General features: G+C 55.7%; 773 protein-coding genes, 6 tRNA genes, 3 rRNA genes, 1 other RNA gene, 8 pseudogenes and 2 riboswitches (2 of these 793 only partly in view). Of the genes and pseudogenes, 356 read left to right on the forward strand and 435 right to left on the reverse strand.

Annotated elements, in window-relative coordinates; genetic code table 11:
- The 10 genes in view from K7J14_RS02900 to K7J14_RS02945 are tightly spaced (at most 43 nt apart) and all read left to right on the forward strand, a layout consistent with a single transcriptional unit that may run on beyond the window.
- On the forward strand, positions 1 to 1,807 hold the 3' portion of the coding sequence (locus K7J14_RS02900) for an Hpt domain-containing protein (RefSeq protein WP_230752892.1). Its footprint begins 527 nt before the window's first position; 1,807 of the gene's 2,334 nt are visible here — the last part of the coding sequence; its start codon lies beyond the left edge, outside the window; its stop codon occupies positions 1,805 to 1,807.
- A 43-nt stretch (positions 1,808 to 1,850) separates the two neighbouring features.
- Positions 1,851 to 4,208, forward strand: a complete 2,358-nt coding sequence (locus tag K7J14_RS02905; protein ID WP_230752895.1) for a HAMP domain-containing methyl-accepting chemotaxis protein — start codon at positions 1,851 to 1,853, stop codon at positions 4,206 to 4,208.
- 15 nt (positions 4,209 to 4,223) lie between these two features.
- Positions 4,224 to 4,766, forward strand: a complete 543-nt coding sequence (locus K7J14_RS02910; RefSeq protein WP_230752898.1) for a chemotaxis protein CheW — start codon at positions 4,224 to 4,226, stop codon at positions 4,764 to 4,766.
- Entirely contained in the window at positions 4,763 to 5,623 is an 861-nt protein-coding gene (locus K7J14_RS02915; protein ID WP_230752900.1) for a CheR family methyltransferase, read from the forward strand. Before K7J14_RS02910 ends, K7J14_RS02915 begins: the two co-directional genes overlap by 4 nt.
- 10 nt (positions 5,624 to 5,633) lie before the next feature.
- Positions 5,634 to 6,425 carry a ParA family protein gene (locus K7J14_RS02920; protein WP_230752902.1) on the forward strand — a complete coding sequence of 264 codons (792 nt, stop codon included), beginning with the start codon at positions 5,634 to 5,636 and terminating at the stop codon, positions 6,423 to 6,425.
- Positions 6,422 to 7,000 carry a hypothetical protein gene (locus K7J14_RS02925; protein ID WP_230752904.1) on the forward strand — a complete coding sequence of 193 codons (579 nt, stop codon included), beginning with the start codon at positions 6,422 to 6,424 and terminating at the stop codon, positions 6,998 to 7,000. The genes K7J14_RS02920 and K7J14_RS02925 overlap by 4 nt, the downstream gene beginning before the upstream one ends.
- Positions 6,984 to 8,087, forward strand: a complete 1,104-nt coding sequence (locus K7J14_RS02930) for a protein-glutamate methylesterase/protein-glutamine glutaminase (protein ID WP_230752907.1) — start codon at positions 6,984 to 6,986, stop codon at positions 8,085 to 8,087. Before K7J14_RS02925 ends, K7J14_RS02930 begins: the two co-directional genes overlap by 17 nt.
- Positions 8,088 to 8,089: 2 nt before the next feature.
- Positions 8,090 to 8,563, forward strand: coding sequence for a chemotaxis protein CheD (locus K7J14_RS02935; RefSeq protein ID WP_230754752.1), 474 nt, complete (start codon positions 8,090 to 8,092; stop codon positions 8,561 to 8,563).
- An 18-nt stretch (positions 8,564 to 8,581) separates the two neighbouring features.
- Complete coding sequence (locus tag K7J14_RS02940; RefSeq protein ID WP_230752910.1) at positions 8,582 to 8,971, forward strand: response regulator; 390 nt, start codon at positions 8,582 to 8,584, stop codon at positions 8,969 to 8,971.
- The gene (locus K7J14_RS02945) at positions 8,958 to 9,449 is read left to right on the forward strand and encodes a chemotaxis protein CheX (protein WP_230752913.1); all 492 of its coding nucleotides are present in this window, start codon (positions 8,958 to 8,960) and stop codon (positions 9,447 to 9,449) included. The genes K7J14_RS02940 and K7J14_RS02945 overlap by 14 nt, the downstream gene beginning before the upstream one ends.
- Here the strand turns inward: K7J14_RS02945 and K7J14_RS02950 are convergent.
- The 3 genes from K7J14_RS02950 to fusA (K7J14_RS02960) all read right to left on the reverse strand — a co-directional run bounded on the left by K7J14_RS02950 (position 9,433) and on the right by fusA (K7J14_RS02960) (position 13,164).
- The gene (locus K7J14_RS02950) at positions 9,433 to 9,789 is read right to left on the reverse strand and encodes a response regulator (protein WP_230752916.1); all 357 of its coding nucleotides are present in this window, start codon (positions 9,787 to 9,789) and stop codon (positions 9,433 to 9,435) included. The two genes, K7J14_RS02945 and K7J14_RS02950, sit on opposite strands and share 17 nt — an antisense overlap.
- The gene (locus K7J14_RS02955; RefSeq protein WP_230752919.1) at positions 9,786 to 11,057 is read right to left on the reverse strand and encodes a methyl-accepting chemotaxis protein; all 1,272 of its coding nucleotides are present in this window, start codon (positions 11,055 to 11,057) and stop codon (positions 9,786 to 9,788) included. Before K7J14_RS02955 ends, K7J14_RS02950 begins: the two co-directional genes overlap by 4 nt.
- 64 nt (positions 11,058 to 11,121) lie before the next feature.
- Complete coding sequence (fusA, locus tag K7J14_RS02960; protein WP_230752922.1) at positions 11,122 to 13,164, reverse strand: elongation factor G; 2,043 nt, start codon at positions 13,162 to 13,164, stop codon at positions 11,122 to 11,124.
- A gap of 372 nt (positions 13,165 to 13,536) precedes the next feature.
- Between fusA (K7J14_RS02960) and K7J14_RS02965 the strand changes: the two genes are divergently transcribed.
- Positions 13,537 to 15,825 (forward strand): glycoside hydrolase family 3 N-terminal domain-containing protein, encoded by a 2,289-nt coding sequence (locus K7J14_RS02965; RefSeq protein ID WP_230752924.1) that lies wholly within the window; start codon positions 13,537 to 13,539, stop codon positions 15,823 to 15,825.
- On the forward strand, positions 15,822 to 15,983 hold the full coding sequence (locus K7J14_RS02970) for a hypothetical protein (protein ID WP_230752926.1): 162 nt from the start codon (positions 15,822 to 15,824) through the stop codon (positions 15,981 to 15,983). Before K7J14_RS02965 ends, K7J14_RS02970 begins: the two co-directional genes overlap by 4 nt.
- Here K7J14_RS02970 and lon read toward each other — a convergent pair.
- Positions 15,959 to 18,340, reverse strand: coding sequence for an endopeptidase La (gene lon, locus K7J14_RS02975; RefSeq protein ID WP_230752928.1), 2,382 nt, complete (start codon positions 18,338 to 18,340; stop codon positions 15,959 to 15,961). The two genes, K7J14_RS02970 and lon, sit on opposite strands and share 25 nt — an antisense overlap.
- A gap of 82 nt (positions 18,341 to 18,422) precedes the next feature.
- Between lon and K7J14_RS02980 the strand changes: the two genes are divergently transcribed.
- Positions 18,423 to 18,920, forward strand: coding sequence for a deoxycytidylate deaminase (locus K7J14_RS02980; RefSeq protein ID WP_230752929.1), 498 nt, complete (start codon positions 18,423 to 18,425; stop codon positions 18,918 to 18,920).
- 8 nt (positions 18,921 to 18,928) lie between these two features.
- On the opposite strand, the gene K7J14_RS02985 is transcribed toward K7J14_RS02980, so the two are convergent.
- From K7J14_RS02985 to K7J14_RS03020, 8 genes and pseudogenes are all read right to left on the reverse strand, one after another.
- Positions 18,929 to 19,942: a LacI family DNA-binding transcriptional regulator gene (locus K7J14_RS02985; RefSeq protein WP_230752931.1), complete on the reverse strand. Its 1,014-nt coding sequence runs from the start codon at positions 19,940 to 19,942 to the stop codon at positions 18,929 to 18,931.
- Positions 19,943 to 19,956: 14 nt separating this feature from the next.
- Positions 19,957 to 20,748: a beta-xylosidase family glycoside hydrolase gene (locus K7J14_RS02990; protein WP_408033973.1), complete on the reverse strand. Its 792-nt coding sequence runs from the start codon at positions 20,746 to 20,748 to the stop codon at positions 19,957 to 19,959.
- A 6-nt stretch (positions 20,749 to 20,754) separates the two neighbouring features.
- Positions 20,755 to 21,581: pseudogene (locus tag K7J14_RS02995) on the reverse strand (glycoside hydrolase family 43 protein); the annotation flags it as partial.
- Positions 21,582 to 21,602: 21 nt separating this feature from the next.
- Complete coding sequence (locus K7J14_RS03000) at positions 21,603 to 22,451, reverse strand: carbohydrate ABC transporter permease (RefSeq protein WP_230752940.1); 849 nt, start codon at positions 22,449 to 22,451, stop codon at positions 21,603 to 21,605.
- A gap of 11 nt (positions 22,452 to 22,462) precedes the next feature.
- Entirely contained in the window at positions 22,463 to 23,440 is a 978-nt protein-coding gene (locus K7J14_RS03005) for a carbohydrate ABC transporter permease (RefSeq protein ID WP_230752943.1), read from the reverse strand.
- A gap of 162 nt (positions 23,441 to 23,602) precedes the next feature.
- Entirely contained in the window at positions 23,603 to 24,874 is a 1,272-nt protein-coding gene (locus K7J14_RS03010; RefSeq protein WP_230752945.1) for an ABC transporter substrate-binding protein, read from the reverse strand.
- 150 nt (positions 24,875 to 25,024) lie between these two features.
- A complete protein-coding gene (locus K7J14_RS03015; RefSeq protein ID WP_230752947.1) occupies positions 25,025 to 26,095 on the reverse strand; it encodes a glycoside hydrolase family 5 protein in 1,071 nt (356 codons plus the stop codon).
- A gap of 132 nt (positions 26,096 to 26,227) precedes the next feature.
- Positions 26,228 to 27,247: a helix-turn-helix domain-containing protein gene (locus K7J14_RS03020; protein WP_230752950.1), complete on the reverse strand. Its 1,020-nt coding sequence runs from the start codon at positions 27,245 to 27,247 to the stop codon at positions 26,228 to 26,230.
- A gap of 116 nt (positions 27,248 to 27,363) precedes the next feature.
- Here K7J14_RS03020 and xylB point away from each other — a divergent pair, with 116 nt between their 5' ends.
- Both xylB and xylA read left to right on the forward strand, forming a co-directional pair.
- Positions 27,364 to 28,851 carry a xylulokinase gene (gene xylB / locus K7J14_RS03025; protein ID WP_230752952.1) on the forward strand — a complete coding sequence of 496 codons (1,488 nt, stop codon included), beginning with the start codon at positions 27,364 to 27,366 and terminating at the stop codon, positions 28,849 to 28,851.
- A 28-nt stretch (positions 28,852 to 28,879) separates the two neighbouring features.
- Complete coding sequence (gene xylA, locus K7J14_RS03030; RefSeq protein ID WP_230752954.1) at positions 28,880 to 30,217, forward strand: xylose isomerase; 1,338 nt, start codon at positions 28,880 to 28,882, stop codon at positions 30,215 to 30,217.
- A 154-nt stretch (positions 30,218 to 30,371) separates the two neighbouring features.
- Here xylA and thrC read toward each other — a convergent pair whose 3' ends face one another.
- The 5 genes from thrC to ssrA all read right to left on the reverse strand — a co-directional run bounded on the left by thrC (position 30,372) and on the right by ssrA (position 38,566).
- Complete coding sequence (gene thrC / locus K7J14_RS03035) at positions 30,372 to 31,793, reverse strand: threonine synthase (protein ID WP_230752957.1); 1,422 nt, start codon at positions 31,791 to 31,793, stop codon at positions 30,372 to 30,374.
- A gap of 52 nt (positions 31,794 to 31,845) precedes the next feature.
- Positions 31,846 to 33,090: a hypothetical protein gene (locus K7J14_RS03040; RefSeq protein WP_230752959.1), complete on the reverse strand. Its 1,245-nt coding sequence runs from the start codon at positions 33,088 to 33,090 to the stop codon at positions 31,846 to 31,848.
- Positions 33,091 to 33,259: 169 nt separating this feature from the next.
- Complete coding sequence (locus K7J14_RS03045) at positions 33,260 to 36,547, reverse strand: PKD domain-containing protein (RefSeq protein WP_230752962.1); 3,288 nt, start codon at positions 36,545 to 36,547, stop codon at positions 33,260 to 33,262.
- Positions 36,548 to 36,625: 78 nt separating this feature from the next.
- Positions 36,626 to 37,729, reverse strand: coding sequence for a hypothetical protein (locus tag K7J14_RS03050; RefSeq protein ID WP_230752965.1), 1,104 nt, complete (start codon positions 37,727 to 37,729; stop codon positions 36,626 to 36,628).
- Positions 37,730 to 38,212: 483 nt separating this feature from the next.
- Positions 38,213 to 38,566, reverse strand: a transfer-messenger RNA (tmRNA) gene (gene ssrA / locus K7J14_RS03055).
- 280 nt (positions 38,567 to 38,846) lie between these two features.
- Here ssrA and K7J14_RS03060 point away from each other — a divergent pair.
- From K7J14_RS03060 to K7J14_RS03135, 16 genes are all read left to right on the forward strand, one after another.
- A complete protein-coding gene (locus K7J14_RS03060) occupies positions 38,847 to 39,566 on the forward strand; it encodes a septal ring lytic transglycosylase RlpA family protein (protein ID WP_230752968.1) in 720 nt (239 codons plus the stop codon).
- Entirely contained in the window at positions 39,532 to 40,842 is a 1,311-nt protein-coding gene (locus K7J14_RS03065) for a sensor histidine kinase (RefSeq protein WP_230752972.1), read from the forward strand. The genes K7J14_RS03060 and K7J14_RS03065 overlap by 35 nt, the downstream gene beginning before the upstream one ends.
- The gene (locus K7J14_RS03070; RefSeq protein ID WP_230752975.1) at positions 40,839 to 41,522 is read left to right on the forward strand and encodes a response regulator transcription factor; all 684 of its coding nucleotides are present in this window, start codon (positions 40,839 to 40,841) and stop codon (positions 41,520 to 41,522) included. Before K7J14_RS03065 ends, K7J14_RS03070 begins: the two co-directional genes overlap by 4 nt.
- 123 nt (positions 41,523 to 41,645) lie before the next feature.
- Positions 41,646 to 42,911 carry an ABC transporter substrate-binding protein gene (locus K7J14_RS03075; protein ID WP_230752978.1) on the forward strand — a complete coding sequence of 422 codons (1,266 nt, stop codon included), beginning with the start codon at positions 41,646 to 41,648 and terminating at the stop codon, positions 42,909 to 42,911.
- Positions 42,912 to 42,976: 65 nt separating this feature from the next.
- A complete protein-coding gene (locus tag K7J14_RS03080; protein WP_230752981.1) occupies positions 42,977 to 43,885 on the forward strand; it encodes a carbohydrate ABC transporter permease in 909 nt (302 codons plus the stop codon).
- Between the two features lie 54 nt (positions 43,886 to 43,939).
- Positions 43,940 to 44,794: a carbohydrate ABC transporter permease gene (locus K7J14_RS03085; RefSeq protein ID WP_230752983.1), complete on the forward strand. Its 855-nt coding sequence runs from the start codon at positions 43,940 to 43,942 to the stop codon at positions 44,792 to 44,794.
- Positions 44,795 to 45,316: 522 nt separating this feature from the next.
- The gene (locus K7J14_RS03090) at positions 45,317 to 47,230 is read left to right on the forward strand and encodes a DEAD/DEAH box helicase (protein WP_230752984.1); all 1,914 of its coding nucleotides are present in this window, start codon (positions 45,317 to 45,319) and stop codon (positions 47,228 to 47,230) included.
- A gap of 210 nt (positions 47,231 to 47,440) precedes the next feature.
- Positions 47,441 to 48,106, forward strand: a complete 666-nt coding sequence (locus K7J14_RS03095; RefSeq protein ID WP_230752986.1) for a hypothetical protein — start codon at positions 47,441 to 47,443, stop codon at positions 48,104 to 48,106.
- Positions 48,103 to 48,399: a winged helix-turn-helix domain-containing protein gene (locus tag K7J14_RS03100; RefSeq protein ID WP_230752987.1), complete on the forward strand. Its 297-nt coding sequence runs from the start codon at positions 48,103 to 48,105 to the stop codon at positions 48,397 to 48,399. The genes K7J14_RS03095 and K7J14_RS03100 overlap by 4 nt, the downstream gene beginning before the upstream one ends.
- A 23-nt stretch (positions 48,400 to 48,422) precedes the next feature.
- Positions 48,423 to 49,103: an ABC transporter ATP-binding protein gene (locus tag K7J14_RS03105; protein ID WP_230752989.1), complete on the forward strand. Its 681-nt coding sequence runs from the start codon at positions 48,423 to 48,425 to the stop codon at positions 49,101 to 49,103.
- 4 nt (positions 49,104 to 49,107) lie between these two features.
- Complete coding sequence (locus K7J14_RS03110; RefSeq protein ID WP_230752992.1) at positions 49,108 to 50,430, forward strand: ABC transporter permease; 1,323 nt, start codon at positions 49,108 to 49,110, stop codon at positions 50,428 to 50,430.
- A gap of 24 nt (positions 50,431 to 50,454) precedes the next feature.
- Positions 50,455 to 51,711 carry an ABC transporter permease gene (locus tag K7J14_RS03115; RefSeq protein ID WP_230752994.1) on the forward strand — a complete coding sequence of 419 codons (1,257 nt, stop codon included), beginning with the start codon at positions 50,455 to 50,457 and terminating at the stop codon, positions 51,709 to 51,711.
- A 13-nt stretch (positions 51,712 to 51,724) separates the two neighbouring features.
- Positions 51,725 to 52,498: an outer membrane lipoprotein-sorting protein gene (locus tag K7J14_RS03120; RefSeq protein WP_230752995.1), complete on the forward strand. Its 774-nt coding sequence runs from the start codon at positions 51,725 to 51,727 to the stop codon at positions 52,496 to 52,498.
- A complete protein-coding gene (locus tag K7J14_RS03125; protein WP_230752997.1) occupies positions 52,492 to 53,613 on the forward strand; it encodes a hypothetical protein in 1,122 nt (373 codons plus the stop codon). Before K7J14_RS03120 ends, K7J14_RS03125 begins: the two co-directional genes overlap by 7 nt.
- Positions 53,614 to 53,870: 257 nt before the next feature.
- The gene (locus tag K7J14_RS03130; RefSeq protein WP_230753000.1) at positions 53,871 to 55,739 is read left to right on the forward strand and encodes a methyl-accepting chemotaxis protein; all 1,869 of its coding nucleotides are present in this window, start codon (positions 53,871 to 53,873) and stop codon (positions 55,737 to 55,739) included.
- A gap of 174 nt (positions 55,740 to 55,913) precedes the next feature.
- Positions 55,914 to 57,551 (forward strand): ABC-F family ATP-binding cassette domain-containing protein, encoded by a 1,638-nt coding sequence (locus K7J14_RS03135; protein WP_230753004.1) that lies wholly within the window; start codon positions 55,914 to 55,916, stop codon positions 57,549 to 57,551.
- A gap of 24 nt (positions 57,552 to 57,575) precedes the next feature.
- Here K7J14_RS03135 and K7J14_RS03140 read toward each other — a convergent pair whose 3' ends face one another.
- From K7J14_RS03140 to K7J14_RS03160, 5 genes are all read right to left on the reverse strand, one after another.
- Complete coding sequence (locus K7J14_RS03140) at positions 57,576 to 58,673, reverse strand: hypothetical protein (RefSeq protein WP_230753007.1); 1,098 nt, start codon at positions 58,671 to 58,673, stop codon at positions 57,576 to 57,578.
- Complete coding sequence (locus K7J14_RS03145; RefSeq protein ID WP_230753009.1) at positions 58,670 to 59,140, reverse strand: hypothetical protein; 471 nt, start codon at positions 59,138 to 59,140, stop codon at positions 58,670 to 58,672. The genes K7J14_RS03140 and K7J14_RS03145 overlap by 4 nt, the downstream gene beginning before the upstream one ends.
- Positions 59,140 to 60,999 carry a M30 family metallopeptidase gene (locus K7J14_RS03150; protein ID WP_230753012.1) on the reverse strand — a complete coding sequence of 620 codons (1,860 nt, stop codon included), beginning with the start codon at positions 60,997 to 60,999 and terminating at the stop codon, positions 59,140 to 59,142. The genes K7J14_RS03145 and K7J14_RS03150 overlap by 1 nt, the downstream gene beginning before the upstream one ends.
- A gap of 78 nt (positions 61,000 to 61,077) precedes the next feature.
- Entirely contained in the window at positions 61,078 to 61,491 is a 414-nt protein-coding gene (locus K7J14_RS03155; RefSeq protein ID WP_230753014.1) for a hypothetical protein, read from the reverse strand.
- A gap of 62 nt (positions 61,492 to 61,553) precedes the next feature.
- A complete protein-coding gene (locus K7J14_RS03160; RefSeq protein WP_230753016.1) occupies positions 61,554 to 63,518 on the reverse strand; it encodes an AMP-dependent synthetase/ligase in 1,965 nt (654 codons plus the stop codon).
- Between the two features lie 105 nt (positions 63,519 to 63,623).
- Between K7J14_RS03160 and recO the strand changes: the two genes are divergently transcribed.
- The 5 genes from recO to K7J14_RS03185 all read left to right on the forward strand — a co-directional run bounded on the left by recO (position 63,624) and on the right by K7J14_RS03185 (position 69,135).
- Positions 63,624 to 64,379 carry a DNA repair protein RecO gene (gene recO, locus K7J14_RS03165; protein WP_230753018.1) on the forward strand — a complete coding sequence of 252 codons (756 nt, stop codon included), beginning with the start codon at positions 63,624 to 63,626 and terminating at the stop codon, positions 64,377 to 64,379.
- Between the two features lie 36 nt (positions 64,380 to 64,415).
- A complete protein-coding gene (gene recJ / locus K7J14_RS03170) occupies positions 64,416 to 66,548 on the forward strand; it encodes a single-stranded-DNA-specific exonuclease RecJ (RefSeq protein ID WP_230753019.1) in 2,133 nt (710 codons plus the stop codon).
- 69 nt (positions 66,549 to 66,617) lie between these two features.
- Positions 66,618 to 66,827: a 30S ribosomal protein S21 gene (rpsU, locus tag K7J14_RS03175; RefSeq protein ID WP_230753022.1), complete on the forward strand. Its 210-nt coding sequence runs from the start codon at positions 66,618 to 66,620 to the stop codon at positions 66,825 to 66,827.
- 221 nt (positions 66,828 to 67,048) lie between these two features.
- Entirely contained in the window at positions 67,049 to 67,981 is a 933-nt protein-coding gene (locus tag K7J14_RS03180) for a PilZ domain-containing protein (protein WP_230753024.1), read from the forward strand.
- A 17-nt stretch (positions 67,982 to 67,998) separates the two neighbouring features.
- Positions 67,999 to 69,135 (forward strand): tetratricopeptide repeat protein, encoded by a 1,137-nt coding sequence (locus K7J14_RS03185; RefSeq protein ID WP_230753027.1) that lies wholly within the window; start codon positions 67,999 to 68,001, stop codon positions 69,133 to 69,135.
- 4 nt (positions 69,136 to 69,139) lie between these two features.
- Here the strand turns inward: K7J14_RS03185 and K7J14_RS03190 are convergent, their stop codons facing one another.
- From K7J14_RS03190 to murB, 5 genes are all read right to left on the reverse strand, one after another.
- Positions 69,140 to 69,625: a DUF192 domain-containing protein gene (locus tag K7J14_RS03190; RefSeq protein ID WP_230753029.1), complete on the reverse strand. Its 486-nt coding sequence runs from the start codon at positions 69,623 to 69,625 to the stop codon at positions 69,140 to 69,142.
- Positions 69,615 to 70,190: a hypothetical protein gene (locus K7J14_RS03195; RefSeq protein ID WP_230753031.1), complete on the reverse strand. Its 576-nt coding sequence runs from the start codon at positions 70,188 to 70,190 to the stop codon at positions 69,615 to 69,617. Before K7J14_RS03195 ends, K7J14_RS03190 begins: the two co-directional genes overlap by 11 nt.
- Positions 70,191 to 70,257: 67 nt before the next feature.
- Positions 70,258 to 71,511: a Crp/Fnr family transcriptional regulator gene (locus K7J14_RS03200; protein ID WP_230753033.1), complete on the reverse strand. Its 1,254-nt coding sequence runs from the start codon at positions 71,509 to 71,511 to the stop codon at positions 70,258 to 70,260.
- Positions 71,512 to 71,561: 50 nt separating this feature from the next.
- The gene (locus tag K7J14_RS03205) at positions 71,562 to 72,656 is read right to left on the reverse strand and encodes a FecR family protein (protein ID WP_230753035.1); all 1,095 of its coding nucleotides are present in this window, start codon (positions 72,654 to 72,656) and stop codon (positions 71,562 to 71,564) included.
- Positions 72,657 to 72,688: 32 nt separating this feature from the next.
- Positions 72,689 to 73,687, reverse strand: a complete 999-nt coding sequence (murB, locus tag K7J14_RS03210) for a UDP-N-acetylmuramate dehydrogenase (protein ID WP_230753038.1) — start codon at positions 73,685 to 73,687, stop codon at positions 72,689 to 72,691.
- 52 nt (positions 73,688 to 73,739) lie between these two features.
- Here murB and K7J14_RS03215 point away from each other — a divergent pair, with 52 nt between their 5' ends.
- From K7J14_RS03215 to pyrH, 5 genes are all read left to right on the forward strand, one after another.
- A complete protein-coding gene (locus K7J14_RS03215) occupies positions 73,740 to 75,182 on the forward strand; it encodes a cysteine--tRNA ligase (RefSeq protein WP_230753042.1) in 1,443 nt (480 codons plus the stop codon).
- Between the two features lie 111 nt (positions 75,183 to 75,293).
- Entirely contained in the window at positions 75,294 to 75,836 is a 543-nt protein-coding gene (locus K7J14_RS03220; protein ID WP_230753044.1) for an RNA polymerase sigma factor, read from the forward strand.
- Positions 75,820 to 76,524, forward strand: coding sequence for an anti-sigma factor family protein (locus K7J14_RS03225; RefSeq protein ID WP_230753045.1), 705 nt, complete (start codon positions 75,820 to 75,822; stop codon positions 76,522 to 76,524). Before K7J14_RS03220 ends, K7J14_RS03225 begins: the two co-directional genes overlap by 17 nt.
- Positions 76,521 to 78,200, forward strand: coding sequence for a transglutaminase domain-containing protein (locus K7J14_RS03230; protein WP_230753048.1), 1,680 nt, complete (start codon positions 76,521 to 76,523; stop codon positions 78,198 to 78,200). Before K7J14_RS03225 ends, K7J14_RS03230 begins: the two co-directional genes overlap by 4 nt.
- Before the next feature lie 66 nt (positions 78,201 to 78,266).
- Complete coding sequence (gene pyrH / locus K7J14_RS03235; protein WP_230753050.1) at positions 78,267 to 78,953, forward strand: UMP kinase; 687 nt, start codon at positions 78,267 to 78,269, stop codon at positions 78,951 to 78,953.
- A gap of 119 nt (positions 78,954 to 79,072) precedes the next feature.
- Here the strand turns inward: pyrH and K7J14_RS03240 are convergent, their stop codons facing one another.
- Positions 79,073 to 79,636, reverse strand: a complete 564-nt coding sequence (locus K7J14_RS03240; protein WP_230753052.1) for a glucosaminidase domain-containing protein — start codon at positions 79,634 to 79,636, stop codon at positions 79,073 to 79,075.
- Positions 79,637 to 79,754: 118 nt separating this feature from the next.
- On the opposite strand from K7J14_RS03240, the gene radC reads away from it, so the two are divergent.
- The 8 genes and pseudogenes from radC (at position 79,755) to K7J14_RS03280 (ending at position 91,135) form a co-directional block, all read left to right on the forward strand.
- The gene (gene radC / locus K7J14_RS03245; protein WP_230753055.1) at positions 79,755 to 80,423 is read left to right on the forward strand and encodes a RadC family protein; all 669 of its coding nucleotides are present in this window, start codon (positions 79,755 to 79,757) and stop codon (positions 80,421 to 80,423) included.
- A gap of 94 nt (positions 80,424 to 80,517) precedes the next feature.
- Positions 80,518 to 81,816, forward strand: a complete 1,299-nt coding sequence (locus K7J14_RS03250) for an NCS2 family permease (protein WP_230753058.1) — start codon at positions 80,518 to 80,520, stop codon at positions 81,814 to 81,816.
- Positions 81,817 to 81,863: 47 nt separating this feature from the next.
- Complete coding sequence (locus tag K7J14_RS03255; protein WP_230753061.1) at positions 81,864 to 83,420, forward strand: PEGA domain-containing protein; 1,557 nt, start codon at positions 81,864 to 81,866, stop codon at positions 83,418 to 83,420.
- Positions 83,421 to 83,437: 17 nt separating this feature from the next.
- The gene (cls, locus tag K7J14_RS03260) at positions 83,438 to 84,952 is read left to right on the forward strand and encodes a cardiolipin synthase (protein ID WP_230753065.1); all 1,515 of its coding nucleotides are present in this window, start codon (positions 83,438 to 83,440) and stop codon (positions 84,950 to 84,952) included.
- Between the two features lie 127 nt (positions 84,953 to 85,079).
- Positions 85,080 to 86,759 (forward strand): annotated as a pseudogene (locus tag K7J14_RS03265) (diphosphate--fructose-6-phosphate 1-phosphotransferase); the annotation flags it as partial.
- Positions 86,760 to 87,230: 471 nt separating this feature from the next.
- The gene (locus tag K7J14_RS03270) at positions 87,231 to 88,457 is read left to right on the forward strand and encodes a S1C family serine protease (RefSeq protein ID WP_230753067.1); all 1,227 of its coding nucleotides are present in this window, start codon (positions 87,231 to 87,233) and stop codon (positions 88,455 to 88,457) included.
- 12 nt (positions 88,458 to 88,469) lie between these two features.
- On the forward strand, positions 88,470 to 90,455 hold the full coding sequence (gene uvrB, locus K7J14_RS03275; protein ID WP_230753070.1) for an excinuclease ABC subunit UvrB: 1,986 nt from the start codon (positions 88,470 to 88,472) through the stop codon (positions 90,453 to 90,455).
- Positions 90,456 to 90,529: 74 nt separating this feature from the next.
- A complete protein-coding gene (locus tag K7J14_RS03280) occupies positions 90,530 to 91,135 on the forward strand; it encodes a hypothetical protein (protein ID WP_230753072.1) in 606 nt (201 codons plus the stop codon).
- An 8-nt stretch (positions 91,136 to 91,143) separates the two neighbouring features.
- Here K7J14_RS03280 and K7J14_RS03285 read toward each other — a convergent pair whose 3' ends face one another.
- On the reverse strand, positions 91,144 to 92,382 hold the full coding sequence (locus K7J14_RS03285; RefSeq protein WP_230753076.1) for an NAD(P)/FAD-dependent oxidoreductase: 1,239 nt from the start codon (positions 92,380 to 92,382) through the stop codon (positions 91,144 to 91,146).
- Between the two features lie 54 nt (positions 92,383 to 92,436).
- Complete coding sequence (locus K7J14_RS03290) at positions 92,437 to 93,063, reverse strand: hypothetical protein (RefSeq protein WP_230753078.1); 627 nt, start codon at positions 93,061 to 93,063, stop codon at positions 92,437 to 92,439.
- A gap of 98 nt (positions 93,064 to 93,161) precedes the next feature.
- On the opposite strand from K7J14_RS03290, the gene K7J14_RS03295 reads away from it, so the two are divergent.
- On the forward strand, positions 93,162 to 93,944 hold the full coding sequence (locus K7J14_RS03295; protein ID WP_230753080.1) for an MBL fold metallo-hydrolase: 783 nt from the start codon (positions 93,162 to 93,164) through the stop codon (positions 93,942 to 93,944).
- A 26-nt stretch (positions 93,945 to 93,970) separates the two neighbouring features.
- On the opposite strand, the gene rpmB is transcribed toward K7J14_RS03295, so the two are convergent.
- From rpmB to K7J14_RS03310, 3 genes are all read right to left on the reverse strand, one after another.
- The gene (rpmB, locus tag K7J14_RS03300; RefSeq protein WP_230753083.1) at positions 93,971 to 94,162 is read right to left on the reverse strand and encodes a 50S ribosomal protein L28; all 192 of its coding nucleotides are present in this window, start codon (positions 94,160 to 94,162) and stop codon (positions 93,971 to 93,973) included.
- A gap of 110 nt (positions 94,163 to 94,272) precedes the next feature.
- Positions 94,273 to 96,138, reverse strand: a complete 1,866-nt coding sequence (pyk, locus tag K7J14_RS03305; protein ID WP_330165584.1) for a pyruvate kinase — start codon at positions 96,136 to 96,138, stop codon at positions 94,273 to 94,275.
- 49 nt (positions 96,139 to 96,187) lie between these two features.
- The gene (locus K7J14_RS03310; RefSeq protein ID WP_230753088.1) at positions 96,188 to 97,189 is read right to left on the reverse strand and encodes an aldo/keto reductase; all 1,002 of its coding nucleotides are present in this window, start codon (positions 97,187 to 97,189) and stop codon (positions 96,188 to 96,190) included.
- A 71-nt stretch (positions 97,190 to 97,260) separates the two neighbouring features.
- Between K7J14_RS03310 and K7J14_RS03315 the strand changes: the two genes are divergently transcribed.
- Entirely contained in the window at positions 97,261 to 98,433 is a 1,173-nt protein-coding gene (locus tag K7J14_RS03315; protein ID WP_230753090.1) for an ROK family transcriptional regulator, read from the forward strand.
- Positions 98,434 to 98,829: 396 nt separating this feature from the next.
- Here the strand turns inward: K7J14_RS03315 and K7J14_RS03320 are convergent, their stop codons facing one another.
- The 5 genes from K7J14_RS03320 to K7J14_RS03340 form a co-directional block, all read right to left on the reverse strand.
- Entirely contained in the window at positions 98,830 to 99,864 is a 1,035-nt protein-coding gene (locus K7J14_RS03320; RefSeq protein ID WP_230753093.1) for a LacI family DNA-binding transcriptional regulator, read from the reverse strand.
- A gap of 5 nt (positions 99,865 to 99,869) precedes the next feature.
- Positions 99,870 to 100,691, reverse strand: coding sequence for a carbohydrate ABC transporter permease (locus tag K7J14_RS03325; protein WP_230753095.1), 822 nt, complete (start codon positions 100,689 to 100,691; stop codon positions 99,870 to 99,872).
- Entirely contained in the window at positions 100,691 to 102,211 is a 1,521-nt protein-coding gene (locus tag K7J14_RS03330; RefSeq protein ID WP_230753097.1) for a carbohydrate ABC transporter permease, read from the reverse strand. Before K7J14_RS03330 ends, K7J14_RS03325 begins: the two co-directional genes overlap by 1 nt.
- Before the next feature lie 91 nt (positions 102,212 to 102,302).
- Complete coding sequence (locus K7J14_RS03335; RefSeq protein ID WP_230753099.1) at positions 102,303 to 103,580, reverse strand: ABC transporter substrate-binding protein; 1,278 nt, start codon at positions 103,578 to 103,580, stop codon at positions 102,303 to 102,305.
- A gap of 133 nt (positions 103,581 to 103,713) precedes the next feature.
- A complete protein-coding gene (locus K7J14_RS03340; protein ID WP_230753102.1) occupies positions 103,714 to 105,246 on the reverse strand; it encodes a UTP--glucose-1-phosphate uridylyltransferase in 1,533 nt (510 codons plus the stop codon).
- Positions 105,247 to 105,396: 150 nt separating this feature from the next.
- On the opposite strand from K7J14_RS03340, the gene K7J14_RS03345 reads away from it, so the two are divergent.
- Complete coding sequence (locus K7J14_RS03345) at positions 105,397 to 106,986, forward strand: YifB family Mg chelatase-like AAA ATPase (protein WP_230753106.1); 1,590 nt, start codon at positions 105,397 to 105,399, stop codon at positions 106,984 to 106,986.
- Positions 106,987 to 107,036: 50 nt separating this feature from the next.
- Here K7J14_RS03345 and K7J14_RS03350 read toward each other — a convergent pair whose 3' ends face one another.
- Positions 107,037 to 107,879 (reverse strand): PHP domain-containing protein, encoded by an 843-nt coding sequence (locus tag K7J14_RS03350; RefSeq protein WP_230753109.1) that lies wholly within the window; start codon positions 107,877 to 107,879, stop codon positions 107,037 to 107,039.
- An 88-nt stretch (positions 107,880 to 107,967) separates the two neighbouring features.
- Here K7J14_RS03350 and K7J14_RS03355 point away from each other — a divergent pair, with 88 nt between their 5' ends.
- The 3 genes from K7J14_RS03355 to K7J14_RS03365 all read left to right on the forward strand — a co-directional run bounded on the left by K7J14_RS03355 (position 107,968) and on the right by K7J14_RS03365 (position 109,878).
- A complete protein-coding gene (locus K7J14_RS03355; RefSeq protein ID WP_230753112.1) occupies positions 107,968 to 108,951 on the forward strand; it encodes a cyclic nucleotide-binding domain-containing protein in 984 nt (327 codons plus the stop codon).
- Between the two features lie 3 nt (positions 108,952 to 108,954).
- Complete coding sequence (locus K7J14_RS03360; RefSeq protein ID WP_230753114.1) at positions 108,955 to 109,605, forward strand: Crp/Fnr family transcriptional regulator; 651 nt, start codon at positions 108,955 to 108,957, stop codon at positions 109,603 to 109,605.
- Between the two features lie 200 nt (positions 109,606 to 109,805).
- Positions 109,806 to 109,878: transfer RNA gene (locus K7J14_RS03365), tRNA-Thr, on the forward strand.
- Positions 109,879 to 110,691: 813 nt separating this feature from the next.
- Here K7J14_RS03365 and K7J14_RS03370 read toward each other — a convergent pair.
- Positions 110,692 to 112,584 (reverse strand): glycoside hydrolase family 11 protein, encoded by a 1,893-nt coding sequence (locus tag K7J14_RS03370; protein WP_230753116.1) that lies wholly within the window; start codon positions 112,582 to 112,584, stop codon positions 110,692 to 110,694.
- Positions 112,585 to 113,291: 707 nt separating this feature from the next.
- Between K7J14_RS03370 and K7J14_RS03375 the strand changes: the two genes are divergently transcribed.
- The 7 genes from K7J14_RS03375 (at position 113,292) to K7J14_RS03405 (ending at position 119,284) form a co-directional block, all read left to right on the forward strand.
- On the forward strand, positions 113,292 to 113,474 hold the full coding sequence (locus K7J14_RS03375) for a hypothetical protein (RefSeq protein WP_230753118.1): 183 nt from the start codon (positions 113,292 to 113,294) through the stop codon (positions 113,472 to 113,474).
- Between the two features lie 103 nt (positions 113,475 to 113,577).
- Positions 113,578 to 114,165 carry a TetR/AcrR family transcriptional regulator gene (locus K7J14_RS03380; protein ID WP_230753121.1) on the forward strand — a complete coding sequence of 196 codons (588 nt, stop codon included), beginning with the start codon at positions 113,578 to 113,580 and terminating at the stop codon, positions 114,163 to 114,165.
- Between the two features lie 92 nt (positions 114,166 to 114,257).
- Complete coding sequence (locus K7J14_RS03385; protein WP_230753123.1) at positions 114,258 to 116,552, forward strand: efflux RND transporter permease subunit; 2,295 nt, start codon at positions 114,258 to 114,260, stop codon at positions 116,550 to 116,552.
- Between the two features lie 12 nt (positions 116,553 to 116,564).
- Complete coding sequence (locus K7J14_RS03390; protein WP_230753126.1) at positions 116,565 to 117,374, forward strand: outer membrane lipoprotein-sorting protein; 810 nt, start codon at positions 116,565 to 116,567, stop codon at positions 117,372 to 117,374.
- A 1-nt stretch (position 117,375) separates the two neighbouring features.
- Positions 117,376 to 118,086 carry a DUF1302 family protein gene (locus K7J14_RS03395; RefSeq protein WP_230753128.1) on the forward strand — a complete coding sequence of 237 codons (711 nt, stop codon included), beginning with the start codon at positions 117,376 to 117,378 and terminating at the stop codon, positions 118,084 to 118,086.
- Between the two features lie 14 nt (positions 118,087 to 118,100).
- Positions 118,101 to 118,622 carry a hypothetical protein gene (locus tag K7J14_RS03400; RefSeq protein WP_230753130.1) on the forward strand — a complete coding sequence of 174 codons (522 nt, stop codon included), beginning with the start codon at positions 118,101 to 118,103 and terminating at the stop codon, positions 118,620 to 118,622.
- A gap of 11 nt (positions 118,623 to 118,633) precedes the next feature.
- On the forward strand, positions 118,634 to 119,284 hold the full coding sequence (locus K7J14_RS03405) for a 4Fe-4S binding protein (RefSeq protein ID WP_230753133.1): 651 nt from the start codon (positions 118,634 to 118,636) through the stop codon (positions 119,282 to 119,284).
- A gap of 296 nt (positions 119,285 to 119,580) precedes the next feature.
- Here the strand turns inward: K7J14_RS03405 and K7J14_RS03410 are convergent, their stop codons facing one another.
- The 5 genes from K7J14_RS03410 to K7J14_RS03430 all read right to left on the reverse strand — a co-directional run bounded on the left by K7J14_RS03410 (position 119,581) and on the right by K7J14_RS03430 (position 124,133).
- Positions 119,581 to 120,303 carry a leucine-rich repeat domain-containing protein gene (locus K7J14_RS03410; protein WP_230753135.1) on the reverse strand — a complete coding sequence of 241 codons (723 nt, stop codon included), beginning with the start codon at positions 120,301 to 120,303 and terminating at the stop codon, positions 119,581 to 119,583.
- Positions 120,304 to 120,646: 343 nt separating this feature from the next.
- Positions 120,647 to 121,138 (reverse strand): alanyl-tRNA editing protein, encoded by a 492-nt coding sequence (locus K7J14_RS03415; RefSeq protein WP_230753137.1) that lies wholly within the window; start codon positions 121,136 to 121,138, stop codon positions 120,647 to 120,649.
- 73 nt (positions 121,139 to 121,211) lie between these two features.
- Positions 121,212 to 122,549, reverse strand: coding sequence for a hypothetical protein (locus K7J14_RS03420; protein WP_230753138.1), 1,338 nt, complete (start codon positions 122,547 to 122,549; stop codon positions 121,212 to 121,214).
- A 54-nt stretch (positions 122,550 to 122,603) separates the two neighbouring features.
- Complete coding sequence (locus K7J14_RS03425) at positions 122,604 to 123,686, reverse strand: alanine racemase (protein ID WP_230753140.1); 1,083 nt, start codon at positions 123,684 to 123,686, stop codon at positions 122,604 to 122,606.
- 3 nt (positions 123,687 to 123,689) lie between these two features.
- Complete coding sequence (locus K7J14_RS03430) at positions 123,690 to 124,133, reverse strand: GNAT family N-acetyltransferase (protein WP_230753142.1); 444 nt, start codon at positions 124,131 to 124,133, stop codon at positions 123,690 to 123,692.
- 269 nt (positions 124,134 to 124,402) lie between these two features.
- Between K7J14_RS03430 and K7J14_RS03435 the strand changes: the two genes are divergently transcribed.
- The 4 genes from K7J14_RS03435 to K7J14_RS03450 all read left to right on the forward strand — a co-directional run bounded on the left by K7J14_RS03435 (position 124,403) and on the right by K7J14_RS03450 (position 127,676).
- The gene (locus K7J14_RS03435; protein ID WP_230753144.1) at positions 124,403 to 124,810 is read left to right on the forward strand and encodes a VOC family protein; all 408 of its coding nucleotides are present in this window, start codon (positions 124,403 to 124,405) and stop codon (positions 124,808 to 124,810) included.
- A 52-nt stretch (positions 124,811 to 124,862) separates the two neighbouring features.
- Positions 124,863 to 125,315 carry a GNAT family N-acetyltransferase gene (locus K7J14_RS03440; protein WP_230753146.1) on the forward strand — a complete coding sequence of 151 codons (453 nt, stop codon included), beginning with the start codon at positions 124,863 to 124,865 and terminating at the stop codon, positions 125,313 to 125,315.
- A gap of 246 nt (positions 125,316 to 125,561) precedes the next feature.
- Positions 125,562 to 126,425: a pirin family protein gene (locus tag K7J14_RS03445; protein WP_230753148.1), complete on the forward strand. Its 864-nt coding sequence runs from the start codon at positions 125,562 to 125,564 to the stop codon at positions 126,423 to 126,425.
- A gap of 243 nt (positions 126,426 to 126,668) precedes the next feature.
- Entirely contained in the window at positions 126,669 to 127,676 is a 1,008-nt protein-coding gene (locus K7J14_RS03450; RefSeq protein WP_230753151.1) for a hypothetical protein, read from the forward strand.
- A 29-nt stretch (positions 127,677 to 127,705) separates the two neighbouring features.
- Here the strand turns inward: K7J14_RS03450 and K7J14_RS03455 are convergent, their stop codons facing one another.
- The 3 genes from K7J14_RS03455 to K7J14_RS03465 form a co-directional block, all read right to left on the reverse strand.
- Positions 127,706 to 128,140: an RrF2 family transcriptional regulator gene (locus tag K7J14_RS03455; RefSeq protein ID WP_230753154.1), complete on the reverse strand. Its 435-nt coding sequence runs from the start codon at positions 128,138 to 128,140 to the stop codon at positions 127,706 to 127,708.
- The gene (locus tag K7J14_RS03460; RefSeq protein WP_230753156.1) at positions 128,137 to 128,568 is read right to left on the reverse strand and encodes an RrF2 family transcriptional regulator; all 432 of its coding nucleotides are present in this window, start codon (positions 128,566 to 128,568) and stop codon (positions 128,137 to 128,139) included. Before K7J14_RS03460 ends, K7J14_RS03455 begins: the two co-directional genes overlap by 4 nt.
- A 66-nt stretch (positions 128,569 to 128,634) precedes the next feature.
- Entirely contained in the window at positions 128,635 to 129,798 is a 1,164-nt protein-coding gene (locus K7J14_RS03465) for a trans-sulfuration enzyme family protein (protein ID WP_230753158.1), read from the reverse strand.
- Between the two features lie 102 nt (positions 129,799 to 129,900).
- On the opposite strand from K7J14_RS03465, the gene K7J14_RS03470 reads away from it, so the two are divergent.
- Positions 129,901 to 131,133, forward strand: coding sequence for a MalY/PatB family protein (locus K7J14_RS03470; protein ID WP_230753159.1), 1,233 nt, complete (start codon positions 129,901 to 129,903; stop codon positions 131,131 to 131,133).
- Here K7J14_RS03470 and K7J14_RS03475 read toward each other — a convergent pair.
- The 4 genes from K7J14_RS03475 to zupT are packed head-to-tail and all read right to left on the reverse strand — an operon-like array spanning position 131,091 to position 135,950.
- A complete protein-coding gene (locus K7J14_RS03475; RefSeq protein WP_230753161.1) occupies positions 131,091 to 133,565 on the reverse strand; it encodes a PEP/pyruvate-binding domain-containing protein in 2,475 nt (824 codons plus the stop codon). The genes K7J14_RS03470 and K7J14_RS03475 overlap by 43 nt on opposite strands.
- 51 nt (positions 133,566 to 133,616) lie before the next feature.
- Entirely contained in the window at positions 133,617 to 134,315 is a 699-nt protein-coding gene (locus K7J14_RS03480) for an MgtC/SapB family protein (protein ID WP_230753163.1), read from the reverse strand.
- A 28-nt stretch (positions 134,316 to 134,343) separates the two neighbouring features.
- Positions 134,344 to 135,102 carry an acyl-[acyl-carrier-protein] thioesterase gene (locus K7J14_RS03485; RefSeq protein WP_230753165.1) on the reverse strand — a complete coding sequence of 253 codons (759 nt, stop codon included), beginning with the start codon at positions 135,100 to 135,102 and terminating at the stop codon, positions 134,344 to 134,346.
- 41 nt (positions 135,103 to 135,143) lie between these two features.
- The gene (gene zupT, locus K7J14_RS03490; RefSeq protein WP_230753168.1) at positions 135,144 to 135,950 is read right to left on the reverse strand and encodes a zinc transporter ZupT; all 807 of its coding nucleotides are present in this window, start codon (positions 135,948 to 135,950) and stop codon (positions 135,144 to 135,146) included.
- Positions 135,951 to 136,030: 80 nt separating this feature from the next.
- Between zupT and K7J14_RS03495 the strand changes: the two genes are divergently transcribed.
- Complete coding sequence (locus K7J14_RS03495; RefSeq protein WP_230753171.1) at positions 136,031 to 137,641, forward strand: HD domain-containing phosphohydrolase; 1,611 nt, start codon at positions 136,031 to 136,033, stop codon at positions 137,639 to 137,641.
- A 58-nt stretch (positions 137,642 to 137,699) separates the two neighbouring features.
- Here K7J14_RS03495 and K7J14_RS03500 read toward each other — a convergent pair whose 3' ends face one another.
- The 7 genes from K7J14_RS03500 to K7J14_RS03530 all read right to left on the reverse strand — a co-directional run bounded on the left by K7J14_RS03500 (position 137,700) and on the right by K7J14_RS03530 (position 145,892).
- Positions 137,700 to 139,694 carry a hypothetical protein gene (locus K7J14_RS03500; protein WP_230753174.1) on the reverse strand — a complete coding sequence of 665 codons (1,995 nt, stop codon included), beginning with the start codon at positions 139,692 to 139,694 and terminating at the stop codon, positions 137,700 to 137,702.
- On the reverse strand, positions 139,691 to 141,430 hold the full coding sequence (ptsP, locus tag K7J14_RS03505; RefSeq protein ID WP_230753176.1) for a phosphoenolpyruvate--protein phosphotransferase: 1,740 nt from the start codon (positions 141,428 to 141,430) through the stop codon (positions 139,691 to 139,693). Before ptsP ends, K7J14_RS03500 begins: the two co-directional genes overlap by 4 nt.
- Before the next feature lie 8 nt (positions 141,431 to 141,438).
- The gene (locus tag K7J14_RS03510) at positions 141,439 to 141,699 is read right to left on the reverse strand and encodes an HPr family phosphocarrier protein (protein ID WP_230753178.1); all 261 of its coding nucleotides are present in this window, start codon (positions 141,697 to 141,699) and stop codon (positions 141,439 to 141,441) included.
- Complete coding sequence (locus tag K7J14_RS03515; protein ID WP_230753180.1) at positions 141,693 to 142,628, reverse strand: 1-phosphofructokinase family hexose kinase; 936 nt, start codon at positions 142,626 to 142,628, stop codon at positions 141,693 to 141,695. Before K7J14_RS03515 ends, K7J14_RS03510 begins: the two co-directional genes overlap by 7 nt.
- Positions 142,625 to 143,917, reverse strand: coding sequence for an alcohol dehydrogenase catalytic domain-containing protein (locus K7J14_RS03520; protein ID WP_230753182.1), 1,293 nt, complete (start codon positions 143,915 to 143,917; stop codon positions 142,625 to 142,627). Before K7J14_RS03520 ends, K7J14_RS03515 begins: the two co-directional genes overlap by 4 nt.
- Positions 143,918 to 143,939: 22 nt before the next feature.
- Complete coding sequence (locus K7J14_RS03525) at positions 143,940 to 144,413, reverse strand: PTS sugar transporter subunit IIA (RefSeq protein ID WP_230753185.1); 474 nt, start codon at positions 144,411 to 144,413, stop codon at positions 143,940 to 143,942.
- A 72-nt stretch (positions 144,414 to 144,485) separates the two neighbouring features.
- Positions 144,486 to 145,892: a PTS mannitol transporter subunit IICB gene (locus K7J14_RS03530; protein WP_230753188.1), complete on the reverse strand. Its 1,407-nt coding sequence runs from the start codon at positions 145,890 to 145,892 to the stop codon at positions 144,486 to 144,488.
- Positions 145,893 to 146,108: 216 nt separating this feature from the next.
- Between K7J14_RS03530 and K7J14_RS03535 the strand changes: the two genes are divergently transcribed.
- Positions 146,109 to 146,750 (forward strand): lactate utilization protein, encoded by a 642-nt coding sequence (locus K7J14_RS03535; protein ID WP_230753192.1) that lies wholly within the window; start codon positions 146,109 to 146,111, stop codon positions 146,748 to 146,750.
- 10 nt (positions 146,751 to 146,760) lie between these two features.
- Here K7J14_RS03535 and K7J14_RS03540 read toward each other — a convergent pair whose 3' ends face one another.
- From K7J14_RS03540 to K7J14_RS03600, 13 genes are all read right to left on the reverse strand, one after another.
- Positions 146,761 to 148,563 (reverse strand): DegV family protein, encoded by a 1,803-nt coding sequence (locus K7J14_RS03540; RefSeq protein ID WP_230753194.1) that lies wholly within the window; start codon positions 148,561 to 148,563, stop codon positions 146,761 to 146,763.
- 16 nt (positions 148,564 to 148,579) lie between these two features.
- Complete coding sequence (gene plsY, locus K7J14_RS03545) at positions 148,580 to 149,209, reverse strand: glycerol-3-phosphate 1-O-acyltransferase PlsY (protein WP_230753196.1); 630 nt, start codon at positions 149,207 to 149,209, stop codon at positions 148,580 to 148,582.
- Positions 149,210 to 149,212: 3 nt separating this feature from the next.
- Positions 149,213 to 149,983 carry a DUF1295 domain-containing protein gene (locus tag K7J14_RS03550; RefSeq protein ID WP_230753199.1) on the reverse strand — a complete coding sequence of 257 codons (771 nt, stop codon included), beginning with the start codon at positions 149,981 to 149,983 and terminating at the stop codon, positions 149,213 to 149,215.
- Positions 149,984 to 150,024: 41 nt separating this feature from the next.
- Positions 150,025 to 150,936, reverse strand: a complete 912-nt coding sequence (locus K7J14_RS03555; RefSeq protein WP_230753201.1) for a phosphodiester glycosidase family protein — start codon at positions 150,934 to 150,936, stop codon at positions 150,025 to 150,027.
- Positions 150,903 to 151,307, reverse strand: coding sequence for a Fur family transcriptional regulator (locus tag K7J14_RS03560; RefSeq protein ID WP_230753203.1), 405 nt, complete (start codon positions 151,305 to 151,307; stop codon positions 150,903 to 150,905). The genes K7J14_RS03555 and K7J14_RS03560 overlap by 34 nt, the downstream gene beginning before the upstream one ends.
- Positions 151,304 to 152,173 carry a metal ABC transporter permease gene (locus K7J14_RS03565; protein WP_230753207.1) on the reverse strand — a complete coding sequence of 290 codons (870 nt, stop codon included), beginning with the start codon at positions 152,171 to 152,173 and terminating at the stop codon, positions 151,304 to 151,306. The genes K7J14_RS03560 and K7J14_RS03565 overlap by 4 nt, the downstream gene beginning before the upstream one ends.
- The gene (locus tag K7J14_RS03570) at positions 152,170 to 152,985 is read right to left on the reverse strand and encodes a metal ABC transporter ATP-binding protein (RefSeq protein WP_230753210.1); all 816 of its coding nucleotides are present in this window, start codon (positions 152,983 to 152,985) and stop codon (positions 152,170 to 152,172) included. The genes K7J14_RS03565 and K7J14_RS03570 overlap by 4 nt, the downstream gene beginning before the upstream one ends.
- Complete coding sequence (locus K7J14_RS03575; RefSeq protein ID WP_230753212.1) at positions 152,982 to 154,178, reverse strand: hypothetical protein; 1,197 nt, start codon at positions 154,176 to 154,178, stop codon at positions 152,982 to 152,984. Before K7J14_RS03575 ends, K7J14_RS03570 begins: the two co-directional genes overlap by 4 nt.
- A gap of 48 nt (positions 154,179 to 154,226) precedes the next feature.
- Complete coding sequence (locus tag K7J14_RS03580) at positions 154,227 to 155,099, reverse strand: hypothetical protein (RefSeq protein ID WP_230753213.1); 873 nt, start codon at positions 155,097 to 155,099, stop codon at positions 154,227 to 154,229.
- 160 nt (positions 155,100 to 155,259) lie between these two features.
- Positions 155,260 to 156,741 (reverse strand): hypothetical protein, encoded by a 1,482-nt coding sequence (locus tag K7J14_RS03585; protein ID WP_230753215.1) that lies wholly within the window; start codon positions 156,739 to 156,741, stop codon positions 155,260 to 155,262.
- 87 nt (positions 156,742 to 156,828) lie between these two features.
- Positions 156,829 to 157,164 (reverse strand): NifB/NifX family molybdenum-iron cluster-binding protein, encoded by a 336-nt coding sequence (locus tag K7J14_RS03590; RefSeq protein ID WP_230753218.1) that lies wholly within the window; start codon positions 157,162 to 157,164, stop codon positions 156,829 to 156,831.
- Positions 157,161 to 157,940: an Mrp/NBP35 family ATP-binding protein gene (locus K7J14_RS03595; RefSeq protein ID WP_230753221.1), complete on the reverse strand. Its 780-nt coding sequence runs from the start codon at positions 157,938 to 157,940 to the stop codon at positions 157,161 to 157,163. The genes K7J14_RS03590 and K7J14_RS03595 overlap by 4 nt, the downstream gene beginning before the upstream one ends.
- Positions 157,941 to 158,008: 68 nt before the next feature.
- Positions 158,009 to 158,410: a NifB/NifX family molybdenum-iron cluster-binding protein gene (locus K7J14_RS03600; RefSeq protein WP_230753223.1), complete on the reverse strand. Its 402-nt coding sequence runs from the start codon at positions 158,408 to 158,410 to the stop codon at positions 158,009 to 158,011.
- Between the two features lie 212 nt (positions 158,411 to 158,622).
- Here K7J14_RS03600 and K7J14_RS03605 point away from each other — a divergent pair, with 212 nt between their 5' ends.
- Positions 158,623 to 159,081: a C-GCAxxG-C-C family protein gene (locus K7J14_RS03605; protein ID WP_230753227.1), complete on the forward strand. Its 459-nt coding sequence runs from the start codon at positions 158,623 to 158,625 to the stop codon at positions 159,079 to 159,081.
- Here the strand turns inward: K7J14_RS03605 and K7J14_RS03610 are convergent.
- The 4 genes from K7J14_RS03610 to K7J14_RS03625 are packed head-to-tail and all read right to left on the reverse strand — an operon-like array spanning position 159,068 to position 162,588.
- Positions 159,068 to 160,417: a sigma-54 interaction domain-containing protein gene (locus K7J14_RS03610; protein WP_230753230.1), complete on the reverse strand. Its 1,350-nt coding sequence runs from the start codon at positions 160,415 to 160,417 to the stop codon at positions 159,068 to 159,070. The genes K7J14_RS03605 and K7J14_RS03610 overlap by 14 nt on opposite strands.
- A gap of 19 nt (positions 160,418 to 160,436) precedes the next feature.
- Positions 160,437 to 161,339: an ATP-binding protein gene (locus K7J14_RS03615; protein ID WP_230753232.1), complete on the reverse strand. Its 903-nt coding sequence runs from the start codon at positions 161,337 to 161,339 to the stop codon at positions 160,437 to 160,439.
- Complete coding sequence (locus K7J14_RS03620; RefSeq protein ID WP_230753235.1) at positions 161,336 to 162,229, reverse strand: ATP-binding protein; 894 nt, start codon at positions 162,227 to 162,229, stop codon at positions 161,336 to 161,338. The genes K7J14_RS03615 and K7J14_RS03620 overlap by 4 nt, the downstream gene beginning before the upstream one ends.
- The gene (locus K7J14_RS03625) at positions 162,226 to 162,588 is read right to left on the reverse strand and encodes a NifB/NifX family molybdenum-iron cluster-binding protein (protein WP_230753237.1); all 363 of its coding nucleotides are present in this window, start codon (positions 162,586 to 162,588) and stop codon (positions 162,226 to 162,228) included. The genes K7J14_RS03620 and K7J14_RS03625 overlap by 4 nt, the downstream gene beginning before the upstream one ends.
- A 122-nt stretch (positions 162,589 to 162,710) precedes the next feature.
- Between K7J14_RS03625 and K7J14_RS03630 the strand changes: the two genes are divergently transcribed.
- Together K7J14_RS03630 and K7J14_RS03635 are read left to right on the forward strand one after the other, a co-directional pair.
- Entirely contained in the window at positions 162,711 to 163,193 is a 483-nt protein-coding gene (locus K7J14_RS03630; RefSeq protein ID WP_230753239.1) for a permease, read from the forward strand.
- Entirely contained in the window at positions 163,190 to 163,735 is a 546-nt protein-coding gene (locus tag K7J14_RS03635) for a permease (RefSeq protein ID WP_230753242.1), read from the forward strand. Before K7J14_RS03630 ends, K7J14_RS03635 begins: the two co-directional genes overlap by 4 nt.
- 96 nt (positions 163,736 to 163,831) lie before the next feature.
- On the opposite strand, the gene K7J14_RS03640 is transcribed toward K7J14_RS03635, so the two are convergent.
- Positions 163,832 to 165,106 (reverse strand): DUF438 domain-containing protein, encoded by a 1,275-nt coding sequence (locus K7J14_RS03640; protein ID WP_230753244.1) that lies wholly within the window; start codon positions 165,104 to 165,106, stop codon positions 163,832 to 163,834.
- Between the two features lie 91 nt (positions 165,107 to 165,197).
- Between K7J14_RS03640 and K7J14_RS03645 the strand changes: the two genes are divergently transcribed.
- From K7J14_RS03645 to K7J14_RS03655, 3 genes are read left to right on the forward strand one after another with little or no spacing between them, the layout of a single operon-like run.
- The gene (locus tag K7J14_RS03645; RefSeq protein WP_230753246.1) at positions 165,198 to 165,626 is read left to right on the forward strand and encodes a glycine cleavage system protein H; all 429 of its coding nucleotides are present in this window, start codon (positions 165,198 to 165,200) and stop codon (positions 165,624 to 165,626) included.
- Positions 165,623 to 166,426: a lipoate--protein ligase family protein gene (locus tag K7J14_RS03650; protein ID WP_230753248.1), complete on the forward strand. Its 804-nt coding sequence runs from the start codon at positions 165,623 to 165,625 to the stop codon at positions 166,424 to 166,426. The genes K7J14_RS03645 and K7J14_RS03650 overlap by 4 nt, the downstream gene beginning before the upstream one ends.
- On the forward strand, positions 166,423 to 167,979 hold the full coding sequence (locus K7J14_RS03655; protein ID WP_230753250.1) for an FAD-dependent oxidoreductase: 1,557 nt from the start codon (positions 166,423 to 166,425) through the stop codon (positions 167,977 to 167,979). The genes K7J14_RS03650 and K7J14_RS03655 overlap by 4 nt, the downstream gene beginning before the upstream one ends.
- An 11-nt stretch (positions 167,980 to 167,990) precedes the next feature.
- On the opposite strand, the gene K7J14_RS03660 is transcribed toward K7J14_RS03655, so the two are convergent.
- Positions 167,991 to 169,196, reverse strand: coding sequence for a cytochrome c biogenesis CcdA family protein (locus K7J14_RS03660; RefSeq protein WP_230753252.1), 1,206 nt, complete (start codon positions 169,194 to 169,196; stop codon positions 167,991 to 167,993).
- Between the two features lie 149 nt (positions 169,197 to 169,345).
- On the opposite strand from K7J14_RS03660, the gene K7J14_RS03665 reads away from it, so the two are divergent.
- Positions 169,346 to 170,509 (forward strand): 30S ribosomal protein S1, encoded by a 1,164-nt coding sequence (locus K7J14_RS03665; RefSeq protein ID WP_230753254.1) that lies wholly within the window; start codon positions 169,346 to 169,348, stop codon positions 170,507 to 170,509.
- A gap of 259 nt (positions 170,510 to 170,768) precedes the next feature.
- Here the strand turns inward: K7J14_RS03665 and K7J14_RS03670 are convergent, their stop codons facing one another.
- From K7J14_RS03670 to K7J14_RS03685, 4 genes are all read right to left on the reverse strand, one after another.
- Entirely contained in the window at positions 170,769 to 171,035 is a 267-nt protein-coding gene (locus K7J14_RS03670; RefSeq protein WP_230753256.1) for an RNA recognition motif domain-containing protein, read from the reverse strand.
- Between the two features lie 217 nt (positions 171,036 to 171,252).
- Positions 171,253 to 172,242: an amidohydrolase family protein gene (locus K7J14_RS16210; protein ID WP_230753258.1), complete on the reverse strand. Its 990-nt coding sequence runs from the start codon at positions 172,240 to 172,242 to the stop codon at positions 171,253 to 171,255.
- A 307-nt stretch (positions 172,243 to 172,549) separates the two neighbouring features.
- On the reverse strand, positions 172,550 to 173,002 hold the full coding sequence (locus K7J14_RS03680) for a hypothetical protein (RefSeq protein ID WP_230753260.1): 453 nt from the start codon (positions 173,000 to 173,002) through the stop codon (positions 172,550 to 172,552).
- Positions 172,924 to 173,790: an SPL family radical SAM protein gene (locus K7J14_RS03685; protein WP_230753262.1), complete on the reverse strand. Its 867-nt coding sequence runs from the start codon at positions 173,788 to 173,790 to the stop codon at positions 172,924 to 172,926. Before K7J14_RS03685 ends, K7J14_RS03680 begins: the two co-directional genes overlap by 79 nt.
- Before the next feature lie 120 nt (positions 173,791 to 173,910).
- Between K7J14_RS03685 and K7J14_RS03690 the strand changes: the two genes are divergently transcribed.
- The 5 genes from K7J14_RS03690 (at position 173,911) to K7J14_RS03710 (ending at position 178,815) form a co-directional block, all read left to right on the forward strand.
- Positions 173,911 to 174,450, forward strand: a complete 540-nt coding sequence (locus tag K7J14_RS03690; RefSeq protein ID WP_230753264.1) for a PadR family transcriptional regulator — start codon at positions 173,911 to 173,913, stop codon at positions 174,448 to 174,450.
- A 25-nt stretch (positions 174,451 to 174,475) separates the two neighbouring features.
- Positions 174,476 to 176,188: an NAD(P)H-dependent oxidoreductase gene (locus K7J14_RS03695; protein WP_230753266.1), complete on the forward strand. Its 1,713-nt coding sequence runs from the start codon at positions 174,476 to 174,478 to the stop codon at positions 176,186 to 176,188.
- A gap of 31 nt (positions 176,189 to 176,219) precedes the next feature.
- Positions 176,220 to 176,915, forward strand: a complete 696-nt coding sequence (locus K7J14_RS03700; protein ID WP_230753269.1) for an aspartate/glutamate racemase family protein — start codon at positions 176,220 to 176,222, stop codon at positions 176,913 to 176,915.
- Positions 176,916 to 176,995: 80 nt separating this feature from the next.
- Positions 176,996 to 177,469 (forward strand): pyridoxamine 5'-phosphate oxidase family protein, encoded by a 474-nt coding sequence (locus K7J14_RS03705; RefSeq protein WP_230753271.1) that lies wholly within the window; start codon positions 176,996 to 176,998, stop codon positions 177,467 to 177,469.
- Between the two features lie 23 nt (positions 177,470 to 177,492).
- On the forward strand, positions 177,493 to 178,815 hold the full coding sequence (locus tag K7J14_RS03710) for a family 43 glycosylhydrolase (RefSeq protein ID WP_230753274.1): 1,323 nt from the start codon (positions 177,493 to 177,495) through the stop codon (positions 178,813 to 178,815).
- A 92-nt stretch (positions 178,816 to 178,907) separates the two neighbouring features.
- On the opposite strand, the gene K7J14_RS03715 is transcribed toward K7J14_RS03710, so the two are convergent.
- Positions 178,908 to 180,029 (reverse strand): hypothetical protein, encoded by a 1,122-nt coding sequence (locus K7J14_RS03715; protein ID WP_230753277.1) that lies wholly within the window; start codon positions 180,027 to 180,029, stop codon positions 178,908 to 178,910.
- Positions 180,030 to 180,142: 113 nt separating this feature from the next.
- Here K7J14_RS03715 and K7J14_RS03720 point away from each other — a divergent pair, with 113 nt between their 5' ends.
- The 3 genes from K7J14_RS03720 (at position 180,143) to K7J14_RS03730 (ending at position 181,475) form a co-directional block, all read left to right on the forward strand.
- Positions 180,143 to 180,517 carry a helix-turn-helix transcriptional regulator gene (locus K7J14_RS03720; RefSeq protein ID WP_230753280.1) on the forward strand — a complete coding sequence of 125 codons (375 nt, stop codon included), beginning with the start codon at positions 180,143 to 180,145 and terminating at the stop codon, positions 180,515 to 180,517.
- Between the two features lie 29 nt (positions 180,518 to 180,546).
- Entirely contained in the window at positions 180,547 to 181,068 is a 522-nt protein-coding gene (locus K7J14_RS03725) for a helix-turn-helix transcriptional regulator (protein ID WP_230753282.1), read from the forward strand.
- A gap of 74 nt (positions 181,069 to 181,142) precedes the next feature.
- Positions 181,143 to 181,475, forward strand: coding sequence for a DUF3795 domain-containing protein (locus K7J14_RS03730; RefSeq protein ID WP_230753284.1), 333 nt, complete (start codon positions 181,143 to 181,145; stop codon positions 181,473 to 181,475).
- A 113-nt stretch (positions 181,476 to 181,588) separates the two neighbouring features.
- Here K7J14_RS03730 and K7J14_RS03735 read toward each other — a convergent pair whose 3' ends face one another.
- Positions 181,589 to 182,755 carry an MFS transporter gene (locus K7J14_RS03735; RefSeq protein WP_230753286.1) on the reverse strand — a complete coding sequence of 389 codons (1,167 nt, stop codon included), beginning with the start codon at positions 182,753 to 182,755 and terminating at the stop codon, positions 181,589 to 181,591.
- A gap of 101 nt (positions 182,756 to 182,856) precedes the next feature.
- Between K7J14_RS03735 and K7J14_RS03740 the strand changes: the two genes are divergently transcribed.
- Together K7J14_RS03740 and K7J14_RS03745 are read left to right on the forward strand one after the other, a co-directional pair.
- Entirely contained in the window at positions 182,857 to 183,186 is a 330-nt protein-coding gene (locus K7J14_RS03740; RefSeq protein ID WP_230753288.1) for a TfoX/Sxy family protein, read from the forward strand.
- 129 nt (positions 183,187 to 183,315) lie between these two features.
- A complete protein-coding gene (locus K7J14_RS03745; protein WP_230753290.1) occupies positions 183,316 to 183,969 on the forward strand; it encodes a LysE family translocator in 654 nt (217 codons plus the stop codon).
- A 58-nt stretch (positions 183,970 to 184,027) separates the two neighbouring features.
- On the opposite strand, the gene K7J14_RS03750 is transcribed toward K7J14_RS03745, so the two are convergent.
- From K7J14_RS03750 to K7J14_RS03790, 9 genes are all read right to left on the reverse strand, one after another.
- Positions 184,028 to 185,113: a protein-glutamate methylesterase/protein-glutamine glutaminase gene (locus tag K7J14_RS03750; RefSeq protein ID WP_230753293.1), complete on the reverse strand. Its 1,086-nt coding sequence runs from the start codon at positions 185,111 to 185,113 to the stop codon at positions 184,028 to 184,030.
- Positions 185,114 to 185,115: 2 nt separating this feature from the next.
- Complete coding sequence (locus K7J14_RS03755; protein WP_230753294.1) at positions 185,116 to 185,940, reverse strand: CheR family methyltransferase; 825 nt, start codon at positions 185,938 to 185,940, stop codon at positions 185,116 to 185,118.
- Positions 185,940 to 187,574, reverse strand: a complete 1,635-nt coding sequence (locus K7J14_RS03760; RefSeq protein WP_230753298.1) for a methyl-accepting chemotaxis protein — start codon at positions 187,572 to 187,574, stop codon at positions 185,940 to 185,942. The genes K7J14_RS03755 and K7J14_RS03760 overlap by 1 nt, the downstream gene beginning before the upstream one ends.
- 39 nt (positions 187,575 to 187,613) lie before the next feature.
- Positions 187,614 to 188,123, reverse strand: coding sequence for a chemotaxis protein CheW (locus K7J14_RS03765; RefSeq protein ID WP_230753299.1), 510 nt, complete (start codon positions 188,121 to 188,123; stop codon positions 187,614 to 187,616).
- An 18-nt stretch (positions 188,124 to 188,141) separates the two neighbouring features.
- Positions 188,142 to 188,501: a response regulator gene (locus K7J14_RS03770; protein WP_230753302.1), complete on the reverse strand. Its 360-nt coding sequence runs from the start codon at positions 188,499 to 188,501 to the stop codon at positions 188,142 to 188,144.
- A 24-nt stretch (positions 188,502 to 188,525) separates the two neighbouring features.
- Positions 188,526 to 189,857, reverse strand: a complete 1,332-nt coding sequence (locus tag K7J14_RS03775) for a methyl-accepting chemotaxis protein (RefSeq protein WP_230753304.1) — start codon at positions 189,855 to 189,857, stop codon at positions 188,526 to 188,528.
- Positions 189,854 to 191,959 carry a chemotaxis protein CheA gene (locus K7J14_RS03780; RefSeq protein ID WP_230753306.1) on the reverse strand — a complete coding sequence of 702 codons (2,106 nt, stop codon included), beginning with the start codon at positions 191,957 to 191,959 and terminating at the stop codon, positions 189,854 to 189,856. The genes K7J14_RS03775 and K7J14_RS03780 overlap by 4 nt, the downstream gene beginning before the upstream one ends.
- Positions 191,960 to 192,081: 122 nt before the next feature.
- Entirely contained in the window at positions 192,082 to 193,476 is a 1,395-nt protein-coding gene (locus K7J14_RS03785; protein ID WP_230753308.1) for a diguanylate cyclase domain-containing protein, read from the reverse strand.
- A 92-nt stretch (positions 193,477 to 193,568) separates the two neighbouring features.
- Positions 193,569 to 194,507, reverse strand: a complete 939-nt coding sequence (locus tag K7J14_RS03790) for a radical SAM/SPASM domain-containing protein (protein WP_230753311.1) — start codon at positions 194,505 to 194,507, stop codon at positions 193,569 to 193,571.
- Between the two features lie 102 nt (positions 194,508 to 194,609).
- Here K7J14_RS03790 and K7J14_RS03795 point away from each other — a divergent pair, with 102 nt between their 5' ends.
- Both K7J14_RS03795 and K7J14_RS03800 read left to right on the forward strand, forming a co-directional pair.
- On the forward strand, positions 194,610 to 195,854 hold the full coding sequence (locus K7J14_RS03795) for a TIGR03862 family flavoprotein (RefSeq protein ID WP_230753313.1): 1,245 nt from the start codon (positions 194,610 to 194,612) through the stop codon (positions 195,852 to 195,854).
- 76 nt (positions 195,855 to 195,930) lie between these two features.
- Positions 195,931 to 196,809 (forward strand): type 2 periplasmic-binding domain-containing protein, encoded by an 879-nt coding sequence (locus K7J14_RS03800; RefSeq protein ID WP_230753316.1) that lies wholly within the window; start codon positions 195,931 to 195,933, stop codon positions 196,807 to 196,809.
- Between the two features lie 83 nt (positions 196,810 to 196,892).
- Here the strand turns inward: K7J14_RS03800 and tyrS are convergent, their stop codons facing one another.
- On the reverse strand, positions 196,893 to 198,140 hold the full coding sequence (gene tyrS / locus K7J14_RS03805; RefSeq protein ID WP_230753318.1) for a tyrosine--tRNA ligase: 1,248 nt from the start codon (positions 198,138 to 198,140) through the stop codon (positions 196,893 to 196,895).
- Positions 198,141 to 198,601: 461 nt separating this feature from the next.
- Positions 198,602 to 199,636: a glycoside hydrolase family 43 protein gene (locus K7J14_RS03810; RefSeq protein ID WP_230753321.1), complete on the reverse strand. Its 1,035-nt coding sequence runs from the start codon at positions 199,634 to 199,636 to the stop codon at positions 198,602 to 198,604.
- 194 nt (positions 199,637 to 199,830) lie between these two features.
- Here K7J14_RS03810 and K7J14_RS03815 point away from each other — a divergent pair, with 194 nt between their 5' ends.
- Both K7J14_RS03815 and K7J14_RS03820 read left to right on the forward strand, forming a co-directional pair.
- A complete protein-coding gene (locus K7J14_RS03815; RefSeq protein WP_230753323.1) occupies positions 199,831 to 200,175 on the forward strand; it encodes an ArsR/SmtB family transcription factor in 345 nt (114 codons plus the stop codon).
- Between the two features lie 88 nt (positions 200,176 to 200,263).
- On the forward strand, positions 200,264 to 201,064 hold the full coding sequence (locus K7J14_RS03820) for an EFR1 family ferrodoxin (RefSeq protein ID WP_230753326.1): 801 nt from the start codon (positions 200,264 to 200,266) through the stop codon (positions 201,062 to 201,064).
- A 122-nt stretch (positions 201,065 to 201,186) separates the two neighbouring features.
- Here the strand turns inward: K7J14_RS03820 and K7J14_RS03825 are convergent, their stop codons facing one another.
- Together K7J14_RS03825 and K7J14_RS03830 are read right to left on the reverse strand one after the other, a co-directional pair.
- A complete protein-coding gene (locus tag K7J14_RS03825; protein ID WP_230753329.1) occupies positions 201,187 to 201,762 on the reverse strand; it encodes a GNAT family N-acetyltransferase in 576 nt (191 codons plus the stop codon).
- A complete protein-coding gene (locus tag K7J14_RS03830) occupies positions 201,762 to 202,535 on the reverse strand; it encodes an HAD-IIA family hydrolase (RefSeq protein WP_230753332.1) in 774 nt (257 codons plus the stop codon). The genes K7J14_RS03825 and K7J14_RS03830 overlap by 1 nt, the downstream gene beginning before the upstream one ends.
- Before the next feature lie 200 nt (positions 202,536 to 202,735).
- Between K7J14_RS03830 and K7J14_RS03835 the strand changes: the two genes are divergently transcribed.
- Complete coding sequence (locus K7J14_RS03835) at positions 202,736 to 203,377, forward strand: type 1 glutamine amidotransferase family protein (protein WP_230753335.1); 642 nt, start codon at positions 202,736 to 202,738, stop codon at positions 203,375 to 203,377.
- Between the two features lie 27 nt (positions 203,378 to 203,404).
- Here K7J14_RS03835 and K7J14_RS03840 read toward each other — a convergent pair whose 3' ends face one another.
- Both K7J14_RS03840 and K7J14_RS03845 read right to left on the reverse strand, forming a co-directional pair.
- Positions 203,405 to 204,529: a tetratricopeptide repeat protein gene (locus K7J14_RS03840; protein WP_230753338.1), complete on the reverse strand. Its 1,125-nt coding sequence runs from the start codon at positions 204,527 to 204,529 to the stop codon at positions 203,405 to 203,407.
- A 2-nt stretch (positions 204,530 to 204,531) separates the two neighbouring features.
- Positions 204,532 to 207,219, reverse strand: a complete 2,688-nt coding sequence (locus K7J14_RS03845) for an FG-GAP repeat domain-containing protein (RefSeq protein ID WP_230753340.1) — start codon at positions 207,217 to 207,219, stop codon at positions 204,532 to 204,534.
- 2,106 nt (positions 207,220 to 209,325) lie between these two features.
- Between K7J14_RS03845 and K7J14_RS03850 the strand changes: the two genes are divergently transcribed.
- On the forward strand, positions 209,326 to 209,505 hold the full coding sequence (locus K7J14_RS03850) for a YjfB family protein (RefSeq protein WP_230753343.1): 180 nt from the start codon (positions 209,326 to 209,328) through the stop codon (positions 209,503 to 209,505).
- A 53-nt stretch (positions 209,506 to 209,558) separates the two neighbouring features.
- Here K7J14_RS03850 and K7J14_RS03855 read toward each other — a convergent pair whose 3' ends face one another.
- A complete protein-coding gene (locus K7J14_RS03855) occupies positions 209,559 to 209,636 on the reverse strand; it encodes a DUF2196 domain-containing protein (RefSeq protein ID WP_330165590.1) in 78 nt (25 codons plus the stop codon).
- Positions 209,637 to 209,724: 88 nt separating this feature from the next.
- Here K7J14_RS03855 and K7J14_RS03860 point away from each other — a divergent pair, with 88 nt between their 5' ends.
- On the forward strand, positions 209,725 to 210,267 hold the full coding sequence (locus K7J14_RS03860) for a hemerythrin domain-containing protein (RefSeq protein WP_230753345.1): 543 nt from the start codon (positions 209,725 to 209,727) through the stop codon (positions 210,265 to 210,267).
- Between the two features lie 32 nt (positions 210,268 to 210,299).
- Positions 210,300 to 211,487 (forward strand): anaerobic nitric oxide reductase flavorubredoxin, encoded by a 1,188-nt coding sequence (locus K7J14_RS03865; protein ID WP_230753347.1) that lies wholly within the window; start codon positions 210,300 to 210,302, stop codon positions 211,485 to 211,487.
- Here the strand turns inward: K7J14_RS03865 and K7J14_RS03870 are convergent.
- A complete protein-coding gene (locus K7J14_RS03870; RefSeq protein WP_230753349.1) occupies positions 211,477 to 212,820 on the reverse strand; it encodes a PAS domain S-box protein in 1,344 nt (447 codons plus the stop codon). The genes K7J14_RS03865 and K7J14_RS03870 overlap by 11 nt on opposite strands.
- Positions 212,821 to 213,039: 219 nt before the next feature.
- Positions 213,040 to 213,204, reverse strand: a pseudogene (locus K7J14_RS16335) (hypothetical protein); the annotation flags it as partial.
- 133 nt (positions 213,205 to 213,337) lie between these two features.
- Here K7J14_RS16335 and K7J14_RS03880 point away from each other — a divergent pair.
- Positions 213,338 to 214,540 (forward strand): annotated as a pseudogene (locus K7J14_RS03880) (IS256 family transposase).
- Between the two features lie 103 nt (positions 214,541 to 214,643).
- Here the strand turns inward: K7J14_RS03880 and K7J14_RS03885 are convergent.
- The 4 genes from K7J14_RS03885 to K7J14_RS03895 all read right to left on the reverse strand — a co-directional run bounded on the left by K7J14_RS03885 (position 214,644) and on the right by K7J14_RS03895 (position 216,678).
- Complete coding sequence (locus K7J14_RS03885; RefSeq protein ID WP_230753352.1) at positions 214,644 to 214,823, reverse strand: hypothetical protein; 180 nt, start codon at positions 214,821 to 214,823, stop codon at positions 214,644 to 214,646.
- Positions 214,814 to 215,059 (reverse strand): helix-turn-helix domain-containing protein, encoded by a 246-nt coding sequence (locus K7J14_RS16340; RefSeq protein WP_408033966.1) that lies wholly within the window; start codon positions 215,057 to 215,059, stop codon positions 214,814 to 214,816. Before K7J14_RS16340 ends, K7J14_RS03885 begins: the two co-directional genes overlap by 10 nt.
- Before the next feature lie 102 nt (positions 215,060 to 215,161).
- Positions 215,162 to 216,493, reverse strand: a complete 1,332-nt coding sequence (locus tag K7J14_RS03890; RefSeq protein ID WP_230753354.1) for a tyrosine-type recombinase/integrase — start codon at positions 216,491 to 216,493, stop codon at positions 215,162 to 215,164.
- 113 nt (positions 216,494 to 216,606) lie between these two features.
- Positions 216,607 to 216,678 (reverse strand) — tRNA-Cys (locus tag K7J14_RS03895).
- A gap of 127 nt (positions 216,679 to 216,805) precedes the next feature.
- Between K7J14_RS03895 and K7J14_RS03900 the strand changes: the two genes are divergently transcribed.
- From K7J14_RS03900 to K7J14_RS03910, 3 genes and pseudogenes are all read left to right on the forward strand, one after another.
- A complete protein-coding gene (locus K7J14_RS03900) occupies positions 216,806 to 217,258 on the forward strand; it encodes a hypothetical protein (RefSeq protein WP_230753358.1) in 453 nt (150 codons plus the stop codon).
- A 116-nt stretch (positions 217,259 to 217,374) separates the two neighbouring features.
- A complete protein-coding gene (gene trxB / locus K7J14_RS03905; protein WP_230753360.1) occupies positions 217,375 to 218,337 on the forward strand; it encodes a thioredoxin-disulfide reductase in 963 nt (320 codons plus the stop codon).
- Positions 218,338 to 218,520: 183 nt separating this feature from the next.
- Positions 218,521 to 219,225: pseudogene (locus K7J14_RS03910) on the forward strand (glycoside hydrolase family 3 N-terminal domain-containing protein); the annotation flags it as partial.
- Here K7J14_RS03910 and K7J14_RS16075 read toward each other — a convergent pair.
- The 4 genes from K7J14_RS16075 to K7J14_RS03925 all read right to left on the reverse strand — a co-directional run bounded on the left by K7J14_RS16075 (position 219,207) and on the right by K7J14_RS03925 (position 222,105).
- Positions 219,207 to 219,329, reverse strand: a complete 123-nt coding sequence (locus K7J14_RS16075; RefSeq protein ID WP_269062376.1) for a hypothetical protein — start codon at positions 219,327 to 219,329, stop codon at positions 219,207 to 219,209. The pseudogene K7J14_RS03910 and the gene K7J14_RS16075 overlap by 19 nt on opposite strands.
- Positions 219,330 to 220,127, reverse strand: coding sequence for a glutamate 5-kinase (proB, locus tag K7J14_RS03915; RefSeq protein ID WP_230753362.1), 798 nt, complete (start codon positions 220,125 to 220,127; stop codon positions 219,330 to 219,332).
- Positions 220,124 to 221,413: a glutamate-5-semialdehyde dehydrogenase gene (locus K7J14_RS03920; RefSeq protein WP_230753364.1), complete on the reverse strand. Its 1,290-nt coding sequence runs from the start codon at positions 221,411 to 221,413 to the stop codon at positions 220,124 to 220,126. Before K7J14_RS03920 ends, proB begins: the two co-directional genes overlap by 4 nt.
- A 122-nt stretch (positions 221,414 to 221,535) precedes the next feature.
- Positions 221,536 to 222,105, reverse strand: coding sequence for a hypothetical protein (locus K7J14_RS03925; protein WP_230753366.1), 570 nt, complete (start codon positions 222,103 to 222,105; stop codon positions 221,536 to 221,538).
- 97 nt (positions 222,106 to 222,202) lie between these two features.
- Here K7J14_RS03925 and def point away from each other — a divergent pair, with 97 nt between their 5' ends.
- Genes def through K7J14_RS03940 form a run of 3 tightly spaced genes read left to right on the forward strand, consistent with a single transcriptional unit; the run spans position 222,203 to position 224,854 of the window.
- Positions 222,203 to 222,706, forward strand: a complete 504-nt coding sequence (gene def / locus K7J14_RS03930; protein ID WP_230753368.1) for a peptide deformylase — start codon at positions 222,203 to 222,205, stop codon at positions 222,704 to 222,706.
- A gap of 36 nt (positions 222,707 to 222,742) precedes the next feature.
- The gene (locus K7J14_RS03935; RefSeq protein ID WP_330165585.1) at positions 222,743 to 223,756 is read left to right on the forward strand and encodes a methionyl-tRNA formyltransferase; all 1,014 of its coding nucleotides are present in this window, start codon (positions 222,743 to 222,745) and stop codon (positions 223,754 to 223,756) included.
- Between the two features lie 51 nt (positions 223,757 to 223,807).
- Positions 223,808 to 224,854 carry a PASTA domain-containing protein gene (locus K7J14_RS03940; RefSeq protein WP_230753370.1) on the forward strand — a complete coding sequence of 349 codons (1,047 nt, stop codon included), beginning with the start codon at positions 223,808 to 223,810 and terminating at the stop codon, positions 224,852 to 224,854.
- 155 nt (positions 224,855 to 225,009) lie between these two features.
- On the opposite strand, the gene K7J14_RS03945 is transcribed toward K7J14_RS03940, so the two are convergent.
- Positions 225,010 to 226,623 carry a Na+/H+ antiporter NhaC family protein gene (locus tag K7J14_RS03945; RefSeq protein WP_230753372.1) on the reverse strand — a complete coding sequence of 538 codons (1,614 nt, stop codon included), beginning with the start codon at positions 226,621 to 226,623 and terminating at the stop codon, positions 225,010 to 225,012.
- A 125-nt stretch (positions 226,624 to 226,748) separates the two neighbouring features.
- Here K7J14_RS03945 and K7J14_RS03950 point away from each other — a divergent pair, with 125 nt between their 5' ends.
- Positions 226,749 to 228,236: a type I 3-dehydroquinate dehydratase gene (locus tag K7J14_RS03950; RefSeq protein WP_230753374.1), complete on the forward strand. Its 1,488-nt coding sequence runs from the start codon at positions 226,749 to 226,751 to the stop codon at positions 228,234 to 228,236.
- Positions 228,226 to 228,936 carry a ribose-5-phosphate isomerase RpiA gene (gene rpiA, locus K7J14_RS03955; protein ID WP_230753377.1) on the forward strand — a complete coding sequence of 237 codons (711 nt, stop codon included), beginning with the start codon at positions 228,226 to 228,228 and terminating at the stop codon, positions 228,934 to 228,936. Before K7J14_RS03950 ends, rpiA begins: the two co-directional genes overlap by 11 nt.
- 7 nt (positions 228,937 to 228,943) lie before the next feature.
- Here the strand turns inward: rpiA and era are convergent, their stop codons facing one another.
- From era to rsxC, 7 genes are read right to left on the reverse strand one after another with little or no spacing between them, the layout of a single operon-like run.
- Positions 228,944 to 229,894: a GTPase Era gene (gene era / locus K7J14_RS03960; RefSeq protein ID WP_230753379.1), complete on the reverse strand. Its 951-nt coding sequence runs from the start codon at positions 229,892 to 229,894 to the stop codon at positions 228,944 to 228,946.
- A gap of 10 nt (positions 229,895 to 229,904) precedes the next feature.
- Positions 229,905 to 230,720, reverse strand: coding sequence for an RnfABCDGE type electron transport complex subunit B (locus K7J14_RS03965; RefSeq protein WP_230753382.1), 816 nt, complete (start codon positions 230,718 to 230,720; stop codon positions 229,905 to 229,907).
- 12 nt (positions 230,721 to 230,732) lie between these two features.
- Positions 230,733 to 231,311: an electron transport complex protein RnfA gene (locus tag K7J14_RS03970; RefSeq protein ID WP_230753384.1), complete on the reverse strand. Its 579-nt coding sequence runs from the start codon at positions 231,309 to 231,311 to the stop codon at positions 230,733 to 230,735.
- On the reverse strand, positions 231,308 to 231,919 hold the full coding sequence (rsxE, locus tag K7J14_RS03975) for an electron transport complex subunit RsxE (RefSeq protein ID WP_230754754.1): 612 nt from the start codon (positions 231,917 to 231,919) through the stop codon (positions 231,308 to 231,310). The genes K7J14_RS03970 and rsxE overlap by 4 nt, the downstream gene beginning before the upstream one ends.
- A gap of 12 nt (positions 231,920 to 231,931) precedes the next feature.
- Positions 231,932 to 233,059 carry an FMN-binding protein gene (locus K7J14_RS03980; protein WP_230753388.1) on the reverse strand — a complete coding sequence of 376 codons (1,128 nt, stop codon included), beginning with the start codon at positions 233,057 to 233,059 and terminating at the stop codon, positions 231,932 to 231,934.
- A complete protein-coding gene (locus tag K7J14_RS03985; protein ID WP_230753392.1) occupies positions 233,056 to 234,063 on the reverse strand; it encodes an RnfABCDGE type electron transport complex subunit D in 1,008 nt (335 codons plus the stop codon). Before K7J14_RS03985 ends, K7J14_RS03980 begins: the two co-directional genes overlap by 4 nt.
- Positions 234,063 to 235,451: an electron transport complex subunit RsxC gene (gene rsxC, locus K7J14_RS03990; protein WP_230753394.1), complete on the reverse strand. Its 1,389-nt coding sequence runs from the start codon at positions 235,449 to 235,451 to the stop codon at positions 234,063 to 234,065. Before rsxC ends, K7J14_RS03985 begins: the two co-directional genes overlap by 1 nt.
- A 188-nt stretch (positions 235,452 to 235,639) precedes the next feature.
- Between rsxC and K7J14_RS03995 the strand changes: the two genes are divergently transcribed.
- Positions 235,640 to 239,710 (forward strand): FlgD immunoglobulin-like domain containing protein, encoded by a 4,071-nt coding sequence (locus K7J14_RS03995; RefSeq protein WP_230753397.1) that lies wholly within the window; start codon positions 235,640 to 235,642, stop codon positions 239,708 to 239,710.
- 119 nt (positions 239,711 to 239,829) lie between these two features.
- Here the strand turns inward: K7J14_RS03995 and K7J14_RS04000 are convergent, their stop codons facing one another.
- Complete coding sequence (locus K7J14_RS04000) at positions 239,830 to 240,600, reverse strand: class I SAM-dependent methyltransferase (RefSeq protein ID WP_230753402.1); 771 nt, start codon at positions 240,598 to 240,600, stop codon at positions 239,830 to 239,832.
- 187 nt (positions 240,601 to 240,787) lie between these two features.
- On the opposite strand from K7J14_RS04000, the gene K7J14_RS04005 reads away from it, so the two are divergent.
- Entirely contained in the window at positions 240,788 to 242,131 is a 1,344-nt protein-coding gene (locus K7J14_RS04005) for an acetate kinase (RefSeq protein WP_230753405.1), read from the forward strand.
- A 24-nt stretch (positions 242,132 to 242,155) separates the two neighbouring features.
- Positions 242,156 to 243,229, forward strand: a complete 1,074-nt coding sequence (locus K7J14_RS04010) for a carbohydrate kinase family protein (protein ID WP_230753408.1) — start codon at positions 242,156 to 242,158, stop codon at positions 243,227 to 243,229.
- A gap of 28 nt (positions 243,230 to 243,257) precedes the next feature.
- On the opposite strand, the gene K7J14_RS04015 is transcribed toward K7J14_RS04010, so the two are convergent.
- Positions 243,258 to 243,830 (reverse strand): DJ-1 family glyoxalase III, encoded by a 573-nt coding sequence (locus K7J14_RS04015; protein WP_230753410.1) that lies wholly within the window; start codon positions 243,828 to 243,830, stop codon positions 243,258 to 243,260.
- Between the two features lie 47 nt (positions 243,831 to 243,877).
- Between K7J14_RS04015 and K7J14_RS04020 the strand changes: the two genes are divergently transcribed.
- The 3 genes from K7J14_RS04020 to K7J14_RS04030 are packed head-to-tail and all read left to right on the forward strand — an operon-like array spanning position 243,878 to position 248,488.
- On the forward strand, positions 243,878 to 245,119 hold the full coding sequence (locus tag K7J14_RS04020; protein WP_230753413.1) for a response regulator: 1,242 nt from the start codon (positions 243,878 to 243,880) through the stop codon (positions 245,117 to 245,119).
- A 1-nt stretch (position 245,120) separates the two neighbouring features.
- Positions 245,121 to 247,607 (forward strand): response regulator, encoded by a 2,487-nt coding sequence (locus K7J14_RS04025; RefSeq protein ID WP_230753415.1) that lies wholly within the window; start codon positions 245,121 to 245,123, stop codon positions 247,605 to 247,607.
- Positions 247,604 to 248,488, forward strand: coding sequence for a histidinol-phosphatase (locus K7J14_RS04030; RefSeq protein WP_230753418.1), 885 nt, complete (start codon positions 247,604 to 247,606; stop codon positions 248,486 to 248,488). The genes K7J14_RS04025 and K7J14_RS04030 overlap by 4 nt, the downstream gene beginning before the upstream one ends.
- Positions 248,489 to 248,560: 72 nt before the next feature.
- On the opposite strand, the gene K7J14_RS04035 is transcribed toward K7J14_RS04030, so the two are convergent.
- Positions 248,561 to 248,917: a TraR/DksA family transcriptional regulator gene (locus K7J14_RS04035; protein ID WP_230753420.1), complete on the reverse strand. Its 357-nt coding sequence runs from the start codon at positions 248,915 to 248,917 to the stop codon at positions 248,561 to 248,563.
- 105 nt (positions 248,918 to 249,022) lie between these two features.
- Between K7J14_RS04035 and infA the strand changes: the two genes are divergently transcribed.
- Positions 249,023 to 249,244, forward strand: a complete 222-nt coding sequence (gene infA, locus K7J14_RS04040) for a translation initiation factor IF-1 (protein ID WP_456243433.1) — start codon at positions 249,023 to 249,025, stop codon at positions 249,242 to 249,244.
- A gap of 7 nt (positions 249,245 to 249,251) precedes the next feature.
- Here infA and K7J14_RS04045 read toward each other — a convergent pair whose 3' ends face one another.
- From K7J14_RS04045 to K7J14_RS04085, 9 genes are all read right to left on the reverse strand, one after another.
- Positions 249,252 to 249,797, reverse strand: coding sequence for a DnaJ domain-containing protein (locus tag K7J14_RS04045; RefSeq protein WP_230753425.1), 546 nt, complete (start codon positions 249,795 to 249,797; stop codon positions 249,252 to 249,254).
- A 74-nt stretch (positions 249,798 to 249,871) separates the two neighbouring features.
- Entirely contained in the window at positions 249,872 to 250,393 is a 522-nt protein-coding gene (locus K7J14_RS04050) for a Smr/MutS family protein (RefSeq protein ID WP_230753428.1), read from the reverse strand.
- Positions 250,394 to 251,707, reverse strand: a complete 1,314-nt coding sequence (locus K7J14_RS04055) for an SH3 domain-containing protein (protein WP_230753430.1) — start codon at positions 251,705 to 251,707, stop codon at positions 250,394 to 250,396.
- The gene (locus K7J14_RS04060) at positions 251,656 to 252,255 is read right to left on the reverse strand and encodes a tetratricopeptide repeat protein (protein ID WP_230753433.1); all 600 of its coding nucleotides are present in this window, start codon (positions 252,253 to 252,255) and stop codon (positions 251,656 to 251,658) included. The genes K7J14_RS04055 and K7J14_RS04060 overlap by 52 nt, the downstream gene beginning before the upstream one ends.
- Positions 252,240 to 253,268: a VWA domain-containing protein gene (locus K7J14_RS04065; RefSeq protein WP_230753435.1), complete on the reverse strand. Its 1,029-nt coding sequence runs from the start codon at positions 253,266 to 253,268 to the stop codon at positions 252,240 to 252,242. The genes K7J14_RS04060 and K7J14_RS04065 overlap by 16 nt, the downstream gene beginning before the upstream one ends.
- Positions 253,265 to 254,266, reverse strand: coding sequence for a VWA domain-containing protein (locus K7J14_RS04070; RefSeq protein ID WP_230753438.1), 1,002 nt, complete (start codon positions 254,264 to 254,266; stop codon positions 253,265 to 253,267). Before K7J14_RS04070 ends, K7J14_RS04065 begins: the two co-directional genes overlap by 4 nt.
- Complete coding sequence (locus K7J14_RS04075; RefSeq protein WP_230753439.1) at positions 254,259 to 255,140, reverse strand: hypothetical protein; 882 nt, start codon at positions 255,138 to 255,140, stop codon at positions 254,259 to 254,261. The genes K7J14_RS04070 and K7J14_RS04075 overlap by 8 nt, the downstream gene beginning before the upstream one ends.
- Positions 255,137 to 255,952 carry a DUF58 domain-containing protein gene (locus K7J14_RS04080; protein ID WP_230753442.1) on the reverse strand — a complete coding sequence of 272 codons (816 nt, stop codon included), beginning with the start codon at positions 255,950 to 255,952 and terminating at the stop codon, positions 255,137 to 255,139. Before K7J14_RS04080 ends, K7J14_RS04075 begins: the two co-directional genes overlap by 4 nt.
- A gap of 82 nt (positions 255,953 to 256,034) precedes the next feature.
- Positions 256,035 to 257,051, reverse strand: coding sequence for an AAA family ATPase (locus tag K7J14_RS04085; protein ID WP_230753446.1), 1,017 nt, complete (start codon positions 257,049 to 257,051; stop codon positions 256,035 to 256,037).
- A 94-nt stretch (positions 257,052 to 257,145) separates the two neighbouring features.
- On the opposite strand from K7J14_RS04085, the gene K7J14_RS04090 reads away from it, so the two are divergent.
- Positions 257,146 to 258,459, forward strand: coding sequence for an aminotransferase class I/II-fold pyridoxal phosphate-dependent enzyme (locus K7J14_RS04090; protein ID WP_230753449.1), 1,314 nt, complete (start codon positions 257,146 to 257,148; stop codon positions 258,457 to 258,459).
- Positions 258,460 to 258,552: 93 nt separating this feature from the next.
- Here the strand turns inward: K7J14_RS04090 and K7J14_RS04095 are convergent, their stop codons facing one another.
- Positions 258,553 to 259,032, reverse strand: a complete 480-nt coding sequence (locus K7J14_RS04095; protein WP_230753452.1) for a hypothetical protein — start codon at positions 259,030 to 259,032, stop codon at positions 258,553 to 258,555.
- A gap of 65 nt (positions 259,033 to 259,097) precedes the next feature.
- Between K7J14_RS04095 and K7J14_RS04100 the strand changes: the two genes are divergently transcribed.
- From K7J14_RS04100 to K7J14_RS04110, 3 genes are all read left to right on the forward strand, one after another.
- Positions 259,098 to 260,363, forward strand: coding sequence for a type 2 periplasmic-binding domain-containing protein (locus K7J14_RS04100; protein ID WP_230753455.1), 1,266 nt, complete (start codon positions 259,098 to 259,100; stop codon positions 260,361 to 260,363).
- Between the two features lie 54 nt (positions 260,364 to 260,417).
- Positions 260,418 to 260,810 carry a hypothetical protein gene (locus K7J14_RS04105; RefSeq protein ID WP_230753458.1) on the forward strand — a complete coding sequence of 131 codons (393 nt, stop codon included), beginning with the start codon at positions 260,418 to 260,420 and terminating at the stop codon, positions 260,808 to 260,810.
- A 130-nt stretch (positions 260,811 to 260,940) separates the two neighbouring features.
- The gene (locus K7J14_RS04110) at positions 260,941 to 262,758 is read left to right on the forward strand and encodes a phosphoenolpyruvate carboxykinase (GTP) (protein ID WP_230753461.1); all 1,818 of its coding nucleotides are present in this window, start codon (positions 260,941 to 260,943) and stop codon (positions 262,756 to 262,758) included.
- A gap of 294 nt (positions 262,759 to 263,052) precedes the next feature.
- Here the strand turns inward: K7J14_RS04110 and K7J14_RS04115 are convergent, their stop codons facing one another.
- The 3 genes from K7J14_RS04115 to ychF all read right to left on the reverse strand — a co-directional run bounded on the left by K7J14_RS04115 (position 263,053) and on the right by ychF (position 266,099).
- Entirely contained in the window at positions 263,053 to 264,033 is a 981-nt protein-coding gene (locus tag K7J14_RS04115) for an endonuclease/exonuclease/phosphatase family protein (protein ID WP_230753463.1), read from the reverse strand.
- A gap of 112 nt (positions 264,034 to 264,145) precedes the next feature.
- A complete protein-coding gene (locus tag K7J14_RS04120) occupies positions 264,146 to 264,964 on the reverse strand; it encodes a glycoside hydrolase family 16 protein (RefSeq protein ID WP_230753465.1) in 819 nt (272 codons plus the stop codon).
- 25 nt (positions 264,965 to 264,989) lie between these two features.
- Positions 264,990 to 266,099: a redox-regulated ATPase YchF gene (gene ychF / locus K7J14_RS04125; RefSeq protein WP_230753466.1), complete on the reverse strand. Its 1,110-nt coding sequence runs from the start codon at positions 266,097 to 266,099 to the stop codon at positions 264,990 to 264,992.
- 172 nt (positions 266,100 to 266,271) lie between these two features.
- Here ychF and K7J14_RS04130 point away from each other — a divergent pair, with 172 nt between their 5' ends.
- Positions 266,272 to 267,363 (forward strand): aminotransferase class IV, encoded by a 1,092-nt coding sequence (locus K7J14_RS04130; protein WP_230753469.1) that lies wholly within the window; start codon positions 266,272 to 266,274, stop codon positions 267,361 to 267,363.
- A gap of 70 nt (positions 267,364 to 267,433) precedes the next feature.
- Here K7J14_RS04130 and K7J14_RS04135 read toward each other — a convergent pair whose 3' ends face one another.
- From K7J14_RS04135 to ftsH, 12 genes are all read right to left on the reverse strand, one after another.
- The gene (locus tag K7J14_RS04135) at positions 267,434 to 267,997 is read right to left on the reverse strand and encodes a hypothetical protein (protein ID WP_230753471.1); all 564 of its coding nucleotides are present in this window, start codon (positions 267,995 to 267,997) and stop codon (positions 267,434 to 267,436) included.
- Positions 267,998 to 268,354: 357 nt separating this feature from the next.
- Positions 268,355 to 269,338, reverse strand: a complete 984-nt coding sequence (locus K7J14_RS04140) for a hypothetical protein (RefSeq protein WP_230753474.1) — start codon at positions 269,336 to 269,338, stop codon at positions 268,355 to 268,357.
- Between the two features lie 153 nt (positions 269,339 to 269,491).
- Entirely contained in the window at positions 269,492 to 269,803 is a 312-nt protein-coding gene (locus tag K7J14_RS04145) for a hypothetical protein (RefSeq protein WP_230753477.1), read from the reverse strand.
- Entirely contained in the window at positions 269,803 to 270,735 is a 933-nt protein-coding gene (locus tag K7J14_RS04150) for a hypothetical protein (protein ID WP_230753480.1), read from the reverse strand. The genes K7J14_RS04145 and K7J14_RS04150 overlap by 1 nt, the downstream gene beginning before the upstream one ends.
- 18 nt (positions 270,736 to 270,753) lie before the next feature.
- Positions 270,754 to 272,253: an Asp-tRNA(Asn)/Glu-tRNA(Gln) amidotransferase subunit GatB gene (gene gatB, locus K7J14_RS04155; protein ID WP_269062412.1), complete on the reverse strand. Its 1,500-nt coding sequence runs from the start codon at positions 272,251 to 272,253 to the stop codon at positions 270,754 to 270,756.
- Positions 272,254 to 272,276: 23 nt separating this feature from the next.
- Positions 272,277 to 273,716, reverse strand: coding sequence for an Asp-tRNA(Asn)/Glu-tRNA(Gln) amidotransferase subunit GatA (gene gatA, locus K7J14_RS04160; protein WP_230753483.1), 1,440 nt, complete (start codon positions 273,714 to 273,716; stop codon positions 272,277 to 272,279).
- A gap of 34 nt (positions 273,717 to 273,750) precedes the next feature.
- On the reverse strand, positions 273,751 to 274,062 hold the full coding sequence (locus tag K7J14_RS04165) for an Asp-tRNA(Asn)/Glu-tRNA(Gln) amidotransferase subunit GatC (protein ID WP_230753485.1): 312 nt from the start codon (positions 274,060 to 274,062) through the stop codon (positions 273,751 to 273,753).
- A gap of 27 nt (positions 274,063 to 274,089) precedes the next feature.
- Complete coding sequence (locus K7J14_RS04170; protein ID WP_230753487.1) at positions 274,090 to 276,564, reverse strand: ATP-dependent helicase; 2,475 nt, start codon at positions 276,562 to 276,564, stop codon at positions 274,090 to 274,092.
- Positions 276,565 to 276,575: 11 nt separating this feature from the next.
- Positions 276,576 to 278,072, reverse strand: coding sequence for a MiaB/RimO family radical SAM methylthiotransferase (locus tag K7J14_RS04175; protein ID WP_230753489.1), 1,497 nt, complete (start codon positions 278,070 to 278,072; stop codon positions 276,576 to 276,578).
- A 3-nt stretch (positions 278,073 to 278,075) separates the two neighbouring features.
- Entirely contained in the window at positions 278,076 to 279,239 is a 1,164-nt protein-coding gene (locus tag K7J14_RS04180; RefSeq protein WP_230753490.1) for a helix-turn-helix domain-containing protein, read from the reverse strand.
- Between the two features lie 14 nt (positions 279,240 to 279,253).
- A complete protein-coding gene (locus K7J14_RS04185; RefSeq protein WP_230753492.1) occupies positions 279,254 to 279,955 on the reverse strand; it encodes a LolA family protein in 702 nt (233 codons plus the stop codon).
- 141 nt (positions 279,956 to 280,096) lie between these two features.
- Positions 280,097 to 282,109: an ATP-dependent zinc metalloprotease FtsH gene (ftsH, locus tag K7J14_RS04190; protein WP_230753494.1), complete on the reverse strand. Its 2,013-nt coding sequence runs from the start codon at positions 282,107 to 282,109 to the stop codon at positions 280,097 to 280,099.
- A 228-nt stretch (positions 282,110 to 282,337) separates the two neighbouring features.
- Between ftsH and fliS the strand changes: the two genes are divergently transcribed.
- The 9 genes from fliS to malQ all read left to right on the forward strand — a co-directional run bounded on the left by fliS (position 282,338) and on the right by malQ (position 293,661).
- A complete protein-coding gene (gene fliS / locus K7J14_RS04195) occupies positions 282,338 to 282,781 on the forward strand; it encodes a flagellar export chaperone FliS (RefSeq protein WP_230753496.1) in 444 nt (147 codons plus the stop codon).
- Positions 282,782 to 282,901: 120 nt separating this feature from the next.
- The gene (locus K7J14_RS04200; RefSeq protein WP_230753498.1) at positions 282,902 to 283,264 is read left to right on the forward strand and encodes a flagellar biosynthesis protein FlgN; all 363 of its coding nucleotides are present in this window, start codon (positions 282,902 to 282,904) and stop codon (positions 283,262 to 283,264) included.
- Positions 283,265 to 283,288: 24 nt separating this feature from the next.
- Entirely contained in the window at positions 283,289 to 286,105 is a 2,817-nt protein-coding gene (gene polA / locus K7J14_RS04205) for a DNA polymerase I (RefSeq protein ID WP_230753500.1), read from the forward strand.
- Positions 286,106 to 286,142: 37 nt separating this feature from the next.
- Positions 286,143 to 286,763, forward strand: a complete 621-nt coding sequence (gene coaE, locus K7J14_RS04210; protein ID WP_230753503.1) for a dephospho-CoA kinase — start codon at positions 286,143 to 286,145, stop codon at positions 286,761 to 286,763.
- A gap of 7 nt (positions 286,764 to 286,770) precedes the next feature.
- Positions 286,771 to 287,667, forward strand: coding sequence for an SPOR domain-containing protein (locus K7J14_RS04215; protein ID WP_230753506.1), 897 nt, complete (start codon positions 286,771 to 286,773; stop codon positions 287,665 to 287,667).
- Positions 287,668 to 287,720: 53 nt separating this feature from the next.
- The gene (locus K7J14_RS04220; protein ID WP_230753509.1) at positions 287,721 to 289,109 is read left to right on the forward strand and encodes a hypothetical protein; all 1,389 of its coding nucleotides are present in this window, start codon (positions 287,721 to 287,723) and stop codon (positions 289,107 to 289,109) included.
- A 101-nt stretch (positions 289,110 to 289,210) separates the two neighbouring features.
- Positions 289,211 to 291,298: an elongation factor G gene (gene fusA / locus K7J14_RS04225; RefSeq protein ID WP_230753512.1), complete on the forward strand. Its 2,088-nt coding sequence runs from the start codon at positions 289,211 to 289,213 to the stop codon at positions 291,296 to 291,298.
- A 10-nt stretch (positions 291,299 to 291,308) separates the two neighbouring features.
- The gene (locus K7J14_RS04230) at positions 291,309 to 291,992 is read left to right on the forward strand and encodes a hypothetical protein (RefSeq protein ID WP_230753515.1); all 684 of its coding nucleotides are present in this window, start codon (positions 291,309 to 291,311) and stop codon (positions 291,990 to 291,992) included.
- Between the two features lie 124 nt (positions 291,993 to 292,116).
- On the forward strand, positions 292,117 to 293,661 hold the full coding sequence (gene malQ / locus K7J14_RS04235) for a 4-alpha-glucanotransferase (protein ID WP_230753518.1): 1,545 nt from the start codon (positions 292,117 to 292,119) through the stop codon (positions 293,659 to 293,661).
- Positions 293,662 to 293,793: 132 nt separating this feature from the next.
- On the opposite strand, the gene rrf is transcribed toward malQ, so the two are convergent.
- The 6 genes from rrf to K7J14_RS04265 form a co-directional block, all read right to left on the reverse strand.
- Positions 293,794 to 293,905, reverse strand: a 5S ribosomal RNA gene (gene rrf, locus K7J14_RS04240).
- Between the two features lie 219 nt (positions 293,906 to 294,124).
- Positions 294,125 to 297,089 (reverse strand): 23S ribosomal RNA (locus K7J14_RS04245).
- A gap of 318 nt (positions 297,090 to 297,407) precedes the next feature.
- Positions 297,408 to 297,481 (reverse strand) — tRNA-Ile (locus tag K7J14_RS04250).
- Positions 297,482 to 297,834: 353 nt separating this feature from the next.
- A 16S ribosomal RNA gene (locus K7J14_RS04255) occupies positions 297,835 to 299,376 on the reverse strand.
- The 16S, 23S and 5S rRNA genes sit together here with 1 tRNA gene alongside, the layout of an rRNA operon.
- 555 nt (positions 299,377 to 299,931) lie before the next feature.
- Positions 299,932 to 300,528 (reverse strand): CDP-diacylglycerol--glycerol-3-phosphate 3-phosphatidyltransferase, encoded by a 597-nt coding sequence (gene pgsA / locus K7J14_RS04260; protein WP_230753521.1) that lies wholly within the window; start codon positions 300,526 to 300,528, stop codon positions 299,932 to 299,934.
- Positions 300,529 to 300,609: 81 nt separating this feature from the next.
- Positions 300,610 to 301,431, reverse strand: coding sequence for a cytidylate kinase-like family protein (locus tag K7J14_RS04265; protein WP_230753524.1), 822 nt, complete (start codon positions 301,429 to 301,431; stop codon positions 300,610 to 300,612).
- A 78-nt stretch (positions 301,432 to 301,509) separates the two neighbouring features.
- Between K7J14_RS04265 and K7J14_RS04270 the strand changes: the two genes are divergently transcribed.
- A complete protein-coding gene (locus tag K7J14_RS04270) occupies positions 301,510 to 302,067 on the forward strand; it encodes an NUDIX hydrolase (RefSeq protein WP_230753527.1) in 558 nt (185 codons plus the stop codon).
- 53 nt (positions 302,068 to 302,120) lie between these two features.
- Here the strand turns inward: K7J14_RS04270 and K7J14_RS04275 are convergent, their stop codons facing one another.
- Together K7J14_RS04275 and K7J14_RS04280 are read right to left on the reverse strand one after the other, a co-directional pair.
- Positions 302,121 to 302,828, reverse strand: a complete 708-nt coding sequence (locus K7J14_RS04275) for a LysM peptidoglycan-binding domain-containing protein (protein WP_230753530.1) — start codon at positions 302,826 to 302,828, stop codon at positions 302,121 to 302,123.
- Complete coding sequence (locus tag K7J14_RS04280) at positions 302,825 to 304,165, reverse strand: hypothetical protein (protein ID WP_230753533.1); 1,341 nt, start codon at positions 304,163 to 304,165, stop codon at positions 302,825 to 302,827. The genes K7J14_RS04275 and K7J14_RS04280 overlap by 4 nt, the downstream gene beginning before the upstream one ends.
- 104 nt (positions 304,166 to 304,269) lie before the next feature.
- Here K7J14_RS04280 and K7J14_RS04285 point away from each other — a divergent pair, with 104 nt between their 5' ends.
- Positions 304,270 to 304,485 (forward strand): YdbC family protein, encoded by a 216-nt coding sequence (locus K7J14_RS04285; protein WP_230753536.1) that lies wholly within the window; start codon positions 304,270 to 304,272, stop codon positions 304,483 to 304,485.
- 4 nt (positions 304,486 to 304,489) lie between these two features.
- On the opposite strand, the gene rnhA is transcribed toward K7J14_RS04285, so the two are convergent.
- The 3 genes from rnhA to K7J14_RS04300 are packed head-to-tail and all read right to left on the reverse strand — an operon-like array spanning position 304,490 to position 307,123.
- Positions 304,490 to 304,990 (reverse strand): ribonuclease HI, encoded by a 501-nt coding sequence (gene rnhA, locus K7J14_RS04290; RefSeq protein WP_230753538.1) that lies wholly within the window; start codon positions 304,988 to 304,990, stop codon positions 304,490 to 304,492.
- Positions 304,987 to 306,135 (reverse strand): 3-deoxy-7-phosphoheptulonate synthase, encoded by a 1,149-nt coding sequence (locus K7J14_RS04295; protein ID WP_230753540.1) that lies wholly within the window; start codon positions 306,133 to 306,135, stop codon positions 304,987 to 304,989. Before K7J14_RS04295 ends, rnhA begins: the two co-directional genes overlap by 4 nt.
- Positions 306,128 to 307,123: a Gfo/Idh/MocA family protein gene (locus K7J14_RS04300; RefSeq protein ID WP_230753542.1), complete on the reverse strand. Its 996-nt coding sequence runs from the start codon at positions 307,121 to 307,123 to the stop codon at positions 306,128 to 306,130. Before K7J14_RS04300 ends, K7J14_RS04295 begins: the two co-directional genes overlap by 8 nt.
- A 116-nt stretch (positions 307,124 to 307,239) precedes the next feature.
- On the opposite strand from K7J14_RS04300, the gene groL reads away from it, so the two are divergent.
- Both groL and K7J14_RS04310 read left to right on the forward strand, forming a co-directional pair.
- Entirely contained in the window at positions 307,240 to 308,880 is a 1,641-nt protein-coding gene (gene groL / locus K7J14_RS04305) for a chaperonin GroEL (RefSeq protein WP_230753545.1), read from the forward strand.
- A 242-nt stretch (positions 308,881 to 309,122) separates the two neighbouring features.
- Positions 309,123 to 309,401, forward strand: coding sequence for an HU family DNA-binding protein (locus tag K7J14_RS04310; protein ID WP_269062382.1), 279 nt, complete (start codon positions 309,123 to 309,125; stop codon positions 309,399 to 309,401).
- Positions 309,402 to 309,513: 112 nt separating this feature from the next.
- On the opposite strand, the gene K7J14_RS04315 is transcribed toward K7J14_RS04310, so the two are convergent.
- From K7J14_RS04315 to K7J14_RS04335, 5 genes are all read right to left on the reverse strand, one after another.
- A complete protein-coding gene (locus tag K7J14_RS04315) occupies positions 309,514 to 311,517 on the reverse strand; it encodes an ATP-binding protein (RefSeq protein ID WP_230753548.1) in 2,004 nt (667 codons plus the stop codon).
- The gene (locus K7J14_RS04320; protein WP_230753550.1) at positions 311,514 to 311,990 is read right to left on the reverse strand and encodes a chemotaxis protein CheX; all 477 of its coding nucleotides are present in this window, start codon (positions 311,988 to 311,990) and stop codon (positions 311,514 to 311,516) included. Before K7J14_RS04320 ends, K7J14_RS04315 begins: the two co-directional genes overlap by 4 nt.
- A 9-nt stretch (positions 311,991 to 311,999) precedes the next feature.
- The gene (locus tag K7J14_RS04325; protein ID WP_230753553.1) at positions 312,000 to 312,374 is read right to left on the reverse strand and encodes a response regulator; all 375 of its coding nucleotides are present in this window, start codon (positions 312,372 to 312,374) and stop codon (positions 312,000 to 312,002) included.
- Between the two features lie 119 nt (positions 312,375 to 312,493).
- Positions 312,494 to 313,231 (reverse strand): hypothetical protein, encoded by a 738-nt coding sequence (locus K7J14_RS04330; protein WP_230753555.1) that lies wholly within the window; start codon positions 313,229 to 313,231, stop codon positions 312,494 to 312,496.
- Between the two features lie 29 nt (positions 313,232 to 313,260).
- The gene (locus K7J14_RS04335; protein ID WP_230753557.1) at positions 313,261 to 314,550 is read right to left on the reverse strand and encodes a condensation domain-containing protein; all 1,290 of its coding nucleotides are present in this window, start codon (positions 314,548 to 314,550) and stop codon (positions 313,261 to 313,263) included.
- Positions 314,551 to 314,614: 64 nt separating this feature from the next.
- On the opposite strand from K7J14_RS04335, the gene K7J14_RS04340 reads away from it, so the two are divergent.
- Complete coding sequence (locus K7J14_RS04340) at positions 314,615 to 315,586, forward strand: serine/threonine protein kinase (RefSeq protein ID WP_230753559.1); 972 nt, start codon at positions 314,615 to 314,617, stop codon at positions 315,584 to 315,586.
- Positions 315,587 to 315,617: 31 nt separating this feature from the next.
- Positions 315,618 to 316,424, forward strand: coding sequence for a phosphohydrolase (locus tag K7J14_RS04345; protein WP_230753561.1), 807 nt, complete (start codon positions 315,618 to 315,620; stop codon positions 316,422 to 316,424).
- Positions 316,425 to 316,732: 308 nt separating this feature from the next.
- Here the strand turns inward: K7J14_RS04345 and K7J14_RS04350 are convergent, their stop codons facing one another.
- The 5 genes from K7J14_RS04350 to K7J14_RS04370 form a co-directional block, all read right to left on the reverse strand.
- Entirely contained in the window at positions 316,733 to 317,293 is a 561-nt protein-coding gene (locus K7J14_RS04350; RefSeq protein WP_230753564.1) for a chromate transporter, read from the reverse strand.
- Positions 317,290 to 317,841 carry a chromate transporter gene (locus K7J14_RS04355; RefSeq protein WP_230753566.1) on the reverse strand — a complete coding sequence of 184 codons (552 nt, stop codon included), beginning with the start codon at positions 317,839 to 317,841 and terminating at the stop codon, positions 317,290 to 317,292. The genes K7J14_RS04350 and K7J14_RS04355 overlap by 4 nt, the downstream gene beginning before the upstream one ends.
- Before the next feature lie 103 nt (positions 317,842 to 317,944).
- On the reverse strand, positions 317,945 to 318,304 hold the full coding sequence (locus K7J14_RS04360; RefSeq protein WP_230753568.1) for a hypothetical protein: 360 nt from the start codon (positions 318,302 to 318,304) through the stop codon (positions 317,945 to 317,947).
- Positions 318,305 to 318,403: 99 nt separating this feature from the next.
- A complete protein-coding gene (locus tag K7J14_RS04365) occupies positions 318,404 to 318,796 on the reverse strand; it encodes a type II toxin-antitoxin system VapC family toxin (RefSeq protein ID WP_230753570.1) in 393 nt (130 codons plus the stop codon).
- The gene (locus K7J14_RS04370) at positions 318,793 to 319,044 is read right to left on the reverse strand and encodes a type II toxin-antitoxin system VapB family antitoxin (protein ID WP_230753572.1); all 252 of its coding nucleotides are present in this window, start codon (positions 319,042 to 319,044) and stop codon (positions 318,793 to 318,795) included. Before K7J14_RS04370 ends, K7J14_RS04365 begins: the two co-directional genes overlap by 4 nt.
- Positions 319,045 to 319,273: 229 nt before the next feature.
- Here K7J14_RS04370 and leuS point away from each other — a divergent pair, with 229 nt between their 5' ends.
- From leuS to K7J14_RS04400, 6 genes are all read left to right on the forward strand, one after another.
- On the forward strand, positions 319,274 to 321,853 hold the full coding sequence (gene leuS / locus K7J14_RS04375; RefSeq protein WP_230753576.1) for a leucine--tRNA ligase: 2,580 nt from the start codon (positions 319,274 to 319,276) through the stop codon (positions 321,851 to 321,853).
- A 23-nt stretch (positions 321,854 to 321,876) separates the two neighbouring features.
- Positions 321,877 to 323,142 (forward strand): 3-phosphoshikimate 1-carboxyvinyltransferase, encoded by a 1,266-nt coding sequence (aroA, locus tag K7J14_RS04380; RefSeq protein ID WP_230753579.1) that lies wholly within the window; start codon positions 321,877 to 321,879, stop codon positions 323,140 to 323,142.
- An 87-nt stretch (positions 323,143 to 323,229) separates the two neighbouring features.
- Complete coding sequence (locus K7J14_RS04385) at positions 323,230 to 323,667, forward strand: MarR family winged helix-turn-helix transcriptional regulator (protein WP_230753582.1); 438 nt, start codon at positions 323,230 to 323,232, stop codon at positions 323,665 to 323,667.
- Between the two features lie 12 nt (positions 323,668 to 323,679).
- Positions 323,680 to 325,029, forward strand: a complete 1,350-nt coding sequence (locus tag K7J14_RS04390) for an MATE family efflux transporter (protein WP_230753584.1) — start codon at positions 323,680 to 323,682, stop codon at positions 325,027 to 325,029.
- 57 nt (positions 325,030 to 325,086) lie between these two features.
- Positions 325,087 to 326,127, forward strand: coding sequence for a low-specificity L-threonine aldolase (gene ltaE, locus K7J14_RS04395; protein ID WP_230753587.1), 1,041 nt, complete (start codon positions 325,087 to 325,089; stop codon positions 326,125 to 326,127).
- Between the two features lie 21 nt (positions 326,128 to 326,148).
- The gene (locus K7J14_RS04400) at positions 326,149 to 327,075 is read left to right on the forward strand and encodes a cation diffusion facilitator family transporter (RefSeq protein WP_230754761.1); all 927 of its coding nucleotides are present in this window, start codon (positions 326,149 to 326,151) and stop codon (positions 327,073 to 327,075) included.
- A 17-nt stretch (positions 327,076 to 327,092) separates the two neighbouring features.
- On the opposite strand, the gene K7J14_RS04405 is transcribed toward K7J14_RS04400, so the two are convergent.
- The 10 genes from K7J14_RS04405 to nudC all read right to left on the reverse strand — a co-directional run bounded on the left by K7J14_RS04405 (position 327,093) and on the right by nudC (position 337,688).
- Entirely contained in the window at positions 327,093 to 327,878 is a 786-nt protein-coding gene (locus tag K7J14_RS04405) for a M15 family metallopeptidase (protein ID WP_230753589.1), read from the reverse strand.
- A gap of 14 nt (positions 327,879 to 327,892) precedes the next feature.
- Positions 327,893 to 328,561 (reverse strand): HAD family hydrolase, encoded by a 669-nt coding sequence (locus K7J14_RS04410; protein WP_230753592.1) that lies wholly within the window; start codon positions 328,559 to 328,561, stop codon positions 327,893 to 327,895.
- Between the two features lie 5 nt (positions 328,562 to 328,566).
- Positions 328,567 to 328,917 carry a hypothetical protein gene (locus K7J14_RS04415; protein ID WP_230753595.1) on the reverse strand — a complete coding sequence of 117 codons (351 nt, stop codon included), beginning with the start codon at positions 328,915 to 328,917 and terminating at the stop codon, positions 328,567 to 328,569.
- 55 nt (positions 328,918 to 328,972) lie between these two features.
- Complete coding sequence (locus K7J14_RS04420; RefSeq protein WP_230753598.1) at positions 328,973 to 329,299, reverse strand: STAS domain-containing protein; 327 nt, start codon at positions 329,297 to 329,299, stop codon at positions 328,973 to 328,975.
- A gap of 11 nt (positions 329,300 to 329,310) precedes the next feature.
- Complete coding sequence (locus tag K7J14_RS04425; RefSeq protein ID WP_230753600.1) at positions 329,311 to 331,440, reverse strand: SpoIIE family protein phosphatase; 2,130 nt, start codon at positions 331,438 to 331,440, stop codon at positions 329,311 to 329,313.
- A 2-nt stretch (positions 331,441 to 331,442) separates the two neighbouring features.
- Entirely contained in the window at positions 331,443 to 332,825 is a 1,383-nt protein-coding gene (locus K7J14_RS04430; RefSeq protein WP_230753602.1) for a PP2C family protein-serine/threonine phosphatase, read from the reverse strand.
- 141 nt (positions 332,826 to 332,966) lie between these two features.
- Complete coding sequence (dnaJ, locus tag K7J14_RS04435; protein ID WP_230753605.1) at positions 332,967 to 334,097, reverse strand: molecular chaperone DnaJ; 1,131 nt, start codon at positions 334,095 to 334,097, stop codon at positions 332,967 to 332,969.
- 76 nt (positions 334,098 to 334,173) lie between these two features.
- Positions 334,174 to 336,114, reverse strand: coding sequence for a molecular chaperone DnaK (dnaK, locus tag K7J14_RS04440; RefSeq protein ID WP_230753607.1), 1,941 nt, complete (start codon positions 336,112 to 336,114; stop codon positions 334,174 to 334,176).
- 39 nt (positions 336,115 to 336,153) lie between these two features.
- Positions 336,154 to 336,810 (reverse strand): nucleotide exchange factor GrpE, encoded by a 657-nt coding sequence (locus K7J14_RS04445; RefSeq protein WP_230753610.1) that lies wholly within the window; start codon positions 336,808 to 336,810, stop codon positions 336,154 to 336,156.
- Positions 336,811 to 336,866: 56 nt separating this feature from the next.
- Positions 336,867 to 337,688, reverse strand: a complete 822-nt coding sequence (gene nudC, locus K7J14_RS04450; protein ID WP_230753612.1) for an NAD(+) diphosphatase — start codon at positions 337,686 to 337,688, stop codon at positions 336,867 to 336,869.
- Between the two features lie 60 nt (positions 337,689 to 337,748).
- Here nudC and K7J14_RS04455 point away from each other — a divergent pair, with 60 nt between their 5' ends.
- From K7J14_RS04455 to K7J14_RS04505, 11 genes are all read left to right on the forward strand, one after another.
- Positions 337,749 to 338,249, forward strand: coding sequence for a DUF2147 domain-containing protein (locus tag K7J14_RS04455; RefSeq protein ID WP_230753614.1), 501 nt, complete (start codon positions 337,749 to 337,751; stop codon positions 338,247 to 338,249).
- Between the two features lie 174 nt (positions 338,250 to 338,423).
- Positions 338,424 to 338,906: a 5-(carboxyamino)imidazole ribonucleotide mutase gene (gene purE, locus K7J14_RS04460; protein ID WP_230753616.1), complete on the forward strand. Its 483-nt coding sequence runs from the start codon at positions 338,424 to 338,426 to the stop codon at positions 338,904 to 338,906.
- Complete coding sequence (gene purC / locus K7J14_RS04465) at positions 338,903 to 339,643, forward strand: phosphoribosylaminoimidazolesuccinocarboxamide synthase (protein ID WP_230753619.1); 741 nt, start codon at positions 338,903 to 338,905, stop codon at positions 339,641 to 339,643. Before purE ends, purC begins: the two co-directional genes overlap by 4 nt.
- Positions 339,640 to 341,157, forward strand: coding sequence for an amidophosphoribosyltransferase (purF, locus tag K7J14_RS04470; RefSeq protein WP_230753622.1), 1,518 nt, complete (start codon positions 339,640 to 339,642; stop codon positions 341,155 to 341,157). The genes purC and purF overlap by 4 nt, the downstream gene beginning before the upstream one ends.
- Positions 341,158 to 341,182: 25 nt before the next feature.
- The gene (gene purM / locus K7J14_RS04475; RefSeq protein WP_230753625.1) at positions 341,183 to 342,211 is read left to right on the forward strand and encodes a phosphoribosylformylglycinamidine cyclo-ligase; all 1,029 of its coding nucleotides are present in this window, start codon (positions 341,183 to 341,185) and stop codon (positions 342,209 to 342,211) included.
- A 4-nt stretch (positions 342,212 to 342,215) separates the two neighbouring features.
- Positions 342,216 to 342,836 (forward strand): phosphoribosylglycinamide formyltransferase, encoded by a 621-nt coding sequence (gene purN / locus K7J14_RS04480; RefSeq protein ID WP_230753629.1) that lies wholly within the window; start codon positions 342,216 to 342,218, stop codon positions 342,834 to 342,836.
- A 214-nt stretch (positions 342,837 to 343,050) separates the two neighbouring features.
- Positions 343,051 to 344,049 (forward strand): magnesium transporter CorA family protein, encoded by a 999-nt coding sequence (locus K7J14_RS04485; protein ID WP_230753632.1) that lies wholly within the window; start codon positions 343,051 to 343,053, stop codon positions 344,047 to 344,049.
- Positions 344,050 to 344,160: 111 nt separating this feature from the next.
- On the forward strand, positions 344,161 to 345,807 hold the full coding sequence (gene purH / locus K7J14_RS04490; protein WP_230753635.1) for a bifunctional phosphoribosylaminoimidazolecarboxamide formyltransferase/IMP cyclohydrolase: 1,647 nt from the start codon (positions 344,161 to 344,163) through the stop codon (positions 345,805 to 345,807).
- 131 nt (positions 345,808 to 345,938) lie between these two features.
- Positions 345,939 to 346,610, forward strand: a complete 672-nt coding sequence (locus K7J14_RS04495; RefSeq protein ID WP_230753638.1) for a TlpA family protein disulfide reductase — start codon at positions 345,939 to 345,941, stop codon at positions 346,608 to 346,610.
- Positions 346,607 to 347,440 (forward strand): cytochrome c biogenesis protein CcdA, encoded by an 834-nt coding sequence (locus tag K7J14_RS04500; RefSeq protein ID WP_230753639.1) that lies wholly within the window; start codon positions 346,607 to 346,609, stop codon positions 347,438 to 347,440. Before K7J14_RS04495 ends, K7J14_RS04500 begins: the two co-directional genes overlap by 4 nt.
- A 52-nt stretch (positions 347,441 to 347,492) precedes the next feature.
- Positions 347,493 to 348,551, forward strand: a complete 1,059-nt coding sequence (locus K7J14_RS04505) for an MraY family glycosyltransferase (RefSeq protein ID WP_230753642.1) — start codon at positions 347,493 to 347,495, stop codon at positions 348,549 to 348,551.
- A 61-nt stretch (positions 348,552 to 348,612) separates the two neighbouring features.
- Here the strand turns inward: K7J14_RS04505 and K7J14_RS04510 are convergent, their stop codons facing one another.
- The 11 genes from K7J14_RS04510 to K7J14_RS04560 all read right to left on the reverse strand — a co-directional run bounded on the left by K7J14_RS04510 (position 348,613) and on the right by K7J14_RS04560 (position 361,073).
- A complete protein-coding gene (locus tag K7J14_RS04510; protein ID WP_230753645.1) occupies positions 348,613 to 349,674 on the reverse strand; it encodes an LPP20 family lipoprotein in 1,062 nt (353 codons plus the stop codon).
- On the reverse strand, positions 349,662 to 350,984 hold the full coding sequence (locus K7J14_RS04515) for a COG3014 family protein (RefSeq protein WP_230753647.1): 1,323 nt from the start codon (positions 350,982 to 350,984) through the stop codon (positions 349,662 to 349,664). The genes K7J14_RS04510 and K7J14_RS04515 overlap by 13 nt, the downstream gene beginning before the upstream one ends.
- A 28-nt stretch (positions 350,985 to 351,012) precedes the next feature.
- On the reverse strand, positions 351,013 to 351,618 hold the full coding sequence (locus tag K7J14_RS04520; protein ID WP_230753650.1) for a penicillin-binding protein activator LpoB: 606 nt from the start codon (positions 351,616 to 351,618) through the stop codon (positions 351,013 to 351,015).
- Between the two features lie 80 nt (positions 351,619 to 351,698).
- On the reverse strand, positions 351,699 to 352,055 hold the full coding sequence (locus K7J14_RS04525; protein ID WP_230754763.1) for a VOC family protein: 357 nt from the start codon (positions 352,053 to 352,055) through the stop codon (positions 351,699 to 351,701).
- 161 nt (positions 352,056 to 352,216) lie between these two features.
- Positions 352,217 to 352,606, reverse strand: a complete 390-nt coding sequence (locus K7J14_RS04530; protein WP_230753652.1) for an acyl-CoA thioesterase — start codon at positions 352,604 to 352,606, stop codon at positions 352,217 to 352,219.
- A 29-nt stretch (positions 352,607 to 352,635) separates the two neighbouring features.
- Complete coding sequence (locus K7J14_RS04535) at positions 352,636 to 354,393, reverse strand: ATP-binding protein (RefSeq protein ID WP_230753654.1); 1,758 nt, start codon at positions 354,391 to 354,393, stop codon at positions 352,636 to 352,638.
- 100 nt (positions 354,394 to 354,493) lie between these two features.
- Complete coding sequence (gene trpA / locus K7J14_RS04540; protein ID WP_230753656.1) at positions 354,494 to 355,258, reverse strand: tryptophan synthase subunit alpha; 765 nt, start codon at positions 355,256 to 355,258, stop codon at positions 354,494 to 354,496.
- Positions 355,255 to 356,514, reverse strand: coding sequence for a tryptophan synthase subunit beta (gene trpB, locus K7J14_RS04545; RefSeq protein ID WP_230753658.1), 1,260 nt, complete (start codon positions 356,512 to 356,514; stop codon positions 355,255 to 355,257). Before trpB ends, trpA begins: the two co-directional genes overlap by 4 nt.
- On the reverse strand, positions 356,511 to 358,061 hold the full coding sequence (gene trpF, locus K7J14_RS16215; protein ID WP_230753660.1) for a bifunctional indole-3-glycerol phosphate synthase/phosphoribosylanthranilate isomerase: 1,551 nt from the start codon (positions 358,059 to 358,061) through the stop codon (positions 356,511 to 356,513). Before trpF ends, trpB begins: the two co-directional genes overlap by 4 nt.
- Positions 358,054 to 359,646 carry a bifunctional anthranilate synthase component II/anthranilate phosphoribosyltransferase gene (locus tag K7J14_RS04555; protein WP_230753662.1) on the reverse strand — a complete coding sequence of 531 codons (1,593 nt, stop codon included), beginning with the start codon at positions 359,644 to 359,646 and terminating at the stop codon, positions 358,054 to 358,056. Before K7J14_RS04555 ends, trpF begins: the two co-directional genes overlap by 8 nt.
- On the reverse strand, positions 359,643 to 361,073 hold the full coding sequence (locus K7J14_RS04560) for an anthranilate synthase component I family protein (protein ID WP_230753664.1): 1,431 nt from the start codon (positions 361,071 to 361,073) through the stop codon (positions 359,643 to 359,645). The genes K7J14_RS04555 and K7J14_RS04560 overlap by 4 nt, the downstream gene beginning before the upstream one ends.
- A 194-nt stretch (positions 361,074 to 361,267) precedes the next feature.
- Here K7J14_RS04560 and K7J14_RS04565 point away from each other — a divergent pair, with 194 nt between their 5' ends.
- The 10 genes from K7J14_RS04565 (at position 361,268) to K7J14_RS04610 (ending at position 373,042) form a co-directional block, all read left to right on the forward strand.
- Positions 361,268 to 362,125, forward strand: a complete 858-nt coding sequence (locus K7J14_RS04565; RefSeq protein WP_230753667.1) for a restriction endonuclease — start codon at positions 361,268 to 361,270, stop codon at positions 362,123 to 362,125.
- Positions 362,126 to 362,372: 247 nt separating this feature from the next.
- Entirely contained in the window at positions 362,373 to 363,167 is a 795-nt protein-coding gene (locus tag K7J14_RS04570) for an ABC transporter ATP-binding protein (RefSeq protein ID WP_230753669.1), read from the forward strand.
- A gap of 2 nt (positions 363,168 to 363,169) precedes the next feature.
- A complete protein-coding gene (locus K7J14_RS04575; protein WP_230753672.1) occupies positions 363,170 to 364,003 on the forward strand; it encodes an ABC transporter permease in 834 nt (277 codons plus the stop codon).
- A complete protein-coding gene (locus tag K7J14_RS04580) occupies positions 364,000 to 364,794 on the forward strand; it encodes an ABC transporter permease (protein WP_230753676.1) in 795 nt (264 codons plus the stop codon). The genes K7J14_RS04575 and K7J14_RS04580 overlap by 4 nt, the downstream gene beginning before the upstream one ends.
- Before the next feature lie 19 nt (positions 364,795 to 364,813).
- Entirely contained in the window at positions 364,814 to 365,866 is a 1,053-nt protein-coding gene (locus K7J14_RS04585; protein ID WP_230753679.1) for an ABC transporter substrate-binding protein, read from the forward strand.
- A gap of 109 nt (positions 365,867 to 365,975) precedes the next feature.
- Positions 365,976 to 367,343 (forward strand): dihydropyrimidinase, encoded by a 1,368-nt coding sequence (hydA, locus tag K7J14_RS04590; protein ID WP_230753683.1) that lies wholly within the window; start codon positions 365,976 to 365,978, stop codon positions 367,341 to 367,343.
- Between the two features lie 29 nt (positions 367,344 to 367,372).
- Entirely contained in the window at positions 367,373 to 368,941 is a 1,569-nt protein-coding gene (preA, locus tag K7J14_RS04595; RefSeq protein ID WP_230753685.1) for an NAD-dependent dihydropyrimidine dehydrogenase subunit PreA, read from the forward strand.
- The gene (locus tag K7J14_RS04600) at positions 368,938 to 370,254 is read left to right on the forward strand and encodes an aminotransferase class III-fold pyridoxal phosphate-dependent enzyme (protein ID WP_230753688.1); all 1,317 of its coding nucleotides are present in this window, start codon (positions 368,938 to 368,940) and stop codon (positions 370,252 to 370,254) included. The genes preA and K7J14_RS04600 overlap by 4 nt, the downstream gene beginning before the upstream one ends.
- Positions 370,251 to 371,795 (forward strand): iron-containing alcohol dehydrogenase family protein, encoded by a 1,545-nt coding sequence (locus K7J14_RS04605; protein ID WP_230753690.1) that lies wholly within the window; start codon positions 370,251 to 370,253, stop codon positions 371,793 to 371,795. The genes K7J14_RS04600 and K7J14_RS04605 overlap by 4 nt, the downstream gene beginning before the upstream one ends.
- A gap of 14 nt (positions 371,796 to 371,809) precedes the next feature.
- Positions 371,810 to 373,042, forward strand: a complete 1,233-nt coding sequence (locus K7J14_RS04610; protein ID WP_230753693.1) for a Zn-dependent hydrolase — start codon at positions 371,810 to 371,812, stop codon at positions 373,040 to 373,042.
- A gap of 5 nt (positions 373,043 to 373,047) precedes the next feature.
- Here K7J14_RS04610 and K7J14_RS04615 read toward each other — a convergent pair whose 3' ends face one another.
- From K7J14_RS04615 to K7J14_RS04665, 11 genes are all read right to left on the reverse strand, one after another.
- Entirely contained in the window at positions 373,048 to 373,425 is a 378-nt protein-coding gene (locus K7J14_RS04615; RefSeq protein WP_230753695.1) for an FMN-binding protein, read from the reverse strand.
- A gap of 429 nt (positions 373,426 to 373,854) precedes the next feature.
- A complete protein-coding gene (locus K7J14_RS04620) occupies positions 373,855 to 374,118 on the reverse strand; it encodes a SemiSWEET transporter (RefSeq protein ID WP_230753698.1) in 264 nt (87 codons plus the stop codon).
- Positions 374,119 to 374,256: 138 nt separating this feature from the next.
- Positions 374,257 to 375,453: an ABC transporter permease subunit gene (locus tag K7J14_RS04625; RefSeq protein ID WP_230753702.1), complete on the reverse strand. Its 1,197-nt coding sequence runs from the start codon at positions 375,451 to 375,453 to the stop codon at positions 374,257 to 374,259.
- Entirely contained in the window at positions 375,450 to 376,997 is a 1,548-nt protein-coding gene (locus tag K7J14_RS04630; RefSeq protein WP_230753704.1) for an ATP-binding cassette domain-containing protein, read from the reverse strand. The genes K7J14_RS04625 and K7J14_RS04630 overlap by 4 nt, the downstream gene beginning before the upstream one ends.
- The gene (locus K7J14_RS04635) at positions 376,994 to 377,149 is read right to left on the reverse strand and encodes a hypothetical protein (protein ID WP_230753707.1); all 156 of its coding nucleotides are present in this window, start codon (positions 377,147 to 377,149) and stop codon (positions 376,994 to 376,996) included. Before K7J14_RS04635 ends, K7J14_RS04630 begins: the two co-directional genes overlap by 4 nt.
- A 19-nt stretch (positions 377,150 to 377,168) precedes the next feature.
- Positions 377,169 to 378,272, reverse strand: a complete 1,104-nt coding sequence (locus K7J14_RS04640; RefSeq protein ID WP_230753709.1) for a substrate-binding domain-containing protein — start codon at positions 378,270 to 378,272, stop codon at positions 377,169 to 377,171.
- Positions 378,273 to 378,405: 133 nt separating this feature from the next.
- Positions 378,406 to 379,491, reverse strand: coding sequence for a substrate-binding domain-containing protein (locus K7J14_RS04645; protein WP_230753711.1), 1,086 nt, complete (start codon positions 379,489 to 379,491; stop codon positions 378,406 to 378,408).
- A gap of 4 nt (positions 379,492 to 379,495) precedes the next feature.
- The gene (locus K7J14_RS04650) at positions 379,496 to 380,980 is read right to left on the reverse strand and encodes a helix-turn-helix domain-containing protein (protein WP_230753715.1); all 1,485 of its coding nucleotides are present in this window, start codon (positions 380,978 to 380,980) and stop codon (positions 379,496 to 379,498) included.
- The gene (locus K7J14_RS04655; RefSeq protein WP_230753717.1) at positions 380,965 to 382,554 is read right to left on the reverse strand and encodes a sensor histidine kinase; all 1,590 of its coding nucleotides are present in this window, start codon (positions 382,552 to 382,554) and stop codon (positions 380,965 to 380,967) included. Before K7J14_RS04655 ends, K7J14_RS04650 begins: the two co-directional genes overlap by 16 nt.
- Complete coding sequence (locus tag K7J14_RS04660) at positions 382,551 to 383,513, reverse strand: sugar ABC transporter substrate-binding protein (RefSeq protein ID WP_230753720.1); 963 nt, start codon at positions 383,511 to 383,513, stop codon at positions 382,551 to 382,553. The genes K7J14_RS04655 and K7J14_RS04660 overlap by 4 nt, the downstream gene beginning before the upstream one ends.
- 65 nt (positions 383,514 to 383,578) lie before the next feature.
- Positions 383,579 to 384,748, reverse strand: coding sequence for an iron-containing alcohol dehydrogenase (locus K7J14_RS04665; RefSeq protein ID WP_230753723.1), 1,170 nt, complete (start codon positions 384,746 to 384,748; stop codon positions 383,579 to 383,581).
- A 184-nt stretch (positions 384,749 to 384,932) separates the two neighbouring features.
- Here K7J14_RS04665 and K7J14_RS04670 point away from each other — a divergent pair, with 184 nt between their 5' ends.
- Complete coding sequence (locus K7J14_RS04670) at positions 384,933 to 386,495, forward strand: methyl-accepting chemotaxis protein (protein ID WP_230753726.1); 1,563 nt, start codon at positions 384,933 to 384,935, stop codon at positions 386,493 to 386,495.
- Positions 386,496 to 386,548: 53 nt separating this feature from the next.
- Positions 386,549 to 387,202 (forward strand): cytidylate kinase-like family protein, encoded by a 654-nt coding sequence (locus K7J14_RS04675; RefSeq protein WP_230753729.1) that lies wholly within the window; start codon positions 386,549 to 386,551, stop codon positions 387,200 to 387,202.
- Positions 387,203 to 387,254: 52 nt separating this feature from the next.
- Here K7J14_RS04675 and K7J14_RS04680 read toward each other — a convergent pair whose 3' ends face one another.
- The 3 genes from K7J14_RS04680 to K7J14_RS04690 are packed head-to-tail and all read right to left on the reverse strand — an operon-like array spanning position 387,255 to position 389,676.
- Complete coding sequence (locus tag K7J14_RS04680) at positions 387,255 to 387,980, reverse strand: lysophospholipid acyltransferase family protein (protein WP_230753732.1); 726 nt, start codon at positions 387,978 to 387,980, stop codon at positions 387,255 to 387,257.
- 35 nt (positions 387,981 to 388,015) lie between these two features.
- On the reverse strand, positions 388,016 to 389,149 hold the full coding sequence (locus K7J14_RS04685; RefSeq protein ID WP_230753735.1) for a response regulator: 1,134 nt from the start codon (positions 389,147 to 389,149) through the stop codon (positions 388,016 to 388,018).
- Positions 389,146 to 389,676: a sensor histidine kinase gene (locus K7J14_RS04690; RefSeq protein ID WP_230753737.1), complete on the reverse strand. Its 531-nt coding sequence runs from the start codon at positions 389,674 to 389,676 to the stop codon at positions 389,146 to 389,148. Before K7J14_RS04690 ends, K7J14_RS04685 begins: the two co-directional genes overlap by 4 nt.
- Positions 389,677 to 389,816: 140 nt before the next feature.
- Here K7J14_RS04690 and K7J14_RS04695 point away from each other — a divergent pair, with 140 nt between their 5' ends.
- Positions 389,817 to 389,987, forward strand: coding sequence for a hypothetical protein (locus K7J14_RS04695; RefSeq protein WP_230753739.1), 171 nt, complete (start codon positions 389,817 to 389,819; stop codon positions 389,985 to 389,987).
- Positions 389,988 to 390,090: 103 nt separating this feature from the next.
- Here K7J14_RS04695 and K7J14_RS04700 read toward each other — a convergent pair whose 3' ends face one another.
- Genes K7J14_RS04700 through K7J14_RS04720 form a run of 5 tightly spaced genes read right to left on the reverse strand, consistent with a single transcriptional unit; the run spans position 390,091 to position 394,628 of the window.
- Positions 390,091 to 390,846, reverse strand: coding sequence for an HAD family hydrolase (locus K7J14_RS04700; RefSeq protein ID WP_230753742.1), 756 nt, complete (start codon positions 390,844 to 390,846; stop codon positions 390,091 to 390,093).
- 4 nt (positions 390,847 to 390,850) lie between these two features.
- Positions 390,851 to 391,087, reverse strand: coding sequence for a DUF3820 family protein (locus tag K7J14_RS04705; RefSeq protein WP_230753743.1), 237 nt, complete (start codon positions 391,085 to 391,087; stop codon positions 390,851 to 390,853).
- On the reverse strand, positions 391,080 to 393,098 hold the full coding sequence (locus K7J14_RS04710) for a TRAP transporter permease (protein ID WP_230753746.1): 2,019 nt from the start codon (positions 393,096 to 393,098) through the stop codon (positions 391,080 to 391,082). The genes K7J14_RS04705 and K7J14_RS04710 overlap by 8 nt, the downstream gene beginning before the upstream one ends.
- A 22-nt stretch (positions 393,099 to 393,120) precedes the next feature.
- A complete protein-coding gene (locus K7J14_RS04715) occupies positions 393,121 to 393,663 on the reverse strand; it encodes a DUF1850 domain-containing protein (RefSeq protein WP_230753749.1) in 543 nt (180 codons plus the stop codon).
- Complete coding sequence (locus K7J14_RS04720; protein ID WP_230753752.1) at positions 393,660 to 394,628, reverse strand: TAXI family TRAP transporter solute-binding subunit; 969 nt, start codon at positions 394,626 to 394,628, stop codon at positions 393,660 to 393,662. The genes K7J14_RS04715 and K7J14_RS04720 overlap by 4 nt, the downstream gene beginning before the upstream one ends.
- 197 nt (positions 394,629 to 394,825) lie before the next feature.
- On the opposite strand from K7J14_RS04720, the gene K7J14_RS04725 reads away from it, so the two are divergent.
- The gene (locus tag K7J14_RS04725; protein WP_230753754.1) at positions 394,826 to 395,383 is read left to right on the forward strand and encodes a TIGR01440 family protein; all 558 of its coding nucleotides are present in this window, start codon (positions 394,826 to 394,828) and stop codon (positions 395,381 to 395,383) included.
- On the opposite strand, the gene K7J14_RS04730 is transcribed toward K7J14_RS04725, so the two are convergent.
- Positions 395,380 to 397,209 (reverse strand): glycoside hydrolase family 2 protein, encoded by a 1,830-nt coding sequence (locus tag K7J14_RS04730; RefSeq protein WP_230753756.1) that lies wholly within the window; start codon positions 397,207 to 397,209, stop codon positions 395,380 to 395,382. The two genes, K7J14_RS04725 and K7J14_RS04730, sit on opposite strands and share 4 nt — an antisense overlap.
- Positions 397,210 to 397,272: 63 nt before the next feature.
- On the opposite strand from K7J14_RS04730, the gene K7J14_RS04735 reads away from it, so the two are divergent.
- The 3 genes from K7J14_RS04735 to K7J14_RS04745 are packed head-to-tail and all read left to right on the forward strand — an operon-like array spanning position 397,273 to position 401,196.
- Positions 397,273 to 398,802: an alpha-N-arabinofuranosidase gene (locus K7J14_RS04735; RefSeq protein WP_230753760.1), complete on the forward strand. Its 1,530-nt coding sequence runs from the start codon at positions 397,273 to 397,275 to the stop codon at positions 398,800 to 398,802.
- 23 nt (positions 398,803 to 398,825) lie between these two features.
- Positions 398,826 to 400,331 (forward strand): arabinosylfuranosidase ArfA, encoded by a 1,506-nt coding sequence (arfA, locus tag K7J14_RS04740; RefSeq protein ID WP_230753763.1) that lies wholly within the window; start codon positions 398,826 to 398,828, stop codon positions 400,329 to 400,331.
- 7 nt (positions 400,332 to 400,338) lie between these two features.
- Complete coding sequence (locus tag K7J14_RS04745) at positions 400,339 to 401,196, forward strand: AraC family transcriptional regulator (RefSeq protein WP_230753766.1); 858 nt, start codon at positions 400,339 to 400,341, stop codon at positions 401,194 to 401,196.
- Between the two features lie 538 nt (positions 401,197 to 401,734).
- Here K7J14_RS04745 and K7J14_RS04750 read toward each other — a convergent pair.
- The 3 genes from K7J14_RS04750 to K7J14_RS04760 all read right to left on the reverse strand — a co-directional run bounded on the left by K7J14_RS04750 (position 401,735) and on the right by K7J14_RS04760 (position 405,061).
- The gene (locus tag K7J14_RS04750; protein ID WP_230753769.1) at positions 401,735 to 402,010 is read right to left on the reverse strand and encodes a hypothetical protein; all 276 of its coding nucleotides are present in this window, start codon (positions 402,008 to 402,010) and stop codon (positions 401,735 to 401,737) included.
- Between the two features lie 15 nt (positions 402,011 to 402,025).
- Positions 402,026 to 403,375 (reverse strand): glycoside hydrolase family 27 protein, encoded by a 1,350-nt coding sequence (locus tag K7J14_RS04755; protein ID WP_230753772.1) that lies wholly within the window; start codon positions 403,373 to 403,375, stop codon positions 402,026 to 402,028.
- Positions 403,376 to 403,492: 117 nt separating this feature from the next.
- The gene (locus K7J14_RS04760) at positions 403,493 to 405,061 is read right to left on the reverse strand and encodes a ClC family H(+)/Cl(-) exchange transporter (protein WP_230753775.1); all 1,569 of its coding nucleotides are present in this window, start codon (positions 405,059 to 405,061) and stop codon (positions 403,493 to 403,495) included.
- A gap of 129 nt (positions 405,062 to 405,190) precedes the next feature.
- Here K7J14_RS04760 and K7J14_RS04765 point away from each other — a divergent pair, with 129 nt between their 5' ends.
- From K7J14_RS04765 to K7J14_RS04780, 4 genes are all read left to right on the forward strand, one after another.
- Positions 405,191 to 405,685: a GNAT family N-acetyltransferase gene (locus K7J14_RS04765; RefSeq protein ID WP_230753778.1), complete on the forward strand. Its 495-nt coding sequence runs from the start codon at positions 405,191 to 405,193 to the stop codon at positions 405,683 to 405,685.
- Positions 405,686 to 405,736: 51 nt separating this feature from the next.
- Positions 405,737 to 406,588, forward strand: coding sequence for an endonuclease/exonuclease/phosphatase family protein (locus K7J14_RS04770; protein WP_230753781.1), 852 nt, complete (start codon positions 405,737 to 405,739; stop codon positions 406,586 to 406,588).
- A 70-nt stretch (positions 406,589 to 406,658) separates the two neighbouring features.
- Entirely contained in the window at positions 406,659 to 407,039 is a 381-nt protein-coding gene (locus K7J14_RS04775) for a rhodanese-like domain-containing protein (RefSeq protein WP_230753784.1), read from the forward strand.
- Positions 407,040 to 407,202: 163 nt separating this feature from the next.
- Positions 407,203 to 409,500, forward strand: coding sequence for a substrate-binding domain-containing protein (locus tag K7J14_RS04780; RefSeq protein ID WP_230753787.1), 2,298 nt, complete (start codon positions 407,203 to 407,205; stop codon positions 409,498 to 409,500).
- Here K7J14_RS04780 and tpx read toward each other — a convergent pair.
- A complete protein-coding gene (gene tpx, locus K7J14_RS04785) occupies positions 409,497 to 410,003 on the reverse strand; it encodes a thiol peroxidase (protein WP_230753790.1) in 507 nt (168 codons plus the stop codon). The two genes, K7J14_RS04780 and tpx, sit on opposite strands and share 4 nt — an antisense overlap.
- 144 nt (positions 410,004 to 410,147) lie before the next feature.
- On the opposite strand from tpx, the gene K7J14_RS04790 reads away from it, so the two are divergent.
- Positions 410,148 to 411,134 carry a hypothetical protein gene (locus tag K7J14_RS04790; RefSeq protein WP_230753792.1) on the forward strand — a complete coding sequence of 329 codons (987 nt, stop codon included), beginning with the start codon at positions 410,148 to 410,150 and terminating at the stop codon, positions 411,132 to 411,134.
- Here K7J14_RS04790 and K7J14_RS04795 read toward each other — a convergent pair.
- The 5 genes from K7J14_RS04795 to K7J14_RS04815 form a co-directional block, all read right to left on the reverse strand.
- The gene (locus K7J14_RS04795) at positions 411,112 to 412,959 is read right to left on the reverse strand and encodes an ABC transporter ATP-binding protein (RefSeq protein ID WP_230753795.1); all 1,848 of its coding nucleotides are present in this window, start codon (positions 412,957 to 412,959) and stop codon (positions 411,112 to 411,114) included. The genes K7J14_RS04790 and K7J14_RS04795 overlap by 23 nt on opposite strands.
- On the reverse strand, positions 412,956 to 414,098 hold the full coding sequence (locus K7J14_RS04800) for an ABC transporter permease (protein WP_230753798.1): 1,143 nt from the start codon (positions 414,096 to 414,098) through the stop codon (positions 412,956 to 412,958). The genes K7J14_RS04795 and K7J14_RS04800 overlap by 4 nt, the downstream gene beginning before the upstream one ends.
- Entirely contained in the window at positions 414,095 to 415,213 is a 1,119-nt protein-coding gene (locus tag K7J14_RS04805) for a microcin C ABC transporter permease YejB (protein WP_230753800.1), read from the reverse strand. Before K7J14_RS04805 ends, K7J14_RS04800 begins: the two co-directional genes overlap by 4 nt.
- On the reverse strand, positions 415,210 to 417,063 hold the full coding sequence (locus K7J14_RS04810; protein ID WP_230753803.1) for an extracellular solute-binding protein: 1,854 nt from the start codon (positions 417,061 to 417,063) through the stop codon (positions 415,210 to 415,212). The genes K7J14_RS04805 and K7J14_RS04810 overlap by 4 nt, the downstream gene beginning before the upstream one ends.
- 305 nt (positions 417,064 to 417,368) lie before the next feature.
- Positions 417,369 to 417,578, reverse strand: a complete 210-nt coding sequence (locus K7J14_RS04815; protein ID WP_230753805.1) for a hypothetical protein — start codon at positions 417,576 to 417,578, stop codon at positions 417,369 to 417,371.
- A gap of 286 nt (positions 417,579 to 417,864) precedes the next feature.
- On the opposite strand from K7J14_RS04815, the gene K7J14_RS04820 reads away from it, so the two are divergent.
- Positions 417,865 to 418,164 (forward strand): DUF5320 domain-containing protein, encoded by a 300-nt coding sequence (locus K7J14_RS04820; RefSeq protein WP_230753807.1) that lies wholly within the window; start codon positions 417,865 to 417,867, stop codon positions 418,162 to 418,164.
- A 104-nt stretch (positions 418,165 to 418,268) separates the two neighbouring features.
- Entirely contained in the window at positions 418,269 to 418,616 is a 348-nt protein-coding gene (locus K7J14_RS04825) for a VF530 family protein (RefSeq protein ID WP_230753809.1), read from the forward strand.
- Positions 418,617 to 418,619: 3 nt separating this feature from the next.
- On the opposite strand, the gene K7J14_RS04830 is transcribed toward K7J14_RS04825, so the two are convergent.
- The 4 genes from K7J14_RS04830 to K7J14_RS04845 all read right to left on the reverse strand — a co-directional run bounded on the left by K7J14_RS04830 (position 418,620) and on the right by K7J14_RS04845 (position 425,936).
- Positions 418,620 to 421,550, reverse strand: a complete 2,931-nt coding sequence (locus K7J14_RS04830) for a GH36-type glycosyl hydrolase domain-containing protein (protein WP_230753811.1) — start codon at positions 421,548 to 421,550, stop codon at positions 418,620 to 418,622.
- Positions 421,551 to 421,650: 100 nt separating this feature from the next.
- Positions 421,651 to 422,430, reverse strand: a complete 780-nt coding sequence (locus tag K7J14_RS04835) for a family 16 glycosylhydrolase (protein ID WP_230753813.1) — start codon at positions 422,428 to 422,430, stop codon at positions 421,651 to 421,653.
- A gap of 118 nt (positions 422,431 to 422,548) precedes the next feature.
- Complete coding sequence (locus K7J14_RS04840) at positions 422,549 to 424,912, reverse strand: substrate-binding domain-containing protein (protein ID WP_230753815.1); 2,364 nt, start codon at positions 424,910 to 424,912, stop codon at positions 422,549 to 422,551.
- Positions 424,913 to 425,030: 118 nt separating this feature from the next.
- Entirely contained in the window at positions 425,031 to 425,936 is a 906-nt protein-coding gene (locus K7J14_RS04845) for a DMT family transporter (RefSeq protein ID WP_230753817.1), read from the reverse strand.
- 103 nt (positions 425,937 to 426,039) lie between these two features.
- Between K7J14_RS04845 and K7J14_RS04850 the strand changes: the two genes are divergently transcribed.
- The 5 genes and pseudogenes from K7J14_RS04850 to K7J14_RS04865 all read left to right on the forward strand — a co-directional run bounded on the left by K7J14_RS04850 (position 426,040) and on the right by K7J14_RS04865 (position 430,735).
- Positions 426,040 to 426,261: a hypothetical protein gene (locus K7J14_RS04850; protein ID WP_230753818.1), complete on the forward strand. Its 222-nt coding sequence runs from the start codon at positions 426,040 to 426,042 to the stop codon at positions 426,259 to 426,261.
- 27 nt (positions 426,262 to 426,288) lie between these two features.
- Positions 426,289 to 426,417: pseudogene (locus K7J14_RS16345) on the forward strand (chemotaxis protein CheX); the annotation flags it as partial.
- Positions 426,418 to 426,637: 220 nt separating this feature from the next.
- A complete protein-coding gene (locus K7J14_RS04855) occupies positions 426,638 to 428,656 on the forward strand; it encodes a PP2C family protein-serine/threonine phosphatase (protein ID WP_230753820.1) in 2,019 nt (672 codons plus the stop codon).
- Positions 428,657 to 428,684: 28 nt separating this feature from the next.
- Positions 428,685 to 429,656, forward strand: coding sequence for an alpha/beta hydrolase (locus K7J14_RS04860; RefSeq protein WP_230753822.1), 972 nt, complete (start codon positions 428,685 to 428,687; stop codon positions 429,654 to 429,656).
- Positions 429,653 to 430,735: an endonuclease/exonuclease/phosphatase family protein gene (locus K7J14_RS04865; RefSeq protein ID WP_230753824.1), complete on the forward strand. Its 1,083-nt coding sequence runs from the start codon at positions 429,653 to 429,655 to the stop codon at positions 430,733 to 430,735. Before K7J14_RS04860 ends, K7J14_RS04865 begins: the two co-directional genes overlap by 4 nt.
- A gap of 16 nt (positions 430,736 to 430,751) precedes the next feature.
- Here K7J14_RS04865 and K7J14_RS04870 read toward each other — a convergent pair whose 3' ends face one another.
- Positions 430,752 to 431,111 carry a CoA-binding protein gene (locus K7J14_RS04870; RefSeq protein ID WP_230753827.1) on the reverse strand — a complete coding sequence of 120 codons (360 nt, stop codon included), beginning with the start codon at positions 431,109 to 431,111 and terminating at the stop codon, positions 430,752 to 430,754.
- A gap of 122 nt (positions 431,112 to 431,233) precedes the next feature.
- Here K7J14_RS04870 and K7J14_RS04875 point away from each other — a divergent pair, with 122 nt between their 5' ends.
- Both K7J14_RS04875 and K7J14_RS04880 read left to right on the forward strand, forming a co-directional pair.
- The gene (locus K7J14_RS04875; protein WP_230753830.1) at positions 431,234 to 434,062 is read left to right on the forward strand and encodes a M16 family metallopeptidase; all 2,829 of its coding nucleotides are present in this window, start codon (positions 431,234 to 431,236) and stop codon (positions 434,060 to 434,062) included.
- A gap of 21 nt (positions 434,063 to 434,083) precedes the next feature.
- Positions 434,084 to 435,310, forward strand: a complete 1,227-nt coding sequence (locus K7J14_RS04880) for a metallophosphoesterase family protein (protein ID WP_230753832.1) — start codon at positions 434,084 to 434,086, stop codon at positions 435,308 to 435,310.
- 131 nt (positions 435,311 to 435,441) lie between these two features.
- Here K7J14_RS04880 and K7J14_RS04885 read toward each other — a convergent pair whose 3' ends face one another.
- Both K7J14_RS04885 and K7J14_RS04890 read right to left on the reverse strand, forming a co-directional pair.
- On the reverse strand, positions 435,442 to 436,134 hold the full coding sequence (locus K7J14_RS04885) for a Bax inhibitor-1/YccA family protein (protein ID WP_230753834.1): 693 nt from the start codon (positions 436,132 to 436,134) through the stop codon (positions 435,442 to 435,444).
- Positions 436,135 to 436,218: 84 nt separating this feature from the next.
- Positions 436,219 to 436,839 (reverse strand): HD domain-containing protein, encoded by a 621-nt coding sequence (locus K7J14_RS04890; protein ID WP_230753836.1) that lies wholly within the window; start codon positions 436,837 to 436,839, stop codon positions 436,219 to 436,221.
- Positions 436,840 to 437,056: 217 nt separating this feature from the next.
- Here K7J14_RS04890 and K7J14_RS04895 point away from each other — a divergent pair, with 217 nt between their 5' ends.
- Positions 437,057 to 438,433, forward strand: coding sequence for an MATE family efflux transporter (locus K7J14_RS04895; RefSeq protein ID WP_230753838.1), 1,377 nt, complete (start codon positions 437,057 to 437,059; stop codon positions 438,431 to 438,433).
- A gap of 586 nt (positions 438,434 to 439,019) precedes the next feature.
- On the opposite strand, the gene K7J14_RS04900 is transcribed toward K7J14_RS04895, so the two are convergent.
- The 6 genes from K7J14_RS04900 to K7J14_RS04925 form a co-directional block, all read right to left on the reverse strand.
- Positions 439,020 to 440,015: a LacI family DNA-binding transcriptional regulator gene (locus tag K7J14_RS04900; protein ID WP_230753840.1), complete on the reverse strand. Its 996-nt coding sequence runs from the start codon at positions 440,013 to 440,015 to the stop codon at positions 439,020 to 439,022.
- A gap of 36 nt (positions 440,016 to 440,051) precedes the next feature.
- Positions 440,052 to 441,023 carry a hypothetical protein gene (locus K7J14_RS04905; protein ID WP_230753843.1) on the reverse strand — a complete coding sequence of 324 codons (972 nt, stop codon included), beginning with the start codon at positions 441,021 to 441,023 and terminating at the stop codon, positions 440,052 to 440,054.
- A 21-nt stretch (positions 441,024 to 441,044) separates the two neighbouring features.
- Positions 441,045 to 442,106: a putative glycoside hydrolase gene (locus K7J14_RS04910; protein ID WP_230753845.1), complete on the reverse strand. Its 1,062-nt coding sequence runs from the start codon at positions 442,104 to 442,106 to the stop codon at positions 441,045 to 441,047.
- Positions 442,107 to 442,110: 4 nt separating this feature from the next.
- The gene (locus K7J14_RS04915; RefSeq protein ID WP_230753849.1) at positions 442,111 to 443,175 is read right to left on the reverse strand and encodes a carbohydrate ABC transporter permease; all 1,065 of its coding nucleotides are present in this window, start codon (positions 443,173 to 443,175) and stop codon (positions 442,111 to 442,113) included.
- The gene (locus K7J14_RS04920) at positions 443,172 to 444,080 is read right to left on the reverse strand and encodes a carbohydrate ABC transporter permease (protein ID WP_230753852.1); all 909 of its coding nucleotides are present in this window, start codon (positions 444,078 to 444,080) and stop codon (positions 443,172 to 443,174) included. The genes K7J14_RS04915 and K7J14_RS04920 overlap by 4 nt, the downstream gene beginning before the upstream one ends.
- Before the next feature lie 84 nt (positions 444,081 to 444,164).
- Positions 444,165 to 445,619 carry an ABC transporter substrate-binding protein gene (locus tag K7J14_RS04925; protein ID WP_230753855.1) on the reverse strand — a complete coding sequence of 485 codons (1,455 nt, stop codon included), beginning with the start codon at positions 445,617 to 445,619 and terminating at the stop codon, positions 444,165 to 444,167.
- Between the two features lie 249 nt (positions 445,620 to 445,868).
- On the opposite strand from K7J14_RS04925, the gene K7J14_RS04930 reads away from it, so the two are divergent.
- From K7J14_RS04930 to K7J14_RS04945, 4 genes are read left to right on the forward strand one after another with little or no spacing between them, the layout of a single operon-like run.
- Positions 445,869 to 448,358: a GH36-type glycosyl hydrolase domain-containing protein gene (locus K7J14_RS04930; protein ID WP_230753857.1), complete on the forward strand. Its 2,490-nt coding sequence runs from the start codon at positions 445,869 to 445,871 to the stop codon at positions 448,356 to 448,358.
- A gap of 3 nt (positions 448,359 to 448,361) precedes the next feature.
- Positions 448,362 to 449,822, forward strand: a complete 1,461-nt coding sequence (locus tag K7J14_RS04935) for a hypothetical protein (RefSeq protein ID WP_230753860.1) — start codon at positions 448,362 to 448,364, stop codon at positions 449,820 to 449,822.
- Positions 449,823 to 450,434 (forward strand): hypothetical protein, encoded by a 612-nt coding sequence (locus K7J14_RS04940; RefSeq protein WP_230753862.1) that lies wholly within the window; start codon positions 449,823 to 449,825, stop codon positions 450,432 to 450,434. It abuts the gene before it with no gap.
- Positions 450,403 to 453,060, forward strand: coding sequence for a GH36-type glycosyl hydrolase domain-containing protein (locus tag K7J14_RS04945; RefSeq protein WP_230753864.1), 2,658 nt, complete (start codon positions 450,403 to 450,405; stop codon positions 453,058 to 453,060). The genes K7J14_RS04940 and K7J14_RS04945 overlap by 32 nt, the downstream gene beginning before the upstream one ends.
- A gap of 207 nt (positions 453,061 to 453,267) precedes the next feature.
- Here K7J14_RS04945 and K7J14_RS04950 read toward each other — a convergent pair whose 3' ends face one another.
- Both K7J14_RS04950 and K7J14_RS04955 read right to left on the reverse strand, forming a co-directional pair.
- Positions 453,268 to 454,680, reverse strand: coding sequence for a glycoside hydrolase family 16 protein (locus K7J14_RS04950; protein ID WP_230753866.1), 1,413 nt, complete (start codon positions 454,678 to 454,680; stop codon positions 453,268 to 453,270).
- A gap of 180 nt (positions 454,681 to 454,860) precedes the next feature.
- Positions 454,861 to 456,948 carry a methyl-accepting chemotaxis protein gene (locus K7J14_RS04955; protein WP_230753868.1) on the reverse strand — a complete coding sequence of 696 codons (2,088 nt, stop codon included), beginning with the start codon at positions 456,946 to 456,948 and terminating at the stop codon, positions 454,861 to 454,863.
- Between the two features lie 181 nt (positions 456,949 to 457,129).
- Here K7J14_RS04955 and K7J14_RS04960 point away from each other — a divergent pair, with 181 nt between their 5' ends.
- Positions 457,130 to 458,929, forward strand: coding sequence for a flavocytochrome c (locus tag K7J14_RS04960; protein ID WP_230753870.1), 1,800 nt, complete (start codon positions 457,130 to 457,132; stop codon positions 458,927 to 458,929).
- A 555-nt stretch (positions 458,930 to 459,484) separates the two neighbouring features.
- On the opposite strand, the gene K7J14_RS04965 is transcribed toward K7J14_RS04960, so the two are convergent.
- From K7J14_RS04965 to K7J14_RS05005, 9 genes are all read right to left on the reverse strand, one after another.
- Positions 459,485 to 460,288, reverse strand: coding sequence for an amidohydrolase family protein (locus K7J14_RS04965; protein ID WP_230753875.1), 804 nt, complete (start codon positions 460,286 to 460,288; stop codon positions 459,485 to 459,487).
- Between the two features lie 23 nt (positions 460,289 to 460,311).
- Positions 460,312 to 461,073, reverse strand: a complete 762-nt coding sequence (locus K7J14_RS04970) for a hypothetical protein (RefSeq protein WP_230753878.1) — start codon at positions 461,071 to 461,073, stop codon at positions 460,312 to 460,314.
- On the reverse strand, positions 461,073 to 461,627 hold the full coding sequence (locus K7J14_RS04975) for a lipocalin family protein (protein WP_230753880.1): 555 nt from the start codon (positions 461,625 to 461,627) through the stop codon (positions 461,073 to 461,075). Before K7J14_RS04975 ends, K7J14_RS04970 begins: the two co-directional genes overlap by 1 nt.
- A 3-nt stretch (positions 461,628 to 461,630) precedes the next feature.
- Positions 461,631 to 462,053, reverse strand: a complete 423-nt coding sequence (locus tag K7J14_RS04980) for a hypothetical protein (RefSeq protein WP_230753882.1) — start codon at positions 462,051 to 462,053, stop codon at positions 461,631 to 461,633.
- Between the two features lie 98 nt (positions 462,054 to 462,151).
- Positions 462,152 to 462,568: a nickel-responsive transcriptional regulator NikR gene (gene nikR / locus K7J14_RS04985; protein WP_230753884.1), complete on the reverse strand. Its 417-nt coding sequence runs from the start codon at positions 462,566 to 462,568 to the stop codon at positions 462,152 to 462,154.
- Between the two features lie 11 nt (positions 462,569 to 462,579).
- A complete protein-coding gene (locus K7J14_RS04990; protein ID WP_230753886.1) occupies positions 462,580 to 463,176 on the reverse strand; it encodes a class I SAM-dependent methyltransferase in 597 nt (198 codons plus the stop codon).
- Positions 463,177 to 463,185: 9 nt separating this feature from the next.
- A complete protein-coding gene (locus K7J14_RS04995) occupies positions 463,186 to 463,731 on the reverse strand; it encodes an ECF transporter S component (protein WP_230753888.1) in 546 nt (181 codons plus the stop codon).
- Positions 463,732 to 463,781: 50 nt separating this feature from the next.
- Complete coding sequence (locus K7J14_RS05000; protein ID WP_230753890.1) at positions 463,782 to 465,749, reverse strand: CbiQ family ECF transporter T component; 1,968 nt, start codon at positions 465,747 to 465,749, stop codon at positions 463,782 to 463,784.
- On the reverse strand, positions 465,734 to 466,588 hold the full coding sequence (locus tag K7J14_RS05005) for an ATP-binding cassette domain-containing protein (RefSeq protein WP_230753893.1): 855 nt from the start codon (positions 466,586 to 466,588) through the stop codon (positions 465,734 to 465,736). Before K7J14_RS05005 ends, K7J14_RS05000 begins: the two co-directional genes overlap by 16 nt.
- A 203-nt stretch (positions 466,589 to 466,791) precedes the next feature.
- On the opposite strand from K7J14_RS05005, the gene K7J14_RS05010 reads away from it, so the two are divergent.
- The 4 genes from K7J14_RS05010 (at position 466,792) to dhaL (ending at position 470,656) form a co-directional block, all read left to right on the forward strand.
- Positions 466,792 to 467,712: a PocR ligand-binding domain-containing protein gene (locus K7J14_RS05010; RefSeq protein WP_230753896.1), complete on the forward strand. Its 921-nt coding sequence runs from the start codon at positions 466,792 to 466,794 to the stop codon at positions 467,710 to 467,712.
- A 186-nt stretch (positions 467,713 to 467,898) separates the two neighbouring features.
- A complete protein-coding gene (locus K7J14_RS05015; RefSeq protein ID WP_230753899.1) occupies positions 467,899 to 469,002 on the forward strand; it encodes a glycerol dehydrogenase in 1,104 nt (367 codons plus the stop codon).
- Positions 468,999 to 469,994, forward strand: a complete 996-nt coding sequence (gene dhaK, locus K7J14_RS05020) for a dihydroxyacetone kinase subunit DhaK (protein ID WP_230753902.1) — start codon at positions 468,999 to 469,001, stop codon at positions 469,992 to 469,994. The genes K7J14_RS05015 and dhaK overlap by 4 nt, the downstream gene beginning before the upstream one ends.
- A gap of 17 nt (positions 469,995 to 470,011) precedes the next feature.
- Entirely contained in the window at positions 470,012 to 470,656 is a 645-nt protein-coding gene (gene dhaL, locus K7J14_RS05025; RefSeq protein ID WP_230753905.1) for a dihydroxyacetone kinase subunit DhaL, read from the forward strand.
- Here the strand turns inward: dhaL and K7J14_RS05030 are convergent, their stop codons facing one another.
- Positions 470,657 to 471,550 carry a lipid II:glycine glycyltransferase FemX gene (locus K7J14_RS05030; RefSeq protein ID WP_230753908.1) on the reverse strand — a complete coding sequence of 298 codons (894 nt, stop codon included), beginning with the start codon at positions 471,548 to 471,550 and terminating at the stop codon, positions 470,657 to 470,659.
- A 63-nt stretch (positions 471,551 to 471,613) separates the two neighbouring features.
- On the opposite strand from K7J14_RS05030, the gene K7J14_RS05035 reads away from it, so the two are divergent.
- Positions 471,614 to 471,997 (forward strand): hypothetical protein, encoded by a 384-nt coding sequence (locus tag K7J14_RS05035; protein ID WP_230753911.1) that lies wholly within the window; start codon positions 471,614 to 471,616, stop codon positions 471,995 to 471,997.
- A gap of 83 nt (positions 471,998 to 472,080) precedes the next feature.
- Here K7J14_RS05035 and K7J14_RS05040 read toward each other — a convergent pair whose 3' ends face one another.
- The 8 genes from K7J14_RS05040 to K7J14_RS05075 form a co-directional block, all read right to left on the reverse strand.
- Positions 472,081 to 473,301 carry a formylglycine-generating enzyme family protein gene (locus K7J14_RS05040; protein WP_230753914.1) on the reverse strand — a complete coding sequence of 407 codons (1,221 nt, stop codon included), beginning with the start codon at positions 473,299 to 473,301 and terminating at the stop codon, positions 472,081 to 472,083.
- Between the two features lie 230 nt (positions 473,302 to 473,531).
- Positions 473,532 to 474,542, reverse strand: a complete 1,011-nt coding sequence (locus K7J14_RS05045) for an alpha/beta hydrolase (protein ID WP_230753917.1) — start codon at positions 474,540 to 474,542, stop codon at positions 473,532 to 473,534.
- Positions 474,543 to 474,595: 53 nt separating this feature from the next.
- Positions 474,596 to 475,516 (reverse strand): hypothetical protein, encoded by a 921-nt coding sequence (locus K7J14_RS05050; protein ID WP_230753920.1) that lies wholly within the window; start codon positions 475,514 to 475,516, stop codon positions 474,596 to 474,598.
- Between the two features lie 306 nt (positions 475,517 to 475,822).
- A complete protein-coding gene (locus tag K7J14_RS05055; protein WP_230753922.1) occupies positions 475,823 to 477,676 on the reverse strand; it encodes an ABC transporter ATP-binding protein in 1,854 nt (617 codons plus the stop codon).
- Positions 477,677 to 477,689: 13 nt separating this feature from the next.
- On the reverse strand, positions 477,690 to 479,636 hold the full coding sequence (locus K7J14_RS05060) for an ABC transporter ATP-binding protein (protein WP_230753924.1): 1,947 nt from the start codon (positions 479,634 to 479,636) through the stop codon (positions 477,690 to 477,692).
- A 388-nt stretch (positions 479,637 to 480,024) separates the two neighbouring features.
- On the reverse strand, positions 480,025 to 482,241 hold the full coding sequence (locus tag K7J14_RS05065) for an adenylate/guanylate cyclase domain-containing protein (protein WP_230753926.1): 2,217 nt from the start codon (positions 482,239 to 482,241) through the stop codon (positions 480,025 to 480,027).
- A 92-nt stretch (positions 482,242 to 482,333) separates the two neighbouring features.
- Positions 482,334 to 482,996, reverse strand: coding sequence for a class I SAM-dependent methyltransferase (locus tag K7J14_RS05070; RefSeq protein WP_230753927.1), 663 nt, complete (start codon positions 482,994 to 482,996; stop codon positions 482,334 to 482,336).
- Positions 482,993 to 483,919 carry a hypothetical protein gene (locus K7J14_RS05075; RefSeq protein ID WP_230753929.1) on the reverse strand — a complete coding sequence of 309 codons (927 nt, stop codon included), beginning with the start codon at positions 483,917 to 483,919 and terminating at the stop codon, positions 482,993 to 482,995. The genes K7J14_RS05070 and K7J14_RS05075 overlap by 4 nt, the downstream gene beginning before the upstream one ends.
- A gap of 119 nt (positions 483,920 to 484,038) precedes the next feature.
- On the opposite strand from K7J14_RS05075, the gene K7J14_RS05080 reads away from it, so the two are divergent.
- On the forward strand, positions 484,039 to 484,269 hold the full coding sequence (locus tag K7J14_RS05080) for a hypothetical protein (protein WP_230753931.1): 231 nt from the start codon (positions 484,039 to 484,041) through the stop codon (positions 484,267 to 484,269).
- A 138-nt stretch (positions 484,270 to 484,407) separates the two neighbouring features.
- Positions 484,408 to 485,331, forward strand: coding sequence for a hypothetical protein (locus tag K7J14_RS05085; RefSeq protein WP_230753932.1), 924 nt, complete (start codon positions 484,408 to 484,410; stop codon positions 485,329 to 485,331).
- A 211-nt stretch (positions 485,332 to 485,542) separates the two neighbouring features.
- On the opposite strand, the gene K7J14_RS05090 is transcribed toward K7J14_RS05085, so the two are convergent.
- A complete protein-coding gene (locus K7J14_RS05090; RefSeq protein WP_230753935.1) occupies positions 485,543 to 486,754 on the reverse strand; it encodes a GGDEF domain-containing protein in 1,212 nt (403 codons plus the stop codon).
- 125 nt (positions 486,755 to 486,879) lie between these two features.
- A complete protein-coding gene (locus tag K7J14_RS05095; RefSeq protein WP_230753937.1) occupies positions 486,880 to 487,482 on the reverse strand; it encodes a TetR/AcrR family transcriptional regulator in 603 nt (200 codons plus the stop codon).
- A 179-nt stretch (positions 487,483 to 487,661) separates the two neighbouring features.
- Here K7J14_RS05095 and K7J14_RS05100 point away from each other — a divergent pair, with 179 nt between their 5' ends.
- The 4 genes from K7J14_RS05100 to K7J14_RS05115 all read left to right on the forward strand — a co-directional run bounded on the left by K7J14_RS05100 (position 487,662) and on the right by K7J14_RS05115 (position 490,962).
- Entirely contained in the window at positions 487,662 to 488,180 is a 519-nt protein-coding gene (locus K7J14_RS05100) for a hypothetical protein (protein ID WP_230753939.1), read from the forward strand.
- Between the two features lie 177 nt (positions 488,181 to 488,357).
- Positions 488,358 to 489,113 (forward strand): ABC transporter ATP-binding protein, encoded by a 756-nt coding sequence (locus tag K7J14_RS05105; protein ID WP_230753941.1) that lies wholly within the window; start codon positions 488,358 to 488,360, stop codon positions 489,111 to 489,113.
- Positions 489,110 to 489,826 carry an ABC transporter permease gene (locus K7J14_RS05110; RefSeq protein WP_230753943.1) on the forward strand — a complete coding sequence of 239 codons (717 nt, stop codon included), beginning with the start codon at positions 489,110 to 489,112 and terminating at the stop codon, positions 489,824 to 489,826. The genes K7J14_RS05105 and K7J14_RS05110 overlap by 4 nt, the downstream gene beginning before the upstream one ends.
- A gap of 317 nt (positions 489,827 to 490,143) precedes the next feature.
- Positions 490,144 to 490,962: a MerR family transcriptional regulator gene (locus tag K7J14_RS05115; RefSeq protein WP_230753945.1), complete on the forward strand. Its 819-nt coding sequence runs from the start codon at positions 490,144 to 490,146 to the stop codon at positions 490,960 to 490,962.
- A 32-nt stretch (positions 490,963 to 490,994) separates the two neighbouring features.
- Here K7J14_RS05115 and K7J14_RS05120 read toward each other — a convergent pair whose 3' ends face one another.
- Positions 490,995 to 491,498: a cysteine hydrolase family protein gene (locus tag K7J14_RS05120; protein ID WP_230753948.1), complete on the reverse strand. Its 504-nt coding sequence runs from the start codon at positions 491,496 to 491,498 to the stop codon at positions 490,995 to 490,997.
- Between the two features lie 80 nt (positions 491,499 to 491,578).
- Here K7J14_RS05120 and K7J14_RS05125 point away from each other — a divergent pair, with 80 nt between their 5' ends.
- From K7J14_RS05125 to K7J14_RS05140, 4 genes are all read left to right on the forward strand, one after another.
- On the forward strand, positions 491,579 to 492,577 hold the full coding sequence (locus K7J14_RS05125) for a GlxA family transcriptional regulator (protein WP_230753950.1): 999 nt from the start codon (positions 491,579 to 491,581) through the stop codon (positions 492,575 to 492,577).
- An 82-nt stretch (positions 492,578 to 492,659) separates the two neighbouring features.
- Positions 492,660 to 493,262, forward strand: a complete 603-nt coding sequence (locus K7J14_RS05130) for a hypothetical protein (protein WP_230753952.1) — start codon at positions 492,660 to 492,662, stop codon at positions 493,260 to 493,262.
- 62 nt (positions 493,263 to 493,324) lie between these two features.
- Positions 493,325 to 493,645, forward strand: a complete 321-nt coding sequence (locus tag K7J14_RS05135; RefSeq protein ID WP_230753954.1) for a winged helix-turn-helix domain-containing protein — start codon at positions 493,325 to 493,327, stop codon at positions 493,643 to 493,645.
- 25 nt (positions 493,646 to 493,670) lie between these two features.
- The gene (locus K7J14_RS05140) at positions 493,671 to 494,213 is read left to right on the forward strand and encodes a hypothetical protein (RefSeq protein ID WP_230753956.1); all 543 of its coding nucleotides are present in this window, start codon (positions 493,671 to 493,673) and stop codon (positions 494,211 to 494,213) included.
- 247 nt (positions 494,214 to 494,460) lie between these two features.
- Here K7J14_RS05140 and K7J14_RS05145 read toward each other — a convergent pair whose 3' ends face one another.
- On the reverse strand, positions 494,461 to 495,477 hold the full coding sequence (locus K7J14_RS05145; RefSeq protein WP_230753958.1) for an alpha-hydroxy-acid oxidizing protein: 1,017 nt from the start codon (positions 495,475 to 495,477) through the stop codon (positions 494,461 to 494,463).
- Between the two features lie 173 nt (positions 495,478 to 495,650).
- Positions 495,651 to 497,078, reverse strand: coding sequence for a carbon starvation CstA family protein (locus K7J14_RS05150; RefSeq protein ID WP_230753960.1), 1,428 nt, complete (start codon positions 497,076 to 497,078; stop codon positions 495,651 to 495,653).
- 199 nt (positions 497,079 to 497,277) lie between these two features.
- On the opposite strand from K7J14_RS05150, the gene K7J14_RS05155 reads away from it, so the two are divergent.
- From K7J14_RS05155 to K7J14_RS05165, 3 genes are read left to right on the forward strand one after another with little or no spacing between them, the layout of a single operon-like run.
- Positions 497,278 to 497,484 (forward strand): type II toxin-antitoxin system Y4mF family antitoxin, encoded by a 207-nt coding sequence (locus K7J14_RS05155; RefSeq protein WP_230753962.1) that lies wholly within the window; start codon positions 497,278 to 497,280, stop codon positions 497,482 to 497,484.
- Positions 497,481 to 497,807 carry a HipA N-terminal domain-containing protein gene (locus tag K7J14_RS05160; protein ID WP_230753965.1) on the forward strand — a complete coding sequence of 109 codons (327 nt, stop codon included), beginning with the start codon at positions 497,481 to 497,483 and terminating at the stop codon, positions 497,805 to 497,807. Before K7J14_RS05155 ends, K7J14_RS05160 begins: the two co-directional genes overlap by 4 nt.
- Complete coding sequence (locus K7J14_RS05165) at positions 497,804 to 498,775, forward strand: HipA domain-containing protein (protein ID WP_230753967.1); 972 nt, start codon at positions 497,804 to 497,806, stop codon at positions 498,773 to 498,775. The genes K7J14_RS05160 and K7J14_RS05165 overlap by 4 nt, the downstream gene beginning before the upstream one ends.
- A 229-nt stretch (positions 498,776 to 499,004) precedes the next feature.
- Here the strand turns inward: K7J14_RS05165 and K7J14_RS05170 are convergent, their stop codons facing one another.
- Positions 499,005 to 499,787 carry a hypothetical protein gene (locus tag K7J14_RS05170; protein ID WP_230753969.1) on the reverse strand — a complete coding sequence of 261 codons (783 nt, stop codon included), beginning with the start codon at positions 499,785 to 499,787 and terminating at the stop codon, positions 499,005 to 499,007.
- 146 nt (positions 499,788 to 499,933) lie between these two features.
- Here K7J14_RS05170 and K7J14_RS05175 point away from each other — a divergent pair, with 146 nt between their 5' ends.
- The 5 genes from K7J14_RS05175 to rsgA all read left to right on the forward strand — a co-directional run bounded on the left by K7J14_RS05175 (position 499,934) and on the right by rsgA (position 507,680).
- Positions 499,934 to 501,976 (forward strand): diguanylate cyclase, encoded by a 2,043-nt coding sequence (locus K7J14_RS05175; protein ID WP_230753971.1) that lies wholly within the window; start codon positions 499,934 to 499,936, stop codon positions 501,974 to 501,976.
- 41 nt (positions 501,977 to 502,017) lie between these two features.
- Positions 502,018 to 503,637 (forward strand): methyl-accepting chemotaxis protein, encoded by a 1,620-nt coding sequence (locus K7J14_RS05180; protein ID WP_230753972.1) that lies wholly within the window; start codon positions 502,018 to 502,020, stop codon positions 503,635 to 503,637.
- Between the two features lie 178 nt (positions 503,638 to 503,815).
- Positions 503,816 to 504,340: a hypothetical protein gene (locus K7J14_RS05185; RefSeq protein ID WP_230753975.1), complete on the forward strand. Its 525-nt coding sequence runs from the start codon at positions 503,816 to 503,818 to the stop codon at positions 504,338 to 504,340.
- Positions 504,341 to 504,368: 28 nt separating this feature from the next.
- Positions 504,369 to 506,006: a carbon starvation CstA family protein gene (locus tag K7J14_RS05190; RefSeq protein ID WP_230753977.1), complete on the forward strand. Its 1,638-nt coding sequence runs from the start codon at positions 504,369 to 504,371 to the stop codon at positions 506,004 to 506,006.
- A gap of 612 nt (positions 506,007 to 506,618) precedes the next feature.
- Positions 506,619 to 507,680 carry a ribosome small subunit-dependent GTPase A gene (gene rsgA / locus K7J14_RS05195; protein ID WP_230753979.1) on the forward strand — a complete coding sequence of 354 codons (1,062 nt, stop codon included), beginning with the start codon at positions 506,619 to 506,621 and terminating at the stop codon, positions 507,678 to 507,680.
- Positions 507,681 to 507,818: 138 nt separating this feature from the next.
- Here the strand turns inward: rsgA and K7J14_RS05200 are convergent, their stop codons facing one another.
- Together K7J14_RS05200 and K7J14_RS05205 are read right to left on the reverse strand one after the other, a co-directional pair.
- Positions 507,819 to 509,300, reverse strand: a complete 1,482-nt coding sequence (locus tag K7J14_RS05200) for an MAC/perforin domain-containing protein (RefSeq protein WP_230753981.1) — start codon at positions 509,298 to 509,300, stop codon at positions 507,819 to 507,821.
- Between the two features lie 135 nt (positions 509,301 to 509,435).
- The gene (locus K7J14_RS05205) at positions 509,436 to 509,630 is read right to left on the reverse strand and encodes a YwbE family protein (protein ID WP_230753983.1); all 195 of its coding nucleotides are present in this window, start codon (positions 509,628 to 509,630) and stop codon (positions 509,436 to 509,438) included.
- A 70-nt stretch (positions 509,631 to 509,700) separates the two neighbouring features.
- Between K7J14_RS05205 and K7J14_RS05210 the strand changes: the two genes are divergently transcribed.
- Complete coding sequence (locus K7J14_RS05210) at positions 509,701 to 510,561, forward strand: DUF72 domain-containing protein (RefSeq protein ID WP_230753985.1); 861 nt, start codon at positions 509,701 to 509,703, stop codon at positions 510,559 to 510,561.
- A gap of 17 nt (positions 510,562 to 510,578) precedes the next feature.
- Here the strand turns inward: K7J14_RS05210 and K7J14_RS05215 are convergent, their stop codons facing one another.
- Positions 510,579 to 511,067 (reverse strand): hydrolase, encoded by a 489-nt coding sequence (locus K7J14_RS05215; protein WP_230753987.1) that lies wholly within the window; start codon positions 511,065 to 511,067, stop codon positions 510,579 to 510,581.
- 130 nt (positions 511,068 to 511,197) lie between these two features.
- Here K7J14_RS05215 and K7J14_RS05220 point away from each other — a divergent pair, with 130 nt between their 5' ends.
- The 4 genes from K7J14_RS05220 to K7J14_RS05235 all read left to right on the forward strand — a co-directional run bounded on the left by K7J14_RS05220 (position 511,198) and on the right by K7J14_RS05235 (position 514,277).
- Complete coding sequence (locus K7J14_RS05220; RefSeq protein WP_230753989.1) at positions 511,198 to 512,019, forward strand: hypothetical protein; 822 nt, start codon at positions 511,198 to 511,200, stop codon at positions 512,017 to 512,019.
- Between the two features lie 447 nt (positions 512,020 to 512,466).
- Complete coding sequence (locus K7J14_RS16090) at positions 512,467 to 512,790, forward strand: ArsR/SmtB family transcription factor (protein WP_330165586.1); 324 nt, start codon at positions 512,467 to 512,469, stop codon at positions 512,788 to 512,790.
- Positions 512,787 to 513,848, forward strand: coding sequence for an ACR3 family arsenite efflux transporter (arsB, locus tag K7J14_RS05230; RefSeq protein WP_230753990.1), 1,062 nt, complete (start codon positions 512,787 to 512,789; stop codon positions 513,846 to 513,848). The genes K7J14_RS16090 and arsB overlap by 4 nt, the downstream gene beginning before the upstream one ends.
- Positions 513,849 to 513,851: 3 nt before the next feature.
- Positions 513,852 to 514,277: an arsenate reductase ArsC gene (locus K7J14_RS05235; protein WP_230753992.1), complete on the forward strand. Its 426-nt coding sequence runs from the start codon at positions 513,852 to 513,854 to the stop codon at positions 514,275 to 514,277.
- Between the two features lie 53 nt (positions 514,278 to 514,330).
- Here the strand turns inward: K7J14_RS05235 and K7J14_RS05240 are convergent, their stop codons facing one another.
- Positions 514,331 to 515,515, reverse strand: coding sequence for a permease (locus tag K7J14_RS05240; RefSeq protein WP_230753995.1), 1,185 nt, complete (start codon positions 515,513 to 515,515; stop codon positions 514,331 to 514,333).
- A gap of 14 nt (positions 515,516 to 515,529) precedes the next feature.
- Positions 515,530 to 515,757: a thioredoxin family protein gene (locus K7J14_RS05245; protein WP_230753997.1), complete on the reverse strand. Its 228-nt coding sequence runs from the start codon at positions 515,755 to 515,757 to the stop codon at positions 515,530 to 515,532.
- Between the two features lie 144 nt (positions 515,758 to 515,901).
- On the opposite strand from K7J14_RS05245, the gene K7J14_RS05250 reads away from it, so the two are divergent.
- Positions 515,902 to 516,216, forward strand: coding sequence for an ArsR/SmtB family transcription factor (locus tag K7J14_RS05250; protein ID WP_230753999.1), 315 nt, complete (start codon positions 515,902 to 515,904; stop codon positions 516,214 to 516,216).
- 43 nt (positions 516,217 to 516,259) lie between these two features.
- Here the strand turns inward: K7J14_RS05250 and K7J14_RS05255 are convergent, their stop codons facing one another.
- From K7J14_RS05255 to K7J14_RS05270, 4 genes are all read right to left on the reverse strand, one after another.
- Positions 516,260 to 517,561, reverse strand: coding sequence for a type II toxin-antitoxin system HipA family toxin (locus tag K7J14_RS05255; RefSeq protein ID WP_230754001.1), 1,302 nt, complete (start codon positions 517,559 to 517,561; stop codon positions 516,260 to 516,262).
- Between the two features lie 3 nt (positions 517,562 to 517,564).
- Complete coding sequence (locus tag K7J14_RS05260) at positions 517,565 to 517,774, reverse strand: helix-turn-helix transcriptional regulator (protein WP_230754003.1); 210 nt, start codon at positions 517,772 to 517,774, stop codon at positions 517,565 to 517,567.
- Positions 517,775 to 517,913: 139 nt separating this feature from the next.
- Positions 517,914 to 519,986: an adenylate/guanylate cyclase domain-containing protein gene (locus tag K7J14_RS05265; protein WP_230754005.1), complete on the reverse strand. Its 2,073-nt coding sequence runs from the start codon at positions 519,984 to 519,986 to the stop codon at positions 517,914 to 517,916.
- 112 nt (positions 519,987 to 520,098) lie between these two features.
- A complete protein-coding gene (locus K7J14_RS05270; RefSeq protein ID WP_230754008.1) occupies positions 520,099 to 520,863 on the reverse strand; it encodes an HNH endonuclease in 765 nt (254 codons plus the stop codon).
- A 241-nt stretch (positions 520,864 to 521,104) separates the two neighbouring features.
- Between K7J14_RS05270 and K7J14_RS05275 the strand changes: the two genes are divergently transcribed.
- The gene (locus K7J14_RS05275) at positions 521,105 to 521,452 is read left to right on the forward strand and encodes a helix-turn-helix domain-containing protein (protein WP_230754009.1); all 348 of its coding nucleotides are present in this window, start codon (positions 521,105 to 521,107) and stop codon (positions 521,450 to 521,452) included.
- Position 521,453: 1 nt separating this feature from the next.
- Positions 521,454 to 522,263 carry an ImmA/IrrE family metallo-endopeptidase gene (locus K7J14_RS05280; RefSeq protein ID WP_230754011.1) on the forward strand — a complete coding sequence of 270 codons (810 nt, stop codon included), beginning with the start codon at positions 521,454 to 521,456 and terminating at the stop codon, positions 522,261 to 522,263.
- Between the two features lie 476 nt (positions 522,264 to 522,739).
- On the opposite strand, the gene K7J14_RS05285 is transcribed toward K7J14_RS05280, so the two are convergent.
- From K7J14_RS05285 to K7J14_RS05305, 5 genes are read right to left on the reverse strand one after another with little or no spacing between them, the layout of a single operon-like run.
- A complete protein-coding gene (locus tag K7J14_RS05285) occupies positions 522,740 to 524,116 on the reverse strand; it encodes an acetate and sugar kinases/Hsc70/actin family protein (RefSeq protein WP_230754013.1) in 1,377 nt (458 codons plus the stop codon).
- Positions 524,117 to 524,136: 20 nt separating this feature from the next.
- Positions 524,137 to 527,271: a DEAD/DEAH box helicase gene (locus K7J14_RS05290; protein WP_230754015.1), complete on the reverse strand. Its 3,135-nt coding sequence runs from the start codon at positions 527,269 to 527,271 to the stop codon at positions 524,137 to 524,139.
- 32 nt (positions 527,272 to 527,303) lie between these two features.
- On the reverse strand, positions 527,304 to 531,698 hold the full coding sequence (locus K7J14_RS05295) for an Eco57I restriction-modification methylase domain-containing protein (protein ID WP_230754017.1): 4,395 nt from the start codon (positions 531,696 to 531,698) through the stop codon (positions 527,304 to 527,306).
- A gap of 3 nt (positions 531,699 to 531,701) precedes the next feature.
- Entirely contained in the window at positions 531,702 to 534,569 is a 2,868-nt protein-coding gene (locus K7J14_RS05300; RefSeq protein WP_230754019.1) for a helicase-related protein, read from the reverse strand.
- Entirely contained in the window at positions 534,566 to 539,848 is a 5,283-nt protein-coding gene (locus K7J14_RS05305) for a DEAD/DEAH box helicase (protein ID WP_230754021.1), read from the reverse strand. Before K7J14_RS05305 ends, K7J14_RS05300 begins: the two co-directional genes overlap by 4 nt.
- Before the next feature lie 490 nt (positions 539,849 to 540,338).
- Between K7J14_RS05305 and K7J14_RS05310 the strand changes: the two genes are divergently transcribed.
- Positions 540,339 to 542,264, forward strand: a complete 1,926-nt coding sequence (locus K7J14_RS05310; protein ID WP_230754023.1) for a DUF2141 domain-containing protein — start codon at positions 540,339 to 540,341, stop codon at positions 542,262 to 542,264.
- 658 nt (positions 542,265 to 542,922) lie between these two features.
- Here the strand turns inward: K7J14_RS05310 and K7J14_RS05315 are convergent.
- Both K7J14_RS05315 and K7J14_RS05320 read right to left on the reverse strand, forming a co-directional pair.
- A tRNA-Ile gene (locus K7J14_RS05315) sits at positions 542,923 to 542,996 on the reverse strand.
- Positions 542,997 to 543,084: 88 nt separating this feature from the next.
- A complete protein-coding gene (locus K7J14_RS05320; RefSeq protein WP_230754025.1) occupies positions 543,085 to 543,897 on the reverse strand; it encodes a hypothetical protein in 813 nt (270 codons plus the stop codon).
- Between the two features lie 329 nt (positions 543,898 to 544,226).
- Here K7J14_RS05320 and K7J14_RS05325 point away from each other — a divergent pair, with 329 nt between their 5' ends.
- Positions 544,227 to 544,646, forward strand: coding sequence for a Fur family transcriptional regulator (locus K7J14_RS05325; protein WP_230754027.1), 420 nt, complete (start codon positions 544,227 to 544,229; stop codon positions 544,644 to 544,646).
- A 15-nt stretch (positions 544,647 to 544,661) separates the two neighbouring features.
- Entirely contained in the window at positions 544,662 to 545,240 is a 579-nt protein-coding gene (gene rbr, locus K7J14_RS05330; protein ID WP_230754030.1) for a rubrerythrin, read from the forward strand.
- A 182-nt stretch (positions 545,241 to 545,422) separates the two neighbouring features.
- Here the strand turns inward: rbr and K7J14_RS05335 are convergent, their stop codons facing one another.
- Positions 545,423 to 547,921, reverse strand: coding sequence for a hypothetical protein (locus K7J14_RS05335; RefSeq protein WP_230754032.1), 2,499 nt, complete (start codon positions 547,919 to 547,921; stop codon positions 545,423 to 545,425).
- Complete coding sequence (locus tag K7J14_RS05340; protein WP_230754034.1) at positions 547,918 to 548,871, reverse strand: hypothetical protein; 954 nt, start codon at positions 548,869 to 548,871, stop codon at positions 547,918 to 547,920. The genes K7J14_RS05335 and K7J14_RS05340 overlap by 4 nt, the downstream gene beginning before the upstream one ends.
- Before the next feature lie 103 nt (positions 548,872 to 548,974).
- Here K7J14_RS05340 and K7J14_RS05345 point away from each other — a divergent pair.
- Positions 548,975 to 549,048 (forward strand) — tRNA-Arg (locus tag K7J14_RS05345).
- Between the two features lie 84 nt (positions 549,049 to 549,132).
- Here K7J14_RS05345 and K7J14_RS05350 read toward each other — a convergent pair.
- The 4 genes from K7J14_RS05350 to K7J14_RS05365 form a co-directional block, all read right to left on the reverse strand.
- Positions 549,133 to 550,047 carry a DUF4097 family beta strand repeat-containing protein gene (locus K7J14_RS05350; protein WP_230754036.1) on the reverse strand — a complete coding sequence of 305 codons (915 nt, stop codon included), beginning with the start codon at positions 550,045 to 550,047 and terminating at the stop codon, positions 549,133 to 549,135.
- The gene (locus K7J14_RS05355; RefSeq protein WP_230754038.1) at positions 550,037 to 550,651 is read right to left on the reverse strand and encodes a DUF1700 domain-containing protein; all 615 of its coding nucleotides are present in this window, start codon (positions 550,649 to 550,651) and stop codon (positions 550,037 to 550,039) included. Before K7J14_RS05355 ends, K7J14_RS05350 begins: the two co-directional genes overlap by 11 nt.
- A gap of 84 nt (positions 550,652 to 550,735) precedes the next feature.
- A complete protein-coding gene (locus K7J14_RS05360; protein ID WP_230754040.1) occupies positions 550,736 to 553,873 on the reverse strand; it encodes an efflux RND transporter permease subunit in 3,138 nt (1,045 codons plus the stop codon).
- Positions 553,874 to 553,885: 12 nt separating this feature from the next.
- On the reverse strand, positions 553,886 to 554,986 hold the full coding sequence (locus K7J14_RS05365) for an efflux RND transporter periplasmic adaptor subunit (RefSeq protein WP_230754042.1): 1,101 nt from the start codon (positions 554,984 to 554,986) through the stop codon (positions 553,886 to 553,888).
- A 163-nt stretch (positions 554,987 to 555,149) separates the two neighbouring features.
- On the opposite strand from K7J14_RS05365, the gene K7J14_RS05370 reads away from it, so the two are divergent.
- The 4 genes from K7J14_RS05370 to K7J14_RS05385 all read left to right on the forward strand — a co-directional run bounded on the left by K7J14_RS05370 (position 555,150) and on the right by K7J14_RS05385 (position 559,251).
- Entirely contained in the window at positions 555,150 to 557,450 is a 2,301-nt protein-coding gene (locus tag K7J14_RS05370) for a heavy metal translocating P-type ATPase (RefSeq protein WP_230754043.1), read from the forward strand.
- Complete coding sequence (locus K7J14_RS16350; RefSeq protein ID WP_230754045.1) at positions 557,447 to 557,647, forward strand: heavy-metal-associated domain-containing protein; 201 nt, start codon at positions 557,447 to 557,449, stop codon at positions 557,645 to 557,647. Before K7J14_RS05370 ends, K7J14_RS16350 begins: the two co-directional genes overlap by 4 nt.
- The gene (locus K7J14_RS05380) at positions 557,644 to 557,916 is read left to right on the forward strand and encodes a metal-sensing transcriptional repressor (protein WP_230754048.1); all 273 of its coding nucleotides are present in this window, start codon (positions 557,644 to 557,646) and stop codon (positions 557,914 to 557,916) included. The genes K7J14_RS16350 and K7J14_RS05380 overlap by 4 nt, the downstream gene beginning before the upstream one ends.
- Before the next feature lie 195 nt (positions 557,917 to 558,111).
- A complete protein-coding gene (locus tag K7J14_RS05385; RefSeq protein WP_230754071.1) occupies positions 558,112 to 559,251 on the forward strand; it encodes a diguanylate cyclase in 1,140 nt (379 codons plus the stop codon).
- Positions 559,252 to 559,289: 38 nt separating this feature from the next.
- Here the strand turns inward: K7J14_RS05385 and K7J14_RS05390 are convergent, their stop codons facing one another.
- The 3 genes from K7J14_RS05390 to glgX form a co-directional block, all read right to left on the reverse strand.
- Entirely contained in the window at positions 559,290 to 559,817 is a 528-nt protein-coding gene (locus tag K7J14_RS05390) for a hypothetical protein (protein WP_230754073.1), read from the reverse strand.
- A gap of 134 nt (positions 559,818 to 559,951) precedes the next feature.
- Positions 559,952 to 562,402: a glycogen/starch/alpha-glucan phosphorylase gene (locus K7J14_RS05395; protein WP_230754075.1), complete on the reverse strand. Its 2,451-nt coding sequence runs from the start codon at positions 562,400 to 562,402 to the stop codon at positions 559,952 to 559,954.
- A gap of 43 nt (positions 562,403 to 562,445) precedes the next feature.
- Entirely contained in the window at positions 562,446 to 564,596 is a 2,151-nt protein-coding gene (glgX, locus tag K7J14_RS05400; RefSeq protein WP_230754077.1) for a glycogen debranching protein GlgX, read from the reverse strand.
- 60 nt (positions 564,597 to 564,656) lie between these two features.
- Between glgX and K7J14_RS05405 the strand changes: the two genes are divergently transcribed.
- The 13 genes from K7J14_RS05405 to K7J14_RS05465 all read left to right on the forward strand — a co-directional run bounded on the left by K7J14_RS05405 (position 564,657) and on the right by K7J14_RS05465 (position 582,095).
- Positions 564,657 to 565,985, forward strand: a complete 1,329-nt coding sequence (locus tag K7J14_RS05405) for a cyclic nucleotide-binding domain-containing protein (protein WP_230754079.1) — start codon at positions 564,657 to 564,659, stop codon at positions 565,983 to 565,985.
- A gap of 7 nt (positions 565,986 to 565,992) precedes the next feature.
- Positions 565,993 to 566,763 carry a hypothetical protein gene (locus K7J14_RS05410; RefSeq protein ID WP_230754081.1) on the forward strand — a complete coding sequence of 257 codons (771 nt, stop codon included), beginning with the start codon at positions 565,993 to 565,995 and terminating at the stop codon, positions 566,761 to 566,763.
- Positions 566,760 to 568,799, forward strand: coding sequence for a PD-(D/E)XK nuclease family protein (locus K7J14_RS05415; RefSeq protein WP_230754083.1), 2,040 nt, complete (start codon positions 566,760 to 566,762; stop codon positions 568,797 to 568,799). Before K7J14_RS05410 ends, K7J14_RS05415 begins: the two co-directional genes overlap by 4 nt.
- A 44-nt stretch (positions 568,800 to 568,843) precedes the next feature.
- Positions 568,844 to 572,305, forward strand: coding sequence for a UvrD-helicase domain-containing protein (locus K7J14_RS05420; RefSeq protein WP_230754085.1), 3,462 nt, complete (start codon positions 568,844 to 568,846; stop codon positions 572,303 to 572,305).
- A 120-nt stretch (positions 572,306 to 572,425) separates the two neighbouring features.
- Positions 572,426 to 573,913 (forward strand): sugar ABC transporter ATP-binding protein, encoded by a 1,488-nt coding sequence (locus K7J14_RS05425; RefSeq protein ID WP_230754087.1) that lies wholly within the window; start codon positions 572,426 to 572,428, stop codon positions 573,911 to 573,913.
- 17 nt (positions 573,914 to 573,930) lie between these two features.
- Entirely contained in the window at positions 573,931 to 574,899 is a 969-nt protein-coding gene (locus tag K7J14_RS05430; RefSeq protein WP_230754089.1) for an ABC transporter permease, read from the forward strand.
- 66 nt (positions 574,900 to 574,965) lie between these two features.
- A complete protein-coding gene (locus tag K7J14_RS05435; protein ID WP_230754091.1) occupies positions 574,966 to 575,913 on the forward strand; it encodes an ABC transporter substrate-binding protein in 948 nt (315 codons plus the stop codon).
- Positions 575,914 to 576,165: 252 nt separating this feature from the next.
- Positions 576,166 to 577,311, forward strand: a complete 1,146-nt coding sequence (locus K7J14_RS05440; RefSeq protein WP_230754093.1) for a sensor histidine kinase — start codon at positions 576,166 to 576,168, stop codon at positions 577,309 to 577,311.
- Positions 577,308 to 577,997, forward strand: coding sequence for a response regulator transcription factor (locus tag K7J14_RS05445; protein ID WP_230754095.1), 690 nt, complete (start codon positions 577,308 to 577,310; stop codon positions 577,995 to 577,997). The genes K7J14_RS05440 and K7J14_RS05445 overlap by 4 nt, the downstream gene beginning before the upstream one ends.
- A complete protein-coding gene (locus tag K7J14_RS05450) occupies positions 577,994 to 579,352 on the forward strand; it encodes an ABC transporter substrate-binding protein (RefSeq protein WP_230754097.1) in 1,359 nt (452 codons plus the stop codon). The genes K7J14_RS05445 and K7J14_RS05450 overlap by 4 nt, the downstream gene beginning before the upstream one ends.
- Positions 579,349 to 580,230 (forward strand): carbohydrate ABC transporter permease, encoded by an 882-nt coding sequence (locus K7J14_RS05455; RefSeq protein ID WP_230754099.1) that lies wholly within the window; start codon positions 579,349 to 579,351, stop codon positions 580,228 to 580,230. The genes K7J14_RS05450 and K7J14_RS05455 overlap by 4 nt, the downstream gene beginning before the upstream one ends.
- Positions 580,227 to 581,045, forward strand: coding sequence for an ABC transporter permease subunit (locus K7J14_RS05460; protein ID WP_230754100.1), 819 nt, complete (start codon positions 580,227 to 580,229; stop codon positions 581,043 to 581,045). The genes K7J14_RS05455 and K7J14_RS05460 overlap by 4 nt, the downstream gene beginning before the upstream one ends.
- A 147-nt stretch (positions 581,046 to 581,192) precedes the next feature.
- Positions 581,193 to 582,095, forward strand: a complete 903-nt coding sequence (locus tag K7J14_RS05465) for an amidohydrolase family protein (protein WP_230754102.1) — start codon at positions 581,193 to 581,195, stop codon at positions 582,093 to 582,095.
- A 3-nt stretch (positions 582,096 to 582,098) separates the two neighbouring features.
- Here K7J14_RS05465 and mnmG read toward each other — a convergent pair whose 3' ends face one another.
- The 4 genes from mnmG to K7J14_RS05485 are packed head-to-tail and all read right to left on the reverse strand — an operon-like array spanning position 582,099 to position 587,389.
- A complete protein-coding gene (gene mnmG / locus K7J14_RS05470; RefSeq protein ID WP_230754104.1) occupies positions 582,099 to 583,961 on the reverse strand; it encodes a tRNA uridine-5-carboxymethylaminomethyl(34) synthesis enzyme MnmG in 1,863 nt (620 codons plus the stop codon).
- A 49-nt stretch (positions 583,962 to 584,010) separates the two neighbouring features.
- Positions 584,011 to 584,685, reverse strand: a complete 675-nt coding sequence (locus K7J14_RS05475) for an ABC transporter ATP-binding protein (protein WP_408033967.1) — start codon at positions 584,683 to 584,685, stop codon at positions 584,011 to 584,013.
- Between the two features lie 5 nt (positions 584,686 to 584,690).
- Positions 584,691 to 586,367 carry an ABC transporter permease gene (locus K7J14_RS05480; RefSeq protein ID WP_230754106.1) on the reverse strand — a complete coding sequence of 559 codons (1,677 nt, stop codon included), beginning with the start codon at positions 586,365 to 586,367 and terminating at the stop codon, positions 584,691 to 584,693.
- On the reverse strand, positions 586,364 to 587,389 hold the full coding sequence (locus tag K7J14_RS05485) for a thiamine ABC transporter substrate-binding protein (protein WP_230754108.1): 1,026 nt from the start codon (positions 587,387 to 587,389) through the stop codon (positions 586,364 to 586,366). The genes K7J14_RS05480 and K7J14_RS05485 overlap by 4 nt, the downstream gene beginning before the upstream one ends.
- Before the next feature lie 240 nt (positions 587,390 to 587,629).
- On the opposite strand from K7J14_RS05485, the gene K7J14_RS05490 reads away from it, so the two are divergent.
- Positions 587,630 to 588,571, forward strand: coding sequence for a PfkB family carbohydrate kinase (locus K7J14_RS05490; protein ID WP_230754110.1), 942 nt, complete (start codon positions 587,630 to 587,632; stop codon positions 588,569 to 588,571).
- Positions 588,572 to 588,806: 235 nt separating this feature from the next.
- Here the strand turns inward: K7J14_RS05490 and rny are convergent, their stop codons facing one another.
- The 4 genes from rny to K7J14_RS05510 all read right to left on the reverse strand — a co-directional run bounded on the left by rny (position 588,807) and on the right by K7J14_RS05510 (position 592,689).
- Positions 588,807 to 590,333, reverse strand: coding sequence for a ribonuclease Y (gene rny / locus K7J14_RS05495; RefSeq protein ID WP_230754112.1), 1,527 nt, complete (start codon positions 590,331 to 590,333; stop codon positions 588,807 to 588,809).
- A gap of 115 nt (positions 590,334 to 590,448) precedes the next feature.
- Positions 590,449 to 591,177: an LPS export ABC transporter ATP-binding protein gene (gene lptB, locus K7J14_RS05500; protein WP_230754114.1), complete on the reverse strand. Its 729-nt coding sequence runs from the start codon at positions 591,175 to 591,177 to the stop codon at positions 590,449 to 590,451.
- Positions 591,170 to 592,009: an LptA/OstA family protein gene (locus tag K7J14_RS05505; protein WP_230754116.1), complete on the reverse strand. Its 840-nt coding sequence runs from the start codon at positions 592,007 to 592,009 to the stop codon at positions 591,170 to 591,172. Before K7J14_RS05505 ends, lptB begins: the two co-directional genes overlap by 8 nt.
- Positions 592,006 to 592,689, reverse strand: a complete 684-nt coding sequence (locus K7J14_RS05510) for a hypothetical protein (protein WP_230754118.1) — start codon at positions 592,687 to 592,689, stop codon at positions 592,006 to 592,008. The genes K7J14_RS05505 and K7J14_RS05510 overlap by 4 nt, the downstream gene beginning before the upstream one ends.
- Before the next feature lie 115 nt (positions 592,690 to 592,804).
- Here K7J14_RS05510 and K7J14_RS05515 point away from each other — a divergent pair, with 115 nt between their 5' ends.
- Entirely contained in the window at positions 592,805 to 593,620 is an 816-nt protein-coding gene (locus tag K7J14_RS05515) for a CheR family methyltransferase (RefSeq protein WP_230754120.1), read from the forward strand.
- Between the two features lie 12 nt (positions 593,621 to 593,632).
- Positions 593,633 to 594,847: a protein-glutamate methylesterase/protein-glutamine glutaminase gene (locus tag K7J14_RS05520; protein WP_230754122.1), complete on the forward strand. Its 1,215-nt coding sequence runs from the start codon at positions 593,633 to 593,635 to the stop codon at positions 594,845 to 594,847.
- A 111-nt stretch (positions 594,848 to 594,958) separates the two neighbouring features.
- On the opposite strand, the gene K7J14_RS05525 is transcribed toward K7J14_RS05520, so the two are convergent.
- The 5 genes from K7J14_RS05525 to K7J14_RS05545 all read right to left on the reverse strand — a co-directional run bounded on the left by K7J14_RS05525 (position 594,959) and on the right by K7J14_RS05545 (position 598,615).
- Entirely contained in the window at positions 594,959 to 595,450 is a 492-nt protein-coding gene (locus K7J14_RS05525; protein ID WP_230754124.1) for a SoxR reducing system RseC family protein, read from the reverse strand.
- Positions 595,451 to 595,539: 89 nt separating this feature from the next.
- Positions 595,540 to 596,346 (reverse strand): TIGR00282 family metallophosphoesterase, encoded by an 807-nt coding sequence (locus tag K7J14_RS05530; protein WP_408033974.1) that lies wholly within the window; start codon positions 596,344 to 596,346, stop codon positions 595,540 to 595,542.
- Between the two features lie 24 nt (positions 596,347 to 596,370).
- Positions 596,371 to 596,898: a tetratricopeptide repeat protein gene (locus K7J14_RS05535; RefSeq protein WP_230754128.1), complete on the reverse strand. Its 528-nt coding sequence runs from the start codon at positions 596,896 to 596,898 to the stop codon at positions 596,371 to 596,373.
- A 24-nt stretch (positions 596,899 to 596,922) separates the two neighbouring features.
- A complete protein-coding gene (locus tag K7J14_RS05540; RefSeq protein WP_230754130.1) occupies positions 596,923 to 597,510 on the reverse strand; it encodes a bifunctional nuclease family protein in 588 nt (195 codons plus the stop codon).
- Between the two features lie 61 nt (positions 597,511 to 597,571).
- Positions 597,572 to 598,615: a polyprenyl synthetase family protein gene (locus K7J14_RS05545; protein ID WP_230754132.1), complete on the reverse strand. Its 1,044-nt coding sequence runs from the start codon at positions 598,613 to 598,615 to the stop codon at positions 597,572 to 597,574.
- A 44-nt stretch (positions 598,616 to 598,659) separates the two neighbouring features.
- Here K7J14_RS05545 and K7J14_RS05550 point away from each other — a divergent pair, with 44 nt between their 5' ends.
- Together K7J14_RS05550 and K7J14_RS05555 are read left to right on the forward strand one after the other, a co-directional pair.
- Positions 598,660 to 599,259 (forward strand): RlmE family RNA methyltransferase, encoded by a 600-nt coding sequence (locus tag K7J14_RS05550; RefSeq protein ID WP_230754134.1) that lies wholly within the window; start codon positions 598,660 to 598,662, stop codon positions 599,257 to 599,259.
- A gap of 64 nt (positions 599,260 to 599,323) precedes the next feature.
- Complete coding sequence (locus K7J14_RS05555; protein WP_230754137.1) at positions 599,324 to 600,310, forward strand: M23 family metallopeptidase; 987 nt, start codon at positions 599,324 to 599,326, stop codon at positions 600,308 to 600,310.
- A 24-nt stretch (positions 600,311 to 600,334) separates the two neighbouring features.
- Here the strand turns inward: K7J14_RS05555 and K7J14_RS05560 are convergent, their stop codons facing one another.
- From K7J14_RS05560 to hflX, 6 genes are all read right to left on the reverse strand, one after another.
- The gene (locus K7J14_RS05560; RefSeq protein WP_230754139.1) at positions 600,335 to 600,550 is read right to left on the reverse strand and encodes a hypothetical protein; all 216 of its coding nucleotides are present in this window, start codon (positions 600,548 to 600,550) and stop codon (positions 600,335 to 600,337) included.
- A gap of 22 nt (positions 600,551 to 600,572) precedes the next feature.
- The gene (locus K7J14_RS05565) at positions 600,573 to 600,827 is read right to left on the reverse strand and encodes a hypothetical protein (RefSeq protein WP_230754141.1); all 255 of its coding nucleotides are present in this window, start codon (positions 600,825 to 600,827) and stop codon (positions 600,573 to 600,575) included.
- Positions 600,805 to 601,392 carry an RNA polymerase sigma factor gene (locus K7J14_RS05570; RefSeq protein WP_230754142.1) on the reverse strand — a complete coding sequence of 196 codons (588 nt, stop codon included), beginning with the start codon at positions 601,390 to 601,392 and terminating at the stop codon, positions 600,805 to 600,807. The genes K7J14_RS05565 and K7J14_RS05570 overlap by 23 nt, the downstream gene beginning before the upstream one ends.
- Entirely contained in the window at positions 601,379 to 601,747 is a 369-nt protein-coding gene (locus K7J14_RS05575) for a hypothetical protein (RefSeq protein WP_230754144.1), read from the reverse strand. Before K7J14_RS05575 ends, K7J14_RS05570 begins: the two co-directional genes overlap by 14 nt.
- 65 nt (positions 601,748 to 601,812) lie before the next feature.
- Complete coding sequence (locus tag K7J14_RS05580; protein WP_230754147.1) at positions 601,813 to 602,325, reverse strand: flagellar basal body-associated FliL family protein; 513 nt, start codon at positions 602,323 to 602,325, stop codon at positions 601,813 to 601,815.
- A complete protein-coding gene (gene hflX / locus K7J14_RS05585) occupies positions 602,318 to 603,589 on the reverse strand; it encodes a GTPase HflX (protein WP_230754149.1) in 1,272 nt (423 codons plus the stop codon). Before hflX ends, K7J14_RS05580 begins: the two co-directional genes overlap by 8 nt.
- 118 nt (positions 603,590 to 603,707) lie before the next feature.
- Between hflX and K7J14_RS05590 the strand changes: the two genes are divergently transcribed.
- Positions 603,708 to 606,188, forward strand: a complete 2,481-nt coding sequence (locus K7J14_RS05590) for a hypothetical protein (RefSeq protein WP_230754151.1) — start codon at positions 603,708 to 603,710, stop codon at positions 606,186 to 606,188.
- Between the two features lie 4 nt (positions 606,189 to 606,192).
- Here K7J14_RS05590 and K7J14_RS05595 read toward each other — a convergent pair whose 3' ends face one another.
- The gene (locus tag K7J14_RS05595) at positions 606,193 to 606,600 is read right to left on the reverse strand and encodes a (deoxy)nucleoside triphosphate pyrophosphohydrolase (RefSeq protein WP_230754153.1); all 408 of its coding nucleotides are present in this window, start codon (positions 606,598 to 606,600) and stop codon (positions 606,193 to 606,195) included.
- A 64-nt stretch (positions 606,601 to 606,664) separates the two neighbouring features.
- Between K7J14_RS05595 and K7J14_RS05600 the strand changes: the two genes are divergently transcribed.
- Together K7J14_RS05600 and K7J14_RS05605 are read left to right on the forward strand one after the other, a co-directional pair.
- Positions 606,665 to 607,069 carry an acyl-CoA thioesterase gene (locus tag K7J14_RS05600; RefSeq protein WP_230754155.1) on the forward strand — a complete coding sequence of 135 codons (405 nt, stop codon included), beginning with the start codon at positions 606,665 to 606,667 and terminating at the stop codon, positions 607,067 to 607,069.
- A gap of 30 nt (positions 607,070 to 607,099) precedes the next feature.
- A complete protein-coding gene (locus tag K7J14_RS05605; protein ID WP_230754157.1) occupies positions 607,100 to 607,477 on the forward strand; it encodes a DUF1622 domain-containing protein in 378 nt (125 codons plus the stop codon).
- Between the two features lie 28 nt (positions 607,478 to 607,505).
- Here the strand turns inward: K7J14_RS05605 and K7J14_RS05610 are convergent, their stop codons facing one another.
- Positions 607,506 to 608,297: a PHP domain-containing protein gene (locus K7J14_RS05610; protein WP_230754160.1), complete on the reverse strand. Its 792-nt coding sequence runs from the start codon at positions 608,295 to 608,297 to the stop codon at positions 607,506 to 607,508.
- 95 nt (positions 608,298 to 608,392) lie between these two features.
- Positions 608,393 to 608,473, forward strand: a riboswitch (SAM riboswitch).
- A 61-nt stretch (positions 608,474 to 608,534) separates the two neighbouring features.
- Here K7J14_RS05610 and K7J14_RS05615 point away from each other — a divergent pair.
- From K7J14_RS05615 to K7J14_RS05625, 3 genes are read left to right on the forward strand one after another with little or no spacing between them, the layout of a single operon-like run.
- Positions 608,535 to 609,548, forward strand: a complete 1,014-nt coding sequence (locus K7J14_RS05615; protein ID WP_230754162.1) for a methionine ABC transporter ATP-binding protein — start codon at positions 608,535 to 608,537, stop codon at positions 609,546 to 609,548.
- Positions 609,545 to 610,207, forward strand: a complete 663-nt coding sequence (locus K7J14_RS05620) for a methionine ABC transporter permease (RefSeq protein WP_230754164.1) — start codon at positions 609,545 to 609,547, stop codon at positions 610,205 to 610,207. Before K7J14_RS05615 ends, K7J14_RS05620 begins: the two co-directional genes overlap by 4 nt.
- A 25-nt stretch (positions 610,208 to 610,232) precedes the next feature.
- Positions 610,233 to 611,027: a MetQ/NlpA family ABC transporter substrate-binding protein gene (locus K7J14_RS05625; RefSeq protein ID WP_230754166.1), complete on the forward strand. Its 795-nt coding sequence runs from the start codon at positions 610,233 to 610,235 to the stop codon at positions 611,025 to 611,027.
- A gap of 69 nt (positions 611,028 to 611,096) precedes the next feature.
- Here the strand turns inward: K7J14_RS05625 and K7J14_RS05630 are convergent, their stop codons facing one another.
- Together K7J14_RS05630 and K7J14_RS05635 are read right to left on the reverse strand one after the other, a co-directional pair.
- Positions 611,097 to 611,864, reverse strand: a complete 768-nt coding sequence (locus tag K7J14_RS05630; protein ID WP_230754168.1) for a substrate-binding periplasmic protein — start codon at positions 611,862 to 611,864, stop codon at positions 611,097 to 611,099.
- 57 nt (positions 611,865 to 611,921) lie between these two features.
- Positions 611,922 to 613,451 (reverse strand): DUF5312 family protein, encoded by a 1,530-nt coding sequence (locus K7J14_RS05635; protein WP_230754170.1) that lies wholly within the window; start codon positions 613,449 to 613,451, stop codon positions 611,922 to 611,924.
- Between the two features lie 178 nt (positions 613,452 to 613,629).
- Here K7J14_RS05635 and K7J14_RS05640 point away from each other — a divergent pair, with 178 nt between their 5' ends.
- The 4 genes from K7J14_RS05640 to K7J14_RS05655 all read left to right on the forward strand — a co-directional run bounded on the left by K7J14_RS05640 (position 613,630) and on the right by K7J14_RS05655 (position 617,526).
- On the forward strand, positions 613,630 to 614,265 hold the full coding sequence (locus K7J14_RS05640; protein WP_230754172.1) for a redox-sensing transcriptional repressor Rex: 636 nt from the start codon (positions 613,630 to 613,632) through the stop codon (positions 614,263 to 614,265).
- A 4-nt stretch (positions 614,266 to 614,269) separates the two neighbouring features.
- On the forward strand, positions 614,270 to 615,382 hold the full coding sequence (serC, locus tag K7J14_RS05645; RefSeq protein WP_230754174.1) for a 3-phosphoserine/phosphohydroxythreonine transaminase: 1,113 nt from the start codon (positions 614,270 to 614,272) through the stop codon (positions 615,380 to 615,382).
- An 11-nt stretch (positions 615,383 to 615,393) separates the two neighbouring features.
- A complete protein-coding gene (locus K7J14_RS05650; protein ID WP_230754176.1) occupies positions 615,394 to 616,605 on the forward strand; it encodes a phosphoglycerate dehydrogenase in 1,212 nt (403 codons plus the stop codon).
- A gap of 174 nt (positions 616,606 to 616,779) precedes the next feature.
- Entirely contained in the window at positions 616,780 to 617,526 is a 747-nt protein-coding gene (locus K7J14_RS05655) for a transglycosylase SLT domain-containing protein (RefSeq protein WP_230754178.1), read from the forward strand.
- Positions 617,527 to 617,544: 18 nt separating this feature from the next.
- On the opposite strand, the gene K7J14_RS05660 is transcribed toward K7J14_RS05655, so the two are convergent.
- Both K7J14_RS05660 and K7J14_RS05665 read right to left on the reverse strand, forming a co-directional pair.
- Positions 617,545 to 619,434, reverse strand: coding sequence for a glycoside hydrolase family 5 protein (locus K7J14_RS05660; RefSeq protein WP_230754180.1), 1,890 nt, complete (start codon positions 619,432 to 619,434; stop codon positions 617,545 to 617,547).
- Positions 619,435 to 619,576: 142 nt separating this feature from the next.
- Positions 619,577 to 620,023, reverse strand: a complete 447-nt coding sequence (locus tag K7J14_RS05665; RefSeq protein ID WP_230754182.1) for a PTS sugar transporter subunit IIA — start codon at positions 620,021 to 620,023, stop codon at positions 619,577 to 619,579.
- 57 nt (positions 620,024 to 620,080) lie between these two features.
- Between K7J14_RS05665 and K7J14_RS05670 the strand changes: the two genes are divergently transcribed.
- The 4 genes from K7J14_RS05670 to K7J14_RS05685 all read left to right on the forward strand — a co-directional run bounded on the left by K7J14_RS05670 (position 620,081) and on the right by K7J14_RS05685 (position 627,684).
- Entirely contained in the window at positions 620,081 to 620,473 is a 393-nt protein-coding gene (locus K7J14_RS05670) for a hypothetical protein (protein ID WP_230754183.1), read from the forward strand.
- Positions 620,474 to 620,853: 380 nt separating this feature from the next.
- Entirely contained in the window at positions 620,854 to 621,828 is a 975-nt protein-coding gene (locus tag K7J14_RS05675) for a radical SAM protein (RefSeq protein WP_230754185.1), read from the forward strand.
- Between the two features lie 103 nt (positions 621,829 to 621,931).
- A complete protein-coding gene (locus K7J14_RS05680; protein ID WP_230754187.1) occupies positions 621,932 to 623,932 on the forward strand; it encodes a 4-alpha-glucanotransferase in 2,001 nt (666 codons plus the stop codon).
- Between the two features lie 26 nt (positions 623,933 to 623,958).
- A complete protein-coding gene (locus K7J14_RS05685; protein WP_230754189.1) occupies positions 623,959 to 627,684 on the forward strand; it encodes an alpha-amylase family glycosyl hydrolase in 3,726 nt (1,241 codons plus the stop codon).
- 68 nt (positions 627,685 to 627,752) lie between these two features.
- Here K7J14_RS05685 and K7J14_RS16100 read toward each other — a convergent pair whose 3' ends face one another.
- The 4 genes from K7J14_RS16100 to K7J14_RS05700 all read right to left on the reverse strand — a co-directional run bounded on the left by K7J14_RS16100 (position 627,753) and on the right by K7J14_RS05700 (position 631,200).
- Complete coding sequence (locus K7J14_RS16100) at positions 627,753 to 627,887, reverse strand: hypothetical protein (RefSeq protein ID WP_269062385.1); 135 nt, start codon at positions 627,885 to 627,887, stop codon at positions 627,753 to 627,755.
- Between the two features lie 87 nt (positions 627,888 to 627,974).
- Complete coding sequence (locus K7J14_RS05690) at positions 627,975 to 629,285, reverse strand: PALP domain-containing protein (protein WP_230754192.1); 1,311 nt, start codon at positions 629,283 to 629,285, stop codon at positions 627,975 to 627,977.
- Between the two features lie 50 nt (positions 629,286 to 629,335).
- Positions 629,336 to 630,316, reverse strand: coding sequence for a lysine exporter LysO family protein (locus K7J14_RS05695; RefSeq protein WP_230754194.1), 981 nt, complete (start codon positions 630,314 to 630,316; stop codon positions 629,336 to 629,338).
- A complete protein-coding gene (locus tag K7J14_RS05700; RefSeq protein WP_230754196.1) occupies positions 630,313 to 631,200 on the reverse strand; it encodes a DUF2156 domain-containing protein in 888 nt (295 codons plus the stop codon). Before K7J14_RS05700 ends, K7J14_RS05695 begins: the two co-directional genes overlap by 4 nt.
- A gap of 75 nt (positions 631,201 to 631,275) precedes the next feature.
- Between K7J14_RS05700 and pepT the strand changes: the two genes are divergently transcribed.
- Together pepT and murA are read left to right on the forward strand one after the other, a co-directional pair.
- Entirely contained in the window at positions 631,276 to 632,523 is a 1,248-nt protein-coding gene (gene pepT, locus K7J14_RS05705; protein ID WP_230754198.1) for a peptidase T, read from the forward strand.
- Positions 632,524 to 632,525: 2 nt separating this feature from the next.
- Positions 632,526 to 633,809: a UDP-N-acetylglucosamine 1-carboxyvinyltransferase gene (gene murA / locus K7J14_RS05710; RefSeq protein WP_230754200.1), complete on the forward strand. Its 1,284-nt coding sequence runs from the start codon at positions 632,526 to 632,528 to the stop codon at positions 633,807 to 633,809.
- Positions 633,810 to 633,836: 27 nt separating this feature from the next.
- Here the strand turns inward: murA and K7J14_RS05715 are convergent, their stop codons facing one another.
- From K7J14_RS05715 to K7J14_RS05730, 4 genes are all read right to left on the reverse strand, one after another.
- The gene (locus K7J14_RS05715) at positions 633,837 to 635,624 is read right to left on the reverse strand and encodes a hypothetical protein (RefSeq protein ID WP_230754201.1); all 1,788 of its coding nucleotides are present in this window, start codon (positions 635,622 to 635,624) and stop codon (positions 633,837 to 633,839) included.
- Positions 635,617 to 636,633 (reverse strand): hypothetical protein, encoded by a 1,017-nt coding sequence (locus K7J14_RS05720; RefSeq protein WP_230754203.1) that lies wholly within the window; start codon positions 636,631 to 636,633, stop codon positions 635,617 to 635,619. Before K7J14_RS05720 ends, K7J14_RS05715 begins: the two co-directional genes overlap by 8 nt.
- A gap of 427 nt (positions 636,634 to 637,060) precedes the next feature.
- Positions 637,061 to 637,612, reverse strand: coding sequence for an STAS domain-containing protein (locus K7J14_RS05725; protein ID WP_230754206.1), 552 nt, complete (start codon positions 637,610 to 637,612; stop codon positions 637,061 to 637,063).
- A gap of 70 nt (positions 637,613 to 637,682) precedes the next feature.
- Entirely contained in the window at positions 637,683 to 638,378 is a 696-nt protein-coding gene (locus K7J14_RS05730; protein ID WP_230754208.1) for an SDR family NAD(P)-dependent oxidoreductase, read from the reverse strand.
- A gap of 58 nt (positions 638,379 to 638,436) precedes the next feature.
- Between K7J14_RS05730 and K7J14_RS05735 the strand changes: the two genes are divergently transcribed.
- Positions 638,437 to 639,174 carry an RNA methyltransferase gene (locus K7J14_RS05735; protein ID WP_230754210.1) on the forward strand — a complete coding sequence of 246 codons (738 nt, stop codon included), beginning with the start codon at positions 638,437 to 638,439 and terminating at the stop codon, positions 639,172 to 639,174.
- On the opposite strand, the gene K7J14_RS05740 is transcribed toward K7J14_RS05735, so the two are convergent.
- From K7J14_RS05740 to K7J14_RS05755, 4 genes are read right to left on the reverse strand one after another with little or no spacing between them, the layout of a single operon-like run.
- Complete coding sequence (locus K7J14_RS05740) at positions 639,146 to 640,279, reverse strand: sigma-54-dependent transcriptional regulator (RefSeq protein WP_230754212.1); 1,134 nt, start codon at positions 640,277 to 640,279, stop codon at positions 639,146 to 639,148. The two genes, K7J14_RS05735 and K7J14_RS05740, sit on opposite strands and share 29 nt — an antisense overlap.
- A gap of 39 nt (positions 640,280 to 640,318) precedes the next feature.
- Positions 640,319 to 641,065 (reverse strand): WecB/TagA/CpsF family glycosyltransferase, encoded by a 747-nt coding sequence (locus K7J14_RS05745; RefSeq protein WP_230754214.1) that lies wholly within the window; start codon positions 641,063 to 641,065, stop codon positions 640,319 to 640,321.
- Complete coding sequence (locus K7J14_RS05750) at positions 641,047 to 641,889, reverse strand: RsmE family RNA methyltransferase (protein WP_230754216.1); 843 nt, start codon at positions 641,887 to 641,889, stop codon at positions 641,047 to 641,049. The genes K7J14_RS05745 and K7J14_RS05750 overlap by 19 nt, the downstream gene beginning before the upstream one ends.
- The gene (locus tag K7J14_RS05755; RefSeq protein WP_230754218.1) at positions 641,889 to 643,388 is read right to left on the reverse strand and encodes a S41 family peptidase; all 1,500 of its coding nucleotides are present in this window, start codon (positions 643,386 to 643,388) and stop codon (positions 641,889 to 641,891) included. The genes K7J14_RS05750 and K7J14_RS05755 overlap by 1 nt, the downstream gene beginning before the upstream one ends.
- Before the next feature lie 93 nt (positions 643,389 to 643,481).
- Here K7J14_RS05755 and K7J14_RS05760 point away from each other — a divergent pair, with 93 nt between their 5' ends.
- The 5 genes from K7J14_RS05760 to K7J14_RS05780 are packed head-to-tail and all read left to right on the forward strand — an operon-like array spanning position 643,482 to position 648,374.
- Complete coding sequence (locus tag K7J14_RS05760; RefSeq protein ID WP_230754220.1) at positions 643,482 to 643,880, forward strand: hypothetical protein; 399 nt, start codon at positions 643,482 to 643,484, stop codon at positions 643,878 to 643,880.
- Positions 643,871 to 645,007 (forward strand): P-loop NTPase, encoded by a 1,137-nt coding sequence (locus K7J14_RS05765; RefSeq protein WP_230754222.1) that lies wholly within the window; start codon positions 643,871 to 643,873, stop codon positions 645,005 to 645,007. Before K7J14_RS05760 ends, K7J14_RS05765 begins: the two co-directional genes overlap by 10 nt.
- 17 nt (positions 645,008 to 645,024) lie before the next feature.
- On the forward strand, positions 645,025 to 647,205 hold the full coding sequence (locus tag K7J14_RS05770; RefSeq protein WP_230754224.1) for a FapA family protein: 2,181 nt from the start codon (positions 645,025 to 645,027) through the stop codon (positions 647,203 to 647,205).
- 7 nt (positions 647,206 to 647,212) lie between these two features.
- Positions 647,213 to 648,202 carry a prolipoprotein diacylglyceryl transferase gene (gene lgt, locus K7J14_RS05775; RefSeq protein WP_230754226.1) on the forward strand — a complete coding sequence of 330 codons (990 nt, stop codon included), beginning with the start codon at positions 647,213 to 647,215 and terminating at the stop codon, positions 648,200 to 648,202.
- Positions 648,195 to 648,374 carry a hypothetical protein gene (locus K7J14_RS05780; protein ID WP_230754228.1) on the forward strand — a complete coding sequence of 60 codons (180 nt, stop codon included), beginning with the start codon at positions 648,195 to 648,197 and terminating at the stop codon, positions 648,372 to 648,374. Before lgt ends, K7J14_RS05780 begins: the two co-directional genes overlap by 8 nt.
- A gap of 57 nt (positions 648,375 to 648,431) precedes the next feature.
- Here K7J14_RS05780 and tkt read toward each other — a convergent pair whose 3' ends face one another.
- Genes tkt through K7J14_RS05795 form a run of 3 tightly spaced genes read right to left on the reverse strand, consistent with a single transcriptional unit; the run spans position 648,432 to position 652,365 of the window.
- A complete protein-coding gene (gene tkt / locus K7J14_RS05785; RefSeq protein WP_230754230.1) occupies positions 648,432 to 650,420 on the reverse strand; it encodes a transketolase in 1,989 nt (662 codons plus the stop codon).
- A 12-nt stretch (positions 650,421 to 650,432) separates the two neighbouring features.
- Complete coding sequence (locus K7J14_RS05790) at positions 650,433 to 650,897, reverse strand: PTS sugar transporter subunit IIA (RefSeq protein WP_230754231.1); 465 nt, start codon at positions 650,895 to 650,897, stop codon at positions 650,433 to 650,435.
- A complete protein-coding gene (locus K7J14_RS05795) occupies positions 650,890 to 652,365 on the reverse strand; it encodes a hypothetical protein (RefSeq protein ID WP_230754233.1) in 1,476 nt (491 codons plus the stop codon). The genes K7J14_RS05790 and K7J14_RS05795 overlap by 8 nt, the downstream gene beginning before the upstream one ends.
- A gap of 305 nt (positions 652,366 to 652,670) precedes the next feature.
- Here K7J14_RS05795 and K7J14_RS05800 point away from each other — a divergent pair, with 305 nt between their 5' ends.
- From K7J14_RS05800 to K7J14_RS05815, 4 genes are all read left to right on the forward strand, one after another.
- Positions 652,671 to 653,108 (forward strand): Hsp20/alpha crystallin family protein, encoded by a 438-nt coding sequence (locus K7J14_RS05800; protein ID WP_230754235.1) that lies wholly within the window; start codon positions 652,671 to 652,673, stop codon positions 653,106 to 653,108.
- Between the two features lie 189 nt (positions 653,109 to 653,297).
- A complete protein-coding gene (locus K7J14_RS05805) occupies positions 653,298 to 653,978 on the forward strand; it encodes a queuosine precursor transporter (RefSeq protein ID WP_230754237.1) in 681 nt (226 codons plus the stop codon).
- An 84-nt stretch (positions 653,979 to 654,062) separates the two neighbouring features.
- The gene (locus K7J14_RS05810; protein ID WP_230754239.1) at positions 654,063 to 654,818 is read left to right on the forward strand and encodes a ParA family protein; all 756 of its coding nucleotides are present in this window, start codon (positions 654,063 to 654,065) and stop codon (positions 654,816 to 654,818) included.
- A complete protein-coding gene (locus K7J14_RS05815) occupies positions 654,811 to 655,734 on the forward strand; it encodes a ParB/RepB/Spo0J family partition protein (RefSeq protein WP_230754242.1) in 924 nt (307 codons plus the stop codon). The genes K7J14_RS05810 and K7J14_RS05815 overlap by 8 nt, the downstream gene beginning before the upstream one ends.
- A gap of 36 nt (positions 655,735 to 655,770) precedes the next feature.
- Here the strand turns inward: K7J14_RS05815 and ppk1 are convergent, their stop codons facing one another.
- From ppk1 to K7J14_RS05830, 3 genes are all read right to left on the reverse strand, one after another.
- Complete coding sequence (ppk1, locus tag K7J14_RS05820) at positions 655,771 to 657,954, reverse strand: polyphosphate kinase 1 (RefSeq protein ID WP_230754244.1); 2,184 nt, start codon at positions 657,952 to 657,954, stop codon at positions 655,771 to 655,773.
- 10 nt (positions 657,955 to 657,964) lie between these two features.
- Positions 657,965 to 659,569, reverse strand: coding sequence for a Ppx/GppA phosphatase family protein (locus tag K7J14_RS05825; RefSeq protein ID WP_230754246.1), 1,605 nt, complete (start codon positions 659,567 to 659,569; stop codon positions 657,965 to 657,967).
- Between the two features lie 62 nt (positions 659,570 to 659,631).
- Positions 659,632 to 661,062, reverse strand: coding sequence for an MGH1-like glycoside hydrolase domain-containing protein (locus K7J14_RS05830; RefSeq protein ID WP_230754247.1), 1,431 nt, complete (start codon positions 661,060 to 661,062; stop codon positions 659,632 to 659,634).
- 112 nt (positions 661,063 to 661,174) lie between these two features.
- Between K7J14_RS05830 and K7J14_RS05835 the strand changes: the two genes are divergently transcribed.
- Positions 661,175 to 663,568, forward strand: a complete 2,394-nt coding sequence (locus tag K7J14_RS05835; protein WP_230754249.1) for an asparaginase domain-containing protein — start codon at positions 661,175 to 661,177, stop codon at positions 663,566 to 663,568.
- Positions 663,569 to 663,700: 132 nt separating this feature from the next.
- Here the strand turns inward: K7J14_RS05835 and K7J14_RS05840 are convergent, their stop codons facing one another.
- Positions 663,701 to 665,614 (reverse strand): hypothetical protein, encoded by a 1,914-nt coding sequence (locus K7J14_RS05840; protein ID WP_230754250.1) that lies wholly within the window; start codon positions 665,612 to 665,614, stop codon positions 663,701 to 663,703.
- 54 nt (positions 665,615 to 665,668) lie between these two features.
- Between K7J14_RS05840 and K7J14_RS05845 the strand changes: the two genes are divergently transcribed.
- The 5 genes from K7J14_RS05845 to K7J14_RS05865 all read left to right on the forward strand — a co-directional run bounded on the left by K7J14_RS05845 (position 665,669) and on the right by K7J14_RS05865 (position 671,876).
- A complete protein-coding gene (locus K7J14_RS05845; RefSeq protein ID WP_230754251.1) occupies positions 665,669 to 667,132 on the forward strand; it encodes a tetratricopeptide repeat protein in 1,464 nt (487 codons plus the stop codon).
- 10 nt (positions 667,133 to 667,142) lie between these two features.
- Positions 667,143 to 668,135 carry a DHH family phosphoesterase gene (locus K7J14_RS05850; protein WP_230754253.1) on the forward strand — a complete coding sequence of 331 codons (993 nt, stop codon included), beginning with the start codon at positions 667,143 to 667,145 and terminating at the stop codon, positions 668,133 to 668,135.
- On the forward strand, positions 668,110 to 669,288 hold the full coding sequence (locus K7J14_RS05855) for a TraB/GumN family protein (protein WP_230754255.1): 1,179 nt from the start codon (positions 668,110 to 668,112) through the stop codon (positions 669,286 to 669,288). The genes K7J14_RS05850 and K7J14_RS05855 overlap by 26 nt, the downstream gene beginning before the upstream one ends.
- 139 nt (positions 669,289 to 669,427) lie before the next feature.
- Positions 669,428 to 670,810 carry a glycoside hydrolase family 30 protein gene (locus K7J14_RS05860; protein WP_230754258.1) on the forward strand — a complete coding sequence of 461 codons (1,383 nt, stop codon included), beginning with the start codon at positions 669,428 to 669,430 and terminating at the stop codon, positions 670,808 to 670,810.
- A 37-nt stretch (positions 670,811 to 670,847) separates the two neighbouring features.
- A complete protein-coding gene (locus tag K7J14_RS05865) occupies positions 670,848 to 671,876 on the forward strand; it encodes a LacI family DNA-binding transcriptional regulator (RefSeq protein ID WP_230754260.1) in 1,029 nt (342 codons plus the stop codon).
- A gap of 19 nt (positions 671,877 to 671,895) precedes the next feature.
- Here the strand turns inward: K7J14_RS05865 and K7J14_RS05870 are convergent, their stop codons facing one another.
- The 7 genes from K7J14_RS05870 to K7J14_RS05900 form a co-directional block, all read right to left on the reverse strand.
- The gene (locus tag K7J14_RS05870) at positions 671,896 to 672,921 is read right to left on the reverse strand and encodes a carbohydrate ABC transporter permease (protein WP_230754262.1); all 1,026 of its coding nucleotides are present in this window, start codon (positions 672,919 to 672,921) and stop codon (positions 671,896 to 671,898) included.
- 2 nt (positions 672,922 to 672,923) lie between these two features.
- The gene (locus K7J14_RS05875; RefSeq protein ID WP_230754264.1) at positions 672,924 to 673,859 is read right to left on the reverse strand and encodes a carbohydrate ABC transporter permease; all 936 of its coding nucleotides are present in this window, start codon (positions 673,857 to 673,859) and stop codon (positions 672,924 to 672,926) included.
- A gap of 80 nt (positions 673,860 to 673,939) precedes the next feature.
- Complete coding sequence (locus K7J14_RS05880; protein WP_230754266.1) at positions 673,940 to 675,319, reverse strand: extracellular solute-binding protein; 1,380 nt, start codon at positions 675,317 to 675,319, stop codon at positions 673,940 to 673,942.
- A 99-nt stretch (positions 675,320 to 675,418) separates the two neighbouring features.
- On the reverse strand, positions 675,419 to 676,957 hold the full coding sequence (locus K7J14_RS05885; protein WP_230754267.1) for a glycoside hydrolase family 30 protein: 1,539 nt from the start codon (positions 676,955 to 676,957) through the stop codon (positions 675,419 to 675,421).
- 618 nt (positions 676,958 to 677,575) lie between these two features.
- On the reverse strand, positions 677,576 to 678,970 hold the full coding sequence (gene radA, locus K7J14_RS05890) for a DNA repair protein RadA (RefSeq protein ID WP_230754269.1): 1,395 nt from the start codon (positions 678,968 to 678,970) through the stop codon (positions 677,576 to 677,578).
- A 44-nt stretch (positions 678,971 to 679,014) separates the two neighbouring features.
- Entirely contained in the window at positions 679,015 to 680,172 is a 1,158-nt protein-coding gene (locus K7J14_RS05895; protein ID WP_230754272.1) for a hypothetical protein, read from the reverse strand.
- A complete protein-coding gene (locus K7J14_RS05900; protein WP_230754274.1) occupies positions 680,172 to 681,989 on the reverse strand; it encodes a proline--tRNA ligase in 1,818 nt (605 codons plus the stop codon). The genes K7J14_RS05895 and K7J14_RS05900 overlap by 1 nt, the downstream gene beginning before the upstream one ends.
- A gap of 161 nt (positions 681,990 to 682,150) precedes the next feature.
- On the opposite strand from K7J14_RS05900, the gene K7J14_RS05905 reads away from it, so the two are divergent.
- Positions 682,151 to 683,836 (forward strand): hypothetical protein, encoded by a 1,686-nt coding sequence (locus K7J14_RS05905; RefSeq protein WP_230754276.1) that lies wholly within the window; start codon positions 682,151 to 682,153, stop codon positions 683,834 to 683,836.
- A 22-nt stretch (positions 683,837 to 683,858) separates the two neighbouring features.
- A complete protein-coding gene (locus K7J14_RS05910) occupies positions 683,859 to 685,232 on the forward strand; it encodes a hypothetical protein (RefSeq protein ID WP_230754278.1) in 1,374 nt (457 codons plus the stop codon).
- Between the two features lie 99 nt (positions 685,233 to 685,331).
- On the opposite strand, the gene K7J14_RS05915 is transcribed toward K7J14_RS05910, so the two are convergent.
- The gene (locus tag K7J14_RS05915) at positions 685,332 to 686,468 is read right to left on the reverse strand and encodes a GGDEF domain-containing protein (protein ID WP_230754280.1); all 1,137 of its coding nucleotides are present in this window, start codon (positions 686,466 to 686,468) and stop codon (positions 685,332 to 685,334) included.
- Positions 686,469 to 686,597: 129 nt separating this feature from the next.
- Here K7J14_RS05915 and K7J14_RS05920 point away from each other — a divergent pair, with 129 nt between their 5' ends.
- Complete coding sequence (locus tag K7J14_RS05920) at positions 686,598 to 687,875, forward strand: hypothetical protein (protein WP_230754282.1); 1,278 nt, start codon at positions 686,598 to 686,600, stop codon at positions 687,873 to 687,875.
- A 7-nt stretch (positions 687,876 to 687,882) separates the two neighbouring features.
- The gene (locus K7J14_RS05925; RefSeq protein ID WP_230754284.1) at positions 687,883 to 690,192 is read left to right on the forward strand and encodes an adenylate/guanylate cyclase domain-containing protein; all 2,310 of its coding nucleotides are present in this window, start codon (positions 687,883 to 687,885) and stop codon (positions 690,190 to 690,192) included.
- A 14-nt stretch (positions 690,193 to 690,206) separates the two neighbouring features.
- On the opposite strand, the gene K7J14_RS05930 is transcribed toward K7J14_RS05925, so the two are convergent.
- The 7 genes from K7J14_RS05930 to K7J14_RS05960 all read right to left on the reverse strand — a co-directional run bounded on the left by K7J14_RS05930 (position 690,207) and on the right by K7J14_RS05960 (position 696,927).
- Complete coding sequence (locus K7J14_RS05930; protein ID WP_230754286.1) at positions 690,207 to 691,190, reverse strand: ABC transporter permease; 984 nt, start codon at positions 691,188 to 691,190, stop codon at positions 690,207 to 690,209.
- Positions 691,187 to 692,245: an ABC transporter permease gene (locus K7J14_RS05935; RefSeq protein ID WP_230754288.1), complete on the reverse strand. Its 1,059-nt coding sequence runs from the start codon at positions 692,243 to 692,245 to the stop codon at positions 691,187 to 691,189. Before K7J14_RS05935 ends, K7J14_RS05930 begins: the two co-directional genes overlap by 4 nt.
- Complete coding sequence (locus K7J14_RS05940) at positions 692,242 to 693,771, reverse strand: ABC transporter ATP-binding protein (protein ID WP_230754290.1); 1,530 nt, start codon at positions 693,769 to 693,771, stop codon at positions 692,242 to 692,244. The genes K7J14_RS05935 and K7J14_RS05940 overlap by 4 nt, the downstream gene beginning before the upstream one ends.
- Before the next feature lie 64 nt (positions 693,772 to 693,835).
- A complete protein-coding gene (locus K7J14_RS05945) occupies positions 693,836 to 694,930 on the reverse strand; it encodes a BMP family ABC transporter substrate-binding protein (RefSeq protein ID WP_230754292.1) in 1,095 nt (364 codons plus the stop codon).
- A 103-nt stretch (positions 694,931 to 695,033) separates the two neighbouring features.
- Positions 695,034 to 695,609, reverse strand: a complete 576-nt coding sequence (locus tag K7J14_RS05950) for a xanthine phosphoribosyltransferase (RefSeq protein ID WP_230754293.1) — start codon at positions 695,607 to 695,609, stop codon at positions 695,034 to 695,036.
- Between the two features lie 164 nt (positions 695,610 to 695,773).
- Positions 695,774 to 696,091, reverse strand: coding sequence for a thioredoxin (gene trxA, locus K7J14_RS05955; RefSeq protein ID WP_230754295.1), 318 nt, complete (start codon positions 696,089 to 696,091; stop codon positions 695,774 to 695,776).
- Positions 696,092 to 696,171: 80 nt separating this feature from the next.
- On the reverse strand, positions 696,172 to 696,927 hold the full coding sequence (locus K7J14_RS05960) for a TrmH family RNA methyltransferase (protein ID WP_230754297.1): 756 nt from the start codon (positions 696,925 to 696,927) through the stop codon (positions 696,172 to 696,174).
- Positions 696,928 to 697,085: 158 nt separating this feature from the next.
- Between K7J14_RS05960 and K7J14_RS05965 the strand changes: the two genes are divergently transcribed.
- From K7J14_RS05965 to K7J14_RS05985, 5 genes are read left to right on the forward strand one after another with little or no spacing between them, the layout of a single operon-like run.
- Entirely contained in the window at positions 697,086 to 698,312 is a 1,227-nt protein-coding gene (locus K7J14_RS05965) for a TetR/AcrR family transcriptional regulator (RefSeq protein WP_230754299.1), read from the forward strand.
- Complete coding sequence (locus K7J14_RS05970; protein ID WP_230754301.1) at positions 698,309 to 699,667, forward strand: TolC family protein; 1,359 nt, start codon at positions 698,309 to 698,311, stop codon at positions 699,665 to 699,667. Before K7J14_RS05965 ends, K7J14_RS05970 begins: the two co-directional genes overlap by 4 nt.
- 45 nt (positions 699,668 to 699,712) lie before the next feature.
- Entirely contained in the window at positions 699,713 to 700,690 is a 978-nt protein-coding gene (locus K7J14_RS05975) for an efflux RND transporter periplasmic adaptor subunit (protein ID WP_230754303.1), read from the forward strand.
- On the forward strand, positions 700,687 to 703,890 hold the full coding sequence (locus K7J14_RS05980; protein ID WP_230754305.1) for an efflux RND transporter permease subunit: 3,204 nt from the start codon (positions 700,687 to 700,689) through the stop codon (positions 703,888 to 703,890). Before K7J14_RS05975 ends, K7J14_RS05980 begins: the two co-directional genes overlap by 4 nt.
- Positions 703,890 to 704,165, forward strand: coding sequence for a PG0541 family transporter-associated protein (locus K7J14_RS05985; protein ID WP_230754307.1), 276 nt, complete (start codon positions 703,890 to 703,892; stop codon positions 704,163 to 704,165). The genes K7J14_RS05980 and K7J14_RS05985 overlap by 1 nt, the downstream gene beginning before the upstream one ends.
- Here K7J14_RS05985 and K7J14_RS05990 read toward each other — a convergent pair.
- Genes K7J14_RS05990 through K7J14_RS06000 form a run of 3 tightly spaced genes read right to left on the reverse strand, consistent with a single transcriptional unit; the run spans position 704,155 to position 708,081 of the window.
- A complete protein-coding gene (locus K7J14_RS05990; RefSeq protein ID WP_230754308.1) occupies positions 704,155 to 705,429 on the reverse strand; it encodes a BaiN/RdsA family NAD(P)/FAD-dependent oxidoreductase in 1,275 nt (424 codons plus the stop codon). The two genes, K7J14_RS05985 and K7J14_RS05990, sit on opposite strands and share 11 nt — an antisense overlap.
- Positions 705,426 to 705,944 (reverse strand): NUDIX hydrolase, encoded by a 519-nt coding sequence (locus tag K7J14_RS05995; RefSeq protein WP_230754310.1) that lies wholly within the window; start codon positions 705,942 to 705,944, stop codon positions 705,426 to 705,428. Before K7J14_RS05995 ends, K7J14_RS05990 begins: the two co-directional genes overlap by 4 nt.
- 7 nt (positions 705,945 to 705,951) lie before the next feature.
- Positions 705,952 to 708,081 (reverse strand): ATP-binding cassette domain-containing protein, encoded by a 2,130-nt coding sequence (locus K7J14_RS06000; RefSeq protein WP_230754313.1) that lies wholly within the window; start codon positions 708,079 to 708,081, stop codon positions 705,952 to 705,954.
- Between the two features lie 239 nt (positions 708,082 to 708,320).
- Here K7J14_RS06000 and K7J14_RS06005 point away from each other — a divergent pair, with 239 nt between their 5' ends.
- From K7J14_RS06005 to nadB, 5 genes are all read left to right on the forward strand, one after another.
- The gene (locus K7J14_RS06005) at positions 708,321 to 709,916 is read left to right on the forward strand and encodes a bifunctional metallophosphatase/5'-nucleotidase (RefSeq protein ID WP_230754315.1); all 1,596 of its coding nucleotides are present in this window, start codon (positions 708,321 to 708,323) and stop codon (positions 709,914 to 709,916) included.
- A 107-nt stretch (positions 709,917 to 710,023) separates the two neighbouring features.
- Positions 710,024 to 710,632 (forward strand): ECF transporter S component, encoded by a 609-nt coding sequence (locus K7J14_RS06010; protein ID WP_230754317.1) that lies wholly within the window; start codon positions 710,024 to 710,026, stop codon positions 710,630 to 710,632.
- Positions 710,629 to 711,480 (forward strand): carboxylating nicotinate-nucleotide diphosphorylase, encoded by an 852-nt coding sequence (gene nadC, locus K7J14_RS06015; RefSeq protein ID WP_230754319.1) that lies wholly within the window; start codon positions 710,629 to 710,631, stop codon positions 711,478 to 711,480. The genes K7J14_RS06010 and nadC overlap by 4 nt, the downstream gene beginning before the upstream one ends.
- Positions 711,477 to 712,478: a quinolinate synthase NadA gene (locus K7J14_RS06020; protein ID WP_230754321.1), complete on the forward strand. Its 1,002-nt coding sequence runs from the start codon at positions 711,477 to 711,479 to the stop codon at positions 712,476 to 712,478. The genes nadC and K7J14_RS06020 overlap by 4 nt, the downstream gene beginning before the upstream one ends.
- On the forward strand, positions 712,471 to 714,036 hold the full coding sequence (gene nadB / locus K7J14_RS06025) for an L-aspartate oxidase (RefSeq protein WP_230754324.1): 1,566 nt from the start codon (positions 712,471 to 712,473) through the stop codon (positions 714,034 to 714,036). The genes K7J14_RS06020 and nadB overlap by 8 nt, the downstream gene beginning before the upstream one ends.
- A 24-nt stretch (positions 714,037 to 714,060) precedes the next feature.
- Here nadB and K7J14_RS06030 read toward each other — a convergent pair whose 3' ends face one another.
- Positions 714,061 to 715,746, reverse strand: coding sequence for a hypothetical protein (locus K7J14_RS06030; RefSeq protein WP_230754326.1), 1,686 nt, complete (start codon positions 715,744 to 715,746; stop codon positions 714,061 to 714,063).
- A 113-nt stretch (positions 715,747 to 715,859) separates the two neighbouring features.
- Between K7J14_RS06030 and K7J14_RS06035 the strand changes: the two genes are divergently transcribed.
- Positions 715,860 to 716,882, forward strand: a complete 1,023-nt coding sequence (locus tag K7J14_RS06035; protein WP_230754328.1) for an L-threonylcarbamoyladenylate synthase — start codon at positions 715,860 to 715,862, stop codon at positions 716,880 to 716,882.
- Here K7J14_RS06035 and pepF read toward each other — a convergent pair.
- Genes pepF through K7J14_RS06055 form a run of 4 tightly spaced genes read right to left on the reverse strand, consistent with a single transcriptional unit; the run spans position 716,879 to position 719,690 of the window.
- Positions 716,879 to 718,696, reverse strand: coding sequence for an oligoendopeptidase F (gene pepF / locus K7J14_RS06040; protein ID WP_230754330.1), 1,818 nt, complete (start codon positions 718,694 to 718,696; stop codon positions 716,879 to 716,881). The two genes, K7J14_RS06035 and pepF, sit on opposite strands and share 4 nt — an antisense overlap.
- Positions 718,693 to 718,926, reverse strand: a complete 234-nt coding sequence (locus tag K7J14_RS06045) for a hypothetical protein (protein ID WP_230754332.1) — start codon at positions 718,924 to 718,926, stop codon at positions 718,693 to 718,695. Before K7J14_RS06045 ends, pepF begins: the two co-directional genes overlap by 4 nt.
- A complete protein-coding gene (locus K7J14_RS06050; protein ID WP_230754334.1) occupies positions 718,923 to 719,438 on the reverse strand; it encodes a DOMON domain-containing protein in 516 nt (171 codons plus the stop codon). Before K7J14_RS06050 ends, K7J14_RS06045 begins: the two co-directional genes overlap by 4 nt.
- Before the next feature lie 45 nt (positions 719,439 to 719,483).
- Positions 719,484 to 719,690 (reverse strand): DUF2007 domain-containing protein, encoded by a 207-nt coding sequence (locus tag K7J14_RS06055; protein ID WP_230754336.1) that lies wholly within the window; start codon positions 719,688 to 719,690, stop codon positions 719,484 to 719,486.
- Between the two features lie 56 nt (positions 719,691 to 719,746).
- Between K7J14_RS06055 and K7J14_RS06060 the strand changes: the two genes are divergently transcribed.
- Positions 719,747 to 720,286, forward strand: a complete 540-nt coding sequence (locus K7J14_RS06060; RefSeq protein ID WP_230754338.1) for a hypothetical protein — start codon at positions 719,747 to 719,749, stop codon at positions 720,284 to 720,286.
- Complete coding sequence (locus K7J14_RS06065) at positions 720,283 to 720,456, forward strand: DUF5680 domain-containing protein (RefSeq protein ID WP_230754340.1); 174 nt, start codon at positions 720,283 to 720,285, stop codon at positions 720,454 to 720,456. Before K7J14_RS06060 ends, K7J14_RS06065 begins: the two co-directional genes overlap by 4 nt.
- Positions 720,457 to 720,521: 65 nt before the next feature.
- On the opposite strand, the gene K7J14_RS06070 is transcribed toward K7J14_RS06065, so the two are convergent.
- Positions 720,522 to 721,421, reverse strand: coding sequence for a carbohydrate kinase family protein (locus tag K7J14_RS06070; protein ID WP_230754342.1), 900 nt, complete (start codon positions 721,419 to 721,421; stop codon positions 720,522 to 720,524).
- A 132-nt stretch (positions 721,422 to 721,553) separates the two neighbouring features.
- Here K7J14_RS06070 and K7J14_RS06075 point away from each other — a divergent pair, with 132 nt between their 5' ends.
- Together K7J14_RS06075 and K7J14_RS06080 are read left to right on the forward strand one after the other, a co-directional pair.
- Positions 721,554 to 722,684 (forward strand): PAS domain-containing protein, encoded by a 1,131-nt coding sequence (locus K7J14_RS06075; protein WP_230754345.1) that lies wholly within the window; start codon positions 721,554 to 721,556, stop codon positions 722,682 to 722,684.
- A gap of 89 nt (positions 722,685 to 722,773) precedes the next feature.
- Positions 722,774 to 723,358, forward strand: a complete 585-nt coding sequence (locus K7J14_RS06080) for a hypothetical protein (RefSeq protein WP_230754347.1) — start codon at positions 722,774 to 722,776, stop codon at positions 723,356 to 723,358.
- Between the two features lie 79 nt (positions 723,359 to 723,437).
- Here K7J14_RS06080 and htpG read toward each other — a convergent pair whose 3' ends face one another.
- Positions 723,438 to 725,384 carry a molecular chaperone HtpG gene (gene htpG, locus K7J14_RS06085; protein WP_230754349.1) on the reverse strand — a complete coding sequence of 649 codons (1,947 nt, stop codon included), beginning with the start codon at positions 725,382 to 725,384 and terminating at the stop codon, positions 723,438 to 723,440.
- Positions 725,385 to 725,479: 95 nt separating this feature from the next.
- On the opposite strand from htpG, the gene K7J14_RS06090 reads away from it, so the two are divergent.
- Positions 725,480 to 726,493: an omptin family outer membrane protease gene (locus K7J14_RS06090; RefSeq protein WP_230754351.1), complete on the forward strand. Its 1,014-nt coding sequence runs from the start codon at positions 725,480 to 725,482 to the stop codon at positions 726,491 to 726,493.
- Positions 726,494 to 726,600: 107 nt separating this feature from the next.
- Here K7J14_RS06090 and K7J14_RS06095 read toward each other — a convergent pair whose 3' ends face one another.
- Complete coding sequence (locus tag K7J14_RS06095; RefSeq protein WP_230754353.1) at positions 726,601 to 728,820, reverse strand: radical SAM protein; 2,220 nt, start codon at positions 728,818 to 728,820, stop codon at positions 726,601 to 726,603.
- 56 nt (positions 728,821 to 728,876) lie between these two features.
- Between K7J14_RS06095 and K7J14_RS06100 the strand changes: the two genes are divergently transcribed.
- Genes K7J14_RS06100 through K7J14_RS06115 form a run of 4 tightly spaced genes read left to right on the forward strand, consistent with a single transcriptional unit; the run spans position 728,877 to position 732,417 of the window.
- Positions 728,877 to 729,656 (forward strand): ABC transporter permease, encoded by a 780-nt coding sequence (locus tag K7J14_RS06100; RefSeq protein WP_230754355.1) that lies wholly within the window; start codon positions 728,877 to 728,879, stop codon positions 729,654 to 729,656.
- 7 nt (positions 729,657 to 729,663) lie between these two features.
- Positions 729,664 to 730,410, forward strand: coding sequence for an ATP-binding cassette domain-containing protein (locus tag K7J14_RS06105; protein WP_230754357.1), 747 nt, complete (start codon positions 729,664 to 729,666; stop codon positions 730,408 to 730,410).
- A complete protein-coding gene (locus K7J14_RS06110; RefSeq protein WP_230754359.1) occupies positions 730,407 to 731,429 on the forward strand; it encodes an MlaD family protein in 1,023 nt (340 codons plus the stop codon). The genes K7J14_RS06105 and K7J14_RS06110 overlap by 4 nt, the downstream gene beginning before the upstream one ends.
- 16 nt (positions 731,430 to 731,445) lie before the next feature.
- Complete coding sequence (locus K7J14_RS06115; protein WP_230754362.1) at positions 731,446 to 732,417, forward strand: tetratricopeptide repeat protein; 972 nt, start codon at positions 731,446 to 731,448, stop codon at positions 732,415 to 732,417.
- On the opposite strand, the gene K7J14_RS06120 is transcribed toward K7J14_RS06115, so the two are convergent.
- From K7J14_RS06120 to K7J14_RS06130, 3 genes are read right to left on the reverse strand one after another with little or no spacing between them, the layout of a single operon-like run.
- Positions 732,411 to 733,331 carry a CsgG/HfaB family protein gene (locus tag K7J14_RS06120; RefSeq protein ID WP_230754364.1) on the reverse strand — a complete coding sequence of 307 codons (921 nt, stop codon included), beginning with the start codon at positions 733,329 to 733,331 and terminating at the stop codon, positions 732,411 to 732,413. The two genes, K7J14_RS06115 and K7J14_RS06120, sit on opposite strands and share 7 nt — an antisense overlap.
- A 15-nt stretch (positions 733,332 to 733,346) precedes the next feature.
- Positions 733,347 to 734,519, reverse strand: a complete 1,173-nt coding sequence (locus tag K7J14_RS06125; protein ID WP_230754367.1) for a pyridoxal phosphate-dependent aminotransferase — start codon at positions 734,517 to 734,519, stop codon at positions 733,347 to 733,349.
- On the reverse strand, positions 734,516 to 735,001 hold the full coding sequence (locus K7J14_RS06130; protein ID WP_230754370.1) for an Lrp/AsnC family transcriptional regulator: 486 nt from the start codon (positions 734,999 to 735,001) through the stop codon (positions 734,516 to 734,518). Before K7J14_RS06130 ends, K7J14_RS06125 begins: the two co-directional genes overlap by 4 nt.
- Positions 735,002 to 735,145: 144 nt before the next feature.
- On the opposite strand from K7J14_RS06130, the gene K7J14_RS06135 reads away from it, so the two are divergent.
- From K7J14_RS06135 to K7J14_RS06160, 6 genes are read left to right on the forward strand one after another with little or no spacing between them, the layout of a single operon-like run.
- Positions 735,146 to 739,108 carry a phosphoribosylformylglycinamidine synthase gene (locus tag K7J14_RS06135; RefSeq protein ID WP_230754372.1) on the forward strand — a complete coding sequence of 1,321 codons (3,963 nt, stop codon included), beginning with the start codon at positions 735,146 to 735,148 and terminating at the stop codon, positions 739,106 to 739,108.
- Positions 739,109 to 739,135: 27 nt separating this feature from the next.
- Entirely contained in the window at positions 739,136 to 740,071 is a 936-nt protein-coding gene (locus tag K7J14_RS06140) for a thioredoxin family protein (protein WP_230754374.1), read from the forward strand.
- 51 nt (positions 740,072 to 740,122) lie between these two features.
- Positions 740,123 to 741,418 (forward strand): hemolysin family protein, encoded by a 1,296-nt coding sequence (locus K7J14_RS06145; RefSeq protein WP_230754376.1) that lies wholly within the window; start codon positions 740,123 to 740,125, stop codon positions 741,416 to 741,418.
- Positions 741,415 to 742,680: a hemolysin family protein gene (locus K7J14_RS06150; RefSeq protein WP_230754378.1), complete on the forward strand. Its 1,266-nt coding sequence runs from the start codon at positions 741,415 to 741,417 to the stop codon at positions 742,678 to 742,680. The genes K7J14_RS06145 and K7J14_RS06150 overlap by 4 nt, the downstream gene beginning before the upstream one ends.
- 3 nt (positions 742,681 to 742,683) lie before the next feature.
- Complete coding sequence (locus tag K7J14_RS06155) at positions 742,684 to 744,138, forward strand: CASTOR/POLLUX-related putative ion channel (RefSeq protein ID WP_230754383.1); 1,455 nt, start codon at positions 742,684 to 742,686, stop codon at positions 744,136 to 744,138.
- A gap of 17 nt (positions 744,139 to 744,155) precedes the next feature.
- The gene (locus K7J14_RS06160; protein ID WP_230754388.1) at positions 744,156 to 746,342 is read left to right on the forward strand and encodes a methyl-accepting chemotaxis protein; all 2,187 of its coding nucleotides are present in this window, start codon (positions 744,156 to 744,158) and stop codon (positions 746,340 to 746,342) included.
- Positions 746,343 to 746,409: 67 nt separating this feature from the next.
- On the opposite strand, the gene K7J14_RS06165 is transcribed toward K7J14_RS06160, so the two are convergent.
- Positions 746,410 to 747,501 (reverse strand): AI-2E family transporter, encoded by a 1,092-nt coding sequence (locus tag K7J14_RS06165; RefSeq protein WP_230754390.1) that lies wholly within the window; start codon positions 747,499 to 747,501, stop codon positions 746,410 to 746,412.
- Positions 747,502 to 747,632: 131 nt separating this feature from the next.
- On the opposite strand from K7J14_RS06165, the gene K7J14_RS06170 reads away from it, so the two are divergent.
- Together K7J14_RS06170 and K7J14_RS06175 are read left to right on the forward strand one after the other, a co-directional pair.
- The gene (locus K7J14_RS06170) at positions 747,633 to 750,089 is read left to right on the forward strand and encodes a GH36-type glycosyl hydrolase domain-containing protein (protein ID WP_230754392.1); all 2,457 of its coding nucleotides are present in this window, start codon (positions 747,633 to 747,635) and stop codon (positions 750,087 to 750,089) included.
- A gap of 131 nt (positions 750,090 to 750,220) precedes the next feature.
- A complete protein-coding gene (locus K7J14_RS06175; RefSeq protein WP_230754394.1) occupies positions 750,221 to 750,682 on the forward strand; it encodes a hypothetical protein in 462 nt (153 codons plus the stop codon).
- A gap of 53 nt (positions 750,683 to 750,735) precedes the next feature.
- Here the strand turns inward: K7J14_RS06175 and K7J14_RS06180 are convergent, their stop codons facing one another.
- The 8 genes from K7J14_RS06180 to K7J14_RS06215 all read right to left on the reverse strand — a co-directional run bounded on the left by K7J14_RS06180 (position 750,736) and on the right by K7J14_RS06215 (position 761,703).
- Positions 750,736 to 751,722 carry a glycosyltransferase family 2 protein gene (locus tag K7J14_RS06180; protein WP_230754396.1) on the reverse strand — a complete coding sequence of 329 codons (987 nt, stop codon included), beginning with the start codon at positions 751,720 to 751,722 and terminating at the stop codon, positions 750,736 to 750,738.
- A gap of 102 nt (positions 751,723 to 751,824) precedes the next feature.
- Positions 751,825 to 754,308, reverse strand: a complete 2,484-nt coding sequence (locus K7J14_RS06185; RefSeq protein WP_230754398.1) for a GH36-type glycosyl hydrolase domain-containing protein — start codon at positions 754,306 to 754,308, stop codon at positions 751,825 to 751,827.
- A 163-nt stretch (positions 754,309 to 754,471) separates the two neighbouring features.
- Entirely contained in the window at positions 754,472 to 755,272 is an 801-nt protein-coding gene (nagB, locus tag K7J14_RS06190) for a glucosamine-6-phosphate deaminase (RefSeq protein WP_230754400.1), read from the reverse strand.
- Between the two features lie 10 nt (positions 755,273 to 755,282).
- Positions 755,283 to 756,455, reverse strand: a complete 1,173-nt coding sequence (gene nagA / locus K7J14_RS06195) for an N-acetylglucosamine-6-phosphate deacetylase (protein ID WP_230754402.1) — start codon at positions 756,453 to 756,455, stop codon at positions 755,283 to 755,285.
- 236 nt (positions 756,456 to 756,691) lie between these two features.
- A complete protein-coding gene (locus tag K7J14_RS06200; protein ID WP_230754404.1) occupies positions 756,692 to 757,543 on the reverse strand; it encodes a carbohydrate ABC transporter permease in 852 nt (283 codons plus the stop codon).
- Between the two features lie 3 nt (positions 757,544 to 757,546).
- Positions 757,547 to 758,446: a carbohydrate ABC transporter permease gene (locus tag K7J14_RS06205; protein WP_230754406.1), complete on the reverse strand. Its 900-nt coding sequence runs from the start codon at positions 758,444 to 758,446 to the stop codon at positions 757,547 to 757,549.
- 146 nt (positions 758,447 to 758,592) lie between these two features.
- Positions 758,593 to 759,762: an ROK family transcriptional regulator gene (locus tag K7J14_RS06210; RefSeq protein ID WP_230754408.1), complete on the reverse strand. Its 1,170-nt coding sequence runs from the start codon at positions 759,760 to 759,762 to the stop codon at positions 758,593 to 758,595.
- A gap of 294 nt (positions 759,763 to 760,056) precedes the next feature.
- Positions 760,057 to 761,703, reverse strand: a complete 1,647-nt coding sequence (locus K7J14_RS06215) for a sigma-54-dependent Fis family transcriptional regulator (RefSeq protein WP_230754410.1) — start codon at positions 761,701 to 761,703, stop codon at positions 760,057 to 760,059.
- A 275-nt stretch (positions 761,704 to 761,978) separates the two neighbouring features.
- On the opposite strand from K7J14_RS06215, the gene K7J14_RS06220 reads away from it, so the two are divergent.
- A complete protein-coding gene (locus tag K7J14_RS06220) occupies positions 761,979 to 762,689 on the forward strand; it encodes a peroxiredoxin (protein ID WP_230754412.1) in 711 nt (236 codons plus the stop codon).
- A 189-nt stretch (positions 762,690 to 762,878) separates the two neighbouring features.
- On the forward strand, positions 762,879 to 764,051 hold the full coding sequence (locus tag K7J14_RS06225; RefSeq protein ID WP_230754414.1) for a nucleoside-diphosphate kinase: 1,173 nt from the start codon (positions 762,879 to 762,881) through the stop codon (positions 764,049 to 764,051).
- A gap of 231 nt (positions 764,052 to 764,282) precedes the next feature.
- Here the strand turns inward: K7J14_RS06225 and K7J14_RS06230 are convergent, their stop codons facing one another.
- Positions 764,283 to 765,635, reverse strand: a complete 1,353-nt coding sequence (locus tag K7J14_RS06230) for an ABC transporter substrate-binding protein (RefSeq protein ID WP_230754416.1) — start codon at positions 765,633 to 765,635, stop codon at positions 764,283 to 764,285.
- Positions 765,636 to 766,025: 390 nt separating this feature from the next.
- Here K7J14_RS06230 and K7J14_RS06235 point away from each other — a divergent pair, with 390 nt between their 5' ends.
- A complete protein-coding gene (locus K7J14_RS06235) occupies positions 766,026 to 767,558 on the forward strand; it encodes a beta-N-acetylhexosaminidase (RefSeq protein ID WP_230754418.1) in 1,533 nt (510 codons plus the stop codon).
- Between the two features lie 25 nt (positions 767,559 to 767,583).
- On the opposite strand, the gene K7J14_RS06240 is transcribed toward K7J14_RS06235, so the two are convergent.
- The 6 genes from K7J14_RS06240 to K7J14_RS06265 all read right to left on the reverse strand — a co-directional run bounded on the left by K7J14_RS06240 (position 767,584) and on the right by K7J14_RS06265 (position 774,922).
- Complete coding sequence (locus K7J14_RS06240; protein WP_230754427.1) at positions 767,584 to 769,647, reverse strand: helicase-associated domain-containing protein; 2,064 nt, start codon at positions 769,645 to 769,647, stop codon at positions 767,584 to 767,586.
- Positions 769,648 to 771,384 carry a DNA repair helicase XPB gene (locus K7J14_RS06245; RefSeq protein ID WP_230754430.1) on the reverse strand — a complete coding sequence of 579 codons (1,737 nt, stop codon included), beginning with the start codon at positions 771,382 to 771,384 and terminating at the stop codon, positions 769,648 to 769,650.
- Positions 771,385 to 771,448: 64 nt separating this feature from the next.
- The gene (locus tag K7J14_RS06250; protein WP_408033975.1) at positions 771,449 to 772,480 is read right to left on the reverse strand and encodes a hypothetical protein; all 1,032 of its coding nucleotides are present in this window, start codon (positions 772,478 to 772,480) and stop codon (positions 771,449 to 771,451) included.
- Positions 772,481 to 772,518: 38 nt separating this feature from the next.
- Positions 772,519 to 773,385 carry a hypothetical protein gene (locus K7J14_RS06255; RefSeq protein WP_230754434.1) on the reverse strand — a complete coding sequence of 289 codons (867 nt, stop codon included), beginning with the start codon at positions 773,383 to 773,385 and terminating at the stop codon, positions 772,519 to 772,521.
- 20 nt (positions 773,386 to 773,405) lie between these two features.
- Positions 773,406 to 774,191 (reverse strand): hypothetical protein, encoded by a 786-nt coding sequence (locus K7J14_RS06260; protein ID WP_230754437.1) that lies wholly within the window; start codon positions 774,189 to 774,191, stop codon positions 773,406 to 773,408.
- Positions 774,188 to 774,922 carry an RsmE family RNA methyltransferase gene (locus tag K7J14_RS06265; RefSeq protein ID WP_230754439.1) on the reverse strand — a complete coding sequence of 245 codons (735 nt, stop codon included), beginning with the start codon at positions 774,920 to 774,922 and terminating at the stop codon, positions 774,188 to 774,190. Before K7J14_RS06265 ends, K7J14_RS06260 begins: the two co-directional genes overlap by 4 nt.
- 61 nt (positions 774,923 to 774,983) lie before the next feature.
- Here K7J14_RS06265 and K7J14_RS06270 point away from each other — a divergent pair, with 61 nt between their 5' ends.
- Both K7J14_RS06270 and K7J14_RS06275 read left to right on the forward strand, forming a co-directional pair.
- Complete coding sequence (locus K7J14_RS06270) at positions 774,984 to 776,114, forward strand: aminopeptidase (protein WP_230754441.1); 1,131 nt, start codon at positions 774,984 to 774,986, stop codon at positions 776,112 to 776,114.
- Between the two features lie 92 nt (positions 776,115 to 776,206).
- Positions 776,207 to 777,604: an aldehyde dehydrogenase gene (locus K7J14_RS06275; protein ID WP_230754443.1), complete on the forward strand. Its 1,398-nt coding sequence runs from the start codon at positions 776,207 to 776,209 to the stop codon at positions 777,602 to 777,604.
- Here K7J14_RS06275 and K7J14_RS06280 read toward each other — a convergent pair.
- Genes K7J14_RS06280 through K7J14_RS06290 form a run of 3 tightly spaced genes read right to left on the reverse strand, consistent with a single transcriptional unit; the run spans position 777,599 to position 782,066 of the window.
- Complete coding sequence (locus tag K7J14_RS06280; protein WP_230754445.1) at positions 777,599 to 778,087, reverse strand: S-ribosylhomocysteine lyase; 489 nt, start codon at positions 778,085 to 778,087, stop codon at positions 777,599 to 777,601. The genes K7J14_RS06275 and K7J14_RS06280 overlap by 6 nt on opposite strands.
- A 13-nt stretch (positions 778,088 to 778,100) precedes the next feature.
- A complete protein-coding gene (locus K7J14_RS06285) occupies positions 778,101 to 778,820 on the reverse strand; it encodes a 5'-methylthioadenosine/adenosylhomocysteine nucleosidase (protein WP_230754447.1) in 720 nt (239 codons plus the stop codon).
- A gap of 33 nt (positions 778,821 to 778,853) precedes the next feature.
- A complete protein-coding gene (locus tag K7J14_RS06290) occupies positions 778,854 to 782,066 on the reverse strand; it encodes an ATP-binding protein (RefSeq protein WP_230754449.1) in 3,213 nt (1,070 codons plus the stop codon).
- A gap of 133 nt (positions 782,067 to 782,199) precedes the next feature.
- On the opposite strand from K7J14_RS06290, the gene K7J14_RS06295 reads away from it, so the two are divergent.
- Both K7J14_RS06295 and purU read left to right on the forward strand, forming a co-directional pair.
- Complete coding sequence (locus tag K7J14_RS06295) at positions 782,200 to 783,456, forward strand: EAL domain-containing protein (protein ID WP_230754451.1); 1,257 nt, start codon at positions 782,200 to 782,202, stop codon at positions 783,454 to 783,456.
- 224 nt (positions 783,457 to 783,680) lie between these two features.
- Positions 783,681 to 784,532 (forward strand): formyltetrahydrofolate deformylase, encoded by an 852-nt coding sequence (gene purU, locus K7J14_RS06300; RefSeq protein ID WP_230754453.1) that lies wholly within the window; start codon positions 783,681 to 783,683, stop codon positions 784,530 to 784,532.
- A 65-nt stretch (positions 784,533 to 784,597) separates the two neighbouring features.
- On the opposite strand, the gene K7J14_RS06305 is transcribed toward purU, so the two are convergent.
- Positions 784,598 to 786,046 carry an HD-GYP domain-containing protein gene (locus tag K7J14_RS06305; protein WP_230754456.1) on the reverse strand — a complete coding sequence of 483 codons (1,449 nt, stop codon included), beginning with the start codon at positions 786,044 to 786,046 and terminating at the stop codon, positions 784,598 to 784,600.
- On the reverse strand, positions 786,039 to 787,124 hold the full coding sequence (locus K7J14_RS06310) for a hypothetical protein (protein ID WP_230754458.1): 1,086 nt from the start codon (positions 787,122 to 787,124) through the stop codon (positions 786,039 to 786,041). Before K7J14_RS06310 ends, K7J14_RS06305 begins: the two co-directional genes overlap by 8 nt.
- A 159-nt stretch (positions 787,125 to 787,283) precedes the next feature.
- Between K7J14_RS06310 and K7J14_RS06315 the strand changes: the two genes are divergently transcribed.
- Positions 787,284 to 788,603 (forward strand): hypothetical protein, encoded by a 1,320-nt coding sequence (locus tag K7J14_RS06315; protein ID WP_230754460.1) that lies wholly within the window; start codon positions 787,284 to 787,286, stop codon positions 788,601 to 788,603.
- A 174-nt stretch (positions 788,604 to 788,777) separates the two neighbouring features.
- On the opposite strand, the gene K7J14_RS06320 is transcribed toward K7J14_RS06315, so the two are convergent.
- The 4 genes from K7J14_RS06320 to K7J14_RS06335 all read right to left on the reverse strand — a co-directional run bounded on the left by K7J14_RS06320 (position 788,778) and on the right by K7J14_RS06335 (position 813,017).
- Positions 788,778 to 803,762, reverse strand: a complete 14,985-nt coding sequence (locus K7J14_RS06320) for an Ig-like domain-containing protein (RefSeq protein ID WP_230754462.1) — start codon at positions 803,760 to 803,762, stop codon at positions 788,778 to 788,780.
- A 12-nt stretch (positions 803,763 to 803,774) separates the two neighbouring features.
- Positions 803,775 to 808,958, reverse strand: a complete 5,184-nt coding sequence (locus K7J14_RS06325; protein WP_230754464.1) for an Ig-like domain-containing protein — start codon at positions 808,956 to 808,958, stop codon at positions 803,775 to 803,777.
- 73 nt (positions 808,959 to 809,031) lie between these two features.
- Positions 809,032 to 811,131 carry an adenylate/guanylate cyclase domain-containing protein gene (locus K7J14_RS06330; RefSeq protein ID WP_230754466.1) on the reverse strand — a complete coding sequence of 700 codons (2,100 nt, stop codon included), beginning with the start codon at positions 811,129 to 811,131 and terminating at the stop codon, positions 809,032 to 809,034.
- Positions 811,128 to 813,017, reverse strand: a complete 1,890-nt coding sequence (locus K7J14_RS06335; RefSeq protein ID WP_230754468.1) for an adenylate/guanylate cyclase domain-containing protein — start codon at positions 813,015 to 813,017, stop codon at positions 811,128 to 811,130. Before K7J14_RS06335 ends, K7J14_RS06330 begins: the two co-directional genes overlap by 4 nt.
- A 78-nt stretch (positions 813,018 to 813,095) precedes the next feature.
- Here K7J14_RS06335 and K7J14_RS06340 point away from each other — a divergent pair, with 78 nt between their 5' ends.
- From K7J14_RS06340 to K7J14_RS06350, 3 genes are all read left to right on the forward strand, one after another.
- On the forward strand, positions 813,096 to 813,956 hold the full coding sequence (locus tag K7J14_RS06340; protein ID WP_230754470.1) for an SDR family NAD(P)-dependent oxidoreductase: 861 nt from the start codon (positions 813,096 to 813,098) through the stop codon (positions 813,954 to 813,956).
- A 12-nt stretch (positions 813,957 to 813,968) separates the two neighbouring features.
- Positions 813,969 to 814,688, forward strand: a complete 720-nt coding sequence (locus K7J14_RS06345) for a YoaK family protein (RefSeq protein WP_230754472.1) — start codon at positions 813,969 to 813,971, stop codon at positions 814,686 to 814,688.
- Positions 814,689 to 814,921: 233 nt separating this feature from the next.
- Positions 814,922 to 816,544 (forward strand): methyl-accepting chemotaxis protein, encoded by a 1,623-nt coding sequence (locus K7J14_RS06350; RefSeq protein ID WP_230754474.1) that lies wholly within the window; start codon positions 814,922 to 814,924, stop codon positions 816,542 to 816,544.
- Positions 816,545 to 816,574: 30 nt separating this feature from the next.
- On the opposite strand, the gene K7J14_RS06355 is transcribed toward K7J14_RS06350, so the two are convergent.
- Entirely contained in the window at positions 816,575 to 817,657 is a 1,083-nt protein-coding gene (locus tag K7J14_RS06355; RefSeq protein WP_230754476.1) for a Fic family protein, read from the reverse strand.
- Between the two features lie 295 nt (positions 817,658 to 817,952).
- Positions 817,953 to 818,025 (reverse strand) — tRNA-Ala (locus K7J14_RS06360).
- An 87-nt stretch (positions 818,026 to 818,112) separates the two neighbouring features.
- On the opposite strand from K7J14_RS06360, the gene K7J14_RS06365 reads away from it, so the two are divergent.
- On the forward strand, positions 818,113 to 818,646 hold the full coding sequence (locus K7J14_RS06365) for an META domain-containing protein (RefSeq protein ID WP_230754479.1): 534 nt from the start codon (positions 818,113 to 818,115) through the stop codon (positions 818,644 to 818,646).
- 23 nt (positions 818,647 to 818,669) lie between these two features.
- Here K7J14_RS06365 and K7J14_RS06370 read toward each other — a convergent pair whose 3' ends face one another.
- Positions 818,670 to 820,046, reverse strand: coding sequence for an ATP-dependent 6-phosphofructokinase (locus K7J14_RS06370; RefSeq protein WP_230754484.1), 1,377 nt, complete (start codon positions 820,044 to 820,046; stop codon positions 818,670 to 818,672).
- Positions 820,047 to 820,213: 167 nt separating this feature from the next.
- On the opposite strand from K7J14_RS06370, the gene K7J14_RS06375 reads away from it, so the two are divergent.
- Both K7J14_RS06375 and K7J14_RS06380 read left to right on the forward strand, forming a co-directional pair.
- Positions 820,214 to 820,438 carry a NifU family protein gene (locus tag K7J14_RS06375; RefSeq protein WP_230754486.1) on the forward strand — a complete coding sequence of 75 codons (225 nt, stop codon included), beginning with the start codon at positions 820,214 to 820,216 and terminating at the stop codon, positions 820,436 to 820,438.
- 6 nt (positions 820,439 to 820,444) lie between these two features.
- Complete coding sequence (locus K7J14_RS06380) at positions 820,445 to 822,250, forward strand: YgiQ family radical SAM protein (protein WP_230754488.1); 1,806 nt, start codon at positions 820,445 to 820,447, stop codon at positions 822,248 to 822,250.
- Between the two features lie 56 nt (positions 822,251 to 822,306).
- Here K7J14_RS06380 and K7J14_RS06385 read toward each other — a convergent pair whose 3' ends face one another.
- Positions 822,307 to 822,588 carry a hypothetical protein gene (locus tag K7J14_RS06385; protein ID WP_230754490.1) on the reverse strand — a complete coding sequence of 94 codons (282 nt, stop codon included), beginning with the start codon at positions 822,586 to 822,588 and terminating at the stop codon, positions 822,307 to 822,309.
- Positions 822,589 to 822,732: 144 nt separating this feature from the next.
- Here K7J14_RS06385 and K7J14_RS06390 point away from each other — a divergent pair, with 144 nt between their 5' ends.
- Positions 822,733 to 823,284: an FKBP-type peptidyl-prolyl cis-trans isomerase gene (locus K7J14_RS06390; protein ID WP_230754491.1), complete on the forward strand. Its 552-nt coding sequence runs from the start codon at positions 822,733 to 822,735 to the stop codon at positions 823,282 to 823,284.
- 118 nt (positions 823,285 to 823,402) lie between these two features.
- Entirely contained in the window at positions 823,403 to 824,467 is a 1,065-nt protein-coding gene (locus tag K7J14_RS06395; RefSeq protein ID WP_230754495.1) for a Gx transporter family protein, read from the forward strand.
- On the opposite strand, the gene K7J14_RS06400 is transcribed toward K7J14_RS06395, so the two are convergent.
- The 12 genes from K7J14_RS06400 to K7J14_RS06455 all read right to left on the reverse strand — a co-directional run bounded on the left by K7J14_RS06400 (position 824,436) and on the right by K7J14_RS06455 (position 835,642).
- Positions 824,436 to 825,083 (reverse strand): tetratricopeptide repeat protein, encoded by a 648-nt coding sequence (locus K7J14_RS06400; RefSeq protein ID WP_230754497.1) that lies wholly within the window; start codon positions 825,081 to 825,083, stop codon positions 824,436 to 824,438. The genes K7J14_RS06395 and K7J14_RS06400 overlap by 32 nt on opposite strands.
- Positions 825,084 to 825,134: 51 nt before the next feature.
- Entirely contained in the window at positions 825,135 to 826,496 is a 1,362-nt protein-coding gene (locus K7J14_RS06405; protein ID WP_230754499.1) for a PFL family protein, read from the reverse strand.
- A 15-nt stretch (positions 826,497 to 826,511) separates the two neighbouring features.
- Entirely contained in the window at positions 826,512 to 826,781 is a 270-nt protein-coding gene (locus tag K7J14_RS06410; protein WP_230754501.1) for an ACT domain-containing protein, read from the reverse strand.
- A 65-nt stretch (positions 826,782 to 826,846) separates the two neighbouring features.
- Positions 826,847 to 827,431: a chemotaxis protein CheD gene (locus tag K7J14_RS06415; protein WP_230754503.1), complete on the reverse strand. Its 585-nt coding sequence runs from the start codon at positions 827,429 to 827,431 to the stop codon at positions 826,847 to 826,849.
- Positions 827,428 to 827,793, reverse strand: coding sequence for a response regulator (locus K7J14_RS06420; RefSeq protein ID WP_230754505.1), 366 nt, complete (start codon positions 827,791 to 827,793; stop codon positions 827,428 to 827,430). The genes K7J14_RS06415 and K7J14_RS06420 overlap by 4 nt, the downstream gene beginning before the upstream one ends.
- Before the next feature lie 107 nt (positions 827,794 to 827,900).
- Positions 827,901 to 828,965, reverse strand: a complete 1,065-nt coding sequence (locus K7J14_RS06425; RefSeq protein WP_230754507.1) for a protein-glutamate methylesterase/protein-glutamine glutaminase — start codon at positions 828,963 to 828,965, stop codon at positions 827,901 to 827,903.
- Between the two features lie 6 nt (positions 828,966 to 828,971).
- Positions 828,972 to 829,793, reverse strand: a complete 822-nt coding sequence (locus K7J14_RS06430; protein WP_230754509.1) for a CheR family methyltransferase — start codon at positions 829,791 to 829,793, stop codon at positions 828,972 to 828,974.
- Entirely contained in the window at positions 829,786 to 831,915 is a 2,130-nt protein-coding gene (locus K7J14_RS06435) for a chemotaxis protein CheA (protein WP_230754511.1), read from the reverse strand. The genes K7J14_RS06430 and K7J14_RS06435 overlap by 8 nt, the downstream gene beginning before the upstream one ends.
- A gap of 2 nt (positions 831,916 to 831,917) precedes the next feature.
- Positions 831,918 to 832,217 carry an STAS domain-containing protein gene (locus K7J14_RS06440; RefSeq protein WP_230754513.1) on the reverse strand — a complete coding sequence of 100 codons (300 nt, stop codon included), beginning with the start codon at positions 832,215 to 832,217 and terminating at the stop codon, positions 831,918 to 831,920.
- The gene (locus K7J14_RS06445; protein ID WP_230754515.1) at positions 832,214 to 832,723 is read right to left on the reverse strand and encodes a chemotaxis protein CheW; all 510 of its coding nucleotides are present in this window, start codon (positions 832,721 to 832,723) and stop codon (positions 832,214 to 832,216) included. Before K7J14_RS06445 ends, K7J14_RS06440 begins: the two co-directional genes overlap by 4 nt.
- 27 nt (positions 832,724 to 832,750) lie before the next feature.
- Positions 832,751 to 833,257, reverse strand: coding sequence for a chemotaxis protein CheW (locus K7J14_RS06450; protein WP_230754517.1), 507 nt, complete (start codon positions 833,255 to 833,257; stop codon positions 832,751 to 832,753).
- Positions 833,258 to 835,642, reverse strand: coding sequence for a methyl-accepting chemotaxis protein (locus tag K7J14_RS06455; protein WP_230754519.1), 2,385 nt, complete (start codon positions 835,640 to 835,642; stop codon positions 833,258 to 833,260).
- Positions 835,643 to 835,753: 111 nt separating this feature from the next.
- Between K7J14_RS06455 and K7J14_RS06460 the strand changes: the two genes are divergently transcribed.
- The 9 genes from K7J14_RS06460 to ettA all read left to right on the forward strand — a co-directional run bounded on the left by K7J14_RS06460 (position 835,754) and on the right by ettA (position 846,107).
- Positions 835,754 to 836,608 (forward strand): 23S rRNA (adenine(2030)-N(6))-methyltransferase RlmJ, encoded by an 855-nt coding sequence (locus K7J14_RS06460; RefSeq protein WP_230754521.1) that lies wholly within the window; start codon positions 835,754 to 835,756, stop codon positions 836,606 to 836,608.
- Between the two features lie 46 nt (positions 836,609 to 836,654).
- Positions 836,655 to 836,790, forward strand: a riboswitch (FMN riboswitch).
- A gap of 146 nt (positions 836,791 to 836,936) precedes the next feature.
- Entirely contained in the window at positions 836,937 to 838,091 is a 1,155-nt protein-coding gene (gene ribD / locus K7J14_RS06465; RefSeq protein ID WP_230754523.1) for a bifunctional diaminohydroxyphosphoribosylaminopyrimidine deaminase/5-amino-6-(5-phosphoribosylamino)uracil reductase RibD, read from the forward strand.
- Positions 838,076 to 838,732: a riboflavin synthase gene (locus tag K7J14_RS06470; protein WP_230754525.1), complete on the forward strand. Its 657-nt coding sequence runs from the start codon at positions 838,076 to 838,078 to the stop codon at positions 838,730 to 838,732. The genes ribD and K7J14_RS06470 overlap by 16 nt, the downstream gene beginning before the upstream one ends.
- A 35-nt stretch (positions 838,733 to 838,767) precedes the next feature.
- Positions 838,768 to 840,063 carry a GTP cyclohydrolase II gene (gene ribA, locus K7J14_RS06475; protein WP_230754527.1) on the forward strand — a complete coding sequence of 432 codons (1,296 nt, stop codon included), beginning with the start codon at positions 838,768 to 838,770 and terminating at the stop codon, positions 840,061 to 840,063.
- Positions 840,064 to 840,066: 3 nt separating this feature from the next.
- The gene (gene ribH, locus K7J14_RS06480; RefSeq protein WP_230754529.1) at positions 840,067 to 840,528 is read left to right on the forward strand and encodes a 6,7-dimethyl-8-ribityllumazine synthase; all 462 of its coding nucleotides are present in this window, start codon (positions 840,067 to 840,069) and stop codon (positions 840,526 to 840,528) included.
- 33 nt (positions 840,529 to 840,561) lie between these two features.
- On the forward strand, positions 840,562 to 841,497 hold the full coding sequence (locus tag K7J14_RS06485; RefSeq protein ID WP_230754531.1) for a DNA-methyltransferase: 936 nt from the start codon (positions 840,562 to 840,564) through the stop codon (positions 841,495 to 841,497).
- 100 nt (positions 841,498 to 841,597) lie between these two features.
- The gene (locus K7J14_RS06490) at positions 841,598 to 843,109 is read left to right on the forward strand and encodes a family 16 glycosylhydrolase (protein ID WP_230754533.1); all 1,512 of its coding nucleotides are present in this window, start codon (positions 841,598 to 841,600) and stop codon (positions 843,107 to 843,109) included.
- A gap of 10 nt (positions 843,110 to 843,119) precedes the next feature.
- Positions 843,120 to 844,307, forward strand: coding sequence for an ROK family transcriptional regulator (locus K7J14_RS06495; RefSeq protein ID WP_230754535.1), 1,188 nt, complete (start codon positions 843,120 to 843,122; stop codon positions 844,305 to 844,307).
- Positions 844,308 to 844,340: 33 nt separating this feature from the next.
- A complete protein-coding gene (gene ettA / locus K7J14_RS06500; RefSeq protein ID WP_230754536.1) occupies positions 844,341 to 846,107 on the forward strand; it encodes an energy-dependent translational throttle protein EttA in 1,767 nt (588 codons plus the stop codon).
- A 108-nt stretch (positions 846,108 to 846,215) separates the two neighbouring features.
- On the opposite strand, the gene K7J14_RS06505 is transcribed toward ettA, so the two are convergent.
- Both K7J14_RS06505 and K7J14_RS06510 read right to left on the reverse strand, forming a co-directional pair.
- Complete coding sequence (locus K7J14_RS06505; protein ID WP_230754538.1) at positions 846,216 to 848,198, reverse strand: diguanylate cyclase domain-containing protein; 1,983 nt, start codon at positions 848,196 to 848,198, stop codon at positions 846,216 to 846,218.
- A 75-nt stretch (positions 848,199 to 848,273) separates the two neighbouring features.
- Positions 848,274 to 849,539, reverse strand: a complete 1,266-nt coding sequence (locus K7J14_RS06510; RefSeq protein ID WP_230754539.1) for an O-acetylhomoserine aminocarboxypropyltransferase/cysteine synthase family protein — start codon at positions 849,537 to 849,539, stop codon at positions 848,274 to 848,276.
- A 115-nt stretch (positions 849,540 to 849,654) separates the two neighbouring features.
- On the opposite strand from K7J14_RS06510, the gene K7J14_RS06515 reads away from it, so the two are divergent.
- From K7J14_RS06515 to K7J14_RS06525, 3 genes are read left to right on the forward strand one after another with little or no spacing between them, the layout of a single operon-like run.
- Positions 849,655 to 851,922: a bifunctional diguanylate cyclase/phosphodiesterase gene (locus K7J14_RS06515; protein WP_230754541.1), complete on the forward strand. Its 2,268-nt coding sequence runs from the start codon at positions 849,655 to 849,657 to the stop codon at positions 851,920 to 851,922.
- Positions 851,912 to 853,048: an ABC transporter substrate-binding protein gene (locus K7J14_RS06520; RefSeq protein WP_230754542.1), complete on the forward strand. Its 1,137-nt coding sequence runs from the start codon at positions 851,912 to 851,914 to the stop codon at positions 853,046 to 853,048. Before K7J14_RS06515 ends, K7J14_RS06520 begins: the two co-directional genes overlap by 11 nt.
- The gene (locus K7J14_RS06525; RefSeq protein WP_230754545.1) at positions 853,045 to 854,985 is read left to right on the forward strand and encodes a sensor histidine kinase; all 1,941 of its coding nucleotides are present in this window, start codon (positions 853,045 to 853,047) and stop codon (positions 854,983 to 854,985) included. The genes K7J14_RS06520 and K7J14_RS06525 overlap by 4 nt, the downstream gene beginning before the upstream one ends.
- A gap of 58 nt (positions 854,986 to 855,043) precedes the next feature.
- Here K7J14_RS06525 and K7J14_RS06530 read toward each other — a convergent pair whose 3' ends face one another.
- The 5 genes from K7J14_RS06530 to K7J14_RS06550 all read right to left on the reverse strand — a co-directional run bounded on the left by K7J14_RS06530 (position 855,044) and on the right by K7J14_RS06550 (position 860,442).
- A complete protein-coding gene (locus K7J14_RS06530; RefSeq protein ID WP_230754546.1) occupies positions 855,044 to 856,618 on the reverse strand; it encodes a methyl-accepting chemotaxis protein in 1,575 nt (524 codons plus the stop codon).
- Between the two features lie 96 nt (positions 856,619 to 856,714).
- Positions 856,715 to 857,617 (reverse strand): HoxN/HupN/NixA family nickel/cobalt transporter, encoded by a 903-nt coding sequence (locus K7J14_RS06535; RefSeq protein WP_230754548.1) that lies wholly within the window; start codon positions 857,615 to 857,617, stop codon positions 856,715 to 856,717.
- Positions 857,607 to 858,266, reverse strand: coding sequence for a DUF1007 family protein (locus tag K7J14_RS06540; RefSeq protein WP_230754549.1), 660 nt, complete (start codon positions 858,264 to 858,266; stop codon positions 857,607 to 857,609). Before K7J14_RS06540 ends, K7J14_RS06535 begins: the two co-directional genes overlap by 11 nt.
- Positions 858,257 to 860,263, reverse strand: a complete 2,007-nt coding sequence (gene feoB, locus K7J14_RS06545) for a ferrous iron transport protein B (RefSeq protein ID WP_230754551.1) — start codon at positions 860,261 to 860,263, stop codon at positions 858,257 to 858,259. The genes K7J14_RS06540 and feoB overlap by 10 nt, the downstream gene beginning before the upstream one ends.
- Entirely contained in the window at positions 860,260 to 860,442 is a 183-nt protein-coding gene (locus K7J14_RS06550; protein ID WP_230754553.1) for a FeoA family protein, read from the reverse strand. Before K7J14_RS06550 ends, feoB begins: the two co-directional genes overlap by 4 nt.
- A gap of 126 nt (positions 860,443 to 860,568) precedes the next feature.
- Here K7J14_RS06550 and K7J14_RS06555 point away from each other — a divergent pair, with 126 nt between their 5' ends.
- Positions 860,569 to 860,964 (forward strand): metal-dependent transcriptional regulator, encoded by a 396-nt coding sequence (locus K7J14_RS06555; protein WP_230754554.1) that lies wholly within the window; start codon positions 860,569 to 860,571, stop codon positions 860,962 to 860,964.
- A gap of 191 nt (positions 860,965 to 861,155) precedes the next feature.
- Here K7J14_RS06555 and K7J14_RS06560 read toward each other — a convergent pair whose 3' ends face one another.
- From K7J14_RS06560 to K7J14_RS06580, 5 genes are read right to left on the reverse strand one after another with little or no spacing between them, the layout of a single operon-like run.
- Positions 861,156 to 862,601 (reverse strand): 4Fe-4S dicluster domain-containing protein, encoded by a 1,446-nt coding sequence (locus K7J14_RS06560; RefSeq protein WP_230754556.1) that lies wholly within the window; start codon positions 862,599 to 862,601, stop codon positions 861,156 to 861,158.
- Positions 862,594 to 862,851, reverse strand: a complete 258-nt coding sequence (locus tag K7J14_RS06565) for an NAD(P)H-dependent oxidoreductase subunit E (protein ID WP_230754558.1) — start codon at positions 862,849 to 862,851, stop codon at positions 862,594 to 862,596. The genes K7J14_RS06560 and K7J14_RS06565 overlap by 8 nt, the downstream gene beginning before the upstream one ends.
- A gap of 27 nt (positions 862,852 to 862,878) precedes the next feature.
- A complete protein-coding gene (locus K7J14_RS06570) occupies positions 862,879 to 864,105 on the reverse strand; it encodes a SpoIIE family protein phosphatase (RefSeq protein ID WP_230754560.1) in 1,227 nt (408 codons plus the stop codon).
- A complete protein-coding gene (locus K7J14_RS06575; RefSeq protein ID WP_230754562.1) occupies positions 864,102 to 865,838 on the reverse strand; it encodes a [Fe-Fe] hydrogenase large subunit C-terminal domain-containing protein in 1,737 nt (578 codons plus the stop codon). Before K7J14_RS06575 ends, K7J14_RS06570 begins: the two co-directional genes overlap by 4 nt.
- Positions 865,835 to 866,095 (reverse strand): (2Fe-2S) ferredoxin domain-containing protein, encoded by a 261-nt coding sequence (locus K7J14_RS06580; RefSeq protein ID WP_230754564.1) that lies wholly within the window; start codon positions 866,093 to 866,095, stop codon positions 865,835 to 865,837. Before K7J14_RS06580 ends, K7J14_RS06575 begins: the two co-directional genes overlap by 4 nt.
- A 66-nt stretch (positions 866,096 to 866,161) precedes the next feature.
- Between K7J14_RS06580 and K7J14_RS06585 the strand changes: the two genes are divergently transcribed.
- Positions 866,162 to 866,974, forward strand: a complete 813-nt coding sequence (locus K7J14_RS06585; RefSeq protein ID WP_230754566.1) for a class I SAM-dependent methyltransferase — start codon at positions 866,162 to 866,164, stop codon at positions 866,972 to 866,974.
- Positions 866,975 to 866,977: 3 nt separating this feature from the next.
- Here K7J14_RS06585 and K7J14_RS06590 read toward each other — a convergent pair whose 3' ends face one another.
- The 4 genes and pseudogenes from K7J14_RS06590 to K7J14_RS06605 all read right to left on the reverse strand — a co-directional run bounded on the left by K7J14_RS06590 (position 866,978) and on the right by K7J14_RS06605 (position 869,927).
- Positions 866,978 to 867,907, reverse strand: a complete 930-nt coding sequence (locus K7J14_RS06590) for a PSP1 domain-containing protein (protein WP_230754774.1) — start codon at positions 867,905 to 867,907, stop codon at positions 866,978 to 866,980.
- Between the two features lie 165 nt (positions 867,908 to 868,072).
- A pseudogene (locus K7J14_RS06595) lies at positions 868,073 to 868,456 on the reverse strand (DUF327 family protein); the annotation flags it as partial.
- On the reverse strand, positions 868,456 to 868,887 hold the full coding sequence (locus K7J14_RS06600) for a bactofilin family protein (RefSeq protein ID WP_230754568.1): 432 nt from the start codon (positions 868,885 to 868,887) through the stop codon (positions 868,456 to 868,458). The gene K7J14_RS06600 and the pseudogene K7J14_RS06595, both read right to left, overlap by 1 nt.
- 11 nt (positions 868,888 to 868,898) lie before the next feature.
- The gene (locus tag K7J14_RS06605) at positions 868,899 to 869,927 is read right to left on the reverse strand and encodes a M23 family metallopeptidase (protein ID WP_230754569.1); all 1,029 of its coding nucleotides are present in this window, start codon (positions 869,925 to 869,927) and stop codon (positions 868,899 to 868,901) included.
- A 191-nt stretch (positions 869,928 to 870,118) separates the two neighbouring features.
- Here K7J14_RS06605 and K7J14_RS06610 point away from each other — a divergent pair, with 191 nt between their 5' ends.
- Genes K7J14_RS06610 through K7J14_RS06640 form a run of 7 tightly spaced genes read left to right on the forward strand, consistent with a single transcriptional unit; the run spans position 870,119 to position 877,647 of the window.
- Positions 870,119 to 870,892 (forward strand): TatD family hydrolase, encoded by a 774-nt coding sequence (locus tag K7J14_RS06610; RefSeq protein ID WP_230754571.1) that lies wholly within the window; start codon positions 870,119 to 870,121, stop codon positions 870,890 to 870,892.
- A gap of 2 nt (positions 870,893 to 870,894) precedes the next feature.
- Entirely contained in the window at positions 870,895 to 871,926 is a 1,032-nt protein-coding gene (dusB, locus tag K7J14_RS06615; RefSeq protein ID WP_230754776.1) for a tRNA dihydrouridine synthase DusB, read from the forward strand.
- Positions 871,927 to 871,972: 46 nt separating this feature from the next.
- Positions 871,973 to 873,622 carry a DUF5312 family protein gene (locus tag K7J14_RS06620; protein WP_230754572.1) on the forward strand — a complete coding sequence of 550 codons (1,650 nt, stop codon included), beginning with the start codon at positions 871,973 to 871,975 and terminating at the stop codon, positions 873,620 to 873,622.
- Positions 873,622 to 874,665 (forward strand): diguanylate cyclase DgcA, encoded by a 1,044-nt coding sequence (gene dgcA / locus K7J14_RS06625; protein WP_230754574.1) that lies wholly within the window; start codon positions 873,622 to 873,624, stop codon positions 874,663 to 874,665. The genes K7J14_RS06620 and dgcA overlap by 1 nt, the downstream gene beginning before the upstream one ends.
- 27 nt (positions 874,666 to 874,692) lie before the next feature.
- Positions 874,693 to 876,312, forward strand: coding sequence for an alpha-glucosidase (locus K7J14_RS06630; protein ID WP_230754575.1), 1,620 nt, complete (start codon positions 874,693 to 874,695; stop codon positions 876,310 to 876,312).
- A gap of 1 nt (position 876,313) precedes the next feature.
- Positions 876,314 to 876,955: a rhomboid family intramembrane serine protease gene (locus tag K7J14_RS06635; RefSeq protein WP_230754577.1), complete on the forward strand. Its 642-nt coding sequence runs from the start codon at positions 876,314 to 876,316 to the stop codon at positions 876,953 to 876,955.
- Positions 876,952 to 877,647 carry a hypothetical protein gene (locus tag K7J14_RS06640; RefSeq protein ID WP_230754578.1) on the forward strand — a complete coding sequence of 232 codons (696 nt, stop codon included), beginning with the start codon at positions 876,952 to 876,954 and terminating at the stop codon, positions 877,645 to 877,647. Before K7J14_RS06635 ends, K7J14_RS06640 begins: the two co-directional genes overlap by 4 nt.
- A gap of 12 nt (positions 877,648 to 877,659) precedes the next feature.
- Here the strand turns inward: K7J14_RS06640 and K7J14_RS06645 are convergent, their stop codons facing one another.
- Complete coding sequence (locus tag K7J14_RS06645) at positions 877,660 to 879,348, reverse strand: sensor histidine kinase (RefSeq protein ID WP_230754580.1); 1,689 nt, start codon at positions 879,346 to 879,348, stop codon at positions 877,660 to 877,662.
- Between the two features lie 60 nt (positions 879,349 to 879,408).
- Between K7J14_RS06645 and pheS the strand changes: the two genes are divergently transcribed.
- A complete protein-coding gene (gene pheS, locus K7J14_RS06650) occupies positions 879,409 to 880,965 on the forward strand; it encodes a phenylalanine--tRNA ligase subunit alpha (RefSeq protein WP_230754582.1) in 1,557 nt (518 codons plus the stop codon).
- Positions 880,966 to 880,977: 12 nt separating this feature from the next.
- Positions 880,978 to 882,719, forward strand: a pseudogene (gene pheT, locus K7J14_RS06655) (phenylalanine--tRNA ligase subunit beta).
- Between the two features lie 5 nt (positions 882,720 to 882,724).
- Here the strand turns inward: pheT and K7J14_RS06660 are convergent.
- Entirely contained in the window at positions 882,725 to 883,504 is a 780-nt protein-coding gene (locus K7J14_RS06660; RefSeq protein ID WP_230754583.1) for a hypothetical protein, read from the reverse strand.
- A gap of 251 nt (positions 883,505 to 883,755) precedes the next feature.
- On the opposite strand from K7J14_RS06660, the gene K7J14_RS06665 reads away from it, so the two are divergent.
- The gene (locus tag K7J14_RS06665; protein WP_230754584.1) at positions 883,756 to 884,589 is read left to right on the forward strand and encodes an alpha/beta hydrolase; all 834 of its coding nucleotides are present in this window, start codon (positions 883,756 to 883,758) and stop codon (positions 884,587 to 884,589) included.
- A gap of 3 nt (positions 884,590 to 884,592) precedes the next feature.
- Here the strand turns inward: K7J14_RS06665 and K7J14_RS06670 are convergent, their stop codons facing one another.
- From K7J14_RS06670 to K7J14_RS06690, 5 genes are all read right to left on the reverse strand, one after another.
- Complete coding sequence (locus tag K7J14_RS06670; protein ID WP_230754586.1) at positions 884,593 to 885,255, reverse strand: Crp/Fnr family transcriptional regulator; 663 nt, start codon at positions 885,253 to 885,255, stop codon at positions 884,593 to 884,595.
- Positions 885,256 to 885,306: 51 nt separating this feature from the next.
- Positions 885,307 to 885,507, reverse strand: coding sequence for a PspC domain-containing protein (locus tag K7J14_RS06675; protein WP_230754588.1), 201 nt, complete (start codon positions 885,505 to 885,507; stop codon positions 885,307 to 885,309).
- A 33-nt stretch (positions 885,508 to 885,540) separates the two neighbouring features.
- Positions 885,541 to 885,789 (reverse strand): helix-turn-helix transcriptional regulator, encoded by a 249-nt coding sequence (locus tag K7J14_RS06680; RefSeq protein ID WP_230754590.1) that lies wholly within the window; start codon positions 885,787 to 885,789, stop codon positions 885,541 to 885,543.
- Between the two features lie 132 nt (positions 885,790 to 885,921).
- On the reverse strand, positions 885,922 to 886,503 hold the full coding sequence (locus tag K7J14_RS06685; RefSeq protein ID WP_230754592.1) for an LPP20 family lipoprotein: 582 nt from the start codon (positions 886,501 to 886,503) through the stop codon (positions 885,922 to 885,924).
- Between the two features lie 80 nt (positions 886,504 to 886,583).
- The gene (locus K7J14_RS06690) at positions 886,584 to 887,486 is read right to left on the reverse strand and encodes an ATP-binding cassette domain-containing protein (RefSeq protein ID WP_230754593.1); all 903 of its coding nucleotides are present in this window, start codon (positions 887,484 to 887,486) and stop codon (positions 886,584 to 886,586) included.
- Between the two features lie 138 nt (positions 887,487 to 887,624).
- On the opposite strand from K7J14_RS06690, the gene nifJ reads away from it, so the two are divergent.
- On the forward strand, positions 887,625 to 891,179 hold the full coding sequence (nifJ, locus tag K7J14_RS06695; RefSeq protein WP_230754595.1) for a pyruvate:ferredoxin (flavodoxin) oxidoreductase: 3,555 nt from the start codon (positions 887,625 to 887,627) through the stop codon (positions 891,177 to 891,179).
- Positions 891,180 to 891,294: 115 nt separating this feature from the next.
- On the opposite strand, the gene K7J14_RS06700 is transcribed toward nifJ, so the two are convergent.
- The 6 genes from K7J14_RS06700 to K7J14_RS06725 form a co-directional block, all read right to left on the reverse strand.
- Complete coding sequence (locus K7J14_RS06700) at positions 891,295 to 892,530, reverse strand: hypothetical protein (protein ID WP_230754597.1); 1,236 nt, start codon at positions 892,528 to 892,530, stop codon at positions 891,295 to 891,297.
- Between the two features lies 1 nt (position 892,531).
- Positions 892,532 to 895,135 carry an autotransporter outer membrane beta-barrel domain-containing protein gene (locus K7J14_RS06705; protein WP_230754599.1) on the reverse strand — a complete coding sequence of 868 codons (2,604 nt, stop codon included), beginning with the start codon at positions 895,133 to 895,135 and terminating at the stop codon, positions 892,532 to 892,534.
- A gap of 35 nt (positions 895,136 to 895,170) precedes the next feature.
- A complete protein-coding gene (locus tag K7J14_RS06710; RefSeq protein WP_230754601.1) occupies positions 895,171 to 898,014 on the reverse strand; it encodes an EAL domain-containing protein in 2,844 nt (947 codons plus the stop codon).
- Positions 898,015 to 898,430: 416 nt separating this feature from the next.
- Positions 898,431 to 899,999 carry a hydroxylamine reductase gene (hcp, locus tag K7J14_RS06715; RefSeq protein ID WP_230754604.1) on the reverse strand — a complete coding sequence of 523 codons (1,569 nt, stop codon included), beginning with the start codon at positions 899,997 to 899,999 and terminating at the stop codon, positions 898,431 to 898,433.
- A 91-nt stretch (positions 900,000 to 900,090) separates the two neighbouring features.
- The gene (locus tag K7J14_RS06720; protein WP_230754606.1) at positions 900,091 to 900,867 is read right to left on the reverse strand and encodes a class I SAM-dependent methyltransferase; all 777 of its coding nucleotides are present in this window, start codon (positions 900,865 to 900,867) and stop codon (positions 900,091 to 900,093) included.
- Positions 900,868 to 900,877: 10 nt separating this feature from the next.
- Positions 900,878 to 901,384 carry a hypothetical protein gene (locus K7J14_RS06725; protein ID WP_230754608.1) on the reverse strand — a complete coding sequence of 169 codons (507 nt, stop codon included), beginning with the start codon at positions 901,382 to 901,384 and terminating at the stop codon, positions 900,878 to 900,880.
- Between the two features lie 49 nt (positions 901,385 to 901,433).
- Here K7J14_RS06725 and K7J14_RS06730 point away from each other — a divergent pair, with 49 nt between their 5' ends.
- On the forward strand, positions 901,434 to 902,099 hold the full coding sequence (locus K7J14_RS06730; protein WP_230754609.1) for a tRNA-uridine aminocarboxypropyltransferase: 666 nt from the start codon (positions 901,434 to 901,436) through the stop codon (positions 902,097 to 902,099).
- Here K7J14_RS06730 and K7J14_RS06735 read toward each other — a convergent pair.
- From K7J14_RS06735 to K7J14_RS06745, 3 genes are read right to left on the reverse strand one after another with little or no spacing between them, the layout of a single operon-like run.
- Positions 902,085 to 904,148, reverse strand: a complete 2,064-nt coding sequence (locus tag K7J14_RS06735; protein WP_230754611.1) for a DUF4139 domain-containing protein — start codon at positions 904,146 to 904,148, stop codon at positions 902,085 to 902,087. The genes K7J14_RS06730 and K7J14_RS06735 overlap by 15 nt on opposite strands.
- Positions 904,148 to 905,143 carry an alpha/beta hydrolase gene (locus K7J14_RS06740; RefSeq protein ID WP_230754613.1) on the reverse strand — a complete coding sequence of 332 codons (996 nt, stop codon included), beginning with the start codon at positions 905,141 to 905,143 and terminating at the stop codon, positions 904,148 to 904,150. The genes K7J14_RS06735 and K7J14_RS06740 overlap by 1 nt, the downstream gene beginning before the upstream one ends.
- Before the next feature lie 52 nt (positions 905,144 to 905,195).
- A complete protein-coding gene (locus K7J14_RS06745; protein ID WP_230754615.1) occupies positions 905,196 to 906,551 on the reverse strand; it encodes an alanine/glycine:cation symporter family protein in 1,356 nt (451 codons plus the stop codon).
- 102 nt (positions 906,552 to 906,653) lie between these two features.
- Here K7J14_RS06745 and K7J14_RS06750 point away from each other — a divergent pair, with 102 nt between their 5' ends.
- The 3 genes from K7J14_RS06750 to K7J14_RS06760 all read left to right on the forward strand — a co-directional run bounded on the left by K7J14_RS06750 (position 906,654) and on the right by K7J14_RS06760 (position 912,655).
- Positions 906,654 to 907,643, forward strand: coding sequence for an AAA family ATPase (locus K7J14_RS06750; RefSeq protein ID WP_230754617.1), 990 nt, complete (start codon positions 906,654 to 906,656; stop codon positions 907,641 to 907,643).
- 61 nt (positions 907,644 to 907,704) lie between these two features.
- Positions 907,705 to 908,865, forward strand: coding sequence for a DUF58 domain-containing protein (locus K7J14_RS06755; protein ID WP_230754619.1), 1,161 nt, complete (start codon positions 907,705 to 907,707; stop codon positions 908,863 to 908,865).
- Between the two features lie 1,015 nt (positions 908,866 to 909,880).
- The gene (locus K7J14_RS06760) at positions 909,881 to 912,655 is read left to right on the forward strand and encodes a transglutaminase domain-containing protein (protein ID WP_230754620.1); all 2,775 of its coding nucleotides are present in this window, start codon (positions 909,881 to 909,883) and stop codon (positions 912,653 to 912,655) included.
- Positions 912,656 to 912,714: 59 nt separating this feature from the next.
- Here the strand turns inward: K7J14_RS06760 and K7J14_RS06765 are convergent, their stop codons facing one another.
- The 8 genes from K7J14_RS06765 to rpmH are packed head-to-tail and all read right to left on the reverse strand — an operon-like array spanning position 912,715 to position 919,327.
- Positions 912,715 to 913,800 (reverse strand): peptidylprolyl isomerase, encoded by a 1,086-nt coding sequence (locus tag K7J14_RS06765; protein WP_230754621.1) that lies wholly within the window; start codon positions 913,798 to 913,800, stop codon positions 912,715 to 912,717.
- Between the two features lie 3 nt (positions 913,801 to 913,803).
- Complete coding sequence (gene glpK, locus K7J14_RS06770; RefSeq protein ID WP_230754623.1) at positions 913,804 to 915,300, reverse strand: glycerol kinase GlpK; 1,497 nt, start codon at positions 915,298 to 915,300, stop codon at positions 913,804 to 913,806.
- Positions 915,284 to 916,069, reverse strand: coding sequence for a DUF6675 family protein (locus tag K7J14_RS06775; protein ID WP_230754625.1), 786 nt, complete (start codon positions 916,067 to 916,069; stop codon positions 915,284 to 915,286). The genes glpK and K7J14_RS06775 overlap by 17 nt, the downstream gene beginning before the upstream one ends.
- On the reverse strand, positions 916,066 to 916,791 hold the full coding sequence (jag, locus tag K7J14_RS06780) for an RNA-binding cell elongation regulator Jag/EloR (RefSeq protein WP_230754626.1): 726 nt from the start codon (positions 916,789 to 916,791) through the stop codon (positions 916,066 to 916,068). The genes K7J14_RS06775 and jag overlap by 4 nt, the downstream gene beginning before the upstream one ends.
- Positions 916,792 to 916,815: 24 nt before the next feature.
- Positions 916,816 to 918,573 carry a membrane protein insertase YidC gene (gene yidC / locus K7J14_RS06785; protein ID WP_230754628.1) on the reverse strand — a complete coding sequence of 586 codons (1,758 nt, stop codon included), beginning with the start codon at positions 918,571 to 918,573 and terminating at the stop codon, positions 916,816 to 916,818.
- A gap of 14 nt (positions 918,574 to 918,587) precedes the next feature.
- Complete coding sequence (gene yidD, locus K7J14_RS06790) at positions 918,588 to 918,809, reverse strand: membrane protein insertion efficiency factor YidD (protein WP_230754629.1); 222 nt, start codon at positions 918,807 to 918,809, stop codon at positions 918,588 to 918,590.
- Complete coding sequence (gene rnpA / locus K7J14_RS06795; RefSeq protein WP_230754631.1) at positions 918,806 to 919,159, reverse strand: ribonuclease P protein component; 354 nt, start codon at positions 919,157 to 919,159, stop codon at positions 918,806 to 918,808. The genes yidD and rnpA overlap by 4 nt, the downstream gene beginning before the upstream one ends.
- 12 nt (positions 919,160 to 919,171) lie before the next feature.
- On the reverse strand, positions 919,172 to 919,327 hold the full coding sequence (gene rpmH / locus K7J14_RS06800; RefSeq protein ID WP_230754632.1) for a 50S ribosomal protein L34: 156 nt from the start codon (positions 919,325 to 919,327) through the stop codon (positions 919,172 to 919,174).
- 320 nt (positions 919,328 to 919,647) lie between these two features.
- On the opposite strand from rpmH, the gene K7J14_RS06805 reads away from it, so the two are divergent.
- From K7J14_RS06805 to K7J14_RS06830, 6 genes are all read left to right on the forward strand, one after another.
- Complete coding sequence (locus K7J14_RS06805; protein ID WP_230754634.1) at positions 919,648 to 920,016, forward strand: hypothetical protein; 369 nt, start codon at positions 919,648 to 919,650, stop codon at positions 920,014 to 920,016.
- A gap of 257 nt (positions 920,017 to 920,273) precedes the next feature.
- Positions 920,274 to 920,570 (forward strand): hypothetical protein, encoded by a 297-nt coding sequence (locus tag K7J14_RS06810; protein ID WP_230754637.1) that lies wholly within the window; start codon positions 920,274 to 920,276, stop codon positions 920,568 to 920,570.
- A 270-nt stretch (positions 920,571 to 920,840) separates the two neighbouring features.
- Positions 920,841 to 921,602: a ParA family protein gene (locus K7J14_RS06815; protein ID WP_230754639.1), complete on the forward strand. Its 762-nt coding sequence runs from the start codon at positions 920,841 to 920,843 to the stop codon at positions 921,600 to 921,602.
- Positions 921,603 to 921,616: 14 nt separating this feature from the next.
- Positions 921,617 to 922,360, forward strand: a complete 744-nt coding sequence (locus K7J14_RS06820) for a ParB/RepB/Spo0J family partition protein (protein ID WP_230754641.1) — start codon at positions 921,617 to 921,619, stop codon at positions 922,358 to 922,360.
- Positions 922,357 to 922,692 (forward strand): hypothetical protein, encoded by a 336-nt coding sequence (locus K7J14_RS06825; RefSeq protein WP_230754643.1) that lies wholly within the window; start codon positions 922,357 to 922,359, stop codon positions 922,690 to 922,692. Before K7J14_RS06820 ends, K7J14_RS06825 begins: the two co-directional genes overlap by 4 nt.
- A 9-nt stretch (positions 922,693 to 922,701) precedes the next feature.
- Positions 922,702 to 922,746: the 5' end (the start) of a hypothetical protein gene (locus tag K7J14_RS06830; RefSeq protein WP_230754645.1), read on the forward strand. Its footprint extends 783 nt past the window's final position; only the first 45 of its 828 coding nucleotides appear in the window; it begins with the start codon at positions 922,702 to 922,704; its stop codon lies off the right edge, out of view.

The following is a 922,746-nucleotide window of genomic DNA, read 5'->3' on the forward strand; positions in this document are numbered from 1 at the left end:
AGAGGAACCGCTTCCGGCAAATGAAATCCTTCTGGGCGACCTCGTCACGGCGGACATGGTTCAGCGGTTCATAGGAGAATGCGCCGATCTTCTGGACAAGGGCGAAAGCATTCTGCTCAGCCTCGATCCGAAAGAAAACAACACGGATAAAATTCATGAAATTTTCCGCGCGGTTCACACGATAAAGGGGAACGCGGGGTTCTTCGGGTATGCGCTGATGGAGCGGCTCTGCATGGAATTCGAGACCCTCCTGGACGATGCGAGAAAAACTCCCGGCGCCCTGGGAGAAGCGAGGATAAACGCGTCGATCAAAACCGTGGATTATCTGAGGGAACTGCTCTCCGGCCTGCAAGTCGTTTCAACGGCTCAACCGGCTCAAAGGCCGGATGCTTCTTCCGAACAAGACGCTGCACCGCAGAAGAAACCTTCGCTTCCGGAGTATAAACCCCTTGGAGAGATTCTCGTCGGAATGGGAGCGGCCGATAGGAATGCGATCCAGGAAGCCCTCGACGAACAGGAACGATCGCTGGGCGAGATACTCGTGCAAAAGGGAATCGTTCCTCCGGAAAAAGTCGACGAAGCGCTCAAGCTTCAGGGAGAGGGTTTAAAGAAGAACCAATCGGATTCGGCCGGAGAAATCGTCAGAAAAGAAATCAGGGTCGATACCAACAAGCTCGACAAGCTCTTTGAACTGGTCGGCGAACTCATCACCGCCGAATCGATGGTGATGAACAACGCGGATCTTGCGGGCCTCGCGCAGGATAGCTTTACGAAGGCCTTCTCCCGGCTCAACAAGATCAGCCGGGAGATTCAGGAAACGACGATGATGATCCGAATGATTCCCCTCGACGGCCTCTTTCAGAAAATGGCTCGCCTCGTCAGGGATCTCTCGCGCAAAATGGACAGGCCGATCAAACTCGCCGTCTCCGGCCAGGATACCGAGATGGACAAAAACGTCATCGAGCAGATATCCGATCCTCTGGTTCATATCCTCCGGAACGCCATCGATCATGGAATCGAACCGAAGGATAAAAGAATCGCCTCCGGAAAAGACGAAACAGGCAGCATCAAGCTCAACGCTAAATACGAAGGCTCGGAAATCTGGATCAGCGTGCAGGACGACGGAGCCGGATTGGATCGAGATAAAATTCTGGCGAAGGCGATCGAACGCGGGCTGCTCAAGGGAGACCCTGCTTCCTTCAAGGATCAGGATATTTTCTCCTGCATTTTCGAACCGGGCTTTTCAACCGCGGCGATAGTATCAGACGTTTCGGGCCGGGGAGTCGGAATGGACGTCGTCAAACGGAACCTCGATAAAATCAGGGGGCGGATAGACATTAAAACGACGCCCGGAGCCGGAACGGAGTTCATCTTGGCCATCCCCCTCACCATGGCAATCATCGACGGCATTACCGTGCGCGCCGGCGCGAACCGATACTCGCTTCCCCTCGCTGAAATTCTCGAGTTCGTAAAGATTCAGGACAGTCAGATTTCGCGTACGGGAACAGGAGAAGAAACCGTCAACATACGGAACGATTTTCTGCCGCTTATCAGACTGCACGAAGTTTTCAACATCGAAGGAGCAGTCACCGAGCCGGCCGATGGAATCCTCATCGTAATGCAGAACAACGGAAGACGGGCCTGCCTCCTCATCGACGAGGTAATCGGCAACCAGCAGATCGTCGTAAAATCTCTTTCCGAATATCTCGGAAAGGTAGACGGCATTTCCGGCTGCAGCATCCTCGGAGACGGAGGAGTCAGCTTTATTATAGATACGGGAAAACTGATGTCGCTGCGTCTTGAGTGACGCATAAAACAAAAAAGATGATTCAAGAAAACAGGAGGACTAAATGAAAATCCTAGCTAAGCTCCTTTCCAGCTTTATCGCAGTCGCCGCGCTCTGCGTCCTGGTCGGATACGTCGGCCTCGATCGAATGGAAAACGCGAAAGAAGGGCTGACCGTCCTATCGAAAGAAACTATTCCCAAGCTCATGTACGTAAACACCATCGACCTGAGCCTGCGGGAAGTAATCAACTCGGTCCGCACCATGGCGAATCCGTACGCCATGGATGATGAAGACTTCTTCAACGAACTTCAGAAAGATGTCGCGGAAGGCAGAAAAAACTATGCGGAGGCTCGCGAAGAATTTGAAAAGCTTCCGATGAACGACGAGGAGATGAAGCTCTACAAGGCGGTATCCGACGCGATTCCTCCGGCGGTAGACTATAACAACCGGATCATGGTCCTCGTCGAAAAGGCGAAAACGGCGGCTCCTGAAGACCGCGAAGAATACACTGAACGCGCGTACGCCCTCATTTCCGGTTCGGAAGGAAAGGTCATAGACGATCTCATTGAACGGTTCGAAGAGCTGCTCGAATTCGTGCAATACCATTACGGCAAGGAAATGACCGATGGAATTCTCAACCAGGTCGTTCTGGGCCGGATAGCGATACTCGTAATCGGAGCTCTCTCCTGCATCGCGGCGATCATCCTCGGAGCTATCCAGGGCACAAGCATTTCAGGAAAACTCGGAAAAACGGTTCGCATCATGGACAAGATCGCCCACGGAGATCTGAGCGAAACGTTGACGATTAAAACATCGGATGAATTCAAGCAGGTCGCCGAATCGCTGAACAACGTAGAAAAAAACGTAAAAGCCCTCGTCGCGGACACCGGAGATCTGGTGAAGAACGCGATTGCGGGAAACCTCGGCTACCGGGCCCAGGCGCAGTCGCATGAAGGCGAATACCGGCGGGTCATCGAAGGAATCAATGAAACGCTCGACGCAGTCGTAAGCCCGCTCAATCTCGCGGCCGATTACGTAGACCGCATCGCACAGGGAAATCTTCCTGAAAAAGTGATGGAAGTCTGGAGCGGAGATTTCAACAAAATCAGGAACAACCTCAATCTCGCCATCGACAGTATCAACGCTCTGATCGAGGATTCAGCACAGCTTACCGAGGCGGCGGTTGCAGGATCGCTGCAAGTCCGGGCGGACGTATCGAAGCATCAGGGCGATTATCGAAAGATTATCGAAGGAGTCAACAAGACGCTCGATCTGGTCATCACGCCGATAAACGAGGTGATAGAAGTGCTCAAGAATCTCGCGGAAGGCGATTTGACGAGGAGAGTCGCCGGCGACTACCGCGGAGACTTCGACATTCTCAAGAGCGCCCTGAACGAATCGATCGAGGCGATCGGAGACACGCTAAGCCAGGTGAACACCGCTGTCGAGCAGGTTGCGGAAGGCTCTGTGCAGGTTTCGCAGGCGAGCCAGGCCCTTTCCCAGGGGGCGACCGAACAGGCTTCCTCGCTTGAAGAGATCACGTCGTCTACGACCGAGATATCCAGCCAAACCCGACAGAACACGGACAACGCGCTCAAGATGAACAGCCTCGCCGGCGAAGCGCAGGAAAACGCCGAAAAAGGCAACGCCCAGATGAAGGAGCTCGTATCCGCGATGAGCGATATCAATACAAGCGCGGAAAGCATCAAAAAGGTCGTCAATACGATCGACGATATTTCCTTCCAGATCAACCTCCTCGCGCTCAATGCGAACGTAGAAGCGGCGCGGGCGGGAAAATACGGAAAAGGATTCGCCGTCGTCGCCGAGGAAGTAAGAAATCTTGCCGTCAGAAGCGCGAGCTCGGTCAAAGATACTACGCGCATGGTGGACGAAGCGATCGGAAACATACAGCGCGGCAACACGCTTGTTTCTAATACCGCGAGCCAGCTCGACGAAATCGTGATAGGTTCCGCCCAGGTTTCGGCTCTTGCCGAAGAAGTGGCCACGGCGGGACGCGAACAGACGCAGGGGCTCGAGCAGATTTCTCTCGGTCTTACGCAAATAGATCAGGTGACGCAGAGCAACACGGCCAGCGCGGAGGAAAGCGCGTCCGCGTCGGAGGAGCTCTCCTCGCAGGCGCAGCAGGTCAAGGCCATGCTTGCCCGCTTCAAGCTCAAGGATTCAGGACGGGACGGCGGATTCGCGGCCCCTGCCCTCTCGTCTCGCGCAGGTTCGCAAACAGCGGCCGCCCAGCCCGGCTTCTTGAATCGTACGAAACCGGCTCCCGGCGCGGCTTCCGCCTCCGCCGATCAGCTTCGAAGGAATGCTGCTCCCGCTGCGGCTGCAGTCAAAAAAACGGCCGCACGCGTTGTACCTTCGGACATCATCTCGCTGGATGATGGCAATTTCGGCAAGTTCTGATAACGGAGGCGCAGAATGTCTGAACAAAGAAGAACCGACGCCCACGATGATTTCCTCATCGACGACGAAGACAATGAAGATACGCAGGCGAACAAATACCTGTTCTTCCGCATCGGCAAGGAATCCTACGGAGTAGGCATACGGCACGTGATTGAAATCATCGAATTGCAGCCGATTTCGGCGGTTCCCGACATGCCCTCGTATGTGAAAGGCGTCATCAATCTTCGGGGCAAAGTAATCCCCATAGTAGATTTGAGGCTCCGCTTCCGTATAGACGAACGGGATTACGACAATCGAACCTGCATAATCGTCACAGAGGTGGAGCGGGTACAGGTCGGATTCGTAGTCGACACCGTCGAGGAAGTGCTCGAGATTCCGGAGAAGAACATCGAGCCGCCGCCGAAATTCAGAACGATGCAAGGACAGGACAGATATCTTTCCGGAATGGCGAAATCGGGAGAGTCCATCAAGATTCTCGTCGATGTAGAAAAGCTCGTTCAGGACGAAAACCTGGGCGACTCTGTTCTCGCGCAGACAGCGGAAAGCCCGAGCTCATGATGGAAGACCTCGTGCCTCTTTCGGACACGGAATTTAATATCCTCACGCGCATGCTCTTCGATCGCTTCGGCATTCATCTGGGCGATCAGAAGCGGGTGTTGCTGTCGGGAAGGTTGTCCAAAAGAGTGCGGGAAACGGGGTGCGGCAATTTTTCGGAATACATCGATTATCTCCGGACCGATCCGAGCGGCAGGGAACAGACTGAGCTGATAAACAGGATCACTACGAATCACTCTTTTTTTTTCCGCGAGGGTGAACACTTTGCCTATTTGAAGGATAACGTATTCTCCCGGATCGAAGAGGCTGTCTCGAAACGTTCTCCCCCTGCCGTGAGAATTTGGAGCGCAGGATGCGCAACCGGGGAGGAAGTATATACGATTGCGATGCTCATGCGTTCGCATTTCGGAAACAGGATAGACGGACTGGACATAGGACTTCTCGCCACGGACATATCAGTGGCGGCGCTCTCGCAGGCAAACGAAGGAATCTATCAGGAGAGCAAGTTGAAAGAGCTTCCGGGCGAATGGAAGCGGCAATGGTTCACCAAGGCAGGGCCGGACCAGTTCCGCATAAGCGATGAAATCCGCGGCATGGTGCTCTTTAAAAAACTCAACCTCATGGAGACTCCGTATCCCATGAAGGGCTCGTTCGACGTGATATTCTGCAGAAACGTCATGATCTATTTTAACGCGCAATCCCGGGAACATGTAGTGAACGCGATGCACAAATGCCTCAAGCCCGGCGGCGTTTTCTTCGTCGGTCATTCTGAATCGTTGAACAGGGAGACGTGTCCGTTCGAATACGTTAAGCCCGCTATTTATAAAAAAGGAGAGGGAGACCGTGGGATCAAGCCTTAAACAGAAAAAAATGAAAATAGTGACCGTCGCGAACCAAAAAGGCGGCGTAGGCAAAACCTCGTCTATCATTCAATTAGCAAGCGGACTCGCGAAACGCGGCGAGCGGGTGCTTGCCGTAGACGGCGATCCCCAGGGAAATTTAAGCCTTTTTTTCGGCGCCGCGGAAGGGCAGACCTTCGGTCAAGCTGCCGGCCAGACTAAAATCCCGGGATTCCACGATCTTCTCGCCTCGATCGAAAACGGAAAGCCGTCTCTGAAAAACTCGATCAGAAAAAGCGTTCGCCGCCGTCTCGACCTCATACCTTTCACCGACAGGGATTTCAGAATCAATTTCGCGGACGACAGGATTCGCAATTTGAAGGATCCGTTCGCGAAGGTCCTCTCGAAGGCCGCAAATTTCTACGACTGGATACTGATCGATTCGTCGCCTTCCAACAGCTGTCTTGAACGCCTCCTCGTAGAAGCGTCCGACGCGGTGATCATTCCCCTGGAATTCCAGCTGTTTTCGGTATCCGGTCTCGAAGCGAGCATTCAGGAAGTGGATGCCTGCTCGCAGGAATGCGGACGAGGGATTGAAGTCCACTCGCTCCTCTTCACCAAGGCTGAAAACAGGCTCAACCGCGTACAGGACTATCGGCGCGTTTTTTCAACCTTCAGGATACCGATTTTCGAAGTCTGCAAATCGGAATATATGAGCAGGTCGCTGGAAAAATCCCGGACAATCTGGGAGTGCGGCCCCTCGAGCAACGCCGCGAAAGATTACGCGAGAATTATAGAAAAATCTTTTCTGGAGATTGTATGAACGTCAAAAAAGGATCGAACCGGCTCGAACAAATAGCGGGAAATGTGTCCTTGGCCCTCGGCGCGCAGGAAGGCGGGGGAGAAGAATCGGCGTACGAATTTTCAACAGCGTACCGGGGGATGCGTCCCGCCGATCTACTCGGCGAATGGGAAGTGGTCGGCCATACCTGGAACGGATCTCCCTGGAGCGAGGTATTCGCCCAATCCGCCTTTAAGGACATGGAAGCGCCGAAGCTCGACTACGACGCGATGTATTCGTTCTCCGTCGGAATCTGCGTCAAGCGGATACGCTTGACCGGCTCGCCCATTTTTCCGGGCGCCGACGCACCCTGCGCTTGGGAATACCGCATGACTACAGCTCTCACCTGGGAACTGAAAAACGACGAACTCATAGCAAAGCCGCTTATCGGTTATCAATACACTGCGATAGACGGAGCGCCTTCCCAAGTACGCGAATTGCCGGGAGAAGGCGCGTCCATGACGCTGAAAATCCGGATGGACGACGGAGAACTCGTCATTGAAGACGGATCCGACATTAAACGGCTCAGGAAGGCCGCTCATGAGCAAAAAGATTAAAGTTCTCGTAGTCGACGATTCAGCCATCGCTCGGGAAATGCTCGTACGCGGCTTGTCGCGAAAACCCGATATAGAAATAATCGCGCAGGCAGGAGACGCGTACGAGGCGAGAGACCATATAGTCCTGTCGGCGCCGGACGTCATGACGCTCGACGTAGAAATGCCGCGCATGGACGGCATCGAATTTCTGAAAAGGCTCCTCCCCCAGTATCCCATTCCGGTGGTAGTGGTCTCCGCCCTTACGGCGGAAGGCTCTAAAAAAGCCCTCGAGGCAATGCAGGCCGGAGCGATGGGAGTAGTGGCGAAACCGCGGGGAAGAACTCCCGGCGATTTAGAGCGCATGATAGAGGAACTCGCGGAACAGATCAGGGAAGCATCCATCGCAGACATCGGAAAACAAACGAAGCGCGAAGAATTTCCGAAATCTACTTCTCCGTTGCGTAGCCCTCCGCCCGGAAAAAGCGGAACTAGCGGATCAAAAGACAACCGGGACCGGATGATCGCAATCGGCGCTTCGACCGGAGGAACCGTCATACTCAACTACCTCGTATCGCGTTTTCCTCAAGACATGCCCGGAACCGTCATCGTTCAGCACATGCCCCCTGTTTTCACCAGGCTGTTCGCCGAATCCCTCAATAGAGAGTCGAAGGTGGAAGTACGCGAAGCGGCGGACGGAGACGAAATCAGGCAGGGGCTCGTTCTCGTCGCGCCCGGAGATTTTCAGCTCAAGGTCGTGAAAAAAGGCAAAGGCTGGGCTGTCTCGATCGCACCGGGCGATAAGGTATCGGGACATCGGCCTTCGGTCGACGTGCTGTTCTCGTCGGTTGCAGAAGCCGCCGGGCCGAACGCCGCAGGATTGATCCTTACGGGCATGGGCCGCGACGGAGCGGACGGTCTTTTGGATATGAGGCGCAGCGGAGCGCGCTGCTTTGCGCAAAACGAAGAAAGCGCCGTCGTATTCGGAATGCCCCGTGAAGCCGCGGAAAACGGAGCCGCGGAGCGCCTTCTCTCCCCCGAGGAAATGGTTCCCGCCCTCTATTCGGATTTTCGCAAACCTGCGTCCGCGCCGCAAAGGACCCGCCGTTGAGCATGTTAACCGTCGGAATCGGAGAATGGATAGTCTCGAAAAATCCCGAAGACGTGATCAAGACGTACGCTCTCGGCTCCTGCGTCGCAGTCATGATTTACGACGTCAAGCTTGCGGTCGGCGGCATGATTCACATCGCGCTTCCTGAAGCCTCGATAGACATAGAAAAGTCCAAAAGACAGCCCGGCTATTTCGCCGACACAGGCCTGCCGCTCATGATAGAAGAAATGAAAAAGCTCGGATGCGTCCGCATGTCGGTTCGCGTCAAGATTGCGGGAGGGGCTTCGGTCATGGACGATCGGGGATTCTTCGACATAGGGAAGCGCAATTTGCTCGCAGTGAAAAAAATACTCTGGAAAAGCAGTCTGGGAGCGGTCGGAGAAGACACCGGAGGAGAGATCAGCCGCACGGTTTCGCTTCGCGTCTGCGACGGAGAAACGATTCTCAATTCAGGCCAGCGGGAATGGACTATTTAGCCGCATAGAGGAGCGATAATGAAGACATATCGAAAAATATTGATAGTGGACGACTCCCCGACCTCGCGCATGATCATACAAAGATGCTTCGAGATGATAGGCGCTGAAGCCGGCGAATATCTCTACGCGGAAAACGGAATCGAAGGACTCACCATCGCCGGAGACGAAAAGGAAATAGACCTTGTCTTTTCCGACATCAATATGCCGAAAATGGACGGAAAAACATTCATCAAGCTGCTGCGCAACAAACCGGAAACGGCGAACATTCCGGTAATCATCACGTCGAGCATCGCGGACAGCGTCGCAGAAGCGGAATTGAAGGAGCTTTCAATTTCCGGATACATCAAAAAACCTGTTTCGCCGGAAAAAATAATGCATATTCTGGGAGGCGTCGATGTGCGATCCTGATGAAACGACCAAAATTACAACCATTTTGAAAGAGGCTGTATCTTCGGTTTTCGCCGAAGTGGCCTTCATCGATGTAGAAAAACCGCGATCCGTCGAAGCGCAGGAAGCAGACCTTGAAACTGCGGGAAAAACCGATTTGTTATGCGCGGCGATAGACGTTCTTTCTCCGCTTTCCTATCGACTGGAAATACGCGTCGGGAAAAAACTTCTGGATAAAATCGTCGAGAATTTGTTTCCCGAAGGGGACCTGGAAAGCAGAAAAAAGAACGCGGAAGACTCGCTCTTGGAAATGCTTAACATCATTGCCGGAAATTTCATCTCGGCGTTTTTCGGCGCGGGCAGCGAAACTCAGCTCGAGCTTCCCCGGTACCTGTATTTCTCAGAAAAAGAAGGCGGAACGCCGGTGTGCGGGCTCTCCCTCGACGCCGAAGGAGAACCCGTCGAAGTGTTTCTGTATTCCGTCAGATACCGCTATTAATCGCGGCAAGAAGCGTGTCTTTCTGAAACGGTTTTATGATGAAGCCCTTCGCACCCAGCGACAAGGCTTCCTGCTTCAACGCGTCCTCGTCCTGCGTCGTCAGAACGAATACCGGAATATTCGCTATGGCAGGCATCGCTTTTCTGGCACGGAGGAATTCGATGCCGTTCATCTCGGGCATATTGATATCCAGCAGGATGCAATCCACCGGCCCTGCCTTCAACGCGTCCAAAGCCATTTTACCGTTCTCGGCCTCCTCGACGGTATGGCCTGCCCCCTTCAGCGCGAGAGAAATAATTTTTCTCATAGTCGCGGAATCGTCGACTGAAAGAAACTTCATACATGCACCTCCATTAGCGCGGATTTTTCGCCCTTTGTTTTAGCGTTTTTTACTAAGTCGTCCCGAATCCGGGAGAACGTATTTTGAAGCCGGCTTCTGTCGATCAGAGCCGGATCGTGAGACAGCGTTTCATCGATAGTTTCTCGCAGACGCGACAGGATATCGCTTGCGCCTTCAATCATCTGCCGCGTAATGTCCTGGAATTGGAGAGCTTCCAGCACCGTGTCGAGATCGCGGTCTATCGACTCCGACATCAGAGCCACCTGCTTCGTCAGCGTTACCGACTCGTTGGCCGAAGCGATCAGCGATTCGACCGCGGACTCGGTCGCCTGCATTCCCTTGTCCGCCTGGGAGATTACCGCGCCGGCCTTCTCTTCCATGTTATTGCACAACAGCTCGTTGTACTCGCGGAAGCGGCCGAGCATTTCGGCAACCTTCCGGGAAAACTCGAAGGTCTGCTCGTTCAGTCGATGAAGTTCCGTAATAATAACCTTGAAGCCCCTGCCCTTCTCGCCGATCCTGGCAGCCTCGATAGACATGTTGAAGGCTATCAGTTTCGACCGCTCGGTGATTTCGGTAATGCTCGATAACAGGCCGAGACCGCCTTCTATCTCCGCGCTCATCGCTGTCAGGTGCTCGCGGTTCTCGCGGAGAAAGCGGGAAAGATTTTGAATGACGGATCGTTCTTCCCGGACTGATAGCCTCGACCGTTCAGCGGTTCTATGCAGAGAAGACTCGCCGGAATCGTCCTCGAGCGAAACTCGAAGCTTCCGCGCCGCCTCGGCCGCGTCGGAAGAAGCGTTCCTTACCACCATGAATTTCTCTAGAACCGCAAAGGCGGCCTCCTCGGTTTTCGAAGGCACCGCGCGGATGATGGAATCGGCAAGCGGCACGAAAATAAGCGAATCGGTGAGAAGACGATTCGACAACACCGCAAGAAGCTTTTCAGCTTCCTTCAATTTTAACGAAGTTTCAGCCAGCATAAGAGAGGACCCGGATTGCTCCGCTCCGGCGGATTCCGCGGTAGCTGCGAAAGAAGAACCGGAAACGCCTCCGGCCGATTCGGGATCTCCGCCGCGGGCGGCGAATTCGCTCGCAGGGGCGGAGGAGGATCTGAACAACAGGGCTGAAACGGCGGATACCCCCGCAATCGCGGACAGAGAAGCCGCCGCGATAGACCCCGCGGGCGCTTTTAAAAGAATTGACGAGAGAACTGAAGCCGCGGAACACGCAGCGGCGATCGACATCATTATTACTTGGCGATTCATATACCACCAGTATAGGGTATGAATCGCCGGTTTTCCATTTTTTTTCAGGATGCCCGGGAGGGCGTCAGAATCCGCCCAGACCGCCTTTTTTCACCTCATAGTGAGAGAAGGTCATGCCGAACGAAGCGCGGCCCTGCGTAACAGAGCGGAGCGACGTTGAAAAGCCGAACATCTTCGCCATCGGAGCCTGCGCATGAACAACCTCGATCGAAGGCTTTGAATCCAAACTGGAAATCATGCCGCCGCGCTGGGTGATCTGGCTCATCGCCTCGCCGACGAAATCCTTCGGACACAGGATATCGACGTTCATGATCGGCTCGAGAAGCTCGGGGCTCGCCTTCCTGCACGCCTCGTCGAAGCCGAGATTCGCGGCGGAGGTGAAGGCGAACGGGGTCGAGGTGAGCTCGCTGTAGTCGATTGCCGTCAGCGTCACGCCCACGTCCACGCACGGATAGCCGAATTGTATTCCCGAAGCGAACGCTCCGGAGACCGCCTGTTCAACCGCGTCGAAGATCTCCTCGGGAACATGGGACTTCTTGACCGCGCAGCTGTACCGGTTCCCGCTTCCCCTCGGCAGCGGTTCTACGCGCAGCGTAACGCCCGCGGTGTTTTCCTTCCCGCCGAGATTGCGATCGAATTTCTCCGTGTGTTCGACAACCGCGGTTACCGACTCGCGGTAGGTTACCTGGGGGTTTCCCACCCTGGCCTGCACTTTGAAGTCGTCTATCATCCGCGTCACCAGCACGTCTATATGAAGCTCGCCCATTCCGGAAATGATGAGCTGTCCGGTCTCGGCGTCTTCGCGGCTGGTAAAGGTCGGATCCTCCCGGGACAGAATCTCAAGGGTATCCTTGAGCTTATCCCGCTCGCTCATGGTCTTCGGTTCGATGGAAACCGAGATAACCGGCTCCGGAAAATGCATCTTCTCCAGCAGTACGGGCACTCCCTCGCTGCCGATCGTATCGCCGGTTTGCGCGGTTTTCAAGCCGATGAACACCGCGATGTCGCCGGCTTCCACCGCGTCCATCGGATCGGATTTATTCGAGTGCATGCGCAGCACGCGGTTCACGCGCTCGCGCTTTTTCTTGCCCACGTTGTAGACCTGATCGCCGGGCTTTATCTTTCCGGAATACATGCGCACATAGCAGAGGGCGCCGGCTTCCCGGTCGTATTGAATCTTGAACACAAGGCCGAGCGGCACCCCGTCCGTCTTGCAGGGTACGGGAACGTCCTCTTCCTTTTTCGTGTGGAAACCGATCGCCGCCGGAACTTCATGCGGAGCGGGGAGATAGTCCACCACCGCATCGATGAGCGGCTGAATCCCCTGATTCCGCCGGGAAGCCCCGCACACGAACGGGATGAACTCTCGGGCGATAGTAGCGCGGCGGATTTCCCTGCGCATCAGATCAGAAGGAATATCGACGCCCTCGAGAATCAACTCGGTAATCTCGTCGGACGCGGAAGACACCGCGTCGAGCAGCTTCTCCCTCCACTCCTGCGCCTCGGCGAGGCGGGAATCCGCAACGGGAGCGACATCCATTTTTTCGCCCTCGGTGGAAGCGTCCCAGCGGATTTCCTTCATTTCAAGAAGATCGATCACGCCTTCGAAGTCGCTTCCCTGCCCGATCGGGATCTGAAGCGGCACGCAAACGGCGCCGAATTTATCGTGTACATCCTTCATCGCGCCGAAAAAATCGGCCCCGATCCGGTCCATCTTGTTCACGAAGCAAATCCGGGGAACCTTGTATTGGTCTGCCTGGCGCCAGACGGTTTCGGTCTGGGGCTGAACGCCGCCTACCGCGCAGAGAACCGCGACCGCTCCGTCGAGAACGCGAAGCGAACGCTCCACTTCCGCGGTAAAATCGACGTGTCCTGGAGTATCGATGAGGTTTATCTGATGGTCGCGCCACCAGGTGGTGGTCGCCGCGCTTTGAATGGTGATTCCGCGCTCCTGTTCCTGGGCCATCCAGTCCATGGTCGCGTCGCCGTCGTCTATTTCTCCGATGCGGTGAATCTTTCCGGTATAAAAAAGGATTCGCTCAGAAGTCGTCGTTTTTCCGGCGTCTATGTGGGCCATAATCCCGATATTTCGCATTTTATCCAGCATGATAGTGTCACTCCTGAAAGCCCGCGCACGAGGAATCTCGTTCGGGCGGATAGCGGTACTCCGGTATAGTAGCGGTTTAGCGCTGTTTTCTCAAGCCATCGGGCGGGGGCCGGCCGTTAACAGGAAATTCTGCTGTAGTCCGCTTTCCGGGCGTCGCAGGACGCTCGGTCCCCCCGCTGCAAACCGCGAAACCGTTTTTCTATACCTACCGGTAGGTATAGAAAAACTGCTTCGCGTTTTTCCGCTTCCCCCCGGGTACGGAATACCCCTACCGGAAGCCCTTCAAACATGCGCCCGCTCCCTGCCCACATCATCATCGATAGATGCCCGGCAACCCCTTGTTACTTTTCAAAAAGTGTCATATTTTGTTTCTTGAAGAAACTATTAAAGGAGCTCACCATGTCGTTCCAACAAAGACCCTGGCTCAATGCCGATATTCCCCTGGAAGAGCGGGTAACCCTGCTTCTTTCAGAAATGACCGTAGAAGAAAAAACCGCGCAGATGGTTCAGCTGAGCTACAGCATCATCTCCCCGGAGGAGGCGGATCGCTGGGCGCGACTCGGAGCGGGATCGTTTTTGCACGTACTGGGCGACAATGCCAGACGACTCCAGAAACTGGCGACTGAAACCCGGCTCGGCATCCCGGTTATTTTCGGAATCGACGCGATCCACGGACACGGAATCCATAACGGTGCGACGGTGTTCCCCACCCAGCTCGCCCTCGCCGCGAGCTGGAATCCCGAACTTGCCGAGCGAATGGGAACCGTTACAGCGAAAGAAGTCGCGGCCGAAGGCCTTCACTGGACCTTCTCTCCGGTATTCTGTCTCGGCCGTGATCCGCGCTGGGGCAGAATCGACGAAACATTCGGGGAAGACCCCTATCTGGCCGGTAAAATGGGAGCCGCCGCCGTGCGCGGCTATCAGGGATCGGACGTCAGCGATCCGGAACGCATCATCGCCTGCGCCAAGCACTATATCGCCTACGGAGAAAGCACCGGCGGCCGAGATTCCTACGACGCCCCGGTTTCGATGCGGTCGGTGAGGAGCACCTTCCTCCCTCCCTTCGCGGAAGCTCTCAAGGCCGGAGCCCTCACCGTCATGGCCGGATACGAGCCGATCGACGGACTTCCCTGTTCGGCGCATACAGCCCTCCTCCGCGATATACTGAAAGACGAGCTCGGCCTCAAGGGCTTCGTCGTCACCGATTGGATGAACCTCACCAGCCTCGTGAGCCGCCACCGTCTCGCGGAAAACGCGGAAGAAGCTTCGCGGATCGCAGTGGAAGCCGGGAACGACATGATCATGACGAGCCCGGAATTCTTCCAGGCGACTCTGAATAATCTCGCTGCCGGCAAACTGGACCCGGCCCTCATCGACGACTCGGTCAGGCGGATTCTCCGCGTCAAATTCCAGGCGGGCCTCTTCGACGTCGCCGCAAAGGTGAAAACCCTTCCCATTGCCCTGGATCCGGATGCAGGAAATTCGGAAACCGTATTCGGATGCCCGGCCCACCTCGAAGAAAGCCTCGCATCCGCCCGCGAATCGATGGTTCTTCTGAAAAATAATACAATAAAAGGAATCGAGTCCCTTCCGGTGCGGGGACCGCTCGCAACCGGCAGGACCGGCAGAGTAGTGCGTAAAATCGCTGTCGTCGGACCGAACGCTGATTCAGTGCGAGCTCAGTTCGGCGACTGGACCTTCTTCACCCATCCGGTTCCGCATCTGGATGCCGTCCCGACGTTCCGCGTCACCACGATGCTCGACGGCATCAGGGATCTTGCAAAACAAGAAGGAGCGGAGGTGCTATTCGATAAGGGATGCGACATCTTCGATCCGGAGAAGAACTCGATCAAAAAAGCCTGTGCCATTGCGAAGAAAGCGGACATCGTATTCCTCGCAGTAGGCGATACGCTCATCCAGACGGGAGAAGCCCACGATCGGGCGAATCTCGCTCTTTCCGGAGCCCAGGACGCGCTCGCGGAAGCACTTGCGGCCGTATGCCGAAAAAAAGGCATTCCGCTTGTGTCTCTCTGGGTAAACGGAAAGCCGCTGGAGTTCGCGCGAGTTGCCGACTCGTCCGACGCGATACTGGAAACATTCAACTCCGGAACCCTCGGAGGGAAGGCCGCCGCGGAAATCCTGTTCGGCATTACGGAACCGAAGGGCCGGCTGCCCATATCCTTCCCCCGGACGACAGGCCAGATACCCGTCTACTACAATCAACTGCCCGGCTGGCACGAGGGTAAATACTTCGACTGCGACGAAACCCCGCTTTACGCTTTCGGAGAAGGTCTTTCCTATACATCCTTCCGCTACGATTCGGTTTCGCTCTCGAGCGAAACAATCAGGGAAGGCGAAAGCATAACCGCAACCGTAAGGCTGACGAATACCGGTTCCCGCGACGGAACGGAAACCGTTCAGCTCTATGTTACCGACAGGATCGCAAGCTTGGTCCGCCCTGTCCGCGAACTCAAGGGGTTCGCCCGAGCCCATGTACGGGCGGGCGAAAGCGCAGAAGTTTCAATTCAGTTGGACTGGACCGCCCTCACGCTGGTGGATCAGCACGGGCGCACTATCCTCGAACCGGGCGAATTCGACATACAGGCCGGGCATGACTCCCGCGCAAAAAGCCTCGTCTCGGCGGTTCTCAAAGCAGTATGAAAAAAACCCGCGACAGAAATTCTGTCGCGGGTTTCGCCGGCATCCGACTGGTTCGGATTCGCCGCTCCCGGGTATTAACGCACGGGCATTCGAGCACGGTTTTCACCGAAGCGCTGTCTTCTTACCTTGCCATTCATTCGTCCTTCAACTTGGGCTGAATCTTTCCCCGTGAAAACGCGATGTCGATAACCTCTTCCATTCGTTGCACGGGATGGAAGGAAATTCCCTTTCTGATATGTTCGGGTATATCGTCGAGGTCCCTGATATTCTGATGGGGAATGATGATGTCCTTAATCCCGTTTCTCCTGGCGGCGATAGTCTTTTCCTTCAATCCGCCGATCGGCAACACCTGTCCGGTAAGCGACAATTCGCCGGTCATCGCGAGTGAAGAGCGCAACGGCTTGTCTTTCAGAAGAGACAGCAACGCGATCGCCATGGTGATTCCCGCGGAAGGGCCGTCCTTCGGAGTGGCGCCTTCGGGTATATGCAGATGAACGAGATGTTTTTCGTACCATTCGGGAGTTACGATTTCTTCGGCAATCGCGTAGCGCTTCATCCAGGACCAGGCGATGGACGCTGATTCTTTCATCACGTCTCCCATCTGTCCGGTCAAACTGAATCCTTCCTTGCCGGCGTTCGCTATCGCTTCGATGATGAGAGTATCTCCTCCCATGCTCGTCCACGCAAGACCCATCGCGGTTCCCGGGATGTCGGCCTTCTTTCCTCCGTCCTCGCGGAAGATGGGCTTGCCCAGAAATTTCTCGATGAGCTCTTGATCAGGCGCGAACTTGTCCTTCTCTGTCTTCTCGCCGAACACGATCTCGGTTGCGAACTTCCGGTGAATCTTGTCGAGATTCTTCTCAAAGTTCCGCACCCCTGCTTCGCGGGCATAACCGTTCGCGATGAAAAGAAGCGAATCGTTGGAATACTTCACCTGGTTCTTCTTAAGCCCGTTCTTTTCAAGGCTTCTCGGAACAAGATATTTCTTGGCGATTTCCAGCTTTTCCGTATCGATATAGCCTGAAAGCTGAATAACTTCCGCCCTGTCCATCAGAGGACCTGGAATCGAATCCAGGGTATTCGCCGTGAGGATGAACAGGATGTTCGAAAGATCGTAGGGAAGATCAAGGTAATGATCCCGGAACGATACATTCTGTTCGGGGTCGAGCACCTCCAGAAGCGCGCTCGAGGGATCTCCCTGATAGCTGGAGCCCATCTTGTCCACTTCGTCTATCATGAAGACCGGGGACTTCGTTTTAACGATCTTCAATCCCTGGATGATTTTTCCAGGCATCGCGCCGATGTACGTCCTGCGATGCCCCTTGATCTCCGCTTCGTCGCGCATGCCGCCGACAGAGAACCGGAAGAAGGGCTTGTTCATCGCACGGGCTATCGATTTCCCCACGCTCGTTTTGCCGACGCCGGGCGGGCCCACTAAAAGAATAATAGAACCCTTGGTGTCGCGCCTCAGCTTCCGAACCGCCAGATACTCGATGATGCGTTTTTTTACGTCTTCCAAACCGTAATGATCCCCGTCGAGAATGCCCCGGGCTTCCTTTAAATCCCAGGATTCCGGGTCTGGATCCTTCCAGGGCAGATTTACGATGGTTTCAAGATAATTTCGCGTTACGATGTACTCGCCGGAGTTTGAATCCATCAGCGCGAATTTTTCCATCTCCGCGTCGACGGCTTCCTTTATCTCGCCCTGAAAGTCGAAGGCTTCTATCTTCTCTTTGAACTTCTGATAATCCGAACTCTTGGCATCGGTGGTCATGCCCAGTTCTTCTTTGATAGCCTTCAATTCTTCCCGAAGGAAGTAATCCCGCTGGGTTTTTTCTATACGGTTGTTTATCTCGCTTTGAATTTTCTTTTGTACGCGCAGGAGCTCCTGCTCTTTTTTTATGAAGACAAGAACCTGCTCCATGCGCTGGCGAACGTTCTGCATCTCGAGGATTCGCTGCTGGTCCTGTTTTTCAATATTAAGGATGCTGGCTATAAAATCTGCTATCTTCCCCGGATGATCGATGTTGATCATGTTGAGCCGCATTTCTTCGGAGAAAAGCGGATTGTTCTCCGAGATTTCCTTCATCTCTCCGATCAACGCTCGCGTAAGAGCCTTCACCTCGAAGGTGTCGTCTTCGGTATCGTCGAGATAATCGACAATGGCCAGCAACGGAGAGCGCTCGCTGACGATCTTCCGAACCTTGAAGCGCTTCAGGGTGGAAATGAAGACATTCAACCCGCCGTCAGGCAAATTGATTTTTTTTATTATTCGGGCTACCGTTCCGACCTTGTACAGGTCCGAAACGCCGTGAGGGTCGTTCTCGGTCTCCAGCATGCAAATGCCCAAGAAACCGTCGCCTGCGTATGCTTCTTCGACCATCTTTACGTCATCCTGGTTGTTAACCATTACAGGCGTAAATATGCCGGGAAATATTGGCCTTCCCATCAAGGGAATAAGAAACAGTTTGTTCGGGAGCAATTGTTCGATAGGTACTATGGTTTGATCTGCCATAGAATTAATATCCTCAAATAAGAGGGAAAAGTCAAACAGCCAAGTCTTTGCGCGAAGAAAAACTCATGATACAATCGCCTTCATGAGCGACGCGAAAACACCGTACATTAGACCGAGCTGGGATGAATACTTCATGGAAGTCTGCCATGCAATAGCCAAGAGAGCCACCTGCGACCGCGGGAGATCCGGCTGCGTCATCGCCCGGGACAATCAGATACTCGTAACAGGATACGTCGGTTCGCCGACGGGACTCCCCCACTGCGACGAGGTCGGGCATCAGTTCAAGAAAATGCAGCATGAAGACGGAACGGTCACCCAACATTGTACCCGCACCGTTCATGCCGAGCAGAACGCGATCTGCCAGGCGGCAAGGCGGGGAATATCGATCGAGGGAGCGACGCTGTACTGCAGCATGACGCCCTGCCGGACCTGCGCGATGCTCATCATCAATTGCGGAATTTCAAGAGTAGTGGCTGAGCGGAAATATCACGATTCGGCCGACACAGTAAGCATGTTCTCGCAGGCGGGGGTCGAACTTGAACACATCCGCGACGAGGTGCAGCACTACTCAGGCCAATAAATCGTTCTTTAAATTTGTCTGCAGGAATCCCGTTTAAGCAAAGTAGCCGGAACCCGGATCGATTCCAGTTCGCAGTCGCCGGAAAGCCGGTGCAGAAGGATCTCTGCCGCGGTGTTTCCGATGGTGCGGCTGTCCTGTTCCATCGTCGTCAAGCCCGGCGTCATAAACGAACCCAGATCGTCGCCGTCGAACCCGATAAGCGAAACATCGTGAGGTATATAGATGCCGCTGTCTTCCAGCGCGAGTTTGACTCCGCTGGCCAGGGTATCATTCGAAGCGAATACGCCGGTGAAGTTTGTCGTCCGCTCCAAAAGCCGGCGCGTTGCCTCGTATCCCGACTGCGTATGCCAGAAATGGCTTTCCTCTACGAGATCTTCATCGAACGGAAGTCCGTTATCCAGAAGCGAGTCTTTGTAGCCCTGCAGGCGTTCGAGAGCGGCCGGCGCTGTTTGAAGATACGGACCCGATATATACGCAATTCTTCGATGACCGAGATCGATCAGGTACTGAACCGCGTCCCGGGCGCCCTGTACGTTTTCAGTGATCACCGAACTAATTCCCGCGATCGGTTCGTTTGCCGATACGCAGGATATTCCGGAAGACACCAATCGGGTAATCTCAGGATCGCCGGGAACAGGATTAAGAATAAGAACGCCGTCTACATTGCGAAATCTGCAATGGTCGGTATACGTCATCTTGCGTTCGCCGAGAGTGCGGGAAAGAAACAACAAATCGTAGCCGGCAGATTCAACGACAGTCCTGAAGTTATTCAGGATGTCGCTGAACAGCGGATGCTTAAAGCCCATCAACATGTAATAATCTTCATATATAACGCCGACAAGGTTAGACCTGTTGGTGCTGAGAGTCCGCGCGGTCATATTCGGGGTGTACCCCATTTCCTCCGCCACTCTCAGTATCATAGCCCTGCTTTCCGGGCTCAACCCCCCCGTTCCATTTAATGCCTTGGAAACGGAGGGAGGCGAGAAACCGGTTCGCTGCGCTATGTCATATATGGTTACCATGCCAATACCAGACTTTATAAAACAGAATAAGAGAAACGTTCAAATTCGGCGAAAACTGAATGATTTACCGTATCAACGCAGAACATTCCGGTAAATGCGCCCGTGAAGCCCATGCCTCCGAACTCGTCGGAGAGGACGTTTGCAGACAGCACCGGCCTGAGAACCTTCCACGTTTTTCCATCGAGCGAATAACGGAATCGTCCATCGCTTACATGGACGGTTACTCCGAGCCACAGAGGAACATTCTCCGGTACGGCGACAGGATCGTATTGCGTGAACTGATTGTTAATCATCGTCAATACTTTCACGACCTTGCCGAGTTTTTCATCCCGCGTTACCGCGAGGAGATACTGATTGGTTTCATCGTACCTCCAGCAGAGCCCTGCGAGTTGCTGAAAATTTTCAGGATTGAACTCGAGCTTTGTTTCCGCCTTGAAGGAAAAATCAGTCTGCCGTCGTGCAAGCAGGGTCTGGCCCCAATGCGATACAGGGGACTGTCCTCCGCGAAGACTAAGCCATCCGGGTCTTCTCGCAAGCGAATACGCTTCGGGATCGCGCTCACCTCTGAGATTCTTGAAATCCAGAGGGATGGTTTTCCCGTTGAACGCATACTCGACGCTTCTGGTTGCCTGAGGGAAGGCGCCGGCTTTTTTGTATTCAGGAGCGATAACCGGAGGTTCAAAGCTGTCCGAGGGCCAATTACGAACTGCGCCGTCGGGAAAGAGCTCGGCGCCGGGCTCGGGCTTGAGGTAGGGCCAGTCCTCGATCCATTCGAGTTCTACAATAGAAGTTTCGCGGCCGAGCACGCAGTCCAGGGAGCCGGGAAGCGGCCTTCCGCACAGGAAGGCAAGATAGCTCCGACCGTCCGGGGTGTCGCACCAGCTTGCATGGCCGGATTTCTGAATTCTGATTTCGGGATGGCCGTAGCTCGTAATCAGGGGATTATGGGGATGGAACTCGTAGGGTCCGAACAAATCCTTCGATCGGCCGACGCTCATAGCGTGCTCGTAAGAGGTTCCCCCTCTGCCGCGAAGATGTAGTACCAACCGTTACGGTAATACAGATGAGGGCCTTCGACCATGCCGATCTCGGTGCCCGGATAAATCTTGCGAACTGGACCGACAAGTTTTTGATCCTTCGGGCTGTACTCTTGAAGAAGAATGCCGGAAAACTGATGTTGGCCGGTTTTTCTCCAGTCCCACTCCATGTTTACCAGCCACTTCTGTCCGTCTCTATCATGAAATAGGGACGGATCGAAGCCAGATGAATCAAGGTAGACAGGATCGGACCACGGACCTTCGATGGAAGGCGCGGTTGTAAGATAATTCGGAGTATCCTTCCAGGGTCCAGCGTTCCAAGAGCGAACATTGGTATAAATGAGATAGAAAACACCGTCGGACCAGGAAAGACAAGGAGCCCAGATGCCGCAGGAAGCGAGAGCTCCTTCCATGTCGAGCAATCGCTTCTCTGAAAGGGGAGAAGGAACCTTCTCCCAAGTAACCATGTCCTTGGATGTATGAATCTCCACACCGGGATACCACTCGAAAGTCGAATTCGCGATGTAGTATGTGTCGCCGACCCTCAAGATAGAGGGATCAGCGTGAAACCCCGGTAAAACCGGGTTAGTAACACGCAGCATGAAATGAACTCCTAAAAAGGGTTATTCCTTGACACCGCCGAGGGTGATTCCGGAAATAATAAATCTGGACATAAAGGAATAGAAGATCAGAATAGGAACGATCGAAACCGCGATACCCAGATAAATTCCGCCGTACTCGGTTCGGTAAATATCTCCTCTGAGCTTCTGAACCAACATGGGAAGAGTAGCCTTTGACTCCGTCGAAATGAGAACGAAGGGAGTGAAGAAGTTATTCCATGAACCGACGAAGGAAAAGATCGATTGGGCGGCCAGAGCCGGAGTTACAATCGGAATTACGATGGTATGGAAGGTTCTAAACTCTCCCGCTCCGTCGATTCGGGCAGCGTCGATCAGTTCCATCGAAAGGATGGACTGAAGATACTGCCGAAGAAAGAGCACGGTTCCCGCGGAAGCGATTGTGGGAATTATCAGAGCAAGGTAGTTGTCGGTAAGCTTGATGCGAGCCATGAACTGATAAAAACCGATGAAGGAAAGTGAACCTGGAAGCATCATGATCAACAGGATCAAGCCCCAGAGGAAGCGGCGGCCCACAAAGCGGTATACATGCAGACCGTAGGCGGTCATTGCAGAGAAATACACGCCGCAGAGAGTCATCCAAAAGGCCAAGTACAGGCTGTTGTAGAATCCCTGGGTGATGCTGAAGCCTCGGCTGGTGAGCGCGTTCCAGTTATAGGCAACTTGTTTAAAGCTGCCGGGAAGCATGCTGATTCCCGCATTGATCTGTTCGGTAGAACGGGTCGCGTTTATCAGAAGAAGCCATATCGGAACGATCGCAAGAATAAAGAGCGTGATCATTATACCGTAGACTAAGGTCCGTTTAAGCATTAGGCCGGCTGTATAGGATTTCATGACAGACCTCCTTATTTCGTTTTAACGTGTAATTTGCGAGGATTCTTCAATTCGCTGCGGTCTTGCAGGAAGAAGAATATGATGAGCGCGAGCACGATGGTGATGAGGAATACTCCGATCGAAATCGCCGCCGCGTAGGCATAATCGTTTCGACCCTGGAACGCCATGTTGTACAAATACACGCTTGTGGTCCTGATCTTGAAATCGGGAGCGCCGCGCATATCGGTAAGCAGGAAGGGAATATCGAGCATTTGCATACCGCCGATCATCGAAGTGACCAGGATATAGAGCATCATCGGGCGAAGCATCGGAAGAGTTATGTACCAGGTTGTCTGGCGGCTGTTCGCGCCGTCGACTACCGCTGATTCATAGAGAGAGGCGGAGATGCTGGTAATTCCCGCCATCAGCATGATGACGGTATGTCCGTACCACATCCACCACTGGATGAAGGCGACGATACCGCGCGAGGCCGAGACAGTTCTGAAAAAGTTGAACGCTTCCTGAACGACCTGCCCGTCGCGTACTACTTCGCGATACAGTCCCAAACCGTTCAAAAACTGATTGACCGGTCCGAGAGGATATCCGAATAAGCTGCGGAACAGAAGAGCCACGGAAGCGGCTGTAAGCAAGTTCGGCATGTAGATAACCGCTCTGAACAATCCTTTAGCCTTTAGATTAAGACGAAGATCTGAAAGCCAGATCGACAGGATTAAAGCGATTCCAAGCTGGGGCGCGAAGTTCAAGCCCCACATGATGAATGTATTTTGCACGGCTCCCCAGAAATAGGGATCCTGAATTAATTTCGCAAAATTTTCGAGACCAACAAACGTAAAGTCTGATCGGAGCCCCCGCAAATCGGTAAACGCGAGCAGGAACGTGTAAACAGTCGGATAAAAGCTGAACGCAAAGTAGACCACCACGAACGGCAATACGAAGGCGTATCCCCATCGGTTGACCCGCCGTTCGGTACCTACGGCTTTGGACTTCATTGGTTTCCCCCCATGAAAAGAATTAGGAACAAAAAAGGCGCGGATCTGGAAAACCCTATCCGCACCTCAGTGTGTACGTGAAAAAATCGTCGGAAGAATCTCGGATTTGTTTAATCCCTGAAAGGAATTAAACAAATCCTTGTCGAACGATTCTGTCAGAAATTAGAGGCCGAGCTGGGCGCTAACCTGGCTCTTGAAGTCTTCGATAGCCTGATCGCGGGACTTTTCGCCTTCGATATAGGCAGTAACCGCTTCGTTGAAGAGTCCTTCAACAGCCTGGTCGGTTCCCTGGGTCAGCTTTCCGTCAACAGCCTTCGCCATTTCGACGAAAGATGCATAGTGATTCTGTCCGCCGAGGAAGGGTTCGGCATAGCTGTCTTTGATCTTGGCGGTGACGTTGTTGTTGGAAACGACGTCTCCGGTATCCTTCGCCCAGCGCTCGAGGAAGCCGTCGTCGGAGGTTACGTACTTGATGAAGTCTTTAGCAGCCTGTACGTTCTTTGTTCCCTTGTAAGCGGCAACCCAGGTACCACCCCAGCGATAAGGAGCGGGTCCGGGAATCATTGCCCAGTCGCCAGCGGTGTCGGGAGCATTGGTCTTGAGAACATAGTGGAGACCCCAGGTCGGGAGGAGGTAGGAGAATACTTCTACGTCTGCGCCCTTTTCGTCCTTGAGTGTTCCCTTCATACCGGCAAACCAGCCTTCCGACCACTGACCGGCGCGGCCTTCATAGCCTTTCTGCTTGAGGGTTTTGGCCATGTCCATGTAGGAGATCATAGCAGGATCGATCACGAGCTTTCCGTTCACGACCCAGGGGTCTTTGCGGGCGCCCTTGAAAGGCATGAACATATCGCCGGTGGAGGATACAACGACGCATTTTCCACCGGATTTTTCTTTCAGGACAGCGGCAGTCTCAACGAACTTGTCGAGGTTAGCCATGTACTTCTGAACTTCAGCGGGATCATCGGTTCCAAGGTATTTTTTCGCGAGGCTGCGGCGATAGAACATAGCGCCGGGAGTTGCCTGCCAGGAAAGACCATAAACCTTGCCGTTATAGGTTCCGACTTCGATCGGATAGGCAAGCTGCTTTCCCTTGACTTCGTTCGCGAGATCGGTCAGGTCCAGGAGGAGTCCGGATTCGATATACTTGCGTACGAATGCGTCTTCAAGAGCGAAAACGTCGGGAGCACCCTGTCCGGAAGCGAGAACCGGGTCGAGCTTGTTGGGGAACTGATCCGTGGGGGTCAGCGAGTAGTCGATTTTTACGCCGGGTTTGTCCACGGTGTAATATTTGTCGATCATGGTCTTCAACTCATCAGTGAATGACCAAACCACGAGTGAGCCTGTTCCGGCGTCTTTCGCCGCTTCGGCTTTCTTGGCGCATCCGCTCAGTAAAAGAACCGCAGCAGCGCACACAATAAGGATTTTCTTCATCTTTCTCTCCTCTTTTCTGTTTGACAACCGATTGCCAAAAACCGGCAACCGGTTGCCTTTCATTGACCCATACTACACCCCTTCAAAACGGGCTGTCAAATGGTTTTTTACAGTATTTTTCCGGGTAAACCGGTTAACACACATCTTCTCTCAGGGAATCTTTTTTTCATTTCTCAAAACAGAGCGGATAAAAACACCGCTCGGAGACAATTCTTCGAGCTTCCACCCGCCTTTTGCCTCGCGGTCGACATTGAACTGGAGAACTCCTGAATCCTCGCCTTTATTGTTCACCGACCAATTCACCCAGGAGATATTGTTCTTTTTTAAAAAGGACATCCATTCAAGCGTCTCTTCAGGGAAAACTCCGCCGCCGCCCGTATCCTGCGTGGTTCCCCACTCGGTTACGAAAATGGGAAGTCCAAGAGACAAGGCCTTTTCAACTTTTGCGCGCAACTCGTCTCCATGGCTTCCCGCGTAAAAATGCAGGGTATACAATATATTGTTAAAACTGGTTATCGGATCTTCCGCGGCTATATCTACGTCGCGGCTCCAGGTCGGAGTACCCACAATAATGATGTTGTCGGGGTCGTACTTGCGTATTTCCGCGATTACAGCCTCTGCATAGGGCTTTATCGCTCCGGACCAGGTGACGTCGCTGCCGTTCGGTTCATTGCAGATTTCGTAGATAATGTTGGGAAGATGTCCGTATTCTTTAGCTATGCCGGCGAAAAATTCCAGAGCCCGGTCCTGATAGGCCCTCGGATCCCTGTCGCGATGTACATGCCAGTCGACGATCACATAGACGCCTGTTTCTCGCGCGGCCTCGATTGAATCGATCACCCTCTGACGCAAAGCGGGATTAGTGATATAACCGCCTTCGGTCAAATACATCGCGGCCCGCCAAACCTGAGAATTCCAGTCGTCGCGAAGCCAGCCGAGAACTGCAGGAGTCGCATACTTTCCATGCCATTGCAAACCGTGGGAACTCATCCCCCGCAGCTGAACCGGCTGTCCTTCGGAATTGCACAGATTCGTTCCGATCACCTGAAGCTGGCCGTACCGTTCCACTACGGTGCGTCCTTTTTTATCTACCGCCAGCCTGGTATCCTTGTATCCGCAGCCTGAAAGAACGAATACCGCGTACACTACTGCGGCAGCGCATATCACGACGCCTGCGTTCCGAAACCGGCCGTGCCGATCAGCAGGTAAAAACATCCCCATTGAAAACCTCCTCGTTAGAGGAAAGTATAACATGGGTTTCTTATTTGTTGGATCAGGAAACTAATTTTTTACAAAAAACAGATGTATTTATTTGAAAAAACGATGCTCACAATATCACGCGGCAGAAACAGGTTAGGAAAAATCGACGACCTGAAGATAGGTTCGCCGGTATTCGAGCGGGGACATTCCGGTACAGCGATGGAATATGCGAGAAAATGAGAATTGGTTTGCATAGCCGAACCAGGCGGATATATCGCCGATCGAACGATCGGAAGAAATGAGCATGCCGGAAGCTCCTTCGATCTTGAGCCGGGTGAAGTACTGGCCTGGAGTCATGCGCACCTCGCGGCGGAATATGCGAATAAAATGCTCAGTCGACAAGCCGAGCTTCCATGCCAGGTCTTCTATCTTTAACTGTTCGCGCACCTGCTTCTGCATAATCGCCAGAGCTTTTTCGACATGCACTTTTTCGACATGAGATCCATGAAGAGCAGGTCCCGGCCCGGCAGACTCCCCTGCCGCCGCGGAATCCTTTGATGAAACCGGTTTAAGGATCGGGGAGCCCTGCAAGCGGGAACCGCTCGATGAAACAGCGTCGTCTGAAGAGAATTCCGTAATACGCTTGGACTGAAGAACATTAACGGACGGAAGGGGAGATCCGGAAGATTCGACGTCTGCCGGATCGATCCGTCCGAACCATCGCCATAGAAAACTCGACAAGAGGTGCCGGGCAGAATCCCGGAGAGCAGGATCGGGGGAGCGGGATAATTGAAGCAAATCTTCAAATTGAAAGCGGAAATTAGGATTTACGGTCAAAACAGTGTGCCGGGAGAAAAGGACGGAATCCAGTCGTTCTCGAAGCCGGACGTTCTCCGCCGAGGCGTCTTCGCCGAAGGCGAATAAAAACGCATACCAGGAAAGAGGACGCGAAACCGCTTCGGGTACTATGGAATGAAATTCGCGCGGGCCGGTCAGAAAAAGCCTGCCTCCTGAAATCGGATAGCGCGTGCTATTGCAGCGAAAGGATCCTTCGCCTTCGAGGAAGAAATGTATTTCGAATTCCTTCGATCCGTGTGCGTGGTATCTACCGTGCCAGGACAGGCGATCGCCCCCGGCGAGGCGGTATACAAAGACCGAATCGGTTATTTCCATAGACAGAATATACGCTGAAAACGCTGAAATATCAATTTCGGATATATAAAATCAGATTCGCCCATACCCATCTGAACGGGAGGGCCCTATACTCAGGATATCTGGAGGAGCGAAAGATGAAGACAGTGGCCGGAATCGATATGGGAACGCAGAGCATGAAGGTGATTCTCTACGATTACGAATCGAAGAAGATTGTGGCTTCGGCCCAGGAAGCAATCGATCTCATCGCGGAAAACGACGGAACGCGCGAACAGAAGGTCGAGTGGTACGACGAAGCCCTGAAAAAATGCTTCAGCTCTTTCTCAACCGAACAGCGCGCCTCTATCGCGGCGATCGGAGTCTCCGGCCATCAGCACGGCTTTGTTCCCCTGGATGCTGACGCGAAGCCCCTGTACAACGTAAAACTATGGAACGATACCTCTACCGTGGAAGAATGCAGGATTTTAACGGAAGCCGCAGGCGGAAACGATGCTGTGGTATCCGAGGTATGCAATCTGATGCTTCCCGGTTTCACCGCTCCGAAAATTCTCTGGCTCAAGCGGCACAAACCCGAGGCTTTCGCCCGGCTTAAATACATCATGCTACCTCACGACTATTTGAACTTTCTCCTCACTGACACATATACCATGGAATGCGGCGACGCATCCGGAACCGCGCTGTTCAACGGAATCCGTAAACAGTGGTCTTCACGTATCTGCAGCCTTGTGGATCCAAAACTGGTCAGTCTCCTTCCTGACCTCACCGAATCCGGCAAGGCTGCCGGGAAGGTTTCCCGGAATGCGGCCGAGCTGTACGGCATTCCGGGAGACATTCCTGTTTCATCGGGCGGCGGAGACAACATGATGGGAGCGATCGGCACGGGAACCGTAAAAGACGGATTCCTCACCATGAGCCTGGGAACGTCGGGAACGCTGTACGGCTATTCCGACAGCCCGCTCTCCGATCCTGAAAAAGGACTTTCCGGATTCAACTCCTCGACGGGGGGATATCTCCCGCTGTTGTGCACCATGAACTGCACCGTTGCGACGGAAGAAACCAGAGCCCTCTTCGGTCTGGATGTAAAAGAATTCGACGCCTGCGCCGCAAAGGCTCCGATCGGATCGGAAGGAGTCGTATTCCTCCCCTTCTTCAATGGAGAGAGGACTCCGAACCTCCCGAACGGAAGGGCGAGCATCTGCGGTCTTTCATCGGCGAACTCGTCCCGCGAAAACATTGCCCGAGCGGCCATGGAATCCGCGATCTTCGGCATGAGGATCGGGCTCGAAGCCTTCCAGGCATTAGGATTCCGCGCACGGGAAATCAGAATAATCGGCGGCGGTTCGAAGAGTCCTTTATGGAGAGAAATCGCCGCGAACGTGATGAACCTTCCGGTTAAGCGTCCCGCAAGCGACGAAGCCGCGGCGATGGGCGCGGCGGTTCAGGCGCTGTGGTGCATGAAGAACGAAGCGGGAACTCCGGCGGATATCGGAACTCTCACCGACGAGCATATCGCGATCAGGGAAGACGGCTGCGTGCAGCCGGACCCTGCCGCGGCGGCGGCCTACGATAAGGCATACCGCGAATACAACAGGTATTTGGGAGCGTTGGCTCCGCTGTATCGATAACAGACACAAGCATTAATGGAGGTGCAGTATGTCGTATTTCAAAGGCAACAAAGAATATTTCCCCGGAATCGGTAAGATCGCTTACGAGGGACCTACATCAAAGAATCCCCTGGCGTTCAAGTACTACGATCCGGAGAAGGTGGTCGGCGGCAAGAAAATGAAGGACATCCTTCGCTATGCCACCGCGTATTGGCACTGCTTCTGCGGCGACGGTGCGGATCCCTTCGGCTCGTCAACCCACGATTTCCCCTGGAACGGAACTCCGGATCCAATGGCGAACGCCGAAGCGAAAGCGGACGCAGCCTTCGAGTTCATCACGAAGATCGGAACCCCCTACTACTGTTGGCACGACCGCGATATTTCCCCCGAAGGAAAGACCCCGGACGAAAGTTTGAAGAATCTTGAGAAAATCACCGACGGACTCAAGAAGCGACAGGATGAAACCGGCGTAAAGCTTTTGTGGGGAACCGCAAACGCCTTCTCCAGTCCCCGCTTCATGAACGGAGCCGCGACCAACCCCGATTTCGAGGTTGTAGCGCACGCCGGAGCGCAGATCAAGGCAGCGATCGACGCGACCATCAAACTCGGCGGACAGGGATACACCTTCTGGGGCGGACGCGAAGGATACATGAGCCTTCTCAACACGAACATGCAGCGCGAAAAGGACAATCTCGCCCGTATGCTCATCATGGCCCGCGACTATGCCCGTTCGAAAGGATTCAAGGGAACATTCTACATCGAGCCAAAGCCGATGGAGCCCTCCAAGCACCAGTACGACTTCGACGCGGAAACCGTAATCGGCTTCCTGAAGGCGAACGGTCTTGAAAAAGACTTTGCTCTCAACATCGAAGCGAACCACGCCGAACTCGCCGGACACGATTTCTACCATGAACTGACCGTAGCGGTAGACAACGGAATGCTCGGCTCGATCGACGCAAACCGCGGCGACCCCCGAAACGGATGGGACACCGACCAGTTCCCGAACAGCGTGTTCGAAACGACTCTCGCCATGCTCGCGGTTCTCCGCATGGGCGGCTTCAAAACCGGCGGACTGAACTTCGACGCGAAAATCCGCAGAAACTCCACCGACCCGGCAGACCTGTTCATCGCCCACATCGGCGGCATGGATGTATTCGCCTACGGTCTTGAGAAAGCACAGGCCATCCTCGACGACGGACGCCTTGTCAAGATGGTGAAAGACCGCTACGCATCCTTCGATTCCGGCAACGGCAAGAAATTCGCCGACGGCAAGATGAAGCTCGAAGAACTTGCGGCCCTGGCAACCAGCTACGGAAAGATCGGCCTGACTTCCGGAAAGCAGGAACTCTACGAAAACATCTTCAACGAAATCGTAATGGGCAGATAATTCGCCCGCTACATTTCAATGAGAAAACCCGCCGGCATCCGAAAGGAAAGCCGGCGGGCTTTTTTTTAGCGTCTATCTTGCAAGACGCGTTACGTTTACAGGGAGGGGAAGCAGTTACGTTTCCCGCCGGCAGGATTTACATACCCTGCCGGTTCTACAGGTTAGCAAGCAGCCATGCCTTGAACTCCTGATAATCCGTCGACATGGGAGAAGATCTATCGGGAAGCGTTAAAACCTTTTCAAGGCGTTCCGGCAAAGACGGGTCGCGGCCGATCGCTTCCTTGACGGTTTCGCCGAATTTCGCCGGATGAGCCGTTTCGAGAATGAGCCCAACGCAGGTTTTATCCGAACAATCCTTCGCCCATTCAGGAGCGGTCTCGGGGCAGCCGACGAGACCGGGTTTTCCGGGCGCGTTGCTGCGGCCGGAAAGGAGATCGCGCATCGCGCCGTTTCGAACATCGTCCCAGGCTTTCCAGGCGACGGCTCCGTGAGGATCGATGATGTAGCCGGTGCGCTTGTTGCAGGAGCGGATCGCTTCCATAGTGCCGGCGTCGTCGGTCCAATAACCGGCGATGACGCTGCGCGCTTCTTCCAGCGAATACATAGCGGACATTCGCTCGAAGTTGCTCGGAGCGCCTACGTCCATCGCGTTCGAGAGGGTTGAAACCGAAGGGCGCGCCTTATACTCGCCGGTCTGGAGCCAATCGGGAATCGTTCTGTTCGAGTTAGTAGCGGCGATGAAGCCGCGAATGGGGGCTCCCATTTTACGAGCCATCAAGCCTGAAGTGAGGTTGCCGAAGTTGCCCGAGGGAACGGTTACGATCAGAGAAGGATCGTCGATTTTGCAGTCGTAGCGGCAGCGGTCGCGAACCAGCAAAGAACCGTATATATAATAGAAGGATTGCGGCAAAAGACGCGAAATATTGATGGAATTCGCCGAAGAGAGCCTGAGTTTTGCGCGCAGCGCCTCGTCGGTAAAAGCGGTTTTTACGAGTTTCTGGCAGTCGTCGAAGGTGCCCGATACTTTCAGAGCGCGGACATTTCCGTCGAAAGTGCACAGCTGTTTTTCCTGGAGGGGAGAGATTTTTCCTTCGGGATACAGGATTGTTACATCGATGCCCTCCACTCCGTGAAAGGCGCTGCCTACGGCGCTCCCGGTGTCTCCGGAGGTGGCGACCAGAATATGCAGGGGTTCGTTTTCGTTGCGGTTGAACCAGGACATCATCCGAGCCATGAATCGAGCTCCGAAATCCTTGAACGCGCAGGTCGGTCCGTGGAAAAGTTCCAGCACATAGGTTGTCGGGTCGATCGGCGTCACAGGAGCCGTAAACGGATAAGCGTCGGCTATGATCGCCATGAGCTCCTCGTCGGGGATTTCGCCTTCCATGAACGGACGGGAAACTTCATAGGCTATATCCCGAAACGAGGGAACGGGATTACGCAGCAGAAAAGACCGGGGAAGCTCAGGAAGGGAGAGAGGGATATATAATCCGCCGGTTTCAGGGTCCATTCCCCGAAGAACCGCTTCACCGAAAGAAACCTGTCGGGACGGATCCCGCGTATCACGATATTTCATGGAACCCACTATATCACGGACGAGCGCCCCGGAGCAACGGAAAAAGAACGGCTCATTGCGCAAGAGTTTCAAGACGAAAACTGAAAGATACGAACGCTCCGGCGCTTCTTCGATACTGTCCGAACTCGGTCGGCAGCGGCCCGCCCGGCGCGCTGAGCGAAGTCATGAGAACACCGCCCGGAAATAGAGAGAGCTCATGGGATCCGCAGACGATAAAGCCTCCGTCCAACAGAGATTGCGTCCAAGATACATCAATGATTGATGAAATCGAAGGAAAAGGGTGACGAACGCGACCCCGCATAACCCGGGTGAATGACGGCAGATTCGCATGCTCGGAGTATCCGAGAAGACAGAGATATGAAAGAACTAACGAAATTTCAGTCGAATTCCGTCCGTACGGAAAATTAGAGGCTTCTATTTCAAAATTGAAGGTCTGCCCTGCTTCTGTTTCCGTCCAATCGCCGTCCGTGTCTACGATTCTTCCAGAACTTGCAAGCCTTCCTCCCGTCCACGCGGCCGAAGCACTCCAGGACCAGTCAGGTTGACGAAAATCGAACGACAAGCCGGCTCCGACGACGGAATTGCTTTGCTGGCGCTCATCCAAATAAAACGTATTGGAAAGATAGTCGGTGCGGTAATATTTGAAAAGACGCGCGGGGGTACGGTCGGGTCCTGCGAATCCGAAAAAAGCAATGGAAAACGGATCGACGGGCACAATCGCCGAGGCGAAAAACGCCGGTTCGAATTGATACTGTTCCGAACCGCCTAGAAATACGATCGAGTCCAGCTCGTACGTCGAATCTATCAGAGATACTTTAGTATCTATTCCATGCCGGTTGAATAAAGGATCGTTGTAAACAGGCGAAGCGAATCGCGGCGAAAACGGGAGAAAGACCGCTTCAAAATCGCACACAGACGTTCGATTGGAGACGCGAAACAGCTCGAAGCGATCGGATCTAATCAATACTGGAGAGAAAAGTTCATCAGGCTCGAAGGAACCTGAAAGCCAACGCGCCGGATCAGCGACCCGTGCAGGATATCCAGTTCTACCCGCTGAAATTTCAACGCTTCCGAATATCCGGCTGATAAGAAACTCGTCCACGCTGACCAGCTGTTCCCCGGAAGACGAAAGAAAGCTTGCGGCGCCCCAGTTGAGCTTCCAGGATGAAAACGATACGTCGCCCGCAGCTGAAAAAAGAGAGGCTCCGCCGGGTATTTCACAAAAAAACGGATCGGACGCGTTCTCGAAAAGCACATCCGCGCGGGATACAGAGACCAAAGAAAACCGGCTCTGCATCGGCTCGGCGCCGTATATTTCGAGACAAAGCGACAGAGCCCCAAGTAACCAAATAAAAGTCCGCGCTCTACAAAAGAACATTCCGTATCCTAACACGAGTTGCGTAAAAAAAGGCGGTCTTAAAAGACCGCCTTTCCTGCAAGTTATTTATTACATTAACCGATGCTGATTATTTCATCCAGTCGATCAAAGCCAACTGATCAGCCGAAAGTTGTTCGGGCTCATCCCACATAGTGATTATCGGGAACATGATTGTGTTATCCTCTTCCCAATAACCTTCATCAGGGAACGCCGAGTCGGGAACATTGAAAAGTTCTTCAACCCGGTCAAGTTTTATCTTCAGGGCGACTCCAAAATACTCGGTAGTGGCATTGATATCTGTCAACGTTATTATCTTGGAATCGTCAAAAGTAATTCCGTAGAACTTCAATCCCTCGGGAGAATCTGCAGTTCCTGTTGTTTCGAACAACTTGGCCGGGTTCAGAATATCCGTGGACCACAACGCGGATGGAGTGCACTCCCAAGCTCCTTCAGTAGAAGAAGTTGAAAGAAGAGCGGTTATAGCCCCCCCTTCGATCGCGGCGGGATTGACGTAAAGAGATCCTCCGTTTGCGACGGAAGTACGCAGTTTACCGACAAGAACATCCGCCTCGCCGAGAGACGATACGACCATGTCGACGGATTCGGGAGCCGTCATTGCGAGTAGCATGCCGGAAAGAGTCGTTTGATCTTTTACGTCCGAGGCGAAAAGGGTCAAAGCATCCGAGAAATCATCCATCGCATCGATGAAGGTGTTCTTCGAAGCCGAACGCGATGATTCGCTGGTGGTTCTATTACCCAGCAAGCCGGCGGCGATGGGATTCTCCTGCTTGTACAGGGCGGCTAGAACTTTGTCCTCGCCGTCGGAATTCCAGAATTCATTTTGCATGAACGCGATGGAGTAATCGAGGTTGTACGAGGACAGAAGTTGCAGCAGGGACTTGCTCATCTGCATGGACGCGGAAAGAGCCTTCAGTTCCGCCTTGCGGATTGCGAACGCAGGCATCTCGCCGCTCGCATCGCTTGAATCTCCGGTTAGTACCCTTGAGCTCGTTTCATAGTCGGTTTCATAGTCGGTGTCCACATCAATCGCATCAGATGATGATCCTTCGGCGGTTCCAAAGAACGGAAAATCGATATTGACGTTGAAATCGGGAGTATATGCTGCGATCAAATCGGGAGGCAGCGTTATGTTCGCAGAATCGGGAAGAGAATCGATGAGAGAAACCACCCGGTTGAAGCGCTCACCGTACATTCCCGCGAGCACAGAGTCGAGCATGCCGTTGAAACCGCTTGCGTTCCGGCTGATAAGATTCAGGATAAGGAGAATAGGATAAGCAGATGTAGAAGTATAATCCTTAGATTCGCCGTAAACGCCGCCTAAAGAACCGTAGACAGTTGACGCCCATGCGGGTGTTTCCAGAGCAGGAAACATCTCAAAGTTCGCGGTGTCGAGAATATCTGATCTCACATAGCAAAGAGCTGCGTCATAGGGGTACAGATTGTCTGAAGGAGAATATTCAACACCGTCATACGTAAAATGTTCAGCATAATACGATCCCTGTGCGTTCGGTGTAAACGTTCCATAACCCCAGAAATAATTCATATTGGAGTCATACCCGCTCACAGATGAATCAGAGGTATAATCATTAGTTTCAACAAAGTCGCCGCGGATAAACCAATATGGGTCTTCTCCTGACGTTGGGGCGAATCCCCAATAAGTGTTGTAATATTTTGCGTTGAACCACTTATCCGAAAAGAGATCGTTCATGTTGCCGGGATAGCTTGCCATCCCGATGCGGTCTTTCATCAGAGAAACAGTGTCCGGATCAGTGGAAATGGAGACAAGGCTCATAAAGGCATACCAGAAGGTGGTTTGAGAATTAGACTCGTCTTTCTGATACGCGGCTTCGAACTTGGTCATCGCCAGGTTGAAATCTTTCTCAACGAGAGCGGCGATTCCTTCATTGAGGAGGGCTTCAGCGTCGGAAGAGACAGGAAGCTCGAACCCTACATTTACAGTCTTTGAAGTAGAAAGAAATCCGGTCTTATTCTTCACGGTTACGCTGAAAAAATAATTACCGGCTTCTGTAATCGACACGGAAGCGGAGGCCGTAGTCGCATTCGATATCGCAACAGAAGGTCCTGAAAGCTGAGACCAGAGAATCTCCGTATCGGTTGCTGCGGTAATGTCGGCAGAGAGCGTTACGGTTCCAGCCGCTGTCAGTTTCGAAGGACTTGCCGAGACGCTGACGACGGGGGCGGTTTCGGTAAGAACCGCGTCGACAGCATCGGCTATGTCGCTGCCCGCCTCAGCGGCAAGGTCGCTGTCGGTTTCTTCGACTGCTGCGGTCATAGCCGTAGAAGTTATTTCAACGTTCGCGTTTACTTTAACGGTCGCGGTGATCTGGCTCGCAGCGATAACGACGAGTGCGGACGATACATTGTCAGACCCTGCGACGGCCTGTACGGCAGCTTTCGCCAAGTCGTCGGCGTTTGCTGTCGAAACGCCGGAAAGAGCTGCGGCGAGAGAAGCTTTCAAAACAGCCTGTTGATAAGCTTCTTCGAGGGAGATGGAAGCGCTAACGGAAGCCGATACAGATACGGACACCATATCCGCGGCGGAGATTTTATCCATTGCCGCATTTGCGAGAGCAGTGTTTACGGAAGTCGAGACCGAGACTAGAGAGCCCTTAACGGCGACGGCTGACATTGAGCCCTCGAGAATGCCGGCAACAGCGTCTTTCATGGAGACATCGGTATTGCTTCCGACGGATTTCACCTTGGCATTCGACTCCAAAACCGCGACGGATTTCGTCACCGAAACAGATACGGCAGAGTCCGCGACTGCAGAGAGAACGGCATTGGCATACACAACCGTAACAGTAACGTTAGAGACTGCTTTTAAGGATGCGACCGCTTCAGCGGGAGGAAGGGAAGCGACAACCGCAGTAACAGATGCTTCGGATATAGAACCGACGGCATCCGTCAGAGTCTTTCCGGAGCTGAGCTTTGCTTTCCGTTCCGGCTTCCCCATGGACTCAAGGGCGCTCTTCGCGCTGATCTCGAAGACGTCGGCTTTCGCGGCATTACCAAGATTTTGAGTTCCCGCAGCTGCACCCGCAATCATCGACGGAAGTATTTTATCGAGCTCCTGCGATGCGGCAAGGCCGTCTGCGGCGATGCGAGCCGTAGCCGCTGCCTTGATCGCGGCAATCTGGTCTGAACCGACAGCTCTGATTGAAGCCGCAGGGGCGGCAGCCAGGGCCGAGCCGAGCTCATTGACAACCTGTTCTGCCAGGGTAGCCTCCGGGTCCGTGTTATTATCCGTTGTCGACGGATTAGGACATCCGGTCATGAGCGCGAAAACGGCCGCCAACGCGAGCGTTGCGGCGATCTTCGATTTAATCATTTTCATATCGTCTCCCTATAAATAGAAATATTTGCTATTATTCTATACCAAGTCCATGCCGTTTACATAGCGTTTACATCAAAATCACCAAGAAAATGATACAGAAAGTCCGGTTCCGGCGAACAGCAGAGTCGCCGGGTCCAGGTCGCCGAAGATATCATCGATAGACTGCGAATCGCCGCCGGAGGGATTTTGGGAGGATTCCTCAACGACTGAAAATAAAGTCGAGGGAAACCTGCCGATCAGGCGGAAGGGCGTGATCGAAAGACGGGAAGACGGCGTGAAGGACGCAGACGCATATAACAGCGCGAAACAGTCCGTCCCGGTGGAATCGGGATGGCTCCAGGTAGAAACACGCGACGACTCTATTGTCTGAAAAACGAAATCGAAGGTTCCTGCGATCGCGGCTCCGGCGGCCCCGGCGCAGGAAATAGAGAAACGCCGTCCTTTCCGTTGAACGTTCCAATACGCGCCGGCAAGCGGAATCCCCATATCAGCAGAACCCTGTGCGGAAAAAACGGTGTATCCGAACAGCCCTGCCACGGCAGAAAAATCCATGGTCCCCTGCAGCCAGCCTCCGAACAGTCCAGCCTGCCTCGTCCCCGCCGCTCCCCCGATGAATAACGCATCCGCTGATCCGACAGAAACGCGTTCAATCGAAGCCGAAGCATTCGCGTAGGCCGAAACAAGAGATGCGGAAAACACGCCGAATTCAGTGCCGACTGAAACCGAAGACAGAGGAAGGCTTTGAATCTGAAAATCCTGTCCTTCCAGAGTTCCTGAAATCCGGGGAATGAAAAGAGCTGAAAATCCGAGTCCTATTTCCTGATTACCCAGCGAGAAGGGAAAATAAAAAGAAGCGAAAGGCGCAGGGGGAATTTCAACGGAAAAGGCTGAAAGCAAAGGCGGCGCGAAGGCGCAGCCGACGATCGTTTTTATCGGGCCTGCTTCGAATCCGACAATCGCAGTTCCCCAGGTTTGCTCGCGGCGCTGAGGCGACGAGCCGACCAAAAGCAAGCCTTCAATTCCGGAAGGATCGGAAAAATACGCTCCCTGGGAAAGGATGGCATTGCTTCCAGAGATCCAGGGAGCCCATGAAAAAGGCGTAATCTGGTCACCGTAGGCAGAAACCAAGCACAGCTGAGTCAGCATGGTACACAGAAGAATAAAACGATATAAACGGCGCATACCCGTAACAGTCTATCACATTATCGCGTCAGCGGGTCGGCGCCCTTTCGCGATCGACTCGCCCCCGTCTCCCTTATTAAAACAAAAACCGCCCTTGCGGGGCGGTTTTCGTTTTTTGGAGATGGGGGGAGTCGGCTTTCATTCGCCGACGTCCTGTCGGCTCATTCCAGCCCGCGCTCAAGGGCTGGCGCGCGCGTCCGGCGCGCTTTTCCTCCCGCGGGTCGGCGCCCTTTCGCGATCGACTCGCCCCCGTCTCCCTTATCAAAACGAAAACCGCCCTTGCGGGGCGGTTTTCGTTTTTGGAGATGGGGGGGGAGTCGGCTTTCATTCGCCGACGTCCTGTCGGCTCATTCCAGCCCGCGCTCAAGGGCTGGCGCGCGCGTCCGGCGCGCTTTTCCTCCCGCAGGTCGGCGCCCTTTCGCGATCGACTCGCCCCGTCTCCCTTATCAAAACAAAAACCGCCCTTGCGGGGCGGTTTTCGTTTTTTGGAGATGGGGGGAGTCGAACCCCCGTCCTGAAGAGAGATGCAGGGGCGTCTACAGGTTTAGCGATGCGAGTTGATTGTCGGGATCCGGTGGCAGCACCGCAAGCGTCGGCTCCGTATCCTGGTTAAAGTCCCTCCCGCTGTTCAGGCCCGGCGGAAAGCAAGCTCCGGTTGGCGTCGGAAGGTCCGGATGCTTCGGAGCAGCATCATCCGGTTTCCGCGCTCTGCTGCTTACGCGGCGAGAGCGTAACTGTCGTTAGTTTCGGCAGTTATAAGTTTTGCCCGTTCAGAGGACAGGCGGCCTCACCTGCAACCCAAGCAACAACCTCCACAGTCGAAACCGGTGCACCCCCGAGAAAACTGATATAACCTCGGAGAGGTTATATCAGTTTTCTCTTCGAGTTTCGTCCTTCCGGACAAAACTCGCGACATGAAAAATCATAGCGTTTCAAGGGTTAAGATACGGAGTTAGGGGGCAGGTGTCAAGGTGCCCCGGATTTTCTTTTGGAAGGGATGGGTGCGGGAAGGGAAACTTTTTCTTTGAAAGAAAAGGTTTCTCTTCCAGCGGAATCGGATATTCAAGGTCGTTCCTTTTTTTTCCGATAGTAACCGTATACGGGAGGATTATTGTACATGAACAAAAAATACGGTTGTCTGGCGTTTTCGCTTCTTCTGGCGGCCTTCGCCGCGCATGCGCAAAGCGAGATTATCAAGCTCGACGCTTCGATTTCCTGGTACGGAGCCGATTTTCACGGCAGGCCGACTTCCAGCGGGGAAATTTTCGATATGAATGCGATGACGGCGGCTCACAAAACGCTTCCCTTCGGCACTATGCTGGAGGTTGTCAACCTGGATAACGGAAAAAAAGCGGTAGTGCGGGTGAACGATCGCGGGCCCTTCGTGGACGACCGCGAGCTCGACGTTTCCAAGGCGGCGGCCGAGCAGCTGGGCATCATAGAGTCGGGGTTGGGCAGGGCGTCGATTCGAAAAATAGGCGCTGAATCCGCGGTTGCGGCTGTTGAACAGAAGGCTGTTGAACCAAAATCAGCCGATCCCGAACCGCTGAGCAAGGAATCCCGCGAGAAGCTTTCTACGCCGGCTGAGGCCGCCCCGAAGGCAGCTTCAGGCTCTGTCACCTGGCGCATTCAGCTGGGGTCTTTTTCCCGCGAGGAAAACGCGACCCGCCTGGTGGTGCGCCTCCGCGAAGCCGGCTTCGATCCCGCGTTCGAGAAGTTCGGCGAAATGACGAGGGTCGTGCTTGCGGGCGTTCAGAACGCCCAGCTCGACGATGTCAAAGCCCGATTGAAAAAAGCAGGCTATGGCGACTGGATCGTCAAACAGGAATCCTGGTAAGGATATTCGCATCAACGCGTTACGCGCTTCCCCGTCGGGAGCGTCCCGCAGCTCCTTCGCAACTCCGATTGCCGCCGCTACGGTTTTTTTCTCCGCCGCGGCGGCTCTGTCTCTCCGCGCCCTCCGCGCGGAGGGTTTGCCGGATAAGGCGTTCGAGCAGCTGATAGCCGTCTGCGTCGTCTTCGCGCTGTCGAGTTTCATTTTATACAGCGAAAGCCGCGAGATCCGCTTCGCCGTCTATCCTGTCAAGCTGTTCTGCATCTTTTTCGTAACACGGGCGGTCGAGCCCGGAATTTCACCGTTCATTTTTTTCCTCCTCGCATACACCCTTGAAACATGCTGCATGGATTCGCCGGCCTTCATACCGGTGTTAAGCATTCCCGCCCTTGTCCTGATATACGCCGGCTCGGCGCAGCGGTCGGCATGGAACGAGCTTCTTTCTCCCGGATCAGCGGAAGTATTTTACATCCTCGTGCTCAGCGCGGCCGGTGCGGGATTGATCGGAGCGGTGTTCGTCCGTTCTCTGAAAGAAAGAAACAGATTGAAGGCGGAAATCGCGCGTCTTGAAGAAGCGGTCGTGCATCTCGCGTCCACGAACAACGCATGGCAAACCTACGCTACTTATATAGAAGAAACTTCAAAAGACGAGGAGCGCCACCGCATCGCCAGGGAAATTCACGACATTGTCGGATATTCGATGACGAACCTTTTGATGCTGGTCCAGGCGGCTTTATACTCTGAAAACCAGGAAAAAATCACCGAACTCCTTCAAAAAGCGCAGGCTCATATCAACGACAGCCTTGAGGAAGTGCGGACGGCCATGAGAAAACTCCGTTCGACCAGAAAAAAAGCCTTGCACGGCAGCGACCTGTTCCGGTATCTTGCCGGAAATTTCAGCAAGGTGACCGGAATACGGGTTACAATGGAGTTCATCTCGTTTCCGGGAAAACTGACGGCCGAGGCCGAGGAAGCGATCTACCGAATGCTCCAGGAATGCATGACCAATTCATTCAAGCACGGCAAGGCGACTCGGATCGGCATATCGTTCTGGTTTCAGGGAGACGAGCTGATCGCGCAGATCAGGGACAACGGACAGAAGAAAACTGAAGAGGTTCATTCCGAAGGAATCGGTATACAGGGCATGCGCGAACGGATCGAGGCGATAGGAGGAAGGCTCTCCATGAAGCACGAAAAAGACGGCTACACCGTAGTCGCGGCGATTCCGCTGCTCCGGGAGGGTACAGGTCGGATGATAAACGAAGAGGGCGCTCCATGAGCGAAACGATGCAAAAGACGCGCATTCTGCTCGTCGACGATCAATATCTCTTTTTGGAAAGCCTGAAACTCGTCCTGACGACGCTCGCGCCGGATTTCGAAATAGTCGGAACGGCGCAAAACGGCGAGGAAGCCCTCTCCTTTCTGGAAACGGAAGCCGTGGACGTAGTGCTGATGGACGTGTATATGCCGGTGATGGACGGAGTCGCCGCGGTGCGCACAGCGATGAAAAAGCATCCCGGCGTTTCGGTGATCATGCTCACCACCTTTGAAGACGACGATTACGTTACCGAAGCCCTGGCCCAGGGTGCGAAGGGATACCTTTTAAAAAACATCGCGCCCCATATGCTTGTTACCGCCGTCAGGGCTGTCGTTTCCGGTTCTATTCTGATAGATCCGAACATCGCCTCCTCTCTGATCCAGCAGCTCAAGGAGAGAAATCCGCACGAGAGCGGCCAGCACAGCCTCCCCGACTGGTATTACGAATTGACGCAGCGGGAGAGGGGAATCATCAAGCTGATACTCCGGGGTCTTTCCAATAAAGAGATAGCGGCCGAAATCCACGTAGGCGAACAGACGATCCGGAATTATGTGAGCACCATCTACGATAAACTTTCCGTCACCTGCCGAAAAGAAGCGATATTGAAAACCAAGGACATCCCGCCCTTCTATCTGGACTGACTATTCCCGCCTGAATATGACGCTCTAAGTACAAAACCGCGTACATTTGTCATTTGACCGCCGCGCCGGGCGCTCCCATACTGAAGCTACACACGGGTTCATGCCCGAAAGAAGGAGATAGGAATGGGAAAGAAAATCGCTTTTCTGGCCGCATTGGCAGTCTGCATCGCCGCGGCGCCGCTCGCCGCCGGAGGTTCGAAGGACGCGGGAAAATCCGCAGGTCCGGTATTGACGATGGGATCCTGGCGCGCGGACGACGTTGCAGGATGGAACGCTTTGCTCGGCGAATACAAAAAGCTCGCCGGAGTCGAGATTCAATTTAAGCCGACGAACCCTCCGGACTACAACGCGACGCTGCGCCTGCAGCTTGAAAGCGGAACCGGCCCCGACCTGATGTTCGCCCGATCCTACGACACCGGAGTCGACCTCTTTAACAACGGCTTTTTCGCCGACGTGAGCGGAGTAAAAGGGCTTCAGGAAAATTTCACCGAAGGCACCCGCGCTCCCTGGGTTACCCCGGACGGAAAATCGTTCGCGGTCCCCCTGTTCGCCGTTGTGCAGAGCATCTACTACAACAAGGATATATTCGCGAAGCACGGACTGAAGGCTCCCGCTACCTGGGAAGACTTCCTCAAGGCTTGCGAAACGCTGCAGAAGGCGGGAGTAACGCCGCTGGCGAACGGGCTTGCCGACGAATGGGACATAAACGAATGCTTTATGATGGGAATTCTCCCGAATTTTGTTGGAGGATACCAGGGACGGCTCGCCTATGAAAAGGGAAAGAAGCCCTTCAACGACGCCGGAATCGTAAAAGCCTTCCAGGCGATGGCGGACGTCGCGAAATACTGCCCCAAGGGATTCGAAGCGCTTACCTATAACGACTCGATCGCCCTGTTCGCGACCGGACAGGCCGCTATGTACGCAGACGGTTCCTGGTCCCTTGATTCCTTCAAGGACGCGCCCTTTAAATGGGGCAACTTCGCCTTCCCCGCTCCCGCCGGCATGAAGAGCGCGATCTGCTTCCATGCGGACGCGGGAATCACGATGAACTCGAAGTCCAAATACCCCGCGGAAGCGAAAGCATTCCTTGAATGGCTGTGCACGCCGGCCGGAACGACTATCGCGGCGAAATATCTGCCCAACGGCTTCTATCCTATGATCAACGCAGACATCAAGATCGAGGACCCGCACAGCGCCGAGCTGTATTCGCTCATCAGAGGCAAGGATCAGGACGTCCGTTTCACCTGGCCGCGCCTCATGAGCGGAAATCCGTCCGGATACGTTCTGATGAATCAGGGCGTCATCAAGGTTATGAAGGGGCAGGCTTCCGCGCAGGCGGTTGCGGACGAATTCGCAGCAGGCCTTGCAAAGTGGTATAAACCGAACTGACGACAGGAATGCCGCCGGCCGGATCTGTTCAGGAGCCGGCCGGCTCCGCATCAAGGAGATTCCGAATGAAGAAGAACGCCCTTACGCAATACAGCTGGTACCTCTATCTGATCCCGGCTCTGTTATTCTATACCATCTTCATGGCGCTGCCGCTGCTGGATTCGATCCGCATGAGCCTGTATACAGGAGGAAGCGGGGAACGCAGCTTCGTCGGTTTCGACAATTACCTCAGGCTTTTTTTGGATCCCGATACCTCTGAACGGTTTTGGGGCGCTTTCGGTAACACCTGGTATTTCTTTTTTATAAACATGATCTGCCAGAATTTTCTGGCGCTGATATTCGCCCTGATGCTGACCGAACGAAACATGAAGGGATCGAGGTTCTACCAGACGGTCATCTTCATTCCGGTGACGCTCGCGATTCTGGTCACCGGTTATCTGTGGAAGCTTATTTTGAATCCGCAATGGGGAGCAGTCGCCCTGATTCTGGGAAAACTGGGCTTGGAAGATCTTGTAAAGCCCTGGCTCGGCGACGCCCGATACGCGCTCACCGCGGTCGCCCTGGTTTCCTCATGGCAGTGGGTTGGAATTCCCACCATGATGTTCTTCGCGGGACTGCAGAATATTTCCGAAGAACTGATCGAAGCCGCTGAAATAGACGGGGCTTCTAAAATCCAGAAAATCGCCGCCATCAGGCTTCCCCTCATTAAACCGGTGATCGGCATGGTCGCGGTGCTCACCTTCGTGAACAACTTCAACGCCTTCGACGTCGTATTCGCCATGGAAAACGCGAACGGAGCCCCGCAATATTCGACCGATCTCATCGGCACCCTGTTTTACCGGGTCGGCATCGCCGGCCAGCATCCAGTCGGAATTCCCGACCCCGGCCTCGGAGCGGCGATCGCGACGAGCACCTTCATCATGCTGATGATCGGCGTGGTGGGCATTCTCAGGCTGACTAAAACAGAAAACTGAGCATCCCTGGACCGCGCGGAATGCGCGATTCATTCAATCATAGAGGAGCGATCCATGCGTACGAAAACTGCCATAACTCCGTCCCTGAAAATGCAAAACCGCCATATAGCTTCACATATCGTCCTCAGCCTGTGGGGACTCCTCGTCCTCTTCCCTATCTGGACGATGGTGATAAACTCGTTCAAGTTCAAGCTCGACATTTATCTCGACCCCTTCGGACTGCCGAAGAAATGGAATTTCGGCAGCTATGGCTCGGTGTTTCAGGACGGAAATTTTCTCGTCTATTTCAAGAACAGTCTGGCCGTAACCGTCGGTTCGATACTCCTGGTCCTGTTGTTCGGATCGCTGTGCTCATACGCCATCGTCAACTGGAAAAACAGGCAGACGCGATTCGTGTATCTGTTTTTCATAGCCGGCATGATGATGCCGATCAAGATCGGAAGCATCAAGCTGCTCGAGATGATCAAGGCGCTCGGATTGCTCAACTCGATAATGGGCCTGTATCCGATTTATATCGCGATGGGACTGCCGATCGCCATTTTCGTGCTCACCCAGTTCATCAGCGACATCCCGAAGGAATTGACTGAAGCGTCCGTGATGGACGGGGCGAGCAGGTTCAGGATTTACGCGCAGATCATCATGCCGATAATCAAGCCGGCTCTCGCGACGGTGGGAATCTACAACCTCGTGCCGTTCTGGAACGACCTGTGGTTCCCCCTCATCTTCATCTCCGATGAAAAATCGAAGACCCTCCTTTTGGGAGTAACCCGTCTGTTCGGCCAATATCAGACCGACTGGTCGAAGATCCTGGCGGTTCTCACCCTTTCGGCGATTCCGGTCATACTGCTCTATCTGACGATGAGCAGGCAGTTCATCCGCGGCCTGACGGCAGGAGCGGTCAAGGGGTAGCTCGTTCGCTGAAGTCGGGCGGCGGAGGTTCGCCGGGGGAGTACCTCACGAGCGGAGCGGCTTGCCAGGGGGCGCAGTTCGCTGGCGAGCAGCTCGCGGGTGGCGCAGTTCGCTGGCGAGCAGGTTCGCGGGCGGGGGCGCAGTTCGCTGGCGAGCAGCTCGCGGGCGGCGGCGCAGTTCGCGGGCGGCGGCGCAGTTCGCGGGGTCGCAGGTTCGCGGGCGGCGGCGCAGTTCGCGGGCGGGGGCGCAGTTCGCGGGCGGGGGCGCAGTTCGCGGGCGGGGGCGCAGTTCGCTGGCGGGGGCGCAGTTCGCTGGCGGCGGCGCAGTTCGCGGGCGCGCAGTTCGCGGGCGGGCGCGCAGTTCGCGGGCGGGGGCGCAGTTCGCGGGCGGCGGCGCAGTTCGCGGGCGCGTAGGTTCGCGGGGGCGCAGGTTCGCGGGCGGCCGCTGGACACTAAGGCGGTAGCTGGACACGCGGAAAGTCAAGCTATCCACGCGTTTTTTTTTGTGCTATAGTAAAAACAAATGAAATTTACCGATTTTACGCTTGATGCGGGCCTCCAGGAAGGCCTCGCCGAAGCAGGATACGTTTCCTGCATGCCTGTTCAGGAACAGGTGCTTCTTAACGGCCTCGAAGGGGCCGACCTTTACGTCCAGTCCCAGACAGGGACCGGAAAAACAGCCGCATATCTGGTGACAATCCTTCAGCGGCTCTCAAGTGATCCCGCCCTCTCCGGCAAAAAAGCTCTCGTCATGGTGCCCACCCGCGAACTCGCAGTACAAGTCGAAGAAGAAGCCCGCATTCTGGGCTCGGGAATGAAACTCAAATCCGCCAGCTTTTACGGCGGAGTCGGCTACGGCGGACAGCAGGAACTGCTGAAGCGAGGAGTCGACATCATCATCGGAACCCCGGGCCGCGTCATCGATCTGCAGGAATCCGGAACGATGGATCTGTCGCAGGTGGCCTTTCTGGTCATCGATGAAGCCGACCGCATGTTCGACATGGGCTTCTACCCGGATCTGCGAACGCTCATCAGAGTGCTTCCGAAATCCGAAGAAAGACAAACCATGCTTTTCAGCGCGACGCTCAACAACTGGGTGAAAAACCTCGCGTGGGAGTATACGATCGAGGCCAAGGAAATCACCATCGAGGCCGAAAACGTCACCGTGGACGAGATCGACCAGCTCTTGTTCCATGTATCCAGCAATGAAAAAATGAAGCTCCTCCTGGGGCTGATAAAAAAAGAAAATCCGGAAAGCCTCATCGTTTTCTGCAATACGAAGCGCATGAGCGAGATCGTTTCCAAACGCCTTAAAATCAACGGATTCGAAAGCGAGTTCCTAATCGGAGACCTCCCCCAGTCAAAACGGCTGCAGGTCATCGATTCCTTCAAGTCGGGATCACTCCGGATGCTGGTCGCGACCGACGTCGCCGCGCGGGGAATCGACGTCGATTCCCTGGCAATGGTCATCAACTACGATCTTCCGAACGAAGCCGAAAATTACGTTCACCGCATCGGCAGAACGGCGCGTGCGGGTAAAACCGGCAAGGCCTATTCCTTCTGCTCCGAACAGGACGTCTACAACCTCCCGGCTATCGAAAAATACTGCGAATCGAAGATTCCCAGCTGCGTTCCCGGCGAGGACGACTATGTAGAAGACAAGAGCGCCGGCGTGTACATCCGAACCGATCGCTACGATTCCGATTACGACGACGGCGACGATCGCCGCGGCGGTCGGAGCGGCGGAAAAAGCGACAGAAGCGGACGCCCGGGCGGCCGCGGACGAGACGACAGGGGCGGAAGCCGCGGTCCTTCGAGAGAAGGAAGCAGGGACGGCAGAAGCCGGCCTGCTGGATCGGATCAGCGAAGAGACCGCCCGAGCGATTCTCGGGACAACCGAAGAGGCCAAGGCGACAGTTCCCCGGACCCGCGCAGACAGAGCAGCCAGCCCGGCATCGGCGGCTATCAGGGCGCCGGATATCAGGGACGGGAAAAGAAAGAGGAACAGGCTGAACGGGATCTTTCGAAGCTCAGCTTCGACGAACGGATGGCCTATTACAAGTCCAAGTACGGTTCGGAGGAAGCGGCCAGGGCTGCCGAACACGAGCGGAGCGAAAAATCCGCGAAAGCCGGAAACAGGAACAATCAAAACAGAAATAGAAACCGGAACGCTTCGGGCACAGACCGAAAACCCGGCGCAGGAAAGCAATCCGACGGCCGCGGCCAGGGCGGTAGGCCGGGAGCGCAGGGGAAATCTCCGGCTCAGGATCAGAGGAACAGGAATGCGCCTGCGAAAACCGGAGGCTATCAAGGCCGTCCGAAGGCCGGCAATACAGGCCGCCCCGCTATCGCAAAGCAAAATCCCGCATCAGCTGCGGCTCCCGCCAAAAAAGGCGGCATAGCCTCCCTGATCAAAAAACTGTTTGGAAAAAAATAAACATTTATCGGCGGCCCTCACACGGCGCAACGAGAGAGCCCCGGAGATCGGTCGATCGCCGGGGCTTTTTATTATCTTCATAGACGCATTCCCTTGACAAAACATCCTTCACGCACTAACTTATGTATAAACAGGTTTATATAATAAACCTGTTTATACAAAATGCTTTTCTATGCATTACACTTTATTCAGCAATAACGGAGGATAGTCATGACGGAACAGGAAATACAACAGGCTCTGGACGATATCGCGGAACTCAAAAAAAGCGTCAAGGGACACATGCGCTTCATGACGTCCATTCTGATGGACCGGAAATTCATCTGGTTCAGCATCGCCGCCGCTGTTTTTTCCGGCTTCTTTTTTTCGGCAATCGGCTTGATGGCCGTCAGATTCGGCTCCTTCAATGCAATTCCGGGAGAAATAAAAATCGTCCTCGCAGGAATTCTGATTCTGTTTATTGGACTCTCGGGCGTGTATAAAACGCGCATCATCAGCCGCAATATCGCTCGCCGGAACGCATCATTCACCTACCGGGATCTGTTCAGGGACTCGGAGTTTACTGCCCTGTTCTCGGTGATGTATGCCGGAATGTTCGCGGTTATCGTGACGGGCGCCGTAATCGGATCGAGACTGAACGATCTCTGGATACTGCTGCCGTTCATTTCGCTGTACTACGCCTTTATCATCGCTCTTTTCGCGATCGTATTCCTTACGCCGGCGTATTTCATAACAGCCGGCTTTTCCGCCGCCTTCGGCCTCGCGGCTCTGCTGTTCATGAAATCGCATCACTTCTTCTGGCTCGCCGCATGGATGGTTATTCTCATGCTCTCATTCGCCGGAAGCATCGCTGCGGCAACCAGAAAGAAGGCTCTATGAACCGGATCGTGCACGAACAGAGCAGGCTCAAGATTCTCGTGCACCTCTCTTCGGCAGGAGGAAAGACGGCGTTCCCGGCGATCCGCGAAGCGCTGGAAATGACGGCGGGAAATCTCAGCATACAAATTAAAACGCTTGAGGAAAGCGGCTACGTCGCGACCGAGAAATCGTTCGTAGAGAACAAACCGCGGACTGAAGTATCGATAACCGAGGAAGGGCGCGAAGCACTCATTCAATACCTGGAAGAAATGGAAGCCCTGCTGGCTGGACTAAAAGCCGGCGTAAAGCCGTAAGACCGCTGAATCCGGAGGATTACATGATCGACGTTTCGTCAGTTTCAAAAAACTACATAGTGGGCGCGCAGGAAGTCCGCGCTCTCAAGAAGGTGAGCCTGAAGGTGGAAACAGGAGAATTTCTCGCCCTCGCAGGGCCGTCGGGATCGGGAAAGACCACGCTGCTCAATCTGATCGGCTGCATCGATTCGGTGACGGAAGGGATCATCTCGCTCGACGGCGAAACAATCTCGGGACTCGACCAGAATAAGCGCAACCTCGTGCGGCAGCGCAAAATCGGCTTCATCTTTCAAAGCTACAATCTCATTCCGGTGCTTACTGCCCGCGAAAACGTAGCGCTCGCGCTGCAGCTGGTCAAGGGAATCGGCGAAAAGGAGATCGCCGAACGCACGTCGAAAATACTGGCGGAAGTCGGCCTTTCAGGGATGGAAGACAGAAAACCTTCTCAGCTTTCCGGCGGCCAGCAGCAGCGGGTATCGATCGCCCGAGCCCTCGTCAAGGAGCCTCCGGTCATTCTGGCCGACGAGCCGACCGCTAATCTCGACAGCAAGACGGGAAGGGAAATACTCGCATTGATGCGCGAACTTAACGAGCAGCACGACACCACCTTCATTTTTTCCACTCACGACCCTATGGTGATGGAACAAGCTCGCGTTCTTGTAAAACTCCACGACGGAGAAATCACCGGAATCGAAAAGAGGTGACGAAATGACGATGGCTAAAATGGCGTTCAGGAACGTGTGGAGATACCGCAGGCGAAGCCTGATAACCGCGATAGCGATCGCGCTGGGAGTGCTGTTCTCCATTATGGTGGACGCGATGCTCTACGGCGCCGAGCGCGAATCCGCGCGGAATATCAGGGAATACGAAACAGGCGACGTCAAGGCGTTCGCGCCCGGATACTTCGAGGAGCGGCAGTTTCTTCCGTTCGAGTTTTTCATCGAACCCGGAGATAGACAGCGGATCGAAGCGATTTTCGCCGCCGAACGACAAGCGAACGGATCAGCGGACGACGGTACGGCGGGACTTTCTACGGCGCGCCCGGTTTCAAGGTGGGCGCCGCGGGTTGTCGGAGGGGCAGAGCTGTACTTTACGGAAGAATTTTTTCCGGTAGCCGGCTCCGCCGAGGTGAAATTCCACGCGGTCGATCCTGAGCGAGAGGAGACGGTTTTCCGCACTCCGCGGATGATCGAAAAAGGCCGTTGGCTGAAGAAGGGAGACGAAGGAATCGTGATCGGCGGCTGGCTTGCCGAAGACATCGGCGCTGACGTCGGGTACATGGTCAGCGTAGAGCTCAAGGGCCGCGGCGGATTTTATCAAACCTTCGACGCTGAAATCGTCGGCATCGCCCTCACCGACAATCCCTACGTAAACAGAAGCGCGATCTACATGGACCTCTCTCGCGCGGACGAACTCTTGGCCCTAGAAGGAGCCGTAACCGAATACGCGATCGCCTTTCCTCCGGAAGGCAAAAAGGAAAATCATCGAAAAGCGCTTTCGTCAGCCGTCGCCCGAAGCATGAACGGCGGATCTCAAGCTCCGGAAATATACGGATGGGATGAAATCGAATCGGACGCGGTCCTGCTCACCAAGACGAAAAGCGGCGGCTCCAAGGCCTACCTCTTTTTCATGTTCGTCATCGCGGCGGTCGGAATATCGAATACGATGCTGATGGCCGTCATGGAGAGAAAAAACGAAATCGGCATGCTTCGTTCGCTCGGCTACGGCAACGGCAGCATACGATGGCTCTTTCTGGTGGAAGGCTTCGCGATCGGTTTGATCGGAACCGCCGCGGGAACTCTTTTCGGCAGCGTCATCGTCGCGCTCATGGTCGAGTACGGAATAGACTTCAGCTTTATGATGCGCGAAATGGACGCCGGCTACCGGCTCACCGGAGTCATGCGTTCGGCCTGGCATCCTCAGGGAATGCTGTCCGCTATCGTCGGGGCTCTCGTCATATCGTCGGCAGTCGCGTGGTTTCCCTCGGGACGGATACTCAAGGCCGAAGTCGCCGAGATACTGAGATCTTAAGATGCGAAAGCGAAAGGATACGCTATGAAAATAATGAAGACAGCCTGGAAGAATCTCTGGCGCAACCGAGGACGAACGATTCTATCGGCGACCGCAATCGCGGTCAGCTCCTTCATCGTCATGTTCGTCATCGGATTCGAGGAAGGATTCATCGGCGATATGACGAACAACCTTACCGCGAACGTAACCGGAGATATCCGGATAATGCGGCGCGAATACGTGGAAAACGATCGGGTTTCGCCGCTGCAGTTCTACATAGAAAACACAGAGGAACTGATCGCCGCCGCGGAGTCGAACCCGCTGGTGGAGTTCGCCACGGCGAGAACCGAGTTCGGGGTCTCGCTGTACCGGGACGGCAAACAGATACCCTCTCGAGCGGTCGGCGTGGACATGAACCGCTCGAAGCTCGTGAACGGCCGCAATTCCCTGGTGGAAGCCGGGACGCTTCCGGCTCCCGGGAAGAATGAGATTCTGATAGCGACCGGCTTCGCGCGGGAAACGGGAATCAAGCCGGGAGACCGCGTAACACTGCTTACGAAAACGGCATCGAGCGGAACGAACGGACGAACCTTCACAGTCTCCGGTGTGCTTTCGGTGGCTGACGCCTCGTACCGAAACCGGGCGATCTTCCTCGATATCGAACGCGCGGGCGATTTTCTCAGGATGGGCCGCGACGCTCTGCAGATTCAAGTTTTCCTTAAAAACGGACCGACCATCAATATGGAAGACGCGGCGAAAGACGTCTCGCGGACGCTAACGGCTGCCGCGGGAGCCGATTTCGAAAAAGACTACGACCTGCGTCCGTGGTACGCCGTCAGCAGCACCTTCAGCTTTTTCAAACTCGCCTCGGTGATGTATTTCTTCATCGGAGCGATTTTCTACTTCCTTGCGGGCACGGTGATCATCAATACGACGATGATGTCGGTTCTCGAGCGGCGCAAGGAGATCGGCACACTCGCCGCCCTCGGCATGGAGAAAATCCGCATACTTGCCCTCTTTCTCGCGGAATCGTTGTGGATCGCGGTTATCGGAACCCTCTCCGGAGGAGCCGCGGGACTCGCGGGGCTCGCGGCCCTCGGCACGGTGGGCGTCGACTTCCAGAAAATGGGAGGCGGTTCGATCGACGGATTAAGCGCCTCCGAAATCATTTATCCGTCGATCAGCGCGGGAAGCGCGGCTCTCGTCGTCGTTCTCGGCATCGTCGTGACCCTCATAGCCTGCGTAATGCCGGCGCGGATGGCCACCCGCGTCGAACCTGCGGAAGCCCTTCGAGTTCAATAAGGAGACACAGCACATGAAACGAATCACACCGGCCCGCGCGATTTTTCGCCTTCTCTCTCTGGCCGCCGTTCTCGCCGGCGCCGCCGCGGTTTCGGCCCAAAGCGGAGGAGAACCGTCGAGCGCCGCCATCCTCGGAAAGCTCGAGAGCAACCAGAGTTGGAACGCCGGCAAAATAGAAGCCTCGCTTGCGGTCTCGAACCGCTTCGGCGTCACCGACAACGACTTTACCTCATGGTCGCGAAAAGGCGGCGACGCACTCATCGAAATCACGAGCGGACCTGACCGCGGCCAGAAAGTGCTCAGGCAAGCGTCTAACATCTACCTCTTCTATCCGGAAGCGGACGAGGTGATCTGGCTTAAAGGCACGGCGCTCAGGGACTCTCTGATGGGTTCCGACTTTTCCTACGAAGACCTGACCGACGACCGCACCCTCATGGACCGTTTCGACGGAGAATTGCTCGGCAGCGAAGCAGTCGACGGGGAAGACTGCTGGAGGCTCAAGCTGAAAGCGAAAAGCAAAAAGGAAACGTACCAAATTCAGGAAATCTGGGTGGACAAGACGCGCTATGTACAGAGGAAAGCCATCCTCTACAGCGCCGCGGGAAAGGCGCTCCGCTCGATGACGGCGACAGACGTCAGACCCATCGGAGGCCGCTATCTCGCCTACTCCACCACGATGACCGACCTTTTGAAAAAAAACACCTCCACAGTGATGACGATTAAAAAGGCCGAGATCGACATCGACATACCGGAGCGCTACTTCAACCGGGAGGAGCTGTCATGGTGAGGAGTCTTCTTCCGTTCGCCGCCGCCTGGCTTTTCGCTTCCGCGCTTTCGCCGCTTGCTGCGGAAATCGTTCCCTCGGCGCGGCTCGAAGCGAACGCCTCGATTCCTTCGGCCGCAGACGGCTCAGCGGCGGACTTTGCCGGAATCGCGCGGATCAGCCTTGATTCCGCGAAAAACGACGCGATAAAAGGCAGGGTGAGCTTCTCGCTCGCAGATACAAGCGGATCGAAACCAGTGGAAAACCAGCTTGCGCTCGAACAGGCGTGGATCAAGACCCGCTTTCCCTGGATAACCGAGAACTCGTCGCTCAGGCTTACCGCCGGCAAGGCGCCCCTGTCCTGGGGGCGGGGATTTCTGTACAACGCGGGAGACCCGGTATTCGGCGCAGTGCCGGAGACAATCTCGCCGGGAACGGGAGAATACCGCACCGCTACAGACTGGCTCGCATCTTTGTACCTCCCCCTCGGGGATTTCAGCTTTGCAGAATTCTTGGCGCTTCCCTATGAAAACGCGGGAGCAGGGGCGAGGCTTTTCTTCACGCCGGAGCTCGGAGCCCTCCACTCGATCGAAGCCAGCTATCTTGCCAGGGAAGCAGAAACCGTAAGCGCGGCCCACACCGCAAGCCTTTCAGCGGACGGAACGATCTGGGCGGACTGGTACGCTTCGGCCTCCCTTTCTGCTCCTTTCGAAACATCGCCGGCTCCTGAAAACATGACAGGAAGGATCTCGGGCGGCGTGTTCAGAATGTTCTCGCCGCCGGCAGTCGAAAGTCTTTCCTTCCGGCTGGAAGCCCTCTATATTCCCGCGAGTCTCTCCGACTTCGAAAACGCCCACCTCTACGGATACGCGTCGATCCAAACCGCTTTCGACGAACTCTGGTCTGTTGCAGCCCAAACCGTAATTACCCGAACCGCAGGAATCGGAGCGGGAGAAGCAGACACCGCAGAGAATAGAGCAGTATTCTTTCCGAAGTCTACAATAGCATCCCTCATCGTGACCTTTACCCCTATAAAAGGATTCTCGATGAATACGGGAATGGCGGCAATGGACATGCCGTCGCTGAGTTTTGACGATAAGGGGTTAGTCTATACGCTTGGATTTACCGCGAGTTTCTGAGACGCGTTATTCGCGGCCGAATCGGATCTCTGCCGCTCTTTTATTCCCTCCTAAAAACCCGAAATCCCGATCCGCCATCATATTCTCCTGAAATTACGGACTGTAAAGGGGTATACTCATGAGAGTCGTTCTCGATTCGAAAGAAAAGGGCGCAAAGAGCGAGTAAAGAGATATTGAAGTTTTTCACCATTTTTTACTATTTTTACCTGTAAAAATGTACAAGAGATATTACACTATATCATGCAAAGTGAGGTATCATGAAAAGTCATTCCGCCGTTTACCGCATGCTCATCGCGATAGCATCGATATCGTTTCTGCTGGCGGCCCTCGTATTTATACGATTAACAAAAAATGTCGTGTCCCCGAATGAAGGCAACTTGATGCCGGTTCTGCTTTCGGCGATCGTTTACCTTATCATTGTAAATTTCGCTTCGGGGCGTAATGCTTCGACTTTCGACACAGACTTTCCTTCGCTTCAGGGCAACCAGAACGAATACCGGAAACAACTGGATCATTTCGGAAGGGTTCCCCTCAAGACCCTCCTCGTTTTCATCCTTATTTCCGCTGTGTGGAGTTCAACTCTGCGTTTCAGCTGTGCAACCCTCGGAATGAGGACTGATGTCCTCGTACCCCTCATCATGCTCTTGATATCGGTCAGCATGCTTGCCGCTTCCTTCATCTATGTCATCGGAGACAACAACATCTCCATAACGCTCCTCTCAGGAAAACTACGCGAATATCCGGTGAATCTGAAATACCCGCGACAACGGAATAAAAACTTCATAATACCCTTTTTTATCGCGGTAATGACCATTTTTTGCGCGGTCGCCATACAACAGCTTCAGATCAACCTGCGGGGCTATATGTCGCTTGAAAACGCGGGCAAGGGCAACGGGATGCTCTATGCGTTCTTTACAGCCTATCTCCTGATAGTCGGAACCCTTATTTTTCTCTGGACCAAGGGAAACAGCCTCATCTATAAATCCCTGATGAAGCAGCTCGAGGATCTCACCGCGAGCGAAAAAAACCTCGCAGGCAGGATCAATGTCGCGTCCATCGACGAACTGGGATTTATCGCGGGCCGAGTGAACGAGTTCTGCCAGGGTCTTTCCGTCAGCGTGGTGGAACTCAAAGAGGCGCAGAAGGCTCTTACCGATCTGGGAAGCGAGCTCCACTCGAGCGCGAAGGATTCCGCCGAGGCCATCGCGCGGATTTCAGAAAGCGTCGAAGAAGTCAGCGGCCGGATGCGCGATCAGGCGGGAAGCGTCCAGGAGTCCTCCGGCGCGGTCGAGCAGATTGCGCGGAATATCGAGTCGCTGGAAGACCTCATCAACGAGCAGGCCTCCAGCGTAACCGAAGCGTCCGCCTCCATCGAGGAGATGGTCGGAAACATCAATTCCATTACGGCATCCACCAATAAAATGGCGGCCCGCTTCAGCGAGCTTCTTTCGGCCTCGGAGGCGGGTAAAGAGGCGCAAGCATCTTCCGACATCAGGATCAAGCAGATCGCCGAGCGGTCGAAGGCCCTCTTCGACGCGAACCAGGTGATCGCGGGAATAGCGGCTCAAACGAACCTGCTTGCGATGAATGCGGCGATCGAAGCCGCCCACGCAGGAGACGCGGGACGGGGATTCTCGGTAGTAGCGGACGAAATTCGCAGCCTCGCAGAAACCTCCGCGAAACAGTCGAAGAATATCCGCCAGGAAATATCGAGCGTTCAGAAAGCCATCGAGGAGCTGGTAGCCGCTTCCAGGGGCTCGGAGGCCTCGTACGGAAAGGTGGTGAACCTCATCACGGAAACCGGCGGCCTCGCGAAGGAACTTGAACACGCCATGGCGGAACAGCGCAACGGTTCAATGGAAATACTCGAGGCGCTCCGCGCGATGAACTCGATAACCCAGCAGGTTCAAAGCGGCTCGAAGGAAATGACATCCGGAAACGAAACCGTTCTGGGGGAAATCGGACGGCTGAAAGAAAACACCCAGGCGATCGGCCGGAGCATGAGCGCGATGAAGGACGCGAGCGAGAACATCAACCGCTCGTCCAGACGGTTCAACGAGCTCGCCGACGGAACAGCGGACACCATTCTCAGAATGGACGAGGCGCTGAAAGGCTTCCGAACCTGATTCTCCCGCCCGCCTGATCGGACGGCGCCCCTGCAGGGACACCCTTGCCGGGGGCTCCGGACGAACAGATTCCGCCGGGCATGCGCTGCCTGCCTCGATCCTGATTCTTCCTGACTCCCCTGTACCTCCGCCCTACCGTTGCAAACGAGGGAGTTTTCCGGTATTCTTGAACACATGATAACCGTATCCGATCTTTCGCTTTCATTCAGCGATCGTCCGCTTTTCAAGGACGTAAACCTCAAATTCACCCCGGGCAATTGTTATGGAATCATCGGCGCGAACGGCGCGGGAAAGTCCACGTTCTTAAAGATTCTTTCGGGGGAGCTCGAACACGACAAAGGGGACATCATCATCCCCGCCGGCCAGCGGCTCGCCGTCCTGAAGCAGGACCACTTCGCCTTCGACGAACACACCGTGAAGGACACGGTGATGATGGGATATCCCAAGCTGTACTCGGTCCTCAAGGAACGCGAAGCCATCTATGAAAAGGAAGACTTTTCGGAAGCTGACGGAATCCGCGCCAGCGAGCTTGAAGGCGAATTCGCCGAGATCGGCGGCTGGGAGGCCGAGAACGAGATAGAAAAGATGTTATCCGGACTGGGGCTCGAGGAAGCCTACCACGACCGAAAAATGATAGAGTTGGACGAAAGCCAGAAGGTCCGCGTGCTTCTCGCCCAGGCGATCTTCGGAGAGCCGGACATCCTGCTGCTCGACGAACCTACAAACGGTCTCGACCTTGAGTCCATCACCTGGCTGGAAGAATTTCTGATCAACTTTCCGAACACCGTCATCGTCGTATCGCACGACCGGCACTTCCTCAATCAGGTGTGCACGCATATCTGCGATATCGACTTCGGCAAGATCCGCATGTATTCCGGAAACTACGATTTCTGGTACCAGATGAGCCAGCTCATGCAGCGCCAGTCGCGCGACCAGCAAAAGAAGCGCGAGGACAAGATGAAGGACCTGAAAGAGTTCATCCTGCGCTTCGCCTCGAACGCGTCCAAGAGCAAGCAGGCGACGAGCCGCAAAAAGGTCTACGACAAGCTCGCCCTCGAGGAAATCGAGGTTACCACGAGAAAATTCCCCTACGTCAATTTCAAACCGGACAGGGATCTGGGCAATAATGTCGTGCGCGTGGAGAAGCTCAATTATTCCTACGAAGGGATTCAGCTTTTGAAGAACTTCGATCTCACCGTCAACCGCGGCGACAAGATCGCCTTCGTCGGGATGGAACACAATTCCAAGAGCGCGTTTTTCGACATCATCGCAGACGAGGCCAAGGCGGAATCAGGCGAGGTCTACTGGGGCCAGACCGCGAAGTTCACCTACCTCGGAAAAGACAACACGAACTATTTCGCGAACGATCTGAACATCACCGATTGGCTGCGCCAGTATTCGCCCGAACAGGACGACGCCTACGTGCGCGGCTTTCTGGGGCGGATGCTCTTTTCCGGCGACGAATCGCTGAAGCCGGTAAAGGTGCTTTCCGGAGGCGAGAAGGTCCGCTGCATGCTGTCGAAGCTCATGCTCTCCGGCGCCAACGTGCTGATCATGGACGAGCCGACGAACCATCTCGACCTTGAAGCCATAACGAGCTTGAACGAGGCCCTCATCGATTTCCCGGGCGTGGTGCTTTTCAACAGCCACGACCACGAGTTCATCTCGTCTGTAGCAAACCGCATCGTGGAGATCACTCCCGGAGGCGTTATCGACCGGATGATGAACTTCGAGGATTATCTTGTAGACGAGCAGGTGAAGAATCTCCGCGCCGAGTATTACAAAGGCAGCGTGAAGAAATTCAATATCTAGGTTTTATTAGCGGCGGGAATCCCTTTACGGGACCCGTCCGTTGTTCCTGATCCGCTCTATTTCATCCCATTCAAACACCAAATCCATGTAATCGAAAACCGGCTTCCGCGGGGGCCGGCGTTTTCCGTTGTGCGCCGTTATTTCGGCGTCCAGATCGGCGATATCCGCGCGTACAAGCCAGGGATCGCCGAGCGCGAAGAAAGATTCATCCGGAGACAAAACGATTTTCACCGGCTTCGCGGCGAAGTCCGCCGTCCCTTCGTAGACTACCGCGTCGGGAATGAAACGGACGGCGAATTGAGCGGCATCGCCCGCGGCGGCGGGGCCGCCCGTTGCGGAGCTCTCCCCGAACGCGTCGGCGCCGGAATCGAGCTGTAGGCGGCCGGTCTCGTAGTTTCTGAGAACCGTTCCTGTGCCGGTGACGCAGGTATAGAGCGTCTCTCCTACCTTCAGGAACTTCGGGACGCGGGCGGTATAGCCGGAGAGCGCCGGAAATTCGGCCCGGCGGTCGCGGTAACGGGCGTCTGTTTTCCAATACCGGATGCGCCAGTAGCGGTCGGAAAGAAAAAGATAGCAGAAAAAATCGTCTTTCGGCTCCTCCGGATGAAGCCGTATCGCGGAAGCGTTCCCCTGTTGTATCCAATAGCCCTCGAGGCCGGCGAACGGGTTGCCGCCGGTTTCCGGGGTTTCCAGCGGGGGCGAAATTTCAACCGGCAGCGGGCGGAAAAAGTCGAGATACAGGCCGTTTCCCAGAACCGCTACAGGTATAGAGTCTCCGCCGCGCGCCCCCTTGCGCTGGAGGCCAAGACGGAAGATGCGAGCGGAAGCGGCAGCCGGCGGGCCTGAGTTGTCGCCGGAGTCTTGGGTTTCGCCTGGGTCAGGCGGGTAGTAAGGCTCGATGCCGCACGGAATCCAGCCGAAGTCTTCGTAGACAAAGCCGTAATAGGGCTTGAGCACGATGCGGAGTTTGTCGGGCTCTTGTATTTCAACGAAGCGGCCGCTGTTCTCCCAGACGCCTGAAAGCGCATGGGAAGGGGCCGCGGCTTCCTGCGAGGAGAGAGCCCCTGAAGCGGAGAGGACGAAACAGACGAGTTGAGCAAACAGGAAGCGGACCGTTTTCATTCGATGACTTTCCAGACGAGAGGGATGCAGGGTATATCGTTCTTCGATCCGGGAACAAAGCCGCGAATCGCGGGTTCAGGGGCATCCAGCGGAACAAGAAGCTCAAGTTCAAGCCGGAGGCCCTGATATTGCTGAAGAAATCGAGCCGATTTCTCCGGATAGAGAACGTATGTCCTTTCATCATCTTCGGCACGGAAACACACATAACTGAAGGGTTCGTTGCCCCGGACCGTAATTCGGCCCTGCGCGGAAATCCGCTCCCCCGGCTCGTCCGGCTCGGGAAACGCGCCCGAGAGCTCGATCGATTCCACGAAAGCAGTCTGCCGGCCGCCGAGGGAGCGCCCGCTCGCCTCCCCCTTTCGATTCCCGGCCAAGGCGTCCCGGTTCCCGAAAGCGAAAACCGGGAGGGCGGCGCAAAGGAGACACGCGAAAAAAAGCGCGACCCGGTATCCGGGGGCTGTTTTCATCACTTTACCGCGATGTAAAGCTCGAAGGCCGGATCGAGTTCGGTGATATCGACCGTGATGGTCAAATCTCCGGAGACTTCGGTCCAGTCGTCGTGGGAAAAGGCCATAAAGCTCCAGGGCTTATGGCTGTAAAAATAATCGATGCTGTATATAGTCGGACCCTTGTAGCCCTGCGGCAAAACAGGAAGAGAATCCGTATAATCGGCATTGTAGTTGTCGAAACTCCAAAGGTCGAAACCGGCAAGGGCGTAGGTGTACGAGTCGAGCGTCAGGGAAGGCGGCGTTGCATCGAAGGTACGAAAGCCGGCGGACGCGTCGCTCGAATCGAAGAACAGAACCTGCCAGTACTCGGAGAAGGCCCGGGAAAAAGCCCCGGAATCTGTAAGAGCTGCCGGGAAAGAGTCGGGAGCCGTCGCCTTGAGGGCGGCGCCCACGGATTCTATTCCCTGAGTGCCGTTGTCGATTATCGCCTTGATCAGGGCGGGCCCGGCAAAGTTTCTGGCTATGTAGGAGCCGAAGCTGTACGCCGAAGCATAGGAAATAAGGACATTCTCATCCGCTCCGTCATACCAATCCGTTACGCCGGACCAATTATACCCGGTATTGAAGTACGGAATCCGTCCAGCCGCAGGGCCGTCTCGTTCTATATCAATGTCGTCGCCCGCCTCGTCGATCATGGGAAGAATAAGGTCCTCGGCGACCATGGAGAGCATTTCGTTATACCAGGTTTCGGAGTTTACGCCTTTGCGCGCATAGTGAATCATGTGCTGGAATTCGTGGATAAGGGTGGAATACATGACGCCCGGACTCGCATCCAAAAAATGAGAGTCGACGTAGAACATCTCTGCGAGATTGCCGTCAATATACCCGGCATCTTGATCTCCTGAATCAAAGTATCCGTAGACTCCGCTGTATTGATCTTCAGCGTAGTCTCCGGCGATATCGAAGGCGACTATGTGGATGCGGGGATCTTCGTCGCAGCCGCCGTAGTTTTCTTCTCCGGCTTCGAGTCCTCCTCCGTTTTCATGGCCGAAAAGCGTGGTTTCCTTGTCGTAGATCGCGTCGAATTTCGCGGCGAGGAGGGAGAGCTGGTCATGTGTCAGCATGTTGTCCTGCCCGTTTTCGTCCTCGACTTCGGTCAAACGTTCGGCTGGCATCCAGACGTAGCAGTGTTCGCCGCGGGCGTACAGGGTGACGGTAATGGTCGAAGCGTCGTTTCCAGTCCATGCGTTGACTTCGCAGGTTGCCGTTCCTACCTGGTCTTCTGTGAAAGGTCCGGCTGCGAAGGCGCTAACGACGGAAGGGTCGGCCGCGCGGGCGCCGGTGCTTTTCGGCGCTTTTAAAAAAGATCGCGGTGGATCGATCCGGGTATAACCGCCGGAAGTCGCCGCTGCAGGCATGGAGACAGGCTCGGCGAAGCCGGCGTAAAGAGGGGGCTCTGATCCCGAAGAGGCCGCGCTCCGGAACGAATTAGCGCCGTCTGAGCTTGGATTCCAGTACACCGTTCCGCCGGTATTCGTATACGAGGAGCCGCTAGGAATCGCGCCTACGACGCTACCAGATATGTTCGACCTCACGAGGAAGACGTTCTGTCCGGTCAATCCTTTCACCTCAACTGAAACAAACTTGCGGTTATTGTACACATTCGTCGGTTCTGTTTCGCTGGTTATTTTTCCGATTATCCTGTCTCCGCCTCCATAGACGGGCGACTCGTCAGTATAGCTCACCGGAACAGGATAGAGAGAATATTGCACTACAGGATCCTCGCCGCCGGAAGAACCCGGGCAGGAGGTAAAGAGCGCTACAGTCGAAACGAGCGCGGCCATAAACGCGATTTGAGGGTATTTAGATTGTTTCATTAAAAGAGTGTAGATCCGCTCAGCCTTATTCACAAGAAAGAACCCGGCAGGAAGAGCTTTTTTTTTGTCCGCGGCGGCTTAAAAAAGAACAAGAACGAGGGGAAACAAAAACAAGAGATTTATCGCTGCCCATAATCCGCGGCCAAGCTTGCGCAAAGATTCGGAATACTCGTTGTGGTCGCATCTACGGTAGACGAACCAGAATCCGTTGAACGCAAGAAGGAGAGAAAGAAACTGGAAGGGGAGTATTTCGTCCCAAAAGGCGGCCTTCGTATAGAGCACGACAGCGGAAGCCGCGAAGGCGAACGACACGAACCAGAATACCAAACTCAACAGCCGGCTTAAGGCACGGACATCGATCCGGGCCCGATGGTCGAGATCCAGGCGCAGTACGCCCGCGAGCAATTCCCAACCGGGCAGTCGGAATTGCAGAATCAGCGCGGCGGCGAGGGCGGAAAACGAGCAGAGGGCACAGACGATCAAGGCAACCATGAATCAAACTATACCCTCCGCAAATACCCGGAGTCAACCAAAGCAGACAGCCCGGGACGGAATCATTCCGCGAAAAGAAGCAAAATTTCTTCCCTATAGAGCTCGAGGATGCGGTGGCGCATCATTTCCTGCTTTCCCGACAATTCTTTTCCTACCTGGAAGGAATCGCCGAGAAACGAAAAGCGGAAAATATACTCGAAAGGACGGAATCCTGTTTGCCTGTTGACCCGCGCGTCTATTTCCGAGCGGAACAGCTGCACAACCGCGGGATTTTCCAGCAGGCTCTCGTAATCTTCGCACGGGATGTCGTTTTCCTGCGCCCAGGCCAGAAGAGCGTCTTTGGCCGGAACGATGAGGGCTGCCAGATACTTGCAATCCTGGCCGAGAACGACGACCGATTCCACTAATGGAAAGCCCTTAATCGCCCGTTCGATCGGGGCAGGCTCCACGTTCTCTCCGCCGCGGAGAACGATCGTGTCCTTCGCCCGGCCGGTGATCTTGATTTCTCCGTCGTACGACAGCATTCCCAAGTCGCCGGTATTAAACCAGCCGCCTGCGTCTATCACGCGAGAAGTAAGATCGGGACGCTTGTAGTAGCCTTTCATTACCTGGCCGCCGCGCACCAGGATGACGCCGTTTTTCCCCGGGCCGAGCTCGTACGGCGCCCGCCATGCGCCCCCGTTCGCCTCTTCTACGACCCGCTCAAGCTCTTCAGCGTCTACGATGCGGCACTCGGTTTCGGCGAAAATCTTCCCGACGCAGCCGGGGCGCGGCTTCCATTGGTCGCGGAAGGAAAGCAGGGGCGCGGTTTCGGTAATTCCGTACCCTTCCAGCATATTCAGCCCGATAGCCTGATAAAAGGAATCAACCTCGTTTTGAAGCGCCCCTCCGCCTGAAATGCAGATGCGGACTCGGCCGCCCAGGCGGGCGCGAACCTTCCGGAACACCAGCACATCACCGAGCGCGCGCAACGGGCTTAACAAAAGCCAGGGAAGAAGGCCGAGAAGGGTATCGAACAGGCGAATCCGGGGGGTGAAGCGGACGACCCTGCCGAACACCAGGTCGCGGGCGGAGCACCAGCGCCTTCCCACAGCCACGAAAAACAGGAAAAGAGCCTTCTTCGCGCCGCCTTCCTTGCGCACCGTGCGGAGAATGCCCGCAGCGAGAGCTTCCCAGAGCCGGGGAACGCCGGGAATGATCTGAGGCTTTATCGCGGCGATATCCGGCAGCATTATCGAGGCGACCGGCTTTGAATACGCCATCCCGCTTCCGCGCTCCAGAATGATGTACTGCATGAGCCGTTCGAAACTGTGCCACACCGGCAAAACGGTGATCCACATATCGCCGGGCTCGACATGGAGCACCTGCGGAATCCGTTCCAGCTGCCAGGTATAGTTTCCGTGAGTGAGCATGACGCCCTTGGGCTCGCCGGTGGTTCCGGAAGTGAAGATCACCGTCGCGACGTCTTCGCTTTTCACCGCTTTCATGATCGATTCAAGCTCGTCGACAGCGCCGTTGCGAGCAACCGAACCCTGGGCGAGAACCGCGTGGAAAGACAAGAGCTCGATTCCGGCTTCCCGTGCAGCCTCGGCGTCTGCGATCGCAGGCTCCGCGAAAAGAATAACCCTGGAAAGGAGCGGCATTTCAGAGCGGAGAGCAAGAATTTTATGAAGCTGCGAACGGTTTTCGGCGAACGCGATGCGGCACTCGGTCGTCGATAGAATATAGGCGATTTCCTTTTCCATTGAATCGCAGCCGCGCGGGACGTCGGCGGCTCCGAGCGCAAGAACCGCAAGGTCGGCTATCAGCCATTCGCGCCTGTTGTCCGAGATTAGGCCGACGAGGTCTCCCCTCTTAACTCCGAGGCCGCGCAGGGCTTCGGCCATATCGAGAACATCGCCGTAGAGCTCCCGATAGCTTCTGCGGACGAACGAACCGGAAGAATCCTTCCAGGTCTGAGCGACGACGTCGGGATAACAGCGTACCCGTTCTCTGAACAATAACGGAATGGTAGATTCGATCGACATGCTGACTCCTGTGCGTTTTCCGGCGAAGCTCGTCCGCCTTCTCTGGCGGAAACCGCAGAATGATATTTATTGACATGATCCGGCCAATGTCTCATTATACCACACATGTCGGACCGCACGTGGAGTTCCCGGGCTCTGGTTTTAAGTCTCAGCACTTTCGGAGAAGGCCACAGGGACGCGAAGCTCCTGACCGAAGACAGGGGAATCGTTCAGGCAGCGGTTTTCGGCGGCGCCAAAAGCAAGCTCAAAGGCCTCGTAAATCCCTGGCACACCGGCACAGTCTGGATATATTCGGACCCGGTGAAAAACCACCATAAAATCACCGATTTCGATGTCAGCGAGTGGCGGCAAGGGATCAGGGAAAGCCTCGCGAGAACCTTCGCAGCCTCCGTCTGTACGGAAATAGTGACCCGCTCCCACGGCGTTGCGGACTGGACTCTCGTGAACGCGTTTCTCGACGGCATCGCGGTATCCTCCGACGACGAATGCCGCAGGGCGCTGAACCGTTTTCTCTGGAGGATTCTCCATTCGGCGGGAATCGCTCCCGATCTTTCATGCTGTTCCCGCTGCGGACGGGGCATGTCTGGCGAAAACGGAGAAAGTACGGTATCATACTATTCTCCCCACGAAGAAGCCGTTCTCTGCGCGGACTGCGCAAGGCCGGAAGAACGCTCCGTTCCGCTCTCGATCGAAGCTCGAAGCTGGCTGCTCGCGGTAGAGCGGCTGCCCCCGTCCCGATCGCGGGCGTGGAAATGCGACCCGCGCGAAGAAACGGAAATACGCCGGTTTCTGCGCTTCCTCGTTTCCCGCCATTTCGGAGGGGAGCTGAAAACCCTGAACGCGGCTGAAGGAATTCTCTAGCCGCAACCGATTTTTTACATAGGAAGAAACTAACATATGATTTGGAACAAAAAAGACGTAGGCCGCGAACTGATCCGCGAAGTGAGCGGAAGATACGGATGCGACGCGCTCACCGCTTCGATTTTGGCGCGCCGCGGCATGTACGAGGGAAAAGACCTGCTCTTCTATCTGGAAGAGGATCTCAGATACGCCCATAACCCCTTTTTATTCGCGGATATGGAAGACGCGGTGGACCGGGTGATCGACGCACGCGACGAAGGCGAGAAAATCCTCGTGTTCGGAGACCGCGACGTCGACGGAATCACCAGCACAACCCTTCTCGTGCAGGCCCTGGAAGACCTGAAAATCGACGTGAGCTGGAGGGTTCCCTCGGGGGACGACCCGTACGGGCTGACCAAGGAAGCCGTGGACGCCCACGCCGCGAACGACGGAACGCTCATCATCACGGTGGACAACGGTATCTCCTGCATAGACGAGATAGATTACGCGGCAGACAAGGGCATCGACGTCATCGTTCTCGACCATCACAACCCCCGCGACGAACTGCCTGCGGCGGTCGCCGTAATCAATCCAAAAATGGAAGAGGCAGGGTATCCCTTCAAGGATCTGGCCGGTTGCGCAGTCGCGTGGAAGTTCATCTCGGCGCTCAGATTTTCGCTTCTGGAAATCTACAAACAGCAAATATGCCTGTTAAATGTGCGCCCGGCAAACGAAGCATGGGTTATAGAAGCGGTGAAAATCGTCAATATGGCCGAGGTAGACCGCATCAGCGAAAGCGTCATCCCCGGGATGGTGAAAATCGGCAACACGAGACTCCTCCCCTTTCTCGAAGGTCAGCAGATCATGGTATGGGACGCCCCCTTGCAAAAGAGACAGCTGGAAAAGATATTCGGCAAAAACGTCGAGTTCAATTTTATGGACATAGCGCCCGAAATAACGAGGGAGATACCGGCGGTCAGGAACATGAGCCTTCTGAAACTGAAGGATCTATCCAAAATAGGAAAATATCAGGACAAGCCGGTAAGCGAACTTGACGGATTCCTCAACATCTTCGTTACCTTCGTTCAAAAAAGAAACGCTCTTTTCGGAAAAAGGGAAAACGAGGAGCTGCAGCTCGTCGCGCTGGGTACGCTCGCCGACCTTATGCCGCTGAAAAATGAAAACAGGATTCTTGTCCGCAAAGGCCTCGCCGCCATCAATCTGTCTCCCCGTCCGGGCATCGCAGAACTGCTTGCCCGGCAGGGCCTTACCGGGAAGAAAATTGGTACGACCGACCTTTCCTGGCAGATTTCTCCGGCGATCAACGCCACCGGGCGCATGGGCAAGCCCGAGCTCGCCGTCCAGCTGCTTCTCTGCCAGGATCAGGCAGAGCGAAACCGACTTTCCGCGGAAGTCATCAAGCTCAACACCGACCGGAAGCAGATGGGAAACGACAGCTGGACCGTAGTCGAACCCCTTGCGAAGGAAAGCCTTGAAAAAATGTCGAGCCGGCTCATCCTCGCCGCGAGCCCGGAGATCCATCGCGGAGTTACCGGCATCATGGCGAACCGGCTCTCAAGCTGTTTCAGGGTTCCCGCCGTTGTCGTCTGCTTTATGGAGGACGGCACCGCAGTCGGCTCCATGCGCTCTGCCCGCGGCCTGAATCTGGAAAATCTGCTTTCTCCCTGCGCCGACCTCTTTCTCGACCACGGGGGACACGCCTTCGCGGCCGGCTTCAGCCTTCCGCGCGAACGGTTCCCCGAATTCGAGCAGCGCCTTGCCCGACTCGCTCCGGAGCTGGAATTTCCTGATACGCAGGAAGAAGAAGAAATCGATATAGACGCCGAGCTTCCGCACGAATTCATCAATCCCGAGCTTCTGGTCCTCGCCGACCGCTTCGAGCCCTACGGCGAAGGAAACGAACCCCTCGTCTTCCTCGCGCGCAATCTCACGCTCATGACCGCCGATATGATGGGAAAAACCGAAAAACTCCACCTCAAGCTCACCTTCGATTGCGGGAAATTCAAGTGGCCGGCCATTTTTTGGCAGGCTGCGGAGCGGCTCAACCGCGATTTTTCGGTAGGAGACAAGATCGACGCGGTGTTTCAGGTCGGCAGAAACACCTTCAACGGAACAGAAACGCCCCAGATGATACTCAAAGATCTCCGCCGCTCGGGGAGCCCTGCTTGACCGGCCGCCCCTGTTTCCGCTATAGTCAATGCAATACTGACGGTCGGACCGAGGGGAGGTGATTTATTTATGGCACATATCGTTGTCGACGATTCCGAAAACCTCGAGAAGGCGATCAAGCGCTTCAAGCGCATGGTTGAAAAAGAAGGCATCATCCGCGAATGGAAAAAGCGGGAATACTACGAGAAGCCCTCCACCATCCTCAACAGGAAGAACAAGGCTCTCCGCCGGAAACTCTTGAAAAAGAACCGGAAAACCACTGACCACAAGGGTTTCTAAATCCTTCTTCTCCCGCGCGGCCGGCATGATCCGGACGCCCGAGAGAAACGCCTTCCGCAAAGAGGCTCGGCTTGCATCCGGTTTTGTCCGGATCGTCTGCCGGGTCTTTTTTTTTCTTCCATCGATTTCCCCAGCGTGAATGCGCGATTCCCGGTCGTAAAAACCTCCAAAATTCAGTCTCGGTTGACCTTTTATATGAAGGCATCTATTATAGTTATCGTATGGGATACGCCACCAGTCAGCAACTGACCCGCTATTACGAACTCTATCACAGCATCGATGTAACCTTCTCAAAAGAGGTCATCAAAGCAACCGGTTTGATTCCCCAACAGGTCTACGTGAAAGCGCTGGGCGGGCAATGGCCGTGCGTGATAAATTCATCGTCCCTCTCCGGCGCGAAGATCATCGCCGGCATTAAAAGCGGCATATACGAAAAGATTCAGCAGGGAACCACCTCCGTCAGCCTCCGCTTTTCCTTCATGAACGTGGAGAAAAACGAGCCGATGAGCTTTTTCGTCGCGGCGAAAGTGCTCGGAGTCAATCAGTACGGCGGCTCTTCGGAACTCGTGCTGATCAGCATCGCGTATACCCAGCGACCCCCGGACGACCTCATCGAAACGCTCGGCCGCCTTCTCGAAGCGAACATCAACTCGACGAAGCGCAGGGAAGAGCGCATACTCATAACCCCCGATTCGATGCGCAAGCTCGGCATCCTTCAAAAAGAAACAGTCATCTTCATTCAGGGCATCCCCCGCCGGTGCATACTCAGGGATCTTTCATTTTCCGGCGCAAAAGTCATAATGGTCGGCATCGCGGCCTTTTTGACGAACAAGGAAATCGTGCTGCGGGTGGATATCGACGACCCGCGAACCGCCATCGGCCTGAAAGGAATAATAGTCCGGACAGAAGATGTTGAAAACCGCAAGGACCTGGTCGCCCTGGCGATCCAATACAATGAAACCGAAATTCCCATGTCCTATAAAATGCATATCAATAATTACCTGACGCAACAGCGCAAGACTCAGGGAAAAGACGACTCCGAACAAGCGGAACAGCCGTCTTCCGGTCAATCGGGTAAAAAACAGCAGGCAGAATCATCCGCCCCTCAGGCTGAGCCGCTTCCTGAAGCTGATACGCAAGAACCTTCATCCTAATTCTGCAAGAGGTACACATGTCGCATCCCCTTGATTCCCTGGTGTTCATCAACATCCCGGATTCCCATGATCTTTCCGGCTTCATCGCCGGCTTTGATTCCTCCATCCCCCTCCCCGTCCAGCTCTCGGCGCCCGGGGAGAAATTCGATCCGGCGAACCTTTCAAAGGAAATGATTCTCGCGGGCATTCTGACGGTCTTCGCGTGGGATCAGGAAAACGCCCACCTCGATTACTACCGGTCTCTCATGCAAGCAGCCGCGCCGAACATCCGCGAGGAGCTCACCGAAGCCGCGATACTCAAGATCAGAAACGGGGACTTCGAAATGGCGGAGGAGATTTTCAGATCCCTCAGAGGACTCGATCCCGACGATGTGACGACGGTGCTTAATCTCGCCCTGTTGATGGACGAACGGGCCGACAGCATGAGGCGTTCAGGACTCGAGGAGGAGGCCGACGCGTTCGACGCCGAGGCGTTCGCCCACTACCGGCAGGCGATGGCGGCCGAACCGCCGATGCCCGAAGCCTTCTTCAACGCCGGCTACTTTTTCCTCAAACAGAAAAATTTCCGCAAGGCGCGGCAAGCGCTCGAAGCATTCCTGCAGACCGAGACAGACAAATCGGACCGTACTGCGGAACGAAAAGAACGGGCAAAGGCGATTATTGAAGAAATTTCATCGCGCGACCTCGACGACGACCTTTTTAAATCCGCCTACGACTTCATCACGATCGGCCAGGAAGAAAAGGGCCTCGAAGCGGTCAGAGAATTTCTGGAGCATCATCCGAAGGTGTGGAACGGGTGGTTCCTGCTCGGCTGGGCGCTCAGACGCCTCGAACGCTGGCAGGACGCCCGCGCGGCCTTCGAACAAGCGATAGAACTGGCGAAGAACGATGAAGCCGGCATGGAAACAGGGTTTGTCGACATTTGCAACGAGCTTGCGATTTGCCTCATGGAGCTCGGAGAACTGGATAAAAGCAGGGCATGCCTGATTTCCGCGCTGGAACAGGAAAGCGAAAACACGAAAATCATCGCAAATCTGGGCATGGTCGCGCTCAGGAAGGGAAACCACGAGGAAGCAGACGGGTTCTTCCGCACCGTGCTGGAAATCGATCCCCGCGATCAGCTCGCGCGCGAAATGCTCGCTCGAGACCGATAACAGCCTAAAACAACGCCTTCAACGAGGTTCCCGGTTCGGCTCCCGCAAGGCGGTCTCCGACAGAGATCCCTGCGCGGACGAACCAGCCTGCAGGAACCTCAAGCGCGTAGCGAACGGAACGGGTGCTGGTTATGGTTTCCCTGCTGAAGGGAGCCATATCGCGGATTTCCCGAATGATTCCGTCGGAATCGATAAAGGCGATGGAAAGGGGATGAGGAGTGTTCTTCATCCAGAAACTCATTTTCCGATCGGCCGTGTACACGAAGAGCATGCCGGTGCCGTCGGGAATCCTCTCGCGGTTCATATACCCTTTTTCCTGTTCGGCAGGCGTCCGCGCGATTTCCGCCTGCAGCGGCACGCGTCCGCCTGAAGCGGTTTCGACGACGAGATTCATCCGGACGAGAGCGGAGCCCTGTTCGCAGGATATATGGGCGAAACTGCAGAGTATCAAAAAAAAGACAGCAACAAGCGGCTTGCCCTTAAAACTCATCGAGAAAGCCCTCCCGAATCACGTCACTCGCAGCCTTCTCCACTCCGGACTTTTCAAGTATCTCCGAAAAAATAGCCTCGTCGATGTACTTAACCAGTAATGGACGTTCAAGGCTTAACACAACGCCGCCGGAATTCCAGCGGGAGAGGCGGGGATTCAATTCTGAAGGTTCCCCGTATTTGTCGACCAGGGTTGAGTACACGGAATAGTAATCGATCCGGTCGGTATCCAGTGAAAAAGTCATCACGTAGAGCCGGTCGTTGTCGAATTGAAACCATGAACGCTTGATGAACGACATGCCCGTCGTTTCTATGAGGGTTCGGTTTTCTCCGTGCAAGAGGGAAACGTCGCGATCACCGCGGTATCCGAATACGGTATCCGCCAGGAGTGCTTTTTTTACTTCTTCCATCGAAGATCCGAGGGTAATATTTCTATATGAGGAAGAAAGCTCTATCCGGTCTTCGCCGGACGGCGATGTTTCGGACGGCGAGGCGGTTTGAGCGGCTATAGGAGAGATGAGAGACACCATGAGGGCGGCACATAAAGAAAATTTCCCGAATTTCATACAAACATTGTCGGCTGAAGCAGGAAGGAACTAAAGAGAACCGCCGGTTCGATGCAGGCGGCGGAAGCTACCACAGAACGGTGCTGTTTGTTCCGGTTCCCCGGCCTTCCGCGCGGGAACGTTCGATGTTCAGCATTTTCTTGCGATACGCGGACTGCTTGCTCAGTTCGACCATGTCGGAGACCGCAATGCGATCGTCCACCAGACGAACGATGGGTTCCCTGAGAAACTCGGTCACTACGCGGTTGAGGCTGTCTTTTGGGAGGGCGCACATGTTCGCCAGCTCCATCGGTCCGAAATCGAAGGTGTAGGCCTTGCCCGCCTGAAAGGGAACCTTGAGCTTTTCAAGCTGAATCACCAGCATGTCGTACATTCGTCCGACCGGATCGGTGATGAGCGTGTTCGCCAGCTGTTTGTACATGAGCCAGATCCGGTCAGCGAGCGTCGTGGTGAGCCTCGCGATGAGCTGAGGCTGAGTGGAAACCATCTGGTTGAAGTTTTGCCGGTTAACGGCAAGGAGCTGAGTTCCCTCGAGCGCGATGGCGCTGGCCGAGCGGGGTTTGTTCTCCAGCAGAGCCATTTCGCCGAACATGTCGCCTACTTTCAATACCGCAAGCAGAACCTCGTTGTTGTCCACGATCTTGGTTATCTTCACCTGGCCCTTTTGAATGATGTAGAGTTCCATGCCGGGTTGGCATTCGCAGAAAATCATCGATTCGACCGGATAGACGCGGGACATTTCACCTGATTTGGGTTCCAGAAGAGAAGGGTCGGCATGAACGCCCATGGATTTGAGAGCCATGAACCGTTCGCGGGCGACCGCGGCGTAGGGGCCGTTAGGAGCGTTTTTCAAGTAATGATAATAGGCGTACAACGCAAGATTGTATTTGGTAAGCTTCGCATAGTACTCGCCGATCGTGAACAGATGGGTGATATCGCTTTCGACGTTCTTTTTTAAGGTGATCCGGGTAAGGGCTTCGTCCAGATACCGCATCTTTCGCGTAAACGAATAGATGATCTTCATCGCGACAGGGGTGTTCTTCTCGATGAGTTCGGAAAACTGATCGCGGCGAACGGAAATAAGGGTGACGTCTGTTACGGCGACGGCGGTTTCAATCTGGCTATGGCCGGACATGCTCGAAACGACGCCGATAAAATCTCCGGGACCGAGAATGTTTCCGCCTTCTTCGGCAACGACCTCGGTTTCCTTGGTGATTTGAATCTTTCCGCCCTGAATAATATAGAAGCGATCGGATTCAGCCTTGTCTTCAACGAGAATATATGAGCCTTTCCTGAAATTAACAAACGCTAGCTGTAACAATCACTACCACCCGTTCAAAAGAGTATAAAATCGGAACACGTGCATGTCAATCAAAACTCGGAAAAGGGAGAAACTCCGTCGTTTCTCAGCATATACTGCTTTTCTGCGGCATGGAAGAGAGAGGCCGCGTCCGAGACGGCTTTGGAACTCTTCTTATACCGCGATACGAACTCGCGCACCGTTTGTCCGGTAGACAGCTTTTGATCCATGACGGAAGCCGGCAGATTCGGAACGATTTCCTCCAGCCGATACCAGACGATCAGCGTCATGATCATATCTCCCCGAATGCCGACGAGATCCTTCATGACGGCTCTGCGTTCAGCCATCCAGTCGCCGAAGCTTCCCGACGGACGGGAAGGATTCTTGAGCCAGGCTTTCAGCGTCTGGTTCGATCTCAGAACGGCGGAGCCCTTCTCTACCTTCCCGTAATGAGTATTCCAGGACTGTGCGAGATTATCAAGCAAAGGCATGGCGTTCGAAACCATCAGCTCGACCTGAAAGGCCTTCCATTTATCGCGCATTGAGTTCCATGAGGTTTCAAAATCTCCCGCGGGAAACTTTCCGGTGGCGACCTTACCCGACTCCTGGACTTCCACCAGGGTTCCGGGCACGGAGGACGCTCCCGATTTGGGAGAAACGGTTCCGGTTACTTCGGAGGCGGCATAACAGAATACTTCGCCCTCTTTGCAGGCAACGAGAGAAGTCGCATTGAACGAAGCGACGACGAATTCGGTTCCCCGGACGCCGAGCACCGCGCTGGAAGTGCGAACCTGGGCGGCGGATTTTGCGCCGGCGATGCGCTTGACTTTCAGATTTACCGATCCAGCCATCAGTTTCACTTCGTTCGTGGTTGTTCCGGAAATCTGATCTGAGCGGATGAGGGCCGATGTTCCCGGCACGATCTGCAAGGTTCCGGTAAGGCCTGATTCGGGAGAAAAGGAAATAGACACAGATCCGTCTCCGCCGGTTTTCACCACATCCATGTTTTCGATCGGAGTGCCGATATCAATGACTCGCACCGGAACACCGTCGCGGGTTAGTTCTACGCTTCCTTCTATATAATCTACCTTGCCCAGGGTTTGAGCGCCGGCAAAGGCCATAACCAGTGTGATCAACATCGAAACAGCCGCTGTTTTTTTCTGCATATCATCGCTCCTTATCTTGCATGTACATTCTTTTATTCGTCCCAATCTCCGGCTTGTATGACTTCCGGCTCGAGCAGGAAGCCTGTTTTATCGTATACCTTGCCGCGAACCGTACGGACAAGAGCACGTAAATCCGCGGCCGTAGCGTTTCCGGCGTTTATCACGATATTTCCGTGCCAGGGGGCCACCTGGGCGTCCCCTATGCGGAAGCCGCGCAATCCGGCCTCATCGATGATTTTTCCGGAAGGCATCCCGAAGGCGCGGTTGTTTTTAAACATGCTCCCCGCCGAAGGAAAGCGGTAATGGCCCTTCTCCGTTCGATCCAGTATCCATCGGTCCATTTCGCTCCGAAGAGCCAGAGGGTCGCCGGTCCGAAGCGAAAATTCGGCGGACAGCAGAACGGAAGCGCCGGGAGACAGCACCAGCGGATCCGGACCAGTCCGTTGCTGAAACGGCGATGTCTTGTAGTCCCATTCTTCCCGGCGCAGAGGCCATGTCTCAAGTGTACACCCTCCTTTTTGAAAATACAGCACGCGGGCGCTGAAAAACACATCCGCCATCGAAATATCATAACACCGGGCGTTCATGAAAACGGCACCTCCGACGCTTCCGGGAAGGCCTGCGAATCGTTCAAGGCCGGCAATGCCGCGGATCTGGCACCAGTCGGTAAGATCCCGCATGGAGGCTCCGCATTCGGCCTGTACGAGAAGGGAATCGCCGCTCTGGACGCTGGGGCCGGAGATATCGGCGAACCGGGCAAGGGAGACGACCAGGCCTCTGATGCCCCGGTCGGAGACGAGAACATTCGACCCTCCGCCTAAAAGAGAAACAGGAATATCCAGAACAGCGCAGCGGTCAAGGAGGAATACGAGAGATTCGATCGAATCAGGCTCCGCGAATATATCCGCCGGGCCGCCGACTTTAAATGTCGTATGGGCCCGCAAGGGCTCGTCGAACCGGATTTTCCCCGACAAAGAGGGGCATTCTTCCGTTATATTGCTATTTTCCCATAATTTCCGTACAGTGATCATGGTGTCCCAGTATACTAAAGACGGACACTAAAATCGATACTCGGAGGACGCAATGCCGCTGGAACTTTACAATACCATGGGAAGAGAATTGCAGGAATTTAAACCTCTTGTGGAAGGAAAGGCCGGCTTCTATGGATGCGGACCCACTGTATATAACTACGCGCACATAGGAAACATGAGGGCCTACGTATTCCAGGACGTGCTTAAACGATCGCTTCGTTTCCTCGGATACGACGTAACCCATGTCATGAATATCACTGATATCGGCCATCTTTCCGGAGACGCAGACGACGGCGAGGACAAGATGGTGAAAACCGCGAAGGAACGGGGACAGTCGGTTCTCGAGATCGCGCAGTTCTATACCGACGCTTTTTTTAACGATACCGACAGGCTGAACATCGAGCGGCCCACCGTGGTGTGCAAGGCTACCGACCATGTCGAACAGATGATCGAGCTTATCAAAAAACTCGAAAAGAACGGACATACCTACATGGCCGGAGGAAATCTCTATTACGATATTTCCACCTTTCCGGAATACGGAAAGCTCGCGCGCATCAATATAGAGGACCTGAAGGCTGGAGCGCGCATCGATGTCGACGAGAACAAGCGCAATCCGCACGACTTCGTGTTGTGGTTCACTAAAAGCAAGTTCGAAAACCAGGCTCTTGTGTGGGACTCGCCCTGGGGCAAGGGATATCCCGGCTGGCATATCGAGTGCTCTGCAATGAGCATGGAATATCTGGGAGAACAGATCGACATCCATACCGGGGGAATCGACCATATACAGATTCATCACACCAACGAAATAGCGCAGTCTGAAGGAGCCACCGGTAAAACATGGGTAAATTTCTGGCTTCACAATGAATTTCTGGTGATGGATAAGGGTAAAATGTCCAAATCGAGCGGAACATTCCTGACCCTTCAAACCATCATCGATCAGGGATTCGATCCGCTGGACTATCGATTCTTCCTTCTGGGAGCCCATTACCGCAGCCAGATAACCTTCTCGCCCGAATCGATGGAAAGCGCGAAAAGCGCGAGAAAAAACCTAGTGCAGAGAATCGCGCGCATTCTTGAAACCGCCGGAAAGCCGGAATCGATCCCGGATAGCCGGGAACTGCCCGCAGGATCGCCCGCGCTCGAAAGGCTCGAAGCATTCCGGGGACATATCGAACAAGATTTGAACACGCCGCGGGCATTGTCGGAGCTGCAGGGGCTTGTCCGCGACGCGGAAATCAAGCCCGGCGAAGCACTCGCCGTCTTGCAGGCCATGGACGGAGTTCTCGGCCTCAAGCTGCTCGAGAGCGCCCTGCAAAGCATAGCCGAAGCGGCCCCTCAAGAAGGAGACCCGCGCATAGATGCTCTCATCGAAGAGAGAAAGGCGGCGAAGCAGTCAAAGAATTTCGCCCGCGCCGATGAAATCCGCAACCTTCTTAAGGCAGAGGGGATCGTTCTGGAAGACAGTCCGACCGGCACCACCTGGAAGAGAATGTAAGGGGATTTGAAATGACCCGAAACGAGAGTCCGGACGGCGCATCGCACTCCGGAATACCTACGGGAGAGCTTTTGAAAACGTTAAAGAATTGTAACATTTCGGGGGCTTCATTTGTTAAATAACGCAGAGTGGCTCGACGCCAACCGCGATGAAGATTTCCGCGCGATATACACGGCGACCATGCCGATACTCTTCAGAATTTCCCTCAGAATAGCGGGAAACGAAGAAGCCGCGGAAGATCTTTGCCACGACGCGTTGATTAAAATGACCGAGAAGAACATGCAGTTCCCCTCGCTCAACGACGCGAAATACTGGCTCATACGGGTTGTGATAAACGCATCTTTGAACTACGCCAAGAGGAAGGGCCGCGAAAGGAGAGCATACGAAAGAGCTCTCAAGGAAGACAAACGCACAGTGGATTCCGGCGAGACGGCATTGCTGAAGCAGGATGCAGTCGCACGGGTGAAAACCGCGATGGACAAGCTTCCGCCGAACCTGCGCGCTGTCTTGCATTTAAAGGAATACGCGGAGCTGAATTACAAAGAAATCGGCCGCGTACTCGGCATTACGGAAGGAAACGTGAAGGTTCGCGTTTTCCGCGCGCGGGAGCAGCTGTCCCGATTGATAGGAGAAGACGATGTCTACATGCCCTGACCCCAGTTTATTTTCAGCTTACGCCGACGGAGAGGTTCCGTCTCCATGGAAGGAAAAACTGGAAGCGCACCTGTCCTCCTGCGCGGAATGTTCGAAGCGTGTAAGCCGATATAAAGCGTTTTCTTCGATTATCGCAGCCGACGGCGCCGAACTTTCCCCGGAACGGCTCGATTCCGGATTGGAACAGCTCCAGCGCAGAATACAGTCGAAGCGAAGCACTGAATCCGGCAGAACCGGACGCTTCGACGTGCGGAAATCAGGAAGCATCAGAATTCCCGTTCATACGTTAGCGGCGATGCTGGCGGCGGCCGTATTCATTCCATCCTTCATCATTCAAAAAACGACTGATGTTCTTGAGAAGCAGCATGAACTGGCATTAGCCTTGAACGCCGAACTGAACGATCAATATCTGCAGAAGACCTCCTTGAACATCATCGATCCGGCGCTTCCGGTGTACAGCCCGGACCTTCCCCAAAAAACAATCGAATCTAGAATTGCATCAGGCTCGGGACAGTCTCTTTTCACCCTCGTGAATTACGCGCGACAGTTCGCCACCGATAAGACCCTTTTTTCCGACGCGGAAATAATCATCATCAAGCTTCCGAATCTGACGAAATTCGGCACGCTCTCCGCCGAACCGGAACTGACGGACGATTCTTTTTTAAGGAACACAGGCTACTATAAATGATGCGTTCTCTCTTTTTACGTCTCATTCAGCGATCGGACCTGGCCCGCTATGCCTTGGTGCCGATAGTATTCGCTCTGGCCGCCGCCCTCCTTTTCGCGCTGTCAACCCTTGAAAAAAAGCCTCCTCATATCGATGCTATTACGCCGACGATCGGAGATCCCGGCGACGTCATGATCATACGCGGAAAGAATTTCGGCGACGAACGGAAAACCAGCTGGATCGAAATAGCTGACAACAGAATTACCGGGAGCTCCATCAGAAATTGGAACGATGAAGTTATCATCATGGAAATTCCCCATACCGTCCAGGACGGCCTCGTCTACATCAGGACTAAAGAAGGAAAAAGCAACCCTCATATCTTTGCGAACCGCCAAAACATTCCGGTCGTCGCGCAGGGCGACAAGGAAACAGGAATCCCGTCGATCGAGGCGTTCGACCGCGACGTGAACGAAATCGGAGGGACCCTCGTCATCAAGGGCAAGAACTTCGGCATTTCGCAGGGGAAGGCGCAGGTGCTTTTCGCATGGCAGGCAGAACCCGAGATTCCGATAGCGAACGCCGCGCGCTCTGACAAATTCAGCGTTGCCTGCTCCGATCACGACTTCGACTACGAGTTCTGGAGCGATAAGGAGCTTCGCGTCCGAATCCCCGACGGCGCGGTATCCGGAAACGTCTTCGTGGAAACTGAAAAGGGCTTAAGCAATCCCAAACCCCTGCGGTTGGTAAATCAGAGCGGAACAAAAAAATACTCCAACGCGAAAACATATATATTATCAGTCCAGGTCGACATTACCGGCGTTGAGGCGGTTCCAGAAAACTCCCTATACATCCGCATTCCTCTGCCGGAAAGCACTCTCACCCAAAGGGACGTGAAAATCACCGCAAGCGAACCGAACCCCTACATAGACAATTATCAGGGAACCATTCTCCATCAGCTTGAAGGCCTTAAAACCGGCAGAAACGAACGAATTTCGCATTCTCTGGTCGTCACGACCAGGGACCTGACGACTACGGTGAATCCCCAACAGGTTAAGCCGTATAAGGACACGGGCACCCCCTTGTACGCCCGGTTCACCGGTTCCGACGCGCTGGTGCCTTCCGACAATCCCGCGATAACGGCGCAGGCTGAAGCGATCGTGAAAAAAGAAAAAAATCCGTGGCGCAAAGCCCGTCTCATTTACGACTGGATTATCGATACAATCGAACCGAAGCAAATCGCCGATCCCGACAGGCCGCTCACGACGGCTCTCGCGCAAGGCTCGGGCGACGCGTACGACATGGCCCTGCTTTTTACCGCCTTCGCCCGGGCGAGCGGAATACCGGCGACTCCGATCGCCGGCATTCTGGTAGACCAGCAGAGGCAGACGCATCTGCACTGGTGGGCGGAGTTCTGGATAGAGGGGACCGGCTGGATTCCCGTAGATCCGGCGCTCGGCATGAACTTTCCCTTCGAACTTCGCAGCGCCAACAACAGGGACTGGTACTTCGGAAATATGGATTCGTCCCATATCGCGTTTTCCCGCGGATGGAACGATCAGAAGCCGATGATACCGAACAGCAGGGTCGTCTACAGGCCCCGGACCTATTCATTCCAGGCAGTCTGGGAGGAATCGACCGGCCAGATCAAGGGATATACGACTTTTTGGAGCGCGCCGAAAATCACCGGCGTCTACTAAAGAATTAGAATCAACAGTACAATCCATCGATTAGCTGCGATTGTTCATTTATAGGAGTTCATACGTATGGTTACAGTTCTTTCAGTCGGCGGTTCGATAGTCGCACCGGATAATCCGGATCCGGATTTCCTCAACCGCTTCGCGGCTCTGGTACGGGAGTGGCTCGCGGAAGACGCCTCCCGCAAACTTATTCTGGTGGTCGGCGGCGGCGGACCGGCCCGGTCCTACCAACAGGCATACCGCGCGATTTCTCCTGCGGCGTCGGACGAACAGGCCGACTGGATCGGCATCATGGCGACGCGGCTGAACGCGCAGCTTTTAAAAGCCGTGTTCGCCGACCTCTGCCTCACCGATGTCGTTTACGATCCTACCGCGGTAGAAGTTTTCACCGGAAAAATCCTCGTCGCCGCGGGCTGGAAACCGGGATTCTCGACGGATAACGACGCGGTGCTGCTCGCGGAACGATTCAACGCTCCGACGGTGATCAACCTTTCGAATATCGCCAAGGTGTACACTGACGATCCCCGGGTAAATCCCGAGGCTAAGCCCATCGATGAAATCAGCTGGAAGGAATTCCGTCAGATAGTCGGCGACGAGTGGGTTCCCGGAAAAAACGTCCCCTTCGATCCCGTCGCGAGCCTTCACGCTCAGAAAGCGGGCCTTTCGGTCGTCTGCGCAGCCGGACGCGATATCGAAAACCTTCGCGCCATTCTGGACGGCAAACCGTTCACCGGAACCAAGATAGCCGGCTGATCCTTCCGGGAAAAACCGCGCAGCGCGGACGGAGATGCAACACGCCCGGCAGCTGAATGTTGCCGGGGTGAAAGCCGGGCCGAGAGTCGAAGCGCATACGCCTGCTCGCGGCCTGCCGCCTAGCCGTAGAGGCGGCGCAGAAGCGCTTCGAGCTTGGTCCCGTAGCCGGGGTCGCTCGCCCAGGTTCCCGAAAGACCGTGAACATCCGGAGACTTCCCCTTCGGATTCACATACCGATAGCGGGGATCGACGAGGTCACCCAGTAGCGGTTCGGACGAGCCGTAAGCCTTTAGATGCTGCACATGGGCGCGCACTCCGGTTTGCTCGTCCGGAAAGCTTAATCCCGGCTGTCCCGGACCGATCGACCCCAACCCGCAAAAATTATTCATATCGATCGTAACCAGTCCGCCGAAACGCAAAAAACCCGTTTCCAGGCACATCTGCACGAAGGCCACATCGGGATTCACCCCTTCAGCCCTCGCCTCCGCCACATAGAACGCGGCAAGACGCCTGATCTTGCTTATATCGACGTCAGCGTTATGCGCAAGAAAAAAATCGACCAATGCCCGGGAATTCGCCCTGCCGATTCCCATTATCAACAAATCTCCTGCTGAGAAAATCCGGCGGCTTTCGCCGAGAGGAGGTTGAGAAGTCTCCGTTGGAACAGTGCGGCAGCCGCTCATGATCGCCGCCGCTGCGATTAAACAGAGAAAAAAGAAAAACCGTAATTTCATAGCTATTTCATCGGTTGCTGCGGGCAAAAAGTATAATCGACGGCGAGAGAAATTCCCGGAGGGACCGATGAATATGCAGGATAACAAAGAAGATGCGCAAAAGCCGGATGTACGAGAACGAATTAAAACGCGGGGAGCCCGTTCCTTAAGCGATCCCGAGCTTATCGCCCTGCTCCTGCGAAGCGGAACGAGGGATAATCCGGTGCTTAACCTGGCAGGGCGGGTTATGAAGGTGCTGGACGACTCGACTATCGACCAGGCGTTCGACCTGCTGCAGAATCTGCAGGGAATGGGCGAAGGAAAAGCGGCTACTGTTCTGGCGGCGCTTGAGCTCGGACGCCGCTTCTCGGGCATACTCCACAAAAAAGTAAAAACCGCGGCCGATGTATATCCGCTGGTCCAGCACTACGCCGACCGGAAGCAGGAACACTTTCTCTGCGTCTCGCTCAACGGAGCCCACGAGGTGCTGGGAATACGGGTAGTGAGCGTCGGGATACTCAACAGAACCATCGTGCATCCGCGCGAAGTATTCTGCGATCCGATAACGGACCGGGCCGCGGCGATCCTGGTGTGCCACAACCATCCGTCCGGCCAGCTCGAACCGAGCGAAGAGGACCGCGGCATCACCAAAAGACTTGCGGAAGCCGGAGAGCTTCTCGGAATATCGGTGTTGGATCATCTGATTCTCAGCCCGAGAGGCGGGTTTTTCAGTTTTGTCGAAGCGGGGATCATGTAACGCAAAACAATCCGGAAAATCTCTTGAGCGAACGTTCGGGCAATGGTATTCTGGATTATCTTTTTCTGATCCGTTATTCAGGAGGTCTCATTAAATGGAAAAACTATTCAAGCTCAAGGAGCACGGGACGGACGCCCGCACAGAGCTTCTTGCAGGTTTAACAACCTTCCTCACCATGGCCTACATTCTCGCGGTAAATCCGGGAATCCTCGGCGACGCAGGCATGGACAGGGGCGCCGTATTCACGGCAACGGCTCTCGCCTCGGCGATTGCTTCCATCGTGATGGCCTTCGCGGCTAATCTTCCCATCGCTCTGGCCCCGGGAATGGGACTCAACGCGTTCTTCACCTACACCGTCGTTCTGGGGATGGGATACAGCTGGCAGACGGCTCTTACAGCGGTTTTTCTCGAAGGACTCCTGTTTATCATTCTCTCGTTCGTTAACGTGAGGGAAGCGATCGTCAATTCCGTACCTCTCAATCTGAAAAAAGCGGTGGCTGTCGGCATCGGAATTTTCATCACTCTGATCGGGATGAAGGGGGCGGGAATAATCGTGAGCAATCCCGCGACTCTCGTTTCGCTCGGCAACGTCACCGAGGGAACAGCCCTCCTCGCCTTCATCGGATTGATCATCACAGCGATTTTGTACGCGTTGAAAGTGCACGGAGCGATCCTCATCGGCATCATAGCCACGACGCTCATCGGAATCCCGATGGGAATCACCGCGCCGTACGGCGGATGGGAATCGTTCAGCCTCATGAGCATGCCCGCAGCTCCCCACGCGTTCGCTCTAGATTTCTCGAACGTCCTCACCCTCAAGTTCTTCACCGTATTCTTCTCATTCCTTTTCGTGGACATCTTCGATACGGTCGGAACCCTCGTAGGAGTGAGCACCCAAGCCGGGCTTCTGGACAAGAACGGAAACGTGCCCCGCGTTAAGCAAGCCCTTCTCGCGGACGCGATCGGCACCAGCGCCGGAGCTCTTCTGGGAACCTCTACCGTAACGAGCTATATTGAAAGCTCGGCGGGAGTCGCGGCAGGCGGACGCACCGGACTGACCTCGCTCACGACCGGCGCGCTTTTCCTCCTTGCGCTTTTGTTCTCGCCCCTCTTCCTGCTGATCCCGGGAGCCGCAACGGCGCCGGCCCTCATCATCGTCGGATTCCTCATGATGAAACCGGTCACGGAAATCGATTTTTCAGATCCTACCGAAGGCATCCCCTCCTTCCTCGCGATCGTGATGATGCCGTTCTGCTACAGCATCGCCGAAGGAATCGTGTACGGAGTTCTCTCCTACGTCGTCCTCAAGGTGTGCACCGGAAAGGCAAAGCAAATCCCGCTGGTCACCTGGGCGGTGTTCGCGATCTTCGTGCTCCGCTTCTTCATCCATTGATTTTATAAGCCCTTCACTTTTTACGCCCGCGGGAGTATGATTTATTCATGAAAACCCGCGGGCTCTTTTTTTACTGCGCCTTGTTTCTGCTGACTTCCGTAAACCACGGAATCGCTTACGCGCAAACCGATGACGAAACAACCCTTACCGTCCGTTCCGACATCGCGGGCGCCGAAGTTTTCATAAACGGAGCGCTCGCGGGAAAAACGCCGCTCATAGTCTCGCCCGCGAAGATCGGCCTCTGGAAGATCGCCGTCGCGATGAACGGATATTATACGGAAGAAAGAACGGTGCGCGTCGAGAAAGGCAAGGAAACGGAAGTCCTCATCGCGCTGCGCCGCATAACCGGAATGCTGAAAATCGAAAATCTGCCGCCGAATGCAGTCGTCTCGATACAAGGAATACCGCCGCGTTCAGGCGGAGAAGAGACGCTTATCCAACTGCCGGAGGGCCCGCACACCGTTTTAATCCGGGCATTCGGGTATGCGGACGTTCAAACAGACGTTAAAATAACGCGCGAAAAGGAAACGCTGTTGAAAGCGGAAATGCAGCCGGCGGCCTTCGAAGCGACCGGTTTCAAAGCTTCGAAAAAATCGTTCAATCCCGGAAATCCGGGCAATCTGGGAATCGCGGCGTTCAGTTTTTCGGTCAGCGCTCCGGGAAGCGCCGCGCTGACTCTGGAGTCTCCCGGCGGAGAACGTTTCGAACTTGCACGATGGGACGAGTTCGGCGGATGGGACCAGGAGGCTGTCTGGGACGGCCTCAATCCGCGCACAGGCTCGCTCGAAGAAGGCGTTTGGACTGCCATACTTTCGGCCTCGGACGGTTCAGAGAGCAGAACGCAAATCGAAGTGGACAGCGCCGTCTCCTATCCCGCTTCCGGCTTCTCGTCCGGAATGTCGGCCGCGGGTCCGGTCGCAAGCGGAACCGCGCTGCCCGCAGAATCAAAAACGATGCAGTTCGAGCTTTCCGCTCCCGCCGGACGGATTCAGCCGGGAGCGACTGCCGCTCTCGGGTGGCGGGTCGGTTCTCCCTGGACGCTTGAAACCGGCGCTCAAGCCGTCTTGAATCCCGGCGAACCGGGCGAAGGGCCTTCAGTTAGAGCCGCCTTCTCCGTCAAGGGAGGACGTCCGGTTCTGAAAGACCTTCGCGGAGCGTTCTATCTCAGGCACATGATGGGCTTCGGAGGATCAGGCGACGACGGAACGGACGGCGGGCATGCCGGAGAAATCTTTCTCCGCAACGGTCTGGCGGCCGGATGCGCGGCCGACTGGAGCAAGGGCTTGTTTGCGCTGACCGCAGACCTTTCGGGAACAAAGGGCGATGCCCGCGGAAATCCCATGGAAAGCCCGTTCACCCTTTCGTTCGGAGCCGCCGCGGCTGTTCGGATCAAATTGTTCTCGGCGGCGTTCTGGCTCCGCGGAGAAACCGGAAATCTTGAAAACGGCGCCTCGGCTTTTACCGGGGACGGAACGGCATCTTTCGGATTGACGAACCGGCTGTTGCTGCCGGGAACGAATCTTGCGATCAATGGAACCATTGGAAGAATGATAGGCGCGACGCGGATCGATTCGATTTCGGCGTCTTTCGGGTTCCTGTTTTAACCGGGGAGGATGGCGGGATGAACATTGCGGGAATACTGCTGACGACAGGCTACGCGTTGAATATTCTGCTCATCCTCTTCATCCTGTTTTTCGAGGAACGCGATTCTTCGCACCGATTCACCTGGCTGCTGCTCGTCAGCTTCATTCCGGTCGCCGGTTTTCTGCTGTACCTGCTTTTTTCAGGGACCTTCTTCACCAGATCGCGGCGAATGCTTCGCGCGACCCGCAAGGCCTATTCCTATTACGAGAAAGTGCTGGACGACCAGCAGCGCAATTTGGAATCCCTCATTCAAAGCGGAACGAATCCTGCGGTGGAAGAATACGGGTCCCTCATCCACATGAACCTGACGTACGGGAAAAGCCCCGTCACCAGCCACAACTCTGTCGACGTCTTTCTCTCCGGAGAAGAAAAATACCAAACGCTTTTCGCCGATATTCTGCGTGCGAAGGAAACGATTCATCTTTCGTATTTCATCATCGTAAACGATTCTACCGGACGCGAACTGATTTCCGTTCTTTCGAAAAAAGCCGCGGAAGGAGTCGCAGTCAGGCTTCTGTACGATCATGTCGGATCGATCTTCACTTCGTCGACCCTTTTTCGTCCGCTGAAAAAAGCGGGAGGAATGGTCAGCCGATTCTTTCCGATATCCCTATTCAATCCCTTTTCGATCAATTACCGCAACCACCGGAAGCTGGTCATCATCGACGGAAAAATCGGTTATTTCGGAGGTATGAATATCGCCGACGAATACGCGAATCGGAACAACGCGCGGCCCTACTATTGGCGTGACACCCATTTGCGCATCACCGGTCCGGCCGTCCAGTTCCTTCAAAAGCAGTTTCTCGTGGATTGGTATACATCGATGGCCGAAGACCGCGACATGCACGAAGACATTCCCGTCTGGAAATTCTTCACTCAAATTTCCGATGAAGAAAATCCGCGGCCGGCGGCTCTGAGCCGTTCCGAAGTTTTGCGCGTCTGCGATGTTCCGATGCAAATAGTCAACTCAGGACCGGACGATCCGCGCAACGACGAGATCCGCGACGCGATGATACACATGATAACCAAGGCGAAAAAAAGCGTATGGATCGAAACTCCGTACTTCACTCCCGACCAGGCGTTTTTCACCGCGCTCAAAATCGCGGCCTTCTCGGGCGTATCGGTAGAAATCATCGTGCCGGGAAGCTGGGACAAATGGTACGTAAGGCTCGCCGCCATGCCCTACATCCGGGAGCTTCTCGAATGCGGCGTGAAATTCTGGCAGTACGAAGGCTTCATCCATTCAAAAATGATGGTAATAGACGGATTGATCGCGACCATCGGCACGACGAACATGGATACAAGAAGCTTCTCGCTGCATTTCGAGCTGAACGCCTTTTTCTACTCTGAAGACTTCGGAAAAACATGCTCCGCGATTTTTCATGACGACCAGGCAAAGTCGAAGTCAGTTCCGCGAGACTTCTTCCATCATACGCCGATGATCCGGAGAGCAGTATGGAATTTCTTCCGCCTCTTCGCCCCGCTCATGTAGATATAGGCAGGAAATGCCCGGAAAGCCGATAAAATCAGGGGTTTAGGCTGTCTCACTTGAAACGCCGTATGCATTCAGGTTATCATTCTATGTATCCAAAACGCATTTTTTTTTACAGGAGATATCCATGAAACTGTCCGCACTGCAGACTGCGCGCTATCAATACGCGCCGAAACTGCCCGCCGTTCTTACGGCGAAACTCGAACAAATCGCGATCGAAGCGGGAAAGCCCACTCAATCGATGGCGAATCAGGCTGAGTTGAAGGAACTCTTCAAACACACCTACGGCAAGCCGATGGTGAATTTCAAGAAGGGCAAGAACCCTAATGCCGGAAAAAAACTTCGGGTAGGCGTAATCCTCTCGGGAGGACAGGCTCCGGGCGGACACAATGTTATCGCGGGAATCTACGACGGACTGAAAAAGGGCAACCCCGAATCCAAGCTCTTCGGATTCCTCGGCGGACCTTCCGGTCTGATCGAAGGCTCCTATGTTGAAATCAAAGACAAGTTCATGGACGAGTACCGCAACACCGGAGGCTTCGACATCATCGGCAGCGGACGCACGAAAATCGAAACCGCCGATCAGATCGCCGCTTCCATGGCGACCGCTAAAAAAATGAAGCTCGACGCCGTCATCGTCATCGGCGGAGACGACTCCAATACGAACGCGGCCCTCCTCGCCGAACACTTCGTCGCAAGCGGCATGAGCACTCAGGTGATCGGCGTTCCGAAGACGATCGACGGAGACCTGAAGAACGACATGATCGAAACCTCCTTCGGCTTCGACACCGCGTGCAAAACCTATTCCGAAGTAATCGGAAACATCGAACGCGACGCGAACAGCGCAAAGAAATACTGGCACTTCGTCAAACTCATGGGCCGCTCAGCGAGCCACATCGCGCTCGAATGCGCGCTCCAGACCCAGCCGAACGTCTGCCTCATCTCCGAAGAAGTTGAAGCGAACAAAATGACGCTCCGCCAGATCACCGACTACCTCTGCGGAATCATCGCCAAGCGCGCGGAGAACAACGAAAACTTCGGTGTGATCCTCATTCCCGAGGGCCTCGTGGAATTCGTGCCTGAAATGAAAATTCTCATTGCCGAGCTCAACGACCTCATGTCCGTAAAAGCCGACGAGTTCAACAAGCTCGCAGGATTCGATGCACAGGCCGCCTGGCTCGCGAAGAATCTTTCAAAGGCTTCCGCCGACGCCTTCGCGTCGCTCCCCGCCGCCATCGCGGCGCAGTTCCTGATGGACCGCGATCCCCACGGAAACGTTCAGGTTTCCCGCATCGAAACCGAAAAGCTTCTCATTTCGCTCGTCGAGGAAAAGCTCAAGGCCATGAAGAAAGCTGGAACCTACAAGGGAAAGTTCAGTTCATACAACCACTTCTTCGGATATGAAGGCCGCTGCGCGTTCCCGTCGAACTTCGACGCGGACTACTGCTATGCCCTCGGATTCACTGCCTTCGTGCTTACGAACGCCGGATTGACCGGATACCTTTCATCGGTGCGGAACCTTACCGCTCCCGCGAAGGAATGGATCGCAGGCGGAGTGCCCCTCACCATGATGATGAACATGGAGCAGCGCCACGGTTCGCAGAAGCCGGTTATCCGCAAGGCTCTCGTGGAGCTCGACGGAAAGCCCTTCAAGGCTTTCGCGAAAAACCGCGACGTCTGGGCAATCAAGACCAGCTTCGTGTTCCCCGGCGCGATCCAGTACTACGGACCGGACGAGGTGTGCAACCAGCCGACGCAGACTCTTCTTCTCGAGCGCGGAATCGCAAAGCCCGCCGCGAAGGCGAAGTCCGGAGCAAAGGCTCCCGCCAAGGCAGCCGCGAAAGCCGACAAGCCGGCTAAAGCTCCCGTTGCCAAAAAAGCCGCCGCTAAAGCCGACAAGCCCGCCAAGGCTCCCGTTGCCAAAAAAGCAGCTGCGAAAGCCGACAAGCCCGCCAAGGCTCCCATAGCCAAAAAAGCCGCGGTGAAAGCCGATAAGCCGGCCAAGGCTCCCGCTGCCAAAAAAGCAGCCGCGAAAGCCGACAAGCCGGCGAAGGCTCCCGCTGCCAAGAAGGCGACAGCCAAGAAACCTGCGGCGAAGAAGTAATATGACGGGCGGCCGGAGTTTACGATTGACGTTCCGGCCGTTCTGCAAATAACTTCTGCAACGCCTGATAAGCCCGAAAGGCAAAACTTTCGGGCTTTTTTTATGCGCTGATTGTCGAATCCTGAGTATTTATCTATATTTAAAGGTACACTATCCGGAGAACAGGAGTGATATATGCGTCTTTATAGTAAGAATCAGGTAATAGGAATCGTCCTTGTCGCGGCCGCTCTTGCCTCGGGATTCACCCTTTTGATTTCTTCGCGCGACAGCGATACAGCGGCTGTTAATTCAGAAGCATCATTAGAAACTCCCGAACTTGTTCTTCAAACGGGCACAATGTACGGCAACGACGAATTCGCGCTTTCAACTCTGGATGTTGCCTCCTCCGACGGGTATACACAGGACGAACAGCAAAACATATCGGTATACGAGCGGGCGAACGAAGCCGTCGTGAACATTACGACTGAGACGGTCGGCATCAACTGGTTCCTCGAGCCGGTGCCGCAGGAAGGCGGTTCCGGATCAGGGTCGATCATCGATACGAGGGGGTATGTCGTGACCAATACCCACGTAATAGCGAACGCGGTGAAAATATTCATATCGCTCTCGGACGGAAGCCAGTTCGAAGGAACGGTAGTCGGTACAGACAAGGAAAACGATATCGCCGTGTTGAAATTCGATCCTCCGAAAAACAGGGATCTCAGCACTATACCGTTCGGAAACTCCTCGAATCTCAAGGTCGGACAAAAGGTGCTCGCCATCGGAAACCCGTTCGGCTTCGAAAGAACGCTGACCACCGGCATAGTCTCCGCCCTCGGCCGTCCGATAAAAACAGCGTCGAACACCATCATCAAAGACATGATCCAAACAGACACCGCGATCAATCCGGGAAACTCGGGAGGCCCCCTCCTGGACACCCAGGGACGCATGATCGGCATCAATACCATGATCTACTCCACCTCCGGAAGCTCCGCGGGCATCGGCTTCTCCATTCCCGTCAACACGGCCAAAAGAGTCGTGTCCGAACTCATTCAATTCGGAAAGGTTCGCAGAGGGTCGATAGACGCCGAACTTGTCCAGCTTAATTCGTCGATAGCCAATTACGCGCGGCTCTCCACCAACAACGGGCTTTTGGTTTCACGCGTGGGAGCCGGAAGCAACGCGGAAAAAGCAGGACTGAAGGGCGGAACCGAAGCCGTGCGCTACGGCGCCGGACGCTCGAGTTCAATCATTTATCTCGGCGGCGACGTCATCACCGGAATCGGAAAAGACAAAATCGATACACTCACCGATTACTACTCTGCCCTCGAATCGAGAAAACCCGGAGAGACTGTCGAAGTGACGGTTCTCCGGGGAAGAAACCAATTAACCTTGAAAATGGTTCTGGCGGAACGCCAGTAAGGAAGGCAGGACATGCGCCCGTTCAAAGTCGTTTCCGATTACAGCCCCGCAGGAGACCAGCCGGAAGCGATTCGCGAGCTGGTTGAAGGAATCAGGGCCGGCGACAGATTCCAAACGCTCAAGGGCGTTACCGGCTCAGGAAAAACCTTCACCATGGCGAAGATCATCGAGGAAGTACAGCGGCCGACCCTGGTAATGAGCCACAATAAAACCCTCGCCGCCCAGCTCTACCGCGAGTTCAAAAGCTTTTTCCCGAACAACGCGGTAGAGTACTTCGTTTCCTATTACGACTACTATCAGCCGGAAGCCTATGTTCCCTCGCGCGATCTGTATATCGAAAAAGACGCGGCCATCAACGACGAAATCGACCGCATGCGCCTCGCGGCGACATTCAGCCTCATGGAAAGAAGAGACGTGATCGTCGTCTCGACGGTATCGTGCATCTACGGATTGGGACTTCCCGAGTCCTGGAGAGATCTGCGCATCCATGTTGAAATAGGCAAGCCCCTCAATCCCGACGAACTGAAAAAGCAGCTGGTGTCCCTGCAGTACGAACGCAACGACGCCGTTCTGGACAGAGGAAGATTCCGCTCCAGGGGCGATGTGCTGGAAATATTTCCGGCGTATCTCGAAGAAGCGTATCGGCTCGAATTTGACTGGGAAGATCTGGTCAGAATACGAAAGTTCAACCCGGTTTCCGGCGAAACCGTCATGGAGCTGGACGAACTTTCGATATATCCGGCGAAACACTTCGTCATGAAGGAAGACGCCATACCCAACGCGCTTGAAAGAATCCGCGGCGATCTCGACGAGCAGCTCGAACGGTTCCGCATTCAAGGAAAAATGCTGGAAGCGGAACGGCTGAAAACCAGAACCGAGTACGACCTTGAAATGCTCGCGGAAATGGGATACTGCCCCGGAATCGAAAACTATTCAGCTCCGATCGCGAACAGGAATCCCGGAGACCCGCCGGCAACACTCTTTCACTATTTTCCGGACGACTTTCTCCTGTTCATGGACGAAAGCCATGTTACCTGGAGCCAGGTCGGCGCGATGTACGAAGGGGACCGTTCGCGCAAGCAGAACCTCGTTGATTTCGGCTTCCGCCTGCCCTGCGCCATGGACAACCGGCCGCTGAAGATGGCGGAATTCGAGCGGATGCTCAAGCAAGCAGTTTTCGTATCGGCGACTCCGAGAAACGAAGAACTCAAGCGTTCGACGCGCGTAGTAGAACAGGTCATCCGTCCGACCGGCCTTCTCGATCCGGAAGTAGAAGTGCGCCCGAGCGAAGGGCAAATGGAAGACATCTACCGCGAAGTCAAGGACAGGATCTCGAAAGACGAGCGGAGCCTCATACTGACGCTCACCAAAAAGATGGCGGAAGATCTTACCGACTACCTTACAGGCCTCGGTCTCAAGGTGAAGTATATCCATTCCGAGGTCGAAACGATCGAGCGGGTGGAAATACTGAAGGGCTTGCGCAAGGGCGAATTCGACATTCTGGTCGGCATCAATCTGTTAAGGGAGGGAATCGACCTCCCCGAGGTTTCGTACATCGGAATCCTCGACGCCGATAAAATCGGATTCCTCAGATCCACTACCAGCCTCATACAGATAATCGGACGCGCCGCGAGAAACCAGAACGGCAAGGTCGTCATGTACGCCGACCGCATGAGCGACGCGATGAAAGAAGCGATCGAGGAAACTTCGCGCAGAAGGAAAATTCAGGAAGACTGGAATACCTCGCAAGGAATCACGCCGACTACCATCAAGAAAGCGATAAACGACATTCTCGTCCGCGAAAACGAGCTGAAAAAGGAAGCCGTCGAGATGGAATCATCGGTACTGATCAACAGCTTCAACCTGATGATACCGAACGATCGCAAAAAACTGATCCGGGAATTGGAAAAACAGATGGCCGAATACGCCGAAGCTCTCCAGTTCGAGGAAGCCGCGACGATCAGAGACAGAATCCAGGAAATCCGGAAGATGGACTGATAGAGGCTGCTTCTTGCAGGAAGCCGCCGCATAGAGGTATCATACGCTGTACTACTTACATTCAAGGAAATTACATGAAATTCAAAGCAGGTAAAAAGTTCTTTCTGCTGAGTTCGCTGCTGGCGTATTCGGCCGTTGCAAGCATATACGCGGGCCCCGGAGCCGGCGTTTCTGTCGGCATGAGCCGTACAATAGAAGATCATTCCCAACGCGAATCGGAAGGCTACGAAATAAATACAGAAGGCATGCCGATTTCAGGCGAACTCTTCTGGGCGTTCGGCTCTGAAACAGGATTAGACGCGGGCGTTCGGGGCGGACTGAAGCAGCATATCGAAACGGTATCGCCTCCCGACAGCCTGGCATCCTTCGCCGATATTTCGATCGACACGACGCCCTTTTCGGTATTCGCCCGCGCAAATCTGCCGTATTTCTTCGCGGAAGCCTCGGGAGGAATCCACTTCGCCGATATCCGCTACGTCACCGATTCGGACGACCTCTCAGGCGAACAAAGGGGTCTTACCGCCGGACTGGCCATGGGTCCGCGGATGACCTTTATCGAGCGGCTTGTTGTAAGGGCCGCTTTTTCAGCGAATCTCTTCCAAATAGACGACATCGGCCTCGGTTCGCCGGTCACCCTGCTCACGCTCGGCCTTTCGCTGAGCGGAGCATGGCGATTCTAAGCGTCGCGTCAAACTTTCGCAAGCAGGGTTTCCAGGTCGGCGGCCGAGGCCGGCTGGCCTGAGAGCTTCTGCGCGAGGCTCTGGTTTTCCTTCGAACCGTACAGAATAGCTCCCGCGAGAAGGCCGGTTTCAGCGTCCACTACATATTTTTCATACCGCTTTTCATCAGCGCTTACTTTCGAGAACACCGTAAATTTTCCGGAAGAGGCTTCTTCCGGAGAAAGCACGGCCTTGCCCAGGGACATGAGCTCGACATCGCCGACTTTCAACGCGGTTTTCGGAACCGTCTGGGAATACGAGGGAGCGTCGATGCCCGCCGGCAGAAGGCCTGCCGAAGCAAGAATATTCTTCGCGGCTACCGGAGCCTGCTCCAGAGCGGCCGGAATTATGCCCCACACGATGCCGCCGAATTCGGCGCAATCGCCCACCGCGTAAATCCCCTTCCTGGACGTTTCCATCCTCTCGTTTACCACGATGCCGCGGTTGACCTGAAGGCCCGCCGCCTTTGCCAGCTCGGTGTTCGAATGAACGCCCATGGAAAGAAGGGTCGTCGCGCTGGCGAAGCTTCTGCCGTCTTTGAGCTTGATTTCATGGCATCCCGAAAGCCGCGAAGGCTCGAATACCGACGTTTCCGCGGAAGTCACGACTTCGATGCCCATTGCGGCGAAGCGTTTTTGCAAAAGAGCTGCGCCGGTTTCGTCCAGCTGGCGGGGAAGCAAGCGCGGAAAAATCTCGAACACCCTGACTTCCTTCGAACCGGAATCCTTCATGGCCCGGGCGGCTTCGAGTCCGAGGAGGCCGCCGCCGATCACGGAAGAGGCCGAACAGTCGGCGGAGATGGACGCGCGGATGAGCGAAACGTCCTCCAGCGTGCGCATAGTGAAAATCCCGGGAAGATCCGAGCCGGGAATCGCCGGACGATTCGCGGAGGCTCCCGTCGCAAGAACGAGGTAATCCCATGATTCCTTTCGGCCGTCCTCGAGAACAACGGTTTTCGAGTCGGGATCGATTCCTGCTACGCGCCGGCCCTGGTGCACCGACACCCTCTTTTTCTCGTACCATTCGGGTTTATAAAAAGTGATCGCTTCGGGACCGACCGCTCCTGAAAGGACTTCGGGAAGCCGCACCCGCGAATAAAAAGGATGGGCTTCTCCGCCATACACATCGACCGTAACCGAAAGCTCGGCGGCGAGGCCTGCCGCCGTATTGATTCCCGCTATTCCATTGCCTACAACTATTACGCGCATCAGTTCTCCTTGAATCGGCGCCGGGCGCCGACATGTTTACCCTGTATTGCTTCGTCACCCGGCCCTGCCGAGCAGGCGGGACAACTGTTCGTCGAAAGCCGCTCCGGTCGTCTCTCCCCGGAGAAATCGCCGAACCGCCTCTTGAATCGAAGAAGGAAATTTCTTCCAATAAATCGAAACCCAGTCGCCGATTTCATCGCGCAGTTCCTGCTGGGCCCGTAGACCCATGTTGCCGGTAGAGTACGAAACGAACTGACAGATCATGTCGTACATGATATCCGGCGGGATTCCGTTGACGGCTCCGTTTTTCACGAGGGACTCGCCGGACGTCTCAAGCCGGGCTTTCGCTTTCGGGGCCGAAGCGGGAATCCAGCTGTCCACCAGCGACAGCATTTCCTCCCTGCTCAGCTCTGGTGCTTCCTTAAGAAGCAAATCCGCGGCGAATTCCCTGAACGTGCCCCTGATGCCGTCCATGCTTTTTTGAATCGACGATTCTATCGCGCCTGACATCTGATGAGCCGCCTTCCCGGGATCGAGGGAAATAATGCCTGTGCTGGATTCCAGATCTGCCTTCCGCCGTGTCACGGCGGCCTCGAGAGCGTCGATATCCCTGAGATCGGAGCGGTTTAATATGTAATCCAGGGCTGCGAACAGTTCCTGTTTTGTCGAACGGGAAGCCATATACATAAAATACCCGCTGGAGAGCGTTTCCGCAAGAGAAATAAAGCCGATGCCCGTTATTGACCGATAAAGGCGCTCAAGCGTATTCTGAACACGTCATGGAAATTGAATTACTTGGATCAGGGACAAGCCACGGAGTGCCGGTGATCGGCTGTTCATGTCCCGTATGCGCTTCGAAGGACCAGAAAGACAACCGGATGAGGGCGAGCGCCCTTATCAGGGGGAACGACGGCAGAACAATACTCATCGATCCGGGCCCGGAATTCCGCATCCAGGCGCTCAGAACAGGCCTTGCGCGGCTCGACGCCATTCTCGCGACGCATGCGCACGCCGACCACGTACACGGCCTCGACGACGTGCGCATCTTCTCCCGGGATCATGACATACCCCTCTACTGCAACGCCGTATGCCTCGAAGACATCAAAAACAGGTTCGACTATATCTTCAAACCTACGCAGGAAGGAGGAGGAAAGCCTCGCATTGCGCTGAAAGAGGCGCGCGGAGGCGAGAAGTTCTACGCCGCCGGCATCGAAGTCACGCCGATCCCGGTGATGCACGGACAGCTTCCCGTTTTCGGATGGAGAATCGGAGACGCCGCGTATCTGACCGACTGCAACGGCATTCCCGACGGTTCGATCGAGCTGCTCAAAGGAGTCAAAAGCCTGATAATCGACGGATTGCGCGTCAGGCCCCATTCAACCCACTTTAATTTCGAAGGGGCTCTGGAGCAAATTCAGAGAATCAACCCCGATAAGGCATGGCTCACTCATTTATGCCATGATTTTACGCACGCCGAAATCCAGGACTGGCTTCGAAAACGCGTTCCGGGCAAAAAAATAGAGCCCGCGTTCGACGGGCTCTGCATCAGTATCGGACGATAAGAAATCGTCAGATAGCCGAAAATAAATCAGACCTTTTTGGTAACATAACCGCTTCTGAGGCAGCGGGTGCACATCTTAATGGTCATGGTTGTACCGCCGAGAATAGTCTTTACCTCGACGATATTGGGCTTCCACAAACGGCGGGTGTGGTTGTAGGACTTACTGACCTTGTTACCGCTTATCGTACCCTTGCCGCAAATTTCACATCTCCGGGACATATTAAACCTACCTTTCAGAAGGGGACGCATGTACCCCTTTTAATTTGCCTATAATGGAAGCTCATAGTATCAGATTCATGAAACCATGTAAAGTGGCTTCATGAAAATCATTAGATTGTACCCTCGTATACCAGTTTTTCCTGGCTGTCCAGCGTGATTGTGGAACCCGGCTCGAGCGTTTTCATCGCCCCTGATACCTGTGAAATCCAGATCAGGTTTGGATTGATCATAGACAACACTTCTTCGCTCATCTCGGACGGGTTCTCTACGACAAGACCGTCTACAACCCGGAGGATGGGAACGAAGGACATATCGAGATTACGGGTAACCAGAATTTCGCCGCCTTTTTTCCTCAGGGCGACGAAGGCTTCTTCAAGATTTTCCGCGCGTACTATTCTTCCGGTCACCCGCTTTTTCGCGTCTTCCGCCGCGGCGTCCACGCTCTCGATTCCCGTCGGGCGGCACTGCCGGCATCCCCCGGCGTTCAAGCCGCGGGCGAGCACGTTGCCCACGAACACCACCCGGATCATGTTGATCATCAAGGGACTGATGATGGGCATGCCGGCGACGAGAACGACCTTGTCGGTTTTTTTAAGCCATTTGGTATCGAGAGAAGCGCGCATCGCGTTTTGAATCATTTGTTCCGAATCTTCGGCGACGGTAACCAGCAGAGGAACCACGCCCCAGTTTAGCAGGAGCTGTCGGCGGATGGTTTCGTCGGGTGTGGCCGCGATGACGGGCTGTTCGGGACGGAAGCTCGCAAGCAACCGGGCGGTATTTCCCGTCATGGTCGGAGTAAGAAGCGCGGCGGCCTGAATCTCGGTCGCGGTTTGGTAGGCCGAATACGCCATGATTTCGCCGATTCCGCCGCGGGAGCGGTCGAGCCGGTGGAACACCCGCATCTTGTTCCGGTATTCGTCGGAGGCTTCGACGGTTCTCGCAATCTTCGCAAGCATCTGCACCGCTTCGACCGGCCAGGCTCCGTTGGCCGTTTCGCCTGAAAGCATGACTGCGTCGGTTCCGTCGAAGATTGCGTTGGCCACGTCCGTCAGTTCAGCGCGGGTCGGACGGGGGTTGACGATCATGGAGTCGAGCATCTGGGTCGCGGTGATGACCGGTTTTCCGGCCATGTTGCACGCATGGATGATCTTTTTCTGCGCAAGCGGGATGCGTTCCGTAGCCAGTTGGACGCCCAGATCCCCGCGCGCGACCATGATGCCGGCGGAAACCGCGATGATGTCTTCTATATTGTCCAAGCCCTCTTCATTCTCGATCTTGGAAATGACGCGAACCTTGGATCCGAAGGGCTCGATGAAACGGAGGATGGATACAACGTCCGCAGGAGAACTCACGAAGCTCGCGGCGATGTAATCGATGCCCTTGGAAAGGCCGAATTCGATATCTTTCTTGTCTTGTTCGCTTAACACGGGAACGTCCGGATGAATGCCTATCACGTTGACGTTTTTGCGGCTGCCGAGAGATCCGGAATTGAGAGCGGTACAGGTAATCGCGTTTTCGCCGTCCGTATCCAGGACCAATAGCTCGACGAGTCCGTCTGCAATCAGGATGCGGCAGTCTTTTTTGATTTCCCGGGGAAGCTGTTTCCAGCTGAGGGAAATCCTGCCGGGTTTTCCGGGACCGCCCGCTTCCTCCGATCCGGCTTCTATCGATACAGAGCCGTCTACAGTGCAAAGAATGGAGTCGCCTTCCCGGATGGCGATCTTTCCGTCTCCGGCGACCATGCCGGTGCGGATTTCCGGACCCTTCGTATCCAACAACAGAGCGCAGGGAATTCCGGTGATGCGGGAAGCTTCCCGAACCCTGTCGATACCCGCTCCATGATATTCGTGATCGCTGTGGGAAAAATTAAAACGGGCAACGTTCATTCCCGCGCGGAGAAGATCGCATACGACGTCGATATTCTCGGTTGTGGGACCCATTGAACACACAATTTTGGTTTTTCTGGAAAACATCATTTCTCCTCAATAAAAATTGAACTACGCTTGCCTTCAACCGAGCACGGGCTCATTCAGGCATGGCGAGAACGGTTTCGATCCGGGACAATTCCGCCGATGAAAGCGGATCGCCCTCCAGAGCCTTCAGATTTTCATCCAATTGGGAAACCGAGCTCGCGCCGATCAACACCGAGGTGGAACGCGGATCTTTGAGAAGCCACTTGATCGCCAGGGCGGAAAGCGTTTCACCGCGTTCTTGAGCGATGTCGTTGAGAGCGTTCAGTTTAGCGAGCATTGCGGGAGTCAGCCGTTCGGGTTTTAAAAATACGCCGCGAGCCGCCCGCGAATCGGAGGGTACCTCTCCTGTCAGATAGCGGGAAGAAAGCAAGCCCTGAGCAAGGGGAGAAAACAGAATCATGCCGACGCCCTCCCTTCCCAAAAGATCGGTCAAACCGTCCTCGACCCAGCGGTCGAGCATCGAATAGCGAGCCTGGTGTATCAGGCAGGGCGTGCCGAGTTCCCGCAGGATCGAGATCGCTTTCGCGGCGGTTTCGGGGCCGTAGTTGGAAATGCCCGCGTACAGCGCTTTTCCCGAACGCACGATATGGTCGAGCGCGCCCATCGTCTCCTCCAGGGGAGTTTCAGGGTCGGGACGATGATGATAAAAGATATCGACGTAATCGAGCTTCATTCTCGCCAGGCTCTGATCAAGGCTCGAAACAAGGTACTTTCGGCTGCCCCAGTCTCCGTAAGGGCCGTCCCACATTCCGTAGCCGGCCTTCGTAGAAACGACGAGTTCGTCGCGGTAGGGGCGCAGGTCTTGGTCCATGACGGAGCCGAAAAAAGTTTCGGCCGAACCCGGGGGAGGTCCGTAATTGTTTGCGAGATCGAAGTGGGTGATTCCCTTGTCGAACGCATGAAGCAGGACATCCCGGGCGGGATCCGCGCGGTCTACGCCGCCGAAATTATGCCAAAGCCCCAGTGAAATTTCCGGAAGCTTGAGTCCGCTGCGTCCGCAGCGGCGATAGTGCATAGTTCCGTACCGGTCGTCGGCTGCCTTATATACGCTCATTTGTTCTCCTTCAGCATCAGGTTGAGTCGTCTTGTCAACCAACCCCGCTGTTGTATATTATAGTAGATACGATGAAAACACTAAATGGTCCGGGGGACTTAAACATATCTCGCGTACTCCGGCTCATCTGGCAGCATAAAGGTATCAGCCGGATCGAAATTGCGCAACAACTCGGCGTTGATAAATCTACTGTAACAAAGATTGTTTCATCCCTGGAAGAGATCGGCATAATCCGCGCCTTCGCCCAAGGGAACGCCGGGCCGCAGGGCGGCAGAAAACCCATACAGCTTGAGGTGACGCCCGACTTCGGGGTTACGTTCGGCATCGAAATAACCACCGACGGAATACTCGCGGTCATGGTGAACTTGAACGGAGAAATCCTGGAATATCTGGACATCAGGATGCCCGTGACATCCGTGTACGACGCTTTCGATCTCGCGGTGGAACAGCTGAGCTTGAAGTGGGAAATCCTCGGACGGCCGCTTCTGGGAATCGGAGTCGGAATCCCCGCCATCGTCAACACGGAAACAGGAACCATCGTCCAGTCGATTCCCCTCGTCATCCATGATCCGATCCATTTTGCCGGCTGGGCCCGGGAAAAATACGGGACTCCCGTCTATATCGAAAACGACGCCAGATGCGGATGCCTCGGAGAGATTACGCTGAGGCACGGCATGGAGCTCGACAACGCGTTGTTTCTGCTCGCGGAAATTCGAAAAATCACCGGTTCAACCGAAAGCCGAAAAAACCTTTCTGTCGGACTCGGCTTCATCCTCAACGGCCAGCCCCATTACGGAAAACAGTTTTCTGCCGGAGAATTCAGGAGCATTTTGTGGGAACCGGGAAACTCCGGACAGTTTCAGTCGAACGACATGACGGGAGACAGGATCGGCTCGGACGAATCCGTAACAGGCTCGATGTTCACCGAACTGGCCCGCCACGCGGCGCTTTTGACGAACAGCCTGAACCTGAACTATGTGTTCATCGGCGGACTCGACGACTCTCTTACGGAAGATCTGATCGCCAGAATTAATTCGGAGATAGTGCGCAACTGGCCCTATGAACATGCGCAGCAATATTCGGTCATTCCTGCGTCTCTGGGCAGAAAGGCGGTCGCCTACGGTGCAGCCGGGCACTGCCTCCAGCGATTCTTTTCCCTCCCGAACATCTACCAGCCCTCGGGCAGCGGCCCGTCGATAAAAGAAACCCTCACCAAAATAAAAGACGTCTCTGCGGATAGCTGAAGCCTGCAAGCGTGCGCGCCGGCGCTCCAGCGTGTTCGCCGGCGGTCGGCGTGTTCGCTTGCGGTAAGCGTGTTCGCCGGCGGTCAGCGTGCGCTTGCGGCCTGCGTGTTCGCTTGCGGTCAGCGTGCTCGCTTGCGGTCAGCATGCACTTGCAGTCAGCGTGTGCGCTTGCGGTCAGCGTGCGCTTGCGGCCTGCGTGTTCGCTTGCGGTCAGCGTGCTCGCTTGCGGTCAGCATGCACTTGCAGTCAGCGTGTGCGCTTGCGGTCAGCGTGCGCTTGCGGCCTGCGTGTTCGCTTGCTTGCGGTAAGCGTGTTCGCTTGCGGTCAGCGTGCTCGCTTGCGCTCAGCGTGCGCTTGCGGCCAGCGTGTTCGCTTGCGGCCAGCGTGCGCTTGCGGTCAGCTGCGGGCGGCTGCGAGGGAGCCGCGGAGGACAAGTTCGGCGGTCAGCGTCATCGAAGAAACAGGCTGTTTGTTGATCATCTTCACCAGCAGCTCGGCGGCGGCCTCGCCTTTTTCGAAGCCGGGCTGCCTCAGCGTGGTGAGCGGAGGATTCATGAAAACAGAGAAGGGAATATCGTCGAAACCGACGACTGAAATATCATCGGGAATCGAAAGTCCCTGAGCCGCGCATTCTTCGTATACGCCGAGGGCCTGCACGTCTGCGAGGCAAACGATGGCAGTGGGGCGTTTTTTCTGGGACAGGAGGTCGCGGGCTACTTTTCGGCCGCTCTCGCTTGAAACTTCCGTATGATGCACCTGAATGCCGGTATGGGCGCCGAAGCTCAGGCCATGGCGCTTAAGCGCGCGATTAAAGCCGTTAAGCCGCGTATCGTTCGTCTGGCTGAAGTGGTCGCCGTTGTCGGAAAGAGTAACGTTTTGCAGCATGAACACCGCTATCTCGCGATGTCCCTGGCGAAGAACTTCTTCCATCAGGCTTTCCGCCGCCGCTTCGTCGTTAATGCCGACATTGACCAGCCCCTCTCCCGCTCCGCCGTCGATGGTAACAAAGGGAAGCCCCCGCTGGTGAAACAATTCAAGAACGGTCATTCCCGGTCCGATGCCGAGGGTGATGATTCCGTCCACGGCCGCGTTTCTGATGGTTTGGGTCAGGACTCCCTTTAAGGGGGAAAGAACCCCGAGTGACAGTCCTTCGCGGTCGCAGATATAGCCGATGCCGCGCATGATCTCCGAAATATAGGGGTTCTGGAATACTTCGTGAATCGACTGCGGCAGCAGCAGACCGATAGAACCGGTCTGCTTCATCGCAAGCGTCCGGGCTACCGGATCGGGCACATATCCCAGTTCGCGCGCGATATCCATAATCCTGGTAAACGTATCCTTGGATATTTTAGAAGGGTTGTTGAAGGCGAACGAAACAGTCGTCTTCGAAACGCCAGCCTCTCGCGCAATATCGTTGATTGTAGCCCGCATTCACTTCATCCTTTTACTGCCCCGGCGGCAATGCCTTTGATTATATACTTCTGCAAGGCCAGATAGAACAACACGATGGGCAGAGCCGACAACGTGAGGGAGGCGGTCATGGCGCCGTACTCCTTGAGGAATTGGCCGTTGAACATCATCTGGGCTAGCTGGATGGTTCCCTGCTTCACCACGATGAGGGGGAGAAGAAAGTCGTTCCAGAGCCAGAGCGCATCGATGACGGCGATTGTGGCTATGATTGTTTTCAAGAGCGGAAAGACAATATTGAAGAAGATGTAAAACTGTCCCGCTCCATCGATCGCGGCTGATTCCTCAAGTTCGCGCGGTACTCCTTTTACGAAGCCGTGGAACATGAAGATCGCCGTCGGACAGCCGAGTCCCCAATACATGACGATAATACCGGGGATGCTCATCAGGTGCAAGTCCGCGGCCAATACCGCGACGGGAACCATGATGATCTGAAACGGAATCACCAGGGCGAGCACAAAATAACCGTAGATTCCCCAGGACAGCCTGCTGTCCGTGCGGGCGAGCTTATAGGCAGCCATCGAGCTGACCAATATTATGCCCGCAAGACCCAGCACGGTGATGGAAAGGGTGTTCAGGAACACCCGGGGAAACTCCATCGCAGTCCAGGCCCGCGCGAAGTTGCCGAAGAACAGGCCCCTCGGCAGGCCGAGCGGATCGACCGTTATCTGGGCGTCGGTCTTAAACGCGTTCAATATCACGAAGATCACCGGGTAAAAAAACACGAGAGCGAAAAGAACCATGACTCCGGTGAATACTCTTCTGGTTACGATCTGATGGGTTGTAGCCATTATTGCTCCACCTCCTTCTTTTTCATTATGTACAGCTGTATTCCGGTTACGATGAATATAATCGTGAACAGAAGCATCGCCTTCGCGGTGGCAAGGCCCGCGCGCTTTCTGGCGAAGGCGTCGAAGAAAATATCAAGGACGACGGGCACGGTTCCGTAGGTATAGGCGGAACCCGAGGTCATGGCGTAGATCAGGTCGAAGCTCTTCAGAGCATTCGCAATAGTAAGGAAAAACGAAATTGTGAGCGCGGGAACAAGGAGCGGCATCGTTATGTTGGTAAACCGCTGCCAGGGCGAGGCTCCGTCGATTTTCGCCGCTTCCACGACGTCGGTCGGAATATTTTGAAGGCCTGCCAGATACACGATCATGTAATAGCCGGCGCCCTGCCAGATCGCGACCATCACGATGAGCCAGGGTGTTTTAGCCGGATCGCTCAGCCATTGATCGATTCCCGTTACCCGGGGGAACATTTGGAAAAAGAGCATTTTCCAGATGAGCGCCACAATGACCATGGACAGCACGTTCGGCAAAAAGAAAACGGATCTGAGGAATTTCTGCCCCTTGATTCCGGTATCGAGGGCGAGGGCGAGAAGGAAGGCGAGAAGATTGATTCCTATGACCGAGAAAAAGGCGAAAAACGCGGTAAAGCCGATGACGCCCAGATCGAAGCCCCGAGAGGTCCACTTCGCGCCGAGCACGGGCTTGAGCTCGCCCAGGGCCCACAGTCCTTCGGCGCCGGATTCTACGTCTTTCGCGCTTTCCGCGGAGAGGTTTTCAGATTTGACAAAAGAGGCGACGGCTTCCCTCCAGGCGTCCCGGTCTCGAGCGAGGGCTGCGGAACGTATGGATGAAATCAGCGCGGAAATAGAATCTGCTTTTATTCTGTCTTCGACCTCGAACTCGGGTATGAGCCAGATCTTGTCTTCAAAGGAAAATTCGTTCCATTCAGAGCGGAGAGAGAAATCTTCTTTAGTTTCCTCGTAGAACGAATCGAAGAGCGCGCGTTCATCCGCGGACAGCTTCGATAATAAGTTTTTCTGCAGATCTTTTTTCGCGATCCGCTGAGGAATCGACGAGGTCGTATTGTAATAAGACTGGTCGAATGAGCGGGGATAAAACGATTCGCTCACTTTTCCGCCGATAATGTCGCGGTAGTTTTTCAGGCCGACGAAGCGGTTCGCTTCGCTTTCATATCCGGCCTTCCGGAAAATCGATTCCACTTTTCTTCTTTCAAAGCCGGAAAGCGAAAGCCGGCTGTAGGCGTTCTCGTCTCCGTTGCGGGCGTATACTGAAAGCAGATATTCTCTGTCTTTTTCGCTCTTCAATTTACCAAGTACGAGGTTTTCAAAATCGCCGCCGTCCATGACGATGGGCGAGCGCGGCGTAAGGCCGTCCCAGTTGGTCAGCGAGATGTACAGGCCGTTCAAAAAAGGGTAGATGAAAAAAATGGTGTACAACACAAAGCTGGGCAGCAGAAATACCGCGAAGTACAGGTGCTTCTTGGTTTTTGATTCTACCATGAACTGGCTCCTTTCGAAAATGATGCAAAAAAAGGCCGCGGTACGCCGTACCGCGGCCCGGTCAATCAAACGGGTCCGCTAAAAACCGGACTTACTTCTTGACGGCTCCGGCCCAGATCGAGTCGATTGACTCGATAACCTTTTCGCCGGTGATCTTCTTGAACATATACTGCTGCGCGCCGTTCTTGCAACCATCCTCGAACGCGGTCGTAGGATAGGAAGAGAAGGCCCAGGGGTACGCGCCGTTCTTGTCAACGCTGGAAAGCAGATCCTGGAAGGGCTGTTTCATGCTGGAAAGATCGGCTCCCTTGAAGGCGGGAACGAGCTTGTAGTCTTCGATCCAGATTTTCTGGGCATCGGGAGACGCGAGCCAGTCCAGGAAGGCGAGAGCAGCGTCCTGCTTTTCCTTGGAAGACTGGGCGGAAACGCCGAAGCAGGAGTCGATGTCTGCGTACATTTTGTTGAGCTTCGCGTCGTTGAACACGGGATAGGGAATGAAACCACAGTTCAGTGAAGGATTGGTACCAATGGCGGCTCCGTATGACCAGAGGCCTTGAACCATCATCGCGGCTGAACCCTTGGCGAAGGCTGCCTGCTGCTGATCCCAGCCCCATTCGGCCGCTTTCGGATCCATGTTGTCTTTGTAGAAGTCGAGCGCAGCGAAGAGCTTCGCGGTGTCCACGGCTCCGTACGAAGTTTTTCCGGCGTTCATGTCCGCGACGAACTTGTCGACCGCGACGCCTTTCTCTCCGACGAGAAGAGCGGTGTGCACGAGGGTGATGAAGTGTCCGGCAGACCAGTTTTCTGCGAGAAGTCCGGCGAAGGGTGTCACTCCGTTGGATTTGAGGGTCGCGCAGACACGCTCGAGCTCGCGGGCGGTCGTTGGAGCCTTCAGGCCGTATTTGTCGAAAATATCCTTGTTATAGATGATTCCGATTCCCGCGTAGTCCATCGGAAGGGCGTATTGTTTTCCGTTGTAGGTAACGGAAGCTTTAGAGCTGTCCACAACCTTGGACATGACGCTCTGCTTGGACAGATCTACTACGTAGCCTTTTTCGGCGTATTCCCAAACGCGGGAGTATGTCTGCATCTGAAGAATGTCGGGTAGCTTACCCTGAGCGGCGCGAGCGGACATGGTCGCGTCGGCGTCGTTGGGAACGATCAGCAGGGAGATTTTTACTCCGGTTTTCGCGGTGTACGCGTCGACGAGCTTCTTGAGCCCTTCCTGATTTTCCTGCTTGTAATAGTACATTTCCAGTTCGACCGGCGCAGCGCCGGCTGAACCTGATTTCGCTTCCGCTCCGCCGCTGGCGAATACCGCGCCCGCCAACAGAACGAGGCTGACCGCGGCGCTCATGATTTTCTTCATTTTCTCTCCTCCATCAAATAAAGACATTTGTTTTTCCAACGGCTATTAAACCGCTTTACCTTATTATTAAACCGGTTTACTCATTTGTCAATATAAATAATGAAAGATTTTTTACGGTTCAAAAAAGAAAATCTTACTCGGATGTAAAGACCCACTTGCCGTTCGCTTCCGTCAAGCCGTATTCGTTGCGAAGCAGTTTTTCCAGCCCCGTATGCATTTCCCGGGAAACCGAGGCAAGTTCGGATTTCGATCCGCGAGACGGAGGCAGGCTGGTCAGCATGGTTTCCATCAGCATTTTAGCCGCAAGGAACCTTCTGCTCTTCTCTACCGCCAGGAACATCGGCTTATCCAACAGACCGATCACTTCCCAGGTAATCTGCTCAGCCTGGGCGTACTGTCCCGCGTCCTTATCCTGATCCGTGATGCGCAGCGGGAGCCGATACGGAATTTCGTCGAGCAGGGGATCAAGGCGCTCAAGATCGAAGAGGCCGATTCCGCAATTAAAGAGAACCGGCTTTCCTTCGGCCTCGAAGGCGAGCATGCGTTCGGTCGAAATAACCGGTCCGATGTCCGCGCAGCTGAGTTTGCCGGAAGAATCGGCGACCAGAATGCCGCCTTTCACGTCCATGGGAGTGCGCCAGGATTCCTCGAACGCGGCGTCGAAACCGGAGAGGGCGAACACTGCCAGGGAAACAGGATCCACCGTGTACCCCATGTTGTCGATATTGCCGAGCCAGGCGAAGCGGATTCCCTTGCTCCTGAGTTTCCGGTAAATAGGGGCGAGCACCTCGAAATTTTGCCCGTGCCCGCCCGGCATCGCGATTCCCGTGTCGGCCCTGCCCCACGCCCGGTCGAAAATCTTGCGCGGACGGCCTGAGGATGAATGGGTAATAGCGGCCATCATCGTCTGGCTTGCGGTATACATTTCTACGGAGGGGCAGCCCAGAGATTCAGCGAGCGACAGGAGCCCCGGATCCGCTACATACTCGCGAAGGGCTTCAGCTATCGCGGAGTCTGTATGGACGCTCGTCATCTGAAAAGAAGGAAGGATTACCTCTGGAAGAGTTCCTATTTCTTCCTTATAAGCCTTCTTATGCTCAAGGAGCATTCTCAATTTCAGGAAGAGGAAACTCCACCCCGGCGAACCGTCCGGGTTCAGGAAGGCGGGAGTGATGCCCTTGGGCTTTCCGCGGCAATCGTCGGCGAGCGTATGAAAGAGATCCCCGAACTGGTCGAACAGCTCGGGATCCAGCGAACGGTTTTTTTTGTTGTCCGCATAGCTCGAGGCCGAGCCCCCGTTCAATACGCCGTACGCGGTCTGCGGATATAAGCGGATGCCGATCTTCCGCAGCAGAGCTTCGTCGAGAAGGAGAAGATCCTCGGACTCCGACGGAACTGCTTGGGCTCCGTTCAATAGAGAAAGCGGGAGGCCCAGATGAAAGAGGCGGGATTCAAGGGCGGCGCGGGTTTTTGACAATTCGGCGGGACCGCGGCGGTCCACAATCGCGGGATGGGGGAAGGAGGGGACCGTTTCCGGGACAATGCCCCCGGGAGCGTCGTATTTACCCGCGTTCAGGTCGTCGAGAAAGCGGAACATACGATCGAGATCGACCCCTTCCTTTTCAAGCTGGGACGCAAGGGTCGGAGAAATATCGTCTTTTTTCAAGGCTGCACGCTCCTATCAGTAATACCTATAATCATACGAGTACCTAGGGATAATTCAACCATCTTACAGTTTTTGCATGCGAAGTCAACCGAGGCAGACCTGGGCGGGCAGGAAGGCAGATCCCGCCCTATATGAGGGGCGGAGGATTTCATGCAGATCGTCAGTTTCGCACGCGCCGGCTATACCGGAGAAATCGTAAAAGTGGAAGCGGATTTACGGAGAGGAATTCCGGCGATAGACATCGTCGGCCTGCCCGACGGAGCGGTGCGCGAAGCCCGGGAGCGGATGCGCGTCGCTATCAGAAATTCCGGGCTGGACTTTCCCCGCGAACGGATACTCATAAACTTAAGCCCGGCAGACCTGAAAAAAGAGGGAGGATCCTTCGATCTGCCGATTGCGTTGGGTGTGCTGGCCGCCTCGGAGGGAAACGTACCGGAAGGAGAAGCGATACTGGTTCTGGGGGAACTTGAGCTTTCAGGAACCGTCCGGCCGGTTCGCGGAGTTCTCGCCGCCGTCGCGCGCGCGCAGGAAGCGGGCATCGCCGACTTCATCCTTCCTGCAGAAAATCTGGAGGAAGCCCGGCTTTTGGGCGCCCCTGCCCGCGGAGCCCGTAATCTCGCAGAGGCATTGAACGCCTACCACGAAATATGCTCGATACGCGCGCTCTGCGGCTCGGATGCGGAAACAGAAGGCTCCGGCGATGCCGACGGCGCGAAGGACATCTCGGCGGAGAATAACGCCGAAGAGCCCCGCTGGAGAAGCTACCGGCTGGGATACGAAGACGTGCGGGGCCAGGAGAGGCTCGTGCGCGGATTGCAGATCGCGGCCGCCGGAGGCCATCACCTTGTCGCTTGGGGGCCGCCGGGATGCGGAAAAAGCCTGGCGCTGGGACGCTTCGACTGCCTCCTCCCGGACATGGACCGAAAAACAGCGCTCGAGGCGACCCGCATCCACAGCATCGCCGGAACCCTCGAAGCGGATTTTTCCAACGGCTCTCGCGCCCTGCTTTCCCGGCCTCCCTTCAGGCAGCCCCATCAAAACGCGAGCCTTGAAGGCATGATCGGAGGCGGGAAGCACTGCCTTCCGGGAGAGATTTCGCTGGCCCACGGGGGAACCCTTTTTCTCGACGAAGCGGCGCAATTCCGAAGCGGCGTTCTCCAGGCTCTGCGGACTCCCCTCGAAACAGGCACGGTCACCCTCAGCAGGGCCGGAAAAAACGAAACTTTCCCGGCGGACTTCCAGCTGCTCATGGCCCTCAATCCCTGCCCCTGCGGACACTTCGGAGAAAGCGGCCGGGTATGCACCTGCGGACCCGAAGCCGTCGACCGCTACTGGAAGCGGCTGGCCGGCCCGTTGCTGGACCGCATGGATATACGGGTGCCTCTCTCCGCGCCTGAAGGCGAATCGTTCGCGGACCCCGGACGCGCGCCTGATACCGAAAGCCTCAGAAGGGAGATAGACCGGGCACGGAGAATGCAGAGAGAAAGGGGCGCGGTTTTGAACGGGAAACTCGCCCCCGGGGACATCGAGAAACTCTGCGTATTATCGGAATCCGCACAGGCGCTGTTCGGAAAAGGGATGGAGACGGCCCGGCTCTCAGGCCGGGGCGGTCACGGCGTATTGAAGGTATCGCGAACGATCGCGGATATGGAGGGCTCGGTTCTGATAGAAGAAGAACACCTGATGGAGGCCTTCCAATTCAGAAGATGGTCGGGCTTGCTCCCCGACTTTCTCTCCTGACGCTCGATTCTCGCCTCAGCCGCGCGCACACCATGCGCGGCGGCAAGGGATCAGCCTTTGAGAATCGCTTCGAGAGCGCCGAAATAATACCGGTCCTCGATTTTCCTTCGTCCGGAAGTCCGCCCGATCTTGCGGTCGGGCCGGGCAGCGCCGTGAAAATCGCTGCCGGCGGTAACGAACATGCCCAGGCTCGAGGCGAGAGCTTCCAGACGCTCGGCGTCCACGATCCGGGCGGCCGGGTGCCAGGCTTCCAGACCCATCACCCCGCGGTCGCGGAAATCTTCCATAACAGCGGGGAGAGCCCCCCAGGAAAGATAGAGCGACAGCGGATGCGCGAGAACCGGTACTCCCCCGCACGCCTTGATTGCCGCGATCCCCTCGTCGAGCTGAATGCTCTTTCTGTCGAGAAAAAAAGGCCGATCCTTTGCCAGATACCGGTCGAAGGCCTGTTGACGGTTTTTCACCGCCTTTGATTCAACCAAAAACTGGGCAAAATGCGGCCTGCCGACGGTTTCGCCTCCGGCAAGAGCCGAAACGCGCTCAAGATCGATGTCGATCCCGGCCTCCTGCATCTTTTGGATTATCTGCCGATTTCGCTCAAGACGGCCGTCCTGCAGCCTTGTTATCATATCGGTAAGACTCGGATGAATCTCTTTAAGGCCGAGGCCCAGCAGATGGCACTCGCCCGGCTTCCATTCGATATCCAGCTCGATGCCCGCAAGAAAGACCATGCCGACCTCGCGCGCAGCCGCGGAGGCTTCGTCGATGCCGGTAACGGTATCGTGATCGGTAAGCGCAAGAACGGAAATATCCTCAGATCGGGCGTGAAGCACAAGGTCGCGGGGAGAAAAGGAACCGTCTGAAGCAGTGGAATGCGTATGTAAGTCTATCATAATGAATTTCTCCGATAGTACCAGAAAAATAGACGAGAAGCGAGCTTGTGTGCTATACTCTTTTCCATTAGCAGACAGAGGGGAGACCATGCCAAAGGCCGTTCAGTATAAACCCAATTCAGTCATCTATTTCGCAGGAGACATGGATGAACGAGTGTTTCTTCTGCAAAAAGGACGAATCGCCCTCACCTCGACCGATATCGAAACCAACAAACAGGTTACCGAATACATCAAAGAAGGCGAATTCTTCGGCGTAAAGTCGGCCCTCGGACGCTTTCCGCGCGAGGAAAGCGTCATGGTCATCACGGACGCCATGGTTTTGTCGTTTTCCTCCGCCGAATTCGAAGCCTTCGTTCAACCCAACACGCGCATCGTCATGAAGATGCTCAAAGTCTTCTCGAACCAGCTCAGGCACATACACCGCCAGATCGAATCCCTCCTCCATAGCCATGAAGAAACCAACCCGGACGACGGCATGTTCTCGGTCGCGAGCTCCTTCTACAATTCCCAACAGTACCGCGCGGCATCCGAAGTCGCCATACGCTATTTAAAGCTCTTCCCCACCGGCAAGCACGTGCAGGAAATGAAGCAGATCGCCCAAAACACCCTGCGCTCCGATCACGACTTCGGCGACCATCCCGGAACGGACGAAATGCCCTCCTCCGGCCCCGCCCAGAGAACCGGAAAGGCCCCGGCGGGCATCGATCCCAATCTCGCCCTCACCCTCGCTGAAGGCCTCGCCGGCCAGCAAAAATGGGACGAAGCCTATAAACAGTACCACTCGATCATAGAAGCCGGTTCTTCGCCGGTCCTGGGAAAAGCCTACGTCGGAGCCGGCCGAAGCCTCTTCGAGATGGACGAATACGTCCGCTGCGCCCAGATCCTCACTTCCTACATCAGCCTCGAACCGAAATCCCTCCAAATGGGAGAAGTGCTGATGTACCTCGGCCTCGCCTACGGCAAAATGGATCAAAATGACAAGGCGAAAGCCTTCCTTTCCAAAGCGATGACAATGGCCGGCCCCCTTCTTGTTCCTACTATTAAACAGCACCTTGCAGAGATCGGAGGCTGATGAATGAGCGACGTATTTGCCGCGTTTTCGCGCTTCGCCAAAGTGTTTCCCAAGGGTTCGGTCATCTTTTCCGAATTCGAACCCGGAGACTGCTTCTACCTCATACAGAGCGGAAGAGTCCAGCTGATTAAAATCGTCAACGGCTTCCAGAAAAACCTCGACATCCTCCAGCCCTCGGAAATTTTCGGCGAAATGGCCATCCTGGAAAATTCGCCCCGCTCCGCCACCGCCATCGCCTACGACGACGTAAAAGCCCTCGAATTCAACAAAGCCAACTTCGAAGTGCTCATGATGGGCAATCCCGCCATCGCCATGAAACTTCTTAAAACCTTCGTAAAACGCATCTACGCCCAAAAACGCCGCTTCATGGTCCTCACCATCCCCGAGAAAATGGCGAGAGTCGGCGACGTATTCCTGATGCTCGACGAAACCCAGCCCTGCCCCGACCGCCTTGCCGACTTCCGCACCTTCAACCTCACCATGGACGACGTCGCCCGCTGGGCCGGCCTCCCCGTCGAAGAAGTCGAAGACGAACTGCACCGCTACATCGACCAGGGCAAAATGGAAATGTACGACGACCGCATAGTCGTCAAAAACCTCCCCGAACTCTCCCGCTACGTCAACGCCCGCCGCTCCCGCGACCCAAACAACTGACGCGTACAAGCGCGCCTCTGAGACCGCCGCCGAATCCCGCGCTCACCATATTCCCAATTACAAAAACAAAATATCGAGGCAGAACGGGCCATGGCAAAAGCAGACGGCCGGGCGGAGCCCCCGCCCAGAAATACCCTGCAGGGGCGTTCTCTTGACTCAATAAAACCAACCAGATATACTCCCTTCTGTCGTTTCAACCCGCCAAGATAGCTCAGTCGGCAGAGCAGCACCCTCGTAACGTGCAGGTCAAGGGTTCGATTCCCTTTCTTGGCTAGAAAAAAGGTCAGTCCAACAGGACTGGCCTTTTTTTATGGGCCAAGAAAGGGAATCGATCCGGAGCGACGTCCCGAGCGCTGCGAGGGCTTGGCGCATGGATGCGCCAAGAGTCGCGGAGGCGGCCTGGAAGGAGCGCGTACGACGCGCGCGACTGCAAGGCGATTCCCTTTCTTGGCTAGAAAAACAACCGGTCTTTGGGCCGGTTGTTTTTTTTATAGGCCAAGAAAGGGAATCGATCCGGAGCAACGTCCCGAGCGCTGCGAGGGCTTGGCGCATGGATGCGCCAAGAGTCGCGTAGGCGGCCTGGAAGGAGCGCGTACGACGCGCGCGACTGCAAGGCGATTCCCTTTCTTGGCTAGAAAAAAGGTCAGTCCACAGGACTGGCCTTTTTTTATGGGCCAAGACTGGGAATCGATCCGGAGCAACGTCCCGAGCGCTGCGAGGGCTTGGCGCATGGATGCGCCAAGAGTTGCGGAGGCGGCTCGCAGGGAGCACACACGAAGTGCGCGACCGTAGAGGATTCCCTTTCTTGGCTTTAAAAAAAGCGCGCGATCCAAAGGATCGTACGCTTTTTTAAATTTTGCCCAAAACGTAAAACACATGCAAAAAACGCACACGCGAAACGTGCAGGTCAAAGAAAACTAAATCGTTGCTATATAAATAGTTAGTGTTTTTTTCTGAGTCAGAAAATGCGAATTGTGCAATGAATGTGCAATGGGAAAGCTCAGCTGGCTTTAAAAAACGTCCTGAACTAAAACAAAAGGCCATCCAGTAAACGCTGAATGGCCTTAGTAAAACGAACCGGTAAGATTAAACTGTAAGAATTTGTTCTACATATTCAGGATTTTTCGATACGATCTTTAACAGGGCTAAGGCCGGACCTTCCGGCTTTCGACGACCCTGCTCCCAATTTCGCAAGGTGGCAACACTTACTCCGATCATGTATGCAAAATCGGCTTGGGTTTTGTTACTGTGCTCGCGAATAGCCCGAATATCAGGGGCGTTCATTTCAAACCTTCGGCTTTCTTTCTGATGTCCCCTTTGAATTTTTCCAGCTTCTTTTATACTGTCAACAAGCAATGCAAAATCATTGTCGTTCATTTTAGTTCCTCCTTCACAAGACGATTCAGGATTTTCTTTTGTTCCTGACTTAAATCTTCCTGCAGTGGTGTGAACCAATTTGACTTGGCTAATAGAAACGACACCTGTGGCCTGCCCAAGATTGAAAGCAAACTGCGATGCAGGATCGCTCTCGTTGGTCATCGTGAACACGAATTCATAATCCTGTTCAGACGAAGTCAAGTCGAATTCCTGCGAAGCATAGCTCGCCCATGGATTCGCCGACTGCTGGAACGAAACTTCAATTCGTCTTTCGGATTCTGCTTTTGCCTTAAAGGTCAGCTTGTACATCATGCCCTGGTCTAAACCCAATCCGTACTGCACCAGCTGAGGCTGATACGATTCAGCTCCAATGGTGGTTACGTTGATGGCGGCCATTCCGTTGCTCACGCTCGTCGAAGCCTCCGAATCACCCCAGTATTCTCCCTGACCTAAACGCCATGAGGCCGCGTCATTTTCAGCAATCACAGAACTCGTAGGAAAATCTCCATCCTTGATCAGATTCGCGGTACCTTCTCCAGACACCAAAGCAAACTTAGCCGTAACCGAACGATTTTCACTCATACTGACGGTGGTGGAAGTAGCGGAACCAGTGGCATCGCCATCCCAGCCAATAAACCTCCAACCTGTATTCGGAGTTGCCGTCAGTTCTACAGATGTATTGGGTGCATAGGAGCTTTTATCTGGAGTTTTGGTTACGGATCCCGCACCCGAGGGTGAAACATTTGATATCAGACTGAGTTCATCCACTGTGGTACTTCCACCAAAAGTCAAAAGATTTTTGGTCACTTTTGCAGATCCGTTCCCTTTTCCTCGACCTGTATTATCTTTACCCGAATAGGATTCTACTTTCATGGCCACTTCGTACAGGGGGCAATCCATCATTTTCATGCCTGCTTTATCCCAGGCCTCGAAGTGTTTGGATACAGAAACTTTTCCACTTTGTCTATGGCTACTCGTGTTTTTGGGAACACTAAAATACTGTTTAAAATTACCTTTCCCAGTCAGCATCGCCTCGTTTAGCCTGTCGGCCACCCAGAACTCATATTCAATCCCGTCAATCGTTCCACTACCATAGCGCTTTGCGTTTCGGCCACCTGAAGCGGGATTAAAAGAGCCACGGTCCTGAATGATATAGTATTCAATCTGATTGGAAAACGTGGCATTTTCATTCTTTTCTGTTTTTTTCGGTTTACTTCTCGCAGGGTAATAGGCCCATCCATAGATGCCAAGCATTTTGACATCATCCGTGGAACTCCACGTTGCCGCAAAATCAACGGTGATTTTCCCCACATCCCTAGGAGTGGTAGTACTGGAAGCCCCCCATTTTTTGCCCGCTCGAAACAGAACGTTAATGGTCCCATTCCACTGGGCCTCGAATGTGCCGCCGTTTGGATCGGAACTGCCACCCGTGATTTTCATGATAGAAGTACCCACGTTGTCTTGGTTCCACAGTTCGTAGTCTATGCCATTGCAATTTCTAATAGTACTGGAAGTCCAAGTGCTGTAATCTTGCCCCCATGTGAGCGAAGCTCCCAATGCCACACCTGCAAGTGCCGTGAATAGACATTTTTTGATACTCATACAAATCCCTTTAAAAAGTTTGAATTAAATATTTAACTGGAGGGAAACAAGTTTTACCAGTGCTTTAATTGCACCTTTAGTGTGGATAAAAGCATACCCACACCCAAATGTACCCATTCAATCCAATACATCGAGAACTAGCTCTTAGTCGATACAGAGCCCTTTCCCGGCTTGCCTTGCGACTCAATCAGTTCCTTTGCCGCTTCGTCCATGGGGTTAAACCCTGTTGCCTTCGTCATAGAGCCTCCTTTCCGCCTGCGTTGACTTTCGGACGGAGATTATCCGTATCGTTTAATCGGTTTCGCCTTTCCGGATTGTAGAGATGACAAACATCATCAGTACGCTGTTAATACGCCCGAGTATCTGCTAGCGATCCTCGCGCTCGTACTCATCGCACTGTATGTATATTACTGCAATTGCACTATTGCAAGCACAATGATGAATAGACCGCAAAAAAAACAATATCCAGAATTGTAGACCCCTTTATCATAAGAGATACTGTTTGTCGGGTAGAGGATTCGCCTGAAAGAGGGATGCAGTCAGGCGGTGTGCGGATGAAGGGGGAGGCCGCAACCGTGTGCGGCCGGGGGGGAAGGCATTCCCCCCTTTATATGCCGAAGTCGTTATTCATTGAGCAAGCGGCTTGATATTCTACTATAATAACCACTGTTATTTTCGATGGAAAGGACCGCTATCGGGGAGTGCATATGAATATACGTTTCATCATTCATGAGTCATGCGAGGCGCCCGGCGCCTGTCTCAACTGGGCGGACGGCAGGGGCCACGAGGCGCGCTTCGTCAGGGTCTACCACGACGAACGTGCAGAGCGAGGACGAACTGCTCGCCATGGAACACGCAGAAAGGAACAACGCGCTCTGCGGCTTTCTTGATCGATTAACAGCGGAATATCTCTCGAAATAGACAGATTCTATTGACAATTCACTTTTTCGGCAGTAAAGTTAGTTATCATTCACTAACTAAGAGAAGAACCAGATGGAACCGACAGAGAGACAGAAAGAGATTATTAGAGCGGCTTTCACCCTGATCGCTGATAAGGGCATCCAGGATTTAACGATAAAAAATCTGGGAAAGGCGATCGGCGTGAGCGAACCGGCGATTTACAGACATTTTGCCTCCAAGTCGGAAATTCTTTCGGGGATAGTGGATGAAATATACGCCATAAAAAAAAGAACTACCGCGCATTCATTCGAGTCGGGCGCGGATTCCCCTACGAGGCTTCGACGGTTTTTCTCGCACCAGGCGGCGGAATTCGAGGCGTTTCCGCCATTGAGCATCGTGCTGACTCCGGAGGATCTGTTTAGAAGCGACAGGGAGCTGCTGGCTCGAGTTCGCGCGCTGATGGCGGAAACGCGAGCGGCCGTCACTGCACTGCTGGCGGAGACAGGCAGCGGAAGAGCTTCAAGCGCTTCCATCGATCCTGAGACAGGCAGCCTGATGATGCTGGGAGGTTTCAGAATGCTTGTATCCACCTGGCGAATGGAACGGGAGCTGGGCCATGATGTTCGGCTGACTGATCTTGCCGAAGCTTTCATTGGCCAGGCCTTGAAATTGATGGAGTAGCGGACATCGGGAATCATATTCCGGATGGTCTTTTTCGATAGCTGAAAGGTTAGTTATTTATAACTAACCTAGTGTATATAAAGGAGATTCACATGAAGATTCGCTTAGCGCCGATACTTGCGCACCCATGGCTCGCAGCGGCAATAGTGATGGGACTCACCATTGCTTCCATAATTCCGATCAAAACCGGATTCCGAATGGAAACAAATCTCGACAGCTACATGCCGGAAAACCATCCGGCGTTCAGCTTTAGCGACGAGGCAGAAGAGCGTTTTCAAATAAAAGACGGCATATTGATAGCGCTGGAGCATCCAGTATCCATTTTCAATACCGGATCTCTCAAAAAGATGGTCGATATCGAATCGGAATTGCGCTCTATCCCTGAACTCCGGGACACGCGCATACAGTCGCTTCATACCGGCGACAATATTCTGGGAACGGAAGAAGGGCTGGACGTCAGACCATTTTTCACGGATCCCCCTGAAACGGAAGAAGAAGCGTTCAGGATCGGCGAACTTGCTTACTCGAATCCGATGATCCGGGGGCGGTTGATATCGGAGGACGGTCGAAGCGCGCTCATTGTCGTCGAGTTACCCGACAGCGGTTTCTCGAAGGAGCTCTACCAACAGGTAACCGATCTGGCCGCCGCTTACGAAGGCCCGGAAAATGTCTATGTGGCGGGACGTCCAATCGTAGAAGGAACATTGGCGGAGCTTGGACCAAAAGACATGGCCCGCATGGGTCCGCTGGTACTGATCGCAATAGCCCTCGTCCTCCTGCTTATTTTGAGGAAATTCTCCCGGGTACTGACGACCCTTTTCATTGTAGTCGCCAGCACGCTCTGGTCCTTCGCGCTGATGAGCCTGCTCGGGATTCCGTTATACTCGGTCAGCATCATGCTGCCGGTAATGCTTGTTGCGATCGGAGTCGCCTACGCGATTCATCTGTATGGACAGGTTGATCAGCACCGCAAGGACCATCCTGAGGAACAAGCGGCGCAGGCTATCGAGCAGGCTGCCCTGGTGATCGGTCCGCCGTCCCTCTACGCCGCGCTCACCACGGTCGCCGGTTTCATCGCCCTGCTCACATCAAGCGTGTATCCGGTAAAATACTTCGGCCTCTTTACCGCGTTCGGCGTCGCGGTCTCATGGCTGCTTACAATGACCCTTGCCCCGGCAATGCTCATGATTACGGAAAGAAAAACAAAACCACGGACAGCCGCTGATGCAATGAACGAACCGGAAAGGCTCGGCAAAACAGAGCGCTTCGGAGAGCGCTTCGCCGACGGCGTCAGCCGCAACCGGTTTGCTGTATACGCCGCTACGGCAGTAGTGATCGCGCTTTCCCTGGTCGGCGTTTCACGGGTGTGGATCAACTCGAGCTTCCTTTCCAACTTCGAAAAGGACAGCGCCATCGTAAAAACGGACGCCTTCGTTAACCGGTATTTCGGCGGAACGTCTACGGTTAACATTATCCTCGACAGCAATGAATACGACGCCTTCAAGAATCCCGACGTGCTGCGCTTGATAGACTCCATGCAGGAAAGCGTGGAATCCCGCGCGATGGTCGGGGATTCGTTCTCTCTGGCTACCTACCTCAAGCAAATGAATTACGCGATGAACGCCGAAAGAGAGGAGTTCCGCACCATACCGGATTCCGCAGAACTGACGGCCCAGTACCTTCTGCTGTATGAAATGTCGGGCGACCCGGACAACCTGTGGAAGGTGGTGGATCCCGACTTCATGAACGCGAACGTAACGGTTCAGCTTAAAAGCGACGACAGCAGAACGATCGGCGAGGCGCTGGAGGCTGTCGAACCCTTCCGTGCTCAGTTCGGCGAATACGGAATCGCGGTTAATTTCGCGGGGTCCGGCTACAAGGCCCTGGTTTTCTCGGACCTGATTCTCTCAGGCCAGCTCAGCAGCCTTCTGCTTTCCGTTGCGATCGTATTTCTTCTGACGACCGTCCTTTTCCGCAGCATCGTGCTGGGCGCGATTTCCACTATTCCGGTACTTATCTCCATGGCAGTGAATTTCGGGATCATGGGGTTGCTGAACGTGCCGCTGACCACGTCCACCGCGCTGATATCGAGCATCGCGGTAGGAATCGGGGTCGACTACGCGATTCACTTTATATCCCACTACCGCCAGAGATTGCGGGATACAGGAGACGAAACCGACGCGGCTCGTTACTCGATGAGCCTCACGGGAAAGGCCGTTCTGCTGAACGCGGTAACCGTAATCTCCGGGTTCATGGTCATGGTATTTTCTGTTTTCCCGCCGAACCGTCAGGTAGGCTTGTTGGTCTCGCTCAATATGCTGGTCGCTTTTATCTCGACCGTTACTATCATGTTCCTCGTACTGAGGAAGTCGTCACGCAGTTTGTAAGGAGAAAGAACTATGAAAAGATCCATTCAATCAACGCGGAGAACAGCCTTGGCGCTCGTTGCCGCGACGCTCGCGTCCCTGTCGGCCGTATACGCGCAGGGCGCGGAACCGTCGAAAACCGCCGATGAAATCATGACAGACGTGTTCAACCGGCCCCAGCCTGAAAGCATTACAAGCGAACTGAGCATGGTATTGACGGATTCCCGCGGACGCGAAAGAACACGCCGGCTCAAGCAGATTTCAGCGACATACTCAGGCGTCGACAAGAAAATAATGGAGTTCGCCGAACCAGCGGACGTGAGGGGAACTTCTTTTATGAACTGGAGCTACGGCGACGGTTCGCGAAGCGACGATCAATGGATTTACCTGCCCGCCCTGAAACGGGTCAGACGGATTTCATCCGACGGCAAGGGCGACTCCTTCATGGGATCGGATTTCAGCTATGACGACCTGGCTGAACGCCATCCGCAAAAAGATTCGCATGCGATCATCGGAACCGAAAACATCGACGGAGAAAGCTGCTGGATCATCGAAAGCGTGAGCCGGGATTCAGGCGAAAGCTACTCGAAAACGATCAGCTGGATATCAAAGCAACGTCTCATGGGACTCAAAAGAGAGTACTACGACACATCGGGAAAACTCTTGAAGGTGCTTACGGTGAAAGAAACCCGCGAGGTTGCCGGATATCTGATGATAACCCATACCGAAATGCGCAATGTTCAAAAGAACCATCGAACCGAGATGAAGTTCGGCTCGATTACGGCGGACTCCGCGATTCCTGAGGACTCATTCACCGAGCGCACGCTCGCGAGGGGGTTATGACATGAGAGGATGCATACTAAAGCGACGAACCCTCGCGTTCGCCGTGTACTTGATTTTGACAGGTGCGGCATTGCTCTATTCCCAAGGCATGGAAATAACGGGCTTCGGCAGATCGAAGCTAGGCGCTCAAACCGACAACGGCGCGCTGTTCATCAACGATCATACCCTTGAAGCGGCGTTCAACTGGGAAAGCGACGACGCCGAGCTCCATGGACTTGCGGCGGCGACCTCGGACGGCGAAGGGAATTCCGGGTTCGAGCTGAAAGAACTGTACGTTCATTTGTACGGAAATTTTCTCGACCTCAGAGTAGGAAAGCAACAGGTTATCTGGGGAAAAGCAGACGGAATGTTCATAACCGATCTGGTCAGCCCCAAAAATCTTACGGACTTTCTGACGCGCGATATCAGCGAGCTCAGATTGTCCGTAACAGGAGCGAAAGCGGATTTTTTCCTGGGATCGCACCGGCTCGAACTGGTCTATCTGCCCATTTTTACCCCGACTCTTCTTCCCGCTAGCGATTCGATCTGGTACGCCGCCAAGGAATTGCCGGTTGTGCTGACTATGGAAGAAGCGTCTCTGCCGGAACCGTCGCTTGATAACGCCGAGTACTTTGCCCGATACTCATGGACGGGCTCAATCGCCGACATTCAGCTACTGGGGGATGGTTCTGGAACGACACGCCTATTCCGGCTATACGAGACAGGGAAATAACGCCGGGTGTCGGGTTGACAGGCATTACGATCCGTCCAGAATACTACCGGAGCGCGTTTACGGGCTTTGCGGTCTCTGCGCCCGCCGGTCCGTTAATGCTGAAAGCAGAAGCGGCGGCGAATATGCACCAAAGGCTGAGCGCCGACATAGGCGTAGAGCCCGAAGGATGGAGGGAAAAAAATACAATCCTGTACATGGCCGGAGCGGAAGGATCGCTGCTCGGAGCGACGGTCTCAGTTCAGGCGATGCAGGACATCGTCCTTGACTACGAAGAGTCCCTTTCCAGGGAGGAACTGATTACCACGGCAACCCTTGCCGTGAGCCGTCTTTTTTTTAACGAGACGGTCAAATCCGAAATCTTGTGGTATGCAGGATTGAACGAGATGGATTCAATGATTAAACCGCAGCTTACCTGGGTGCCGGGAAACGGTTTTCAGGCAGCTGCAGGCGGATGGTTCTTCCTCGGCGACGAAGGACAGTTCGGCCAGTATTCCGATAACAACGGAATTTTCATGTCTGCTTCGTATTATTTTTAAGGATTCATTAGATGAGAGTGTCAAACAAACACGGGTGGATCAGGATCGCGACTCAAGCGCTGTTTCTGGGGATGTTCGCGTTTCTTCTTTTTGCCGGCAGATTGCAGCTTTGGTTCGGAATCTTCGCGATCGGGATTGTGCTTTCTCCCCTCCTGGGAAGGGTGTACTGCGGATGGATGTGCCCGATGAACACCCTGTTCAAACCGATCTCCCGGCTGTATGCCGCCGCAGGCTGGAAACGGCTGCGGATGCCGCGCTTCATAACCGCTCACCCCCTGATCAGAATCGTTCCTCTTGCGGCGTTCATCGCGGGAATGATCGCCATGCGCAAGGCAGGAATTTCTGTGCCGATTCTCGCCTTCATGACACTGGCGGCGGTGTTTCTCACGCTTTTCTTTGAAGAAGCCTTTTGGCACAACGCCGTATGCCCCTTCGGCACCCTGCTGAGCGTGAGTTCGCGTACTTCAGTTCTGCGGCATCGGATACAGGAAGACAAGTGCATTTCCTGCGGAAAATGCCAGAAGGTCTGCCCAGTTCATGCGATCGATACTGGAGACGACGGTAAGCGGTCAATTCGCGCCCATGACTGCATTTCCTGCGGAGAATGCGTCAAAGCCTGCCCAACGGCCGCAATCGCCTACTCAGGGAAATCCAAGCCTTGACGGTTGCCGCTAAAAGCTCAGGGAACAGCACCCGAGATCAGGCACCGGCAAGTCAACCGGTAGAAATACACAAGGCGAGCTGTTTCACGACTACTTTAAGACGGTTGCAAGAATACGCTGGGTGCAATGATTCTTGTTGAAATCACGTAAGCAGTGTCAATATCGGTGAAAGACTTCCGCACCCCCACCCCTCTTTTTTGGAAAAAAATCACTGATGCTCAGAGCGCGAGACAGGCTGCTGCACAGGCTGTCTCGTCATGCAGTAATATTACTCCACGCCACATTAGATGGTACAGTTACTCCCCACGATAGTATCTTAAAATATTTTCTGGAATCGGATCCGAATTATTACATATGCAATTTATCGTATGTAACTTTTTTAATTCTAGCGGATTGTCGACTATTGGATTATACCGAATGTTGAGTAATGAATATTGCGATAGTAATTTGACATCGACCATGCTTACTGTACTAATTTGATTATTACTAATATCGAGAAAGGGCTTATTTTTAACATTTACGAACATGGGTACACCGGAATGCCCTTGACATGAAAACCCGATAAACTCAATGTTAATCAGTTTACTTAAATCGATTGAAGTATTCTGTATAGACTGTAAAAAACCATTTTGGGGATAAATGCCTAAAAACAAATATTGAAGTAAAACAAGATCTTCAATAAACTTCAAATCTTGAACAAGACATCCAGTAATGTGTAATCGATTTAGCTTTTTTGCTTTTGACAAAAAAGAATAATCGCTTATTCCATCAATATTAATCAATTCCAATCGCTCTAAATTCGGCAGTTCGTCAAGATTCTCAATACTCAGGATTTTATATCCGCTTTGGTCACTCTGGGCAAATCCCCACATGGTTACATCTGCCGGAACTCTCTGAATTTTTTTCTCTCCGGAAGTTGTTACTATAATAATATCTACAGTGTCAGAGGCAAAAACGGGAGAAACCATAAGGAAAACGTGTAAAATAAAATAACAAATCAGTGATTGACGTTGAAACATAATACCCTCTTTACATAAGTTTAAATTCTTTCTGGACGAAATTTTCATACGAGGAAGCGCATGTCTGAAGTAATTCAAAGAAACAAGAAACCATCATACTTTTTTTGAATCTGCTTTAAAAAACATGTGTTTTGGTTGAGGCGTCTTTTTTCCATTAGTATACCATTGAGCGGATGATAAACTATCAGATGAAATTTCACAATACGAACCGCCCCGGGTTCACCGGAGACTCTTATACTTGAGTCACGCGAATCCCGATTTTTTTTCAATATCCTTCACGTTTTCCGGCATCGACTTCATCTATCCGACTCCAGTGCCGAAGGGCTTTGCGGCATTGAATCAGCTATTTCGCGAGCTTGAACCGCACGCGCCAGGTTCCTTCTGTCCAATCGTGGCTGACGATCGAAAAATGTCCGTCCGTCTCGGCGATCTCGCCCGTGCTCGCTACATGCGCTCCGATGCACGCGCAGGAGTCGTAATCTCCGACGCGCACAATCCTGACGGTTTCAGACGCGTCTTTCGGGAGCTTAGAGAGATCCGCGATCGATGCGGCCTCCTCGCGCCTCAGGTAGTCGATTGAGACCGGCAGGTTCGCGTCGATCGCCTCGTTGACGCGGCGCGCAATCTCTGCGACTTCCTCGTCGGAGGGTTTTCCGGATAGCGAGTAGTCGCATTTGCTTTTCTTCCGCTCGATGTGCGCGCTCCGGGCGCGGCCGCAACCGAACATACGGATCATCGTTTGATTCAAAATATGCTCTGTGGTGTGCATCGGCGGGTATTCATCCTTATTGTGCCGATTGAGCTCGGGCGTTTTGTCCATATCGTTCGTTTCCATTCTTATCTCCCCCGATTGCGGAGCCGTTTCCGCTTGCGCAACCATGGACAAGGACATAGCACAAAAATCGAAATCAGTCATTCCCGCCGACCGCGTACCCTACCGTTTGCCCGGAAATCAACATCGGAGAGGCAAAGTTTAATCCGTCAGACGAATCAAGTTCTGCCGGAATACGCAATTCCCGCGATTCGCCGGGAAGCAGATCCTTAAGAGATGTCAAAGAATGCTCGGATCGGATCGCAGCCCATAACTCGATCGGAACCTTGGCGACTCCCGTGTTCCGGACTACCAGAAGCGTGCTTCTCCCGGATACGTCGACATCGACAATTTCCAGAGCATACCCTAAGGCGGCGCCGGCTTCCCCGATCTTCTGCGGAGCATGATATTCGGTTTGCCCGTCAGCAATCGCGAAGGACAGATTGCACATGCGGGCGGTTTCCGCAAGAGAAAGCCCGTGAGGTCCGTCGGCGGAGAGAGCGGTCTCCTGGTCATGGTCGGTATAATAGCTGATCTCCCCGCCGTTAACGCCGGTCGTTCTCCTGCCGGCGAAAAAGTCCCAATTTTCCTTGTTATACTCAGGCCAATCCTCGTTAAGCAAAGAATCATCGAAAAGCCCAAAGGAAGGACTAGTAGACGGAGCCTCATCCGGATACGGACTAAAGTCTCCGTCGGCGGCGTCGATCGAAATGCCCCAGGGTATTGCGTTGAACGATTTTCCGATTTCCTCCAGCATAGACTGCTGATCCGCGCGGGAGGGAAAGAGTTTTCCCAGGGCCGCAGAACTGCTGGTAATCGCCGGATCGGAGAACGCGCTCAAATTATCATAATCGATGTGATACTCGGCCCAGAGGCCGAAACCGACCTCAACATAGGCGAGACCGGTTGATTGATCCGGATATCTACTCGCTAACTCGGCATAAAATTGCTTTATAAAGGAAGGGATCGCCGGATTGGTCCAATCGGGGAAAGACACCCGCTTTTTTTCGGCGCCCTCTATGCCTTCGTAGTAATCGCAGCTGCGTATATTGGTCCACAAGGACTCGGGCAGGCTTCGATCCGATTCTCCGAGTTCAGGATCAGTATCCCGAAACCGTAGTATTCCGTGATGAGAGCGAGATTTTGCCTTGTTCAGAAATTCGTCGATCGCCGACCAGTCATAGACATAGCCGCCTGAAGAATTATCGCTCGCGACGTCGGAATAGTAAAAATAGCTGAACTCCAGTTGAATCGCGTCCGAATACTTTTCGATTGACGGGTTCGTTTGCCACAACGCCAGCCCGCATAAAGGGTTTGGTCCTCCGGTGTTTTTGGGTTCGATATCCGTAACCGAGTACTGTCCCGATGAGGAGCATGAAACAAAAATGAGCGTTGCCAAAACGCCCGACGCATACCGTTTGAGTGCTGTTATCATAATTCCCCGGCTCCTTATCGTCATGTTTGAATGCCGATGTTCCTCGACTCTCGTTCATTGCTCCGCATTGACTATCCTTTTTTCCACGTACTTTGAGCTGAGCGCTCGAAGCACTCCCATGTAATCCAGAGAGAAGGCGATGTAGTCGCCTACTTTCAAATCGCCGGGGTTGTTCCCAAGATCAAGAACGCACATATCCGAGGTAACGCCGGCAATTGAAATTCCATTGAGAACCGGCGTCGCATGAGCCGCCTCTAGTTCGAGAATTCCGGCGTCGACTATAGCGCGGCAGGTCGGCTCATGGCGAAGCGAATCGTCGAACTGAAATTCCTTTCCTTCCAGATTTTTCGCCATATCCCCGTCCGGAACCGGAGATTTTAAGTTTACCTCGATAATCTGCGCATACAAAAGAAATACGTCGGTATGCATCCCGGGAAGATGAGAATTATTGTACACGTCGGAGCCAAGAAACAGAGAATCGCCCACCCGAAAGTGGTTTATTCCCGCAGGAAGAGCACCGGAAAGCATCAGCGGAATAGTTACCGAGGTGCCTCCGGATACAAAGGGAATACGGACTCCGAATTCTTCGGCGAGGCGGTCGCGTGCGGAAACGAGACGCAACAGCTTTTCCCTGTTCGGCAATACCCCGAAGAGGCAGGAAAGGTTGGTCCCGATTCCTATGATCTCGATATTCGGCAGCGCTCTGACCGCGTTAAAAAAAGCCGGCAACGCGCCGAGCGGAACTCCTTCGCGCCGTTCTCCCAGCTCTACCATAATAATGACTCTGTGGTTTTTTCCCTGCTGCACCGCTTCATCCGAAAGCAGTTTTATTGTAGAAACCTGCGTATTCAAGCTGATGTCCGCGCATCGAATTACATTGGGAACCGTTTTCTTGGCCGGAGGCTTAATGAATACGGTTTCTACGGACGGATCGATTTTTTTGATCGCTTTCAAATTGAGGACGCGGGAGTCGCACACCTGCGATGCGCCGAGAGAAAGCACCGCCTTCAGATACTCCCTGTTGCCGCACAAAATTTTTGTGACGATCGCCCAGGAAACGCCCCTGCGTTCGAATTCCGTTGAAAGGGTTCGGTAGTTTTCCTGCAGTTTGGAGAGGTCCATCGTCATGTAGGACATTGATCAGCCCTCTTTGTACAAACGCATTTCAATATATTTCGAGGAAAAACCGTTTCGTTCATATAAACGGCGGGCGGGATTATCCGGTTCGACATGGAGAGCGAGATTTCCCTTCGCCCGGTTTACCGTTTCCTGCAGGAGAGCCGATCCGAGCCCGAGTCCGCGGGAATTCTGACGTACCGCGATGTAGACGAGAAGATTCTCGGGCACATATTCCGACATTCCGGTCTGGTTCACCACGGAAACGCCGAGAACACCCGAGTCGTCGCGCATTTCGATTACGAACCCGCCGAAGGATTCGTACTCCCTGAGCGCGAAACCGACGCACTTGCGTATCTGATGCGCCGGGTCGCCGTATTCCCCGAGCGATTCGACGAGAAAATCCACCAAAGCGTTTATTTTCGCTTCCGTAGGCGTGTGAAACGGATCATATACGACGAATTGCATGGAAACTCGCATGTATCGGAACGTCAACGGCGCGTTGCTGATTCTCGCGAGTTTCCGATACTGCCTCGCAAGTTTGTGCAACTTGAAGAAAAAAATCAGACCCGAACGTTAGACCGCGATTCGCACCTGAAGCACACTGGTAAGGATAACACGTAATGTCCAAACAAGCGAACGCAGGGGGGCGCTCCGACAAGAGAAAAAAAACGGCGGATTCAAGGAATCGGGTGCCTTTTTTTCCATCATGCGATACCATATGACTGGAGGACAAGATGACGCTTGGAGCAACATTATATGTCTCGAACAGCGCGGAAGCGGCGGCTTTTTACTGCGACGCGTTCGGAATGAAAATAGGCTATTCGGTGAAAAACGACGACGGATCGTATTTGCACGCCGAACTCGAAAAAAACGGAACGGGAGGATTCGCCGTAAGCGAATCGGGAGACGCAGACGCGAGGGAGGCGATGTTTTCAGCGAAAACCCCGACAATGAGCCTTGGCGTCAATCTGGACAACGACGAGGAGCTGCGGCATGCCTTCGCGGTTCTCTCGGAAAGCGGACATGTCATACGGCCGCTCGGCTCGCTGCCGTGGTCGCCGAGCTCGGCCGATCTCGTCGACAAATACGGAGTGTGCTGGTACATCTACGTATCCCAGCACAAACCCGACGAACCGCGATAACAGCGAGACTGTTCCGTCAAATCCGGAAATATCTCAAAAAAGGAGAAATCGAATGAGTACGAGAGGAGCCGCAAGAGGGCGGATTATTGAAACGGAACGGCTGTATTTACGCGAATTGAAATTTGAGGATGCCGAACGGTTGGCCCTCGTCCTTTCCGATCCTGCCGCGATGAGATTCTATCCGGCTCCTTTTTCGCGCGACAAAGTCGAACAGTGGATAGGATGGAATATCGATAATTACGCGAGATACGGCTTCGGCTTGTGGGCGGTCGCGCTGCAAACGAATGATGTACTGATCGGAGACTGCGGAATTACGATGCAGGAAATAGAGGGCGAACTGGTTCCGGAAATCGGGTATCACATCATCGGGGAATACTGCGGAAAAGGCTATGCGTCGGAAGCGGCGAAGGCGTGCATTTCCTTCGCATTCGAGAAAAGAGGATTCGACCGGGTGGTGTCCTACATGAAGGAGGACAACGGTCCTTCCCGGCGCGTCGCGGAATAAAACGAGATGAAGTTCGTCAAGTACTTCGACAAAGTCGTGCAAGGATCGCCGGTTCGCGAGGCCTTGTACGAGATCAGGAAAAATGCCTGATCAGAGCGCGCCCCTTGAGGTTTCTTTCTTCGCGGGGGCTCCGCGGATCCCGAGCTCTCCCCGGAGGGCCCGTTCTGCCTCGGTTTTAAAATCAATCCGCTATGTTACGAACGGCTGATCCGGCATTGCGCGAGCGTTAGGCTTAAGGAGGAATCGATGGGCGAAAGAAGGGCAGTAAAAAAAATCGCGAAGGCGAAGGCTGTCGTCGAGGGAGCCGGGGTGAGGCTCAGAAGGGCGTTCGGATTTCAGGATCCGTACGAGTTCGATCCGTTTCTCCTTTTGGACGATTTCCGTTCGGATGCGACGGCGGATTTTATCAAGGGGTTTCCCTGGCATCCGCATCGGGGGATCGAGACGATCACCTACGTAACGAGAGGTAGGGTCGCGCACGAGGACAGCATCGGAAATTCCGGCACGATAGGCGCCGGAGACGTGCAGTGGATGACGGCCGGGGGAGGCATTTATCATCAGGAGATGCCCGAGGGCGACGCCGACGGGGCGATGTACGGGTTCCAGCTGTGGGCGAATCTGCCGGCTGCCTCGAAGATGATGAGCCCGCGGTATAGGGAAATTCTCGCTTCCGATATTCCGGTCGTACGGAGAGGAAGCGGGACGGAGATCAAGGTGATAGCGGGGACGGTGAGCGGAGTTTCGGGGCCGGTGAAGGATGTCGTGATCGAACCGGAGTATCTGGATGTTTCGGCAGGGCCCGGCGCCGAGTTCGTTCATCCGACGAAGAAAGGAAGCACGGTGTTCGCCTATGTGTACGAGGGAAGCGGCAGCGTCGAGGGAGAAGGAGACCGGATCGCGGTTGCGAACAGGGACCTGGTTCTTTTCGGCGACGGAGACGAGGCAGCGCTGCGGGCCGGCGAAAGCGGAATGAAATTCCTGTTGATTTCCGGCATGCCGATTCGCGAGCAAATCGCCTGGTACGGGCCGATCGTGATGAACACCGAGGAGGAGCTTCAGACCGCGTACGAGGAACTCCAGCGGGGAGATTTCATCAAGACGAAACAATAAAGCACGCGCCGGCTCGGGGAGCTTCAGACGGAGCGGAGGAAGTCGACGCGGCGAGCTCGGCGACTCCGGCCGGCGGCGGAGAAATCGTGCTCAAGCCGGCAGGTCAGGGCGCGATCGACGGCTCGGACGGCGAGATGAGGATCGGCCTCGAAGGTGTGGATTCCGCGCTTTTTATGGTAGAATCGGCGAGTCTTCTTTTAAAATAACACGGCGCTCCCTGCAGGGCGCTGCGAGGAGAAAGATATGAAACACCGATGTACTGCCGTGCCGGAGCGGAAGGCGTTTGTCCTTTGCGCGATGTTTGCGTTTTTAGCAATTGCGGCGGGAGCCGGGGCGGAACCCGCGGCTGAAAATACGAGGAAACCGCTCGCGGGCGGAGCGGTCAATTCCGCGAGCGCGACGCTGATCGTCGCGACGACTCTTGAAACGAAGATCCGCCTTACGGACACGCTGACGATTCCCGTTTTAAGGGGAAGCGGCGCGCTCGCAAAAGATAATAATCTGAAGCTGAAAGCATTCGCGGAAGCCTCTCCGGTTTCAGCGAACGCAGGAGCCGAGGCAGTTCTGACGCCGATCGCCTTTTTGCAAATCTTCGCGGGCGGGACTATCGGAACAGGATGGAATATTCCGATAGCTGACGGGTTGAGGACGAACGAGCCGGAGCTGGACGCGGAAGGCAACCGGACCGGCGGCGCGACTTTGGAAGACCGCTCGTTCGGCGGAATCGTGTGGAGCGCGAAGGCCGGCGGAACCTTCCAGTTCGATCTAGGCGCGGTCGTGCCCGGAGACTGGAGCCATGCCGTGTTCCAGACGACTCACTCGGTCCAGTACCGCGCCTTCACGGGAGCGCAGGCCGGCGAGTCCTGGCTCTACGAGGCAGACGACGGGGAAAACCGGAACGGATGGAATTATTACGGGAGCGCCTTCCTCGGCTACCGCCCGCCTCCGCGCTCGGTTCCCCTGCTGGAGATGTTCGGCGTGCTCGCGGAAAATGACGCGTACCTGTATGGAACTTCCGGCGGAGACGAATGGGGAGACGAGATGGGGCGGATAAAGTTCGGCCCGGTGCTCGCTATCAGGGCGAACGACCGTTTCGTTGTTTCCGTGCTCGCCCAATGGCGGACGCTGCGCAATTATACCGAGGAAACACAGGACTTCGCGTTTTACCAGGACAGGATTCTCGACTCGGAGAACCCTTCGCGGATCGAATTCTATCGGGCCGCGGTGAACGCCGTTTGGAAGCTAAAGTAGCGATTTCCGGTTGCCGATCGGCGAATCGGTCAAATAAAATACATATAGGATTCGTCCGGGTCTACGGTACCGATTATCGAAGCCAAGGTTATGTTGTCGAGCACGTCTGCGATGCGTGCGTTCAGACGGTCGTATACCGAGGCGCGGATGCAGCGTTGAAGCGGAGATTCAGTTTCGCCCGGGCGCAGGGGGTCGACGATGAGGATGTCGCCTTCCAGAACCCGGAGAACTTCTCCGATGACGATTTCCGACGGACTTCGATCAAGAGCGTATCCTCCGGACGCGCCCTTCACGGATCTGATGTAGCCGGTTCTGCGGAGAAGCACGGCTACCTGCTCGAGGTAGCGCGGAGAGATGGACTGCCGCTCCCCTATCTGAGCGAGGGGAACATGGCTTTCATCCGCGTGTTCGGCCAAATCTATCAGTAAACGCACGCCGTAGCGGCCGCGGGTGGATATCTTCATAGCGCGAACTCCGGTTTTTCCTGATTCTGATGCGCGGCCGCGAGATCGGCCAGTGTTATTCCGTCTATACAGGAGCTGATTTCCCGATACAGGCGATCCCAGGTATGGCGGCTCAGACACTCCGACTCCGAGGGACAGGAGCCCGAAGCTATGCACGCGACCGGCGCCAAACTTCCCTCGACGGATCGAAGAATATCTCCGACGGTGATGAGTTCCGGGTCCCTTCCCGGCAGATATCCGCCGGTCGGCCCCCGAATCCCGCGTATAATGCCCGCTTTTTTCAGCGGAATAAACAACTGCTCAAGATAGCCGTCAGAAATTCCCGTCTGAGCGGAAATTTCGCGGGTACTGGCGGATCTCCCCTCCGGAAGAAGCGCGAGAAATAATAGTGCCTCGAGGGAATATCTCCCCCGTGTGGAAATCCGCATCGCATCTCCTAGTTATCAACTGGTATTAATCTACTATTGAAACGCGAAAGGGTCAACCAAAGCGGTTTAGAAAAGGGCTTGATCAAGATCCGCGATCAGGTCGTCCGCATGTTCAATTCCGACGGAAAGCCGCATCAGCCGCTCATTTACGCCGGAACGTTCGCGAAGTTCGGAGGGAATGGCTTTATGTGTCTGTTCAACCGGATAGGTAATAAGAGTTTCGACCCCTCCAAGGCTTTCCGCGAACAGAATGAGCTTCACCGACTTCAGCATTTTTTCCGCGTCGTGCGGGTCTTTCAAATAGAAGGAAACCATTCCGCCGAATCCGCGCGATTGGGAAAGAGAAAGCCCATGCTGAGGATGGTCCTCGAACCCGGGATAAAAGACGGAGTCTACCTTCGGATGGCCGCGCAGCCATCGGGCGATTTTCAAGGCGTTTTCGCTCTGCCTGTCCATCCGTACGGCGAGAGTTTTCATCCCCCGCAGGACGAGCCAGGCGTCGAACGGAGAAAGAGAAGCGCCTTCGCTCATCTGGATGTTCCGCAGACTGTCCTCCAGGGAGCCGTCGGAATGTACGAGAAAGCCGGACAGGGCGTCGTTGTGACCTCCGAGATACTTGGTTCCGCTATGGACGGCGAAATCCGCTCCAAGAGAGAGAGGGTTCTGGAAATACGGCGTCAGGAAGGTGTTGTCCACGGCCAGATACGCGTCCGGCCGATGAGAATGGATCAAATCCGACATACGACGAATATCGGTAACCTTCATCATCGGATTCGACGGAGTTTCGATGAACACGCAGCGGGTTTCGGGGGTAAGAGCCGAGCGAACCGAGCCGGGATCGCTTGTATCTACCCAGCTGAAACGCAATCCGTATTTAGCGTAGTAATCGTTGAACAACCTCCACGTTCCGCCGTAGAGATCGGCGGATACGATAAGATGGTCTCCGGGGGAAAAAAGCTTAATCAGGGCGGAGATGGCGCCCATTCCTGAAGAGAAAGCCAATCCGTACCGGCCGCGCTCCAACAGGGCTACCGCGCTTTCGAGCGCTGAGCGGGTGGGATTCAGGCCGCGGGAATAATCGAAGCCGGTCGTTTCATGCAAGGCCGGATGCCTGAAGGTCGCCGATTGATAGATTGGAACGCTCACTGCCCCTGTCGCCGCGTCATAGGGGATGGAACCGTGGACAATATCTGTTTCCCGATGTACAGTATGCGAATCATGTTCTGACATAGTTATACCATCCTATTAGTAGGTTATATCGTAATCGAATTGCTGTCAAGGAAGGGAGAAAACGGATATAGTTACTCCAATCCATACATACAGGAGAAACACATGCAGGGCGAGTATTCTTTCGATGAAACGGTCGACCGGCGGAACACCGGAGCGATTAAATGGGACGATTCATTCAACGGCGGAGGGAAACCTGACGTCATACCGCTGTGGGTGGCCGACATGGATTTCCCGGCTCCTCCTTCCGTAGCGGAAGCTCTGCGCAAACGCTTGAATCATCCGGTATTCGGCTACACGAATCCGCCGGCGGATTATCAGGCTGTCGTCGCCGGATGGTATGCGCGAAGATACAAGGCAGAGGTATCCGCGGAAGAAGTTTTGATAGCTCCGGGCATGATTCCGAGCCTGGGAATAGCGGTGAGGTCGCTCACCGAAGCGGGCGCGGGCATTCTCGTGACGGCTCCGGTGTATTATCCCTTTTTCGACATCATCCGCGACAACGGCCGGATCGCGGTCAACACGGCTCTCTCAACGGACGGCGAAGGCCGCTTCCGATTAGATTTCGCCGCGATGGACGAGGCGATTCGAACCGCGGCCCGTGAAGGCGTGAGAACGCAGGCGTTCATGCTCTGTTCGCCCCACAATCCCGGAGGAAGAATTTGGAGGGAGGACGAGCTGAGGGAAGTTCTCGAGTTCTGCGGCGAGCGCGGCCTTGCGCTTATTTCGGATGAAATCCACGGCGACATCGCGGTATCCGACGTTCCCTTCGTTTCCCTCGCAGGGATGGAAAGCGACGACTGCAAAAAAATCGCGGTTCTGGGAGCGCCGAATAAAACATTCAATATCGCGGGTCTTCATATATCCCATTTCGTCGTTCGGGATCATGAAACGCGCGCGGCGATTAAGAAAGGAATCGCGGCCGCGGGATTCAGCCAGCCGAACGTCTTTTCGATAACGGCGGCGCACGAAGCCTACCGGACTGCCGGGCCGTGGCTTGACGCCCTGAACGCGTATCTGAAAGAGAACATCGGATTCCTCTTGAATTTTTTCGCGGAGAAAATCCCGGAAGCAAAAGCGGTTCCGCCCGAAGGCGGATATCTCGTCTGGATCGACGCGCGAAAACTTATAGCCGAACTCGGTTTCGCGGACGATCTTTCCTTCTCTCTCGCGCTCGCGGAAGAAGGCCGCGTGCGGGTGAATCCGGGAAGCAAATTCGGCCCGGAAGGAAGAGGCTGTCTCAGGATCAACACGGCCTGTCCGCGCGGACAGCTCGAAGAAGGGCTGTCCCGATTCTACGGCTGGATCTCGTCTCGCAGAGAAAACGTCCAGCGTTGAGACTGGGCGTCCGCTGCGAGAACCGCGCGCTCGGGCGGAAAATCGACGACATGGATCACGCCATCGAGCTTTTGCGATTCGGCGTCGCCGAGCAGCTCGCAGAGGCGGTTCGGGAGGGACAATAGACGCTCGGGGAGAAAACGGGCGCCGTCCTTCTCGGGATAAAGGGCCAGATAGAGAATATCGAATTCCACGAGATCGTTGAAAAAATGAGTGCCGAGCGAAACATCAGGAACGAGGTTGTCTCCCATCTGCACGATTTCGCAAATGCAGGCGGCCCTGCTTATCTCCGAGAACGTGACGGGTATGCCGAGGAAGACCGTCGTGGTGCCCCACCTGCCGGGCCCGAACAAGGCAGTCTTGCTGCTGTCCGTCGTCAGGTTCACCAGCCTTCCGATGGTGCGCGCCGTTTGATGCTTCGCCTGGACCGGCAGCTCGGCGTAGGCCCGCGGCGAAACGTATATGACGCGGTCCGGCGAGAATTCCCGGCTCCGGCCGATCACGGTTCCCGAGAAGGACGACATCACCGTCGAAGGCGAATCCATCCGCGAAGCGTCGAAGGCGATCGACGAGTCCCGTTTTGCTTCGAAGGGCCGGCACTGGACGATGTTCACCCGGTAGCCCCCTCCCATCAAATTCACCGTGAATTCGATGTCCACCGGATAGGTGTAGGCGGCTTCCAGAACTTTCAATACGCGCTTCATAACGGAAGCAAAATCGGTATCCCGGAAAAAGGAATCGAACGAGATCCAGGAGTCGACGGCAGAACTTGAACTCGAAGCCGAAAAACCGAACCCGTCGGCCGAGGCCAGAAAAGAGGATGTTCCGCTCTCGGCCAGCCATTTCCGTTCTTCGGGCGAAAGCGCGTCTTTGATGTCGTCGAACTGAACCGTTACAAGCTGATTCGCCTCCAGGTCCAGCAGATCTACCTCGCGCTGGGCGTACCTCCTGATCTCGTCGATTCCGGTCTCCGGCCTCTTTTCAGGGCAACCGAGGGACGCGATCCTTGTATAGTCGCTGTCTGAACGGTCGACGGCGCGGGTTCCCATGCCGAATACGATTCTGAGCACTCCCGACTCGGGGTCGATGCACGGGTCCCACACGAAGGGATTGTACGAATAGCCGACTCCGGCCGCGGCGGGATAGAATTTTGTTCCGTGCAGATCGCCGGAGACCCGCTGTATAAGCAGGGGCATCTGCTCGTCCTTGTCCAGAATGCCGAGATGGGCGCGATAGCGGAGGGCTTTTTCGCTCAGGGTGCTCGCGTATATGGTTTTAATCGCGGTCAGAAGGTTTTCCAGGCGGGTTTCGCGCGAGCCCTGGTTCGGACAAAACACGCTTTCATATTTTCCTGAGAAGGCGTTGCCGAAATTGTCTTCCAGCAGAGAACTGGAGCGGACGATGATCGGAGACTGGCCGAAGTAGTCCAGCATGTCGGAAAGCTTGTGCACGATGTCCGCGGGAAATTTTCCGGTAAGGATGACTCGCCGGGCGTATTCGGCGACGGACAGAAACGCGTTCATGTCCTTCTGCTGATGGCGGATCCACCAGCAGCCGTTGACCACCATATAGGTATAGAACACATCGGCGCCGACGTAGAATGAATCATGGCGTTCAAGAACGGAAGCAAGTTCGGGAGCGTTTCTGGAAACGATCGATCTTGCGAGAAGCATTCCTGTCGCCTTTCCGCCGATGAGTCCCGTGCCGATCATTCTGCGTCCGATATCGAGCAAATCCGAAACGGACAAATACTCTTTCGCAAGCAAGCGGATTTTATCGTCCCGCGAAACAGCCATGGAAAGCAAGACGTCCTGCCAGTGCCTGATTTCCGCCTCGCCGCCCCGGTTCGATTCGCGGCATTCCCTGGCTTCGGAAAAAATACGGTTCCAGCGGTCCATTTCCTCGAAGGCGTCGTCGCCGCTGCGGAAGGGAGAGAAGGACAGGATGTCTGAATTGACCGCGCTGTTCGTCACCGGCACGTAGTCTTCTCCGCGCTCCTCATGGAGCATGTGCATGGTCTGCGAGTAGCGCTGCTGGACTTTCAACGGGTGGATGTAGCGTACGCCGTTGCGGTTGTATGTATCGAGAATGACCTGGGCAGTCGCGTGGATCGGGTCGAGCGCGTTGCGCGAATGCTCTCCCTTGATCACCGCGAAATACGCCAGCGCTTCCATGTCCAGAAGATAGGGGCAGGTCAGCATAAAGAAGTTGCCGAGCATCCGGTCGCTGTACCAATGGGAGGTCAATTCCGACAGCAAGTCGAATACGTAGCAGCCGCCGCGCCCGTTCTGCTTTATCGTCGAGTGGATTTCAGAGATGAAAGACTCGAAGCCGTCGCGCGGATCGAGAGCGCATACGCGGACCCCGGGATGCAGCTTGCCGGAGAGCAGCGGCTCGTGCGAGGCCCTCGAAGGCACTCTTTCCGGAAGCATGAAACTCGCTCTCAGGCGCTGCGCGTCCGCCGACAGGAAATCCGCCCGTACCTAGAATTTTTCCTTGATATCAAGCTTCTCGACCCCGCCGATTTCCTTGATAAGGCTGCACAGTCTGTTCGTGTCAGTTGTAACCGGCACTCCGACCAAAAAGCGCACCTGGGACTCGCCGTTCTTGAGGTTTTTTTCCATATCGACCGAATGAACCGAAAGGCCCATCTCTTCGATGACGACGCGCGCGGCGTCGGGGAAATTGATCTCGCCGGAATAGGTGACGACGAGATGCTTGAGCCGCTCCGCGGGAAAGAACCAGCGTTCGACCGGCTCGAGAACAACCAGGGCGAATAGCGAAAAGAACAGAGCGATCCCCGCGGGAACATACATGCCCGCGCCGATGGCAAGCCCTATAGCCGCGACGAACCAGATGGACGCGGCGGTAGTCAGCCCCTTGATGGTATTGCCCAGGCGGATGATGGAACCCGCTCCGAGAAAACCGATGCCGGACACGACCTGGGCGGCAATCCTGCCGGGATCTCCCATCTGATTCGCGATATAGCGCGAAGGCAATTCTATTGAAAGAAGCATGAGAAGGGTCGAACCGAGACAGATGAGAATATGGGTTCTCAACCCCGCGCTCTGTTTCCGGCGGGCCCGTTCGAAGCCGAGAATGCCCCCAGCTGCGAGCGAGAGGGCCAGGCGGAGAATCGCGACGCCGAACGGCATTGCCGAAGTTGAAAAAAACACATCCATGAACGGATCTCCTTCCATGCGGGCGTAATCAGAACAGGCGAATCTCGGCGCGGAAGGAAGGCTGCCCGCCGTCCCGATGCCGGCCCTCGAAGGCGTAGAACGAATACTCCGCGCCGTCGTTTCCGGTACGCTTGCGCTGTCCGCAGAAAAAATCCACCGACGCTCCGGGCTTCACCTCGGATAGATAATTGACGTCGATCCGATATCCGGCGGAGTTCTCCAGAGCTTCGCGGGGAAGCGCGTCCTGGATCCACTGAACATAACGGGCGTTGTTCACATGCCCGTTGTAATCTATGTCCGAATACGCCGAATCGCGCGATCCGACAGGTTCGAGATCAGGAAAGGATTCGAGAGAGCCGATTCCGTCCGGTACCGCGTCGCGGCCCTCGTTGAGAGGGATCGAATCGGTGAGGAAACCGGGACGGACGGGGCGCATTTTCTGCGTGTCCAGCACGATCCACCCGCTTCTTCCCCTGCCGACAATTTCGCTGTCGGAATCGAGGAGTTCGTAGTCGCGCACGGCGAACAGGCGGTCCGTACCGCGCGGCCAGGTGCGGGCATTCAGGGTTTCTCCCCAGCCGCTCCTGCGAAGGATCACCGCCGTCATCCGGGAGAGTATCCACGCGTGGCCGGTAGCGGCGAGAGGAGCCTTCCCCACTCCGAGAGCCTCGGCGTGGTTGCCGGCGATCTCCTGAAAATAATTAAAAGCGGCCGCCGCATGCAGCCGTCCCGTTCTGTCTACGTCCCAGGTTCTCACCGGGAATTCTTCGGTCCAGATATTTTCCATGATGCAAGTATGCCCTGCCTTAGCGGTGATCTGTCAAGTTGCTACGCGAAAAGAAGAAGACTGGCGGCCATCACCATCATTCCGGCGATGAGGCCGCCGATAGCGAGATGGTGCTCGCCGAATTCCTCCGCCGTGGGAAGAAGTTCGTCCAGGGAAATGTAGACCATGATCCCCGATACTCCCGCGAAAATGAGGCCGAAGGTGCTTTCAGTAAAAACGGTCCGCAACAGGAAATATCCGATCAACGCGCCTAGCGGCTCGGCAAGTCCGGAAAGGAAGGACAGCGTGAAGGCCTTGCGGCGGCTCTTTGTCGCGTAAAATATGGGTGCGGAAACAGCAAGGCCTTCAGGGATGTTGTGGATTGCGATGGCGACCGCGATGCTGACTCCGAGGGTGGGATTGGTGAGGCCGCTCATGAAAGTCGCGAGTCCTTCCGGAAAGTTGTGGATTCCGATCGCGAGCGCGGAAAAGGCGCCCATGCGCAGCAGCTTTCTTTTCTCTTTCTCGCTTGCGGATTCGATTTTTTTCGCCACATTGAGCTCATGCGGGTTTTCGTAGGAAGGGATCACCTTGTCGATGAAGGCGATAACGAAAATGCCTGCGAAAAAGGCAACGACCGTCCAGACGTAGCCCATTTTGGGGCCGAGGGCGATGCTGAGAGAGTCCTTCGCCTTCGCGAAAATTTCGATCATCGACACATAGATCATAACTCCCGCGGAGAAGCCCAGAGCGACGGTCAAAAGGCGGGGATTGAATTTCTTGGACAACAGGCCGATCAAACTGCCGATTCCGGTTGAAAGACCTGCAAAAAGAGTCAGGGAGAAGGCAAACCACAGATTACTCGTCACAAATTCCTCCTTAATAGCGCTATCAATAATATACCATCTTTTCGATTGATAATTTCACTATCATATTCTACCATTTAACTATGATATATGCGGATCTGATCCTGAATCTAGCCCTTCTTATCGCCCTGACGACGCTTTCAGCCTTCATAGACTCCCGACTTTCAAAGTATAAGACGGTCAACGGAATCGTGCAGGGCTTTGTGTTCGGATCGAGCACCGTGCTCGCGATGATGACTCCGCTTCGCGTCGCAGAGGGGGTTATTTTCGACGGAAGGTCGCTCATGCTCAGTCTGGGCGCCCTCTTCTTCGGAGGATGGACCGGGGGGATCAGCGCCGCGATGGCGATCGGGTACCGGGTGATGCTCGGAGGTCCGGGAGCATTGACGGGATCGCTTGTAAGCCTCATGGCGATAACAGTGGGAATCGTTTTCCGCCTTCAGGGTAAAAACAGCGAAAATCCGCCGAATACCCTTACTCTCGCCTTTTTCGGTTTGATCGTACACGCGCTGATGCTGCTCCTGATGCTGACCCTCCCGAAAACTTTCATTATCGATACGATCCGCGTCATGGCTGTCCCGATTCTGATTCTCTATCCCGTCGCGACCGTTCTTGCCGGGAAGATTCTATCCGACCAGGTGACGCTCAGGGCCCGCCTGGAGGCGATCGCCGCGAGAGAATGCGAGTTTTCGGAGTCCCTTGAATTCCTTCCGGCTCCGATCGGCATCGCGCGGACCGACGGCAAGCTGACCTTCCTCAACCACGCCTTCACCGCGACTTACGGCTATGAGCTCGAAGATATTCCGACCATGAACGAGTGGGTGGTTAAAGCCTACCCCGACGCCGACTACCGGAACCGGATGCAGAAAAACTGGGAACAGGACGTAGAGGCCGCATCGCAGAGAGGCGGTCCGACCCACGCGCGGCTGTATGAAATAACCTGCAAGGACGGATCGGTCAAAAAAGCGCAGATCAGCATGAGGCCGATCAGAAACACCTTTCTCACCGTATTCGAGGATACGACGGCGCGGCTCAACCTGGAGCATGCCCTCCGCAAAAAGGTGATGGATTTGACAGCGACGCAAGAAGCGACCATCATCAGCATGGCGATTTTATCGGAATACCGGGATACCGACACCGGAAGCCATATTCAGCGCACGAAGCTCTACGTGAAACTCCTCCTGGAAAGTTTGGGCGACGAATGCCCCTACGACCAGGACACGAAGGAACTGATCTGGCTGTCGGCGACGCTGCACGATATCGGCAAGGTCGCGATCCCCGATTCGATTCTCCTGAAGCCGGGAAAGCTCACAGATGCGGAATTCAACCTGATGAAGCAGCATCCCCTGTTCGGCCGCTTCGCGATTCTGAGAACTCAGGAAAGCCTGCCTGAAAATTCCTTCCTCAACTTCGCGGCCGAGATCGCCGAGTATCATCACGAAAAATGGGATGGAAGCGGCTACCCGCACGGCCTTAAGGGCTCGAGCATTCCGCTCAGCGCGCGCGTCATGGCGATCGCGGACGTATACGACGCCTGCATTTCTCAGAGGCCGTATAAAAAGCCGCTGTCCCACGAGGAAACAGTGGATATCATACGCAGGGGATCGGCATCGCACTTCGATCCTGAACTGGTCACGCTTTTTCTGTCGAAAGAAGCCGAATTCAACAAGATCGCGACGCAGTATAAGGAATGAGACGGGCTGAAGCCGTAGACGCCGACAGGCGTATTCGGCGAGCGTACAGCGAAAAAGTCTATAAAAAATCCGCGAAGAGCTGAAAAAGGCTCCGCTTTATCTCCTGCGGCTGGCCGGAAACGATGACCCGGGAAAAATCAAGATCGTCCATGAGGGCGACCGAAATACGCGAGAGCATCGAGATATCCCGCTTTGACGCCGGCTCCGGCGCTATCATGAACACCCATACATCGGAATTCGCGCTGTTCCTGACCACGCCGAACCGCGGAGAACCCGCCGCGCGCGACCTGCAGTGAAAAAGCCTGATGCCGGTATTCTCAAGGACGACGGCTCCGTACGATTCCCGGCGGTCCAGATCGCTTTTCAGCCGCTTCGCGGACAGGCCGTCCCCTGCGGCAAGCCGGGCGATCTCCCGGGTTTCTCCTCCCGAATGAACAGGAGCGTTCAACCGAGAGAACACGAAACTGCCGATTAGTTCGACGGCCGCGTCGACCAGATCGTCCGGCTCCGCAGTCTCCTGGTCCTGCGACTTTTTTTCAGTCGATGCCGCATGGCCCGGCATCGGGTTCTCCGCGAGGAACAGCGCGAGAGACCGGCAAAACTCTTCAGGCTCGAACGGCAGGGGTACGGCGAACTCGCTCAGATGAGGAGACGACGAGGGAAAGGTGGTGATGATGAAATCAGCCTGCTCGGTCGAATAGCCGCCGCCGTTGGAGCGCCCGCAGGAACGCACGCCGGCTACCGCGAGTTCCGGGAAGCGCGCGGAAATAAGAGACGAAATAAACTGCGCAAGGCAGATTCCTTCGAAACAGGATATCAAAACCCGAAGAGGCTGCCTGGTTCGGGACGACGCGTCGACCGCTGAATACAGCGTGAGCGAAAACGAGAAGAGGTCTTCAGGATCGAGAACTGCGCCGAGCTGCCGCTCGATCAGAGGAATCAAATCATCGGCAACGGCATCGTCGAGAATATCCGAGAGCCCTTCCCTTTTCTGCATGGCAGCGGCAGGCTGCATCGGAAGGCCGAGAATTTTTTTATAAATCTGCGCCGATAAAGTCGACGAGAGAAAGGGCAGCAGGGTCCGGTCGAACAGCAAAGGAACGGCCATCCTCTTGTCGAGCGAAGCGATGAAGCGGGTGAGAATATCCGGAATCGCCGGATGGCTGCGGAGCGAATCTCGAAGCTCGCCGCTTTCGAGGGAGGAAAGAACGCCGGAAAGAAAACGCACTTCGGCTTCGTTCGAAGCGGGAGAAAGACGGGAAAGCAGGGCGGCGGACACCCGGGAGGGAACGGAAAAAACAGTATCAGCGAACAGGGACGGCGCTTCGTATCCGGCCTCAGTGCGGCGCTGAAGCGCGATCACGAGATAGATCCACAGAAGGCCCTGATCGAACCAGGAAAAATGATAGCCGAGATCCAGCTCCGCTTTACGGACGGCGTCGAAGATGCCCGACGGGTTTTCGGCGTAGCCGAGGGTTCTCAGCACCCGGGCGATATCGGTCTGGGACGGAGACTGCTGAACCGAGCGCACAATGTCGCGCGGATCCATGAGATGCACCGCGGCGTGAAGAACAGCCGTCCTGACGGCCCACTCTCCGCCTTCAAGGGAAATGCCGATGCCCTTCATCCGGGAAAGGACGGCGCCGGAAGACCAGCGCGCGAGATTCGCTTCGGCCTCGCGCAAATCCCCGCTCACGCAGGAATCGCTCACGCCGAACAGCAGAGCCAGCTCGGTGAGCTTGAATACGCGCCGCTCATGTCCCAGATAGCAGACGAGGGCGAAAGCGCGCTGTTCGGCGGTCAGCCAGGGCAGGCGTCCGGCGAGGGACCGCTCCCTGCCGGGGATGGAGGAAAGATCACCGGAAAGGCGGATGCCGATGCCGCGTTTTTTTTCGATATCTACGCCGTAGGGCTTCAGGATGTATTCGAGTTCGAGGACGTCCCGGAAGACGGTTCTCACCCCTGCTCCCGCGGCTCGCGCGAGCTCGTGCACCGGAGTCCAGGAGTCGGAGGAAAGAAGGACATCCAGTATAACCCTGAGCCGCGGCCTCATACGCAAAGGGCCTCCCGCGAAATAAAGGCCGCGGTTTCGCCCGCGACGGAAGCGGAATCGGGAAGCTCGAGAACGCGGGCCAACAGCTCCTGCGCGGCAGAAAGCCGCAGGGATCTTATGAGCGCCTTTGTTTCGAGAATCGCCGAAGGCGAAACGCTGAGCTCGTCGAAACCCATGGCCGCCAGCAGAATGGTTCCTTCCGGCCGCGAGGCGAACTCTCCGCATATTCCCGTTTCCATGCCGCACTCGCGGGCGTCGCGGCAGGCCGAGGCCATCAGGCGGAGAACAGCAGGATGGGTTTCCGCGTAGAGGCCGGACAGAAGAGAATTCTCCCGATCGGCCGCGAGGGTGTATTGGGTCAGATCGTTGCTTCCGATGCTGATGAAATCAGAAAGCCCCTTATAGGAGCGGACAGTCAAGGCGGCGGCAGGCGTCTCCACCATCATGCCGAGGAGGGCCCGTCCTCCCGTTCGCGGAATAATTTCGTCCAGGATTTCCCGGACAGCGCGCATTTCGGAGACGTTCGAAACCATCGGAACCATGATGCGAACCTCCGCGCCGACGGAGGCTGACGCGAGGAGGAGGGCCTCCAGCTGGCCGCGGAGTATCCCGGGATTGCCAAGCAGGAAGCGGATTCCCCTCCAGCCGAGGAAGGGATTCGATTCATGAGGATGCGGAGCGTACGGAAGGGGCTTGTCCGCTCCGATGTCCAGGAGGCGGAACACGACGGGCCGCCCTGAAAGAGTTTCAAGAACGCGCGCGTAAAAGGCGGTCTGGGTCGGAACATCGGGAAGAGACGGCTGCTCCATGAAAAGGAATTCGGTACGGAACAAGCCGACCCCGTCGGGATGGACTGCGCCGAGAAGGGGCAGGTCTTTCATGGAGCCTGCGTTCGCGTAGAGGCCGATTCTGCGGCCGCACAGGGTTTGGGAGGGAAGATCGCGCAGGGCTTCCAGAGCGATCCGTTTTTCGCGTTCCCGCTCGATCAGGGCGCGAGCGTCCTGTTGAGATGCGGCGTCGGGATGCACGGACAGTTCGTCTTTTTTCAGATTGAGTATGAGCGTGTCCCCGTCTTTCAGGGAGGCGAGATCCTTCGGACTCACGCGGACGGCGGGAATCGAAAGGGAGCGCGCGAGGATGGCCGCGTGGGAAGTAGAGCCTCCCGTCGAGACGACGAAGCCCAGCACGTGGGGAAGATGGAAGCACACCGTCTGGGCGGGGCTCAGGGTTTCCGAGCAGACGACGGCAGGATGCGGTGGATAGAGGCCCTGTTCGCGGCAGGCGCCCGAACGCAGGGACGAAACATGGGAAGCGATGCGCTTGCCGATATCCCGGAAGTCCTCTCCCCGCTCGCGCAGGTATTCGTCGTCGAGCTCTTCCATCTCGAGCGCGTTTCGTTCGGAGACGGTGCGGGCGGCCCATTCGGCGCAGCGCCCCTCTTCCATGACGACTGCCTTCATTTCAAGGAAGAAATCCTCGTCGCCGGCGATGTCCGCGTGTCCTTCGAAAATCTCCGCGTTCTCCGCGCCTATTTCGCGGGCGGCCTTTTCCGCCGTTTCCAGAAGTTCGCGCACGGCGCCTTCCACCGCTGATTTCAGGAGAACCAGCTCGCTCTCCCTGCGCTCGGGTGGGAGGATCTCCGCGGCGGGAATCTTTTCCCCCTCGTCGTAGACAAGGGCCGGACCGAGGGCCGCTCCGCGGGACAAAGTAACTGCAGAAATCGTACGGGTATTCATTGATTCCTCTATTCGGTCAAACCGCGGATGAGAGCCGCAATCGATTCCAGCGCGTCGGACTCGTCCGAACCTTCGCAGCTCAGGACGATCTTATTGCCGGAGGTTATGCCGAGCTTCATCAGTTTAATGAGATTTTTGGCGCTTTCCTTTTTATCGCCCTTCGAAATGAAAATTTCCGAGCTGTACTTTTTTGAAGCGTCGACTATTTTTTTTGCCGGCCGGGTGTGAAGGCCGGAGGGATTGGTGACCAGAATTTCAGCTTCTACCATAGAGTTTCTCCTTCGGCTCCCGGATCGCGTATGGAGCCGGGGCGCAAATTAAGCGCGTTAAGGGCGGCGCATCGCCCTCCCTCTGCGAGAGCGAGGGGTACGGAACCGGACGCGAGCCATTCGTGGAGGAAGCCCGCCGTAAAGGAATCCCCGCAGCCTATCGCGTTCAATGCGGTTACCGGCGTCACCTTCTGGCGATGCAACTCCCCCCTGTCCGCTGCGAAGGTATCCTTCGAACCGCGGGTTATGACGATGAGCGAATCGAGCTCGCGGCTTTTGTCGGCTATCGCCTTCGTCAGTTCAGGTTCGGGAAGAGGGAACGGAAAGCCGAAGGTTCCGCAGAACTCTTCTTCGTTGATCTTAATGATGTCCGGAACCGCTTTTTCGATCGTCCGGGCCAAATCGGGACCGTGGAAGTCGGCCATTACCAGAAGGCCCTGTTCGCGCGCGGCGGCGCAGAGATCGGCGCACAAACCGGCCGGCCAGAAGGAGGGCCTGCTGCCCGCGAACACAAAGGCGTCCGCTTCGGCGGCTTCGCGTTTGAGCATCGAAAGGAGTTCGGCGGCGAGCGCCGCGTAATCGTCAGAGCCGACAGGCTCGCTCACCACCAGCTCGGTGGCCCGCCCGCTCCCCGGCTCGACCAGGGTGTAGCAATATCTCACGCGGCCGGTCGTGTAGAGTGGAACCACCGGCAACCCGTCGCGGGCGGCGAGTTCGAGAAAAAAGTCCGCGTTGTCCGAACCCAGCGGGCACAGATTTTTTACGCAGCCCTTTTCGAGCTGGTCGAGGACGCGGGACGCGTTGACCGCTTTTCCCGAAGCGTCGATGCGGTATCCCTGCGAGCGGTTCACCGCGTCGACCGTCAGATTTTTGAATGCAATCGTTTTTTGGAGCGTAGGACTCAGGCCTGCCGCCAGAATGCGTCTCATGCTTCTTTCCTCGCGACTGAAGGATCGCCGCTCACTTCCGGAGCGGTATCGAATACATACTGTTCGGCTTGCACGCACCACATGCCTCCGGCCGCGGCGAGAATCGTCTCGAGCGGCGCGAACCAGGGGTCCTTTTTCGCAAGCTCGGGCACATCGTCCAGAGCGAACAGGGGGAACTTCTTGTGAGTATAAATGAGCTTCTTGCCTCCGCCCAGAGCGGGCAGATTGAGAGTCGCAGAGACCGAGGCGTCGAGGCCGCCTACATGAGTCACCAGGGCGCCGGGCTTTAAAAGGCCGCTGTCCATGAGGGCGAGAGCTTCGCGCTGATCGTCGGTATTTCCTCCGGTCGTGCCGATCACGTGCTTTTCCATATAGTGGACGTCGTAGTAATTGATGCGGGCGTAAAAGTCCGTGGCGAGGGGGCCGGCGAAAAAGTTGAGGCAGCCGTTGAACGCGAGCAGGGCTTCAGCCATTTCCAGAACCGCGGGAATCGCGACCATCACCAGAATATCGTCGTAGAGCTCGTTGTCCGAAGCCTCGCGCAAAAGGGCCGCTTCGTCGACGGCTCCGTCGGTGTCCAGTATCCGCAAGGAGACTCCGCGCTCGGCCGCGACGGGAGCGAATATGCCCAGCGCGCGCGCGACGCGTTTATGGTCCCGGTCGGTCACCACGATCGATGAAGGCTGAACCGGACCGGAGAGGGCGTAGTCGATCGCGGCGAGGCCCATGGGTCCGCAGCCCCCCAGCACGGCGAGCCTGCCGCCGGCTTTCAGGCCCATCTCGTGCTCATGCTTCGTCCTGCTCGTCCGGAACAGGGAATGCATCGCGCCGATGACGCAGGAATACGGTTCGGAAAGAGCGGACTGGAAATAGCCTTCGCCCTTGACTGCGAGCAGGGCGTCCACCAGCATCACCTCGGGGGGAAGAACGACGTAGGTCGCCTCTCCTCCGCAATAGCGGTAGGAATACCCGGGCGAATCCATCGAGCCCTTGTAGTTGAGCGCCGGCTGGATCGTAACACGCTGGCCCTCGCTCCACTGACCCTTCCACTTCGCGCCGATCTTCGCCAGCCGGCCGGACATTTCATGGCCGACGATTATCGGCCTTTCGGCAATATCGTTCGGGACGCGCTTGTGGTCCGCGCCGGCCTGAACCGCCTTCCACGAACTCATGCACAGGCTGTCGGCCATCACTTCCATCAATATTTCGTCGTCGCGAATCTCCGGCAGGGGAAATTCTTCAAGCCTCAAATCGTTTTTTCCGTAAAGCCGGACCGCTGTTGTTTTCATGTATTCGTCTCCACCGCGCATCTCACATGGGAGCGCATTGTTTTTCCGCCCGCTTAAGAAGGGCTATTACTTCCTCGACTGTTTTCGCGACCCTGAGCTCCATGAGCCAGTCGATATTGTCGCAGAACTCCGCCACCTGGAGCATCGCTTCCTCGGTGTGCGCCGCCTGGTCTTTGGCGGCCATGAATACGAGCACGTCGACGGGATCGTTTTCGGGATCGCCGAAATTGACTCCCGTCCGGAGCGTCACGATTCCGTAGCCGGTTTCGATGACTCCTGTTTCAGGCCGCGCATGGGGCATGGCGAGACCGGGACCGATCACGAAATACGGACCGTTCCGTTCGCATCCGTCTATCATCGCGTCGATATAGGAACCCCGGCAGCTGCCGGCGGACAATAGAAGAGCGCCGCCCTTTCGGATCGCGTCCCTCCAGTCTTTCGCATCAAGATTGAGCATGACGGTCCGGTTCTTCAAAATATAGTCAAAAAATCCCATCGCTCCTCTCCTTCGAATACGTCTGCCCCCGGCGCGAGAGCCGGAAGCAGACGGATACCAGTATAAATCGAATTACGCCCTGGCGGCCGCTAATTCATCGACGATTTCGCGGTATTCTCCGGCGTTCACCAGATTGGAGATGCCGTATACCCGGGAACCGGGGTTCGACGCCTTGACGCGGTCGACGAGGCTCTTCTGGCAGATGACGACGCTGGTTCCCCTGGGAACCTCGTCCACTGAACAGTGAATCACCTGGATTCCGGTCATTCCTGATTCGCCGAGAAGCTTCTTCAGACGGGTAGCGCCCATGGCGCTGGTCCCCATTCCGGCGTCGCAGGCGAAGGCGATCGACTCGATTTTACCGAGATTTTTCATATCGCGGACAGAGTCTTTCGCGGTTTCAAGGCTCGCGGCGGCGTCCGATTCGCTCATGCGGGAGGCGGCGCGCTTTACGAAGGGCATGGCCACGATGAAGCTGACGATGGAAGAAGTAAGAACGCCCGAAAGTACGGGAAGAAGGCCGCCGCGGGGAGCTACCGCCATGAGGGCGAGTATGCTTCCGGGAGAGGGAGAAGCGACTTCGCCCGCTCCGGTGATCATGAAGGTGAAAACGCCGGTCGCGCCGCCCGCGATTACCGCGAGGATCAGAATGGGCTGCATCAGCACATAGGGGAAGTAAATCTCGTGGATTCCGCCGAAGAAGTGGATGATGACCGCGCCGGGTGCGCTGTCTTTGGCGGTTCCCTTGGAAAAGAGCCAGTACGCGAGGAGGATTCCGAGGCCGGGGCCGGGATTCGCTTCAAGCAGATAGAGGATGGACTTGCCCGCTTCCGTGACCTGCGAAACCGCGAGGGGCCCCAGAACTCCGTGGTTGATCGCGTTGTTCAAAAAGAGAATCTTTCCCGGTTCGATGAAGAGGGACGCGAGGGGAAGAAGCTGGCGGTCTACGATCCAGCCGACTGCTCCCTGAAGCACGGTCATCAGTCCGCCTACGACGGGCTGGATGAGAACGAGCGAAACCAGGGCGAGAATCATGGAGATGATTCCGGCGGAGAAATTGTTCACCAGCATTTCGAAGCCGCCGGGAATCTTTCCCTCTACCTTGCGGTCGAAGAAACGGATCGCGTAGCCGCCGATCGGTCCCATCAGCATCGCTCCGATAAACATCGGGATTCCGCTTCCGACGATGACGCCCATCGTCGCGACGGCTCCGACTACGCCTCCGCGGATGCCCCACACCATGCGGCCTCCGGTAAAACCGATCAACAGAGGCAATAAATACGTGATCATCGGACCGACGAGGCTCGCGAGCCTCTCATTAGGAAGCCATCCTGTCGGGATAAAAAGGGCTGTGATCAAACCCCAGGCGATGAAGGCTCCGAGATTCGGCATAACCATGCCGCTCAAAAACCGCCCGAATTGCTGGATGCGCACCCGGCCCGATGTTTCGACGCCGGCAGCCTTTACTGCATCATTCATACGTTCCTCCTTAAGGACTTATGTCTGGGCTTATTGAACCATTGGTTTCCAAAAAGGAACAAGGAAAAGTAGTTTTATTATGGCAGGAGTCGAAGAGCACGTTTTTTGGCAGGAACGCCGGGCAGCCATCGAGGCTATTCGGAGAAAGCGCGCTTGTAAACGGAGGAAAAGACGAATACACTGATAGAATAACGCACTAGACAAGCGGAGGGATGAATGACAACGACTGAAATTTGGCATGCCCGCACGGTGGGAGAAGCAACCTGCGCCGCGCTCAAGAAGAACGGCTTCGACGCGCGGTTCGTGGAAACCGCTGAACAGGCGGCGGATTATATCGAATCCGTCGTCACAGCCGGAGCAAGCGTCGGTTTGGGCGGATCGATGACCATACGCGCGCTTGAATTAAAGGACAGGCTCGAAAACAAGGGAGCCCGCCTCCTCGATCATTCCGCCCAGGGGCTTTCTGCGGAACAAAAAATGGACGTGATGCGTGCACAGCTCTCCTGCGACGTGTTTCTCTCGAGCTCGAACGCGATAACGATGAAAGGCGAACTCTATAACATCGACGGAAACGGAAACCGGGTCGCCGCCATCACCTTCGGACCGAAGAAAACGATAGTGGTAGCCGGCTTCAATAAAATCGTCCGCGACCTGGAAGAAGCAGAAGCGAGGCTCGAAGGCATCGCCTCTCCCATGAACAACCAGCGCCTCGGCACGGGAAACCCCTGCACGAACTCAGGCGTCTGCATGGACTGCAAATCCGAAACGCGCATCTGCCGAATATATTCGGTCATGAAGCGGCGCCCCTCGCGCAGCGATTTCACCGTCATCATCGTCGGCGAGCGGCTCGGCTACTGAGCCTGCGGACTCAAATCCAGGCTACCGCGACCGCTCCTATGCCGGCGTGAAGCGCCACGATGGGAGAGATTTCCATCACGTATTCGGGCTCCGTTCCCAGAACGGAGCTCATTTTTTCTGCCATGTCGGCCGCTCGTTCGGGCGCCGCCGCGTGTACCACAGCCCACCTGCGTATCCCGCTTTTCGAGGTTTTCGCTTCCTTGAGAATTTTCGCCGCGCTTCCGTCAGCGCTGAACGAGGCTCCCCAGGCGACGCCCTTTCCGGCCGCGTCCAGAGAAACGACGGGCTTCAAGCGGGTAAGAGCCGCGATCAACCCCTTCAGGGCGCTCACCCGCCCGCCCCTCACCATGTATTTGAAGGTAGCAACGCTCACATAAATCTTCGCGTTTTCTATCGTCTTCTCGAGACGCTTGAGTATCTCGTCGTGGGGGATTCCTTCGGCGGCGTCGCGAGCAGCTGAAAGAACCGCCAATCCCTGGGCAGCCGAGTTGAGGCGGGAGTCTACGACATCGATCGTGAAGCCCCTCTTCTTGAACTCCCGAGCGGCCGAACTCATCACCTGCCAGGTCGCGCTTTGCGCCTTCGCGACGGGAACGGCAATCACCGAATCGTAGTGCGAAGACAGCCAGGAGAACACCTGATTCACGCGCGCGGGATCAGGCGCCGAGCTTCCCGGATAATCGGGGCTCGCGTCCAGATACGGCAGCATGGTTCTGCTGGTGATCGTCACCCGATCGAGATACTCGTCCTCGCCCCAGCGGATTTTCTGGGGTATCACGTGTATTTGATATTGGTCGGCAAGGTCTCCGGGAATGTCGGCTATAGAATCCGTGACCACTGCAATCCGGGAAACGGGACGATGCACGCAGTTATACTGGTGCTTCATGTCGTCGACCTTCTGCTCTTCTTTTTTGCCGTATCCGCGCAGGGTCAAAAACAGGGCGGACGGATCGTTCGTATGGATGTGAATGCGCGTCCGTTCCCGGCCGTTGCTGATGATCAGCGAATCGCCCATCTCCTTGAGCGCTTCGTGAAGATGCTCCGGGAAGGCTTCTCCTCCCGCGGGTCGGCGGATCAGCGCTTCCGTGCAATAGCGATGCGCGATATTTTCCGGGCTGACGACGTGTTCGTCGCCTGTCGATTCGAATGCCATAGGCTCGGCTTCGGGCCGGGAGGGAACCACTCCGGAAGCTATCATGAGGGCGATGCCTTCGAGAAACGATACAAAGCCCGAAGCGCCGGCGTCCACGACCCGGGCGGATCGCAGTTCTTCGAGCATGTCCCGGGTTTCCGCCAAAGCTTCCCGCGCGCGTTCCATGCTCCCGAGAAATAAATCCTTGAAATCGCCTATCGCATGGGACAAGCGGTACATTTCGCCGGTCCATACGTCGAGAAGCGTGATGAGCGTACCCTCGCGCGGATTCTCCACGGCGTTTCGCGTTCCGGCCGCGGCCTTTTTCAGGGCTTCGGCAAATTCGATCGTGGACATGGCGGCTTCGTCGGGACAGGCCTCCGCAAGTCCGTTCAAAAACTGGGCGAGTATGATGCCGGAATTTCCCCGGGCTCCGGACAGGGCGCGGTCTGCGATCTGCCCCAACGTTCCGGAAAGCGAATGAGAAGAGGGAGGCTCGCGGATGGCCGTGTAGAGAGTGGAAACCATATTGCTTCCGGTGTCTCCGTCGGGAACGGGAAATACGTTTATCGCATCCAGATGCACCCGTTCAGCGGCCAGCTTTTCATAGCCTGAAAGAAAACTGTTGTAGACCACAGTCCCGTTTATCGATCTCAGCTCTTTGATGCCCGATCCAGTCATACGCTCTCCTGGTATTTTAAAAAAGTGGGGCTTCGAGCCCCTGTATCAGTTTACTAATATTTCCCCTATGACGGAGAAACACTCCCAGCGAAATTGCTGATCCGAAGACGAAAACCGCGTAGTCGGGCGTTTCTCCGAGCATGCGCGGCAAAACAAACAGAGAAACCGGCAGCGCTACGGCCGCCGAAAGGGACGCCAGGGACATGCGCCGCGACAGGCCGAGCACGGCAGAAAAAACGAGGGCGCAGACGATCGCCGAAGGCGGCGAAAGGGCGGTAAACATTCCCGCCCCGGTCGCCACGCCCTTCCCTCCGCGGAATCTCATCCACGGAGAAAAAACGTGGCCGAGAACCGAGGCGGTTCCGGCGGCGAGCGCAACGGTTGAAGAACTCAAATTCCAAAAGCGCGGAAGCATGCCCGAGGAGGCGAGAAACACGGGAAGAAAACCCTTCATGAAGTCGACAAGGAACACCGGAAGAGCGGCCTTCCAGCCGGCGACGCGAAACACGTTGGTCGCGCCGGGATTGCCGCTCCCCAGTTCGGAAATATTCTGTCCCTTCAGCAGGCGCACCGCTATCCAGGCGGACGGAATGCTTCCGGCAAGAAACGAAGCAAGAAGCAAAACCGGAAAGGACAGAAAACTCATACATTACTCCTTGGCCGGAGGAAGCGGGAAAAACAGGGACGTTCTCCGCTTGTAGCTCAGCCAGTCGGGATCCGAGCCCCATTTCTTTTCGGCGGAATTTTCCAAAAGAGGTATGCCGCTGACGAAGAGGATGAGCACTGTGATCGCGACCGGTCCGATGAAGGCGAGAAGCTCGGCGCCGCGGAACAGGAATATTCCGGGAATCGAAAGAGCCCACCAAAACACGATCTCTCCGAAATAGTTCGGATGCCGCGAATACTTCCACAGCCCGGTGCGCATGAACGAATCTTTTCCTTCCGGGCTGAATTTGAAGCGTGACTTCTGGGCGTCAGCAACCGTTTCGAAAAGGAGGGCCGCCAGGGCGAGCGGAAAGGCTATCCAGGCTGCAGGGGGCAGTTCGGCCGCGAGGGGATCGGCAAGGATTCCGCGGATCGGAAGCATCACGAGCCACACGGTCACGGCTTGCAGCAGCCAGAAGGATCCGAAGCGTATGAAGCTGTCCCGCTTGTCGTCGAAGCGATGGTCGACCTTCATCCTGAGAATCCGCGAAAAGAGGTAGGCGCCGAGGCGAAGGCCCCAGAGAACCACCAGAACCGCGGTCAGAACTTGGGGAAGGGAGGCGTTGCCCGACGAAAAGAATACAATCGCCGTCAGCACTACGAAGGTCATGCTGTAGGTGATATCCGTGAACACATCGGTCTTGAGGGCCAGGGCCAGGATGAAAAACAATCCGTTAGCGGCCAGGCTTGTCATAAGCATTTGTAGTACTGTCATACACCCACTATAATGACCGCAAATTAACCTTGTCAAACAATTTAACGGGAACGTATTCCGATATGCACGGCGACCGGCCGCTCAATGCCGGAAAAATGAAACTGGACGGGAGAATTGACGAGGCTGACGCCGGAGCGATCCCTGCGGACGGCCAGAGCGGACGACCCGCCGCCGTCGAGCATGAGCGCGTCCTCGGCGCCGAAGGCGAGAAGCCAGAGCGCTGTTTCATGGAAGGTAAGCCCGACAGAAAAGGCCGCGTTTTTTCCGTCTGCGACGAACGCGTAGAAATACCTGCCGCCGGCCGAGGTCGCCGCGGCGGTTCGCGCGGAACGTCCGCGGTCGTAGCCGGAAGCGTAGTGTTCGGGAACGGGAAAGCCGAGCCGGAGCAGAAGCGAAAAACCTCCCGCCGCGTCGTCGCCGGGAGAAGGAACCCAGACGGAAGCCTCGGCGGGGGAAAGGATGTGCGCGAAGCCGTCTTGTGGAATAACGAGGGCCGCGTATTTGGATCGCGCCGGCGAAAGAATGGTTCCGCCGGCCGCCCACAAGCCGGAAGGAGTTGCGGGAACGCCCGATCGATAGGACTCCGAATAAAAAGGAGTCGCGTTCACGGCCGCGGCGAGAGAGAGCCGCTCGGCAAAGACTGATGTTCTTTCCAGAAGCGCGGCCGCGCCTTCCGCATCGGGCGAGCGAGGCGGAGTCGCAAGGAGAGAGACCCCGGGCTCGGAGAGATCCGCTCGCAGGCAATACAGGGCGAGCGGCAGGCCCTCCACTTCCACGCGATGCGAGGAAAGCGCCACTCCGGGAGCGATCTCTTCCCAGGCCGGTTCAAAAGAAGCCGGGGGAAGGAGAAGGATATCGGGCGGAACTGCCGGTTGGGTGGCGCAGGAAACACAGAAAAAGACAAAAAAAAGCGGAAGGATCAGCAAGACCGCGCCGCCTTGCAACCGGGGCATAAACCGGAAAGATGCAAAGTATGTCCCGTCACCACGACTTCATATTCCCGTTCGAGTCCGGTTAAAAGAGGTTCCAGGCGGCAGTTTCCCATATCGAGAAAGCAGTGGCACTGTTCGCAATGAAACCAGTGATGATGGGGAAGCGCCTCTCCGGACTCCGAGACGAGGGCCGTCCAGTAGCGCTCGGTGCCGTGGGCTTCGCAGTGCAGAACAAAGGAAGCGGCATAGCCGTGTTCCTCAAGGTAATGGAGCGTCCGATACACGGTTGCCGGATCCATCGACGCGCCGGTGATTTTTCCCACTTCCGCTGCGGTCAAGGGCGCAGGCGCCGACTGGAGAACGAGGAGCACGGCGGAACGCGAGCGCGTCATTTGCGCGCATCCTTTTTTCGCGCGCGTTTAACGATGAGCTGGATCGCGGCCTGCAGAAGGAAGACCGTACCGGCGATGACGACTACCAGAGCCCCGGAGGGCGCGTCGAGCGACCAGCTGAGGGCGAGGCCCGATACGGTGAATATAATAGAAAAAAGCGTTCCGAAGAACATCATGCCGGCGAGGTTGCGGGCGAACGCTCCGGCGGTTCCGGCTGGAAGAGTCAGCATGGCGATGACCATTACAAGGCCGACGAAGGTTTGCAGAAGCACCACCGCGACGGCGGTCACGGACAGCAGCGCGAGAAACACTGCGTCGGTCCTGATCCCCCTCACCCGGGCGAATTCCTCGTCGAAGGAAGAAGCCTCGAGCTGGGGATAAAAGAAGACGACCGCAAGAATGACGAGGACGTCGAGTATTCCCAATAGCCACAAATCGCCGCTTGAAACAAGGAGTATGTTTCCGAAGAGATAACTGTTCGGATCGATGTAGCCCGGGGTCTTGGCCATGAACAAAACGCCGACGCTCATGCCCACTGCCCAGATCGCGTTAATCACGGTGTCTTCGCGCTGTTTCGAGCGCAGCGTCACCAACCCGATGATGAAGGCGGCGAGCACCGCGAAAATGATCGCGCCGGTCATGGGACGCATCCCGGGGACAAGGCCCGAGGCGGAAAGATACAAGGCCATTCCGATTCCGCCGAGAACGGCGTGGGAGATGGCGCCGGCAAGCCCGGCGATGCGCTTGACGGTCACGATAGAGCCGAGAACGCCGAACAAAACGGACGAGAGCAAACCGGCGAGCAGGGCGTTTCTCAAGAAACTGTTCGCGGGATCGGTCAACGCGGAAAAAAATGCGGCAATCATGAATGATCCCCCTTGCAGCACCAGGAATCGGGAAGGTTTTCGTCGTGGCGGACGCGCACGGCCTTCCCGCCGTACAATTCCGGAGGAAGGCCCGCGACCGGTTCCGTTCTGTGGCGGACAACCGTGCGGCCTTTTTCGGCGGAACTCCTGTCGCCTACGCAGAGGACGACGTCTGTCAGGGACGAAACAAAGCCGCTGTCGTGGGTGACGATCAGCACGGTGGTGTTTCCCTTGAGAGCGCCGAGGGTCGCGAAGAGGCGCTCCTCGCTTTCGGAATCCATATTCGCGGTAGGCTCGTCGAGGATCAGCATTTTCGGCCGGGAGGCAAGCGCGCGCGCGACAAGAACGCGCCGGCGCTGGCCCCCTGAAAGGGCCGAATACGAGCGGTCCGCCAGATCGGCGATCTCGACCCGTTCGAGCGCTTCCTGAACGCAGAGCTCGTCTTCACGGCTTCTCCTGAAGCCGAAGGGACGAATCCTTCCCATGCGCACGACCTCCCGGACCTGCACCGGAAAGGCAGGATCGTAGCTCGCGTGCTGGGGAACGTATCCGATGAGGGGAAGTCCGGCTCGCTGAGGCCTGCCGAACAATTCGATGGTTCCCGACCGGGGGCGTTCAAGCCCGAGGAGGAGCTTGAGCACCGTGGTTTTTCCCGCGCCGTTCGGGCCTACAAGGGCGACGAATTCGCTTTCATGCACATGGAAGGATACCGAGCTGAGCACGGGAACGGGCCCGTAGGAAAAATCCACATCGGAAAACCGGACCGCCACCGGACCCTGGCGAACCGGGGATGTGTCCCCGGCGGCGCTCACTTTCCGAAATCCTTCAGAACGTCTTCGGCAAGGCGGGTAATACCCGCGTCGTGCTCGACATAGCCGACCTGCTGAAGAGCGGGCTTCACCAGCGGGTTTTTGGTGGCTCCGGCGCTCTGCACCAGCTGTTTGACGAGTATCTTGTCCCGGGCGGTATTGCCCCGGACCTTCTGCATTTCATTAAAGCGTGCAAGATTCTCCGCGATGAACCTGGCGGCAGGATCGCTGCCGTTTACGCCGAGGGCGGCGTACGCGTTCAGGGTTTCGTTGAGCGACCCGTCGTCCTTTTTATCGGCCTTGACCACTTCGATAAGAACGGCGGCGTTTTCCGGGTTCTTGTCCTGAAGTTTCGCGAGAGCAGCCATCGCGGCAAGGCGGAGCCGCGAAAGAGCGGCCTTTCCGGCGAGATCGGGAGGAAGGCGGTCAATTCCCAGGCGCAGGGCGCGGGCGGCGACGGCGGCTTTTTTATCGACGGGAGCCTTCGACGCGAGGCAGGTTTCCAGAGCCGCCTGCTTGACCTCGGTGTCGGGATGGGTGTCGAGAATTTTCAACAGGCTGTCGGAAGGATCGTCGACCATTTCGACGACGGCGGCGCGTGCGGCTGTCTTCACCGGAGACGCGGCTGAATACCAGCCGATCGAGGCGAGAAACACCGCCTCATAGCCTTCTGCGACCCGCATGGAGGCGAGGCTGCGGACAAGGCCGGCGGCGATTATCTCCTGGTTTTTCGCGATCGACGGTATGGGCGAAAGATTGATGGATATTAAATCCGAGGCCAGGTAGCCGGCGAAATCGACAGCTTGCATCTTCCCGAGGGAAAAAGCCGCTTCGCCCTTCAACACCGGCTCCTCGACTTCCGTGTATACGCGGTACACCAGAGAATCGGCCTCGAGGGCCTTCAGGTTTCCGAGTTCGCCGACGAGAATGCGGGCCAGCTGGTTGCGGGCGTACTGTTCCTTCGCGTTCCCCGATTCGATCTTCGCGGCGGCGAGATTTTCCAGGGCCTCGACCAAAACCGGCGTAAACTCGCTATCCTTGAATTCAGTTATCTTGCGGACGACTTCCAGACGCTGTTCGTCGGTCTCCGCGATGCGATACATATTTTCCCACACTACGACATCCTCGTTCAGCGCGAACAGAGGAAGCGCGGATACAGCGCAGACGACCAAGAGAAACATCAAAGATTTCTTCATATTATAAACTCCCTACCTAAAACCTGTTACAACGATGGCGCTTTGAATCTATTCGATCGCGACACGGCGAACAAAGGACCGCCACGCGGTTCTCCGAACTTCCTTCACCCGGTCGGCTCTGTCGCGGTGCGTCGATTCGATCTGGTTTCCCTCCGAGTCATACGCATAAGAAACGCTCGACAGGCGCGACCCGGAAGCGTTCTGCCGCGTTTCCTTAACGACGCGGCCGTTTTCGGTTGCGAATACAATAACCGCCGCAAGCCGGTCTTTCAAGCCGAATTCGCGCTCTTCGCGCACATTGCCCGCCGAATCGTACGTCCGCTCGAAGCGCTTCAACACCTGGCCGGCGGCATCTTTCACGAAGATGGTTTTCAAGACGGCTCCGTCGTACGCATATTCAGTGGATATGGACCCGCCGGAAGCTGTTTCCGCCGTGAAGGACCTCTTTCTCCCCAGTTCGTCCAGGACGGTGAGCTCCTTCGATTTCACCTCGCCGGAAGGAGAGTACTGAACGTCTTCTATCGTTCCCGAATCCTTCCTGATGCTCACTGTGCGGTGCTGGAGCCGCCCGGCTCCGTCCCAGGATTCGGTTTCCGTCCGGTCGTCTGCCGGATACGTCCAGGCCTTCCGCGAAAGCACCTTGCCGCCCGAATCGAGGGTTTCCTCTGACAGGGCGCGCCCGGTATCGTCGCGCAGTATGCGTACGACGGATGAAAGCGCGCCGTCGGAAGAATAGGATTCAAGGAGCTCGGGAAGCCAAACCGTCTCCTCCCGAAACCGGGGCTCGATTTCCGGCGCTTCGGCGACGGGCGCTTCGTTCTCGCCGGAAGGCTGTTCTACCGGAGCGGGAGATCCCGCGCACGAAAAAAACGCGATAGAACACGAGAGCGCTACTGAAAGAGCGGGAATCAGTCTTTTCATATATTCCTCCCATCCTTTTCTAATAATACGGAGAGCGCCTTCGGGAATCCATACCCAAAGTTAAAAAAAAGGCCATTCCCCGAAAAGGGAACGGCCTGACTTTTCTGAAGAATATCCTGCCTCGTCCGATATGTCAAGGATCTCCAACCTGGAATAAGGGCTAGCAATACAAACGGGACTGATCCTCGCGGAGGCCCTTCATCTGGTCGGAGGGAAAGCCTGCAAGGGGAGAAAAAAGGCGCTGCAAAATCTGCAGGTATTGCCGGCACTTATACGCTTCGTGGTGCGATTCGCCCCGGAGCTCGGATTTCTCCCAGCTTTCGAGGTCCGAAAGGCGAAGCTCGACGGGAAGCGTATGCTGGCTCGTATATACCGCCGTTCCCGCCGCCGGGGGGAAGTCGTCGCCGGAAACAAGAACGTGGCCGCTCTCCGCCGCGTGAACGACCGGGACCGAAAAATGGAGCTTGCACTGGATCTTGCGGTGGGAATCCGATGAATGAGGGTTAAGGCCGCGGTCGGTCGTCAAACTCCGATAAAACGAGACGGCGTTGCGCCGCACCGAATCAGCGGAGGCCCCGGTCCGAACTCCCTCCCGGATCGCGAGAGCGTCCATCAAACCCTGCACCGCTTTCTCCATATCCTCGGGGGAATCGTAGAGGGTTTGGGTGATGGAAGCGGAGGCGGTATTCTCCTGCAGAATGACGCCCTGCTTCTGGAGGGCGTGGAAAAGGGTCAGGGAGTCGTCCCGGCGCTTGAGAAGGAAGGTCACCGCGACCACATCGCGGATCGACCAGGATTCGCCGGACTCGTCCTTGCCGAGCTTCGCGAACATGCTGGCGGGACTCTTGAGCCGAGCCTTTATATCGACGAGTTCTACCCGTACGCCGTCGCCGCTGTTGAAAAAAAGAGAGCCGTCCTTTTCCCGCGTTACCGAGGCGCCGAGCTTCGCGAAAAAGGACGCGCACTGCACATAGGCGCACCGGGCTCCCTCGTCGGCGGGAACCGAGGAGGCAGAGGTCCAGTCATGCCCGAAAAGCCGGGACAGGGGAATGTTTTTTTCCCGGAAGAAAAAACCGAGAACCGCGAAATTCCGGATATCCTGGCTATCCTCTTCCAGCGACTTCACCAGATGGGAAGCCTTTAAAAGAGAACAGGCGGCGAACCGCCAGCGGGGCGGAATTGATTCGGGAAAGCCGGAATCTCCCCGGAACAGATCGGGGTACTTGGCTGAAGAGGCGAGAAGAAAGAGGTTTCTCGGATCGCGTTCGGCGGCTTCCCGGAAAGGGCCGGAGGCGAATAGAGCCCGCAGTTCCGAAAGCCGGGAGAGGGTTTCGCGATAGAGGAGCGTTCTGGGAGAGTCGATCGACAACAACGGTTGAAGGGAGGAACGCAAATCGGGGATGAAGGACGACAAAATCCAGCTCAGGGCCTGCCTCACATAGGCAGACGCCCGTTCCAGTTCTCCGGGAGCGGGCTCGCCCTGTTCAAGGCGGAAGCCCCGGTTTCCCATCATCAGGGAAGCGCCGCGGAGAGCCGCTTCGTAGTCCGGGCAGCCGCGCAGCAAATACGGAGTCAGTTCAGTCCTGTCCAGGACTGAACCGAAAATATCGTGAAATAGTTCCTGCCCCTCTTCTTCGCCCATAGATTCCTCCCGCGGGCGCCTTTACCCTTCGGGAGTCATATTACTACGCGTAAAAAAAAGGGGCAACCGAAACCGGCATGAAAAAGATCAGTGATCGCAGGCGTTCGCTCCGGTAATCAGCATGCCGGAAAGGAACTGGTTCACGATCTCGTCGGAGGCTCCCGGCTGGGCTCCGGTTATGACGACGATGCCGCGTTCGGTGAACAGGTCGCGCGCCCGATTTCCCATGCCGCCTGCGATAATGTGGGTGATGCCCTTTTCTCCCAGAAAGCGGGGCAAAAGACCCGGCTCATGGGGAGGGGCTTCAATATAGCTTTTCCCCGACGCTTTCTTGTCCGCGGAAACTTCGAACACATCGAAACCGGCGCAATGGCCGAAATGAAGATTTAATCGGCCCTCGGCCACTGGTACAGCTATTCTCATACAAGACTCCTTGTTATTGTTTCATAGACAGCGCTCACCGGCGAGTCCTTGAATTGAGTTACATAGGGAATTCCCGAGTCCCCGGCTTCTCCGACCGCGGGATCGAGGGGGAGAGCGCCCAGGAAGGGAACTCCGTATTTTTCCGCAAGGCGCTTTCCGCCGCCTTCCTTGAATATGTAGGTAATTTTCTTGCACTCGGGGCAGACGAATCCCGACATATTCTCGATGATTCCCGTTACCGGGAGATTCAACTGCTTACAGAAGTTGATGGACTTGCTGACGTCGACGGAGGCCACATTCTGCGGAGTCGTTACGATGATCGCGCCGTCCGAATTCCCGATGAGCTGGATGACCGAAAGGGGCTCGTCTCCGGTCCCGGGAGGACAGTCCACCACGAGGCAGTCGAGCTCTCCCCAGTCTACGTCTTCCAGAAACTGGCGGATTACTCCGTTTTTCATCGGACCCCGCCAGATCACCGGAGCGTCTTCTGCCTGCAGCATAAAGCCGATGGACATCACCTTGAGATTCGGAATCGAAGGAATCTCCACCGGGAAAATCCGCTCTCCGTCCCCGACTAACCGCTCATCGCCGAGGCCCAGCATCGTCGGAACGCTCGGTCCGTGAATATCCACGTCCAGAAGTCCCACCTTCTTACCCTGAAGGGCGAGACTCGCCGCAAAGTTCACCGCGACGGTGCTTTTTCCCACACCGCCCTTTCCTGACATCACGATGTATTTTTTCGCCACGTGATCCATTTTTACCGTTTCAATTGCCATTCTATCTCCCCAGCCGAATAATCGGCCTTATGTAATCGTGCACAATAAGCAGTAATAACTGCCTTCGCTCACTGCGTGCCCCGCAACGCCGGACCAAGACGGTTACCCTGGCCGCGCCTCCTGCACCGTCTGCGGGGGCAGCCGCATCCGGGCATCGAGAACAGCTCCTGTTCCAAAGTGCCGGCCTTCAGCGCTTCCAGAATCCTGGCCACCGGCCCCGCCGCGAAGGAAAGCGCTTCTATTCCCTGATCGAGGAGAGCGTCCTCGTATTCGCGCGACAAAGCGCCGCACACCAGATGGGTCACCCCCCGGCCCGAAAGAAACCGAGCCCGATCATCGGCGTCGAACGAGGGAAAGAGGTCGGGTTCGGGAAGAGGTCCTTCCAATCCGCCTGAAAAAATGAGACACCGTTCGGAAACATCGAACACCGGGGCGATTCGCCCGTTCCACACTGATAACGCCAGGGTCATACTCTGATATAGCAAATACCGTGCCATGCGTGCGGCATGGAACAGGAAGAGAAAACCATCTCTATAAGAGGAAGGATTGCACGACTGGAAGGAAATTGATTGCAATAACGCACGATCAATGAACTCTTTATTGCATCTCTGCAATTAACGCTCAGGACGCTGTATTGCAGAACGGGCGCCGGCTGTTATAAGGTACGAAAAAGGACACACATATGAACCACGGAGAAAAAGCGGTAGATTTCTTTTGCAGGGGCTTTAACTGCGCCCAGTCGACGGCTGCGGCATTCGCCGAAGAGGCCGGAATGGATGAAAAAACAATCTGCACGATGATGGCGGGTTTCGGCGGAGGAGTCGGAGGATCGCGCGAAATGTGCGGCGCGGCGACCGGCATGGTATGGGCGCTGGGATTGTTTTTCGGAGACTACGATCCTCACGACACGGAAGCTAAAACGCGGCTCTATCGGACGGTCCGCGAAGGAATCCACGAGTTCACTGAACTGTTCGGAACAACCTGCTGCAGGGAGCTGCTCGCGAAGGCCGGATGCCTGCCCAAGCCCGATCCGTCGGTGCGGAACGCAGAATACTATTCAAAACGTCCCTGCGCGCACTTTGTACAGGCCGCCGCGGAAATCGCCGACAGGTTGAAAAGAGAGCAGATCACGGCCGGTTGATGCCGTACTTTTTCATTTTTCGCCAGAGGGTTGCCTTGTCGATGTCGAGGGCCTGGGCGGTACGGGCGCGGTTCCATCCGAAGTTGTCCAGGGCCGCGAGAATGCAGTCCCGTTCGGCTTCATCGCGGACCCGCAGGACTCCTGCTCCCGCCTCGCCTGAAAGGGCGTCCTTCGCGCAGACGACCGGAGACTGAAGCTCCGGCGGAAGCAGATCCTTGTCGATCTCCGGCGCCTTGGCGAGAACGACCATCCGCTCGACCACGTTCTCGAGTTCGCGGATGTTGCCCGGCCACGAATACGCGTAAAAGCGCGAGAAGACCTCGGGTGAAAACCCGTCTATCGTACGGTTCATCCTGACCGCGAACGTATTCAGAAAACCCGCGGCGAGATCCGGAATGTCCTCTCTCCTCTCCCTCAGCGGGGGAAGAACGAGGCTGATCACGTTTATCCGGTAATATAAGTCGCGGCGGAAGCTTCCATCGTTCGCCATGTTCGCAAGATCGCGGTTCGTAGCCGTTACGAGCCGAACGTCCGTGCGAACCGGTTTGGTTCCGCCCAGGGGCTCGTACTCGCGCTCCTGCAAAACGCGCAGGAGCTTCACCTGCAACGAGGCGGGAATATCGCCGATTTCATCGAGAAACAGAGTGCCTCCTTCGGCCAGAGCGAAGCGGCCGGGTTTATCCCGGTCGGCTCCGGTGAAGGCTCCCTTGCGGAAGCCGAATAATTCGGATTCAAGAAGGCTTTCGGGAATGGCGCTGCAGTTCACCGCCACGAAGGGGCCGTCCCTGCGGGGGCTGAGCGAATGAAGAGTCCGGGCCAAGACTTCCTTTCCGGTTCCCGTCTCTCCCTGAATCAGCACTGACGCGGTCGACTCGGCGACGGCGGGAAGCATTCCGAGAAGCGGTTCCATCGAAGGGCTTTTGCTCCGGAACAGGGGATTCGGACCGCGGCTCGCCAGCTCCTTGCGGAGATCCTCGAGCTCGCTCAAATCGCGGAAGGTTTCCGCCCCTCCGATCACCGCCCCGGAGGCGTCGGTCAGCAGGGCGGTCGAAACGCTGATGGGGACCCGCTTTCCTTTTTTGGTGACGCAGTATCCCGTACGGTCGATGAGCGGCTTGCCCGTCTTCATGGTCCGCTTAAGCGGGCAGGCCGATTCGCACATATTCGAACGGAATACTTCAAAGCAGTATCGGCCGACCGCCTGGCCGCGGGGCACGCCGGTGATCCGCTCGGCGGCCCGGTTGAAAGAGCTGATCTTCCACTCTTCGTCCACCGTGAACACGCCGTCGGATATGCTTTCCAGAATCCGGGCTGTAAAAGCTTCGTCTGCAATCATAATTGCAATATTACAACGTCTATTGCAATTCTGCAACCAACACGTCCCACAACGAGGCCGCCGCCTGCGAGGCCGGACACGAGGGATTGTATTCGATGATGCTTTTTCCCGCGATCTGTGCGCGCGTAACAGACGGATCCCAGGGCATCGTACCGAGGAAGGGAACCGAGTTCCGGCCGCACCACGAGCGTATTTCGTCGCTTTGAGCGGGGTTGATGTCCGCCTTGTTCACCGCGACGAAAAATCTGACGCCCAGATGCTTCGCGAGAGACGCGACCCGCTCAAGATCGTGGAGGCCCGATACAGTCGGCTCGGTTACGACGAGGGCCGCGTCGGCTCCCGTGATCGAAGCGATTACCGGACAGCCTGTTCCCGGAGATCCGTCGACGATGATCCAGTCTGCGTTTTTCTCTCCGGCGATCCGCTTCGCATCCTTGCGCACCGAGGTGACGAGCTTGCCCGAATTCTCGGCGCGTATGTCGAGTGCGGCATGGACGAGCACGCCGAAGCGGGTGTTCGACACATACTGTTCGCCGCATCTGCGGTCCGGAAAATCGATCGCGTGAGCGGGGCAAAAGCGCACGCAGACGCCGCAGCCTTCGCAGGAGCCTTCCTCGACTACGCAGCCGGCGGCTGCTGAAAGCGAAATGGCGTCGAATCGGCAAAGCGCGGCGCAATCGGCGCATCCGCCGTCCTGGCCGGTCGAAATGCACTTGAGCGGATCGATCCGCGCTACATGGCCGCTGATGAACTCGCGCTTTTCCTGCACCTCGGGATTAAAGAGAAGATGCAAATCCGCCGCATCCACATCGCAGTCCGCAAACACGGCAGACCCGGATCGGGACGCGAGAGACGCGATTGCGGCGGTCATGCTCGTTTTTCCGGTGCCGCCCTTGCCGCTGATGATTATCAATTCTTTCATTGTACTCCTCCGGATGCCGGCCGCGCACTGGTTTTCATGCGCACAGCCAAAGCGGAAAACACGCTCCGGTATTCGGGCGCCGACTCGACCAGGGGTTGCCCGCGCGAATAGCCTTCCGCGATGCGGCGGTCTTCCGGGATTTGAAGCAGCAAATCGATGCCTTCCCGTCCGCAATACCGCACGACGCGGTCGTCGCCTGAATCGCTCCGGTTCACGATTACGCCGAAGGGAATGCCCATTTTGCGCACCGTCTTCACCGCGAGATCCAGATCGTGAAGGCCGAAGGGAGTCGGTTCGGTCACCAGTACTACATAGTCGGCGCCGGTTACCGCGGTTCCCATCGGACAAGAAGTTCCCGGCGGCGAATCGATGATTTCAAAAACATCCACAGCGCCGGCTTCCTGTTCGGCGGCCGAACGGTCTTTTACCGCGCGGATGACCGGAGGGGACATCGCGTTTCCAATGGACAGAAGGCCCTGAATGATCCGGAGGGAACTTTCCCCTGCGCGCGAAACGGAGGCGCAGGCAAGCGTTCCGATTGCGACCGGTTCTTCGCGGATCGCGTCGACCGGGCATACGAGGGCGCAGCCGCCGCAGGAATGGCACAACTCCGGGAACACCATCACGGTCGTGCCGATGTGGACGATCGCGTTGAATTCGCAAAACCGAGCGCACTCGCCGCAGGAAGTACACGCGCTTTCATCGATTACCGGCACGGGAACCGTAACCGCGGATTCCTCGATTCCGTTCAGTTTCAGAAAAAGGGCGGCGTTCGGCTCTTCGACATCGCAGTCGAGAAGGGCCGCACGGCCCGGAGCGGAGAGGGCAAGAGAGACGGCGACGGTTGTCTTTCCCGTCCCGCCCTTGCCCGAAGCGACAGCTATTCTCATACCCAGTGGCCCTCGACGTCGGCGTCGCTGATCTGCTTGAGCTCGCCCTTCTTCCATGCCTGATAAACGTCGGCCACCGTTCCTCCGGGGGCAAGATAGACGGGAACTCCCGCGGCCGAAAGCACCTTGAAAGCCTTCGGTCCGGTATGTCCCGAGACGCAAGCCCGGGCTCCGGCGTTCACAACGTGCTGAGCCGCCTGGATTCCGGCGCCCTGGGCCGCTTCCAGGTTCTGGGTATTGTCCAGGGCGGTGAACGAATCGTCCTCCGTGTCGAACACGATAAAAGCGGCGGCGCGGCCGAACCGAGAATCCATTTGAGAATCAGGAATTTTTCCCGAAGAGGTAATAGCGATTTTCATAAAAGCCTCCAACACAAGTACTCTAGCAAGATTCATGCCATTCAAAACCCGTGACAAATATCACAGACGAAGCGTTCATAATTCGCTAGACTTGCATCAGTTGAAGAAGAGAGGGGGACCCGATGGACACTATTTTTCTATACGGCATCGCATTGCTGCTTTTTATCCTGTCTTTCGCCGCGGACCGGCAGAAGACGAAAAAAGCGTTCAGCAAGGGATTGAAAGCATTGGAGGGAATACTGCCGCAATTCATCGCGGTAGTCGCGCTGATTGCGATCATGCTCTCCCTTCTCGAACCGCAAACCATTTCACGCTTCATCGGCAGCGACTCCGGTCCCCTCGGCGTAATCCTTGCGGGCCTCATCGGGTCGATCACCCTGATTCCCGGCTTCGTCGCTTTTCCCCTCGCGGGAGAACTGCTGAAAAATGGTGCGGGAACGCTTCAGATCGCAACCTTTGTTTCCGCTCTGATGATGGTGGGAGTCATCACGCTGCCGGTGGAAATCTCGTACTTCGGCAAGCGCGCGGCAGTGTTGAGAAACCTGCTCGCCCTCGCGTTTTCCTTCGCGGCGGCCTTTTTCATCGCATGGGCGGCGGGAATATGAAAAAGAAAACGCCTTTGCAGCGATATATCCCGGCCATCGTTTCCCTTGCCGCCCTGGGAGCGCTCTCCCTGATCATGCCTGAAATCGCGCCCCGGGCGGGCAAAGCCTTCGTCGACCAGCTTACCTCCATCGCCCTCGTGGTCCCGCCGATTTTCATGCTTCTGGGACTTCTCGACGTATGGGTTCCACGCGATACGATGATCCGATTCATGGGGCCGGACTCAGGAATCCGCGGTCCCGTGCTCGCATTCCTTCTGGGATCGGCCGCCGCGGGCCCCCTCTACGGAGCCTTTCCGGTTGCCGGCGTGCTCATGAAAAAGGGAGCCTCGTTCCACAACATTCTGATTTTCATCGGCGCGTGGTCGACGACCAAGGTGCCCATGTTCCTCTTCGAGATGCAGGCCCTCGGCAAGCGTTTCGCCCTGTCCCGCCTGGCGATCGACCTGGTCGGCATAACAGTCATCGCCTTCGCAATAGAAATAGCGGTTCCGAAAAAAGAAGTGGAACGCATCTACGCCCTCGCGGCAGAAGAGGAAAACTGACACTGGCGGCGGACCGCTCCCGCCGACTTGCAGAAACGCTTCCGCCGACATCCGACTGTCGGCTGCAAGAGCCCCAGCTCCGCGACGCCGGCGATTCTACCAGTCCAACAGACGGCGCTGGCCCTCCAGCGAACGCAGGGATGTAGCGTCCATGCTCATCTCGAGCGTTCCGAGGTAGGCGCCGGAGTCGTCGTATAGAGGCTTGTAGGAAATAAAGATGAAGTGGCCGTTCATCTCGATCCAGAAGTCGGCCGCGTCCTTTTCCTTGTTCCTGAACGCCTCGATGATTTTTTCCACGATATGCACGCTCTTCGGGGGATGGCAGTTCGCTACGTCCCGGCCGATGATTCCCGGACTCCGCGGAAAAACGCGGTGGGGGGAGTCTGAATAATAGCGAACCTTGTTGTCGGCGTCGACGAACGAAATATCGCAGGGAAGAACAGTGAGAATCCGGTTGAGCCAGTCGAGCGGGAGGCTTCCGGTGGAAAGCGGAATATCGGTCATTGCGGAGACGGCCGGAGATCCCTCGTCAGTTCCCGCCGGAACGTAGACTCCGGGCTCGGGAACGCCGCCGGCCGTACCGCTCCGCGCGCCGCCGTAATCGGGAGCACCAGAGCGGACCAGTTCGGGAAGGGCCGGATCCCATTCCGAACCCGGGCGCACCCAGGCGAAGCCGATGGCGTCCTCTCCCCTGCGCACCGAAACCCAATCCGCCTCGCTGAGCCGCTTCAGCGAATTCGGAAACAGAATGCGCTCTTCCATGAAAATCATCATCCTGATTTTTTTTACCAGCGAGCGGGCGATCCGTCCGGCCGAGCGGCTGTCCATGCGCTCGACGGCGTCGTCGAGTTCGCGGAAGGCCGCGCGGATCTCGTCGTGTTTGCCCCACATAACCTTCGACGGACCGGTAAAACCGGTGCGTTCCAGAAACGGAAACAGCTGATTCTCCTTCCGCTCGTAATGAACGATGACGGCGCGCAAATCCTCCGCTGCTTCGCGGATGCGCTCCGCGTTTCTAAAAGACCATAGGAAAAGCCGCGTCGACCTTCGCCGCGCCTCCCTGTTTTCCGCCATGTAGGTATGCACGGGATGGCCGCTCATGCGCTCTGCTTTGACGCCCTTCTCGAGCCCGGCGCGGAACACTTCGGCGTGCACCTCGCAGAGCCGCTGAACCTCCTCCACCGGCATGCCGTTTTCTATCAGCGATTGCTCCAGGGCTGCCACCTCGACCGCGTCCGAACCCTTGATGAGCGCGTGAAATTCTTTCTTTACCGACGAGGCGCTTTCGCCCGCGGCAAGCCTGTCGATGATTTGATGGAGGCGCTCGGCCCGTTCGGGATCCTGCCCTTTTTCGCCAAAAAATTCGCTCATTCGGCTTCTCCTTTTTTTTCGCGGAATCTCTTTGAAAGAAGTATAAACGGTTTTCCTTGACAATGCCGGAAAACATTGCAAAACTGCATCAATGACTGAAAAGACGAACGACGACTGCCCGGGCGACCGCTTCTACACCGAACGGCGCCTCTGGATTAAAAAGATGCAAAGCGGCGCGGCCGCGGCATACGAAGCGGGACTCGCTCCGCAGGCCTTCGCGGCATTCGGAGCGCCCCTCTATCTTGAAACTCCCGGCGCGGGAAAAACGGTTCCCGAAAACCGAACGCTCATCCTCTTCGAGTCCGCCAAAACCGTCGCGGAAATCCCAGCCCCCTTCGAGCTCACAATAACCGACATACACGAAGCCCTCGTCGACGAACCCAAAAACGCCGCCGGGGATCCCTGGAACTCCTGGCTCTTCCGCTTCACCGCAGACGAGAATGCCGTGGAAAACGCCCGTAAAAACGGCGCCCTTCTCGACGCGGAAACCTTCGCCCGCGCCATAAGGAATCGCGCATGACCGGCTTCTTCGAATGCCGCGGCATCGATCTGCCGTGGAACAACTTCGCGCGAGAAAGCCTCTACATGGACCGGGTCCGCCTGGGCGAAACCATCCTCTCGGTGTGGAGAAATCCTCCCGCCGTCGTCGTCGGCAGAAACCAGGAAGCCCGAACGGAATGCCGGATCGCCGAACTCGAAGCCGCAGGCGGAATTCTCGCGCGCAGGATGAGCGGCGGCGGCGCGGTCTACCACGACGAAGGCACCCTCAATTTTTCATTCGTCACCCGCGGTTCGGGAGAGGACTCAAAAACGCACATCGACATAGTTCGGGAAAGTTTGAAATCGGTCGGGATCGAATGCCGAACCGCTGGACGGAACGATTTAGTCGCCGCCGCTGGCGCGGAAGAACGTAAAATAGCCGGCACCGCTTACCATTCCCGGAACGGCTCGTTCCTGTTCCACGGTTGCGTTCTGGTCTCCACCGACATGGAAAAGCTCGAACGATACCTCAGCCCCTCGGAGGCGAAGCTCCGGAAAAACGCGATCGCCTCCGTCCGCAGCCGCGTCGCGAATCTGACTGACCTTAATCCGGAGATCGGAGTCGACGCGCTCTCCCGCGCGCTCGAAGCGGCCTTCGCCTCTTTCTGCGCAAGGTCCGGCGGAACAGTCTCCCCGATCGACCCGCTCGGCGAGAAACTCGTACGTGCGGAAGCCGAGCGTTTTTCCGATCCCGAGTGGCGATACGGAAGCGGAATTCTCAGCATAGAAGAGAAAGACGGCCGCATCGTCCGCTCGCGGCTCTACACGGACGCCCTATGAAAAACCTGGTTGCGGATCTGGCGATCATCGGCTCGGGGCCCGCGGGCTTCGAAGCGGCTCTGAGCGCGGCGGCGGAAGGCCTCTCTGTAGCGGTGATCGAAAAAGGCCGCTGGGGCGGCGTCTGCCTCAACTGGGGCTGCGTCCCCTTCAAGGCCTTTCTGGACATCGCCCATCGTACGGCCGAATCCCCCGCTCGCCGGGCCATGCCGCCCGGCGAAGAAGTCCCCGCGCAACTTCCAGCGCAGCCGGAAATGCCGGCGCAAACAGCTCAACCAGTGCAAACAGCTCAACCAGTGCAAACAGCTCAACCGGCGCAAACAGCTCAACCGGCGCAAACAGCGCAAACAGCTCAACCGGCGCGTTCAGGCGGCGAAAACATCGCCGAGGAAATCAGGAGGCGGTGCGCCGAACTCGTAGCCGCGGGCCGGGCCGACATTCTCGCCGCCTTCGAAAGAAGCGGCATACTCGCGATCCAGGGACGTGCCTCGATCGCCGGAGCGGGTCTATTGGAAATCGACTATGCGGACGGCAGCCGCGCCGAATTGAAGGCGAAGGCCGTCCTCATCGCCGCGGGGAGGGGAATTCCGGAAGCGTCGCCCGGACTTCTCAGAGCGGAACAGTTTCCGCTCTCCCTCGCCGCTATCCCGGAATCCGCGACCATCCTGGGAGGAGGAGCGACCGGCCTTGAATGCGCGGACGCGCTCGCCTCGCTGGGCGCGCGAGTCGTCGTCATGGAAAAAGAAGAACGCATTTTGCCGGGCGCCGATGCCTTTCTGTCGCGACGGCTTAAAAAAAGCCTCGAGAAAAAGGGCATCGTCTTTCTCGCCGGACGCGCTGCGCCGCTCGAGCCTCTTCCCCAAACCGACATCACGCTCGACGCCCGCGGCTCGGCGCCAAACTACCGAAGCCTTTTCGCGGAAAGCTCATGGACGCGCGGAAACATCCCTCCCGGCGCAAGGGACGGCGAGGAATCCCTGTTCGACAGCGACGGACGCTTCGCGGTTGACGGTTCGGGCAGGACGGCGGTACGAGGCCTCTACGCCGCGGGCGATTGCACGGCCGGCCCCTGTCTCGCGACCCGCGCCTCGGCACAGGGCCGCGCCGTCGGTAAAACGATCGCGCGCGATCTGGCGGAAGGCCGGGCGAGCGGAACCGGGGCGCAGAAAAGCCGATTCCCCTTCTGCGTCTATACAAAGCCCCAGGCCGCGTGGACAGGAACGACCGAACAGGACGCAGAGGCAGCCGGTATTACTATAATAGAAGGAAGATCGTGGGCAGCGGGAAACGCCGTGGCGCGCATCGGAGGAAGCCAAGACGGATTCGTTCGTCTTTTTTTCAGGGCGGGCGAACATAATCAGGCGGGAAAACTCCTCGGCGCGCAGATTCTCTGCGACGGAGCCGCCGAACTCGTCGCCCTCGCCGAGGCGGCGATAACGTCGGAACTAGGAGCGGAAGAGCTTTCTCGGCTGAACGCGCCTCATCCGTCCTATGCGGAACTCATCCCCGCGGCCGCGCGGAACGCCCTCGAGGCCGCAAGGCGCCCGGTTCTATAAGCCGACTGTTTCTATAACGCGATCGATCCGGACAGGTACATGATCGCGCCCAGTGCGAGAAAGAGAACTCCCATGACTGCCTTCGACGCCGCGAGATTCCGGGAAAAAAACGAACGGATGGAATCCTGGCTGATTCCGCCAAGAACCATGACAAGGATGGCGGACAGCGGCAGGATGAAGGCGGCGTTGTAGAGAAGAAGCCAGAGAATCGGTGCAGAGCCGGTTCCGGATGCCTGGACCATGTACGCGAGGGCGGGAAAGTACACCTGGCCGGTGCAGGCCAGCTCCAGCACGGAAACGACCGCTCCCGTACAGAAAAACGAAATCGCCAGGACGGGAAGGCCTCCGGATGTGCGCGTTCCGCGAATGCGCTTGTGCGTCAGTTTTTTCAGAAAATCAGGCAGCTGCAACGCCATTCCTTCGGGGTTTCCCTTCCGCGCCCGAACGGCGTCCCGGAACGATAAAACGGCAAAAAGCAGGGCCAGAGCCGGAAAGAACCAGCGGAAGAACGCGCGCAGGCCGCGGCTGAAGGAAGCCGCGCGGAGAACGCCGGAAAGGCCGTAGCCCGTAGCCGTGTACGCGGCGAAAACTCCCGCGATAAAGGCGAGGCCCATGCCCAGGACGCGCGTACGCGATCCGCCTTTCAGGCTAATCCACGAAAGAAAAAAGAGCATGGTCGCGAAGGCGCACGGATTTATTCCGTCCACAAGCCCCGCCGCCGCGACCGGCCAAAAGGAAAGCACGAAGGGACTCCCCGCCTGAGCCCCGTCCGAGGTGCCGATGCCTGATTTTTCAGAGGCGGATCGATCGGTTTTGGACGAAGCGAGCTTGGCGCGCCACGAACCGTGTTCAGCGAAATGCAGCAGTTCGGGAATCAGGTTTTCTTCGATCGCAGCGTTGCCCTGATACACGTTGTTCCCCGCGATCAGCACCGGAAAAACGGAAAAAGACTCGCCTCTCAGGGAGAGCTCCCGTTCGCACCGGCTGAAGCCCTCTGCGGAAAGAATATCGAAATACGCCGCTTCGACCTTCAAGCCGCTTGCGCGCTCGGCGGCGGGCAAGTCCTTTTCAGCGAAGAGGTCGCAATGGGCGCAGCCGATTTCTCCGTAATACTCGATCCGGACCGGAGGCTCAGCGTCCAGTGCGAACGCGCCGGCAGGCAGAGAGAAGGTTGCGATAAGAGCGATAAAGCGCGCGAAACGGAAAAAAGTACGCATAGGGGGCATGATACCACGCATTTTTTACCTTGTCCCCGGTGAAACCGCCTCTTTTCGGCGAATCCTTCCGCCGGATGATTAGCATAATTTTCAAAAAACTGATATAGTCGCACAGGATTAGTTTATTTCTTAAGGGAGCCTTGGGACCAATGGAAGAAAACAAGAATAACGGGAACGCGCAGGATTTCGCGTCCCTTTTTGAAAAAAGCCTTGCGAAGATGGACAAGCTGCAGCCGGGACAGCAGATCGAAACTGAAATCGTCTCGATTTCCGGAGATTCCGTCTTTTTACAGCTGAGCGGCAAAAGCGAAGGAATTCTCGACACTGCCGAGATCATGGACAAAGACGGCAAATTCACCGCCAAGGAAGGGGACGTCATCAAGGTGTTCTTCCTGCAGGCAAAAAACGGCGAAATGCGCTTCACGACCCGCATCGGCGGAGAGAAGGCCGAACCTTCTATGATTGAAAACGCCTATCACAATCGCATTCCGGTTGAAGGCGTCGTCGAGAAAGAAATCAAGGGCGGTTACGAGATCAAACTCGGCGGAGCCCGCGCGTTCTGCCCCTACTCCCAGATGGGACTCAAAAAATCAGAGAACGCGGCTGAACAGATCGGAAAGAAACTGTCGTTCCGCATCACCGAATATAAAAACGGCGGACGCAACATCCTCGTTTCCCAGCGGGCGCTGATGGAAGAAGCACGTTCCGATCAGATCGAAAAACTGAAAGGAACCCTCGCAAAGGGCCAGAAGGTAACGGGAACGATCGTGTCTATCCAGGAGTACGGTGCCTTCGTCGATATCGGCGGATTCCAGGCCCTCCTTCCCGTCTCCGAAATCGGCAGAAGCCGCGTTGAAGACATCAACGCCGTTCTGACCGTCGGACAGGAGATCGAAGCCGAAATTCTTAAAATCGACTGGAAGACCGAACGCATATCGCTGAGCACGAAGGCCCTGCTCGCCGATCCCTGGGAAGGCGCGAAAGACCGTTACCCCCTCGATTCCCGCCATGAGGGAACCGTAGTCCGCGTAACCGATTTCGGCGCATTTGTTTCGCTGGAAAGCGGCGTCGACGGACTCATCCACATCTCCGAGCTCAAAGGCGACGGCACCCGTGACAATCCGAGGGAGAAACTGGCAGTCGGACAGAAACTCAAGGTGCAGATCATGGAAGTGAACGAAGATAAGAAGAGAATATCCCTGAAAACCGCATCTGCGGCGGATCAGGATTCGGACACCAGAAAATATCTGGACAACAACCGGGATACCGATACCTACAATCCCTTCGCGGCCCTTCTTTCCAAAAAGAAATAAGACCCGCCGTTTCGCGCATAAAAGCCCGCGTTCCTTCAGAGGACAGCGGGCTTTTTTTTCGCGCGGCGAGCCTGCCGACCGACCGGCTGACAAGCACACCGACCGGCGGGCGGCGAACAGACACGTATTCGAGAGGTCAGACCGCTTGAATCTTGGCAAACAGACCGCGACAGCCGCGGCGGCGGTCAACCGGCGCGGGCATAAAAAAAGGGTCTACCCGGCATTGCCGAATAGACCCGATTCACTCAGAAACTATTGATTAATAGCGGTCCGGGCGGGGCTTATCGATGGATTCATTCACCTTGATCTGGCGTCCGTCGAGATTTACGCCGTTGAGGGCGGAAATCGCTGAGCGGGCTTCATCTTCGGTGGACATTTCCACGAACGCAAAACCCTTGGAGCGTCCGGTGTCGCGATCTACGATTGTGCGTGCTGAAAGCACAGTTCCGTGTGCGGAAAAAGCTTCGGCGAGACCAGCATCGCTGGTGTCATAGCTAAGGTTTCCTACATAAATTTTCTTGCCCATTTTGGCATCCTTTATCCGATATGTTCGACCGGATTGCAAAAAAACGTGTCCGCCCAAAGGCGAACGAAAGGGATTCGTTTCCTGTGTATCCGGTTACAGCATACAGGATGAAATACCAATCGAGGACATATTATCACGTTGTAAAACTTTAGTCGCCTGCCTAATGACGAATTTTGTCAAAAAAATACTGTTTTCGCTCATTAATCCGCAAATACTATTACAGTAACGACCTCAACCGGATGCCGTTCAGCTCCTCCGCCGTGAACACCCCTTCCCGATAGAGGCTGAGGTACTCTTCGCTCAGGCTGGCGTCGAAGACGATGCGGTCGTCGGTATTGATGGTGACCGGAACTCCCGCCTTCGAGAGGGCGGATACCGGATGGGAAGCAATGGATGGAGCGCGGCCGAGACGGACGTTGCTCGTGGGGCACACGTTCAGGACGGTGCCCCTGGCTGCGAGAAATTCCATCACGGAGGGATCTTCGGCGGCGCTGATCCCGTGCTGGACGGCGTCGAGCTCGAATAGCTCGACCGAACGGCGAACCGAGGAAGCGCCCCGGAGTTCGCCCGCGTGGGCCTTCAGACGGAGCCCTCTTTCCCGGGCCATGCTGTAGAAGGGAACGTAGTCCGCGTCGTCGCCTACCCGCTCGTCTCCATAGAGATCGATGGATTTAAATATGCCGGTGGAAAGGGCGGCGGGAACCCAGCTTTCCAGAAGAGCCAGGGGAATGCCCTTTGCCATGCCGAGTTCGGGACGCACATCCAGAACCGCAGACGGGCGGGCCGCGGCAGTCTCGGCGATTATCCTGTTAATTTCTTCGGCCATCAGAACCGCGTCTCCGCCGAAAATATCGACGACCGAGGAATCGATGCTCGGCTCTATGACGGTCACTCCGTCCGCGATGGCGTTTTCAAGGGTGTTTCTGAAAAAAAACGCAAAGAATTTCCATAGATCCGCGCCCTCGCAGCCGGAGTACGGGCGGGCGAGAGTCACCAGCAGATAATGGTCGAAATCAGTAAAATCGGGGAACACCCGGGGAGGCGGGGGCAGGGTTTGACCGCACCAGGCCATGTAGTCTTTGCGCGTACCGCCGCACAGTCCGTGAACATGGAGATCTCCCTTGGGCGCCGCCGAAACAAGAGCGCCGTCCCCGGCCTCAAGGCCCCGGATAAAACAGGCGGAATCAGCGTCGTCGGTGTGAATCACTGCAAAGCCTCCTCTCGGGTTTCGCGTCGCGCGTCGCGCCGCATAAGCAGCAGAAACTATGCCAGAATCATCCCTGCGAAACAAGACAGGGGCCTGCGCGAAAAAAGCGAAATATCCACATATGCATAGAGGATCAGGCAGGTTTGCACTGTGTCGCAGGAACCAGAGAACGCATACTGAAAGAAGATCGAGAAGATACTGGAACGGACTATAAATGAAGCTGTGCAAATGAAGGTAATCGGAACGGCGAAAGAGCAAAAGGGATCACGATTTCTTGTTAAGCCGGCCCGAATGATATGCCTTCCGGTCAGCCTTTGACGATTTTCAAGGAAGGATAGTCGAAATAGCGGCCGCCTTCGAGAATCTCCCGGCCGAGGGATTCGAGCCGCGCGTTGCCGAGAAAGGAGGGCGCTCCGGAGGCGGCAAGCGAAGCTGAAAGCCGGTCGCGCAAGCGTTCGGCGAGAATCCGGGTGATCGGGAAGGGGTCGGAGGAGAGGATGGGGATGCGCTTTCTTCTGAGGGAAGTGCGTTCTTCCGCGAGCCAGGCGGCGTAGCGGTCGGTCGCGGCCTTCAGGGGGCGGGTATCGATGCCGCGGTACGAATACAGGGTTTGCATGTGGCAGAACAGAACGAAGAGGGCGTCCGGAGGAGAAAGCAGATCCCGGTAGATCCGGTGGGGAATCATCTGGGAAAGGCCGCGGCCGCGCACCTTGGCGTCGAGGCGGGAATGAAACCCGCCGGAGAGCGAAGCGAGGGGCATGCCGGACGGGCGGTTTTCCCGGTAGAGTTCTTCGTAGAGCGGGCGCAGGGACGGGTAGCTTCGGTCCAATAGCTCGAAGAAGCCGTCTTTCTGGCAGCCGGGACGAAGGGTGAGGCCGCCCGGATAGGCGAACTCCGCTCCGGCGGCGAGGGCCGCGTCCAAAAGGGAATCGAGCGATTCGTCGGAGTCCGATATGCCGGGACACAAGGGCATCGCCATGATTCCGGAGGAAAAACCCGCCTCGCGCGCGCGGGCGACGGCGGCAAGCCTGTCCGCGGGGGAGAGGCGCCTGGTTCAAGACGGGCGGCATCGGCCGCGTTAATGGTGGTCGCGGTGAAAATGACGACCGCCTTCGGAAAGCGGGAGATGACGTCGAAATCGCGCTGGATGAGATCGCTCTTGGTCAGAATCACCAGGGGAAGGCCGGTTTCGGAGAGGATTTCGAGGGTCTTGCGCGTCAGACCGAGCTCAGCCTCGACGCCCTGATACACGTCCGTGACCCCGGAGCCGATGCAAATCGCACCGAACTCGCGCGCGCCGACTCCGGCGGACACATCGCGCGCGATGATTTCCGGCAGATTTTCCCGCACGGAAATATCCCGGGCAAAGTCCCCCTCCACGTAATATTTCTCGGCCCGCCCGTCGCAGTAGATGCAGCCGTGCGCGCAGCCCCGATACGGCGCGAGAGCGCGATAGAGAGACACAAGAAACGCTTCCGGAAGCCTCGCGCGCGCGAGTCCCGTTTTCGCTTCTATCGGATGAATTGAAACTGCGGATGAAAGCGGCATGAAGGAATGATAGCACAGAACGCGCAAGAGCAAAAACCGGACACTGAGCCCGCACGCCTGACCGGATTTAAATTGACAATTCTAATACTCCACTTGTAGAATACTACTCATGAGGACTATATGTCGTTGAAACATGGATTGCTGGGGCTTCTGGACTACGGATCGATGACAGGCTACGACCTGTGCAAGGCCTTCGACGATTCGCTCGCGTTTTTCTGGCAGGCGACCAGGAGCCAGGTGTACCGGGAACTCACCGCGATGGAAAAAAACAAATGGCTCGAGTCGGATCTCGTCATTCAAACGGGAAAGCCGAATCGCAAGGTGTACAAACTGACGAAAGAAGGGCGGGAGGAGCTCGACAGATGGCTTGCGACGCCGGCGGGAATGGAGGATCTGGAAAGCCGCAGCGCCTTCCTCATGCGTCTTTTTTTTTCTTCCCGGCTGAATCCGCGGCAGACTATGGAGAATCTCGGCCGCTACCGCGAACTCTGCAAGGGAGCGCTGAGAACCCTGGAAGAGGGAGACGAAATCGAAGAATACTCGAAGGAAGTCTCGGACCCCCGCGCCGCCCTGTACTGGAAGCTGACCCAGGACTTCGGAAAGGAGTACTACGGCATGTGCGTCCGCTGGGCGGAAGAATCGATACGAATACTGCAATAGCCGAACCATCGGAAAGGAAATACTCATGAAAGTGCTGGTATTGAACGGAAGCCCCCGGGGGCAAAAGAGCAACACGCTCAGAATAACGGAAGCGTTTCTGGAAGGCCTTGAAGCGGCGGGAAAACAAGAGATAACGAGGATCGACGTCCGCGAGAAAAAAATCGAGCCCTGCCTCGGATGCTTCGCCTGCTGGAAGGATACGCCGGGAAAATGCGTAATCAAAGACGACATGGAGGCGATTCTCCCCCTGCTCGTAGAATCCGACCTCGTGCTCTGGAGCTTCCCCCTCTATTATTTTTCGATGCCTTCCAAGATCAAAGCCCTCATGGACAGGATGCTCCCGCTTAATCTCCCGTTCATGGAGGAACGGCCGGACGGAGGTGCAAGCCATCCGTCCCGGTACGACCTTTCGCATCAGCGGACCGTCGTCGTTTCGAGCTGCGGTTTTTTTTCCGCCACGAACAACTACGAAGCGCTGGACGCCCAGTTTTCCATCGCGTTCGGCAAGAACAACGTCGAAAAAATATTCTGCCCCCAGGGGGAAATACTGCAGGTGAAAGAACTTAAAGCCAGAACCGACGAATACCTGTCCATCGTGCGGAAGGCGGGAACCGAGTACGCGGAAAATTTCGCCGTTTCGCAGAGCACAAAAGCGGAACTGGAGCGGCCGATGCTGAGCGAACAGATTTACGCCCAGGTAGCGGACGCCAGCTGGGGAATCGAAAAACCCGCCTCGAGCGCGGCGGGGGCGGGCTCCGTCGGGCCGGGATCGGGAGAGTCCGCGCTCGCCGGCGCGAATGGAGAGGACGCGGTATTCATCCGGCAGATGACGGCATTCTATAATCCTGAAGCCCTTTCCGGCGCCGAAGCGGTGCTGGAAATATCTTTCACGGACCTCGGAAGAACATACCGCCTTCATTTGGGAAAAGAAAAATGCGCGGTGCTTTCCGCCGAGGAAGCCGCAAATGCCGGGACGGCGAAACTGCCGCTCACCCGCATCGAAACGCCCTACAGCGTATGGAAGCAAATATCATCAGGCGAGCTCGACGGAGCCGAGGCGATGATGCAGGGTAAATACCGGGTCTCGGGAAAATTCGATTTGATGATGAAAATGGACGCGCTCTTCGACGTAAGCGGAGAAGGCGGCTCCTCCGGCGTTCTGAATGACGCTCAAAAAACGCTCTCGAAATCCCGCTCGAAAAAGACGAACATGAACCTCGTAATTTTCGCCTTCCTTCCGCTCTGGATCGCCCTCCCCTTCTCGAGCCGGGCGGGTCTTATTTCGTCGATCGTCATGCTCATTCTCCTGCAGGCGGCGGGAAGCCGCTGGATAATCGGCATCCATGAGCGCATAGCGTTTTCCGGCCTCGGACTCGGAATCCTTGCCCTTGCCGCCGGAGTTTCCCCTCATATCGTCATCCCGTTTTCGTATGTCTACTTCGGAATGCACTGGCTTCTTTCCTGCGCCTTTCCGGTCCCCCTCACCGCGGAGTATTCCAAAAACGGCTACGGCGGAGACAGCGCGCTCAAGAACGCGCTCTTCGTTAAAACGAACCGCATCATCACCGCCGCATGGGGAATTCTCTACCTCGCAACCGCCGTTTGGACAGTTTTTCTGCTTTCGTCGCCGCTGTCGGCATGGACGGGAGCGATCAATTCGCTCACGCCGGCCCTCTGCGGACTCTGGACAGCCTGGTTCCAAAAATGGTATCCAGCTAAGGCAGCAAGCGGAAAGTAGAGAACTCTATCGACAATCGGAGGAAACGCGCATGAAAAAAATAGGCATCATCGGAGGACTCGGACCGGAGTCCACGCTCATGTATTACCGCGAACTGTGCGCGCGCTGCCATGAGCTCTCCGAATCGGGTTCCTACCCGGAGATCGTCATCGCGAGCGTCGACATGCAGAAGATGCTTTCATTCGTCTCCTCAGGGGATTACGAAGGACTGACCGGCTATCTCGCGGAGGCGGCGGATGTCCTTGCGGACGCGGGCTGCGACTTCGGCGCGATCGCCTCGAATACCCCACACATGATTTTCCCCGCCCTCTCCAAGCGCTCCCGAATGCCGTTTATCAGCATCGTGGAGGCTTCGGCGCGAAAGGCGAAAGAGCTGGGCCTGCGCGCGCCCCTCCTCGCCGGAACAGGGTTCACCATGGGATCTCGTTTTTATCCCGAGGCCTTTGAACAGACGGGGATATCCCTCATGCTCCCCGACGCCGCCGATCAAAACGAAATTCACGGCATCATTTTTCCCGATCTGGAAAACGGAATCGTCGAGCCGAAAAAGCGCGAACGCTTTTTATCGATATGCCGATCCTACATCGAAAAGCAGGGAGCGGACGGAGTAATCCTCGGGTGCACCGAACTGCCGCTCATCGCCGGCCCCGCCGATTTTCCGGTTCCGGTGCTCGACACCGCGCGCATCCATATCGACGCGATTATCGCGCGCGCGTTCGAACGGTAGGACTGGATATCGAAAGAGTCAGCGCAAGAGTCAGCGAAACAATGACCGGCTCGCTCGAGCCGACAGCAAGGAGAAACCGCATGAGACGAAAAGACAGGGAAGTAACCGATCCGGCATGGATCGATGAAACGCTTGCGGCTGCCGACGCATGCCGCATCGCCTTAGTCGACGAAGGGAAACCCTACATAGTCGCCTTGAACTACGGCTTCGAAAGAACGGCCGACGGCGCCCTTACCCTCTATTTCCATTGCGCGAAGCAAGGAAAAAAGCTCGACATCATCCGGAAGAATCCGGCAGCAGCCTTCTTCATCGACACGGCTCATGAGCTGGTCACGGGACCGAAGGGCTGCGACTGGGGCATGAAATATAAAAGCGTCGCGGGAAGCGGCTCCGTCGCCTTCGTAGAGGACGCCGATCAAAAGAAAAAAGCGCTCGACCTCATCATGGAACACTACAGCGGACGGACCGGATTCGACTACGACGAGAGGGTTTTCGCGATGACGGAAATTCTTTCTCTCAAAGCCGACGAGATCTCCGCGAAGGAAAAGAAGTAACCGCCGGCATAAAGGAGGACCGCATGCCGAATCCCTATCTTCCCGCCTGGGAATACATCCCGGACGGAGAACCCCGCGTATTCGGGGACCGCATCTATATTTACGGCTCGCACGACCGCAAAAACGAAACGCGTTTCTGCGACTACAAGATGAAGGTATGGTCGGCACCGGTCGACAAGCCCGGAGAATGGGTGTGCCACGGCCATGTATTCCATACCGCGGCGGACAGGGACCACGAAGCGTCCACCACCCATACGTCGAAGGAAGTATACGCGCCGGACGTCGTATGCAAGGACGGCGCGTATTGGCTCTTTACCTATCTCTTCGATTCGAAGGGCTGCGTGTCCAAAAGCGACCGACCGGAAGGCCCCTTTCAGTTCGTATCCTGTTACGAGTATCCAGCAGGACACTCGCGGGACGACGGCATATTCAACGATCCGGGAGTACTGGTCGACGACGACGGCCGGGTGTACATCTACTGCGGATTCCAGGAACCCTACATGGCGGAGCTCAACCCCGAGAACATGTACGAGGTGATTCCCGGAAGCTACAGGGAAAATCCGATACCGCCGGAGCCCCCGTTCGACTTTTTCGAGGCGAGCTCGCCGCGCAAGGCGGGAAACCTCTACTACTTCATTTATTCGCCCAGGCCCGGAAGCCGCCTGGCGTACGCGACCGCTTCGTCGCCGACCGGACCGTGGACCTACCGCGGAACCATCATCGACAACGGAGTCGGCTATCCCGGAGGGAACAACCACGGCTCGATCGCCTGCATCAAGGGCCAGTGGTACATCTTCTACCACCGCATGACCAACAATACGATCATGTCCCGCCGCGCCTGCGTCGAAAAAATCCGGATACTGGAAGACGGAACGATTCCCCAGGTCGAGATGACCTCGCTGGGATTCGAAGACTCGCTCAATCCCTATCAGGTTACGCCGGCAGAATACGCCTGCGTGCTCACCGGAGGATGCTTCATCACCGAGCGGAACATCTTCGAGCGGCCGGTAACCGATATTAAAAGCGGCGCAACGATCGGCTTCAAGTATTTCGACTTCGGGGAAGACTTCACCGCCACCAGCTTGGAGATCGCGCTCAAATGCCGAGGACTCGGCGGAAAGGCTGTCGTAAAGGTCTTCGACGGAGATCCCGCCGACGGAACAGAAATCGGAAGCGTCGCGGTGGATACCCATGACGGCGTATACCGGGGAACCGTTCCCTGCCTGAGGGGGCGCCATGCAATATTTTTCAAGGTAGAGCACGCCTATTCAGGCTGGGACTGGGCAGTCAAGCCGATGGAGACTCGAACCCTCTTCGAGCTCGAGTCCTTCGTTTTCATGAAATAACACAACAGAAGCTCCGCCTTGCGCGCCGCCGAGGGCCGGAGCGCGCGCAGGGAGGTGTCGATGCGCGAACGACTCCTTACCCGCCGGCGGTTTCAGTCCACCCAGGCGCCGGTGGGAAAGCCGCGTTCGCGCAAAATGCTTTCGCAGTGCCCCACGTGATACATGACGTGGCGAATCTGCATGCCCAACAATTCCAGATTGGTATATCGCGAATCCGCAACCGGTTTTTCGGCAAGCCAGGCGTCGTTGCCTCCGAAGACGAAACGGCCAGCGGTTTCATCAGCCTCTTCCAGAAACAGAAGCAGCTCCTCCCTCGTCAGCATCGATTCAGGCTCGCCGTCCAATTCGGGGTAGAGCCGCTTCTCCGCAAAGGGATCCCGGAAGGGTTCGTCACCCCGGCGGAGCCAGCAGGAAACGCCGGAAAGGGCATGCAGAAGCTGCTGCCAATAGACGAAGCCGCCGGCCTTCTCGTCCCACACGGCGGCCGGAGAATGCTCGACGAGATTCCTGAGCATCGCGAAGCTCAAGGAGAACTGGCGGCGCAGCGCCGGATAGAAAGACCCGCAGTGCCGCTGTACGAGAACCCGCGCATATTCGTCTCCGGGACAGGCCGCGCCGAAGGCGAATACGGCTTCGCGAAGCTCCGCGGGGTCGGAGGCGAATTCGAACAGATCGAAGGAGTCTGCCTTCCCGCCGCTGAACGCAAGGAGGGTTTCACCGGCCTCATGCAGCGCGAATTGAGCAAACAGAAAATCGCCCCTCGTCGCGGAATGGTACAACAGATGCTGAACAGGGTGGACCAGGGAGTCGAGGAGCATATATCTCCAGAGCTCGAAGGAAAAACCGGTCGGGAGATCCTTCCGTTCGAAATCGCTTTCCGGAAACTCGCGGAGGAGAAGCGCGTATTTTTTCAGCGCGGCGATGCAGGCGGCGCTGGCCTCGACCCGCGAAAGAGCCGCCCCCCGATCCCAGGCCGCGCGGTTGAACGACTCGAGGTCGCCGACCTCGACGATATCGCCGCCGTCGAGAATAGCGCGGAGGCGGGAATGCGAATAGTCGATCCATTCTGAAATATGATGCAGCACGTCCCGAAGATTCCAGCGGTCCCGGGAACTCCTGCTCTCCTCGACCGGAAAACCGGTCGCCGCGCGCTCGATCAAAGCTTCCGTTATCTTCAACGCCGCGGCTATCTGAGCCGCCCTGTTAATTTTCATGCGCGAATCTCCTTGCCTTTCCATTAGAGTATAACAGATAACGAAACAGGGAAAAGTCATCACTATACCTTTCCGCTTGCGGCTTGCTTCCGGGTCGTTGTATCCTTGCAAATATGAAAGCCGAACGACTCCTTTCCATACTTACCATATTGATGTCGGGCAAGCGAATATCCGCGGCCAAGCTCGCGAAGGATCTCGAAGTGTCCGTGCGCACAGTCTACCGCGACGTGGAGGCGCTCTCCCTGGCGGGTTTCCCGGTGTACGCGACGACCGGCAGGGACGGAGGATTCGGCTTGATCGAAGGCTTCCGCATGACCGGCCAGATATTCGCTACGGGCGAAATACAAAAAATCATTTCGGCACTGGACGGGCTCTCCGGCATCTGCCCGGCAAGCGAGGTCGAGGCCTTGCGCAGGAAGTTCGCTCTTCTTCTGGAGGAATCGAACACGCGCGGCGTTTCCTGCCCGGAGAACCGGATATATATATAGAACTCACCCCCTCCCGCAGGGAAAAAAAGATGACCGACGCTCTCGACGAATCGATAGGCCGGCGCACGGCGCTCCGCATGAAGTACTGCGACGTGGAAGGAAAGGAAACGATCCGCGAGATCGAGCCGCTCGCCCTCGTTTTTTATTGGCAATCCTGGTTCGTCTACTCCTGGTGCCGGCTGAGGAAGGCTCACCGCTGTTTCCGCATCGCGCGGATCTGCTCGCTCGAAGCGATCGAGTCGAAGCGCGAGGGGCCGCCGATAGATCTTTCGGAGCGGCCATGGATGAAGGAATGGGAGGGGGACCAGATCGAGAAAATCGCCTTCGCGGCGGATGCAAGCACGCGGGGAAGAATCGCCGAATACTTCGAGGAAGACTCGATCTCGGTTATGGAAGACGGAAGGCTGCTCGTGAAGGAGGTATTCCCGACGGGCGACTGGGTAGCATCCTGGATCATGGGACTGCCGGGAACAGTATCGATTCTCTATCCCGAACATCTGAAGGAAAAAATCCGCAGCCGCGCCGCGGAGCTTGCGGATAAAAATCGCTGATAAAGGCTGACACAGGATGTCAGAGATTCCGTGCGATAATGAATCATCACAGAGCATCCTTCAGGAGGGAACACATGGAAAAAATGATAGCCGCGTGCGGTTTGGACTGCGCAAAATGCAACGCCTTCATCGCCTGGAAAACCGACGACAACGCGCTGCGAGCGAAAACGGCCGGCGAATGGGCGAAGGCCTACAACTTCGCCTTTACCCCGGAGATGATCAACTGCTCCGGCTGCCTCGAAGCGGACGACATTAAGATCGGACACTGCGCCGTCTGCGAGATGCGTACCTGCGCGCAGAGAAAACCGGCTGAAACCTGCGCGTCCTGCGGGAGCTTTCCCTGCAAGACGGTGGAAGCCTTCCATGCCCAGGTGCCGGAAGCCGCGCAGAATCTCAAGAGCCTGTAATCGGTTAGTTCGCAAAAGGTGCCCAAAAGAGAGGATAGCCCGAGACCCGGACGGCGAAGCCGGACTGGCTCGGGCGAAAGGGGAGACTTCCCCTTCCTTTATGTTCTTCCCGATCAGCCGGCGCGGCGGGCGCGAAGGCGTTCCGAAACGAAGCCGAGGGCGACCGCGTAGACGGCGAGAAAAACCGGCAAGAGGGCCAAGGTGGTGAAGCTGGAGACGAGGCCGAAAAACGGCGGCAGGAGAGTGGTTCCCACGTAGGCGAAGGCCATCTGGATTCCGATGATCGAGGGAGCCTTGTCCGCGCCGAAATGCGCGGGCGTTTCGTGGATCATGCAGGGGAAGATGGGAGCGCAGCCGAGTCCGACGAGCATGATGCCGGCAAGGGTGAGCGGAAGCGGAACGGGAAGCAGCAGCAGGAGAATGCCCGCGCCGATGACGACGGAACCCCAGCGGACGAGGTCGACGTTTTTGACGCGGAAGGTGACGAAGCCGGTGATGAAACGGCCGAGGGTGATGGCCGCGTAGAACGAGGACACCCAGGAAGCCGCGGAGGCCGGATCCATGCCCTTCACCTTTACGAGGAAGGAGCCGCTCCACAAGCCCATGGACGCTTCGACTCCGCAATAAAAGAGAAACGACAACAGCGCGAACTTGACGCCCGGGAGGCGGATAATCTCGAAGAGGCCGGGATGCGGGGACGAGGGGTCAACCCCTTCCTGCTCCTTGCGCGCGCGGACCTTGTCCCACAGGGGAACCGAGAGGACGAGGATCGCGACAAGGATCGTCTGGAACACCGCGATGGAAAAGTAGCCGCTCTGCCATTTTCCGCCCCGCTTGAGAAAGGCCGAAAGAACGAGCGGCCCGGTCAGGGCGCCCACGCCCCAGAAGCTGTGGAGCCAGCTCATGTGGCGGGATTCGTAGTGCGCGGCCACGAAGGAGTTGAGCCCGGAGTCCACGGAGCCCGCGCCGAGGCCGAGGGGGATCGCGGCGGCGATGAGCCACCAGAACGAGGGGATGAAGGCGAAGCCGAAAAGGGCGGCGGCAGTGAGGGCGACGCTGACGGCGGTGACCCGTCCCGTTCCGAAGCGGCGGAGAATCCTTCCCGAATTAAGGCTCGAAACGATCGTGCCTCCGGAAACGATCATCTGGAGAATTCCCGCGTAGCCTATCGGGACGCCGAATCCGGTGTGCATAGCCGGCCAGCCGGCTCCCAAAAGGGCGTCCGGCAGCCCGAGGCTGATAAAGGCCGTGTAGATAATGACGAGCAAAAAAGTTGCCATTCTGAAACTCCTTAAGTTTAAGTACTTCATCTGAGACAAAAAAAGTCAAGCGCGCGGGCGCGATTATCCGGTATACTAAAAAAACGAAACAGGAGAAAAACATGTCTACAAGCGTTGATTTCATCGAGTTCGCGGCCGACCAGGCGGCAGGAACCGGAGCGGTGCGCTACCGCAAAATGTTCGGGGAATACATGTTGTACGTCGACGACCGCCCCCTCCTCCTCGTGTGCGACAACGTCGCGTACGTGAAAATCCGCGAAGAAACAGCCTCCCTGCTCGCGGACGCCCCAGTCGGCCCGCCCTACGCCGGCGCCAAGGACCACTACATCCTCGACATCGAAAACCGCGACCTCGTCCACGACGTAATAAGGGCCCTCCTCCCGGTCACGCCGATTCCCGTAAAGAAATCGAAGAAAAAAAAGGAAGACTGAGGCAGGAATATCGACGCGGGCGAAGGGGCGGCCTTCGGAGCCCCCTCAAACGAGAGTCTTTGCAGGGGCGCGTCGTATTGCGCATACGAACCGCTTGCCTCGCCGCCCGGCGATCAATACAATGCCCGCATGAACACCACGCTCTTTTTCGGACTGCTCGCGTTTTCCCTCGTTTCGGCCTTTACCCCGGGTCCGAATAACCTGTTGGCGCTCGCCCAGGGCGCGAACTTCGGCTACCGGAAAACCCTACCCCACGTCTTCGGAGTCGGCTTCGGGTTCGCCTTCATGCTCTTTCTCATGGGTGCCGGGCTCGGAAAGCTCTTCGAAGCCTTCCCGGCCGCCTACGAGATTCTTCACTGGGGAGCCCTCGCCTACCTCGTGTTTCTTGCCTGGAAAATTGCGAATTCGAAGGGTTTTCATACGGCGGGCCCGGAAAGCGGAACCGAAGCCGGCAGGGCGGAAGGCTCAGAGAACGCCGCCGCGGATTCCAAGCCCATTACTTTTTTCGGCTCGGCCGCTTTTCAGTGGATAAACCCCAAGGCCTGGGTCGCCGCGATCACGCTGGTGACTACCTTCACCGACCCCGCGTCCTACTGGCTGAGCCTCGTCGTAGCGGGCGCCGCCAACGTCGCGATAGCTATCAGTGCAGTCTCCAGCTGGGCCCTCTTCGGCACCATCGTTAAAAAATGGCTCTCCGATTCCCGCAGGTTTAAAATTTTCAACTGGAGCATGGCAATCATTTTGCTCGTCTCCGTCGTCCCCTCGGTTTTAAAGGGGCGGTAAAAAACAGATCACAGGCGGGCTCGGACGGGCGCGATCCGGCGTTAGTCAATCGCGCAGCTTAGAGTTTTTCCTTGATATGGGCGACCATCCGGTCGAGTGGCAGCACCGTTCGGGCGGCCCCGAGATCGATCGCTTCCTTCGGCATCCCCCACACTATCGAAGACTGCTCGTCCTGTGCGATGGTGTATCCCCCCGCCTGATGAATCTTCAATAATCCCTGCGCTCCGTCCCGCCCCATGCCTGTTAACAGGAGGGCGATGCAGTTTTGTCCGGCGTACTCGGCGACCGAGTCGAACAGGGGATCGACCGCCGGGCGCTGGTTGCACACCTTGGGCCCCGACGCGATTTTAAGCGTTCGCTCGGTCCCTTGAGCCCGGAGCATCATATGATAATTTCCCGGAGCGATATATACGGTCCCCACCTGAAGCCGGTCGCCGTCGCGGGCTTCCTTCACCGTCGCGCGGCTCAGGTCGTTCAACCGCGCGGCGAAGGTGGCGGTAAAGCGCTCCGGCATGTGGATGACCGCCAGAGTAGGGGGGAAATCCGCTTCCCACTCGCGAAAGAGAGCTTCGAGCGCGATGGTGCCGCCGGTGGAGGCTCCGATGGCTATCAGCTGATTCGTAGTTTTGATATTCGCGAGATACGAGGAGGACCGGGAAGCCGGGAGCGGTTTGCGCGAAGCGGCGTTCTTTTCGCAGTCGCTGTTTTTCCGATCCGCTTCCGCCGCATCGTCCCGCAATCTTGAAACGTTCGCCCTGCTCGCGGCGATGATCCGTTCGGCAAGATAGGGTATCACTTCCTCGACGGAAAACGGACCGCCGGGCTTGGGCACCACGTCCACCGCGCCGAGCTCAAGCGCCTTCATCGCGGCCGCGTTCGCTTCCTTCGCGAGGGAAGACACGACGATTACCGGCATGGGAGCCTGCTTCATCAATTGCCTCAGGAAGGTGAGCCCGTCCATGCGGGGCATTTCTATATCGAGGGTCATTACGTCGACCTTCGTTTTTTCGAGCTTATCCCGCGCGACATAGGGATCCATCGCGGATGCGACCACCTCGATCCGCGGATCCCGCGAAAGCCGGGCGGAGAGGATTTCCCTCACTATCGCCGAATCGTCTACGATCATGACGCGGATTTTTTCCATGGCTACGGCGCCTTTCTATATATTGCCGGCCCTTCCTTCCGGAGAGTATCCTCGACGGGAAGAAGGGCTTCGGAATGGCCGACGAAGAGCAGGCCGCAGGGCGAAAGGTTCCGCTCAAGCGTGCGCAGAACCTTGGACCGTCCGGGTTCGTCGAAATAAATCATGACATTCCGGCAAAAGATATAATCAAAACGGGTTTCGAACTCTATCGGTTCATGCAGGTTCAGCCGCTTGATCGCGATATACCGGCGCAGTTCGGGGTGGACGCGCAGGGAAAATTCGCCGGCCCGGGAAAAGTAGGCGCGGCGGATGCGGTCGTCGGTGTTCTGAAACTGGTTCACATGGTACACGCCCTCATGCATGGCTTTCAGGGAATCCCGGTTCAGATCGGAGGCTAGAACGCGGAAATCGCGCAGTCCGCTTTCGAGGAGGCTTATGACGATGGAATACGGCTCCTCCCCGGTCGAGCTCGCCGCGCACCAAATCAGCGGATCGCGGAGAGAGCGGACTTGAATGTCCTGCGTCAATCGCTTGAAATGCGCGTCCTCGCGGAAAAAGAAAGTGTGGCCGACGGTGATTTCCTTCAGAAAAATATTCACCGCGTCGTGCATTCCCGCGGCGAGCTGATCGTAGAAATCTCGCAGGTCGAGTCCATGCACCGAGGCCATTTTAATGAGCTTCATTTTAAGAATATCGACCTTGGCGCCGTGGAAATGAATTCCGTACGCGGCGTACGACAAGGCTTTGAACTTCTCGAGAAGTTCGGAGTCGAGGCCGGCGCCGTCTGAGCGGGCCGGCCGTCCTCCGTAATTCGAATCGGGGCGCATCAGCTGTCTATGTCGTCTTGGTACTCGGGGTCGTCTTCAAAAACGATTCTCTTGCCTACGGCGCGCGAAGAATCCCGATCATCGCCCTTATTAGCCGTCAGCGCCCGCGCCGGCTTTCTCGTCGCGGGACGGACTGATTCTCTGTCAGCGGAACGGGAGCCGGCGATCTTGGCCTTGCCGCCGAGAACGAGCACCGAAAGATTTTCTATCACGTCGTTAAGCGATACTACCTGGCTCTGGAGCTCCTCGGCGGAACTCGCCGTCTCCTCGGACGCGGCGGCGTTCTGCTGAACGACCGTGTCGAGCTGCACGATTGCCTTGTTCACCTGCGAAATGCCTTCGTCCTGCTGGCGGCTCGCCGTTTCGACCTCTTTGGTCATCTCGTTCGACTTGCCCGAGTTCAGCAGAATTTCCTTGAAGATGTCTGCAAGCTCCTTGGTGAGCGCCTGGCCTTCCTGAGTTTTCTGCAGCGTGGTCTTGATCATCTGCGCGGTTTCCTTCGCGCTGGCGGCGCTCCGGTTCGCAAGATTCTTCACTTCGTCGGCGACAACCGCGAAGCCCATTCCGGCCTCTCCGGCCCGCGCCGCTTCGACCGCGGCGTTCAGGGCGAGCATGTTCGTCTGGAAGGCGATGTCGTCAATCACGTCGATGACGGTCTTGATGTCGTCGGCCGCCTTTCCGATCTCCGTCATGGAAACGAGCATCCGCTCCATGTGCGCGGAGCCCTGGGTCGCGGCCTCGGACGTTTTGGCTGCGAGTACGCTCGCTTCCTTCGCATTCTCTACGTTCTGCTTCACCATGGAGCCGAGCTCCTCCATAGACGAAGTAGTCTCTTCTATTCCGGAGGCCTGCTCGGAGGCGCCGGAGGCAATCTGCTGGGAGCTGACCGAAAGCTGCGAAGAAGCGTTTCCGATCTGGTCCGATCCGGTGCTGAGCGCGTTTACGATTTTGACTACCGGCCGCGTGATGGAGCTCGCGAGGAGCCAGCCCACCAGTATCGCGATCGCGAAACCTCCGATGATTGTCGCGACGATCACCATGATCATGGTTTGAATCATGTTCTGCGCCTGACGGGGAAGCTCGTGACCGTAGTATTCCTTTACATACTCAACCAGCTCCTGCAAGGCATTAATGGAATTATCAAAAGATGAACGGGCGGCTCCCGAAATTGCGAGAGCCGAAGCCCTCTGGGCATACACGACTGGATCTACTTTCGCGTCCCGCATGCGCTGGATTTCTTCCATGTATTTCACGTTATCGGCGATCTGGATATCCAGGAGGTTCAGAAATTTCTTGTAAAGGATATCCTCTTCAGGCGTGGTCTCGACCGCCTCGTAGTTGTCGAGGGCGGCGCGCCGCTCGCCCTTCTGCTTTTCCCAGTTCGTCAACTGTCGCGCGTAGTCCTCGTCCGTCAAATACGGCGAAGTCAGGGTGCGGACGATCGCTTTCAGCGATTGCTGCTTTACCATGACGATCTCAAGATCCGTGATGGCGGGAATGCTCTGCTCGACCAGCGTGTTCAAACTTTCATGCGCGCGGTTCAGGCCGAAATACCCGACGAGTCCCACGACCAGGGTGATGAAGGCTACTCCGACGAAGGCTAGAATCAATTTGACCGATAATCCGATTTTCATATACCTCTCCTTGATAAAAATGCCGCCCGAGGCGGAGTCTTATTCGTTTCCGGCCGGGGCCGGCGCCATTGTTTTAAGCTGGACGAATTCCTCGTCGCTGAGAATTTTGTGCACATCCAGAACGATCTTCATGCCGTCCGGAGTATCGGCGACTCCGCGTACATACTCGGCCTTTACCCGGGTATTGATGTAGGGAAGAACCTTGATCTTCTCCTCGGGGATTGCGATCACCTCGTGGATCGAATCGACGACGAGGCCCATCAGCATATGCTCTCCCTCTATCTCCATCTCCACTACGATGATGGAGGTGCGCTTATGATAGTCGAGGAACTCCATTCCGAATTTCAGGCGCAAATCGATGATCGGAATAATCTGACCGCGGAGATTGATGACGCCCCGGATGAACGAAGGAGTCTGGGGAAGAGGCGTGATGTCCGTCATGCCCATCAATTCCTTGACCTTCAGAATCTCCATGCAATAGCTTTCCCTGTCCAGGGAAAAGTTGAGATAGCGGGAACCTGCGAGAGTCTTCATGCGGGAAATTTCCATAGCCCCTTCCCTCCTTTATTATGGTATGAGTTTCTGTATGGCCGAGAGGAGCTTGTCCGGCTCGCACGGTTTGACTATCCAGCCGGACGCGCCGAGCTCGCGGCCCTTCTGCCTGAGCTCTTCCTTCGTTTCGGTCGTCAGCATGAGTATGGGCGTTTTTGCGTACGAAGGTTTTTTCCGTACTTCCGCCAGAAGCTCGATCCCGTCCATCTCCGGCATGTTCACATCGAAAAGGAATAAATCCACGGTTTGCGCGCCCAGCTTCGAAAGCGCGTCCTTTCCGTGTTCGGCTTCGACAACCGCGTACTGTCCGATCAGGGCGTTTTTCAAAATGTTCCTGATGGAGGTGGAATCGTCCACCAGCATAATCGTTTTCATCGCTTGCACCTCTCCCCTTTTCGTTTAGAAAAATTCTATTTCGGTGTTGTTTCTTTTCAGATCGATGTCTCCGTGCAAGCCTTTTGCCCGGAGAGCTTTTTCCAGCGCGTCCAGCTCGCGCGATGTCGTGAGCCGCGAACGGATTTTGTCGACTGCGGCCGCGGTTCCCGGATCGGAAGGGCGCGGGCCGGCAGGATCCGGGTGCGAACATCCTGAGGCGCAGATATCCGACAAGTCGGCGGACACGCGCGCGAGATTCTCGATCTCCTGCGTGATGATGGCATGCAGCATTCCCAGCGGGGCGAAGGCGGACATGTCCATCTCCAGCGATTCGATGAAGCCCATGACAGCTGAATACAGGGCCATGACGCCGGCAAGCTGGCTGTCGATCGTCTCCGTAATTCTCGTATAGGTGGAATTGTCGTCCTGCAGAAAGCGGTCCACTTCCTTCCTGTTTTTTTCCATGCTGCCGTGAAGCGATACGAAGGCCTTCTGCGTGCCGGAAACGCTTGATCCGATTGTGGACACGAATCCCTGGGTTTCGCGCGAAAGCCGTTGAACCTCGTCCGCTATTACCTTGAAGCCGCGGCCGTGCGCTCCGGCCCGGGCGGCCTCTATCGACGCATTAATCGAAAGCACGTGGATGCGCTCGGCAACGTCCGAAATATTCGCGACAATCCCCAGGATAGCCATCATCTGGCTGTCGAGGGCCGCTATCTCGGAGGACACTTCAGTGAACGAGCGAGAGGTCTCCTGAGTCACCTCGGTGATATGGGAGCGAAGAAGATGGATGCCTTCTTTTATATCCGTCGATTGTCCGCTTTTCTCGTACTGTGTTTTGCTCGCCCGCACGCTGCCCTGAAAATCGGCTATGGAGGTTTTTATCCGCACCAGGGTTTCCGTCATCGGCTCGCTCGTTCCGTTGAGATACGAAACAATGCTCTCGAAAAGAACCGGGAGCGCTAGCTTATAGACGGCGACCATGACCGGATCGACGGGCGGGCGATCCGCGGCAGAAACCGGCGTTGAGACTGAGGAGACGGAAAACGCGGAAGCAAACCCGGACGCTGAGGACGGGGCTCTCGCGGCATCAGCCGGAGAGAACTCTTCAAGCGCTTCGACTGTTTCATACGAATCCCCGAGAGGGATCGATCCTCCCGACGCAGCACCCGCCGATTCACTATTCGATTTCCTTTCCGCAGAAGCGAGCCGCAGGGCGGCGATGTTTCCGGCGAACGCCGCGATCGAAATAATTACGACGCCGTAGATGCTCAACGGAGGCGGAAGCAGAAGGGATGCGGGAATCGTTGCAATGCAAGCCAGGCTGCCGAACAGAAATATCTTGGTGGAAATCATCGCGCGGGGATCTCCATCAGGCTCAAGTCGACTATCTCGTCGATATCGACCACCAAGCCGATTTTACCGCCGGACAATACGGTTCCGGACGATATGCCCCGAAGGTCGGAGAAACGGGCGCCGAGAGATTTGATGACGACTTCGCGCTTGGCGATCACCTCGTCGAGAATGAACATGAACTTGCGGCGATCAGAAGTTTCGCAGATGACTCCGATAATCGCCGGCGATTCGGGGATTTCGGGAATGCAGAAGGTCTCATGCATCCTGATCACGGGAATCGACTCTCCGCGCAGGTTCGCGACCTCAACCGAGCCGTTCACCGTCGAAAGCATTGCCGGAACGATCTTGATCGATTCGATGACGGAGCCGATGGGAAAGACGAAGAGGCTTTGAGAAACGCGGGTAATCATGCCGTCGATGATCGCGGTGCTCAACGGGAAAATCATGCGGAATTCGGAATACGAACCCGCAACGCTTTCTATTTCGATGCGTCCGCGGTTGTCGACCACAGCGGATCTGACGATGTCCATCCCGACTCCGCGCCCGGAGATGAGGGAGACCTCGGTATGGGTGCTGAAGCCTGAGGTAAAAATGAGGTTGAAAACCTGGGAGTCGGTCATCGCATCGGCGGCTTCGGCTCGAATAAGCTTCTTCTCGAGGGCCTTGGAAAGAATCCGCTCGCGGTCTAGCCCCTTTCCGTCGTCGCGCACGGTTATCACGATCGAGTTGCCGTGGCGTTCGGCTTTCAGCGTTACGACGCCCTGGCTATCCTTGCCGGCGTTTTTCCGGTCGAGTTCGGATTCTATGCCGTGGTCAAGGGAATTGCGCACCAGATGCATCAGGGGCTCTTCGAGCTTTTCTATTAAATTGCGGTCTATTTCCAGATCCTCGCCGACGCATTCGGCCCGGACGTTTTTCTTCAATTGCTTTGAAAGATCGCGCACGGTGCGCCTCAGATTGCCGAACAGGGTATGCAAGGTGTCGGTGCGAAGCTCCATCGCGCCGTACTGCAGGCTCCGTGTGATTTTGCGCATCTGCATGAGTTCGGCCCCGCTTCCGGAAATCTGGCCCATGGCGATCAGAAGCTCTCCGATCATGTCCACCAGAAAGTTCACCTTCGACGCGCGCACCTTTATGACCGGATCGGTTCTGTCCGGCACTCGCGAGGGCTCGCCCGCCTTGCAGTCCTTCTGCTTATCGAGCGTTTCGCGGAGCTCCTCCGAACTCAAGAATTTTTCCTGCACCGCGATTTCGCCGAAGCGTTTGCGATACGCAGAAGCTTTCTGCTTTTCCAGAACGCGGGCGACATCCTCTTCCTGCATCTTTCCTTCGGCGACCAGAATCTCGCCCAGGTTCGCGCAGGGAGCGGCGGATACATTCTTGACCCGATTGACATAGGAATCGAGAGACACGTCGGTGAACACCGCGTAGTCGTTTTTTTCAAGGCGCTTCAAGATTTCCCGGGACATGTCGAGCCCTTCCAGCAGAAGATCGATGTGCTGCTGAGATACCCGGGAACGTCCGCTTCTCAGTTCGTCGAGAAGGCTTTCGATGTTATGGGTCAGTTCGCCCAGCGTCGCGATTTTCAGAAAACCGCATTCGCCCTTAATCGTATGAAAAATGCGGAAAAGGGTTTGAACAGCGGCCGAATCGTCGGGATTGTCCTCCAGCTGAAGGATGGTTTCCTGCGCGTTCGCGAGCCGGTCTCGGATCTCGGTAAGAAAAATCTGGAACGTTTCCTCGTCCCGCTCGGGAACTCCGGCGTCTTCTACGGACGGGCAAGATTTACTCTTGCAGGAAAAGGCGCCCATTGCAAGTTCCGCTTCCGCGCGCGTCGCGTCGTCCTGAGCCAGGGCATAGCCCTGGAGAAGATCGATCCCGGCGGAAAGCGATTCGGTAAACCCGTCTGTACCGCTGTTCTTCATTTCTCCGGTGACGCAGTTTTTCAAGTTTTCTATCAGTTTGCAGGCTGCCGGCACTTCAAGAAAAAAATCCTTCAGGGCTGAAAGCGCGTCTGACAAGTCGGAAAGAAGAAGGAAATCGCCGGTTTCATACTTTAAAAGGAGGGATGTTATCGCGGAAAAGTGATCGTCTCGGGTCAAAGTGCGCCCCTTATTATTAAGAAATATTTTTACACAGGTGTACACGAATCTCTTTCGTTCTACGGAAGAATGAAAGAGCCACAATCATGAGTATAGGAGAAGGGTATTTCGATTGCAAATTTTTAAGACGAGTTTTTTCCGTTTTTGCCCGACTTGCTCGCTTCTTTGTCGCAATACATCCGGGCGTCCGCTGCGGAATAGAGCTCATCGAAGGTGCGCCCGTCGTCGGGGAATACTGCGTATCCTTTTGCCAGATAAAGAGATATAGGAGGGCAGAATTCGCCTGAGTTCGTTTCGCATCGGAGTTGGATAGGCCGGGACGTAGATTTTTCGATTCTTTCCAAAATCGCGGGAACCGTTTCGCCGTAGTCGAGAGAATCGATAAACAGAATAAACTCATCGCCGCCGAAACGCGAGACACGATCAGTTGTGCGCAGGCACATTCCTATTCGGCGAGAAAGCTCGATCAACACAAGATCGCCAACGGGATGGCCGTACTCGTCGTTGATTTCCTTGAAGCCGTTCAAATCCATGATGCACAGCGCATGGGGACAGGGAGACTGCCGAAGTCGCTTCTGGACATAGGACCGGAAAGCCCGTTTGTTCAGCGTTCCGGTCAACGGATCACGGAGGGCCTGTTCCAGCCGCTCCTGATACTGCTGGGCATGAAAAAAGAGAAGGACCGCTCCCGCGGCAATGATGACGAAATACGACGCGAGAGCGAATAGATCAGACAAATCCGGTTTCCCGCGCCAGCCGTCTTCGGGATAGATATGCAACGCCCAGGCTTGATTCGGAAAATGAACTGCCCGCACCAGCGAATCCTGCTCGAATATATCGACATGGCCCCAGGTAAAATCGTTCGCTCCGTCGGTTTTCTCTGCTCGCAACGCGAAAAAATAACCGTCGCGTTCCGCCAGAAGCCCGGTTTCCGCTACTACTTCGTTAAAATCCAGGGTTATGACCGCCAAACCCCAGAACCGCTCTCCGACGGATCCGGTTGCCCCGGGCGTCCCGTCCGGCAAATAAATCGCCTTCCGGTTAAAGATGAGATATCCGCCCTGCCTTGCCAGAACAGGTCCCTGAGTCACGGATTCGCGGGTTTCCATCGCCGTCCGAACAAAGCTGTTACGCGCCGAGTCTGCAAGCAGATCATGGCCGACGGCGGCTTCGTTACCCTCGAGGGGATAGACGGCGCGCACAACCCCGCCGGGCGCCAGGATTATATTCTTGATCCCCCCGCAGTGGCTCAATATCAGATCGAAATAAGGCTTGAGAGATTCATCCGAAGCGGACGGATCTTTGAGCAGCAGTATTTCCAGAAAGTCCGCATACTGGAGATTCATATTGACATGGTTTTGCAGGCGATCGGCGTACACGGTCAATTCCTGCATGGCGAGAAGGCGGTTCCTGCGGTCGGCATTCGTCGATCTGATTCCGGCAAGAACGAAAAAATTAAGAGATAAGAGGAGAACGCCGGAAAGAGAAACAAATATCGATAGTACCGTTTTTCTCATTGCATGCTCCGAAGCGAATACGCGAATCCGTCCATTTATTCCATAATAGGTTACCTGCGCGGACCTGTCGAGAATCAGCGTACAAATTCCGTTCACTTCGGCTTTGAGTCGAATCTCTTCCTATAAGAACAACCGTTGCACAAAGGCTCGACGACGCGGCGGGCGGAAAAGCCGTCGTAGAGAGCCCTGGCGCGGGGGCGTTCCAGTATTGTCTGCAGATCTTCGCGCAAGAGATTTCCCAGCGCGATGTCTCCGTTCCGGTCGAGGCAGCAGGGAACGACGGTGCCGTCAGCGAGGACGCCGATCTGATCGCGGAGGCCGCGGCAAAAGCCCCGGACGAGTGTATCACGATTTTCAGAGCCGGCTGTTCCGCCGCCGGCCTCGCCGCCCGGTTGTGGAAGGGACGGCCACTCGAACGTATCGGCGGCGTGAACGGCCGTTCCGGGAGAAAGGACGAAGCCGTTCCGCCCTGCGAGAATTTCCGGAGTGAGGACTCCGGCTCGGGATGAATCAGGATTGAAGGCTCGCGCGAGCTCTTCAAGCAGAGGGCTTGAAAAGCCGCCGTCGTCGCGGGTCCAGAACCGGAAGCTCGAGAGGAAATCAGGACGAACCAGACGCTGCCGGGACGCGAACGCGCGGACGCAGGATACGAGGGAGCGCAGCCGCTCGATCCGCTCCTCCGGCGGAAACTGTTCGAGGCTCTGCACGGAAAGGTTGAGGCGGGCAAGGGAGGGAACCGCGGCGGCGCCGGGAAGACGCTCCGAAAGGAGGGTACCGTTCGTCGTCAGATTCACGGAGAAACCTCGCTTGCCGGCAAGCTCCAGAAATCGGAAAATACCCGGATGGAGGAAGGGCTCGCCCATCAAGTGGAAATAGAGGATTTTCGTCCAGCCGGATAGCCGGTCCAGGACGAGGATGAAGTCGGATTCGTCCATAAATATGCGAGGGCGGACAGTGAGCCCGCAAAAAGAACAGGCGAGATTGCAGCAGTTCGTTATTTCAATATACGCTTTGTCGAATCGGGTTTTCATGGTTGCCGGCAGAGTATGGCAGGGAAAGAGGGATCGGGGCAAGAGCCGCTCGTCGAAAGGGGAGAATGGACTCGACTCACGGCCGCGTGCTAGTGTCTTTGCATGAATGCAGAGTCGATTCCACGTCAGCATATATCGATCGTCGGAGCGGGAGCCGCAGGGCTATTCGCCGCGGACTATCTCGCCGCTCGAGGCTGCCCGGTCGACCTTTACGATCATAAAACGGAACCTGCTCTCAAGCTCCGCCTCGCCGCCTCTAGCGGACTCAACTTCACCAATTCAGCGCCTCCTGAGCGATTCGCCGAACGCTACGGCGAACAAGCGCCTCGATTCGAGCGGTTTCTGCGGGACGACGGAAGCGCGGCTTTCATACACCGCGCGCGGGAACTCGGAATCCAGACATTCGAAGGCTCCGGCGGAAAAATATTCGCGCGCGAAGAAGACGGCCGCACGTTCGTAAACGCTCTGAGGCAGACCCTCTCGGAGTCAGGCCGCGTCGATTTCCACCCCGGTCATCGGTTCGCTGGATTTTCTGCCGAAGGAGCCGTAATAATCGCGAACGATGCAGGAGACGAAACGCTCCTCCCCTTCCCCGTCATCCTCGCCCTCGGAGGCGCAAGCTGGCCCGCTACCGGAAGCGACGGAACCTGGGTCGAAGCGTTCCGGAAAGCAGGACTCAAGACCGAAGCGCTCAAAGGAGCGAACTGCGGATTCGACGCAGAAAACCTCTGCCCCGATCAACACGCTCCGGGCGGAGACCAGAGGCTCCCGATAAAAAACGTAACCGCGTCTTTCGGGAACAAGGCTATCAGAGGCGAATGCATGCTCACCCGAACGGGAATCGAAGGAGGGCCGGTCTACGCGCTCGCGGCCGCGATTTCAAGCGCCATCGAAGAAAGCGGCAGCCAAACGGTATACTTCGACCTCTGTCCCGACCTCGATGAAAAAAAAGTCGGGGACAAACTGCTTAACAGAAAGAAAGGAGAAAGCGCCTCCACCCTGCTCCGGAAAAAACTGAGATTCGACGAGGGCAAACTCGCCCTCATCCGCCGTTCGCTCGGAAAAAACGGAGCGGCCGTCCTCTCGGATACCCCCGCTCTCATAAAAGCTCTCCCCGTGCGCTTCATCGCCCCGCGCCCCCGCGAAGAAGCGATCTCCTGCTCCGGCGGACTCGCCTTCGACGAGCTCGACTCCTCCCTCATGCTCATCTCCCGTCCCGGCGTTTTTTGCGCAGGCGAAATGCTCGACTGGACCGCCCCCACCGGCGGATTCCTCCTCACCGCCTGCTTCTCCACCGCCAGAACCGCCGCAAAAGGCGCGATCCGTTTTCTCGGGGAGACAGATTAACCAGAATTCTTGGCAAACAGCCGGAACCATCTTCCGGCTGTTTGCCAAAATCAAGGTTTCGCACTACCATTAAGCCATGACAGCAATCCGTTCGCCGGTATCGCGCGGCCGCGGCCGCATCCTCCTGTCCGCCCTTCTGCTCGTCGCCTCCGCCGCCGCTTTCGGCCAGAAGATAGTCTACCCGCGGCCGGTGGCGGATTTCGACAAACGGAGCGAATATCCGCTTCTCCTCCTCCGCCTCGCGCTTTCGAAAACGGAGAACAGCTACGAACCCGTTCCCGGCGAAAACATCATGAACAAGGCGCGCGTCGCCGTGGAGCTCGCGGAAGGAAGGCTCGACGTCGCATGGATGGTCACGAACGCTGAACGCGAAACAGCCCTCTGGCCGATCCGCATCTGCGTCTTCAAAGGCCTGGGCGGCTGGAGAGTCGCCCTCGTAACAAAAGAAAACGAAAATCTCCTGGCCGGAGTCGACTCGATATCAAGCCTCTGCGATTACATCGCCGGCCAACAGTTCGACTGGCCGGACGCCGCGATACTGCAACGCAACGGAATCCCGGTAACGACCACCGCCTCATACGACGTCCTTTTTAAAATGCTCATCGCCGGACGGTTCGACTGGTTCCCCCGAAACATCATGGAAATCTGGGACGAAGAAAAAGCCTGGAGCTTGCAAGGCATACTCGTCGAACCGCACCTTCTCGTAAAATATCCGAGCGCCTACTACTTTTTCGTCCGCCGGGACAACGAAGCCCTCGCCCGCGCAATCGAAACCGGACTCGAAGCCGCGCTTGCGGACGGCAGCCTCGACGCCCTCTTCCTCGAATGCCACGGAGACGTCTTCGCCAAAGCCCGCGTCAAAGACCGGCGCGTGATCGAACTCGCCAATCCCTACCTGCCCCCGCTCACCCCCGTCGACCGCAAAGACCTCTGGTACGAACCACTCCCACAATAATCAGGGCGTCTCCGGCCCGAGGCCGGCCGCGCTCTCCGCTCCAAGTCCTCGTCGAAGAAACCGCTCTATACAGAACGGTTTCATCACTCCGGTCTTTCCGCTTCGATCGCTGACGCGAACACAACCCTGACGAAACGCCGGCGACCGATCCTGACTACCACGCCCTCGCTCTCGGCTGCCGCCGCGTCGATGCGGTATCCTGTGTCCGTTATCCGCTCCTCTCCCGCGTACACCGCGCCCTCTCCCACGAGCCGCCTCGCCTCGCTCGCCGAGGCAGTCAATCCCGACTGTTTCAGAATAGCGCACATATCGAGACTCCCCGCGCAGGTAAAGACGGGGATTTCGCTCGGCGCCTCCTTCCGGGAAAACCGGCGTTCCCATTCTTCCCGGGATCTCTGAGCCCGGGCCGCTCCGCCGAAGCGTCCGACGATCCTTTCGGCAAGCTCGAGCTTCAAGCGCATGGGATTCTCCCCTGATGCAACCCTCGCCGCGGCGGCCCGGCAGTCCTCGGGAGAATCGAGCAGAACCAAACGCCGGTACGGTTCCATGCATTCGTCGGAGATTGACATCAACCGCGCGAATTGCTCGGCCGGATCAAGCAGTATCGGAATATCGTTTCCGAAAGACTTCGACATCTTTCTGCCGTCCAGTCCCGGCAAGAGCGGCATCAACATCGCGCACTGAATCTCCATTCCGCGATCCCTCTGCAGATCGCGTCCCGCCAGAATATTGAATTTCTGGTCCATGCCGCCGAGCTCAACATCCGCGCCGACTACGACAGAATCCCATGCCTGGAGAACCGGATAAAAGAGCTCATGGACGCCGACCCGCACGCCCTGCTCGTACCGCGCCCTGAAAGTCTCGTGGGCGAGCAGTTGCGCAAGGCTGAAAGCGCCCGCGAGCCGAAGCGTTTCGGAAAGAGGCAGAGACTCATACCATTCGCTTTGCCAACGTACTTCGGCCTTCTCCCGGTCGACTATGCGGAATATCTGTTCCGTATAGCCGGCCGCGTTTTCCCGCACCTGCTCCATCGTAAGCGCAGGCCGTTCCGCATTCCTGCCCGTCGGATCGCCGATTGAGGCCGTATAGTCGCCGATGATCAACACCGCCTGATGCCCCAGATCCTGAAACTGCCTGAGCTTGCCGTACGGAACCATATGCCCCAGATGAACGGCATTCGACGTCGGATCTATGCCGAGCTTCACTCGTAACGGGACACCGGTTTCGATGCTGCGCTCAAGTTTCGCCAACAATTCCCCGCGGGGAATCAATTCCTCCGCGCCGCGTTCAAGCAGGACAAGCTGCCGCCCCGCTTCCTTTTTTGCGTCCATATACGCCTCCTTTCGGACACTGACTCTTCCCGCTGAACGGGCCGCGCCCCGAAACCTCCCGGGAAAGGAAAACGCCGAAAGCCTTTAAAACGAAAAAGGCCCGCAGCCGTCCTCCCCACCGGGGAGAACGGCTGCGGGCCCTTCGCGGCCTATCTACGCCGCTAGTACCGCATGCCTCCGCGAAGGAGATGCAACGAGTACGGGCGGTAATACTGATTTCTCAAATTAAACCTTTTCATGACCCTAAAATCCTAACAGGAATCGCGAACCGATGCAAGGGCCGCATACAGCGCAGCATTCCAAGCGTGCGGCAGGAAGGGCGAACGATCTTTCGCGAAGGCGGTTAGAGCGTCCGTTTGTCGGAATGGCCGAAGCGGCCGCCGGGCGGAAGGGCTGTACGCAGAGCGTGAAAGGCTGCCGCCGGCCGATTTCAAAATGAAATAATACGATTGACCGGCGGTTTACCTTTGGACGGTTTTGATCGATCCGTCTTTGCCGTATTCAAGAGGCGCGGCGCGGACGTTCCTGAGGTAGTCGATTTTCGATTCGGCGGCGTCGTGATAGAAAAGATACCATTTGCCCCGGAACTCGACGATCGAGTGGTGAGTCGTCCAGCCGGCGACCGGTTCGAGGACTACGCCACGGTAGGTGAAGGGGCCAAGGGGATTGTCGGAAGTTGCGTATGCCAAAAGGTGCGTGTCGCCGGTGGAATACGAAAGGTAGTACACGCCCTTGCGCTTGTGGACCCAGGCTCCCTCGAAAAAGCGGACGCGGTTGTTTCCGGCGACTACGGGAGTTCCCTGTTCGTCGAGAATCTGCACTTCAAGGGCCTCGCTCTCGAACGAAAGCATGTCCTCGGAAAGCCGGGCGACGCGGGGGCCGAGAGCGGGAGACAGACGACCGGGTTCGCGGCCGGAAGGATCGAAGGAGCCGGTCTGCCATTTTTCAAGCTGGCCGCCCCACAATCCGCCGAAATAGAGGTAGGCCTTGCCGTCGTCGTCCACGAAGGAGCACGGATCCATGCTGAAGCTTCCCGCGATCGGGTTCGGCTCGGCGGTAAAAGGGCCTTCGGGATTTTTCGACGTCGCGACTCCGATTCTGAAGATATTTTCCTTGTCGCGTGCGGGGAAGAATAGATAGTACAGTCCGTTCTTGTGCGCGGCGTCGGGAGCCCACAGCTGCTTGGAGGCCCAGGGAACGTCTTCAAGCGCGAGGGCGACCCCGTGATCGGTCGGCGCCGTATACACGGAATCGGTTGAATACACATGGTAGTCGACCATGTCGTACTGGCTTCCGTCGTTATCGGGCCTCGCGTCGCTTTTCCGGTCGTGCGAGGGATACACATAGAGCCTGCCGTTGAAGACATGGGCGGACGGATCCGCGGAGTAAAGGCCGGAAATGAAGGGCCCCGGAATAGTCTTCGATCGGGACGATCGACACGAAACGGCGACGCTGCACAGGGCAAGAACGCCAAACGCTAACACAAGTATTCTCATAACAGTTCCTTTATCGGCGCCCGCGAGATACTGATTTTGAAAGCGGAGCGCGCCGATAGTATACCGCTTCCCGAAGAACAGAACAAGACAGAACAGAATGGAAACACGATCATGCAGACACGTGAGACTCGAACCGCCGATGCATGCCGGCGGGGGCGCTTGCGCCGATTCGGCGGCGAGTGTAAGCTTGAGCGATGGAACATCCGGATCTCGAATACATTGCCGAGTTCGACCGCATCGCCGGCGATTCGCTTTTTAAAATACTTTCCGAACCGGCGCGGATATCCCTGATCCGCCATCTGGCGGTGAACGGACCGAGCGACATAAGCACCATCGCATCGGCCTTTCCCCAGGATAGATCGGTCATCTCGCGCCATTTGAAAATGATGGCCGATTACGGCCTGTTAACCGTAGAAAAACGCGCGCGCAGCACGGTGTATTCCTTCGACGGATACGCCTTCCTCGACCGTCTCGAAGGGCTCGCTTCGATGGTGAGAGGATTCCTGAACGCCCACTGCGAACTGTCCCCGAAAGAATGAATCGGCTTCTCTTGACAGATTCACTCTCACATAGTATATGTGCATATATGCACACACTTGCATTATAAGACGAAACCAGGAGACAATCATGAAAACGGAATTATTTTATTTTACCGGCACCGGAAATACCCTCTTTATCGCGAAAACGCTGGCGGCACGCCTGGAAGAGGCCGGAGAAGAGGTTTGGCTCGTCCCGATCGCGAAGACCGTCAATGACGCGGAATACGCAAGCGGCGCCGAACGGATCGGAGTGTTGTTCCCCGTCTATTTTCTGGATATTCCGGAAATTGTCGTTTCCTTCATGAACCGGCTGAAGGCGCCCTCTGTACAGTATTTTTTCGCGGCCGGAAATTGCGGGCAGGACGATTGGGGCGTCGCAAAAAAAACGAGGGCCGTCGCGAAGAAAAACGGCATCGAGCTCGACGCGTATTTCCGCTTTCTGCTCCCCGATAACAGCGTCATTTTCCCGACCGAGCCCGGCCGATACGAGTCGATGTTTGAAACCGCGGAGATCGGCATAGCGCGCATGGCCGAACGGATCGCCGCGAACGGAAGGGACTTCGAGAGCAACGGAACAATTCCGATGTGGGCGTTGAGAGAAACAATGAAGGCGGTGAGCTTCTCGGTTCTGGGATTCAAGCGGCTTTCAAGCGATCCGCGGACCTGCACCGGTTGCGGACTATGCGCCAAAGCCTGCCCCGTGGGAAACATCGTTATGGAAGGGAATGCCCCGCGATGGATGGACCGTTCAGCCTGCGCGTCCTGTTTCGCCTGCCTCCACGTCTGCCCGAAGGAGTCGATCACCTTTAGCGGGCAGAAGAAAAAATCAGGCTTCCAATACCGAAACCCCGTCATCAGCACAGGGGAGCTGATCGGAAGCAGGGGATAAGCGCTGCGCTGCAGCCGCAAGCTGTTGCCCGCTGATCACCGCTCGCCGCACGCGGCTTGCAACAGTCCTCGCCGGGCAGCCGCCAGCTGTTGCCCGGCAATCGCCCTGGCAGAAGGAATGCATCAGCGCGAAGCTTTCTGAGAAGAGGCGTCGGATCGCCCTCTCATCTTCCTGTTCAATACGATGTCGCGCTGGCGGTCCTGACCGAGCATGAAAACATGCTCGCCGGCTTCGTAGAAATCGAATTTCCGGTAAAATGTTACCGCTTTCGGGTTTTTCTCCCAGACGCCCAGCCAGACAGTCCCGACGCCCCGCGAATCGGCGACGGACAGAACATGGTTCATCAATTCATGGGAAACGCCCCGCCCTTGCCATTCGGCTTTTACGTAAATGCGCTTGATCTCAGCCTGGGAGGGGTCTTCTATTCCCTTGAACCGGGAATTCCAGCCGATCTGCGCATACCCGGCCAGTTCGCCGCCGATCTCGCAGAGAAAAGTGCTTATATCCGGATCAAGAATCTCGGCACGCTGGATCGCTTCGCCGTAGCATCTCGAACAGTATTCATCCATGTCGGAAACTGTGTTGAACTGGGCGAAGGTCGCGCGGAACGTTTCTTCGGCGAAAACGGCAAGAGCTCCTGCGTCGGCGCTTTTTGCAGTTCTGACTGCCAAAGCAGATCCTGTTCCCTGTATTTCCATCACCATCCCTCCGGATCTATGTCGCCGACCGTATCAAAGATGTAGTCGGGCCGGTAGGGAAAGTCTCCGATGGAGGCGCGGGAGGATACGCCGGAAAGCACGAGGCAGGTTTTCATGCCCGCCTCAAGGCCGCCGACGATATCGGTGTCCATCCGGTCGCCGATCATGACGGTGTCCTCCGAATGGACGCCGAGCTGCTTGCGCGCGATCATCATCATAAGCGAGTTCGGCTTTCCCACGATGTAGGGCTTCTTTCCGCACGCCGCTTCTATCGCTTTAAGCATGACGCCGGCGGCCGGCTCGAAGCCGCCTTCCACCGGATCAATCATATCGGGGTTGGTGCCGATGAACTTTGCTCCGTTCTGGATGAAGCGCGCCGCCTTGCGTATCATGTCGAAATTGAAATTGGTCGTTTTTCCGACGACCACGTAATCGGGCGTATTCTCCGTAATGCTGAATCCGTGCTTATACAGCTCGGAAGAAAGGCCGGCCTCGCCGACGACATAGACGGCCGCTCCGGGATGCTGGGCAGAAAGAAAAATCGCAGTCGCCATCGCCGCGGTGATGAAGTTCGATTCGGTAAGCCCCTTGACCCCCAACGCGTCCATTTTCCGCACCAGATCGAGAGCAGTCTGCCCCGAGTTGTTCGTCAAAAAAAGAAACTTGATGTCGGCGGCGATCAGCCGCGTAACGAAGCCGGCCGCTCCCGGAACAAGTTCCCTGCCCCGGTAAATGACCCCGTCCATATCGGAAATGATGTTTAATCGTGCCATGCGAAAAAGTATACCCCACAAGCGCGCGAAAGTACGAGTGGGGGGCAGCGCACGGAAACCGCCTGATTATCGATCTTGTAAAAGCCTTTATTCAAAAAAATAAAACGCGGCTCGGCAGGAATCGTTGCCATACAGGTGTCAACATTAGCCGTGTATACTGCCGCTATTCGCAGGGCAATCGACATAATCAGGAGGAATGCATGATCACAGTGTACGCGTACGTTCTCGACACCATGGCAGACTGGGAGCTCGGCTTTGCCGCTTCGGAGCTCAATTCAGGACGCTTCTTCAAGAAAGACGCACAGGCGGTTTCATTCAAGACGGTCGGCACTACGCGGGAGCCGATTAAAACGATGGGAGGGCTGACCATTATTCCCGATCTTTTTATAGAAGAAATCGTGGATATCGGCGGCTTGAACGCAGGCGACGCGGCTGTGCTGCTCCTGCCGGGCGCAAACTCGTGGAACGAGCCGAAACACGCCGCAATACTCGAGATAGCACGCAAGTTCCTGCAACACGGTGCGATCGTGTGCGCGATCTGCGGGGCGACAGCGGCGCTCGCGAACGCGGGCCTCTTGAACGACCGCCGGCACACAAGCAACGGACCGGGATTTCTTGAAATGGCGGCTCCCGGTTACGCGGGCCAGCGTTTCTATGTAGACGAGCCGGCAGTAACGGACGGAAACCTCGTAACCGCGGGCGCAACAGGAGCATTGCCGTGGGCCAGGCACATTATCGAACTACTGGACGTATTCCGCGCCGACACGCTGGAGGAATGGCATGAGTATTTCAGCACCGGCGAGGCGAAGCACTTCTTCGCCCTCATGCAAACCCTGCAATAAGGAATGCGGGGCGCCGATCGCCGCCGGTTATTTTGCGGCCCGGCCCACAATGCGCGCCAGATCGGCTCCCCGTACGGCATCCAGGGGATGAAAGCTTCTCCCGTCCGGCAGAGCCATGATCTCGGTTTCGACGCAGCCCATGACTGAATCGAAGTACGGGGACTCGATGCCCACGTCCGGAATGGGCGACGCGCCCGAGCCGACAGACGCCCACCGCCTGGAATATTTTGCGAGCATCGTTTTATCCGACCGGCTTTCCGCTAGCGCATGCCAGACAAACCATGCCAAATCGCTCCGGCTCAGACTATCCTCCGGAGCAGGAGCCGGGGCGCCCTCCCGGAGGGGTATGGTTCCCGAGGCGACCAGTTTCGGGAACAGTTTGGAGGCGGCCGCGGACTTCCCGGCGGTAGCGAAGTCCAAAAGCCCTGTGGTTGCGAGCGTATAGGCAATCGCGTCCTGCCAGGTCGCCGCCGGGGAGGCAAGGATGCGGGCGATGTCCTCGCCGAGGAGCGAGTCCGAACCGGAGGCGCGAAGCTCCCACGAACGGTCCCGATTGATCGTGTAGGTTTCCCGGTAATACGGAGGAAGCCGGCTGAACGCCGCGTCGAAGGCGGCGACGGATTCGGAATACCGCCCGAGCCGTTCGGCATACAGGGCGCGTTCCGCCAAAAGGCGGGGTTCGCCCGGATCAACGGACAAGGCTCCGTCTATCCGCGCCAAACCCGCTTCGCCGGTCTTTTCCAGCCGCGCCCCCAGAATGGACGAGGGAATGTCCGACGGAAGAAGGCGGACCGCCGCGTCGTACCGCTTTGCCGCCTCGCTCCGTTTCCCTGCGGCCAAAAACAGGCGCCCGGACCAGGCATGCAGGCGGGATTGAAACACCGTGTCTTCGACATTCAAGAGATACAGGGCGTCGATCTTCTCGCGAGCGGCGGCGATCGCCCCGGCCCGTTCCGCTCCGGATAGTGAATCGATCCGCACAACGGCCTCTTCCACAGAGGCTAAACGGTCTGTCGTTGCGGAGTCGCCCGCCGAAACCAGCCGATCGTCCTGCATGCTCGCGCAGGAAGCAAAAAAGAGCAGACTGATGAAAGCGATCGGAAGGACGCGGCGGGAGGAGATCAGGCCCAAGGGATTGATGCTTCCGTTCATGATTAGCGCTCCTTGCGGAATTGCCATCCCGCGATTGTGTTGTCCATGGATACCGCAAGGCAGTCCAGACGGCCGTCGCCGTTCAAATCGCCGAACCAGGGTTCCCCCCATGCGGCAAGGGGAAAGCCTGAAAGCAGGGAGAACGAAGCAGAATACCCGTACAGCGTATTGCCGTCGCCGGTGGCGAAAATCTCGGGAGTTCTGTCGCCGTCGACATCGGCGGAGGCGAGGCTGGCCGACTCGGCCTTGAAGTCCGGAATCTTCTGGGATAAAACCATTATCTCCTTTCCTTTTTCGGCTCCGACCCTCCACAGAGAGCCGTCGGCGGATACGGCCCACAGAAAGGAGCCGTCCCAGATCGGCTGGGTGTAAAAAACCCCGTCGAGCCGAACCGGAAAGCCTTCGACCGGAGCGCCGTCGCCTTCAAAAACGAACAAATCCCCGGCCTGAGTGATAAAGGCGAGGCGGATGTGCGAACCTGATGCAAACACCAGAGGAGACCCGTAGGCAAGACCCGAAACGGGTTGCGGCCATCCGGACTTCGGAGCGCCTTCGCCGTCGGTGAGCCACACCTGGGACGCAAAGCTTTTCGGATACATCCCCATGACGATGTTTTTTCCGTCCCGCAGGACGGCCGGGGGAGAGCGCAGAGGATCGGAGAAGGGCATGGAAATTGAGCTTACTCCGCCGCGGCTATCGATTTTGCGAAGAGAGGAATCTGCGTCGGCCAGGTACAGGAAGCCCGCAAAGGCGGCAGGCTTCGCGGTAGGGCGGATGCCCGTAATCACGGGAAACCCCTGAACAGGCTTGAGGTTTCCGTCAAGAAGCGAAACCTCGCCTTCGGAGGTCGAAACCCATACCGCCGGATCCGACGGGGTTTCGCACGCCGTTTCGCGGTCGAGAACGAAGGAGAGTTCCAAGCCCGCCGCCGCACCAGGCGAATAGCGCTCCCAAGACCCCGACGCGGGATCGTAGGACGCCAGGGTGTTTCCGTTTTCTATGCACAGAATTCTCATTCCGCCTTTTTTGGTAAAACGGAGAACATCGACTTTTTTGCCGAGAGAAGGCCGCCCGGAACCGTTCCCGTCGGAGACGAGGGGAAAGCCGGGAATAACGCCGAGTCCGCCGCCCGATCCGGGCACCGCGGAGAGCTTCAGCGAGACGAGTCCTTCCTCCCAGCGTACCGACAAGCAGCCCTGGTTATACAAACTCAGAACGCGCTGAGCAGGGCCAGAGCCTTTCAGAAAAAACGGCACGGATCGGTCAAGCGTATAAAACAGGCTGACAGAGGCGCGCGCAGACTCTCCTCCCGTGAGATTCTGCCAGATATCGTTGCGCGCGAGGGTCTCTCCCCTCCTCCGGGCCGAAACCGCGGCTAACAGGGTTTCAGGCGATTCCGAAGCAAGGAAAAAACCGTCGTCGATAATCCAGTACGGCGAAGGCAAACGGACGGAAAACAGGTTGAGCAGGGAGGCAATAAAATCAGGCAGGAGCATGCGGGAAATCCGGTACCCGTCTAGAACGGTCGAGTCGTCCCCGGAAACCGCGAGAGAGGACAGCAGCCGGTCGAAGGCCCGTTTTCTCGCTTCTTCGTCCGCGATCTGCAGGGCGAATACGGGTTTCGGCCGCCCTTCAAGACCGAATACCGCGACATCAGGCCCTATCCAGTCGAAGAGCAGCTCGTTCAAGCCGATGCCGAAAAGAAGGCGGGAGGCGCGTTCGGCGTTCTCGAGGGTTTCTGCCGCGCGGGGATCAAGCTCCCGGTATACGGCCAAAAGGCGGTCCATTCCGCCCGCGGAAAGGAGACTCTCGTATTGAGTCGACTCGGGCAGACGCGACAAGAAAAGCGGCACCGAGGACGGCTTTTCAAGCAGGGCGCCGACCGATGCAAGACTGGAAGAAAGGGGCGCGGAAACCGAAAGATCCAGCTTGTCCCGCCGGATGTCCACCAGGACTTCGGGAAAGCCTTCCCAGGACAGGGACCGCGCCAAAGGTCCGAAAAGCGGGTCGTCGGAGGGAAGAGAAGCGGAAATGAAGGACGGATCGGCGAGAAGCGCCGCGTCGAACCCTGCCTTGGCGAATTCATAGGTACCCAGTTCGGATTCGGGAAGAGACCGGCTCAGGATGCCTTCGAACACAACGGAGGAGTTTGACGCTACCAGAAGATTTCCCCGGAATCCCGCAAACACCGTCGCGCCGGCGGGATCCCGATACTCGAACCGCGATACTTTCCCGGCGTTGACGTAATACAGGTTCGGTATGGTAAGACGCGCCGCCGCGAAGGGCGCAACGCGAAGAACCGATGAAAGGATGCCCGTATCGAAGGATACGACCCAGGAATCGTCTGGATACAGAGCGCCTGAAAGCTCGTTGTTCAGCATGCCGATGAGCGCGTCCTTTCCGAAGAAAGACGAGTCGCGAAGCAGCGCAACCAACGGCGCTGCCGACGCAAAGGCCGGATCTGCAAGGATTTCTCCTACCGTTTCATGGGCCGCGAGCTTTTCCGCCGCGCGGCCGGCATGCGGAACCTTGAAAGCCAGCGAAAAACCCGGCGGCACCGCTGCCGAAGGACTCTCGCGGCCGATGAAGGACGCGCCGATGAAACCGAGAGGAACAAGAACAATCAGGGAAAGAAGTACGAACAGGGCAATCAGGAGACCGCGTCCGCGGCGGCTTTTGGATTTTTCCATGACCTGATTCTCCCCCGATTCGCGGAAAAAATCAATTCTTTCCCCATCAAACTGATGCATAAAGGGGTTGCAGGACAGTATTTCAACTATCCGTTTCAATGACGCAAAAGAGGGGATAGCGATGGACCCCGGAGGGCGGATTGAAGTGAGCGCGCCGGTAACGGGTCCAGTCTGTTAGATAGCCGGGAAGGAACCGCCCGAGGAGGCCGGCGCGCAAGGGGAGGCTTCCCCTTCCAGTTTTGTTCGCCGATTTAAAATAAAAACGGTCTGTCCCGTACAGAGACAGACCGTTCAACGAAGGCGCCGATCAGAATCGAACTGATGCATAAAGGTTTTACAGGACGACTCCGGGCGTTTTTTTTCGTGTCTTACTAATTCATATTGTATTACAGGATAAGGAATTACGCAAGAAAAATTATTATGAGTCAATAAGAATCATCATGAAAACTCGGTTTTGCTTACAATTTTTGCTTACACTTTTGGTCAAAAACAGTGTATGCAAGAAGTGTAAGCAAATTATATACAAGTTGATTTACTTTGCTTACACTGGCTCAATTCTAGAGGTCAACAATCCCGCCTCATTCGCTCCGTCGTTCCGTCCCCTTCGGGCCCGTCTCTCCTCCGTTCACGGCGCGGTATTGTTCCCAGGATTCAACTACGCATCCCCTTCCAAGGCCCCTCTTCTTGTGTTTCTCCCGTACCGCTTCCCCAAGTTGTCTCTCGAAAGTCAACAAAACCACCGTGTCTCACTTCGTCTCTCCTCCCCTCGGCGCAGCCCCTTCCTCCGCTCCTTGCCAGTCGCTCCGGTCGGGCAAGCGCCTCGCTCCGTCGTTCCTCCGTTCAACACAGTGCTTTTGTTCCCAGGAATCTATCGTAACCGCCGCCCTTCCACCGTCTCCATTTTTCTCCCCGCCTATAAAATCCACAGCACCCCAGCCAATCAAAAACTTCGCCGCGCATCTTTGCGCGTCTCCGCCTTCGTTCGGCCCCTTCGCCCATCGGCCCTCCTGGACTCAGGCTCCCGGGTCCTCTCTCCGCGCTCAGCACCCTTTCTGCAAGGGAACCTCAAGCTCGTTTTCATCGCACCGCTTCACAGAACGGAAGACTCGTACCGCTCATCGCCTTGCACATCTCCGCATAAAAAGCGCGCAACAATCTCGCCGCCGCAAGTCGTCCCGCTTTTCCCGCCACAGTGTCAGCCATAATCCCGCGGCCCCAAACCGCGTCGGGTTCCCTCCGCCCCTGCCGGCACCCCTTCCCCCAAACCCCTAACCCCCCGCATACCCCACAATAAGGTACCGCATTTTACTTGGGGGAAGGGGGGCCTCTTAGGGGCTCCGGCGCGTTGCACTTGCCCGGCGTGAATTGGGGCAGCTTGTACAAGGCGGAGAGTTTTCAGTTATCAAGACTCCGTGACATTCAGCATTCACCCGAAGCGTTACCAGGTTGCTAACCCGCTTTTCATCGCTTCTCCGTTCGCCACCTGTAAGCATGAAGCGCATTCTCTTAGCTATCCCCGGTACCGATAGCACGCGACCTTCCGGCAACATCTTACCCGGAAAGTCGGTCGGACTGCGGCCAACGGTTCTTCGAACCGTCGTCCACAGACCGACCTACAAGAAGCTAATTCCCTAGTTGCCGGAAGGCCGCTCCCCGGAAGATTCCGTACCCGACGACATTACCTCAATCTGACAGCTTAACCCGCTGAGCCCGCCCGCTACGCGGGCGGGGATTTCAAAACTTTTTACCTTCCGGAAATTTATTATCGGGGAGGGCGCGGATCCAATCGCAATTAGTCGCACCAGCGGTGACGCAAAAACGGCTGATGACACCAAAAAACAGAAATCCCTTACACTCTCTCTCATTCATCTCTTTTTTATGTTTTTAGTGTCACCAAAGAAAAATGAAATATTAGAGGCTCATACTATTCTCTTGAATTGTGCAGATTGATTTTTACTTGCTCACAGTGGTATTTAAACGCGCTGATATTCTCAAAATACCTTACTTTTACCGTCACCTTTAGTGTCATCTTTTCCGTCACCGGGAAAGGGGGAGCACGGGGGGAAAGGCGTTGACGAGCCGGTAAAACGTGAGTATCCTTACTGTATGGATATTGTCGCTCTCTCAACAGCCCTTTCTCAGAACAAGGTACAGGAAGCCGCAGCGGTTCAAGTACAAAAACTTGCCATGAACTCGGCAGAAACTCAGGGCGCGGTTCTCGTCCAGATGATGAGCGAAACCATCACCGATCCCTCACTCGGTAACCGCGTTGACATTTTCGCCTGAGCCTATTCCGGAATTTTCTACACACGACCAACCAGCCCCGACTGCAACCTTACCTAAATCCCATGCGGATGTTTCGGCGAGTTTGTCAGTATATCCTGAACGATCTCTTCGGTTCTTTTACCCAGACAGATGCGACATGGAAAAGCCTTGTGTCGGTTTTTTTAGATATTTCTTTGCTTTATTCCGCGTATTCCATATTATTCCTAGTGGAGGGTAGTGATGAAATATGCAAGCGAAGAACTCAAGAATGAGCATGAGGGTATTCTTCATGGATTAGCAATATTGGAAAAGATGGCCGATTCGACCGAGTCAGGGTCGCCTGTACCTGTAGCAGAAATCTCGGAGATGGTTGATTTTCTCAAATTATTCGCGGATAAGTGCCACCACGGAAAAGAGGAAGGAATACTCTTCCCGATACTGGAACGATACGGAGTGGCGAACGAACACGGGCCGATAGGTCAGATGCTCAGCGAACATGTCGAAGGCAGAAAGTACATTCAAGGTCTGTCTTTGTCAATCTCGAATGGCACGCTCGACACGTCGGCCTTCGTCACCAACGCGCGGCTCTATATAGAACTGTTACGCGCACACATCCAAAAAGAAAACAACGTACTGTTCCCGATGGGCGATAAAATTATTCCCGAATCAGAACAACAACGCATTCTTGATGCCTTCGAAAACCACGAGCAAACCGCGATGGGTCCCGGAATTCATGACAAACTACACGGAATGCTCGATACTTTCCAGAAGAAATACCTGTAAAAAATCCTTCCAGGCGTATCAAAGGAGATACTATGCATATTCCCGTAAAGAATAACGTTTCATGGGTAGGCAAAATCGATTGGGAGCTCCAAAAGTTTCACGGTGACGAATATTCCACCACTAAAGGGTCAACCTATAACTCATATTTAATCCGCGAAGAAAAAAACGTGCTGATAGACTCGGTATGGAAACCCTACGCGAAAGAGTTTGTGGAAAACCTCAAAGCGGAAATACCCCTTGAAAAGATCGACTTCATAATCGCCAATCACGGCGAGGTAGACCATTCGGGCGCCCTGAGCGAACTTATCAGGCATATACCGAATGTACCGGTATACTGCACTGAAAACGCAGTGAAATCGCTCACCGGCCAATACCATGAGAAATGGAATTTCCACACGGTAAAAACCGGCGACTCGATCGACATCGGCAACGGGAAAAAGCTCGTTTTCGTGGAAATGAAAATGCTCCACTGGCCGGACAGCATGGCAACCTATATGACCGGCGACAACATTCTCTTCAGCAACGACGCATTCGGCCAACACTACGCGTCGAATAGTCTCTTCAACGATCTGGTCGACAAGGGCGAACTCTTCGAGGAGTGCCTCAAGTACTACGCGAACATACTCACGCCCTTTAGCGCCCTCGTTGATAAGAAAATCCAGGAAGTACTTTCGCTCAAATTGCCCATCGACATCATCGCCCCAAGCCACGGTGTCATCTGGAGAGATAATCCAATACAAATAGTCCAAAAGTACATTGAGTGGTGCAAGGACTACCAGGAAGACCAAATCACCATTCTCTACGACACAATGTGGGAAGGAACCCGCCATATGGCGGAGGCTATCGCAAGCGGTATCAGGGACAGTGGATGCACATCCACTGTCAAAGTCTTTAATATTTCCAAGAGCGACAAAAACGACCTTATCACCGAAGTGTTCAAGGCGAAGCACATTCTGGTAGGCTCTCCCACGATCGGAAAGGGCATCACCCATGCAACGGCAGGATTACTTGAGATGATCGAAGGGCTTCGCTTTCGGAATAAAAAGGCCGCGAGCTTTGGCTGTTACGGCTGGAGCGGTGAAGCCGTGGCCAAGCTCAACAAGCTCTTGACCGCGTCCGGTTTCGAGCTAGTTAACGACGGTCTTAAGGCTCTCTGGGAGCCCGACGGAACGACGATAGACCAATGCAAGGCGTTCGGGAAATCCGTGATTAATCCATAAGCTCCTGAAACACGATCTGGAATCGGTCTTTCAACGAAATGAACACGGAGATAAGATCCGGGTCAAAGTGCGTTCCTGCGCTTCCCACGATGTGCTTGACCGTATCCTCATGCGTCCACGGCTCCTTGTACGGACGCTTGCTCCGCAAGGCGTCGTACACGTCGCAGAGGGCTGTTATGTGCGCGGACAGTGGAATATGCTTCCCGGCGATTCCGTTGGGATAACCCGACCCGTCGAATTTTTCGTGATGGCACAGGGTTATCGCCGCTGCCATCTCGAACTCGTCTTTACCCTTAACGATGTTATGTCCGAGTACTGTATGACTTTTCATGATGTGGAACTCTTCCGGGGTTAGCTTTCTTGGTGCCATCAAAATGGAATCAAGGATGCCCACCTTACCGATATCGTGCATTGGGGCGAACACCTCGATATCGTCGCAGTACTTTTCGTTTTTTCCAAGCTCGCGTGCGATGAGCTTCGCGAACAAACCCACCCGCTTCATATGATTACCCGTATCGTCATCTCGTAATTCCGCAAGGTCGGCTATCGTTTGATACAGTTGAATCCGGTTCTTTTGGGCGAGTTCGTGGGAGACGGTCATGTCGACAGGAAACCCGATGATGCTTTGCAGCGTTCCGTTATCATCATACACGGCATTGACGAGGAGGCTTATCCAGACAAGGGAATTATCTTTCCGCCTATTAATCACCTCGCCCTTCCATGTTTTCACTTCCGGATTACGGATCGCCGCCCACAAGTCCTTGAACTTCATTTCGTACTCGAAGATATTCACTCCGAGGTTTTCATAGACGTCACGGCCGGGGTTAAGTATACGCGGGTTATTGCCAATCACTTCGTTTCGGGTATACCCGTACATATCAAGAAACGAGTTGTTTACCGAGATTATCTTGCCTTCGGAATCCGTTATCAGGATCGGTTGTGACGTTTTCTGAAACGCCGAGAAATACTGATTTTTCTCGTTTTCCAGCTTTTCCTGCTTGGTTATATCCTTGCAAAACGCCATTAGCTTGCCGTCTTTCAGGTTAACCACGCTTATGTCGACGGTTACTTTCTTCCCGTCCTTTCGTATAAGATGCGATATCCTCGTTGATTTATTTTTTACCTGCAGCTCGGACAAGGTGCGCTTGTGGCCCGGCACATCCTCGGTCGACAGGACGTCCTTGATCTTCAACTTCAATAGCTCGTCTCTGTTATATCCTACTATGTCGCAGGCGGCCGAGTTCGCGTATATATAGTTAAGCGAGCTGTCGGTTATGAAAACGCCGTCAGGGGCGCTTTCGATGTATTCCCGAAGCTCTTCTTTGCTTTTCAACAATTCCTCTTCAGTTTGTTTTTGACTTGTGATATCGAAAGAAATAACGACAAAGAACTCTTTCTGCGGGGAGAATACGGATAGGTGAAACCACTTTTTCAGGGCGACAGAATAGGCTTCAAGCTCGGTGCTCTTGCCGGTGAGTGCTACTTTACCGAAGCATTCTACCCAGTTAAAGGAATCTTCGAGAACCTGCGGGACCACTTCGGAACACCGCTTCCCGGCTACTTTTCCGGGTTCAAAGCCCAACATTTCCTCAAACACCGGATTCGTGTCAATGAATACATAATCTATGGGTTTCCCGTCAGCGTCGAGTATAATTTGGTCATAGGAATACCCGAAGGTTGATTTTTTTAATATGATGTCTTGTATATCCGCATTCATTCATTACCCTGCTTTTAAGCCAAATTCTACTCAATAATAGTTAGTGTACAATTCTTTCTGTAAATTGGGTTGAAAAAAGCAGGCCGATCGGGCTCAAATGGTAAGTGACCAAACCAACCATAAGGAGAACCCGATGGCCTACGAATCAGAGTATACACTTTTGGAGCAAGTGATCCAGATGCTGGCAGCGAATGGGGACAATAAATTTTCTCGTGTTATCGAAGTGGTCGTCAATGAGGCCATGAAGATCGAGCGAGCAAAGGCTCTCAACGCCGAACCATATGAACGCACGGAAGAGCGTACTGGGCATGCCAATGGATTTAAAGACAAGACGCTCAATCTTGCGACCGGGAAAGTCCTCTTGAAAGTACCACAAGTTCGCGGGATGGAGTTTTATCCCGGCTGTATCGAGAAAGGCATGCGCAGTGAGCGTGCTCTCAAGCTCGCCATCGCCGAAATGTATGTCAAAGGAGTAAGTACCCGCAGGGTCTCGGATATCGTCGAAATTCTTTGTGGCACCGAAGTCAGCTCGTCCCAGGTCAGCAGGCTGGCAAAGGAGCTCGATGAAGAGATTACGTCTTGGAAGGCGCAGCCTGTCGGACAGATTCAATACTTGGTACTTGATGCGACCTATGAATAGGTTCGCGTCGGGTCCCAGGTGGTCAAGCAGGCGCTTCTAGTGGCTATTGGCGTTGATTACAGCGGGAATCGGCATATTCTTGACGCCGAAGTCGCGAACAGTGAGGCAGAGGTAAACTGGCGTTCCTTTCTCGAGGGTCTCGTACGACGAGGGATGCACGGCCTGCGAATGATCACCAGTGATGACCACTCAGGACTGCGCGCTGCAATCGATGCTGTCTTCCCTGGAATTCTGTGGCAACGCTGCCAGTTTCATCTGCAGCAGAATGCCCACTCCTACGTCACGAAAAAAGATGACATCCCGCTGATAGCCGCTGATATTCGGAAGGTGTTCAATGCACCTGACCGCGAGAACGCGGAACGATATTTGCAACAGCTCGTTGAAAAATATCAAAAAACCCATCCGCGTTTAGCGGCTTGGGCCGATGAGAATATACGGGAAGGATTGAGTGTATTCAACATCCCGGAGAATCACAGGAGGAAAATGCGAACATCGAATCTGGCAGAGCGCCAGATGAAGGAGATCAACAGGCGAACGAAAGTAGTAGGCGTTTTCCCGAATGCGGCCAGTTTACTTCGTCTCGCGGCTGCCATGCTGATCGAGCAAAATGACCAATGGCAGAATGATAAACGGTACTTGCCGGAGTCAAACGATCGACCTGCTTTGAACGAAATTTACAGAAAAAAGGTTGCATAATCTGCGCCATGCCCTACGGCAACCGAGAAGAAGGCATCATCATCACATGAGATAAAAAAAGCGGGACTTCCAGGAGTCCCGCTTTTCACACAATCAAAAAAAACTACTTACTCTCGACCCCGCCGACATACTTGATCGAAAGACAATAACGTTTTTCGAACGACACCGGAACACCATCATGCATCTTCACATCAACGCCGAATGATCCGAATTTCTTTTCACGGAGCTGCGCTTCAATCCATGATAGAATTTCACCACGAATGTTATCGGGACTTACTGACACAGGGAAACCTCCTTGTTGCTTTCAAAACAGCACCGAGTATTCTCCTGAAGAAAAGACTCAACCTCAGTCGCCCGAAACAGGACCTTCCGCCCGACGATGACACTCGCGATCTTTCCTTCCTTTCGCCACCGATACACAGAACTCCGTTTGCAATGCATGAATGACATAAACTCCTTCATGTCCAACAGCCGCTCACCCTGAACCGACAATTCAACCAATACCGATACCTCCATCATTCGTTATGAATCTTACAGTACCGGATTTACCCTCACTGATTGTCACCCATTTTATTAGGACACCGACACGACAAAGCAAAATTAATTTGCATACATCCCTCATCAACCGACTAAAGCCGACGGAACAATCGAATTAAACATATCAGCGCTCGCAACCGCGACCTCATTTAAATCCGAATCAAGAGAATGATCTGCATAACCGTCGAATACCGCTCGCGTCTTATGTCCCGTAACCAACATGATCTTTCGAGCTTCAAGCCGATCAGCCATCCTCGATGCATAAAAGTGCCGCCAGGAATGAAACACCACATTCCGATCTTTCCAGTACGCCCGAGCATCTTTTTTCTCCTCATCGCTCGCGCTCTCTCCCACCGACAAAACGACAAGCATATCCTGTAAGGCATTCAAACTCATCTGCTGATCCCATGGCTCATCCTTCTTTGAACTCCAAAATACAAAGCCATCAGGGCCATGAGGATTTTCCAGAACAAGATTACGCAACGCATCGCGAAGGCGAGGAATAATCGGAACACGTCGATCCTCGCCGGTCTTCGTACACTTAAGAAGATCCTTTCTCGACCAGGAATGAGTAACCGACAAAAAATCATCCCCTATATCCGACCCTTTCAACGCTAAAATTTCCCCGATACGCAGGCCAGTCGTCATCGCTGTTAGATTTGCAAGCATCGCACGACGATCAGGCCAATGAAGATCGAAAAGCCGTTTCGCTTCATCGGGAGTAAGAACACCCCGTTTTCTCGTCTTGTTTGAATACGACGCCAAACCGAAAGTCGGATCAGCACCTATCAAATCGTTCACGAAAGCCCACTTCAAAGCCGTAGTACCAACGGTCATAATGCGATTCAACGTAGAATGATTCAGTCCCGGATTTTTTCCAGCAAGATCGATCGAAAAAGCCTTCACATCCTGCCGCGAAATCTCGCCTAACCGCTTACCCTTAAAATACGGAATCCAATATTTCTCCGCACGACCATAACTTTGAGCAACGTGCGTTTTCCCCATCCTGAGCCCATGAGCATGCTTCTCCTTAACGTACGGAGAAACATCATAATCCCAAAATCGGGACAAAAACGAATCAAAAGACTCAGCACCACCGGCATCCTTAAGAACAACCGATGAAACCAAACCCTTCTCCGTCAGTACCGATCCGATTTTAGACACATCGCCAGAGGATAAATTGGATTTTTTTATGAAAGTCAGAATAGTCGCAAGATCAAGTGCATCAGAGATTTTCTTGGGTGAAGACCCACCGGTTTGAGGAAAACCATGCTCCAGCCAACCATACACAACGGCCACAGCCTCATCCCGAATAGTCTGATGAGGCGATTTGCCAGTTAAACGCCTGCCGGTTTCTGGATTCCCCAGCTGTGCATACCAGTACTTACCGCGTCGATACAAATAAAAACGGCGCATCTCATCCCTCCGTAACGGCCAGTTGCTTACACAACTTGCTTACAGTTTTGGTTAAGACACGCCCGTTTTCGGGTAGTGCAAAAAAAAGTCCTTACAACGTAAGGACTTAAAGAAGGCGCCGATCAGAATCGAACTGATGCATAAAGGTTTTGCAGACCTCTCCCTTACCGCTTGGGTACGGCGCCGTGCAAAAAAGAATATAGCAGAAGGCATAAGTTTTGGCAAGGGACGGCCGCGCAGAATCGGCTTTTTTTCCTTTCAGGATAGAAGCAATGCGTGGTAGCATGGTATTCTGGCGGGAAAGGAAGGCTCATGACAGAACTTAAGCCGGTGATTACGGTTCGGACGAAGGACGCTGAGGCATGGTATACGGTCGTGTGGACGGCGCTGAAAAAGGCCGACAAATACGAAGTGACCATGAAGGTTCCCGCCGTTGCCGGCATCTGGGAGCTGTACCGGATGGACAAGGAAAAAAAGCTGAATCTCCTGGCGGTAACCCATGCCTGGTACGGCGGCCTGCGGAGCCAGATCCGCGCGGCGATCGATCCGGATACGACAGCAGATCCTTTGAGGAAGGCGGCGATCGAGGACGGGGAGCTGTATTTCCGGTATTCGATGTCCGATTCGCTTCCTGCTTTGCTGGACACGGTGTGGTTCCTCCATTCGATTTATTTTCCGCAGGACGTCCGCGTGGAGCATTCCGGCCGTTTTACCCGGATTTATCTGAACGAAAAGGCCCCGGACAAGGTGTACTGGCTTGAATAGTCCGCCCGGCGCGCGGAAACAACGCGCGCGGAACGTAGGCTCGGCGCGGCATCGCTTCCGGTTTTCTTGACTGGAGAGCACGCTCTCCGTACATTTAAGCTATTAGGGAGTAATTCATGGGCACCATTTACGACATGATCATTATAGGCGGCGGTCCGGCAGGGCTTTCAGCCGCGCAATACGCGGGAAGATCGAACCTGAAAACCCTCGTCATCGAGGAAAAGGGAGAAGGCGGCCAGGCTGTTCTGATAGACCGTCTGGAAAACTATCCGGGAATCCTGGAGCCGGTGAACGGCTACGAGTTCGCCTCCAACATGAAAGAACAGGCGGTGCGCTTCGGAGCGGAGTTCACTTACGGAAAGGTTACCGGGCTGGGCAAGAAGGGAGCGTATTTCAACATCCCGATCGAGTCCCCGGAAGCTGAGCCGGTCGCGTTCGAATCGCGGACGGTGCTGCTCGCAACGGGAGCCGAACACCGGAAGCTGGGCGTTCCGGGAGAAAACGAGTATTACGGCAAGGGCGTTTCGTACTGCGCCACCTGCGACGGCCCCTTTTTCAGAAACAAGCATATCGTTGTCGTGGGGGGCGGGGACGCGGCCTGCGACGAGGCCGGATTCCTGGCCCACCTGACCGACCGGGTCACTATGGTGCACCGCAAGGGCCAGTTCCGGGCGCAAAAGGCGCTCGCGGAGCGGACCCTGCATAACCCGCACATCAACGTTCGGTTCAATACCGTCGTGTCGGAAATCAAGGGTTCCGGAGGCTCTCCGGACAAGGTGACCGGCGTGGTTCTGAAAAACGCCGAAACGGGAGAGGAAGAAACCCTCGCCTGCGACGCGGTGTTCATTTTCGTCGGGATGATTCCCAGAACCGAGCTGGCGAGTCTGGCAAAACAGGACGAAAACGGGTATCTTGTAACGGACGAACATATGCAAACCTCCATCCGCGGTCTTTTCGCCGCCGGAGATTTGCGGGCGAAGCCCTTCCGCCAGGTGGTAACCGCCGTAGCGGACGGAGCGATCGCGGCGCACAGCGCCTCCGCCTGCATAGACGAACAACGCTGCGGCCTGGGATCCTGATTCAGGCGCGGACTCCACTTTCGGGGTAGACATCCGATGGGTTCTTATAGTTTTCGCCGTAAACCGGGGCGATTCGTCCCGGTTTTTTTGTGTATCGGAGCCTTTCTCGCTCCTCCAGCCCGACTCGCCGCCCTTCCCTCCTCTCAGAACGGCGAGTCTTCCCCGCACGCCCGTGATCAGACGCGGCTTCCTCATTTCCGCGATACGGCCCCTCCGGGCGAACTCGCCGCCGCCATAGCGAACGCGATGACCGACGAAGAACTGCTTTCCCAGATATTGATGTTCGGCTGGGCCGGCTCCGATCCGAGCAAGGAAGTCATCGACTGGGTTTCACTGCGGTCTCTGGGAAGCATCAAAGTATTCGGCTGGAACACGGACAACACGGAAAAAGTCGCCTCCTCGGTGGGCCTCTTGCAAAAGCTCGCCCTGAAAAACAGATTCGGGATTCCCCTCTTTGTGGCGACCGACCAGGAAGGCGGCTGGATCAGGCACATCAAGGGCAAAACCAGCGATACGCCCGGAAATCTCGCGATCGGCGCGTCGGGCCTGCCTTCGGACGCCTGGCATTCGGGCTACTACATCGGCAGAGAGCTCGCGGCTCTGGGAATCAATCTCAATTTCGCCCCGACGCTCGACCTCTATACGGATCACGATTCCACGGTGATCGGGCCGCGGTCCTTCGGCGAAAACCCCGAAGCCGCGGGGATTCTGGGAGCCGCGTTCTCGCAGGGAAGCAGGAAGGCGGGCGTGCTTTCAACGGCCAAGCATTTTCCCGGGCACGGACATACCGGGCTCGACAGCCACGGATACCTGCCGGTGATCGATATCGACGAAGAAACGCTCAGGAACAGGGAGCTTATTCCCTTCGTCTACCTGATCCGGTCGGGATCATACACCGTCAAACTTCCCTGCCCCGTCGTCTGAACCACCGCCTCCATGAGAGCCGATCCCATCACGCCGATTCCGATGCAGCCGATCTTTATTCTGTTCATTTATGCCTCCCGGGCCAAAAAAAGCGTGCCGGCGCGTTTTCCGTCCGCCAGGGAGAGAAGACACTGTTCCCTGCCCCCGTTCGCCAAAAGCATCGGGATTCCGTACGCAGTAACCTTCTCGGCGGCTTCCAGCTTCGTCTGGATTCCGCCGGTTCCGAAGCCGTTCGTAGAACCGATGGTGATGGTGTTCCGCAGCGTCGTAATATCGGGAACGCGCTCGATAAGGCGGGCGTCGGGGAATTCTTTCGGATTTTTTTCGAACACGCCGTCGATGTCGCTGAAGAGGATGAGCAGATCCGCGCTCCACAGTATCGCGGTCAGCGCGCTCAGGTTATCGTTGTCTCCGATTTTGATTTCCTCGTAGGAAACGGAGTCGTTTTCATTGATAATGGGCACGACTCCCTCGTCCACCAGGGTGAATATGGTATTGCGCATGTTCAGCGTGCGGTGGTCGTCCTGGAAGTCCTCTTTCGTCAGCAACAGCTGTCCGATATGGATGTTGCGCGAAGCGAAGGCGTTCCGCCAGTGGTCCATGAGCTCGACCTGGCCGATCGCGCAGAGGGCCTGGCGGTAGTGGATGTCCTTTTTACGGGCCCAGCGGTCCAGGGTCGAAACGCCGGCTACCTGCGCTCCGGAAGAAACCAGAACGATCTGCTTTCCCTGCTTCATGAGTTCGGCGCACTGGGAGGCGAAATCCGCCATGAACTCGGGGTTTATGGTTCCGTCCGCCTTGGCGAGGGTATTGGATCCGATTTTAATGACGATTTTGCGGGCGTCCGCTATTGCTTGCGAGATCATGGCCGAATGTGTCCTTCTCCGTCTATCAGAAATTTCGTAGTAGTCAACGCGGTAAGGCCCATGGGTCCGCGCGCGTGGAGCTTTTGGGTGCTGATGCCGAGCTCGGCGCCCATGCCGAACTGGCCGCCGTCGGTGAACCTGATCGAAGCGTTCACGTAGACGCAGGAGGCGTCTACCGAATTCTGGAAATATCGGGCCCGTTCGAGGCTTGAGGTAACGATGGTTTCAGAATGCTTCGTATTGTGAGCGTTTATGTACTCGACCGCTTCCTCCACCGAATCGACGATGCGAACGGCCATGACGTAGTCGAGGAACTCCATGCCCCAATCCGAATCCTCCGCGCGTACGACGTTCTCGGGACCGGAAAGCACGGAAAAAGACCTGCCGTCGCAGCGCAGCTCTACTCCGCCGGGGCGTCCGGTTTTCGCGGCGTATTTCGCGAATGCCGAGCGGAGGGCGGGAAGAACGGCCTCCGCCTTGTCGCGGTGCACCAGAAGGCACTCCAGCGAATTGCAGGCGGCGGGTTTTTGGATTTTAGAGTTTTCCGCGATGGCTACCGCCATCTCGGGATCGGCGTCCGAGTCTACATAGACATGGCATACGCCCGAACCGGTTTCGATCACCGGAACGCGGGCGGTTTCGACCACGCGGCGAATCAGGGACGCGCCTCCGCGGGGAAGGGCTACGTCTATCTTGCCGCGGGCGCCGAGTATCCAGTCCACGTCGGCGTGGGAGTCGGCTCCCGTTCCGGGTTCTGACAGGGCGACCGCGTCGCTTTCGCCGCCGGATGCGGCAAGGCCCGAGCGGATCGCGGAAACGATTACGCGGTTGGATTCGAGCGCGGAGGAGCTCCCCCGCAACAGAACGGCGTTGCCGCTTTTATAGGCAAGGGCGAAGGCGTCGACCGTGACGTTCGGGCGGGATTCGTAGATGACGGCGGCGACTCCCAGAGGGACGCGCACCTGGCGGATTTCAAGGCCGTTCGGCACCTTCCACCCGGCTATCACCTGGCCGACCGGATCGGTCTGTTCGATGAGGACATGAAGGGAAGCGATGATGTCGTCCAGGGACGAATCCGAAAGCGCGAGGCGGGCGATCATCGCTTCGCTCGTGCCGCCTGCCCGGGCGCGCTCGACGTCCCGCCTGTTCGCGGAAAGGATGTCGGCGCGGGCTGCGTCTAAAGCGGCGGCGGCTCCCGCGAGGGCGGCGTTCTTTTTTTCGGCGGGGCTCAGCGCCAGACGGGCGGAAGCGAGCCGCAACGAAGCGCAAACAGCATCCAGATCCATGGAACTCTCCTAGCTCGCCGTTGAGTCGACTCCGGGCCCTGTCCAACGGCCGTCATGATATAACGGTTCGCGAAAGTCCGGTCCGGAAGCCCCGGATCGGATCGAACCGCAGTAAAAAAAAATCAGAAATTAGCGAGGAAGCAGATGCCCAGCAGCACGGCTACGCGGCACTTTTCCTCCGACCAGTCCTTGTGAGGAGGCACGTTGTTGATGTAGTACCAGAAGAATCCGAAATCGGGGTCGATGCGAACCGCGTATTCAAGGAAGCCGTCGTGCTTCGCGAGGGAACCGAACAGGAGATACACCACGTCGTGCAAAACCGGCAGAAATTCCGACAGAGCAGTATGATAGTCGTACCGCGAAAGATTCGAACACAGGGTTTTGATGCGGAAGATCATCTCTTCCTTCATCGCCTCGTCGGCCTTTTCTACCCAGGTTTTCTGCACCAAAAGCTCGATATTCCGTTGAAAGCCCTGCACGAGCTTTTTTTCAGATTCATTGCGGAGATCCGTTTTCTCTCCGATTACGGAGGAAAAGACTCCTGCGTCGCCGAACGCTGCTGCCAATTCGAGGGCGTCGCCGGATAAAGAGGCCTCTCCTGCCGCGCCCAGGAAACGGGGCAGCACCTCGGAATAAGCCTTTTTCACAACGGCAGGCATGGTGTCATCATTCTCGAAGATGGAAGTTTGCATAGCTAAAAGTGACTTTTTTTCCCCCTTGTGTCAAGACGGACGGCGCTCCGCGCCTGTCTTATTGACCATGAACGGCTAAAACAAGTACTTTACATATATGAAGGTAATGACTTTAGGGGACGAAGTCCTCAGAATAAAAGCGGAACCGGTTGCCGAGGTAACCGACGAAATTCGCGAGCTGATCCGCGAAATGTTCGTCACCATGAAGGTGGAAGACGGCATCGGTTTGGCGGCTCCCCAGATAGGCAAAAGCATTCGTTTGTTCGTCGTCCAGGCGGACGACGATGTGGAACGAGCGTTCATAAATCCCCAAATTATCGAAACAAGCCTCGAGACCGAATCCTATGAAGAAGGGTGCCTGAGCATACCGAAGCAATACGAAGAAGTAATCAGGCCGTCGAGAGTCACCGTGCAAGCGCTGAACGAGCGCGGCCGCCGGTTTACTCTCGAAGCGGACGGCCTTCTCGCGCGGGTGATTCAGCACGAATACGATCACCTTGACGGGGTTCTTTTCATCGACCGGATCGATCCGGATAAAAAAGAAAAGATAGAGAAAAAACTTCTGAAAAAAGCCGAAAAAGAAGCCCGCAAGGCGGAGTAAGCCCATGCTGAAGATTATTTTCGCCGGCACGCCCGAATGCGCGGCGCCGGCGCTCGAAGCGATCGCGAAGCGTCATCGCGTGGTCGGGGTGCTCACCAACCCCCCGGCGTCCCAGGGTCGCCACCGGGAGCTCGTACCGAGCCCGGTCATGCAGGCGGCGCAGAAGCTCATCGACAACGGAACGCTCCCCCCCATACGCCGATCTTCGCGCCGGAGAAAATCACCGACGAGGTTCGTTCGGCCATAGCGGAAACAGAAGCCGATCTCATGGTGTGCTTCGCCTTCGGAAAAATCTTCGGCCCCAAAACGCTCTCCCTCTTTCCTCTCGGCTCGATAAACATACACCCCTCTCTCCTCCCCCGCTGGAGGGGCTGCGCCCCGGTTCCCGCCGCGATTCTCGCCCGGGACGCCGAAACCGGCATCACGATACAGAAAATCGTGCGCGAAATGGACGCAGGCGATATTCTCGCGCAGGTCCGCTTTCCGCTCGACGGAACCGAAACCGCAGACTCCCTCCTTGAGCGGGCGGCCCGGGACAGCGCTCCGCTCGTTCTCGAGGTTTTGGACGCAATAGAAAACGGCACTGCACAGGCGACGCCCCAGGATTCGTCCCGGGCGACCTACTCCGCCCTCCTGTGCAAGGAAGACGGGGAAATCGACTGGACCGCATCCGCGGAGGATATCGACGCGAAAATACGGGCATTCACCTCCTGGCCGGGAGCCTGGACCCGAAAAGGGGAACAAATCCTGATGATCCTCGAAGCGGCAGTCTGGAAGGGAACGCAGGAACAGGCGTTCATCGCGGCAGAAGGCTCAGGCGGGCTGCAAAAGACCGCTCATCAGGACACCCCCGCCTTCGCGCCCGGAACGGTCATCGGAACCGACAGAAGGAATGGAATTCTTGTCGCGGCAGGAACAGGAACGCTGGCGCTGAAAAAGCTTCAGTGGAGAACGAAGAAACCTTTGGACTGGAAGTCTTTTTTAAATGGAAGCAGGGATTTTCCCGGCTCCGTGCTCGGCGGGGAACCGAAGACCGAAACGGAAGGCTGAACGATACGATAGACACCCCCGTGCGTCGGGGAAACTTTTCAAGGAAGATATATGAAATTTCAACTTTCGGATTTACGCATCGATTTCGACGAACTGGTACGCAAGTACAATGAAAATTCGCGGATCATCATAGGAACCGCCCTCGCCGTTCTCCTGGCGGCCGCGGGTACCGGAGTCGCGGTGTTTTTTCTCGCGCTGCGCCCGGCGGAAAAGGTGATGGTTCCGGACATCAGGGGAAAGGATCTTCCGGTCGCCCTGATCGAAATGCAGAACCGAGAGCTGTATCCGAAAATCCAGCTTCGCTACTCCGACAATCCCCACGACAAGGGCACGATTCTTGAACAGCAGCCTTCGCCCGGCTCCATCGTAAAAGCAGGCAGAAGGATAAATCTCGTCGTCAGCCGCGGCGTCATCGTAGACCGGGTGGAGAACTACCTGGGGCAAAACATCGACGAGCTGAAAATCCATCTGCAGGCTCTCTTTTCGTCGAGCGCGAATCCCCTGCTTTCCGTCGCGGAGCCCCTGATGTACCGCTACAGCGCGGAAGCCGCCGGAACCATCCTCGAGCAGGATCCGCCCCCCGATACGCCGATAACCGCCCCGGTGAAGCTGACGCTCGCCGTAAGCCGCGGACCGCAGAACGACCAGGCGAAGGTGCCGGACGTTACAGGATTGACCATCCGCCAAGTCCTCGCGGCGATGGAGGAGAGCCAGGTGCTGTTCGATTTCACAGCGCGCGCTCCGGAAGGCGATGAGACGGCAGGAACCGTGGTATCGCAGATGCCCGCCGGCGGTTCGACGGTAACCACCTGGACGCGCGTACCGGCGGTCGTCGCGATGCCGGCGAAAAGCCCGGACGGAAAGGTGTACGGCATACTGGCGGAAAATCTTCCCGTGTATCCCTATCCCTTCCAGATCCGCATCGACGCGGTGTCTCCCCAGGGCGAACGGAAACCCCTTGTGTCCCTCAAGCATCCGGGAGGCCCGCTGACGGTTCCCTATGCGCTTGAGGAAGGAACCGTGCTGGTGCTCAATATTCTGAACAAGGAAGCCGCGAGCTTCGAAGTGCGCGCGGAGCAGACGGAAGCCGCCGAGTAGCCCGGTACGCAGGGGCGCCCGGAGTACCGGGGCGCCCGGAAATCCAGGCAGCTTGGGACGCCCGGGCGCTACGGTAAAACCACCGGGATATGTAAAAAAAAAGGCCGCTAGAAAACAAAGGGTTTTCTAGCGGCCTTTTTCATTAACGAATCCTGTTACGCTTTATACGTTTTCGGAAGAATGACCATTCCGGCGGCGAATACCGCGAGGGCCGCTATCCAGCCGATTATCGCGTTCAGGAAAACGCCTCCGACGGCGAAACCGATGATGCTGCAGCCGGCAATGAAAAGCGCGTACGGCATCTGGGTCGCTACGTGCTCAAGATGGGGGCATCCGGCTCCGGTGGACGAGAGAATCGTCGTGTCGGATATCGGCGACGCGTGGTCTCCGAAGACCGCTCCGCTAAGTACGGCGGCTACGCTGATAAGCGTGGCGTTCAGGAGAGCTCCGCCGGTAAGAGAGCCGACTTCGCCTAGGGCGATAACGATAGGCAATACTATCGGAATCATGATTGTGAACGTTCCCCAGCTGGTGCCGGTGGAAAACGAGATGAGAGCGGACAAAGCGAATACGATTCCGGGAAGAAGCCAGATCGGGAAGCCTCCGCCGACGACCACCTCGGACAGATACCGGGCCAGGCCGAGTCCGCCGTCTGCCGGAGTCGACTTAATCACCGTGCCGATGGTCCAGGCCATGGTCAGGATGATAAGGGCGGGAACCATGCTGCCGATGCCGTCTTTGAGGGATTCCGAGGCGGTTTTAATGGTTAGCAGCCGCCTGGCGAGATAATAGAGGTAGGTCAGCGAAACGGTGAACACGGCAGAATAGAAAAGAGCTACCGACGCGTCCGTATCGTTGAAGGCCTGTCCCAGCGGAATCGAAGCGATCGCCGCGCCGAGCGACGTTATAGACTCGCCGTCCACCGCGCCCATCCAGGTCGTCAGGGGGAAGAACACCAGGGCTGATACGATGAGAACGATGATCGGGAAGAGCATGTCCCGTGCGAGAGCGCGGGGGTTCTCTTCGTGATCTACTTCTCCGGAGGCGACTCCGTAGCGCTCGACGTTCCACAGCACGCCCTGTTCGCGGGCAAGGCGCTCGGATGCGGCCATGGGGCCGAAATCCCGATGCGTAAGGGAAACGACTACAACCATGATGATGGCGAGCAAGGCGTACATGTTGTAGGGGATCGACCGGATGAAGAAGGAGAACTCGCTGACGCCCAGACTTCCGAAGCCCTCAGAACCCTTCACAACCGACATGACGGTCACCACCCAGCTCGAAACCGGCGCGATGATGCACACGGGAGCGGCGGTTGAGTCGAGAATGTAGGCGAGCTTGGCCCGGGAAATCTTCTGCTTGTCGGTGATCGGGCGCATCATTGTGCCCACCGCAAGAGAATTAAAATAGTCGTCGATGAAGATCAGCAATCCGAAAAACCATGTTGCAATCAGCGTGCTGTTTCTCTTTTTCAGGTGACGCGACGCCCAATAGCCGAGAGCGCTCGACGAACCGGTGCGCGACAGCATGCCCACCAGGCCGCCCAGAAGGGCGCAAAACAGGAAAATCCTGATATTCCAGCCGTCGCTGAGAGATCCGGCCAGCAGATCGGTTGTATTGATCAGGGCAAGAGCCGGATTCCCGCCGGCGACTATGAGGGCGCCGGAAAGAATGCCGAGAAACAGGGAAATGATGACGTCCTTGGTGATGAAGGCCAAGGCAATGGTGAGTAGGGGCGGAATAAGGCCCCAGGCTCCGAAATGTTCCATACAACGTACTCCTTGTGATTGTTCATTCTAAACGACTATTCGGTCCGGCTCAACTTGATTCTTTTAAAAAAGAGCGGTTTTCCGTCTTCCTGTAAAGGGGAGCTTCGGGATATACTCCGAAAAAGATGAAAACCAAGATTTGCCTTGTGCTAACCGCGCAAACCCTCAAAGAGGATCTTGCCCTTGTAGAGCTCTACCGCCCGTGGATCGACCTAGCGGAGCTTCGCGTCGATTGCCTCAATCCGGAGGAGCGGCTCCATTTCCGCAAGTTCCCGGAGCTCTCCAACATACCCTGCATTCTCACGATACGGCGTAAATCCGACGGCGGAAAATACGTCGAAGGAGAAGGCGCGAGAACCGCCCTGCTCGCGCGCGGACTCGCCTTCGCGGAAACAGATCCCCGCAAGAATTTCTCCTTCATCGATCTGGAGGAAGACCTTCAGGTTCCGAGCATCGAGGAGGCGGCGCGGGCGTTCGGCACGAGGATCATCAGAAGCATGCACAACATGACGGGTCCCGAAACGGATATCCAGGCCCATGTAAAGCGGCTTCGCAAAACCCGCGACGAAATTGCTAAAATAGCCTTCATGCCGCGCTCCCTGTCCGACGTGACGAACCTGTTCCGCGAAGCGAAGGGCTGCACCGGAGAAGACGTGATACTCATAGCGATGGGGGCCTTCGGAATGCCTTCGCGCATTCTCGCGCCGATTCTCGGCTCCTTCATCACCTTCACCACCAGCGAAGACATGGCGCGCTCGGGGCAGAACACCCTTGGACAGATCGATCCGGTCACCATCAATGAAATTTACCGGATTCGCGAGATCGGGCCGAAAACCCGCATCTTCGGCATCACCGGCAATCCGCTCGCGGCGACCTCGAGCCCGCATATCCACAACAAGGGCTACCGCGACCAGGGGCTCGACGCGGTGTACCTGCCGATCCGCGCTGAAACCGTAGAAGAGGCTCTCGAATTTGCCGAAGAAGTCGGCATCGAAGGCCTGTCGGTAACCTACCCCTTCAAGGAATCGGTTCTGCCGAACCTCGCGCAAATTTCCAGCCAGACGGGGGAAATCGGCGCATGCAACACGATTCTCAGGGAAAACGGCGACTGGAGGGGATTCAATACCGACGCGCCCGGCTTTTCGCGCGCCCTTTTGGAATTTCTCGGCTGCGAAAACCTGAAGAAAAAAAGAGTCTCGATCATAGGAGCGGGAGGCGCCGCCCGGGCCATCGCCCATGCCGTTCACGCGCTGGAAGGACGGGCGTGCATATTCAACCGTACGACGGACAAGGCGCGCGAACTTGCCCAGCAGTATAACTTCAAGTGGGCGACCCTCGACGCGGGAAACCGCATCCTTCTGGAAAGCTACTCGGACATCATCATCCAGACGACGAATCTGGGCATGTCTCCGGATACCGAACACGATCCCATCGATTTCTATTCGTTCAGCGGGCACGAGGCGGTCTACGACGTAATCTACCATCCGGAGACCACCAGAATGCTCAAGCGTGCGCAAAAAGCCGGCTGCAGGATATGCAACGGCTACAGCATGCTCAAATATCAGGCTTATCTGCAGTACAAACTGTTTACGGGGATGGAATATGAAGGATGAACTGAAAATACTGGCCGCGCGCACCGCGGTCGACGAACTGGTCGCCCGGGGACGCATCCGCTCGGGGATGAAGCTCGGACTCGGAACCGGATCCACCGCCATGCCGGCGGTTCGCAGAATAGGCGAATTAATCGCCGACGGAACCCTTTCCGGCATCTGCGCGGTCGCAACCAGCTTCCAGACGACGATAGCCTGCGAAAATCTCGGAATTCCGGTCTACTCGATGAACTCCCGGCAGATCGGCGGAAGCCTCGACCTGGCGATAGACGGGGCCGACGAAATTTCTCCTGAAAAACATTTGATAAAGGGAGGCGGCGCCGCCCTGCTCCTGGAAAAAATCGTGGCGTACAACTCGGCAGAGTTCGTCGTCGTCGCGGACGGCTCCAAGGCTGTTTCCAGCCTGGGAACGAAGTTCGCCCTGCCGGTGGAAATCATTCCCGAAGCGCGCATCAGCGTCGCGGCGGCCCTGAAAAAACTGGGCGCCGATGCTGTGCTCCGGGAAGGCGTGCGGAAGGCGGGCCCGGTGGTCACCGACAACGGAAACCTCATTCTCGACTGCCTGTGGGCTTCGCCGGTACAGGCGGACGAGATGGAATACGAAATCAACCGCATCACCGGCGTGGTGGAAAACGGCTTCTTCACCCGCATCCTTCCCTCGGTATGGATTGCCCGCGAAGACGGAACCATCGACAGGAGATAAATAAAAACTACTTTTTCATGAGGCGGCCGAGAACCGGATCTTTCTGCCGCCAGTTCTTGTTCACCTTCACCTGCAAGTCCAGATGGATGTGATATGGAAAAATCTTGTTGAGGTCTTTCATGGCCTCGAGCCTGATTTTCTTTATCATCGAGGCGCCCTTCCCGATCACCATGGACTTCTGGCTTTCCCGCTCAACGGTTAAAAAGGCGCGCACCCACAGTTCCTTTCCGTTTTTCTTCATTTCGAGATCGGCGATATCGACGTAGAGCGCGTGAGGGATTTCCTCGCGCGTGTTGAGCATTGCCTTTTCGCGGATGACCTCGGCTATGCGGAAATCCACTTCCTGGTCGGTGTAGAATTCTTCGGGATAATAGGCTTCCCCTTCCGGCGCGAGATCGAAAAGCCGAATAAGCAGAGGGTCTAAATTCGTGTCTTTCTCGGCGGAAATCTCGAAAATGCGATCCCGGTCGACTCCGGGCAGGACCTTTTCCAGAAACAGCTTCACCGCCGTCGGGCGCGCCTCGGGCAAATCGATCTTGTTGATTCCGACGACGACCCGTTTGGAAATCGGCTTGAGCATTCCAGCGATAATTTCTTCTTCGCGCCCGGGTTCGCGGGTCGCGTCCACCAAATAGAGGATGCAGTCCGCTTCGTCGAGGCGGTCGCGGGCGGTGGCCTTGAGAAGAAGATTCAGTTTTTTTTCGGATTCATGATACCCGGGGGTATCGATAAAGACGAGCTGGCCCCGGGATCCGTTCACGATGCCGCGGATGGCGTTGCGGGTCGTCTGGGGAACAGGGGATACAATGGAAACCTTCTCGCCGCAAGCGGTATTCAGGAAGGTCGATTTTCCGGCCGAGGGGCGGCCGATAATCGCGACAATGGCGCTCCTCTTCGGAACGGGAGCGGGAACCGCTTCCGGACTTGCGTCCGGAAGCGTAGTGTTTTCATCTGACATGGTCAGGAGATTACACCGCCTGAACTTTATTTTCAATCAGCGCGAGGGCCTTGGTGGGACAGTTCTTGACGCATTCTCCGCATGAATCGCACACCGCGTAATCGACGATCGGAATGCCGTCCACGATCTTGATGCAAGATTTCGGACAAACCTTTTCGCATTTTCCGCATTTGATGCATCCGGTTTTGCAGTCTTTGATGACCTGAGCCTTCCGCGGGTTCCGGTTTGAGCAGAGCGTGATCGCTCCGGTTCTATTGACGGGAACGCGGGTGAGAATCTTCTGCGGGCACTCCGCCACGCACAGGCCGCATCCGGTGCATTTGGCGTAATCGACATGGGGGATTCCGTCTTCGAGCACGTGAATCGCGTCGAAGGGGCATACCCGCTCGCAATCGCCGAAGCCGATGCAGCCGTAGTCGCAGAGCTTCGTTCCGTTGACTGAAAGCTTCGCGGCCTTGCAGGTCTTGATTCCGTTGTACTGGGCCTTCGGGGGGCACTTTTCAAGCGTTCCCTGGCACAGAAGCACCGCGACCTGTGTTTCGGCCGAGGCCTCCACGCCCATGATTTTTCCCACGGCGGCCGCGCAAGAGGCGCCGCCTACGGTGCAGGAATTAACGGGGGCTTCGCCGCGGGCGATGGCGCCGGCTAAACCGTCGCAGCCGGGATATCCGCAGGCTCCGCAGTTCGCTCCGGGAAGAACCGAGCGCACGGCGGCTTCGGTTGGATCGGTTTCGACATGGAATACTTTCTTGAAAAAGCCCAGGAGAAAACCGAGAACAAGAGCGAGAACAAGAGAGACGACCAGGGTCGCTATGATAATTTCCATCGGTGCGGCTCCTTATTTGATCAGTCCGGCGAAACCGCCGAAGGCCATGGACAACAAACCTGCCGCCACGAAAAGGATCGGGGTTCCCTTGAGAAAGGCGGGAACCGGCGCGATCTTGATCCGTTCGCGAATTCCGGCGAGCAGAAGCAGAGAAATCAAGAATCCGGTCGCGACGCCGACCGCGTACACCAATGATTCGACAAAGCTGTACCCCTTGAGGATTACGTCGAAGGTAACCGCCAGGATCGCGCAGTTCGTCGTGATCAGCGCCAGATACACGCCCATCGAACTGTAGAGCGCCGGGGCGCTTTTCTTCAGATAGAATTCGACCAGCTGCACCAGACTGGCGATGACCAGAATAAAGGTGAGAATCTGGAGAAACTCAAGCTTGAAGGGAACGAGAACGAAATTATACAGGGGATAGGTTACCGCCGTCGCCAGCACGGTGACGAACATGACGGCAACGCCCATGCCGGTCGATTTCTTGACATCGGTAGACATGCCGATGAAGGGGCAAAGCGCGAGGAAGCGCATGAGAACGACGTTCTCGACCAGCATCGCGGTTAGGAAAATCTTCATCAAGTCGTTCATTTAGCGGCTCCCTTCTTCAAAAACACGCTCTTCAATACGGCATTCAAGGAAATGAAAAGACCGAATACGAAAAATCCTCCCGGCGCCTGGCTGAAAAAGCCGATGGAAACGGTTTCGGGAAGGAGGCGGAAGCCGAGAACGGTTCCCGCGCCCAAAAGCTCGCGAACAAAGGATATGCCGACGAGAACCCAGGTGTAGCCGACGCCCATTCCCAGGGCGTCGAAGATTACTTCGTCGATGCCCCGCTTCGACGCGAAGGATTCCACCCGGCCCATGATGATGCAGTTTACGACGATGAGCGGAATAAACACGCCCATCGCCTTCGACAGCTCCGGAGTGAAGGCCTTCATGCAAAGGTCGACGATGGTGGTGAACGACGCGATGACGATGATGAACACCGGAATGCGGATCGAATCCGGAATCAGCTTGCGGAAAAGACTGATGATGATCTCGCTCATCAGAAGAACGAAGGTCATGGCAAGTCCCATTCCGATGCCGTTCGCTATCGATGTCGTAACGGCCAGCGAGGAACAGAGCCCGATCATCAACGCGAGAAGGGGGTTTTTCTTGATCAGACCGTTGGTAAATAAACTCAGATATTTCTTCATCATGAAACTCCCTTATTCCTGTTCCGGGATGACGTTCAGAATGAACGGATCCTCGGCGAACGAGGCGGCTTTTCCGCCGTGCGCAGAACGGAGATACCGGCTGCCTTCATAGGCCGCGATTTTCAGCATGTTCGCGACGCCCTGGGTGGAGATCGTAGCCCCGGAAATCGAATCGATGTCTCCTTCGGGGACGGAAGGCTTCACCAGATACGCGTCTGCGACGGACTTGCCGGCGAACAGCGAATAAAAATCGGGACTCAGCATTTCCTTTCCGTAATTCGCGGAATCGGTGGTAGCGAGAACGCGCAGTCCCGCAAGGGTCGCGTCCGGCAATACGCCGACCAGCAGGGTCGAGGCCTTGTAGGTTTGACCCTTCGCCACGATTCCCACTCCGGCGGCCGAACCGTCCGAGGAGCGGGCAAGCCAGGCTTCGCTCAACACCACGGAGCGTTCCACGGAGTTTGCGATGGCGTCGGAGGGAAGCTGTTCAAACGAGCATTCGGGGAAGAGTTCCGCGAGACCCGCCTCAAGGGTGAAGGGCGCGAGCTCGGCTACAACGGGAGCCGAACCGCTTCCGGCCGCGGCGCCGTGGTTTTTCGCCAGGTAGTCGCCGGCCTGCCAGGCGGCTGCCTTGATGATGGCGGCGACAGCCTTGGAAGAGATTGTCGCGCCCGAGATCGCGGTTACGTCGGCGCCTGTTTTAAACTCGTCGTCGATCTTCTTTCCGAAGAACTGATCGATGAACGGGGATTCGGCGGTTTTCGTGCCGAGTCCGGGGGTATCCGTGTTCGCGGTGAACTGAACCTTCGTTACGGTCCTGTTCATATCGACGGCGACCAGGAGGGTGGACGATTTATACGTCGGTCCGGTCGCCTGGACGATCATGCCGATCGGGGCGTCGCCCGATACGGCGACGAAGGCGCGGTCGAAACCGATAGAGCCGGCGGGTCCGCCGAACTCGGAGGAAACATCGGTAAAATCCGACGCTTCGGGAAAGAGAACCTTGAGGGCGCCCTTCACTTCGTTCGCGGCGGAGGCTTCGATGATCGGAGCGGTCGCGTTGTATACGAAGGCGAGCCCTACGCAGGCGACTACCGCGTAGGCGGCAAGCGTCAGGGATAATTTAAACATCGTTTTCATTTTACGGCCTTCTCCTTCTTCGCGGGCTTCACCCATCCGTATTTCTTCGGAATAATCCGGTTAAGGAAGGGGGTGAGCGCGTTCATGATGAGGATGCTGAACATGACGCCTTCGGGGTATCCGCCGAATACGCGAATCAGGGCGGTTATCAGGCCGCAGCCGAAGCCGAACACGAGCCGCCCCAGAGGAGTCACCGGGCTGGTCGCGTAGTCGGTCGCCATGAACACGGCGCCGAACAGAAGTCCGCCGGTCAACACGGTGAGCAGGGGGTCGATGCCCGCGATCCAGGTAACCGCAACCGCGGTCGCGACCATGGCGACCGGAGCGCGCCAGTCGATCACCTTCGCCGCGATCAGAACGACGGCGGCAATGAGGATCAGGAAAATTCCGGATTCGCCGATGCAGCCGGCTCTCTGGCCGAGGAAGAGATTAAGATAGAGGTCTCCTTCGGAGAAAAAGCCGGTTCTCTGCGCGATCTGTCCGGCTGAAAGCACGACGCCGTCTACCGGCTTGATCACGGAAAGCGGGGTGGCTGTGCTGATCGCGTCCGCGACGAAGGGTGCGCTCCAGGTGGTCAGCGGGGTCGCGAAACTCACGAGGAGAAAGGCCCGTCCGGTAAGCGCCGGATTGAACACGTTCGCTCCCAGGCCTCCGAAGAATTCCTTTGCGACGACAATGGCGAAAAAGGCTCCGAGCACGGTCATCCACACGGGAGTCGCGGGAGGAAGGATCAGGGCGAGAAGGAGTCCGGTGATGACGGCGGAAAAATCGCCCACGCGGATGTCCTGCTTCGTCAGCTTCCGGAAGAGCGCCTCGAAGGCGACGCAGGAAACCACGGAAGCAAGAATCGTAACAAGAGCCGGAAGGCCGAACAGCCAGACGCCGTAGAGCGCGAGCGGCAGAAGGACCGCCACGACCGCGAACATCACGTGCCGGGTCGAAATCGGGCTTGCGTAATGCGGACTGGAGGAAAGATATATTTCGTTTTTATCGGATTCGCCCATCACTTGGCTCCTTTCGTATCAGTACCGGCGGCGGCCTTCTTGGCGGCCTGCTTCGCCATCTCGGTGCGGACCATCAGCTTGCCGATGCGGAAATGCTGGACCAGCTTGACGCGGGCGGGGCACACATAGGCGCAGGTTCCGCACTCGACGCAGTCCATGAGGCCGCATCGCTTCGCTTCTTCCAGGTTTCCGGCCTTCACAGCGCGTGCGATGAGCACCGGAGCGAGCCGGCAGCTGCACACGCTGATGCATCTGCCGCAGCCGATGCAGGGATCTTCGTCCACGAGCGCGGTTTCTTTGGCGGTCAGGAAGAGCACGCCGGAGGTATTTTTCTGAACCGGGAAGCTCGCGCTTTTCATGGCGAAACCCATCATCGGACCGCCGGAAATGATCTTCGCGACCCCGGGATTCAATGTTACGACTTCGGGGATGAGATCTCCCACCAGGGTTCCGATGGGCACGAGTATGTTTTTCGGCGTAGCGCAGGCTCCGCCGGATATGGTAAGGCCGCGCTCGATAAGGGGCTTTCCTTCACGGAAGGCCTCTGAGAGGGCTTTCAGTGTGCCAACATTCTGAACCACGCAGCCGGCCGCGGAGGGCAAACCGCCGGACGGCACTTCCCTGCCGGTAACGGCCTTGATGAGCATCTTTTCGCCGCCCTGGGGATATTTCGTCTTGCAAAGCGCGACGGAAATTTTGCAGGCGCCGGGCCCGACGGGATTCTCCCTGAGCTTGGCAGCGGCCGCTTCAAGAACCGGCACCAGATCGGCCTTATTTTCCTCGAGAACGATGATTCCCTCGGCGGCTCCGGTAATATGCATTGCGATCGCGACCCCGTCGACGACTTTAGCAGCGTCTTCTTCCATTATACGGGCGTCTATCGTGAGATACGGTTCGCACTCGGCTCCGTTAGCCAGAAGGTAGTCGATCTTTGCGCCCTTCGGCGGATTGAGTTTTACATGAGTCGGGAACGAAGCTCCTCCCATGCCGACCAATCCGGCTTCGCGGACTCTCGCCAGAGACTCTTCCCGCGTCGCGGTGAAAGGATCAAGGGGAGAAAGGAAGGCAGTCCTGTCCGAACCGTCGGCTTCTATGACGATGCAGGGCACATCCACGTTTCCTGTTACAAGATGCGTCTCGATTTTTTTCACCGTTCCCGCGACCGAGGCGTGAACAGGCGCCGACATGAACGCGTCGGACTCCGCGATCTTCTGACCGCGCGCAACGCTGTCTCCAACGGAAACGAGCGGTTTGTTAGGCGCGCCGCCCTGGGTTACGGGAATCCACACCAACTTTGTGGACGGGAACCGGGCTTCTACGGGAAGATTCCTGGTCGCGTCTTTTCGCTCCGGCGGGTGAATCCCGCCTTTGAAGGATTTGATACTCATACGCAGATACTATCTTCCGGTACACCCATGAGTCAATACAAAATCGATACATATCGTGCTTTTTTTACCCAATAAAATACGAGATATAATTGTATAGTCAGAGGCTCCGCGTAACGATACTATGTAAATACGTGTTTAAAAAATACAACTATTTGCAGCTGCACGTCTGAATACAGAGGAGGACCCTCATGAATCTGAAAAAGAGAGCCGGAATCGTGCTGATTCTGGCCGTCTTGAACGCAAGCGTCTTTGCGTATAATCCCCCCGCTGTCGGAGAATCCGCATCGGCCTTTCTATCGCCCGACCAGCTCGGCGGCTCTTCGAGCGCTGCCGGAAGCGGACTGGGAGCCGTTCTCCCCGGAGAACTCGCGGCGAACCCGGCTCTGGGAGCCGGCGAACAGAGGATCATCCTTGACGCGTCATACGGAGCCCTTTTCGGCACCGAGGACGACACGGGTCTCGGACACTTCATCAATATGGGAGGGCTCTACCCCACCCGCTGGGCGGTTTTCGGCGGAAGCCTTAACTTCCTGACCTCGCCCTTCGACACCGCACCCCTCGGCACGGCCGCAACCATGCGGGCCTCCGTTTCCAAAGACCTCACCGACCGCTTCTGGATCGGCGCGGGGCTTTCCGGAAGCTACGGCACCGGCTGGGGAGTATCGGGCGACCTGGGAGCCCTTCTGAACCTGGGCGACGTCTCCTTCATGAAAGACGCCAGAATCGGCGGAAGCGTCACCGGCCTCGGCCGCCCCTTCACCACCGATTCGCAGGGAATCGCGGGCGGAAACGCGGGAGCATATCCTTCAATGTTCACTCCCCGCGTTGGATACGCCGCGACCCTTTTCGGAAATGAATCGTTAGCGCTCGGAGCCTCCGCCGACCTCGCCTTCCCGACCTTCCAGAACATGGTCTTCGACGCCGCTGTTCAGGGAGTAATCAAAAACCTCGTAACAATCCGCACAGGATGGAATTTCAACCTCCAGGAAACGATGAACGACCGGCCGATCAACCTTCCGTCGGCCTCCGTCGGCGTAAAGCTCGCCCTGGATTCGCCGGACAAGGACTCCTTCCTCGCACGCCACGGCTGGGGCAGGAGCGAATGGACCCCGACCGCCGCCTTCAGGTCTCTCGGCTACGGAGTATACGCGACGGGAACCGGCGTCAACATGCGGCTCGGCATGGCCGATACACAGCCGCCTGAGATAACGGTCGACTATCCCGAACCCGTCTACATTTCGCCGAACAACGACGGAACCAAGGACGAACTCCTCGTGCCCGTCTCCATAACGGACGCGCGCTACATTCTCGGCTGGGCCTTCGTCATCGAAAACGAAAAAGGCGAAGTAGTCAGAACCATCGCCAACAAGGAAGTCCGCACCGAAATGCAGGACATCAAGTCCTTCTGGAAGCTGTTAACCAAGGTCAAAGCGGGAATCCCCCTGCCGGAAAACCTCCGCTGGGACGGCATCATGGATTCCGGAGAAACAGCTCCCGACGGAACCTACTTCTTCCATGTAACCGCTATAGACGATAACGACAATCAGGCGGCAACGGACAAATTCACCGTCTATCTCGACAACACCCTGCCTGTCGTTTCCGCTATCCCGCCCTCCGGCGGCAACGCGATGATTTTCAGCCCGGACGGAGACGGCAACAAGGACGGCTTCCTCGTCAAGCAGACAGGATCTGTCGAAGATCTCTGGAAGGCGGAAGTCCTCAACTCCGCCGGCATGGTCGTTCGCACCATCGACACCCGTTCTGCGGCTCCGGCGGACTTCCTCTGGGACGGAAAGAGCGACTCGCTCTCCATCGTGCCGGACGGCGTGTATTCCTACCGAATCGCGACGACGGACCGCGCGGGCAACTCCGCGAACGCCTCGGTGAACAACATCATCGTGGACACCGAAAAGCCGTCGATCAACGTCAGCATCGACATCAACGCCTTCTCTCCCAACGGCGACGGAGTGCGCGACACCGTCCTGCTTACCCCGAGCATCCCGGTTCTTACCGGACTGATCGGTTGGGACGTTTCAATCGTTTCCAGAACCGGCGCCGAAGTGCGCCGCTACAGCGGCTCGGGAGCGGCCAAGCCGATCCCCTACGACGGCTTGAACGCCGAAGGCTCGCCCGCCGCCGAAGCCGACTACCAGGCCGTAATCCGGGCCCGCTACGTCAACGGCCACGCGCCTGAAGCCCGCTCGCCCTTCTTCAACCTCGACGTCACCGCGCCCGAATCGAGCGTGCGATCGTCTCTCGCAATCTTCTCGCCCGTCGGCGACGGAAAGCTCGACACCGTAACCTTCGCCCAGCAGGCTTCGACCGAACAGGCGTGGACCGGAGCGGTATTCGCCCTCGACGCCGAGGGAAATCCCGCCGGCAAGGCGGTTAAAACCGTACAGCTCGGCTCGTCTCCCGCGGCGACCCTCGTTTGGGACGGACGCGACGACGCGGGAAAACTCGCCCCGGACGGCCGCTACGGCTACCGCATCTCGAGCACAGACCGCGCGGGAAACACGGGAATCTCCAACCTCGCGGCGGTCGAGCTGAACACTGAAAAAGCAGACCTCATCCTCCAGGCGAGCCTCGCGGCCTTCTCCCCGAACGGAGACGGCGTGAAAGACTCTATCGCCTTCACCCCCGTCATCAAGGCGACGACCGCGGTTTCTGCGTACGCGCTGACAGTCAGCGACGCCTCGGGAAAAACCGTGAAAACCTTCTCCGGAAAGGGCAAGGTTCCCGCCTCCTTCTTGTGGAACGGAATCGCCGACCCGGCAGAAGGCGAAACGACCGGAACCCGCGCCGCGGACGGAATCTACCGCGCGGCTCTCGCGGTGACCCTCGTCAACCAGCAGGAATCCCGCTCACAGGCTCCCGATTTCGAGATCGACACGAAGTTCCCGACCATCGAAATATCGGCCCCCTACCTCCTCCTTTCTCCCAACGGAGACGGAAAGAGGGACGACCTCCCCGTCACCCAGCGTTCATCCGACGAAGAACTGTGGACGGGAGCCGTCCTCGCGAAAGACAAATCTCAAGTACGGACATGGACATGGAACGGCAGCGCAGCGTCCTTCGTTTGGGACGCCGCGGATAATTCGGGCAACCGCCTGCCGGACGGAACCTACTCGTACACGGTCTCCAGCGAAGACAAGGCCGGAAACCGCACGACGCAGACATTGTCGGGCATCGTGCTGGACGCACGCGTTCCCAAAGCCTTCCTCACCGCCGAACTCCCGGCCTTCTCGCCCAACAGCGACGGAATCAAGGACGCGCAGAAGTTCGCCGTCGTAACCAGCGTTCCGGACGGCCTTGAATCCTGGAACCTCTCCATCAAGCAGGAAGGCTCCGCCTCTGCCGTAAAGACCTGGTCTTCCGCGGACTCCGCCGTGCTTCCCGCCTCGATCACCTGGGACGGAACAGACGCCGCAGGCAACATCGCCCACGGCCGCTACATCGCGGAACTCGTCCTCGCGTGGACCAAGGGCGACCGCGTCTCTGCGGCAACCCCGGCCTTCCTCGTAAACGCGAAGGCTCCGGCTCTCGGAGTGCGCCTCGCGCCGAAATACTTCAGCCCGGACAACGACGGCCTCGAAGACGAACTGTTCATCAACCTGACCGCCGAGTCCGCCTCCGAGTTCGCGGACTGGTCCTTCGAAATCCGCGAGCCTGCGGGAACCAACGGCAACGTGTTCTGGAAAACCGGCGGAAACGGAAAGATCGCCGACCGCATCATCTGGGACGGCCGCTCGCTCAAGGGAGAGCTCGTCCAGGCGGCGACCGACTATCCGTTCACCTTTACCGTGAAGGACGACCTCGGCATGACCAGCGTGGTGCGCGGCTACATCCCTGTCGACGTCATGGTCATCCGCGACGGCGACAAGCTCAAGATCGCCGTTCCCTCGATCATCTTCCGCGAGAACGCGGCCGACTTCAACGGCCTGGCCTCCGAGGTCGTGGACAAGAACGTGCAGGTGCTCCGCCGAATCGCGGAAATCCTGAACAAGTTCAAGGACTACAAGGTTCAGGTCGAAGGCCACGCAAACAACGTGACCGGCACCCAAAAGGAAGAGGATTCCGAGCTCATCCCGCTGTCCCTCCAGAGAGCGGACGCGGTGAGAACCTTCCTCATCCAGAACGGAGTCGACGAAACCCGCCTTTCCTCCATCGGAATGGGAGGAACCAGGCCGGTGGCCAAACGGAACGACCGCGAAAACTGGTGGAAAAACCGCCGGGTAGAGTTCATTCTCATCAAATAAAAAAAAGCGGGAAGGAAACCTTTCAATAAAGGCTTTCCTTCCCGCGCCCATCCTTCCAAAAAAAAAAACGGCGGCGCCCTCCCTATCGAGAAAGCGCCGCCGTTTTTTTATACCCGTCCCTATTTCCGCGCTACGAGCACCATGGTGCGGGCTTTTTCGTTATAGGGAGAAAAATCGAAGTCCCCGTAAATTTCAACGGAAGCGAATCCCGAAGCCATGAGAAGACGCTTCAATTCGACGGCGGAATACAGCCGTTGCACGAAGGAGTGGTCGATTTTCCGGCCCTCTTCGTCGATGAGCATCCACCGTGAACGCAATCCCTCCCAGGCACCCACTACTTCGAACTGGGTGAGCACGGTGAATCCGCCGCGTTCGAACCATTCGCCCTCGGTGAAGTCCCGAACGGCGATCTCCCTGCCCGTCATCTCCAGAATGAACCATCCGCCGGTCTTCACCGAAGCGGCTATGTTTTTCAGTATCTGCAGGTCCTCTTCTATCGTGTCGCAATAGCCGAAGCTCGTGTACAGGCTCACGGCGGCGTCGAAGGCTTCAGGGCGCACATAGGTCCGCAGGTCCGCCTGCTCGAGATCGAGAGACACGCCCTCGTCCTCGGCCGAATCATGGGCAGCGTTCAAAAACGGGCGAATAAGATCCACTCCGGTGACCCGGGCTCCGCGCGAAGCGAGCTCGACGGCGATGCGGCCGGGACCGCAGCCGGCGTCGAGAATGGCGGGCCCTTCGGGAAAAGAGGAGGAAGGAGACCCGATGATCCTGAGAACCCCTTCGGCGACCGCGGGAGCCTCGGCCCACCTCTGCGCGTCGAAAAGAACCGGCGCGTACTGGGCCCAGAACGATTCGCTCTCAAACCAATCCGTTTTCTTCTGTGTCATCCCGTCCTCCTGATGAGTCTTTTTTATTTCCAATCGCAATAGTACACCGGAAAGCGGGAATAATAAACGGTATTGCAACGGAGACTCAATAGGAGTACACTTATTTGATACGGCGGACGTTCAAGACCGCCTTTCTTTTTTTTATCCGTCTATTCGCAACGAAAAACATATATTTCAGGAGATTTTTATGGTCATTCTCACACTCAACTGCGGCAGTTCCTCGGCCAAGTATCAGGTATTCGACTGGGAAAACCGCGATGTCATCGCTTCAGGCGTTGTCGAACGGGTAACCCAGGAAGGCGGTTCCATCACCCATAACGCCAAGGGCAAGAGCGAATACAAGATGAACCACGAGTGCCCCAACCACACCATCGCGGTCGAGCTCATCATCCGCACACTCACCGATCCCGAAGTCGGGGTCATCAGCGACATGAACGTCATCAAGGCTGTCGGACACCGCGTTCTCCACGGCGGAAACAAGTTCACCAAATCGGTCGTCGTCACTCCGGAAATTCTGGACACCTTCAGGGAAGTGCAGGATCTCGGACCCTTGCACAATCCCGCGAACATCATGGGAATCGAAGCCGCGCAGAAAGTGCTGCCGAACGTTCCGCACTGCGCGGTCATGGATACCGCCTGGCACCAGACCATGCCGGACACCAGCTTCATGTACGCCGTTCCCTACGAGTGGTACGAAAACTACGCGGTCCGCCGCTACGGCTTCCACGGAACCAGCTTCCTCTACACCGCCAAGCGCGCCTCCGTCATTCTGGGCAAAAAGCCCGCGGACACGAACGTCATCATCGCCCACATCGGCAACGGCGCCTCCATGTGCTGCGTGAAAAACGGCCAGTGCTTCGACACCTCGATGGGCATCACCCCACTCGAAGGCCTCGTCATGGGAACCCGTTCCGGCGACTGCGATCCGGCCCTTGCCTTCTACATGATGAGAAAAACAGGCATGACGGTACAGGACGTCGATACCGCCTTGAACAAGAAATCCGGCCTTCTCGGAATCTCCGGGAAATACGTCGACCGCCGCGACATCAGCAAGGCGATGGAAGAAGGCGACAAGCGCGCAGAGCTTGCCTTCAAGATGGAAACCTACCGCCTGCGCAAATACATCGGAAGCTATATCGCCGCGATGGGTCAAAAGCCGGATGCCCTCGTGTTCACCGCCGGAGTCGGGGAATTCCACGCTGGCGTGCGCGCGGAAGTCTGCGCCGGGCTCGAACACCTCGGCATCAAGCTCGATCCGGCTAAAAACGCGATCGCCCGCACCAGAAATGCGGAAACCTGCATCAGCGCCGACGATTCCGCCATCAAGATTTTCGTCATCCCCACGGACGAAGAACTCGTCATGACGGAAGACGCCTACGCGCTCATGAAGGGCTCCTACGACGTGCACACCAAGTTCACGTACTCGTTCCAGTCCAAAGACTATGTGAACAAGGCGCGGGCCGAAGGCCTCAAGAAAGATATCGAGAAAAACCCCGAGCTGGCCAAAATCGTGGCTACAGCTCCGAAGTAAGGCTGATTGAATAAAGGGCGGCTTATGAGGATAGCGGGAATCGGAAACGCGTTGCTCGATCTCTTCTGGTTCCCGGACACGGAAGCCGCCCCGGTTCTCGGACTGCACCCGAACAGCACGGTTCACACCGATCCGGACAGGATGGACGAACTGCTGCTCGGCGTGCCGGCGCCCATACAGGTTTCCGGAGGATCAGCCGCCAACGCCCTGAAGGCCGCAAGCCTCCTCGGCGAAGACTGCGTCTTCTTCGGCTGCCTGGGCAGCTTCGAACGGGAATACGATCCCTGGGCGAAAGCGTTTCTCGCCGACCTCTCCGACTACGGCGTCAGGGCCGTGTGCGAAGGAAGAGGGTCTCAAACAGGGCGCTGCCTGGTCATCAACATGCCCGGCCGCCTCGCCTCGATCGCCTGCGCCCCCGGCGCCGCTCCTTCCTTCAGGCTTCATCAAATCGATCGCGATCAATACAAGCAGGCTGACTGGGTATTCATCGACGGGCAGGTACTCAGAAACGAAGCGTTCTTCGATTCAGTCGTCCGGGATTGCCGGGCTGCCGGAATCAAGATCGCCGTAGACGCGGCTTCGCGGATGCTCGCTCATGAGCATGCTCACGCCTTCAGAAAGCTTCTCGCCGGCGGAAACGCTGTCGTTTTCGCGAATGAAGACGAAGCTACGGCTCTCGCAGGTTCGCTCGCGGATATCATTCCCGGCATACCGCGGGTTCCGGACCGGGACGCTCTGGTGCATACGGTTTTTTCCTGTCTGACGCGCGAAAGCGGAAGCCGGGAAGACGAAACCAACGCCCTTCCCTGCATTGTGGAAAAGCGCGGAGAAAAGGGAGCGCGCGCATGGTCGAACGGAGAGGTCTACGAAGCGGCGGCCCCGGTCATCCACTGGCCGCTGGACGAAACCGCGGCGGGAGACACCTTCGAGGGAGCATGGCTCTCCGCGATCGGCGCGGGCCTTTCCATGCAACAGGCGCTCGAGTTTTCAAACCGGGCTGCCGTTCTCGCGCTCGGGGTTCCGGGAAGCAGGCTCGACAAAGACGCTTTCCGTCGTCTCAAAGAGGAGCGCCCCGCGCCGGAAGCGAGATCCAGGTGACTCGCTGCGATTCCCCAGGGCAAAAACGCTAGGTTGCGGATTCGTTCCCGAACGGCCGCGCCAGAATTCCCGCGGCGACTTCCGCTGACTTTTCCCTTCCGCATATAATCCCGATCAATTCGAGCGAAAACTCCTCGGCGGCTCCGGGTCCCCGGGCAGTAGTAAGATTTCCGTCGGTAACCACCCTCGCACCGGAAGGGCGCACGTCCAGACTACCCTCGCAGCCGGGATAGCAGGTCCAGATTCTGCCGGACAGGTGTCCCCACGCGCCGAGCACGACTGCCGGCGCGGCGCAAATCGCGCCCACGTGCTTTTTTGCCGCGAAAAAACGGGCGGTAAAATCGCGCAGCGACACGGAAGACGCGAGATTTTCCGCTCCCTTCATCCCGCCGGGAAACACGATAAGATCGGGAAAGGGGGCGCTCTTCAGCGAATCCAGGCTCGCGTCGCATACGATCGAAACCTGATGGGATGAACGCACAGTAATTCCGGTAACGCCGACAGCCACTGTTTCGATGCCGGCCCTTCTCAGGTAGTCGATGGGCGTTACTGCCTCTACGTCTTCGAACCCGTCGGCCAAGAACACGTACGCGCTTTTCATGCTTTCCCCTTTCACCAAACAGATTTTCTACATTATAATGCTACTATATGAAACAAGTATTGTTAATAGACGAATCTTCGGTATTCCGGGATTATATAAAAGATAAACTCGCTTCCAGGCACGTACAGGTGGATATCGGCGTCGGCCAGCTCGACAGCCTCTCGAAGATGAGATCCATCCTTCCCGATCTGGTGATCCTCGATTTTAATCCGAACCGCAGCTTTGTTTTCGATCTTCTGGACGCGAAAAAAAGCGATCCGAACGCCCGCGACATTCCCGTCATTCTGTTGGCTCAACGCCTCTCGAAACATGAAATATCCCGGATCGCCTCCTACGGCATCAAAACGGTCATCCCGAAGCCGCTGAAGATCGACCAGCTCTTCTCCGCCGTTTCGAAAATAATAAAGCTCGATTTCGAAATCGACGCCACTCCCTGCATCCTGGAAGCCCACGTCAACGACAATATCCTCTTCATCGAAATCGCCCAGGGCTTGAACCGCGAAAAAATCGATCTCCTCAAATACAAAATCCGCGAGCTCATCGATTTATACAACCTCACCTTTCCCAAAATTCTCGTCATGATGACGGACATGTCGCTTTCCTTCGTAGACGGTCCCAACCTCGAACAGCTGATGAACAGCATCACGGCCGACGCCCGCGTTAAGAACAAAAACGTTAAAATTCTGACGCTCGACAATTTTACCCGCGAATTCATTTCGGGAGATAAAAACTTCGACGAGATTCAGATCGTAACCGATCTTTCCAAGGCCCTCGATTCTCTGCTCAAGGATGTCAACCAACTTGAGGACACAACCACCCTCATCAGCGAACACCTGCTCACCGCAACGGGCTCGCCGGAAAACCGTTCGTCCCTCGAAATGCGCTTCAAATCCGAACTGGAAACCCTGAAAGAGGCCGGCCAGCAAATCAGAATCGCAGTGATAGACGACGACGTAGTCATCAGAACAATTCTGGAAAAAACGTTCATGAGCCTCCAGGCCTCCGTAGATAAATTCGAATCGGGAATCAAATTCATTAACGCCCTGCATCCTTCGGCCTACGACCTCGTATTCCTCGATCTCATGATGCCGGAAATGAACGGCTTCGAGGTGTTGATGAAAATGAAACAGATGGACATCGATATCCCGGTCATCGTGCTTTCTGCGATCAGCCAGAGAGAGGCGGTGCTGAAAGTGTTGTCGGCCGGGGTAAAGAGCTACATGATAAAGCCGCTCAAGCCGGACGCCATTCTGACAAAGGCTATCGAAGTCCTTCAGGAGAGCGTATAGCATGGCGCGCTCCTTCGAGAACGCGGCGGAATATCTCGCCTCGGCGCGTATCCCTGTTCTGGTTTTGGATTCCAGGGGAATCCCCCTCGAATGGAACGCCGCGGCGGAAGAAACGTTTCCCCTCCTTCCCGGCAAGCCGGGGGAGCCCCTGTCGCGCTTCGTCACCGCGCAGGATTCGGAAGTAGATGAAATACGCTTCAGCCGCCTGCTTTCCGACGAAAGCCCGTTTTTCGTCTACGACTTCAGCCTTCCGGGCCCGCAAAACGGCATCCAATGGTTCAAGCTCCTGGCGAACCGCCAGCAAAACGGCGAGTACCTGGTTTTCATCGACGACATCAACCGTCAAAAGCAAAAAGAATCGCATCTCGTCCAGGCTAAACAGGACGCTGAAAAAGCGAGCGTCACTCGCAGCCAGTTTCTCGCCAACGTCAGCCATGAAATCCGCACGCCGATCCAGACCATCATCGGCATGATGGAGCTCCTTGGAGACACCAAGCTCGACGAGGAACAGACGGAATACGTCAGGCAGGTCCGCTTCAGCGCAGACGTCATGCTCACCCTCGTTAACGATTTGCTCGACATCACGAAGGCCGAAGCAGGCCAGATGAAGATCGAAAACATCGACTTCGTCCTCTCGGATACTATTGAACGCTCCGTCGACCTGGTCTCCATGGAAGCCCATAAAAAAGGCCTGGAAATCTGCATCGACATAGATCCCGGCATACCCCTGTGGGTCATCGGAGATCCGAACCGGCTCCAGCAGGTAATACTTAACCTGGTTAAAAACGCGGTCAAGTTCACCGCGTCCGGGCAAGTCGTAGTTCATGCGGAGCTGCGGAAAAACCGCGGCGAAGCCCTTCTTCCCGGAACCCCGGAGGAGATGGTGCATCTGGAAGTAATCGATTCAGGAATCGGCATCAGCGAACAGGCCCGTGCGAATCTGTTCACGCAATTTTATCAGGCGGATTCCTCGACGACGCGAAAATACGGGGGAACAGGCCTCGGCCTTGCCATATCAAAAACCATCGTAGACTTGATGGAAGGACGCATCGGCATCAGGGGAAACCCGACCGGAGGATCAGTATTCTGGTTCGAAATTCCTCTTGTCCGCTCCGCAAAACCGGAACCCGAGAAAAAGCTTCCCCAGGACACGAAGGTCCGATTCCTCCTGGTCGACGACAACGTCCAGTCTCGTTCCATATTGGCAAGAATGCTCGTCGCGCTCGGATTCAAGGACATCACGCTCGCCTCCAACGGAAAGCAGGCGCTTGAACAGCTCCATGCCGCCAGGCAGGCGCAAAAAGCATTCGACATCGTTTTCATCGACATGATCATGCCGGAAATGGACGGATGGCGGCTTGCGGCGGAAATCAACCGCAACAGAGACATCAATCAGGCGCGGCTCTACCTCATGGTCCCGGAAGGCAGCTTCGGAGCCGAAGCGAAGATGAAACTTCTCAAATGGTTCAACGGCTATCTCTACAAGCCGGTGAAGCGCCGCATGCTCGAAGAGCTTCTGCGGGAGCACTGGCAGCCGAGCATCGATCTTGAGGTGGTGGACGACCTTGAGAATCCGGAAAATCTGGAAGAAATTTCCGGAGACGACGATGAAGCAGAACCAACAGAACAAGCGCAAGCCTCCTCGCCGGCAGGAGCGCCCAAAACCTTGCTCGCCCGGGCTGCCGAAATAGTCAAAAAGACGTCGGGAATGGAAGGCGGATCGGGAACTCAGGATTCGGTCGATCCAAATCTTCCGGGCAAGGGACTCACCATACTGGTCGTCGAAGATCACCCGGTAAACAGAAAGCTTCTTTCCATCTTCCTGGAAAAAGCGGGAGCCGTCGTAGTTCCGGCGGAGGACGGCCTCGAAGCGACGGAAATGATCGCGAAATTATCCATAGATCTTGTGTTCATGGATATACAGATGCCGCGGATGAACGGCTACGAAGCAAGCGAATGGATGAGAGAAAAAGGCTACGACATACCGATCATTGCCTGCACCGCGAGCGCTCAACCGAACGAAAAAGAGCAATGCATCGCCTGCGGCATGACGGATATTCTGCCGAAGCCCTACAGAAGACAGGATGTGCTCGACTTGCTGCACGCGTTGAAAGACGCAAAGGAGAAAGTTCCTATGACGGCGGAACCTGCGGAAACATTCAACCGGGATCTCTTTTTCGACATAGTCGGAGGGGATATGGAAACGGGCGAGATATTGCTCAGGGAATATCTTTCGCAAACGGAAATGCATCTGAAAATCATGCAAGAAGATCTTGCGGCCCTGGCTCGGGATCCCTTAAGAAAAACAGCGCATCTTATCAAGGGCAGCTCGCTCAACATCACGGCGCAAAAACTCGCCGCGGCGGCTCAAACCGTGGAACTCGGCGCGGAGACGCTGTCGCCCGACCAGCTCAAAACCGCGGTAGACAAGATGACTGCAGAGTTTTCATCCCTGAAAGAAGCTCTGAAAACAGAATATCCGTCATGAAGAGAATTGCGAGCTACCATGTCCACACGACCTGGTGCGACGGGCATGATTCGCCTGAAGCGATGGTCAGGGCTGCGATAGAACAGAATATGACGGATATCGGATTCAGCGCGCATGCGATGTGGCCCTTCGCGAGCGAATGGCATCTTTCGCCCGCGAGCTACGGCGATTACGCCGCCGAAATACGGTCGCTCAAAGAAAAATACGGCGCTGAAATCAGGATTTCGCGCGGTTTTGAAGCCGATTATCTCGAAGGCGCGTCGGCACCGGACCGCGCGACGTATTCGCCCTTTTCCCCCGACTATCTGATCGGTTCGGTCCATTATGTGCCCGCTCCCGCGGTCTTCGGAAAAAAAAGCAAAAAGGTCGAGCCCTGGTGCGTCGACGCGCCGGCCGCTGAAGTCGCCCGCGGGCTGGAACGGGCGTTCGGCGGAGACGCAAAAAAAGCGGTGAGCGCGTATTGGGGCCGTGTACGGGAAATGATAGAGGGCGCCGATTTCGATATCATCGGCCATATCGATATTCCCCGAAAACGAAACGGGGAACTTCGTTTTTTCTCGGAAACCGAATCCTGGTACCGCAGGGAAATTAAAAATACCGTCAAGGCAGCCGCCCACAGCGGTAAAATCATGGAAATAAACACGGGAGCCATCGCCCGCGGCATACGGGATATGATATATCCCTCGCTTGAGTTCCTGAATCTCGCCTTCGAAGCAGGCGTCCCGATCACGATTAACTCGGACTCGCATGCAACCGATTCTCTGCTCTGCGCCTACGATCAGGCAAGGCTCCTTGCGTTTAATGCCGGCTACCGGTCAGCATCCTTTTTGGATGACTGCGGCTGGACAAGTGCGCCGCTGGATTCGGCTCTGGCCGACTAAATAGATAAGCTGTTCGAAAAAAAAAGTCCGGCATGTCGGCCGGACTTTTGTTCTACTCTCAGGCTTGCAGAATCAGCGGTTTCTGCGTTCATCCGCGCTTTGGCATTCGATGCACAACAGGGCATAGGGAATCGCTTCCAGCCGCTCGCGGGGGATCTTCTTTCCGCACTTCATGCATACGCCGTATTTGCCCTGTTCGATTCTGCTGATGGCAGAATCGATCAGCCTCATGCGCTTCATATCCTTGGATCCAATTGTTTCAAGCATTTTCCGGTCGTTATCATCAGAAGCAATATCTGCAAAATCCTTAGGATCCATTTCTTCAACTATGGCCCGGAAATCTTCATTATTCGCAATAAGCGTATCGATTATTTCTTTTTTTAAAGCAAACAGTGCGTCCTTCATCTGTTCTGCGAATTCTTTTTCCATGCGCTCCACTCCAGTTGACAAAGATATAGATAGACCATAGAATTATACGAACGAAATCCGCAAAAAGCAAACTTTTTCTGACGGTTTTCTATTTTTTTTGGAGGAATTGTGGCGAAAGAAGAAGCGATAGAAGTGGAAGGAATTGTAAAAGAATCCCTTCCGAATACCATGTTCAGGGTCGAATTACAGAACGGCCATGTTATTTTAGCGCACCTGTCTGGAAAAATGCGCAAACATTACATCCGAATCGTACCCGGCGACAAGGTAAAAGTTGCGCTTTCTCCCTACGACCTCAATCGCGGAAGAATCATTTACCGCGAAAAATAAGCATTTCTTATTCGCGTAAACTGAACAGCAAATGAATCGCGCGCAGGGAGTTCATGAACCCCCTGCCGATTGCGGCTATGCAAAGAACAACGCCGAAGATTCCGAAGAAAAAAGAAAATCTGAACAACACTACGCCCATCAACAGCGTTACTACGCTCCTGAAAAGCATCTCGAAGGCATCCTTGCGCGTCCGCTCAGGCGCAGTATAATTCTGCCTGTTCGTCCATGTCCAGGACGACTGACGCCAGGCCTCGCCGGCCTGCGAACCGAAAAATTCCTCCCATGGATCTCCGCCGTTACGGCCGTAAGAGGCCGAACCGGCATCGAAACCAGAGGAACCATTAGAGTAGGCTCCCATATCGTACATGTTCTTTTTTTCCGGATCGCCCAGGACTGAGTATGCCTCGTTGATTTTTTTGAACTGATCTTCAGCGGAGGGGTTTCCCGCGTTCCTGTCAGGATGATATTTAAGAGCCATCTCCCGGAAAGCCTTTTTTATCTGATCGGGTCCGGCCTCCCGCGAAACGCCTAATATCTCGTAATAATCTGGCATTACTCTGTTTCTCCGTACATCTTACCTATAAAATACAAAAAGAACGGCGCGGTTACAAGCGCATTCTTGAAAGATCATTTGAGAATCACCCAGGTTGCCCCGCTTCCGCCGAGCTCCTTGGCCGCCGATCCGCTCTCTCCCGCATGAGGATGCTTTTCCAGAAACAAAGTCACTGTTTTTTTTAACACGGGAGCATCTCCGGAGTGAGTCCCCTTCCCGTGGATGATCAGCACTTTCTGCAGCCCTCGGCGCCTGCAATCGGCGAAAAACGCGTTAAGCCGCGACCAGGATTCTTCGCGGGTCAACCCATGAAGATCGATAACGGCCTCGGGCTTCATCGCATGCAGCTTCCGCCTTCGTTCGGCAGCCGACGGCGGCTCGTGGCCGCCGTCGAGTACCGCGTCCTTATCCACGATATCGTGGCGGCGCATCCAGGCATCCATCGGATGAACCTTCGGCAGATCTGCGTCGTCCCTGCCGGATGCCGGAGCATCACCGACTTTATTGCACTGCTGATCTTTTTTTATTCGCTTCTTGCCGTACGGACGGGAGGTTTCCTTTTCCCAGGAATCCAGAATATCTCCGAAATCGACCAACTATCTCTCCATCCGCGTATAGAACGCAAGTTCTGAAAGTGTAATCCATCCTCGAATCTTGCCGGCTGTTTCGACCTGGGCCCATGTTCCCGAGGAGGCTATTACGCGCACGGCGGTGCCCGGAGGGATAGAATCGATCAGAGAGGAGGACTGTTCCGGAACCTGCAGAAGACGACTTGAAAGCGCCACTGCCGATTCCCGACGGTCGGCAGTATATAGGTATCCGGCGAAAAAAGCGAGACCGGCGGCAACGAGAATTCCGGCATGAAAAAAGTGAATGAAGATTCTCCGGCGCACCGCTATCAAACGCAGGCAGAAACTCAAAAAAAAGAGAAGAGCCGAACAGAATACTGCGGGCCCTTTCCATGCGGCGGGAGGCACCGGCAGGCTGTCCCTCAGGGAAAGCTTTTTTTCAAGCGCGAGCCGCTCCTTGCGGATGGGCGCAGGAAATAGAGATTCATGCTCGGCTCGCCGCAGTTCGATCAAGCGGTCGATGTCTTCCGGGTTGCCCCGGTCGATGATTTGTTCCTCGCGCGTAGGGACCGAGGCGAAACCCTTGAGGATTTCGGTTGAAACCCGCTCGTCCTTTTTATCAGGCGCAGGCCGAGCCGCCGTAAAAATCGCGGAGTCGCTGATCAGTGAAACCGATTTACCGTCGGAAGTTTCCCAGCTCGCCACCGCCAGAGGAGCGTTCTGACTTCCCGGATGCAAAGGTGTCCAGCTCCAAACGCCGACTATCCGCCAGGGTTCTTCGCCGATGCCGGAAAAATCCGCCTCGTCCAGGCGGGAGATTATCGCGTTCTCGGGAGCCGGACAGTCGACAGTCCTCAGAACTCCCGCATGAATCGCTTCCAGAACAAGCACGGAGGGCTTGCCGACGGAAAAGGACGCATCCAACGGCCTCCACCGCATTCGGGCAGGAGAATCCGTTTCGTCCGGAATAGAAACGATATATATTGGAGGGAGTTCAAGGTCTTCGCTTTCTCCGCTTACGACAAAGGGGCCGAGACTGAAGGATCCCGATTCACGAGATACCCATTCTTTAAGAAAAACAGTATCCCTGCCGCGCCGCTCTTTCCTGGCGCCGATCTCCACGAACGAGTCGGGAATAAGGCCCCAGCTCATTTCCAGTCCCGAGGGTTCCTGATCCAAAACGGAGAATTCTATTTTCAGCGTCTGGCCCGTCGAAAGCTCGAATGAGGATACGAAAACATCGACTTCAAGGGAATGGAGAGTTCCAAAAGAAGCCAGGAAACCGAGTATCAATAGTCCTGAACAGAATTTCGCAGCTGATTTTCCGGCGCGTGCTTCCATGCATCTTCTTCCTTTTTTCTGATGTATTCGAAAAGAGCGTCCTGCGCCGCCGCTTCGGAATCGCTCCTGTTGACCCCCGGAGCTGAACCGGACTGGACTTTCCGCTCGGACTCCCGTTTAGAGGCGATCAATTCAAGATTGATCTTCGCGTCGAGGGCAGAAGAATCAAATTCCAGGGACTTTCTGAAAAAGGCGGCGGCCTCGGATTCCAGGCCCTTTCTCCACGCGGCGATGCCCGCCTGATACCAGACTCCGGCGGCCAAATCGGGGTCACTGGATGAATCGATCAGCGAAAGACGGCTCATCGCGGCATCGTATTCTTCCTGGGCGAGCCAGGTCGACGCGAGACCGTACGAAGCCCAGGATGAAAATTTCTCCGGGCCCGATTCAGCGACCTTCAAAAATGAAGCGGAAGCTCTCGACCAATCCCTGCGAGACCAGGCGATCGTTCCGTCTGCGATGCCGAGAATCCCTTGAAGATCTCCGCTGCAGGAGGAAAAGAGCAAAGCGGCGGCGAGCAGGGTCAAAGCGTTTATTTTTTGCACCATCGGCCTCCGGCGATCAACGCAAGCATGAACGAAACCAACGATAAGAGAATGAAAAAACCGGATCGGTTCACGGTCTTCTCCGTTTGAACCAAGCGCGACGCCGTCATACCGGATGAAGAAACGCATTCCAGGACCCGCCAGGCCGAACCTGCGTCCGTCGCCGCGGCGTAGAAACTGCCCGGAGTTCCCGAGTCGGCGAGGGAACGGAGAACCCCGGAACCCAGCGTCATGTTCTCGAATCGAGGCTCTTCAGCCGATGGCAGAACGTTGATGTAAGCGCCCTCCTCGGTGCCTATCCCGATAACGGCAAGAACAACCCCGGCGCTTCGAGCGTATGCCCCGGCGGCTGCGGCTTCCGATTCCGTTCCGTCTCCGTCGCTCAGCACGATCAGAGTGCGAGACGAAGAGCTTGCGGAGGGAAAGGAATCGACGGCAACTTTCACGCCCTGTGCGATGGAAGAGCCCGGCGCGGACAGCAGAACGGGACTGAGCGAATCGAACAAAATCGAAATCGACTGATGGTCCTCGGTGAGGGGAACAGCCAATACGGATTCTCCCCGGGAAAGAACGACTCCGCAGGAAACTCCCTCCATTTGCTGCAACAGAAGAGACGCATAACGCGATGCGTAGGCGAGTCTGTCCGGACTCAGATCCGAAGCGGTCATGCTCCGGGAAATATCCATAAGGAAGATAACCGAAGAACCTTCCTGGCGGGTCGCGACCATAGAGACTCCCCAACGGGGCCCGGCAGCGGCGGCGACAAGAAAGAACCAGGCCAGCGAATACATGATTGAGCGGATAAAAAACCTGCGGGATGCCGATTTTTCCGAAGACTCGGGTTCTTCGGATCCTCTGCCGCTGTATACGAGCGACCCTCCCGCCGATAACCGCGAATTCTCCAGAATTCGCAAGGCCGAGCGGAACCGCTTCCATCGGGAGATCGAAACAATCCAGGCAGGAAACGGAACCGCGGCGAGAAAGAGCATTTCAGGATTGGTAAAAAGGTTCATCATGCGAACGCCCCCAAAATCAATCGCCGGAATATCCATGCGAGAGCCGCCGATGCAAGGGCCAGAACGGCGCAATACCGGTCGAGCGGCTCCTCAAGGGTGCGGGACCAGGAAGCTTTCGACGGAGCAAGGGCGGATCCGATCGAAGCGAAGGCGGCGTCGAGCGCGGCAGTGTCCGAAACGGAAAAGTATTTTCCGTTTCCGCGCGCGGCAATGTCTTTAAGCGCGGATTCGTCGAAACGGGAATCGAGAAAGCCGGAATAATGCTTGCCGCTTGCAGGGTCGTCGTACTCGAGAGGAACCTGCCCGTTTGTTCCGATGCCGACGACGAAAAACGAAATAGATTCCGAAACAAAGAGCGACGCCGAGGTGCGAGGATTGATCTCGCCGGTATTATTTTCTCCGTCGGTGAACAGAATCACCGAAGCGGCGCCCGCTCTATAGCTTTGAAGATGGGCGGCCGCGACCGCAAGGCCGAGGCCCAGGGCCGTTCCGTCTCCCATTTCCCCTATCCGCAGGCTGTCGAGCCTTCGGCGGAACGAGACGTGATCGGAGGTGGGGGGAATCAGCAGAGCGGCTTCCGAACCCAATGCCGCGAGGCCGAAGGAAAAGCCGGGACGTTCCAGAACAAATTCATGAATCCGTCTCCGGGCGACATCGAGCCGCGAATCATCGGACAAATCGCGGGCAGCCATCGAAGGGCTGACATCGACTACGAAAATTGCCGCGTTCCTGGGTCCTGAATACACCGCTTCCTGTTTGAAGCGAACCGGGCCTGCTAAGGCCAGAACCGCAAAGAAAAACGCCGCCGCGATAGACGCAAACGATATCCGGTCGATGAATGAACGCAACGGCGATTTCCAGGAAAACGGAGGCGCGTTCCAATCGCCGAGCGTCAAAGAAAAGAAGAAGGGCCGAATGACGCGCATTCTTCGCAACAGAAAGTACGCAGGCAAACAGGCGAGAAGGAGAAGAGCCGCCGGATTTGAAAAGCTATACACCGGAAACCTCCTTCTCCCGAACCGAGCGGATCATAGCTTCGACCGTATCGGCGCGGTAGTCTTCTTCGGGATTGCCGAAACGCCGAAGGTCGGTCTCGGATAAAATAGAGGCCGCGTTCGAAAACCAGGGATCGTCGTCCCCCCCTGTCTGAAGCCTGATTTCCGGAGTAGAGAGGGAGTCGAAGGCGGACTCGCTGCATCCGGACTGGACGGCCAGGAATCGGCGGAATAATCGCGCAGCCGCGGCGAACCAGAGGCCTCTCGGCTGCGTTCTGATTTTTCGTTCCAGAGCGCGAAGCCCCTTCAAAGTCTGTCTTTTATTTCGCGCTCGTCGTCTCGCGCCGGAGGATTGCGCGAATCGGGGAAGCGCTTTACCGAATAGAAGATACGCCGCCAGAGCCGTCGTTAACGCGGCCGCGGCCGCGGCGTATAACATCCACACCGTGCCGGGATAGAGTTTCGGAGGACGTGCGGGAAAGGGGGGAATCCCCGGCGATTTCTCCAATAAAGAAGAAACAGTTACCGCAGGAACAGGAAGAAGCGCTCCGCCCAGATTGATGGCGGGAAACTCCAGATCTCCGGGCGTCCAGGGAACGAATCTGATCTCGACAAACAGCTTTCCGTCGGCCTTTCTGCAACGGACCGCCTTGACGGAGACCGCATCGGAGTCCGGCAAATCGGATGCCGAAATCTCATACGCGCCGTCGCTGAAGCGGGATGCGAAAGAGCCTGAATCGGAATAAGAGACCAGTGCTTCGTCTCCGATGTAAATTTCCCGGGGAACGAGCGAAACGTCTTCAAGAGAAAACAGAAATCCCGGACACAGAAAACAGAAAAGGCAAAAAACGCCGCTGGCTTTTTGTCGAGCGCTCATACCGGATCTCCTCTCGTACGCCTTCCGGAAAAGAAGCTGGAAAGCACCCGGACGGAATCCTCTTCTACTGATACGCACAGCGGAGAGGCTCCCCGCTTCAGGCAAATTCTCTCCCAGCGCTGCACCGACTCGGCGTTTTCCTTCTCCCATGCAGCGGCGAAAACAGGAGACCCGGTGGGCAGCGACGCGCGCAAGCCGCTCTCGGGATCCTGAAAAGGAAGATAGCCGGCGGAAGGCAGGGCCGAGTCCGACGGCGCTGTTATTCTGACGGCGACGACGTCGTGGCGGCGGGACAGGACGCCCAGGGGACGCTCGTATTCCGAGGTTCTAAAGTCTGAAACGATTATCACCATCGAGCGGGAGCGGAGAATTCGCGAACACCCGGCTATCGCGCCCCCGAGGGCCGATCCTTCGCGTTCGCACGCATGGTGTTCAAGCGAAGCGAGAATCGTCAATATTCTGTCTTTTCCGCCGGCCGGAGACAGGGGGACTCCCGGCTCGCCGTCGAAAACGACGAGGCCGACCGGGCTGGAATTCAATTCCGCCGCGAAGGCAAGCAGAGCCGCGACTTCCTGAGCCTTAGCCCAACGGGAACACGTTCGCGAACCCGTCTGCATCGAAAGAGATCCGTCGACGATGAGGAACACCGACATTTCCCGCTCTTCGCGGTACTGCTTTACGAAGGCCTTTCCGGTCCGGGCCGTAACGTTCCAATCGATCGAGCGGATGTCGTCGCCGCGCTCATACTCGCGCACGCTGTCGAATTCGATGCCCTGTCCCCGAAAGCAGGAGCGGAAGCTACCCGTCTTCATTCCTTCGGAAATAGACCGCGCGGATAATTTGAGAAATCGGGCTTGTTCGGCTAAACCGGTTGTATTCATGATTCAGCGCGCGTCAGGGTATGGAAACCAGAGACAAAATCCTGGCGACGATATCGTCCGAGGACAAGCCGTCTGATCCCGCCTCGTACGAAAGAACGAGCCGATGGCGAAGCACCGCGGGCGCGACTGCCTTCACGTCCTCGGGAAGCACAAAATCGCGTCCTTCGAATAAAGCTCGTATTTTTGCGCAAGAATGAAGCGCGATGCTCGCCCGGGGAGAAGCTCCGAACGAAATATACTTTTGATAATCGTCCCGGACTTTCCGTTCCTTGCGCCCTTCGGGAGAAGGGCGGGTCGCGGCGACCAGCGAAACGATGTACTGAACGATAGATTCATCGCACCGGACGGAATCGGCATCCTTTCGGATGCTATACAGGGCTTCCGGTGCGAAAACCGGATCAACGCGCGTTTTCTTCGCATCGGAGGCATTCTGAAGAGCCCCGGAAGCGGAAGCCGTCACTATGCGGGCTTCCTCCGCGAGAGTGGGATACGGCACCTGCAGCTTCAGCAGAAACCGGTCGAGCTCAGCCTCAGGCAGGGGATAGGTGCCTTCCTGTTCAATGGGGTTCTGCGTCGCCAACACAAAGAAAGGCCGGGGAAGAATATGAGAAGACTCGCCGATCGTTACCTGGCCTTCGGCCATCGCTTCCAAAAGAGCGGACTGGACCTTAGCGGGCGCGCGGTTTATTTCATCCGCCAATACGAGGTTCGCGAAAACCGGCCCTTTTCGGACTGAAAAGCCTCCGGAAGAGCCTTCATAAACAAGCGTTCCGATCAAATCGGCCGGCAAAAGATCGGGAGTGAACTGAATGCGCTTGAATGTCAAACCGGAAAGCTCTGCGAAGGTTTTCACCGCAAGGGTTTTAGCCAAACCGGGAACGCCTTCGAGCAGCACGTGCCCGCCGGCTATCCAGGCGGTGATGATTCCGTCGACCAGCGAATTCTGCCCGATTATCCGTTCAGCCATGCGCTCCCGCACCGCGTTTATTACCGCAAGGCTTTGCTCGAACTTTTTGCCTTCTTCCTTCATTTATCTTCGCTCCGTATAAAAACTGTATATTTTTTCATTTTACGCGGGTTAGCTGACATTGACAACCGGCAACCCGGCATTGTATACGATAGATATGGCACACCAACAACACATTAACCCTCTCGCAGATGAACTGAATTCGGTCCTGGCGCCCTGCATAGCCGGACGACTTCTTTCCGACCTCGGAAACCGCCTGTATTTCCCCAAGGGAATTATCGCACAGAGCGGAGAAGCCAAACAATTCGGCAAAACTGCCAACGCAACGATCGGAATGGCCGTAAAAGACGGAAAACCGGTCATGCTTTCGGCGCTGAAAGACCAGCTTCCCGGCCTTTCTCCGGCTGAAGCGGTTGCATACCCTCCCACAGCGGGTAATGAAGACTTGCGCAAGCTCTGGCTCGACGCCATCAAACAAAAAAACCCCTCCCTGGGTAACGCGAAAATTACCCTTCCCGTCCTGGTGCCCGGACTCACAGCGGGGATATCCTATCTCTCGGATCTTTTTCTCGACGATAAATCGGTGCTGCTCACCGGAGACCCCGCATGGGACAACTATGTGCTCATCGTCGAAGCCCGCAGAAACTCTAAACTCGTCGGTTTTTCTCTTTTCAACGAAACAGGCTTCAACGTGGAAAGCTTCCGCGCGGCCGTGCAAGAACAGGCGAAACTCGGCTCGGTCAGAATGCTTCTCAATTTCCCCCAGAATCCCTCGGGCTACACTCCAACCAAAGAAGAAGCCCGGGCGATCGTCCAGGTGATCACCGAGACGGCCGAGAAGGGAACCGACGTGCTGGTATGGTGCGACGACGCCTACTTCGGTCTCGATTACGAGGATTCAATTGAAGTCGAATCTTTGTTCGCCCGTCTGGCGAACGCCCATGAACGCATTCTCGCGGTGAAAATAGACGGTCCCACCAAAGAAGACTACGTGTGGGGCCTGAGAACGGGGTTCCTGACATTCGGTTCCAAGGGGATGACGGACGCTCAATACGATGCTCTCATTAAAAAACTGATGGGAGCCATCCGATCCTCCGTTTCCTGCGCCGCGGCTCCCTCTCAATCGCTCATGCTGAAGGTGCTGGCGGATCCGCGGACCGAAGGCGAAAAGCTCGAGTTCCGGAAAATGCTGGAAGAACGGTACGCCGTCGTGCGCGCCTTCATAGACAGCCACAAGAACCATCCGGTTCTCTCGGCTCTGCCCTTCAACTCGGGCTATTTCATGAGCATGAAGTGCTCCGGCGTTCCCGCCGAGGAACTGAGGCTCAAGCTGCTTCACGAACATGGAATCGGCACGATTGCCATCGATCCGACCCACCTTCGCGTCGCGTTCTCTTCCGTAGATACCGGAAAACTCGAAAGCGTGTTCCAGACGATCTTCGACGTAGCCGAAAAGATGCTCTCGAAGTAACGGCTCGCCGACGCTTGCCGTGATGCCCTGAAAATAATAAGCCCGCCGAATCATGAGATTCGGCGGGCTTTTTTTGTATTCACGTTTCTATTTTCAGCGTTCGGCCAGATATCGGTCTATTTCCGAGAGATTCGGAAAATCGCGCCACACGGCTTTTGCTTTGCCGTTATCGGCCTCGTCGCGCGAACGAACGACAACCAGCAAGTCCCGGACGCACTCGGCCAGAACCCGCACGTTCGCCGCGAAGTTGTTCAAGGCCATATCGCGGTACACCTTGTTCGAATCATGTCCCGACGCGGAAGGCCCCAGGTTGCGTATATTCGGAAGGATCTCTGAACGAACCAGAAAAATGAACCGGGCCATGGCGTGAAGCTCGGGATAGAGCTCGTCCAAATGTATCCCTTGCGATATGACCGACTCGGGCTGTTCGGTCAGGTCGGCGATCCGTCTGGCCAATTCGTCGTTAGCGAAAATGCCCGCGATATAGGGCCTGAGAAAACGGGTTGATATGTTCGTATTATAATGATCGGAAAGCCGTAAAATTAGCTCCGAAATTCGGGCGTCTTTAACCATAGAATCCATTATACTCCGCAAAACCCGGGATTGACAACTCTGACGGCTCTCCTTAGAGTACCTGTATGATTCGCACACGACGCTTTCGACTCATCGGCGCTCTTTCCGTCCTGGCTCAGAGCATGCTTCTGATCTCCTGCAATCCGCAAACAGAAAACTCCGCGGTCCTGTGGACCAATCAGGATTCGTTTGCCTCCTACGTCGAACTATTCAACACCTCTCAAAACAAACATACCATAATTCTCGAATACAAAGCGAATCCGGCAGAGGCGATACTTACTTCGAAAGAACAGCCCGACATCGTCATCGGCCCCTGGCTAAAAGGAGAAAAAACCCGTACGAAGCTCGTCTCGGTCGATTATCTTTTCGACGAACTTAAAATCTCGGGGAAACTATTCTATAAACCGTTGCTGGACCTCGGCCATATTAATGGAAGACAATATCTGCTTCCGGTAAGCTTCAATCTTCCGGCTGTGATATTCTCGCCTGAACACAGGGAGCTCATCCCCGGCGATTTTTCTCTTTCGATAGAACAGATCCGCGAAATCGGTAAAACCTGGAACCAGAAAAACGATAGAACCTATACGCGCATGGGTTTTTCCCCCCGCTGGAATCCCGACTTTCTGTACCTTACGGCAAAGTTATTCGACGCCCGCTTTGAAGAATCAAACACACTGTTCACCTACAACGCGCAGGCATTGGAAACAGGGCTCAAATGGATACGGTCATGGAGCACCGAGGTAAACGAATCGATTCAGGCGGAAGACGATTTCGCTTTCAAGTATCTCTACGATCCCCCCTACAAGCTGGTAACCGGATCGAGAAACCTCTTCTCGTACATGTCGAGCGAAGATCTCTTGGCGATGCCCCAGGACAAGCTTCAGAACATCGATTTCCGCTGGATCACCAAAAGCAGCATGACTCCGATCAACGATGAAATCATGTACGCGGCGATTTGCAGAAAGGCGCAGAACACGGAAGCCGCGGAAGCATTTTTAACGTGGTTTTTCACCGAAAGAACTCAAAAGGAATTATTGGAACGATCGAGGAATCTCGGGGAAATGGAACGTTCCTTCGGCATCTCGGGCGGGTTCTCGGCTCTCAGATCGGTTAATGAAAAGGTGTTTCCGCTCTTTTATCCGTCAATCCTCGGGCACCTGCCGCCCGCCGAGTCTCTCGCAGTCCCCCGCATTCTTCCGAACAACTGGATCATGCTGAAGGAAAAGATAGTCATGCCCTGGCTCGTAGACGCGGCCGGTACGCCCGCGCAGCATTCGAATACGGTAAAATCTATGGAAGCGCGGCTGGTGGATTGGCAAAAAACGCGCTAATCCCGGACGTATTACCCTCCGATACTCAAAGCAGAGAGCGGAGGAACGTCGAAAATGTTTTCAAATGTCGGGCCCCTCAGGACCCTATCATACAGCCTAGTAAGCGCAGCCTCGAGCAACGGCCGCACATACATACCGGTCAAGCCGAGCCAATTCGGCTACGCCCAGTTCCAGTACGTCGCCGGCATACCCGCCGCTCCCGGTCAGCAGGGCGTTTCCGTCGACAAGCTTAAAATCCTCAATACCCTCATCGATCAACTCGTTACAATGAAACAAAGAAGCGACGTTCCAAAAATAACCGCCCGCGGCGAAATCTCCAACGAACAGATCGACACCCTCATACACCAATATCAGGATCAGATTCATACAGCCGTTGCTATCGCCGAAAACCTCCCCTACAAGCCATCCATGCCTCAAACCGGCGCCGTAATCAACCTCAGCATCTGAACCCCGTCGATACCTGTCTCCGCCTATTGTCAACAGGGTCTTACATACCTTGAATAAAACTCCCAAATCCGTTACATTTTTACCGATTAGAAGACTTTAGTCTTCTGGAGCCAAGTATCAAGGAGCAAGTATGACGATTAATGACATCAAGCACCCCAAAGTAAAAGCATGGGTCGAAGAAGTCGCCAAGATGTGCCAGCCCGACGACGTGTACGTTTGTGACGGATCACAGACAGAGTACGATCGTTTGATGAAGAAAATGGTTGATTCAGGTTTAGGCATTCCGCTCAAAAAACGCCCGAACAGCGTTCTGTTCCGCTCCCAACCCTCCGACGTTGCCCGTGTCGAAAACCGCACCTACATCGCCAGCAAGACCAAGGAAGCAGCTGGACCTACCAATAACTGGATCGATCCCGCAGAACTGAAGAAGACCATGACCGGCCTCTACGCAGGCTGCATGAAGGGACGCACCATGTACGTCATTCCCTTCTCCATGGGTCCCGTCGGTTCCGACATCGCCAAGATCGGTATCGAACTTACCGACTCCGAATACGTCGTCTGCAACATGGACATCATGACCCGCGTCGGAACCAAGGTTCTCGACGTGCTCGGAACCAACGGCGAATACGTGCCCTGCCTCCACTCGGTAGGAAAGCCCCTCGCCAAGGGCGAGAGCGACAACGGACAGTGGCCCTGCGCGGACATCGACAACAAGTACATCTCCCACTTCCCCGAAGAACGAACGATCTGGTCTTACGGTTCCGGATACGGCGGAAACGCCCTCCTCGGAAAGAAGTGCTTCGCCCTCCGCATCGCTTCCGTCATCGCGAAGGAAGAAGGCTGGCTCGCCGAGCACATGCTCATCCTCAAGCTCACCAGCCCCGAAGGCAAGGTTAAGTATGTAACCGGCGCCTTCCCCTCGGCTTGCGGAAAAACCAACCTCGCGATGCTCATCCCCACCATCCCCGGATGGAAGGTTGAAACCGTCGGCGACGACATCGCCTGGATGAAGTTCGGCAAGGACGGACGCCTGTACGCGATTAACCCCGAAGCGGGATTCTTCGGAGTCGCTCCCGGAACGAACGAACAGTCCAACAAGAGCGCGATGGACTCGATCAGAAAAGACACCATCTTCACCAACTGCGCTCTTACCGAAGATGGAGACATCTGGTGGGAACAGATCGGCTACGACGCCCCCGGCCCCCTCGTCGACTGGAAAGGCAACAAGTGGGTTCAGGACAAGGCTAACAAGGCCCAGGAACCCGCAGCTCATCCGAACGCTCGCTTCACCGCGATCGCCAAGAACTGCCCCGCCATCGCCAAAGAATGGGATGATCCCGCGGGAGTTCCCATCGACGCGATCCTCTTCGGCGGACGCCGCCCCTCGACCATTCCTCTGGTCCACCAGGCGACCAGCTGGAACCACGGCGTGTTCCTCGGCTCCATCGTTGGATCCGAAATCACCGCCGCCGCTCTCGACCTCAAGGCCGGAACAATCCGTCGCGACCCCTTCGCCATGCTTCCCTTCTGCGGATACAACATGGGCGAATACTTCCAGCACTGGATCAACGTCGGCAAGAAGAGCACCGAGGACAAGCTCCCCAAGATCTTCTTCGTCAACTGGTTCCGCAAGACTCCGGAAGGCAAGTTCGCATGGCCCGGATACGGCGACAACAGCCGCGTTCTCGCCTGGATCTTCGACCGCTGCGAAGGCAAGGATAACGCCGTCAAGACGCAGATCGGCTGGATGCCCAAGGCAGACGCCCTCAACCTTACCGGCCTCGATGTCAGCGCCGAGATCATGAAGGACCTTCTCTCCGTAGACGTTGAAGGATGGAAGAAGGAAATCGCGGACGTCCGCGCCAACCACTATCCCAAGTTCGGCGACAAGCTCCCCAAAGAGCTCATGGCAGAAATGGAAGGACTGGAAAGCCGGCTCAATGCTTAAGCATTGAGCTCGAAGAATACCGCAGATCGCGGTATTCTTCACGCCTCAACGGCTAATCCGATTACGGCATTCTAGATGCGAAAGCCGCCGCGGGATAACCTGCGGCGGCTTTTTTTATTGCCCGGGGAGTTCTCTCTCAGTGGTCTTTAAGTCGTTTCTCAGTGGTCTTTAAGTCATTTATCAGTGGTCTCTAAGTCATTTGTCAGTGCACTTTAAATCGTTTGTCAGTGCACTTTAAATCGTTTGTCAGTGCACTTTAAATCGTTTGTCAGTACACTTTAAATCGACCTACCATCACATTCTTTTAATTCCGATCAGCAACGGCAGATGGTCCGAATATCCATTTCCTGAAAACACTTCGTACCGATACGGAACCGCGCCTTCCGTCAATAAAGGCCCCTCGCACAACAGGGTAAACTCTTGAAAATCCCACCCATCTCCGTCCGTCAAAGACTCCGATAAAAAGCAATTGTCTATCCGTTCCCAATTTCCCTGATAATAATACGACCCTTGAGGTCCAAACGTTTGACTAAACCCGGAATCCCAAACAGAGGCATACTCTCCAAGCAGAGTAAATTCCTCACTCTGTTGATTAAAGTCCCCGCAGGCAACAACAAGAGCAAAGGGCTCGGCTTCGATCACAGACGCCATCAAGCCGGCAAGCTGGGCTTCCTGGGCCGCCCGGACGGCTGTCGACTCCAGAGAGCCGCCCTTCGACTTCCAGTGCACCGCGAATACATGGAGACGCGTCCCGCCGCAGTCGAATACGCAGTGCATAGTGGGCCTGACCCTGACGCCCCCTGAATCGATCGTGTGAGCCCGTACCTCGATAACGGGTAGCCGCGACAAGATTCCAGTCCCGAACGCAGTTCCTTTTTCGGGATCCACGAAGATGCTCGAAACGAACCTGTTATTTCCGCCGATGCGATTGCACAGGTCTTCCAACACTGTCCGATTTTCTATTTCCTGCAACACGACGATCTCCGGCAGCCCTTTCGGGCCCTTTCCGCCTGTTTCGCCGGCTAAGTACAGAATCTCGCGAAGCCTGTCCAGCCTCGTCCCGTATTTCTCGGCGCTCCACCGGGTTTTAGCTCCGGTAAATTCTGCATATTCGCTTCCGTTCTCGTAGGGATCGAAAAAGAGCTGCGTATTCCAGCTCATGATCGTTATTCGCTCAGCCTCGCCGCCGGAACAGGAATACGGAACAGCGCAGGACGCGAAGCCGATCGACGCGAGAATAGCCCACCAGACAAAAAAAAAGTTCCGAAGCCGCATAATCGCCTCCGGAACCTATATATGATTGAATCTCCGATCCTGCCCGGCCTTAGCCGGCAAGATTACAGGAGACCTCGAAAAACTCAATATATTTTTAGAAGTCCCCTATAGTTTATTCTGCTTTCTGATACACCCGCACGTAATCGATTACCATAGACGCGTCCTTCAGGTTAGCGTCGATTCCCTTCTGCCCGCCCCAGGCTCCGCCTATCGCGACGTTCATAATCAGATAATAGGGAATGTCGAAAGGCCACTCGGCGGAAGTCGCGTTCTCGTTCTCAAAAACGAAAAACGATTCTCCGTCCACGAACCACTCGATCCTTTCGGGTGTCCAGTCTATTGCATAGGTATGGAAAGATTTCGAAACTCCGGGAACCTTGGCGTGGGCGTTCTTCTGCGTATTGATCTTGTGATTGTACGCTTTGGTATGGATTGTCGTATGAATGATGTCCTGCTCGAAGCCAACATGTTCCATGATGTCGATTTCGCCGGAACGGGGCCAGGTGCCGTACTTATCGTGGGTCGGCAGCATCCAGATTGCCGGCCAGGTGCCGACTCCAGAGGGAAGCTTCGCCGAAATTTCGATATAGCCGTACTGCCAGTTTGCGAGATACTGCGTCTTGATGCGGGCGCTCGTCCACATGCCCCCGCCGTTGTTGATCGCCTTCAATGTGAGCTTGCCCTTTGAAACAAAGGAGTTCTCTCGCTTATCGGTATAATTCTGTACTTCGCCGTTGCCCCAGCCGTTTCCACCGGTCGAATAAGACCATTTCTCGGGATCGGGAGCTCCGTCTGCGTCGAATTCATCCTGCCAGACAAGGGCGTATCCTTCGGGAACCCTGGAAACAGGCTCTTTGGCGCAACCGGATACGCTGAACGCAACAACAACCGCAACCAAGGCGAACACGCCGAAAAATGCATTCTTCATCATAAAAGCACCCTCCTGGTAAACCGTCTTACACGTTGAATTTAAAGAAGATGATGTCGCCGTCGGCGACGATGTATTCCTTTCCTTCCATGCGGTAGCGTCCCGCTTCGCGGATTTTCTGCTCCGTTCCATACTTGACGAAATCGTCGAAGCTGTAGACTTCGGCCTTGATGAAGCCGCGTTCAAAATCCGTATGGATGACGCCTGCGGCCTTGGGAGCGGTGTCCCCGGAATGTATCGTCCAGGCGCGGCACTCGTCTTCTCCTGCGGTGAAGTAGGTCCTGAGGCCCAGAAGGTGGTAGGCTGCCCGCGCAAGGGATGTGAGCCCGGATTCCTTCAAACCGATTTCCTCGAGAAACGCGAGCTTTTCTTCCTGACTTTCGAGATCCGCGAGTTCTGCTTCGAATTTTCCGCAGATAACGACGACGTCCGCCCCTTCCTTCGCCGCGATCGAACGAACGGTCTCGATGTGGGCGTTGCCGTTTTTGATGCCTTCTTCGTCAACATTGCACACATACATCTGCGGCTTCATGGTGATAAGATGGCAATCGTATATCGAGGCCTTTTCCTCGTCGGAAAGATCAGCGTCCCTCGCAGCCTTGCCGTCCTGCAGCAAGGGGCGGATCTTCGCGATCGCTCCGAGCACAAGGTCGGCTTCTTTCTGCGCGTCCTTTCCCTGAACGCGGGCGGCGCGGGTCGCCCGATCTGCGCGCTTATCGACCGTATCGAGATCGGCCAGGGCAAGTTCAATATTGATGGTTTCAATGTCGCTCGCCGGATCGACTACGTTGTTCACATGGATGATGTCCTGATTTTCAAAACAGCGGACAACCTGCGCGATGACTCCGACTTCGCGAATGTGCGAAAGGAATTGATTACCGAGGCCTTCTCCTTTCGACGCGCCCTTCACCAAACCGGCGATATCGACAAATTCGACGGCGGCAGGTATCGTTTTTTTCGGTTTGAACGCATTCGATAAATAAGCAAGCCGGTGATCGGGCACATCGACGATGCCAACGTTCGGATTGATGGTGCAGAACGGATAGTTGGCGGCTTCGGCCGGAGCGCTGGTAAGCGCAGAAAAGATAGTCGATTTTCCGACGTTCGGAAGGCCTACGATGCCGCAGTTAATTGCCATAAATTCCCCATTAAAACTGATATTGTTTCATACTATACGCGATGGACGGAAACTTCAAGACAGGATATATTGATAAATAACTCACGATATCTAGAGAGACTTTACAATTACTTAAGTAACTGTTAAATTATTAAAGCTCGATGATCTCGCAACAGCTTTGGAGGTATCTCGTATGGCTTTCAATCTTTCGATGTATCCGGTTTCCTACATAGCCCAATACAACCCGGCAACCGGTTCCTGGGATGAATCCTGGTTTCAGGCCGATTCAATCACCCGCGACGCGCTCGAAGCGATGAGCGAAACCGGGAGGAACGACGTCTACGCCGCACGAAACCGCTTCCCGCTCCCTCTGGTCAATTACACCACGCAGTACGCTCTCGGCTGCTTCGAAGGCATGAAGGCATATCCTCAGAAAAACGGAACTTTGAGCATCTTCAGGCCGGACCGCAACGCGAACCGTTTCTGCAACTCCATGAAAGGCCTCTACGCGCCCGGCTTTCCCGAGGATCTGTATCTCAAGGCCTCGATCGAATTTCTCAAGAGAAACGCCGCTCTCGGCTACATTCCTTCCTATAAAAACGAGTGGGAGCAGAACGCATTCGCCTCCGCCGACGCTGTCTACGTACGGCCCTTCATGTATTCGGAAGGAGCGATCGGAGTCGGTATTTCAAAAGCGCCGTACGTAGTCATCTGCGCTACTACGGTTTCAAGCTATTTCAAAGGCGGAAACACCAAAGCGGTGATAACAGACAGGATCCGCGCGACCCCGAACGGAACCGGTTGGATCAAATGCGCCTCTAACTACGTTACCTCCGCCCTCGCGAAAAAAGAAGCTGAAGAAAAAGGTTTCATGGAAGTGATATTCCTCGACGCGGTTAACAGAAAATACATTGAGGAAGGCTCGTCCTGCAATATTTTCTTTCATCTGAAATCCGGAGAACTTGTCACACCGGATCTGGGAGACACGATTCTCCCCGGAATCACCCGTTCCTCGGTTATCGAACTAGCCCGCGCCGAAGGCGTAAAAGTTTCTGAGCGGCGCATCTCCATCCAGGAAGTGTCGAAAAAATGCGTCGAATGCTTCGTCACCGGAACGGCCGCCGGAATCACCCCGATTGAAAGCATTACCTGGAAGGGCAAGGAATTCGTATTCAACGGCAGAGAGCCCGGTGAACTCGGGAAACGCCTCCAGGCAATCCTCAAGGGAACCCAGTACGGCACCGTCCCCGACACCCGCAATTGGAATGTTACCGTAACTCTGTAGATTTTTTTGAATAGCATAGAAAAGGACCCTTACGGGTCCTTTTTTTTTCGTCAACGTATGTCCTTAAGATTTAATACACGTCAGGCGAGGCAAGCCCTGCCCTACCGACCCCAAGTTCCGCGTTCAATGCGGCGAATGCCTCTTCGTCCATCTTTTCGATGAAGTCCTGCAGCTGCGCGCGGGTGAAATAGAGGGTAAACGCGGAAGCGGACTGAACCTTCGATCCGGATTCTACCAAATCATTCTTCATTAACGGAAAGCTCATAGTGAAATACGGAGCGCCGTCTTTGAATACATATCCAAGCTTGACCGCCGGGCGGCCTTCAGCGTTTTGAGTCATCAAGCCCCAGGTAACTGGAAAAATAAACGAGCCGTACGCGCGATCTGCTTTCTTCGCCTCTGTATCGAGCCGTTTGTCTTGGAAATCCTGCATATACGCCGCGGCTGCTCTTCGCAGAGTCTCTCTCGCTGCCGATTCAAAATAGATATACGTCGTATTTCCCTGTAGATTTATCTTCATCACGACGCATTCGACCGAGGGAGCCCAACTGACGGCAGCGGATTTCTCGTTTACCTTTGTAAAAAAGAAATCATTAATCCCGATGGAAACAACGCCCATATCGACAGGGTCCATTTCTCCAGTTCGTATTCTCTCTTTCGCAAATCTCGATTGAGTTTTATCAGTCCCGCCGGTCGACTCGGTAACCGCGCCCGTCGCGCAGGAGCCAAAGAACAATGCCGCTACCGCGGCAAACAGCACAACGCTGGTACGACGCGTTCCTGGAATTACAACTCTCATTCGATTCTACCTCTGTATCAATATGCTTTATTTTAGGAAACAACAGTATACACTGTTCGCTACACTCTTTTTTTGCATTTGAACTTACATTAGCGCGCGTTAATCCCGTTAGTTCAAATACAAAAAAAGCCCTTCCGCTATCGGAAGGGCTTTCGCTTAGACTATACCGCTTTCGCGCTACAGTCTATCAGCTTAGAACCAGTACTCTGCGAAGATGGGGAGATACATGGTCTTGGAAAGGGTCTTGTAAGCAAAACCGAACTTTGCATAACCATTGCTGTATCCGAGCTTTCCATATCCACCGATCTGTACATCAGAATCAACACCTGAACCATTGTTGAATCCGCCTTCAACGCCTACAGCGAGAGGAGCGGCAACAACGTATTCAGCCTGGCCGGCAACGGCGAGGTACATGTCGTCTGCAAGCACAACTTTGGTGCGAGCGGTGATTCCGAGGTTTTCAACTCCGCTGTACTTAAGTCCAGCAGCGATGGAAGTGTCGTTTGCTTCGCCGAGAGCGATCTTGGCACCGGCGTCCACGAGGAGGTTCTCAACAGCGGTAAGAGCGAAGGCAATCTGAACCATGGAAGCATCGTCAGCGGCAGAACCGAGGTACTGTGCGCGGATGTGACCCATGTCGGCGATTACGTATCCGGCGCCGAGCTGGATGTTCTTCATAGCATCTTCAGTGAGTGATCCGCTGCCATCGAGAGCGGCACCAATGTACACGCCTTCCATGGGGGTTACGTCGATCTGGAGACCTTTTCCGGGATTGAAGCGCTTGAAGATATCGTCTTCACCGCCGGCTGATTCGAGCTCGAAAGCGCCGAAATCGCCGATCTTTCCGCGGAGAACGTCCTGCTGAACGCGTCCAACCTGGAACTGGAACATTTCATTTACTTTCACCCAGATTTTGGCCTGATCGCCGACTCCGAGAGTGCCGCCGTTGGAATCAACGTTAAGGTTGAAACCGACATTGTCGGATGAACCGGAGAAGTTCACGCCGACGCGGCTTCCGCCAGCCCATGAGGGACCGGTGCCAACAACGGCATCAGCACCATCAACAGAAACGTAAGGAATGTAACCGGAACGTCCCCAACCACCAACATTGACTTCGGCAAAAGCGGCTCCGCCGACTACGGCGAGAGCGGTAAGAATTGCAAGAGCTTTCTTCATTTAAGAATTTCCTCCTTAAAGTATCGGAACAAACAAACCAACGGTTTGCCGTACTGTCCCTATCTTTTCAGTTAGTATACCTGTGCTTTTTTTGCTAGTCAAGTTTTTTTTAACATAATCACAAGCTTTAAACGACAAAATCTAACAGTTTTGTCATTTATATGTTTTAATGTACGCGATGCAGGCAAGAATGAAAAATACGATAGAAAGATTTTCAGAAATGAGAGTAGCGGCCGGAATGCCCAATACAAGAATTTTATTTCCCGGGAAAAGACCCAGAACGCGAAGCGAATTATAGAGCGTTCCCGCATATGAAGAAAGGATGCCGACAATCACGAACACCCAATACAGGCTCCGCGTGCGGGTCCAGGAAAGAATCGCGAAAAAGGACGCGACCGCGCCTAACGCAAGCCGCACCAACAGGCTCACCGCCGCCGCGTCGTCGAAAAAAAAGGAAGCATCCATCATTTAGATCCGGAGGCGGACAATACCTTGAGTTCGGAAGGATCTGCCGACCAGGGAATGATCGAAGGCGTATCGTAATCGGGCGAAACGAGGATACCCTTATCAAGGCAGGAGCGGAAAAAATCGGCATACCGCGACGGCCGCATCTTCGGAACCAGATACGGGCCGCGCCGATCCCAGTAAGGCTCGGCGTACCGGTCGAACTTCGCCCAATCTGCTTCCGTACGCTCGAAAAGAGCCGAGGCAAGATCCGCCCAGGCGCGCGCGTAGGCGGCGAGAAGTGCCGGGGCGATGGAATCCGAAGGCCACGGAGCGCGGCCGTCCTTTTCCGGAGAGGAAAAGACCACCACCGAGCATCCGCCCGCGAAGGGATAAGGAGACGACAGAACCATTGTCTCGAGCGTGTCGTTCACGTTATTGAGAAAAGCCGAGTCGACCCTGTCGCTCATGGCGTAGAAGGCCTCGTCGAGCCAGGGCCGCCAGAGGGGAATTCCGTGAACCTTTCTCGACGCGGAAAGGGGAGAATCTCCGCCTGGGCCGATATCGATAGAAGCTTCCGGATGCAAAAGAGGGGATTCTATCAGGGGAATTTCGCTCCACAAACCCAGATAATCCGCGCAGGCGAGGCGGGCACGATCCTTGGTCTGATAGACGCGGACGGTGCTGTACTGGGGAAGAACCTCCTGAACGGCCCGGGAAAGTTCGTCTTCGGTTTCGGTGGGAAAGGAGCCGGTAATGCCCCGATCGAGGGTGTTTTTCAGGGCGAGCTTGGAGCGGCCGCTCCTCCATCCGAGAATCGCCGCTCCGCCTTCCTGGCACATGTCCAGAAGGCGTACGCCCTTCGCGGTATACAAATGATATTCGTACGCCCGGCGGACTGTGCCGTAGCGCGAGCGTAGCTCGCTCTTCATATCTACTTTTTGCGCTTCCATACCGCTTATTGTATCCCCTTATTTCAGTTCCGCAAGCCTTTTTTGAACCAAAGCGGTCGCTGTTCCCGGATTAGCCTTGCCCTTCGAGGCCTTCATAACCTGTCCGGTAAGCCAGCCGACCACGTTGGTTTTACCCTTGCGGTAGTCATCGAGGGCGGCGGGGTTCGCGGCGAAAACCTCGGCGACTATCGCTTCGATAAGGGATGTATCGGAAACCTGCTCCATTCCGTGCTTCTTCACGATCGCTTCCGGCATGTCGCCGGTTTCCAGCATTTCGGCGAACACATCCTTCGCCTGTTTGCTGGAAATAGCGCCGGAAACAACCGTGTCCACGAGGGATGCTATATGGGCGGGAGTGATTTTCAGTTCATCAAGGCTGATGTTCCGTTCATTCAGAACGGCGAGCACTTCGGCGAGCACCCAGTTTGCGACCTTCTTCGGGTCCCTGGAAGCTTTCGCTGCTTGTTCGAACCAATCGGCAAGCGAACGCTCGGTAGTGAGGGTATTCACGTCGAAATCGGAAAGCCCGTATTCCTTCCGGAAACGGTCCCGCTTCGGCTGGGGAAGCTCCCCGACCTTTGAACGGGCGGTTTCGATGAAAGAATCGCTCAGGGTAAAGGGCTTGATGTCGGGCTCGACCACGAAGCGGTAGTCGATGAACGAATTCTTCGTCCGCTGAACCACTGTTTCGCCCTTCGCGTCGTCCCATCCCATCGTCACCTTGAACCCCTGGGAGAAGTTCTGGCGGTCGGTCCGGAATTCGGCGAGCTGCCGGCCGACTTCGTAGGTACAGGCGTCGCGGATAGCCTTGAACGAGTTCATGTTCTTGATTTCGGAAATCGGGGTGCGCCACTCTTTGCCGTTCTCGATTACTTTCAGGTTGATGTTCGCGTCGCAGCGCATCGAACCTTCCTCGAGGTTTCCGTCCGTCGCGCCGATGTATTTAAGCGTTTCGCGGATGGTTTGCATGAAAAGGGCGGCTTCCTCGGGGCTGGACATGTCGGGTTTAGACACGATCTCTATGAGGGGAACGCCGGAGCGGTTGTAGTCGATGTAGCTGTGCGCGCCTTCGATATGCAGGCTCTTGCCTACGTCTTCCTCGAGGTGGATGCGTTCGATCCGCACTTTCTTGAAGCGCGGCGTTTCATCCTGAGACGCGAGGTTGATGAGGACCTGGCCGTTCGTGCACAGCGGAAGGTCGTACTGGGTGATTTGATAGCCTTTGACCAGATCGGGGTAAAAGTAATGCTTGCGGTCGAATTTGGTGAAGCGGGAGACCTCGCAACCGAGGGCGAAGCCGGCGATCGCGCCGAACTCGACGTATTCCCTGCCGACCACCGGCATCGCGCCGGGAAGGCCCAGGCAGACCGGGCACACGCGGGTGTTCGGAAGGCCGCCGTAGCGGTTTTCGCAGGAGCAGAAGGCCTTTGTCTTCGTCAACAATTCGCAGTGGATTTCGCATCCGATGATTATTTCGTAGGTCAGGTCTCCGTCGGTATGGATCGGTTTTTCGTTCATCAGGGCAGCCTCTTTGTTTCCGCTCATCTCGTCGCCTCCCATGCCTTCGCCACGCGAAGGATCTTTTCTTCGCCGTAATGGGGGCCGCATATCTGGACTCCGACGGGGAGCCCTTCCGCCGTCGTTCCCATCGGAACGGAAAGGGAGGGGATGCGCGCGAGGTTCACGAAGGTGGTGAACAGGTCGGAAAGATACATGGCGAGCGGGTCGTCCACCTTCGAACCGAGCTTGAACGCTACGGTCGGACTCGTGGGGCACAGGAGAACGTCGAACGACTTGAAAACTTCGGCAACGTCCCTTTGAATGCGGGCACGCACGCTCATGCCTTTTTTATAGGTGTCTCCGGAGAAATGGGTGGATAGCACGTAGTTTCCGATAACGATGCGGCGCTTCACTTCGGCGTTGAATCCCTCCGAACGGGTCGCGACGTAGAGTTCGTCGTAGCCCTCTCCCGGATCCTTGCGCAAACCGTAGCGGATGCCGTCGAAGCGGGAAAGATTGCTCGCCGCTTCGGAAAGCGCGATAACGTAGTAGGATGCGATCGCCGCTTCCAGAACGGGGATCGAAACGGTTTCCACGACCGCTCCCCTCTCGCGGAACCACTGGCAGGCATTATCAAAAATCGCGGCAATTTCGGGGTCGAGCCCTTTTTCCCTCATGAATTCTTCGGGAAGAGCGACCCTCAGGCCTTTTATTTCAGCGGGCGAAAGATTTGCGAGCGCCGAAAAATCGAGATCCGCGCTCGTGTCGTCTTTGGAGTCCTTTCCGGCCATAACTGAAAGAGCAAGGCCGATATCGTCTATTTCGCGGCTGAAAAGGCCTACCTGGTCGAGCGAGGAGCCGAAGGCGACTACGCCGTAGCGGCTCAGGGTTCCGTAGGTCGGCTTGAGGCCGTAGAGGCCGCAGTAGGAAGCGGGAAGGCGCACCGAGCCGCCGGTTTCCGTTCCCAGAGAAAAGGGAGCCTGTCCGCCGGCGACGACGGCCGCGGAACCGCCCGAGCTTCCGCCGGGGGTGAGCTCGCGGTTCACGGGATTGCGCGAAGGGCCGTACGACGAGTATTCGGTCGAGGAACCCATGGCGAATTCGTCCATGTTCGTCCGCCCCAGGGGGATCGCGCCGGCCGCGAGCAGGCGCTCGGCGACGGTCGCGTTATAGGGAGCCGTATAGCCCCGGAGAATCCGGCTGCCGCAGGTGCAGGACTTTCCCTTTATCGAAATATTGTCTTTCACCGCGAAGGGCAGCCCCAGAAGAGGGCGAGCATCGCCTTTCGCGCGGAGAACGTCCGCCTCGCGCGCCAAATCGATCGCATCCTCGAAAAACTCGATATATCCGTTCAGGGGAAGCGCGGATTTCTGATCAGCCTCCCACGCGTCGCGATACGCTTTTACGACGGCTTCGCTGGTCAGCGTGCCCGAATCAAGCGCCTTCTTCAAGGAAAGCAGGCTCATTTCGCAAATATTCATCTATGTGGTTCCTTTTTGTACGCGTTGAATGAAATCAGGCCCCGCCGCCCAACACCTTGGGAACGCGGAAATACCCGTCCATGTACTCGCCGGTGATTTTCTTCAGATCGGCGGGTTCAAGGGTTTTGGAAAAGTCTTCCGAACGAAGGGATTCGACCGTCGTCGCGGCGTATGCCTCGTAGGGATTTTCGTCTCCCGCGTATTTTTCAAGAACATCGAAATAATCGACGATCTGGCGGACCTGTCCGCCCAGAATTTCAATATTGGTGCTTTCCGGAGAAAGACGCGATAAATACAACAGATTGTCCAGCGTGGTCCCGTCTATGGGATTGTTTTTTTTGTCCATGATCATTCCTTGCTCTGACAGACGGTCTTAATCATCCTCTACGAGGAGCAGGCTTTTCGCCTGAAACCGGGGCATGAAGCGCTTTTCACCGCCCGATTCGAACTGAACCATAATCAACAGTTCTTCTTCGCGATAAAAGGATTGAGTGATAATACCATAACCGTAATCGTCATGGAAGAGTTTTCGCCCGCGCTTCCACCGTTCCTGGAGCGGATCAGGCGGAGAAGAAGCCTGCCTTTCCGGATTCGGAATCGGCCGTCCAGCGTTAAGAACGCCGCTTTTCGGCGATGCCGAGCCGGCTTTTACCGATGTCGAATCGGCGGCGCCGGATTTACGATTCCCGGCTGAATACGAAAGGTGCTGTTGATACGAGCGGGGAAGCCGGCCGAGCACTTCGATGGAATCGCTGTCGATTTCGAACAGAAAGGGGCTCGGCTCCATGAAGGCGGTGCGTCCGTACAGGCGGCGGGCGGCGCAGCTCGTCAAATAGAGCTCGTCCATAGCCCGCGTGCAGGCCACGTACATAAGGCGGCGTTCCTCTTCAAGGTCGTCTCCCTTTTTATCGTCGCGCGGAAAAACGCCGGATTCCAGGCCGGTCACCGCGACGCGGCGGAATTCAAGGCCCTTCGTATTGTGCACCGTTATCAGGGTGACCGCGTCCGAGTCTTCCTCCTCGGCAGCCATCGAACGGTCCAGCTCGATATGCTCGAGAAATTCGACCAACCCCTCCCTCGTAAGCGGATAGAGGCTCGCGGCGTTCACCAGTTCCTGCATGTTCGCCACGCGCTGCGTTCCGGCGATCTCGTCCTGTCCCTGGTGGTAGGATAATAAGCCTGAAGCTTCAATCATTTTGTCGACGAACAGGGCTAAACCGACGGCGCCCTTGGCCTGGCGGCCCTTTTTACCGCCGCCGGCGTCGCTTTCTCCGGGAGCCGGCGGCTCATCCGGAAGTTCCTGCGCCCCCGACGCGCGCTGCGATCCGCTTTGCGATGAGCTTGGCAATCCGTTCTGCGATTCGCTTTGAGACGCGCTCTGCGCGCCCGGCTGTCCGGTCCCGGCGTTCAGCATATCCCGCAAACTTTCGATTACATGGAGAAACTCCGAAAGCCCCGCCCTCGCCTTTTTAGGCAGCGTTTCCAGCAATCTGCGCGAAGCGCTGAGGTAATCGAAGGATTCGTCGAAATTAAAGGCGCCGTCGAGCGATTCTCCGCCGAAAATGATTCTGCGGCCCTCGTCCACGATTTTATCCTGGGTCACCGCGCCGAGCCCGCGGGCGGGCTTGTTCACGATCCGGCGGAAGGCGATCTCGTCCCTGCCGTTCGCCGCAAGCGCGAGAAAGGCTAAAGAATCTTTTATTTCCTCGCGTTCGTAGAATTTGAGCGATCCGACGACCTTATACGGAATCTTGCGGTGCAGGAATTCTGTTTCAAAGCCGAGCGACTGGGCGTTCGTCCGGTATAATATCGCCCAATCGGCGTAGGGGCAGCCTTTTTTTCGGGAGTTCGCGATCAGTTCGGCGCAAAAAGAGGCTTCGTCGTCCTGGTTCGGTATGAACACGAGAACGGGCTTTTTGCCGTCGCCGCGTTCGGCGATCAGTGTTTTTCCGAGCCGGCCCTCGTTTTTCGAAACGACGTCGCCGGCAACCGACAAAATTGGGCCGACGGAGCGGTAATTGCGTTCAAGGCGGATAACCTGCGTGCCGGGAAAGCTGTCGGCAAAGGTGAGAATATTCTTCACCTCGGCGCCGCGGAAGCGGTAGATGGACTGGTCGTCGTCGCCGACCACGCAGAGGTAGGTGTTCGGCCCGGTTATGGCTTTCAGCAGTTCGAATTGAGCGACGTTCGAGTCCTGATATTCGTCGACCATCACGACGGAGAACCGGCTGTGCAGGCGGTCTCGAACCTCAGGATGTTCGGCAAGCAAACGGACCGGGAGAAGGATGAGATCCCCGAAATCGACGTTCCCCGTATCACGCAGACGCTTTTCGTACAAACGATACACTTCCGCGAATTCAGGATCAGGATCTATCAAAGAAAGCAGCGAACTGTCGGGACCGAGGCAGTAATCCTTCGCGCGGGCGATTTTATGCACCGCGGCCGAAGCCTGCTGTCTGGTCAGGGCCGGCATCGCCTTGGAAAGAAGGGTCACCCCGTCGTCGTCGTCGTAAATGGTGAAAGTGGATTCAAGGCCGGCCAAGGCGGCGTTGCGCCTGAGAAGCCAGGCGCCGAAGGAATGGAATGTGCGCAATACGGAATGTTCGGCCCGGCTTTCCATCCGCGCGGCCCGCTCTGCCATCTCGCGCGCGGCCTTGTTAGTAAAGGTCACCGCAAGAATAGAAGCGGGATCCATGCCGCGCTCCGAGATAAGCCAGGCGATCTTCGTGGTGATCACCCTTGTTTTTCCCGAGCCGGCTCCCGCGAGTATGAGCAGCGGAGAGCCCTCGTGGACGACGGCGGCTTTTTGTTCGGGATTTAATATGCGCAGCCAGGAATCGGTATTCACCGCAACCCCCTTTATTGGGCGAGGGCTTCGATATCGACCCCGTTCACGCCGATCACCAACGCTTCAACGACCGATCCGGGAGCGACAGGTGCGCCGTCTTTTCCTTTGCTCGCGTCTTCATACTGAAGAACGACCGAACCGTCTACTTCAGGGGCCTGGAACCAGGCTCGCCCGAGCGCGAGATGCGTTTGGGAAACGGGGATTCCGTCGTCTTCGTCGGCTTGTTCTGCCTCCGCGGGAGGATCGGGTATGCACTCTTCGATAAGGACTTCGATTTTTTTACCGAGAAAGAACTGCAATTCCTTCGGAGTGATTTCCGTCTGAATCTGTTGAAGCGCTTCCATTCGGGCCTTCGCGGTTTTTTTCGGCACTTTTTTCTTCAAGTCGGCTGCCCGGGTTCCTTCTTCCGCAGACCAGGTAAAACATCCGGACCACAGGCTTCTGATGCTCGAAAGGAATCGGGCGGTGTTCTGATGAGCTTCGTCGGTTTCTCCCGGGAAGCCGACCAGAAAGGTGGTTCTCAGAACAGCGGTTTCGTAGGGGCTCGCTTTGAAAGCAGCGCGTATGTCCTGTACGAGTTTTTCATACCCCGAAACGCTTCCTTTCCGGTTCATCGCATGGATAAGGCTGTCGTCCCCGGACTGGAAGGGAATATCGAAATACGGCAGAAAGCGCGGGTCGCCGGCCATTACCGGAAGAATGTCGCGCGGGAAGTGGTCGGGGTGGATATACAGGAGGCGAACGCGGAAATCGCCCGGGAGCGCCGATAGAGCCGAGAGCAGGCGCGAAAGCGGAGACGGCTTCGAAGGATCGGCGTCGCTGCCGGAAGAAGGAACCGCTTGTCCGTCCGCGGCGGGTTCGCCCGTGCTTTCGAGTCCGGAACCGCAACCGAAGGCCGCCAGATCCTGCCCGATGAGATTAAGTTCATACACGCCGCGGGAGACGAGCTCCCTGCACTCTGATACTACTTCTTCGATCGTTCTGCTCCTGAGAGCTCCCCGAATAAGGGGAATCGCGCAGAAAGAACACCAGTTATCGCAGCCTTCCGTGATCTTAACGTAGGCGGAACGGGGGAAGGATAACAGGTCGGGGCGCGAACCGCCGCAAACTCCGCGCTGGGCAGGCTTCAATACCGGCCGGGGAGAATCGGCGGAAGCCGACGAGGCGGGGAAAAGAGCGTCGAGTATTTCAGGCAGGCGCGAGAGATCGCCGTTTCCGAAAAAAGCGTCGGCCTCAGACAGGTTGTCCTGAAACACTTCGGCATAGCGTTCTGCCAGGCACCCGGCAAGAAGGACTTTCGCTTTCGGATACGCTTTGCGCGCGGTTACGACCGCTTCTATGGATTCGGTTTTGGCGGATTCTATGAATCCGCAGGAATTTACAATAATAAGATCGGCATGTTCCGGAAGCTCGGAGGATTCCCACCCCCGATTCTTCAATATGCCGACGAGAATTTCAGCGTCGACCTGGTTTTTAGCGCATCCGTGAGCATCTAGAAAAAACTGCATCTATTAATCTACTTCCTGGACGATGAACTTGAAGCGTCCGGATTCTTCATCCTTTATCCATTTCAAGTCTCTCACCAATACTTCTCCGGGCCGGCTCAATTCTAAATCGACCGTTTTTCCGCCGGCGAGCATCTGGATTTTCACGGCGTTGCCGTTGGACGCCCATACGCGAAAACCGTTTTTAGCCTGAACGGTCAGCAACTCCGATTTCTGGTAATACCGCTCTTCGCGGTTCGTTTTATCGGCTTCGAAGCGGAACAGACAGTAGCCGCGGAAGGTTGCGTTGAGCGTTACGGGATAGGCAGAACCGCCTTCGAACAGCACAAGATGTGTAGTCTCGCCGGGCTTATTGGGCTCCTGGGGAACCACGACATCGCCCGCCGCGGCGGCTGCATCGCCGGTTGCGGTATTTTCGCCGAGAACGCCGGCGACGGTTTGGCCGGGCTCAACCAAATTTCCGGCTGAAACATGCAAGGTCGCGCCTTTGGACGGATCGTCGCGGAATAGATCGGCGACGAATATCTTGGCGTCGGGCGTGCCTTCGCCGTCAAGGTCGAGCAGCATATCCTGCGCAAGCTCGATCACCCTCATCCCCGCGGGCGTTTCAAGTTTTACCGCCGGAGCCGAAGCTATGACGGTCATCCGATAGGGCACCCCGCCTACCGTCACGGTGAGGCTGTCTCCGGCAAACACGCGACCCTGAAATTCAACGTCTCCGATCTGATGATCGACAGCTTCGCGTACGGCTATCTCCTCGCCTTTGTTCATGTCGGACATCATCTTGCCGAAAAAGCCGTAGCTTCCGACGCCGATGCCGATTAATATCGCCGCGGCGATGGCGGCCCCTATCATCTTGCCGATGACGGGATTCGAGAATAGAAGATCGGAAAAATTTCTGCGAGGAATCAAGTCTTTGAGCGGCACCGGAGATTCCTGAATCTTCAGGTTCTTGTATGCCGAAATAAACTCGTTGCTATTTAAACCGAGGTAGTCGCAGTAGTTGCGAAGAAAACCGAGAAGATACGGTTCGCCGGGGAAGGCGGAAAAATCTTCCGCTTCGAGGGCTTCCAGATAGCGCCGGGTTATATTTGTTTCCCGCGCGACCTGTTCGAACTCTAAACCTCGTGCAACGCGCGCCTCTGTTAATTTTTTTCCGAAAGATTCCATTTTGCTATGCTCCATTATTCATTGAAAAGAAAATCATTAAACATATTGGCGGAGGCCGGAGAATCGTATACGAATCGATTATCCAGAATTCCCTGATTCAAATCGTAGCCTGAAAAATCGAACTGCACCTGATCACCGGAAATTGTGCGTGCGTCGATTCTCCTGATCAATTTGGTTTCAGGGGAAATCATCAGCCTGATAGTTCTGAAAATTTCAGTCGTCGACCTTCGCGAAAGCGACAGCACTACGACTTTTTCGCGCGAGTTTTCTTCAAGCTGAACCGGCTCCGGTCCGGTTTCATACGAAACCGCGTAGTATCGTTTCAGCAGAGACAACCCCTGGGGAGTCGCCATGGAAGCGCCGGCGGTACCGGAACCCGACTCGACCGATTGATTGAGCACGACATTAAACTCGGGAAGATAAATAGTAAGCAGTTTGCCGGTAAAAACGATAGTCTGCTCGTCTGGTTTGGTGAAATCGATTCTCAGAAGATCCGGCTTCTTGAAAGCGACCCGGCCGACCATCGTCTCTTTGCGCTGACCGGTCATAGCGGTAATTGTTATGTTTGCCGAGTAATCCTGTATGCCTTCATACGCCTCGGAAACAGATGAAAAGAAACCGTCTGCGGTAGTAATCGTCTGGGCGCCGACGGCAAACGGCGCCAGAAATATCAGAAAAAGGGCAGAAAACGCAACACCCGAAATAGACCTATTCATTTTTCCAGTAAACCAGAAAGAATCTATTCCGTCAATTGTTTTGAGGTACGAGCGGATAAATCTTGCAAGGAGAGCGCATATAATGGAAGAAAAAAGGCTGTTCCGTTAAAAACGAAACAGCCTCGACGTAAATCAATGAGATTAAACGGCTGCGGGCCCGCCGGCATCGGATTTAGGCAGAGAAGATTCCGCGGCTATAATGCTCGCAAACTCGGCTCCCTCCATAATCTCTTTTTCGAGCAATCGGCCGGATATATAGTCCAACAGCTGTTTTTTTTCAGCTAATCGAGCTTTGACCGCCTCGAACCTGATATTTATGATTCGGGCTATTTCCTCGTCGATATACTGCTGGGTCTGCTCGGAGTAGTCGCGCACCAGCTTGGGATCAGCGGCGCCGTATCCGGCTCCGTGCTGAGTCAGAGCGACGTTTCTGAAGCGATCGCTCATTCCGTAATCGGTTATCATTCTGCGCACGATTTCGGTCGCCCGCATGAGATCGTTCGACGCTCCCGTCGAAACCCCGTCGAAGGCGACGACCTCGGCCGCCCTGCCGCCCAGAAGAACATCCACTTCGCCGATCATTTCTTTCTCGGTTTTCAAATAGCTGTCTTCATCCGGCATTTGAAGCGTATAACCCAGCGCGGCGATTCCCCGAGGAATGATCGAAACCTTGTGAACCTTGTCGGAACCCTCGGTAAAGGCCGCGGTAAGCGCGTGCCCAGTCTCGTGATACGCGACAATTTTCCGCTCGCTTTCCTTGATAACGCGGCTTTTTTTCTGTAATCCGGCCACTGCCTTCTCGACAGCCTCGTTCAAATCTACCATTTCGACTACTTTTCTGCCGGCGCGCACAGCAAGGAGAGCCGCTTCATTAATCACGTTAGCCAGATCCGCTCCTGAAAAGCCGCTGGTCGTCCGCGCGACGGTTTCGAGCTGAACCTCTTTGGAAAGTTTCACGTTCTTGGAATGAATCTTCAGAATCTGCTCGCGGCCTTTCACATCAGGACGGTCAACCACAACCTGGCGATCGAAACGTCCGGGACGAAGCAGAGCGGGATCGAGAACATCGGGCCTGTTGGTGGCGGCCAACAGAATCAGGCCGGTTGAACCGTCGAAACCGTCCATTTCAACCAAGAGCTGGTTGAGGGTTTGTTCGCGTTCGTCGTTCGACGACATCGAGTTTATGCGGGACTTGCCGATGGCGTCCAACTCGTCGATAAATACTATGCAGGGCGCTTTTTCGCGCGCTTGTTTAAAAAGATCTCTTACCCGCGACGCGCCTACTCCGACGAACATTTCCACGAAATCAGAACCGCTGATTCTGAAAAAAGGAACTCCCGCTTCGCCGGCGACGGCGCGCGCAAGGAGCGTCTTACCGGTTCCGGGTGGGCCTACGAGCAAAACGCCCCGGGGAATTTTACCGCCGATGTCGGTATATTTCTTCGGGAATTTCAGAAAGTCCACGACTTCTACCAATTCTTCCTTTGCCTCGTCTACTCCCGCCACATCGGCAAACCGGGTCGACACTTTTCCCTCTTCAACCGCCGCGGAACGAGCCTGCCCGGCCGAAAAAATGCTTCCTCCGAGTCCGCCCATGCCGCCTCCCATGCGCTTCATGAGGAAACGCCACATCAGGAAGAAAATGGCAAACGGAAGAATCCACTGGAAGATAAAATCCAGCAACATATTGTTTTCTTTAGCATGAACGGCGTACACAACCTGATTCGCGTTCATAAGCGCCACGAATTCTTCAGTGAGCAAACCAACCGTTCTATATCCTTTCTCGCGGGAAGATGCATTTTGGGAAAGAAGATTCAGGCCGCCCGAACCGGTGTCTCCGGCGTTTTCAGCACTTCCGGTGTAACCGGTAAAATACGTCGAACCGATTTCAACCCGGGTTATTTCTCCGGAGACCACCCTCTGGCGAAATTCGGAAAAAGGTATTAAGGAGTCTGAGCGCGAAAGAAGGGCGTAGTTAACCGCGACCAACAGGGCAAAAACAGCCAATAATATCGCCCAAACAGGAATTTTACTGAATGGAGATTTCTTCTTGGGATCCGATGAACCGGAATCGGGACTGAGTTTGAAGAAATTAAAAGGATCATTCGGGTCCGGCTTTCGGTCGTTATTACCGGAATTGTTTTCATTACTCATTAGTCATGTACCGCCTTGTAGTAATAATACGAAAAAAAAAAGAAGGCGTCGAGCTATTTATCGTGTGCGTTACCTGTGATCGCTGTTTTCATGATTCGCACGGAATTATCCGATCCCGCTCTGGCATTTTCTCTCTTTTTGAACTAAAGTTGTCCCTGATACGGCCGATATGGTTATCAGGGGACTTCCACGGAAGTGCCAGACAACCACGTTTACGAGGGGGACTTTGTGGGTTACAACCAGGCGCTGAGCGCATACCGCGAGACGAGAATCCGGACAGCCAGCCAAGGCACGCTGATTATTATGCTTTACGACGAGGCTATTAAGCGCCTCGGAGAGGCGGCAGCCCTTCTTGACGGTCAAACGCAGAATAATCCGGCGACTATCGAACCGGTGAGCAATCATATCGTAAAAGCGCAGGAAATCATTACAGAACTCACCGCTTCTCTGGATATGGAAGCCGGCGGAGAAATCTCCCGAAACCTGCTTTCCCTCTATACCTACTTCAATCAACAGCTTCTCGAGGCGAATTTCGAGAAAAAACCTCAAAAAATCGAATTCGTCAAATCGATGATGGATCAATTACGGGCGGCATGGGTCGAAGTCGTGAATAATACTGCTGTGCCGGCAAATCTCCAGGCGAGTCCTGCAGGCATAAACATAGCCGGTTAATGCCGTATGTCCTCAACAACTCTGTCGCAACGGGAAATAGATGAACGAGTAGCTGTTCTCAAGCGGTTCCGTTTCTTATTGGAAGAAAAACGCCGGAAATTCCGAGATTATCTTACGGTTTTGGAAAAGCAGGAATTTGCGATAGAGGCCGAGGATGTCGACACGCTGGTTTCGCACACGGAAATCGAGCAATCGATCGTATCAGAAATACAAACCATTCAAAAAGTTATAGAACCGATGGAGCGGATGTACCGTGAATTCCATCCTTCGGGATCGGATTCGGATATCCCTGTTCTCGCGACGGATCTGGACAGCCTTCAAAAGAAAGTACTGGCCCAGAACGAAAAGAACAGAGATTTGCTCAAGTCACACATGGACACCCTGCGCCAAAAGATTATCAGCATAAAAAATCCCTACGCGAAACGAAACAGCATTTACGCGTCCGACTCCCATACAGCCGCGCATATCGACATAAAACAGTAACAACTTTTATGCTATACTTCAGGCATGAAAAAGCCTGTGTATATCCTCGACGCTTACGGTCTCATTTACCGTTCCTATTTCGCATTCATCGGGAAACCGCTTACGAACAAAGAAGGCCGCAATGTTTCGGCCATCTACGGTTTTTTTAGAAACCTCCACGGAATTTTCGCTCATCACTCTCCGGAATGCTTTATTGCCGCATTCGATTCCCGTACGCCCACCTTCAGACATGAAATATACCCGGAATATAAAGCCACCCGCGCGAAGACGCCGGAAGACCTCCATGCGCAAATACCTATTATAGAAGAGATTCTTACCGCTCTTGGCATTTCCATCATACGACAGGACGGATTCGAAGCTGACGACATAATCGCTTCCGTCGCGGCCCTCTGTAAAAAGGATGACCGTCCCTGCGTCGTCATTTCTGGCGATAAAGACTTGATGCAGCTGGTCGGCAACGGCACAACGATACTAAAGCCGGGGAAAACCGGAGGCTGGGTTCCGCTGGATTCCGACGGAGTCGCCGCAGAATGGGGAGTCGGACCGGAGCTCATGCTGGATCTTCTTTCCATGACCGGGGACGCTTCGGATAATGTTCCGGGAATAAAGGGGGTCGGAGACAAGACGGCGCTCAAGCTATTAGCCCAATACGGAAGTTTGGACGGAATATACGCCCATCAGGATGAAATCCCCGGAGCGCTGGGAACGAAGATCCGCGAAAACCGGGACATGGCCTATTTTTCCAAAAAGCTTATTGCTCTTTGCGAAGATGTCCCCTTTGACCGGGAGCTGGACCACTACGGCTGCTCTTCTTTGGATATGATAGCGGTTTCACGCCTTTTGATGAGGGAAGATCTGCCGAGCCTCGCAAAACTATGGGGCGGCGTCGACGCGGACAAACAGGAAGCAGGCATCGGAAACACTGTTGAGGCGCAGAAGAAAACAACGCAGAAAAGCGCGTATTCCGGAGGCGACGCTGTCCATCTACCTCCCCTATCGAACGATCTTCCTCAAATCGGATTGAAAAAAAACTCCGGAACCTACTCCGCGGTAACCGATCCACATGAGTTGGCGCGATTAATCGACGACGCTATCGCCAGCGGGAGAGCCGCTTTCGACACTGAAACTACCGGACTCCAGATTATGGAAGACCGGCTGGTCGGATTTTCGTTTTCTTTCAAAGCGGGCGAAGGATACTACGTGCCTATTCTGGCCCCGGCACCCGAACTCGGCGAAAAACCTTCTAAAACCATGAGTATTGCGGAAGCAGCCCCGCTCATCAGAAAACTCTTCGAAACGGCGGGATTTCATCTGATTCTTCACAACGCGAAATTCGACCTGCAAATACTCTCGCGGGCGAATATAATTTCTTCTATTATATCATTCATTCACGACACGATGATCGTCGCATGGCTGTTGGATCCGGACTGGAGCTCTTTCGCCCTTGAATCACTCGCGTCGAACCAGTTGGGATTAGAAACGATAGCCTATGCAGATGTCGTACCCAAAGGGAAAACCTTTGCTGACGTTCCGATCCAGCAGGCAATTTGCTACGCGGCAGAGGATTCTGATCTTACCCTGCAATTATGGGAAAAACTATATCCCCGGCTGGAAAACACGAAACTGCTTGATCTGTACAAAAATATCGAAACGCCACTTATTCCGATACTCGCGCGGATGGAGCTTGAAGGCATACGGCTTGAACGCGGTCCGCTTGCCGAATTTTCGCAGGAACTCGAAGGAAAGATCAAAGAAGTAGAAAAATCTATCCATTTGACGGCAGGTAGGGAGTTCAACATCGCTTCTCCGAAACAGCTCCAGGAAATCCTGTTTGTTGAACGGAAGCTGACGCCGGGAAAAAAGACTAAAACCGGTTATTCCACGGATACATCGGTTCTGGAAGATCTGGCGGCCGAAGACATCCTTCCGGCGATGATTCTCGACTACCGCGGGCTCGCCAAGCTCAAGTCGACCTATGTAGACGCGCTTCCAGACCTGGCCGATTCGCAGGGCCGGCTTCATACCACATTCATACAAACCGGCACCGCTACCGGAAGGCTTTCAAGCCGGGACCCGAATCTGCAAAACATCCCGATTCGCGATGATAACGGACGGAGAATCAGGGCAGCCTTCCGCTCGGAGAACGGAAAAGTGCTGGTTTCTGCGGATTACGCGCAGATAGAACTTGTGATTCTTGCGCACCTGTCGCGGGATAAGAATCTCGGCGACGCATTCAAAAGCGGAGTAGACGTCCACAAGAGAACAGCCAGTCTGATTTTCGGAGTTGACGCAGATCAGGTGACTCAGGATATGCGGCGCGTAGCGAAAACCATCAATTTCGGCGTAATGTACGGAATGAGCGCGTTCAGGCTCTCGAATGAACTGAGGATTCCCCGGGGCGACGCCGCAGGCTTCATCAACACCTATTTCGCTACCTACTCGGGCGTGGCCGAGTTCATGAACGAAACAAAGGAAAAAGCCCGTTCTCTCGGTTATGTCGAGACGATCATGGGGCGCCGCCGCTATATCAGAGGCATCGATAGCTCCAACAAAATAGAACGCTCAGGCGCTGAAAGGATAGCGGTAAACACTCCGATACAGGGATCGGCCGCTGACATCGTTAAGGCGGCAATGATACGGGTTGATAGAGCCCTCACGGCTCAAAAACTGTCCACGCGCTTATTGCTGCAGGTTCACGACGAATTAATCATGGAAGGCCCAGAACACGAGGAACCCCTGGTCAAGGATCTCCTCAGGAAGGAAATGGAATCGGTCGTGACGCTGGAAGTTCCCTTGAAGGTGAGCGTTGAATCCGGAAAAAGCTGGGGAGATTTCCACTGATGGCCGGCCGCCCGCAGATCTGTCGGGGAACTCGATCATGACAGCCCGGAAACAGGCAGTCATTGGATTAACGGGCCCCATGTGCGCGGGAAAGAACCAGGCGGCGGAGATTCTGGAACAGAGAGGATTCCTGGTTATCGATGCCGACCAAACCGCCCGTCGTGCCATGGATGCAGTCGAAAAGGATGTACTAGCCGCATTCGGAACCGAAGCCGCCGAAAAAGATATCCTCCTGACTACCAAAGAAGGCAAAATCGATAGAAGACAACTCGGCAAGCTTCTTTTCGCCAACCAACAACTGCTTGCCCGTCATGAAGCGATCATATATCCGGAGATAGACAGGCTCTTGAACGAGTACATCGATTCCAATACGGATAAAACAGTTGTCATCAATGCGCCTCTTTTATATAAGTCGAACGTTCTTGCCCGTTGCGTCTTTGTCATTTACATAGACGCTCCGTTCATTATCCGTTTTCTTCGAGCTTCGAAACGGGATACGCTTCCGCCATCGCAGATAATCGATCGTTTTCGCGCGCAAAATAATCTCTATGCTCAATATATTTCCAGAAATGTCGATATTCTAAAAGTAAGTAACAGCGGAACGCTTCGAGTCCTGAAAAGAAGGCTCGAAAAACAGCTCGAAAGCAGAGGATATTGAGGCATTTATGGAACAGAAAAAAATACTGTGGATTCTATTCGCGGTCAGCGGATTCATCGTGCTTGTGTTTGGATTTGCCCTGATCCGTTTCACTCCATCCAAAACACGGGAACCTGCGTTCCGCCCTGCAGTGGCGATGACGCAAGCGCCTTTAAATGCGAACCAGAACCGAACCGATGTTGCTCCATCGGCGACTGATGCGGCTCAAACCCCTGCCGGCGCCGCAGACGCTCAAGAAGCGCCGGCCGGCATCGATCCCGATAAATGGGTCAGAGATCCCGAGCAAGCTCCCGGGCTTCATACGAACATTCCCCCGGCAAGCAATATAAACCTCACTATTGTAAACGGCGATAATGCGGCCGCGACATACGGAACTCTCGACGTACGAGGATTGACTCGGACCCAGGCTGACGTTGCGCAAGGCAACGAGGCAGCCGGTCAAAGTTCCCTGGATACAAGCGTTCAAACCCCGCAAAACGTCGTTTCAGCTGATACCGACAAGGCACTTGCCGGTCAAGCCGCCGCGTCGGATAGCGTAGCAGCACAAAAATCTGTTTCATCGACGGCTTCAAAGCCGGCGCCCGAGAAAAAAATAGTTTCAACTCAGAGCAAGCCGGCGAAAGCCGCCCCGGCAAAAACTAAAACGCCTGTTGCAGTAACCGAGTATTGGATACAAACCGGTTCATTCGCAAGCAAGCTGAATGCCGAAAAAGCGCGCGAGTCTTTGACCAAACGGGCATTGAAGGCAGAAATATTCACCAAGGAAGTATCCGGCGCAACAAACTACCGCGTGCGGGTTGGACCCTATACAGCAAAATCAGAAGCCGACTACTGGCTTGGAACGATAAAGGATGTAGCCGAGTTCAAGGGCAGTTACATCTCTGAAGTAAAAACAAAAAAATAACCATATTGTGATCGCTGATCCCGGGCATAATCCGGGATCAGATCCTATCGATCTTGACGATGGGATCTAATCGATTAAGTTTTCGGCTGTTATTCTCCGTTTCCCTACCCTTGTTCATTATGCCAACCCTTACTGGAGAAACCAGCATAACAATTTCCGGCAACCCGGAAGACTCTATTGCATTACATGCAGAACAAAACTGGAATACAATAAGCATTCATGCAGACGCGATCAGCAAAAAAAGCGAGAACGGATTCGATCAGGAATTGAAAACCCTTTCGTTTCTGGCAGAACCATTTACGAACACAGCGTTGTATATCGGTTCATTATCCTCTAGCGGCTTATACTCGCGATCGAGAAATCCCCTGCCGCAGTACGCCTCATCAAAACCGCCGACGGTTCAAAAACCGATCAATACGATTTTCTCGCATTCACAATCGGCCATTCCCGCTAGCGGCGGATTCGCAATCGGTTTCCCGCATATCAAATTCGGACTTTCCGTCGATCTACAGGCTTCAGATGCAAGAATCCCGGATTTTACGCAAAATCCTGACCAAATCGGCCTTTATTTGGAAACGCCGCAGTCTATCTCAATTGGACCGATTCAGTTCAAGGGAGGAATATTCTCAAGCCTCATCTCCCGGAATAGAAAACCGGCAACCTCATGGTTTTCTGAAAAAACCGATGAATATTCTCCGCTGATACATTTTTCGCTTGGAGACGGATGGATGCGATGGAAGAAGCTCTCCGGCCGTTTTACCGTATTCCGCCGATCAAGTCCGATCCATCATGCACAACATGCGTTACGGCTGGAAGCCGATTATGCCATCCGTTCCATTACGTTTTCTTCGGGGATCTTTTATTGCCAGCCGGATTTCACAGACGCCGAAGATCAAAGCCCCGCCGCTACGTTCAGAATATGTACCGGATTCAATTCGGAATGGAGATTATCATCAATTGGAAGCCCTCTTATTCTATGGAGCGGTGTGATTTCCCGCGAAAAGCCGAAAAAAGAATCCTGGCATTCAATGCAACCAGATAAAACGAGCGCGGGCACCAGATCAATCGTCAAATTCAAACGAGTTTCAGTAGAAAACGAGTATATCTATTCAGGAGAAACTATTGAACACACTCATCAGGTCCGCATTAAACCTCGACTTTCAGGAAGCCCGACTGCTCATCTCAAAGCTTCATTCGAACATAGAAATATGAATATTTCCGGGACGTTGACATTAAAGCCTTTCAACGGTTTGTTCATTAAAACAGCCTCGTCATTCGGTTTTATCGATCAAAATCTGGAGGATTTAACCCTTCTTCAGACATTTCGGTATGTTTTTATGCGTGAAAGCTTTTTTTCATCCAGCGAAGCAGTATTTACAATACCTTTAAAAAAGACAAAACCATCCTTTTCCTTTTCGGCTACCGTCTCGCTTAAAAACTGATGTATTGCAACTGCCGCCTTTTTTCGATATACTGCGAAAGATTATCTGTTTTTAAAACATTTGCGTTTTCGCAAAATCTATATTGAGTGAGGTACAGGACTATGGCTATTGATATTTCCAAAATGAGGAATATCGGTATCAGCGCCCACATTGACTCCGGAAAAACAACCCTTTCCGAGCGTATTCTGTTTTACTGCAACAAAATTCATGCCATCCATGAAGTTCGCGGAAAAGACGGTGTCGGTGCTGTTATGGATAATATGGAGCTCGAGAGAGAGCGCGGAATCACGATCCAATCTGCATCTACACAGGTTCAGTGGAAAGATTACACCGTCAACGTCATCGATACGCCCGGACACGTCGATTTCACCATCGAGGTTGAAAGGTCCCTTCGCGTTCTCGACGGAGCGATTCTCGTTCTGTGTTCCGTCGGCGGCGTTCAATCGCAGTCCATCACCGTAGACCGCCAGCTCAAAAGATACCATGTACCCCGCATCGCTTTCGTAAACAAGTGCGACCGTACTGGAGCCAACCCGCTGAAGGTTCGCATGCAGCTCCGCGAAAAACTCGGTCTGAACGCATACATGATGCAACTCCCCATCGGCCTCGAAGATAAGCTCGAAGGAGTCGTGGATCTTGTTACAATGAAAGCCGTCTACTATGAAGGCGAAAGCGGAACCGAAATTAGAATCGCCGAAATTCCCGCTCACCTCGTTGCCGACGCGAAGAAATACCGCGAAGAGCTTCTCGACGCGGCTTCGATGTTCTCTGATGAACTTGCCGAAGCCTATCTTGAAGGAGCTGAAACCGAAGAGATGATCCATGCGGCAATCCGCAAGGGAACGCTCGGAGAACAGCTTGTACCGGTTTTCCTGGGATCCGCTTACAAGAACAAGGGTATCCAGTCTATGCTCGACGGCGTGATTCGCTATCTTCCCGATCCGACGGAAGTTAAGAACGTAGCCCTCGATCTCGATAAAAACGAAGAACCCGTAGTTCTTTCGTGCAATGAAAACGCTCCTACCGTAGCCCTCGGATTCAAACTCGAAGACGGTAAATACGGACAATTAACCTATGTCCGCATCTACCAGGGATCCCTGAAGAAAGGCGACGAGCTGTACAACACCAGAGCCAGAAAGAAATTCAAGGTCGGACGACTCGTACGTATGAACTCCGCAACTATGGAAGACATCAATGAAGGCGTACCCGGCGACATTGTAGCCCTCTTCGGAGTCGAGTGCGCATCCGGAGACACCTTCTGCGGCGGCGGTTTGAACTATGCAATGAGCTCCATGTTCGTTCCGAATCCGGTTATCGATCTATCCATTACCCCGAAAGACAAAAAATCGAGCGACCAGATGGCTAAAGCTCTCAACCGCTTCACGAAAGAAGATCCTACCTTCCACTGCTTCGTCGATCCTGAGTCAAATCAGACGATTATCCAGGGAATGGGCGAACTTCACCTTGAAGTATACGTAGAGCGGATGAAGCGCGAGTATAACTGCGAAGTCGAAACAGGAAAACCCCAGGTTGCGTATCGCGAAGCGATCACAACACGAGCGGATTTCAACTACACCCACAAAAAGCAGACCGGCGGTTCCGGACAATACGGTCGCGTTGCGGGATTCATCGAACCCATCGAAGATAAAGACTACGAATTCGTTGATGCCATCAAGGGAGGAGCGATTCCTAACGAATATATTCCTTCTTGCGATAAGGGTTTCAAAGAATCCATGAAGAAGGGAGCCCTCATCGGATTCCCCATCGTAGGACTTCGAGCGACCATCAACGACGGACAGTCTCACCCTGTAGACTCTTCAGACATTGCGTTCCAACTTGCATCAATCGGCGGTTTCCGTGAGGCATATCTCAAGGCAAAGCCTGCAATTCTTGAACCTATAATGAAGGTATCCATTGAAGGACCACAGGAGTTCCAGGGAAATATCTTTGGACTGATCAATCAACGTCGTGGTATAATTCTTTCATCGACCGAAGATGATAATTTCACCCGTGTCGATGCGGAAGTTCCGTTAAGCGAAATGTTTGGTTTCTCCACTATTCTCCGCTCGTCCACGCAAGGAAAAGCAGAGTATTCCATGGAGTTCTCCAAATACGGCAAGGTCCCCACCAGTGTCGCGGAAACTCTGATCAAAGAGTATGAAGCGAAGCGCAGAGCTGAACAGAAATAAGGAGTCGTCAATGGTTAAACAGGATCTTATAGAAAGAAGCCCTGTACGGATTTTTGAAAAATCCCTGGGCGGCGGTGTTTCTTCCGGGCAAATCGGCGTAATCGCTTCAAAGAAAGGTCTCGGAAAAACATCTATTTTAGTTCAACTTGGGATAGATCAGCTTCTGCAGGGAAATTTTGTAGTCCATGTTTCCTTCAATCAGCAAGCTAATCATGTAATGACTTGGTACGAGGACATTTTCACTGAACTGGCAAAAAAGAAAAATCTTGATAAAGCTTCCGAAGTAAAAGAAGACTTAATCAGCAAACGGATCGTTCTTAATTTTAATCAGGACTCCGTGAAGACCGCTCAGGTAATTAAAACCATCAAGGCTTTAGCAGAAGGCGGTTCACAACCGAATGCGCTCATAATCGATGGTTTTGACTTTTCAAGGGCAGATTCCGACAGCATGAAGCAGATGAAAGCTTTTGCCAAAGAATTGAATTTAGCAATTTGGTACAGCTCTAATGTTGAAACAGCTGATAAGGGACTCCCTTCTGCTTTGGCCCAATTTAGAGAAGACCTGGATGTCGTTCTCTATCTTGAACCTAAGTCAGACTGTATTCAGATTAAAGTTCTTAAAGAACATGAAAAGAATGAATACGATACAGATTTGAAACTCGATGTTAAAACCCTGTTGATAGCTGACAAGTAATTAACTGGAAACAGAAAACCGCCTTCGGGCGGTTTTTTTTTATTTATTGATGCTTGCAGAATTCACCGATTTCATTTATATTGAAGTAAACCGGTTTAGTATATTTTCCTTTAAGGAGACAGTCATGACTCTCAAGCGATCAAGCGGTATTCTGCTTCATCCCTCTTCATTTCCTGAAACGCCAGGAATAGGTACAATTGGAAAACAAGCATATAGATTTTTGGATTGGCTATCGGATGCCGGCCAGAGTCTTTGGCAAATACTTCCTCTCGGTCCTACAGGGTATGGAGACTCTCCGTATGCTTCATTCTCAACATTTGCTGGGAATCCCCTTCTTATTGATTTAGAAGATCTTGTCGATCGAAATTTATTAACAAAAAATGACATAGAACCTCCTGAATACATTAAAACATCAAATTCTATTGATTATGGGTCGGTTGTTTGGTGGAAAATCCCCTTATTAAAGAAAGCCGCTCAAAATTTTCGTAGACAACATCAAAGTACTGATTATGAATCATTTTCGACGGCGAATTCGTATTGGCTTGATAATTATGCTTTATTCATGAATATAAAAGAGTTTTACGACAAGAAAGCTCAAGATGAAAAGTTATTTGGAAAACTATGGAATAATTATTGGCCAATAGAACTAGCGACTCGCGACGAAAGGGCAATCGCCAATTGGAAAAGTGAAAATGAAGAAGGAATTGAATTGCAAAAGGTGATTCAGTTTTTCTTCTTCACTCAGTGGGAACGATTGAAAAAATATGCAAACCATAAAGGTATTTCAGTTATCGGCGATATTCCCATATTCGTAGCCTCTGATTCAGCCGATGTTTGGGCAAACCAGCACCTCTTTCAACTAAACAAGGATGGAACACCGATATCAGTAGCAGGCGTGCCACCAGATTATTTCAGCGAAACTGGTCAGCTATGGGGAAATCCGCTCTATAATTGGGATGCGATGAAAGCTACCGGGTATTCTTGGTGGATTGACCGTATTAGATCAATGTTGCATATGGTTGATTACATTCGAATCGATCACTTTAGAGGTTTTGAAGCATATTGGTCCATTCCTGCGAACGAAAAAACTGCGATAAACGGCAAATGGATTAAAGGTCCGGATCACGATTTTTTTGAAGCTATACAAAGAAATCTGGGAGATTTACCAATTTTAGCAGAAGATCTCGGACTGATCACAACAGAGGTACAGCGGTTAAGAGACGACTTTCATCTTCCTGGAATGAAAGTACTGCAGTTTGCTTTCGATGTAAATGAAGCCGGCAAAGACGGCTTTACTAATTCTTTTTTACCGCATATGTATGCCCCTAATTGCCTCGTATATACAGGAACACATGACAACGATACAATGCAAGGTTGGATCGATAATGCCAGCCCAGCTGAAATAAATCTAATCAAAGAATATTTAGGCGGAAATGTTTCTGATCAGAATCTTGTTTTCGAGCTAATACGTATATGCATGATGTCCGTAGCTGTTTTCGCGATATTTCCAATGCAGGATATTTTCGCAATTAGTTCAAACGGACGAATGAACACTCCCTCTACATTAGGAAACAACTGGACATGGCGAATGTCAGGTTCCCATTTAAATTCTTCAAAGGCACACTGGTTGAAACATTTATCAAGACTCTACGCGAGAAATATGAAATAACCATTGTATATTAGTATTAGCTTACAAAAAAAAGGATTGTCATTAAGTGACAATCCTTTTTTATCAGATAAATGAAAGAAGAATGCTGAGTTCGGTAATGTATAATAAAGAGTTCAAATTTAAAATAAAAAAGCCTGGCAGCTACCTACTTTCCCACTTTGCAAGCAGTATCATCGGCGTTAGAGAGCTTGACTTCCGTGTTCGGGATGGGAACGGGTATTGCCTCTCCACTATGGCCACCAGGCATTATTAACTAATGTCATGTGCGTCCGCTCATGTTTTCTTTCCGCCTGCCCTCTTCGAAAGACGTCTTTCATCAATTACGCCTTTTATAACAGGCTGTAGACTCTTTCGTAAGATCCATTTCCAACCGGTTTTGAGCGAACGGCAAACCGATTGATAGTACGCATGGCGCATAGGGTGTTTAGAAACGAGAAACGTATTTTAGAAGTAAAACGATAATATGGTCAAGCCTCACGACTTATTAGTATTGGTCGGCTGAACACATTACTGTGCGTAGACCTCCAACCTATCAACCTGGTAGTCTCCCAGGAGTCTTTAGGGGGATTAAATCCCCAGGGATGATTTATCTTGAGGTGGGCTTCCCACTTAGATGCCTTCAGCGGTTATCCCTTCCGAACTTAGCTACCCTGCACGTGCCCTTGGCAGAACAACAGGTACACCAGAGGTTCGTCCACATCGGTCCTCTCGTACTAAATGCAGCTCCTCTCAATCATCCAACGCCCATAGCAGATAGGGACCGAACTGTCTCGCGACGTTCTGAACCCAGCTCACGTACCGCTTTAATTGGCGAACAGCCAAACCCTTGGGACCTGCTTCAGCCCCAGGATGCGATGAGCCGACATCGAGGTGCCAAACTTTCCCGTCGATGTGAACTCTTGGGGAAAATCAGCCTGTTATCCCCGGAGTACCTTTTGTCCGTTAAGTGACGGCGCTTCCACTCGCTACCGCCAGATCACTAAGACCTACTTTCGTACCTGCTCGACCTGTCAGTCTCGCAGTCAAGCCTCCTTGTGCCTTTACACTCATACGCCGATTTCCATCCGGCGCGAGGAGACCTTCGCGCACCTCCGTTACTCTTTGGGAGGCGACCGCCCCAGTCAAACCGCCCACCTATCATTGTCCCCAGACCAGATTCATGGCCAAGGTTAGAATCCTAATTCAGCAAGGGTGGTATTTCACTTGTCGACTCCTCGCAACCTGACGGCCACGTCTCAACGTCTCCCACCTATCCTACACATGCTAAACCAAGATCCAATAATAAGTTACGGTGAAGGTTCACGGGGTCTTTCCGTCTAACTATGGGTAACCGGCTTCTTTACCGGTATATAAATTTCACCGAGTCTCGCGTTGAGACAGTGCCCAGAATCGTTACACCATTCGTGCGGGTCGGAACTTACCCGACAAGGAATTTCGCTACCTTAGGACCGTTATAGTTACGGCCGCCGTTTACTGGGGCTTCGATTCAAAGCTTCGCGGCTCCGCTAACCTCTCCTCTTAACCTTCCAGCACCGGGCAGGTGTCACCACCTATACGTCCCATTACTGGTTCGCAGATGGCTGTGTTTTTGATAAACAGTCGCCTGGGCCTGCTCTGTGCCACCCCCACTCTTTAACCAAACAGGGGCCACACTTCTTCCGAAGTTACGTGTGCATTTTGCCGAGTTCCTTAACGCGAGTTCTCTCGAGCGCCTGAGATTTCTCATCCCACCTACCTGTGTCGGATTACGGTACGGTCTTTTTCAACCTAGCCTTAGACAGTATTTCCCGGCACCGTGATTACGTCCGCTTCGCTTCGCCGTAGCTCTACTCGCTGTCACAGCTTACCTCTCGTGGTGGATTTGCCTGCCACAATCATCGGCTCGCTGCTTCGACCGGGACAACCGTCGCCCGGCCGGATTTCACCTCATGCGTCCTGCCTTCGAAATTGAAAAAGGTTCCGGAATATGAACCGGATTCCCATCGACTACGACTTTCGTCCTCGCCTTAGGGGCCGACTTACCCTGGGCAGATGACCTTTACCCAGGAAACCTTAGGTTTTCGGCGGAGGGGAATCTCACCCCTCTTTTCGTGTACTTATACCTGCATTCTCTCTTCCATCCCCTCCAGCGCCCCTCACAGGTACGCCTTCTTCGGTCCATGGAATGCTCCCCTACCACCTATACTAGTAGTATAGATCCGTAGCTTCGGTATACCGCTTAGCCCCGTTACATTATCTGCGCATGAACACTCGACCAGTGAGCTATTACGCACTCTTTAAAGGAATGGCTGCTTCTAAGCCAACCTCCTGGCTGTCTATGTATTCACACCTCATTTTACACTGAGCGGTATTTCGGGACCTTAGCTGACGGTCCGGGCTGTTTCCCTCTTGACTATGAACCTTGTCGCACACAGTCTCACTCCCATACGTTGACTTTCGGCATTCAGAGTTTGATTGGGTTTGGTAGGCGGTGAAGCCCCCTAGTCCATCCAGTGCTTTACCTCCGAAAGTTTTGTATGAGGCTGTCCCTAAAGGCATTTCGGGGAGAGCCAGCTATTTCCAGGTTTGTTTAGCCTTTCACTCCTAGTCACAAGTCATCCCTACCTTTTTTAACAGATTAGAGTTCGGTCCTCCACTCGGTATTACCCGAGCTTCAACCTGCTCATGACTAGATCACCTTGGCTTCGGGTCTACGACAACGAACTATTTTCGCCCTTTTCAGACTCGGTTTCCCTCCGGCTCCGTGACTTCTATCACTTAACCTCGCTCGTTACCGTAACTCGCAGGCTCATTCTACAAAAGGCACGCCACTACCCTTGCGGGCTGTGACATCTTGTTAGTGTATGGTTTCAGGTTCTATTTCACTCCCCTCGCCGGGGTTCTTTTCGCCTTTCCCTCACGGTACTTCTGCACTATCGGTAGCTACGGAGTATTTAGCCTTGGATCGTGGTCGACCCGGATTCCGACAGGGTTTCTCGTGCCCCGCCGTACTCAGGTACCGCATCAAAGAGACCGATCTATTTCGCGTACGGGGCTTTCACCCTCTTTGACTGGCCTTCCCAAACCATTCCGCTATATATCGATTTTATCACTCTTCGGCTTACGCCCATGCGGCCCTACAACCCCCGTTAAACGGGTTTGGGCTCTTCCGATTTCGCTCGCCGCTACTTTCGGAATCTCCGGAGGATCGCTCCTCTTCTTGATTTCTGTTCCCGGGTTACTTAGATGGTTCAGTTCACCCAGTGTGGCTTTCGTACCCTATTTTATTCAGATATCGAATGATGGAATCGCTTCCATCGGGTTACCCCATTCGGCTATCCAGGGATCACAGGATATGTGCTCCTTCCCCTGGCTTTTCGCAGCTTATCACGGCCTTCTTCGCCTCGTAGCTCCAAGGCATCCACCATACACCTATTCTTCGCTTGACCATATTATCGTTTCTTCTTTTCGATCCCTCTTCGTTTTCACGCGCCTTCCTCGACTGCCTCTCTTCTTTTCCACCCGTGTTACGGCTTTCTAAAAAGATCCGCTTCGCTTGCAAAACGCGCTTTTAAGAGATTCAAAAAGAAACCTTCGTTTCTTAACTTCATCGCATTTCTGCGATGCTTCTCGTTTCCTTCCCTATGTTGTATGTCAAATATCGCTTGTTTCGCCAGCATCTTGATCAGCCGCCCGCAGGCAACACGCTATCAAAACCGGCTTCTTTCTTTTCCGAACCTGCATTTCACTCGTCCGGGTCAGATCAATGGGCCTGATTAGAGTTGAACTAATGACCCCTTCCTTATCAGAGAAGTGCTCTAACCGACTGAGCTACAGGCCCGTCAGAAACAGAAGTCTTAAACCCCTCTTTTCTTTCGCTTCGCTCCCCGTTCGTACCGGAGACGTCTGCGAAATATGGAGGAAAAAACTCGTCTTTCTGTATAAAAAAAGGTAAAAGGAAAGAAGGATTTTCAAGATTCGTTTTGATTCGATTCGAATATGCCCTGTTGTACACGCGCATTGCAGCGCCAGGGACTTTTTTTCGTAACAATCGGTTATCGCTAACCGTTTGTCGAAGCTTCTGCCGTTAGACAGAAAGCTTCTATTGAAACGCTCGCTCTTTGCCCATGGATGTTTTCGGTCGAAGACCGGAAACTCCAGGGCGAAATGCGAAGCATTTCGCCTTTCTCTCAGAAAGGAGGTGATCCAGCCGCACCTTCCGGTACGGCTACCTTGTTACGACTTCACCCTCCTTACTAAGCGTACCTTCGGCACCGCCCTCCCTTACGGGTTAGACTAGCGACTTCGGGTACCCTCAACTCGGATGGTGTGACGGGCGGTGTGTACAAGGCCCGGGAACGTATTCACCGCGCCGTGCTGATGCGCGATTACTAGCGATTCCAACTTCATGAAGTCGGGTTTCAGACTTCAATCCGAACTACGGTAGCTTTTTTGCGTTTTGCGTGACCTCGCGGTTTAGCATCGCTTTGTAGCTACCATTGTAGCACGTGTGTAGCCCTGGACATAAGGGCCATGATGACTTGACGTCATCCCCACCTTCCTCCGGTTTGTCACCGGCAGTTCCGCCAGAGTCCTCACCTTAACGTGTTAGTAACTGGCAGTAGGGGTTGCGCTCGTTGCGGGACTTAACCCAACACCTCACGGCACGAGCTGACGACAGCCATGCAGCACCTGTCAAGCGGCGTATTGCTACGCTGATATATCTCTATACCATTCCACTTGATGTCAAACCCAGGTAAGGTTCCTCGCGTACCATCGAATTAAACCACATGCTCCACCGCTTGTGCGGGCCCCCGTCAATTCCTTTGAGTTTCACCCTTGCGGGCATACTTCCCAGGCGGTACACTTATCACGTTAGCTTTGGCACTGAGACTCATGCCCCAACACCTAGTGTACATCGTTTACGGTGCGGACTACCAGGGTATCTAATCCTGTTTGCTCCCCGCACTTTCGCACCTCAGCGTCAATCATCAGCTAGAAACCCGCCTTCGCCACCGGTATTCTTCCAGATATCTACAGATTCCACCCCTACACCTGGAATTCTAGTTTCCCCTCTGTGATTCAAGTCTGGCAGTACCCAATGCAATTCTACAGTTAAGCTGCAGGATTTCACACCAGGCTTACCAAACCGCCTACATGCCCTTTACGCCCAATAATTCCGAACAACGCTTGCCCCCTACGTGTTACCGCGGCTGCTGGCACGTAGTTAGCCGGGGCTTATTCACCGACTAATGTCATCATGATGTCATTCCCTACACCACTTATTCTTCATCAGCAAAAGGATTTTACAACCTTTCGGCCTTCTTCATCCACGCGGCGTCGCTCCGTCAGACTTTCGTCCATTGCGGAATATTCTTAGCTGCTGCCTCCCGTAGGAGTTTGGGCCGTATCTCAGTCCCAATGTGTCCGTACACCCTCTCAGGCCGGATACCCATCGTCGCCTTGGTGGGCCGTTACCTCACCAACTAGCTAATGGGACGCGGGCCCATCCTCGAGCCAGGCCGTAGCCTGTTTCCTCTTCTCGCCACAGCAAAAAGAGCGTATTCGGTATTATCCACTATTTCTAATGGCTATCCCCATCTCAAGGGTAGGTCACCCACGCGTTACTCACCAGTCCGCCACTCTAGGGGGAGCAAGCTCCCCTTGCCGTCCGACTTGCATGCTTAAGACGCGCCGCCAGCGTTCGTTCTGAGCCAGGATCAAACTCTCCATGATATATTCTCTAAATCCCTTGCGGGATCAAGATATCATTTTCAAGTCCTCTCCCTTTAATCTATTTAAAGGAATTGCTTTCTTCTTTTTTTCGCCCTTTGCAGAGCTACTCTTGTTCAGAAAGCGTCAAGACCGCTTCTTCGTTTCCGATTTCAGCAATCTATCGAGGTTTGTTATTCTCTTCTCTTTTTCGCGAACCTCACCGTTTGGTTGTCTGCACACTATCAAAAGAATGCTTTGTTACAAGCGTTCTTCTCTTCGTATACTGACGCTTCAAACAGCGTCCTTCTTTCCCTTCCCTTTATTTTCAAAGACCATTTTCGCTGCCATCCCCTGTTCGGGTTTAGCGGCAAGTGAATCGACTGTATCACAGCTTCACGCTTCCAGTCAATCCCTTTCATCTTGATTCCCTGCATTTTTATTTAGAGCAGAAAAAAAAACTTTGTTGCAAACTTTATTGAAAACCGGATTCACGGCTATTCGTCTCAGCGCAACGAGGCAATTTATAACACTTATCACACTTGAAGGTCAAGCGTAATTGACTATAAATTTCATCATTTAGACATCATTCTCGGTCTTTTTCCAAACATTGCTAAAATGCGTCAGATAATCAATGAAGGATGCAACAGATGCGATTACTGCAAACGTGTATAACGCATAATTTACATAAGCAAGCCAGGCAAAATGGTCTACCGGCGAATATCCCAAGCGAACACCGGATTCGAGGAGCAAAGAAAACCCTGCAGCAACGATATATAAAACGGTTTTCATTTTACCGCCTTTTCTTGCTCCGATAGCGATTCCTTTCCTGCTTGCAAGCATGCGGATAAACATTATCCCCATTTCCCGATACAGAATTATCAAAAAGAAAACCACCGGCATATAACCGTCTAATACAAAAATTAAAAGAACGGTCAAATTTGCAAGCACATCCGCAAAGGGATCGAAGAGCTTCCCAAAATCGCTGACGGTTTTCTCTTTTCTCGCATAATAGCCATCAAGAAAATCGGTGAATTCCATAAAAACAAAATACGGAAACAACATCCAAACCAATACATCAAGTTCAAAACCAGTCCACTTTGAAAAAAAATAGAGAATAAAAAAAACAGGAGCCATTACGATTCGCAGGGCAGTATAGAAATTAGCTTTACTCATTCTTCAATAATCCATATTGGCCAAAAAAGTGTCAAGGCAAGAATATCTGAGTACACCCGCGCAAACAACCGAGAGCGCATCTCAAGGGTATGATTTATAATCCTGAACAATGCTGATACCGGAAGAGATCTTTTTTCCCGGAGCCATGGTTCTGGCAACGGAAAGCACTTTCTCTATCACCGCAGATGAATCAGCTACGCCATGGAGAATGATCTCGGAAGCCGAGGCAGTCGCCTCAAGGAAGTGAACAGGCACCTTCAAATCAAACACAATATGGTTAACGATTTTTTGGGCAAGCAGCAAATCTCCAATTCTCTGAATTCCTTGAGCGTCGACGTTTGTCGATACGGTTAATGCACAGGCATCGGCAATGATCTTCGCGGCCGTTTCCGGAGTCAGCTGATCGGTGTTAAGAACCAGGTTGTAGCTAGAAGCATCGTCTTGATCAATATTGAAGAAACATTTATGAAAACCCTGCCGATTATTATCGCTTTCCATCATGAGAGCCTGGGCTTTTTTTTCGTTCCAGGAAAATTCTTCCATTAACCGAGCAATTCTGACTTGATCGGATGCGATCAATCGTACGGAGTAGCATCCGGGAACATCCTTCAAAATAGCGAAACCGCCTCTTCCTATAAAGACGCAATTTCCCGCTTTCGCCCGCTCGTAAACAGCTTCACGTAGATAATCAAAATATTCATCCCTATCACGCGCCAGTGAAGCCCAAAAACCCGGTTTTCTTTCATCGTATTTTTTAAGGCTTTCCGCGGTTATCCCGTGTTTCAGCAAATCGTCTTCAAGCATTTTTCTATTTACAAACGAATATCCGAGCTGGCGGGAGAGTTCAGCCGCGACCTCGTCTCCGAAAGATGCAATCTGTCTGGAAATGGTAATAATTGCCATATCGAACCTCCTGCAAATAGTATATTATCCACTATTAGAATAAGCCGTAGACCTTCATATGTCAAAGGAGAGATCGATATGGACCTTTCATGGAAACCCGTATCAACAGCTAAAGCCTTCAGTACAAGAGTATTTGAAGTACATGAAATAGAAAGCCTGTCGCCGGACAATCAGAAAGGCACCTATTATACTCTCCATGCTTCTGATTGGGTTATTGTTGTTCCCAGCCTGTCGATAAAAGGCACAGAAGCGTCGTTTATAATGGTCGAACAATGGCGACACGGAACCAGCGCAAGAAGCATCGAGTTCCCCGGGGGAGTCATAGATCCGGGGGAAACGCCGGAACAGGCGGCGCACAGAGAGCTCGCAGAAGAAACCGGCTACATTGCCCGTTCAATGACGCATTTAGCATCCATATCTCCAAATCCGGCCATAATGGACAATTATTGTCACATATTTTTGGCTGAAGATCTTCAAGATACCAAAGAAAGAGATCTGGACGAGGATGAGTATGTCGCATGTACGGTAATGACGGAAAGCGAAGTATTGAAAAAAATGGGAAAGAATCCATTCAATCACGGACTTATGCTTGCGGCCTTATTCCTGTATACGCAAAAAAAAGCCGAAAAGGAATAATTGCATTCCCTTCCGGCTGTTTATTGACACTGTGAAGCTTTTTACAAAACCCGTTATTTTACCTGTCTGGAAAACGGCTCATATTCGATTGCCGGATCATACCGGCCTTCGCGAAATTCGCCTTTGATGCTGGGGATGCTCACAACCTGGCCGGGCATCAGCAAGTTGGGATTCGACGGCTGTTTCAAGGCTTTTCTATTAGCTTCATAGAGCTTCTCCCACAACAGAGGATTCCCGTAGATTGCGGGATTCGCCGCAATATTCCAAAGGCAATCCTTAGAGTCTGCCCATAGGTCAACTTTGTATTCAGCCGGCAGAGGCACAATCTCTCGGACTACTGACAACTCAGACAGGGCGATTTCAGCGTATTTTCGGGTTGCGGCCCAATCTTCCGAAGCAAACTGAGCGTCGGCGCTGGATACCGCTTCGCCGGCCGCAGAAAATGCGGACGGGAAAAAACGCTCGGCATTAATGCTTTTCGCCCAATTCAGCCGGGTATGGGCGGTAAACAACAGTTTTTCCGCTTCCGAGCGAGCGATCATGCCGGAAATATATTGGGCCGAAAGCAAGGCATTTTCTTCGGCGAGCCGGGAATACTCAACGGAACCGTCATAATTTCCTTCATCGTAAGCAGATACCGCCATTCTGGAGTACATGCGGCTTTTCCGCTGATATTCATTGTTATCCCATGAAGCCGCAGCCGCGGAAACCAGAGCGAGAAGCAAAAACGAAAGCGCAAATAGTGATATCTTTTTCATCATTTTGTTTCCTCCAGGACGGTTTCTTCAATTTCCGCGGATTCCGTCTCTTCTACTTCGACCGACACAGATTCGGGATCATGAGAGACAATCGATTCCGGTTCTTCGGAGGCCGGTTCTTCGGCAACTGATTCGACTTCATCTGCGGCAGGCGCCTCGGTTGCATACGATTCAAGGGGCGCGGCTTCATCGGCGGCAGGCGCCTCGATTTCGGTCCCGGGTTCTACGGTTTCATCGTCGGAGAAACCTTCGGCGTCGGGAGGAAGAGGCAAAAGTTCGTCTGCCTGCTGGGCGAGAGCCGAGCTTTCATCCTGACGGGCGCGAGCGTTGGCGATTGCCAAATCAGCGGCGTTTTTCTTCAGCAGAACAGCTTGGTGCACTACAGTAAAGGCATGCGAAGCGTCGGTCCATGATTGGTACGCGGCATGCCAGGAATTTGCCTCCGCGGAAGACTGCGCCGCCTTGAAATAACCGAGAGCCTCGTCGTATTCGGCTTTCATGCTGCGGGAAGCCTTGATCGAGTCGCAGAGATCCCTGATTTCGACAGCCTGTGCCCGCGCTTTCTCCGCCCACACTTTGTATCCGGCGTTCAACACCTTTTCGCTGAGAAGAAGGGCTTGATCAACAGCTTCAAGACAGGCGGCGTCGGACACGCCGTACAATGAAACAGCTTCATCGTACTTGCCGTGCGCCGCTTCATAGTCTTCGGGAGCATACTGGGCGAAATCGTTCTGGTCGACGGCCTGTTTGTTGGCCAAAACCTGCATCGCTTTATCGAGAACAAGATATCGCATCAGTGCGATCTGTCCGGCGTCGTAGGCCGCCGCAAGATCGCCGGATTCCTTTTTCGCTCGCGCATCGTCGGCGACTGCATCGGCCATGGAGAATTGTTCAGGATAATAGCTGTCCGCTCCAGCTCCGACGGCCGACGCGCGAGCTTCGCGAATCTGGCGCTCGAGATCGTCGACGATAGCGGCGAAGGATTCATCGATGATTTTTTCGTACAGAGCGATAGCCCGGGTAAATGAATCGACCGATGCATCGTAGTCGGATCCGTATGCTTTCAAACCTGCATCCCGGAGAGAGGAAGCCTCGCCCCAGCTCTCGGGCTTTACCCGGTCGATGCCGTAGGCAACGCCTGTCTTGTGCAGCTCTTCAGCCCGATCGCGAAGCGCAGTAAGCTGATCATCCACGGGTTTTGATTCAACGGCCGGCGCTTCCTGCGTTTCTTCCGGAACGGGAACAACCTCCGGTTCAGCGGGAGGAGCGGACTTACAACCGGCCGACGCCATGACGAGAGATATCAGAATCGCAAAAATCGGGATATGCAATTTTTTCATAAAAACCTCCACCTAATCAGGCTTAGGGTACAATGAATGATGTTTTATTACAAGTTTTTTTTCAATCATGATATAATTATGAAAATTTCCGGGGAGGTTTTTCCATGGCGGATGATTTTAGCTTTGAGATTATAGAGAAATTAGGCATTTTATCCGAAAACAAGACTGGATGGACAATGGAATTGAACACCGTGTCCTGGGGAGGAAGACCTCCGAAGTATGACATCAGAAGCTGGTCCCCCGACCATCAGAAGATGGGCAAGGGAGTAACGTTAACCGACGAAGAGCTGAACGCGTTGAAAAAACTGCTGCAAGACTGATGAATCAGCGGTGTTTAGCGATTTCTTCCTGCGTCAGCCGGTCGCACACTTCGTTGTAATGAATCCCCGCGTGGCCCTTGACCCATATCCAGCGGGGACGAATCCGATTTGAAAGTTCGTCCAGAACCGCCCACAAATCCTGGTTTTTAACAGGCTCCTTCGAGGCAGTCCGCCATCCGTTCCGCTTCCAGCCGGCGATCCACTGAGTCATGCCTTTTTGAACATACTGAGAGTCGGTATGGATTGAAACGGGTTTGCCGCTCCATACGGAAGTCGATTCGATGAGCTTGAGGGATTCGATGACCGCAGTGAGCTCCATTCGATTATTCGTGGTGGTCTTTTCGCCGCCGGAGCGGATGAGTTCCGATCCCGAGCCGGCGCGCGATGAGCCGTTCACAATAACGAAGCCCCAACCGCCGGGGCCCGGATTTCCGGAACAACCGCCGTCGGTATACACGATGAGAACATCTTCCGGGGAATCCTGAAATACAGACGGATTGCTCATGGTTTCACCGCGCGATCTGAATGGCGGGGCACAGGAACCGGCGAACCAGACGCATCGACCGGCGTTTCAAGCGCGGAACGGTGTTTTTCGCCGAGAAGTTTGTATGCCTCTGCGAGCGCGCTCGCCGTCATGTCCCAACCAAGACAGGGGTCGGTTATCGATAATCCATATTTTAAATCTTCTGGATCCGCGGTTATCGGTTGAGAACCGGTCTGGAGATAACTTTCGATCATGCAGCCGGACAGCGGAAGCAGAGGATTGTCGGCATCTGTCCTGAGCCGGATGGTCTCGAGAAGGACGCCGATCTGATTCTCGGGCATTTTCTGGGAATTTCCATGGGAGCAGTCCACCATGATCGAGGGACGGATGCCGGCTTTTTTAAGAAGCTCTATCGCGCTCGCGACCGAAACGCGGTCGTAGTTGGTGCCGTGGCGGCCGCCGCGGAGGATGAGATGGCTGTCGGGGTTTCCGAGCGTCTGCATGATGCAGGAGGTGCCTTCCCTGTTGATTCCGATGAAGGAATGAGACTGGCGGGATGAAACGATTGCGTTAACGGCAATTTGAACATCTCCGTCGGTGGCGTTCTTGAAGCCGACCGGCATTGAAAGACCGGAGGCCATCTCGCGGTGGGTCTGGCTTTCAGTCGTTCTGGCGCCGATGGACGCCCAGCTCACCAAATCAGAGGTGTATTGGGGAACGATGGGGTCGAGCATCTCGGAGCCGACAGGAAGACCGAGTTCGTTGACCTGTACGAGAAGCTCGCGCGCCATGCGGAGGCCGCGAGGGATGTCCGAGGTGCCGTCGAGGCCGGGATCGACGATCAACCCGCGCCAGCCGACGGTTGTGCGGGGCTTTTCAAAGTACACGCGCATGACGATGCACATGCGGTCCTTATATTTTTCGCGGAGTTCCGCGAGACGGCCGGCATACTCCAGAGCCGACTTAGGCTCATGAATAGAGCAGGGGCCGACGATGACGAGAAACCGGTCGTCTTCCCTGCGGAGAATCCGTTGAATCTCCGAACGGCCGCGGATAACCATTTCAGCGGCTTTCTCCGTCGTGGGGTACGCTTCGGACATCGCCTCGGGAGAAAGGAGAGTTCGAGCTTCAAGGATGCGGACATCCTGTATTCTGTTGTCATTCATATGCTGCTACCGTCCGGATTTGATCTAATATTTCCATCACCATAATGGAATCTGCCCATGTTTGTACAGGGCTTTCGGTCGCTCCGGATTCAATGCAGAGGGAAGCTTCGCGGATTTCGTATTCATATCCGTTGCACTCGAAAGGCTTTTTTGCATGTTCGAGAACAGCGCCGTCGGAGCCCGTGAGAATAGCCTCTTCCGCCATCCAGAAATAGGGAAGAACGATGGATCCCGATTCTCCGATTATAAAAGCTGAGCGCGATTCCTTGATTCCCTGCAGATTGATCGAACTGGAAAGATCTGCCGTAAAACCTGATTTCCAGACGAGATGGCTCGAGTTGTACGAGTCAACCCCGGTCGGGGCGTTTTTAATAATAGAAGAAACTGCATCCGGCTTGATTTTTCCCGCGGCCGCATGGGCGCAGGTAACAGGATAGATTCCCAGATCGAGGAGGGCGCCCCCGCCGAGAACCGGATTGTAGAGACGGGACTCAGGATTAAAAGGCGAGTCCAGAAAAAAATCCGCGCGAAGATAGCGGGGCGCGCCTATTTTTCCTTCCTGTATCCAGGACATCGCTTTTTGGAACGACGGATTGCATTTCATCCACATTGCTTCCATATAGAAGCGTTTTTCCTGACGGGCAGTCTCTATCACGGGCAAAAGAGACGAGGCATCCAAACTGACGGGCTTTTCGCAGAGAACCGCTTTACCTGATTTTAAAGCCGCAATTGAAAGTTCTACATGAAGATTGTTCGGGGTCGCGATGTATACTGCGTCGACTTCGGGATCGGCGAATAGTTCCGCGTAGGATCCGTAGCTCCGAGCACATCCCCACTGCTCGGCGAAACGGGCGGATTTGGCCGCGTCACGCGAAGCCACCGCCGCAAGCCGGACGGAATTCGATCGCGATGCCTCGTAATTCAGGGCGAGGGCGAATTTGGAAGCGATATTCCCGGTGGCGATGATGCCCCAGCGAATTGTTTTCATAGTTGCCGATCCTCCTTGTTTTTTGTATTTTATAAGGTAACCCCCTATTTTTATAGAGGGCGGATGCAACATCTTCATCAAAACCAGTTCTGGTAAAAGAAATAAGGAGTATTGAAATGGCTAAACAGTTGATGTTTAACGAAGAAGCCCGTAAAAAACTGCTTTCCGGCGTGGAACAGATTTCCCGCGCGGTGAAAGTGACTCTCGGACCCAAAGGCCGCAACGTCCTGCTGGACAAAAAATTCGGCGCGCCGACGGTGACGAAGGACGGAGTTTCAGTCGCCAAGGAAATCGAGCTTGAAGACGCCTATGAAAACATGGGCGCCCAGCTTTTGAAAGAAGTAGCGACAAAGACCAACGATGTAGCCGGAGACGGTACGACCACCGCGACTGTTCTCGCTTACTCGCTCGTTCGGGAAGGCTTGAAGGCGGTTGCAGCCGGAATGACTCCCATCGAGCTCAAGAGGGGCATCGATAAAGCGGTTACCATCGCTGTCGAGGAAATCAAGAAAGGATCAAAAGAAATCAAGGGATCCGACGAAGTCGCCCACGTAGCTTCCGTTTCCGCCAATAACGACGAAGAAATCGGTAAGATTCTCGCCGACGCCATCGAGAAGGTAGGAAAAGACGGAGTTATCACCGTCGAAGAAGCGAAAACGATGGAAACCACCACCGATTTCGTGGAAGGAATGCAGTTCGACCGGGGATATATCTCCAGCTACTTCGTAACCGACCGCGACCGCATGGAAACCGTCTTCGAGAACCCCTACATTCTTATCCACGACAAGAAAATCTCGAACATGAAAGATATGCTTCCCCTTTTGGAGAAGATCGCACAGTCCGGCCGCCAGCTTCTGATCATCGCGGAAGACGTCGACGGCGAAGCCCTTGCGACCCTGGTAGTCAACAGCCTCCGCGGAACGCTGAAAACCTGCGCAGTCAAGGCTCCCGGATTCGGCGACAGGCGCAAAGCTATGCTCGAAGACATCGCGATTCTCACCGGCGGAGAAGTGATCTCCGAAGAATTGGGACTCAAGCTTGAAAACACCGACATTACTCAGCTCGGCCAGGCAAAGAGCGTCAAAATCGACAAGGACAACACCATCATTGTCGACGGAGCCGGAAAAGCGAAAGATATCAAGGACAGAATCGCGCAAATCAAGGCGCAGATCGAAGAATCCTCTTCAGATTACGACAAGGAAAAACTCAAGGAGCGCCTTGCCAAGCTCGCCGGCGGCGTAGCGGTAATCAATATCGGCGCCGTAACCGAAGTCGAAATGAAAGAGAAGAAGCACCGCGTCGAAGACGCTCTTTCCGCTACCCGTGCGGCTCTTGAAGAAGGAATCGTCGCAGGAGGCGGACTCGCTCTCATTCAGGCCATAACCGCTCTTGAAAAGGCTGACGTTTCAGCTCTTACCGACGATGAAAAGGTCGGATTCAAGATCGTGAAGAGAGCGCTCGAAGAGCCGATGCGCCAGATCGCCGAAAACGCGGGAATCGACGGAGCCGTTATCGCCGAGCGCGCGAAGAGCGAAAAGAAAGGTATCGGATTCGACGCCGCCAAGATGGAATGGGTGGACATGTTCAAGGTCGGAATCATCGATCCCGCGAAGGTTACACGCTCTGCTCTCCAGAACGCGGCCTCCGTTGCGAGCCTCCTGTTGACCACGGAATGCGCGATCACCGATATTCCCGAGAAGAACGCCCCCGCCATGCCCGCAGGCGGCGGAATGGGCGGAATGGACGGAATGTACTAAAAAGATACCGCGTGCTGCAGCGTAGTACGCAATTTCGAGCAAGGCGGGGACTGATAGAAGGCCATGCCTTGCAAGAAGATGTAATGCTCTGTTGCAGATGCAAAGGCCGCACGGCAAAAGCTGTGCGGCCTTTTTTTACGCAGGAACCGTTATTCGGCGTTCTTTTCCATCGATTATTTCCCGGAAGAATGCTATAGTAAGGGGCATTACATCATAAAACTTTAATCAGGAGTGTTTTTATCATGAACAAAGCAGAATTAGTCGAAGCAATGGCGGCCGAAACAGGACTTACCAAGAAGGATTCCGAGGCTGCGCTGAAAGCGTTCATCGCCGTTGTTGGAACAGAACTGAAGAAGGGGAATCCTGTTCAGCTTATCGGATTCGGAACGTTCGAAGTAGGAAAGAGGGCAGCCCGAACCGGACGCAATCCCCAGACCGGAGAAGAAATCAAGATCAAAGCGGCAAAGACCCCTAAGTTCAAGGCGGGAAAAGCGCTGAAGGACCTGGTAAACAAGAAATAAGAACTCCTGAAGGAGTTTGAAATAGCCAAGGTTCGAGTGCTTGAAAAGAAAGCACTTCGGGCCCGGCAAAAAAAGAGCGCTGTATTCCGCAAGGACTACAGCGCTTTTTTTATCAGGCGGTACGCACCCCGGAGGAAGCGGCCGCTTCCGCCGGAAGTACGATTTTGAAGGTAGTGCCCTTCCCAGGCTCGGTAAGAAGCTTTACAGCTCCCTTCAATTCTTTAAGCCTATCCCGAACCAGACTCAAGCCGACTCCCCTGCCCGCATGCATGTCCGCTTCGCCGGCTGTACTGAAGCCGGGGGAGAACAATACTCGAGTCAGGACGTTTTTATCCTTCAGTTGTTCCGGATCGTCGATCAGCTTCATGCTCTGGGCCTTTTCCCGGATCGCGTCGAAATCAAGTCCCTTCCCGTCGTCGGAAAGATTTATTCCGATCGTATCATTCTTCATGGTAATTGACAGCTCGATGGAACCGCTCGATTCCTTGCCGTATTGTTCGCGCAATTCAGGGGTCTCGATGCCGTGATACACCGCATTGCGAATAAGCTGAGTCAGGATTTCCTTCATCGCCCGGCGAGGTCCCTGAGAAAGAGCCCGGGGATCGATGGCAGAGACGGTAAGATGCGCTTTTTTACCCAAATCCTCTGCGGCCTTTGAAACAACCCTCTCCAGGGTTTGCACAAGAACCTGTTCTTCCTGCATACGATCAGAGCCGAAATTAAACGCCTTGATGCGGTCGATAAGGTTGCGATATCCGTCTTTTATCTTCATCAATTTATCGAGTTCGACCGTAATATGGAGGATCTCTTCGAAGGAAACCGCTTCCTGCTCTCGGAGATCGCGAATGACGTCTTCAAGAAGATGAAGTTTCGCAGCGAAACGCTTTAACCCGAGAATAACGGCATTCGACTTAATCGCATGAACGCACTGATAGATTTGAACCATTATCTTCGAGGAATCCAGAGACTGGTCTTTCAGAATCGCGTTTATACGGTCGAATTCGTATTCTGCGTCTTCGATAAAATCGTTCAAAACGCGCGGTTCAACGTGTATAACCTCGAACAAGGAGTGCATTTCCTCCTGACGCTTCGATTCTTCCTCGGACAGCTGGGCCTGAAGCTCGACTTCAACAGTGCTGTCATGGATGGTTCCCAGAATAAGCACCTGGCCCTTGTCACGATCGACGGAAGCAAAGGAACAGCGAAGATTCTTTCGCTCCCCCGTAGCCGGGTGGACATACAAAAACTGATGCAGGGGATTAATGTCCTCGAGCATTTGCGCATCGTACGATCGGTTTATCACCATCTGGAAGTAGTCGTGGAGGGTCTCTCGCTCCTTTTGCTGGACCGAGCTCGAAAGAAGTTCAAGAAAACTGCGTCCGGCAAGGGATTCTTCGCTTAAGATGCCGCCAAGAGCGCGCGAATACCGGGGCTGAATAATGAAATCGGCGTCCATCATGAATACGCCGTCTTTCAGATTGTCCTTCATCGCCGTGACCTCGTCGCGTTCGGCCTTCAGGGCCGAAGTAAGACGGGCGACCCAGCGGTCTTTTACGATTTTCGTCTGTTCATAGACGATGGTACAGGCCAAAACAAGGGCGTACACCGCTACGGTTCTAAACGCGAAGGAGGTTTCGAACGTCATCATGGAAAAACCGGGGAGAAAGACCGACAACCCGATGAAAACGAACAACATCGAAGACAGAATGATTCCGGCCTTCATTCCGAGCAGAAATATCGCCATCATCGGAAAGGAATAGCTCCACAAAACGCCTGATCCCTGGGCGCCGCCGCTTTGCGCGAAAAAAGCGCAGAGAAACATGAAGGGAACAACGGTCAACAAGCCCGACACGATGAAAGGAGCGTTCGTTCGCAGAACGACAAAACCGAGGAGCGTCGTACAGCCCATCAGAATATCGAAAAAAGCCGCCGCATACAGCCCGGTCGAGAGATTTTCGAATCCGAAGATGAACAACAGGCTGCCGCCCATAAATATGAGCGAATTTAACAGGATGTATCGAACCAGCGAATCCATTCGGGCTTCGTCCATTCCGTCGAAGGATTTGCCGCTGGTCATCACATTGAAAAAGAACTTTTTTAATGGATTGTCGTTCATGACGCTCCTCCCGTATCAATCGCTACTGATAGGCAGAATGATTCAGTTTCGAAAATTTTGAAGGGAATGCAAATGATGCGGGCCTGTTCGTTCGGCCACATAATCGTATGGCCGGGCCCCCGGACTATTGTCGGAAGAGAGATGACCAGGCGGAAGGATTCCTCCAGTCCGCGCTTTGCGTTGCCGGCGATGATGTTGATTATCTCGCCGATGGCGTCTACCACCTCGTCGTCGAGCTCCTTATGCTCGGAACCGGTGAGGATCCCGGTCAGCTTCAAGGCGAGAGAAGTCTTCATAGAAATGACCACCGCTCCGCGGGCTTCGCCTGTTAGTCCGATTATCGTAGAAACATCCCAGTCGTGCGGTTCGTTTTTGTCGACGAAAAAAGGGCGGCCCGTCTCCAATTCCGTTCCGAGAAAATCCCGGAACACATTTACGCACACATCGACGAAGGGTTGAATGTATTTTTCCATGGTTTTCTCCTAGAGGGTGATTTTCGACAGTTTTTCGCGAAAGTTCTTTTCGTTGATGGGCTTGATGATGTAATCGGTAGCGCCATTCTTGAGCGCCTCGATCACGTTATACCGGGCGGCTTCGCTGGTTACCATTATGACCGGAAGCGTCTTGAACTTATCCATGGCGCGGATTTTTTTCAGGAAATCCAAACCGGACAACTCCGGCATATTCCAGTCCAGCAGCACCAGATGCACAACGTTTTTTTCAAGCTGTCCCAGTGCTTCCCTCCCGTTGCTCGCTTCGATGAAAACGCAGGGAATGTTCATGCTGGAAAAGGTGTTTTTGACGATATTCCGCATGATCCGGGAATCGTCCACGACAAGAACTGTTTTTTCGCTCATCTTAACTCCACACTTTTTTCCGGGACTTCAAGCGCCCGGGACTTTCATCAACGAGTATAATACAGCATTACCGGTAAAACCAGGTTTTGCCGCATCCATTTTCTCCATAATGTGTAAAATCATAAGCGGAACAACTTCCTCAAAGACGCCCGATTCATGATGCGGTAATGCAGATAAAAGAAGAATCCCGAAACGGGAACAATTGATAACAGAACGACCAGCGACCATGAAATGCCGGGAGAACCCGAGAAAAAGAGGCTTACAAAAAAATCTATGCCGGTGCACAGAACGGCCAGAGCGCACAAAATAACAGCGATGGAATTGAGGCCCCGATGCTTCTGCAAACCGACGAGAGGAACGGCGGCAGCCACCAACCCTTCTACAAGAAGGGTGAGCGGCAATCCCAACGGAAGGAACCATGAAAGAGAACCGGTAAACACGCCCCAGAGGAACACTGCAAGAACAGTAGATGGGGACAAAACAGCGAATAAAATCCACAGTTTTTTAACAAGAATAAAGGGCAGCGCCGAATACAGCCATAAAAGGATGACGCACACGCTGGTGAACCGCGACCAGGTGACGGCCCGGTGATACACGAGGTCGACCCCGAAGGTAACCACGAAGATGATCGCGTAGACGACGGTAAGCAGCTCGAACACCAGCAGACGCTTTTCAACCGGAGTCAGCCGTTCGCGCTCCTCGGCGTCGCGGACATCCGCGGCGAAAGACACGGGAGTATAAGCGGATTCCGAGGAAGGCGCAGTGGAATCGGGCGAAAGCACGCTCCGCTCTCTGCATAAAGGGCACCATAACGCGTCGGGAGCCAGCGAAACCTTGCAGCGGGGACAAAACGACATTGTGTCTCCTTACCGGATTTTTCCGGAAATCAAATATTGGATTCCACCATGACGGGAATTCCGAGTTCAACTAATTTCGTAAAAAAGAAACGCTCGAACGAGCGGTCCACCTGGCGGCTGCCGATCGTGAGACTGAGGGTATCCTGCCAGGTGATGATTCCGACGCAGGAGCCGAAGCTGTCGTTTCGCGGAGGGATGAAGTCGAAGCGCTTTATGCGGGAAGAGAACTCCGGCGGCATGGATACAGCCTGAAGATTCGACAGGGAGCCGGATGCGTAGCGGATGGCGACGAACCGGGCAACAAGGCGAAGCACGGGATTTTTAATCGCCAGGGGAACGGCTCGCGCCAACGGATGAGCCTCGCCTGCGACATTGCGCTTGATCTGCCGGTCGAGCTCCTTGCGTTGAAGCCCGAGTTTTATGGAGTACTGGACACGTTCAAGAATTTCCTCGAAGCTGAAGTGCCCCAGACGCCGGTCGATCAATACGGGAATAATAAGGAAAAAGTTTCGAAGAGTCGCAGAGGTGTGAATTTTCCTCATGTTGACCGGAACTTCCAGCGAAAAGGCTTTAAAAGAAGAAGGGTTTTCAGCCTCGCAAACAGCCTGAAGCGTCCAGAGGTGCACAGCGGCGAATAGCGCGGTAAGAGACACGCTCTTTTCGCGAGCTATTTTCAAAGAAGCAGCCACCGAAACGGTGCCGGTCGTTATCCGGTACACTGGGCCTGGATACCGGGGGCCGGAAATTCTCCAGGCTTGCGGATGAGGATCGGGAAGCGGAATATCCTTGCGAATAAGGCCAGCGTACGCGTCTTCGTATTCGGCGGGAGAGGCGGTTTGATCCGGCCTTCGGATATCCTGCCAGTCGGGGCAGGATGCGCCGCGCCGGGAAAGATAGGCTGCCACGAGGGAGCGCAGGAACTCGACGGCGCCGGTGCCGTCCGTGAGAATATGATGAAATTCGCAGGCTATCCGCGGACCGTAGACGCGTACCCGAAACAAATAGCGGCGCCATTTTTTCAGCCGATGGTATTCAACCGGATAACGGGTATCGGCCTGAACCTGGAGAGGCTTTTTCAAGGCGTCGAGATAATACCAGAACAAGCCCGGACACAGCTGGGTCATGAACGCCGGATAGCGCGGAGCCGTCTCGGCCAAGGCAGCCTGAAGATCGGGCAGATGCACGGGCTCGTCCAGTTCGCAGGAGATGCGGAACATATACGGAGTGCGCTTTCCCGTCGTGGCGGCCATGAACACAGCGCTGTTGTCAAGGGGAAGAAAAAAGTCGTTTTTACCAAGGGGATGCAAAAGGTTTCCCATTCCTCTAAGAATACCCTACCAATCATCCCGGCACAATGGGCAAATGATGTGATACTATGCAAACATGACTGAACATCCCGGAGATTTTTCTTTGCTTGAACCCGACACTATTTTCGAAGCCGCAGAAGAACATAGCGGACTTTTTTTCGACGGCGTTTTGACTCATTACAACAGCTACGTAAACCGGGTCTATGGTTTGAAAGACGAGGACGACCGCGAGTATGTCGCCAAGTTTTACCGCCCCGGACGATGGTCCGAAAAAGCTATTCTGGAAGAGCATGAATTTCTCGCCGATGCGGCGGCCGCCGAGCTTCCGGTAGTCAGCCCGATTCAGGGAAAAAGCGGCTCAACGCTGGGGAGCCACGAAGGATACCGTTTCGCGCTCTTTCCCCGGCTCAGAGCGAGAACCTTCGACATCTATCAGGAAGAAGATTGGATCCGGGTCGGCGCGCTGATCGGCAGGCTCCACGAAGCGGGATGCAAAAAGAAGTCTGTTCATAGAGTCGTCTGCGCTCCCGACGGAGTCGCCGCGATAACCATCGGAATTCTGAGAGAAAACTCGCTGGTGCATCCCGACTGCGAAGCAGAATTTTTCGCCGTCTGCGATCACGCGATGAAAACCTTTCCTGCGCGCTTCGAAGGAATCCCCTTCCAGCGCATACACGGCGATTGCCATCGGGGCAACATGCTTGAAACCGCGTCGCGCGAACTCTCCCTCATCGACTTCGACGACATGATGACAGGACCCGCCGTACAGGATCTCTGGCTGCTTCTCCCCGGACACCTCAAGCATTCTCGCCGGGAAATGAACCTTATTATAGAAGGATATGAGCAGTTCAGGCCCTTCGACCGCGCCTGGCTCGATCTTGTCGAGCCCTTGCGCTTTATGCGCCAGCTGTACTTTCTGGGATGGCAGGCTGCCCAGCGCGGAGACGCGGGATTCCAGGAGCGCTACCCCGGATGGGGTAGCCGCGCGTTCTGGATAACCGAAACCGAAGATCTCGCGCTCCAGCTCGCGGAAGCCGAAAAAACTTGAACAGAAAAAACGTTGTGCGTATATTGAGGCTATGAGATCACCGAAAGAAATATCTATTGAGAAAAAAATTTTTGAACAGCTCAACCCGGAAAGCTCGGCTTTCAAAACAGCGGAACTGTTAAGCTCCGACTCTGAAATTCAACTCATGCAGGAATACGCGAATACCGTTTCCATTGTGCGTCTCGGCTACAACGACCACGGACCCGTTCATATGCGCACGGTGACCCGCAACGCGGTGTTGATGCTCAACATCCTCCACGAAGCAGGCATCAAAACAAACCTGGAAAACGAAAACGCGGGAACGCTCGACGACAGCATGACGGCCGTAATACTCGCGTCTTTTCTCCATGACCTGGGCATGACGATCGGAAGGCAAGATCACGAATTGTACAGCATGACGCTGGCGACTCCGATAATCGACCGGATTCTGGAAAAAGTGTATCCCGACGAGCTGGGCAAGCGGGTGATAATACGATCGCTTGCGATGGAAGGAATTATCGGCCACATGGCGGCCCGCAGGATTCATTCGCTGGAGGCAGGCCTCATCCTCATAGCAGACGGATGCGACATGGAAAAGGGGCGCGCCAGAATACCGATGGTCCTGAACACCGAACCGAAGGTGGGGGACATCCATAAATATTCAGCAAACTCCATCGAGAAAGTGAAAATCACCGCAGGAGACCCCAAGCCGGTGCGCATTTCAATCGATATGTCCTCAGACGTGGGATTCTTTCAAATTGAAGAAGTCCTGCTCCCGAAGGTGAACATGAGTCCCGTAAAGCCGTACATAGAAATCATGGCCAGCGTTCAGGGCGGAGAAAGCAAAAAGTATCTGTAGGAATTTTTATCTGGCTGAGGGAATAAAAAAAAATCGGGATAGGCATCAGAAAACCAGCGCGCCCTGAAAAAAGAGGGCTCACGCAAAAGCGGTTTCACTGATCCTTCCCGAATCGTCCGTTACTGAAGCGCATTTACGGAACTCAAAGTTCCGCTGTCGGGGATGGCCCCGCACAACTGTAACCCGGGCAGAGAACAGAACCGATAGCGGTTCCAAGACCCTGCGTAACATCTATTATTATACCCCTGTTTCAGGATTTTGCAAATTTTCTGTGTGTTTTTAGATTAAACAGGGCAAGAATCAGGTTATTACAAAAAGATAATGCCGAAAACTGCGCCTAAAATTATGAAAAAAACCGGATGCCAATCTATTTTCACCTGTAAAACAAAGATAATACAGAAAAACGCGAAAGCCCGCCAGTCGGCGATATCCTGCCATCGGCCTGTGCGGCTGAACGAGTCCAAACTCAGCACCGCGACGAGAATCACCTGAAAAGCGGCAACGGCAATCATTCCGGTAGTACCGGCGCGGAGGCCGAAAAAGGCGGCTTTCACCAGCGGCTTATCCTGGAATTTACCGAAATACCGCGCGATCACGATGATAACGACGAGAGAGGGGAGCACGGTGCCGAAGGTGGCGATTATCCCGCCGGGAATGCCGTACATTTCATAGCCGATGTAGGTCGCCATGTTGATGCCGATGGGTCCGGGAGTTGATTCGGAAATGGCAACCATGTTGTAAAAGCGTTCCGCCGTGATGAGACCGCGGCCGACCAGCTCCTGCTGCATGAGGGTGATCGCGACGAGGCCGCCCCCGATAGTGAACATCCCCACATATACGAACACCAAAAAAAGCTGAAAGAGGCTCATGCTTCGGTTCCCCGCTGATATTTGAGAGCAATGCCGTATAGAGCCGAAAGAACGACCACGGCGACTCCCGGAACGTTGAATACGGCGATCAGAATGAATGATGCGGCGCCCATGAAAAAGGAGGCAGGAACGGCGAGCGTTTTTTTTCCCAAACCGATCACAGCCTTGATGAGAAGGGCCGCGACGACGACGTTGATGCCCCGAAGCGCGCTCTGCACCTGAGGAATGTCGGCGAAGCCTTCGAGAAAGGCGGCGAGAGCCATGATGATAACGAGAGAGGGAAACACGATTCCGGTTGTCGCGACGACGGCGCCCGGAACGCCTTTTTTGTTGTATCCGACGAAGGTCGCGACGTTCACCGCGATGATTCCGGGAGTAGATTGGCCGATCGCGAAATAATCCACGAGCTGTTCCGCGGTAAGCCACTTTTTCGCCTGCACAAGGTCGCGGTCCAGCACCGGGAGCATCGCAAGCCCTCCGCCGAAGGTCACCGCCCCGATCTTAAAAAACGCCCAGAAGAGCTCCCCAAATAGCCTGATGTCATTCATACTGCGCCAAGTATACCAGCGGCCCTCCCCCTGCTCAATAACCCGTCAATAATAAAAAAGCCGGAACACCAATGTCCCGGCTTTCGCGTTAAGCATAAAAGAACTATTGCTTAGTTAAAACAGTGTCTTCACCCTCTTCATCTGTCAGCGTTAACGTACTACCACTAAACTCATACGTATATGTCATAGTTCCCATATCAATATAGCTAATCGTCAGAGTCTTTGCTTCAGAATCATAAGTATAGGTTCCGGACATTTCAAGCACAACTGATCCAAAGTTTACTTTCTGATTAATATTTGTGGATGTGAATACCCACTCAGTTCCACCAAGAGGAAGCATACCATCAGTCCAAGTACCAGCAAAAGGACTCTTATCAGCATCAGAAGCCTGTTCGCAGGCGGCGAGGGTGAATACGAGGGCGGCGGCGGCGAGAAAGGCGAGGAACGATTTCAGTTTCTTCATTTTATTGACCTCCTGATAGTCAACGCACAAAAAGATTGTAAAGATAGTGTAACATGCAACCTTCCCGGAGTCAAAAAAACAGAAGCGAATTCGGCTCGTTTAGTGTAAAAAGGAAGAGACGTCGGTTTGAGAGAAGTTGTTTCCTTTGTATAAAAGAGGCTGATGAAGAACCTTCGAAAGAGCATACGAGACGCAGTCTCCCATATTCAGAGCGGCTGAAGAGCGCCCTTTTCCCCACCGCCGCCAGGCATCAAAGGCAACCTCTGCCAGGGATGAATCGAAGGGAAGTTCTTCGATTTCGGCAACAGCGAACAGCTCGGACAAAGCGGCAGTGCCGGCAAGCCCCTTGCGCGCTTCTACGACAATGGAAATTTCAAGACGGCTCACGGAAGACATGAACTTCCGGCACGGAGATGCAAGAGCCTCCAGATAGCGGGCGGAATCGCTCTCGCCGAAAAGCACCGCGGCCAACGCAGACGAATCGACGATCATAGAGAAAACGCTCCGTCGTCTCCGTAGCCGAGAATCTCGTCGAAAGAACGCGCATCGACATCCGGAAGAGAAGAACAGGAAGCCGCGATTGAAGCCAACCTGCTAAACCGCGACTGTGTTTCCGCTGACAAAGACGCATCGAACGTTTCCAATGCTTTCTCCAGAGTCTCCGTCAGGGAATAGCCGGTGCGGGACGAAATATCGCGAACCTGTTTTTCGACTCCGCTGTTTCTGATGCTCATCGCCATGACAGTCTCCTTGTATATACAAAATATCGAACGTATATACAAAAAAGTCAACCGTTGACTGATCAGTTACGCCCCTGCAGGGACCGGCATAGGCGGGGGCTCCGCCGATCGCGAGGCCGCCCCGAATGGCCCGTTCTGCCTCGATCCTGAAAATGCTTTGTTCTTGTATAAACAGCGCGCTTTTAATAGAATGAAACCACTATTTTCCGCTCAGGAGCGACGCACAACCATGGCAAAATACCCTTTTGAAACGATAGAACCGAAATGGCAGCAGTTTTGGGAGACGAAAAAGACCTTCAAGGCGGTCGAGGATCCGGCGAAACCCAAGGATAAACGGGCGTACGTGCTCGACATGTTCCCCTATCCTTCTGCGGCGGGCCTCCACGTGGGACATCCGGAAGGCTATACCGCCACGGATATCTGGTGCCGCTATCTCAGGATGAAGGGTTTTTCCGTCCTGCACCCGATGGGATTCGATTCGTTCGGCCTGCCAGCGGAAAACTACGCTATCAAAACAGGGACGCATCCGAGAACGACGACGGTGGCGAACATCGATAAATTCCGCCAGCAGATCAAGGCCTTCGGTTTCAGCTACGACTGGGACCGCGAGATTTCCACCTGCGACGACGATTACTACCACTGGACCCAGTGGATCTTCCTCCAGCTGTTCAAGCGCGGACTCGCCTACGAATCCGAGACCCCGATCAACTGGTGCCCCTCGTGCAAAACGGGGCTCGCGAACGAAGAGGTGAAGGAAGGCCGTTGCGACCGATGCGGTACGCAGACTACCCGGAAAAACATCCGCCAGTGGATTTTAAGGATCACGCAATACGCCGAGCGCCTACTCGAGGATCTCGACGGACTGGAATGGCCGGAATCGGTGAAGGCGATGCAGAAGAACTGGATCGGGAAGAGCGAAGGAGCCGAGGTGGTGTTCAAGGTCGCCGCGAACGGAGACCCCGCCGACGCTTCCGTTTCCGGCGATGAAATACTGATCTACACTACCCGCGCGGACACCCTGTTCGGCGCGACCTACATGGTTCTCTCACCCGAGCATCCCCTGGTCGGGAAGATTTCTTCCGCGGCGCAGAAAGGGGCGGTCGAGTCCTACGTAGAAGAAGCGGCGAAGAAGAGCGATCTTGAGCGGACCGACCTCGCCAAGGATAAAACCGGCGTGTTCACCGGCGCGTACGCGATCAATCCGGTGAACGGCAAAAAAATACCGATCTGGATTTCAGACTATGTCCTGATTTCCTACGGGACCGGCGCGATCATGGCGGTTCCCGCCCACGACGAGAGGGACTGGGACTTCGCCAAGCAATTCGGACTGCCGATAATCCAGGTGGTCGCGGGCGAGGCAGAGTGGGCGGCGAAGGGCGCGGACGGGGATTATTCGGCCGAACCCGCGGAATGCACGCCGGCGGACGGAAAGTCCGTCAACTCGCCCGGATTCAACGGCCTGGGAACGCAGGAATGCATCGACCGGATGATCGCATGGCTCGGCGAGAAAGGAATCGGCAAGAAGGCGGTGAATTTCAAGCTGCGAGACTGGGTGTTCAGCCGCCAGCGGTATTGGGGTGAGCCCATTCCGCTCGTGCATTGCCCCTCGTGCGGGATTGTCCCCCTGAAGGAAGAAGACCTCCCCTTGAGGCTGCCGCAGGTTGAAACCTATCAGCCCACCGGAACAGGAGAGAGCCCGCTGGCCGGCATCGACGAGTGGGTGAACTGCTCCTGCCCGGTCTGCGGAGGAAAAGCAAAGCGCGAAACGAACACGATGCCCCAGTGGGCCGGCTCCTGCTGGTACTATCTCCGGTATCTCGATCCCAAAAACCCGAAGGCTTTCGCTTCGAAAGAAGCTCTCGACTACTGGATGCCGGTCGACCTCTACGTCGGCGGCGCCGAGCACGCGGTGCTCCACCTCCTGTATTCCCGCTTCTGGCACAAGGTCCTCTTCGACCTTGGCCTGGTGAACACGAAGGAGCCCTTCCAGCGGCTGATAAACCAGGGAATGATCACCAGCTTCGCATTCCAACGGAAGAATAAAACCCTTGTTCCGACCGACGAAGTGCGGGAAGTTCCCGGAAAGGCCGACGAGTTCGAGGAAATCGCGACCGGGGAGCGGCTCGAGCGGGTAATCGCGAAGATGTCGAAGTCCCTGAAGAACGTCATCAATCCGGACGACGTGATCCGCGATTTCGGCGCCGACAGCTGCCGCCTCTACGAGATGTTCATGGGCCCGCTCGAGGTGTCGAAGCCCTGGAGCACGCAGGGGTTGATCGGCGTGAGCCGCTTTCTCGAGCGGGTGTGGGCCCTCTCTGAAAAACCGATGACTGACGACGCGGCTTCTGCCGAGGTTACGAAGCTCCTGCATCAGACCATCAGGAAGGTGTCTTCCGATACCGAAACCCTTAACTTCAATACCGCGATCAGCCAGATGATGATATTCACGAACGAGCTTTCCAAATGCGAGAGCTTCCCCAAATCCGTATGGGCGGAATTCGTCAAGCTGCTGGCGCCCTACGCTCCCCATCTTGGCGAAGAGCTGTGGCAGCGGCTCGGAAACGCGGACACAATAGCCTACGAATCGTGGCCCACATACGACGAGGCCCTCTGCGCCGAAAACTCGTGCACCGTGGTGGTGCAGGTGAACGGCAAAATCAGGGACAAGTTCGAGGCAGCTATGGATTCGGCCAAGAGCGAGCTTGAAAAAACGGCGCTTGAATGCCCCGGCGCGGTCCGCTTCATGGAAGGCAAGCCGCCCAAAAAAGTGATCGTCGTGCCGAACAAGCTGGTCAACATCGTAGTGTAATTTTTTTATCGAGAGGGATGAGGATGATGAAAATCGAAACGATACGCAACAAGAACGTGTCCGTACGGATACCGCCTTCAAAGGCGCATACCCTGCGATCGCTCATCCTCGCCTCGCTTTCCGGGGGCGTTTCGCATATACGCAATCCGCTGCTGGGAGAAGACCAGCTCCACCTGATCGAGTCGCTTAAGCGGCTCGGCGTTTCCATTACCCGAGACGATCAGACGATCACGGTCGAAGGTTCAGGAGGACGCTTCCATCCTGTTGAAACGACCCTCGATTGCGGCGAATCCGGGGTGGCGATGAACTTTCTGACGGCTCTCGCCTGTCTTTCCGACCGGGACGTGACGCTGACCGGGAAACCCGGCCTCTTGAAGCGGCCTGTGGGAGAGATCGTCTCCGGCGTCAGGCAGATGGGAGGAGCGGTCGAGTATGCGGAAACAGAGGGCTACCCTCCCCTTCTCGCGCGCGTTTCCGGCCTATCCGGCGGAGAAGCCGCGATGAACGGCGAAAAGACCTCGCAGTATTTCAGTTCTCTTGCGATCGCCTCTCCCTGCGCGGCTTCCGATGTTACAATCGTCTGCCGGGACGATATGGCGGAAAAACCCTATTTCGACATAACGCTGGATATGATGCGGAGATTCGGAGTAAAAGCCGTAAATCGCGATTACAAACGCATCGAAATCAAGGCGGGACAGCGATACACAGCCTGCGACATAGACGTGGAATCCGATTACTCAAGCGCTTCCTACTTTTTCGCGGCCGCGGCGATCGCCGGAGCGACGGTGCGCATGGAAGGCCTTGCCGCCGATTCGGTCCAGGGAGACAGGGAGATACTGGCCTATGCCGAAGCGATGGGCTGCGCGGTAGTCCGGGACGGCGCCTTTCTGACGGTTTCAGGCGGTGAGCTCACGGCTATAGACGCGAGCTTCCGCGATACGCCGGATCTGGTTCCGACGGTAGCGGTCATGGCCGCCTTCGCCCGGGGAACGAGCCGGCTGCGGGACGTAGCACACCTCCAGTTCAAGGAATGCGACCGCATCGCGGCAGTCCGCGACGGACTCGGCCGCCTCGGCGTCGAAACATCTGTAGACGGCAAGGACCTTATCGTTGCAGGGAATCCCGGCGGCATCCGCGGAGCGGCAGTCTCGTCCTGGGACGACCACCGGATCGCAATGAGCTTCGCCTGCGCAGGCCTCGCCGTCGAGGGAATCTCGATCGATAATCCCGACTGCGTCAAAAAATCCTTCCCGGATTTCTGGCAGCGGTTCTCAGTCTTCCACGCCTGACAGTTTTCACAGATTTTACACGTTACCCCCTTTTCCCGAAGGCATCAATGTTGACCTTGCGCCGATAAATAGTTAGATTTCTAACTAATGGATTATCGCGCGTTCGCACAATCGATCAGAAAACTATTCATGCTAAAACACACCCTTTTCAGCGGCTTCGACTCGTCTCCCGAGAACCGGGGGTTGAACAAGACGCAGGAACGGGTGCTGATGATGGCCTGGCATCACGAAGGCGTTCCGATGCGCTTCTTAAGCCGCCAGGCGGGCATGGAGAAGGGTTCGCTGACGACGGTGATCGACTCGCTCGAGGCAAAGAATCTGGTCAGGCGGATACAGGATTCCGAGGACAAACGATCATTCATCATTCATGCCACGGATGAAGGGGCCCTGCTTGCGCAAGATATAGAGCGGCGGTTCCTGAAGCATCTTGAACAGCTGCTTTCCCCTCTCACCGAAACCCAGCAGGAAGAATTCAAGACGGCTGCGGACGCGATCGGAAAATACCTGTCCATTCTCGGCGAATAAACTGGAGATTATATGACTGAACACGACTCACGGATACGGGTACTGGCCGAGGAGCCGGTACTGAAGGCGATTATGACCATGGCGATACCCGTCATGCTCGGAATGTTCGTACAGGTTTTCTACAACATGGTAGACACCTTTTTCATAGGAAAATTGAACGATGTCGATCAGCTCGCGGCCGCGAGCATCGGTTTTCCCTTTTTCATGCTTATGATGGCGATAGGAGGCGTTCTCGGAGTGGGAACCTCCTCAGTGGTGTCGCGCTATCTCGGCATGAAAAAAATGAAGGAAGCCGGCGAGGCAGTATCTCTTTCATTGATACTGATTCTCGCGGCGGGAATCATCGTTACAGCAATCACGGCGTCCGCTATCGATCCGGTCGTCGCGATGATCGGAGCGAAAGGATCGGTCGCCGGGCCGACAAAGGACTATCTGCTTCCACTGATGATTTCCTCGATCGTCATCATCGGCAATTTCGCGGTCGGAATCATACTCCGCTCGGAAGGAGCCGCGATGCAGGCGATGACCGGCATGATGGTCGGAACGGTCGTAAACATAGTCCTCGATCCGGTGATGATCTTCGTTTTTGATATGAAGATAGCGGGCGCCGCATGGGCCACGGTCATCGGAAACCTCGCAGGACTGATCTACTATCTTTCCTGCTACTTCGGGAAATCAATCATCAAAATCAAATTCACGCGGAACATATTCCGCCTGGACTATTTCAGGGAGATTTTGTCTATCGGCATACCGTCCGGACTGAACCAGGCTCTCATGTCGGTTGCGGGTATATTTCTGAATAACCTCGCGGCGGGCTACGGACCCGTGATTCTCGCGGCAATGGGCGTTTCGCAGCGCTTATCAAGCCTCATCATCCTTCTATTGATAGGTTTGGCGACCGGATGCCAGCCTCTGTACGGGTATAATTACGGCGCAAAAAACAAGAAACGTCTGATTTCGATACTGAAAACCAGCATGACGCTCGGAGTCGGCATAGGATCGGTACTTTTGGCGGTTTTCACGATATTCGGAAAGCCTGCTATCGCTGTTTTCACCTCGATTCCGGAGGTCGTCGCCGAGGGAGTGTTCATTCTGCGCGCCATGACCATCGCGGCGCCGATCATCGGCATCAACATGATCTGCATGAACAGCCTCCAGGCGTTCGGAAAGGCGATGCCGTCGCTCATCATCTCGGCCGGACGGCAGGGTCTTTTCTACATCCCCCTGTTGTTCACCCTGAACGCCCTCTTCGGCTACCACGGACTCGTTTTCACCCAGGCGATCGTGGAAGTACTCACGGCGATAGCCGCGAGCCTGATGCTTCGGCATGTATTGCGCACTGACGAACACCTGAGAGCTTAGAAATTGGAGATAATCCCCTTGCCGAGACTTCTCCAATTGTATTACATTTAGCGGATTATGAAGCACATAGATCTTAGAAGCGATACAGTCACCTGGCCAACGCCCGAAATGAGAACAGCAATGGCGGCCGCGGAGGTAGGCGACGATGTATACGGAGACGATCCGGTAACAGTCGAGCTTGAAAAATACGCGGCGAGTTTGGCCGGGAAAGAAGCGGCCCTTTTTGTGCCGTCCGGAACTTTCGGCAACCAGCTTGCCCTCTTCACCCACTGTCCGAGAGGCAGCGAAGCGATATTGGACGAGGACTGCCATATAGTACAGCATGAAGCCGGCGGAGCGGCGGTCATTGCCGGAGTACAGCTCCGCGCGATCGCCTGCGGAGGGGAATCCCTGAAAGCGGCTGAAGTGCAAAAAAGAATCCGGGTCGGAGACGACATTCACGAGCCGAAAACCTCGCTCATCTGCATAGAAAACGCCCACTCGAACGGAAAGGCGATGAAGATGGAGGAGCTCCAGGATCTTCGCCGCTGCGCCGACCGCTTTCATATTCCCGTGCATATGGACGGAGCCCGTCTCTTCAACGCCGCGAGCGCTCTAGGCGTTCAGGCGAGAGAAATCACCCAATATGCCGACTCGGTCATGTTCTGCCTTTCCAAGGGCCTGTGCGCGCCGGCGGGATCGATACTCGCCGGCTCGCGGAAATTCATCGAGGAAGCGCGGCGCAAGCGCAAAATCATGGGAGGCGGAATGCGCCAGACCGGCATTCTGGCGGCCGCCGGACTTGTGGCGCTCAAGGAAATGAGAACCCGGCTCGACGAAGACCATGAAAACGCCCGGCGATTGGCCGAACTTCTCGCGAAAATTCCGGGGATCATGATAGCCGGGGACCGGCTCCAGATTAACATGGTGTTCTTCCGCCACGAAAAAGCCGATTCCTACGACGGAGAAGCCTTCGTGGAACACATGAAGGAACGCAACATTCTGATCAATCCGGCCGGTCCGGACGGAAGCTATCGCTTCGTCACCCATTACTGGATTAAACGGGAACACCTTCAGATAATCGCCGACGCGGTGAAAGACTTCTACACTCAGGACTGACCGGTGGAACAAAACGAATCGATGGACCGGATGAAAACTCTCAGAACCGCCGCGATCATCGCGATTGCGGGGAATCTCGTTCTGGCGCTCGCAAAGCTTGCGGCGGGAACGATTACCGGAAGCCTCGCGGTTTTGGGAGACGGCATCGATTCATCCACCGACGTCTGCATCTCCGTGCTTACCCTCATGGTGGGCTTCTACATCAACCAGCCCTCCGACAAGGAACACCCCTGGGGCCACCGGAGAGCTGAAACGCTCGCGACGCTGACAGTCGCCTTCATCATCATGTACGCCGGCATCCAGCTCTTTCTTTCGTCCTTGGGCCAGCTCTTCGATCCTTCTCCCCGACAGGCGCCCGGCTTTCTCGCTCTTTCGGTCACGCTTTTTTCGGCCGCGGGAAAGCTCTTGCTGGCGTTCAGCCAATACTCCCTGGGCAAAAAAGCGCAAAGCGCGATCATTCTCGCGAACGCGAAAAACATGACTAACGATATCCTCATTTCAGCGTCCATCTTCATAGGACTCGGCGCCTCGAAGCTTTTTCACCTTCCGTTTCTCGACCCGCTCACCGCGCTCCTGGTGAGCGTATGGGTCATTCGCTCCGCGTTCATTATCCTCAAGGAACAGAACCTGGAGCTCATGGACGGAACAGGCGACGATGAAACGTACCGAAGCCTCTTCAGCGCGGTTACGGCAGTCGAGGGAGCGGGAAATCCGCATCGCGCGAGAATCAGAAAAATCGGGGGAGCCTGGGACATCGACCTCGACATAGAGGTCGAGGCTTCGCTGACCGTCAGAGAAGCGCACGACATCGCGCAAAAGGTTGAAGAAGAAATCAGACGCAGAATTCAGGACGTCTACGATATCATGGTCCACGTAGAACCCGCCGGCTGCGGCGAACACGACGAACAATACGGATTGACGGAAAAAGACCTCGGCGCCGGCTGCTGACCGGTTATCGCCGCGCGTCAGTCCGCGGAAGGAGCTCCCGACTTTTTCCACCCATCGATGAACTCGATCATATACTGCTGAATATCTAAAAACCATTTCCGTTGAAAAGCGGCGGCTTGCTCGCCGATATACCGATAATGCCAGGATTCCCACCGATACCCGGTCGTCTGCTCGTAGCCGTTCGGAAACGAAAGACTCCACCCGTACTCGTGCGCGTGGGAAGCAAGCCATTTACCGGCCTGTGTCTCCGCGAAGGCGTCGGTTATGGAGCCGAAATCAGCCGCGGTTCCGAGCTGGTGCTGGCTCGTCCCCGGCCTCGCAGATTCTCTGTCCGCCTCGGCCTGTCCGATCTCGCGCACAATTCTTTCGTACACGGTTTTTTGATAGTCGAAGGAGCGGTAGGTTGAACTGACGAGAAGTGTGATCCCGTCCCGCTTAGCCGTCTGCGCCATCCGCTCGAGTGCCGATTCAGCTGATGCGGTAAGCGAAAATCCTCCGCGCGAAACCTGATACGATCTTCCTGCTCCCAGAGGCACAAGAGCATCCGGCACGAAATCCGCGGGAAGCGCGTGATTCTTGTCTACGAGAACGAGAAGATTCTCCGTGTCTGCGGCGAGAACCGCCTCCAGATCGCGCAAGAAGGCGGCTTGATCGGAATTAATCGCGTCGACGATACCGCTCGGCAAAGAAGCCGGAGCGGCGAACACCCGTCTTTCCGCGGCAGGTTGGGCGACCGGCTGAACGCCGGATGATTCGGCGAAGCAGGAGGAAAACAACAGCGGAAAAGCAAAAACTGATAACATGCGCGAACAGGGTCTCATTTTGAAAAATCCTTGACTGCCCATCCTCTGCGGCGGGCGATTTTTTTTAAGCGGCTGTCGGGATTCGCGGCCACCGGACGGCCTACTTTTTCCAAAAGAGGCAGATCGTGGACGCTGTCCGAATAGAAAGAGCAATAATGAAGGTCGGTTCCGCCCATCCGGGCGAAAGAGGTGATTATTTCCGATTTGAATTTCGAATACACCGGAACGCCGACAAGCTTGCCGTCGAAAACTCCGTTCGTATAGGAAAACTGCGTGGAGATGAGATCAGCCGAACTGACTCCGCACTCCTGCGCCACAGGGTACACAGCCTCGAAGGGGCTGGAGGTCGCGAGAATGACGCGGACTCCGTTTTTCCTCAATTCTGCGATTTCCCGAAGCGCGCCTGGATGCATGTGTTTTTTCAGATACGCTGAATAGGCGGTCCGCCCGACTTCCTCGAACTGTTTGCGGGTGATGCCGGTCAGTTTCGGAAGGCTCAGCTTGAACAGGCTTTCTACTTCCAGGCTGAAAAAACGGTACGCGATCAGCAGAAACGGGGCCGCAAGCAGATACCAGAAACGTATATAGCCGCGAATGATGCAGACGACGATAAAAGCAAGAGTCGCGTTTCTTCGGCAAATGGTTTGATCCACGTCGAAAAAGGCAATGGTTTCGCGGTGCATGATTATTATAAAGTAATGATTATGGCGCTTTTAAACAAGCCCTGCCGGTACTCGATCGACGAGGCGAGATTCCTGCACATTCGGAGGCCCAAACCGCGATACCGCCGCGAGAGAAAGTCGTAATGCGGCTCGGTGTGCCGGTCGGCGCGGCGCATCTGACGAAAATTGAGAGTGTAATAGCGGATAACGATGCGAGGCGGCTCGGCCGGACGTACCGCCACCGATACCTTGCAGGACGCAGACCCGCGGCTATGGGCTACGATATTGTCGAAATACTCGGTCGCGATCAGCAAAGCACGCGACCGCACAGAATCCGGAAGGCAACAAGTGCTGGAGATGAATTCTTCTAATTCCACAAGACTGGCATAATCCGCGGAGAGGTCGATTCTGCACTGTTGCCGGTTCAAGATCTCACATAACCTCGGTGAGGGAATAAATAACCGTGAACATTTCGCTGAAGCCGGTGGATTCGATCGCAAGGCGCACTACTTCCGAGGGTTTCATCACATACAATTTATTGCCCACCTCGTTCCCGTCCTCCAGCGCGGCCATCAAAACGCCGAGGCCGGAAGAGGACAGATTCGTAACGCGGGAAAGGTCGAGCACCAGATTCGTTTTCTTTACGAGGTCGTACACCTTGTTCTGAAACTCGGTGTACGTATATGAATTGATGGTTCCCGCTACTTCCAACAGATTATAGTTCGAACCGCTTTTCTCGATAATGCTTATATTTTCCACGACAACTCTCCTTATTTACTCAGATACTTGAAAACCAGCACGGTGATATCGTCTTCAAGCTCGCGCGAGACGAATTCGCCGAGGCTGTCGCACAGGAACTGGGCCATGCGTCCGGCAGGATACGAACGGTTGTCCATAAGCATGCGCTGGACGCGATCTTTTCCGAAGCGCTCTCCGCGAAGGTTCGTCGAATCCACGAGGCCGTCGGTGGTGAGAAGGATAATGTCCTGCGGATTCATGACTATCTTCTTTACCTTGATGTACTTGGCGATATCCTTCACGAAGCCGAGAACCTTTCCGTCGCCCTGTATTTCGATCGCGTTATTGTAGGCGGCGGTATAGAGGAACATGGCGGGCACGCCGCAGTTTATGTAGAACATGGTGTTCGTGGAAAAATCGATGATTCCGAACACGCCGGCGAAAAAGGTTCCCTTGGGAAGATTGTTCTTGATGAAAAGATTGACCTTCACGACGAGCTGTTTGAAGTCAGAGGTTTCCGCGAGGAAGGTGCGCAGAACCGACTTCAGAATAACCATGGACATGCTGGCGTTCAAGCCCTTTCCCGAGACGTCGCCCATGACGTAGAGGTACTTGTCTTCCCCGAGCTTGATGAAGTCGATGAAGTCTCCGCCCAGTTTGCGAGCGGATCGCGTTATAAAATCGACGTCTACCTTGGGATGATCGATGCGGTCGATATTGTCCTGGATCGATGAAATAATCTGGCCGGAAAATTCGATTTCCCGGTCGACGGTAAGAACGACCGATTCGTTCGCGATGTTCTTCAGATAATACAGAACGAGGAAGAAGTTGGAATACAGCTTTGAAAGAACCGTGTAGTCGTAATCGGTGTATTCGGCACCGCGCTTTTTCTGGCCGAGCAGGATGAGACCGATGACGCGATGCCCTTCGCGCAGAAGAATGAAGGCGTCGGATCGGGTCGGCTCGAATATTTTCAGAAGATCGTTTTTCACGTCAGCGTACGAGTGGTGGCTGATCGCCTGAGTTTTGAGAATTATCGATTCATTGTGATTGAGCAGGAAATCGATTCCCTTGCTGTCTATCGGAACCTCGGTTTTAATTCCCGTTGTAGAATAAACGGAAGTCAAACTTCCCTTGTCGTTCGAAACCAGGATGTCCACCGACGAGCATTCGACATAGGTGGAAAGAAGAGATACGGTGCGCTCTACGACGTTTTCATCCCGGGAGGAGAAATCGATCGAGTCGAGCCCCTTTTCCAGATCGGCTTCGTAATCGGAACCGATGCGGATATACCGGCGGAGAATCGACGATGCCTTATCCCGCAGAAGCAGGATGACAACGGTGAGCGCGGTTAACAGAACCAGTATGGCCGACACGAACGGAACGACGCGAATGACGAGGGCGGAGGTCAATCCCGACAAGAAGCTGAAAATAACGCTCAAGAGCAGAAAGTTCGTCAGCGTCGCGATAACGAGAGAACGATCGAAGAGGGTTGTGACTGTAACCGAACGGTACAGCAGCACAATCAACACCGCAAGGCCGAAGGGAATAAGCGGAAAGGCCCAGCCGTACACGGATGAAAGCTGAAAAAGGAACCAGGAGACGGCGAAAGAGGCAAGAATGGAGAGGGCAACCAGCAGCAACCGTTGCTGATAAATGCGGCTGCGAATCCCCAACGCCCTCGCGACGAGGCTGAATACCGTCAAGCCGGGGATGCCGTAGACGAATATGACGGCGTACAGGCGGATTCCGGACAAGGTTCCCATAACAAGGCCGGACCAAAGCGTGAATTTTTTATCGGAACCGATAGTCACGGATATGCCGTGGATGAAAACCAGATACAATGCCGCGATGACAAACACCCAATACAGGAAGTTCAAAAAGATATTCCGTGTTTGATACGGAATCGCGGCGCAGAATTTCATAAGCGAAAGGCTTAAAATGGCGAAACACAAGAGGGCTACGCGGACGGCAAGCACGCCGATGGTCACGTTGCCCGTATACAGGAGATTGGCGCCGAGACCGGAAAACAACGACACGAAGGCGGCGGTCATGGAGATGCTTGTGAACAGGCTTGTCGTCTTTTCGGAACGCGCATCGAGATAATACGAAAAGGAAAAGAGGAATAGGGCCAACAGATAACTGAAAATGAGCAGATTCATGATTACTCCTCGATCTTTGCGACCAGCATCGTAACGTCGTCGCGAAGCTTTTTATCGCCGTTGTAGGACAGAACGAGATCGGCAATATCGTTCACAAAATGCCGCGCGGCCTTATGGGCGCTGTTTCTTACCGTGTTAAGGTAGAGGTCCGTATCGCCGAGCTCTACGCCGGAGTCGTCCATAACCTCGGAAACGCCGTCGGAAGCCATGAGAATAACGTCGCCGCGGTACAGGGACATCTCCTCCTGGACTATTTCGTCCAGATCGATGATGCCGACAAGGCTGCAGGTCGACTGAAGCGGCTTGATCTTGTATCCGTCGGGAGCCTTGGTGATAATCAGGGGATCGGCCATTGAGGCGTTCACATAGCGTATCTTCATCTTTTTGGTGTCGACGATTCCGATGAACAGAACCGCGTATTTATCCTGAAGGCGCATAGACTTGATCGCGGTATCGATTGCCCTGATGACGCCGGGGAGATCTTCCTTGTTGTCGATGATTTTGACCGTGTTCATGATGACGCCCATTATGAGCGCGGAAGCGAGACCCTTGCCCGAAACGTCACCTAAAAGGAAGAAGGTCCGGTCTTCGTCTATCGGAATGATGTCGTAAAAGTCGCCGGAAACGTTTACCAGGGGGCGGAAGTACGCGGCTATGTCGAGCTTGGGCAGCTCGGGCATCTTCTGCGGAAGGAAGGACATCTGGGTTTGGGCGACCATATCCCATTCCTTTGCCAATTCTGAAATAGCCGTCAGCTGGGTAATGGTGCGGGTACGCTTTTGGAAATTCGCGAATTCGTATAAGAGAGTATCGAAGATGCTTTGTTCAAAAACCTTCATGTACCGGCACAGAACGTAAAAATGCAGTTTCCCGTACACAAGGAAGAAGCCACGGGCGTGTTCGAAATCGGAGACCAGGCCGAGCTTCTCGTCGATCAGATAAAAGCCTTCCGACCAGGTTTCCGGGAAATTCCTGCTGAGAACTTCCAGGGTTTCAGGATCGGTGGCGATTCTGGTCGGGCTGTTGTAAATGACGTACGAATTCTCGGAGTTGACGTAAAGGACGGAAGAGTCGGCTTCATGCTCGAGCACGGACTGGATGGAATCGATGAGATCTTCGACGGTGTAGGAGAATCGCAGGCGATCGATGAATTGGACGATGAGCCTGCTGTCCTGTACGCGGAAAACCTTGAATTCCATTCGCTGCCACAGAAGATGAGTCGCCACTGAAGCGGCTATCGCGCAGACGAAAAAGACGAATCCGGCGGCGATAAAATGCCCGGTAAAGGAAAACTCGGGCAATACAATGTACATGAAAAAGGAAAAGACCAGACCGATAACAAGATCGATCGACAGCTTGACCAGCTGTTTGCGGGTTTGAAGCATCCTGAAGCACCTCTTGAGAAAGAGCGTTATTTTATACCCAGGCTTAAAAAAAGCCTGCCACATTGTACCACAGGTTCCGGGCTTTGAGAATAAAAAAAGGAATCCCCGAAGAGATTCCTTTCTGCGTAAAACCGCGCTAAATCAGGACCGAAGCTCGGAAAGAGCTATCGGGGTCGGATTTGAGTTCTCCCCTTCAAGGCTCGAAACCTCGGCTAAAAGAGCCTTCGCCTTCGATGAAAGCTTGGTCGGCACCTGCACGATTATTTTAATGTACAGATCTCCCTTTCTGCCGCCCTGGACGGGAACGCCTTCCTCCTTGATGCGAAGCAGCTTTCCGTTCTGCGTACCGGCAGGAATCTTCAGCTTGAGCTGTTTATCGTCCAAAGCCGCTATGGTGACTTCCGCGCCGAGAGCCGCCTGGGTGATCGAAATAGGAACCGCGCAGTAGAGGTCTGACTCGTTTCTCTCGAAATACGGATGAGGCTTGATCCTGATGAAAACGAACAGATCTCCGTAGGGACCGCCGTTAGGGCCTGCGTCTCCCTGGCGGGGAATGTTTATCCGCTTCCCGTCCTCGACGCCTGCCGGTATGGTGACCAGAATTTTCTGGCGTTTTTTCTGCGTTCCGCTTCCGCTGCATTCGCGGCAGGGATTTTCAATTATCGTGCCTTCGCCGTTGCAGGAAGGACAGGGAGACGCGATCGAGAAAAAGCCCGAACTTCTGCGCACCTGGCCCGCGCCCTGGCAGGTTGAACACATCTTGCGTCCGGATCCGCCGGCCGCTCCCGTGCCTTTGCAGGCCGCGCAGCTTTCGCTCCTGGAATACTGAACTTCGGCCTTTGTTCCGTAGACGGCATCCTTAAAGGAAATCTGCAAATCGTAGCGGAGGCTCGCGCCCTGATTGCTGGACTGTCCGCCGGAACGCCGGCGTCCGCCGCCGCCTCCCCCGAAAAGGTTTTCGAAAATGCCGGAAAAATCTCCGAAGATGTCTTCAAAACCCTGGAAGGCGTTCGGATCGAAGCCTCCCGGACCGCCGGCGCCCATTCCTTCCAATCCGGCATGGCCGTATTGGTCGTAAATCTGGCGTTTCTGGTCGTCTGAAAGAACTTCATACGCTTCGGTAGCTTCTTTGAATTTATCTTCAGCGGTTTTATCGCCGGGATTTTTATCCGGATGGTACTGGATCGCCAGTTTCCGGTATCCTTTTTTTATCTCATCCTTGGAGGCTCCCTTTTGGACGCCTAGGACTTCATAATAATCACGTTTAGCCACAAGGGGACTCCAGCATCAAGAGTTAAGCAGGAAACGCCCTGAAAGGCTCGCGCCTCTCAGGGAAATAACCTGGAAATTACTTATTATCGTCGTTCACCACTTCGTAGTCAACGTCGTCGGCTGAACCCTTGTTCGGTCCGGATGAAGAAGCTCCGGCGAATCCGCCTGCTCCGTCAGCCGCGCCGCCCATGTCGGGTCCGGGCTGGCCGGAAGCGGCCTGCTGTTTATACATTTCCTCGGCGATCTTGTAGGACGCCTGTTTAAGCTCCTCGGTTTTCGCCTTGATGGTCTCGGTGTCTCCGCTTTCAAGCTCTTTTTTGAGAGCCGCTACGGCATCCGCGATCTTCGCCTTCTCTGCCGCGTCGACCTTGTCGCCCATGTCCTTTACGGCTTTTTCGGTGGAATAAATCATCGAATCGGCCTCGTTGCGGGCGTCTATCTTTTCGCGTTCCTTCTTGTCGGCTTCGGCGTTCGCTTCCGCTTCCTTCACCATGCGGTCGATTTCGCTTTCCGAAAGGCCGGACGAGCTTTCAATGCGGATCTTCTGTTCCTTGCCGGTTCCCAGATCCTTGGCGGCGACGTGGACGATGCCGTTCGCGTCGATATCAAAGGTGACTTCGATCTGAGGCACGCCGCGGGGCGCGGGAGGAATGCCGACGAGGTCGAACTTGCCGAGCGTGCGGTTCTGTCCGGCCATTTCGCGCTCTCCCTGGAGAACATGGATGGAAACGGCAGTCTGTCCGTCGGCGGCGGTGGAGAACACCTGGCTCTTCCTGGTCGGAATTGTGGTGTTTCTATTGATGAGGCGGGTGAAAACGCCGCCCATTGTCTCGATTCCGAGCGAAAGCGGGGTAACGTCGAGGAGGAGAACGTCTTTCACGTCCCCGCCGAGGATTCCGCCCTGGATCGCGGCGCCCACGGCTACGGCTTCATCGGGATTGACGCCCTTCGAGCCTTCCTTGCCGAAGATTTCCTTGACAATCTGCATAACCTTGGGCATGCGGGTCGAACCGCCGACAAGCAAGACCTCGTCGATCTGGTCGATGGAAACTCCCGCGTCCTTGATAGCCTTTCTGCAGGGGTCTTTGGTTCTTTCAAACAGATCGTCCGTCATCTGCTCGAATTTCGAGCGGGACAGAGTTTTCTGGAGGTGCTTGGGGCCGGTCGCATCCGCGGTAATGAAGGGAAGATTGATTTCCGTGCTCGCTACTGCGGAAAGTTCGATCTTGGCCTTTTCCGCGGCTTCGCGAAGGCGCTGCAGGGCCATGCGGTCCTGGGACAGGTCGATGCCGGTATCTGCCTTGAATTCGTCTACGAGCCAGTTCATAACCTTGCGGTCCCAGTCGTCTCCGCCGAGGTGGGTGTCGCCGTTCGTCGATTTTACTTCGAAAACGCCGTCGCCGAGCTCAAGTATCGAAATATCGAAGGTTCCGCCGCCGAGGTCGTATACGGCGATGGTTTTTTCTTTCTTGGAATCCTTATTGAAACCGAAAGCGAGAGACGCCGCGGTCGGCTCGTTGATAATGCGCTTTACCTCGAGGCCGGCGATCTTGCCGGCGTCCTTGGTTGCCTGTCGCTGGGCGTCGTTGAAATACGCGGGTACAGTGATGACGGCTTCAGTGACTTCCTCTCCGAGGTAGTCCTCAGCGGTTTTCTTCATTTTCTGAAGTATGAAGGCGCTGATTTCCTGGGGAGAATAGAGTTTTCCGTCTACATCCACGCGGATATCGTCGCCGTTCGGCACAACCTTATACGGCACATGCTTGGCTTCTCCGGTGAGCTCGTTAAAACGGTGGCCGATAAAGCGCTTGATCGAATATATCGTTTTGTCGGGATTGGTGATCATCTGGTTTTTCGCAGGCTGGCCCACAACCCGTTCGCCCTTGGCCGTGAAACCGACTATGGAGGGAGTCGTTCGTCCGCCCTCGGCGTTTTGAATTACTACAGGCTCTCCGCCTTCCATTACGGCCACGCAGGAGTTGGTCGTTCCCAAGTCAATTCCAATAATCTTTCCCATATTAATCGTCTCCTTGTATTTCCACTCTAAAAAAATTCATCAGTTTTCCGCAGGCGCCGGCATCTTGACTATCACCTTGGCGAGGCGAACCACTTTATCTTTCAGCTTGTAGCCTTTCACATACTCTTCCTGAACAACCGGCTCGGTTGCTTCGGGAGATTGAACGGTTCCGATCGCCTCGTGGATATTGGGGTCGAAGGCAGTGCCGACGGAAGGGTAATACGCCAATCCGTATTTCGACTCCAGTTTTCCCGCCAGCTGGGTTCTGATCATCCCCACCCCGTCGGCGAAAGAGGCCGCGGGGGTTCCGGGTTCGTGGGAACCGGCAGCGTCTATCGCGCGGTCGAAGTTATCCAGAGTTTCAATCAGATCCAGCAGGAGGTTCGTATTCGCGTAATCGATGGCTTCCTGCTTTTCGCGGATCATCCGCTTGCGGTAATTGTCGAAATCCGCCGCCTTTCGCAGATACTGATCCTGAAGATCGCTGTTGAGCTTCTGCAGCTCGGCGATTCTCGCTTCGGAGTCGGGAACCTGTCCCGCGGAAGGGGTCTCTTCGGAGGCGCTTTCCGTGGAAGGCCCGGCGCTTTCTGCCGCAGGAGGCGCCGCGTCGGCCTTGACAGCATCCGTTTTCTCTTCGGCCCTGGTTTGTTCGACGGGCCTGGTCGGCTCAAAATCATGTTCAGAAGTCTTCTTCATCTCGTTCCTCGAAAAAAAGATACTAATTCAGCCTGCGGGGGGTCAACTGAAACCGTTCATTTTTTGAACTGTTGGGGGAAAATACCGTGAATCAGATTCCAGGCGACGGTGCCCTGCTGAGGATGGGCCGGCAGATCGTTCCAGGGAAACCAGCGGGCTTCGCTTATCTCGGCGGGATCGACCCGGATTTCTCCTGAATCCCACTCCGCATGAAATGCGACCATGTGCTGATCCGGATAGGGCCAGCTCTGGCTTCCCGCGTATCGAGCGTTGCGTATCCGCACCCCGGTTTCTTCGTATACTTCTCGAGCGACGCATTCCTCCAGAGTTTCTCCGTGCTCCAGAAATCCGGCGAGGCAGGCCCACACGTCCTGATTCCGGTTCGCGTGCCGCGCGAGAAGTACATCGTTGCCCTTGTGCACCAGAACGATTATCGCCGGCGATATGCGCGGGAAATAAACGGAGGAACAGGACTCGCAGCGAAGAGCGATTTCGGATGGGTGAGCAGACAGCGGAGTTCCGCATCTGGAACAAAAACGGGTGGAATGATGCCAGTTGAGCAAACCCAGAGCCCGGGAGGCGGGAGACACGAGAGCCCGGCAGGCGGGATCGTCCGAAGCGAGCACAGCTCTGAGCCGCATCCAGACGCCGTCTTCGTCGGCTTGATGCGGCGGTCCTGATACCGATGAGGAGACAACCGCGGACTTGGGCTGCGTTTCCTGCAAGAGAACAGCCCGCGCGGGACGGCCGGCCAAAACCATATCGAGAGAATCGATAACGCTATCCCTGAATTTTGCGGGAATTTCCGCAGGCACCGTGTTATTATGTGTGAGAAAGATTTCTGACGAGCGGAAAATATACTGATCGATTGGTTCCATGAATTTGATGATCCTGGCGTCAGTATATAGAAAAAAACGCAGGGATAACAAGGAGGAGAGATGATGAAACGGTTAATAGCATGTTGTCTGATCATGGCGGCGGCGCTCGGCGCGGTCTCGGCGGCGGACAAGGTAGAAGGATTCTGGAAAAGCGTCGACGAAGAAGGAAAGGTCACTGCGGCATGGCGGATTTATGAAAAGGGCGGAAAGCTCTTCGGCGAAATAATCTCCGTTCCGAATCAGGATCCGAAAGAGATCGCGACCGCATGCACGGGAACCTACAAAAACTTCCCGGTTCCCGGCGACGTGAGCAAAATGACGGTGAGAAATACGCCGTTTATTTTCAATCTGGCCAAAAAGGGCGAGGGACAATGGGAAGGCGGCAACATCATCGATCCGAAAGACGGAAAGATGTATAAATGTAAAATCGCATTCCGCGCTAAGGACGGAAAGAAATTCACGACCGATGTTCTGGAGATGCGCGGAGAAATCGGAATGGGAATCGGCCGCAGCCAGTTCTGGGTAAGAACGACGGAAGATGAAATCGCCGCTCTGAATTGAGAAGAACTCGGGAGTTTCCGCAATTTCACCGAAAGCCGGCCTTCTTGAAGGGCCGGCTTTTTTTCTTCCGCAGAACAGACTGACGGTCGACTAACCGTGGTAAACCGCTTAAACCGCGCACAAGAGACTTGAGTACGGCTTGAAACCGCGACGGCACTTGTGATAGATTCGGTTATGAAAGTAACCATTTTTTTCGGATCAAAATCAGACACAGACACCATGAAGAAGGCCGCAGCCGTGCTCAGGGAGTTCGGCGTCGACTATTCTTCATATATCATTTCAGCGCACCGCGCGGGCGAACTCCTGGCTGAAACCGTAGCCGCGGCCGAAGCCGACGGAACGGAAGTCATCATCGCCGGCGCAGGCCTGGCCGCGCATCTTCCCGGAGTCATCGCCTCGATGACGGTTCTCCCGGTCATCGGAGTTCCCCTCGACGGGGGAAAGGTCGGCGGACTCGACGCCCTTCTATCCATTGTTCAAATGCCCAAGCAAATCCCGGTCGCAACCGTCGGACTCGACAACGCGGCGAACGCCGCGTACCTCGCCTGCGAAATTCTCGCCATTAAATATCCCGAACTCAAGGCGAAGCTCAAGGCTTTCAGGGCCGCATTAAAACAGGAAATAGCCGCTGAAGGCGGTAAGGGAGTATCAATATGAACAAGAACGCGCAGAAACTGATTTCGGGGCTCGTGAAGGGCGAACAGCTGTACGAAGGCAAGGCGAAAAAAATCTTTGCAACGAACAATCCGGACCTCGTCATAATTGATTACAAGGACGACGCGACCGCCTTCAACGGAGAGAAAAAAGGACAGATCGAGTCGAAGGGAGTGCTGAACAACAGCATCGCGACCGGCCTTTTCGAGCTCCTCGAGAAAAAAGGCATCAAAACCCATTTCGTCGCAAAGCTTTCCGACCGCGAAATGCTCTGCCGCAAAGTATCGATCGTTCCCCTGGAAGTGATCACCCGCAACGTCGCCGCCGGCAGCTTTTCCAAACGCCTGGCAGTCGCCGAGGGAACAGCGCTCAAAACAACGGTATTCGAGATTTCCTATAAGGACGACGCTCTGGGCGACCCGCTCATCAACGACTACCACGCGGTAGCTATCGGCGCCGCGACCTGGAAAGAGCTTAAAACCATCTATAAGATGACGGACAAGATCAACCAAATCCTTTCGGCTTTTTTCTGGGACCGCGGAATCAAGCTCATCGACTTCAAGCTCGAATTCGGCAAAACCGCAGACGGCGCAATTCTGCTCGCGGATGAAATTTCGCCGGACACCTGCCGTTTCTGGGATGCCAAAACCAATGAAAAACTCGACAAGGACAGATTCCGCAGAGATCTCGGAAACGTCCAGGAAGCGTACGTAGAAATTTTCAATAGAATATCCAAATGAACCAATCCGGAGCGACCATGGAAACGATTTACGCTGAGGAAGAAGAAGGAAAGTTGAAGGATCACTGCGGCGTCATCGGAGTGTATCTTTCAAACCATGATCAAAACGCGTCGCGAATGGCGTACTACGGACTCCAGTCCCTGCAGCACCGGGGGCAGGAAAGCACCGGCCTCGCGGTGGCGGACGGCGAGAAAGTGGAGCACTTCCGCGCGATGGGACTTGTCGCGGACGTCTACAGCCGGGAGAAGCTTGCGGAATTATCGGGGCACATAGCCATCGGCCATGTACTGTATTCCACCTCCGGCAAGGCGACCATCGAAAACGCCCAGCCCTTCGTCTCGAAAGCCAAACTCGGAACCATCGCGGTCGCTCACAACGGAAGCCTCGTTAACACGGAGCCCATGAAGGAATTCCTTGAGGAGACTGGGTCGACCTTCACATCCTCGAGCGATTCTGAAGTGATCATCAAGCTTATCGCGAAGAACTATAAAAAAGGTCTTGAAAAAGCCCTCACCGATACGATCCAGCTGATAAAAGGGTCCTTCGCCCTCTGCGTGATGACGGAAAAAACCCTGATCGGAGCCCGCGATCCCAACGGCATCAGGCCGCTCTGCCTGGGCCAGCTCCAGAACGGCTGGGTGCTCGCGAGCGAATCCTGCGCGATTGACGCGATGGGCGGAGAGCTCGTCCGGGACATCGCGCCGGGAGAAATCGTCATCATCAACGACGACGGAGTTCTGTCCTTCAACTTCGGAGAGAAAACCTCGAAAAAAACGTGCATCTTCGAGTACGTCTATTTTGCCCGCCCCGATTCCATCATGGACGGAATCGGAGTGCAGGAAGCCCGCATAAAGATGGGGGAAGTCCTGGCCCGCGAATCGGGCGTCGCAGCGGACGTGGTCATCGGCGTGCCTGATTCCGGAATCGGTTCGGCGATGGGTTTTTCGAAGGCTTCGGGAATTCCCTTCGCGATGGGAATTGTTAAAAACAAATATATCGGAAGAACCTTCATCGCGCCTTCGCAGGAAGAGCGGGAAGCCATGGTGTTCGTCAAGCTGAACGCGCTGAAAAGCGATCTGTTCGGAAAACGCGTGGTCATCATCGACGATTCGATCGTGCGGGGAACCACCAGCAGAAGGCTCATACAGATTCTGCGGAAGGCGGGAGCGAAGGAAGTGCATTTCCGCATATCGAGCCCTCCGGTCAAATTTCCCTGCTATTTCGGAATCGACACGCCCGCCCGCGCGGAGCTTATCTCCGCGACCCATGAAATAGAAGAAATCCGCCAGGCGATCGGCGCGGATTCCCTCGCGTTCATTTCCATGGAAGGCATGATCGAAGCGCTCCAGTCCTGCGAATACGAGGACGACAAGGAAAGCGTCAGGACGAACACGAAGGCCGCAACGCACCGGGACGGATTTTCGCCGAACGGAGCAAGCAACTGCGGCTATTGCCAGGGATGCTTTCTCGGAGAATATCCGATGCCGATGATCGGCGAAATCGGAAAGCGCTAAACAGATACGACACAAGGAGCAGACGATGATAGATTACCGCCAGTCCGGCGTCGACGTGGAAGAAGGATACAAGGCAGTCGACAACTATAAAACCAGCGCCAAGCGCACGATGATTCCGGGAGTATTGAACGGGCTCGGCAGCTTTGCCGGCATGTTCCAGCTTCCCCCGGGATACAAGGAGCCGGTCATCGTTTCCGGAACCGACGGCGTCGGCACGAAGCTGGACATCGCCTTCGCCATGAAAAAATACGACACGGTAGGAATCGACTGCGTCGCGATGTGCGTAAACGACATCCTCTGCCACGGCGCGAAGCCGCTGTTCTTCCTTGACTACCTCGCCTGCGGAAAACTCGACGCGGAAGTCGCGGGAACACTGGTCAAAGGCGTCGCCGAAGGCTGTCTGCAGTCGAACGCGGCCCTGATGGGCGGAGAAACCGCGGAAATGCCCGGCTTCTACGACGCGGGGAAATACGATATCGCCGGATTCGCTGTCGGAGTCGCCGAAAAAGCCGACATAATCGACGGATCGAAAATACGGGAAGGCGACGTTCTCGTCGGGCTCGCCTCCTCCGGCGTCCACTCCAACGGATTCTCCCTGGTAAGAAAACTGGTCACCGATTATTACGAGCCCTTCGGCGGAAAGCCGATCGGCGAAACGCTTCTCGAACCGACCCGCATCTACGTCAAACCGATACTCGCCCTCCTTGAACAGGTAGACGTTCACGGAATGGTGCATATCACCGGCGGCGGTTTTTACGAAAACATTCCGCGCATGTACACGCACGGAGGAGTGCACGGAGAAAAGAACGAAGCCCGCCTGGTGTCGATTCTAAAATCCGGCAGCTGGCCGGTTCCGCCGATTTTCGCCGAGCTTGTAAGAAGGGGCGCAAATCCCGACAGAATGTACAATACCTATAACATGGGCATCGGCTACATCTGCGCGGTCTCGAAGGAAGACGCGGCGAAGACGATCGATTTCCTGAACGGCCAGGGCTTCCCCGCCTACGAAATAGGACGGGTGGGAACCGGCTCGACAGACGTCCTCTTTGAATAAGCCCATGAAAATAGCAGTACTCGTTTCAGGCGGAGGCACGAACCTTCAGGCGCTGATCGACAATACCGGAAAAACATCCCCTGAAGAAGCCTACGAGATCGCATACGTCGGGGCGGACCGCGACTGCTTCGCGCTCGAACGGGCGCGAAAAGAGAGAATCCCCTGCGGAATCGAGTCCGCTCCGGCCGGAACGCCGAGGGCGGAGGCGCGCCGATTCGTATCGGACCGGATGCTGGATAAAGCGAAAGAAGCCGGGGCAGACGCGATCGTCCTCGCGGGATTTTTGACGATACTCTCCGGAAACATTGTCGACGAGTACTCCGAACGCATACTGAACCTCCACCCCGCCCTGCTGCCAAAGTTCGGCGGCCCGGGCATGTGGGGGCATCATGTCCATGAAGCGGTTCTCGCCGCGGGAGAACTTGAATCCGGATGCACCGTGCATCTGGTGGATTCCGGCTGCGATACCGGGCCCATCCTGCTTCAGAAAAAAGTGCCGGTTCTGCCCGGCGACACCGCGGAGACCCTGGCGAAAAGAATAGCGTCTCACGAACACGAAGCTATTCTCGAAGGCGTCAAGCTGCTCGCGAAACGAGTGAACACGGAGAAGGCCCGCGCGCGCTGACGATCAAGCTTGCACATCGATTGCCGGTGTGCTATTGTTTACATGCAAATCTAAATTCGAGGAGGCAGTATCCCATGGATACGGACCCTGGTAGTCGTAGCTACGAATATCAATCAAACACCGACAAGCCTCCCCGGAGAATCACCCTGCTCTGATTTCAGACGTCGCGCTCTCCCCGGTCAGGCCATAAACCCGAGACAGGGAGAGAACCCGCATGATAACCCTTTGGAAACAGGAAAACCGCAAACTGGTCGAGACGGATAACCGCGAAGGCCGCATCTGGGTCGACGCGCGCAACGTCACCAGAGAAGACATCCGCACGCTCGAAGCGGATTACGGCATCGATACGGAAATCATCATGGACATCCTCGACCAGGACGAGCTTTCCCGCATCGACCGCGAGGACGACTACACCCTCATGATCGTCCGCCTCCCCATATTCATCTCCGCGAACGAGGTGAGCTACTTCACCATCCCCCTCGGAATCCTGCTGTTTCCCGAAATGATCGTGACCATCTGCTGGGCCGACTGCGAGGTGCTCAACGATCTGACGAACAACCGGGTGCGCGGACTTTCGCTCGGCGATTTGCCTGCCTTCGTCGTCCGCGTGCTGACGAGAGCCGACCTCATATTCTTGCGCTACCTGAAGGAAATCAACCGACGCTCGAATTCAATCGAACTGGAGCTTCAGAAATCGGTGCGGAACAACGAACTGATTCAGCTTCTCAATCTTGAAAAATCGCTTACCTACTTTACGACGAGCCTGAAAAGCAACCAGCTGCTTTTTGAAAAACTGATGAAGACTCGCCTCATCCAGCTGGACGAGGAAGACCGGGACTGGCTCGAAGACGTCGCAATAGACAACCGCCAGGCCATCGAAATGGCCGACATCTACAGCAACATCCTTTCCGGAATGATGGACGCGTTCGCTTCCGTCATCTCGAACAATCTTTCGATAGTAATGAAGCGGCTCACCGTCATCAACCTGGTGCTCATGATCCCGACGATGATCACCAGCTTCTTCGGCATGAACGTACGGCTGCCCTTCTCTGATATGGACATGTTGATATCGGTTCCCGCGATATTGGGAATCTGCCTGCTGTCGTCGTTTTTGGCCATGTTCCTGCTCAGGGATAAAAAACCCAGGCGCAAGGACGCCGACGCCGCTGAACGAAAACGGCTGAGGCGTAAAAACCGCGCCGTCCAGGTATAAATCCGCTTTTTAGTTTCTTGAAAAGCATTTCACAACCTGAAGCTGCGTTGAAGAATTGCCATTTTTCTGCTATATTCTGTCATCCATTACCATTTGATGAAGGGGTCGCAGATGAAAAAGCGCGCACTGATCAGCGTATTCTATAAGGACGGAGTGCTCGAGCTGGCACAGTATCTTGCCTCGAAAGGATGGGAGATACTTTCCACCGGCGGAACGAAAAAGCATTTAGCCGACGCAGGAGTTCCCGTCACGGACGTAAGCGCCGTCACCGGATTTCCCGAATGTCTCGACGGGCGGGTAAAAACCCTCCACCCCAAGATACACGCAGGCATTCTCGGAATACGCAACAACCCCGAACACGCGAAAACAATGGAGGACCTCGGAGTAGATCCCATCGATCTGGTGTGCGTCAACCTCTATCCTTTTTTTGAAAAAGTACAGGCGGGCCTTTCGTTTGAAGAAACGGTCGAATTCATAGACATCGGCGGACCGACGATGCTCCGTTCAGCCGCGAAAAATCACGACGACGTTCTGGTGCTCACCGAAGCGGCCGACTATGCCGAAGTCATGGCAGAACTCGACGCGGCCGGACAGGATACGCAGAAGGTTTCGAGAGACCTCAAGCGCCGGCTCGCCGGAAAGGTATTCAACCTGACGAGCGCATACGACGCGGCGGTTGCCCGCTTTATGCTGGGCGAAGCCGCAGCTCCAGCATCCGGAAAATCGCCGTTATGGCCCGAATACTTCACCGTTCCGTACAAGAAAGCCCAGTCTCTACGCTACGGCGAAAACGGCCATCAACAGGCGGCGCTCTACCTCAACGCAGATTCAGTCGGGGCCTTCGGCGGAATGAAGCAGCTCCAGGGTAAAGAACTTTCCTACAACAACATGAGAGATCTCGACATCGCGTGGAAGGCGGCCTGCGCCTACGGCGAGTTCATGAAATCCCTGCCCGAAGCATTCCCCGCCGCTCCCGAAACGAAGGCTCCGGTGATCTGCGTTGCGCTCAAGCACAATACGCCCTGCGGAGCGGCTCTCGGAAAAACCGTTCTCGAAGCATATCAGCGAACCTTCCTGGTCGACCCGGTGTCGATCTTCGGAGGAATAGTCGGATGCAACACGATCATCGACGCAACGGCGGCCTCGGAAATGATTAAAACCTTCCTTGAAGTCGTCGTAGCGCCCGGGTTTACCGCCGAAGCCCTCGAGATATTCTCCGCGAAAAAGAATCTCCGCCTCGTGCAGGCCGAAACAAAGCCGAACGCCATTACCGAAACGCTCAGCGTGGACGGGGGCATCCTGGTACAGGAACGCGACAACACCCTTTTTTCAGACTGGAAGGTGGTTACCGAAAAAGCTCCCACCGCCGAACAGGCCGCCGACATGGCATTCGGAATGACTATGGCGCTTTTCGTCAAGTCGAACGCGATAGTCGTGGTAAAAGACAGGGTCGCGGTCGGGCTCGCCGGCGGCCAGGTGAACCGCATATGGCCGACCGAGCAATCCCTTGCCCGGGCTAAAATCCTGACGGACGCGGGCCTCCCCTGCCTCGACGGAAAAACATCCACCGGAGGCGCAGAGGTTATGATCTCTGACGCCTTCTTCCCCTTTGCCGATTGCGTCGAAATGGCCGCGAAGTACGGAATCAAGGCGATCGTCCAGCCGGGAGGCTCCATGCGCGACCAGGAATCCATAGACGCGGCGAACCGCCTGGGGATCGCGATGGTATTCACCGGAACGCGCCACTTCAAGCACTGATCCGGATGAAACCGCAGCCGGCTTAAAAAACAAAGCCCCGTGGTCTGTTCGAACTGGAATGAACCGACCGCGGGGCTTTTTTTGTGACTTTATCACCGCGACGCCGCGCAGACTGCAGTATATTGAGTGCTATGAAAACACGAACCAGACATATAGCGAATTCGATTGCATTGGCCTTTTTCGCCCTTATTCCCCTTGCGTCCTGCGGGGCCGCCGGCAAAACGGAAAAACCGGCAAGCCCGAAGGAAAGCCCTGTTTCAGGGGCGCAAGAGACCAACGCTGCAACGGCAAAGCCGGCTGCTGATAGTCCGCTTCCGGCCGCAAATCCTTCCGAAGGCGGAGCGGAAAAAAAGCTTTCCGCGCTCGGTTTCCATGTTTTCCCCGAGCCGCCGGCTCTTCCGCCCTTCACGGTTCAGGCCCTGGACGGCCGGGAACTTTCATCTGAAAGCCTCAAGGGAAAAGCGACGTTATTGAATTTCTGGGCGACCTGGTGTCCGCCCTGCAAGAGGGAAATGCCTTCGATTCAAAGACTGCACGACGCCATGGAGGGCGAGGATTTTCAGATAACCGCTATAAGCGTGGGCGAGAAGAAAGACACGGTAACGGCGTTTCTGAAAAGCAATCCCTATACATTCCCGATCTATCTCGACGAAAGCGGACAGCTGGGAGCTTCTTTCGCCTCCCAGGGAATACCGACAACCTATGTTTTGAACAAACAGGGGCTCGTTGTCGCAGGAATTGTCGGATCGCGCGATTACGACGATCCTGAGCTGATAGCCGTTCTCAAGGAGCTTGCGAAATGAACATAGCGGCGGCCGGACCGGCTGTTCCCGGCGTTTTCGCGGCGCTCGGCGCGGGGCTCCTGTCGTTTTTGAGCCCCTGCGTTCTGCCGTTGATACCGGTGTATCTTTCCTTTATTTCCGGAGAGTCCATAGAAATACTCAAAACCGGCACGCGGAAAAAGGGAGCCCTCATCATCAGGACCCTGTTGTTCATCGCCGGATTCACCCTGGTGTTCACGGCTTTGGGCTTGATTTTCGGCGGGGGAATGCGCTTTTTGGGCTCCTCCGCCGGAGTGATAATCAACCGCGTTGCGGGCGTACTGGTGATCGCGATGGCATTGCATCTCGTATTCGACTTCATCCCATTCCTGCGCACGGAAAAGCGGATAAGCGAACCCGGAGCCTTCGGCGGACAAGGCGGAGGAGCAGGCGTATTCAGGCCGCTGCTCATGGGAATGGCCTTTGCCGCCGGATGGACGCCCTGCATCGGCCCGATGCTTTCTTCGATTCTCATGTATGCCGGCGGTTCCGGAAATATCGCGCATGCGGGAATTCTGCTCGGCGCCTATTCGGCAGGGCTCGGAATCCCGTTTCTGCTGACCGGCGTTTTTTTCGAAAGAATGACGCCGCTGCTCGGCTGGATGAAAAAGCATTTCGCGACGATCAAGATCCTGTCCGCAGTACTGCTCGCGTCCTTCGGAATAGTCATGCTCGCCGGCGGGCTTTCAGGAATCACCGTTTTCTTTATCAAAATCGGCTATGCGCTGCAAGAGTACTCCGAATCCGGTTCTGGCGTACTGAGGCCTATCGCATCGTTTTTAGCCGGCTGGTTTCTATTTCAGGGCATTTAGAAAAAAATCAAAGGTATTGTAACAGGCGTTTTTTTAAGTATAAGATGGAAGAATGCTGTATTACATCGCCCAGTTTCTGCAACAGTTTTTCGGCCCGTTCCGCCTGTTGCAATCATACGCCGTACTGATAATCCTCGCCCTGTACGCGGGATTTTTCTTCACTGTTTTCCTGCTCCCCCGCTTCTACAAGCGGCTGCCCAAGGACAGAGGCAGAGAATTTTCCGTAAACGCGGAAGCGGCGATGGGAAAGCCCACCGGCTCGGGCGTCGTGTTCATATCGATATTCGTCGGCCTTTCGTTTTTGTTCACCCCGTTGAGCGTGATGCAGATAGCGATGCTCGCGTGCACCTGGCTCGCGATGCTCACCGGATATCTCGACGACAAGGCGGTGCACTCCTGGGGAGAGTATCTGAAGGGCGCGCTGGATCTCGCGCTTTCCGTCGGAACCTCGCTCATCGTGCTGTATGTCGGGTTCAAGGGAGAGGTCCACTGGTGGCTGCCCTTCACCAGCGCCAGGGTCGCCGTTCACCCCGCGCTCTTTGTTTTGGTTTCAAGCATCGTGTTGTGGGTTTCGATCAACACGACGAACTGCACAGACGGCGTCGACGGACTTTCCGGAACGCTGGTACTCGTAGCGCTCATCTTTTTGGGCATCATTTTCTATTTTCTGCTGGGCCACTCGCGGATCGCGGAATACCTGCTCGTGCCGCACCTTCCGAGCGGAGCCAGCTGGGCGACGATCATATTCGGACTTTCAGGCGTGCTGATGGGTTACCTCTGGCACAACGCCTTCCCCAGCAAGGTGCTGATGGGCGACGCCGGCTCGAGGGCCCTGGGCTTTTTCATCGGAGTGTGCGTGCTCGTCTCGGGAAATCCGTTTTTGCTTCTTCTGACCAGCGGGATGATTCTGATAAACGGCGGAACCGGGCTTTTGAAGGTCGCGCTTCTCCGCTTTTTCAAGATCAGAATACTTCACAACATCAGATTTCCCCTCCACGACCACATGCGGAAAAACCTTTCTTGGTCTCCCACCCAGGTTCTGTTGAAATTCATGATCATGCAGGTTTTGATAACGCTCGCCGTATTCGGCGCCTTCTTTAAAATTCGTTAACAAGCAAAAAAAAGCCGTCCGGCTCATTGAGCGGGACGGCCTTCAACTACAGTAAGACTACCTACCGTTTAGCGGCAAGCTGGCTGAGATATCCGGTAAACTTTCCGCCGAATTCGCTTCGAATCTTTTTTTCCGCCGCGCGGAAGGCCCGGTTCTCGGCTTCGGGAACGCTGGTGTGACCCTCGCGACCGTTGACGTTCCAGGGAAGAAGAACCTGAGCGGTCGCCGAATCGGTCAGCTTTGAGTCGATTACGTAGCGAACGAATTTGTTATCGTTGTTCGCCAGGGCAACCTCCGAAAGACTGAGAGAAACCTCGAGAGAGTACCGGGAAGAGCTGTTGCCGGTCTTGAATCCCGACGCGCTCAAGACATCCGCGAAGGACGAGCGGATGCGTTCGTCCCTGTCGCCGGTTACGGTTACGGCTATGGGAATGGTTTGCGCGATTCTGAGGCATTCGAGGCGGATGTCGTCGCCGGAGGAGACGGACGCGCGCTTGGCGGCCGCCATGGCTGGATTGACGATCGAAAGAACGTTCAAGAACTGCTGATTCGTGTCCGCTATCGCAGCCGCGAGGTCGTGGCGGGCGTAGGCGTCGAGCGTATCGGCTTCTTCGGCTCTTATGTTCCGCAGGGAAGCGATGGTTTCCTCGTTGGTTTCCAGCAAGCGGGAGTAGGTCGAGGACGCTTTGAGCTTGTCCATCACGGCGACTGCGTATACGGTGCCGGCGCCGTCTTCCCAGACGTCCTTGATTTCCGCTCCGACGACAGAGTTCATCGACACGGACGAGCTCATCGCGCGGTTCAGTTCAGAGTCCTCAGTCACGGTGACGGCTCCGCTCCTGACGGCCTCGGTATACCGCTCGCTGATGCGGGTTTCTCCCTTGATGTTCTGCCCGAATACGGCGATCAACGCGGATACCGCGCTTTTCTCGGCGGTTTCCCGGTCTTTGGCGTATCCGACAGCGGATACGAACTGGGCTTCAGGATAGGCCGAGCGGGGGTTTTCGACCCAGGCGGGAGCTTTTTGCTTCGAGGGGGATTTCGATCCTCCGGCGGATTGCGGAGAACTGGCGCATCCCGCCAAGAGAACGAGGGCTCCGAGTACTGAAATTATCTTATGCATACGGCCTCCGAAAGATTAAGAGCGTTTGAACGGATTTCCCGGTTTTCATTCCGTACAGAGTGCAACACATTGCCTCCCGCGTCCAGGTACTCTATTGTCCACGAATATACTCCGGGATCAAGAGTAACGCCGGCTACGTGAGCCTTCGATGGAAAATACCGGGACAGGCGCAGATCAGCCTGCTCGCTCGCCTCGGCGTAAATCTGGGTTCCGATGCTCAAGACGCTCAGCAAAAGCGCGGCGTCGGCATTGGAAGTCTCGTTCGCCTGTTCTTCCATGATCATGGAAGAGGACGTCTTTGCCAATGATCGCAGCACGGTTTTAAGATAGATAAGGGCCGCTTTCTGCTTGAACGTCTCCATGGCGACCGCCCCCATATCCTCCAGCAGATCAAGCTCGACAGGATCGAATCCGTCGACGCGCAGGCGCACTGACGACACCTCGCTCTTGCGATAGGTTATGACGGGAACTGCGATTTTGAGCCAGTTCGAAGAGCCGAGTCCTATTCTGATCACAGACTCGGTTTTTACCGGCGACAATCCGCTGAAACTGATCACGTTGAGGCGCGCCTTTCCGCGGGGAACGGACAGCTCTTCATCGAGGGCCTTCGGCAGAGGAAAGCCGTAGAGCGAGGGCTGGTTGGCGAAGGCCAGCTTAACCTGATCGCGGTCTATGCGGGCATCGTCGAATTTTCCCTCGCTGCGGTACAGCAGCATGCCGAGATATCGGCCGAGCGCGGAATTGGAAAACTTGATCGTGGCGGCTTCGGAGTCGTAGGGAATCTCCGATGATTTGTCCATTATGGCTTTCTGGGCGTTCGTAATGGCTCCGCCGTATTTGGTCGACAGATATTTTATCTTGTTGTCTATGCGGCGAACCTCGACGAGGGCCCCTTCTATCGAACCGCTGTAATAGTAGTTCAGGGAATTAAACACGTTGAGATAGATGTCTTCATAGTCCTCGCCCGGATATTCGAGCGAATTGTCGTTGACCAGATAGGAGGAAACCTCCATTGAGACGCTCTTTGTGACGGCCAGTTCGATAGCCCGCTCGGCAGTGCCGAGGCTTTGAGAGGACTCTTTGTAGTCCCCGGCATAATGGGCGAGCATGCCCTCGTCCAGATAATAGAGAACCTGGTCTTTAGGCTTATACGCCTGTTCTTTCGCACCCCGCAACTCCTCAAGCCCGGAGGAGTAATCTCCCCGGGCTACAGCCTCATCGATCGCCTGGTAATGGGAAACCGATGTGCAGGAGGCGAGGAGAAAAGCCAGGAAAGATACGCATGCAAGAGCGGATACGGAGGCTTTCATCCTGTTTTTTCTCCCTTTTCGGTTGCGATCAGAACTTCGCGGACGCGGTCTTGATCACCTTCTTGATATCGCTGTTTTCACCGATCCAGATTTTGCGGTTCGACTCGATATCGGTCAGCTCGCCGTATACGAAATATGTACGCACGGCGGTTTTTCCGGCCTTGTCGACGATGGTCTTGACCGAGCCGGTCAGGATGAAGTCGGCGCCGGTTTCGTTCGCGAGAGCCTTGGCGGTGTCTTCGTTCGCCCAGCTCTGCTGTTCGGTCCGTTCGTCGCGGATTTCGCTCCGCTCCGAGCGGCTCGCCACGAAGTCGGCTTTTCCGCTGTTAAGGATGGCGGTTTCCATGCGCTTGGTGATGATCGAGGTGTCGATATGCTCGTCGCTGTCGTTGCGGAATGAACCTACGATGATGACCGGAAGGTCGCCCTTCTTCGCGGCGGCTTGCTCGACGCGGGGAGAGGCGAGACAGTCGTTGATGAGGGTCTCGCAGACGAGCTTCACGTCGGTATCGTTCCAATAACCGCTCAAATCGATCTGTTCGGAGGAATCCACGCGCGAGACAGATTGCGAAGCGCAACCGGAAAAAACCAACAAAGAGGCAACTAATGCATAGGCTGCAGAACGTACTTTCATCTTGAATCTCCTGAAAAAAATATATCTACCGAGTATACTACCCGGCCTGTATAAAAACAAAGAAACAGGCGAACGGACTGCTATTCTTCGATAAAATCGAGTTCCACTCCGTTCGGATCAAGGGCCGTCATGATTTTCTTGCCGCCTTTAATCGTTTTCGGCGAGGAAACGATTCTCACGTTCTTCGAGAGAAGGTATTTTTCTGTTTCCCCGATCTGATCTACTTCGAACGTAAGCGAAAGGCCTCCCTGAGGCGTTTCCTTGCCCTGCTCGTTGTACAAAAGCTCGAGCTTTCCGCAACTCGCGGGGTCCGTCAGAAAAGCAATCTGTTTTCCCGGTGCGGCCGAGATTTGCGTATCGAAGGTGAACCCGAGAACAGTTTCATAAAAGTCTATGGACTTCTTGATGTCGCGAGTGCGGATAACCACGCTTTTCATTTTCACGATAAATCCTCCAATGCCGTATCAATTGATGCTATACAAGATGATAATCGCTCTTCTTTAAAAAGAAAAGCAAACCTGACAATACTTATGCACATAAGAGAGCGAAGAGCATCCGCTAAAGGTATTACACACGCGAAAGCGGGATTTCTGTCACCTCAAACGAGCGGAGCGCTATCCCGGCACAGGGGATTCTTTTTCAAAGCGGTTTTTTCTCCGTCGGAGTTCACCGCGACGAAGGTTACCCGATTCGAGAATATCAGTTTTTCCTCGCGATGCCCGGGCATATCGGCCCATACATCGACCGAATAGAGGGCGGAGGTCGTACCGACATGGCGCTGCTCGATGTGGAAGCGGAGTATCGACCCGTTCGGAACGCTGTACTTAAATTCGCTGTTGTCCATCGCCCGGGTAACCAGCACGGAACCGCAAAAATCCCGGGCGGCGGCCAGCCAGGCGAATTCATCCACCCATTTGAGAAGCTGGCCTCCGAAAAGTTTGCCGTGATGATTCAAATGCTCGGTCCGGACAAGCGTAAATGTATCCATATTATCGTTCTCCCTCACCTGTTCTTTGCTTATGTATGAAGTCCCTTCTGCGACGCGAAAAGCGACTTGAAAAGCCCCGGGCTGAAAGGCTTCAAGAGGAAGCCCGAAAAAACCTCCCGATTCGTCTCCAAGCCCTGGCTTCCGTCGCTGGTAGCCGTAACTGCGAGAATAGGACAGGAAATAGTGAGCTCGCTCCGCATGATTTTGGCGGAATCGTAGCCGTTCATCCGCGGCATGTGGATGTCCATCAGAATAAGGTCATAATAGCCGGGATCGCGAAGACGGCACAACTCCAGAGCGTCCAATCCGTCTACCGCATGTTCCGTCACAAAGCCGCATTCGGCCAGAAGAGAGGCGGAGATCTCGCGGTTGATTTCGTTATCGTCGACGACAAGGGCTCTGCCGGTTTTTCGATGTATGAGCGGAAGCGTCTGATGGTCTTCTCCCGGGTGCAACAGCTCCGGGCGATGAAGAACGACGACGAAATGAAAAGACGAGCCGGTATTCAATGTGCTGTCTACCCAGATGACCCCGTGCATCAATTCAACCAGGCGTTTGCAAATCGCAAGACCCAGGCCGGTTCCCTCGTGGCTTTTCTCCAAAACCTGCCCGAACTGTTCATAATCGATGAAAAGCTTGGCCATATCGTCTTCGGAAAGACCGCATCCGGTGTCCCTCACCGTGCAGCGGAGGATGATATCCTTTCCCACCGTTTCATGGTTCAAGGATACGGAGACGAAGCCTTCATCGGTAAATTTCACCGCGTTGTTCACGAGGTTCATGAAAATCTGCGTGAGCCGGAATTGATCGCCGTACACGATAAAGGGATCCTGACAGTCGAACTCGACATTGAAATCCAGGCCTTTTTGACGGGCTTTCAGAGAAAAAAGATCGTAGAGAATCTTTTTTAGATCGAACAGATTGAAATTCTCGGGTTTTAAAGAGAATTTGTGCTCCTGCATCTTGGAAAAATCAAGGATATCGTTGACCACTCCCAAAAGGAGCTCGGAAGCGTTCTCGATTTTCTGAATATATTCCTGAGTCTTTTGATCGCCCGATCCCATCTTGGCGAAATAGGTCATTCCCAATATCGCGTTGATGGGCGTGCGGATCTCATGGCTCATATTTGCGAAGAAATTATCTTTCGAGACGGCGTAGCGGTGGGTCTCCTCCAGCTGTTCCGAGAGCTTTTGCCGTATTTCGTCTTCCCGGGTGCGATCGCTCAGCGATATAATGTACGCCGGCTCCTGCTCGCCGACAAAACTTGTATAAAACGAACACAGATAGCAGCGGATTCCGTCGCTCATGAACACGCGGTACTCCCTGGTGAAGGAGTCGCGGTTTTCGAGAGCCGCGGTTATTTTATCGTACACGGGAACAAGAACGGGTTCTATAAGACCGGAAAAGTGGATGCCCTGAGCGAAGCGGGTTGGATCGCCGCCGAGTATCTTCATGCACAGCGGATTGATGAATTGAACTATACCTGATCGATCGAGCACGATGATGCCGGCGTCTATCGTTTTAAAAACAAGCTCGTAGAGGCGGAATTTCCGCTCATGTTCGCAGGAAACCGCCCCGATCCGGCGGACCAGATAGGAAACGGAAAGAAGAAGAGAGACGGAGAGAACGAAATAAACAAGCGCCTGGCCGAGAAAAACAGGGCAGTTGTTCAATGCGGTTTCTGAACACAGATACTGATCCTGGCGGGCCAGCTGAAAGACAACCGCTGAGATGAGAAGCGCTAAAAGAACTAATATCATGACGATTGCGGATACTGTCTTTTTCAATCAAACACCCGTCGCGCTGAAATGCAATCGATACGCATAGAAACAGTATACACATCCGCAGACCGGATTTGCAAATCCGGCCTGCGTTTTGCGTATTTTTTCAGCGCTGAACAGGATTCGACAATTCAGCGGCTTTTGCTTGAACTGCGAGCCTCACCGCTTCTCCGCCCTCTCCCGATTTCTCCCGGATGATGTCTACGAACACGGAGCCGGCGACGACCGCATGGACGGCGGGAGCAAGGGCTCCGGACTGATCGCCCGAGCGGATGCCGAATCCGCCGAGAATTCGGGATTCGGACGCTTTCAGCGACGACAGGAAGGCGAGGGTTCCGTCGTCTATCGAGGTCGAGGAGCCGGTGATTCCGGAGCGCAGGGCGGCGTATACGTAGGGCCGGCGAAGTGCCGCGAGGGATGCGATGCGGGATTCCGTCATGGAGGGAGCCGCTACCGGCACGCAGGCTATGCCCTTTGCATCGCAGGCGGCGGCAAGGCCCTCGTCAGCGTCGAAGGGAAGATCGGGAATGATGAGGCCGGACACGCCTGAGCGGAACGAGCGTTCGACGAAGGCGGAGATGCCGATCTTGTAGGCAAGATTCGCGTAGGTCATGACGAAAACAGGAATTCCGGGGAATTCGGAGCGAAGGGTTTCGACGAAGGCGAAGCCGTCGTCCACGCGCCATCCCCCGGACAGAACCGCCGCGCAGGCCGTCTGGATCGCCTTTCCGTCTGCGCTCGGATCGCTGAAGGGAAACTGGACTTCGAAATAGGAGACTCCGCCAGCGGCAAGACCGCGCGCCGCTTCGAGAGAAATCTCGGGACTCGTATAGCCGGCCACAAGATGGGCCATAACCGGTACCTTCGTCATTTTTTGCCTCCGAACACATGGATGTCCATCCCGGACTCGAGCCGTTCAAGCTCCGCTTTGAGAAAATCCCTCCACTGGACGGGACGGAAAACGGGGGACGTGATAAAGATGTCCTTGTCTCCCCGGCCGGACATATTCACGATAACGACGGCGTCTTTAGGGAGTTTTCCGGCTTCTGCCAGGGCAGCTGCGCCCGCATGGGCGCTTTCCAGCGCGAAAATGACCCCTTCCGTCCGGGCGAAAAACTTCACCGCATCAAGCGCGTCGGAGTCAGATATGCCGGTGAACTCGATGCGTCCGGACTCTCCCAGGGCGGCAAGCTGGGGACCGATTCCCGGATAATCAAGCCCTGCGGAAATGGAGCGGGTTTCGGCGACCTGGCCGTCGGAATCCACGAGAAACCGGCTTTTATAGCCGTGGATGATGCCGTCGCTCGCGGCAGTTCCGGTCATGCGGACCGCGTTTTCGCCGGTCGCAGGCCCCACTCCGCCGGCCTCGGCTCCGATGAGCCGGGGAGACGCGCGGTCGATGAAGGGCGAAAAGAAGCCGATAGCGTTCGAGCCGCCGCCTACGCAGGCGACCAGGGCGTCGATTTTCAGGCCCTTTTCCGCCGCCTGGGCTTCGGTTTCAAGGCCGATGACCGATTGGAAAGTTCTGACCATGTCCGGGAAGGGGGCCGGTCCGAGAGCTGAACCGATCAGATAATGGGTGTCGGCGAAGCTTGCGGCCCAATCGCGCATTGCCTCGTTTATCGCGTCCTTGAGGGTGCGGCTCCCGGAAAGAACGGGAACGACAGTCGCTCCGTAGAGCTCCATGGCGGCGACGTTCGGCTGCTGGCGGCGGACGTCGACTTCGCCCATGTATACGGTGCATTCAAGGCCGAGCCGGGCGCAGGCTGAGGCGGTGGCTAGTCCGTGCTGGCCGGCGCCGGTTTCCGCGATGATCCGCGTTTTTCCCATCCGCTTTGCCAGAAGGGCCTGGGCGATCGCGTTGTTGATTTTGTGGGCGCCGGTGTGGGCGAGGCCTTCCATCTTGATATAGATCTGAGCCCCGCCGTTTTCCCGGCTCGCGTTCGCGGCATGCAGAAGGGGGGTCGGACGGCCGATGAAATCGGCTCGGAGGGTGTCCAGCTCGGCTAGAAAGGCTCTGTCCGCCATCGCCGCGGCGAAGGCCTCGTCAAGCTCCTCGAGGGGGCGGCGGAGAACCTCCGCTACGTAGGCGCCGCCGAAGCGGTCGAAATATCTGTGTATGCTCATCGAAAAATCTCCCTGAAATAACTTTTCATCAATGCGTGGTCTTTTTTTCCCGGTACCGATTCAAGGCCGCTGGAAGCGTCGATCAGCGCCGGAGAAAACTCGTCTATGCAGGAGCGGACGTTTCCCGGATGAAGGCCTCCTGCAAGCCAGAGGGTTCCCGCGTCCGCGGCCAGGCGCACCAGGCGGCGGGGAATGCTGGTTCCCGTTCCCCCGGCGAGACCTTCGACGCGGGCGTCGAGAAGGACGCGCGGCTCGCCGTCCCGGCGGAGATCCTGAATCAACTCGAGATCGTCCTCCGATCCGAGCCGGACGACGGCGTAGCGGCCGATTCCGTACGAGCCGCCGGCCTCTTCTATCCGGTCGAGCCCGGCGCGGGGATCGTCCCCGTGGAACTGAATGCCGTCCAGAACGCCGTCGAGGGCGAGCGCAAGCGCGTCCCTGCCCTGATCCGAATCGAGGTCGGTTACGACGCCGATGAGAAGGGGCCGAAGGGGAGTCTTGCGGGGGCGCGAAACGGGCGAGGACAACGCGCCGACGCATTCGCTGGCCGGCAGACGGCTCCGCGCGGTGAGCCGGGCGGCGATGTCGCGCACCTTCCGGGGATCTGCGGAGCGGGGACTGGGCGCGAAAACGAAGCCCAGAAGGTCAGCGCCGAGATCGGCGGCGAGCAGGGCGTCTTCCTCGTTCGTCAATCCGCAGATTTTCACGAGCGGGCGTTTTTCCTCCCCGCACGCGGCAGATCTTCTGCCGACCTCCCTCCAGAAGTGCCCGACCCAGTCAGGGCGGGCGTCGACGAAGCCCCGGACGAGCGATGCCGCTTTTTCCGGGTTTTTCGCCGCGGCTTCCCCGATCAGAATGCCGTCGAAGCCGAGGCGCCGGGCGAACCGGCAAGCCAGAGGAGTCGAAGCGCCGGATTCGAATACGGTGCGGCAGGGGAGACGGTTCCGCAGGGCGGCGGGTATGAGGGGGTCGATATGAAAGGTGGCGAGATCGCGGGAGTTGACGCCTGCCAGCACTGTTCCTGCCTTGCTTGCGGCTTCGAGCTTTGCAAGGTCTCCGGCCTCCCGTACTTCGATGAAGGGAAGCATGCCGAAGGAACGGCATCGAGCCGCCATCTTCAATAAAAGAGGCGCGTCGAGAATCCGGGCGATCAGGAGAACCGCGTCCGCGCCCGAGCGATAGGCGACGTCGATCTCGTCCTCGTACAGGAGAAAGTCCTTCCGCAGAAAGGAAAGCGAAGAGCAGGCGGAGGACACGGCGATGAGATCGTTTAATGATCCCTTGAAAAAGCGTTGTTCGGTGAGCACCGAGACGCAGCGCGCCCCGGAGCTTTCGTAGCTGCGCGCGAGAGACACCGGGTCGAGATCCGGAGCGATGTCACCCTTGGAAGGAGACGCTCGCTTTATCTCGAGAATGGCTCCCGTTTCCTTGAGGAAGGGAACGATCGGCCGCGCGCGCTGGAGAGGCACGTCGACGCCGAAGCAGGGCCCGAGCCGCGCGTAGTCCTCGCGGCGGCGCTCGACTATTTCGTCGAGAATATCAGCCACGGCTCGCCTCCCGAACCTGCTCGATTTTCGCGCTCGCGGAACCGTCGGCGACGGCTGCGAGGGCGCGCTCGTATCCTTCCCGGAGCGTCTTCGCCTTCCCTGAAATATACACGGTGGCGCCGGCGTTCAGCGCGACGGCGTGGAGAAGGCCGCTTTTCCCCTTCCCTTCCAGCAGCTCCATGGCGAGGCGGACGTTTTCCTTCGCGTCTCCGCCCAAAAGATCGTCGAGTGTGCAGGCGGGAATATTGAAGTCAGAGGGATGAATCAAATATTCGCGGGACACTCCGTCTTCGCCGATTTCGATGACGGCGGTGTCGGCGCACGGAGAAATCTCGTCCATTCCGTCGCGGCTGCACACCACCATCACGCGGCGCGAACCGAGCATCCTGGAGGCTTCCGCGACCGGCTTCATCAGCTTGGGGTCGTAGACGCCGAGCATTTGGTAGACGGCTCCGGCGGGATTCGACAGCGGACCGACCAGATTCATGATGGTTTTTACGCCGAGTAGCTTGCGCACGGGAGCGGCGAAGCGCATCGCGCTGTGATAGACGGGAGCGAAGAGAAAGCCGAAGTTTGTCTCTTCGATGACGCGCGCAGCCTGTTCCGCCGGTATATCGATTTTGATGCCGAGGGTTTCATAAAAATCCGCCGAACCTGATTTGCTTGAGACCGCGCGGTTTCCGTGCTTCGCGATGGGAACGCCGCAGGCGGCCGCGACAAGGGCGGCCATGGAGCTGATATTGAAGCTTCCGAGGCAGTCGCCGCCGGTCCCGACGATGTCCGTCAAATCCTTTGAGATCGGGACGTTCTTCTTTTTCCGGCACAAAACGGAGGCGCAGCCGGCGATTTCCGAGGCCGCAGGACCCTTAGAGGAGATAGCGGTCAGGATAGCGCTGGTTTGCCGTTCGTCCAGGGAGCCTTCCGTCAAATCCTCCATGAAGATCTCGGCCTCTTCGCGGCTCATGTCTTTTCCTTCCATTAATGAAGAGAGGACGGCGCTGAAATTGAGGCCCTCGCGGCGGTACGAGAGGAAGGCTTTCAAAACGGCCTCTCCCTGAGTCGCGGCTATGGACTCTGGATGGAACTGCACGCCTTCGATATCGAACTCGGTATGGCGAACGCCCATGATGTCTCCGTCGGCGGCGCGAGCGGTGACTTCGAGGCAGGCAGGAAGGCTCGATTCCTCGATGACGAGGCTGTGATAGCGGGTGAAGGTTCCTTTTTTGCCGACGGTGCGGAACACGCCCTTGCCGTCGAGGGTCATTTCTTCGGCGATGCCGTGCTTGATGAATTTTGCGCCGACGATTGTTCCGCCGAAGGCGTAGCCGATAGCCTGATGGCCGAGGCAGACGCCGAGAATCGGGATCTTGCCGGCGAAATAACGCAGGGCTTCAACGCTGATTCCTGCGTTCTCCGGGCGGCCCGGACCGGGGGAAATCACCAGGCGGCTGGGATTCAGCGCCGCAATTTCAGCGACGGTCGCCTCGTCGTTCCGGACGACGCGGATTTCCTCCGGGGAGAGGCGGGCCAGATATTGGTATACGTTATAGGTAAACGAATCGTAATTGTCGATGAGCACTATCATTTCTTCTCTCCTTCCAGCACAGACCGCATTGCCATCAGCTTCTCGTTTGTTTCTTCCCATTCGCGCTCGGGGTCCGAAGCGTGGACGATTCCCGCGCCGGCCTGAAGCGTCCAGAATTTACCTTTTTTCAGGGCGCAGCGGATCGCGATGCAGAAGTCGAGGTCGCCGTCCGGTTCGATGTAACCGACCGCTCCCGCATAGAAGGAACGCTTCTCGCGCTCGAGCCGGGACAGGGTTTCGATCGCCCGTATCTTGGGAGCGCCCGAAACGGTGCCGGCGGGAAAGGCCGAGCGCAGCACGTCGATTCCGCGGGCAGGCTTTCCGGACAAGCCGTTTCCGCCGTTTCCGGTTTGGCCGACCACGTCCGATACGATGTGCATCACATGGCTGAACATTTCGACTTCCATATTGCGTGTGAGCCTGACTGTTCCGGGAAGGCAGACGCGGCCGAGATCGTTGCGGGCCAGATCCACGAGCATCAGATGCTCAGCCCGCTCCTTGGGGTCCGCGAGAAGCTCTTCGCGGAGCACCGCGTCCTCGGCCGCGTTTTTTCCGCGCCTGCGGGTGCCGGCTATCGGCCTGATCGAAGCGACGGAATCGCGCACGCGCACGAGGCTTTCCGGAGAGGCGCCGACCAGCTGGTAGCCGCCGAAATCCAGATAAAAAAGATAGGGGGACGGGCTTTTCGAGCGGAGGCGCCGGTATACCTCGAGGGCGGATTCCGCCGATTCAAGGACGAGGCGGCGGGACATGACGCATTGAAGGAGGTTCCCCGCGACGATGTCTTCTTTTATGCTGCGGACACCCGAAACGAATTCGTCATGGCTCTTCCCGAGATCAGTCGCGACAGAGCAGGAAGAAGATTCCGCGGGCGGGGCGAGATACGAAAAATCGAGATCGCCGAGCCGAGCCTTGATCTCCGCGACGGCCGCTTCAAGATCAATCTCGTGCTGCTCGTAATTCAGGGCGAGAATATGGATGGTGTCTGTGAAATGATCGAATACCAGGTACACGTGGCCGACGATGAACTCGGATTCGGGAATTCCGGTCGAGTCTTCCTGGGAGGAAAGCGCGATTGTGTCGCAGCGGGCGCAGAACTCGTAGCCGAGAAAACCGATTCCGGCGCCGGGAAGGGGAATTCCGTCCGGCGGCAGGACGTTCTGGGAAGCTACAGACATCTGGGCGTCGAGTATGTCTCCTTCGGTAAAGGGAACATCGACGCCTTCGATGGTGAAACGGACGCCAGAATCATCTTCCCGTATCCGGAAGGCTTCCCGGGCGAGGATGATGGAATACCGGTCCCGACCGTGCGTGAAGGACGCGGATTCGAGAATAGCCAGAGCTCCCAGTTTTTTCGCAAGGGCGAAGGGCGTATACCGTTCGCCGGGTATTGAAGTTACGATAGCGTCGCCGCGTTTCAGATTCATCCGGAGTTCTCCTGTTTCGGTTATGACTCGCGAGCGCTTACATTGCGCGCTCGATACATTGCCGCTTTCAGGATGTTACTACTAATAGTAACATCCTGAAAGCACTATACAAGTTTCACCGTGTTACTGTCAATAGAAACATCTAAAAAAAAGAGGTTTTGAGTTTCTCTTCTGTTCCATGCTACAATTTGCCCATGAACGCACCAAACGCACCGCGAAACATACTCGTCCGCAAAGCCTCCGGGGAAGAAGAATCGTTCGAGCCGGAAAAGCTCCTGCAATCGCTGCGATCGGCCGGCGCCGACGATGCAATGGCGAATGAAATTCTCGCGGACATAGAGAAATGGCTTACGAACGGTACGCCGACCCGAAAAATTTACGCGCGCGCGCTATCCCTGCTCGGCCACCGCACGAAGAGCGCGGCCGGAAGATACCGCATAAAAGACGCACTCATGGAGCTGGGCAACTCGGGTCGACCCTTCGAAATATTCGTCGGAGAGATTTTCAAGGCGAAGGGATACGAGGTGGAAACCGGAATCGTGGTTCAGGGGAAAAGCATCACCCACGAAATGGATGTAATCGCAACGGGACACGGAAGGCAGCACCTGGTGGAATGCAAGTACAGCCAGATGCAGGGAAACCACGTAAGCATCCAGGTGCCGCTCTATGTCCACTCGCGGATCAACGATATCGTGGCGCTCAGGCAAACCCTGAACGAATACCGGAATCTCAGATTTACCGGATGGATCGCCACCAACACACGCTTTTCAACCGATTCGATACAGTATTCATCCGATTACAGTCTCGAGCTGCTCTCCTGGGACTATCCGCGCGGAGAATCCCTCAGGAACATCATTGAACGGGACAGAATTTTTCCGGTCACGATACTTTCCGCCCTGAATCCGAAGGAGAAAGTCTCGCTCATAGCCCGGGATATCGTTACCTGCGGCCAGCTCGCGGCAAACAGAGGCGTTCTCAAGGATATGGGAATATCCGGTAAAAAGGAGACGATTCTCCTGGACGAGCTGGGAATGATTGAAACGGGAAGATAAATACGTATAAAAAACCGCAAATATTTCATTTTTTTGCATAATTATGCATTGACCAAAAAAAGGCGAAGTGATAGTTTGTATTCATCGCTGATCGTTGCAAGAAAAAGGCAACGAAGGCAACACAGAAAAAAGACAAGGGAGTCATTTTCGGCAATCCGAAAATGACTCTTTTTTTTTATTTTTACCACAAGACGGCAAGGCGGCCATCAACCCGCCCTGCCGTCTTTTTTTTCAGGAGAGCGCCCAGATGAACAGCATCACAGAGCGAATAAGCAGTAAAGACGAAATCGTCATGGACAAAGTCGGAATGACGTATCAAGCGGACGGAGGAAAAAGCGTCGCAGCCCTCTCCGAGGTATCCTTTTCCATCCATAAGGGGGAGTTCATCTCCCTCCTCGGACCCTCCGGCTGCGGAAAAACCACTCTCCTGCGCATCATCGCGGATTTGATCAAACCGACTACGGGCAAGGTTTTCGTCGCTGGAGATACGCCCGAATCCGCGCGGAAAAGCAGAAAGTACGGAATCGTATTCCAGAATTCGGTGTTGTACGACTGGAGGAGCGTTCGGGCGAACATACAGCTTCCCCTCGAGGTTATGAGAGTGCCGAAGCCGGAATGGAAGGAGAGAATCGATTCCATGCTGGAGCTCGTGGGACTGTCGGACTTCGGTTCGCATTATCCGCATCAACTTTCCGGAGGCATGCAGCAGCGGGTGTCCATCGCCCGGGCGTTGGCCATCAATCCTGAAATTCTGCTCATGGACGAACCTTTTTCCGCGCTGGATGAATTCACGCGAGAGAAGCTGCACGAAGATTTATTGCGCATTTGGAGAAGGACAAACAAGACGATCGTTTTCGTAACGCACAACATAGCCGAATCGGCATATCTTTCGGACCGGGTGTGCGTCCTGTCGCCTCATCCGGGAAGGCTTTCCGCGGTCGTCGACGTCGATCTGCCGCGCCCCCGCACGGCGGAACTCAGGCAGAAACCTGAATTTCACGCTCTCGTGGCGAAAATTCGCAACAGCTTCGAGGGAGTATGACGATGAAAACCGGATCGCTCCTGTCGAACGAAAAGCTCATCCCCTGTGTGTGGACTATCGGACTGGCCGTTCTCTGGGAAGGAGTCGCCTTCATTCTTGCGGAAATCGTTCAGGATCAAATGGCCGGGATGAGGCTCCCCTACCTTCACGACATCCTGATCACGCTCGTTCAGAATGCGGGATTTCTCGCAGGAGCGAGCGCCACGACGCTGAGCCGCGCGATTCTGGGATTCGCGGCAGGCGCGGCCGCGGGGTTTCTGCTGGCTATCGCAATGAGCCTCTACTCCCGGCTCGAGAAGGCTTTGTACCCCTATCTGCTGCTTTCGCAGATGATTCCGATCCTGGGGCTCGCGCCGGTCGTGGTGTCGATCGTGAGAAAGGCGCAGATCGGTCCGTACACAATCGCCGCGAGCGATATTACCAGGGTCATAATCGCCGGATACATCACGTTTTTTCCGGTGGCGACGAACATACTGTCCGGCTTGAAAAGCGTAGATCGGGACAAACGCAATCTGATGTATTCCTACGCCGCGGGCAAACCGACGGTGTACGCGAAACTCATGATTCCCTTCTGCGTGCCGTATCTTTTCACCGGCATGAAGATAGCGGCTCCTCTCGCGATCACCGCATCGATTCTTGTCGACAGCCTCGGCGCGGCGGAAGGAATCGGATACAACCTGACCTACGCGTTGTATACAGGCGCCTACCCGGTGTTCTGGGCAAGCGTTCTGTGCAGCGCCGCCTTGGGAATCGCCGGATACAGCGTCGCCGCTTTCTTCGAGAGAATTTGCCTTCCGTGGAAGACTGCAGTTCAGAAAAAGGAGGCGGGAGTATGACCGGAAAGCTGCAAAAAGCCGTCAAGAGGTTATGGAAGGACGCGGAGGGATTCGTTCTTCCGGCGCTGTTCGGGATCCTTATCATCGCGTTCTGGGAGAAAAAGGTGTTCCACGCGCTCCTGGGAGTCAAGGTGCTCCAGTTGCCGATACCGAGCAGAATAACGGCGGTGTTTCTGGAAAATGCGCACCGCATGGCGCCGGACTCGCTGGCGACTCTGAACACGGCGCTTTCAGGCATGATTCTGGGGTCTTTGGCGGGATTCGCGGTCGCGCTCATTGCGACCATGTTTCCCAAATGGGGAGCGGGCGCGCTTACGCTGCTTTCCGCAATGAACGCGGTTCCGGTCGTCGCTCTTTCGCCGATCATGAACGTCTGGTTTGCCGACGCGGAAAGCGCGAAGACGGCTGTGGTCGCGATCGTCTGCATGGTCGCCATGGCCGCGAACGCGTTCAGGGGAATGAACGACACAAAACAGTTCGCTCTCGATCTTATGAAGTCGTACGCGGGTTCGAAGCGGCAGATATTCCTGAAGCTTCGGCTGCCGAACAGCGTTCCCTACGTCTTTACCGGACTCAGGATCAATGTAGCGGCGGCCATGATCGGAGCCATAGTAAGCGAGTATTTTTCCCCGGCCAGCAAGGGCTTGGGATACGGAATCAGAAACCGGCTCTCGACGGGTCAATTCCCGTTGGGGTGGGCATATATCATCGCAGCGTCGCTCATCGGCATCGCATTGTACGCGGCCGTAGCGGCTCTGGAGCGCTGGGCAACGACGCACAGACAAGTTTGAGAGAAGCGGAGGTAAGAGAATGCAGGCACTCAAGCGAAACAGGATTGTTACAACGGCGGTTCTCGCGGCGTCCATGGCGGCGTCCGCGTGGGCGGGAGGAACGGCGGAAGCGGCGGGAGCGGCAAAAACCGACGAGCTGACGCTCCATCTGAAATGGCTCCCCCAGGCGCAATTCATGGGCTATTACGTCGCGGACGCGATGGGCTACTACGCCGAGGAAGGTTTGAAGGTGACGATTACGCCGTGCGACGGAACCATACCGCCGGAGCAGGGAGTCAGCACCGGAACGGCGGACATCGGGGTAACCTGGGTTCCGACCCTGCTCACCTATAAGGCGCAGGGCTACGATTTCGTCGAAGTAGCGCAAATCTATCAGAAGTCCGGTCTTTTGCTCATTGCGAAAAAGACTTCCGGAATTTCTTCCGCGAAGGACATCACGGCTTCCACGAAGGTGGGAAACTGGGGATTGGGGAACGAATACGAGGTCAAGGCGCTGCTGCAGAAGCTCGGACTGCCGACAGGCTACACCAACCAGGATTTCACCATGAACGGTTTTCACCGGGGAGACATCGATCTTGCTTCCGCGATGACCTACAACGAATACGGCCTGGTAATAAACAGCTATCAGGGAGCGCTCGGCTACGGCAAAGACAATGTTACCGTCATCGACATGAATGCCGAAGGCGTCGCGATGATGGAAGACTGCCTGTTCGTTTCCAAGGAATGGCTGAGCGACAAGAAAAACGAAGACAAGCTCGTCAGGTTCCTGAGAGCGTCCCTGAAGGGCTGGAAGACGGCTTGCGAAGACACCGACAAGGCGGCTGAAATCGTAATGAAGGCCGGTTCGAGCATTTCGCTCGAGCACCAGAAGTTCATGGCGGCGGAGGTAAAAAAACTCGTGTCGCCCGATGCAGCGCCGATCGGATCCTTTAATCAGGCGAAGCTCGCTCAAACGCTGGACTTGACTCAGCGCTACGCTGAACTGGGCGACTCGAGCGCGATGAAAGCCCTGAAGGCCATGAAGCTGACCGATTTATACACTGATACATACTACCAGCTCGCCGCGAAATAAACGGGCAGAGCAGAAGCAACACGGCGATACAGCCGTTAGCCGGACGGCGGAGACGGATGAGTACGATCCGCCTTCGCCATTCGGCCTTTGAAAGAGAGCGGAGGTTGTCATGGATGTCATCATTCGGAACGGAACAGTCGTTACCGCCGCGGAATCGTATATCGCGGACGTAGGAATAAAGGACGGCAAAATCGCCGCCGTGGGCGCGGGCCTTGAAGATCCCGGCGCGCGCATCGTCGAAGCGAAAGGTCTTTTAGTGTTGCCCGGCGCGATCGATGCGCATACCCATCTCGCGATGCCGTTCGGAGGCACCGTCTCCGCCGACGACTACCGGTCGGGAACAACCGCGGCTTTATGCGGAGGAGTTACGACCGTCATCGATTACGCGATTCAGAGAAAAGGCGCCGGCATCATCGAAACAGTGGAGAAGCGGAGGGCGCTCGCTGAAGAACAGGCCTGCGCCGATTTCGCCTTCCACTGCGCGGTGACCGATCTCAACGGGGGCGCCGTTCTCGAAGAATTTCGCAAAGCCGTCGAGTACGGAGTCACCAGCCTGAAGTGCTTCATGGTGTACAAGAAAGAAGGAATGATGGTCGACGACGGAACCCTGGCGAAGGTTCTGCTCAAGGCGAAAGAAACAGGAATGCTGGTGAACATACACGCCGAAAATCCCGACCTCATCGATCTGAGAGTCGCCCAGTTTCTCGCGGAGGGAAAAACATCGCCCTGGCACCATTATTTGAGCCGTCCGGAATTCGTGGAGGCGGAGGCGGACATCAGAGCGATACACCTCGCGAAAAACCTGGGAACGCCGTTGTACATCGTGCACCTCGCAAACGAAGAAGGCGCCGCTGCAGTCACGAAGGCAAGGGATGAAGGATACGACATTATCGCTGAAACCTGCCCGCAGTATCTTCAATTCACCAGCGACGTATATAAAAGAGAAGACGGTCGCAATTTCGTCTGTTCCCCGCCGATCAAGGGAGAGGAAAGCAGGAATGCGTTATGGGACGCCTTGCGGCGCGGAGACATTTCCGTCGTAGCGACAGACCACTGTCCCTTCCAGAGCTTTGAAAAAGACTGGGGGAAGGACGACTTTACCAAGATACCGAACGGATGCGGAGGAATAGAACAGATGTATCCGTACATGCTGAGCGCGGCCGGCGAAGGAAAAATTACGTATGAAAAAGCGGTGGAAGTGTGCGCGGCGAACCCTGCCAGACTATTCGGCTGTACGGGGAAAGGTTCAATAGCGGTCGGAAAAGACGCGGACATAGTGCTCTACGACCCGGCTTTGGATTATACCGTGACCGCGGCCGCATCCAATTCGAATTGCGATCACACCATTTGGGAAGGAACTACGCTGACCGGATATCCGGTTCAAACATGGCTCCGCGGAAACCTGGTCTACGACCGCGGCGAATTCCTGGGCAAACCGGGAGACGGACGCTTCATTCGGCGCGCCCTACGTAAGTAGCGCGGAACACCACAAAGGGAAAACAAGAGATGAACTTTATTATAGAAGGAAAAAAAGGAGTGCTGATTCCAAGAGACGAAGCGGCACGATGCCTGTTGTGCCACGACGCGCCGTGCGCTTCCGCCTGCCCGAAGGGACAGGATCCTGCGCGCTTTCTCAGAGCGGTGCGTTTCGACCGGGAAAAGGGATCGTGCTCTCATATGGCCGAATGCGATGACTGCGCCGAATGCGGATCGCCGTGCGAAAAAGCGTGCATCCATCGGGATTTTCCCCTGCGCATACGGGAAACCAGGAACGCGGTGATGAAAAAATTCGGAGCGGGCGCTGTCCGGCAGGATGAAGGACCGGACTTGAGCGTGGAATTTTGCGGAGTCAAATGCCAGAACCCCTTCTTTCTTTCTTCATCAGTCGTAGCCTCGGGTTACGAAATGTGCGCGCAAGCTTTTCGAGCGGGATGGGCGGGCGTCGTCTACAAAACGATCGGCTTCATCATGCCGGAGGAAGTATCTCCGCGATTCGCCGCCATCGGCAAAGAAGGGACGCCTTTCATCGGATTCAGGAATCTCGAACAGATATCCGATCGGCCCCTGCAGGAAAACCTCGAAACGCTCAGAAGATTGAAAACTGATTTTACGGACAAGGTAATCGTTTCATCCATCATGGGCCGGGACGAATACGAATGGACCCAGCTCGCTCTCATGTCGGACAAGGCGGGAGCCGATTTGATCGAATGCAACTTTTCCTGTCCTCACATGTCGGGCAAGTCGCTCGGCTCCGACGTCGGGCAGGATCCGGCTCTCGTCGCGCGGTACACAGCAGCGGCCCGAAGAGGCACGGGAAAGCCGATCATCGCGAAGATGACTCCGAACATCGGCAACATGGAAATACCGGCCCTTGCGGCCGTCGAAGCGGGAGCCGCCGCTCTGGCCGCGATCAACACGATTAAAAGCATCACCGCTTTGGATCTGGGCAGCTTCGCGGCGGAACCGGCGGTAGCGGGGCTTTCATCCGTATCGGGATATTCGGGAAAAGCGGTAAAACCAATCGCGCTGCGGTTCATCCACGACATGGCCAAGCATGCGGAACTCAAGACTATTCCGTTGAGCGGGATGGGCGGCATTGAAACATGGAGGGATGCGGCGGAGTTCATCGCGCTGGGATGCGGAAACCTTCAGGTGACGACAGCCGTCATGCAGTACGGCTACCGGATAATCGACGATCTGATCGGCGGCCTTAAGGCGTTTCTTGCGGAAAGCGGACTGGAAAGCGTTGACGAGCTGAAAGGGAAAGCCCTCGGAGGACTCGTAAACGCCGACAAGCTCGACCGTAAAACCATCGTATTCCCCGCGTTCAACGCCGAACTCTGCGTCGGATGCGGACGATGCATGATCTCCTGCAGAGACGGCGGACATCAGGCTATTCTCTGGACAGAAAATCGACAGCCGAAACTTGACGGCTCGAAGTGCGTCGGATGCCATCTGTGCTCGACCGTATGCCCCGTCGGGGCCATCGGAATGGCGAACAGGATTCCCAAGCCGAAAAAACAACAGAAAAAGAACGACGACGACGGACAGAACAGCATAAGGAGCGCATCATGACAAAAGAAGAAATCGTATCGGCGCACGGCGAGTATAATCTCCAATCCTGGTCGAAGCAGAAAGGCTTGTCTCCCATCGCGGTTCGCAACGGCGACGGACTGTATTTCTGGGATATGGACGGAAAGCGCTACAGCGATATGTCCTCCCAGCTGGTCAATCTCAATCTGGGGCACGGAAACAGGGCCATCATCGACGCGATTAAAGAACAAGCGGAGAAATATTGCTACATATCCCCCGGCTACGCGAGCGAAAGCCGCTCGCAGCTTGCGAAAGACCTGGTCTCCTTTCTCCCGGATACGTTCGGAAAAATCTTCTTCACAAACGGAGGAGCCGATGCGAACGAGAACGCGGTGAAAATCGCCCGCATGTATACCGGAAGACACAAGATATTCTCGCGCTACAGAAGCTATCACGGCTCGACCTTCGGCGCCGGAAACCTGACCGGCGAACCGAGGCGGTATCCGCTTGAACCGGGAATTCCGGGATTCGTGAAATTTTTCGATCCCTACCTGTACCGCGACGGACTCGACGAAACGGATCAGGAAAAAGCGTCGAAACAATATCTTGCGCGCCTGAGAGAACAGATCATATACGAAGGCCCGGACAGCGTAGCGGCGATCGTTATAGAAACGGTCACCGGGTCGAACGGCGTCATCATTCCGCCCTCGGGATATCTTCCGGGACTCCGCGCTCTCTGCGACGAATTCGGCATTCTATTGATCTGCGACGAAGTGATGGCGGGTTTCGGACGGACGGGAGCCATGTTCGCCTTCGAAAACTGGGGGATTAAGCCCGACCTGGTCACCTTCGCGAAAGGGGTTACCTGCGGGTACGTCCAGCTCGGGGGAGTCGCGGTCAGCTCAAAAATCGCCGCGCACTTCGACGATGCGGTTCTTTCCTGCGGATTGACCTATAGCGGTCATCCCCTCGCTTGCGCGGCCGGCGTCGCCTGCGTCAGGTACTACGGCGAACACGGCATTCTGGAAAACGCGAAGGAGCGGGGAAAAACGCTTTCGTCTCTTTTACAGAACATTCAAACGGCTCACCCCGGCGTCGGCGACGTTCGATCGATCGGTCTTTTCGCGGCGGTCGAACTGGTGAAGGACAAAAAAACACGGGAACCGCTGGTGCCCTACGGAAAAGATCCTGAAGGAATAATGAAAGCCATTCTCCGCCGCCTCGCCGCCAAGGGCTTCATGACCTACAGCCATGAGAACATGATCATCGTGGCGCCGCCGCTCATCATCACCGACGACCAGCTCGTCGAAGAACTTGCGAAACTCGATGAAGCGCTGACCGAGGCGGGATTATGAGCGCGGAGATGAAATTTCATTGCCCGACGAAGATACTCTCAGGGCCTGATTGCGTTAAAAAAAACGCGGCCGAATTCAAAAAATTCGGAACCAGGGCTCTTGTGGTTACGGGTTCGTCGTCGGCTAAACTCAACGGGTCTCTTGACGACTCGATGGCGGCTCTCTCTCTGAACGAACAGGAAGCGGTCCTGTTCGAGGGAGTGCCGGCGAATCCCGGACCCGAATGCGTGTACGCGGGCGCCGCCAGGGCAAAACAGGAGGGCTGCGACTTCGTCCTCGCGATCGGAGGCGGGTCGGCCATCGACGCGGCTAAGCTGATCGCCATGCTTGCGGTCTCGAATATTCCAGAGGAAGACCTTATGGCCGGACAGACGGGCGGCTCGTGCCTCCCCCTCGTCTGCGTTCCGACAACCGCGGGAACGGGTTCAGAAAGCACACAGTACTCGATACTGACGAATCACGAATCCGAAACAAAGACCGGAATAGCCTCGCCCCTGCTCTTCCCGCGCCTCGCGCTTTTAGACTCTAAATATCTGGAGTCTGCGCCGAGGACGGTGCTTGCGCATACGGCAGTCGACTCGATGTCGCACTCCATCGAAGGGCTGATTTCTGCACGGGCCTCCGACGCCACGGATGCGCTGGCATCGAAGGGTCTCAGACTGATTTCGGAATGCATCGACGGCCTGATCAGAGGAAAACTCTCATCCGTTCAGAGGGACAGGTTGATGACCGCTTCGACGCTCGGCGGGATGGTCATCGCGAATACGGGAACGACGGCGCTGCACGCCATGGGATACTCGCTGACGTATTATCACGGCATCGACCACGGCAGAGCGAACGGCATTCTCCTTCCTTCCTGGCTCGATGCCGTTGCGAAAACGAAGCCCGAACTTACTTATAAAGTTCTGGAAGCGTTGCGAATGCGCGGCACCGCGGAGCTCAGGCAAACGCTCAAGGAAATTCTGGGGCCATCGCCGGTTCCCGAAGGCTTCGATCCGGAAAAATACGCGGCGAAGGCTATGGCTTCGAAAAACATCGCGAATTGCGCGGCGAAACCGACTCTTTCCGAGGTGATTGAAACATTCAAGACTTCTTTCGACGAAGGAAACGCGGCGCAAGAGTCCGGGAGGCCAGCGGCGAACGGAAATTCAGCCCCGCTCGCAAGCATCCTCCCCGCGGAAACAGTCAGACTCATTCCCTATCGGTTCAGGGATGTTCCGAAGGGTCCAACGGAAGTGCCGCTCGAAATTCGCTTATCGGAAAACTTCAAACCCGGAATTCCTCTTCCCAGGGCATGGGACGGCCGCGTGTTCGGCTATGTGAGGGACAACGACGAGCTGAAAAAGCTCTTCTCGGGAAAAATGGCGGAAGGCTACGCTCACAGAAGAATCTACCTGAACGACATGGAAGAGAACTTCCGGCTGACGCTGGAAAGCGGGTCAGGAGAGCATGAATCGATATTCGCCGTCGCTTCCAGCGACGTTCGCACCCTGCTTCGAAACTGCAGAGTGCAGGGCGAGCCGCAAGACCTCATCGAATAGCAGGAGGAAACGCAATGTACACATGCAATACAGAACGAATGATCGATAAAATCGCCGCATTCTCGAAATTCGGCGACGCCGGCCGCGGAGGAATCACCAGATTCTCCCTGTCGCCTGAAGACCATCTGGCGAGGAATGAATTCGCGACAAGGATGGAAAAGATCGGAGCGGCGATCGAATGCGACGACATGGCGAACATATACGCGACGCTTCCCGGAAGCGATCCCGCGGCCAAGCGCATCGCGATGGCGTCCCATTCGGATTCGGTGCAAAACGGTGGCAATTACGACGGAATTCTCGGCGTCATATCCGCCATGGAAGTGCTTGAAACGATTGCGTCGGAAAAGATACCGCACAGGCATCCGCTCACCGCAATGATATGGACCAATGAAGAAGGATCGCTCTTTCCCCCCGCGATGATGTCTTCGGGCGTAATCACGGGCAGATTCGACAAAGAAAAAATGCTTGCGTCGAAGAGCCGGCTCGATCAGGGAATAACTTTCGGCGCGGTTCTCGAAGCGAGTCCCTGGATGGGAGCCGCGACGAACAGGCTCTCGGCGGAAAAATACGAGGCGATGTTCGAGCTTCATATCGAGCAGGGCCCGATTCTCGAAGAAGCAGGAGCGGAAATCGGAGTGGTCACCTGCGTTCTGGGAATGGTCAACTACCGGATCAGAACCTTCGGGCAGGCCGATCACGCCGGAACGACTCCGATGAAAAACCGGAAGGACGCTCTTTTCGCCGCGGCGAAGGTATTAACCTATCTTCATGAAAAGCTCGACCGTCTGGATCCCGCGCTTGTGTATACGACCGGCGAAATCAAATGCCATCCGTGCATTCATACCGTCATTCCCGATGAGGTCGATTTCTCCCTGGACGCACGGCATGAAAATCCCGAGGTTATACAAAAAGTAATCGAAGTCATCGAAGGAATTCCTGCCGAAATCGCAGGATGCAAAACCGGGCATGAACGCTCATGGGCGCGAGACACCGTGTACTTCGATTCGGACCTCGTAGGCATGGTAAAAACGGCGGCGGACTCGCTGAGCATCAAGAACCGGTACATCAACAGCGGCGCCGGACACGACGCTCAATTCGTATGCGGAATGATGCCGACGACGATGATTTTCGTGCCATCGAAGGACGGACACAGCCATTGCGAGCCTGAATACACCTCTCCCGAGGAATGCACAGCGGGAGCGAGCGTCTTATTGAACGCGGTCCTCGCGGCCGACGCGCATTACTAAAAAAATCAATTCCCCGAGGAAGCCTTGTTCAGGGCTTCCTCTACTGCGCGCAGGATGACCTTGCTGCTGAGCGTCGCGCCGCTGACGACGTCGACGCTGGTCGATTGCGAAGCGATCACCTGATCGATCACCGCTTCCGCTTTTTTTCCCATCCCGTTGTCGTGTCTGACGATTTCAATGTCGGCGATTTTTTCGTTCTCCGTCGTCACCAGCACCGTCGCCTTGACGAGGTCGGTATCGAAGGAGCCTTCCCACACGCCGTCCCTGGTTCCTTCGGGGCCGCGGCCGGCGAGGTCGACTTCTATCGAACACTTTTGAGCGGTAAGGGTGAATACGAGAAGGACGACTAATACGCCCGTCGGCAAAAGTTGAGCAGTTTTCATGATTCCTTCGTAGCAACAATGAATATTGGGCACCTCGAAAAACTCGGTTAGTTTTCCTCGGTGCCCTTGTAAATCCTTACAGGATTTACACCTATATTAAGGTAGACCTCTAAAAACTGAAGTTTTTAGAGGTGCCCTATTGTTTTTACGCGACGAAATCGAAGTTCCGCGCGCATGAAGTACAACAGCCGGCGGGGCAGAAAGCGTTACTGCGCGATGGAGTAAAAAGCGGGGGTGAGCGGAAAAACGCCGGGGCCTGAGGCATACGCAAAGTAAAGGAGGCTTTCTATACCTACCGGTAGGTATAGAACATAGCCAAACAAACGCAAAACCCCGGCTTTTGGAGCTCAGGGGGAGCCGGCCCGAGACCGGCATGCGCGCCCGGAGAAAAACCGAAAACGCGCGAATTCCGCTGATCCCCCCTCCTCCTTATTTTTCCGCGCGAACGCCTGCGATTTTGTAGCAGAGAATCACAACCGCGAGAATGGTCGTAATGAAATTGGAAATGACGATGGCCGGCTGACCCGTCGCGATTCCGTACGCCATCCAGAGCATGACGCCCCCGGTGAACATGACGTACATTCCCAGGGAAATGCTTGCGGTGTCCTTTGTCCTGATGGTTTTAACGGCCTGGGGCACGAAGGACGCGGTGGTGAGAAAGGCTGCGATGTAGCTGACGACGGTGAAAAACATGGGATGTTCCTTATTTTCGGCGGATACGGGATCGCCGCTTCGATGGTGCGGTCAAAAAAAAGACCGCCCGCTCGCCCGAGCGCTGGAGGGCGTTCGGAAGGGCGGACGGTACAGGATAGCTCCGGAGAGGCTTTAGGATCAACCCAACCCGGCTTTGCGGCGGGAGTAAATATCGTAAAAGACGGCGAGGAGAAGGATTATCGCTTTTACGACGTATTGCCATTGAGCCGCAATATTCATGAGGGACATTCCGTTGTTGATGCCGGCCATGACGAGGCCGCCGATGATCGCGCCGGTTACCGAGCCGATTCCTCCGGTGGCCGAGGCGCCGCCGATGTAGCAGGCCGCGATGGAGTCCATGTCGAACATGGTTCCCGCCTGGGGGAGGGCCGAGTTCATGTAGCCGGTGAAGACGATCGAGGCGAGGCCGGCGACCGAGCCCATCATGCAGAATACGATGAAGATGACGAATTCGGAGTTAATTCCGGAAAGTTTCGCAGACCGGGCGTTTCCGCCGACGGCGTAGATGTAGCGGCCGAGGACGGTGTTCCGGGAGACGAAGTGGATGATGCCGACCGTACAGCCGAGGACCACGACGACGACGGGGATTCCGCGGTAGGTGGCGAACTTCCAGCCGAGGGCGAAGATGAGGGCGCCTATCACGATGATTTTTGCGATGAATACGGCGACGGGCGGAATCGCGAAGCCGTAGCGGATTTTCTTGCGGCGGGCGGCGATTTCGGACACGACGTACAGCACGAAGAGGACTGCCGCGACGAGCATGGCGGTGTAGTGGACCCGGTCGACCGTGAGGGCGGGTATGTTGAAAATTCCCGAGGAGATTTTCTTGTAGCCGTCGTCCTTGAGGGCGATGGGAGTCACGTTGGTGATGATGTACACCAGGCCGCGGAACAAAAGCATGAAGCCGAGGGTGACGATGAACGCCGGCATGCGCATGTACGCCACCATGAAGCCCATGACCGCGTAGATGGCGATGCTCAGCAGGATGCTCAAGAGCACGGTCGGAATCATGCCCATGCCGGTGTTGTACAGCATGGCGCTCACCGCTCCGATGAAGGCGCAGGTGGCGGGGCAGGACAGGTCGATGTTGCAGGTGATGATGAGCAGGATCATCGTGGTCGCCAGCAGCAGGATGTGGCTGTTCTGCATGAAGATGTTCGTGATGTTGCGGGAGTTGAGGTTAACCCCGTCCGTCATGAACGCGAAGATGATCATGATCAGCGCGAGCATCAAAACCATCGAGTAGTTTTTCGCGTTCGACTTGATCAGATTGCGAAAGCTCATTTTATTGGCGGCGGCAATGGAGTCGCTCATGGGGTACTCTCCTTCTGTGTATCTCCGAGAATCGCGTAATGCATTATTTTTTCCTGGGTCGCTTCTTCACGGTGAAGCATTCCCTTTATCCGGCCTTCGTTCATGACGTAGATTCTGTCCGCGAGACTCAGAGCCTCGGGCAGTTCCGAAGTCACCATGATGACGCTCTTTCCCTGCCGCACCAGGTCGTTGAGAATCGCGTAGATCTCGAACTTGGCGCCGATGTCGATTCCGCGGGTGGGCTCGTCGACGATGAAGATTTCAGGCTCGGCGAGGAGGCAACGGCTCAAGACGACCTTCTGCTGGTTTCCGCCCGAGAGGTTCCGGGTGAGCTGGTTGATCGACGGCGTTTTAATCCGCAAAGAGGCGCGGTATTTTTCAGCCGCGGATATTTCCTCTGCGTCGTTGACGACGCCGAAGCGGGAGAGCTTGCCGAGGCTCGAGGCGGAGATGTTCGACTTGATGTCCTGCAGCAGCACGAGGCCGAGGCTCTTGCGGTCTTCGCTCACGTAGCCGATTCCGGCGTCCAGCGCCTTTCGCGTGGTCGAGGTGTCTGCTTTCTTGCCGTTGATGAAGACTTCGCCTTCGCACTTCGATCCGTAGGATCTGCCGTACACGCTCATCATGAGCTCCGTCCTGCCGGCGCCCATCGGCCCGCAGAACGCGAGGATTTCGCCCTTGCGCAGATAGAATGAAGCGTCTTCGACCGTTTTCATCGAGTGGTAGTCGGGATGCCACACAGTCCAGTTTTTGACTTCGAAGACGGTGTCTCCGATCGTAACCGCGTGCTTGTCGTAGTGGGTGCCGAGCTCGCGGCCGACCATGTCGCGGATGATTTTGGATTCGTCGAGCTTGTCGGCCTTCACGTCGTAGGTCGATATCGACCGTCCGTCGCGCAGGATGGTGACGGTGTCCGCGATCTTGAGCACTTCCTTGAGCTTATGGGAAATCATGATGGAGGTGATGCCGCGGCTCTTGAGTTCAAGGATGAAGTCCAACAGCTTTTCGCTTTCGTCGTCGTTCAGTGACGAGGTCGGCTCGTCCAGAATAAGAAGCTCGACCTGTTTGGAAAGCGCGCGGGCGATTTCCACCAGCTGCTGCTTGCCTACTCCGAGTTTGCTGACGACGGTGGCTGGATTTTCCTTGAGCCCTACCTGGTCGAGGTATTTTTTAGATTCGAGTATGTATTTGTCCCAGTTGATGACCCCGAAGCGGGTTTTCATGTGTCCCAGGAACATATTCTCATAGATTGATAAATACGGACTCAAGGCCAATTCCTGATGGATGATGGCGAGCCCTTCCTTTTCGCTGTCCTTTACGCTCGAGTAATGGGTTTCCTTCCCGTGGAAGAACACTTTTCCTTCATACGATCCCTTGGGATATACCCCGGAGATGACGCTCATGAGCGTCGATTTTCCCGCCCCGTTCTCTCCGCAGAGAGAATGGATTTCGCCCTTTTTAACCTTGAGGTTAACCGAGTCTAAGGCCCGGACGCCGGGGAAATCCTTGGTCAGATTCTGAATTTCCAGTATGTATTCGCTCACTTCGTTTCGTCCTGTCTTTTCGTCCGGTACACGAATGAAGCCGGAAGGCCTGCGCGGCCTTGAAGAACCGCGCACAACTCCTTCCGGCCCGGATAATCGGGCGGAACGCCGTTCGGGCGTTCCGCCTGTCGCCGGTTCGGTTCAGGCGTCAAGCGGCCTGAACCGTTCCTCTTACTTGATGTCTTCCGCTTTGTAGTATCCGGAGTCGACCATGACGGCCTTCCAGTTGTCCTTGTTTACGATAACCGGCTCGAGAAGATAGGCTTTCACCACTTTTTTTCCGGTGTCGTAGCTGGTCGTGTCGAGGCGCGCTCCGGCGATCTTGGGATCGGCACCCTTAAGAAGAGCGTCGGCAAGTTCGATGGTCGCGGCTGCGAGTTTGCGGGTGTCCTTGAATACGGTCATGTTCTGCTTGCCGTCGCGGATCGCCGCGATGGAGGCGACTTCGCCGTCCTGTCCGGTTACTACGGGGAGTTTTCCGCCGGAGTATTTTCCGTCTGTGGCGCATGCTTCGATGATGGCGCGGGCAAGGGTGTCGTTGGGAGCGAGGACCGCGTCGAGAACTACGTTCTTGGCATCGTTGTTGAGCAGGTTCTCCATGCGAGCCTTGGCGATATCCGCGCGCCAGTTTTCCGTGGTGATCTTGGTGAAGCTCGCGTCAGAGGATTTCAGGGGAGCGGGTCCGACGATCACGAGGGAGCCTTTCTCGGCATAGGGGCGGAGAACGTCGATCGCTCCGTCGAAGAACACTTTCGCGTTGTTGTCGGTGGGAGATCCGGCGAACAGGGTGATGTACTTGGGCTTGTCCTTGGTTGCGGCCGCGAGGTTAAGAGCGGATTCGATCGCTTTTCCCTGGAACTGTCCGACCTTGTAGTTGTCGAAGGTGATGTAGTAGTCGTAGTCCTTCGAACCGGTGATGAGGCGGTCGTAGGCGATGACGATGGCTCCGTCGGTGGCAGCGTCCGCTACTGCGGATACGACGCCTTCGTTAACGGAACCGATGACGAGCAGCTTGGCTCCCTTGGTCAGGAAGTCCTGGATCTGCTGGTTCTGCTTGCTCTGGTCGGCGTCGCCGTAAGCGACTTCTGCTTTATAGCCTTTCGCGGTCGCGTCTGCGAGCAGGGCCGCGCCGTCTTTCTGCCAGCGCTCGACGTGGGTTTCCGGCATTGCCAGGCCGATCATTCCGCCTGCTTCTTTTTTCTCGGCTCCGCCGCCTGCAAATACAGACCCCGCGACGAGCGCAAGGGCGATCACTGTTGCGATACTCTTTTTCATACTGTCCTCCTTGAAAAACTTTCGCTTGATACAGTATGCCCCGGTCTTCTCCAAGCGAAAACGGGAAAGTTTTTTGATTATCGGGTATTCGTTTTCACTCGGACTGAACGACCGGACGCAAACCGGTAAAATCTTAAGGTTCGGATTTTACCCGCTCGTCGAGATTGCGGTACACGTCGGAGGCCGAGTGAAAACCGTCGGCGATGACGATGTCGTCCATGTTGGAGGAGAACACCGCGCGGGGGGACTCCCTGTAAAAGGGAACCGGCGTTCCGCTGCGGTTATCGACGAAAAGATCGGCCGCCACAGAGTTTCCTCCGGCAAGGGCGACGGCCAGGGAGGCTGCCTTCGCGGCGAGGCGGGCGATGGGCTTGTAGACCGTCATGAGCTGAATGCCTTCGACTACCTTTTGGCAGGCTCCGATGTCAGCGTCCTGTCCGACGACGGCGACTTTTCCGGCAAGGCGGTATTCGGAGAGAAGCTGGATAGCGGCGCTCGCGATCTGGTCGTTCGCGCAGGAAATAGCGGCGATGTCCGTGCGCCGTTCTAGTATTTCTCCTATCCTCCTGCGGGCTTCGTCCGAGCTCCATTCTTCAAGCCACACTTCGTCGATTATCGTAATCTTCTTTTTGGAAGCCGCTTCGTCGAGGATTTCATGCAGGCCCGCGTTCACTTCGTAGCTGTTGTTGTCCCGCAGCGATCCGTTCACGATCACGTAATTTCCTTCAGGCGCGGCTTCGAGAAGGGCTCTGCCGAAAAGGCGCCCGACTTCGCGGTTGTCGAAGGACACATAGGCGTCGATGGGCACGTCCATGACGAGCCGGTCGTAGGCGATGACCGGAATTCCCGAGTCCCGCGCTTTTTTCACCACGCCTGAAAGCATGTCCGTGTCGTGGGCTATCACCACCAGCACGTCGATCTTCCGGTCGAGGAGAAAATTGATCTGGGATATCTGTTCTTTCGTTCCCCCTGCGGAAAGCTGGACTATCACCTCGGCGCCGAGTTCGCGCGCGGCCCCGGAGAAAATCTTGATGTCCTTGTTCCAGCGCTCGAGGATGAAGGTATCGGTAGCGATGGAAAAACCGATGACCGGCTTTTTTTCCGAACTCCGATTCCGAATCTCGCCCCTTCCCCTGCAAGACGCAACGGACAGGCTCAGCGCGGCTGAAACGCAGAAGAAGGCAACGCGTTTCGCGATCGGCAGGATCTTTCTTTTCATGGAATTATTCTCCCCGCTCGTACATGCTCGGCGACATTCCCACAACCTTGCGGAACGTCTTGCTGAAATAATTCGCGTCCTGGTAGCCCACCCGGGCGGCGATTTCCTTTATGCTCAGGCCTCCGCCGCGGATGAGGTCTTCCGCCCGTTCGATTCTGAGGCGCGTAAGGCAGTCGACGAAGGTCGAATTGAGATGCTCGGAAAAAAGGCGGCTCAGATACGCGGGAGAAACGGAGGCGGCGTCTGCGGCGTCCGAGAGCTGCAGAGGCCGGTCGAATTCGGCCTCGATATAGGCCATCGCCTTGATGAGCGGAATCGGCATGACGGCGCTCCGCCTTCTCTGGGCAAGGGAGCTCAGGCGCGCAAAGGCCGAAGAAGCCCACACCGCCCACTCGTCGACGGACGACAGAGACGCAATCTCTCCCGCGTAGTCGAAGCAGGGAGAATCTTCGGAAGGCTCGAGGCAGCGGCCCGAAGCGTCGTCTTCCAGAAGGGCGAACAAGGCGATCATCCGGGCGCGGGCTGTTTCGAAGGGCCAGGTGGAGAACACCGCCTTCCAGTGGGTTTCGAACAATTCGCGGAGTTCGTTCGAATCGCCGAGGCCGAGCCTTCTGCGCAGCCTGCTCACCCTCAGGCGTTCGCCCAGGAGGTCCCCGCTTCTGATGCGCTTTTCCCGGGCTTCCTGCAGGGCTTCCAGAGCGGACTCGCGGAGCTCGGGGCCGTCGCGGAGAGAGCCGAAACCGGCGAAGCTCACCACGTCGGGAGAACTGATTTCCGCGAGAGCCGCGTTCACCGCCGACTCTACGAGGGATTGGTCGGTCTCTCCGGGAAAAAAGAAAATGCCGAGATCGAGATAGGGAGCGAAGACGATTCTGAATTTTTTCGACAACAGTTCTACGAGCTTTTCGAAGCGGTCCTTCTTGTCCGAATCGATGCCGGCTATGCAGATCCGGCCGCGGTTGGAATCGATGAGGAGACGGTCGCGCCATATCTCCCATTCTTCTCGCGTGGAAGAACGCCACACGTCGCGGGAAAGGAAGCGGACCGCGGCGGAACGTCCGCCCCGCCCGTCCGCGCCGTCAGCATCGTCGAATCCTCCGCGAGAGCGTTTTTTCCGCTCCAGTACGAGGGCCGCTTCGGCGAGCGTTTCGAGAAATACTTTTTTTGTTACCGGTTTTACGAGGTACGAATGCACGCCGAGCGGGATCGCCCGGCGCGCGAGATCGAAGCGTTCATAGGCCGTGGAAAGAATGAAAACGGTGTCCGGGAATTTTCCGTGGATTTCGCTCAAGGTATCAAGCCCGTCCATTCCCGGCATCTGTATGTCCATGAACACCAGATCAGGCTTGTGCTCGTACATGAACTTGATCGCCTCGTAGCCGTTGCGCGCTTTGCCGGCGAGAGAGAAGCCGGAAGGGCAGCCTTCCAGAAGAAAGGCGTAGCTGTCGAGAACGGGTTCTTCGTCGTCGACGATCAGGACGGTATGCATGCGGCCCTCCCGGTATCGATGCTGATGAATACGACGCTGCCCTCTTCCGGAGGCGAAAGCTCCGGCAGAGGAGGATACGCTCCCGGATCCTCCGGAAGCGGGGCGGGATGCACATAGCCTGCTCCCGGCAGAGCCCCCTGCGGCGCGCCGGTCGACGCGATGCGGACGACTCCGGGATCGTCGGGCCAGAAAAAGCGGAGCCGGTGGATCACGTTCGCAAGGCCCGTCACCTTCACCAGGCCGTCCTCTCCCTGGGGATGGACGAACAGGCGTTCGGCGTCCTCATGTGGAATTCCGGTGCCGTTGTCTGAAACGGAGAGGGCGAGCCGGCCCGGCGTTTCGAACACGCGGACGATGATCGAGTTCCGACCTTCGCTTCGATTGAATCCGTGGACGACCGAGTTTTCGACAAGGGGCTGCAGAATCGAAGCGGGAACCTGATGGGCATCCAGCAGTTCTTCAGGGCAATCCAGAATCAGATCGAGATTTTTCGGGAAGCGCACCCGGAGTATATAGAAGAAAGATTCCAATCCTTCGATCTCGTGCCTGAGCGGAACGATCACGTTCTTTTCGCGAAGGTTATGCCGAAACAGGCGCGCAAGGTGGTCCATGTATTCGCTCGTCCGCTCGGCGCCTTCGACTATTGCCAACTGGATTCCGGTATTGAGCGTATTGAACAGGAAGTGAGGATTCATCTGAGCCTGCAAGGTGTAGAGCTCCATGCGGCGCATCATCTGTTCCATCTTCATGTTCCGCACGCGCTCGTTCATGTATTCCTGCTCGACATTCCGCTGCCAGCGTATTTCCTGTATGTAGGTGTGGATGTCCCGCTTCATGCGGTTGAAGGCCTCGACCACATGGTCGATTTCATGCATCGAAGACATTCCCACGTCCTCCGCGTCGAAGCGGCCCGCCGATATTTCCGAAGCCATGCGAGACAGATTCGCCATCGGCTCGTTCATCTTGTCCGCCACATGGAGGAGGAGGAGGATAGAAAACGCCGAAATCGAAATGATGAACAGAAGGTTCAGAAGCTGGATATTCCGGGAGAGCGAAACGAAGAGGGAATAGCTTTTCTGCTGGTTCGCGAAACGGACGGCGGAGAGCCGAGCGTTCTCCTCCGAGATGTAGGAACGGATTCTCTCCATCTCGTCGAAGCGGGCGGTGTATCCCGCGACATCCATTCCGCGCTTTTCCTCAATCGCCGAATCCGCCAGATCAAGCCATGAGTGGAAGAGGAAATGAAGCTCCCGCGTGCGCAGGGCCGTCTCGTCCAGGGGGATGGGGCTGTCGACGTCGAGGCGTGCCCGCAGGGATTGGGAGAGGATGAGCACCTGCGAAAGAGCGTCGGAAGAACGGTTGGAGAGGTACTCCAGAAGCGGTTCCCGCAGCGTTTCAAGGGCGGCGCAGGCTTCGTCTATCGTTTCCTGCCCCGCGAGCGTCTCTCCCGCGAGGGTTTGAAGGCGCACCGTGGAAAACAGTATCCAGGTTGATGAAATCACCAGGATGAGAACCACCCAGGAAATATTGAACAATAGCTGGGCGCGGAAGGAGTGGAACATCCGGTAGCTCATTTCGCGGTCCTTTCCCGGGAAAGGATTTCTATTCCCGTATCAACAGAACTGGAGGTATATCCGGTTCGCGCGAGTTCTATGAGAGAGCGGACGGCCTGGGCGCCGGTGGGTCCGGGATTCACTGCGAGGGAGCCGTTTAAAACGCCTTTTCTGATATAGTCTCGGATTTCGGGGCTGTCTCCGTAGCCGATCACCTGAACAACGCCGACGAGATTCAGGTCGATCAAAGCCTGGCAGCCGGCTATGGTGTCCTCCGCATCGGTGAACACGAGAACATTTACCTCGGGACGCTGGCGAAGCAGTTCATGAACGACATTTTCCGCGTCCCGCGGATTCACGGCGGTTTTCACCGACGGAAGAAGCTGGGCGGAACGTCCGGAGAACACCGTGGACAAGCCCATTTCCACGAGCTCGCGCTCAGAATAGACTGCGGGATTTTTATCGCTGTATACGACGACGATGCGGGGATCGCTTCGAACCTCGCGGCTTACCAGAGCCCCGGCTTTTTTTCCGAAATCGAAATTATTCGCGCCGACGAAGGCCCAGGGAAGATCCGACGGAATCGAGTGGTTAACCAGCACGACGGGGATTCCCCGCTTTCTGAGGGCTTCCATTTCGCGCAGAATGACCCGGTCGCCTCCGTCCGGATGCACGATCACGCCCTGGGCTCCCGTCCACTGCGCCATGCCGAGGGTGCTGCCGTCCGAGTCGAGGGAGTGGACGGATAATGCCGCGCCTTCCGCCGCGGCTGTTTCGCGCGCCGCCGAAACAAGGGCGTCGAGCGACGAGCTCCGCGTTCGGGGCACGTAGAGGGCGAGGTGCAAAGCCGCCGGCGGCTCGATGCCCCGGCGACCGGCGATTTCTCCGGTGAGTCTTGCCAAAAGGAAAACGGACACCGCGAAGGGCGCCAGGGAGCACACGGCAGAGAGGAACAAACCGGCGCGGACGATCTTTTTCATGGAAAGTAATTATACCATATTTCCCGCCCGGCCGGATTCATTCGATCGGCCGGGGCGGAAAAAAATTAAAGAGCAGCCTCTAAAATCGATTGAACAGCGGCCGAATCAAGTTTTACGAAGCCGCCGATCATTCCGCCGCCCTTGAGCGTGCTTTTCCGCGCCATTTCCGGAATGCGGTCGGCCGGAATGCCGGCTTCAGAAAGACGCACGGGCAAACCGATTCTCCGGAAAAAGGATTCCAGACGGCCGATGCCCTCGAGGGCTGTCCGTTCGATATTGAACGGATCGTATTCTACAGCGAACACCTCGTGAGCGAAACGGGCGAAGCGGGCCGGATCGTGCCGGTATACCCGGCGCATCCAGGAGGGGAATACGATGGCGAGTCCCGCTCCGTGCGCGATGTCGTACAGGGCGCTCAGCTCGTGCTCGATGCCGTGAGAAGCCCAGTCCTGCTCGCGGCCAGTGCCCAGAAGGTCGTTATGGGCGATGGTTCCCGCCCACATGATTTCCGCCCGCGCGGCGTAATCCTGCGGATTTTCCAGGGCTCTCGGCACATTCGAAATGACGGTTTTCAGCGTCGCCTCGCACAATCTATCGGTGAACTCCACGTCCCGCGTATTGGTGAAGTACCGCTCCATGACGTGAGCCATGATGTCGGCGGCTCCGCAGGCTGTCTGGTAGGCGGGGAGCGTCATGGTGAGCTCTGGGTTCATGAGCGCGAAGCGTGGACGGAGGAGCTGGCTCGTCAGGCCGCGCTTGAGCTCCTTTTCCGCGTTGGTGATGACGGTGCTGCCGCTCGTCTCGCTTCCGGCTGCCGGGATAGTAAGCACTACGCCGACCGGCAGAGCGGTCTCGGGAGAGGCGGAGTACTCCCAGAAATCCCAGGGATCGCCCGCATACGGCACGGCGGCGGCAATCGCCTTTGCGGAGTCGATTACGCTCCCGCCGCCGACCGCAAGAATAAACGGAATTTTTTCATCCCGGCAGATTTTCATGCCCTCGAGCACCAGCGAAAGGCGGGGATTCGGCTGGACGCCTCCGAGTTCCCGGTATTCTACGCCCGCTTCTGTAAGCGATGAGCGAACCCGATCCAGCAGGCCGCTTTTCAACGCGCTTGCGCCGCCGAAATGCAGGAGAACCTTTGAGGCGTGGCGGGCGGTCTCCCTTCCTACGGTGTTTTCAACACCCTGGCCGAATACGATCCGGGTGGGATTTTCAAATTCGAACTGAAGCATGTGTTACTCTCCTTTTCCCCGCGGCTTTCGCGGATCTCTCAATAAAATATACATACATTAAATGACGAAAGAAACAATTAATATCGCTTTTTTGCGTTTATAAAAAAAGTCTCTTATACTTTACAAAGTAATCCGAAATCCTTTCATTTGGAACGTACACGCACTATTTATCTGGAGGCTGTTCTTGAAAAGCATCACAACGAAAATCATCATCCTGGTAGCCGGAGTCGCGGTTTTAATCGCCGGCATATTAATGGGTACTTTTTTTGTATCCATTCGTTCGATAACACAGGATGAAATTGCTCTGTTGGACGCGACGTTACGGGAAAGCTTCGACCGCGGAATCCGCTGGGAAGTGGAAACCGCCCAGACCATGCTGGAACGCATCGCGAAATTGAAGGACGAAGGAATCCTGCAGCCCGCTCAGGCCGAGGAAGTTGCCAAGCGCCTCCTCCGGGACATCCGCTACAATAAAACCGAATATTTCTGGGCAGATACTCCGAACGGTGACAACGTAGTTCTGCTGGGGGGCAAGAGCGAGGGGACGAACCGCCTCAATCTCGTCGACGCGAACGGCTATGCGATGATCAAGGACATTATCGCGAACGGAATGAAGAGCGAAGGCGGCTACACCAATTACTGGTTCCCCAAGGCGGGATCCGACATTCCGCTTCCCAAGAGAAGCTACAGCCTTCTCTCCCCCAGCTGGGGCTGGGTTGTGGGAACCGGGGCATACACGGACGACATCGACGTTATAGTCGGAGAAAAGAAGGCCGAGGTTCAGGCTGCCATGGCTGCTGCCCTGATTACGACGCTGGCTTTCACCATTCTCGCGACTATCGCGGGCATCATCATAGCTATCGCGGTCGGAAAGCGACTCAGCAGGCCGATCATCCACGCCTCGCTGAGAACGGAAGCCTTCGCCTCCGGAGATCTCTCTGACACCGGAGAATCCGAATTTGCGCATCTGAAGGATGAAACGGGATCACTCGTGCGGTCTCTCGACACCATGAGAAGCGATCTTTCCTCTCTGATCGGCGGAATAGTCGACATATCCGAGCGGGTTGAAAACGGCTCGGGACAGCTGAGGGACACGGCGATAGAAGTGTCCGAAGGAGCGACCAGGCAGGCGGCTTCAACGGAAGAAATTTCGGCCTCGGTAGAACAGATGGCGGCGACCATCCGGCAGAACGCCGAAAATGCGACGGAAACGGAGCGCATCGCGCGCAAGGCGGCGATCGACGCTAAGGAAGGATTCACCGCGGTCGAAGAAGCCATCGAAGCGGTAAAGCGGATCGCGGAAAAGATTGCTGTAATAGAAGAAATCGCCCGGCAAACGAACCTGCTTGCCCTGAATGCGGCTATAGAAGCGGCGCGAGCCGGAGAAGCGGGAAAAGGATTCTCGGTAGTCGCCGGAGAAATCAGAAAGCTCGCGGAGCGGAGCGGCGGATCAGCCTCGGAAATTCGGGATATTTCCGCTAATACGACCGCCGTCGCCACAAAGGCGGGCACGGTGCTGAGCGGGCTAACCCCGGACATCGTGCGCACCGCCGACCTCGTGGCGGAGATCAGCGCGGCCTCGAACGAACAGCGGATGGGCGTTGATCAGATCGGACAGGCGATGATTCAGCTGGACACCGTCGTACAAAAGAACGCGGCGGCTTCGGAAGAACTCACCGCCGCCGCTCAAACCCTCAACGACGAAGCCCTCTCGCTCAAGGAAAACGTAAACCGCTTCATTATTTGACGATCCGCCTCCGGAGTCTTACGTTTAAGGCGGAACACGGAAGGAGGCGCATTATGAGCGTAATAACCATTTCGAGAGAAGCCGGCAGCGCCGGCACCAGTATCGCCCGGGCGATAGCCGAAAAAACAGGCTATCGCTTAGCCGATAAAAACCTGATCGGCTCGATCCTTTCCAAATACGGACTCATCGGCTTCGAGCGCATCCACGACAATATTCCGGCTTTCTGGGAAGGCTTCGACGCGCAAAAGGCCGAGCAACGCGCCGTCACCATCGATATGATGAACCGGACTATACAAGCTCTCGCGCGGCACGGGGACGTAATCATCGTCGGGCGGGGAGGCTTCGCCGTTCTTTCAGGCTACGCGGACGTGCTGAACGTACGTATTCAAGCGCCGCTCGCCGTCCGGGTAGAGCGGATCATGAACGCCGATGCTCTGAACGCGGAAGATGCTGAAAAACTGGTTCGGGAGAAAGACCGGGTACGCAACAAGTTCATTGAAACGGTCTACGGCGCCAACAGGGAAACAGCGGTAGCCTTCGATTTAGTCGTCGATACCGGTAAAATCGCCCCGAGTCTCGCCTGCGACTGGATCATCCAGGCGCTCGGCGATATGACAAGAGAGATCCGGACGGGCGCTACACAGGCAAAAAACATCGAAGTAGACCAGATACTCGCGGATGCAGTCGCCGAAGCCCTGAAAAAATAAGCGGCGCCGAAACGCCGCTGAAAATTCGATGAGCTGAAACTTAGGGGAAGGCTTACTCGACGGCAGGAGGAAGAGCCGAGACTACGACCGAACGCACCTGTTCGGGAAGAGCCGCCGCTTCCTCGCGCGAAAGGCCGGCGGTGGGAATAGCGGGATGCAGAGTGACCCGGACATGAGTTTTAGCGAATTTGCCTGTAGCCTCGAAGATTCGCCAGGACCCGTCGATCGTAACCGGAATAATGGGAACTCCGGCCTTCAACGCGAGCTTCAAACTACCGGCCTTGAAATCGCCGACCGGGCCGCCCCGGCTTCGGGTTCCCTCCGGGAAGATCACCAGAGAATATCCCCGTTTCACCGTTTCAATCGCTTCTCCCATGGCGCGCACAGACTGGCGCATATCCTTTCTGTCGAGAAAGGTGCACTGCATGAGCTTCATCCAATCTGAAAGCAGAGGCACCTTGAGAATTTCTATCTTCGAGATAAAAGCCTTGGTTTTATTTACATAGCCGAGAAGTATGGGAATATCGAAATAACCCTGATGGTTTCCGATGAATACGACGGCGGTGTCCCGGGGAATGTGCTCCTCTCCGATCACTTCAACCGTCGAACCGGACAGTTCGACCATGAACCGGGCCCATTCGGCGACGCCCTCGCGGACCTTCTCGTCCCGCTCCTGAATCTTTCCTTCCCTGTCGAGGCGTTTCGCTATTTTCAACTGGGGGCGGCGGTATATCAGGTATCCGCAAATTCTGAAAAAGGCTATCAGTGTCTTAAACATAGTATGAGTCTCCGTAAAAAAATACTACCAGAAAATCAGGAAAGGCGAAACAGGGCGAGCGTCGAATCGAAGGGAAGCGTCCTGCTCCCGAGCATTCCGCCGAGCAGACTTCCCGCAGATGTCGAGGAATCGCCTTTCGCGTAGCCTTCAAGCGCAGAAACGAACAGGGGCTCGAGCGACGGCGTCCGGTACAAAAGGCGGGAAAAGAGAACGAGAGTCGTGGACGAGCGGAAGGCATAGCGCTTGACCGGGTAGATCACGCCGCCGCGAACGCCGAGAACGGGAGACGGAAGCGTGTGCACCGCGAGCCGCCCGGAATCGACGAGGGCGAAATGTTCGCCGCCGGCGTGGGCGCAGGAAAAGAAATCATCTCCGCGGGAAAAGCGGAACGCGCTCAGGGAAAGCGAGTTTTCCGGAAGATCGGGAAAATCGGAACAAAGGGTTTCGTTCAAGGAAGCGAGCAATGCGTCCGGACCCGTTCCCGCGTCCAGTCCGCGGCCGGCAAGGAGCAGGGATTCGCGGATTTTCGCGCCGTGGAAGGTGCCCTCCACGCCCGTGACGGATAGAGAGCCGAAACAGAGAAACAGGGCGCCGTCTACAGCCTGAAAGGACAGAATGAGGTCTCCGCCGCAGTCGAGCGTTCCGCCGGCAAAAGCGGTTCCGATGTCGATTCGCCCCCAGTCGCCGGGAAGCTTTTCGTTCAAGAGGAGTTCATGGTGAAGCCGGCGCGTCCACGTAAAGTCGGTCTCCAGCCGGCGGAAATACTCGTCATGCTCCCTGCGCAGGCGGGTCAAAGCGACTACGCGCTCCAGCTCGGCGCGGAGAATATCCCGGTTCCACGGTTTTTGCAGGAAAGAGACAATCCCTGCCTTTATGCAGTCCTTTATCTCGTCCATATCGGAAAATCCCGTCAAACGGATGGTTCCGAGAGCCGGCCACCGCCGCGCAATCTCTAACAGCAGCTCCGACCCCTTTCTCTGGGGCATTTTCAGATCGGAGACGACCGCCTGGCAGGTGTCGTGGTCGGCGTTGAGAATCTCCAACGCCTGATTCGCGCTTCCGGCGCTCCGGAAGGCGAGACCGCGCTCCTCAAGCCAATCTTCGAGCTCGCGCTCAAGAGACAGCAGGATCTTGTCTTCGTCGTCGACAAACAGAATATAGTTGCTCACAGCTCCTCCTCGACCGGAAGCGAGTCCCGGGGTTGCTCCATCGGTATGCGGATGATAAAGCGTGCCCCGCCTTCCGGCGAATTCTCCGCGCTCAACACGCCCGTATGTTTTTTAACGATTCTGTCGTAGGATACGCTCAAACCCAGTCCTGTTCCCTGCCCGATCGGCTTGGTCGTGAAAAACGGATCGAACAGTTTTCGCATATGCTCTTCCGGTATTCCGGGACCGTCGTCGCTGATGATTATTACCGCGTCGTTTCCCTCGCGGCGGGTTTCTATGCGAATCGCTCCAAGTTCCGTTCTCCCCTGCCCCTGTATCGCCTGCGCCGCGTTCACGATGATGTTCATGAACACCTGATTCAGCAGATCTCCGTAGGCCTCGACCGGAGAGTTCAGCTTGAAATCGGTCGTCGCTTCGGCGACGTATTTCCAGCTGTTCCGGGACACGTTCAGGGTATCCTCCAGGAGCTTTTCGACGAACACCTGAGACAGTTCCCCGCGGCTCTCCGTCCGCGAAAAATCCTTCAAACTCTGGATAATCCTGGTAATCCGGCTGAACCCCTCGTCGCAATCGTCGACCAGGGACGAAACCCGCTCCAGCGCCTTTCCTGCCTTCGCTTCGGCGCGGAACCTCGGGAATCCCCGACGCGTCGATTTCAGGAGGAGCGATGGACAGAGGAAGGCGGACGCCCGCTCCGCCGGACTCGTCGAGAATCATCGACATGATGACGGGACCGTCGATAAAGAACCAAAAGCCGATATCCGCGCCCAGATACTCCCGGAGCAGCTTGAGCAAATGCTTGAGATTATACTTCTCGCCCTTCTTGAGAATCGAGTGAAGAATTTCCGTGTTGATCTTGTGAAGCAGGGCGCGGTCGATGCCGGTCATATACCCCAAGTATTGGCGACTCAGGCTATGCGGTCAAATTTACGTCGCTGTTATTAGGGGACTTCTTTCCGCAGATATTCGAGGACCCCGGCCGCGGAAGGAGAAACCGACAGATAGACTCCCGGCAGAGATGAGAGATCCGCAAGCTCTTCTGAATGATTGGCGACGAGAATCGTCTTCCATCCTCGTTCCATCATGTCCCTGTCGTTTCCGGCGTCGCCGGCCACCACGAAGGCGGTCTCGGGGATTCCGAGCTTTTCGCCGAGCCAGAGCACGGGAGAGCCCTTGCCTCCCCAGGAGGGCAGGATGTCCAGATAGATTCCCAGGCAGGACGAGATTTTGCAGGAAAGGCCGGAGGAGGCGTTCCATCCGGAACAGATCGAAGCGACGCGCTCAAGGACCGCCGGCGAATCATCATCCAGATAATACGAAAGCTTCGCCGGATGCTGGTGCCAGGCTTCCTGTTCGCGAAGTCCGGGAACAGAGCTCAGCAGATCGCGGATTTCGTCGCGGCCCCAGTCGCGGGCCATGAGAGAAGCCCACTCGTCCTCGGCGGTGTCGGGGGTGAATCCCCGCGAGATAGCGGTGCCCATGTCGGAGATGATCCAGTCGGGGCGGGGCAGAGGCCCGCATTCGGCGACCATCGCGATCTCATCGAGGCTGCGTCCGGAATTCACGGCGAATACGACCCGGCCGCGATGCGCTTCCAGCCAGGCGGAAAATTCCTCAAGCCCCGGATTGCCGTGTTCCGGATAATAAAGAGTTCCGTCGATATCGCAAACCAGCAGGATTCTGTCGTTCGCAGCCATAGTATCAGTATCCTCCGCGCCTGAGAGGGCGCAACAGATATTCCAGCCCGTTGGTGTGAATATCTTCGATCATCCGAAGCTGGTCTCCCAGCTTTCCCGGCGGATAGCCCTTCCCCTTGAACCACAGCACATAGGTTTCAGGCAGATCCACCAGATACCGTCCGGCATACTTGCCGAAGGGCATCTTCGCGTTCGCGAGTTCGATGAGAATTTCCGCTTCCGCGTCCGGAGAATCAGACATGTCGCGCGCGCTTCGCAGGGTCCAGGGCGGGTACGTACTGAAGGCCGACCATCAAAGCGATGACAGCGAAACCGATGATATCGGTCGTAAGGCCGGGCATTATCAAAAGAAGACCCGCTCCCACGAGGAAAAAGCGCTCCCAGACGCGGCACGGCCGCCTGATGTAGCCTTCCAAACCGGCTCCCACGCCGAACATGCCGATCAGTGAGGTGCCGATAATGAGAATCACGTTCGACATCGTGGTATTTATAAGAAGCATTTCGGGATTGAACACGAACATGTACGGGATGATAAAGGCCGCGATCGCGAGCTTAGTCGCCTGAACGGCGGTGGCCATCGGCTTCGATTTCGCGATGGCGGAGCCGGCTATGGCCGCGAGGGCGACCGGAGGGGTGATGTCGGCGATAATGCCGAAATAGAACGCGAACATATGCGCCGCCAGCGGCTCGAAGCCGAGGCCGACTATGGCGCCGGCGGTAATGGTAGAAGTGATCAGATAGTTCGCGGTCGTCGGCGCGCCCATGCCGAGCACGATCGAAGAAACCATCGTCAAAAAGAGCGTAATGATCGGAATGCCGTGCGAAACCGCGATGAGGCCGGCTCCGAGCTTGAGGCCGATTCCGGTAAGCGTTACGATGCCGATGATGATTCCGGCCATGCCGCACGCGACGGCCACTCCGATAATGTTGCGCGCCGCGGTGATCATGATCTCGACGAAGTCTTTCACGTTCATTCTGGGCTGATCGCCCCGGATGATATCGATCACCGAAGCGGCGACGCCCAGAATCGCGCAGGCTAGAATCCCCATGAGCGCGGAGAAGGTCGCGGTTTTGCCCTCGATCAAAAAGTAGATGATGACGCCCAGTGGAAGCATCAGGTAACCCTTGGCGAGAAAGAGCGGGAGGAAGCGGGGAATCTGATCCTTGCTCATTCCCTTCAGCCCGAGCTTCTTCGCCTCAAGATGAACCATGATGAAGATGCCGGAAAAATACAGGATAGCCGGAATGACGGCCGCCTTGGCCACCGTCAGATAGGGAATGCCGAGGCTTTCCGCCATCAAAAAGGCGGCAGCGCCCATGATCGGCGGCATGATCTGGCCTCCGGTCGAAGCCGCGGCTTCCACGGCAGCGGCGAACTCCCCCTTGTAGCCGAGCTGCTTCATCATCGGGATGGTAAAGCTGCCGGAGCCTACCGTGTTGGAAACAGAACTTCCGGATACGGTGCCCTCGAGGGCGCTGGTCAGAACCGCAACCTTGGCCGGTCCTCCGGAAGCGCCGCCGGCGATCGCGTTGCAAATGTCGATAAAGAACTGCCCGATGCCCGTTTTTTCCAAAAAGGCTCCGAACATGATGAACAGGAAAATGAAGGACGCGCAGGCTCCTATCGGAGTGCCCATGATTCCTTCAGTGTTGTAAAAAAGATGGGTGACCACGCGCTCGAAGCTGTAGCCGCGGTGGTTGAAAAAGCCCGGCAGCCAGGGGCCGGCGAAGGCGTATACGATAAAGGTTCCCGCGATGAGCATGATGGGAAGGCCCGCCACGCGCCGGCAAGCCTCGAACAAAATCAGAATGCCGACTACGCCCACCGCGATGTCGAGCGGAAGATAGGCGCCGGTGCGCCGAACGAGAGTGTCGAAGTTGATTACAATGTACATCCAGGCCGAAAAACCGGCGATGCCGAGAAATACGTCGTAGAGGGGAAGCGTGTTCAGGGGCATTTTCCGGGAAGCCGGATACAGGATGAAGCCGAGAAGCATGACGAAGGCGAGATGGGTCGCGCGGAGCACCTGGGCGGTTACCGCCCCGGAAAGGGTCGCATACAGCTGAAACCCGCAAAACGCGAGAGAAATCATGACCGAGATGTACCGTTTCCAGCACTGATGCTCGCGATAGGCCGACCCCGGATCGTACTGCTTCATGAACTCCTGGATGTCCTCCTCGTTGGAGGTCGGAATTATGGAGTCGCTGATGTCTTCTATAGTCTTGCTCGCATGCCTCTCTTTTTCGGTCATGGGGTGCTCCTTGCTGTTATTTTTACTGCTTCCGCAAATACTGTTTTACGATTAAGGAATAGAGGGAAATCTTGCGAACCTCTATCGCTATCGAGGTTTGAACCGGCCAGACGTCTTTCAGAACGAAGGTACGCCCGCCGCAGTCGATCCGGTGATCGGCGCTCGATCCGAGGGCCAGGACGATTCGCGGAACCGTCACGCCCAGATTGTCCAGTTCAAGCCAGCCGTCTCCCGAGCGGAACCGGCTCCCGTCTTCGGGCTCCGGCATTCCCGCCCCGTACGAAACGAAGCGGGTTTTATAAATATCGATCGAGCCGCCGCTTCCGAGCCGGCAAAAGTCGCGCACGCGGCCCTTATTGACCGAGTGCGTATACGAAATAACGAATTCAACCTCGCGCATCCCGGCGGAAAGATCCTCGAGGATCAGCACGGGGCCGGGCCGGGTGCGCGGACGGGCGCACAGGACCGGCGCAAGCGGGAGGAACAGAATCGCCCCCGCGGCGCCGGATAGTACCGCCGCGAAAAGGAAAAGGGCTGCGCCCTTGCGCCCCTTCCCCGCGATCACTTGACGATAAGACCTTTTTCCTTAAAGTACTTCGCCGCGCCCGGGTGGAAGGGTACGGAAACGCCGGTAACCGCGTATTCCGCGCTCAGGTCCTTGCCCTTCGCGTGCGAGTTGGCAAGCTCTGCCTGGTTTTCGAAAAGCGCCTTAGTCAGATCGTAGACGGTTTTTTCGTCGAGCTTCGCGCTCACCGCAAGGGTCGCCTTCACGGCCACGGTCGTCACGTCGACGTCCATGCCCTTATAGGTGCCGGAGGGAATAACCTTCTCGGTGTAGTAGCCGTGGGCAGCCTTGATCGCTTCGGCGGCGGAGCCGTCAACGGGGATCAGCACGAGGCCGGCAGAAAGAGCGAGCTCCTGGAGAGCCGCGTTCGGAACGCCGGCGGTCACGAAGCAGGCGTCGAGGGTTCCGTTCTGAAGCCCGTCGCTGGACTCCTTGAACGAAAGGTTTGATTTCTTGATGTCGTCGAATGAAAGTCCGTATCCGGCAAGGATCTGCTTCGCGTTGAATTCGACTCCCGATCCCGCGTCTCCGACGGAAACGCGTTTACCCTTCATGTCCGCGACAGAGGCGATTCCGCTGGACTTCGAAGCGGCGATCTGGATGACTTCGGGATACAGGGTTCCCAGGGTGCTCAGGTTCTCGAGCTTCTGGCCGTCGAACATATCGGTTCCGTTGAAGGCGTAATCCATTACGTCGTTCTGAACGATTCCGAATTCGGCTTCGCCCTTGCTGATCAAGCGGAGATTTTCCGCAGACGCTCCGGTCGACTGGGCGGTTACGTTCATGCCCTCGACCTTCGTGTTCCAGATATTGGCGATCGCTCCGCCGAACGGATAGTAGGTTCCGCCGGTGCCGCCGGTAGCTAAAATGAAATTCTTGTTCGCAGGCTTTGCGCAACCCGCAAAAACTCCGACGAGCGCGGCCGCGGCAACCATCGCCGCGACAAAAGCCGTTCCTCTTTTCATATAATCCTCCTCTTACACTGATGCAGTCTCACTGTACCATTCTTGAACCGCTTTTGTACACCAGAAATCGAGGCAGAACGTCCCTGCCGGGGCGAAGGTCCATGCTCGGAGCCCCCTCGAAGGCGTCGAAAAGAGGGGCGGCTTCTTTTTACCCATGCGTTTCCGCGGTATAGTCGTAGCGTAAGGGAGAACCGCGTATGAACGAACCGCTTGCGAATTCCGCGTCGATAGAGAAAGAACTAGAAAAAGCGTTGGCCGAACTGTTCGAGGCCGCGAAGGGAAAACCGGGACAGGTGCTGATAGTCGGGTGCAGCACCAGCGAGGTGCTCGGCAAAAAGATCGGGACCGCCGGCAGCGCGGAAACCGCCGGGGCGCTCTGGAAGGCGATCGATCGATTCTGCCGCAAAAAAAAGCTCCGCGCCGCCGTTCAGTGCTGCGAGCATTTGAACCGCGCCCTCGTAGTGGACCGCGCGCTCCTGGAAGAAAAGGGCTGGCAGGAAGTGTTCGCCGTTCCCCGTCCGACCGCCGGAGGAGCCCTTGCGGCTGCCGCGTGGAAGGGAATGAAAGACCCGGCGCTCGCGGAGACTATCCAGGCGGACATGGGCCTCGACATCGGCTCGACACTCATCGGTATGCACCTCAAGCGCGTCGCCGTTCCGGTCAGGCTCGAAACCCGGAAAATCGGAGAAGCTCCGATTACCGCCGCGCGCACGAGGCCTCCCTACACCGGCGGTCCCCGCGCGGTATATAACTAGCGGGCCGGGGAGTCCTGGCCGGGATAGGCAAGACTCGCGTTGACCGAGCGCAGGAACGAGGGTTCTATCTTGACGACCGCGCGGTCGCAGGTAACGAGACCGTTGATTTCTTCTTCCACGTCGCTCAGCTGGGTGTACACCGTCGCGGAAAGACCTTCCGGAATGAGAGGCGCGACTACGTCCTCTACCAGTTTCTTGTAGCCGGCGGCGAGAGACTCGGCGGTTTTGAACACCTTGTAGCCGAATTCCTTTTTCTCGTCGTACACGTGGCCGGGAACCCGCAGGGAATAGCCGCCGAATTCGGATAGCACCACGGCTCGCGTTTCGCCCTTGGGAACCTTCGGTTTTGTGTAATAGATATGGAGGCTCTTCAGGTCGCTCGAATCGGGGCCCTGATCGTGCCAGCCGCTCACCGAATCGATGATCCGGCTCGAATCCAAACCCTTGAGAACTTCAGTCAGGCGGCGGCTGTCGAACTGGCCCCACCCCTCGTTGAACAAAACCCAGACGGCGAGCGAGGCGGAGTTCCCGAGGTGGCGAACGGTTTCGGCCATCTCGCTCTCGAACTCCAGCCGGCCGGCAGCGTCGGTTCGTTCCATGAATCGATGGTTTTTATCGTTGAATCGGAAGCCCAGAAACGGCAAAAGGGCGATTTTGAGGAAGCGGTAAGGACCGCCTCCGCACACGAAGTCCTGCCACACCAAAAGGCCGAGGCGGTCGCAGTGCCAATACCAGCGCTGGCTTTCGATCTTGATGTGCTTGCGCAGCATGTTGAAGCCCATCTCCTTCGCCAGGGCGAGCTCGCGGACTATCGCCGCGTCGTCCGGAGGAGTCAGCAGGCCCTCGCTCCAGTATCCCTGATCCAGCAAGCCCCGGTGGAAGTACGGCCGGTTGTTGAGAAAGAGGCGGCGATGCGTTCCGTCGCTCTCGACGGAAAATTTGCGCATGCCGAACCAGGAGCCCACGTAGTCTCCCGGAGTGGAAACGGCCAGGCGATAGAGCTTGGGATTTTCAGGCGACCAGAGTTCGAACTCCGGAAGCTGAAGAACCGCCTTCGCGAAGCCGCCGGAAACGTTTAAAGACGCCTCGGCGACGATCTCGGAGCCGTCCATGACCTTCACGCGCGCGGTCGAGGCGGCGGTGCGGAAGCTCGCCGAGACGGTACCCGCGTCGATGTCCGGCACAATGGAAAGATCCCGAATGTAGTCGAGGGAGACGCTTTCCATCCAGACCGTCTGCCAGATGCCGGACTGGGGCGTATACCAGATGCCGCCGCGCTTGAGCTTTTGCTTGCCGCGCGCTTGTACGCCGCCGTCAGTCGGATCGGTCGCGTCGAGCTCGAGAACGTTTTCGCCTTCTTTCAAGGCTGACGTAATATCGAAGAAAAACGGGAGAAAACCGCCCCGATGCTGGCCTACAGGAACACCGTTGAGTCTGCAACGGCATTCGTAATCGACGGCGCCGAAATGGAGAAACACCCGGTCGCAGACGAAATCCGGCGGCAGTACGAAGGTTCGTCTGTAATGGAGTTCTTCGTCGTCCTGTAAAATGAAATTTCCTAATCCGCTCGCCCTGGATTCCGGAGAAAAGGGAACGACGATCCGGTCGGAGAAGGCATAGGAAGCGCCCTTTTTGCCGCGCGAAAAATCCCACAGGCCGTTCAAATTGAAATAACTGTCTCGTTCAAGATAGGGCCTCGGATATTCAGTATGAACAGTCGTATGCATCGTTTCTCCGCCGTCGTGGTTTCTGGTGCCGTATTCTATCCCGATTTTCAGGTCATGGTCATCCCCGCCGGAAAAAAACGTATAAAATTCACGATACATACCAAATAAACCGGTTACAAAGCATTGCGTGTACGAAAATGATGGGGTATACTCAGCACTGTTATGAAAAACTTGATTACAATCAACACCCGGACGCCGGGTCCAGTCATTGAGCGGGATGTCTACGGACATTTCTCGGAGCATCTCGGTCGCTGTATTTACGGCGGACTGTGGGTCGGGCCCGATTCGGATATTCCCAATATCAACGGATACCGCAAGGACGTGGTGGAAGCCCTGAAGAAGATGGGCATCCCCAATCTCCGGTGGCCGGGCGGCTGCTTCGCCGACGAATACCACTGGAAGGACGGCATCGGACCGAAGGAAGAGCGGAAGCGCATGGTGAACACCCACTGGGGCGGGGTCGTGGAGGATAACACCTTCGGCACCCACGAGTTCATGGATTTGTGCGAACTGCTGGACTGCAAGGCCTATGTCTGCGGAAACGTCGGAAGCGGAAGCATTCAGGAAATGCAGGAATGGGTGGAATACATCACCTGCCCCGGAGACACCCCGATGGCGCGACTGCGCGCGAAGAACGGCAGAAAAGAACCGTGGAAGCTCCCCTACTTCGGCGTGGGAAACGAGAACTGGGGCTGCGGCGGAAACATGAAGCCCGAATATTACGCGGATCTGTATCGCCGGTATCAAACCTATGTGCGCAAATACGGACCGGATAAAATCTTCAAGATAGCCGGAGGGCCGAACGTCGCGGACTACCGCTGGACGGAAGTCCTGATGCGCGAGGCCGGCCCCCTCATGGACGGGCTGAGTTTGCACAACTACTGCTTCGAGGAACGCTGGGAAAACAAAAAGTCCGCGACGGACTTCGACAGGACCGGCTGGTTCAAGACGCTGAGAAACGCCTACCGCATGGACGAGCTCATCGCCGAGCACTCGAAAATCATGGACCGCTACGACCCGGACAAGCGGGTCGCCCTGGTCGTGGACGAATGGGGATGCTGGCACGAAGCGGAGCCGGGAACGAACCCCGGATTCCTCTATCAGCAGAACACCGTCCGGGACGCCCTGGTCGCCGGCATTACGCTCAATATTTTCAACAACCGCGCCGACCGGGTGCGCATCGCGAATCTCGCGCAGCTGGCGAACGTGCTCCAGTCCCCGATTCTCACCGAGGGCGCGAAGATGGTGCTGACCCCCACCTGGCATGTGCTGGAAATGTACAAGGGCCACCAGGGGGCGAAGCTCCTTTCGACCGCGGTCTGCACGGACTTCTACTACGAGGAAAACGGGATGGTTTCGGGACTCGCGGAACGCGGCGGACTCCCGATCGGAACCGGAATCCCGGCCCTCAACGCCTCGGCGTCCGTCTCCGATTCGGGCGCGTACACGGTAACCCTGTGCAACGCCGACCCCGAGGAGTCGAAATCCGTCTCGCTGAGGTTCGACGGCCTCGCATCCCTGCCGAAAACCATTACCGCCCGCTGCCTCGAAGGGGCGGATATGAATTCGATGAACACCTTCGAAGATCCGGACAGAGTGCAGGCCAGGGCCTTCGCGCTGCCGGCCGCGAAGGGAAACGAACTTGCGCTTGAACTGCCCGCACGGTCGGTGCTCGCGATAACTCTGGGCTGAGAGCCCTCCGGAGGTTTTACATCATGGATACAGTGAGAATCAGCATCGAACCGGATTTTACGCTCGCGAAGGTGGACGAGAGGCTTTTCAGTTCCTTCATCGAACATCTGGGGCGGGCCGTCTACGACGGCATTTACGAACCCGGGCATCCCGAGGCCGACGAGCAGGGATTCCGGAAAGACGTCATCGCCCTGGTCAAGGATCTGCAGGTGCCGCTGGTGCGCTACCCGGGAGGAAACTTTCTTTCCGGCTACGAGTGGACCGACGGCATCGGACCGCGGGATCAGCGCCCGTCGCGCCTCGACCTCGCCTGGCGGACGATCGAGCCGAACCTCGTCGGCATAGACGAATTCTACGACTGGTCGAAAAAGGCCGGCACCGGAATCATGGGCGCGGTCAACATGGGAACCGGAAGCCCGAAGGACGCGGGAAACCTGCTCGAATACTGCAACTTCCCCAAAGGCACGTATTGGAGCGACCTGCGCCGGAAAAACGGGCACGAGACTCCCTACGGCATTAAAACCTGGTGCATCGGAAACGAAATGGACGGCCCCTGGCAGATCTGCCACCTCGACGCGGCGGACTACGGCAAAAAGGCGAGAGAAACCGCGAAGATCATGAAGTGGATCGACAACGGAATCGAGCTGGTCGCGTGCGGAAGCTCCACCTCGAAAATGCCGACCTTCCCCGAATGGGACCGCGTGGTGCTCGAGCATACCTACGACCACGTCGACTATATTTCGCTCCATCGCTACTACGAAAACATGGGCAACGAAGACGACTTCCTCTCCTCCTTCGCTGACATGGACTCCTTCATTAAAACGGTGAGCGCGACCGCCGACTACGTGAAGGCGCTGAAGCGGAGCAAAAAGACGATGAATCTGTCCTTCGACGAATGGAACGTCTGGTACCAGCAGAAGATCCAGCTCAGGGACTGGGAGACCGCTCCGGAAATTCTGGAAGACCGGTACAGTCTGCTCGACGCTCTAGTCGTAGGCGGACTCGGAATCAGCCTGCTGAACAACGCGGACCGGGTGAAGATCGCCTGCCTCGCGCAGCTCGTGAACGTCATCGCGCCCATTTTTACGAAAAAGGGCGGAGCGGCGATCAAACAGGCGAGCTACCACCCGTTCCGGGACATCTCGGTGTACGGAAGGGGAACGGTGCTCACGCCGGTCGTGCGCGGCCCGAAGCGGGAAACCTGCTGGGGAGACGCGCCGGAAGTCGCTGTTTCCGTGGTGTATAACGAAGAAGAAAACATGCTGACCGTGTTCGCCATGAACTCGAACCGGGCGGAGGGCAGAAAAGTCGAGCTGGATCTGAGGTCATTCGAATCGCCGCGCATGACGTTCCGCACAGAACTTTCAGGGCCGGATCTGCATGTTATCAACACCTTCGAAAATCCGCATGCCGTTGAGCCCAAAGGCCTGGATCTTACGCAGCCTGACGGCGGAAAAGCATCCATAACGCTTTCCCCCGCGTCGTGGAACGTCATCCGCTTCTCGGTCTCCCCCGAGGGAAGCCGCTGACCAGCGCATGAAGCGATTCAGTTTCCCCGGCCTTCGGAATATACGGGCCGGGGACTGCGGATGCGCCATGCTGCATCCCGGATGGAAGCATATGAGCCGATGCCTCTCGCGGGATTCGGTGTTCATCCTCGGCAGGAAGAACGCCGCGCCCCTTGTGATAGGCGAAGAAACAGCGGAGATACGTCCCGGACGGGTTCTGATTCTCCCGGCCGGGATTCCCCACCGCGGACTGGCCGGGATACAGGAGCCGGTGTCCTATTACTGGATGCACTTTCGCCTCCCCTGCCAGCCCCTGCCGATTCCGGAGGCGGAACCGGAACGCAGCGCCTTCCCGCTCGCTCCGGACGGAGTCGTCCTTCCCCTTTATGTTGATCTTTCCGAACCGCTGCTTGTGTCCCGTTTATTCCGCGAGCTTTTGCAGGAACGCAGGCAGCATCGAACGGAATCGCTTGCGGCCGACCTTCTGTGCGCGGGAATCCTCCTCAAGGCCGCCCGGCTTTCAGATGACCGCGCCGCCGTAGACGGAAAGAGAATTCCGGAAATTTTATTGATGGTGGAGGACGAGCTTTCCAACCCGGATCTGTCGGTGAAATATATCGCTGTCAGGGCGGGATTGAACGAGGATTATCTTGGAAGGATATTCAGGGAAGCGACGGGCGGCCCGCTGGGCCGGTACATCATAACGAGACGGGTCGAACTCGCGGCGAACCGACTGAGGGACACCCACTGCGCCCAGGAGCAAATCGCCCGCGGCTGCGGCTTTTCATCCATGCGCCAGTTCCGCCACCACTTCAAGGAAGTCGCCGGAACCAGCCCCGGCCTCTATCGCCGCCAAAGCCAGCTCATCGAAACAAACACGCTGTAGCTTAAGCCGCCTGCCAGGCGCGCTTACCGCCAGCCAACACGCTTACCGCCAGCCAACACGCTTACCGCCAGCCAACACGCATACCGCCAGCGCGGCACGCTTACCGCCAGCCGGGCACGCATACCGCCAGCGCGGCACGCTTACCGCCAGCCGGGCACGCATACCGCCGGCCAGGCACGCTTACCGCCAGCGCGGCGCGCTCACCGCCAGCGCGGCACGCTTACCGCCAGCGCAGCGCGCTTACCGCCAGCGCAGCGCGCTTACCGCCAGCGCAGCACGCTTACCGCCAGCCAACACGCATACCGCCAGCCGACACGCATACCGTCAGCCGACACGCTTACCGCCAGCCGACACGCATACCGCCAGCGCGGCACGCTTACCGCCAGCGAGGCACGCTTACCGCCAGCCGACACGCTTACCGCCAGCAGGGCGCGCTTACCGCCAGCCGAGGCACGCTTACCGCCAGCGCAGCGCGCTTACCGCCAGCGCAGTACGCATACCGCCAGCCGGGCGCGCTTACCGCCGGCCGGGCGCGCGGTTAGTCTGCCTGCGAGTCTTGATCGGCGGGAGAGGCGTCCGCTGCGGCGGATATGTCGGCGGCTTCGTCGCGGACGCGATCCGAATGAACCTTCCGCCAGCCCATCCAGCACACGAGCAGGGCGACTATGGCGCCGTTTCCCACAGTGCGGATCGATTCTTCAGAAGCGAATCCAAGCTCGGTCGCGATGAAGCCGTAGCCGATCATCACCGCTCCGCTGAGGAACACTCCGGCGAGCAGCAGTTTTTCCGTCAGTTTCGACTGTTCTTTCGTCATTGATCGAATCCCCCGTTAGCGAACCGCCTTTAGCGCCGGCTCGAGCTTGTATAATACACTCGCATGCGGGGAAAGCACAACAGAATACCGGGAGGGAAGCGTAAACGCGCGGCCGCTCCAGATGTCGACGGCGGAGAATTTACGCACCCCGGGCGCGGCCTCGCCGAGCGAAAAGCCTATGCGCGATTTCCGGTCGGACAGATTGAAGACCGCAAGATGCCATCCGCCCTCGGGATTTTCCGCTATCCACGCGCAGGAGTCGGGAGTCCAGCTCAGCACCCGGTTCCCCCTGCTCCGCTGATTGACGGCGATGAGATCGGGGTTGCACAGGAGGGAAATCGACCAGGCGTCCGAGCGGGGAAGATCGCCGCCCATCATCAGGGGAGAGCGGATGATGGCCCACAGGTTCATCATCGTCAGCTGCTCGTCCTTCGTAAAGCGGCTGTCTTCTCCGGCGCCGCCGGAGGCGGCTATCCTCAGCTTGCCGAGAGGGAGCATGTCCGCGTCGGGCCAGGCGTTATCCATTCCGATGAAGGGCGCCCATTCGCGGGCGAAATCGAACTGGCGGCGCAAAAGGGGCCAGCTGTCCCAGAAATCGTCGGAGATGCGCCACATATGCGCCCATCGCCGGAAAAAGGCCGCTTCCGAGACGGGAGCAGGACCCGGCGAAAGGCTCAACACCATGGGGCGGCCGCACTTTTCGATCGCGCGATGAATCGCCTTAATCTCCTCCGGCTGATATAAATGGCTTGCGGCGTCGTCGGCCTTGATAAAATCGACCCCCCAGGATGCGTAAAGCTCCATCAGCGAGTCGTACCATCTCTGAGCCCCCGGCCGGGTCATGTCGACCCCGTACATATCCGGATTCCAGGCGCAGCCGTTTTCCGCGTCCGCGATGTCTCCTGCGCGCACCTCTGTCCCCGCAAGAGCACGCGCATCGGCCGGTTTGACCGGAAGGTTTTCGCGCACCGCCTGCCGGGGAATGCCCCGCATGATGTGGATGCCGAACTTGAGGCCGAGAGAATGGATGTATTCTCCCAGAGCTTGGAATCCCGAGGGAAATCGGTTGGGCGCCGGCTGAAGACGCCCCCATTGATCCATTTCGAGGCGGGCTTCAGGATCATAGTCGTGGCCGCTTGCGTTCGGCTGGTACCACTGGATGTCCACCACCACGTACCGCCACCCGTAGCGCGCCAAATGAGCGGCCATGAATTCCGCGTTCGCGCGGACGTCTGTTTCGGTGATTCCTGTACCCCAGGCGTCCCAGCTGTTCCAGCCCATCGGGGGCGTTCGACAACGATCGATGAAAGAGACTTGCTTGTCAATCGAATTATATTGATTTGTATCGATATTTTCAGTTTTCATATGGCCAGAATATATCCGGCCCGCCGATTGTGTCAACTAAAAGACGCGCGCAACCACCAGGTTGATGCAACCTGATGGCTGCCGCAACCTGGTGGTTGCATCAGCCTTATGGCTGCGTCAGCCCGAAGGTTCGAGAAGGGCGGCGCAGGCCTCGTTCACCGAGCCGAGATGGAAGCAGTCGGTGAGCATCACCAGATAATCTCCGGCTTCGATTCCGGTTTCTCCGTGGGGGATGATTTCGCTTTGGCCGCGGCGAACCGCCACTATCAGGGAGTGCTCAGGCCAGGCTACGTCCTGGATCCGCACCCCGTCGAGCCCCGAGCCGGGCGACACCGCGAGTTCGAATACGGTTTTCTCATGCGGCTTGAAGCCCTCCTCCCGGCACGATCCGCGGAAGCGCAAAAGGCGTTCGAGCAAGGCTTCGTAGACGGGCGGGGAGCGCATCAGGTCCGCGCTCACGTAGGCGGTTATGCTCACCAGAGAGATGGAGAGCAAATGCTGGAAGGAGCCGGTCATCTCGGTGATGAGTATGATGCCGGTGATCGGAGCGCGCACGATGGCGGAAAACAAGCCGGCCATCCCGAAAATGATGAAGTTATCCAGGAACGCGGGATCGACTCCCGCGGGAACCGCGATTACGCGGGCCCACAGGGCTCCGGCCAGCGCGCCGAGAGACAACAGCGGAAGGAAGATGCCTCCGGGAGCGCCTGAGCCGTAGCAGATCATCGTAAAGACGAACTTGCCGGCGAGCAGGACGAAGAGAAAGACCGGAGCGAACGAGCTACCGATCAATTCCACGACGAGTTCATGGCCTCCGCCGAGAACTTCCGGCAGATAAAACAGGAAGGGAACCGAAAGGGCGAGCGGGATGAAGGAGCGGAACCGCGGAGAGAGGCCCGTTCGAGCGTAGAGATCCTGGCTCTTGAACAGCGAACTGTTGAACAGAACGCCGAGAAGTCCGAGAGCGAGGCCCAATAAAAGCACGAAAACGTAGTGTTCGGCCGGAAGCGCCGCCAACTGGGGAAAGGAAAACACCGGTTTGAGGCCGAAGAAAAAGCCCGAGACGTAGCTCGCCGTCAAAGCCGAGGAAAGCGCCGTGATCAGGACGAAGGGAGAAAAGTTTTTATGAAGCTCCTCGAGCGCGAAGACGACGCCGGCGAGCGGCGCGTTGAAGGCGGCGGCCAGGCCGGCGCCCGCTCCTCCGGTTACGAGGAAGCGCTCCTCGACGCGGGTTCGTCCGGCTACGCGGCTGAATCCGAGGCCGACCGCGGCGCCCAGCTGGACGGAGGGTCCTTCGCGTCCGAGGGAAAGGCCCGAACCGATTGCCAGCACGCCGCCTGCGAATTTCGCTAAAAGTATGCGCCACCAGCTCATTTCCAGGCGTCCCGATAAAAAACCTTCGATCTGGGGGATGCCGCTTCCGGATATGAGGGGATTGCGCTTCACCAGCTCTCCGATGACGAGGCCGCAGAGGATGAGCGCTCCTATCCAGACGACGACCGACTCGGGCTTCCCGATAATCGTCTCTCTGACCAGACCCAAGAGATGAAAGGCCTGTTCAAGCGCGTACCGGTAGGCTGAAACGATGAGGCCGCACGCAAGACCTATCAACACTCCTTCGATCACCAACTTGAACCTGAAACTGTACCAATGCCGCAGGGTATGCGCTGTTCCGTCCTTATCCATCACTCGCTCCGCCTCTATTTTCGTACCAGTATATGAAACGAGAGACATAGTGGCAAGAACGAGCGGTTTGACACATAAGAAAACAGGGGATATGATAATTGTAACGTCATTGTAAAAAGTAGAGGGCGTATGGACATCAGACCTCTGGGCGCAGACTCGACAAATGCGGTTCTCCACCTTTTTAATACTGTAATTCGCGACATGAAGCAAAAGGGAATCGACCAGTGGGACGATATCTACCCTTCAAAGGAACTTCTGAGAAACGACATTCTCGCGGGTTCCGCCTGGGGCTGTTTCGAGGGAGAAACCCTTGCCGGATACCTTGCCATCGATGCCGACGAACCGAAAGAATACGCGGCGCTCCCCTGGGAATGGGGAATAGACAATCATCTGATGATCCACCGGATCTGCATACATCCGCTCAAACGCCAGAACGGATACTCGCAGGCCCTCCTCGCCGCCGTAGAAAAATGGGCGGCGGAAACGGGCTGCAAGGCGATCAGGCTGGACACCCACATGACGAACAAGGTTGCCCAATACACATTCGAAAAAAACGGCTACGCGTTTCGGGGAACGGTCGAATTCCGCAAGGGCACTTTTTTCTGTTACGAAAAAGAACTCTAAAAAAACGCCGGCGCCCTTCCACAAAATCCCGATGAACAGTACAGTCTTCCGGTGACAGAAGACGCGCATATCGGTTTTTTCAACGCGGAAAATTTCTCCCTCCTCCTCGACCGCTCCTATACCCGGGAGGAGCTGGAAAACCTGGACGAAGACGTCTACCAGGGAATGAATCCTTCCATATACAACCCCAACAAGAACCGCTCCAAAATAGCGGCGATCGCGGAGATGATACTCGAACAGGATTTCGATTTTCTGGGACTCTGCGAAATCGGAGGGATGGAAACCCTGGAAGCCTTCAACCGCATCTATCTTGAAGGCAGGTACGATTGCTTCTTGTATGAAGAAAACTCCACCCGGGGAATCTTCGTCGGCGCGCTGGTTAAAAAAGGGCGGTTTCCCGGAACCCGCGCGGTCAACGTCAAAGAAGACTTTTCCCGGAACCTCCTGAAAATCGAGCTGAAAACCCGCGGAGGAACTCTGAAAATCTTCGTGGTGCATCTGAAAAGCCAGCACGGAGACGACCGGGGGCTCGAGAGGCGGCTGGAAGAGGTCGAGAAACTCGCCCGGCTTGTGAGAGAGCGCAAGTGCGTCGTGATGGGAGACTTCAACGGCATACTGATCCGCGGCCTGCATCAATTCGAATACGAAAAATTCCTGGAGCTCCCCCTCTGCGACGTGCTTGCGGCAGCGGGAGTGCCCGCGAACCAGCGGCATACGCACTATTACTTCGGCTCTGGCAAGAACTTCGCCCAGCTCGATTACATATTCTGCACCCACGACATCGACATTCTCGACGCCGGAGTTCTGGAGGACGGCATCCCCCAAAACAGGGACGAACGATTCCGCCTTCCCTCGGATCACCTGTGCATCCGCGCCGTCGTGCGCGTCGGAGCGCCCCGGTGACTTGATCACCGATGCCGCGGCGGGAAAGAGTTATACTAACTGTAAGCATATCGTTCTCAAGGAGGACCACATGAAACAGACGACTGTATTAATCGCCGCCGCCCTGCTGTTTCTCGGAACAGCCGGAGCCCAGACGGCGCGAAGCGAAAAAATCCGCGCGGACGACGCGAAACGTTTGCTGGAGACGAACAAGGCAACCGTGCTGGCGGACGTGCGCACGCAGGAAGAATACGACGCGGGGAGAATCCCCGGCGCGATACTTCTTCCCTTTGATCAGATAACCGCCGCCTCCGCCGCGAAGGCCCTGCCGGATAAGAACGCGCCCGTCATCGTCTACTGCAGAACCGGCAGGCGATCGGCCGTCGCCGCGAAAACTCTCACCGATTTGGGATACCGCACAGTCTACGACATGGGCGGAATCAACCAATGGAAGGGAAAACTGGAACGATAGAATAAAGGCACCTCTAAAAACTTCAGTTTTTAGAGGTCTACCTTAATATAGGTGTAAATCCAGTAAGGATTTACAAGGGCACCGAGGAAAACTAACCGAGTTTTTCGAGGTGCCCATAAGTCTTTGTTTGACGAAGTCGGGAAACAGACGTAGTATTTCGTTTATGAAACTGCACTTCGCCGGATCGAGAACCGTAACATCCATACTACACATTCTGTGCGCGGCGGCGGCTCTGCTGCTGTCGGCTTACCTTTTCCCCGCTCCCCTCCCGACCCTCGCGGGCATACTGCTTTTCGCGGGAAACGCGCTTGGCTTTTTGCTTACGCGCTCGCAGGGCAAACGCCAGGAGCGATTGCTCGAGGACACGACCGGCACGGTCAAGGAGATGGCGAGGCAGATCGCCCACGGCGTTTCGTCGTTCGCCTCCGGCGACATGAGATACCGCCTGACGATGCCGGGAAAGCCCTGCCTGACGGAAGAAGGAGAAGCCGTCGCTAAGAGGCTGCGGACAGGAATCGACGATTTCAACAGCATGACCGAGAGCCCTCCCAAGCGGATTTGCTTTGTCGGAGCGAACTCGTACCAGGAAGGCCGCGCAGCCGGCGAGAACATCGCCCGCATGCTTTCCGGAAAAGGCAAGATAGCCTATATAATTCCGATGTATACCCAGGTAAACCATGTGCTGCGCATGAAGGGCTGCAGGGATTACCTCGCCGAATACGCCCCCGGCATACAGAACGAGGGCATTTTCGAATCGCGGGGAAATCCGCCGACGGCCGCCGAAATCGCGCTTAAGGCCTGCTCCGAAACCCCCGACTTGAGCGTCATATTCATAACCGACGGACACACGCCTTCGGCCGTAGCGGAAGCGTTGGCGGAACGGAAATGCCGCGTTCAGCTGGTAATCTTCGACGCGACCGAAACCAACATCGGCCTTTTGAAACAAGGGAAGATCGCGTCCCTCATCGAACAGAACCCCTACGGTCAGGCCTGGAACGCCCTTGTGCACCTCTACAACGCCTGCGAAGCTTCGTGGAAGCCGACCACGAGAAAGCTCTTCATGGATCCCATCTACATCGACAAAGCGAACTACGCAACCTACTGGGACGACGGCAGGAACCGCCGGATCATGAAGGAAGACGAGCGGTCTCAGCTGGCCGTTCCCGCGCCGAACAGATCGGGAAAGAAATACCGCTTCGGAATCATCATGCCCCAGAAAACGGGCTTCTTCGCCGCCCTGGTCGAAGGCGCGGAGGCGGCCGCTTCCAAACTGTCGGAATACGGGGTCGAGGTCGAACTTGTCGACGCCTATCACGCGCAGGAGGACTTCGGCAGCGCCGGTCTGTACTGCCCCATCATCCAATCATTCATAGACCGGAAATTCGACGGTTTCATGACGAGCATCATCGATCCGCAGGTTATGAAATGCGTGAACAAGGCTGTCGAGAGCGGACTCAAGGCGACGACGTTCAGCACCGAGCCTTCAAGCTTCCGGGAAATAATTCTCACCCTCATGGACAACGCGGAAGGCCTCATGGGCGCGAGCCAAAACCTCGCGTCGGCCGCTGAGGAATCGGCCCGGGCGAATATCCAGATAGGCTTGTCGATTTCGGGAATCCGGGACGACATGGACGAGCAGCAAAGCAGCGTATCTGATACGGAAAACCGGCTGGAACAGCTGAACCGCACGATGGAAACGATGAAGGCCTCGCTCGATTCGTATACCGAGCTCGTGCGGAAAATGAGCGCGGAGTCCACCGGAGGCGCGGAAGAAATGGACGCGGCGGTAAGGGAAAGCGGAGAGCTGAGAACGGCGATCGCTTCGATCGAGCATGCGCTCGTCTCCTTCTCGGAAAAACTGGGCTCGGTGAAGGATTTCGCCGGAGTGATCGAAGGTTTGGCGGAAAGCACGAACGTGTTGGCGATTAACGCCTCGATACAGGCGGCCCGCGCGGGAACGGCGGGAAAATCGTTCGCGGTGGTCGCCGGGGAAATTCGCAGTCTTTCGGCGAATTCCCGAACCGCGGCGGAAAATATCCGCGCGACGGTGAATGACATAACCGGTTCTATGGATGAAATTCTTGAGGTAAGCACGGGAGGCAGCAAGCTGGTAGACCGAAATCTGGCGAAAACCAGGGGCGCCCAGCAAACCTTTTCTTCTATCACGCAGGGACTGCGGGGTTCGGCTGAAAGCATTCAGACTATCGGAGAATCCGCGTCCGAGGTTGCCGCTAACGGCAAAACGGTCAAAGAAAACCTTGACGCGATAGCCACGGCTACGGGAAGCACCGCCGAACGCATCCAGGAAATATCGATCGCCATCGCCCAGCTTGAACGGCAGGGAAGCAGTCTTTCGGAAACCGCCAACTCGCTTCTGGACATGGCGGCGAATCAGAAGGTAGCCTTCTCGCAGCTTTCGGTGAAAGACACGGAGAAGGCCCCCGGACGTAGCACTCGCTAGGCCTTCCTGACCGCTTCAAGGGCCGCTTTATAATCGGGTTCCTGCTTGATCTCGGGAACCTGTTCCGTGTACACGACCGTGTTGTTCGCGTCCAGAACCACGACGGCCCGGGACAGAAGGCCGGCAAGCGGGCCGGTGGTTATTTCCGCCCCCCAGTCTTTTCCGAACGAGCGGTTGCGGAGCTGAGAAAGCGAAATAATGTTCGAAAGGTTTTCCGCCTTGCAGAAGCGGGCCATCGCGAACGGAAGATCGTTCGAAACGGTCAGGAGAACCGCGTCTCCCATGGATGCGATCTCGGCGTCGAAGCGCCGCGCGCTCGCCGCGCATACGCCGGTATCGAGGCTGGGCACGATGTTCAGTATCTTCTTTTTCCCCGCGAACGAGGCGAGAGTCGCATCCGATAAATCTTCTTTGGTAAGCAGAAAATCCGGAGCCGCGGAGCCGACCGCAGGCAGATTTCCGATAGTCTCTATACGCGAACCCCCAAGGGTAATGTGAGCCATATATTTCCTCCATCACTAAATGTTACCCTAATATTACTTACAATTCCGGCGAAAAGCAAATTCTTGACCTCGAAAAAAAAACTTGAGTTTTTCGAGGTGCCCGATTATCTTTCCGGAAAAAGAGGCTCATGCTAGTATGAAGCCATGAATGTGCCGGAACTGATTCTCGAAGACGTCTCCATGATATGGGACGGCGCGCCCCACTGCGCGTTTACGGATCTTGCGCGCTACAAGGCGAAGTGGTACTGCGCCTTCCGCGAGGGCAAGGCCCATGCCTGGTGTCCCGGCAAAATACGGGTGCTCGCCTCGACCGACGGAGAGAAGTGGGAAACCGCCTTTGTGCTTTCCGCCCGCTCGACCGACTACCGCGACCCGAAGCTCGCTCCAGGCCCCGGCGGAAGCCTCGAACTCGTCGTCGGGGTTACCCGGTTGAAAGGGGGAAGGCCAGAGGGCCGGCATTCCGCCGCGCTGCGGACTTTTGACGGAGTAAGCTGGTCGACGCCTGCGCAGATCGGAGGCGAGGGAGACTGGATATGGCGGACTGAACGGAACGGCGGCGAAACGTGGGGAATCAGCTACCGGCTTCCGGGGAAGCGGCGATGGACGGTGCATCTGATGCGGAGCGCGGACGGCCGTGCGTGGAGCGATCATGTCAGGCTCAAGGTTCCAGGCCTCCCGAACGAGGCGACTGTCCGCTTCTGCGGAGAGGCGGCGATAGCCCTGGTGCGCCGGGAAGCGAAGGGCGGAGAAGCATGGATAGGAAAATCCGGCTCTCCGTTCTTGGAATGGGAGTGGACTGGTTGCGGAGAGCGGGTCGGCGGGCCGAACTTTCTTATCGCGCCGCCGGGAACGCTCTATGCGGAGCGGACGCCGGATGATGCGGTTCAACCGGAACCGGAAATGATCGCCGCGACGCGGCTGTGGAACGGCAGGACGCCCCGAACCTCGGTATGTCTGATGCGGGCCGGAAAACTTTTTTCCCTCCTGGACCTTCCTTCCGAGGGAGACTGCGGATATCCGGGAATGGTTCTGCACCGCGGGAAGCTGTGGGTCAGCTATTATTCGTCCCATGAAGGGCGGGCGAGAATATACCTCGCCCGCGTTAAAATCAGGAAAGCCCGAAGGCCGTAGAAATAAGATTGCGGGTATACGCGTCCTTGGGATTCGCGAACACCTCGGAAGAAAGCCCCTGCTCGACCACCCTGCCGGCCTTCATGATCATGAGCCGATGGCTGAGCGCGCGAAGCACCTTCAAATCATGGCTGATGAAAATGTACGAAAGCCCGTGCTTTCTCTGGATATCCCGGAGAAGGGCGATAACCTGGAACTGGACGGTCCTGTCGAGAGACGAGGTCGGCTCGTCGAGGACGATCACTTCGGGCTTGAGCACGAGGGCCCGCGCGATCGCGATCCTTTGGCGCTGGCCGCCTGAATACTCGTGGGGATAGCGGAAGCGGATTTCAGGATCGAGCCCGACCTCGCGGAGAGTCTCGCAGACGAGGGCGTCCCGCTCCGTGCGGTCCTTCATTCCGTGGGCTTCAAGTCCTTCCGCGATGATGTCGGCGACGGTCATGCGCGGATTAAGGCTCCCGAAGGGGTCCTGGAAGATGATCTGCATGCGGCGGCGCAGGAGCCGTAAGGGCGCGCCTTCAAGCTCGTCTATCCTGATGCCTCCGAGGCGGATCTCTCCGCTCGAGGCGGTAAGCTTGAGAAGAGCCTTTCCGAGCGTTGTTTTCCCCGAACCGGATTCGCCGGCGATGCCGAGAGTCTCTCCGGGATAGAGAACCGCGTCCACCCCGTCGACGGCCTTGATCCATTCGGCCGATCTCCGCAAGAAACCCTTTTGCACCGGAAACCACACTTTTATGCCCCGGCCCTCGAGCACCGGAACGCCCGAACTTTCGCCCGCAAGCGCAGCACCGCCGCCGACAGACTTCGCACCGTCGGTAGTTTGCGCGCCGGCGGGAGTTTGCGTGCCGTCGGTGGGAGGTGCCGCACCGTCGGGAGTTTCCGCAGCACCGTGAGATTGCGCGCCGTCGGCGAGATGTGCCGAGTTGCCGACAGATTGCGCGCCGTCGCCGACAGATTGCGCGCTGTCGCCGACGGCCGGCGAGCCCTCTATCCCGGCGGCTTCAGGGTCGGCGGAAAGGAGGCGCTTCGTGTACGGGTGTTCGGGCGAAGTGAAAACTTTTTCCACAGGGCCGGTTTCCACGATGAGACCGTCCTGCATGACGGCAACCCGGTCCGCGACCCGGCTGACGATCTCCAGATTGTGGGTGATAAACAACATTGCCATGCCGAGTTCCCGCTGGAGCTGGAGCAGAAGGTCCAGAATCTGAGCCTGAACGGTAACGTCCAGCGCGGTAGTCGGCTCGTCCGCGATGAGCAGGGCCGGCTCGTTCGCCAGGGCCATCGCGATCATGACGCGCTGCCGCTCGCCGCCGGAAAGCTGGTGCGGATAGGAGCGGAACTTTTTTTCCGGCTCGGCGAGGCCTACCCGATCGAGCCATTGCAGGGTTACCGGACGGGCCTGAGAGCGGGAAAGGCCGCGGTGCAGAAACAAGGTTTCGCCGATCTGCTGTTCGACCGTGTGCAGGGGATTCAGGGAGCTCATCGGCTCCTGAAACACCATGCCGATTTCTCTGCCTCTCAGGGAACGGAGCTCGTCCTCTCCGGCGGAAAGGATGTCCCTGCCCCGGAAAAGGATTTTTCCGCCCGGGTAGGAGGCCGATGCAGACGGAAGAAGACGCAGAATCGACTGGGCGGAGACCGTCTTGCCCGAACCGGATTCGCCTACGAGGGCAAGCGTCTCGTTCGCGCTGATCGAAAAATCCACTCCGTAAACCACCTCGCGAATCCGGTCGCGCGACTTGAACGCGATGCGGAGGGAGGACACTTCGAGAAGGGGTGCGGCCGCGTTTACCGCGATGCCGCCGTTTTGCATACTATCCGTCATACAGCCCTCCGGGGATCGAGCGCGTCCCGTACCGCTTCTCCGATGAACACGAGAAGGCTCAGGGTTCCGGCGAGCACGGCGAAGGCGGTGATGCCGAGCCAGGGAGCGTGCAGATTGTCCTTCCCCTGAGCCAGAAGTCCGCCGAGGGACGGAGAGCCGGGAGGAAGGCCGAAGCCGAGAAAGTCCAGGGAGGTGAGAGTCGTAATGGAGCCGCACAGGATGAACGGCAGAAAGGTGAGCGTCGCCACAAGGGCGTTCGGCAGAATATGGCGAAAGATGATCCGCGAATCCCGCAAACCCAGCGCGCGGGCGGCGAGCACGTACTCGTAGTTCCGGGTGCGCAGGAACTCCGCGCGCACCACGCCGACGAGGCCCATCCAGCCGAACAGCAGATTGATCAGCAGGAGCCACCAGAAATTGGGCTGCACGACGCTGGAAAGAATTATCAGAATGAAGAGGGTCGGCATGCCGGACCACACCTCCATGAAGCGCTGGCCGGCGAGATCGACCCAGCCGCCGTAGTAGCCCTGAAGGGCTCCCGCCGCGATGCCGACCAGGGAGGAAAGCAGGGTGAGGGTCAGGCCGAAGAGCACTGAAATGCGGAATCCGTAAATCACGACAGCGAGCACGTCCCTGCCCTGATCGTCTGTCCCGAGGGGATTCGTCCAGGTCGGGCCGGAAGGCGCTGGGCCGGGAAGGTCGTAGTTGATCGTGTTATAGCGGAAGCGCACCAGGGGCCACAGCATAAAGCCCTTTTCCCCGATGAGATCCGCGATGTACGGGTCGCGGTAATCGGTCTTGATGGGGAACTCCCCGCCGAACACCGTCTCCGGATAATCCCGGACGAGCGGGAAATACACACTCCCCTCGTACACCACCAACAGGGGAACCTCGTTCGCGAGGAAGTCGGCCCCGAGGCTGAGCAGGAAAAGCACGGAAAAAATCCACAGGGAAATCCAGCCGCGGCGGTTCGCGCGGAATCTCCTCCAACGCTCGCGGCCGGGACTGTTCGCCGCGCGGTCGCGCGCCTGCTCCAGCTCTGCCGCCTGGGCCCGCTCCTGCGCTTCAAGCTGTGCGCCGGCCGGGCTTTTCGGCGCGGCCGGGACGGTTGCGCCGTCTGTTTGAATTTCGCCGCTCATGCAGACCTCCGTTCAAAGTCGATGCGGGGATCGACGAGGGTATAGGTGATGTCGCTCACAAGAGAGAGAACGAGACCCATCAGGGTAAAGATATAGAGGGTGCCGAACATGACCGGATAGTCCCGCTGCATGGTCGCCTCGAAGCCGAGAAGTCCGAGGCCGTTGAGCGAGAAGATTACTTCGATCAGAACGGAACCGGTGAAAAACATGCTGATGAAGGTCGCAGGAAACCCCGCTATCACCAGAAGCATGGCGTTTCTGAACACATGGTCCCTGAGAATGGCACGCTCGCCTAAGCCCTTCGCCCGAGCCGTCGTAACATACTGCTTGTGTATTTCGTCCAGAAAAGAATTCTTGGTCAGCATGGTGAGCGTCGCGAAACCGCCGATCGTCATCACGAAAACGGGGAGGAAAATATGGCTCGCGTAGTCGAGGATCTTTCCGCCGAGGCTGAGAGTCGCGAAATCGGCGGACACGAGGCCGCGAAGGGGGAATATCTTCAAAAAGCTCCCGCCCGCGAACAGAACGATGAGGAGGACGGCGAACAAAAAGGTGGGAATCATGTTCCCCAGGATGACGGCGGTGCTCGTCCACACGTCAAAGCGGCTGCCGTGCCTCACCGCCTTGCGGATGCCGAGCGGAATCGAAACCAGATAAATGATGAGGGTGCTCCACAACCCGAGAGAGACCGAAACCGGCAGGCATCGGCCGATCAAGCCCAGAACGCTCTCACCCCGGAAAAGGCTGTCCCCGAAATCGAAGAGGGCGTACTGTTTGAGCATTTGAAAGTACCGGACCAGAATCGGCTTGTCGAAGCCGTACTGTACCTTGATCGCCTCGACTACCTCCGGATCGAGCCCGCGGCCGCCGCGATAGCCGGACCGCCCGTCCGCCGGGTTCGATCCGGCAGGAGACAGAGCGGAGCCGCCGGTTTCGCTCCGCCCCTGCCCGGTGAGCCGTTCGGTGGCTCCGCCGGGGCCGAGGCCGCTCATCGCCGCCAAAGCCTGGTCCACCGGACCGCCGGGCGCTATCTGCACAATGAAAAAATTCACCGTGATGATGGCCCAAAGGGTCGGAATAATAAGCAGCAGCCGTTTCAGTATGTACCGGGTCATTTCGACGCCCCCTTCGCGGGCTTCCCGCCCGCGTCCTTTCCTGTTGTCCCGCCGCGCAGGAGCCGGTCGCGCTCCGGATCGAACCACCAGGAATCCAGCCCCAGATCGTACCGCGGCGGAGTCGCCGGACGGTCGAAGCGGTCCCAGTACGCGACCCGGTACTGAGCCAGATGCCAGCGGGGAATCACGTAGAAGTTCCAGGTCAGCGCCCGGTCGAGGGCATGGCCCCAGGCAAGGAGCCCTTCCGCGTTTTCCTGATTCGCGACGATGCCGTCAACGAGGTAGTCGATCGCCGGATCCCTCACGCCGGCGAGGTTATAGGTGGAATCGATATAAGCCGATTTCCACGGAAGCTCCAGATCGGTGCTCGGATAATACAGGGCTCCGTAGCCCTGATCGATCAAATCGAAGTCCCGGTTGCGCATCCGGTTCGTATATTGGGTCGTGTCCACGATCCTGATGTCCATGAGTATTCCCATGCGCTCGAGGTTGCGCTTCAGGGGAGAGGCGATCCGTTCCATGGCCGGGCTGTACACCAGAAGCTCGAAGCGGAACTGCTCTCCCGTCGTCTGGTTGCGCATCTTCCCCTGCGCGTCTATCTCCCAGCCGGCTTCGCGAAAAAGGCGGAGGGCCTCCCGCATCTGGGGCCGAATATTCCCCGTGCCCGCCGTTTCCGGGGGCCGGTATTCTTCCGTAAACACGCGGGGATCCAGAGACTCGCGGATCGGCTCCAGAATCGCGAGCTCGGCGGGAGTCGGAAGCCCGCGGGCTTCGTACGGCGTATTGGTGAAGTAGCTGCGGCTCCGCACATACTGGCCGTAGAAAAAGTTCTTGTTCATCCACTCGAAGTCCATCGCGCAGCCGACCGCCTCGCGCACCCGCCGGTCGCTGAAAATCGCCCGCTCCGTGTTGAAGGTGAACGCAGACATGCCCTGGGGGCGCAGGTCGGGAATCGTTTCCCGCTTGATCAGGCCGCGCTCGAACTGCTTGCCCGTATAGAGAGTCGCCCAGTTCTTCGCGATGTTTTCCAGATAGAAATCATACTCGCCGGCCTTGAAAGCCTCGAAGGCGACCGTATCGTCGCGGTAGTACTCGAACCGTATATAATCGAAATTATTCAAGCCGCGGTTGACCGGGAGATCCGCCGCCCAGTACTCCTTCACCCGCTCGTACACCAGGTACTGGCCGATCTTGTAATCGGACACCGTGTACGGTCCTGAGCCCATGGGAACCTCGGTCAACGGGTCCGCGAGGTTGCGGGAAGACCACCAGTGCTTCGGAAGCATCTTCAATCCCGCGAGCGAAAGCGCCATGCTCCGGTCCGGAACCGGCAGCTCGAAGCGCACCCTCCGGTCGTCGAGCACGACGGCCTTCACGTCCTTATAATACATCCTGAACTGGGGAACGCCCTCCGCCATGAACTTTTCGAAGGAAAAAGCGGCGTCCCGGGCGGTCAGAGCGACGCCGTCGCGCGAGCGGACGCGCGGATCTATATGGAAGATAATCCAGGAAAAATCGCGCGGATATTCGACCTTCTCGGCAACCAGCGGATAATACACGTCCGCCTCGTCGAGGGAACCGGCCATCAGGGTGTCGTAAAAAAGATCCCCGGCTCCAGCGCCAGAAACGCCCCGGCTCGCGTACCGGTTGAAATTGTCCCAGGTGCCCGTCGTTCCCCTGCGCAGGGTTCCGCCCTTGGGAGCGCCGGGATTCGCGTAATCGAAATGCTCGAAACCGTCGGCGTACTTCGGAACCCCCTGAACTGCGACTGAACGCGCGACCGTTACGTCCGAGCCCCACAACAACGCGGAACCCAGAAACACAGCCGCGGCGGCGGTGAGTCTTTTCATTGCCCCTCCCAACGAATCTTTTGTATGTCAAGGAATTGTAGCAAAGAAGAGGCAGAACGCGCAACGATAAACGAACGTCCTCGCGCGGAGCCCCCGCGTTCGAAAGAAAAAACAGGGTCGTTTTCTTTTTTTCAATGTTAGACTTGACATACATTTAAACCTGATATATATTCAATTCAAGAGAGTTGAAAACAGACATGCTGTTACCCCCAATTACAGCATATCGTCCTTATCCGTAGCCATGGGTAACCGTTTTAACCCCCGCTGTCGTCGTCGATGGAGCGGGGGTTTTTTATTGCACGGAGCTACCCCTTGCCGAGAGCGGCCAACACATCCTTCACCCGGTACGTCTGCGAAGGATAGAGGTCCGCGGGCACGTTTTCGCTTCCCGCCGCGACCTTCACCTGATGCCGGGCGCAGCCTGAGCTGTCCCCCTGGCAATACTGCTTTTTCATCATGCCCGCGGTAGCCGGTTTATCGGCCATCTTGTCGTTGAAAAACGGGCACTTGGGCAAACACTCTCAATCCGCCATACACGCCTCCTCATTTTTGTACGTTGAGATATTGCTCTCATAAAGAGAAGTATAGGCCTTCGCCGAAAACATGCGAGCTTTTTTTTCAGGGCAGATGATTGCAATAACGCAATTCATACATTGCACATTTGCTAGACCATCATGCTGAAAACAATTCCGCAGCATAAAAACACTCGATGCCACCCGTACATACGGCACATTCGGCGACTGTTACAGATGGCACGGAAATTGCATCAAATAAGGTAGATTAACTTGAAGGAGGCATGATATGCCGGGAAGAAATGGAACAGGACCCCAGGGACAGGGGCCGATGACGGGACGGGGCGCGGGATTCTGCGCAGGAAAAGGCACGGGGTCCGGCAGGCAGTTCGAATACGGATGCGGAGCTGGATTCGGCAACGGATTCGGAGAGGGCTGCGGGGCGGGCTTCGGCAACGGCGCGTTTTTTCCCGCGACGCCGGCTGACGAAAAAAGCGTTCTTGCTGCGCGCAAGGAATTTCTCCAAAGAGAACTCGGCGCTCTCGACGCACGACTCTCGGAACTGGACACAACGCCGGACAGCGAATAAACTGCAGCAAACCTGAAAATAAGAAACGGATACTCGGTCGGAGACTGGGTAGTCGCCTCTCGGGGCGGGCAAGCGAATACACTGACTGGAAAGGACGCCGCCGTATGATCGAACGAACGCCGCAGGACGAAGAACGACAAAAAGCGCAACCGGCAGAAACCGGCGAGAGCGCGGTAGTCAAGGCAGAGCCGAAGGAAGAGCAGCCCAACAATCCGCTCCACGGCATAACGCTGGAAAAAATAGTCACCAGGCTGGTCGACGAACTGGGCTGGATCGAAATGAATCGGAGAATCAAAATAAATTGTTTTTATAGCCATCCCAGCGTCAAATCGAGCTTGAAGTTTTTGCGCCAGACCGAATGGGCGCGAACGCAGGTGGAAAACCTCTACCTGGAAGTAATGTACAGCAAGCGGATGAAGGAAAAAAACGCCCCGGACAAGCCGGGGCGCTGAGAATCACGCGAACTCGACGCTGAGCGTATGCGATCCCGGAGAAAGGGGGAGCGCGATTACGTTGCCTTCGAGAGCCCGGCCGTCGAACGAGACGGAGAGAGGCGAATCCTTCGCGCGACGGAAACCGGCCGGCTTCGAGTAGCGGATATCGAGCACGGCATCTCCCATCGTCAATTTCAATTCAGCCCTATTTTCATCTGCCCGCAGAACGGGGTCCATGACCAAGCCCTTGCCGGAAAGCTCGATGCCGTAGGCCTTGAGCAGGGCCAGAATGAACCAGGTCGAGGTACCGCTCAGCAGGGGACCGATGTTTTCGCCGGTCTCGCTGTTGTTGTACTGGGTGCAAAACCGCGGATTTCCCGCCAGCACGAAGGGATCGGCCATGGAGCGGCCGGGATAGACGAGGTCGATCATGGTCCAGGCTTCCTCGGCCAGATTCCGCGCGAGCTCCGCGTCGGACACGCTTTTAGCCGCGTCCAGCATCGCGGAAACGGCCATCATGCTTGCGTGCTTGAACACCGCCCCGTTTTCGCGGTCGCCGGGGAAATACTCGGCGCTCGCCGCGTCCGGCACGACCCGGCTCAGATCGTTCGGAGAAACGAGCTTGAGTCCGTGCGGGGTTTTCAGTTTTGTGCGGACAACCTCGAGCATCGAGGCGATCTGTTTTTCGTCGGCAACACCTGAAAGAATGGACCAGGAAAAGCTGTTGAGGAAGAAGGTTCCGCCGCTGCCGTCGGTGTCGAGCCCGTCTCCGTCCGCTCCTGCGTACGCGAAGCCCGGATACTGGTTAAAGAGAAGGCGCGCGTAGGCGTTTCCCTTCCAGGCGTGGGCGCGGACGGCTTCAGCGAGCGAGCCGGCCGTGCGGGAAAGCTGTGCGGAGGCCGCCGAGTCTCCCTTCAGATCGGCAAGGGATTTGAGCTCCCGGGCGGCGATTATCGCGAGGAAGGCGTTCATGACGCTTTCGGTGCAGTCCGAACTGTAGCGTCCTTTTTCAGCGTAGATCTTTTGTTTTTCCGGGCCGGAATCGTAGTTGCGGTCCAGGCGGAGGCAATCGTTCCAGTCGGCGCGGTCCAGGAGCGGAAGGCCGTGGCGTCCGACCGAGATTTCCGCGGAGTAGCGGACGGCGGCGAGAAGGGTTTCGAATACGGAGCGCTTCTTTCCGCCCGATCCGGCCATCTCGACCTGCTCGTCGAGGAAGGCGGCGTCTCCTGTCAAATGCACGTAGCGCCCGACCGCCTGGTGAAGCCACAGCGCGTCGTCGGACCACTTGCCCGCCTCCTTTCCTTCCCAGAAAAAGTTATGGTTCGCGAAGCCGAACTCGTGCACCTGGGAGATCCATTCGACCAACAGCTGCTTCGCGAAGGAGCTTTTCCCCTGCGCGTGGAAATAGTACATCGACGCGAAGAGATCCTGGATCTCCCTGAAGCCGATCTCCCGGTAGCCTTTCTGGGTTTGGCCGAAGGAGCGGGAAACGAAGGTTTGGTAGAGCACCTGAAAGGGAAGGTTGCGGCTGCAGTACGCGGAAAAATCCTTCCGCCCCGTCTCGAGCCGGAAGAACGAGGCATACTGCCTGAAGAAATCGAGAGCCGCCTGCAGGGAAGCCCTCACGGAGTCGGGTTCGCGATAGCGGTTCAGCAGCGCGTCCACTTCCTTGGCAAGCGATTCGTTTGAAAAATCGGGATTCGTCTTTTTGGAGACGAGACCGGTGAAGTTATCTACGACGATCGTCTCCCCGGGTTCAAGGACGAACTCGGCGGCGAGGGCGAAAAATCCCGGACCCTTGCGGTACAGTTCGTTCGGCAGAGACGCAAGGCCGTCGGGAGACTCGAGCGTCCCCCTTCCGACGAAGTCGTTGTAGTTAAGGCAGTATTCGTCGGGAAAGGCGTTTCCCTTCGGCGTGCGTACGACCATGCTGTGAAAGCGGAGGTCGTCCCGATCCTGCGCGGGGAAGTAGCGGGGGCTCGCCGCGCGGACCGTGCCGTCGTCGTTGAGGAGAAGGCCGCCTTCCATGATGATGTTGCTGTACAGCACGTCTTCCTGAAGCGCCGGCGGCTTGGTCGGTCCGAACATTCCGGTGTACACGAGGCGGAGCTTACGTGTTTTCGAACTCATGTTCGCGATGCCGATCCGCTGGATCTCGACCGCGAGCGGAAGGCCAGCTTCCTGCATGGGCAAAAAGATGGTTCTCCCGATGGTGAGGCCGCAGGAGGTTTCGTAGGAAATGCGGGTATGGTTTTGCCCGTGCACGCAGGAGCCCCGGACTACGTCGGGAGAATCGGGGTCGGCCGAGTAGAAAATCTGCGAGCCGTTTTCAGCGAGGTAAAACTGGCGGTTGCAGGGAAAGCCGTTCTCCTCCTGCCGCATGTCCCAGCGGGTCGCGAGAACCTGGGACGCGGCGTGGGAGCGGAAGCTTCCCCTGCCGAGCCGGTCCACCACGCTTTTCGGCGTGGTCTGCAGAGGATTCGCGAAGCCCATCCGGTTTCCGAGGAGGAGGTTGACGAAGAAGTGCGGCCCCGGGGACGGGGTTTTCAGATCGATGACGTGCTCGCCCTCCGTGTTGATCGATCCTGCCCATCCGGGCACCGCGGAAAGAACCGCGAGCATTTCGGCCTTCGCCGCTTCGGGTATCGGAGAGGAGGAGACCGACGACCCGTTCGAGCGAAAGGCGGAAAGGCCGCTTTCTCCGTCGAAACAGAAGAGGCAGGAGGAGCCTTCTTCTTTCAACTGTCTGAAATACGCGCCGAACGCTTCCTTTTTCGCCAGTTCCTTCAAAACCGGAGCCTTGAAGGGAAGCCCGCAAACGCCGACGGCTGAATCGCAGCGGCTGCTCAGGAAGAGCGCGTCGGACGCGCCTTTAAAATGCGAAGAAAACAGCCCGCTTAAAAAGCTTTCAGGCTGTTTCTTTCCGGTTCTTGCCGAAATGTACTGACTCATGACTCAATCCTTATCTTATGTATTCTACGCGATCCGGGAAGAAGCAGCGCCCCTTCCCGGAATTAAACCAAATAAGTCTACGCCGTATGCGGGCGACGCCTTATTTCGGCGTGAATTTCACGTAGTCGTAATACGCGTACAGGGGGCTGGAGTACCTGAAGGGTCCGAGCCAGCTGTCGACGCCGGTTCCCGGCCACAGGTTCACCATGATCTGCATGGGGTGGCTCGGCATGGCGGCTCCCTTGGGTGCGTTCATGCCGTTATTGTTTACGCCCCATTTCCACTTGCCGTCGACATACCAGTTGATGTAGCCGTTGCCGTATTCGATGGCGTATTTGTGGAAGCCGTAGGCCGAGTCGAAGCCGAGGTCAACGATCTTCTCATGGCCGCCGACTCCGTTGACGTAATAGTTGAACTGGACCTTCGTCGTGTCCTTACCGAGGATTTCCACGTCGATTTCGTCCCAGGGGCTTCCGGTGTAGAGAAAGAACGAGGTGACGGTTCCCGAGGCTTTGGCAGCCTTCATGTTGACTTCGAAGGTTCCGTAGGAAAAGGTGTTGTTCGTGCGGTATTCTCCGCTCGAATAGGGCTTGCCGGAGCTCGCGACGTTGTCGAGCTTGAGCACGAGCTGTCCGTTCTGGAAATAACCATGATCGGCCTTGAAGCCGCAGTTGAACATGCCGCCGTTCGACCAGGTCGCCTTGTTCCAGACGCCGGTATTAAAGCTGTTCATAGGCTCCCACAGAGACCAGTTCTGAACCGCCCGTTCTACGGAATTAGGTTCTGTTTCCTCAACCGCGTCCACATTCATCCCGCACGACAAAAAAAGAGTCCCCGCGATAAGAGACGTCAACAGCAGAATCGTGAATTTCTTGTTCATGATTCATCCTCCTCTACAGTCATGCTACAACCTCGGGGAGAATGCAAAAGATACCGGCGGTCGTCATTTCTCCAGTACTAAAAGTACTGCTTTTTTGCCGATCGCGCCGGGAGCCTGGCTACGAGGGGTCTTCTATCGACAATAAACGGTTCACGAGGGAAAGAACGTAGGCGCTGAAGCCGTAGCGGCCTCCCTGCTCGTCTTTGAGAAGCCGCAGGAGCTCTCCCTTGCCGGTGATTCCCAGCTTGTTGTAGACCTGGGTCAGGTGCCCCTTGACCGTGCTTTCCGCGATGAACAGTTTCTCCGCGATGTCCTTGATCCGGTAGCCCTGCAGCTGCAGCTCGATTATTTCCTTCTCGCGCTTCGTAATGTTGCGGTTCGCGAAGAAATCGCTGTCCGGAAGGAGGCCGTCTCCCAGGAAGGTCAGCGGATCGAGGGCGTTCCACCGGATGCTCCGCAGATTTCCCTTGCGGTCCACGATGCCGGATATCCGCGCAACCGGAATGTAGCGCTTATGTTCCGGACAGATGAGCCTCAGCCCCGGATAGTCGAGTATCCGCTCTCGATCGAGCCGGTGAACGAGCTCGTCGACGGCGGACGCGTCGTCGGCCTCAAGGAATTTCTTCAGAGAGGTCAAGCCTCCCGCCTCTTGCAGGCAGAGGCCTTTAAGCGCGCTCGGGTTCGCGTAGGTGATCCTGAGAAGCGTGTCCGTCTCTAAAATCATGACAGGTACGGCGGCGGCGATATCGCGGTAGCGTTCCTCGCTTTCGCGCAAAGCCAGGTCCGCGGAATCCCGCTCCCTTCGGAGAGAAAGCGATTCGAGGGCCTGAGAAATCTGGTCCCGCAGGGACTCGAACACCACCGGGTCGACTCCCGATCCTTCCAGAATAATGTAGCCGTACGACTCCCTGTTTCCGAGCAGCGGCATCCGGACGGAATCCCGTCCTCCCCCGGCGTCGAAACAGGGAAACAGTTCCGCGTCGTCGTAGAAGCCGCCCTCCTCGTCCTGCGTTTTCAGAGCCTTTGCTCCGTTCCGGTGGAGGGCCAGGACGACTCGGGTAAAACCCATCAGGGGAACGATCGCGGCGAGGGTTTCGCGCAGAGCCGCTTCGTCGGCGACGGAGCCGAGCTTGAAAGACAGATCGCGGAAGAGGTACTGCGTGTCGCGGAGGAAGGAAAGCTCACGGGCGTGATGCTCGCCCGACTTCTGGGTAAGCAGGGCGAAAGCGCTCGCGAACAGGTCCTCCAGGTAGCGCAGAGTACGCATATCGGAAGGAGAATCCGAAAGGCTTCTGCGCACGAGGGACAGCAGCACATGCCAGCGGTTCGAGAAATCGCTCCAGCCGCCGGTCGAATCCAGAAGACCCGAGAACACCTGAAGGAACAGCGGACGCTCGACGAACTTTCGCAAGTCGAGGGAAGCCGAGTTGCACAGCGAGGTGTAGGCGTCCAGAGCCTGGCTTTGCGCCGAGCCGGTCAGCTGCAGCTCGCGCGTCAGCCACTCGGACACGGCGGCTCTTTCCGCACGGCCGGCGGCAGGAGAGAGGTCTTCCCCGGCAGGACGCCGCGTACGGATTAGAGGAACCGGTGAGCAGCCGCAAGACTCGCGGAAGACCGGCGCGCACCGCAGGCGATTTTCCGCCGGCGCCTCGAAGGATGGATCGGCTATCTTCATGAGCAGAATGCGGCCCGCATTGAAAGCCTGTTCGTACAACGGCTGATGCACAGTCGTCAACAGCGGCGTGAGAAAGCCGGCTTCCGGTATATCGTCGAAGCCCGTTATCGCGTAGTCGCGGGGACAAAGGAGCCCCCTCCTGCTCATCGCTTCTATGAAACCGAGGGCCATGTCGTCGTTGGCGCAGGAAAGGATGTCGAAGGGCAGCGGACCCGAAACGTCCAGCCGGGAGGCGATTGCCTGGCCGCAACGGTAGCTCAGATCGCCCCGATATACGATTCTCCGGCTCTCCGGAATTCCGTGCCGGTCGAGGGCCGCCTTCCATGAATCGAAACGCATCGCGGCGTCCTGGCTCTGGTCCGGGCCGGAGAGAAAGGCGAAACGCTCGAAGCCGTGGACTGTCGCCGCATGATCGACGAGGGCGGCCATGCCGAGCGAGTTGTCGGTTTCTACCGACGGAAACCCGGAAAGGCTCATCCCGATGGTAACGAGGGGAATGTTTCCGAAAGATTCGAGGAACTCGCGGTTTTTCAGCGGTTCGAGAAAGCTGCCGATGGAGCCTGCGGTGACAACCAGGCCCTGGGGAGCGCTTTCATGCAGGGAGCCCCGGGCGAGGCTGTATATTTCGTTGAAGGAGTCCTCGTTCCCGTACGGTGACCCCAGGGACCTGCCGACATAGGTTTTCAGCGAAACCCCGGCGTCCTCCGCGAAATCGGAAAGCCCCTTGCGTATGAGGGACTGATAGCGGCCTTCTATTTGGTTGATTAATACGCCTATTACAGGACGGCGGGATTCAGAGTGTTTCATGGGCTCCATCGGAAATTGCAAAATATGATAGACAGTATGCCCCTCACAAACCGTATTTGTCCAGAATTTCCTTGTAAAGTCCGTTCGACCTGATGGCGGCAAGACCGTCCAAGAAAGCTCAGCGGAAAATCAGGGCGAGCCCCAGCATGGCGAGCACCGCGCCTCCGGCCTGGGAGGCGGTGACCTTACGCTTCAGGATGAAAGCGGTAGGAGGCAGCAGAAACACCGGGGACAGAGAACTTAGCGTCGAGACGATGCCCGCTCCGGCGTGTTGTATCGCGAACAACAGGAGGCCGACCCCGATGAAAGGGCCGAATACGGCGCCCAGGCTGATGATTCCCAGGGCCTTTCGATCGAGAATAGCCGCGCGGACGTCGCAAAGCTTGCGGGAGAACGCCGCCACCAGGAAAAAACCGGCGAAAGCGCTGCCGATGCGGATCTGGGTGGCCGCTACCGAATCGACGCCCGCGGCGCCCGCTTTGGTGAGCAGGGTGCCGGCTGCCATGGAGACGGCGGACAGCACGCCGAACGCCACGCCTTTGACATAAAAACGCCGCTCGGCCGAAGACTCGTTCTGAGGAGCGTTTCTTTCACGGCCTCCCGCTATCGTAACCGAAATGCCGGAAACGCAGAGGGCCATGCCCGCCAGGGACCAGGGGCCGAGTCGCTCTCCGTATAGTAAAAAGGCTGCGGCGGCGGTCAGGGGAACCGACAAGGACATGAGGAGCATGGCGGTTGCCGAACCGATATACACGTACGCATTTAATAGAAAATAATCGCCTATCACGAAGCCGACGAAGCCCGAAGCGCCCAGAAAAAGCCATGACGAGGCGGCGACGCCCTGAGGAAGGAAATGGCCGGTAAGAGCGAAGGAGACGAGGGCGAGATAGAGGGTGCCGAAGGCAACCTTCAGAGTGTTCACCGGCAGAACGCCGACCCGGGAAACGGCGTTCTCCATAAAAAGGGCGGCGAGAGTCCACGACAGAGCCGTGCCGAGCGCGGCGATTTCTCCGATATACGTCATACCGAAATATATCTTTTTTCCCGCGCCGTGTCTCCCGGAAATTTGGCATTCTTCTATCCGTTGAGCATCGCTATTCGCGTAAAAATACGTTATTCTCGGAGGTATGAACGTGCGCCTGATAAACCCCTTTCTCTCCTCGACAATCACGGTTTTCGAACAAATGTTCCAGGTTCAGCCGATGCCCGGAGAGGTGCATCTGGACGAGCGGGCGCACACGCACCGCTGGGATATTTCCGCGGTCATGGTGCTCACGGGGAACGCAATCGGCGTGGTCGCGATTCGCTTGACGCGGGTGCTCACCGACAAGCTCCTGACGCGATCCTGAGTCACCTGGGTTACTCAGGAAGAACGGGAAAACCTGATCAACAGACTGGTAGGGGAACTCGTCAACGTAATAGCGGCTCAGGCCTCGAACAAGCTCGAAGAATACCGCATAGAGATATCCGTGCCCATCGTCGTGCAGGGGCAAAACCACAAGTAGCCTGGCCGGACAAGCAGCCCATCATCGCCATTCCCTTCGCAACGCCGTTCGGCCCGTTCACCGTCAACGTCAGCCTGTTCGAGCTTCCGAAAGCCTACCGCCAGAGATGACCCGCGGCCGGAATGCCGGAAAATACTGACTGAAAGTACCACAGATCATGCTTGTTAATGCAGGCGCCGATTCCGAGCCGCGTCTATACTGGCGGAGAGAGGTGCGGAACATGAAACGAACATCGTCTGCGTTGCTTTTTTTTCTGGCCGCTTTCCTTGCGAAGGCCTTCTCCTCGCCGGTCGCAGTCCTCCATAACTGGGAAGACAGGCTCGCCCTGGACAACAGAGAAGCCGTACGGTTCTCTTCCGGCGATTCTCCCGAATACGCGGCGCCCGGCTTCGACGACTCGCTCTGGCCGCTGCTTTCCCTTCCGCTCTCCCCCGGAGACTTGAAGCGCCTTGAAAGAAGCGAAGGCGCGGTGTACTGGTACCGCGTCCGAATCAGGCTTCCGGAAGGCTATCCGCAAAAGGCCCTCGGCATACAGCTCGGGAAGATCGCCGACGTCGATGAAACCCGCTGGAACGGAACGCTTATCGGCACGTCCGGGTCTATCGACGACCCGAGTTCGCACGCGAGCAACCGGCTCAGACAATACGAGATCCCCGCGCACGCCCTGCGCCCGGGAGAGGAAAACGTGCTCGCGGTCAGAGTTCGAAACACTTGGCGAGCCGACGAGCTGCCCGGGCGCGGAAACTATTTCATCGGGGACTACGACGCGATGCGGTCCGCCTTTTTCCGTAGAGGAATGAGGGAGCTCGCCTTCCCGGTAGTGTATTTCGTTTTCTTCGCGTATTTTCTCCTGCTTTACTCCAAGCGGACCAGGCAGAAGGAAAATCTCCTGTACAGCCTCTTTTCGATCGCCTTCGCGCTTTACTCGGCATGCCGGACCGACATCAAATACGAGTTCATCTCGAATTTCAGGTTATTGCAGAAGCTTGAATTCGGCAGCATGTACGCGGCCATACCGCTGTTAATGGCCTTTGTTCTATCTTTTTTCCGGGAAAAACAGACGCGTTTCCATTACGGATACTACGTTTTTTCGGCGGTCTGCCTTGCGGCCCTGGCCGCGATGCGAAACCATCTGCACTGGTACAACCTGAACGTCTATTTCATTCAATACACCTGGATTTTTCCGTTCTTCGAACTCTTCCGCACCCTCGTCAAAAACTACCGCAAATCCGCCGACGCGCGCATCATGTTCTCAACCTTCGCCTTCGTATGCGCGGCGATCGCCCACGACATCCTGCTTTCGCGGGGAATACGGATGGTTCTGTTCATCGGATTCTGGCTCACTCCCTTCGCGATGTTCGCCTATGTCAGCGGCATCGCGACGATTCTTTCGGTTCGCTTCGCGAAATCAATGAACCAGATAGAAGAACTGAACGCGACGCTCGAGCGCAAGGTGGAAGAGCGAACCGCGGCCCTGGACAAGTCTCTGCAGGAAATAAGCCTCCGCGACGAAAAAATCCAGAGAGAACTCGTGATGGCCGGATCTGTCCAGCAAGCCCTGCTCCCGGAGCGCATTCCCGACTGGCCGGTGCGGATCGCTGTGCGGTACAAGCCTCTGCGCGAAGTAAGCGGAGATTTTTACCACTTCGCCAAAACGCTCGACGGCGGCTATCTGATGTACATCGGAGACGTATCCGGCCACGGCATGCCTGCGGCGCTCTACGCCATACTGGCGGTTAAGGCGTACTCCGAGGCCGCCCGCAGCGAAACCTCGCCGGCCGCCATCCTCTCCCGCGTCAACGACGATCTGTGCCGCCTCGACACGACGCATTACCTGACGTCTTTCATGGTAAAATACGACGGAGAAGGCCGTCTTCATTTCAGCAACGCCGGCCATCCGCGGGCGATTTTGCTCAGCAGAAGAAAGAAAAAGATCACGATGCTCGACACGGCCGGAACCGTCATCGGCATCCGGGACGACGCGCGCGATATGCTTCAGGACGCGGAGATTCCCTTCGAACAGGGAGACCGCATCCTTCTCTATACGGACTGCCTGGTCGAACGCGCCAACGCGGAGGGTGAGCAGTTCGGCGAAACGAGGCTGGTCGATACGTTGAAAAAATTCTTTTTCGAAGATCTCGACGCCCTTATCGATAAAACGCTGGAAACTTTTTTCGCGTTTGCAGGGGGCGCGGAAAATAAGGACGATCTGACGATAGCCGCTATGGAAATAGAGTGATGCACGAAAATCGATGAAGGAGAAAGACATGGACAAAACGGAACACAAGGCGACGATGAAGGAAGAAAGAATCCGCTCGGGCGACGGAACGGAATTATATTGTTCTCAATGGATCCCGGCCGCTGATACGCCGGTGAAAGGCTGCGCGCTCGTGCTTCACGGCATGGCGGACCACGCGGCGAGGTTCTCGAGTCTCGCCGCCGCGCTCTCGGAAGCGGGATACGCGGTCTATGCCTACGACCAGCGGGGACACGGAAGGACAGCCGGTTCGGACGAGGCAATCGGAATCATCGCCGATTCGGACGGCATGGACCTCCTCGTCGAAGATGCCCGTCTGATGATCTCGAAGCTGCGCGAGGACTTCGGCGCAGTTCCGGTCTTTCTTATCGCCCACAGCATGGGCTCGTTCGTAGCCCAGGGCTTCGCGCAGAGATACGGAGATTCCATCTCCGGCATGGTGCTCTCGGGAAGCAACGGCTCGATCGGCGTCATGGCCGACCTCGCGAAGCTCGTCGCAAAAAGCGAGATCAAAAAGCACGGCAGAAACCGGCGGAGCGAAAAGCTCAATACGCTTTCCTTCGGTTCATTCAATAACAGCTTCCGGCCGAACCGCACCGCCTTCGACTGGCTGTCGAGCGTGGACGCCGAGGTGGACAAGTACGTCGGGGATCCCTGGTGCGGAGGAGTCTTCACCGCCGGATTCTTCTACGATCTTGCCGATTTTCTCAAGCGCATCCACCAGAAGCGCAACCTCGAAAAAGTTCCGGCGAACCTCCCGATCGCCCTGTTCTCGGGCGACGTCGATCCCGTCGGCGGCCGCAAAGGCGCGGGAAAACTCTACAGGGAATACAAGAAAAGAGGAGTCGCAGACCTCTCGCTCAAGCTCTATCCGAATGCACGCCACGAAATTCTCAATGAACAGAATCGCGAGGAAGTCGAACAGGATATTCTGGGCTGGATCTCCGCGCGCTCGGGTTCTGCAAGGCGAAGCGGACAATGAAACGCGTGTTGAACATCCTTCGCCGCGCATCCGCTACCGCGGCCGCGGTCCTTCTGCTCGCCGCGGGAGTCTTTTATCTATCGACCTATCATCCCCGCGATATCGAAGAACAAAAGATCGTGTCGACGGGAGAAGAGCCTGTCCTGAAACAGGGGCAGAAGATAAAAATTTTGTGCTGGAACGTGCAGTTCATGGCGGGAAAGAACTACGTCTTTTTCTTCGACGAATGGGACGGATCCGGGCCGGACGAAAGGCCGTCGAAGCAGGACATAGCCGTTACCTTCGGCGAAGCTGCGCGGATCATCGCTGAAGAAAACCCGGACATCGTTCTTTTACAGGAGCTGGATTCGGGCGCGAAACGCACGGACGGCGATGATCAGCTTGAACGCCTCATGAAGCTGCTTCCGAAAGAGTATTCGGCCAGAACCGCTGCCTGGTACTGGAAGGCGTCTTTCGTTCCGCATCCGAAAATCATGGGAAGCGTCGGGATGAAGCTCGCGGTGATCTCCAAATACCGGATGACCCGCTCGGTCAGGCGCCAGCTCCCCCTGATGCCCAATAATCCGGTCATGAGGAATCTCCAGTTCAAACGGGCGGTTTTGGAAGCGGTGTTCCCGGTCGAAGGCGGCGCGCCTTTTTCCGCGTTCAGCGTGCATATGGACGCCTTCGCCCAGGGAACCGATACGATGCAACGGCAGGCGGAAAAGGTTTCCTCCATGCTCGCAGAGAAGGAAGAGACGGGAGGTTCGTGGGTAATCGGGGGAGATTTTAACCTGCTGCCGCCCGGCGAGGCGTATTCTCGTCTGCCGGAAAACGAAAAACCGTATTTCCAGACCGAGTCCGAGATCAAACGGCTGTACGAAGAATTCGCAGGATTCCCGCCGCTCGAGGCCGTCGACGGACAGGAAGCGGAAAGATGCTTCACGCATTGGCCGAATTACGGTTCAAAGCCGGACCGGACGCTCGACTATTATTTTACCGGCAAGAACATCACCGTCAGCGACTACCGCGTCCGTTCCCGGGGAACGCTCGCGATATCGGATCATCTGCCGATTATCATCGAGTGCTCTCTGCCGTGAGATAGACGCCTTGCCCTTAGAACTGGCCGGTCGAAAGAAGCACGAGGGTGCAGGCTTCCACGTAGCGGATGCCCGCGTTTTGAAAGCGCCGGGCGAACTCGGAATTTTCTGTTCCCGGGTTCGCGATGACGCGGCTGGGCGAAAGCGCGATGATCGAATCGATCAGGGGCTCCAGGTGCCGAGGAGAGACGTAGAGAGTAACGGTGTCGATAGGGCCCGAAACCTGCGCCAGATCGCGGTGCACCGGCATGCCGTCTATTTCGTCGATCCCCGGATTGAACAGGAGAGCCTCGTGGCCTGCGGCGATAAGCCGATTCATCGCCATATTCGAATACCGTTCGGGATTCCGGCTCGCGCCGATTATCAACACCCTCATAGCTTAACCTCCTTTCTACTTTAATCTTAATCTTAATCTCATTCTCGATTATACACCGGAATGATTAAAGAAATGATGATACACTCGTGGGAGCGAATCAAAAATCAAGGAGTACATAACCGATGAAATTAAGACATTTCCTGTTGGCGGCTGCGGCCGGAGCGGGGCTTTTTGCGGCGGGATGCGGATCGACCGCGGGTACCGTCCAGAAAAGCGCGACAGAGAGCATCGAAGCGGCGGCGAAGCGCGGAACTCTTCCGAACGGGATGGAGTATGTGATTCTCCGCAACTCGAATCCGCCGGGAAAGCTCGAACTCCGCCTCTCGGTGCGGACGGGAAGTTTGCAGGATCGGGAGGGACTGGAGGGCACCGCCCACTTTCTGGAACACCTTCAGTTTTTAGGAACATCGCGCTACAAAGCCGGAGACATAGTGCATTTCGCCGAATCGATCGGCATGGCGTTCGGACCTGAAGTGAACGCTTATACGAGCTACGGCGAAACCCAGTACAAGCTGAGCCTGCCGGCGGACGATCCGGCGGCGATAGAGAAGGGAATCGACATATTGGAAGACTGGGCGCAGGGCCCCGTCGTCGATCAGGCGCAGATGGACCGCGAGCGGAACGTCGTGCATGAAGAAATCAGACTCAGCAGGGAGTCCATGCAGGGCCGTCTCCAGGACGCGCTCATGGAAGAGCTGACCAGGGGATCGCCATACGAGGGCAAAACGGTAATCGGCACCCATGAAAGCCTCGACAGGATCACCGCCGCCGATATCGAACAATTCGCCGAGGCCGGATATACGGCCGATCGGATGACGATCATAGCCGTGGGCGACTGCGACGAAGACGAGCTGATCCGCTTGCTGGAAAAAAAGTTCGTTTCCGGCTTCGGCGGAACGGCGGGCGCACGCAACACGGAAACCTCGATTCCTCGCTTCAAAAACGTGAAAAAGGATTCTTGGCGCGTCCACGAAGACTCGAGCCTCGGCCAGGATTTTTACATGTGGATGAACGTAGAAAACGCGGTTCCCTCCGGCATTCTTGAACAGCAGCTGCTCGACGCAAGGGCCTCCATCGCCGCGCAGGCGGTGAACCAGCGGCTGGGAGCCCTTGAACGGGATACGGACACCGGCGTACAGAAGGCGTTCATGTATTGGGCGACCTCTCTCGGCAACGCACGGGAATACGGGATTCAGCTGCTGCCCCGGAAGGGAATGGACGAAAAAGCGCTGGAAAGCCTCTTCGTCGAACTGAGAAAAATCGAAGAACACGGCATTACCGATCAGGAATACGAACTCGGAATCAAAACGCTCACGGACAGGCACGGAGCCTGGCTTACGCAAAAAATGAACGTAACCAGCGACCAGAAGGCAAACGCGATCGCCCAGACGCTGGCCATGGGAGTCATGTATCCGTTCGGCGAAAGCGCATGGGATTCGCTCCTCGCTTCCGCAAAAAAAACGAAGAAAAAAGACGTGGACGGCTGGATACAGAAGTATGCGTACCCCTCTCCCTCCGCCGTCGTTTCGGTCGCCCAGAACGCCTCCGATTCAGGCAAGATCGACGGACAAAAAATGGAAGAACTGACGGCGCGGTACCGCAAGACGGCAACGCAGGCCGGAGAGGAAATCGCCATGAAGGAACTCGTTCCGAATCCTCCCGCGCCGGGCACGATCGCGTCAAAGGAAAGCGTGAGCGGAACGCCCTTCATGAAGTGGACTCTTTCGAACGGAATCGTTCTCTATACATACCGCAACAATCTCACCAAAAACGATTTCAGGATGAAGGCTGTCGCTCCCGGCGGCCTTTCGATCCTCGCCGACGACGAATACTGGAACGGCGTAATGGCCTCCAGCATCCTGGGAAACAACGGAGCAGCCGATCTGTCTCTCGAGGAGCTGGGCGCCTACCTCACCGGGAAAAGAGCCCGCGTTTCTTTTACGTACAAGCTCGCCGATGTCCAGCTGACAGGGGAGACCGATCCCGCGGATCCCGACGATATGGAGCGCTTCTTCAAACTCGTCCATGCGCATCTCGCGATGCCCCGAAGGGACGACAAAGCAGAGAAAGCGGTCGTCGAAAACGTACAGGCCTGGTACCGGGCAAACGCTCAAAATCCCGAATACCTGTATTCAAAGGAGATTCAGGACGCCCTCGTCGGCTTCGATCCGCGGATGGCTCAACCCGGAAGCGGCGGAATCCCCTCGCTCTCAGGAGACCGGGCAGCCGCGGTAAAAGCCCGACTCTTCGGCAACCCCGCCGACCTCACATTCATTGTCTGCGGAGACTATCTCGAATCCCGGCTCGAAGACCTGGTATGCAGATGGATAGCGTCGCTCCCGGCCCAGGAAGCAAAGCAGGAAAAACCGCGCGATCCGGGAATCAGAACCGTAGCCGGCCCCTACGAAAAAGTCCTCGCCGGGGGAAAAGACGCTTCCGCCAAAGCCGCTCTGGTATTGGTCGAGGAAGGCCCCTGGAAATACGAATACCGCCACTACGCCTCCGTGCTCGCCGAGGTTTTAAAGATCAGGTTGAGAGAAGTCCTGAGGGAGGACAAGGGCGGCGTCTACGGATGGCAGGTAACGGTCAATCAATTTAAACAGCCCTTTTCGCGAACCCTCATTACGATCGATTTTACCTGCGCTCCTGAAAAACGCATAGAGCTTGAAGAAGCCGCCAAGGCCGAGCTGGCCGCCATCGCAAGCGGAAAAATCGATGAGCGGGCATGGGAAGCGGCTCTCGCCATCCATCAAAAGCAGCTTGAAGAAAACATGCGGACCAACGAAGCGTGGCCCGATCTCTTGACCGAGGCTGTCCTGAACGACGTGCCTTTGAGCGAACTGACGATGCTCAAAGACAAGGCGAAAGATCTTTCCCGCGAGGAATTCAACGCCTGGACCGCTTCAGTCCTGAAGCCGGGAAAGGTTCTGTCTTTCGCCCTGGAGCCCTGATAGTAAACGGAGGAAACGAGCATGAACGGAAGAGACGCGCGCAAAGGCAGAGATATGGAATCCGAAGAACAGAAACCCTCGGCCAGATTCAAACAGACGGCGCTGCTGCTGAGCTGCTACTCGGCCTTACTCGGAACGGGAATAACGCTCTGGATATCCCGCTCACACGGAAGCCCGGGACTGCTGGCCTGGAACCCCGTCTACCGGACCTATTTTCTCGTTCCGGCCCTCTTCGCCTCGTTTCCTCTGGTACTCGCGCTTTTCATCGCGCTTGTTCGCGGCCTGTTTTTCCGCGGTACAAGCGAGGGAAGAGCTTGCCGCTTTTTCAGGGCGCTTCAATTCGCCCTCGCCTGCGCGTCGAGCGGGCTTCTCATGCTCGCGTGCGGCATGCTCATCGCGGGGACGAACCGCGTTGGCGGCTACGAACAGCCGCATCTCCTGACGACGCCCGCCCCGCCCCACCCGCTCGACAGAATCGCGCTCTCCTCCGATCCGCACTTCGGAAGCCCAAAGCGGAAAGCCGAAGCGACCGAGCGGATTCTCGACTCGATCGGTAAAGGCGGCTACGACGCCTTCGTCTGCCTCGGCGACATGGCCGAAACGGGATTTCCGGGAAGCTATCTTGAAGAGGCGGCGACTGCGTTCGCTCAGGGGCTGGGCGGCACGCCGGCGGCGACCCTCATGGGAAACCACGACGCGATAGTCGGCGGAGCCGGCCGCTACAAAAGCATTTTTTCGCGCGACCGGTACTGGAGGGCTGATTCCGGGAAGGTCCATCTGATAGCCCTCGACCTTTCCTGGGGCACGGAGGAATTCGACGGCGAGCAGAAACGATGGCTCGAAGAAACGCTCTGTTCGATTCCCCGCGAAGAACTGGTTATCGTGCTGACCCATTGCTTTTTCTATTCGTCGGGATACGTGGACGCCCACACCGGAAAAAACTGGTTCGACCACCCCGACATGATCGAAACGGTTAGCCCGATTCTGGAAGAAGCGGGGGTCGATCTCGTGGCGAGCGGCCACAACCACTACATGGAGTTTCTGGAACACGGAAAAACCGCGTACGCCGTCATCGGGGCCATGGGCGGAAAGCCAGACCCCGAGCCGGAATACGAGTCGCCTCAGTCCCGATGGTTCCGCGCAAGGGAGTTCGGATTTCTCGACATCGCCAGAGGCGACGGCTTTTACGACCTGACCTTCCGCGATGTTTCCGGAAACGCGCTCTGGAGCACGCGCCGCGGCTATTGAGCGCGCCCGTACGCGGGGCAATCTCCGCATGCACAGAGAGGAACACCGCAGGCGGAGCCGCGCTGAAATGAAAAAAAAGACCGGACGGCGAATGGCCGTCCGGTCTTTTCATTAGAGTGCGCGGCTTAGAATCAGTTTCTCTTTCCGAAAAGTCGGATGAGGGCGAGGAAGATGTTGATGAAATCGAGATAGAGTTCCAAAGCTCCGATGATCGCAACCTTTTTGTAGGTGTCCGAGCCGTCGGCGCGGTCGGCGAGAAGCATGAGCTTCTGGGTGTCCCAAGCGGTAAGACCGGTGAACACGACCACGGTTACGATTGAAATGAGGATGTCGAAGGCGCTCGAGCGGAGGAACATGTTCACCGCGATGGCAATCACGATTCCGATGACGGCCATCGACAGGTAGCGGCCCATCGAGCGGAGGTCGGACTTTGCTTTCATGCCGTAGAGGCTCATGGCTCCGAAGGTCAGGGCGGTTACGCCGAAAATCTGCACGACTGACTGTCCGGTGTAGACGAGAAAGACGCTCGCGAGGGTCGCGCCGTTGAGCAGGGAGTAGGCGAGGAAGGCGGTAACCGCCGCGCTCGCGCTGATTTTGCGAATGGAAGCGGAAAGCCACCAGACCAGGGCGAGCTCGCCGATGATAAGTCCGAAAAACACAAAGGTATTCCCGAAAATGATGCGCTGCAGGGGGACGGAGTTCGCCACGAACCACGCGGACACGCCGCTGAGCGAAAGGGCGGCGACCATCCAGCCGTAGACTCCGGTCATAAAGGCCTGGCGGGTTGATTCCCGCTCGGGGTTGATGCTTATGTCGTATTCCATATTTTTTCTCTCCTTATACCTTATAATACAACCATTGGGGGACAGAGGAAACAGGCGAAAAGCGAAAATCGGGATAAAACCGGCTCACTGCTGAGCCGCGGCCGGGGCAAGATATCCCCGCCTGACGGAATCGTTGATGAGCCATTCGAGAAAAGCCCAGATCTCGGCAGATCCGGCGGCGATGTGGCGGTTCATTTCCAAAACCCGGTCGGCTGTTATGCCGAACTGCTTCCAGGTATGCCCCTTCGTCGCGTAATTCTGAAGCAGGGGCTCGAAACGGTCGAATACCGAGGCGAATTGCGCCTCCGGGGTTTCGCGGGCCTCGAATTCCTCCCAGACGGCGAGGCAGAAATCGCGTTGGCTTGAATCGAGGATGCCGAACACCCGTTCCGCAGATTTCCGCTCCTTTTCATGGGCGTCCGCGCGCGCGGCCGCGTACAAAAAGGTGTCTCCGGCGTCCACTTCCACGATATCGTGAATGAGGAGCATGAACATGACACGCTCGATGTCCACTTCCGCGTTCGCGTACTCGCGGAACAAATAGGCCATAAGGGCGATGGTCCAGGAGTGCTCCGCGTCGTTCTCGCAGCGGCTGTCGTCGAAAAGCCGGCTTTTCCTCAGGATGGACTTGATTTTATCGGCTTCCATAATGAACTCGATTTTTTTCATGAGGCCGGGATTTCCCTGATATTCGATTTTTTCCATTATGCGCGCTCCTTTTTTGTTTGTCTCGGGCGAGAGTACCGCCTGGATTGTAACACGTCGCGGCGTCAGGGGGACAGAGCATGGCGGCAGGCGGGGGCGTTGACGAAGGGGTCGGGATTTTCGGACGCGCCGGCTGCGCGGAGAGGATTGCGAGCCTGCAAAGACTCCCGGCCTCGGTCTTGTTCCTATAAAAAAACAAATTGAGTATACTTATGATATGCGCCGAATGCGGGGCGAAGGATGGACCATGAAAGATTTGACAGAGGGGAACGAGGCGCGGCTGCTCGTTTCGTTTTCGATTCCGATGCTGTTCGGGAATCTGTTTCAGCAGTTGTACAATATGGTCGACAGCGTGGTCGTCGGAAACTGGGTGGGCAAGGAGGCGCTGGCTGCCGTCGGCGCGAGTTTTCCGGTCATTTTTCTGCTGTTGTCGCTGTTCATGGGCCTCTCGATGGGCGCGAACATTCTGATTTCCCAGTTTCACGGGGCGCGCGATTCGGAGCGGGTCAGACTTTCGATCGAGACGAATTACCTTTTTACCTTTTGGGCGGGACTGGTTCTGACGGCGGTCGGGTTTTTCGGCGCAGAACCGATCATGATGCTGCTGCAGAGCCCGCCGGAAGTGCTTCCCCAGGCGGCCTTGTATTTGAGGCTCTATAGTCTGGGCATGCTCTTTTTCCTGGGGTTCAATACCGTCAGCGGAATTTTGCGGGGGCTCGGTGATTCGAAAAACCCTTTGTGGATGCTCGCGATTTCCACCGTGCTCAACATCGCGCTCGATCTCCTTTTTGTGATCGTGTTTCATTGGGGAGTGATGGGAGTCGCCGTGGCGACCATCATCAGCCAGGGGGTCGCGCTCGGCCTCGCGCTTGCATATCTCAACAGGACGCACGAGCTGTTGCGCGTCGATTTCCGCAAGCTCAGGTTCGACCGCGAGATTTTCATGTCCAGCGTCAGGATCGGGATTCCTTCCGGGATACAGCAGTCGCTCGTGGCGCTCGGGATCAGCACTATGACGGGAATCGTCAACGGTTTCGGCACCGACGCGATCGCCGGCTACGCCGCAGCGACGAGGATCGAGAGCATCGCGTCTCTTCCGGCGATGACGATCGGCATGGCGCTTTCCACCTTCGTCGGGCAGAACCTGGGAGCCGGCAAGCCGGAACGGGTCAGGCGCGGGTTGAACGCGGCTTTGATCTTTTCCGTAAGCATATCGATCGCGGCCGCGGCGGTTTTCCATTTCGCCGGAGACGCGCTGGTAGCCATGTTCAATTCCGATCCGGGCGTTCTGGAGGCGGGCGCGGGGTACCTGCGGATCATCGGCCCGTTCTTCGTCGTATTTTCCGTTATGTTCATGCTCAACGGCGTAATCCGCGGCGCGGGAGAAACCCTGATTCCGCTCGCGAGCACGCTGGTCGCCATGTGGCTGGTCCGCGTGCCGACAGCCTTCGCGCTTTCCCGGCTGCTGGGACTGCAGGGCGTCTGGTTCGCCTTCCCCACCGGCTGGATAGTCGGCACCCTGGTCGCCTTCGTCTATTACCGCACCGGCCGCTGGATGAAAACCTTCGAACGCATCCACTCGCGCAGAGGCTGAGCGGACGCGCGAAGACCGTGAGTGCTAGCGGGCACCGTGTTGCGTGGGCGAAGACCGTGACTGCAAGCGGTCACCGTGGTGCGCGGGCGGTCACCGTGATGCGCTAGCGGTCACCGTGATGCGCGCGCGAAGACCGTGAGCTCTAGCGGTCACCGTGATGCGCGGGCGGTAAGCGTGAGTGCTAGCGACCACCGTAATTCGCGCGCGAAGACCGTGAGTGCTAGCGGGCACCGTGATGCGCGCGCGAAGACCGTGAGCGCTAGCGGTAAGCGTGAGTGCTAGCGGGCACCGTGTTGCGCGGGCGCGCGAAGACCGTAACAGATAGCTATCACCGTGATGCGTGCACGGTAAGCGTGAGCGCTAGCGGGCACAGTGGCGCGCGGGCGCGCGAAGACCGTAACAGATAGCTATCACCGTGATGCGTGCACGGTAAGCGTAAGCGATAGCTATCACCGTGACCCGCGAACGGTAAGCGTGAGTGTTAGCTGTCACCGTGATGCGCGGGCGCGCGAAGACCGTAACAGCTAGCTGTCACCGTGATGCGCGAACGGTAAGCGTGAGTGCTAGCGGGCACCGTGATGCGCGGTCAGCTTGAGGCGCGAACGATGAGTTTCGGTTTATAGAGGATGGTTTTTTCTTCGAACACGCAAGATTTGAGAAGCGCGAGGGTTTCCTGATAGGCGCACTTTCCGATGTGGGAAAGGGGCTGATTGACGGTGGTCAGGGCGGGAGTAACGAGAGCCGCGCCCGAAATGTCGTCGTAGCCGACCAGGGACAGTTCGGAAGGAATGTCCAAACCGCGGTTCTTCGCGGCGAACAGAATGCCCATTGCGACCTCGTCGCCGGCGGCGCAGAACAGCGAATCCATGCCGAGCTCGAGCGCTTTATCGAGGACGGCCTTTCCTTCTTCGAAATAATAGTTTTCGATCGAGAGAATCATCGAAGGATCGTAGGAAATATTTCTCTCCACCAGCGCTTGAATAAACCCGCGTTTTCGTTCTCTCTGGCTGAGGTGGTAGTACTCACCGACCGAACCGATTACAAGCCCGGGCTTTTTCCTGCCGCGAGAGAGCAGATGCTCCGTCCCCGCATATCCGCCCTGAAAATTATCCAGCTGGATGCCAAGGGTGCCCGGCGCGTTTTCGTCGATCACGACAAGCGGAATTTTATTCTTCTGGTACAGCGCCACGGTTTCCTCGGACGGACAGATGCTCAGGGCGATCGCCGCGTCGGCTCTGCGGCCGTGCACGATCTCCTTCAGGACCCGCTCATCCTCGTTCAACGTGGAATACAAGGTGATCAGATAACCGGAGGGAGTTTCGACGATGGCCTGCTCGATGCCCTTCATCACTTCCATCTCGTAGGGAGACGAAAAGAACGACGCGACGACGGCGATGGTATGTGTCTTGCCGCTCACCAAACTTCTGGCAAGATAGTTGGGATGATAATCGAGTTCCTCAATAGCCTTGAGGACCCTGGCCTTTGTCTCTTCCGTGATTCCCGGATGCCCATGGATTGTCCATGAGACCGTTGTATGGGAGACGCCGGCCGCTTTCGCCACATCATGAATCGTTACTGCCATTGAGGATTCCTCTTCATAACAATCATAGTATCAAAACTATTGAGCACTGTTAACAGGAACGCCTCTGCGGGCCATCATTTTGCGCAAGGTGAAATCCACCCATATTATAGAAAGACTTTGATCGTCAGGAAGGCCGGCGGCAAGATGCATGCCGAGATCCTTCAAGGGATTCTCCAATGCGCCCCAATAATGTTCATCGGATTCATAGCCGATTTGGTACATCACCGGATTCGGATAAAAATGACGGGACCAGGCGTCGAAGGTTTCCTTCATAGCCTCCAGGCTCCCGTTGTACTGGCTATCGTTCACAAAGATGATGTCGCTGCGGTACGTCGGCGGCATCCACGCCGGATCCCAGTGCTTCAAAAAAAGAGAAAAGCGCTTGTCGACTTTTTTGATTCTCCGGTCGATGTCCTTCGCAAGATCGTCGGTAATAGCGGTACCCCAGCCGTCGGTGCCGGCGGACTTATACCACTCGACGTCGACCCCGAAACCGCGCACCGACGGATGATGCTTGTAAAGCTTCATGGTTTCCTCAGCCAGCGCGGCAAGGTCGGCCGTGTCGCCGGGCTCGACTTGAATCCAGACCGCATAGCCGCGACGGTCGCAGAGCTCGAGAAAATCCGCGTTCATATCGACGGGAAAGTCGTTGACTCCCGCCGCTTTATTTCCCAGCGGATAATTGACGGTACAGATTCTGTTCGATGGAGTTCCGGTTACGGTCCCGGCGATCCACACGAATGAGCCGACGCTTCCGGGATACAGCTCTTCCATCTCCGCCGCGTACAGATCCCACAGCTCGTTGTCAGGAAACGGCTTGATCCCGTAATTCGAGGCGCGCAAACCCGCAAAGTGAACGCGAGCTCCGCTTTCGGGCATTCGCGCGCGATCGCGTATTTGAGATCCTGAAAAAGCGCATAGAAAACCTAAGAATACCAGGGCCGCGGCAGCGGCGAAGACAATTCCAACTATCAGCATGCGATTCGATCCTTTTGTAAAATGCGGCATGAAAGACCTCCGATAAAAGAGCTACGGCTCGGTTCGCCCCGCAAGGCAGGACGCGACAATTTCTATTTTTTCCGGCTGGCGGAAAAGAGTTTCGTGAGAGTATACGGCCAGACCACCCGATGGACTTTCGAGCGCGTTCATCACAGACGCATGAAACTCGTCGGCAGCCAAGCTTCGCTCCGTATAACAGGGCGAAGCCTGAATGCAGGGAACGACGGGAACGAGGCCTCCGCTTCGCTCCCGCTGATCGTGCACAACCCGGGCTATCCAGTCAGGCTCTCTGCCTGTCATATGATGATAGGCCATCGGCGTCAGATAATCGACCAGGGAAGACAGGGTTTCAATCTCCTGTCCCAGGAGAGACGCGACAGCGCCTCCGTACTCGTCCGCTGTCCAGGGAACCGTATGCAGGCCGATCCTGATGTTCGGACAGCGGCGTCGAGCGAATTCCGCTGCCGACGCCAATCGGGATCGCACCTTTTCGGTTCGCCACAGGCCGGGATCGCGCGAAACGGAAGCCCCGGACTTTCCAAACGAATCGAAAAAATCATCCTGGTCGGCTTTGCAGGAAGGACAACCGCACGTCGCTTTTATCCTGTCGAGGGCAGAGAGACTTCCGGCACGCGGCGACCGACCGCCGCCGGTTTCGCGTTCCGGTCCGATCATCTCCCAGAAGCCGAAAAAACGCGCAAAATCGAAGCTGATTCCGTCCGGAAACCAGGAAAGACGGCGCTCAAACCGTTCGAAAAAACGCCTGCGAGGACCGTCCCTGGTCGGACAGACGAAGCGCACCCAGTCGTCTACCGCGGGAGCCCCCTCCATCGTACGGGCGAGATCGGCATCGGCGTCGCCCTCCATGGCGAGAAACACCGGCTCGATCGCGCTCCATAAAAGCCCCGCGTTTTTTATCGCCGCGATGAAATGCAGAAACGCGTCTTTTCCGGGTTGCGCCTCGTTGCCGTCTGCCCGTCCCGGCGGAACGCAATCAGGGCCGACCATAACCCAGTCGAATCCGGTTTTTTTCCAGCTGTGCGCTGCCTGGACCGGGTTCTCCGGAATCGCGTAGACCTTTATCGCGTACATCGGCCTAGCCCTTCACGCCCGAAACGACCGTCCCCTGTATGAAGTAGCGCTGGAAGATGAAAAAGAGAATGATCGGAGGCATCATCATCATGGTCGTCGCGGCCGCTTTCAGGGAATTATTGTTGAAGTACAGGGCGTCGAAAGACTGCAGGCCCAAAGCCACCGTGAATTTCACCTGGTCGTGCAGATAAATCAGCGAGTAGTAATATTCATTCCACCAATACACGATGGCGAAAACGGTGATGGTGACCAGCACAGGAGTCGATTGCGGAATGATGACGTTCCACAAAATTCTGATCGGCCCGCAGCCGTCGATTTTGGCGGCGTCGTCGAGTTCCCGCGGAAGGCCCATCAGGAACTGGCGGACCAAAAACACGTTGTAGGCGCTCACCGCGAAAAAAGACGGAACGATCAGCGGGAGCCAGGTATTATACCATCCCAGTTTCTGGAAGACGATGAAACTGGGAATGAGCGAAACCTGAGCCGGCAGCATCATGGTCGAGAGCAGAATGATGAACACGATATTCCTGCCCGGAAAATAAAACCGGGAGAAACCGTACGCGACGAGGGTCGTGGATATAAGCGTTCCGAGAACCGCGAACACCATGATGAACAGAGTGTTCGCAATAAAGCGGGGAAAGGGCGATTTGGTCAAAGCCTCCGGATAGTTGGACCAGTTTAAGCGCACGGCGGCGACCCGATCGTCCGGAGTCGCAGGAGGGGCCGAATACCGCTCGTCGGGATTGTCGGGATTCGCGTACACCCACATCCGGTTTTCCTTTCCCACGTACGCGAGCTCGCGTTTCGCGCCGTCGATCTCAACCATGTATACGAAATACTTGTTTCGGGGAATTCCCTCGCCTTCAAGCACGACCTGTTTTCCCTCAAGGGGAATGATGGAAGTCGGAACGGTGCGGATGACCTGCTTCGACGAAAGCGATCCGCCTATCATATAGAGCATCGGGATGAGAACTCCGACGCAGGCGACGAGAATGATCGCAAGCGATATCGAACGGTACCGGGCGTCGATCTTTTCCTTTGAGCGATACAACGATTTTGCGGTTTTCATTTGCCTTTCACCTCGCCTTCATAAAAGACCCACATGCTGGAGCTTCTGAAAACCAGCAGAGTCAGAACCATCACAAGAAGAAAAAGCACCCAGGCAAGAGCCGAGGCATAGCCCATCGACTGATACTTGAACGCATTGTTATAGAGATACAGATTATAGAACATGGTGGATTCGGCAGGGCCGCCCTTAGTCAAAATCATCGGTTCGGCAAAATACTGGAAGGTTCCGATTATGCCCATGACCAGATTGAAAAAAATGATCGGGGTCATATGGGGGATGGTGATATGGACGAGCTGCTGAATGCGGTTGCAGCCGTCGAGCTCCGCCGCTTCGTAGTACGATGTCTGGATTCCCTGAAGCCCCGCGAGATAGATGATCATGCCGCCGCCGACTCCCCATATGGAAAGAAAGATAAAGCAATACAGCGTGTATTTCGGATCGAGAAGCCATTGCGGTCCGGGAAGGCCGACCTGGCGAAGCAGATAATTGACGAGTCCGTAGCGGTCGTCGAAGAGGCCCCGCCACAGCATGGCGACGACTACTCCGGAAAGCATTGCCGGAAGATACAGCACAGTCCGCCACACCTTCATGCCTCTGACGTTTTGATTCAGCAGATACGCGAGGAAGAACCCGGCGACCAGATTGAGCGGTATCGAAATAAGCGCGAATTTAAATGTGACCTTCAGACTGTTCCAGACCTTGGGATCCGTAAACAGGGTTGTAAAATTATGAAAGCCGATCCATTCGGGGCTGTTGCGGCCGCTGTAGCGGGTGAAGGAAAAAAAGAGAGACGCGATCATCGGTATGAAAGTGAACACCATGAAGCCGATGATCCAGGGCGAAATGAACAGAATTCCCCAGCGCGATTCTGTACGGGCCTGAACGGAAAGTCGTGTAGTCGACATGAAAACCTCCGAAGAAAAAAGCGGTGCGCGCCGGAGCTCGGCGAATGCCGCCGCCGGCGCGCGCTCCGCTACAGAAAAGAAGAGCTATTTTTTCGCCGCCCAGTACTCGTCGAGATATCCCTGGACTTCCGTATTCAGTTTTTCAGCCAGATCGTCTATCGAACTGTACTGGCCGGAAATGATGTTGGACATCGCGAGCTCCATCGCGTCCCAGACCTTGCCGTAATTGGGAACCCAGGCTTCGTTGTTGGGATTATCCGCATAGGCGCCGGCATCGAGGAAAACCTGCCAGTTGATGTCGGGGCGGGGATAGGAATTCCAGGCCCATTCGCCGGATTCGTCTTTCACTCCGTTCACGCGGTCGGAAAGCCAGCTTGCCTGGAGGGATTTCATCGCGGGGATGCAGCCGTAATTTTTGGCCAATGTATCGTAGTTCTTTTCGGCGAACAGCCATTTGTATACTTCCCATGCCTTGTCGCGGTTTTTGCCGGTCTTGGGAATAACGAAGGTATCGCTGTTGGTCGCGGAAACGACCTTGCCGTTCATGCTCGGAATCGCCGCGACATTCCATTTGAAGTTGGCGTCCCAGCCTTCGAAGGCGTAGCCGATCCAGGAAAAAATTTCCCACATGCCGAGCTTGTTCGATCCCATCGGATCGCTGTCGCCGAAGATCGACGCGGCGTTGCTGGAATCGGCTCGGGGGCGGAGCATATCCGTGTAGACCATCCGCTCGAGCTCGCGGAACGCGGCCTTCCACTCAGGGGTATTCATCCGGGCGGTTTTGTAGTCCTCGCTCACGCCGAGCGCTACAGACTTGCCGTTCTTATCGAAGAACTTTCCGATGAAGGCGCGCCAGGGAGCCCAGTCGGTGCCGGCGTATCCGTACTGAACGATCGCGTCTTTGTTGAAGCCGCTGTCGTCGGGATTCTTTCCGGACTCGTCGATCGTGAGCTTTCTCCCCGCTTCATAGAGCTTTTCGTAGGTCCAGTCCTTCGTCCCCCATTGAGTCGGAGGATAGTCCAAACCGGCCCGGTCGAAAATATCTTCGTTGTAGAACAATACGGACGGATAGAAACCGATGGGAAGTCCGACCTGGACTGATTTTCCGTCGATCGTATAGTTGTGCGCGTTGACAAGTGCCTGATCGTAGACGGACAAATCGATTTTATCCCTGGCGATGAGGGGGGAAATGTCGGACCATTCATCGATGAACTTCGCGACCCCCGAGATGCCGATGGGGCCGACGATATCCGGCGTCATTCCGGCGGCGAGAAGCGTGGTGAATTTTTGGGCGGCTTCTGCATATTGAACAGTGACGAATTCGAGCTCTATGCCCTTTTCCTTTCCGACAGTCTCATTGAAGTTTTTCTGCAAAGATTCATGAATCGCCATTTGAGACGGATCGGTTCCGCCTCCGAATCCCACCATAACCTGGATTTTAACAGTCTCTTTCGAGGCCTTTGCTCCTCCGCACGATGCGAAGCCAAGCGCAAGCACAGCGCACAACGCCGCGCATACAACAGAATACCCTTTACGCATTTTCTCCTCCTGATATCAGCCGGTTTGAGGCTTACCCCATGTTTGCACTGCTTCTTTCATCTGTCAAGTTTTTATTTTCTCGTGAAAACACTATTTTACAAACAAATAATCGCACATATTATCGTAAAAAGCCTGTTTTCATTAAAATATACCTAAAACATTCCCGTATTTTCACGTTGACTTCACACAGTAACCAGGTATATTGTTTTCACGTGAAAGCATAAATAATGACACAGGAGATACAATACAATGACGATCAAAAGAAACAATGGGTCTTTTACCTTTTTAGAGACTGGAGAAGCGAGGCTCTCGGAAGCTCCCGGAAACTGCGCACGCGAACCATGGCTCATGCTCATGGCCAGAAGAAACCAGAAACCTCTGGAGACCCTCTGCTGGGGTCTCACGAACAGCGGCGCGTCCTTTGCGCGGATAGGCACCCAGGAGGGAGACCTCCTCAACGGCTTCGTGCATGAAGATCCGTACAAAACCCGCCTGCTCGGTCCGTATCTGTGGATTGCCGAAGACGGCCAGCAGCCGTTCACCAACCGATGGTATCCCCTTCTTCGCGACGACCAGAAGCTTACGACGACCTACGGTTTCGGCTTTCTCGAATCGGAAACCTCCTGCAACGGAATCGATGTGACTACCGAAGCCTTCATTTCAGAATCCTTCGACGGCATGCTGCAGATCGCTTCATTCTCCAATGCCTCGGACAGAACGAGAACCCTCAGGATATACAACACGAATCCCGTCAACATCGGAGACGCCCGCGACATCCAGTTCGCAGGCTTCAACACGCTGATGATGGGAGGCGGCCGCTTCGACGCGGACAGGGACGCCCTCGTATGGAGATGCCACTACGGCATTCCCTTCACGGACGATCCGGACGCATTGAACGGAATGTTCGGGAAAGTCCTGGTTCATACGACCTCGGAAGGCTGCGCGTCGTGGTCCACGCGGTACGAGGATTTTTACGGCCAGTACGCGGCCGCGAGCGCGGGCAAGACTCCTGCGGGACTTGATGAACAGCGATTAGCGGAACGCGACTGCGAAGACCTCTCCAGCTCGCTGTCTACCGTCATGATCGAACTGACGCTGCGGCCCGGCGAAACGAAAAAAGCGGTATTTTCCCTCATCGCGGCGTCGACAGAGGATTACTACGCGCGCGGAGGAAAGAAGCTCGTCGAAGCCCTCGAGATCGTCCGCTCGCCCGAAAAGGCCGAACAGGAGCTCGCCGCGGTGAAAAAGGCGTGGGAAGACGAGATGGCGCTTCTCGCCCTCGGCATACCGGGAGAGCAGACGCTCTGCAGTTCTTTCAAATGGCTGCAATACCAGTGCGCGATGGTAGCCGCGCTCAACCGCATGAAAAGCCGCTTTCATTCGGGATTCGAATACGGCTACGGCTTCCGCGATATTTTGCAGGATCTGGGAGCCCTCCTGCCCTACAATCCGGAGCGCGTACGGGACATGATCCTCTATGTTTCGACCCAGATGTTTTCGGACGGAACGGTATACCACAACTTCTTCGCCTCCGCTCCCGGAAACAGGGATTTCGCCGCTTGCGACGACCCCCTGTGGCTCGTGTTCGCAGTTTGCGACTATATCCGCGAAACCGGCGATTCAGGAATTCTGAAAGAAACGGTCGCCTATGCGGATGAAAAAGAAGGAATGGCTCCGGCGCAGGGAACCGTTCTCGGCCGCCTCCACGCCGCGCTCGACCGCGTTTGGGGCCAGTCTTCCGAAGGATTGCCGGTCATGTTCGACGCCGACTGGAACGACGACCTGGGAAGCTATCCCGAACACTATTCGACGATGACCGCTCAAATGCTGTACAAAGCCCTGCTCGACGCCGCGGAACTCCTGGACTTCATCGGGGAATCCCCCGCAAAGGCCGCTGAGTACCGGGACAAGGCCGAGCGAACGAAAAAATCCGTTCGCGAGCGCTGCATCGACCGCGACGGCCGCTACATCCGCCTTCTCAGCCCGGATCCCGCATCCGTTCCCCATCTGGGATCGGCCGAGGGCGACGGACTCGTGTTCTTCGAGCCGGTCGCATGGGCGGGCTACAGCGGAATCGCGACCCGGGAAGAATTTGAAACCGCTAGCCGGATCGCCGAGCGCGAGCTTGCGGATTCTTCCGGCTACATCATCTGCCGCGCGTCAACCGATCTTGCACAAGGAAAACTGCCTGCGGACAAGGCTCCCTGGAAGCGGAACGCTCCGGGAAAAAAAGAAAACGGCGGCGCGTTCAAGCATCTTGAATCCTGGTACATCGCGTCCCTGTGCGCCTTCGGCTACGGAAAGCGGGCGGCGGACATATACCGCAGAACGCTTCCGGCAGTCTGCAGCGAAGCGGATCCCTGGAACTACGCGGCTGAACGCTTCGTGTATCCGGAGTATGTATCCGGACCGGACAGCAACGAACACGGGCGGGCGGGTCACACCTGGCTCACAGGAACCGCACCGACCCGGCATCGCGTGCTCGTCGAATCAATGCTCGGCCTCCAGCCCTCGTTCTCCGGACTCAACGTAGCTCCCTGCGTCGACCCTTCATGGAAAGAATTCTTCATCGTGCGCGCATACCGGGGAACGAAGTTCTCGTTCCGCTTCGAAAATCCTAAAGGACTGGAAAAGGGGACAATCAGGCTCGCGATAGACGGAAAGGAAATCGACGGTTCGCTGATTCCGTCCGAATACTACGATAAAGGCACCCATTCAGTCCGGGCGATAATGGAGTAAGAAATGGTAATCTACATTGATCAGGACTTCGAGCCTGCGGCGAAAACGGCGCAAGATCCGGCATTTGCGGAAATGAATTCCTTCGCGGAATCGCTGTTCGCCGGATCGGAAGTTCTTCTCGACGTCGATCGAGCGGCGATGCTTTTTTCGCTCGCAGACTCGAACGAGTCCCGAACGCAGGCGCTGCTGGCCGCTCGGGTCAACTTCATGGGCACGGACGGAATTCGCGGAAAAATCGAATTCGAAAATCAGGACGGACCCGCCGCGGGCGTCGACGATGCACAAGAGGGGAATCCCTTCCGCCTGCTTGCGCGCGAACACAGGCTCGCTCGAGGCCTTGTCGAATGCGCGGCGGAGGCCTTCGCGTCGCTCTTGATCGAAGAAGAAATTCTGAAAGCGGACGACCGCGCAGCCGCCGGCTCGGACGGACGGGACGCCGCCAATAACCGCGCGTACGAAAAAGCGATGTGCGAAGGTTTTCTGAAACAGGGGCTCAGGGTCGATTTTCTGGGAACCCTCCCAACTCCCTATGTCCCGCTCTACATGCTGGAAAACGGCATTCGGGGAGGGGCGATGCTCACGGCGAGCCACAATCCCGCGAATCAGAACGGCATCAAATTTTTCCTCGACGGACGAAAACTCCTTCCGGAAGGAAGGCTCGGAGAGTACGCGCTTTCCGCGAGAATGTTCGCGATGCGCCCGGCGGCGAATCTCGAAGCGCGTCCGCGAGAACAACAGATTCCGCGCAAGGCACGCGAAGTACGCTACGAAACCGGGGCGCTTAAATTTCTCGACCGGCTGCTCCGCGGAGAAGACTATCGCCGCCTCGGAGGAATGCCCTTCCTTCTGGATACGGCGAACGGGGCCTATCACGACATCGCCTCGGAATGGCTTCGACGTTCCGGCATCCCGCACATCTGCATTAACGAAAAGCCGAACGGCTCGAACATAAACCGTCACTGCGGCGTTGCGGAAATCGAAGGCCTGCGCGCGCTTTCCGGCGCAGAAGCCCTCGAAGGAGCAGCCGTTCTGCGCTCGCTCGTGCTGGAAAGCCGAAAAGCGGGACTCGACGGATTCGCGGCCGCGCTCGACGGCGACGGCGACAGGGGATTCGTCCTGCACTACTCGCTCGAGCGCGACACGGTAACGGTGCTCGACGGAGACATGTGCGGAATCCGCATCGCCGAGCTGGAATACCGCAGACGCGAAAAAGACGGCAGCCTTCCCCGAACTCAGCAGTGCGTGTTCACCGTGGAATCGGACATCATGGCGAGCGTATCGCTCAAGGAGAGGCTTCCCGTCGAAACGGCTACCGTCGACGTGGGAGACAAATGGATCTGCAACCATCCTGGAGAATCGATGATAGCCGGCATGGAATCATCGGGCCACGTCATCATTCCCGTCCAGGTAAAAACTCCGGATGGAACGAAAACGCTGCGCGCCGGAAACGGCTTCCTCTCCTGAATGCTCGCCCTCAAACACATTCTCGAAGAGAACGACCCCGACGCTATCGCGCCGTTCTCGCCGGGCTGTTCGAAAACCGTCTACACCTATTTCGTTGACAAGTCGAAATTCTCACCCGGAAGCGCCGTCTGGAAAAAGGATATCGAAACCGCGGAAGCGTTCTTCGCCGAAAGGAAGGCGGCCGGCGACCCGGCGTTCGACGGTCTCGAGATCCGCCGCGAAGAAAAGGAAACCCGGGACATTCTTTTCTGGGGAATCTACGGCAGGAACGGACTCGCGGCCGCCCTCTTCAGCCGCAATTCAGGAACCGAAAACAAGAACGCGGTCTACCTCAAATGCCTTGCCTCTCTCGAAGCTCCGCTTTCGGAAGCGCTGTCCCGGCTGAAGGAAATACACCGCAAGGGGCTCCGCGACGAAGCTTCGCACGAAAACGCGCTCTCGGAACTAATACTCGCGCGCATAGAAGAACGCGGATCCGCAACGCAAAAGGAACTCAACTCCTTCGCGGAAAACGCGAAACTCGACCCCGTTCTCCACGCGCTGAAAAAGGAAGAACGAATCGCAGGAAAAGGAGGATCCGATGAAGAATGCGTATGGACGATTCGCGGATAACAAGAAATTCACCGTCACGAACCCCGCGACGCCCGAGCCATGGCTCCACTATCTGATACGCCCGGAACAGGGAGGCACGGAAACATTCTGCTGCGGGATCACCGCGACCGGCGGCGGCTTCGACGCGAAGGGAACCCACGAAAATACCTTCGTCGACACGAGAGTGCACCTCAACGACTCGGACGAACTGTCGAGAACGGTCTACGTAAAAGACGCTGAAACTGGAGAAGCGTTCTCCACTTCCTGGCAGCCGGTACGCCATGAAAAACAAAAATACGAAATATCGTTCGCGCCCGGATACGCGGAAAGCCGCTCGAGCTGCCTCGAACTGGAAATAGAAGAAAAGTTCTTCGTTCCGATGGACTTCGACGGATGGATACGCGAGATCAGCGTGCGGAACGCGAGCGAGCGCAATCGAACGCTGGAACTCTACCCCTTCGTCCCCATGCACATGGGCGACGCCCTCGTCAGGCTGCTCGCCGGAGACAACGACGCGTTCTTCGGCGGAGCCGCCTTCGACCCCGCCCTGCAGGGAATCGTGTTCAGACGAAACCACGGAATCCCCGCCGGATCCGATCCCGAGCGCATACAGGGAATGCTCGGAAACGTCGCCCTCTTCAAATCGACGCTCAACGACGAGCATGTTGAATACGAAACCGATATGGAACGCTTTCTGGGAACCCGCTTCCACAGCCTCTCGGCGCCGCGATCGATCCTCGAATCCCGACTTTGCTCCCGGAATACGGTCATGCTGCGCCGGCCCTGCGGAGCATTCAAAAACAGAATCGAACTCGAACCGGGAGAGACTATAGAATTCGCGGTCTTTCTCGCAGTCGGAAAGACGGACGACTACTACCTCAACGGCGCGCGGGAGCTTGCAGCCATATGCGGCAAAGCTGAAGATCCGCGGAAACGAAAGGAAATGTTCTCCGCCGTGACGGACTGGTGGAACAAACGCCTGGGCCTTCTCGAACTATCCTGCCCGGAAGAAAAAATCAACCGCGCCTTCCCCTGGATTCAATATCAATGCGAAATCGTTTTGAAAATGAACCGAATGAAATCCCGCTTCCACACCGGCTACGAATACGGCTGGGGCTTCCGGGACATCCTGCAGGACATCCTCTACCTCCTGCCCTATCGCAGCGCCGACATGAAAGACCTCTTCATCCGGATCGCGGCTCAGATTTTCCCCGACGGCCGGACATACCACAACTTCTTCATCGATCAGCCGGGAAATCTTTCGGTGGAAGCCTCGGACGATCCGCTCTGGTTCCCGCAGGCGATTATCGCCTGGTGCAAGGAAACCGGAGACCTCTCCTTCCTCGACCAAGAAGCTCCCTGGGCCAGGGACGAACGACGAACTCCGCCCGGCGGAAAAACCGGCGGAAAATCCGATGCGGAAAACGCCCCGGAATCCGGCACGATCCTCGAACACTGCGAAGCGTGCATCGCCCGGGTCCTCGAAGACAGGAGCCCGCGCGGACTCCCCTACATGAAGGACTGCGACTGGAACGACGACCTCAACGAAAAACGGATTAACGGCAAGCCCTCGCGCGAAATGGAATCGGTAATGGTCGCCCAGCAGCTCGTCGGCCTCCTTCCGGATTTCGCCGAACTTCTCGACCGCCGCGCCGGAAAATCCGCCGGCAATCAGGCCGCAGCCGGCAAACCCGCCGGCGAACGCGCAGGCAACCAGACCGCCGCCAAGCCTGACGCCGCCGATCAACCCGCTAACCTCGCAGCCCGCCCGGCGAACTTTTATCGGGCCGAAGCCGAAAAAATCCGCGCGACCCTGCTCTCCTGCGCGATGGACGAAAAAGGCTGGTTCAAGCGCGCCCTCGCCGCCGTCCCCGGCCGAGCCGACCTCGGATCAAGCGTCAACCGCGAAGGAAAAATCTTCCTCGAACCCCAGGCCTTCGCCGTAAACACCGGCACCGTGCCGAGCGACCAGGCCGCCTCCCTCCTCGAAAAAACGGCGGAAGAGCTCGACACCGGCTGGGGAGCGATGCTCTGCTACCCCTACTTCTCGGGCCTCGCCGAACGGAAAGAGCTGCCCGAAAAAAGCTGGAACATCGAAAAAGAGCCCCCGGGAATCAAGGAAAACGGCGGAATCTTCATGCATCTGAACGCCTGGCTGGTCGAAGCCTGGTGCCGCGCCGGAAAAGGAAAAAAGGCCGCGGAACTCTTCGTCAGAACTCTCCCCGAATCCATGAGCGCAGACCAGGACCGCTACCGCTGCGAGCCCTGGGTCTACCCCGAATACGTCAGAGGCAAGGGACTCGAAGAACACGGCCGCGGCGGACACACCTGGCTCACCGGCACCGCCCCGACCATGCACCGCGCCCTCGCGCAATTCATCTTCGGCCTCCAAGCCGAATACGACGGCCTCAAGCTCGACCCCTGCGTCGCCCCCTCGTGGAAACGCTTCTCAATTTCCCGCGCCTTCCGCGGCGCCCGCTACGAAATCGAATTCCTCAATCCAGACGGCGCCGAACGCGGCATCGCCTCGATCAGCATCGACGGAACGCCATTCGACGGCTGCGTCCTCCCCGCCTTCCCGGACGGAAAAACGCACCGCGTAACGGCTGTCATGGGAAAGAAAAAGACTGAGGCAGGAAGGGCCTGAATCGGCGAAGGCGGGAATTTCGGAGCCCCCTCAAACGAAGGTCCTTGCAGGGGCGCGTCGCCCCGGTCGACGGCGGCGGCAAACGGACACGCTGTGCCGCAGCGCACTCGGTCGAACGCCGATCCCGGACGAGCCGTCTTTCGCCGGACGGGCCTACGGCGAAAGGCTGGGGGTAATACCCCGGCCTTTCGCACTGCCGCGCGAACGCTACTCGAAGCGAACCTTGCTTACCAGAACATCGCCCGAGGCGGCCGAACCGTCGCCGTCAGTCGGATTCCACAGCGAAAAGGGAACCGTAACCGCGGAATAATCGACCGCGGTAAAGTCCGCGAGCGGGATTTCATAACGGACAAACCCGTTCTCTCCGGGTTCCGCGGCGTAGTCGGCGGTTTGTACAGAGGTTGCTCCGGACGAGCTTTCCATCTTTATTTCGATGGAGGAGATCGAGTCGGGAATCTGTATTTCAAAACTCAACACTCCGTCTGCGGCGGAAAAAGAACTCATATCCTTCGGAGCGGGAAGCTTGAAATACACGCCGCCCCAGTTTCCGCCGGGAAAAGCCGCATTCATGCTTATCGAGCCGGTCCAAACCGCCTCGGAGCGGGTCAGAGCAGGAAGATTCGTTCCGCCGAAACGCATCGTCAACCCGGTCTCGAGTCCGGGAACGGAAACATCCATCGCCGCGTCGTAAAAATTAGCGACCGGAACTTCTGAATCGCCCGCGGGTTTTTCTATCGGCGCGGACAAGGAATCGTCGGAGTAGTATCTGATCCAGTCGACGAGCATTTTTTGAGGGAACGCCGTAGCATCGTCCGGAGATCCGGGCCAGTTCCCTCCCACCGCCACATTCAGGATCAAAAAGAAGCTCCGTGTGAACTCTTTCATGTGCGACGCGGAAATGTCGGCGCTATGGAATTGTTCGCCGTCAAGGTACCAGCGAATTTCGCCGGGATCCCATTCAAGGCCGTAGACATGAAACTCGTCGGCAAGCTTGCCGGATTCAAGAGCAAGGGACTTGCCGTTCGAGGTCTTCGCTCCCGCTGTTTCGTCGAACCAATGGATCGTGCCGTGAGTTACGCCGTCGCCTCTCGGAGAGTCATCCGAAGCGGAACCCCCGACCATTTCCATTATGTCGATTTCCCCGCAGAACGGCCAATCGACCTTCGAAACATTGTTGCCCAGCATCCAGAACGCCGGCCACAGACCTTGTCCTTCGGGAACCTTAATGCGCGCCTCGATCTTTCCGTACCGGAAAGACGCGAGGTCCCCGGTCTTCAGGCGGGCGGACGTATAGTCCATGCCCTGCCAGGATTCTTTTTTCGCCTCGATAACAAGGCACCCGTCTTCGATCCGGGCGTTTTCGCTCCTGTCGGTGAAGAACTGAAGTTCATTATTTCCCCAGCCGTTGCCGTTCGTACCCAGATCGAATCCCCATTTTTCGCTGTCTATGCCGGTTCCGTCGAATTCATCAGACCAGGAAAGACTCCATTCGGGTCCGTCCGCAGATTCGGAGGAAGAAGAATCGCAGGAAGCCAACAGAAAGGCGGCCGAAAAAACCAGACCCAGGGCGAATAGCCGCGAAATCGAGCGAAAAAATCCGCCGCTCGAAAGATTATCCACACTGAAAGAAAACGAATACATACAATAAAACCCCTTTAGATGCAGTTATATTGTTATTCTTGACCTGTATCTTTCGAATGTCAACAATAAAATGCAATCGTATACATATTAAAGGAAGATAAACGCCGGACTATCAAAGATCCTGTCCGGCGTTTGCCCCGATGCGCTGGGCTTCGCGCGTCACACGATAAACTGGCCGATCTTTTCGTTCATCGAACCGACGTGCTCGCCGGTTTCGTTCGCGAGATTCGCGACGACTTGCGCTGCAGTCCGGATTTGGGTCGCGCCGGCAAGCATTTCGTCCATCGAATTGCGGATTTCCGCCGAAAGATCGGAAAGCTCCTTCATAGACTCCAGAGACTCGGAAGCCGAGCGCTTCATCGAGGAAGCGTTTTCCTTAACATCGGCGCCGACGGCGTTCATGTCGCGCAGGGCGTCCAGTATCTGTCGAGATCCTTCGCGCTGTTCGGACATGGCGCTTTCGATCTGATTGACGAGAGATCCGGTAGCCTGAACCCCTTCCGCTATCTCCGCGAAAACCGTCGCGGATTCGCTGGAAGCCGCGACGACGCCCTGAATGCTGCTGCTGATATTTGAAAGCTGTTTGCCGATCGTATTGCTCTGCTCGGAGGCGTTCTCCGACAGCTTGCGTATCTCGTCCGCCACGACGGAAAAGCCCTTTCCCGCGTCGCCCGCGTGCGCCGCTTCGATCGCGGCGTTCATGGCGAGAAGGTTCGTCTGAGCGGCTATCGATGAAATCGCCTCGTTCGCTTCCATCAGCTCGACTGACTGCCGGGATATCGCGGCTACGCTTTCGTTGACGGCTTCCTGCCTGACGCGTCCGTCGTCGGCGCTTCCCAAAAGCACCTTGAAACGGTCCGCCATGCGGTTTACCGATTGAGTGACGGACGCGATGTTTCCGACCATCTGCTCGACGGAAGCCGCCACTTCGGTATTTCCGGAAACCTGGGTTTCCACCAATTCGTCGAGCTTACTCATGCCGATCGATATGTAATTCACGGCCTCGGCGACCGCAATAGCGCGTTCGGATTGGCGGGCCGCCTGCTTTCTGCTGCTTTCGATGTTGGACGAAATTTCATGAACGGCGCTTGCAGACTCCCGAGCGTTCGCCACCAGTTCGGAACTGATGGAGCCCAGGCCTTCCTGGGATTTCCGCATGGTCAGGATTATTCCATGAAGGCGTTCGATAAAGGTATTGAATCCATAGATTGCGGTGCCGATTTCGTCTTTTCGTCGGTATTCTATCCGATGAGTGAGGTCCGCTTCTCCGGAAGCGATCGCGGAGAACCGATCAGAAAGAAGCATAATCGGTTTTGTAAACGCCGTCCCGAATAGCGAAGACACGATGAAACTCACAATCAGCGAAATAAGGATCGCGATGACCGTCATCCGTTTCAGCGAATCGAGCGGGGCCTCCGCGATCCGGGAGGGCACGGTCACTACCGCGACCCAGTCGAGGCGAGGAATCCGGGCAAAGCCGGCGATCAGGGGTTCTCCCGCGTACTCGTACTGCACGATTCCGGATTGGTTCTCGAGCATGGTTTGCGTGGCCCGGGCACGGGATGCGAACGCGGGGTCGGTTTCGGCCGCTTTCAGAACATCGAGCCGATCGACCACTTCGCTCACATCGGTGTGGGCAACCGGAATGCCGGCGGACGTCAGAACATAATTGGCGGTTCCCTCGCCGTAGCTGATTTTGGATATGGTGGAACTCAAAAACTCGGCGTTCCGCTGTGCGACGAGGGTGCAGAAGAGTTTCCCCTCGCGGAACACGGGAACGGCGAACAATACGGTGAAGAGGTTCTCCTCTCCCGGAACATTGCTGAACACCGGATCGGAAATAGCGGGCGTCGAGGTGGTCAACACCTTCTGCAGATAGGCACGGCTGGAAAGATCCGCTTTGCGGCCTCCTCCGAGATGGAGAATTCCGCTCAAATCCGTCGGAGCCATCGAATTATACCCGAGCCGTTTATATTCGGCTGAAAGGAGGGCGTAAAAATCGTCGTCCCATTCGGAAAAATCAACCGTAGCGGCGATCGTTTCAAGCTGGGCTATTTGAATATCGAGCCAGGCTGAATAGGTTTCAGACAGCCTGAGAGCGTCCGAGGTGAGACGTTCCTGCACTTCGCCGCGGAGCAGCCGTGAGGAAAGAAGATACGAGGCGGTGCTGACCACCACCGTGCCTACGAGCGACAAAACAACGAAACCGACGATCAGTTTTGCGCGAAAACTTGACAAGAGCTTCATAATGAAGCCTCCGATATTTTGACTTAGGCCAAATGTAGTTCATGAAACACCGGCTGTCCAGAGAGAATAATGGAGATTTCTGCAACTCATGCTAACAATTAGTAAAATAACGTGCTTTTTTTACTGAAATAAAATTGACTTTAAATACTGAAACTCATAGAGTCGGAGGCAAGGAGTTATCATGAAAGCCAAACACAGCTTTGCACACATCTTTAGAGCCTTCGCGGCAATCAGCGCGCTGACTCTGCTCATCTCGTGCGGCGGAAAAGCCGCCCCGACAGGACAGACATACGCGCCGGGTACGTACACAGCAAGCGCGAAAGGATATCACGGAGACGTTACCGTCGCCGTTAAAGTCACCAAGAACAAGATCGCGAGCGTCCGCGTGCTCAAGCACGGAGAGACCCCCGGAATCAGCGATCTGGCGATTTCAGGCATTCCGAAGGCCATCGTAGACAGCCAGAGCCTCGCGGTCGACAGCGTTTCCGGAGCTAGCTTCTCCAGCAAAGCCGTCATCGAAGCGACGACCGCAGCCTTGAAAGAAGCGGGAGCCGACATCGAAAAACTGATGGTTCCCGGAGCCGCGGCAGAGAAAGAAGCCGATGTCGAGCTTTCTGCCGACGTCGTCGTAATCGGAGCGGGCGGAGCCGGAATGGCGGCCGGAGTTTCGGCTCACCAGAACGGAGCGACCGTCGTCATCCTTGAAAAAATGGCAAAAGTGGGCGGAAACACCATCAGCGCCGGCGGCGCCATGAACGCGGTAGACGAAGGAAGCGAAACCGCGATCAAAAACAAGGACTCGGTAGCCCTCCACTTCAAGCAAACCTATGAAGGCGGAGACAAGAAGGGAGACGAAGTCCTCGTTAAAACCCTGGTTGAAAACGCCTGGGCGTCTGTCGAATGGCTTCAGTCCATGGGAATGAAATTCCTCCCCGAACCCTTCACCGTCACCGGCGGCCTCTGGCCCCGCGCGCACAAACCCGTCGATCCGGTCGGAACAGGATTCTTCAAAACCTATAACGCTTATATCGAAGCGAACAAGGGAATCGAAGTCCGCCTGAATACTAAAGCAGAGAAGCTCATCGTCGAGAACGGAAAGGTCGTCGGAGTAATAGCCACGGGCAAAACCGGCAACAAGATCACCGTCAAGGCGAACAAGGGCGTCGTTATCGCCTCCGGCGGATTCGGACAGAACGTCGCGATGCGCCAGGAATTCAACAAGCAGTGGCCCACCCTCGATGAAACCATCAAGAGCACAAACCATCCCGGAGCGACCGGCGACGGAATCATGATGGGACGCGAAGTTAACGCGGCGATCGTACAGATGGAAAACATCCAGCTCCTCCCCCTCGGAGACCCCGAAACCGGAAGCCTGAGCGGAAACATCGAAACCGACGTCGAGAAGCGCATCTACGTGAACATCGAAGGAAACAGGTTCGTAGACGAAGGAGCCCGCCGCGACACCATGACGCTGGCGCTCTTCAACCAGCCCCAGAAGAAACTCTGGATCGTCGTCGACGCGCACTCCTATCCCGAAGGAACCGTTAAAAACAACTTCAACGAAACCATCGACGGCCTGGTCGCCGACGGACGCGCATTCAAGGGCGAAACCGTGGAAGAACTGGCAGAGAAGATCGGCGTGCCTCCCGCGAACCTCGCGGCGACCGTTGCCGAGTTCAACAAGCACGTCGCTTCAAAAACGCCGGACGCCTTCGGACGCACGCTCTACTCTGTGCCGCTCGACAAGGGTCCCTACTATGCCGGAGCCCGCGTTCCCACCGTCCACCACACCATGGGCGGAATCAAGATCGACGCTGAAACCCATGTCATCGACGTAAACGGAAACGTCATCCCCGGACTCTACGCCGCAGGCGAAGTAACCGGCGGAATCCACGGATCCAACCGCCTCGGCGGAAACGCGCTGACCGACATCACCGTCTTCGGCCGCATCGCCGGAGCGAATGCCGCTCAGGGCAAGTAAAAAAAGCCCGCCTGATAAAAGGCGGACTCGTTTGCTGAAAACTGAAAAAACCTTCCGCCGAACGGCTTTTGCCCGAAGCGGAAGGTTTTTTTTTCGCGCTCAGGGTGAGCGCGAGCGGTCACCGTGCTACGCGAGCAGTCACCGTGCGGCGCTGGCGGTAAGGGTGAGCGCGAGCGGTCACCGTGTTGCGCTGGCGATCACCGTTTTGAGCGAGCGGTAAACGTGCTGCGCTGGCGATCACCGTGATGCGCGAGCGGTCACCGTGCGGCGCTGGCGGTAAGGGTGATGCTCGCGCGGTCACCGTGTTGCGCTGGCGATCACCGTGATGCGCGAGCGGTAAGCGTGAGCGCGAGCGGTCACCGTGTTGCGCGAGCGGTCACCGTGTTGCGCTGGCGGTAAGCGTAAGTGCTAGCTATCACCGTGTTGCGCTGGCGGTAAGCGTGATGCGCGAGCGGTAAGCGTGATGCGCGAGCGGTAAGCGTGATGCGCTGGCGATCACCGTGTTGCGCTGGCGGTCACCGTGTTGCGCGAGCGGTCACCGTGATGCGCTGGCGATCACCGTGATGCGCGGGAGTGTTTCTGCATGAGGGCGCGGGCGTTGCCGGAAAAGACGAGAGATTCTTGAGCGGCGGACAAGCCGATCGAGAGGACCGCTTCTATTTGCTTCCGCTGATCCTTCCAGGGCGAGTCGCTCCCGAACAGGATCCGCTCTGCTCCGCAGCGTTCTATGATCGCGTCGCGTACGGCAGGATCGGCTTCGTCGATGAAGGACGTATCGAAATAGCAAGGCGAACCGGCCAGCTGTTCGAGAACATCTTCCCAGGCCAGCCACCCGCCCAGATGCGCCGCGATGATATCAAGGTCAGGGAAGCGGTCTATGAGCTTCCGCATCCTTCGGGGATGGGCGTTGTCCGCGCCGGCGAAGGCAATGTCGTATCCTGAGTGAAGAAGAACGAACATGCCGCTTTCCTGTATCGCGCGGAAAAACGGCGCAAGGGACGAATCGTCTACGTTGAAACGCTGATAGAGAGGATGCAGCTTGAGCCCTGCAAAGCCGGCTTCGCGGAAGGCATATATCTCCTCTTCGAAAACCGGACTCTCGGGATGAACCGAACCCAGAAACACAAAGCGATCCGATGAAACGGAACGGGACCATTCCAGTATCGCGCCCGCTTGAGCCGGTTTGGTGGCAATATTCGCTATCCACGAAAGCTCTACGCCGGACGCATCCATGGAGGAAGCAAGGCCGGCGAGAGTTCCGTCGGAACAGGGCGTATAGTCTCCTGAATCGGCCGTCAGCGAAGCCATGGCCCGCTCGGCAAGAAAATCGGGAAACGCGTGGGCATGTACGTCTATCATCGGGTCATGCTCTCCGCGAATAGTCAATCCGCATAATCGTATACAATTTCGACAGTTTGAATTTTGCCGCGATCGTCCTGTATATTGGACAGACCCTTGTACCACAGCATCCGTCTTTTCCCGATGTCGTACCGAACCTCGAGCTTCGGAGCGAACAGCCTGAGAAAACGGTTTTGAATATGTATCGTGAGCTCGGCGACTCCGTTCCGCTCTCCGCGCACTTCAAGCTCGAAGTCGTACACTTCCCTTGTTCCGGTGATCAGGAGTTTCAGAGGAACGCGGCCCTTGAGCTTGGCTTCCTGATAGTATTCCTGCAGATAATAGAAAAGACCCTGGCAGCCGACCATCAGAATCTCGCCGTCTCCCGTCAGAGCAACCTCTTTCCGGTTTTCTTTTTCGTCCGTTCCCGGATCGAAGGAGAAAAGAACCGCGGCTCCCTTTTCGTAGCGAACGCCGTGGCGGAATCCGTTTCGGTAATCTTCGAACACGTGAGCGGGCGCCGCGAGCGATTCGGTAAAGTAGGATTCGATGTAGGCCAGAGGCTCGCCGTTCTCCCTCAGATAATCGGTTCTCGCGCGGTATATCTTTCCGTCGCGATATTCCGACTCGTGCTTTTCGACGTAGGAGACCTTTCCGCCCCGAGTCGCTACGGACGAAAATCTCAAGATCTTGTTTTCTGCAGCAGAACCGGCGGACTGGGCGGCGAGCGATCCGGAGGTTCCTGCCAACAAAGCGACTGACAGAGCCGCTGCGATTTTGCGGGTTCCGGTAATTGAGGCGTTCATCACAAACCTCCCGCAGGCCGCTGGGGCACGGTTTCAAGCAGAGCTATATCAAAGCCGAGCCGATCGGCCTCTGCCGTCAACCTGTCGTATACGGCCGAATCAAGCAGGGGCGCGCGGGCCATCACCCACAAGTAGTTCATCGTCCCGCTGGTAATGAGCATGGTTTCGTCTTCTGCGTTCCAGTACACGATGCGGTAGGGCATCCACACGAAAGGGAACGGCTTGGCTTCCATCTCTCCCTGAATTACAGGATCGACGGCCCGGAGCCGTTGTCCGAGGGAGCCCTTTTTGCCGTCGAAGCCGCCCTTCCAGCCCTCGTACAACACATTCCAGTCGCCGTCCGCTCGTCGAATATAGGTGTCCGTCGTGCCCACCCAGTCGCCTGCGATCGGAATGGGTATCCTCGCGATTTCATACCAGGGTCCTTCGAAAAGACCGAAATCAATGGACGCCACCGCCGGAATATTCTTCGTCGACGGAGCGCTTGCGCATCCTGCCGCGGTGAAAGCCAGAATTGCTGATAACACAACTGCTGAATAACGCGCGGCTTTCATACATCAACCTCCAAGAGATCTCAACTTTTCATCCAGGACCGTAAGGCGCTGTCTAAGCTCCCGCACCTGATCAAGGCTTGCGTGAATTTTCGACTGCATATAGACGTCAGCGATAATCCCGTCGAACAGGAAATCTGCCAGAGTGGAAAAGGTTCCGATGTTCATGGAATAATCCGTCGCTGATTCTACGGAAGACAGTTCCCGTCCGAGATGTTCGAGCTTCTGCTGAATGAGGTTCATAACGTCGGAGGCCCGGCCCAGCTGGGAATGCTTGATGAGATCGGTGATGAGACCGCCTCCGAAGATGTCGACGAATCCCCAGGCACGCGCGTTCTTGAACTTGCGCTCGGCCTCGTCGGTGAGAGCGAGAAGCTCCGAGATAATGCCGCGCGAACGTGTCAAGCTTAAAAATTGAGTTTCGGTCATCGGTCTCCCCTGTTCCATATGCACATCGTCCCTCCGTTGCTGTTCAACGAAGGCATGAATTCAATATACGAAAAAAGGGTCAGAAAAGCGAAACAGAATTACTCTTCTTCGACCCCGTAGGCGGAAAGGCTCAAACTTAAATGAGTGACTCCCGCGAAGGCTTTCAGGGTAGAAGCGAGATTTTCAACATCCAGAGCCTTTCCGCGGACTGCGATGATCTCAAGGCAGTGGTCGTGGTCGAGATGGATATGCTGCGTGGAAATGATCGAATCCTGAAAGTCGTGCTGCACATGCATAAGGCGCTCGGCCAGATCGCGGCGGTGATGATCGTAGGTCATCACCACGGCTCCGGCGACCAGTCCGTTGTCGTCCCGCTTCTTTTTGATGAGGGTTTCCCGGATCAAGTCGCGAATGGCTTCCGAGCGGTTCTGATATTGTTCGCGCTCGATGAAGGCGTCGAAGGCGTCTATCAGTTTTTTGTCCAGCGAAACACCGAAGCGGTACAACGAACTCATACAGCTGCTCCTTACGCCCGCGCGCCGGAAACGATGAACCGGTCGTGCGTTGAAATCTTTATATCGACGGCGAGCTTGCGTCCCATGAGGGTGGCCAGTTCGTCCTCGTGCATAAGGCCCACCGACACCCCGCTCGCCGCGCCGCTGTGATGCCGGTCCAGCTGAGCGCGGCTCATGCTGTGGGCGATCGTAAGCCGTCCTCCGGGAGAGAGCACGCCGCAGAGGCGTTCGATCAACGCGGCCGGATCGGGAAAATGAGGAAACGCGTTATAGACCACAACCCGATCGAAGCAAGCGCTCAGGTCCGTTTCCATAATGTCGGCGCACAACACATCGACGCCCGTTCGAGCGAATTTGTTCCTCGCGATTTCTACCATGGACGAAGAAATATCGACTCCGAGCACGGAGGCTGTTTTCCGCTTCAGATAGTCGGGAAACAGCACTCCCGTTCCGCAGGCAACGTCCAGCACCCGCACGCCTTCGGTTATGCCGGCGGCGTCGAGAATATACGAGATTGCCGCTTCGTTGCGCACGAGGCGGGCGTCCCACTCGCTGGCGCGCTCGTTGAAGAAATCGATAATGTCTTCTTTCCGGATAAGGGCTTCCATCGGCATATCCTATGCGTTACGGGCTGATCGGCTGCGGGAAGGTACAAGACCGGCGCGCATGAGGGAAAGGACGATCGCGGGAATTAGCACAAGCTGGATGACGATGCCCGGAAGGGCGGTAACGAAGTATCCGGAAAACCAGATGGTCATAGTGATTTTTCCGGGAGCGAACACGAAGGCCCGCGCAAGTCCGGCGACGACGCGGCCGATCAGCATGGCGGGAATCAGGGCGGCGTACACATCGACGAGAAACACGCCGGTTCGGATGAAGCGGGAGAGAAGCCCGATCATAAGCCCGTACACGGAAAGTTCGATCATCATCATCGGAAGGAAGGCGGCGGGAGGCATTCCTGTCAGCATCGAGGAAACGAGGGGACCGGCAAGTCCGCACAAGAGTCCGAACGGCCAGCCGCACACGAGGCCGCAGACAAGAACGGGCAGATGCATCGGAAGATAGATGCTGCCGGCGTTCGGCACGGCGTGAAAGGCCATGGGAAGCACGACGCAAAGGGCGATGGACACGGCGGTTACAACGGATTTCTTTACAGCAGTCATTTCGACACTCCAAAACAGATATTTGTACAATCCGCAATACGCGGATTCGTTCACCAATGAAAAAAACATATAAGGGCAGGAACGCACAGCGAAAACGCAAGAGCGGCGTAGTCGCGGAACGCGAGCGCCTTCATGCGCTTGCGCCTCTTGACGGCGCCCTGGAAACCGCGCGCTTCCATCGCCTGCGAAAGCTCGTCCGCGCGCGTAAAGGCCACCAGAAAAACGGGAACCGTCAGCGCGAGAACGCTCAGCGTTTTAACGGCGATGTTCCGGGAATCGAAGCGGGCGCCTCGCGCCGTCTGCGCCTTGCGGATGCAGTCCGCTTCGTCGCGGAGCAGCGGAACGAATCGCAGCGCGATTCCCAGAATCAGGGCAATCTCCGCCGCCGGAAGGCGAAGCAGAGACAGGGGAGAAATCGCGCGCTCGATCGCGCCGGTCAATTGAGGCGGAGAAGTAGTCTCTATCAGCGCGTTTCCCAAAAGGGTCAGAATCAGCACGCGGAAGGCGATCGAAGCTCCCTGCGCCGCGCCCGCGCGGGAAGGCGTAAATATCCACCAGGACCATCCTCCGGAAGACTCGAAAAAAAGAAAGTTCAAAACGAATACGAAAAACACGAACCAACCCAGGCCGCCCAGATAGCGCGCCAAGGCAGAAGGGCGCAACCCCGACGCCGAGAATACGGCTGCCGCCGCTCCGGCGACGAGGAGAAATCCCGCGAGCGTGTCTGCGAACAGCACCGCCGCGAGCAAAAGACAAAACGAGGCCAGCTTCGCGCCGGCATTCATCCGCTCGAGAAAAGACGGCCGGGGCGGCAGACTGCGATTATCGTCCTGTGCAGGCTGCGCGAGCCCCCCGCCGTGTGCGAGCCCCTCGCCCTGTGCGAGCCCCCCGCCCTGTGCAGGCTGCGCGCCCTGTGCGAGCCCCCCGCCGTGTGCGAGCCCCTCGCCCTGTGCGAGCTCCCCGCCCTGTACGAGCCCCCCGCCCTGTGCACGCTCGCCGCCCTGTGCAAGCCCCCCGCCCTGTGCGAGCTCCCCACCCTGTACGAGCCCCCCGCCCTGTGCGAGCTCCCCACCCTGTACGAGCCCCCCGCCCTGTGCGAGCTCCCCACCCTGTACGAGCCCCCCGCCCTGTGCAGGCTGCGCGGCCTGTGCGAGCCCCCCGCCCATCCCTTTCAGCCTTTCCGTCAACGCTGTGCGCAGCTCCCCGCCCATGCCTTTCAGCCTTTTCGCCAACGCTGTGCGCAGCTCCTCGTAACGGAACACGCCCTCGCCGACGTCGATTCCCGCCTCGCGCAAAGCAGCGGCGACGCTTCGCACCGGACTCGCCGGCATCAGAACAGACTCGCGGACGGGAGAATCTTCCGCAACGGCGCCCTCTTCAAGAACAATTACCCTGGAGCAATGCTCGCACACGGCGTCCGCGTCGTGGGTCGCCATGAGTATCGAAACGCCCCGGCGGTTGAGCCGGTCCAAAAGAAACAGAAAATCGCGCCGTCCCGCGGGGTCCAATCCCGCCGTCGGCTCGTCGAGCAGCAGATAATCCGGACGCGAAGCGAGTATTCCCGCGATCGCGACGCGGCGCTTCTCTCCGCCTGAAAGTACTAAAGGCGATACGTCGGCATACTCGCCGTACTCAAGGCCGACCGCATCGAAGGCCTCTCGAATCCTGGCCTCCCGTTCCGCATCCGGAAGTCTCTTCCGCTTCAGCGCGAAGCCGACGTCCGCCGCGGCGGTGAGCGCGAAAAGCTGAGTCTCCGGATATTGAAACACGATCCCGATTTTTTCGTTCCCCGCCTTCCGGAGCTCTTCCCCGTCCAGGAAGACCGCCCCGCTCGAAGGAGAGGCGAGGCCCGCGGCGATTTGCAGCAGCGTGGATTTTCCGCACCCCGTCTTTCCCATGAGGGCGACGAACTCGCCCCGGCCCACGGAAAACGACGCTCCCCGGAGCGCGCTTTTGGCAGCCGGCCCGCGGTGAAAAGACGGATACGCGTACCAGGCGTTTCTTACTTCAAGCGGCATGCTTCCTCCGCGAACTCGGCAACCGTCAGCGGACAGCGGGATAATTCGATTCCCGCCTCGCGAAGATCCAGATACAGCTTCACCGGAACCGGCGGCTCGAGCCGCGCGCGCGCTAGCAGGGCGCGGTCCTGAAAAATCTCCCGCGGGCTTCCCGACGCTATCGCCTCTCCGCGATCCATTAAAATGACGCGGTCCGCAAGCGCCGCCTCGTCTACCTGATGGGTTACCATCACCAGGGCGCGCCCCTCGCGGTTCTTCAGCGAAACAAGGGCGTCGAGGATTTCCCGCCGGCCCTCCGGATCGAGCATGGAGGTCGCCTCGTCGAAAACCAGCACCTCAGGATCGGCGGCAAGCACTCCGGCAAGCGCGATCCGCTGCTTCTGCCCGCCGGACAACGCATACGGAGACCGTTCCTCGTAGCCGGACATTCCGACAGCCGCAAGGGACTCTCGCACCCGATTTCTCGCAACCTCTTCGGCGCAGCCCCGGTTCGTCAACGCGAACGCGACATCCTCGTATATTATAGAAGAAACAAATTGAGTATCCGGATTCTGGAACACCAAACCGACCCGCCTGCGCGCTTCGATCTGATCCCCGGTCAACGGCCCCGCTGCGTTCCCCGCCGGCAGATTCAGCCCCGCGACAGAAAGCCTCCCCGAATCGGGAATCAGCAGCGCGTTCAAATGCCGCGCGAACGTGGACTTCCCCGAACCGTTCGCCCCGAGAATCGCCGCGAATTCCCCGCGCCCGACGGCAAGGCTCGCACTCCTCAGGGCCGGCCGCTCCCGATCCTCCACGCGATAGGTAAATGTCAGATTTTCAGCTTCAACGACGTTCACAGGAAGTGCATGATAACACGTTATTCCATTTTCGTGCTACCGCCTTTCTCCGGATTTATGAGAAAAACAATCAAGGACGAGGCCGAAAAAAGCATCAGGGGAGAGAGCCGTTCCGCGCAGCCGGCGCGTGCGAAGGTCCCCGCAGGGGCGGAATCTCCATCGGCTGAACTTGACAGACGGCCGAACCGGGGAGACAATAGCGAATGCCTTTTACCGCTCCGAACCTCGACTACATCATCAACGCGCACAACTACCAGAAGATTCAGGACTGCCTTTCGGAGGCGTCCGACATGGCGATGCTCATCGTCGACTTTCAGGGAACTCCCGTCACCGAACACAGCAGATGCAGCGCCTACTGCTCGCTCGTCCGCTCGAATCCCGAACTCAACAACCTGTGCAGAAAATGCGACGCGCGCGGCGGGCTCGAAGCCGCCCGGCTTTCCAAACCCTACATCTACCGCTGCCACATGGGAATTCTCGATCTCGCCGTTCCCATCGTTCTGGGAGGCGTCTACGCCGGGGCCATCATGGCAGGACAGGTAGTTCCCGCCGACGAGGACGCTCAGGAGCTCGAAACGATAGCGGAAGGAAGGCTGTCCGCGATCGACGGAGATTTCTTCGCCGAACTGGAGAAACAGAAAAAACTCCTTCCGGTCATGTCGCGGGACAGGGTGCAGATCATCGCCAACATGCTCTTCCAGATCAACAACTACATGATCGAAGAAGCCCTGCTCAAGATAGAACTGAACGACCGGCTCGAGGCGAGCGGATCGCAGGACGGACGCGCCGCAGAAGGAAGGCCGGCGTACAACAGCTTCATCATCAGGCCCGCCCTCGACTACATCGCGTCGCATTACCACGAACGGATCACCCTGGACGAAATGGCGTCGAGGTGCAACATCAGTTCGAGCTACTTCAGCAAGCTCTTCAACAAAATCACCGGAGAGACCTTCGCGAATTACGTGAACACGCTCAGGATACGCAAGGCCTGCGAGTACCTCGACCAGGAAGACATTCCCATCACGACCATCGCTTTCAACCTCGGCTTCGACGACATCAGCTACTTCGACAAGGTGTTCAAGAAGATCGCGGGAACGACGCCTTCGGCCTACAAGAAAAACTGATCCGGGCTCCGCTCGGCCGAGTGCTGAAAAATGCAATTCCTTTTTACCGCTTCTGCGCGAAGTTACGGAAAATCATCCTGATTACTACCAGCGAATATCCCCTCGCAGAGCCATACTGGAATCAAGGCAGGAGCGGCGCCTGACAGCGCGCGGACGTTCCGCCTCATTCAGTTCAAGGAGGCACATATGAGAAAGGCATTCATCTCCCCGGTCAAATACATTCAATGCGAGGGGGCTCTCAGGGATCTGGGAGCCTACGTCAAGCTGTACGGAAAATCCGCCCTGCTGATCGCCCATCGCGACGACGCCGCCCGCGTCAAGGAAGCGCTCGATTTCACCGCGAAAGAATACGGAATCGCATTCGTCGCGTCGGACTTCGGCGGCGAATGCTCGCGCCAGGAAATCGCGCGGCTGAAGGAAAAAGCGGCGCAGGCGAATTGCGACGCTGTAATCGGACTCGGCGGAGGAAAGGCCATCGACACCGCCAAGTGCGTAGCGGACAGCGTCAAGCCGGTCATCATCTGCCCCACCATCGCCGCCACCGACGCGCCCACGAGTTCCTCCGCGGTGCTCTACACTCCCGAAGGAGCCTTCGACGACTACGCCTACTTCGTCAGCAATCCGAACGTCGTCCTCGTCGACACCGCGGTGGTCGCCCAGGCGCCCGCGCGCTTTCTCGTCTCAGGCATGGGCGACGCGCTTTCCACCTGGTTCGAAGCCCGCTCCTGCATGAGATCCTTCGCGCGGGTTAACGCGAGCGGACACGGAAGGCCGGATGCCTGCGGAACCCGCGCTGCTCTCGCGCTCGCCGAACTCTGCTATAACACCCTGCTCGAAGACGGCGTCAAGGCAAAACTCTCCTGCGAAGCGAAGTCCGTAACTCCCGCCCTCGAAAACATCGTCGAAGCGAACATTCTTCTTTCGGGGCTCGGCTTCGAAAGCGGCGGACTCGCCGCCGCCCACGCCGTCCACAACGGATTGACCGTCCTCGAGGAAACCCACAAGTTCTACCACGGAGAAAAGGTCGCCTTCGGAACCATCGTCCACCTCGTGCTCGAAAACGCGCCGACCGCGGAGCTTCATGAAGTCATCGCGTTCTGCAAGTCGGTCGGCCTCCCCGTCTGCCTCGCTGACCTCGGCGTAACGGAAGCATCGAAGGAAAAAATCGCCGCCGTCGCCAAGGCCGCCTGCGCGCCGGGAGAAAGCATCCACAACATGCCCTTCCCCGTTACCGAAGCAGCCGTTTGCGCGGCGATTCTCGCAGCGGACAAAATCGGGAGCCGGGCATGAAAAAGATCATCAATGCTCCCGAGACGCTGGTCATGGAAATGTGCGAAGGAATGCAGCGCGCCCATCCGGACAAGCTGGTTTTCATCGCCAAGAGCAAGATTATCCGCCGCAAGACGCTTAATGCTGACAAGGTCAGCCTCATCTCCGGCGGCGGAAGCGGCCACGAGCCGGCGCACGCGGGATTCGTCGGAGAGGGAATGCTGGACGCGGCGGTGTGCGGCGACGTGTTCGCCTCGCCGTCGACGATCCAGGTGTACAACGCGATCAGGGAAACCAAATCAAACAAGGGAACCCTGCTCATAATCAAGAACTACTCAGGCGACTGCATGAACTTCGACGCCGCCGCGGAGATGGCTGAAGAAGACGACGGAATCGTCGCCGAACGGGTGTACGTGAACGACGATGTCGCGGTGAAGGACAGCCTCTACACCGTCGGACGCCGCGGCGTCGCGGGAACGGTGCTGGTGCACAAGGCAGCAGGAGCGGCCGCGGAAAAGGGGCTCAGCCTCGCCGAGGTGAAAGCCGTCGCTGAAAAAGCAATCGCCAACGTCCGCTCGATGGGATTCGCCCTCACCTCTTGCACGGTGCCCGCCAAGGGAACCCCGACCTTCGTCTTAAGCGAAGACGAAATGGAGTTCGGCGTCGGCATCCACGGAGAGCCGGGCACGCGGCGCGAGGAAACCGTCACGGCAGACGAGCTAGCGGAAAAGCTTCTCGACTGCATCTGTCCCGATCTTCCCTTTACCGCGGGCTGCGAAACTGCCGTGCTCGTGAACGGATTCGGCTCGACTCCCCTTCAGGAGCTCTACCTTCTGTTCAACTCGGCCGCGAAGTCCCTCGAGAAGCGCGGCATCAAGATCGCGAAAAGCTATGTGGGCAACTACATGACCTCGATCGACATGGCGGGAGCCTCGATCACGCTGATGAAGCTCGACGAAGAACTCAAAGAACTGCTTTCCGCTCCGGCAGACGCCTGCGGATTCAAATGCTGAACGATCAGGAGAAACACATGAACACGCTGACAACGACGGATATGGCCGGACTCGTCGCCCGCATGGCAGACATCATCATTGAAAACGAAAAACCCTTCTGCGAGCTCGATTCCGCGGCGGGCGACGGCGACTTCGGCATGTCGGTCGCCAAGGGCTTCAAGGTCCTGAAATCAGAATGGAATGCTCTCGACAGAGCTGACATCGGAAGCTTTCTCAGGGACTGCTCGCTGATCATCACCGAACACTGCGGAGGAGCCTCTGGCCCGATCTGGGGCTCGGCCTTCAGAGCCGCCGGCAAAAACGCCGCGGGGAAAGCCCTCGTCGATCTGGGAGAGTTCGCTTCTCTCATGCAAGCGGCAGTCGAGGGAATCCAGAAGCGGGGCGGCGCGAAGCTCGGAGATAAAACCCTTCTCGACGCCCTCATCCCTACCGTAGAATCGCTTTCGGCAAGCGCCAGGGCCGGGCTTCAAATCGAAGCGGCCTTCGAAAAAGCGGCGGCGGCGGCCCGCGAAGGCGCCGAAAAAACCCGCGAATACTCAGCGTCCAAAGGACGCGCGAGCTACGTAGGCGACCGAAGCTTGAGCCACCCCGACGCCGGAGCCATGGCCCTCGGCATCATCTTCACGCAAATCGCGGAGACGACGGCCGCGGGCGCGGTGTAATCACCGGATTCCCCCGAGATTCTCCGCGTTGCGCTGATGCTCATAGCGGTCCGAATCGAGGGGGAAATCCCAACACCCGGCATAGTGAATTATTTTTCCGCCCAGTCCGGTTTTGAATGTATACAAGCCGTACATCGAATGTCCGGGGTCTCCGTTCGGCGGCACACCCATCAAATCGTATTCAAGGCATCCCATGCTTTTCAACAGCTTGATAGCCTCCCACTGAAGCCCGTAGTTCGGCATGGCGTCCCGCCGCTCCAAACTCGATCCGGCGTACAGGTAATACCCGCGCGTTCCGCATACGCCCAGAATAATTCCGGCCAGCGGAACGCCCTCGAGTTCCGCGAGCAGAACAAAAAACCGCGGAACGGGATTCCCACCCGCCGGCGAATCGCCGATGGTCGACGAACAATCTGAAACGGCCGCGCTTGCTGGGCTGCCGGATTCGCGCGAAAGATCGGCGAACTTCTCCGCATCGCGAAACAGCTTCTCAAAATACGCTAGGCCCTCGAAATAAAAGCCCTTCCGCCTCGCCGTCTCCGAATACAGCTCATGCCAAACGGGAAGAGACTCTGCGCCGGCGACCCTGAACGAAAGACCGCTCTTCAACGATTTTCTGACGCAGTTCCGCGTCGTCTGCCTCATGCGTGAAAGAATAACCTCTTCCGCTTCCCTCAAGCTGATGATCACTGTATCGGGGCTGAAATGATCCAAGGGCGCCTTGCGCAGCTGGCGGAAACGGGTACCGTAATTCATGCGCAGCTCGCGGAGTTCCGGACGGGGAGCGCCCTTCCACTGGCCGGCGGATGTCCAGAATCGGCTGTCTGTATACGGAGATAGAAAGGGGAGGTCGTAGCGGATGCAGGACAAGCCCGGGGGAAGAACTTTCTGCAAGGAGAGGGAGAGCTCTTCAAGAAAAAGCCCGCGATCCCCTTCGTCGAGCGGAAGATCCGGGCCGTGGGGCGCGTACGCGTACCGATTATCGGAAACGCCGCCGCGCGCGATGAGAACCAGGGGAAACGACGGACGCCCTCCCCCGGATCAACGATGAATGCGAAAGATCGATTCGTTCCGCCGTTTCTGAAAAAAGCCCAAAAACCGCTTTGGAAAAGATTGAACCTCTGCGGAAGAGTCGAAAACTCCGCGGGGGCGAGCAACATGGCACTGTCCTGGATTTTGAAGGCGTCGCGCACCGCCCTGTCGCGGTTCCGTTTCTTCGCGCTTCTGCAAAGAAAAGCCTTCGTATATTTTGCCGAAGCAATGCCCTATTCTACCCCGTATTACGGAACAGGGCAAGGCCTCGCTCGGATCAGCACTAAGTATACCCGTACATGCGAATAAAGCCTTCCGCCACGCAAGACGGAAGGCTGACAGTATTCGACCAGAACTCAATACCGCAGGGCATCAACAATGCGTGAGACCGATCACCGGCTCCTGACCAAACGGAATCCTATCTCGGATTCACGTTTCTCAGGATGATATCCGGTTATCGTACCGACATTCAGGTACATACGGGGATTACTGTAATACGTTCCGCCTCGAGTCGACCTGACATATCCGGGCATCGCTAGGTCAAAACACCACTGAGCAGCGTTTCCGCACATATCGTACAGTCCCAAATGATTTGCCAGTTTCCCCTTTACGGGCATTAATTCCGCAAATGTACTCATATCCGGATCATTAGTGTACCATGCGACAGCCCTCGTCGCGCTTTCCACGCTCGTTGAACCCGATGCGCCGCTGGCAGAATTGCCCTTTGTCCATTTCAGAGGCTGGATGGAAAAGTCGATAGTCTTTATCTCCGTTACGACTGAATTCGCCGCATCCAAACCGCGATACCTTGCCGCGTATTCCCACTCGATATCACTCGGTATTCGATAGCCGTTTTTTGTAATATCAACAACCGTATCCTGAACAAGCCAGGATTCGGCTATTCCTGAATACACGACATTATCCGTATTGCCGTCTCTCATCTCGGTCAACCAGTTGGAGAACATAACAGCGCCATGCCAGGAAACATAGACAGCAGGATAGTTCTCGAGACCCGCGTCGACAGCGAATTGCTTTGTATCTTCATTAAAGGTAATGGGTAAATACTTGTTCGATGATCCATTATAAAAAGATAGTAGCGTTTTTGTACCAAACTTTGCCCCGTATTTGCTTATAGCATTATGATCTGTAACGGTTTCGGAAAATTTGCCCTCGTCATATGCCCACTGGAGAATATTCCGCACAACTGCATTCGTTACAGTTGTTTCACCAATGAAAAAGGAATGGTCAAGGCTCGCAGTACTCGTATCGGATTTTCCAGTCGGAAATACCTTCTCTGCTCCATCGTTGGCAAGAATCATTTTATATGGTATCTCGCCGATGGTTGATACAGCAGAACTGCCGATGACCAAAGATGAATTAAAGTCTGTTTCAGTCAGAGCCAGATTACTTCCGCCAGGGGTTGGCGTCCTTGGGTCGGTCGGCGTCGTTGGGTCGGTCGGCGTGGTGGGATCAGTCGGCGTCGTGGGATCGGTCGGCGTGGTCGGCGTCTCCCCGGAATCATCAGGGGTATTCGTAGGACTATCGCACGATTGGAACGAAAGCAAAAGAACTATACACAAAAGGTATGCTGCTTTCCAGAGATTTTTCTTCATACGGTCTCCTTTCATTTCTCTTTACGTCTTTGTATAGCATCACAATATATATGTTGATAAGCTCTTACAAACCGAGTGTAGCACCATAAAATAAAAAAAGGAAAACTGAGAAAATGGATATTTTCGAGATTTTTTTATCCGACAAACACCGGTTATCTGTAAAAAAAAGAGCTGTCCGTAAGAAGAACAGCTCCCGCATACCATCAGCCTGCCGACGTTGCCGAAGAAAACTAGTTTAACGTCGCATCGAACAGCGGCTTCAGATGGTCGGTTAAAATGACAGCAAATGATTTTTCCAGTCCATGGCCGTCCTCTGCGCCTTCATAATAGGTCGCGGAAACACCCTCGATATCATTCAACTCTTCGTAAAAAGCCTTGCCCTGGGTAGCGTACGGAACGAACTCGTCGAGCGCGCCCCAGGCCAGAAACCACTGCACGCGGGTGATCGCCTCAGGCGACGCGTCGTACAGATTCTTCAACCTCCACAACGGACTCGAGAGCTTCCATGCGGACTGGGAATCTTCATCCTCCGGATCGTAGGCGCCGCCGAGTATGAGACTGAGCCCGTCGCCGACGGTAATAGCCGGCGTTCCGGCCTCCGCGTCCGCGGACGTGACGACATAATTCAAAAAAGTCTGATCCATCAAGTCGGTCGGCCCGGAAAGAGAGGCGCAGGCCACGATTGAACTGTCGCTGTTCTGGAGCGTTTCAAGCAGCCCCAGATGGGCGCCCGCGGATAAGCCGACCACCGCAATCTTCTGGGGATTAAAGCCCCAATCTGCGGCTTTCTTCGCCATAGCGAGGCGGGCCGCGTGCACGTCCGCGAGCATCTCGGGGAAGCCCGCGCTTTCTCCCGCGGGAGCTTCAGGATCAAACAGGCGGTAATTAATCGAAACGGTCACATACCCGATATTCGCGAAGGTCTGCATAATTAAGGAAGGAAAAATCAATTTGTCGCCGCCGGTCCACGAACCTCCGTGAATCAGAAGGACGGCGCCGCGCGTTTCATCCTGTACAGCGGGAAACCACACATCCATTTTCTGTAGCGGATCGTCACCGTACGCGAAATCGAAAATCGTCTCGCGTTTTTCATCAACCGGATCCTCGATAATCGGATCCTCTACCGCGGGATCCTCATCTCCCGAACCGGACGGATTCGAACACCCGGCAACAAGAATTGCCGCGAAAAGCAGGGCGAATAACAAACGAAACACCGAAGCCCCTGAAATACTCTTCTTCATGCTTGAAACTCCTTATTCATTGGAAAGCGGCGGCTCGCCGTCGACAATCCAGCCTACTGCGCCTCGCGCGCAAGGGCCGCGAACAGATTCCACGCCGCGTACGCCTTCCGGTTCGAGTTCACCGGCTGGGAATGCTCGGCTCCGCACTCGTACCACTCGCCCGGATGAGAGTCCTGCCATTCCAAAGCCCAGTTCCGCGTCACGGGACCGGTCCCGGTCTCGTCCTCGTAGTCGCAGGCGTCGGTTACGTGTTTATCTCCGTAGTACGCGCCGTCGCTGTCATAGCACTCGATATCGTAAAAATCGAAAAGCCAGGAGCCCCGCTCGGCGCACCAAGCGCGGATAATCTGATTATTCCGGTGAAGCGCGCCCTCAAGGCCCGAGCCGTCCGCGTGGCCGGTCATATATACGAAGGCGATTCCCGGATATTCGGCCTCGAATTCCGCCATCGGTTCAAGATACTGCGTGCGCACATCTTCCGCCGAACGGGAAGAAAGCTGCCCGCACCAGGACCACATGATCACGTTGAATTCAGGGTGCGCCGACCCCCTGCCGTCGGGATTCGCCGGTCCCAGAAACGCTTCCGTTTCGGCGGTCCAGTCCGGATAATACCCGGCGTCATGGTCGAGATCGCCCGAGCCGTAGCCGTCCCCTTCATACAAATGAAGCGCCCCGCCCGCGCCGCTCGAATTCGTCGAATAGAGCCCGGTCCCGCCCATAAAAGCGTCGAGCGAATTAAGTCCGTCGGTAATCTGGCTCCCGTGGGAGGTATGCCCGTACCCGATATGCAGGGCGTCTTTCGCGAGCAGGATGTCCGCATCGGACAACGCAGTCAGCGCCGACCGCGTCGCATGAACATGATCGAAAATCCGCGAATCCCCGTCCGCGGGAAGGCTCGAACCGTCTCCGCAGGACGAAAGCGCCGCGCCCAGGACAAGACCGAAAAAAGCAAGAACGACATCGTTTCTTTTCATGGCGATCTCCTCGGCTTACAGCATACACCACAGCCGGCGGGATTTCCGCCCCTGAACCGACTCCCGCGCGAGGGGGCTCCGAGCGGCCGAGAACCGCCCCTGCAGGGTCTTTCTGCCTCAGTCTTGTTTTGAATTCGTACAGAAAAAAAAGGGGAAGCGGCGGGAAACCGAAGGGCGGAATCTATATCCCGCAACGCCTCAGCGAATCCCCGCGACTCCCCCTGTCTCCGAAACCCGCCGGACCTCTATACCTACCGGTAGGTATAGAGATCGGTCGTTTTTCTCCGCCACCCCCGCGTCCCTCTATCAGGACGCGGCAGAGGGAACAGCGGACTCGGACGGTGCCGGCTCCTCGCGAGCGGCTTCCAAAATGGCCTCGGAATCCAGGAACTGCCGGTTGTACAAATCGCGATACCGGCCGGCCCGGCTCATCAGCTCGTCATGGGTTCCGTCCTCGATGACGCGGCCGGCGTCCATCACGATGATGCGGTCTGCGTTCCTGATCGTCGACAAACGATGCGCGATTACCACGCTCGTCCTTCCCGCCAACAACCGGTCGACCGCGTTCTGGACGAGCACCTCGGTTTCCGTATCCACCGAGCTCGTCGCCTCGTCCAGAATCATGATGCGCGGATCAGCCACCAGGGCGCGCGCAAGGCTGATGAGCTGCTTCTGCCCGGTGGACAAAAGCACTCCGCCCTCGCCCACCATCGTTTCGTAGCCGTGCTCCAAACCTTCTATAAAGTGCGCGGCGTTCGCTTCGGACGCGGCCTTTTCTATTTCAGCGTCCGTCGCGTCCAGCCGGCCGTAGCGGATGTTCTCCCTGATCGTTCCGGAGAACAAAAGCGGCGTCTGAAGCACGTAGCCGAGCCGGCTATGCAGCCAGTGGCAGGTGCGCTCGCGGTACTCGCGCCCGTCGATATTTACCTCGCCGGATATGGGCTCGTAAAAGCGGCACAGGATATTCACGAGCGTCGACTTTCCGCAGCCCGTCTCGCCCACGATCGCCACCGTCTGTCCGGCGGGAATCGAAAGCGAAAAGTGTTCGAATATCCACTTGCCGTCTCCGTAGTGGAAACTTACGTCCTTCAGTTCGACGCTTCCCAGGATGTCGACGTCGTCCCGGGCGTCCGCCCTGTCGAGGATTTCAGGCTCCGTCCCGATCAGCGAAAGAAGGCGCTCCGCGCTGGCCTGGGCCGCCTGGAATTCCGAAAGCACCCGGGCGAACTCGCGCGCCGGATCGAAGAACATCATCGCGTAGTTGACGAAGGCGACCAGGGTTCCGAAGCTCAGCGTCTTCCCCAGAACCATCGTGCCGCCCGCGCCGAGCGCTACGGCCGCTCCGGTCGCCGCGAGAAACACGACGATCGGCATGAAGAGGGCGGAAATCCTGGCGGAGCGCAGCGCGTAGCGCCTGAGCGTCGAGCTCTGCTTCGCGAATTCCGCCTTGTGGAAATCCTCGGCGTTTAGAACCTTCGAAGTCCGCGCTCCCTGCAGGCCTTCGTTGAATACGCCGGAAAGCAGGGAGTTCGCCTTTCGCGCTTTACGCTGGGCGGCCAGCAGCTTTTTCTGGAACCAGAAGGTCGCGACAAGCAATATGGGCGTAAAAAACAGCGTCATGGCGGCGAGGGGCGGATGCATGGCCGTCATGAATATGATGATGACGATCATCATCGTGCCGCCCCACACAAGGTCGACTATTCCCCAGGCGATCGTGTCGCCGAGCTTCTGCGCGTCGCTCGTCATGCGGGACATGATCCAGCCCGCCGGCGTTTTGTCGTAATACGAGAAGCTCAGTTTCTGCAGCTGCCTGAACGCGAGGTACCGCAGCCTGTGGCATACGCGAACCTCGATCATTCCGGCGATCAAAATAAAGAGGAATACGTTCAAGCCCTGCGTTACGGCGAGCACCGCGTACTTCCGCACGAAGGACCACACCGGATCCATCGAGTTTCCCGCGCTCAGCACGGGAACAAGAGAGTCGATCGCGTACCGGGTCATGAGCGGAAAGATTCCGTCGACCACGGCGACCGCGATCATGAACGCAGCAAGCACTCCCAGCCACGGAAACAGTTTTTTGTTCAGACTGAAAATCTTCTTCCACGTCTTGAAATCGAAGCCGTTCCCGAATTCCGTTTCCTTAAATGAATTTTCTTCCATTATAAAATCCTTGTCAGGCTCCCTGAGCCTCGACGGCGCGCTGCAGTTCCGCAAGGCGCCGGTACAATCCTTCTTTCTGCGACAGTTCGGCATGAGTGCCGACCGCCGTGATTCTTCCTTCCTCGAGCACGATGATCCGGTCCGCGGAGGCGAGCGTCGTAAGCCGGTGGGCGATCACGATCATGCCCGCGCGGTCCCGCGAATCTCCGCCGTGGGCGTCGAGCGCTTCCCTGATCCTGGCGTCGGTTTCCGTATCCACCGCGCTCAAGCTGTCGTCGAGCACAAGCAGCGAAGCGTCGCGTATGATTCCGCGTGCCAAGGCGAGCCGCTGGCGCTGTCCGCCTGAAAGCGTCACGCCCCGCTCGCCGACCATCGTATCGTAGCCGGCGGCGAATCCTTCGATCACCGGATGCAATGACGCGGCGCGCGAAGCTTCGAAAATCCGTTCTTCGTCAGCGTCCTCGGATCCTATCCGGATATTCTCGCGGATCGTCTTCCCGTACAAAAAGCCTTCCTGCAGAACCAGCGAAATATTCCGCCTCAGCTCGCGCTTCGGAATGCTGTTCAAGTCGCGGCCTCCGATCGTAATGCGGCCGGAAGTCGGCTCGTACAATCTGAGCAAGAGATGCACGAGGGTCGACTTTCCGCTTCCCGTCGGCCCGACTATCGCGAGCCTTTCGCCGCTCTCCATTCTGAACGACACGTTTGACAGAACTTCCGTGCCGTCCGGATAGGCGAACGAAACGTCGCGGAATTCCACGGCGGCGCGCTTCCAGAACATCGGGCTCAAGTCCTCCGCTCCCGGCTCCGCGTCCAGATCTTCTTCCCGTTTAAGCGCGAGAAGCTCAGCCATGCGGCCCAGCGCGACCTTCGTCTTGCCTGTGTCCGCGAGGACGCGGCCGAACTGGCGCACGGGCCAGAGAGTCTGATGCTCGTACGATAAAAACAGAACGATCATCCCGACGGATATTTCCCCCTGGGCGAAGAAGTACAACCCCGCGCCGAGGACTATGCCGATCTGCAGAATCCCGAGCAAACTCGAAAAGCCCCAGAACACGCCGAGCCACGCGATGAGTTTGAAGACCTGATCGCGGTAGCGTCCGTTCGCGCGGTCGAACCGTTCCTGCTCGTATTCCTGCCGGGCGAATGCCCTGACTACGCGCACCCCGGTCACGTTTTCCTGCACGATGCCGGAAAGCACGCCCTCCCGCTCGTCCGCTCCCAGAAAGATCCGCTCCACCAGTTTATGGAAACCGAAGGAATACAGAAGAATAAGCGGTATCACCAGCGTTCCCCAGAACGTCATCCTGGGGCTCAGGGAATACATCGACGGAATCGAAAGAGAAACGAGAAACAGGGTGCGCAGAATTTCCATGAACTCCTGCGCCAAAAAACGGCGAGAGGTGTCCACGTCGGAAGTGCAGCGCTGGAGCCAGTCTCCCGAATGCGCGCGAAGCAAGGTTTCATACGGCAAGTCCTGAACGCAGGAATACAGCGTATCACGCATGCGCTTCGCCGCGTGCTCCGCCGAAGCGTTCGCGCACAGCGACGCGCAAAAGCTCGCCGCTCCCTGAAGCAGAATCACCAGGACGAAAAAGAGAGCGACCATCCAGAGCCGGCTCTGCAGAAACGCGCGCCATGCCCAGCCCGCGGATTCCGCCGCGATTGCCGGAAGCGGCAGAGCGCCGCCGCCGTTGTAATCGGGGCCGAAAAAGAGCCGTCCGAAGCCCTCCAGAAACACCGGAAGCGCCAGAGGGGATTCCCCGATGATGCTGTCTATCGTGGTCTTGACGATGACCGGCGATACGAAGACGCAGAACGTTTCTACCGCCATGGCGAGAATGCCCGCAAAGTACGCGAGCTTCATTCCGCCCAGCGAAGTCCACAGCAAGCGGATGCGGCCGAATTTTCCCCATCCGTTTTTTTGAATTACATAAGAACTGAGATTAGAGACAGACATTTTCTTCTCCCGAATAGTGGGTGAACAAAGCCCGCAGGGATGCAACGAACCCTGCAGGATTTTCCGTTGAACAGAGAACTGTCTTGATTTGTCTGGGAGTCGCCGCGCCGCGGACGAAAGAACCCCGAAACGAAAAAAGGCCAGCCCTCTGCGGCGCTGACCTGCTTTTCAAAAAGAATCGGGTGGTACGGTTCTATTGAATAAGGGCCTGAAGAGCGCCGGATACGGTGGATGCGACAAGCGCGTCCGCGACAAAGAACGCGGTATCGTATTTTCGATTATCCATGTACGGCCTCCTGGTTAGATTCGATGCGCATCGAAGCGCATCGCGTATGCTGTAACTGTACTCCCGCAATCGACGGCTTGTCAACAGCCTTGGAAAAAAAAATTATTTCGCGGGAGTGTCGATCCCGTCCCACTCGTCGACGAGGCCGGATGTCATCAGCCGGTGTATCTGGGTAATAAAGGTGAATACGGCCGGATCGTCCGGCGTTTCGACGGCGAGGGCGCGGAACGAATGCATCGCGGCTTCGTAGTCTCCGTTCCGATAGGCATGCAGAGCTTCCTCGAATTTCGTCTTCGACGAATCGAACATCGCGTACGTCTCGTCTTCCAAACCATCGTAGATATGCACCGTCTCGACCGGCTTCTTTCTTCCCTGCACGCGGATCAATCCCAGATAGCGCCAGTGGTAGGCTGCCGGGTCCTCCAGGAGATCAAGGAATTCGAAGGGCACGATGATGCCTTTGCCGTAATGCTTGCACAGGCCTTCGAGCCTGCTGCAGAGGTTCACCGAATCCGCGATGACGGTCGTGTCCATGCGGTGCTCCTCTCCGACGGTTCCGAGAATCAGCGGCCCGTAGTTTAGCCCGATCCCGACCTCGATGGGAGGAAGCGATTCTGCGGCGCGCGCCGCGTTGAACTCGGTAACGACGCGCTGTATGCCTATCGCCGTCTTCAGCGCCGCGTCCGGGGATACGGGGAAAAGCGCGATGAAGCCGTCTCCCAGATATTTGTCGATGAAGCCTCCGTTCGCGCGGATGACGTCTCCGATCCTTCCGAAATAGTCGTTGAGAAACTCGAAGGTCTTCGCCGCCCCAAGCTGTTCGGCGAGCAAGGTGAATCGGCGGATGTCGGAGAACATGATGGTCATGTTCTTTTCCACCTGGTCTCCCAGCCGGATTTCGGCGACCTCTTCACGCTTGAGGAGCATGAAAAACTCCTGCGGGATGAACCTGCGGAGCGATTCGTTCAGATTAAGAAGAGATCGGCCCAGATGCTCCGACTCGTCGAAGGCTTTGGAAAACCGCATGGCGATCAGCACCGATTGCGCGAACAGAAACAGGACAAGGCCGATCGAAAGCGAATTGAAGGTATTGATCATTCCCATATTGAACAGAATCTCGTTGATCCCGAAGCACAGGAAAATGAAGATTCCGATCATGGTCGTCAGCGCGCCCTCGCGCCTTCTGAACAGCGCACGGAGAATGATGAAGAGCAGATACAGCACGTATACGCCGGTGATCAGTTCGTACCACACCACCGTGACATTGAAAACAGTCGGCGGAAAGAAGAGCATGAGAGCGAACGCGAGCCCGAGTATCTGATACGCGTTCATCGCGATGCGCGAAATGTCGCGGTCGAAGATATGCATGATGTATGCGCTGAACACCGGTATTCCGATGTAGAAGGTCAGATGATCGAGCCGGTTGAATACTTCCCAGGGAACGCCGCCGAAAAGATCGAAGGCGAACCGCTCGCCGTAGAGAAGGCTTCTCGCCGCGATGATGATGCAGAAAATGCCGAACCACAGGGGAGAGCGGTCCTTGCGCCTGATCCCGAAGAGGAAGAGATGGTAGATGCCGATGGTCAACAGAGAACCGAACACGATCAAGTCCATCGCGAGGCTTCTGATATAGGACGTTTGAACGGACATGACCGAGCCGATCCACAAACTCCGGTTGATGCCGCCCCGTCGCTCGCCGAAGTTCGCCGCCTGAATGACGAGCTCATGAACGCCGGGAGTCGAGTCGATCCTGACTACCCCGGTACGGTACCAGGGGACGGTATCCTCTTTCGTCGCCGCCGGTACGCCGGCGGAAAACGCGAGTTCTCCGTCCAGGAAAACGCGGGAGGCGGAAAAAATTTCCGGGATGCGGATGGCGGCGTCTCCCGATCCGGGGGGCAAGACGAAGCGGAGCCGCCAGGTTGCGCAGCCGTAGGGCGATAGCGGCTTTCCGTCGACCTTCAGGGACGACCATACGCCTGAATCAGGCATTTCGATAAACCAGGGATTCGCGCCCGCGCTTGCTATGCCGCCCGAACCGCCGGCGACCGGAATCGCCGAAGCGTCGCCCTCCGAAACTTCCGCGCCGCTGAAAAAGCCGGGATCAAGCAGCCGGCCGGGATAAAACTCCCATTCCCCGTCCATGGCGGCGGGAACCGGTCCGGAAAAGCTCCACTTGGTCAAATCGAGCATGCCCTGAACGGCGCGGGGTATGAATAAATCGGGATTTACGCAGGAGCCGAGCAACGCGAACATAAGCGCGACAAAGGCGGCGATCGGCAAAACAGTGCCCGGGAGAGTGTGCTTCTTAAGGTTCATGATATCCTTCTACTTTCCGAATCGACTCGAGTTTATTGTAACATGAAGAAAACTCAATTGCCAGCAAGGAAATACAATCTCCGGGATATTACTCAGCTCGCGTTCTTTCCAAGGATGAAATAGTGCCAGGAGCCGTAGTCTGCGCCGTTCACAATGAGATCCTGAGTATGCTTGACGAACACGAGTTCCTCTCGCCGGAAAAGCGAGTCGATGGTCCTGTCGTCCGCGAAGAAATGAGGAATTCCGTACTCCGGACCCTCTTCGGTTTTCATGACCGTATTATCGTCGATTTTCGGAAAGCCGGCCTCCGCGAAGCTCCACGCCTTCTTGGAACACAAACTCAGAAAAAACTCGCCCGAGGGTCGAAGCACCCGGCGTATTTCCGCAAGCGTTTTTGTAATGCCCGCGGTGTCCGTGTGCGAAACGACATGATACGCCAACAGGCAGTCGAAAGACTCGGCGGCGTAGGGCAGCGAGTTCATATCCCCGGCGGCCGCGCGGAGGGATACGCCTGAGTCCTGAGCCTTTTTTCGGGTCTCGGCCACCGCGACGGGAGAAAGATCGAAGGAATCGACGCTGAAGCCCGCCAGCGCGAACTGAAGCGAATGACGGCCGAGTCCGCATCCGAGATCCAGAAACCGGTTAAAGCCGGCCGCCTTCCAGCGGTTCAACAAAAAAAAGGATTCTTCGCAGGGGACATGCCATATATCGCTCGCGTTCTTATTCCAGTCCCAGGCCCTGTGCTCAACGCTCATTTCGGGTTCTCCGGAGCCGACCCGGCAAGCGAGCCTCCGGCCGCAGGAGCGTTTCCGGCCGTCGGACCTGCCGGCGCGTTCCCTGCGGCGGCGGCCTTCAACCGCTGTTTTCTCACATAATCGGGGAAGTTCTTTTCCATGCAATCGGGACAAATCCCGTGACTGAACTGGGATTGAGTGCGGTCTTCAAAGTAGGTTTCCACCGGCTGCCACTGATTTTCCTTGTCGCGGATTTTCTTGCAATACGCGCAAATAGGAAGCAGCCGCTCCAGCTGATAAATGCGGGTTTCCTTCTCCTCGTTCCTGATCCGCATGCGGTCGGTCAGCATCACCATCAGGCCGAAAGCCGACAGCACCTGGAAGCCCGTCAAAATTCCGAAAAAAAGATCGGTCAGAATCTCTATCCTGATAAACCCGTACACCAAATTATAGGCGCCCCAAAGAAGGAAGCAGATGCCGGTCAAGAGTCGGCCCCGTATTTCCTTCTTCGGCGACCGGACGAGAACCAGAAATCCCCCGGCAAAGAAAAGGGCTGAACGGAGTGTGCGGACGGCTGCTGTAGCCGCCGAAGGATTGAAAAAGAAAAGCGCGACGCCGGAAATCCAGGCAAAAATGATTACAGACAGGGCGAAAAAAAGCTTGATTGAACGCTGATGGCCGGTAAACAGATACACGCCGCACAGCAAAACCAGAAAGCCGCTGAAATGGCAGACTTCTCCCACCAGATAATACGCAATCGGCCGCAAAGGCAGCACGCCGGACCAGAAAACGAATCCGAGCGTGTTCAGGAGAAATGCTATCGCCCAATGCCCCGGACCGGTTTGTTCCTTCTGCACAGCCTTCAAGAACAACAATCCTATTCCAATGCAGAGAAAAATCGCCGCGAAGCCGAGATGGTTAACCTTTGTCGTACTCACATACATGGGCATATCCGCGTTACATCCTTTTAAGCCGATATTTCCGCTGTTTAAACGGTCCGTATTCCAGTATATATCGAAACTGGTTTCCGCCGCCATGAAAAAGTGTCTCAAAGGCAGTATAAATGCTTCGCTTACAGGAACCTGCGTTGTGGGAGTATTCTGCAAAAACGAACAACATGACGACGCAAACAGTCAATTTTTTGATAGCAATTTTCGGGGTCTCCGTAGCCGGAATTTCGGCGCTCATCTACCGCGACTCGAAAGGAAGAGTCGCAGGCTCGGCTCATTGGATAGCGGCGAACCTCTGCGACTTCGTCGACGCTGCAATCAGAATCAAATTGTGGGAACTATAGCGCCAGGGTCGGCAAAGCTAATAACACCCTCTTCTTAAAACAATCTCACCTCCTCCACATACAATCCTCATATTGGACTGCTATACCAATGTCAGCACGTGCGGGGAACGCCCCGCGGAAAAAAACTCGGAGGATATTATGAAGAAGACTGCCACTGTCTTTATCGCGGTACTTGCAATCGCCGGAGCGCTGAGCGCGCAGGAAGCTCCCAAGGTCGGAGTGGAATTCAGCCAGAGAATGGACTCTGAATTCGTAGACTACGATGTAGCCAAAACCTCGATGGGAAACGACGCCGTCTATTCCCGCACCGAAATCAAGGCGTCCGCAGAAATCAAACTCGCCGACAACATGAGCCTGACGACCTCGGTTAAAGACCGCCTCGAAGGCCGCTTCAATCCCAAGTCGGACGCTTCCGGAATGCGCGAACGCAACAGACTCTACCTCAACGCCGACCTCGGCATGAAGGCATCAGACCTCGCCAACCTCGGATTCGGACTCGAATACCGCCTGGAAAGCGACGTAAAGGGCGGAACAGCCTCTCCCGTCCTCCCCGCCAACCGCATAACCCCGACCTTCAGCGTCAAGGGAAAAGCGGGAGACGTCTCCTACGGAATCGCCCAGAGCGTCCCCCTCTACCTTGACGCTACCCCGACTGACGACGCCAACGACCTCGTAGTCGAATTCGACGGCGTCTACTCGGCCGGCTACGGAATGAAGCTCAGCGAAACCGCCAAGCTCTCCTTCGCCTTCAACACCAACCTCATCGTCACCCTCCCCAAGGAAGACGCGCCCAGCAGCGACAAGGCGACCATCCTCAACTACGGAACGCTCACCGCCACGCTCGGACTCGGAGACTTCTCTCCCTTCCTCGGCGCCTTCATGAACACCTCCGTCGATAAAGCCGGAGACACCGCCGCCAACATCGTCGGCGCGACCTTCGGAGCCGCCTTCGCCAGCGGAAAAACCTCGCTCTCCTTCGCCTACAACAAGGGATATAACACCGCCGAAGGCATGGACAACCGCAGCGAAGACACCCTCTCCGTAGCCGTCAAAATCAAGTAAATCTAAAAAAGATTTCGCGCTTCCCAAGCCGTCCGGCCCTCATACGCCGGACGGCTTTTTTTTATTCTCTTGAAGACAAGACTGAGGCAGGAAGCTCCGCGATCGGCGGAAACGAAAATTTCGGAGCCCCCTCAAGAGAGGGCCCATGCAGGGGCGGGAACGCATTCGAGTTTTCAATTGCGGAATATGAAGCTTGATTGCGATGCGGCGTTTACCCTCGTTCGGATTCGCCGAAGATCTCCGCGCGGTCCCGGCCGGCCGCCTTCGCGCGGTAGAGCGCCTTGTCAGCCTTTTCGATCAGCTCCTGCAATTCGTCCAGGCTGTTCGACCGGGGTACGCCGGACGCGATGCCCGCGCTCACGGTATAGGAAAAACCCGGCTTGGAAGGAAAGCGCGACGAGCGGCAATAATCCAGAAGCCGAAGCGCCGCGTTCAAGGCTTCCCCGGAGTCCGCGCGCGGAAGCAGCAACAGAAATTCCTCCCCGCCGTAGCGGCAGGAAAGATCAAGCGGACGGTAAATCAATTTCAGCACTGCCGAAAAATCCCGCAGCACCGTATCCCCGAAGTGGTGACCGTGTTCGTCGTTTATCTTTTTAAAGTGGTCGATATCGATGAATATCAGGGACGCCTCTGCCTTGTCGCGCGCGCAGTCGCTCAAAACTGTCCGCGCCTCCTCCATGAAAAAACGCCTGTTATGCAGCCCGGTAAGCGGGTCGCGGAAGGCGAGCTCCTGGATATGGGCGTCGGAGTCCTCCTTCGCGATAAGCACGATGCCGAGCCCGCCGATAAATGAAATCTCGACAAACAGAATGCGTATCAAATCGCCGATGAGCGGCGGGGGGAGGAACTTGGGCATCTGCGGAATATTCAACTGGATAACCCCATAGACGCAAAACAGGAAGAGAAGGGTATAGCTCGCTCCGATGATGATTTTAAGGGGGGACCCGCCCCGCCGCAGCATGAGCACCGGACCCGACAGCAGAACGATGAGGCAGAAAAAAACGCCCAGCATGAAGAAGTGATCGGTTATCGCCCCGATCCGAACAAAGGAAAATATCAACAGTATAAGCGCGGCGGCAGCGCAGCCGTCCAGGAAAGACCGCTTCTTTTTTGAAGGCTTGGAGACCAAACACAACAGCGTCCTCGTCTCGAAATACAATCCGCCGAATAACAGAATCCCGCTCGCGAGAAAGCATATCCAATGCGGTTCCGTACCGGAAAGAATCAGCACAAGCCAGGCAGCCGTCTGCATTCCGCGCGAAAGAGACAGCGTTTTAAAAATCGCCTGATGCCTCTCGCTCCCCTGCTTCGACAAATACGAAACAAGCAGCAGCGTAAAGGTGAGCCCCAGCCAGAACAGCATCACCATCACGCTTTGCAGGTCGGTTTTCATTAATCTAATGAAAAACTCGGGAATTATCATGCCTCAAGTATACGCTATGCCGGATGCGCTCACCAGTTCTGAACGCAAGACTCGTGCATAAAAAAAAGACGCAGTTTTTTTACCCGGCATGCCTGCGGATTCCGCTTATCCGCGAGAGAACGATGTTATGAAAACGAGTTAAAATACGATTGCAACAGCGTAATCAATTCGTCGACCAGAACAGTTTCATCAATGGAAGGCTGGTTGAATTTAATGCTATGAATAGAGCCTTTCACCGCAGAGTATATAACGATGCTCGCGGCCTCAAGACGAGATTGGCCCATATTCGGGATACGGCTGCGAACTACTTTCTGAATGTCTCCGATCATTGCTATTTCATACTCGCCGTAAATCCGCTGGACGTCAGGATCGGAGAGGCTTACCATCAGTATGTTTTTACTGAACCCCGGCGGGAAATCGTGTAAAGCAAAACATCTTTTGACAATGGTTCTCAGCAATAATTCCGTTCCCGGCAGGCTATTTGTCTGTACAGGAACCGGCTCATCCGGAGAAATATGCGCGTTCAACACATATTCCTTTAGTATCTCGACGAGGATATCTTTTTTATTATCGAAATACGTATAGAAACTGCCAGTCGAAATTCCCGCCTCCCTGGCAATATCCTTCGAAGTTATCTGATGGTAATCGCTTGTTGATAACAGACTGACAGCAGCATCCACTATTTTTCTTTTTGTAGTCTGTCGTCGAACATCCTGAGGTATATGCATAACCGGTACTTACACTTCCTTCCAATTCCTTTCATCTTATCCTAAAAAAAAGTACTTATTCAATAAATAAATGAACCAAAGTTCATTTATTTATTGACATTAGTGCAAGATATACATACGATATAACTTATTGAACCTTAGTTCAATAAGTTATATCGCAATAAATCAGGAGAAGGAAAATGAACACGGCATCTCGAACGGAATCGGAAAGAGAAACGTTGATGACTGCAGGAGTATGGATATTCATGACATGGTCGATTACCGCAATTCATCATTACTACACAGCTGTTCTGTATCAGACAATGTGGCGAGCGGCTTTTGCCGCGTATGCAGCGATACCGATGATTATGTGCATCGGTTATTTGTTTCTCTATAAGCGTTTCCAAAAAAAGATTTTTTTAGCAGCGTATCTGTGCCTCTCCTTTGTGTTTTTCTTTCTCGTCGTGGGCATATGGGAGGGAGCATGGTGCCACACGACAAAACTCGTCCTGCATGCGTTCGGCAAGCGGTTCGCCAACGCGCCTGCTTCATGGAATGTACCGGAGGCCCCAGAGCCGACAGACATCTTCTCTGAAACTACAGGAGTATTGAATTTTGTGTTTGCAGGATTTTCCTTCGCGGCGAATGTTCGGTTGATCAAACCGCGAGCAAAAGGACCGCATCGGGTACAAGCGCTGGTCGGCAGGACGCAGGTTTAAAAAGTTTTCTTGCTCTTCGCTGTTAATTCCGACTTATCTGCTCAAACATCCAATCGCGACCATGTCGCGCCTTTTCCGCAAGCAGCGGGATAAAACAACTTTTATAAATAAACATTTTCCTTCTTTGTTGACTCTCCTCCAGGGGGAGAGCGCAGAATTGTCAAAAGTGGAGGAATAATGAGAACAAATAGTGCGGAAACGGGTCCGGCCTTGAAGATGGAAAAGGTGAGGAAAACCTACGGGGAAAAGACGGCGCTCGAGGGGCTGAGTTTGGAAGTCGGGAGGGGCGAAATCTTCGGACTGATCGGAGAGAACGGAGCGGGAAAAACGACGGCGATCGAATGCGCGCTCGGGACGAGGAAGGCCGATTCGGGTTCGTCGGCGATCCTCGGAATGGATCCCGTATCGGAGCGCAAGCGCGTGTTTCAGCGGGTGGGCGTCCAGTTTCAGGAAACCAGGTTCCAGGACAGGATAACGCTCAGGGAAGCGTGCGAAACCGCGGCGGCGCTCTATCGTCATACGCGCGACTGGAAACCGCTCGTCGATGGATTCGGCCTTGCCGGCAAAGAGAAACAGACGGTCGGCGCGCTCTCCGGAGGAGAGCGGCAGAAACTCGCCGTGGTGCTTGCCCTCATTCCCGACCCTGAGCTGGTATTTCTCGACGAGCTCACCACCGGCCTCGATCCTTCGTCGAGGCGGGACGTGTGGGAATTTCTGAAGGACTTGAGGGACAGAGGAACCGCGATCGTGCTCACCTCGCACTTTATGGATGAAGTGGAATATCTGTGCGATCGGGTCGCAATATTAAAAAAAGGAGTCGTCGTCAGAGAGGGCCGTCCGTCGGACTTGATGCAAAAAGAAGGTCCGCACATCGGAAGCCTGGAGGAATTATTCCTTGCGTGCGCCGTTACCGGCAAAGGAGAATCGGCATGAAAGCGTTTTGGGCACTGTTTAGAATGGAAGCGAAACTTGCAGTCCGCGGGGGCGACATGGTGATTTTCGGCGTCGCCTTCCCCGTTGGAATCATGATGCTGATCGGATTCATCTCTGAACCCGAAGCGATCAGGCTCGCCTTCGGCGGAATCGCGGCAGTCGGAATCTGCGCGTCGGGACTCATGGGGCTTCCTCTGACCTTTTCGTCGTACCGGCACGGAAAAATACTCAAACGTTTCCGCGTCACGCCGGTAAGCCCGGCGGTTCTGCTCGCGGCGAACGCCCTCGTTCAAACGCTGCTCGGCTGGACGTCCGCGGCGGCGGTGTATCTCATCGCGCGCTTCGGCTTCGGAGTGGAAATCGCGGGTTCACCGATGAGATATATAGGAACGTTTCTGTTCGTACAGGCATCGATCTACTCGCTCGGATTTCTCATCGCCAGCCTCGTTCCGAACGAAAAAACGGCTAACTGGGTATGCACGCTCGCCTACTTCCCGGCCCTCTTTCTTTCCGGCGCGACCGTTCCCTTCGAAATTCTGCCAGCGGGACTCCGGGCTTTCGCGTCCGCTTTCCCCCTCACCCAGGGAATTTTTTTGCTGAAAAACGCGGTGCTCGATTCAGACGCCGCCGCAGATCTTTCGCGATTCCTTGCGCTTGCGGCCCTAGCGGTAATATCATACATAGCGTCGGCGGCGAAGTTCCGCTGGGACTAGCGAGGAAGTTTGTACATCCTGTACAAACTTCCTCTTTGAGTTGGCGCCCGGAGGGCGTCAACTCAGGTTCGCTTTTTTTCGCCGTCCATGGCGAAAGAGAGCACGGTCAATGAATGTTGATCGGAGTGGTTGTACATCCTGTACAAACTTCCTCTTTGAGTTGGCGCCCGGGGGGCGTCAACTCAGGTTAGCTTTTTTTCGCCGTCCATGGCGAAAGAGAGCACGGTCAATGAATGTTGATCGGGGTGGTTGTACATCCTGTACAAACTTCCTCGTTTTTTCGCCGTCCATGGCCAATGAACAAATGAAGGAAACGCATGTATCGAATAGGACTTTTTTCGAAGATTACGAAGGTTACCGTGAAGGCGCTCCGCTTCTACGAAGAGGAAGGACTGGTCGTGCCGGAATATGTGGATCCTTCGAACGGATACCGCTACTACACGAGTTCCCAGCTTCCCGTCATGTTTAATATCGCGGCGCTCAGGCAATGCGGATTTTCCATTCCGGAAATCCGCTCGGTGATCGAAGGGAAAAACGCCGCGGAAATTTATATCGAGCGCAAAAAGGAACTGGAAGAGCGTTCGAGGGAAACGGAACGGCAGATCGCATCCATCGACCATTATCTTAAAACATTGGAAAAGGAGAGGACCATGCCCTATCAAATTTATGTCAAAGAGCTGCCGCAAGCTCTTGTGTACAGCCTGAAGACCGTAGTGTCGTCCTACGACGAATATTTCAGCCTCATGCCCCGGATGGCCGGCGAACTCGAAAAGATCAATCCATCCCTTGCCTGCGTCGAAGATCCGCCCTACTGCTTCATCCGCTATCTGGACGGAGAATACCGCGACCGCGACATTTCCATAGAATTCTGCGAAGCAGTTATGGACAAGGGCAACGGAAAACTGCCGGAGGGCTATCGATTTCAAACGATTCACCGGGATCCCGAGGCTGCCTGCGTGCTCCACAAAGGCCCCTACTCGACCCTGTCGGCGGCATACTCGGCGGTATTCTCGTGGATCGAAAGCAACGGCTATATCCCCTCAGACTGTCCCCGCGAATCCTACATCGACGGAATCTGGAACAAGGATTCGGAAGACGAATGGCTCACCGAGCTCCAGGTTCCTCTTAAACGTTGATTATCCGAGCCGGGACAGCGGCAACAGGTGTTTCACACTATGCGGGCGAATGCGCTTCCGAGGTTCGCGAGAAACAGGCGATGGATCAGTTTCGTACCGAACAGAGGCCTCGCCGCGCATGCCTTTCCATGAACGACAACCTTGAAGCCGAGGTCGAATGCGGCCCGGGCCGTGCTGTCCACGCACATGTTGGTCATCGCGCCGGCCAGATGCAGCTCCTCCGCGCCGAGACCGCGCAGAATTTCCAGCAAATCCGTTCCGGCAAACGAATTCGGCGTATGTTTTATCAAAACCGTCTCCGATTCGAGAGGCCGAACCGAGTCATGAATTTCCGAACCCCGGGTATCCGGAAGAAAAAAACCGGCATCAGGACTCTCCGAAATATGGCGAATATGGATAACAGGCGTTCCCTCATCCCGCCTACGTTTCAGGAGTTTCGCGGCGTTACTGGCCGCGGAGCGCATTCCGGCAAGGGGGAACCGCCCGTACGGAAAATAGTCGTTCTGGATATCGATTAGAATCAATACTTCTTTCATGGCTTAACTGTACGACCGGAAAACGTTAGCGGCAATATGTCGTAATTGACATATAGTATGCATTTTGCGACATTAGCCGAATGATGAGAACAGCGATTCTTCTGGTTCCCGGCGTCTATCTTTCAGCGGTTTACGGGCTTTGCGAACTGTTTGAATTCGCTGAAAAAACCGCGCCCGGTTCTTTCACCGTCGAGACGGTGCGTCCGGGCGCATTCAGGGACTCAGCCGATATGCGTCCGCCCTATGGGCTGGTCGTCATCCCCCCGTTCCGGACTGATGTACTGACCCCCAAACGTCCGCGCGCCCCGTTTTCATCGCTTCAACAAGATTGCATTTTATTGGACGAAAAATTCAAACGGACGGCGGCGGCGCTCGGAAGGGAATACGAACGGGGAGCGAAGATCTGTTCGGTATGCGCAGGAGCATTCTACCTCTGCGCCGCCGGAATAGCCGACGGAAAAAAAGCGACGACGCACTGGAATCTTGCCGGAAGCCTTGCCGCGCTGTTTCCGCTTGTCGAAGTCGAGGCGGAACGGATGCTCATCGATTCGGGATCGTTCGCGACGGCCGGAGGGTTGACCGCATGGCAGGATCTCGGCCTCCATCTGATACGCGACGTATGCGGCGAAGAAACTGCGCTCGCCGCCGCTTCCACGTTCCTGATAAATCCCGGCGACAGATCCCAGCTAGCCTACGCGATGAAATCGCTCGAACGTTTTCCCGCCGACGAGACTGTCGCGAAGGCCATAGCCGTTATGACCGCCGAATGCGCTTCAGGCATAGGAATTAGCGAAACCGCCGATCGCTGCGGAGTGACAGTCCGAACATTGCTGCGCCGTTTCGCGCTCAGCGGCGCCGAATCCCCGGGAGCAATGCTCAGAAGCATCCGCCTGGAAAAAGCCCGCAAACTTCTCGCTACGGGAACAGCGTCCGTAAAGGAAGTCGCCCGCGAATGCGGCTACGCCGACGCGGCATCCTTCGCCCGCGCGTTCCGCGCGGAAGCGGGAACGACTCCCGCGGACTACCGCCGCGCGTTCGCGTCGAGCAAAAGCTCAAAGAACAGGTGCTCTCATTTGTAAAATCTCTTCTTTTATCCTTGACGCTCATCGCATTACGATTGATACTTTACAACGTAAAGTACTTTCTATAAGGAGATAAACAATGAACACAGACAAGACGAATCAGGATGAGGCTCTGGAACAGGTGCAGACGATCAAGCGCTTTTTTGAGGAAGGCCAGAAGCACATTTACGAAAACGGCGTACTGCTGATGTTCTGGGGCATCCTGATACCTGCGGCGACGGCGGCTTTTTACTGTCTCGCCGCGAAATCGGGATACGACAGCATAGCGGCGATCGCGTTCTGGCCCGCGGTGTCGGTATTCGGAGCCGCGGTGTCGGTTATAACGGGGATGAGGAAGTCGAAGCGGGCGGCGGCTCAGAGCTTTGCCGTTAAAATCAATTCGTTCATGTGGATCGGTTTTCTGCTCTCGATCCTCATACTCTTCGCCGTCCACATGCTCGGCGGAGACGGCATGCGGCCCCTGTTTCTTTCGACCATAGCCCTCCTCCTCGGCATGGCGTACTGGACCTACGGTTCGATTCTCCAGCTCGGCTGGTTCCGTCTTTTCTCCGCCGTCTGGTGGATCGCGGCGCTTGTCATCGCGCCTCTCGAATGGGCACAGGCCTCGATCGGCCTTGCCGGCTGCACCTTCGTCTGCTCCTTCATTCCCGGCCTCGTCATGTTCACGAACCAGAAAAAATAAGACGATCTCGCGCCGGCGTTTCCGAGAGCTGCTTGCGCGGCGCGGGGACAGAGGAGGACAGAATGAGCGATGAAAGCAACGAACAATATAACTACAAGAATTACGACTCGATATTGAACTCGCCGATACGGCTTGCGATCATGAGTCTGCTGCTGGGAAGCGGCGAGGCCGAGTTCACCTTTATACGCGACTCCATCGGAGCGACGGACGGAAACTTAAGCAGGCACCTTGCGAAGCTCGAAGAGGAAAAACTGATCGAAGTGCGCAAGGAATTCGAAGGAAAAAAGCCCGTCACCTGGCAAAAACTCACGCCCGAGGGAAAAGACGCGCTGTACGCGTACCTGGCGAAGCTCGAGAAACTGATCGCCTCGGTAAAAAAATGAAAAAGCCTTTCGATAGGAGGAAAAAATGAAAAAAATCGCGATGTGCATCGCGGCGGCGATTTGCGCGCTTTCAATACAGGCAAAGGAAACGCCGCTGTCTTTGGCCTTCGGTCTTGCCGACTCCGCGGACAATCTGGGGATCAACCTGGAAATCACGAGTCCGAGCTTCGCCCGGGATTTTCTTGTTCTCAGGATAGAGTCTCAACTCGATCTGCTGTCGGCCTACCGCAACGACCCGGACTTAAGCTGGGAACAGTTCAGCACGCACCGGCTCGGCGTCGCCGGTACGGGCGGATGGAATTCCGATACGGCCAGACTGTACGGCGAATTCGGCGCTCTCGCCGTACTCCCGCCGGAAAAGCTCACCGACGATGCGGCGCAATTCGGAATCTACGGCCTTTTCGGCTTCGAGTTTTTCATCGATTCCGATTCCGCATCAGCGCCGATGCTCTCCTACTACCTGGAAGCCGGAACTAACAGCATCTTCGACGAAGCAGAACGTATTCCCGGATCTCCTGACTACTACAGCGGCTTTACGGTAAAAACCGGCCTGCGCTGGTATCCCTGACCCGGCGCGCCGGCAAGCGCAACCAGCCGCCGGTAAGCGCAACCAACTGCCGGTAAGCGCACACAGCTGCCGACAAGCGTACTCAGCTACCGGCAAGCGTACTCAGCTGCCGGTAAGCGAACTCAGCCGCCGGCATGCGCAACCAGCTGCCGGCAAGCGTACACAGCCGCCGGCAAGCGTACTCAGCTGCCGGTAAGCGAACTCAGCCGCCGGCAAGCCCAACCAGCCGCCGGCAAGCGTACTCAACTCAGCGCCGGATAACACTGCCGTCGATGTCCGCGAGGGAGGCGCAGCCGGTCAAAATCATGGCCGATTCCAGCTCTGCGCGGAGGCGGCTGTAGGCGAGCTTGACGCCTTCGGCCATGCCGCCGAAGGAAGCGACGACCAGGGGGCGGCCCAACAGCACGGCGTCGGCTCCGAGCGCCAGCATCCGCAAAACATCGACTCCGCTGCGTACTCCTCCGTCGGCGAGCACGGTTATCTTTCCCTTGCACGCAGCCGCTATCTCCGGGAGAACCTCGGCTACTCCGGGAGTTCCGTCGAGCACGCGGCCTCCGTGATTGGACACGACGATCGCGTCGACGCCGCAGTCGGCGGCCGCAAGCGCGTCTTCTATCGTCATCACGCCTTTGAGGATGAACGGCAGCTTCGTCGCCTTTCTGACGGCCGCAATCTCGGCCGGAGTCTTGGGAGAAACGCCCTTTCCGTGGAGCGAAAGAGTCACGAGGCCGGCAGCGTCGATATCCATGCCGACGGCAAAGGCTCCCGCGTCTTCCGCGAGGCGGATTTTATCGACGACGCTCGCGGCTTCCCACGGCTTGATGATCGCTATGCCCTCGCCGCCGGCTTTTTTCAGTTCAGCAAGATTGTCGATCAAAAACTGCTCGATCGCGGTATCTCCCACCATGGGATACACGCCCGAATCGAGCGAGCCCCGGATGATCCAGGAGATGTATTCCGCTTCGGAAAATTTGCCGCCCATATTGATGGAAGTGCCCGAAACGGGAGCTGTAAACACCGGCATGGACATGGTTTTGCCGAAGAGGCTGAACGACATATCCGGCTTCGCCGCCTCATGAATCAGGCGCATATTCAATTTAACCGCGGCGAGGGACGACACGTTCGCCATAAAGGCAGAACCGGTTCCCTTGCCGCCCATTCCCGGAACCTCGCCCGCGCATACGCGGCCGTCGCATACCGGACACACCCGGCACGTTCCGTTCAGGTTCATCTTCGCCGCGGACCTCATTTCAGCATACGTCATATTCGCCATCCTCCGGATCGATATATAGGGCACCTCGAAAAACTCGGTTAGTTTTTAGAGGTCCCCTATAGTTATAAGTCCCGCAACAGCAGGACAGAGACGCAAAAAAAAAGGCCTCCGCCCGAGAATATCCTCAAGGGCGGAGGCCGGTCAACCGCGAAAACCGCAACTGATTACGCGGCTGTTTTCTTCTTTTGCGTTACAAACAGGAAGAAGGCAAGCACCGCGAGGGCGAAAACGATTCCGACCGGATAGGAAATCGATGTCGCCAGCTTGAAACCTTCGGGAGCCTGGAGAATGTAAGTCATGGAAACCGCGCTCATAAAGGTCGCGGGAACCACGGCGATCCACATATTCTTCTTTTTCATGTAGAGATACATTGCCGCGGCCCAGAGAACGATCATCGCAAGCGTCTGGTTCGACCAGGCGAAATAGCGCCATACGATGTTGAAGTCCATCTGCGACAGAATCGCGCCGACCGCCAAAAGGGGAAGCGCCATAGAAAGGCGGGGCATGATCTTCTTCTGATCGACCTTGAACCAGTCGGCCAAAGTGAGCCGGGCGCTGCGGAAGGCAGTGTCGCCGGAGGTGATCGGGCAGAAAATAACGCCGAGAATCGCGAGCACTCCGCCTACCTTGCCGAGCATGCGGATCGAAATGTCGTACACTACACCGCCCTGTCCTTTGGTAAGCGGATCGGCGAGAGCCGCCGCGAGTCCGCCGGTGCCGTTATAGAACGTCATTCCCGCAGCCGCCCAAATAAGGGCGATAATGCCTTCGCATACCATCGCGCCGTAGAAAATCTTGCGTCCGTCGCGCTCGGTTTGAACGCAGCGCGCCATGATCGGAGACTGGGTCGAATGGAAGCCGGAAATAGCGCCGCACGCGATCGTGATGAACAGAAGCGGCCATATGGGCAATCCCTTGGGATGCAGATTGGCAAACGCGAATTCAGGCGTGCTCATGCGTCCGGTGAAATTCCCCAGAATTACGCCGCCGCCGATGCCTATCGCCATGATAATCAGAACGATTCCGAAGATGGGATAAATCTTACCGATGAGCTTATCGATGGGAACAAGGGTTGCGAGGAAATAATATACCAGAACCACGACGAGCCAGAACGTATAGTTGAGCTTGTCAGGAGTGAGCTTGGCAAGCAATCCCGCCGGTCCTGTCATGAAAACGGTTCCGACGAGAACCAGCAGAACGACCGAGAACACGCGCATCACGTTTTTCATGATCGGGCCGAGATAGATGCCGACGATTTCGGAAATGCTCTCGCCCTCGTGGCGCATGGACAGCATTCCGGAAAAATAGTCGTGCACTCCTCCGGCGAAAATCGTTCCGAAGGTGATCCACAGGAAGGCCGCCGGGCCCCAGAGCGCGCCCGATATGGCGCCGAATATCGGACCGAGTCCGGCGATATTCAACAGCTGAATCAGGAAAATGTTCGGGGTTTTCATCGGGACAAAGTCCACTCCGTCAGTCATACTCAGGGCAGGAGTCGGTTCATCGGTAGGTCCGAAAATCTTTTCGACTATCGGGCCGTACAGAAAGTAGCCGGCAATCAAAATAGCAAGACACGCAAAAAAAGTAATCACTTGAGAGTCCTCCTGACGACCAGTATACGCCTCCCTGCATGGAATACAAGAAAAAAATACCTATTCAAGCGCATGTTAGACTTGATTTACTATACCCGAAAAGGTATATAAATATCACAAAACAACTCTATTACACCCTAAAGGGTATAAAAATACACCAACTATTGACTTTATACCCGTTAGGGATTATCACAGAATTATGGACGATACGACTTTTGCAGAGTGCATTAAAAACGAGCGTAAAAACGCAGGATTGACGCAAAAAGAATTCGCGCTCAAATCCGGTCTTGGCATCAGATTTATCCGCGATCTCGAACAGGGGAAGGAATCGCTCAGACTCGATAAGGTCAATCAGGCGCTGGCAATGTTCGGCTATCGCGCGGCGCCGGTGCGGAGTTCGCAATGAACCGCCGGGGAATAATCTGGAGGGAAAATAAACCCGCCGCGACCATCACGGAAACCGACGAAGGATACGAGTTCGCGTATCTGGATAGCTGGCTCGCAGATCCCGCCGCGCGCCCCATCTCCCTCACCCTGCCGCTCAGCGCCGAACCCGTGATTTCCAAAACCTTCATACCCTTCCTGGACGGACTCATTCCCGAAGGATGGCTCCTGGATATCTCCGTGCACAACTGGAAACTCGACCCGCGAGACCGGATGGGACTCCTTTTGGCAGTGTGCCGGGATTGCATCGGAAACATCAGCGTAACTCCCGGAGATCCGCAATGACTCCCGGAGAAACAGAAGGACGCTGCCTGTGCTGCGGAAAAAGCCTTGCAGGACTGCCGGAAATCGCCCAGTGGCACGCCTCCTGCGTGAGAAAGTTCTTCGGCTCCCCGGTTATTCCGGAAATCGACGCGACTGCTGAAACGCTCGAAAAATTCGCTCGTTCAGCCGTAGCCTCAGGGATGACGGTTACCGGCGTTCAAAAAAAGATGTCCCTTCGCCTCGAAGAGAAAAGCGGTTCCAAACGTCTCACCCTCGTCGGCTACCCCTCAGGCTATATTTTCAAACCGCCGGTCGCAGAATATCCTGACCTTCCAACCCTTGAGCACGCGCTCATGAGCCTCGCCGAAAAAGCGGGAATCGAAACAGTACCGCACGCCCTTGTCCGGACAGTCTCAGGACAAACCGGATATATCACCCGTCGAATCGACCGCATCTCGAGCGCAAAAGGAAACACGGTCCGCAAACGAGCGATGGAAGACTTCTGCCAGCTGTCCTTGCGGCTTACGGAAGACAAATACAAGGGCTCCTGCGAACAATGCGCAAAAATAATCAAAGCCCATTCGCACCGCACCGGGCTCGACCTCGCCGATTTCTTCTATCTAGTGCTCTTCAATTTCGCCTCAGGCAACGCGGACATGCACCTTAAAAACTATTCCCTCATCGAATCGGACGCAGGATTCCGCCTCTCTCCCGCCTACGACCTCGTCCCCACGAAACTGCTCATCCCCGAAGACGCTGAAGAAAGCGCGCTCGCCATCAACGGGAAAAAAAACAAACTCTCCGCGAACGATTTTCTCCGCTTCGCGCACTCGATCGGCCTTCCAGAAAAAGCCGCGCGCAACCTGATCGCGAAAATCCGCTCGCTTCCGTCGCTCCTTGAGAAAACAGACAACATTGGCTTCCTGCCCGATCACCGCAGAGAGTCCCTCCGGCAGCTCGTCGAAAGCAGGTGCAAGATTCTTGAATAAGACTGAGGCAGGAAGGGCCGCAAGGGGCGAGGTCGGGATGCGCGGAGCCCCCGCGAAGAAAGAGTCACGAGGGGGTAGCGGAAAAAAAGTAAAGCGCGCTTTCTATACCTACCGGTAGGTATAGCGAACCGGCAAGACGAAAACCCGAGAAGGCTTTCGTCCTGCGGTTCGACCGCGCTTGATTTTTTGAAGCGAGGGGGAGACTTCCCCCCCCTTTTTTTATTCTGTATCAGTACTTGGGCTTTTTGTCCGATACCGTGCCCACCGTTCCCAGCACTTCCACCACTTCCGCGAGCTTGTCCTGCGGGTAGAAGTTGTCGTGGTGTTCGGAGTAGACGTTGCCTTCCCGTTCGCTGTGCTTGAGCGGGCACCAGCTCGATTCGATCTGTTCAAGGTTGAGCGCGAGGGAAGACGCGTACACTTTCGTAACGCGGATAATGAAGCGAAGCACGGCTCCATGGCGGCCGGCGTAATCGCGGTCTTTCAAGCCCTTCATGATTTCCTTGGTGCTCGCGCGGTGCATCCCCAGGAACAGCGAGATGAAGAGGTAGAGAATCTTCGAGAAAATGAAGGTGAACACGAGGAAGCTGAGGAGGCAGAGCGTGTAGACTCCGGCGACCAGAATTTTTACCGGGTTGCGCGTGCGCAGGTCCGCGGCGGCGACTTCGTCGATTTCTTCGTTCCAGATGCGGGCGGTTCCGTTCGCGTAGCCGCAGAACTCGCAGTTGATTTTGTCGAAGAAGCACATTCCTTCTATTTTATGCCGGTCGAGGAGGATGAAGTCCCTGATGCGAAGCTTTCTCAGCTTGAAGAAGGGAGTCAGAATCCATTTGTAGAGCACGATGATGGTCGTCAGGTGCAGGAAGATGAATTCTAATACGCTGACGTATTGGAGAAAGCCTCCGAACAGGGTGCGGATCCAGCCGATCCGTTCGGCGTGGGCAATGAAGATGGATTTAACGATGAATTTCTTTTTTTTGGCGCTCTGAGCTGCCTCTGCGACAGGATCCATGGTTCCTCCGAAAATATATTGAGCGTTCAGTATATCAGAAATATCTGCCGATGAGGTTAAAATAGGGAACGTTTTAGAAGGCCGATGGCTTTTTTGCCCCGGGAGCGTTCATCTGCTATACTATACTGGTAAGAAGGACGGAATGAATGCAGATAAAAAGTAGGTTGTACATCCTTGGCATGCTCCTCTTTCTCTCCCTGGGCCCGGCCTTCGCCCAGAAGATTCTCGTGGTCAACACCTTCAATCCGACCTATCCCTGGTCGGCGTATTTCAATCTCGGCCTCCGACAGTACGCGGATGAAAAAAAGGGAGCGATAGAGCTGTATTTTGAAGAGCTCGACATTACGCGTTTTTCCGATCCGGATAAAATCGAAAACTTTGCGTCGTTTCTCGCGGCGAAATACGAATCGGTGCAGCTCGACGGCGTTATCGGAAACTCGGACCAGGCTTGCAATTTTATAGAAGAAAAATGCGGCTTCGCGACGGATTTGCCCAAGGCGTATTACACGTCCAATCTCGAATACGCGGCAGATAACGTGCTCTGCCTCGATTCCCAGTACGCGCTCGGCATCAGAAAGACCTGGGCTCTGATGCAATCGGTGTTTCCGGAAATGACGGAAGTGTTCCTTATAGAAGGCGATCCGGCTACCAGCGCGACAGTCGCGGCCGAACTTGCCAGCCTTGTGCCGGATACTATTGCGCTGACGGTATTCAAGGACTTCACCTTCGCAGAGCTTGAAGACCGCCTCAAGGCGCTTCCCCCGACGGCAGCCGTTGTCTATACCTTTGTAACCCGGGACTCGGAGGGAACGCAGACGATTCCGAGAGTACATCTCTCTCGGCTCGCCGAAATTTCGCCGGCTCCGATTTTCACCCTCTGGGAAACGCTGGTAGGCAGCGGAACAGTCGGCGGCCATGTGCTCAGCGCGATCAGAACCTCGCGCGAACTTCTGCGGGGAATCGAAGAATACCTGCAGACAGGCTCGTTTTCTGAAGACTATAGCATAACCCGCTGCATGATAGACTGGACCGCGATGGATCGGTACGGACTTGAAACGGGTAAAATCCCGGAAGACGCCTTCGTGATCAACAAACCTGATCCGTTCTATATTACTCACGCAAAATTGATACTGGTCGTTGTAAACATCGTGCTCATCGCCTTTTTTCTCATTTTACTCACCGGGATTCTTATCATTATCCACTCGTACAGAAAACTCAGAACCGTAAACGCGGAATTGAGCATAGAGAGGGAAAAGGCGCAGGCCCTGGCCCTCCACGATCCCCTTACGAATCTCCTGAACCGCCGGGCAATTGAGCCGATGATACAATTCGAGATGAACCGGAAAAAGAGGGCGAACGCCCCGGTTTCCCTGCTTATAATCGATATCGACCACTTTAAAAAAGTGAACGACACCTACGGGCACGACGTAGGCGACATTGTCCTCAAGCGTCTCGCAGAAACCTTGACCGAATACCGGCGAAGCACCGACCTTGTCGCGCGCTGGGGCGGCGAAGAATTCGCAGCGCTCCTTTCTGACACCGAAGAAAGCCAGGCCATCGTTCTTGCGGAAAAGATCCGTAAAGCCTGCGAAAATCTTAGGTTCGAGGAATGCGACGGAATAACGGTCAGCATCGGAGTAGCGGAGCTGATCGCGGACGAAACCTTCGACAGCTGGTTCAAGCGGGCGGACGCCGCGCTCTATACCGCTAAAAAGACGGGCCGGAACAAAACAATCGCGGCCTCGGGCATGGATCCCGAGACGGCGGGACAGGAAACCGGCCATGAACTGCTCCTTTTGCATCTGGTATGGAAGGACGAATACAGCGTCGGAGTCGACATCTACGACCACCAGCACCGGGAACTCTTCGCGCTGTCGAACAAGCTGATCGACGCGATCGTGAATTCAGAAGGCGAAGATACAATCCAGGCTATTCTGAAGGAACTGCATGCGCATACTGAAGAACATTACATCGACGAGCAGAACTACCTGGAAAAGCGGAACTGTTCGCTTATCGGGCATCATAAGCAGGAACATATCCGCCTCCTCTCCCGGCTAACCGGACTGACGCAGGATTACGCGGAAGGAAAAACCTCTACCTACGATTTTATATTATTTATTTGCAACGACCTTATATCAAAACATATTCTGGGAGAAGACGCATTGAGCTTTGCCGATATCCGGATGTAATCCGGATAAGCCAATACCATCTCAAAGGATATACTGATACTATGCGCATATTAGACAGACTTTCCGCGATCTACGAAGAACAGCCGGTCAACATCGCCATCAAGAGCCGGAATTTCATCGTGCTGCTCGCTATCCTCGCGGCTGCCCTCTTCGTAGCCAGCGCATTCCACGCGGCAACGGGAAACTACGGAAACATTCCGTCGTCGATGTCGATGACGGTCATGTCCGCAATCGCGCTCTGGTTCGTTTCGAAGGGAAAATATCGAGCCGTAAGCACGCTGTATTACCTCGGGATCGGATTTCTGCCGCTCGTCATCACCCTGGCCCAGGAGATCATCTCCTACCGGGATATATTTCTCTATTTTTTCTTCTGCGCGCCGATCACCATGATCGCCGTCATTACCGGATACAGCAAGCGGCAGCTGTGGATGGTCGGAATACAACAGATACTCCTCGGCTTCGCCTACCTTTTATTACGGTTAATGCCGAACCAGATCGAAAACAGGGGCAGACTCGTCTATACCTTCGCCCTGGCGGTGTTTTTCTATGCCCTCGTGCTGGTTTTTCTCTCCATCAATTTTACAGTGGAAAAAAAAATCGTCAGCACGCTCGAACTGAATAACCGGAAAACGAAGGATCGGCTGGATAAGATGAAGGAACTCATCCGCGCCTCGCAAACCACGATGGCGATCGGCCAGGACTTGTCGACCGTCGCGGAAACGACCGTGCACAACATGCAGGGCATCGAGAAGGGCGCGAAAACCGTGCGGGAGCTCTTTGTCGACCTTGATTCGACGATACAGGATAACAGCCGCGAGCATAAAAAGCTCGCGGAGGAAACCAGAAAGGTGGAGCGGGAGATCCGCGACCAGATGCGCAAGGTGGACGAAACCTCGCGCACCGTGCAGGGAATGGATGTATCGGTCAGGGAGATGACCGAATCAGCCCGCTCGAAGTCCGCTTCGATCGAACTGTTGGCCAAAGACGTCGCGACGACGGAAAAAGTGTTCACCGGCACGATCAAATCGCTGGAAACGCTGGAAGTCTCCTCGGGAGAAGTGCTCGCGGTAATCGGGGTTATCGAAGAAATCGCCGCGCGCACCAATCTTTTGGCGATGAACGCCGCCATAGAAGCGGCCCACGCGGGCGAACGGGGAAAGGGCTTCGCCGTGGTCGCGAGCGAAATCCGCAAGCTCGCGGTGGAGACGAACACGAACTCGCAGAAAAGCCGGGACATCCTGACGCGCAATAATCAGGACATCCACGAGGCCTATCTGGAAAGCGCGGAAAGCCTCCGCCAGTTCAGCTCCATCAAGGAACGCACCAAGGAAGTCCGCGAAGCGCTCAGCGAAATCATCAACGGCATGGCGGACATTTCCCGCGGCACCGGCGAGATCAACAGCATCATCCGGGACCTGCACGCTCTGTATACGGTGATCACCGGCTCTATCGGCGAGATCACCGAGGTCGTCCAGAAAACAGAGGCCGCCTTTCAAACCATCCTCGAGCGCAGCGGCCGCGTCGAAAAAGAAACCGGCGCCATCTCCGCCCAAAGCGAAACCGTCAACGAGCAAGCCCTCAAACTCCGCCAGATCGGCCAGGACAACGAAATGGGCATCCTGAAAATGGGCAAAAAACTGGACGAACTCCAGCTGGATTGAAAGAAGGGGGAGGCGGAAAAACGTAAAGCACTCTTTCTATACCTACCGGTAGGTATAGAAAGGGTGCTTTACTTTTGGAGCCGAGGGGGAAGGCGTTCCCCCCTTACCCGTATATAGAGAAAAAAGTATCGTTTCCCGCTGTACATAACTTTATTTACGCTGTAGCATCTGAAGTATAATGAACTTCGGCGAATACAGAGAACTGCTCCTGGGCCGGCTCGCCTCCTACTTCGATATCGTCGACGCCTCGATTCCCGTCCTCTCGCGCTGGGAAACGGCGGCGCGGCACAGCTCGACCCTTAATCAGACATTTTTAGGCAAAACCAACGTGGTGGACTCCATGGAAAGCGCCGAGTGGTGCCTCATCAGGTCCGCGGAAGCCTTTACGCGCCGAACCCTCGCCGGAGAAGCGGCCGCCCTCGACCTCCTTGCGAAGGATACAGTCTCGCCGTCGAGAAACCACAAATCGAGCCTCTTTGTCTCCGTTGTCGCGGTGCCTTCGCTCGACGCCGCCGAACCCGAAACCCGCGCAGCCCTCCGCTCGCTCCGCGCGTTCCGCAAAAGCACACCCCATAAATGGTATTTCCACGGATGGACCGAACTCGCGGTCGCGGTAGTCGATCTTTCGACCGGAACGGTGCGCGCGAGCCCGGGCGCGAAACGCATGGCTGCAAACCTTTTAGCGATAAAAGGAAAAAAATAACAAAACGCTTTTTTAGGAGGACTTTCACATGAACTCTCTCGTGCTGTTGTTCGGAGGAATATTCGTATTCCTCGTCGCCTACATCGTGTACGGCGGCTTTCTCGCGAAAAAGTGGGGCCTATCCGACGCGCCCACCCCGGCCCACTCCAAGAGGGACGACATCGACTACGTCCCGGCGGACGTAAAGGTCATACTCGGCCACCACTTCTCCTCGATCGCCGGAGCGGGACCCATCACCGGGCCCATCCTCGCGAGCGTCTTCGGCTGGTTCCCGGTCTACCTGTGGATCCTGGTCGGAAGCGTATTCATCGGCGGCGTGCACGACTTCGGCTCCCTCGTCGCGTCCCTGCGCACCGAAGGAAAGGGAATCGGCGAAATCATCAAGGAGAACATCTCCCCGCGCGCCAAGTCCATCTTCAACTGGTACGCATGGCTCACCATCACCCTCGTAGTCGCCGCCTTCACCGACATCTGCGCCGCGACCTTCGCCTTCGATCCGGCAAAGCCCGAGCTCCTCACCGGCGCCCAGGCGGGAACCGCTTCGGTCCTGTTCATATTCCTCGCGATCGCCTTCGGCCTCATGGTCTACCGGAAGAACGCGCCGCTCGCCGTCGCGTCCGTCGCCGGAGTCGCACTCCTCGCGTTCTGCATCTGGTTCGGCTACGCCTTCCCCATTCTCAAGTTCAACAAGCTCACCTGGCAGATCATCCTGATGGTCTACATCACCGCCGCCTCGATCATGCCCGTCTGGCTCCTTCTGCAGCCGCGCGACTACCTCTGTTCGTTCCTCCTCTACGCGATGATGATCGGCGCCTTCCTCGGCATCATCATCCGCCACCCGGTTATCGAGCAGCCCGCCTTCACCGGCTTCGTCGTGAAAAACCAGACCCTCTTCCCCTTCCTCTTCGTCACCGTAGCCTGCGGAGCCATCTCCGGCTTCCACTCCCTCATCAGCTCCGGAACCACCTCCAAGCAGATCAACCGCGAAAAGCCGGACGCCCAGATCATCGGCTACGGCTCCATGCTCATCGAAGGGTTGCTCGCCATCATCGCGATCATCGCAGTCGGCTACGTCGCCAAGGCTCAAGGCTCTCCCGCCCAGATCTTCGCGAACGGAGTGGCCTGGTTCATGTCCGGCTTCGGAGTCCCCGAAAGCGTCGGAAAGGTGTTCATCATCCTCGCCTACTCCGCCTTCGCGCTCACCAGCCTCGACACCGCGACCCGCATCGGCCGCTACCTCATGCAGGAGATCGCCTCCGGAAGCAAGGGCTCTAACAACGAGAAGAAAAGAGCCAACCCCTTCTCCAACATCTACCTCGCGACCGCCGCGACTATCGCCGTATCCGTCGCCTTCCTCGTCTACGGCTACCAGAAAATATGGCCCATCTTCGGCTCCGCGAACCAGCTTCTCGCCGCGCTCGCACTCCTTGCCGTAACCGCCTGGGTCGTTAAAAAAGGCAAAAAGTCCTGGGAAACCATCGTTCCCCTCGTCTTCATGTTCTCCGTCACCCTCACCGCTCTCTTCTTCATCATCCGCAACAACCTCGTCACGGAAAAACCGAACTACCTCCTCGCCTTCATGGGCGCCGTCCTCACCTTCCTCGCGATTCTTCAGATCGTAGAAGGCGTGCGCGTCCTTATCCTGAAAAAGCAAAACAAAAACTGAGGCAGAAAGCTTTCGCGCGGGGCGAACGTCCCCGCGCGGAGCCCCCGCGTCCGAACACCCATGCAGGGGCGCATCGCCCCCCGTATGCCGTTGCTCTGTCCCCGCATGCCCTTGCTCTGTCCCCGCATGCCCTTGCTCTGTCCCCCTATGCCTTGCTCTGTCCCCCTATGCCTTGCTCTGTCCCCGCAGGATGTTGCTCTGTCCCTCGAGCTTGACAACTCGCCGACTCCGGCTATACCATCAAAGCATCTTTCATATCCTTAAGGAGGTCGTTCATGTCGGAGATTGTAGCAAGGGATGCCCTCTTCAGGGGTATCGCGAAGGGAAAATAGCTCTCACAAAACCGGGACTTCGCTCGACCGCGTCTCGTACGCTCGAGCCGCCTGTTATCCCCCCCCTCCGCGCCGCTTCGCGCCCATCCTACCCGCATACGGGGCATCTCGTTCAAATTTTATATCGCTTCACTCATACCGGATCTGGTTTCGCGCGTCAGGTTATAACCGACCCGCTCGTCTTCAGAAGAAATTCGCTCATCGCGCGCGTGCGCATCAGCGTCGCGCGGATGAATACCGACGCCCGCAGAAAGCGGACGATAACAGAGGAAACACGGAAATGACGCTAATAGATTGGGGATGTACGCAGAAAGTAGTAGAAGACGCGAAGTCGCGGGGCTGGGAAGCGCAAAGCATCCGGCGGGTCATCGCTTCGGCGAAGGGATCGTACGAGGTTACCGACGGGGACAGAGCAACGCATGCTCAAGTCTCGGGAGCCTTCGCCTACCGGGCGGCGCTCCCGTCCGACTACCCGACTACGGGAGACTTCGTGGCGTGCCGTGAGGAAGGCGGCGCGACCGTGATAGAGGCGGTGCTTCCGCGGCGCGGGGTCGTCTCGCGGAAAACCGCCGGAGCGAAAAGCGACGAGCAGCTGCTCGCGTCCAACGTGGACGCGGCCTTCATCGTGCTCGCCCTCGACTCCGGCCGGGGCTTTCTCCCGCGCCTCCTGGAGCGCTATCTTTCGATAGTGTGCTCGAACGACGTCGCGCCTATCGTCGTACTCAACAAGGCGGACCTGGCCGAACATCCGCAGGAAATGACGGACGAAGCCCGGAAGGCCGCCCCGGGAGCGGAGATCCACGCGGTTTCCGCACTCACGGGGCTCGGCCTCGAGGAACTGAAGGCCAGGCTGGAACCGGCGAAAACATTCCTCCTCCTCGGCAAATCGGGCAGCGGCAAGTCGACCCTCCTCAACGCCCTCTTCGGTTCGCAAATAGCGAAAACCGGAGACGTGCGCGAGCAGGACATGAAGGGAAAGCACACCACCACCTCGCGGGAAATCGTCATGATGGAAAACGGCGCCCTGCTGATGGACACGCCCGGCATCCGCGAAGCGGCTCTCCAGGGTCACGACTCAGGGATAGACGAATGCTTCGCGGACGTCGCCGCCTACGCGTCAGCCTGCCGCTTCGGCGACTGCACCCACACGAGCGAACCCGGATGCGCGGTGCGCGCCGCGGTGGACGCAGGCCTCCTCGAAAGCGACAGGTGCGAAAGCTATCTCTCGCTCAAAAAGGAAAGCCGGTACAACGAAGCGCGCAGCAGGGAAACCGCCGGCCACCTCGAAAAGAAAAAGTGGAAGCAGATCTCGAAAATCCAGCGAACCTATTCAAAAAACTGACCTGACGGAAACGCCCCGCCGCGGAACGCCAGCATGGGCAAAGCGCGGCTGGGCGTTTTTCGATCGCTCGCAGTGCGAACTCGATTTCCGGCAATGCGAACCGAATGCCTGCGAAACCCGCCGTAATTGCCGGGCGATTTACTCCCAGTATCCGTAGGGGATCTTGAAATCGGCTTCGAGTCCGATCGAAGACTTATCATCCAGACTAGGCGAATCCAGCCCTATCACAAGCCGAGTAAGGAACGGACAGGCATTATTACCAGTGAGTTCAATAGTCTCTTTACGCACCTGCTTGATGTAATGTCCGCTCAATGTGTACACTTTAGTTCCAACGATATCTGCGATGGTTTTATCGGTAGTGAACTCAAACTTTTCTGTTCCTTCGTATCGCGTATTGAAAGTTCCGTTTAATTCCCACACCGAGAGCTTGCAATCCGCGATAATTTTCTTGCTGTTCGATGAAAGGGCGATGACGAGCTCATAATAGGTGTTTTTTCCATTGCCACTGCCGATATCGCCGTCGTTCCCGTTCGAAATCAAACTGGTAAATCCAAAATGCGCTTGGTTTAGCGGAGTCAGCGTCATTTCTTTCAAAACCGGCGCATCGCTCGTAACCTGGATTTTTTTCCCGTCGAGATACGCGTCGAAGGCGGCCTTTACTTCTGCCTTCTTTGTTTCATCTGTTATGAACTCGTATATCGGCTGGAGGCTCTCATTATAATAGTCGAACCATACGGGATTAGCGTCGATGGAGTCGATCCATTTTGAATAATCGAAACTATCATGGACGGCTTGTGCATATTCTGCGTCGCCGCCGTACGCAATGGTCTTGTGATCAAGCGAAGAGGTTTCAAATTCTTCAGCAAAAGAGGTTTTAACGGCTGTAGAATTTGTTACCCCTAATTGGACGCCTTTAATGGTGGCTTCTGCAGAAACCTTCACATAGTTCCCGATAGACTTTCCCGTTTGTCCGGTTTTCTTCTTTGCGGTGATGCTGTAATCAAGCCGTGCGCCCCAAATCCCGCCGAGCATAACATGTGTTCCGTATTTATCGATCAATAGATCGGCGTTCAAAGCCACCAGATCCGCTGCGAATCCTGACGAAATATAGTTTTTCAGGGAAGCTGGCGATTTTTTGTCGACAACATAATAAGCATCTTTATTTATACGCGACGTGCTGGTGGCGAAAGCGTAGGAAGAGCTTTCATATTGTGTTTTATCGAACCGATTGCCGACTTCTGCCGAAAAGGATGCCGCTGAGGGAACACCCACAGAAACGCCTACGATGATGTCAGTTGCAAGATGTTCCTGATAAGAATGAATTTCTGTTCCGGAAATAGTACTGAATTCAGAATACAATATATTCAAATCTCTCTTTATTTGACCGGCCCTAAGGAGCGCGTCATGATCAAGAACCGCGCTTTTTATCTGCTGCGAGTTGGCATACTTTCCCGTAACGTCGTAGCCGAAGCCGATAACGGCGGAAGTCCGCTCAGTAACAATGTTTCCAGAGCCGGTATCGTCGTCCTCCTCCTTCCCAATTAACTGATCGCATGACACAGTCAGCAACACAATTGCCGCAAGACCGGCAAACAGACCCAATACAGTTCTTTTCCTCATATCCACTCCTTTTTATTCCATCAGGAATAAAAAGGATGATACTATCCGTCAGATAAAAATACGTCTGAATCTATATTTCTGGACGTTCTTTTTATCATTTTTTTCTAATCTCGATTTCCGGCAATGCGCGGCAGGCTAGCCCAGTATCTCCTGAACCCTGCCGACAAGGCCGGATTCCAGACGCACCTTGATGCCGTGCGGATGATTCGGCGAGTTCGTCAGGATATCTTGAACCACGCCCTCGGTCCGATTTCCCGTCCGCTGGTCTTCCTTCAACACGATAGCGACGCGCAACCCGGCGCGAATCGCGCTTCTCGATGTACCATCCATATAAACACCTCGACTTTCGATTCTATCATTTTTTTTGACGAAAGGCTAAGCGCGGCGCGATACTATGAGCATGACGGATGCAAATATCGGAATTGAATTCGGAACCTGCTCATGGAATTACGATTCCTGGACAGGGCTGGTCTATAGCGGAAAAAAATCGCGGTCTGCCGAGTATCTTCCCGAATACTCCGAAAAATACAATACTGCGGAAATAGACAGCTGGTTCTACAAGCTGCCCGAGGCAGCGGACGCGGAAGAATATCGCTCGCTGACTCCGGAAGGTTTTTCCTTCGCCTGTAAAATTACCGAATCCATATCGCTCACGCACGAAAGAACCAGGACATCTTCCGTACCGCTCAAATCAAACCCGGAATTTCTTTCTGTAGACGCGTACGCCGATTACATCAAGGGAACCGAAGCTATTCGCAGCCGAATCTTTCTTGCAGAATTGGAATTCGAGTATCTCAATAAGCAGAAAATGAGCGGAGCCGTGGAGTTTCTAAAAGCCCTGGAACGTTTTGTCGACGCCCTTGAAGCGAGGGGTCTGAAAAACGCCCTCCCCCTCGGAGTCGAATGCAGAAACGCGAACTACCTCACCCGGGACTATTTCAAAGCCCTGAGAGATTTCGGCGTCGCGCATGTTTTTTCGGAAAAACAATATCTTCCGCACATCTATGAACTGTACGATAAAAACTCGGATCTCGTCGGGGAACGCACGGCAATCAGGCTCCTCGGCGGAGACAGAAAAGAGATAGAAGCAAAAACAAAGGGCGTCTGGAACACCATAATCGAACCGAAAAAAGATCTTCCCGAAATAGCGGCAATGCTCAGGGACCTATCGGAGGGGAGCCGCCTCGTAAAGGCTTATTTTAATAACCACTACGAAGGCTCGGCACCCTTATCGATCGAGAGAATCAAAGCGCTGTTATAATTCCGCGCGGGAACCCGTCATTCGACGACTTCGGCGATCACGACAATGTAATTATGCCCGTACTTTATCGCGCACTTGGGACAGGTCGTGTAGAAGCAGTAATAGTTGAGCGCCGTACGGTCCTCCGCCTTGACGGACTTTTCCATCTCTTTTATGAACAAGGGAACCTTGCTGTACGGCCCGTCGAACGCGCGGCTCATGAACTTGCCGGACAGCGTTACCGTTTCCGCTTCGGGCAATTCCCTGGAAACCCCGTAATAGTAAACGGACTTCCACGGAGACGCGTCGCGGGAGAGAAGCAGATACGCTTTCGGGTCGGGAGCGATCCCGAAATCCCCGGCTTTCTTCATAAGGCGCTTCATCATCCGATCCATCGCGCCCGGAAGGGGAATGTGCAGGAACTGTGGAATCGAGTCGACAATGAACGGTTTATTCTTCCACTCATGGGTGATTCCGTCCCATGGAGCCGGATCGAACTGCGGACAACACACATCGGTTTCATTCATATCAAGCCTCCTTACAAGGACCTCGCTTAAGTATAAAACGCCCCCGCTACATATTCAAACAGCCTGTCAACGCGAAATAATTTGACAATACCGTTCATATATACCTAGACTGAACTAACAGGAGAAACCGATGCGTCTGAGACTCGCCGTCCTTGTATTCCTCATCGCGCCGTTCTTGTCCGCTCAAACCGACGATTACGTATGGTATCAAACGTATCTCTTTCCCTATGTAATCGAAACCGGGCCCGACAAGGGCGCCGGAGCCGCAGACCTCGCGATGGATCTTCTCGACATGAAACTGTCGGGAGAACTCAGGCCGCGAATTTCAAAACCGTCTATCCGAATTTATGAACAGCTCAGGGACGGCGACCACGCGCTGTTCCCGACGGCGATTAAAACCCCGGACAGGGAAAGCTACATCCGTTACAGCGAACCCTTCGTCATAATCAACCCGCTCAAATTCGTCAGCCTGGCCGACGAGGATGTCCCGAAGCAAATTAACGATGAGTTTCTTGCCGAGAATAGAAAAATGAAAATCGCCTCCGTCCGCGGACGAAGCTACGGACCAGTCATCGACCGAATGCTCAAGAATATCGATCCGCATCGCATCACCGAGCTGACGAACCTCGCCGATGAATTTCCGCGCCTCCGCCTGCTCCTCGAAAACCGCAGAATCGCCGGCTTTTTCGCCTACGAAGACGAGGTCAGCGCCCTCTGCGACGCGCTCGACATCCCCTCGGAACTCTTCTCCTTTTCAAGCGTAGAAGGACTCTACCACATCTACGCAAGCGTGGCCGCCCCGAATACGCCTTGGGGAATCGCCATGATCGAACGGATAAATCTCGAAATCGACAGCATCAAAGAACCAATCGCCCGGAAATATTCCCTCTTCCTGAGGCCCTCCTCTCGCGAAGAATACCTCGAAACATCGCGCAGGCTGCTCAAGTACTGAGCATCTATACGCGATAATTTCCTGTTCCACCATGACGCCCGAATCGAGAATCGCGCCGAGCAGCTCGCCGAGTCCGATAGTCCCTTCAGAATCAGAATCCCGTCCGGATCGAGATCTCCTGAATGAAACAGGGTCCACCCCGATTCTCCTTGACGCCTTTTTTTTATAGAGGAAAAAAGAAGATACTGGCCATAAAATCGAGGCAGAAAGCGTCACGATCGGCGAACGGGCAGCGCGCGGAGCCCCCGCGTGCGGAGGGTGTTGCAGGGGCGGAATCATCCCGCTTCTCCCAACAGAAAATCGCGAATATTCCGGTCGCGAGCTATCATGTCATTCATTTGATAACAATCATACCGAAAAAAAGTTGTATTCTCGTCACTTACATATTGACATCCGTCTATTTGAAACCTATCATCATATATAGAAACCTGTCTATATGAGGCCAAGATGACGGATATGGATTTTAAGAAAGCGTCGGCGTTATGCAAAGCGCTCTCGGACGAGAACCGGATGAAGATCGTGCACATTCTTTCGTGCGGGGAGCTATGCGCCTGCGACATACTCGAATACTTCGACCTCAGCCAGCCGACCCTGTCGCACCACCTGAAAATCCTCGTCGACGCCGGTCTGGTAGTTGCCCGCATCGAGGGCAAGTGGACTCATTACAGTCTGAGCTCTGAGGCGTTCGACCGCTTCGAGCGGTTCATCCATGACGCGTCGCACGCAAACGAACAGTGCCTATGCAAAAAAAAGAAAAGGAGTTGCTCATGAAAGATAAAGCAGCCGATTCGGCGAGAATCGGATTTTTCGAGAAGTACCTGACTGTGTGGGTGGTTCTCTGCATGGTTGCCGGCGTCCTGATCGGCACCTACCTCCCGGCGGTGCCGGGGTTTCTGTCGCGGTTCGAATACGAACGAGTCTCGCTGCCGATCGCGATTCTCATCTGGCTCATGATATATCCGATGATGCTCAAGGTGGACTTCGCGAGCATTAAAAACGTCGGGAAAAACCCGAAAGGGCTTTACGTCACCTGGGCGACAAACTGGCTCGTCAAGCCGTTCACGATGTACGCGATCGCGTACTTCTTTTTCTTCTTCGCGTTCAAGGCCTTCATTCCGGCGGACCTCGCGCGGGACTATCTTGCCGGCGCGGTTCTGTTAGGCGCGGCCCCCTGCACCGCGATGGTGTTCGTGTGGAGCCACCTCACTAAAGGAAATCCCGCCTACACGGTGGTGCAAGTCGCGACGAACGATCTGATCATCCTCGCGGCCTTCGCTCCGATCGTCGCATTCCTGCTCGGCATCGGCGGTATATCGATTCCCTGGGGAACCCTCGTTCTGTCAGTGGTTCTCTTCGTGGTGATTCCCCTTACCGCAGGAGTGCTCACGCGGCGCGCCCTCGTCTCGCGGCGCGGAGAAGAATGGTTTGAAAAAACTTTTATTCCGAAGTTCTCGGGAGTTACGATAACCGGGCTTTTACTGACGCTTGTCATCATCTTTTCTTTCCAGGGAACCGTCATACTGAAGAACCCGCTCCACATCGCGCTCATCGCGGTGCCCCTGACAATCCAGACCTTTGCGATTTTTTTCATCGCGTATGCCGCCTCCAAGCTGCTGAAGCTTCCGCACGACATCGCCGCTCCCGCGGGGATGATCGGCGCTTCCAATTTCTTCGAGCTCGCGGTCGCGGTCGCGATCTCCCTGTTCGGGTCCGATTCGCCGGTGGTTTTGGCGACCATCGTCGGCGTCCTCGTCGAGGTTCCGGTGATGCTCGTGCTGGTAAAAATAGCGAATAGCACAACCCGGTGGTTCCGGGAAAAAGGAGAGTGATCCATGGAAAAGAAGAGAGTCATGTTCATCTGCATTCATAATTCGGGACGAAGCCAGATGGGGGAAGCCTTCCTCAGAAGCTTCGCCGGAGACCGCTTCGAGGTCGCGAGCGCGGGGATCGAAGCGGGAAAGCTCAATCCCCTCGTGGTGAAGGCGATGGAGGAAGTCGGCGTTTCGATGGAAGGCCATTACGCGAAAAAAGCCCAGGACTTCGTCGACCGCGGAGAGCACTACGACTACGTGATTACCGTCTGCGACGAGTCAAACGCCGAACGCTGCCCGATGTTCCCCGGCAAGCACACGCGCATGCACTGGGGCTTTCCCGACCCCTCCGCCCTCGCGGGCACCGACGCCGAAAAACTAGCCGGCATCCGTCCCATCCGCGACGCCATCGAAGCGAAGGTAAAAGAGTTCATCGCTTCGAAGTAAATTTCAAACGATCTAGACTGAATAACGCTTGCACAGCATAGAGCTGTCGAGCTCTATGCTATCGCGCCGAAAATCATTCCGGCGGCAGTGGACATCGCGACGACAAGAACCACGTACACAGCGGTTTTCTTGAAGCCCAGCTCTCCGCCGATGACGAGCATTGATGGAAGCGACAAACTCGGTCCCGCCAGCAGCAGGGCGAGCGCGGGGCCCTGCCCCATGCCGGAGCCGAGGAGCCCCTGCACAATGGGAACCTCGGTGAGAGTCGCAAAGTACATAAGAGCGCCGGAGATCGCCGCGATGAAATTCGCGAAGACGGAGTTGCCGCCGACGAGAGCCGCTATCCAGGCATTCGGAATAAGTCCCTCGCGCCCGGGCCGCCCCAGCAGAAAGCCGGACACCAGAACGCCGGCGAAGAGCAGCGGGAGAATCTGCAGAGCGAAGTCCCGTGTCGCCCCGCCCCACTCCGCGAGCTCATGACTCTTGAACCAGCGGGCAATCGCGAACAACAGAACCAGAGCGAAGGATCCCGCGATGAAGTACTTCGCGCGGTAGACCGCGTCCCAGGCCGCCGAAGCTCCCTTCGAAGACGCCCAGTTCACGAAAATCAGAAAGCCGACCATCGAACCGATGTATACGACAGTCTGCCACAGCTTCCGTCCGCCCTCGTCCAGAGGTGCGCGAAAGAGACGCTCGTCGGCAAGGCGAGCCTCGTCTTCCCTACGAAAAATAAGCTGCATCAATAGACCGATGACGATCGCAAAGGAAATCGCTCCGATCGTCCGCGCAAGGCCGATCTTCCAGCCGAACACCTGGAAGGACATCGTAATCGCGATAATGCTGATAGCCGGGCCCGAATACAGAAAACTGATCGCCGGACCGAGGCCTGCGCCCTTCTTGTAGATGCCCTTGAACAGAGGCAGCACTGTGCATGAGCACACCGCCAGAATCGCCCCGGAAACCGAGGCGACGGCATAGGCTACGGGTTTCGGAGCCTTCGGCCCGAGATACTTCATCACCGCCTGCTGGTTCAGGAATACGCCGATCGCCCCGGCGATGAACATCGCGGGAACCAGACACAACAGCACATGCTCCCGAGCGTACTCCCCGAGCATCCGGAAGCCTTCCAGAACCGCTCCTGCAACCCGAGGTGCGTCCCACGGAATGAAATACACCGCCGCGAACGCCGCCGCCAGTCCCAGCAGAATCATGTTAGGGCTATATTCTTTTTTCGCCATTTCCTGGTTTTCCTTTACAGCTGAGCCGCAATCTGCTCGACGGTCAGAACTTTTCCCACGCTTCGAACGTCGCCGTCGATGACGAGGGCGGGAGTCATCATCACGCCCATCTCCATTATTTCGTCTATGTCGGTCACCTTCTCGATCTCGGCTTCGACGCCTTTTGCTGAAACCGCTTCGCGCGCGTTCGCCTCGAGCTGCCTGCATTTCGGACATCCGGTTCCCAGTATCTGAATTTTCATGTTGTATTCTCCTTATGTTTCCATTATTGGAAACATTGCATCAAAATGTCAATAGCCGCGCAAAAAAGCACCCGAAAAAAGGAACCGCTGAAACGACCATGCAGAAACTTGACAAAGTTTCCTAACTTTGAAACAATAAAAAGGATGAAAGCTTCAGACAAAAAACGATTCGAGATGACCGCCGAGCTGTTCAAGGCGATCGGACACCCGGACCGCCTCGCCATGCTCGAGCAACTTCTGGAAAAACCCTGGTGCGTGTGCGAACTCGCGCAGTCGCTCGGCCTCAATAAGTCAGTAGCCTCGAAGCATCTCTCGCTGCTTCACTCCATGGGTCTCATAGAAATGGAAAAAAAGGGCACGCAGGTTATCTACGAACTCGTCGTCCCCTGCGTCATCGAAATGGGAAAATGCAGCTACCTCGCCGTCCTCGCGGAAAAGAAGAAACGGCTCGAAGCCTGATCGACTGAACGCGGTCGAACTGCCGTACGACGAGGTTCACGGATTAGTACTCCGCCCGCAGCATGGCGATTCTTTCCTGCATTCCGCGGCGTATTCGATCGATCAAATCGGTACACTCCTTCAATTCGGCCAATCCGGACGCCGCGTCAAACGCTTGAGGAACTTGACGAATCATCGCGTCGATAAGACCCTTCATATATTTTTCGGAAACTCCGGCAGCAGCGCCAAGCCGCAAAAAATGATCCAGTCGGATCCGTTCTATCCGGTACTCGCCTCCGATGCTCATCGAGAGCTTTGTCGAAAGCCCTTCATAAGCCGTAGTGCAAACCAGATCGTACAACGGCGCGAGCCGGGCGATACTCTTTTTATCCGCACCCTGAGCTTCGTACAAGAACGAAAAATTTTTTCCGTGAGCGTCGCAATTCCCGATCAGAAAATTATAAACGGCGGCCTCCATAAGAACTCTGATATCGAGAATCGGAGCAGAACTGCATTCGCCGATCAACCCGGCGAGGTCGGAAAAACCGGGGCCTCCGTCGTTCTGATACTTCCGGTCGGGCATAATGCCCTGTGCCTGGCAGGCATCCTCTTGATGAATGCGCACGACCATCTCGCCGCGAGTTTCCGTTCCGGGTCTTTCGGTTATCAGGCGGTCGTAGCGCTCGATAATGAATACCGGTATTCCTTCGAAACGCCGTAATTCCGTAACCGGAACGGGAAGCCCTGCGGCTCGTGCCGTCCGCATGCATAGAAACTCGTTCGCGGCAAGATCCGGCCAGGGATCGCGGGACGGTTTCAGGATATGAGTGGACGGCGCTCCGCGGAGCGGGAGATGCCAGCTGTCCGCGAATCTCGCCAGCGAAATTTTCTGCTGAGCTCCCGCAAGAGACAATCGAAGTTCGCGGTCTCCGGTCAGCAGCGGTCTTTCGGCCATCCTGTCTATCATGGCCGCGATCTCGGAAGTCTCAAGCCTGCGATATCCGTCCTGCGGCCGGATCTGTTCTTCAGCGAACGAGGCAAAGTCCCCGGAATCTTCGATTGAAAGCGATATGGTTCCTGCGCATTCGCCGCCGAGCGCTTCCAGCAATTTTAGCGTGCTTGATTCGGAAATATGAAGATAGTCGGATATTCGCCGCTTGAGATCTCCGTCGGGGAGAAGACCCGCAAAAAACGGGAGGCATTCCCGAGCAGGGTATTCGCCGTCCCTCAGCGGGAGCGAATGGGAAATTTCCCGCGCATGGGGATCTGAACAGTATTCACGGTCATAGCGGAACACAATGCCGCGGTCTGCTGTTCCGGAAAGGATGCCGACAACGCGGTCGAACTGCCGTACGACGAGGTTCACGGATTAGTACTCCGCCCGCAGCGCAATGCCCAGGCGGGAAAGCACTGTCAGAACCTTTCCGATATGAAGGCTTTCCTTGCCGTTTTCCAATTCGGACCAAAACCTCACGCCGACACCGCAAAGGCCGGCCGCGTCGGCCTGAGTCAGAGCCAATTCTTTCCGTCTTGCGCGAACGAGGTTTGAAATATCGGTAATTGTCGCAATCTGCATCATTCTGTTCAGTATAGTATTCCCGATCGGGAAAAACAAGATAATAATTCCCAATACAGCAAGTATTATTCCCGTTCGGGAAAATAATGACTATTAGACGATTCACTCATACGTTTTATTCCCGTTCGGGAATAAAACACGCCTACACAAGCTCCGCGACATCCTCGGAGCTTTTTATGTAGAAGTAGGTCGCGGCGAGGTCGTCGCTGTCCCGGTCCACGATCGCGCCGAACAAGGCCTTCGCTTCGTCGTAACGCCCGTCCTCGAAGGCCGCCATCGCCAGATTCCAGTCACCCAGATTGGCGGCGATTTTTTCCCGGCGCCCGGGGCATAAACCGTCGTAAATCTGAACAAGAGTGAACGCCTCCCGCTTTCCGCGGATACGGCACGAACCCATGGACCGGTACCCGAACGCCGAACGGTCGGAAAGCCGGTCGAGCAAAGACTCGAGCATGATGATGCCCGGGCCGTACAGCTTCGAAAGCGCCTCGAGCCGGCTCGCGAGATTCACCGCGTCGGCTATCACCGTCGTATCCATCCGCCCTTCCTCGCCGATCGTCCCCAGGGCCATCAAATCCTGATGAATCCCGATTCCGATCTCGATTTCCGGCTTCCCGGTTCCCCGCTGGGCTTCGTTGAAACACCCCAGCTCCCGCTGAATCTCGATCCCCGCCCGTACGGCAGAATCGAGCGAATCCGGAAACAGGGCCATGATCGCGTCTCCGACATACTTGTCGATAAAGCCGCCGTTCTCCCGCACCTTCGGCCCGATGCGCTCCAGATACGCGTTCAGAAAGGCGAAGTTCTCGCCCGGAGTCATCCGCTCCGAAATCGTCGTAAACTGCCGGATATCGGAGAACAGCACCGTCAGCGTCCGCTCCACCTGATCGCCGAGCGCCACGTCCACGATGCGCTCCCGCTTTAAAAGCTCCAGGAACTGCTTGGGCACGAAACGGCTGAACGACTTGTTCGTCGCCTCGAGCTCCAGGGCGAACCGCTCGCTCCTGTTGAAGCCGAGCGTAAAATTGCGCGCCAGCAAAATAATCTGAGTCGAGATAAAGGCGAACAGCCCGAAAGAAAGGAGATACGCGAATCCGAAAATCATCCGGGAAAACAGAATATCGTTCACGACAGTCGCCGCAAGCGCAAGGAACCCGATAATGATCCAGCCGCTTCCGCTCTTTTTCCGCACCGCGGCGAGGCACAAGGCCTGCAGCAGCGGAAACATGCACAACACGATATACGCCTGGAACACGATGACGTACCGGCTCGAATATTCGACCGGAAGAACCGCTATTACGCAGGCGAAAAAAGCCCCCGCGATCGCGATCGCCTTTTTGACCCGCGCGTTCAACAGGGACGGAAAGAGCTCGTCGATGAAAAGCGTAAAGAAAACAGGAACCGCCGCCATCGGCAAAAACTCGAACCGGCGCGCGATCTCCCAATGAAGACCCGGCACCCATTGCTGGAGCAGACAGTTGCCCGTCACCAGAATGCGCATGGAGATCGTGAGGCAGATCAGGCCGAACCAGAGGGCCGAGCGCTCCTTGTGCCGATACGAAAACACCGCGATCTGATACACCATCATGATCATCAGCGCTCCGAACAAAAACAGCACCGTTTGCGTCGACCGGTTCCACTCGTCGGCAACCATCCCGGCGCTCCCGATAACAGGAACCAGCCAAACGCCTCCCACACGATAGTGAAAGTTGGAAGCCTGGATATCCAGCCGGACCCGCGCGGACTTCGGCGTAAAAAAATGCACGCCCGGCTTGAACACGGGTATTTCAGTTTCCCTGGACATCCCCGGCAGCCCGCTTGAAAAGACAAGCTCCCCGTCGATCCAGTACGAACAGGCGGAAATCGAATCCGAAAACCTGAACGCGAGCGGCGTCCCCTGCCTGACCGCGTCCTCCGGCAGCAACAAGGTCAGCGAATACGTGGCCCACCCGCGAGACTCCATCGTCCCCGCGTCGTTCCAATACCCCGGCAGCCGCTGAAAAACCGGCTCGAGTCCGGCTCCCGCAGCGTCCGCTCCGCCCGAGACGAACTCCCGCGGAAACATCGCCCACTCGCCGGAAAGGCTTACCGGCTGTTCCCGATCGAAATCGTACCCCGAAAGATCGATAACGCCCCCGACAGCCTCGGCCGCAAAAAGGGACTCTATGCAAAACATAACAAGAAATCCAAAAACGGCGCGCGTAATTTTTGTCATATGTTCAGTATCGGCCGCTTGAGCTCAAGGTATGAGCGCACTGCAAGCGAAAACGCCAACAGTGCAAGCCGCCACGCCGGTTCCTGCGCCACGCCGGCTTCTGAATACACGGCTATTTCCTGAATACGCGGGACCGATGCCACTTCAAAAAAGGAAGATGATTCACATCTATCCAGCGTAAACACAAGGAGGAGTCGATCCCCAGAGCTCGCCCATTATGAGGTTCAAGACAAGCTGATACAAGAATCGCTCCATTATCCTGGAAAGAAATGAGGCCCGAATCGAAAAGCGCGTCGAGATGTGCTGAAAGGAGAAAACCGTTATAGACATTCAGCCGTTCGCTATCAGATTGACAATCCGCCCATGGTTTGGCATGGCTCGCGCGGAGTACTTCAGCTACGTCAACACAAGTAACTGCGCACTGTCCCTTCCAGTACTTTAAAAGTGATTTTCGGTATACATCCTGTCCGATACGGGCGCGAACTAAGCGTTCCGCCTCTGTCCCCCGGATTCCGATTTGACTTTCAAGAATCTCATCCACGCCCTTTTGATATTCGGCAAGGGGCCTATCCGGAAGAGAAACAACAAGCTCTGCATACCGATGCAGAATTGCCGCGAGTGTTTGGTGATTGTACGCACTTACTCCGTTATTTTCAAAAAGTTCCTGAGGCAAGTTCCGTCTCAATTCATCAATCTCAATCTGCTCTGAAAATCGCAAACTAAAGCGCGCAGGAGAAGCCTCATCATCGCTTATTTCAACAACGACATCATGGCGCGCAGAGGCAAGGCGCACCAGGTCAGGGCTGCTTTCCAGCACGCATTCCCATCCATTGTCAGCACCGGTTTTTTCTATCAATGTTCGTTCAAGAATATTCATACTTTCACATTCTCCGGGCAAAAAAACACCCGCCGAAGTAAGCTGTCTCCTCTTAAAAGGAGGTCTGAAGCCCGGCGGGTCTGCTGAATACAGCATGGGGAAATTGGGTAGATTCGTCAAGAGTACATAAAGATAATATCTTATTGACATAAAACAGAATATATTTAATTAGTACACAATACATTGACTTAGTCCAGCCATAGGCCAATACTTGTTAAAGAAGCAATGGAGGTAAGTTATTATGAAAGAAGTTACTTTCCAGGAAGTTGGGAGCAATATCCAACAACTATTGAAAGATACAGGAATGTCGCAACAGGGACTCGCAGACAAGCTCGGAGTCTCAAAACAGGTGATGAGCAAGATCATTTCAGGCTCCAAGGCCATTAATGTAGCAGAAATTTCTCGTATTGCGAATACGCTTGCTATCTCTGTTGATGAGCTTCTGCAAGTAAAAACCAGGACAGACGAAGTTGAAGTGTTCAGTTTTATAGGAGAAATTCAAAGTGAAAATACTCGCGAGAAAGTGTCACACTTACAGAAGGTAATCAACGAGCTTCTCTTTCTGGATGAGATCGTAGAGGAGTATTGATTTGAAAGAGAATCTTCTTTCACCTAAAGAATGCCTCCTGGTACGAGATCAGGCTAACGGGAAGCTTGCATCCTTCAACAAACAGAATGACATTCTGGGCGAACAGGTTTTTGAAATTCTTAACCAAAACTGCAGGATTCTCTTTTACCCTCTGGAGGATGAGGATGTCTGGGGGTTTTTTGAGAAAATACACGGAAAATCATTCGTCTGCATTAATACCTCCATCGATTTTGACAACCAAGTGTTCACAGCAGCCCACGAGTTGTATCACCTGTGGTTCAATCATGGACAGGAGCTTATTCTGGCTTCAGAGCTGGAAGAACGAACATCCAATATTCCAAAGCATGAGTTGATGGCAAATCGTTTTGCAGCAGAGTTTCTGGTTCCCGAGCTATTGCTTCGTCAGGAAATCCGTCAGCGTAAGATTGATAATGAAAGAATTGACGTCAATGCTGTAGTCAGGCTTGCCCGTGTATTTTTGGTACCTTATCGAACAATGGCGAAACGACTTGCTGAAATAGATATGATCTCGGCATCACAATGCCGAGGTTTTCTTGCTCTTCCAGAAGATGAGGTTTATCGAATACGCAAACGTCTCGGAATTGAGCTTATAGAGCGGAGCAACAAAATTTCATTGGATAATCTGATCGACAACACTCTTTCAGTCTATGAAAAGGGCCAAATAAGTCGTGAAAAACTCGAGTACCTTCTTGCATTTGCCAATATAACTCCAGCTGATATGGGTATTTCAGATGAGGAAAGGCAGGCTCGACCTTCAGATGATGAGCTGGATTCATTGATGGAGGATTAAGAGTCGTGTATTACAGGGAAATCATTGTTGATGCAGACTTATGCAACAAACTTGGAGATAGTGCTAAGTATCCATATCTTCGTATACTGATTCCTTTGCTTGCAGATATGGTCTATATCCATCGCATTGTGTACGACGAGATCATGATGTCTGCACAGGTGAAGGAACAGATAAAAAGTCTTATTTCTGAAGGACGGATGAAAATTGTTGATGAGAGTGACCTGGACTCCGCGGAATCCTTGGTATATAAATCAACGAGGTGATTGTTGGCAAAGCGCATGATGAATCCGGATAACCCACGAAAAAACAGAGGAGAAGTAGCGTCACTTTCATTCGCAAAGACACGCTCTATTCCCATTTTTGCAACAGATGAGATGGACCTCCAACCGATTATAGATTCAGTTTTAAATACCGGAATACATAATATTACTTGCCTGCGGGTATACAAAACATTGTTTTTTCTTCAAAAAAAAATACTATTTCCCGTACAGTTCTTTCTGTCTGTCCTCTAGCAATTCTTCCCTGTTCTCATCTCGGTATTTGATTTCTTGCTTAGTAAAATGCCAGGGGAATCCTTTGATCGGAGGAAAGTGTGATGTAGCGAGCATCCGGGCTATCAGTAAACGACCATAAGGATCAGTTTTGGCAAAATCGGAACTGAAATAGGTTGTAAGAGGGACGCGTTTCAGGTCAGGAATCTTTGCGCCATGAAAGGCTTCTAGATGACTAAAAATTACTGAATGATACCACTTATATTCGGAACCTCCGCCAAACATAAAATAAGGCAGATAATTTTTTGACTTGTATTGCAAATCCATTTTATCCCGATACTTCTCTTTCGCGTTCATTACAACATTAGCAAAAGCTTCTCTAAACAGTTTTTCACATTCTTTGTATTTACTTTCATCAAACAATGTTGGATCGGGACACAGCCGGCTAGTATTTTGAAAATAGTTTTTTATCTTTTCACGTGTGTCAGATCGTTGATAACTAGCAGAGACTGTATCAACCAGAGCTTCAACTCCAAGCGGAATTACTTTCTGACTCAGGAATATACACTCTGGAGATCCATTATCGCGACTTATATACAGTGTTGCGAGATCTGTTGTTCCACCGCCGATGTCTATTATGGTATAGAAACCAGTTGAAGTTTGAGGATCCTTAAGATAGGCCATAGATTCGGCATATAGTTCAGGCAATGTTGTCAAACGCTCATTCTTCAACCAGTCGGGCTGATTCTGGAATCCGGTAACCATTCGATCCAATTCAAAAAGATTAATGGAAGCTTCCGTAAGCATGGAGCTCAATTGAAACCCTGCATGTAAAACCAAATCGTATCTTTTCAGATTAACATCGTCATAATTTTCGATGGGCACCCCCATATTCACTGTCCACCGTATTTCACGGTGAGCATTTCCCTGTCCTACTTTAGTTTGAATTTGCAGAAAAACTTCGCGCAGCAAAGAGGCTATAAAAAATACAGAACAGAGAGTTTCAGGATTATGTGCTAACTCACCGCAATGTTTCTGCAGACAGCGGCTTTTCTGCAATACATCCCGTATCATTGTATATTTGAAGTATTGGATACAATCAAATACCTCTTTTTGCGGCTTTGTATAGTAGAGCCGTTTTGATTTATTACTGAAGTATACTTTCGTAGGTTTGAAGCAGGTTGGCTGACCGTTATCGTCCATGAAATCAACAGGAACGCCTTTTACTCCCTGAAGGGAATAACACACTTTGCTGTAACTTGTACCGAAATCAAGCCCGATGATGATTTCGATCGGTTCATCAAGATGATTATCGACGATAGTATTTTTTGTACTGAATGATTTTTTATAGTTCTGATTCATGTATGCATTCTCCTTTTAGTTCAATATATTTTAATGATTCCTACTCCAATATCCTGTAACGAACAACGTGCCTTTTGATTTTCTTCAAGACGGCGAAGCTGAAAAGTACGTGTGTTTTGTGCTTTTACTATTTTTGACTGATTCAACTTAATCATTCTTTCTGATCGTTGATTTTCCTGCATTTGTAGAATCAACTTTTCTATAGACTGTATTTTACGGTTGGTTGTCATATTAATATAATTACGTTGTTTTTCGCACATTGCTTCGTTTTCCGCAAAATATTTGTGTTCGAACTCCGTGAATGAATCGCAGGCGGAATTTTGTGCCAGCTCCATAGCTTCAAGAACTTGTTCATACTCAGAAAGATCTTCTGACCAGTTCTGATAATCAGTACCATCATAGAGAGCAGAAGTAATAATCAATTCTGATCGCGACAGATCAATCAACTCCTTTGTTTCAATATCGCACAACCAGTATTTTAGCTCCTTTGTATCTTTGTAGCCTTTGGTATCCCATTGTTGGATGCAATAGACGAAAACACCTGAATGAATTTGGTACTTTGCTTCGTTTTGAAGATTCAAAGCTGAACAACAAAATTGAGTAAATCCGGTGCTTTCTGTTTTAGTAGAAATCCAGCGCACCAAAGGATGATTAATATCGATTATTTCATAAGCGTTTCGACGAACCTTCTCTCGTGTTTTGCTTTCAAAAAGACATAAGACATCGGCGATCTCATGACCAAGATTAGTCATTCCCCGGAGGTTGTTCTGTTCAAGAAACGATGTCAAATCATATTTCGCATCGGCTGAAAGATTGATAAGACGGGTATCCGGAACCGAATGCGGTCTGATACGGCTACCCGGATAGTAGCGTTGGAAGAAATCGTCTATGTAGGCTTCAAGATCGCGAGAACTGATAAAACGGTTGTTTCTTGCTGATTCATCGATATTCTCCAAGATAAAATCCTTGAACGCTATTGAACCTTCGGCCTTTTTTTCCAATTCTTCAATTGTCTGCTTCGCACTCGCTATCGCGTCAATTGTCCGATTTGCACGAGCAATACGCTCCTCGTCGGTCAGTTCCGAGTTCATTAGTTCTATCGCAAGTTCCGAAATTTTTTCACCAAGAATTTCTTCTATATCTCCTATTGAAGAAGTAAAAATATCTATACGGTCATACAATCTTTGTAATACCCGATCTTCGACCGTATTGGAACAAATCATGTTGTAGATAAGTATTTTTTCGGATTTTTGACCTATACGGTCGATACGACCAATACGTTGCTCCAGACGCATTGGATTCCATGGGAGGTCATAATTAAACTCAATGCTTGCGAACTGAAGATCGATACCTTCAGAACCAACCTCTGAGGAAATTAATACATTGAGCCCGGGACTGTTTTTGAAACGTTCAATGATTTCGTTTTTTTCATCGCCCATTCCACCCATGATATACACAGAAGAAATTTCATCCTCATTTAACCGTTTATACAGATATTCGATCGTTCGACGATAGAATGAAAACAGAACGATCTTGACTGATGGATCTTTTTTAAGAAGTTCGCGCATTCCTTTTCTAAGTTCAGCATATTTCGAATCATTTTTACGTAAAATTTCTATATTGATGTCATCAATCGCAACGGAAATAGTTTTTTTTACTGTGAACTCCGAATCTTCATCTTCTGTTATAATCCCGATATCCTCCCAGAGAATATCTTCCATTTGTTCGTTATCCTTCCAATGCATAAAGGCCGCTGGCAAGCAACTAGCCATTTGCCGCTGCCTTGCTATCAACGAGAATTGCGAGAACGAACCTTTCGCTTTTCCTTTCTCTCGAAGATCCATTGACACTTTCTGATAAATGCCCAATTCATAATCAGACAGCATATACTCAAGTGTTTTTGGTACCCGGGTGGTACTTTCCTTGAAAGCGTCGCGCTTTCGGGTCCGGCTTACAAACGGGCTATAAAAATATTTATTTTGAAGTTGATTGTTGGATTGTATGCGTAAATCAGGATTGGCAAGTATTTCAGGTAGTTTGCCAATAAGCTGTTGTAAATAGGTATCATCCCTGAAAAAAAAACTTTGATTCAATTCCTCGAAATCGTTATAAAAATCTTCAATATCCCGGGCTGTCCGTATCTTGTTCGCTATCTCTACCAGAATTCTATTTTCAGAGAGCAATTCGATAAATGTGGGTTTATCGAAAAACTCATCCGGAGAAAGAAGTTGAAGAAGATTAAAGAGGTTATCTTCACTTGTCTGTATTGGTGTCGCGGAAAGCAGTACCAGCGATTTGGTGTTATCTCGCACCCGTGTCGCCGTTTTGAAACTCGCGGTATTGGAATTTCTCAGGTAATGGGCTTCATCAATAACGACAAGATCAAGGATCTCTTCACGTTGCCCACTCGCCAGTTCATCCAGCAACCAATATAATTGTGATCGAGGATTCTTTACTTCGATGTAATCCTCACGCTCCTTATATCGTATACCCTCAAGACTTGTGATGCACACAAAGTTTTCCTGATTGTGGTTTGATGATGCAGTTTTTACTATTTCAAGGAGTTTTTTAACGTCAATAATTTCAGCCTTGATGGCAAAATAATTCAGAAGGTCATTTCGCCATTTTTCACGCAGGGCTGCAGGACATACAATGAGCATTCGCCGCGCGTTTTCACGTGCTTGTAGTTCTTTCCAGATATATATCGCTTCTATAGTTTTTCCAAGACCAACCTCGTCTGCAATGAGGAGTCGGCCGGTGGTTGATTCGATGAACTTCATTACGGGTTTGAACTGATGCGCCATGAAATCGGTCGTTCCGTTATGCATCGAATAAAAGATGTTTGTCAGCTGTCCTTTAAGCCGAATATGCAGGATCAGTCTTCGTAAATCGGTGACCCCGCCAAAGCGTCCTTTCTGAAAAAGTTCAACCAGATCATCTGTCTCGGGAACTTTCTCAAGAAATGATTGCAGTAAAAAACTGCGTTCAAACTCTGAAAATGACACTTCCCATCTAACAGAATCCCCGGACCCTTTACACTTTCCTGTAATCAGTCCTATCCGATTATCAAATTTATCCAGCACCCGGTCCCCGCGGACAAAGGGCATTAACTGTGAAAAGTTCTGTAAAGAATTGCTCAGTTCATCTTGCATCATACTCTGCTATTACCTTGTTCGTTTACCTTTCATCACTCCCCCTCGTCCCACGCATCAAGCACCAGTCTCATTGTCCGGTATTCCCCGTAGTCCCGCGTTTCGTTGTTCTTGAGGACGCGGAATGTTTCGGATGGGTAGTCCTCGCCCATGACGGAAGCGGGGTCAAGGATATACATGAGTTCTTCGCGATTCAGTCCATATAAGCGGGCGTAGCGGGCGTCGAGTTGAGCACGAAGCGTGGCGCGGCGATCCGGGTTCCAGGGAAAGGGCGGAAGGCGCGCGGGGTTCCAGGGGGTGGTTTCCAGTTCGGCGGCAGGGGGTATCCAGCTTTCGCTTATGCCCCGCGCGCCGTCGCTTGCGGCAAGCAGTGCCGCCCGCAAGGTGCCATCGCCAGAGTTCCAGATATCCCGTGCCCAGGGTGCCATGTCATACGAACAATACGTCAACTCCAACACCCGCGGCACGATGAAGAGGATATCAGCGGGCGAGTACGCCTGCGGCGGCAGAACGGGAAATTGCTTGAGATAATGATAGGTTAAAGAAGTTCCACCAATTTTCTGCCTTGCAACAAAATCAAAGGAGATGGAGATTATATTGCTTAAGAACAGTGCAAAATAATAGGTGGGTTGTTTGCCTGAAAATTTGAACAAAGGCATTTTATGATTTACCCCTGCCAGCGGCATGACGCTGGCGATGACGGTGCGTTCATCAGTTGCGCGGCAGATGTCGCGCCAGCCCATCAGCCAGCCCGGGCTCTCTTCGCGGGCGAGGGCCTCGAAGGCGGCGAGGAGGTCCGCATCTGATGCCGCTCGCGGGAGTATGGAGAGGCGGGGGTGGTCGGCGGCGGCCGGGGTGTGGGAGAAGGCGTCGAGGGCGGCGCGGAGGCTCGCGGCGTCAGCAGAAAGCCAGGGTTTGACGAGGCTTTGCGGGAGGCGGGTAACGCGGGCGATGACTTCGCGGGAGTCTACCCAGTAGCGGGGGCGCACGGCGAAGTCGGGATTGGCCTTTTCGTCCTCCCGCGCGTTCCGCACCCCGGCATCGTCACCGTCGCCCAAGCTCGCTTGTAGCGAGCCGCGCGCGGCGGCCGGCAGCGGAGAACCCGCCGCATAGGTTGCCCAGCGGTGATCAAATTGATGGATCATCTTTGCCTCGTAGAGCGGGAGGGCGCCGGATGCGGGTTCAAAGCGGAAGAGACCGGAATCGTTTGACATATCGAACAAGCGTGAAAAACTGATACCCCACGGGTTCTCACCCGCGCGGGTAACCGTACCAGCGGGATTACACTCTTCGTCCCGGATAAGGACGGGCACCCTGGTGTAGACCTTCTTGGTGATCTCGGCGTCGCGGGCGGAGCGGAAAACCGGGCAGGTGCGGGTGTTGGGATTGATAAGGGCGAACTCGTCCGCGCGCAGGGCAAAGTGGCGCCGTGCGTCCGCAAGCTGGCCCGTGTTCCCCAAAAAGAAGGCGAAGTCCGCGAGCGGGGCCGGAGCCAGGGTTTGCAGGGCAAATTTGAAACGGCTGTCCACCGAGGGGAAAAGTTTCTCGCGATTTTCAAAATCATAAAACGACGCAAGCATTCCCTTGGTGGCGATGTGGCCAAAATACAACTTTGTTGAGTCGTCCGTCGCGATGCCGGAGGGAGTAATAAAACCCGCGCGGCCATTTACGGAACGCAGGGAATAGATAAGCTCGGCAAAGAGGGCGTAGGTGTTTACGTCGCCGATACCCGTAAGGGGATAGCGGCCGCCATCGCTACCCGGCACATGGGCAAAGAGACTCGCGGCCTCGGCGATACGCTTGGCGCTTTCAAAGGCAGAAAAAAGCTCGCGGTCAAGGGACTGCGCGCTCGTTGCAAGGGAGGCGATCATGGCACCGCGCTCCGCCTTGTTCCGGGCATTCGCGATAGCGGGGGAACGGGCCGCGAAGAACTCCTCCTCCTGGAGCTTGATACGCTCCCACGGAGGGTTCCCCAGCACGCAGTCGAAGCCCGGCGTGGCGCGGTGGAAGATTTCGGGGAACTCGATGGGCCAGTGGAAGAAAGCTGCTTGCGCGCTTGCCTCGCGGGAGCGCTCGCGCACACCCTGCTGGAAGGCACCCTCGCCCGTACCCTGCGTAAGGGCGCGGACATCGGCGCTCGTGGGTACCGGCTCACCCGGCTTCTTGGGAATAAAAAAAGAAGCCGTCCACACATCGCAGGCCGCGCGCGCCTGAAGGAAGGACGCACTCGAAGTAAGCGTACGGAACAGGGCCTCCTTGCTCTCGATGGACGCAAGGGACTCCGAATCTATCGCGTCCAGCTTGTGGTGAAACATTAATAACTCGCCCTGCGCCTTGCTCAAGGGCTCGTCGAAAAGACCCATTTGACCGGCCGCGTCCTTCTCGGCCTTGTTCCGCTTCTTGAGGGCGGAAGACGTCGCCTTGTCGTCGCCCGTAAGCGGCTTGTAGGCGTCATCGGGAATACCCTTGGACAGAACTTCGAGAGACGACACGCCCACGAGCGAATTACCGCAGCGGATATGGTGATCGAGAAAGCCTAAGGGCTTACCTGGCTCAAAGCCCTCGAGCCAGAGGGCCGTACGCGCAAGCTCAACCGCCATGGGGTTAAGGTCCACCCCGTAGATACAGCGCGAAATAACCTCGCGCAGGGCACGGCGGTAGTCCCCGTCGCGAAGGCCCCCGTCTGAACGAACAGTGGCAAGGGCTTCGGCGAGGCGCCGGGCAGCCGCAAGGAGAAAGTGACCCGAACCGCAAGCGGGATCGATGACCGCGATGGAGAGAAGCGCCTCTTCCGGGCCAGGGACAGAAACGGAAAGACCGGAGTGCGGAAGCGGGGCTTGCCCCGTTTCCGGGCGAGGACTTGCAGTGGATGGCCCGGTCGGACGCGGCGAAGCCGCGGACGAGGCCCCCAATTTCTCCTGAATAACCGGATCGAGGGCGCTCTTGATGAGTTCCTGCACGAGGGAGTCGGGCGTGTAGTAGGAACCCGTGGTCTTGCGCGCGTTGCCCGCCGTGGAACCGCCCTCCGCGTCGACGCCGACAAAGCCGAAGCTGCGGCTCGCGAGGTCCACCACCGGGACGAGCTCGAGGAGACTCTCGTAGACCGAACCGAACTCCTCCGTATCCATATTCTTGTAGTCGATGAGGGAGCGGGAACCGGCGACTTGGGCCCAGCGGAGACGGCGGATGGCCTCGAGAAGAGCGGCGTTGGAAAGGGCGCAGTCGTCGAGATGGGCGCACTGATTTCCCGCGAAAAGCCCACCCAGGGCGGGGAGATCGAGGGCGGCAACGCCAGAACGGAGAGCGCGGAAGACTACCTGCACGCCCTGCCAGAGATCGCCATAGCGGTCGGAGGCGCTTGCGCGGAGGGCGCGGTCGCGAAGGCGCGCCATGGAGTAGCCCGAGCGATAGAGGCTCTGAGCTTTTCTGAAAGCGGGGGAGAGATTTCCTTCGGGATCGCCCTGCGTGTGGAGAAGGCCGCGTTCTTCCAGAGTAAAGAGGAAGAGGAAGCGATATATCAGGCGGAGGAGCTCGCGGTAGAAGTCGTCGCGCGTAAGGGTTCCAGCGTTGAGGGCTTCCCGAAGGTGACGGTTTGCAGGGCTATCCGCTTTGAGAAAGCCGGAGCCGAGTTCGATCAGGGCGCGGGTAACGCCGAGGCGGAGACCGTCGCGAACGCGCGTTCCGGATTCGGCACCTTCGGCTTGCCAGGCGTCCCAGACGGTGCGTTGCATGCCGGTATCCGTGTTCTGCGCGAAGGATGCGCGGTTTGCGCGGCTATGATGGAACAGGCGCCACAACGCGCAAAAATCCGGGAAACGCTGTTCGCGCATAATAACGGAGAGATCGAACTCGAGGTAGGCCGGGCGCACCAGAGAATCGGAGTCATGAAGGAGGCGGATGACCAGGCCGTTCGTGACAAAGGCCCAATCGAATTCGGGAGATGCGTTTAAGAGGGTTTGCGCGAGGGCGAATGCGCTTTTCCGGTATGAGGCTTCGCCGGTGATGCTGAAAAGAGGATCGGCCTTATCGCAGGAAAGCGTCCAGGGGGCGATAACAAGCGGAATCCCGGGAGCCGCTTCCTTGAGCGCAGGCCAGGTTCGTTCCCCGATGGTGAGCGGGGGGAGTTCCGTTATGGAAGTGTATCCCAGCGCGTCCCTGAAAAACTCGGTCATGAACGACCGGGTATGAGACGCTTCGCGTCCCGAGTGAAATTCCTTTTCCTTGTCGAACTTGTCCCAGACAGCCTGGGCGATCTGGAACGCGCGGCCGTATTCGTCGCTCAAGCGCAACCCGCGCGGAAGCGCGAAGTCAGCAGGGGTTTGCAGGGATGCGGTTCCCAGCGCGGCCTTCTCCAAAATGTCGGCTACGAAAAGAGATCCTTCCAGCGTAATCGTGTCGAATGAACAGGTTCGTGTTCTATTGTGTTTCATGATTTAGATATCTCCAGAAGGGAGGAGTACATACACTCCGATAAGATCCGGGGGGAGACAGGGCTTGACAACGGTCTTCCCGATTTTGATATTGCTTGCGCTCCTGACCCGGGTGTGGTCGGCTTGAAGGATTTCCGCCCGGCGCTCTGCTTCTGCGGTAAATAGCGCAAGATTGTCGGCATACCAGTCGATCGATTTTTGAACTTCGCGGGTTATCGCAGAAAGATCAAGGTTCGATTCGGGGTGGCGATCAAGCAGTTTTTCGACTTCTTCGCCGGGAATGAATACGGGATTGGATCGGCCTGCGACAGCGAGCGCGACGGATTCTTCCGCCATAAGCTCGGCTTTGTTCGCCCGAGATTCGTTCGAGATCCGGTGCCGGACGCGCAACAAATATATGGTTGTTACGGCGTCTACGGTCGAAGTCTCGAAGGCTCCTGAACGGGACGCGACCGACGGTTCGGGAGAAAGCGCCGTTTCCAGCAGATGGTCTGCAAGAATTGACACAAGACTGTGGCTCCGGTGTACATGGCGGAATCCGGCCGCAGGCGGATACTCGAAGGAAACCGGGATGGTTTTTTCAATGCCTTCCGAGGAAAGACGTTCGCGGAGCTCAGGCCGCAGCGGTGCTGTGGCGATTGTGTAGCGGTGATCGCCAGCCCTATCCGGTTTCGCGGAGAGCCGCGTGAGCGCTTCCACGACGAACCGCTCGACATCGCGCGAATCGCCTAATGCGGCCATTTGCCGATTCCATTCCGGGATTACGTCTTCCGGCTTGAGGCGGCGCTGGGCAAAGACGGTTCGGTTCGCCTTCGCCTTTTCCATAGCGTCGGTCCAGCGTTCGTTAACGCTGTCCACGATATCTTTCAGCTCGGCATCTTCTCCAAAATCGAAGGTCGTTTGCGTGTAGTCGCTTCTCCCCTTTTTCATGAGCGCCGCTTTTACGACGGCGAATCGCATGCGCCGATCGTTATCCGGCATGGGAACAAGAACTCCGAGTTTTGATTTTATCGTGTCAGCTTTTTTCAGAATGACGTTGAAAATAAAACCGTCTACAGGATTGTCGGCTCCGTAGAGCATTATGCAGCGAACCTCTTTCGACTCCTGGCCGAAGCGGTCGACGCGGCCTTCCCTCTGCTCGTGCCGGGTCGGGTTCCAGGCAAGATCATAGTGAACAACGGCATTGAAGCCCTCCTGCAGGTTGACTCCTTCGGACAGGCAGTCGGTCGCGACGAGTATGGGCTGTTCTTCTTCAGAAAGCAGGGAGACCTTTTCCGCGCGTTCGTCGCTTGTAAGCAAGCCGGTAACACAATCGATAACGGCTTTTGGTAAAAGCTTTTTAAGTTCCTCCGCGACATATTCGGCGGTTGCTATATACCGGCAGAAAATTACCGGGCGGAATTTTTCTTTGAGAAGGTTCTCGACTTCCTTGATGAGTTTAGCGAGCTTTGGGTCCCGGGCAGGTCCGCGCAAGGAATTCGAGCGGGCGAGAAAACCTTCGAGCAGGGCCAATTCTTCTGTTCGCTCAGGGTCGTCGATACGGGCGGCGGGCTCCAGGTCGTTTGAGGCGAGTTCTTCGCCCACACCGTCGTCGATTCGCTCATCGGCGGAAAACTCGTCCTCTGCGAGGTCGCCGGCAGAGTCCTGCTTTCCGGAAAGGCGGGTTCCCAAGGCGGAAGCCGCCGCCGCCGGAGACGAGGAGATACAGCGGAGAAGGGCAAGCGTGGCGTACCACATCATGCGAGCCTTCTCTCCCTTTTCGTTCTCGGCACGCTGCGCTATTCCGTAACAGTACTCGCGGACTTCGTCGAAGAAAGATCCCCACTCGCCGGTAAGCGCGTAAGATGCGTCTTTGACTTTTCGGGTCGGGAATATTGAATTGTCCTGCCATTCTCCGATATCGATTCTTCGGCGCTGTACGAAATGGAGTGCGAGATCTGCACGAAGGGAATCGGAGCCGGTCGTGCCGGATTGCGAACCTCCGGCAGACGACAACCCCGAGAAAGCAGGATTCAGCAGAGATAGCAGATTGCCGAACGCGTCGTCGTCTCCCGAATGAGGAGTCGCTGTGAGCATGATAAGATGCCGGTCGGCATCGGCGGTGAGTTTTTTGAGCAGGGCGAAGCGGAGTTGTCGGCCAGAGCCCGTCATTGTGCAGGTATGGGCTTCGTCAACCACGATACACTCAGGAGCTCCGGAGAGAAAGTGGTCGCGATGGCTTTCGCTTTTGATGTAATCAAGGCTCACGACTACCGCAGGGAAATGGGCAAAGAGCGATTCACCCGGCGGAATCTCGCGCTCAAGGCGAGCGACGCTCGAAGCGGTTACTGCGGCCGCGCGGATATGGAAGCGTTCGAGAAGTTCCGACTGCCACTGCTCCACGAGATGCGGCGGACAGAGAACGGCAAAACGGCTGATCTCTCCGCGGTCGAGAAGTTCGCGGACAATGAGTCCGGCTTCTATTGTTTTTCCGATACCGACATCGTCCGCGATAAGGAGGCGCACAACAGGCATCTTGAGCGCCATGAGGAGCGGCACCAGCTGATAGGCGCGCGGCTCCACCGCAATATGGCCGAAACTCCGGAAGGGCCCCGCTCCGGAGCGCAGCTTCAAGCGGAGGGCGTCGCGAAGCAAAATGGCCGAGCTGTAGGAACCCGGCGTCGAGCTATCGGGCGGAGGGAAGGTCGCGCTTTCCACCTTTGTGGATTCCAGCGACGGCATAATGATCTGAATATCGTCGTCTGAACCGCCGAGCGGGCGAAGCTTAAGAAGATCCGGGTCGTCGTTAGTCTGAACAACCCATTCTCTGTTTCTTACCCGTACCAACGATCCGGGGGAAAAGCTTGTTGTCTGTTCTGCAGTGTTCGTCATTCAGTTGCTCCGCTTACGGGAAAAACATCCGCGTGTTCCGCGAAAGCTTTCTCCCAATCTGATTCTGTTTTTCCTATAACGATGGAAACATAGCCTTTATCAGAAAGCCATTGTTCGGCTTCATGTTCGGGACGCTCGAAAAAGAGTACAACCTTCAGCGCTCGATAGAGGGCTGCGGCGTCCGCGTTAGCGCCCTTCAATGCATATCCGTATTCATCAGCTTTTCTCAACTCGCTACGTTCTATGAATCGTGAAAGCTCGCTTGCCGATGAATCTTCCGCGACGGCTGTTACTTTCATGGGTTTGATATCGCTGGTTGCGATCGCGATGAGGATATCGAGAGCCTCCTCGTTTCTGCGATCGAGGATCAGATGTTCTGGCTGATTATAATACGAAAGAAGACATCTATAGCATCCGGCTACGCATCGGGTCTCGCCCATTGATGAAGGGTCGTCGACAAGATCGGCGCGACTTTTTAGCTCATCCGGAACGCTATAATGCATAATTTCAAGCGCACGGCGCGCTACCCGGGCAAATTCTCCGGGCTCGTTCACAAGCCGCGTTAATACTCCGGCTCCGCCTTCTGCGGCTTCATAAAACAGAATTCTCTTTCTGTCCTGATCGAGCGGAAGAGGTTCAACAGCAAGTTCCGATTCTTCGATCTGATACAGCTGTTCGATGCTGCGCTTTAGGGAAGCCTGCACGGTTGCCATTGCTTCGATCGAAGGAATAGTGCTTGGGGCAAGAATCAGAATATTCCGGCAATCTTCCACAAAGGGTACAATAAGCTGTGGAGGGACTTTAGTCTTTGATTCCGAATCGTCACCCTGTTCATTGGAATCGACTGACTCGTCCTTGCTCCAGTATCCGCTGACAGGATTAATAAAGAAACCGAACACATTCTTCATTTTTCGTCGTTTCCAGCCGCGATTTATCCGCCACAATAAAGCTGAAGGCGCGTAGATCAACTCTGCGACAACCGTGTCTCCCTCGCCGCTTGAAGAAGACTGTATTTCTGATCTGGCCTGCTGAATGTTACCAGCGGAGTCGGGAATGCAGCGGAACATGGTTTGCAAGTCATACCCCTGCCTCTGGCGTTCTTCCTCATTTGCAGTAATCCGCTCGACTGCTTCAGTTTCCACGGTTTCGATTCTATATAGATTGTCTATGCGGCAATCGCTTGTCAGTTCGGCACCGCAATTCTCACAACGGGAAACAAGAACATCGGTCTTCCCGTCAGCAGAAAGATGGCCGTATCCGCATTCGGAGCACACAATTGTGCTCGAGGTAGAAAGACGCGCGCCAGTACTGATTTGATCTCCGGTACCGGAGTTGAGCTTTGCCTTATTCACCCGGTACATGCGTCCATCATGATAAATCAGACTACGGGGACCGAATTCGGAAAGCCCCAGAAAACGCGGTCGGCTTACCATGCTGCCGCCGTCTTCCTTCTTTCCCCTATAGGCTTTACGGGAAGGGATCCATGCCATCAGCGGAAGTCGAGGAAAATTATACCCGGGGAGGAAGCCCTGGCCTGCTAAATAACGAAAGGTATAAAAGTCCGAATTCTGCGAAGCATGACTGCTTTCCAAAACAGCAAGCTGCCGGGTCGCGTCCAGGAAACGTCGATTCGCGCTCGCTTTATCGGCAGGAGTAAAGGCGTTGCCGGTACTGATTTCAGTAGCCTGTTGAATCTGTTTAATCGTCGCACGATGAAGGTTTCTCCATCGGTTGAACGCGCGATCGAACTCATCGGGCGCTTTTTTTATCACAGCCGCCGCATACTCTTCAGTAAGCCAGGGTGCTTCGCTGCCGATAAACGGTTTTAAAGCCGCAACCATCAAAAACGCCTCTTTCAGAGCATCCTGTTCAATCCTGGAATCTCTGATACAGGTTAGAAGCTCCGGAATAAGCGGGTAACTTGCATTGTCTCTCAAAACTAGATCCGCGACACTTGTATCCAATTCAATGCGGAGCGCGGAAATCCAAATGGAATGAAGATGACTCTCAACGAGCTCCCGATTGGTTAAATCCAGAGTCGGAGGTTTTACTATTCCATGAACCATCTGATCTTTATGATTAAAAAACCACTGATCATGAGGACTTTGTGATGAGCAATAGGTAACAACAAGAGCAGGCTGTCCGGAACGACCAGCCCGGCCGCTACGCTGAGCGTAGTTTGCAGGAGTCGGAGGAACATTCCGCATATATACGGTATTAAGTGAGGAAATATCCACACCGAGCTCCATCGTCGGAGAACAATACAAAACAGGAAGCCGCTGAAGCTCTGACCGGTCGACATGATTTTCGCACCACCACTCTTTATCTTTTACCGTATAGCGGAATCGCGCTTCAAGATCCATTCTATCCTGCGAATCAACTTGAGCGGTGTGTTCATGAGACTCAAATTCATACAAATGATGATCAGCACCACCGAGCGTATCCGCTACATTCTGATATAACTCCCGAAAAAAAATATTTGCACGCTTACTACCGCCGTTCAAGTCATCAGGATTTGAAGGAATAGACCACTCCATGGAGCTCGACTTTAAAGCCCATCCCGGCACACCTCGATCAATTTCCACCCTGGTCACATAACCATACTCGCCGGCCTTCTCAAGAACAGCTTCCACTATTTCAATAAGCTCGACTTCCTTCATTTTCAGGATATCTTCCGCTACAGGAGTTTTCTTCCAAAACAAACATCTTCTGAGATTTCGTATCAAGCGGGAGCGGCTTCCTCCGCTCACCAACAGATCCTCGCCATGCCGGGTGTTTTTTGGAATAGGCGAAAGAGTAAGATAGCGAGTAGTAGCCAACTTTTCGTCGGCTCCAAAACTCCAGCGCTCAAGCAGATGGTTAAACGCAAGAGTCTTCATTTGTTCCTGGTCCTGATGACTCAGATATCGCGATTCAATGCACAGATTTTTCCGCATTTCGGCAAACACAAATGAGAATAATTCCTCTCTCGATGCAGGATCGAGCATCTCGAGAATTCCGGAATCTGACGAGAAATATTGGTCATCCGAAACATAGTCTCTTAAGCCAGTATACGTGATGGAAAGAAGTCCCAGCTGCTCAAGAGGGGGATTATTATATCGCCACCCTTTTCGCAACTCGCGAAGCTGGCGGTATCCAAGTACAAACTTAACCGCACGTTGTGCTTCATTGAGATTAAGGCCGAATGATTTTGGATTCTGAAGATATTCCGCTTTAATCCCTATATCGTTTCGATCAAACCCGAGCGCTGAAAAAACACGCTCAGACAAAAGCTCTTCATTCAATGAACCGCCTGATTGCCGAAGGGCTGCAAGAAGCGCGCTTCTGAGAAGAACAAGAAAAATGAAATCATTAAAATGCCCGGACTGCAAGGCAGCGTCCTGGCGATTGTCTGTAAAGCCGAGCATTTTTCTGGGATCGTACTCGCCTTCAAGAATTTTTCCGGAGAAGAGATTCTGAAGAACGCTTAAAGTAATCATTGTCGTAGCTGACGACCGGCCTTCGCCGGATAAACCGGAAAGACGGTTTATATCCTTTCCGCTAGTTTCATGAACCATCCCGCAGCACGGACAAAACCGGACGTGACCAGGGAGATACCAGAAAGGGACAGACCCCCGCTCTCCACGTGCGTTCAGTTCATACTTAACCGGAATAAACTTTGAGTACGCGCTTTTCACCCGTAGAGTCGATGCTTTCCAATCTAGCCAGAAATCCGGTAAGTCATCTATGATTCCGGTAAAATCATACCCGGATCGATCAGGTACAAGAAATCCGAAGAATCCTTCCATATCTTTAGGAACGGCATCGTCGATTTCTCGAGGCATCCATCGCCCGGCTATTTTCTGTACCGGAAAGTATTCAACTCCGCAGTCGCGACAGAAATATGCAGGATATAAGAGCACCCCATCATTTTCTCTTCCCGGAGCGAATCGCTGAGCCTCAAGAGTTATAAAACGGGATCCCTCAGATTCAAGCGTGCACAGGACTTTCCCGGGACCGCTGATATATTGATGCAACTTAAAGGCGAACGGTTTCCGTCCATGGTCGTCCGGAAGTCCATGAGCACGCATCAAAAAAGAATGAAGCGCTATTTCTGCTGTTCCACAGGATACCCCTGCATCCCGAGCAAGAAGCTTTGCCGCATCCTTTAACGATATAGGCTTCGCGCGTTTTGGAGCTGAAAGCCCCTCAGTAATCACGCCAAGTGTTCGCTCAACCCATATAGTCAGGGGATCGGCATAAAACGCATCGAGCGAGGCCCATTCAGAAACTCCGCCTTCTATGCGGCGGGCAAGAATAGGCTTAACTTTTTCAATACTCATAAGAGGATCTGTTGCGGTTTGAAGCGTCTCGCCTATTACATTTTCCTTCGTAACACGGGCGCCAAACAACAGACTCGCCACATCCGCGACAACCTGCTTTTGATCATCCTCGCTTCCAACGCTGGACATTGTTGCCGAGGTCCCGATGCATACAAGATTCTCGGCATGGAGGCGCTGTCTCAAGCGCCTCACCAGCATGGCCACATCAGCGCCCTGTCTGCCGCGATACGTATGTAATTCGTCTAAAACCAGAAATTCAAGACTTTCGCAATGGCTTACAACCTTAAAATCGCGTTCCTGATATCTTGTGAGCAACAGCTCCAGCATCATGAAATTGGTCAACAGAATATCAGGAGGATTATCTGCAATACGTTGCCGTTCTATAGCATTTTCCTGACCCGTATACCGCGCGACAGAAAAAGGCTGAGAGCCTTTTTCATAACCATACAGAAATTTGTCCAGCTCCTCAAGTTGGCTATTCGCGAGAGCATTCATCGGATAAATAATAATTGCCCGAGTCCGCTTGGTCGGATCAGTCTCCTTCGCTCGAAGCACATGATCAATGATAGGAATAAAAAACGAAAGACTCTTTCCGGAGCCCGTACCTGTTGTGACAACAAAACTTTCATGATTTCGCGCTTTGGCGAGAGACTCCTGCTGATGCGTAAAAAGAGTCAATGGCTGGGGATGACCTTCAGGTTTTCCCGCTACGAATATATGCTCGCATTCAGGATGCAACACGCCCTCGCCGCAAAGCACCGGAATGGAATCGGCTTTTTTATAATTAGAGTTCAGTTGAATCAAAGGATCAGGCCAGTACCGCCCTTGTTCATATTCAGAATCAACCTTACTTTTAATATCCGGTGCAGAAATGGTAGAAAAACTTCGCGAAAAACTGGAATAATCGTTGATAACAGCATCGCGAAAGCTAAAAACGTCATTCATTGTTCCGCTCATACTAGTAAATCCTTATTTTTTTTTGTTAATTTTCTCCAGTTTATCATACTTTTTTGAAAAACGGCCATAAATCAGACATCAGTATTCTGTTTTTTTCGGCCATCTGTAACCTCCGTTCTCCTCCGCTTAACACTTACAAAAGACTTGTCACTTTACTATATCAGCTAAGTGTAGCACTTCCTGCTACACTTCCACGAAGCCCTCGCCCGGATTCCGCCATCGCCGCTGCCGATCTTGCTCGCCGAACGCAATCGCGCAGATTCAAAGCGAATCGCAGGAATAACCGGGGGCGCGTCCAAAAACGGCACGCCGGTTTCTGCTCCCGTTCATTTGATGCCGACCCTGCAATCTCGCAGGTTAACCTCACGGCTGGCACAGGCTATTTCCGTTAGGACCGATGCCGTCCGCGCTTTTTTCTCGACAAGAGAAATACTCGCCCTTACAATGGAAGAAAATAACGTGAACCATCGCGAAATCAGGAGAACAGATTATGCGTTTCTATAAAAAACCCGACGAGGACCTGGCACGGTACTGGCCGCTCTGGATTGCCGTTTTGCTTCTTTCGATCGGCATGACCTTCTTCAATATTTCCGCCGACGCCCTCTGGTACGACGAAAGCTATACGGTCGCCACGGTGACACACTCGATGGGAGACATACTTCGTCTCGTTTCCACCGACAGCCATCCGCCGCTCTATTACATCCTGCTCAAGATGCTGACCGCGGTATTCGGACATTCGCTTGCCGTAATACGGGGGCTCTCGGCGCTCGCGTCGATCGGGACGATAGCCCTTGCCTGCGCCTTCCTGAGAAAACGATGGGGCAGCCCGGGAGCCCTCGCCTTCGCCGCGCTTTTCATCGTTACGCCGATGGCGATAGGCGCGGCGCAGGAAGCCCGCATGTACGCGCTCGCCTCGTTCTTCGTAACCGGCATGGTTCTCTCCGGGTACGCCGCAGCGGAAGACAACCGACTCCGCGACTGGATAGCCCTGGGAGCGTTCGCCTGCGCCGCCGCCTGGACGCACTATTTCTCCCTCATGGCCGCCGGACTCTACTGGTGCGTCCTCTTCATCAGAATTCTCGCGGCTCCCGCCAGGCCCGGCGAAAAGAAGCTCGGCAGGGGAACGCCCCTCTTCCGCTGCCTCGTCGCCGGCGGCGCGGTTATCGTTCTCTTCCTTCCCTGGGCGTTCGCCCTGGCGAACCAGGCGAGCCGGGTCGCGAAAAACTTCTGGATACAGCCGCTCAATCTCCAGTCGGCTTTCGCCATTCTTTCGTTCCCCTTCGGACAGCGCTTCGGAGGACCGCACGGCGCGACTTCCTTTTTCCTCTTCCTCGGAGTGCAGGCCCTTTCCGCAGCCGGCATAGTCCGCGGCTTGATCCGCAAAGACCGCGGAGTATTCCTGCCGCTTTCCGCCCTGCTCGTATACTGGCTCACCTTCGCGGCCGGAGTGTTTCTTTCCTGGGCAATCCGCCCGATTTTCGTTGAACGATACCTCGTTACCTGCATGGGGTCGCTCATCATCGCCTTCGCCTATTTCGCCCATTCGTTCGGCAGCAAACGGATTCTCGCCGCGATGTGCGCCGCCTACCTCTTCTTCACCTTCCCGATTCTGAAAAGCACCTATACCATGCGGGTCAACGGCGCCGGAGACATCGTCGCGAAAGAATACTCAGGGCGCGTCAAGCCGGGCGACATATTCGTCCACGGCAGCGAACACACCTTCGGAATCTTCCGCTATTATTTCCCCGACAATTTCCACTACCTCTACGTCCCGGCGGACTTCATCCCGATGGGAAACCACCAGGTATTCCAGCCGAACGTGGAAATCGGATCCGAGCTCGCCAAATACGCAAACGAACCGGTCACCATCTGGGCAGTCGGCCGCGCCGGCGAATACTACCCCACCCCCTGGGCCGAACTCACGCAAGCCCCCTTCCGCGAAGCGGCCGGCCCGATGCTGAACATCAGAAAAGAACCGGGGTGGCTCACCATACAGCTGCAGGAAGTCCGCTACAATCCCGCCAAAACCGAAAAAAGATCGAGCCTCGCATCAGGATACCTCAAGGTGAAGATAACCGGCCTTGACCAGACCCTTGGAGGCAAGCTCGTATACGCGCTCTACGCAAACGACCCCATCCGCGAAGGAAACTTCATACGCTCGGGAGTGCTCGACATTACAAAGGGTTCGCAGGACATCATCCTGCAAGATGTTCCGTACGGAGAATACGCGATCGTCGCCTTCCACGACCTCAACGGAAACTTCTCGCCGGACTTCAAGAAGAACCAGCCGGTCGAAGGCCTCGCCCTGGGAATAGATCCCGCGACGCTCAGAGGCGAACCCGCCTTCGATCAACTGAAGTTCAGCTTCTCCGAAACCGTCGATCCCGCGGACGTCAGGATGTACTATCCGGAATGACGATTGCCGGAGGGAGGCGGCGATAACAGGGGCGGCATGGCCTCGAAGCCGAGAGGCTGAGGACATGACCAGCTCAACTGTATTTTGCACATCGCCTTGGATGTCGCTATGATTCATAAAGTCAAACCAATGAATCCGAAAAGTGAAAGTTCCAGACCATGAATCGAAGTTTCCAGGATCAAGCGACCCTCATAGCATCAGTGTAATTTCGTTGTTTTGTTGAAAGTGCGGTGAACCGCTCGTGCGTCTTTTCGTTTTAAAATTGCACGTAAAAAATGCCGCGATGGGTCTTGTAAAGATAAAAAGGACGCATACACAGCCCCTTTAAATCAAAAGCCTTGGCACAATCGCGCCTTAACTTTTGCCTTAAAATGTTAACTATGCATGCATCTTTCTTTGAAGGGAAGCATGTATCTCCTTACAAAGTAAGGAAATCTCTTTGGGCCCACTCAGGCCTTGCCCTTCAATAGCGCACTTCGTGTGCGCTCCTTCCGGGCCGCCTCCAGGCCCTGTCGGCGCCGTCCTGGCGCCTTTTCGCCGCATTCGCGGCGCGGGCCTTCCGGTTCAAGTCCAGGCGAGCAGTAGAAAACGCTGCGCGTTTTCATTTATCTACTGCCCAAAATACAAAAGCCGCCCCGAAGGACGGCTCTTGTTTTTTTGGGCCCACCTGGACTTGAACCAGGGACCGACGGATTATGAGTCCGCAGCTCTAACCAACTGAGCTATAGGCCCGGCGCATTTCGATGTAGAAGAAGAAGACTGACTGGGGAAATGCCCGTGTACTGTAGCCGTTTTTCGGGGTTAGAGTCAAGAGAGGGGTTCACGGCAGCTCAAGGGGAATGATGATTCGTTCCTTCAGATTCACCGGCGGCTCGTAGACCGATCCGTAGAAGTCGAGGGCGAGATCGCGGATGAGGCCGGAGGATTCGGCTTCCTGCAGGGCTTTTTCCAGCAAGGCATGCAAGCCCGGCTCCCTGGGCGTCACGAATACCAGATGGTCGCGGGGATACACGAATACGAGATTCTTCTCAACTGCGAGCTCGGGATGTTCTCTCCACTCCGCCGCCATCTCCTGGGCGCCCCGAGACAGATAATCCACGCCCCTGCCTCCTGCCGCGACCATGTTATAGAGGTGTTTCCATTCGCCGGGCTGGGTTTGCACGGCAAGTCCGTTTTTTCTCCAGATCAGAACGTCGCCCCAGGCTTCGCCCATCCCCGCTGTCTTTCCAAGCGCCTTGAAGTCCTCGAGCGTTTTCACCGTGTCGTATAAGGGCTGGTCTTCGGGACGGATAAACAGGATTCGATGCCCCATCAAATTGTCGGTGCACGATACCCGAACGGGAAGAAACTTTTCCATCCGCTCGGGAGTTTCGCCCAGAATATACGCCGAAACATCGCCATCCTTCAGCATCACTTCCAGCCGGGTGGTCGGGATATACCCCAGATTATCGATTTTTACCGAATACCCCTGAGCCTCCAGCGCGCGGGTCAGCAGGAGCGATATATACTCAAGGGCTACCGGAGATCCCGCCAGGCGGAGCTTTACCGTTCCCTTTTCTGCGAACGCAGGAAAAAACGACGCGCAGGCGAAAATGAAGCACAGCGCCGCTGTACGAAAACCGATGATTCTCATCAAAACCTCACACTGAAAGTATTAAAAAAAATCGTCATTCGTGTCAAAAAAGTTCCTTGTTTATAAATATGCAATAAAACATAATTTTATGCATAAAATTGCATTAAAAAACTTGACGGAACCCGAATTTCATCAGTATTATACAAGAGTCAGTGATTTCCGTCCTGATAAAAGAATTGGGAAAACGGCGAAGCCGCAGCGTTTCCGGGAGAAAACGCTGCGGCTTTGTTCTTTTATATATAGCTGTCTCATATCTCTACCATCGTCATTTTCCTTGACAAATAAAACCAAGCAGTATATTATCAGGAATCATTCCTGATAAGGATAGAATGTTTCACCGAACAACCCGGCAAAAAACAGCGCTTCTCGAACTTTTGCGGTCTACCAAGGCGCACCCCACGGCGTCCTGGCTGCATGCAGCCCTCAGGCCCGATTTCCCCGGGCTCAGCCTGGGCACGGTGTACCGGAACCTCTCCGTTCTGGAAGCAGAGGGCGAGATCCGGACGATCAGAGCCGGGGACAGCATTGAACGATTTGACGCCGACACCAGCGTACATTACCATGTCAGATGTACCCGCTGCGGCAGAGTGGACGACGTCTTTTTGCCTCCCCCCGCGGGCCTGGAGGAATCAGCCGAACGGCTGACCGGATTCAGCATCAGCTCCCACAGCATCGCGTTCCAGGGAGTCTGCGCCGCTTGCGCCCGAACACATCTTGAACAAAGCGTTCTTCTAAAGAACGATAAATAAAACGGAGGTATTCTCATGAAATCGGTTAAGGGAACTCAAACGGAAAAGAACATTCTCGCGTCGTTCATCGGCGAGTCTCAGGCCCGCAACAAGTATACGTACTGGGCGAGCAAGGCCAAGGAAGAAGGCTATATCCAGATCCAGCAGATTTTCCTCGAGACCGCCGAGCAGGAAAAAGAGCACGCAAAACGCCTGTTCAAGTTCCTCGAAGGCGGAGCTGAACTCGCTATTCCCGCGGGCGGATCTGCCGGCTATATCGGAACCACCCTGGAAAACCTCAAGCAGGCGGCGGCGGGCGAAAACCATGAATGGCAGCACATGTACCCCGACTACGCGAAGGTCGCGCGCTCTGAAGGCTTCGACACTATCGCCTCCGTCATGGACAATATCGCGGTAGCGGAGAAGCAGCACGCGAAACGCTATGAAGCGATGGCAAAGCATATTGAAGACAACGACATGTGGGTGCAGGAATCCCCGACTACGTGGAGATGCATCAACTGCGGCTTTATTTACGTCGGCAAGGAAGCCCCCAAGATGTGCCCGGCATGCGCGCATCCCCAGGGTTATTTCGAACGCCTCGGCGAAAACTGGTAATACTCGGAATCATACGTATGTGCGGGAAGGGGGCGTATCCCCCCCGCTACGAAAGTAAAGCCCCCTTGCTATACCGACCGGTAGGTATAGCAAGGGGGCTTTACGTTTCTCCGCTTCCCCCCAAGCGCCTCCTTGCCGCTCATCAGCGCGTTTCGGCGCTCATCCCATCAATGAAAGAATTTTTACGGAAAGCGGGGACGGTCCAGCCATTCGGCTAATTCGCGGTCAAGATCGCTCCGCAACAGTTCGCAGGCGCGTTCGCGGTTGTAGTCGCCCGCATTCCACGAATCTCTGACGAGGCGCAGGCATCCCGCGATCATCGGGTCCGGAGACAGCACCCGGTCGCCGTCAAGCACGGACGAGTCGCTCACGACAATGTCTCCCCAGCCGATCCGGACGGGATTCACCAGGGACGGCATCCAGCGCAAAAAATCAGGATAAAACGTGACTCCGGCCGAGTCCAGCGCGAGGGCGTCGTACCGGGTAAAAAAGCCCTTTCGGGACGGGGGATCGGCGTACACCAGAATCAAGGAATCGCCGCGGACATGGCCGAGTTCCTCCAGGCGCCGGACGGCGTCTAGGCGGCCCTTCCTCGCCTTCCGGTCGAGAGCTCCGGCGCCGTACCAGAGCCAGCTTTCGCCTCCGAGCGTTTCATCGGTTTCAAGAGCGCGCTCCTCTGCGGCGTCGAGCCTGCGCGATACGAAGGCGGCGAGAAGAGCGTTCCTCTGTCCCCGATCAAGTTCCGTTAATAGAGCCTTGTTCACCGCGGCTCCGCTTCCGATTATGTCTTCCAGGAGCTCGCGCTCTTCATTTTCAGAAAGAGATAATTCCCTTCGGATCGACCAAAAGAAAGCCGCGAGCTGGCCCGCGGTCTCCTCTCCCTGAATCAGGGAAAGAGCTCTGTCCCCGTCGCTTCTAAACACGCGGTCATAGGCGGGAAGGCCGCCTTCGAGCAGGGATGCGAGGATTCCCGCTTCCTGAGCGAACAAAACGGAAACTGCCGAGTCTTCAGGAAGCGCGGAAAAAACAGTCCCGTTTTCAGGCGCTTCGAAAAGAGCCGCGTCTGTCCAGGGACCCAAACCGGTAAGATCCGCGATGCGCGAGGCGCTGTTCAGCATAGACCTGCGCGAAAGTTCGTAGCGCCGGCCTCTTCGGCCCGAGCGAAGCTCCTCCAGAGCGATTTCATAATCCGTTCGGTACGCATCCCACTGCGAACGAGATTCCAGGCGGGACGCGCGCTCCGCTTCGCCTGAAGATTCAGCGGTTTCTAATGAAAACGAAGCGGTTTCTAATGAAAACGAAGCGGTTTCGAGAGAAAACGAAGCGGTTTCTAATGAAAACGCGAGGTAGAGGGAAGAACCGTCGGGAGCGGATGCGGCGGGAGCGGAATTGCCGCGGTCGGCATTTGGAGAGAGAGATTCAACGCAGAGAATTTCGTCCACGCCGCGAAGAACCGAAAACACTGAGTCGAAGCGCGCGTCGGCGAAGCCGAAGCAGGAGAGGCGCCGGGGATCGAGCGGATCATGATACCGGAATACCAGATTGGTCCCGGCGTTCCGTGAGGCGAAGGCGCGCCACAGCGCATCAGGCTCTGTAGCGGCGAAGGATTTCGCGGCGGCGGGGCGCGGCGCCGGAGATGAACCTGCGAGCGGTTTTCCCGCGGGGGTGAGCCGGAATAAGCGGGGATTGCCGGGGTCGAACACGGAGACGGAGAACTCGCTGTCGTCGCGGAGAGCAGAGGCCGGCCGCGCGGCGACAGGGATACGCGGCTCCGCTGCGGCGGAACGGGCGGTGATCGGACTACGCAGCTCCGGTTCGGCTGGCCGCGCGGCAACGGAAATACGCGGCTCCGGTTCGGCGGAACGGGCGGCGATCGGACTACGCGGCTCCGGTGCGGCCGGACTCGCGGCAACGGAAATACGCGGCTCCGGTTCGGCGGAACGGGCGGCTATAGGAGCTGGCGCATTGCGACGAGCAGGGATTCGTTCGGCGGTGCGGACGGCGACGGGAAGAAATCCGGCGGAAACGCTGCGGGCGACGGGGCCCGGCAAGTTCGCCGAATCGATCAGGCTGTCGGGGGAATTCCCGTAGACGGCCGCGATCCGTTCGGAGGCGAGTCTCCGGCATTCGGCGCCGAAGAACGGATCGGAAACCGCGATGTCGTAGGCGCGTTCGCGGAAGGCCTGATGAAAGGGCACGAGTACGGAATTCCAGTCAGGCGCGAAATCTTCCGCCGCACGCCAAGCGCGGGTTTCGCTGCCCGCCGCCGGCGAGGGAGCGGTTCCGCCGCCCCCGTATGAAAAGGAACCGGCGTATGCGATGGAAAACGAGCGGGACGGCTCTTCATCGACGACCGTTCCCATTTCAAGGAAACCTTCGACGGTATAGGGACAGAGCTCCATATATCGACCTTCAGGCCCTTCGATCGACAGCAGAAAATCGATGTCCATTCGAGCAAGCGAGAGGCGGGCTTCGGCTGTGCGGCTTTGGGCGTAGAGGAATGTCGGCCAGGTTTTGACGATGAAATTCCTGACGAAGGGGATGCCGGAGGCGATCGACGATGCGAAGCCGGGGCTGAGAGAGTTGCACAGAACGGCAAGCAGGAAGGCGAAGAGAGCGATCGCGAGGGAAAACGAAGCGCACAGGGCGGCGAGTTTGCATTTTCGGGAGAGCGGCTTCATCGAGGGCCTCCCTCGAGAAAAAGGACATCGTTCCAACCGAGAGAGCGCCCGATTTCGCGGATCCTCCGCTCGGCAAGGGCGGCGTATCGCTCGCGCGCGTCGGCTTCCCATCTCTCGGAAACGGAAGCGGCAGATTCTCGCCCGGGCGCTCCCAGAATTTCCAGTGCAATAAGCGGACGCGCGGCAGAGGATAGCAGGATCGGAGAGTCGAGTTCTTCTCCTGCTGAAGAGAGGGCGGCCATGAAGGCGCCGGTCGCGAGAAATCCGGCGCGAGCGCTTATCGCCCCGCCGGCGGCTCCTCCGGCTGCGGCTCCCGCCAGCGCTCCGAGCGTACGAGACGCGGACGGAAGGCGGAGCACGCGCGGAAGCGGAGAGGCAAGAGCTCCGAGAGCAGAGCCCGCGGCGCCTCCGAGCCCGGCTCCGGCCGCCGCGCCGAGCGTTGCGGTTCCCACGGCGACGGCTTTGGAAGCCTGTTCAATATCTTGCGCCGAGTAGCCCCGGGGTTCGATTTTTTCGATGAGGGTGATGTCGGCGGGATCGAGAGAAACCTGAACCGACGCGGGAAAGGCGGTGTCCGCGCTCCGCCAGTCGGTCCGCAAAACGAGAACGCGGTTGAGCCAGTCGGTCCGCCGTTCGTCGATCGCCGCCCGCCGCAAATCGCAGACGACTGACGCCTCTCCCCTCGCGTGATAGACGGCGGCCCGGAAAAAACGGGGGTCGGCTCCGGCGGGAGAAGCCTGAACGAGATAGCGGGAAAAGCGCACGGTCTCGAGGACGAGGGCCGACTCGGGACGGGCAAGAAATCGCTCGGCCCCGGAAAGCGTCATTCGGTTGACGGCGTAGCGGACGCCGATAGCCAAGAGGAGGGCCGCCGAGAGGGCCGCGAGGACGGCGAGTGCGAAGGCCGGCGGATTCGCGCGGAAGGACTGCGCGATGTTCGACTTTTTCATGCTGGTATAGTATCACGGGGTCCGGGATGCGGAAAATAAAAATCAGTTCTGCCGGGGCGTATTGCCCACGAGGGCCCATCCGGTATATAGTTGCCGTATTATTGATCCATTAGCTCAGTTGGATAGAGCGGTTGCCTCCTAAGCAACAGGTCGGACGTTCGATTCGTCTATGGATCAAAGCACAGAAAAAAAGGCGCCGAGCCGGCGCGAACGAATGCGTTCAAGCCGGGCCCGGCGCCTTTATTTTAAAGCCGGTCGGCGTTAAAAATCGATTCTGATGGAACCGAGGCCGGTTTTCAAATTCACCGTTGCGGGAGCAGAAGAATCTCCGGCAGTCCCGTTCCCGGCGCCGTTCCAGGATTTTCCGTCGATGCTCACGGAACCGAGTCCGCGCTCGAACCTGATGAAGTAGCGGTCCGCGCCGCCTGAAAGCTTCATCCCGACGGAACCCATGCCGGTAGAGACCGAGCTGCGGTCGCCCAAGCTGCCTTCGAACTGAAGGCGCCCGGCGCCGGTTTCGATGCGGGCGGAGTCGAAGGACGCGGCGGTCAACACGACGGAGCCGGCGGCTGTTTCGAGAGCCGCGCTGCCGGCGGTAATATTTCTGCCGGCAACTGAACCCGCTCCATTTTCCAGGGAGAAGCGGAGCGTCTCCAAGTCCGAGAGTTCCACGTTGCCGGCTCCGAGTTCCAGATGAACATCCTGCAAGCGTATCTCAGGACCCAGAGTGATTTCCAGTTTCGGCATCCTGAACCCCTGCCTCGAGGAGAATCGGCCCTTCCAGTCCCGCTCTTCGAAAGAAAAGGAGTCGTCGTCGGAGTCGGTCCTGATGCCGTCCGAGGGAAAGTCCAGAGCACGCCAAGCGCTCGAGTCTCCTGAACGGATGACCAAACTGCCGGCGGCGAGCGAGACGTCGATTTTCTCAAGACCTGAAGGAAGAACGCCCTCGATGATTTCCACCCGGCTTATGTCCGCCTCTTCGGCGTCGTCGGCGCTCCCCCAGGATCTCTCCCAGCCGCGCTCGAAGCTGAACCCGTCGCCCGAGCGGTCGAAACGCCAGTGCATGAAGCCGGGCCATCGGCCGCCCATCGATAATCCGACAGCGACGAGAACGGCGCCGACAACCAGAAGAACAAAGCCTTTTCCGAGCCCGTCCAGGGGCGAATTACCTCTCATATCTTCCTCCGCTGCCGATCGCCCAGGCAAGAAAACCGGTCAACAACGCGATCGCCGCTCCGATTATCGAAAACAGGATTTTCCCGATTCCCCACAACAGAAAAGCGGCTCCGAACACGATGATGGCTGTTGCCGGAGACGTAATAATTGCAGCGAAGCCGCCGATGAAGGCCGCAGCTCCCCCGATTATCAAACCGATAGCGGCGATTCCGACGGCGGCCAGGGCCGCGAATCCGCCGAACGCGAGACCCAGCAGGCCGAGCAGGGCTGGAAGGGCGATCGGAGCGGCCAGCACCGCCAGAACGACGGCCCAGAACGCGCCGAGTCCCCATCGGGAAGAAGAGCCGGGTCCGCGGTAATGCCCGCCGGCGCCGCAACCGGAGCTTGAACAGGATCTGCCCGCCTCCATCTTGCGCTCCCAATCGTCGAGTATGCGGGAGGCTACGCTTTCCGGCGTTCCAAGACCCCGCATGGTCTCTTCGTCCGCTGAAGGACCTGACCGGTCGAATACTCCGGCATAATACCGCAGCACCGATTCGCGCTCGCAATGCGGCAAACGGGAAAGGCGATCCCGCAATTCATGTAAATACTCAGTTCTCGTCACTGTTCGACTCCCTGCCCCCGGCCCGCCCTCCGCCGAAGCGGAAGTCGAACAAAAGAGCTTTGTATACATATAACACGTGAACGCTCAGAACGCGCTACCGTTCTTTTTTCCGTGCGCGAATTTCACGGCCATAATCGCCGCAAGCTTTCCGAAAGCCCCGGAAACCGCGAATCTCAGCCGGTTGAAATGCCGGCCGCCCCGGGGATCGTACAAGATGCCGTACATCGCGGGAATGACCGTTACGGCGGTAACCGTGGAAAATACGAGGCCGAATACGATGGTGCTCGCCATGGGGCTCCACACCGCCGAATATCCGCCGATTCCGATCGCGGTGGGCAGCAGGCCGGCTATGGTGGTGAGAGAGGTGAGCAGAATGGGCCTGAGGCGGAGCGAAGCGGCGTCGATTACGGCCTCCCTCACCGGCATTCCCTTCGCTCGGTCGATATTGATGAAATCGATCAGCACAATCGTGTCGTTCACCGATATTCCCGCGAGGGCGACCGCCGCGTAGAGAACCGTCGTCGAGAACGGCGTCCCTGAAACCGCGAGGAAGAGGAACACTCCGGCGAAGGCCATCGGGATCGAAAGCAGAATGATGAAGGGCTGGGTATAGGACTTGAATTGGGCTCCCAGAATGGCGTAAATCAGGAAGACGCCGAGCAGGAATACCCGGAGTATCTGAAGGAGAAGGTCCGCGAATTCGGAGAATTCTCCGCCGGTCACGAGTTCGACTCCCGGATTCTCGGGCGCGAATTCCTGGCGGAACCATCGCTCGATTTCCTGATTGATCGAGGGAACGCCCTTCTTGTCCCGGGCTTCTGCGGAGACGCTCACTTCCCGCTTGCCGTCGACCCGCTTGATGCTCGCGAGGCCTTCCGCGAGCTCGATCGTGCACACCGCGGAAAAGGGGATGAGCTTGCCCGAAGGAGTCGGCATGCGAAGCTCCTGCAAACTGGCAATCGAGGCGGATGCGTCCGCTCCGTCGTAGCGCACGATAACGTCGATTTCTTCGTTGTTAACGAAGATTGAACCGGCGGGAATGCCGTCGCGCACGCCGCGGATAAAGCCGCCGACTGCGGAAACGCTGAGTCCGTACGCGGCCGCCCGTTCTTCGTTGATCTTGATTCTGAGTTCGGGAGTTCCCGATTCAAGGGTGTCTTCTATATTGAAGAGTTCGGGATAGGAGGCGAGCTTCTCCTGAATCCCCGCGCTGGCCCTCTCGAGCGCGGCGTAGTCGTCGCCCCGCAGGCGGAAGCCCACCGGAGAGCTCGTCGGAGGGCCCGACTGGGCTTTGCGGAAGAGCACGTTCTCGGTTCCGGGAATGTCCTGAGTCAGTTTTTTCGCGTCGTCGAGGACGGCGGTTATGGAACGCTTCCGTCCGTCTTTGAGCTCTTCGAGGTCAACCAGAATTTCGGCGGCGTTTCCGGAAGCCGCTCCGATCGTAGAGACGATGTTCGTCACCTCGCCGTTCCCGACAAGGGGGAGCAGGCGGTTCTCGTATTCCCGCACGATCCGGGAGGTTTCCGCGCGATTCGCCCCGTTCGGCATTTCTATTTCAATATAGAACAGAGAAAAGTCCTCGGCGGAGAAAAGGTCGACGCGGACGAAGGCGAGGGTGGAGAATATGAGCAGGGCCACGGCGAAAAAGCCGCCGACGGTCGCGCCCCTGCGGTCGTACAACACCGAAACGATGCGGGCGAAAGCGGGCTTTATCCGCGAAAACACATCGTCTTTCAAAGCCCTGCCCTTCCCCGGCCAGTGAACCAGATGGGATGGTATGAAAATGATGGACTCTATTGTTGAAACGCCGAGCGCCACGGTCACGACAAGGGGAATTACGCGAAGGAATTTGCCGATCGTTCCCGGAAGTATCATCAGGGGAATGAAGGCCGCCATGGTCGTCAGCGCGGAGGCGACGATCGGCCACATGACTTCCTCGGCGCCCTGAATGGCTGCCGTTCTTGAATCCAGTCCGTCCTGCCGAAGGCGCAGGGCGTTTTCCGTCAAAACGATCGCGTGGTCGACTATCATGCCGAGCACCAGAACCAAACCGAAAAGGGTGTTCGAGTTCAGGGTTTCGCCGAGCAGCTCCAGAATCACGAAGGTGATGGCGAAGGTGACGGGTATGCCGAGGGCCGTCATCAGCGCGTTTCGGAGCCCGACGAAGAAAAAAAGGATCGCGACGAGCAGGAAGAGGCCCTGCACGGCGTTTGTGACCAGCACGGAAATCGAGTCCCTGATCTGCACGGTCGAGTCGTTGAGCGTCATTACGGTTACGCCCTCGGGAAGCACGATGGAACCGTCGGTTAAAAGCGTTTCAATGCCGCCGGTGATGCCGATGGCGTTTCCCCGGGGAACCTTCGTCACTTCAAGGAGGATCGCGTTTTTTCCGTTAAAGCGAACTTCCCCGGAATCGGCTTCGAATACGTCGCGCACCGCCGCCAGTTCCCCGACATGCAGTATGGCCCCGTTCTGCCCGCTCCGCCTGACGATGACGCGGTCGAAGTCCGAAACGCCGCGCAGATCGCCCACGGTTCTGAGGAGGTACTCGCGCGTGCCGGTTTCAAGGCTTCCTCCGGGAACGGACACGTTCTTTTGCTGAACGGCGCGGACCACGTCCGAAAGCGCGACTCCCAGGGTTTCAAGCTTGTCCCTGTCCGCGTCTATCACGATCTTGCGGTCGTAGCGGCCGACAGCATCCACAGAGGATACGTCCGGAATCTCGAGAATCCTGTCCCTCAGAAGCGGCACTGCGCCGTCCAGGGTTTCGTAGGAAACATCGCCGGTAAGGGCGAGCTGTATCACCGGCAAAAAATCGTTGGAAGAAAAGTCGCTGATGGACGCCTGCAGCGTTCCGTCCGGCAGGGACACGCGCGAAAACCTCGTGCTCACGTCCTGAAAAAGGCGCTCGAATTTGTTCTGGTTTATGCCGTCGTCGAACTCAACCCGCACGACGGAAAGGCCTTCTCCGGTTACGCTGGATATCCGCTTGAGGCTGTCCAACCCCTGCATTTCCTGTTCTATCTTGCGGGTTACAGACCGCTCGATATCGTCGGCGGAGGCGCCGGGATAGGGGACGGCGATATTAACCCAATAAAAAGGAACTTCCGAGAACTGCTCCTGCGGGAGGCGCACCAGACTGATAAGCCCGAGAGAGATAAGGGTTACCAGCAGAATATTGAGAAGCACATGATTGTCTACCGAAAATTTGGGGAGGCTCATTATGTTCCCCCCTTATTCCCGCGTTCCGCTATCGCCGCGGTTCGTCGAAGAAACAGAAACGCCGTCCCGAAGCCGCGTCAAAGCGCTGATGATGAGGGTCTCTCCCGGCTCGAGGCCGGAAAGCACTTCGGCGCGCACGCCGGAGGTTCTGCCGAGAACCACTTCCCGCACGCGGGCCTTTCCGCCCTCGTCCACGAACACCGCATGCCGGTCGTTCCTGCGAAGCACGGAGGAAAGCGGAACCACAACGGTTTGCTTTCCCTCGGCGATGGCTATTTCGACCGCGGCCGACATGCCGGACTTCACCCGGCTGCCCCACTTGTTATCGAAGCTGACGACCACCGGAAAGCTGCCGGTGCTGGGGTCGGCGCCCTCGCCTACCGCCGTCACGCGGGCGGAAATCTCTTCCTCGCCCAGGGCGGAAGGCACATAGACTGCGGCTTCCGCGCCGACCTGCACCAGGCCTATTTCGCGCTCGCCGAGCGACACCTGCACCCTGAACGCCGAATTGTCCACGATGCGGGCCACCCGCGCGAAGGCGGATATGATGTTTCCAACAGTCGCGGCGTCTTCCCGGGAGGAAACTACTCCGGAAATAGGAGCCCGCAGAGTGGTGTCGTTCCAGGCCTTGAGCGCCGTTTCATACTGAGCTCGGGCCGCGCTCATGGAACTGCGCGCCCGGGTGAGCTGGGCCGTCGAGGCTCCGCCGCTTTCGGCGAGGCGCTCGGTGCCCCTCAGCTCGATTTCCGCGGTCTCGAGCTGATCCTTCGCCCGCTGAAGATTAAGAGAGGCGATGCTGTCGTCCACTTTTAAAAGGGCTTGCCCCTTTTGCACGGAATCGCCGAGGGTGAAATCCAGGGACCTGATGATGCCCTGAGTCTCCGAAACCACGACGGCTTCGTTTATGCCGGACACCACCCCGGAGGCGGAGACTGAATCGACGAGCACGTCCTCAGTCGCCGTGAGCGCTTCCACCGAAACCGTTTCAGAGGCGGGAGGAGCGGCCCATGCCGTCGCCCCGGACACCGCGTCGGGCTTTGAAATAACGAAATAAACAACCGCGGCAAGCAGGATCGCCCCTGCGCCGATCGCGTACAAAGTAGTTTTCTTCATCTTTTTTCCATCCTCGTTCTAGTCAATATACTTCGCAATAATTCAGACTGCCAGCGAAAAATCGGGCCGGCGCTTGACTGTTCGCGCAAGTGAGGTTAGATTAACAATAGACACCCCCCGGGGGTGTGGTGAGACGGATAGTACGCATACAGGAGTCAATTTGATGAAGACCCTTCAGTTCGATATAACCGGAATGTCGTGTTCCGCATGTTCAGCCCATGTCGAAAAGGATGTCGGCGCTCTCGCCGGCGTGCAAAAGGCGGAAGTACAACTCCTGACCAACGGACTCACGGTGACCTTCGACGAAAAAACCCTCGCGCCAGAACAGATCATCGCTGCGGTAAAAGAAGGAGGATACGGAGCTTCGCTCAAGACCGACGGGGCGCAGGACCAACGGACAGCGTCCGCACCGGGAAGCGGGCAGGAGCCCGGCAGGAAACGATCCGCCGGCGAAACCTCGATGACGGGCCGTCTGGCCGTTTCATTCGTTTTTTCAATACCCCTCGTCTACATCGCGATGGGGCATATGCTCGCCTGGCCGCTGCCTGCCTTCCTCCACGGAAAAAACAACGCCTTTATTTTCGCCTTCACCCAGTTTCTCCTGGTGCTGCCGGTTCTTGCCGCGAACCGGGTCTACTTTGCGAAGGGCTTTTCCGCTCTCTGGAGGCGGGCGCCGAATATGGATTCGCTCATCGCGATAGGCTCCGCGGCGGCGACGTTCTGGGGGGTGTGGATCATTTACGCGATGGCCGTGGCGCTCAGCCGGGGACAGCCTGAACAGGCGGACGAGCTTGCGATGCACCTGTATTTCGAATCGGCCGCGATGATCCTTTCGCTGATCACCCTGGGCAAATTTCTGGAAGAGCGGGCGAAAAAAAGAACGACGGACGCTATCAGCCGTCTCGTCAATCTCCGGCCCGATACCGCGACCGTTCGGAGAAACGGCAGAGATGAATCAATTCCGGTTTCCGGGATTGCGATAGGAGATCTCGTCGTGATACGGCCCGGCCAGTACATCCCGGTTGACGGCATCATCGTGGAGGGGGGAACCACCGTGGACGCCTCGGCCCTCACCGGCGAAAGCCTGCCTGCCCAGAAAGCCGTCGGCGACCGGGTGTGGAGCGCGTCGGTGAACCTCACCGGATACTGCGTTTTCAAGGCTGAGCGGGTCGGAGACGACACGACGCTCGCCCGGATTATCCGCCTGGTCGAGGAGGCCGCGTCCTCCAAAGCGCCCATCTCGAAGCTCGCGGACAGAATCAGCCTCTGGTTCGTGCCCGCCGTCATCGGGATTGCGGTTGTTTCGTTCATCGTGTGGCTCATTCTCGGCTATCCGGTTTCGTTCGCCCTTCCCGTAGCGATCGCCGTTCTCGTCATATCCTGCCCCTGCGCCCTCGGTCTCGCGACGCCCACCGCCATCATGGTCGGCACGGGAGTCGGCGCGCGGAACGGCATACTGGTAAAAAGCGCAGAAGCCCTGGAAATCGCGCACCGGGTAGACACCGTCGTGCTCGATAAAACGGGTACCATTACGGCGGGAAAGCCCCGCGTCACGGATATTATTTCCGTCTCCGACCTCGATCACAACGAACTGTTGTCCCTGGCGGCGGCGATAGAGAACCCCTCGGAGCATCCCCTTGCCTGGGCCATCCTCAAGGAAGCCGAGCAATCGGGCATCAAACCGGCAAAAACAGACTTTTTCCAGGCTCATCCCGGAAAGGGAGTGGAGGCGATCGTCAACGGCAAGCGGTATTTCGCCGGCGGCCCCCAGCTGCTCGCTGAAAACGGCATACCGGTCGACCCGCTTCTCCCGGAAGTCGCCCGCCTCTCATCCGACGGCAAAACGCCCTTCTGCTTCGGCGGAGAGGGCCGCCCCCTGGGAGTCGTCGCGGTGGCAGACGTGATCAAGCAGGGAAGCCGCGAAGCGGTAGCCGCTCTGGAGGCAGCGGGAATCGAGGTCATCATGCTGACCGGAGACAACCGCAGAACCGCGGAGGGAATCCGAAAGCAGGTCGGCATAAAGCGCGTGTATTCTGAGCTTCTTCCCGACGGAAAGGCGGCCGTCATCCGCGAGCTGAAACAGGAAGGACGGATAGTCGCCATGGTGGGCGACGGAATAAACGACGCACCCTCGCTCGTGGCGGCGGATGTCGGAATCGCGATCGGGGCGGGAACGGACATCGCCATCGACTCTGCCGACATCGTGCTGGTGAACAGCGACCTCCGGGACGCGGTAACGGCTCTAAAACTGGGAAAATCGGTGATCAGGAACATCAGGGAAAACCTGTTCTGGGCGCTGATTTACAATACCCTCGGAATTCCGGTCGCGGCCGGCGTGTTCTACGGATTTTTCGGCTGGACGCTCAATCCCATGATCGCGGCCGCCGCGATGAGCTTCAGCTCGGTTTCGGTCGTGCTGAACGCCCTCAGACTCAATTTTTTCAGAAAGGAGACGGCAAAATGACAGTTACGCTCAAAATACAGGGAATGTCCTGCGGACATTGCTCAGCCCGCGTGGAAAAAGCGCTGAACTCTCTTCCCGGCGTTTCGGCCCGGGTGAACCTCGCCGAAGCGTACGCTACCGTTGAGGCGCCGGAAGGCTTTCCCCTCGAACAGCTCACTCAGGCCGTTGAAAAAGCCGGATACGCGGTGATCAAATGATGGCGGACGCGGAAAAGGTATCGCGTCTTCTCAAGACAGCCCGGGGCCAGATCGACGGCATACTCAGGATGATCGAAGAAGACCGGTACTGCATGGACATCTCGAACCAGATACAGGCGACCTCGTCCATCCTGAAAAAAACGCAGCTGGAAGTTATGAAAGCCCACATGCACAGCTGCGTCCGCGAGTCCTTCGAAACCGGTTCGCCGGAAGACAGAAACAAAAAGATAGAAGAAGTGCTCCACCTCCTCGAAAAAGCCGCTCCCTGACCCTTGCTCGCGGGGAGAACACCCGCCGGCACAGCGCGCAGGCGGCGTGCCGCTCGCGGGCGGCGTTGCTCCCATTTATCCGGCGTGCCGCTCGCCGAGGCCTGGCAAGAATTAACTTAAGGAAAACGCTGTTCAGCTCGACAAATGAAAGTAAGCGGGGTTATAATGGCCCAAAAGTTATCCGGAAGGTCAAGCATGAAACAAGTGAAAAGCGGCGCGCCGGCTTCGGTTCCATCGGCGCGCGGAAACGAACCCGGCGGGAAGGATTTCCCCCGAATTCCCGAAGGCTCTTCATGCGCTCGGTTTCTCGAACAATTCATACACCTCGATTTTTCTGAAGACGAAGCCGGGCGCCACTGGGAGGGAATCCTCGACAACGCGCAGAGCCTGGAAACGAGCCTTGGAAGGCCGGTCGGCATTCATACAGCGATAGTCGATTACTTCACCGATAAAACCCAGCTTCTCAACTCGCCCCTCATCGTGGAAATCAACGTGTTTCGCCAGACCGAACGCCTCGCCATGGTCGATCCGCTGACCGGTCTGTTAAACCGCCGGTATATGGACGTGATACTCCGCAAGGAGCTGACCCGGTGCGAACGCTACGGAAAAGAGTTTTCCATAGCCCTCCTCGATATCGATAATTTCAAGACCATCAACGACACCAAAGGCCACCAGTTCGGCGACGAGGTGCTCCGCAACCTGGCGGATCTCATTCGGGATTCGGTTCGGGAAGAAGATATGGTCTGCCGATACGGCGGAGAGGAGTTTCTGATAATCCTTCCGGAAACCGATTCCGAAGGAGCGGTCATTCTGGCGAACCGAATCCGGAACGCCCTGAAGGCGGACGTCTTTTTCCAGCTCCACGCAATCACGTTCTCGGCAGGCACGGCCTCATGGCCGCTGTCCGCGCAAACGCTTGAGAATCTCATACTCGCGGCGGATACGTCGCTCTATCAGGCAAAATTTTCCGGCAAGGACAGAATCGTCAGCGCGGGGGCGGAGCGGCGGAAATTCGGCCGGTATCAGGTTTCCTGGGACGTTAAACTCTATCCGGAAAACGGTCCCGACCCGCTTGAGGGAATCGTGGCGCACAATGTTTCGCTGGGGGGAATCCAGTTCGAGTGCCCGGTGCGGCTTCCGGTCGATGCGGAGATACAGCTCGTGCTTACCAATCCCGACGAAGACAATCGCGAAGTTCCCGCAACCGGAGTGATCACCTGGGTAAAGAAGAAAAGAGGAAGCTACCGATACGGCATCCGCTTCACCAGCATACCGTCGGCCCTGCATGAAAGCTTTCATTTTCAGCTCGCGGACGCCGCTCAGAAAGTAATGTAGCCGAGGGAGCGCCGGGGCGGCGGCAGCCAAGAGCGATTCTATTCTTCGCCTTCCTCCATCAGAAGCGCGATCAATTCGTCCTTTCTGGCCTTAATCAACGACAAATCGGAATCATGGAGCGTTTCGCGCATGGCTTTTACGCCGGCGCTCGCCTGTTCGATATACGCCTGCATTTCCGGCATGTCCTTGTATTCATCCATCTGGGTAGCCATCATTTCTTCCATATAAATGACGGAAGCCCCGTAGGAAATCACAATGAACTTTTCAAACCCGTTGTCTCCGAAGCCGTTCTTCTTGAAAACGCCCTGAATTTCGGCCGGTATCGAAAGGCCGCGGACATAGGCTATCATCGCTCCCGGATCGGCGGCGGTTTCATCTTCCATATCGAAAAAATCGTCGTACTTGTCTCCGAGGGCGTCCATATCAGTCTGGATCGAATCGTAATTCGAAATGAAGGCGGATACGTCTTTCGCGGAAAGAACCTTTTTCGGCGCTTCCTGCGCCCAGACCAGGGATGCCGATGCCGCGAACAGCAGGGCTGCGATGATCAAACTTCGTTTTTTCATGAGATTGCTCCTTAATTCTTTCGAGTGCCTGCAAGGCCCTGGATGAATGCCGTTATCGAAACGGCCGCTGCCGGAGGCAACAAAAAGCCCCGGCCTATGACGCCGGGGCTTGAGGTTTCGACAGGCGCGAGACCTTATTGTATCACAATCTTCTTGAGTTTCCAGATATCCCGCACGTAATCCTCGATTGTGCGGTCGGAACTGAATTTTCCGCCGCGCGCCACGTTGAGAAGGGCCTTTTTCGCCCAGCCGAGGCGGTCGGCATAGGCGGCGGAAATTTTCTCCTGCGCTTCGACATAGGACTGGAAGTCCGCGAGAACGTAGTACACGTCGGGGCGCTGGCCTTCGACTCCGTACACCAGCGAATCGTAGAGCTCCCGGAAGAGCGCGTCGCCGGCGGAGCCGTAGGTTCCGTCTATGAGCTGGGTCAGCACGGCCTGCAGAGCCGGATGAGAGGAAAGAATTTCCTGGGGGTTGTAGGAGTGTTCCGCCTCGATCTTCTGAATCTGCTCGGTGGTAAGGCCGAAGATAAAGGCGTTTTCGGCTCCGGCTTCCTCGACGATTTCGATGTTCGCTCCGTCCAGGGTTCCGACGGTAAGGGCTCCGTTGAGCATGAACTTCATGTTTCCGGTGCCGGACGCTTCCTTTCCCGCGGTGGAAATCTGCTCCGACACGTCGGATGCGGGGAAGAGCTTTTCAGCGAGTGAGACGCGGTAGTTTTCAACGAAGACGACGCGGAGGCGGCCTTTAACCCGGTGATCGTTGTTGATCCGGTCGCCGACGGTGTTTATCAGCTTGATGATGCTCTTCGCCCTGCGGTAGCCGGACGCGGCCTTCGCGCCGAAAATGAAGGTGCGGGGAACAAAGTCGACCGAGGGATTCTCGAGAATCCGGTTATAGAGGTGCATCACGTGGAGGATATTCAACAGCTGCCGCTTGTACTCGTGAAGGCGTTTGATCTGGACGTCGAAGATCGAGTCCGGATCGATGAAGATGTTCTGGGTTTCCTTCAAATATTTTGCGAGGCGGATCTTGTTGCGGTACTTGATCTGCATGAACTCTTCGAGCGCGGCCTTGTCGTCCGCGAACTTCTCGAGCTTCTTCAGCTTAGAAAGGTCTTTCTCCCATCCATGGCCGATTTTGGCGGTAATGAAGGAAGCGAGCTCCGGGTTCGCGGAAAGAAGCCAGCGCCGCTGAGTGACGCCGTTCGTCTTGTTGTTGAACTTCTGAGGATAGAGACCATACCAATCGGAGAGCTCGGTGCTCTTGAGAAGCTCGGTATGGAGGGCGGCTACTCCGTTTACGGAGAAGCAGCCGACGATGGCGAGCCAGGCCATGCGGATCATGCCTTCGCCGATGATGGACATATCGTTCTGTCTCTTCCAGTCTCCGGGGAATTTTTCCCTGAGTTCGATCAGGAAGCGGCGGTTGATTTCCTCCACGATCTGATACACGCGGGGAACGAGGCCCTGGAAAATCTCGATGGGCCATTTTTCGAGCGCTTCGGCGAGGATGGTGTGGTTCGTATAGGCGAAGGTCCTGGAAACGACGTCCCAGGCAGCCTCCCAGCCCATGCCTTCCTCGTCGATGAGCAAGCGCATCAGTTCCGGAATGGCGACGACCGGATGGGTGTCGTTGAGCTGGATGACGTTGAACTGCGGGAATTTGGCGAAGTCGCTTCCGTGGTCCCGCTTGAATTTGGCCAGAAGGTCCTGAAGGCTCGCGGACGAGAAGAAGTACTGCTGCTTGAGGCGCAGGGCTTTTCCGGAAGGACCGGAATCGTTCGGATACAGTACGCGGGAGATGTTTTCTGCGTTATTCTGGCGCTCGACCGCGCGGTGGTAATGCATGTCGTTGAAGAGCTGCAGGTCGAAGCCGTTGTCGGAGCTCGCCTCCCACAGGCGCAGGCGGTTGACGGTGCGCGTATCATAGCCGACTATCGGAATGTCGTAGGGGGTCGCGGTGATTTCTTCGGCCCCGATCAGCTTGAAATGCACATGGCCGTTCGAGGCCTTCTCCATGACCGGAGTGCCGCCGAAGCGCACCTTGACCGCAAGGTCGGAACGCTTTACTTCCCACGGATCGCGGTGCTTCAGCCAGTTGTCGGGATACTCGACCTGGAAGCCGTTTTCGATATGCTGCTCGAACATTCCGTACTGGTATCTGATTCCGTAGCCGTGGCCGGGATATTCGAGAGTCGCGAGAGAGTCCAGGAAGCAGGCAGCGAGGCGTCCGAGGCCGCCGTTTCCGAGTCCGGCGTCGGGTTCTTCCTCTTCGATTGAGGTATATTCAAAATCCAGTTCGTCCAGAACTTCCTTCACCGCGTTCATGATGCCGAAGTTGATCAGATTGTTGCTCAGCGCCCGGCCCATGAGAAATTCCGCGGAAAGATAATACATCTGGCGGGTATCGGCGTCTTCGTAGGTTGAGCGGGTGGCGATCCAGTTCGTCTGGATATGGTCCATCACCGCAGAGGAAACGGCGTCGTAGATATCGTGTTTGTTGGCTTCTTCAAGTTTCTTTCCATAATGACGTTTAAGACGGGATCGAATCGATTCCTTAAACAGCTCTTTATCGAATTCCATATGAATAGTGTCTCCTTTAGGTAAACCGGTTTATAAGAAAATATTACACGTTTCTTGAGATGAGCACAACAGCGCTTCGTGAAAGAATGACATATTTTTGCTGATTTTGCAGCATTTCCTCCATTCCGGTCTCCAAAATATCCAAAGGAGAGTCGTAGGAGGTGTCGATCACCCTGAACCACTTTTTCCCTTCGAGGGGAGGAGCGATCGTAGCGGTTATGTCGCGCTGAGAGGCGTTGTACATGATGTAAAAGTCGTTATCGTCGCAGTCGGTGAGTATCGTAGCGCGGCTGCCGATGAGCTGGTAGGCGATGAAGTGGTCGAGAGCCGACCAGTCGGGGCTGCGGCCGTCCGGCCCGAACCAGACGATGTCCGGCATGACGTGGGCCGCCGTTTCCGAGCCGGTGAAAAACTCGGGGCGCAGAAAGGCCGGATGGCGGCAGCGGAAGGCGATTATCTCCCGGGTGAACCGCTGAACATCGGCGTGCTTATCCGCGAACGCATAGTTCATCCAGGAGATTTCGCCGTCCTGGCAGTATGCGTTGTTGTTTCCCTGCTGGGTTCGTCGTATCTCGTCGCCCATCAGGAGCATGGGAGTTCCCAAAGAGAGCATCATGGAACAGAGCATATTCTTGATCTGCCGGTTCCTGATCGCTTCGATCTTGGGGTTGACCGCCGGTCCTTCGAAGCCGTAGTTATAGCTGATGTTATGGTCCCCGCCGTCGCGGTTCGACTCGCCGTTTTCGTCGTTATGCTTGCCGTTGTAGGAGACCAGATCGTTCAGGGTAAAGCCGTCGTGGCTCGTGATGAAATTGATCGAATGGAAGGGTTTGCGGCCGTCGCGGAGATACAGGTCCGAGGAACCCGTGATCCGGGTGGCGAAGTGCTTGACCTGGCCGGAATCTCCCCGCCAAAAAGCCCTCACGTCGTCCCTGAAGCGGTCGTTCCATTCCGCCCAGCGCCCGCCGGGAAACCAGCCGACCTGATAGGCTCCGCCGGCGTCCCAGGCTTCCGCGATGATCTTCGTATGGCGCAGCACGGGATCCTCTGCGATGCGTTCGAGCATCGGAGGGTTTTCCATCATCCTTCCCCGCTGATCCCGTCCGAGAATAGAGCCGAGATCGAAGCGGAAGCCGTCCACGTGCATTTCCGTCACCCAGTAGCGCAGTGAATCCAGAAGGAGGGTTCGCACGACCGGGTGGTTGCAGTTGAAGGTGTTCCCGCAGCCGGAATAATTGCGGTAGAAGCGCTTGTTGTCTTCCAGCATGTAATAAATCGAATTATCGAAGCCTCTGAAGCTGATGGTCGGGCCCCGCTCGTTTCCTTCCGCGGTGTGGTTGAACACGATATCGAGGATCACCTCGATTTTCGCCTTGTGAAGCTCCCGGACCATCTCCTTGAACTCGCGGACGGGCCCCGAACCGTTTTGGTCGGCTGCGTAGGTCGCCTTCGGAGCGAAGAACCCCACCGTGCTGTAGCCCCAGTAATTGCGCAGCCGTTCGCCCGTTCTCGGATTGAGCCGATCGTTCTCGTGCTCGTCGAATTCGTGGATGGGAAGAAGCTCGAGGCTCGTAATGCCGAGGCGCTTCAGGTACGGAATCATTTCGATGATGCCGCGGTAGGTGCCCGGATGCTCCGCGCCGGATGATCGATGCACGCTCAAACCCTTGACGTGAGCCTCGTAGAGAACGCTCAGGCGAAGCGGATAGTTGAGAGGGCGGTCTCCCTGCCAGTCGAAGGCATCGTCGTCCACCACGATGCATTTAGGAAAGTGTTCGGCGGTGTAGGTGGTGGAGAACGCGAGGTCGGGATCGAGGGACGCGGTTCTCTTGCGGTGAATCTCCTGGCCGAGGAAGATGGACTCAGCCGTCATGGCCTTCGCGTACGGATCGAGCAGATATTTATTGACGTTGAACCGCAGGCCTTCGCTGGGGCGGAAGGGTCCGTCGACGCGGTAGAGATACAGGGCTTCGGGGCCGAGCCCCTCGACGAAGACGTGCCAGATGTCGCCGGTCCTGTTCAACCGGGGATCAAAGCGGTAGGACTCGAAGGGCGACGCGTCTTTCGGATTTTCGAAGAACTCGAGAAATACGCCGGCTCCGTTTCTGGTGAAAACGCTGAAGTTGACCCCGCCGTTTTGAACGGAGGCTCCGAGGGGAAGTGGTTTACCCGGCAAAAATCTCAGTTGTTGCATAGCCGAAAATCAGTATAGTGCGGTGAATAATATTATGCTAGAATAAAATACGGAGATTATATGAAAAGTGTGCCCATAGTCTGCAAAACAGCTTCATCGATCCAGGCCTTCCGTACAGCCTGCGAAAAGTTCGGAGGAGAGTTCATCCCGGTCCGCCTGGATAAGAGGGATCAGATAATTTCCTATTTCAATTATGAACTCCCGGAAATTAAAATCATAGACTTCGGAGATCCGGACCTCGACGCCGAAAGCCTGATGGAAGTTATTCATTCCGATCCGTGGCTGCTGTTCGGCGGAATCATCGCGATCGCCCACGACCAGAAGCAGAAAACGGCGATCGAAAAAAAGAAGGATCCGAACATTCTGCTCGTGCTGACCCGTCCAAATTTCGAAGATAACGCCGAGCGCATCCTGCGAATTCTGACCCAGAACCAGCAGTTCCTCTTCAACCGCGGAATGCAGCAGCAGATGAATACGAACGAGACAGGCTCCTTCACCTGCGACAATGATCCGACGGATATTCTGTTCTACTGCAACCTTATCACCGGTTATCTGTACAGCACTAACCGGATAAACGACGAGGGCAGGTCCGCCGTGCAGGGCGCCCTCATGGAGCTCCTGCTGAACGCGGTCGAGCACGGAAACTGCAAAATATCCTACGATGAAAAAACCGCCTGGCTCACCGAGGGAAAAAACATGCTCGACCTTATCAAGGCGAAAAGCATGCACCCGGACGCCATCACAAAAAAAGTATACATCTCCTACGAAATATCGAACATGCGGACGCGCATCTCCGTGCGCGACGACGGAGAAGGCTTCGACTGGAGAAAGCGGCTCTCGGGAGAGATGACCGCCGGACTTCACGGCATGGGCATAAAGCTCGCCGAATCGTTCGTCTCCGGAATTTCGTACAACGCTATCGGCAACGAAGCGTCTTTCGAGATAGCGAACCAGCGGAACGAAATCAACCTGATGCCCGCGATCTGGCAGGAGCAGCAGGTGCTCACCTTCGGCGACAAGCAGATCGTGTGCCGGGAAAACGAACCCTCGAACGACCTCTACTTCATCCGCTCCGGCAAGTACGCCGTCTATTATCAGCGCAAGCTCGTTTCAGTGCTGACCCCCAACGATATGTTCATCGGGGAGATGGCCTTTCTGCTGAACGACCGGCGCTCCGCGACTATTATCTCCATCGGAACGGGAACCCTGGTGAAAATACCCAAAATGGAATTCATCTCCCTGATACGCGCGCATCCGCACTACGGCATCTTCCTTTCCCGCCTTCTCGCGCAGCGCCTCGCGCGTCAGTCCAACCAGACCGTCATGATCCGCGAAGAATTCAACAAGGTGAAAACGGAGCTGGACAAGATGCGGGCGCCGGGAATGTAGGCGCGCGATGGATAACACGGCCGATCCCGTCAGACCCCTCATCAGGGAGCAGTGGCGCAATCCCGCGTCCGTATTCGTGTTCCCCTCGGACATCGCGGCCTCCCTCTGGCTCGGCGAAGCCCTTGAAATAACCGGAGCCTCGACCCTCGCCGCCGAACGATTCATCGCCTGGGACCGTTTCAAGGAAGAGGCTGTTCGCGCGGAAGTCGAAGGGAAAAGCCCCGTGTCGGCCGTCGTGAGGAAGCTCTGGGCGCGCGCGCTCGCCGAAGCGAACGCCGAGGCCGCGGAGAAAACGGGAACGCCCCTGCTCGCATCACTCATTCCCGCCGAATACTCGAGCGAGGGAAATCTCTTCGCCTCATGGATAGCCCGCATCCTCCCTCAGCTCGGCTTATGGGAAATCAAGCATGCGCGCGCTCTGGAGCGCGGCCGGTCAGGAAGGATTCCTCTCGGGTCGGACCCGAGCAGCGACGGAGAAAACAGGGATCTTTCATTCGTCAAACACAGATACGAGGCCTTTCTCGAAAGGGAGAAGCTCTTCGAGCCTTCCTGGCAGAGGCCGCCCCTGAAGGACGGAGGAAAGCGCTACTTCATTTTTTTTCCGGAAGCCGTGGAAGACTTCGGCGAGTACGCGCCTCTTTTCTCGGCGTCGCCCTTTATCACGCTCGTAAGCCAGCCGAAAAACGAGACTCCGCGAACGATTCGCTTTTTCGAAAACACGAGGGAAGAAATCCGCGACGCGGCCCTTTCAATAGAAGCCCTCCTCATCGGGGATTGACCCCGGAAAAAATCGCCGTAAGCGTTCCGGATCTGGAAACGGCGAGCCCCTATCTCCGCAGGGAATTCGAACTTAGAGACATTCCCTTCGAACTGAGAACCGGCGAGCCTCTCGGCTCCCGCCCGGCGGGAAGAATCTTCCGGCTGATCAACGAATGCGTATCCTCGGGATTTTCCTTTTCCGCGATGAAGGCGCTGCTTTTAAACCGCGCGATTCCGTGGAAGCACGGAGGAATGCGCGAACGGCTCGTCGAATTCGGCATCCGCAACCACTGCGTTGCTTCGTGGTCGGAAAACGGCGAAACGCTGGACATCTGGGCGGAAGCATTCAAGACCCCGAACAAGGCCGACCCCGGAGACTGGCTGCTCCGGGACTGGTACCGCCTCCTCCGAAACCGCGCGACGTCTCTTTGCTCGGCAAAGGATTTTCCGGAAATCCGCAGGCAGTGGTTCGCCTTCAGGCGAGACCTGTTGAATATCGAGGAGATGAGCCCTGCCGACAACGACGTGCTCGCCCGATGCATCGAAGAACTGTCCTCTCTTGAGCGGCTGGGAGCTCTCTACCCCGAACTCGCTCCCCGCGACGCCTTTTCCTTTTTCGCGAACCTGCTCGAAGAAGTTCAGTACGTGAGCCAGCGATCTCCCGGGGGAGTGAGCGTATTTCCCTGGCGCGTAGCCGCGGGAACTCCCTTCGAGCGGCACTTCATACTGGACGCGAGCCAGGACAACGCCACCGTACTCTATCGCCAGCTGCCCTTCCTCCGCGAAGACAAGAGGCTTGATCTCTTTCTCATGGACACCGACGCTTCCGCTTCCTTTTTCGAGATATACCGGGGACAGGGAACGGCTGTTTTCAGTTTCGCCGAGCGAAGCTTTACCGGCTATCGAACGGTTCACGGGCATTTCGCCAACGGAGCCGCGCTCGCGGACGAATCCGCGCGGGCGGACGATCCCTACGAGGCGGAACGCCTGTTTCGAGCGGGGGCAAGCGCTCCGCGAAGGCTCTATCCGATCCAGAAAAAGAGCATAGCGGAATGGAACAGGGTGAGCCGCAACCGCGGTTTCTCGTTTTTAAAAGAAGCGTTCGAAAACCAATCGGAAGCGGTATCCGGCCTTATCGATGAGAAAAAGACGACGGACGGCCGCGTGAGAGTCAGCCAGAGCGACCTCTCCGAATACGGGCTTTGCCGAACAAAATGGTTTTTAAACCGGCTCGCCGGAATCGAGGTAAGCGATTCCGACGCCGAGCTGATGAACGACAGGAACCTGGGCCTCGTGTACCACAGCGTTCTCAAGGATCTCTACGAAAAAATCCGCACGGAAGACGGAGTCTTCGTCGGCGAGCGGAGGAACGAATATCTTTCCTGGGCCGAGAACATCGCGCAAACGGCGGCCTCGGGCCACGCCGAATTCAACGGACCGTTAGCCCAGCCCATCATCGATTCCCTGATCAGGCGCATCCTCGAAGGAATCGCGAAAATACTCGACAAGGACGCCGAATTCCTGGACGGCTTCGTTCCGGAATTTCTGGAGGAACGGCTGACGCTCGAACAAAAAGGCGCCCTCCTCAACGGAGTCATCGACCGTATTTCGCGAGATCCCGCGGACAACGCCCTCGTCATCATCGATTATAAAAGCGGCAAGGCGGTATCGGGAAAACGCTACATTCCGGACGAAGAAAACAGGATCGGCGATTTTCAGATTCCGATGTACATCAGGCTCGCGGAACAGTCTCCGGAAAGCCCCTACCTGGGGCAACGCGTGGAATACGCCTGGTTCGCGAGCATCAGGGACGGGGCCTTCAAGCCCATCGTCCAGGGAGAAGGAATTTCCATGGGCCGGCTGCGTCCCGTTTCCGACCGCGACGGCTTCGAACCGACTATGGAAGCCTTCGACCGCATGGTGGATTTTTTCGAGGATGGAATCAGGCGGAGGGACTTCACCCGGCCGGAAGATCTATCCTGGGCCGTCTGCCAAAGCTGCGACTACCGCAGAGTCTGCCGCGCCGTATATTCGGTCGCGCCGGGACTTGACTGAGAACTGCACGCGAGAGACAGCGTAGCGCAACAACCGGGGGATTCATGAAAAGCTGCACGGAATATATCGACGAACTGGCGCCTTCGCAGCGGGAGGCGGCGCGCATCGGAAAAAACGCCGTCATCGCGGCGGGAGCGGGCTCGGGAAAAACGAGGGTGCTCGCCGCGCGCTATCTCCATCTCGTCGTCGAACGGAAAATCCCTCCCAAGGAAATTCTCGCGCTCACCTTCACGAAAAAGGCCGCGTCCGAAATGTACGGCCGCATCTATAACACGCTTCAGAACGCCTCCGATCCGGAAGCGCAGGAGGCGGTCGCGAATTTTCACGAAGCGAGAATCACCACAATCGATTCCTTCTGCAACTCGATCGCCCGCGATGCCTGCAGGCGGTACGGCATATCTCCCGATTTCACGATAGACGCGGCCCAGACGAGCGCTCTCGCCCGGGAGCTCGCCCTGCCCTTTTATCTCGAACGCAGAAAGTCGCCCGCGATCCGCCACCTGCTGCGCGCCAACACCCAGCAGACGATAGCAGACGAACTGTTCGCCAAAACGATGATCGAACACTCGCCGGTATCCTCGCCCATCGATTTCGCCGCCCTGTTCGAGGCGCAGTCGCGCGAGATAAGCCGCGAGTTCGCCCGCGCCTGCGGAGAAATCGCGCGTACCGTCGACGCCCTCGAAGGGCTCGAGGGCGGAACGGGAAACCCCTGGTCCGAAATGAAAGAACTGATTCCCTGCGCTCCGGCGATCCCCGAAGAAAACGACCGGGACGGAATCCGGGAGCTTGCGGCTTTTCTTATTAAGCTGACGAAAATCCCCTTCCGCGCGGGAAAGAACGAAGCGGTGATGGAAGCGAAAGAGCTGATCCAGGAGATAAAGAAAAAAACGCTTCCCGATTATCTCGCCCTCGCGAATTTCCTGTTGAACAAGGAGGTCATCCGGGAAACCGGCTCTCTGCTCGCGGAATTCCAGGAGCTCTTCCACCGCGAAAAGCGGAAACGATCGCTCATGACTTTCGCTGACGTATCCCGGCTCGCGGTAGACGCGCTCAGGGACGATCACGACCTGCGGAAGGCGGTTAAGGAATCGATCAGTTCGATCATGATCGACGAATTCCAGGACGACAACGAACTCCAGAGGAATCTGCTCTTTTTAATCGCCGAAAAACCGGACCGCTGCGCGGACGGAATTCCCGAACCTCAGGACCTCAAGCCCGAAGGCCTCTTTTTCGTCGGAGACGAAAAGCAATCGATATACCGGTTCCGAGGCGCGGACGTTTCGGTGTTCAGGGCTCTCGCCCGCGACTTCGCCGGAGAAGACACTCCCGCGCTGGGAACGAACTATCGCACTGAAGCGGCCCTCATCGACACCTTCAACCGGATTTTTCCGTCGGTATTCCTCAATCCCGCATTCTATACTGAACAGGCGTTTCCGCTCTACGAAGCCGAATTCTCTCCGATCATCGCTCACCGCGATACGGCAGGGCTTTCTCCGCGGATGGAAGCCCTCCTCGTCCGAAAGGACGTCTTCCCTGAAAACGATCCGCGTTGTCTTTCGCCCCACGAAACCGAAGCGGCGGAAGTCGCCTCCAGAATCCAGGAACTCGTCTCCCTCGGAACCCCGGTACGGGCGGAAGACGGGATCCGGCCCTGCGCATGGGACGACATCGCGATACTCTTCCGCTCCACGACGAGGCAGTATCTCTACGAGCGGGAGCTCCGCTCGCGCGGCATCCCCTATCAGGCGGAAAGCCTCCGCGGCCTTTTCGGCGACGCGCCGGTAAACGATCTCTACGCCTTTCTCCGCCTTGCCGTCTACCCCGCAGACGACGAAGCCTACGCGGTGGTTCTTCGCGGACCGCTCGCCGGCATTTCAGACCTCGCCGTCGCCGAGGCGCTTATGGCAAGGCGCGGCGGGCAGCAGGACGCGGCAGGGAAAACCTTTCCGGCGGAACTTGCATCCCGGGTGTCCGATAACGACGCCGCCGGCCTTTCCCGATTAAGGGAGATATTCGAGTGGCTCAGGGAGAACGCGGACCGGAAGCCTGCGGCGGAGCTCGTCAGCCATCTGTGGTACGACCGGGGCTACCGCCAGGTCATCCTCGAAGACCCCGCCCTTCATCATTATCTCGAACTCTACGATTATTTCTTCGAACTCGCGCGGACTGCGGACGCCAAAGGAGAAACGCTCGCGGTCTTCCTCGACCGGGTCGCGCAGATGATGGCGAACGAAATTCAGGTGACGGATCTCGACATCCCGGTCGAACGCCACGGCGGCGTAAGGCTCATGACGGTGCATAAAAGCAAGGGCCTGGAATTCCCGATCGTATTCCTCGTCGACTGCGGAAACCAGGGCCGGGAAGCAGGTAATTCCGACGCCGTATATTGGTCTGACGCCGAGGGAGCGTCGATCAATTCGGGAGCTCCCGAGGATCTCCCGCAGGCGGGCTCGAACTGGTTCTACCTCAAGGCTAAGGAAGAGGAACGGCTGAGAACCGAAGCCGAAATACGCCGTCTCCTCTATGTCGCCATGACCCGCGCGGAAACCCTCCTTTTTGCGTCCGGAGTGCTGTCCATCGGCGAGGAGGAGGAAGCCGCCGAACCGGAAGAAGACAGCGCGCACGGCACTACCGTCGCCGGCGCAGAAGCGAGGGAAGCGCTTCCGGAAGCCGCCCTCATTGAGCTTGTCGCCGCCTACTTCGATAAAAAGGAAACGACGGCCCAGAAAAAAGGCGAAAAGCGGAGAAGCCGAACCTTTTTCGACTTCCTCCTCAAAGCCTGGCTTGCAGGCCCGGTGGAAGGAGCGAAACTCGCGGACATCCCCCCGAGAATGCGCGAAGCGAGAAAGGCCGCGGATCGCGCACAACGGACGCTGCTATTCAAACCCGAAGAAATCCCCGAATCGGCGTATCAGAAGGGACCGCGCGAGCGCTTCGCCGCGACGGCCCTGCACGGCTTGCGCCACGAAAACGCGATAGCCGCGAATCCCGACGGCGAACAGACGACGCCGCAGCAATCGGAACCGCCGGCCGATCCCATCGATGCCCTCCTCGATGAAAACGGAGTTACGGCAGCGGAGTTCGGAACCTGGGCGCACCGGGCGATAGAAGCGCGCTTCCTCGGCTTGCAGGCCTTCCTGCCGGAGGCGCTCGCCCCGGCCCTCGAATCGATGGCGGCGCGTTTCCTGGAATCGCCGCTCGGAGCCGAGGCCGCCGCGGCGCAATGGCGGGAGAGCGAATACGCCTTCATCACCCGCTGGGAGCTCGACGACGGAAGCGGCGGCGGAAAACGGAGCGTCTCCGTCTCCGGACAGATGGACCTCGTGTTCGACAGGGGCGACGCGGTCGTGGTTGTAGACTACAAAACAGACCGGATCGAAGACCCCGCTCTTCATGCCGAACAGCTGGCCGTCTACCGGAAGGCGGCTGCCGACCTTCGCGGAAAAAAGGCCGAAACCTGGCTCTTCTACCTCCGCAGCGGAAACGCCGTCCTCGTGGAAGGCTGAACCAGTACCGAAGTACCGGCGGCTCCGGTACCCGTGTACTGAAACGGTACCGAATCAACATTGCGCGTTTGTTGAACTTTCTGCGCTCATGCTAGGGTAGTCTCATAGGGAGGCTGCCGAATGAGCGAAGCTCTGCTGAGGGCGACACATATTTCAAAATCATTTTCCATGGTACAGGCTCTTTCAGACGTGAACTTCGACCTGCAGAAGGGAGAGGTGCACGCCCTCCTCGGCGAAAACGGAGCGGGAAAATCCACGCTGATGAAGATTTTCTCCGGGGTGTACATCAAGGACGAGGGAGAGCTGTTCATAAAGGGACAGCAGACGGAGCTGCATACGCCGGCCCAGGCTCAAGCCCTGGGAATCGGAATCATTCATCAGGAATTGAATCTGTGCCGGCATTTAACCGTCGCGGAAAATATTTTCCTCGGACGCGAACAGACGGCTCTGGGCGTTACGAAAACGAAGGAACAGAACAGACGGGCGCAGGAACTACTGGACAGGCTCAACGTAGACCTCGATCCGCGCGCTCTTGTCCGCGAACTTCCGGTCTCGAAACAGCAGATGGTCGAAATCTGCAAGACGCTTTCGATGAACGCAGACATCATCATCATGGACGAACCGACTTCCGCGCTAACCGACAAGGAAATCGACGATCTGTTCAGGATCATCCACGAACTCAAAAAACAGGGAAAGGGAATCGTTTATATATCGCACCGGCTGGAAGAGCTTTCCCGCATAACGGACCGAATAACCATCCTACGCGACGGAAAGTTCATTTCGACCCATCAGTTCGGCGACGTTACTCTTCCGGAAATAATCGCGAAAATGGTCGGAAGAAACCTGAAGGAAAAATTTCCCAGAATCGAAAGCATTCCTGGCAAAACGGTGCTCGAAGTAAAGAACCTTAACGCCGGCAAAAGCGTCAGGAACGTGTCGTTCGAAGTAAGACAGGGGGAGATTCTCGGACTTGCAGGCTTGATGGGAGCGGGAAGGACGGAAACGATCCGCGCGCTGTTCGGGGCCGACAAAAAAGACAGCGGAACCATCGAGCTGGAAGGAAGAGTAACCGACATCCGTCAGCCTTCCGACGCGATCAGAGCTGGAATATTCGCGGTACCGGAAGACAGGAAGCACGACGGCCTTTGCGTGAAGCTTTCCGTTCTGGACAATCTCACCATTCCGAATCTCGACATGGTCTCGGTCGGCGGCGTTCTGAACCGTAAGAAGGCCGCGGCTCTCGCGAACCGGATGGTGCAGAACCTGAAAATCAAAACCCCGCACCTGAACCAATACGTCAGGAATCTTTCGGGCGGAAATCAGCAAAAGATCGTCGTGGGAAAATGGCTGCTCCGCGACGCCAAGATCGTGATGTTCGACGAACCGACGAGGGGAATCGACGTCGCCGCGAAGGTTGAAATCTATAACATCATGAACGAACTGAAAAAACAGGGCGTCGGAGTCCTGTTCGTATCATCGGAACTGCCCGAGATTCTCGGCATGTCGGACCGGGTGCTCGTGTTCTGCAACGGAAAGATAACAGCGAATCTCGTTACCGCGCAGACCAACCAGGAAGAAATACTGCATTACGCCACGCGTTTCGAATAAAGGAGAGTTAGACGAATATGGCAGCAATCGCGCTCGGACGCCCCGGAGTCCTCAAAAATCTGTCCAGGGAAACGAAACAGCTTTTTTCGACCTTTTCGGGGCTTTTTGCCCTCGTTATCATTTTCTCGATACTGAGTCCGTACTTTCTGACGGTGAACAATCTTCTCACCGTGGCGACCCAGACCGCGATCATCGCCATCATCGCGATCGGTCAGACCTACGTCATGATCACCACCGGAATCGATCTTTCGATCGGCTCCAACATCGCGCTTTCGGGAATGGTCGCGGGCCTCGCCATGACGAACGGGATTCCCGTGTGGGCGAGCATGCTGCTCGGACTCGCCTCGGGCTGTCTGGTCGGTGCGATCAACGGCGTCATGATCGCCTGGGGCAGGATCCCGCCGTTCATCGCGACGCTCGGCACCATGACGGCGATCCGCGGAGTATCGCTTACCCTTACCCAGGGCATTCCCGTTTCCAGCCTGCCGAAATCCTTCACGGTCATCGGCACCGGAAATATCGCCGGCCTTCCGATACCGGTCGTCCTGATGGTTCTGTTGACAGTGGTTTTCGGCTTCGTCCTCGCCCGGACCCGGCTGGGCCGTCATGTGTACGCGACCGGCAGCAATATTGACGCAGCGCGCTTATCGGGAGTCGACACGAAGGCGGTTCTGGTCAAAGTCTATGTTATTTCCGGATTCCTCGCGGCCTTCGCGGGACTGATCATGGCGGCCAGGATCATCTCAGCCCAGCCTGCGGCGGGCGACGGCTACGAACTGGACGCGGTCGCCTCGTCTGTAATCGGGGGAACCAGCACTCTCGGAGGCGAAGGAATGATCGCGGGAACCTTTATCGGAGCGTTCATCATCGGAATCTTGAGAAACGGGCTCAACCTCGTGGGTGTATCCCCGTTCATACAGAAGATCATCATCGGAGTGGTCATCGTCGGCTCGGTCTTCGCGGATAGAATCAAGCGGAAGGACTAAGTCATCATAATCGTGCGCAACCGGATCGATCCGGTTACTATAGAGATCCCAAGAAGGAGGGAAGTCATGAAAAGAGCAATCTGTGCAATGCTGTGCGTAGCCATGGCATTCAGCTCCGCGGTATTCGCCGCGGGGAACAAGGAAGCCGCAGGAAGCGGAAAAATCAAGATCACCCTGATCACGATGGATTCCATCGACGAGCACTGGCTCAAGGTCAAGGCGGGAGCGGAAGCGAAGGCGGCCGAGATGGGCAACGTAGAACTCACGTTCAACGCGCCTCCTGGAAAGGTCGACGCGAACGTACAGCTCCAGATGGTCGAGGATGCCATCACAAAGCGCGCCGACGTCATCATGCTCGCGCCTCTCAACAAGGACGCGCTGTCGCCCGGAGTCGAGAAGGCGAAGGCGGCCGGAATCAAGGTGATCATGGTCGATTCGGGAGTGAGCACACCCAAGTACGACGCGTTCTTCGCCACCGATAACGGAGCCGCGGCCCGCACCGCTGCCGACACCCTCGCAGCCCTTCTGGGCGGAAAGGGAAAGATCGCCATCATCAACGCACAGGCCGGAGCCGGAACCACGATGACCCGCGAGAACGAGTTCAAAGCCCAGATCAAGGCAAAATATCCCGGCATCGAAATCGTCGGCGTGCAGTATTCGGACGGAGACAAGACCAAGGCAATGAACCAGGCGCTGGACTTCATGACCGCGAATCCCGCGCTCGCAGGCTTCTACGGCTGCAACGAAGGCTCCACGGTCGGACTCGCCCAGGCAGTAGTGCAGAGCGGAAAAGCGGAAAAAGTGAAGGTAGTCGGATTCGATTTCTCGAACGACACCAAGGCTCTCATCCAGCAGAAGGCGATCCAAGCTACGATGGTTCAGAATCCCTATCAAATGGGGTACCTCGGAGTCGACGCGGGAGTCCGCGCCCTCAAGGGCGAAGATTTCGGCGGAAAGACGATCGACACCGGCGTAACGGTGGCGACCCTGGAAAACCTCTCTTCGATCAAGTAAAAAACATTCAGCAAAGCCCGATGCGCCGGCCTCCTCCCGAGCGCTTCGGGCTTTTTCCGCCCGTCAACGGCCGGTGAAAACGATTCCAGAAAATGCCGGGAACGGATATACTATCGATCACGGAGGAAGCTTATTTCAATCCGCCAGCGCGCCCGAGAAATCCTGCAGCCGTCACACGCAACCCTTGTTCCGGCCCTCGCGGCGGCGACCCTCATCGGAGCCATCGAAGCCTGCCGCGCCTGCCCTCCGGATTTGCGCATCCACTGGATCGCGGACGCCCGCTTTTCTCTTGCCGTTGCATTCGCTTCCATTGTCGCGATCGGCGTCAAGCTCTGCGGCCGCGGCGCGTATTCCCGCAAAATCTCGACGTTCATTCTCTGCCTCCGTTTTCCGGGAACCGTCGTTCTCGCGTTTCCCTTTCCCGACCATCCCCTGCTGCTCTTCCTCTTTCTGAGCATCAACGGCGCAGAAGCGGTCATTTACACCAACAGCAGGCTCAAGGCAGCCTGTTGGGCCCTATCGCCTGCGGCCCTCCTCTTCGCTCTTCCCCGCCGCGGCTGGGGAATCCAGACTCCGGACATGTCTCTTCCCGTCGCCGCCGCTGCCGCCTTCGGGGCTCTGTGCGTTATCCAGGCGGTTTACGCGCTTCAGTTCTATTCCCGGGAAAACCGGCGAATCGAAGAAGAACTATTCCGGCGCCAACGGTTGATCGATCAGGTCTACCATCTCAACACCCGGTTCCAGGATTACGCCCTTGACGCGGGCCTTCGCTCCGCGGAAAACGAGCGCAGGCGCATCACCCGCGACATCCATGATATAATGGGCTATACGCTGGTGAATCTCCGCGTAATGCTGGAGGTCGCCCTTGATCTCGCTCCTGAAGGAAGCGAACGGCTGCGCGCATTGCTTTCGGACGCCATTACGCACACCCGCGAAGGGCTGCAATCCGCCCGCGCGGACCTCCGAAATCTCAGAAGCATCGACCAGGGAGAAGAATCCTGGATGACCCGCCTTTACCGGATAGCGAGAACTTTCTCTTCTGCGACGGAAACCGACGTATCCGTCGACTGGGGGAATGTCACCCGGACGAACTGCCCCCGGTTGAAGACCGCTGTATTCCAGTTCGTCCAGGAAGCGCTCACAAACGCCTATAAGCACGGAAACGCGCGATCGATCTCGATCGGCCTCAGGATAACCGGCGAGGCTCCTGCAGACAGCCTTTCAGTGCGGGTCGTGGACGACGGCGCCGGGGCGGCGGACGTCACGCCGGGGCTCGGCTTCTCCGGCATCGCCGAGCGCATTCAGCTCCTCGATGGTACGACCGGCTACAGAAGCCTCGACGGAGGATTCGAAGTATGGATTTCGATTCCCATGCTCTCGCTGAGGAAGGATATATGAGCGAACGGAAAATACGGGTTTTAATCGCGGACGACCAGAAACTGTTCGCAGAAAATCTGAAAACGGTCATTGAAACCAGGGCGGATGATCTGTGCGTGGTGGGAATCGCGCAGGACGGAGAGGAAGCGGTCCGCCTTGCGAAGGAACTCTGGCCCGACGTCGTTCTCATGGATGTGTGCATGCCCCGCCTGGACGGCGTCAAGGCCATCCGGGAGCTTAAGCGGGACCTCCCTAAAATCAAGATCCTCGTCCTGACCACATTCGGAGACGACGACTACGTCCTGGAGGCCTTAAAGTTCGGAGCGACCGGATACCTGCTGAAGGACATCTCGATGCCCGAGCTCATCCAGACCATACGCGGAGTCGGCGCGGGAAACATCATGATATCGCCCGAAGTCGCCATAACGCTGCTCAGAAACATCGAGGTCCAGCGGGAAGAACAGTCCGCCCCCCGGCAGACGGAAAAAGTCCCCGAATGGATAGACAGCCTCGTCAGACGCGAGCGCCAGGTGCTGAAGCTCATCGGCGCCGGCTGCAACAATTACGACATAGGCTCCCGCCTAGGGCTGAGCGAACAGACAGTCAAAAACTATGTCAGCTCGATCTATGATAAAACAGGAATTCACGACCGCATACAAATCATGAGGACGGCCGAAACGCTCGCCCGTTTTCTGGAGGACGCATGAAAAGACTCCGCACAGCCGCCCTGATCGCCGCCGCCGTATTATTCTCCGCGTCCTGCGCCCGAGCCGAAAAAATGTCTGTCGAGGCGGAAAAACCTTCGGCCGAGCTCTTTTCTATTCGCGACCGCATACCCATAAACGTCGTATACTTCGACAACGAGAACGAAGACAATACCCGCTGGCTCGGCCTCGCCGTTTCGGATTTCGAAAAATCGCATCCGACCGTCAAGGTCATACTCAATCCAGTATACGGAACCGAAACCGACTACGCGAATAAAATCTCGCTCTCGCTGAAAAGCGACGCATCCATCGACGTTGTCCTGTTCGACGGAGCGCTGCTGAACGCCTTCATCGGTTCCGGATATCTCGTCGGCTTCATGGCCGACACCTGGAACGAATGGATCTCGAAATTCCCCGGCAAGACCAAGGCGACCGTCGGGCACAACGGCCTCGACTGGGCGATGCCGATTTCGCTCGAAGTCCCCGGCCTCTTTTATAACGCGAAGCTCTTCAAGAAAGCCGGCATCCCGACCCCCTGGGAACCGGATACATGGGCCGATGTGGAAAAGGCCGCCCGCATTTTATCGAAGCACGCCGAATACCCCCTCTGGCTGCCGGCCTCCTCCGCCCAGCCGGAAACGACGACTCTGCAGACATTCGGAACCCTGCTCTCCGGAACCTGGGACTGGATGTACGAAGACGGAAAATGGGTTACCTCATCGCCCGGAATGCTCGAAACATTTTCTTTCCTGAACCGCCTCTACCACGCCGAGCCGGTCATGGAAGAACTCCCCCGTTCGGTCATGCTGAGCCGCCATTCCGACGAAACGATAGCCCGCAAACTCAACGCCCAGGAAATCGGGATTCTTCTCGCCTCGTGCAGGCTCGGCCCCGCGATCGCCCGAACGACAAGCGACTACCGGACGAACATTCTTGTGTCCCCGGTGCCGAGAAAAAACGGCGGTCCGACCTCGGTCACCGGCAGCTGGATGCTCGGCATATCGAATATGTCCTCGAATAAATTCATCAGCTTCGAGTTTCTGAAATCCGCGCTCTCGCCCCGGGCGCAAACTCTATCCTGCACCCTCCGCGGAGACATCCCGGTTCGAAGGGACGTCGAAGCCTCGGAGTCCTGGAGGGAGAACAACTGGTACGCCGGCAAAATGTCGGACTATCTCTATTTTTCCCGCTTCCGCCCCGAAGGACCCGAATACCCGCAAGTATCCCGGCTGATCGGAATAGCCGTGGAGTCTGCGGTAACGGGCACAAAGAGTCCGGAATCGATCGTCTCTGAATTCGCGGCAGGCATGGAGAAAATAATCCCTGAACACAACCGCCTTAAAAAGGCCGTCGAATGAAACGCCGCGGAAAAGCTCTCCTTTCGTTTCTATTGATGGGTCCATCCCTCCTGCTGCTCGCTTTCTTCTTCCTTTTCCCGACTCTCGGCTCGGTTCTCATTTCTCTTACCGATAGAAAACTCGTCGGACAGAATGCTGCCGAAATTTCCTTTGTCGGTCTGAACAATTACCTCCATCTATTTGCCGACTCCAACCTTCCCCGGGTTCTAGCGAACACGTCAATCCTGATTCTCTCCGCGGTCGCAATTCAACAGGCGCTCGGATACTTCATCTCGCGGCTGCTTAAAGACAAGGCTCCGCGCTTCCGGAGAATCGTGCACGGAAGCCTCTACGCGGGGCTTCTCATGCCGGAGGCCGCGACAGCCTTCATTTTCTTTCTTCTTTTTTCCTTCAACGGCGAATTAAATCGGCTGATCGCGGCCGCAGGAGGCATTCCCCGGGTATGGCTTGCCGATCGTCCCTTGCTCATCGTCTGCATCGCCCTGATATGGAGCGGCACTGCATACTCGGTCATCACCTTCGAGAACGCCCTTGATTCGCTGAACGAATCCGTCTCGGACTCGGCGCGTTGCGACGGAGCCGGATTGATCAGGCTTCACTTCGGAATACTGATTCCCGCAATCCGGCGAACGATACTGGCGAACACGACCATCCTCGCCCTTAACGGGCTCGGAGCGTTCGGCCTTATTTTCATGCTCACCGGCGGGGGGCCGCTGTACCGGTCTACAACCCTTTCCGTTCTCGTCTTCCGCAACGCCGTTTCGGGTTCGGATGTAGGCTACGGTCTTGCGCTTTCGTTTCTGCTCTTTCTCATCAGTCTGTCGCTCGGCTCCCTCCAGGCAGCCCTGCTCCGGTCGTCTTCGGAGAACGAATCATGACTGCAAGACAAAAAGCCTTCATGAGAAAACTCAAGAAAAGCGCTGAATATACGCTGCTCGCCGCGATCGCGTTCGCATTCATTCTTCCCGTTGCGCTCCTGCTCTTCCGCGCCTTCGGTCTGACGGGAGCGGAGGAGCGAGGGGCCTTCTTTCTCGACGTCCTGCAAAAGCCCCGGAACAGAAAAGCCTTCGCCATCGGACTATTCATCAGCTTCTGGGCCGCCGCAGTCTCCTCGGCCGCATCAGCCTCGGCGGGAATGTCCCTGTTCCTTGGAAAACCGCGTCAATCGGACCGCTTTCTATCGGCGATAATGCGGGTCTGCGGATTGCCCTACTGCACGCTTGCCATTCCGCTCTACTTTCTGCTCTTCCATTTCCGTCTCCTTGATTCGCTGTTCATAACGGTACTCTTTCTCGCGGCGGCTCATATTCCCGAAACAATCAGAGTATATGCACAGTTCATCCTGGCGCTTCCCAAAGAACAGATCGAACAATCCAGGATGGACGGAGCCGGCTTCGGCGTATTCTTTGTACGAATCTTGCTGCCTCAAATGATTCCAGTCCTCACAGGCACTTTCATCACAACATTCATTAACTCCTGGGGCAATTTCATCGTACCCTTTATTCTGCTAAGCTCTTCGGGAAAGCTCCCGGCGGCCCTCGCTTTTTTTCAGTCGTTTTCAGCAGGCGATCCGGCCCTTACCGGCTATCTTTCAGCATACGCGGTCCTCTACTGGTTGCCGGCGATTGCGCTCTATCTTGTTCTGCGGTTGGGCATGAGCCGGCTGTTCGTGGTTCAGAGGCTGCGCAATTAACAGACGGGCGCGCTCCCGCAAATTCAAGTTTCGCCGTTTTTCTACCGATATACTGAAAACAGACCCGCGATGTTTTGTTTTTGTGGAAATCCGGCTGTAACGTGATACAATTTAGGTAATTTAACCGATCGTATGGAAGGAAGCATAATGAGGGACATGCAGCACTATATTTCGCGGCCGAAGGTTGATGCCCATAATCATCTCAACCTCGGCATGCGCTACACCACATACATGGCATGGTCCGGCTTTGAAATTCCGAATTTCCCCCGTCAGATGGACGGGCTCGACGATATGCACGACATCATTTCCCGCTACACCCGCCCCCGCACGAAAACCGCAGAAGACGTAATAAGCCTCGTAGACATGTCGATCCGCGACGCGATCGCAGACGGAGTGGCTGTACTGGAAGGTTCGATCGATATCGGCTTCATGGTGCATTTTAAAGAGAATATCGATAAATTTCTGCGCATGGTGAACAACTTCGTTTCAACCTACGGATCCCAAATAGAGTTCAGGCCGGAACTGGGAATGGGGAAAACATTCGACAAGAAAAAAATCGCGCGCTGGGCTCCCGCCCTCATGGAAAGCCGCGTATTTAAAAGCATCGACCTCTACGGCCCTGAAATAGAAGACGGAATCGAAGACTTCGTCGATATTTTCAAGCTGGCGGAAAAACTCGATATAAAGAAAAAAGCGCACGTCGGCGAATTTTCGGACGCGCGTTCGGTGCGCAGATTCGTCGAGTTCTTCGATCTCCACGAAGTCCAGCACGGAATAGGAGCGGCCGCCGACGACTCCGTGCTGCGATTCCTCGCAGATCGAAAAGTGCGTTGCAATGTCTGTCCGCAGAGCAACGTGATTCTCGGAGCCGTTCCTTCACTGAAAGAGCATCCGATCAAGAAAATGATAGACGCAGGCGTCCCGATCACCGTCGGAACGGACGACCTTCTATTTTTCGATCAGACGGTTTCCCAGCAGCTATTCCATCTCGTCGACGAAAACGTTATTACCGAAGCCGACGCCGATGCGATCCTTTCCGCCGGACTCTGATTTTTATCTCAAATGAACCATCAACAGCATCACGTCTGAAGCCCTGATTCCAGAAATTCTCGACGCCTGTCCGAGAGTCGCCGGGCGCACGTCCTTCAGCTTATTCATCGACTCCTTCGACAGCCCCGAAACCCCTGAATAATCGAAATCCGACGGTATCTTCGTATCGTCCATTTTTTTCAATTTGTCGATGCGCCGGTCCTGCGCGTCGATGTAGTGCTCGTATCTGATTTCCAGCTCGGCTGCTGTCCTGACTGCCGGCGGAAAGCTCTTGAACGAGGCTTCAAGCGAAAGAATGTCTTCGACGGGAACAAGGGGGTCGCGCAGCGCTTCAGCGCAAGTTTTGCCGATGTGCTTCGCCAACGACGGCGTCGCGCTTCCCTCTGCCGTAGTGATGCGCCGGGCATCCCATTGAGCGGTCAGCCCGTCCCTCAGCTCCAGCTTTTTCCTCAGCCTGTCGAGAGCCTCGGGTCTTCTGAGGCCGATCTCCCAGGATTTCGCCGTCAACCGCTCGTCCGCCGTGTCGTGGCGAAGCTTTAACCGGTATTCGGCCCGCGCGGTGAACATCCGGTAGGGCTCCTTCGTTCCGAGCGTTACCAGATCGTCGATCATAACCCCGATGTACGCCTCGGACCGTGAAAGCACGAAATGCTGCCGCTCCGATTCTCCGGCGGCGACCGCCCGGGAAGACAGGGCCGCGTTTATGCCCGCGATAATGCCCTGCCCGCCGGCTTCTTCGTAGCCGGAAGTGCCGTTGATCTGCCCGGCCGTGAACAAACCGGGAAGTCGCCGGGTTTCAAGATCGGGCGAAAGCTGCATGGGATCCATATAGTCGTATTCGACCGCGTAGGACGGGCGGGTAACCACCGCGTCCGCCAGGCCGGGTATCGTGCGCATGAAGCTGTCCTGGACTTCCTCCGGAAGCGACGATGAAAGTCCGTTGATATAGAGTTCTTCCGTCTCAAGGCCTTCCGGCTCCAGAAACAGCTGATGGCGTTCGCGTTCGGCAAAGCGCACAACCTTGTCTTCGATCGAGGGGCAGTACCTCGGACCGACGCCCTGAATTTTCCCCGAATACAGGGGAGAACGGTGGATGTTTTCCTGAATGATGCGATGAGTGTCCGCCGACGTATAGGTAAGCCAGCAGGGAACCATCGGCCGGTCAACCTGATCGGAGGAAAAGGAGAACGGCATAGGCTCCGGGTCCCCGTCCTGCCGCTCGAGGAGCGAATAATCCACGGTGGAGCTGAGAATGCGCGGAGGAGTGCCTGTTTTGAGCCTGCCCACGGCGAATCCCATCCGCCTCAGCGCGGATCCGAGGCCCTGCGCAGCTATTTCGCCGAGCCGTCCGTGGGGAGCCTCGTATTCCCCGATGAATATCTTCCCTTCCATAAAGGTTCCGGTCGTAAGCACGACCGCCCGCGCTCCGATGTCCCGCCCGCGCGACGTGCGGACGCCTCTGACGCGCGAATCGGCGATAAGGTCGATTACGGTGTCCTGATACACATGCAGGTTAGGCTCCAGCTCGAGAGCCTGCTTGGCGAGAAGCGAATAGCGGAATTTATCGGCTTGAACGCGGGGAGCCTGGACAGCCGGGCCTCTGCTCCGGTTCAACAGCCGGTATTGAATCATGGTCGCGTCCGCGAGAAGGCCCATTTCGCCGCCGAGGGCGTCGATCTCGCGCACTATATTGCCTTTGGAAATCCCTCCGATCGAGGGGTTGCAGGACAGTCTTCCGATGGAATCCAGCGTTTGCGTAATAAGCATGGTCTTCTGCCCCATGCGCGCAGCCGCGAGCGCCGCCTCTATGCCGGCATGACCGCCGCCGACGACGATCACATCATAATCAGTATATCGAAAACCCATAGGCGGCAGTATAGCGACCTGCGGGGACGGCTGTCCAGCTATAGGGATTTTAGTCCATCCTGACGACGCGGTCGGCAAGGACGAGGGCTTCCTCTTCGTCGTGGGTCACATAGATCGCCGTATACCCGAGCTCAAGCTGGCGTTCGCGCAATTCCGAGCGAAGGCGGCCGCGGAGGTTCGCGTCCAGGGCGGAAAGGGGCTCGTCGAAGAGAACGACCCGCGGACCGGGAGCCAGCGTGCGCGCGAGGGCGATCCGCTGTTTTTCGCCTCCGGAAAGGGACTCGATTCTGCGCCGGCCGAACCCCTGCAAACCGAAGCGCTCAAGCCACTGCGCGGCTGCCTCGCGGCTTTCCCTGCGGGACATCCCCTCCGAAATTAAACCGTATCCGATGTTGTCGTCCACGCGAAGATGCGAAAAAAGCGCATGCTCCTGAAACACCATGCCCACCGAGCGTTTCCCCGGAGGAACCGCCGCGATATCCCTGCCGTCCATCAGCAGCGTCCCCGAGTCGGGAGACAGAAAGCCCGCTATCATGCGCAGCACGGAGGATTTCCCGCAGCCGGACGGCCCGAGCAGGGCTATCGACTCTCCCGCTTTCAGCGCAAAGGAAACAGACACCCGTTTCATCGGCCACTGCTTTGCCAGCCCGACCGCCTCCAAAGACGCCCCTGACGGAGCCTTCGGCAGAGCTCCGCGCGATTCGCCGGTATTATTTTCGATCATAGAATTCACTCCTCGCCCGGGGACTCGAATCCCTCGCTATCCTGCAAGAAAAACACGAAGCCGCTGAGAAGCGCCAACAACACAGCGCAGGCGCAGGCTTCCGCGAACCGATACGAACCGACGAGCCGGTACAGCATCAGCGGCAGATTTTCAAACTTCGGAATGCTCAGCACCAGCGGCAGCGTCGCGTCTCCCGCGCTGATGGCGAATACGAGGGCGGCTCCTGAAAGAATGCCCTTCGCCGCGAGCGGCAGCGTTACCCGCGCATGCGCCTCCAGAGGGCTTTTCGAAAGAAGCAGGGCGGCGTCCATTACCGAAGGAGGAATACGGTCGATCGCTGCCCGGATCTGAGTCCACGCGAACGGCCAGGCCAGAGCCGAACCGGCGCATACCAGCATCCACACGCTGCCCCGGGGAACCAGCAGCCTCCAGCCGAAGCCCAGCATCACCGAGGACACCGCGAGGGGCGCCAGCGGAAGCATCGAAAGCAGCCTTCGCGGCGAGACGCGCTCCCATACGGCGAAAAAGGTCCCGGCGGCCGCGGAAACAAGTGCAACAGCCGCCGCCGTCCCGATCGTGGCGAACAGGGAAGGCGCGAAAGCGGGCCGGAAAAGCAGAGTCTTCCAGGCGGCAAGGCTCGCCGCGGACCGTCCCGTATACTGCCCTCCGGGAAAAAAGGAAAAAGAGCGGGCAACGACAAGCAGCAGGGGGCCGAGGAAGAATACGGCGATCGCAGCCAAAAAGACAACCGCGAGAGTCTTTTCCGTACGGGAGGCGAACCCGGTTCTCTTCGCCGGATTCCGGAATCCTGAAGCCCCTTCGGACAGTTTTTTCTGGATAGCCTGATAGGCGAACACGATGCCGAGGGCGCTGACCGTCTCGACGACGGCGATCCAGCCGGCCGCGCGATAGTCGAATCCGGCCCGTATCGCCAGGTACAGCTCTACCTCGAGCGTGGTGCCGCCGACCCCTCCGAACAGAAGCACGATGACGAAGCTGAAAAAACAATAGAGAAACACCAGCACGGACGAGGAGAGAACCGCTCCCGCCAAATGCGGAAAGGTCACCGTCCTGAATATCCTGAACGGACTCGCGCCCAAAAGCGCGGCGGCCTCCTCTTCCGAGGCGGGCAGGCGCTCCCAGACCCGCGAAACGGTGCGGAGCACGACCGGGAAATTATAGAGCCCGTGTGCAAGCACCACCCCGGAAAGAGAATATAGAAAAGTGACAGGCGGCTCTTCCAACCGGAAAATCCGCATCAACGCCGTATTCAAATATCCCTGCCGGCCGTAAAAAAGAACGAAGGCCAGAGCGATGATGATCGGAGGAATGCACAAGGGGATTCCGGAAAGGGAGAGCAGCAGTCTGCGTCCGGGAAATTCTCTGCGTGCCGTCAGAAACGCGGCGGGAACGCCGAGGGCCATCGCAGTCAGCGAGGAAAGCAGGGCCTGAAGCAGCGTGAAGCCGAGGGCTGAGAACAGCCGGGAGAAGCCGACTCCCGGCGCGCCTCCCGCCGGAGAATCGCTTCCCGACGCGGCTAAGAGCGCCGCGCCGGCAGGAATAAAAAACGATAAAAGCGCGGCTAGCAGGGCGGCGGCTCCGGCTCCGGCCGTCAGCAGGAGGATCATGCCGCCGGGGGCCGGCCGGCGGAGCGCACACCCCCGCATCGGGTTCAGTTTCATCTACCCAGAATCGATACGGCCTGATTGACCGCCTTGCCGACCGCGTCGACCGGCGCCGCAACGGTTTTCTCCGCGCGGGGAGCCAAGCGATAGGAAGCAGGCAGCTCGACGCTCGCGGAAACCGGGTACATCCACTGGGTAAGGGGCAGCACAGCCTGCGCCTCGTCGGTGAGCATGAAATCGATAAAGGCCTTTCCGCCCTCGGAATTCGCGGCTCTCTTTACCAGCCCGAGCCCTTCGATCTGCATCGCGTGTCCCTCGGGAAACACCAGGGCCTGATACCGTTCGGTCTGCTCGTATTCAAGGTGATAAGCGGGGCTCGTGGTATAGCTGATCACGAGAGGAGCTTCGCCTGAGGTGAACAGTCCGTAGCCGGTGTCCCAGCCGGGAGCGAGCGTCAAAACGTTGTCCTTCAGGCGGCTCCAGTAATCAGTCCACCGGTCGCCGTAGGCACCCATCGTCCAGGCAAGAAACCCGATTCCGGGGGTGCTGGTCCGCGGATCCATCAGAATGATTTTCCCCTTGTACTCGGGAGAACACAGGTCTTCAAGGTTTTCCGGGCGCCGCACCGAAGAAGCAGTATCGAAAATAAAGGCGAAATAGCCCCAGTCGTACGGCGTCAACAGCCAGTCGCCGGAGAGCAGCAGAGAGCTGTCGACAGCGTCGGAACCGGCAGGCTTGTACGCCGTTAAAACGCCGGCGGAACGCGCCGCGGGAAGAAGGTTGTTGTCGATCCCGACCAGCACATCGGCTCCCGGGCTCTTGCGTTCCATGACCGCGCGCGAAAGCACCTGGGCCGCGTCGCCGCAGGACACGAATTCGACGGTCATTCCGGTTTTTTCCGCGAACAGCCTGGCAAGCTCGGGAGCGGGCCCCCAATCAGCGGTGAACGAATCGTAGGCGTACACCGTGACCGTCTTTGAGACGTCGGCGTCGCTCTTTCCTCCCGCGGACAAAACCGCGGGAACCATCAATGAGAAAAATACTGAACATGCGCAGAATGAAAAAAGACGGGTCTTCATCACTCTCCCTCCGCCGGCATTACCCGGATCAGGTTGCCGGATCCGTACGGATCCGGGCGGGTTCAAGGCGAACCCGCTGGGGTATAATCTCAGTCATGTCGAACCCGCGCTTGCGGATTCCATAACACCCCCGGTCGGGCATACACTAGCGAAGGTTCGGGAAAAAGGCAATAGCCGGGGGCGAAATGACAGAGAGCCGATTTTCACGTATACTCGGGATTGAATCAGGGGGAACGCAAGATGCGCACAGTGCTCAGCATCGGATCGGCTTCGGTCGACATAAAGGCTTTCAGCTATCAGGAAGACGTACAAAACGCGTACCGCGAAGGAACGATCGATCTGGTGCCGGGAGGAGTAGCCCGGGGGATGGCGATAAACCTGCGCCAGCTCGGCTTCACGACCGCGATCTGCTCGGTCGTGGGCCAGGACATATTCGGCGAATACATACGAAAAAATCTGGAGACGGCGCAGGTCCGCACGGAGCTCCTGCGCACAAGCCCCAACGGAACCACAGCGCTTTTTTCCGTCATGGGAGCCCAGGGAGCGTCCTCGTCGTGCATATATTCGAACGCCATCCTTTCTCAAATCGCGGTGGACGCCGATTTTCTGCAGAAGGTCGAAGAACTAAAAATAGACACCTTCGTCATCGACTCGAATCTGTCGATTGAAACTCTCGAAGCCCTCTACGCCCTGAAAGCGGCGGGCAAAACATTCGGCAAGCATCCGCTCTTCGTCTTCCAGAACGCGACCTCTCCGGACATCGCGCGGAAAACCCTCCCCTGGGCGCCGCTGATAGACCTCTTCGGCGCGAACGAATTCGAAGCCGCCGCCATTCTGGAAGAAGCGCCGGGATCCCTGCTTCCGACCGAAGAAACAGCCTCGCGCTTCCGCGCTCTCGGATACCGCTCCTTCATAATCACCTTCGGCGACCGGGGAGTCCTCGTCGGGATCGGAGATAAAACCTGGATCGAAAAACCCTATATCCCGTCGAGCGTCGTGGACACCGTCGGCGCGGGAGACGCCTTCGCCTCGGGCTTTCTGTACGGCCACCTCAGGGGAAAATCGGAAAAGGCATGCATCAGATACGGCCTGGCCTGCGCCCGCGAAACCATCGCGACCAGGGAAACCGTCTGCGGGATCCTCACCGCCGAATTCCTGGAAAATTACGACCACCCATCCTGAAAGCATACGTTCTCCATGCGCTGGGCATCGGGAAGTTAGCGTTTCCGCGGACACGCGAAAAAAAAAGGCTGTCCCGCGGCATTCTGCAGGACAGCCTATCATGTTTTGAATCTATTTCGCGTTGCCCTTTCGCGCAACGCGGATCTGCATCAGACCGCCAAACCTGAGCATTCCCTACCGGGCCTAAACCAGGCGAGGAACTGATCTTTGATCAGTTCCTCGAGAAGAATGCGCGCTATCGCGCGTATTCTACAATTCTGGTTTCCCGTATGAGAGTTACCCGGATGCGTCCGGGATAGCGCAGATCGTTTTCGATCTTCTTGGCTATATTGCGTCCCAATTCCTTTACATCGGCGTCGGGAATCTTCTCGTTGTTCACGAGAACCCGGAGTTCGCGGCCGGCCTGAATGGCGTACGCTTTCTCTACTCCGGTGAATCCTTCGGCGATCGACTCCAGGTTTTCAAGCCGCTTCACGTAATTGTCTATGGTCTCGCGGCGCGCTCCCGGCCTTGCGGCTGAAATTGCGTCGGCGATCTGCACAAGAACAGACTCGATGCACGACGGCTCTACGTCGTTGTGGTGAGAACCGATCGCGTTGATGACGCGCGCGTCCTCGTTCATCTTCCGCGCCATCTCCATACCGACTTCGGCATGGTTCTGGTCGGAATCGTTCTCCGCGCCCTTTCCGATATCGTGCAGCAGCGCGGATCTCTTGGCGAGTTCGCGGTTCGCGCCGATTTCGGCGGCGAGCATTCCGGCTATCATCGCGACTTCCTTCGAGTGGTACAGGACGTTCTGTCCGTAGCTCGTGCGGAAGTACAAGCGGCCGAGAGCCCGTACGCCTTCCTGGCTCATGTTGTGTATGCCCAGATCGAAGAGGACTTTCTCCCCTTCTTCGTAAATCTTTTGCGAAATCTCTCTGGTAACCTTCTGCACGATCTCTTCGATGCGCGCGGGATGGATTCGTCCGTCGAGAATGAGCCGTTCGAGCGAAACCTTCGCGATTTCCTTTCTCACGGGATCGAAGCAGGAAATGACCACTGCCTCGGGAGTATCGTCGATAATGACGTCGACTCCGGTCAGCGTCTCGAGCGTGCGGATGTTCCGCCCCTCGCGTCCGATGATCCGTCCCTTCATTTCGTCGCTGGGAAGGCTTACCGTCGCTACGGTGATGTCGCTCGTAGTCTCGGTCGCGATGCGCTGTATCGTAGACACAAGCACGTCGCGGGCCTTTTTCTCCGAGGAAAGCTGCGCTTCCTGCTCGATCTTGTTGAGCAGAAGCTGCGCGTCGTGCTTCGCCTCGTTCTCAAGATCCTTGATAATAAGGGCTTTCGCCTCTTCTGATGTAAGTCCGGAGATTCGTTCAAGCTCCAGACGATACCGTTCTTCTTCTCCGTCGATGAACTTTTCCCGCTCCGCAAGATGTTTTTCCTGCTCGGCGATTTTTTCATCCTGCTTGTCCATCGTTTCAGTGCGTTTGTCTAACGCTTCTTCCTTCAGGGTAAGCCTGCGCTCATAGCGCTGCAGCTCGCTCCTGCGTTCACGATTTTCCCGCTCCTGCTGGTTTCTTTCCCGAATAAGCTGTTCTTTTGCTTCTAGAAGAATTTCCTTCTTTTGCGCTTCTGCTTCTTTAATTGCGTCCTGTTTTACACGTTCCGCTCTTTGTTCAGATGCAGATAGTTGAAATCTGGCGTACAGCCAGCGAATAGTCCATCCAAGAAATAAACCGGCAGCAGGCAGGACAACATACAATACATTCATGCGTATGCTCCTCTCCATTTTATAAGCTGTCAAACTAGATGATACAGGGGACAGCCCCTCGATGTCAAGAAAAAGTTTACTATAGAAGGAATTAGAGAATTCTGGCGCCGGTTGTTTACATCCTGAACTGCTCGCCGAGATATACCGATCGGGCGATTTCAGACGACAAAATGTAGTCCTTAGGCCCCTCTTCGACTATTTCACCCTTGTTTATTATGCATGCCCTGTCGGTGATTTCCAGCGTATCGCGGACGTTGTGGTCGGTTATCAGAATCCCGATCCCCTGGCCGGCAAGCCTCCGGATTATCTCCTTGATGTCGTGTACGGCGATCGGATCGATTCCCGCGAAGGGCTCGTCGAGCAGCAGAAACTTCGGCTCGATGGCAAGGGAGCGCGCTATTTCGGTGCGCCGCCGCTCGCCGCCGGAAAGAGTGTAGGCCTGCTGCTTGCGGTTCCCCCCGATGCCGAACTCGTCGATCAGGGAGTCGAGCCGGTATTTTTTCTCGTCCTTGGTAAGGTCACGCCTGGTCTCCAGTATGGCCCAGATGTTCTCCTCTACCGTCAATTTTCTGAATACGGAGGCTTCCTGGGGCAAATACGAAAGACCGGCCCGCGCGCGCTTGTACATCGGAAGAGAGGTGATCCTCAAATCGTTCAGGTAAATATGGCCGCTGTCCGGCCGGTAAAAGCCGACGACCATATAAAAGGAGGTGGTCTTTCCCGCGCCGTTCGGCCCGAGCAGACCCATGATCTCCCCCGAGTTCATCGAAAAGGAGACGTCGCGGACGGCATGCTTTTTCCTGAAAAACTTGTTGAGCCCTTCAACCCGCAATATGTCACTCATCGGAAAGCTCCTTTGCCCCGGACCCGTCGTCCGCTTTCGCCGGCTCGGCGGCCTGCCCGGCGTTCGCCTCCGGTTTTGCATCCGGCTTCGCCTCCGCCGCGTTTCCAGGCATCTCCGCGTCGGTCGGCGTCGCGTTTTCAGGCGGCTCCGCTCCGGGCGGCAGGGCGGAATCTGCTTTTGCGGCGGGCGTCTTCTTTTCCTTTTCCTTCGCGGTGTCTTTGAGGACGCCCCCGACAGATCCGTCAAGGGAGATGTATTCGGTATCAAGGTTTACCGTAATCCGGTCCGCGCGGAATTCGTCCCCGTCCCGGAGAACGACCGGCCTTCCCGTCAATTCAAGGAGAGAGGTCGTTCTGCGGTACAGGGCGAAGCCGGATGTGCAATCGATGTTCTTCCGCACCAGGCGGACATCGGACTGAAGCAGCGCGACCTCGGTATCCTGATTATACGAAATGACGGTAGCGGAAGCTTCCACGTCGTTGCGCGTATCGAAGAGCTTCGCGTCTCCCTGAAAAGTGGCGACTTCAAGCTCCCGGTCGTACATCAGGGTTTGCGCGGAAAACGAGAATTCCTTCTCGGTGTCTTTTCCGTTCACGGTTCCGGTCGCCTTTACAAAGCGGTAATCCTTGCCGGAAAGCTCGATCCGGTCGCCGGAGATCGTCAAGGTGCCGACGGTTACCGTCGCGGAGCCTTCCAGCACGGTCGATTCTGTTTTTTTTCCGGTATTGCCGCTCATGGTTTTGGCGGAAAAGCTGATGGTTTTTTCCGCGGTCGCCGCGTATGCGCAGAGCAATAAGAGAGAAAGGGCAACTGAAATAGAACATTTTTTCATAGGAAATCCGTTTCGGAGCCTGAATCCGCTTCTATCGGGTCCGCGTCAGCCGGCAGGGCGGCCGGCCCTTCGGCGTCTGACGCCGCAGGTTCCTGTTCTTCGCCGCCGAATATATCAGCTCCGTCGGCGGAAGAACCGGTCACCAGCAATCCGTCCACCCCGCCGGAAAACGAATACATGCGGCCCAGCGTGTTCGCCGCGAAGCCTGTTCCGCGCACGGTCGAACCGTCCTGTTTTTCCACTTCCACAAGGCCGTCGGTCAATCCGAGCAGGAGGTGCTCGTTCCTCATCCACTTGAGGCCGGAAGAGCGCAGGAAGATTCCGTCTTTTACGACATGGAACACCGACTCGCCGGCAAGCGAATACACGCTGTTCCGGTCGTCGACTATCAAATAGCCGGCGCTGCCCTCCGCGGCGACCGTCCGCTCTCCGCCCGAGTCGTACTGGACGAAGGAAATGCCCTCGCCCGCCCACATTCGGTCCGAGTCGTACATTTCAAGCGTTTTCGCGCTGAGTACGATCGAAAGTTCTGCGTTTTCATAGCGATATGCCGATACTTGATCCAGCACTATGTCCGGAAAACGTTCTGAAGCGTCCGCGGCGTCCGAATAATTAAAGCTGCACCCGCACAAGAAACCGGCTAAGAGGATATAGGCTGAATGGACGCGAAGCCTGGGCATGATCCCACTATATAGACAATGTCCGCTTTCGTCAAAACCATTCGCGCTCATTGACAGGGACCCCCTGAGGTTTTAGACTTTTACGAGATACGATCGAAGATACACAGGAGTTTTTATGGCCGATTTTCTCAGCGATGCCGATTTTGATCAGTATCGAAAACTTATATACGACGAAAGCGGAATCACCTTCTCCGCCACGAACCGGGCCATCCTGGAAAGCCGATTAAAAGAACGCCTCAGAGAAAAAACGATGTCTCATGTAAGCGAGTATTACGCGCTCATCATGAAAGACAAGGAAGAGATGAAGTTGATGCTCGACTCTGTCACCACCAACCTCACCCGATTTTTCAGAAACCAGCCCCATTTCGACGCGCTGGAGAATTTCATCATACCTGAAGTCATAAAACTGAAAAAGGCGAAAAACGAAACGAAGATCAGGGTATGGAGCGCGGGCTGCTCGACCGGAGAGGAACCCTATACGCTCGCGATGATATTGAAAGATAAACTCCCGGCGCCCTTCACCGCGGAAATCGTCGCCTCGGACCTGTCGCTCAAATCGCTCTTGGTGGGAAAGACCGGTTTTTATCCCGAACCCCGCATCGTCGGAATCCCCGACCAGTATCTGTCCCGCTTTTTCGAAAAAAAGAACAACGGATACCAGGCAAAGCCGGACATCATGAACATGATCCGCTTCGACTATCATAATCTGAAGAACGATTCCGGACAGAGAAACATCGATATTTTGTTCTGCAGAAACGTTTTGATCTATTTCGACGAGCCGGCGCAAAAAGCGGTAATCGACCGTTTCTGGGACGCGATGTCCCCGAAGTCCTACCTTTTCATCGGCCACTCGGAGTCCTTGTTCGGCATGAAAACCCGATTCGAATTCCTTAAAACCGAATGGGCCTGCCTCTACCAAAAAAACACCTGACAGGAAGAATAAATGGAAGCCATATCCGTATTGATTGTAGACGATTCAGCCCTCATGCGGAGCTTGATAGGCAAGATCGTAGATTCAGCCCCGAACCTCCAGATCGCCGACAAAGCGATGAACGGACGCTTCGCCCTGCAGAAAATCGCCAAGGCGAAGCCGGACATCATCGTGCTGGACATAGAAATGCCGGAAATGAACGGCATTGAATTTCTCAAGGAACGTAAAAAAATCGGACTCGATATTCCGGTGATCATCCTCTCGAGCATCGCGAAAGAAGGCGCCAAGGTCACCATGGAATGCCTTGAGCTCGGCGCAAGCGATTTCGTCACCAAGCCCTCGGGTTCGGAATCCGCGGATCTCCACACCGTCGCGGCCCAGCTTGTCGAGATGCTGCAGGGGTACGGCGGACAGTACCAGCTGAAGAAAATCGCCGGCACGGCGCGCCGGATACCGGAAGAGCTCCTGAAAAGCTACGAATCGCGGCTCATCGACCCGGAAACCGGCCATTATCAGCGCAAAACCGGCATCGAAAGCCTTCATCCGGGTTCGCCGGACCTGTTCCATCAGGATACTGCGGCCGCCAGGGCCGTTCAAACCGGCAAGCCGGCCGCGGCGAAACCGGTGCCGGTGCGCAAACCCGGCCCGATCGAAATCATCGCGATAGGCATATCCACCGGCGGACCGAACGCCCTCCGCGAAGTATTCGCCAAAATTGATCCGAACCTGAAGCAGCCGATAGTCGTCGTCCAGCACATGCCGGCCGGTTTTACGGAGGAATTCGCGAACAGTTTGAACAGGATCTGCCCGCTCGAGGTAAAAGAAGCCCAGGAAGGCGATCTGGTCAAACCCGGCAGAATTCTGATAGCTCCGGGAGACAAGCATCTGGAAGTGGAAAAACGGCCGCTGGCCTCAATCGCGCACATAACCGACGCCCCGCCCCAGAACGGGCACCGTCCTTCGGCCGACGTGCTGTTCGGCTCGATCGCCCGCGAGTATCAAAACAGGGCGCTCGGAATCATCATGACGGGAATGGGCCGCGACGGAGCGGCAAAGCTCGCGGAATTATACGCGGAAGGATCGAGAACGCTCGGGCAGGATGAAAAATCCAGCATTGTCTACGGAATGCCCCGGGTTGCCTGGGAGCTGGGCGGAGTCATGGAACAGGTAAGCCTTTCCGATATGGCCGAGGCGATCAATAAATACGCCCGGGAATTCGCGCATTAACAGGGTACGGGATGCCCGAGTCGAGTCTATTTCGCTACGGGCATCCATCTGCAAGCTCTACTACCTGCCGGAGCCCGGATCGCTCCACGTACATCCTTAAAAAAAACTCTTTTACCGGCCCGATCCCGGGTCTCCCGGTTCTGAATCCTGATAGTTCCCGGTTTTCCCGGGGGCTTCCTCCGCGGAAAGATCCAGAGGAGAGGCTTCCAAAACAGAAATAATCTCCGGCAGATCGGCCTCTACGCTCTTGCGTATCCGATAGACCAGGATCATCGCGGCGACAAGGGCCGCGAGGGCGATTCCGACGGATCCGCCCTCCCCCACTGAGGGAATATAGCGCCGCGCCGCTATAAAAAAGCACGCGGAAACCGCGACCGGCACGCCTACCGCGAATATCGCCTGATACAGCTGGTTCTTCACCGGCGCGGCGATTTTCACTTCGCTGCCCGGCTTTATCGGAAAATTCCGCGAATTCGCCACGCGGAACAGATTGCCGTTTTTCTTGCACTCGCTATTAGAACAGCCGATGCACACCTCGATGTCCAGGGGCTGGACCGTCGCAACTGAACCTTCGATAGAAACAACGCGCGCTGACTCTTGCATATTTAGCCTCCTGTCATGCAACGGGCGGAAATCTTCCTCCCGAATAGCCGGGGCGCTGCGCATGCGGCACGCATCGCCCTCGTCTTATATTATACGCGATCCTGCTGGGGCGGTTCCCCGCAATCATGCGAAAAACTGCGTATAGCAGCGGTTTTTCCGCTATCATCCAGATCGATCACGACTCCCTGAAGAGCCGGCCGTGTCCACGCGTCCTTGCTCCAGTCCGGCATGCGGGAAAGATACTCGCGTATGTGAACCTCCGGATCCGTGCCGCCAACTGAATCAAGGCTTCCCGTCCTGCCGGCGTCGGTTATCACCCCGCAGCCGTTCGACAAGATCGAAGGATCGGCCGTCTGAACCCGTCCGTGGGAACCGATCACCGCCGAGACGCGGCCGTCTGCATGGCGGAAAAACGCCTGCTTTTCCGCTGTCGCGGCCGCGTGAAAATCCACGATGATGTACGGAGTTTCCTGTCTCAGCCGATCGCACAGGGGATGCAGGGCCGCGAAGGGATTGTCCCCGTGCACGCGGGAAAAACCCGCCTGGCCGAGCATCGAAACGACCGCAACCCGCTCGCGGCCGGCCTGTGCGAAGCGCCAGCCCCGACCCGGGCTTTGCAGAGGAAAATTCGCCGGCCTCAACACATAGGGAACGGTATCCATTCCTTCTACCAGATCTTTTTTAAAGAAAATACTGTCTCCGCCGGTGATCACGTCGATGCCCAGCTTGCGCAAATATCCGGCGTGCTGCCGGCCAAGGCCTGCGCCTCCGGTCGTTCCGTCGCCGTTGGCGATCACAAGATCGGGTTTTTCTGATTTTTTCAGTTCGGGCAAGCCCTGTTTTACGCACCAGATTCCGGCTTTGCCCACAATTTCAGCGATGTATACGATTCTGATGCCCATTCTTCCCCCGAGAGAGTCTTAGTCCGGTATAAATCCGCGTTGTTCGAGTATCCGGGCGCATGTATTCATATCGTCGGAGCGCCCCAGCTCCTCGTACGTATCCCGCAGATTATACAGAGCATCGTCGAAATCGGGAATAAGGGTGACGGCTTTCTCGAACGATTGCGCGGCTTCTTCGAAACGGGACTGGCTGAACTGGAGGACGCCGTAATTGTTCCACACCCGGCCGTTTCCCGGTGAAAGCTCAAGAGCGTTTTGATAGCATTCCTCCGCCGCGGAATCCTCTCCGGTTTCGTGGAGAACTACGCCCAGGGTGTCAAGAGTATCTACGTCCAGGGGATTTTCTTCAGCGGCGTGGAGAAGGGCTTCGCGCGCTTCCGGCAAGCGTCCGATCGCCCGGCAGCTGAGCGCGAGATTAAACCAGAGCACTGGATTATGGGAATCGGAGAGCAAACCTTTGCGGAGGCTTGCGATTGCTTCCTCATGCAAGCCTTCCGCCGCCAGCTGGACGGCATTGTCGTTCAGCCAGGCAGATGTTTCTTCCATGAGCGCGAACTCCTTATTATTCGGTCAGCTTCTTCCGGCCGCGCCGGACTCCGCGGCGTCGACAGCCTTCAAGCGGTCGCGCAGATTCGCGGCCCGCTCGTAATCTTCTATATCCAAAGCCTGCTGCAGTTCTTTTTGAAGAAGCTGCCGCATCGAGTTTTCCTGCAGGGAGGACTCTCCCGTTTCCTGTACGGACGAAATCCGATCCACCGGCACGGCGTTCTTGGCCATCACCTCGTCGTCTACATGCACGGGACATTCCATTCGGGCCGAAAGGCACAGAATGTCCGACGGACGGGATTCAAGCCTGATTTCCTTGCCGTTTTTGGCAATGACGATTCGGCACAGGTAGCTTCCGCCCTTGATTCCGTAAATCTCCACTCGTTCTAGTTTTGCGTCCAGAGCCGTAATGGTAGAAATAAGAAGCTCGTGAATCATGGGCCGGGGTGCGAGGATATGAGTCATTTCAATCAGAATGTTCTGAATATCGGATTCGGAAACATATACGGGCAAGGCCACGCCGGAACCCTCGGATCTGATGAATACCGCGTTCCCGGAGGATGCCTGGGCTATTGTCCATATCTGAGCTGAAAGAAACCTCACCGTCTTCATACTTAAATCGTACTACAGGACATCCGAGAAAACAATGAAGCAATGTAAATACTTCTCCCGGTCAGACTCCGCCTTCGAGCATGGACTCAAAGAGAACTGCGATAAGGTCGGCGGACTTGTTCCCGGGATAGCGTCCCCTCAGGGTCAGACAGGTCTGGCTGATGAGCTGGCAGCCGTATGCGCGCGCCGACTCGATCGCGCCGGATTCCTGCAGCACCGATATAACCTCTTCGACCGCATCGCTTTGGATTCCTTCCTCGCGGGCACGTTTAAACAATGAGGCGATGCGTTCAAGATCGCCCTGGCTGCGTTCAAGATGCATGATGACCGGAAGGCTCTTCTTTCCTTCCACCACGTCGTCGCCTCGTTTTTTGCCGGGGTTTCCGGTGGTGAGATTCTTCACGTCGTCGAGTATCTGGAAGCCCACTCCGATGCGGGCGCACAGTTTTCCGTACTCTACCGCGTCTCCTTCTTCAGCTCCCGCCGCCAGCATTCCGATCTCCCCGGCCATTCTCGCAAGCGTGCCGGTTTTGAGCGTAACCATCGCTTCGTACTCGGCGCGCGCGGGGATCTTGTCCTGGCTGCGGTGCCACGCGATGTCCATGGCCTGGCCCAGATGCAAACGCCTCAATTCGCGCGAAGCCGAACGGTAGAGGTTCAAACGGAGCGTATCGGAGGAGGGAAATGAATCGATGACCGATTGGGCATGAAAATACAGCCAGGAGGCGGAATTGATGGCCGTGTCCGAGCCGTACAGGAGATGAACGGCCGGCTTGCCGCGCCGCTCGTCGGAAGCGTCCTCGATGTCGTCGTGGATAAGGCTCGCGGTATGCGAAAATTCGACGAGAGGAACGAGGCCGTAGGCCCGGTCTCCGCCGCCGGCAAGCTCGCAGGACAACACCATGAGGAGGGGGCGCCAGCGTTTTCCGCCGCGGAGCAGCAGGTCGCGGCAGGATTCGGTCAAAGGCGAAAGATGAACCGGACGGACGGCATCCGGAATTCCGGCGAATGAAGAATTAATCCAGTCGTTGTCTGGCCGTTCAGGCAAGGCTGAAGCGAGAACTTCTTCGATCTTTTCAAGTCTCCGCGTATATTCTATATTCATAGCCGATATTGTATCCGATAACCGTTTTCTTGCAAGGGGAACCCATGCCGTCCAACAGCTACAGCAAACCTGATTTTTGGAGCCAAAAAGCCTTTTCAGAAGGATATCCGGCCAGATCTGTGTATAAATTGAAAGAAATGGACGAAAAGTTCGGTCTTTTGCGCCCGAATACCCGCGTTCTCGATCTCGGAGCGGCGCCCGGAAGCTGGACAACCTTCCTTCTCCGCGCCCTCGACGGTTCGGGGCACGTCACCGCGATCGATCTTTCTCCGCTCTCGAAGGACGTAAAAGGAGACAACCTCTCTTTTTTTCAGGGAGACCTCTACGCTCCGGCGATCAGGGCGGAGGCGAAAAAACTGGGCCCCTACAATCTCGTCGTCTGCGACGCGGCTCCCGCAACCACGGGCAACAGGACGGTGGACACCACGCGTTCAAGCGGACTCGTCGAGCTTGCGATCTTCTACGCCGAACAAATGCTTGAAACCGGCGGAAATTTCGTAGTCAAGGTATTCCAGGGCGGCGGCGAACAGGAACACTTGAAAAAACTGCGCACCCTTTTTACATCCGCACGGGGCTTCAAACCGGTCGCCTGCCGTTCGGAAAGCTTTGAAACCTACCTTATAGGCCTTAATAAAAAGGGGTAATACCCGGAGAAAACATGCCGAAAATATACACAGCCGTCCTGCGGGATGATATAGTGGAGACACGATGAGAGTAAGCAGATTCCTCCAACCCGCATGCGGGATTGTTCTAATATCGCTGTGCGTTCTTGCAGGTTGCGGAATTGACGCTTCCGGGGAACCGGCGGCGCCTTCCGCGGAAGCAGAGGGCGGCCGCTCGCGGACGGAAATCGCCCAGGCGGAAGACGCGCCGAATACCGCGGAATTCACCGGCATGGGAGGCTTCGACGGTGGCCTTCCTTCGCAGAGGCCGGGGCAGGAGGAAGAACCTAAAACCGAACTCCCCGAGCTCTATTATTTTACCCATATAGTTAAACAGGGCGACATGGTCGGGATTATCGCGAAAGAATTCGGGGTAAGCCAGGACGCCATCATCAGCCTGAACAAACTGAGAAACACCCGGACGCTCCAGATCGGCCAGATACTGAAAATCCCCTCGATCAACGGAATCCTGTATACGGCGAAGAAGGGCGATACGCCCGAGAAAATAGCAGACCAATACCGCATTTCGCTGGAAAAAGTAGCGCTCGCGAACAACATCGCCGACAACACGATCGCTCCGGGAGCCGTACTCTTTCTGCCGGACGCGAAACTTGACTGGGTCACCATACAGGAAATAAACGGAGATCTCTTCAGAAAGCCCCTGCGCGGCAGATATTACATCTCCTCACGATACGGCTGGAGAAATAATCCCTTCAGCGGCAAGAGGACCTTCCATAACGGCATCGATATGGCGACTTCGCAGGGCACTCCGATTTACGCCGCGTTGGACGGCCAGGTCATCAGAACAGGATACGACGTCACCTACGGAAACTACGTCATCGTGTCCCACCACTCCGGATACCAGACGATGTACGCTCATATGCACACGATACTCACCACCAGGGGAAAGCACGTCACGACGGGAACGAGGATCGGAACCGTCGGCAACACAGGACAGAGCACCGGATCCCACCTGCATTTTACGGTGTACAAGAACCGGTCCACGATCAATCCTTCGTCCCTCTGGAACTAACCGACGGCAACGCCCCGCCGTACCTCAGGTATGGGCGAAGCCGAACTTTTTCACGAAAAAATCGATATTCGATCCGACGAACACTCCGCACCAACCGGTAACCGCCACCCCGCAAAGGATGGAAAACGGCACGATGAACGAAGGGCCGAAGGCCGCGCGCGACCATTCGCCGACGGATGTAAAAGGCAGCACGGAAAAGCCGCCGGCGAGAATAAACCCGGAAACAAGCCAGCGGAACATCGAAACATGGCGGTCGACGGGTTCAGGCGCTACCCAGGCGATGCCCGACGAAGAAATGCGGGCAAGAAGCGGCCTGCACGACGGGATCGGCAGACTGAGGCAATACGTCTGCCTGAGCGGGAGCAAGGGGAGCCGCGAGCACTTTCTCGGCAAGGGTCAGCCGACGCACGCTCGTGCGGCACACCGGACAGAATAACAGATGAACAGTCACCGAGAGCGGAACGTGTTCGTATTTATCAAGCGAGAGATATCTATCAAAGGCCTTTTGGCAATTCATGAACGTCTCCTTCATCGAGCTTCTCGCGCAAAATTTTCTTCGCGCGGAAAACATGGGACTTAATGGTGTTTACCGGCAATCCGGTAACCTCGCTGATGTCAGCGTACGGCATGTCGTAGAAAAAATAGAGATCCACGCACGCACGAAAGCGCTCGGGGAGGGATTTCACCGCTTCTCTGACCGCCTCCCGGGAACAATCCTTGAGGTGTCGTTCCTCGGGAGTGTCGGCGGGGTCGGTAATATCGTAATCTTCAGCGAGCGACGCGTATTCCCTGCGCCTGTTCACTGCGTTGATCGCTGTATTGTACGCTATCCGCATCAGCCAGGTCGAAAACTTCGACTCGCCCCGGAAAGACCCCAAAGAGGTGTAGACCTTGATCAGAACATCCTGCAAAAAGTCTTCAGCGTCGTCTCCGTTTTTAAAGAAGCCGTAGCCAAGGCTTAATATCCGCCGGCGGTATTTTTCCGCCAACACGGAAAAGGACGAAATATTCCCCGCCAGAACTTCTCGGCATAACAGAGAATCGTCCTGCGGCGGGAGCGGGGGGAAATCATTCCCGTGCATTATCGTGTTTTCTGTCGGATCGGGTTACGAAGTAGAAAGCGATGAGGCTGATCCCGAGAGCGAAGGGAATAAGCCCTCCAAGCAGGGAATAGCTGATTCCTTCGATTAACAGAAAAAGCAGCGATAGAACAAGGCCGGTTCCGGTAAGCAGGAATCCCGCCAAAACGCAAAACAAATATAAGTCGAAAACAGGACGCGTATAGCCGCCCCTTTCAATATGCCGTACAATTTGCCGATGCCGCCATAGCAGATAGAAAAAAACGACAACGGCGCCCATTACAATGCCCACGATCGGAATCGTCGCGATCAGCACCTGGGCTGCCGGCACCGCGCTCGCAGCGCCTGAAAAATCCATATCATCCTCCTTCCCGAATTCAGACACGAATATCCGCATCCGGGTTGCGCCTTGCACGCGCGCTATTATTGAAAAATTTCGTATTCGCTGAAATACAGCGATCCGGCCGAGCCCAGAACGAGATGCGCGTTGATTTCCGCTAACAGCGATTTCTTTACGGCGTTTTCGCCCAGAATCGCCAGCTCCCGCGCTGTACGGGACGAGCACCATTCCCGGAAAAGGTCCCGGATTTCCGGGGTCTTACGGGACAGCTCTTCGGCAAAGGGGCGGTCTCCGGCAGGGATGGTCAAATACGGGCGAACGACGAGGGTCGCCGGCTTGTCGCCGGAAAGCGGAATGCGCAGAGTCCCGATGCCGGAAAAAAGGCTTTCACCGTCGACGGCGACGCCCTGCGAATCGCCGCCCCGCCGCTCTTCGATGCCGAGGAGGCTCCGGGGGTTCGCGCGGCCTGAAGCGAAAGCCCAGAGGGTTCCGGCCACGATCGCGGCGAAAATCAGCGTGCCGACAATCATCAGCGCCGCCGAAACCATGTCCAGCGGAGGAAGCGTCTTTCTTTTTGCGGTTTTTCCCCTACGCATGGCCCTTCTCGGCAAAAGGAGCGAGCGCGGCCGAAAGCCGCCCGGAAGACCGGGCATGCATGCGTATGAACTCGTCTCCGTACTCGATCGAAGAAACGCTTCCCTCCCGGTGCGCGAACGCGACCAGATCCTGGCGGGCATGGGGCAGCAGATACACGCCCTCGTCCCCGCCTAAAAGGGAATCGATCCGCGATATCAACGACTGAAAGCCTTCGCGCGTTTTCGCGCTGATGGACACCGCGTCGGGGTAGAGCGCGCGCAAAGTTTGCCGGGACATCTCGTCCAGCCGATCGATCTTGTTTAAAACCGTCAACACCGGACGATCGGCGGCCCCGACCTCGGAAAGAACCTCTTTCGTCGTTTTTTCATGAACCGCGATGTCCGGATCGGAAGCATCCAGAACGATGAGCACCGCGTCCGCGAAAACCGCCTCTTCAAGGGTCGCGTGAAAGGCGTCGACCAGGGTGTGCGGAAGGTTGCGGATAAAACCGACGGTGTCAGTCAGCAGTATGGTGCGGCCGTTCGGAAGCGAATAGCGCTTCGTCGTCGGGTCGAGCGTCGCGAAGAGCTTGTCCTCGGACAACACCCCGGCGTCGGTCAAGGCGTTCAATAAACTTGATTTTCCCGCGTTGGTATACCCGACGATCGCGCAGGAAGGAACGGGAACCCGTTCGCGCCGCTTGCGCATGGTGGCGCGGTCCTTCCGCACCGCCTTCAGCTCTTTTTTAACCAGGGCGATGCGGTTCATCACCCCGCGCCGGTCGAGCTCGAGCTGGGTTTCGCCGGAACCCTTGTTTCCGAAAGCGCCTCCCCGCTGGCGCGAAAGATACTCGTGGGCGTGCGTGAGGCGCGGCAGCGAATATTCCATGCGCGCAAGCTCCACCTGCAATACCGCCTCGCGGGTAATCGCGCGCGCGGCGAAAATGCGTATTATCACTTCCTGCCGGTCGAGACAGGTCTTTCCGGTAAGCGAATCCCAGTTCCGCTGTTGCGTCGGGGATATTTCGAAATCGAACACAATTTCGTCTGCATCGAGTTCCTGAGCCTGTAATGAAATTTCCTCGGCTTTCCCCGAACCCATGCCGAATTTAGCGGACGGTTCATTGCGCCTCAGAACGATGGTTCCTGCGACAGTCAAACCGGCGGTTTTTACCAGGCTCGACAGCTCCCGCAGCGCGTCGTGATCGGAAAGAGCCTTGTCTTCCGTGCGGCCGACCAGCAGTGCTCGTCTCGGGCGCGAGCCCTCAGCTTCTAAATCTATCATCAGGCACACTATACCCCATCCCGATTGCCGTGCATAGCAATAAGATATCTCATGATTTTCTTATTCTTTTCCGATATAGTAATGTACCCCTCGAGGGAACACCCATTACGGAGGATTCGTGCGCACTGCACCGAAAATAGCGATCAGCCTGATTTTATCCCTACTCCTCTTTACCGGCCTCACTCTGGCGGCTCAGGCAGGGCTCTTTTCTCTTCTTGAAACCCGGTTTTATCAACCGGCGGTTCTTGAAGCCGCGGGCGCGCAGCTGGATTCTGTAGCGCAGGAGCTTGACGCATGGCACGCCGAAAACCTCGGCAAATTCAGTGAATTCAACTCGGCCGACCCGGTAAAGCGCAGTCTCCTTCCGAATCAAAGCGAACAGGACATCTTCGACCGGGAAAATCTCGCAGGCTCGCTCATGACTACCGTTCCCGGATTGACGGGAATCAGGATAATCGACGCGGGAGAAGCGCTTCCCGAGGGCGAAACGAGAACATCCTGGAAGATTCATTACAGCACCTTCCGCGAAGATATTCTTAAACGGGAAAAGTTCCAGATTTCGTACGAAAACTACGGAAAGAAACCCAACGAACCCGATTTCAACCGTCTTTCCATGAACGACGGACAAGAGCCCAGAATCATTACGGATCCCCAAACCGACCGCTTCCTGTATTGCTATCCCTTTATCGACTCTTACGGAGCATGGCGCGGAACCGCTGTATTCTATATATCCGGCCAGGCCGCGGTTCAACGCCTCGTCGCCGCCAACCTGCTCAGAATCAGCGAAAACGTTACGCTCATCTCCGACGAAGCAAGCGACGCGGTCGGCATCGTCACGGGCCTCCCCGCGACGGGGAAACAAATCATCGTCGGCGCGATCGCAGAAAAATGGGCTCGGAATGACACGGAAGCGGCAAGAATCGTCGCGACAGAAGACTCCGGCTGGGTGCTTTTATCCCGCTCCTGTTCAAGCTGCGGCTTCGTCGGCAGGCTGGTCGCGGAAGAATTATTCGTTTTCCCGCTATCAGTGCGCATCCTTTTTCTCGCAGTCAGCTTTTGCACGATCTTTCTGGTACTATTCCTGCTGTTGAATCTGAAACGGGATGAAATGCTGGTCGTCCGCCAGAGAATACGGCGCTTCCAGGCGGGGTTGCTTAACGAGATCATAGAAAAGTCCGATGAACTCAAATGGGACGAGATCCGGAAGAATCTTTCCTACAGAAAGCCGGACTTCAACACCGAAATAAAGAAAAGCTTCGGCAGACGGCTTGCTAAAAAACACGGTTCCGAGATCGATTCCCTGCTGGACAAGAGCTGGGAAGAGATTCTCGCGGCCCTCGGACATCAGGGCCCCCGGCGCGACAGCCTGGGAAGCACTGAAGAACTGAGGCAGATGCTCGAGCAGGTGCTCCAGAACAACGCGATTAACCTTACGGTGACCGGTACAGCGGCCCCGCCGGCAAAACGCTCCGCCCCCTTGCCGAAAACCGCTCAAATTCAAAGCGACGATGCGGATCTCGAAGAACTCTCGGACGAGGTCGAAGAACTTTCAGAAGTCGAAGAACTTTCAGAAGTCGAAGAACTTTCAGAAGTCGAAGAGCTATCAGAAGACGAAGAACTTTCAGAAGTCGAAGAGCTTTCAGAAGTCGAAGAGCTCTCGGACGACGTCGAAGAACTTTCAGAAGTCGAAGAACTTTCAGACGACGTCGAAGAACTTTCAGAAGCCGAAGAGCTATCAGAAGACGAAGAACTTTCAGACGTCGAAGAGCTTTCAGACATCGAAGAACTCTCAGACGTCGAAGAGCTTTCAGACATCGAAGAACTCTCAGACGTCGAAAAGCTTTCAGACATCGAAGAACTCTCAGAAGTCGAAGAACTTTCAGAAGTCGAAGAGCTATCAGAAGCCGAAGAGCTTTCAGAAGTCGAAGAGCTTTCAGAAGTCGAAGAGCTTTCAGAAGTCGAAGAGCTTTCAGAAGCCGAAGAACTTTCAGACGACGTCGAAGAGCCTTCCTGCAAAGCCGAGGAGTCCGCCGCAGAGGATATTGAAACCGTCGCGCCCGCTGATGCTGACGAAGTTGAATACCTCGACGGAGAATGGGAGCCTGAACTGCTGGAAGTCGCCACCGACGAGGAAATGGCCGACTTCATGGACGACATTCCGAATGAACCCGACCACATCCTCGTATACAATTTCGACGAACGTCCCGATCTCGATCATGGACCCGTTAAAATTTCTCTCGACCCGGACGATGCTTCTTCCGATACATATATCGTGTCCGCGCTTGATTTCTCATCTCTCGATGCGGACGCGGAAGAGGATGCGCAACGAGTGGACTACATCGATTCATTTCTTCTTAAAAGCCCGATAACAACGATTCCGAGCTGCTACGAAAGCCCTGTGTACGAATTTCTGGAAGTGATCGGAGATGCCGAGCCGGACGATATGGAGGAGCTTTCGCCGGAGTACGATCGCGAGCAGGAAGACGATACAATGACTATCGTAAACGAAGACGGCCTCTTCGTCGTGGCGGAATCGCCGAAGCCTGGAAAAGAAATCGATCCGGAATTCCAGGAACTGGTCAATTCCGTTCTTCTATAATCCTTCAATCCTTTCGATGTTTCTCGGAGCCTTCCAACAAGGCATTCACGACAGCCTCGTCGGCTGGGGCGAATAGGTAGTCCGATATTTCGTGCAAGCTCACCCATCGTATATCGTCGTGATCGTGAAGCCGAATGCGGCCGCCGAGAAGAATCGCCTTTACCGCGATCAAATGCACAACCCTTCCCTGCCCGTAGTCGTATTCGGTTTCGCACAGGATTCCGCCCGTTTCGATATGCATATCCATTTCTTCCCGCAATTCGCGGGCGATGCAGCCGCTCGCGCCTTCACCCGGCTCTATCCGGCCGCCGGGAAATTCCCAATACCCGCCGAGCCTGATGTCGGGCTTTCGGCGGGCTATGAGGATGCGCCCTTCGCGATTCTCGATCACTGCCGCGGCTACGTTTATCATGACTAAAGTATAGGCATTGCCTGAATCGATTGTCAAAAAAACGGCTGGGGTATATTCTGTACAGATGAAATACGTCGCAAAAAAAATAGTGCAAAGCTACGAGCTGGATTCCTACAACCATGTAAACAACGCTGTTTTCTTGAATTATCTGGAATTGGGACGGATGGAATTCCTGAAGGCGATCGGATTCGACTACCCGGGCCTTTACGAAGCGGGTTTATATTTATACGTCACCCGGGTCGATATCCGATACCGAGCCTCCGCTCGCCTGTTCGACGAATTATCGATAGAGGTCGAACCGATTAAACTGGGAAAGGTTTCCGGAATTTTCCGGCAGACGATCACGAATCAGAGAGGAGAAGTCTGCGCTGAAGCCGAAGTGTCTTGGGGCTGCGTGGACAAGAACGGGAAGCCTTCGAAGTTTCCCGAACGCTTCATGGTAGACGGCCTTCAACCGGAAACCGACTAATTTTTTTTAAGAGAGATTAAAGGAGCGACGATGCACATATTCGATAACGCGATGTATTTTCTGGAAATCATTTCCGTGATAATCAGCATCATCAGCGTATGCGTGGTAATTTACGGGACTGCTATCGCCTTCGGCCACTTTCTCGTGAATGAACTCAACCGCGCGCGGGGTCTGTACACCATACACAAGCTTCGGGTTCTTCGCGCCGATCTGGGCACCTATCTGCTCCTCGGACTCGAACTTTTGATCGCCTCCGACGTGCTCAAGACGATAGTCGAGCCGGGACTCAACGAGCTGATGATACTCGGCGGCATCGTCATTTTGCGAACCGTGCTTTCCTTCTTTCTCGACAGGGAAATCAGGCTGCTCGAGCAGGAAGCCCGGCAGTTTCCCAAAATGCCCCACTGAGGCAGAACGCTCTCGACTTCGGCGCTCATCAGGCAAAGCCGAGAGCTGTCGATGCTTCGACCGGCGTAATGCCGATATCGAGGGCGAACCGCTCGGCTCGCCGCGCGCCTTCGATCGCCTCTTCCGGCTGGTGGGCGTCGGAATTGCATATGATAACCGCGCCGGCGTCAGCCGCCATTTCCCAGAACTCCCGCACCGGATAGGGAGACCGCATGCCGTTGTCCCCCTGAATCTGAGGCCGCAGCAGGCCGAGACCGTTCACTTCCATCGGAATTTTTGCGGCTATCGCGGCGTCGATAATATCGCGGCATGCCGCCTTCACCTCGGACGTCATGCGGGTAAACCCCGCCAAAAACAAATCGGGATGGGCGAAGCAATCGTAGAGGCCCGTAGACAGGGCCTCCAGGGTCAGCGCGACATAGCGTTTTAACAGAGGCTCGTCGGTAACGTCGGGAATATAATAAAACTCGCCTCCGTCGGGAACCCAATGAGACCCGTACACCAGATACTCGGCGCCGTACTCCCCTTTCAGCACATCCCGATACCAGGAACCGAAGGCCGGATGCCATTCGCATTCGAACCCCCAGCGAACGGGGATCGGAGATGCGGCTTTCGCCTTCTCGAGAAGGCCGAGATATTCGGGAACCGATGAAACGGCCATCCGGCTCCCCGGCCAGACGGAATCGTCGGGATAGGGGCAATGATCGGAAATGCCGAGAAAGGAAGCTCCTCCGGCGACAGCCTCACGGATGTAATCCGCAGGTTCGCCGGAAGCGTGTTTGCATAATCGCGTATGAGTATGAAAAGATGAATGTACCACGATCCGAACTATATCAACTTCGCACAGGTCGGGCAATCAGCCTCCGGGAAAACGGCTCTTGACATCGGCTTTTCTTTCTGTTTAGATTGCCTCATCTCTTATCAAGAGCGGCAGAGGGACTGGCCCTATGAAGCCCGGCAACCGATTTTCACGGTGCCAATTCCAGAAGATGAGAGAGGTAATGATTATTATCAGAAGCCTCCCGTACGGGAGGCTTTTTTTTTCAGGAGGTCCGGAATGATTCAACTCCGCAATGTTTCGAGACGGTACGGAGAGCGAACGGCTGTGAACGCAGTCGATCTCGACATTCCCGGAAACACCATATACGGCATAATCGGGAAAAGCGGCGCGGGAAAGTCCACGCTGATACGGCTCATCAGCCTGCTGGAAAAGCCGGACTCGGGCGAAATCCGTTTCGGCGAAGACAGGGTCGACAATCTGACAGGAGACGCCCTCATCGGGCAACGCCGGAAAATCGGCATGATCTTCCAGAATTTCAACCTTTTCGGATCCCGCACAGCCGGCGGAAACATAGCCTATCCCCTGGAAATCTCGGGAAAGCCCCGCAAGGAAACAGAACGCCGCGTGCAGGAGCTCCTTGAACTGGTCGGACTGGAAGGCAGGGGGAACGCTCCCGTCAGCACCCTCTCCGGAGGACAGAAGCAGAGGGTCGCCATCGCCCGAGCCCTCGCGGTCGAACCGGACATTCTGTTCTGCGACGAAGCGACGAGCGCCCTCGATCCCCAGACGACGCGGTCGATCCTCGAATTATTAAAGAATCTCCAGAAAAACATGAATCTCAGCATCGTCATGATAACCCATCAGATGGAGGTAGTGAGGGACGCCTGCCGGTCCGTGGCCGTTCTGGACGAAGGCAAAATCGCGGAAACGGGTCTCGTCGCGGATATTTTCTCGCGTCCGCAAGCGGCCGTTACCCGCGAATTCCTGACTCACCTCAACCCGCTGGAAAGCATCGCCGAATCGTCCTGCCCGGATCTGGTGCGCTGGTCGCATGAGGGAGGCGCGTACATCCTCCGGTTCAGAGGCGCCGTAACCGGAGAGCCGGTATTAAGCCGGCTCGCAAGAAAGTTCGATATCGATGTCAACATCAGAGCCGGCGGCGTTCAGGACGTATCGGGAATCGCAGTCGGAACGATGATTGCCGATCTCGCGGGGAAACCCGACGAAGTCGCTCAAGCCAGGGCCTGGCTCGAAAGCCAGGGCGTTTCCGTAGAGGAGAACAAAGAATGACGCCGATAGACGCTTTTATCCAGCTGGTGGGAACCGCGACGGTTCAAACCCTCGCAATGGTCGGATTATCGACCTTCTTCTCGCTTCTTCTCGGTTTTCCGCTGGGGATACTCCTGTGCATAACAGATCCGGCGGGCATCGCTCCGCGCCCCCTGCTCAATCAGATTCTCAGCAGAGTGGTGAACGTGCTGCGGTCGTTTCCCTTCATCATTCTCATGATCCTTCTTTTTCCGCTTTCCCGTGTACTCATCGGGACGAGCATCGGTACGACGGCGACGATCGTCCCGCTTTCAATAGCCGCGGCGCCCTTCGTCGCGAGAATAATCGAATCTGCGATAAAGGAGGTGGATCCGGGGGTCGTTCAGGCCGCCCGTGCCATGGGAAGCACGAACGCCCAGATCGTTTTCAAGGTGCTGATTCCCGAAGCCCTTCCCTCCCTGGCATCGGGAGTCACGCTCACCGTGATCAACCTCATCGGCTATTCCGCGATGGCAGGAGCCATAGGCGGAGGCGGTCTCGGAGATCTCGCGATCCGCTACGGCTACCAACGATTTCGGGGCGACATCATGATCGCCTCCGTCGTCATCATACTCATTCTGGTCGAGCTCATTCAGCTCGCCGGAAACAAAATAAGAGACATCCTCATCGCTCGTCGATGAGGTTCTTGAAATACAGGAGAAACACATGAACAAGAAAACGCTTCTGCTCGCATGCGCCGCTTCCGCCGCGATTCTTGCCGGCTGCGCGAAAAAAGACCCGGCCGTACTGACGGTCGGAGCCACGCCGGAACCCCATGCGAACATACTCGCCCTGATCGCGGACGACCTCGCGAAAGAGGGCATCACCCTAAAAATCGTAGAATTCAACGACTACGTCACCCCGAACGAAGCGGTTGAGTCCGGACAGATCGACGCCAACTTCTTCCAGCACGTCCCGTACATGAACACCTTCAACAAGGACAGAGGCTACCACCTGGCAAGCGTCGCCGGAACCCATGTCGAGCCGCTGGCCCTCTACTCCGGAAAATACGACTCCCTTACCGCGATTCCCGACGGCGCCGTCATAGCCGTTCCCAACGATCCGACGAACGAAGGAAGAGCCCTGCTGCTCCTGCAATCCGCAGGACTGTTGAAGCTCGACGCGAACGCCGGCCTCGAAGCTACGCCGCAAAACATAGTCGAAAATCCCCGCAACTTCAAATTCCGCGAGATCGAAGCGGCTTCGCTTCCCCGAATCCTCGCCGATGTGGATGCCGCGGTCATCAACGGCAATTACGCGATCCCCGCCGGCCTTTCAACAGCAAAGGACGGACTGCTGGTCGAAGGCGCGGACTCTCCCTATGTAAACATCGTTACGGTAAAGGCAGGCAACGAGGCGGACCCCAAGATACAGGCCCTGGTCAAAGCCGTGCTGAGCGACGAGGTGCGCGAATGGATCAAAACCACCTATCCGGACGGAGACGTGGTTCCGGTTTTCTGATTAGCATATAACAACTGAGCCGATTAATAAGGGGGCGTCCGGCAAGCAACTGCCGGACAGCTCCTTTTTTTATCGTACGCCGGAATACTCGCCGAGGATCCGGTCTATAGTACCGTCTGCGAGCATATCTGAGAGAGCCTGGTCAAGTTCGGCAATTCTTGATGCGAGCGGAGATTTTTTGCTTACCAGGAAATGAAAAGAGCTTCTTCCTAAAATCCCTTCAGTGGCTTCAATCCTATCAAGCACTTCCTTGCGAGAAACCGAATCGTAAACGAGAAACGGATCCTCGATCAGTATGTCCGCCCGCTTAACCGACAGCATTTGATACATGCCTTCGACTGAAACGGCATTGATAACCGGCACGCCCATATCTTCGAGAGTAATCCGCGACCAATCGTTCCCGATGTAGGATATTACGGTCAGTCCATCCCTGAGTATATCATTGACGCTTCTAATTGAATCCATTTCTTTCGCGCGGGGATGTCCGGCCCATGTCCAGACAAGGTACTCCTTCACCCAAAACGGCCGGGAAGTCTGTACGGAATACTCCAGCCGCTCCGGAGTGGGGATCGTCGCCATGATGTCGGCCGAACCATCTCTCACCATCACTTGGCAGCGGGCCCAGGGATAGGTTTCCATGACCAGTACGGAACCCAGGCGCTTTTCGATCAATTCGCGAAGTATATCGCAAAAAAAACCGGAAGATTTTCCATCCGGGGTTTTATAGTTCGCTGGAGGATAGGACGCATACACGAATCGGTACGACTCGGCTGCGACAGGCAAGGAAAGAAAATACAAACAGGTTAGAACAAGCAATCCGGGTTTCCGCACTTTCATACCTCACTACCATTGTAGTTTCAGGCGAAAGAGGATTCCAGTTCCAGCGGAAAAAAATCAGTCGTCTTTCAGGAAAAGCTGCATGAGCATCACAAATGCGTATATCTGTTTGTAGACTTCAACCACCCATTCCTTGATGGGCCGATCGGAATTAAGCTCAAGCTCTTTCCAGTTCGTAATCATCTCGTGCGGGCTTTTTTCGTAATCCTCTACGATCGCCTTGAGGCTGCGCGCGATCGAAATCAAATGCTGGGTGCCCGTGGTCAGATACTTGAGGGCAAGATCGTTGACGTCCTTCAGCTGAGTCCTCAGCTGCTTCACCACTTCCTTGTCGCGGTCTGCGCGGGAGAGCATGGTTTTCAGCTTTGCGCCGAGATCCTCGTCCTCGGCCAGAGAGTCGTCGAACGCGGTGATTTTATCCGACAATTCCAGAAGCTCGTGAAAGCTCCCCGAATACGCGGTCGAAAGGCCGGGCAGAGACCACTTTCCGCGCACGAGAAAGAGATCGGTAAGAGCGCGGATGTCTCGCTTAAAGTAATCGATAAGAAACGCTTTGAGATAATTCAGGGCATCGACATGGAGATATCCGCCGAGCATTTTCTTTTCGAAGGCGGGATTCGCCTTGTCGGCGTAATTCTTCAACCGCAGGACTGATTCGGTTCCGAAGACCTGCCTCAGCAATTCGCCCACCTTGTTCATCTTCGTTTCCTGCTGAATCTGCTGAAGAGTCATTTCGGTTTGCGTTTTAATCTTCGTTATGTACGTATCTACGATTCTGTCGGCAACCGGCTCGGTCGTCACATGATAGGAGGGGTCGTGGGAAAGATGGCAGATTATCTGTTCCATCACTCCGGTTTTCTTTATATCGGACAAGATGTTGACGAGCTTGTTCCATTGTCCGATCGCGACAGGCTCAACTTCCCGATAGGCCTTCACGATCGCGAAAATACGGGCCCAATCGGCCTCAAGCGGCAGCGTATAGGCGACAAGTGCGAAATCCTTGAGATCCTCCAGGACGTATTCTCCCCTAATGGTTTCAAATTTCGGCGTATATGAAAAATTGCGCTCGGGGAGGGATGAATCGAATTTCTTCAATAGAAATAAATAATCGAACGAGACGAAATTAACGAGCATTTCGAGCTGGGAATACAGGGCGTCGATCTTTTTCACCGTATCGGCGCTGAACTCGGACATGAAGGCCGAAAGCTCGTCGCGAATCTGCGTAGACAATTCCTTGGGCGAAGAGGTTTTGCTCCGTTCCTTTATCGCTTCTTCGGTAAGCCTGTCCCGCAAGGAAGTCTGCTTGTCGGAAAACGACATTTCCACCAATACGTTTTTCAGCACAGTCGACGAATTGGCGTTCGCCAGTATAACCTGGGCGGAACCGACGACCTTATACACTTCCCAAAAAAACTTTCCCATCCCGGGCAACGCTTCTTCAGAATTCGGCCGATACCATTTATACCTGCTTTTAGACAGTTCTTTCGCTATGAGTTTTAGCTGGCGTTTTTTTTCAACCTCAGGATCCCGGGTTGACAGGAAGATATTCACAATCTTCTGAAAAAAGTTCTCGGTATCTGCTGCCATTACTCTAATATCTGATAATTCCCCTACCCTGTCAATCAAAGTTTACCGGTATATACGCTCGCAGACCGCATTGTTGGACAACTTGTGAATTATTTCACAGCTTGAGGCTTTTTTTTCTTGACAACCTTTTTCCCTCCTGCTATTCTAACTGTGAAATTATTCACAAAGGAGGAATAAGATGCCGATCCCCAGACCGACAGCAGAACGGCTTTCACAGCTCGCCCGTCTTTTGGACCAGCATAGCCATGCGGCTGCGATCTCATCCTCCGAGATCGAACATAAAACCGGATGGCCGAGCCATACCATCAGAAAAGACATATCCTTCCTCGAGCTTGATGCCGATATTTCCACGACGGCCGGCTACAACCCGGTCGCCCTTGCCAAAGCGATTCGAAAAACGCTCAACCTCGCCGAAACAGACTCGAAATGCTGCATCGTCGGACTCGGACGCCTCGGTTCTGCATTTCTCGAATATTCCGGTTTCGCAGGCAGCCCGTTTTCCCTGTGCGCCGGATTCGATTCGAACGTTAACCGGGTGGAAATTCTCAAGGCAGACTTTCCCCTCTATCCATCCTTCAAAATGAAGGAAATCATTCCTCGCTTCGGAATAAAATTCGCGATTCTCTGCGTGCCTCCCCAGCAGGCCCAGGCAACCGCCGACAAACTCATCGAATGCGGAATAACCGGAATCGTCAACTTCACCCCGTCTCTGCTCTCGGTTCCCTCGGGAATCGAGGTTGAAAATGTTTCAATTATCGACGCGCTCGGAGCCCTAGCCGCCCGTTTAGCCGCCGAAAACGCACATAAGGAGTAATCAAATGAATCGTGTCTACAATTTTTCTGCAGGACCTTCAATGCTTCCCCAGGCCGTTCTCGAGCGAGCCGCAGCGGAAATGCTCGACTGCAACGGAACAGGGCAGTCGGTTATGGAAATGAGCCATCGCTCGAAGGCTTTCGAGCCGATAATCGCTAACACCGAAGCCCTGCTCCGGGAGCTGATGCAGATTCCGGCGAACTACAAGGTTCTCTTTCTCCAGGGCGGTGCAAGCCTCCAGTTCGCGATGATTCCGCTGAACCTCAAAAAGAAGGGAAAAGCAGCCTACATCGACACCGGAGTATGGTCGGGCAAGGCTATCAAGGAAGCGAAAAAATGGCTCGCCGTAGACACTGTCGCTTCGTCGAAAGATAAAAACTACACCTATGTTCCGAAGGTACAGAAGGTCGAAGGCGAATACGATTTCGTACACGTCACCTCGAACAACACCATCTTCGGCACCAAGATGAACCAGTTTCCTGAAACCGGCGGCATTCCGCTCGTCTGCGACGCTTCGTCCAACATTCTGTCAGAACCGATGGACGTATCGAAGTTCGGAATCATCTACGCGGGAGCTCAAAAAAACCTCGCTCCGGCAGGAGTCACCGTTGTGATTATACGGGAAGACCTCATCCGGGGACCCGAACACAAGGACGGAGACCTTCCCGCGGACGTGCCGACCATGCTCCGCTTCGACACCCATGCGGCCGAAGGCTCGATGTACAACACCCCGCCGTGCTATTCGATTTATATGATGGGACTCGTCCTCGACCACATCAAGAAAACAGGCGGCCTCGCGGCGGTAACCGCGGCGAACAAGGAAAAAGCCGCTGTTCTCTACGATTTCCTCGATCAAAGCGCATTCTTCCGGGCTACTACCGCCAAGGAAGACCGGTCCATCATGAATATCCCCTTCGTCACCTCGATAACAGAAGCCGAAAAGGCCGACGCGATGAACAAAAAGTTCGTTTCAGAAGCGGCTAAGGCCGGCTTGGTCAATCTGGCAGGACACCGCCTTGTCGGCGGAATGCGCGCATCCATCTACAACGCCATGCCCCTCGACGGAGTGAAGGCCCTGGTCGCGTTCATGAAAAAATTCGAAGCCGAAAACGCATAAGGAGACTCAAAATGTACAAGATTCAAACCCTCAATAAAATTTCTCCGGACGGACTCGCGCTTTTCCCCCGGGATTCGTATGAAATCGCGAGCGAAATACTTAATCCCGAAGCAATCCTGGTCCGCTCAGCGGAGATGCACGAGCTTGAGCTGCCGAAAAGCGTAAAAGCCATCGCCCGCGCCGGCGCCGGAGTCAACAATATCCCCGTAGCGAAGTGCACGGAACAAGGCATCGTAGTGTTCAACACCCCGGGCGCAAACGCGAACGCGGTCAAGGAGCTCGTGATCGGAGCCCTCATCTTCTCAAGCCGGCCGGTTCACAAGGCCGCGTCCTGGGCGAAAGGACTCGCGGGCAAGGGAGACGAAATTCCGGAATTAGCGGAGAAAGGAAAAAGCCAGTTCGTTGGACCGGAGATCAAGGGGAAAACGCTCGGAATCATCGGACTCGGAGCCATCGGAGCCATGGTCGCCAACGACGCGGTCGCTCTGGGCATGAACGTCATAGGATTCGATCCCTTCATCTCCGTAGACGCGGCATGGTCCCTCTCGCGGGCGGTGCATAAGGCGGAAAGCCTGGACGCCCTCCTCGCCAAGTCCGACTATATCTCCATCCACGTGCCGCAAACCAACGACACCAAGGGATTCATCAACGCCGACAAGCTCAGAATCATGAAAAAAGGGGTGCGCATCCTCAATTTCGCCCGCGGCGGCCTCGTGAACAACGCAGACATGATCCAGGCAGTTAAAGACGGCAAGGTAGCCTGCCATGTCACCGATTTCGCGGATGAAGCGATGCTCGACTGCGAAGGCGTTGTCTGCCTCCCGCACCTGGGAGCCTCGACCCCGGAAGCCGAGGAAAACTGCGCGTACATGGCAGTGAATCAGCTCATCGACTTCCTGGAAAACGGAAACATCGTCAACTCCGTCAATTTCCCGAAATGCAAGATCGACGGCTGCATTCCCGAAAAAGGCGCCAGATTATGCATCGCGAACAAGAATGTTCCCAACATGATCGGCCAGATTACCAGCATTCTGGCGGGAGCAAAGCTCAATATCGCCTCCATGACGAATCAGAACAGGGCCGACGTGGCGTACAACCTGATCGACGTGGAAGACCGCGTGAGCGAGAACGTTTTGGCCAATCTGAGGGACATCGACGGAGTGATCGGAGTCCGCATGATACCCGGCGGAAACGCCTGTCCTGTTCCGGTTGAAGAAGAGTAACCGAACCGATTAAAAGTCGCGAAAACAGGGCGCAGGCTGTTTTTTTAACAGTCTGCGCCTTTATTTTGTAAAAAAAAGCTGTTTTTCAACTGAATCGTCGCATTCGGGACTTGAACTCCTACACCTCAGCCAGTATATTCCGTGGTAATTCGAAAACGACGGAGTATTTCGCATATGACGCAAAAGAACGCAACAACATCGCATTTTCCCGGAAAAATCTTTCTTGCGATGTTTATATTCGGACTTCTCGTTCTCTCAGGAAGATTCCTGTTTTCCCGTTTTTTCTCTCTTGCGACGACTTTTCAGGAAATCGCGAACGAACCGGACCTCGCATCCGTGGCGGGACCTGAGTTTTTTCATCAATCGGCGATAAACACCGGTCGAGAAGAAGAACTCGGCCTTCCCCTCTATCAATCGGAAATCTCGAGAGCGGACGTTCTGTGGTTTTATTCTCATATCACGAAAAACGAAGAGATGGCGAGGATTATTCTCGAGAACGCAAGCAAAAACAGCATCGACCCGCCGCTCGCATTCGCCCTGGCCTGGGAGGAAAGCCGCTACACTCCCAGGGCAGTGAACAAAAACGCTGCTTCCATAGACCGGGGTCTGTTTCAGCTGAACAACAAGGCCTTTCCGAAGTTGACGGAAAAAGACTTTTTCAACGCGGCGACTAATGCGAAATTCGGACTTTCGCACCTCCGCTACTGCATCGATCTTTCGGGAAACGAAGTAGCGGCCCTCGCGATGTATAACGCCGGAACGACGAAAGTCAGGAACGACAACACGCCGAAACGCACGCTGGACTACATTTCCCGGATCATGGCTTACAAGGAAGGCCTCGAAAAGACCTTCGCCCGCGAAGTTGCCGGCCGCTATTCAGTGGACAAAAAAGGCAACGTGCGCCTTAAATCCGGCAACTGAAAAAAACGGATAAAACCGCTACGCTCTGCCTTCTTTCCCGGCAGGCGTAACGACAACGCGTGCCCTTCCCGGATTTTTTACCGTAACGAAGAGGCGATTCGCTTCAGGCCGCTCTTCAACCACGGCAGATTCGCCCTTGAAATCGGACTTCCAACCGTCTGAATACCACGCCTTCGGAACATAGATTTCGGTGATTCCAGCTTCCCCGTCTGCCGGAACGGCGTCCCATTCAAAAACGAACTCGCGCTTCTTTCTGTCGAAACGCATTTTCGCCGGAACGCCGGCAACGGCCATCGCGTAGGGCCGGCAGAACCCCTTAACCGCCCGGCCTCCGCCCTGGGAAATCGAATACAAAGAAAGATCCTCCGTATTCCAGCCGTCCCCGGCTTCATTCGTGTTGGAAGCGGAATAATTCCAGATAGTGGACGGAAGAAGCGATGCATCGACCGCGTCGTAATACACGCCGAGAGCTTCTTCCTGAGCCGACCAGTCCCCCGTTTTAAAAGACTTTCCTCCGTCGAGATCGAATTGAACGCCGAACTCGCCCAGCAACGCGGGAATCCCCTCAGAACGCGGATACGAGGCCATGCGATCGATTTGATTCATCACGCTTTCGACCGCCTTGCGCGGACCTACGCTGACTTTTCCGGTTTCTCCGTCCGCCATAAGCCAGGGCCGCCATTTTTTGAAAAGCAGAGTAAGTCCGTCGTACCAGTGAAAAGCCTCGACCATCGCAAACGGCTTTCCGTCTTTTCGCACAGCCTCTCCGGACATCCATCGAGACCTGTTCCCCATCGGCACGCCTTCGATGAAAAAGATATAGTGTTCGTGTTTTTTAGAAAGCGTTTCCATGTACCTGAGCTGGAAAGGCTTCAGGAAATCCTGCGCGAAATCGTACGAACGGCCGTCGGGAGCGGTGGAGAACCAGGAGTTTTTCTTTGCAACCGGTTCCCCGTTTTCGATTCCCCATACCCCTGCTTCCATCCAGGGACAGCCGAATCCCTCGCGAAAGAGCGAGACGCCGTCAGGATTCAGGGTTTCCAGACCCTTTTGCGGCAGAGCCCCGGCCATCGCGACCCGGCGGACATTGCGCGAAAAGCCCGAAGCGGAGGCCATTGTATCGAGCGCCGAAGGGACGGCGCCGCCTGAAGCGGTAACGCGTTGATGCGAGGCCAAATCCTTCAATCCGATGTATCCCATGTGCGGTTCGTTCAAGGTGCCGAAGCCGACTATCGCCGCGCAGTCCTTGAGCCTGCGGGCCGTATGATTCATAGCGTCTATGAAATGAGACTGCAGCCATTCCTGAGCTGGGACGCCCATAATATACCGGCCGGGGGCAAACGCGTTTCCGCCGAAGAACAGGGTCCACATGGTCGCGTTTGCGTATCGCAGGTAATTCATGCCCCAGGACATCGGCCGGTAATCCGCCCCCTGAGATTGAACAGTGAACGCGGCCCCCGTTTGTGCGATGCGGGACAGGTCGAAGCCGGCAGCCTCGAGAGTCCAGGCAGGGGCTCCGTCGCCTCCGGTCCAGCGGCTCCACACATCCTGATGGGGATCGATGAATACCGATATTCCGAATTCTTCAGCTTTTTTCAGGATAGCCCGTACATAGGAGAGATACTCTTCGTCGTAGACTCCGGGTCCCGCGTGTTCAACCGCTTCCCAGGTAACGACGAATCGAAGGAAGGTAAATCCCCACTCGGCAAGACGGGCAAAATGATCAGCCGCATCTTGTTCGGGGAAAGGCCTGCCCACGAAAGACACATCGTAGTCGAGGGGGTTTCCCGGCGGAGCGAAGGGAATCTTGCTGTCCCCGCCCAGATTGCATCCCCGCGGCAGAACCACTCTGCCGAACCTGTCGCGGATATATAAGCCGTCCACGGTGAACAGTGCTTCTGCCTTCATATTTCTCTCCTATCCATGAATATTGAACATTCTCTCCGTCGGGAACGGACGTTGTATTCCAGCACCCGAGTTTAAAAAAAAAGGACCCTGACGGGTCCTCCAGAGCCGGACTATTCGCCGGCATAACGCGTCCCTTTCGGAACTATTCGGTAAGAATGCGGATTACCTCTGACTTATCGGTCGTCTTGAGGATCTCCTGCCGCTTCTCGGCGCTCTTGAACAGAAGGCTCACTTCCGCCAGGAATTGCAAATGGGGACCGGTCTTATCTACCGGAGAAAGAGTCATAATAAATATTCTGCACGGTTCCTGATCCAGCGAATCAAAATCCACGGGAGTTTCGGAGATGCCCATGCAGGCAACCAAATCGTCAACCGAGTCAGTCTTGCCATGGGGAATTGCGATACCATGCTTCATACCGGTGGACATTTTCCGTTCACGGTCGAGTACGCATGCACGAGCGGCAGCCTTATCTTTCACTTTTCCTGCCTGGACAAGGACATCAAGCAGCTCATCGATGATCGCCTCTTTGGAGGTTCCTTTGAGGTGCAGATTGACTGTATCAGTAGTCAACACGGTTTTCAGGTTCATAGTGCCAGTTTACGTTCGATCATAGGAAAAGTCAAGGTTTTTGTGTACAATAATCGGATGACAGACACCGACAAATTCAACTCAGACCTTGATCGCCTTCTCTCGCGCGCGGCCGCGCCCGGCGCGATGACTCCCGGAGCTCTTGCACGGGAAATGTCCCGTCTCTTTCAGATCAACGCCCGCGATTTCGGAAATCTGGGAGAGGCCCTCTCCGATTATTGGACCGAACGCTACGGCCCTTCTCTTGCTCAGCCGGAAATGAGAAAACCCGCCGCTGACTGGCTTGTTCATGCATACTGCCTCCTTTCCGGCTGTTTCGAACCGGCCATGGACTTTCCCGACGAAGACTGGGAATCCATACGCGAAATCGTATCCGCAGAAGCAGACGATCTGGACATACAGGTCCTGACGGAAATTTTGACGGTCATCGTAGACCGCGGCAAGGCTTGATCATTTTACAATTCTTCTGTCGCGATTTTCTTGACAACCAAAGAGTCTGCTACGATATTTGGGGTGTAGGGAAATGATCGACAGGAGACGATCCCCGGACAACCATAGACGGACATCGGAGAGCTTCCGGATGGGACAGCCGATGACAACAACGGGTTTTTACGCAAAAGGGGGCCATATGGATACTCCGCCTGACAGTTTTTGCCGGATTTGGTCCGGCGCACAGTGACAGATTCCCGCCTGCGCGCGACGCTTGAGCAGGAAGACATAGATTGGCCGAAGTTCAGCACGGACAGCCCCGATGGGGTAATTAAGGCCATCACAAGCCGGTGAGAGACCGGCTTTTTTATTTTAAAACCCCCTGCTATACTTCCCATCCGATGGAAAAAGAATACGAGTCATGCACATTATGCCCCAGAAACTGCGGTATCGACCGAAATTCAGGAGAAACGGGATTTTGCGGCGAAACAGCCGATATTAGGGTCGCCTGGGCAGGATTTCACTTCGGCGAAGAGCCTCCGATAACCGGCAAAAACGGTTCCGGAACGATATTCATCACCGGATGCAATCTGCGTTGCGCTTTTTGCCAAAACTACCAGATTTCCCAGGAAGGCATGGGGAGGGTCGTAACGCGGGACGAATTCGCGGAGCTCTGCCTCCTCCTTGAACGCGAAGGAGCGGAAAACATCAATATCGTGACAGGCAGCCACGCTATTCCGGGAATAGCGACCGGCTTGCGGCTCGCGAAAAACAAAGGGCTTGCCGTTCCGGTGCTCTGGAACACATCGGCATACGAAACCGAAGAAGCGATTGAACTCTTGAAGGGGCTCGTCGACGGATGGATGCCGGATCTAAAAACACTGAACCCACTTCTTTCCGAATCGGTATTCCAAGCGGCCGATTATCCGTCTACGGCAAAAAAGGCAATCAGAAAAATGGTAGAACTCTCTCCGTTGAAGAAAACAGCTGCAGGAGAAGGCGGGTATCCCCAGGGGAAGCTGCTTTCCGGGGTCATCGTCCGCCATCTGGCGATTCCAGGAAAACTTGCAGATACGGAACTGGTGCTCAAATGGTTTGCCGAACATCTGAAAGGAAGGGCAGTGCTTTCCCTGATGACACAGTACACCCCCGTCAAGGCTAATCCGAAAAATCAAACCATAGACGCATTCCCGAACCGGCTCATCCAACAAAACGAGTACGAACGATTAACCGAAATTCTTTCAGAGCTCGATATCGAAGACGGGTACATGCAGGAATTGGTTGAGGATACCGAGTGGCTCCCAGACTTTGCCCGCCCGCAGCCCTTTTCAAACGAGCTGGCCCGGCCGGTCTGGCATTGGAAATCCGACAGGTAAACCGGTTAAGCTTTGTTCTTTCTTTTTTAGATAAACTGATTTATACTCTTATCACGTGCGCGCCTTTCATTTTATGCACACAGCATCAATCCCGGAGGCCTCCATGCAATTCCCCTTCATGTCTCAAGCCGTAACAGGAACCGCGATTCCGGTTGGAGCCTTACGAACCGATGAAAGCGTCGGATGCGGCGAGTTCCTTGATCTCATACCCTTTGCACAGTTTTGCAATAAAGCCGGAATGAACCTCATCCAGCTTCTCCCCGTCAACGATACAGGCACGGAAAGCTCGCCCTACAGCGCACTCTCGGCCTTCGCCCTGCACCCCCTGTACATCAGGCTGCAGGACCTTCCCGAAGCCAAATCCTTCAAGGATGACATCGCCGCTCTCCGCACCGCGCATGCCGCGGCGCCGCGGTTCGACTACAAAACTCTTCGAAACGCGAAAATAGATCTCCTCCATCGGATCTTCGAAAAAAACGAAAAACAGATCGTCGAAAGCCGGGAATTGGCGGACTGGATCGCGAACAACCCCTGGATCGTCATTTACGCGGTGTTCATGAACCTGAAAAGACGCAATTTCGACGCTTCCTGGAAAGCCTGGGATAAATTGAAGAATCCTACCCATGCCGAGATTCAGGACCGATGGAAAAGCGACAAGCGCAAGGCTGACCATCTGTTCTTCGCCTGGGTACAGATGCGTCTGGACGAACAGTTTACCCTCGCGGTCAAGGAGTGCGAAAAACTCGGCGTCGCCCTGAAAGGCGACATTCCCATCATGATGAACGAAGATTCGTGCGACGCCTGGGCGAATCCGGAATTTTTCCGCGACGACCTGCGCGCAGGAAGCCCTCCCGACGGAAGCAATCCTCTGGGCCAGAACTGGGGCTTCCCCATCTACAACTGGGACAATCTAGAGGCCGACGATTACAGCTGGTGGAAGGCTCGCCTGAGACACGCTGAACGATATTACCATGCGTATAGAATCGATCACATTCTCGGTTTCTTCCGCATCTGGTCGATCCCGTACGGAGAAAACTCCGGCGCCCTGGGCTGGTCGAATCCGCAGGAATTCATCGCCAGCGCCGAGCTGGCGGAACTCGGCTTCACCGGCGACCGGTTGCGATGGATACGGGAGCCCCATGTCCCGACGAGGGCTGTAGAAGAAGTGAATAATTTCGACTATCTCGGAAGCCACGGAATCATGCGCGTCTTGATGGATAGAATCGGGGAAGAAGAACTCTGGCTATTCAAGGACAGCGTCCGCTGCGAGCAGGACATCTGGAACGCCGACATCCCGCATCCGGTAAAGGAAGTTCTCGCCCGGTCTTGGCGGGACCGCATGATCCTTTCTACGGGAAGAGACGCTGCGGGAAAACCGCTATACGCCCCGGCCTGGTTCTTCCGGGAATCCACCGCATGGAAGTCTCTGGCCGACTGGGATAAGGAACGCTTCAACGCGCTGACCGCCGCCAAGGCCGCGAAAAACGAACAGTTATGGAAAGAACATGCGGAAAAACTGCTGGGAACCCTGACGAAGTCGGTGAAGATGCTCGCCTGCGCGGAAGATCTGGGAACCATCCCGGAGACGGTGCCGGAGGTGCTCGGAAAGCTCAAGATTCTGGGACTCAAGGTTGTTCGCTGGGAACGGAAATGGAATGAAAACGGCCAGCCCTTCCGCGATCTCGCAGACTATCCGCAGTTGTCAGTCGCGACAACCTCTGTTCACGATTCCTCGACCATGCGGGGCTGGTGGGAAAACGAGGGCGGAGCGCGCGGCTTCCTCGACAAATGGAATCCGGATCCCTCCGACGGCGTCGCAGAGGACATTCGCACGAATCCGACCGCCTACACTCCCCGCGCGGCGTCCTTCGCTTTGAAGACTATTGCAGCGGCCAAGTCGAGTCTATTCGTCATACCGTTCCAGGATTTGCTCGCTCTTTCTCAATACTATGCGCCGCGGAATTCGGACGATGAAAGAATAAACATACCGGGAAGCGTTACCGCCTTTAACTGGACATGGCGCATTCCCGCCGAAATTTCGCATTTTCTGGGAGACCGGGAGCTAATCTCGAAAATCAAGGAAATCGCCAAGCAGCGCAGTTAAGAATCACATTCATCAGGAGAGGTACAATGAAACAGGATTTTCGCACTCGAGTTCTTCCGATCGGCGCAGAGAAAGTCGGCGACTTCCGCGTAATGGAATTCCATATCAGGGGAGAAATCAGAAAGAAATGCGAGTTTAACCGGTCGCTCTTCGCCTCTTCGGGGAATGTGATTTTCACGAACCAGACAGAAGTTCATCGCTTCGTTAAAACGTATAACCGGGTAATGAACAGCAGCAACCGTCCCGAGCTCTTCCTGAAGGCGAGCCAGTTGAACGCGATGGGGCTCATAGACGAAATATTCCATTATATTTGCAGGCTCTATCGAAAAGACGTCAGAAAATCGTTCTTCTCCGGCGCGCTCGCCGCTATGGAAAAGGCGATCGGAAAGGATCGTGCAGACGGTTTGCTTGCCGCCTTTGCCTCGGAGTTTCCTCCTCTCGGAGTATACGACGGAAACGACGATGCCGCCGCATGGCTTGCAAAGGCTGACGGAGACGGAATATCCCACCGGGAGATCGCGCTCGAAGAAATGATGATGCTTCGGCTCGCAAACGAGAATCCGGCCTTCGCGCCGTTCTTCCCGCTGTTTGAAGACTCCGCGCTGAAGAAAAATCCCGACTATGAAGCAGTCTGGGACGTGCTTCGCTCTTGGTCTTCCGCGAATCCTCCGTTCGGTCCGGAAGGAAGAGACCTCGTTTCCATGTTCAAGGCTCCCGTGGAATATTCGCCCTACGACCTCAAGGGACAGCTCGATTACATCAGAACGAGATGGTTCGCCCTCCTCGGCGACTGGCTCTTAAAGCTCCTTTCAGGACTCGATTTCATTTCCGAAGAGGAAAAGGCCGGCTGGTCCGGAGGCGTCGGATCGGGAACTCCCGACATGGACCCCTACAGTTTCGGAGACATCAGCAAGGAATACGAGCGGTTCAGCCCGGACCGGGAGTGGATGCCGAACGTTATGCTTATGGCGAAAAGCGTTCTCGTGTGGCTGAGCCAGCTCACAAAGAAATACAACCGGCCTATAACCCGACTGGACCAGATACCGGACGAAGAACTCGATTTTCTCGCCTCGGCCGGATTCACCGGACTCTGGCTCATCGGTCTATGGGAGAGATCTCCCGCAAGCGCAAGAATCAAGCAGATTTGCGGAAACCCGGAAGCGGCCGCCAGCGCCTACAGTCTCGACGATTACGAAATAGCCGCTGAGCTTGGGGGATGGGAAGCCCTCTCGAGCCTTCGCCACCGCGCGTGGAAACGGGGCATCAGGATGGCTTCTGACATGGTGCCGAATCATACGGGCATGGACGCGAAATGGGTTATCGAAAAACCGGATCTCTTCGTCCAGACAAGAGACTGCCCCTACCCGTCCTACGACTTTCAGGGAGAAAACCTTTCCCATGACGGCAGGGTCGGCATATTCCTGGAGAATAAATACTACTCGAAATCGGATTGCGCCGTTGTATTCAAACGGGTCGACAACCAGACCGGGGACGTCAGATACATCTATCACGGAAACGACGGAACAGGAATGCCGTGGAACGATACGGCCCAGATCGACTTTCTCAATCCCCAGGCGAGAGAAGAGGTCATCCAGAAGATTCTCCATGTTGCGCGGAATTTTCCTATTATCAGATTCGACGCCGCGATGGTTCTCGCTAAAAAACACATACAGAGACTGTGGTATCCGGAGCCGGGAGCGGGAGGGGACATCGCGAGCCGCTCAAGATTCGCCATCGGAAGGGAGGAATTCGAAAAACGGATTCCCGAGGAGTTCTGGCGCGAGGTGGTGGACCGGTGCGCCAGGGAGATACCGGATACGCTGCTCCTTGCCGAAGCGTTCTGGATGATGGAAGGATATTTCGTCCGCACCCTCGGAATGCACCGCGTATACAACTCGGCCTTCATGAACATGCTAAAAAGAGAGGACAACGCGAAGTACCGCGCCACGATAAAGAATACGATCGAATTCGATCCTGAAATTCTCAAGCGGTACGTAAATTTCATGAACAACCCGGACGAGGAAACGGCGGTGACCCAGTTCGGCAAGGGAGACAAATACTTCGGCGTATGCACCATGATGGTCGCGATGCCCGGACTCCCCATGTTCGGGCACGGACAGGTCGAAGGCTTCGAGGAAAAATACGGAATGGAGTACCGCAAGGCGTATCGGGACGAAACGCCGGACGAAGATCTGCTAAACAGACACCGTCATGAAATATTCCCCCTCATGAAAAAACGATATCTGTTCGCGGGCGTGGAGCATTTCTGCCTCTACGATTTTTACGAGAACGGCAGGATCAACGAAAACGTCTTCGCATGGTCGAACAGGCGCGGAGATGAACGGGCCCTCATCATGTTCAACAACGTGTACGGCCAAACAAGCGGATGGGTCCGCGTATCGGTTCCTTCCGCGGTAAAGAATCCGGACGGATCGAAAACCCTGGTCCAGAAAACGCTGGCGGAAGGGCTCGGACTCCAGGTAAAGCGCGATAGATTCTGCATCATGCAGGAACAGCGTTCAGGATTATGGTATTTGCGAACCACCGAGGAAATCGCGTCTGCAGGGCTTTATGCGTCGCTGCAGGGCTTCCAGACGCAGGTATTCGTCAACATACATGAGATAGACGACAACGAATGGGGCCACTACCGGGCTCTCTACGACTCGCTCGGAGGAAAGGGCGTACGCGACATTCAGATGGGAATCAAGAATATTTTCCTGAAGGATCTCTACGACGCTCTTCAACGCGTATTCAGCACAGAAAATATCGACTCGATCAAGAACCTTTTCTCGACCGCGAAGTCCGAAGGAATCTCGAAAGAACTGAAAGAGTTTCTTGCAGAAACATGGAAAAAGCCTGCGGAAAATTTCTACCGGGTTGCCGCGGATTTTCTTAAAACAAGAGCGGAAACAGCGCCGATCGTCGAAGGAAAAAAGATCGCGGATTCAATTGAAATTACGAAAACTGCCGGAAAATTCCTCGACAGCATTGAAGCCCTTGCGACGATTCACGCCGAAATCAGCGAGAACAAAAACGAGGCCTTCCCGCCGAAACGCATATTCGACGGTGGCATACGCGCTTTGGATCTTGCCGCCGCCGCCCTTTGCGCGGGGCTCAGGCATTTGACGATTCCTCCGGGCAACGGAACCGCTCTGGCCGACATAGTCGACCTGTGGAGCCTCGACCGCAAAATCGCCGATATCTTTACGGATTCGGGAATAGGCGACGGGAAAACCGAAGAAGTACTCGGAATCATGAAAAAAACCGCGCTGATTTTCAACGAACGTAAAACGGGCAAGAAAATGGGATGCAAGGATTACGCGGCTCTTGTCTTCGCGCATCCGGAAGCAGGCGCTTTGGCCGGAGTTCATGAATGGGACGGAATACAGTGGTTTAACAAGGAACGCGCCGAATCGATCATCGATCTCATTGCGAGCCTTGCGCTCATCGGCACGATTCGCGATCAGGATTCGAAACCGCTGAAAACTGCCGAGGTCAAGAAGAACTATGCCTCAGCGCAGGACATGATCTCAGAATCCGGATATAAAACGTCGTTCTTTCCGCTTCCGGAAATAAAAGCCGAGATGACGAAAAAGCCGGCGGGCAAATCGGAAAAAACCGCGAAAAAGGCCGCCCCGAAAACCGCCAAGACTGATAAAAAGTCCGCAACAACCGTCGATAGAAAAAAAGCATCAAAAACGGAACCCGCTTCGAAAAGCGTCGGGGCTGAAACGAAGAAACCCAAGAAATAACGTAAAAAAAAAGCACCCTGCCGGCTTTGCAAGCGGCCAGGGTGCTTCAATGTGTGGAACGAGAAAAATCAGGTTTGAACCGAGTTTTCTTCTGCGTACTTTTTAAATTCTTCTTCAGACATCTTGTCGGAATACAGGGGGTATAGCGCCTCCACTAATTCTTCGATGGTGTCGAATTTCGCTCCGTCCAGTTTATAAGACATGGGATCCCCCTATTAGTTTCGAGCGTCATTATAAAACTTTTACCTATCCATCGCAAGGTTAATCTAAATCCAGATCGCAGAAAAAAATCAGGCAAAGTCCTTCAAGATGGACTCCAGCACGGACTTGTCTTTGGCAATAAGACGCGCGCCTTGTATCGGTTCCCTCGCAAGCTTCAGAAATTCCGGCTGTTCCGGAGACTGGCCGCAGGCAACCCGCAATTTGTCCGACTCGAACGCAGGGTGATCCTTCGACACGAGAACCACGGTTCCCTCGTCAGAGTTGATTCTATCCTGCATTCCGAAAGAAGCGCCGTAGGCCGCGGCAGTCGCGCTGTCCAGCATTACGCCGTACTTTTTCCACGCGTCGAACATCAGGCCGGAGATAGCATCCGGCTTTACTTCGGCCGGAAAAACCAAACCCCTAAGCATGAGCGGATTAACCTCGAAAACCTGTTCAAGCCGTTCGAGATTCGACGGGCTTGCGGGATCGGCCGGTCCGCGCCGCATGAGGGGAACCATCGAATCGAGACAGGAACAGCGGCCGGTTGCGTCGCAGGAAAGGCCCGCGGTCGCGTCGGTGATAAAGCCGTTCACCGGCAGCGAAAACTTCCACGCGTATAAACCCGCGACGAGGTTTCCGTAATTTCCGGAAGGAACGGCATAAAAAATATCGCCGCGAACCTTTCGCCTCAGCCGGGTGAAGGCGAACATGTAGAAGAACACCTGGGGGAGCAGCCGGCCGATATTCATCGTATTCGCCAGCGTGAGTCCGTATTTTTCCACGATGCTCCGGTCTTTGTACATGTCGCGCACCAGATTCTTGGCATCGAGCAGGTCTCCGTCCACTTCGACGGGAAGTATGTTTCCGCCGTTCCATGCAAGGACGGAAGGATCGAGTCCTACGAGCGAACCCTTTGGAAACACCAAAATCATCTTCAGCCGTTTTTTTCCGGCGAAGGCGGCCGCCATGCTCCTGCCGCCCAAACCCGATGTCGCGGCCATAACCACGGAGGTGCGATCTTCCATTGTTAAAATATGCTCAAGAGCGGAGGCGAACCAGAGCAGACCGAAGTCTTTATGGCTTCCCGTCGGTCCGTGATACAGCTCGAGGGAATAGGTTCTTTCGTCCAATTGCCGTAATTCAGGACTGTACAAATCGAAGGCGGCGGCGGCGATTCGCTCCGATACGACCGGGCTGAACTCTTCCTTCAACAAAGCAGACGTCAAGGTGCCGGCGATCGACGAGAATTTGGTATTTTCATCCATATATAAGACCCAGGGCCGAAGATCTTCTTCCCGGGCGGGAACAAACAAGCCGCCGTCCTGGGGTATACAATCAAGAACCGCATTTCTAAAACTGACTTTCTTTTCAGCATTGCGGGTACTGACCAATTCCATCACAACCTCCCGGAACTCGGTTACAAAACAAAGAGTCTACTGCGATTATACTAGAAACTCATGAAGAAAGGGACTAAAAACGGCACAAGAAAGCTTAAAACGACTCCGTGGATGACGGCGGAGGGAACGCTGGAAGGTCCCCAGATTTCTTCAATCACCGGCAACGTGACATCCATGCTCGTAGCTCCCGCGACGCCGATGCCGCTTTCCTTTCTTCCAGTCAACCGCAAGAGCGGTATGGCGACGAAAGCGATGGTTTCGCGCGCCAGATTCGATAAAAAGGCCGCGGCTCCCAGAAGAGGATCGCCCAGATCCGCGATTAAAACGCCCGAAAGGCTGTACCAGCCGAAACCGCCGCCCAGAGCCAACGCTCTGCCGGGAGACAGGCCGAACAACGGCACAAGAGCGAGCGAGCCGGCAAGAGTTCCGGCAATCGTCACTATCGGCAGGACCAGCACAGAGGGATTTGAAAAGCTTTTTTTCAGGTCCGCGCCGGCCCCGGCCATTTGAATGCCGATGCAGAATAATAGTCCGTATAAAAGCCAGGAAGCGATGCTTCCGTCATGCAGAATTTGAATCGAGGGGAGAGCAAGGCCGGCGGCTACGCCGCACAGCACTAACGCAAGCAGCCAGCCGGGCTGCCGAAGATTGAGCAAGAGCCGCAGAAGCTTGTTTCTCCGGTTCGCCCGCGAAAATGCGAAAGAGTCGCCGACTGAGCCCGGATCGACGGACGGGGACTCTCCCTGCGGGTCGAATTTTTCGTACAGAGGCTTCGCGAAAAGGTGGGCGGCGACGGTGCCGGCGCTGGCGAGAACGGCAGAAGAAACGGATAGAAGACCGATCAGGGAAAGCTGATCCAGTATTTCGCGGCTTTGCCCGAGGCGCAATCCCATCGAAAAAAGAAGAAGCCAGAGCAATAGAGTAAAGATTCGGGAGATAGCGGAAGACCACTGAAGAACGCGCAGCCTCGCGACGGCAAAACCCGCGCCCAGATACACAAGAAGCCAGAGCAGAGACCAGAGAGTGTTCATTGCGCGTGCTTCTCCAGCCGATATTTTTCCACGAAGCCGCAGGGCCGATACGTCATTTTAGCCTGGCGCATTCCCTCGTCGCCCAAATCCTGTTCGCGATTAATGAACTCGACGGTTTCGGGAAGCGATCGGGCGAATGCGTAATTGATATATTGATAGGAACCGCGGTATTCGATCCGGGCCTTTTCGAAATGGACGGCCGCTATTTTTCCGTCTGCGACCAGCTCAGCCATGGTCCAGGCCACCGGTTCAGAATCGACGTACAGCACAAGACCCGACATCGAAAAGTGTTCCATAAGATCCAGCGCTTCCGCCGCCGCTTGATAATCGGTCTCCTCGGGAAGGGCTTCGTGCGAGACCCAGGACTCCAGGACGGCGCGGGCGTCGTCTCTTGTAGAGAAATCGAGAGGTTTCAGCGAAAACACGGGATACGTATTCTCGAAAGCGTTTACGTGATTCCGCTTCTTGTGAAACCGCTTTCCCGAAAGGGTCGCCAGATCCGTTCTGAGATAGAGATAATCGAAATTATCCCTATCCTGCTCGGGAACCAGGCCGGCAGAGGCGAGCATATCGCGGTTCTTTTCCAGGAAAGCCGGAGATATGAGCTTCCACAAATCGTGATCCTGAAACAATTCGTTCACGATTTCGATGCCGGTTTTACAACATGGAGTGATAAAAAAACGCTTACCATCCCGTTCGCCGGATATAATCAGCACTTCGTCTTTTAACGACGCTTTATACCCGTACCTATGCCGAAATAGATACAAACCGGCAAATGTGTATTCCGAGACGCCGTCGGGGAGCTTTACTAAATGAGGGAGCAATTCGCGCGCCATTTCGAGGGAAAGAGGGGCGAAATTAGGGTAGGAAGGCAAAGAAGTCATATGTATATGGTACTCTTTTAGCATCAAAACGGCAAGTTGACGGGCGGATTCAAATATCGTACTCTGATTCGGACTATGCACAGCACATCATTTCAGGAACGACTCCTTGAGCGTTTCGTAACATACGCGGCGATCGGAACACAGAGCAGCAGCGCCTCGGCGGAAGCGGGCGTTTTTCCCTCGACTGATAATCAAAAAGCCTTCGCGCGAACGCTCGCGGAGGAACTGGAGAATATCGGAGCGGAAAACGTCCATCTCGACGATTTCTATTATGTACATGCGGTGATCCCGGCCTCTGCGGGGAAGGAGAATCTTCCTTCCTTCGGACTATGCGCGCATATGGATACGGCAAGCGACGCCCCGGGAGACAACGTTAAGCCGCTGGTCCACCGCGGATGGAACGGCGCGCCGATCCTTTTACACAACGGATTTTCCATTGATCCGGCGAGCGATCGCGATCTGGCAGGCTGCATCGGCGATACGATTATCACTTCGGATGGAACGACGCTTCTGGGAGCCGACGACAAGGCAGGCATCGCGGGGATCATGACTCTGGCGGAAGTGCTTCTATCAAACAAGGAAATTCAACACGGTACCATAGAGATCCTATTCAGTCCGGACGAAGAAACCGGTCACGGAATGGACCGCATCGACCTCTCCAAGCTGAAATCGAAAGCATTCTACACGGTAGACGGAGGCCAGCTCGGCGAGGTGGAATCGGAGTGCTTCAACGCATGGAGAGCGGATATTGTCTTTACCGGAAAGGCGGCGCACCTCGGATCAGCGCGCGGAAAAATGATTAACGCGCTCACCATGGCCTCGAATTTCATCTCTGATCTTCCATCGGCGGAAGCGCCGGAAACGACAGACGGATACGGCGGATATTTCTGTCCGCTGGAGCTCCACGGCGGGGCCGAAAAAGCCGAATTGACCGTCTATCTCAGAGACTTTTCCGCGGAAGGAATGGAAAATAGGCTTAAGCGGATCGAAGTGTTCGCTAAGGCCGCCGAAGCGCGCTATCCCGGTTCTACGGTGTCGGTCAAAACGCTGTGCCAATATAAAAACATGAAAGAAAAGCTCGATCAAAATCCGAGAATTCTCGAACTGCTCAATTCGGCGGTCGAGAGAGCCGGAGTGACGCCCGTCCACAAACCGATCCGGGGAGGAACCGACGGTTCCAGGCTCACTGAAATGGGCATCCCGACGCCGAACATCTTTACCGGCGGGCATAACTATCATTCGCGCACCGAATGGGCCTCGCTGTCCCAAATGACGGCGATGGTCAACACATTAATCGAACTCGCAAAACTCTGGGGAGAATAACAATGTACCAATACCTGATCGAAGGCGGGTTTCCGCTGAAAGGGACGATAAAAGCCAGCGGAAACAAGAACGCCGCCCTTCCCTGCATCGCCGCGGCCCTCCTTACAGAGGAGAGAGTAATCCTCAGAAACCTCCCGGACATCGAAGACATGCACGTTATGCTCGAGATCTTCGCCGCGCTCGGAGGAGAAGTCGAAAACATCGGAGCGAACGACTACGCCCTGCGCATACAGAAAGTCGAACGCAACGATATTCCGCTGGACCTTTCAAAGAAAATCAGAGCCTCGATCCTCTTCGCGGGCCCGCTGCTTGCACGTTCGGGAAAAGCGGTTCTCCCGCCTCCCGGCGGAGACGTCATCGGCAGAAGGCGTCTCGACACCCACTTTCTTGCCCTGACGGAACTGGGAGCCCGGGTGGATATCGACGGACAATTCACCTTCACTGCGAACAAACTCATCGGCCAGGATATTTTTCTCGACGAAGCTTCCGTCACCGCGACGGAGAACGCCGTTATGGCGGCCGTGCTCGCCGAGGGAACCACGATAATTACCAACGCGGCCAGCGAGCCCCATGTGCAGGATGTATGCAAAATGCTCAATTCCATGGGCGCGAAGATCTCCGGAATCGGTTCGAACATTCTCACCATTAGCGGAGTCCAGGCTCTTTCCGGCACGGACTATAAGATCGGGCCCGATTTTATGGAAATCGGCTCGTTCATAGGCCTCGCCGCCGTTACCCACGGCAGCATAACAATCACCGATATCGAGCCCGCTGACATGCGGCCGATCAGGCTCGCTTTCGGAAAACTTGGCATCCGCTGGAACATCGAAGGAACGACGCTGACGGTTCCCACGCAGCAGGACCTTCAGATCAACAGCGATCTCGGCGGCATGATCCCGAAAATCGACGACGCGCCCTGGCCCGGATTTCCGCCTGATCTCACAAGCATCATGACCGTCGTCGCCACGCAGGTCGAGGGAACCGTTCTCATTCATGAAAAAATGTTCGAATCGAGGATGTTCTTCGTCGATAAGCTGATCGGCATGGGAGCGCGGATTACCTTGTGCGATCCCCATCGAGCCGTCGTCTCCGGGCCGAGCGTCCTTCACGGATCCGATCTGGTATCTCCTGACGTCCGGGCGGGCATGGCTATGGTCATCGCAGCGCTATGCGCTCGGGGCGAGAGCGTTATCCGCAACGTATACCAGATCGAGCGGGGCTACGAAAATCTGACGACGCGCCTCAAATCCCTCGGCGCCAAGATAGAACGAATATCGTCCTGCTGACGATGCGGCTCATGCGTTCCGGGAAAACTACTCGGTGCGCTGAGCGAAAAAGAGGGCGGAAACTCCGAACAAACCGGCAAAAAGCACAGCCAATATCAAAATAATCGGCTGGGACGGAAAAACCTGCACGATGTGGGATATAACGATCCGCGCAAGATACCGAACCGTCTCGACCGCATAGATGCACGCAAAGGGAAAAAGCGGTACCGCTATAACCCACCATGCCTTGAAAAGACTGTTCTGCCCGAGCCGGTATCTCCAGGCGAGAACCAGGGCAAACACAGCTAAAATCATAAGAAGAAAGGGTTCCGACAGGCGGCTTATCAATTCGATCGACAACTCATGTTTCGGGAAGCCATAGAGTTCGCTCCGGTTTATAAAGCGGATTATGTCTGCCAGCTGCATTGTCCTGATTCCGCGGTTCGCGGAAACCACAAGGGCGAAATCATCATACGGCATATCAAGAACCTGGATTGCCGATTCCGCTTCCGAAGGAGAGCCCTTTTTAACGATGGGTCTCCAAGTAACTCCTTCAGACTCCCTGGACACTGCGCGAAGCAAAACCTGCGGCCTCTCCTTGCCGTCCATCCCCCTGGCCGCGAACATTTTTGCATACGGAGTTTCGAAATGAAATCGGATCGAACCGTCCTTTTCAAGACGAACAAGCTCGAATCCCCGCAAATACGCCATATCGCGTCCGGACGACCGCAAATACGTGATTCCCCTGACGAATACATAGTCGGCAGACCCGTCCGGATGATGCATCGTGAAAAAAACATCGCGCGATGATTCGAAAGGCCGCGCGTTTTCGGTCTCGTCTATGAAAAAATGCGTCTCTGCCAAAGCGTTAAGCGATATGACCAAGAAACGATCAACATCGGTATCGATGCGCCCGTCTATCGATTTTATCCGCTCCTGCAGTTCCGAAAATATATAATACGCTCGAAGGGCGTCGCCGGATTGAAGAGCCGAATAGCCCGCGAGCTTGTCGGAATACACGCTCTTCTCTTCCGAATCGATAAAACGGCTGGAACCCTCGCCGATCTCGTTCCAGGCATGCGCGGCATAATCCATCGCCGCGATTTTATTCGGATCGGTATCCGAGGCCAGGGACCACGCCTTCATGGCGTAATAATGCGCCGCAAAATAATCCCGTTCCTCCAGCGCCTGTTCAGTCTTCTTCAACAATTCCAGAACCCCGAAAGAATCGGCTCCCGGGGGAATCAGATCGAGCGGCTTTACGGGAACGCTTGCAACTTCTGCGATGCGCCCGGCAGTATCCGCCCGCGAATACCGTATGGATTCGAGAAGCTTCTCCGCTTCCGAGCTTTTCTTCCAAATTTGAAGAGCCGAGAGCGCGGCGCGTTCTCCTTCGTCGTAATCGCCCGAAGATTCGGCCGAAATACCCAAATGAATAAACTCGCGGTAATCGTCCGATCTTGATCGGTATTGAATCAGTGAAGACTCGAGAGAAGGAGCGACTCCTTCGTCGAGGATCACCTGAAAGGCGACGCAGCCCAGAAAAAGCAGGAAGGCTCCCTTCAAATACTTTAAAAAGCGGGGCGACCAGCGCACATGAGGATCTTCCGCCGCTTTGCCGAAAGAAAGCGCATACCCAAGCAAAATGCCGCTGATCATAAGAGCGGGAAAAAAACGTATAAATAGAAGGAAGGCCTCGTAAAGCCGGTGATTCAGAATAAACGGTTCGATCAGCGACTCAGGAGCCGGGGACACAAACGTCCACAGGAGAGAAGCGCACAACCCGATGATGAAATGAGCGAGCAATACCGGGAGCGTTTTCGCGGTCTCAGTCATACAGCGGCCTCTCCGAAGCGGACGTGACGCCGCGCCGCACTGCGAAAACTATGCCGACGGCATGCAACGCAAGAGCGAAAACAGCGAGAAATAGCGGATACATATAGGCTTCAGGGAGATAGTTCCCGACCGCTTCCTCGAAAAAATTCACCTTCCGCTCATACACTACCACTCTCCATAAAGTAAAAAACGCCCGCAATACAGCGAATAGGCAGACCGCGTTTAAAAGACGCCAGCTCGACCATAGCGTACAGGCGAATAAGGACAATATGAAGAAAAAGCATACGCCTGTTTGAAGCCAATATGCATAGGCATCCTCGTACCACAATCTGTAAAAAGTATGGGACATCAAATGGACATCAGAAAGCAGAGCGGAAATGAACGGAGGCTGCCGCAGACCGACGAATGAGGACTTATCGACTACAAGAGCGTGCATCGGATTTGCCTCGCCGTCAGGAAGGATTGTACGTGTTCCAGGAACATACGCTGCAGTCTGATACACCGAGAAGACCTCGTCTTCGGCGGTTTTCTCGTTCCGTACAACAGCAAGAGAATTCAGATCTCCGGCTGGAGTTTCCGAGAACCAAATCCACCGATTTCCCAAAGAATGATGAATGACTCCCGATGACGGCAATCTCTCGGAATAAATACGGGCCGAATCTATCAATTCAGCCCTGGCAGGAGCATATTCCGATAGAAGGGTGAACGACGCAGGAATTGCCCAGAAAACCAGCGCAGTTGAGAACAGAACAAAAAGAACGATTGAAACAGATACAAGCACCCTATGACGCATTATGTACAGGAAAAGGGTTGCGGTCGCAACAAGAGACGCTGCGGGAAACAGCTGCAAGCCCTGATATATGATTTCTCCGAGAAAAAATGCATAACGCCCCTCCAAAAGAAGCTGCATCTGCAGGACATTCCCCAAAACCGAGAAAAGAGCTAATACTCCGATCCATAAACCCAAATAGGCTAAAAATACAATGGGCAGCATCAGGGTGTTTTTCATATGCTCAAGCCTAACATGAGCATTAGGCGATTTCAAGGACTTTTATTTACAGGATAAAGATTTCTTACCAAAAGGGCACAAGTTATCCACAACTTGTCCCGGGAAAAAACACATAGATTTTTACTATTTCTTTGTTAAGCATGAACTTATAAAAAATGTACGGTTTTCTTTACAGAAACCAAGACAAATGCTTATTTCTATACTATACAAAGACTTAGCAAGTTCTTTTTTTTACTACAAAAAGTCAAGTAGGTATAATAAAAAAAATCCTTCTTTTTGTTACATTTTTTTATGAATTTAGTACAGGTTTGTACACAAGTTATCCACACCCGCGACGAGAAGAGATTCACATCACAATCGAAATCTTCTGTCAACAAAAAAAAAGCCGAAAGTCTTACGACTTTCGGCGAACAGGCAACATAAAAAATTACCCAAGAAAAACCTGGCCGTTATTATCAATAGCCAGAATCGTCTTGCATTCTGAACACCGGAATCGGCCGGCTTTGGTGGCTTTCAGTTTTTTCGAGCAAATCGGACAAGCGAAAATCTTCGGAAACACTTCCGATTTCACTTCTGTTCCGCTCGTCTTAAAGAACTGGATGGAGTCGGCTAAGGAATCCTTAATATTGAAGAATTGAGAGAATCCGAGAAGCTGAAAAACCTCGTAAACCTTCGGCTGAATCTCAAGAAGAACTACGTCTCCGCCCTTGGGTTTTACCGTCTTCAGGAACGCGGTGAAGGATCCGATGCCGGTTGATGATACATAATTCAGAGCGCCGCAGTTGAACACGAGTCTGGTGTAACCTGACTCCACTACTTTAGAAACGCGCTTTTGAAAGAAACTGGAATTATAGGTATCGATATATCCATTCAAGTAGAGAACTACACAATTCTCAATTTCAGAGATTTTCTCCAGACGGATTTTTAGACTATCATCTTTTTCTTCATCAAATCCTGGAATGATGGCGTTATTGTTCATATATCTCCTACCGTCCAGATTATCGGCATTTTCTCCAATATCATTACTATAAACACATACAAAAAAATTGTCAAATAAGACCGGGAGCCCAACCTTTATCGACAGGCAACAAAACCCCATTATACACGGAATTCTCCATCAGCATAAGGGCTGCATCCGCAATTTCAGAGACCTCGACGAGCTTTCCGTCCGGGTTTTTAGAGCCGAGACTGCGAATCTGTTCAGCATCGAGATACTCTGTTCTCACAAGCCCCGGACAAATGCCGTTGCATTGTATTCCTTCCGCAGCGTACGAAAGGGCTACGGAACGCACCAAGGACGTTATTCCTGCCTTAGCCGCGGCATACGCGGCGTTTGTCCGCGCCCCTCGCGACGTGTCCGTCCGAGTTCCTCCGAAAAGGAGAATTCGGCCCCATCCCCGGGAAAGCATATACGGCAGAGCGGCTGAAACAAGAGCCCCGGGAAGGGAGAGATTTGAAGAAACGACGTTCAGCCACTCTTCCGGACTTGTTTCATGCAGGGGCTTCTGTAAAAAAGGCCCCCAGGATGCACAGAGTATATCCGTTTGTTCGGCTAAATTCAGGACTTTTCGCCATTCTGCACTGTCGGAAAGATCGATCTTTCTGCAATCGAAACCAGGGACCGAATGCCTGCCGACCAGAATCGCTTCTGCGCCGCGATCCTTCAAAGATTGCGCAATTCCGAACCCTATTCCGCCGGTGCCACCGACGACAAGAACTTTTTTACCAGATACGCTCGAAACCATTTACAAAAGATAACGCATCAATATTGACATAACAAGGGCATTACGGGAGAATTCGCGCGTGAAACCACTACCATGCGTTATCGTACTCTGCAGACCGGAAGAAAGCAGAAACATCGGTTCAGTTTGCAGGGCCATGAAGAATATGGGATGCGTACAGCTCCGCATCGTCGGAGAAAAGAAAGATTTCGACGAAACGCAGGTTAAAACGCTTGCCGTTCATGCGCCGGAAATCTGGGAAGGGGCGGAGTTTTTCCCTCCTTCCGTGGAAGGCTTGAAGCAAGCGCTGGCAGACTGCAGCATCGCCGCAGGAACTACGAGGCGGATGGGCCAGAAACGCAAGTCTTGGGGGATGACGCCGGAACAATTCGCGTCCTTCGCGGCTTCCCATGAAAACGGCCTCGCCGCGGCGGTATTCGGAAACGAACGAACAGGCCTGACCGACGAAGAGCTTGAATGCTGCACCCTTGCGCTGAACATTCCGTCGAGCCCGGATTTTCCGTCTTTGAATCTCTCGCACGCGGTTCAAGTGGTTGCATACTCCTTGTTCCGCGCCTTTGAAACGCGAGGCAGGGGGTACCAGCCGATTTCCCTCGACAGGCTGAACGCGCTGTCGGAGAACCTCAGCGGACACCTTTCGCATATCGGGTTATATCGCCATTCCGGAAAAGAAGAAAACGAGCGGTTGTTGACCGGCATTCTCTCGCGAGCCGCGCTATCGGAGGGCGAGGCGGCGCACCTGGAAGCTCTGTTTCAGAGAATCGCCTATATTAAAACTGGATCAGATCAGGATCGATGAGGCATGAGTCGGAATCCGCCGCCGCGCGGCGCAAGCATTGAAACAACTGCCGGACATTTCCCGGCCATTCATGCTTCATGATTTTTCTCAGCGCCGAATCGGAGAGATTCTTCCCGAGAGCGCCGAGGCAGTGTCCGGCCAGCAGAGGAATATCTTCCCGCCGTTCGCGAAGAGGGGGAATTTTCACTCGCAAACAATCGATCCTGAATAACAAATCTTCCCGGAACCGCTCGGTCGATTCAGCATCGCCGATTTTTGCGTTTGTCGCGCAGACCAGCCGGCACGATACTTTTTTCTTCACCGCCGAACCGACTCTTGTGACGCAGCCCTCTTCGACCGCGCGCAGAAATCTGGGTTGAATGGCGACCGGCATAGTTCCGATTTCATCAAGAAAAAGAGTTCCCGTATCTGCACGTTCGAAGCATCCGGGAAGGTCCTTGGAGCCGGTATACCCGCCGCGGAGCGAACCGAATAAAAAGGTTTCAGCAAGGGACTCAGGAATGCAGCTGACGTTCACCGCCTCGTAGGGACCGTTAGCCCTGATCGAAATATCATGCAATAGCCTGGCCGCAAGGTCTTTTCCGCTCCCCGTCTCGCCGGTAATAAGTACGGGATGGGGCAAGGACGCATACCGTTTCAATCGGGAGCGGACATCGCGAATAGCAGGGCTTATTCCCAGCAGAATTCGGGAGCACAGCGCTTCCTTATCGGCTTTTTCGCATGAATTGAGAACAGAAGTTTCGTTCCGGCGGGAATCGAGAACGGCAGATACGGCATGAATAAAACTGCGTACATCGCCCGACAGGGATATCATGGTAACCAGGCTGCTGGTTGCCGCACGTTCATGAGCTTGGGGAAATCCGCCGCGGCAAACCAGAAATAAATGGGGAGCCTTATCGAGGCGGGTTATGAAACTGCACAAATCATATAAATCGATTCCCGAAACATCCAAATCTACGATTGCGGCGTCCCAATGTTTTTCTGAAAGCAGCTTGTATGAGTCGCGAGGGTGTTCAACAGAATACACTTCCCATATTCTTCGGGCGACAGCGACAAGAGCGAGAAGATGCGCTTTGGACGAAGACAGAACAAATACCTGTTTCATGGTCCTCCATCGCTACCGGAAGACCGTGAACAGCCGGGATCAGGAACGGGCGGTTCTGAAAATCCGATATGCTAAAAGCAGGATGTTATACCACAAATATTGGAATATTCTAAAGAATCTTAAGGGATTTTTAAGAAGCAGGGGAAAATATTCCAATCCGCGCTCAAAGGTCTTCTCGGATACCCGCCGCTTCCGGTCGGAAAAAACGTCGATCACATCGCGGCTCCAGAGGAATATTCCAGTGCGAAAATTCTTTCTGTTGCGATGCACCCACCGCTGTCCTCCGGGCATCCGGTCTCCGATGAGAACAAGAGACGGCTGGGCTTTGGCTATCGCGGTGAGAATGTTTTTTTCCATAGTTCGGTGATATCCGCCGGCAAACCGGCCGACGATGCCCAGATGAGGGAACGTACTCCGCACGTTTCTTTCCGCCTGCATCAGGCTCCGGTGCTGACCGCCGAGAAGATAGAGAGTTTTATAGTATTTTTCAAGGGTGCCGAGCACTGAAATCAAGAGCGAAAAAGGATAATAGCGAACCGGTTTTTTCTTCTTGAGGAAGGCGGCGCCGCGGATCAGGCTCTTCGAGACAGGAAGCACCAGGGCGGCGGAGGTCACCATCGACCGGAATTCGCCGCGACGGCGCGCGCGAAGCACGTCCCAGAGGGAAACCAGCATTATCTGTTGGGGACCTTCGCGCGAAAGGAGTTCCAATATCGTCTGTTCGAGATCCTCGGGAGGCACTATATCCAGAGGAACCCGCATAAAATCTATTCTTTCAACTGCCACTTTTCAGACTCCGTCAGCAATACCTGAACCGCCGCTATTCCATACAAGGCGGCCGTTTCGGCCCGCAGCACGTTTGTATTGAAATGCAGTCGATTAAACCCGGCGACGGCAAGAAGCTCCAATTCCCGGGAAGTCATTCCGCCTTCCGGGCCGATAGCTATTGCCGTCAACGAGGGTCCCCCATCACAATACTCATGGAGAGTTTTTCGCGCAAGGGGGGCCTCGGTTAAAACCAGGGACAGGCATTTCGATCGGTCGACGGATTGAGCGGAAAGAAAAGAATCCCAGAATTTCGGCATTGAAACCGATTCAACCGGATCGGCCAAATAGGTGCCTACCGGCGAACCGCTTTGCTGGCGGGCTTCCTTCGCGATGCGCTCCCACCGGGACGCTTTCTCTCCCCCGATATCCCGTGAATCCTTCACCAGCGAACGCTCTCCCACGACAGGAATTATCGCGCAGACGCCGGCTTCAGTTGCCTGCCTCACGACTTGATCCATTTTCGGACCCTTTAGCACCCACTGAAGCAAAACGATCTTGGGAAACCCTTCGGCGGGAGCGGCAAGGGGAGGCATCGAGCGTCCGATTACCGGATCTACGTAGCAGGGATTCCCTTCGATGTCGAGACAGGAAAGCTGTATGGAACGGGCTTTCCGGTCTACCAGCAGAACTGTAGCTACCGAAAGCCCTCCGCCGGGAAGCCTCACATCGAGATGGTCGCCGGGGGCAACCCGCAACACGTTCACCAGATACCGGTATGCCGGTCCATCAAGGGAAATCGTTCCGTCGGCCGCCGGAAGACGCTCAAGCACCAGCTGTCTCATCAGATTTCCTGATCGGTTGTATCAGCTTTCTCTTCCAGAGAGGCGGCGTTCTTTTCTTCCTGAAGTTCTCTTACCGTCTTCGTGCCGGGAAGCAGCGAGGGAACAGATCCCGACAACAGCAGTTCGATGCCCCGAGAAAGCTGGATGTCGTACTCCAGATCGTAGAGCGGGGCTATATGGGTTCTCCAATATTCCTGCTTGACCAGCTGCTTAAGCGTCCGGAGATTTACCGGGTACTGTTTTTGCAGCCGCAGGGCAAGATCGTCCGCGTCCTTGGACGAAAGGGCCGTCTTTCCCGCCACAAGATCTGCGAGCGCAGACGTTTGAAGCAGCTCGGTGAGGGCTTTTTCTTCTTCTTCCGTCAACTCGGGAGGAAGGATTTCAAGATCCGGGGGAATGCCCAGCTTGTCGATGTTCGCGTCGCTGGGGGTGTAGTACCGCGCCATTGTAATCTTCATCGCGTCCGAATTGAGAAGATCGATCACCTGCTGAACGGACCCCTTCCCGTAGGTGGTTTCTCCTACGAGATAGGCCATCTTGTAATCCTTCAACGCGCCGGCGAGAATCTCTGAAGCGCTCGCCGAGCCCCGGTTCGAAAGAACGACTATCGGAATATCATGAGAAAAGACGGTTTTCGCCTTAGACGCGCGGAATTCGCGGTTTTCATTGTTGATCCGGGACCGGGTAGAGACTATAACCCCTTCGTCTATAAACAGATTCGCGACGTCCACTACGCTTGTTATGAGGCCGCCCGGATTGTTTCTGAGGTCTATCAGCAGCCCCGTGCACGATTCTTTTTGAAAGAGGGAGAGCGCTTCTTTAACCCTCTCGGCGGTTAACGGAGTAAATTCGATGATCCTGAGATAGCCGATTCCGTTCTCCATCACCGAGTATTTAACCGTAGGCACCTCGATAAGAGCCCTCTTCAAGGTAACGGGAAATTCGAGCGCCTTTCCCCGGCGAAGCGTAATTGTCACGGTAGTTCCTACGGGACCGCGCAGAAGAGAGAGGACCCTTTCCATCGTAATATCGGGGGTATCGACGCCTTCTATCGAAAGAATAAGATCGCCCGGCTGAACCCCGGCTTTCCATCCAGGGGTATCCTCTATCGGAGAAGCGACCTCTACCCACGCCGGCTTTTCAGGCGTGGACACAAGGGGCTTGGTGATGGACAACCCAACCCCGCCGAAAGCGCCGGTGGTGGTGTCCTTAAGATTCATCCCCATCAGGCTTTCCGAATCGATATATGATGTATAGGGATCCTCAAGAGAATCCAGCATCCCCTTCATTGCGCCTTCATACAGCACTTTCGGATCGACTTCATCGACGTAATTCGACTGTATAAAGGAAAAAACATATTGAAAAAGCTGAAGATACCGGTCGGAGGAACGGTCTGAGCCTGAGTCCTGTTCGGCAAAGGCCGAAGGAGACGCGAGTACGAAAAAAAGGAGAGCCGAAGAAAAAAGAGCCGCTCCGAACCAGAGTTTTTTTGGATTCATGTTTTCATTGTCAGAGGAAGAAAGACCTTTGTCAAGCACGCCCATGCTACTGCCACTTGACCGGAGACCACATGTTGCGTAGACTTAAATACAATGCGGTTCAGATCGGTTTCCTTTCCCATCATGCTTTTTTATGAAATTGCGCGTCTAGGAATAATACTCAAACAGGGAGCTGCTTCCTTCGCCGGCAGCCTGCCGATTTCGTGGTACGCCGCCGCGGGGACGCTTGTTCTGGCGCCGGTAATTATCTTCCTTATAATAGCCGACGAAGAACGCTTTATCGGCTGGCTTCCGCTGCTCTGCCTCATCAAGGCCGCGGCGGTTCCGTCATTCGCGGTCTTCCTCTATCGCACCGCTCCGGAAGCGGTCATGCTTGTCTCGGCCGGAGACATTGCTCTCGCGGGAACCCTGCTGGCTGCGGTTTTATGCATTGCCGGCGACGCGTTCGTATTCATCTTTTGCTTGGGGAGACACCGTAGAGTATGCAAATAATTCCTGTCGCGAGCGGTAAAGGCGGCGTAGGCAAAAGCCTCCTCTCGGCAAACCTGGCGATCGCACTGGGTCAAGCCGGTAAAAAAGTGCTTCTCGCGGACCTTGATCTGGGAGCATCGAATCTGCATCTCGTCCTTGGAGTACAGGCGCCGAAAGCAGGACTGGGAACGTTTCTCACCGGTTCATCGTCTTTTTCGGACATCGTGCTGCCGACTAACTATCCGAACGTTTCCTTCATCCCGGGAGATTCTGAAATACCGGGGCTTACCGCCCTCCGGGCTCCGCAAAAAAACAGCTTAACGAAAAATTTTCTTTCTTCTAACGCTGACTATCTTATCCTGGATCTGGGAGCGGGAACGCACCTCGGCATCCTTGATTTCTTCCTGTTATCCGGACAGGGCATCGTCGTTACCGCGCCCTCTGTCACGGCGACGCTGAATGCCTACCTTTTTCTCAAAAACACCGTTTTCAGGCTGATGTACGGGTCGTTCAAAAAAGATTCTGCCGCATGGAAAAAACTGGAAGACCTGCGCCATGACAGCGCGGCCCTGCAGCGCATGTACATTCCCCGCATCATGGAAGAAATCGAAAAGGTAGATCCCGAAAGCGCCGCGAAATTCAAAAAAAAGGCGGCATCGTTCCGGCCTCGACTCGTCATGAACATGATCGACGATCCGAAAGACGCCGACAAGGCGCTGAAAATCCGCCGATCCTGCAAGGAATATCTGAATATCGATCTGGAACACCTCGGCGTGATATATAGAGATTCGATTCAGGATACCGCGCTTGCTTCCAGGCTGCCGGTCATCATTTACAAACCTCAGTGCATGCTCTCCCAGGCGGTGTACCGCATCGCCGACAAAATTCTGCAGGCTGAAACGGAGCCGATGGAAGACATCGCCGCCTTTTCGGACGACAGCTTCCAGGCCGCGGAAATGGAGGCGGCGATAGACCACGAGTCGCGCATGAACTACGTAGAAGAGCTTGTCGGAAGCGGAGCGCTCTCGATGGGAGATCTCGCTGAAACCATCAAATCGCAACAGTACGAAATTTCCGTGTTAAGAAAGGAAAACCTCCTGCTTAAAAATAAAATCTCCAAAGCCTTGCAGCAGGGCTTTATTCTCTAGCGGAGGAGACCGGACAGATGGCGCGAAATCTCTGGGATCTCTCATTCAATCAAAAAAGCCGTCGCTGGCATCTGACCGCTCCCGAGAACATTAAACCGGAGCAGCTGCCGACCCTTGAAGAGCTCAAAACCAGGACGGCCGAGCATAAGATTCATCCGCGCACCCTCCTGTCCGACGATGTTCTCGAGCGAAGCCTGGAAAAAGCGCGGAACATGCCCGGCGAAGCGATATCGTTCCCCGTTGTTCTGGAACCGACCTTCGACGTTCGCATTTCCGTAGCACCCGAGAAAACAAGCGCGACCTTGTATATCCGAAAATCAGACGATCCGAAAAACCCGATCGACCTGAAACTCATCTCCACCGTATTGAACAATAGCCGGCTCGTCGGGATGAACCCGGAAAAAATTCAGGCAGCGATCGCGGAATTCAAAGACTCGGACAATATGGAGCTTGCAAATCTCGTGTTGGCGCAGGGAACACCGCCTGGCAGGGGAAACGAAAGGGAGTTTGTGCCTCTTTTTGAACCTTTGCCCGACGAGCAGAAAAACGTTCTGCTAAAACGTTTGATAGACGCGCGGAATACACGCGCCTCTGCGTCGAACAAACCGCAAGTCGCCTTGAATTCGGAGACAGTGCTAGCCCCGGTTGAAAAGGGCGTCGTCGTTTTTTCGTTTTCGCCCATAGAACCGGGAACGCCCGGGATCGACGTCTATGGAAAGGAAATCCCGGGATTGCCGGGAAATGATCCATTCATCCATCTCCATGGAGGCTTGAGCCTCGGACCCTCGGGCGTAAAAACCGAGAGGGAAGGTCTTCTGATTACTTCCGGCACGGGACACGAGCTTCGAGCTGAGGTAGTCAGCTGCAAGCACGCGGAAGCAGAGATCTCCGTATCTGAAGACAAAATGACGGCTTTCCTGAAAATAACCCCCGAGATCGGGGCGGGAACTCCGCTCGATATAGAACTGGTCAAACAGGCGATTTCAAAGGAATCCATAAAAGGCTCGCTCAATTTCGAAGCGCTGGAAAAGGACATCCAAACCGCGCGGAATCTTCGCAAATCCCTTGATATCATACTTTTATCCGGTTTGCCGGCCGTCAAGCCTAACGGAGTCCGCCTGGCATGGAAAAAACACCCCGGTAGCGCCGATAAACCGGCGCTGATCAACGCCGGAGACGAAATTGTGATTACAGAAACGCTGCCTGCGGGATCCGACGGCGTCGATGTATTCGGAACGGTAACGCCGGCGAATCAGGCGCAGGAAACGCGCGAACCGGACCACGACGAAAGCATCTTGAAGGAGCCGCACGGACAGGGATTCCGCTATGCCGCAGCGACAGGCGGCCTGCTCGTTCAACATGAAGGCAAGCTCAAGGTTTCGAAACAGTGGCGGATCGACGGAGACGTTGCGGAAGAGAATGGAGACATTGCCTTCCCTGGAGATATCGAAATAGCGGGCAACGTCGGAAACGGCCGATCCGTCAGGGCCGGGGGCGACTTGCAGGTTTTCGGGAACGCCGAAGTCGCGTTAATATCCGCGGACGAATCCGTTCGAATGCAGGGCGGAATCAAAGGAAAAGGACGGGGCACCGTCTGGGCGAAAAAAGAAATATATCTCCAGTACGCGGAGAATTCGCGCATCCTCGCCGGAGGCAACATCAGCATCGACAACTATTGCTTCCAATGCACCGTTAAAACTAACGGAAAAATCATCATGCAGGGCAATCCGGCAGTTCTTCTCGGCGGAAACATCAGAGCGTCCCAGGGGCTCGAGGTCTTCGAACTGGGATCCTCGAAAACCATACGTACAAGCATCTCCTTCGGCCAGAATTACCTGGTCAGCGACCAGATAGAAGTGTGCGAGCGGGAAGTCGTTAAAATCAAGGAAACAATCGACAAAATCGACGCAGAAATGAAGCGCACCGCCAATACAAACCCGAGAATTCACGAACTGAGGCGAACCAAGCTCGAGCTCATGAAGCGCAACGACAAGCTGACGGTTCGAATTTTTACGCTGAAAGAACAGTTTGAAACGCACATCATTTCTTCAATACGGGTCGAAAACACTGTATACCCGGGCGTGATCCTTGAAAGCCACGGCAGATACCATGAAGTACGCGAACAAAAGAACCATGTCATTTTTTATTTTGATCTTGCCACCGGACAGATCATCTGCAAACCCATAGAAAACGAGTGAGGCCGCCATGTTATTGTACATCACCTATCCTTCATGGATAACGCCGGAGATAATACCCGGAATTCCGCTGCTTCGATGGTACGGGCTCATGTATCTTGTCGCGTTCACGACAGCTTGGGCATTGTTCCGCTTCCAGGTTAAGGCGGGAGACCTTCAAAAAGCTGAAAATCGTTCGCAACCGGTCACAGACGACGAAGTATTGAGTTTTTTCACCTGGGGCATCACCGGACTATTGATCGGCGCGCGGATTTTCGCGACCCTCGTCTACGATCCCTCAGGCGACTACTGGATGCGGCCCTGGCTGATTTTCTGGCCCTTCGGAAAAGACGGTTCCTGGACCGGATTGCAGGGAATGTCCTATCATGGAGGGTTCATAGGCGGCATGATCGGCATGATCCTGTGGGCGCACCGCTACAAAAGAAGCTTTCTCGCCTGGTGCGACACCATGGGAGCATCAATACCGCTCGCCTACACCTTCGGGCGCCTCGGAAATTTCCTTAACGGCGAGCTCTACGGAAGGGTAACAACCAGCCCGCTCGGAATGATATTTCCCGGAGCTCAGCGATTCCCCCTTTCGCAGGACTGGGTAAAGAAAACAGCCGACGCCCTCGGGATGGTCATACCCGAAGGAGCGCAGCTCGTGAACCTGCCGCGCCATCCGAGCCAGCTCTACGAAGCCTTCTTCGAAGGAATCTTCCTGTGGGCTCTCATCTGGCTCGTTTTCCGGAGAAAAAGACCCTTCAACGGATTCATAACCGCCGTCTATACGATCGGCTACGGAGCAGTCCGCTTCGTCATCGAATATTTCAGGGAACCGGACGCGGATATCGGCTACAGGATTACGGCAAACGGCCAGCCCTCGCCGACATATCTGAACGAGTCCCTTCTGAATCTATCAACGGGCCAGATTCTCTGCCTCGTGATGATCGCGGCGGGCACGGCGTTTCTTGTCGTTCGTTTTCTGCAAACAGCCGGAGAAAGAAAAGACCATGGATAACAACAGAACGCACCTCATGAGCGAATTTAATGATTATCTAGACGAGGTGAGATCGGGATTGTACCGCCTGCTGGAATTCAGCCAGGACGATTGGTCCGAAAAAAAAGACCTCGCGAAGCGCGAGGTCCAGAATGCGATTAACGAACTGAGAATCCGGGTCGAGAACCTATAAAGCCGGGAACCGCCGGCCGGGAACCTCAGGCTTCCCGAGCCGGAAACGCATCCAACCTTATTTCCTCAGTACCGCTGCCAACGCTTCCGCGGTGAAGCCGAGATGCTCGGCGACCTTGTTCGCGGGGCCGGACTCGCCGAAGCGTTCGATGGAGAAGTTGTCGGAAGCGTCGCGCGTCCAGCCTTCCCATCCCATGCGGATGCCGGCTTCCGCCGTGACGATTCGCACGGAGTTCTTCGAACCGCCTACGATGGCGTTGCGGATTACTTCGCTCTGGGATTCGAACAGCTCTTTGGAAACCACTGAAACGACCCGGATCTTCTTGCAGGGAACGAGATCGGCGGCGGCAAGGGCGAGGGACACCTCGGAACCGGTCGCGAGAACAGTTACATCCGGAGAATCGGAACCCTTGCGAACAATGTAGGCTCCGCACTCGATCGTGTGCTTCCAGTCCGGATCGTCTTTCGGGAACACCGTAATGTTCTGCCGGGTGAGAGCGAGGCATACCGGTCCGTCTTTTCGGGCGAGAGCCATCTTCCATGCGTAGGAGGTTTCCTCGGCGTCTGCGGGGCGAAGCACCCAGACGTTGGGAATGCCCCGGAGTGAGGAAATGGTTTCAACGGGCTGATGGGTCGGGCCGTCTTCGCCTACATAGATGGAGTCGTGTGTAAGCACGTAGATCGCCGGCAGCTTCATGAGGGCGGAGAGCCTGAGAGCCGGGCGCAGGTAATCGGCGAAGATCAGGAAGGTCGCGCAGAACGGGCGCAAGCCTCCGTGGAGCTGAATGCCGTTGGTGATGGCGGCCATGGCGAACTCGCGGATGCCGAAGTGAAGATATCTTCCGTCGCGGTGTTCTGCGGAGAAGGCGGCCGTGTTTTTTATGCCTACCGCGTTCGGACCCTGCAGGTCGGCGGAACCGCCGACAAGATTCGGAAGAACCGCGGCGAAAGCGTTAAGCGCGTTGTTCGAAGCGGTGCGGGTAGCCAGGCTGTCTCCGGTCTTGACGGGAGGAAGAACAGCGGCGTTCAGGCGTGCGTTATCGATACCGCCTTCGGCAAAAAAAGCATCCCATTCGGCGCGGAGCGCGGGGTTCGCCTTCGACCAGGCGTCGAATACGGACTTCCACGAGGCTTCGGCGGCCGCGAAATCGGCTTTGCGCGCGGCGAAATAGTCGTAGGCGGCGGGAACAACCTGGAAATCCTTTGCGGGATCAAGGCCGAGCGCAGTCTTCGCCGCGGCGATTCCTTCCGCGCCGATCGGCGCACCATGAGCTTTCGCGGTGCCGGCGACGGATGCGGCGCCCTTTCCGATGACGGACTTCAGCATGATCAGAGAGGGTCGGCCGTCTGCCTTCGCCTGTTTCACCAGACTCTCGATGCCGGCATAGTCGTACATGTCTCCGCGGAGAACCTGCCAGCCGTACGAAGCGTAGCGCGCCGCGACGTCTTCGGAGAAGGAAAGATCGGTCGAGCCATCGATGGAGATCTTGTTTTCATCATAAAAAACGATGAGTTTTCCAAGCTTCAAGTGCCCTGCGAGGCTCGAAGCTTCCGAGGAGATTCCCTCCATCAGGCAGCCTTCGCCGACGAGAGAATAGGTGTAGTGGTCGACTACCGTGTGCGCGGCAGTGTTGAAACGAGCCGCCAGCATGGACTCGGCGATCGCCATTCCGACAGCGGTTGCTACGCCCTGGCCCAGAGGGCCGCTCGTCGATTCGACGCCTTCGGTATAGCCGTACTCGGGATGTCCGGGACACTTAGAGCCGATTTGTCTGAAGTTCTTGATGTCGTCCATCGACACCTTATATCCTGATAGATGCAGAATTGAGTAGAGAAACATCGATCCATGGCCGGCCGACAGCACGAATCGGTCCCGATTCTTCCATTCCGGGTCGGCGGGATTGTGATTGAGTATCTTGCCGTAGAGGACGGCCGCCAGCTCGGCTGTTCCAAGAGGGAGGCCGGGATGGCCGGAATTCGCCTTTTGGATGGCATCCATTGAGAGGCTGCGGACCGAAAGGGCGACAGCGTCTAGTTCTTTGCTCATTGCGTAGACTCCTTATAATAATTCTTTGATTGCGTGGATAAGCTCCGATGTATCGGGCTTTTGCTTCAGAAGGGCTCTGAACGAATCTTTTTGAAACAAAAAGGAAAGACGGGACAGCGCCCGCAGATGGGAGCCCGATCCGGAAGACAGAATCATAAATAGCACATAGACCGGTTTCCCGTCCATAGCGTCGAAATTGACCGGCTTGTCGAGAAAACAGATGAAAATGCGTTCGTCCTCTTCAGCATGGACGAGAGGAGTTCTGGGATGCGGGAGCGCGATGCCGTTTCCGATCGACGTAGTCATCAAGCCTTCGCGCTCTATCAAGCCCGCAAGAAGGGATTCGCGGGAAACGCATGCGGGAAGAACAAGCTCGGGAATGACGGAAGCGAAAACATCCGCGGGAGTCGCTCCGGAAATATTGTAATACACTCCGCCGGTTTCGATCATTCTCACGATCGAATCAGATTCAGACATCAGGCTTCTCCTTCTTGATCACCGAGAAACGTTTCTTCTTCAACGAAGGCAGCGCTTCCATAATCGCCGTCCTGGTGTCGAAAAAGCTGTCTTCCATTCCTTCGATCGACGACCACAGAGCTTCGACGTCTCCGGACGTTTCCTCCGCATAGCCCTCGAGATTTTCGATAGCCGAAACGGTATGCGTCATCAACTGCCCGAGCACTACCGCGCCCTGTTCGGGGATGTCGTCCGGCCGTATGCCGCTATGCTGCAGTTCGAATATGGTTCGGGACAATGCGGAATGAAGGGCTATGTAGCGATTGCGCAGCACGCCGACTTCATTATCCGCGAAACGGTTATAGGTTTTGCCGAGCTCGTTTTTTCTCGATTCGAGAGCTCGTTCGATGATGGGAACGCAAAAATGCGACTGAATAGTCCCGAAGGGCAGAAGCCGCTTCAACAACGCGTCAGAGGCCGCTTCCCTCAAGTACAGGCTGTCCTTTACGTACGAATCCATGACGATGAGATTTACGGGCAGGCCCAGAAGAACGAAGGATTCCTCCAGCAAGGAGGAAGGAGATGCTATCAGAGTCATCGCCCAGGAGGATTGGGCGGGTATAACGGAACCCTTATGCCAAAGCCTCGTTTCGACGCCGTACGGCTCCATGTCCACACGTTCGGACCAGCCGAGCAGATCGCCGACCGGAACCGCGTTTTCGTTGAAAAGCAGTTCCTGGCCCAGAAAGAAGGAAAAGGCCAGCTGTTCATCCATGCTCGCCGAAGGGCCGATCGAATCGAACTCCTGAACAAGAGACTCTTCCAGCACGCCGAGCCATTCGTCCCGATCGGACTCCTCGGGAGCGGGCACAACGGAGAGTTCGAAAATTCCGCCGGCCCAATCGACAACTTTTGCGGCGAGAAAATCGCCCGCGCGGAAAACGCCGGACCAGTACACGTCTCGAACGTCTACCGCCATCAAACTGAAACACGACGGATCCGCGCCGTCCGAATCCGAGAAAAGAAGATCGTTCGCCGAATTATCGAGCGATAGATACTGAGGAACATATTCCTCGCCGAAGAAGGAATACAGAGGATAGGCTTCGTCGGGATCGGTTTCATACGGCACGCGCGGGAGTATTCGTCCGTTATGAATAAAGGTAAGTTCATGAGGAAGATACGAGGGATCTTGATAGGGAACCAGACGGGAGCCGGGAAGGAAAACGCCGGCCGCCAATTCTTTCTTGCCCGGACGAATCAATGCGGTCCTCCCGGTAAAGAGGCCGGCGCGGCTGATCCAGAGCGGCTCTTCTCCGTTCCAGGAGGGATTAAGATAGGCAAGCTGATTGTATGAAAGATAATCGGAAAGGTCTTCATAATTTTCCGCGGTTGCAGCTTCGCCCATGAATCGTAATAAGGCGGATAAGGGGAAAGGCTCGAGAGTGGACTCCAAAAAATCCATGAGAATATCATCAAGACGGTCTTTCATTACACTAAATACTATACCATTACACCCTCGCTGTACCAGTGCCCGAAGATACCCGCCGACAACCCGGAAGAGCCCAAAAATGTATCATTGTGACACAATCGATCAAGAAAATGTGACACAACAAGTGAAAAATGAAACAGAAATTATCCACAAAAAGCAAAACCATTCCAAGATAAAACGAAACAAATCCTTACATTACATAGAAATAAAACTAAACACCTATTGTCATCAAGTTGGCACGCATTTTGCTGATATATTAATGTCCGGTACGGACGCACATAACACAATACCATGGAGGTACTACCATGAACGCATTAAGCCTTTTTTCACCCTCTTTCGCATCAAACGTGTTGGACGCCTTTGACAGAGATTTCGGATTCGTTGCCCCGCTTCCCGCGACAACCACAGCGCCGCGAGTAGACGTGAAGGAAACGAAAACCGCCTACGTTATGGAAATGGATCTTCCCGGCATGACGGAAAAAGATGTGGAAATCAACCTGAAAGACAGGGTGCTTTCCATTTCTTCGCTGGAAGAAGCGAACAAGGAAGAGAAGAAAAAAGAGGACGGAGTCGAGTACCTGATTCGGGAAAGACGATCAACCTGCTTCTCCCGCCGATTCTCCCTTCCGGAAGACATCGACGCCGAGAAAGTCGAAGCGGACTTCAAGAACGGAGTACTCACCGTAAATATTCCCCGCAAGCCCGAGTCGCAGCCCAGGCAGATTCAAATCCGCTCCGCATAAACCACGAATAACCGTTCGTTAAGCCGGTCCGGCCTCCTCCCCGGGCCGGCTTTTTTTTTAATACGTGTTGCCCGGCGCATGCCGCCGGGTGTTCGCAGCCCGCTGAGTAAACCTCATCTCACGGATCTCTTTGAATCAATTTGCGAACGAGCTTGAAAGCCCTTCTTTTTTTCTATACACTCACCCGCCATGAACAACAACACGAAGAAAACATCTTTCTTGCCGGTTATCACCGGACTCTTTGTCGGCATCCTGGTTATTTCCAACATTCTGGCATCCAAAATGGTCCAGATCGGGCCCTTCGTCTTCGACGGCGGGACTCTCCTCTTTCCCCTGTCCTACATATTCGGCGACATACTCACCGAGGTGTACGGCTACAGGGAATCCAGAAAAGTCATTTGGACGGGGCTGATAATGCTGGTCCTCATGGCGGTAAACGTATGGCTCATCGGCTACCTGCCCGCGGAACCCAGCTGGGTATTTCAGGATGATTTCAACAACATCCTCATGCTGATGCCGCGCATCGTCATTGCAAGCATAGTCGCGTACTTCGCCGGCGAATGGTCGAACTCGGCGGTTCTTTCCCGCTTGAAAGTAGCGACGAAGGGAAAACGGCTGTGGACGCGCACCATCGGCTCGACGCTGGTCGGACAGCTTCTGGATTCGACGCTTTTCGTCTTCATCGCCTTTACCGGCATCTACCCGCTTTCTGTTCTCGTCGTGATGGCTCTTTCGAATTACCTGTTCAAAACGGTAATAGAAGTCGTATTCACCCCCGCGACCTATATCGCAGTCGGGTTCGTGAAAAAATCTGAAGGAATCGACGTCTACGACTATCAGGTATCCTATAATCCGCTTCCCGTAAAATAAAGCCCGCCAAAACCCTTCGCGAGAGCCGCTGTCTGCAAAGAAGAGACTTTCACAAAGGATGAAAATCCGGTATAATACCCGGATATGGGGAAAACCTTTGTTTTTGTGAACCAGAAAGGCGGGGTGGGCAAAACCACCTCAGCCATCAATATAGGCGCGTATCTTGCGCTGGAAGGCAAAAAAACCCTGCTGGTCGATTTCGACTCGCAGGGAAACATGACTTCCGGCGTGGGAGTGGACAGGGAAAAACCGACTGTATACGACCTGATGGCCGGAACTTCCCCTGCGGCCGAGGTTATACGCGAATCGGCGATACCCGGACTTTCCGTCATTCCCGCCTCGATAGACCTTTCCGGAGCGGCGATCGAACTCGTCGACCAGGAAGAACGCGAATACTTCCTGAAAAAAGCCCTTGCCCCCCTTCAAAGCACCTACGACTACATACTGATAGACTGCCCGCCCTCGCTTGGAATACTCACACTGAACGGACTCGTCGCAGCGGACGCCGTGCTTATCCCCCTGCAATGCGAATACTTCGCGCTTGAAGGGCTCACCCTCCTCCTGCAGACGGTAAAGCGCGTCCAGAAAACGCTGAATCCCGAGCTGGAAATCGGCGGCATTTTCTTTACCATGTACGACTCGCGCACGAGATTGGCCCAGGACGTCGTGCATCAGGTAACATCCTATTTTAAAGACCGGGTTTTCCGAACAATAATTCCGCGCAATGTCCGTCTTTCAGAGGCTCCCTCGCACGGTCTGCCGATTTGCAAGTACGACGCCCTGTGCGTCGGTGCGAGAAGTTACGAAAAGCTGGCGAAAGAGGTATTGGAACGTGGCTAAAACAGGCGGACTTGGACGCGGGCTCGGAGCCCTTCTTGACGATTCTGACGCGGAAAGCGGCGCAAGAACCGCTTATTCAGGCGAGAACGCCTCCGGAGCAGGCTCGGAACTTTTTATTAATCCCGCGTTTCTCAAACCGAATCCCCATCAGCCCAGGCGCGAATTCGACGAACAAGCCCTCCAGGAACTGGCGGACTCGATCCGCGAACACGGAATAATCCAGCCGATCATCGTCGAGGACGCCGGAGACGGAACCTATTTCATCATAGCCGGAGAACGGAGAACGCGCGCCGCGAGGCTCGCGGGACTCGCCAGAGTGCCGGTCGTGGTAAAGAAATTTTCGGAAGAACGAAAGCTCGAAGTCGCCCTCATCGAAAACATACAGCGCGAAAACCTCAATCCGGTAGAAGAAGCCCAGGCCTACCACAAGCTTATGACCCTGGGAAATTTGAGCCAGGAGGAAGCGGCGGCCCGCGTCGGCAAAAACCGCTCGACCGTAGCGAACTCCCTGCGCCTGCTCAAACTCCCGGAAGACATGACGTCCTCGCTCGCGTCGGGGCAGATCACCCCCGGACACGCGAGAGCCATCCTCTCGGTGCTGAATCCGTCCGACCAGAGAATCCTCTTCGGGCGCATTCTGGGCAACGGTCTTTCGGTCAGAGAGACAGAACGCATGGCGGCGGAATTGAACGGCGGAAGCAGGGCGAATGCGGCATCCCCGAAAAAGGACGCCAAGGCGCGCGGACAGGCAGACGACCCCGCCAAAAACATAGAAGTACGGAGCCTCGAACAGAAATTCATCGATATTCTTGGAACCAAGGTGTTGCTGAAAGGAAATCTGGATCGGGGAACGATTGAAATATCCTACTATTCGCGGGACGACCTCGACCGCATCTACGAAATACTCGGCAAGTGATTCGGAGGAGGCAGAAGCCTCCCGACGCGGATCGTATTACGGCTCTGCCCTGCGGACGATGAATTCCCGCTGAGGCTCCTGCTCGTACAGCTCGGTCCGTCTTTTTTCAGCCTCGTACAGAAGCTCCTGCACCCGGATGCGCTGCTCTCCCGCTTCGGGACTTCGGCGAAGCCAGGATCCGTTGGGCATAAGAAAGTGCGATTTCACGTTGTCCGCGAAGTACAGCTGGAGAACGTCCTTGATCGTCGCCTTGACCCCTTCCGCAAGAATGGGGAAGAGCAATTCGACCCGGCGGTCCAGATTGCGGGGCATCCAGTCCGCGCTCGACAGATATAATTCGTCGGCTCCTCCGTTCGCAAACCAGAAAATTCTCGAATGCTCCAGAAAACGGTCGATGACGCTCACCACCGTGATGTTTTCGCTTTGCTTTGGAACTCCCGGAACGAGCATGCACACTCCGCGAATATTGAGCTGAATGCGGACGCCCGCCCGGCTCGCCCGGTACAGCGCGTCGATGATTTCGGGATCGGCGAGGCTGTTCATCTTCGCGATGATCAAGCCCGGCCGCTCCGGAGCGGACCTGCCGATTTCGCGGTCGATCAGGGAAATAAGCCGGCTCTTCATATCGATCGGAGCCATGACCAGGCGCTTGGTGGACAGAATGGCTGAACAGCCTGAAATCATGTTGAAAAAGAGGGTCGCGTCGTTGGCGATTTCGTCGTTGGTCGTGAAAATCGACATGTCGACGTACAGACGGGCGGTCCTGTCGTTGTAGTTTCCGGTGGAAAGATGGACGTACCGCTTGATGCCTTCGATCTCGCGGCGTATCACCAGCAATATTTTCGCGTGAACCTTTAGCCGGGCGATGCCGTAGACGACGATGACGCCGGCTTTTTCAAGGCGGCCGGCCCAGGAGATGTTGCGTTCTTCGTCGAACCGCGCCTTGATCTCCACGAAGACCGTCACATGCTTGCCCGCTCGGGCGGCGCGCTCCAGAGCCCGCACTACGGGAGAATTGCCGCTCGTCCTGTACAGAGTCATCTTGATCGCGAGAACAGCGGGATCGTCGGCCGCATCGTTTATCATGCGCATAACCGGATCCCAGGATTGATAGGGCACATGGAGAAGGATGTCGCGCCGCTTCATCTCGTCCCACAGGGGTTCGTCGCGGGGCAGATCGACCGGCCACAAATGCTTCCAGGCGGGATTCCGCAAATGATCGAAGCCTTCCGCGTTCGCCAGCGCGGCGAGAGTCGGCAGATCGATCGGCCCGTTTACCGCGTAAATCTCGATATCCTGCAGCTTCATTCCGGATTTCAGATAATCGGAGATGATAGGGCTCGTGCCGGTGCAGATCATGCGTACCGGAATGGAGGACATGCGCGATACAAGCACTTCTTCGATCGCGGCGATGAAATCGGCGTCCCGGTCTTCGTCCACCGCGAAATCGGCGTCCCGGGTAATCTTGAACAAAAGGCTTTCTTCGACGGAAAAACCGGGAAACAACCGCTGACCGAAGGTTTGCACGACATCGTCCAACAGCGCGAACTGCTTAACGCCCCGCTCCTCCGGCAGCCAGACGACGCGAGGGATGCTCGCGGGTATTTGCACGACGGCAATAATGGGCTTTGACGGTTTTTGACTCGTGTCGCCCTCGTTTTCCGAAAGAATGCCGCTTTTCTCCAGAAAGGCCGTAAGAGGCCCGTCGGGAAGCGCAAGATTGTTTTTCAAGCAAAAAGCCGCGTGAAGGCGCAGATTGCCCAGGCTGCGGGCGAGCCCTTCCGCGTCCGTCTTCAACGGCGTAAGCAGGGGAAACACCTCGTTCATGAAAAAAGCGTCCAGAAAACGGTTTTGATTCGGGGTGTATTCCGCCGAAGGAACGTACTTCAAGCCTTCCGAGGCGAGACCGGGAAGAAGCTCGTTCATCAAGCACTGATACTGCGACTGAACCAGCTCATGCACCCGGGATGAAATGGCCGCGAGCTGCTGCGAAGCGGTAAGGCCGGCGGCATCCCTCCAATCGGGATTCGATTGATGCTGAGCCTTGAGGCTTGCCACGCGGACCATGAAGAACTCGTCGAAGTTGGACGATACGATCGTCAGGAAGCGCAGCCTCTCCAGCAGGGGAACATCGGGAGAACGCGCTTCGGTCAACACTCGCGCGTTGAACTCTATCCAGGACAATTCTCTGCTGAAATAGCGGTTCGATTCGGTATTCATGTCGGTTCCTTCAATTTAATACAAGACGATAGCCGAAGATCTCTTCGAAAAGATCGGCCTTTTCCTCAAGCGCCATCCGTTCCAGGGTAACGTCGTGAGTCCCCCGGGCGCGCAGATACAGCGTATCCTTTGAGAGCTCGATGTCGAAATCTTCGATATGCTGCGAATGCCCGCGATCGAGCGCGTCCGCGATGCGCAGCAGAGCGGACAGCTTCAACACCATGGTGCGGTCCTGGCGGGCGAGAGTCGCGTAGGCATGATGCCCCGGATTCGGCTTTTCGGCCCGATGATAGCGCACGACATTGGACAGAATGTTCATGTCGTCCTTGTTAAGCCCGAAAATATCCGAGTGGGCGATGATGTACTGGCTGTGCAGATGATGGTCGGCCGGACGGATGAAGCTGCCGACGTCGTGAAGGATCGCCGCGACCTCGAGAATGAGCCGGGCATGGCGGTCAAGGCCCAGTTCGGCCTCCAGGCAATTATATAAACCGAGGGCGATGCGGGTGACGTAGCGAGAATGGTCCTCGTCCACATGGTAGCGTTTGCCGAGATTTGCCGCGGAAGCGACGACCTGCGTATAAAATTCCTCGTTGACCAATGGATCCGGTCCCGACACGCAGGAAATAATGACGCCCTCGCGCAGGGTTAAAAACGGCACCAGAACGGTTTCAGCCTCGGTCATTTCCAGAAAATACTGGTAGGCAAGAAGGCCGGGAGTGAGGGATTCCGCTTCTCCGTAGCTGATGCGGAAGTTCCGCACGCATTCTTCCGGGGTGTACGAGGTTACCCGCTGAACGAAGGAAATGAATTCATGCCGGGGGATGACGGAAAGAAGATCGGTTACCGGAGTTCCGATGCTGCGCGCCGCGAGGCGGGCGTCGCTGCTGATGGCTATCAACTGATGGACGCGGTCGAGGCGGAGTTCCTTGTTCAGCGTTTCTCCGGTGGTCCTGATGTACTCGGCGAGAAAGCGGCGCATGTCCTTCGCGGAGCCCATCATCGCCTTGACCTGCTGCTCGATGATGACGGTGCCCATGCGGAAACTGTGGGCCGCGACCATCTTGCCCTTCTGCATCAGCATGATTTCGGTAGAGCCGCCGCCTACGTCCATGATGATCGAATTTATTTTTCCGAGCGCTCCCGGAGCTCCCCTGAGGGCCCTATTGACGACCAGATACATGAGGCGGTTTTCTTCGATTCCGTCTATAACCCGGACGCGAAAGCCCGTTTTAACGGAGAGCCGGTCCAGAATTGAATCCCGGTTTTTCGCTTCGCGGATGGCGCTGGTCGCGACGACGGTGACGTGAGCGTCCTCGACCGCCCAACTGCGCAAGATTTCGCGGTATCGGTTAAGAATAGCCAAACACTGCAGAAGGGAGTCGCGGGAAATGCTCCCGATGGTGAACACGTCCCGGCCGAGAGCAAGAGCGCGCTCGGCGCGGTCGATCACGGCCCAGGAACCGTCGGCGGAAATTTCGGCTATAAGCAGCCGCAAACCCGTCGCGCCGATCTCGATTACCGCCTCGAGGCGGGGCCCGGCGGCCGCGCCCGCAAGCGGATCGCAGCAGGAACGGACGGGCTTTTGTATGTCAGAGGCGTCTTTCGTACGCATATTGGGAGGTTCCTTTCAAAGAGAGTATCCCCTGCCCGTATGAGTTCTTCATGAGAAAATCGTCAGAGCTTGTCGATCAGCATCGAACATTTTCCGGACGGTATCGGCAGGGTTTTCTTTTTCTGTCCGAGTATGTTGATGGTGAAATAGTAAAGCTTTTCGCTCTCCATGTGAATCTCCCACCCGCGCTGGCTTTTGTTCGACAGAATCGTGATCAGGTTGCGCTTGAGGCTGAGATTCTCTATCCCCATCACTTCAAGATTGGGAATGATCCAGTCGACGGTTTTTCTGGGCAGGGAAATAGACAAGCCGATGATGTTTTCTATCATGAGGGCGATAGTCGACAGTCCCGCGTAGGGCAGATACTGCTTGCGTGGAAAGCCCTCTTTTCCCGGCCACTGGGCAGGGCCTTCCTTCTGGGGCATGTACGCCTCCCAGAGAAAACCCTTATTGTGCTCTCCGTTGGGAGACAGCGCGTCCAGAACATAATAGAGATGGCGGATAGCGCATTCGCGTGCGAGATCCCACCGCTGATATTTTTCCAAACCCTTTACGACCATGAAGGTGAAAGGCGCGAAAACGCTTCCGCGATAGCCCATGCCGCGTTCATCGTATTCCGGATCGTCGGCCGAAAGCGACGGAAACGGATGATCCACCCCGAAGGTATGGGGGTTGAGCAAATGGGAAATGAGCTTGTCTGCCTTGTCCTCGTTCGGAATTTCGGCAAGAAGCGGCCAAAAGCCCGCGATCGTTTTCTGGGGCTGGCGGACGAGGTCCGAATCGACATCGTGGTAGAAGCCGGTTTCAGGATCCCACATGTGGGAGTTGATTCGGGTCTTCAGCGAGAAATACATTCTCTTGTACTGAAAGCTCAGTTCCTTGTCGTTGAGAATATCTCCCAGGGCGGACATATACAGCGCGTTGATCGCGAGTGCGGTGTTGAAATCGACGAGAAAGTCGGCCTTCTTCCGGGGGGAATTGATCATGGTGGTAGCCGCGAGCGGCACCTGGTACAAGCCGCATTCCTTCTTGAAGGTCGCGTCGATCCAGGACATATACTTCTGAAGCACCGGCATGATGTCCTTGATGCGCTTCTTGTTCGCGGACTTGTGGAACAGATTGAATTCGGCCCAGGCGAACAGCGGCATGCCGATGCCCTCGGGATTATCCTTTGAAAGAACGGGATCGCCGGTCAGCAGGTTATATTTCCAGCGGATGGCTCCGTTCTCTTCCTGATGCTCGTAGAAAAAATCAAGGCTTTGGTTGGCGTGATAGTTTCGGTTCGAATACACGAAGAAAAATGATGAGAAAATGGTCTCGAACTGGTTGAGTATTGATTCTTCCCCTTCCGGGTAGATAAAATAACCCTCGGGAGATAAGCCATTAACATCGGGTGTTACCCAATAGTCCTGCACCCAGGCCCAGCTCCGGTCATAAATATCTACAAAGTCCTGATCGTAGAAGTGGACTTTGGGGAAATCTCGCTTGTTCACGCTTGCTCCTTCCGCTTTTTTAATAGCTGCGTCAATTTACAAGTGTATCATATTTTAGTGCAAAATTATATACTTGCAAGGCGAAAAAAACCTCAATATGGGGAGACGAACGATGTACCAGTCAAAAGTTTTTCTGGAAGTCAGGATACTGCTTTCCACCACGGAAAAGGCTTTCTGCTCATGCCATATCGGCAATTCCGCCGGGAGCTGCCCTGTTTGCCGACGGGAAGAAGGCGCGCTGCCGGCGGTGAATTCCCAGACTGCGCGGCGAGCGTATCTCCTTGCCCACGCCCTTGATTGCGTACTTGCCGACAAAGCGGACTACGAGCGCCCCAAGGGGAGCCCGTCGCTCCCGCCGGAATACAGCCTCTCCGGCGCGTCTCTGAAAATCGGCTCGGACGGCGCGATGGACATCGAGTTTCACCGGAGAAAAAAGCGCATCAGCATCCGGGAGGTAAGAATCGAAGAGGACGCCGGCAGGCTCACGCACCAGAACGGGGAAACCCGCATGGATTATTCCCAGGCCGGAGCTCCGAGCATCCGCATACGCACCGGAACGGAGTTCGAACTGGGAGAAGAGACCGAAATATTCCTCACCGAACTTCGCAGACGGATTCAATACATGGGAATCCTGAAAGGCGTTCCGCCTGAAAGCGTCATCAGATGCAACGCCTACGTTTCCCTCGCCAGATATCCGAATAATCCCGACTATACCGTTAAACTCAGGAATCTCAACTCCTTCAACTTCGCCCGGAAGGCAATAAACGCCGAGCTGCACCGCCAGGAAGAGATCCTGATCTCCGGCGGAACGGTCGAGTCCGAAAGCCGCATCTGGAACGAGAGGCAGGACAGGACCGAATTCCATCAGAGCCGCGAATCCGTTTCCGCCGTCTCTACAGTGCCGCTCCAGGGAAAGCCGTCCTTCGCTTGCCCGCCCGCCCTTCTCGCCGAGCTTCGCGCGTCGGCCATCGAACATCCCTCTGAACGGCAGAATCGCTTGATCGAAGCATGGGGAATCGCGAGAACGCGAGCAGAGTTCATCTGCGACGAAAAGTCCCGGGCCGATTTCTACGAGGAATCGATCAAGGCCGGAGCCGATCCGATGGACGCGGCGCACTGGCTGATGTCCGACATCACGGGACTGCTGCGCAAGACTGGCAAAAAAATACAGGACTCGCCGCTTTCGCCGCGCAGATTCGCGTCGATCCTCGCGCTCTACCGCGAACGCACCATCAACAGCAGAATGGCGAAACAGATCCTCCTTGCCGTCCTTGAAACCGATAAGGACCCCGCGATTCTCATGCAGGAGCACGACTGGACTCAAATCTCCGACACGACGCAGCTAAGGCTCATCGTGCAGAAAACCATTTCGGACAACCCGCTGGAAGCGAACAGGCTCCGGGACGGCGACATGGCTCCGCTCGAGTTCCTTACCGGACTGATCATGAAAAAAACCCGAGGTCTGGCGGAGCCGGGCATCGTCAAGACGCTTCTCAAGGAAGAACTCCGAATCAGCCTGGTGTACATTCTAGCGATGGGGGGAACGATCACCGGAAGCGTCGATAACGGAGAGATCATCGGAGGAGACGCGAAAATACTCCGGACGATGATCGAGCCGGAACTCACGGCAGGACACATCAGCATCGAACCGGTCGCCCCGGACCGCCTTCTCAGCGAAGAAATACAACCGATGGATTGGGCCAGGCTCGTCCACGCGATATCCCAGAAAATCGCCTCCGGAACGGCGAACGGCATAGTGGTCACCCACGGAACCGACACCCTCGCCTACACCGCGCCCCTTATATACTGGCTTTTCGCCGATTCTCCCGTTCCCATCGTCTTTACCACGTCGAATACGCCTCCGGCCGTTCTCGAACCGGGAGCGACCCCCGACGAGGCCAGGCTGAATCTGAACAAGGCGATACGGCTCGCACGAGAAAAAGAGCGCGGAATCTACGTCGTTTTCGGCGACAGGGTGCTCTCTCCCATCAATCTGAAATTCCTTCGGCCGGCCCTCTACGGCTTTACGAACTGGAATTCGCAGGACCAGCACCGGGGCGCCGGATTCCTCAACGGCCTGGGCGAAACAGATCCGTACGTCATGGGAAGGCTTCTTGCGGAAGCGGCCGACAGGCTTCATCTAACCAGAATATACCCGGGTTTGCGCGCGGACAGGCTGCTCGCGCTCACCGAAACCGGAGTGACGCACTTTTTCCTGGAATTGTACGAAAAGGGAACGGGCAACATGAAGGACAGCGACTATTCCCTGAAGCAGCTTCTGATCCAGGGAAGACGGCGGGGATGCAGATTCTACTGCACCTCGCAGCAGGAAGGGGTCGTCGATTTTTCGGGGTATTCAACATCGAGGCGGATGTGGCGGGAGGGCGCGATTCCGATGGGTTCGCTCACCACTGAAACCGCGATGGCGCTCTATTTCGCGGCGAGCCTCGTATGCGACTCGCTCGAGGAAATCGACGAGCTGATGGAAGCCGCCGGCCAGAACTGAGCCGGAAGGCTCTGCCGCCGCAGAATAGCGTTTTCGCTCGGGATAGCGCATTCAGCCGGAACAACCCTTTCGCTCGGAGTAGCGCTTTCAGCCGGAAAAGGCGAAAGCGCTTGTCCGCACGCGCCGCGCAGGCTACTGGGCGGGAGCGGCAGGAAGGGCTTCAACCTCGGGAATCGGCACCGGCGACGGGTTTTCAGGGGAAGCGCTTTCAACGGGAGCTTCCTTGAGAACGGCGCCCGGCCATATCACGACTTCTTCAATCTCGGCCTTATGCCGCATTTTCAGATACAGGGTGCTCGTCTCTTCGTTATAGCGGTAGCCCGAGGAATTATAGCTTTCGAAGCGGGGATCCGTGCGGAAGTCCATTCCGTAAATCTGGATGCGGTTGAAGGGCTTCACGCCGCGGACGACCATGTAATGCGTATCGCCCTGAGGAAAGCGAACCGTGAACGAGATAGATCCGTCGGTTCGGGTTTCAGCCTTGACCGACTGGGCGCTCGTCCACGCCCAGACTCCCGGGCCGAGCGACGATGACAGGGACAGCGCGTGCGGATACCATGAGTTGCCGCTCATAACCGCCGGATACACTTCTGCCGGGTCTAAAAGCTGCTCAGCCTTCGCGACGATGCCGGACTTCTCTCCGTTTCCCTCTCCCGCTACGAGGGCGAATTTTGCCGGCAATACCGCTCTGTCCCCGCCGAAGGCGAGAAGAGAGGTCGCCAGCAGACGCCCGGCCGAAGCCCAGGCGGAGCGCGATGAAAGCGAGGCGCCGTAGCGGATCAGGATGTTGGCGGTCTGAATGCTCAGGAGCGTATCGATCTCCGTTCCGTCCCGGCTTACATACAGCTGATCGTCTACGCGAACCAGAGCGTCCTTGAGGATGCGTTCGCACGCGTCGACGAGGGGGCTGAACGGATTCTCGGCGGCTGAAGCAATCGCCGAGTAATCCATCGACACTTCAAGAAGTCCCGCGGCCTGGCGGGGAGTCAGGCGGGATACGTCGAGCGCGACGGCCAGCCTGGACAGGTCGGTTAACAGAACGGAACTTCCGCGGTCAACGAGATAGGGCACCAGAGAAGGGAACTCGAAACAGCCGAGATCGCCTTCGGAAATCTTGCGGGATAACAGCGAACGGTCTTCGCGCTCTTTAATAATCATGCCGGCGGTCGTTTTTTCCAGATTGTTGAAGAAGGTGTTCGTCTGCCATGTCCTCGCCCGCCCGCTTCGGTAGGATTCCGGAACGGATTCGAGCCCGGCGGCGTACATGCCGGTCCGGCCCATTTCGGCAATATACGAAGCGACGAGGGGCTCGGTCAGCTTTCCGGCCGTTATCGAGTCCCGGAACGAGGAGAGGGAACCGGCGGCGAACCGCTCGAGGGCCTTGCGATAGGCTGCCTCGGACGCGGCCGGAATGCCGGCCAATTCCTCGATGACGAGGCCCCTCACGGGAATCCAGGTCTTATAGAGGGCAACCGGAGAAGCCCGGGTGAGATTAAGCCGGCGGATTTCCGCGCGATCGATCGCGTCGATCGGAAAGCCCGGGAAATAATACCGATGCTGGCCGCTCGCTACCAGAATCTGGGAATCGTTTTTTTCAAGCTTCGCGCTTCTGATTATCTTGTACGGCAGGGCGGCTTTCTGGTATTTTTGGGTGAGGGAAGCGGACACGCTGATTATATCGACATCGCCCCGGGTTTCGGACGCAAACGAAAGAGAAACTGAATCGGCGAAGAATACCGTAAACGAGTCGTCGTCTCTTTTTATCGCGGTCGCTTCCAGCGAATGCTGCTTGCCTGCCGGAGTCCACACCACGAGGGGATTCTGATCGTCGAGGAAAAAATCGACGCCGTTGGCGGATACATGAAGGGGCAAAACGGGTACAATGCTTCCGTCGCCGCCCTGAACGCCGGTGCCGGAGACGCGGAGCTTTCCGAGGGTGTAAGAAAAAGAACCGCCCGAGGTAAACTGCAGCGCGAATATGCCGAGAATAATGCAAAGGTAGAGCGCCGTGAGACCGAAAATCCTGCGGGGAACATGCTTCATCATTTGCCTGAGTGTAGCTTAAAGCGCACGGATAAATCAATGCTGAACGAGGGATACATGAAAAAGACGAACCGGACGATCACACATACATGCGTTCTCGCATTCGCCGCGGCGGCAGTCCTGGCCGCGGTCTCCTGTAAAACAGCTCCGGAAGCCCCGCGCGGGGACGGCCCGGCCGCAAGCGAGAAACAGGAACAAGCGGCTGAAGCGTACACCCGCGCGGGGTTCGCTGAAAACCTGAAGAGGCTTCTCGAAGAGAAGCGGTTCGAAGAAGCTCTCGCCTCCTTCCGGAACGTACCCGAAGCGGACGCTTCGTCCTTCGAATTCAGAATGATGAAGCTCTCCATCATGATTTCCGCGGAAAAGCTTGCCGAAGCCGAAGAGCTTGCCGGAGCCCTCGCGACCGAACAGCCCTCGAATACCGACGTGATGTACGCGCGCGCCGTCATCGCGACCGCCGCCGGAGACATGAAGGGCAGAACAGCCCATCTCGAGGCTGTCCTCAAGGCCGACCCGAATCACAGCCAGGCGATGACCGGCCTCGCCCTCGATCTGTTGGGGAAGAAGAGCTATAAAAAGGCCAAGGATCTTCTGGTGAAGGCAATCGCCTCGGATCCGCAGAATTCCGACGCGCTGCTGGGCCTTGCCCGCGTCTACTACATCCAGGCCGACCTTGAGAAAGCAGGGGACACCCTGAACCTGGCACTGAAAAAAGCGCCCGAAGACAGCATCCTCTGGGCCGAGCTGGCGCGGGTGAAATCCGAAACCATGGATCTCCCCGGAGCGATCGACGACATCGAAAAAGCGATCGACATAGACTCCGACATCTACGGACACTGGATCGATTACGGAACCTATCTCATTTCCGGCTCCAAAAAAGCGGAAGCGCGGACCGCCTTCTCCCGCGCTATAGAACTGAAGCCGGCCGAATATCTTCCCTATATATACCGGGCGGGACTGAACGACGATCTCGGCAACGAAGACGAAGCCCTCTCCGACTACCGGAAGGTGACGGAGCTCTATCCGCAGTACTTTTATGCGGCCGAAAGCCTGGGCATTCTCCTGTGGGGACGCGGAGACTACGCGGGGGCCCGTGCGGCCTTCCTCCTCGCGCTCGAGGGAAATCCGAAAAACGTTTCCTACGCGCTCATGGCCACGCTCTGCTCCTATCGCCAGGAAAAAGAAGACGAAGCGAAAAATTTCATGGGCAAATACATCACCACCCTCGACAGAAACAGCACCGAATATTTTCTGTGCAGGCTCTTCGTCGACCGGGCCGGAGACTCGGAAGTGCTGAACAGAATCATGAAGGAAAAGAACCTCAACACGAGAAACCGGATGCTGTTCTATTCGGCCATGTATTACGACCTCTTCCAAAACAAATCGATAGCGCAGAAATATTTCATAGAAATCGTTTCCCTCCCGGCTCCCAACTTCTTCGAATTCCGCCTGAGCCAGTGGGAGCTCAAGAGGCTCGAAAGCGCAGCTGATACGAACAGTTCCCTGTCCGTTCAAGGCTGAGGCTACGGAGATGGAAAGGCCTCTCGAACAGCTGCGCGCGGCCCTTGATTCCAAGATTCCCGTTTTGGTTCAAACCCATGATTTTCCCGATCACGACGCGATGGGAGCCGCGTACGCCCTGTGCGAACTGCTGCTCCGGCTCGGCTACGAGTGCTCCATAACCTACGGGGGAATGATACAGAGCATTTCCCTCGCCTCGATGATCGATCAGCTGGACATCCCCCTGCTTGCTTTCGAGGATGCGGTGAGCGGTCCTGAACGCCAGACCATCGTAGTCGACGGCTCGCCGGCCGCCGGAACGATCAAGGCTACGGCGGGAAGGCTCGTAGGCGTCATAGACCACCACCCTTCGAGGAAACCGATGAAGTGCCCCTTCGTCGACGTGCGCACGCAGACGGGTTCGTGCAGCGCGATAATCTGGTCGTACTGGAAAGAGGCGGGGGAAGAGCCCGACAAGACGACGGCAACGGCCCTCCTGGCCGGCATCCAGCTCGACACCGATTTTCTTTCGCGCCGGGTGAGCGCCGAGGACCTTAACGCGCACTATGATCTTTTCTTCAAGGGAAACAGCAAGCTTGCGCGAGAAGTCGTCCGCACCGCGCTCAGCCTGGAACAGCTGCCTGAAATCGGGCGGGCGCTCATGGAATTCCGCGTAAACGGCGTGTTCCTGCTCACGGAGGTCCACGGCGACTACTCGAGCGAGCTTCTGTCCGTGCTGGCGGATTTTCTGCTGCGCCTCAAGGAAATCCAGTTCGTCACTGTTATAGAAGTATCGGGCGGAGAATACCGGCTTTCCGCCAGAAGCAGGAGCCACGACATCGACGCGGGCGAAATAATCAGGCGGGTGCTTTCCGGAAAAGGCACCGGCGGAGGACACCCCCACATGGCGGGCGGATTCATCAAACCGAATAAATATCCCGGAGCGGAGCGGCTCCTTTTGGACATAACGAATGCTGCGGCGGAGTACAGGAGCGAAAATGAAACAGACAGTCAGGGAAATTGAACTTAACGGACGAAAATTCATCTTGGTGGGCACCGCCCACGTTTCCCGGGAAAGCATGGAGGAAGCCGCGGCGGTCATCCGCGGAGAACATCCGGACCGCGTATGCGTCGAACTCGACGAAGGCCGGCTGCAGGCCCTGCAGAACGAAAAGGGGTGGCAGGAGCTGGACATTTCGAAGGTGCTTCGCGACGGCAAGGGCTTCCTTCTGCTCGCGAACCTCGTCCTATCGTCTTTCCAGAAAAAAATGGGCTCGGAAATCGGCGTGAAGCCGGGAGACGAAATGAAGGAATCGCTGAAGGTCGCCGGAGAGCTGTCCATTCCGACCTCTCTCGTAGACCGGCCGATCCAGATAACCCTCCAGCGCGCCTGGGCCAAGAACGGATTCATCGGAAAATCGAAGCTGCTGGCGACCCTTGTTTCCAGCGCGTTTTCCGACGAAAACATTTCCGAGGAAGATATTGAAGGACTGAAGGAACAGGGCGCGATGGACGCGATGATGAGCGAACTGGCCGCCTACCTTCCGACGGTAAAGGAAGTCCTGATCGACGAACGCGACCGCTACCTCGCCTCTCATATCTGGGAAGCTCCCGGAACTTGCTCGGTCTCCATTCTGGGCGCGGGACACCTTCCGGGAACGGAACAGGCTCTCCGGGACATAGCATCCGGGAAAATCTCGTCCGACGCGTCCGATATTTCGTCGCTCCCGCCGAAAACCCTCGCATCGAAGCTCGGAGGGCTCGCGATTCCCGCGCTCATAATCGCCCTTTTGGGAGCGGGATTCTTCACCGGAGGAACCGCGGCGAGCCTGGACATGCTCGTGCGATGGCTGCTGTGGAACGGATCGCTCGCTGCGGTCGGCACGATTTTGGCGTTCGGACACCCTGCCGCGGTAATCACCGCCTTCGTCGCCGCGCCCGTAGCGACGATAAACCCCTTCGTGGGAGTCGGCCTGTTCTCCGGCCTCGCTCAAGCCTGGGCGCGGAAACCGCGGGTGGTCGACATGGAAACCCTCGCAACCGACGCGGGAAGCGTGAAAGGCTTTTACCGGAACAGAATCTCGCATGTGCTTCTCGTGTTTTTCCTTTCAAGCCTCGGCGGAGCGATCGGAAACTTCATCGCGGTTCCGGCCCTCATCGGCACCCTCGTTAAATAAAGCCCTCCGAGAAGGGAGGCTCCTGCTTCAAAGGAAACTCCCTTCGTTTTCAGCCTTTTTTCATCATTCGCTTGTGCCTTTTCATCCTGCCTGCTATAATTGTTTGCGTAAACATTTTAGTTTTTAACAGGAGAATCAAGTGAAACTAGTGAATATTCATGAAACCGCGAAAGATTCAGCATCACGGCTGTCACAGCTCAATCCGGCAGAACGGGAGGCGTCTTCGCCGAAGCATCTTTCCTGCGTCGTTAAAATAGACCCGAACAGAACCTACCAGACGGTCGAGGGATTCGGAGGCGCGCTGACGGAGGCCTCGGCCTATGTGCTCTCCGCCCTTCCGGAAGAAAAACGGGAGGAAGTGATAGCCTCGTTCTTCGATCCCGTTGCGGGGCACGGATGGACGCTCGCGCGGACGCACATCAACAGCTGCGATTTCTCGCTCGAGAACTGGGCCTGCGTCGAACAAACAGACGAAACACTGGAGTCGTTTTCGATGGAAAAGGTCGAACAGCGGCAGCTTCCCCTGATCAAACGGGCTATCGCCCATGCAGGAGGAAGCCTCAAACTCATGCTCACGCCCTGGAGTCCGCCCGCGTGGATGAAGGACAACAACGACATGAACCACGGCGGAGCCCTCCTGAAAAAATACTATCCGCTGTGGGCAGCGTACATCGTCCGTTTCATCGACGAACTGAAGGCGCGGAACGTTCCGGTATGGTGCATGAGCGTGCAAAACGAGCCGGAAGCGACTCAAACCTGGGACTCATGCCGGTGGACGGGAACGGAGGAGGCGGAGTTCGCCGTGAACAATCTCGGTCCGGCGCTGGAAAAGGCGGGATACCAGGACCTTCCGATCCTGGTTTGGGATCATAACCGGGACCGCCTGTTCGACCGGATGAAGGAAACAATGAGCGTTCCGGGGGCGGATGAGTACATCGGCGGGGCAGCCTTCCACTGGTATTCGGGAGACCAGTACGATACGGTGCGGAAAACTTCGCTAACCTGGCCGGGAAAAAAGCTGCTGTTCACCGAAGGCTGCGTCGAAGGCGGAGCCCGTCCGGGCGCCTGGTTCCCGGGAGAGCGCTATGCGCACAACATCATCAACGATCTCAACTCAGGCTGCACCGGATGGATAGACTGGAACATCGCGCTCGACATGGAAGGCGGACCCAATCACGTGGGCAATTTCTGCGATGCGCCCGTACTCGTAGACACGGAAAACAAAACGGTTCTCTATCAGAGCAGCTGGTATTATCTGGGGCACTTCAGCAGATTCATCAAGCCCGGCGCGGTCCGCATAGATTGCGCGATGGATTCGTGGATGACGCCGGCAACCGTGGACGGCCGGATGGGAAACACGATGGAATCCTGCGCCTTCCGCAACCCCGACGGCACGATCGCACTCGTATTGTGCAACCGTACCGAGGCTGATATGATTTATACCCTGGAGTGCCCGCAACTGAGCGAAGACAAGGCTTTCCGCTGCCCGCCGAGGGGCATCCAGACTCTATTGATAGGCTGATGCTACAAAGCCGAAAACCCGCCCAGGAGGATTACCGATGGCAACCCAAAAGGAAGTCGCGGAACTTGCAGGAGTTTCTTTTATCACCGTATCGCGCGTCGTAAACAACGAAGGGAACGTGAAGGAAGAAACCCGCCGGCGGGTGGAAGAGGCGATACGAACGCTCGGCTACGAGCCGAGCTTCGCGGGAAAGGCCCTGAATTCGGGAAAAAGCAGCACCATCGGCGTCATGACCCCGGCCCGCTTCGGGGACGGCATGGAAAACACCTATCTGATGAGCGTGCTGCGGGGAATACAGGACACCTGCAGGGACAAGGGCTACGACATTCTCTTGTCGCCGCTTTCCGAGAACGATCCCGGATTCGACTACCTCAGGCCGTACCGGCAGAAAAAGGCCGACGGGATGATCTACGTCGGGCTGCGGTCTCTCACCCCGGAACTGAGCGATGAAATCCGGGACAGAAAAATTCCCTGCGTGGTGATCGGAGACCGCCCGGCCGAATCATTCCTTTCCTGGATCGACACGGACAACGAAACGGCCGCCTACGAGACGACCCGCAGAATATGGGAGCTCGGCCACAGGCGGATAGCGTTTCACGGACTGTCGAAGGAGCACCGCAACGAAAACATCGCGGACCGCGAGCGCGGCTACCGCAGGGCAATCAAAGAGCTGTCCGGAAAGGACGCGGACGAAAAGCTGGTGCTCCGCGCAAGCTACGATATTGAAGAAATCAGGGCAAGCGCGAACCGGGCCTTCCGGACCGAGGAAGACCGGCCGACGGCGATTTTCTGCTCCACCGACATCCGGGCCCTTGCCGTCTTGCGGGAACTGGAAACGCTCGGGCTTTCCGTTCCCCGCGACGTCTCGGTGGCAGGCTTCGACGGATTCATACAGAATCACATCGTGCATCCCTCCGTGGCGACGAACGCCCAGCCTCTTGTAGAGATGGGGCGGCGCGCGGCGGAGATTCTCATCGACGAAATCATCACCGGAACAATCATCCGCCGCGAGGAAATATTCCCCGTGCCCTTCATCCCCGGAGAAAGCCTCGCCCGTCCGCGCTGAACGGACGAAGCCTTGCACGCTATTTATCGACTCCGGTAACGACCACTCCCTGCATGAAGAACTTCTGCGCGAAGAAAAAGATCGTGAACGGCACGACGCAGGCGATGAGGCTCGCCGCCTGCACGAGATGGCCTTCCGTTGTGTACATATTGTTGAAGGTGGACAGCCCGACGGTTATCGGCTGAAGATCGGGCTTTCCGGCAAGGTAGATCAGCGGTCCGAAGAAGTCGTTCCACGCAAAGAAAAAGTGGAAGAGGGAAACGGATATCACCGCGGGAACGGCCTGCGGAAGGATCACTGAAAACAGGGTTCTCAACGGTCCGGCACCGTCGATGCGGGCGGCTTCGTCCATCTCGCGGGGGATGCCCATGATGAACTGCCTGAGCAGGAACACGTTGTAGGCGTTGGCGAAAAAAGGCGGAACCATGAGCGGGAGCCAGGTTCCTACCCAGCCGAGACGGAAAAACATCGAGTACGTCGGAATGAGGGTCACCGCCGAAGGCAGAATGATCGTGGAAATCAGTACGACGAACAAGATCTTCTTTCCGGGAAAGGCGAAGCGCGCGAATCCGTAGGCGACCAGGAGGGACGACAGGACGGTTCCGAACGTGGTGACGATCGCGTAAAGGGCCGTGTTTTTCAACAGCCGTACGAACTTCACGGCTTCCCAGGCGCGCCGGTAGTTCTTCCATTGCGGGTCGAGCTTCCATACCGGCTCAAGGGTGCGCCATTGGCCCTCCCACTCTATTTCGCCCGATTCAACGCTTTCTGGATCGATAAAGACGGATGAAGCGCGGCCTTTGCCCACGATAGCGAGCTCACGGAGCGTGCCGTCAGCCGCCGGAACCTGGAGAATGTCGCAATCGCGGCCCTTCCATGAGAACGTCTTCGGGGAACGAGGTATCGGAGACTGGCTCAGCGACGCGATCTGCTCCTTCGTTTTTAGAGACATTGAAACCCCGTAGGCCAGGGGCATCAAAAACACCGCGAGAATGCAGACGCTTAAAATGGTGATGAAGGTTCGCTGCGTTGTTTGGTTTTTCATGATCAGTCTTTCCCCCCGGCGTAATACACCCATCGGTTCGATGTTCCGAAGAGCACCAGTGTAAAGAAGAGGCCCAGGGCGAAGATGAGCCAGGCGATGACGGCTCCGTAGCCCATGTTGAAATAGGAAAAGGATTGGCGGTAGAAATACACCATGGGGAAGTTGGTCATGCCGTTAGGAAAACCGCTTCCCTGGTTGATGACGAAGGGAATGAGAAAATACTGCATAAGGCCGACGATGCCGGTGATGAGGTTGTAGAACAGCACGGGGGTCATCATCGGTATCGTAATGGCGAAGAGGCGGCGGGGGCCGTTTGCGCCGTCGATGAGGGCCGCCTCGTATAGTTCGGTCGGAATGCCCTGAAGGCCGGCGAGGAAAATCAATATCGTGTTTCCGCAGCCCCAGAGGCCTATCATCGTATAGGAGATATAAATAAGGCGCGTGTTCGCGAGCCAGCGGATGCCGTCGACTCCGGTAACCTCGAGGCCGGTCAAATGCTTGATCGACAGATTTATCCAGCCGACATGTTCGTTGAGAACGCCGTTCCAGATGAGTACGGTGGATACGAGCGGCACCATGGTGGGAAGGTAAAACAAAACCCGGAATAATTTGGTTCCCAGCAGAAGCCGGTTATTCAGAAGAATCGCGACCACCAGGGAAAAGCCGAAGCTGATGGGGAGGGATATCAGGGTATACTGCAGGATCCTCCCGATCGACGCGAGAACCTGCGGATCTTCCGACAGGGCTCGAACCCAGTTCTTCAAGCCGACGAAACGGTTGTTCTCCGGCTGAATCAGATTGAAATCCATGAACGAAAACAGAAAGGAAGCGGCCATCGGCACAAGATAAAAAATCAAAAATCCGGCAAGCCAGGGGGCGATGAACATCAAGCCCCACAATTGTTCCCTTTTCAACGGAAGACCCAAAATACGTCTCATACAAAATCCTTCGGCAGAGTGGAATAAAAAGGCCGGCCGCCGGAGGAGAGATCGGACGGCCGGCCCGGGACTAAAAAACCTTATTTTGCCGCTGCGAAAATCTTTTCAAGATCGGCCTTGAGCTTGTCCGCTTCCGCGTTTACGGAAATGGATGGTTCGTTGGTCAGGACGTTCCAGAAATCGGAATAGCGGGTCGTCGTTTCCTGGAAGCTGGGCATCCAGCCTTCATGGTTGGGATTGTCGGCGTAGGCGATGCTGTCCACGACGATGGAAGCGTCGATAGAAGCGGAAGGGAACTTCGTCGCGAAAAACTCGGAAAGGAAGCCTTCCTGCAGGTTCTTGCGCGCGGGCATTCCTCCGTAAATCTTGAGGAGGTCGGACGAGCCTTCGCCCAGAAGCCAGGAGAGAACCTTGAACGCGGCGTCGGGATTCTTCGACTGCTTGGTGATCACGAAGGTGTCGGCGTGCATTTTCGCGGTGGTTTTTCCGTTCCATTCAGGCATGGGATAAATGTCCCAGTCGAATTTGATCTGGGCAAAGCCGGCGTACCAGAGATGGCTGTGGTCCATCGCGATCTTGCCGGAAGCGAACCAGTCTCCGCCGCCTAGGATGTCGCTGGAACCATAGGGTCCGTTCGGGATGAAGTTATCCTTCCACATGCCGTCGTAGATCCAGTTCCACGCTGCAAGCCAGTTCGCGGGGATCTGGGCCTTGCCGGAGGCGTCTGTGAAGCTGCCGGGTCCGAAGAGGGTTCCCCAGGAGCGGGCGTCGCCCCACTGCTGGCCGAAGCCCCACTGAACCATGCTCGCGCTGTCGAAATCCGCTTCCGTGGAGTCGCGGCCCTTGGAGTCGACGGAAAGCTTGCGGGCGAGCATTTTGACGGTGTCGTAGTTCCACGGCCATTTCTTGCCGTTTTCGTCCACGTACTGCTCGCCGTATTTCTTCGGAGGCAGGGGAATTCCCGCTTCCGCGAAAAGCTCCTTGTTCACGTACATGAACGAGGGGTAGATCGCGAAGGGAAGCCCGACGAGGCCCTCGTTCTTGTCGCGGTAGAATTCGACCATGGAGTTGTCGAACTGGGTCAGATCGTACTTTGTTTTTTCTACAAGAGGAGCAAGGTCGAGCCAGGTTCCCTTGAAGCTGTCGCGGCCGCGGATGCCGACCGGTCCGACGATGTCCGGAGCGTTTCCGCCGGAAATCTGGGTGGCCAGGGTGTTGTACGCCTGGCTGTTGTCTACGATTTCCAGCACCAGCTCGATCTCGTTTTGAGACGCGTTGAATTTATCCACCACCGCTTTTTGCGGCGCGAACGTCGGTTCGTCCGAACCGGCTCCAAGACCCACGAACCAGCGAACCTGCGTTTTCTTCGCCGCGGGAGCGGACTTCGCGCAGGAAAAAGACATGAGTGCCGCGATCATAGTCGCCGCAGCCGCCAGAACAATTCCTGTTCTTTTTTTCATACAATCCTCCTTCAAGATTCAGTTCCTTCTATATTGTTCGCGCATGCATCGCTCATGGCGACGCTGCGCAGGACCCAAGAACAGCGCAATAGCGCCGGACTATCGATCGAATACGACCGTGACGGCAGAATGAGACGGAATCGGAACGATCCACTGATCGGCTCCGATGCCCGCGCGGATAGACAAATCGGAAAAGTACGGATTCCAGAAAACAGCAGCGGAGGATCCGTCCGGATTGCGGAAGGCGACGCCGGGAAGGTCCGAGCCGTCGATCGTCATGCCGATCCGCCTGGAGCCCGGAGAAATAAATTTGGAAAAATGCGAAAGCACGTATAGCGAGGCACGTTCGGTTTGAGAAAGAGAGCCTTTGCCGGTCGCGGGATCGACGTCGATGCGGACCAATCCGTAATTCGCCGTGTTGGGAAACACGATAGGCCCGTTGTTTCCGTCCAGGGCGATATTCCAGAGAACCAGGGATCGCGCCTGGTTCTGCATGATCGATACGGCCATGGACATGCCTTCCCGGAAGTTTCCCGAAAACGTGCCCTTCCCTATCCATCTGCCGGACCCGCCTTCCGTAAACCAGACGTCCTTGGAAGGAAATTGTTCCTTGATGCGCGACATGATCCCCGGCTCGCCGGCGTAGTGGTGCCAGGCCGAACCCGCGAGCCACTTGGAGGCTTCAGGATCTGAGAGGACCGCTGCCGCCATCTCGGGATGGTCCCAGTTGTGGTCGTAGCAGAAAATCTTCGCATCGAGCCCTGCTTTCTCCAGAGTCGGGCCCAGATACCGGCCGACGAATACGGCTTCTTCCCGCGGCGACATCAGCATTCCCGCATAGAGGGGCGGAGCGTAATTCACCTCGTTCTGGCTCGTCACCGCGTAAACAGGAAGGCCTTCCGCCTCGTAGGCCCGAATGAACGCCGTGAAGTAGTCGGCGTACGCTTGATAGCAGTCTTCGCGAAGTCGTCCGCCGGAAGCGCCGAGCATCGTGCCGCCGGTTTTCATCCATGCAGGAGGACTCCAGGGAGACGCCATGATTTTCAGAGCAGGGTTGATTTCCTTCGCCTGTTTTAAAAGGGGAAGAATCCACACTCTGTCGCGGTCTATCGTAAAGCGTTCCAGAGCGAAATCTGTCTGGCCGGGAGGGATATCGTCGTATGAATAGGTTGAAAGCGCGAAATCGGGCGATCCCATCGGCTGCCGAAGAAAGGAAAGGCCGAGGCCCTCGACAGGATCAAAAAGACGCCTCATCAGCACGTCTCGTTCTTCCTGCGGCAAGGACGCAATGCACCAGGCCGACGATTCGGTCATCGAGGCGCCGAACCCGTCGATCGTTTGGAATTTCTCGCGGGGATTCAACGACGCGTTGACGGCGGGGAGCGAGCCGCTTTTTCGGAGAGATCCGTCGACTTTCTGCAACTTTCCTGTCGAACGGAGAAGGGACGATCCGTCTGCCGAGGTGACCCAGGCTTCGGCTGTTTTCATCTTTCCCCCGAACAAACCGGAACAGCCGGCGAGCACCATGCAACCGATGCAGCACATTGCCGCCCGGCGAACAGCGGCGTATCCGGCACCTCCGGGGATTCGGTCAGAGGACTCGTCTTTGCGATACGAAATAAATGTTTCCGCAAACATATCGGCAGTATACACCCGATGGAATGTTTCCGCAAACATTATTTTCTCAATTTCACCATTTTATGGAGCGCTCACGGTCACAGGCGAGCGCTCACGGTCACAGCCAGCGCACACGGTATCTGCCAGCACTCACAGTATCCGCCAGCACTCACAGTATCCGCCAGCCTTCACGGTCACAGGCGAGCGCACACGGTCACAGCAGCGCACACGGTCACAGCAGCGCACACGGTCACAGCAGCGCACACGGTCACAGCAGCGCACACGGTATCAGGCGAGCGCACACGGTATCAGCCAGCGCGTACACGGTCACAGCAGCGCTCACGGTCACAGGCCAGCGCTCACGGTCACAGGCCAGCGCTCACGGTATCCGCCGGCGCGCTCACGGTCTCAGGCCAGCGCTCACGGTCACAGCAGCGCTCACGGTCACAGGCCAGCGCACACGGTATCAGGCGAGCGCACACGGTCACAGGAGAGCGCACACGGTCACAGCCAGCGCGCACACGGTCACAGCCTGCGCTCACGGTCACAGCAGCGCACACGGTCACAGCCAGCGCACACGGTCACAGCCAGCGCACACGGTCACAGGCGAGCGCACACAGTGCCAGCCTGCCGACCCTCTTACTTCTTGAATATCGCCGAAAGGGCTTCCTTGATGGTGCGGACGGCGACAGAGCCGTCGATTTTTTCGGGGGCGAGAACGGTGGAGAAGCCGAGGCCGGTTGCGGCGCGGATGCGGGCTTTGAGCCTTCCGACGGGGCGGACTTCGCCCGCGAGGCTGAGTTCTCCGATGCTGGCGACGTTTTGCGGAGGGCTCATATCGGTGCGGGCAGAATAGAGGGCGAGCGCAAGGGCGAGATCGATGGCGCTCTCGGTAAGGCGGACGCCGCCGGCCACGTTGACGTAAATATCCTGGTCGGAGAATCGAAGCCCTACCCTCTTTTCCAGAACGGCCGCGATCCGGCTGACCCTCGCCGCGTCGATCCTGTCGGAATAGACGCGAGTCATCGAGCTTTTCGACGGAACGGTAAGCGCCTGAATTTCCACGAGAAAGGCCCGGCTCCCCTCGAAAACCGGCACGACTGCCACTCCCGGCGGAAGCTCCCCGGTTCTCCGCACGATGAACAGGCTCGAGGGATCTTCGACGGCGGCAAGGCCCTGCCCCGTCATCTGGAAAATTCCCAGCTCGTCCACCGAGCCGAACCGGTTTTTATGAGCGCGAAGGAATCGCACGTCCTCGTCGTTGCGTTCGAAGGAAATCACCGTATCGACCAGATGTTCCAGGGCCTTGGGACCGGCTATCGTGCCGTCCTTGGTAACGTGGGCGACCAGAAAGAGAACCGCGTCGCGCTCCTTGACCCAGCATACCAGCTCGTGCGCGCAGAGCTTCAGCTGATTGACGGTGCCGGGAATCGAACCCGCTTCCGGGGACCAGACGGTTTGTATGGAGTCGACGATGACGAAGACGGGAGAGACTTCTTCAAGAGCACGCGCGATGTCCTCGAGCCTTCCGGTGCACAAGATTTCGATGCGGTCCAAGGGAAGTCCAAGGCGGTCGGCTCTCGACCGAATTTGCCCGGCGGATTCTTCGCCGGAAACGTATAAAATACGTCCGGCAGTTTGGGCCGAAGCGGCGGCCTGCAACAGAAGGGTTGATTTTCCGATTCCCGGCTCTCCGCCGACGAGTATCGCGGAACGCTTCATGGCCCCGCCCCCAAGCACGCGGTCGAGCTCGCCGATGCCGGAGCACAATCTCGCTGTTTCCCGGGTTTCAACCGCTGAAAGGGGAATCGGCCGGGACATGAAAGAGGTCCCGGAAGTTCCTGCGCCCGCCGCGGATGAGCGCACGGCGCCGTTCATGATCGAACCGGGGCCGATCGACGCGTCCTGAAGAATCACCTCGACAAAGGTGTTCCATTCTCCGCAGTCGGGACAGCGCCCGAGCCAGCGCGGCTGTGAGTATCCGCAGGAAGAACATTGAAAAGATACGGTTCCGGTCTTTTTCTTTGCGCTCATATACGCATCATATCAAAAAAGAGGATTTCAGGCACAAATTCCGGTTAAAAAAGAGACTTGAAATACGCTTCGTTCGCGTTCCACACCGCTTTCGGGGCGGACAGACTCACGACCGTGCACTTTTTTCCGTCAGCGGACACGATGCATTCCTTGACATCCCTGTTGCGTGAGCCGGTTTCAAGATCGTCGACCTCATGCTCGATCCTGAAGCGCTTCGAGGAGCCGGATACGCGCATCGAGCCGGGGAGCACCCGCGTCGAGGCCCCGGACAGGCCGAAAAAGCGTACCAGGGACAGAGGAAGCTCGTCTGCGGGAAAACCCGCTTCGGCGATATCGAAGGTGTCGATCAGAAGGACGGCGGAGTTCCCCAGAAAAAAAGCGTTGTCCGCCATCATCGTCCAGTTCCCGTCCAGACGGAGAGTCACTCCGTCTACGGTGCGCGCTTCGGCGGCGGATTTTGCGATTTTCAGCAAGGACGAATCCGAAGCGGTCCGGTTTCCGGCATTCCGGGAGTTGCCGGATGCGTCGGAATCGCCTTCTGCCGGAACAAGGGAGAAAAACTCGGCGTCGCCGGCCTGTCCCAATCTGCCGGCCTTGTACAGTTCCAGCACTTTTCCGCCGTCTGCCGAATCGAGAGAGCGGAGATTGAAGAGGGGAATCTCGGGAGCGAAGATCAGGGAAACCGATCCGCCGAAGGACTCAAGCGATTTCGGGAACGACAGCGGAGGAGGGAGCAGGGAGCGGCCGGACGAGGACATCACGCGGACAGCGGGAGACGACGATAGATCGTTCCGCCAGCCGTACGCGTCGGGAAGGAGGGCCATCAGATAGTTGACCATCGGAACGTCCTGCCCGGTTATCTCCGAAATAATTTGCTGGCCGGTCAATACGAGGCGGCCGTCGGCTTCCTCGGTGCGGAACAGCACGGAAACGCGGGATTTAAGGGCGGGCGTATAGGTGAAAGCTCCCCAGGTCGAATCGTCGTAGCAGAGAAAACCGGTCCAGGTCGGATTTTTCCACGAGTAATCCCGGTACACGACGTACTCGCCTGAGCGGGGCTCGGGATACCGGGAAAACACGGCGGCGCTTTCGGCGGCGGACAGGGCCGCGTGAAGCGACAGAGACATCAGCGCTGCGGCGAAAAAGGCCGGACGGCGGAAGCGCGTTGTTAAAGACTGAGCGGGCCGTCCGCGGTTCTGCATCAATTTTCTCCCGACAGGGCTGAGAGTTCTTCGCGGACAGTCTTCGCGACTGAGGCGGCGGCTTCGGAGAGGGGCACAAGCACCGCGTCGCCGGCCTTGCGGAGCTTCACTTCCACGTTCGGAAGATTCTTGTCGCCCACCACGATGCGGACGGGAATGCCGATAAGATCCATATCCTTGAATTTAACGCCGGGCCGCTCGGCGCGGTCGTCGAGCAACACCTCTATTCCGGCCGCGGCGAGCTCCGAGTAGAGCTTGTCGGCCGCGTCCTTCATGGCGCCTTCGTATTTGATGGGCACGACGACCGCGTGGAAGGGAGCGACGGACATCGGCCACACGATGCCGTCTTCGTCGTTGTGTTCTTCGATGATCGAAGCGAGCGTGCGATCCACGCCGATTCCGTAGCAGCCCATCGTCGGCATCTGCTGTTTGCCGTTTTCATCGAGGTAGAACATTCCCATGCTCTTGGTGTATTTGTAGCCGAGCTTGAAAATATGGCCGAGCTCGTTGCCCTTTTTGCTGTAGTATTCGGCGCCGCAATTCGCGCAGCGGTCTCCCGCGACGACGGTGCGCACGTCCGCGGTCATCCAGGGGGAGAAATCGCGGCCGGGCTCGACGTGTTCGAAGTGCAAATCGGCCTTCAGGGCGCCGGTCACCGAGTCGTGCATCGCCATGACCGAGTCGTCAGCCAGGACGGGAGCGGAAGCGAAGCCCACGGGACCGGCAAAGCCGACCGGAGCGCCGGTAAGACGCTCTACGTCGGCGTCGCTCGCAAGCTCGACCTCGCTGGCCTTGAGGTTCGCCGCGAGCTTTACCTCGTTTACGTCGAGGTCGCCGCGGATGCACACCGCGAAAAACGCGACCGGATAATAGGCCGGCGAATTCTCGGGTTTCTTCCGTTCAAGCGACGCGCAGCCGGGAAGCCCGGCAAGATCGAGCTCTACGTTCACCGCCTTATAAATAAGGGTTTTAATGAAGGCGCGGGGGCTCGTATGGAGGAAGGCGCAGAGCTCGTCGATGGTTCTGACCTTCGGGGTTTCGATGGCGGCGTAGGGAGAATCGGTTTTCGCGGAGCCGGGTCCTTCGGTCGTCGGATCGGGAGCGCACGCGGCTTTTTCGTCGTTCGCGGCGTATCCGCACTTGGGGCAGAGAATCAGGTTGTTGTCGCCTACTTCGCTTTCCACCATGAACTCTTCGCTGCCCGTTCCGCCCATGGCGCCTGAATCAGCGCGCACCGGAATGACGGAAAGGCCGACCCGGCGGAAAATGCGGCGATACGCCTTGCCCATGTCCTGATAGGTATCGTCCAGACTCTTGTCGTCGGTATGGAAGGAGTACGCGTCCTTCATGGTGAACTCGCGGGCGCGCATGAGGCCGTAGCGCGGGCGGATTTCGTCGCGGTACTTGGTGTTGATCTGATACACGGAGAGAGGAAGCTGTTTATAGGAAGAAATCTCGCTCCTGAGCAGGGCGACGAAGGCTTCCTCGGCGGTGGGGCTGACTACCAGCTCCTGATCGACGCGGTTTTTGATTCTGAGCATGCCCGGGCCCATGGTTTCCCAGCGGCCGGATTCCCGCCAGATGTCTCCGGGAACCACGACTGAAGGCTTGAACTCGAGCGCGCCGACAGCGTTCATCTCGTCGCGGACGATGTTTTCCACCTTGCGGAAGCTTTTCAGCCCCAACGGGAGATAGGTAAACAGTCCGTTTGAAAGTTTGCGGATCATGCCGGCCCGCAAAAGCAGACGATGGCTGACGACAACGGCCTCCGCGGGTACTTCCCGCAGCGTAGGCATGAACAGACTGGACATTTTCATGTGGATTACCTCTCGAATATCGCCCATTTTACCGGGAACGGAGAGGTTTATCAAGGCAGAGGATGACTCCGGTTTTTTTAAAAAAAACTGTTTTTTAACATTGTAAACACTATACTCTTCGTACGAGTCTGACTCGAAACTATTATGCTAAGGAAGTTCTCATGACTAAAACACGCAGAGGAACAGCCCTCGCGGTAACGGCAGCGATTTTCACGGCTGTCGTTCCATTGGCGGCGCAGGAAGCATCGGATGGAAAATCCCTTACGAACACCGTAACGAACGGTCTCTTTTTCTCGGACAGGGACAATTACCTGAGCACGACGGGAATCTGGACGCTGAAGAATAACGTGATCTTCGGCCAGATCAAGGCGCCGGGAGAATCCGCCGCGTCGTTCGACGCGGGAACCGGACTTTTCCTCGGAGATTTCTGGCTGGGCCTGGCTCTTGCGCAAAAAGCAGACATCGATAAAAGCGAATCGACCGATATCGATCAAACCTACGACACAAGCGCGACCAACACGCTCCTGGCCGGAAAAACTACAACCGACACCTGGTACAATACGAACAGCCAGTACTACAAGTTCGCCGCTTTGTTCGGAAATAAAACCTGGGGCGTCAAGAACACCTTTATATTCAACCCGAACACGGTCGAAGACGACAGCAACGGCTTCACAACCGACGGATCAAGCGTGACAGAACTGCTCGGAACGGGAACAGCGCAGACGAGCTCCAGAGTCACTGAAAAATACGCGACAAACTACTCGTCATGGTCCGATTCGCTCGAGTTCGGAATGAACCTTCCAAAAAGAATCGCGGTCAAGGCATGGGCTAAAGTCGGTCATTCAGCCGGCGGAAGCTACGACAATCAAACAGTGGCATCCTACGAACAGGACAGCGCCTCCTCAGCCCCCTCCTGGGACGGCAAGGCGGGAATTCTGAGCGCAAGCAAGAATACGAACACCTACGGCGCTTCGTTTCTCTCTATCGAGCCCGGCGTTTTCGGATCGATCCTGATCGACCTCAACGACAAGGTCACGCTTAACCCGACTCTCGCCTACAACCTGAGCCTGCCTCTCTACTCCAACGACTATTTCGACGGAAACGGAAACCTCTCCACAGTCTCGGGAACCGCGAGCTCCTCAAAGACCGTAGCGTACGCGTACGAAGGAATCAATTCCGCGAACGGCTCGGACATCACCAGGACGACCACGACCAGCTCGAGTTCGATCTCGGAAATCTCTTCAATGACCCACACCGTCTCTCCCGCCGTCAAGATTTCAGCAAAGATCTCGGAACGGGTCGTATTCGCGGCAAGATACACTCCTACCGTCTCGATATCGAACCGCGAAACTGTCACAACCGCGGAAACCACAGCCAAGGTATCCTACAGGAACGGTACAGACAGCGGTTCCTACGATGAAACGACAACGATTACCAATCCGGTCGAGACGGTCGCAAGAGACAGCATGTCGTTTAAGAATACCATCGATTTCGGCAGCCAGATTCATATCATTCCGCAAAAGCTCCGCCTCAACCTCGGCGGTCGGATGATCAATACGGTCGGCACCTGGACGACTCTGAAAACCACCAAAAAAGGACTCTCCGTTACTACTACAAAAGGAGAATTCCTCGACGGAGACGCCAGAACGCCAGAAACGACGGTAAACAGCGTATCGATCGACAATCAGGGACAGGAATGGACGAGCAACGGCGGATTCTCGGCTGTTTACACGACCGGTTTGACCTGGTTCGTAGACGAGATGGTCGATCTGGATCTGTCGCTCACGAACGGAGCCGACATCTGGACCCCGAGCAATTGGACCCTGCAGCTCAACATCCGCTACTAAGCGGATACATTAAGGAGATAGTATGACGACTAATACACTGATAAAAATCGCCGGAGCAGCCCTGCTCGGCGCCGCGCTCACCGGATGCGCGCCTGAAGCCTTTACGCCGGATGTCACCAGCGACACCTCGGTACGCGCGAATTATTCAGCTGCCGTATCGATACAAACGAATATTACCGCACCCTGGAGCGGCCTGGTTAAACAGGAAGCCGCGACCCTCGAATATCAGAGAATCACGCTGACCGTCACGGACGGAGTCGATGACGACAGCTACATCGACATCAACGTAGACGGCAGCATTACCGGCTTCGCGATCTATCCCCTGGGCGACGCTGTCGACGCCGACGCCCTCTTCGTCAGAGGAACAGCGATCTCCTATCAGGCAAGAAGGATCAGCGAGAACGGAGTCGAAATTCTTATGCCGTTTACGGATGCGTCCATCGCAAGCGACTACCTGGAAGTCGAAATAAACCCGGCGACGGCAACGTTCAACGGCGGCACTGCCCGGCTCGACACGGACGGAGACAGGGTAAGCGGAGAAGCGGAAGAGGATCTCTACATAGATTTAGTGGATGTGAGTTCGGGAGGCACTACCGAAACCACAATTCCCGCGCTGTCTAGAGGCAACTTCAGGGCTCCCTGCACCGCGTATACGCTTGGTTGGTCCGCTAATTTTAGCTCTTTTGAAAATACGACTGGAACAAACGCAGTACGCGTTACCTTTACATCGTCCGGTCCGCTGACATCTCTCAATGAAGCAAGCCTTCAGTCGGGAATCCAGATCGAGAAGCTGAACACCGCGACCGGCGCATGGGCAACCGTTGCTCCGGGTTATGACTACAATGAGACATCCGGAGTCCTCTCGGCGGACTTCATCACCGCAGCGGGAGAAGTCTACCGGTACAGGCAAAATCCCTACAACTACGCCGAATCCGTCGCCGTGAACGGTTACATCCACAGAGCGAGCTACGACCAGACAAACGGGTTCACCGATACATCGTGGACGTACCGGGCGATATCCTCTGCGGACAAAACATTTGAAACCGTTGACGATGCGACCCTCGGAGGAGTGAAAGGCTCGTGGTTCCTCGATGTGGAAACCTCTGCCGAAAACATTTCCGCCGCGACCCTGACCGTATCCGCCGTGCGAGTATTCAACATCAACGCCGACGGAATACCTTCAGAGGTTGAAGGATTCACTCTTTCAAAAACTTCCCCTTCAACCTATCGAATCAACCTGCCCGCAAGATTCACTCCGTTCGTAAACGGAAAATGCAAAATCATGACGGCGCCTTCGGTTATCGATACCGACGATCCCGACGTAACAACCGACGACGACTCCTTCACGGGACCGACTTTCAACGGCTGGTCCGTATCGGGTCTATTAACTTACTGATTGCCTTAGTATGACTGAATAAAGGCCGCCCCCTGCGTAATAACAGCAGGGGACGGCCTTTTTATTATCAGCGGTTTTTGAGCGCTATATCTTATAACTTTATATCGATGAAACGCATTGATTCCGCCCGGCGAGCTTCGCGCAATAGAGGAAGCTGTCGACCCGCTTGACGAGAGACTCGATCGAATCGCCCCGCTGAACCTCGGCGACCCCGAAGCTCGAGGTTATCGAAGCGGGAATTTCGGGAAACGGATGAGATGCGATCGCCATGCGCATGCGCTCCGCGACCAGAAGAGCCTGGGCAATGGAGGTCTGGGGCAGGACTACGAGAAATTCCTCTCCGCCGTACCGGGCCTGCAGATCCGTATCCCGGGAATGAAGGAGCATAAGAGCGGCAATATCCTTTAAAACGGCGTCGCCCGCCGGGTGGCCGTATTTGTCGTTCACATCCTTAAAATGATCGATATCCGCCATGATTACGGAAAACGGCTGGCCGGACCGGTGATATCCGGCTAACTGTTGAAGAAGAAACTCTTCGAGATACCTGCGGTTATACAGGTTTGTCAACGGATCCCGGAACGAATCTTCCTGAAGCTTATGGTTCGTCACCTCCAGCTTTCTAGTGACATCGAACAGGTGTGCATGCATGCGTTCCTGCGTTCTGGAAATTACGATGGCGAAGGCGAGAACTGCAAAAAGACTGAGAAGATGAATAATATCCTGGCTGCCGTTGACGAGCGAAAAAATCGCAATATCTGATATAAAACCGGCAACGCAGAGAACGACAATCCTGAAAAAGCTCGTACGATAAAAAAAGGCCAGACTGAGAAAGAAAATAGCGACCGCAGTGGTGTCGTCGTCGGGATATGAATCCAGTACAGAAAGCGTGACGAAGGAAAGCATCAGGAACAGAATATACAAGAAGATTAAAACATCGGCGGCCTTAAACGCCTTTAAACGCTTAAAAAGCCGTAATAACACCAAGAAAACAAGGGAAAAAGAGGCGATACAGGAGAAAATAAATAAAGCGCGCAATTCATACAGGGTGCTTGAGGGGTTCTGCACAGCGAAAAAATAGTATGCGGAAAAAAGACTGCACAAGGGAATAGCTAATAAAGGCACATACGAGAACCTGATGCGGTTCTCGACGCGCCGTCCCTGAAGGAAGTGTTCAAGACTTTCCGTTTCGAAAGCGCCGTCGATCGATTGGAAAAGCGAATTATCTCTCTTCTGCATACAGCCAGTATACGTGCATCAATCGGCGGCGCGCAAGTTTTGTAAAAAAGAAGCAAGAAACCAACCCATTTCATTGACGGGTTTGAAGGACGGCATGCTTTACGCTACACTCTCTACAAGAGGTTCAGCATGCAAAGAAAAAGTAAAGTTCATATCATTTTCATTGGTCTTCCGTTACTGGTTGCAGCGCTTTCATCCTGTACTACCGTCAGAACCAACGCCTTCCTGATAAAAGATTTATCGCCGGAGGAAAAAGCGGCCCTGCTCTTCGATAAAACCGTTGAAGAATATGCGGAGCAGATTCAGAAAAAACAGGATTATGCAAAAATAAAACCGGTGAGAACGGCATTCACAGACGTTCTCGCGTTGAACCCTACCTTTGTCGAAGCGGATAAATATATTGCGGAATTGGATCACTTGAAAGAAACCAAAATCAAGGAATACAAGGCGGTGATCGCGAAACTCGATCCATTGGAGAAAAAATCCGACTCGCAGACCTATGAATACCTGCTCGCGATCCAGCGGTTAAAGACGATCGAGCCCGGGGACAAGGATGCCTCTCGGCTGATGAAGGACACAGCCGAGATGAGAGATGCGGATATCGCGCTCAGAATCGAACGCCTCGGCGATTTGCACGCATCCATCATGGAAGAAAAGAATCAGCAGGTTCTCCTGAAGAATTTGCGCACCGCGAAAGCCTCAATCGCGCAGATCGAAACGCTTAAACCGGGAGTCAGGGAAGTACGGGTAATAGAAGACGACCTCGATATGAAAATGAACGACTTCGTCGCCCAGGATATCGCCATTGCCGAGACTAAACTCGCCGCGAAACGCTATTCAGAGGCCGAAACAGCCATCCTGCAGGCGGAAAAAAGCTTGAAATCGTTCACCAACGAGCCGAGCGCGAGAGTCGCGGATCTGAAGTACGCGATTTATTACAACTGGGCGGTTCAGTATTACGAAACCAAAAAATGGCAGTCGGCGGGACAGAGAACGAATCAGGCCATAGCAATCAGAAAGACGAGCGAGGCTGTTTCGCTTAAAAACAAGATCAACAAAGCCGCGGCGCAGCGGGATTACGACGCTGAAATAGGCGACATTCTGGCCTCGATCGATTCGATGCTCAAACAGGATGATCCGGCCGGAGCGGCGACCGCGATCCAGGCGAATTTGCCCCGAATGCAGCGCCAATCCAGCAAGAATTCGCTGAATGACAAACTGGCGGAGGCGCAGAATCTGGCCGCGAAAATCTATAAAGAGGGCGTAGACCTCTATACAGACGAAGACTATGCGGGATCCATCAGAAAATTCCAGATTGTCGTCGCGTTCAGCAAGGATTACGAACAGGCTCAATCCTATCTGAGCAAGGCGCAGGCAAAGACCAAAGCCCTTTCGGGCGCTCAGTGAGGATATGATGAAAACATTCAATAAGCCGCCTCTTCATCTCGCGTTGGACGCGGCATCCGTATTTCTGGCGGGATTTTGGCTTATCTCTCCATGGTCGACTTTCAGCCCCCAGCTTATACAGCCGGTGCTGATGCCGCTGTCGTTTCTGGGAAGCGGCGCCCCTGCGCTCTCTCGCGCCCCGCTGTTCGCGATTTGGCTGATTGCGCTGTGGATGCTTTTTTTGCTCGCAGCCGCGGCCATACCCCAGAAGCTTCGAGCCTTCGGCGATACGACAGGACTTCCTCAGCACATCATGCGGATTCTGGCTACCGCGATCATAGCATGGGCTTCGATACTCCCGATTCTCGTCCAGGCAGATACTCCAGCCTGGTTTTCAGGCGTTTCGGCTTTCAGATGGACGGGTCCCGTGCTCGCCGCGGCGGCTCACATCGCGTCGACAGCCTATTTTCTTTCATATATAAACTGGCAGAATCCCGTCTACCGCGAATATCGGGAATTCAGGAAGCAGCAGAAAGCTCAGGAAGCAGGCAGAAAGTCGAAGGAGCTGAGCGTGCGGACGAGAGCGGCCGTTCCCGCTCAGGACGAAGCAGCCGAAGCCGCCGGAAAAAAATCCGCCGTAGAAATATTCTTCCGGATCAGAAGCAAACTCTTCCTGGCCTTCATCGGCATCTTTTCGCTGATACTCGTCAGCCTTACCACCCTCTTGCTGGGGAACTACAAGGAAACCATCCTCGACGCGGTAGGCGACACCGCGCGAAGCTTCGCCGAACAGGCGGCTTCTTCCTACCGGATAAACCTGGGAGACGAAATAGCGCTTCACGAGTTCATCAACCGGCAGAACGACCTCAACAAAAAAGCCGAATTTAAATTCCACGATTTAACCCTGTATACAAACTTAAAGCAGGAAATCTACCTGGACGACATTCCCGCCGAATTCCCGGAATACCGCGCCGAATACGGAACCCTTGTTCCCGGCGAACGGTTTCCCGAAACCGCCGCGCTTTCCGGTTCGGAGGCGAAAAGAATCGCCTCGGACAGGGCGCAAGGCAGGAAGGTTTCGGCCTACTTCGATCCGGTCGAAGCAAGGCATGTGTTCGAAACGCCGATCATTAAAATCGATACGGTGCGCAAGGGAGACGAAAAAATCAGAAGAGAGCGCTTTCTGGGAGCAGCCCGAATCAGCTTCGACGACGCGGTCATCATGCGGCCGTATTTCAAGACGCGCATCTCGGTCGTCGCCTCCACCGCGTTCTTCCTGTATCTCGCCATCATACTCACCTATGTAGTCGGAAACTACATCGTCAATCCGCTGCTCTTCCTGCGCATGAACGTACGGAAAATTTCGGAAGTTCTCACCGACATGATCCGGGGAGAGACGCGAGTTTCAGCCAACGCCATCGTGTATCGGGACTGCGTTACGAGCCGTGACGAAATCAAATCCCTCTCCACCGAGATCAACGATATGGTTACGGTGATCCGCGGGATCGTGCCGTATATTTCGGCTTCCACTCTCAAACACGCTGAAAGCGGGTCTACGGTCAGCACCGAAAAGGATCTGGCCTTCCTGTTCACGGACATACGCGGATTCACCACCCTCTGCGAAGGCATGAAGCCGGAACAGGTTGTGGACGTTCTTAACCGCTACCTGGATCTTGAAACGGAGATAATCCTCAACAATCAGGGCGATGTGGACAAATTCGTCGGGGACGAAATGATGGCCTTTTTCGACGGACCGAACAAGGATTTGAACGCGTGCCGGGCAGCAATGCAGATCCGTCATGCGATGATGGAAGAAAAGGAAAAGCGGGAGAAGGAAGGACTGCCGGTAGTAGCGATCGGCATCGGCATCAATTCCGGCCCCGTTGTTTTCGGTTCCGTCGGCGCGCGGGAGAGAATGGACTTCACCTCGATCGGCGACACGGTGAACCTCGCCGCGCGGCTCGAAGGCGCGAACAAGGCATACGGATCGAAGACGCTGATAACCGAAACGGTGTGGAAACAGGTCCGCGAAGATTTTCTGTGCCGCGAAATGGACGTAATCGCCGTAAAAGGAAAGAACGAACCGGTACGGATCTACGAGATTCTGCAGGAATCCGCAAAGGCTCCCGAGAAGCTGAAGAACATCTGCGCGCAGTTCGAGGAAGGAATCGAAGCCTATCGCAAGCGTTCCTGGAAGAAGGCAGAGAAAATATTCGGCAAGCTCGCCAAGGAATACGGCGACGAGCCGTCGAAGGTCTATCTCGACCGGATCGCTCACTTCCAGATCCAGCCGCCCGCGGACGACTGGGACGGCGTGTTCAGGATGACGGTGAAATAATACAGCGGAAGAGCCTAGCGCTCTTCCCTGAAATACGCGGAACCGAGCGCCGCGGGGCCGAATCCCCGGCGGTGCCGCGTTTTCGATACCAACCCGCGCGATGTGAGAACCAGCACGGCTATCGTCGCGACGTAGGGAATCATATCAAGCAATTGGGGCGAGAAAACGATTCTGTTTCCGAACACTACGAGGTCGATGTTCTGGAATTTAAAGCCGATCCCTTTTAAGGCGCCGAAGGCGTAAGCGGCTGCGATAGCCTTGAGCGGATCCCAACGGCTGAAAATAATAAGCGCTACGGCTATCCAGCCGGCGCCGGCGGTGATGTTTTCCTGCCAGCGCGGAACGAAGACCAGCGAAAGATACGCGCCGCCCAGGCCGCAGAGGAATCCCCCCGCCAGCACATGAATATATTTGTAGCGGCTCACCGCGATGCCGGACGCGTCCGCGGCCGCCGGATTTTCTCCCACCGCGCGGACATTGAGGCCGATCCGCGTTCGGTTGAAATACACAGAGAGAACTACGGCGGCGGCGATCGCCAGATGCACATAGATGCTCTGCTCGAAAAACATCTTGCCCAGCACGGGAATATCGCGGAGGACGGGGATCGAAACGGGGGCGAAGGCGTCTGTTACGCGCGAGGGGAGAGACTTGCCGGACAGATTCTTGCCGAGAAAGCCTGAAACGCCGGCGCCGAAAATCGCCAGAACCAATCCGGTGACTACCTGATTGCCCCGGAGCGTCACGGTAATTATCGCGTAAATCAGGGCTCCGGCGGCGCCCGCGGTTCCGGCCGCGAGAACAGCGAGAAAAGGATCCCCTGTGGAAAGCGCGGCAGCGAAGCCGACCGATGCGCCCATCAGCATCATCCCCTCTATGCCGAGGTTCATGTTGCCGGCTTTCTCGCAGAGAATCCCCCCGAGGGTCGCAAACAGTATGTGGGTGCCCATTTGAACGGAGGTCTGGAGAAAGAGGGACAGAGCTTCTATAAACAGGTTCATTTTTTTCCCTCCCGATCAAACGCGAAACGGTATCGCACGGAAAACTCGCTTCCCAGCACGAAAAAGATGATTATTCCCTGCAGAATGTCCGCGACCGAGGCGGGTATTTTCATCGAGCTTTGCAGGAAGGACGCGCCCTGTAACAGCAGGGCGAACAGGAAGGAAACCGCGACGATGAGCGGGGGACTGAGCCGCGCGAGCCATGTCGTGATGACCGCGGTGAACCCGAGTCCGCCTGAAAGCTGGTCGGACAGAGTGTGCTCGATCGCCGAAGCCTGCATCATTCCGGCCACGCCGGCCAGGCCGCCGGAGAGCATCACCGCGGCGATGGTGATTCTGAACACGTTCATGCCGGCATACCGCGCGGTCGCTTCGCTTTCTCCCAGAACATCGATTTCGTAGCCGAGAGTGCTTTTCGACAGCAGTATGTAGAGAAGAACAACCAGAACGAGGGCGATGATCCAACCGGCGTGAATGCCCAGCACTTTGGGCAGAATCGCGTTCTGCGGGAAGTTCGCGATTTTCGGAAAGCCCTGGGCCGACGGGTCCTTCCACGGTCCGTACTGCAGATAGGAGATCCATTTAACGGCGACATAGTTGAGCATAAGGGTCGTAAGCGTTTCGCTCGCGGCGAAGCGGGCTCGCAGGACGGCGGGAAGCAGAGCCCACATGCCACCGAAGAAAAACGCGAAGATGAACATGAGAGGCAGAAGAATAACCGCCGGAAGGGAGGGAAACGAGACGGCGGCAAGGGTCGCGCCGAAGGCTCCGAGATAGAACTGCCCCTCGGCTCCGATGTTCCAGAATTTCATCCGAAACGCTACGGCGATGCCGAGAGACAGCACGACGAGCGGGATGGTTTTATTGATCGTTTCGCGGAAACGGTAGGCGGTGCCGAGCGATCCCGAGATCATGCGGCCGTACACCTCCAGCGGATTGTAGCCGAGAAACAGCATCACGAGGGAGGAAGCCGCGAGGGCGGCGAAAACGGCACCGCCGCGCAGAAGATTTTCGCCGAACCTGGTCGGCTCGGTGCGGGATACGATTCGGATCATTGCTTATTCTCCGCTGATTCGGGAAGATGGCCCATCATCATCAGGCCGATGTCTTCCTTTCCGGTTTTTTCAGGATCGACGATGCCCATAACCTTTCCGTCATGGACGACCATGATGCGGTCGGACAGTTCGCGCAGAACGTCGAGATCCTCTCCGATGAACAGAACAGCGACGCCCTTGCGCTTCTGGGCGTTGAGCATATCGTAGATGGTGGTGGAGGCGCCGATGTCGAGGCCCCGAACCGGGTAGGCGGTGACCAGTAGACGGGGAGCCATTTCTATCTCGCGGCCGAGAAGCACTTTCTGAATATTGCCGCCTGATAGTTTTTTGACCGTATGATGTATCGAAGGCGTGCTTATTCCGTAATCGCGCACGATGCGCTCCGCATGCTCCCGGCCCCATTTGCGATCGACGAAGGCGCTTCCCGAACGGGCGTAGGATTTGAGCAGCACGTTGTCGGTTATGTCCATTCCCGCCACCAGCCCCATGCCGAGCCGGTCTTCGGGAATGAAGCTCATGCTCACTCCCTTGCGGATGATCGCGCGGGGAGACATCCCGCCGATTTCCTCGCCGAGAAACCGGATGGAGCCGGAGTCCGCTTTCAGGAGTCCTGCGACGCACTCGCACAGTTCCTTCTGGCCCGAGCCCGCGATTCCTGCGACTCCGAGGATTTCTCCGCCGCGGAGGGCGAAGGAAACGGAATCCAGAAGAGGAATCCCCTCGGAATCCTTGAGCGAAAGGTTGTCGACCTGCAAAAGCGGATCACTGGAGACGTCCGCCTGTTCGCGCCGGATCTCCAGAGAGACGGACGCGCCGACCATCAGTTCCGTCAGCTCTCTCGGATTCGTCCCGGCGGTGTTCACCGTACCGACGCTTTCGCCGCGGCGGAGAACCGCGACCCTGTCGGATATGTCCATGACCTCGTTCAGTTTATGGGTGATGATGATGATCGAACATCCGTCGTCCTTCATCTTCCGTAAAATGGAAAACAACTGGGCGGTTTCCTGGGGCGTGAGCACGGCGGTCGGCTCGTCGAGGATGAGGACGCGCGCTCCGCGGTACAGCACTTTGAGGATTTCGACGGTCTGTTTTTCTCCGACCGACATCTCGCAGACTTTCTTCTCCGGATTGGTGACCAGCCCGTACTTTTTTTCTATCCGATAAATCCGCTCGTCCACGGATTTCGCATCGAAAAAAAGCCGGCTCTTTTCGCCCAGGGCGATGTTCTCGCGGGCGGTCATCACTTCGACCAGCTTAAAATGCTGGTGGACCATGCCTATTCCGGCGCGTATGGCGTCCATCGGGCCCGAAAAGCGGACGCTCTTGCCGTCCAGCAGGATAGAGCCGGAATCGGGGGCGTAAATGCCGGAAAGCATGTTGACCAGGGTGCTCTTGCCGGAACCGTTCTCTCCCAGAAGGGCGAGAATTTCGCCCTGCCTGACGTCGAGCGACACGGAGCGGTTAGCGGCGACGGAGCCGAAAGTCTTCGAGATGTTCCTCAGTTCTACGTAGGGGTGTTCTGTCATGAATTAAATTCGGGTATAAAAGGTCGCCCTGCCCGGGCGCGAAACCTCGGGCAGGGCGGACTGATTAGTTGGGAATGGAGCCGACGACTCCCTTCACAAACCAGCTCATGTTCCAGATTTCGTCGTCCGTCATGACGGAACCTGCGGAAACCTTCTCCGCGCCGGACTGATCGGCGAGGGGACCGCTGAAAATCTTGAGGGAACCGTCGACGATTCCGGCCTTCGCGGCGGCGATCTTCTCGGCGGTGCCGGGAGCGCAATTAACGGAAAGCTCGTCGAGAGCGACCATATCCTTGTCGAAGCCTTCCCAGTATGCGCGGCTGGTCCAGGTTCCGGCGAGAATCTGGTTCACGTCGTCGACATAGAAGGTCGCCCATTTGAAGAGGGGGGCGGTCAGATAAGCCGCGGGAGCGGCGCTGTAGGTGGGAGAGTTGTAGCCGATCGCGAAGGCGCCTTTTTCCTGGGCGGCGATCTGGGGAGCGGTGGTGTCCTGATGCTGGGACATGACGTCGCAACCCTTGTTGAGGAGCTCGAGAGCGGCCTGCTTCTCGACGGCGGGATCGAACCAGGTGTTGGTCCAGATCACTTCCACGGAAGCGGCGGGATTGACCGACTGGACGCCGAGGGTGAAGGCGTTAATTCCGCGGATTACTTCGGGAATGGGCATCGCGGCGACGTAGCCGATCTTGTTCGCCTTGGTTTTGAGACCGGCGGCGATTCCGGAAAGGTAGCGGGCCTGGAACACCTTGCCGAAGTAGGTGCTTACGTTGTCGGCGCGCTTGTAGCCTGAGCAATGGCCGAAGTAGACCTCGGGATGATCGGCCGCGACCTTGATGGTCCAGTCCATGTAGCCGAAGCTGTTGGTGTAGATCACGTTGCAGCCCTGATCGATCAGATCGCGGATCGCCTTTTCGCAATCGGCGTTCTCGGGCACGTGCTCGATATATGCGGTGTTAATTCCCATTTCGTTCAGGGCGAGCCGTCCCTGATCGTGAGCCTGGGTGTACCCTTCGTCGTTGATGGTCCCGATATAGACGAAACCGACCTTCACGGTTTCCTTGGTGAGCGTCTTCGCCGCCGCGGTTTCCTGTTTCTTCGCGCAGGAAGTTGCGAGCAGGGCAAGACCTGCGATCATGACGAGGGCCAGTACCTTTTTCATGTGTTTCTCCTCTAAAAAACGTTCGCTTTTTATCCGTTCGCGGCAATCGGCCTCGGCAGTCAGATTCGTCATTCGGCCTTGACCGGCAGCAGCGCGCGGCTATTTACTTTCTGAAAACGATGCCCTCGGGACCTTCGAGCGCTTCCACGATTGCAAGGGACTCGACCCGTACGCCCCGGGCGCGCAGACGGTCGCCGCCGCCCTGAAAGCCCTTTTCTATGGCGATTCCCGCTCCCGCGACGGTGGCTCCGCCCGAGACTATCATGGAGACCAGGCCCTCGAGGGCGCAGCCGTTGGCGAGAAAGTCGTCGATGACGAGAACGGAGTCTCCCGGACGCACATAGGCTTTGGGAAGAATGACGGTGTATTCGGTTTGATGCGTGTAAGAAGTTATAGTAGCCGAGAGGAGGTCGCCCGAGACGTTCGCGCTCCGGTGTTTTTTCGCGAAAACGACGGGAACATTGAAGTACTGGGCGGTAATGCAGGCGAGTCCGATGCCGGACGCTTCGATGGTAACAATGCGGGAAATCTTGGTGCCGGAAAAACGACGGGCGAATTCCTTGCCCATTTCATTATAGAGGGCGATATCCATCTGTTGATTCAGGAAACTGCCGACTTTCAGGATATTGCCGGGAAGAACGCTTCCCTCTGCGCGAATTCGCTCTTTCAATAATTCCATGAATCATTTTATACAGGAGGAGGCGTTTATTCAAGAGGAAGGAAGATAGGGAACCGCACGTTTATCTACTAAACAGTACATAAACGCATGGATTGCCGATCCGGGGGAAGGAACAGCAATCCATGGATTCCGAAACGGCTTGCGGGGCAAGCTCGCGGGATTGATTATGCGTGCGACTTTATCATCGACACGATTTTTTCTTTGCTCATAAAGCCTACGGCGCGGTCTACTGCCTGTCCGTTCTTGTAGATGATCATCGTAGGAATGCTGGAAACGCCGAACTTGATCGCAAGATCCTGCTCGTCGTCCACATTGACTTTCGCCACAACGGCTGAACCGCCGACTTCCTTCTCGACTTCTTCGAGGACGGGGCCGAGCATCTTGCACGGTCCGCACCAGGGAGCCCAGAAATCTACTAATACAGGAATATCCTGATTGATTACCTTGTCGAAACTCGATCCGTTAGTATGCAACACTGCCATTGAGTGCCTCCTTGCTTCGTTTGTATGAGTTAAATATAACCAAACAAGGAGGCTTCCGCAGTAACTTTGTCACAAAAAAGCTATAAAAGCGAAAGTTCGTAGAGAAAGAGGGTCGCCGCCTGCGCGACGTTGAGGCTTTCGATCTCTCCGGTGCCCGGAATTTTCACGAGATCGTCGCAGGATGAGCGCACCTCGCCGGATAATCCGCTTTCCTCGTTGCCCATGACTACCAGAACCCCCTGAGAGCCGCCGACCATGCCCCGCAGGTCCGAAAGGGTGCGCTTCGCCCGGTGGTCGGCTCCGATGCGGAGCATCTTCCCCGCGGACGCCTGAACCAACGCGGCCGCGGAACTCGCGCGGTAGACCTGGACGAGCTCCATTCCTCCCTGGGCGATGCGGTAGGCGCTCGTCGTGATCTGAGCTTGATCGTCGTCCTCGCCGATGACGATGCGGGTTATCCCGAAAAAGGCCGCGCTCCGGACGATAGCGCCGAAATTGTTCGCGTTGCCTACGCGGTCGAGTACCAGGACGCGGGCCTTTTCACGCTGCCACATTTCAAGGGTGCCCATTTCGAGGCGAGGCACGACCGGCTCCTCGATCATCGCGGCGACGCCCTGGTGATGCACGCTCTGGGTAAGCTTTTCGAGCTCTTCGTCGGACTCGACCATTTTATAGGGCTTCTTTCTCGCAGCCAAAGTCTTGCAAACGTCGCCGAAATAGCGAGCCTTATCCTTGTTGAAAAACAGACGCTGTATTTTTTCGGGATGTTTCTCTGCCAGGGCGCGGACGGCTTCAAAACCGCAGACCGCAAGCTCCCGATATTGTTTATTCTTCATGATTCCTCCCTGAAGTAAAAAGAGTGTATCACAACGATCATTCTTAGTTGACTGGATACGGTTTTTTTCTTATTTTCTTGTTACCGAACGTTCGGTAACTTTTTTTATCATACAGGTGACAGAGAATGGGGAACTGCGTGTTTCATAAAGGAATAAAGATGAACGAAAATGCGGACAAAACCAATTCCCGGAAAGACCAGATTCTCCGCTCTGCGTTCGAACTGATGCAGAACGGAGAAAAATGGTCCCTGTCAGAAATTTCAGCGAAGCTCGGCATCTCAAAGACGGCGATCTACCGGCATTTCAGCAACAAGGCGGAAATCGAAGCGGAAATGGACGAACTGTTCGTTTCGGGTTTAACGGAAGCCGTCGAACAGGGAGGAAGCACGCCGAACAGTCTGAGGACGCGAGCCATCGATTTTTTCAAGGGCAACAACGGTTTCCTGCATCTGTTTTTCGGAAAATTTTTCTCATCGCCGGAATACGAGCTCGCGCTGTTCGAAACGCTGCTCAAACGATCGCCCCGTCTTGCCGAGTGGAACGCGCGGGCGGCAAAGATGGACGCGGACAGGAGAGCAATTGAAGAAATCAGCCTGATCAAAAACATCATTTCCGTCATGATTATTTCGGTAAACGAGCCCAAAATGGAAGTGTTGCAGAAAGATCTTCTCGCCCTGCTGGAAAACGGACTCAAGGCCGATGATTTCCCGGGAATCGCCGCGAATCCGCAGAACATACCGGACAACAAGCGGCTCGACGAACTGGACGGGCTGTGCGTTCTGCAGCCGTCCGATCTCGGCGAAGCGAACCGTTTTTTCGAGGCGATCGCAGCAAGCATACGGGAGAACGGCATACATGGAACGACGATACAGAAAATAGCGGAACGGATGGGAACTGCGAAAAGCAGCCTCTATTTCTACTATAATAACAAGCAGGAAATGCTGAAAGAACTTGTGCTATCGGAGACAGAGGCGATGAAGGCGCTCTGCGATCGATACAGCGCGCACGGACGCAATTTTCTCGAACAGCTGTACATATTGATGATGGTCCAATCGCAATACCTGCTGCTCCGCCCGGACATCCTGCCGGTATTCAACTGGATTCGGTATGAGATCATCCGGACGCCGATCGACCATCCCAACCCCGAGACAGAAAAGGCGCTGGAAGGTTTTCTCTGGCAGGATTTCTTCGGGAAGGACAAAAGGGGAGAAGCCAGGGCCATGGCAACCCTGAAATGGGCATCGATCCTTTCGACCTCGATCGTGATACAGCACAACAGGAAGGGATCCCGATCGGATTCCGTGAGCATACGGCAAATGAATCGGCTCATGTTTCACAGCATGCTGGCCGGAGACAAGATAGAGAGTGAGAAGGAGTCTATATGAATGCACGCACACTGGCAGCGGCGCTGGCGGCCATGATCGCCGTCGGCTTTTCCGCAATCGCAGAACAAACAGAAATAAAACGGCTATCGATAGATGAAGCGGTGAACCTGGCGATGGAGAACAATATCCAGCTGGCCTCGACGGCGATCGACGTGCGGATGAAAAAGCGCGCGACGGATCTCGCGTGGAACGTCTTCATTCCGACCGTCCAGGGAACGGGAACCCTTGCCCGCTCGAACAGCGCGGCAAATCCCTATGCCAGCCTACTCGCCATGATCATCCCCGGATATACGGAGAGTGAACCCGAAGAGAAGGACCACTGGACCGCGATGGGAAACCTTTCGATCAGTTTGAACCTCAATTTAGCTCTCTTCGAAGGGCTCAAGGCCACGCGCCAGTCGTACGACGCGGGGATGCTCACCTGGGAACAGGCGCGAGCGCAAACCGAACAGAATGTGCGGAAGGCCTTCTACGGACTCCTGCTCCAGCAGGGCAGCCTCGGCCTCGCGCGCGACAAGCTCGCGATCAGCGAAGAGCGGATGAGGCAGACGCTCACAAATTTCCGCAACGGACTCGTCCCCGAACTGAGCTATCTGCAAACCCAGCTCGCGGTTGAGACGCAAAAGCCGTCCATCATGGAGGCAGAGCTCGCGCTGGAACAGCAGACGAACCTCTTCGCCTTCATTCTTGGACTGCCCTTGGGAACCAAACTCGAACTGGACGGAAAGATAGACCCGCAAGTGCAGTCCTTCGACGCGGACGCTCTCGTGCGGGACCATCTGGCCGAACGATACGATCTTGCCATCCTGAGACAAAACATCGATCTGATGGAAACGCAGATCCGGGCGACCAAGCTCCAGATCTATACGCCGAGCCTCGCCCTCAGCCAGAGTTACGGTCCGCGTCTCAGCGCTATCGACGCCGAATGGCTCGATACGGAGAACTGGAGCGATTCCTCCGGCGCCTTCAGCGCAACCCTGGCGTTCAACATCACCAACCTCCTCCCCTTCTCGTCCACCCAGCAAAAGCTAAGGGAAACGAAGGACGCGAAGAACAAGCTCGAACTCACCATGCAGCAGGCAGTGTATAACGCCGAGCTCGAAGTGCGGAATCTGGTGAAAAAGCTAGAAAAATCGAGGACATCAATCGCGGCGATGGAAATGAACGTAGCCATCGCGGAAAAGGCATGGCGGCTCACCGAGCAGGGCTACAAGGCGGGAACCATCGAGTACCTCGACCTCAAGGACGCGGAAAACACCCTTATCCAGGCGAGAATGGGCGTATTGAGCGAAAAGTTCACCTACCTCTCGAATCTTCTGGATCTGGAGACCGCGCTGAACACCGAACTGAACTAACGCTGAACTGAATACATTGACCATAGGTCAGGGAGAAAAACATACATGCGAAAACAAACTGTACTGACGGCCGCGGGCGCGGCTGTCCTGCTCGCGGGAGGACTCTTCGTCTCCTGCGGTCCGAAAAAGGAAGAAGCCGAGACAGACTCAAAAACGGAAACAACGGCCGATGAAGCCGTGTTCGCCGTTACCACCATACCCGCGACAAAGGGAGAGCTCCATGAGTATCTGCAGTTTTCAGGCGATGTAACCGCGAAAACCAGCCTGGACATATTGCCGGACGCGGCGGGAAAAATAGTAGAAGTCAAAGTGAAGGTCGGCGACCGCGTCGAGAAAAACTCGATCGTAGCCCTCGTGGACGCGTCCCGCCCCGGAATGACCTACGAGCCCGGCCCGGTCAAGTCTCCTATCTCGGGAACGATAACGGCGGTGAACGTGGTCCCCGGAAACATGGTCTCCCAACAGATGTCGGTAGCAAAGGTCAGCAAGACCGAGACACTCCAGGTCACCATGAACGTGCCCGAGCGCTTCGTCTCGAAGATCCGCGCCGAACAAAAAGCGTGGCTGCGCTTCGACGCGTATCCGGGAGAGGTATTCCCCGCGCGCATCGAGGAGATCAGCCCGGTGCTCGATCAAACTTCGCGGACCATGGCGGTGAAGCTCGCGCTGACCGATCCCGACCCCCGGATCAAGGCGGGAATGTTCGCGCGGGTTAAACTCATCACGGACACCCGCACGAACATCGTGAAAATTCCCGACTCCGCGGTGATCACCCGGTTCGGCGAAACCTTCGTGTTCGTGGCGGTTCCCGGCGAAAGCGCGGAAACGGAAAAAGAGGTTTTCACCGTGCGCAAGCAGCCGGTAAAGGCCGGAATCCGGGTCGACGATAAAATCGAAATTTTAAGCGGCCTGACGGCTCAAGACGAAGTGGTTGTCCGCGGACAAACCCTCCTCGAAGACGGTTCCAAGGTAAACGTCGTCGCCCGTCTTGAAGCCCTTCCCGCGATGGAGAGCGCAGAATGAGCCTTTCGAAAACAGTAGTATCGCGGCCGACTACGGTCATGATCATCTTTACGGTCCTCGCGGCCCTCGGCATCTATGCCACAATGGATCTGCCGCTGGACCTTCTGCCCGATATGGAGCTCCCCTACGTCGCGATAAGCACGACCTACACAGGCGCCGGCCCGGAGGAAGTAGAAAAGCGCGTTACGCGGCCTCTTGAAAGCGTCATATCGAGCGTTTCAGGCATCGAATACCTCGGATCGCAGTCGTCCAGCGGATCGAGTTTGATTTACATCCAGTTCGTATTCGGAACCAACATGGACGAAGCCATGAACGATATCCGGGCGAGCCTCGATTACGTGAAAAACCTTCTTCCGGACGACGCGTCGACCCCGATGATCTTCAAGATGGATCCGAACATGATCCCGATCATGAACTACGCGATCAGCGGCAACCGCTCGCCCGAGGAGCTGCGCGAATACGCGGAGGACCTGACGCCGAAGCTCGAACAGATCGAAGGCGTCGCGACTGCCAACGTGTTCGGCGGAAGGGAGCGGGCCATCCTCGTGGAAATTCCCCGCGACAGGCTCCAGGCCTACAACCTGACCGTCACCCAGATATCGCAGCTCATCGGAGCGCAGAACATCCAGGTGGCCGGCGGAACAATCACAGAAGAAGACTACAACTACACCATCAGCACCGTCGGAGAATACCGCTCCATCGAAGACGTAAAAAATACCGTCATTTCCTACAAGATGGCGGGAACGACCTACGGTGCGATGGGCGTGACGAATCCCGGAACGATGACCACGGTGCGGTTGCGGGACATCGCGAACGTATACGAAGGCTACAAGCCGCAGACGTCTTCTTTCTATATGAACGGAGTGCCGGCAACCCAGCTGAGCATCCAGAAGCAGAGCGGTAAAAACTCCGTCCAGACAGCCCGCGTCGTGCGCGAGAAAATGGAAGAGATCAGGAAAACCGCTCCTTCGGACATCACCATTACGCTGACCAACGACACGACCGAAATAATCCAGCGGTCGGTCGATCAGGTTGCATCGAGCGCGATACAGGGAGCGCTTTTCGCGATCATCGTTCTGTTCATATTCCTCCGGAGCGTGCGAAGCACCGTCATCATCGGCCTTACCATTCCGATATCTCTGATCATCACGCTCGGAATCATGTTTTTCACCGGCATGACGCTGAACATCATGACGCTCGCGGGACTCGCCCTCGGAGTCGGAATGCTGGTAGACAACTCGATCGTTATTCTGGAAAACATCTACACTTATCGGGACAAAGGGGCAAAAGCCTTCGCGGCGGCGGTCCTGGGGTCTCAGGAAATGATGATGGCGATCGCGGCCTCGACCCTCACCACGATCTGCGTATTCCTCCCCCTCATCATGTATCAGAAGGAACTCGGCATCATCGGCGAAGTGTTCAAGGGTCTCTCCTTTACCGTCGTCATTTCGCTCCTCTGCTCGCTTGTAGTGGCTGTCGTTCTGGTGCCGGTTCTCTCGAGCAAGTACTTCAAGATCGGAAGCAAGAAGGAGCGGAATCTTCCCGGCGTATTCGGCGCGGCCGACCGCCGGCTCGGCATCGCGTTCGACGCTCTCGACCAGGGCTATTACAACTCGATCCGCTGGGTTCTCAAACACAAGCTCATCACGCTCTGCACCATCGCAGGACTGTTGATACTCAGCATAGTCATGATTCCGAGGCTGGGCTTCGTATTCATGCCGACCTCGGTAGCCGATTCGGTGAAAATCGACGTAACGCTTCCCGTCGGCACCAAGCTCGAAACGACTGAAGCCGTTCTGCGCCAGCTGGAACAGACGGTGTATCGCGAAGTCAAAGGCTACAAGCATGTGACGCTGCTCGCGGGCTCCTCGGGAATGATGGGATTCGGAAACACCTCGTCCTACTCGGGTTCGCTCACCGTAACCCTTCCGCCCCTTTCGGAGCGCATCGATTCGGAAGACGAGATCAAGGCGAAGCTTCGCTCTCACTTCGGCGACTACCCGGGAGCCACCTTTACGGTCGGCGGCGGCGGCGGAATGCAGCTGGGAGGAGGATCGTCGGCAGTTGCGATCAGCGTAAAGTCCGAAGACCTCGACAAGGCCCGCGATACGGCGAACGCGATCAAGACGCTGCTTGAAACGGAAGCGGCCGACATGGTCACCGATCCCAACATCTCCATGAAGGACGGCCTGCCCCAGGTTAATATCGTAATCGACCGCGAACGCATGTACGGGCTCGGCTTGAACGTGTACACGGTCGGCCAGGAAATAAAGGCGAACATCGCCGGAACCACCGCCAGCCGCTTCAGGCAGGACGGCGAAGAGATCGACATCGTGCTCATGCTCGCGGAAGAGGATAAAACTCGCCTGAGCGACCTCGAGCAGATTTTCGTCACCAACGCCTCGGGCCAGCGGATTCCCGTATCGAGCTTCGCGCGGTATCAGGAAGGGGTGTCGCCGATCAGCATCACCCGCGAAAACCAGAGCCGCCTCATCACCGTGAACGCGGGAAGCGTGCCCGGAAAATCCATCACCGACATCCAGAAGCGCGTGGAATCGCTCGTTCAGGAAAAAATCCCCCAGGACCCGGCAGTCAGAATCGAATACGGCGGGGACTTTGAAGACCTCATGAAGGCGATAAAGCAGTTCGTCGTCATCATCATCATGGCCATCGTGCTTGTTTTCGCAGTTATGGCGAGCCAGTTCGAGTCGCTGCTGGATCCGTTCATCGTGCTGTTCACCATGCCGCTCGTCGTCGTCGGAATCGTCGCGATTTACGCGATCACCGGCCTGCCCCTGAACGTCATGACGGCGGTCGGCGTGCTGATCCTCGTAGGAATCATCGTAAATAACGGCATCGTGCTCGTGGACTACACCAATCTGCTGAGAAAGCGCGGCCTCGCCCTCGCGGACGCCTGCGCCCAGGCGGCTCGAAGCCGGCTCAGGCCGATTTTGATGACGACTCTCACCACCGTGCTCGGACTCGTTCCGATGGCGTTCTTCCCCGGCGAAGGTTCCGAGATGGTACAGCCGATCGGACAAACCGTCCTCGGAGGGCTCTCCTTCGGAACCCTGATGACGCTCTTCCTCATGCCGGTGCTCTATTACGGATTCAACCGGATACGCGAAAAAAGGGAGCTGAAAAAGGCCGCACGGCTGGAACGGAAGCTGGCTCTCGCCGCTGAAAAAGGAGGGCTTTAATGAAGAGAATCGAAATTATTTTCAGCCAATCGCTCGAGGAAGACGTCTTCGCCTCGCTGGCGCATATACCGGAAGCCGCGCGCTTCTCGATCATACCGGGGGTCCGCGGCAAGGGCTACTCTGTCCCTAAAATGGGAGACGCCGTATGGCCGGGAGAAAACACCATGATGATAATCTGGTGCGAATCAGACGCGGCGGCGGCCGAAATTGAAAAAGCGGTCGTTTCCGTACGGGAAAAATATCCCGACGAAGGCGTCGCCTGTTTTATGATGTAGCGGATGCAAGGATTCGAGCCGCGCTCTCCGCGGCAAGAACCCCCGAAGAAAAGGCGAACTGGAGGTTGAAGCCTCCCGTATCGCCGTCCACATCCAAAACCTCTCCCGCGAAATGGAGTCCCGGAACGATTCGGGACTCCATTGTTTTCGGATTCGCCTCCGAAACATCCACCCCGCCGGCAGTCGCCATCGCGACGGAAAAATCGCCGATTCTTTCTATTGTAAACGAGAATTCCGCAAGAACCGAAGCGATCGCCTTCCGTTCGGCTTTGGAGAGAACCGCCCCGGTACGGGACGGATCTGCGCCGGCGCGGGAAAAGACGACCTTGACGAGGGCTTCGCTGAGGGCAAGTCCGGAGGAAACGGCGTTGGCGAAGGTGCGTTTGGGGAAGCGCGCGCACAGATCGGCGAGAAGCGAGTCCATGCAGCGAGGTCCCGATTCTCCCTGCGGACGATCATGCGCGGAAAGGCTCCCCAGATCGAGGCGGATTTCGTCGCCGGGGGCGAAATCGCGGGAAAAATCCAGTATCAACGGGCCTGAAAGGCCGTCATGGGTAAAAAGCGCGTCGCCCCTGCGCTCTCCCGCCTTCCGCCCGTTTTTCCACAGGCTCGCGTGAACGCCTTCCAGGGCGTAGCCGGCGCAGGAGGCGCAGTCGTAGCGAGCGGGGAAAACCGGGGCGAGCGCCGGCCGGGGAGGGACGATGGAATGGCCCAGCGCGGCGGCGAGGGCGAAGCCGTCGCCGGTCGAACCGGTGACCGGCCAGGAGGAGCCTCCGGTCGTGATCGCCACGCAGGAGGCGCCGTACTCGGCCTTGTCTGTCGAGACGATGAAGCCCCCGGGCGCCCGGACTATCGAAACGACCCGCTCCGAGAGGGCGATTTCCGCGTTCTCCGCTGAACAGGCGGAAAGAAGAACCCGCAGAACGTCGGACGATTTGCCGGACCGGGGGAACATTTTGCCGCCGTTGAGCTTCTCGAGAGGCAGACCGCGGGATTCGAAGAATTCGCGGAGATCGGACGGCGGAAAATTCTGCAAGCACGGGCGTACGAAGCGGCCGCTGTCGCCGTAGGAGCGGAAAAAGGTTTCAAGAGGAGCGGAATTAGTCAGATTGCAACGGCCCGAGCCGGCTACCAGCAGTTTTTTCCCCGGCTTGCTGTTTTTCTCGAGGACCAGCACCCGGGAACGCGAAAGCGAGGCGGCCTTCCAGGCGCACATCAATCCGGCGGGCCCGGCTCCGATTACGACGAGATCGACGCTTTTCATCTGCGGGAACGCCACGCGAGCAGAGCCTGCCGATGGGACTCGAAGGCTATGGGCGCGTCTTCTATAGCGCCGACGGGCACCAAACGATAGCCTGAAACCTCGGACTCGTCCAATGAAAGCCCCTCGGCCGAAACTGCGGTGGAAGCGGAAAAATAGAGATCGCAGGTATGGTAGAGCACGTTCCGGTATATATATTCGTTCGGCCATGAACCGACGAAGGACGAAATCGAGACGGAGAGGCCGGTTTCTTCCAAACATTCCCGCACGGCGGCATCTTCCGCCCGTTCGCGCGAATCGACGAAGCCGCCGGGCAGGGCCAACAGGCCGATCCCCGGCTCGCGGTTTCTCACCAGCATGAGCACGGAGTCGCCGAAGGGCAGAATAACGCTGGCGGACGCGGCTACGTTGTGATAATAGGTAAAAAGACACACCGGACAATACCAGTATTTATTATCCCTATATTGATAGCCTATCGATCCGCATCGGGGACAAAATTTCAAAGAAGCAGGTTTCATCGTATCTCTACATCCTGACGAAAGTAGACAGCCATACCAGGATAATCGCAAGTACAGGAGCCATTACATTGAGTATAAGAGCGCGGACGTCTCTTTTCCAGAGAAGGTACCGCGAATTTTTTCCGGTCCCGAATCCGCGCGCCTCGATTGCTTGGGCGAGCCGGTCAGCCCGGACGAGGGTTCGGAGAACAAGGGGGACGAAGAGCGATGCGACCGAGGCGATTTTACCGGAAATTCCGCTTTTTTTTCGGTCTCCGCCCCGCATTTTCCGCGCCAGAACGATTCTGTCGGACTCGTCCTTCAGGATGACGACAAAGCGGAACACGACGGCTACGAGCAGGGATGCGCTTCTCGCCGGAACTCCCAGAAAGGAAAGCGGCTTCAGAAGGTCCTCCATGCCGTACATGATCTCCGTATGCGAGCATAGATGCATGAACACGCTCAATGGAATGTACAGGGTGATGAAGCGGAGCAAAAACATCGCCGAATGATAGACATTCGGCTGAAGCAAAAACTGCAGGGCGACGATCAGGGCGAGCCAGGGAAGAATCCGCGCGATGCCGAGAATCAGCTTTTTCAGCGGATATCGGGAGGCTCTCAGCGGGATAAACTCAAGAAAAAGCAGAGCGGCTAAAAAAAGCGGTCCCTGGATGAATACGGCCGCGAACACCTGGGACAGGGTAAGCAGGTAGCGGGTCAGGGGGCTTGTCCGGCAAAGCGCGCTCTTGGAGCCGGCCGGGTCCGCGGTGCGAGGCGGAGGATCGGGAAGTGCGATCGTCTGGTCCGCCCAGGCGCATTCCTCTCTCCTGTTCGTGGTGAACGCGACCGCCTTTCCCTCGGCGCGTAGCGACCCGATCAGGGAAAAAAGCTGGGCGCGGCTCCGCACGTCCAGGGCCGAGGACGGCTCGTCCAGAAGCACGATATCGCTGTCCATCGCGACGATGCCGGCAAGCGCCGCCTTTCTTCGCTCTCCCCCGGAGAGCGAAAAGGTGTGGCGCTCGGCGAAGCGGTCGAAGGGGAGGCCGCAGAGGTCCATCGCGCGGCGCACCCGGGAAACGAGTTCCTTCCCCGAGACGCCCGAGTTGCGCGGACCGAAGGCGACGTCGTCCGCGGCGAATTCTGCGAAGAGGCTCGCCTCGCTTTCCTGAACCGCCAGCGCCGCCCGGCATCCGGGAGCGAGTGTTCTCGAGCCCTCCGCGGGTTCGGCAAGGCCGGCAAGCACGGACAGGAGCAGGGATTTGCCTGACCCCGATTCGCCGGTAACGGCGGTGACCGTCCCGGGATAGAGGTCGAGCGAGATGCCGGACAGGGGACCGAGAGACAGATGCGCGCAGGAAAGAAGCGGTGACGGAGCGGCGGCGGTTTCCGGCGCGGCAGAAAGCGCAGGGGAGAGAGCAGGAGAGGCGGGAGCAGGAACCTCCGGGACGGCCGCCTGAGGGACGGCGGGAGAGGCAAGGCCCCAGGCTTCGAGCGAGGATCGGGGGATAGCCGCGAAAGCGCTTGACGGTCCGTCGAAAACTGTCCGCCCGTCATCCAAAATCAATATCCGTTCCGCCCGGGCGGCTTCTTCAAGATCGTGGGTGATGTGCATGATCGAACCGCCTTCGCCGTGGAAGCGGTCGAGAAAGGATAGCAGTGAGGCGCGGGCGGCGGGGCTCAGCATGGAAGTCGGTTCGTCGAGAAGGAGGAGGGCCGGATCGAGAACCATGGCGCCGGCAAGGGCCGCATGCTGCTTGAGGCCGCAGGACAGCTCCCCCACTGGAAGATCGGCGACTGTATCGAGAGCGAATAGCGAAAGCGCTCCCCGAACCCGGCGAACCATCTCGGACTGATCCGTTCCGAGGTTCTCCAGGCCGAACGCCGCGTCGAGCTCGGCGGTTTCTCCGACAAGCTGGTCGGCGGGCGACTGAAACACGAGAGCGCAGGGAACCTTTCCTGCGGGAGCGTCGAAAACCGCGGAGCCGACCGAAGGCTTCAGCAAACCCGCGATGCATCTGGCAAGGGTGCTTTTGCCCGAACCGTTAGATCCCAGAACCGCGAGATATTCGCCGGAATCGAGGGAGAACGAGGCGTTTTGTACCGCCGCGGAAGGGGCTTCAGGGTAGGAATAGGAAAGATCGGTTACGCGAAGGAGCATGGGCTAGGCCTGCACGGCGGCAAACTGCGCGCGGTTCAATTGAAATCCTTGCGCCGGCCGGCGCCGGTTTCGACTTTGATCATGGTTTTAAGCTCCTTCAGGAAAGGAGTATAACGAAAGGGACATGCAAAAAAAAGAGAGCATTAACCAATTTTAAAGGATGTCTCGCGCATTTCTCTGGTATACCTTATAGAGAGGTGCGCATGCGTACCGAAAAAGATTCTATTTATGGAGGAAACATGAAACGGAAACTCTTCAATGCCGCGTCCGGAACGGCGATTCTGATCGCCCTGGCGGCCTTCTTTTTTACAATCGGCTCCTGCGCGGGAACTCCCGCCCCCAAGAGGGAAGCGGGAAAGCAATACACGCTGACGGTCCTGCACACCAACGACCACCACGGAACGGTTCTTCCCAACGGAGGACAGGCCGGCCTGGCCGAGCGGGCGACCTTCGTCAAGGGAGCGAGGCAAGCGAACGACAACGTCCTTTTGCTGGACGCCGGAGACATCAACACCGGAAGCGCGCTCTCCAACATGTTCAAGGGCGAAATCGACATCAAGGCGTATAACATGATGGGCTACGACGCGGTAGCCTTCGGAAACCATGAGTTCGACAAGGATCTCGCGTTGATCGAAACGCAGATGAGCCAAGCCGAATTCCCCTTCATTTCCGCGAACGTGCTGAAGGCGAACGGAAAGCCGCTGGGGCTGCCCTACATCATCAAGGACTACGACGGCTTCAGGGTCGGCGTATTCGGACTGACAACGCGCAGAACACTCGTGATCGCCAGCCCCGACAAGAGCCTCGCGTTCGCCGACGAAATCGAAACGGCGAAGGCGATGGTCGGCGAACTGAGGGACAAGAAAAAGTGCGACGTCGTGATCCTTTTGGCCCACATGGGGCTGACCGCTGAAACCGACAAGCACGTCACATCGGAGAAGCTCGCGCAGGCGGTTCCCGGAATCGACCTTATCATCGACGGGCACTCCCACACCGCGATGGCGGAAGCGCTCTTCGTCGGAACGACGCCGATCGTATCCGCCAACGAATGGGGAAAGTTCGTGGGCGAGGCCAGGCTGACCATAGTCGACGGAAAAATCTCCGCGTTCGACTGGAAGCCGGTGAAGATCAACGCGAAGGACAAAATCGAATACGCCGCCGACGAAGCGGTCGCCGCGATGATCGCGCCCTACAAGGCGGAAGCAGACGCGACGATGAAAGAGGTAATCGCGGAAGCGAGCGCTCCGTTCGAATTCGGCGACAGGCTCTCCCGCAAAAAGGAAATCGCCCTTGGCAACATGGTGAACGACGGAGCGATGTGGTATTTCCGGACGGTTCTCGGCAAGGATCCCGATTTCGCGTTCACGAACGGAGGAAACATCCGGGCGGAACTTCCGGCCGGAAAGCTGACCCGCGAGCAGATCACCACGGTGCTGCCCTTCGACAACTGGCTCTATCTGACGACCATGAAGGGAAGCGACGTGCTCAAGCTCTTCGAGTTCATCGCCTCCATACCGCAGGGTGCGGGAGCCTGGGCTCAGGTCTCCGCCGAAGCCCGCTACACGATCGACTATACCGATCCCTCCGGAAAGGGAGTCCTCAAAAACCTGACGATACGCGGGCAAAGCGTCGATCCGGACAAGGAATACACCTTCATCACCAACGACTATCTGATGAACGGAGGAGACGGGTATGCGGTCCTTAAAAACAACTCAGGATCGTACAACACCTCGACCACGCTGCGCGACGTAATCATCGCCTACGCGAAGGAAATGAAAACCCTTGTTCCGGCAACCGACGGACGAATCGCCGTAATCGGCGGAATGACCTTCTAGGACGACAAGCCGCCGGATCGCGCAAGGCCGGCGGCTTCTTTAATCTTGACACAATACCCCTCGATTGTCATGATAGCCCCAACTTAGCTCTTTTGGAGGCTCCTGTCATGAACAACACACCAAACACCCGAATCAGAAAGCTCGTCGTCACCGGCGCTCTCGGCGCTCTGGCGGTTTTTCTCGGAATCACCCGTCTCGGACTCATCCCCTGGATTTCAGGAGCTTCCATAACCGTCATGCATATTCCCGCCATCATCGGCGCGATCCTGGAAGGCCCGCTGGTCGGCTGCGGAATCGGCGCGATTTTCGGCGTATTCAGCCTGTATCAGGCCAACATCAGCCCGGTGGCCTTCGACGCCTTCTTCAGAAACCCGCTCGTTTCCGTGCTTCCGCGCATTCTCTTTCCCCTCGCCGCCTGGGGCATCTGGTGGGCAGTGTCCCGCTGGAAGAAAATCCCGGCGGTGATCGCGGCCGGCCTCGGCGGTAGCATCATCCACACCGTTCTCGTGCTCGGCATGCTCGTCGCGACCAACGGTTCGAGCGTACTGACCGGGGGCGCGGAGGGCGTGACTCTCTGGGCCGTAGTGGGTATGATATTCGTCGCGAACGGTCTGCCTGAAGCCGCCGCCGCCGCGATACTTTCGACCCTCGTCGTAGCCGCCTGGCTCGGACTCAACACCCGCCGCAAGAAATCGAAATTGTCGGAGGAAGAATGATATCTGGACTGAAGAAATCTGATTATATTCCCCTTATCCGCCGGGCCCTGGCGGAAGATCTGGGGAAAAACGGCGACATAACCAGCCGCTCGATATTCACCGGAAAGGAAAAAGCCGTGTTCACCCTTTTGGCAAAGGACGACGGCGTGCTCTGCGGGGCGGAGGTGTTCACGGAAGTGTTCCGCCGGCTCGATAAAAAAGCGAAAGTGGAGTGGTACCTGAAAGACGGAGACTCCCTTGCCAAGGGGACGGTAGTCGCCCGGGTAAGCGGAAAACTGGTCGCGATCCTTTCCGGCGAGCGCACCGCGCTCAACCTGGTTTCGCACCTTTCCGCGGTCGCAACCAAGGCGCGCCGCTTCGCCCGGACGGCGGGAGACAAGCCCGTCGTGCTCGACACCAGAAAAACCGTGCCGGGACTCAGAATGCTTCAGAAATACGCGGTCCGCACCGGCGGTGCGATGAACCACCGCATCGGGCTGTTCGACATGATCCTCATCAAGGACAATCACGTAGACGCGGCCGGCGGAATCGCGACCGCGGTCTCCCGTGCCCGCAAGCGCTGGGGAAACACATTCAAGATCGAAGTGGAAACCCGCAGCCTGGACGAAGTCCGGCAGGCTCTCGAGGCGAAAGCTGACCGCATCATGCTCGACAATATGGACAATGCGCAAATGAAAAAGGCCGTCGAGCTCATAGCAGGAAAAGCGGAAACCGAAGCGTCCGGCAATATGACCCTCGAACGCCTGATGACGCTCGGAGAAACCGGGGTAGACTTCGTTTCCTTCGGAGAGCTGACCCATACGGTGCAGGTTTTCGACTTTTCGCTGAAACAGGAATCAACCGAATGAAAGAAAAGATTTTCATAGCCGCTCACCACTACCAGCACGCGGACATCGTGAAACAGGCGGATCTGGTCGCGGACTCCTACCGGCTCGCGGTGGAAGCCGCGAAGAGCGACGCGAAGTACATCGTGGTGTGCGGGGTGCGCTTCATGGCGGAAAGCGTGGCGACCCTCGCGCGCAGCGACCAGATGGTGATCCACCCCAACCCGCGCGCCGGCTGCCCCATGGCCGACATGGTCGCCGTGGATACGGCCGAAAAAGCGATCGAAAAAATCCGCGGGATAACCGGAAAAACGCCGGTTCCCGTCACCTATATGAACTCGGGAAACGCCATGAAGGCCCTCACCGGGCGCATGGGAGGAAGCATCTGCACCTCCGGCAACGCGAAAAAAATCATGGCGCATTATCTTGAAGGCGGAGCTCCCATCCTCTTCATGCCGGACCGAAACCTCGGAGAGAACACCGCTCTCGCACTGGGACTCGGGAAGGACGACCTGGCCGTAGTCAGCCGCGACGGAAGCGAAATTACCGGAGCGCGGCCGGACACCCGCGTCTTCCTCTGGGACGGATTCTGCCCGATTCACAAGGTCTTCACCGTCGCCGATATCGAAGAAATGCGCGCGGCCTTCCCGGGAATCAATATCACCGTCCATCCGGAAAGCCTTCCGGAAGTCGTAAAGGCCGCGGGCTTGAGCGGCTCGACCGAAGGAATGCACCATCAGCTCCGCGACGCGGAGGCAGGCTCCGTGTGGGGAGTCGGTACGGAAATACACTTCGTCGAGCGAATGGCTACCCTCTTCCCCGATAAAAAAATCATGCCGCTGCGGCCCTCCGGCTGCGTGAACATGATACTCATCACTCCGGAAAAACTCGCCGCGTCCCTGAAGGCGATCGAAGCCCACGAGCGCGACGGCTCGCCGCTTGAAACAGTCGTCGTTCCGGAAGCGGAGCGCGAAGACGCAAAAGCGGCGCTTACTACGATGGTAAGGCTCACCGATGCGTGAACGATGCGACGTCCTCGTCGCGGGGACGGGAATCGCCGGGCTTACGGCGGCCATAACCTGCAGGGAAGCGGGGCTCCGGGTCCTGGTGATAACCAAGGAAGACCGGATCCAGGAAACGAACACGAACTACGCCCAGGGCGGCATAATCGCGGCGAAGAAAGGGAGCGATCCAGCCCTTCTCGAGAAGGACATCCTGGAAGCGGGCTGCCGGCTCAACAATCGGGAGGCGGTTTCCCTTTTTTCCAGGGAAGCGCCCGCGCTGGTGTTCGACTTTCTGATCGACAAGGTCGGAACAGTATTCAGCAAAAACGACTCGGGCGCCTACGACTATACCGAGGAAGCCGCGCATTCGGAGCGGAGAATCCTCCACTTTGAAGACCATACCGGCGATTCCATCGAAGAGAGTTTGATAGCGCGCGCGAAAAAGATCGGCGTGGAAATTCGCCCGGGCTATACCGCGGTCGACCTCATCACCAACAACCACCACTCCGAGGATTCCCAGGAGCTCTATCAGCCGCGGGAAGTTTTCGGGATGTACGCCCTTGAAAACGCGACCGGCGAGGTGCATACCCTTTTCGCGGATTCCGTGATCCTCGCGACAGGCGGACTCGGCAACATTTTCCATTTCACCACGAATCCGCTCGCCGCGACCGGCGACGGAATCGCGATGGCATGGCAGGCGGGTGCGGACATCATCAACGCAGAATTCGTGCAGTTCCACCCCACCGCCCTCTTCCACAAGGACATCAAGCGCTTCCTTATTTCAGAATCCCTGCGCGGCGAGGGAGCCAAGCTCATGGACCGCCAGGGCCGCCCCTTCATGCATAAATACGATGCCCGCGAAGAGCTCGCCCCCCGCGACGTGGTCACCCGCGCCATCTACGAGGAAATGTCCCGCCAGGGAAGCGAGTACATGCTGCTCGACATTGCCGGACACTATCGGGGAGAAAAGCCCATTCAGGAACGCTTTTCCCGCATCTGGGAAACCTGCAAGAAAGGCGGAATCGACATTACAAAAGACCCCATCCCCGTGGTTCCCGCGGCTCATTATTTCTGCGGCGGAATCAAGGTGAACACGGAGGGGAAAAGCTCGATCGCCCGGCTCTTCGCCGTGGGAGAGGTTGCCTGCACCGGCATACACGGCGCGAACCGCCTCGCCTCGACCTCGCTTCTGGAAGGACTCTTCTGGGGGAGAAAGGCGGGCCTCTCGATCGCCGCCGGAGGGAATAAAATAGCCGACAGGCGCCTCGAGTCGATTCCCGACTGGAGGACCCCCGCACAGGCGGAGCGGTTCGAAAGCGCCCTGATTTATCAGGACTGGAAGATGATCAAGCTGACCATGTGGAACCACGCCGGAATCGTGCGCACCAAGCGCAGCCTTGAGCGGGCGCAAGCGGATCTCGACTACCACGCGCACCGGATCACGAAGTTCTACCGCGAGGCCATCCTGGACCGCGACATCATCGAACTGCGGAACGGCGTGTCGGCCGCCCGCATCGTCACCGCGGCGGCCCTTCACAATACGAAATCCGCGGGATGCCACTACCGAAAAGACTGACAGCCCGGAGATCTCCGATCTTAGCTAAAACAGGATAGATTCGAAGTACGCTTCGTTTTCCCGAAAAACCGACTCGTCGGCCTCGAGGCCGAGCACGGAAACAACCGAGCCGCCGCGCGAGAAAAACAGCCTGAACTGAATCCGCGCGAGGCCGGTTTCCGGATCGAGCACCCGGCAGAACAGGCAGGGAACGCCGTCCACTACCGAAACGGAAAGGCCTTCCGCCGAAAGGTATCCGCCGGTTTGCAGCAGATACGCCGACATGAGCCGGGGAAGATCGAGGGACGCGTGGGCGGAAAGATCCACCGTATCGACCTGGACGCGGGCGGCTTCGCGGCCGTTCAAAACGAGAACCTTCGCAGGAACCGTCCATTCTTCGGGGGCTGAGGCCGCGTCCGTCCACGCGGAATCGAGCGGGAGCTCCAAACCTTCGAGGAACACAGACCCCGGCGTTCCGGGAACTATCTTGCCGCCAGGGCCTTTCGCCTCGGCAGGTTCGCCCTTCCAATCGAAGAAGGCCGGATCGGCGCCGGAAGACGCGAGTCCGGCGCTAACCAGGCGCACGCGGGCTGAATCGAACTCCTTCACGGCGAACAAGGGAATCCAAAACTGAAACACAGGGGAACCCGCTTCGTTTTCCAGGCGAACCTCCGGTTCGCCGGGCATGCGGGTTCTCGCCTGCAGCCATTTCTGCGCCCAGCGCTCCGCGTTCGAAACGGACTGCAGGGCCGCCGCGTCGGAGAGGTCTCCGCGGATAACCTCCAGAGCCCCGGTCGAAGCCTCGGGACCGGCGGACGAACCGCCTGAGCCGACATGCCAGGTTTGCAGAACCAGCAGCTCCTTTTTATCGGAAGGACGGTAATACCTGATGGCCAGCTCGTTCCCACCGACGTAGAAAAGCCCGAGATAGGCCGGCTCCGCCCCGGTTTCGTCGCGGTACATCGCCCAGGATCCGGGCATGTCGGCAAAGCGGAGCGGCTCGTATTCGACCGGACCCGCGGGAGGAAGAACATAGCCGCCCGAGGGATCTATCTCCGCCGCCTCCGAATACAGCGGACTTTTGCCCGCGGCAAGGATAACCAAGGCCGCGAAGATGACTGAAAACAACGAAGATCCGGATCGGTACGCGCTTCCCGAACGCTTTCCGTCGACCGGAAGAGGCTGTACGAACAACGGCGAAGGAAGCTTTCGCCCCGCAATATCCGCGATAATGCCGGCGGTTTTGCCGACTTCCCTGTACCACATGTCTCGATCCATAGTCAGCACGCTCCTGTCCAAATCCGCGAGGCGTTCGCTCAAAGAAGAGTTTTCCGGCGCTCCCGGCGCGAGACAGACCGTCCCGCTCTGCGAATCGATCGTCGCGAAGACGTTCGCCATGCCCGGAGTCTTCCGATTTTCGGGTACATCGAGCGCTTCCTGAAGGTAAATGCCTCCGCTTTCCGAAAGAAAAAGCCAGGTCGCCCGGATTGCCAGAAACCGGCAGGAATCAGCGGCGAAGCGTTGCGCCAGCTCCGCGAACAATGCCGAAGACAGCTGAGAAAAATTGATTTCGCGCGATTGCATGTCCGCCAGCACGAGAACGTCAGCGGTTTCACCCTTCCCGAACAAGCGGGGCCGGGACGAACGCACAAGGTAATGGAGGCTTGTCCCCGGAAGGACGATGGACTGAGCGTCTGCAAAAAGCGAATTTCGGAAGCCGTCGTTCAACATAGCCTCGACTATAGCCCGCCTTGCCTGCGGCCGCAAGGCCGAAAGGCCGAGCCTTACGACCTTGCGGACGTAAGGCTCTGACACAACCGCCGGATCGTGATAGAATCGCCGTCATGACCACAGAACTGCTGACTCCCGACGGAACAGAACGCGCGGGAGAACTGATACGGCAGGGAAAACTCGTCGTCTTCCCGACCGAAACCGTGTACGGCCTCGGAGCCGACGCCCTCGATCCCGGCGCGTGCCGCAGAATTTTCGAGGCGAAGGGGCGCCCCCAGGACAACCCCCTCATCGTCCATATATACGACCGCTCGCAGGTCGATCTCGTCGCACGCTCCCTTCCTCCCGGAGCGGAAATTCTCATGGACTCCTTCTGGCCCGGCCCGCTCACCCTCGTTTTACCGAAGAGAAGCGCGGTAAGCGATGTGGTAACCGCGGGACTCGATACCGTCGGCGTGCGCATGCCGCGCCATCCTGCGGCCCTCGATTTTCTGAAAGCCGCGGGAACGCCGGTCGCGGCGCCCTCCGCCAACCGCTCGGGAAAACCGAGCCCGACTAATTTCGCCATGGCCCGATCGGCCATGGAAGGCAGGGCCGAAGCGATCATCGACGGAGGCCAGTGCGAAACCGGGCTCGAATCGACCGTCGCCGCCTGGACGGACACCGCCGCCGGCAGGGGCTGGACCATTCTGCGCCCCGGAGCAGTAACGCGGGAGGATCTCTACTCCGTACTGGACGATCTCTACCTTTCGCAGGAGAGCGCGCGGGACGAAGGCCTCCTCGCCCGGTCTCCCGGAACGAGGCATCCCCATTACCAGCCGAGGGCAGAAGTCAGGCTGTTTTCCGATGCGGAAGAACTCGAACGGGCGAATGCAGCGGGATGCTATCAAGGATGGGCGGTTCTCTGCGCGGAGGAAGCGAAGAACGCGGCGGAAACCGGAAGAGGGCCGCTCCTGGTGCGAAGCTATCCCGGATGGATCGCCCTCGCGCGCCGCCTCTACTCGGATTTCTACGAGCTCGACGCCGCGGGGGTTCCCGGAATCCTCGCCCAAATCCCGACTGAAGAAGGCGGAATTTCTGACGCCCTGCGGAACCGGCTTTTAAAAGCCAGCGCAGGGCGCCTCATAGAAATTTAAATTAATCGTTCCAACAGATCGATATAGGATTCGAGCACCTCGTAAGCGCTGTCCATCGCCGCAGGAGAGGTCATATCCACCCCCGCCCGCGCGAGCGCGTCCACCGGATAGACCGATGAACCCGCTGAAATAAACTCGACGTAGCGTTCTGCGGCGGCGCGGTCTCCGGCAAGCACCGGCTTCGCGAGCGCATGGGCCGCGCTGATCCCCGTCGCGTACTGGAATACGTAGAAATTCGCATACAGATGTCCGAACTGGGCCCAGGTCGAACCTTCGCGGTCTTCGTCGAGCATAACCGCGTCCCCGTAGCCTTCCGCGAACAGCTTAGCCATCAGCGCTCGAAGATCGCCGTCCGTAAGTCCCTCCCCGGCTTCGATGCGTGAGTGCACCTCTTTCTCGAACAGGGCCAGAATCGGCATGATGAAAAAATACCGATGGAAGTTCTCCATCGCCTCTTCGACGAGGGCGATTTGAAATTCCCTGTCCTTCTCTATCGAAAACAAATGAGCCCGCGTCATCGCCTGATGGAAATTCGAGGCGACCTCAGCGACGAAGATGCTGTAGTCGGCATACACGGGAGGCTGAGTTTTCCAGGTATGGAGGCTGTGCATCGAATGCCCGAGTTCGTGGGTGAGCGTGCTCATCGACGACAGGTCGTCCGTCCAGCTCATCTTGATGAAGGGAAAAAGCCCCTGCGCCCCATAGCTGAAGGCCCCGCCGCCCTTCCCTTCCGTCGGATAGACGTCCACCCAGCGGTCTTCGAGGCAGCCCTTCCGCAAGGCCGCGGCGTAGTCCCCGCCCAGCGGTTCGAGCGCGTCCGCGATCCAGCCGACAGCCTGCTCGTACCCGATCTTCGGCGGTTTTTTGGAAAGCGGCGCCCAGATATCCCAGTGGGACATTTTTTCAAGGCCGAGCGCGGCCGCCTTCGCCTTCCAGTAGCGGTGCCACAGGGGAAGCCGCGAACGGAAGGTCGCGAGCGTCTGATCGTATACGGAGCGCGGAATGTTCACGCCGAAGAGGGCCGCCTCGAGGGACGACCCGTATCCGCGGGCCCGCGCGAGAAACACGTCTTTTTTAACCGCCGCGGAGTAAATCGCCGCGAGGGTCGGCCCGAAGGCCAGATGCGCGTCGCAATAGCTTTCCCAGGCGCTGCGGCGCAGCGTTCTGTCCGGGCTGGAAAGCAGGGCCTCCACCGAGCTCTGTGCCACCGGATGCCGGGCGCCTTGCGAATCGACGGCGTCGTCGAAGCGCAGATCCGAGTCGGCGAGCGCGTCGCGTACGGAATCTATCCCCGCGAACACCTCGCCGGCGGAGCCCAGCAGGGCCTCTATCTCCCGGGAGCGCACATGAGAGCGCTGGCGGAAGAGGTCTTCCAGCCAATGCCGGTAGACCGCGAGAGAGGGCGACTCCGCGGTCCACGCGAGAAGCCGCTCCTCACCGAGCGCGATGAGCTCAGGCTCGATAAAGGCCGACGCTTCCGCGAAACGGCTCTCCGCCCCCGCCGCCCGGCTTTCCATGGAGCGGGCCTCCGCGTCGCCGGAATCGACGGCGCCGCGCATGACCGCGTAGAAAATCAGTTTTCCCAGGCGATTGCCCAGCCGGTCCCGAAGGTCCAGCGCCGCCGCAGGGAGAGCAGGACCTTCGGCCAGGCGGCCGTTGAGTTTATTCAGCTCCGGAAGCTCCTGTAGAAAAGAGGCGAGCTCAAGGCTCCACTCTTCGGTTCCAGAAAAAACGCTTTCCGAATTCCATCTATATCTCTTTTCTATGCTTTCCTTGACGGGAAGCGCGTTGCGAGTCTGTTCTTCGGCGCTCATTTTTTTGCGGAGCTCTTGAAGATCTGCGCCTTGATCCAGCTGAAATTAAGGACGATGTGGGCGACAACGAGCAGAACCAGGGCGAAGCCGAGCTTGCCGTGCAGGTTCCAGGAAATCTCGCCGGCGAGTCCGGAACCCATCAGCATGCCGGTTCCCGCCTGTACGGCGAAGGTCAGGAAGAGCAGCGAATTCACGACTATCAGGAGAGAGGTTTTGGTTTTCGGCTTCATGGGATCATGTCCCCCTTGCCCTTTTTATTGTGCTTCGAGGTAAAAGAATCCTTGGCGGAAGACGCGAAAATCGCCTTGACGCTTTTTCCCGCTTCAAGCTTCGCGTCGTACTCGTCCCCGGAATTGAGCGGTATGGAAAAGCGCACCGTGGTGACCCCGTCTTTCTCGGAACCCGAGAGCACGGTCACGTCGGAGGTGCCGCCGATGTCGACGTCCTTTTTATGGCTGATCGAGCCGGTTCCGAAGTGGTCCTCGGCTACGACCTCGCCGGAGGGCGTCACCGCGAACAGATACATGTCCGCGTCCTTCATGATCCGGGTGGGCCCGAATCCCACGGAAATCCACCCCGTCGTCGGAGCGGACAATTCGGCTACAAGCGACGAACCTTCGATTTTCCAGGAAAACGAAAAGTTCCCGTCTGAAAAGTTTCCGTCCGCAACCGCGGGAACCGCGAAGAGAACGGCCAGTGCGAATCCGAGCATAAGAGTGCCGGCAAAAGTGTTTGTTTTCATGGTTATAATGTAATGTAATACGGGGAAAACACCAACATTCATTTTCTACTTTCCGGCGGCCGAACGCGGCGCGCTTCGATACCGCTTCGAATCGAGAAGCCCGAGCGCGCGCTGATAGTCCCCGGAAGAGACGTACACCCGCACCGAACCCCGCTGGGTATCCTTTTTAACATAGGGAATCACGTGTTCCTCGAGCAGCACGGTCACCTGCCCGGCATCGTCGTTCGAGCGATACGCTCCGATCAATTCCATGACGCGCCTCCTTTTAAAAAATGTTCCGCCGCAGAATCTCATGATATAATTATAGTATGTCAGTCAAACGCGCCGCACGGTTTCTCAACCGGATTATCGAAACAACCATCATTTTATTCGGAATTATCGTCATTCTCGCTCTGGTGCAGCACGGCACCGGAATTTTCACTCCGATATTACGGGAATTTTCAAATCGCATGGCTCAAGCTGAACGGCTCCTCGACAAGAGGACTATGCTGGGCATTTCATCAGGAATGATAGTATTCACCCTCGCATCCCTCCTGTTTCCGTTGTTCCTGCGCCGCGTAAATAAAGCGCAGTACCGCGTGAACACCTTGCGGGGAATCATCTCGTCCGTGGTGTTCTTTTTTACGCAGATGCTCTATTCCTGGGCCGCTCTGAAAAGCCGCCTCCACATGTTCGCGTCTATGGCCCTGGCAATCATCGCCACCCTCGTCATCATCGAATTCCTGTCCCATCTCATCAGCAACGAAGAAGAAGTCTCCTTCAGGACGGACCTCCTGTCCGCCGCCTCCTCGGGCCTCGCCGCCGGTATCGTCATCCGCCTGATCCAAATCGCCGCCGCTCAATTGTGACCGGAACGTGCCGGAAGGTAGCGCCGAACCGCGGGCTCTATGCATCGGGAGACTACACCTACCACTGCGCAGTCGAGGGAAGCTTCGAGTGGTACTCAGGCAGGGAGGAAATCTTCCTCGCCGGAAAGCCGATCTACGAATGCCTGTTCCACGGCGGCCTGGTAAAATAGAATATTTTCGAACATAACGGCGGAGCGCCGCAGGCAGAGGCAAACGGCCGGATGCTGCAGGACGGCTAGGCGCCCAGTTCGGCGATCTTCTGCAGAAGGGCTTCGTCGTATTCAGGGATGGCGCCCTTTCGCGTCACCACGAAATCGGCTAGCTCGGCGCCGAAAGAAAGGGCGCGACTCACCGGGCAGCCCCGGCCGAGCGCCGCCAAAAAGCCCGCGGAGAAGCTGTCTCCCGCGCCCACGGTGTCCACGACGGCGACCTTCGCGGGAACCGAGCGAGCGGTTTCCCCCGCGTGCCGCGCCAGGGCGCCGGCCTTCCCGAGCGTGACGAGCACGATGCGCAAACCGTAACGGCCGATCATTGCGTCCGCGAACGATTCTTCCGTGTCCGCCGAAAGCGGTATATCCAGGAGGGCGGCAAGAATCGCCACCTCCTCGTCGTTCACCTTCAGAATGTCCGCGAACTTCAAGCCGTCTTCCAGAATTTCGCGGGAGTAGTAGTTCTTGCGAAGATTCACGTCGAAAAACACGGTTTTGGCCGAAACGCTTTCAAGGATCCGCCTGAGGCACGCCCTGCTCGCCGGAGAGCGCTGTGCAAGGGTGCCGAAGCAGACGACGTCCCACTCGGCGGATTGAATCGCCTTCAATTGCTCTTCGGAGAGATCTATAGCGTCCCACGCGCACGGGTCGTTGAACTCGTAGGAAGGAATCCCCTTGTCGAGGAAGATGGTCGCGGTTCCGGTAGGCAGGCCGGGGAGCGCAGACACATAGTCCGCGCCCACTCCGAGCGCGCGAACGAGGGACAGAGCCTCGTCCCCCCGCCGGTCCGCTCCGACCGCGGACACGATGCACGAATCCGCCCCCAGCCGCGCCAAATGCCCGGCAACGTTGAGCGGAGCCCCGCCAAGAGTCTGATGATCCGCGAACACATCCCACAGGATTTCCCCGAAAGCAAGACTTTTCATCTGCTCGATTATACGGCCGTTCCGGGGTAATCGCAACAAGCCTTCCCGCGATTATGACAAATGTCATATTTCCCGTTTTTTATCGCTCAAATTCCGCTAAAAGGGATTATTCTATTAGCGGAGGAGCGACGCATGGAACTTATTCACACCGGCGACGAAAAGACTGAAGATTTGATCCGGTATCTCCGCCTGTTAGGAGCGGGAGAAACAAACCGTGAAACCTACGACCGTTTTTCGGGAGCGCTGAAAAGCGCCGATCCGTTCAGCGTAAACGCTGCCCTGCACCGGGTTCTTTCGGAAGCGGAATCGGTGGAAGCATGGAAGGCTCCTGTGGCGCGGTTTCTCCGGGCGGCTGCGGCGGCCCTGGAAGCGCTGCCGCTTCCGGACTATCCGGAGAATCATCCGCTGGCCCTGCTTGATGCCGAAAACGGCGAGATCGTGCGCGCGCTCGAATCGCTGCAGTCGATAGCCCGCGGAATCCCCGGAAGCGAGGCGAATCCGCAGGCAGTCGTTATTCAGAACAGGCTGCGCGAGTTCTCTCTTCTCGGCGCGCATTACGCAAGACTCCAGAACGAGCTCTTTCCCCTTTTCGAAACCGCGGCGCAGGACCATGACTGCGTCGCCCTGATGTGGTCGATACAGGACGACGTCCTCGAGTTGTTGAAGCGGCTCCAGTCCCCCGGCGCAGCCGATGACGGGGCGGCCTTTCTGAAGGACTTCGGAACCTTCTACCTCACCGCGGCGTCCCTCGTATGGCGCGAGCGCAGGGTTCTCTATCCAGCCGCGTTCCGCGCAGTTCCCGAGCGAATCTTTCTGCCGAAGGAGGGACGCGCCGGCCCGGTTTCGACCGCAGGCGGAGCAGAACCCTGCTTTATCAGCTCCACCGGTTCTCTCACCCAGGTTCAGCTGGAAGCTGTTTTCAAAGTCCTGCCGGTAGACGTGTCGTTCATCGGCGCGGACGACCGCGTAAAGTTCTACTCCGACCCGCCGCACCGAGTGTTCCCGCGCAGCCCGCAGATCATCGGTCGGCTGGTGCAGAACTGCCATCCCCCGAAAAGCGTCGCGACGGTAGAAAAAATCCTTGCGTCCTTCAAGGACGGATCGGAAGACTCGGCGGAATTCTGGCTCTCCATGAAGGGGCGATTCATCCACATCGAATACTTCGCCCTCCGCGACGACTCAGGCGCCTATCTCGGCACCCTGGAAGTCAGCGGCGACGCAACTGCCGTGCGCGCCCTGGAGGGAGAAAAGCGGCTTTTATAGAGAAAGGCCGTCGGAACCCGGAAATGCGCTGAACGAGGGCTATACTGGCAGTCGTCGCGCGCGTTGCGCACGCGAACGGAGGATTGAACATGAAAAGAAAAAACGTATTCGGTTTGCTGATGGTCGCCGCGTGTTCGGCGCTTCTTTCTGCCGAACTTCCCGGAACAATCGAAAAGATTCCGCTTTTCAAGGGAATGGTTCTGGAATCCGAAGAGACGGCGCCGGCGGACGGGGAGCTATTGCTCGGAATCGTCCGCACCTATACGGTCAATGCGGCGCCGGAAGAGGTGCTCGCCTTTTATGAAAAGGCGCTGGCTATAAGAGAGCGATTCGGCGAGAGCGGGGACCAGAACGACCTCAAGGTGAAGGAATTCGTCCCACCGTCGATGCAGGTGTATTTCTGGGACGAGAACTACTTCATCGACGGCGACTTCGGAGAAGGCGGATCGTCCAATCGGGGCTGGATGAAAAAGGAACTATCGAAGCGGATAAAAGACCGCGAAGGATACTGGGTGCAAAACGCCTCGGCCCTCTGGTATTACCGCGATACGGCGAACACCCTTACCGAGCTTCAGGTGATGCTGGACGATTTGAGCATCAACGAAGACGAGGGAACCTATAGGCTTCGCACGCAGGTCGCCATCCGGGTTGTTCGATATACATACGGGTTCTGATCGAAACAGAGCCTCAATAAAAAAGCCGTCCGGCTGTTCAACGCCGGACGGCCTTTTTACGCCTCAAGGGCGCAATCTCTTATTTCGCCAACAGGCGGTTAAGCTTCTTAACGAAATCGGCGGGATCCTTCAGCTCGCTTCCTTCCACCAGAAGAGCCTGGTCGAGCAGGATGGAAGAAACGTCCGCGATAAAGGTTTCGTCCTCGCTGTCGCGCACCTTCTGAACAAGCGCGTGATCGGGATTGATCTCGAGAATCGGCTTTACTTCCGTCATGCCGGCCTGACCCATCGCGCGCATCATCCGCTCCATCTGGAGGGAGGGATCGTTCTCGTCCACGACGATGCAGGAGGGAGAGTCGGAAAGTCGCTTTGAAAGATGCACATCCTTCACGCGGTCTCCCAAAGCCTTCTTGATTTTCTCCGCGACCGGCTTAAAGGATTTCTCCTTCTCCTCCGCGGTCTTCTTGTCTTCGTCGGAACCGAGCTCATCGTCCGAGCCGGCCCGGTTCGCGGCTTTCAGATCCCACTCTTTGTGTTTTCCGAGCGAGGGGATGACGATGTCGTCGATCTCGTCCGCCATGATGAGCACTTCGATGCCTTTCTTGCGGAAGGCTTCCAGGTGCGGGCTCTGGCGGAGCGTTTTCTCGTCGCCGCCGGTAAGGTAGTAGATAGCCTTCTGCTCGGGCTTCATGCGGGAAGCGTAGTCGGCGAAGCTCGTCCACTGGGGAGCCGGCTTTACGTTGCCGTCGGAGTCCTTCTCATCCTCGCCTACCCAGGTCGATTTGAAGCGTACCAGTTCCGAAAGCTCCTCGCGGTGGGCGTAGTCGCCGTAGAGGCCTTCCTTGAGCGGGCGGTTGTATTCGGTTATGAACTTCTCGTACTTCGCGCGGTCGTTTTCGGCCAGCTTCTTGAACTCTCCCAGAAGCTTCTTGACGGAGGACGACTGGATGCCGCTGAGAATACGGTTCTGCTGGAGTATTTCGCGGCTGACGTTCAGCGGGAGATCCTCGCTGTCGATGATTCCCCGTACGAAGCGGAGATACACCGGCAAGAGCTCCTTGTCGTCGTCGGTGATGAACACGCGTTTGACGAAGAGCTTCACGCCGCTTTTATAGTCGGCGTTGAACATGTCGAAGGGCGCCTTCTGCGGAACGTAGAACAGCGTCGTGTATTCCTGGGTTCCCTCGGCCTTCGTGTGTACATAGAGCAGCGGATCTTCGCTGTCGTGGGAAAGAGACTTGTAGAAACTCTTGTAGTCTTCTTCCTTGAGTTCGCTCTTCGGCTTCTGCCAGATCGCGCTCGCGTCGTTGATCTGCTCGGCGGTCATCGCCTCGGAGGAAACCTTTCCCTTGTCGTCGTATTCCTTCTTGAGATAGTGCAGGTAGATGGGGAAGGCGATGTGGTCGGAATAGCGCTTGACGATGTCTTCGATCTTCCATCGGGAGGCGAATTCCTTGTCGTCGTCGTTCAAGTACATGACGACGGCCGTGCCGTGAGATCCTTCGCCCACGCCTTCAACAAGCGGGAAGGCCGAGTCGTCGGCTTCCGAAAGATCGTATTCTCCCTTTCCGTCGCTGGTCCACTTCCATACCTTCGAATCTGCGGCCTTTTTCGTAAAGACTTCGATTTTCGAGGCGACCATGAAGGCCGAATAAAACCCGACGCCGAACTGGCCGATGAGGTTCGAGTCTTTCTTCGCGTCGCTCGCGAGCTGCTCGATGAAAGCCTTCGTTCCCGAGCGGGCGATGGTTCCCAGGTTGGAAACGACGTCGTCAGAGTTCATGCCGATGCCGGTATCGCGGACGGTGAGCGTCTTTTTCTCTTCATCGAAGAGGATGTCGATGCGCGGGTCGAAGCGCACGCTCTTGTAGGCTTCGTCCGAAAGAGAAAGGTACTTCAACTTGTCGAGGGCGTCCGAAGCGTTTGAAACGATCTCGCGGAGAAAAATCTCCTTGTTGGAATACATGGAATGGATGATGAGGGTGAGAAGTTGATTGACTTCCGTTTGGAACTGATGTGTCGCCATTTATTCGAGTTCTCCTGAAATGTAAAGGGTATCTTTTACAAAGGTACTTAAATCTATCTGCGAACGGCAAGTCCAAATGTGCTAGAATGGTGTTCATGCGCATCGTAAGCCCCTGCACCGCCGGCATCCGCACAACTTTTATCCGCATGATTTGTTCGATGATGCTTCTCGTGTCCGCGGCGGCGGCCCGGAACCTCGCCGCGATGGAAGCTCCGTCGTTCTCGGCATCTCCTTTTTTCGAAGCCACCCGCGGAAACGCGCTTGAATATGTGTACTACAACGATAAGTTCTTGAGCGAACTGATCTGGGACATGAAGCCGATGCTTTCGGCGGGAATGAAGGCCGATGCCGAGTGGCGCAACGGAGTAAGCATCAGCGTCGAAGGCTCGCTCGCCGTACCCATGAACACCGGCATTATGGAAGATTCGGATTGGTTTAATCTGTATTACTATAATCAGGATACCGAAAAAACCAATTTTTCGCGCCATGAGGCCGAACTCCTGTACGGCGGAAGCCTGGAAGCCCTCATCGGAAAGACGTTCAAGGCAGGAGGCGGCGGAAAACGGGACATCTCGGTTACCCCCGCCCTCGGAATCCGGTATTACCGCTGGAAATGGGACGCCAACGACGGATACACCCAGTACGCGAGCGACTCGGGCGCCTACGTGTGGTCGGAGGATCTGCCGAAAACCCCCATTTATGGAACCGGCATCAGCTATGAACAGCAATACCTCATCCCCATTGCCGCCGTCAGGGCGGATCTATCTTTTTCGACAAATCTGAAGATCTCGACATCGGTCGCCTTGAGCCCCTGGCTCTATTGCTACTCGATCGACAACCACCATCTTACCGGATACGACTACCACGACATCATGACCGGAGGATACCTGTTAGAACCGGCTCTCTCTCTGGAATGGACGGCTGCCTCGAAGGTTGTCCCCTTTCTGAGCCTCAAGTGGACGCAGATCGGCGGGCTTCGGGGAAAAACGGGAGAAATCAATACGGCGGCGAACACCATCTCCTGGTCGTACGCAGAAGACGGCGCAGGGCCGGGAGCGGGGCTCGAAACCGCTGTGTTCCGCGCGGGCGTTGCATTCGCACTCAACTAACGCGGAAAGCCGATCGCTCCGCCTGGCCGCATTTCATGCCGCGGCTGATCCCCGACAACTTCGAACATCGCACGCGGCCGAAGAGTCGCTGCACCCTGCTCTATACGTCATCCGAGCGGACAGATTTTTACCAGGCCGCTTTTCCTGAACGTCTTGAACGTCTTTCGCGGAAGAGCCGCGAGAACTTCGGGAGAGACAGGAATGTCGGCGAAGGCGCGCTGAATGCGCCGCGCGGACTCAGGATCGACGCGCAGGGAATGCTCCTCGCCCAGAAAATACCAGACAAGCTCGCCGTCATCCGAGCCCCGAACGGGAGAACTCCCTGTCCAGCAATAATCGGAGGCCGGGTCGAAGGGTTTGTTCCGCTCGAAATCCCGCGCTTTTTCATACGAGGCGATATACTCGTCGATAAGATCCGCCTGTATTCGCGGAGAGGGCATGCTGAACGGAAACCACTTGCGGACGGGAGAGTCGAGCCCTTCTCCGTGCATCCAGGCCTGGAGCGCGGCGTCGAGAGGGGCGGTATAGAGCTTCGAGGCCTCCTCGCCGGCGAAACGGAGATCGTTGTCCGCGAAGTTTCCCCTCTTGTCTATCGGCTCCAGCTTTGCCGAACCGTTTTCGCCCCGGTGCATTCCGGCCTCCCACTCGCGGTGAACGCGGGAGTGGCGGGTAAGCACGAATTTATGCCAAAAAGCTGAATCTACGAGTCCGGCGGCGAAAAGCTGGCGCATGACTTCAGCCGAATCAACGACGTCCTGCTCAGTCTCGTTCCAGTAGCCGTAGATCAAATAGGAATGCACGAGCACTCCCGCCTCCTTGAAGGCGGCGCAGACTGCCACGAGGTTTTCGAGGTCGATGCCCTTGTCCACGGCCTTGAAGCCCGAAGGGCTGGCGATTTCGATGCCCCCGGAGACGGCGGAAAGCCCGCCGAAGGAGAGGAAGTCGGCAAGGTCGCGGGTGAAGGTTTTCTCGAAGCGGATGTTCCCCCAGAACGAGAGGAGGCCGCCGGAGGGGTCTTCGCGGGCCGCGCGGAGATTGCCGAGGGCGAAGTCGCGAAGAGCCCGGGGCGGGGCCGCTTCGTCGACAAGGTGGATGCCGCGCACTCGGCGCGAGAGGGCCTGGGCGCGGAGGGATTGGTACAAATTTGGTATACCTACCGGTAGGTATACACCAACATAATCAAGACTCACATCGCAGAACGAGCATCTGTGCCAATAGCAGCCGTGAGCAAGATACGCTTTCAGCCAGGCTCCGTCGGACCATAACCGGTGCATCGGATTCGGCGTGTCGGACAATCTCGGATAAAGGGCGAAATCGATGTCCGAATAATCGGGAGAGATCGACGCGGTAAGCCGGTTTTCTTCATCCCTGAGCCCGGGAGGACAGTGCAGAAAGCGCAAGGTCCCGGATCGCCGGGCTTCGGGATCGCGCAACAGAGACAGATACGCTCCGAAGCCGCGGTCGAAGCAGAGAAAGTCCGCATACAGGCCGAGCCGTTCCGCGGAGCAGTTGCGCAGTTCAGTATTCACGTACCCGCCGCCCATGCTGATCAGGGCCCGCTCGCCGAACCGGTTCCTGAGCGCCCGCGCCGTAGCGAGGGCGTTCACCAGACAGCCGGGAAAGGGTATCGAAACGCAGAAGAGCGTCTGCCCGTCCGCGGAAACCGAAGGCTCCAGATCATCGAGAAACCGCTCCAGAAAGGGCTCGTAATAATCGGCCACCAGAGGACGCGAGAGAGCCGTCTCTATCCGTGAAAAGTCGCGTTCGCTCGCCGCGATCGATTCGGCGTAGCGCACCAGGGAAAACTCCCCGTCGACGGCGGCGGTAATGTAGTCGGCGAGATCCTCGATCGCGAGTGTCGCGAGGGTTCGTCCGTCGTCGGCCGTGGGCTCGCCTTCGAGGGAGGCGAAAAATGCGTCCATGCGCGCGCCCCGGGGAGCGTGAGGAGAGCGGACCAGGGCATGGCACAGCTCCCGGTCTCCGCCGCACAATATTGAAATGATCGGATCGATCCAGGAAATCCAGGCCTTTTCAAGCGAAAGGTATCGCTTCAGCTGTCTCGCCGTTTCCGCGCCGGCACCGCCCGAGCGCCAGGCTTTTTCCGCCGCCGCAAGGGCTCCCTCCCGGCTTTTCTCGAACAGGCGCTCAAGCCCGCGAGCGGAAAAAAGATCCCTGAAGAAGAGATTCCCCGCGTCGAACCAGCGGACGTTTTCAATGCCGAACTCGCCGGCTACGCCGCGAAAAAAGGCGGAAAGATAGGCGCCTGCCGGATAGGGTCCGTTGAGCTGGACGAATGGCGGCTGGATTATTACGACCGAACGAATCATTTGTCCAAAATATCACTTTGTTTTACTTTATGCCATTGATGGGATATACTCGAGCCATGATTCAGGCTGTCGGTGCGAAAATCCTCCAGAAAGCCGGCGATTCTCTGTACACCATCGGGTTCTTCGGAAAAACCCTCCGCGGAGCGCTTCCCTTCGTCTACCGCGGACAGGCTTCCTGGAAAATTCTCACCATGCAGATACTGTTCACCTTCGTCGAAGCGCTGGGAATCTCCAGCCTCCTCGGCATGGGAATCGGAGCGGCGGTCCATATTCTGGGCATGCCCATCCTTTCCAGCTTTTCCCAGGAAAAACTGATCTACCCCCTGCTCATCACCATCGTCACCCGAGAGCTCGGCCCCCTGCTCACCGCCTTCATCATCATCGCCCGCTCGGCCACCGCCATCGCGACCGAAATCGCGAGCATGGTCGTCTCGCATGAAATCGAAGCCTACATATCGGTCGGGGTAGATCCGATCGAACACATCGCGGTTCCTCGCTTCCTCGGGGTAACGGTATCCCTATTCCTTTTAAACATTTACTTTTCCCTTTTCGGCCTCGCGGGATCCTTCCTGGTCGTACAGGTTCTGAGCCCCATACCGGCCGTCGAGTATTTTTCCAACCTGCTCCAAAACCTCCGCCTCGCGGACCTGGGAGTTTCGGTGGCTAAAAGCATCGTGTTCGGGATGATCCTCGCGACCGTCGCCGTCGTGCAGGGCTTCTCGGTGGAACGGGCAAGCACGGAGATACCGCAGGCGGGGCTTCGCGCCGTCGGAAGCGCCTTCGCCTGGTGCATCGTCGCGGATCTGGCCGTTTCGGCCGTCTACTATCTTTCGTGAGGAACCCATGAACACCGAAGCGGCGCCTATTCTTGAACTGAGGGATGTCTCTTTCGCGGCCCAGGGAAAACCCATAGTACAGGACGTCTCCTGCGTATTTCCGGAAAACCGGACGACAGCCCTCGTCGGCCCCTCGGGAGGCGGAAAAAGCACCGTCCTCAAACTGGCGGCCGGGCTCATCGTTCCCACGCGCGGAAAAGCCCTCTACCGGGGATATGAAATCGCGACGATGAACCGCCTGAGGAATCTCGAGTTCCGGAAAAACGCCTCCTTCGTGTTTCAGGATTCCGCGCTCTGGGCGAACCAGACGCTCCGCCAGATTCTGGAACTCCCGCTGAAAATCCACAATCCCCGCATGAAGGACGGAGAGAGGGCAAGGAAAATAACTGAAGTCCTGGCGACGACAGGGTACCGCAAGGACATCGATGTGCGTCCCTCCCAACTATCCATGGGAGAACAGAAACTGATCGCGTTTTCGCGCGCGATCCTGTGCGATCCGAAGCTCCTGTTTCTCGACGAGTGGACAGAGTCTCTCGACGACGCGGCGGCAAGGCGTCTGGTCAACCTGGTGAAAGCCCGGAAAGAAAGAGGAGACACGATCGTCTTCGTCAGCCACAGTTATCGGATCATTAAAGAACTCGCGGACACGATACTGATGGTGGAAGACGGCCGAATAAAGCTGAACGTAACGGCGCAGGAATTCGCGGCTGATGAAAACCTCGCCCGGACGATAGAAAAAGGAATCGCTCAATGAAATTCAAGATCCGGTACGCCGATCAAATCGTAGGAACTCTGGCAATAGCGGCGCTCGTCGCCCTGGCTGTAGTCGTCATCCTGCTAGGGAGCAAGCAGCGCTGGTTCGCCCGCGACTACGCGTTCAAGACCACCTTCGCAAGCGCCTCGGGAATTACGCCGGGAATGCCCCTCGTTTACCGCGGATTCACGATCGGGAAAATAACCTCCATCGCGTTGAACGATCAGGACGAGGTGGACGCATCCTTCGTCGTTTTCGACACCTACTACGGGCGGGCCAAAGAAGGATCACTCGTCGAACTGGTGATAAACCCCATCGGACTCGGCAACCAGTTCCTGTTCCACCCGGGCAACGGGACCGCTCTTTTAACGGAGGGAACCCATGTGCCGAGGGTCGACAGCCCGGAGGGCAGGGAGCTCATAGACTCGGGCCTCGCCAAGGTTCAGAAAAAAGACGACACCATCACCAACCTGATCGCCCAGATCAACCCGCTCCTGACTAACATCAACGACACGCTCGGACAGCTCAACGGCGCCTTCCGCGGCACCGGAAAGGGCCCGCTCGCTGACACGATGAAGGGCGTCGCCGCGACGGTGACGGAAGCGGGAGCCATCGCCGGAAGCGTGAACCGCTCGCTCGACGGTTTGCTGGGAGACATCTCGCAGGTTACCGCAAACGTCAGAGGAATCACCGAAAACCTCGAAACCCTGAGCGCGGAAGTGTCGAATCCCGACGGACTCGTCCCCCGCCTCGTCGACCCCGACGGCAGGCTTTTCGGAAGCATCGGCAACTCCCTCGAATCCGTCGAGGCCACCCTTTCGGGCGTGGCCGAATCGGCGGACATGCTGAAGAGCCAGGTTCCGCAGATAGCGGGAGTCATCGAAGAACTGAGGCTCGCCCTGGTCCAGGGACAGGATGTGCTGGAAGCGGTAAAGAACAATCCCCTGCTCAAGGGCGGAGTCAGCCCGCGGGCCGAACCGGTCTCGTCGGGATCGGGCTCGCGCGCGATCGAATTTTAGTGTAAGGGGCGAACATATGATCGATAACAGAGCGCGCTTCGGTTTCATTCATGGGCGCGCGCAAACGAAATGCATCCTGAAGCCCGCGGGAGCGCTCGCGTCTTTCGCAGCCCTCGCCGTATTCGCCTCGCTACTCCTTTTAACCGGAGGATGCTCCTCGGCGCCCAAGCGGCCGGCGGAGATAACCGCCGCAAGGAACGCCTGCGACGCCCAGATCGCGATGGGAGACGCCGCCTCCGCTCGGGGAGACTTCGCTAACGCCGAACTCTATTTTGCAGAAGCATGGCGTCTTGCCGTCGGCGCCGATTACGAAAAAGGCCGAATCAGGGCCCTATTGTCGCGGGGAGAGGCGCGCTTCGCCGCCGGAGACATTGCGCGAGCCCAAACCGACAGGCAGCAGGCCTACGCCGAAGCCGCAGCCGGAGGATATCCGGCGCTCGCGGCGGCGGCACAGGCTTCCATCGCGCGGGGAAATCTCGGAGAAGGCCGGGCGGACGTTTCAACGGAAAACCGCGCAGTGCGCGCCCTCGAGGCTCAAGCCGCTGCGCGGGAAGCCCTCCCCCTGCTGGGAGGAGAGCCGCTCCTGAAGGCATCCGTGTTGCGGACTGCCGCTCTTGCCGAAAAAGACCTGGGCAACTTCGCGGAGGCCGAAAAACACCTGCTCGAGGCCGCCGGCATTCATGAGAAAGGACTCTTTCTTGAAGACTCGGGCTACGACTGGTTCCTCCTCGCGTCGGTGCGCTCGAAGGCGGGAATGTACGACCGGGCGCTGGAGGCTCTGGACCGCGCGATTGAATTCGACCGGAAGGCCGAACACTCGGCAGGGCTGGGCATGGACTGGCTCGCCCGCGGAACGGTGTTTGAAAAGAAGGGAGAGAGGGACGCCGCGGCCGCGGCATACCGGCGGAGCGAGGAAATCTTCGCCGCCGCGTATCTGAAGGAAAACGAACGGGCCGCGCGAGCGGCCCTTGAAAGAATGTCTCAGTAACGAACGGTAAGATTCAGGGAAACCGGAAGCGGTTTTTTCTCGCGCGGAGAGGCCGGCCGCAGGTTCAAGGGGCTCGAGCCGAACGAGATACCGGGAGTTACCAGTGCCATCGAAGGATCGCGCTTGTAGCGCCAGGGCCGAACAAACGCATAGGCGACGGTGGCGGCAAAACCCACCCCGCCTGCCATCATCAGAAACGAGCCGTCCTCTCCGGCGTCGTTTTTCGACGCACCCCACGCAAAAACGCCGGCTGTTGCCAGCTCCCAGAACATCACCCGCCTGCCGCCCGAGAAGTCTCCCTGCATGTACGAGCCAATGCCGAAAAAGAAATTAACCGACGAACAGATCAGGCGGCCAGAAAAATCCGCGACGGAGCGGGCGGCGCTTCCGACGGAGGCGGCGGCCGATTTTCTCGGATTGACCTGGCCCAGCAGGGTTTCCGTCTCGTCCGTCGCTGCGATGTTGACGGTTCCCATGTACTGGATCTCCGAGGTTTCAACCTGGATCGCCTTGAGGGAAAGCCGATACCCGCCTGAAAGCTTGTCGAGCGAGCCGGTCACGAGCGTTTCCGCTCCCAGCATGGCGCCGAGCCGTTGGGCGGAGTCGTCGCTCACGTCTCCGGACATCTGGAAGGAAAGCTCGGCCCGCACCTTCGCGATATTTTCGCGGTCCACGATGCGCAGAGAGCCGAGTTCGAGGAGCTCAAGAGTCAACCCGTCGATCACATAGGAGGAAGCTTCCTGAGTCGAAGCGGAAATATCGTAAATTACGATCTTCGTGCCGGCCGGAAGACGGCCGGAAAGCTTGCCTGAAATTTCGGCAATGCCGTCGTCGAGGCGGAACGATTTTCCTGCGGCGAAAACAGACAGGGACAACAGGCCGGACAGGCACAGCAAAAGAATCTTTTTTGCCATTCGGAACTCCATCGGTCAATCTAAAGGTTTGCCTTCGACCATCAGCTTCATCCGGCGCAGCGCTTCCTTCAACTTGCCGATCTCGGTCGCGTAGCAGCAGCGGACGAATCCCTCGGCTCCGGCTCCGAAAGCGGTGCCGGGAACTACGGCTACCTTGTATTCATTGATCATCTTCGTGGCGAATTCTTCGGAAGTCAATCCGGTTTTGCGTATATCCGGGAAAATATAGAAGGCGCCTTCGGGCGCCGCGACCGGAAGGCCCATCTCGGCGAATCCGTGCATCATCAGGTTTCTGCGCTGCTGGTAAGAAACCCGCATCCGCTCCACCTCGTCGGCTCCGCTCCTCAAGCCCTCCAGGGCGGCGTACTGGCTCATGATAGGCGCGCAGATCGTCGAATACTGATGAAGCTTGTGGACCTGGGCCATCAAATCCGGCGGACAGGCGAGATAGCCGATGCGCCAGCCGGTCATCGCGAAGGCCTTGGAGAACCCGTTCAAAACGACGGTGTAATCCTTCATTCCGGGGAAGGAGGCGATCGAAACGTGTTTTCTGCCGTCGTATACGAGCTCGCAATACACCTCGTCGGAAAGCACCCATATCTTGTGCTTTTTCACGACTTCAGCGATGCGCGCGAGCTCGTCCGCCGGTATCATTCGTCCGGTCGGATTGCTCGGCGAGCACAGCATGAGCGCCTTCGTCTTCGGGGTGATGAGCTTTTCAATCGACTCGGCGGTGGGCACGAAGCCGGTCGGAGCGGTGTCGAGTCGCACCAGCGTGGTGTTACAAATCTCCACCAGCGGCTGATACGAAACGTAGCAGGGCTCGGCGACGATAACCTCGTCCCCGGGATTCAGGATAGCCCTGAGCACGGCGTCGATCGCCTCGGAGACTCCGATGGTGACCAGAACCTCGCTCTTCGGATCGTAGTCCAGATCGTATTTCGCCAGATAGCGGGCAATAGCGTCGCGCAGTTCGGTCAAACCCCAGTTCGACGTATACGAGGTATGCCCCTGTTCCAGATGGTAGAACGCCTCTTCCCGCATCGCCCAGGGCGTGGGAAAATCGGGCTCGCCGACTCCGAGGGAGATGATGTCGTCCCGTCCGATGATCAGATCGAAAAACTTGCGGATCGGCGACGGGGCGATCCCCAGCATTTTTTGAGAAAATCTGTCCTGCCGTTCGTTCATGCGGTCACCCCTTCGCGGCGGTCCCGCTTTTCGTCGACATAGACAATATCGTTTTCCTTGTAGGTTTTTAGCACGAAGTGGGTTTTGGTGCTTTTCACCCCGTTGAGGGTGGCGAGCTTGTCGGATACGAAGAAAGCGACGTCCTTGAGGTTCTTGCCTTCGATGATGACCTGGAGGTCGTAGCCGCCCGACATGAGGTAGAGGGACTTCACCTGGGGGAAGCGGAATATGCGTTCCGCCAGGGCGTCGAATCCGTGCTCGCGCTCGGGGGTAACCTGAATTTCGATTACGGCGCGCACCCCTTCGTTTTCGCTGTCCAGTTTTTCCTGATTCACGACGGCGGTGTATTTCAGGATGACCCCGTCCTTTTCGAGCTGCGCGATGATTGCTGCGACTTCCGCCACGGTCCGGTTGGTCATGGTTGCGATGTCGTCAGCGCTGAGCCGCGCATCATTCTGTAAAAGGTCGAGAATCTCCTGCATACTGTCCTCCTGAGACGAAAGCCGATATTATCGTATATATATACCACATCGATGCATACTTATTTAAGTGCATAGGCTCGGCAAGCATAGAAATTCAAGACGTTTTATGGCAATATCCTCGAATACTTTTTTCCGGAGGAATCCATGAGCGCACCTGTTCAACGGCTCTATATCGAGAGAAAGAACGGTTTCGACAACGAAGCCCGCAGGACCCTGACCGAACTGGTCGATTTTGTCGGCATCTCCCGGCTGGAGGGCGTTCGATATCTGAACCGCTACGACGTGCAGGGAATCTCCTCCGAAGCGATGGCGGCGGCCGCGCGGCAGATTTTCTCCGAGCCCCAGAGCGACGCTGTCTACTCCGGGACCTTTCCTCTTTCTGAAAACGAAACAGTCATCGCGGTTGAATATGTCCCCGGCCAGTACGATCAGCGCTCCGATTCGGCAGAACAGTGCCTCGCCCTGCTGGAAGGCTCCCTCGGCGAAAAAGCGATCGTGCGCTGCGCCCGGCTCTTCGTCCTCTCCGGAAAACTCGCCCCGGACGATCTTGAAAAAATTCAGAACTATCTCATCAATCCGGTAGACTCCCGCAAAGCCTCCCTTTCCATGCCGGAAACCCTCTCTCCAAAGGCTCTCGCGCCGGCTCCTGTCTCCGTAATAGAAGGGTTCCTCGACATGAACCCCCAAACGCTCGAAGCCTGGAGAGCGTCTGCGGGCCTCGCGATGGACGCGGCGGACGCGGCCTTCCTGCAAAACTACTTCCGATCCCAGGGAAGAAACCCGACGGAGACCGAAATCCGGGTGCTGGACACCTACTGGTCGGACCACTGCCGGCACACCACCTTCAATACCGTCCTCGACCGTCTCGACATCGCGGAAGGGAACGGAGCAGACAAGGCGCGGCTCGACGCCGTGCGGGAAGCCTGGAAGGCATACAGCGGCCTCCGCGCAGAAATCTATCCCGGCAGAACCGACGCCTCGGCGGGTTCCGCCTATAAGCCGGTGACCCTCATGGACATGGCCGTCATCGGAGCCAAGGCCCTGAAAAAGAGAGGCCTCCTCGACGACATCGAAGAATCGGCCGAAATCAACGCCTGCTCGATCTTCATCGACGTTTCGATCACGGACGGCGAAGGACGCATTACCGGAACCGAGCCCTGGCTTTTGATGTTTAAAAACGAAACCCACAACCATCCGACGGAGATCGAACCCTTCGGAGGAGCGGCGACCTGCATCGGAGGCGCCATACGCGATCCGCTTTCCGGGCGAGCCTGGGTGTATCAGGCGCTCAGGGTTACCGGCGCCGGCGATCCCACCGCCCCCATCGAGGCGGCCATTCCCGGAAAACTCCCCCAGATCAAGCTGACGAGGGAAGCCGCTGCGGGCTTCGCGGCCTACGGAAACCAGATAGGCCTGACCACCGGACAGGTCGTCGAATACTACGATCCGGGCTTCCTCGCCAAGCGCATGGAGCTCGGCGCCGTGATAGCGGCCGCCCCCGTGTCCTCAGTCGTGCGAGAAGAACCCGAAGCCGGCGACGTAATCGTCATGGTAGGCGGGGGAACCGGGCGGGACGGAATCGGAGGAGCCACCGGGTCGTCCAAAGTGCATACGGCGGAATCGGTCACTACGGCCGGAGCCGAAGTGCAGAAGGGAAATCCCGTCGAAGAGCGAAAAATCCAGCGTCTTTTCCGCGATTCTTCCGTAACAAAACTCATCAGAAGATGCAACGATTTCGGCGCGGGCGGCGTGGCGGTAGCGGTCGGAGAGCTCGCTCCCGGACTCGACATCGACCTCGACGCGGTACCGAAAAAATACGAAGGCTTGAACGGCACCGAACTCGCCATCTCCGAATCCCAGGAGCGCATGGCGGTGGTCGTCCGCGAAAAAGACGCGAGCGCGTTCATCAAGGCCGCGAATAACGAAAACCTCAACGCGGCGGTCATCGCGAAGGTGACGGCCGAACCCCGGCTGGTCATGCGCTGGAAGGGAAAGACCATCGTCGATATCGAGCGCTCCTTCCTCGACACCGCCGGCGCGAGCCGCTCGGCCCGGGCTCTCGTCGCGGCTCCGAAGGGCAGATGGAACTGGGACGCGGCCGCGAACCGGCCCGCTCGAGAGGAAAAACCCGCCGCCGTCTTTGAAAAATCCGCTCATCCGGCCGCGAAGCGCTGGCTGGACGCCCTGTCATCCCTTCCCGTCGCCTCCCGCCGCGGCCTCTCCGAGCGCTTCGACGGCTCCATCGGTTCCGCGTCCGTTCTCTTCCCGATGGGAGGCGCCTGGCAGTCCACGCCGGAATGCGGACTTGCCGCGAGAATCCCGGTAGGCCCCGGAAAGGAAACCCGCACGGCGAGCCTCATGACCATGGGCTACGATCCGGCTGCCTCCTCCTGGAGCCCCTTCCACGGAGCCCAGTACGCCGTCCTCGAATCCTTGACTAAAATACTCGCGCTCGGCGGAAACCCCGCAAAAGCCCGGCTCACCTTCCAGGAATATTTCGAGCGGACTTCCACTCCCGAAGCCTGGGGAAAGCCCGCCGCCGCTCTGCTGGGAGCCCTCTCGGCCCAAATGGCCGCGGGAACCGCGGCGATCGGCGGCAAGGACAGCATGTCCGGAACCTTCCACGACCTGACCGTCCCGCCGACCCTCGTCTCCTTCGCCGTAGCCGTCGCGAAAGACTCGCGCATACGCGGGGGCTCCTTGACCGCCCCGGGCAACGCGCTTGTGTTCGTCCATACGCCCTGGCGCGCAGACGACGCACCCGACTGGGATGCCTTCCGCGCTAACTCGGAAGCGGTATCGGCCCTTTTCGACGCCGGAAAAGTCAAGGCGGCCTATCCGATAGGACCGGGCGGAATCGCCGAAGCCGTTTCCAAAATGGCCTTCGGAAACCGGATCGGCGCTGAACTCGACCTCCAAACCCTGCGCTCCGTGCGCCTGCCGGCGGCCCTTGCAGAAACCGCGAAAGACCCTGAATTCGACATCCTGTTCGCCCCGCTCTACGGCTCGCTCATTCTGGAAATCGAAGGCCCCCCCGCGTTGGGCGAACGCCTCATTGCATTGGGAAAAACCGTTGCCGAGCCAGTCGTCCGGTTCGCCGGCGCTGAAATCCCGCTGGACGCCGCCCAGATGGCCTGGGAGCGGCCCCTCGCCAGGGTGTTCCCGCCGGTATCGGGCGTTCTCCCCGAAGCAGCTCTGCCCGCCTGGGCCCTTGAAAAGAAGGGCGTCTCCGGCTCGGCGGAGCGCAGAACCGCAAAAGCGCCGAAATCGGCTCAGAAACCGGTCGTCGTTCTCCCCGTATTTCCGGGAACCAACTGCGAATACGACATGGCACGGGCCTTCCGCCTCGCCGGAGCCGAACCCAGAATACTCGTGCTCCGCAACCGCCGGCCGGAAGACCTCAAAGAATCCCTCGAAGAACTGCGCAAGGCCATCGGCTCGGCCCACATCCTCGCGTTCTCGGGCGGTTTCTCCGCCGGAGACGAACCGGACGGCTCCGGCAAGTTCATAGCCAACGTGATCCGCGAAGCGCAAATTGCAGACTCCATCATGGAGCTTCTGGACGCGCGCAAGGGGCTCGTTCTCGGCGTCTGCAACGGCTTCCAGGCCCTCATCAAAACCGGCCTTGTTCCCTACGGAAAAATTCTGAACCCCTCGGAAGAAATGCCCACCCTGACCTACAACACCATCGGCCGCCATATTTCCCGCTTCGCGCGCACCCGGATAGCATCGGACGCGAGCCCTTGGGCGAACGGCGACAATCTGTTACTCGGTAAAATCCATAACATACCCCTTTCCCACGGAGAAGGCCGTGTTATACTCACAGCCGGCCTTGCGGAGGAACTCTTCCGCAAGGGTCAGATCTTTACGCAGTACGTAAATCCCGAAGGAGTCCCCGTCATGACGGAGCCGGACAATCCGAACGGCTCGATGTACGCGATAGAGGGAATGACCGACCCGACCGGAAGGATTCTCGGAAAAATGGGGCACAGCGAACGCCCCCTGGACGCCGCGGGAAAAGCGGGAACGACCGGACTATTCACAAACATTCCCGGCGATACATGCCAAGACATTTTTGCCGCGGGTGTCAGATATTGGCGGGGATAACCCCGCATGAACCAAGCAGGAGTACTAATGAAAAAGATTACAGCCCGCGCCATCGGCGCAATTCTCGCGGCGATAACGCTCATCGGATGCGGAAGCGCGCAAAAGTCATGGATCACCGATCTCGATGAAGCGAAAGCCGCTTCGCAGAAGGGAAAAAAGGATCTCCTCGTGGTTTTCACCGGCTCCGACTGGAACGACCCGAGCAAAAACCTCCTGACGGCCGTGTTCACCGAAGACTTCTTCAAGAAGGCCGGCAAGAATTACGTATTGTGCAACATCGACATCGTTCAGGACGAATCCCTGATGGATCAGGCTCTGGTGGAAAAGAACTACGGAATCGCGACCACCATGGGAATCCAGGCTATGCCGACCGCCCTGCTGTTCACGAAGGACGGAGACCGCTACGGTTCCGCAACCACCCCGGAAGGAATCGCGAGCCCGGCTGAGTTCATCGAATGGCTCGGATCCTTTTCCGAAAACCGCGATAAAATCCTCAAGCTCAAAGCGAACATCAACAAATCCAAGGGCGCCGAACGCGCCAAGAACATCGACGCCTTCATGGACGAAGTCGATCCCGGCCAACGCCAGCAATACGCGGACCTCATCCGTGAAGTCCTGACCCTCGACGCGTCGGGAGAAGCCGGACTCAGAAGCGAATACCGCCTCCAGGTCGCCTACCTCGACGCGATCGCCCTGTATCAGACGGGAGACATGGAAAACGCGGCGAACTGCTTCGTAACCGCTGCCGGCGAAGGCCTCCTCGATCCCGCGCAGGTTCAGGAAGCGTGGTACATGGGCGCCTATCTTTCGGCTCTTTCGGGCAAGGTAGAAAACGCGACCATTCTGGAATGGCTCGACAAGGCAATCGCCGCCGATCCCGAAAACCCCGGCGTAACGCAGATCCGGTCGGCTATCGAGCAGATCAAAAACGCCCCCGAAGGCGCGACCGCCCTCGGCAACTAGCACCCTTCGTTGACGGAACGGTTCCATATACGGTATCCTTGAAACAAGTATATGGAACCTTCTGAACCGCCCTCTTATCTCGTCTATCTGGTCCTCCTCGCGGGACTCACTCTGTTATCCATGTTCTTTTCCGCTTCCGAAAGCGCCTTCCTATCCGCAAGCAAGCTCCGCATCAGATATCTGGCCGAAAAAGGCGTAAAAGCCGCGATCCGTCTGGAAAAACTGAACGAAACGAGAACCATTCTCCTCGGCATCATTTTAGTCGGAAACAATATCGTAAACATCGGAACCTCCGCCCTCATTACCGCGATCGCCCTCCCCCTCTTCGGTTCCTCCGGCATCGGCATCGCGGTCGGCGTCTCGACTGTGCTTCTTCTGGTCTTCGGCGAAATATTTCCGAAATCGGTCGCCCTCCTGCACCCGGAACGAATCGCGCTGCGCTTTTCTCTGCCCTTAAGCGTTCTGGTCTTCATCGCTCGGCCGCTCGTCGTCTTTTCGCGGGCCATGGGAAAGGCGGCCAGCCGTCTTACGGGAATCGCGGCGAAATCCAAAAAAGCGACTGTTACCGAAGAAGACATTCGGACAATGATAGAAGTCGGCGAAGAAGAAGGCCTCATCGAATCGGACAAGCGGAGCATGATGCATAAAATTCTCAGGTATACGGACCTGACGGCCCGGGAAATCATGGTGCCCCGGACTGAAATCACGATGGTTCCTGTTTCCGCTTCCCTGGAGAACATTCAAAGCCTTATCACCGATTCCCCCTACTCGCGCTTTCCGGTCTACGGAAAAGACATCGACGACATCAAAGGCATCCTCTACGTGAAGGATCTCCTGTTCAGCGAGGGCCAGACGCGCGAAAACTTCACCATCACCGACAAGCTCAGGCCTGCCGTTTTCGCCTTCGAATCCTGGAAGCTCTCGGAGCTTCAAAATATTTTCCGCGCCCGGAACACCACCCTCGCGGTAATAATCGACGAATACGGCGGAGTCGCCGGCATGGTGACCGCGGAAGACCTCGCGGAGGAAATTTTCGGAAACCTCGAACGCAACGCGCAGGAGACTGCGTCCGCCGGCGTCGCGGACTCCTCCGATGCAGCGGAAAATCCTGCCCGACCCTTCCATGTAGACGGAACCGAGCGGCTGGACACCTTGAGCGAACGGCTCGGCTTCGTTCTTTCAAGCTCGCAGTTCGACACCCTTGCCGGCTTCATCCTCGAACGAGTCGATGAAATTCCCGAGCCCGGAACCACAATCGAGGTTCAGGGCTTCCTTTTCACCGTCGCGGGAAGAACCGGGAACCGCATAACCTCGGTTCTCATAACGCCGCAGGAGGCCGCGCGATGAACGAAATCCTGGCAAGCGTCGTCCCGCTGATTCTGCTTCTCGCGGCTTCCGCGTTCTTCTCCGGATCCGAAGCGGCCTGCTCGTCTCTCACCAAGCTCCAGCTCAGGCGGCTGAGAAAACAAAAGGACCCTGCCTCTAAATCGCTGAGCGCCCTCATGTCCGACGTCCAACGCCTGCTCACCGCCATACTCATCGGAAACAATCTGGTGAACAACTGGGCAGCAAGCCTCGCGACGGCCTTTGCCATATCGCTGCTGGGGGAAAGCGGGATCGGAGCCGCCACGGCGCTGATGACCGTGCTCATCATTATTTTCGGTGAAATCAGCCCAAAAACCGTCGCGTCGAAGCATCCGCTTAAAATCGCTTCTGCGATCGCCCCGGCCCTGCTGGTTTTAGAGAAAATACTGTTTCCCTTCATATTCTTTTTCACGAAAATCAACGGACTGTTCCTTGCGGCGATCTCGTTTTTCTTCCCGCAAAACGCCCACCGCATTACCGAGGACGAGCTGAAAACCGTCATGGATCTCGGCAGGCGCGACGGCGTGCTGGAGGAGAAAGAGCACAAGCTTCTGCACAAGGCCTGGGAATTCACCGATCTGCGGATCAGGGAAATCTTGATTCCCCGAACGTCCATCGCCGCCGTGAACGAAAACTGCACCGTATCGGAAGCCCGGACCGCCTTCAGAGCCCAGAGTTTCTCGAGAATGCCGGTATACTCGGGCTCCCTCGACAACGTCGTCGGACTCCTCCATTACCGGGATATCCTCATTCCCGGGCAGGACGACTCGAAAAAAACGATAGAAAGCCTCATAAAACCCATTCATTTCGTATCCGAAATGCAGACGGCGTCAAAGCTTCTCGAGGAATTCCGCGCCCATGGACAGCATCTGGCGGTCGTTCTCGACGAGCACGGAGCGACGGCGGGCCTGGTGACCCGCAGGGACGCGATTTCGGCGGTTTTCGGCGGAATCCACGACGAATACGACCTTTCAAACGCCCAATCGAAAAAAGAAATACAGATTGTAGACTCCCGCTACGTACGGGCGCCTGGTGAAGCCCGCCTCGAGGAGATCAATACGGTGCTCGGAGTCGAATGGGACTCCGAATTTTATGAAACCGTCGGGGGCTTCGTCCTGGAATTGGCCGGAAGGCTGCCTTCGATCGGGGAGCGATTCCACCACGAGAACGCGTGGTTCATCGTCGAAGATAAAATCGGAAGAAAGATTTCCAGAATAGGTATATTATTGGACAGCAAGGAGTAACAGGTGTTCAAGAAACAAACCGCCGACAAAGACCGCTTCTTAATCCTCGGCCGCTCGGAATCGATGACGGTGATCGCGGAAGAACTCGCCCGATCCTCCGCGGTTCAACGCTCTGAAATCGTTCTGGCCTCCCGATTCGATCCGGGCGAATCCGTCAAATCGCATTTCCCTGTTCCTCCTGCCTACATCCAGGGAAATCCGGCGGAAACAGCCTTTCTTGAAACTCTGAAACCGGCTTCCGCCAGCCGGATCCTCGTCAACCTCACCGGCGCGCCGGACGGAGACTTGCAGGCCCTGAGAATCGCGACCGCGCTGCAAACTGTGCTTGCGTCCGCGAAAGACGGCCCGGACATTCTGATTCTCGTAGATTCGCCGGAATACCGCGCCAAGATCCAGACTCTTGTTGTTCCAAAAATGAAGGTCTTTTGCCCGATAGAAGCATTCCCTGCCATAGCGGCCCAATCTTGCCGCCAGGATCGCCTTTCGCTCATCTTCGACGAGCTTTTTTCCTATCACGGAAATGAAATCTACCGCATCCCGGGAAAACCGATGAAAGGCCTCTCGTGGACCCAGGTGCTCAGGGCCTTTGCGAACGCCTGCCCGGTCGGGCTTGCGCAGAACGGCAGGCTGTCCATCAACCCAAAGCAAAGCGCAGTAATCGAGGAAGACGACGAACTCTACGTCCTCGCCGGAAATCCGGACGATATACAGATTGCCCAGCCGATCCTGCCCGCGCCGGACAACCGAGACATATCTCCCGATTCCATCGAAACCACGCATCCCCAGAATTTCCTGTTTCTCGGATGGAATCCTCTCTGCCCGTCCATTCTGGCGGATCTCGCCCATTATGCCCCGAAGGGTTCGGCCGTACGCATCGTGTGCGCGGATAATCCGGGCTTCAATCAATCGGAATCGCCGAAGATCTCTATCCAATGGACGGAGGGCGATCCTCGCGACAAGGCTGTCATAGCAGCGGCTGATCTTGAGAATTGGGAAAACATCGTCATACCCGGATCGGCCTTCCCCGCTTCAAGCGAACAGATGGAAATTCTGCACACGCTGGCAGGCCTCATGGCGGGACCGGGACTCAGAAACCACATAACGACTCTTACCGGAACTCCGGCACCGGAGTATTATCCTGAAGATCGAATCCTTTCTACCGATATTCTCTATAAGCTTGCGGTGCAGCTTTTAATCCAGCCGGACCTCTTCGACGTATTCAGGGAGCTCATCCAGCCGATAGGTACGGAAATTTATCTCAAACCGGCGGAGAATTACGTTACTATCGATCGGCCGGTGGACTTTTATACTATACTTGAATCTGCGCGCCGGAAAAATGAAACAGCCATCGGATATTTTCTCGAGGAAAACAGGAAAATAGCCTTGAATCCGGTTAAAACGGAGAAAATAAGCTTCTATCATTACGATAAGATAATCGTCCTTTCGGACGAACACTGATACCAGGAGTACTCTCTATGAAACTGCGAAAAAAGTTGATCCTCATGTTCACCATCGTTTCCGTAATGCCCTTCGTATGCGGAATGCTGTTCATCCTCATGAGGACAGGCCGCGCAATGCGGAGCGATGCGGCCAATTTTATGACCGAATACACTAATGAAATCTCCGGCGAGATCGGAGCCTTCTTCGGCGATAAAATCGGTTACATCTCGGCGCTCTCGCACCTTCCGGACATTACCGGATTCGAGTGGGCCAAAGCAGGTCCCGCCCTGAACCGGCTCGCGAAGGAGGACGGAGACATCGCGGCCTTCATGCTCGTCCGCGCGGACGGTTCGTACTACCGTTCCGACAATCCCGGAAATCCCGCATGGGGAAGCCGGGTAACTCCGAATAATAACGATCCCGATTCGAGCCCCACCCTTCTTACGGAACGAGATTACTTCAAAGAGCTTGTTTCCGGGCCGACCGCCCGCAACAAGCAGGTATGGCTGTCCGAACCCGTTTTCTCCAAGGCAACACAGAAAAAACAGATCATCATCGGCACCAACCTGTTCACCAATCAAAGCGCTCCCGTCGGACTCCTCGCGATACTGCAGGAGGCGGGCCCCCTCTCCGAACATCTCACCAGCCAGGCGTCCAGGCTCGGAGACTACTTCGGCACCGGGAGCGCCCTCTTCCTCGTCTCCGATCAAGGCTCCGTCATTTCGATGATCGCGCAGACAGACGCGGCTGCCGGATACGCGGAACAGGTTCTCACGACGAACGAGGTCTGGACGCTTGATTCCATCCCGGCAGAAATAGCCGAAACCGTCCAGACCCTTAAATCCTCGAATCAGGAAACAGCTCGCTTCTTCTGGAAAGAAAAAAAAGGCTTCTACCACGCCTCGATCGAGCGCGTTCCGCGAACGAATTACTCGGTAATTTTCACCGTCCCCGACAGAACCCTGTACGCCTCCGTGTACTCGATCTACGCATCCATGATCACCATATCGGTTCTCACCTTTCTTATAGTGCTCGTCATCTCTACCCTGCTCGGAGGCCGCATCGCCAAGCCCCTGGCGCATACAGCCAAAACCCTCGAGGACATTGCGGAGGGTTCGGGCGATCTCACCTACCGCATCGCGCTCAGCGGAAAAGACGAAACGACGGACGTCGGACACTTTTTCAACAAGTTCATCAACACCCTCCACGGAATGATCAGCCAGGTCAAAAACCAGGCGCAAACCATGGAAACCATTTCCGAAGAGCTTGAAACAAGCGCTGAAATCATCAAATCCGATATAGAAGGCATTTCCGGCAACGTCGCCGACCTCAACTTCGAAACGGAAGAACAAAGCGCGAGCGTCACCGAGACGTCGTCCACCATACATCAGATCGCGAAAAACATCGAAAGTTTGACCCGGCAGATCGAAAGCCAGAGCTCGGGAGTCACCGAATCCTCCGCCGCGATTCAGCAGATGGTTTCGAACATCAATTCGATCTCCGGCAACCTCGACCGCGCGGGAGGAAGCTTCGAAGACCTTCTTGCGGCCTCCGGAGACGGACGGGACTCGATGCAGAACGTCATCGAACTGGTGAAGGATGTTTCGGAACAGTCCCAGAATCTGTTGGAAACGAACGAAGTAATCAATTCCATCGCAAGCCAAACGAACCTTCTCGCGATGAACGCGGCCATAGAAGCGGCTCACGCGGGCGAAGCCGGCAAGGGATTCTCCGTCGTTTCGGACGAAATTCGCAAGCTTGCAGAAAGCTCGTCCGAACAGTCGAAAGTAATCGAAGGAGAGCTGAAAAAAGTCGTTTCGCGCATCGAAACCATAGTCGAAGCCTCAGCCAAGGCCGACGACGCGTTCGGAACGGTCGCAGACAGCATCCGCGAGGCGAACGGCCTGGTTCAGGAAATACGCATGTCGATGAAGGAGCAGAGCGAGGGAAGCCAGCAGGTTCTCGAAGCCCTGCAGGAAATCCAGGAGATCACCATGCAAATCCGCGACGGTTCCCTGGAAATGAATCAAGGCGCTACCATGATTCTCAAGGAAATGAGCCGGCTCGAGGACATATCGCACAAGGTTCAGAAAAGCACCCAGGCGATCGCCCGATCGAGCGACACCATCGGCGCTACCATCGAAGAAATCATGAATGTGACGGGAAAGAACGCGGCGGTCGTACGCACGCTGAACGAAATCACCGGAAGATTCAAACTGTAAAAAAAGAACGCCCGGAGCGGCTTTCGTTACGCCGAAAGCGCTCCGGAACGCGCCCCTCTCCCGCGCGTCAGCCCTGATGAATCAGCGTATCTTCCTCGAGCGCTATATCGACGATCGTAAAAAACAGGATGATGACGAGCGGGCCCAGCAGGATTCCGTTAAACCCGAACACGTTCAAGCCGCCCAAAATCGAAAAGAAAATCAATAGCGGATGAATTTTTATCCGGTCCTTCAAGAACAAGGGCCGCAAAAAGTTGTCCATGAAGCTGATGAAAAAAGAACAGAAAACAGCGAACGCTATCGCGATTCCGAGACCCTGGCTCAGGAAGACGGTTACCGTCAAGGGAGCCCAGATCAGCGCGCAGCCGACCATCGGCACGAACGAACTGAACAGAATGAGAAACGAAAAGAGAAGAGCTCCCTGGATTTTGAAAATCGAGAATATGACGAAGGCCGCTATCGCCTGGTAAAACGCCACCATGAAAAATCCCATGAACAGATTCTTCGTAACGTCCCGGAATTTATTCAGGAGCTGTTTGGTGCTCTTCGAATCGATGGGAATGGCGGAAATGAACAGGTTAGCGAGATAATGCGCGTCCAGATAGAAGAAATACAGGGCGAAACAGATAAAGCACAGCGAGACAACAAAATTGGTCAGATTTTTTGCGACGCTTCCGGTGAAGGCCGCTATTGAATTTGAGTATGACGACAAGAAGGCAAGCATTTCGGACTTTATGTCGAGATTGGAGAGATCGATGGAGCCCATGGAAATATCAAGCACCATCGCGGAAATATTAGCGCCCAACCCGTCGTTCCTGAAAAAATGAGGATTCTCATTAATGAAGGTTCTCGCCTGATCGATGAATACGCGAATCTGTCCTACCAGCTGGAACCCTAAAAAAACCGCTATTCCGGACATCATCAAAACGGTTCCAAGGGCGAAAACGCCCGCGAGAAACCTTCTGTATATTTCAAAAAAGCGCGCTTTCTGCGATACCAGCCCAAGAAGCCGGTTGTACAGCGGACTTATGAGAATATACGTCACCGCGGACCATAGAAGCACCGTCAAATACGGCAGCAACACCCTGCCGAGCAGAATAAGCATGATGCCCAATAACGCGATGAAGGAAAGAGCCTGTATTTGTTTTCGTTGTGCCATGAGTTAAGTATACGATCAAATCCGAACAGATGATAAGACCCGCAGCCCGTTTTTTCGAACAGCATGCTTGCATAACGATTTTTTACGGTATATAATTTGTTGACGGAATCAACCAACTGAAGGAGAAGAAAATGGCGTATGGATTTTTCGACGACCCGCGCAGGGAATATGTGATAACGAACCCCCGGACACCGGTGAAATGGATAAACTACGTGGGGAATCTTTCGTTCGGCGGCTTCATAGACCACACAGGCGGTTCGCAGCTCTGCAAGGGCGACCCGGCCCTCAACCGCATAACAAAATACATCCCCCAGCTTCCCGCCTCCGATTTCAAGGGCGAAACCGCCTACATCAGGGTTCGGAAACCCGGCGAGCCGGCCTCTTCCGCCAAGATCGACTCTCCCTACTGGGTACCCTGCCTGGGAACATACGAAAAATTCGAGTGCAGGATCGGCATGTACTACACGCAGTGGAAAACCCGGATAGCCGGCCTCGACTTCGACGTTCTCGCCTTCGTTCCGCTCGGCTCGACCCAGCTGGTACGCAGATATACGGTCACAAATCCCGGAACAGAAGCCGTCCAGGCAGACCTGGTGCCGGTCGTCGAGTTTTCGCATTTCGACGCGCTCAAACAGCTCACAAACGCCGACTGGGTGCCCCAGACCATGCAGTCGGCAGCTCTCACTGTGAAGAACGGACGCACCGCGATCGCGGCCTACGCCTTCATGAAGCGCGACTACGCCGTGAACGTATTTACCGCGAGCCTGCCCGCCGAATCCTGGGAAACCGACAGAAAACGCTTCCTCGGCGATAATGAATACGGCACCTGGAGGGAACCCCTCTCGCTCAAAAACGAGAAGCTCTCGTCCAAGGATTCTGTCCGCGGCGACATCATCGCGGCCCTGCAGATACCGCTGGGAACGATCGCCCCCGGCGCCTCTGCTACGGTCATAACGGGACTCACCCAGGCGCCCTCGCTCTCCAAAGCGGCGGATCACGCGAATTCCTTCATGACGAACGAGGAAATAGACGCGGCTTTCCGCGATCTTTCGGCGTTCTGGGACGATTATCTTTCCATTTTCAAGATTGAAACTCCGGACCCCGCGTTCAACTCGATGCTCAACATCCATAACCCCCGCCAGTGCTACACCACGAAAACCTGGTCGCGTTACCTCTCCCTGTATCAGCTGGGATACGGCTCCGACCGCGGCATCGGCTTCAGGGACTCGACCCAGGACTGCATGGGCGTCATTCCCCAGATTCCGGCCGAAGCACGCGAGCTCATGGAAAAGCTGATGTCCGTCCAGAGCACTGACGGCTCGGCCTATCACCAGTTCAACCCCCTGACCATGATCGCCGGCCGCGGAGACTCTATGGAGTATGAAGACCGGCCGCACTGGTATTCGGACGACGCGCTGTGGATGGTGCTCGCGGTTTCCGCCTATCTCAAGGAAACCGGGGACTACGCCTTCCTGCAGAAAACCATCCCCTTCTACGAAAAAGACAAAGCCGAAAAACCGCTTGAATCAGGAACCGTTCTCGAACACCTGCTCCGCGCGGTCGCTTTCACTCACGATCATACCGGAGCCCACGGGCTCCCGCTGCTCGGCTTCGCGGACTGGAACGACACGGTCAATCTCCCCGCGGGCGCCGAAAGCCTCTTCACGGCACACCTGTACGGCTGGGCGCTCCGCGAATTCGCCGAACTCGCCGACTGGCTCAAGGATTCAGGGCTCTCGGCAAAGCTCCGCTCCTGGTACGATGAAATGAATAAAAGCGTGAACGCCTCTGCCTGGGACGGCGACTGGTATGTCCGCTACTTCGACGACAAGGGATCGCCGGTCGGCTCGGCAAAGAACGAATACGGCAAACTGTGGCTGAACGGCCAATCCTGGGCGGTGCTCTCGGGCTTCGGTCAGGGCGCCGGACAGGACGCCGCGGGAGACGGGAAAACCCCGAGCCGCGGAAAAATCGCGATGGAAGCCGTCAAAAAGCACCTGGCGACTGACAAGGGAATCAAGCTTTCCTGGCCGGGGTACAACGGCTTCGATCCCCAAAAGGGAGGAGTCACCACCTATCCGCCGGGAGCGAAGGAAAACGGAGGCATCTTCCTCCACCCGAATCCCTGGGCGATCATCGCGGAAACGATCCTCGGAGACGGCGACCAGGCCTTCGCCTACTATCAAAACGTCAATCCGGCCGCGAAAAACGATTCCATGGACGAATACGAGTGCGAGCCCTACTGCTACGCGCAGAACATCCTCTCCAACGAACACCCGAATTTCGGACTGGGCAGAAACTCCTGGCTATCCGGCACCTCGAGCTGGATGTATCAATCCTCCACCAAATACATCCTCGGCATCCAGCCCGAACACGAAGGATTGCGCATCAATCCCTGCATCCCGAAACAGTGGAACGGCTTCAAGGCGGAGCGCCGCTGCAGGGGTGTCGTCTACAAGATTTCAGTGCATAATCCCGATGGTCGCTCGAAGGGCGTGCGCAAGATGCTCGTGGACGGCAAGGAAGCCCGGGGCAACCTGGTTCCCTGGTTCGCCTCGGGCGAACACACGATCGATGTAACCTTGTAAACGCCTGAATCATTTCCTTTTCGGAACGTACATGAGTATATTTAACTAAGAGCAGGCCCGCCTATCCCGAGCTGGCCCGTTGGGGCTGCCCGGGATAGGCGGTACCGTTTTCAATAATCCAAGGAGTAGTGATGAAAAAGATTATCGCGGCGTTCTGCCTCCTTCTCGCGGCGGGAACCGCTCAGGTTTTTTCTTACGGAGTGGGAATTCAGGGCGGCTACGGATTCGGCCGGGGCGGCGCGGGAGCGGTCACCTTCAAGCTGGACGAGCTTCCCTACGTATTCGCCGTAAGCATTTCAGGCGGAGAAGAAGTTTTTATTTCGGGAACAGCTGACTATTGGTTTAAGACGGATACCCTGTACGGACCGGCGAGATACTTCGTCGGAGCAGGCGCGGGACTGGCTATAGGAACCGGCGACGATTTCTTTCTCGGCGCGGCCTTCCGCGTGCCGGTAGGAATCAACGCCTTTCTCGTGGACAATTTCGTAGAACCCTATATCCAGATTGTTCCGGAACTCGGGCTTTCCGTTCTCCCACATGTGAACATGACCTGGGACGTCGGAGCGAACATCGGCGTGCGCTTCTGGTTCTAAAGAACCGGATCGACCCTCTGCGGCTGAAAATTTCAGGTCCCGGAGGGTCTCCGTCATTTCTGTTCTTTTACGATGTATCCGGGCCGGCGCTTGGTTTCGAGATACACCTTCGCCAGATACTGGCCCAATATGCCGATGCAGAAAAGCTGCACGCCGCCGATAAAAAGAACGACGCTCATGAGAGACGGATATCCGGCGACGGGATCGCCCCAGATCAGGGTTTTTATGACAACGATGATCGTCATGACGACCGAGACGAAACAGAACAGCAAGCCGAACACCGACGCTAAAATAAGAGGCGCCGTAGAAAAAGCGGTTATGCCTTCCAGCGAGTACACAAACAATCCCCAGAACGACCATTTCGTCTTTCCTGCGACACGCTTGATGTCTTTGAATTCCAGCCACTTCGTGCGGAACCCCACCCATGAGAAGATTCCCTTTGAAAACCGGTTGTACTCTCCCATCGAGAGGATCGCGTCGCACACCTGCCTCGTCATCAGGCGGAAATCGCGCGCGCCGTCCCGGATGCCGGCGTCTGAGATGCGGGCCATCAGCCGGTAAAAAAGACGCGCGCAAACCGAACGGATAAACGGCTCGCCGGTTCTGCTCGCCCGGCGCGTCGCGACGCAGTCCCATTCGCCGGATTCAAGCGCGGCCCACATCTCAGGGATGAGCGAAGGCGGGTCCTGCAAGTCGGCGTCGATAACGCCGACGCATCGCCCGAGCGCGGCTTCCAGGCCGGCGAGGAGAGCCGCTTCCTTCCCGAAATTACGGGAAAAGGAAATATACCTGACGCTTGTATCCTGCTCCGCGATGACTCTCAGGTAGGCAAGGGTGCCGTCTGCCGATCCGTCGTCCACGAAGATGAACTCGAAGTTCTGCGACGGCATGGAATCCCGCACACGGCAAAGCTCGGCGTATAAATGCGGCAGCGCCTCTTCTTCGTTATAACAGGGTATTACAAGAGAAATGTCCCGCCTCGCCGCCGGCAGGCCCGTACCCGTCGGATTCAATGTCGTCCCCGGTGATCCTGTAGCCATCGCCTTTCCATCTCCTACATAAAAAAAGGCCGTCCGGCTATTAGCCGGACAGCCTGTAGATTCAGTATACCATGAAAACGGAACGCAGCGGGTTCAAAAGGCTCAGCCTACTGTTACGGTAAGCTTAACCGTCGATCCCTTCGCTCCGGCGCTCACGAGAGTACCGTCGGCGGAAGCCGATCCCGAGTTTACGGAAACGACGATCTTGCCGGCGGGGTTCCTGTTCTCCACGAAGATCTCGTACGAGCATCCGCGATAGGTTCTCGTGATGGTCGCGGTTTTCACGTGGGCGGGAAGCCTGGGCTCCACGCGCAGTCCGTTGTACTCGGCCCTGATGCCGGTTATCCACTGGCTCAGCGCGACGAAGTTCCACGCGGCGGTTCCGGTGAGCCAGCTGTTCTTGGCTTCTCCGTGTCGGCGCGCCGCCTTTCCGGCGATCATCTGCGCGTACACGTAGGGCTCGAGCCGGTGAATCTCGCTGATGTCCTCGAGATACGCCGGAGCTATCTTGCGATAATACTCCCAGGCGCGCTCGGGGCGTCCGGACTTCACTTCGCCGATGATGACCCACGGATTGTTATGGCAGAAAATGCCGGCGTTCTCTTTGTATCCCGGCGGATACGAGGAAACTTCGCCGAGCTCGATATGGTAATCCTTGTACGGAGGATCGAGAATGACGATTCCGTAGGGAGTATCGAGGTGGGTTTTGACCGAATCAAGCGCCTTGACCGGGTATCCCTTGTCTGCGCCGATCTGGGCCATCGCTCCGAATCCCTGGGTTTCGATGAAGATCTTTCCGTCTTCGCATTCCTTCGAACCGATCTTGTTTCCGAAGTCGTCGTAGGCGCGCACATACCAATCCCCGTCCCAGCCGGTCTTGCAGATCTGCGCTGCCATCTTGGCGGCTTCCGCCTCGGCAAATTTCGCTTCCGACTCGTCTCCCAGAAGGCGGCACATCGCCGCGTATTCGGGAGCGACATAGACGAACATCTGGGCGATCATCACGGACTCGGCGTTCTTTCCGTCCTTGTTGGTGGAAGTCTGGAAGGAATCGTTGGGATCCTTGCTGAAGCAGTTGAGGTTCAGGCAGTCGTTCCAGTCGGCGCGTCCGATGAGCGGCAGTCCGTGCGGACCCAGGTGGTCGACCGTATAGCGGAAGGACCGCTTGAGGTGCTCGAAGAGGGTCGCTTTGTTGGTCGGGCTGTTGTCGAAGGGAACCATCTCCTTGAGGAAGCCGGAATCTCCGGTTTCGCGGATATAGCCGCCCACGCCGAGGATGAGCCACAGCGGGTCGTCGTTGAAGTTGCTTCCGATGTCCGCGTTTCCGCGCTTGGTCAACGGCTGGAACTGGTGGTAGGCCGAACCGTCCTCGAACTGGGTCGAGGCGACGTCGAAGAGGCGTTCGCGCGCGCGTTCGGGAATCTGGTGCACGACTCCGAGCATGTCCTGGCTGGTGTCGCGGAACCCGATTCCGCGGCCGATTCCGCTCTCGAAGTACGAGGCCGAGCGCGCGAAGTTGTAGGTGACGATGCACTGGTACTGGTTCCACACAGCCATGCGGTCGAGCTTCTCGTCCCCGGTTTTGAGGGTAAAGTTGGAGAGCAGACCGTTCCAGAACGCCTTCAGCTCGTCGAAGGCGGCGTTCACCTGGGCGGGCGTGGAGAAGCGGTTCTGGAGGGCGAGAGCCTTTTCCTTATTGATCACGCGCATGCTCGCGTTCGTCTGGAGCAGGTCTTTGGACGCGGGAGCGCAGCCGTTTTCGCCCGCCCACTTTTTGTCCTCTTCCATTTCGACATAGCCGAGCACGAAAATGAAGGTCTTGGATTCTCCGGCGGCGAGGCTGACATTCAGCCGGTGGCTCGCGATGGGGGACCATCCGTCCGCGACGGAGTTTCCGCTCTTTCCGGCCATGACTGATTCGGGAGCGTCGTAGCCGTTATGAAGACCGAGGAAGGTTTCGCGGTCGGTATCGAAGCCGTCGGGCTTTGCGTTTACCGAGTAGAAGGAGAAGTGGGTGCGGCGCTCGCGGTACTCGGTCTTGTGATAGATCGCTCCGCCTTCGATCTCCACTTCGCCGGTGGAGAAGTTCCGCTGGAAGTTGGTCGTGTCGTCGAGGGCGTTATAGAGACACCACTCCACGTAGGAAACCAGGGAAATATCTTTTTTCGCGGTTCCGGAGTTGGTCAGGGTGATCATCTGCACTTCGGCGTTTTCGCCGTTAGGTACGAAGTACAGGACATCGGCCTTTACATTGTTTTTTGAAGAAGAAATCCTGGAATATCCGAAGCCATGGCGGCATTCGTAGGAATCGAGCTCGACGCGCATGGGCTTCCAGCCGGGGTTCCATACCGAATCGCCGTCCTTGATGAAGAAATAGCGGCCGTTGTTGTCGAGAGGCACATCGTTATAGCGGTAGCGCGTCAGCCGGCGAAGGCGGGCGTCGGTATAAAACGCGTAGCCGCCGGAGGTATTCGAGATCAGGGAAAAGAACTTCGTGTTTCCCAGATAATTGATCCACGGATAGGGAGTCCGCGGCGTCTCAATGACGTATTCCCGTTGGGCATCATCAAAATGACCATATTTCATAGTGTCTCCTCAGGTTGATTGAAAGCATCAACCAACTAAAGAATACCATAATGGCAACCGGTTGTCAAACAAAAGAAAACGCCTGGAACATCGTTTTTTGGCGATAAAACCCTGAAATTCATTCAAATTTCAGGGTTTATGACAGTATTTACAAATATGAGGCTTAATACGGGCTTGAGTTTTTAGCTTCAATGTCCCGGAAATAACGGACGGTCCCGACTCTCAGCTCGTCCGTGGCGTCTTCGTCGCACACGATGATGGCGCGGGGATGATTCTGCAGAACGCTGATCGTCCACATGTGATTGATTCCCTCTTCAATCGCGTGATGCAGAGCCCTGGCCTTGGTATAGCCGGAGGCAAGGATGAGAACCTCCTCCGCGTCCAGGATCGTTCCGACTCCCACCGTCAGAGCCTTCGTGGGAACCTGCTCGGGGTCGCCGCCGAAGAAACGGGAATTCATGATGATGGTATCCTGGGTCAGCGTCTTCTGCCGCGTTCGGGAACTGAGGGAGGAGCCGGGCTCGTTGAAGGCGATATGTCCGTCCGCCCCTACTCCGCCGATAAACAGATGAATCTTTCCGTACTTCGCGATCTTTTCTTCGAAGCGCCGGCATTCCGCTTCCGGATCGGTCGTCGTGCCGTCCAGAATATTCGTATTGGCCGGGTTGATATCGATGTGGGAGAAGAAATTGTCCTGCATGAACCGGTGATAGCTCTGCGGATGATTGCTGTCGAGTCCGAGATACTCGTCCATATTGAAGGTCACCACGTTCTGGAACGATACCTTCCCGGCCTTATTAAGCCGGATAAGCTCTTTATAGACGCCGAGCGGCGTGGAACCCGTGGGCAAACCGAGAACGAAGGGCTTATCGGCTGTAGGCGCGAAGGCTGAAATGCGCCAGGCGATATGCCGGGCCGTCCATTCAGCGCAGGTTGCATAATCTTCTTTGATAATGACTCTCATCTGCTATCTCCTAAAAACTATTTTTTTTCAGCGATCCGTCGATTACCGAAGCCAACACGTTGCAATGCCGGTCGAATACCGTCAAATCCGCCTTATATCCCGGAATTATCGCGCCCATTCCCTGATAGCGCATCACCTGGGCGGGATTCATCGAAGCAAGCTTGACCGCCTGATCGACCGGCAGGCCGTACTCCATGAGGTTCTTCACGCCCCCGATCATAGTAAGCGCCGATCCGGCGATCACGTCGTCCTTCTTTCGATGAAAGCATCCACCATGATACACCACTTCTTCGCCGTTGGCGAATAAATCTCCGGCGCGCTGTTCCGTCGGCTTCAGGGAATCGGTCACCAGAACGATTTTGTCGATCGGCTTGTCGCGCACAACGAGCCTGATCAAGTCCGGATGCACATGCACGCCGTCCGCTATCAATTCGCACGCCATTTCCGGATGAATCAATATAGCGCCCACGGCTCCCGGATTGCGATGATGCATCGAGCTCATCGCGTTAAAGAGATGCGTCGAATGCAGGATGCCGGCCTGCATCCCCTCCAGCATATTCTCGTACGACGCGTTCGTATGGCCCGCCTGAAGGACAATGCCCTTCTTGATCGAATACAGCGCAAGCTCCCGCATGCCCTTGAGTTCGGGAGCCACCGTCATGTTGACGATATGCCCCTCGGAGGCTTCCCAAAGCCTGTCCATAAACTCCATGTTGACGGCGCTGAGCGTCTCCGGGCGCTGGACGCCCAGGCGCTCGGGAGAAATGAACGGCCCTTCCAGATGAAGCCCCATTATCCGCGCTCCGTTTTCTTTTCCCATGGCGGCGACAACCGCTTTTATAGAAGCGATCATATTATCTGGTTCTGACGGGTACAGAGTGGGATTAAATGCGGTTACTCCGTACTGAGCGAGCTCGCGGGACATTTCGATTATTGAATCCGGATCGTTGTCCTCCGTCCCCTTTCCCGCGAAGCCGTGGACATGAGTATCTATAAAGCCGGGGCTGATATAGGAGCCGTCTACGTCGATTATTTCTACGGAGGAATCGAAGCGTTTCTGAAGGAATCGTTTCTCGCTGAACACGTCTTCTATGAAGCCGTCCTTCACCAGGACAGCGCATCGCTCCATCACCGATAAACCGGTCAACAGCGTTCCGTTATGAAAACAAACGCTTGATTTCATGTTCACCCTCCTGTTCTTCTCGCAATTCTTCTTCCGCTTCTTCGTCCTGTATATACATCGTAAGCCACGCTTTGCCGCTCTTGCAACAGGGCGTTTGTACAAGGCTTGTACATATTAGAACATACTGAAGCTCGAAGGGTCAAGCCGACAACGCCTTTCCTGGAAATAAAAAAGGCCGCCCCGCGATTGCATGCGGGACAGCCTCATTCTGCCGAAGCCCGAACGTACTGCCAGAATCAGCCTTTCACCGCGCCGGCCGCGACGCCCTTGGTTATCTGCTTCCTGAAAAGGACGTAGAAGATAAGCATGGGGATCAACCCGATGACGAGAGCGGCGAACTGCTTGCCGTAATCCGAGGCAAGGGCGCCGGAGAAGCGGGCGATGCCGACCGGTATCGACTTGATCTTGTCGCTCGAGGCAAGAATATTGATCAGCATGAACTCGTTCCAGGTTCCGGTAACGGTCATGATCGCCACGGTTACGGCGACGGGGGCGGCCATCGGAACGATGATCGACGAGAAAATCCTTATGTATTTCGCGCCGTCTATTCGCGCCGATTCGACAAGGGCGTCCGGAATGCTGCGGATGTACTCGGTCGCGAGATACACGCCCATCGGCAGGCCGATTCCGATGTACGGAATCAAGACGCCCAGCCGGGTGTTGTACAGGCCCGCCGCGTTCACCATGAGGAAGAGGGGAACCATTACCGACTGGAGGGTCAACAGGATGCCGATGACGAAGCTTCCGAGCAGGAAGGGGGTCGCCTTCGAAGGAATCTTGGAAAACGCGAAGCCCGCCATAAAGCCGAAGGCGATGACCGCGGACACCGTTATGCCGGTGTAGAAAACGCTGTTAACAATCAGGGTTCCGAACTTTCCGCGCTTCCAGGACTGGACGTAATTCTGGAAAAACCATTTTTTCGGAAAATCAAGTTTGCTGTTCAACAGATAATCCTGGGTGGTTTTGAACGACTGAATCACCAGCCAGAATATGGGATAAATCGCAAGTACGGCGAATATCGCCATAATGAAATATATTACCGATTTAGAGACTACAGATCCGATATCCGTTCCTCGTACGTCTGACATGGCTTACTCCTTTCCCCCAAAGCGTTTTTCAACGACCTTGGTTATCGCGATGAGAATAAAACTGATGGCCACCATTATCGTGGAGATCGCGTTGGCCAACGGATAGTTCGGAGCGCCCTTGAACGCCTTGTCGTACATGTATATCGAAAGAACATTCGTTCTGCGGGCCGGTCCTCCCTGGGTCATTACATAAATAAGGTCGAAGGATTTCAGCGATCCGGAGATCGCGAGAATCGCGCTGGTCACGAGCACGCCGGAAAGGGCCGGAAGGATGATGTACAGCAGGGACTGGAATTCATTGGCGCCGTCGATCTTGGTCGCTTCAATGATCGAGGTATCGATCTTTTGAAGGTTCGCGAGGAAGATGATCACATACATTCCGGTGTACATCCACAGGATGACGATCAAAATAGGAAGCATGGGGTTGCTGCTCAGCGTATATTCCGCCGCGGGATTGAAGAAGCGGACGATTTCCATATACACGCTGTTATTGTTCAGGAAGAAGCTCTGGAAGAGAATACCGATAACGACCGTGGATATAACGTTGGGAAGGTAGACCATGGACTGGAAGAAATCGCAGCCGCGAACAAGTCCGCGGGACAGGATGTACGCAAGAGCGAATCCGAGGGGAATCTGCCCGAACACGGAAACGCCGACGATATACATGTTGTTTTTCAGGGCGAGATAGAAATACTCGTCCTTGAACGTTTTCAGATAGCTCACCATACCGGCGAAACCGATTTCCGGATTTCCGAAAATTTTCCCGCCGTTGTAATTCGTCAAGCTCAATACCACGGAAAAAACAGTGGGAAAGGCCATCACCGAAAAATAAAACAAAACCGCGGGGAGCACCAACAGCGTATACGACAGTCGCTGTTCGGCTTTGGAAGAAAGGTCTTTCACGGCGTCCTCCTAAAAACTCGTTACCGTACATAAAACGGGGTAAAACCCCTCGATGCTATGCAAACCGGACTACGCCGGAATGTCGCTAAAAAATCTCCGGCGCAGACGATTTTCAGATTCTGAAACGCCGCGCGGGGGGAGCCGGGCTACTCAGCGGGCCGGGACGCGATCTCGAACACCGCGTCCCAATCGATACCGCGGGACGAAGAGGCCGAAGAACCGCCGGGAACGCTGAACAGCAGTAAAAAGAACATCAGCGCGGCGCCTTCGGCGAGCGAATGAAGCTCGCCGTCTCCGAATTTTAATCCGGCTCCGACGGTTTCCAAAAGAGAGGCGAATTGAGGAACCCGCTCTTCTATGATCCGCAGCACCTTCTCTTTTTGCCGGGCTAATTCCCCGTGAGCGAAAACCGCCTGGGGGTTGAATACAGACACGACCGGAACGAGGCTGGAGAACAGATCTTGAGCCCAGACAGAAAAGGCCTGCTCGTCTTTTTCGATGTTTTTCATCAGTTCGTCCGATATTCCGGACTGTCCGGCCTTCCCCGGCCTCCACGACACGCTTACGAACTCGCCGGCGGCGTAGCCGGCGCCCGAATACACGCTGCCGGAAAGGGCAAGGCCCAAGCCCACGCTCATTCCCGGCCGGGAGCTGGTAAGGGCGTCCCGGTCGTGGTATTCGGCAGTCAAGCACATGAAATCGCTGAGGCTCTCTTCCCGGTTCCGCGCGAGTTCGAGCCATGCCAGACAATTTGCGTCGTTTTCCACCAGTACGGGGATTTTCCGCTTTTTTGAAAAGCGGGAAACAAAGGGAGCGTTAGCAATGCCGAAAGGGTCGGAACGGATGATGCGCGATCCTTCGCTGTCGATTATTCCCGGCATGCCGACGCAAATGCCCAACAGCGGAATTCCCAGGACTCCAGCGCGGGAAAACAGCTGTTCGCACACAGTGTCGATCGCGTCCTCGAAGGCCCCGTCGGGAAAAGGTCCGTCGAACGACTCAAGCACATCGCCGGTTATCGAGACAAGCACGGCGCGATAACAGTCAGGCTGCATCTCTATTCCGCCGGAACAGCCGAAGCGGGGATTCAATCCGAGATAAATCGGCTTGCGGCCGCCCTGAGGCAGGGCGTCTCCGATCTTTTCTTCCAGAACAACGCCGTTATCGATTAACGAATTGATGATATTCGACACGGTTGACCGGTACAGATCAAGTTCCCGGGAAATATCGACGCGGCTTATCCCCGGTTTTTTCCAGAGCATTTTTGCGATCAACGAGATGTTGGCGTTTTTTTGATAGTTATTGTTGATCTGCATATTCCAACGTCCTTATTTAAACGGTTGCGCGGGTGTTAGTTTGTACATTGTACAAACCGATTTTATTCCCTTATGCGGGAGATGTCAAGAAAAAATGCGGCAACGCATACCGTAGTTTTACATCGCCGATATATGACGCTCGACAGTACGATTTGATTCCCGCAATCGGCATGGCACGCTATCTTCCGCTAGATGCGTGGTGCGTGGTGCGTGGTGCTCAGCCGGTTGGTTTCCTTCTTCAACCAACACCATTATACAAGAAAACGATGAAAACACAAGCATTTTCTGAACAATTTATCCCTGCTTCCTGCCCTTCCGATCGACGCCGAGGCGGTCCATCATGCTTTGAAGGGTAGTCGGCTTGATCTCCAGAAAACGAGCGGCGCCCTGCGGTCCGTATACGCGCCCCTCGCAAAAGGCTAGAACCGCTTCCACATATCTGCGTTGAACTTCTTTGAGCGGAAGGATGGCCGGTTGCGCGCGGTCGGCGGAATCGGCTTCCGATCCGGACGAGGACGCCGGAACAGCACGAGGACTTCCGAGCGCGGCTGCGAGAGGGAAAAACTCCCGATTCAGGCCGGGCTCACGGGAAAGGCTGGAAGCCTGATCGCTTCCGGTCTGCTCCCGCGTTCGTCCCGGCTGCCATTCGCTGTTCTGCAGATGAACGGCTTCAATGCGGCCGCCCCGGGCGAGAATAACCGCGCGCTCCACGGCGTTTTTCAGTTCGCGGACATTGCCGGTCCACTCCCGCCGAAGCATTCCGTCGAGGGCTTCAGGCGAAAAATACGCTTCCGACCATCCCGAGCGCAACCTGAGCCTTGAAAGAAAAAGCTCCGCGAGCTGGAGCACATCCTGGCCCCGCTCGCGCAGAGAAGGAATCCTGACCGGAAACACAGACACGCGGTAAAAAAGATCTTCGCGGAATCTGCCCTCCGCGACGGCTTTGTTCAAATCGACATGGGTAGCCGCGATTATCCTGACATCAGTATAGACCGGCCGCTCGCCGCCGACGCGCTCGAAACAGCCTTCCTGCAGGGCCCGTAGAAGTTTCGGCTGGATTTCCGCAGGGAGCTCACCGATTTCGTCAAGAAAAAGGGTCCCGCCGGCCGCCAGTTCGAACCGGCCCTTCCTCAATCCCTGGGCGCCGGTGAAAGAGCCTTTCTCATGGCCGAAGAGCTCGCTTTCCGCCAGAGAAGCAGGCAGGGCGGAGCAGTTCAAGGCGACGAAGGGCCCGTCAGAGCGCGGAGACAGCCGGTGAAGGACGCGTGCGGCCTCCTCTTTTCCGACTCCGGTTTCGCCCAACAGCAGAACGGGAGTGTCCGCGGCGGCGACAAGCTTGATCAAGCCGATGACCTCGAGCCATGCGGGGGAGGTTCCGGCAAAGTCGCGGAAGGCGTCCGAATCCTGGCCGAGCAGGCGGTTCCGCTCCTCCGCGAGCGTTTCATTCTGCGTCCGGAGAGCGCGCGCGGCCTCCCCCTGGGCGAGGGCTACCGCGATCAGCCGAGAAACCACGCCGATGAACGACACGACGGACGGCTCGAAGACGCCGCATCTGCGGTTATCCAGCGTCAGAAGTCCGATGGTGCGCCCGTGGAGAATCAGCGGGGAGACGAGGCAGGAGTGTCCCTCGGGGAGATCAAGGACCTCGTCGTAGGTATCAACATGGTCTTCCCCTTCTGAAAACAGCTTCGGGCGGTCCGCACGAAGCAGAGCTTCCAGATCGGGGCGGCCCGAAAGAGAGAGGGAGAATTTCGCGAGGCGCGGGCTCGAGAGGGGACCGGCGGCGGTATGCACCCTGAGGGTGTCTTTCCCGTCCCAGCCGAGCACCACGGCAAGCTCGTAATCTACCAGCTCTTTCAAAGCGTCCAGAACGATATCCATCGTGGTGGCAGAAGAAAGCGCGTCGCCAGGAATGAACGAATTATCGGTGTGTAACGGCATATCGGTACAAGTATCACCCATATTTCGTTGTTTCGCAACATACGATTCCAAAATGCGTGCAAACTCGAGCGGCAGTATTTCAGAATAGTATCTAATTCTTTACAAGACAATGACTTGGCAAGTCGCTGCACGCACGACAAACAGTTGGCACGGCAATTGCCATAACTAAGCAGAGAGCACGTTCAATTTCAACGTCTTATACTAAAGGAGAATACGGAAGTCTCAGGCCGGATTCACCGTATTTTCCGTGAAAATTCATTACTAAGGAGTTTATTATGGAAGAAACAGTACAGCACAGCATACCGAGAATCGGAGAAAAGGCCCCCTCGTTCAAAGCGGTAACCACCCAGGGCGAGATAGATTTCCCTAAGCAATACGAAGGTTCATGGGTAATCCTGTTCAGCCATCCGGCCGACTTTACGCCCGTATGCACCTCCGAGTTCATGACCTTCGCGTCGATGGAAAACCAATTCGCCGAGCTCAACTGCAAGCTCGTCGGACTTTCTGTCGACGGCCTCTACAGCCATATCGCGTGGCTGAGAACCATCAAGGAGAAGATTTCCTACAAGGGAATGAAAGACGTCGAGGTGAAGTTCCCCCTCATCGAGGACATCACCATGGAAGTGGCGAAGAAGTACGGCATGATCCAGCCGGGTGAAAGCAACACCAAGGCCGTGCGCGCGGTGTTCATCATCGATCCCAAGGGCGTCATCCGGGCGATGATTTACTACCCGCTGAGCATGGGACGCAACTTCGACGAGCTCTACCGCGCCGTCCAGGCGTTGAAGGCAGCCGACGAGTTCTCCATCGCCACCCCGGCCGACTGGCGCCCCGGCGACGACGTTATCGTTCCGACCGCCGGTTCCTGCGGAGTCGCGAAGGATCGCATGGAAGGCAAGGTGGAAGGCGTTACCTGCCACGACTGGTTCTTCTGCACCAAGAAACTGGACAAGGACACGGTGCTCAAGGCGATTTTCAAGAAATAGCGCCGTCCGATCGGCGAGCGACGCGATCGCTCGCATCGGCTGTACACAACAGAAGAGAAAATAGGGCTGAACCGGGATTATGATCCGGTTCAGCCCTCGCACTTTTTAAACCCCTTGCGAAGCAGGCGAAAACAGGCGAGAATACTCGGTACATATCCGATGCGCAAGCGTCAACTTAGAGGTACATACATGAGTAGTGAACTGTCTTACGTCCTGTTCACCCCCTACACAATCGCCCGGTCCCGAACCGGAGGCGTCCTTTCCCGGCTGCTGGTGCGCCTGGATCTAGAACTGGTGGGAGCCCAGATGATTGCGCCCACCGAAGAACTCGCCGCCGGTTTCGCGAAAAGCGAATTCGAACATTCGCCTTCCGGCGGCTTGATCGGCCAATTGAAAAAGGACTACATCCTTAAAACATTCACCCCGAGCAACGGGCGCCGCCACCGCGTGCTCCTCCTCCTGTTCAGGGGCAAGGACGCCGTGGAAAAACTGAAAACGGTGGCAGGACCGATCTTCCCTGAAAGAAGAAGCCTCGAGTCCGCCAAGGGAGAAACCATCCGCGACACCTACGGCGACGTCGTCTACGACGAAAAAACGCCGGACCGGATCGAATACTTCGAGCCGGTCGTATTCACCGCGGAAACAGAGGACCACTGCAAGACTACGCTGAAGCTCTTCCAGTCCTTCCTCGCGCGCGAACAGAATCTGGTGGAAAACGTTTCCTACGACCACCCCGAGCGGATCGAACGGACGCTGGTCATCATCAAGCCGGACAACTGGGTTGTTCCCAGCTCCCGCCCGGGAACCATCATCGACATGTTCAGCCGAACGGGATTGCGCATTATCGGAACGAAGATTCTTCAGATGTCCGTCGCGGAAGCGCTCGAATTCTACGGACCGGTGGAAGAAGCCCTGCGGGAAAAACTGGGCCCCCGCATGGGACAAAGCGCGGTCGAGCAGCTTGAAAGCAAGTTCTCTCTCAAGCTGAAAGAAGAAGAAAGCAAGCGCATCGCGGAAACATTCGGAACGGCCTTCGCGCGCGAACAGTTCTATCAGATTGTCGGCTTCATGACCGGCGTTCGCCCGGACCTTTGCCCGGAAGGCGATACGGACTGCCCCGGAAAAAGCATGTGCATGGTTCTTGTCTATGAAGGAGAGAACGCAGTCGCCCGAATCCGCGAAGTCCTGGGCCCGACCGATCCGCTTAAAGCGCCTGCGGGCACCGTCCGCAGGGAGTTCGGCTCGAACGTCATGGTGAACACCGCGCACGCCTCGGATTCTCCGGAGAACGCCCTGCGCGAAATGGGAATCGTCAAGATTTCGAAAAACAACTGCGCGGAGATTATCGAGCGCTCATTGTAACAAGACGACTCGGGAGCGCACCGGGAGCGGTTTTGTCCGCGAGAGCTGCCGGCCAACCGGTTTCGTCCGCAAGAGCGCCCGGGCCGCTGCAGTATAGCGCCTGAAAACAGAAAAGGGCCGGGGTTAATGCCCCGGCCCTTTATTTTTGCCCGCAAGAGCTTTCTTCAGTCGCGATCCGGACGGCCGCAGCTCGTATTCGAACAAGCAGCCGATCCGGAAACCGTCAGATTATTACTTGGAAGCTTTCCATTCTTCGAACGCTTTCTGCACAGCGGCCGCAACCTGTTCGGGAGTCTTGGTTCCCAAACCGATTTCCTGCAGGCCGGAGTTAAGAGGATCGTAGACCGGTCCTTCGAACACGCCGTCGATAACAACGGTGGAAGAGGAGTACTGCTTTCCGAAGTTGCCCATCATCTGCTGCATCGGCTCGAGCTTGAGAGCGCTGATGTCGATGTCGGAGCGGCTGGGAGTAGCGGCGGCGCCGGTTTCTACGCGCCAGGTCTGGATTTCCTTTCCTTCAAGCCACTTGATAAGGCGCCATGCGGCCTGTTCCTTGGCGGAACCCGCGGGAATCGCGGCGCTCATGCCCCAACCGGTTCCAACGATGACGGAGGTCGAGTTGTTGACCTTGGCTCCCGGAATCTCGGGGAATACGGTGAGCATGACTTCCGCTTTCTGGACGGCGGGAGCGATCAGAGCTTCGCCGGTGGACTTGTCGGTGATGAACGCTCCGACGCGCCAGTCGCCGTCGATATAGTAGGCGCCCTTCTTGGTAGCGAACTGTCCGATTACGTCGCCGTAGGTCGTGGAAAGAGTGTTCTGAGAAAGAACGCCGTCGTCGTAGAGAGTCTTCACGAACTTAAGCGCGTTGACGAACGCGGGATCGGTGAACTTGGCCTTTCCGTCGAGGATGGCTTTGTTCCAGCCTTCTCCGCCGAAACGTCCGGCGATGTCGGAGAAGAGGCAGGACTGCATAACCCACTGCTCGGCGTTCGCCATGAGGATGGTTTCATATCCCTTGGCTTTCAGCACGGGAACCTGGGCCTTGAGTTCGGCATAGGTTTTCGCGGGCTTGAGGCCGCAAGCGGCGAGCACGGCGGTGTTTACATACAGAACGTGGGTCTGGGTAAGTCCGTTGGGGAGCTCTCCGAGGTATCCGCCGCCCTGGGGAACCAGCGAAAGGGGATTATACTTGGCGACGAGGCCGTCCTTCTCGAGGAGAGGGCGGAGATCTTTCAAAAGCTTCTTTGTGTGAAGTGTGGTCGAGCGTCCGGACGGCCATGCGTAGATGACGTCGGGAAGCTGTCCGGCAGCCGCGTAGGCTTCCACTTTTTGGTGGAACGGCTCGTTGAAGAGGTCTTCGCGCTCGAGAACGATGTCCGGGTTGGCCTTTTCGAACCCTTCCCACAGAACAGTGATTTCATCTGCGCTGTTGGCCGAGGTCATGTCCAGGTAGTTCAGGACCTTGAGGGTCACCTTACCGTCTTTAGAGGCGGCCGCTTCCGAGCTGCCTCCGGCGAATACCATCGCCGCCGAGAGAGCTACGCACACGCCTGCGGCGAGCGCTTTTTTAGAAAATTTCATACATTCTCCTCCTTCCAGAGACTTGCATTATATAGCTGCGTTCCCGGACGAGCCGGAAACAAACAGTTTCACGCATCAGGCCGGGCTTGAGTCAGCCCCGGCGCTTGTTTGTTGGTTTCTTACTTCAACCAACATTATTATACCCTTGATTGCGATTAACGCAAGAAAAATCGGTTTCTTTTTTCTTCATTTCCAGCCTCGCAGATCTGTCTGCCTCATCTGCAAGATACCGAAATCAGAGGAACCCAAATAAATCGTTAAAAAATTATGCTCAATGTTTGTAACACCATTGTACAAACATAGTTTTGCACTGTATTCTTCAGTTGTCAAGGTTATTTCATTGCATTCGCAGGATTGATGCATAGACTGTACACACAAGGAGATCGAAATATGCAAGATATGTGTATTATCCCCCGCCCGTCGGAAACGACGCTCAAAGAAGGCTTTTTCCAGGGAAGGTCGCTACCGCCGGTGACCGGCGACGTGCGATTTTCCAACGAGACGGCGATTTTCCGCGCGCAAATGAATGATGCGTTTGAACGGGCGGACAACATGCGCATGCGCAGCGAATCCGCGGCGCAATCCATCGTTTGCGCGCACGGGACCGGCTTTGCCGATGAAGGATACGGCCTCATAATTACCGAGCGAGAGGCTCGAATCGAAGCGTCAGGCCCGAAAGGCTGCTACCGCGGACTGCAGACTCTGCGCCAGCTCCTCGCCGCGAGCCTCGCCGATTCGGAAGGCCGCGAGTTCCGCATCCCCTGCGCCGAAATTCGGGACGAGCCCCGGTTTCCCTGGCGCGGCTTCATGCTGGACTGTTCGCGCACTTTTTTTTCCGCCGCCTTCGTCAAAAAGCAGATAGACCTCATTTCGATGTACGGCATGAATACCTTCCACTGGCACTTGACCGACGACCAGGGCTGGAGGCTGCCCGTGAAGGGATGGCCGAAGCTCACAGAAATCGGCGCATGGCGGACTGATTATCACGTGTCAGCCGAACCCGACCACATTGTCGGAGGCTTCTATACAGAAGAAGAAATCCGCGAGGTGGTCGCGTACGCGGCGGCGCGACACATAGAAGTAATACCCGAAATCGACCTGCCGGGCCACGCCAGCGCAATACTGGCGGCTCACCCCGAACTCGGCTGCACCGGCGGCCCCTATGCGGTGGAAGACCGGTATGGAATTTTCCCGGATGTATTATGCGCCGGGACAGATAAAATTTTCGATTTCGCTGCGGCCGTATTCGACGCGTTGGGCGATCTGTTTCCCTCCCGCTTCGTCCACATCGGCGGAGACGAGGTCCGCTTCGAGCGGTGGAAAGAATGCCCCAGGTGCTCTCTGCGGATGAAGGAATTCGGACTGGGCAAGCCGGAAGAACTCCAGGCCTGGATCACGATGAGGCTGGCGAACATGCTCCATGAGCGGGGAAAAACGGCGATCGGATGGGACGAGGTGCTCCATGAAACGGAGAAGCTCGGCTTGCCCGAAAATCTGATCGTTATGTCGTGGACCGGCACCGAAGGCGGTTTCGAAGCGGCCCGCAGAGGACACAGAGTCGTGATGACTCCGATGACTGACGGCTGCTATCTCAACTTCAAGCCGCTGGATTCGCAGGAAGAACCAGGAAGGCTCGATATTACGACGGTGAAGCAATCCTACGCCTTCGACCCTGCTCCGCCGGTGATGACAGCGGAGCAGGCGGCCCTTGTAGAGGGAGGCCAATGCAATTTCTGGTCAGAGGGCATCGATTCGGGAAGAATCGCGGAATATCTCGTATATCCCAGGCTGTGCGCCGTCGCCGAATCGCTGTGGACGCGGCCTGAACGCAAAAACTTCGAATCGTTCAAGGGCCGACTGCGCGCCCACCGTAAAATGCTGGACCTGCTGAACGTTTGCCACTACAGGGGACCGCTGGAGTAGCGCCGGCCCCTGCCCGGCCAAAGAATCAGCGGGAAGGGCGAACCCGGGAAATTTCCGAGAATATGGAGCCGCGGATGCGGCGCACCAGCAAGGCTTTTCCCAGGGAAACTTTTTCCTCGATTCCGTCGGGCTCGCGAATAAGCGTGAGAATGACGTCGCCGGTGCGCTTTTCCATGGACTCGGGGCGGCCGAGAATCGCCGAGCCCTCGGAACCGGAATCGGTTTCAATCTCCAGAAGGGAGCCGACGGCAAGCGCGTATTCCGCGATCTTTATCTTTCCGAGAAAATCCATTCCGCGGGCTTCCACTTTTTCCACGCGCACCGAATCCGGCACCAGCTGGGAAGGCGAGAGGATAATTCTCCGCTCTATGCGGGAGCGCAGAGCGTCCCGGCTGTCTTCGTCCATATCCATGTCTTCGAGCGCAAGCTTCAAATCTTCAGCATAGTCGGGCGGCAGCTCCGCCGCCTGTGCTGCCGGGGCCGAAGCTGAGCGAGAGAGGACCTGCTTCGACGCCGCGGAGGGGAACGGAAGGGAGTCGCGATGAGACTCCGGAGTCGAGAGTCCCGGGGCATCCAGGCCGGACGCCTCGAACGCCTCTGAAATTTCAGAGGCGTCGTTCACATCCAGAAGATACACTCCGGGCGCGAGAGTTTTCCTGATAAGGGCGGACAGGGCGGGCGTGTTCTCGAATAACGCGCGGCGGCTCTCGTCGACGCGGAGCACGTAGCCGTGATAGAGAGACACCGACGCATAGGCGCGAAACCAGTCCGCAATGCTGAAGGCGATGTTCTGGGGAAGGGGCTGCAGAGACTTCGCGGAAAAAAGGGCGGCGAGGCTCTCCGCGTTCTGCCCCTGCTCGAAGGCGGCCGCGCAAGAGCGCCGGGTAAGCTCGAAGTGGGCAAGCGTCTGTACGTCGCGCACCTCCAGAGCGGCGGCAGCGGGAAGCAGATCCCGCAGATGGATGCCGGGCATCACGGTTACTTCGAAGGTCGGAGAAATCAATATGCCGGACGAAGCGGGCTCGGCATCAGCGAGCGTCGCGAATGCGGGATTCACGCAATAGAGGCCGTCGTTTTCTGCGAGCAAACCCAGATAGAGGGCGGATTGAACGAAATCCGAGCGGGAGGCTTCGTCGGCGGACAGGGATTCCTGCTCGCGGATCATCGAAGCGAAGCGGCCCTGGCGGTGCGCAACGGCGGAAGCCGAGGCGTTTTCGGAGAGAATAAAGGCAAGCCGCGCCAGGGACGACTTCCGGTAGCCGGCCCCGGGAGTCAACAGCTGAAGGAATTCGACAAAGAACGAAGCCCGCTCGTGCATCGCGGCGCGGGAGGCCTTCCCGGCTCCGGCCGAAGCGAGCCAGGCGAGGCGGTCAAGGGGCGAAAGCTCCGCGAACTGCTCCCAGCGGGAACGCGACGGAATCAGCATCCCTTCCGACCGAACGAGAAGCCCCAGATTCTGGAACGCGAATACGATCATGTCGACCGAGCCGCGAACGGCGGCGAGCCGCGGAAACGAGGCGTCGAGGGCTTCGCGAGCCCGTTTGCGGAAGGTGCCGTCCATGCGGACGGCTTCGCCCTGATGCAGGAAAAAACTGTAGAGAGCCGCGAATGTCAGGTCGTCGAGAGGGGGGTCGGCGGGCGCGGCGAAAGAAAGAGTTTCGGGCGAAAGCAGGCAGCCGAGGCCGAGCCGGGGGCGGAGCGCATCCTCGAGCAGCGGGTTTAGGGCGTACCGCCGCAAATCGGCGTCTGCGCGGCGATAAATCAGAAGCCGCTCCTCAAGGTTCAGAATGCGCTCGTATATTTCCGGAAAAGACCTGCCGCCGGCGAACAGGGACACCATCTTCTGCTGGCTCGGATTGGGAAGCAGCTCGACAGCCGAGAGAATCATCAGATCGAAATCGTCCAACAGGGACAGAATGCGGTCGCGGTTTTCCTTCCGCCTGAGGAAGGAAGAAAGTTCTTCTATCAAACGCTGTTTATTGAACGGCGTCTTGATGACGCCCAGATACATGCGCATCAGATCGAAAAAATGCTGATCCGTCAAACGGACCAGAGCCTCCCGCCACTCGACGACCGCTTCAGGATTCATTTACGCGCCTCCGCGGATGATCAGCCCGGAGTCTTCTTCCCAGCGGATGATCGAATATTCATAGCCCTGCTCGGCGAGGAATTTCTGGCGGTTCGCCGCAAATTCCTCTTCCACGGACTGGCCGGTAACGATGGTATAAAAATGCGAATCCTTTTCCTTGGGGCGCAGAATCCGGCCCAAGCGCTGCGCCTCTTCCTGACGGCTGCCGAAGGTTCCGGAAATCTGAATCGCGACCGAGGCGTCCGGCAGATCGATCGCGAAGTTTGCGACCTTCGATACTACCAGCGTTTTAATCTCGCCCTTTTTGAACCGCCCGTAAATTACGTCGCGCTCCGCATTCGGCGTCTTGCCGGTGATGATAGGCGCGCCCAGTTCGGCGGCGAGCTTTTCAAGCTGGTCGATGTACTGGCCGATGACCAGCTTCGAATCGTCGGCGTGATGGCCCAGCAAAGCCCTGATCACCGAGAGCTTGGCGGGGTTTTCGCTTGCGATGCGGTATTTCTGCCGCTGGTTCGCGACGGCGTATTCGATTTCCTTGGACGGATCGAGCTCAACCCGAATCTCGGTGCACAGCGCGGTCGCGATCCAGCCCTGCCCCTCCAGATCCTTCCAGGGCACGTCGTACCGCTTCGGCCCGACCAGGCTGAACACGTCTCCCTCGCAGCCGTCCTCGCGCACCAGGGTCGCGGTGAGTCCGACCCGCCGAACGGTCTGCAGCTCGGCGGTTACCCGGAACACGGGAGCGGGCAGCAGATGCACCTCGTCGTAGATGATGAGCCCCCAGGGCCGCTCGCGGAACAGGCTGAAGTGCGGAAAGGGCGCGTCTTTTTCGGGCCGCCAGGTGAGTATCTGATAGGTCGCGACCGTTACCGGACGCACGGTTTTCACGTCGCCGGTATATTCGCCGATGTCCGCCGGATCGAGATCCGTCTTGTCCAAGAGCTCGCCGATCCACTGGTGGACGGCGGCGACGTTGGTAGTGAGAATGAGGGTGTTGGTTTTAAGCATGGACATGACGGTCATGCCGACGACGGTTTTACCGGCTCCGCAGGGAAGCACTATGGTTCCGAAGCCGGTGCCCGGCCCGCGGTCGCCGACCAACGCCTCGGCCGCTTTTTTCTGATAATCGCGGATCGTCAGCGGCTTCCCCGATCGGCACGCGGGAGCAAGAGCGATGTCGAGCGGCTCTCCGTCCCTCAGCGGCGCCTCGTCCTTTACCGGCCAGCCCAGCCGGAGAAGCTCCTGCTTTACCGTTCCCCGGTGCAGCACTCCGAGACGGAAGCGGAACGCCCCGTCCGGGTCGGGCAACAGATATTTCGCCATGACGGCCGAGGCGGCGAGTTCGCGGAATATAAGGGGCGAATCGGTGACGAGCCAGAGAAACTCCGGGAGGGCGGCCTCGCCTTCCCCGGTCTCCGCAGGAGCGTCGGGTATCATGCGGATTTTGCCGAACCGGCTCATCGTCTCGATGATCCATTTGTTCACCGCCGTCGGAACCGGAAAGCGCGCAAGGCTTTCCAGAATTCCGGCGATCTGGTCCGGGGTGAAGCCGGCGCTCGCCGCGTTCCAGAGCGAAAGGGGCGTAATGCGGTAGGTGTGCAGATGTTCGGGGGATTTTTCCAGTTCGGCGAAGGGGATGAGCGCGGAACGCGCCTCTTCCGAACGCGGAGCGTGAACGTCCAGGAGTATGGAGCGGTCTCCCTGTATGATGAGCGGGTTCGTTGGGTCTATCGGCATAACAGGCTATTGTATCCGCCCCGAGCCCGCGAGGGCAAGGGGATTACAGAAGTTAGTATCTTTTCTATTGATACATGATGAGATAGGGCCGAGGATCGAGGCTGAGAACTTCCTGGGGCGTCATGAGCGGCTGGTCCCAGCCGGCGCCGGCTACGGTCGGCTTGAGAAAGAGCTTGAAAGATTTCAGCGGCATGTTCGCGGCAAGGGCGTTGAACGCGTACGTATTTTTTTTCAGGGAGGGAGAACCGAAACCGTCAGCGCAGTGGATGAGCTGAACCAGGTCGAAATCGCTTCTTACCGCGGGACGGTTCGATATCATCTTCGGCTTGAACTGATGAACGACCAGCATGCGCCGTCCCGGCAAGCCGTGTTCGATCATGTAGTCTTCCATCATTTTCTGCGCCCGGTTCAATTCTTCGGCGGTAACGTACCCTATTTCCTGCATCGGCTTTTCGGTGCGCCACTCAGGATCCAGGGCGAGATGCACGTTCGGATATTTCAGCCAGGGAAGGAGCTTTTTCATCGCGTCGTCGACCGAGTACCGTCCGATCTGATGATCGAGGTAGACGTACCAGCCGCGCGCCGCCGCGAATTCGATGTACGAGCGCGTTACCGCGTCCTGAAGAATTCCGATCTTGCCTTCCGGCCACACGGTTCCGTAGATAATGTAGAACGCGGGAATAATGCCCCGGATTCCGTTCGCCTCGTCGTAGGCCTGAACGAACTCCTTCATGATCGGCTCGATTCCCTCGAGCGAATGCTGGCCCAGAAGCCCCATGGAGCGGGCTCCCGGCTTCCCGTAAATCGCGAATATATCGTTGTTCAACAGAACCGATTGCAGACGCGGCGACTCGGCTCTCAGCGACTCCGCTTCCTCGCGGGTAAGAACGTAGTCTCCCGAAAGTCCCGCCGACGACGCGATTTCAACCGCGCCGGCCTGGGTCAGCGCATGAGGAAACAGAGGACTGAAGCGGGGCGCGTTCTGAGGCCGATTCATTCCGTCCAACAACACGACTCCGCTCTCAGCCGCCAAAGCGCCGGCAACGCACAATAAAAAAAGCACCGCGATCCTGAACCGGCGGGGCTGCGTACACATGTTCATATCCGCTCCTCCCTTATATATCGGAAGGGCGTTCAGGGAACTGTAGAAGAAGGGAGGCGGATCGCTATATCTATCGCCGGTTTTACGTCCGCCGCATCGGCCTTGGCGCGTCGAAACACGATCAGGTCCCCGTATTGAACTCCGTCCAGGGGAGACTCCTGAGCAAGGGTCCAAAATATCGACGGGGAATTCGAGTCAGCCTGCGCGACATCGACGAACAGCGACCATTTTTCATCTCCTGTTTCAGAACGGGAGGCATGTGGCTTGCACACGAAATACACGATTTCCATACTTCCTGCGCCCCCGGAGAGCCTGCGTTCCGCGCTCACCAGGAAGGAGCCGCTTTTCGCGGGCGCGGAGGATACGTGAGAACTTAACGCCTGCAGATAATCGCGCCCGCCGATCGAAAGCCGCTCAAGACAGGCCCGCTCCGGTCGTTGCGCCCCGGAACCTGCGGGCGTCGCGCCGGAATCAGCCTTCGCCGGGGCTTCTGATCTCCGGGCGTCCTCGAGCTCGGCCTGCTGCTTTTCCATCAGCTCGACCAGCCGGAGAAGGGCCGCGTCGTCCGATTGCTTCGGAAGGGCGCCCTCGATTCCAAGCAAGGACTCAAGGCCGCCGAAGAGCCCCGCTCCCGAAAGGAGTCCCTCAGCGCTTGAGGGAAGACTGCTCGCCTTGGGCGAAGCTTTTTTCGGGGCGGCCTCAGCCTCGGCGCTGGTATTCCCGGAATAGCCGGCAGCAGGTGGCGAGGGAGGCGCAGGAGGAGAGGGAACGGCCGGCAGCGTAATCGGAGGAATCGCGGGCACCGAAACAGAAGGGATCGTTTGAGCCGCCGCGAAGGCCGCGAACGCGCAATAGAACGCAGCGGAGAAGAAAACGCACAGCGCTTTGTTGGTGCCCATTCGATGTCCTCCTTTCCGGCTTACATGTTCGAAAGGCTCTGTTCGACCTGGTCAAGGCGGGCCGTCAACATGGCGATCGTCTTTTCAAGCCGTTTCTTTTCTTTTTCCAGACGGTCCTTCGGGTCCTCGTCCTCGATCTTTTTCGCGAGGTTGACCTTCACCGCGTCGGGGCTTCTGCGCGCCATGAACTGCTCCTCGGCGGCCTGCCGCTTTTCCGGAGTGCTCTGGGCGGCGACGATCTTCATCGTCTCGTAGCCGAGCGCAGGGTTCACGTTGAGAGAACTCACCCGGACGGCCGTCTTCGCGGCGGCGCGGGGAAGGCACAACACCCGGTCGATATAATCCTCGTAGCGGACCCCGGCGTCCCGGCACAGGGCATGCGCCTTCGCGAGCAGGCGCCCCAGCTCGCTCATCAGCCGTCCGTTTTCAGCCAGATACTTCGACTTGATCTCCTCGGTGAGCTTGTTGAGCTCGTCCGATTTTTCAAGCCCGATCTGATAGAGCCCGTCCCGCTCGGCCTTTTCCAGAAGGCCGTGGAAGCGCGCCCAGAAGGATGCGGTATGGCTCCTGCCGGAGCGCAGGGGGCCGTCGGCCTCGCACTGCAAATGGTGGGCGTATTCGTGGATCGCCGTATAAATGAGCTGGTTTTCGTCGTCGAAGTTCTTGTTGTGCAGGAGGATTTCCCGCGTGTCGGGCTTATAGAGGCCGTTCACCTTTTTGCTTGTTTTACCGGTCATGGTGACGGTAAAATCAAGCTCGGTATTCTGAATTTTCAGCAAGAGTTCTTTTATCTGATCCTGATTCATCGATTTTCCTCCCAAAAGCCCGCTCCGGCAAGGGCGAGCGCGATAGCCGCCGTCGCGGCCGTTTCAGTCCGCAAGATTCGCGGACCGAGCGAGTACGTACGGTAACCGGACTCGGCGAAAAAGGCCCGTTCACCTGCCGTCCATCCGCGTTCGCTTCCGATGGCCATGACCAGCGGATTTTCCGCCGTTATCCCGGCAAGCGGCGCCTTCAAAAGGCTTCCCGCGGAGCCTGCCGTATCGAGGAGAATCCCCGCGGAGGGAAAGGCCGAATACAAGGCGACAGCCTCTTTCAGCGTATCGGTCATCTCCAGCCGTGGAATCGCCGTCCCGCCGGCCTGCACGCAGCCTTCCTCCAGGGCGGCCGCCGCGGCTCCCCTGTCGACCAGGGTGGAGTCGCGGTAGGATTTCTCGCCCAGCTCCGTCCCCGTCAGCGTAACGGACGAAACGCCGAGACTGGCGACGTCGCGGAGAAGCCGCTTGAGCTGGATCGGACGGGGAAAGCCGATGATCAGATGCGCCGGAAACAGCGGCCGCATCGGACGCTCAGGGGTAAAATCGAAGCAGAGGCCCTGCTCGTCCAGAGACCTGATGAAGGCGGTTCCTTCCGGGCCGTTTCTCATGCCGCACCGGAACGAGTCGCCTGCGTTCTTGCGGAGAATTTTCTTGATATGCAGATAGCGGGGATCGCGGGGAGGGAAGAACCCGTCGCCGTCGAAAAGAATGATATTCATGACAGGCGGCAGTATATCAGAGAGATTTGACTTTTCATACCGAGGAGCATACATTAAACCCATGCCGACAAAACAGAAAATCGGGCAAGCCGCCCGAATCATCGTGAAAGACGTACTCGCCCTCAAGAAAGGCGAACAGTTCCTGATAATCACCAATCCCGACGGAGACGTAGCCGCTATTTCCCGCGCCCTCTACGACGCGGCCCTGGCCGAAGGCGCCGAGGCGACCATCGTCTTCCAGCCCGAGAAAACCCAGCTCGACTACGCGAACCGCGCCGCCCTCGCCGCGTTCAATGCGAATCCGGCCGCCTGCGCCTCGGTGTCGGCGAACAAGATGGGAAAGGACTCTCTCGGAATGGAGAAGCCCTGGACCGCGGCCAACGGCCGGAAGATCGACCATATTTTCCACTATCAGATGGACGAGCTTAAAACGCTCCGGGCAATCTGGACTCCGGGCATTACGATAGACATGTTCCGCCGCACCGCGGGAATCGATTATCCCCTGCTCCAGCGCCGTTGCAGGGCCATTTGCCGCGCCATGGAAAACGCCCTCAGCATCAGGGTTACCGCACCCGGAGGAACGGACATAGTCGTGCCGGTCGAGGGAAGAACGCCCATGAGCGACGACGGCGACTTCGCCGAAGGCGGCTCAGGCGGAAACATCCCGGCCGGTGAAGTGTTCATCAGCCCGCTGCCGGGGAAGAGCGAAGGCGTCATCGTGTTCGACGGCTCCCTCAGCCTCACGGACAAAGACATCATCTCGAAAAAACCTGTAACGGTCGTCTTCGAAAACGGTTACATCACGTCGATATCGGGCGGACGCGAAGCGGAGCTGCTCCAGAAGTCCCTCGAAGCGGGCGAACAGAAGGCAAAGGAATTCGCCGCCGCAGGCAAGCTCACCGCGGAGGAAGGAGAATCCTACGCGCGCAACGCGAGAGGTTTGGGAGAGCTGGGAATCGGCCTGAATCCGGCGGCCCGCATCAAGGGCAACATGCTGGAGGACGAGAAAGCCTTCCATACCTGCCACTTCGCCATCGGCAGCAACTACGACAACGATGCCGAAGCTATGATCCACCTCGATTGCCTGGTGCGCAATCCCACCATCGAGGTAACCAAGCTCGACGGTTCGAAGGTCGTAATAGAACGGCAGGGGATTTTAGAGCCTCAGTTCGAAAATCCCGTAGATAACTGAACAGAGACACCGGACACGGCCGACCGTTGCGCCCGGCATCTCTCCGGGCCCCGGCGGACTAAATCGCAAGGGCCGCTGAAAAAGGAGTCCCCATGAGCGAGTCATTACCGGTGCAGGCTCTCGTAGCCAGGCAGCGTTCGTTTTTCAACGCAGGAAACACCAGATCCGTCGCCTTCAGGAAGGAGGCCCTGGACCGTTTATCCCGGGCAATTCGCGAAAGAGAATCCCAAATTCTCGAAGCGGTGCATGCCGATCTGGGAAAATCGGATTTCGAGGCATTCACCACCGAGGTCGTCCTCGTCCTCGGCGAAATCGAACTCATGAAGCGGAATCTCCGCAAGTGGTCGAAAACCGTTTCGAAGAACGCCGGATTATTCAATTTTCCCGCGAAAGAGCGGATGATCAAAGATCCCCACGGAGTGTGCCTCATCATGTCGCCCTGGAACTATCCGTTCCAGCTTACACTCATGCCGCTGGTCGGCGCGATCGGCGCGGGGAACACCGCGATAGTTAAGCCGTCGGCCTACTCGCCGGCGACCTCGGCCCTGATCGCCCGCATGATCGACGAAATTTTTCCGAGCGAATACATCGCCGTCGTGGAAGGCGGCCGTTCGGTGAATCAGGACCTCCTGGAACAGCATTTCGACTACATATTTTTCACCGGCAGCGTTGAGGTAGGCAAGCTTGTCATGCAGAGCGCCTCGAGAAACCTCACCCCCGTCACCCTCGAGCTCGGCGGAAAAAGCCCCTGCATCGTAGACCGCAGCGCGGACATCGACCTCGCGGCGAAACGGGCCGTGTGGGGGAAATGCATAAACTCCGGCCAAACCTGCGTTGCTCCGGACTACTTTCTGGTACACCGCGACGTCAAGGACAGCTTCATAGAAGCTTCAAAGAAATGGATCGTCCGGTTTTACGGAGAAAAACCCGAAGCGAACCCCGAGTTCCCGCATATCGTCAACCGCCATCATTTTACCCGGCTCTCAACGCTCATAACAGAAGCGGGAGCTTCCGGCAGAAACGCTCAACTCGCGTGGGGAGGCCAGACCGACGAAGAGACTATGCGGATCAGGCCCGCCATAATCGACAACGCGGACTGGAACGACCCGATCATGCAGGAGGAAATCTTCGGACCGATCATGCCGATCATTTCGTGGGACAGGGAAGACGAAATACGCGAGCGCATCCTTTCCAGGCCGCGACCGCTAGCCCTCTATATTTTTTCCAAAGACAGGGCCCAGATCAAACGATTCACCGAGGGTATCCCCTTCGGCGGCGGCTGCGTAAACGACACTATCATGCACGTGGCGACCCACCAGATTCCGTTCGGCGGAACCGGCGCGAGCGGAATGGGCGGGTATCACGGTAAAACGAGTTTCGATGCTTTCAGCAGGATAAAAGGAATCGTGGATCGCTCCACGCTGATAGACGTGCCGCTGCGGTACGCGCCCTTCGCGGGGAAATACCGCCGCTGGAGGCCGTTCCTATAAGGAGGAATCGGGGTAGCAGGACCAGCCCTTTCGGTCGATTCCCGCCACCCATTTCGCGGCCCACACGCGGGCGCCGGCAAGGTCGTGCTCCTTCCAGTTGCCGCACATGACCGGATCGACTCCGGGAACAGCCTCGGAGTCGGGCCAGGCGGCTACTTTGGACAGAACAGCCCGAAGCGCCTTCGCGGCGGCCTCTTCGCCGGGCTCGCCGAACACGGCCAGATAAAAGCCCGTTCTGCAGCCCATCGGGGACAGGTCTATGACTCCGTCGATTTCATCGCGGATATATTCGGCCATCAAATGTTCAAGCGTATGCAGGGCGCCCATCGGGATTGCCTCTTCGTTCGGCTGGCAGAACCGCACGTCGAATTTGGTGACGATATCTCCCTTGGGGCCGGTTTTCTTGCCGGCGAGGCGGACGTAGGGCGCCCGCACCTTCGTATGATCCAGGCTGAAACTTTCAACATTGCGCGCTTCTTTCATCTTCTTATCTTCCTTATTGATGCTTCACAAAATCGATAACGACGGCGGCGCTCCGATGCGAGGCCTGGCGGGAAAAATCCGCGTAGGACATGTCGGCCTCGTGTCCGGCGAGATCCGAAATGCTGCGGATGATTACGAAGGGAGTCCCGTTCGCGACGCACGCCTGGGCAACGGCGCCGCCTTCCATTTCCACGCATGCCGGAGAAAAGTGGGAGACGATTCGGTCCCGCGCCGCCGGATTGGATATAAAAGCGTCGCCGGTAGCGATTCGTCCGGGAATCATGCGGGACGGCGTTTCGAACCGCGGGGAAACGCGGCTGAAAGCGGCAAGGGCTTTATCGCGCATCGACTGATCGGCCTTGAAAAAGGGGCTTTCCGTTCCGGGAATCTGCCCAGCCGCGTATCCGAAGGGAGTCGTATCGAAGTCATGCTGCACGGCGTCGGTACAAACGACCATATCAAGCACGTTGAGCCCTTCGGCAAGGCCGCCGGCAGAGCCCGTGTTCACGATCGCGTCCACGCCGAAGTCGCAGATCAGCACCTGGGCGCAGAGGGCCGCGTTGACCTTTCCCACGCCGCAGCACACGACGACGACCGGCTTTCCGTCAATAAAGCCCTGATGAAACTCGAGGTTCGCCCTCCGGCGCACATCGACCGGCTTTCCCGACGCTTCAAGCTCGCGGTACAGCAGTTCTACTTCCTGCTTTTCCGCTCCGATTATTCCGATTTTCATTCATACTCCCCGGGGAAGCCCCCGCGCGGGCGCTCAGCCCTGATTGTCAAAATGCGCGGAGACGGAAGAAATGAGTCCTTCCAGTTGTCCGTGCAGATCCGGATACAGACGGTCGATATCCTCGGTCTTCCCCGCGATGATCGCCTGCTCCAAATCCCGCGCGCATGACGACAGCTCGAGCGCTCCGATATTGGCGCCGCTGGAAATGAGCGCATGGACCGCGGTGCGGAACTGCGTCAAACTGCCGCTCTTGCGGCCGGACTCAAGCTGGTCGAGCATCTTCGGCCCGGTGCGCTTGAATACCTTCAGTATCATTTCCAGATTTTGCAGAGACCCTGTATACCCGATGCCGGTGTCCCGGTCAAGGCCGGGAATCCACCCGCCCTTCGGCTGTTCGCCGGAGCGTTGGGCTTCCGATTGCCCGGCGCCTCCAGGAGCGCCGGCAACAGAAGCAGACGCCCGGGGCTCCATTTCCCGTTCGCCGATCAACAGGTGAGAGGCGTCCTTGCGCCCTCCGACCATCGGCCCTTCGGCGGCGGATTCCGAAACCGCGCCGGTCCCCGGTTGCGCCGCCGGACGCCCGTATCCTTCGATCTTCATCGGCGGAAGCCACTTTTTCAGGCACCGGACGAAGGCGTTGAATTCGATGGGCTTGTAAATCGTATCGTTCATGCCGGCTTTCCGGTACATTTGTTCGTAGGCAGATCCGGCGTTCGCGGTCAGCGCGATAATGGGAACCTCCCGGTATCCCGGAATCTCGCGGAGCTTCGCGGTCGCTTCCAACCCGTCCATTCCGGGCATCAGATGATCCATCAAAATAAGATCGTAGCGATACCGCGAAGCTTTCTGCACGGCGTCCAAACCGCTTTCAGCCTCGTCGCAGCGCACGTCGAGGGTTTGCAGGAATCCTTCGGCGACCTTCCGGTTCACCGCGCTGTCGTCCACCACCAGAACGCTCACTCCCGTCGCCCTGAAGTAGATCGGCTGAATCCCCATGGAATTGACCAGCGGGAGGCTTTCGCTGAAATCGACGCGGTCGCCCTGTATGAAGCGTGCGAAAGTGGATACGACCAGCGGTTTGAAGGTGAAGTCTATCGCGGGATCCTTTCCCTTGCCGATGAAGTCGGTCATTGAAAGAAGCGCGAGCCAGCGGGTTCCGGGATGCGAGGATACGTTGACCATAGCCCGGTCGTAGCCGGACTTGTACTCGAATATAACGTGGGTCCAGCCGGCTCCGGCCCGGCGATCCCTGTTGTTCATGAGGCGCGCGGTGAAATCGTCCGGATCGGAACAGAAATCGACCTCGAACTTGCCGTAGCCGGCCATCTGGCGAATGGAAGCCACCGTATACGGATCGGTGTCGAATACCAGCAACCTGACGGAAGAGGCAAGACGGAACACCGCCAGGGGTTCGGCGCCAGAAGCGATTCTCTGGGCGAAGCCGGCGGTAAAGGTCGAACCCGCGCCCTCTTCGCTTTCCAGCGTCAGGGACCCCTTCATCAGCGTCACCAAGCCCTTGCAGATCGCCAAGCCCAAACCTGAGCCTTCGATGCCCTTGTTGGAATCGCTTTCGATGCGGTTGAACCGGCCGAACAGCTCCGCCTGCCGCGCTTTCGGAATTCCCGGCCCGGTGTCCCGCACCCGGTAATTGATCCAGACCGACTGTCCGTCGCTTGATCGCACGGCGGTCACCGCCAGGTTCACCTCTCCCGATTCCGTAAATTTCACCGCGTTATTGAGCAGATTTACGAGAATCTGCTTCACGCGCAGCTCGTCGCCGATAAGCCGCGAGGGCAGGGTCGGATCGATGTCGGCGGTAAAAGACAATTCCTTTTCGGAAACCTTCACCGCAACGAGGTTGATCACGTCGTGCAGCGTCGAAGACACCGAGTACACCGCCTCGCTCAGTTCAAGCTTGCGGTCTTCGATGCGGGAGAAGTCGAGAATATCGTTGATGATGGAAAGAAGCATGGTCGCCGAAGATCGGATATGCTCCGAGTAGTTTTTCTGCAGCGAGTTCAGCGTCGTGCGTGAAAGCAGCTCGTTCATGCCGAGCACCGCGTTCATCGGAGTCCGCAGCTCGTGGCTCATGTTCGCGAGGAAGGCGGCCTTCGCCCTGACGGCGGCTTCCGCCCGTTCGCGGGCCTGCACCAGTTCGGTAGTGTTCGAAGCGATGGCGATGAGGCCGAACTCCTGATCCTGGTAGTGGAGGCGGTCGATGCGGTAGTTGTAGAACTGGCTCGAATCGCCCGTTCCCACCGATATGGTTCCCTGCCGCGAGCCCGTCGTTTCGCCGGCGAAAAGCTCGGCGAACTTGCTTTGATCGGGGCCGGCGTTCCTGAACAGAAACGACCAGGGCTTGTTGATCACGGTGCGCCAGTCGTGGAAGCCGAGATTCGTCACCAGCGGCTGCGAGGCGTACTCTACGATTCCTTCGGGGTTTACGATGGCGATCGCGTCCGAGGTCGACTCCATCAACGCGTCGAGAATCGCCTTGGGCTTGATTTCCCGGGTGATATCGAACCGCGTCATGATATAGCCGAAGACTCCGGCGGTAGACTTGATCGTGCGGACGTCCACATAGAGCCAGCGGATGTCTCCGCGGGGATCCTTGTGCTTGACCACCTGATGAACGGGTTCGTCGTCCAGGATGGCGGTATCGAGAATCTTTTCCACAAAGGGAATATCGAGCTTGGGAAGCTCCCTCAGGTTCCTGCCCGCCAGGTCGCGCCAAGAATAAAATCCGTTCGCGCGGGCGACGGAATCGCTGACCACCAGAATCTGCAGATTCCGGTCGAATACAAAGATGTCGGCGGGAGAAGATACGAGAAGGGTGTCCAGAATTTTCTTCTGGGAATATAAGAGGCTTACATCGGTAATGAAAAAGACCTTGCCGACTATGCGGCCGCCGTGTTCTACCCGGGAAGCCTTAACCTGAAACCACTCGTACTGGTTCGTACCGAGCCGGTCGAGGGGAAAGGTCTCGTCTACGGGCAGGCCCTTGTTGAGCTTCTCGAACCATTTGCGGATAAGCAGAACAAGAACCTGGTTTTTCACGATATCGAAAATCGAGACGCCGTCGCACGAGGCGGAATCGGCAATCCCGAACATGAGCCGTGCGGCTTTGCTCATTTTTTGAACATGATTGTCTGTGTCTAGAAATACGACCAGGTTCGGGGTCATTTCAAGAAGGGTTTCTGCGTACACAGGGTTGTCTGACGGATACGGGTCGTCACTTTTTCCCATAGGCGTACAGTATATACGGAATCTCCATAATTATCAATTTTCACCCCTGATAATCGCCGCGAGTCAGACTGATTTTTCAGAATTTACAGGATCGCCCGAAAAGCTTTTGCGTATCCTGCCGATAATCCCAGGTATGAGCGACGATTTTCTTTTGTCAGACATCATCCGCGATGAACGGATCTGCACCTTTTTTCAACCGATTGTCAGTCTAAAAACCGGAGAGATCTTCGCGTACGAAGCGCTCACTCGCGGGATCAGGGATGAAAGCCGCAGCCTGATCGACCCCTGCGCCCTGTTCGCCCAGGCAGACAGGGAAACCTGCTCGCTCGAGTTCGACCTCCTGTGCCGGAAAAAGGCCCTGGAGAATTTCCGGAAATTCCATACAAACACGGAAGCAATGATGTTCATGAACATCAACACCTCAGTAATATCCTCCCGGGACAACGAGACGCACCACATCGGAACGATCAGCCGCCAGATGGGCTTCGATCCGGAAAACATCGGCCTTGAACTGATCGAATCCAAGGCCTCCTCCCCGGACGAGCTGATGTCCTTTGTAAGGAAATACCGCGACTCGGGATTCCTGATCGTAATAGACGACTTCGGCTGCGAACATTCGAACATCGACCGGCTTATCCAGATTCACCCGGACATCATCAAGGTTGACCGCAGCATCATCTCCTGCATAGAAAACGACCCGTACCGCCAGTCCATCCTGAAATCCATCCATTCCCTGGCCGAAATGACCGGCTCCCTCTGCCTCGCGGAAGGAGTGGAAACCCTCGCCGAAATAAAGACCTGCCACCTTCTGGGCGTAGACCTCTTCCAGGGCTTCGCCATCGCATGCCCATCCCCGGACATCCCCCGCCTGGAAGAGGCCACGCGGACCCAGGTGCGCATCCTGCAGGGCGAAATTCACACCGCAAGCATGGACGCGCTGAGGCGCCGCCGCCGCCTGACCGGAGACATCAACGTGCTTGCCGACTGGCTCATCCGCCAGATCGACCCGACCAATCCCGAATCCCTCACCCTCGTGTTCCAGGAATTCATCGCCATGAACGACGAAGTCGAGTGCGTCTACCTCCTGGACTCGCGGGGAGTGCAGATTTCGGAAACCATCGTCTCTCCCTTCGTACGGTTGCAGTCCCGGCCCAGCATCTTTCAGCCCGCTCGCAGAGGAGCGGACCACGCCTACAAGCCCTACTTCGCCTGCTTCGAAGCGCTGGGAATCCAGCGATATCTGACGGACGTATATCTCTCTCTCGCCTCCGGGAACCTCTGCAGAACCTTCTCGGTCCAGCTGCCCTGCCAAAGCGACGCGCCCTGCGTCCTCTGCATGGATTTCCTGGAAGAGCCGATCAGGACGCCCTCTGCTCCCAAACAGTCGTAAATGTTTCAAAATGTAAAAATTTACGTTAGAATTGCGTAAAAACGCATAAAACCGCAAAGTTTTCTCAAATAAACTCTTGATAAACAGAATAAAATTTTGTAATTTATGCCTGTGATCATTAATCAAAGTGAATTCACCTAAGGACCGGCCGTTCCCTCCTCCTTTCGGCCGGTCTTTTTTTTATCCTGTTGCCGAAACCCGCAAATCCAGCTAATCTTGACCCCATGACACAGCACACCTTCACCCTCACCGTCTCCTGCGCCGACCAAAGCGGCATCATCGCGGCCGTAACCGGCTGCATCGCGGAGACCGGCGGCAACATCCTGAACCTTGCCCAGCACACCGCAGTCGACATCGGCATGTTTTTTTGCCGCGTCTCCTTCGCCGGAACCGAAGGCTTCACAGAAGCGCGCTTCCGCGAAGCCTTCGATAAAATCGCCGCCAAATTCTCGATGGACTGGCAGTTCTTCGATAACGACCGGAAAAAAAAGGTGGCTGTCCTTGTTTCCAAAACCAGCCACTGCCTTTATGAAATTCTGCTTAAACACGCCGACGGCGAACTGGACTGCGAAATTCCGGTCATCATTTCAAACCATCCGGACCTGGCCCATATCGCCACCTCCTTCCACATCCCCTTCTTCCAGGTAGACGTTAAAAAGGGCAAGCACGAATACGAACGCGATCTTGAAGAAATCCTTTCGCGCTACGACATCGAACTCGTCGTCCTTGCCCGCTACATGCAGGTGATGAGCGCGGAGTTCTGCGAGCGCTGGGACACGAAGGTCATCAACATCCACCACGGATTCCTTCCCGCCTTCAAGGGAGCGAAACCCTACCACCAGGCCTGGCAAAAGGGCGTAAAGCTCATCGGCGCGACCGGACACTTCGCGACCGCAGACCTCGACCAGGGACCCATCATTTATCAGGATGTGATTACGGTCGCGGACACCTGCTCGGTGGACGAGTTCATCCGCATGGGAAAAGACGTCGAACGCACCGTCATCGTAGAGGCCGTCCGCCGCTACCTGAGCCACAGCATCTTCCTCTGGCAGGGCAGAACCTTCGTCATCGAATAATCCTCCGGGCGAAAAAAAAGCGCCCCGCATGGGGCGCTCCTCAAATAAACCGCTCGTGTACCGAATCAAATAATGTGTTCCAGCACGTTCAGCACGTCAGGATCGTACATTCCGTCTTTTTTCCGCAGCTCGTTCAGCGCGGTTTCCTTGTCGAATATATCCCGATAGTTGCGCTTGGAAATCAGCGCGTTGAACGACTCTGCCACATGGATAAGGCGGGCGATAAAGGGAATCCGCGAGCCTTCAAGCCCTTCCGGATACCCCGAGCCGTCCATGTTCTCATGATGCATCAGCACGCCGTCGGCAAACACCGCCATATATTTTTCCGGCACGAATGAAAGCTGGGCCAAGCCCTGCTTCACGTGATTGCGAATCTCGTACTTCTGCGCGTCGGTCAGATTGTCCGCCTGCAGCAGAGCCTCGTCTATTTCCAGGAAACCGATATCGTACACCATCGCCACCGCGAAAAAGAGCGTCGCCTCGTACTGCGCGACCCCCATCTCTTGTGCAAGCTTGAACACCATTTCCGCCACGTTCTTGGAATTATTCTTTCTGCCGGTCGCGCGGTCTATCTGCACGCCGATCTCGCGGCACTTCGCCGCAAGATCCGCAAGTTCCTTCTTTTCCGCTTCGGTAGCCGGGGGCGGCGGGAGCCCGGTCTCCTTCATCGCGCTGCCGATCAGCCGCATCTCGCCGTTCGCGCCATACAGCGGCGGCAGAGCGTCGAGAGCGGGAGCGCCGTATTGCGGAGCGCGCGACATTTCCGCCACGGCCTTCAGCGTCTCCATGAATTTCTCGTTCTGCGTTTTCACGCTTCGCATATTCATCACCAGATTGATCAACACCACGACAAAGACGATGAAAACGACCGCGCCCAGCAGCAACAGCCCGAATATGACGAATTTGCTTCCCTTGCCCGAGATCTCGCGAGCCTCTGTAAGCGCCCGCTCGTACGCCTCGCGCTGGGTGCGCAGCAGATTCTCCTGATGCTCGTCGTTGCGCTCGGCCTCTGCTTCCTGAGTTTCGCGCTTCAGGGCCTCCAGGGCCAGCTGGAGCTCGAGCGTGTTGCGCAGAATCGGATTATTGTTTCCGTCGGACGCGGAGGCGGCCGGCCTCGTCGGATCGGACCCCCAGGCCACGTCCTGCGCCTCGTAGGTATTGATTATCTTGATAATGCGGTTAATCCGCTCGCTGGAAATATAGGGAAACTCGATGAGCTTTTCCTTTACCCGATTAAAAGCCGCCGTGTCCCGCGAGTTCTTGATCTGTTCGAGGTATCCGTAATAAATCGTCTCGGAGAGCACCTCCACGTTCTGCGGAAGCGCCTCCTCCTTGTACGAAGAAAGAACCGTATTGATGTAGGTGAAAGCCTTTACATAATTCCCCGCCGAATACTGATCGTTCGCTGCGTTCAGATACCGGTTCACCAGATCCATGTCCACCGCGTGCACGGACGCCGTCAGCGCAACCGCCGACATCAGCAGACAAGAGACGTAAAAACGGATTTTATTCATAGTTTCCTACCCCGAATGCAAGAATCAGCCTGACATCGTTCACCGGCGTTCCGCCTTGTATCATCAAGGTATCGCGTATTCCGGTGCGGAAATGGATGTCGAAGTCCGAAAGCTCCGCCATGACGGACGTTACCGTCAAGTTGAAACCGAGGGCTGCGTCTATAGTATCGGCAAATAAATGCCCGGCATAATAGTCTATTCCCATTTTCAGGCGGCCTGTTTCGCCGAGTTTCACGTCATGCAAACCGAGGCCGACCACCGGGGTCTGGAAAGAAAAGGCCGGAAGTTCCTGCTCCCCGTACTCGATGCCCATGAACGAATACCCCAGCCTGAGCCCCAGATATTTGTTCAAGACAGCGGAAGAGAACACGCCGACCGCCTCCGCGCCCCAATTCACGGAAGGAGTTCCCATAAAGGACAGAATCATCCCGTGGCCTTCCGCGTCCATCCCGACGATCCAGGACTCGCCCCGGTAAAAGACGGAAGCCGCGCCGGAAAGCCCGTATTTCACCGAACTTTCGCCGTCATCCAAGCCCCAGGAAACGTTCCCCAGCCCGAGCAGAGCCTCCCAGGTGATCGTACGGTAATGGGAATTAAAGTCCTGATCGAGATAGATTTTCTTGCCGCTCGTGGTGTTCACGGTTTTATACGTCTTGGAAAGATCCTGCTTGATCTTCGATTCGGCTACCTGCTGGCGATGCGACTCAAGAGCCTGCCGTTCGGCGGCCTTCTTGTTTTCCGCTTCCTGCTTCACCATCGCCGTCCGTATCGACTGATACAGCTCGAGCGCCTGTATATTGTCCAGATTATTATCAATGATATGAAGCGACAGCGCGCTCGCCTGTTCCAGATTGTTTTCGATAACCAGCTGGCGGGCCTTTTTCAGGACATAGGCCTCCAGCCGCGGCATCCATGCCTTGCTCGAATTTACAGAAAGAATAACCGGCAGCTCGGGCGCTCCCGCTTCCGACATGGCGGCGTCCGCCTGCCGATACACCGCATCGGGCACGACTGCCTGCGAAAACACAGCGGAGGAACAACAGACAAGAAAGGCAACAAGAAGGGCGATATTTTTCATAGACTCCCCGCTCAATCAATAAGGGACAAGCGTTCCTTACAATTTTAACATGGCCCGCCGTCCAAATACAAGTTTAATTCCTAAAATCTCCAAAAAACGGGAGAGGGGTCCGTCCCGCAAGTAGCGAATTCCGCTTTGCCCATGATACACTTACGCATCATGACCACACGCAAGAAGAAACCGGCCGGAACCGGAAAACAAACCCCGAGAACCCTCCGCGAAAAGACGCGGAAAACCCTCAAAAAGATGGAAAAGACCGACGCTGAAAGAAAAAAGCGTGATAAAAAACTGCTGATAGCCGCGATAGCCGGCAGCGCCGTATTGCTGGCGGCGGGATTGGTGTTGGCGGGAGCGCTTGCGGTGCGGGCGTTCGCGCCGCCGGTGCTGGGATTCAGGGATGTGTCCGAAGAAATTCAAAATTCGGTGGCCGAATACGCTCATGCGCAAACGGAGTCGGGCGGAAAAAAATGGAAAATCATCACCATCGATCCATCGCTGCCGATGCGAAAGCAAATAAAACTGTTCAAGAAAACCGATATGCTGATAACCCGATCGGGAGCCGCCGCGGATGAGCTCGGCGCTTACGCGAAACTACCCGCGCAAAAGGATCTCTTGCTCATGCCCACGGCGATCCGGAAAGCTGGAACCGAGGGCGGAAGGCAATACGCGCTCCCCCTGCTGCTCGATCACTATGAGCTTTCTTGGGACTACTCCCTCGTTCGAACCGGCGAACCGGCCGGCCCGCGAACCCTCGAAGCGCTCGAAAGTTCGGCACGAAAACTGAAGTCGCCGTCCCGCTGGCCCTTCATGTGCGCCGGCGGAGAAGACGAAGCATTGTTGAATTTGGTCGGAGCGCTGGCGGAGGCGCTCGGCGGTGAAAAGGAGTGGGAGTCGGTCCTCCTCGCCGCCAGGGAAACCGCGCCAGGCGAACTGGTTCGCAGCCCGGCCCTTGCCGCGGTCATGGAAAACCTGATCCGGTGGAGACGTGAGGGCCTTCTTCATCCTGAATGGTTCAGAATGTCCCGCGGCGACGTCGAGTCGTTTATGGAAACAGGGGCCGCTCCGTATGTTTTTATGAGCCTGTCGAATCACCGAAAGATTTCACAGCGCACGGTGGAAAAATACAACAGCGTTTTTATGCCGGGGACCGAGGCAGATGCCCCGAGATCGCTTACAGCGCCGGCGATTTTGCTGCTCGCCCCGCAAAGAAATCGCGTAAGGGAGGAAGCGGTTTTACTGAAAGACGCGCTTCTTGACGCGGAACAACAGACAACACTTTCCGGAAAGACCGGACTCGCGCCGGCAAGCTCCACCGCGGCGGCTCCCGACAGGCAGGCGAACGAAGCCCGCCTCTGGGCCGCGGCCTCTGAGCGCCCCCTGCCTTCGTTCTTTGCAGCCCTCTACCCCGATCCCGCAGATACCGCCCTCTTCGCAAAACAGGTCCGCGAATTCCTCAAGACAGACGGCGCGGAAAACTAATCTCCATGCGAACGCCGCCGCGGCATGGCTCGATACGCCAACAAAACGCATAAAAAACCGGCTCTCCATACGAGGAGAGCCGGTGGTTTTTTACCGCGAATATTCAGCGGCGGCCATGATCATTTAAGCACAGCCCGTTCATAGCGTGCGTTGCTTTTCAAACTGCTGTACCAATCAATCTACATAATACGCGATCCTGTAGAAGTCGTTCGAACTGTAACCAAGGGCGACTCCCCAGAAATTGGCGCCTCCGTCCGGCTCTATGCTTGTGCGCACATTCTCCACTTCATACACAAGAGCGGCGTTCATGTACTCCCAACCGTCTCGGGTATCGGGTTCTCCCGCGGTATCGCCGGTTTCGGCTTCGAAGGCCGGATCATAATACGCGAGCTTCAGACCGTCGAAGCTGTATGTATATGAACTATCAAGATACGAAATCCAGGGTCTGTTGTTCACAAGTGTGATATCAGCCCAAATTCCGACGGAACCGGTCGCATCGACTATTACGCTCGACCCGAAAGTATACGGCGTCGCTCCGTTTGTCGGATTATTCGTACTTTTCATGTAAATCAGATCGCCGGTGCTGTTCCGATAGAACGCCAGATGTACATACCCGAGGGTGTCGACTTTCATCGAAATATACTTTCCGGAGAAATTGTAGTTTAAATCTCCGGCGCTCATGACAGTCTGCAAATTCCACTGGTCAGCCGTAGGATTGATCGCGGTAGCCCGAGCGATCTTTACAGTCCGGTTAGTAATATCATAGTACGCGATCACCGGGAAATTATTCGTGGGCGTAGTGTCTATCGAGCAGAATTCTCCGGCGGCCAAGGAGCGCGAGGTACCGGCGACGTCTACCACGCGGTTGGTACTTGTTCTGACCGAGAACAGAATGCTTTGGTTGTTAGTCGTATTGGTTCCCGAGATTCGCGCTCCCAGAGCGATAGCGATATCTACAACGCCCGCTACTGGAGCCGTATAAGTTGTATTCGAGCTATCCCGCATAATATTTTGGCCAGCTATAACGGTAGCACCATTGGTAACATAAATATTGGTAATTGAAGCTCCTGTGTTGGTATTTGTACCATATTGCTCCGTATATGCGCCGTCATGGGCGTCGTATCCGCCATCTACATTGATCCAACGGGCTGAGTACGCAACATTGTTGTTATTTGCATTGTACCAATATTTGAGAGCTTTGGTTTCAGTGTCGAAGTATGCAGCATGGATATTATTTCCCTGATACGCGATCCGCTGACCAGTAAACTGCATCAGTCTCCGATCGTGATAGAGGTACTCTACCTCATAGCCGTTGCCGGTGGAGACGTTGTCAGCACCGTTCGCGTTGGCATCCCACACCACGATTCCGCCGGCGCCTGCGTAATTCCACAAACCGTTTCCGTACGTATTGGCGTTGTAGATTACGCCCGGCCGGTTGCCGTACGCGATATCTGTTTGCTCGAGAGGATCGTATGACGAGGCGATTCGATGCGTCGCAAAAACGTAGTCCTCGTTGTTCGCGATGCGGAATACCGACGATGTCGCATAATTGCTCCATGAAGCGTAAAGGACCCCCGCGTTCTGGGCCATCGCGGGATACTCGGGGTCGCTGCTGCCGGCAAAGTAGCCCCTGTTCGCTCCGGTTTGATTATCGTTCGATCTCCAAACATGCAGGTTCCGATCATCGTTCCAGAGAGCAGAATCCGAGTTCGTTATGTCAACTTCCTTGTTATACTCGACCGTATTGGAGTTCACATTGTTCAGAGAAGGCACCGCGTTAACCGTAAGCGTTACCGCTCCGCTTCGGGTTGTAGTAGGGGCAGTAACGGCGAAACCGGTGTTTGTCGCCGCTCCGGGCAGAGTCTGCGACGCCCCGCCGAGAACGATCGTATCTGCTGTTGTGTAGAACATATTAAATCCGGCGAACGTAAGCGATTCTTCCTGCCTTACGCTTGTCCGTCCCTGCCGCGATCTGATGGTATTGTAATCGGTGCTTCGCTTTATCTCCCTGATATACGGAACGATATCCACCTGATAGCTCGGGCGGTTGTTCGTCTTTATATCCGCGGTTTCGTTCGCAGCCTCGGGCGAGGCGTTCGGGCGGCGGTCGGTCGCGATGACGCGGATCTGCCGGTTGGTCGCGGCGACGCCGGTTATCTTCGAAGAATCCCAATGAAGGGTCCAGCTCGACTTGTGGCCGGTCTGATCGAGATAATCCTGTACGACAGAGAAAGTCCAACCCTGGGCCGGCGTATTCACATCGGCAGCCACGGGAACCCACTGGCCGGTCGCGGCGTTGAACGTCGCAAGCAGGTAATACGACCGATCCAACGATTCTTTCGTACCGTCTGCATTGATGTCGAACAAGTTAGAGGAAGTTACGGTATTCGGGAACGAGAACTCGCCCGTATTTCCCGAGCCGATGAACATCCATATCTCGTTGAGTCGCTGGTCGTCGTACGCGGTTCCGCGGATGGTTATCTTTCCGGAAACCTTCGGGTCGAGATCGTATACGGTTGCTCCGCCGGAGGTGAAAGTGGGTCCGGGCAGATCAGCCTCGAGCTCGATATGTCCGTTGTCCTTCGAACCGTTATAAAGCGAATTGTTGCCGTTTCCGGTTCCGTTCCAGAAGAAGGGACTGATCACCGCTTTCGGTCCGATATTGTCGACGACATCAACCGTCATGGGCGCGTTTACGCGAGCCCACTGGCTGTCGGTGCCCTGCTCGGTTTCTTCGGTCTCGTCCCAGAAGGCGAACGAGAAGAGCTTCAGGAGATCGTCCATGGTTTCAAGCGTTGCCGGCGCGATCTCGATAGCCTGCGAATGAACAACCGAAGTGTCGGTCTCGGTAATAGACGTGAAGTTATTCACTGTTCCGGTTATAGCGGTTATAGGCAGTGTAGTGCCGTCCCACGCCGTTCCCGCCGGAGTGTTGGTTTCCCAGATGTACCGGATGGTGCCGTTTCCGCCGACGAACTCGGGGATTACCGCCAACCGTCCCTTCACCTTGAAAGCGGAGGACGCGAGATTGACCAGGGACTTCTCTTCGCCGCTCACAGCAGTGTAGTACGTGATAAGCTCCGTTGAGCTGAAGGCGTTGTCGCCGCTCAGGTCGGTACCGAGGCGCACCTTCGCTATCTGCGGGCGCTTGTTGGATACATAGGTCGCAATTGACCCTGCTGTCGCGTTTCCGCCCTTGTCGTACGCAACGTAATGCAGCTCTATCGGGCCGTCAGGTATGTTGAGCGAATTGATGGAAGCCTGCCAGTTGTATGTCGAAACGTTCCGCTCTACGACTTCCACCATGCCGTCTCCGTCATCCTTGGATATAACGGGATCAGGACCGCCGGACCAATCGCCGGTTTCCGCCGTCGTGTTGTCCACAATCTGCGCGTACACGAATTCGGCGGTAGTAAAGCTGACTGAAACGGCAGGACTGAACGTGATGGTGTTTCCCGAAACAGAGGCGATGCGCCGGTCAACTCCGCCGATTCTGACGAGACCGCCTACGCGAATGTTGGCGTTAGCGCCTATCGAAGCATGAGTCAGGCTGTTTTCGTCGGTTCGGGTTGCACCCGCATACGTAATTCTCGGCAGGTCTCCCGCCGTAAATACCAGATCGGATAGATTCGTACGCGCCCCTGAGGAAAGCATCGGGTTGTACACGCGGTCGACCGTGCCGTTTCCTGCGTTGCCCCTTCTGACGAAGAAGAAGGCCAGACGCTCGAAACCGCTATTCTCTTCGGTAACGGTAGACCCAATCGTATAGGTGTTATTGCTTTGCGCGATCTGGTTCGTCATGCTCACCGGAATGCTGCGATGAGTGATCGTTCCTACAGTCGGCGCGATATTGTCGTAATTAACGGCGATATTCTGCCTGGTGACTCCGACCGGGTCGCTGCTGTCTGTCACCTCGATCTGATAGCTGTGAGAGCCGGCTACAGAACTGCTAGTGGGGAATCCGAGCGGGATGCGCAGGGTATAATACGGCGCGGTGATATTCGTTGATCCGCCGGGAACAGACGCCGACGTGAACCAGTCAGCGTTCACATTATCCGCGCGGTTGGCAAGTTCGGCGCTTGTGGCCAGATTAGTCACCCTGATGTTCGCGATTCCGCTTTCATCCGCGACGCTTCCTACCAGATACCACTGCCCGCGGATATACATATCCGCTTCGTAGGTGCGTTCCGCGATTACCGTCGTTCCGTCCAGATCGAACTGGACCAGCCGCAGATAATCCGGGTCTCCCAGGCGGGGAACGTTGTTGTCGATGGATATCGTGCGGGTCTCCGACCAGTTGCCGAACGTACTCTTGTCGTCCTGGGCCCTGACGCGGTAGCGGATGGGTTTCGCGGGATTGCCGCTTGCAGGGTTGAATTCCCCCTTCTCGTTTATCGATATGTTCCAGCTCGCGCTTCCGGTGACAGGGAATTGATACGGATCTTCCGCCGTACCGGTTCCTGACATGACGTAGCGAGCCGACGTATAGAGCGCATTGTATGCAACAAGGGCGTCCCGGTCGTCGACATCGAAGTCGCCGTCGTTGTCGACATCGATCATCATCCATACTTTCGAGACTGAATCGTTATCCTGCGCGCTTCCGAAAATACGGACCGTGCCGCCGAGGGTTGTTCCTGTCGCGGGATACAGAATCGTTGCGGTCGGCTTGTCGCCGTCCGGATCCAGATCAAGATAATGAACGTAATCGATATAGTTTCCTATGATATCTGTCGCACGGATAGTGATGGGCAGGCGCCAGATATCAGCGTCCTGCTCGACCGCATGGGTATCATTTGCGTACGTGGCGGTCGTGGTAATCACGTTGGCGGCGGCGTTTGTGAATGCGATGCTCCAGGAGAAGGTTCCGGTTACAGATTTCCATGACGCGTCCGTACCGACCCTGTATTGAACGGTCGCTATTCCCGATCCTGTGCCGTCGTTGGTGGTTCCGCGGAACGTAACGTCGCCGGTCACCTGCTCATTCATAGAGTGCGAGGTCACCTCTACGGTCGGTTTTGTGTTGTCGATTACGATCTGGCGGGTGGACGAGGAAGTCTGGCCCGAGTTGTCCGTAACCAGAACGGATACTGTCTTCGCCCCGCTTGTCCAGGCGGATACGTCTATCGGAACTGTTGCGGAAGAAGTGAACACTTCCCAATCGCCTGCGACGCCCGAGACCTTGCTCATCGTATACGAAGTTCCGTCTATGGTCAAAGCGACGGATTGAATGCCTACCGTGTCGCGGGCAGCGACGCGCAGCGCGAACTGGGCCCTCGTGCCGCCGAATATCGTATTGTTCAGCAACCGGTATTCATCGGCAAGAGGCGTCGCTCCGTCGAAGGACCATGGATCTGTGGAATCGAAGTAAATATCGGACTGGATATCCGGAGGATTGGTGTCTATCTTGTATGCGACGCGGCTTCCCACCGCGCTTCCGCTGTCGGTGCTGAACTGCAGCTTGGGATAAGTCAGAATGTCGCCCGCAACGTACGTGATCGGAGTCGCGAACGTATTTCCCGCAACGTCTGTAACACGGAAGTACAGGTATTTCTGTCCGTCGCCGGTCGACGGAGAATACTGGAAGGATCGGGTATCCGCGTCGTAGAAAAGCGGGTTTCCTGGATTGGAAAGCACGGCGTTCGCAGTCGCGGCAACCCAGGTTGATCCGTCTTCCGATACAGCGAAATTCGCCAGCGCGACGGTTCCGTCGTCGTCAAGGAGAGTTCCCGACACAGTGGTCGTATTAATGAGGGTTGTTGTGCCGTCAGTCTTTACGTTCGAAAGCCTTACTACCGGCCGGTCGGCGTCCTGATCGACGAGGAAGGTGCGTTCTACGAGAGTCTCGTTGTTAGCCGCGTCGAGTACTCGCGCCCGGACGCTGAGCTGAAGCCCTGTTGTCCCGGCGTCGCTGTCGTAGAGTGCGGAACTTGCGGATATAACGCTTGTATCGAAATTCTCGAGCTCCCAGGAGGTTGTGCCGATCAAAGCGCCGCTTTCGGCCGGAATCCAGGCCCACGCCGGAACTCCCACTGTTCCGGTATTCTTGTAAACCTCTACAGCAACGCTATCGATTCCGTTCGAGTCGCTTGCCGTTCCCGAGAATGTAACAAGCTTATTGATTGTCGCACCGGTAGAATGCGAAGCGAATGTCACGGTTGGAGGCGTTTTATCGATGATGATGGATTGGCCCATCACGATCGAGTAACGGCCCGACGCGTCTTGAACCCGGAGGTAAATTTTCCGGTTTCCGGCGGCGAGCGACGAGAGATCCGCGATGTTGACGGTGGCGCCCCATGTAACCCCGGCGCCCGCGTCGATGTCGGTTACGGCAGCCGAATACACGGTTCCTGTTCCCCAATTATAGTCGCCGACCTTCGCGAAGAGGGTTACCGGCCCGCTCGTGTCGTCGGTTGCCTCTATCGATATATCGAGAGTTCCATTGCCGTTGTCCACAGGAGTCGTTACTGGATCGGTTATGTCGAAGGAAGGATCCATCGTGTCGATCCAGACGGTTCTCTCAGTAAGAACGCTCGTATTCCCGGCCCGGTCCACAGCGCGAACCTGCAGGAGATTTGCGTTTCCGTCGGAGAAACTGATCGTTCCCGTGAAGGTCGAAGTGCCGGTCAAGCTCACCCAATCGCCGAAGGCGCCCTCTGTTCCGTCAGGCGAAATCCTGTATTCGATTTTCTGGAGCCCGCTGTTTCCGGTATCGGAAGCGGTTCCGGAAATCGCCCGGCTTGCGGTCGTATACCATGTCGAAGAAACGATCCCGGTAAAGGTATCGATTGTCGGAACGTTTTTATCGACGACTACGGTTCTGGATACCGTTGTGCTCTGGTTGGCCGCGTCCTTCGCGATGAATGACAGCGCGTACGTATTGTTTGCCCGCGCGGCGGAATCGAAGGTGTATGTCCAGTAATTATCGTCGGCGGTTGCCGATGTGTTGTCCGGACCGTCTGCGTCGATTGATATAATCGTTTCCTCGCCGCCGTTGATCCGCGCCACAAAACTGGCAAGCGCGTTCGTATCGGAAACGCTTCCCGCGAATGTAACCGTGGCGTTGGTATATTGGGTATCCGTGGATCCGACGCCGCCGAACGGAGCGTCGGAAGATTCGGTTAATACTGGAGGAGCTTCGTCGAAATAGAAATCGACAAATGCAGTCGTAATATTGCCGATTCGATCGGTAGACCTGAAATATAGTTTCTTTGCGCCCTGAGAGCCGAGAGATACAGCGCTAGCCGACCAGAGGCTCGAAGAATCAAGTTCCGACAATTCGGTCCAGGTTCCGTCCGCTCCGTTCGTAGACGTGGTGCTGTATTCGATATCCTTGTATTCAGTTCCTGTGCCGTACGTGAAGCCGACGCCGCCGATGTCGCGCGACGAACCGTCAATATCAACGGTATTTTGCGTAATAACAGCGGAATCCCCGGGGTTGTTTATCGTGATCGCCGGGCCAGTCGTATCGATGCGGACTGTCTGCGTCGCGGTCGACACCTTTCCCGCCAGGTCTGTGACCGTGAGGGTGTACACATAGAGGCCGTCGTTTGCGTGAGTCGCCTCGTTTACTGTCTGATCGTACGTCCAGACTCCGGTCGAAGAGCCTCCGCTCGTCAGCGTAAGAGTACCGAGGCTAGCGCCGTCCTTCGTCGCGGTAAGAACCACAGAGGACGGGCGTCTGCCGGCGGTGATGCTGTCGTCGTCGCTGTCTCCGCTCAACGTAAAGTCCGTTTCGCGGCTTTCCAATCCGGCGTCGCTCAAGCCGCGAGCTGTCGCGCCGACCGTCATCGTCGCTGTCGGCATCGCGCGGTCTACGTTTGCGCTCGTCGTCTGAGCGGTTCCGCCGTTGCTGATGTTTCCGGCCTTGTCGACCGCCCGGTAGTATACGGTATGCGCGCCCTCGCTCGCCGAGGAGAAGTCGACAGATCCGCTCCAGCTCGTTCCGCTCACGGAAGCGAGCGTCCAGGCTCCAGCCGTAGAATCCAGCTGATACTCGACGCGCTCGAGGTTCGTTTCCGTTATCGTTCCGGATATCGATACCGTTCCGCTCTGCCAGCCGGTAATTGCCGCCATGGATACCACGGGACTGGTGTTGTCCACTATAACAGATCGGTTTTGCGTGCTTGTCTTTCCCGCGGCGTCCGTCGCGGTGAACACCAGGTTATATGTTCCGTCTGCGGGAGCGTCGACATCGAATGAGTAGCTCCACGATCCGTCTCCGGCAACCGGTATGGTCGCGGAAGCTCCGCCTGACACCGTCAAACTGGTCAGGGAGTTCGAATCAGACGCGTTGCCCGAGAACGCCACGTCGCTCGTGGCGTATTGTGCAGAGGTCGTGCCCACGGCTGTCTCGCTCAACACAGGGTTCGCAAGATCGACTTTTACGGTCGCCGTCGTATTCTCGACGTTTCCGGCACGGTCGCTCGCACGCACATACAGGGTGATGTTTCCTTCGGCGGAGTCCGCCAGTGAAAGCGATCCGCTCCAGGTTCCGCTTCCGATAGAGGCGGGCATCCAGGTTCCCGCAGTCGATCCGAGCTGATACTCAACTATGCTGAGATTGCTTCCGCCTAAGTCAGAAGCCGCTCCGCCGATCGGGATCGTTCCGCTCTTCCATCCGGTCAAGTCCGTCGTTACGCTCACTGTCGGATTCGTTTTGTCGACAAGAATCGAACGTGTGACGATCTTCGTTCTTCCCGCGACATCGGTCGCTATGAACTGCAAGGTGTATTCGCCGGCAGCAGACGGCGAAGTCCAATTCCAAGAAGCGGCAGTGCCGGAGGTCGCAACAGGGGCGGCGCCGTTAACACTGACGGTCACGTTTGAAAGCGCATTTGAGTCTGATGCCGTTCCGGCAAAATAAACAGAGCTGTTCGTGTTGAATGTGGTCGAGCCCAGTCCGGATGCGGTTTCGAAAATAGACGGGTCTTCGGTGTCGTACTGGAAGGAAACGGTTTCTGCCGTCGCAGGATTCAATCCATCGGAAGCGCGTACCCAGAAGGACTTTGAGCCCTGTCCGCCTGAGGAGAAATTGACTCCTGCGGCAGACCATGAGGCGGCCTTGGTGATGGCCGTCCATACTCCGTCCGCTCCGTCCGTGCTATCCAAACTATATTCAATCGCGCTAATGCCTTTTCCGCTTCCATCGTCGACTGTTCCGCGGATTGTATATGAACTGGTAGAAACGCCCTCTCCTACTGCGGGCGCAGTGATTGCCAATACAGGCGAAGTGGTGTCGATTACTACAGTCCGGGTGAATTCGGTTTTTTTGTTTGCGTTATCCGTCGCAACGAAGCTCAATTCATACGCCCCGTCGCCGAGCGCGATGCCGAGAGTCGCAGCCCATGTTGCGGCTCCGCTGGTCTGATTTAACAGAGTCACAGCAGCTCCGCTGTTTTTCGAATACGTGACAACCACGGACTTGATGCCGTTGCCGTCCGTTGATGCTCCGCTGAAGACGACATCCGCGTTCCGATACACCAGAGTTGTTCCGCCGATGCCGGAAGTAGTTTCGGTAAACGTCGGATTTGCGAGGTCGACATCGAACTCATAGCTTGTGACAGGGGAAACATTGCCGGCGTTATCCGTAGCCCGAACGGCGAAGGTTTGGTTCAATCCGTCGGTCAGTCCGGTTAACGGAACGAGCCAATTGCTCGTACCAGTAGCGGTAATCCAGCCGGCTCCGTTCAGGTTGTACTCAACCTTGTTCAACCCGCTCAGTCCGACATCGGCTGATTCGCCGGTGACATTGAAAGTATCGGTTTGAACCAGAGTAGAACCATCGGAGGCAATATTGGCAATAGAAATCGTCGGCGGCATGTTATCGATGATCACCGTCCGGGTAATCTCAGCAGATCTGCCGACCGCGTCGACAGCCGTTATTCTATATACATAGGTTCCTAAACCATTCGATACCGGAACGGAAATACTCCAGGTCCGGGTAAAACCATCGGGGCTTGTAGTAACAACGGTCGCCGAGCTTGCGGTGCCGCCGTCCTTTGCTACAGTCGCAGTGACCGTTCCCATAGCGCGGGTATCGGTAGCCGTGCCGCTTAACGATCCGTCCACGCGGATCGACTGGCTGACGGGAGATGCGGTCGCGAAAACGGGATTCGCGCGATCAACCGCGAAGACTTGCGCCGCTTCCGAGGATATATTTCCGGCGCGATCCACAGTCCACACGTACACCGTATGGGAGCCTTCGCCGAGGGCTTCGATATTCAGGGTTGCGAACCAGTTATCCGTTCCGGTCAGCGTTCCGGTCGCGGCGTCGCCTGCCGTTCCATTGACGCGATAGTATGCCGTCTCCACCCCGCTGCCGGTATCAGACGCGGTTCCCGCGATCGCGAGGCTGCTCGTCACATACGATCCCGGCGTAGTGCTAAACACAGGAAGGTTCGGAGCTGTGGTATCAATAAGCACATTACGGGACACTGTCTTTGTTTTCTGTGCCGCGTCTGTGGCAACGAACGAGAGGGCGTAGGTGCCGTCTGTAGTGTTCGGAAGCGTCCAGCTCCAGGCGCCCAATCCCGTCACAGCCGCGGGAGCGCCGCCGTTGATGCTCACGGTAACGCTGGAGAGTAAGTTCGTATCGCTCGCCGTTCCGCCGAAGGAAACCGCGGTCTTTCTGTTCACCAAAGAACTGGTCAAACCGGATGTAGTTTCCTCAAGCACCGGCGGATTAACGTCGTATTGGAAGGCTACGGATTCCGCAGTCGCGGGATTCAAGCCGTCGGAAGCGCGCACCCAGAGCGTCTTTGAACCTTCGCCGCCTGAGGAGAAGTCAACTCCGGTCGCGACCCAGGAAGCAGCCTTTGTGATGGACGTCCAATCTCCGTCGGTTCCGTCCGTGCTGTTTGCGCTGTATTGAATGGTTTCGACGCCCTTGCCGCTGCCGTCGTCAACGGAGCCGCGGATCGTATAAGAAGTCGTTGAGACGCCCTCCCCGGTCGACGGAGAGGATATCGATAGAATCGGAGAAACAGTATCGATTACGACAGCCCGGGAAAACTCAGCTATCTTGTTGGCGTTATCCGTCGCAACAAAGTACAGTTCATAGGTGCCGTCGCCGAGCGCGGTGCCGAGAGTCGCAGTCCATGTAGCCGCTCCGCTGGTCTGATTTAACAGAGTCACCGCAGCTCCGCTGTTTTTCGAATACGTGACTACAACGGACTTTATTCCGTTGGCGTCCGTTGATGCTCCGCTGAAAACGACATCCGCGTTCCGATAAACAGGAGTTGTTCCGCCAATGCCGGAAGTCGTTTCGGTAAACGTCGGATTTGCGAGGTCGACATCGAACTCATAGCTTGTGACAGGGGAAACATTGCCTGCGTTATCCGTAGCTCGAACAGCGAAGGTTTGGTTCAATCCGTCGGTCAGTCCGGTTAACGGAACGAGCCAATTGCTCGTACCCGTAGCGGTAACCCAGCCGGCTCCGTTCAGGTTGTACTCGACCTTGTTCAAACCGCTTAATCCGACATCGGCTGATTCGCCGGTGACATTGTAAGTATCAGCCTGAACCAGGGTTGAACCATCGGAATTAATAGTAGAAATGTTGATTGTCGGGGGCATATTATCGATGATCACTGTCCGGGTGATCTCCGCCGATCTGCCGACCGCGTCGACAGCCGTTATTCGATATACATAGGTTCCTAAACCATTCGATACCGGAACGGAAATACTCCAGGTCCGGGTCTTTCCGTCGGGGCTTGTAGTAACAACGGTCGCCGAGCTTGCGGCCCCGCCGTCTTTAGCTACAGTCGCAGTGACCGTTCCCATAGCGCGGGTATCGGTAGCCGTACCGCTTAACGATCCGTCCACGCGGATCGACTGGCTGACGGGAGATGCGGTCGCGAAAACGGGGTCGGCTTCATCGATCGTAAAATTCTGAACTGCTTCCGCGGATATATTTCCAGCCCGGTCGACAGTCCATACATAAACCGCGTGAACGCCCTCATCAAGGGAGCCTACGTCCAGGGTAGCGAACCAGTTATCCGTTCCGGTCAGAGTTCCGATCGCGGCGTCGCCTGCCGTTCCATTGACGCGATAGTATGCGGTCTGCACGCCGCTGCCGGTATCCGACGCGGTTCCCGCGATCGCAAGGCTGCTCGTCACATACGATCCCGGCGTAGTGCTAAACACAGGAAGATTCGGGGCTGTGGTATCAATAAGCACATTACGGGACACTGTCGTCGTTTTCTGAGCCGCGTCAGTGGCGACGAAAGATAATGCGTAGGTGCCGTCGGTAGTGTTCGGGAGCGTCCAGTTCCACGAGCTGGAACCCGTAACTGCTGCGGGAGCGCCGCCGTTGATGCTCACGGTAACGCTGGAAAGAGCGTTCGTGTCGCTCGCCGTTCCGCCGAAGGAAACCGCGGTCTTCCTGTTCACCAGGGAACTCGTCAAGCCGGATGTCGTTTCGGTTAGAACCGGAGGATTCAGATCGAACTGGAACCCAACGGATTCCGCTACGATCGCATTGAGCCCGTCGGAAACGCGCACCCAGAGAGTCTTTGCTCCCTCTCCGCCCGGCGAGAAATCAAGTCCTGTTGCCGACCACGATGCGGCCCGGGTGATTGATGTCCAAGAGCCGTTTACTCCGTCAGTACTATCCTGACTATACTCAAGAGCAGAGACTCCCTTGCCGCTTCCGTCGTCGACAGAGCCGCGAATCGTATAAGAAGTCGTGGATACGCCTTCGTCGTTCGACGGAGACGAAATCGACAATATTGGAGAGGCGGTATCAATCATCACATTCCGTGTAAAGCTCGTCGTCTTGTCAGCCTTATCCGTCGCTGTGAAAATGATTTCGTATGTTCCGTCGCCGAGGGCCGCGCCGAGATTTGTAGCCCAGGAGGAAGCTCCCGTAGTCTGGTTCAACAGGGAAACGGGGCTTCCGCCGTTTTTAGAATAAGTCACAGTTACTGACTTGATTCCATTGCTGTCCGTAGACAAGCCTCCGAATGAAACACTCGCGTTTCTATATACGATCGCGCTTCCGCCGATTCCCGATACTGTTTCGGTAAATACCGGAGGATTCTTGTCGACGGTGACATTGCACAATGAAATAATATCGCCGTACACATTGGTGTCGTCGGCAAGACGGAGCCACAAGCGATAATCGCCTTCAGAGTCGTTGCCCAAAGCATCTTTAAGAACAAGAGAACCGCTGAAAAGCTTCTTATACGTACCTGTTCCATCGGTATAACCGGCGCCGGTATCCGTGGAGACCTGGGCGGTCGTCCAACGATCATCCGATGTGGAAGGCGCGCCAGTTTCGCTTGCGCGCGTATAGGCGATCAGGGCGGATGCAAGGTCGTCGTCGGAATAGCCTTTAACCATCAAACCGCTGCCGTCGACAACCACAGAGGTCGAGCCGCCGAGGCTCGGGCTTGCCAGATTGCGAAGAACCGGCACGGTTGTGTCCGTTTCATATGTCTTTGTTATCGATGTTGAATAATATTTTCCGTCGTACAGGAGATACTGATAGGTAATCGTCTCGCCTTCTGCAGCGGCGGGAAGAGACACTGACCAGTCGAAGGTGTACCCGGTTGAAGAGGCGGTGCTCGCGGTCCCGGTCTTTGACTCGGAAACTACCGAGACAGAAGATCCGTCCGGTTCGATCCGATTGACGGAAAGAATGACCTCGCTGGAGTCGGAGTCGAACGCATCGATCTCCAGGATAAAATTGCCGTCTGAAGCAGGCCGAACCTTCTTCGCGTCCGGAGAGAATGTATCGATATACGGAGCGCTTCCGTTGATCTTGAAAGCGTATTCTCCGTATTTCTGTCCGGCATACAGGGTGCTCTTCGCGTCGCTGCGGGTAGTCGTATATTCAGCGGCATCTGTTGCCTGAACGATCAAAACCCATGATCCCGAAGTCTTCGGAATCTCATAGTTGAAGCTCTTATTGCTTCCGCTTGAAGTAATATCGGATACGCTGATTGCTTCCGACTCTAGAGGAACGCGAGTGTCGTCGTTAACTGCGCGGACATACGCATAAATAGGTGGATCTGACACTCTCAGAGCAGCGTTGCTTTTCCCCATTTTAACTGTCACATTAACGATCGATTTTCCTGCGATCTGATTTGTAAAGAATCCTTCAGCAAATGTGGATAACGGAAACCAGGTGAGACCGGAAATCTCTACTGTGGGGTTTTTGTTATACGGATCGATCGAGAAGTTTCCGCTTCCATCGGTCGTACATTCAGAAGAACTCATCGCGAGCTCTTGCAATGCAGATCTGGTAAGCGAAAGTCCTGCCACAGAGGAGACTTTTCCGGAATCGAGTTCGGACAACTGCTTAAGAGTGAAGGTATCGTCTACCGACAATGCAGCCGACAAGTCGCTGCTTTCGTAAATGCGCGCGGTTCCGTTTCCTGTGGTCGCGGTCGGATTACCGGTTGCGGGACTCTGATACACATATGAATCATCGTAAGCGGTCAAAGTATAGTAGAATTCTCGCGGTTTGGAGGTTTCATTCATGCCGGCGCTTAAAAGCTCGAATACGGTCGAAGGAAGGGTAAATTCCCAGTTCGCCAGCACATTCTGCTGCGTATGAGAAGCAACTAATTCAACTCCGCCGGCTTCGTCGGCTTCATAGAAATTAACTGTAATTGCCGAACAGTTCTTATAGTCCCAGAGGCTTCCAGAAAAAATCGCAGAGTCGCCGAAGGGGTCGGCAGATTCGTCGCCATTGGTTGAAGGTCGTGTCATTACGACAAGAGGAGCGGTGTTGTCAATAAAATAACGCTGGGATTTGTCCGCGGTTCGATTTGCCGAGTCAGTTGCGACTGCAACAAGCTGGTATGATCCATCAGGGATGAGCGGAAAGCCTGTTTCAGAGAGCGGTGAGTTTTCGACGCGATACGACCATGAATTGTCTTCCGGATCGATGTCAGCCGTCCACGTTCCAACGACCGCGTTAGTATCTACATTCGTCAATGTGAGCGTTACGCTCTTAATGGAAGTTTCATCCTTAACCATACCGGCAAAAATAAAATCGTCCCGCATCACGCTGTTCGCGGCAGGATACTCTATGCTCACCGTCGGGGGCTTCGTGTCGACCGAGTCGCCGAGGCCGACTTTGCAGGTCATGAACGACGACGAGAATGCGAGGGTTAAGAGGAGAAAGCTTATTACGCTGGCTTTGACTGCTTTCATGGACTACCTTCCTTAGAATACGTTGACGCGAACCCCGCCGGTTACGTGGGGAACGATGGAATCGACGCTCACTTCCGACGTATCAACATCCGTCGGAATGAACCAGAACTGCGCTTCCGTATAGAATGAGAAAGTTCTGAACGTTGTGCGCTTGGGTATGGTGACGCGGGGGAACTCGAACTGGCCGAGCACCGCCGAGAGAATTTGCGGTTTGCCGCTCTGCGTATCGGAGAACTGCGAGAAGTTCGCGCCGATTGACGCCGTGGCGGACAGCCACGAGAAATCGGGGCCGAAGAAATAGTCGAGAGGAACGTAGGCGAGGTTCGCAAGGAGCTTGATGCCCATCACGTTTCCGCCGTAGCGGGGCGGCGTTCCGGTGAACAGGGCCCGCTGCTCCTCGGTGAACTGGCCGAACTGCGCCTGCAGCTTGACGTTGTCGTCGAAGAAGGTAAGGCCGAGGCCGACGTCGTAGAAGGTCGCGCCCCAGAAGTGCCAGTCGAAATACAGGCCCTGAATAAAGGTCGGCACCGCGTAGGCGGACTTGTCGCCGGGGCGCAGGCTGAGCATGACGGAGTCGAGCTGTACGTCGTCGGAGCTGAGTCCGGAGAACACGAGCTCGTTATTGTAGCGGCCGCCCTCTCCCGGAGAGATAAGCCTGATGGACGGCATCGTCTTGTCGATCTGAATGATGGAACGGGTTACGACGACCTCGCCTGAACGCATGGTCGAGCGTACTACCAGGAAGTGGTACCCTTCTACCATATCGCCGGTTTCGATGCGGTATCTCCAGCGCTTGCCAGACTCCGTAGGCACGAAGGTTTTTCCGTTGTCGAAGCTGATCTCTACCTTCTCGAGCGTCTTCGCCTGGAGGCGCTTGCGCTCTTCCTTCGTCGTGTCCTTGGCGCGCAGCGCTATCACGTCTTCCTCGGTCAAGGAGTAGCCCGTGGTTCCCATGAGCCAGGGGCGTTCGATCGCGAAGTCTCCCATGGCCAGGTTGTCTATCGTTACCCAGGGGCCGGCGGCGTGATACTGTATCGTCTGCACGGAAGATTTGATGATCGCGTCGTTCGCGGCCAGGGCCTGCACCTGCAGTTCGTGCATGCCGTCTTCCAGAATCTCGGGGGAAAGGGTGAACTTGAAATACCCGGAAGGATTGAGATCAGTCACCGCGACGTCCGTTCCGTCTACGTACAGAAGAAGGCTGTTCACCGCGTCCTCCGAAACCACGCGGCCGTAGATATTGAAGATTCCCTGCACCGGCTCCCCGTTCATAGGGTAGAGGAATTCGATGCGGTTGCGGTCGGTTCCTCGATACACTTCGAAGTTGCGCGATACGCGGGTGATGTTGTCCGCGCGGTCGAAGCCGCGCACTTCAAGGTTGTAGAAACCCGGAGGCAGTGCGGAAATGTCGATTCCGCGGGAGATGATGAGCTCGCTTTCGAAGAAGATCTCGGAAAGCGCGGAGGGGATGGTCGGCTGCTTGGGATCGATGTTGTTGATCCGGACCGAAAGACGGTTCAGGTGGATGTTGTCCATCGTCTGGCCGGCGATGAACAGCACGTCGCTCGAGCGGCTGCCGTCGAGCGGGAGCTCGAGGCGGATCGAGGGCGCGGTATTGTCTATATTGATGAGGCTCGAATAGAGCCCGGTTGTTTCGTATTTATCGTACACCTTGACGAACACGACATGGGTTCCGTCCTGTATCACGCGGGTATCGAAGCTGTACTCCCACGATTCGGCTCCGTTCGCGAGATTGAAGGTGTTTCCGTTATCGAGGGATACTTCGACCTTCTCGATTCCGTTCTTGTCGCTCGCGGTGCCGGTGATCTTGATGACTCCCTTGTTCGTGGTTTCGAACGAAGGGGCGAGCACCGCGGCCTTGGGTTCCTCGAGGGACACCCTGAAATTGCGGACGATTTCTTCGCCGCGCACGCCGTGAATATCTTCCGCGTACAAGGTGATGGTGTGTTCGTTGTCGAGGAGGCTCTTCAGGGCGACGGGGATCGAATAGCTGTTTACTATCGGCACTTCCGTGAACTCGCCGTTGTCGATGCGGTACCACACCTTGGCGGGCTGGTCGTCGTCGTAGACGACTCCGGAAATGATGAAGTCTTTTCTGATGATCTCGTTCTCGGCCGGAACGTGAACTTCAACCACGGGGAGGTCGGCCTGGGCGTCGATCTCGAACAGATACGAGCCTGCGGGCCCGATGTTTCCGGCTTCGTCGGTAAAGCGGAATTCCATGCCGGGTTCGATGGGGCGCTCAAGGGTTCCGATCATGACGTTCGGCATGGATGTCAGATCGAAGGGGGTCCATTCGGTGCGGTCGTTCTTGCCGCGGTCGCCGGGAGCGCGGTATTCGGCCAGGGCGACCACGCCGTCGTCCGCAAGGCGGAAGGCGATGCGGGTTTCGCCGTTCACTACGTCTCCCGGTTCGGGAAACACAACTTCCGAGGCCGGCGGTACGGTATCCTTGCGGAAAATCCGCCACTCGCGGGAAACCCGGCCGACCGCGTCGATCGCGCGAACCATCAATTCGATCTTGCCCTCGCCGAGAGCGCTAATGTCGAGCTCGCCGGAGAACGGCATTTTCGCAAACGCGGTCCAGGTTTCGCCCCTGTCGAACGAATACTCTACCGCCGATATTCCCCGGCCGTCGGAAGCGGAAACCGTCAACGGCAGGCTGTTTTGAAGCCACACCGGGCGGGCTGTCGCGTCGACAGAAAGCTCAGGGAGCCCGGAATCCACGATGAATGTGACCGGAGCGGTCTTGAACGTTTCTCCCGCGGTGTCGGTAATCTCCAGAACCACGCCCTGGTATTCGCCGTCCGCGATTCCGCTCACTGAAACGCGGTTCCCCGAAAGGCTGAGTACAAGGCCCTTTTCCGCGGTCTTAGACTCTGAAGCGAAGGCGACGGAAGCCGCTGCCCGATCGGGTTTTCCGTTATAGAGGCCGGTTACGGACGCTCCGTCGAAGAGCAGGATGTTGTCGGAAGAGTTGCGGGCGGCAGTTCCCCAAACGAATTGCTCGTCGTCGAAAACTCCCTGGGCGGGAGTCGGACGCACGACGCAAAAAACGCCCGAAAGGCGTTGTTCTGTCAAATCCTTGAAGGCCACCGTTATATCAAGCATTTTCCACTCTGCGGAAATCAGGGCTTTCAGCGGAATGAGGGCGAATTGGGCGCCTTCCGGAGTTTTCGATACGGAGGCCTTCGCGGGGACGCTTCCGTTGATCGTCCATGAAACCGAGGTTGCCGGAACAGGCGAATCGATCGCGACGCGGAGGAAGGAATCCTGCTGCCGTTCCTTGGGCCAGCCCGGGCCGGCGAGCTCGATGAGCATTCCCTGTTCAAAGGGAATATCCGCGGGCAGCACGCGCTCAAGGGCTATCGAGGCTTCCGCAGTGGATGACGGCTCCTTTCCTTTGGCGGGGATGGTGACCGTTCCTGAAGATGCGAGGGTATCGTCTGTAAATTCAGGACGGGCGTCCCGCGGGATGCCCAGATTTGTGACGTAAAAAGGAAGAATAGCGGAGGTTTCCCTGCCGTGAACGTCCTGGGCCCGAACCTCCAGACTCAGCGCGCCGTACGGGAAGTCAGGGGTTATCGGAACGCGCAGGGCGGCTCCGGAAGCGCCCGGCTTAAGAGGAACCGTTACCCAGTCCCGCCCGGTAATCCGCCAGGAAGCGCCCGACAGGCCGGGCTCCGAGGAAATCGAGCCGGTCAGCGCGTATCCGCTTTCCGGGTGAATCTCCGCGTTCGGATCGTCGATAGCGGCAAGTTCAATAACCGGCGCGGGGCCGGCGACCGCGAAAGGAATCGTCGCGACAGGGCTTTTCACCCCGTTCGCATCCTCGGACCAGGCCTCGAGGCTGTGCTTGCCGGTCGAAAGGCCGTCTATCTCGACGCCGAAGGCGCCGACTGAATCAAGCCGTACGGGTTCCCGTTTGTCCACAGAAACGTAGACGGCTGATATGCCGTCGTCGTCCTTCGCAGTTCCTCTGAACACCAGCGGACCGTCCAGCAATTCTCCCGGCGCGGGGCTCTCGACGGAAATGGAAGGAATGTCTGCCGCCGAGTCTACAGGAATCTTCCGTGAAATCGAGGATTTGTTGCCGGCTACGTCCACCGCGTCGATGGTAACGGTCACCGCCTTTTCTTTCGATCCCCTGATGTCGAATTCCTTGATCCAGTACGGGTTTCCCTTCACCAGCTCGAAGGCTCCGGTTTCCTTGCCCATCGACCAGGAAAGAGACTCGATGCCGTTTATATCCCGGGCGAATCCCGCTACGGAGAACACCCCGTTGACCGCAAAGCCTTCTTCAGGCGCGATGAACGAAACCTCGGGGCGCGTGTTGTCTACGAAAAAGAGGAAGGTATAAATTCCGGTCGATCCCTGCAAATCCCGAGCCTTGAACCAACAAACGGCAGGACCGTCGGGTATGTCCCGGGAATCGATGGAGAGCGAGAACGTCCAGGCAAATTCTTTTTTATTGTATTTCAGGGGAATCTCGGTGAAGGAGTCTCCCTGATCGAGCGAATACGAGAGTTCCTTGATCCCGTTGCCGTCGGCTACGACGCCGGAAAGGGTGAATTTCCCCGCTACGAGCGATCCCATCGCCAGGTTCTGCACATCGGTTTCAGGCTGGTTTCTGTCCAGATGCCAGCGCACGGTTTGAGACCTGCCCTGCACCCCGTTCACGTCGACGCCGTACACGGTAATAGTATGCTCGCCCTCGTACATCTGATTCGTATCCAGATAATACGACCAGAACTCCTTGCCCTCCGCGCGTACCGGCTCGGGATTGTCGTCGAACAGAAGCTCTACATGGCTCACCGCGTCGTCGTCGATGCAGGTGCCCACCACGTTGAGGTTTCCGGGAACTCGCATGCCGTTCAAGGGGTTGGTGATCCGGGTGACGGGAAGGTCGGACTCAGGATCGACGTACATGTTATAGGGGCCGGCAAGGCCCTGATTTCCCGCAAGGTCTTCCGCGGTGACGAGTATATTGTACTTTCCGGGTTTGCTTTCGCTGATATCAACGCTTTCAAGCCAGCTGTCCAGAGACTGTACAGGGGTATCGACCGTCTCCCTCTTTCCGAGAGCGGTCAGGTTTGCTGACGCAAACAGAATAACCACCAAATACAGAGCCAGCTTCTTCATATCAATACCTTCCCCGTGCGAGACTATTTCCATTTTCTCCATTATCGGGAAACTTATTGATATTGACAAGGATATTTAACTGGAAAAAACTACCTTACCTAGTAAATTATCGCTTATTCAGGTAGTGAACGGCAACAATATCAGACGGATTCAATTGTAAAACTTTTTCAAAATGCGAATTCGCTTCATCCCTGCGCCCCAGGTGCCAGGCGAGTATCCCCTGTTCAAGGTCTCCCTGGGTCTTCCATTTAAGCTCGCGCAGATCTTCCGGGTCGTTATTGTACGCCTCGAAAACGAATGATTCCCGGCAACGGCCGCGAATCCTGTCGACGGGACGGATAAACCAGGCCTGGGGAGAGGGAAGGTCCGCCACAACGCTTTCGCTGATCAAAATACGCGCATGGAAGCGCTTGGTTTCGGATTCAAAGAGCACCGCAGAGCGGACTGCCGCGGACAATACAGCGGCTTCCATCCGGCTCTCGTCGCCGAGGATGCCGAGCACCACCGGCCCCGAATCGATGCCGATGCCGACGGCGACCGGCGGACGGGACACGTTGCGCCGGTTCCAGCCGGCTACCGCGGATTGAATCTGCACGGCGCATGTCAGGGCCGCTTCGCTTCCCCGCGGGAAAAGAGCGGTGAAGCCGTCCCCGGAATATTTGGCGATAAAGCCGCCGTTAGTCCGGATAATCGGGGCGGCGAGCTCGAAATATTCGTTCAGGAAGGCGAAGGCCTCCGCGCCGTTCAAGCGCTCGGCTATCGCGGTGAAGGACCGGATATCTGCGGAAAGAACCGCCATCTCCATTTCAACCGCGTCGCCGCTTTCCGCCTCGAAAAAAGAGGTTCTGCCTAAAAACGACAGAAATTCCTCGGGAACGAAGCGCCGCAGAGCTTTGTTTACGGCCTGCCGCTCGGCGGTGAGCTGTTTCGCGGCAGTATAGGAAGCGATGTACCGCTCGATGACCATCAAGGCGATGCAATAAAGGCAGAAATTCATCCCGAGATGGCTCAAACTTATCCCCGAAAGCAGCCACATCGCGACCAGAATGTCGAATATGAAGCACACCAGCGCGGCGGAAAATCCTGCAAGAAGCCAGAACGCGCCCTGCAGGCGATCGATGCAGGCGCGGATAATCACGCCCATGCCCAAAAGCGCGAAAACAAGGGAGTACACCTGGACCACGATCAAGGCTGCGGAAACCATTCGTGTCGGGAAGAGAATAATTACCGCGATATATGCGGCAAAGGGCGCCGAAAACGCGAGAGCCGTTCGTTTCTTCAGCAACTCCGGAAATACGCTTCTGAGAAAACCGGAAAAGGAGATCATCGCGAACGGAAAGGTCAGGTAGCCCAAGCGGAATAGCATCGTCCAGGGCAGTCCGGGGACCAGATCGAGCAGCGTAAACGAATCATAGCAGAGGGCGCGGAATCCCACCGTCCCGCACAGAAGCGCGAACCACAGGAAGGAACGGTCCGTCGGGCGAAAGATGAAAAGCGCGGCAAAGAATAAGCCCATCACTCCGAGCACGCCGAAAACCAAACCTTCTGTCAATTTCTGCCGGTCTTGCGAACGCCGCAGCAGTTCAGCGTCCCCGACCGCAAGGCCTGCGTTGGTGCCGCCCATCCGGTCGTTCCAGTTCGACACGCGGATGACGATTTCAGCCTGCCCGGTCATGCCGGACTGTCCGGACATGCCGGACTGCCCCTCCGCGCCGGCCGCGGTAAACCGGACAAGGCGGGAATCCCAGAACGGCGTCTCCAGCTCTTCCGAAACTCCCGGCCGCCCGATGGACAGCGCCCGCTTTCCGTTTATGTACACTTCGCAGGCGGAAAGAACCTGCCCCACGGCCAGCGCGTAGATTCTGCCGCTCTCAAGGCCTGTAATAGTGGCGCCCCATGAAGCCCAGCCGTACGGAGTCGCGTCCGCAAGGCCCTTCCACGAACCGGGAAACGGCGCGAACGAGGCTTCGGGAAAGTCGGCGACGGAGGAATGAAACTCATGCCACTGAAAATGGAACTCGCCGCGCAGCCGATGAATGCCGGCCGGATTTTCGGAAATATCGGCGATCCCTGCCGATACGGGCGTTTTGTGCACGATTCGGCCGTCATAGAGCGGGTTCCCCAGCAAGAGGGCCGCCAGCACCGAAAGAAGGCCGCCGAATACGATAAGGGAGGCCGCGGCCACCGGTTTTTTCACCGTATTCATAACGCGCCCGCCTCATACACGGAAACCGGCCGAGCGCGCCCGCGCAGTTGTACGGCGCCGCGGAATACAGCCGGAACCGAATCTCCGGCTTCGGAGTACACCTCGGCGGACACGGCGACGGCGGCGTCGCGCTCTACCGCCCATTCGGAGAGGCGGCTGGCGATATTCACCGCGTCGGAGACTACCGTGCCTTCCATCCGCTCGCGTTCGCCGATAGTGCCGAGCATCAGCTCTCCCCGGTGGAGGCCGGCATGAAAGGAAAGAGAGCGGATGAACGGCATCGCGCTCTCGCAGTTGACGCGGTCGAAAATGCGGGCCATCGCGACGGCGCAGCGGAGGGCGCGCTCCCCGCGATCGGGAAACAGAACCATCAAGCCGCCGCTCAGATATTTGTCGACGAAACCGCCCGCGTCCCGAACAAGGGGATTAATCTTGAGCAGCAGCGCGTTAAAATGATCGAGCAGGGCAAGCCGGTCCGCCTCGGCGGCGGAAAGGCAGTCGAAGCCGAAATGCACGAACAGGATGCACATTTCTTTTTTAACCGTGTCTCCGAGCGAAACTTCCATCACGCTTTTCTTGTTCAGCAAGCTCAAGAATTCGGTCGGAATAAAGCGTTTAAGGGACTCGTTCATCAGCGCGAGTTCTCCCGAGAGCTGCTCCTCCCGCGAGAAGGCTCCCGTCATCCGGCTCACCACCATCAAGCCCATCGCGAAAATAATGCCGAAAACGCCGTAATGGGCAAGAAACACCCCTTCGAACACGCGGTTAGCCAGCAGAATGTCCCGCAACACGATGCCGAAGAAAAAGAGAAACCCGGACATGAAGATGAGCGATCCCTCAAGCCTCAAGCGAATTGCCCGGATCATTGTCCGGATTATCCACAACGCGCTTATAATAGAAAAAACTTGAAAAAACGAAAGGACGCCGGTCGCCGCGGACACCGGCAAAACGGCTGAAACCGCGCCGTACAGGAGGGAAACGGAGACCACCAGGGCAAAGACTTTCCGGCCGACCAAAAAGGGATAGAGGGAGCGGACAAAGGCCGCGAAGCCCGCGAGTCCCAGGGCGAACGTCATATATCCCAAACGGAAGAGAACCTCGTGCGGCAGCGAGGGAACAAAATCAAGCAGAAAAAACTCGTCGTAGCAGGATATTCTGAGCGCGAATAAAAACGACAAAAGCCCCAGCCATAGCGAAGCCTTCTCCTTCGGGCTATACAGAAAAAGGGCGATAAAGTATACGCCCATGGCCAGCAGCGCGCCGAAGGGGATTATCAGGAACAGGCGGTGCAGGGACCGCTGCCGGGAAACCTCCGTCAGTCCGCCGAACCGTATCGGAAGGGTTCCGCCGGGGTAGATATCGTAAAAATTGGAAAGATGCATGACCAGCACGACCCCGGTCCGCCCCGCGCCGCCTGAATCCCCGCTTCCCGGAAGCGGCACCAGGGCGGTCGCCCAGCGCACCCGCTCGGAAGCCCCGTTGTTCGCAGGATATCCTTGCGAGTAGAGTTCCGCCCCGTCGATATAATACCGCACGGCGCTGCTGTAGGCCGGAAAGCGGAACGCGTATTCGGCGTGCGGATCCAATCCCTCGATGGCCACCGCGTACGAAGCATACCCGTACCTCGGGCGACCGTCCTGATACTGGGACCAGGAACCCGGAAACCGCTCGTAGCGATCGAAGTTTCCGCTTTTCACCGAAGGATACACGAACTGGCCGGGCCAATACGCCCAGGAACCGGATAATTCGCAGACTCCTGTACTTCCCTTCAGATCGATAGCCCCGCGATATACTTCGACCTTCCCGGAACCGTCTTTTTGAAGAGAACAGGCGCTGAGGAGAGAAAGGGCCGCGGTGAACCAAAGAAAAAAGGAAGGGGGACGCACAGAAGTGAGTATAACTTCACCTTGAAAGCTTTGTCAAAATGATAGGCAGACATTCGCGGGCGCGATACAATGACAGCCATGAAACGCATACTCATCGTCACCGGCGCGAGCTCGGGGCTCGGCCGCCAATTCGCAAAACAGCTTTCAGCGTCGAGAGACGCCGATGAAATATGGCTCATCGCGCGCAGAAACGACCTCCTGCAGGAGGTCGCGCAGGAACTGAACGCCGATCACGCAGACGAAATCCTCCCCCGGAACGCGCGCAAAACCGCGGTCGCCGGAAAACGGCCCGCGCCGCGAACCTTCCCGCTCGATCTTGCGGGAACCCGGGGAGTCAAAGACTTTGCCCGCCTGCTCGCGTCTGAGTCGGAAGCCGCGGGACCGGAAGGACTCCGCATCGAAGCCCTCGTGAACAACGCGGGATACGGCACCTACGGCGCCTTCATGGACACCGACATAGACCGCCAGCTCGAAATGGTCGAGCTCAACTCGGTGAGCCTTACCGGAATCTGCCACTACGCGATCCCGCATATGGGAGAAGGCTCCCTCCTTATCAACGTCGCCAGCCTCGCTTCCTTCATCCCGCTCGGAAACTTCGCCGTGTACGGCGCCACGAAGGCCTACGTGCTCAGCTTCAGCATCGCGCTCGCCGCGGAAATAGCGGACCGGGGAATCTTCGTCTCCACCCTCTGCCCCGGCCCGGTGGACACCGAATTTGCCCGCGTCGCCTCCAACGGCGCGCGCAAAACCGTAGTCGACGGAAAAGACCCCCGCAAGGTAGTCGCCCACTGCCTCAGCCGAAGCGCCAAAGGCAAACGAATCTCGATCATGGCGCCCAAATGGAAGTTCAAAGCCTTCATGAGCCGCTTCGTCGGAAGATACTTTTTTGCCCGCTGGTCTTTCATCCACGAAAAGCGCCCCTCCAACCCCAAGGCGTAAAGGAAGAAACCGATGCTCTCCAAACTACCGGCCTGGGTAGGAATCGGCGCGTTTCTGCTCGCCTTCGCGGGCGGCGCGATTAACGTCGTCATGATTCTCGGCCCGCTCGCCGTTCCGGTTTCCCACCTCACCGGGAATTCCTCCAACCGCGCGATCGACCTCGCGCGCGCGAATATCAGCGAAGCGGCGCACCTCTTTCTGTTAATCGCGGCCTTCATCGGGGGCTCCGTCCTGAGCGGTTTCATCATCCGGGACTCCAGCCTCAAACTCGGCAGACGATACGGCTTCAGCCTCCTCGTCGAAACCCTGCTCATCGTTTGCGCCTGGAGCCTCTACGAAGCGGCCCCCGCGCCGGCCCAGCTCATCCTCTCCGCGGCCTGCGGCCTGCAAAACGCGATGGCCACCACCTACTCCGGCGCCGTAGTCCGGACGACCCATCTTACCGGCATCTACACCGACCTCGGCATCCTCATCGGCAACCGCATGGCCGGCATCAAGCCTCCCAAAAAAAAGGTAAAACTCTTCGCGGCCCTCATTTCGGGCTTCCTTGCAGGCGGCTTGTGCGCAGCCCTCGCCCACCCCTTCTGGGGCCGGAATGCGCTCTTCCTCTCGGCCTCGGTCACCTTCTCCATGGCACTCGCCTACTTCGTCTATCGCGCCGTTTCCAAACACGCGCACCGCGCCGAACTCCTCGCCGAACTCGCGGCGGAAACAGAATCGGAACCGCGATAATACCAAGCCGGGGGGAAGAGACTGCCTCGCGGCAGCCTCAGCCTTCCCCCCCGGCCGCGCCTCCTCGGTCCCGGCAAGGACCGTCCCTGCCGGGACTATCCCTTCCGGGCCCTTGCGGGGTCGCGGCCTCCCCCTTCTTCCGCTTTCCGCGTGAAGCTTCACCGTTTGACAGCCTTAAGCCTGGTCGATTAGACTTAACGTCACAAGCGAAAGCTGCACAGGCGGGTTCAAAAATGAGTATGGAAAGTTTCTTCACCTCTTCGTTTTCCGGCAAAAGTTTCATCGAAAAAAGCAAGGCGCGCGTTTTCTTCTATTACAGCCTTTTCATGTACGCCGCGCTCGCTATGCTGATTCTCCTGTACAGCACGATGCCCATCCCGCCGCACATCGCCCGAAAGGGCTTCATCGGAGCGGTGCTTATCATCCTGCTCGTAACCCTCAGCCTTTTCGCCCTCCGGAAAGGCCGTTTGACCCTCGCCGTCTGGGTGTACGCCCTGCCCACCATTCTGGCGGTCTCGGCTCTCAGGCTCCTGAACTCGCCCGGAGCTCCGGAAACGGCGTTCAGCACCTACATCTTTTACATGCCCTATCTCATCGTATTCGTCGCGGTATTCGGAAACCGCTGGCAAACGGTGTGCACTACCGCCTTTTTCTTTCTGACCAACTGGGCTACCTGGTTCCTCGTGCGCGGCGTTCCGGGAGAAATCGGCACCGGCATTCACACGGGCATCGTAAACAGTTCGCTTGGACTCCTGACCACCGGCATTGTTTCGGTCTCGCTGATCAACATCGTGGATAAATATATCAGCCAGATGCGCAGCGAAGCGGACGAATCCCAGCGCAAGCTGGAGCGAATCCGCGCCGCCATGGAAATCGCCCACGACGGCGTGCACGTAGGCCATACCCTGGTATCCGAATCGGGCGCCATGCAAACGGCCGCCGAGTTGATCGAACGCGAAATAGCCGGCATCCGTGACGAAATGCTCTCCCTCCGCTCGGACGCCGAGCGCACCGCGGACGCGAACGCCGGAGTCGTCGCCTCCACGGAAACCCTGTCGCGCTCCACCCAGGGATACCACGCCATAACGGAACAGGCCTCCTCGGCCGTCGTTGAAATGACCGCATCAATAGAAAACATCTCGGCGGTATCCTCAAAAAGCGGAACGGGAATCGAGCTTCTCTCCAAATCGGTCGCCGCCGGAATCGAAACGGCGGAAACCTCCGCTCATACGATAGCCTCGCTCACGGAAAGCAGCGAAGCCCTTCAGGAAGTAGTCGCCGTCATCGGCGCCATCTCGAGCCAGACGAACCTGCTCGCGATGAACGCCGCCATAGAAGCCGCCCACGCGGGAGAAAGCGGCAAGGGTTTCGCCGTCGTCGCCGAAGAAATCAGGCGCCTCGCGGAAGAAACCGCGACGAACAGCAAAACCATCGAAGACGGACTGAGAACCTTCTTCGGCAAGATCAATCTCGCGGAAGAATCGAACCGCCATATCGGAGAAGCCTTCAGGGAAATCGGGAATGCGATATCGGCGACCCGCTCGGCCTTCGACGAAATCAGCTCGGGAATGAAGGAACTCGCCTACGGAACCGGGGAAATCAACAGTTCCGTCTCGGACGTAGTCGCCTCCTCGCGCGACATGTCGGATTCCATCAAGAAGATGAACTCCATGATCGCGGACAACGCGGGAGCGGTCGGATCCCTGCGCGAAAAAAGCGCGAGCGCCCTGTCCCGCCTCGATTCCATCACCGCGTCCTTCCGCGACATCCTCTCCCGCGCGGAAAACGTCCGCTCCCTCGGCAAAAAAAGCGACGAAGTCATCCACGACCTCGACGAATCGATCAAGGCTATCTAAAGACAGCCGAAAGGCGGCTCTCTGCTGAGGTTATTCCTGCAAGTGCTGGAAGAGCGAGTCGTTCAAGTAGAAGTTCTCCTTCCCAATCTTGTGCTTTGAAACAAGTCCAATCTCTACAAGATCATCGAGGTACTTTGAGGCTGTTTTTCGGGTAACGCCTAAATCGCGAACAAGGTAGTCGATCTTCGTGTAGGGATGCCGAAACAGGTTGTTTAACAGCTCGTGGCTGTACATCTTTGGATGTTCAGTCTTGAGCTTTTGCTTGTAGTCCTGCATGAGTTTTTTTATTCCGTGAATCAAGAGAGTTGTCTGCCGCGATGTTTGTTCAACGCCGCCTATCATGTAAAGAAGCCAGGGCTCCCAGTTTCGCGTATCACGGACATCCTGTAAAAGGCGATAGTATTCGACCTTCGACTGATTGATGTAGCGTGAAAGATAGAGGATAGGGCTTCCCAGGAGACCCTCTTTGACAAGATAGAGGATGTTGAGGACCCGCCCGGTGCGTCCGTTGCCGTCGTAAAAGGGATGGATGCTTTCGATCTGGTGATGGATGAGCGCCATCTTGGTCAGGGCGTCAAAGTCCGCGAGTTCGTTCCGATTAAGGAACTCTTCGAGGTTGCTCATGAGGAGGAGGATGTCGTCGGGGTGTTGAGGAGGCGTGTACACTGTAGCACCAGTCGCCTCGTTTTTGAGTTCGGTTCCCGGTAGCTTACGAAACCCGGCTCGATTCTCCTCGATGATAGATTGGACTTCGAGAATATCTCTCAAGGTGATGAGCCCTGTCGCTGTAACCCGATCGCAGGTCCTTTGCAAGGCGTGTGCGTAGGCGTGGACTTCCTTTGCGGCTATGGTTTGATACTTGTGTTCAAAGTTGTCGGACTGATAGAGATCGTCTTGCGTCGTAATGATGTTTTCTATTGCCGAACTATCCTTCGCTTCTTGCAGAGATAACGTGTTGATAAGAATATCTTGATTGGGCATCGATTCTGCGGTTGCCTTCAGTTCGGCAAGGGCTTGGTGAGCCGTCGCCAGTTTCTTGAGAACCGCCTTGGTTTCGATATCGCCGACTTGTTCGAGCCTTTCCGGAAAAAATGACGCGTTCAGTCTTCCCATATTAGTTTCCTCGTGGGTAAAAAACCAGAAAATATACCCGCATCATAGCACACGTGGGTCAAAATGTCGATTTTTTACCCATGACTTATTTCATTAAACCTTCTTGACCACAAAGGCAGCCACCAGAAAATGAAAGCGTTCTTGTACGACTGCGGCTGTTCTTCGGGGGAATGCGGCTTCCGGGTCGCCGCTGCATCAGCTCGCGGCAAGGAGTCGTTCAGCCCTTCGAATCCCCTATTCTCCTTATCGTTAAAATAAAAAAAGCCGTCCTTGTGGACGGCTTTTTTATTTTAACTGGAGAATACCGGATTCGAACCGGTGACCTATTGATTGCGAACCAATCGCTCTACCAACTGAGCTAATTCCCCGCTGTTGTTCAAATACTATCTGAAAGAATTGAGAAAATCAAGTGGGATATTTTGCATAGGGCATAAAACGCTGTTATTATATGAAGCATGAACATCCGCCTTCGTCCCGCCCTCTGCATTATTCCGCTGTCGCTCGCGCTCTTCTTCTCGTGCGCGCAGCTTCCTTCGAATAAATCGCCGGAAAAACCCGCGGCCGCGCGCGCCGATAAACCGGCAAAAAGCTCGAAGGAAAGCATCACAGCGCTATCGGGAAAAACATGGCTTCTCGGCGGCATCCTGCTCGACGCCGGATTCATACCGCTTGAGCCGGGCCACGGCTCGGACGCGCGTATGCTGCTGCACCCGGACGGCACGATGGAAGGCTCTACCGGAACAAACCTGTTTTCCGGAACCTGGCATTCGTCTTCAAAATCGGCGGAAAGCGGCCTGATTACCTTCAAAATCGCCAAAACAACCCGGATGGCGGCGCCGAACGAAATAGCGGCCGCCTTCGAAACCCGATTTCTCCGGCATCTGCAGGAAATACGCGCCTTTAAAACAGGAAAGGACTCCGTCCAATTCCGGGGGGAATCGGACACAGTCCTTCTCAAATGGATACATCGGGGCGACTCGGCCTTTTAAGGCTGAACCATCCCGCTTCACCGTTATTTCTTGGCCTTGCTCCGGTTCAGACTGTTCCGCAAAAACGCTTCCTTGTCGTTCACCATCAGGATCGGCTGGCTGGTCGCGTCCAGGCAATCCCTCCACAGCGAACCTTCCGGATCGACGTAGTTTCGCTTGTGCGTGACAACCTTGATCGGGAGATGCACGAACTTGTTATGCACAAGGCCGATTATCAGCTTGGTTTTTCCGCACATCGCGGCATGGACCGCGTTGTTTCCCAAACGCTCGCAGTAGATCGAGTCGATGGGAGCCGCAGGCGCAGAGCGGATCTGATAGCTCGGATCGATGTATTTTAGATTGATGTGCATTCCGATCGATTTGAAGTAGGCCGCCATTTTGTCTCGTAAAAAGACTCCGATATCAGCCAGCTTCTTGTTTCCAGAGTCGTCCGTGCCGCCTTCTCCCTCGAGGAGATCCTGGCCGGCGCCTTCGGCGACGACTATGACTGCGTGATGCCGCTTTCTGAGCCGATCTTCCAGATAATGCAGGAATCCCTTGGGTCCGTCGAGTTCGAACGGCACTTCGGGGATGAGAACGAAATTCGCCTCGTGGCTCGCGATGGCGGTATGAGTAGCGATAAAGCCAGACTCCCGGCCCATCAGCTTCACCAATCCGATGCCGTTGATCTGGGAATGCGCCTCCATGTGAGCCGCCGCTACTGATTCCGCGGCCTTTACGACGGCGGTGTCGAAACCGAAGGATTTTTGGATGAAGGAAAGGTCGTTATCGACGGTCTTCGGAATGCCCACGACGGATATCTTCAGCCCGCGCTTCTCGATTTCCTCGGCGATCTCGAGAGACCCGCGCTGGGTGCCGTCGCCTCCGATGATGAACACCATATTGAGATTGAGCTTTTCGATAGCGTCGGCGATTTCGACGACCCGGTCGCCGCCGCCGCGCGAAGTGCCCAATATCGAACCGCCGGTTTTGTGGCAATCGTCCACAAGCTCGGGAGTAAGGGGAAGCGTCTCAAAACCGTATTCCGGCAAAAGGCCTTTGAAGCCGAAGCGGATTCCGGTGATCCGGCGCACGCCGTACCGATGCCAGAGGCATCTGACGAGGGCTCTGATCACGTCGTTAAGACCGGGACACAGGCCTCCGCAGGTTACGATGGCGGCATGGACATGGCTTGGATTAAAGAAGATATTTTCCCTCGGGCCGGCTTTTTCCAAGAGCTCGGACTGTTTGCAGGGGCCGACGACCTGATCGATGTAGGCATCGAGCCGATATCGCACGTAATCGTCGTCGCTTACGTAGTTCGCGATAAAGTCGCCTTCGACATTCGACAACTGGATCGGAGACTTTACCTTGCACGGGCCGAGAGTCTCAATCGTAAAATCGTATGGGGCATCCGACATTTTACACTCCTCTGAAAGGTCAAGCGAAGCCTGTCCGGCGTTCCGGAGGTTTGCTCGCCTCTTCCAGTATATTCTTTTACAAAGGTTGAAACAATAGAAGAACTTGACCCTGCAGTCCTATCGCTGGTATCTTTTGCCTGAATCAATACCTGTTGGAGGGTTTTTATATGATGGAAGAAGCGGTTAAAAAGGCCCTTGAAGATATTCGTCCCCAGCTCCAGGCCGACGGCGGAGACATCGAGTTCATTTCCGTTTCGGACGACGGAAAAGTGCTGGTCACCCTGACCGGCGCGTGCGGTTCGTGCCCCATGGCCACCATGACCCTCAAGATGGGCGTGGAAGCGCACTTGAAGAAGACAGTTCCCGGAGTTACCGAGGTTCTCCAGGCGTAAGCCTCCGTGAATACAGCTTTTCTACCGGTAAACCGTGCGGATTTGCAGGCTCGCAACTGGCCGGAGTGCGACTTCATCATCGTTTCCGGCGACGCGTATGTAGACCACCCGGCCTTCGCGGCGGCTCTTCTCGGGCGGCTGCTGGAGGCTCAGGGCTGGAAGGTCGGAATCATCGCCCAACCCGACTGCAACGATTCCCGGAACCAGTACGGGCTCGCCCGCCTCGGACAGCCCCGGCTGGCCTGGCTGGTGAGCGCGGGAGCCATGGATTCCATGGTAGCCCGCTACACCGCGAACAATAAACCCAGATCGGGCGACTCCTATTCGCCCGGCGGCAAGATCGGCTTTCGTCCCGACCGGGCGATCATAACCTACGTATCCAAAATCCGCGAAATCTCGAAGGGCGTTCCGATTATCATCGGCGGGATAGAAGCGTCCCTGAGGCGCATGGCGCATTACGACTACTGGTCGAATACCGTACGCCGCTCCGTCCTTCTGGACAGCAAGGCCGACCTGCTCGTGTACGGCATGGGGGAAACGCCCATCCTCGAGATAGCGGATAAACTCTCCAGAGGCGAACCGCTTCGGGGAATACGGGGAACTTGCTGGCGCACCGGCAGGGAAGATGAAGTGCCCCGCGACGGCGTCAAACTTCCCTCGTTCGAAGAAATCAAAGCATCGAAAGAAGCCTTTTGCGAACACTACCTCATCCAGGAGCGAAACACCGATCCGTTTTCCGGCTCGGTTCTCGTCGAGCAGAGCGAAGCCAGATTCGTTGTACAGGAGAAGCCCTGCTTCCCCCTGGAAACCGCCGAGTTCGACCGGGTCATGGAGCTGCCCTACGCCAGAACCTGGCATCCGGACTACGACGCGGCCGGCGGCATTCCCGCCCTCGAGGAAGTACAGTTTTCGCTCACCAGCTGCAGGGGCTGCTTCGGCGCATGCGCCTTTTGCGCGATCACCTTTCATCAGGGACGGCTCATTCAAACGCGCAGCCATGAATCCCTGGAAAGGGAGGCCGTCTTGCTCAGCAAGCGCAGCGATTTCAAGGGCTACATCCACGACGTGGGCGGTCCAAGCGCCAATTTCCGCGTTCCGGCCTGCGAAAAGCAGAAAACTGCCGGAGCCTGCCCCGACAGGCAGTGCCTGGGAACCGAACCCTGCCCCGCGCTCAAGGCGGACCACTCGGATTACGTTCGGCTCTTGCGCCGATTGCGGGCGCTGCCGAACATAAAAAAGGTTTTTGTCCGCTCCGGAATCCGTTTCGATTACGTAATGAAAGATCCCGACAAAACATTCTTGCGGGAGCTGTGCGAGCATCACGTCTCAGGCCAGCTGAAGGTGGCGCCCGAACATACGTCCGATGCCGTTCTCTCCTGCATGAGAAAATCGAGCCACGGAGTGTGGAAGGAATTTGAAAAAGCCTTTCAGGAAATAAATGCAGACCTGGGGAAAAAGCAATATCTCATTCCCTACTACATCGCAAGCCATCCGGGAGCCGATTTGGCCGACGCTTTGCACACTGCCCTCGCCCTTAAAAAAACCGGCTTCGTTCCCGACCAGGTGCAGGATTTTTATCCGACGCCGGGAACGCTTGCGACCTGCATGTACTGGACAGGATTGGACCCGGAAACAGGAAAAGAAGTTCCGGTAGCCCGCGGGGCCCATGAGAGGGCGCTGCAGCGGGCCCTCCTCCAGTTCAACAAGCCGGAAAACCGGAAACTGGTAATAGAAGCGCTCCAAAAGCTGAACAGGGAAGACCTGCTGCCCGTCCTGCTCGGAAAAGCTCCCGTACGAACCCGCAAAAAATAAAAAAAGGCGCCCTCAGGCGCCCTTTGATTCGACACTACGGTGAAACCGGAGCGTTTTTACCACCAGCCGAACAGAACTCCGGCGCGGGTGCAGTACCACACCAGAATGACCAGGGAAATAGTGCTCAGGGCTTTAAACCAATAGGCGACTGTGACGCCGTCTTTGCTCAATTGCACGCTCTCGAAAAGTGAAAGACCCACCAGAATGATGAACCCGACGAGCGCGTAAACGCCGTACATGGCGTTGTTGTTGGCGATGGCGTCGAGGGAAAGAGTGAACGAGAATATGAAAATGAGGATCAATACAAAAAACAAAGACATAACAGATTTATTATCCATAAATATCCACAGCTCCTTTGCAAGTGAGTATAGCGTGCGCAATACCGTTTGTCCATCTTATTTTTACCTTTCCCGGCCGGCCTTCGCTTGCCGGCGGCACCGGATTGTGTTATTTTCACAGTAACTCTCTTAGAAGGAAGCATTATGACTATTTCCAAAGACAGCGTCGTCAGCATCGAATACACCCTGACAGACGCAGAAAACGAGGTTCTTGACTCATCAGAGGGCATGGGCCCTCTTGAATATCTTCATGGACACAACAACCTCATTCCCGGACTCGAGCGCCAGCTCGAAGGGAAAAAGGCGGGAGACAGCCTCAAGGCCACAGTAGCCCCTGCGGACGCTTACGGCGAACGCGCGGACGATCTGGTCGTTCAGGTTGAACGCTCCCAGTTCCCGGACGATGTCGAGATCACGGAAGGCATGCAGTTCGAAGCGGGCGGCCCCGACGGCTCGCGCATCGTTACGGTGACCGCGATCGACGGAGACAAAATCACCGTCGACGCTAACCATCCCCTCGCGGGAGAAACCCTGCACTTCGACGTTAAGGTTCTTTCCGTTCGCGAAGCAACCGACGACGAAAAGGCTAACGGCCTGGATCAGGGTTGCGGCTGCGGATGCGGCGATGATTGCGGAGACGACTGCGGCGAAGAGGGCTGCGGTTGCGGATCCGGCGGTTGCGGCTGCGGCCACTAAACGTCGGCAAGGACCTGCCTCCGGAAGCTAGACGCGATGCGCCGTTCCGGGCGGCAGGTCTTTTTTTTAAAAGCGCTAACGGCCTCGATACAGAGGCTTTTCAAGGTTGCCTCTAATAATGATTCGATCCTCCCGCACGGAGATCGCGACCGCATGGTTCGGCGCTCTCTGCTTTTTCCTCTCTGCAGTTGAATACCTCATCCCGAAGCCGCTTCCCTTCCTCAGGCTCGGCCTCGCGAATTTGCCCATCATGCTCGCAACGGAAATACTTCCCTTGCCGGCCTTCGCGGTGCTTGTGCTTGTAAAGATCCTTGCCCAGGGCCTGATCGGGGGGACTCTTTTCTCCTATATTTTTCTCTTTTCGGCCGCAGGAACACTGAGCTCCGCCCTTCTCATGTACCTGCTCGCTCTTCCGGGAAAACGCCGTATTTCCTACGCCGGCATCAGCGTCGCCGGAGCCTTCGCCTCGAACGCGGCTCAGCTCGGCATGGCGCGCTGGTATATCTTCGGTCCGAGCGCGTGGTATATCGCGCCGCCCTTTCTGGCCGTCGGCGCGGTCAGCGGACTCCTTCTGGGTCTTTTCGCGAACCGCTTCGCGAGCCGATCGCAGTGGCTCGAGGGTCTTCGCTCAGGGACTGGATCTCTGCCAAAAGACGCCTTCGACCCGGACAGCGGCGCTCAAACTGGCCCAGCCGCGCGTAAGCAGGGGTTCTTCAACGCGCCTGCTTTTCGGGCAGCCGCAGGTTTTGCGTTTTTAGGCGTACTGCTCTTTTCTGATAATCCCGCGATTCAGGGAGCTGTAGTCGCGGCGGCGGCCGTTCTTCTGATATGCGACGGAGGCAAGATCAGCTCGGTTCCCGCGCTCGTAATGACTGCCGGCATTATCGGCTTTAATCTGTTAACGCCGTTCGGCAAGGTTCTTTATCAGCCTTTCGGATTGCCGATTACGGAAGGAGCCCTTCTCTCCGGAATTCAAAAAGCCCTCACGGTGGAGGGCATGTTGTTCATTTCTCGATGGATGATGAAGAGCGGCTTTCGCCTGCCGGGAAAACCGGGAGAATTGATCGCCCGGGTGTTGTCCATTCTCGGCTATCTGACAGCCCGAAAGAGCCGGTTCGATCCGAAAGAGCCGATCGCGAGCATAGACAGAATTATGCTCGGAGACGAGACAGAGCCTCGCTAGCGGGTTTGTAGTCGGGCCTCAGCTTGAGCGCGCGCTGATAGGCCTCGATTGCCCACTGCTTATCCCCTACGCTTTCCCGCACGCCTCCCAGCCGGAACCACCACAGCGAAATCGAAGGCTCAAGGTACACAGCCGCCGAGTACGCGATCTCCGCCCTGTTCATCTGTTTGGTTATGCGGTAAATCTCGCCGACGAAAAAATACGCGGTGCTGATGCGTTCGCCTCTCGGAGCTGCATCGATGTATTTTTCCATGTTCTTCAGCGAATCTTTGTAGTTGCCCTGATAAAAGTAGGCTTCGCCGAGGGTTTCGACGATCCGGTAGTCCGAGCTGATTTTCAACGCCTCGAGGCAGACATCCACTGTTTCCTGATATTTTTCCAGCCGTATCAAAGCCCAGCCCCGAACGGTATATGCGTCCATGTTCTTGGGATTGGCGGATAAATCGAGCATGCACACATCGATAGACTGTTGATACATCGCTCGGGCGTCTTCGGTTCTTCCGATCGCGTCGAGATCGCGGCCGTTCCGGTAGAGTTTCAGGGCGTCGGGCTTATCCTGAGCCCCGGCAAGTCCGGAAATCAAAACCATGCAGGCTATTATTACACGTATTTTCATGCTTCTACTATCTTCCTTTTCGCGCGATTTTTCAACCGCGCAGGGCCGTTCTCAGTTGCGGAAACTATGAATGGGGGCGGGAATCCGTCCGCCGCGGTTAATGAAATCCGCGCAGGAAAAGGTATTCACCGGCATGATGGGCGCTCCGCCGAGCAACCCGCCGAACTCCGCCCACTCGCCCGCCGCCTTTCCCGGAACGGGGATTACGCGGACGGCCGTCGTTTTATTGTTCACCATGCCGATGGCCAGCTCATCCGCAATGATGCCGGAAATCGTCTCGGCAGTCGTATCTCCGGGAATAGCGATCATGTCGAGCCCGACCGAGCAGACGCAGGTCATCGCTTCCAGTTTTTCCAGATTGATCGAACCGGCGCGAACCGCCGCGACCATCCCCTCGTCTTCGGAAACGGGAATGAAGGCTCCTGAAAGCCCGCCCACGTTGGTGGACGCCATTACGCCGCCTTTTTTCACCATATCGGTGAGCATCGCCAGGGCGGCCGTCGTTCCCGGGGCTCCCGCGGACTCCAGGCCCATTTCCTCCAGAATCCTGGCGACCGAATCGCCGACGGCCGGAGTCGGCGCCAAAGACAGGTCCAGAATGCCGAAGGGAACCTCGAGCCGGCGCGCGGCTTCCTGGCCGACGAGCAGGCCCATCCGCGTGATCTTGAACGCGGTTTTCTTGATGCCGTCGGCAAGCACGTCGAGCGGTTGGCCCCGATACTGCTCGCAGGCGGCTTTCACGACGCCGGGGCCGGAAACGCCGACGGACAGCACCGTCTCGCCCTCGCCGACTCCGTGGAAGGCTCCCGCCATGAAGGGGTTGTCCTCGGGCGCGTTGCAGAACACGACGAGTTTGGCGCAGCCCAGTCCGTCGCGGTCGCTGGTGGCGGCGGCGGTTTCGCGGATAATCTGCCCCATGAGCTTGACGGCGTCCATGTTGATGCCGTTTTTGGTGGTTCCCAGATTGATGGAGGCGCACACCCGGTTCGTTTCAGCCAGAGCGCGGGGGATCGAATTGATGAGCCGCCTGTCGCCGGAGGTCATGCCCTTCTGAACGAGGGCGGAAAAGCCGCCCACGAAATCCACGCCAAGCTCTACGGCGACCTCGTCCAGGGTTTTAGCCCACGGAGTAAAGTCGGTCTCGTCGGAGGATTCAGCGACAAGGGATATGGGAGTCACGGAAATGCGCTTGTTGATGATGGGAACGCCGAACTCGGCCTCGATTTCCCGACCAACGGACACCAGCCGTCCGGCGGTCCGCAGGAGCTTTTCCCGGATGCGGGAGCGGGAAGCTTCGCCCGAAGGTCCTGCGCAGTCGCGGAGGGAGATTCCCATCGTGATCGCGCGGACGTCGAGCTTGTGGCGCATAAACATGTCTACCGTTTCTTGAATTTCTACCGGAGAAAACATCATCGGGGGCTCCTCGTCTTAGATGCGGTGCATGGCGGTAAAAACCTGCTCATGCATCATGTTGATGCTCACCCCTAAATCGGCGCCTAAAAGCGTCAGGGATTCTTTCGTTTCCTGAATCGCGCAGGTAGCCTTGGAAAGATCCACCATCATCATCATGACGAAATTCCCCGACAAAATCGTTTGGGAGATGTCGATTATATTGATGCCGTGTTCGGCAAGCCAGGAGGAGAGACGGGCGATGATGCCCACCTGATCGGTTCCTACAACTGTGATTATCGCATTCATGAAAAACCTCGCAAGCCGGTATCATACCTGCTATGAAAAGCGCTGACAAGCGGGGTTTCGGCGCGTCAGAAAAGAATCGGACCGCCCGAGCCGCCGGCGTCGGACTCCCTGAGCCGTTGGGAGTACACATCTTCCCGATGCGCGAGGCCGGAGGACTCCGTACGCGAAAAACGCATGAGAACCCTGGATTCCAGGGGAAAAAAGACGATTTTCCGGGGGAGGGATCCGCCGACGCTGTACGAATCCACGACGATATGCTCCGCCTCGAGAAATCCGAAAATAAACTCGATATTCATTTTCGGGATATTGTACGTCGCTTCCTTGCGGAAATCGATGACCGAGCTGCCGCCGAACACCTTCGCGTGAAGGTTTTTCTTTACTCCGCCCTTTTTCAGGATTTCGTTTATTAGCAACTCCATGGCGTTGATGCCGTAGCGCGAGCTCTGGGAGAACAGGCCTTCTTCGTCGCGCGTTTTCGGAAACGGAAGCATAAAATGGTTAAGTCCGCCTACCTTCGCGGTGCGGTCGAACAAGGCGACCGAAATGCAGGAGCCCAGCAGCGTAGAAATAATTACATCTTCCGCGGATGCGAAATAGTCGCCGGGGCCGATATACTTCTCAGGCTTCCCGAATTGGGCGTTATACCTCAAGGCATTACTTTTTTGATGGTCTCTAACAGTTTCTCGTTATTAAAGGGTTTCACAATCCAACCAGTGGCTCCGGCCTTTTTTCCTTCCTCCACGACCGAACCCTGCGATTCGGTGGTCAGAACGAGTATCGGCACGAATTTTATCCCGTCGGTTTCCCGGATTTTTTTCACCATGGTCAAGCCGTCCATATTGGGCATGTTCACGTCGGTTATAACGAGCTGAACCTTCTGCTCGGAAAGCCTTTTCAAGCCCTCTTCTCCGTCTGCGGCTTCAAAAACGGTGTATCCGCTCTGTTCAAGAATAAACCGCACGCTTTGGCGGATAGATACGGAATCATCGACAACAAGAATCGCAGCGCCCATATGTCAGCCTCCCGAAAAAACTCAGTAAAAGCTACAGGCTTCGGCCGGAGCCGAACCCGTGCTTACTCTATTTTACAATTACCGCAGGCGGATTGCAAACCAAAACATCAGCGAGCCTTGCTCTTTTTAATGACCAGGTCCGCCAGATCGTTCAAAGTCGCGATTTTATCGACGGCGCCGATTTTAATCGCTTCCTTGGGCATCCCGAACACCACGCAGGATTGCTCATCCTGGGCGAAGTTAAAGGCGCCGGCCTGTTTCATCTCAAGCATGCCCTTGGCTCCGTCGTCGCCCATCCCGGTCATTATGACGCCGATCGCGTTTTTTCCCGCGTACCGCGCGGTCGAGCGGAACAGAACATCCACGGACGGCCTGTGCCGCGACACCAGCGGACCGTTTTTAATCTCTACGTAGTACCTGGCGCCCGAACGCTTCAGCAACAAATGCTTGTTGCCCGGCGCTATTAAAACCCGGCCGCGCAGAACGGTATCGTTGTCTTCCGCTTCCTTTATATTGACGGCGCAGATGCCGTCCAGGCGCGACGCGAACGCCGCGGTGAAATGCTCCGGCATATGCTGAACGATCACCACGCCGGGACAGTCTATCGGAAGCTGTTCCAGGAACACCCGCAACGCCTCCGTTCCGCCGGTAGACGCGCCGACGACGATGACGCTTTCGGTCGTTTCGATCGACACGTTCGGCGACCCCATCGGAAGGATTACGTCGGCAGTGAGCTTCGGCGCGACCGCAGGCACAGAAGAGCTTATTTTCTTTACACGCGTCAAATGCGCCGCCCTGACGGCGTCGGTTATCATTACGCGGGATTCTTCCAGAAATTCCTTCGTGCCGATCTTCGGTTTCTGAATAATATCGACGGCCCCGAACTGCATCGCCTGAAATACGTTCTGGGATCCCTCCTCGGCCTTGCTCGAACAAATAATCACCGGAATAGGATGCTGGCTCATAATCTTCTTGAGGAAGGTCAGGCCGTCCATCTTCGGCATCTCGATATCGAGAATAATCACGTCGGGAATCTTGTGCTTCAGCTTCTCAACGGCGTCGTAGGGATCCGAGGCCGTCGCGAGAACCGAAATATCGGATTCGTTGGAGAGCACTTCGGACAATGTCTGGCGTACGACGGCCGAATCGTCGACAATCATCACATTGATCATGTTCGGTTACTCCTCTTTACGGTATGCCGCCGTGGATATGCTTCGCAGAGCCAAATCAACAGACCCGATGTTTTCCGAATGCCCCATGAACAGATATCCTCCCGGGGCGATATGCGAGTAGATTCGCTGAAGAACCTGTTTCTGCGTCGGGCGGTCGAAATAAATGAATACGTTCCGGCAAAATACTATATGATACTGCTTGCGGATCGGATATGAATCGTCCATCAAATTCAATTGACGGAACAGCACCTTTTGCCGGATCTCGGGAGTCATCCGAAGAGTCTTCTGCTCCGGGTTTTTGCTTTTCATGCAATACCGCCGCTTCAGCGAGTCCGGAATCTTCGAAGCCTGATGCAGCGTATATATCCCGGTTGTAGCGATCTTCAGCACCTTTTCCGAAATGTCGGTCCCCAGAATTTTGTACTCCAGGGGAATCGCTTTTGCCCGGGCGAATTCTTCTATCACCATGGCGAGCGTATAGGATTCCTGGCCGGTCGACGCGGCTACCGACCAGACATTGAGATTCTTGATGCCGTTTTCCTGTACAAGGGACGGCAGTACCCTGGAAGTCATCAAATCGAAATGATGGCTCTCGCGGAAAAAATCGGTCTCGTTCGTGGTGACCACGTCGATGAGCTGCTGAATCTCCTGCGCGAAGCCTTCGTCGCTGAACACGTAGTCGCAATACTGCTCATAGTCGTCGAGACGCAGCGCGCGCAGACGCTTTCCAAGGCGGGTTTCGAGCATGATCATCTTCGAGGGAGGCATTTTTATGCCGAGGTTTCCCTCGATGAAGGTACGAAAACGGTTAAACGATGCCTCAGTCATTTTCCGCCTTTTCGCTGGCGTCGACGATTTGTTCGACATCCAGAATCAGAGCCACAGAGCCGTCCCCGAGAATGCTGCCGCTGGAGACTCCGACGGCCCGCTTATAGAGCTTGCCCAAGGGTTTGATGACGGTCTGGTTTCCGCCGATAACCTGATCAACCAATATTCCGACGTGGGTGTTTTTAATGTTCACCACGACGATCTGTTCGATATCGTTTCTTGTTCCGGGAATCGCGAAGAAATCGCGCATATTCACGAAGGGAAGCTGCTTGTCGTGGAAGATGACCACGTTGTTGTCGTTCTTCTGGTTCTTCTGTATGAACTCGAGGCAGCCGACTACGACGGCGAGCGGGATGATGAAGAACTCTTCGCCGATGCGCACGAGGAGGCCGTCGATGATCGCGAGAGTGAGCGGTATTTTCAGAATGATGCGGGTGCCCTTAGCCTCACGGCTTTCTATCGCGATGCTTCCGTTGATGAGCTCCATCTGGCGATTCACCACGTCCATTCCGACTCCGCGGCCGGAAACGGCGGTAACCTGCTCCTTTGTGGAGAACCCGGGAGCGAAGATAAGGCGGTATATTTCTTCGTCGCTTATCTGCGAATCGGGAGCGATCAGGCCTTTGCCGACTGCCTTTTTGAGAATGGCAGCCTTGTTCAAGCCGTTTCCGTCGTCCTCGATGGTGACGTGAACGGAGGCTCCGGTTTGAGTCGCGGAAAGACGTATGGTTCCGGCGGCGGGCTTTCCGCGCTCGGCGCGCACTTCCGGGCTTTCGATTCCGTGGTCCAAAGAGTTGCGGATGATGTGGATAAGCGGATCGTTGAGCTTTTCGATGACCGTTTTATCAAGCTCGGTTTCGCCGCCTTCGGTTTCAAGCTCGACGGATTTCCCCAGCTCGGTCGACAGGTCCCGGACAAGCCGCTTGAAGCTCGAAAAAGTCGTGCCGATCGGAACCATGCGGATGCTCATCGTGTTGTTACGGAGCTCGTCGGTAAGCCGCCCGAATTGTTCGACTATTGAAACGAGCTCGTCGTTCTCCGCGAAGGTTCGGCTCGTCTGCTGGATTCTGGCATGGACGGTGACGAGTTCTCCGACCAAGGACATGAGCTGATCGAGCTTCTCCGATTTCACGCGGATGGTGCTCATATCCGCGGCGAGCGCCTTGGTCTTCTGAACCTTTTGAATCTGCTTCTGCGCTTCAAGAGCCGCCTTCAAATCTGTTTGGGATACAAGATGTTCCTCCACAAGAATTTCGCCGATGCGCTTTTGCCGCCCGAGAATTCTCGACAACACCTGCGCGTCCAGCTTCCCGCTGTCCACGAGAATCTCGCCCAGCTTTTTGTCCGCCGGAATATTCTCTTCTATCAGATTTTCAAGGCATTCGATTTTCACTTCGGAAAAATCCTCGACAAAGATGAAAATATCCCGTATCTGGTTTTCCGAGGCGCCGGTTGATACATAGATATCCCATCCGGTCGCGCAGTCTTCAGGATCGAAGTCGGCGGCAGCGGGAACGCGGTCGAAGAAGGGTATGCAGACTGTTTCGCCCAGCCCGCGGATTTCAGAAAGAATGGAGAGGGGGCTTGCGCCGCGCCGAAAGAAATCCGCGCCGGGGCGGAATAGAATATGCCAGGTTTTCAGTTCCTCGTCCTTTGCTTTTCTACCTGATCCGGCATGGGAATCGGCCGCGGAGGAAACAGAGGATACTTCGTCCGCGGCGTCTTTCCGCACGGACGCGGCAAAGCCTGTCGCTACCCGGAAAGCCTCTAAAAAGGCCGAAAGGTTTTCGCTCAGGGGATCGGAAGCATCGGAAAAATCTTCGAGCATCTCCAAGATATGATCCCGGGCGGTAAGCGTATTGCCGATGAGGTCGGTAGTCACCGAGATGCGGCCCTCGCGCAGCGCGGTCAATATCGACTCCACCTCGTGCGCGAACGACGAAATTTTATCAAGGCCGAACATGGCGGCGGAACCCTTGATGGTGTGCATGACCCGGAAAACGGCCGATATAAGCTCCTTGTCCTCGGGATTCTCTTCCAGCTCGAGCAGCGTGGTTTCAAGAGTTCCGAGAAGCTCCAGAGCCTCCTCTTTAAAGGTTTCGATGAACTTGTCGTTTTTCATAGTCAAAGAACCGCCTTTATTTTTTCTTCAACTTCTTCCGCTGTTCTGCACGGCGATTCGATTACGCCGGCCGTGAGCAAAACTGCGTTGAAAGCTTCCGTCGGAGCGCCGCGAAATGATACCTTTCCCGATCCGGACAACGAGCTGCGAAGCAGAGATACAAGAAGCTGAAGCCCTGAAAGATCGATTTCTTCGCATGCGGTAATATCCAGCTCCAGGCTGCGCTTCGCCGACAACACTTCAAGAAACGCGGTTTTCGCGCTCTGCACGCGGTCGATGGTCAGATTGCCCGTATCGGTCATGAAAGAGCCTCCTCTTCCTGTATGGAATCGAGAAGCTCATGGCCGGAGAGCAGTTTGTTGATGTTCAGGATTATCACGAAGGATTCGCCGATCTTCCCCATGCCGACTATGAACTCGGTGTCTATCGCGATTCCGATTTTCGGGGGAGGCTCGATCGCCGAAGGCTCGATTGTTTCAACCTTTTCCACATTGTCGCTGAAGATGCCGATCGTAAAACAGTTTTCCTCGTCGTCGTCGAAAAAGTTGTCTATCTCGGTCACGATTATCGAGGTGTCCTCGGTAATTTCCGTCGAACCGAGGCCGAATTTCAACCGGAGGTCCAAAACGGGAACGACATTCCCCCGAAGATTGATCACGCCGCTCATAAACTCCGGCATCCTGGGAACCCGGGTTATTCTGGGAACCCCGAGAACTTCCCGGATATTGCCGACGTTTATCGCGTACAACTCTCCGGCGAGAGAAAAAGTCAAATATTCGTTAATCCCATTTAAATCGGTTACATCCACAACAAACTCCTTCAGGACCGCCCGAGCTTACGCCTCTACCGCGGTGGATTGAATCTCTTCCATTTCGCTGCCGGTTAAAATCTTGTTAATGTTCAAAATCATGATGAAATTATTTTCCACATGGCCCATGCCCTGAATAAACTCAGTATCGATGGAAACGCCGATCTTCGGCGGAGGCTCGATGCTTTCCGGTTCTATCGTTATCACCTTCTGCACTTCGTCGCTGAAGATGCCGATCACCAATTCCTCCTCGGTGCCGTCGTCCTTGTTGCGGAATATTTCCGTCACGATTATTCCTGTTTTTTCGGTGACGGTTATCTCGCCAAGATCGAACTTTTTGCACAGATCCAGAACGGGGACGACGCTTCCGCGGAGATTTATGATGCCCTTCATATGGGGCGGCATTTTCGGAACCTTTGTGATTTTCGGTATGCCGAGAACTTCCTTGATATTCGCAACATTTACGGCGTACATTTCATCGGCAAGCTTGAAGGTAAGGTACTGGTGAATTTCTTGGCGGTTCTTGTCTGTCATTTAAAACTCCTGAAAATCATTATCGAGGGCATCGCGGCCCGAAGGCCGAACGTCGTCATCCAGAATAATGTGAACGCCCCCGAGGGGTATTCTTTTTCCGCCCTTTTCGCGAGGCGCGTCGGTTTTCGGCAGAGGCTCCGATTTCTTCGGCCCTTCCTGTTTATTAGCCTGCGCGTCAGCGGTTTTAACGGCTGGAGGCGTCTTGCCTGCAGGCGTCGGCGCTTTATAATCAGGCCGAGTCGCTTTATCCGCTGTCGGCGCTTTTAAGACCGGCGCTGGCCTCGTTGAATCAGGCTTCTTCGGCTGACCCGCCGGCGCGCCTGCAGAATTGGATGCCCGGGGCGGCGCAGGCGGTTTTTTCAGGCCGGAAAGCGCGGAAGGCCGGGACAGAGCGGGCGGGGTCAGAGTCTTCGCCTTCGATTGTTCGCCGGCATCAGATTTACGCGCGTCCTTCGCTCCCGATATTTGCGCCCTGCCGGCAAGAGGTTTCCCGGCAGGTTTCGGCGGAGCAAGCCGCTGAAGATCCTTTCTGTTCTGCGGAGGCGGTGAAAGCTCGGCCTTCGAACCCTCCGGGCCAGATTTGGAAGCGGCGGCTTGAGCGCGTTCAAGCTTGAAGAAGCTGATGGTCTCCCGGAGCCGGTCCGACTGGCTCGCCAGCTCTTCCGACATGGAGGCGGATTCTTCCGACGCGGACGCGTTCTGCTGAACGACCTTGTCCAGCTGAAGAATCGCGGCGTTGATCTGTTCCGCTCCCGAATTCTGTTCATTGCTGGACGCGCTGATTTCCTGGATGAGATCGGCCGTGCGCTTGATATCGGGGATCATCTCGGCAATCGTGGCTCCGGCCTCTTCGGCGATGGACACGCTGTCGGTGGAAAGGGTGCTGATTGCTCCCGCTTCTTTTTGGCTGCGCTCGGCGAGCTTCCCGACTTCCGCGGCAACAACCGCAAAGCCCTTGCCGTATTCACCCGCCCTGGCAGCTTCGATCGACGCGTTAAGCGCCAGCATATTGGTGGACCGCGCGATTTCCTCGATGATGCCGATCTTGGAAGCGATTTCCTTCATCGCTTCGACTGTCGCGACGACAGCCTTTCCGCCGGCTTCCGCGGACTGCGCCGATTTCTGCGCGATTTTTTCGGTTTGAAGCGCGTTTTCAGCGTTCTGTTTTATGTTCGAAGTCATTTCTTCCATGGAGGCGGAAATTTCTTCAACCGACGCGGCCTGTTCCGTCGCGCCCTGGGACATCTGCTGAGACGTGCTGCTCAGCTCCTGGCTTCCGGCGGCGACCTGCAAGGCGGCGCCGTTGACTTCCTCGACGATTGAACGCAGGCGCTCCAGCATTCCCTGAAGAGCGTCGGCCAACTGGCCGATTTCGTCCTTCTGACGAATATCCAGGGAAACCGACAAATTACCGGCCGCGATTTCTGAGGCGAAGCGAACGCCTTTGGCCATTGCCCCGGTAATGCTGCGCGTAATGAAGACAGCGAACAGTATCCCGATTATGAGAGCGGAAATAACGCTCGCCAGAACCAGAATAATCGTTCGGGTTATCATATCGAACATCGCCGCCGAATATTCTTCGCTCACTGTATTTGCGTATGCCACGGTGAGCGTTCCGGCTTCTCCGGAGGACGACTGAGCTTTAGCTTGCGCGGTTGCGATCGTCGTAAACTCGCCGGCGAATTGTCCCAGCTTTCCGAACATCGCGAAAGCCGAATCGAATTCGCTCCGAACAGTTCCGGAAGACAGCGTGCTTCTCAAATCCTGAAAGAGAGCCCCCATTCGTTTGAAGTCGGCCTCCATCGTAGATACATAGCGCGCGTCGTTCGTCTGTATGTACATTTGCAGATCGTACCGGAAGTTGGCGGCTAGTTCGTAGAGTTCTTCCAGCCCGGCGGCCGCGCGGGTAGACGCAGGGGTCGAAAGCCGAAGCTGGTCGCGAATCATGCCGGATAGCATTTTTTCAAGATCTTTGCCGGTCTTCTCAAAATCGGCAGATTTTTTCTGTTGTTCCGATTCGAGGGCGACATACTCGAGAAAACCTTTTTCGTAAGCCTGGGCGCCCTTCGCGATATTCGAGAAAAGCTCCTTTTTTTCTGCGGAACGTTCTTTCCCGGACAATTCGGCTGCCAAGACGCCGACTCCCTTCATCTTATTTATAACAAGGGTTTTCGACGCTTCGTCTTTCTTGATAACAAAGTCCTTGCCTGCGGCTGTTCCCGCCTGCATGCTTTCGACAATCGCGGAAACCTGTTCGTTTTTAGCCGATACAGACCGGACAACCTGCAGATTGACCATGGATATGACAGAGATCACGACAGTCAGCAATAAAACGAGGGCGAATCCGCCGCCGATCTTCATATTCAGTTTCAGATTGTTAAACACAATTGACACTCCTCGCTTCAGACATCAACTCTAAGTCTAGTTTCCGCATGAGCTCTTTGTCAAATTTTCCGGCACTTTACCAGCGCGCTGCGAACGGAATACAATCGGCGAATGCTCAGTTACAGACACGCTTATCATGCGGGAAACCACGCGGACATTCTCAAGCATTCGATTCTGGCCCTTACGGCTCTTTCATACGGTCAAAAAGACAAACCGTTCACCTATATCGATACCCATGCGGGAGGCGGTTTATACGATCTCGACTCCGCCGAAGCCTTGAAAACAGGCGAAGCCGACAAGGGGATCAGGTCTATGCTGCGCGGCAGCCCGGTTCTGAACGGCATAGAATCCTACATGGATATCTGCAAATCAATGGAAGAAGGCCGGAATCAATATCCCGGGTCCCCGGAACTGGTTCGCAGGCTTTCCCGGGATGACGACCAGCTGATTCTAATGGAGCTGCACAACACGGAAATCGAGAACCTCAAACGGCGCATGGGAGGAGACTCCCGCGTGCATATCCACCATCGCGACGGATTCGCCGGGATTCGCGCGTTGACGCCTCCTACTCCGAGAAGAGGCTTCGCGCTTATAGACCCGAGCTACGAAACCGACGACGACTGGTCCCGGGCCGCAAGAACGCTGATCGATGTGAAAAAACGCTGGCCTGCCGGATCGCTCCTCCTGTGGTATCCCCTGCTTTCCCGGAGAATCGGCGAAATCTCTCTTCTCAAAGACAGCCTCACGGTTTCCGATATTCCCGGCATTCTATGCGCCGAGCTCCATTTGCGGCCGTTGAATGAAAGCGAAGAAGACGGCTGGGGTCTGACCGGATCCGGGATGATGCTCGTCGATCCGCCCTGGAAGATGTACGAATCCATTGCAGGAATATTGCCGGGACTTGCCGGTATGCTCGGCGGAGAAGAAGCGTCCTGGAGCCTTGAATGGCTGAACGCTCCAGTTTGAAACGCGGACTTGACAAAAAAAAAGCCGGCCGATAGGATCGGGACAACTGGTTCTTCAGGGCGGGGTGAAATTCCCCACCGGCGGTACAGCCCGCGAGCAGAAGAAATCCCGCACAGGGAGCCTTCAGCAGATTCGGTGAAACTCCGAAGCCGACAGTAAAGTCTGGATGAAAGAAGATTCCGTTATTCGCACGCGATTTCGCGCGTTCGGGAGCCGCGGGCTTACGTTCAAAGAACGATGCCTCTGCCGGATACCGGAGGGAAGCGCCGTATGCGTTTTGTTGCAAACAACGCCCTGAAGACAGAAATTCTGTTTTCGGGGTTTTTTTATGCATTCGCTTCAGGATGAAAAATACATGGCCCGGACGCTGGAACTGGCGGCCCGCGGAGCAAAAACCGTCCGCCCGAACCCTCTGGTAGGAGCGGTTCTTGTTCGCGACGGAATGATCCTCGGAGAAGGCTGGCACGAGTACGCCGGCGGGCCGCATGCAGAAGTCAACGCGGTTGCGGACGCGAAACGCAGGGGGTTCGGGGATCTCTCGCGCTCGCGCCTCTATGTCACGCTCGAACCCTGCTGCCATCGCGGAAGAACTCCTCCCTGCACGGATCTCGTCTTGCAGGAAAAAATATCGGCGGTAGTCGCCGGAGTCCTGGATCCCGATCCGAGAGTATCGGGCCGGGGGCTCGAGATTCTCGCACGCGCCGGCGTCGATGCGACGGCGGGTGTTCTTGAAAGTGAATGCTCCGCGATCAATTCAATCTTTTTCTCCTGGAAAAAAAACAACCGCCCCTGGACGCTGTTGAAAACGGCAGTCTCACTCGACGGCAAAACCGCGACCGCCGGGCGCGAATCGAAATGGATAACCGCAGACGAAACGCGCGCGGACGCCCGCCGGCGCAGAGGAGAATTCGCGGCCATCCTCTGCGGGGTCGGCACTGTTCTGGCGGACGATCCGCTGCTGACTCCGGAGATTTCGCTTTCTCCCGGCGACTCGCGCCCCGAACTGCCGTACAGCAGAATCATCGTCGACTCCGGCTATCGCACGCCGCCGTCTTCCCGCGTTTTTCAGGAGGCGGAGCGCTATCCCGTGCTGATCGCCGGCATCGGCGACGCGCCCCGCGGCCTGAAGCATGCCGGCGCTTCTTTCATCCCTTGCGAGGAAAAAAACGGCAAGGTCTCCCTCCCGGATTTATTCCGCAAACTATCAGCCATGAACATAGACCGTCTTCTCGTCGAAGGAGGGCCGACCCTCGCCGCGGCCGCATGCGGCGAACGATTGGTCGACCGGGTCAGAATATACGCCGCGCCGATCCTGCTCGGAGGACAAAGCGCGAACGGGATGTTTCCCGTTCCGCTCGCCGGATCGATCAAAGACGCGCTCAGACTGCGCAACATGAGCGTCGAAAGACTCGGCCCGGATCTCCTGATAGAAGGCGACCTGTCCTATCCGGAGACAAAGGAGGCGCCGTGTTCACGGGATTAATTCAGGAGCAGGGGCGGATTCTGTCGATCCGGACGAGCGGAGCAAGGGGTTCTGCGTCGGGGAGAATCTCGATCCAGGCGAGACTGACGCTTGAAGGAGCGCGCCTCGGAGACAGCATCGCGGTAGACGGCGTCTGCCTGACCATCGCGCGGTTCGGTCCGAAGGGCTTTGAGGCCGACATCATGAGCGAGACGCTGAGCCGGACGAAGTTCCGCTTCTCTGCGGCCGGCTGCCCGGTCAATCTCGAACGGGCGATCCTCGCCGGAGAGCCGTTCGGGGGCCACATCGTGTCTGGCCACGTCGACGGTTGCGGAAGAATTTCGGAGTCGCGGCCGGCAGGAAACGCCGTTGCCGTCAGCATCGATTGCGGATCCGACCTTCTGCGCTGGATTATTCCGCAAGGTTCTGTCGCTCTCGACGGCGCGAGCCTCACCGTTACGGAAAAAAGGCGCGACGGGTTTTCCGTTTCGCTGATCCCCCGCACGGCTGCGCACATAACCCTGCCTGGAAAAAAACGCGGCGAGCTCGTGCACATCGAATGCGACGGCCTGATGAAGCTGGCGCTCGGCGCTGAACCGGCAAACCGGACGAAAGAGGACGCGCTTTCCATGGAAACGCTCAGGCGTTTCGGTTTCGCCTGAACGCTGGAAAAAAAATAAACCCAAGGAGATAGACCATGTCGAAAGTGCGGGAAGCGTTGAAGGCCCTGAAAAACGGAAAAATGATAATCGTAAGCGACGACGAAAGCCGCGAAAACGAAGGCGATCTGGTGATGCTTGCGTCCAAAGCGACGCAGGAGGGCATGACGTTCATGATCAGGGAAGCCGGCGGCCTCATCTGCGTGCCGGCCGATGAACAGAGGCTCCGCGATCTCGGTATACCGGCGATGTGCGGCGACAACAGAGATCCGCACGGAACGGCGTTCACGCTGTCCGTCGACCACCGCGACTCCGGCACCGGCATATCCGCGCTCGCGCGAGCACTGACCGCGCGCGCGCTGGCGGATCCGGAAACCAAGCCCGCAGACCTCAGAAGCCCGGGCCATATGTTTCCCCTTTCCGCCCGCGAAGGCGGCCTTTCCGCGCGCAGAGGACACACCGAGGCGGCGGTCGAGCTCGCGCGCCTCGCCGGCGAACGGATTCCGGCGGCCGTAATCTGCGAAATACTCAATCCCGACGGCACGATGGCCCGCGCGGCCGATCTGGCGGCTTTCGCCGAAAAGCACGATCTCCCGCTCGTCAGCGTCGGCGAAATAGCGGAATTTTCCGCGAACGAAGCGAAGACGCGGATCCCGGATGGAAGCGCGCCCCCGGCAGGCACGACGGCTGCCGGCAAACAGACAGCCGTCGCATCAGACGATCCGAAGAACGCCGGCCGGCGGACTCTGAGGCGCGAGGCGGAAGCGGAACTCCCGACCCGCTACGGAAAATTCACAGTGCGCGGCTACCGCGACGGCGAAACCGGAGCCGAGCATCTCGCCCTCTTCTTCGGCGGGATCGACGGCTCGAGAAGCGAACTGTGCCGGGTGCATTCCGAATGTTTAACAGGGGATGCGCTCGGCTCAAGCCGCTGCGACTGCGGAGCCCAGTACGACGCTGCCATGCGCCGAATAGCGGAAGAAGGAAGAGGTCTGCTCATCTACCTCAGGCAGGAGGGGCGTGGCATCGGCCTCGTCAACAAGATGAAGGCGTACGCCCTTCAGGACGCAGGGCTTGATACGGTCGACGCCAACCTCGCCCTCGGCTTCCCCGCCGACATGCGGAACTACCGGGCGGCAGCGGAAATACTCGCGGATTTCGGAATCTCAAGCGTGCGGCTTCTCACCAACAATCCGGACAAGGTCGCGGCCCTAACCGCGCAGAATATAGTCGTCTCTGAACGCATCTCGATAGAAGCCGGAGCAAACCCGGACAACCGCCGCTACCTCGAAACAAAACGGCGGCGAATGAACCATTATCTGCAAGGAGCTTAAGAAATGAAGACAATCGAAGGACAGATCTCGGCGGAGGGACTCGACATCGCGATAGTAGCTTCGCGATTCAACTCGTTCATCGTGGACCGGCTCGTCGAAGGCGCGCTGGACTGCCTCCGCAGGCACGGGGTGCAGGAAGACCGGCTTACGCTTGTCCGCGTTCCGGGGGCTTTCGAAATTCCCCTCGCGGCAAAACTGCTCGCGGACAAAAAAGAAATCGACGCCGTCGTTTGTCTGGGGGCGGTGATCCGCGGCTCCACCACTCATTACGACTACGTCTGCTCGGAAGTGTCCAAAGGCATCGCCCATGTCTCGCTTGAAAGCCGGAAACCCGTAATCTTCGGCGTGCTCACCACCGAAAACATCGAACAGGCGGTCGAGCGCGCCGGAACCAAGGCGGGAAACAAGGGTTGGGACGCCGCGATGAGCGCGATGGAAAGCGCGAATCTTCTGAAGAATTTGTAGATCGCAACCGGGGGAGAATGCTATAGTGGTGCGATGCCGGAAACGAAATCGCCCCGCAATAAAACGCTCAGCCTCTCGGACGAAGAAAAACAAAGGCTCAAATCCTTCATCATCGGCCCGGAGGAGCTTTCGGGAAAGACGGCGGCTCTTCCGGCAATCGAAAATAAAATCATCAACGGCGATCTGTTCGGCCTCCTGCCCCGCTTGCCCGCGGAATTCGCGGATCTGATCATCATCGATCCGCCGTATAATATGGATAAGGACTTCTACGGAAACCGCTTCCGCGGGTTGTCCTCGGACGGGTATCGGGAGTGGGTACGGACCTGGCTTCCCGCCGTCGTCGAACTTGGAAAGAAAGACGCGACCGTCTACGTGTGCGGAGACTGGAAGTCTTCGTCGGCCCTCTTCATGGAGCTGGAAAAAATCTGCACGGTGCGCAACAGAATCACCTGGCAGCGCGAAAAAGGGAGGGGAGCGTCCGCCAACTGGAAAAACTGCTCCGAGGACATCTGGTTCGCCACGCGCGGCGCCGACTATGTTTTCAATGTTCAGGACGTAATGCAGCGTAAAAAGGTGATCGCGCCGTATCGGCACAACGGCGAGCCGAAGGACTGGCATGACACTGACGAAGGAAAATACCGTCTCACGCACCCGTCAAACTTCTGGGACGACATCACCGTACCGTTCTGGTCTATGGAAGAAAACACCGAACACCCGACGCAGAAACCCGAAAAACTCGTCGCCAAGCTGATTTTAGCGAGTTCCAGGCCCGGGGATATCGTTTTCGACCCCTTCGCGGGTTCGGGAACCACGGCGGTAACCGCGAAAAAGCTGGGAAGACGCTGGGTCGGCATAGAGCAAAACCCCGAATACTGCCTGTGGGCGCAAAAAAGACTGGAAAAAGCCGACGAAGACTCCCGAATTCAAGGATATAAGGACGGATGCTTCCTCGGCAGAAACGAAGGATAATCCGCCGTTCCATGATTTTACAACAAAATGACGAGATTTTTACTTTTATTTGTTGTCTGAATCAACATATAGGATATACAATACGGTCATGGAGGATTCTATGAAAAGATTACATGTCCTGGCCGCGTCGTTGATGCTTCTCGCGGCCGCGGCTTCTCTCGGAGCGCAGGATAAGGGAACTCTCGCTCCCGATCAAATTCCCGGCGTAGCCGCATATATCGCTTATCCGGTATCGATCAAGGCTGACGGAAAACTGGACGACTGGAAGGGTATTCCGGTGCAGAAAGTCAGCCGGGCGATTTACGCCGGCCCCGATATTACGCAAAGCCCCTGGTTCGAATTCGCCGTAGCAGGCGACGCGAAAAACCTCTACGTTCTGATGAGGACGAAAGACAGCAAGATCATCGCCGGCAAGCACGGAGCGGACTACTGGAATGAAGACTCGATGGAATTCTACGTGAACTTCACCGGAAATCTTCTGGCGAAGTCCTACACGGCCGGCATAATGCAGATCACGATCAACGCGACGAATATCGGCAAAAAGGCGGGAACCCCCCTTTCGATAACCGGCATGAACAACGCGAAAGCGGGCGTTACCGGAACCGCGTTCAAGACGGCGGACGGATGGGCCTTCGAAGCGGTGCTTCCCTATCCCGCAGGATTCACTCCAAGCCACGGCAAAATAATCGGGTTTCAAGCCCACACCAACGGAGCGTCGGAATTGGACAGAGACACCAAACTCATCTGGAGCGCGGCGGACGAAGCTGATAATTCGTACCAGAACCCCTCGCTTTTCGGGCAGGGAATTTTCTTCAACGTAGGAAAAAACGACATCCCGCAGCCGTCTTCACAGGTCTTCGACCTGGGTGCGGAATTCAAGAAAAACGGAGCTTCGGGAAAGACTAATCGAAAAATAGTCTGGGCCGACGAGTTCAAGAGCGGCAAGGCTCCCGACCCCGCTAAATGGGCGTACGACGCCCCCGACTCCGGAAAATGGAACCAGGAGCTCCAGGAGTATACCGACTCCCGCGAAAACTCCTACGTCGAGAACGATCTTCTCACCATCTCCGCCAGAAAAGGCGCCGACGGAAAGTGGAAGAGCGCCCGCCTGTACACCAAGGGAAAGGCCGATTGGACCTACGGATATTTCGAAGTACGCGCCAAGCTTCCAGCCGGAAAGGGAACCTGGCCCGCCATCTGGATGATGCCGGCCAAGGACAGCTACGGCGACTGGCCCGCGAGCGGCGAAATCGACATCATGGAATTCGTCGGCTTCGAACCGGACCGCATCCATACCTCTGTGCATACGACCAGCTACAACCACAGGCTCGGCACCCAGAAAACAAGAGCGGCTCCGGTCAAGGGAGTTACCGACGGCTTCCACGACTATGCAGTCGAATGGACCCCGAAGGGCATCTTCTGGTACATCGACAACAAGCCCTTCTACTCCTTCATGAAGGAAGACGGCGGCAGCACCGTATGGCCCTTCGATAAACCGTTCTTCCTTATCCTGAACGTGGCGATGGGCGGATCATGGGGCGGAATGAAGGGAATGGACCCTGCGCTCGACAAGGCGGACATGGTTATTGATTATGTCCGCGTTTATCAGTAAGACTTAATACATGATCTCACGGAACAGGCTCTACCAAATCAACTCTTCGCGCATTCTGCAATTTATCAGACAAAATCCCGGATTAAGCCGGATAGCTACGGCGGAAGAGTTGGGCCTGGACCGTTCGACCCTGACCAAGGCGGTCAGGGAGTTCATGGAAGACGGCCTGGTCCGGGAAACCGGCAAATACCGAGGAAAACCCGGAGCAGGCAGAATGGCGACAGGACTCGAAATTGTCCCGGACTACGGCCTCGTTCTCGGCATCGAAATACAGACGGAACGATTCAGATGGGTGCTCGCCGATCTCGAAGGAAAAATCCTTTATTCAGGCTCGGGAGAGACAGAAGAAAACCCGGAAAAGATTCCTGAAACCGTCATTGAACTCTACCGGGCATTGGCCGCGCGATCGGGGGCCGGCCCGGAACGGATCATCGGCATAGGAATCGGCCTTTCCGGCATCATCGATCCGTATTCAGGAACGATCAGGCAGTCCTATCCCCTCGGCGTCATGCGCCCCCTTCCGATAAGCGAGAAAATCGCGGAAGGAACCGGCGTTCCGGTATTCCTGGAAAACGACGCGAACTGCTGCTGCTGGGGGCAGCAGGCGTTCTCCCAGGGCCAGAGGGTACGGAACTTTCTGGCCCTTCTCGGGGAATTCAGAAACATCGACCTGCAGGAAAACCGGCGAACAGGGTTCGCGTTCGGCGTCGGCATCGTCATACGGGACACGGTTCTGCACGGAGACAACTTCACTGCCGGAGAATTCCGCAGCCTCCTGTACGATCAGAATAAACCGAGCCATTCCCAGTTTTCCCTCACCGACGACGAAGCGGCGCGCCTTCCCGCCGACGCCGATGTTCTCCATCGGCTTTTCGACGAGGCCGCGTACAATATCGCCTTGCTTGTAAACGTCCTGGACATCACTAAAATCGTCATCGCCGGCGATTTCGCCCGGTATCCCGACGAGCTCAGGACTAGTCTCGCGAACGCGATCTCCAAAAATTCCCTGTACCACGACAGCAAACTCTGCGACATCGAATTTTCCCTGCAGAACGAACTCGCCGTCTCCCACGGAGCGGCCGGTTTGTTTGTCGAAAAGCTCTTCAGCGTGCCGGGAATGACCGACCACACGGACGAAGAGGTCGGCAGCATTCTTCTCGACAGAATCGCGCATCGCGAAGAAAACCGCGACCAATAGCAACTTTGCCGGAAATGAGGTATCCTCGTTTTCATGGCAAAGACAACCGACGACAAAAAAATCATTTACACGATGGACCGCGTCTCGCGGAGCCACGGCACGAAACAGGTGCTCAAAGATATCAGCCTCTCCTACTTCTACGGAGCCAAGATCGGCGTGCTCGGTCTTAACGGTTCGGGAAAGTCGAGCCTGCTGAGGATTCTTGCAGGCACGGACACCGAATTCACCGGCGAAACAAGCTGCGCTCCCGGATACAGCATAGGATTCCTCGAACAGGAGCCCCATCTGGAAAGCGGAAAAACGGTGAAGGAAGTCGTATCCGAAGGCGTCAAGGAGACGATGGACCTCCTCGCCGAATTCGACGCCATCAACGAAGCGTTCGGGGATCCCGACTGCGACATGGACAAGCTGATGGACCGCCAGGCGAAGGTGCAGGAAAAACTCGACGCGTGCAACGCGTGGGAACTCGACAGCCAACTGGAACTCGCGATGGACGCGCTCCGCTGCCCGCCGGCCGACCAGATCGTGGACGTCCTCTCCGGAGGCGAACGAAGGCGCGTCGCGCTTTGCCGACTGCTCCTCCAGAAACCGGACATCCTGCTTTTGGACGAACCGACCAACCACCTCGACGCAGAAACCGTCGCCTGGCTCGAGCGCCACCTGCAGGCCTACGAAGGCACGATCATCGCGGTAACCCACGACCGCTACTTCCTCGACAACGTAGCCGGCTGGATACTCGAACTCGACCGCGGAGAAGGCATTCCCTGGAAGGGAAACTATTCCAGCTGGCTCGACCAGAAATCCAAGCGCCTCGCGCAGGAAGAAAAGGGCGAATCCGACCGCAGGAAACAGCTCGAGCGCGAACTTGAATGGATCAGCATGAGCCCGAAGGGCCGACACGCAAAGAGCAAGGCCCGCATAAACCAATACGAAAAACTCCTGTCCGAAGAGGGCAAGGAAAAGATCAAGGATACGAAGATATCGATCCCCGCCGGACCCCGCCTGGGCAACCTCGTCATCGAGGTGAACGACCTCTCCAAGAGCTACGGCGACAGGCTGCTCTTCGACAAGCTGAGCTTCCTCGTTCCGCCGGGAGCCATCGTCGGCATCATCGGGCCGAACGGAGCCGGAAAGACGACGCTGTTCAAGCTCATCGCCGGCGCCGCCGGACAGGAAGTCCCGACCGGCGGTCCGAACGGAGAGACGGGAATAGTCAAGCCGGATTCCGGAACGATCCGCCTCGGCGACACGGTGAAACTCACCTACGTCGACCAGATGCGCGGCAAGCTGGACCCGAATAAAACCGTATACGAACAGCTTTCCGGCGGTTACGATGTAATCAAGCTCGGTGCGATGGACGCGAACGGACGGCCGGTGAACGGCCCCATCCGCGAAGTAAACGCGCGCGCGTACTGCACCTGGTTCAACTTCTCCGGCGCGGACCAAAGCCGCAAGGTCGGCGTTCTTTCAGGCGGAGAGCGCAACCGCCTCAACCTTGCCATGATGGTCAAGGAAGCCGCAAACGTGCTGCTCCTCGACGAGCCGACGAACGACCTCGACGTGAACACCATGCGAGCCCTCGAGGAAGCGCTCGACTCCTTCGCCGGTTGCGCCATGGTGGTCAGCCACGACCGCTGGTTCCTGGACCGCGTATGCACCCATATTCTGGCCTTCGAAGCGGACGGAGAAGTAATGTGGTACGATGGAAACTGGAGCGAATACGCCGAATGGCGGCGAGCCAAATACGGAAAGGATGCTGATACTCCCCATCGCGGCGTCTACCGCAAACTGGAGCGCTGATCCGCCGATCGTTCGATTACACGAGAAGACCGCCTTGCGACAGGCGGTCTTTTTTTTGTCTCCGAAGCGCGCACAGACGATTCGCGGCGGGAGTGCACTGGAATAGCGTTATTCCCTATTTTTCTTTTTTTCCGCTTTTTGCCGATACATTCCTGCGTCGGCCCGAGATATTAAATCATCCAGATTTATTCCTTCCGGCTGAACGGAAACATAGCCGTAGCTGAAATCCAGCACAAAGGGAACATCGGCGGCAGTATTCCAGTCTTCCAGCGCAGCCCGGATTCGCTGATCGATTTTCGACGAAAGCTGCCCGCCGGGATCCAGAGCGGCGACGGCGAATTCATCGCCGCCGATGCGGGCAAGCACATCCGCGGTTCTGAAAACCCGGCGCAGAACATCCCCAACGCCCTGAATAGCGCGATCGCCGGAGTCATGGCCGAACGAATCGTTTATTTTTTTTAAACCGTCGAGATCGAGGGCGAACAGCATAAAATTCTGCGAGCGGGAGCGCGAGGATGAGAACAGCTCTCCGGCCGCGTCCATGAAGCCTCTCCGGTTGAGCAAGCCGGTCAAATCGTCCTGCCTTGAAAGGGTATCGAGCCTGCGGTTGATCGATTCCAAATCCCTCAGCGTATCGCGGAGCCGCTCTTCCGCGTTCTTTTTGCTGGCGAACAGCCAGGTAGAATATATCACCGCCGAAAGCTGAACGCTCAATGCTTCATAGATCGCGGGCGTCCTGTCTCCCGGCTCGTACACGAGGTACCCCAGTTGATTGTCCCGATGATACAGGGAGGTCGCAACCAGCATCCGGGGGCGCGGGGAAAACCAGCCGCCCGGCAGCATTCCTTCCGCAGGATTGATCAGCCGCTCTCCGGAATACCCGTTGCCCTGCACCGTTTCATCATAATGCAGGATCAGGTTTGCGCTCGCCGGAAGGATGAAACGGTCTTCTTTTTTATTGACGACGGGATCGGAAAACAGCACCAGCGCGGCGCTCTTTATATTGAAAGATTCTAGATCCGCGCGCAGGGATTGCGCAACGGCTTCGATGGAATCGGCAGTTTGCAAAAAAGCCAGATACTGCCGCAAATGCACCAGATCGTCCTCGAGCGTAAAGCGCTCAAGGCCCATATCACGCAATAATGAATCGGGCCAGAGCAGCATCGAGCCGTCTGCAAGCTTCGCGTCATGCTGATAATCGTCGCGCGCGATGCATCCGCAAGATTGCCGGAATTTCGCCTCGGTCGGCAGCATGCTCACCAGGGGAACCTGTTCGCCCCTGATCATCGAGAGAGCCAATCTTCCGGCGAGAGATCCGAGTTCCGTCAGATTTTGCCGCACTGTAGTCAGAGAAGGTTCGGAATAATGAGCGCGCACGACATCGTCGAAACCGGTGACGACAATGTCTTCAGGAACCCGTATTCCAGCCTCGGCGAAGCGCCGCATCAAGCCCAGGGCCATCAGATCGTTGAAAGCGACGACCGCGTCGAAGGGAAGAGTTCCTGAAAAATCCGGCGGGCACAAGCGAGCGCCGACCGCATAGCCCGATTCATACGAAAAATCCCCGCGGAAAAGATCTTCCATCCGTATGGAGAGGCCCCGTTCGCGAAGAATCTGATGAAGAGTCAACAATCTGCTGACGGAATCGGGATTATCCTGAGGTCCGCACAGCACCGCGACGCGTTTGCATCCGTGAACCTCGAGTATATGCTCTATAACCGCGCGAAACCCGGTTTCATTGTCGATAACGATGCTCGGCGTATCGGTCAGGACGACCGACATGCTCACGCGGGGCAGATCAGAGCGGTGCGAAAAGGTTTGAAAGAACTCTTCGCGGGTGATGAAATTGCACTGGGTCCCGGAGGCTACGACCAGGGCGTCGCAGGAAGCCGGAGAAATATGGGAAAATATCGCCGTATTCTGATACTCGAATCCGAACGGCCATCCATAGGCGCGGCCGGAAAAAACGATCAAAGAGATTTTCTCGGACGCACAGAGATCCCGAAGGCTCTCGACAAGAGCCTTCGAGTATCCTGAATCGATTTCGTTTATCTGCAGGCCGAGCCGGACAGGGGCATGAGAGGTGTTCATTGCATTCTCATTATCACCGGAATTCGCTTTTTTATCAAATTCGCGCCCGAACGCCGCCGGCTCTCTCGGCTGTAATTACGCTTGTTCCAGAGCCTGCGCTATATCAGCGAGAATATCGTCGATATGTTCCAATCCCACTGATAATCGTATAAGCCCCGGGGTTATTCCGGCGGCTTCGAGCTGAGCGTCCGTCATCTGACGATGCGTTGCGCTGGCAGGGTGCAGCACGCAGGTTCTGATATCCGCCACATGGACTACGTTCGACGCCAGCGTCAAAGCGTCCATGAAGCGCACCGCCCGCTCCCGTCCGCCCCGGATGGAAAATGCGATAACGCCGCTTGCGCCGAGAGGGAGATACTTCATGGCCCTCTCGTAATATGCGTTTCCAGGAAGCTTGGGATACTTTACAAATTCAACCTTTTGGTGGGTCGAAAGATAGGCCGCGATTCTTTCCGCGTTGGCGCAATGCCTCTCCATGCGAAGAGGGAGCGTTTCAAGGCCAAGGTTCAACAAAAACGCGCCCATGGCGGTGGGGCTCGCTCCGAGATCGCGCATCAACTGAACGCGAGCCTTCGTGATATAAGCCGCCCGGCCGAAGTCGCGGGTGTACGCTACGCCGTGATACGAAGAATCCGGCTCCGTAAGTCCGGGAAACCGTTCCGCCGTCCAGCAGAAATTTCCGCTGTCGACAATCACGCCGCCGATCTGTACCGCGTGTCCGTCCATGTATTTCGTGGTGGAGTGGATCACAATATCGGCGCCGAACTCGAACGGGCGGCAGAGAACCGGCGTCGCGAAGGTGTTGTCGACGACGAGGGGAACCCCGTTCCGGTGGGCTAACTTCGCAAAGCGCTCAATATCGAATACGGTTATAGCAGGATTCGCGATCGTCTCGCCGAATACGAGTTTGGTGTTCGCACGGAAGAGGGCTTCGATCGCCGCGTCTCCGTTTTCCGGATCTATGAAGGAGCACTCGATCCCGTAGCGCCTGAGCGTTACGTCCAGCAGATTAAAGGTACCTCCATAAATGGAAGAAGACGCGATAATATGGTCTCCGGCGCTGCAGATATTTAAAACGGCGATCAGGGTCGCCGCCTGGCCGGATGAGGTCAGCAAGGCTCCGACTCCGCCTTCGAGAGCGGCGATTTTTCGTTCCACGCAGTCCACCGTCGGATTTGAGATGCGGGAATACATATGGCCTTCGGCGGCCAGATCAAAGAGCTTTCCTATATGTTCCGTAGAATCATAGGTAAAGGTCGTGCTCTGATATATCGGAAGAGCTCGAGGCTCTCCGTTGCCCGGTTCATAACCCTCATGCAAACATTGTGTTTCGATTTTCATGGAATCATCCTATCGCAAAGAACCAGTCCTGAAAAGCGGGAAACACCCCTCCGTAATCTACCAAAATTTGAGTTTCTTGCCGATGCAAATTAGACTTATGACTGGCGAGGTATGCATGAGCGAAGAGCGCATCGTTTTTCTCAAAGAGGAAGAAACCGATCCCATAGAGAGCGATTATCCGCAGGGCTTTTCCGCGGACGACCATTGCTGCTGGGATATCCTGATCGTCGACGACGATCCGGACGTCCACGACGCAACCGTGTTCGCGCTGAAGGGCCTGCTCGTATTCGATCGAGAACTCCGCTTCCATCATGCTTATTCGGCAAAGGAAGCTCTCTCGGTAATCGCACAAAACCCGGGCATCGCCCTGATCCTGCTCGACGCGGTGATGGAAACAGAAGACGCGGGACTCGCCATCGTAAAGGCGATCCGGGATGATCTGGGACGGGACGACGTGAGGATCATCCTTCGCACGGGTCAGCCGGGACAGGTCCCCGAGCTTGAAACCATCACGCGATACGACATCAACGATTATAAAACTAAAAGCGAACTGACAAGAACGAAGCTGATGACATCGGTCATCGCGGCGTTGCGGTCCTGGACTCAAATACGGCGCATCGGAAAAAGCAGGAGAGGGCTGGAAAAAATCGTGGAAGCCAGCAACGAACTCCTGCAGGAACAGGGGCTTCAGCGATTCGCGGACGGAGTAATCACTCAGATGGCGGGATTGTTCGACCTGGAGCCGGAAGGCATTGTCTGCGTGATGGATCCGGGAACAGGATGGGCGTTGTCCGATGCGCTGCCCGGATCAGAGTGCTGCATAATCGCCGCCGCGGGCCAATACCGCAGATACATCAACAAAAATCTCGGCGAACTGCAGAACAGGGAAATATCGGAGTCGATCTTCGCATCGCTGAGAAACAGGCGAAACATCATAGGGGAAAAAAGTTTGACTGTTTTTTTCGGCGAAGCCTCCGGAACCGCGTTCGCAACCTGGATAGCTTCTCCGGTGCCCCTGAAAGACCTCGACACACACCTTCTGGAAGTGTTTTGCTCGAACATATCGATCTGCGCAAACAATATTACCCTGGTGAACCGGCTCAAGGAGCAGGCATGGATCGACCCCGGCCTTCAAATGCCGAATCTTCCGGCCCTTGTCGAAAAAATGAAAACCATACTAGCTCAGGAAGGCGAACGCCCGCTGACCCTGTGCATACTGGATATCGACGGCTTCAATCAAATAAACGAAATACTCGGATATGAATACGGGGATGAAATATTGCGCGCGCTCGTCGCGCGTCTCCGCGAGTTCCTGCCTCCGGAAACGTTCGCCGCGCGCGTCGCCTCCGACGTATTCGCGCTCATCGGCGCTCCGGAAACCTTCTCGCAGTCCTTGCTCAAAAAGATCTCCCTCATGCCCATCCAGACGCCCGACGGAGAGAGAACGCTTTCCATATCGGCAAGCCTCACCTCGATCGACTCAACGGACGGAAACGCGTCAACCCATCTGCGGAACGGCTTTATCGCCCTCAAGCGCGCAAAATCGGAAGGAATCGGCCAGATAGTCCGATACTCGGGAAGCATCGGAACTGAGACGAGAGAGAGAATACGCCTTTTGCACGAGCTCAAGGGGGCGTTCGCCGCTCACAAGCTTTTTCTCGTGTTCCAGCCCCAGTACATGATGCCTGAACGGAAGATTTTCTGCTGCGAGGCCCTGCTTCGATGGAAAAACGACGAAGGCGAGTTCATTCCGCCGGATACATTCATTCCCCTTGCCGAACAGGCAGGGCTCATCGTTCCCATGGGCATCTGGATTCTGCGCAGCGCGCTCGCGGCGCTTAAAACCATCCATCAAGCGGGATTTCCGGATATAAAAATAGCGGTGAATGTTTCCGCTGTTCAGATGAGGCATCAGGATTTCCTCTCTGAACTGGACCTCGCATTGGAAGAAACCGGAATCGATCCGCGGCATCTCGAGCTGGAAATCACGGAATTCATCTCGATAATCGGAATAGACAACGTGCTGCATCTGCTGAACGAAATCCGGAGCCGCGGAATATCCCTGGCGATCGACGATTTCGGAACGGGCTATTCGTCTCTCGCCTCGATAGACAAATGGCCGATACACCGCATTAAAATCGACAAGTCCTTCATCAAACACCTGGACGACGCAGAGGAAAAAGCGCGCCTGGTCGATCTTCTTATTTCCCTTGCGGACAGGCTTTCACTCAACATCCTTGCGGAAGGCGTCGAAACTCAAAGCCAGTTCGACCGACTCCTTGAACTCGGCTGTCAGGAAATTCAAGGGTTCCTGCTGTCCACGCCGCTCGGTCTCGAAGATCTCATACGTCTGTTGCAAAAGGGAGTCGCGGATGCATGTTGATCCATTTCTGGGGTTCAAACCTCATCGGGCCGGGTGCGCTTTTTTCTTTTTTTTCCAGATCCTCTTTCTTGCCGGGTGCGTTCAAAAACCGATAAAGATCGGCATGATATGCGGACTATCCGGCTCGAACGCCGACCTCGGAGAAGCGGGAAGAAACGGCGCGATGCTCGCCGCGGAAATGATCAATTCGAATCCCGACCCCAAAGCCCCGAAAATCGATTTATTTATTCGCGACGATAAAAACGACCCCGATCAGGCAATCGGCGCGGCGAACGAACTTATCGACGAAAAAGTCGAAGTAATCGTCGGTCCGCTCAGCACGTCCATGGTGGAAGCGGTGCTTACCGTGACCGAACCCCGGAACCTCCTGGTGCTCACTCCGACCGCATCGGCCCTCCAATTCGTGGGGAAAGACGATTATCTCTTCAAGATGAATTCCAGCACCCGGGATAACACGGAAGATTACGCGGATTTCATGCTTTCAAAAAGAAACCACCGCAAAGCAGCGCTCCTCATCGACCAGCAAAATAAATCCTTCGCCGAAAGCTGGGCTTCGGAATTCGCCCGCGCTTTCGTCTCTTCGGGAGGAGCAATCGCCGGTGAAGTCCGCTTCGACGGACGCGAGACTCAAGCGCATTCAAAAGCTGCGGAAGAATTGTTGAAATTCAAGCCCGATGTTCTCATCCTTATCGCCCACTCCGTCGATGTCGCGCGGTTTTCGCAGCAAGTCCGAAAGATCGATCCCGGCATTCCGCTGATCGCGGCCGAATGGGCGGGAACCCAGCAGCTCATCGAATTGGGAGGGAAGGCCGTGCAGGGGCTGGAAGTGCTGCAAACGTACGACAAATTCGATGCGTCGCCCGCCTACGCCGCTTTTCTGGAAGCCTACGTGAGCCGATTCGGATCGGAGCCGAGCTATTCTAGCATCATGAGCTTCGAGGCGATGACGATCGCATATCAGGCGCTTGCAAACAAAGCCGGGAACGAGGATTTGCGCGGATCAATCGCGAGGAACAGCCCGTATCAGGGGCTCCAGCAGGAAATTCGCTTCGACCGGTACGGAGACAGCAGGAGAAAGGCGTTCTTCGTAACTGTCGACGGCAACGACTACATTCCAGCTCTATGAAAAAAAAGCCCCTCTTCCGCTTCAGGGAATTTCTCATTCTGATGGTCAGCGCCACGACGATCCTCACGCTTGTTGTTTCCGGCGTATTCATCTATCAAACCAGAAAGGCCTCGATTACAGCCGATACGATACGGAAGGCGCAGCGATCCTCGATTGACCTCTCGCGGAGGGTGGAGACCCTCCTTTCCGGCATTGAACAAAGCCTCATACCGCTGATCGCCAGCAGCCTATATATAGATGACAGTCAAACGGCAGAAATCGTCAATTCGATCATGAACAGCCAGCCGCTGGTCCGCGCGGTCTACTGCATCGACGGGACGGGACGCACCTTCGCGACCGGAACCCGCACGGACACGAACCCCTTGCGCCCGGACTTTCTCGGCATCGACTTTTCCTATAATCCTGTCTATCTCAAATTGCTACTGGACTATGAAGCCGTCTGGAGCGATAAATTCGTATCGGTTTTTTCAGGAGACACCTGCATAGCCGTCGGAGTCCGCGTCGGCCCCCATTCGGCGATAGCGGAAGTCGCCCTTGAATCGCTGAGAAAACTGGTTATGGAGGCTTCAGACGAGGCTGAGCAGGTGTGGGTAATCGACCGTCGGGGCGAACTGGTCGTAGACACGGTTCATAAAGGACGGTCCGGCATCGTCAATGTGGGAAGCATCCCCGAATTCTCGTACATAGCTCAAGGCCTTTCTTTGCCGCGGCTGGTTGCCATCGAAGACAAATTCTATCATCCGGCAGTTGCGCGTTCGATAAAACTTGGCTGGATATTCATCTCTGCGATACCGGCGGGATTCAATAATCCCGAAATCCGGACAATGCTGGTAAACATGCTTTTTTTCGCCTTGGCGTTCATCTTCGCGGCCTTATGCACCTTGCCGCTATGGACCCATCGGCTCTCGGTGCAAGTTAAAAAGCTTCATTCATTGGCCTCGGGGATCGCAGAGGGCAAAGCGCCTGCCGCCGAAGAAATCGGCAGCATTTTCGAATTCAGAGAACTTGCGGATATACTCATCGCCATGTATCGACAGGTTTCCTTGCGCCAGGATGAACTCACCGCATTGAATCAGAGGCTGGAAGAACGCGTTCAGGAACGAACGCTTGCCCTGGAAGAGAGAAACAACGAACTGATGGCCGCGATGGAAAACCGTAAGCGGATGCAGAATTTGTTGGTGGAAACCGAAAAACAGGCGGCCCTGGGACGTCTGGTGGCGGGCGTAGCGCATGAACTGAATACGCCGATCGGAAATGCGCTCATGGCGGTATCCAGCCTCGAGGAAGACCATGAAAAATTCGCCGCCCGCATCGCAGCCGGAATTAAGAAAACAGAGCTGGAAAAGATTCTTTCCGACACGCGGGAGGGTTTGGTAATCGCTCAGCGAAATCTGCAAAAGGCCGGAGAGCTGATAAACAGCTTCAAGCATGTCGCAAGCGACCAGACAAGCTCGATCAGGAGAAGATTCACCCTCGACGAAACTCTGCGCGAGGTGCTTCTCACCATTCAACCGATGCTCAAACGAACGCGCCATGCCCTGCAGACGGACATCAACCCGTCCATCGAACTGGACAGCTTTCCGGGAGTTCTTGATCAAATCATCACAAATCTCATTACAAACGCCCTTGCGCACGCATGGGACGAAGGAGAAAAAGGGACCATCTCAATATCGGCGCATCCCTACAAGGCAGGGGTGCGCATCAATGTTTCAGACAACGGCAAGGGAATGGACGAAGAAGTTGCACGGTACATAATGGAACCGTTTTATACAACCAAGATGGGATCTGGAGGAACCGGACTCGGACTTCACATCGCTCATAACGCTGCGGTTCATATTCTCGGCGGAGAACTGACGTTCACAACGGCCGTGCAAATCGGAACAACCTTCTTCCTCGATATTCCGCTGGCCGCCCCGATACTGGATCCCGCCCAGTGAACCGATCAGGCATCGGCTACCCGATGCCCGCCTTCGGCCCGCCGCTCAGCTCCGTAGGCTATTTCCGCGCCGCAACAATCAGTTCGGTATTCGCTCCGCTGTCAGCGGGAATCGTAAAATACTGCAGCACTTCGTCGAGGCTTTCCGCCTGGGCTGAAAGTTCTTCGGCGGTGGACGCGAGTTCTTCCGAGGCGCTCGCGTTCTGCTGAATGACCGAATCCAGCTGCCTGATGGCGCTCGAGGTTTGATCGACGGCGGATTTCTGCTCGCGGCTGGAAGCGCTTATCTCCTGCACAAGATCCGCGGTTTTCTTGATATCGGGAACAAGCTGCTCAAGTAGCGATCCGACCCGTTCCGCGGCCACAACCGTCCTGGACGACAGGGCGCCGATCTCTCCCGCGGACGCCTGGCTCCGTTCGGCGAGCTTGCGCACTTCGGATGCGACTACGGCAAAGCCCTTGCCTGATTCTCCCGCCCGCGCGGCTTCGATCGCGGCATTCAATGCCAGAAGATTGGTTTGGCGGGCAATTTCTTCGATTATCGAAATTTTCGCCGCGATCTCCTTCATCATGCTCACCGCTTCGCGCACCGCGATGCCGCTTTCCTCGGCGTCCTGAGCCGCTTTCACCGCGATTCGATCCGTCTCGGTAGCGTTGTCGCTGCTCTGTTGAACCGCGCCCGACATCTGCTCCATCGAGGCGGAAACCTCTTCGGCAAGCGACGCCTGCTCGGTCGCGCCCTGAGACAGCTGCTGGGCAGTACCGCTTAGCTCGATGCTGCCTGCCTTCACATTCCGCGAAATTTCCCCGGAATGGGCTATGACGTCCATGAGCGTTTCTTTCATCTGATCGATGATTCTCGCCAGATTTCCGAATTCGTCTTTTCTTGTTCGGTGCGCTTCGTCCATGAGAACAGTCAGATCTCCGCCCCCGATTTTCTGCGCGAATAATCCGGTATCGACCAACGGCCTTGTCAACAGATTCGTGAGAATCAAGCCGGACACCACAGAAATAAAAACAATAACGCTCATAATAACGACAAGAATGATCAAAGCGGCGGCGAACCCGCTTTGAGCCATCGTATAATTCTTCTGAGTTTCAGCAGTCATTATACCGGTCAGTTCGTCCATCGCCGTGCGCGTCCTGGAGAACGCAGCGGAATACGGTCCAAAATACACGCCGCTCGCTTCGTCGAGGCGTTTTGCCCCCAGTGCGTCTACAATTTTAGAAGTCAGGCTTTGCATTTCGGCATAGCCGTCTTTATATTGCCGGAAGAAATCCTTTCCATCCAAGCCGGCTGCGACAGAAACCTTTTCGAATACCTCAAACCGCTGATTAACCTGTTCAATATTCGCTTTCGCTTCGGTTATATACGACGAGACATCTACGTCTGCGCCCATGCCCAAATTATTGAGCGCATGGGAAATCGCGATGCTTGATTGATACGCGTCGCGGTCGGCTTCCAACAAATGCTGTATGCCTACAAGCCCCTCGTTATAAATGCCGTCAGTCGCGGAATTCATGCCGGTCAACGTATAAAAAACATAGCCGAACCCGCCGATTATCACCGTGATGATCAGGGCGAACACAACGAAAAGCTTGGACCGAACCCTTAAATCTCTTAATTTGAACATCTCATTGCACCTCGCTTCATACAATTCTCGTATATGAAGAATGAAAGCGCAAATAAAAAGACAATACAGGTTCTGCAAAAAAGACGCGCGGAGCCGTTATCTCAAGACCTGATTATAGAGGCCTTGCAGAAAGGGCAGCGCCATCCATACGGAAAAAAGAAACAAAAGCAGATATCCTAAGAACTCGATGCCGGCGGAGATTCTTCCAAGAAAAACTGTATTGCTTTTTAGGCCGAGGAAGAGACCGGTCCGGCCGAACCAGGCAAGATAGCCCGCGAGAATGATCGGAACGCTCATTCCAAGAGACATCGACAATACGGACAGTATACCCAGGAAAAATCTATCGAGCGTCAGGGCGAGAACCAAAACCAAAATAGCGCCGGGACAGGGATATACTCCGCTGGCGAAGAGCGCCCCCAAACTCATCCGTCCCGCCTTGCTTCTTTTCTCTTCGGTTGGGATCGAAAAGAATTCGCGCAGGGACATGACAAGCAGCAGCAGGGAAGCTGCAACCAACAGACTGTAGGATCCGCCCTCGAGATACCGGGCAAGAGCGTCGGTTTTGCCCGATATTGCTCCGCCAACTCCCTTGAAAGCGCTCATGACCGCTATGGAGGCGCCGCCGTGCAACACCGCGAGAAACACGCCGGTCAGCAGGGGTTCGATCGGAGGAGCTTTGCGCGCCAGATACAGGGAAAACACGACCGTTTTGCGATGCCCGGGACCTGAGGCGTGAAGAACTCCGTAGACAAAGGAAAAGCCGAGAATGCCCCAGAGCATCGACCAGGAGCCTTCCTCTCCGTATGCCGTGAAGGCTTCAGCTAAAGAAGAACGAATCTCCGATTGTCTGGATACGAGCGAGGCGTCTGCCGGCGCGGTTCTCACCGAAGGAGAGGTCCCCGAACCGGTGAAGGGATTCGCCCGGAGGGGCAAGGAAACCGACGCGAGAATCAATACAACGGCAAGCAAGGCCTTCCCCGCAGACCCGTTACCAGACAAGAACAATCTCCCGGGGATAATACGTCATCAAGCCTTTTTTCCATTCATAGTACACGGTCGTGTCGTCGATAGCACCCTTGGGATTGTAGTACACCGGGAAGCTGCGGTTCTCCCGGATTTCGTAACGCGGAGAGACTTCGCCTCCGTGGGTCAGTACGACGGGATTTTTCTCGGTATAGGAGATATCGCAGAAAAACGTATAATCGTATACCGCCAGCGCAAGCTCGTTTCCGCTCGTCGAAGAAAGGTCGACGAAGAACCGATAGGACAGCTTCCCGTCGGTTTGCTTCGCGGAAAAGCGCTGTATCTCTTTCGGATTCGATCTGGTGGAACCTTCCCTGATGAAGGTGAAATAGTAATAGTTTTTTAGATTGCTGAAGGCTCCCGCGAATACGTCCCGGCTTTCCTGCTCGGAAAATTTTCCGTCCTGATTCAAATCAAAGCCGTGAATGATGTCGGCGCTGAAAAACTCGTCGAAGGTCCATTCCAGCCAGCAACCGGAAAGCGCGTCTCCGTCCCATACGAATTCTGCGGAACTCTTCAGGAACATATGCGGATGCGCATGCGCAAAAGACGCCGCGCATGCTAAAACAAGAATTAGAACGAGCTTCCTCACGGCGCGCGGCGATTGAACCCGGCTCATATCCATATGCTTCCCGCCGTATACGCAAGCGCCGAAAAAAACCAGGCAACGAAAAGCTGAAACCCTACAGCCGCCGCGGTCCACTTAAGGGAAGCGAACTCTCTGCGCATAGCCGCCACCGCGGCGAGACACGGAGTATAGAGAAGGGTAAAAACAAGGAAGGACGCGGCAGAAAGCGGCGTAAAGTACGAGGCCAGGCCTTCCGGAAGAACAACCGACAAGGTGCTGATGACCGCTTCCTTCGCGGTAAATCCGCTCACCAGGGCGGCTACGGCCTGCCAGTTGTCGAAGCCGTTCAACGCGAACAGCGGAGCGACGAAAGAGCCGAGCGAAGCAAGAATACTGAGAGAGCTGTCCTCCGCAAGATGAAAGCCCCACGTCAGATTGGTCAAAAGCCACACGATCAGCGAGCCGAGAAAAATAATGGTGAATGCCCGGCTGATGAAGTCCTGAACCTTCGACCATAAATGGATGCGAAGCGCGGAAAAGGATGGAAGACGATACACCGGAAGCTCAAGAACAAAGGGAACCGAATTCCCCTTGAATATCGTATTCTTAAAAATCAGGCCGCTTATTACCGCGACGACGATGCCGCCGAAGTACAGGAGCATCATCACCAGAGCGGTATGATTCGGGAAAAAAGCGGCGCAGAAAACCGAATACACTGGAACCTTGGCCGAACAGGACATGAAGGGGGCAAGCAAAATCGTCAGCTTTCTGTCCCTTTCGCTCGAGAGCGTCCTTGTCGCCATTACGGCGGGCACGGTGCATCCGAATCCGATCAGCATCGGGACGAAGGACCTGCCGGACAGGCCGATCTTGCGCAGCAGCGAATCGAGAACGAAGGCGACCCGGGCCATGTATCCTGAGTCTTCAAGAAGAGAAAGAAAGAAAAACAGAATAACGATGATCGGAAGGAAGGATAACACGCTCCCCACTCCGGTCAAGGCTCCGTCTACTATCAACGAACGCATCCAGGGATTTACGCCCGCTCGTTCCAAACCTGAAGCGGACAATTGTACGACTAAATCCACCGCGGCGGAGAACAGGTCCGATATCGCGCTTCCTATCGGCCCGAATGTTATCCAGAACACCGTCGCCATCACGAGAACGAACACGGGAATGCCGAAATACGCATGAGTCAACACGCGGTCTATCTTGATCGAGCGTTCCTGCTCCCGCGACTCTCCGCGCGAACGCACTATGGTTTTTAAAACAAGTTTTTCGATGAAGGCATACCGCATATCTGCTATGGCGGCTTCGCGGTCGGTTCCCAGATCATGTTCCATTTCTGAAACGATCTTTTTTACGATGTCTTTATCGGTTTGAGTCAAATCGAGCGCTTTCTCAAGAGGAGGATCGCCTTCGATCAATTTAGTGGCGGCAAACCGCGGTTCGAAACCGATCCGGCGGGAATTGTCTTCAATTATATGAGTGATGGCATGCAAGGCCTTGTGGACAGGACCGGCGCAAAAATCGATTTTTCGCGGAGAATTGCCTGAAAGGGGCGATTTCCCCGTCGCCGCGTCCTGCACCCGCTCCAGAAGCTCGTCGATGCCCTCGCCCTTATTCGCTACTATGGGAATGATGAAAAGCCCCAGTTCCTGCTCCATGGTGGCGAAGTCGATCGTCATGCCGTTGGAACGGACCTCGTCCATCATATTAAGGGCAAGCACCATCGGAATGCCGAGGGTCATCAACTGGAGGGTAAGATAGAGGTTTCGTTCAATATTGGTGGCATCGAGGATGTTGACGATGACGGCGGGCCTTTCATGGACGAGAAAATCCCTGGAAACCACTTCTTCGGCGGTAAACGGCGAAAGCGAATAAATCCCGGGCAGATCGACGACAGTCATCGTCCCGTTCTTCCGCACCGTGCCTTCTTTCTTTTCCACGGTAACGCCGGGAAAATTCCCGACATGCTGATTGCTTCCGGTCAGCTGATTGAAAAGAGAGGTTTTTCCGCAATTCTGGTTTCCGGCGAGCGCGATGTGAAGGTTCATTGGCTTACGACCTTAACCCGTATGTTCCGGGCGTCTTCTCCGCGCAAAGTCAGCTCGTATCCGCGAAGACTCAATTCCAGCGGATCGCCGAACGGAGCTGTTTTCCGCACCAGCACCTTTGTCCCGGGCGTAAGCCCCATGTCGAGCAGCCTGCGCCGCAAAGCGCCCGTTCCGCCCACAGCTTCAATTATCCCGGACTCCCCGGGCTTCATCCCACTTAAATCTCGCACTTGTTAACCCCGGTTGTTCGTTAACCCTAGCGAATTTCAGTTGTTTTGTCAAAGGATATCAGATATAGTGGGGATATGCCCGATTCATTAACCGCGTCAAAACAGGATTACCTGGAAACGATACTCGATTTCACGGCTGAAGCAGGACAGGTGCGCTCGATAGACATAGCGCGCGCGCTCGGCGTATCCCGCGCAAGCGTCAACAAGTCGTTAGGCTTTTTAAAAGAATCAGGCCTCATCGAACACGAGCATTACGGCGACGTAAAACTCACAGAAGCCGGATTGCGGGCCGCGCGCCAGGTGAGGGCGAGGCATAACCTGCTCAAACTCTTCCTGATCGACATCCTTAAAGTTTCCCCTGATACGGCCGAACAGGACGCCTGCCGGATGGAGCACGCGATAAGCCGTGAAACGGTCGAAAAACTCGAGGTGTACCTTAAAACAACCCTCGCCCAAAACAACGCGGAATAAACTTCTGTACGCGTAATCAATAAAAAAGGCTGTCCGGGCTTTGATCCCCGGACAGCCTTTTTATTATGGGGACCTCTAAAAACTTCAGTTTTTAGAGGTCTACCTTAATATAAGTGTAAATCCTGTAAGGATTTACAAGGGCACCGAGGAAAACTAACCAAGTTTTTCGAGGTGCCCTATGCGTGAAGCGATCAGCTTCCTTTTTCTACGTATTTTTTCAATTGCGCGCTTGCGACCTTCGGGTTTGTAATAACGGAAGGTCCGGCGATGCAGCCGCCGGGACAGGCCATAACTTCGACCAGGTTTGCTTCGCAGGGCTTCTTCTCGGCAGCGGCCTTGCCGAAAGCTTTCAGCTGCTTCATTCCGGCGACATCGAGCCCGTTGATCACGAAGGGCCGCAGGTTTTCCGGATGCTTCAACCGGACGCGCACCGCTTCCGCGACTCCGCCGGACTGCGCGAAATTCCGTCCGCTCGCGGTCGGCTGCTGTCCGCATACGATCACTTCGCATTCGCCGATGTCGATTTCCTTGGCGACGAACAGGGCTCCGATCTCTTCTGCGGAAAGCACGTAATCCACATGGGAATCGTCCAAGCCTTCCTTCCGCTTGGCGAGGCAGGGACCGATGAACACGGTCACGTACTCGGGGTCTTCCTTCTTCGCCATTTCAGCCGTGTAGTGCATGGGCGATCGCGTGTCGGATACGCAGGGGATCAGGTCGGGAGCGTGAATCTGCACCGCGCGCACATAGGCCGGACAGCATGACGTCGTCATGAGGGTGTCTCCGTGCTCCATGCGTTCCTCGAACTCGTGAGCCTCTTTGTCGGCGGTGATGTCCGCGCCGACCGCGACTTCGAAGGTTTTATGGAAGCCGGCCGCCTTGAAAGCTCCTTCGAGCTGGCCCGGCTGTGCGCGGAACTGGGCGGCGATCGCCGGAGCGTACATCGCCACGACCTTTTTTCCCTCCATCAGCTTGCGGATCACGTCTACGATCTGGCCCTTGTCCATCATCGCCCCGAAGGGGCACTCCCGCATGCAAGCGCCGCAGAAGGTGCACTTCGAGTAATCGATGCGTTCCTTGCCGTTCTCGTCCTTGCTGATCGCTCCGACCGGGCAGGCTTCCTCGCAGGGAACGGGAATACGGATGATCGCGTGATACGGACAGTTCTGCATGCAGATGCCGCAGTTCACGCAAGCCTCGGGATCTATATGGGCGCGTCCGCCGGTGATGTCGATGCACTTCTTCGGGCAATTCATCATGCAGGGCCGCGCGATGCACGCCTGGCACGCGTTGGTTACCATATAATGAGCGCGGACGCAGGCGTTGCAAGCGTCGTCCAGAACCGTCAGCATCGGCTCGGTCGGCTTTTCGCGCTCCAGGGCTTCCTTCGCGTATTCGGCAAGCTTCTTTTCGTCGTCGTAGTCTTCCACGCTGTGTCCCAGCCGTGCCATCACGCGCAGGCGCAGCACTTCGCGATCGTGGTAAATGCAGCATCTGCGCGGCTCGGAATTCCGGGGAGCCATTTCGCGAGGAATATAATGCACGCCTTCTTCCAGCTTTCCGGCCAGTTGAAGCTTCGCGATCCGTACAAGGATTTCGCGCTTGATCTGCGCGGCACCATTGTTGATATTAAGCATCTGCAAACTCCTGAATTTTCTGAAGCACGCCCGGCAGGGTCGCTTCAGTCATCACTTCTCCGTTTATCGTTACGAAAGGCGCCTTTCCGTTCTTCGAATCCTTGCACAGGCCGAGACAGGTGGCTCCCTCGATTTCAACCTTATCTTTCAAATCTTCCGGCAGACTCTCTTCCAGAAGAAGAATCTCCGACGCGCCCATGACGAAGCAGGCGGTTCCGGAACAGATAACGACCTTGATTTTCTCTGACATAGCTCGATCCCCCATTTACTTTCTTGTTTAGAGATACCGCACCTGAACATCTTTCAGGTACTGTTCTGAAAGCAACGCTTGTATTTTTTTGACGATATTTCGTCTGATTTCAAGTTCAACCGGCATATTGGGATCCTGATGGGCCTCGTTGATTTTCGTTCCCACCATAAAATGAATCCTGTCGCTGTCGAGAAGCATTTCGACGATCCGGGTGGCCCCGTTGTCGCCCTCTCCCTCGAGAATATTGCCGCCGCGCAGGGCTCCCCGCTCCAGAATCTCGGAAACCTTTCCGAGGGTGATAATGCCTTCGGTGACGAGATCGGCGCCTTCCATAACCGACATCGGCGGAATTTTCGGATCGATCTTCTTGAGCTGCAGCTTGACCGGTTTTCCGGTCTGGCGCGAGATGATGTTCGCGGTGGTTCCTCCGCACAGAATCTTCCGGCCGGGAAACGCGTTGAAATCGCGGGCCATTTCGTCGTCGTGCTCGGGATTCACCGGCGGTCCCGTCAGAATCAAAAGGTCCCGGGGATGGCGGAAATAAATCACGCCGCAGGTGATGTCGTCCTTTGCCTTGAACGCGTCGTTCCGGTGAGCCTGCTGCACTACCAGCCTCGCGAGATCCCGCGCGCTCACGAACGGATTCTCCTGTATCTTCTCCAGCACGTAATCCTGAACCGCGCACGCGCCCCAGCCCATCGGATGGGCTTTTGTCCCCATGCCGGACTGGGTTACGCCGTCGGAAAAAAACACCAGCCGGTCGCCCGGGCGGGCCCGGTAATCGGAATAATACAGCACGGCTTCACGGGTGGGCGCCGTTTTTTTGTTTTTCCTTTCTATAGTCGTACACTGCTTTATCGGTTCGACCACCGTATGCTGGCGAACCAGAATATAGTAGGGATTATCATACTCCATTATTCGCACGGCCGAATTCGGCTCGATATCTACGAGCGTGAACGTGGCATAGCTGATTCCCCGCTCCTTGCAGACAGGAAGAGTATTCATGATGATATTGGCGGCGCGCTTTATAGGGATGTCCGCCGCGATGAATTTCATCGCCATGGTAGCTGTCAGCGTCGAAAGTACGCCCGCCTTTATTCCCGAGCCCAGGCCGTCCGAGAGAACCGTTATAATGCGTCCGTCGTTGTCGTGCTTCTGGGAGAGGAAGGAATCTCCTCCGGCGCCCTGCCCGGCCTTATACAGCTGGTAGTGCCCGACCTCTATGAAGGTTCCCCCGGTAAGAAGATCGCTCATTCCTTTCCTTCGTCGCTTTCCGTAAACGAATCGATGATCGAGTTGAGCGTCGCTTCAGTCTCCGCGGCGTTCTCGCCCAGCAAAAACGCTATTTTCTGCACAACCGCGAGATTCTTGTTGATAACCCGGCGAGTTTGCTTTATCACCCGCTCCCGTTGTATCTGCGGAGCCGTAACGTCCTGAATGACGCCGCAAGCGCTCTCGCCCTTTTCAATGGAAAAAACGGTCGTCTGGAAAATCTTCGTTCCTTCCCGCAGTTCGTGTTCAACCACATCGGGCCCGTCGAGCGCCATCACGTCCTTGAAGAAGCGCGCGATTCCGGAAATTTTTTCCAGATCGGCACCCTCCATTCCGGGCTTCGCGTCGAACATGGCCTTGGTGTCTTCGCCCATCAGCCGGGCGAAGTTTTCATTGCACTCTACGATCTTCAGGGCCGAATCGGCGATCACAACGCCGGAAGGAATCGCTTTGATCAAGCCGTTCGCCTTGTTCTGGGCGAGCTTGCGCATATAGGAAACGCACATGACCTTCTCGGCCCGGTGCTCGAGAAGGGCTTCCGCGAAGGCCCTGCAGGTGTCGTAGCCGCAGCTTCCGCAGTTCAATTCGTCGTGAATATCGTATTTGCCGACCTGCCGGAGCGCCGCGCAAATCTCTTCGTCGGTATGGCGGATCGGAGGCGTCGTATTCACCGGCAGCGTTCCTTCCATATTCGGGCGCTCGGCTTCCAAAGTGTCGGCTGAGCTTTCGGCGTAATCGAGCAGGGTTATGCGCTTCAAGGCGGTAGACGTCGCCGAATTCGAAAGCGGACCGTTTATGCAGCCGCCGGGACACGCGAGAAGCTCCATAAACAGCGGATGCCGCAGCTCGGCGGGATCAAGGCCGCGCAGCGCCCGGTCGATCTCGGCAAGGCCGGTAACAGACATCATGCGGACGTTTTCGGTTCCCGGATATTTCTTCACCGCGGCGATCATGCCGCCGTCCACCGGGTAGAGCGAGCCTTTGGCAGCGCGGTACGGGATAAAGGATTCTGAGGAAGGCGACGCCCGCGGCTTCGCTTCCAAAGCGGCCAGCGAAATTCCGGCAGTCTCGATCCATAAACGCAGATCCCTGAAGGATATGGCGCAATCGATCGTTCCCCACACGTCGGCTTCCCGTTTTTTCGCGATGCAGGGTCCGACGAAAACGACGCCCGTATCCGGGCCGTAGAGATCGCGTAAAAGACGTGTGTGCGCCAGCAACGGAGAAGCCCTATCGGTGATATGCGGCGCCGCTTCCGGAAGATACAGTTTCAGATACTCCACCGCAACCGGGCAGGCCGAAGAAAGATACAGCCGGCGCTCGGGATCGGATGCGAAATCGCTTGCGAGCTGGGCGGAAACCAAATCGGCCCCGATCGCGGTTTCCGATACGCCGTAGAATCCCAATGCCCTGATCGCTTGAGAAAGCGTTTCCGGGGAAATGCCGGGAAATTCGGAGGCGAAAGAGGGCGCAAGAGAAACGATAACCTGTTTTTTCAGGGTTAACAGCTGCTTCGCGCGGATCAGATCGTCGCGGACGCGCTTTGCGCCCGCAGGGCATACGGTGACGCAATGGCCGCACAGCACGCACTTGTCCGACACTACCTGGGCATGCCCGTTCTCCACACGTATTGCCTTGACGGGGCATTCGCGTATACATTTATAGCAGTCTTGGCATTGAGTTTTTTCCGTGTAAATCGGATTCTGATAATTCATTGCTCGCTCCGGCACAGTTTGTGCTCGAGGAGATCTGCAATCATTCCGGGCTTAACGCCTTGAATCAGCTCTCCGTCTATCTTGATATTCGGACCGTCTTTGCAATGGCCCTCGCACAAGCAGCCTTGAATAACGACGCGGCCGGATAAATTTCGCTCCTGGAGAAAACGCTCTATAATTTCAGCATTGATGTTGTTTCCCCGGGAAAAGCAGGAACTGCCCATGCAAACAGTGATTACGGTTTCAGGTGATTCCATCTATCGGCTCCTGGAATAATTGTATAAAAATATATCGATATAGTCAATCATACAGAAGGAGTACATATGATTCATAGCAGTTCTCAGTCCAGGGATAATTCCCAGGTTATTGAAACCCTGCAGGATTTTTATACCGCGATTTTAGAATACTATGACGAACTCTTTCCAATGAATACGCAAGCCCTGGACTGTATTTCACGAATCCAGCTTATTCATAAAGCCGATAAAGGCGGTTCTTCCGCGCCGATGTTCCGTTATCTGGGCGTCGGATGTGCAACGGGCAATCTGGAAAACCGATTAAGCGGTCCGGGCCTCGATATCACGGGAATAGACAAGAACTCCGCGATGATCGAAACGGCAAAAAGAAGAATTAAAAAAGGATTTTCCAGCATCCGATTCTTTGAAATGTCGGCCATGGATATGGGAAGGTTTCTTAAAAAAGAGTCGTTTCATCTCATTGGCTGCCTCGAGAACACGCTGCCCTACATAGGAGACGAGATACTCGTCCGGAAGTTTTTCCATGACGCCCGCGAACTTCTCGCTCCGGAAGGACTGCTGCTGCTTCAAACCGTCAATTTCGACTCTTTCGACAGCTCAAAACCGTTTGTTCTGCCCCAAAAACAGTCCGTCCGCGTCCAGCTCGACCGGTCCTACATCCCGACGAACGACGGTTGCGTAACGCTCAAAGCCGAACTGGAACAGGGAAACGGTCGCAGACTGATCCTTCAACAGGACACGAAGCTTCGCCCCGCCCCGACGGAAAAAATATTCCACTGGGCGAACGAGGCAGGCTTCAGCGAATGCGCGTTTTTCGCGGATTTTAATCAATCTCCCTGGTCCGCCGATTGTCCGGAAACAATCATCGTCTGCAGGAAATAACCCTTACACGATGCGCCATTTTCCGTCCACGCGGTTCATTCGCGTAGACGGGATTTCAAGAACCCGCCCGTCTTCGCCCTGAAGACGTATTATGCGGGTTAACGGATTCACCTCGGTAACCCTGAAATTGCATTCATCGTAAAAAAGGCGGATTCCCTCGTTCGGCAGGGTTTTTCGAGCCTCGCAATACCATTCATGCTCATACGACAGGCAGCAAAGCAAACGTCCGCACTGGCCGGAAATTTTCATTGAATTCAGCGAAAGATTTTGATCCTTCGCCATGCGAATTGATACGGGCTTCAGCTTGTCCGTTACGGAGTGGCAGCAATACGGACGGCCGCACACGCCGAGGCCGCCGGTGATCCGGGACTCGTCTCGAACGCCGATCTGCCTGAGTTCGATGCGCATTTTGAATATGCCGACCAAGTCTTTCACCAAATCCCGGAAATCCACCCGGTTTTCGGAACTGAAGAAAAAGAGAATCTTGGGCTCGTCGATCAAATAATGCGTCGCTACCAGCTTCATTTCCAATCTATGCTGAGCGACCTTATCGCGGAAAACCTGGAATGCGGCCGCTTCTTTCTCCCTGAATTCCGCCGCGCGGACAAGTTCTGCCTCTTCGGCTTTTCGTTCGACGACGACGACGTCTTCCGGCCTGATTCCCATGGGAACGCGGACCTTGCCCATAACCAGCGCCAGATCCCGCCCGTAGCGGGTAGGAACCAGCACATAATCGCCGTTCTCGAATTCCAGTGACGGATGCGTGGCATACAGGCTTTCGCTGGAATAATCCAGCTTCAAATGCCATAAGGGCTCGGGAAACACCCAATCGCCCTTCGAGGCGTCTATCGCAATTCCGTCCCGCCCTTCGTCGAGATGATCCTCCAGATTAGAAAGATCTTCGCCCTGGATATCTTCAAAAGATGAACCCATGATTTTTCCGCCTTTTGGTTTGTCAGGAGAGCAAATCCACCAACAATCCATTGATTTCTTCGATTCTTGCCAAAAGACCCAATTGATCTTTTTGATTGGAAAGAATCCCTGCAGCCATCTGCTCCAGTTTCTCGTCGATAACCTGTACCTGGAAAAATTTCTTGCGTTTGAGGATGTTCCCCCCGAGGTACGTTCGGTTACGGTAAAACTTCGGTCCACAACATACTGAATGAACGACCGGACCGCGTTCTTATAGGCCAATATGGTATCCGGAACCTGCTTTTCCTTCAATATATCACCGCTTGAATGGACGTCGTCCATAAGCAGTTCTAAAACCTTCTCTGCGGGCAAGCCGGCAAAACGGGCAGGAACGGCAGGCTCCGCAGGAGAAGCCTCATCGAGCCGCTCCTTAAGCAACGCATCGAATTTTCGTGTTTTGGTTTTTTCTTTCGAACCGGACGCCTTGCCGGCTCCGCTGCGAAGCGCCGCCTGGCTGGCCAATGAACTGAAAAACGGAGAGGAGGGATCAACCGGACCGGGTCCAGCCATTACGTTCTCCCCAAACCGGCGGAAGCGAGGGATCCGTCGAGAGCTTTTTTATTGTTATAATTGCGCAGCGCTTCGTCGAAGGCTTTTTGATCGTCGATAGCGAAGCAGCTCCCGTTCAAAACGACGGATTCTTCGACATGCAGCCGTTTCGTTATAACGGAGCCGAGAACCAGCGCGCTCGATAGAATGAGCACGCCTTCCGGAGCGATTATGTCCCCGAGCACTATTCCGCCGACCGTAATCTGTTTCGCGCGGATATCTCCCCGAATTCTGGCGTTCTCTCCGATAATTACGCGGCCGGGCGTATCAAGACAGCCGTCGATGTCTCCGTCTATCCGCACGAAACCGTTTACGCGGAGATCGCCTTTAAAAAAAGAGCCCGGTCCGATAAGAGTATTTATGGAGACGTCGTCAATTGCGGAAAGAGCCACGGGTGTTTTCCTTATCTGGATGCGGAAGCCTTGATGTTGAGGTACTTCATAGGATCAACTACGTCCGAACCGATGTGAACTTCATAATGGAGATGAGGACCGGTCGAAAGGCCGGTGTTGCCGATATAACCGATTACCTGCCCCTGCTGGATATACTGTCCCTTGGAAACCCGGAAAGACTGCATATGAGCGTACCGGGTGTAGAATCCGTGCTTATGCTTGATGATCACGTAGTTTCCGAAACCGGAATCGTAATCGACCTGTACGATCTGTCCGTCCGCGGTCGCAAGAATCGCGTCTCCCGACCGATACGTCGAAAGATCAAGACCCTTATGAATATACCACTGTCCGGTAAAAGGGTTTCTGTTCTGACCGAATTCCATCGAAGCATGGCCGATTCCGCCCTTGATGGGCCACAGGCTCGGAATATCGGAAAACAAGGTTCCCTGGGAATTCAGCAGCTTCCCGATTTCCTGAATGGGCTGAACAGAACTTTCAAGATAGCCGGTCAGACGCTGCAATTCGGATGCTTCACGCAGCGAGCCCTGAGCGGATTCGGTAACATTGAACAGGGAAGAAAGATCGCCGTTCTGAATGGAGCTTTTCGCGGCAGAAGTGGAGGAATCAAGACCGATAAGCGAAAGCGTTCCGGAAAAGGCGTTTTGAAAGTTCTGAGCGGCTTTAATAAGCCGGCCGGTTTCGTCCTTCAACAGGTCCAGGCTGGCGCGGGTCTCACCGGCTTCCTGGCGAAGTTCCGCAAGATCCTTGCTTGCAAGGACGGAATGGCGCGAAAACAGAAAAAACGACCCGATAATACCGGCAATCGCGAAAACAAAAAATATGAGGGAAAAGAAACTCGTTTGAAAATTTATCACTCTTTTTTGAGAGTGGGGAACAATCATGATTGTAAGCTTGCGCCGTCCGCCGCGGGCTACCGAAGCGAATGCAGAGCCGATGGCGCGAAAGCTCTTTCCGAAAAAGCGTCCGATGGACCGGATTACATTATTCTCAACCCGTTTATAACCTCTCGTTCTCGGCACCGTTTACTCCCTTCTCCGCAACCCTATAACCATATAATTCTACCATATACGCAAAATACCTGTCAAATCATCCGTAGCTCATTATCGACTCTTTTTTAAAGGTTGACGACGACCCAAGGGTGTGGTATTTTTCTATTATACTTATCATCTGCCTATTCGGGCAGCTACTACTCTCGTATCGGATGTCAGCCATGCAATTTTTTGATACTCACGCTCACATAGGGCTTATCTATGAGGACCCCATAGAACAACTTCGCGTCATACAAGAAGCGAAGCAGGCTCAGGTTACGCGAATCGTCAGTATCTGCAACAGTCTGCACGATTTCAGCAAAGTATATCCTCTTTTAAAATCCGCTTCGTCGGTATATCACGCTATCGGTGTTTCTCCGTCCGAAGTCACAAACCCGGGCAAAGACTGGATTCATACGGTAGAGGAAGGCCTTAAGCTTTCGAACGTAGTCGCACTCGGAGAAATCGGGCTCGATTATTTCCGTAAATACGGAGACAAGCGATCCCAGATCGAGCTGTTCATTACGCAGCTTGAAATCGCGTCGAAGGCCGATATGCCCGTCATTATACATAATCGGGACGCGGGCAAGGATGTATTAGACATACTTGCGGAACGCCTTCCGGAAGCAGGCGGCGTTCTCCACTGCTATTCAGAAGACGCAGAATACGCGCGGATCGCCCTTGATCTGAACCTCTATTTCTCCTTCGCGGGCAATCTGACGTACCGGAACGCGAGAAATCTGCATGAAACCGTGCTGAGCCTGCCGATCGACCGCATTCTCGTAGAGTCCGAAAGCCCGTTCATGGTTCCCGCGGATTATCGCGGCAAGCGGAATATGCCGGCCTACACTCCTTCGACCGTAAAATTTCTCGCGGAAATGCTTGAAATGGATCTTGAGGAGCTTGCGGACCAGCTGTGGAAAAACAGCTGCAAATTTTTCCGTCTTCCCGAGTAAACATGGCCTCCTTGTATCATCCAGTGAAAATAGGCTCCCTTCAACTCGAAGGGAACCTGTTTCTCGCGCCGGTAGCCGGATATTCCGACCGCGCGTTCAGATCCCTCTGCATCGAGTTCGGAGCCTCGTTCACCTATACAGAGATGGTGTCCTCGGAAGCGCTCACGCGCGGATCGGGAAAAACCGAGAAGCTCCTGCAACGGGCTCATAACGAAAAAAAATACGCTGTCCAGATATTCGGAAGCGACCCGGAGCGGATGGCCGACGCGGCTTCGATGGTCGCGGACGAAGCAACCCCCGAATGCATCGATATCAACGCCGGATGCCCCGTGCCCAAAATCTGGAAAAACGGAGCAGGCTCTGCCCTGACCCGGGATCCGGATCGGCTTGCCCTCATCGTCCGGGCGGTAACGGACAGAATGAAAAACAAGGCCGCTGCCGAAGAAAGAGACACGATGCCGGTGACTGTGAAAATCCGCTCCGGGTGGGATGATTCGGCCTTAAGCTGGAAAGAAGCCGCCGAAGCCGCTGTTTCCGCTGGAGCCGCCGCGATAACGCTGCACCCGCGAACCAGGGCCCAGGGATACGAAGGCAAGGCCGACTGGAAGATTCTCGCGGAACTGTCGGCCCTGATTCACTCATCCCATCCCGGAATCCCTGTTTTCGGTTCGGGTGACCTGTTCACTCCGGAATCGGCGAAAGAAATGCTGGAACAAACAGGCTGCGACGGAGTCATGTTCGCTCGCGGCGCAATGGGAAATCCGTTCATTTTCCGCCAGGCTATCGAATACCTCTCCGAAGGCACCTGGGAAGCGGTTCCTGCCCAGGACAGGATCGAAGCGGGCTGGCGGGAGCTGCGCCAACTGAGCGAGGATTCAGGGGAAACAGCCGCCTGCAGGGAAATGAGGAAACGCTTTTGCGCCTATTCCAAGGGCCTCGAGGGAGGGGCCTTTCTCCGTCTCGAAATCGTCAAAGCATCGAGCATAGAAGACTACAGAAACCTCTTCGCCTCGCATGGATTCGTCCTTTCCTGAGCCGAACTCCCTTGCAAATTCAAGCTCCGACCGTCTAATATGAGGCATGAGTCTTTTGAACGCTCTTTTCGCTTTCCTGAAAGAATTAGTCGAAACACTGTTCGCCTCCTCTTCTTCCCCGGAACAAAAAAAGCGTCACGACCTCAAACAACTCCAGCTGAAAATCAAGGAAATCGATCCGCCCCTCTATCGTCCGGACGGCTTTCTCCTTGCCTCCTTTCCCGCCGCCCTCTATCAAATGTACCAGTTCATCGCTCCGATCCGGGAAATTCTTTCGGCAACTCTGGCAAGCACAGACAAGCGGATAAGCGAAAAATACCGGGATTTTCTTATCGAGTCGTCTCTCGCGACCGAACAGCTTGCGCTGAGGCGAACATTTCTCTACCAGGAAAGAATAAAAGCGCTCATCGCTTCTCACCTGTCCCCGGAGCGCGTCATCGAGGAGCAGGCAAAGCAGTTTTCGCAGTTCATCAAGGCGCTGGACACCCCGCAGGTGCAGCAAAGCTCACGGCTTATCGAGAAACTCTTCTGTTTGCACGATTTTTGTCAATTCGATTTCAACTCGTTTTTCGCGAACTTCGACCCGGCCTTTAAAACGCATGCCGGACAGGATACGACAGTTGAAAATCCCAGCTTCAAACCGGTCGAAGTAGCAGAAATCGTGCCCCAGCTGATGGATCTGCATTATCTGGTGTCCAGGCTCGAGATATCGAAACAGGTAATTGAAACCGTGGCCGAACTCGAGAGCAAGCGGACAAACGACGAAATGACGCCGGAAAGCCACTCGCGCATCGACCGTATTTTCCAGGCTCTCATGTGGCTCCTGCAAAAAAAGCTGTCTGCCGACACCCTCCTGACCATCATCCGCCTGACGAAAAACGACCCGGACTTCAAGCCCGAACAGCCCTCCCTGAAAATAGACCACATCGCGGACTACCGAGAGCATATAACGGAGTTCTTCCACAGCGATTCGCGAAAGCTTCAGAAAGAACAACAGGAAAACGAGATAAAGACCCTGATTGAAGGCGCATTCGGCAACCGGCCGCTGGAAACAATCGCCGGCTATAACGAGTCGACAGCCGCCCTGCTCCAGGATTTTACGCCCTTCTCCCTCGACTGGGTCAAACCGCTGGAAATAATCAAAACCTTTTCCATACACCACTTCACCCCCCACTATCGCCAAATCCTTAAAAGCATCATCGTCGAGGGCTATTTCAATAACAGAAACCTTCAAAGCTCGTTTGCCGGATCCTTCTCTTTCTGCGAATCGATTCCCGCTAAACTCAGGGAATTCGAACAGCTGTTCGAGGACAACCAGCCGTGCAGTTTGAAAATCATGACCGGGTATTTAACTGAAATGCAAAACGGACTTGACTTTGAAAAACCGTTGCGGAAGATGGTCGAAAACATGAATAACCACGCGAAGGGATTCGTGCAGCAAGCCGTAACGCAGCTGTCGGATGTTTTCAATTTTTGCATCATTATTCTGGAAGATAATAAAAAAACGATTCCGGATTATATAACCAATATCCGCAATCTGACCGCTTCGACGAAAAACAGCGAATCGTTTGCATGGATCGAGAAAGAGCATCCAATCTTCCGTAATTTTCTTGAAATAATGAAAAAGTATGCTATAGTAGGTACGTTATCCGTATCATCTAGCGTTTCAGACCAGTCGGAGACCCGGGAACCATAATGGCAAAATCGAAAAAAAACAGCGCTCTTGAGGCCTCATCCGAAAAACAAATCTATGATCTGAAACAACTGCTCGAAATATCTAAAAGCCTCAATTCGGTGATCGATTTTTCAACGCTGATCGAAGCCATCCTTTACACCTGCATGGGTCAGATGAAAACCCTCGGCGTCGCGATTTTTACCAAACAGAATTTCGACGCGTGCTGCTTTCAGCTAAACAGAAACTATTGCGGCTTTGAATTGAATCCGAATTCCGATTACTCATTCCCCGAAACGCACCCCCTGATCGCCTTGCTGAGCAGCCAAAATTCTTGCGTGACGCCCGAGGTCATCCAAAAGGAATTAACGCCGGATACTGCTCTCAAGAATCTGATGGAACTCAATCCAAGCCTCATCGTTCCCCTCAAAGCCAAGTCGCATATAAACGGAATGCTCGTTCTCGGGGAACAGATTACCGCGGAAGAGTATTCGACCTATGAAAAAGAGCATATCCTGAACATCGCGTCTCTGGCGGCCATCGCTATCAGCAACGCCGCGCTTCTGGAAATGACGACGACCGACATGATGACGCATCTGAAACTGAAGCATTACTTTTATACCGTCCTCATGCAGAGGCTGGAAGACAGCATATCTCAAAAGTCCCCGCTTTCAATTCTCATGCTGGACATAGACTTCTTTAAGCGATTCAACGACACCTACGGACATGCGTGCGGTGACGTCGTCTTGCAGATGGTGGCTTCGGTCATACAGGCTAATACGAGAAATCAGGATATGGCGGCCCGCTACGGCGGCGAAGAATTCGTCATCATGCTCTGCGATACGCCGGTTCACACCGCTGAAAAAATCGCTGAGCGGATCAGAAAATCCATTGAAAACCTCGATATCCTCTACGACAGCCAGCACCTCAGGCTCACCATTTCCATCGGCGTGGCCGAGTTCAATCACACAGTCGATCAAACCGCGAAAAACCTCGTAGACCGCGCCGACAAGGCCTTGTATACATCCAAGCAGACAGGAAGAAACAAGGTTTCGGTAGCAGAATAAATTCCAAAATATCAATGAGGAAGAATAATGCGCGAACCCTGGTGGAAAACAGCCGTATTTTACCAAATTTATCCGAGAAGCTTCCAGGACAGCAATAACGACGGAATCGGAGACCTTCCGGGCATCATCTCCCGTCTGGATTACCTCGTGGAACTCGGAGTCACAGCTTTGTGGATATCTCCGTTTTTCAAGTCTCCTATGGACGATTTCGGCTACGACATCAGCGACTACTGCGACGTAGACCCCGTCTTCGGGAACCTCGAGGACGCCAAGAAACTCATTGCGGAAGCTCATGCGCGCGGTCTTAAGCTTATTTTCGATTTGGTCATAAACCATACGTCGGACCAGCACCCCTGGTTTCAGGAAGCCCGATCTTCGCTCGACAATCCCAAGCACGACTGGTACATCTGGAAGCCCCGGCATGATCGGGCTACCGGCAAAAAATTGCCGAAACCGAACAACTGGGTATGCCAGTTCGAATTTAAAAGCGCCTGGTGGGATAATCCCCAAACCGACGAATGGTATCTTGCAACGTTCACCCGCCATCAGCCGGAAGTAAACTGGCGGAATCCCGAACTGAAAAAAGCCATGTTCGATGTGATCCGCTTCTGGCTCGACCTCGGCGTTGACGGTTTTAGAATGGACGTAGTGAACTGGTTTATCAAAGATCCGCAGTTCAGGTCGAATCCCTTCACCTTCAACGCGAATCCCGAGATCTTTCAAAAACACATATACGATAGAAACCAGCCAGAAACACACGATATATGCAAGGAAATCAGACGGATCGCCGACTCCTACCCGGGAGACAGGGTGCTCGTCGGCGAAATTTTCAGCCGAGATCCAGACATCGCGGCATCCTATCAGGGGAACGGAAAAAACCAGCTTCACCTGGCCTTCAATATGGAGATGCTCTATCTCAAATGGGACGCGAAACGCCTTGCGCAGGCGCTGGAGCATTGGTACCGGGTCCTGCCGCAGGAAGGGTGGCCGAATTTCACGCTCAGCAACCATGACCAGCCCCGCCACGCAAGCCGCTTCGCCGACAAAAAAGGACGATATTTCAAGCAGCGCGCGGAAATCGCGGCGATGATGCTGTTAACGGTTCGAGGCACCCCGTTCGTATATTACGGAGAGGAGCTCGGAATGCCGAACACTGCCATCCCCCGGAATGAGCTGGTCGATCCGACGGGAATAACGTTCTGGCCCCTGCCCCTCGGACGCGACGGCGAACGGACCCCGATGCAATGGACGCGCGCAAAAAACGCGGGATTCACGTCTGATGACGCGTCTCCCTGGCTTCGGCTCGGCGATCTTGAAAACGGCGCCACCCTGGAAGACCAGAAAAACGACGAGCGCTCGCTGTGGAACTGGTACCGCTCGCTCATCGAAATCAGGAAAACCTCCGAGGCTTTGACGATCGGAGACTTCGCTATGATCAGTCCCGGCGAAAACGATGTGGTATCCTATGAACGGACAAGCGGAACCGAACGCATTCGTTGCGCGCTGAATTTCTCGCCCTCCGCGCGAACCATCGGCTTCAACTCTCAAGCAGAAGTAATTCTGGGCAACGAAAGGGCAGCTGGTTCAATACTCGAAGCCGGAGCCGTATGCCTTGCGCCTCACGAGGCATTGCTGGTACGCTTTTGATATGAGTTTTTTTTCGTTCATGCAGAAACGCCTCCGCTGGAGCTACTGGAACGCCGCGCTTTTGCTGATTGCGGTTAACATCGGCGTCTTTATGCTCACATCAATGAATTACCGTCTGACGCAATATCTTGCGCTCAATCCCCTGCTCATGCTCAGACAGGGAATGTGGTGGCAGGTTTTCACCTACCAGTTCGTTCACGGCGGAACCGGACATCTGTTGTCCAACATGATCGGCCTGTTTTTCTTCGGCGCCATGCTGGAACGGCATAGAAGCTTCGGATCGTCGGAATTTCTCCTTTTCTACCTCGTATCCGGCACCCTTTCCGGAATCGCTTCCTTCTTTGTGTATTGGATCACCGGAACCTGGTTCGTTTTTTTGATGGGTGCTTCGGGCGCCGTCTTTGCGGTGCTCTTCGTGTATGCAGTGGTCTATCCACGATCGACGATCTACCTCATGGGATTCGTTCCCGTTCCCGCCCCGCTATTGGTAATAGGATATGCCGGCATCGAAGTATTCAGCCTCATCAGCGGAAGCAACAGCGGAATAGCGCATGGAACGCATCTGTTCGGCTTCGGCTTCGCCTGGCTGTATTGCCGAACGCGCCTCGGAATCAAACCCCTACAGGCCTGGCGGAACATGTGAGCCGATTCCGGCTTTTTTCGGCATTCAGATTCTCGAAAATTGTTATGCTCGTCGGCGTATCCGGCATGTTGCACTGCGCTCTTGCGGCTCAGACAATGCTCAGCATTCCGGTCTGGATATATCTTGAAGCCGTTCCCGGCAGCGGAAAGACTCATTCCTCGCTTTCCGATATTCCGCCGTACGAAGATCTGCGGGATCTCTCGTCCTTTCTCTTCGGCGGAATGATTTACGGATGGAAGTTTTCCTATATCCCGCCGGATAAAGCCAGAAACGTGGAAGAGGAATTTTCGCTCGAACCGATAGTCGCGCTGTCTCCGGAGGACCCCTCGCTAAGGCTCGAAGATGTAAAAAGCAGCTATCCGCGGCTCGAAGGCTGGGCACGATACGCGCTTTCGGAGGCTCAGGCAAAAAGGCTTCAATACTGGGAATCGAGCGGGTTCAGAACCGGAAAGGGAAGAGGAAGCGGAGAAAGGAAAGACGAAAGCGGCGGAATCAGGGATGCGTACGTCAAAGCCCTGCTGAATTCAGTCCGAGAGCGAGCCAGAGAGATGGAAAAAAACAAGCCGAAGGAAATAACCGGTGAATTGCTCCTCAGAGACAACCCCCGCCTGTTTCCGGACGAAGGCTTGTTCATCGCGGAAGTCAGGACTGTCATTCATATTGAAAGCGTCGTTCCCTATCGGTTGTATTAAGGCGTCGCTTCGTCACGCTAACGGAAAGAAAACCCGGACCCGCGAGCCTGAATCGCAGCGGTCTATCAAGAGAGAGCCGTTCAACTGCGAAACCAGAGCCTCGATCATCTCGTAGCCGAGAGAGTCTCCCTTTCGGACGGATTCGTCGAAGCCGCGTCCGTTATCGATGATCGACAAAACTGCCATGCCCTGCGCCGCGTCGAGAAATTCAATATCGATGAAGCCTTCATCTCCGATGCCGAAGGCATGAAGAAGGCTGTTCGACACCAGCTCGTTTATTACCAACGCCAGAGGAAGGGCCCTCTCGATGGAAAGCGAAATATCGATTCCCGACACTGAACACTGCACCTTCGAGCCGATCTCCGAATAGAGCGATACCAGATAATCGCACAAGCCGGTGCAGTATTCCTGCATGACGATGGACTCGACATCCGAAAATCGGAAAAGCGTTTCATACACCATGGAAAGAGCCATTATGCGCGAATGCGTCGTTTGGAGCGCTTTTTTCACCGGCTCATCCGTTGCGTGGATCTGCTGGAGATGCACGATGCTCGACAACAGCTGAAGATTGTCCGCCACCCGTTTTTTCAATTCCAGAAGAAGGTTTTCCTTTTCTTCAAGAATCCGTTCCGAATCCCGCGTCCGGTCTTCAAGAGATGCGGCCATGCGGTTGAAGGCGATCATCAAGTCGGTGATTTCGTCATGGGCGCGGTTCATGCCGGATCGCACGGCAAGGTCTCCGTCGGCCAAACTTTTGGAAAACTCGGTGAGCCGGATTATTCGGTCGACGAAGAGACGCCTCGCCATCTGAATGCACACGGCAAAAGCAGCGATACAGGCGAATAACATTAAAATCAGCACGCGCGCTATCGGAACCCCGGCCTCGTACAGCACGACGTCGTACGGAATCCGGACGGTTACGGTGAATTTCTGGCCGGAATCTGAAAGGGTTTGAGACGACGCCAGGTATTTTTCTCCGCCTATCTGAATAGTGCGCGTTTCCGCCCGTTCCCCGATCGATGAAAGCGCCTGCAGCTCGGAAAGAACGAAATCGCCCGGCTTGTCGGAATTCATACCGCTGGAAGAGAACAGGCGTCTCCCGTGAGCGTCGAATATTTCAAGAATCGTACCGTCGTCGGGAATGCGCTGGAGAGACAGCTCCGTGTTGTAATACGAGAGGTCGTAGGCGGCGATAAGGACAAGGGATGCGCCGGAAGCGATCTCTGCCGGAAGCGAATAGATTATAGACGGGGCGCCGGTCGATTTGCTGTAAAGAAAAGAACTCGCCGTAAATTCCCTGCGCCGCAAAGCATCGCTGAAATACTCGCGGTCGGACAGCGAATAGCCTGTTTTGCCCACTCCGGATGCGACGACAGAGCCTGCTTCGTCGGCTGCAAGCAAAACCGCGTAATCAGGATAAATTTTCATCAAGCTCTTGAAATAAACGTCCAACGTAGCATAATCCGCGCGACCGACTGCCCGGGTCTGTGATACCGCTTGCAGCAATTCTTTCGCGGAGCGGCAGATCAAACGCTGCTCGTTGATAAATCCTTCGCACAAATTGTCTAAAAACTGTTCTTTTTTGGAAATGGAAGCATAGCGCGCCGATGTGACGGAATACACGGTTATCACCAGCGTTGGAACAAGCGCAATGAGAACTATGAAGAAGATCTTTGTCCAGATTCTCAGGTTTTTTTGCACCCTTTACTGCGCTCCGGTGAAAATGATATAAAGGTAGGCATATTGTAACAGGAGTAAGTCATGGATGTACAGTCGATAATCAAAAATCTGCATCCCCTGGAAATCCGCGTTCTCCGGGCCTATGAGCCGGGAACAGAGTTGTCCATGGAGAAACTCGAAAAAGAACTCAATTATAAACCCGGACATGCGAACCAGGCGTTTTCATGGCTTGGAGGAAAATTTCTGGTCAAGGAGCTTCGCAGGGAAGCGAATACTTTTTTTGAAATAACAGAGCTCGGCAGGGCATGGGCATCGGAAGGAACGCCTGAAGAAAAAATCCTGAAACTCCTGCAGGAAAAAGGACCGCACAGCCTTCCGGAGATAGCCGCCGCGCTAAAACTGGAAAACAAGGACGTCGGTTCGGCCTTCGGACAGCTTTCTAAAGAAGGCGCCGTTCAGATGGGAGAAGACAAAAAAGCCGTCTTCAACTGCATGCCCCAGGATAAACGCATGGCCATAACCATCGCTCTGGTCCGCCTCGCGTCCCAGACGCCTTCCGGCGCCATCGACCAGAAAACCCTGACCCCCGATGAAATAGCCGTCATGTCGTCTCTCGCCAAAAAACGAGGCTCGGCGGATTCGCCCTTCCGCATTCTTGAACGGGAAACCGTCTTTTACGCGCTTCAGGACGAGGCGAAGGACGTTAAGAAAGCCCTGGATGCCGCGGGCATCACCGGAGAAGAAATAGGCACGGTTACCCCGGCGCTGCTGAAATCGGGAGACTGGAAAAAAGGTTCGTTCAGAGGATACAACATCGCCGTTCCGCCGGCCCGCGTCATACCGGGAAGAACCAATCCCTACGTGAGCTTTCTCGAGAGCGTGAAAGACAAGCTGTGCTCGCTCGGCTTCGAAGAATTCGACGGGCCCCTGGTAGAGACGGAATTCTGGAACTCCGACGCCCTGTTCATGCCGCAGTTCCACGCCGCGCGCGACATCCACGACGCGTATTACGTGAAAAATCCCACCCACGCCAAATCGATAGAAGAACCCTGGCTTTCGAACGTAGCCGCCGCCCATCAGAACGGCGGAAACACCGGAAGCCGCGGATGGAACTACAGCTTCGACCGCGACTTCACCCGCCGGCTCATCCTCAGAAGCCAGGGAACAGCGCTCTCAGCGCACCAGCTCCACAAAGCGAAGATTCCCGGCAAGTATTTCGGCATCGCCCGCTGCTTCCGCTACGACAAGGTCGACGCGACCCATCTTTCGGACTTCTATCAAACCGAGGGAATCGTTCTCGGCGACGAAGTGAATCTGAAAACCCTTCTCGGCTTCCTGGAAATGTTCGCGGTGGAAATCGCCGGAGCGACGGAAGTAAAATACGTTCCCGGATACTTCCCCTTCACCGAGCCCTCGATCGAAGTGCACATCAAGCACCCGGTTCTCGGATGGTTCGAGCTGGGAGGCTCCGGAATCTTCCGCCCGGAAGTAACGAAGGCGATGGGAATCGACGTGCCGGTTCTCGCCTGGGGAATCGGCATCGACCGCATGGCGCTCATGGCCCTGGGCCTCAACGACCTGCGCGAGCTTTTCTCCGGAGATATCGAAGGCGTCCGCCTGCGGAAAGCAAAGTATTAAAAAGGAGCTATCATGCCAAAGATCGAAGTGAACGAGCGGCTCTTCTTCAGCCTCCTCGGCGATACATACGACTACCAGAAACTCGAAGACCGGCTCACCTGCGCGAAGGCTGAGCTCGATGAAAAGCCGGACATGTCCGTCTCTTCGGACGTCCGCACCATTAAAATCGAGCTGAACGATACCAACCGCCCGGACCTCTGGTCTACTGCCGGCGTTGCCCGCCAGCTCAGGCTGCACGCGAAAAAAGGACCGGGAAAGAACGGAACCAAAGCGGACTATTCGGCATTCTTTTCGACGCAAAACGACGTTAAAGACTGCGCGAACCGCGTCGTTACGGTGGACCCGGCCCTGAAGGAAATCCGGCCCTACATGACGGCCTTCGTGATTTCCGGAAAACCCATCGACGAGCCGATGCTGCTGGACATCATTCAAACGCAGGAAAAACTGTGCTGGAACTTCGGACGAAAGCGCAGATCCATCTCCATGGGAGTATACCGCTCCGCAAACATTTCCTGGCCGGTTCATTACAAGGCAGTCGATCCCGATAAAACCAGCTTCGTTCCGCTCGCATGCGACGCGCCCATGACCTGCCGTCAAATTCTGACCGACCATCCCAAGGGAAAAGAGTACGGCTGGATCCTCGCCCAGGCAGAGAAGTTCCCCCTGCTCGTCGACGACAAAAACGAAGTCCTCTCGATGGCGCCCATCATCAACAGCGCAACGCTCGGAGCGGTCCAGGTGGGAGACAGGGATCTGCTCGTCGAAATGACCGGCACGGATATGCCGAGCCTCGTTCTTGCAACCAGCATCGTCGCCTGCGATTTCGCGGACGCCGGCTACTCCATCCTTCCTGTAAAAGTTGAACACCCCTACGACACAGGATTCGGCAAGGCCGTCACAACGCCCTTCTACTTCCAGAAGCCCGCCTCGACCACAATACCCGCGATCAACCGGCTTCTCGGCACCGAGCTCAAAGCGGCGGAGATTGCCGACGCCCTCGAGCGAATGGGCTGCGCCGTAGAAATTTCAAAGGAAACCGTCGCCATTCGGCCTCCCGAATACCGCAACGACTTCTTGCATGAAGTGGACATCATCGAGGATGTAATGATGGGCAGGGAAATCTCGAGCTTCCCCCCGCCAAACCGTCGGACTTCACGATCGGCCGGCTAACGCCTGTAACCCTTTTCAGCCGCAAGGCGAAAAGCCTGATGGTCGGGCTCGGCTACCAGGAGATGATTTTCAACTATCTGGGTTCGGGAAAAGATTTTATCGAAAGAATGAATATCGCAGGAACGGAAATCGGGGCAAAGGTCATCGAAATTTCCAACCCGATGACCGAAAACTATCAGTTCGTCAGGCCGTCCATTCTTCCAAGCCTCCTCGCCGCTGAAGCTCCTTCCGGCAACGCCGTCTATCCGCACAGAATTTTCGAAATCGGAAAAGTCGCGTATCTGGAAGAAAGCGAAAATACCGGAACCCGAACCAGACAGCACCTCGGCTTTCTTTCGGCGTCCGGCGAGGCGAATTTCAACGAAGCCGCAAGCCAGGTCGCCAGCCTGCTCTATTATCTGGACCATGATTACTCGGTATTCGAAACGCAGGACCCGCGGTTCATCCCCGGGCGCCAGGCAGGAATCCTTGTAAACGGCGTCCAGGCGGGCATTTTCGGAGAAATCCATCCCCAGGTTTTGGAAAACTGGACGATCGGCATCCCCTGCGTCGCAGGAGAGATCGATCTCGAATTGCTGATGTAATCAGACTATAAAACGGAAACCCGGACAGAATCGCCGCTGATCCGGGCTTTTTTTTGATACTCCGATCCCGTCAAGTCAGCGTTCCATATTTCCCGGGAACACCGTTCATACACAAAACTGTTCAGCTTAACAACCGCCTCCGGGAAGAAGCCCTTCAACCCCGTAACATCCATGATGGCGAACACATAGAGAACGCCGTCGCTCGTATTCCGCTTATGAGCCAATTTCCCGTTAAAATACAACGGCTCCCGATCCAGCAGACATTCTATTTGACAAACGGTGTTTTGAGTTACAGCTGTCCACTCGTCCGGAAGATAACAGGATAAATGCGTTATGCTGATGTCGAACACCTCGGCCGCGTGGACTTTAGAATCGGCAAGAATTTTGACCGAGCTCGAAGTTCCGCCCCGCGCGCGAAGCACGGAGCGGGAACCGTTAACCCTCAACGACTCCAGCATATTCGCCAGAGAAAAAAGATTCCGATACGGGCACACGTCCAATGGCAGGAACGGACGCCCGTGCGTACCGTTCGCCCTGAAATGATAAAAAAAATCTTGAATGGTCGACTGGGAATGCTCGCGATTATATAAAATTCCGAAGTGAATGCGTCCGTTCCATGTTTTTTCAGTAGTTTCAATCCATGCGGTCCAATCCAGATCGGGGATGCGGGAATCGATGCAGCAGAGAAAAAAAACTTCGGGGACAAAGGCCAGAATATTCCGGATCTGTAAATCGATTTCCGCTCGGCTTTCTCCTTCCAGGAAATGAACCTCGCAGCCTTTCATACAGAATCCTTTAAGAAACTCAAAGGGAATTCGCGATCTATCAGGAGCAACTACAAACGTCTTCATCCCGGCCTCCGCTCATTTTTTTGGATACATTTTAGCGATCTCTCTAAATGATATGGAAGCAAATGAGCATTACAAGGCGGTTTAGTAAAATGGCCGTTCTTTTTACAATCGGCTTGCAGGCATGGACCGGATGTTTTAGTATTCCGGGTAATCGATACGCGGCGTTTTATGCACAGGGAGGGACCATGCGGCATCAGATAATTGAACTGGACTGCGATTATTCGCGCGCAGGAATCGGCGCGCCCCAGCAAAAAGCGACGTTGCACACCTATATATTGGACAATTCGCTGGAAATGCAGCCGTTCAGACGAAGGCCTATGGTCCTCATCTGCCCGGGGGGCGGCTATGAATTCACCTCGTTTCGGGAAGGAGAGCATATCGCCGTCAGGATGAACGCGTTGGGATTCCAGGCCGCGATCCTGAAGTACAGCTGCAAGCCCGCTGTGTTTCCGGCGCCTCAGCTTGAAGCGGCCGCGGCCGTCGCCCTGATACGAAAAAACGCCGCCGCCTGGCATATACATCCGAAGAAAATCATCGCCGCGGGCTTTTCTGCGGGGGGACATCTGGCGGCCAGCCTCGGAACGCTTTGGAACGAACCCTTTCTTTCGGAGCTGACAGGAGTAAAACCCGCGCTGATACGGCCGAACGCTCTGCTCTTGTGCTATCCGGTTATCACTTCGGGTGAATTCGCCCACAAAGGATCTTTTAAAGCCTTGCTTGCGGAACGCCACGACGAGCTGCTCGAGAGCGTTTCTCTGGAAAAAAGGGTGACGAGCGACACGCCGCCCGCGTTCATCTGGCACACGGTCGAGGATCAGCTGGTTCCGGTCGAAAACTCCCTGCTTTTCGCGCAAGCCTTGCGGGCAAAGGGAGTTCCCTTCGAAATGCACTTGTATCAAAGAGGAGGGCACGGGCTTGCCGCGGCGACGGAAGAAACGGCGAACAGTCTCGGGTGGGGGATACAGGAAGACTGTCAGGGCTGGATAGACCTGGCCGGCCGATGGATACGATCTCTATAAGCGTTATTCCGATTTCTCGAGGATTTTTCTGAATCCTCTTTCATCGATTATCTTGATTTTGCCCCTGCTCAGCTCGACATACCCGTTTTTCTCGAAGTACTTGAGCATTCTGCTCACTACCTCGCGGGCGGTGCCGAGCTCTGCGGCAATCTCGTCATGCGTCGAATACACGATAAGCGACGGTCGAGACAATAGATATTGGGCTATTCGGACGTCCATCGCCTTGAAGGCGACCTGCTCCAGAACCCACATAATATCGGAAAGCCTGGAGTTCATGGTTTCCAGCATCAATTTTTGGATCGAAGGGTACCGTGAATGGATATCAGAGAATATATCGTTTGAAAGGGTGGTTATCCTGCAATCGGTATCGGTTTGAATCATCGCCTGCATCGGCATCGATCCCATTACGCAGGAAACGGAGAGCGTGCATAAATCGTTCGCGAACAAGCGATACAGGGTGATTTCCCTGCCGCCGTCGGACAGGATATATACGCGTACGACCCCTGAAACGACGACGATAACGCCTTTACAGCTTGTTGAATCGAATAAAACCGTTCCGGCGGGAATATCGGCAACCCGCAGATGCGAATGAACCATCGACTTGTCTTCGGGAGAAAGATAGATATCCAGGGGAAAGGCTGTTTGCGTATCGTCCATAAGAGCCATTTTCTCCGAAAATACCATTCCCCGCAAGCGGTAACGGTTTACAACGATTCTTTAAAAAGCTTCTACTTCGCTTTTATTCGGAAGGACAAAGGCGCAGACGAGATAGATCAGAATGCCTGTTCCGTAGCATAAGCCGAGGACAGCCCACACAATCCGCACAATCGCGACATCGATATTAAAATACTCCGCGACGCCGCCGCACACTCCGAATATCTTTCTTCCCTGTTCGATCTTATAAAGCCGTCGGGCCATGCTTATCTCCTCCGAATCAGAAAACGCATACGGTTATACGGAGCTTACCCTATCCAAAGATTCCGGTTCGACAGCCTCGTATGAATTCTCGTCATCAAATAAAAAAATCTCTTCTATCGGGGTTTCAAAAAAAACAGACAGTCGATGGGCAAGATGCAAAGAAGGGTTATACCTTCCCGATTCAAGCGAAATGATAGTTTGCCTGCTCACGCCGACCCATTCCCCCAATTCCTGCTGTGTCAAACCCCGCATTTGCCGTAAATCAGATAAAACATTTTTCATACACACCTCCTGGCTTACGCACCAGTGATTTTCGTTATTTATGTACATTATTTTTACATTCCTCAGCTACGAAAAAAAACGTACGGCGTTCGGCTTCAGTAGCCGAACACCGTACGTTCCGATTAAACAGACTTAGTCTTTAGCAGTTTCTTTCTCGAGGAAGGAGAGCGCTTCCTTCGCCTTGAATTCGGCGAAAGCGGCGGCTTCGTTGCGTACGAAGCTTCCTGAAACCTCTTCAAAGCTCTTTCCTACGTTCGCCTTCGGGAAAGAGGCCAGAACGTATACGCCTCCTTCAGGATCTACCCAGACCTCGTCGCGCTCGACGCCGGACAGAGACTGATCCGCGACCTGTTTGGAGATGTTCTCCATGAATTCGAGAACCTGGCGGTTGTCGCCGGAACCGGAATCGCTGGTGTAGTTGGTCAGCGCGGTTTTAACGCTCGTGGTAACCCAGCGTGCGATCTGATCTTTGGCGTCTGCTTCAGCGCGCATGATGGAATTCGGCTTGTTGGACATTTTTCCATATCCTACGGCAAAATACATTTCCGCGGATTTCGGAATCTTGTTCACCCACTGAGGCTGAGGCACGCCTTCAAGACCAATAAGCGGTTTTGCTACTGGTTCAGCATCTTTGTCGGGGCTGGAACCGCAAGATACGAACACGGAAGCCGCGAGCGCGATAGTTGCCAGAACGGCAAGAATTTTCTTCGTCATACATTTTCCTCCAGAATAAATCTCATTGCAGTAAGCTTAACACACTGCAAATAACAAAACAAATCAGCAAAGGTTATTTGTCACTTCTCCGCGAAAGAATCCTTAATAATATCCACTTCCTCTACAAACGCGGCGCGGGTCAGCTTTTCGCCGTCGTACAGCATCGCTTCGGGGACTCCGTAGGCCTTTTCCAGGGATTCCGCAGTCAGAACCTCTTCCGGAGTCCCCAGATCTATCGATCGATCGGGATGAAAAAGCATGACCGTATCAAAGTACTTTCTGGTAAGCGCGAGTTCATGAAGAGAGACATACACAGACACAGGCGTTTCCCTGCACAGGTTTTTGAAGAAATCCAGAGCTTTTTCTTTTTGCCTCGGCTCCATGGCGAACATGGGCTCGTCCATCATAATCGACTTTGAACCGTACAAGGCTGAAAAAGCCAGATACACGCGCTGCTGTTCGCCTTTGGACAAGGCGTCAAGCCGTCTATCCTTTAATTTTTCGAGTTCAAAGACCGAATAGACGTTTTTTTTCAGATCTTCCGCGTTTCCCTGCAATCCTCCTCCCTCATAGACCTGATCGAGAACGGCGGCGAGCGAAAGCTCTCCTGCGGAATCCTTCTCGAATTCCATATTCTGATAAATATATGAACACGCAAGGCTGCGCCGATGCTCTACTTCGGGGGTAAGACCGGGGCCGGGGGCCGTACCGTCGGGGGATGAAGCGCCTGAAAGAATGCGCGTATCCATTCCGAAAAGACGGACGACGCCTTCAATCGGAAGAACCCGCGCTCCGGCCAGCAGCATGAAGGTGGTCTTGCCCGCGCCGTTCGGACCCGTCAAACTGACGAAACCGCCCGGAATATCGGCCGTAAAGCCTGAAAAAACCGGTTTCGAGCCTGTTTCAATCTGCCCGGTTGACGGATCGGGCCAAAAAAAAGATACGTCTGTAAAACTGACTATTGATGTGTTTGATTCGCTCATGAGTACGGATTATACCATATAGGGTGAGTGTTCGTACCCTTGCAAAAAACGGGCAGGAAGAGTATTTTATAGCGTGATTAGGTATTTTCTTACCTATTAACGTTTTCTTCTCTCAATTCTTTTTATAAGGACGGAAATATGTCTGAAAAAAAACTTGTAATGATCGACGGCAACACCGCTGCCGGTCATGTCGCTCATGCCTTGAGCGAGGTCATCGCGATCTATCCGATTACCCCTTCAAGCCCGATGGGCGAAGTAGCTGACGAATACAGCGCGAAAGGCAAGAAGAACATTTGGGGAACCGTTCCCGAAGTCGTCGAACTCCAGTCCGAAGGCGGAGCCGCCGGAGCCGTACACGGCGCGCTGACGACAGGCGCTCTTTCTTCTACTTTCACCGCTTCGCAGGGTCTTCTCCTCATGATTCCGAACATGTACAAGATCGCAGGCGAACTCACCAGCACCGTATTCCATATTGCGGCGCGCGCGATCGCGGCAAGTTCGCTTTCCATTTTCGGAGACCACCAGGACGTCATGGCCTGCCGCCAGACCGGCTGGGCGATGCTTGCGTCGAACAATGTCCAGGAAGTCATGGATCTCGCGGTCATCTCCCATGCCGCGACCCTTGAGTCCAGGATTCCCTTCCTCCACTTTTTCGACGGTTTCCGCACCTCTCACGAAGTGCAGAAAATCGAAGAAGTGTCATACGACGTGATGCAGAAGATGATCGACGCGGAACTCGTGCGCGCGCACCGCGCTCGCGGTCTGACCCCCGAAAATCCTGCCATCCGCGGAACCGCCCAGAACCCCGACGTATACTTCCAGGGCCGCGAAGCGGTCAACGAATACTACCTCAAAGTTCCCGCCATCGTTCAGAAAGCGATGGACAAATACGCCAAGCTCACCGGACGCCAGTACAAGCTCTATGAATACTTCGGAGCTCCCGACGCCGAACGCGTCGTCATCCTGATGGGTTCAGGCTGCGATACCGTTGAAGAAACCGTTGAAGCCCTCGTTGCGAAGGGAGAAAAAATCGGACTTCTCAAAGTTCGCCTCTATCGCCCCTTCAGCGCGGAAGATTTCGTGAAAACCCTTCCCGCAACCGTTAAGGCCATCGCCGTTCTCGACCGCACCAAAGAGCCCGGTTCTCTCGGAGAACCCCTGTACGAAGACGTTCGCACCGCGATCGGCGAAGTACAAGCCGCGGGCAAATGCCAGTTCAAGGACTGGCCCCTCGTCATCGGCGGACGCTACGGTCTCGGATCCAAGGAATTCACTCCCGCCATGGTCAAGGCTGTATTCGACAACCTCAAGAACGAAAAGAAGAAAAACTTCACCATCGGCATCGAAGACGACATCACCGGTTCGAGCCTGAAATACGACGAAAGCTTCCAGCTTGAAGACCGCGACATGCACCAGGCAATGTTCTACGGCCTCGGATCGGACGGTACCGTCGGCGCGAACAAGAACTCCATCAAGATCATCGGCGAAGCCACCGACAACAAGGCGCAGGCCTACTTCGTCTACGACTCGAAAAAGTCCGGTTCGATCACGACCAGCCACCTCCGCTTTGGAAAGCACGCAATTCGCAAGCCGTATCTGGTTACTCAGGCCGACTTCGTCGCCTGCCACAAGTTCACCTTCCTCGAAAAATATGACATGCTTTCGAACGCCAAAAAGGGAGCGACCTTCCTTTTGACCAGCCCCTACGGCAAGGACGATGTATGGAACCACATCCCGGTCGAGGTGCAGAAGCAGATCGTTTCCAAAGAACTGAACTTCTACGTCATCGACGCCGTTTCCATCGCGGATAAGGCGGGAATGAGCGGACGCATCAACGTCGTCATGCAGACTGCGTTCTTCAAGATTTCCGGAATTCTGCCCGAAGCGGAAGCCGTATCCCTCATCAAGAAGTTCATCGAGAAGTCTTATGGAAAGAAAGGCGCCGACGTCGTCAAGAAAAACATCGACACCATCGATATGGCCCTCGCGGGAGTCGAAAAGGTTAACTACCCCAAGACGACCGACAGCAAGCTCAAGATGCTCCCCGCAATGACTTCAGACGCTCCCGAGTTCGTTCAGAACGTGCTGGGAACCATCGCGGTGAACAAAGGCGACTCCATCAAGGTAAGTCAGGTCCCGAACGACGGAACTTTCCCCTCGGCGACCACGCAGTACGAAAAGCGCGCGATCGCGGAACGCATGCCCATCTGGAACAAAGACCTTTGCATCCAGTGCGGCCAGTGCACCATGGTCTGCCCGCACGCGGTAATCCGCGCGAAAGCCTTCGATCCCAAATTCCTCGACAAAGCGCCCGCGTCTTTCCAGTCGGCGGACTATAAAACCAAGGAATTCGAAGGATGGAAGTTCACCATCCAGGCTTCTGCAGAAGACTGCACCGGATGCGGTCTCTGCGTACAGCAGTGCCCCGCGAAGAGCAAAGACGATCCTAACGTCAAAGCAATCAACATGAAGAACTTCGCGGATCACCGCGCAGAAGAATCCGCCAACTGGAACTTCTTCAAGAATCTTCCCGATCCCGATTCTTCAAAGCTCAACCTCTCCAACGCGAAGTTCATCGCGATGAAGCGGCCGTTGTTCGAGTTCTCCGGCGCATGCGCAGGCTGCGGAGAGACTCCCTACGTCAAGCTCCTTTCCCAGCTCTACGGAGACAGGGCGGTCATCGCGAACGCGACCGGTTGTTCCTCCATCTACGGCGGAAACCTCCCCTCGACCCCGTACTGCAAAAACATCAACGGAAACGGACCCGCATGGTCGAACTCCCTGTTCGAAGACGCGGCCGAATTCGGCTTCGGAATGCGCCTTACAAGCGACAAGCTCGCCGTTTACGCGCGCGAAGTTGCTGAAACAGTCAAGGGCAAGGGAATCGCGGCGGACACCATCGGACGCATCCTCGCAAACGAGCAGGCAGACGACGCGGCGGTTGCCGCTCAGCGCGCCGACATCGAAAAGCTCAAGAAAGAACTCGCTTCTTCTTCCGACGCAGACGCCAAGGAACTCGCTTCCCTGACCGACCACTTCGTAAAACGCTCCGTATGGGTTATCGGAGGAGACGGATGGGCCTACGACATCGGATTCGGCGGTCTTGACCACGTTCTCGCGTCCGGACGCAACATCAACGTCCTCGTTCTTGACACCGAAGTGTACTCGAACACCGGCGGACAGATGTCCAAGGCGACCCCGATCGGCGCTGTCGCCAAGTTCGCGGCCGGAGGTAAGAGCACTGCAAAGAAAGACCTCGGCATGATTGCGATGACCTACGGCTACGTGTACGTCGCACGCATCTCCATGGGCGCGAACATGAACCAGGTGATCAAGGCCTTCCGCGAAGCTGAAAGCTACGACGGTCCGTCCCTCATCATCGCGTACAGCCACTGCATCAACCACGGCATCGACATGGAAAAGGGAATGACCAACCAGAAAGAAGCCGTTACCTGCGGTCTGTGGCCCCTGTACCGCTACGATCCCCGCCTTGCTACCGAAGGAAAGAACCCCTTCCAGCTCGACAGCAAGGAGCCGGATTACAACCTTGCGAACTTCATGTACAAGGAAGTTCGCTTCAAGAGCCTGAAGGCAGCCGATCCCGATCGCGCCGAAATGCTCCTGAAAAAGGCTGAGGACAAGGTCCGCCGCCAGTGGAAGGAATACGAATATCTTTCCAAGCGCGAATTCTAAATCTTCGTTTGAGAGCCTTGCGGCTCTCAAATAGAAAGAGGCTTCCCGGTAGATTCCGGGAAGCCTCTTTTTTTTTCGCTGTACTGCTTATGTTGAGAGAATTATAGAATTTCTCTTAGAATCCCATCCGAACGCCTAAACCGGCTCCCAAACCGGCTCCGGTAAAGCTTTTCAGGAATGAAGGGGACTGCGCTCCGACGAATAGATTAAGCTCGAGCACTCGCAGATTAAAGATCATCCTGAGCTGCTGGCTCCAGGCAAGATCTTCGTATTGCGTGCCGAGGCTCAGAATTAAGATATTCGCAAGATTCAGTTTGCCTTCCAGTCCGCATTCCATAAAGACCGAATTATATACGCCCAAGCCAAGAGACGGTGTAACGGTCAGCAGTTTTCCGAACGGGGTATACCCTGCGTGAAGCCCGATTTTGAAAGGCCGTACGAATGAAACATTGCTTGAATCATAGGTAAAGTCGCTTTCTTCCGTCGTGGTAAACATCTCGGTTTCTTCTTCGCCTTCCTCTTCCTCTCCCAGACTGACGCCGTCCAGCACGCTTTGCGTTTCAACAGAATAGGTCGCCGTCATGAGAGCCCGGTTGCTTAATCGGGCGGGAACGATCGGGATTTGCTTCAGCGAAGCGCCTACTGCGAGCACCGGAAACAGCTGATATTCCCCGGTCACGCTCAAGTCCAAGCCGCCCGAACCGAACAGATTGGAAATCGCCTCGTTTGTGTTTATTCCCGAATCGATTCCTTCCAGCGAAACGACGGAATAGATGGGAACAGTTGCATTAAGGGAAGCAACGACTGTTCCGTCGCTCCGTGTCTCGAACAGGTATGTGGTTGTCGGATTGTCTATGTGGATAAGCGGCATGTAGTACACAGGCTTAAAGTCCACGGTAATCGGGCCGACAGGTGTCGGAATCCTGGTTCCCACATGCGCGCCCAGTTCTACGTTCAAATCGCCCCACATCAGGAAATCCCCGGTATATGCCTTATCGAGCGTGTTTCCTTCGGCTATGAGCTCGAACAGGGATCCCGGCACATTTCCGTACGTTGTTCCCTGTAGTCCGAAGAAAACGCCCATCTGAAGGGTTTTACCCAAATTCAGATTCATCAGCCATGCGGCATCAGCGCCGCCTGAAAGCCTGAATCCGGGCTTGGAGAGATCCGCGGCTATTTGATCGAGATCGATCACCAGGGTTTCCTGAAAGAAATCCGTTAGACCGATGTAGTTGTTAGACGCGGCCACTCCCAGATCAAAACCGGTTTCGAAAAACCTCCGCGGAGCGTCGGCGGCCCAGGAAGAAGCAAGAATCAAAAATAAGGCGACTGTAGGTAATAGCTTTTTCATATTAGTCCTCTCCTCCCAGGCTGAATGACTCATTGATATCTGTCACAACCTTCACGGTAATCGTAGCGTCCAGGCCGGCTAGCCGGGGCAAAGCCACGTCCTCGTTAACGGTAATGCTGAAATTAGGCGTAAAGGGAACCGTATCCATGATGTCTTGGATATCATCCCTTGATATCGTTAATTCATAATCCCCTTCGCCGACGTCGAGCGTGATCTCCTTGCTGAACGGAGAGCCGTCGGCTAGAGGCGCCGTGAACAGGAAGGTTCCGTTCAATCCCAACCGGTTGTTGTACGCGACGGACAATACCATCGATTCGAGGTTTCCGAGGGCCCGATTTATATCGTCCTCTTCCGGGTCGGTCGACGGTTCGCGTCCGAACAGATCCGTTGCAGGCTCGCCGTCTTCAGGGTTTAGACCAGGTATGTTGAGTTCAGCCCCGCCTGAAGCAACCTCGAACGCGATCGGGAACACGATGACAAGGTCGGCAGTGAGCTTTGTGGCGCCTTTTGGCGTCACACCGTCAGCTTCATAGAGATCGGCCTTGTCCAAGGTGATCGAGTTTACGTCGATCGAGTATTCGAATCCAAGATTCGACGGGGAAGCGTTTAATACTCCAGCAAAGCCCGTAAGAGAGGCGCTGGGAGCGGGAAGGACAGAGGTAACCAGACCATCGGCATCGGCGGCGATTGCGAGAGGCGGAACATCCTCGATCGTGCCGTTGTAGTGGCTCGCGGTCTGCGGGGCGCCATCAGCGTCGAGGTAGGTAGAAGCAATAAGAGCGGTTCCCGAAAGATTATTCAATCCGCTCAAGTAAAAGTACATCGGGATGTCGACGAAGCCGAGGCCGTCGCCCAGATATTCGGTAAGGGAGCTCATGTCCAAGGGCTCGCCGCCTTCTTCGGGGTATGAGCCCGCAAAGCCTTCCTGGGGGTCGATTACGATGCTCGTCCACTCGGCCACGAGCTCGGCGGTGTCGAGAGCGAAACTGAAACTCGCGCCGGGAGTGAGATTTGCAAGAGTCATCGTCGCAGGATCCGTAGCCGTAGCAGCTACATAACCGGGAGGAGTCACGGTGAAGGTAAAGTCGATATCTTCGTAGTTTCCGGGAATGAACGAATACGGGCCGTTCGTATAGGAATATTCGACTCCAGTCGGCGGATTCGAGGGCGCGATCGAATTGGTTTCGTTTATGCCGAATGCATTCGAAGCGATTTGAAGGCTGATATTATTCCCGGCAGGAAGTCCGTTCGTAAAGGTCAGGTCGAGGCCGACCTCTGTAAAGGCGACGGAAGATACCCATTGCTTCATATCGTCCGATATGGGCTGCGACACCTCTGTAACGAATTCGAATCCGGCGCCGGGACGCAGCGTTACTGTCGCGAAACTATCGATAGCAACATCGGTTGCTACAGTAAACACCAAACCGGTAGTTCCGAGTCCGCTAAAACTAGCATTTGTTGCGGAAAGGGTAATTTCGCCACTCAGATTTATCGAGTTAGCGTTGATTATTTCGCCGGCCAATGGAACAGAAGGATTCGCAGAAGTGTCGTTTACCAGCGAGGTGCTTAATCCTCCGGTCTGCGCGATTTCCAGATCAAGTTCGCGGGTAAATCCCGATATAACTCCAGTCCCGGATGAAGGCCCGATGGTTAAATCGATCGAGCCGGTTCCTACGACTGCTTGAACAAAGGTCGCGTCGTTTATCGCGGGAATGGAAACGTTGGGAATCTCAACCGATACCGGATCAAGCGAGACGCCGGTCGCGGCGTCGAGGCGGGTTGAGTCGGCGAATGCCAGGCTGAATTGCAGCGTACCGGTTGTCGGCGCTGAAGCATTAAGACCGAGAACGATTCGCACTTCATTGGCTAAATCTGTCGTTCCAATCAAAGGAATCGACACTGAGGTGGTACCGGAAAGCGCGACAGGCAACCCGGTTCCCGAGGCTTTGATTGTTGTTCCATTCTGCAATGTCACCGAGGTCAGCGTCAAATTAGACGGAGCGCTTGAGAAATCCAACACCATTTCGCCGGCTGAAAACGAAGCGGTATCGAATCCCGGAAGAGTCAGTTCAACGGGCAATTCTCCTGTGCCAGCAGAAAGAACAACAGGAATCGCCGGAACCGCAGGAATAGCATTCAACACTGCGAGCAGTTGAGCGTTAAAATCCACCGTCTGAGGATCGGGATCCGTGATATCCGGCACTGTAAAGGATTGCTCGGGCATATCTGCTGCGATTGAGTCTTCGAAATTCAAATCAGCAAGATACTGGCCGAAGTCCAGGTCTATCGAAGTCAGGGGATAATGAACCAGGAACCGCATGGTATTGTCCTGCTCAAGTTCAAAATCTTCGGGGTCATCCGCTGATAGCGCTCGCTCAAACGGATATTCGTATACCTGAAGCTCCGCGTCGGGGCTGTCGGCGCCCATCATTTCCCGGATATCCGCAATGGAAAGGTATTCTGATATCTCCAGACTCGTGCTGCCGAGCGGCGCATAAAAAGTCGGCGATCCTTTCACCTGGATGTTGGAGACGAAGTCTCCGCACGATACGGCAAGGATAGATGCTGATAGAGTCAGTACGCTTAATCTCGATATAAATTTCATTCTTTGAATCCTCCTCTGGAAGGTCTGTATACAGTCTAATCTATTTGAACACATAATTCCTTTTGCGCTGTCAGGACTTTTACAAAAGCCTCGAAGTGCATGGGGCGGGACACCAGAAATCCCTGAATCTGCTCGCAACCCCGCGTTTGGAGCATCTCCAGCTGATCGAAGGTTTCAACGCCCTCTGCGATGGACGCAAGGCCGAAGGCTCGGGCCATGGAGATCACTGCAGATACTATGTCGGCGCCGTTTCCCTTCTTGTCCATCGACCTGACAAAGGATTGGTCGATTTTCAGGCAATCGACGGGAAGACGATGCAAATACTGCAGCGAGCAATACCCGGTTCCGAAATCGTCGATTGCGAAAGTGACGCCCAGCTCCCGAATCCTGCACATAATCTCTGTAACCTGGCTGATGTTCCTCATGCAACCCGATTCAGTCACCTCAAGTTTTAATAGTTCCGCCGGCAAGCCGGTTGTAGCAAGCGTCGATCGTACGCGCTCGGTAAAATTCCCCTGATCGAACTGCCTCGCTGCCACATTCACTGAAACCTGAACAGGAAAGCCCATATCGAGCCACTTCTTCGCGTCTTTGCACGACTGCAACAAGACCCAGTCGCCCAACGGCGATATAAAGCCGGATTCCTCGGCGACCGGAAGAAAATCGCCGGGCGGAATTATCAGATTAGGTTCAGGAATCCAACGAATCAGAGCCTCGACGCCCACCAGACCGAAGGGAGAACCCGGAATCGCCTCCGATGTTTTCGTCTGCGGCTGGTAAAACAACACGAATTCATTATTGGCAAGAGCCTGATGCATTTTTGCTTCAATCTCGAGACGGCTTTTATTTGCCAGCTCCATTTCCCCCGAGGCGTAGCGGTACAAGCCTTTGCCGGCGTCTTTAGCAAGATACATGGCGCCGTCCGCCTTGCGGAGCAGGGTTTCAGGATCAGTTCCGTCCTTCGGATACAACGCTATTCCGACGCTGGCCCCGATATATACCTCCGTTTCCATCACCTCGAAACACGCGGATAGTTTTTGAACGATCGCGCCGGCAATCTTTCCGGCGTTTTCCTCGGCGGCGAGGTTTTGCAAAATTATCGCGAACTCGTCGCCTCCGATCCTGCACAGAGTATCGGAATCGCGTATCGCTTCGCGCAACCGCTCGGCAACCTTCACGAGCAGAGAATCCCCGGCCAGATGGCCCATCGAGTCGTTCACGTTTTTAAACCGGTCAAGATCGACGAACAGCACGGCAAAGCAAGTGATATTTCTTTTCGAAACCGCTATTTCATGCTCAAGCCGATCGGCGAACAGCATTCTATTAGGAAGAGCCGTTAACGGGTCGTAATACGCTAATCTGTTAAGTTTAGCTTCCGCTTCCTTAATTACCGAGATATCTGTGGAAATTCCGACATAGTTCACCGGAATCCGTTTTTCATCATAAATGGTATTGATGGTCTGCCACTTCGGGAATACAGTGCCGTCCTTCTTTCGGTCCCACACCTCGCCTTCCCAGCATCCGGATGAAAGCAGAGACTCCCACATCGACTGATAAAATTCAGGAGAATGATGATCAGACTTGAAAATACGCGAATTTTTTCCAAGAATCTCGTCTCTTCGATAACCCGTCATGATGCACATCGCGTCGTTCAAATCGATGATTTTCCCGGATAAATCGGTGATAATTACGGCTTCGCTGGTGTTTGCCAGAACTTTTTCAAACAGTTCCAGCTTTCCGTTTATTTTCACGAGATCCGAGGTCCGTTCCAGCACTTCCTTTTCAAGGTCGTTTTTCGCCGAAATAACCGCCTTATGAGCCGCGATCACCCGTTCATGCATCAATTTTACAGCCGACGCAATCTCCCCGATTTCATCCTTCGCATCTTGCACGTCATCAATTTCAAGGCCGTCTTCAAGACCGGAATAATCAGAATTTTCCCCATCCAGACTGTTTTCTTCCTCGATTTTCTTTACAGCGTTTCCGATCAACCCCAACGGACGAGCGATCCAATAGTAAAAAGCGTGAGTTATGAGAAAAATGAAAAACAACGCGAATAAACCGGCCATAAGAACGACATTTTGCATTATTTCGCTGGTTTGAATCCGGAGAATCCGTTGCGTCCGGGTAAAAAGCGAAAAAACATAGCCGCCGTTCTCGGTGTAATAATCGATTGAACCTTCTATCCAGTAGTCCTTTCGCCCTTCAAGCAGACCGGCTTTTCTGTTGTATTTAGAAAAATCTAACGATTCGCCCAGGAAAGGCCCTGTCATTACAAGATCGACGTAGACTGAACTGCGCTGGCGCAGCGATTGAACCTTCGACTCGCCGATTTCCGTTCCCATAATCAACCATCCGGCGCTGTCTCCCGAGGCGTCGGACCGAAAAATGCGCGAAGACGAGGCCATATACGCAGTGTTATCGACTCGGATCACTCCGGACGAGTTCTCGACTATTCCTTTCATGCACAAACACGCATCGACGTCTTCTGGACACGGCGATCCGCTGGTCAATCCTGCGCCGGGAATATGCATTAATGAATATTTGAGCGAACCAGACGGGTCGTACATCGCTATGAAATCCACGCCCAGATTCTTCATGCTGGTTTCAGAAAAATTGTTTCCGGGAAATTCCGGATTTTTGCCTTCCATAAATTCGTACGTATCATCCCAGAAGGCATAATCCTTGACGGTTACTTCCAGCGCTTCCTGGTCGGACGCTAAGGAATCGATCACGCGCAGAATGTCTCTGCGGGCAAGGCTTTGCTCTATCGAGTAGAATTTGGTTTGAACAAGCGCGACTAAAAGCGATAAAAAACCGACAGTGAAAAATATAACCAGAGAAATGCTTAAAATTTGAAGCCGTGTTTTAATTCTCATTTCTTCCGTTACTCCGCATCACATTGCTTTGAAGTATATGACCGAAAGAGAAACAGTCAAACTTCCCGGCATGTTGAGAAACGCGATGAAGCGATGCAAAACCGCAAAAAAAGTGTTTGACCATATTAAACACCCTTGAGATAATCATCGATGGAGGAGTATATGGCGCAAAATTTCAAACCCATGAACGCGAAACACTGTTATGCTTGCATCCAGTGGGACGGCCAAAGAGCCTTGGATCATGAAAAACAGGTAATTAAGGTTGACGATAAAAAAGCGGAAACATGCCGAATTCTGCATAAAAAGGTGAAAGGCGACGGCTACTGCGAGAAATTTTTTCCAATTCGATAAAAAAAGAAAGACGGGCGTTTCTCCCGTCTTTCTTTCATTTACTCTAAAAGATTCGTTTGCGACAATCAGCCGAGAATTTTCTTCAAGTCCGCTTCCGGCGTTGAAATGGGAGTCACATTCCACTTTTCAACCAGAACCTTCAGGACGTTAGAGGAAACGAAGGCAGGCAAGGTCGGTCCGAGGTAGATGTTTTTTATCCCCAGAGAGAGAAGCGTAAGCAGAACGCACACAGCCTTCTGTTCATACCAGGAAAGAACCAGGGTGAGGGGCAGCTCGTTGACTCCGCACTTGAACGCGTCCGCAAGAGCGAGCGCAACCTTGATCGCGCTGTACGAATCGTTGCACTGGCCCATATCCATAATTCTCGGCAAACCGCCGATTTCTCCCAGATCAAGATCGTTAAAGCGGAACTTTCCGCAGGCAAGCGTCAGAATCACCGAATCCTTCGGTGTTTGCTGTACAAAATCCGTATAGTAGTTTCTTCCGGGCTTCGCGCCGTCGCAGCCGCCGACCAGGAAGAAATGCTTGATCGCTCCGGTTTTTACCGCGTCGACAACCTTGTCAGCAACCGAAAGAACTGTTCCGTGGCCGAAGCCGGTGGTGAGCACATCGCCGCCGTTGATTCCGGTCATCTTTCGCGCTTCCCTGTAGCCGCCGAGTGCTTTCGCCTTAGCGATGACAGCGGAGAAATCCTTTTTCCCGTTTTTTTCGTCGATATGCACCATTCCGGGATATCCGACTACGCTGGTCGTAAAAATCCGGTCCGAATAAGAAGCCTTCGGCGGCATCAGACAGTTTGTCGTAAAAAGGAATGCTGCGGGAACTCCGTCGAATTCCTTTTGCTGATTCTGCCAGGCTGTTCCGAAATTTCCCTTCAGCTGCGGATGCTTCTTCAGTTCCGGATACGAATGACAGGGAAGCATTTCGCCGTGCGTATATACGTTTATGCCCGTGCCGTCGGTCTGCTCCAACAACTGCTTCAGGTCGTGCAGATCATGTCCAGTCACGACGATGAACGGACCGGGTTCTACATTGGTAGTAACCTTGGTGGGCACTGGAACACCGTACGTTCCGGTATTGGCGGCGTCGAGGATTTCCATGCACTTAAGGTTCGCCTGACCGAACTCCATGTTCAAATCCAGCAGCGTCGGAACGTCGAAATTAGAAGCCAAGGCTGAAAGGCCTTTGTAGAAGAACGAATAGACTCCCGGATCGCGCTTGCCCAGAGCCGCCGCGTGATGAGCATACGCCGCCATTCCCCTCATGCCGAAAAGCAACAGGGATTTCAGGCTCCTCGCGTCTTCATCCTTCGAATTCCAGATCGTGTTCATATCAATTTCGCGCGAGTTTTCGGCTGAAGCCTTGAGTTTCGCCGTTTCATCGGCGATTTTCGCGCCAAGAGCGCTGATATCGGCATTGTCGAAATTGACATTGGTGATGGTCATGAAAAGAGCGTCCACGATCAAATCGTCGGTGACCACGGAAGCGCCTTTTTCAAGAGCGGATCGCGCGAGAGCGATAAGCTTGCCTGTAAGCGCATCCTGAAGATTAGCAGTATCTTCCTTTTTTCCGCACGCTCCGGATACCGTGCAGCCCTTCCCCCCTACAGTTTGTTCGCATTGAAAACAGAACATCGACATTTGGCAACCTCCTATTGGTTGTTCTAATCATATGTTCTCAAGCATTCTTCTGCTGTTGCAAATGCAACACGAAAAAGAGATGCCCCTACCTTTCGCACACGCCGATGGTCAAAAACGACTCAGGGGACCAGGGGCTGCCGGTAAAGTCTCCATAAAAAGACACATGGGAGAAACCTGAACCGTGAAGCATTTCCAAAAGTTTGTCTTTTTTCAGCGGATTCAGAAGCGTCGACGATTGCAGCTCCAGCTCTTTTTCGCCGTCCTCAAGTATGGTATCGAAAGAAATGAGACCGTCAGGACCAGGCAGCGAATAATACCGCTCGAAGCTGACGTCGTCATGAAGAATCACCGGCAAACCGCGAATTTCCCGGGCGATAATCCGGTCGTAATTGAGTATCTGAAAAACAAAGACTCCCTCCGTCTCCAGAATATTTCCGACCTGCGTGAGAAAGCCGGTAACGGAACCAGGGTCGGTAAGATGAACCAGAGTATTGCCCAAACAGGTAATAAAGCTGAATTCGTCTTCGGGGAACAGGCTTTCAAGAGCTGTCATATCGCCGTTTAACAGCTCTACTTTACCGCTTTCTCCTGGATACATCTTTTCAGCCGCGAGTTGAAGCAGCCTTTCGTTGAGATCTATCCCGACAAGGCGTTTAAATCGTTCTGTGAACATAGAGAGAACGGTTCCCGTTGCGCAGCCGATGTCGAGAAAGGAGTTCGGCTGAACCGGGTTTTTACCGTCGCGAATTCCGCCGGCCCATTCGGAGGAAGGATTCAGCACATGGTTAAGGAATGATTCCTGAACAGGATCATACGGGAATATCAGATCATAATAAGGCGCAAGTCCGGAATAAAAATCCATAGAATCCTCCTCAAATCTTTCTGCTATCGTACGCCCAATGCAACAAGGCCTGTCTCTGCCTCCTCCTGCATCCGAGATCTCCGGGTTCACAATGCGCGCGGATTTGAGACGCGTGCCGAGACATAGCCTTCCACCTGCGAATCTGCCGGTCGTCGTCGGGGCATCTTCTTCCCATCCAGTACCTGCAGTACCACTGAAACCAACCCCGAGGATCTTCCTCGTAAATCCAGCCCTTGGCCCTCCAGTACCACAAGGGTTTTGAGGCGTTCACCAGGAAGTAATTCAACTCGCTTCGATGCGATTCATGGCAAAGGCGGGCGTTTTCGAACCATTCAGCCGGAAATTCCTCAAGACAGTCTGTCATGTATTTTCCGCCGAATACTCCCAGTTCAAGCATTTCCTTCGGGGTCAACTCCGGTTTGAAAAACGGATCGAAGTTTTCGCCGGGCGCTTCCGTCCTGTAATAGCAGTAGCCGTGCTGCATTAAATCGTTCACGATCACCAATCGAGGCTCCATACTTCAATCTTTATGGACAAACACCTTGCCGTCAAGGTACATTCGTGAGATGTTTAAGCGTTGTTATCGGTGCTACAAACCCCAAAAAGCCTGTTTATGCGACTATATTCGCCCGATCGATACCGGAATCAAGTTCGTATTGTTAATGCATCCGAAGGAAGCATATCAACAGAAAACCGGAACAGGGCGCTTGGCTTCCCAAAGTCTGATCGATTCGGAAATACTCATCGGCATCGATTTCACCGATAACGCGCGTCTGAACGCCTTGCTGGATTCTTCGGGAGAAGGGGCAGCATACCAGCCTTTTTTGCTTTTTCCCGGGGAGAAGGCATGGCACACGGAAGATCCGGGGTTTCCGGATTTGTTGAGCGGAAAAAAGCCGTTGGTCATCATCGTGGACGCAACATGGTTTTTCGCCAAAAAAATACTCAGGCTCAGTTCCAATCTTCATGATTTGCCGACGCTGTCGTTCAGAAACAGCTATCGCTCGCAATTCGAGTTTAAAACACAGCCGGCTCCGGAATGTCTTTCGACGATCGAATCGGCCTACTACCTCATAGAAGAGTTCAAATCGAATAATCTGATTTCAGCCGAAGTCGACCCGAGCGGTCTCATGAAGGTATTTCATGAGATGGTCCGATACCAGCTTGCATGCGAGCAGATCCGCCATGAGGCCATGGCGGCCGAGCTCTATCCGGAGTTATTTCAGAACTAACGCGGCTAAATAGTTCTCGAATTTGGCTTTCTTCGCTTCTGCTATTTTCATCGCGCTTTCGATGCCGGCTTCTGCCTCGTCTATGTCTTTTTCGCTCGCGGCAAGACGCATGAGATAGTCTTTACCCTGGGCGGTATCAGCTCCCGTTGCCGACAAATTCTGGCGAATCCGCTCTTGAGTCGCAAAAAGCCTGTCTCTCGAGGTTTCCAAAGTATGGACTTCGTTTTGAGCCGATTCATAATCCCGCTTCAAGGCTGCCGCTCTTTCGAGCGCCGAACGCAGCTCTGCCGAGAATTCTCCCGAGGCTGCATAACTCAATAGACTGTCGGTAGTCAGCCGAATAATCGCAATTCGCTCTTCAGCCGGCCTCTGTTCGACCACGACAAATGATTGTTCGGCGCCGGCGGGAAGTTGAAACTTGAAACGATACTCGTCGTCCGTTCGGCTATCGCTCATCTTCGGCTCTGCCAATTCGGCACCGGCGCGAACCGGATGCTCAAGCAAAACAGTTCTGTCCCGGGAATCTGTGTTCTTAAGCGCATATTCTGTTCTATATTCGGTTGTTTTAAGCAGTGTTAAGACGCCGCCGGAAATTCGCGCGGCCCTGGTTGTTCGGGTTTCGCTTTTAAATACCGCGCCCGTTACCGAAAGATCGTCTCCCCATGAAATAACGCCTTCGCCTTTTTCAGGAACAAAATCCAATAACGCGTCGCCGGCATAAAGGCCGTCTTCCAAAACAACGACGGGTCCTGCAGGAAGGCTCATGCCGGCATTGTTTCGCAGTCTTGCGCCGAAGCGCGGATGAACAAGTCCGCGAGCTGAGGCCTCGGCGCCGGAAAAGAGAGAAAATTGCTCGACCTCTATCGCTCCCTGAACCAGAGGAACCATTATGCTTCTATGACGGGGAACGGTAATTTCCCCGTCGGTAGTAAAACGGAACAGAGTGCCCGGCCTATCGCCTCTAACAGCATCGTACGACGTATTCTCTACCGACGGAGCGGCTTCAGGATAGCCGTATGCGTATTCGTCGGCCTCCAGTTCTGCCGCTTTGGCGGATTTGTACAGCCTTTGTTCATCAACCGGTGACGGAGCGGCCCGCTCGGCATACAAAGGAGAAAAACCGGATGAATGGCTTTCGGGCCTTGCCGTTCCCGCGTTTGAAAGAGGAACCACCGGTCTTTCGACGTACACGGGAGTATATAATGGTTGGATAAAGGAGGCCGGCCTTCCATTTAAAAACGAAAGAGACACGGAAGTCCAATCCTGAGCGCTCGTATTATCGGCCAGAGCCCATCCCTGAAGAAATCCGGAATCTTTCGCGAGGGACAGCCGCCAGGATGTTTTCCAAACCGGCGAGGCGACGACGTATGAAACGCTTACTGTCCGGGATGTTGTTCCGGGCAGAAGAATCCGCACAGATTTTCTGTCCTGCGAATACCCGTTTTTTATAATTCCGAGAGCGGTTGCGAGATCTGCATTGACGACAGGATCTGTAAATACGATGCCCTTTATCTCGGACAGCGAGAACCTTTGTAAAACCCCGGACGCCGAGACAGTGATCCATATTTCAGTTTCTTTCGGGTATAGAACTCTGCCTTCAAGGTCCTCCCCGTTAAAAACCCGGTCGACTCCGACGAGCATGCCTTTCGCCGCGACAGACGTCTGAACCTCTATCTCCTCGCCCTTTAATCGATTCAGAATTTCCGGGAAATCGGGAGAATCGGAAAGATCAATCCGCAGACTTTCCAGCGTTCTTCGGGCCGTGTCTCCGCTTTCGTAGGCGACCGACGGCTTCACGGACCCCGCGTCGATCACAGTAAGCGATTTCAGCACATCGTCCATTTCGGATTCCGAGAAAAAGAGCTCGATTTCGGCATTTCCGGCGACTGTTCCCCGATGTTCGAAAAAAGCCACGCCGGACGAAAAAAGCGATACAGACCTCAAAGGAAGATCGACGTCCGAGTACCGAGCGGGCTGTTGTGCAAACCCGAACGCCCCTGCGTACAGCCCAAGTAAAACCGGTATTATTTTCTTTCTTCCTGTTGCCATCATACCCTCCCGGATAAATCGATTATTTTTTTCATGTATAACTCCGGAGCGTAGAAATACGCGCCGATATGCGGCGCATCCGGAATCACAACGACTTCGAAAGCAAGAGAGTCCGCCGCCGCAAGGAAGGATCTCACCATTCCTATCGGCACCAGAACGTCCTTTTGCCCATGAAACAAAATAACCGGGACGGGGATACTTTTTAATGCGTTTTTCGGCGTCATTCTGCTGAACCCGATTCCGGACAGAACTAAACTCGCGAGATCGGCGCCGGCAAGAAGCGCGAAGCTCATCACGCGATTCGGAAAAATCATTCTGATTAAACGCAGAAACACCGGCGCGTAGGCGGCGTAGGACGAATCGGCGATAATTCCTTTCACTAAGGGCGAAATGCTTTTTGCCTTTCCGCCGTACAACAGCACCGTCGCCGCGCCCATGGAGACTCCGTGCAAAAAAACGCGTGAGCCGGGAAGCCTTTTTTCCAGATCCAACAACCACGCGCCGATGTCGTCTGCCTCGCGAACGCCCATCGTCCGCTTTGTCCCTTCGCTTTCGCCGTGGGCGCGCTGATCGATAACAAGAACGTTCCATCCGTTCCCGTGATATTCTTCGGCCTGATACCCCATCCCTGCGCCCGAGTCCTGCATTCCATGCACTATAACCGCGCAATTCGCCGCGTCCGGAACTTTCCACAACCAGCCGGATAGCAGTAATCCGTCAAAGGAATGAACCGTTATCGGTTCAACCTCTCCGGAATCGACCCTGGCATACCATCGTTCCTTCGCCGCGTTCAAAGGCTCCATCACCCGCGGATCGCGGGTATGAGCTTTCATAACAGTCGTGTGTTCTGCCTGCGAAACGCTCTTCGTATCCAAATGAGCATGATCATTCGTCAAGGACGTTAAATACAGTATAACGCCGGCGCTCATGATAAAAACGACGGCCCCGAACAGGCACAGAGACAGGAATACGGCGAAAACAATCCAAAACGACAAAGGGACGGCCTCCAAACATCAACGGTCTATCAACATGTTATACACAACTTGTTCATTTCTTTGAATTGCGGATCCGCAGTTTTTTTTCTTTGCGCAGAATTTCGTTAAAGTCCTTCGACTCGCTCACGATTACGCCGGACAAGGCCAATAAGCCGATAAGGTTCGGAATCGCCATCAGCCCGTTGAAGACATCCGAAATATTCCAGATCATATCCAGATTGGTGGAAAGAGCTCCGATTCCTGCAACCGCTATGAACAACACGCGGTACGGCATGATCAGCCGCTGGCCGAACAGATAATTGATGCACCGTTCTCCGTAATACGACCAGCCGAGGACCGTCGAATACGCGAACAGGAAAAGACCGATTGTAACAATATACGGCCCGATTCCCCCTACGAAAATTCTGAACGACGACATGGTGAGTTCGGCGCCTTTCAAACCGGTTTCATACTCCCCGCCCATGACTAGAATAATGCCGGTCATTGAGCAGATGACGATGGTGTCCAGGAATACCTGCGTCATGGAAACGAGGGCCTGTCTTCCGGGATGGTCGCAGATAGCGGCTGCCGCGGCGATAGGAGCCGATCCGAGGCCTGCTTCGTTCGAAAAAACGCCGCGTGCCACGCCGTAGCGAATAGCCGCACCCGCCAAACCTCCGGCAATCGCCTGCGATGAAAACGCGCTCGAGAATATCACCGAGAAGACAGCCGGAAGCAATTCATAATTTGAAACAATCACGAATAAGCTAATGCTTACGTAAAAAATCATCATAAAAGGCACAAAAAACGATACAACCTTTCCTATCGTCTTTATCCCCCCCAAAATAACCAACGCGAGAGTAATCATTAAAAAGACGGCCGTAATATGAACAGGAATTTGGAACGTGCCCCGTATCGCCGACGCTATTGAATTTGTCTGAACCCCGCATCCAATCCCGAACGAGGCTATTACGGCAAAAAAGGCGAAGATCAATCCAAGCCACCTGGCGTTCAATCCTTTTTCTATATAATACATCGGGCCGCCGGCCATCATGCCCTTCGAATCCGTTTCTCTGTATTTAACCGCGAGAATCGCCTCGCCGTATTTTGTCGCCATTCCGACAAAGGCGCTGAGCCACATCCATACCAGAGCCCCAGGCCCGCCGACAACCACGGCAGTCGCGACCCCGACGATGTTGCCGGTTCCGACAGTCGCGGCCAATGCCGTCATCAAAGCCTGATAATGCGAAATATCGCCGGCGGACTCATGATCCTGGTGCGGCGAAAAAGCCTGTTTTAATGCAAACGGCAATTGGGTGAGCTGCAACCCTTTAAGCCGAATAGTCAGATACAGACCGGTTCCCATCAATAACACGAGGACGGGAGGTCCCCAGACAAAATCAGATACCAACGACAACACTCGTTCCATGACACAATCCTTGATGTGAGATTAAATGAGAATACAGTATACTACGACTCACCGCTCATTGTATTAGAAATCCTCCCTGGAACATGCTATAATCCTTCCCACATGAATACCCAAATCTCGTCCGCAAAAATCATCGAAGGACTCTCTCAGGTCATCCAGGGAAAAAGAGATCAAATCGAACTTTTCACCGCGGCAGTTTTCGCCGGCGGCCACGTTCTCATAGAGGATTATCCGGGTTTGGGAAAAACAACCTTGGCGCGAAGCCTTGCGGCTTTAGTCGCCAGCGGTACGGACAACGACCGGAGCGCGACTTTTTCCAGAATTCAATTTACACCGGACTTATTGCCCTATGATATTACCGGAGTCGATGTGTTCAATTCCGATACGCATTCTTTCGATTTTATTCCCGGACCTGTTTTTTCAGATATTCTGCTTGCGGACGAAATCAACCGCACCACGCCGAAGGTTCAATCAGCGCTGCTTGAAGTTATGGCCGAACGGCAGGTAACGCAGGGCGGGAAGACGCGAAAGGTAAGTCCTGTCTTTTTTGTCGTAGCCACCCAGAATCCCGTTGAGACGGAAGGAACCTATCCCCTTCCGGCCGCCCAGCTCGATAGGTTTATGATGAGGCTGTCTCTGGGGTACCCTGATTTCGAAGCAGAAGCGATTATTCTCAAACAGGATCCAGAAAAATCGATCTTGCCGACGCTCAACCCCGTCCTGCACACAAGCGATCTGCTTTTTTCGCGCGAAGAACAAAAAACGGTATGGTGCCATCCAGCGCTGGAACGAATGATTCTTTCGTTCATCAGGAAGACGAGAACACACAAAGACATTAAACTCGGCGCGTCTCCCCGGGGCGCCCTCCTCCTTCTACATGCGGCGAGGGCTCTGGCACTTATCAGGGGCAGAAACTGGATAGAAGATACCGATATTTTCGATCTCTCGGGTCCGATCCTGGCGCACCGCCTTGTCCCGAAAAATTCAAGTTCTTCCGTTCCGCTGATCATAACCGACATCCTTGAATCCTGTTTTTCTGAAATGAATAAAAACACCGATTGGACCCGCGAAGCATATGATTCGACTTCATAATCCGAAATTTTCCCTCACCGGCTTCGGATTAACTGCCCTCGTTTCCTCTATAGTTCTCGTATTGAACGGAGTTCTTCGCCAGGAGTTATTCTCGCTAATTTCTGCCGGAGCGCTCATTATTGCATTGACGATCTCGCTGTCTTCAACCGGGCTGCTCTTCATACTACTATCGGCGAACCGTTTTCATCCTTCTGATGCTTCATTGAATCGAATCTCTTTCTTCTTCCAGGCTTACAGAAAAACCGAATATTCAGCGGATGCATATGTTCCGTTTAAAAAAAGCATCACCGCTTTCTCCAGCAAAACACCGTGGAATCAGCCGTTTTCTGCTCAAGGCAGAGAAATTTCACGCGGCGTCTATCTGCCCCGTTCAGACGCATATGCCTTTTACGATGTTTTTTCTTTTTTTTGCGTAACAGTTCCCCTCCCAGAACAACTCTTTCCGTCAGCCTTCAGCATTCCGCCGCGGAAGGAGGCATCAGGATCTCGCGTCGTCGGCGATTCCAGATTCGCCCTGCCAACAGGAACAAGCCTCTTTCATCGTTCCAGCGAGCTGGTAGAAAACAGACTCTATCATCCCGGCGACGATCCTCGAAAAATAAACTGGAAGCAATACGCTCATTCAGGATCCCTCATACTCAGAGAAGGCGAATTGCTTCCGCCGCCTGATACGCGAATCGCCGTGTTATTTCAGGGAATGGGAGGAAGACGCGTTTCAAAACTCGACGCGGCCCGCCACGATATGCTTATTGATCGCGTGCACTGGTTGTGCGAAGATTTATTGTTGCGGGGGTATCCGTTGCGGATTGTCGTACGAGATGCGCATGCAATTCATGGATTCACGCAAACGAATATTGACTTGCATCAACCGAACCCTTCAGCGCTTTTAGAACGATTGCTTTCTTATCCGCGTTTGCAGGATCCTCCGTTGCGCCAGGAAGACATACAGACCCTGTTTCCTTCGCAATCAACCATTTTTATCGTTACCCCGGAGAAATCAGGGCCGGTTTTGCCTCTTTCTTTTCCTGCGAACACGAAGATATCGTTAGTCACAGGACCTGCAAGCGCAACGAAATCAAGCACAACCTCTTTCATCGCGATAATTAAGCACGTGTTCTTAAAATCTGAGCGCACATGCGCTTCTACTAAAAAACGAAATACACAATTAAATCGTTTTACAAGCACGATGAAGGAGAACGGAATCAGTGCATACATTCTGTAAACCGATACTAGAACGCTTCCTTCACTTTATATCGTTATCGGTTCTAGCTGCAGTTTTTCTCCTTGAATATCAAGACATCCTCTCGGTTCCAGCCGTAATCGCAACGCTCGCCGCACTCATATGCGCGGCGCATGCGTTTCCCCATTCGAAAATTAGAACCGAAGCGGTTTTTATTCTCCGCGCGGCGGAAGTCCTTGCCCTTCTCGCAGTACCGGCCTTGCCGTCACTTTTCAACGCCCCTCTTGATTACAACCGTTTTTATACATATTACAGCACGGCCTTCCCGGTCGTTCTATTCTCTTCTTTTTTCGTCGTACTGCTCACGCAATTCTGGATCCGCTTCATTCGCTTTAGATCATATGAACCGCTTATGCTTCTTTTACTCGCCGCCCTTATTTTTTATCCGGACTCCGGCTTTCACATGAACGTTTTCTCTCATCCTGTATATAAGTCCCTGTTCGCAGTCTTTTTTGTGTTTCTGCAAACTTTACGAATATTTCTATCGCGAAACTATTCATGCAAAAACGCATGTATGTTTTTGCTATCGTTGTTGATATACATTCTTCTTTCGTTCATCATCATACAAAAGCACAATACGTCCGCATCAATTAATAACGGCGGGTTGATTCAACCCAAACTGTTTCAGTTCGATTTTTCCAGGTTTCTTTCGCTGGAAAACGAAATCAGCCTTAACGACAATCTTGTTTTAATCGCCCATGTTCCTCAAGAATACGAATCGCTGTTTCTGCGCCGCCTCTATCTTTCCGGATGGGATTCGCAAAAAGGCTTTTTCGATGCCGATGTTCCAGGAGAGGCGGGGCAAATCAAAACCGTCTCAGACTATTCAGCCGATCCTGAAACCCCCGATTTTGCATTCAGAGAACAAGTTTCCCAGGAAATTTTCACCGTAAATATCGATCCGAAAGCCCTTATCGCGTTTGATTATCCCGTTGCTGTCGAACCCTATCGAATATGGAACACCGCTTCATTCTCCGGCGCGTATAAAACAGACAGCATGGTTTCAGGATTTTTCCCGTTTGAGCTGTATTCTGTTCGAACACCGTCAAGAGAGAGCTCAGAAGGTCTTTCAACCCAAGCCTTCGACTTTTACACCTCGATCGACGATGAAACCAGAAAACTTGTCGAACCTGTCGCAAAAAAAATTACAGAAAACGCCGTATCGTATTACGATATGATACTCGCCGTTACTTCTTATTTTCACGACGGCGACTTCCGGTACTCGCTGAAACCCGGCATCTCTCCGGACGGAAATCAACTCGCTTATTTTCTCGATACAGCGAAAAAAGGATATTGCACGTATTTCGCTTTTTCCATGGCGCTCATGCTTCGTTCGCTGGATATTCCCGCCCGCGTCGCGGCAGGCTTTTTCCTGGAACCCGGTTTAGGGCGCATGAATTATTATCCCGTTCGATCGAATATGGCACATGCATGGGTGGAAGTCTATTTTCCAGAGTACGGATGGATTTCCTTCGATCCGACTACCTCGATCGTCGCGGAAGGCGAAGAGGTCGCCGTCGATTCGTCCGCTGGTGAAGATTCCTTTACTTCTTTGCTCGAAGAAATTCTTACTAATAGAGAGTTCTTGATCCGGGACGGACTTGATGCCGTACAACCGGAAACAGAATCTGATATTCGAGCCTTTCTGAAAACAGCGTATTCTCACAAAGAATATATTGTACTGTTTATAGCTCTGCTGATTTGCATCGTTTCTGTTTTCTTCTACGTCCTGCTTCCGCTTCTCGTTATAACATATTCGCGAAACAACAGGAAAAAAATTCTGACTATGTACGCTTTGATCGCACGAAAGTCTGTATTCTACGCAGTGGATACGACATCTGATGAGTTTCGGGCGCTTGTTTCATTAAAGCAAAAAGCCCTGTATTCTCAAAGATGCGATTCTGAGGACGCTGATGTGGCTCGGTCTCTTTTCAGAAAGCTTCGAAAAAAAAGAATCAGCCTGTATTCCAGGACAATCGCATGCGTCCTGTTGTTCATTTTTATCATGCAGTCCCGCGTCTCCGCACAGGATGTGCAAACAACGCAAGACGACACGCAGGAAACAGTCTTGCTTAAACAGTCTCAAGAAGCGATCGACAACGAAAACTGGGATACGGCCGTATCGCTTCTCCAAACCGGTAAAAAAAAGCATTCGGGAAACGGAGAATTCGCCTATTTGCTCGGCACCGTTTACTTTAATCAGAAGCTCTATTCAACGGCATATAAGGAGCTTCTCCTTTCATATGAAACCGGTAATCGCTCAACCGATATCTACAGCCTTTTGGCAGACTCTGCCGGCTATCTGAATAAGGACGAAGAAGCCCTAAAATGGATTACGCTCCATCTTGATACGAATTCACAGGATATGTTTGCCTGGTCTACGTACGGCTGGTTATGCTACAAAACGAATCGTTTCGAAGAAGGCATTAAAGCCCTTCACAGGGTATTGGAAACACACGGACCCGATATCAATGTATTTGCCAGCTTGGCGAATCTCTATACTGCGGAATTCAATTATCCCGAAGCAAGAAAATACTACACATCCGCAATCGAATTAGCGGAAGAGCGGGATCAGAACTATTTAGCCGCTATTTATTACTACAATAGATCTATTCTGGAAGAAGTTTTTTATAATTTCAAAGACGCCTACAGCGACACGATTAATTCAATTCAAGCGATGCCCCGCTCATCGGGGTATCTGATGCAAGGCGAACTTTACCTGAGAAAGCTGGAATATAAGGCGGCTTACAGCAGTTATTTAACGGCATGGAACGCCGATTCAAGTCCTCTTCCCTCGCTCGGCTTGGCGGAGACGCTTCTTTTATCAGGATACCCGAATGAGGCGTTAAATTATTTAACCCACATTGTACATAAAACAGATGAGACCTGGATCGCTCATTACGGAACCACTCAAGATCAATTTCAAGCCGATCTGGCCCAGTTGACTCGAGATTGCTACGCGTATTTGAAAAATCTTGAAAAACGGAAAATTGTCCACAGTTTGTCCACATTTTATAATCGACAGATACATATTCTTCAATATGCATGGAACGAATGGAGAAGCGATGCGGCGTACAGACAAGCTACGCAAAAAGTCGCTCGATATTACGAGAAGAAAGCATACTCCGAAACCATCTCTTCAGGGCAGGAACTGTATCTGCATAGCTTCTACTACCAGACGTTCAAGCCGCATTACAAATCAGCGATTAAACATCTGCATAGAGCAAAAGCGCTTGAAACACAGTACATTCCTCTTTCAAATCCCTCTTATCTATTCGAAGAAGGGTTGTTATCACGCAAAACAGAGCTGTTGGAGCAAGCAATTCGCTCTTTTGATCCCGTTTGGGAGGTGAAATATCGATCTGAGGCTCTTTCGCATCTTCTATCTCGCATAAAAAACCGCAAATCGCGGGAATACGCGCAACTAAGTTTGGCACTTTTTAATATCAGGCCGAGCGCCTTTTCATTCCATGCTATAGCCTTCCCTGTACGAGTAGAATATACAGATTTTTCCCTAAATCGAAATACGCTTCCGTACAGACTTTCACGAACCTTAACACAAGCAGGATTTTACAAATCCGACAATTCGCCTTTTATTCTGTCGATTCAATACTCCGAAGAGGACTTTTTTGTGCAGTTAAAAAATGAAAACAACAATAACACACTTTTTACACAAGTTTTCCACAATTCAAGCCATTCTAGTGATTTCTACAGCCAGGTTATCAACATGTTATCCACATCGCTGTTTCGCTCAGATTTGGGGATTCAATAAAAAAGGCTGTCCAGCAAGTTACTGCCAGACAGCCCCTCAAAAGGTATCTCTGCTTCGTTTTACTTAATTTCTAAAAGCTCGAGATCGAAAGCGATGAAACTGTTGCCGGGAATCACTCCGCCGGCACCTCTCGCTCCGTATGCCAGCTCGGGAGGGATTACGATGGTTCGTTTTTCATTCTTTTTCATTTCAAGCGCTTGCGAGTCGAAACCGGGGATAAGCTGTCCGCGTCCGACCTGGAATTCAAGCGGTGCGTGCATGTCGGAATCGTCGAATACGGTTCCGTCCAGCAAGTATCCCTTATATTTCATTTTAAGGGTTTGTCCTACCTGGACGCCGGCGCCGGATCCTTCCTTCGTGATGTGATAATAGACACCGGACGCAGACTGCTTCGCGGCGGGCCATTTCTTCATGATCGCATCGACGACGCTTTTTCTGGATTGCTCCAACATCGCTTTTTCTCTTGAAGCAGTGCCTTCAAGATATGCATTGAAATCGGCCTGTGTAGCGGAAAAAGCCTTCGCGGCTTCGCCGTTTCTAAGGATTTTAACCGACACGATTTTATCTCCGCCTGCAATAAGATTCACGACATCCTGGCCTTCCCGAACTTTTCCGAAAACAGTGTGCTTTCCGTCAAGCCAGGGAGTCGGCACATGGGTGATGAAAAACTGGCTGCCGTTTGTACCGGGACCCGCGTTCGCCATGGAAAGGGTTCCAGGCGCATCGTGTTTCAAACTCGGCACGATTTCATCCGGGAACCTATAACCGGGATTTCCGGAACCTGTACCTGCAGGATCTCCGCCCTGGATCATGAAATCTTTGATAACCCGGTGAAAAGTCAAACCGTTATAAAAAGGTTTTCCGGAGGCAGCATCGAGGGTTCCTTCGGCTAGACCGACAAAATTACACACAGTAAGCGGCGTCTTGTCGTAATAAAGTTCGAGAACGATTGTTCCTTTCGACGTTTCCATTATTGCAAACACGCCATCGTCTTGAATGGCTGCAATATTCGTAGAATTCGACATCTTGTACATTTCTCCTGTTGTGGCGTTTTTACCGCCGAAAAATATAGCGGCTGCGGTTGCGCTGCCGACCAATAAAACTAGCAGACCGATTACGATCAATAACCGACTCTTTTTGCTCATGCGTTAATACTCCCTCGTGGCGTAAATCGCTTTATGCCACAATGTAATCCTTTTTTCTCTTTCTTCAAGTTTCATCGACGGTTCATACCGGCATTTAATTTGCCAGTTTCGGGAGATATCTTCAAGACTTTCCCAAAATCCGCACTTCAATCCTGCCAAGTACGCGACGCCCAACGCGGTTATTTCAGCGATTTCAGGCAGCAATACTGGCACTCCTGATATGTCGGCCTGAAACTGCATCAAAAACTGGTTCGCCGTGGCGCCGCCGTCTGCTTTCAAAACTTCGATCTTGTGACCGCAGTCTGCGCTCATGGAAGACAGCAAGTCCTCTGATTGGTACGCTATGCTTTCAAGAGCGGCACGGACGATGTGGGCCCGGCCCGAACCTCTGCTCAAACCCATGATGGAACCGCGGGCGTCGGGATCCCAATACGGAGCGCCCAGACCTACGAAGGCGGGCACTAAAAACACCCCGTTCGTATCCGAAACGGATTTCGCCAATTGTTCCGATTCCGCGGCTGACGAAAGAAGATGAACCTCGTCGCGAAGCCATTGTATTACCGCTCCTGCAATGAATACAGAGCCTTCAAGTGCATACGTCGTTTGATTTCCTATTTTCCATGCGATGGTCGTCAACAGATTGTTTTTCGACCATACCGGCGCGGAGCCTGTATTCAACAAGGTAAAACAGCCCGTGCCATAGGTGTTCTTGGCCATTCCCGGCTCGAAGCACGTATGGCCGAACAAGGCCGCCTGCTGGTCGCCGGCGACTCCCTGGATAGGAATTTCTCTCCCGAAATACTTTTGATCCGTATATCCGAAATCGTCCGAACTGGCTAAAACCTTCGGCAATACCTGAACAGGAATTCCTAAAATAGATAACAGAACCGGATCCCATTTTTGTTCTTTAATATTGAACAAAAGGGTCCGGGATGCGTTTGTAACGTCTGTAACATGATTTCCCGTCAATTTCCATAAAAGCCAAGAATCAATGGTTCCAAACAAAATCTCGCCGTTTTCTGCCAAGGCTTTCAGGCCGGGAATCTCTCTAAAAAGCCAACACAGTTTGGTTCCGGAAAAATACGGATCAAGCCTCAATCCGGTTCGAGAGCGGAATTCCTCTTCCAAGCCTGCGTCGATCAATTCTTCGCATATCTGATTCGACCTGCGGCATTGCCACACAATAGCTTTATATACCGGTTTTCCGCTGTCTTTATCCCATACGACTACGGTTTCGCGTTGATTCGTAATACCGATGGATACAATTTCAGCAGGATCGATAGATGCCGCGGCGATAGCTTCGCGAGCGACTGCTAACTGTGAGTCCCAGATCTCGACGGCATCATGCTCGACCCATCCCGGTTCGGGATAGTACTGAGAAAAATCTCGCTGCGAGCTGGATACGATTCGTCCTGAGTGATCGAACAAAATCGCTCTCGAAGATGTCGTTCCCTGATCAAGAGATAAAATGTATCCGGATTTTTCAGTTTTCATAGGCATTTATGAACCAATCATACAATGCTATAGAACGGGTTGAAAAGGATGAATTTAATTTTTTTTCCAATCCCGGTATTTCAGGAACTTTAACATGAGTACAGCCGTACACCAGCAAATAATCGCCAAGATCGTGCACCACAAGAGACACTTTCATCCGCTCCGGTCCTACGACCGTTACGAACGATATTTTTAAGGGATCTACATTCGTTGAGGTAAGAGAGACCGCTGTCGGCGTTGCTCGATACGAGTACTTATACAGATACTCGCCAAAGGTTTTATCCTTTTGAACAGCCAAAATTTGTTGCCCATCGATATCGGCGCTGATCGGATCTGCTATCCGGTTTCGGTTTGCAGCCGAATCGACGGCATAGGAATTCTCATAGAGAACCCGCATGGCATCACGGCTCGTGGAAAAATATTCAATGCCCTCAAGAGTCGAAAGGCTTCTTAATATTATCCCGGTTTTCTCAACAGATTTTTCAATGTTTCCGGAAAGATTCGAATCCTTCTTCTTATACAAAAAAAGAGATTCGATCAGCAGATTGTCGTTCGGATCAATGGATTTGGATATTTCCGAGGACGGCGAAAGGGCCGGGGCCAAAGCGGTATGCAAAGGAGATTCGCGATATACCGTCCTCAGAATTCTGCCGTCTTTAACGAGAGTAGAAGCTACAGATCCGGGAAGAACAGATTCAAGCCCTTGAATCTGTTCTCCGGCAAGAAAAGAAACGCTTCCGATGCATAAAAGGGAAGCCAGAACAAGAATTCTCACCTTCCGCCCTTATAAAAAACGCGTACCTGCTTGTAGAGTCCTTCGCCTTCGCTCTTTGTATCTACATCTCCGATATCGTTGAGGGTTGTATGGATAAGTCTGCGTTCGAACGGATTCATGGGTTCAAGAAGCATCGAACCCCGAGTAGTTCTCACTCTATCCGCAGTGCTGTATGCAAGCCTCACCAGAGACTCCTCGCGCCTGATGCGGTAGTTTTCCGAATCAAGAATAATGCGGGTTTCTTCATGGCCCAGTCTTCCGGCGTAAACATTTGCCAGAAGCTGAAGCGCGTCCAGGTTTTTGCCTTTTCTTCCGATCAGGATAGATGAACTCTTTGAAGATAAACGCAGTCCGATTTTTCTTTCTTCGCGGGACATGATATCGACTGTCACATCGTATCCCATCTTCCGCACGACCGAAGCGATAAAATCGATCATCGATTTTTCAAAATCGTTTTTCGGAAGAGGATCCTGAAACAAATTCTTTCCCTTGGGAACTGAACCGTCGAATTCAGGATCGATGCGCTCGTTTTTATCCGGCGAATAGCTTTTTGCGTTCGAATCGCTGGTATGAACGCGGATTTTAACAAAACCTTTCTTAAAAATGCCTGTTTTCTGTGATTCGAGAATTTCAACGTCGAATTGGTCTTTTTCAAGACCTAATTCGCTTGCGGCTAGTTCAATAGCCTCTTTTTCTGTTTTTCCTTCAAATTCGTATGTCATATTCACGCTCCTGGCGAATTAATGTTATTTAACCAATTTCAGTGAACTGGACCGCTTTTGTTCCATCATTTTGTTGATCACAACCTGTTGAATAAGCGTAAGCACGTTAGAGAAAATCCAGTACACAAGAAGTCCGGACGGCGCGTTGTAGAAGATGAAAAAGAATATCAACGGCATGCCGTACATCATAAACTTCATCGAGCTGTTCTGCTGCGCTGATCCCGGAGTTTGAGTTACCTTGCCGAACAACAACTGAGAAATGACGTACACGATCGGAAGAATGCGCAAATCCTTCCATCCCACGAAGGGAACAGTGAAGGGGAGGGTCATCAAGCTGTCGCCCTGCGAAAGGTCTGGTATCCATCCGGGAATGAACATCGCGCCGCGGAATTCGAAATAATTATTGAATAATCCGTACATCGCGAAAATCAAAGGAAATTGAATGAGCATCGGCAAGCATCCCGAAAGGGGATTGTAGCCGGCAGTCTGATAGAACTTCGCCATCTCCTCATTCATTTTCTGAGGATTCGCCTTGTATTTAGTCTGAATTTCCTGAATTTTAGGCTGAAGTTCCTGCATTTTATGCGTCGCTTCGGAGCTCTTCTTCGTCAACGGGAAAATCAGGGCCCTCATCAATATCGTCAAAAGGATGATAGAAACGCCCCAGTTCGGAATGATAAGATAGAACAACTCCATAATCCACTTAAGAATTACTTCGAGAGGGCCTAAAATTCCGCTGCTTTCGACTATCTGTTCAAGATGAAGATCCGCAAGACCCAAGGAATTGTTCACTGCGAGATTATACGGCGTAAGGTTTTTTTCAGTACGGGGTCCCAAGTAAAACAGCCAGTTATCAGTCGACTTGTTGGCAGTAATGGGAGCGCGAAGCAGTGAAATCTGTCCAACTGTCGCATCTGCAGATTCCGCCTGAGCAGAATACTGGTACGAAGAAACAGGCGTCGTACCGGGAATCGCGATCAACGCGAAATACTTTCCGGCTACTCCCGCCCATGAAACCGGATCGGTAAGAACTTTGCTTTTCTGTCCGGCGGATACGTTTACCGTTTTCTTTTTTCCGTTTAATAAATGGTAAAACCTGCGGTATTCGTACTGATCCTGCTTCGCATTCCATTCTGGACCGATCTGCGGAGAGGTCTTCAAGGTATAGCCTGCGGGCAGGCCGGCAAAATTTGCGTCTCCGCTGACAGTGATCTTGACGTCCAGCAAATATTCTCCGGGAATAAGCGTGTACTGTTTTGCCAAGGTAAAAAGACTTTGAGAACCGTCTGAATTTTTTATGGCGAATGTTCTGTAAAATCCGATGCTTGCGTCATCGATTTTTTTAACATTGAAATAATCCTGCAGGGGTCGGGAAGAATGATCGCCTAATGCAATGGAAAAGGCCCGGTTGGTTTGACTGATAGAATCCGCCATTTCAACCAAATCGTCTGAATCCTGATGATTCTTCAACTTGAAAGAAACGATATCTCCGCCCTGGTTCGAAAATTCTACCTTTACTAAATCGGTTTCTAACAGAAAACGTTCTTCCGAAACCGGACCTGCGCCGAGAGCAGTTTCTGTAAGAGTTTCTTCAGATTGAATAAAAGAAGGCTGCTCGGAAACAACTTCATTTACGGCGCTTACCGCGGAAGGTTGCTCTGCGTTTTGGATTTCAGTGGTTTGAATTGATTTTTCAGGCGGGAAAAAGGTCGCTTGAACAGTAAATCCCGCGACAATAACAATAGTGGAAAGGACAATGGCAATGATCGTATTCTTGTCCATACTCGTCATACTCCTTAGGGTACCGGGTCGTAACCGCCTTCATGGAAAGGATGACAGCGCAAGATACGTTTTATAGCAAGAAATGAACCTTTAAACGGACCATATCGTGTTACGGATTCGTAGGCATACGCAGAACATGTCGGATAATATCTGCAGGTCGGGGGAAAGAGGGGTGATATCCATTTCTGATACAAACGAATTGCACCACAAATCAAGGATTGAAGCAACTTCTTCATGAACTTTTCAACCGCAACCCGGCTTTTGCAAACAAGGTTGTCAGCTGTTTCTCCCTGACGGAAAAGGAATCCTTTCCCGGATACACCAAAACGGTTAAATCATAACCGGTCATCAGATCGTGCTTAATAATGCGATACGCTTCTTTACTCAATCTGCGCGAATGATTTCTCTCAACTGCCGTACCATAACCTCTCGGAAAGGTGAAAACAATTCTGTTTTGCTCCAATCCGTTTTCCAATACAAACAGTTTCGCCCCGTCACAGCTATATTTTTTTCCCTTCCGGAAAACTGACTGGATAGTTGCGGAACGCTTAAGGCGTTCCGCTTTTGTAAAACCTGAGCTCTTCACAGCTCAATTTGATTAATACGGTTTCTTTTCGTCAGAAACTGATAGCTTATAGCGCCCTTTCGATCTGCGGCGCTTTAAAACCATTCTTCCGCCGCGTGTTGCCATGCGTGCGCGGAAACCGAATTTTCGGGTTCGTTTGGTTTTACTGGGCTGGTATGTCCGTTTCATGGATTATAGACTCCTTTATTTGTAAGAACCCTGACTTCTTTTCAAGACCGGTTCAAATGTTAATTATCCCGATATAACACAGGCAACGCAGTATACATGGATCATATGCCGAGGTCAAGACTTCGGCTTCCCTTTCTCAAAGACACCTGATAACATTACCTCTATAGGGTCAAAGGAGTATTAAACCCCTTTGATTCGTCAGTGTTGATATGCATTATCCGAGCTGTTGCATATCCACATTGTGGATAAACCGGAAACGGTTACCCCACTGAAGTCGCTCGGGTTTCAGTGGGGGTTTTTATTTCCAGAGGTATGGAGAAATGAACGAGATATATCCCGAGGATATCCGCTTTTCACCTGAAGAGTCAAAAAAAATAATTTCTGACCTTTATGCGTACGCCTTTAACTGTCCTCGTGACGCCCGCAGTGAAGAATATAAAGCTGGTTTTCGCGCTGGCGCATTCAATACCCTTCTTTTGCCCAAATATAAGCACCTATCAACCACATCCTCATTCCCAAAAGGGTCTTGTCAGTTAGATGCCTGGTACTCAGGTTATGACGAAGGACAAAGGGCTGCCCATTCCTTTCAAATCAACTACGTAGAAAGCATTCAACACAATGAACCAGTCCCGACCATTAAACCAGAGGAGGGATCAGGCGAACAGGAAGTTTCTTTTAGCTTCACTTGAAGCTAATTCTTTGCTACTTGGAAGCGGCCTACCGTTAATCGGTACGGCGTCGGGTTCGTAACCGACCTACCTTCACCATGTTTCGGCTGGGAAGAGAGAATTTTGGGCGTATCGCTCTTCTATCGCAAATTTTGGAGAGAAATTTGTGATGGCGAAGCTATGCCTGAGTCAAACGAGGTTATCGAGGTTTTATTGGGTCGGAGATACGAATTATATCCGCCTAACAAGCGGTTAACAAATAACTTTAGGAAGTATATATGATGGAAAAGGTTTATCCAAAGGACATACGGTTTAACCCGCTTTTTGCAAAGAATATAGCTTCCATTTTATTACCTGATTCTTTTAGTAAGCCCCGTGATCCTCGAGGCGAGGATTATAAAGATGGATTTCAGGCAGGTGCCTTTAACACACTTCTTCTAGATAAGTACAAAGATCAATTCATTAAACCTCCTTTTTCAAAAGAATCTTGTCAACTTGATGCTTGGTTTTCTGGATATGAAGAAGGGCAAACCGAAGCCCGGTCTTGGCAGATTAATTATTTAGATTCTTTTTAGCTTCAAGGTTATTTCATCTGGAATGTCAAGGAAGAAAGTAAAAGGAATAGTCCTTCACTTACAAATTTTGGAGAGAGATTTGTGAAAGTGAAAGTATATCACAGAAAATTGCATACGGTAGCGGAAAGGTTTCCGGGAGAACAGAAGTCAGGAGCTCTCCACTTCAAATCTGTGCTCTACAGGGGTTCGACTCCCCTGTCTACCACTACCGGAAAATTAGCTTCATGTGAAGCTAATTCCTAGGAAAACATGAGAAAGGAGAGCTCACGTATGAAAATCGTATCTTTTGTATCAACCAAAGGTGGAGTTGGGAAATCTTCCTCCACCATTTTAATCGCAAATTACCTGGCTGCTGTCGGCAAGTCGGTATTGGTAATTGATACCGACTACAGCAATTCAACGACATTGCATTATCTTGAAAGCAAAGCCGGGTTGCGGGGGAAAGGGTTTTCTCAGGCCGTAAAGACTGGTCGCCTTACAGACAATATCGTTTCCACCCAAAATGAGAATATAGAGATAATTCCTTCAAACAGTGACATTGAACACCTGATATTGAAGGATGATCTGGTTCTTTCTCGTCTTGTGGAAATGGAACATAAAGAACTATCTCTCTATGACTACATTCTCCTTGATACGTCCCAGGGATTTAATTCCACGATCAATAACGCAATCTATGCGTCTGACCTGATTTTAACTCCGGTACTATTGTGCCAGTTCGACATGATTTCATGTCTTACTTTGCAAAGTAAGATTGTGGAAGCCGAGAAAATGTCTTCCTGGGGTCTTTTTTTTAATGGTGTTAATCAATACGCCCAAAATAAAAACTCATCCCATTATCAGTACATATCACTCTACAAAAAGACATTCACCCAGTGCCTTAACATTTATCTGCCTAAAACATCTGCGGTAACAAACCGCATTGACCGGGATCAGAAGATTACCCGTAAAACAAGCGAAAAGATTTTTGACGGTGTCGCTTCGTTAGTCGAAATAATCACCGGAGAGCCGGTAAGCGAACCAGTTGCTTTCTAAAGAAGGAAAAGGAAATGAAGCCATTAACCATACTGAAAGACGAGAAAAAGCTTGACCTTAATAATTCCGGGCGTGTTCTGTTGGCACGTCTTATACCACTTACCGAAATTAAGCTCCAGAAGGAGTTCCAGGAACTGTTTCCGCTTATTCCTGGTAACGTGGAGAAAATAACGCAACGAATCATGGAAGGCGGATACGATAATTCCCAACCGGTACATATATGGAATTTCAATGGGAAACACGTCCTAATTGACGGACATCATAGGCGGGAAGGCGCTCTTCGTGCCGGACTCCACGAAATCCCTTGTTTCTTACACGAGTTTTCTTCTATTGACGATGCGCTTGAATATGCCATAAGTCTTCAAACTGAAAGGCGCAACCTTTCAGATGCGGAGCTTATGAGAGCGCTTAAAGTAGTGGATTCTCTTAAAACACGAGGACGTGGGGCAACGGGTGACGGAAAATCCGCTGCACGTTCGGCAGAGGTTCTGGGTATTTCCACCTCACGGGTTGAGAAGACCCGCATGGTGGAAAAATATGCTACCGATGAAATCAAAAAACAGATCGAGTCAGGTGAACTCACGCTTAATAAAGCGTATCACCTCGTTCGGGAAACAATGACCGAATCGACTGGTAGGAAGAGTAAGGATAAGAAGCCTTCAAAAGAAGTCATACAGATTATCACTACTATTCAGTCATTTCTTACCTCTGGTGATATTGAAGGCCTTTCATCGTATGTAAAGGAGTACGGGATATGACTAGCGTAAAAAAGAGCGAAACGCGCGGACTGTATCGTTCTCATGATAAGAAGCTCGTCTATGGTCAGGTCGATACCATCTTGTTACATCCTAAGATGTACTTTTCAAAGAGAAGACTTTCACGGATGGCTCCTTACCAGATTTTTACTGGAGTAGGTTTTGTCTGTACCGTCCTTGATGATCGCCTCCAGGCAGATACTTGGTTTTTCAAGGATAAAAAAAGTCTTAATAGATTTATGCGGCAAGTTAAGGACAGCCTCCATTGTATTGAAGAATGTTTCTATGCCTCCGTCGTACAGCAGAATACAGAAGACCCATTTCAAAATAGGTAGGTGGAGGTAATGAACCAAGATAGAGTAAAAGAAATACTGTTATTACTTGCCGAT

Origin of the sequence: Teretinema zuelzerae, from assembly GCF_021021555.1 — a bacterium.
Lineage (GTDB): Bacteria > Spirochaetota > Spirochaetia > Treponematales > Treponemataceae > Teretinema > Teretinema zuelzerae.

Excerpts from the sequence above, each read along its gene's own strand:
- K7J14_RS03355 (WP_230753112.1), top strand. The coding sequence starts at position 107,968 with ATGCCAAAGGCCGTTCAGTATAAACCCAATTCAGTCATCTATTTCGCA.
- K7J14_RS05155 (WP_230753962.1), top strand. The coding sequence starts at position 497,278 with ATGGACGATACGACTTTTGCAGAGTGCATTAAAAACGAGCGTAAAAAC.
- K7J14_RS04830 (WP_230753811.1), bottom strand. The coding sequence starts at position 421,550 with ATGAGTCAGTACATTTCGGCAAGAACCGGAAAGAAACAGCCTGAAAGC.
- K7J14_RS03350 (WP_230753109.1), bottom strand. The coding sequence starts at position 107,879 with ATGATAGACTTACATACGCATTCCACTGCTTCAGACGGTTCCTTTTCT.
- K7J14_RS04910 (WP_230753845.1), bottom strand. The coding sequence starts at position 442,106 with ATGTACGCGATAAAGGTCTACGCGATTCCGGAGAACCCGGTCCAGGCA.
- coaE (WP_230753503.1), top strand. The coding sequence starts at position 286,143 with ATGACAGCCCGGAAACAGGCAGTCATTGGATTAACGGGCCCCATGTGC.
- K7J14_RS04510 (WP_230753645.1), bottom strand. The coding sequence starts at position 349,674 with ATGCATAAGATAATTTCAGTACTCGGAGCCCTCGTTCTCTTGGCGGGA.
- pyk (WP_330165584.1), bottom strand. The coding sequence starts at position 96,138 with ATGATGTTTTCCAGAAAAACCAAAATTGTGTGTTCAATGGGTCCCACA.
- pyrH (WP_230753050.1), top strand. The coding sequence starts at position 78,267 with ATGGTTACAGTTCTTTCAGTCGGCGGTTCGATAGTCGCACCGGATAAT.
- K7J14_RS05465 (WP_230754102.1), top strand. The coding sequence starts at position 581,193 with ATGAGGGACATGCAGCACTATATTTCGCGGCCGAAGGTTGATGCCCAT.
- K7J14_RS05205 (WP_230753983.1), bottom strand. The coding sequence starts at position 509,630 with ATGGATGGTACATCGAGAAGCGCGATTCGCGCCGGGTTGCGCGTCGCT.
- K7J14_RS06620 (WP_230754572.1), top strand. The coding sequence starts at position 871,973 with ATGAGTCTTTTGAACGCTCTTTTCGCTTTCCTGAAAGAATTAGTCGAA.
- tkt (WP_230754230.1), bottom strand. The coding sequence starts at position 650,420 with ATGAGCAAAGAACTAGACGCTGTCGCCCTTTCGGTCCGCAGCCTCTCA.
- K7J14_RS03560 (WP_230753203.1), bottom strand. The coding sequence starts at position 151,307 with ATGACGCGCTCGCGTTCCGCCGTGCTCCTCGTTCTCCAGTCGGCGCCT.
- K7J14_RS05455 (WP_230754099.1), top strand. The coding sequence starts at position 579,349 with ATGAAACGCCGCGGAAAAGCTCTCCTTTCGTTTCTATTGATGGGTCCA.
- K7J14_RS06585 (WP_230754566.1), top strand. The coding sequence starts at position 866,162 with ATGATTCATAGCAGTTCTCAGTCCAGGGATAATTCCCAGGTTATTGAA.
- K7J14_RS03390 (WP_230753126.1), top strand. The coding sequence starts at position 116,565 with ATGAAAAGATCCATTCAATCAACGCGGAGAACAGCCTTGGCGCTCGTT.
- plsY (WP_230753196.1), bottom strand. The coding sequence starts at position 149,209 with ATGAGTTTTCTGTCCTTTCCGGTTTTGCTTCTTGCTTCGTTTCTTGCC.
- K7J14_RS05615 (WP_230754162.1), top strand. The coding sequence starts at position 608,535 with ATGATTCAACTCCGCAATGTTTCGAGACGGTACGGAGAGCGAACGGCT.
- K7J14_RS05200 (WP_230753981.1), bottom strand. The coding sequence starts at position 509,300 with ATGAGGAAAAGAACTGTATTGGGTCTGTTTGCCGGTCTTGCGGCAATT.
- K7J14_RS04355 (WP_230753566.1), bottom strand. The coding sequence starts at position 317,841 with ATGAATGACATCAGGCTATTTGGGGAGCTCTTCTGGGCGTTTTTTAAG.
- K7J14_RS05855 (WP_230754255.1), top strand. The coding sequence starts at position 668,110 with ATGAAACAGACAGTCAGGGAAATTGAACTTAACGGACGAAAATTCATC.
- K7J14_RS05550 (WP_230754134.1), top strand. The coding sequence starts at position 598,660 with ATGCCGTCCAACAGCTACAGCAAACCTGATTTTTGGAGCCAAAAAGCC.
- K7J14_RS04090 (WP_230753449.1), top strand. The coding sequence starts at position 257,146 with ATGGCACACCAACAACACATTAACCCTCTCGCAGATGAACTGAATTCG.
- K7J14_RS03370 (WP_230753116.1), bottom strand. The coding sequence starts at position 112,584 with ATGAGTATCAAAAAATGTCTATTCACGGCACTTGCAGGTGTGGCATTG.
- K7J14_RS06825 (WP_230754643.1), top strand. The coding sequence starts at position 922,357 with ATGACTAGCGTAAAAAAGAGCGAAACGCGCGGACTGTATCGTTCTCAT.
- K7J14_RS04705 (WP_230753743.1), bottom strand. The coding sequence starts at position 391,087 with ATGTCTGATTCTCCGGACGCGGAAGCGGAAATTCTCATCGAACTCGCG.
- K7J14_RS06100 (WP_230754355.1), top strand. The coding sequence starts at position 728,877 with ATGATTCAGGCTGTCGGTGCGAAAATCCTCCAGAAAGCCGGCGATTCT.
- yidC (WP_230754628.1), bottom strand. The coding sequence starts at position 918,573 with ATGGACAAGAATACGATCATTGCCATTGTCCTTTCCACTATTGTTATT.
- K7J14_RS05220 (WP_230753989.1), top strand. The coding sequence starts at position 511,198 with ATGCGTCTGAGACTCGCCGTCCTTGTATTCCTCATCGCGCCGTTCTTG.
- K7J14_RS04345 (WP_230753561.1), top strand. The coding sequence starts at position 315,618 with ATGAGATCACCGAAAGAAATATCTATTGAGAAAAAAATTTTTGAACAG.
- rsxC (WP_230753394.1), bottom strand. The coding sequence starts at position 235,451 with ATGAGTATCAAATCCTTCAAAGGCGGGATTCACCCGCCGGAGCGAAAA.
- K7J14_RS06130 (WP_230754370.1), bottom strand. The coding sequence starts at position 735,001 with ATGCAGGAGATTCTCGACCTTTTACAGAATGATGCGCGGCTCAGCGCT.
- K7J14_RS03310 (WP_230753088.1), bottom strand. The coding sequence starts at position 97,189 with ATGAGCGTATATAAGGCAGCCGACGACCGGTACGGAACTATGCACTAT.
- K7J14_RS06580 (WP_230754564.1), bottom strand. The coding sequence starts at position 866,095 with ATGGAATCACCTGAAACCGTAATCACTGTTTGCATGGGCAGTTCCTGC.
- K7J14_RS04725 (WP_230753754.1), top strand. The coding sequence starts at position 394,826 with ATGAACGAACCGCTTGCGAATTCCGCGTCGATAGAGAAAGAACTAGAA.
- K7J14_RS05290 (WP_230754015.1), bottom strand. The coding sequence starts at position 527,271 with ATGATGCAAGATGAACTGAGCAATTCTTTACAGAACTTTTCACAGTTA.
- K7J14_RS04525 (WP_230754763.1), bottom strand. The coding sequence starts at position 352,055 with ATGAAAAGCGTGGTTATCCGCACTCGCGACATCAAGAAGTCCATAGAC.
- K7J14_RS04850 (WP_230753818.1), top strand. The coding sequence starts at position 426,040 with ATGAACGTGCGCCTGATAAACCCCTTTCTCTCCTCGACAATCACGGTT.
- K7J14_RS04175 (WP_230753489.1), bottom strand. The coding sequence starts at position 278,072 with ATGCAGTTTTTTCTAGATGCTCACGGATGCGCTAAAAACCAGGTCGAC.
- K7J14_RS06180 (WP_230754396.1), bottom strand. The coding sequence starts at position 751,722 with ATGGCTACAGGATCACCGGGGACGACATTGAATCCGACGGGTACGGGC.
- K7J14_RS05960 (WP_230754297.1), bottom strand. The coding sequence starts at position 696,927 with ATGAAGAATAAACAATATCGGGAGCTTGCGGTCTGCGGTTTTGAAGCC.
- K7J14_RS03655 (WP_230753250.1), top strand. The coding sequence starts at position 166,423 with ATGAAAAACCTGGTTGCGGATCTGGCGATCATCGGCTCGGGGCCCGCG.
- K7J14_RS06675 (WP_230754588.1), bottom strand. The coding sequence starts at position 885,507 with ATGGCCCGACGGCTTTATAAGATCGAACAGGGAAGAAAGATATTCGGA.
- purU (WP_230754453.1), top strand. The coding sequence starts at position 783,681 with ATGACACAGCACACCTTCACCCTCACCGTCTCCTGCGCCGACCAAAGC.
- K7J14_RS05000 (WP_230753890.1), bottom strand. The coding sequence starts at position 465,749 with ATGCCGCTTGAAGTAAGAAACGCCTGGTACGCGTATCCGTCTTTTCAC.
- K7J14_RS05650 (WP_230754176.1), top strand. The coding sequence starts at position 615,394 with ATGTACAAGATTCAAACCCTCAATAAAATTTCTCCGGACGGACTCGCG.
- hcp (WP_230754604.1), bottom strand. The coding sequence starts at position 899,999 with ATGTTCTGTTTTCAATGCGAACAAACTGTAGGGGGGAAGGGCTGCACG.
- K7J14_RS05900 (WP_230754274.1), bottom strand. The coding sequence starts at position 681,989 with ATGAAAATGTCCAGTCTGTTCATGCCTACGCTGCGGGAAGTACCCGCG.
- K7J14_RS03295 (WP_230753080.1), top strand. The coding sequence starts at position 93,162 with ATGGAAATTGAATTACTTGGATCAGGGACAAGCCACGGAGTGCCGGTG.
- K7J14_RS06765 (WP_230754621.1), bottom strand. The coding sequence starts at position 913,800 with ATGAGCAAAAAGAGTCGGTTATTGATCGTAATCGGTCTGCTAGTTTTA.
- K7J14_RS02945 (WP_230752913.1), top strand. The coding sequence starts at position 8,958 with ATGTGCGATCCTGATGAAACGACCAAAATTACAACCATTTTGAAAGAG.
- K7J14_RS06350 (WP_230754474.1), top strand. The coding sequence starts at position 814,922 with ATGAGTATGGAAAGTTTCTTCACCTCTTCGTTTTCCGGCAAAAGTTTC.
- K7J14_RS04810 (WP_230753803.1), bottom strand. The coding sequence starts at position 417,063 with ATGAAAAGACTCACCGCCGCCGCGGCTGTGTTTCTGGGTTCCGCGTTG.
- thrC (WP_230752957.1), bottom strand. The coding sequence starts at position 31,793 with ATGAAATATCGTGATACGCGGGATCCGTCCCGACAGGTTTCTTTCGGT.
- K7J14_RS04955 (WP_230753868.1), bottom strand. The coding sequence starts at position 456,948 with ATGAAGCTCTTGTCAAGTTTTCGCGCAAAACTGATCGTCGGTTTCGTT.
- K7J14_RS03830 (WP_230753332.1), bottom strand. The coding sequence starts at position 202,535 with ATGGCACGATTAAACATCATTTCCGATATGGACGGGGTCATTTACCGG.
- K7J14_RS04600 (WP_230753688.1), top strand. The coding sequence starts at position 368,938 with ATGACAAAAGAAGAAATCGTATCGGCGCACGGCGAGTATAATCTCCAA.
- K7J14_RS04095 (WP_230753452.1), bottom strand. The coding sequence starts at position 259,032 with ATGGTTAAAGACGCCCGAATTTCGGAGCTAATTTTACGGCTTTCCGAT.
- K7J14_RS04215 (WP_230753506.1), top strand. The coding sequence starts at position 286,771 with ATGGAACAGAAAAAAATACTGTGGATTCTATTCGCGGTCAGCGGATTC.
- K7J14_RS06810 (WP_230754637.1), top strand. The coding sequence starts at position 920,274 with ATGATGGAAAAGGTTTATCCAAAGGACATACGGTTTAACCCGCTTTTT.
- K7J14_RS04650 (WP_230753715.1), bottom strand. The coding sequence starts at position 380,980 with ATGCATACCGTCCTGATCGTCGACGACGAAGAACCCGTTCTCGACAGC.
- K7J14_RS05045 (WP_230753917.1), bottom strand. The coding sequence starts at position 474,542 with ATGAAGAAGAGTATTTCAGGGGCTTCGGTGTTTCGTTTGTTATTCGCC.
- K7J14_RS04640 (WP_230753709.1), bottom strand. The coding sequence starts at position 378,272 with ATGAAAAAGAGTATCGCAACAGTGATCGCCCTTGCGCTCGTCGCGGGG.
- K7J14_RS04615 (WP_230753695.1), bottom strand. The coding sequence starts at position 373,425 with ATGAAAACTGCTCAACTTTTGCCGACGGGCGTATTAGTCGTCCTTCTC.
- K7J14_RS03800 (WP_230753316.1), top strand. The coding sequence starts at position 195,931 with ATGACAGCAATCCGTTCGCCGGTATCGCGCGGCCGCGGCCGCATCCTC.
- K7J14_RS06730 (WP_230754609.1), top strand. The coding sequence starts at position 901,434 with ATGTTTAAGCGTTGTTATCGGTGCTACAAACCCCAAAAAGCCTGTTTA.
- K7J14_RS06815 (WP_230754639.1), top strand. The coding sequence starts at position 920,841 with ATGAAAATCGTATCTTTTGTATCAACCAAAGGTGGAGTTGGGAAATCT.
- K7J14_RS06070 (WP_230754342.1), bottom strand. The coding sequence starts at position 721,421 with ATGAAAAGTCTTGCTTTCGGGGAAATCCTGTGGGATGTGTTCGCGGAT.
- K7J14_RS06080 (WP_230754347.1), top strand. The coding sequence starts at position 722,774 with ATGAAAAGAAAAAACGTATTCGGTTTGCTGATGGTCGCCGCGTGTTCG.
- K7J14_RS03240 (WP_230753052.1), bottom strand. The coding sequence starts at position 79,636 with ATGAGCGGCTGCCGCACTGTTCCAACGGAGACTTCTCAACCTCCTCTC.
- K7J14_RS05915 (WP_230754280.1), bottom strand. The coding sequence starts at position 686,468 with ATGCAGAAGAGAGATAATTCGCTTTTCCAATCGATCGACGGCGCTTTC.
- K7J14_RS03080 (WP_230752981.1), top strand. The coding sequence starts at position 42,977 with ATGAAGAAGAACGCCCTTACGCAATACAGCTGGTACCTCTATCTGATC.
- K7J14_RS05665 (WP_230754182.1), bottom strand. The coding sequence starts at position 620,023 with ATGAACCTGAAAACCGTGTTGACTACTGATACAGTCAATCTGCACCTC.
- K7J14_RS03130 (WP_230753000.1), top strand. The coding sequence starts at position 53,871 with ATGAAAAGTCATTCCGCCGTTTACCGCATGCTCATCGCGATAGCATCG.
- K7J14_RS03125 (WP_230752997.1), top strand. The coding sequence starts at position 52,492 with ATGGTGAGGAGTCTTCTTCCGTTCGCCGCCGCCTGGCTTTTCGCTTCC.
- K7J14_RS05510 (WP_230754118.1), bottom strand. The coding sequence starts at position 592,689 with ATGCCCAGGCTTCGCGTCCATTCAGCCTATATCCTCTTAGCCGGTTTC.
- K7J14_RS03580 (WP_230753213.1), bottom strand. The coding sequence starts at position 155,099 with ATGAAAAGACTGATTCCCGCTCTTTCAGTAGCGCTCTCGTGTTCTATC.
- tpx (WP_230753790.1), bottom strand. The coding sequence starts at position 410,003 with ATGGCTCACATTACCCTTGGGGGTTCGCGTATAGAGACTATCGGAAAT.
- K7J14_RS05170 (WP_230753969.1), bottom strand. The coding sequence starts at position 499,787 with ATGGATCCTGTCGCAGAGGCAGCTCAGAGCGCCAAAAAAAAGAAATTC.
- K7J14_RS06260 (WP_230754437.1), bottom strand. The coding sequence starts at position 774,191 with ATGAATCAGGATCAGATAAAAGAACTCTTGCTGAAAATTCAGAATACC.
- K7J14_RS05185 (WP_230753975.1), top strand. The coding sequence starts at position 503,816 with ATGAACTTCGGCGAATACAGAGAACTGCTCCTGGGCCGGCTCGCCTCC.
- K7J14_RS04140 (WP_230753474.1), bottom strand. The coding sequence starts at position 269,338 with ATGAAGAAAGCTCTTGCAATTCTTACCGCTCTCGCCGTAGTCGGCGGA.
- K7J14_RS05090 (WP_230753935.1), bottom strand. The coding sequence starts at position 486,754 with ATGATAATTCCCGAGTTTTTCATTAGATTAATGAAAACCGACCTGCAA.
- K7J14_RS06235 (WP_230754418.1), top strand. The coding sequence starts at position 766,026 with ATGCAAGATATGTGTATTATCCCCCGCCCGTCGGAAACGACGCTCAAA.
- K7J14_RS04825 (WP_230753809.1), top strand. The coding sequence starts at position 418,269 with ATGATCGAACGAACGCCGCAGGACGAAGAACGACAAAAAGCGCAACCG.
- K7J14_RS03415 (WP_230753137.1), bottom strand. The coding sequence starts at position 121,138 with ATGGAAACGAACGATATGGACAAAACGCCCGAGCTCAATCGGCACAAT.
- K7J14_RS04940 (WP_230753862.1), top strand. The coding sequence starts at position 449,823 with ATGCTCGCCCTCAAACACATTCTCGAAGAGAACGACCCCGACGCTATC.
- K7J14_RS04665 (WP_230753723.1), bottom strand. The coding sequence starts at position 384,748 with ATGCTTCAGTTCGAATTTGAAAATCCCACCCGGATCGTATTCGGCCAG.
- K7J14_RS06400 (WP_230754497.1), bottom strand. The coding sequence starts at position 825,083 with ATGAAAATACGTGTAATAATAGCCTGCATGGTTTTGATTTCCGGACTT.
- K7J14_RS03775 (WP_230753304.1), bottom strand. The coding sequence starts at position 189,857 with ATGATTTCCACCAAGATATTTCTGTTCGGCAGCCTGGCTTGCATTGCA.
- K7J14_RS06430 (WP_230754509.1), bottom strand. The coding sequence starts at position 829,793 with ATGACTGAGGCATCGTTTAACCGTTTTCGTACCTTCATCGAGGGAAAC.
- K7J14_RS04565 (WP_230753667.1), top strand. The coding sequence starts at position 361,268 with ATGAACGCACCAAACGCACCGCGAAACATACTCGTCCGCAAAGCCTCC.
- K7J14_RS06250 (WP_408033975.1), bottom strand. The coding sequence starts at position 772,480 with ATGTGTACGCAGCCCCGCCGGTTCAGGATCGCGGTGCTTTTTTTATTG.
- K7J14_RS05240 (WP_230753995.1), bottom strand. The coding sequence starts at position 515,515 with ATGGCGAAAAAAGAATATAGCCCTAACATGATTCTGCTGGGACTGGCG.
- K7J14_RS04295 (WP_230753540.1), bottom strand. The coding sequence starts at position 306,135 with ATGAATGACAACAGAATACAGGATGTCCGCATCCTTGAAGCTCGAACT.
- K7J14_RS03495 (WP_230753171.1), top strand. The coding sequence starts at position 136,031 with ATGATATATGCGGATCTGATCCTGAATCTAGCCCTTCTTATCGCCCTG.
- K7J14_RS03450 (WP_230753151.1), top strand. The coding sequence starts at position 126,669 with ATGAAACACCGATGTACTGCCGTGCCGGAGCGGAAGGCGTTTGTCCTT.
- K7J14_RS06315 (WP_230754460.1), top strand. The coding sequence starts at position 787,284 with ATGACCACACGCAAGAAGAAACCGGCCGGAACCGGAAAACAAACCCCG.
- K7J14_RS05635 (WP_230754170.1), bottom strand. The coding sequence starts at position 613,451 with ATGGCAGCAGATACCGAGAACTTTTTTCAGAAGATTGTGAATATCTTC.
- K7J14_RS04370 (WP_230753572.1), bottom strand. The coding sequence starts at position 319,044 with ATGGCGATGAGCATCAGAAACAGCGGAGTCGAAAAACAGGTTCGCGAT.
- K7J14_RS04020 (WP_230753413.1), top strand. The coding sequence starts at position 243,878 with ATGAAACAAGTATTGTTAATAGACGAATCTTCGGTATTCCGGGATTAT.
- K7J14_RS04500 (WP_230753639.1), top strand. The coding sequence starts at position 346,607 with ATGAACATAGCGGCGGCCGGACCGGCTGTTCCCGGCGTTTTCGCGGCG.
- hydA (WP_230753683.1), top strand. The coding sequence starts at position 365,976 with ATGGATGTCATCATTCGGAACGGAACAGTCGTTACCGCCGCGGAATCG.
- K7J14_RS04405 (WP_230753589.1), bottom strand. The coding sequence starts at position 327,878 with ATGTTATCAGTTTTTGCTTTTCCGCTGTTGTTTTCCTCCTGCTTCGCC.
- K7J14_RS06700 (WP_230754597.1), bottom strand. The coding sequence starts at position 892,530 with ATGAAAAAGCTATTACCTACAGTCGCCTTATTTTTGATTCTTGCTTCT.
- K7J14_RS06325 (WP_230754464.1), bottom strand. The coding sequence starts at position 808,958 with ATGGAAATAGTCTCGCACGGGGAAGGTATTGATATGAAGAAGCTGGCT.
- K7J14_RS05335 (WP_230754032.1), bottom strand. The coding sequence starts at position 547,921 with ATGAAGCCGCTCTCCCGAAAATGCAAACTCGCCGCCCTGTGCGCTTCG.
- K7J14_RS06735 (WP_230754611.1), bottom strand. The coding sequence starts at position 904,148 with ATGGCAACAGGAAGAAAGAAAATAATACCGGTTTTACTTGGGCTGTAC.
- K7J14_RS04520 (WP_230753650.1), bottom strand. The coding sequence starts at position 351,618 with ATGAAAGTACGTTCTGCAGCCTATGCATTAGTTGCCTCTTTGTTGGTT.
- K7J14_RS06140 (WP_230754374.1), top strand. The coding sequence starts at position 739,136 with ATGAAAAAGATTACAGCCCGCGCCATCGGCGCAATTCTCGCGGCGATA.
- nadB (WP_230754324.1), top strand. The coding sequence starts at position 712,471 with ATGCGTGAACGATGCGACGTCCTCGTCGCGGGGACGGGAATCGCCGGG.
- ychF (WP_230753466.1), bottom strand. The coding sequence starts at position 266,099 with ATGGCAATTAACTGCGGCATCGTAGGCCTTCCGAACGTCGGAAAATCG.
- K7J14_RS05190 (WP_230753977.1), top strand. The coding sequence starts at position 504,369 with ATGAACTCTCTCGTGCTGTTGTTCGGAGGAATATTCGTATTCCTCGTC.
- K7J14_RS05305 (WP_230754021.1), bottom strand. The coding sequence starts at position 539,848 with ATGAGCGGAACAATGAATGACGTTTTTAGCTTTCGCGATGCTGTTATC.
- K7J14_RS04445 (WP_230753610.1), bottom strand. The coding sequence starts at position 336,810 with ATGAAGAAGACTTCTGAACATGATTTTGAGCCGACCAGGCCCGTCGAA.
- K7J14_RS05935 (WP_230754288.1), bottom strand. The coding sequence starts at position 692,245 with ATGATCCGAATCGTATCCCGCACCGAGCCGACCAGGTTCGGCGAAAAT.
- K7J14_RS06375 (WP_230754486.1), top strand. The coding sequence starts at position 820,214 with ATGATGGAAGAAGCGGTTAAAAAGGCCCTTGAAGATATTCGTCCCCAG.
- K7J14_RS05480 (WP_230754106.1), bottom strand. The coding sequence starts at position 586,367 with ATGAAACTGAACCCGATGCGGGGGTGTGCGCTCCGCCGGCCGGCCCCC.
- K7J14_RS06135 (WP_230754372.1), top strand. The coding sequence starts at position 735,146 with ATGAGCGCACCTGTTCAACGGCTCTATATCGAGAGAAAGAACGGTTTC.
- K7J14_RS04995 (WP_230753888.1), bottom strand. The coding sequence starts at position 463,731 with ATGACTGCTGTAAAGAAATCCGTTGTAACCGCCGTGTCCATCGCCCTT.
- K7J14_RS06090 (WP_230754351.1), top strand. The coding sequence starts at position 725,480 with ATGCGCATCGTAAGCCCCTGCACCGCCGGCATCCGCACAACTTTTATC.
- K7J14_RS04840 (WP_230753815.1), bottom strand. The coding sequence starts at position 424,912 with ATGAAACACTCTGAATCCCGCCGTCCTGTAATAGGCGTATTAATCAAC.
- K7J14_RS03040 (WP_230752959.1), bottom strand. The coding sequence starts at position 33,090 with ATGCAGAGCCGGTTTTCTTTGGTCTCTGTATCCCGCGCGGATGTGCTT.
- K7J14_RS03500 (WP_230753174.1), bottom strand. The coding sequence starts at position 139,694 with ATGAGGCCGCGGCTCAGGGTTATACTGGATGTCCTTCTTTCCTCCGAC.
- ribH (WP_230754529.1), top strand. The coding sequence starts at position 840,067 with ATGAAGACAATCGAAGGACAGATCTCGGCGGAGGGACTCGACATCGCG.
- K7J14_RS04180 (WP_230753490.1), bottom strand. The coding sequence starts at position 279,239 with ATGGAATCTTTCGGAAAAAAATTAACAGAGGCGCGCGTTGCACGAGGT.
- K7J14_RS03835 (WP_230753335.1), top strand. The coding sequence starts at position 202,736 with ATGATCACAGTGTACGCGTACGTTCTCGACACCATGGCAGACTGGGAG.
- K7J14_RS03690 (WP_230753264.1), top strand. The coding sequence starts at position 173,911 with ATGTCGTTGAAACATGGATTGCTGGGGCTTCTGGACTACGGATCGATG.
- K7J14_RS06275 (WP_230754443.1), top strand. The coding sequence starts at position 776,207 with ATGAGCGAGTCATTACCGGTGCAGGCTCTCGTAGCCAGGCAGCGTTCG.
- K7J14_RS04060 (WP_230753433.1), bottom strand. The coding sequence starts at position 252,255 with ATGGTGCAAAAAATAAACGCTTTGACCCTGCTCGCCGCCGCTTTGCTC.
- K7J14_RS06515 (WP_230754541.1), top strand. The coding sequence starts at position 849,655 with ATGAGCGAAGAGCGCATCGTTTTTCTCAAAGAGGAAGAAACCGATCCC.
- K7J14_RS05825 (WP_230754246.1), bottom strand. The coding sequence starts at position 659,569 with ATGCGTACGAAAGACGCCTCTGACATACAAAAGCCCGTCCGTTCCTGC.
- K7J14_RS03715 (WP_230753277.1), bottom strand. The coding sequence starts at position 180,029 with ATGAAAATTAACAGGGCGGCTCAGATAGCCGCGGCGTTGAAGATAACG.
- K7J14_RS06495 (WP_230754535.1), top strand. The coding sequence starts at position 843,120 with ATGATCTCACGGAACAGGCTCTACCAAATCAACTCTTCGCGCATTCTG.
- K7J14_RS06110 (WP_230754359.1), top strand. The coding sequence starts at position 730,407 with ATGAAATTCAAGATCCGGTACGCCGATCAAATCGTAGGAACTCTGGCA.
- K7J14_RS05165 (WP_230753967.1), top strand. The coding sequence starts at position 497,804 with ATGACTCCCGGAGAAACAGAAGGACGCTGCCTGTGCTGCGGAAAAAGC.
- K7J14_RS05140 (WP_230753956.1), top strand. The coding sequence starts at position 493,671 with ATGAAAAAAATCGCGATGTGCATCGCGGCGGCGATTTGCGCGCTTTCA.
- K7J14_RS03590 (WP_230753218.1), bottom strand. The coding sequence starts at position 157,164 with ATGAGAATAGCTGTACCAGTGGCCGAGGGCCGATTAAATCTTCATTTC.
- K7J14_RS03215 (WP_230753042.1), top strand. The coding sequence starts at position 73,740 with ATGCCGCTGGAACTTTACAATACCATGGGAAGAGAATTGCAGGAATTT.
- glgX (WP_230754077.1), bottom strand. The coding sequence starts at position 564,596 with ATGCAACAACTGAGATTTTTGCCGGGTAAACCACTTCCCCTCGGAGCC.
- K7J14_RS03085 (WP_230752983.1), top strand. The coding sequence starts at position 43,940 with ATGCGTACGAAAACTGCCATAACTCCGTCCCTGAAAATGCAAAACCGC.
- K7J14_RS05740 (WP_230754212.1), bottom strand. The coding sequence starts at position 640,279 with ATGAAACAGGTATTTGTTCTGTCTTCGTCCAAAGCGCATCTTCTCGCT.
- tyrS (WP_230753318.1), bottom strand. The coding sequence starts at position 198,140 with ATGGACGCAAAAAAGGAAGCGGGGCGGCAGCTTGTCCTGCTTGAACGC.
- K7J14_RS04755 (WP_230753772.1), bottom strand. The coding sequence starts at position 403,375 with ATGAAAACTGAAAATATCGATACAAATCAATATAATTCGATTGACAAG.
- K7J14_RS03840 (WP_230753338.1), bottom strand. The coding sequence starts at position 204,529 with ATGAACGGAAGCATCAATCCCTTGGGCCTGATCTCCTCCCGCCGCGTC.
- K7J14_RS04745 (WP_230753766.1), top strand. The coding sequence starts at position 400,339 with ATGAAGCGATTCAGTTTCCCCGGCCTTCGGAATATACGGGCCGGGGAC.
- K7J14_RS04775 (WP_230753784.1), top strand. The coding sequence starts at position 406,659 with ATGAAACAGACGACTGTATTAATCGCCGCCGCCCTGCTGTTTCTCGGA.
- lgt (WP_230754226.1), top strand. The coding sequence starts at position 647,213 with ATGTTATTGTACATCACCTATCCTTCATGGATAACGCCGGAGATAATA.
- radA (WP_230754269.1), bottom strand. The coding sequence starts at position 678,970 with ATGAGCGCAAAGAAAAAGACCGGAACCGTATCTTTTCAATGTTCTTCC.
- K7J14_RS03725 (WP_230753282.1), top strand. The coding sequence starts at position 180,547 with ATGACCGACGCTCTCGACGAATCGATAGGCCGGCGCACGGCGCTCCGC.
- K7J14_RS05135 (WP_230753954.1), top strand. The coding sequence starts at position 493,325 with ATGAGCGATGAAAGCAACGAACAATATAACTACAAGAATTACGACTCG.
- K7J14_RS03565 (WP_230753207.1), bottom strand. The coding sequence starts at position 152,173 with ATGATTGCCGCATTTTTTTCCGCGTTGACCGATCCCGCGAACAGTTTC.
- rpmB (WP_230753083.1), bottom strand. The coding sequence starts at position 94,162 with ATGTCCCGGAGATGTGAAATTTGCGGCAAGGGTACGATAAGCGGTAAC.
- K7J14_RS03845 (WP_230753340.1), bottom strand. The coding sequence starts at position 207,219 with ATGGAAAAATCCAAAAGCCGCCGCGGACGCGGTCTCCTGATTGCCCTG.
- K7J14_RS04990 (WP_230753886.1), bottom strand. The coding sequence starts at position 463,176 with ATGGAAGCCCTTATCCGGAAAGAAGACATTATCGATTTCTTCAACGAG.
- ptsP (WP_230753176.1), bottom strand. The coding sequence starts at position 141,430 with ATGAATACCCGTACGATTTCTGCAGTTACTTTGTCCCGCGGAGCGGCC.
- polA (WP_230753500.1), top strand. The coding sequence starts at position 283,289 with ATGAAAAAGCCTGTGTATATCCTCGACGCTTACGGTCTCATTTACCGT.
- K7J14_RS06035 (WP_230754328.1), top strand. The coding sequence starts at position 715,860 with ATGACCACAGAACTGCTGACTCCCGACGGAACAGAACGCGCGGGAGAA.
- K7J14_RS05475 (WP_408033967.1), bottom strand. The coding sequence starts at position 584,685 with ATGATCGAAAATAATACCGGCGAATCGCGCGGAGCTCTGCCGAAGGCT.
- K7J14_RS03605 (WP_230753227.1), top strand. The coding sequence starts at position 158,623 with ATGAACCACGGAGAAAAAGCGGTAGATTTCTTTTGCAGGGGCTTTAAC.
- K7J14_RS03760 (WP_230753298.1), bottom strand. The coding sequence starts at position 187,574 with ATGAAAATCGGATTATCGGTCAAATTGATTCTAGCCTTCGTCGGAGTA.
- K7J14_RS05250 (WP_230753999.1), top strand. The coding sequence starts at position 515,902 with ATGAAAGCTTCAGACAAAAAACGATTCGAGATGACCGCCGAGCTGTTC.
- K7J14_RS04855 (WP_230753820.1), top strand. The coding sequence starts at position 426,638 with ATGAAACGAACATCGTCTGCGTTGCTTTTTTTTCTGGCCGCTTTCCTT.
- K7J14_RS04760 (WP_230753775.1), bottom strand. The coding sequence starts at position 405,061 with ATGGATAAGGACGGAACAGCGCATACCCTGCGGCATTGGTACAGTTTC.
- K7J14_RS05985 (WP_230754307.1), top strand. The coding sequence starts at position 703,890 with ATGAAGAGAATCGAAATTATTTTCAGCCAATCGCTCGAGGAAGACGTC.
- K7J14_RS02955 (WP_230752919.1), bottom strand. The coding sequence starts at position 11,057 with ATGAATCGCCAAGTAATAATGATGTCGATCGCCGCTGCGTGTTCCGCG.
- K7J14_RS05285 (WP_230754013.1), bottom strand. The coding sequence starts at position 524,116 with ATGAATCAGAACTATAAAAAATCATTCAGTACAAAAAATACTATCGTC.
- K7J14_RS05725 (WP_230754206.1), bottom strand. The coding sequence starts at position 637,612 with ATGAACAATAACGCCATCATTCCAGGATTTGATGAAGAAAAAGATGAT.
- K7J14_RS05310 (WP_230754023.1), top strand. The coding sequence starts at position 540,339 with ATGCGTTTCTATAAAAAACCCGACGAGGACCTGGCACGGTACTGGCCG.
- K7J14_RS03630 (WP_230753239.1), top strand. The coding sequence starts at position 162,711 with ATGGACACTATTTTTCTATACGGCATCGCATTGCTGCTTTTTATCCTG.
- K7J14_RS06160 (WP_230754388.1), top strand. The coding sequence starts at position 744,156 with ATGAAACTGCGAAAAAAGTTGATCCTCATGTTCACCATCGTTTCCGTA.
- yidD (WP_230754629.1), bottom strand. The coding sequence starts at position 918,809 with ATGAAGAAGTTGCTTCAATCCTTGATTTGTGGTGCAATTCGTTTGTAT.
- K7J14_RS06710 (WP_230754601.1), bottom strand. The coding sequence starts at position 898,014 with ATGAGAATTAAAACACGGCTTCAAATTTTAAGCATTTCTCTGGTTATA.
- K7J14_RS06395 (WP_230754495.1), top strand. The coding sequence starts at position 823,403 with ATGATTCGATCCTCCCGCACGGAGATCGCGACCGCATGGTTCGGCGCT.
- K7J14_RS06355 (WP_230754476.1), bottom strand. The coding sequence starts at position 817,657 with ATGGGAAGACTGAACGCGTCATTTTTTCCGGAAAGGCTCGAACAAGTC.
- K7J14_RS06200 (WP_230754404.1), bottom strand. The coding sequence starts at position 757,543 with ATGTCAGACGTACGAGGAACGGATATCGGATCTGTAGTCTCTAAATCG.
- K7J14_RS05655 (WP_230754178.1), top strand. The coding sequence starts at position 616,780 with ATGACGCAAAAGAACGCAACAACATCGCATTTTCCCGGAAAAATCTTT.
- K7J14_RS05600 (WP_230754155.1), top strand. The coding sequence starts at position 606,665 with ATGAAATACGTCGCAAAAAAAATAGTGCAAAGCTACGAGCTGGATTCC.
- K7J14_RS04880 (WP_230753832.1), top strand. The coding sequence starts at position 434,084 with ATGAACGGAAGAGACGCGCGCAAAGGCAGAGATATGGAATCCGAAGAA.
- K7J14_RS04620 (WP_230753698.1), bottom strand. The coding sequence starts at position 374,118 with ATGTTTTTCACCGTCGTCAGCTACATCGCAGCCTTTCTCACCACCGCG.
- K7J14_RS05050 (WP_230753920.1), bottom strand. The coding sequence starts at position 475,516 with ATGAAAAGAAACGATGTCGTTCTTGCTTTTTTCGGTCTTGTCCTGGGC.
- K7J14_RS04330 (WP_230753555.1), bottom strand. The coding sequence starts at position 313,231 with ATGTCGTTTTGTCCCCGCTGCAAGGTTTCGCTGGCTCCCGACGCGTTA.
- K7J14_RS04325 (WP_230753553.1), bottom strand. The coding sequence starts at position 312,374 with ATGAGCGAAAAAACAGTTCTTGTCGTGGACGATTCCCGGATCATGCGG.
- K7J14_RS04750 (WP_230753769.1), bottom strand. The coding sequence starts at position 402,010 with ATGACGAAAGAACAGTCGAAACTGACGGAAAAACTGCTGCTCGCCGGA.
- K7J14_RS03785 (WP_230753308.1), bottom strand. The coding sequence starts at position 193,476 with ATGAGAAAAACGGTACTATCGATATTTGTTTCTCTTTCCGGCGTTCTC.
- recJ (WP_230753019.1), top strand. The coding sequence starts at position 64,416 with ATGATTTGGAACAAAAAAGACGTAGGCCGCGAACTGATCCGCGAAGTG.
- K7J14_RS04800 (WP_230753798.1), bottom strand. The coding sequence starts at position 414,098 with ATGAGCGGCGAAATTCAAACAGACGGCGCAACCGTCCCGGCCGCGCCG.
- K7J14_RS04425 (WP_230753600.1), bottom strand. The coding sequence starts at position 331,440 with ATGAATCTGCTCATTTTCAGTTATCTGTTGGCCCTATTCCTCTTTTCC.
- K7J14_RS04935 (WP_230753860.1), top strand. The coding sequence starts at position 448,362 with ATGGTAATCTACATTGATCAGGACTTCGAGCCTGCGGCGAAAACGGCG.
- K7J14_RS05270 (WP_230754008.1), bottom strand. The coding sequence starts at position 520,863 with ATGAATATTCTTGAACGAACATTGATAGAAAAAACCGGTGCTGACAAT.
- K7J14_RS05605 (WP_230754157.1), top strand. The coding sequence starts at position 607,100 with ATGCACATATTCGATAACGCGATGTATTTTCTGGAAATCATTTCCGTG.
- K7J14_RS03110 (WP_230752992.1), top strand. The coding sequence starts at position 49,108 with ATGACGATGGCTAAAATGGCGTTCAGGAACGTGTGGAGATACCGCAGG.
- trpA (WP_230753656.1), bottom strand. The coding sequence starts at position 355,258 with ATGACGAAGGTACCGGTTATGGCCCATCTTGTGGCCGGCTATACGAGT.
- K7J14_RS06175 (WP_230754394.1), top strand. The coding sequence starts at position 750,221 with ATGAAAAAGATTATCGCGGCGTTCTGCCTCCTTCTCGCGGCGGGAACC.
- K7J14_RS03540 (WP_230753194.1), bottom strand. The coding sequence starts at position 148,563 with ATGACTGGATCGGGCATCAAAGAGCTGAGATCGATAAACGGGACTGTG.
- ltaE (WP_230753587.1), top strand. The coding sequence starts at position 325,087 with ATGAAGCACATAGATCTTAGAAGCGATACAGTCACCTGGCCAACGCCC.
- K7J14_RS02910 (WP_230752898.1), top strand. The coding sequence starts at position 4,224 with ATGTCTGAACAAAGAAGAACCGACGCCCACGATGATTTCCTCATCGAC.
- murA (WP_230754200.1), top strand. The coding sequence starts at position 632,526 with ATGTACCAATACCTGATCGAAGGCGGGTTTCCGCTGAAAGGGACGATA.
- K7J14_RS05850 (WP_230754253.1), top strand. The coding sequence starts at position 667,143 with ATGGAAAGGCCTCTCGAACAGCTGCGCGCGGCCCTTGATTCCAAGATT.
- K7J14_RS06145 (WP_230754376.1), top strand. The coding sequence starts at position 740,123 with ATGGAACCTTCTGAACCGCCCTCTTATCTCGTCTATCTGGTCCTCCTC.
- K7J14_RS05435 (WP_230754091.1), top strand. The coding sequence starts at position 574,966 with ATGAAAAGAGCAATCTGTGCAATGCTGTGCGTAGCCATGGCATTCAGC.
- K7J14_RS16075 (WP_269062376.1), bottom strand. The coding sequence starts at position 219,329 with ATGAACAGAATAAAGATCGGCTGCATCGGAATCGGCGTGATGGGATCG.
- K7J14_RS04495 (WP_230753638.1), top strand. The coding sequence starts at position 345,939 with ATGAAAACACGAACCAGACATATAGCGAATTCGATTGCATTGGCCTTT.
- K7J14_RS02980 (WP_230752929.1), top strand. The coding sequence starts at position 18,423 with ATGAGCGACGCGAAAACACCGTACATTAGACCGAGCTGGGATGAATAC.
- K7J14_RS03860 (WP_230753345.1), top strand. The coding sequence starts at position 209,725 with ATGAAATATGCAAGCGAAGAACTCAAGAATGAGCATGAGGGTATTCTT.
- K7J14_RS05260 (WP_230754003.1), bottom strand. The coding sequence starts at position 517,774 with ATGATGCAGATTGCGACAATTACCGATATTTCAAACCTCGTTCGCGCA.
- purE (WP_230753616.1), top strand. The coding sequence starts at position 338,424 with ATGAAAGTAACCATTTTTTTCGGATCAAAATCAGACACAGACACCATG.
- K7J14_RS06805 (WP_230754634.1), top strand. The coding sequence starts at position 919,648 with ATGAACGAGATATATCCCGAGGATATCCGCTTTTCACCTGAAGAGTCA.
- K7J14_RS04430 (WP_230753602.1), bottom strand. The coding sequence starts at position 332,825 with ATGCTTCAAACCCGCAAACAGCTGGTCAAGCTGTCGATCGATCTTGTT.
- K7J14_RS06095 (WP_230754353.1), bottom strand. The coding sequence starts at position 728,820 with ATGATTCGTTCGGTCGTAATAATCCAGCCGCCATTCGTCCAGCTCAAC.
- K7J14_RS03575 (WP_230753212.1), bottom strand. The coding sequence starts at position 154,178 with ATGAAGAAATCTTTGATGTTTCTCTTGGTCGTCTGCGCTGTATCCGCG.
- K7J14_RS03385 (WP_230753123.1), top strand. The coding sequence starts at position 114,258 with ATGAAGATTCGCTTAGCGCCGATACTTGCGCACCCATGGCTCGCAGCG.
- K7J14_RS03950 (WP_230753374.1), top strand. The coding sequence starts at position 226,749 with ATGAAAACCAAGATTTGCCTTGTGCTAACCGCGCAAACCCTCAAAGAG.
- K7J14_RS04270 (WP_230753527.1), top strand. The coding sequence starts at position 301,510 with ATGGACCTTTCATGGAAACCCGTATCAACAGCTAAAGCCTTCAGTACA.
- K7J14_RS06075 (WP_230754345.1), top strand. The coding sequence starts at position 721,554 with ATGGAACTTATTCACACCGGCGACGAAAAGACTGAAGATTTGATCCGG.
- K7J14_RS05320 (WP_230754025.1), bottom strand. The coding sequence starts at position 543,897 with ATGAGAATCATCGGTTTTCGTACAGCGGCGCTGTGCTTCATTTTCGCC.
- K7J14_RS05880 (WP_230754266.1), bottom strand. The coding sequence starts at position 675,319 with ATGAAAAAAAGAACAGGAATTGTTCTGGCGGCTGCGGCGACTATGATC.
- K7J14_RS05680 (WP_230754187.1), top strand. The coding sequence starts at position 621,932 with ATGCAATTCCCCTTCATGTCTCAAGCCGTAACAGGAACCGCGATTCCG.
- K7J14_RS03455 (WP_230753154.1), bottom strand. The coding sequence starts at position 128,140 with ATGAAGATATCCACCCGCGGCCGCTACGGCGTGCGTTTACTGATAGAT.
- K7J14_RS03645 (WP_230753246.1), top strand. The coding sequence starts at position 165,198 with ATGACTGAAAAGACGAACGACGACTGCCCGGGCGACCGCTTCTACACC.
- K7J14_RS06490 (WP_230754533.1), top strand. The coding sequence starts at position 841,598 with ATGAAAAGATTACATGTCCTGGCCGCGTCGTTGATGCTTCTCGCGGCC.
- K7J14_RS06345 (WP_230754472.1), top strand. The coding sequence starts at position 813,969 with ATGCTCTCCAAACTACCGGCCTGGGTAGGAATCGGCGCGTTTCTGCTC.
- K7J14_RS04965 (WP_230753875.1), bottom strand. The coding sequence starts at position 460,288 with ATGATAGACGTACATGCCCACGCGTTTCCCGATTTTCTTGCCGAGCGG.
- dnaK (WP_230753607.1), bottom strand. The coding sequence starts at position 336,114 with ATGGGAAAGATTATTGGAATTGACTTGGGAACGACCAACTCCTGCGTG.
- K7J14_RS06450 (WP_230754517.1), bottom strand. The coding sequence starts at position 833,257 with ATGACAGACAAGAACCGCCAAGAAATTCACCAGTACCTTACCTTCAAG.
- K7J14_RS05920 (WP_230754282.1), top strand. The coding sequence starts at position 686,598 with ATGCAAAGAAAAAGTAAAGTTCATATCATTTTCATTGGTCTTCCGTTA.
- K7J14_RS05265 (WP_230754005.1), bottom strand. The coding sequence starts at position 519,986 with ATGACAAAAATTACGCGCGCCGTTTTTGGATTTCTTGTTATGTTTTGC.
- K7J14_RS05010 (WP_230753896.1), top strand. The coding sequence starts at position 466,792 with ATGCCTTTTACCGCTCCGAACCTCGACTACATCATCAACGCGCACAAC.
- K7J14_RS03380 (WP_230753121.1), top strand. The coding sequence starts at position 113,578 with ATGGAACCGACAGAGAGACAGAAAGAGATTATTAGAGCGGCTTTCACC.
- K7J14_RS05215 (WP_230753987.1), bottom strand. The coding sequence starts at position 511,067 with ATGAATGAAACCGATGTGTGTTGTCCGCAGTTCGATCCGGCTCCATGG.
- K7J14_RS03720 (WP_230753280.1), top strand. The coding sequence starts at position 180,143 with ATGAAAGCCGAACGACTCCTTTCCATACTTACCATATTGATGTCGGGC.
- K7J14_RS05965 (WP_230754299.1), top strand. The coding sequence starts at position 697,086 with ATGAACGAAAATGCGGACAAAACCAATTCCCGGAAAGACCAGATTCTC.
- K7J14_RS03685 (WP_230753262.1), bottom strand. The coding sequence starts at position 173,790 with ATGCCGCTTTCATCCGCAGTTTCAATTCATCCGATAGAAGCGAAAACG.
- K7J14_RS04320 (WP_230753550.1), bottom strand. The coding sequence starts at position 311,990 with ATGGAAAAATACATTCAACCCTTCGTCGATGTGTGCGTAAATGTGTTC.
- K7J14_RS05180 (WP_230753972.1), top strand. The coding sequence starts at position 502,018 with ATGCGCATATTAGACAGACTTTCCGCGATCTACGAAGAACAGCCGGTC.
- K7J14_RS04310 (WP_269062382.1), top strand. The coding sequence starts at position 309,123 with ATGAACAAAGCAGAATTAGTCGAAGCAATGGCGGCCGAAACAGGACTT.
- K7J14_RS04805 (WP_230753800.1), bottom strand. The coding sequence starts at position 415,213 with ATGACCCGGTACATACTGAAACGGCTGCTGCTTATTATTCCGACCCTT.
- K7J14_RS05100 (WP_230753939.1), top strand. The coding sequence starts at position 487,662 with ATGAACACGGCATCTCGAACGGAATCGGAAAGAGAAACGTTGATGACT.
- trxB (WP_230753360.1), top strand. The coding sequence starts at position 217,375 with ATGGGCACCATTTACGACATGATCATTATAGGCGGCGGTCCGGCAGGG.
- K7J14_RS03435 (WP_230753144.1), top strand. The coding sequence starts at position 124,403 with ATGACGCTTGGAGCAACATTATATGTCTCGAACAGCGCGGAAGCGGCG.
- K7J14_RS05910 (WP_230754278.1), top strand. The coding sequence starts at position 683,859 with ATGACGACTAATACACTGATAAAAATCGCCGGAGCAGCCCTGCTCGGC.
- K7J14_RS06760 (WP_230754620.1), top strand. The coding sequence starts at position 909,881 with ATGGTTTCAGGATTTTTCCCGTTTGAGCTGTATTCTGTTCGAACACCG.
- K7J14_RS03745 (WP_230753290.1), top strand. The coding sequence starts at position 183,316 with ATGAACACCACGCTCTTTTTCGGACTGCTCGCGTTTTCCCTCGTTTCG.
- K7J14_RS06265 (WP_230754439.1), bottom strand. The coding sequence starts at position 774,922 with ATGAATATCATTCTTTTCGACGGCGACGGGTTCTTCCCTCCCCGCGAT.
- K7J14_RS05780 (WP_230754228.1), top strand. The coding sequence starts at position 648,195 with ATGGATAACAACAGAACGCACCTCATGAGCGAATTTAATGATTATCTA.
- K7J14_RS04960 (WP_230753870.1), top strand. The coding sequence starts at position 457,130 with ATGAAAGCCAAACACAGCTTTGCACACATCTTTAGAGCCTTCGCGGCA.
- K7J14_RS04075 (WP_230753439.1), bottom strand. The coding sequence starts at position 255,140 with ATGAGCGCTCGACAAAAAGCCAGCGGCGTTTTTTGCCTTTTCTGTTTT.
- K7J14_RS05845 (WP_230754251.1), top strand. The coding sequence starts at position 665,669 with ATGAAAAAGACGAACCGGACGATCACACATACATGCGTTCTCGCATTC.
- K7J14_RS06310 (WP_230754458.1), bottom strand. The coding sequence starts at position 787,124 with ATGAAAAATATCGCCCTTCTTGTTGCCTTTCTTGTCTGTTGTTCCTCC.
- K7J14_RS03695 (WP_230753266.1), top strand. The coding sequence starts at position 174,476 with ATGAAAGTGCTGGTATTGAACGGAAGCCCCCGGGGGCAAAAGAGCAAC.
- K7J14_RS06105 (WP_230754357.1), top strand. The coding sequence starts at position 729,664 with ATGAACACCGAAGCGGCGCCTATTCTTGAACTGAGGGATGTCTCTTTC.
- K7J14_RS03925 (WP_230753366.1), bottom strand. The coding sequence starts at position 222,105 with ATGCAAACTTCCATCTTCGAGAATGATGACACCATGCCTGCCGTTGTG.
- trpB (WP_230753658.1), bottom strand. The coding sequence starts at position 356,514 with ATGAGCATACACAGATATTTCGACCGCTTCGGCGGCGCCTACGTAGCG.
- K7J14_RS05370 (WP_230754043.1), top strand. The coding sequence starts at position 555,150 with ATGAAGACCCTTCAGTTCGATATAACCGGAATGTCGTGTTCCGCATGT.
- K7J14_RS06745 (WP_230754615.1), bottom strand. The coding sequence starts at position 906,551 with ATGGAACGAGTGTTGTCGTTGGTATCTGATTTTGTCTGGGGACCTCCC.
- K7J14_RS05340 (WP_230754034.1), bottom strand. The coding sequence starts at position 548,871 with ATGAAAAAGTCGAACATCGCGCAGTCCTTCCGCGCGAATCCGCCGGCC.
- rbr (WP_230754030.1), top strand. The coding sequence starts at position 544,662 with ATGAAATCGGTTAAGGGAACTCAAACGGAAAAGAACATTCTCGCGTCG.
- K7J14_RS04000 (WP_230753402.1), bottom strand. The coding sequence starts at position 240,600 with ATGACACAGAAGAAAACGGATTGGTTTGAGAGCGAATCGTTCTGGGCC.
- K7J14_RS06560 (WP_230754556.1), bottom strand. The coding sequence starts at position 862,601 with ATGCTTAATATCAACAATGGTGCCGCGCAGATCAAGCGCGAAATCCTT.
- K7J14_RS04005 (WP_230753405.1), top strand. The coding sequence starts at position 240,788 with ATGGTCATTCTCACACTCAACTGCGGCAGTTCCTCGGCCAAGTATCAG.
- K7J14_RS05865 (WP_230754260.1), top strand. The coding sequence starts at position 670,848 with ATGGCAACCCAAAAGGAAGTCGCGGAACTTGCAGGAGTTTCTTTTATC.
- K7J14_RS02920 (WP_230752902.1), top strand. The coding sequence starts at position 5,634 with ATGAAAATAGTGACCGTCGCGAACCAAAAAGGCGGCGTAGGCAAAACC.
- K7J14_RS06460 (WP_230754521.1), top strand. The coding sequence starts at position 835,754 with ATGCTCAGTTACAGACACGCTTATCATGCGGGAAACCACGCGGACATT.
- K7J14_RS03970 (WP_230753384.1), bottom strand. The coding sequence starts at position 231,311 with ATGAACGACTTGATGAAGATTTTCCTAACCGCGATGCTGGTCGAGAAC.
- K7J14_RS04860 (WP_230753822.1), top strand. The coding sequence starts at position 428,685 with ATGGACAAAACGGAACACAAGGCGACGATGAAGGAAGAAAGAATCCGC.
- K7J14_RS06030 (WP_230754326.1), bottom strand. The coding sequence starts at position 715,746 with ATGTTGAACGACGGCTTCCGAAATTCGCTTTTTGCAGACGCTCAGTCC.
- K7J14_RS04455 (WP_230753614.1), top strand. The coding sequence starts at position 337,749 with ATGATGAAACGGTTAATAGCATGTTGTCTGATCATGGCGGCGGCGCTC.
- lon (WP_230752928.1), bottom strand. The coding sequence starts at position 18,340 with ATGGCAGATCAAACCATAGTACCTATCGAACAATTGCTCCCGAACAAA.
- K7J14_RS06120 (WP_230754364.1), bottom strand. The coding sequence starts at position 733,331 with ATGGCAAAAAAGATTCTTTTGCTGTGCCTGTCCGGCCTGTTGTCCCTG.
- K7J14_RS04580 (WP_230753676.1), top strand. The coding sequence starts at position 364,000 with ATGACCGGAAAGCTGCAAAAAGCCGTCAAGAGGTTATGGAAGGACGCG.
- K7J14_RS06270 (WP_230754441.1), top strand. The coding sequence starts at position 774,984 with ATGCCGACAAAACAGAAAATCGGGCAAGCCGCCCGAATCATCGTGAAA.
- K7J14_RS06330 (WP_230754466.1), bottom strand. The coding sequence starts at position 811,131 with ATGAATACGGTGAAAAAACCGGTGGCCGCGGCCTCCCTTATCGTATTC.
- K7J14_RS06020 (WP_230754321.1), top strand. The coding sequence starts at position 711,477 with ATGAAAGAAAAGATTTTCATAGCCGCTCACCACTACCAGCACGCGGAC.
- K7J14_RS03160 (WP_230753016.1), bottom strand. The coding sequence starts at position 63,518 with ATGTCGATCGAATCTACCATTCCGTTATTGTTCAGAGAACGGGTACGC.
- K7J14_RS05625 (WP_230754166.1), top strand. The coding sequence starts at position 610,233 with ATGAACAAGAAAACGCTTCTGCTCGCATGCGCCGCTTCCGCCGCGATT.
- K7J14_RS03900 (WP_230753358.1), top strand. The coding sequence starts at position 216,806 with ATGACAGAACTTAAGCCGGTGATTACGGTTCGGACGAAGGACGCTGAG.
- K7J14_RS04675 (WP_230753729.1), top strand. The coding sequence starts at position 386,549 with ATGAGCGTAATAACCATTTCGAGAGAAGCCGGCAGCGCCGGCACCAGT.
- K7J14_RS05870 (WP_230754262.1), bottom strand. The coding sequence starts at position 672,921 with ATGAAAAACCAAACAACGCAGCGAACCTTCATCACCATTTTAAGCGTC.
- K7J14_RS05730 (WP_230754208.1), bottom strand. The coding sequence starts at position 638,378 with ATGGTTTCGAGCGTATCTGGTAAAAAAGTTCTTGTCGTCGGTGGCACC.
- K7J14_RS04135 (WP_230753471.1), bottom strand. The coding sequence starts at position 267,997 with ATGGACCCTGTCGATATGGGCGTTGTTTCCATCGGGATTAATGATTTC.
- K7J14_RS05975 (WP_230754303.1), top strand. The coding sequence starts at position 699,713 with ATGCGAAAACAAACTGTACTGACGGCCGCGGGCGCGGCTGTCCTGCTC.
- K7J14_RS05670 (WP_230754183.1), top strand. The coding sequence starts at position 620,081 with ATGACAGACACCGACAAATTCAACTCAGACCTTGATCGCCTTCTCTCG.
- K7J14_RS04045 (WP_230753425.1), bottom strand. The coding sequence starts at position 249,797 with ATGCCAGATTATTACGAGATATTAGGCGTTTCGCGGGAGGCCGGACCC.
- K7J14_RS06485 (WP_230754531.1), top strand. The coding sequence starts at position 840,562 with ATGCCGGAAACGAAATCGCCCCGCAATAAAACGCTCAGCCTCTCGGAC.
- K7J14_RS03405 (WP_230753133.1), top strand. The coding sequence starts at position 118,634 with ATGAGAGTGTCAAACAAACACGGGTGGATCAGGATCGCGACTCAAGCG.
- K7J14_RS03075 (WP_230752978.1), top strand. The coding sequence starts at position 41,646 with ATGGGAAAGAAAATCGCTTTTCTGGCCGCATTGGCAGTCTGCATCGCC.
- K7J14_RS05245 (WP_230753997.1), bottom strand. The coding sequence starts at position 515,757 with ATGAAAATTCAGATACTGGGAACCGGATGTCCGAAATGCAGGCAGCTC.
- groL (WP_230753545.1), top strand. The coding sequence starts at position 307,240 with ATGGCTAAACAGTTGATGTTTAACGAAGAAGCCCGTAAAAAACTGCTT.
- K7J14_RS03620 (WP_230753235.1), bottom strand. The coding sequence starts at position 162,229 with ATGAGAATAGCTGTCGCTTCGGGCAAGGGCGGGACGGGAAAGACAACC.
- K7J14_RS05070 (WP_230753927.1), bottom strand. The coding sequence starts at position 482,996 with ATGAGCGTTGAGCACAGGGCCTGGGACTGGAATAAGAACGCGAGCGAT.
- K7J14_RS05095 (WP_230753937.1), bottom strand. The coding sequence starts at position 487,482 with ATGCATATACCTCAGGATGTTCGACGACAGACTACAAAAAGAAAAATA.
- K7J14_RS06050 (WP_230754334.1), bottom strand. The coding sequence starts at position 719,438 with ATGAAAACAAACACTTTTGCCGGCACTCTTATGCTCGGATTCGCACTG.
- K7J14_RS04900 (WP_230753840.1), bottom strand. The coding sequence starts at position 440,015 with ATGGCAGTAACGATTCATGATGTGGCGAAAGCGGCCGGCGTCTCCCAT.
- K7J14_RS06000 (WP_230754313.1), bottom strand. The coding sequence starts at position 708,081 with ATGCTCCTTCGCGTAACCGATCTTTCCTATTCCTACCCTGAAGCCCCT.
- nifJ (WP_230754595.1), top strand. The coding sequence starts at position 887,625 with ATGTCTGAAAAAAAACTTGTAATGATCGACGGCAACACCGCTGCCGGT.
- dhaK (WP_230753902.1), top strand. The coding sequence starts at position 468,999 with ATGAAAAAGATCATCAATGCTCCCGAGACGCTGGTCATGGAAATGTGC.
- K7J14_RS05485 (WP_230754108.1), bottom strand. The coding sequence starts at position 587,389 with ATGAAGACCCGTCTTTTTTCATTCTGCGCATGTTCAGTATTTTTCTCA.
- K7J14_RS04885 (WP_230753834.1), bottom strand. The coding sequence starts at position 436,134 with ATGGAATACGACATAAGCATCAACCCCGAGCGGGAATCAACCCGCCAG.
- K7J14_RS03270 (WP_230753067.1), top strand. The coding sequence starts at position 87,231 with ATGCGTCTTTATAGTAAGAATCAGGTAATAGGAATCGTCCTTGTCGCG.
- K7J14_RS05790 (WP_230754231.1), bottom strand. The coding sequence starts at position 650,897 with ATGTCTGAATCTGATTCGATCGTGAGAATGATCGAAACCGGCGGAGTG.
- K7J14_RS03090 (WP_230752984.1), top strand. The coding sequence starts at position 45,317 with ATGAAATTTACCGATTTTACGCTTGATGCGGGCCTCCAGGAAGGCCTC.
- nagA (WP_230754402.1), bottom strand. The coding sequence starts at position 756,455 with ATGAAATCAAGCGTTTGTTTTCATAACGGAACGCTGTTGACCGGTTTA.
- trxA (WP_230754295.1), bottom strand. The coding sequence starts at position 696,091 with ATGGCAGTGTTGCATACTAACGGATCGAGTTTCGACAAGGTAATCAAT.
- K7J14_RS03555 (WP_230753201.1), bottom strand. The coding sequence starts at position 150,936 with ATGCCCCGGTTGCAAGGCGGCGCGGTCTTGCTGATCCTTCCGCTTTTT.
- K7J14_RS06295 (WP_230754451.1), top strand. The coding sequence starts at position 782,200 with ATGAGCGACGATTTTCTTTTGTCAGACATCATCCGCGATGAACGGATC.
- K7J14_RS06320 (WP_230754462.1), bottom strand. The coding sequence starts at position 803,762 with ATGAAAGCAGTCAAAGCCAGCGTAATAAGCTTTCTCCTCTTAACCCTC.
- K7J14_RS05060 (WP_230753924.1), bottom strand. The coding sequence starts at position 479,636 with ATGTCTGTCTCTAATCTCAGTTCTTATGTAATTCAAAAAAACGGATGG.
- K7J14_RS05235 (WP_230753992.1), top strand. The coding sequence starts at position 513,852 with ATGGAAAAGAAGAGAGTCATGTTCATCTGCATTCATAATTCGGGACGA.
- purH (WP_230753635.1), top strand. The coding sequence starts at position 344,161 with ATGAAAAAGCGCGCACTGATCAGCGTATTCTATAAGGACGGAGTGCTC.
- K7J14_RS06590 (WP_230754774.1), bottom strand. The coding sequence starts at position 867,907 with ATGGGTTCATCTTTTGAAGATATCCAGGGCGAAGATCTTTCTAATCTG.
- K7J14_RS03825 (WP_230753329.1), bottom strand. The coding sequence starts at position 201,762 with ATGGAAATACAGGGAACAGGATCTGCTTTGGCAGTCAGAACTGCAAAA.
- K7J14_RS04605 (WP_230753690.1), top strand. The coding sequence starts at position 370,251 with ATGAGCGCGGAGATGAAATTTCATTGCCCGACGAAGATACTCTCAGGG.
- K7J14_RS04100 (WP_230753455.1), top strand. The coding sequence starts at position 259,098 with ATGATTCGCACACGACGCTTTCGACTCATCGGCGCTCTTTCCGTCCTG.
- K7J14_RS04145 (WP_230753477.1), bottom strand. The coding sequence starts at position 269,803 with ATGGATGCTTCCTTTTTTTTCGACGACGCGGCGGCGGTGAGCCTGTTG.
- K7J14_RS03065 (WP_230752972.1), top strand. The coding sequence starts at position 39,532 with ATGGCGACTGGATCGTCAAACAGGAATCCTGGTAAGGATATTCGCATC.
- rny (WP_230754112.1), bottom strand. The coding sequence starts at position 590,333 with ATGAATGTATTGTATGTTGTCCTGCCTGCTGCCGGTTTATTTCTTGGA.
- K7J14_RS04700 (WP_230753742.1), bottom strand. The coding sequence starts at position 390,846 with ATGGCTGCGAACGACAGAATCCTGCTGGTTTGCGATATCGACGGAACT.
- K7J14_RS05385 (WP_230754071.1), top strand. The coding sequence starts at position 558,112 with ATGAAACAAGTGAAAAGCGGCGCGCCGGCTTCGGTTCCATCGGCGCGC.
- K7J14_RS06510 (WP_230754539.1), bottom strand. The coding sequence starts at position 849,539 with ATGAAAATCGAAACACAATGTTTGCATGAGGGTTATGAACCGGGCAAC.
- K7J14_RS05115 (WP_230753945.1), top strand. The coding sequence starts at position 490,144 with ATGTATCGAATAGGACTTTTTTCGAAGATTACGAAGGTTACCGTGAAG.
- K7J14_RS05970 (WP_230754301.1), top strand. The coding sequence starts at position 698,309 with ATGAATGCACGCACACTGGCAGCGGCGCTGGCGGCCATGATCGCCGTC.
- K7J14_RS06575 (WP_230754562.1), bottom strand. The coding sequence starts at position 865,838 with ATGAATTATCAGAATCCGATTTACACGGAAAAAACTCAATGCCAAGAC.
- K7J14_RS03640 (WP_230753244.1), bottom strand. The coding sequence starts at position 165,106 with ATGAGCGAATTTTTTGGCGAAAAAGGGCAGGATCCCGAACGGGCCGAG.
- K7J14_RS04265 (WP_230753524.1), bottom strand. The coding sequence starts at position 301,431 with ATGGCAATTATTACCATTTCCAGACAGATTGCATCTTTCGGAGACGAG.
- ettA (WP_230754536.1), top strand. The coding sequence starts at position 844,341 with ATGGCAAAGACAACCGACGACAAAAAAATCATTTACACGATGGACCGC.
- rpsU (WP_230753022.1), top strand. The coding sequence starts at position 66,618 with ATGGCACATATCGTTGTCGACGATTCCGAAAACCTCGAGAAGGCGATC.
- K7J14_RS03010 (WP_230752945.1), bottom strand. The coding sequence starts at position 24,874 with ATGAAGAAAATCCTTATTGTGTGCGCTGCTGCGGTTCTTTTACTGAGC.
- K7J14_RS05040 (WP_230753914.1), bottom strand. The coding sequence starts at position 473,301 with ATGAAGAAAAATCTCTGGAAAGCAGCATACCTTTTGTGTATAGTTCTT.
- def (WP_230753368.1), top strand. The coding sequence starts at position 222,203 with ATGAAGGTAATGACTTTAGGGGACGAAGTCCTCAGAATAAAAGCGGAA.
- K7J14_RS04015 (WP_230753410.1), bottom strand. The coding sequence starts at position 243,830 with ATGAAAAGCGCGTACGTGTTCTTGGCCGACGGGTTCGAAGACGTAGAG.
- K7J14_RS06115 (WP_230754362.1), top strand. The coding sequence starts at position 731,446 with ATGATCGATAACAGAGCGCGCTTCGGTTTCATTCATGGGCGCGCGCAA.
- K7J14_RS03050 (WP_230752965.1), bottom strand. The coding sequence starts at position 37,729 with ATGCGCCGTTTATATCGTTTTATTCTTCTGTGTACCATGCTGACTCAG.
- K7J14_RS05525 (WP_230754124.1), bottom strand. The coding sequence starts at position 595,450 with ATGCAAGAGTCAGCGCGCGTTGTTTCTATCGAAGGTTCAGTTGCGACG.
- K7J14_RS04820 (WP_230753807.1), top strand. The coding sequence starts at position 417,865 with ATGCCGGGAAGAAATGGAACAGGACCCCAGGGACAGGGGCCGATGACG.
- K7J14_RS03375 (WP_230753118.1), top strand. The coding sequence starts at position 113,292 with ATGAATATACGTTTCATCATTCATGAGTCATGCGAGGCGCCCGGCGCC.
- K7J14_RS04925 (WP_230753855.1), bottom strand. The coding sequence starts at position 445,619 with ATGCGTAAAGGGTATTCTGTTGTATGCGCGGCGTTGTGCGCTGTGCTT.
- K7J14_RS05420 (WP_230754085.1), top strand. The coding sequence starts at position 568,844 with ATGAAAAGCTGCACGGAATATATCGACGAACTGGCGCCTTCGCAGCGG.
- K7J14_RS04105 (WP_230753458.1), top strand. The coding sequence starts at position 260,418 with ATGTTTTCAAATGTCGGGCCCCTCAGGACCCTATCATACAGCCTAGTA.
- K7J14_RS03230 (WP_230753048.1), top strand. The coding sequence starts at position 76,521 with ATGATGCGTTCTCTCTTTTTACGTCTCATTCAGCGATCGGACCTGGCC.
- K7J14_RS05835 (WP_230754249.1), top strand. The coding sequence starts at position 661,175 with ATGTACCAGTCAAAAGTTTTTCTGGAAGTCAGGATACTGCTTTCCACC.
- K7J14_RS06435 (WP_230754511.1), bottom strand. The coding sequence starts at position 831,915 with ATGAAAAACGACAAGTTCATCGAAACCTTTAAAGAGGAGGCTCTGGAG.
- K7J14_RS05575 (WP_230754144.1), bottom strand. The coding sequence starts at position 601,747 with ATGGATTTTTCAGGCGCTGCGAGCGCGGTGCCGGCAGCCCAGGTGCTG.
- K7J14_RS06245 (WP_230754430.1), bottom strand. The coding sequence starts at position 771,384 with ATGCCGATAGACCCAACGAACCCGCTCATCATACAGGGAGACCGCTCC.
- K7J14_RS06750 (WP_230754617.1), top strand. The coding sequence starts at position 906,654 with ATGAATACCCAAATCTCGTCCGCAAAAATCATCGAAGGACTCTCTCAG.
- K7J14_RS03735 (WP_230753286.1), bottom strand. The coding sequence starts at position 182,755 with ATGGCAACTTTTTTGCTCGTCATTATCTACACGGCCTTTATCAGCCTC.
- K7J14_RS05105 (WP_230753941.1), top strand. The coding sequence starts at position 488,358 with ATGAGAACAAATAGTGCGGAAACGGGTCCGGCCTTGAAGATGGAAAAG.
- K7J14_RS16340 (WP_408033966.1), bottom strand. The coding sequence starts at position 215,059 with ATGATGGAGGTATCGGTATTGGTTGAATTGTCGGTTCAGGGTGAGCGG.
- K7J14_RS06010 (WP_230754317.1), top strand. The coding sequence starts at position 710,024 with ATGAACAACACACCAAACACCCGAATCAGAAAGCTCGTCGTCACCGGC.
- K7J14_RS05640 (WP_230754172.1), top strand. The coding sequence starts at position 613,630 with ATGCCGATCCCCAGACCGACAGCAGAACGGCTTTCACAGCTCGCCCGT.
- K7J14_RS04110 (WP_230753461.1), top strand. The coding sequence starts at position 260,941 with ATGACGATTAATGACATCAAGCACCCCAAAGTAAAAGCATGGGTCGAA.
- K7J14_RS05720 (WP_230754203.1), bottom strand. The coding sequence starts at position 636,633 with ATGAAAAACACCCTGATGCTGCCCATTGTATTTTTAGCCTATTTGGGT.
- K7J14_RS03135 (WP_230753004.1), top strand. The coding sequence starts at position 55,914 with ATGATAACCGTATCCGATCTTTCGCTTTCATTCAGCGATCGTCCGCTT.
- K7J14_RS05715 (WP_230754201.1), bottom strand. The coding sequence starts at position 635,624 with ATGACTGAGACCGCGAAAACGCTCCCGGTATTGCTCGCTCATTTCATC.
- K7J14_RS06425 (WP_230754507.1), bottom strand. The coding sequence starts at position 828,965 with ATGATCAATGTGATGATTGTCGACGATTCGGCCGTCGTACGCCAGACA.
- K7J14_RS05065 (WP_230753926.1), bottom strand. The coding sequence starts at position 482,241 with ATGAACCTTAAGAAGCACACTCTCCCGGGCACTGTTTTGCCGATCGCC.
- K7J14_RS03145 (WP_230753009.1), bottom strand. The coding sequence starts at position 59,140 with ATGAAAACAGCCCCCGGATACCGGGTCGCGCTTTTTTTCGCGTGTCTC.
- K7J14_RS05580 (WP_230754147.1), bottom strand. The coding sequence starts at position 602,325 with ATGCGTAGGGGAAAAACCGCAAAAAGAAAGACGCTTCCTCCGCTGGAC.
- K7J14_RS04065 (WP_230753435.1), bottom strand. The coding sequence starts at position 253,268 with ATGATGAACCTTTTTACCAATCCTGAAATGCTCTTTCTCGCCGCGGTT.
- K7J14_RS03790 (WP_230753311.1), bottom strand. The coding sequence starts at position 194,507 with ATGAAAACCCGATTCGACAAAGCGTATATTGAAATAACGAACTGCTGC.
- K7J14_RS06285 (WP_230754447.1), bottom strand. The coding sequence starts at position 778,820 with ATGAAAATCGGAATAATCGGAGCGGAAAAGCAGGAAGTAGAACTGCTG.
- K7J14_RS05130 (WP_230753952.1), top strand. The coding sequence starts at position 492,660 with ATGAACACAGACAAGACGAATCAGGATGAGGCTCTGGAACAGGTGCAG.
- K7J14_RS06635 (WP_230754577.1), top strand. The coding sequence starts at position 876,314 with ATGAGTTTTTTTTCGTTCATGCAGAAACGCCTCCGCTGGAGCTACTGG.
- K7J14_RS03795 (WP_230753313.1), top strand. The coding sequence starts at position 194,610 with ATGAATGCAGAGTCGATTCCACGTCAGCATATATCGATCGTCGGAGCG.
- K7J14_RS06215 (WP_230754410.1), bottom strand. The coding sequence starts at position 761,703 with ATGCCGTTACACACCGATAATTCGTTCATTCCTGGCGACGCGCTTTCT.
- K7J14_RS05555 (WP_230754137.1), top strand. The coding sequence starts at position 599,324 with ATGAGAGTAAGCAGATTCCTCCAACCCGCATGCGGGATTGTTCTAATA.
- glpK (WP_230754623.1), bottom strand. The coding sequence starts at position 915,300 with ATGCCTATGAAAACTGAAAAATCCGGATACATTTTATCTCTTGATCAG.
- K7J14_RS04360 (WP_230753568.1), bottom strand. The coding sequence starts at position 318,304 with ATGAAGAAACTGAAATCGTTCCTCGCCTTTCTCGCCGCCGCCGCCCTC.
- K7J14_RS06365 (WP_230754479.1), top strand. The coding sequence starts at position 818,113 with ATGAACATCCGCCTTCGTCCCGCCCTCTGCATTATTCCGCTGTCGCTC.
- K7J14_RS04115 (WP_230753463.1), bottom strand. The coding sequence starts at position 264,033 with ATGCGGCTTCGGAACTTTTTTTTTGTCTGGTGGGCTATTCTCGCGTCG.
- K7J14_RS06555 (WP_230754554.1), top strand. The coding sequence starts at position 860,569 with ATGCCCGATTCATTAACCGCGTCAAAACAGGATTACCTGGAAACGATA.
- K7J14_RS03850 (WP_230753343.1), top strand. The coding sequence starts at position 209,326 with ATGGATATTGTCGCTCTCTCAACAGCCCTTTCTCAGAACAAGGTACAG.
- htpG (WP_230754349.1), bottom strand. The coding sequence starts at position 725,384 with ATGGCGACACATCAGTTCCAAACGGAAGTCAATCAACTTCTCACCCTC.
- K7J14_RS04035 (WP_230753420.1), bottom strand. The coding sequence starts at position 248,917 with ATGGAAAAAGAATTCGCAGAACAGATGAAGGACGCACTGTTTGCTTTA.
- K7J14_RS06305 (WP_230754456.1), bottom strand. The coding sequence starts at position 786,046 with ATGAATAAAATCCGTTTTTACGTCTCTTGTCTGCTGATGTCGGCGGTT.
- K7J14_RS03420 (WP_230753138.1), bottom strand. The coding sequence starts at position 122,549 with ATGATAACAGCACTCAAACGGTATGCGTCGGGCGTTTTGGCAACGCTC.
- K7J14_RS04720 (WP_230753752.1), bottom strand. The coding sequence starts at position 394,628 with ATGAAAAGAGGAACGGCTTTTGTCGCGGCGATGGTTGCCGCGGCCGCG.
- K7J14_RS02940 (WP_230752910.1), top strand. The coding sequence starts at position 8,582 with ATGAAGACATATCGAAAAATATTGATAGTGGACGACTCCCCGACCTCG.
- K7J14_RS04505 (WP_230753642.1), top strand. The coding sequence starts at position 347,493 with ATGCTGTATTACATCGCCCAGTTTCTGCAACAGTTTTTCGGCCCGTTC.
- K7J14_RS04870 (WP_230753827.1), bottom strand. The coding sequence starts at position 431,111 with ATGAGGGTGTTGATAATCGGCGCGAGCCGGAATCCCGAACGGTATTCG.
- K7J14_RS05885 (WP_230754267.1), bottom strand. The coding sequence starts at position 676,957 with ATGTTTGCGGAAACATTTATTTCGTATCGCAAAGACGAGTCCTCTGAC.
- K7J14_RS06820 (WP_230754641.1), top strand. The coding sequence starts at position 921,617 with ATGAAGCCATTAACCATACTGAAAGACGAGAAAAAGCTTGACCTTAAT.
- K7J14_RS05685 (WP_230754189.1), top strand. The coding sequence starts at position 623,959 with ATGAAACAGGATTTTCGCACTCGAGTTCTTCCGATCGGCGCAGAGAAA.
- K7J14_RS03485 (WP_230753165.1), bottom strand. The coding sequence starts at position 135,102 with ATGGAAAATATCTGGACCGAAGAATTCCCGGTGAGAACCTGGGACGTA.
- K7J14_RS03190 (WP_230753029.1), bottom strand. The coding sequence starts at position 69,625 with ATGAGTTTTAAGGGCAAGCCGCTTGTTGCTGTCTTTTTTTTGATACTC.
- K7J14_RS05945 (WP_230754292.1), bottom strand. The coding sequence starts at position 694,930 with ATGAAAAAGGTACTGGCCCTCGTCATGATCGCAGGTCTTGCCCTGCTC.
- uvrB (WP_230753070.1), top strand. The coding sequence starts at position 88,470 with ATGCGCCCGTTCAAAGTCGTTTCCGATTACAGCCCCGCAGGAGACCAG.
- K7J14_RS02985 (WP_230752931.1), bottom strand. The coding sequence starts at position 19,942 with ATGGTAACCATATATGACATAGCGCAGCGAACCGGTTTCTCGCCTCCC.
- K7J14_RS05700 (WP_230754196.1), bottom strand. The coding sequence starts at position 631,200 with ATGACTTCTTTGCCTTCCTACCCTAATTTCGCCCCTCTTTCCCTCGAA.
- K7J14_RS03705 (WP_230753271.1), top strand. The coding sequence starts at position 176,996 with ATGAGACGAAAAGACAGGGAAGTAACCGATCCGGCATGGATCGATGAA.
- K7J14_RS04055 (WP_230753430.1), bottom strand. The coding sequence starts at position 251,707 with ATGGAAGCACGCGCCGGAAAATCAGCTGCGAAATTCTGTTCAGGACTA.
- arfA (WP_230753763.1), top strand. The coding sequence starts at position 398,826 with ATGGATACAGTGAGAATCAGCATCGAACCGGATTTTACGCTCGCGAAG.
- K7J14_RS05810 (WP_230754239.1), top strand. The coding sequence starts at position 654,063 with ATGGGGAAAACCTTTGTTTTTGTGAACCAGAAAGGCGGGGTGGGCAAA.
- fusA (WP_230752922.1), bottom strand. The coding sequence starts at position 13,164 with ATGCTGGATAAAATGCGAAATATCGGGATTATGGCCCACATAGACGCC.
- rsgA (WP_230753979.1), top strand. The coding sequence starts at position 506,619 with ATGACGCTAATAGATTGGGGATGTACGCAGAAAGTAGTAGAAGACGCG.
- K7J14_RS05795 (WP_230754233.1), bottom strand. The coding sequence starts at position 652,365 with ATGAAAGACCGTCTTGATGATATTCTCATGGATTTTTTGGAGTCCACT.
- K7J14_RS06705 (WP_230754599.1), bottom strand. The coding sequence starts at position 895,135 with ATGAAATTTATATCGAGATTAAGCGTACTGACTCTATCAGCATCTATC.
- K7J14_RS05875 (WP_230754264.1), bottom strand. The coding sequence starts at position 673,859 with ATGAGACGTATTTTGGGTCTTCCGTTGAAAAGGGAACAATTGTGGGGC.
- K7J14_RS03250 (WP_230753058.1), top strand. The coding sequence starts at position 80,518 with ATGGAAAAACTATTCAAGCTCAAGGAGCACGGGACGGACGCCCGCACA.
- K7J14_RS06570 (WP_230754560.1), bottom strand. The coding sequence starts at position 864,105 with ATGAGCGATCTTCTTACCGGGGGAACCTTCATAGAGGTCGGGCACTAC.
- K7J14_RS03815 (WP_230753323.1), top strand. The coding sequence starts at position 199,831 with ATGGAACATCCGGATCTCGAATACATTGCCGAGTTCGACCGCATCGCC.
- K7J14_RS04025 (WP_230753415.1), top strand. The coding sequence starts at position 245,121 with ATGGCGCGCTCCTTCGAGAACGCGGCGGAATATCTCGCCTCGGCGCGT.
- K7J14_RS03635 (WP_230753242.1), top strand. The coding sequence starts at position 163,190 with ATGAAAAAGAAAACGCCTTTGCAGCGATATATCCCGGCCATCGTTTCC.
- K7J14_RS03585 (WP_230753215.1), bottom strand. The coding sequence starts at position 156,741 with ATGGGCGAAGAAGAGGGGCAGGAACTATTTCACGATATTTTCGGTTCA.
- K7J14_RS03000 (WP_230752940.1), bottom strand. The coding sequence starts at position 22,451 with ATGAAATCCTATACAGCCGGCCTAATGCTTAAACGGACCTTAGTCTAC.
- K7J14_RS03105 (WP_230752989.1), top strand. The coding sequence starts at position 48,423 with ATGATCGACGTTTCGTCAGTTTCAAAAAACTACATAGTGGGCGCGCAG.
- K7J14_RS06150 (WP_230754378.1), top strand. The coding sequence starts at position 741,415 with ATGAACGAAATCCTGGCAAGCGTCGTCCCGCTGATTCTGCTTCTCGCG.
- K7J14_RS03045 (WP_230752962.1), bottom strand. The coding sequence starts at position 36,547 with ATGAAAATGATTAAATCGAAGATCGCCGCAACGCTCGCGTTGGCGGCC.
- K7J14_RS06690 (WP_230754593.1), bottom strand. The coding sequence starts at position 887,486 with ATGAGCGAATCAAACACATCAATAGTCAGTTTTACAGACGTATCTTTT.
- K7J14_RS06005 (WP_230754315.1), top strand. The coding sequence starts at position 708,321 with ATGAAACGGAAACTCTTCAATGCCGCGTCCGGAACGGCGATTCTGATC.
- K7J14_RS03750 (WP_230753293.1), bottom strand. The coding sequence starts at position 185,113 with ATGGAAAAAATCCGCGTCATGATCGTAGACGATTCGGCGATAGTGAGG.
- pheS (WP_230754582.1), top strand. The coding sequence starts at position 879,409 with ATGGATGTACAGTCGATAATCAAAAATCTGCATCCCCTGGAAATCCGC.
- K7J14_RS04660 (WP_230753720.1), bottom strand. The coding sequence starts at position 383,513 with ATGAAAAAGATCGTCCGCGCCGGTTTGTTCCTCTCTGCCGTGTGCTCC.
- K7J14_RS05085 (WP_230753932.1), top strand. The coding sequence starts at position 484,408 with ATGAAGAAGACTGCCACTGTCTTTATCGCGGTACTTGCAATCGCCGGA.
- K7J14_RS06540 (WP_230754549.1), bottom strand. The coding sequence starts at position 858,266 with ATGGATATGAGCCGGGTTCAATCGCCGCGCGCCGTGAGGAAGCTCGTT.
- K7J14_RS05460 (WP_230754100.1), top strand. The coding sequence starts at position 580,227 with ATGACTGCAAGACAAAAAGCCTTCATGAGAAAACTCAAGAAAAGCGCT.
- K7J14_RS06440 (WP_230754513.1), bottom strand. The coding sequence starts at position 832,217 with ATGACCGATACGGGCAATCTGACCATCGACCGCGTGCAGAGCGCGAAA.
- K7J14_RS05125 (WP_230753950.1), top strand. The coding sequence starts at position 491,579 with ATGATGAGAACAGCGATTCTTCTGGTTCCCGGCGTCTATCTTTCAGCG.
- K7J14_RS05540 (WP_230754130.1), bottom strand. The coding sequence starts at position 597,510 with ATGAAGACGGTGAGGTTTCTTTCAGCTCAGATATGGACAATAGCCCAG.
- K7J14_RS06055 (WP_230754336.1), bottom strand. The coding sequence starts at position 719,690 with ATGGAATTGATCGGAGCGTATCGCTCGAACGACGATGCCGGGCAGGTG.
- preA (WP_230753685.1), top strand. The coding sequence starts at position 367,373 with ATGAACTTTATTATAGAAGGAAAAAAAGGAGTGCTGATTCCAAGAGAC.
- K7J14_RS03150 (WP_230753012.1), bottom strand. The coding sequence starts at position 60,999 with ATGAAACAATCTAAATACCCTCAAATCGCGTTTATGGCCGCGCTCGTT.
- K7J14_RS04645 (WP_230753711.1), bottom strand. The coding sequence starts at position 379,491 with ATGAAAAGAAAGATCCTGCCGATCGCGAAACGCGTTGCCTTCTTCTGC.
- K7J14_RS05515 (WP_230754120.1), top strand. The coding sequence starts at position 592,805 with ATGGCCGATTTTCTCAGCGATGCCGATTTTGATCAGTATCGAAAACTT.
- K7J14_RS03360 (WP_230753114.1), top strand. The coding sequence starts at position 108,955 with ATGAGCGACGTATTTGCCGCGTTTTCGCGCTTCGCCAAAGTGTTTCCC.
- K7J14_RS04230 (WP_230753515.1), top strand. The coding sequence starts at position 291,309 with ATGGTTAAACAGGATCTTATAGAAAGAAGCCCTGTACGGATTTTTGAA.
- K7J14_RS06520 (WP_230754542.1), top strand. The coding sequence starts at position 851,912 with ATGCATGTTGATCCATTTCTGGGGTTCAAACCTCATCGGGCCGGGTGC.
- K7J14_RS04905 (WP_230753843.1), bottom strand. The coding sequence starts at position 441,023 with ATGCCGCATTTTACAAAAGGATCGAATCGCATGCTGATAGTTGGAATT.
- K7J14_RS05695 (WP_230754194.1), bottom strand. The coding sequence starts at position 630,316 with ATGAACACTCTCTGGTCTCTGCTCTGGCTTCTTGTGTATCTGGGCGCG.
- dusB (WP_230754776.1), top strand. The coding sequence starts at position 870,895 with ATGGCCTCCTTGTATCATCCAGTGAAAATAGGCTCCCTTCAACTCGAA.
- K7J14_RS06505 (WP_230754538.1), bottom strand. The coding sequence starts at position 848,198 with ATGAACACCTCTCATGCCCCTGTCCGGCTCGGCCTGCAGATAAACGAA.
- K7J14_RS04530 (WP_230753652.1), bottom strand. The coding sequence starts at position 352,606 with ATGGATACATTTACGCTTGTCCGGACCGAGCATTTGAATCATCACGGC.
- K7J14_RS05755 (WP_230754218.1), bottom strand. The coding sequence starts at position 643,388 with ATGAATCCAAAAAAACTCTGGTTCGGAGCGGCTCTTTTTTCTTCGGCT.
- K7J14_RS04780 (WP_230753787.1), top strand. The coding sequence starts at position 407,203 with ATGAAACTGCACTTCGCCGGATCGAGAACCGTAACATCCATACTACAC.
- pgsA (WP_230753521.1), bottom strand. The coding sequence starts at position 300,528 with ATGAGTAAAGCTAATTTCTATACTGCCCTGCGAATCGTAATGGCTCCT.
- K7J14_RS05080 (WP_230753931.1), top strand. The coding sequence starts at position 484,039 with ATGCTTCGCTTACAGGAACCTGCGTTGTGGGAGTATTCTGCAAAAACG.
- K7J14_RS05055 (WP_230753922.1), bottom strand. The coding sequence starts at position 477,676 with ATGGAAGAAAATTCATTTAAGGAAACGGAATTCGGGAACGGCTTCGAT.
- K7J14_RS05760 (WP_230754220.1), top strand. The coding sequence starts at position 643,482 with ATGCGGTTCAGATCGGTTTCCTTTCCCATCATGCTTTTTTATGAAATT.
- K7J14_RS06670 (WP_230754586.1), bottom strand. The coding sequence starts at position 885,255 with ATGGCTCTTATGGACGATACGCAAACAGCCTTTCCCCTGGATATCTAT.
- K7J14_RS05595 (WP_230754153.1), bottom strand. The coding sequence starts at position 606,600 with ATGATAAACGTAGCCGCGGCAGTGATCGAGAATCGCGAAGGGCGCATC.
- K7J14_RS03810 (WP_230753321.1), bottom strand. The coding sequence starts at position 199,636 with ATGAGAATACTTGTGTTAGCGTTTGGCGTTCTTGCCCTGTGCAGCGTC.
- K7J14_RS03060 (WP_230752968.1), top strand. The coding sequence starts at position 38,847 with ATGAACAAAAAATACGGTTGTCTGGCGTTTTCGCTTCTTCTGGCGGCC.
- K7J14_RS06410 (WP_230754501.1), bottom strand. The coding sequence starts at position 826,781 with ATGAATGCGATAATCACAGTTGTAGGAACCGATCAGGTGGGCATCATC.
- K7J14_RS05015 (WP_230753899.1), top strand. The coding sequence starts at position 467,899 with ATGAGAAAGGCATTCATCTCCCCGGTCAAATACATTCAATGCGAGGGG.
- K7J14_RS03440 (WP_230753146.1), top strand. The coding sequence starts at position 124,863 with ATGAGTACGAGAGGAGCCGCAAGAGGGCGGATTATTGAAACGGAACGG.
- proB (WP_230753362.1), bottom strand. The coding sequence starts at position 220,127 with ATGATCTCGCAAGCAATAGCGGACGCCCGCAAAATCGTCATTAAAATC.
- K7J14_RS06725 (WP_230754608.1), bottom strand. The coding sequence starts at position 901,384 with ATGGAGCCTCGATTGGTGATCGTGAACGATTTAATGCAGCACGGCTAC.
- K7J14_RS04695 (WP_230753739.1), top strand. The coding sequence starts at position 389,817 with ATGGACAGAGGAAGGCGGACGCCCGCTCCGCCGGACTCGTCGAGAATC.
- K7J14_RS03465 (WP_230753158.1), bottom strand. The coding sequence starts at position 129,798 with ATGTCAGAACATGATTCGCATACTGTACATCGGGAAACAGATATTGTC.
- K7J14_RS06370 (WP_230754484.1), bottom strand. The coding sequence starts at position 820,046 with ATGTCGGATGCCCCATACGATTTTACGATTGAGACTCTCGGCCCGTGC.
- K7J14_RS04625 (WP_230753702.1), bottom strand. The coding sequence starts at position 375,453 with ATGAGCGACTCCATTGCCGCCGCCAATAAAATGAGCTTTCGCAATCTG.
- K7J14_RS06720 (WP_230754606.1), bottom strand. The coding sequence starts at position 900,867 with ATGGATTTTTATTCCGGACTTGCGCCTTATTATGATCTGATATTCCCG.
- K7J14_RS06610 (WP_230754571.1), top strand. The coding sequence starts at position 870,119 with ATGCAATTTTTTGATACTCACGCTCACATAGGGCTTATCTATGAGGAC.
- K7J14_RS03820 (WP_230753326.1), top strand. The coding sequence starts at position 200,264 with ATGAAAACGGAATTATTTTATTTTACCGGCACCGGAAATACCCTCTTT.
- K7J14_RS06680 (WP_230754590.1), bottom strand. The coding sequence starts at position 885,789 with ATGAAAAATGTTTTATCTGATTTACGGCAAATGCGGGGTTTGACACAG.
- K7J14_RS03765 (WP_230753299.1), bottom strand. The coding sequence starts at position 188,123 with ATGGAAATTTCCCGCATGAAGACTCTCGCAGGTTCCCGCTATCTCAAC.
- K7J14_RS06565 (WP_230754558.1), bottom strand. The coding sequence starts at position 862,851 with ATGTCAGAGAAAATCAAGGTCGTTATCTGTTCCGGAACCGCCTGCTTC.
- K7J14_RS06230 (WP_230754416.1), bottom strand. The coding sequence starts at position 765,635 with ATGAAATTTTCTAAAAAAGCGCTCGCCGCAGGCGTGTGCGTAGCTCTC.
- K7J14_RS03205 (WP_230753035.1), bottom strand. The coding sequence starts at position 72,656 with ATGCAGAAAAAAACAGCGGCTGTTTCGATGTTGATCACACTGGTTATG.
- K7J14_RS03345 (WP_230753106.1), top strand. The coding sequence starts at position 105,397 with ATGCAGATCGTCAGTTTCGCACGCGCCGGCTATACCGGAGAAATCGTA.
- dhaL (WP_230753905.1), top strand. The coding sequence starts at position 470,012 with ATGAACACGCTGACAACGACGGATATGGCCGGACTCGTCGCCCGCATG.
- K7J14_RS03195 (WP_230753031.1), bottom strand. The coding sequence starts at position 70,190 with ATGAAATTCGGGAAATTTTCTTTATGTGCCGCCCTCATGGTGTCTCTC.
- K7J14_RS04765 (WP_230753778.1), top strand. The coding sequence starts at position 405,191 with ATGGACATCAGACCTCTGGGCGCAGACTCGACAAATGCGGTTCTCCAC.
- K7J14_RS05425 (WP_230754087.1), top strand. The coding sequence starts at position 572,426 with ATGAGCGAAGCTCTGCTGAGGGCGACACATATTTCAAAATCATTTTCC.
- K7J14_RS06385 (WP_230754490.1), bottom strand. The coding sequence starts at position 822,588 with ATGGATAATAAATCTGTTATGTCTTTGTTTTTTGTATTGATCCTCATT.
- K7J14_RS03430 (WP_230753142.1), bottom strand. The coding sequence starts at position 124,133 with ATGCAATTCGTCGTATATGATCCGTTTCACACGCCTACGGAAGCGAAA.
- K7J14_RS04385 (WP_230753582.1), top strand. The coding sequence starts at position 323,230 with ATGGATTATCGCGCGTTCGCACAATCGATCAGAAAACTATTCATGCTA.
- K7J14_RS06665 (WP_230754584.1), top strand. The coding sequence starts at position 883,756 with ATGCGGCATCAGATAATTGAACTGGACTGCGATTATTCGCGCGCAGGA.
- K7J14_RS04865 (WP_230753824.1), top strand. The coding sequence starts at position 429,653 with ATGAAACGCGTGTTGAACATCCTTCGCCGCGCATCCGCTACCGCGGCC.
- K7J14_RS04610 (WP_230753693.1), top strand. The coding sequence starts at position 371,810 with ATGTACACATGCAATACAGAACGAATGATCGATAAAATCGCCGCATTC.
- K7J14_RS03185 (WP_230753027.1), top strand. The coding sequence starts at position 67,999 with ATGTCGCATCCCCTTGATTCCCTGGTGTTCATCAACATCCCGGATTCC.
- K7J14_RS03425 (WP_230753140.1), bottom strand. The coding sequence starts at position 123,686 with ATGTCCTACATGACGATGGACCTCTCCAAACTGCAGGAAAACTACCGA.
- K7J14_RS05445 (WP_230754095.1), top strand. The coding sequence starts at position 577,308 with ATGAGCGAACGGAAAATACGGGTTTTAATCGCGGACGACCAGAAACTG.
- K7J14_RS05980 (WP_230754305.1), top strand. The coding sequence starts at position 700,687 with ATGAGCCTTTCGAAAACAGTAGTATCGCGGCCGACTACGGTCATGATC.
- K7J14_RS04735 (WP_230753760.1), top strand. The coding sequence starts at position 397,273 with ATGAAAAACTTGATTACAATCAACACCCGGACGCCGGGTCCAGTCATT.
- K7J14_RS03445 (WP_230753148.1), top strand. The coding sequence starts at position 125,562 with ATGGGCGAAAGAAGGGCAGTAAAAAAAATCGCGAAGGCGAAGGCTGTC.
- K7J14_RS06340 (WP_230754470.1), top strand. The coding sequence starts at position 813,096 with ATGAAACGCATACTCATCGTCACCGGCGCGAGCTCGGGGCTCGGCCGC.
- aroA (WP_230753579.1), top strand. The coding sequence starts at position 321,877 with ATGATGAAAATCGAAACGATACGCAACAAGAACGTGTCCGTACGGATA.
- K7J14_RS03320 (WP_230753093.1), bottom strand. The coding sequence starts at position 99,864 with ATGCGGGCTACAATCAACGATATTGCGCGAGAGGCTGGCGTTTCGAAG.
- K7J14_RS04365 (WP_230753570.1), bottom strand. The coding sequence starts at position 318,796 with ATGATCGTCGATTCGTCTGCGTTGGCCGCGGTGCTTTTCGGCGAGAGC.
- K7J14_RS05570 (WP_230754142.1), bottom strand. The coding sequence starts at position 601,392 with ATGCACGGGAATGATTTCCCCCCGCTCCCGCCGCAGGACGATTCTCTG.
- K7J14_RS04875 (WP_230753830.1), top strand. The coding sequence starts at position 431,234 with ATGAAATTAAGACATTTCCTGTTGGCGGCTGCGGCCGGAGCGGGGCTT.
- K7J14_RS04680 (WP_230753732.1), bottom strand. The coding sequence starts at position 387,980 with ATGTTTAAGACACTGATAGCCTTTTTCAGAATTTGCGGATACCTGATA.
- K7J14_RS05405 (WP_230754079.1), top strand. The coding sequence starts at position 564,657 with ATGAAAAGTGTGCCCATAGTCTGCAAAACAGCTTCATCGATCCAGGCC.
- K7J14_RS03070 (WP_230752975.1), top strand. The coding sequence starts at position 40,839 with ATGAGCGAAACGATGCAAAAGACGCGCATTCTGCTCGTCGACGATCAA.
- K7J14_RS04515 (WP_230753647.1), bottom strand. The coding sequence starts at position 350,984 with ATGAAAGCCTCCGTATCCGCTCTTGCATGCGTATCTTTCCTGGCTTTT.
- K7J14_RS06225 (WP_230754414.1), top strand. The coding sequence starts at position 762,879 with ATGAGTAGTGAACTGTCTTACGTCCTGTTCACCCCCTACACAATCGCC.
- K7J14_RS05430 (WP_230754089.1), top strand. The coding sequence starts at position 573,931 with ATGGCAGCAATCGCGCTCGGACGCCCCGGAGTCCTCAAAAATCTGTCC.
- K7J14_RS03740 (WP_230753288.1), top strand. The coding sequence starts at position 182,857 with ATGTCTACAAGCGTTGATTTCATCGAGTTCGCGGCCGACCAGGCGGCA.
- K7J14_RS05800 (WP_230754235.1), top strand. The coding sequence starts at position 652,671 with ATGAACGCATTAAGCCTTTTTTCACCCTCTTTCGCATCAAACGTGTTG.
- K7J14_RS04030 (WP_230753418.1), top strand. The coding sequence starts at position 247,604 with ATGAAGAGAATTGCGAGCTACCATGTCCACACGACCTGGTGCGACGGG.
- K7J14_RS05275 (WP_230754009.1), top strand. The coding sequence starts at position 521,105 with ATGAAAGAAGTTACTTTCCAGGAAGTTGGGAGCAATATCCAACAACTA.
- K7J14_RS03730 (WP_230753284.1), top strand. The coding sequence starts at position 181,143 with ATGGAAAAAATGATAGCCGCGTGCGGTTTGGACTGCGCAAAATGCAAC.
- K7J14_RS05395 (WP_230754075.1), bottom strand. The coding sequence starts at position 562,402 with ATGGAATTCGATAAAGAGCTGTTTAAGGAATCGATTCGATCCCGTCTT.
- K7J14_RS04120 (WP_230753465.1), bottom strand. The coding sequence starts at position 264,964 with ATGATGAAGAATGCATTTTTCGGCGTGTTCGCCTTGGTTGCGGTTGTT.
- K7J14_RS03660 (WP_230753252.1), bottom strand. The coding sequence starts at position 169,196 with ATGCGTACTTTTTTCCGTTTCGCGCGCTTTATCGCTCTTATCGCAACC.
- K7J14_RS05390 (WP_230754073.1), bottom strand. The coding sequence starts at position 559,817 with ATGAAAAAACGAAGTTTGATCATCGCAGCCCTGCTGTTCGCGGCATCG.
- K7J14_RS03610 (WP_230753230.1), bottom strand. The coding sequence starts at position 160,417 with ATGATTGCAGACGAAGCTTTTACAGCCCGGATTCTGGAAAGCATATCC.
- K7J14_RS03650 (WP_230753248.1), top strand. The coding sequence starts at position 165,623 with ATGACCGGCTTCTTCGAATGCCGCGGCATCGATCTGCCGTGGAACAAC.
- K7J14_RS16350 (WP_230754045.1), top strand. The coding sequence starts at position 557,447 with ATGACAGTTACGCTCAAAATACAGGGAATGTCCTGCGGACATTGCTCA.
- rnhA (WP_230753538.1), bottom strand. The coding sequence starts at position 304,990 with ATGAGCAATCCGTCTGTATTTCAGGATTCCCCGGAAGATGTTCTCATC.
- gatA (WP_230753483.1), bottom strand. The coding sequence starts at position 273,716 with ATGAATATTTGCGAAATGAGCCTGCTTTCCTTGAAGAAGGCGCTTGAT.
- K7J14_RS05535 (WP_230754128.1), bottom strand. The coding sequence starts at position 596,898 with ATGGAAGAAACATCTGCCTGGCTGAACGACAATGCCGTCCAGCTGGCG.
- K7J14_RS03755 (WP_230753294.1), bottom strand. The coding sequence starts at position 185,940 with ATGCGCCCCGATTCGAATTACGGAGGACGGCCGGCCCGCTCAGACGGC.
- K7J14_RS04150 (WP_230753480.1), bottom strand. The coding sequence starts at position 270,735 with ATGGAAGCGCAAAAAGTAGATATGAAGAGCGAGCTACGCTCGCGCTAC.
- K7J14_RS05350 (WP_230754036.1), bottom strand. The coding sequence starts at position 550,047 with ATGAGAGGTAATTCGCCCCTGGACGGGCTCGGAAAAGGCTTTGTTCTT.
- K7J14_RS04730 (WP_230753756.1), bottom strand. The coding sequence starts at position 397,209 with ATGTATCGTGAATTTTATACGTTTTTTTCCGGCGGGGATGACCATGAC.
- K7J14_RS06170 (WP_230754392.1), top strand. The coding sequence starts at position 747,633 with ATGGCGTATGGATTTTTCGACGACCCGCGCAGGGAATATGTGATAACG.
- K7J14_RS05160 (WP_230753965.1), top strand. The coding sequence starts at position 497,481 with ATGAACCGCCGGGGAATAATCTGGAGGGAAAATAAACCCGCCGCGACC.
- mnmG (WP_230754104.1), bottom strand. The coding sequence starts at position 583,961 with ATGGGTTTTCGATATACTGATTATGATGTGATCGTCGTCGGCGGCGGT.
- K7J14_RS05630 (WP_230754168.1), bottom strand. The coding sequence starts at position 611,864 with ATGAAAGTGCGGAAACCCGGATTGCTTGTTCTAACCTGTTTGTATTTT.
- K7J14_RS03410 (WP_230753135.1), bottom strand. The coding sequence starts at position 120,303 with ATGTTTCAACGTCAATCACTGATTTGTTATTTTATTTTACACGTTTTC.
- K7J14_RS03325 (WP_230753095.1), bottom strand. The coding sequence starts at position 100,691 with ATGGCTACAACCCATCAGATCGTAACCAGAAGAGTATTCACCGGAGTC.
- K7J14_RS06280 (WP_230754445.1), bottom strand. The coding sequence starts at position 778,087 with ATGAAAGAAGCGCGCAATGTTGAAAGTTTCAGCCTGGATCATACGAAG.
- K7J14_RS05175 (WP_230753971.1), top strand. The coding sequence starts at position 499,934 with ATGCAGATAAAAAGTAGGTTGTACATCCTTGGCATGCTCCTCTTTCTC.
- K7J14_RS03395 (WP_230753128.1), top strand. The coding sequence starts at position 117,376 with ATGAGAGGATGCATACTAAAGCGACGAACCCTCGCGTTCGCCGTGTAC.
- K7J14_RS04555 (WP_230753662.1), bottom strand. The coding sequence starts at position 359,646 with ATGATAGTGCTCATCGACAATTACGATTCGTTTACCTATAACGTATAC.
- K7J14_RS03280 (WP_230753072.1), top strand. The coding sequence starts at position 90,530 with ATGAAATTCAAAGCAGGTAAAAAGTTCTTTCTGCTGAGTTCGCTGCTG.
- K7J14_RS03965 (WP_230753382.1), bottom strand. The coding sequence starts at position 230,720 with ATGGAAATTATCATAGCGACCCTGGTCGTCTCTCTTGTTCTCGCTCTT.
- K7J14_RS04410 (WP_230753592.1), bottom strand. The coding sequence starts at position 328,561 with ATGCACCGCGAAACCATTGCCTTTTTCGACGTGGATCAAACCATTTGC.
- K7J14_RS03670 (WP_230753256.1), bottom strand. The coding sequence starts at position 171,035 with ATGGGCAAGAAAATTTATGTAGGAAACCTTAGCTATGACACCAGCGAT.
- K7J14_RS04280 (WP_230753533.1), bottom strand. The coding sequence starts at position 304,165 with ATGAAAAAATTGCATATCCCGATTTTTGCGATTCTGATATCTCTCGTC.
- K7J14_RS03140 (WP_230753007.1), bottom strand. The coding sequence starts at position 58,673 with ATGAAAACGGTCCGCTTCCTGTTTGCTCAACTCGTCTGTTTCGTCCTC.
- K7J14_RS03315 (WP_230753090.1), top strand. The coding sequence starts at position 97,261 with ATGAAAACACTAAATGGTCCGGGGGACTTAAACATATCTCGCGTACTC.
- K7J14_RS05770 (WP_230754224.1), top strand. The coding sequence starts at position 645,025 with ATGGCGCGAAATCTCTGGGATCTCTCATTCAATCAAAAAAGCCGTCGC.
- K7J14_RS06290 (WP_230754449.1), bottom strand. The coding sequence starts at position 782,066 with ATGGGAAAAAGTGACGACCCGTATCCGTCAGACAACCCTGTGTACGCA.
- K7J14_RS06420 (WP_230754505.1), bottom strand. The coding sequence starts at position 827,793 with ATGGGCGCTGCGATTCTTGTTGTCGATGATTCCGTATCTATCCGCCAA.
- K7J14_RS16100 (WP_269062385.1), bottom strand. The coding sequence starts at position 627,887 with ATGTCTTATAAACTGGACGGAGCGAAATTCGACACCATCGAAGAATTA.
- K7J14_RS05295 (WP_230754017.1), bottom strand. The coding sequence starts at position 531,698 with ATGAAACACAATAGAACACGAACCTGTTCATTCGACACGATTACGCTG.
- K7J14_RS03115 (WP_230752994.1), top strand. The coding sequence starts at position 50,455 with ATGAAAATAATGAAGACAGCCTGGAAGAATCTCTGGCGCAACCGAGGA.
- gatB (WP_269062412.1), bottom strand. The coding sequence starts at position 272,253 with ATGAACGAAAAACCGATCCATACCGACGGAGACCTGACCTACGAAATA.
- K7J14_RS05325 (WP_230754027.1), top strand. The coding sequence starts at position 544,227 with ATGTTTCACCGAACAACCCGGCAAAAAACAGCGCTTCTCGAACTTTTG.
- K7J14_RS04560 (WP_230753664.1), bottom strand. The coding sequence starts at position 361,073 with ATGAATCTGAAACGCGGCGACGCTATCGTAACTTCAATACCCGGCGAA.
- K7J14_RS06210 (WP_230754408.1), bottom strand. The coding sequence starts at position 759,762 with ATGCAGATCAACAATAACTATCAAAAAAACGCCAACATCTCGTTGATC.
- K7J14_RS03600 (WP_230753223.1), bottom strand. The coding sequence starts at position 158,410 with ATGACCCTGGCGTTATCAGTGTGGAACGGGCGAATCGCCCCGGTGTTC.
- K7J14_RS03530 (WP_230753188.1), bottom strand. The coding sequence starts at position 145,892 with ATGAATGATGCAGTAAAGGCTGCCGGCGTCGAAACATCGGGCCGGGTG.
- K7J14_RS03680 (WP_230753260.1), bottom strand. The coding sequence starts at position 173,002 with ATGCCCCTCGCTTCGCTCTCCGGCGGGTTTCATTCCCGCCTCGACGCC.
- K7J14_RS03180 (WP_230753024.1), top strand. The coding sequence starts at position 67,049 with ATGGGATACGCCACCAGTCAGCAACTGACCCGCTATTACGAACTCTAT.
- K7J14_RS06045 (WP_230754332.1), bottom strand. The coding sequence starts at position 718,926 with ATGAAGCCGAAAACCAAAACCTCTCTCCTGATAGTCGTGAATTCGCTG.
- ftsH (WP_230753494.1), bottom strand. The coding sequence starts at position 282,109 with ATGAGTAATGAAAACAATTCCGGTAATAACGACCGAAAGCCGGACCCG.
- K7J14_RS05360 (WP_230754040.1), bottom strand. The coding sequence starts at position 553,873 with ATGAGCCTCCCCAAATTTTCGGTAGACAATCATGTGCTTCTCAATATT.
- K7J14_RS05380 (WP_230754048.1), top strand. The coding sequence starts at position 557,644 with ATGATGGCGGACGCGGAAAAGGTATCGCGTCTTCTCAAGACAGCCCGG.
- K7J14_RS05075 (WP_230753929.1), bottom strand. The coding sequence starts at position 483,919 with ATGTATGTGAGTACGACAAAGGTTAACCATCTCGGCTTCGCGGCGATT.
- K7J14_RS03945 (WP_230753372.1), bottom strand. The coding sequence starts at position 226,623 with ATGGAACATTTCGGAGCCTGGGGCCTTATTCCGCCCCTACTCACCATT.
- K7J14_RS04485 (WP_230753632.1), top strand. The coding sequence starts at position 343,051 with ATGATAACCCTTTGGAAACAGGAAAACCGCAAACTGGTCGAGACGGAT.
- K7J14_RS04795 (WP_230753795.1), bottom strand. The coding sequence starts at position 412,959 with ATGACGGATAGTATGCAAAACGGCGGCATCGCGGTAAACGCGGCCGCA.
- pepF (WP_230754330.1), bottom strand. The coding sequence starts at position 718,696 with ATGAGCGCCGAAGAACAGACTCGCAACGCGCTTCCCGTCAAGGAAAGC.
- purF (WP_230753622.1), top strand. The coding sequence starts at position 339,640 with ATGAACCAATCCGGAGCGACCATGGAAACGATTTACGCTGAGGAAGAA.
- malQ (WP_230753518.1), top strand. The coding sequence starts at position 292,117 with ATGACTCTCAAGCGATCAAGCGGTATTCTGCTTCATCCCTCTTCATTT.
- K7J14_RS05690 (WP_230754192.1), bottom strand. The coding sequence starts at position 629,285 with ATGGAATTGGTCAGTACCCGCAATGCTGAAAAGAAAGTCAGTTTTAGA.
- xylB (WP_230752952.1), top strand. The coding sequence starts at position 27,364 with ATGAAGACAGTGGCCGGAATCGATATGGGAACGCAGAGCATGAAGGTG.
- K7J14_RS06165 (WP_230754390.1), bottom strand. The coding sequence starts at position 747,501 with ATGGCACAACGAAAACAAATACAGGCTCTTTCCTTCATCGCGTTATTG.
- rpiA (WP_230753377.1), top strand. The coding sequence starts at position 228,226 with ATGAAGGATGAACTGAAAATACTGGCCGCGCGCACCGCGGTCGACGAA.
- K7J14_RS03940 (WP_230753370.1), top strand. The coding sequence starts at position 223,808 with ATGAAATTTCAACTTTCGGATTTACGCATCGATTTCGACGAACTGGTA.
- K7J14_RS06060 (WP_230754338.1), top strand. The coding sequence starts at position 719,747 with ATGTCAGTCAAACGCGCCGCACGGTTTCTCAACCGGATTATCGAAACA.
- serC (WP_230754174.1), top strand. The coding sequence starts at position 614,270 with ATGAATCGTGTCTACAATTTTTCTGCAGGACCTTCAATGCTTCCCCAG.
- K7J14_RS03290 (WP_230753078.1), bottom strand. The coding sequence starts at position 93,063 with ATGGCTTCCCGTTCGACAAAACAGGAACTGTTCGCAGCCCTGGATTAC.
- K7J14_RS05520 (WP_230754122.1), top strand. The coding sequence starts at position 593,633 with ATGGAAGCCATATCCGTATTGATTGTAGACGATTCAGCCCTCATGCGG.
- K7J14_RS04945 (WP_230753864.1), top strand. The coding sequence starts at position 450,403 with ATGAAGAATGCGTATGGACGATTCGCGGATAACAAGAAATTCACCGTC.
- K7J14_RS06630 (WP_230754575.1), top strand. The coding sequence starts at position 874,693 with ATGCGCGAACCCTGGTGGAAAACAGCCGTATTTTACCAAATTTATCCG.
- K7J14_RS02930 (WP_230752907.1), top strand. The coding sequence starts at position 6,984 with ATGAGCAAAAAGATTAAAGTTCTCGTAGTCGACGATTCAGCCATCGCT.
- K7J14_RS03015 (WP_230752947.1), bottom strand. The coding sequence starts at position 26,095 with ATGGGGATGTTTTTACCTGCTGATCGGCACGGCCGGTTTCGGAACGCA.
- K7J14_RS05805 (WP_230754237.1), top strand. The coding sequence starts at position 653,298 with ATGAACAACAACACGAAGAAAACATCTTTCTTGCCGGTTATCACCGGA.
- K7J14_RS05675 (WP_230754185.1), top strand. The coding sequence starts at position 620,854 with ATGGAAAAAGAATACGAGTCATGCACATTATGCCCCAGAAACTGCGGT.
- K7J14_RS03475 (WP_230753161.1), bottom strand. The coding sequence starts at position 133,565 with ATGCTTCCGGAAAGAGTGCCTTCGAGGGCCTCGCACGAGCCGCTGCTC.
- K7J14_RS05120 (WP_230753948.1), bottom strand. The coding sequence starts at position 491,498 with ATGAAAGAAGTATTGATTCTAATCGATATCCAGAACGACTATTTTCCG.
- purN (WP_230753629.1), top strand. The coding sequence starts at position 342,216 with ATGAAAATAGCAGTACTCGTTTCAGGCGGAGGCACGAACCTTCAGGCG.
- K7J14_RS03710 (WP_230753274.1), top strand. The coding sequence starts at position 177,493 with ATGCCGAATCCCTATCTTCCCGCCTGGGAATACATCCCGGACGGAGAA.
- K7J14_RS03550 (WP_230753199.1), bottom strand. The coding sequence starts at position 149,983 with ATGACAGTACTACAAATGCTTATGACAAGCCTGGCCGCTAACGGATTG.
- K7J14_RS06125 (WP_230754367.1), bottom strand. The coding sequence starts at position 734,519 with ATGAACGAACGGCAGGACAGATTTTCTCAAAAAATGCTGGGGATCGCC.
- K7J14_RS03595 (WP_230753221.1), bottom strand. The coding sequence starts at position 157,940 with ATGGCAATTGAAACGGTAAAAATGGATCACGTGGCGAAAAAATACATC.
- K7J14_RS03120 (WP_230752995.1), top strand. The coding sequence starts at position 51,725 with ATGAAACGAATCACACCGGCCCGCGCGATTTTTCGCCTTCTCTCTCTG.
- K7J14_RS06220 (WP_230754412.1), top strand. The coding sequence starts at position 761,979 with ATGGAAGAAACAGTACAGCACAGCATACCGAGAATCGGAGAAAAGGCC.
- K7J14_RS04130 (WP_230753469.1), top strand. The coding sequence starts at position 266,272 with ATGGCTTTCAATCTTTCGATGTATCCGGTTTCCTACATAGCCCAATAC.
- leuS (WP_230753576.1), top strand. The coding sequence starts at position 319,274 with ATGGCAAAATACCCTTTTGAAACGATAGAACCGAAATGGCAGCAGTTT.
- K7J14_RS03935 (WP_330165585.1), top strand. The coding sequence starts at position 222,743 with ATGCGCGGCGCCGGCGCTCGAAGCGATCGCGAAGCGTCATCGCGTGGT.
- K7J14_RS04970 (WP_230753878.1), bottom strand. The coding sequence starts at position 461,073 with ATGAACGCCTCAATTACCGGAACCCGCAAAATCGCAGCGGCTCTGTCA.
- K7J14_RS03510 (WP_230753178.1), bottom strand. The coding sequence starts at position 141,699 with ATGGTAGAAGCTGAAATTCTGGTCACCAATCCCTCCGGCCTTCACACC.
- fusA (WP_230753512.1), top strand. The coding sequence starts at position 289,211 with ATGGCTATTGATATTTCCAAAATGAGGAATATCGGTATCAGCGCCCAC.
- pepT (WP_230754198.1), top strand. The coding sequence starts at position 631,276 with ATGCACAGCACATCATTTCAGGAACGACTCCTTGAGCGTTTCGTAACA.
- K7J14_RS04185 (WP_230753492.1), bottom strand. The coding sequence starts at position 279,955 with ATGAATAGGTCTATTTCGGGTGTTGCGTTTTCTGCCCTTTTTCTGATA.
- K7J14_RS03480 (WP_230753163.1), bottom strand. The coding sequence starts at position 134,315 with ATGGATGTGTTTTTTTCAACTTCGGCAATGCCGTTCGGCGTCGCGATT.
- K7J14_RS05750 (WP_230754216.1), bottom strand. The coding sequence starts at position 641,889 with ATGAGACAGCTGGTGCTTGAGCGTCTTCCGGCGGCCGACGGAACGATT.
- K7J14_RS03865 (WP_230753347.1), top strand. The coding sequence starts at position 210,300 with ATGCATATTCCCGTAAAGAATAACGTTTCATGGGTAGGCAAAATCGAT.
- ribA (WP_230754527.1), top strand. The coding sequence starts at position 838,768 with ATGTCGAAAGTGCGGGAAGCGTTGAAGGCCCTGAAAAACGGAAAAATG.
- K7J14_RS04790 (WP_230753792.1), top strand. The coding sequence starts at position 410,148 with ATGAATGTGCCGGAACTGATTCTCGAAGACGTCTCCATGATATGGGAC.
- K7J14_RS03515 (WP_230753180.1), bottom strand. The coding sequence starts at position 142,628 with ATGAGACGCATTCTGGCGGCAGGCCTGAGTCCTACGCTCCAAAAAACG.
- K7J14_RS03980 (WP_230753388.1), bottom strand. The coding sequence starts at position 233,059 with ATGAAAACGATGTTTAAATTATCCCTGACGCTTGCCGCCTACGCGGTA.
- K7J14_RS04975 (WP_230753880.1), bottom strand. The coding sequence starts at position 461,627 with ATGAAAGCCGCGCGTTATTCAGCAGTTGTGTTATCAGCAATTCTGGCT.
- K7J14_RS04895 (WP_230753838.1), top strand. The coding sequence starts at position 437,057 with ATGCGCCGAATGCGGGGCGAAGGATGGACCATGAAAGATTTGACAGAG.
- hflX (WP_230754149.1), bottom strand. The coding sequence starts at position 603,589 with ATGATAGATTTAGAAGCTGAGGGCTCGCGCCCGAGACGAGCACTGCTG.
- K7J14_RS04710 (WP_230753746.1), bottom strand. The coding sequence starts at position 393,098 with ATGACCGAAAAAGAGAGGCATGCGAGCAAGACTATAGAAGACATCAGC.
- K7J14_RS02970 (WP_230752926.1), top strand. The coding sequence starts at position 15,822 with ATGAAAAAAACCCGCGACAGAAATTCTGTCGCGGGTTTCGCCGGCATC.
- K7J14_RS06685 (WP_230754592.1), bottom strand. The coding sequence starts at position 886,503 with ATGACGAAGAAAATTCTTGCCGTTCTGGCAACTATCGCGCTCGCGGCT.
- K7J14_RS03890 (WP_230753354.1), bottom strand. The coding sequence starts at position 216,493 with ATGCGCCGTTTTTATTTGTATCGACGCGGTAAGTACTGGTATGCACAG.
- K7J14_RS03995 (WP_230753397.1), top strand. The coding sequence starts at position 235,640 with ATGAATCTGAAAAAGAGAGCCGGAATCGTGCTGATTCTGGCCGTCTTG.
- K7J14_RS16090 (WP_330165586.1), top strand. The coding sequence starts at position 512,467 with ATGACGGATATGGATTTTAAGAAAGCGTCGGCGTTATGCAAAGCGCTC.
- K7J14_RS05560 (WP_230754139.1), bottom strand. The coding sequence starts at position 600,550 with ATGTTCCGCTGGCTTGTTTCCGGGTTTATTCTCGCCGGCGGCTTTTCC.
- radC (WP_230753055.1), top strand. The coding sequence starts at position 79,755 with ATGAATATGCAGGATAACAAAGAAGATGCGCAAAAGCCGGATGTACGA.
- lptB (WP_230754114.1), bottom strand. The coding sequence starts at position 591,177 with ATGAGTGACATATTGCGGGTTGAAGGGCTCAACAAGTTTTTCAGGAAA.
- murB (WP_230753038.1), bottom strand. The coding sequence starts at position 73,687 with ATGATCACTGTACGGAAATTATGGGAAAATAGCAATATAACGGAAGAA.
- K7J14_RS05450 (WP_230754097.1), top strand. The coding sequence starts at position 577,994 with ATGAAAAGACTCCGCACAGCCGCCCTGATCGCCGCCGCCGTATTATTC.
- K7J14_RS04835 (WP_230753813.1), bottom strand. The coding sequence starts at position 422,430 with ATGAACAAGAAATTCACGATTCTGCTGTTGACGTCTCTTATCGCGGGG.
- K7J14_RS04980 (WP_230753882.1), bottom strand. The coding sequence starts at position 462,053 with ATGACCGAAACTCAATTTTTAAGCTTGACACGTTCGCGCGGCATTATC.
- K7J14_RS05995 (WP_230754310.1), bottom strand. The coding sequence starts at position 705,944 with ATGAAACCTGCTTCTTTGAAATTTTGTCCCCGATGCGGATCGATAGGC.
- K7J14_RS06660 (WP_230754583.1), bottom strand. The coding sequence starts at position 883,504 with ATGAAAGGCTGCGAGGTTCATTTCCTGGAAGGAGAAAGCCGAGCGGAA.
- K7J14_RS05925 (WP_230754284.1), top strand. The coding sequence starts at position 687,883 with ATGAAAACATTCAATAAGCCGCCTCTTCATCTCGCGTTGGACGCGGCA.
- K7J14_RS04655 (WP_230753717.1), bottom strand. The coding sequence starts at position 382,554 with ATGAGCTACCGGATGTTCCACTCCTTCCGCGCCCAGCTATTGTTCAAT.
- K7J14_RS05410 (WP_230754081.1), top strand. The coding sequence starts at position 565,993 with ATGGATAACACGGCCGATCCCGTCAGACCCCTCATCAGGGAGCAGTGG.
- K7J14_RS03985 (WP_230753392.1), bottom strand. The coding sequence starts at position 234,063 with ATGGGCGAATCCGATAAAAACGAAATATATCTTTCCTCCAGTCCGCAT.
- K7J14_RS03095 (WP_230752986.1), top strand. The coding sequence starts at position 47,441 with ATGACGGAACAGGAAATACAACAGGCTCTGGACGATATCGCGGAACTC.
- K7J14_RS06390 (WP_230754491.1), top strand. The coding sequence starts at position 822,733 with ATGACTATTTCCAAAGACAGCGTCGTCAGCATCGAATACACCCTGACA.
- K7J14_RS06525 (WP_230754545.1), top strand. The coding sequence starts at position 853,045 with ATGAAAAAAAAGCCCCTCTTCCGCTTCAGGGAATTTCTCATTCTGATG.
- K7J14_RS04585 (WP_230753679.1), top strand. The coding sequence starts at position 364,814 with ATGCAGGCACTCAAGCGAAACAGGATTGTTACAACGGCGGTTCTCGCG.
- dgcA (WP_230754574.1), top strand. The coding sequence starts at position 873,622 with ATGGCAAAATCGAAAAAAAACAGCGCTCTTGAGGCCTCATCCGAAAAA.
- K7J14_RS05940 (WP_230754290.1), bottom strand. The coding sequence starts at position 693,771 with ATGACAGAACACCCCTACGTAGAACTGAGGAACATCTCGAAGACTTTC.
- K7J14_RS06185 (WP_230754398.1), bottom strand. The coding sequence starts at position 754,308 with ATGAAATATGGTCATTTTGATGATGCCCAACGGGAATACGTCATTGAG.
- K7J14_RS03330 (WP_230753097.1), bottom strand. The coding sequence starts at position 102,211 with ATGGTAGAATCAAAAACCAAGAAGCACCTGTACTTCGCGGTATTTCTG.
- K7J14_RS03920 (WP_230753364.1), bottom strand. The coding sequence starts at position 221,413 with ATGGATCTGGATGCTGTTTGCGCTTCGTTGCGGCTCGCTTCCGCCCGT.
- K7J14_RS04400 (WP_230754761.1), top strand. The coding sequence starts at position 326,149 with ATGGACCGGATGAAAACTCTCAGAACCGCCGCGATCATCGCGATTGCG.
- K7J14_RS02950 (WP_230752916.1), bottom strand. The coding sequence starts at position 9,789 with ATGAAGTTTCTTTCAGTCGACGATTCCGCGACTATGAGAAAAATTATT.
- feoB (WP_230754551.1), bottom strand. The coding sequence starts at position 860,263 with ATGAACCTTCACATCGCGCTCGCCGGAAACCAGAATTGCGGAAAAACC.
- K7J14_RS04300 (WP_230753542.1), bottom strand. The coding sequence starts at position 307,123 with ATGAAAACAATTCGCTGGGGCATCATCGCCACCGGGAATATCGCTTCC.
- K7J14_RS06255 (WP_230754434.1), bottom strand. The coding sequence starts at position 773,385 with ATGGGCACCAACAAAGCGCTGTGCGTTTTCTTCTCCGCTGCGTTCTAT.
- K7J14_RS03770 (WP_230753302.1), bottom strand. The coding sequence starts at position 188,501 with ATGAAAACGATTATGCTGGTGGACGATTCCACCTCCATCAGGAACATT.
- rpmH (WP_230754632.1), bottom strand. The coding sequence starts at position 919,327 with ATGAAACGGACATACCAGCCCAGTAAAACCAAACGAACCCGAAAATTC.
- K7J14_RS03520 (WP_230753182.1), bottom strand. The coding sequence starts at position 143,917 with ATGAAAACAACAGCGGTCCGGCTTTACGGAAAAAACGATTTGAGGCTT.
- purM (WP_230753625.1), top strand. The coding sequence starts at position 341,183 with ATGATAGATTACCGCCAGTCCGGCGTCGACGTGGAAGAAGGATACAAG.
- K7J14_RS05895 (WP_230754272.1), bottom strand. The coding sequence starts at position 680,172 with ATGCAGAACCGCGGACGGCCCGCTCAGTCTTTAACAACGCGCTTCCGC.
- K7J14_RS02935 (WP_230754752.1), top strand. The coding sequence starts at position 8,090 with ATGTTAACCGTCGGAATCGGAGAATGGATAGTCTCGAAAAATCCCGAA.
- xylA (WP_230752954.1), top strand. The coding sequence starts at position 28,880 with ATGTCGTATTTCAAAGGCAACAAAGAATATTTCCCCGGAATCGGTAAG.
- K7J14_RS04890 (WP_230753836.1), bottom strand. The coding sequence starts at position 436,839 with ATGGAAAAAATCGAATATCAGGGAAATCCCGGCCTCATGAAAAAAATC.
- K7J14_RS04930 (WP_230753857.1), top strand. The coding sequence starts at position 445,869 with ATGACGATCAAAAGAAACAATGGGTCTTTTACCTTTTTAGAGACTGGA.
- rsxE (WP_230754754.1), bottom strand. The coding sequence starts at position 231,919 with ATGAAGAAATATCTGAGTTTATTTACCAACGGTCTGATCAAGAAAAAC.
- nudC (WP_230753612.1), bottom strand. The coding sequence starts at position 337,688 with ATGGAACCAATCGATCAGTATATTTTCCGCTCGTCAGAAATCTTTCTC.
- nagB (WP_230754400.1), bottom strand. The coding sequence starts at position 755,272 with ATGAGAGTCATTATCAAAGAAGATTATGCAACCTGCGCTGAATGGACG.
- K7J14_RS06240 (WP_230754427.1), bottom strand. The coding sequence starts at position 769,647 with ATGAATCCTGAAGCGGTCGTCGAGTGGCGGGAGGCTCTGGTCCGTTTG.
- K7J14_RS04010 (WP_230753408.1), top strand. The coding sequence starts at position 242,156 with ATGAGGATAGCGGGAATCGGAAACGCGTTGCTCGATCTCTTCTGGTTC.
- K7J14_RS03700 (WP_230753269.1), top strand. The coding sequence starts at position 176,220 with ATGAAAAAAATAGGCATCATCGGAGGACTCGGACCGGAGTCCACGCTC.
- K7J14_RS05505 (WP_230754116.1), bottom strand. The coding sequence starts at position 592,009 with ATGAAAAAATGTTCTATTTCAGTTGCCCTTTCTCTCTTATTGCTCTGC.
- K7J14_RS04915 (WP_230753849.1), bottom strand. The coding sequence starts at position 443,175 with ATGAAAACCGCAAAATCGTTGTATCGCTCAAAGGAAAAGATCGACGCC.
- K7J14_RS02905 (WP_230752895.1), top strand. The coding sequence starts at position 1,851 with ATGAAAATCCTAGCTAAGCTCCTTTCCAGCTTTATCGCAGTCGCCGCG.
- K7J14_RS04350 (WP_230753564.1), bottom strand. The coding sequence starts at position 317,293 with ATGAGCCTCTTTCAGCTTTTTTTGGTGTTCGTATATGTGGGGATGTTC.
- K7J14_RS04340 (WP_230753559.1), top strand. The coding sequence starts at position 314,615 with ATGACTGAACATCCCGGAGATTTTTCTTTGCTTGAACCCGACACTATT.
- era (WP_230753379.1), bottom strand. The coding sequence starts at position 229,894 with ATGTCAGATGAAAACACTACGCTTCCGGACGCAAGTCCGGAAGCGGTT.
- K7J14_RS04080 (WP_230753442.1), bottom strand. The coding sequence starts at position 255,952 with ATGAAGACGGGTAGCTTCCGCTCCTGCTTTCGGGGACAGGGCATCGAA.
- K7J14_RS05365 (WP_230754042.1), bottom strand. The coding sequence starts at position 554,986 with ATGAAGAAAACTACTTTGTACGCGATCGGCGCAGGGGCGATCCTGCTT.
- K7J14_RS04570 (WP_230753669.1), top strand. The coding sequence starts at position 362,373 with ATGAACAGCATCACAGAGCGAATAAGCAGTAAAGACGAAATCGTCATG.
- K7J14_RS05210 (WP_230753985.1), top strand. The coding sequence starts at position 509,701 with ATGACGGATGCAAATATCGGAATTGAATTCGGAACCTGCTCATGGAAT.
- K7J14_RS04165 (WP_230753485.1), bottom strand. The coding sequence starts at position 274,062 with ATGGACAAAAAAAACAATCCCATAGACGGGACCACGCTGGACAATCTG.
- K7J14_RS05765 (WP_230754222.1), top strand. The coding sequence starts at position 643,871 with ATGCAAATAATTCCTGTCGCGAGCGGTAAAGGCGGCGTAGGCAAAAGC.
- K7J14_RS05145 (WP_230753958.1), bottom strand. The coding sequence starts at position 495,477 with ATGACGTATGCTGAAATGAGGTCCGCGGCGAAGATGAACCTGAACGGA.
- K7J14_RS05930 (WP_230754286.1), bottom strand. The coding sequence starts at position 691,190 with ATGAACCTGTTTATAGAAGCTCTGTCCCTCTTTCTCCAGACCTCCGTT.
- K7J14_RS03525 (WP_230753185.1), bottom strand. The coding sequence starts at position 144,413 with ATGGGATTTTTTGACTATATTTTGAAGAACCGGACCGTCATGCTCAAT.
- K7J14_RS03665 (WP_230753254.1), top strand. The coding sequence starts at position 169,346 with ATGGAAGAAAACAAGAATAACGGGAACGCGCAGGATTTCGCGTCCCTT.
- K7J14_RS04085 (WP_230753446.1), bottom strand. The coding sequence starts at position 257,051 with ATGAAGGAAGAAGGCAAAAAGTTCGAGCAAAGCCTTGCGGTAATAAAC.
- jag (WP_230754626.1), bottom strand. The coding sequence starts at position 916,791 with ATGACATACGAATTTGAAGGAAAAACAGAAAAAGAGGCTATTGAACTA.
- cls (WP_230753065.1), top strand. The coding sequence starts at position 83,438 with ATGAACATTGCGGGAATACTGCTGACGACAGGCTACGCGTTGAATATT.
- K7J14_RS03155 (WP_230753014.1), bottom strand. The coding sequence starts at position 61,491 with ATGGTTGCCTTGATCGTCTGTGCCCTCTGCTCGTTTTCCGCCCTCGCC.
- K7J14_RS05110 (WP_230753943.1), top strand. The coding sequence starts at position 489,110 with ATGAAAGCGTTTTGGGCACTGTTTAGAATGGAAGCGAAACTTGCAGTC.
- K7J14_RS03285 (WP_230753076.1), bottom strand. The coding sequence starts at position 92,382 with ATGCGCGTAATAGTTGTAGGCAATGGAATAGCGGGAATCAATACGGCG.
- K7J14_RS04285 (WP_230753536.1), top strand. The coding sequence starts at position 304,270 with ATGGCGGATGATTTTAGCTTTGAGATTATAGAGAAATTAGGCATTTTA.
- K7J14_RS03020 (WP_230752950.1), bottom strand. The coding sequence starts at position 27,247 with ATGGAAATAACCGATTCGGTCTTTGTATACCGCCTCGCCGGGGGCGAT.
- K7J14_RS03460 (WP_230753156.1), bottom strand. The coding sequence starts at position 128,568 with ATGCGGATTTCCACACGGGGGAGATATTCCCTCGAGGCACTATTATTT.
- K7J14_RS03100 (WP_230752987.1), top strand. The coding sequence starts at position 48,103 with ATGAACCGGATCGTGCACGAACAGAGCAGGCTCAAGATTCTCGTGCAC.
- K7J14_RS03225 (WP_230753045.1), top strand. The coding sequence starts at position 75,820 with ATGTCTACATGCCCTGACCCCAGTTTATTTTCAGCTTACGCCGACGGA.
- K7J14_RS05990 (WP_230754308.1), bottom strand. The coding sequence starts at position 705,429 with ATGAAAAGCGTCGATCTCGTCGTAATCGGAGCCGGGCCCGCCGGATTG.
- K7J14_RS05300 (WP_230754019.1), bottom strand. The coding sequence starts at position 534,569 with ATGACGAACACTGCAGAACAGACAACAAGCTTTTCCCCCGGATCGTTG.
- K7J14_RS05620 (WP_230754164.1), top strand. The coding sequence starts at position 609,545 with ATGACGCCGATAGACGCTTTTATCCAGCTGGTGGGAACCGCGACGGTT.
- K7J14_RS04845 (WP_230753817.1), bottom strand. The coding sequence starts at position 425,936 with ATGACGTATATCGGAGAAATCGCCGCGCTCGGCACGGCTCTGTCGTGG.
- K7J14_RS03255 (WP_230753061.1), top strand. The coding sequence starts at position 81,864 with ATGAAAACCCGCGGGCTCTTTTTTTACTGCGCCTTGTTTCTGCTGACT.
- K7J14_RS06530 (WP_230754546.1), bottom strand. The coding sequence starts at position 856,618 with ATGTTCAAATTAAGAGATTTAAGGGTTCGGTCCAAGCTTTTCGTTGTG.
- K7J14_RS04390 (WP_230753584.1), top strand. The coding sequence starts at position 323,680 with ATGACTGAACACGACTCACGGATACGGGTACTGGCCGAGGAGCCGGTA.
- K7J14_RS05660 (WP_230754180.1), bottom strand. The coding sequence starts at position 619,434 with ATGAAGGCAGAAGCACTGTTCACCGTGGACGGCTTATATATCCGCGAC.
- nikR (WP_230753884.1), bottom strand. The coding sequence starts at position 462,568 with ATGAGTTCGTTGTACCGCTTCGGTGTTTCGCTGGACAAAAAACTGATA.
- K7J14_RS03335 (WP_230753099.1), bottom strand. The coding sequence starts at position 103,580 with ATGAAGAAAATCATGAGCGCCGCGGTCAGCCTCGTTCTGTTGGCGGGC.
- K7J14_RS02915 (WP_230752900.1), top strand. The coding sequence starts at position 4,763 with ATGATGGAAGACCTCGTGCCTCTTTCGGACACGGAATTTAATATCCTC.
- K7J14_RS05565 (WP_230754141.1), bottom strand. The coding sequence starts at position 600,827 with ATGAATTGCCAAAAGGCCTTTGATAGATATCTCTCGCTTGATAAATAC.
- K7J14_RS06405 (WP_230754499.1), bottom strand. The coding sequence starts at position 826,496 with ATGATGTTTTCTCCGGTAGAAATTCAAGAAACGGTAGACATGTTTATG.
- K7J14_RS05490 (WP_230754110.1), top strand. The coding sequence starts at position 587,630 with ATGCGCACAGTGCTCAGCATCGGATCGGCTTCGGTCGACATAAAGGCT.
- K7J14_RS05905 (WP_230754276.1), top strand. The coding sequence starts at position 682,151 with ATGACTAAAACACGCAGAGGAACAGCCCTCGCGGTAACGGCAGCGATT.
- K7J14_RS03625 (WP_230753237.1), bottom strand. The coding sequence starts at position 162,588 with ATGAAAATCGCTATTACCTCTTCGGGAAAAATTCCTGATTCTCAAATG.
- ppk1 (WP_230754244.1), bottom strand. The coding sequence starts at position 657,954 with ATGAATACCGAATCGAACCGCTATTTCAGCAGAGAATTGTCCTGGATA.
- K7J14_RS03470 (WP_230753159.1), top strand. The coding sequence starts at position 129,901 with ATGCAGGGCGAGTATTCTTTCGATGAAACGGTCGACCGGCGGAACACC.
- recO (WP_230753018.1), top strand. The coding sequence starts at position 63,624 with ATGTCGGACCGCACGTGGAGTTCCCGGGCTCTGGTTTTAAGTCTCAGC.
- K7J14_RS04335 (WP_230753557.1), bottom strand. The coding sequence starts at position 314,550 with ATGGGAAACCTTTTGCATCCCCTTGGTAAAAACGACTTTTTTCTTCCC.
- K7J14_RS03615 (WP_230753232.1), bottom strand. The coding sequence starts at position 161,339 with ATGAAAGAATTGATAATCATCAGCGGCAAGGGCGGCACCGGAAAAACG.
- K7J14_RS03535 (WP_230753192.1), top strand. The coding sequence starts at position 146,109 with ATGACAACGACTGAAATTTGGCATGCCCGCACGGTGGGAGAAGCAACC.
- K7J14_RS02925 (WP_230752904.1), top strand. The coding sequence starts at position 6,422 with ATGAACGTCAAAAAAGGATCGAACCGGCTCGAACAAATAGCGGGAAAT.
- K7J14_RS05950 (WP_230754293.1), bottom strand. The coding sequence starts at position 695,609 with ATGGAATTATTGAAAGAGCGAATTCGCGCAGAGGGAAGCGTTCTTCCC.
- K7J14_RS05840 (WP_230754250.1), bottom strand. The coding sequence starts at position 665,614 with ATGATGAAGCATGTTCCCCGCAGGATTTTCGGTCTCACGGCGCTCTAC.
- K7J14_RS04275 (WP_230753530.1), bottom strand. The coding sequence starts at position 302,828 with ATGATGAAAAAGATATCACTATTTGCGCTTTCGTTTTTGCTTCTCGCT.
- K7J14_RS05545 (WP_230754132.1), bottom strand. The coding sequence starts at position 598,615 with ATGAATATAGAATATACGCGGAGACTTGAAAAGATCGAAGAAGTTCTC.
- K7J14_RS04315 (WP_230753548.1), bottom strand. The coding sequence starts at position 311,517 with ATGAACGACAATCCATTAAAAAAGTTCTTTTTCAATGTGATGACCAGC.
- ribD (WP_230754523.1), top strand. The coding sequence starts at position 836,937 with ATGCATTCGCTTCAGGATGAAAAATACATGGCCCGGACGCTGGAACTG.
- nadC (WP_230754319.1), top strand. The coding sequence starts at position 710,629 with ATGATATCTGGACTGAAGAAATCTGATTATATTCCCCTTATCCGCCGG.
- purC (WP_230753619.1), top strand. The coding sequence starts at position 338,903 with ATGAACAAGAACGCGCAGAAACTGATTTCGGGGCTCGTGAAGGGCGAA.
- K7J14_RS03005 (WP_230752943.1), bottom strand. The coding sequence starts at position 23,440 with ATGAAGTCCAAAGCCGTAGGTACCGAACGGCGGGTCAACCGATGGGGA.
- K7J14_RS04575 (WP_230753672.1), top strand. The coding sequence starts at position 363,170 with ATGAAAACCGGATCGCTCCTGTCGAACGAAAAGCTCATCCCCTGTGTG.
- K7J14_RS04920 (WP_230753852.1), bottom strand. The coding sequence starts at position 444,080 with ATGTCGACTACACGACTTTCCGTTCAGGCCCGTACAGAATCGCGCTGG.
- arsB (WP_230753990.1), top strand. The coding sequence starts at position 512,787 with ATGAAAGATAAAGCAGCCGATTCGGCGAGAATCGGATTTTTCGAGAAG.